Here is an 813,708-nt window from a genome sequence, read left to right on the forward strand (position 1 = left end):
TAGCGGCCGGTGCGGAAGAACTCGTCGAGCACGTCGTTCTCGTTGGTCGCGAGCACGAGGCGGCGGATCGGCAGGCCCATTCGCTTCGCCGCGTGGCCCGCGAAGATGTTTCCGAAGTTGCCCGAGGGCACCGCGAAGGAAACCTGCTCGTCGTTGGAGCGGGTGGCCGAGAAGTAGCCCTTGAAGTAGTACACCACCTGGGCCACGACGCGCGCCCAGTTGATGGAGTTCACCGCGCCCAGGCTGCGCTGGGCCTTGAAGTGCGCATCGGCGTTCACCGCCTTCACGAGGTCCTGGCAGTCGTCGAACACGCCCTCGATCGCGATGTTGAAAATGTTGGCGTCCGTGAGACCGTACATCTGGGCGCGCTGGAAGGGACTCATTCGTCCCTGCGGCGAAAGCATGAAGACCTTCACGCCGCGCTTGCCCTTGAGGGCGTGCTCGGCCGAGGACCCCGTGTCGCCGCTGGTGGCGCCCAGGATGTTCAGCTCCCGCCCCTGCTTCGCGAGCACGCTCTCGAAGAGGTTGCCCAGGAGCTGCATCGCGATGTCCTTGAACGCGAGCGTCGGTCCGTTGGAGCACGCCAGGAGGTGAAAGTTGCCCTCGAGGGTCTTGAGCGGCGTGATCTCGGGCGTCCCGAACACTTCCTTCGTGTAGGTGCGTTCGACCATCGCCTTCAGTTCGGCGCCCGGAAAGTCGTCGGCGAAGAAGCGCAGGATCTCGAAGGCGAGCTGCGGGTAGGTCAGGTCCCGCATGGCGGCGAGCTTCGCGCGCGTGATGCGCGGCCATTGCTCCGGAACCGCCAGGCCGCCGTCGGGGGCGAGGCCCTCGAGAAGGATCTCGGTGAAGGTCTGGTTCGCGGCGTGGCCTCGGGTGGATACGTACTTCATCGCGGGGTCGGGTTACTTGTCTGCCAAGGCGGGGAACATTTGATCGTCGGTGTACTCGCGGCGGTGTGACGCGACGCTCAAAGCAGCTCTTCCAACCGGATCCTCACCACGGGCGACGGAATCGTCGGCAGCACCTCGATGGCCCGGATGGCGGAGTTGATGTTGCGTTCGAGGGTCTTGTGGGTGAGGAACACCACATCGACCTGCTCCTCGCCCTCGCTCGCCTCCTTCTGGAAGATGGCATCGATGGAAATCGAGCGGTCCGCGCAGATGCGCGTCACGTCCGCCAGCACGCCGGGGCGGTCGAGCGCGCGCAGGCGCAGGTAGTAGGCGGTCTCCACGTCCTCCATCGGCAGGATCGGCACGTCGGAGAGCCGGTCGGGCTGGAACGCGAGGTGCGGCACGCGGTGCTCGGGGTCGGCGGTCGCCATGCGCGTCACGTCGACGAGATCGGCCACCACGGCGCTTGCCGTTGCCTCGGAACCCGCGCCGCGCCCGTAATAGAGCGTGGGACCGACGGCATCGCCCTTCACCAGGATCGCGTTCATCACGCCTTCGACGTTGGCGATGAGGCGGCGCGCCGGGATCAGCGTCGGGTGCACCCGCAGCTCGATCCCCTTCGCGGTGCGCCGCGAAATGCCCAGCAGCTTGATGCGATAGCCCAGCCCTTCGGCGTACTTGATGTCCGCTGCCGTGAGCTTGCCGATCCCCTCCGTGTAGGCCTTCGAGAACTGCATCGGGATGCCGAAGGCGATGGCCGAGAGGATCGTGAGCTTGTGGGCGGCATCGATGCCATCGATGTCGAAGGCGGGATCGGCCTCGGCGTAACCCAGGCGCTGCGCTTCCGCGAGCACGACGTCGAACGCAAGCCCCTTGTCGCGCATCTCCGTGAGGATGTAGTTGCACGTCCCGTTGATGATCCCCGCAACCCACTCGATGCGGTTGGCCGTGAGGCCCTCGCGGATCGCCTTGATGATGGGCACGCCGCCCGCCACGGCCGCCTCGAAGGCCACCATCACGCCCTTCGCGTGCGCCGCGGCGAAGATCTCGTTGCCGTGCTTGGCGAGCATCGCCTTGTTGGCGGTGACCACGTGCTTGCCATTGGCGATGGCGGCCATCACCAGGTCCAGCGCCCGCGTCTCGCCGCCGATCAGCTCCACGACAATCTCGATATCGGGATGGGACACGATCCTGGCCGGGTCGGCGACCAGCTCGATGCCTTCAAGGCCCACGGCCCGCGGCTTGGCCAGGTCGCGGGCCGTGGCCATCGCGACCACGATCTCCCGGCCCGCGCGGCGCGCGATCTCCTCGCGATTGCGGCGCAGTACCTCCACGGTGCCGCTCCCCACGGTCCCCAGGCCCAGCAGTCCCACACGCATCGGTTTCATGTGATCTTCTTGCTGAAGTGGAACGAGCCGACCACGAGGCCTTCGCGGAAATAGAACTTGTGCGCCTGCTGGCGCTGGCAGCCGGAATCGAGCGCGAACAGGTCGCAGCCGCGTTCCCGGCCGATGCGCTCCATGAAGGCGATCATGGCCCGGCCCGCGCCCTTCGAGCGGTTCGTCTCGTCGGTCACGAGGTCGTCGCAGTAGAGCTCCCGGCCGGAGTGGGTCTTCTCGATCACGCGAAAGACGGTGACCCCCACGACCTTGCCGCGAGTGACCGCCACCGCCATCTCGGCGCCGCTCGCGAACACCTCGCGCATGCGGCCCGCGTAGTCCGCGGACAGGTCCGGCCGCAGCTGCCGGTGCACGGGCTCGGCGGCGGCGAGAAGCTCCGGGTCCGTGATCCGGCCCTTCGCGTCGGTGACGGCGAGCACGTTCACGAGATACCGTCCTTCCTGAGCATCTCCTTGATGCCGCGCACCGCCTGACGGGTGCGGTTCTCGTTCTCGATGAGGGCGATGCGGATGTGGTCGTCACCGTAGTCGCCGAAGCCGATGCCCGGGGAAACCGCCACTTTTGCGTCCCTGAGCAGCTTCTTCGCGAACTCGATCGAACCCATGCCGGCGTACTTGTCCGGGATCTTCGCCCACACGTACATCGAGGCGCGGGGATTCTCGACCATCCACCCCGCCTCGTGCAGGCCCTTCACCATTGCGTCGCGGCGGCTCTGGTACTTGCGCCGGATCTCCTCCACGCACTCCTGCGGCCCCTCGAGCGCCGCGATGGCCGCCACCTGCAGGGGCGTGAAGGTGCCGTAGTCGTGGTAGCTCTTGATGCGTGCCAGCGCGTTCACCAGGTCCTTGTTGCCCACCATGAAGCCGATGCGCCAGCCGGCCATGTTGTAGCTCTTCGACATGGTGAAGAATTCCACGGCCACGTCACGCGCTCCGGGCACCTGCATGATCGAGGGCGCCTTCCAGCCATCGAAGGTGATGTCGGCGTAGGCGAGGTCGTGCACGACGAGGATGTTGTGCTGCTTGGCGAGCGCCACCACCTTCTCGAAGAAGTCCAGCTCCACGCACTGCGCGGTCGGGTTGGACGGGAAGCCGATGATGAGCATCTTGGGCTTCGGGAAAAGCTCTCCGATGGCCCGCTCCAGCTCGGCGAAGAAATCGACCCCGGGCGCCATGCGCACCGAACGGATGTCCGCGCCCGCGATGATGGCGCCGTAGATGTGGATGGGATAGCTGGGGTTGGGCACCAGCACCGTGTCGCCGCGGTCGAGCGTGGCGAGCATCAGGTGCGCCAGGCCCTCCTTGGAGCCGATGGTGACGATGGCCTCCGTTTCCGGGTCGAAGTCCACGTCCCAGCGGCGCTTGTACCACTGGCAGATGGCGCGGCGCAGGCGCGGGATGCCCTTGGAGACGGAGTAGCCGTGCGTGTCCTCGCGCTGCGCCACCTCCACCAGCTTGTCCACGATGTGCCGTGGCGTGGGGCCGTCCGGGGTTGCCCATCGACAGGTCGATGATGTCCTCGCCGGCCCGGCGGGCGGCCATCTTCAGCTCGTTGGTGATGTTGAAGACGTAGGGCGGCAGGCGCTTGATACGGGAAAATTCGGGCGACATGGGGACGTTTCCGGGGTGCGGTGAGGCGCGCGAGGCGGGTTGCTGCGCTGCAAAAAACACCAGTTTAGCGGCCCCCCGCCCTCCTGGGCAAACGCCGGCGGCGGGCGCCACGTTCTCCATTGCCATATGAAGTCGAGTGCCTATAATGGGTTCGCCATTCCCGCGGGGCTGCCGCCACGGGAAATGTCCCGGCCCCACCCAGGCTTCATGAAGGCCCGATCCGGGGCGCGCCAGGAACCACCGACCGTCCGATGTCCGCATAACTCGAGGAGGGGATCGTGCAGAAATCGCTCCACATCGACCCGGCAAAATGCACCGGGTGCCTGCAGTGCGAGATGGCCTGCTCTTACGAGAACTACCAGGTCTTCAATCCCGCCAAGTCGCGCATCAAGGTCTTCGACTTCCACCACACCGGCCGCAAGGTGCCCTACACCTGCACCCAATGTGACGAGGCCTGGTGCCTGCATGCCTGCCCGGTGGAGGCGATCAAGGTCGATGCGGCCACCGGCGCCAAGGTCGTGCTGGAGAGCGTCTGCGTGGGCTGCAAGGTCTGCACCATCGCCTGCCCCTTCGGCACCGTGAACTACGTGCAGGAGACGGGCAAGGTCCAGAAGTGCGACCTGTGCGACGGGAATCCGGCTTGCGCCGAAGCCTGCCCGACCGGCGCCATCACCTACGTCGACGCGGACTGGACGGGGCTCGAGAAGATGCGCCAGTGGGCGCACAAGCTCGACAACCAGCCTGCCGCCGGCAACGCCGACTAGAAAGGAGCCCACCATGTCCTGGACCCGCAAGATCCTGCGCGTTGACCTGACCAAGGGCACGTGCACACCTGAGCCCCTCAATATGGAATGGGCGCTCGGCTACCTCGGCCAGCGCGGCCTCGCCACCAAGTACTTCACCACGGAAGTCGATGCGAAGGTCGATCCGCTCTCCCCCGCCAACAAGATCCTCTACGCCACCGGCCCCCTCACGGGCACCATGGCCTCCACCGGCGGGCGTTATTCTGTCATCACCAAGGGCCCGCTCACGGGCGCCATCGCCTGCTCGAATTCCGGCGGCTACTTCGGCGCCGAGTTGAAGATGGCCGGCTGGGACATGATCATCATCGAGGGCAAGTCCGCGAAGCCCGTCCTGCTGCACATCGAGAACGACAAGGCGGAGCTCCTCGACGCCACCGACGTCTGGGGCAAGTCCACCTGGGACACCGAGGGCCTGCTCAAGAAGCGCTTCCAGGACCCGCAGGTGCGCGTCTCCAGCATCGGCGCCGCGGGCGAGACGGGGTGCCTCTACGCCGCCGTCGTGAACGACCTGCACCGCGCTGCCGGACGCTCGGGCGTGGGCACGGTGATGGGCTCGAAGAACCTCAAGGCAATCGCGGTTCGCGGCACCAGGGGCGTCGGCAACATCAAGGATCCCGCGGCGTTCATGAAGGCCACCACTGCGGCGAAGAAGGTCCTGGCGGACAACGCCGTGACGGGCCAGGGCCTGCCCAAGTTCGGCACGCAGGTGCTGATGAACGTCATCAACGAAATCGGGGCGCTGCCCACGCGCAACCATCGCGACGTGCAGTTCGACGGCGCGAAGGACATCTCCGCCGAGGCGATGCACGCGCCGCGCAAGACCGACGGGAAGGCGAACCTCGTCACCAACCAGGCCTGCTTCGGCTGCACCATCGCCTGCGGGCGCATTTCCAGGATCGACGAGACGCATTACACGGTGGTGAACAAGCCCCAGTACTGGGGTGCCTCGGGCGGGCTCGAGTACGAAGCGGCCTGGGCGCTGGGCGCCGCCAATGGCGTGAACGACCTCGAGGCCCTCACCTACGCGAATTACCTCGCGAACGAGGACGGATGGGACCCGATCACCTTCGGCGCGACGGTGGGCGCGGTGATGGAGCTCTACGAGATGGGCGTGCTCAAGAAGGAGCAGCTCGGCATCGAGGCCCCGTTCGGTTCCGCGAAAGCCCTTACTTTCTTCGCCGAGCAGGTCGGCAAGGGCCAGGGCTTCGGCAAGGAAATCGCGCAGGGCTCCAGGCGCCTCACGGCGAAGTACGGGCACCCGGAGCTTTCCATGACCGTGAAGGGGCAGGAGTTCCCCGCCTACGACTCGCGCGGCATCCAGGGCATGGGCCTCGCGTACGCCACGTCGAACCGCGGCGCCTGTCATCTTCGCGGCTATACGGTCGCGAGCGAAGTGCTGGGCATTCCCGTGAAGACCGATCCCCTCGTCACCGAGGGCAAGGCCGGGCTGGTGAAGGCGTTCCAGGACGCCACGGCGGTGTTCGATTCCTCGGGGCTGTGCCTTTTCACGTCTTTCGCCTGGACGCTGCAGGACGTCGGTCCGCAACTGCAGGCGGCCTGCGAGGGCGACTGGTCGATGGAGAACATGGCCCTCGTGGGCGAACGCATCTGGAACCTCGAGAAGGAGTTCAACCTCGCCGCCGGGCTCACGAAGAAGGACGACGACCTGCCCAAGCGCCTGAAGACCGAGGCCGCGAAGACCGGGCCGGCCAAAGGCCTGGTGAACGGACTCGACAAGATGCTGCCGGAGTACTACCAGCTTCGCGGCTGGAACGCCGAGGGCATCCCGAGCGCGCAGACGCGCAAGCGCCTGGGAACGGCCCCGCTCAAGTGAAGCACCTGATCGTCGGCAACGGCCCGGCGGGCGTGATCGCCGCCGAGACGCTGCGCAAACTCGCCCCCGCCGACACTGTCACGCTGCTCGGCGATGAGGCAGGGCCGCCCTACTCGCGCATGGCCATTCCGTATCTCCTCATGGGCGACATCGAGGAACCGGGGACGTGGCTGCGCAAGGACGCGGGCCATTTCGCTCGCCTGGGGATCGAGCTGAAGACCGGCCGCGCGCGATCCGTGGAAACGGGGCGCAGGGTGCTCACGCTCGAAACCGGCGACGTGATTGCGTGGGACCGCCTCCTCATCGCCACGGGCTCGCATCCCAACCGGCCGCCGATCCCCGGCATCGAGCTGCCGGGCGTGAGCCCGTGCTGGACCCTCGAGGATGCGCGGGCGATCATGGCGCGCGCGCAAAAAGGCAGCCGCGTGCTGCAGATGGGCGCGGGTTTCATCGGCTGCATCATCATGGAAGCGCTGGCCGCGCGCGGGGCCGATCTCACCGTGGTGGAAATGGGCGAGCGGATGGTGCCGCGCATGATGACGCCGGGCGCGAGCGCCCTGATCAGGGCGTGGTGCGAAGGCAAAGGCATCAACGTGATCACGAAGGCCCGCGTGACGTCGATCGCGCAGCGGGGCGCTGCGCTCACGGCCACGCTCGATTCCGGGCAGAAGATCGAAGCCGATCTCCTCATCTCGGCCACGGGAGTCACGCCCAACACGGAGTTCCTGGCTGGAAGCGGCGTCGATTGCGAACAGGGCGTCCTCGTTGACGAGCACATGCAATCCAGCGTGGCGGGAATCTACGCCGCCGGGGACGTGGCCCGGGCGCCCGAATTCGATACCGGCCGCAAAATCGCCTACGCGATCCAGCCCACGGCCGCGGACCAGGCGCGAATCGCCGCGCACAACATGGCGGGCCGCGACGCGGTTTCGCCCGGCGCGCTCGCGATGAACGTCCTCGACACGCTCGGGCTCGTGGCCTCCTCGTTCGGCCAGTGGCAGGGTGTGCCCGCCTCCGAGAGCGGCGCTTCGGTGGAACTGCGCGACGACGGCGCCTTCCGCTACCTGCGCCTGGAGTTCGCGGGCGATCGCCTCATCGGCGCCACGAGCCTGGGACTCACGGAGCATGTCGGCGTGATCCGCGGGCTGATCCAGGGACGCGTTGCGTTGGGCGAATGGAAGCAAAAGCTGCTCGCCGATCCGACGCGTCTCATGGAGGCCTACCTCGCCCGCGCGCAAGCCGCCTCCTGATCGCTCGATGCGCGTCACGCTCAAGCTCTACGCCACGCTCACCGACTACCTCCCCGCGGCCGCGCGCGCCGGCAACCTCGTGCAGCTCGATGTCGACGAGGGCGCGACCATCTCATCGATGCTCGCGCCGTACAACATCCCGCCCCGGCTGGTGCACCTGGTTCTCGTGAACGGCGTCTTTGTCCCGCCCGAGGAACGCGCTGCGCGCACGTTTCGTGAAGGCGAAGTGCTCGCAGTCTGGCCGCCTATCGCCGGCGGCTGAGGCCATGGGAACGGATACGGGGTCGTTCTTCGAAATGACTCTCACGCGCGCCGATTTCCTGCGGCTGTTGCCGGTTGCGGTTGGCCATGCCGGGTTCCGCGTCGAGGGCGACGACATCGTGTCCGACGGTGGTGCGCTCGCGTGGCGGATCCGGCTCGAAGATCGTCCTGCACGCAAATTCGGTCCTGTCGAACTGCCGGTTGTTGCTGTCACGCTCGATCTCACACGGACTTCGCCGGAAGCCGGGCGTGCATTCGTGGAGCGGTTCCTGCTCGGCTTCCAGCGCGCGGGCGGATGAGACGGCCCGGCCCCCCCCACGCGGGAATGCGACAATGTCACGCCATGAAGATCGAACGCGAAACCGCCGAAGGCAGGAACACGTTCACCGCCTATGGTCCGGGGTGGGTGGAGGTGGCCGGCCGGCGCCACACGGGCAGCCTCGTGGTTGCCGCGGACCGCGTGCTTGAAGGCTGGGCCGCTGGGGGAATCGACGCGTTGACCGAGGCCGAAACGGCCACGCTCGTTGACTGGAACCCCGAAATCCTGCTGCTCGGTTCCGGTATCGCCTTTCGATTTCCCGACCGGGCGGCGGTGGCGCCGCTCCATCGCGCCCGCATCGGCGTCGAGGTGATGGACACGCGTGCCGCGTGCCGCACCTACAACATCCTGCTGGGCGAAGGCCGGCGCGTGGTGGCCGCCCTGATCGTCGAGTAGCGGTGCCGGACTGCAGCGGTGCCTGGCACCGTCATTCGTCATCGTCGGGACGTGCGCACCGCCATCGCAAAGGCCATCCAGGAAACCACGCCAACGGCGACGAGCGAGAGCGCGACCGCCCGGTAGCCTCCTCCCACGGCGAGCACGCCCGCGGCCGCAAATGGTCCCGCGGCCCGGGCCAGGAGCACTGGCGTCGCCATGAGCCCTGAAAGGGCCCCATAGCCTTCGCGCCCGAAGATCTCGGCCGGGACCGTGCCGCGCACGATCGTCATCACGCCGTTGCTCGCCCCGTAGAGGATCGCGAAGGCCACCACGGCCCAGGTGCTTCCTCCGGCGAAGGCGAGGATGGCGATCGACACCGGGAAGATGGCAAGCGCGATCTCGCCCACCCGAGCGGGGCTCACGCGGCTCGCGAACGCGAATTCCGCGATGCGGCCGGCCACTTGCATGGGCCCCACCAGGGCCGCGAGGAGCGCCGCATTCGTCGGCGGGAAGCCCTGCTCCTGCAGCATGGCGAGGAGGTGCAGTCCCATGGCCGAGAAGGCCAGCATGTTGAGCGTGAAGGCGAATGCGAGCCAGCGGAAATGCCGGTTCCCGAGCAGCTTCGTGCGTCCGGCCGCATCGTCCGCCGCCCCTGCGGGCGCATCCGGGCGCTGCCCCTTCGCGGGAAGGTGGAGCGCGTGCAGCGGCACGCACACGAGGAGGTTGATCGCTGCGAGCACGAGCACGGCCTCGCGCCAGCCCAACGAGGAGGCGAGCCACTGCGTGAGCGGCCAGAAAACCGTGCTCGCGAATCCGCCCGCGAGCGTGAGCACCGTGATCGCCTTGCGCAGGTCGGCGCGGAAGACCAGGGCCAGGCTCGCGAAGGCCGGCTCGTAGAGCACCAGCCCCATGACGAAGCCCAGCACCGTCCAGACGGCGTAGAGCGCGGCAGCGCTCGTCACCTGGGAGAACGCCGCCAGGCCGATCGCCGCGCCCAGGGAGCCCGCGGTCATCGCCCAGCGTGCCCCCCGGCGATCGATGTGCCTGCCCACCGGGGCGGCGACGAGCCCCGAGACGAGCAGCGCGAGGGAATACGCCCCCACGGTCACCGGCGCCGAGGCGCCCAGCTCACGCTGGACGGACTCCATCACGACGGCGAAGGCGTAATAGACGCTGCCCCAGGAAACGATCTGGGTGACGCCCAGGGCGGCGACAAGGCGCCACCGCCCCGGCTGGATCTCGTCGGAATCAGGCAAGTCCGCGCAGTTCCCTCAGAAGGACCGAGAGCACCGCAAGGTCGAGTGGCCCGGCGCGCTTGAGCTCGTCCCTCATCGCGGCGAGCCGCGCGATGGGCTGCGCGTAGCGATCCTTCCACGCGGCGATCATCGCGGCCGGGTCCGGGGAGCCGGGCGAGAGCCTGGCCACGCACGTGGTGAGCAGCCGCTGCTGGCTCGCGAGGTCGTCGCGAAGCGCGTTCCTCGCAAGTGCCTGCCACGGCGTGTCCGTAGGCAGCGCCGTGATGCGCTCGGCGAACCAGTGCAGCTCCAGGTCGCCGGCCAGCGCGAAGTGAAGCTGCGCGATCGCCTCGAGCGGCCGTTCGGTCTCCCGGGCCACTTCCGTCGTGTCGAGCACCGAATAGAGCGCATCGAGCCCGGCCATGGAGCGCGCGAGTTCCAGCGGGACGCCCTGGCCGGACAATCGTGCGGCGGTCGCCTCGAAGGAGTCGCGATCGACCGCCGACAGGATGGCCGGAAGCCCGGCACGGAAAGCGGCCAGTCCCGGCTGGAATACCCCGAGGACCTGTGCGATCGGGAGCTGCTCGCGGCGGCGGCGAAGGAACCAGAGCGTGGCCCGCAAGACCAGCCTCCCGGCCTCGATGAGCATCTCCGACTGCACGGCGCAGGTCACGCGGTTGTCCAGCGCGTCGATGGCCGCCCACAGCGCCTCGAAGCCGAAGACGTCGCGCACGAGGATGAAGGCACGCGTCACCTCGTCCGGCGTTGCGCCCGTTTCCTCCTTCATGCGCTGCACGAATACCGACCCCGTGCGGTTGATCATCGAATTGGCGACCGCGGTCGCGATGATCTCCCGCTTGAGCGGATGGCGCGGCAGAACCGCGGCGTAGCCACTGCGGATCTGCGCCGGGAAATAATCGGTGAGCGCGCAGGCGACATAGTCGTCGTCGATGAGCGTGCCCTTCACGAGGTCGTCGTAGAGCACCATCTTCGAATAGGCCAGGAGCACCGCGCGTTCCGGCGTCGTGAGCCCCACGCGCTGCGCGCGGCGCTCGGCGATCTCGTCGTCCGAGGGAAGGAACTCGACGGCGCGGTTCAGGCGCCCCGCCTTCTCGAGGGCGCGGATGAGGGAAGCCTGCGCGTCCAGCAGCTTGTCGCCGCGCACGCCGGCGACCGAGAGCGACTGCGTCTGGAAGTAGTTGTCCGCCAGCACGAGGTGCCCGACCTCGTCGGTCATCTCGACCAGTAGCTTGTTCCGCTGCTTCTCGGTGAGCTCGCCGTCGGCGGTCACCAGTCCCAGCAGGATCTTGATATTGACCTCGTGGTCGGAGCAGTCCACGCCCCCCGAATTGTCGATGGCGTCGGTGCAGATGCGCCCGCCCTTGCCTTCCGGTCCTCCGGAGAGCGCGAACTCCACGCGGCCGAGCTGGGTGAAGCCGAGGTTGCCGCCCTCGCCCACCACCTTGCAGCGCAGCTCCGCGCCGTTCACGCGGATGGCATCGTTGGCGCGATCCCCCACGTCCGCGTGTGTCTGGTGGCCCGCCTTCACGTAGGTGCCGATGCCGCCGTTGTACAGCAGGTCCACGGGCGCCTTGAGGATGGCCTTCATGAGTTCGGCCGGCGTGAGGCTTTCCTCGGCGACGCCGAGCGCCTTGCGCACCTGCGGCGAAACGGCGATCGACTTGGCCGCGCGCGGATAGATGCCCCCGCCCTTCGAGATGAGCGCCTTGTCGTAGTCGTCCCACGACGAGCGCGGCAACGCAAACATGCGCTCGCGCTCGGCGAAGCTCTTCGCAGGATCCGGGTCCGGGTCGAGGAAGATGTGCCGGTGGTCGAAGGCCGCAAGCAGCCGGATGTGCCGCGAGAGCAGCATCCCGTTGCCGAACACGTCGCCGGACATGTCCCCCACGCCCGCCACAGTGAAGTCCTGCGACTGGGTGTCGAGCCCCATCTCGCGGAAGTGGCGCTTCACGCTTTCCCACGCGCCTTTCGCCGTGATGCCCATCTTCTTGTGGTCGTAGCCGGCGCTTCCCCCCGAGGCGAAGGCATCGGCCAGCCAATGGCCGTATTCGGCGCTCACCGCGTTGGCGTAGTCGGAGAAAGCCGCAGTCCCCTTGTCCGCCGCGACGACGAGGTAGGGGTCATCCGGGTCGTGGCGAACGACGTCCTTCGGGGGAATCACCTTCCCGCCCTTCAGGTTGTCCGTCACATCGAGCAGGCCACGCAGGAAATCCTGGTAGCAGGCCACGCCTTCCTTGAGGTACGCCTCGCGCTCGCTCGCAGGCGGCGCCGCCTTGAGCACGAAACCGCCCTTCGAACCCACCGGGACGATCACCGCGTTCTTCACCATCTGCGCCTTCATGAGGCCGAGGACCTCGGTGCGGAAGTCCTCGGGGCGGTCGGACCAGCGAAGGCCGCCGCGCGCCACCTTGCCGCCGCGCAGGTGGATCGCCTCGAATCGGGGCGAGTACACGAACACCTCGAAAAGCGGCCGCGGCTCGGGCAGGTCGGGCACCTTCGCCGACTCGAACTTGAGCGCGAGGTAGGGCTTGCGCCGCCCATTCCCGCCGCGCACCCAGTGGTTGGTGCGGATCGTGGCGCGGATCGCGTACAGGCAGCGACGAAGGATGCGGTCCTCGTCGAGATTCGCCACGTCGTTCAGGGCGGTCTTCACCTCGTCGTGCAGCGTCTGCTGCCTCGAGTCGCGGTCGGCTCCCGCCGCCGGGTCGAAGCGCGCATGGAAGAGCGCGACCAGCTTCGCGACGATGGTCGGATGCGCCGCCAGCGTCTGCGCGATGTAGGCCTGGCTGAAGGTGAAGCCGGCCTGCTTCAGGTACTTGGCGTAGGCGCGCAGCACCACCACGTCGTCGGACGCGAGCGCGGCCGTCGGCGTGAGGCGGTTGAACGCGTCGTTCTCGATCTCGCCTCGCGCCACGCGCAGCAGGGCCTCCTCCGTCACGGCCTTGATGGCCTCGACGTTCTCGAGATCCCGTGCGCTGCGCAGGCCGAAGTCGTGCAGGAAGACCGCAGGCGCATCCTTGCGCTGGACTTCCCAGCCGTCCTCGTCCAGAACCTCCAGCCCCATGTTCTCGAGGATGGGCAGGCTCGCCGACAGGGTGAGCTTCTCGCCCACGCGGTACACGCGAAGGCGCAGCGTACGGGCATCGGCCTCCACCGGCCGGTACAGGCTCACCGCGAACGGGTTGCCGGGCCCGAGCGTCTCGATCACCGCGATGTCGCGCACGGCCGTCCGGGCGGAGAGCGTGTCGCGGTAGGCCACGGGGAACGCGGCCGAGTACCCACCGTACAGCAGCAGCGCGCGTTCCTCGCCATGTGCTTCTGTGAGGGCGAGCTTCAGATCGTCTTCCCAGCGGCGCGTGGCCTGGATGATCTCCGCCTCGATGGCGTGCACGTCCACGCGCGGCTCGTCGAGCGGGCGCGTGCGCACCAGCATGTGGATGCGAGCGAGAACCGCATCGGTGAGCTGCACGGTGTACTCCGCGCTCGTCCCCGCGAGCCGGCGCCGCAGGATTTCCTCGATCTTCCTGCGCACATCGGTATTGAAGTTCTCCCGCGGCACGTAGATGAGGCAGGAAAAGAAGCGTCCGTAGAGGTCCCGGCGCAGGAAAAGGCGCGTGCGCCGGCGGTCGCCCAGGCGAAGCACGGCCAATGCGATCTCGAGCAGCGACGCCTCGTCCACCTGGAAGAGCTCGTCGCGTGGGTAGGCATGCAGAAGCGAAACCAGGTTCTTGTACCCGTGGCTCGCTGCGGGGAACCCGGCGCGCTCGAGGATCCGTGCCACCTTCCTACGCAGCAGCGGAATGTCGCCGGGATCGGCGTGATAGGCCGCGGAAGTATAGAGGCCGACGAAACGGCGCTCGCCGGTGACGCGGCCGGAGGCATCGAATTTCTTCACGCCGACGTAGTCGAGGTAGCCGGGGCGGTGCACCGTCGCGCGCGAATTGGCTTTTGTGAGCACGAGGAGCCGCGGCTCGCGCGCGAGCGCCTTGATCGCGGCCGGCAGGTCCCGGAAGCTTTGCGACACGCCCCCCAGCCGGGGCTCGCGCAGCACGCCCAGGCCCGAGCCCGCGACGATTCTCAGCTGGTCCTCGCCGCCGGAAGCGGCCAGTTCGTACTCGCGAAAACCGATGAAGGTGAAGTTCTCCTCGAGAGCCCAGGAAAGAAAAGCGCGCGTCTCCTCGACATCGGCCGCGTCCTGTTCCCTGGGGGGTCTTGCGAACTCCCCGACGATCGCCTGCATCGCCTCGCGCATCGGCCTCCAGTCCTCGACGGCGCAGCGCACATCGGCGAGCACGGCAAGCAGTCCCTCGCCGATCTCCTTGAGCCGGGCCGGGTCGCTTTCGCGGTCCACCTCCACGTGGATGAACGATTCGCGCGCGCCTTCGCGGCCGGCCGGCGCTAACGAGATGAGGTTGCGTTCGGGATCGCGCACCGTCTGCGCGAGCGGATGCACGAGCAGGTGCAGCGTGCGGCCCTGGCGATTGAGCTCCATCGTCACCGAGTCGACGAGGAAGGGCATGTCGTCGTTCACGATCTCGATCACGGTGTGCGGGCTCGCCCAGCCGTGTTCCTGCGCCTTCGGGTTGTACACTCGCAGCTTGGGCGTGCCGGAGGCGAACTGGCGCGCGAAGGCGAGGTGGGTCATCGCCGCGCCGTAGAGATCCTCGGGCGCGCGCGCCTCCAGGTCTTCGGCATCGACCTGGCCGTAGTAGAGCGAGACGAATTCGCGGGCTTCCTTTGCCTGCGCGCCGGAGAGGCGCTGGCCGGCGAGGCGAGTGACGGGTTCGAGGATGGACTGTTTGGGATCCGTGGAAGGAGAAGGCATGACGACCTCGTTATTATTCGTGGCGGGCGGTGACTCGGGATTCACCCCTCGTGGGGACGCTCCCGCAGACGTCCGGAGCCTGCATTTTCCTCCAAGATGCGCTCTATTTACGATGACCTCATGAAAACCCTCCTTTCAACGCCCCGGCGCGTCGGCATCCTCGGCGGCATGGGCCCGGCGGCCGCGATCGACCTGCAGGCGAAAATCCTCGCCGCAACACCCGCTGCGACGGACCGTGACCACCTGCCGATCGTGGTGTGGAACGTGCCGCAGGTTCCCGACCGCGTCGCCGCCGTGCAGGGCCTGGGCGCATCCCCCCTGCCGGAAATGGTCGCCGGGGCGAAGGGGCTGGAGGCGGCCGGATGCGAAGCCTTCGTCGTCGCCTGCAATACGGCGCACCACTGGGCGGACGAGCTGGCCTCCTCGGTTCGCATGCCGCTGCTGCACATTGCGGACTCCGCGATTGATGCCATGGCTCGCCGGGCGGTCGCGCCGATGCGCGTGGGACTGCTTGCCACTCGCGGCACGCTGGCTGCCGCTTTCTACGGCAAGCGTCTCGCGCACCGCGGTTTCCCGTGGTTCGCCCCGACGGACAAGGAGCAGGCGCAGTTCGTCGATGAGGCCATCGCCCGGGTCAAGGCGGGCGATGTCGCCGGCGCCCGCGCTCCCTTCGAGGCGGCCGCCCGGGCTCTCGCCGTGCGGGGGGCGGACCTCGTCCTGCTGGCTTGCACGGAACTGCCGCTGGCGGCGCAGGGCGCCGATTGCCCCGTCCCGATCCTCGACGCGAGCCAGGCGCTGGCGCAGGCCGTCGTGGACTTCTCCCTGCGCCGTTGAAGGGCGCGACGCGCGCCATCCCGGTGCACCAGGGCGGCTGTCGCACCCCTGCCTGCCCGCGCAGGGCGGGCATGCCGCCTGCATGGGGTTTGCCATCGATCGAGCCCCGGAAGTATCCTTCGCCCTTTGCCGCACGCACGCCCCGCAGCCCCGCGCACCGATCCAACCCAGGAGGAAACACCATGTTCGCCAAGTCGCTCGCCGCCGTCGCGGCCATCGCCGTCCTTGCCGCCGTCCCCGCGACAGCGCAGGAACTGACCGGCACCCTCAAGAAGATCAAGGAATCCGGCACGATCACCATCGGTCACCGCGAGACCTCGATCCCCTTCTCCTACCTCAACGAAAAGCAGCAGCCCATCGGCTACTCGATGGACATCTGCGCGGCGATCGTCGAGGAAGTGAAGAAGGAGCTCTCGCTCACGCAGCTCACCGTCAAGTACAACCCGGTGACGCCGCAGACGCGCATCCCGCTCATCTCGAATGGCACGGTCGACATCGAGTGCGGCTCGACCACCAACACGCTCACGCGCCAGAAGCAGGTCGGTTTCTCGCCGATCACCTTCATCACCGGCACGAAGCTGCTCGTGAAGAAGTCCGCGAAGATCAAGTCGTACAAGGACCTGAAGAACAAGACGGTCGTGGTGACCCAGGGCACGACCAACGAGCGCATCATCAAGGCGCTCTCCGACAAGGACAACCTCAACATCAAGTTCCTGAACGCCAAGGACCACGGGGAATCCTTCCTCACCGTCGAGTCCGGGCGCGCCGTGGCCTTCTCCATGGACGACATCCTTCTCTACGGCCTCATCGCCAAGGCAAAGACGCCAAAGGACTACGAGGTCGTTGGCGACTACCTCTCCTACGACCCGTACGGGATGATGTACCGCAAGGGCGACGAGGACTTCGGCCAGGTGATCCGCCGCGCCATCGCCAAGCTCATGCAGACCGGCGACATCAACAAGATCTACAGCAAGTGGTTCCTCGATAAGCTGCCTTCCGGCGAGATGATGGGCGTGCCGATGAGCCCGCTCCTCAAGGCCGCCATCACGCTGCAGGCGCTGCCGGAATAGCGAAGCCGGGCGAAGGGGGCGGGCGACCGCCCCCTTTTTCATTTTTCACGGGCGGTCGCGATGGACTGGAAAGTACTCCTCGAGCAGGCACCCAGCGGCGGCATGACGTACCTGGGGTGGCTGTGGTCGGGCCTCTTCTGGACGCTCGCGGTCTCGTCCTGCGCGTGGATCGTCGCCTCCGTGGTCGGATGCGTGGTCGGCGTGGCGCGCACCACGCCGCTGGCCTGGGCGCGATTCCTGGGCACGTGCTACGTCGAGCTCTTCCGCAACATCCCGCTCCTGGTGCAGATGTTCCTCTGGTACTTCGTGATGCCGGAGGTGCTTCCCGTGGCCTGGGGCGACTGGCTCAAGCAGGACATGCCCAACCTCCTCACCCTGCCCTTCGCGGCGCAGTTCAGCCTGTGGGAGTTCACGGCCGCGACGCTCTGCCTGGGCCTTTACACCGCCTCGCGCGTGGCCGAGCAGGTTCGCTCCGGCATCCAGTCGCTGCCGGGCGGACAGACTGCCGCGGGGCTCGCCATGGGGCTCACGCTCCCGCAGGTGTACCGGTTCGTGACGCTCCCGATGGCCTTCCGCATCATCATCCCGCCGATGACCTCGGAGTTCCTCACGATCTTCAAGAATTCGTCTACGGCGCTGACCATCGGCGTGCTCGAACTCACCGCGCAGAGCCGTCAGATCTCGGAATACACGTTCAAGACGTTCGAGGCGTTCACCGCTGCAACCCTCATCTACATCGTCATCACCCTCACGGTGATCTTCGCGATGCGCGCGATCGAGAAGCGCGTGGCCGTGCCCGGCTACATCGCGCAGGGGGGCGGGCACTGATGGGCGAGTTCGACTGGGGCGTCATCTGGACGTACCGCGAGTCCCTCCGGGACGGCATGTTAACCTCCCTCAAGCTCTTTGCCATCGCGCTCGCCGGCGGCATCTTCTTCGGCACGCTGCTCGCCATGGCGAGGCTGTCGAAATGGAAGGCGCTCTCGGTCCCGGCAGCCGGATTCGTGAACCTGATCCGCGCCATTCCCTTCATCATGGCGATCTTCTGGTTCTACTTCCTCACCCCCATGATCGTGGCGAAGTTCACCGGCCATCAGGGCGAGGCGGTCGGGCCCTTCACCTCGGCCATCGTCGCCTTCATCATGGTGGAAAGCGCGTACTACTCGGAGATCGTCCGCGCCGGCATCCAGTCGATCCCGCGCGGGCAGCCGTCCGCGGCCTATGCGCTCGGCATGAACTACTGGCAGTCGATGGGGCACATCGTGCTGCCCCAGGCGTTTCGCAACATGCTGCCGGTGATGCTCACGCAGGCGGTGATCCTCTTTCAGGACACCTCCCTCGTCTATGTCGTGGCCCTCAAGGATTTCCTCGGCGCGGCCTCGAAGGCCGGGCAGCTCACCGGGCGCATCGTCGAGCTCTACATCTTCGTCGCCGTCGTCTTCTTCATCATCTGCTTCGCCGCCTCCTGGGCGGTCAAGCGGCTCCAGGTGCGCCTGGCCGTCTCCCGATAGGAATCCCATGAGCGCTTCCGAATCCCCGCGGCCCATGATCGACCTGCGCAACGTGAGCAAGTGGTACGGCCCCTTCCAGGTGCTCAAGGACTGCACGACGAAGGTGGAAAAGGGCGAGGTCGTCGTGGTCTGCGGCCCGTCGGGATCGGGGAAGTCCACGCTCATCAAGGCGGTGAACGGCCTGGAGCCTTTCCAGAAGGGCGAGATCGTCGTTAACGGCATCTCGGTCGGCGACCCGAAGACCGACCTCCCGAAGCTGCGCGCCAAGATCGGCATGGTGTTCCAGAACTTCGAGCTGTTCCCCCACATGAGCATCACGGACAACCTCGCCATCGGCCAGCGGAAGGTCCTCGGGCGCACGCGGGACCAGGCCGTGGAAAAGGGCATGAAGCTGCTCGACCGCGTCGGTCTCCTGTCGCAGAAGGACAAGTTCCCCGGTCAGCTTTCCGGCGGCCAGCAGCAGCGCGTGGCCATTGCCCGGGCCCTGTCCATGGATCCCATCGCCATGCTCTTCGACGAGCCCACATCGGCGCTCGACCCGGAAATGATCAACGAGGTGCTGGATGTCATGGTGCAGCTCGCCCGGGAAGGGATGACGATGATGGTGGTCACCCACGAGATGGGCTTCGCGAAGAAGGTTGCGCACCGAGTCGTGTTCATGGACCACGGTCAGATCGTCGAGGACTGCACCAAGGACGAGTTTTTCGGCACGGCCCGGTCGGAACGGACCCAGGCCTTCCTGTCCAAGATCCTGCATCACTGAAACCCGGGGCGGACTCCGGCCCGCTTCTTGCTGCAATCAGGATCACGTTACCCTCGGAAATCGTTGACGAAATGGCACTTTCAGCCGAAACTTGCCCCTCATGAATCGAATCACCGCCATCGGCCTGGTTTCGCTCGTCGCCTACGGGGTGCTGCTCGCCACCAAGTGGGAAGGGGCGCCCGCCCCTGTCTCCAGCCATTCCGAGGCCATTTCGGCGACCCTGCAGCCGGCCGGACAGGCGTTGCGGGGCGACGTTCACGTCCAGGCAGGCTTCGCCCGGCGTTCTTCCGGGGCAGCGAAAATCGTCTCCCCTGTCGCCGTCCAGCGACTTTCCGCTGTCGCGACGCAGTTCCGCCAGACCCGCGACCTGAAGGCTTTCTCCGACGCCCTGCTCGCCCGCAAGGACAGCCTGGACCGCGAAGAGCGCTTCTACCTTGCCAAGGCTCTCGAGACGTGCGGATTCGCGACGTCCATTAATGACGACCTGGCCACCGCGAGCGACAAGCGCAGGCGCCAGTTCCTCGCGAGCATCCCGGCGTCGGATCCGGAAGCCGCCAAGCGCATCGCCGCGTATGACGCGTCCGACGACACGCAGCGTTGCCTGGGCTTCCAGGGCATGCGCATCGCGCAAAAGGATATCGACGACCTGTATCGCCAGGCGAGCGAAAGCGGAGACCCGCGCGCGCAGGCCCGCATGCTGGTCGCCGAACTCAATCGCAATCTGGCCACGCCCAAGATCACTGGCGAAGCGTCCCGCACGGTGGTAGCCGACGACGTGAGCCGCATCATCAGCCTGCTCGAGACTCGCGATGCCGAGGCGATGGTGATGGTGGCGCAATTCCTCGCCCAGCACCGCCTGATCGGCGAGTTGCGCATCGGCCCGACCGGAGAGGTTCCCGAGCCGGCATCCCTCGTCGGCGCGTTCTCGCTCGTCGCGTGCGATTTCCAGCCTACCTGCCCCGCGTTCGACCGCGAAGCGCAGCAGGCCTGTGCCTATGCGGGCTATTGCAGTGCGGGCACCTACGAAGAGCTGTTCGCCAACTTCCTCGCCTCGCCCTGGTCGTACAGCCAGGCCATGCGCTACCGCGGCGTCATCCATTCCGCGATCGAAACGCGCGACTGGGGCCTGCTCGGCCTGCAGAAGCTGAACGGCGCAAAGTCCCGAGCAGGTTCCTGAGCCCGTTCCTCCCGTGGCACCCTGGTATCGCCACGACCCCGCCGAGGGCGCCGTCGTCCTTTCCATCCATGCGCAGCCGCAGGCCCGGCGCACCGAGGTCGTCGGCCTTCATGGCGAGTCGCTCAAGGTCCGCGTGGCCGCACCGGCGCTGGACAATCGCGCCAACGAGGCGCTCATCGCATTCATCGCCGAGCGCTTCGGCGTCGCGCGCCGGGACGTGACCCTGCTGTCGGGCGAAAAATCGCGGGAGAAGCGGTTGAGCGTCCGCTCCGCCGGCGTCGATCCCGAGAAGGCACTCGCCCCGGCCGCAGCGCGCTAGGCGATCAACCGGCGAGCACCCTCATGTGGCGCACGACGCTGCGCGCGAGAGCGCGCGTGTTGTAGCCGCCTTCCAGCGTGGAGACGATCCGTCCCCGGGCGTGGCGCTCGGCCACATCGGCGATCACGCGGGTGATCCACTCGTAATCGCCGTCCTCGAGCTCCAGGTGGGCCAGGGGATCCTCCCGGTGGGCATCGAACCCGGCCGACACCATCACCAGCTGCGGCTCGAAGCGCTCGAGGGCGGGCAGCCAGTGCCGCTCCACCGCCTCACGGAAGTCGGCGCTGCCGGTCATGGCCGGCAAGGGTACGTTCACCAGATTCTCCCCTCGCGAATCGGCCCCGCAGAACGGGTAGTACGGATGCTGGAACGTGGAACAGAACATCACGCGCGGATCGCCCTTGAATGCGGCCTCGGTTCCATTGCCGTGGTGCACGTCGAAATCGAGGATCGCCACGCGCTCCAGACCGTGGTGAACCAGCGCGCGGGCGACCCCCACCGCGACATTGTTGAAGATGCAGAACCCCATCGCACGTCCCGGCGTGGCGTGGTGGCCCGGCGGCCGCACGGCACAGAAGGCGCGCAGGTGCTCGCCGCCGAGCACGAGATCCGTGGCGCGCGCGACTGCACCCGCAGCCCGCAGCGCGGCGGAGAGCGACATGCGGTTCATCGAGGTGTCCGGATCGAGGAACGCATAGTCATCCTCCGGCGCCGCGCCGCGAACCATCTCGATGTACTCCTCGCCGTGCACGCGCGCCAGCTCGGCCTGTGTCGCCTCCGGCGCCTCGATCTCGACAAGCTGCCCGCCGAAGCCCGAGATGTCCAGCGCATCCAGGACCGCTTTCAGGCGCTCGGGGGACTCCGGATGATGCGCTCCCATCTCATGCAGGATGCAGTGCGAATGGGTGACGAGTGCGACGGACACTGCGATGCCCCTGGCTGGTGGGTGGACTTCCGGTGATCGGATCGCGATCGCCTGCCCTGCGGCCGCACCGGCGGATCCCGGTGCCCATGCTATCCTGAAACGGCCCATCCTTCCGTTCCGAGTAGCCGCAAATCGGTACCCGATTCCGGCCCCGACCCGATGCTCCTAGACGCCCGCGCCCGCATTGCCCCGAACCCCGTCGAGGACGTGGTTTCCCGCGCCTCGCGCGTGATCCTCGGCAAGGAGCGCCAGATCCGCCTGGCGATGGCGTGCATCCTGGCGCGCGGCCATCTGCTGATCGAAGACGTGCCCGGGGTCGGCAAGACGACCCTCTCGCAGGCCCTGGCGCGGCTCCTGGGCCTCGACTACAAGCGCATCCAGTTCACGTCCGATCTGCTGCCCGCCGACGTGATCGGCGTCTCGATCTTCGACCGCGAGAGTTCCACGTTCCGGTTCCATCCCGGCCCCATTTTTTCCCAGATCATCCTGGCCGACGAGATCAACCGCGCGAGCCCCAAGGCACAGAGCGCGCTCCTGGAGGCGATGGAGGAGCACCAGGTCACCGCCGAGGGCGAGACGCGGCCCCTGCCGGAACCCTTCTTCGTCATCGCGACCCAGAACCCGCTGCACCAGGTGGGCACCTTTCCGCTTCCCGAATCGCAGCTCGACCGCTTCCTCATGCGCCTTCGCCTGGGATACCCCGACGCCAAGGCCGAGCGCGAGCTCCTGAAGGGCGAGGAACGCCGCGACCTCATTTCGCATCTGGAACCGGCGATGACGGCGCCGCAGTTGCGCGAGCTGCAGCTTGCGGTGACCGCGACCCAGGTCTCGGAAGCCCTCCTGGACTACGTGCAGGCGCTCGTGGCGCACACCCGCGTGTCCCCCAAGTACTCGCAGGGTCTCTCCCCGCGCGCGGGCCTCGCGGTGCTTCACGCGGCGCAGGCCTGGGCCATGATGCAGGGGCGCAGGCAGGTGCTTCCCGAGGACGTGCAGGCCGTGCTTCCCGCCGTGGTGGGGCATCGCCTGCATGGAACGGGCGAATCGCAGAAGGGCGGTTTCGACGCCGCCGCGGACCTGCTCACCGCCGTCGCCATCCCGTGACCGCCCAGGGGCGATGCTCGCCAACCTGAGGCAGCGGGTTTCCGACTGGATCTTCCGGGCGCGGGTCCCCGAGGCGCCGCCGGTCACGCTCGTCCAGCGCCGCATCTTCATCCTTCCCACCAAGCAGGGCTATCTCTTCGCCGGGGTCCTGCTCGTGCTGCTGCTCGCGTCCATCAACTACGCACTCTCGCTCGGGTTCCTCCTCACGTTCCTCCTGGCCGCGATGGGTAGCGTGGCGATGCTGCACACCTGGCGCAACCTCTCCCAGCTCAAGCTGCGGCCGGGGCGCTGCGACGCGGTCTTCGCGGGCGATACGGCTTATTTCCGGGTCGTGCTCGAGTCGCCCTCACGGGATCGCTTCGCCGTGGCGATCCGGCGCCGCGGCGAAAGTCCCGTCTTCGCGGACGTGCGCGCCTCCGAGCCCCGGATCGCAAGCCTCGCCGTGCCTGCGCGCCGGCGCGGCCGCCTTGCCTGCGGGCGCCTGGAGATCTTCACGCGCTATCCCGTGGGCCTCTTCCACGCGTGGTCGTATTTCGATTTCGGCCTTTCGGTCATCGTGTATCCCCGCCCCGACCCGATGGCCGGCCTGCCGCCGCAGCAGTCGCTCGCGGGCGACGACGAGGGAGTCCCCATCGCCGGCGACGAGGACTTCGCCCAATTGCGCGGCTACAACCCCGGCGACCCGCCGCGACAGATCGCATGGAAGGCACTCGCACGCGGCGGCGACCTTCTCACGAAGGAGTTCCATGCCACGGCCTCGGCCGAGCTCTGGCTCGACTGGATCGACGCGCGCGCTGCCGATCCGGAAGCCCGGCTCTCCGTCCTCGCGCACTGGGTGATCGAGACCGAGCGGCTCGGGCAGAGCTACGGCCTGCGCCTGCCGGGCGTGTCGATCCCGCCCGGGCGGGGCGATGTGCACCGTGCGCGCTGCCTCGTGGCGCTGGCGCTGCACGGCGAAGGATCGGCATCGTGAGCGGCGCGCTGCCCAACGCCGCCCTCGACGTGAGGAACGTCATGTGGCTCCTCGCGTCGATGGCGTTCGTCGTGGCGCCGCATGCGCTGAGGCTCCCGGAATGGGTGGGCGTCTTCTTCGCCCTGGTGATCGCCTGGCGGGGGTGGATCTCTTGGCGGGCGGCCCGCACTCCCCCACGCTGGCTCGTGCTGGTGCTTACCGCCGCCGCGGTGATGGCCACCTTCGTCGCCTACGGGCGGATCATGGGCCGCGACGCGGGAACCACGCTCCTCGTCCTGATGGCGGGAATGAAGCTGCTCGAGATGAAGACCTCGCGCGAGGTGGTGCTGGCCATCCATCTCGGGTTCGTCCTCGTGATGACGAACTTTCTCTTCTCGCAGACCATCCCGCTGGGCCTTTACATGCTCGCCTGCGTCTGGCTCTTCGTGGCCACCCTCGTGGGCTACCACCGCGGCGTCGGGCGAACGCCCACCGTGCGCGAGCGCCTGGTGCCCGCCGGCATGCTCCTGCTGCAGGCGGTTCCGCTGATGCTCGTCTTTTTCATCCTCTTCCCGCGCGTGCAGGGGCCGCTCTGGGCGCTGCCGCAGGACGCTCGAGCGGGCGTCTCGGGGCTGTCGGACTCGATGACGCCTGGCAACATCTCGAAGCTCATCCAGTCGGAGGCGACCGCGTTTCGCGTCGAGTTCGAGGGCGATATCCCGCCCTACAGCACGCTCTACTGGCGCGGGCCGGTGCTGTGGATCTTCGACGGGCGGACGTGGAAGGTCCCCGAGTTCAACATCACCGGCAGCCAGGACTACTCCCGCGCCGAGCGGCCGGTGCGCTATGCGGTGACGGTGGAGCCCCACGGAAAGCACTGGCTCTTCTCGCTGGACATCCCCGGGACGCTGCCGCCCGGCTCGGGCATCCGTCAAGACCTGCAGATCCGATCCGTGCGGCCGGTGGATACGCGCATGCGCTACGAGATGACGTCCTACCTCGACTACCGCTACGGCGAGCACCTTCCGCAGTCTTTCAGGGCGCTCGCCCTCTCCTTCGACGAACGCCGCAACCCGCGCACGGTGGCGCTCGGCCGGCAGTGGGCGCGGGAGGCGGCTTCGCCTGCGGACGTCGTGAACCGCGCGATGCAGCTCTTCAACTCGCAGTTCACTTACACGCTCGAGCCGCCGCTGCTCGAATCCGCACACCCGTACGACGAGTTCCTCTTCGAGGCCAAGCGCGGCTTCTGCGAGCACTACGCGGGCAGCTTCGCGCTGCTCATGCGCGCCGCGGGCATTCCGGCCCGCATCGTGACGGGGTACCAGGGCGGCGAGGTGAACCCCCTCAACCGGGAACTCCTGGTGCGCCAGGCCGACGCGCATGCCTGGGTCGAGGTCTGGCTCGATGGCCGGGGGTGGCTGCGCATCGATCCCACGTCGGTCGTGGCGCCCGACCGTATCGACGGCGGCATCAACGCGGCGCTGGGGCCCATCGGCGTCATTCCGTCGCTCATCGCGGCCGATCGCCTGCGTATCCTGGCCAACCTCATGTTCGCGTGGGATGCGATGAACAGCCAGTGGAACCAGTGGGTGCTCGGCTACAACGTCGAGCGCCAGCGTCAGCTCCTGGCCCAACTCGGGCTGGAAATCGCGAGTTGGCAGAACCTCGCTCTCTGGCTTATCGCCGCCGCGCTGGCGGTGGGTGGCCTCGTCGGACTCGGGCTCGTGCTGCGCGACCTGCCCGTCCGCCGGGACCCCGCCGTCGTCGCCTGGGAACGTTTCTGCGCCAAGCTCGCTGCGAAGGGCCTCGTGCGCGCCGCCTGGGAGGGCCCCTTCGACTACCTCGCGCGCATCGAGACTGCGCGACCCGACATGGCCATCGAGGCACGCCACATCACCGAGCGCTACGTCGAGGCGCGCTACGGCCCCGGCATCACCAGGCGCGAAAGCCGCGAACTGCTGGCCCGAGTGCGCCGCTTCCGGCCGGCATGAGCGGCCCGCTTTCGATCGATCAAGGGATCCGTGCCTGGCGGTCCCGCGTCGATCTCACTCGGTATTCACGTGACATGTGGTCCGGTATCGACCTCACTAGGCATTCACCGGTCCCGTGGTCCGGTGTCGATCTCACTCGGCAAGAGGAAAACAAATTGGCTGGGGGTCTTTTTTGTTTTTTTTGGCCAGGTCAAATTGCTACCGACATCGCAGTCCGAAATCTCATCGACATAGGCCATGGAGGCGACGTCAATGGCACCCTCATCTGGCCAAAAAAAAGAAAAAAACCCCCAACCAATTTGTTTTCCTCGGTGGCAATTTGGAGGTCGGACCTCAAGGAAGCGCAATGGCAACCTGGACGTCTGACCTCAAGGAAGCGCAGTGGCAACTTGGGGGTCGGACCTCCAGGAAGCTCAGCGGCAGCCTGGACGTCTGGCCTGCAGGGATCGATGGCGATCCCATCAGGCAGCCATCGGCTTACTGGGCCGGCAGCACTCTCGCGGGATCGACGGGCTTGCCCTGGCGACGCACCTCGAAGTGCAGCTTCACCTGGTCGGCGTCGGTGGAGCCCATCTCGGCGATTCTCTGCCCGCGCTTCACTTCCTCCTGCTCCTTCACGACGATGTTGTCGTTGTGGGCGTAGGCGGAGAGCCACGTGTCGTTGTGCTTGATGATGACGAGCTTGCCGTAGCCGCGCAGACCCTGCCCCGCGTACACCACGCGACCGCCGGCGGCGGCGATGACCGGGGCGCCCTTCTTCCCGGCGATGTCGATGCCCTTGCTCGCTTCGGTAAACGCGGAAAGCACCTTGCCCTTCACGGGCCAGATCCAGTCCACCGCCTCGCCCTGCGTGCCGGCGGACGGCCGTTCCGGCTCCGGCGCCGCAGCGGCTGGCGCGGGTGCGGTGGCTGCGGGAACGGGGACGGATTCGGGCACGGAATCGCCGGCGGAGAGCTGCGTGAGCGTCTTGTCGGAATAGGGCAGGCGCTGGGCCCGCGGCTCGACTTTCACCTTTTCCGTGTTGGCGAGCGGGCGCGCCTCGATGACCGGCGCGGTGCTCGAGAGCGGCGTAGCCACGCTTGCCGCAGGCGGCGCCGCGGCGCCCTTCGGCGCGGCGAGGAAGAGCACCTGCCCCACGCTGATCAGGTTCGGGTTGGCGATGCCGTTCCATGCCGCGAGTTCGCGGTAATCGAGGCCGTACTGCAGCGCGATGGCGACTAGCGTCTCGCCGCGCTTGACCACGTGCGTAGGCAAGGGCTTCGCGGCCGGCTTCGGGGGCGCGGGCCTGGGCGGCTCGGCCCTCGGCGGCGGCGCTGGCGTCCGCTCGACGACTGGCGCCGGCTGCCGGGTGGCGCAACCGGCGGCGAGCGCAAGGACGCCCAGCAGGACGACGGAGCGATTGATCAGGGTGCGAATGGGCATGGGATCCTCAGGAGATTCCCGGCAACAGGGGGACGAACCGCACCGCTTCGCGCTTCTCGTCGGTGAAGCCCGCGGGCGTGCGCTCGATCACGTGCAACCACTGGTCGTCCGTGCCCACGGGGATCACGAGGCGGCCCCCGACCGCGAGCTGTTCCTTGAGCGCCTCCGGCACGTGGCTCGCCGTGGCCGCGCAGAGAATCCCCTCATAGGGCCCGCCTTCGGGGTAGCCCCTGTGGCCATCGGCGTGCTTGAAGCGCACGTTGTAGAAGCGAAGGTCGCGCAGGTTGCGACGCGCCTTGTCCATGAGGGGTGCGATGCGCTCGAGCGAATAGACCTCCTTCACGAGCCTGGCGAGGATGGCCGTCTGGTAGCCGCACCCCGTGCCGATTTCGAGCGCCTTCGTGACGGGCCCCTTCTCGAGCAGGAGCTGCGTCATGAGCGCCACGATCGTGGGGCTCGAAATCGTCTGCCCGTGCCCGATGGGCAGCGGCGTGTCCTCGTAGGCGCGGGAAGCGATGCCGGGCTCCACGAAGAGATGGCGCGGGATCTCCAGCATGGCGGCGAGCACGCGCTCGTCCTTGATGCCGGCCTTGCGAAGCGCCTCCACCATCCGGCCGCGCGTGCGGTCGGAGGTCATGCCGATTCCCGTGGGCGTGCTCACGATGTCGTTCCCGCCTGCGAGCCCGGGGAGATCATTCGCCGAGCCAGCGGCCGATCGCGTCCATCTGGCCCGCGTGGGTGAGGTCGACCTGCAGCGGCGTGATCGAGACGGCGCCCCGCTCGAGGGCATGGAAGTCGGTGCCAGGCCCCGCTTCGCGCGCGGCGCCGGCCGGACCGACCCAGTACACGGTGTCGCCACGCGGATTCACGCTCTTCACCACCGGCTGCGCCTTGTGGCGCCTCCCGAGCCGCGTCACCTCCATGCCAGCGAGCTCGTCGAAAGGCAGGTCCGGCACGTTCACGTTGAGGAGGATGGGCTGCGCGGGTGGGGCCCGTCGGATGCGATCGACCAATTCCCGCGCCACGCGGGCCGCCGTGTCGTAGTGCTTGTAGACCTTTCCGACGAGAGACACCGCGATCGCGGGCACGCCGAGCAGATAGCCCTCGGTTGCCGCCGCGACCGTGCCGGAGTAGAGCGTGTCGTCGCCCATGTTGGAGCCGGAATTGATCCCGGAGACCACGATGTCCGGCTCGATGTCGAGCAGCCCCGTCACTGCCATGTGCACGCAGTCGGTGGGCGTGCCGTTCACGTAGAAGAAGCCGTTGCTCACGCGGTGCAGCGAGAGCGGGCGGTCGAGCGTGAGGGAATTGGAGGCGCCGCTGCGGTCGCGCTCGGGGGCGACGACGGTGATGTCGCCGAGCGGTTTCAGTGCCTCGGCGAGCGCCGCCAGACCGGGTGCGAAATAGCCGTCGTCGTTCGAGAGGAGAATGCGCATCGCGGGGGCTTTCGCCCGGGGAAATTTGCTGCGCGATTATACCCGAAGGCTCCCGGCCGCCCCGCGCGCGTAGGCTAGAATGGCGCCTGCATTCCGCCCTTCCCCCCCAATGGCCAGCCCGCCTTCCCATTTCGCCCGCGCATCGGGCGCCGGCCGCGATCCTCGGGCACGGGCCGAGGCATTTCTCGCGATCGCGTGCACCGCCTCGAGAGTGGCGATCCAGGGCTGGGAGCGCTTGTCCGGCGGAGCCATCCAGGAAAACGTGGCGATCGATGTCGTCATCGAGGGCGGCCCTCTCGCCGGCCAACACGCGTGGGTGCTGCGCACCGACGCCCCCTCCGCCGTGGCGGTGAGCCGTTCGCGCTCCGAGGAGTTCGAGATCCTGCGCGCGGCCCAAGGCGCAGGCGTGCGCGTCCCCGAACCCCTGTTCGCCTGCCATGACGGCGAAGGCCCCGATTTCTTCGTGATGCGCCGCATGCCGGGCGTGGCCGCCGGGCACCGGCTCTCCCGGGATGACGGGCTCGTGCCCGATCGCGCGGCGCTCGCCCGTGAGCTCGGCGAGAACCTCGCGCGGCTTCACCGCCTGACACCGCCGGCCGCCTCGCTTCACTTCCTTGGCGCGGCCCCTGTTGATTTCGCGCGCGCGACCGTCGCCACCTACCTGCGCGACCTGGACGTCCTGGGCGCCGTTCGCGGGGAAGCGTGGCCGGCGCTCGAATGGGGCCTGGCGTGGTGCGCACGAAACGCTCCCGATCCGCTGCCGGCCTGCCTCCTGCACCGCGATTACCGGACGGGCAACTACCTCGTGCACGAGGGTCGCCTCAGCGCGGTGCTCGACTGGGAATTCGCGGGCTGGGGCGATCCGCGCGAGGACATCGGCTGGATGTTCGCGCGCTGCTGGCGGTTCGCACGGCCCGACCGCGAGGCGGGCGGTGTCGGCTTCGCGGCCGACTTCCTCGCCGGGTACGCCGCGGCGGGCGGGCGCAGAACGGCCTGGGAAGAGACGCTCTACTGGCAGGCGATGGCGCACCTGCGCTGGGCCGTGATCGCATTGCAGCAGGTCGAGCGGCACCGGTCCGGATCGCAGCGATCCCTCGAACTCGCCCTCACCGCGCACATCGTCCCGGATCTGGAGAACGAGATCCTGGCCCTCACCGCTGGCGCGCCGTGAAAGTCGAGCCGTTGGCTGCGGACCTTCTCGAGATCGCGCGTGCGACGATCCTCGAGCAGATCGTCCCGTCGCTTCCGCAGTCGCAGCGCTATGCGGCGCTCATGGCTGCCAATGCGCTGGCCATCGCCGGCCGCGACCTCGCCGCCCCGTCATCGGCCGCGGCCGAGATCTCGCGCATCGCCACACTGCTTGGTGACTGGACTCCCCCGGTCGAGGACGCGGAGGCCCTTCGCGAAGGCACGGCCCGTCTTGCGGCGAGCATCCGCCAGGGTCGATACGATGAAGGCGAGGCGCGCTCGCGCCTGCTCGAGCACCTGCGCGAGACCACACGCGCGCGCCTCGCCGTGAGCAACCCCAAGGCGCTGGAACGCTAGCAAAGGAAGAACACGATGATCACCGATCCCCTCTTCGACATCAGCGGCAAGGTGGCGCTTGTCACCGGCGCCTCCAGCGGCCTGGGCGAGAACTTCGCGCGCGCACTCGCGGCTCGCGGCGCCGTGGTCGTGGCCGCGGCGCGTCGTGCTGATCGCCTCGACAACCTCGTGTCCGCCATCCTGTCAGAGGGCGGGACGGCGCACGCGGTATCGCTCGACGTCACCGACCCCGCCAGCGTCGAGGCGGCAGTGAGACAGGCCACGGACCTCGCCGGATCCATCGACATCCTCGTGAACAACGCCGGAATCGCCGACACGAAAGTGTCGATCGAGCTCACGCAGGCGGATTGGCGACGGGTCCTCGACACGAACCTCGACGGGGCATGGCGAATGGCGCAGGCGGTTGCGAAATCGATGATCGCCGCGAAGCGCCCGGGCAGCATCGTGAACATCGCCTCCATCCTGGGGCTGCGCCAGGCGACGCACCTGCTCGCTTACGCCGCCGCCAAGGCCGCACTCGTCCAGGTGACGAAGTCGCTGGCGCTCGAATGGGCGCGGTACGGCATCCGCGTGAACGCGATCGCCCCCGGCTACGTCGTCACCGAGATGAACCGCGACTACTTCCAGTCGGAGTCCGGACTGGCGGTGGGCAAGCGCATCCCGCAGCGGCGCATCGGCGCGCCACGCGACCTCGAGGGCGCCCTTCTCCTGCTTGCTTCCGGCGCAGGCGCCTACATGACCGGCTCGATCGTCGTGGTTGATGGCGGCCACCTCGTGAACTCCCTCTAGTCGCCGGCCCGTTCCCCGACCACGCCAGGACCCCCCATGGACTTCACGCTCCCCGCACCCATCGAGGCCTACCGTCGGCGTTACCGCGACTTCGTTCGCGGGGCGGTCCTGCCGCTCGACACCGACCCCTCATCCTTCGACGAGCACCAGAACATCCGTGCCGAGGTACTGGCGGGCGTACGCGCGAAGGCGAAAGCGGCCGGCCTGTGGGCGCCGCAGATGCCGAAGGAGCGCGGGGGCCAGGGCCTGGGCGTCACGGGCATGGCCGCGTGCTACGAGGAACTCAACTATTCGCTCTTCGGCCCCGTGAGCGTTAACTGCGCGGCGCCGGACGACGGCAACATGATCCTGCTCAACAAGGTGGGCACGCCGGCGCAGAAGGAACGCTGGCTCCAGCCCATCGTGGACGGCAAGGTCCGCTCCGCGTTCGCGATGACCGAGCCTCATCCCGGCGGGGGTTCCGATCCCGCCATGATGCTCACGACCGCGACGAGATCCGGCGACAAGTGGGTGGTGCGCGGACGCAAGTGGTTCATCACCGGCGCGGACGAGGCAAGGCACTTCATCGTGGTCGCGAAGACTTCGGAGGATGCACGCAAGGGACTCACCGCCTTTCTCTTCGACCGCGACGACCCGGGCTGGGCCGTCACTCGCCGCATTCCCATCCTGGGCCCCGAGGAACATGGCGGGCATTGCGAGCTCGAGTTCGACGGCCTCGCCATTCCCGACGAGAACCGCCTGATGAACGTGGGCGATGGATTGAAGGTCACGCAGATCCGGCTCGGCACCGCGCGCCTAACGCACTGCATGCGCTGGCTGGGACTGTCGAGGCGCTCGCTCGACATCGCCGCCGACTATGCCGGCGTGCGCATGAGCGGCGGGAAGAGGCTGGCCGACCGGGAGAGCATCCAGATGAAACTCGGGCACTGCGCGATGCAGGTGGAGATCGGCCGGCTACTCACGATGAAGGCCGCCACCCTCATCGACAAGGGCGACTTCGCGAAGAGGGAAATCTCGATGGCGAAGGTGCACGTCGCGGACACGCTGCACCTGTGTGCCGACACCGCCATCCAGCTCTGCGGGGCGCGCGGCTACTCCACCGACACGCCGCTCGAGTGGATCTATCGCTATGCGCGCCAGGCGCGACTGGTGGACGGCGCGACGGAAGTGCACCAGCAGGTGCTCGCGCGCCTGTTCCTCGAGGAACGGGGGGATTTCTGGCGGTGGGCTTGAGAGTTACCCGGGCGAAAGGCGGGGAACACGGATGAACACGGATCAAAGCGGATGAACACGGATAATCGCCAGGGCTGGGCACATCACCGATACAGGCACCACCTCCGACAAGCTCCCCGATGACTCAGGCCATTGACGAATCATCCGTGTTCATCCGCTTTGATCCGTGTTCATCCGTGTTCCCAAGGTTTAGTCCCCGCATCACTCCCCAACCGGCAGACAGCTGCAGAAGAGGTGGCGATCGCCGTAGACGTTGTCGGCGCGTCCCACCGGCGGCCAGTACTTGTTCTCGCGCAGCGACGCCAGCGGATAGGCCGCCAGCTCGCGCGGATACTGGTGCTTCCAGTCATCCGCCAGGACCGCCGCCGCCGTGTGCGGCGCATGCCTGAGCGGGTTGTCCTCGCGGTCCAGCCGCCCCTCCTCCACCGCGCGGATTTCCTCGCGGATGGCGATCATCGCCTCGCAGAAGCGGTCCAGCTCCCCCTTCGGCTCGCTCTCGGTCGGCTCGACCATTAGCGTGCCGGGAACGGGGAACGACATCGTGGGCGCATGGAACCCGTAGTCCATCAGGCGCTTGGCCACGTCATCGACCGAAATGCCCGAGGACTCCTTCAGCGGGCGCAGGTCGAGGATGCACTCGTGCGCGACGAGCCCGCCGGGGCCCGTGTAAAGGACCGGGTAATGCGGCGACAGGCGCCTGGCGATGTAATTGGCATTGAGGATGGCGACCTCGGTGGCTGCCTTGAGACCCTCGGCGCCCATCATGGCGACATACATCCACGAGATCGGCAGGATCGAGGCGCTGCCGTACGGGGCGGCCGATACCGCGCCGATCGCGTCCTTGCCGGCGTCGAGATAGCGGTGCCCGGGCAGAAACTTCGCCAGGTGCGCCGCCACGGCCACCGGCCCCACGCCGGGCCCGCCGCCGCCGTGCGGGATGCAGAAGGTCTTGTGCAGGTTCAGGTGCGACACGTCGCCGCCGAAGGCGCCGGGCGCGGCAAGTCCTACCAGCGCATTCATGTTGGCGCCGTCCACGTACACCTGCCCGCCGTGGGCATGGACGATGTCGCAGAGCTCCGTGATCCCCGCCTCGAACACGCCATGCGTGGAGGGATAGGTGACCATGATCGCCGCCAGGTTCTTCGCGTGCTGCAAGGCCTTGGCGCGCAAGTCGGCCAGGTCCACGTTGCCGCTCTCGTCGCAGGCCACCACGACCACCTGCATGCCGGCCATCTGCGCGGATGCCGGATTCGTGCCGTGGGCGGAGCTGGGGATGAGGCAGATGTCCCGGTGTCCTTCCCCACGGCTTTCGTGCCAGGCCCTGATCACGAGGAGACCCGCGTACTCGCCCTGCGAGCCGGCGTTGGGCTGCATCGACACGGCGGCATAGCCGGTGCATTCGACGAGCATCTTTTCCAGGCCCGAGACGAGTTCACGATAGCCCTCGGCCTGCTCCGCCGGCGCGAACGGGTGGACGTTGGCGAACTCGGGCCAGGTGACGGGGATCATCTCGCTCGTGGCATTCAGCTTCATCGTGCATGAGCCCAGCGGAATCATCGAACGGTCGAGCGCGATGTCCTTGTCCGCCAGACGGCGCAGGTAGCGCAGCATCTCGGTCTCGGACTGGAAACGATTGAAGACCGGATGCGTGAGAAAGGCGTTCGAGCGAGCGAGCGCGGCCGGAATGCCTTCCCCGGTTTCGTCGAGGTCGCCCGGGCCGAAGCCGGCCGGTGCTCCCGTGAACAGGGCCCAGAGGGCAGCCACGTCCTCGCGCGTCGTGGTCTCGTCGAAGGAAAAGCCGAGGGTGGCCTCGTCGACGCGGCGCAGGTTCACGCCGGCTTGCGCGCTGCGCGCCTCGATGGCCGCGGTGCGCGCACCCGATTTCACGGTCAGCGTATCGAAGTACGCTCTCGCGGGCACATCGAAGCCGAGCTTCAGGAGTCCCGCCCGGGCGATGGCCGTCAGCCGATGCACCCGCCGGGCAATCCGCTCGAGGCCGCCGGGCCCGTGGTACACCGCGTACATGCTGGCCATCACCGCGAGCAGGACCTGTGCGGTGCAGATGTTGGACGTCGCCTTTTCGCGGCGGATATGCTGCTCGCGCGTCTGGAGCGCCAGGCGGTAGGCGGGATTGCCGTGCGAATCGATCGTGACGCCCACGAGTCGTCCGGGCATGCTGCGCTTGAGCGCGTCCCGGGTGGCAAGGTAGCCCGCGTGCGGGCCGCCGTAACCCATCGGCACGCCGAAGCGCTGCGCCGAGCCCACGACCACGTCGGCGCCCCATTCACCGGGCGGAACGAGAAGCGTGAGCGCAAGCAGGTCCGCGGCGGCCACCAGGTGGCCCCTTTTCGCGTGGACCGCCTCGGCGAGCGCGCGGTAGTCGCGGATGTCCCCATCCACGCCGGGGTACTGCACGAGTGCCGCAAACGCATCCACCGTCGCAAGCTCGTCAGGAGCCGCGACACGGATCTCGATCCCGAGGGGCGCGGCCCGCGTGCGCAGCACATCGATGGTCTGCGGCAACACGTCGGAGGCGACCGCGAACACCTTCGATGCGTGATTGCCGGAACGCAGGCACAGGGTCATCGCTTCCGCGGCGGCCGTTGCCTCATCGAGCATCGAGGCGTTGGCGATCGCCATCGCGGTCAGGTCGCACACCATCGTCTGGAAATTGACCAGCGCCTCGAGCCTTCCCTGCGAGATCTCCGGCTGGTAGGGCGTGTAAGCCGTGTACCACGCCGGATTCTCGAGGATGTTGCGCAAAATGACGCCAGGGGTGTGCGTGCCGTAGTACCCCTGACCGATCCACGAGCGGAAGACGCGGTTCTTCGCGGCGACGACCTTCAGCTCGGCGAGCGCCTCGGCCTCGGACTTCCCCGCGGGAAGCGCCATCGCCGCCTTGCGGCGGATGATCGCGGGCACGATCGCATCCATGAGGGCATCGCGGGTCGCGTACCCCAGCGAAGCCAGCATGTCCGCCTGGTCGGCTTGCGCCGGGCCGATGTGCCGGCGGCCGAAGGCAGCGCCGTCCTCGAGCTGCGCGAGCGTGGCGCGGACGCCGGCAGGGATTGCGATCGTGTCGGGCATGGCGGTTCCTTACTCGGAGGCGACTTTCTCGTAGGCGGCGGCATCCAGGAGCTTGCCCAGGTCCGCGGCATTGTCGGGCTTCATGCGGAACATCCAGCAGCCGTAGGCATCCTCGTTCACCTTCTCGGGAGCTTCGGCCAGCGCATCGTTGCCGGCGACGATCTCGCCCGCGACCGGAGCGTAGATGTCGGAGGCCGCTTTGACCGACTCGACGACACCCACCGCCTCGCCGGCCGCGACCTTGCGTCCCGCCTTGGGCGCCTCGACGAACACGATGTCCCCCAGTTGCTCCTGGGCGTGGTCCGTGATGCCGATGGCGACCGTGCCGTCGGCATCGGAACGGACCCATTCGTGCGACTCGGTGTACTTGAGTTCCTTCGGGACATTCATGGCGCTTTCTCCGTGGGGTTTCAGGTGTTGTACCGGGCTCATGTACCCGGCTCGTGCGCCGGGCACGATTTCAGATGCGGGGCTTGCCGTTGCGGACGAAGGGGGGCTTAACGACCCTCGCGGCGAGTTCCTTGTCGCGCACCTGCACGCGCACGGTGGCGCCGGGAGCCGTGCCTCTGGGCAATCGGGCCAGCGCAATGGAAACGGCGAGCGTCGGCGAGAACGTGCCGCTGGTGATTTCGCCCTCCCCGGTCTCGGCCATCACCTTTTGGTGGGCGCGCAGGACACCGCCCTTGTCCACGAGCACCAGTCCGAGGAAATCGGATGCCTGCGGCCGGTTCTCGAGCGCCTTGCGGCCGAAGAACAGCCGGGGCTCCTTGAGGTCCACCGTCCACGCGAGCCCGGCATCGAGCGGAGAGGTGACGGCGTCCATGTCCTGCCCGTAGAGGTTCATGCCCGCCTCCAGGCGAAGCGTATCGCGCGCGCCGAGCCCGCAGGGACGCACGCCGGCGGCAACGAGGCCGTTCCAGATGGTGGCGGCATCCTCGGACGGGAAGATCACCTCGAAGCCGTCCTCACCCGTGTAGCCGGTGCGTGCAACCATGATGTCGTCGCCAACGCGCGCGGCATGGAATGGCAGAAGCGCCTCGGTGGCGGGCTTGGTCTCGTCGAAGGCGCGCCAGAACTTCTCGCGGGCGTTCGGGCCCTGCACGGCCACCATCGCCAGGTTCTCGCGCGGCGTGATCGCCACGCGCTGCCCGGCAAGGGCGTTGAGCGAGTGCAGCCACTGGATGTCGGCCTCGGCCGTGCCTGCGTTCACGACCAGCCGGAAGAAATCCTCGCGGAAAAAATAGGCGATGAGGTCGTCCACGACTCCGGCAGAATCGTTGAGCAGGCACGAGTACAGGGCCTTGCCAGGCACCGTGAGCTTCGCCACGTCGTTGGCCAGCGCGAAGCGCAGGAACGGGCGCGCACCGGCCCCCTCGATATCGACCACGCGCATGTGGGAGACGTCGAAGAGACCAGCATCGCGGCGCACCGCATGGTGTTCCTCGACCTGCGATCCGTAGTGCACGGGCATGTCCCATCCCCCGAAATCCACCATGCGGGCACCAGCCTCGCGGTGCAGGGCATTGAGCGGCGTGGTCTTCGGCATGGCGATTCCTCCGGAAATGGAAAAGGGCCAGGCAAGCGTTGCCTCGCTTGCCTGGCCCCTCTGTCCCTTGTACCTGAGAGATTACGGCGTCCGTTTCCGGTGCCGGTAGCCCCTTCGGTGGACTTTCCGGCGCCCCGATGCACGGGAAGGCCGGCAGTCGCTCTCCAGAGTCCGGGACTGCCTCGAGGACCCCCAGGAGGGGATGCGCGAACCCGGCTCCGGTCGGTCCTTTTTGCCTGAGAGTTTGCGGGCGCTACCCCTTCGGCGGTATCTCGACGAATCGCGATGACGCTCTCCCGACCGGATGCCGCGCAGGCTACGCGGGCACCCGCCGCCTGTCAAACGCACCGGACTTGATCGAGCGCAAACCTCCGGCTTGATCGAGCGCAAAGCCCGCAAGCCGCCACGGCCTAGCATGGCTGCTGGCTCGCCACCGGCCTTGCCCGGACAGAACAACGGCGCTCGAGGGACGCGTGTGGAACGCGCCCGGCGACCGCGCAGCCCCTCGGAGAAAATGCAATCATGGCTGAATCCGCCTCGCCCTCCCCGTCCACTCCCAGGGGGAATGCCCTCCTCCAGGATCCCGTTTACAACAAGGGGACCGCCTTCACCGAGAAGGAACGCGATGTCCTCGGTCTGCGTGGCCTCCTGCCGCCGCGCGTGCATACCCAGCCCGAGCAGGTCGGGCGCGTGCTCAAGAACATGCGCCGGCTGCCCACCGACCTCGACAAGTACATCTTCCTCACGGCGCTGCACGATCGGAACGAGACGCTCTTCTTCCGCGTGGTGATGGAGAACGCCGAGGAGATCATGCCCCTCATCTACACGCCCACCGTGGGGATGGGTTGCCAGCTCTACGGACGGATCTACCGCAGGTCCCGCGGGCTCTTCGTCACGGCCGCCGATGCCGGCCGGGTGAAGCAGGTGCTGAAGAACTGGCCGCACAAGGCCGGGATCATCGTCGTCACGGACGGGGAGCGCATTCTCGGCCTTGGCGACCAGGGCGCGCAGGGCATGGGCATCCCCGTCGGCAAGCTGTCCCTCTACACGGCGTGCGCCGGGATGCATCCAAGCCTGTGCCTGCCGGTGACCCTGGACGTGGGCACCGAGAACGAGGAAATGCTGAACGATCCCCTGTACATCGGCCTGGTGCGCCGCCGCGTGCGCGGCGCGGAATACGACGCGCTGGTCGAGGAGTTCGTCACCGCCGCGAACGAGGTGTTCCCCGGCGTACTCATCCAGTTCGAGGATTTCGCCAACGCGAACGCCTTCAGGCTGCTGCACAAGTACCAGAGCCGCATCTGCACATTCAACGACGACATCCAGGGCACCGCCTCCGTGACGCTCGCCGGACTCAAGTCGGCCGTGCGCATCACGGGCAAGAGCCTCGCCGACACGCGCGTCCTGTTCTTCGGCGCGGGCGAAGCCGCGGTCGGCATCGCCGATCTCATCACCGCCTCGCTCATGGGGCAGGGACTGCCGGAAGCCGAGGCGCGCAAGCGCTGCTGGCTCGTCGATTCGAAGGGACTCGTGATCGCCTCCCGCACCGACCTCACGGACCACAAGCGCAAGTACGCGCACGAGCACGCGCCGGTGGGGGACTTCGCCACCGCGGTGAATGCGCTCAAGCCGCAGGCCATCATCGGCGTGGCCGCCGTCGGGCGCACCTTCACGCAGCCCATCATCCAGGCGATGACGGGCTTCAACGAACGGCCGATCGTCTTCGCGCTTTCCAACCCGACCACGAAGTCGGAGTGCACCGCCGAGGAAGCCTACGCCTGGAGCAACGGCCGTGCGGTCTTCGCGTGCGGCAGCCCCTTCGCCCCGGTCAATTTCGGCGGCAAGACGTTCGTGCCGCGGCAGTGCAACAATTCGTACATCTTCCCGGGCGTGGGCCTCGGCGTGGTCGCCTGCAAGACGAGCCGCGTGACGGACGACATGTTCCTGGCGGCCGCCGATACGCTGGCAGGCATGGTTACGGAGGCGGATCTGGCGCAGGGCAGCCTCTACCCGCCGCTTGCGAACATGCGCAACGTTTCCGCCGCCATCGCGACCAGCGTGGCCGAGGTGGTGTTCAAGCGCGGGCTCGCGGGCGTGCCGAAGCCGGCCGACACCGCGGCGTTCATCCGGCAGAACATGTACGACCCGACGTATCCCACGTACGCCTAGGGCAGGTCACCGAACCGCACCACGAGATACCGGCCGCCCTGCCTGGCGTGGTTCTTCGCGCGGTTCCGGCCGAGCGATGATTGCGCCGCCAGGCCGCCGATGAAGGACAGCGTGAGGGAGCGTGCCCCGCTGGCACGCGTTCCCAAAATGAAAAGAGCCAGCAGGGCCGGCTCTTTTCATTTCAGCTTGATCGAATTGGTCGGGGCGAAAGGATTCGAACCTTCGACCCCCTGCACCCCATGCAGGTGCGCTACCAGGCTGCGCTACGCCCCGACCGAGAGCGGAATTGTATCAGAACGCAGGGGCCGGATTCCCGCAAACGCGGCAAATGAAGGCGCAGTCGCTATTCGTTGTCGAGCATCTTGAGGATGCTCTTCAATTCCTTGCGGATGTTGGCCGGCGACAGGGGCTGCGGGACCGTCATCGTGTTGTACGCGGCGTGCGATCCGGTTCGCGAAGGCATCGCCTCCTCGAGGCGGTTCCTGGCGCCGTTGATGGTGAATCCGTGCTCGTAGAGCAGTTCGCGGATTCGCCGGATCAGCAGCACCTCGTGGTGCTGGTAATAACGCCGATTGCCCCTGCGCTTGAGGGGCTTCAACTGGGTGAACTCCTGCTCCCAGTACCGGAGTACGTGGGGTTTCACCCCGCACAATTCGCTAACTTCGCCTATCGTGAAATAGCGCTTGGCGGGGATCGCCGGCAGTTCATTCGTTGCCAGGTTCTCCGTGGCCATTGAAAGACTTCTCCACCAGGGTCTTCAGCTTCTGGCTCGCGTGGAAAGTCACCACGCGCCGGGCAGTGATGGGAATCTCCTCCCCGGTCTTCGGATTGCGGCCGGGTCTTTGCGGTTTCTTGCGAAGCTGGAAGTTGCCGAAGCCGGAGAGCTTCACCATGTCGCCTCTTTCGAGGGCGATACGGATCTCCTCGAAGAAGGACTCGACCATGTCCTTGGCCTCGCGCTTGTTCAGCCCGACCTTCTCGAACATGAGGTCGGCCAGCTCGGCCTTGGTGAGGGTGACCTTGTCTTTCACGTGCGCGGCAGTGCTTGGAATTTTTCTACGAGAAGATGACGGATGGAACCCACGATTTCTTCCACCTCGGCATCTGTCAAAGTTCTGGCAGTATCCTGCATAACTATACGAAACGCAAGGCTTTTTCCCCCACTGCCCACCCCTTTCCCGCGGTATTCGTCGAACACTTCGACCTCGCGGACGCTCTGCGGAATCGAGGCCCGGATCGCCCCCAGGATCACGCCCGCGGACAGCGTTTCGGGCACCACCACCGCAAGATCGCGGCGCACGGTCGGCATGCGCGAAACCCCCGAAAAGCGCAGCGCGCGGCCTGCGAGGAGCACATCCGCGTCGATCTCGAAGAGCACCGGTGCCAGGGGCAGGTCGTACTTGAGCTGCAGCCGTGGGTGCAGTTCCCCGACCACGCCCACCTCGCGGCTCCCCACCCACACGCGGGCGCAGCGGCCGGGGTGGCAGGCCGGGTGGTGATCCGCTCGGAATTCGAGCTTCACCGGGCCTGCGATGGCCTCGAGATCCCCCTTGGCATCGAAGAAGTCCGCCGCCGGCGTCTTCTCGGCCCACTGCTCGGGAAGGCGCCCCCCGTAGGTGATCGCCGCGAGCCGCTCGGGCTGCTCGTGCGGTTCGGGGCCCTCGCCCAGGAAGCAGCGTCCGACCTCGAAGAGGCGCACGCGTTCCTCGTCGCGATTCAGGTTCGACCTCACCGCCGCCACGAGGCCGCCCAGGAGCGTGGAGCGCATCACGTTCATGGTGCTGGCGATCGGGTTGGCCAGCCGCACGGCCGTGGCATTGCCGGCGAAATCGTCCTCCCACTGCGACGAAACGAAGCTGTAGTTGATGACTTCCTGGTATCCGAGCGCGGCGCAGGTGCGCTTCAGGCCGTAACGCGTGCGCGCTCCCTCGACGGGCGAGAGCATCGGCAGGGTCGAGCGCGGCGCGGCGGCGGGAACGTGCTCATAGCCGTGGACGCGCGCGACCTCCTCGACGAAATCCTCCTCGATGGCCAGGTCGAACCGCCAGCTTGGCGGAACCACCTCGAGCACCCCATCACGCCGCGTCACGGCGCAGCCAAGCCGGCCGAAGGCGTCCGCCATGAACGCGTCGGGCACGTCGTAGCCGAGCAGCGCGCGAACGCGGGCGGGCCGGACGCGCACCGGGGTTCGGGCGGGCAGGTTGCCGTGCGCCTCGGTGATCGGCCCTGCCCGGCCGCCGCAGAGGGTCAGCGTGAGTTCGGTCGCGCGCTCGAGTGCTGCGCGCGTGCCTGCGAAGTCGATGCCCCGCTCGAACCGGTAGGCCGCGTCGCTCGTGAGCTGCAGCGCGCGTGCGCGGCCCTGGATCGCCTCGGGGGGGAAGAAGGCGGCCTCGAGGAAGACATCCGTCGTGGCGCCCGTCACCATCGAATCGAAACCGCCCATCACGCCGCCCAGCGCCACCGGGCCCGAGGCGTCCGTGATGAGAACGAGGTTCGGAATGTATTCGGCCCACTGCTCGTTGAGGAGCTTCAGCTCCTCTCCCGGCCTTGCCAGTCGCACGTCGATCCCACCACTCAGCTTCGCGTTGTCGAAGGCATGCATGGGCTGGCCGCGCTCGAGCATCACGAAGTTGGTGATGTCCACGAGCGGGTTGCGGGGCCTGAGTCCCGCGCGTTCCAGGCGCCGCGCCATCCATGCCGGCGTCTTCGCCGCGAGGTCGAGGCCGCGCACCACGCGGCCGAAGTAATGTCCGCAGGCGGCGGAGTCGGAAATGCTGATCTCGCGGGAATCGGCAATCGTCACGGCCACGGGTGCCACTGCCGGAAGCTCGGCGGCCTCGCCGACCAGCGCCGCGACGTCTCTCGCGACGCCGAACATCGAGAGGCAATCGCCGCGGTTGGGCGTGAGCTTGAGCGTGAGGACCGTGTCGTCGAGATCCAGATACTCGCGGATGTCCTTACCGACCGGCGCATCTTCCGGCAGGACGAGGAGACCCGCGTGATCGTCCGAGAGCCCGAGTTCGCGCGCCGAGCAAAGCATGCCGTTCGACTCCACGCCGCGCAGCTTCGCCTGCCTGATCTCCAACCCCGGCAGCTTCGCCCCGACCACCGCGCACGGCACCTTCTGCCCGGCGGCCACGTTCGGCGCGCCGCAGACGATCTGCAGCGTAGCTCCCGTGCCTGCATCGACCTCGGTCACGCGCAGCTTGTCCGCATTGGGGTGCGGCGAGACCGACTTCACCTGCGCGACGACGATCCTGTCGAACGCTCCCGCGACGGGCGTCACCTCCTCCACCTCGAGACCGCCCATCGTGAGGATGTGCGCAAGGCGATCCACGGGGAGCCCCGCCCCGGCGAGCTCGTGCAGCCAGCGGACGGATACCTTCATCGAAACTGCCTCAGGAACTTCAGGTCGTTGTCGAAGAACAGGCGCAGGTCGTTGACGCCGTACTTGAGCATGGCGAGGCGGTCCAGGCCCATGCCGAACGCGAAGCCCGAGTAGCGCTCCGGGTCGATGTTGCCGTTCCTCAGCACGTCGGGATGGACCACGCCCGCGCCGCCGATCTCGAGATATTTCACCTCGCCGTCCTTTCTCTCCCACTCCATGTCGATTTCCACGCCGGGCTCGACGAACGGGAAGTAGGACGGGCGGAAGCGCACGCCGATGTCGTCGCGCTCGAAGAAGGCACGGAAGAACTGCGTCACGGTGCCCTTCAGGTCGGCAAGGCTGATGCCTTCGTCAACCCACAACCCCTCGATCTGATGGAACATCGGCGAGTGCGTCGCGTCGTGATCGACGCGATATACGCGCCCGGGGCAGATGATGCGGATGGGCGGGGTGTGCGACTGCATGTGGCGGATCTGCACGGGCGAGGTGTGCGTGCGCAGCACCTTGTCGGAATCCGCGACGTAGAACGTGTCCTGCATGCTCCGGGAGGGGTGGTCCGGGAACATGCGCAGCGCCGTGAAGTTGTAGAAGTCGTTCTCGATCTCCGGGCCATCGGCCACGGAAAAGCCCATGGACGCGAAGAGCCGCTCGATGTGCTCCTGTGCGCGCGAGATCGGGTGCAACCCGCCGCCGGACTGGCGGCGCCCGGGCAGCGTCACGTCGAGCGACTCGGCCGCGAGCCTCTGGTCGAGTTCGGCGGCAAGGATCGCGTCGCGCCGTGCCTGCACCAGCGCCTCGACCTGCGTCTTCGCCTCGTTGATGGCGGCGCCCGCCTTCGGCCGCTCCTCGGTCGAGAGCTTGCCGAGCCCCTTCAGGAGCTCGGTGAGTGCGCCAGCCTTGCCGAGGAAGCGCGACTTCGCCTGCTCCAGGTCCGCCACGCTCCCTGCCGCTTCGAAGGCACCTTGCGCGTCGGAGATGATCTTTTCGATTGCTTGCATGGGCTCGAGGCCGATCGGAAAAGAAAAAGGGGCTCTCGAAGAGCCCCCTTCCCGTCTTTAGCGTCGCTTCAGGCGCCGAGGCTCGACTTTGCCTGCTCGACGATCCGGCTGAAGGCCGGCTTGTCCTGCACGGCAAGGTCGGCGAGCACCTTGCGGTCGATCTCGATGGCCGCCTTCTTCAGGCCTGCCATGAACCGGCTGTAGGTCATCCCGGCTTCGCGGACGGCCGCATTGATGCGGGCGATCCACAGGCCGCGGAATTCGCGCTTCTTGTTGCGGCGGTCGCGGTAGGCGTACTGGCCCGCCTTCATCACCGCTTCCTTGGCGATGCGGTAGACGTTCTTGCGGCGGCCGCGGAAACCCTTGGCCTGCTCGAGAACCTTCTTGTGGCGCGCGTGCGCCGTCACTCCACGTTTTACGCGAGGCATCGTCGATCTCCTTTACGCGTAGGGAAGCATCGCCTTCACGGAATCGACATTGGTCTTGTGGACCCCTGCCGTGCCGCGGAGCTGGCGCTTCGATTTCGTGGTTTTCTTGGTGAGGATGTGGCGCTTGCCCGCCTGGCCACGCTTCACTGACCCGCCTGCGCGGACCTTGAAGCGCTTGGCGGCGCCACTCTTGGTCTTCATCTTGGGCATGGGTGCCCTCCTTCTCTTCGACTTGGCGCAGCAGGTGGCGGAATGGTTCCGCGCTTCGAAAACCTGAAGTCGCCTTGTTCGTCCCTACAGGGGTCGGGTTGCTTTTCTGCCGTTTTCGCCGTCGCAAGACGGCTGGCTGAAAAGCAATCTGACCCCGATGCTTCTAGTGCTTCTTCTTCGGCCCCAGCATCATCACCATCTGGCGCCCTTCCAGCTTCGGCCACTGCTCGACGGTCCCGTGCAGCACCAGGTCCGCCTCGACCCGCTTCAGGAGGGCCATGCCCAGTTCCTGGTGAGCCATCTCCCGCCCGCGGAAGCGCAACGTGATCTTGGTCTTGTCGCCATCGGTCAGGAAGCGGATGAGGTTTCGAAGCTTGATCTGGTAGTCCCCCTCGTCCGTGCCGGGGCGGAACTTGACCTCCTTCACCTGGATCTGCTTCTGCTTGAGCTTCGCCTCGTGAGCTCTCTTGCTTTCCTGATACCGGAACTTGCCGTAATCCATCAGGCGGCAAACCGGGGGAACGGCGGTCGGGGCGATCTCGACGAGGTCCACTTCGGCCTCTTCGGCGAGGCGCATGGCTTCCGTCACGGAAACGATGCCGAGCTGATCACCTTCAATGCCAACCAGGCGAATCTCCGGGGAATTGATCTCCCCGTTGATACGAACCGACTTGTTATCGTGAGCGATGCGAAGAATCCTCAGTCAAATCAATCATATGACGAGGATACCTAATGCTGTTTGGTAACAGTCCTCGCCTCCCTTGTCGCGTTCACTTTCGCCCGGAAATCTCGCCGTGCAACTGCGAAACAAAGGCCTCGAGAGGGACCGGCGCCAGGTTTTCACCCGCCCGAGTCCTTGCTGAGACCGTCCGAGCAGCCACTTCCTTGTCGCCCAACACCAGCTGGTAAGGAAGTTTTTGAATGCTATGTTCCCGAATTTTATACGTTATTTTCTCGTTCCGCAAATCGGCCTCGGCCCGGAATCCCGCTGCCCCAAGGCCCTCGACCACCTCGTGAACGTAGGCCACCTGGCAATCGGTGACGTTCATCACGACCACCTGGACGGGCGCCAGCCAGAGGGGCATGGCCCCGCCGTGGTTCTCGATGAGGATGCCGATGAAGCGCTCCATCGACCCCACGATGGCGCGGTGCAGCATCACGGGCACGCGGCGCGAGTTGTCCTCGGCGACGTACTCCGAGCCCAGCCGGCCGGGCATGAAGAAGTCCACCTGCATGGTGCCGACCTGCCAGGAGCGCCCGAGGGAGTCCTTGAGGTGGTATTCGATCTTCGGACCGTAGAACGCGCCCTCCCCCGGCAGCTCGGTCCACTGCGCCCCGCACGCGCGCAGCGCCGCCCGGAGTGCCTCCTCGGCCTTCGTCCACTGCTCGTCGCTGCCGATCCGGGGCGACGGTCGTAGCGCAAGCTTCACCGCGATGTCGGCAAAGCCGAAGTCGCGGTAGACGTCGAAGGCGAGCTTGTGGAAGGCCACGCACTCGGGCGCGATCTGCTCCTCGGCGCAGAAGATATGGCCGTCGTCCTGCGTGAACCCGCGCACGCGCATGAGGCCGTGCAGCGCACCCGAGGGCTCGTTGCGGTGGCACGCGCCGAATTCCCCGTAGCGCAGCGGCAGGTCGCGGTAGCTGCGGATCCCCTTGTTGAAGATCTGCACGTGCCCCGGGCAGTTCATGGGCTTGATCGCGAAGTCGCGCTTCTCCGACTCCGTCGTGAACATGTGGTCCTTGTAGTTCTCCCAGTGGCCGCTTTTCTCCCAGAGCGAGCGGTCGAGGATCTGCGGGCAGCGCACCTCCTGGTAGCCGTTGTCCTGGTACACGCGGCGCATGTACTGCTCCACCTGCTGCCAGATCACCCAGCCCTTCGGGTGCCAGAAGACCATGCCCGGCGCCTCGTCCTGCAGGTGGAAGAGATCGAGCTGCGTGGCCAGGCGCCGATGGTCTCGCTTCTCGGCCTCCTCGAGCATGTGCAGGTGGGCGTCCTGCTCCTCCTTCTTCGCCCACGCCGTGCCATAGATGCGCTGCAGCATCTCGTTCTTCGAGTCGCCCCGCCAGTACGCGCCCGCGACCTTCATCAGCTTGAAGACCTTGAGCTTGCCCGTCGAGGGCACGTGAGGCCCCCGGCACAGGTCGATGAAGTCTGCCTCGCGGTAGAGGGAGATGTCCTCGTTGGCAGGGATGGCGGCGATGATCTCTGCCTTGTACTTCTCGCCGATGGACTCGAAGAACTTCACCGCGTCGTCGCGCCCGAGCACTTCACGCGTCACCGGGATGTCCCTCTTCGCCAGCTCGGTCATGCGCTTCTCGATGGCGGCCAGGTCCTCGGGCGTGAAGGGGCGCTTGCAGGCAAAGTCGTAGTAGAAGCCGTTCTCGATCACCGGGCCGATCGTCACCTGGGCCTCGGGAAAGAGCTCCTTGACCGCGTGCGCAAGGAGATGAGCCGTCGAGTGGCGGATGATGTCGAGGCCTTCCGCGTCCTTGTCCGTGACGATGGCGAGCGCGCTGTCGCGCTCGATCACGAAGGAGGTATCCACGAGCTTTCCGTCCACCTTGCCGGCGAGGGCGGCCTTTGCGAGGCCGGGGCCGATGCAGGCCGCGACTTCGGCGACCGTGACCGGCTTGTCGAAGGATCGGACCGAATTGTCGGGCAGGGTGATGGCAACCATGATCTGTACCTCGATGTTGCGGTGTCAGACACCAGAATGGAAAAAGCGCGGGCGAGCCGCGCTTTTCCGAGAGACAAAAAAGGGGCGTCCCGCTCTAGGCGTCGCGGCTCGTCAGCGTAGTTGGCGGTCTCATAACCATGTCGCGGCCCTTTCTCTCGCCTGGCATGCCCGCCCTTGCGCAGGGAGGCTCGAAGGCGACATTCTACCGATATCCGCCCACCGCCGCGAGCCGACGCCATGGAACGCATCACCATCTCCCTCGACGAATCCCTCGCCCACGAGTTCGACCATCTGATCGCCCGGCGGGGCTACGAGAACCGCTCGGAGGCCGTGCGCGATCTCCTGCGCCGCGAGCTGGAGGCCGAGCGCATCCGCGAAGGCACGGGGCAATGCGTGGCGAACCTGAGCTACGTGTACAACCATCACGAGCGCGACCTGGGCGAAAGACTCACCCGGACGCAGCACGCGCACCACGACCTGTGCGTCTCCACGATGCACGCCCACCTGGACCACGACGACTGCCTCGAAACGGTGATCCTGCGCGGGCCCGTCCGGTCCGTGCACGAATTCGCGCAGGCGATAATCGCCGAGCGGGGCGTTCGCCACGGCAGCCTCAACATGATCTCGGTCAGCGTCTCGCCGGGGGCGCGCGGCCATCACCACGACCACGAATCGCATTCCCGCGACCACGTGCACCTGAAGCCGCGCGTTTGAGCCGTTTTCGCGAATGGAAAAGCCGCCCGGAGGCGGCTTTTGAATTTGGTAGGCGCGATTGGACTCGAACCAACGACCCCCACCATGTCAAGGTGGTGCTCTAACCAACTGAGCTACGCGCCTACAGCTCGATCGCCGGGAATTATAGCCGAACTCGAACGTCCAAGGAATGTCGGCATCGTCCTTGCTTTGTCGTGGACGTGCCCCAACATCGGGGTGTCACCCGCAAGGAGAATTCATGACAGGCACGACACAGTTGCCGATTCGCCTGGGCGAAACTGATCGCGAGGCGATCACGGAACACTTTCTCGCCCTCGGCACCGACGATCGCCGCCTGCGGTTCGGCGCGGGCCTTTCCGATCACGCCATCCGCGCGCTCGACGAACGGATCGACTTCGGACGCGACGAGATCTTCGGCATCGCCGACGATGACCTTCGCCTGCTCGCCGTGGTGCACGTCGCGTTCTATCCCGCCAAGGCCGAACTGGGCCTTTCGGTGCTGGGCAACGCTCGGGGCATGGGGCTGGGCAGCGCCCTTTTCTCCCGCGCGGTGATGCACCTCACCAACCGCAGCGTGCGCCAGGTCTTCGTGCATTGCCTGAGCGAAAACGGGGCGATGATGCACCTCGCTCGCAAGAACGGCATGAAAGTCGTGCGCGAAGGCCCGGAAACCGACGCCTGCCTCGCCTTGCCGCGCGCCACGCCCGGCTCCATCATCGCCGAATGGGCAATGGACCAGAATTCCCGGTTCGCGCACGACATGCGCCGTGGCACGCAAGTGGTGCTCGATGCGCTTCGCACGATGAGTCCTCGCCCCTCCCGCTGACGCGAGGCGCAACCTAGCGCAGCCAGCCCTTTGCCATGAAGGTGTAGAGCACCACCAGGATCAGCATGAGCGTCACGAAGGCAACTTGCCCCAGGGTCACGGCCCACGGCGCTTCGACGAGGTTCATGCCGAGCAGCCCGCCGAAGATCGCGGGGATCAGCCCGAGCGTGCTCATGATCGCGACGAGCCGCATGAAGCGGTTCGTGTCGTGCGCGGCGACGTTGATGTGCAGGTCGATCAGCGAAAGCACCGACTCGAAAGCGTTGTCCACCGTTTCGTAGAGATAGTCGGCCTCATCGGCCAGCCGTCGCGCCTCTTCCCTGCCCTCTGCTTCCAGCCCCGGCAGGGTGCGGCGGCCTTCCGCCAGCATCTCGAGCAACCCGCGCAGCCGCCACAGGTCGCCCTTGGCCACCGACAGGGCGCGCTTGAGGCGGAATGTCGCCTCGAAGAATCGATCCGGGCTCTCGTCGGCGGGAAGCGACTCCAGTTCCCGCACCTCGCGCTCGAGGCGCCCGGCGAGTTCCTCGCTCCTGCCGATCACGCGCCGCACGACATCCAGGGCGCACCGCGTGCCCCACGGCAGGTCACCGAACGCCTCGGGCGGCTTCTCGAGTTCGAGCGCATGCACGGCCAGCGAGAGCAGGTGGCCCCCGGAGACGAGCAGCAGGACAGGGTCGCGCCGCAGGTTGTCCGCCTTCGACGGAACCGACAGGGTGAGTGCGGACCATCGCTTTCCCGTTTCCAGTCGCGGGTAGCTCGATTCGTTGAGCGCCGCCTCCACCAGCACGTGCGGCACGCCGGCCGCCTGCGCGGCTTCACGCAACCTCTCCGGGGAGAGGTTCGAGGCGTGGATCCATTCGTCCGTGGGCGAGGCAGCCCAGCGCAGGAGGTCCTCCCATTCGCCGCGCCGCGCCACCGGGCTGTCGCGCTGGAGCCTGTCCACCTGCGGCGGCCCGACCGGCATGGCGCGGGGAGGTGGAATCAAAGGCGGCGAAACGCCGTGACCGGCCCGCATTCCGAAAAGCAGGACGCGGAAGAGCCGAAGGATACGCAACGCGGGCGACAAGCGTGCGACATCCGTGACTGCTGGCAGGAGGGAGGCCACCGAAATCACGACGATCGACGCGTCGAGGATGTGCCAGGGATCGCGCAGGTACTTGCCCCGGTCCGCCGCGACGGCAAATTGCACCCCGAACTCCAGGGCGAAAGCCGCGACGATGGCCCATTCGAACACATCGGCCACGCTCTCGACGGCGGCAGGAAGCGTGAACAGCAGCGGTGCCAGGCCCGCGGCCAGCGCGCCCAGCGCCAGGAAGCCCATCACGGCTTCGCTCAGGAAGTCAGCGAGGCGGCGCAGCATCCATTCATCCTAGGCGCGGCGCCGAGCCACGGCAAGCACGCCGGGTTTCAGGCGCTGGAGCGCAACAGCAAGCCCTTCAGGTACTCCCCCTCGGGAAAGTGGATCGAGGCAGGATGGTCCGCGCTGGGGCCGAGCCGACGCTCGACCAGCAGGTCGGCGCGCACGTCCGCTGCCGCGCCCGCGATGATTTTCTGGAAGAGCTCCGGGCCGATGGCGCCGGAGCACGAGAACGTGAGCAGCGCCCCTCCCGGCGCGAGGAGTTTCATCGCCCACAGGTTGATGTCCTTGTAGGCGCGCGCGGCGTTCGGCACGTGCTTTTCCGTGGGCGCGAACTTCGGCGGGTCGAGCACGATGAGCCCGAAGCGGCGCCCCTGGTCGCGCAGCTTCCTCAGGAACTCGAACACGTCGGCTTCAACCCACTCGGCCCGCGAGGCGTCCAGCGCATTGGCTTCGACATTGCGGCGACCGAGAGCGAGCGCCTCCGCGGAAGTGTCAACGGACGTGACGCGCGCCGCGCCGCCCGCCAGCGCAGCCACCGAAAAGCTGCCCGTATAGCAGAAGGCGTTGAGCACGTCGCGCCCCTCGGCCAGCTCGCGCGCCAGGGCTCGGTTGTCCCTCTGGTCGAGGAAGAAGCCGGTCTTCTGCCCGCGCGCGATGTCCACGTCGTAGTTCAGCGCGTCCTCGACGATGCGTACGACGGGATCGGGCGCTCCCGCCATGGGCCCGGTGCGCGGGGCAAGCCCCTCGAGCGTTCGAACCTCGACATCCGATCGCTCGTACACCGCGCGCACGCCTGCGATGCGCTGGATGGCCTCGGGCCAGAAGGCGCGCCAGCTCTCGGCGCCCGCCGAAAGGAGCTGCACCACCGCGGTGTCACCGTAGCGATCGACCACGAGCCCCGGAAGGCCGTCGGACTCGGCATGGACGAGGCGGCAGGCGTCGTGGCGCGCATCGAGAAGCCCGGCGCGGCGGGCAACCGACGCAGCGAGGCGCGAGGCGAGGTAATCCTTGTCCACCCGGATCGCCGCATCGAACGACCACACGCGAGCGCGGATCTGGGACTCGGGCGAGTACGCCGCCCAGGCGAGCTGCTCGCCATCGGGGCCGAATACCGCGACCGTGTCGCCCGCAAGGGGCGTGCCTTCCACGCGCTCGATGGCGCCGGAGAAGATCCAGGGATGGCGATGGCGCAGGGACTTGTCCCGGCCCGGCTTGAGGACCAGGCGAGCGCAGGCTGTCATGGGAAGGTGTCCGGCGGAATGCAAGGCGCGAAGGATACCCCAACCGGAGCTTCCGCACCCCCCGCCGGCTACAGGCGGCGCGCCTGGTCCACGCCCGGAACGTCGCGAACCTGCCGCAGGACGCGCTGGATCGCATCGCCGCTATCGACCTGCAGCGTGAATCGCATGTAGGCGTGGGCGCCGCGCGAAAGCGTGTTCACCGCCGTCACGTTGATCCGTTCGCGGGAGATGGCCTCCGAGATGTCCCTGAGCAATCCCTGCCGGTCGAGCGCGACCACCTCGACGTCCGCGGAAAACGGCGCGTCCCCGGTCTTGCCCCAGTCCGTGGGAAGCAGGCGCTCGCGCTGGCTCTCGTCGAGCCCGGTGACATTCGGGCAGTCCGCGCGGTGCACCGTCACGCCCCTCGTGCGCGAGATGAAGCCGATGATGGGGTCAGGGGGCACGGGCTTGCAGCACTTGGCGATGAGGGTGGCGATGTTGGTCACGCCCAGGACCAGCACGCCGGACGAGGTGCGTGCAGCCGGCGCGGGAGTGACGGTTATCGCAGGCGGCGGCGCGACCGGCGTTTCCCCGCGCACCGCCACTTCGATCTGCCTGCCCGTGACCTCGCCTCGGCCGAGGGCAGCGAAGAAGTCCTGCGTGTGCGCAAAGCCGCAGGACGCCGAAATGCGGTCGTGCGCGAAGCTCGTCGCGCCCAGCCGGGTGAGTTCTTTCTCCAGTGCACCGCGGCCGGCGGCCGCATCGACCTCGAAGTCCTCGTGGCGGAACCACTGCCGCACCTTCGCGAGCGCGCGCGGGCTGGCGAGGTACCCTCCCGAAAGCCAGTCGCGGGATGGCCCGCCCTGCTTGGCGGAGAGGATCTCCACCCGCTGCGCGTTGGCGAGCTTCGTGTTGAGCGGCACCATCTGCCCGTCCACCTTGGCGCCGCGGCAGCGGTGCCCGAGGTCGGTATGAACGTGGTAGGCGAAGTCGATGGCGGTCGAGCCCGCCGGCAGGTCCACCACCCGGCCCTGCGGCGTAAGGACGTAGATCGTATCCTCGAAGACCCCGCGCGTAACCCGGGCTGACGTGCCCTCCCCGGCCAGTACGTCGGCCTTCCACGCGAGCACCTGCCGCAGCCACGCGATCTTCGCGTCGAACTTCTGGTCGGCGCGCCTTCCCTCCTTGTACCGCCAATGGGCCGCGACGCCGTGCTCGGAGTGCACATGCATCTCGTCCGTGCGGATCTGCACCTCGAGTGTCCTGCCTTCCGGCCCGATGACCGCGGTGTGCAGGCTCTTGTAGTCATTCGCCTTGGGGCTCGCGATGTAGTCGTCGAATTCCCCCTCGATGGGCGTCCACAGGTCGTGCACCATGCCCAGCACCGCGTAGCATTCGCGCACGCTCTTCACGATCACTCGCACGGCGCGGATGTCGTAGAGCTTCTCGAACGCGAGATCCTTGCCGCGCATCTTGCGGAAGATCGAGTAGAGATGCTTTGGGCGCCCCCGGATCGTGGCCTCGATGCCCATTTGCGCGAGCTCGTGCGTGAGAAGGTCCACCACCCGCGCGATGTAGGCCTCGCGGTCGTTGCGCTTCTCGTCGAGGAGCCCCGCGACTTTCCGGTAGAGGTCGGGCTCGGTGAAGCGGAAGGCCAGATCCTCCAGCTCCCACTTGAGTTCCGAGACGCCGAGGCGGTTGGCGAGCGGTGCGAAAAGCGACAGTGTCTCCTCCCCGGCCGCACGGCGCTCCCCTTCGTCCACCTTCGTGAGCGAGCGCAGGTGAATTACGCGCTCGGCGAGCTTGATGAGGACCACCCGCACGTCCTCGGCAATCGCCAGGAGCATCTTTCGCAATTGCTCGGGGTCGGATCCCGCTGACGCCAATGCCTCGATGTGTCCCGCACGAGCCAGGCCCTTCAGGAGGGAGGCAAGGTCGGCACCGAAGGCCGCCTGGATGCCGTCCTGGTCGAGCTCGGCCTCGGGAATGGCTCCGTTGATGAGAGCAGCTGCGACCGTGTCGGGATCCGCGCCCTGCATGAGCAGCAGGCGCGCCACCGAGACGGCGCGCGCGAACGCGGCGTCCCGCCCGGCAGCCTGGCACGATCCGCGGGCAAGGTGCAGCGCGCGCAGCGGGACATCGGCCAGCGCAGCTCCGTAGGTCGCTGCAAGGCCGGCTTCGAGCTGCGCCAGGTCGGCGCCCGATTGTTCGGCGATCACGGGGAGGCGGCGTTTTTCATGGGCGCCCCCGATTCTACCTCCGCTCCGCCAGCCGAACGTCTGGGGATAATGACTTGATGCCCCTGTCCCTCACCCACTTCTGCTGCGAGTTGTTCGCCCAGGACGGCTCCGTCAGGGAGCACTACGCGCTTTGCGCTCGCTCCAGTAGCGCCGCCGCTCCCCGGCCTGGCTGCGAAGGACGATCGGCTGCCCGGCCACCCCGGGCAGTTCCACGCGCAGGGCCCCGAGCAGATCGGTGCGCAGGATCTCGATGCCGCGATCCCGATAGCGCGCCTCGACCACGGGCGAAGGATGGCGAAACCGGTTGCGCCACCCCGCCGCGATGAGCGCCGCATCGGGCGACACGGCGGCGATGAATTCCGGCGTGGACGACGTGCGCGAACCATGGTGCGGGACGAGAAGCACATCGGCGCGCAGCCGTTCGCGCGAGCGCGACAGGAGTTCCGATTCCGCAAGCCGCTCGATGTCGGCCGTGAGCAGCATCGAGCCGGCCGCCGCGTCCACCCGGATCACGCACGAGCGATCGTTCTCCCGTCGCTGGCGATCCCGCAGCGCTTCGGCCGAAGGATGCAGCACTTCGAAGGCCACGCCGTCCCAGTCCCAGCGCGTTCCCGCTGTACAGGGCCCCGAATCGGGGGCGAGCCCATGGCGCTCGTCGACCTCGTCGAGCGGCGAGAGCATCCAGGTCGGTGCGCGCGAGCGTGCGACGGATGCCGCGCCTCCCGCGTGGTCGTCGTCGGCATGCGTGATGACGATCCCGTCGAGACGGCGCACGCCCTCGCCCCGAAGATACGGCACGACGATGCGGCTGCCGCTGTCCGAGTCCGCGCTCCACGAGGGACCGGCGTCGTAGGCGAGCGCGTGGGTGGCGGTGCGCACCACGACGGCAAGCCCCTGCCCCACGTCGAGGATGTCGATCCACGCTTCGCCAGTGCCGGGCGCGGGGGCCCGGAAGAAAGCGAGCGGCAGCAGGAGCGCAAAGCCCGCCATGCGCAACGGAATGCCCCGCGGCCCGAGAAGCAGGAGCACGCCCCCCACGGCGCAGGCCACGGCTGCCATCGGCGGGTCCGCATTCTCCGCAACTGCCCACGGAAGGCTCGCCAACCCCTCCAGCGGAATCATCGCCAGTTCCATCAGCGCATGGGCGGGCACGAGGAGCACCGGCAGCGGCAGCAGCGCCCCGGCCAGCGTGAGGGGCACGATGACGAGGCTCACCAGCGGGATGGCGAACGCATTGGCCAGCGGCGAGACGAGCGAGACCTCCCCGAAGAGGGAAGCAAGAAATGGCCAGAGCGCGAGCGTCACTGCCGCCTGCGTGGTGACCGCCTCGCGCACCTTGCCCGGCCGGCCGGCGCGCAGCGCGAAGGCGAAGAAGATCGCGCCCACCGCGCCGAAGGAGAGCCAGAACCCGGGCGACAGCACGGCCCATGGGTCGAGGAGGAGGACGGCCAGCATCGCGACGGCCAGCACGCGCGAGGGCGAACCCAGCCGGTCGGCAAGCAGGCAACCCGCGGCGACGGCGAGCATCAGGAACGTGCGCTGCGCGGGCACATCGAATCCGGCCAGCAGCGTGTAGGCCGCCGCCGCGACGACACCGGCCACGGCGCCTGCCTTGCGCGCGGGGACCACGAGCGCGAATCCCGGGATGCGCACCCACAGGAAGGCCATGATGGCGAAGGTCAGGCTCGCGAACATCGTGACGTGCAGCCCCGAGATGCTCACCAGGTGGCCCACGCCCGTGCGCCAGAACACCTCCCAGTCCCCGGTGGCGATGGCGTCCTGGTCGCCGATGGCAAGCGCCACCAGCACCCCCGCGAAACGCCTTTCGCCGAGCCCGGCGCGCATGGATTCGCGGATGTCGCCGCGCAGGCGATGCAGGCTCTGCGGCCAGCCCATCGCATGCTCCGCGAGGCGAATGGGCGAAGGTGCCGTCCGTACATACCCGGTGGCGCGGATGCCCCGCTCCAGCGCCCACGGCTCGAAATCGAATCCGTGCGGGTTGGCCAGGCCACGCGGGCGCTTGAGCCGCACCGTGAGCCGCCACCGCTCGCCGGCGCGGATATCCGGCGGCGGCAGGATTTCGCCCCCGCCCGTCCCGCGCGAGCCGTACCACATGACCGACAATCGCGAGGGAACCGCGGCCCCCGCGGTGGCGATGCGGTCGGGAGCGAAGAGGAAGCGCGTGCCCCGCTCTCCCGGCTGCGGCAGGCCGGAGACGATTCCGTCGATTTCGATGTCACGCCCCTCCCAGGCCCGCGGAAGCTCGTCGGCGAGCCGCTCCTGCGCCCGCCATGCCGCCAGGTCGTGCCCGGCGACGAATCCCGCCACCGCCACGAGCAACGCGCGCGCCAGGCCGCTTGAACACAACCGCGAGGCGAGCGCCGACGCCACGGCCAGCCCGAGGAATCGAGTGTCCGGCAGCACCGCCTCCTGCTGGAGGAAGGCAGTGCCCGCCGCGAAAAAGGCGACAAAGAGGCGCAAGGGCGGATGGGGGCAGCGGGGTGGTCAGGGAGAAAAGCGCCGCTACGCTAGAATCCTTGAACGCGCCACCCCGTCGGCGCGCCGACATGCTCCGACGCAAACTCAGGGAAAAACTCCCCACTCCCGAAAGCATCCGCGCGCACCGCTGGCTGCAATGGTGCGCGCCGGTGCTGTCACACCCTCGCCTGTGGCACCTGCACCGCCGGGCTGTGGCTCTCGGGGTGGCCATCGGGCTGGTGACCGGCCTCATCCCCGGTCCCGTGCAGATGCTGCTCGCCGCCCTCATCGCGATCCCGCTGCGGGCCAACATCCCGGCCGCGATCTTCACGACCCTCTACACGAACCCCCTCACCTTCGTGCCGCTCTACATCCTCGCCTACAACATCGGCCGCCTGGTAACGGGCGATTCCGCGCCGCTCGTGGTGCCGCCCGACATCGGATGGAGCTGGGAGGGGCTGAAGCTCCTGTTCCCGAACCTGCTCGCCTGGATCTCGTCGATGGGCGACACGCTCCTCATCGGGCTCGCCATCCAGTGCACGGTGTTCGCGATCGGCGGATACGCCCTCACGATGATCGCGTGGCGCGTGATCGTCACGCGCGCGTGGCGCACAAGACACGCGCATCGGGCGAAAGGCCCGACATGAAGCCGCGCTACTGGGACGAGGCCAAGGGGCACCTGTCGAAAAAGGACAAGGTCCTGCGCGCAATCATCCGCGCGCACCCGGACGCCAATCTGCAAACGCGCGGCGACGCCTTCCGCACGCTCGCGCGCTCCATCGTCGGGCAGCAGATCTCGGTGAAGGCGGCGCAGGCGGTGTGGGACCGCTTCGAGGCCGCGTCGGGAATGATGGTGCCGGCATCCGTCGTCGCACTGGAAGAGGAGGCGATGCGCGCTGCGGGCCTTTCGCGCATGAAGGTCGCCTACCTCAAGGACCTGGCAGGCCGTTTCCACGCAGGCGTGCTTCGGCCCCGCCGCTGGGCGCGCATGGAAGACGAGGCGGTGATCGCCGACCTCGTGCAGGTGAAGGGCATCGGCCGGTGGAGCGTCGAGATGTTCCTCATCTTCCATCTCATGCGCCCCGACGTGCTGCCGGTGGGCGACCTCGGCCTGCAGCGCGCCATGGAGCGCCACTACAACGCGGGCGCGGCGCTCACGAAGCAAGGCATGCGCGAAATCGCGAGGCCCTGGCAGCCGTGGAGCTCGGTCGCCACGTGGTACCTGTGGCGTTCGCTCGACCCCGTGCCGGTGGAGTATTAGCGTGGATACCCTTCGTCTGGTCACGCCCTGTGCTGCGCACAAGGACTCCTACCGGGCCCTCGTGGCCGAGTTCACGCAGCGCGGCGAGCCGCTGATTCCGTTCCCGCTCTCCTTCCCCCACGAGAACTTCGAGGCGTTCCTCGCGCAGCTCGCCGGGTGCGCGCGGGGCATCGGCATCCCCGAAGGCTTCGTGCCGCATTCCACCTTCTGGCTGGTGCGGGGCGCCGAGGTGGTCGGGGTGTCGAACCTGCGGCACCGGCTGACCGGGAAGCTGCTCGTCGAGGGCGGGCACATCGGTTATGGCATCCGCCCCACCGCCCGCGGGCAGGGGCTGGCGGCCGCGATCCTGCAGCTCACGCTCACCAGGGCCGCCCAGCGCGGCATCCGCCGTGTCCTGCTCACCTGCGCGAAGGAAAACGTTGCATCCTCGGCGGTGATCGCGGGCAACGGAGGGCGGCTCGAGTCGGAGGCTTTCGTCGAATCGCGCGGCGAGGTGGTGCAGCGCTGGTGGATCGACATCCAGGAGGAAGGCGCAGCCTAGGAGGCACCCACCCTAGCGCTGCTGCAGGCGACGCTTCTGCTCCTCCAGGTACTGCCGGTACTCGCGTTCGCGCGCCTCGCGTTCCGCCTGCGCGTGGCGCGCGGCGCGCGCGCGCTCCTCCTCGATTTCCTGGCGGCGCAGGTACTCCTTCTGCCGGTCCACCTCGCGCTGGGCCGCACGCACGCGCTCCTGCTCCGTGCGTTGTACCTGCGCCTCCTCGCGCAGCTTCTCGTTCTTCGCGCGGCTCTCCAGGCTTGCGCGCGCGGCCTCGCTCTGGACCGCGCGCAGCTCCTCGGTGCGCCGCCAGCGGTCGTAGTCCACCCGCTCGCGCGCCACGCGCTGCTGCTCGTTGCGGCTGCGCGCAGTCTCGCTCGCCTCGTCCTGCCGCGCCTTGTAGTCGCGGATGCGTTCCGCATCCAGGTCGGCCTTGCGCCTGGTGTTCTCCTTTTCCATCGCGAGGCGCTCCTCCTCCATCCGCAGGCGCTCCTTGTCGTTCGAGTGGTTCATCCAGATGCCACTGGCGGCAACAACGAGGATGCCCAGGCCGATGGCCGGCGCGAACCAGGCGGGGCGCGATCCGGTTCCGGCCCCTCCCTGATCCTCGAATGCGGCGAGCTTCGCGTCGTAGGGTCCGCGCTTGGCGGGAACCGAAAGGGTGACGAAGGCTTCCCTGAGGAGCCGCTCCTCCGCGCGCTTTTCCTCGGCCGATGCCGCGTAGGCGGGGTCGGCCAACGCCTTCATCTTCCCGTCGAAGGCCAGCCTGGCGATCTGCGCGCTCGCGCTTCGGCCGATGCCCAGGACGTGGTAGTAGTCGTGCATCGCGACTCCGGGTTGTCCGTGCGCCAATTCTAGCGCGCCGTGTCAGGCCTGGGCGAGCCGCCCGTCGGCCAGCCGAAGGCGGCGCTCCATGCGCGCGGCGAGCGCCGGGTCGTGCGTCACCATCACGAACGCCGTGCCGTGGCGGCCATTGAGCTCCACAATGAGGTCGAACACATGGCCGGCCGTCTCGCGGTCGAGGTTTCCCGTGGGCTCGTCGGCCAGCACGCACGCCGGTTGCGTGACGAGCGCGCGCGCCACGGCCACGCGCTGGCGCTCCCCCCCCGAAAGCTCGCCCGGCCGGTGCGCGAGGCGATGGCCCAGGCCGACCTCCTCGAGCATCGCGCGCGCGCGCTCCTTCGCCTGCGCCTCGCCAAGCCTGCGGATGGCGAGCGGCATCGCCACGTTTTCCAGCGCGGTGAATTCCGGCAGGAGGTGGTGGAACTGGTAAACGAACCCGAGGCAGCGGTTGCGCAGTTCCCCCTGGCGGCGAGGATCGAGCGTGGCCATGTCCTCGCCTCCCAGCCGCACCGTCCCCGCGCTCGGCCGGTCCAGGCCGCCCAGCAGGTGCAGCAGCGTGCTCTTGCCCGAGCCGGAGGAGCCAACGATCGCGACCGAATCGCCGGCGCGGACCTCGAAATCCACGCCCTTGAGGACCGGCACGGCGACCTCGCCCAACCCGAAGGTCTTGGCGAGCCCCGCGCACGAAAGGACCATGTCACTCATAGCGCAGCGCCTCGGCCGGATTCACGCGGGCCGCGCGCCAGCTCGGGTAGAGGGTCGCCAGGAACGCGAGGGCGAGGGCCACGCCCGCCACCATCCCCACGTCCCGCCACTCCAGCTGCGAGGGCAGTTCGCTGATGTAATAGACCTCGCGCGACAGGATCTGGAAGTTGAAGGCATGCTCGATCGCGGGCACCACGACATCGATGTTGAGCGACAGGACAACGCCCAGCAACACGCCCAGCGCCGTGCCGATGGTGCCGATGAGGGTTCCCTGCACCATGAAGACCTTCATGATCGACCCGGGCGAGGCCCCGAGGGTGCGCAGGATCGCGATGTCCGGGAGCTTGTCGGTTACCACCATCACCAGCGTAGAGACGAGGTTGAAGGCCGCCACCGCGATGATGAGCGTGAGAATGATGAACATCATCCGCTTCTCGATCTGGATGGCGCGGAAGTAGTTGGCGTTCTGCTGCGTCCAGTCCGTGACGTAGGCATCCGCGGTGATGGACTTCGAAAGCTCGCGCGCAACTCGCGGCGCCTCGTAGAGGTTCCTCAGCTTCAGGCGCACGCCGCTCGCCGCGTCCCCCAGCCGGTAGAGCACTTGCGCGTCTTCCATGCGCACCAGAGCCAGCCCGGAGTCGTATTCGTAGTGCCCGACGGAAAAGATCCCGGTCACGCGGAACTGCTTGAGGCGCGGTACGAGCCCGGCCGGGGTGACCAGCCCCTGCGGCGCGATGAGCGTTACGCGGTCGCCCTTCCGCACGCGCAGCGCGCGCGCCAGGTCGGCGCCGAGCACGATGCCGAACTCGCCGGGCAGGAGGTCGGACAGCTTGCCGGCCCTCATGTGCGCGCCGATGTCGGCCACCTGATCCTCCATTTCCGGGATGACGCCGCGCACGAACACGCCGCGCACCTGCGAGCCCGAGGAGAGGAGCCCCTGGGCCGCCACGAAGGGCGCCGCCGCGACCACCTCGGAATTCGCCTTCGCGTCGGCCGCCACCTTGCGCCAGTCCACCAGGCCGCCTTCGATGGCCAGCACCTGCAGGTGGGCGGCAACGCCGAGGATCCGCGCACGGATCTCGCGCTCGAAGCCGTTCATCACCGACATCACCGTGATCAGCGCCGCGATGCCGAGCGCGATGCCCAGCATCGAGACCAGCGAGATGAACGAGATGAAGTGATTGCGGCGCTTGGCGCGCGTGTAGCGAAGGCCGACGAAGAGCTCGAATGGCTGCAAGAACGGGAACCGGGTGGAAAATGGGAGATAAAGGCGACAGACCCCATTTATTATCCACGCTTGCCCGCCATGCCGCTCACCCTCCTCGTCCCCGACCTCCTGCCGCCCGCCGACGCCCCGGATGCGATGAAGGGCCTGCGCCTGCCGCGGATCGAGACCTGGCTCGCACGCGGTGACCGGGCGCGCGAACCGGGAACCGGCAACGCGTGGCTGCTGCGCCAATGGGGGCTCGACTCGCAGGCGTCGGTTGCCGCCCTCACCCTGGCCGCCGACGGCGGGCCGCGCGACGGCCTCTGGCTTCGCGCCGACCCCGTCCACCAGCGCATCGACCGCAACGCCCTCGTGCTCCACGATTCGAGCGTCCTTGCGCTCACGCCGGCCGAAGGGGATGCGGCAGTCGCGGCACTCAACGACTTCTTCGCGGGGGATGGACTCGAATTCTGCGCGCCCTGCCCGGATCGATGGTATGTCCGCGTGCCGCCGGGAGAATTGCCGCGCACCGTGTCGCTGGACGAGGCCGTCGGGCGCAACCCCTTCGGCATGATTCCCGAGGGCGGGGAGCGCCTGAAGTGGCCGTCGATCTTCAGCGAGGCGCAGATGCTCCTGGCCAGGCTGCCCTTCAACACGGCGCGGGAAGCCGCGGGCCGGCCCACGCTCAACGCCGTGTGGTTCTGGGGCGGTGGGGCGTTTCCGGCGGCCTTGCCGCGGCCCTTCGACGACGTGGCCTCGAGCGACGCCCTGGCGCGAAGCCTCGCCCTGGCCAGCGGTTGTCCTGCACGGCCCCTTCCCGCCGGCCTCGCGCAAATGCCCGCGCGCCATTCCGGCGAATTCCTCGCGGTGGTGGACTCGCTTCAGGCGCCGTTTCGCCGCGGCGACGCCGAGGAATGGATCGCGGCGGCACGCGTTCTCGAGGAAAGCTGGTTTCCCGACCTCGGCGAGGCCCTGGCGGCCTTCGGCCGCCTGCGCGTCGTGCTGCCTTCCGAGCGCGACACCGTGATCGTCGACCTCCCTCCAGGGGCGCGATGGCGTCTGTTCAGGCGCACGCGCCCCCTCGCGAGCCATGCCTGACATCGTCGAACGGTCCGTCGACCCGAACGCCTGCGCCCGGCTCGTCGCCGGCGGCATCGATCCCCGGCTCGCGCGACTCTTCGCCGCCCGGGGCGTGAACGAGGCAACGGAACTCTCCGCCGCCTTGCCGGGCCTCGTGCCTCCCGGCGCCCTCTCCCAGGCCCGGGAAGCCGCTGCGCTCCTGGCCGACGCGATCGAGGCGGGCACCCGCATCCTCATCGTGGCCGACTACGATGCGGACGGTGCCACCGCGTGCGCCGTCGGCCTGCGCGCGCTGCGGGCGATGGGGGCATCCATCGACTTCCTCGTTCCCGACCGCTTCCGCTTCGGCTACGGGCTCACGCCCGAGATCGTGCGCCTGGCCGCCGAACGCTCGCCCGGCCTCCTCGTCACCGTGGACAACGGCATCGCCTCCGCCGAGGGCGTGGCGGAGGCCAACCGCCTGGGAATGCGCGTCCTCGTCACCGACCACCACCTGCCGGGCGACGTTCGGCCCGATGCCGCGTGCATCGTGAACCCCAACCAGGCCGGGTGCGGCTTCCCGAGCAAGGCCCTCGCAGGCGTCGGCGTGATCTTCTACGTGATGATGGCGCTGCGCGCGGAGCTTCGGCGACGCGGCGCGTTCGCTGCGCGCGCGGAACCGAACCTCGCTGCCCTCCTCGACCTGGTGGCGCTGGGCACCGTGGCCGACGTCGTGAAGCTCGACGCCAACAACCGCATCCTCGTGGCGCAGGGGCTGGCCAGGATCCGCGCGGGGGAAGCCTGCGCCGGAGTCCGGGCCCTGATGGCCGTTGCCGGCAGGGAACCACGGCGCGCCGGGGGCTACGACCTGGGCTTTGTCGTGGGCCCTCGCCTCAATGCGGCCGGCCGCCTCGAGGACATGTCCCTGGGCATCGAGTGCCTTGCCACGGACGACGAGGGCGTGGCCATCCGTCTGGCCGGCAGGCTCGACGAGCTCAACCGCGAGCGGCGCGAGATCGAGGCGGGGATGCAGGAATCCGCCCTCGCGATGCTCTCCGGCGTCGATCCCGGGAACGGCTGGTCGCTCACGGTTCACCGGCCGGAATGGCACGCGGGCGTCGTGGGTCTCCTGGCCTCGCGGCTCAAGGATCGGTTCCACCGCCCGGTGTTCGCGTTCGCCCTCGAAGCCGGGGGAAGACTCAAGGGCTCCGGGCGCTCGATCGCCGGGCTCAACCTGCGCGATGCGCTCGACCTCGTTTCCAAGCGCGCCCCCGGCGTGATCGAGCGCTTCGGCGGACACGCGGCCGCGGCAGGGGCGACCCTGCACGAAGGGGCCCTGGAAGCCTTCGGCGCCGCGTTCGAAGCCGTGGCACGCGAACTCCTCTGCCCGGCCGATCTCGAACAACGCATCGAAACCGACGGGACGCTCGCCGCGACCGACATCACCTTCGACTTCGCCGCCGAGCTGCGCCGCCTTGTCTGGGGACAGGGGTTCCCCGAGCCGAGGTTCGCCGGACGCTTTCTCGTCGAGGCCCAGCGCATCGTGGGCCTCAAGCACACCCGCCTCACCCTCGGCCTGGGATCGCGCCACTTCACCGCCATGCGCTTCGGGGACACCGGGCCCTTCCCCGCCGCCATCGACGCGGTCTACCGCCTCGACGTCAATGAATTCAACGGCACCGAGTCGCTGCAGCTCATCGTCGAGCACTGGAGCGCGTAGCGCCTCGCCCCTTCGCCGCCCATCGCACGCGCTGGCGCCATCGTGCCCCGGTATAATCGACCGTTTACCGAATCGAAGACGCCCGCATGGAAGCCGAACAGCTCAACCAGATCGAAAATTCCCTCTCGGATCTCGCCGCACGAACCGCAGAACTCCGGAGGTATCTTTGACTTCGACGCGAAAAACACCCGCCTAGCCGAGGTCCGCAGGATCCTCGAGGATCCCGCCGTGTGGAACGACGCTCCCCGGGCCCAGGAACTGGGCAAGGAGCGCGCGAGCCTCGAGGCAACCGTCAACGTGATCGAGCAGATCGAGTCCGGGCTCAAGGACTGCGCCGGGCTCTTCGCGCTCGCCAAGACCGAGGACGACGACGAGACGCTGGAGTCCGTGCGAAGCGACACCGCGGCGATCGAGAAGCTGGTCGCGGGCCTCGAGTTCCGTCGCATGTTCTCGAACCCGATGGACCCCAACAACTGCTTCGTGGACATCAACGCGGGCCAGGGGGGCACGGAGGCCCAGGACTGGACGCAGATGCTGCTGCGCATGTACCTCAAGTACTGCGACAAGCGCGGCTACAAGGTCGAGGTCCTCGAGGAATCCGACGGCGAGGTCGCGGGGCTGAAGAGCGCCTCCCTCAAGGTGAGCGGCCCTTACGCCTATGGATACCTTCGCACCGAGACCGGCATCCACCGCCTCGTGCGCAAGTCGCCCTTCGATTCCAACGCGCGCCGCCACACGTCGTTCGCGAGCGTGTTCGTGTATCCGGAAGTGGACGACTCCATCGAGATCGACATCAATCCGGCGGACCTGCGCATCGACACCTACCGCGCCTCGGGCGCCGGCGGACAGCACGTGAACAAGACGGATTCGGCGGTGCGCATCACGCACCTGCCGACCAACACGGTGGTCTCCTCCCAGAACGACCGCTCCCAGCACCGCAACCGCGCCGAGGCGATGTCGATGCTCAAGGCGAAGCTCTACGAGCTGGAGCTGCGCAAGCGCAACGAGAAGAAGCAGGCGCTGGAGGACACCAAGACCGACATCGGCTGGGGCCACCAGATCCGCTCCTACGTGCTCGACCAGTCGCGCATCAAGGACCTTCGCACCAACCACGAGGTGGGCAACACCCAGGCCGTCCTCGACGGCGACCTCGACGATTTCATCGCCGCCTCCCTCAAGCAAGGCGTATAGACCATGGCCGACAACAGCGACAAGAAGCCCCCCACCGAACCTGCGCAGGACGAGAACCAGATCGTCGCCGAGCGGCGAGCCAAGCTCGCCCGCCTTCGCGAGAGGGGCCAGGCCTTCCCCAACGATTTCCGGCGAGAGCAGCTCGCCGCCGACCTGCAAGCCGCGCACGGAGCCGCCTCCAAGGAGGACCTCGAGGCCGCCCCGCCCCGCGCCTGCGTGGCCGGCCGGATGATGCTCAAGCGCCTCATGGGCAAGGCATCCTTCGCAACGCTGCAGGACATGAGCGGGCGGATCCAGGTCTACGTGAAGTCGGACGCCCTCGGGACGGACGCCTACGAGGACTTCAAGCACTGGGACCTGGGCGACATCGTGGGCGCCGAGGGAACGCTCTTCCGCACGAAGACCGGCGAGCTCACGATCCAGGTGTCCTCGATCCGCCTGCTCTCGAAGTCGCTGCGCCCGCTGCCCGACAAGTTCCACGGCCTCGCGGACATGGAGGCGCGCTATCGCAACCGGCACGTGGACCTCATCGTGAACCCGGAGTCGCTCGACACCTTCATCAAGCGCTCGAAGCTGGTGCAGGCGATCCGCGAGTTCTTCGTGGCGCGCGGCTACCTCGAGGTCGAGACGCCGATGATGCACCCGATCCCCGGCGGCGCGGCGGCCAAGCCGTTCATGACCCACCACAACGCGCTCGACATGGACCTGTACCTGCGGATTGCGCCGGAGCTCTACCTCAAGAAGCTCGTGGTGGGCGGGCTCGAGAAGGTCTTCGAGATCAACCGGAACTTCAGGAACGAGGGGATGAGCACGCGCCACAACCCCGAGTTCACGATGATCGAGTTCTACGAGGCCTACCGGGATTATCACTACCTGATGGATCTCACCGAGACGCTGCTTCGCGAGTGCGCGCAGAAGGTGGTCGGCTCGACGACTATCGGCTACCAGGGGGAGACGATCGACCTGGCGAAGCCCTTCGACCGCCTGACCATGGCCGAGGCCATCGCCAAGTACAACCCGAGGTTCCCGCTGGCGGAGCTGGAAAAGCCCGAGTACCTCAAGGTTGCGCTCGCCCCCTTCCAGGTCGAGGTGTTCCCGACGGACGGGCTGGGGATCCTGCAGCTCAAGCTCTTCGAGGCGACGACCGAGTCGAAGCTCGTGCAGCCCACCTTCATCGTGGCGCATCCGACGGACGTTTCCCCACTCGCCCGCGCCAACGACGCCAACCCCGCCGTCACCGACCGCTTCGAGCTCTTCATCACCGGGCGCGAGATGGCCAACGGCTTCTCCGAGCTGAACGATCCCGAGGACCAGGCCGCGCGCTTCGCCCAGCAGGCGCGGGCGAAGGAGGCCGGCGACGAGGAGGCGATGTACTTCGACGCCGACTTCATCCGCGCGCTCGAGTACGGCCTGCCGCCGACGGCCGGGGAAGGCATCGGCATCGACCGCCTGGCGATGCTCTTCACGGACAGCCCGTCGATCCGGGACGTGATCCTCTTCCCGCAGCTCAAGCCCACCGAGGCGGCCTGACCCTCGCCGACGGCGCCAAAGCCATGACCTCGCGCAAGGCGGACCAAACGCCGCTCGACATTTCCGACGACATGCGGGAGCTCGCCGCGCTGTTTCTCGAGACCCGTCGCGCGGACCTCGCCCGCCTCGAGGGCGCGCTGGCGGCCGGCGATTTCGAGACGATCCGCGCCGTCGGCCACGTCTTTCGCGGATCGTCGGCCGCGTTCGGGTTTCCCGAGGCAGGGCAGATCGGCGCGCAACTCGAGGAGGCCGCCGCCCGCGCTGACCGCGGGGCCGTCGAAGCGCTCGCCCCGCTCCTGCGCGCCTCGATCGTAATTCGCGGCAGCGAAAGCGCGTAGGCGATGACCGGCTTCACGATCTCCTTCACCGACGCATTCCTCCTCGCGATCCTCCCGATCGCCGCGGTCCTGATGGGCGTTGCCCTGGTCCTGTTGCGGCGCCGGCGCGCCGCCCAGCTCGCCGCGATCGCCGATCTCGCCCGGGAGCGCGACCGTGTGCGTAACGCCCTCGAGGGCTCCTCCCTCACCATCTGGGACTGGGATGTCGCCGCCGATTCCATCTGGCTCAATTCGAACTGGAAGGAAATGCTCGGCGAGTATCCCAAGGAGACGCGATGCTCGATGGTCGAACTCCTCTCATACGTCCACGCGGACGACCTGGAGCGCGTGCAGAGCGCCGCCGTGGACACACTCAAGGGGACGACCGCCCAGTTCGACACGGAATACCGCGTCCGGCGCGAAGAAGGCGCCTTGATCTGGATCCGCAGCCTCGGGAAGGTCACGGCCCGCGACTCCCTGGGGCGTGCCTTGCGCGCGAGCGGCACGAACTCGGACATCACGGCCAGGAAGCTCGCGGAGAAGTCCCTCGCCGAGAGCGAGGCGCGTTTCCGGGCGCTGTCTTCGCTGTCCTCCGACCTCTACTGGGAACAGGACGAGCACTTTCGCCTCCTGACCTGGTCCGCCCCGGCGTGGTCGCGCGGGAGCGACTCGGTATTGCCCCGGCCCGCGCTGGACGCCCCGGAACTCACGGAAGCCGACTGGGGGGCGCATCGCGGGGTGCTCGAGCAAAGACGCGCGTTCCGCGACCTCGAGATCCGCCAGGCGGGGCCCGGCGGCCAGGAGTCGTGGCTGTCCGTGGGCGCCGTGCCGGTAGTGGACGACAAGGGACAGTTTCGCGGCTACCGGGGCCTGGCGAGGATCATCACCGACCGCAAGCGCGCCGAACGGCGCCTGCGCGAAAGCGAGTCGCAGCTCCGGCAGCTCGTCGAATTCATGCCGGCCGCGATCATGTTCGTCAACCACGACCGGCGCGTGGTGGTTCACAACAAGGCCTGCGCCGAGCTGATCGGCCTCCCGTCGGCGCAAATCGACGGCCAGCTCCTGAGCGTACTCCTGGGGGAGGAGCGGTACGCCGTCGTCGCGCCGTTCCTCACGCAGGCGCTCGCGGGCGAGCCGGCCCATTACGCGTCGAGGCGGCCGGGCCTGGGGGGCCGTGTCCTGGACCTGGACGTGCTGCACTGGCCCCTTCGCGGCCCCGATGGCGATGTCGCGGGGGTGATCGTCCTCGGAATGGACGTCACGCGGCTGAAGGAAGCGGACCGCATGAAGGACCATTTCGTGTCGGTCGTGAGCCATGAACTGCGCACGCCACTCACGGCCATGCGCGGCTCCCTGGGACTGCTCGCCGGCGGCATCGTCGGCGAGCTGCCGGACGAGGCGAGGCCCCTGGTGGAGATCGCCCTGCAGAACTCCGACCGCCTCTGGCGGCTGGTGAACGACCTGCTCGACATCGAAAAGATGTCGGCCGGGCAGCTCGAGTTCCGCGTCGAGGCGATCGCGTGGCAGGAGGCGCTGCGGGAAGCGGTGGACGCGAGCCGCGGATTGATGCAGCAGTATGACGTTTCGTTCGAGCTGGAGCCCGTCGGGGACCTGCGCGTGCTCGGCGACAACGACCGCCTGTCGCAGGTGCTCTCCAACCTGATCCTCAATGCCGCCAAGTTTTCCGCGCCGGGCGGAATGGTTTCCGTGGGTGCGCAGCGACTTCCCGGCGGCGGCGTGCGCACCCGCGTTCGCGATCGCGGCCCCGGCATTCCGGAAAGCTTTCGCTCCCGGATCTTCCAGCCCTTCTCGCAGGCCGACTCCGGCGACAGCCGCACCAAGGGCGGCACGGGCCTGGGCCTCGCGATCAGCCGCGAAATCGTCACGCGCCTGGGGGGCGCGATCGGCTTCGACGACGCGCCCGGCGGCGGCACGATCTTCTGGTTCGACCTGCCCGAAGCGCCGGTGGCACAATGACGCCCGTGTCCCAGCCTCCGTTCAATCGCATCCTCCACGTCGACGACCAGGTCGACATCCGCGGCATCGTGAAGCTCGCCCTCGGGAAAATCGGCGGATTCTCGGTTTGCAGCTGCGCGTCCGGAGAGGAGGCCTTGGCGGCGGCGGCCGGTTTCGATCCGGAATTGCTCCTCATCGACATGAGCATGCCGGGCATGGACGGGATGGATCTCCTTGCGCGCATGCGCGAGGCCGGCATTCGCGTGCCTGCCGTCTTCTTCACCGCCCGCAGCAGTCCGAGCGACCTCGTTCGCTATCGTGACGCAGGCGCCATCGGCACCCTGTCCAAGCCCTTCGACCCGCTCAAGCTCGGCAGGCAGATCACCCAGATCTGGATGGATAGCCTCGCGCCCGGCACGGGCGAGGTCTGAGCGCCGCCACCCCGATCCCGCACGGCGCCGGGAGGCCACCGCCGATGCGACGCCAGCCAGCGCCATCCCCCGGCGGACGGGGAAAGCGTCTAAAATTAAACTCGTCCGTCACCATCTCTCATTCCCCGGAGTTCACCATGAAGATCACTCGCTGCCACTTGTCCGCCGCCATCACGATCGCCTTCTTCGTCGCCGCCATCGCCGTCGCACCGCAGGCGCAGGCGAAGTGCGACAACTGCGGCACCGTGACCGACGTGAAGACGATCAAGAAGGAAGGCGAAGGCTCGGGCGTCGGCGCTGTCGCCGGTGGCGTCCTGGGCGGCGTACTCGGCCACCAGATCGGCAGCGGCCGCGGCAACACCGCCGCCACGATCGTCGGCGCGGGCGCGGGCGCCTATGCCGGAAACCAGGTCGAAAAGAGCCAGAAGTCCACGACGACGTACCAGGTCGCGGTGAAGATGGAGGACGGGAAATCCCGCACCTTCAATTTCAGCAAGCAAACGAGCTACCGCATCGGCGACAAGGTGAGGATCGTTGACGGGAAGCTCACCCACGAGTAGCCGCGGGCCCGGGCGGCGCGACCACCGATTCGAAGAACATGTCCGGCACCCCGAAGCCCGCGCACCCTGAGGACCCCCTCGACCTGGACTTCACCTCGCTCGTCGAGGACGTCGCGGTCCAGCCGGCCGCGGCCGCGGCCCCGACGCCGGAGATCGAGGAAAACGCGCTCATCGGCGCGAATGCGCTCGGCGAGGAAGGTTTCCATGTCGTGCTGGTGCGTCCGCGGCTGGGGAGCCCCGCCAATCACGTCGTCATGATCGTGGACGACGACTCGCCCACCGCCGAGCTCGCGGCGCACGTGCTGCGCAAGGCTGGCTACCAGGCGGTGGTCGCACTCGACCCGCGCGAAGCCGCGCGCCTCATGTCGCGCGTGGGAGCGCCTGCGCTCCTGCTGCTCGACGTGGAAATGCCGGAGATGGGAGGGCTCGAGTTCCTCGCCCGCATCCGCCGGCACAAGCGCCTCTTCGACACGCCCGTCGTCCTGTTCACCGCCCACAGCAGCCAGGCGGACATCGTGCGCGGACTGCAGGCGGGGGCGGACGGCTACATCGCCAAGCCGATTTCCGCCTCGGCGCTCGCGTCCGCGGTACGCACCGTGCTCGGGCACTGACGGCGGGCCGATCGCGCCACCCTTCCCGATTCAGGCCTTCACCGCCTCGAGGTCGTGCTCGCCGGCCGCCGTGATGCGGACCTGCGCGAAATCGCCGGCTTTCAGGCCCTTCGCTCCCTTCACGCGCACGACGCCATCGATCTCAGGAGCATCGGCGGCGCTGCGCGCGAGGGCGATGCGGCCCTCGACATCATCGACGAGGACCTCGATCGTGCGGCCGACCTTCGCAGCCAACCGCTCGCGGCTCACGCACGCCTGCGCCTGCATGAACAGGGCAAGCCGCTCCCGCTTCACCTCCTCCGGCACGGCGCCGGGAAGCTCGTTCGCACGGGCGCCCTCCACGGGCGAATAGGCGAAGCAGCCCACGCGATCAAGGCGCGCCTCGCCGATGAATTCGAGCAGTTCCTCGAACTGCGCCTGCGTTTCGCCGGGGAAGCCGACGATGAAGGTGGAACGGATCGTGAGGTCCGGGCATTCGGCTCGCCAGGCCCGGACGCGCTCGAGGTTCCTTTCGCTCGCGGCAGGGCGCTTCATCAGCTTGAGGATGCGCGCGCTCGCATGCTGGAAGGGCACGTCGAGATAGGGGAGGATCCGCCCTTCGGCCATGAGCGCGATCACCTCGTCCACGTGCGGGTACGGGTACACGTAATGCAGCCGCACCCAGACTCCCAGTTCGCCCAGTGCAGCGCAGAGCTCCGTCATGCGCGTCCTGAGCGGCTTGCCGCCCCAGAAGCCGGTGCGGTACTTCACGTCCACGCCGTAGGCGCTCGTGTCCTGCGAAATGACGAGGAGCTCCTTCACGCCCGCCCTCACGAGGTTCTCGGCCTCCTTCATGACGTCGCCCACCGGGCGGCTCACCAGGTCACCGCGCATCGACGGAATGATGCAGAAGGTGCAGCGGTGGTTGCAGCCTTCGGAGATCTTGAGATACGCGTAGTGGCGCGGCGTAAGGCGGATGCCCTGCGGCGGAACGAGGTCGCTGAACGGATCGTGCGGCCTGGGCAGGTGCGCATGCACGGCGGCCATCACCTCGGGCGTGGCGTGCGGCCCGGTCACCGCAAGGACCTTCGGGTGCGCTTCGCGAACGACGTCGCCCTTCGCCCCGAGGCACCCCGTCACGATCACCTTGCCGTTGGCGGCCAGCGCCTCGCCGATCGCGTCCAGCGACTCCTCGACGGCCGCGTCGATGAACCCGCAGGTATTCACCACGACCAGGTCCGAGCCTTCGTACGACGGCGCGATTTCGTAGCCCTCGGCGCGAAGCTGGGTGAGGATGGATTCGGAATCGACCAGCGCCTTGGGGCAGCCCAGGGACACGAACCCCACGCGCGGCGCGCGAACGGGCGCTGGATTCTTGCGGGGACGCGCCACCCTGTGCCGCTACGACTTCTTCGCGCGTGTCTTGCGCGCGGAAGCGCGCGGGGCGCGCTTGGCTTTGGCAGGAGCGGCCTCGGCAGGCGCGCTCTCGCCGGGGGCCGCGCTGTACGGGAATCCCGAGAACAGCTTGAGCGCCTGGCTGCGCAGTTCTTCCTGCATGTCGATCACGGCCTTCGCCCCCTTCTCGAGGTAGCCGCCCATCACCTGCGGAATGGGCTGCCCGGCCGTCATCAGGTTCGAGAAGGTGTCGGGAGGCACCTTCGGGATGAGGACCTGCGCCTGCTCCTGGAAGCGCTTCTGCGCCTCGTGGAAGGCATGGATCGAACGCTCCAGGTAGGAACCCATGAGGCCCTGCATCGAGTGTCCGTAGTAACGGATGATGTTGGCGAGCATGTCGGTGGAGAACATCGGCACGCCGCCGGACTCCTCCTCGAGAATGATCTGCAGGAGGATCGCGCGCGTCAGGTCGTCTCCGGATTTCGCGTCCTGGACGACGAAGTGCTTGTACTGCAGCACCAGGTCCTTCACCTCCGCCAGCGTGATGTAGGTGGAAGTCTCGGTGTCGTAAAGCCGGCGGTTCGGGTACTTCTTGATGATTCGGGGCGTCGCCATGGCGGAATCCTCGGCATGTTGCGCTACATCAATCGGAGTTTGTGCAGCCCCGGTGCCGGTTTCACCGGAAGCTCACCAAGTGCTTCATTTTATTACTTTTTGCACAATTGTGGCAGTGCACGCACCAGCCTGTGCTGCAGTGCAATAATATCGCCTTGACAGGTTCCCGTCTCCTTCCTAGAATTCGATTGTTGCGGCGCACCATTCCCGGGCGCCGCGTTTGATGGAGCCGATGACCGTGGTGAACCTCGCCGACCAGATGAACGAACTGAACAGCACGGCCATGCTTTCTGCCGCGCGCCTGTCGAAACTGTCGCTGGACAGCGCCGAGCGCCTCCTGGCGCTGCAGATCGGCTTCGCCAAGACCGCCCTGGGCGACGCGACCCAGGCCGCCCGCGCGGCCGCCGGCACGAAAGACGTGCAGCAACTCCTCGCGCTGCGCACCCAGGCCGCCGAAACCGCGATGACCCAGTGGCTCGAGTACTCCCGCAACCTGTATGAAGTGGCCTCCGAAGCCCAGGCCGAGATCTCCAGGCTTGCCGAGGAGCGCCTCGCCGACCTCCAGCGCGGCATCACGGAATCCGTGGACCAGGCCGCGAAGTCCGCGCCGGCCGGCAGCGACGTGGCCGTTGCGGCGATGAAGTCCTCGCTTGCCGCCGCCACCGCCGCCTTCGATTCCTTCGCCAAGGCCGCCCGCGGCGCCGCGAGCTTCTCCGACGCCGGCGTCAAGGCCGCCACCGCGCCCAAGGCGCGCAGGTAACGCCGGCCTCGAAGCCCGCTTTCGTCTCCTCCTCCTTTATCGCAAGTTCTCCAATTTGGATAAAGGTTCAAACCCCAGGCTCAAACCTGGGGTTTTTTTTTGTTAGGCGCCTGAATCCCACGGGCCCAGTCACAAGGAAGCAGCCTCATGGACAAGAAAATCGCACTCGTTACCGGCGGCGTCGGCGGCATCGGCACGGCAATCTGCAAGCGGCTCGCGCAGCAGGGCCACTTCGTCGTGGCCAACTACGGAATACCCGGCACCGAGACCCGGTACATGGCCGGCATGGCCGCGGCCGGATTCGACGGCAGCTGCACCGCCCTCGCCTTCGGCGACGTGTCGAGCTTCGAGTCGATGCGCGACATGGTGGCCGGTATCGTGAAGGATCACGGGCCCGTGGACATCCTGGTGAACTGCGCCGGCATCACGCGCGACTCGACGTTCCGCAAGATGACGCCGGAGCAATGGCACCTGGTCATCGAGACCAACCTCACCAGCGTGTTCAACGTGACGCGTCACGTGATCGATGGCATGTGCGATCGCGGCTGGGGCCGCATCGTCAACATCTCTTCGGTGAACGGGATCCGGGGCCAGTTCGGGCAGACCAACTACTCCGCCGCCAAGGCCGGCATCCTCGGCTTCACCAAGGCTCTCGCCCAGGAAGTCATCCGCAAGGGCGTGACCGTCAACGCGGTTTCCCCGGGCTACGTGGAGACCGAGATGGTCGCCGCCATCAAGGAAGAGGTGAAGCAGCAGATCGTGGCGCAGATCCCGGCCGGGCGTCTCGGCAGCCCCGACGAAATCGCGGAAAGCGTGGCCTACCTGGCCTCCGACAAGGCCGCGTACGTCACCGGCGCCAACCTCTCGATCAACGGCGGCCTGCACATGTACGCCTGATCCCGGCGCGAATCGCGAAAGGGCGCCCCGCGGGGCGCCCTTTTCGCTGTTGGAACGCGCGCTTCGCGGTGCCCATCCCATCCTGATAGACTTCGCGCCCTCGCCCCCACAAGGGGCACCCCCGCCTGGAGGTTCGCTTGGCCATCCCGACCCGCTTCCTCGCCGCGTGCGCGGCATTCGCCTCGTGCGCCGCGCTCGCAGACGCGCCGCCCGCCTTTCCCGCGAAGAACGTCCCCGACACCTATTTCGGCACCGTGGTCGACGACCCCTACCGCGCCCTCGAGAACGTGAAGGACCAGCAGGTTGCCGCGTGGATGAAGGCGCAGGCCGACTACGCCCACGCGACGCTCACGGGCCTGAAGGGCTACGCGAAGCTGCTCGCGCGCGTGGCGGAACTCGACAACGCGACGGAGTCGCAGATCGGCGACGTTCGGCGCATGCCGGACGGGACGCTCTTCTTCACCCGCCGCGGCGCAAAGGACAATACCTTCAAGCTCTTCCTGCGGCAGGCGGACGGCCGCGAGCGCCTCGTCGCGGACCCGGACGACTGGCAGCGACAGACCGGCAAGCCGCATGCGATCAACTACTACTTTCCCTCGCCCGACGGCAGGCACGTGGCGCTCGGCGTTTCCCCTTCCGGATCGGAAGAGGCCGACCTCTACGTCCTCGAGACGGCGACGGGCAAGCACGTCGGCAAGCCGATCGACCGCGCCGAATATGCGGGTGCGTACGCGGGGATCAACTGGATGCCGGACGGCAAGTCCTTCTTCTACCTGCGCCTGCACAAGAACCCGCCGGGCGCGCCGTCCGCGGAACGCTACCTGAACATGCGCCTGTGGCTGCACACCGTTGGAACCGACGCCGGCAAGGACGTGCTCGTGCTCGGACCCGGCGCATCGCCGCGCGTCGCGGTGTCGCCGACCGAGCAGGCATTCGTGATCGTCACCCCGGGCTCCCGCCATGCCGTCGCGCTGGTCGTGGCCGACGTCGAGCGCGAAGTCACCCTCTATACGGCGCCCCTGGACACCGTCGGCAAGGCCGGCACCGCGTGGACCAGGATCTGCGGCGTCGCGGACAAGGTGACCGGCTTCGCGATCAGGGGCGACGACATCTACCTGATGACCTATGCCGCGAGCCCGCGATTCTCGGTGATGCGCACGAGCCTCGCGAAGCCGGACGTCGCCACCGCCGCGACGGTGGTCGCGCCCTCCGACCGGGTCCTCTTCGAGATCGCGGCAGCCCGCGACGGCCTGTACTTCGAGTCGCGCGATGGCGCGGTGAAGCGCCTCATGCGCCTGGCATGGAAAGACCGCGATGCGACCGAAGTGAAGTTCCCGGTCGATGGCGCGGCGAGCCTCCTGTCCGCAAACCCGGCGACCGACGGCGCGATGGTGAGCCTGCGGGCGTGGACCCGCGCGACGGAGATCTTCGCCGTCGATGCGGCGGGCCAGGCGACGAACACGGGCCTGCAGCCGCTCGGGAAGTTCGGCGCGCCCTCGAACCTCACGACCACCGAGGTCAAGGTGAAGAGCCACGACGGCGCGCTCGTGCCGCTGTCGATCATTCACAAGAAGGGCGTGGTTCTCGATGGATCGAACCCGACCCTGCTCTACGGATACGGCGCCTACGGCATCACGGAGGAGCCCGGATTCACCCCGCGGCGCCTGGCCTGGCTAGAACGGGGCGGCGTGTATGCGGTCGCGAACGTGCGCGGCAGCGGCGTCTATGGGAAGGATTGGCACAAGGCCGGCTTCAAGGCGACCAAGCCCAACACCTGGAAGGACTTCATCGCCTGCGCCGAGTACCTCATCGCGCAGAAGTACACGAGCACTGCCAAGCTCGGCATCCTGGGCGGAAGCGCCGGCGGAATTCTCATCGGGCGCGCACTCACCGAGCGGCCGGACCTCTTCGCCGCCGCGATCCCCGCGGTGGGCGTGCTCGATGCGGTGCGCACCGAGACCGAGGCCAACGGCGTCCTCAACGTCCCGGAATTCGGCACCGTGAAGAAGGAGGACGAGTTCCGCGCGATCCTCGCGATGAGCAGCTACCACCACGTGAAGAGCGGCACGCGCTACCCGGCCGTGATGATTCCGCACGGCGTGAACGACCCGCGCGTGGCGGTCTGGCAGTCCACCAAGATGGCGGCGCGGCTGATGGCGGCCAGCGCCTCGGGCAAACCCGTGCTGCTGAACCTCGACTACGAAAGCGGGCACGGCATCGGCGACACCAAGGCGCAGCGCCAGAAACAGACGGCGGACATCTACGCGTTCCTCTTCTGGCAGGCCGGAGTCCCGGAGTTCCAGCCGGCGACGAAATAGCGGCAGCCATTCCCCGGGCGACCCGCCCCGGGGAAACCAAAGAAAAAGGGCGCCCCGCGGGGCGCCCCTTTCGCTTTTCGCGCGAGGACCGCGCTAGTACATGTGCTGCCCGCCGTTGATCGAGATGTTGGCGCCGGTGATGAACGCGGCCTCGTCGGAGGCGAGGTAGGCGCACAGGCCCGCGACTTCCTCGGGGTGCCCCAGCCGGCCCACGGGGATCTGCGGCAGGATCTTGGAGTCGAGCACTTCCTTGGGGATCGCCATCACCATCTTCGTCCCGATGTAGCCCGGGGAGATGGTGTTCACGGTGACGCCCTTCCTGGCCACTTCCAGGGCGAGCGCCTTGGTGAAGCCGTGCATGCCGGCCTTGGCGGCGGAGTAGTTCGACTGGCCGAAGGCGCCCTTCTGGGCGTTCACGCTCGAGACGTTGATCACGCGTCCCCACCCGCGCCCGACCATCGCGTCCACCACGGGCTTGGACATGTTGAAGACGCTGTCGAGGTTCGTCTTCATGACCGCGTCCCAGTCCACCTTGCCCATCTTCTTGAAGGTCATGTCGCGCGTGATGCCGGCGTTGTTGATGAGGATGTCGATGGGGCCGATCTCGTTCGAGACCTGCTCGACCGCCTTGTGACAGGAATCGAAATCCGACACGTCGCAGGGGTAGGCGTGGAAGTGGTAGTCGCGCGCCGCCATGTCCTTGAGCCACTCCTTGTACTTCGTGTTGCCGGGCGAATAGGTCACCACGACCCGGATGCCCATGCGGGCGAGCTTCATGCAGATGGCCTCCCCGAGGCCACCCATGCCTCCTGTCACCAGGGCGATTCGCTGTGTCGTCATGTCGTCATCCTCCAGGCGGTTTGCTTGTCGCCTCGCGGGTCGTCCCGCGCGGCGGCTTGATCACTTCTCGATCTCGGCGCGTTCCTTCACGTAGCGTCCCGGGGCCGGCTCGGTGGGCTTGTGCTTGGCGTCGCCCAGCTTCGCGCGCGCGGCCACGAGCTTCCCCCCGAAGGGCTTGAGCCACTGGGACCAGGGCACCCACCAGCTTCCGGGCACCTCCTTCGCCTGCGCGAACCATTGGTCGGGGTCGGCGCCGAGGCGATCGTGGGTCCAGTAATTGCGCTTGTTCTTGGAAACGGGGTTGATGGCGCCCGCGATATGGCCGCTCGCGCCCAGGACGAACCTCACCGGACCTCCCAGGTAGCGGGCGCTCTCGTAGCCCCCCTTCCACGGCACGATGTGATCCTCGCGCGCGGCGAACACGAATGCCGGCATGTCCACCCGCTTCAGGTCCACGGGCTCCCCGCACATCGTGAGCGCGTCGGGCTGCACCAGCTTGTTGTCCGTGTACGTGTTGCGCAGGTAATAGGCGTACATCGGGCCGGGCAGGTTGGTCGAGTCCCCGTTCCAGTACAGCAGGTCGAACGCGGGCGGCTGCTTGCCCTTGAGGTAGTTGGCCACGACGTACGACCAGACCAGGTCGTTGGCGCGAAGGCTGGAAAAGGCGCTCGCGAGCTCCGCGCCGGGAACGATGCCGCCCTTGGCGAGCTTCTTCTCGCGCTTCTCGACGAAGTTCTTGTCGATGTAAACGCTGATCTCGCCCACGTCGCTGAATTCCAGCAACGACGTCATGAGCGTGAGGCTCGCGACCGGCTTCCTGCGCTTCTTCGCCAGCACGGCGAGCGCCGCGGCGAGGAGCGTCCCGCCGATGCAAAAGCCCAGCGCGTTCACCTTGTCGGCGCCCGTGATGGCCTTCGCCTCGTCGAGCGCGGCCATGACACCCATCTCGAGGTAATCGTCCCAGGTGAGCTTGTCGAGCGGCGGCTTCACGTTGCGCCACGACACCATGAAGACCGTGTGGCCCTGCTCGACCGCATAGCGCACGAGCGAGTTCTCCGGCTGCAGGTCCATGATGTAGAACTTGTTGATGCACGGGGGCACCATCACCAGCGGGCGCTCGTGGACCTTCGCGGTGAGCGGGCTGTACTGGACGAGCTGGATGAGGTCGTTCTCGAAGACCACCGCGCCGGCGGACACGGCGACGTTCCTGCCGACTTCGAAGGCCGCCTCGTCGGTCATGGAAATGCGGCCCTTCTCCATGTCGTCCACGAGGTTCTTCATCCCGTCCTCGATCGTCTTGCCGCCGCTTTCCAGCGCCGCCTTGATCGCCTCCGGGTTGGTCGCCAGGTAGTTCGACGGGGCGGCCGCATCGAGGTACTGGCGCATGAAGAAGCGCATGCGCCGCTTCGTCGCGGCGTCCATGTCCGCCTCATCGACCGCCTGCATCATCATCTTCGAGGTGAGCAGGTAGGAGTCGCGGAAAAAGCGGAAGAGCGGCAGCTCGTTCCATTCGGGCGAATTGAAGCGCTTGTCCGCCGCTGCAGGGGCCGCTTCCTTCGCCTCGGGCTGGAAGGCCTTCATCCAGAGGTTCATCTGCTCCTGCATGTACTTGCCCTGCAGGTCCATCAGCGTCTGCGGCTTGGCCGACACAGACTCGAGCCAGGCGCGATAGGCGTCCGAAAAGCCGGACATCACGTGCTGCGTCGGGCTGTCGGCGTGCATGGACGAGGCGAGCTTCTCGTGGGACTTGGCGATCAGGCCGGCAATGCGCTCGACGTGGGGGCGATTCGATGTGGGCATAGGGGGGAGGCGCGCCGAAACACGACGCAAACCTTTGGAATTTCAGGGATTTTCTCCCGCATTGTGGGGGCCGCCCCGAGGGGTGTCAAGAAACGCGGGCGGGGAAACCCTAATGACCGTGGCCGATGAGCAGGTGCACGCCCCAGAGCGTGAGTATGCCCAGCCCGATGAAGGCCACCTGCACGACGGTTTCGGCAAGCCGCGTCCGGCGCTGCAGCCCGGGGATCAGGTCGGCCACTGCCACGTAGATCATGCTGGCGGCGGAAATCGCGAGCACGCGGGGCACCCAGGCCTCGGCCGCCGAGAGGGCGAAGTACCCGAGCATCGCACCGGCCACGGCGGCAAGGCTGGACAGCGCGTTGAGAAGCAGCGCCTTCTTCTTCGAAAAGCCGGAATTGAGCAGGACGAGGAAATCGCCCACTTCCTGGGGAATCTCGTGCGCGACGATCGCCGCCGACGTCACGATGCCCAGCTTCACGTCGGCCAGGAAGGCGCTCGCGATGATCACCCCGTCGGTGAAGTTGTGGAAGGAGTCGCCCACGATGATCATCCACCCGGACCGGCCCCGGTCGTCCTCGTTCGCATGGGAATGGACGGCGCCCTGGTCGAGCCCGTGGCCCGCATCGTCTCCATGGTGGTGGCGCCACAGCAACAGCTTTTCGAGCACGAAGAAGCCGAGGATGCCGAACAGGATGAGGGCAGCCGTCCCGGTGTAGTCCACCGTCTGCTCGAAAAGGTGCGGCACGATGTCGAGGAACACGGCACCGAGCAGCGCGCCGACTGCGTAGCTCACGAGCATGGGCACGAGCCGCGCCTGCACCCGGAACGCAACGAGGGCAGCCAGGAGGACCGAGAGCAGGCCGCCGGCGAGGCAGGCGGCGAGGATCCAGGCGAGGACGGGCATGGGGGTGGTTCGCGCGACTGAGTTGCAAACAGTCTAGCAGTTCAGCGCTTGCCCCCGATCCAGATGAACGCGCCCAGCCGACCGCTTCTCTTCGCGCGACGGTAGGAAAAGAAGCGATCGCTCTGGCGGAACGTGCAGAATCCGCCGCCCGAGACGCCCTGCACGCCCGCTCGCGCGAGCCGCAGGCGCGCCAGGGCGTACAGATCGGCCATGAACCTGTCTTCGCGTCCGCGCACGAAGGCCGGCGCCGCCTCCGCCTGGACGGACACGAAGGCTTCGCGAACCTCGGGACCCACCTCGAATGCCGATGGGCCGATCGCCGGTCCCAGCCATGCCAGCACGCACGCGCCATCGCCGCGCACGGCGGTGACGGCATTCTCCAGCACGCCCGCGCAAAGCCCGCGCCACCCGGCATGCGCTACAGCCACGCGGGAACCGTCCCCGGCGCAAAGGAATACCGGCAGGCAGTCGGCGGTGAGGACCACCGCCACTCGCCCGGGCGTGGAAACCGCGGCGGCGTCGGCCGTGACGACGTCGTCGGGTTCGTCGAGCAAGTCCAGGTCCGCGACCGCGGCACCGTGGACCTGCGCGAGCCACCGGGGAGACTGCGGGAGATGTTCGCGGACGATGAGGCGGTTGCGCGCCACCGCGTCCGCATCGTCGCCGCAGCCCGTCCCGAGGTTCATCGAGGCGTACTCGCCCTCGCTCACGCCGCCCTCGCGCGTGGTCACGAAGGCGCGCACGCACGGCGGGGCCGGCCAGTCGGGGACGATCCATCCCGCGGGTAATTTCATTTCTCGCCTCTCAAGGCGGCCACAAGCGCCTCGAAGTCCGCCGGGGGAGGCGCGGTGAACTGGACCCTCTCCCCGGTCCCGGGATGGATGAAGGCAAGCTTCCACGCGTGCAGCGCCTGCCGGGGCAGCCGCCGCGTGCCGCGCGCACCGTAAACCGGATCGCCCTCGAGGGGATGGCCGATCGAGGCGAGGTGCACGCGGATCTGGTGGGTGCGCCCGGTCTCGAGGTCGCATTCGAGGAGCGCATGGGCGCCGAAGCGCTCCCGCACACGGTAATGGGTGACGGCCGGCTTGCCGCCGGGAACCACCGCCATGCGCGTTCGCTGGGTCGGGTGCCGCCCGATGGGCGCTTGCACGGTGCCCGCCTCCGGCACGGCGCCGCGCGCGATCGCGAGGTACGTGCGCTTGACGGTGCGCGCCTGCAACTGGCGCACGAGGTCCTGCATCGCCGCCTCGTGCTTGGCCACGACGAGCAGCCCGCTCGTTTCCTTGTCCAGCCGATGCACGATGCCGGCACGAGGCAGCCCCTTCAGCGCAGGCACGCGATGCAGCAGGGCATTCAGCATCGTTCCGGCCCAGTTGCCGCTTCCCGGGTGCACAACGAGGCCCGCCGGCTTGGCGACGACAAGCACATCGTCGTCCTCGTGCACGACGTCGAGCCCGATCTCCTCGGGCTGGAAGGACGTTTCCTCGGGGCGGGGCAACAGCGTGACTTCCAGCCGCTCTCCGCCACGAAGCTTGTGGCGGGGCCGGACTTGCTCCCCATCGACCAGAACGGCGCCCTCCTCCACGAGCCGGGCCAGCCGGGTCCTCGACTCCCTGGGCAGCAGACGGGCGAGCGCCTGGTCCAGACGCAAACCCGCCAGCTCCGGATCGACGGCCAGCCAGAGCGTGGGGGAAGGCCCCGGCGCGGAGGTATAATTCACGGGTTTTGCAACGGGATCGACCATGAAGCGAAGTGTAACGGCAGTGCTCCTCGTCGCGCTGGGCCTCGCCCTCGCGGGCTGCGGCTGGCTGGATCGCAAGGAGGACGAGAAGAAGGAATGGCAGGCCGCGGACTGGTACCGCTCGGCCAAGGAAGAGCTCGACAGCGGCAACTGGCAGGCCGCGGTGAAGCTCTACGGCCAGCTCGAGTCGAAGTTCCCGTTCGGTCGGTATGCCCAGCAGGCCCAGCTCGACACCGCCTACGCCTACTACAAGGATGGCGATTCGGCGCAGTCGATCGCCGCCATCGACCGCTTCGTGAAGTCGTACCCGAACCACGCGAACCTCGACTACGCGCTCTATCTCAAGGCGCTGGCGAACTTCAAGGAGGACCTGGGCCCGCTCATCTCCACCATCGGCCGGCAGGACATGGCCGACCGCGACCCGAAGGCCGCCCGCGAGTCGTTCGAGATGTTCAAGGAGCTGGTCAATCGCTATCCGGACAGCCGCTACGCCGAGGACTCCCGCAAGCGCCTCGAATTCCTCGTGGATGCGCTCGCGCGCCATGAACTGCACGTGGCGCGGTACTACGTGAAGCGCGGCGCCTGGCTTTCCGCCGCGAACCGCGCGCAGGACATCGTGGTCCGCTTTCCCGATTCGCCGACGCGCCGGGAGGCACTCGCCATCATGATCGAATCCTACGACCGGATGGGGCTTGCCGACCTTCGCGACGATGCGAAAAAGGTCCTCGCGAAAAACTACCCCGCGGACCCGATGACCCAGGAAGGCAGGAACACGTCGAGCTGGTTGCGCTGGCCCTGGCTGTAGGTTTCCGTTATGTCGGGCGCCCGGGCCTGCCTCGGCAACAACTCTGCGCGGTTGTGCTCTCGCAATGCTGCTTCCCCCTACATCCCGCGCTTCGGGTCGTCATCCCCGAGGTAGTTGCAATGTAACCCCGTCTCGTTGTCAAAGTACTGGCCCGGGAATCTCAGGTTGAAGGCGAAGGTGCCCAGCCCCGAGGGGTTTTCGTTGGGCAAGTTGGCCCCAAGCGGTCCCCAAAAAACATTTCAGTGCTTTGACTGTTCTCCATCTCGTTGACGCTTCAACAGAGCGAGGATCAAGTACGCCATCAGTGCAAACCCAGCCGCGTAGATCGTCGCAAAGATGAGAGCGACGTAGACAAATGGTTCGGGCTCGCGAGACAACGCGGAGGCGATAACAGTGAAGCTGACACCGGCGAGGAAGCCAGACACTGGAGCTCCAACAAACCACGGAACCCGCATTTTCTGCAACGGTATGGCAATCGCAATTGCGAGTCCCGCAAGCAGAGCCATTGGCAACCACTCGAGATACTCACTCATCAGCGGTCTCTGGCTCTGAGGTAAGCACCAGCAGCGCCTCTATCGACCGCGGTGAAGTAAGTGGCAGCGGAAAGGTCACACAACCATCGAATGGCCCCGGTCTGATTCTTGCGCTTGTCCGTCATGCATCGATAAAAGTGTCCGTCGCATTCGGCTTTGATGCTCCCCGTGTTGCATGGGTCGTCATCGCAGCGATCATGGCCCTTGCAGCACTTCTGAAACGGAAATCAGAACGGATTATCTGGAATGACGTGCTTACCCCAGAAATTGTCGGTTCCACAGTCCTTCAATCCAAAGAAATCAGATCTTCCTAGAGGGCTGCTGGAACTGTAGTGATAGGTGTTCGCGCCGGTGAGCAATCCCAACGGATCTGACTCGATATACCTCCCTGCTCCCGGGTCGTAATCCCTGAAGTAGTTGTAATGTTTCGGGACGCTAGGCTGCCTGACGCAGAGGCGCCCTAATGATGATCTCATCGTAGGGAGTCCTCACTAATCCCGCGTCGTCGCGCTCCAGCAGATGTTTCGCCTCCAGCTCAGAAACGTCAGTGTGAACATTTTTGTAATCCCTGCCCAGCGCTTGCGCTAGCCCCCGAATGGACAGCCCTGGATTCTGAGCTGCATGGCGGAGGAGCTCCATGCGCCTTGGAGAAAGAAGAGCCGTCAGCTCGGCAATAGAGCCCAAGCCGATTGTGGCCTCCACAGCAGCGCCAGCCGAAGCCTTCTTCCACGCACGGGCAAAGCGCTTCAATGCGTCTTCGGAACTCATTACCTCAACATAAAGCTTCTTCATTCGCTCCACCTCCATCCAAACTGCTCGCATTCGAGACGAAAGTCGCTCAATAGCTTTTCCACCGAGGAAAAGTCATAGGCTGTTTGATTCTCCTCGGATCCACATCATCACGAACTGCTGCCCGGCGCGGGTACCTTGATTCGTCGCGGAGAATTGCGACCGCATCAATTGATACAGTCCACTAGGGAGACGCGAGCGCAGCCAGGAGCTCAACCTGCGCGCAGCGCTTCTTCCCGCGCATGCGCTTCCTGCGCACGTACGTGCCGTCGGCCCCCATCTCCCAGGACTGCGTGTTGTCGTCGAGGTAGGGCTTGAGCCCCTCGCGCACGATGCGCCGCGCGAGCTTCGGGTCGAACACCGGAAAGGCCAGCTCGATGCGGCGAAAGAAGTTGCGGTCCATCCAGTCCGCGCTCGAAAGCCACACCTTCCCGTCCCCGCCATTGGCGAAGCGGAAGACGCGCGTGTGCTCCAGGAAACGCCCGACGATCGAGCGCACGCGGATGTTCTCCGAAAGCTTCGACACCCCCGGACGCAGCGCGCACACGCCCCGCACCACGAGATCGACCTTCACGCCCGCCTGGGAAGCCCGGTAGAGCGCCTCGATCACGACCGGCTCGAGGAGCGAGTTCATCTTGGCGGTGATCGCCGCGGGCTTGCCCGCGCGCGCGTTCTTCGTCTCGTTCTCGATCGCCTCGAGCACGCGCGGGTGCAGCGTGAACGGCGCCTGCCAGACGTGCCGCAGCTTCGAGGCCTTGCCCAGGCCGGTGAGCTGCTGGAACACCTCGTTCACGTCGGCGCAGATCTCCGCATGGCTGGTGAGAAGGTCGAAGTCCGTGTAGAGGCGCGCCGTGCGGGGATGGTAGTTGCCGGTGCCCAGGTGCACGTAGCGCATGAGCCGGCCCTCCTCGCGCCGGACCACCAGCGCCATCTTGGCGTGCGTCTTGAGCCCCACCACGCCGTACACGACCTGCGCCCCCACCTCCTCCAGCCTGGCGGCCCAGTTGATGTTGGCCTCCTCGTCGAAGCGCGCCATCAGCTCCACCACCACCGTGACTTCCTTGCCTGTGCGGGCCGCGTCGATGAGGGTCTGCATGATCACGGAGTCGGTGCCGGTCCGGTAGACGGTCTGCTTGATGGCGACCACCTGCGGGTCGCGCGCCGCCTCGCGGATGAAGTCGATCACCGGCGAGAACGACTGGTACGGCCGGTGCAGCAGGACGTCGCCTTTCTTCAGGGTCTCGAAGATATCCTTCGATTTCGCCAGGGACTTCGGCAGCCCCGGATGGAAGACCTTGAACTTGAGATCCGGGCGGTCCACCTGGTCCGGCACGCTCATGAGCCGCACCAGGTTCACCGGCCCGTTGACGCGGTACAGGTCCACGGCATCGAGTCCCAGCTGTTCCAGCAGGAACGAGGCCATTGCCGGGGTCATCGTGTCGTCCACCTCGAGCCGCACGGCGTCGCCGAGGTGGCGCTGCGGAAGCTCCCCCTGGAGCGCCTTCTTGAGGTCCTTCATCTCCTCCTCCTCGACGAACAGGTCGGAGTTTCGCGTCACGCGGAACTGGTGGCAGCCCACCACGTTCATGCCGGCGAAGAGCTCGCCCACGTGGGCGTGCAGGACGGAGGTGAGGAAGATCTGGTCGTGCTCGCCCGTCGCCACGCCCACGGGAAGGCGGATCACGCGCGGCAGCACGCGTGGCACCTGCACGATGGCCACCCGGGAATCGCGCCCGAATGCGTCCCGCCCATCGAGCTCCACCGCGAAGTTCAGGCTCTTGTTGAACACGCGCGGGAACGGATGCGAGGGATCGAGCCCGATTGGGGTGAGGACAGGCATCATCTCGCGGAAGAAGAACTCGCGGACCCAATCCTGCTGGGCCTGCGTCCACTCGCCCCGGCGCAGGAACCGGACACCCGCCACAGCCAGCGCCGGAAGGATCGTGTCGTTCAGGAGCGAATACTGCCGGTCAACGAGCGCACGGGCGCCTTCGCTCACGCGCGCGAAGATCTCGCGCGGCGTGAGCCCGTCGGGGTCGACGGAGCCGCCGCCAAGCTTCAGCTGCTCCTTCACGCGCGCCACGCGGATCTCGAAGAACTCGTCCATGTTCGACGAGACGATGCAGAGGAACTTCAGACGCTCGAGCGCTGGCGTTGCCTTGTCCTCGGCCTGCGCGAGCACGCGCCGGTTGAACTCCAGCGTCTGCAACTCGCGGTTCAGGAAGTGCTCCGGGGGAAGGAGCGCCCCCCGGCGCGGCTCGACTTTTGGCTTGCTACCCACGATTCCAGTACGGTTTCATGAACGATTCGTGAAGGCACGGCGAAGGCCCTGAGGCCCCGGGAAACTGTGCCATACTGCCCGCGAAATCAAGGGCGCGCACGCCCGCGCATGGCTCCATGGAATATACCACCCTCGCCGCGATCGACCTCGGCTCCAACAGCTTCCACCTCGCCATCGGCCGCGTCGTCGACAACCAGATATACCCCCTCGATTCGATCAAGGAAACCGTGCGTCTGGGCGGCGGGCTCGGCGCAGACAAGCGCATCGACGCCCCGACTCAGGAAAGGGCGCTGGCCGCGCTGCAGCGCTTCTCCGAGCGGCTTGCCGGCATGCCCCGCGAGTCGGTACGCGTGGTCGGGACCAACGCCTTTCGTGTCGCGAAGAACTCCGCCGAATTCCTGCGTCTGGCCGAAAAAGCGATCGGGTTTCCCATCGAGGTGATCTCCGGCCGGGAGGAAGCGCGCCTCATCTACTCGGGTGTGGCGCTGTCGCTGCCCCGCAACGATCGCAATCGCCTCGTGGTGGACATCGGCGGCGGTTCCACTGAATTCATCATCGGCGTGAAGCTCAGGCCCAAGGTGATGGAAAGCCTGTACATGGGCTGTGTGAGCTGGACGCAGCGGTTCTTCCCCGACGGGCGCATCGACAAGAAGTCGATGAAGGCCGCCGAGCTCGCCGCGCGGGTGCAGGTGCAGACGATCGTGTCGCGCTTCGAGAAGACGGGCTGGAAGGAGGCGGTGGGTTCCTCCGGCAGTGTCCGCTCGCTCTCGGAGGTGATGGTCGCTTCGGGCCATGCCGAGAGCGGACTCACCCTCGAGGGCCTCGAGTGGTTGCGCGAAAAGGCCCTTGCCGCCGGCGATGCCCGCAAGCTGGAGCTGCCGAGCCTTCGCGAGGATCGCCTGCCGGTGTTCGCGGGCGGGCTGGCCATCATGACGGCGATTTTCACCGAACTCTCCCTGAAGCGGATGACCCTCGCAGAGGGCGCGCTGCGCCAGGGCGTGCTATGGGACCTGCTGGGGCGCGTGCACCATCGCGACATCCGCGAAGTGACCGTCGAGCAGTTCGTGCGCCGCTACCACGTTGACCAGGTGCAGTCCCGGCGCGTCGTATCCCTGGCACAGGATTTCTACCGCCAGCTCGAGCCGGTCCGCGACGACAAGGACGCCACGGCCGGCGTGTTCCTCGACTGGGCGGCCCGCCTGCACGAGATCGGCATCTCCATCGCGCAGGGCGCCTATCACAAGCACACCGACTACATCCTCGTCAACGCCGACATGCCCGGCTTCTCGCGGCAGGAGCAGGGCTGGCTTTCCAACCTCGCGCTTGCCCAGCGCGGGCACCTCGTGAAGATGCGCGAGGCGTTCGAGACCGATTCCGCGCTGGCCACGACGGCCCTGTGCCTGCGGCTCGCGGTGATCTTCTACCGCAGCCGGCGCACGCTGAAACTGCCGCGCCTGAGGCTCACGCGCAAGGCCAAATCCTTCCGCCTCGAGGTGGAGGGCGGCTGGCTCGCGGAAAACACGCTCGTGGCCACTGCGCTGGAGACCGAGCGCGCCGAATGGGACTCCGTGGGACTCGCCTTCGAATCGGTCGAGCCGTCCTAGACACGCGTCAGTCGGTGGCCGGCAGCGGCGAGGCGCGCCTGCCCCGCGCGGTGAGCGAGACACCCGCGAGGATGAGGGCAATGCCCGCGACGTGAAACGCCTCGATGCGCTCGCCGAGGAAGATCCACGCGAGCAGGCTTCCGAAGGCCGGCATCAGGTGGATGAAGATCCCGGCCACGTTCGAACCCACTTCGGCCACGGCGCGGTTCCAGAAGACATAGCCGATGAACGACGGAAAGATTCCCACGTAGAGCATCGCGGCCACCGACGCCGGCGTCATGTTCACGCTTCCGCCGAGGAACAGCAGTTCCACCGCGCACAGCGGCGCCAGGAGCAGCACCCCGACGCAGCCGCAGCACGCAAGGAGCGCGAGGCCGGGCAGCTGCGCCGGCTTCATGCGCAGGAGCACCGTGTACACCGCCCAGAACACCATGCCGACGAGCAGGATGACGTCGCCGCGGTTGAGCGTGAGGTTCGCGATCACCGCGGGGTTCCCGCGCGTGAGGATCGCCAGCACACCCGCAAGGGAGACGACCACGCCCAGCGACTGCACGCGCGTGATCGTGTCGCGGTAGATGAGCCAGCCGGTCACGATGATGAGGATGGGGATCGAGCTGTTCAGGATCACACCGTTGGTGGCGGTCGTGTAATGCAACCCGACGTACGCAAAGGCATTGTGCAGGCCGGTGCCCCAGAAGCCGATCCACGCGATCGCCTTCCAGTGCCGCTTCACCAACGGCCAGTGCTCGCGGATGAGAGGAAAGGCGAAGGGCATCATCACCGTCACGGCGACCACCCAGCGAATGAACGTGAACGTGAGCGGCGAGATGGTACCGACCACCGCCTTGCCGATCACCCAGTTGAGGGACCAGAAGAGCGAGGTGAGCGTGAGCAGGAAGTAGGGCGAGCGAAGCCCGCGCGAGATTGCCTTCGCGGGGACAGGCTGCCCGCTCGATGGACTGGCGACCGCTCGACGGTTATCTGGCCGTTCGATGCGCAACCTGTCATTTCCTTTCATTGCCGCCTTGTTCCTCGACCACGTCAGGTAACGGCACGAATGGCAGCGAGCGGCGGGGAATCGACGGCGCGGCGCGTGCCGAGCAGGCCTGCGATGGCCACGCCCGCCGTGCCTGCGAGGATGCCGGCGAACGGCACGACCGCGTTGAATTCGTACGGAACCCCCAGGACCTGATCGGAGAGCACGAAAGCAAGGCCCACGGCCCCGGCCGACGCCACCACCCCCGCCAGGAGCCCGATCGCGAGAAATTCCGAGAGCTGCGTGAGCACCATCTGCCGGCGGCTCGCGCCCAGCGTGCGCATCACCGCGCCTTCGAAGACGCGCTCGTCCTGCGTGGAGGTGATGGCGGCGAACAGAACCACCAGCCCGGCGGCGATCGCGAACAGGAACACGAATTCCACCGCGCGCGAGACCTGGTCGGAAATGCGCTTGACCTGCCCCATGATCGCCGTGAGGTCGATCACGCTCACGTTCGGGAAGCGATCGACCAGGCGGTTCACCACTTCCTCCCGGCCTGCCGGCAGGTGAAAGCTCGTGATCCAGCTCGCGGGGTACGCCTCCAGCAGCCCCGGGTTCGCGATCACGAAGAAATTAGCCTTGAAGCTGTCCCACTCCACCTTGCGCAGGCTCGTGACCTTCGCGCCGAAGCGCGACCCGGCCACGTCCCAGGCGAGCGTGTCGCCGACGCGGATGGACAGCGCCTTCGCGATGCCCTCCTCCACCGAGAACTGCGGCTCGCCCGCCCCCGGCTGCCACCACGCGCCCGTGACGATCTTGTTGTCGGGTCGCAGCCGCTCGGCCCACGACAGGTTGAACTCGCGGTCCACCAGGCGCTTGGCGCGCTGGTCGCTGAAGTCCGCCGGCGAAACCGGCCGGTCGTTGATCGCCACCAGCCGCCCGCGCACCATCGGGTAGAGGTCGGGCGTGGCCAGGCCCAGGCTGGCGAAGTAGTCCTTGACCCGCGGCAACTGGTCGCTCTGGATATTGATCGCGAACCGGTTGGGCATGTCGGCCGGCATGGATTTCTGCCACTTCACGATGAGGTCCGTGCGCACCAGCGTGAGGAGGAGCATCGCCATGATGCCCACCCCCAGGGCCATCACCTGCACCAGGCTCGCGCCCGTGCGCCGGCGCAGGTTGGCGAGCCCGTAGCGCCAGGGGCCCGAGGCACCGGCGCGCACCCTCGAGAGGGCCAGGATGAGCCCGTACCCGGCCAGGGCCGCCACGCCCAGCGCAATCGCGAACCCGCCGAGGGTCAGGGCGCCGAGCTTCAGGTCGCCCGCTTGCCAGATGATGAGCCCGGAGAGGGCTCCCAGGCCAAGCGCATAGGCGAAGAGGCTGGAAGGTTCGGCCACCGACAGGTCGTTTCGAAGCACCCGCAGCGTGGACACGTTTCGAAGCCTGAGCAGCGGCGGCACCGTGAAGCCCAGGACCAGCACGAGGCCGATGACCGCACCCTGCACCGCGGGGCGCGCGCCGGGCGCCGGAAGCGCCACGCTGAAGAAGCCGGAGAGCCAGTACGCGAGCATCGCCTGCGCGCCAAACCCGGTAACCGTGCCGGCGAGGCAGCCCGCCGCAGCGAGCGCGAGGAACTGCCACGCGTTGATGGCGAAGATGTCGGCCTGGGCAGCGCCAAGGCAGCGCATCATCGCCGCGCCGTCCGTCTGGCGCAGGGAAAAGCGCCGCGCGGCGAGGGCCACGGCCACGGACGCCAGCACGACGGACAGGAGCGAGGCCAGGCCGAGGAAGCGCTGCGCGCGCTCGAGCGAGACGCGCACCTCGCTGCGCGTGTCGCGTACGCCCTCGATGCGCTCTCCCGCGGCCAGGCGCGGGCGCATCTGCGCGTCGTAGCGCGAGACGGCGGAGGCCTCGCCCGCGATCAGCAGCCGATAGGTGATGCGGCTGCCCACCTGGACGAGCCCGGTCGACGCAAGATCGGCGTCGTTCATGAGCACGCGCGGGGCGATGCCGAAAAAATCGAGCACGCTGTCGGGTTCCCGCGTGATGACCGCCGCTACCGTGAGGCTCGCCTCGCCCACGCGGATCGTCTCGCCCACCGCGGCGCCGATGCGCGAGACGAGCGGTGCGCCGACCCAGACCGTGCCCGCCGCGGGCGAACCGGTTGCCTCCCGGTCGGCCGAAGCTGGCGTGTCCGCCACGCGGATGCGGCCGCGCAGCGGAAAGGACGCGCTGACCGCCTTGATCTCCGAAAGGCTGGTGCCGGCGGGGCCGGAAACCATGCTCGGGAACGTCGCCGTGCTCGCGATGACCAGCCCGTCGCGGCGGGTGCGCTCCACGAAAGGTGGCGGCACCGGGTGATCCGCGATCACCACGAGGTCGCCGCCGAGAAGCTCGTTGGCCTGCCGGTCCAGCGCGCCCTGCACACGGTCGGCGAAGAACCCGACCGTGGTCACGCTTGCGACCGCGACGAAGAGCGCCGCGGCAAGCACCCTCGCCTCGCCCGCGTGGGCATTGCGGCGGAGCATCTTCATGGCGATGAAGAGGTTGTTCAAGCACTCACCTCGCCCGCCGTGATCGCAATCCTGCGGTCGCAGCGCGCCGCCAGCGCCTCGTCGTGGGTCACGAGCACGAGCGTCGTGCCATGGTCGAGATTCATGCGGAAGAGGAGCTCGATCACCTGCGCGCCCGTGGCCGAATCGAGATTGCCGGTGGGCTCGTCGGCGAAGAGGAGCTTGGGCTGCGTTGCGAACGCACGCGCCACCGCCACGCGCTGCTGCTCGCCCCCGGAGAGCTGCCGCGGGTAGTGGCCGAGGCGATCGGCGAGCCCCACCTGCCCCAGGACGCGCGTTGCCCTGGCGGTTGCGTCCGGCGCGCCGGCAAGTTCCAGTGGCAGCATCACGTTTTCGACGGCCGTGAGCGCCGGAAGGAGCTGGAAGGACTGGAACACGAAACCCACGAGCCGGCCTCGCAGGCGGGCGCGGCCGTCCTCGTCCAGCGCGAAAAGGTCCTCGCCATCGATCCAGACGCGCCCGGCGGAGGGAACGTCCAGGCCCGCGAGCAGTCCCAGCAGCGTGGATTTTCCCGAACCCGAGGCGCCGACAATGGCCACCGACTCGCCGGAGGCCACCTCGAAGGCGGCGTTCCTCACGATGACGAGCTCGTGATCCGCCGTGGAGACTTGTTTGGTGAGCCCCTCGACCCTCACAATGACGGGCTGGGCCGGGGCTGCGGCGCCGGCGGTGCGGCGCTCTTCTTCGCTGATCGCGTTCATGGTGCTCCGGTATTCGCCGGTTCCAACGACAATTCCGACGTGAACTTCCTCATTCGGTCACTGCGGCGCGCGGCCATCGGCCTCGCGGCGCTCCTTTTCGGCCTCGGGGCCGCGCCCGCCGGCGCCGAGCGCACGGTCATGGTGTTCGGCGACAGCCTGTCGGCCGCCTACGGCCTCGCCACGAGCCAGGGCTGGGTTGCCCTCCTTGGCGAACGCATCGTGCGCGACAAGCTCGCCTGGCGCGTGGTGAATGCCAGCGTATCCGGCGAGACGACCGCCGGCGGCCTGAGGCGACTGCCCGAGGACCTCAAGCGCCACCGGCCTTCCCTCGTCGTGATCGCGCTCGGGGCCAATGACGGCCTGCGCGGCCAACCTCTGGCCGCCGTTCGCGCCAACCTGGAGGAAATGATTCGACTTGCCCGCGCCGCCCGCGCCGAACCCGTGCTGGTGGGGCTCATGATTCCGCCCAATTATGGCATCGAATACGCGCGCGAGTTCCACGAGCTCTACGCGCAGCTTGCGAAGAAGGCGCGCGTCGCGCTGGTGCCCTTCCTGCTCGACGGCTTCGCCGACCGGCGCGAACTCTTCCAGGCCGACCAGTTCCACCCGACGGCGGCGGCCCAGCCGCGCATCCTCGACAACGTCTGGCCGGCGCTCGAGCCCCGACTCAAGCGGACCCCGAAGTCATGACGCAGCTTCCGGCCGCGCCGAACCGCCCCATGCATCGTGTCCTGCTGCCCCTGACGGCCGCGCAGCTTGCGGAGTGGGACGCCATCCTCGACGCGCGCAGCCCCGCGGAATTCGCCGAGGACCACCTGCCCGGCGCCCGGAACTGCCCGGTTCTCGACGACGCGGAGCGAGCCCTCGTCGGCACGGCCTACAAGGAGCGCGGATCGTTCGAGGCCAAGCGCCTGGGCGCCCCGCTCGTCGCGGCCAACATCGCGCGGATCATCTCGAAAGCCTTCGCCGACCGCCCCCGTCATTGGCGGCCCCTAGTCTATTGCTGGCGCGGCGGCTCGCGCTCCGGCTCGCTCACGCATGTCCTGAGACAGGTGGGATGGGACGCCGAACAACTCGAAGGCGGCTACAAGGCATTCCGGCGGCAGGTCGCGGCCGACCTCGAGGTCATTCCCGCCCGCTTCGCGTATCGCGTGGTCTGCGGCGCCACCGGCTCGGGCAAGAGCCGCCTGCTCGAGGCGCTCGCGGGGACACGCGCGCAGGTCCTGGACCTCGAGGTGCTCGCAGCCCATCGCGGTTCCGTGCTGGGCGAACTACCCGGCGCGCCACAGCCGTCGCAGAAGGCCTTCGAGACGGCGATCTGGTCCGCGCTGTCGGCGTTCGAGCCTGCGCGGCCGGTCTTCGTGGAATCGGAAAGCCGGAAAGTGGGAAACCTGCGCGTTCCCCCGGCCCTGATCGACCGGATGCGCGAAGGCGAATGCCTGCGCCTCGAGGCGGGGCCGGACGTGCGAGCCGACCTGCTGCTCGAGGACTACGCGCACCTCGTGGCCGACCCGGGCCTGCTCCGGGAAAAGCTCGCGTGCCTCACGCCCCTGCACGGGAAGGACCGGATCGACCGCTGGAACGCGCTGGCCGGAGGCGGCGACTGGCGCAGCCTCGTGGCGGACCTCCTCGAGTCCCACTACGATCCCGCCTATCACCGGTCGATGTTCCACAACTACCGCGGCGCAGCCTCGGCCCGGGTCGTCGAGGTTCCGGACGGCTCCCGCGCGGCCTTCCTCGCGCTGGCGCAAGCCATCGCCGGCGATCCGGCCACCTAGCCGGCGAAATGCGGCAGGCCCGGCGCTACTTCTCGCGCTTGAGGAAGGTCACCACCTGCATGCCGGGGGCGTTTCGCGTGCCGCAGTTCTCGCCGCCGAGGGCGAGTTCCGCCTCGTGCAGGATATTGATCACGTCCACGTAGTCCCGGTCCTTCACCATCATGAGCGCGGTGCGTCCACCCTCGTTCTTCGCCGCGGGGTCCGCACCGGCCTGCAGCAGCGCTTCCACCACCCCCGCCTCGCCGTTGCCCGCCGCGTACATGAGGGGGCGAACGCCATAGCCGATCTTCGCCTCGACATCCGCGCCGGCCTCGATGAGGAGCCGCACCACGCCGGGATGGCCGCGGTCCTCGTCCGGGTGGTAGCAGGCATGAAAGATCGGCGTGAACCCGCGCGCGTCGGCGGCATTCGCATCGGCACCGGCGGCAAGCAGCGCCGCGACCATTTCCGTTCGGCCCAGGCCCGCCGCCAGCATGAGCGCCGTCACGCCCTCGGCGTCCGCAGCCTTGGCCCCCGCGCCGGCCGCCAGCCTGCCCACGCCCTCGAGATTCCCCACGCGCACCGCGTCGAACAGCGCTTCCGACATGCCGTCTGCCCCGTTTCTGTCTGTCTGACCGGGCATTATCGGGGACGCCGCGACCAGGATCAACGACTCCGGCTGGAGCGGGCACCCCTGCGAGCGTTTCGCCCTGTAGCGGGAGTTCGGTTAAACTTCAGCGAACACAACATCCCAAGGCTTTACTTCCTCCTACCCCGGTGTCCGACCGCCCCGTCAAGATCGGCAAGTACAACGTCCTTTCCGAAATCGGCCAGGGCGCCTCTGCTCTCGTCTACGTGGCCGAGGACCCGTTCAACGACCGCAAGGTCGCGATCAAGGTGGCGAGGACCGACATGGACATGTCGGAGGAGGAGGCCAACCGCTTCGAGAAGCTCTTCCTCAACGAGGCCTCGCTCGCCGGAAAGCTGAACCACCCCAACATCGTGGCGGTGTACGACGCGGTCGTCGACGGCGACCAGCGCTACATCGTGATGGAGTACGTGCCGGGGGCTCGCTCAAGAAGTACTGCACCGAGACCAACCTCCTGCCTGTCCGCCAGGCCGTGCTGGTGATCTTCAAGATGTGCCGCGCGCTGGACTACGCGTTCCAGAACGGCGTGATCCACCGCGACATCAAGCCGGCCAACATCCTGCTGTCCGAGCGCGACGACATCAAGATCAGCGACTTCGGCACGGCCAAGATCTCGCACGCCACGCACACGCAGATCGAAGGCTTCCTGGGCTCGCCCGCCTACATGTCGCCCGAGCAGATCAACGAGGAGTCGCCGTCGGTGCAGTCCGACATCTACTCCCTGGGCGTGGTGATGTACGAACTGCTCACCGGCAAGCTCCCGTTCCGCGCCGAGAACTCGGTCGCGATGATCAACAAGATCCTGAACGAGGAGCCCAACCCCCTCGAGCAGCTGCGCCCCGATCTTCCCGAGAAGCTCGTCGAGATCGTGAAGCAGGCAATGGCGAAGGATCCGCGGGAGCGCTACCAGACCTGGTTCGAGATGGCGAGCGACCTTGCCGACACCTTCCCCCAGCTCGAGCGCTATTCCACCGAGATCAGCTCGACGGAGAAATTCAACAAGCTGCGCGCGTTGCCCTTCTTCCGCGAGTTCAGGGACGCCGAGCTCTGGGAGGTGCTTCGCGGCGCCATCTGGGAAGTGCACGCGCGCGACGAGAACCTGCTGCTGGAGGGCGAGATCGGGCAGGCCTTCTTCATCATCGTCTCCGGCCAGGTGAAGGTGGTGAAGGACGGCAAGCTCCTGAACGTCCTCAAGGAAGGCGACTGCTTCGGCGAGATGGCCTACCTGTCGGGAGACCGCGCCCGGCGCTCGGCCTCGATCACCTCCGTGTCGGAGGTGCACCTGCTCAAGATCCAGGCCGCCCACCTCGAGAGCCTGACGGAAGGCTGCCAGCTCCGGTTCACGCGCGAGTTCCTGAGGACGCTCATCGAGCGCCTGACCTGGACTTCGTCGGTGCTGGCCCAGTTCCGGCGCTAGATCCCGCCGTCCGCTGCGCGTCGCCTCAGCGCCGGACCAGCAGGCAGATCGCCTGTGCGGCGATGCCCTCCCCGCGCCCCGCGAAACCGAGCTTCTCCGTCGTGGTGGCCTTCACGTTCACGCACGCCTCGTCGATGCCGAGATCGGCGGCAATGCTGGCGACCATGGCCGCAATGTGGGGCGCCATGCGAGGCGCCTGGGCGATGATCGTCGCATCGACGTTTTCGGGCACGTACCCCTCTTCGCGCACCAGTGCCGCCACCCTCCGCAGGAGCTCGCGGCTGTCGATGCCCTTGTAGCGGTCATCGTCGTCGGGGAAATGCCGGCCGATATCGCCCAGCGCGGCCGCCCCCAGCAACGCGTCGCAGAGCGCGTGCAGCAGCACGTCGGCGTCGCTGTGGCCGAGCAGCCCCTTGTCGTGCGCGATTTCCACCCCGCCGATCACGAGCTTGCGCCCGGCGACCAGCGCGTGGACGTCGAAGCCCTGCCCGATGCGAAACGCGCTCATCCCGCCTCCCGATTCCGACGACAACGCATCACAGGGGTACGCCCCCCTTCAGCGCCAGGATCATCTGCGCAAGCGGCAGGTCCTCGGCGAAGGTCACCTTGAGGTTCGCGTTCTCCCCCTGCACGATTCGCGGCATCTGCCCGAGAAACTCGACCGCCTGCGACTCGTCGGTCGCATCCGGGTTCCTTTCGAGGCCGCGCCTCAGGAGGGCGTAGCGGAACATCTGCGGCGTCTGCGCCCGCCACAGGCCTTCCCGGGGAACGGTCTCCCCCACACGCATCGATTCCTCCACCCGCTTGAGCGTATCGGCGACCGGCATGGCGAGGAGCCCGCCCACGGGGTCGTCGCCCACTTCATCGAGGAATTGCTCGACGAGTTCGGGCGCGAGGCAGGGCCGGGCCGCGTCGTGCACGAGGATCCAGTCGTCGGGCGACAAGCGTCCCTCCAGGAGCGCCAGCGCATTGGCGACGCTGCGGCCGCGCGACTCTCCCCCTGCGAAGAGCGCCTCGATCTTGTCGGGGAACGCGCTCCAGTCGTGGGCGCCCCAGTGCCTGTCGAGGGGCGATAGGATGGCAATCACGTGCTCGATGCGCTCGACGGCCGCCAGCGCCGCGAGCGAATGGAACATCATCGGGTGCCCCGCGAGCGGCAGGTACTGCTTGGGAAGGGCGTCTCCCATGCGCGTGCCCTGCCCGGCGGCGGGCACGAGTGCGAAGATCTTCGGCATCGTCGGTTTTCCAGCGGCGATTATCGCCGATTTCCGGGTGTCGCCGGGGCGGGTTGAACCGGCGCCGCGGGCAAGTCACACTGCCGGCCATGACGGCGCGGATCCTCCTGTGCATCATCGCGTGCCTCGCGGCGGGATGCGAACCGGCCAGAAGGCCGATCATGCCGCTATCCGAGGGCGGCAAGCTCGCCGTCATCACCATCAACGGGCCGGCGACGTGGTACGAGGACGCACAAGGCGAGCCCAGCGGCTTCGAACACGACCTGGTTGTGCTCTTCGCGAAGGAACTGGGCGTGCCGGTCGCCTACGAATTCGTGGCGAGTCCCGAGAAGGCGGAAAAAGCGCTGTCGGAAAAGCGCGGGCACCTCGCGGCGGCTCTGCTGCCCAAGCACCTCGACCTGCCCGGCGGACTCGTCTGGGGTCCCTCGTACCGGTCGGCGCAGATCCAGCTCGTCTGGCGTACGGCGGAGCCGAAACCGCGCTCGCTCGCCGACCTCGCTGGCAAGCGTGTGGGAGTGATCGGCGACTCGTTCGCGGACGAGCTGTTGACCTCGCGTCCGAAGCTCACCGCGCCCCTCGAGCGGCTGTCGCCGGACACCTCGTCCGAGGAACTGCTCGGGCAACTGGCCGAGGGACGGATCGACGCCGCCCTCATCGATTCCGCCCACTTCATCATCGAGCACAAGCATTTTCCGCAGATCGATGTCGCATTCGACGTCGGCAAGCCCGTGGACTTCGCATGGCGCGTGGGAACGGTTGACCAGAAGCCGCTCCTCGACCGCATGAAGGTTTTTTTCGCCAGGATCGCGAAGGACGGGACGCTCAAGCGCCTGGCAGACCGCTACTTCGCACATGCCGAGCGCATCTCCGCGATCGACGCGGGAACGCTCTTGGAGCGCATCAATACGATCCTGCCGAAGCTGCGGCCCCATTTTCTCGAGTCCGAGCTCGTTTCCGGCTTCGACTGGCAGCTCATCGCCGCCATCGGCTACCAGGAATCGCACTGGGACTCGCTCGCCACCTCGCCCACGGGCGTGCGCGGCCTCATGATGCTCACCGAGGACACGGCCGACCGGCTCGGCGTGAAGAACCGCCTCGACCAGCGCGAGAGCATCCTGGGTGGCGCGCGCTACCTGCGCCTGCTGGCGGACTCGCTGCCGCCGCGCATCAGGGAGCCGGATCGCACCTTCCTCGCGCTCGCCGCGTACAACCTCGGCATTGGTCACCTGGAGGACGCGCGCATCCTCGCGCAGAAGAAGGGACTGTCGCCGGACAAGTGGCAGGACGTGAAGCAGGCACTTCCGGGGCTCGCCGACCCGGGGGCCTACCAGCAGCTGAAGCACGGATTCGCGCGCGGGCAAGAGGCGATGCAGTTCGTGGACAACGTGCGCAACTACCAGGATATCCTCGCGCGCGTCGCGCCACGCGACGAGCGGTTGCCGCCCCGCCAGCTGCCGGCCCCTCAGGGCTTGACGACGGGACCCGACGCGTCGAGGTGAGCGGTGTCGGCCCAGACCTCCACCTTCCAGCGTCCCGCCTCGAATAAGAGCGCGTTGTAGGAGGCGTTGGGGATCGGAATCGCCTGCGTGGCCCCAACGGGTATTCCGCAAACATGACGATAGAGCGCGGCAAGCACGCCGCCGTGGCAGACGACGGCGATCCGCCGGCCCTCGGACTCGCGGGCCAGCGACTCGAAGGCATCGCGCACGCGCTCGAAGTGCTGCCTGCGGCTCTCGCCGCCGGGAACGACGTAGTCCGGGTCCGTGTCCCTCACACGCGAGAAGACCTCGGGGTAATGCACGCCGACCTCGCCATAGGTGAGGCCTTCGGCCACGCCATAGTTGCGCTCTCGCAGGCGCGAATCGGGAAAGATCGCATGGCCCGTGCGCGCCGCGATGGACTGCGCCGTGCGCCACGCGCGGCCGAGGTCGCTCGAGATGAGCCGGTCGATCGGCTCCTTCGCGAGGCGCTGCGCGATGGCCTCGGCCTGCGATTCGCCCGCGGGGGTCAGCGGGCTATCCGTGTGGCCCTGGATGCGCGAGGCGAGGTTCCACTGCGTCTGGCCGTGGCGAACGACGACGAGCCGCGCGCTCAATCGCGCGCGATCCGCGTGACTCCGCCCATGTGCGGCACGAGCGCCGCAGGAACGGTGACGGAGCCGTCGGCTTCCTGGTAGTTCTCGAGGACCGCCACCAGCGTCCGTCCCACCGCGAGCCCGGAGCCGTTGAGCGTGTGCACCGGCTCCGCCCGCCCCTTGTCACCGCCCTTGAACCGCGCCTGCATGCGGCGCGCCTGGAAGGCCTCGAAATTGGAGCACGACGAAATTTCGCGGTAGGCCTGCTGCCCCGGGAGCCACACCTCGATGTCGTAGGTCTTCGCGCTGGAGAATCCCAGGTCCCCGGTGCAGAGCATCATCGTCCGGTACGCAAGCTCCAGGCGCTGCAGGATCGTCTCCGCGTGCCGGGTGAGTTCCTCGTGCGCCTCGGCCGACTTGTCCGGATGCACCACCTGCAGAACCTCCACCTTGTCGAACTGGTGCTGGCGGATCATGCCGCGCGTGTCCTTGCCGTAGCTGCCCGCCTCCGAGCGGAAGCAGGGGCTGTGGCAGACGAACCTGAGGGGCAGGTCCTTCGCGTCCAGCAGCGTGTCGCGCACGAAGTTCGTGACCGGGTACTCGGCCGTTGGAATGAGGTAGAGGTCGCGCCCCTCGAGCTTGAACAGGTCGTCCTTGAACTTGGCCAGGCTCGAGACGCCGTCGGCGCACTCACCCGTCACCATGTAGGGCACGTAGACTTCCGTGTAGCCGTGCTCGCGGGTGTGGATGTCGAGCATGAACTGGGCGAGTGCCCGGTGCAGTCGCGCGATGCCGCCCTTCAGCACCGAGAAGCGCGCGCCGGCGAGCTTCGCTCCCGTGTCGAAATCCAGCATGCCCAGGCCCGCGCCCACGTCGACGTGGTCTTTCACCGCGAAGCCGAATGTCCGCGGCGTCCCCCAGCGGCGCACCTCGACGTTATCGTCGCTCGATGCACCCTGCGCCACCTCCGGCCGCGGGATATTCGGAATCATGCGCAGGAAGGCGTTCAGCCGTTCCTGCAGCGTGGCGAGCGAGGTCTCGTTCGACTTGAGCTCCTCGCCGATGCCGCTCACCTCGGCCAGAACGGCAGTGGCATCCTCCCCCTTGCCCTTGAGCATGCCGACCTGCTTCGAGAGCGCATTGCGCTTCGCCTGCAGCTCCTCGGTGCGCATCTGCAGGCCCTTCCTCTGGTCCTCGAGGGCGCGGAAGCCGGCCTCGTCGAACGTGACGCCGCGGCGGGCGAGGCCTGCCACGACGGCGGGGAGGTCCTTGCGAAGCAGTTGGATGTCCAGCATGGCGATCGCGCGATGGAAGTGAAGCCGCGATTATATTCGGTCGGCAGCGCCGACGCCGGTGCGGGGCTGCGTGGCTTCCGTTGCGACAGGCAAAGAAGAAAGCGAGGGTGTGTTGTTTTTGTTTTTGCCAGGTCAAATTGCACCGGGCGTCGATACTCGGACCTCTTGCGAGTCCGTTGGCGAGATCGAAGCTGGCGGCAATTCAATCTGGCAAAAACAAAAAAAACGCACCCTCGCTTTCTTCTTTGCCTGTCGCAACCCGAGCCCCCTTGCCCTACGGCTTCCCTCCGCCGGGCTTCTCGTCGCGGCTTCGCAGCCACGCGAGCTTGTCGCGGATCTTCGCCTCCAGGCCGCGGTCGGTTGGCTGATACCAGCCGGGGGGCTCCATGCCGTCGGGCAGGTAACGCTCGCCGGCCGCGTATCCGCCCTCCTCGTCGTGGGCGTAGCGGTAGCCCTTGCCGTAGCCCAGGTCCTTCATGAGGCGCGTGGGCGCGTTGCGCAGGTGCAGGGGCACCGGGCGGCTCGCATCGCGGGAGACGAATTCGCGCGCCGCGTTGTAGGCCTTGTAGACGGCATTGGACTTCGCGGCGACGGCCAGGTAAACCACGCACTCGGCAAGCGCCAGCTCGCCCTCGGGGCTCCCGAGCCGCTCGTAAACCTCCGCGGCGCGCATCGTGACCTCCAGCGCGCGGGGATCGGCGAGCCCGATGTCCTCCGTCGCCATGCGGATCATGCGCCGCGCCAGGTAGCGGGGATCGGCGCCCCCGTCGAGCATGCGCACCATCCAGTACAGCGCCGCATCGGGGTCGGAGCCGCGCACGGACTTGTGCAGCGCCGAGATCTGGTCATAGAAATTCTCGCCGCCCTTGTCGAAGCGGCGGCCGGCCCGGGTCACCACGCCGTCCACGAACTCCACGTCGGCTCCGCGCCGCGCCGCCGCACGGGCCGCGCTCGCGACCTGCTCCACGAGGTTGAGCGCCCGGCGCCCGTCGCCGTCGGCGAATTCCGCGATGCGCTTGCGCGCCTCGCCGGTCACATCGATCTCCTCGGCCTCGAAGCCGCGCCCGATGATCCGGTCGAGATCCTCCTCGCCCAGGCTTTCGAGCACATAGACCTGCGCCCGGGACAGGAGCGCGCCGTTCACCTCGAAGGACGGGTTCTCGGTGGTCGCGCCGATGAAGGTGAAGAGGCCGTTTTCGACGTGCGGCAGGAAGGCATCCTGCTGCGACTTGTTGAAGCGATGCACTTCATCGACGAACAGGATCGTGGCTCGTCCGTGCGCATCGCGCTCCAGGCGCGCGCGCTCCACCGCCTCGCGGATCTCCTTCACGCCGGCGAGCACGGCGGAAATGGCGATGAATTCCGCCCCGAACGCCGTCGCCAGGAGGCGGGCGAGCGTGGTCTTTCCCACCCCGGGCGGCCCCCAGAGAATCATCGAATGCGGCTTGCCCGAGGCGAGCGACACCGCGAGCGGCCTGCCTTCTGCCAGCAGGTGGCGCTGGCCCACCACATCCTCGACGCGCTTCGGGCGCAGCCGTTCCGCGAGCGGCACGTTGGCCTCGCCGGTGGCGGAAAAGAGGTCGGTGGACGCGGTCATCGGAGCGACTGTTGACGCGGGCCAAATGCGGCGGCCCGCCCGACGCCTATGATAAGCCTCGTAAGGGGGACGTAACGATGCGCCTGCAGCTCGACATACGCAGTGGGTATCTCCACGTGGAGGTGCGCGGACCGTTCGACGCGGAAGAGGGTCGGATGGCCATCGGGCGGATCATCGAAACCTGCGCGGCGCACAAGCTGGCACGCGTGCTGGTCGATGCGCGCGGCCTCGAGCAGACGGTGGCCATCGCAGAGCGATTCGAACTGGCCCGGGTGCTCGCGGATGCCCGCGCGGGTCCGCTGAAGATGGCCATCCTCGTCGATCCCTCCCAGTTGGTGACCAAGACGCTCGAGGACACTGCCTGCAACCGCGGCGTGCCGGTGCGCACAACGGCGAGCGCGGAGGAGGCCTACGGCTTTCTCGGCGTGGCGCCACCGGGCTGAGCCGGGCGGGAAGCCGGCATTTCGTCCAGCACGTCCGCCCCCTTGGGGGGGGTGAAGCGGAAGGCTTCGGCGTCGACCCGGGCTCCCGGACGGAACTCGGGAAAGCGAAGCACGGTGCGCCCGCCCAGCGAATCGTGGAGTTCCATCATCGCCGGAACGGCGCCTTTCATGCCGATGCGCACCCGTTCGAAGCCCGTATCGGGCTCCTTCGGCACGGCCTCCAGCCAATCGAGCCCTTCGGCGTGGCCCGCCTCCCGCAGCGTGAAGACCGCGGTCACGTCCCCCTGCCCCGCCAGCAGCGCGGCCGGCGTGGCCGACAGGGCCCGGTCCATGGGCCTCACGGTGACCTGGTTCAGGTCCTCGTCGTGGATCCAGAGCCGGGTGCCGTCCGCCACGATGAGGCTGCGCACGGGCTTGTCGTAGGACCATCGGAATCTGCCCGGCCGCGAGAAGGCGAACGACCCCGAGGAACGGTCCACCAATTTCCCGGATCGATCCAGCACCTGCTGCTCGAAGCGCGCGGTCGCCGTTCGCGTAGACGCCGTGAAGGCAAGAAACGAATCGACCGCGCCCGCCGCCGCGGCCAGCGGCGCACAGGCGGCGAGCGCCGCGAGGACGAAACGCCCGCCCCTCACTTCTCCGTCCTAGCGGGGGCGAGGATCTCGCGGTTGCCGTTGGAGGCCATGGAGGAAACGAGACCGGCCCGTTCCATGTCCTCGATGAGGCGCGCGGCGCGGTTGTAGCCGATGCGCAGGTGGCGTTGCACCAGCGAGATCGAGGCGCGCCGGTTCTGCAGCACGATCTGGACGGCCTGGTCGTAGAGCGGGTCGGCCTCCCCGCCGGCCGCCTCGCCGCCTGAATCGGTCTCGGAAAGTTCCGGATCGTCGAGCATCCCGTCGACGTACTGCGCCTCGCCCTGCTTCTTCAGGTGCTCGACCACGCGCTGCACCTCGGCATCCGAGACGTAGGCGCCGTGCACGCGCTGGGGGTGCCCCGCGCCGGGCGGCAGGTAGAGCATGTCGCCCTGCCCCAGGAGGCTCTCCGCGCCCTGCTGGTCGAGGATCGTGCGCGAGTCCACCTTGGAGGAGACCTGGAAGGCCACGCGGGTGGGCACGTTGGCCTTGATGAGGCCGGTGATCACGTCCACGGAGGGGCGCTGCGTGGCGAGGATGAGGTGGATGCCCGAGGCGCGCGACTTCTGCGCGAGGCGGGCGATGAGCTCCTCCACTTTCTTTCCCGCGACCATCATGAGGTCCGCGAGTTCGTCGATCACCACGACGATGAACGGCATTTCCTCGAGATTCTCCGGACTTTCCGGCGTGAGGCTGAACGGATGCTTCAGCGGCTGCTTCTTCTCGATTCCCTCGCGGATCTTGTGGTTGTAGCCCGCCAGGTTCCTCACCGAGACCGTGGACATGAGCTTGTAGCGCCGGTCCATCTCGACCACGCACCAGTGCAGCGCCGCGGCGGCCTGGCGCATGTCGGTGACGACAGGGGCGAGCAGGTGCGGGATGCCCTCGTAGGCGGAGAGCTCGAGCATCTTCGGATCCACCATGATCAGCCGCACGTCGGAGGCCGGCGACTTGTAGACGAGCGACAGGATCATCGCGTTGATTGCCACCGACTTCCCGGAACCCGTGGTGCCGGCCACCAGGAGGTGAGGCATTCGCGCGAGGTCCGCCACGACCGGCTTGCCGGTGATGTCCTTGCCCATCGCCACGGTGAGGCGGGAATGCATGTCCGCATAGGCCTGCGAGCCGATGATCTCGGAGAGCCGCACGATCTCGCGCTTGGCGTTGGGGATCTCGAGACCCATGCAGGACGTGCCGGGTATCGTCTCGACGATCCGGATCGAGGTGACGGACAGGGCGCGGGCCAGGTCGCGGGCCAGGTTCACCACCTGCGCGCCCTTCACGCCGACCGCGGGCTCGACCTCGTAGCGCGTGATCACCGGGCCCGGATAGGCCGCGACGACCTTCACCTGCACGTTGAAGTCCAGGAGCTTCCTCTCGATGAGGCGCGAAGTGTATTCGAGCGTCTCGGGCGTCGGGCGCTCGACGTGGCTGTCGGCGGGGTCCAGGAGCGCGATGGGGGGAAGGGGCGAATCCGGCAGGTCGGCGAAGAGGGGGACCTGCTTTTCCTTCGCCACCCGTTCGCTCTTCCGGATCGCGACTTCGGGAGGCACGATGCGGATCGGCTCGTGCTCCTCGAAGATCTTCTTGGCCACCTCGACCTTCTCTTCGCGCACCAGCGCCGCCACCTGCCCGACCTCGCGGTCGCGCCGCGCCTCGATCCTCGCGCGCACCGAGGAGACCGTCCATTCGATCGCCGCGCCGACCTTCTCGGCGAAGCGTATCCACGAGAGGCCCGAGAAGACGCTGAACGCCGCGGCCAGGATGGCGATGAGGACCAGGGTGGCGCCCGTGAAACCGAGCGCCGCGGCAGCCGGACCGGCCAGGACATCCCCGAGGACCCCACCCGGCGTGAACGGCAGCGACACTTTCAGGGTGTGCAGGCGCATCGCTTCGAGCGCACAGCTGGCGGCAATCAGGATCGCAAATCCCGAGAGCGATACGGCGAACGAGCGCCGGTCCAGGATCTCCCACGCCTCGACCCGGGTGTAAAGCCTCAGGACCCCCCAGGCGGCCAGCGCCGCCCACCACCACGCAGAAAAGCCGAACACGTAGAGCAGCATCTCGGCAACCCAGGCGCCCAGGGCTCCCGCGCGGTTGACGACCGGGGCGCCGGAGCCGCTGAAGAACGGGCCCGGATCTCCCCGGTCGTAGGTGCCGAGGGCCAGCGCAAGATAGACCCCCGTCGCGAGCAGGAGGATCCAGCCCGCCTCGCGCAGGACGCGAGCCAGACGCGGGTTGGGAGGAGCGGATTTTTCGGGGGTGGCGGCCATCGGGCAGGAGTCCCCATCGGGATGGGGCGGGACGATCCGGAGCTCGGGATGGCCGATTATAGGGTGCTACCGGGACGGCGCGGGGTCCCCATGTGGATGGGGCGGGACGAATGCGGCGCCTAGAGCGAGGGGGGAAGCTCGCGGTTGATGATCGTGATCGACTTCGATTCCACCGCGATGAACCCGCGGTCGGAGAGGTCCTTGAGGATGCGGTTCACCATTTCGCGCGAGGCGCCCACCATGTTGGCCAGGTCCTGCTGCGAGAGCTTCTCGCCGACGACGAGCTTGCCATTGTCGTTCACGGCCAGTTCCAGGAGCGTGCTCGCCACGCGCCCGTACACGTCCATCAGGGCGAGCGTGCCGATCTTGCGGTCCGCCTCACGCACGCGCTGCGCCAGGATGCGCAGCACCATGTTCGCCATGCGCGGCGCCCGTTCCAGGCAATGCTCGAAGGCGTGATGGGACAGGATGAGGAAAGTCGAAGGCTCCAGCGTCGTCACGGACGCCGAGCGCGGCTGCTGGTCGATCATCGCCATCTCGCCGAAGAAATGCCCCGCGCCCAGGATCTTCAGGATGATCTCGCGGCCCTCCTCGTCGCCTATGAACACCTTCACGCGGCCCGACTCGACCATGTAGAGCGAATCCCCGATCTCGCCTTCCGTGAGGACGACGGCATGCTTGGGATAGCTCTTCTCCACCGCGACGGCTCGGACGATGTCCAGCTCCTGGTCGCTCATCTGGGTGAAGAACGGGACAGCCTTCAGCGCCTGGGTGCGTTCGCCGACGGCGCGTTTTGGGGGAGGTGAAGTCATGACGACTCAATATAGCCAAATGTGCTGACCTGTCAATTGCTTGATCGCAACCGCATGTGCGGTGGGATAATGGACGCTACCGGGCGCCAGTCGCGTGCCCGCCCTTCGTCCTTCGCCCTTCGCCCCCATGACTACCCGACACAGCCGACTCCTCATCCTCGGTTCCGGCCCCGCCGGATACACCGCCGCCGTCTACGCCGCCCGCGCCAACCTGAAACCCGTCCTCATCACGGGCCTCGCGCAGGGCGGGCAGCTCATGACCACGACCGACGTGGACAACTGGCCCGCGGACGCCGCCGGCGTCCAGGGCCCCGAGCTGATGGAGCGCTTCCAGAAGCATGCCGAGCGCTTCGAAACCGAAATCGTCTTCGACCACATCCACACCGCGAAACTTGCCGCGAAGCCGATCACCCTGGTGGGCGACTCCGGGACGTACACCTGCGATGCGCTCATCATCGCCACGGGGGCGTCCGCCATGTACCTGGGCCTGCCCTCCGAGCAGGCGTTCATGGGCAAGGGCGTCTCCGGGTGCGCCACCTGCGACGGATTCTTCTACAAGAACCAGGACGTGTGCGTCGTCGGCGGAGGCAATACCGCCGTCGAGGAGGCGCTCTACCTCGCCAACATCGCCCGGCACGTGACGGTGGTCCATCGCCGCGACAAGTTCCGCGCCGAGAAGATCCTGCAGGACAAGCTCTTCGCCCGGGTCAAGGAAGGCAAGGTCACGCTGGCGCTGAACGAGACGCTCGACGAGGTCCTGGGCGACAAGAGCGGCGTGACGGGCGTGCGCCTCAAGTCCACCGTCGACGGCAAGACCCGCGATCTGCCGCTCTCCGGGTGCTTCATCGCCATCGGGCACAGGCCCAACACGGAACTTTTCGAGGGCCAGCTCGAGATGAAGGGCGGATACATCGTCACGAAGACCGGGCTGGAGGGCAACGCCACGGCCACCAGCATCCCGGGCGTCTTCGCCGCGGGCGACGTGCAGGACCATGTCTACCGGCAAGCCGTCACCAGCGCCGCCACGGGCTGCATGGCCGCCCTGGACGCCGACAGGTACCTGGAGAGCCTGGCGACTTGAAGCCCGCCCGTCCGCGTCCGGCTGCCGCGGACGACGATGCCGACCTCTTCCGCCGCGAGATGCGTGACGTTTTCCCGGCGCGCCCATCGAACCGCGTCGCGCATCGCGTCACCCCGCCGCCGCCCGTCCCCGTCCAGCGCATCGAAGACGAGCGCGCCGTGCTGGAGGAACTCGGCCGCCTCGCCGGCGGCGTGGACGACATCGAGATCGAGGAGGATCACGCCTACCTGCGCCCCGGGCTGCCGCGCGAGGTGCTGCGCAAGCTGCGCCGCGTGCATTGGGTCGTGCAGGACGAACTCGACCTGCATGGCCTCACCGGCGACGAGGCGGCGCTCGAGACGTCACGCTTTCTCGCCGAAAGCGCCCGCCGGGGCCTGCGGTGCCTGCGCATCATCCACGGCAAGGGACTCGGTTCGCACAACCGCGAGCCCGTGCTCAAGGGCCGCATCCGCAAGCTCCTCGCGCGCAAGTCGGAAGTGCTCGCGTTCTCCGAGCCGCCTCCGGCCCATGGCGGCAGCGGCGCCGTGATCGTGCTCCTCGACTCGAAGACGAGGCCATGAGCCTGTCGCGGGTCGCGGCTTTCCTGATCGCGGCGCTCGCGCTCTTCGTCGGCGTGGACAACATGCAGCGCCCGCTCGCGCATCCCGACGAGGGACGCTACTCGGAAATCTCGCGGGAGATGGCCGCCAGCGGCGACTGGATCACGCCCAGGCTGAACGGAATCAAGTACTTCGAAAAGCCGCCGCTCCAGTACTGGGCGAGCGCGGCCGCCTTCTCCCTCCTCGGAGAAAGCGAGTTCACCGCACGCCTGTACACCGCCCTGTGCGGCCTGCTCTCCCTCGTCGCGGTCGGCTTCGCGGCGAGGCGGCTTGCGGGCGGCGACTCCGCCCTGCTCGCCGTGGGCGTGCTGCTCACGAGCCCCTACTTCCTCGGCATGGGCGGCGTGGTGACCCTCGACATGGGGCTCACCGCCTGGACCACGGTGGCCGTCTGCGCCTTCCTGCTGGCCGTCGCGGGCAGGGAATCCGAGCGGCAACGCTGGATGCTCCTCGCCTGGGCGGGGATGGCACTCGCCGTGCTCTCCAAGGGGCTCATCGGCATCGTGTTTCCGGCGGGGGCGATCTTCCTGCATTGCCTCGTGCACCGCGACTGGCGCCTCCTCGCGAAGCTCGAGTGGCTGCGGGGCATCGCGCTCTTCCTCGCGATCGCCGCGCCCTGGTTCATCCTGGTGTCGATCGCCAACCCGGAGTTCCCGCAGTTCTTCTTCATCCACGAGCACTTCGAGCGCTTCCTAACCAAGGCGCACCGCCGCGAGCAGCCATGGTGGTTCTTCTGGCCGATCCTCTTCATCGGCTTCCTGCCGTGGATGCTCGCGCTCGTCCCGGCGGCGTTCGAGGGGTGGCGCCGGGAGGCCGGGAGCGAAGCGTTCCCCTGGCGGCGCTTCGCGCTCCTGTGGACCGCCCTGGTCATGCTCTTCTTCAGCGCGTCCGGCTCCAAGCTTCCCGCCTACATCCTGCCCGTCTTCCCGGTCTTCGCCCTCGTCCTCGGCGACTGGATCGCGCGGACGCCAGCGCAGAAGCTGTGGAAATCGGTCGCGGTGGTTGCGCCCGTGCTCGTCATCGTCATCGCCGTCGCGTGGGGAACGCCCGAGCGCGCGAAGGATGCCTGGACACGGGAGCTCTACGCGGCCGCCCGCCCGTGGATCGTCGCAGCGCTGGCGGTGCTGGCCGCAGGGCTCGCCGTGGCGGCAGCCACGCTGCGCGCCGGCCGGAAGTGGGGTGCCGTCGCCATCATCGTGACGGCCTGCCTGCTGTTCGTCGACCTGGTCGAGGACGGCTACGAGAAGATCTCGCCGCGCCAGTCCGGCCTGCAGGTGTCCGAGATCATGAAGCGCCATCTCGGCCCGGGAGAGCGCATCTACTCGGTCGGCTACTACGACCAGACGATCCCCTTCTACCTGGGACGGACCATCACGCTCGTCGACTACTGGGATGAATTCTCGCCCGGCCTCAAGCGCGAGCCGGGGATTTCGATTCCCACCCTCGATGCATTCGAGGCGGACTGGATGCGGCCGGGGGAGGCGATGGCTATAATCCATCCCGACCGGTACGAGAAGCTCTCCACCCGAGGCCTCGCGATGATCCTCCTGCACCGCGACGAGCGACGCGTGCTCGTCCGCAAGCCGTGAACGCCGTCAGCTTCTCCCTCGTCCTCACGGGCGTCCTGCTCAACGCGGCCGCGCAGCTCCTGCTCAAGGCGGGAACCAACCGCATCGGGGAGTTCGCGTTCTCGCTCGGCAACATCATTCCCATCGGAATGAAGGTGGCCGCGAGCCCCTTCGTGATCGGCGGCCTGGGCTGCTACGCCGTGAGCGTGGTCGTGTGGATCCTGGCGCTGTCGCGGGTGCCGGTCTCGATCGCCTACCCGATGCTTTCCATCGGCTACATCGTGAACGCAGGCGCCGCCTGGTTCCTTTTCGGCGAGTCGTTGACCGCGCAGAAGCTGGTCGGCATCGGGTTCATCGTCGTGGGCGTCTGGCTGGTGGCGCGGTCGTGACCAATGCTTTCATCCCCTTCGCCCGTCCCACGATCGACGAGGCCATGATCGCCGCGGTGGGCGACACCCTGCGCAGCCGCTGGATCGCCAGCGGGCCGCGGGTGCAGGCCTTCGAGACGGCGCTGTCGGACTACGTGGGCGGCCGGCCGGTGCGCTCGTTCACTTCCGCCACCGGCGCCATGGAAGTGGCGCTCGAACTGCTGGGCATCGGTCCCGGGGACGAGGTGGTGACGCCGGCGCAGAGCTTCTTCTCCTCAGCCAACGTGATCGAGCGGGTGGGCGCGCGGACAGTGTTCGTGGACGTCGATCTGGCCACGCGCAACATCGACCTGGGTGCGGCCGCCGCCGCGGTTGGCGCGCGCACCAAGGCATTGCTGCCCGTGCACTACAACGCGCCGCTGGAACCGCGGGCGCTTGCCGCCTTCCGCGCCAGGCATGGCGTGCGCATCCTCGAGGATGCGGCTCTCGCGATCGGTTCGCGCACCGGCACGGGATCCGTTGGCACGACGGGCGACCTCGTCTCCTTCAGCTTCCATCCCAACAAGAACATGACCACCATCGAGGGCGGCGCCCTCGTGGTCAACGACGCGGCCGAGGCGGCGGCGGTGGAACGACTGCGCTTCCACGGGATCTCGCGGCTGCCCGACGGAACGCGCGACGTCGAGGTGGCGGGCGGCAAGTACAACCTGTCCGACGTCTCGGCGGGGCTGGGCCTCATGCAGCTCGCGCGACTGGACGAGTGGTGCCGCGCCCGCGAGCGCCTCGCGATGCACTACTTCGGCTGCCTGGAAGGCGACGAACTCCTCCCCCCCGATCGATTGCCGCCCCGGGCCAACCCCGGGCACAGCTGGAACATGTTCACCGTCCTCCTTCCGCTCGCGCAGATCGCGATCACGCGCGAGCAGCTCATGGACGGCCTGCAGCGGGAAGGCATCGGCACCGGCCTGTCCTACGAGGCGATCCACCTGACGACGTACTACCGCACGAAGGGGTGGCGCGAGGGGCAGTTCCCGGTGTCGGAGCGGATCGGCCGCGAGACGGTCACCCTGCCCCTCTTCCCGGAAATGACGACGAACGACGTGGAGCGGGTGTGCGAGGCGTTTCGCCGCGTGCTGCGCTCGCGCCCCGAATGAAGGCCATGCCCGACCCGACCCTCTCCGTCGTCATCCCCGTCTACAACGAGGAGGCGGTCCTCCCCGCCCTGTTCGAGCGGCTCTACCGCGCCCTCGACGCGCTGCCCTGCACCTACGAGATCGTGTTCGTGAACGACGGCAGCCGCGACAAGTCGCCGGCCTTGCTGCGCGAGCAGTTCCAGAAGCGCCCCGACGTGACGCGCGTCGTCCTCTTCAACGGCAACTATGGCCAGCACATGGCGATCATGGCCGGCTTCGAGTACTGCCGCGGCGAGCGCGTGGTCACCCTGGACGCGGACCTGCAGAATCCTCCCGAGGAAATCGCGAAGCTGCTCGCGAAGATGGACGAGGGGCACGACTACGTGGGATCCATCCGCCTCATGCGCCAGGACGCGGCGTGGCGGCGCTGGGCCTCGAAGGCGATGAACGGCCTGCGCGAGCGCCTGACTCGCATCCGGATGACCGACCAGGGCTGCATGCTGCGTGCCTACGACCGGGCGATCGTGGACGCGATCCGCTCCTCGCGCGAGGTGAGCACCTATATCCCGGCGCTCGCGTACTCCTTTGCCCGCGACCCGGCCGAGGTGGAGGTGGCGCACGAGGAGCGCGCCGCCGGCGAGTCGAAATACTCCCTCTACAAGCTCATCCGCCTCAACTTCGACCTCGTCACCGGATTTTCGGTGGTGCCGCTGCAGCTCTTCTCGCTTTTCGGCATCGGCGTCTCGATCGTGGCGCTCGCCAGTTACTTCGTGGTGATCGTGAAGCGCATCCTCTCCGGCGAGGGCGACGGCCTGTGGGTGATCTGGGATCGCGACATCCTCGCCTTCATCCTGATCGGGGTGCTCCTCTTCGGGCTGGGGCTCATCGGCGAATACGTGGGCCGCATCTACCAGCAGGTCCGGGAGCGGCCGCGATACCTGGTCCAGGCCATCCTGGAGAAGCCGGAAGCGTGAGCGCCACGGCAGTCGTCTTCGCCTACCACGACGTGGGCTGCCGTTGCCTTTCCGTGCTCCTCTCGGCGGGCGTTCGCATGGCGCTCGTGGTCACGCATCGCGACAATCCAGGCGAGAACATCTGGTTCGAAAGCGTCGAGCGCCTTGCGCGCGCGAACGGGCTCGACGTCGCGACACCCGACGACCCGAACGAGCCGGCGTTCGTCGAACGACTCGGCGCGATCGCTCCGGACTTCCTCTTCTCGTTCTACTACCGCCAGATGCTATCCCCCGCGGTGCTGGCGATCGCGCGGCGCGGCGCCTTCAACATGCACGGCTCGCTGCTGCCGAAGTACCGGGGCCGCGTCCCGGTGAACTGGGCGGTCCTCCACGGCGAGCGCGAGACGGGCGCCACGTTCCACGAAATGGTGGCAAAGCCCGATGCCGGCCGCATCGTCGGGCAGGAGGCCGTGCCCATCGGCGACAACGACACGGCTGCCGAGGTGTTCGGGCGGGTGACGCTGGCCGCCGGACGCGTCCTCGAACGCGCGCTCCCGGCGCTGCTCGACGCAACGGCGATCCTCCGCCCCCAATCCCTGCGGGAGGGCAGCTACTTCGGCGGCCGCAAGCCCGAGGACGGCCGCATCGACTGGACGAAGAGCGCCCGCGAGATCCACAACCTCGTGCGTGCCGTCGCACCGCCCTACCCGGGCGCATTCACCGGGATCGGCGGGCGTCGCGCCCGCGTGCTTCGCACGTGGTGGTCCGATCCCCCGATCCTCGCCGCCGGCGCGCCCGGAGCGATCGCCCTGGCGGACGGCCGGGCGTGGGCCTGCTGCGGCGACGGGCGCTGGCTCGAGTTGCGGGAAGTCGAGATCGGAGAAGAGGCCGTGCTGGCCGGCCCGGCACTGGCCGCCCGCTTTGCTCCCGGTGGTGACGGCATGGGACAATTCGTGTCCGGCTGAGACGCCCCGCGCTCCGCCGCCCACCGCGAAACTCGACACCATGACCCAGCGAATCTGCATCCTCGGCGTGAACGGCTTCATCGGCCATCACCTCTCCCAGAAAATCCTCGCCGACACCGACTGGGACGTTTACGGCATGGACATGGGCTCGGACCGGGTCGCGGACCTGCTGTCCCATCCGCGATTCCATTTCTTCGAAGGCGACATCACGATCAACCGCGAGTGGATCGAGTACCACATCCGCAAGTGCGACGTGATCCTGCCGCTGGTGGCCATCGCGACGCCGGCCACCTATGTGCGCGAGCCGCTCAAGGTCTTCGAGCTGGACTTCGAGGCGAACCTGCCGATCGTCCGTTCGTGCGTGAAGTACGGCAAGCGCATCCTCTTTCCCTCGACTTCCGAGGTCTACGGGATGTGCCGCGACGAGCAGTTCGACCCCTACGCCTCCGAGCTCGTCCTCGGGCCCATCGACAAGCAGCGCTGGATCTACTCCTGCTCCAAGCAGCTCATGGACCGCGTGATCTGGGCCTACGGCTCCATGGGGCAGCTCGACTTCACGCTCTTCCGCCCGTTCAACTGGATCGGCGCGGGCCTCGACTCGATCCATACCGCGAAGGAAGGGTCCTCGCGCGTGATCACGCAGTTCTTCGGGCACATCGTTCGCGGCGAACCGATCAAGCTCGTCGACGGGGGAGCGCAAAAGCGCGCCTTCACGTTCATCGACGACGGCATCGGCGCCCTCATGAAGATCATCGAGAACCCGGGCGGCGTCGCCTCGGGGCGCATCTACAACATCGGCAACCCCGCGAACAACTACTCGGTGCGGGAACTGGCGACGATGATGCTCGAGCTCGCGAAGTCCTATCCCGAGTACCGGGACAGCGCCGCGAAGGTGAGGATCGTCGAGGTGACCTCCGCCGACTACTACGGCAAGGGCTACCAGGACGTGCAGAACCGCGTGCCGAAAATCGAGGACACCATGAAGGAACTGGGCTGGGCGCCGAAGGTGGACATGGCCACGGCGCTTGCCCGCATCTTCGATTCCTACCGCGGGTCGATCGACGACGCGCGCGCGCTTTCCTCGTGAGGGCACCATGACCATGGAAAACCCCGTCGTCGGCGTCGTGATGGGCTCCCAGAGCGACTGGGACGTGATGCAGCACGCGGCCAAGGTGCTCAAGGATTTCGGCGTCCCCTTCGAAACGAAGGTGGTATCCGCGCACCGCACGCCGGATGCGATGTTCGACTACGCGGAAAGCGCGCGCGGCCGGGGACTTCACTGCATCGTGGCCGGCGCCGGAGGCGCCGCCCACCTGCCGGGCATGATCGCCTCGAAGACCACGCTCCCCGTGCTGGGGGTTCCCGTCCCGTCGAAGCACCTCGCGGGACAGGATTCCCTGTATTCCATCGTGCAGATGCCCAAGGGCATTCCCGTGGCCACCTTCGCCATCGGGGAGGCGGGCGCCGCCAATGCCGGCCTCTTCGCCGTGAGCCTGCTCGCGGCCACCGACACGGCGCTCGCGACGAAGCTTGCGGCCTATCGCGAGGAATTGCGCGAGATGGTCGCGGCCATGCAACTGCCCGACGTGCTGTGATCGCCCCCGGGGCCACCCTCGGCCTGCTGGGCGGCGGGCAACTGGGCCGCATGTTCACGGTGGCGGCGCGCACGCTCGGCTACCGCGTCACGGTCCTCGACCCCGATCCTCTTTCGCCCGCCGCGGAATTCGCCACCGGACACCTCAATGCCGCCTACACGGACCCGGCTTCGCTCGCCGAGCTGTCGCGAACCTGCGCGGCGGTGACCACGGAATTCGAGAACGCTCCCGCCGACGCGCTGCATGCGCTCGCCGAGAGAACACTCGTGCGCCCCAGCGGGAATGCCGTTTCGGTAGCCCAGGACCGCAGCCGGGAGAAGGCGTTCATCGCCACCCATGGCCTTCCGGTCGGCCCCTATGCCGATGTTCGCAGCCCCGCCGAATTCGACGCCGCGCTCGCCTGCGTGAAACTGCCCGCCATTCTCAAGACCGCGCGCTTCGGCTACGACGGCAAGGGGCAGGCAACGATCGCCTCACCGGCGGACCTCGAGCGCGTATTCGCCGAGTGGAAGTGCGTGCCCTGCGTCCTCGAGGAGCGCCTGGCGCTCGAGCGGGAGATCTCGGTCATCCTCGCGCGCGCGGCCGACGGGCAGATCGAGGTCTTCCCCGTGGCGGAAAACCGCCATGCGCGAGGGATCCTGGACGTCACCATCGCGCCCGCGCGCATCCCCGGTGCGCTGGCCGCCGAGGCCACCGCCATCGCCTCCCGCCTCGCGGATGCCCTCGACTACGTGGGCGTCCTTGCGGTCGAGATGTTCGTGGTGGGCGGCCGGCTCGTCGTGAACGAAATCGCTCCGCGCCCGCACAACAGCGGGCACTACACGATCGACGCCTGCCGCACCTCGCAATTCGAGCAGCAGGTACGTGTTCTTTGCGGCCTGCCGCTGGGCGACCCGTCCCTGCATACGCCTGCGGTGATGGTGAACCTCCTGGGCGACATCTGGGTCCCGGGCGAGCCGCGATGGGACGCGGTGCTGCGCCATGCCGGCGCGCACCTGCACCTCTATGGCAAGCGCGAGGCGCGGCCGGGCCGAAAGATGGGCCATGTCACCGTCTGCGAAGCGAGCCTCGAACGCGCGCTGGAAGTCGCGATGGCCATCCGCTGCGACCTCGGCATTGCCGAATCCGGTTGAGCGGCGCGGCGCATCCAATGGGAACCCGCCCTTTTCCCGGAGTCCCGCCATGACCATCCGCCTCGCCCTGCCTGTCACCCTGGCCGCCCTCACCCTGGGCGCTGCCCCGGCCGCCCTCGCCCTCTTCGGGTCGACCTCGATCACGGCGTCCGGCAAGGTCGTCACGGAGTCGCGCCCCGCGAAAGGCTATACAGGGATCGGCGTCTCGGTTCCCGGCACCGTCGTCCTCCGCCAGGGTCCATCGGAATCCGTGACCCTCGATGCCGACGACAACCTCATGCCCGAGATCGAGACGGCGGTCGAGCGCGGCTCCCTGAAGATCCGCTTCAAGCGCCCGCTCGACATATCCGGCAAGTCCACGATCCGCATCCTCGTCACCGGCCCGGCGTTCGACTCACTGGCGGTTTCCGGCAGCGCGGACGTCGTCTCCGAAGCGCTCAAGGCACGCTCGCTCGAGGTGGCAATCGCCGGCTCCGGGGACGTGAAGATCGCCCGCCTCGACGTCGATACCCTGCGGCTCTCCATCGCCGGAAGCGGCGACTTCCAGGCGGCCGGACGCGCCGGAGAGCTGAGCGCCACGATCGCCGGCTCCGGCGACATCGGCGCCGGCCGCCTCGAATGCAGGCGCGTCAGCGTTTCCATCGCCGGCTCCGGCGACGCCACGTTCTGGGCGCGAGAGTCGCTGGATGCCACGATCATGGGCAGCGGTGACGTCCGCTACCATGGCGATCCCGCGGTCACCAGGAAGATTGCGGGCTCCGGGTCGTTGAAGCGCCTCGGGTCCGCGCCCTGAGCCATGTTCGGCTGGTTCGGCCATCGCGACGAGGAAGCGAAGCCCATCGACGAGGGGCTCTGGGAAAGCGCCACCGCGCCCTATCTCTTCATGCGGGGGTTGCCTGCCGGGGACGACGAGCGGCTGCGCGCCCTGGCGGGACGGTTCCTCGCGAGCAAGCACTTCTCGGGCACCCACGACCTGGAGATCACGCCCTTCATGCACGTGCAGGTGGCGGCGCAGGCCTGCATCCTCGTCCTGGAGCTGGGCCTGGAGTGGTACGACGGCTGGAGCGAGGTCATCGTGTACCCGGGGCAGTTCGCGCCGGAGCGCGAAATCGTCGATGAGGCGGGTGTCGTGCACCTCGTCAATGCCCCGATGGCGGGCGAGGCGTGGCTGGGCGGGCCGGTGATCCTGTCGTACGAGGACGTCGCGATGGCGAGCGACGAGGATGCTCGCGTGGCGGGCTACAACGTCGTGATCCACGAGTTCGCGCACAAGCTCGACATGCTGAGCGGGGAACCCAACGGCTGTCCGCCATTGCACGCGGGGATGCCGCTTGCCGCCTGGCGCGAGGCTTTCAGCAAGGCCTACGCGGACTTCTGCCGGCGCGTGGACGAGGCGGATCGCCTGGCGGAAGTTGACGACGGGCGGGCGCTCGAATCGCTGCCGATCGACCCGTACGCTTCGGAAAACCCGGGGGAGTTCTTCGCGGTGGTGTCGGAAGCGTTTTTCGAGACGCCGGAATGGCTCGAGCCCTTGTATCCGTCGGTGTACGAGCAGCTACGGAAGTTCTACCGGCAGGATCCGCTGGACAGAATCAGGGACGTGCGCTGATTCCCCGGGCGCGCGAGCGATCCGCGGTCAGAGGAAGAGGACGGCCGGGAACACCGCGATCGCAAGGACGATCAGCACCCACTCGCAGTTCCACCGCTTCAGGTGCCCGGTGTAATGCAGGATGATCGCAGTGATGGCAAAAACGTAGAACGCGGCAAGAAGCATGCGGTTTCCCCCTGATTTGCGGGTGAGAATAGCAGGAAAGCCCCCCGGGGCCTAGACCGCTTCCTCTCCCGTTTCGCCGGTGCGGATGCGCACGACCTGCGGCACGTCGCAGACAAAGATCTTGCCGTCGCCGATCTTGCCGGTGCGCGCCGCCTTCACGATCGCGTCGATGGCCTTGTCCACCATCGCATCGCCCACGACGACCTCCACCTTCACCTTGGGCAGGAAATCCACCACGTACTCGGCACCGCGGTAGAGTTCCGTGTGGCCCTTCTGGCGCCCGAAACCCTTCACCTCGGTGACCGTGAGTCCCGATACCCCCAGCTCGGAGAGCGCCTCGCGTACCTCGTCCAGCTTGAACGGCTTGATGACAGCTTCGATCTTCTTCATGGCAGTCAGGCCCTCGGTCGGAAACCCGATGTTATCGGATAGCGCCAGTCCTTGCCAAAGCCGCGCGGCGTGATGCGCACGCCCGGCGGCGCCTGGCGGCGCTTGTACTCGTTCACGCGAATGAGGTGGACCACGCGGCGCACGGCCTCGACGTCGTAGCCCATGCCCGCGATGGCCTCCGGTTCCATGTCGCGCTCCATGTAGCGCTCCACGACGGCGTCGAGCAGCTCGTAGGGCGGAAGACTGTCCTGGTCGGTCTGGTCCGGCCGCAGCTCGGCCGAGGGCGCGCGGTCGATGACCCGTTGCGGAATGACCCGCCCCTGCGTGTTGCGCCAGTTGCAAAGCCGGTACACGAGCGTTTTCACGACGTCCTTGATGAGGGCGTAGCCGCCGGCCATGTCCCCATAGAGCGTCGCGTAGCCCGTGGCCATTTCGCTCTTGTTGCCGGTGCTCACCACGAGCCAGCCGAACTTGTTCGACAGGGCCATGAGCAGCGTGCCCCGGGTGCGCGCCTGGAGGTTTTCCTCCGTGGTGTCCGCCGGCCGGCCGGCGAAGGCGGGGGCCAGCTGCGTGACGAAGGCATCGACCACGGGCCGGATCGCGATCTCGGAGTACTGCAGGCCCATGAGGCGGGACATCTCGCGCGCGTCCTCGATGCTGATCGAGGCGGTGTAGTCCGAGGGCATCATCACCGCGTGAACCCGGTCCGGTCCCAGCGCGTCGGCGCAGATGGCGGCCACCAGCGCCGAGTCCACGCCACCGGAAAGCCCGATCAGGACCCCGGAAAAGCGGTTCTTCTCCACGTAGTCGCGCACGCCGGTGAGGAGCGCGCGGTAGATCGTCTCCTCCTCGGTGAGGGGCGGCGCGATGGGGCCGCAAACGCGATCGCCTTCGAAGTCCACGATGTCCACGGATTCGCGGAACGTCTCGCCCTGGTAGCCGAGCGAGCCATTGGCGTGAAACGCGAAGGAGGCGCCATCGAAGACGAGCTCGTCCTGGCCGCCCACCCAATGCACGTACAGGAGCGGCAGCCCCGTTTCCTTCACGCGCTCGCCCATCACCTGGTAGCGCTCGGCAAGCTTGTTGCGGTGATAGGGCGAGGCGTTGATCGAAAGCAGGAGTTCGGCGCCCGCCGCCTTCGCCTGGACCGCGGATTTCGGAAACCACAGGTCCTCGCAGATCGTTAGCGCGATGCGTCGCCCGGCGACTTCGAAGACGCAGGCGCGGTCGCCGGTGGCAAAGTAGCGCTTCTCGTCGAAGACGTTGTAGTTGGGCAGGTGCTGCTTGAAGTAGATCGCCTCGATGCCGCCGCCGCGCAGGACCGATGCCGCGTTGTAGCGGGTGCGCCCCTCGCGGTGGGGGTGGCCGATGACCACGGCAATCCCGGGAGCGTAGGCGGCCAACGCGAAGAGCGCCTCCTGGCACTGGTCGCAGAAATCGTTCCGGAAAAGCAGATCCTCGGGTGGATAGCCGGAAAGCGCCATCTCCGGGGTGACCACGAGTTCCGCGCCGGCGGCGCGCGCCTGGTCGATGGCGGCACGGATACGCTGCGCATTGCCGGTGAAGTCGCCCACGGTGGTGTTGATCTGGGCGACGGCGATTTTCATCGGGTGAAGTGCTTCGCGCAATGCGGGCTGGGGCGGCGGACGGGGGGACGGATAGAATCGAGCGTTCCCATTATATGTCCCCCGCCCCTTGCCCGAGACCATCCGACTCGTCGATTCGCTCGACGCCCTCCCGGCCGATGCCTGGGACCGCCTCCACGGTGGCAACCCGACGCTGTCGCATGCCTTCCTCGACAGCCTGCACCGCACGGGTTGCGCTTCTCCCGGCACGGGCTGGTCGCCGCAGTTCCTCACCCTGTGGAAGGACAACGTCCTGGCGGGCGCCGTGCCGCTCTACGCGAAATCGCACTCGTACGGTGAATACGTGTTCGACTGGGCCTGGGCCGATGCCTACCAGCGCCACGGGCTCGCGTACTACCCGAAGCTCCTGGCAGCCGTCCCTTTCACCCCCGCGACCGGCCCGCGGCTGCTGGCCGCCTCGGACGCCGTGCGCGGCGAACTTGCCTCGGCCCTGTTCGACCTCGCCCGGCGGATGGGCGTGTCGTCCCTGCACGTCCTCTTTCCGGCCGACGCGGACGCCTCGATCCTGCGAGATGCCGGCTTCCTCGAGCGTGCCGGCGTGCAATTCCATTGGCGAAACGCGGGCTACGGCAACTTCGATGACTTCCTGGCCGCCCTCTCGCACGACAAGCGCAAGAAGATCCGCCAGGAGCGGCGCAAGGTCGCGGAGGCCGGCGTCGTGATTCGACGGGCGACGGGACGGGAGGCGAGCGAGGCGGACTGGGATTTCTTCTCGACCTGCTACGAGCGAACCTACCGCGAGCATCGCTCGACGCCGTACCTCACCCGAGAGTTCTTCGGGATGATCTCGCAGCGCATGCCCGACAACGTCCTGCTCGTGATCGCCGAGCGCGACGGCAGGCCGATCGCGGCTGCGCTCGATCTCTTCTCGCCCTGCGTCCTTTACGGACGCTACTGGGGCGCCGTCGAGTTCGTGCCGGGCCTGCACTTCGAGGCGTGCTACTACCAGGCGATCGACTTCGCCATCGAGCGCGGGATCGGCCTCATCGAGGGCGGGGCGCAGGGCGAGCACAAGCATGCGCGCGGCTTCCTGCCCGAAAGGACGTGTTCCTTTCATTGGCTGGCCCACCCGGCGTTCGCCCGGGCGATCGACGACTACCTGGCCCGCGAAGGCGCGGGAATAGCGGCCTACGTCGATGAACTGGAAGAGCGGTCGCCGTTCCGAAACGTGGGGGGGACGTGTTCGTGAACACGTCCCCGATTCCTAGATCCAGGCGTCGGCGAATTCGCGCCAATGCGCGGCCTTCTGTTCGCCGAGGAATGCGCGGAACAGCGTGATCTCCCGGTCGTAGGCATCCGGCGACAGCACCCCGCGCATGCGCTGGAAGCGCTGGTACAGGAGATAGGTGTTCGCGACGTCCGTCTCGCAGTAGTCGCGAATGGCGTCGATCTTCCCCTCGCGCCACGCCTGCCAGACCTTCGACCCGTCCATGCCGAGCTTGCCTGGCAGCCCGCAAAGCTGCGCAATGTCGTCCAGCGGCGCGAAGGCGCGGTTCTGGTAGCCCGCCAGGAGGTCCATGAGATCGATATGGCGGGCATGGAAGCGCGAGATGTAGTTGTTCCACTTGAAGTCGCGGTCGTCTTCCCCCAGATCCCAGTAGCGGGGCGCCGCGACGCCGTGGAAGAGCGCGCGGTAATGAAGCACGGGCAGGTCAAAGCCGCCGCCGTTCCACGAGACGAGCTGGGGCGTGTACTTGTCGATGCCGTCGAAGAACCGCTTCACCAGCTCGGCCTCGCCGTCCTTGGCGGCGCCCAGGGACCATACGCGCACGCCATCGCGCTCCCGCAGCGCGCACGAGATCGCCACCACGCGGTGCAGGTGGCAGGGAAGGAAGTCGCTTCCCGTCGATTGGCGGCGGCGCTGGGAAGCAAGTTCCACGACGGCGTCGTCGGTGGTGTCCGCGGACAGGTCCCACAGGCGGCGAAACCCCGCCACGTCGGGAATGGTTTCGATGTCGAACACGAGGATGGGGGCCATGGAGTGATATCTTGCCGGTTGGCGTAATCCGGCATTTTCCCGCATCCCGCGCCATTTCCGGAGGAAAAATTGAGCGAGAGGAACCTGCGCATCGTCCTGGCGGCCCGCCCCGCGGGGTGGGTGGAAGCATCCCACTTCCGCCTCGAGGAGGCGCCTGTGCCCGCGCCGGGCGAAGGCGAGCTGCTCATTCGCGTGAAGTGGCTGTCGCTCGATCCCTACATGCGCGGCCGCATGAACGAGGGCAAGTCCTACGCAGCCCGGGTGGAACTGGGCGATGTCATGGTCGGCGGCACGGTTGGCGAGGTGGTCTCGTCGCGCAATCCGAAGTTCGCGGCGGGAGACCTGGTCCTGGGCATCCAGGGCTGGCAGCGGTATGCGATCTCGAACGGCCAAGGGCTCATGAAAGTGCCCGACCCCAGGCTTCCGGAGACCGTCTGGCTGGGCGCTGCGGGCATGCCGGGCGTCACCGCCTGGATCGGGCTCGGCCAGATCGGCACCCCGAGGACTGGCGAGACGGTCGTGGTTTCGTCGGCAAGCGGCGCCGTGGGCAGCGTTGCCGGCCAGCTTGCCCGGATCGCGGGCTGCCGTGTCGTGGGAATCGCGGGAGGAGCCGCGAAATGCGACTACGTGGTGCAGGAACTGGGCTTCGACGCGTGTGTGGACTACAAGGCCGGCGCCGTGGACGCCGCGCTCAAGGCCGCCGCCCCCTCTGGCGTGGACGTGTACTTCGACAACGTGGGCGGAGAGATCCTCGACGCCGTCCTGAAGCGCGTGAACCCCAACGCGCGCATCCCGCTCTGCGGTCTCATCTCGGGCTACAACGGCCAGGACATCCCGATCCGCAACGTCTTTTCGCTGCTGGTGAACCGCGTGCGGCTGCAGGGCTTCATCGTGAGCGACCGCATGGACCTGTGGCCGCAGGCGATCCGCGAGCTGGCCGGACACGTTGCCGCCGGGAACATCAAGTACCGCGAGACGATCACCGAGGGCCTCGAATCGGCACCCGGCGCGTTGATCGAGCTGCTGAAGGGGGAAAACTTCGGCAAGCGCCTCGTGCGCGTGGGATAGCGCTCAGGCGGGAAACACGCCCGTCGAAAGGTATCGGTCACCGCGATCGCAGACGATGTGGACGATGACGGCGTCCTTCGCCTCGCTGCTCACCCTGAGCGCCGCCGCCAGCCCGCCGCCCGACGAGATGCCGGCAAAGATGCCCTCCTCGGCCGCCAGCCGCCGCGTCATCTCCTCGCTCTCCGGCTGGGAAACCTCGATGATCCGGTCCACCCGGGCCTTGTCGTAGATCCGGGGCTGGTATTCCTCGGGCCATTTGCGGATGCCCGGGACGTTCGACCCCGGGGCCGGATGCACGCCAATGACCTCGATCGCGGGGTTCTTCTCCTTGAGGAACCGCGAGCAACCCATGAGCGTCCCGGTGGTGCCCATCGTCGCCACGAAGTGCGTCACCGTTCCCGCGGTGTCGCGCCAGATCTCCGGTCCCGTTCCCGTGTAGTGGGCCATGGGGTTGTCCGGGTTCGCGAACTGGTCGAGGATCACGCCCTCCCCCGCGTCGCGCATTCGCCCGGCGGTGTCACGGGCGAGTTCCATGCCCCCCTTCTCCGCCGTCAGCACGAACTTCGCCCCGAAGGCAGCCATCGTCTGGCGGCGCTCGATGGAAAGGTGCTCGGGCATCACGAGGATCATCCGGTAGCCCCGCATCGCCGCCGCCATCGCCAGCGCAATGCCGGTGTTGCCACTGGTGGCCTCGATGAGCGTGTCCCCGGGCTTGATCTCGCCGCGCCGCTCCGCGCCAAGGACCATCGACAGCGCCGGCCTGTCCTTCACCGAGCCGGCGGGATTGTTCCCCTCGAGCTTGGCCAGGATCACGTTCGAGGTCCGTCCGGGGATGCGCTGCAGACGGACGAGGGGAGTGTTGCCGACGTACTGCTCGAGCGAGGCAAACATCACGGAGTCCTTCGGAGGGGACAAGCCGGAAGTATAGCGGCGGCGCCATCGCGCGCCCGAAACGAAAAGGCCCCGCACGAAGCGGGGCCTTCCGATTGCAGGTCTTGCCGGGCGTTACTTCTTCTCGGCGGCTTTCTTTTCGTCAGCAGCCTTCTTGTCGGCGACTTTCTTGTCGTCGGCAGCCTTCTTGTCGGCGGCCTTCTTGTCGGCAGCAGCCTTCTTGTCGGCGGCTTTCTTGTCGGCGGCTTCCTTCTTGTCGGCAGCGGCTTTCTTGTCGTCAGCCTTCTTGTCGACCTTCACTTCCTTCGTGTCATCCTTCTTGGCATCCGCGGCAGGCGCCTTTTCCTTCTTCGGCGTTTCCTTCTTCGCGTCGGCTTTCTTCGGATCTTCCTTCTTCGCGTCGGCTTTCTTCGGTTCTTCCTTCTTCGCGTCGGCCTTCTTCGGCGCTTCCTTCTTCACGTCGGCTTTCTTCGGCTCTTCCTTCTTCGCGTCGGCCTTGGCGGGCGCATCGATCTTCGTGGCCCCGGAGAGCGAGACGTCCTTGCGAATCTTCTCGAACGTGGCGTCGCCCACCCCATCGACCTTCTTCACGTCATCGAGCGACTTGAACGCGCCGTTCTTCTTGCGATAGTCGATGATGGCCTGGGCCTTCACCGGGCCGATGCCGTTGAGGCTCTCGAGCTCTTCCTTCGTCGCGGTATTGATGTTCACGGCTGCGAACGCGATTCCCACGTAAGCAAACAGGGCCAAGAAGAGCCCGATGATTTTTTTCATTGCCATCCCCTGAATTCGAAACTTGAATTGACCCGCTTTCGCATGCCGCTCGTCGAGCGAACGACACGCACCGCGTTTCTCCGGTGGCCTCTTCACGAAACCGGGCCAAACAGTAGAAGCTTTTGATTATACTGGATATTTCTCGAAGCCGCTAGGGGCCGGACGGCGGCAGGACCGCAACCTCCACATCGTCGAAGCAGACCTCGCCCCCGCCTTCCAGGATGAGGGCGACTTCCACCAATTCCGTCCCGGCGGGCACGTCGATGTCGACGCCGGCCCGGCGCCAGCCCGGCGCGCGCGTCAGCAGACTCCTCCGGTCGTCGAGCACACCGCCGCCCGGCCCGTGGAGGATGATGACCACCCCCGCACTCCCATCCAATCCCTCCGCGTTCACGGCCACCGACACCCGCAGGCGCTTGCCCACAAGGCCCGCGCCGGGCACGGATTGAGTCGCCATCGCCCAGGGCTCCTTCTTGATGCGGGTGACCTTGAGATAGCGGCCCTGCGAGCCGGGATCGGATGCCAGGGAAAAGGCAAACGCCGTGGTGTCGTTGTGCATCGTGCACCACCACGAGGCCGGGCATGGGCGCCACGGATCCGGGGCCGCCTCGAAATCCGCATTTCGCAGCAGGCCGGGCGTGGCGTCCCGGGGGACGCGCGCGGCGCTTGTATCGAGCGCCTCGCCACCTGCACCTGCCGTCGCGCACCCGCCGATCGAAGCCGCAATCGCGACGCCGGCGAGAGCCAGGCACAGGCGCCTCACCGCGTAATCTCCCTTTCCAGCCGCGAGGCCACGTAACGTCCGACGCCCTCCTCGACCGAGAGGAACGAGTCGGCATAGCCAGCCGCCCGGATCGCGGATACGTCGGCTTGCGTGAAGCTCTGGTACTTGCCGATCAGCTGGGGCGGGAAGGCGATGTACTCGAGAGCCCCCGCCTCGCGAAGCTGCGCGAGAGACAGCGAAGCCTCGCCGCGCGATCGGCGAACTGCGTTTACCGTCGCGCAGGCCACGTCGTTGAAGCTCTGCGCCTTGCCCGTGCCAACGTTGAAGATGCCGGAAATCTCCGGGTGGTCGAGGAAGAACAGGTTCACCTTCACCACATCCTCGACGCTGACGAAATCGCGAATCTGCTCGCCCGGTCCGTAGCCTGCGCTTGCCTCGAAGAGCCGCACACGCCCGTCCTTCAGGTACTGGTTGAAGAAGTGGAACGCAACCGAGGCCATGCGCCCCTTGTGGGACTCACGCGGCCCGTACACGTTGAAATAGCGGAAGCCCGCCACCTGGGCGGTGCGCCCGGCAAGCCTGCGACGCACCACCTGGTCGAAGAGGAACTTCGAATAACCATAGACGTTCAGCGGCCCCTCGTGCTCGCGCGACTCCCGGAAGATTCGCCCGGCGCCATACACCGAGGCGGAGGACGCGTAGATGTACGGGATGTCGAACCGCTGGCACCAGTCGAGCAGGTCCAGGGAGTACCGGTAGTTGTTCTCCATCATGTACCGGCCATCCGCCTCCATGGTGTCGGAGCAGGCGCCCAGGTGCAGGACGGCGGAAAAGTCGGCATCGAATTCGTCGGCGCGGATGCGTTCGATGAAATCGAGCTTGTCGAAGTAGCCCGATATTTCGCAGTCGGCGAGGTTGGGCATCTTCTCGGCACGCGTGAGGTTGTCCACGGCGACGATTTCGGTCACGCCGCGCGCGTTGAGAGCCTTCACGATATTGGAGCCGATAAAGCCGGCAGCTCCGGTGACGATCAATTTCACGATTTACCTCCGCCGGTATTCATCCGGGTGTGCTGGCGAGGCTCTCGAGGAGCTCCTCGCGGTGAACGACGGCCGTGCCGAGCTTGCCGACCACGATGCCGGCGGCGTGGTTGGCCACGCGCATCGCCGCCGGAAGATCCGCTCCGGCAGCGACCATGAGCGAGAGCGCCGCGATCACGGTGTCCCCTGCGCCGCTCACGTCGAAGACCTCCTGCGCCAGGGTCGGCTCGTGCCGAGTCTCGGTCGCCGTGAACAGCGACATGCCGTCCTCGCTCCGCGTCACGATGAGCGCGCCCACGTCAAGGTCGGTGCGCAGTTTCTGCGCCCGGCGGGCGAGGTCCGCCTCGTCGGTCCAGCGCCCCGCCACCTCGCGGAACTCGCTTCGATTCGGCGTGAGCAGCGTGGCGCCCCGATAGCGGTCGTACTCCGCCCCCTTCGGATCCACCAGGACGGGCTTGCGATGCGCGCGCGCCACCTCGATCATCCGCGTCACATGGGCGAGGCCGCCCTTGCCGTAGTCCGACAGGACGATGGCGTCGGCCTCGTCCACGAGTCGCTCGAACTCGTCCAGCTTCGCGGCCAGCACCTCGTGGCCTGGCGCGCGCTCGAAGTCCACGCGTAGCAGTTGCTGCTGCTGCCCGATGACACGCAGCTTGACCGTCGTGGAGAGCCCGGCATCGCGATGCAGACTGGCGCGCACGTTTCCCTCGTGCAGGAGCCTTTCGAGCGCGAGGCCGGCTTCATCCTCGCCGATCACGGACAGGAGCGTCGCCTGCCCTCCGAGGGCATTGATGTTGCGGGCGACGTTGGCCGCGCCGCCCGGGCGTTCCTCGACCTTACTCACCAGGACGACGGGGACCGGCGCCTCGGGTGATATCCGCTCCACGTCGCCGAACCAGTAGCGATCGAGCATCACGTCGCCCACCACCAGCACGCGGCAGCCAGCGAAATCCGGAAGGCCGGCGTGTTTCATGGCCGCCCGATCGGGAAATACTCGAAACCCTGCGCGCGAACCATCGCAGGCTCGTAGAGGTTGCGCCCGTCGAAAATGACGGGAGAGGCGAGACGGCGCTTGAGCTCGTCGAAGTCGGGACTCCGGAACGCCTTCCACTCGGTGATGATCGCGAGCGCATCTGCGCCCACCGCGGCATCGAGCGCATCCGCGGCGAACCGCACTCGCGGCTCGCCCGCATAGAGGTGCCGCGCCTCGGGCATGGCCACGGGATCGAAGGCCGTCACCGTGGCCCCGCGGGCGAGGAGCCCGTCGATGACCACGCGGCTCGGCGCTTCGCGCATGTCGTCCGTGTTCGGCTTGAAGGCGAGTCCCCAGAGCGCGATGCGGCGGCCGGCGAGATCCTCGCCGAAGCGCCGGGCGATCTTCTGCACCAGCACGCCCTTCTGGCGATCGTTGGCTTCCTCGACGGCGCGTACGACCTTGAGATCGATGCCGTTCTCCTGCGCTGTGCGCAGGAGCGCGGTGACGTCCTTCGGAAAGCAGGACCCGCCGAAGCCTGCGCCGGGGTACAGGAAGTGGTATCCGATGCGCGGATCGGAGCCGATGCCCTTGCGCACATGCTCGATGTCGGCGCCGAGGCGTTCGGCCAGCAGCGCAAGCTCGTTCATGAAGGAGATCCGCGTGGCGAGCATCGCGTTGGCTGCGTACTTGGTGAGCTCCGCGGAACGGATGTCCATCACCTGCAGCCGCTCGTGGTTTCGCTGGAACGGGGCGTAGAGCTCGCGCATCGCCTCGATGGCGCCCGGATCGTCGGCGCCGATGACGATGCGGTCGGGACGCATGAAATCCTCGACGGCCGCGCCCTCCTTCAGGAACTCCGGATTCGAAACCACCGAGAACGCGAGCGCGGCGCCACGGGTCGCGAGCGTCTTCGCCACCTCGGCCCGGACCTTGTCCGCGGTGCCCACCGGGACCGTCGACTTGTCCACGATCACGCGCGGCCCGTCCATGTGCGTGGCGACGGACCGCGCCGCGGCCAGGACGTACTGCAGGTCCGCCGAGCCGTCCTCGCCCGGGGGAGTGCCTACCGCGATCATCTGGACGCGCCCGAACCGTGCGCTCTGCACCGGATCGGTCGTGAAGGAAAGTCGGCCGGCGGCGACGTTTGCCTGCACGACCTCGATCAGTCCGGGCTCGTAGATGGGAATTTCACCGCGACGCAGCATGCCGATCTTGCGCTCGTCCACGTCGAGGCAGAGCACGTGGTTGCCGACGTCAGCCAGGCATGCGCCCGTCACGAGTCCGACGTAGCCGGTGCCGACGATGCTGACCTTCATGGCGTGTCCTTCCCGCTCGCGATGGAGCGCTCGATGGCCTGGAGGGCCGCCGCCGGATCGGCCGATTGCGTGACGGGACGCCCGATGACGAGGTAATGGGCGCCTTCGCGCACCGCATCCGCCGGCGTCACCACGCGGGACTGGTCCCCCTTGGCCTCGCCGGGAAGGCGGATTCCGGGCGTGACCGTCACGAAATGATCGCCGATCGCCTGGCGAAGCATGCCCGCCTCGTGCGCCGAGCAGACGACGCCGTCCAGCCCGCTCGCAGCCGCCAGGCGTGCCAGGCGCTGGACATTTTCGGCCGCGCTTCCCGCAAAGCCGATTCCGGCGAGCTCCGCGTCAGACAGGCTCGTGAGGACCGTAACTCCGATGAGGAGCGGCGGCTTCGGGAACGAAGCAATCGCCTCGCGTGCCGCGCGCATCATGGCCGCGCCTCCGCTCGCGTGAACGTTCACCATCCAGACGCCCAGGCTTGCCGCGGCCCGGCACGCGCCCGCCACGGTGTTGGGAATGTCGTGGAACTTGAGGTCGAGAAAGACCTCGAATCCGCGCGCCTGCAGTTGCCCGACGATGGCAGGGCCGGCGGCCACGAAGAGCTCCTTGCCGACCTTGACGCGGCACGACGCCGGGTCGAGGCGCGCGGCCATCGAAAGCGCCGAGGCGCCATCCGGGTAATCGAGCGCGACGATGACCCGCCTACTGTCCAATCTGGATCCTCGAGAGGTGGCGTCCCGCCGTTTCCAGCTCCGCCGTGCGCCGCGGCGCGAACGATTCCCAGCCCCCGCAGGCGGGGCACTGCCAGAAGAACTGTCGGGCCTTGAATCCGCACTGCGAACACAGGTACACGGAGAGCGCCTGAGCATGCGAGTGCACGAGGGACTTCATCAGTTGCAGGTCCTGCCGGCGCTCCGGGGGAGCGCGAAGCAGTTCCGCGTCGATCAGGCGATCCAGCCCCACGAGCGTGGGGTTGCGACGGACCTCCTCGCGCACCAGCCGCCACGCAGCCTCGTCGCCTTCGTGTTCGGCGCTGGCCTGGTACACGACGTTCAGGAGATCCAGTCCCGGGTACCGGTTCTGCAGCCCACGCACCAGGGTGAGCCCCTCGACCGGGCGACCAAGCGCCTTGTAGCTTTCCACCAACCCGTCGGCCGCGAGGCCCAGGTACGCCGCATCCTGCGCCTCGATCGCCTTCCAGGCCGCTATCGCCTCCTCGTGGCGGCCTTCGCGCGCCAGCCATTCGCCGCGCAGCAGGTTCGCGCGGACGCACTTGCGGTTGGCCTCGAGCGCGCGGTCCAGCAGCGCGTGCGCCGCCTCCTGCCGGCCGTGGATCTGCTCCGTGATCGCGAGCTCGCAGTGGTAGTTGGCGATCTCGCGCTGGTAGTTGCGCTTGGCGCTCGCCTCGATCTTGCGGGCCGCGCCGATGGCCTTCTCCCAGTCCTTCTCCTGGATGTAGATATCCAGAAGGTGGCGATGGATCTCGGGAGACGGTTGCGATTCGGCCATTTTCACCAGGACCGATTCCGCATGGTCGAGTAGCCCAGCCTTGAAGTAGTCCTCGGCAAGCTCGAAGGAGGCCTTGCGCCGCTCCTCCTGGGGAAGATCCTCCCGGGCGACCAGGTCCTGGTGCATGCGGATGGCACGATCGACTTCGCCGCGGCGCCGGAAGAGACTGCCCAGGGCGAACTGCAGTTCCACCGTCTGCGGATTTTCCTTGGCCACCTGCAGGAACGACTCGATGGCCTTGTCGGGCTGCTCGTTCAGCAGGAAGTTGAGTCCGCGGAAGTACGAGGAAGGCATCTGCCGCGACTCCGACAGCAGGCTCTTGAGGTCCACGCGGGCCGCGATCCAGCCCATGCCGAAGAACACCGGCAGGGCGAGCAGCCACCAGAACTCAAAGTCCATGGGAATCCGCGGGAGGCTCGAGCGGCGCGGGGACCGGCATGGCCGGAGCCGGCGGCGACAACGACTTGCGAAGCCGTCCCATTTCGCGGCGCTGGCGCACCACCGTCGGAAGCCAGGCGAGCAGGCCGATCACCACGCCGGCCACGAAAGCCACCAGCACCACGAAGACGAGCGGCGCCTGCCACGAGTGCTCGGGGAGCCCGTGCAAGGTGACGACCTGGCTGTTTCTCACCGCAAACCAGACCAGCACCAACACGATCGCAATGCGGAAGATCCAGGCGAGCGCTTGCATATCCGTGGTCGTGGAGCGAGCCGTCAGAAAGTGAAAGGGTCGGGGAACGAGCGGTCGGTGGGGAAACGGTCAGGGCGAAAAAAAAGCGGCAGGGATCATTTTACCCTGCCGCTCGATGGTTTCAGGCCGGCCGGGGCCGATCATTCATGGGCATCGACCCGCTCCCTCAGCTCCTTGCCGGCCTTGAAGTGCGGCACGTACTTGCGCGGCACCTGCACCTTCTCGCCCGTCTTGGGGTTGCGTCCCACCCTCGGGGGGCGAAAATTGAGGCCGAAACTGCCGAATCCGCGGATCTCGATGCGATTGCCCGAAGCGAGGGTGTGCGCCATCGCGTCGAGCATGGTCTTCACCGCGAGTTCCGCGTCCTTGGGCGCCAGTTGACTGTGCCGCGCGCTCAGCAATTCGATGAGCTGTGACTTGGTCATGGCGTGCGAGTCTTCCCCTTGCATGTCCGCCCCGGTTCGCTATTCCTTCGACCCGCTGCCGAGCTTCGCCTTGAGCAGGGCACCGAGGTTCGTGGTGCCCGAGGCCGCGCTGCTCTCCGAAGCCATCTTCTGCAGGGCGGCGGATTCCTCGGCCGCGTCCTTGGCCTTGATGGAAAGGTTGATCGAGCGGTTCTTGCGATCGATGTTCACGATCACGGCCTCGACCTCCTCGCCCTCCTTCAGGTGGGTGCGGACGTCCTCGACGCGATCGCGCGAGATCTCGGAGGCGCGAAGGTAGCCTTCGACGTCCTTGTCGAGCTCGATCACGGCGCCCTTGGATTCGATCGACTTCACGAAGCCCTTCACGATGTTGCCCTTGTCGTGAATGGTGACGTAGTTGCCGAACGGATCGCCTTCGAGCTGCTTGATGCCGAGCGAAATGCGCTCACGCTCCACGTCGATCGAAAGGACCATCGTCTCGACCTCCTCGCCCTTCTTCATTTCCTTGACGGCTTCCTCGCCGGCGGCGTTCCAGGAAAGGTCGGAGAGGTGCACGAGGCCATCGATGTTTCCGGGCAGGCCGATGAACACGCCGAAGTCGGTGATGGACTTGATAAGGCCCTTCACCTTGTCGCCCTTCTTGTGGTTCATGGCGAACTCGTCCCACGGGTTGGGCATGCACTGCTTCATCCCGAGGGAGATGCGGCGGCGGTCCTCGTCGATTTCGAGGATCATCACCTCGACCTCGTCGCCCAGGGACACGACCTTGGCGGGGTGGACGTTCTTGTTGGTCCAATCCATTTCGGAGACGTGCACCAGGCCCTCGATGCCGCTCTCGATCTCGACGAACGCGCCGTAGTCGGTGATGTTGGTCACCTTGCCGAACAGGCGCGTGCCCTGCGGGTAGCGGCGGGAAATGCCCACCCACGGGTCTTCGCCCAGCTGCTTGAGCCCCAGCGACACGCGGTTCTTCTCCGCGTCGAACTTGAGGATCTTGGCGGTGACCTCGTCGCCCACGTTGAGCACCTCGGTCGGGTGCTTCACGCGGCGCCACGCGAGGTCGGTGATGTGCAGGAGGCCGTCGATGCCGCCCAGGTCCACGAACGCGCCGTAGTCGGTGATGTTCTTGACGATGCCCTTGACGATCGCGCCTTCCTTGAGCGTCTCGAGGAGCTGCTGGCGCTCCACACCCGCGGTCGCTTCCATGACGGCGCGGCGGGAAACGACGACGTTGTTGCGCTTGCGGTCGAGCTTGATCACCTTGAATTCGAGTTCCTTGCCCTCGAAGTGCGAGGTGTCCTTCATCGGACGCAGGTCCACGAGCGACCCGGGCAGGAAGGCGCGGATGCCATTCACCATCACGGTGAGGCCGCCCTTGACCTTGCCGGAGACGACGCCGGTGATGATCGTGCCGTTCTCGAGCGCGGTGTCGAGCTCGGACCAGGCGGCGAGCTTCTTCGCCTTCTCGCGCGAGAGCTTGGTCGCGCCGAAGCCGTCCTCGAGTGCCTCGATGCAGACGGACACGAAATCGCCGGGCTTGATCTCGATTTCGCCGCGGTCGTTCTTGAATTCCTCGGTGGAGATTGCGCTTTCGGATTTCAGTCCCGCGTTGACGATCACGACGTTCGGGTCGATGGAAATGACCTCGGCGGTGATCACTTCGCCCGAGCGCATCTCCTGGCGCGTGAGGCTTTCCTCGAAGAGGGCAGCGAAGCTCTCCGGGAAACCTTCGGGAATGGGAGCGGAAACGGGGGTGGGGGTTGCGGTGGATTGGGACAGCATGGAAGAGATACCTGTGCTTTCGATTCGCACGGCCTTGCGGCCGTGTCTGGTTTGCAAACGCCAATCGGGCGGTGACGCTCCCCGGGCCGCGGCCGGGGGCCGAACCTCAGGAAGCAACCTAACCGATTGACACCCTTGGGCTTTTCGCCCCGTCAGGGAGAAAGTGACCTATTCACGAGCGCGTTCCCTGTACCAGGCCAGCACCTGCTCGGCCGCCTCGGTGATCGTCAGGCGGGTGGTATCGAGAAAAAACGCATCGGAATAATGCCTTAGCGGTGCCACGGGCCTCGCGCTGTCGCGCGCGTCACGCTGCCGCAGTTCCTCCACAACGTCCGGAAGTTTCGCATACATTCCCTTTTCCATCAACTGCTTATGCCTTCGATCCGCCCGGATGGCGACTTCCGCGGTCAGGAATATCTTGAGGGTTGCATCCGGGAAGACCACGGAGCCCATGTCGCGCCCGTCGGCGACGAGTCCGGGCGCCTCCCGAAAACGCCTCTGGCGGTCGAGCAAGGCCTCCCGCACGGCCGGGCTGGCGGCGACTTTCGAGGTGGCGGCGCTGACGGCCTCGGTGCGAACGGCCTCGGTCACATCCTCCCCGCCGAGCCATAACTTCCCGTCGCGAAATGAAATTTCCATGTCCCGTGCGGCCGAGGCCAGGGCCGCGGCATCCTCCAGGGACAACCGGTGGCGCAAGGCCAGCAACGTGACCAGCCGGTAGAGCGCCCCACTGTCGAGATAGTGAAACCCGAGGGCGCAGGCCACCCGCTCGGCCACGGTGCCCTTCCCCGACGCCGACGGGCCGTCGATGGCGATGACCGGAACCGATTCGCCCATCGCTAGGCGACCACGCCGGCCCAGGCCTCGAAAAACCCGGGAAACGTCTTCGACACGCAGGCGGGATCGTTGATGCGGACCGGGACGGGACCGAAGGCCGCCAGCGCGAAGCACATCGCCATGCGGTGGTCGTCGTAGGTATCGATCGCCACCGGGGGACCGGCGCGCACGGGTCCCGAGTAGCCCGTGGGGGGCGTGATCGCCAGGCAGTCGGCGCCCTCCTCCACGACGGCACCGAGCTTGCGCAGCTCGGTGGCCATGGCGGCCAACCGGTCGGTCTCCTTCACGCGCCAGCTGGCGATGTTGCGAAGCCGGGAAGGCCCGCTCGCGAACAGGGCGAGAACTGCCGCCGTCATCGCAGCGTCTGGAATCGTGTTGAGGTCCGCATCCAGCGGCTTGAGCGGCAGCCGGCCCGACACCTCGATCCAGTTGTCGCCCAGCGTGACCTTCCCACCCATCGCCTCGATCACTTCCGTGAAGCGGACGTCGCCCTGGAGGCTGGTGCGCCCCACGCCCTCGACGCGAAGCGGACCCCCTCCCAGCAGGCCCGCCGCGAGGAAGTAGGACGCCGACGAGGCATCGCCTTCGACGTCGATCGTCCCGGGCGAGCGGTAGCGGGCGCCCGCCGGCAGTGCGAACGCGCCGCAGCCCTCGCGCTCGACATGAACGCCGAATCGCTGCAGGAGGGCCAGCGTCATCTCGACGTAGGGCTTCGAGATCAACTCGCCCACGACCTCGATTCGTGCCGCGTTTCCCGCCGCGCCGAGCGCCATGAGGAGCGCGGTGAGGAACTGGCTCGACACGTTTCCGCGCACCCGGACGGCCGCGTTCGCTCGGCGCTCGCAGGGCGCGATCGCCAGCGGCGGGAAACCCTCGTTCGCCAGGTATTCGATGCGGGCGCCGGCCTGGCGCAGGGCATCGACGAGGTCGCCGATGGGACGCTCATGCATGCGCGGCACGCCTTCCAGCCGGTAGTGCCCGTCGCCCAGCGCCAGCGCCGCGGTGAGCGAGCGGAAAGCGGTGCCCGCGTTGCCCAGGAAGATCGATGCCTGCTTCACCGGGAACCCGCCCGGTGCGCCCTGCACCGACCAGTCCCCCTCCCGGGAGCCGGGCACCAGCGATATGCCGAGCGTGCGCAGCGCCTCGAGCATCACGCGGGTGTCGTCGGAATCGAGGAGCCCGCGAACCTGCGTCGTGCCTTCCGCGAGTGCTGCGAGTAGAAGGGTGCGATTCGACAGGCTCTTGGAACCCGGAAGGCGCAGCGCGCCGGACGCGCGGGAGGCGTGCGCGAGGTCGAGATGGTTCACGGTCACTCGTCCGAGGTGCTGCGCTTGCCGCCCGCCCACGCGCGGCGGGCATTGCGCGCTTCGGCCATCAGCCGCTGCAGGCCCGGCCCGTCGCCCTTGGCGATCAGCTCGCGGAACACCGCAACGCGGGCCACGTAGCGGTCCACCTCCTCGAGCAGCGCCTCGCGATTGGCCAGCGCGATGTCGCGCCACATCTCGGGAGAACTGGCGGAGATGCGGGTGAAGTCGCGGAACCCGCCGGCGGCGAATCCGAGCAGTTCCGCCGCGTCGGCCCTCGATACGATCTCGGAGACCAGCGCGAAGGCGAGCACGTGCGGCAGGTGGCTCACCGAGGCGAAGATGCGATCGTGCGCAACGGCCGGCATCTCGGTCACGCGCGCCCCGCACGCCTCCCAGCAGGTGCGTACGAGCGAGGTGGCGTCCGGGGACGTCGCGGGCTCCGGCGTGAGCACGACGCGGGCGCCGCGGAAGAGATCCGGGACCGCGGCATCCACGCCGCTCGCCTCTCGCCCCGCGATCGGGTGGCCCGGGACGAATCTCGGCATCCGGTCGTGCAGTTCCCCCGCGGCCGTGCGCATGACATCGGCCTTGGTGCTGCCCGCATCGGTGACCACGGCGTCCCTGCCCAGCCCGAGTGCGACGTCGTGCAGGACGGGCCCGATGGCGCGCACCGGGACCGAAACGAAGACGAGGTCGGCGCCGGCGGCCGCTTCCGAGGCCGACTCGGCCGCCGTGTCGATGACGCCAAGCGCCGCGGCGCGCTCGAGGGCCTGCGAATCGCGATCGACGCCGACGACTTTCGCAACCGCCCCGGCGCGTCGCATCGCAAGCGCGAACGAGCCCCCGATCATGCCGACGCCGATGACCGCAATCGTCTTCAGGCGTCGCAAGGCGGCCTCACGCGGTCTTGAGCGCGCGCTCGAGCGCGGCGAGGAAGCGCTCGTTCTGCGGCGCCGTCCCTACCGTCACGCGAAGATGCTCGGGCATGCCGTAGCTCGCGATGGGGCGCACGATCACGCCTTCACGCAGGAGTGAGGCGTAGATTCGCGCGGCATCGCCCACCCGCACCGCGATGAAGTTTCCCGACGAGGCGATGAACTCGAGCCCCAGCCGCCCGAAGCCCTTCGCCAGCTGTTCCAGGCCCGTTGCATTGACGCGCCGGCTCTGCGCGATGAATGCCTCGTCGCCCAGCGCCGCGCAGGCAGCGACCATGGCGAGATGATTCACGTTGAATGGCTGCCGGACGCGGTTCATGAGCTCGGCAACTTCCGGATGCGCGAGCCCGAATCCCACGCGCAGCCCGGCCAGGCCGTACGCTTTCGACAGGGTGCGCGAGATCACCAGGTTGGGAAATTGCGCGAGCCAGGCCGCCGTGGGTGATTGCCGGTCGGGGGGCAGGTATTCGCCGTAGGCCTCGTCCATCACGACGAGCGTGGCTGGCGGGACGCGCTCCACGAATGCGCGGATCTCCTCCCACGGCAGGAACGTGCCCGTCGGATTGTTGGGGTTCGCGAGGAACACGATCTTCGTATCCGGGCGTATCGCCGCTGCCATCGCCGCGAGGTCGTGGCCATAGTCCCTGGCGGCGACCTCGATGCCGCGCGCGCCTATGGCCTGCACCACGAGGGGATAGACCATGAAGGCATGGCGGGAATACACGGCGGAATCGGCGGGGGTGAGGAAGGCGCGCGCCACGAGTTCCAGCACGTCGTTCGATCCGTTGCCGAGCACGATGTTCTCGGGGCGCACCGCGAGCTTCGCCGAGATCGCCGCCTTGAGATCGTGCCCGCTGCCATCCGGATACCAGGCCAGGTCGCCCAGCGCGCCGCGAAGCGCCTCGATCGCCTTCGGCGAGGAGCCGAGCGGGTTCTCGTTGGAGGCCAGCTTGAGGATTTCCGACTCCGCGATGCCGAGCTCGCGCGCAGTCTCGGCCACGGGCTTGCCGGGCACGTAGGGCGCGATGGCGCGCACATGCGCCGGGGCGAGGTCTTTCGGGCTCATGGCCTAGATGACCGCCATCGGGTAGGAACCGAGCACCTTCAGGTACCCGGCGATGCGGCCCACCTCCTCGAGCGCGCTGGCGACGTTGACGTCGTTCCGGTGGCCTTCGATGTCCACGAAGAAGAGGTATTCCCAGAGTGCGATTTTCGACGGGCGCGACTCGAACCGGGTCATGGAAACGCCGCGCGTGGCAAAGGGCGTGAGCATCTCGTAGACCGCGCCCGCCCGGTTGCGCGCCGCCAGCACCAGGGAGGTGCGGTCGCTCCCCGAGGGCTTCGGTTCATAGTCGCCCAGGATGAGGAATCGCGTCGTGTTGTTGGGCTCGTCCTCGATATTGGAAGCGAGAATCGAAAGCTTGTAATGGTCCGCGGCGCGGTCGCCCGCGACGGCGGCGCTGCCGGGCTCTTCGGCGGCGCGCCGCGCCGCCTCGGCGTTGCTCGCGACCACCACCCGCTCCGCGTCGGGCACGTTGTTGTTGAGCCATTCGTGGCACTGCGCGAGCGACTGGCCGTGCGAGAAGATGCGGAGAATCGAGGCGAGTTCAGCGGGCGCTTTCGCCATCAGGTGGTGGTGGATCCGCACGAGCACCTCTCCGCACACCTTGGCCGGCGTCTGCGGCATGAGATCGAGCGAGCGGCCCACCGCGCCTTCGGTGGAGTTCTCGACGGGCACCACGCCGAAGTCGGCCGCGCTCGACTCCACCGCCCGGTAGACCTCGTCGATGGAGGCCATGGGCCTTGTCACCGCGGCGTGGCCGAAATGCTTCATCGCCGCGCTCTCGCTGAACGTGCCCTGCGGCCCCAGGTAGGCCACGGTGATGGGCCGCTCGAGCGCGAGGCAGGCCGACATGATCTCGCGAAAGATCAGCGCCACCGATTCGTCGGACAGCGGTCCCCGGTTTCGCTCCTTGATCCCGCGCAGGACCTGCGCCTCGCGCTCGGGACGATAGGCCTGCCCGACCTTGAGGGTGCCGATGGCGCGCGCCAGCTGCGCGCGCTGGTTCAGGCGCTCGAGAATCTCCCCGTTGAGGCGGTCGATCTCGCCGCGCAGGCGATCGAGTTCGTCCGTCATGCGCGAGGATCCGGCAGGGGGGCGACAAGGCGCACGGATAGTACGCCGGGGATGCGCGAGAGCCCCAGGACCACGCCCGGCTCGATCTCGCTGTCGAGATCGACGAGGGTGAAGGCCATCTCCCCTTTCGACTTGTTCACCATGTTGTGGATGTTGAGGCCGCTCGCTGCCATCGTAGTCGAAATCATCCCCAGCATGTTGGGCACGTTCGCGTTCGCGATCGCCACGCGATGCGGCGATTCGCGAGGCATCTCGATCGAGGGAAAGTTGACCGCATTTCGCACCGCGCCTTCCTCCAGGTAGTCGCGCAACTGGTCGATCACCATGGCGGCGCTGGCCTCCTCCGCCTCTTCCGTCGACGCCCCCAGGTGCGGCAGGGCGACGATGCCCGCCTGCCCGGAATAGCGCGGGCTCGGAAAGTCGCACACGTAGGCCTTGAGGCGGCCTGAGGCGACCGCGGCCACGACGGCTTCCTCGTCCACGATCGCGGCGCGCGAGAAATTGAGCAGCACGGCGCCGGGGCGGAGGAGCGCAAAGCGCCTTTCGTTCGCCAGGTGGCGCGTGGACTCCGAGAGCGGGACGTGCAAGGACAGGAAATCGGAAGCCGAAAAGGCCTCGTCGATGGAACCCACGAGGCGGACCGGTGCCGGCAGGCGCGAGGCCGTCTCGGCCGTGACATGCGGGTCGAACCCCACCACGCGAAGTCCGAGCTTGAGCGCTGCGTCGGCCACCAATCCCCCGATGGCGCCCAGGCCGATGACCCCGAGGGTCTTGCCGCGAACCTCGACCCCCGCGAATTTCTTCTTGCCGTCCTCCACGCGCCGCTCGAAATCCGCTCCGGGCGCCAGGCTGCGGACGCCGTCGATCGCGGGGACCAGGTTGCGTGCCGCCAGGAAGATCGCGGCAACGACCAGTTCCTTCACCGCGTTCGCATTGGCGCCGGGCGCATTGAAGACCGGGATGCCGCGCCGGGTCATCTCCGCCACGGGAATGTTGTTCACGCCCGCGCCGGCGCGGGCGATCGCCTTCACGCTTGCGGCCACCGCAGCCGCATCCAGGACGTGCGAGCGGAGCAGGATCGCGTCGGGATCGGCGAGCGCGTGCTCGACGCGGTAGGTCCCCGCGGGAAACCGCCGCAGGCCCTTCGCGGAGATCGTGTTCCAGGTGGCGATGCGGAACGGCTCGCGTTCCTGGCCGTCGGCTCGTTCCTCGATCATGCTGGCGCTAGCCGTTCCGGCGCGCGAAGTCCTTCAGGAACTCGACGAGTGCCGCCACGCCCGCCAGAGGCATGGCGTTGTAGATCGAGGCCCGCATGCCCCCCACCGAGCGGTGGCCCTTCAATTGCGAAAGGCCGGCCGCCTGCGCTTGCGCCAGGAAGCGCGCGTCGAGCGAATCGTCTTCGAGGCGAAAGGGCACGTTCATGCGCGAGCGGTCCGGCTTCGCGACCGGATTCGAATAGAACGGGATCGCATCCAGGCAATCGTAGAGGAGCGTGGCCTTCGCGATGTTCTCGCGCTCCATGGCCGCGAGGCCGCCCTTCGCGAGGAGCCACTTGAAGGTCAGTCCCGCGAGGTAGAGGGCGAACGTGGGCGGGGTGTTGAGCATCGAGTCCGCGTCGGCCTGCAACTTGAAATCGAGAACGTTCGGCGTATCGGCCAGCGCGTGCCCGATGAGGTCCTCGCGAACGATCACGATGACGAGACCGGCCGGCCCGATGTTCTTTTGCGCGCCCGCGTAGATGAGGCCGAACCGCGAGACGTCCACCGGCCTGGACAGGATGTGCGAGGACATGTCGGCAACGAGCGGGACCCCGGCCGTGTCGGGGGTCCAGTGGTACTCCACCCCGCCGATGGTTTCATTGGTGCAGACGTGCACGTAGGCCGCGCCCGGCGAGAGCTTCCACGATGGCTGCGCGGGAACGTACGTGAATTTTCGGTCCTCGGCGGTGGCCGCGAGGTTGGCGCGGCAATATTTCCCCGCTTCCGACAGCGCCTTCTTCGACCATTCCCCCGTCACGACGAAGTCGGCTTCGCCCTTGCCGCGAAGCAGGTTCATCGGGACGGCCGCGAACTGCGCCGTCGCACCGCCCTGGAGGAACAGCACCTTGTAGTTCGCGGGAATCGCCAGGAGCGAGCGCAGGTCCGCTTCGGCTTGCGAGGCGACCGCGACGAACTCCTTGCCGCGATGGCTCATCTCCATGATGGACATGCCCATTCCGTGCCAGTCGATGAATTCCGCCCTCGCCTGCTCGAGCACCGAGGGGACCAGCATCGCGGGCCCGGATCCGAAATTCCACACGTGCATTTCGCCTTCCCTCCGATTCGGTACGGCGCCCGCTCAGGCGGGCGCGGGCTCGCCTTGGTTCCCGTTCCCGTTCCCGTTCTCTTCCTCGTCGCGATCCAGCACCGTTTGCAGGCCCGAAAGCGTCTCGCCCTCGCCCAGGTTGATGAGGGTAACGCCCTGCGTGGAGCGCCCCATCTCGCGAATTTCCTTCACCCGCGTGCGGATGAGCACGCCGCCGGACGTGATGAGCATGATTTCGTCGTCCCGGGAAACGAGGGTCGCCGCGACCACCTTCCCGTTCCTCTCCGAGGTCTGGATGGCGATCATGCCCAGCGTGCCGCGGCCGTGGCGCGTGTATTCCGCGATCGACGTGCGCTTGCCGTAGCCGTTCTCGGTGGCGGTGAGCACGCTTTGCGCCTCGTCCTCGGCCACGAGGAGCGCGATCACCTTTCCGCCCTTCGTGAGGTTCATCCCGCGAACGCCGCGCGCGCCGCGGCCCATCGGGCGCACGTCGTTCTCGTCGAAGCGAACGGCCTTGCCTTCGTCGGAGAAGAGCATCACGTCGTGCCTGCCGTCGGTGAGCGCCACGCCGATGAGGTGGTCGCCCTCGTCCAGGTCCACCGCGATGATCCCCGAGTTGCGCGGCCGCGAGAAGTCCGAGAGCGAGGTCTTCTTCACCACGCCCTGCTGCGTCGCGAAGAACACGTAGCTGTCCTCCACGAACTCGCGCACCGGGAGGATCGCGTTGATGCGCTCGTCCTGGTCCATCTTGAGGAGGTTCACGATGGGCTTGCCGCGGCTCGCGCGGCTGCCCAGGGGCACCTCGTACACCTTGATCCAGTACACCTTGCCCTTGTTCGAGAAGCACAGCACGTAGTCGTGCGTGTTCGCGATGAAGAGCTTCTCGATGAAGTCGTCCTCCTTCGTGGTGGTCGCCTGCTTGCCGCGCCCGCCGCGCTTCTGCGCGCCGTACTCGTCGAGCTTCTGGCTCTTGATGTAGCCCGTGTGGGACAGGGTCACCACGACGTCCTCGGGAGCGATGAGGTCCTCCATCGACAGGTCCTGCCCGTTCACCACGATCTCGCTGCGGCGCGCGTCGCCGAACTCGCGCTTGATTTCCTGCAGCTCGTCGGAAATGATGCGCGTGACCCGCTCGGGCCTTGCGAGGATGTCCAGGAGGTCCTCCACGGCCGCGATGACCTCGCGGTATTCGGCGAGGATCTTGTCCTGCTCGAGCCCGGTGAGGCGCTGGAGCTGCATCTCGAGGATGCGCTGCGCCTGCACGTCCGAAAGCCGGTAGCCGTTCTTCGCCAGCCCGAAATCCTTCGGCAGGTTCTCCGGGCGGAACTGCTCCGCGCTCGCCCGCGAAAGCATCTCCTCGACGAGACCGGAGCGCCAGGTGCGAGCCATGAGCTCGACCTTGGCCGCCGCCGGCGTGGCGGCCGCCTTGATGATGGCGATCACCTCGTCCACGTTGGACAGCGCCACCGCGAGGCCCTCGAGCACGTGGCCGCGCTCGCGAGCCTTGCGCAGGTCGAACACGGTGCGGCGCGTGATGACCTCGCGGCGGTGGCGAAGGAAGGCGTCCAGGAACTGCTTGAGGTTCAGGATCTTCGGCTGGCCGTCGAGCAGGGCCACCATGTTCATGCCGAACGTCTCCTGCATCTGCGTGAGCTTGTACAGGTTGTTCAGCACGATCTCGGCCACTTCGCCGCGCTTGAGCTCGATCACGAGCCGCATGCCCTTCTTGTCCGACTCGTTGCGCAGGTCCGCGATGCCCTCGATCTTCTTCTCGTGCACCAGCTCGCTGATGCGCTTGAGGAGCTGGTCGCCGCCGACCTGGTACGGGAGTTCGTCCACGACGATGGCCTGCTTGTTGGCCCTTTCCATGTCCTCGATGTGGGCGCGGGCGCGCATCACCACGCGCCCCCGGCCGGTGCGGTATCCCTCCTTCACGCCGGCGGTGCCATAGATGATGCCGGCGGTGGGGAAATCGGGCGCCGGGACGATCGCGATGAGCTCCTCGATGTCGATGTCGGGGTTGCCCAGCACCGCGATGCAGGCGTCCACCACCTCGTTCAGGTTGTGCGGCGGGATATTCGTCGCCATGCCCACCGCGATGCCCGAGGAGCCGTTCACCAGCAGGTTCGGGAAGCGGGCCGGCAGGATGAGGGGCTCCTCCTCGCTGCCGTCGTAGTTGGGGCCGTAATCGACCGTCTCCTTTTCCAGGTCCGCCAGCAGCTCGTGGGCGATCTTGGACATCCGGATCTCGGTGTAACGCATGGCGGCCGCGTTGTCCCCGTCCACCGAGCCGAAGTTGCCCTGCCCGTCGATGAGTGGGTAGCGCAGGGAAAACTCCTGGGCCATCCGGACGATCGTGTCGTAAACGGCCGTGTCGCCGTGGGGATGGTACTTGCCGATCACGTCGCCCACGATGCGGGCCGACTTCTTGTAGGCCTTGTTCCAGTCGTTGGAGAGCTCGTGCATGGCGAAAAGCACGCGCCGGTGCACCGGCTTCAGGCCGTCCCGGGCATCGGGCAGCGCCCGCCCCACGATCACGCTCATGGCGTAATCGAGGTAGGAGCGGCGCATTTCCTGCTCAATGCTGATCGGGTGGGTTTCTTTGGCGAATTGTTCCATGGGCGGGAGGACTCGAAGCGAACGGCCCGGCACCTCGGCGCCAAAACCTAACCGCTTGTTTTAATGGATAAATTTCAGGCTGACAAAACTTAAATCTTACCACAGTCGGTACGCCTGCCGCCACCCTCGGCGCCCGGCCGGGCAGTGTGGTGCAAACGCAACCTCCTGCCCTGATTGTTGCGGAAACCCCACGCTTGGTTGTGGAACGGAGGGGGCTTTGTGTATGATTGTGCGAGTCGTTTCAGGCGCGAGCCTAAAAAAGAGCCTGGCATCAAAAAATCATTCAAATCTCTTGGGAGTTCCAATATGAAGATTTCCTCCATTGGGAAGCTGCTGACCGGGTCGATCGCCGCCGCGGCTTTCGTTTCCGGCTCCGCGCTCGCCAACAACGTCCCGAACGCAACTGACTCGCAGGGCCTCCCCATTCGCGATTCGTCTGGCGCCTGCGTCCTGTCGTCCGGCGTCTCGCATCCGGATTGCATGCCCAAGAAAGACGCGCCCAAGCCTGCCGATCCGGCCAAGCCCAGCGCGCCCGCCAAGCCGTCCTCGCCGACCTCGCCCGCCGGCAAGCCGGCCCCCGCCTCGGTCAAGCAGACCATCGTGATCCAGGCTGACGCGCTGTTCGACTTCGACAAGTCGGTCGTCCGTCCGGATGGCAAGAAGAGCATCGATGAAGCACTCGCCAAGCTCGCCGGCGTGGACGTCGAAATGGTCATCGCGACCGGCCACACGGATAACGTCGGCACGGACGCCTACAACCAGAAGCTCTCCGAGCGCCGCGCCGCGGCCGTGAAGGGGTACCTGGTTTCCAAGGGCATCCCGGCCTCGAAGATCACCACCCTCGGCAAGGGCGAATCGCAGCCTGTGGCGACCAACAAGACGAAGGAAGGCCGCCAGAAGAACCGTCGCGTGGACATCGAGTTCAAGGGCGTCAAGAAGTAAGCCCTCCGCTGACCCGGCAGAAAACCCCGCCTCGGCGGGGTTTTTTGTTACTGCGACCCCATGCGAGAAGCCGATACCCTGATACATGCCGCCTGGATCGCCCCGGTCGAGCCACCGGGCGCGCTCCTGGCCGACCATACGGTCGTCATCCGGGACGGGCGGATCGAGTCCCTCGTTCCCACGGCCCGGGTGGCCGACACCTATTCGGCGAAGTCCGAGGTGCGCCTGGACCAGCACCTCCTCATCCCGGGGCTCGTGAACCTGCACGGACACGCGGCGATGGCGCTGCTGCGGGGCCTCGCGGACGACCTGCCGCTGATGAACTGGCTCAAGGACCACGTCTGGCCCGCGGAAGCGAAGCACGTAGGCGACGAGTTCGTGCACGACGGAAGCCTGCTTGCGGCCGCCGAGATGCTGCGCGGCGGCATCACCTGCTTCAACGACATGTACTTCTTCCCCGAGGCGACGGCGCGGGCGGCCCTGCGCGCCGGCATCCGCGCAAGCCTCGGCGTGATCGCGGTGGAATTCCCGAGCGCCTACGCAACGGACGCGGCCAGCTACCTGCACAAGGGGCTGGCGACGCGCGATTCCTATCGCGGCGAGGATCTCCTCTCCTTTTGCCTCGCTCCGCACGCGCCCTACACCGTGAGCGACGAGACGCTCGCGAGGATCGCCACGCTGGCCGAGGAAATCGACGCGCCCGTCCACACGCACCTGCACGAGACGACGGACGAAATCGGGCAAGGCGTGGCGCATTACGGGTGCGTCCCATCGAACGCCTGCGGCGCCTGGGGCTCGTCGGCCCGCGGCTCATCGCCGTTCACGCCGTCCACCTCGAGGAGGCCGAGATCGACCTGCTCGCCCGCGAAGGCGCATCCATCGCCCACTGCCCGTCGTCGAACCTGAAGCTCGCGAGCGGCATCGCGCCGGTGACGGCCTGCCGTGCCAGGGCATCACCGTGGGACTGGGTACGGACGGGGCGGCCAGCAACAACCGGCTGGATATCCTCGGCGAGATGCGCACGGCCGCGCTCCTGGCTAAAGTGGCCAGCGGCGATGCCAGGACCGTGGGCGCGCACGAGGCGCTGCGCATGGCCACGCTCGACGGCGCCCGTGCCCTCGGGCAGGACGCCCGGATCGGCTCGATCGTGCCCGGCAAACTGGCGGACCTCGCGGCCGTGGAACTTTCCTCGCCCGAGACGCTCCCTTTGTTTCGATCCCGTCTCCAATCTCGTCTACGCGGCCGGGCGCGAGCACGTGACCCACGTCTGGGTGGCCGGGGAAGCACGACTCGCCGATCGCCGTCTGTCGGGCCTGGACCACGACGAGATCCGCGCCAAGGCCGCCTGGTGGCAGCAACGAATACGGAGCACCGCATGAGTACCGATACGCGGGAAACGCCGCAGGCAACGTGGACGCGGCCGAACTGGCCAAGTTCGGCGCCCTCGCCCATCGCTGGTGGGACACTGAGAGCGAGATGTTCGGGCCCCTGCACCGCCTGAATCCCCTGCGTCTTGCGCATATCGATCGGCTGGTCGGCGGTCTTGTCGGCAAGCGCGTCGTCGACGTGGGGTGCGGCGGCGGCATCCTGGCCGAGTCGATGGCCGCCGCGGGCGCGCGGGTCACGGGCATCGATCTGGGGGAAAAGGCCCTCAAGGTGGCGATGCTGCACCGGCTGGAGAGCGGCGTGGAGCTGGACTACCGGCTCGTGTCAGCCGAGGACGCCGCCCTTGCGGAGGCTGGGAGCTACGACGTGGTGACCTGCATGGAGATGCTGGAGCACGTGCCCGATCCCGCGAGCACGGTACGCGCCTGCGCAACGCTCGCGAAGCCCGGCGGATGGGTCGTCTTTTCCACGATCAACCGCAATGCGAAGTCCTTCCTCTTCGCGATCGTCGGCGCCGAGTATGTGCTGCGACTGCTTCCGCGGGGCACGCACGAGTACGCGAAATTCATCACGCCCTCGGAGCTCGCGGCCCATTGCCGCGCCGCCGCGCTCGAGATGGCCGACATCACGGGAATGACCTACAACCCCCTCGCCAAGGTTTTCGCCCTCGGGACCGACGCCCGGGTGAACTACTTCCTCGCTGCACGGCGCAGCGGCGTGACCCCGGAACGGGCAGGCCCATAGCATGGCCAACGCGATCCGCGCCGTCCTGTTCGACCTCGATGGCACGCTGGCCGACACCGCACCCGACATGGTGCGAACCGTGAACGCCATGCGCGAGGCACGCCGCCTCGATCCCGTTGCGCTCGAATTGGTGCGGCCCTACGTCTCGCAAGGCGCTCGCGGAATGATCGGCGCCGCGTTCGGCGTGCGGCCCGAGGATGCGGGCTTCGCTGCGCTGCGCGAGGAGTTCCTCGCCCTCTATGAGGACAACCTGTGCGTGGACACCCGCCTTTTCCCGGAAATGGACGAGCTGCTCGAACGCCTCGAAGGCCATGGCGTGGCGTGGGGTGTGGTCACCAACAAGTTCGAGCGCCTCGCCAGGTCGGTGATCGACGGCCTCGGGCTCGCGTCGCGAGCGGCCGTCCTCGTCGGGGCGACACCTGCGAGCGCGCCAAGCCCTTTCCGGACCCGCTCATCCATGCCGCGATGGCGCTGGCGCTGCAACCACGGACGATTCTCTGTGGGCGATGACGAGCGCGACGTGCAGGCAGCCCGCGCGGCCGGCATGCCCGTCGTCGCTGCCGGATACGGCTACCTGGGAGACGGCCCCGAGCCCGCGCGCTGGGGAGCGGACGGCGTGGTGAACTCGCCCGCGCAGATCGCCCGGTGGGCCGGCCTGTAATCGCAGGGAACTGAGCGAGACCGACCATGCAACGACGCCGATTCCTCGAAACGCTGGCCGCAGCGCCCCTTGCGCTCGCCTTGCCGCGATCCGCGCGCGCCGCCTCGTCATCCAGGCTCCTGGTGCTCGTCTATCTCCACGGCGGCAACGACGGCTACAACACATGGGTCCCCTACACGGACCCGCGCTATTACCGCATGCGGCCGAATCTCGCCGTCGCTCGCGACGCAGTGCTCAAGGTGACCGACAAACAGGGCTTCCATCCGTCCTTCTCGCCGCTAATGCCGATCTGGGAGCGCAAGGAGCTTGCTCTCCTGCAGGGGATCGGCATGCCTGACATCACGCAGCAGCATTTTCGCGACAGCGAAATCGCCTTCACGGGCGCCGATGACGGCGAATTTCCGCTGGAGGGCTGGGCCTCGCGCGCTGGACCGCGTCGCAGCCCACCCCGATGCGCTGGCCGACGCGGTCGCCTTCGACCTCCTCGACATCCGCGGATCCGATCCGACCGGCCCGTTCCGCGGTGGCAAGCACCGGGTGATCCAGATCCACTATCCGACGGAACTCCTCGAGAAGCGCCGCGTGTCCGACTGCGTGATCGATGCCAATCCGCCGGCCCGGGCCCGGCTTGCCCGCGGCGGCGATACGCTCGCGGCATCGAACCTGAAGACCGTGTTCCCGACCGACCAGTTCGGAAACGCCGCCCGCGCGGCTGTCGAACTCGCTGCGGTCGATCGCGAAGTGCCGGTGATCCACATCGCGCTCAACGGCCGCGACGGCGACAAGCACCATTCCATCGATACGCACTGGGAACAGCCCAGGTGGCATGCCGATGCGCTCTCGCGCCTGGCGGCCGGGCTTGCCGCGCTGAGGAGCGGCCTCGTCGAGATCGGGCGCTGGGACGAGACCCTGGTGCTGACCTACGACGAATTCGGCCGCAGCCCCCGCGAGAACGACACGCTGGGCACCCACCACGGCTGGGGCACGACGCATTTCGCCCTCGGCGGCCGCGTGAAGGGCGGCCTGCTGGGCGAAGCGCCGCCGATGGTTGACGTGTTCCAGGTCGGCGGACCGGAACCGGTGATCGACACCCGGCGCCTCTGGACGACCGTCGTCGAGCGCTGGTGGGGCGCGGACGCGAGCGGACTCTTCACGCGTCGGCATGCCCAGCCTCGACCTGCTGCGTGCCTGAGCGGGCTTGATCCCAGGGCAGCCGCCTCCTATGCGGTGGTGAAGTGGCCCCGAAGAGGGCAAGCGCGTAGAATTTGCGCGAGCAGACCCCGATTTCCGGGGGCGACTTGGTTTCGACAGGTGCAATGAAGCAGGCAGGGCATGCCGAGGGCCAACTCCTCGTAAATCCGCTGGAATCGCAAATTTAACTGCGAACGACGAACATACGCCCTGGCCGCTTAATACCGGCCAGCTCCGCACCAGTTTTTCCATGGGTTGGGCCAGTTCACCGGCAGCGGAGTCATAAACATGGAATCGGAATTCATCGCGTCACTTGGTGAAGACCTAAACCAATAGGTGGCTCGTGGGAAGCGCCGGGAGCTGGTTCGCGGCCGACTCGCTAAAGCAGAACAACCAGCTACGCATGTAGAACTGTTTGTGGATGGGCATTTGGACGCGGGTTCGATTCCCGCCGCCTCCACCAATACCGAGGACCAACCGGCTATCCGGTTGGTCCTTTTTTTCGGCAATCGCGGGAATCTGCGCGAGCCCCGGCAGCCCTCGCGAGGATTCAACCGGCGGCGTGTTCAGCGCTTGATGACGAAGGCCTGCCCCGTCGGCAGCGGGACAGCCCTGTAACCCCGGGCATCCAGCCACGGATCCTCGGCCAGTTTCTGCGGACGATAGCTGCCGGCCCACTCATAGTCGTCAAAAACGATCACGCCGCCCGGGACCACCCGCTCGAACAGGTGCTCCAGCGTCGCCATTTCCGCCGCAGCGTTGTTCAGGTCGATATGCAGGAACGCGACCCTGTCCGGGCAATGCTCGGCGAATACGTCGGGGATATGCCCCTTCACGAGCTTGACCTGGTCGTAACCCTTGAAGCGTTGTTGAACCTGCTCGTGGAAGCCGGGGGCCTGCCCCTCGAACGCATGCCCTTCGACCGGGTTGTAGTCGTACGTGTCGTACGCCCAGAAAAGCCGGGGAAACGCCGTGCCGCCCAGGTAGTCAACGACGGTCTTCACGCCGCTGCCCTGATAGACGCCGCACTCGACGAAGTCACCTTCGCATTGCACGGCGTGATGCGCCATCGTCGCGAGGATGTACCGGCGCCACCCGATGGCGCGATCCGACTCGTTCCTGATGTTGTCTTCCCACGCCTTCCTGAAGGCGGGGTCGTCGAACATCGAATTGTTCCGGCACCAGGTGAACAGGTTGTCGCCGAAATAGATGCCACCTTCCACCAGCTTGCCGGCTTCCTTCATGAGGCTCATGAAACGGGGAACATCGGAAATCCCCCACGAGACGGGCGTCATGAAATTCATGACGACCTCGGGGTCGGGCGCGACGTACGGGGGCAGGCTCATGATGGCAGGGTTTCTTCCTGAAGGTCATTCGGCTCCGCGCCCGGCATCCTGTCGGGGCGGGTCGTGCGGATCATCCGGCGAGGTCCTGCCGGGTCGAGGCTCCGGCGGGCGCTCATCGCGCTTTCCGGCAAGGAAAGCCTCGAACGCCTCCGCCGCCATCGGCTCCGCGAACAGGTATCCCTGCGCATAGTCGCATCCCGCGGCAAGAAGCAGGTCGCGTTGCGCGGCCGTCTCAACGCCCTCCGCGATCACCTTGAGCCCCAGCTTGTGCGCCATCACGATGATGGCTTCCGACAGCGCCATGTCGCTGGACCCGGGGGCGAGGTTGGCCGTGAAGGACTGGTCGATCTTCAGGTAGTCGATGTGCAGGTTCTTGAGGTAGGAAAGGGACGAGTAGCCGACACCGAAATCGTCGAGCGCCACCTCGATGCCGGCATCGCGCAGCTCGAAGAGCTTCGCCTTCACCTCCGGGCTCGCATCGAGCAGGAGTCCCTCGGTGATCTCCACCGCGATGCACTGCCCGGGGAGTCCCGCCTCCTCGAGGTGCTCCATCCAGCCGGCGTAGATGTTTCCCTCGCGCTGGAACTCCCGGGGCGACTGGTTGATGCTCACCTGGAACTCTCGATGGCCGGCCTCCCTCCACCGCCTGACCCAGCGCGCCGCCTCCCGGAACACCCAGGCGCCGATATCGACGATCAGGCCGCTTGCCTCGGCCAGGGGGATGAACCGGGCGGGGCTGATCAGCCCGTGCTGCGGATGGCGCCATCGGATCAGGGCTTCGGCCTTTCGGATGCGGCCCGTGGCCAGTTCCACGACCGGCTGGAAATACAGGCTGAACTGGCCTGCCGCGAGGGCGCCGCGCATGTCGTTGGTCATGTGCATCCGGGCCAGCGCAGCCACCTGCAATTGCGCCGTGAAGTAGCTGAACCGGTTGCGCCCGGCGGCCTTGGCCGCGTAGAGGGCCTGGTCCGCATGCTTGAAGAGATCCTCGATCTCGGTGGCATCGCCGGGAAACAGCGTGATGCCGATGCTCGCGGAGACGAATACCTTTTCCGGACCGAGGATGAATGCCGCGGCGAGGGAATCGATGACTTTCTGCGCGATGTACTGGACGTGGCTCGCGTCCTCCAGGCTCGAAAGGGCGACCGTGAATTCGTCGCCTCCGAGACGGGCCACCATGTCGGACTCCCGCACGCACTCGCGGATGCGCCGCGCGGCCTCGATGAGGAGGGTGTCCCCCTTGTCGTGGCCGAGGGTATCGTTCACCTCCTTGAAACGGTCCAGGTCGATGAAAAGGATCGCCAGCCCGGATCCATCGCGCCGGCATTTCTTCAGGTCCTGCTCCAGCCGGTCGCGGAACATGCGGCGGTTGGGCAGGTGGGTCAATGCGTCGAAGTTGGCCTGGTGCCAAATGAGGGACTGTGCTTCCTTCTTGTCCGTGATGTCGGAGAAGAGCGCCACATAGCGGTGGATGGAGCCGTCGGCGTGGCGGATCGTGTTGATGGCGAGCGCTTCGGCAAACATCTGGCCGTTCTTGTGCCGGTTCCAGACCTCCCCCTGCCATTGGCCCGCCGTCCTGAGCGATTCCCACATCGTGCGATAGAACTCCGGGCCCTGGCGGCCCGAGCTCAGCAGCCGGGGGTTCTTCCCGATCACCTCGTCGGCGGCATACCCCGTCAGTGCCGTGAAGGCGGGGTTGATGGCGATGATGCGATTGTCGGAATCGCTCACCATCATGGCCTCGCTGCTGTGCCGGTACACGAGCGCGGCGAGCTGCAGGTCTTCCTCCCTGCGCTTGTGCGCCGTGATGTCGCGGTTCGTTCCTACCGCTCGCCGCGCTCGGCCATCCTCCCCGCGCTCGATGACTCGCCCCTGGCTCAGGACCCAGATCGTCCCGCCGTCCGGCCTGATGACCCGGTGTTCCACCTGGTACTGGGGCTGTTCGCCCCTGAGGGCGGGCACCACCGCCGCCCAGATGACAGGCTGGTCTTCCGGGGGCACCATCAAGGCCAGCGTCTCCAGGCGGGTCACTGTGGGCTCCCTGGCGCCGCCCAGGAACTCCGACCACGCCTCGGAGAGGTACACGGCGCCGCCCGCAATGTCATAGTCCCAGAGGGCGAGCCGCGAGGCCTCCAGCGCCCGCTGCAGGCGCTCCTCGCTTTCCTTCAGGGCGGTCTCGGCCCGCTTGCGCTCGATGGCCGAGGCCACCTGGTCGGAAACGAACTGGAGCAGTGCCTTGTCGCCGTCCGCATAGCGGACCGATCCCGCGTAGCTCTGGACAGCAAGGACGCCGATCGTCCGGTCCTTGGTCTTGAGCGGAACGCCGAGCCAGTCGATGGAATCGGTGCCGAAGATGGTCTCGCCCTGGCTGATCCTGGACTCCATCGTCTGCGGGGTCAGGAGCAGCGCTTCGCCCGTGCGCAGCACCTCCTCGGTGAGGCCCCCCTCGCCCAGCATGCGCGGCGCCGGCACGGAATCGTGCTCGTCGATGAAATACGGAAAGCTCACGAAACGGCTCGCTTCGTCGTACAGCGCCACGAAGAAATTCCTGGCCGGCAGCAGCTCGCCGATGATCCCGTGGATGCGCAGAAGCACCTCCTGAAGGTCGGAGGCCGAATGGGCGGCGTCCGATATCCCGTGCAGCGCCGCCTGCAGTTGCTGCGCCTTCCCGCGTTCGGTGACGTCCACCATCGCCGCCAGCGAGCGGATGACCACGCCGTCATCGTCCCTCTCCGAATAGGCGGTCACCAGCACGTCGAGGACAGCGCCGTCCTTTTTCACCAACCGGAGGGCGACGTCCTTGCAGAAGCCCGTGCGGCGAAAAGCCGGCAGGACCTCCTCCTGCGCATGCCGGCGCGACTCCTGCGTCATGAACTCCGTCATCTTCCTGCCGACGACCTCGCCGCGCTCGTAGCCCAGTTGCGAAAGCCAGTAATCGTTCACGCTGCTCAGCACATCCGACTCGTCGCTCGCGTGCAGCATCACCGGCGTGTTCTGGTAGAGATCGCTGAACTTGCGCTCGCTCTCGGCGAGCGCGGCACGATTTGCTTCCTGTTGCCGGACGAGCACCGGCACCAGTGCCGACAACCCCTCGACGTCGCCCGGATCGGGGACCGACACGTTCTCGTCGCCCGCGCGCAGCAGCGTCGCCGCCGCGTCGCGCAGGGCCTCGAGCACGCGATTGCGCGTTGCGAGGTCCGCTCTCAGGCGCTCGTTCGCCCCGATCAGTTCCTCGGAAGTCAGTTCGAGGCTACGGGTGCGCAGGTCCAGATCGCGGTCGTATTGGTCGTAGGTCGCATCGACCCGCCCCAGGAGACCCTCCAGCCCTGCCAGAAGCGCCTTCAGCTCCGGGGAGGCAGGCAGGCCCGGGGCTGCAGCGACGGCCTCGGCAAGCGCACGCTCGAGCGCCTCGACCGTGCCCACGCCGGCCAGCTTCCGGATCTGCCGCGCGAGCGCCCGGTTCACGTCAGGCCTCGCCAAGCCAGGTAATGGTCATCGTCTGGTTGTGCAGGCGGCACTCCCCGGTGAACCCGGCGCTCGCGATCTCCCCGTTCGAGTAGAACCCGGCCACCGTCGTGCCATTGCCGAGCAACGCGGCGACCGCCTCGACCTCCTCGTCCACCCGGGCGCCCATGACGAGCTTTCGCCCGACACAGCTCACCAGCAGGGCGAGCCCCTTTTCGGGCGCGCCGCCCGCGGCTTCCAGCACGGTTCGCGCGGCCGTTTCTGCGCCATCGATCAGCCGCTCGGTATTGGAATGCATGAGCTTCAGGTAGCCGGTCGGGTCGATGTCGCCGGCGAGCGTAAGTGAACCGTCCGCCTCGTCCACGCCCAGGATCGTGCGGAAGATGCCCCGCTTTTCCTGGTGCGCGGTCAGCATCTCGAAGGGAAAGAGCAGGCCGGAGGCCGGCAGGCGCGCGGCGTGCTCGCCCAGGTAGCGCTTGTACACGTCGAGGGCGCGTTCACCGTCGAGCTCGTAAAGCACATTGTCCGCACAACGCGTCACCTTGCGGGCGGGCCCGAATGCCACCCAGCCTGCAAACGATCCGTAGGCGAGCCGCAGGCCATTGCCATACAAGCCGACGGCGACGATCTGGTCGTCGGCGCAACCCGCGGGCCCCATCGTCCAGGTGCGCTTGAAGGCGCCTGCATCGGCCGCGAGCCCGCCGGAGAGCCTGGCTTCCCGAGGAAGGGCCGATTGCAGCCCGCGTACGAGCGCGCTGCCGTTGATCCGCACGCCCGTGCCGAACACCAGGACCGCGCGCAGTTCCTCTCGCGGAAGCGTGCCACCCAGTCTTACGCCGGCATCGAACGAGTCGGCCATGGATCGAAGGCGAGTCGCTCCCGCGCGAGCCGAGGCGTGGTCGAACGCAATCGCCGTCACGACGCAGGCACCGTCATGAACCTGGCAGCCTCCGATTTCCCCCGCCGTGGAGCAACCGGCAATCACTGCGCCGGGAAACTGCCGGCGCATTTCCTCGAAGACATCCGGGGTCTCGAAATAGGGCAGCGCCCCGAACGCCAGCACGAGCGCCGGATCCAGATCCACCAGAGCACGGATGCCGGTCGCCGCCTCCGCGGGATGGAACAGCACCACTTGCCGCGTATCCATCGATCTCCGTTCTCGCGTGCCGCGTCGAGTCCCATGGTGTTCAATTCCTGCATCGGCGGTCAACCCCCAAGGCGGGGTTTTCGGGCAACCGTGGCTTTTCATCGATGAATGAACGCCCATGCCACCCCCTTCAAGTTCCTCGCTCCCCGCTGGTTCGCCGTCGTCATGGGACTGGGAAGCTGGGCTGGCGCTCGCCGTCACTTCGCTGGCGGCCCTCGTCCTCGCGTTCGCCACGGTGCGCGGGCTTCGCGATGGCATGCTGCTCGCGCCCGAGCCAGTTGCCGCGATCCATCCGGTCAGCGCGTAGCAGCGGGGCCGCGTGCCCTGCATACGACTTTCGTCCCATGCACGGCCGAGGGCCCGTTGACTCGCGTCAACCGCCGGCGCGCGCGCATCGATAAGCTGATGATGATATTCACGGTGACGCGGCGCTCGTCCTTCGGGTTGATGCCGGAGCGCGGAATCAAGGTGCCGTCCGCCGGACTGGATTCATTCACCAAGCGGAGACAACACCATGCAAGCCAATCGCAGAACCCTGCTCGCCACCCTCCTCGTTTCCTCCGGGCTGCTGTTGCCCACCCTGTCCCTCGCGCAAGTCCCTGCACCGGCCCCGAGCTATCCGCCCCTGGTCGGCAAGTACGTCGCCGACACGAAGAAGCAGATCAAGACGATCAAGCTGGAAGAATTCCGCGCGGCGCTCGACAGGAAGGAACTCGGGCTCATCGTTGACGTGCGCGAGGAGGACGAGTGGAACGACGGCTACGTGCCCGGCGCGATCAACATTCCCCGTGGCCTCATCGAATTCCGGATCTGGAAGCAGGTCGGCTTCCCCAATGCGGTGGACATGAACAAGCGCCTGACACTCTACTGCGCCACGGGCGGGCGATGCGCGCTGGCGACCAAGTCCCTGCAGGACCTCGGGTTCACCAACGCCGTGTCCGTGGACATGAAGTTCGAGGATTGGGTGAAGGGCGGCAATCCTGTCGTGAAGCCCGCGAAGAAATAGTTCACCGCGAAGCGGCATTCGGGGACGTGTTCGCGAACATGTCCCCGTTCGGTGTTCATAAGCCGAGCGCGCGCATCCCCTGGTAGAAGACGAAGCTCGCCGCCCAGGCAAGCGCCAGCGGCCAGGCGACCGCGAGCGTCGTGAAGGCTAGGCTCTTCGATTCCGAGCGCAGCGTGGCCACGGTGGACAGGCACGGCGTGTAGATGAGCGTGAAAAGCATGAAGCTCGTCGCCGACACCCAGTCCATCGACCGGGCGAATTCGGCGGCCAGGGCGTTGCCTTCGAGACCGTAGATCACGGCGAAGGCGCCGATCACCACTTCCTTCGCGACGAATCCGAAGATGAGCGCCACCGCCAGCTTCTCGTCGATGCCCAGCGGCCCCAGCACGGGCTGCGTCGCCGCACCGATCCACCCCGCGATCGTGTCGGGCCCCGCGGGCGCAGCGCCGGCGGGCAGGTGGGTAAGCAGCCAGACAGCGATCACGCCGAAGAAGATGAAATTGGTGGCGCGCCTCAGGAAATGCTTCACCTCGACCCACCCGCGCAGCCACACCTGCCGCACGGTGGGCATCCGGTAGGGGGGCAGCTCGATCACGAAGGGCTCCCGGCTCGCGAAGCGGCGCCGGAACAGGAGCGCTGTCACGATGACGGCGCAGAAACTGACGATGTAGAGCCCGAACAGGACCCACGGAGCGCGCGCGGGCGAAAAGATCGCCGCCGCGAGAAACACGAACACCTGCAGCCGCGCCGAGCAGAGCGACATCGGGATGGTGAGCATCGACAGCAGCCGCATGGGGCGGTCGCGCATCACGCGCGTGCCCATGATCGCCGGCACGTTGCAGCCGAACCCCATGAGCAGCATCACGAACGCCCGGCCGTCCAGCCCAAGCCGTGCCATCATCGCGTCGGTAAGGAACGCGGCGCGCGAGAGGTAGCCGCTGTCCTCGACCGCGGCCAGGAAGAAGAAGAAGACCACGATCAGCGGCACGAATGCGGCCACCGTGCCCACGCCGGCCCAGACGCCGTCGAGAATCAGCCCTCGCGCCAGGTCCGGCAGAAAAGCAAGCAGGGGTTCCAGCGCGTTGACGCGCACGAACTCGAACACGGCCGCCACGCCTTGCTGCAACGGCGAGCCCAGCCAGAAGACGGCCTGGAACACGGCGAGCATCGCGAGGAAAAAGAGCGGCAGGCCCAGCCACGGATGCAGCACGACACGGTCGATGCGGTCCGAAGCCTGCTCCGACAATCGCTCCGGGACCACCACCGATGCGCGCAGGAGTGACTCGATCTGCTCCTCGCGCCGATGATCTTCCGCGAGTGCGGCGCGCACCGCCGCTTCGCGGGGGGGCTCGGCCACATCGAGCAGATGAGCGAGCTTCGCCATGGCCTCGGGCACGCCCGACCCGAAGCGCGCCGACAGCGCGGCGACCGGCAGGCCCAGTCCCGCCGAGAGCCGATCCACGTCGATCTCGATGCCGAAGCGCTTCGCCTCGTCGGCCATGTTGAGGAGGACAATGGTGGATATCGCCAGCGCCTTCACCTGGAGCGCGAGCGCGAGTTGCCGGTCCACCTGCGAGGAATTGAGCACGACGACGATCGCATCGACGCGCGCCGCCTCGAGGAAATGGCGCGCGACGAGCTCGTCGTCGGAGAAGCCGTGCAGGTCGTATAGGCCCGGCAGGTCCACGAGCTCGACCATGTGGCCACCCACGAGAACGCGGGCCGTGGCCAGATCGACCGTGACGCCGGGCCAGTTGCCCACTCGCGCATGCGATCCCGTCAGGCGGTTGAAGAGCGTGGACTTGCCCGTGTTGGGCATGCCAAGCAGCGCCACTCGCTTCATGGGACCGGCCGCACCGCGGGATTCATTGGGCGGATCGCGCGACCTGCGTCAAGGCGCCAGCGGCACCACGGCACGCAGCGATACGCCGCCTGCCTCGGCCGGCCGCAACGCCACGTCTGTCGTCCCGAGGCGCACGTGAAGCGGGCCCTTGAGGCTTGCGCGCCGCATCAGGACGATGGCCCGACCCGCCCTGAAGCCCAGAGCGGCCAGACGCTGGCGCAGTCCTTCAGGGCCGTCGACGGCGGCAATGACCCCCGATTGCCCGGGGGTGAGCTGCGACAGCGGCGTACGAGTGGTCATGGGCCTAGTTCTTGAGATTCATTCCTATTTGCATCATATCACTCCGCGTGACGCGTTGCACCATTTGCGAACGCGCAAGACCCGTGGCCGCAAAAAAGGCGGGCGGCCCGAAGGCCGCCCGTCCCGAGTGTCCAGCCGAGGCGCCAGTTGCGCCCTTTCCCGCTACCGGATCATCGCCATCCACGGCAGGCCGAGAACCAGGAACGCCGCGATGAAGATGACGCCGAAGACCGCGCCGAGGATCCAGTAGTCCCTGGCGGGGAGGTAACCCGATCCGTAGTACACCGGGCTCGGGCCGGTGGCGTACGGGGTGAGCATTCCCATGATGCCCAGCGTGAGGCAAAGCAGCAATGAGAACTGCGCCATGTCGAGGCCGGGGATCGTGGTGCCGACCGCGAGCATCACGGGCAGCAGCGCCGTCACATGCGCGGTGATGCTGGCGAACAGGTAGTGCGTGAAGAAGAACACCAGCACGAGAACCACCATCGCGGTGAAGGGCGTGAAGCCGACCATGCTGGAGGCCACGCCGTCGGCGAACCACTTCACGAAGCCGACCTTGCTCAGCCCGCCGGCGAGCGCAACGAGCGTCGCGAACCAGGCCAGGGTGTTCCATGCCGCCTTGTTGGCGGTGATGTCTTCCCACGTGACCACGCCGGTCACGAGCATGAGCGAGACGACCACCAGCGCCACGACCGTCGCGTCGATCACCTTGCCGCCGAAGATCCACAGCGACAACGCGACCAGCACGAGGGCCAAGAGCGTCAATTCGCGCCCGTTTACGGACCCCAGGCGCTTGAGCTCCTCGCCGGCCCAGCGCGGCACCTCCTCGCCCTCCTTCACTTCGGGCGGGTAGATCCAGTAGGTGACGAGGGGGATGAGTACAAGCAGGAGAATCCCCACCGGCGCGATCGCCATGAACCACTGCGCCCACGAGATCTCGATGTTGGCCGTCTTCTTCACGAGCTCGAGCGCCAGCAGGTTCGGGGCGAGCGCGGTGAGGAACATCGAACTCGTGACGCAGGTGGCCGCGATGGCGACCCACATGAGGTAGGAGCCGATCTTGCGCGAGGACGGATCGTTGGGCTTCGAGTCGTAGAGGGCCGGAAGGTTTCGGATCACCGGATAGATCGTGCCGCCGCTCCTCGCCGTGTTGGATGGCGTAAAGGGGGCCAGCAGCGTGTCGGCGATCGTGACGGCGTAGCCCAGCGTGAGGGTGCGCCTGCCCATCGCCTTCACGAGCATCAGCGCGATGCGGCGGCCCAGGCCGGTCTTCTCGTAGCCGAGCGCGAACATGAACGCGCCGAAGATGAGCCACACGGTGCCGTTGGAAAAGCCCGAGAGCGCCCACGAGAGCGCGGCGCTCACCGACTTGAACCCGGGCTTGGCGAGCTCGGCCGGCGAGAACAGCACGTATGGCGCGAGTACCGCCACGAGCGTCACGCCGATCAAGCCGATGGCGCCGCCGGGAAGCGGCTCGACCATCAGGCCGACGATCACGCCGGCGAAGATGGCGAAGAAATACCACGCGTGCTGCGGCAATCCGCCCGGGGCGGGAAAGACCGCCAGCAGGATCGTCACCGCAACGGGAAGCAGGGCGCGCCAGGGAAAATGATGTTCGGGCAGCTTTTCGGCCTGCACCTTTGCGGGCGCCGGGCCGGGTGCGGTGATGGACATGGCGAAAATCCTTTCGCATTCGATCGCCGGGAAGGCGACCTCTTGCGAAGAATTTTCCGCCCCGCCATCCGCTTTTTCTTGACCCTACTCAACCGCCACCGGCCAAATGTGCGATTCGTGGGGCTTAGGTCCAATGCAATGGCGCGGACTGTCACGCGGCATTACGTCCTGCCGGCGACGATGTGCGGAATGAGCCACCATCCCAGCGCAGTAATCACAAGAATGCCGGCGATGTTCAGCACGAACCCCGCCTTCACCATCTGCGGCATGCGCACGAGGCCCGTCCCGAACACGATCGCGTTGGGCGGCGTGCCCACCGGCATCATGTATGCGCTGCTCGCACTGATGGCGCAAACGACCACGAGTGCCTTCGGGTCGAGCCCGAGAGCCGGGGCCACTGCCGCAAGCACCGGCGTCATCGTCGCGACCTGCGCCGTGTTCGAGGTCACTTCGGAAAGGAACACCGTCATCGTGACGACAGCGAGCAGCAGCGCGACCGGCGGCAGAATGGCAAGGCCACGCGTCGACTGGCCGATGAATGCCGACACGCCGTTCGCCTCGACCGCTGCGGCGAGACTCAGCCCGCCGCCGAAGAGGATCAGCACGCCCCAGGGCAACTTCACCGCGGTGTTCCAGTCCATCGCGCGCATGCCCTTCTTCCGGTCGACGGGAAGCAGGAACAGGGCGAGTGCCGCGAGCATCGCGACGCCGCTGTCCGTGAGCCCCTTGAACGGCCCGATGCCGCCGACCCTCAACCCGCGTAACGGCTCGCCGAAGATCCAGAGGAAGGCGGCCCCGGCGAAAACGGCCAGTGTCACCTTCTCCCCGCGACCGAGCGGTCCCAGCTTCGCGTATTCGGCTGCGATCATTTCCCGCCCGCCCGCGACCTCGCCGAACGAAACCGGGAACAGGACCTTCGTGAGGATGAGCCAGGCGAGGGGAAGGAACATCAGCGTGAACGGCACGCCGAAGGCCATCCAGTCGACGAAGGAGATTTCCGTCCCGTAGGTCTGCGTGATGAATCTCGCGGCGATCCCGTTGGGCGGCGAGCCGATGAGGGTGGCGATGCCGCCGATGGAAGCGGAGTAGGCGACGGCCAGCAGCAGGCCGAGGGCGAAGTTGCGCTCGTCTGCGCGCTCCTGGGGGATGCCGCCGGTTTCCCTGAGGCTCTTGCCCGAGCGCGACTGGAGCACGAGGTCGATGACGCTCACCGCGATGGGCACCATCATCGCCGCGCACGCGGTGTTCGAAATCCACATGCTGAGGAATGCGGTGGCGGCCATGAAACCCGCGACCATCGCGCCGGGCCGGGGCCGGGGGGGCGCAGGGAGGGGGCGGGGGCCGGGGGGGGGGGGGGGGGCGCGGGGGGGGGGGGGCGGGAGGCGGCGCCTTCGCGATCGGGGCGATGCCGAGAAGGGGGAACAGAGCGAGGGGCAGGAGCGCGGTGACCTCGATGTCGACGGCCTCCGTCATCCACCAGACGGCCATCCACGCCACCATGGCCAGCGTGGCGCGGCCGGCCACGGTGAACTCCGTCATGATCGACGTTCCCGTCGCGTACTGCGCAGGGAGCAGCCAGAACGCCGCCAGGGCGATAAGCGGGCCCGCAAGAAGACCCGCCCTGCGCACCATGACCATGGCGCCCGCTCAGAAAATCCTGCTTGCGATCACCAGGCCGGTGGCGACCGCGACGGCGTCCAGGATCTTGAGATCCCGGTTGACCATCGCTGCGGCCTTCTTCACGTATCCAAACGACTTGAGGAAGTCCTTTTCGATTCGTGACATGGCTAGCCCCTTCAGGAATGGTGCATCGAAAATCCGAGCGCAGCGAGGGGCTAGCTGATACCGGTCGTCACCATCTTCCTGCGCAGGAATGCGATCTGCGTCTGGAGCGGCAGGTTCTTCGGGCAGACATCGTGGCAGGCCAGCAGCGACATGCAGCCGAAGACGCCGTTGTCGTCGCCGACCAGTTCGTAGAAATCCGCATCCGTGCGCTTGTCGCGTGGGTCGAGGCGGAACCGGGCGATCTTGTTGAGGCCCACGGCGCCCACGAAGTCCTCGCGCATCCGGGCCGTCCCGCAGCTCGACACGCAGCAGCCGCATTCGATGCAGCGATCCAGCTCGTAGATCTCCTCGGCCAGCGCAGGGTCCATCGCCTCCTCGATCCGCTTGAGGTCGCGCTGCGTCTCCGGCATGTGCACCCAGGTCTCCAGGGTCTCGCTCATGCCGCGCATCCACTTGCCGGTGTTCACCGAGAGGTCCCCGATCAGTTCGAAGACCGGCAGAGGCGCGAGCGAGATGTCGGCCTCCAGGTCCTTGGTGACCGTCCGGCACGCGAGGCTCGGGCGCCCGTTGATCATCATCCCGCAGCTGCCGCAGATGCCGGCGCGGCAGACGAAATCGAACTGCAGCGACGGATCGAGCTTCTCGCGGAGCTCGGTGAGCGCGATGAAGAGCGTCATGCCAGGCGCCTCCTCCAGCTCGTAGGTCTGGATGCGCGGCTCGTCGCCCGGTTGTGCCGGGTTGTAGCGCAGGATGTGGAAGCGCAGCTTCCGGTGATTGTTGGTTTCGGCCATGGCGTGGTTTCCTGTGTTGACGGCTCGTTCCTCGACCACGCTCTAGAAGCGCTCGTCGATTCGTTCGTTGCGGCCGCGCAGCCCGGGCGGCAGCAGGTGCTCGTACGGCAGGAGCGCCGCCTGCATCGCAAAGCGGTCGTCCGCGTGCCGCGCCCGTATCGCCTCGACCTCCTTCTGGCGCTCCGGCGTATCCGGGTGATCGATGTAGTCCTTCGCGCCGTAGCCGCGCCACCCCGGCGGAAGCTCCATGCGCTTCACGTCGAGCGCCTCGTAGGCGAGAGTGGGCAGCGTGTCCGACTCGCCCTTCCAGGTGGCGAGCGTGCGCTTGAGCCACTCGGCGTCGTTTCGACGCGGGTAGTCGGAACGGAAGTGCGCGCCTCGGCTCTCCGTGCGTACAGAGGCTCCGTAGGCGATCGTGACGGCAAGCTTCAGCATGCGCTGGACGCGATAGGCCGTCACCAGTTCGGGGTTGGCGCCGGGAGACGACGAGCGCAGTCCGATTCTCCGGCTGCGCACGAGCAGCTTCTGCAGCTTGTCGACGGCCTCCTCGAGATCGGCGCCGGTGCGGAAGATCCCCACCTTGGTCGTCATCAGGTCCTGCATCTCACCCTTGATGAGGGACGCGTCCTCGGTGCCGCCGCCCTTCGTGAACGCGGTCAGCTTCGCCTGCTCGCGCTCGAGGAACTCGCGCACGAGCGCTGTCGGGATGGACGGCTCGTTGGCACGGTCGTCGCAGTAGTTGGCGATCGTCTCGCCCACGATCATCCCGGCCACCACCGTCTCGGCCACCGAGTTGCCACCGAGACGATTGAAGCCGTGCATGTCCCAGCAGGACGCCTCGCCTGCCGAGAACAGCCCCTTGAGAGCCGGGCTCTGGCCGGTTGCGTCGGTGCGCACGCCGCCCATCGTGTAATGCTGCGCGGGCTTGACCGGGATCATTTCCTTCACCGGATCGACGCCCAGGAAGTAGTGGCAGATGTCCCACACTTCGCGCAGGTTCGTGTGGATGTGCTTCTCGCCCAGCAGCGTGATGTCGAGCCAGAGGTGCTCCCCGAAGCGCGATTTCACGCCCTTGCCCTTCTTGATGTGCTCTTCCATCCGCCGCGACACGACATCGCGCGAGGCGAGCTCCTTCTTCTCCGGCTCGTAGTCCGGCATGAATCGGTGACCATCCACGTCCTTGAGCAGCCCCCCATCTCCCCGGCAGCCTTCGGTCACCAGGATCCCGGCCGGGAAGATGCCCGTCGGGTGGAATTGCACCGCCTCCATGTTCCCGAGCGCCGCGACGCCCGTTTCCATGGCGATGGCATGCCCCATCCCTTCGCAGATCACCGCATTGGTCGTCGTGCGGTACACGCGGCCCGCCCCGCCGGTGCAGATGGCCGTCGCCGAAGCCACATAGGCGCTCAGCTCGCCGGTGATGAGGTCGCGGACGATCGCCCCGTAGCAGCGCCCACCGTCATGGATGAGGGCGAGGGCCTCCTTGCGCTCGTGCACGGGAATCGAGTCGGCGATCGCCTGGTCGGCCACGGCGTTGATCATCGCGTGGCCCGTGCCGTCGGCGGCGTAGCAGGTGCGCCACTTCTTCGTTCCGCCGAAGTCGCGCTGCGCCACGAGCCCCTGCGCCTCGTCGCGCTCGGTGATCGTGACCTTCTGGCCGTTGATGATCACCTCGCGGTCGCCCTTCCTCACGCGGCTCCACGGCACGCCCCACGCGGCGAGTTCCCGCACCGCCTTGGGCGCGGTGTTCACGAACATGCGCACCACGTCCTGGTCCGCGCCCCAGTCGGAGCCGCGCACCGTGTCCTCGAAATGGACATCCTCGTTGTCGCCCTGTCCCTTCACCACGTTGCCCAGGGAAGCCTGCATGCCGCCTTGCGCCGCCTTGGAGTGCGAGCGCTTGGCGGGCACCAGCGACAGGATGAGGGCGTCATGGCCGCGCCGCTTGGCGCCGATCGCGAGTCGCAAGCCCGCGAGGCCGCCGCCGATCACCAGCACATCGGTATGGATGATTTTCATTTCGCCTTCTCCATCGGATTCGGAACCACCCAGGCGGGCGTATAGCGTTCACCGACGCGGTCGCGGTGCTCGTAGCCGATCTTCATGTAGGCGGCAAGGGTCGCCAGGCCGAGAACCACGAAAAACACCGTCAGCGCCCACTTGAGGACCTTCAGCCGCTTGCGGCTTGCGTTCGCGTCCTTGCCCTCGAACCATCCCCACTTCACGCAGAGCCGGTACAAGCCGATGCCACCATGCAGCTCGACCGCGAAAAGGGCGACGAGATAGAGGGGCCACCAGCGGCCGGACCAGACACGGTCCGCCGACTCGTAGGGGCCGATGTCGCCGGGGTGCATGAGCATCTGGTACAGGTGCGCGGCGGCGATGAAAAAGAGCAGGAAGCCCGTGATCGCCTGCACCCACCAGAGTGTCGTGTCCTCGTGCGCCATCAGGCGACGGTGGCCGATGAAGGTCCGGTATTGCGTGTAGTTGGCCGGGAACTTCCTCATGGCGAGGAAGGCATGGACGATGACGAACAGGAATATGCCCCCCACGATCACCGACACCATGCCCGGGTAGGCCTTGTCGAAGAAGAAGTAGCCCTCGAAAAGCTTGGTGATCGACCACATCGCATCCTTTCCGAGCAGGATGGAGGACACGAAGAACATGTGGCCCCACATGAACAAGCCGAGCACGAGCCCCGTGAGGCTCTGCGCGAGGTCCATGCGGGCAGGCCACCGGCTCTTGCGGGGGCGGTCGGCGAGACCGACGCCGGCGATGACGTTCTGGCTGGATTCCATGCAATGCCTCCATGCCCCCGGGGCGGGGGAAATTCACCTCCGCCACTCTGAGGCCTAAAGGAGCCCCTTCGGTTGATGACCGTCAAACTCGGACGCGGCGCCCCCCCCGGACGGCTCCCTGCCATGACCGCCCGGGACAATTCGGCTAGGCTAGCGGCGCGAAAACCGACAAAACGGCAGTCCACTACCCATAAGGGAGGAACAAGACATGGGGATCGATGCACGAGTGCCGCGGGGGGCGTCCTTCGCCGGACGGCCAAACGGTCGGCGGCCTTCCCCGACATTTCCACCATGGCGGAGGTCGGGCCTGGAGGCGAGCCGAGAGAGCAATACGCGAATTTCATCCGGTCCGAAGTGGCCAAGTGGGGCAAGGTGGCCCGCGAACCGGGCATCACGGTGAACTGAAGGACGACCGCCTTGATCGACGTCATCATTCCCGCCTACCGCGGGCTTTCGGAGACGCGCCGCTGCGTGGAGAGCGTCCTCGCCGCCCCGGTGCGCGAGAAACACGAAGTCGTGGTGATCGACGACGCAAGCCCGGAGCCGGCACTTTCCGCATGGCTGCGCGATCTCGCCGGCACGGGACGCATCACGCTCCTCGCGCACGAGCGCAATGCCGGCTTCGTGGCCTCGGTGAACGAGGGCATGCGCCTGCACGCCGACCGCGATGTCCTGCTCCTCAACAGCGACACCGAAGTCGCCAACGACTGGCTGGACCGGATCGCCGCCTGCGCGGCGCGCGAGCGGCAGGCGGGAACCGTGACGCCGTTTTCCAACAACGCCTCGATCTGCAGCTATCCCCTATTCGCGCAGTCGAACCCCCTGCCCGAGGGCACCACGACGGCCAGGCTGGACGCGGCCTTCGCCCGCGCCAATGCCGGGAAGTCCGTCGAGATCCTTACGGCGGTCGGCTTCTGCATGTTCATCGCGCGACGATGCCTTGCGCAGGTCGGTCCCTTCGACGAGGACGCCTTCGGCCGCGGATACGGCGAGGAGGTCGATTTCTGCATGCGCGCGGCGCGCGCCGGTTGGCGAAACCTGCTGGCGGCCGACACGTTCGTATTCCACCAGGGAGAGGTTTCGTTCGGCGGTGGCGCCCAGGATCTGCGCAACCGGGCCCAGTCCATCATCGATACCCGCTATCCCGAGTTTCAGCCCCGCTTGCGAACCTTCCTCGCCGAGGACCCCCCGCGCGAATCACGGGAACGCGCGACGGAGGCGCTCGCGCCCCTGTCAAGGCGCATGACCGCAGCCCTGCGCCGCTGGCTCCCGGGCACGAGGCCTGCGCAGTCCGGTTGAGATTCAGTCGCGGGTGAATATCTCGAGCGGCCCGACGGTCACCCGGTCGCCGGGACGGCCGGGTTCGAGCGAGATTTCCTCGACGATCCGATCGTCCCCGCCACAGGCGAGCGCGATCGCCGCCGGCGTGGCGATGTTCATGCAGGCTTTCGACTTGAGCGTCTCGTCGAGTGCCCACGCTCCCTCGCCCCACGGACCGCGGAAGACAAGGCGCTTCAGGCTGTGCTCGCGAAACGAGGAAACGTTGGCGCCGCGCGCGTTCACGCATGCGATGTCGGAGGCCCTCAGGACGCGGGGCAGCCGGTAGGTGATCCGCGCGCCGGGCTCCCGAAGCTCCCCGAAGGCGATGCCCTCCCCGAGGGTCTCGACCACGTCGATGCCGCGCCACGGGAGAGGCGCCACGGACACGCGAGCCAGTGGCCTGCGCTTCACGAGGTCGTGCGCGAATGCGGCGGTACCCTCCTCGCCGCGCAGGTTTCGTCCGGAGAGGAACGGTTCCGTCGACTCACTGCAGGAGGTCTTCACCGCCTCGAAGCCCGCCAGCCGCGCCAGGTGCGCGAGGCTGGCGTCGTCGTGAAGCCAGCGGTGGCCCGAGAAGCGCATGCCCGCGTTCACGGCATCCGCCTCGGTTTCGACGCCGAAGGTCGAGTGCAGGAATTCCGCGGGCCGCGGGACGAATCCCCGGCAGTAGTCGAGGAGACGGGCGTACGAAGGCATGAGAACGCGGAACACCGCGCCCGGCGCGAGCACTGCGTTCATCTCGCACAGGATGTGCAACTGCTCGGCGAGGAAGAAATGCTCCAGCGTGTCCTCGGAAAACGCCCCCCACACCGGGAGCGGCCAGTGCGCGGGCCAGGGGTCGAGCAGGTCCCACGCCGAGATCCGAGAGTCGCCGGGAAGAAAATCAAGGTTCAGAAACCCGTCGAGGAAGTTCTCCCCGCTGCCCACGTGCAGCCACAGCGGATCGGGCAGCGCATCCGGGAGGCGATTGGTCCTCCAGGTGAACGCGCCTGCGAGACCGGGCTCCTCGGCCATCAGGCGCGAAAGCAGGAGCCTGCGGGGACGGGGAGCAAGGAGTCGGGAAAGGAAAGTGGTCACGGGTGCCATTGAAATGGAACGGGGAGCGGTGTGGGGCGCCATGGGCTCCGGTAGAATCCGGGGGTCCGGCCCCAAGATCCATGCCCCCACCTGCCGACGCCATTATTCCAGCCAACGACGGCGAGGGCGAGGCCCGCCGGCGGGCAGCCTCGGCTTTCGCCCGCCTCGCGCAATCCCCGAACCCCCTGCTGCTGTTCGTGACGCACGCCCGGGGCGGCGGGGTGGCCCGGCATGTGCGCGAGCTGGCATCCCTGCTTGCGCCCGCAGCCAACGTTCTCGTGCTGCGCCCGCACCTGCGTTCCTACCTGGCGCTCGGGGGCGAAGGCGAGCATCGCGAAGCGAGGCTGTGGTTCCATCGCGACGAGGAGTGGGAGTCGCTCCTCGCCTGCCTGCGAGCGCTCGGCGTGGCCCGCGTCCATGTCCACCACGTCCATGGCATGCCGCCGCGCATCCTCGAACTCGGGCGGGAAATCGGATGTCCGTGGGACGTGACGGTGCACGACTACTATCCGCTGTGCCCGCAGTACCAGCTTGTGGACGCTTCCGGTCGCTATTGCGGCGAGCCCGACGTGGCCGGATGCACGCGATGCCTCGCCGCGAGCCCGCCCCAGTGGCCGCTAGGCATCACCGACTGGCGAGCCGCCTTCGAGCGCCTTCTCGACGGCGCTGCTCGCGTGATAGCGCCTTCGCGCGATGCGGCTGCGCGCATCGTCCGCTACTTCCCGCAAGTTTCGCCTGTCGTCTGGGCGCACGCGGAACCGTTCGAGCCGGCGCTGGCCGCGCGAAAGATCCTCGTCCTGGGCGGCCTCTCGCCGGCCAAGGGGATGAACGTGCTGGTTGCCTGTGCGCGAGACGCGCTGCGCCGCGGGCTCGCCCTTCGCTTCCGGGTGATCGGCCACCTCGCGTGGCCCCTGGACGACGAGGGTCTGCCGATCGATTTCACGGGGGAATACCCCGAAGGGGCGCTATCCTCGCTCATCGAGCGGGAGAGGGCCGATGCGATCCTCTTCCCGGCGCAATGGCCGGAAACCTGGTCGTACACCCTGAGCGCCGCCATCGACTCCGGCCTTCCCATCCTCGCCACCGACCTCGGCGCCTTCCCCGAGCGCCTCGCAGACGTGCCTGGCACGAGATTGCTGGCATGGAACTCCCCGGCGGAGCAGTTCAATGACGCCCTTCTCGTGATGACGGAAGGCGCCCGGCCGCGGCCGCCCCGCGCCGCCACCGCTCCGGATGGCGAAAAGGCCTATCGGCGCCGGTATCTCGAGGGGGTGACGCCACGCCCCGGGGCTTACCAGCCGGCTGACTCGGGCACCGTCGGACGGGCCCTCGCTCCCGAGGAGGCAATTGCGCGCGCCACCCTCGTCGAACTCTTCGACGATGGGGTGCGCAGCGGCAACGGCCGCTCGACCGCCGAGCTGCAGGATCGACTGCCCGCCGCGGATCGGGATCTCGACGCGGCGACGGCGATGCACAATCGCGCCATCCGGGCCGAATCCGAATCCGCCGACGCCAGCGAGCGAGCGCAGTCGCTCGCCGGGGACCTTGCGGCCACCCGCGTCGAGGCGGCCCGACTCGCCGATCTCGAACGGGCGGCCACAGCGCGCGCGGCGGAAATGCAGTCCAGCACTTCCTGGCGTCTGACCGCGCCACTGCGCGCGCTGGCCCGCCTTCTGAGGCGCTGATTCGCCTTTCTCCCGGGCGCCCGTTCGCGTTCCCGGCCGGTGTATCATCTGCCCACTGCGGCAGCCACCCCCCGGAAAAGAAAAGCGAGAGATCGTGGCCCTGAACGCCCGCTGGATCCCGAAGTTCTCCCTGAACGACATCATCCGCGTCACGATCGGGGTCGTGGTGGTCGGCTTCTTCCTGACGCACGAGGCGGAGTGGAAGGAGTTCCGAATCCTGCACCAGCTCGAGCTCTGGGCCTACGACACCCGGCTGCGTTTCTTCCTGCCCAAGACCCGCGATACGCGCGTTGTCATCGTCGATATCGACGAGAAGAGCCTGAAGGCCGAAGGGCGCTTCCCGTGGCCGCGCAACAAGCTGGCAACCATGATCAAGCAGCTCTTCGAGCGGTACCATATCCGGGTCGTCGGCTTCGACATCGCATTTCCGGAGTCCGATACGAGTTCGGGCCTTCCGATCTTCGAGGGCCTCGCAAAGGGTGAGCTCAAGGACAATGCGGAATACCAGGCGTTCCTGAAAGGCGCGCGAGCGTCGCTCGACTACGACCAGCTCTTCGCCAACGAGATCGCCAAGGGGCCCGTGGTCCTCGGCGCGTCCCTGCGAGGCAAGGACGACATCGCTGGCGTGCTACCGGCTCCGGTGTTCGACGTGAAGGCGCTGGGCGACGTCACCTACGCCTACTTCACCGCCACCGGTTACAGCGGCAACATCGAGTTGCTCCAGAACGCCGCAACGGCCACCGGGCACATCTACCCGGCCCTGGACGTTGATGGCGTGACGCGCCGCGTCCCGATGTTCATGCGCTACAAGGACGGATTCTACGAGGCCCTGTCGCTTGCGATCGCGCGTACTTCCCTCGGGAACGCCCCGGTGAAGATCAAACTCGACAAGCCGCGAAAAGTCGGCAACCGCTACGAGGGATGGATGGGCTCCATCCAGATCGGCGAGGTGGACGTGCCTCTCGACCGCGCGATGACCGCGATGGTTCCCTACCTGGACACCGGGGGCTTTCGCTACGTCTCGGCCACCGACGTGATCCGGGGAACGCTCCCGGTCGAGGACCTCAAGGACAAGATCGTGATCGTGGGAACCTCCGCGGCGGGTCTTGTGGACCTGCGCGCAACCCCGGTGCGTGAGGACCTGCCCGGCGTCGAGGCCCACGCTGCCCTCGTGGCCGGCATCCTCGACGGCACGATCAAGAACCGCCCGCCCGAAGTGATGGGCATCGTCGTGCTGCTGGTCATGCTCGTCGGCATTCCCCTGGCCATCGTGCTGCCGCGGCTTTCGGCAGTGTGGTCCACGGTAGTGGTGGGTGCCCTGTTCGCGCTCGTGGTGGCCTCGAACCTCTACCTGTGGCAGGCAAAGAACTGGGTAGTGCCCCTCGCCTCGCCTCTGATGATGCTGGTGCTGCTTTACTTCATGAACATGGTCTACGGCTTCTTCGCCGAGGCGCGCTCCCGGCGCCTCATCACGGGGCTGTTCGGCACCTACGTGCCCAAGGAACTCGTGGCCGAGATGTCGAAGAACCCGGGCGAATACTCGATGAAGGGCGAAAGCCGCGAGATGACGGTTCTCTTCTCCGACGTGCGCGACTTCACATCGATTTCCGAAGGCCTCTCGCCGGAGGGGCTCAAGGACCTGATGAACGCCTACCTCACTGCCATGACGGAGAAGGTTCAGGAGAAGCGCGGGACGATCGACAAGTACATCGGGGACGCGATCATGGCCTTCTGGGGCGCCCCGCTCACCGACCCCGATCACGCGACGCACGCCCTCGAGACCGCAGTGGCCATGCAGAAGAGCCTGCGCGACCTCGATGCCCCCTTCGCCAAGCGCGGCTGGCCCGCCCTGCACATCGGCGTCGGTCTCAACTGCGGCATGATGAGCGTGGGCGACATGGGCTCGAAGTTCCGCCGCTCCTACACCGTGATGGGCGATTCGGTGAACCTCGCCTCGCGCCTCGAATCCCTCACGAAGGAATACGGCGTAGGCATCCTCGTCACGGAGAACATCGTGCGCATGGTGCCCGGCTTCAACTACCGCGAGATCGACAAGGTGCGTGTGAAGGGCAAGCTCGAGGGCGTGGCGATCTTCGAGCCGATCGGGCGGCAGTCGGACCTGGGCCAGGAAACTCTCCAGGAAGCCAGCCGCTTCCACAAGGCCATCGACGCCTATCGCGCACAGCGCTGGGACGAGGCGGAAAATCTTCTCAAGAACCTCGCCTACGCCGCGCCCGAGTCGAAGCTCTACAAGCTGTACCTCGATCGCGTCGCGCACTTCCGCGCCAGCCCCCCGCCCGCGAACTGGGACGGGGTGTTCACCTTCACCACCAAGTAACCCTCGCGCGCCCGCGCGCCCCGCCATGACCGACAAGTCCGCGGTCCGCTATCCCTTCGCCGAAGAGCTCCCCCCGCCGGGCCAGGCGCTTTGCGTCGCACCGGGCGTGTGGTGGATCCGCATGCCGCTGCCGTTCGCACTGGACCACATCAACCTGTGGCTTCTCGAGGACGGCGACGGCTGGACCGTCGTGGATACGGGCCTGGGCACGTCGGCCACCTGGGAACTCTGGGAGCGGCTCCTCCCCGACGCGATGGGCGGACGCCCGGTGAAGCGCATCGTGGTGACCCATTACCACCCCGATCACGTGGGCAGCGCGGCATGGCTCGAGAGTCGCACCGGCGCGCCGGTATGGATGACGACCTCCGAATTCCTCTCGGCCCATGCGGCACGCGACGACACGGCGGGCTTCGACCGCGCCACGGGCATCGCCTTCTTCGCGAGGAACGGCCTCGACATCTCCGCCATCCCCGAGAAAATGCGCACCGGGAACTTCTATCGGCGCGGCGTGCCGGAACTGCCCCGCCACTATCGCCGGCTCATGCATGGCGACACGATCGCGATAGGCGGCCACGACTGGCGCGTGATCTGCGTGTTCGGCCATGCCCCGGAGCACGCGGCGCTTCACTGCGCATCGCTGGGCTTGCTCATCTCGGGCGACCAGGTCCTGCCGCGCATCACGACGAACGTGGGCGTCTGGGGCAGCCAGCCCGAGGCCAATCCGCTGCGCCTCTATCTCGACTCCTTCGGCCGCTTCGCGGACATTCCCGGCTCCGTGCGCGTGCTGCCCTCGCACGACCGCGTGTTCGAGGGCCTGCACGCCCGCATCATCCAGCTCGGCGCGCACCACGCCGAGCGCCTCGAGAAGCTCGCCATCGCCTGCGAGAACCCCGTCACCGCCTTCGACGTCCTGCCGGTGCTGTTCCGACGCAAGCTCGACGAGCACCAGATCGGGTTCGCGATGGGCGAGGCCATCGCCCACCTGCACTACCTCCACGCCGAGGGCAAGGTGAGGCGCATCGAGGAAGGCGGCGTGCGCCGGTTCGTGCGCTGCTGACACCTCGAACCGAAGCGCCGCGGAGAGCTGTCCGGAACGGTGAGTGCATCGAGGAAATGGGGCCCGCATGGGGACCTGAACGGCGCTTGCGTCGAGACGATGCGTCCCCGTGAGTGATACGGAGCACTTTTTTGGTTGGTGTTCTTTTTTCTATTCTGGCCGAATGAAGGTGCTACCGACATCGATGCCACTTGCACCTCTGGAGCGGCTCGGGCAGCGAGGCTAGAGGCAATTCAACTCGGCCAGAAAAGAAAAAAAACACCAACCAAAAAATGCTCCTGCACCCCCGAAGTGCAGCGGCCACTACCCAGTGACCATCCCGAGAGGTCCGGCGCCTGTCCGCTTCCGTGCTAGCTGAGCGACTTCATCGCGCCTTCGAGGCCGGAGAGCGTCACCGGGAACATGCGCCCGTCGAAGATCCGGCGGATGTTCTCGGTGGAGGCAGTCCAGTGCCAGTGTTCCTCCGGGGCCGGGTTCAGCCAGGCCGCGCGCGGCCAGGCGTGCAGCAGCCTCTCCAGCCACACGCGCCCGGCCTCGTCGTTCCAGTGCTCGACGCTGCCGCCGGGCTGCTCCAGCTCGTAGGGGCTCATCGCGGCATCGCCCACGAAGATCGCCTTGTAGTCGTGACCATACTTGCGCATCACGTCCGCCGTCGCGATGCGCTCCCGGCTGCGGCGCACGTTGTCCTTCCAGACCGACTCGTAAATGCAGTTGTGGAAGTAGAAGTGCTCGAGGTTCTTGAACTCCGCGCGCGCGGCGCTGAACAGCTCCTCGACGACCTGGATGTGGTCGTCCATCGTGCCGCCCACGTCGAGAAAGAGGAGCACCTTCACCGCGTTGTGCAGTTCCGGGACGATCTTCAGGTCCAGCCAGCCCGCGTTCCTGGCGGTCGAGCGGATGGTGTCGGGCAGGTCCAGCACCTCGGGGGCACCGGTGCGCGCGAAGCGACGCAGCCGCCGCAGCGCCAGCTTCATGTTCCTCACACCCAGCTCGCGGTCGGTGTCGTAGTCGCGGAACTCGCGCTGGTCCCAGACCTTCACGGCGCGCCGGTTGCGCGATCGGTCCTGCCCGATGCGTATGCCCTCGGGATTGTAGCCATACGCGCCGAATGGCGAGGTGCCGGCCGTGCCGATCCACTTGGAGCCGCCCTGGTGGCGCCCCTTCTGCTCCTCGAGGCGCTGGCGCAGGGTCTCCATCAGCTTCTCCCAGCCCCCCAGGGCATCCACGAGACGCTTTTCCTCCTCGGAGAGGTTGCGTTCCGCGAGTCTGCGCAGCCACTCCGCGGGAATGTCCTTCACCAGTTCGTCCGGGATGGACCCCACGCCCTTGAAGTACGCGGAGAAGGCAAGGTCGAACCGGTCGAACCAGGCCTCGTCCTTCACGAGCGCGGCACGCGAGAGCACGTAGAAGTCATCGACGCTTCCGGTCACCACGCCCGCCTGCAGCGCCTCGACGAGAGTCAGGAACTCCTTCACGCTCGCGGGCACCCCGGCTTTGCGGACGGTGAAGAAGAAGTCGATGAGCAAGGGCGTTACGCCGCTTTTTCGAGCATCGCCTTCAGGCGGTCGAGCGCGCCACCCCAGAAGCTCTTCTGCTTCTCGACGGCCCTGCGGTCGGCGAGCTTGCCGTGCTCCACCGTGACCTGGCTCTTGCCGGCGCCCTTCGGGTGGAAGGCCACGCCGACGCTCGATTTCCCCGCCGTCCACGTCATGTTCATGGACTTGCCGTCCCGGCAACGAGTCACCTGGACGGGCGCGTTGCCGAGCCACAGGGCGCGCATCGCCGGGTCCGCCCACGCGCCGTAGACGCGGCCGAGGCTCGCCTGGAGGGTTCGCGAGGCGCTGGCCGCGTAGCCGCGCGCATTCTGGTTCGCTTCGCGCAGCCCGCGCGCCTGCTCGTAGCCGACGGTGACCATCTGGCTCCACCACGAAGGCACGCCGTACCTGTCCGCGAGCATCGAGGCGATGGCCTTGTGGGGCATCGCGACGGCGCCCGCCTTGTCGAGAATCGCGAGCCACTGGTCCCAGGCCTTGCCGGTCGCCCTGGCCACCGCGTCCGTGCCGATCCCTGCGAGGCGCAGGGCTTCTCCGGGGACCTTGCGCAGAGCGCTCCGGGGCAAAGGTCTCCTTGACGCAGGTCCACTCCCCGCGGCTTTCTTCACCTCGGGTATCTTCGCCACAGGCTTTTTCGCGGCGGGTTTCTTCACCGCGGGCTTGCGCACTGCCGGCTTTCTCTGCGCGACCTTCCGGACGGCCGACTTCACGGCCGGCTTGCACTTCGTGGCCATGGATCTCCTCCGTGTCGCGTGCCGGGCCTAGCGGCCGCGGCGCTGCAGGAAAAGCAGTTGCTCGAACAGGTGGACGTCCTGCTCGTTCTTGAGGAGGGCGCCGTAGAGCGGCGGGATGGCCTGCTGGTGGCCGTCGCTGCGCAGGGCTTCCGGCGGGATATCCTCGGCCAGCAGGAGCTTCAGCCAGTCGAGGAGCTCGGAGGTCGAGGGCTTCTTCCTGAGCCCCGGCATCTCGCGGATGCCGAAGAAGCTCTCCAGCGCCGCCTGCACGAGCTGCTTGCGGATGCCGGGGAAATGGACGTCCACGATGGCCTGCATCGTTTCCTTGTCGGGGAAGCGGATGTAATGGAAGAAGCAGCGGCGCAGGAACGCGTCCGGCAGCTCCTTCTCGTTGTTCGAGGTGATGAGGATCACCGGCCGATGGCGTGCCTTCACCGTCCGGCGCGTCTCGTACACGTGGAACTCCATGCGATCGAGCTCGCGCAGCAGGTCGTTGGGGAACTCGATGTCGGCCTTGTCGATCTCGTCCACCAGCACCACCGCCTGCTCCCCGCTTTCGAACGCCTCCCAGAGCACGCCCTTCACGATGTAATTGGCGATATCGCCCACCTTGGCGTCGCCGAGCTGTGAATCGCGCAGGCGCGAAACGGCGTCGTATTCGTACAGGCCCTGCTGCGCCTTCGTGGTGGACTTGATGTGCCACTGGTAGAGCGGCATGCCCAGCGCCCGAGCCACCTCCTCGGCGAGCATCGTCTTGCCCGTTCCCGGTTCCCCCTTGATGAGGAGCGGGCGCTGCAGGGTGACGGCCGCATTGACCGCGATCTTCAGGTCGTCGTCGGCGATGTAGGTGTCGGTGCCCTCGAATCTCATGCCGGGAAGTATAGCGGCCCGTTAACCCCCTTGCCTCCGCCGCCCGTTAAACTCGGTACCAAACCCGACAAAGGAAGCCGCCGTGTCCCACCCCGTTCGTCCGATCCTGGCCGCCATGCTCGCGGCACTTGCCGTACCCGCCGCCGCCGAAACGGCCGTGACCCTCTATTCCAGCGCCCAGCCCGGCACGCTCTCCCCGCAAACCTTCGGCTCCGGGGGAGAAGGCATGACGGTGCCCGGATACGCCCTGGTGCGCGAGGACCGCCGTTTCGAGCTCAAGGCCGGGCGCAACGTGCTTCGCGTGCCTGATGTGCCCTCGCTGATCGACCCCACCACCGTTTCCTTCGCCTCCCTCACCGATCCGAAGGCCACGCGCGTCATCGAGCAGAGCTTCGAATTCGACCTCACGAGCACCCAGAAGCTGCTCTCCCGCTATCTCGACCGCGAGATCACCGTCGAGCAGCAGCGGGGCCAGGGCGTCGGTACCTTCACCGGTACGCTGGTCGGAACCCAGGGCGGGCTGACCCTAAAGGCTGCCGACGGGACCGTGCGCGTGGTGAACGGATACTCGGGCGTGACGCTCCCGAGCCTGCCCGGCGGGCTCATCAGCAAGCCCACGCTCGTCTGGGACATCGATGCCGGCAAGGCCGGCACGCACGAGGCACGCATCACTTACCAGACGGGCGGCATCACCTGGTGGGCCGACTACAACCTCACGTATTCGGAGCCGGAGCCCGGCAAATGCCGGCTCGACGTCGGCGCATGGGTCACGATCGTGAACCAGTCTGGCGCGGCCTACGTGAACGCGAAGCTGAAGCTCGTCGCGGGCGACGTGCAGCGTGCGCCTGCTCGCCTCCAACCTGCGGCCGCCCCCGCGATGCTGGCCCGCACCCAGGAGTCGAAGGCGCAGGGCTTCGAGGAAAAGGCCTTCTTCGAGTACCACCTCTACACCCTGGGACGTCCGGCAACGCTCGCACAGAATTCCACCAAGCAGATCGAACTCTTTCCCACCGCCGCCGGCGTCGGCTGCGAGAAGTCGCTCGTGTATTACGGGCAGGGCTTCAACTATCCCGCCTACGGCTCGCCGATGACGGACCGCAACTTCGGCATCCGGTCCAACAGGAAGGTCGACGTCTACCTGCGCGTGAAGAACTCGCAGTCCAACGGCCTGGGCATGCCGCTGCCCGCGGGAAAGCTGCGCGTCTCGAAACGGGACGAGGCCGACGCGAGCCTGGAGTTCATCGGCGAGGATCTGATCGACCACACGGCGCGCGAAGAGACGGTGCAGGTGAAGCTGGGCTCGGCGTTCGACGTCGTGGGCGAAAGGAAGCAGCTCGACTATCGCATCGACACGACAGCCAAGTGGATCGAGGAGGAAATCGAGGTCCGCGTGCGAAACCAGAAGCCCGACGAAACGGTGGCGGTCGTCGTGAGGGAAAGCCTCTACCGATGGTCGAGCTGGTCGGTCACGAGAAAGACCCACGACTACGAGAAGCAGGATTCGCGCACGATCCATTTCCCGGTTCGCATCGCGCCCAAGGGCGAGGCGGTCGTGCGTTATACGGTCAGGTACACCTGGTAGTCCGGGCGACTGGCGGGCTGTAAAAGGAAAGGGGCAGCCGAAGCCGCCCCTTTCTTCGCTCAGGCGCGTTCAGCCCTTGCCGATCACCGCGCACGCGAGCCGCGGACCGGCATTGCCAGCGGGTTGGCTCTTGTAGTCGTCCGGATCGCGATGGACGATCAGCCCCTTGCCGATGATGTCCGTCGCCCCTGAACCGACTGTGAAGCCCGTCACCTCGAACGAGAATGAAGCGGCTCCGTAGGCGTCGGCGCGCACGTTCGGCATGTCACCGGCATGATGCACACCGCCGTCGTGGTGGCCGTGGGCCTTCGCGAGGGGGTTGAAGTGCCCGCCGGCGCTCATTCCGTCCCCGGAACTGCAGTCACCCTTCTCGTGCACGTGGAAGCCGTGCTCCGAACCCGCCTTCAGGCCCGAAAGGGTGCCCGACACCTTCACCGAGGTGGCGCGCTGCTCGAAAGTGACCGTGCCGCGAACCGAATTGCCCTTGGTCGGCTCGAGGTTAGCGACCGCCTTGGGTCCCGGCGCGCCGCCCATCGAGGCACATCCGGCCACGAGCGCGCAGGCAACCAGCAGGGAAGGATTGGCCTTCATCGTCGCTCCTCAGGACTTCTTGGCCGGCGCCTTGTCCGCGGGCTTCGCGGGCGCGGCGCCCTTTGCCGGAGCTGCAGGCGCCGGCGAAGCCGCAATCGGCGTGGGCTTCGGAACGGGCTTGCCGGCCTTCTTCATGTTGGCCTGGAAGTTCTTCACGGCCACGCCGTCGGCGGCCTCCTTCGCGGCCTTGCCCTTCGCGGCGGTCTCGGCGTCCTTCGCCTTCTTTTCCTCTGCGGCGGCCTTGCCCTTCTCGTCGAGGGGCGGTGGTGGCGGCAGCTTCGCCTGGGCGGTGAATGCGATACCGAGCAAGAGGGCTGCGGCCACTGAAGCGATTCTCGTCTTCATGATCAGTCTCCCGTGGCCGGTTGGGCGGTGCCCGCGACGAACTTCTCCGGTCGCTTGCCGGCCTTGACCTCCTCGTACCAGTACTGGTGGTGCTCGCGGGCCCAGGTCTCGTCGACCAGGCCGGTCTTCATGGCATTCAGCGCGCCATGCATCCCGATCGTGCCGAGGTAGATGTGGCCGGTGGCCAGGGCCATGCCGGCAATCGCGCAGATGCCGTGGATGAGGTTCGCGATCTGCATTGCCTCGCGCCCCTGGTTCCAGTTGGGGAAGTTGAGGATAACGCCCGTCACTGCCATCACGGAGCAAAGCCCCACGACCAGGAACCAGAAGATCCCCTTTTCGCCGGCGTTGAACCTTCCGCTGGGCACGTGCTCGCCCGAGAGCAGGCCGCCGAACTTGCCCAGCCAGGCGCCGTCGTAGGCTTTCCAGGTGTTGTCGCGGATGAAGATCACGATGAATATCACCAGGGAGAAGATGAAGAGCGGGCCCACGAAGTTGTGCAGGTTCTTCCCGAGCACGGTGATCGTGGAGAACGCCGCGTACCCCACGATCGGCAGGATGAGGAACTTGCCGAAGAGGAGAACGATGCCGGTGAGCGCCAGGACGACGAAGGAAAGCCCCATCGTCCAGTGCGCCACGCGCTCCACGCTCGAGAAGCGCTCGATGAGCCGCCCCGTGAGCGGGTCGTGGGTCTTGATGGGGCCCTTGGCCAGGTAGAAAAGGGCCAGGATCACGAACGGGATGAGCAGGAAGATGCCGCCGTAGAACGTGACCGGCCCGTTGCGCAGGGCCCGCCACTCGCGACCGCCGCCCTGGATGAGGACATTGGTTTCTCGACCGGGCACCGAAGCGTACTGGCTCTTGGTGCTGACATCGCTCCAGGACGGCGGATTGTTCCAGCCCGGCACCGCGGTGGAGCCGGGCGCCGGCGCAGGCGCCGGAGCGGCCGCCGCTGGGGCCGGTTGCTGGCCGGGGGCCGCCGGCTGCTGCGCTGTTGCCGCGGACGGAAGCCATGCGGCCAATGCAAGAACGAATGCGCCGATTCCCTTGGCATATCTGGTCATCATCATGGTGTCTCCCGGTCTATTTCTTCTCGGCGGCCGCCATCGCGCGCACGTAGTCGTTCTGCTTCTGGGTACGCGCTGCGAGCGACTGTTCCCACTTGGCCTTGTCGCCCTTGAACTCGTCGCCGGCATAGGGTTTCTGGTCCTCCTTGCCTGCGTAGGTTTTCCCGGGTTCCTGGGATATTTCCGTGCATCCGCCGAGCCAGCATGCCGCCGACAATGCGACAGCGATCGCGAGCGTTCTCATGTCTTTCCTCCCGGTTGATCGGAAACCTTGGCGCTGCCCCCGTAGGCCATCGACCAGCCCCAGATCTCCTCGCCCTTGCCGCGCGTGACGACGCGGTACTTGTAGATCTTCGTGATCACCTCGGCGTCGCCCGCGAGCAGTGCCTTGGTGGAGCACATCTCGGCGCACGCAGGCAGCTTGCCCTCGGCCAGGCGGTTGCGGCCGTACTTGCGGTATTCCTCGGCGGAGTTGTTCTCCTCCGGGCCGCCCGCGCAGAAGGTGCACTTGTCCATCTTGCCGCGCAGGCCGAAAGCGCCGGCCTGCGGGAACTGCGGCGCGCCGAAGGGGCAGGCATAGAAGCAGTAGCCGCATCCGATGCACAGGTCCTTGTCGTGCAGGACCAGCCAGTCCTCGGTCTTGTAGAAGCAGTCGACCGGGCAGACCGCCATGCAGGGCGCATCCGAGCAGTGCATGCACGCCACCGAGATGGAACGCTCGCCGGGCTTGCCGTCGTTCACCGTCACCAGCCGGCGCCGGTTCACGCCCCATGGAATCTCATGCTCGCTCTTGCACGCCGTCACGCAGCCGTTGCACTCGATGCAGCGCTCGGCGTCGCAGATGAATTTCATTCTGGCCATTTGTGTGTCTCCTCTATCCGTGGCGGTGCGCTAGGCGCGCTCGATCTGGCACAGGGTGGTCTTCGTCTCCTGCATCATCGTGACCGAGTCGTAGCCGTAGGTCGTCGCGGTGTTCACGGCCTCGCCCCGGACGATCGGCGCCGCCCCGTCCGGGTACTTGTCCAGCAGGTCCTTGCCCTGCCACCAGCCCGCGAAGTGGAATGGAATCCAGGACACGCCCTGCCCGACCCGCTCGGTCACCAGCGCGCGTACCTTGAGCCGTGCCCCGGTGGGCGTGCCGACCCAGACGAAGTCCCAGTACTTGATGCCGCGGGCCTCGGCGTCCTTCGGGTTGATCTCCACGAAGTTCTCCTGCTGCAGCTCCGCGAGCCACGGGTTGGAACGGGTCTCCTCGCCGCCGCCCTCGTACTCGACCAGGCGCCCGGAGGTAAGCACGATCGGGAATCTCTCGTGCACCTTTTCGGCGATGTTCTTCTGCTGCGCGGTCTTGTAGAGCGTAGGCAACCGCCAGAACGTCTTCTTGTCGTCGTGCGTCGGGTACTTGGCGACGAGATCCGGGCGGTTGGAGTAGATGGGTTCCCGGTGCAGCGGAATCGCATCCGGGAAGTTCCAAACGACGGCACGCGCCTTGGCGTTGCCGAACGGATGGCAACCGTGGTTCTTGAGGACCACGCGCTGGATGCCGCCGGAAAGGTCGTTCTTCCAGTTCTTGCCCTCGGCCTCCTTCTGTTCCTCGGGCGTGAGCTCGCTCCACCAGCCCAGCTTCTTCAGGAGCAGGTGGTCGAACTCGGGGTAGCCCGTCGTGATGTCCGCGCCCTTGGAGCACGAGCCGTCTTCGGCCAGGAGCGACACGCCGTCGCGCGAGATGCCGAAGTTGGCGCGGAAGTTCCCGCCGCCGTCCATCACGTGCTTGGACGTGTCGTATAGGTTGGTCGAGCCCGGGTGCTTGAGCGCGGCGTTGCCGTAGCAGGGCCACGGCAGGCCGAAGTAGTCGCCCGACAGGTCGTAGCCCGTTTCCTTGTCGACGACGGACGTCGTGCAACGAAGCGTCTTCGGGTCGAAGGCATCCATGTGGCGCATGTGGGCCTTGAGCCGCTCGGGCGACTGCCCCGTGTAGCCGATGGTCCAGGTGCCGGCGTTGATCTCGCGCAGCATGTCCTCGACGAGCGGCTCGTCCCAGCCGTCCTTGTCCTTCACCAGCTTGATGTTCTTCACGAACTCCTTCTCGAAACCGAACTTCTTCGCGAAGGCGTACATGATCGTGTGGTCGGGCTTCGACTCGAAGAGCGGCTCGATCACCTTCTCGCGCCACTGGATGGAACGGTTCGACGCCGTGACCGAGCCGCTGGTCTCGAACTGCGTCGCAGCCGGCAGCAGGTACACGCCCTCCTTGCGGTCGGGCATCACGGCGGAGGCCGAGGGGTACGGGTCGACGATGACCATCAGGTCGACCTTCTCCATGGCCGTCTTCATCTCCAGGCCGCGCGTCTGCGAGTTCGGCGCGTGCCCCCAGTAGATGACGGCGCGAAGGTTGCTGTCCTGGTCGATGAGCTCGTTCTTCTCCGTCACGCCGTCGATCCAGCGCGAGAGCGTCATGCCCGGCTTCTCCATCATCGCCTGCGAGGCGAAACGCGACTTCATCCAGTCGTAGTCGACGCCCCAGACGCGGCACCAGTGCTTCCAGGACCCCGCGACGATGCCGTAGTAGCCCGGCAACGAGTCGGGGTTGGGGCCGACGTCCGTCGCGCCCTGCACGTTGTCGTGACCGCGGTAGATGTTCGTGCCGCCGCCGGAGACGCCGACGTTGCCGAGCGCCAGCTGCACGATGCAGCTCGCGCGCACCATCGCGTTGCCGATCGAGTGCTGCGTCTGGCCCATGCACCAGATGATGGTGGACGGGCGGTTCTTCGCCATGGCCTCGGCGGCCGCGTAGACCTCGGCCTCGGGAACGCCGCAGGCCTCGGTCACCTTGTCCGGCGTCCACTTCTTCAATACTTCCTCGCGCACCTTCTCCATGCCGAAGACGCGGTCGTGGAGGTACTGCTTGTCCTCCCAGCCGTTCTTGAAGATGTGGTAGAGCATGCCGAAGAGCAGGGGCACGTCGGTGCCCGAGCGGAAGCGGATGTACTGGTCCGCCTTCGCCGCGGTGCGCGTGAAGCGCGGATCGGCCACGATCATCCGCGCGCCCAGCTCCTTGGCGTGCAGGCAGTGCAGCATCGAGACCGGATGGGCCTCGGCCGCATTGGACCCGATGAAGAACATGCACTTCGTGTTCATCAGGTCGTTGTAGGAGTTGGTCATCGCCCCGTAGCCCCAGGTGTTCGCCACGCCCGCGACCGTGGTCGAGTGGCAGATGCGCGCCTGGTGGTCCATGTTGTTCGTGCCGAACATCGACACGAACTTGCGGAACATGTAGGACTGCTCGTTGCTGTGCTTGGAGGAGCCGAGCCAGAACACCGCGTCGGGGCCGCTTTCCTTGCGGATCGCGAGCAGCTTGTCGCCGATCTCGTTGATGGCCTGTTCCCAGGTGATCTTGCGGTACTTGCCGTCGACCAGCTTCATCGGGGACTTGAGCCGGTGCGAATGCTCGGTCATGCCGTGCTCGCGCACCGATGCCCCCTTGGCGCAGTGAGCGCCGAGGTTGAGTGGCGATTCGAATACCGGTTCCTGGCGGACCCACACGCCGTCCTGCACCACCGCGTCGATGGCGCAGCCGACGGAGCAGTGGGTGCAGACCGTGCGCTTCACCTCGGCCTTGCCCTTGCCCGCGGCGGCGGCGTTGGCCTCGCCGATCATGTTGAGCGGCAGCTGGCTCGCGAACGCGGCAGCGCCGGCGGTGATGCCGGTCCCCTTGAGGAAGGCGCGGCGGTCGACGGTCTTCGCCCCGAGGGCGCCCATGGCGCGGGAAAGCGGATTGGTACGCTCGGCCCGGCCTTCGGATTTGCGGTTGAGCAGCATGGTCGGCCTCCTCAGATTTGCGTGGTCTTGTAGTACTTCAGGACGTGCTCGGAGACGTGATAGCCCCGCGGTTTGTCGGCGGCGGGAGCGGCTTGCTCCCCCGTGGCGATCTTCTGGCCCGCGACGACTGCCGCGGCGGCGCCGGCGCCACCGAGGCTCGCGTGAAGCAGGAATTTCCTGCGGCTGTTCGGCTTCATCTCGTTGTTCATGTCACGCCTCCTGTTTTCGCTTGTTGCCTGAGAATTCAATCCAGGTTGAACGACTCGTCTTCGATGCCGACGAAAGCCTCGCCGACGGCTGCGACCCTGCGATAGTAATTCGAGTCCGGGGCATCCTGAACCGCGGCGAGGAAACGGCCCGCCACCGGTTTCAAGTGCGTTTCGTAGAACCGCCTCTGCTGCGCGATGCTCGCCGGCGCACGGCCTGCGCCGCCGGCCACCAGAACGCGCATGGCGTCGAACAGGCCGGCGAAATGGTCCTCGGGTTCGCAGGCCCCCGGGCTGCGGGCCAGTCCAAGGGCCGCGAGGTCCTCGATGATGCGCACGCGCGGGTGGTCGACGGCGCTCGCCCCGTCGAAGTAATACGCCGCGTAGACCGACACCTTCGCCTTTCCCATGCCGACGAAGAGCGTCTCGTACTCCTCGGCGGCGGCCACCGGATCCATGGCGCCCGAAGCGGCGACGAGTTGCCCCCAGGCGCGTGCGAGGCGTTCATCGCCCCCCTCCATCGGCGGCGCAAGCGATAGCGTGCGCAGGAGCTTCCCGTCCGGCGCATGGTGGAAGAGCGTGGCCAGGAGCGCGTAGAAGTCGGCGCGCGCCGCCTCCTCGGCGGCCACCAGGCGTTGGACTTCGACGCGAGCGAGGACAGTTTCCATGCCTAGAGTCTCAGCACCGAGACTTCATTCGTGTTGGACATCATGTCGACGGCGCGGCAGTCGGCGCACATCTGCAGGCGCTTGAGGGCTGCGCCGCCGGCGAACATCGAGTGACCCGCCAGGCGCCCGAGCATCGCGTCGACCATCTGCCTGGTGCCGAAGGCCTTGCCGCAGGAGACGCAATGAAAGGGTTGCGCCTCGTTGAGGACACGCGCCTCGCGCACCGAGGGCGCGAGCAGCAGCCGCGGCACCAGCGAGATGGCATTCTCGGGGCAAGTGCGCTCGCACAGCCCGCACTGCACGCAATTGCGCTCGAGGAACCTGAGCATGGGCGACTCGGTTCCATCCATCAGTGCCGATTCGGGGCACGCCCCCGCGCAGGCAAGGCACAGCGTGCACTTTTCGCTGTCGACCCGGACCTCGCCGAATGGCGCGCCGGGAGCGAGCGCAATTTCCGAAACCGGAACGGGCGCGTGCTTCGCGAGGTGCTCGACGGCGAATTCCACCGCCGTACGCTTGTCGTTGGACAGGGCAAATGTCGCCGCCACCGCGGGCGTCGCTGCGGTCGCAAGCGCATCCAGCGCCTCGACCACCGCGCCGGCGTCGCCGGACTCGACGAACTCGAAATGTCGTCCGGCATAACCCAGCCCCGAGACGATCGACTGGGCGAGCGCCATCTGTTCGCGCAGCGAGCGCGAATACTCCGGCGCCTCGGATCCGGCCGAGAGCACGACCACCTGGCTCGCGCCGAGCGCAACGGCGCCCAGCAGGAGGTCGATGCCGACGCCCGCCACGTGCCACGATTCGAGCGGGATAACGCGGGCGGGCAAGCCGCCGCCGGACCCGGCGGCACGCGCCAGGAGATCGCGGCCGTCCGTGCCGTTGTGGAACAGGATGCAGGCATCCCGCCCGCCGGCCGCGCGGTAGGCCGCGAGCAGCGCCTTGAACTGGACGCCGCGGTCCGCCACGCGCGGAAACTGGAGGCTCATCGCGCCCGAAGGGCACACCGATGCGCACGCGCCACAACCCATGCAGAGATGGGGATCCACCTTGACGTGATCGCCGTCGGTCGAGATCGCCTCCGTCGAGCACACCTCGATGCACTTGTCACAGCCCTGGATACCCGATCGCGAATGCGCGCAAAGATTCTCGCGGTAGGCGAAGTAGCGCGGCTTGTCGAATTCCCCCACCGCTTCGGGCGCCTCCGCCAAGGCGAGATCCAGAGAAGCTTCGCCGGACACTCGCCAGTAACCTTGCGGCGGCTGGTGGTGCCCGAAAAGCGGCGGATCGGAGAAGTCGACCACGAGGTCGAACACCGCGCCGGCCGCGCCGGGCAAGGCACGCGTGCCGGATTCGCGCACGAAGGCGACATCCGAGAGCGTGACGGAAAAGTTGCCGAGATATCCCTTGAGGGCGGAGACCTTGCCGCCCCAGATCGGAAATGCGGTCGCGCCCAGGTCCGAATTCGCCAGGGCCGCGGCCTGCGCGGATGGGCGCGAGGTCAGCAAGAGCGTGACGGGCAGCGATGCCGCAAGCCGGACGGCGGCGGCCACCGCGCGAGCGTCGCTGCCGATCACGAGCGCGTTGCCTTTCGAGGCGTAGGAAACGCTGGGCAGTGGATCAGGGGGGGGGAGGCCGGACAGCGCTTCGAGCGCGCGAATCTTCGGGGTGCAATCGAGGGATCGCGCCGTCCACCCCCGGGATTCGAATTCTCCGGGGTTGGGGATTGTGGCGTCTTGCGGGTCGGGCACCGTATCGACCACGGCCCCTTCCGCCTCGTTTTCGAACGTCATTCCGTGTCGCTCGACCGTCGGCGGCGCGCGTCGCCGACGCTCCTCTCGGGGTTGGACTTCAGGGGAGAATCTCGCCGCAACCTGCGGCGATCTGCCTTTATTCGAATATGAAGCGAAGTATACAACAGTTGCATCGCCCGGACCGAGTGCTACGGCTCCGATTCCCGCATATTCCGTGGGGAGATAGGCGAGGCTTCCGCCTTCTCGCCGTCCGCAGGCGGCAATGCGTCGGCCTGATCCGGAGCGATCACCGGATCGGCCGGGATATCAATGCGTTGATCGGCAATCAGCGCGCCGGCTTGCGCCTCTTCCAGCGCCCGGCGCTTTTCCTCCTCCTCGCGGTCCCGGCCCGCCTTGTCGCCCAGCCAGGACACCGAGTCCATCCTGGCCAGCCACGATTCCGGCAGGGGATCGGGTTTCGAGTAGTCGTCCACGTAGACGTCCATCATGTCCATCACGTTGAAGCGCGGGTCACCGAAGAGGGTCTTGAGCGCCTGCCGTCGCACGTTCCCATCGACGTCGGGCGCCATGAACGGCGCGAAGTCCGATTCGGGAGTGAGCGACTCGACCGGAGGCAACGGTGTCTCGTCGCCCGGCACCGTCGCGCCGGAAGACACCGCGCCGCCCGCCGGGAGGGTGGCCGGGGCCTGCGTCGGCTTCGCCGGGGAATCTTCAGGCGAGGTCCTGGCCTCGGTCTTCCGGCGCGACCACCGCGACAGGAAATTATCGTCCGCCGCCATCGTCATCCCCGCTCGCGCAGGCGCCCCTCTTTACCCTTGAAGGACTTCGGCCGGATGCGCTCCTTCGGCTCGGGACGGTAATTGGCCTCGACCCACTCCCCGATCCACGCTGCGAACTCGAGGTCGATCGCGGCCTTGTCGACGCGCTCCCCGCCGTCCATCCAGCGGGCGGCCTCGTTGTAGGAGGCCGTCACCTGGAACGGATAGGGGTCGGCCCCTTCCTCGTCCGTGCGCACGGAAACGAACACGCAGGGCTCGCCGCTGCTCATGTTGAGGTAGTAGCCCTCGGCCTCGTCGCGGTGCAGGTAGACCGGGAACCCCGGAAATGCCTTCTGCAGCAGGCCTTCGCGGTCGAGCAGCACGCGCGGCTCCCCGCCCACGTCGGGCATTGCGCTGACGGCCTGCCATTGATGCGTTGCCCAGCGACTTTCGACGGGCGTGCGCTCGAGGACGACGCAGACATGCCGGACGGGACTTTGGCTCATCGGGCGACTATAGCGGAATCGGTGTAGCCCCAGTGTGCGTGGGGATTCTCCGCTCGGGCCCATGCTATCCTCGCCCGGCACGCTCCAGGACTCCCCGCGCCCGATGTCAAAGCCCGTCATTCCCGTCGCGAACCTGCGCCGCGGCCTCGCGATACCGCCCCTGCTGCGCGACCCCACTTCCGGCCCGCTCGCCGATGCGAAGGGGCGGGGCCTGCGCGACTTGCGCATCTCGGTGACGGATCGTTGCAACTTCCGGTGCACCTATTGCATGCCGCGGGACGTGTTCGACGCCGACCACGAATTCCTTCCCCACGCCGCCCTTCTCACCTTCGAGGAGATCGTGCGCACCGCGCGCGTCTTCCACGGCCACGGCATCGCCAAGATCCGCCTCACCGGCGGCGAGCCGCTGCTGCGCCGCGGCGTCGAGGACCTCGTCGCGATGCTCTCGGCCGCGTTGCCCGGCGTGGACCTCACGCTCACGACCAACGGCTCGGCCCTCAAGCAGAAGGCGCGCGCGCTTCATGCCGCGGGCCTGCGGCGGATCACGGTATCGCTCGACTCCCTGGACGACGCGACGTTTCGCGCCATGAACGACGCCGACTTCCCCGTCGCGAAGGTCCTCGAGGCGATCGACCACGCCGCGGCGGAAGGCCTCGCGCCGGTCAAGGTGAACATGGTGGTCAAGCGCGGCACCAACGATGGCCAGGTGGTCGACATGGCACGCCATTTCCGCGGCTCCGGACACATCGTGCGCTTCATCGAGTTCATGGACGTGGGCGCGACCAACGGCTGGCGCATGGACGACGTGGTGCCGAGCGCGGAGATCGTGAGGCGCATCAACGAGGCCTTCCCCTGCGAGCCGACGAACCCCAACCACTTCGGCGAGGTGGCGAAGCGCTGGCGCTACAAGGACGGCGCCGGCGAGTTCGGCATCATCTCCAGCGTGACCGAGGCCTTCTGCTCCTCGTGCAACCGCGCGCGGCTCTCCACCGACGGCTCGGTCTACACGTGCCTGTTCGCGGACCAGGGCTACGACCTCAAGTCGATCCTGCGCGGTGGTGGCTCCGACGAGGATCTTTCGCGCGCCATCGCCGCCATCTGGCAGCGCCGCGAGGACCGCTACTCGGAAATCCGCACTGCCGAGACGGCGCGCGGGCGCAAGGTCGAAATGTCCTTCATCGGCGGGTAGCGGAAGGGGGGGGGGGGGGAAGGGTTTTTTTGGGCAGGCAGCGGCGCAAAGCCCCCGATTCTTCCGCACGCGGGGCGCCCGCCCGGTGCGCTGAACCGGCCATGGCCGAGCGCCCCCGGCTTTCCAGCGCCGCCCGCCCCGCGACCTTCATGGTCGACGCGCACGACGAGACGGGCAGCCTCAAGCCCACGCCGATCGCCGGGGAGCATCCGCTCACGCTCTACGTCGACAAGCGCGAGATCCTCACGATGATGACGCTGGGCGCCGCGCCCGAGGCGCTCGCCATCGGCTTCCTGCGCAACCAGCGCCTGATCAGGTCCATCGACGAGATCGCCTCCGTGCACGTCGACTGGGACGTCAATGCGGTCGCCGTCACCACGCGCAGTGGGCTCCCCGAGCTCGAGGCGCGCACGAGCAGGCGCACGGCCACCACGGGCTGCGGCCAGGGCACCGTCTTTGGCGACCTCATGGAGGACATCGAGTCGATCCGCCTGCCGGCCGACGCGCGCCTGGAGGAGGAGACCCTCTTCGGGCTCCTCAACAACGTGCGCCTTCACGAGACGATCTACAAGGAATCGGGCGCCGTGCACGGCTGCGCGCTCGCGCAGGGCGCGCAGATCCTCACCTTCGTCGAGGATGTGGGGCGCCACAACGCCGTCGATGCGATCGCCGGCTGGATGTGGCTCGAGGGCGTGGAGGGTGGCGACAAGGTCTTCTACACCACCGGCCGCCTCACCTCGGAGATGGTGATCAAGGCCGCGCAGATGGGGATCCCGTTCCTGGTGTCGCGCTCGGGCCTGACCAAGATGGGGCACGACATCGCAGCGAAGGTCGGCATCACCCTCATCGGACGCGCGGTCAACCGCCGCTATCTACTCTTCACCGGGGGCGAGCGGCTCGTGCGGCCGGCGGCCGGCGCGCCATGACCGCCCCCGTACCCGGCAGCGCCATCGCGCGCTGCCACTGCGGCGGCGTCGAGATCGTGGCGATGTTCCCCTCGCGATTCTGCGCGCACTGCTATTGCTGGAGCTGCCGGACGACGCACGCGGCGGGCGTGGTCACCTGGATCGGCTTCAAGCGGGCGCAGGTGCGCTACTCGAAAGGCGCGGAACTGCTGCGCGACTACGATTCGTCGCGCGGCACGGTCCGCCGGTTCTGCGGCGCGTGCGGAACGCGGCTCACCTTCGAATCGTCGCACGGGACCTGGGCCGACGAAGTGCACCTGCCGCTCGCCCTCTTCGTCACCCCGGTCGACCGCGAACCGACGGTGAACTCCTTCCCGGCGGAGCGGCCCGCCTGGGCGCCCTTCCACGCCCTCCCCGATGTTTGAGGTGACCGGACTCGTGCTCGCCGGCGGCCAGGGCAGCCGCATGGGCGGCGTGGACAAGGGGCTAGCGCCGTTTCGCGGCCGGCCCCTCGTCGAGCACGTGATCGCAAGGCTCGCCCCCAGGTCGGCGAGATCCTGGTGAACGCCAACCGCAATCCCGAGGCCTATGCGGGATTCGGCCATCGCGTCATTGCCGACGAGATCCCCGGGTTCGCGGGCCCGCTGGCCGGGTTCGAGCGCGGCCTCGCCCACGCCTCGGGCAAGCTGGTCGCCACGGTGCCCTGCGATTCTCCTTTCCTGCCCGCGGATCTCGTGCGCCGCCTGCGCGAGGCGCTTGAAGCCAGCGGCGCGCAGATCGCGGTGGCGAAGACGGGCGACCAGCCCCATCCCGTCTTCTGCCTGATGCGCCGCGAAACCCACGATTCCCTGCGCGCCTTCCTCGCCTCGGGCCAGCGCAAGATCGACAAGTGGTACGCCGCGCTCGGCGCGGTGGAGGTCGCCTTCGACGACGAGCCGGAGGCTTTCGCCAACATCAACACCCGCGACGAACTCGCGGGCCTCGAGAAGCCGACATGACCAAGCTCACCATCGCGCAGGCTTCCTGCGCCGACGACTACGATCCGAACTCCATGCCGGTCGACAAGGCTCGCGCGTTCATCCACCAGTTCATGGAACCGATCACGACCGCACTGCGCGTACCGATCAGGAGCGCGCTGGGCCGAGTGCTCGCCGAGGACGTGATCTCCCCGGTGGACGTGCCCTCGCACCGCAATTCCGCGATGGACGGCTGGGCGATGCGCGGCGCGGACCTGAAGATCGATGCCCAGGCGACGCTCGAGGAAATCGGCGCCTCCTTCGCCGGCCGCCCCTTCGCGGGCCGGGTCGGGGCCGGGCAGTGCGTGCGCATCATGACCGGAGGAGTCGTTCCCGAGGGCGCCGACACGGTTGTGATGCAGGAGCGCGCGCAGGCCGCCGGCAAGACCGTCACCTTCGCCGCCGGACAGAAGGCGGGCCAGAACGTGCGCGAGGCAGGCGAGGACCTGAAGCGCGGCGCGTTCGCGCTCCTGAAGGGGCGCATCGTGCGTCCGGCGGAACTGGGACTCCTGGCCTCCCTGGGCATCGGGGAAGTAAGCGTCGTCCGACCGCTGCGCGTTGCGTTCTTCTCGACCGGGGACGAACTCAAGTCGGTCGGCTCGGTGCTGGGCGAAGGCGAGATCTACGACTCCAACCGTTACACGATCCACGGCATGCTCCAGCGCCTGGGGTGCGAGGTCCTCGACATGGGTGTCGTCCGGGATGACCCGCTGCTTCTCGAAAAGGCGTTCCGGGAAGCCTCTGCCAACGCGGACGTCGTCATCACCAGCGGCGGAGTCTCGGTCGGGGAAGCCGACTTCGTGAAGAGCCTGATGGACCGGCTCGGCGAAATCGTGTTCTGGAAGATCGCCATGAAGCCGGGCCGGCCGCTTGCGTACGGAAAGATCGGCGGCGCGCATTTCTTCGGGCTGCCGGGCAATCCCGTCTCGGTGATGGTCACCTTCTACCAGTTCGTTCGCGAAGCCCTGCTGCGGCTCATGGGCGTGGATCCCGTCCCGCCCTTCCCGACGTTTCCGGCGACCTGCTCCGCGCCGCTGCGCAAGGCGCCCGGGCGCACGGAGTTCCAGCGTGGCGTCCTGTCGCGAGGACCCGACGGCGGCTGGACCGTGAGGCCCACCGGCGATCAGGGATCGGGAATCCTCAAGTCCATGAGCGAAGCCAACTGCTTCATCATCCTCGGCGACGCGGTGGGCAACGTGGAGACGGGCGCCACGGTGGAAGTCCAGTTTCTCGAAGGCCTCGTGTAGGAAAAGGGGGCCTGCCCCCCTTTTCATTGACGAATGACCGCGAGTCAGTTAATGTGCGCCTTCACTGACCGCGAGTCATTTATGGCTATCAGGCAACGCGCCATCGCCCTGGAGGACAAGGAGGAACGCCGCCACGCGATCCTCGACGCCGCCGAGGCGCTTTTTATCAAGCACCCGGACCGCATGGCGAGCGTGGCCGAAGTCGCGGAATCCGCCGGCGTGGCCAAAGGGACGGTGTACCTGTACTTCCCGAGCAAGGAGGAGATGCTGCTGAGCCTCCACGAGCGCCATGTCGCGCATTTCTTCGCGGAGCTCATGCGCGTGCTCGAGGGCCCCGGCCCGGTCGGTTTCGACGAGGTGTGGCGCGCGACCCGCGACCACCTCGTGCGTGCGCCGGGCTACCTGGCGCTCGCGAGCCGCTGCTTCGGCCTCATGGACCGCGACATTCCCACCGAGGTCGCGGTCGCCTTCAAGGTTCGCGTCGGGCAGGCGCTCGGCGCAGCCGGCACGTCCCTCGAACGCCGCTTCGCCGCACTCCCGAAAGGCGGAGGCGTCACGTTCCTGCAGCACGCCTATGGCCTCATCGTGGGGCTATGGCAGCTCCTGCACCCCATCGAGCGCTTCGGCACCGCCATGGAACACGCCGAGCTCGCCATGTTCAAGCGCGACTATGAACGCGAGCTCGACCAGGCGCTGCGCGCGCTGTGGACCGGGACGATGGGCGGCGATCCCGTGCGCGCCGCGAAGAGGAGATCGCGATGACCCGAGCCCTGTCCCTGGCCGTGGTCCTGGCCATCCTCCTCTCCGCCTGCGGCAACGAACCGAAGGCCGAGGACCCGATCCGCCCGGTGCTCACCGTGACCGTCGTGCCCGGGGCCGCCTCGACGCGGGACGTGTATTCCGGCGAAGTGCGCGCGCGCGTGGAGACCGACCTCGCCTTCCGGACCGGCGGCAAGATCGCCTCGCGCGCCGTGGACGCCGGCGCGCGGGTGAAGCAGGGCCAGGCACTCGCGCGCCTCGATCCCCAGGACGCAAGGCTCGCCGCGCAAGCGGCGCGTGCGCAACTCGCCTCGGCCGAAGCCGACCATGCGCTGGCCAAGGCCGAATTCGACCGCGCCACGGACCTGCTGGCGAAGAAGTTCATCAGCCAGTCGGCCTGGGATGCCCGCCAGGCCGCCTACGCCGCGGCCAGCGCGCGCGTGGAGCAGGCACGCTCGCAGGCGGCGATCTCCACCAACCAGGAAGCCTATGCGACTCTCGCCGCCGACGCCGACGGCATCATCGTCTCGGTCGCCGCCGAGCCGGGGCAGGTCGTGGCCGCGGGCCAACCGGTGCTGCGCCTGGCGCGCGACGGTGAAATGGACATCGTCGTCAACGCGCCGGAGAGCCAGGTCGCGCGCTTCGTGCCCGGTCAGGACGTCGTGGTATTCCTCTGGGCCGATCCGGGCACGCCGTTCCCCGGACGCGTGCGCGAGGTCGCCGGCGGCGCCGATGCGGTGACCCGGACCTTCACTGTGCGAGTCTCCGCGCCGCGCGTCCCGCCCGGCGCGCGTGTGGGCATGAGCGCCACGATCGCGTTCAAGCAGCAGGCGGATGCAAGCCTCGTCGTCCTCCCGCTCACGGCGCTCGTCCGAAGCGGCGACTCGGCCTCGGTCTGGATCGTCGATCCGAAGACTTCCCGCGTGAAGTCGCGGGAGGTGAAGGTGGGGCAGTACCGCGAGGACGGCGCGACCATCCTCTCGGGACTCTCCGGCGGCGAAGTGGTGGTCGCCGCGGGCGTGCACAAGCTGCGCGCGGACCAGCCGGTGCGCATCGCCGGCGCGCCGCGCCCCGGCGCTGCCGCCCCGCGCTGAAGCCCCGGCAATGGTCCACCGCTTCAATCTTTCGGAATGGGCGCTCGGGCACCAGTCGCTGGTGCTCTATTTCATGATCGTGCTCGCCGTCATCGGCGCGGGCTCCTACCTGCGCCTGGGCCAGGCCGAGGACCCGGAGTTCACGTTCAAGCTGATGGTGGTGCGCACGAACTGGCCCGGTGCGTCCGCCGACGAGGTCGAACGCCAGCTCACCGACCGCATCGAGAAAAAGCTGCAGGAGACGCCGCGGCTGGACCACCTGCGCAGCTACTCGAAGCCCGGCGAATCCGTGGTCTTCGTCTTCGTGAAGGACTCCTCGCGCCCCGACGAGATCAGGGAGACCTTCTACCAGGTGCGCAAGAAGGTGGGCGACATCCGCGCCCTGCTCCCGGCGGGAATCCAGGGGCCCTTCTTCAACGACGAGTTCGGCGACACGTTCGGCAACATCTACGCGATCACCGGGGACGGCTTCACCTACACACAGCTCAAGGAGGCCGCCGACCGCGTCCGCGCCGACCTGCTGCGCGTGAAGGACGTGGCCAAGGTCGACCTGGTCGGCGAGCAGGACGAGAAGATCTTCGTCGAGATCTCCAACGCGAAGCTGACCACCTTCGGCATCGATCCCGCTGTCGTCTTCGCAGCGCTTTCGCAGCAGAACGCGGTGGCCTCCTCCGGGAGCTTCGAGACCGGCACCGACCGCATCTACATCCGCACGAGCGGCGCCCTCGATTCGGTCGAGAGCGTGCGCAACCTGCCGATCCGCGCCAACGGGCGGCTCTTCCGCGTGGGCGACTTCGCGACCGTCGCGAGGGGCTACTCCGACCCGCCGCAGCCGAAGATGCGCTTCATGGGCCGCGACGCGCTGGGCGTGGCCGTCTCGATGGTGCCGCGCGGCGACATCATCGCGCTGGGCCACGCGCTCGACGCCGAGGTGGATCGCATCAAGGCGGAACTGCCGGTGGGCCTGGAGCTCGACCGCGTGAACGACCAGCCGAACGCGGTGAAGCGCTCGGTGAGCGAGTTCACGCGCACGCTTGCGGAAGCGGTCGCGATCGTGCTCCTCGTGAGCTTCCTGTCTTTGGGCCTGCGCACGGGGTTCATCGTCGCCCTCTCCATCCCCCTCACCTTCGCGGTGACCTTCCTCTTCATGTACCAGGCGGGCATCGACCTGCACAAGGTATCGCTGGGCGCGCTCATCATCGCGCTGGGCCTGCTGGTGGACGATGCGATCATCTCCGTGGAGATGATGGTGGTGAAGATGGAACAGGGCTGGGAGCGCGTGCGCGCCGCGAGCTTCGCCTACACCTCCACCGCGATGCCGATGCTCACCGGCACGGTCGTCACGGCCGCCGGGTTCCTGCCCATCGGGCTTGCTCGCTCCTCGACCGGCGAATACACGTTCTCGATGTTCGCGGTGACCACCATCGCGCTGCTCGTTTCCTGGGTCGTGTCGGTCCTCTTCGTTCCGTACCTGGGCTACAAGCTGCTGCCCGACTTCCACCGGTCGGGCGCCCACCCGGACGAAGGCGCCGTGTGGCGCAAGCCCTTCTACCTGCGCTTCCGCCGCCTCGTGAACTGGAGTGTCGCGAACCGATGGATCGTGATCGGCGCCACGCTCGCGGTGTTCGCGCTGTCGGTCTTCGGCTTCCGCTTCGTGCAGCAGCAGTTCTTCCCGCCCGCCAACCGGCCGGAGCTGATCGTGGACATCCGCCTGGCCGAGGGCTCGTCCCTGGCGGCAACGCAGGCGCAGGTGGCGAAGCTCGAGCAGCTGCTGATGACGCAGCCCGCGTACAAGGACAACATCGACAACTTCGTGAGCTACGTCGGCAGCGGCAGCCCGCGCTTCTTTCTCCCGCTGGACCAGCAGCTCGTGAACGCGAACTTCGGCCAGTTCGTGGTGAACACGAAGAGCAACGAGGCCCGCGAGATCGTGCGCGCCCGCCTGCTCAGGCAATTCGACGAGGATTTCCCGGAGATTCGCGGCCGTATCACGCGGCTCGAGAACGGCCCGCCCGTGGGCTTTCCCGTCCAGTTCCGCGTGATCGGCGAGGACAAGGAAGCGATCCGGGCGATCGCCAACGAGGTGGCCGGCATCATGCGCGCCAATCCATGGACGCACGACGTGAACGTGGACTGGGAGGAGGCGAGCCGCGTGATCCGGCTTGCGATCGACCAGGACCGCGCGCGCGTGCTCGGAATCTCGACGCAGGAGCTCGCGCAGTACGTGGGAACGGTGGTCTCGGGGCAGGCGGTCACGTCCTGGCGGGAGAAGGACAAGCAAGTGGACGTTGTGGTGCGCGGCAACGTGGCCGAGCGGCAGATGGTGAGCCTGCTCAAGGATCTCGCGGTCCCCGTCGGGCACGGCAGGACAGTGCCGCTCGCCCAGGTTGTGCGCATCAGCTCCGGCTTCGAGCAGGGCATCTTCTGGCGGCGCGACCGGACGCCGTTGATCACGGTGCGTTCCGACATCCGGGACGGGATCCAGGCGCCCGCGGTGAGCGCGCAGGTCAACGAGAAGCTGGAAGCGATCCGCGCACGGCTGCCGATCGGCTATCGCATCGAGACCGGCGGCGCCATCGAGGACGCCGGCAAGGGCCAGCGCTCGATCGCGGTGGTGGCGCCGGTGATGGTGCTGGTCATGCTCACCACCCTCATGTTGCAGCTGCAGAGCTTCGCGCGCCTCGCCATGGTGGCGCTCACCGCGCCCCTGGGGCTCATCGGCGTGACCGCGGCCCTCCTCGTCTCCCGGATGCCCTTCGGGTTCGTCGCGATGCTGGGCACGATCGCCCTTGCCGGCATGATCATGCGCAACTCGGTGATCCTCGTGGACCAGATCGACCACGACATCCGCGAGGGCAGCGAGCCCTGGGACGCCATCGTGGACTCCACCGTGCGCCGCTTCCGGCCCATCATGCTCACCGCCGCGGCGGCGGTGCTCGCCATGATCCCGCTCACCCGCAGTGCCTTCTACGGCCCGATGGCGGTCGCGATCATGGGCGGGCTGCTGGTGGCCACGGTGCTCACGCTCGTGTTCCTGCCCGCCCTCTACGCCGCGTGGTTCCGCGTGAAGCCGGTCGCCAACGGCAACTGAGGAAGGGACGGGCTTCGCGGGAAAGGGGTCTGTCCCCATTTTAAGAAAAGGGGACAGACCCCTTTTCGGTTATCTTTGGCAGGATGGAACGACGCGACTTCGTGAAACTTTGCGCCGCCACCGCGGCGACGGCCACCCTCCCCACCGCGGCGCAGGCCGCCGCGCTCAAGGCTCGCCTCTACCCGCGTGCCCTGCTCGTGGAGGAACGCGGGCAACCCGTCCGCTCCGAATCCCTGCGCGCCGGCGTCAATTACGTCTTCGAGTATCCGTTCGCGGCGACGCCCTGCTTCCTGCTGCGCCTGTCGAAGCCCACCGCCGGCGGGATCGACCTCAGGACCGAGGCGGGCGGCCTCTATCGCTGGGAAGGCGGCGTGGGGCCGGAGAAGACCCTCGTCGCCTATTCGGCCATCTGCGCGCACAAGCTCACCTACCCCACGCGGCAGGTGAGCTTCATCGGCTACCGCGACGCCCCCAGCCCCGTCGCCGGCCCCGGCAAGGTGATCACCTGCTGCTCGGATCGCAGCGTCTATGACCCTTCGGCCGGTGCGCGCGTGGTGTCGGGACCGGCACCCCAGCCGCTCGCGACCATCCTCCTCGAGCACGATGCGAGCAAGGACGAATTCACCGCGGTGGGCACGTTCGGCGGCGAGATGTTCAACATGTTCTTCCAGAAGTTCGGCTTCCGCCTTGAGCTCGAAATGGGAGACCGCGCGAAGTCCGGCGTCGAGGGGCGCGCGGTCGTGCGCGAACTCTCGACCTACAGCGCCCAGTGGGCGCAGTGCTGAATACCGAGGAGAAGGCCATGAGCGCCTGGTTCGCCGACAATTCCCTTTCCATCGGCCGCACGCCGCTCGTGCGCCTGAACCGCGTTACCGACGGCGCACCGGCCACCGTGCTCGCCAAGATCGAGGGACGCAATCCGGCCTACTCGGTGAAGTGCCGCATCGGCGCGGCGATGGTCTGGGACGCGGAGAAGCGCGGCCTGCTGGGGCCGGGCAAGGAGATCGTCGAGCCCACGAGCGGCAACACCGGCATCGCGCTCGCGTTCGTGGCGGCCGCGCGCGGCATCCCGATCACGCTCACGATGCCCGACTCGATGAGCATCGAGCGGCGCAAGCTCCTGCTCGCCTACGGCGCGAAGCTCGTCCTCACGGAAGGCGCCAAGGGCATGGCGGGCGCCGTGGCGAAGGCCGAGGAGATCGCCGCATCCGATCCCGGCAGGTACGTGCTCCTGCAGCAGTTCAAGAATCCCGCCAACCCCGCCATCCACGAGTCCACGACGGGACCGGAGATCTGGGAGGACACCGGTGGGGCAATCGACATCCTCGTCTCGGGCGTGGGCACCGGCGGCACGATCACGGGCATCTCGCGCTACATCAAGATGACGCGCGGCAAGGCGATCACCTCCGTCGCGGTGGAGCCGGCCGCGAGCCCGCTCATGACGCAGAAGCGCGCCGGGGAGCCGCTCAAGCCAGGCCCGCACAAGATCCAGGGCATCGGCGCGAACTTCATGCCCGACGTGCTGGACCTGTCCCTCGTGGACGTCGTCGAGCAGGTGACGAACGAGGAGGCCATCGCCTACGCGCGGCGACTTGCCCGCGAGGAAGGCATTCTCTCGGGCATCTCCTGCGGGGCCGCCGCCGCCGTGGCCGTTCGCCTGGCGAAGCGCCCGGAAAACGCCGGCAAGACGATCGTGGTGATCCTGCCCGACTCCGGCGAACGCTACCTGAGCTCGATCCTCTTCGAGGGGCTGTACGACGCCGCGGGTTTGCCCGCGGACTGACGGCGCCCGGGCGTCAGGGCAAGGGCTTGCGAAACTTGAGCGCGAAGTTGTCCGCCTCCCCGATCGCCACGTACTTCGCGCGATCCGTGTCCTTGAGCGACAGCGTCGGCGGCAGCGTCCAGACGCCTTGCGGATAGTCCTTCGTATCCCGCGGATTGGCCAGGATTTCCGAGCGCGCCACGAACTCGAAGCCGGCGCGCTTCGCCAGTTCGATCGCGTAGTCCTCGCGCACGTACCCGTCCTTCGCCTTCGGATCCTGGGGCCGGTCGGTGGGGGCGCGGTGGTCCTCGATGCCGAGGATGCCGCCGGGCTTCAGGGCGCGATGGAAGGCCTGCAGCGCCTCGTCCGCGTAGCCACCCGCAATCCAGTTGTGCAGGTTGCGGAAGGTGAGAACGAAGTCCGCCGACCCGGGCGGGGCCACGTCGTAGTAGCCCTTCGCGAAGGCGGTCACCGTCAGGCGGCCGTATACCGGCTTGTCCCCGGCGAGCTTGTCGAGAAAGGCCTGGTGCGCCCGTTCGTAGCCCGCTCGCCCCTTCACGGACTCCAGCGGAAACTGGGCCACGTAGAACGTCCCCCGGTCGCGCAGGTAAGGGGCCAGGATTTCCGTCCAGTAGCCGCCTCCCGGAGAAATTTCCACCACCGTCGCGTCGGGTCGGGTGCCGAAGAACACAAGTTCCTCGTAGGGCTTGCGAACGGCATCGCGCGCGACGAAGGCGGGTGTGCGGTGTGTGCCCCCGATCGCCTGCTTCAGGGCATCGTCGGCGCTCGCACCCAATGCGGCGATGGCAAGCGCGGCGCCCAGGAGTGGACGAAAGTGTCGTGAGTTGCGTGGGACCGGAGCGAGGGCTTTCATGGTCCGCAAGGCTATCCCATTTCCACTAAAGTGAGGACGGTGATCCCCTTCCTGCGCCCCGGCGACCCCTTCCCCCCCGTATCCAGGGCCCAGCGCTCGCCCAACGGGCTGCTCTGCGCCGGCGCGGACCTCTCGCCGCAGAGGATCCTCGACGCCTATGCGAAGGGGATCTTCCCGTGGTTCTCGGAGGGCGACCCGATCCTCTGGTGGTCGCCGCACCCGCGCATGGTCCTTCTCCCCGAAGAGCTCAAGGTGTCGCGCTCGCTCAGGAAGGCGGTGGCCCGCGGGCCATTCGAAACGCGATTCGATACCGCGTTCGCACAGGTGATGGCCGAGTGCGCGGCCCCCCGCGACGGGCTGCCGGGAACCTGGATCGTCCCGGAGATGGTCGCGGCCTACACGCGCCTGCATGAGCTGGGCTACGCGCACTCGGTCGAGTCGTGGAAGGACGGCGAGCTGGCCGGCGGGCTCTACGGCATCCTGCTCGGCCGGGTCTTCTTCGGCGAGTCGATGTTCTCGCGCGAGACGGACGCATCCAAGGTGGCCCTGGTGAAGCTGGTGGATCGCGTGCGCGATCTGGGCGTGCGCGTCATCGATTGCCAGCAGGCCACGCGCCACCTGGCTTCCCTGGGCGCGCGCGAGATTCCGAGGCGCGACTTCGCGCACCTGCTGGCCGAGTCGATACAATATCCCCCGTCCGGCAGCCGTTGGCCGGCCACCGAGGAAGCATGGCGAAGCTCAACGATCTCCCGATAGCGAACCTGCAGTTCTACGCGACGGCCCCGTACCCTTGCAGCTACGTGCCGGGACGCCTCGCGCGCTCGCAGGTCGCAACTCCCAGCTACCTCATCGATACGGAGGCCTACGGCAGCCTCGTCTCCGCCGGCTTCCGCCGCTCGGGTGCTTTCACCTACCGCCCCTACTGCGACCACTGCCAGGCCTGCGTGCCGGTGCGCGTGGTCGCCTCCGAGTTCGAGCCGAACCGCTCCCAGCGTCGATCCTGGAAACGGCACTCGGGGCTGGAGGTTCGTTTCGGCGAGCTCAAGTTCAGTCCCGAGCATTACGCCCTGTATCGCCTGTACCAGGGGGAGCGCCACCGAGGCGGCGGCATGGACCACGACAGCCGCGAGCAGTACATCCATTTCCTGCTGCAATCGAACGTCACCACCAGCCTCGCGGAGTTCCGCGAGGAAGGCAAGCTGCGCATGGTGTCCATCGTGGACGAGCTGGCCGACGGCCTGTCCTCGGTCTATACCTTCTTCGACCCGCTCGTGCAAAAGGCAAGCTTCGGCACCTGGAACATCGTGTGGCAGATCGAGGAGGCCCGGCGGCGCGGCCTTCCCTACGTGTACCTCGGCTACTGGATCGCGCAGAGCCGCAAGATGGCCTACAAGAGCGAATTCCGCCCCATCGAGGGGCTCACCCGCGGGGAATGGAAGCGCCTGCGCTGATGAGCCTTTATCGCCTCGCCCGCAGTGCCCTCTTCCAGCTCGACCCCGAAACCGCGCACGTGCTCGCGCTCAAGGCGATGGGCACCCTCGGGCCTGCCGTGGCGCTCCTGGGAGCGGGGTCGGACGCAGGCGAAGAACGCACGGTGATGGGCATCCGCTTCCCGAACCCCGTCGGCCTCGCCGCCGGGATGGACAAGGATGCGCAGTATCTCGAGCCGCTGGCGGCCCTGGGCTTCGGCCACCTGGAGGTCGGCACCGTCACGCCGCGCCCGCAGCCGGGCAACCCCAGGCCGCGACTCTTCCGCCTGGTGGAGCACGAGGCGATCATCAATCGCATGGGCTTCAACAACGTGGGCGTGGAGGCGCTGCTGCGCAACGTCGAGAAATCCCCGTTCCGGGGCGTCCTGGGCATCAACATCGGCAAGAACTTCGACACGCCCATCGAGCGCGCCGCCGACGACTACCTCGCCTGCCTGGACGCCGTGTACGAGCGCGCGACCTACGTCGCGGTCAACATCTCCTCGCCCAACACGAAGAACCTGCGCGACCTCCAGTCCCGGGAAAGGCTCGACGAGCTGCTCGGGGCGATCATGGCGCGGCGCGATTCGCTCGCCGCCCGCGCAGGGAAAGTGACGCCGCTCGCCGTGAAGATCGCCCCCGACCTCGACGACGGGCAGATCGCGGCCGTCGCGGAACTTGCACTCAAGCACCGCATCGACGCGCTGGTCGCCACCAACACCACCATCGGCCGCGCGGGCGTGGAGGGTCATCGCAACGCACAGGAGGCGGGCGGGCTCTCGGGGCGCCCCGTGTTCGCGCTCTCGACCGAAGTGCTGCGCAAGCTCGCGCGCCTGCTCGGCGGGCGCATCCCCCTCATCGGCGTGGGCGGCATCCTCTCGGGAGAGGATGCGAAGGCCAAGGTCGAGGCGGGGGCCAGCCTCGTGCAGATCTACACCGGCTTCATCTACCGCGGCCCGGATCTCATCGCCGAGGCGCGGCGCGCGCTCAAGGCCTGAGCGCAGACTGCGCCGCCGGCCTCCATGCGAATCGGCGTTCCCCGCGAAACGAAGGAAGGCGAGCGCCGTGTCGGTCTCGACCCGATCGCGATCGGCGTTCTCGCGGGCGACGGCCATGAGGTGCGCGTGGCCTGCGGCGCGGGCCTGGGCATCGGAGCGCCCGACGAGGCGTACCGGGCTGCCGGCGCCACGATCGTCGATCCCGCCGACGCGTGGAAGGCCGCGCTCGTCGTGAAGGTGAAGGAGATCCAGCCGGGCGAGTGGACCTGCCTGGATCGCCACTGCACGCTCTTTTCCTTCCAGCACCTGGTGGGCGAGCCCGGGCTGGCGCGCGAAGTGGCCGCGCGAGGCGTCACCGCCATCGCCTACGAGATGGTGCGCGATGCGCAGGGCGGATTCCCGCTCCTCGCGCCCATGTCGGTGATCGCCGGGCGCCTGGCGATCCAGGTGGGCGCGCAGCTCCTCACGCTGCCGGCCGGCGGCAACGGCACGCTGCTGGCGGGCTGTCCCGGTGCGCCTCCCGCACGCGTGCTCGTGCTCGGAGGCGGCCATGCGGGAACGAATGCGGCGCAGGTCGCATCCGCGATGGGCGCGGCGGTCACGATCCTCACGCGGTCGCCTGCGACGCGGGAGGCCATCGCCACGCGCCTCGGGCCCTCGATCGAAACCGGCCTGGCCACGCCCGATGCCATCGAGCGCCACGCCCTGGCCGCGGACCTCGTGGTGGGCGCCGTCTTCATCCCGGGAACGGCCACGCCGAAGCTCCTGGCCCGCTCCCTGGTCGCGCGCATGAAACCCGGCTCCGTGATCGTGGACATTTCGATCGATGCGGGCGGCATCGCCGAGACGTCGCGGCCGACCACTCACGCGAACCCCACTTACGTCGAGCACGGCGTCGTGCACTACTGCGTGGCCAACATGCCCTCGGCGGTGGCGCGCGCCGGTGCGGCGGCCCTGTCGGCGGCGGTCCTGCCCCATGTCCGGGCGCTGGCCCGCAAGGGCATCGCGCAGGCGATCCGGGACGACAAGGGCCTGCGCGCGGGCGTCATGCTGTGGAACGGACGGTTCACGCACGAAGGCATCGCGGCCGAAGCGGGTGAGCCCTGCTCGCCGCTCACGGAGGAAGACCTCGCGTGACCGACCTGGCCACCCGCATCGACGCGCTCCTGCCGCAGACGCAATGCACGCAGTGCGGCTTCGAAGGCTGCCTTCCCTATGCGCAGGCCATCGCGAAGGGCGAGGCCGACATCGACCAATGTCCGCCGGGCGGCAATGAAGGCATCGCGAAGCTCGCGGCGATTCTCGGCCGCGCCGTGAAGCCGCTCAACCCGGCCCACGGCGAACATCGTCCGCCGCAGGTCGCCTTCATCGACGAGGCGCTTTGCATCGGCTGCGTGAAGTGCATCCAGGCCTGTCCGGTGGATGCGATCGTGGGCGCCTCCAGGCTCATGCACACGGTGATCGCCGGCTGGTGCACGGGGTGCGAGCTGTGCATCCCGCCCTGCCCGGTGGACTGCATTTCGCTCGTCCCGGTGGCGAAGTTGCCCGATCCGGATCTGTCGCGCGCCCGGCACGCGTTCCGCGCCATGCGGCTGGCCCGCGACGTCGCCGAGCACGCGGCCAAACTGGAGGCCTACGAATGACCGTGGTCGAGGAACGGGCCGGCAAGGTCATGAGCGCCAGGGCGCGCGCCGAGTTCTTTCGCCTCCTGCGCGACGCCAATCCCGATCCGAGGAGCGAACTCGAGTACGCCACCCCCTACGAACTGCTGGTGGCCGTGGTGCTCTCGGCGCAGGCGACCGACAAGGGCGTGAACCTCGCCACGAGGAAGCTCTTCCCCGTGGCGGACACGCCGCGGAAAATCGTCGCGCTGGGCGAGGAAGGCCTGGAGGCGTACATCAAGACCATCGGGCTTTTCCGCACGAAGGCGAAGAATGTGGTCGGGCTGTCGCGAATGCTGCTCGCGGAACACGGCGGCGAGGTGCCACGCACCCGCGAGGCGCTGGAAAAGCTGCCCGGCGTGGGGCGCAAGACCGCCAACGTGGTGCTGAACGTGGCCTTCGGCGAGCCCACGATGGCCGTCGATACGCACATCTTTCGCGTATCCAACCGCACGGGACTCGCGCCAGGCAAGGATCCGCTGGCGGTGGAACGCAGGCTCCTCGAGGTCGTGCCCGTGGAGTATCGCCAGCACGCGCACCACTGGCTCATCCTGCACGGCCGCTACACCTGCGTGGCGCGCTCGCCGAAGTGCGGGCAGTGCCCGGTGGTCGGGCCCTGCGGGTTCAGGGACAAGGCGAAGCTCGCCGCCCCCCCGGCGCCGAAGCGATCGCGCCTGCCGAAATGAGCCTCTTCAACCCCACGCGCGATCAGGTGCGCGAGTTCTTCTTCGACCTGTGGGCCAAATCGCGGGCGGGACAGGCGTTGACGCCGCTGGAATCGATGGCGCTCGCGATCGTGATGGAGCATCCGGAGTACCACGAAGTGCTAGCGAATGCCGGACGCTACCGGGACCGAGAGTGGAAGCCGGAGGGCGGCGAGACCAATCCGTTCCTGCACCTGTCGCTGCACCTCGCGATCGAGGAGCAGGTCGGCATCGACCAGCCGCCGGGCATCCGCGAAGCGGTGAAGGCACTCGCGGCGAAGCACGGTTCGGAGCACGAGGCCCGGCACGCGGTGCTCGACTGCCTGGCCGAGATCGTCTGGCAGTCGCAGCGCAATGGCGCTCCCTTCGACAACGCCGTCTACCTCGAACGTCTCGCCCAACTCATCTGAAAACGAACCGGCCACACCAACCGGGTTCATGGGGAGACGGGTTCGCGAACACGCCCCATGGAAAAAGCCCGGCGCGAGCCGGGCTTTCGGGGTAGGCGGCCGCGGGGAGTCGTCAGTACTTGAGCGTGACGCCCGGCTGGGTCGAGAAGTACGCCGCAAGGTCGAGCATGTCCTTTTCGGACAGGTTCGCGACCTGGCCGGCCATGATCGGGTTCTTGCGCTTGCCGGCCTTGTAGTGCTTGAGCGCGGTGGCAAGGTAGTCGGCGTGCTGGCCCGCGATCTTCGGGAATTCGGGGCTCACGCTGATGCCGGATTCCCCATGGCAGGCCTTGCACGGCTCGGCCTTGGTTCTGCCGGCATCCGGGTTGCCCGAGGCCGCGAAGGCCGGGACGGCAAGCGAAAGGACGGCGAGCGCGATGAGCGTGTGCTTGTTCATGGCGCGCCTCATTTCCCGGCGACGGTCGCGCCGCCGGCTGCCTGCGAGTAGTACGCCGCAAGATCCTCCATGTCCTTGTCGGACAGGTCCGCCGCGATGGAGCGCATCGTCGGGTGGTCGCGCTCGCCCTTCTTGTACTGCTTGAGCGCGCTGACAATGTAGGCGGCATGTTGCCCGCCGAGCCTGGGCACGTGGTAGACCTCCGGAAAGGCGGTCTTCCAGCCGGCAATGCCGTGGCATCCGATGCACTGGAAATGCCTCTGCTTGCCGGCGGCGGGGTCACCTGCCGCCTGGACGGAGGTGGCGAGCGCCGCGGCAACGGCGGCGATGATGAGGCGGTTTCGGGACATGGAGTCTCGTCAGGGTCAGGATTTCGGGGGGAGGACAACCGAGCCTTTTCCCGGGGCCCGTCGCCGATCGCCGCGGATTATAGCCCAGCGTCCGCGTTGCGTCACGGCGTCCGGCGGCCCGCGTCGAACACGGCATCGAGGGGACCCGGAGGGCCCAGATGAAAGCCCTGCCCCCAGGACACGCCGATCGACTGGAGTTTCTTCACGATATCCTCGCTCTCCACGCACTCCGCGACGCTGGCGAGTCCCATGGTGGTGGCGATCTTCTGGATCGCCTCCACCATCGCGTAGTCCAGGTAGCTCCTGGCCACGCCCTTCACGAAGAGGCCGTCGATCTTCAGCCCGTCCACGGGGAAATGCTTGAGGTAGTTGAAGGACGAGAGCCCGCTGCCGAAATCGTCGAGCCAGAAGCGCACGCCCAGGGACCGCAGCGCCTCGACGCTCGCGCGGGCGCGCTCGACATTGGCGATGGCCGCGGTCTCCGTGATCTCGAAGCAGATGGCGCCGGGCGGCACGCCGTACCGCGTGAGGTTCTCGCGCACGATGTCGGCGAAATCCGGGCTGGAGAGCGTATGGCCCGACAGGTTGATGGAAAACTCGGCGGGCTTGTCCACGCCGCGGTCGCGGGCCAGGCGCTTGTAGTCGGCGAAGGCGCGCTCGATCACCCAGCGGTCGATCGTGCGCATCAGGTCGTAGCGTTCCGCCACCGGGATGAACGACATCGGCAGGATCAATTCCCCGCCCGTTTCGCTCATTCGCAGCAGTGCTTCCGCGCGCGCCGGCGCGGCGGGATCGCGCCCTGCCGCCAGGGAGACGATGGGCTGGTAGAGGAGCGTGAAGGCACCGCCGGCGATGGCGTCGTTGATGCGCTTCAACCACCCCCGGCTCGTCTGGCGCATGTACTGCGAGGCTTGCGCCTCGTGGAAGGCGACGACGCGGTTCCTGCCCTGCTCCTTGGCCGCAAAGCAGGCGCTGTCGGCCTCGTTGAAGATGGCCGACAGGCCCGGCGTGAGACGGGTGATGGCCACGACGCCGGCGCTCACGCCCACCTGGAAGGCATGATCGCTCCAGTCGAATGGCCAGGCCTGCACGGCGTCGCGGATGCGCAGCCCCGCCTGCAGCGCGTAATCGGCGCTGCAGTTCTCGATGAGCACGGCGAACTCGTCGCCGCCGATCCGCGCGAGGAGCTCCTCGTCCCGCAGGCACCCGTTGAGCACCGGCACGATGCGCCGCAGCAGGTCGTCGCCCGCAAGGTGGCCGAAGGCGTCGTTGATGCGGTGCAGGAAGTCGATGTCGAGATAGATGAGGGCGTGCGTGCCGCCCTGGCTGCGCGCCGAGGCGAGCGCCGACTCGAGCCGCTCCTCGAGCGTCTTCCGGTTGGCGAGCCCCGTGAGCGGGTCGTGGGTGGTGAGGAAGAACACCTGCTGGCGCGAGTTGTCCAGCCGCTCCTGCAGGCGCTGTTCCTTCGCCTGGAAATCGGTGGCGAGCGCCAGCACTTCGCCCTTCAGCGCCTCGAGGGGGGGATCGAGCTCGGGAAGGTCGGCCCTGCCCGAACCGCCCGAGGCGTGACGGATGGCCCCGCGGATGACCTGGACTTCACCATCCAGGATGCGTGCGGTGCGCCGCGCCAGCACGAACACCGAGGCCACGGCCACGGCGAGAGCGAGCATCCAGGTCCACGCCTGCCCTTGCTGCGTGGTGCCCAGCGCCGCGCGCCCCAGGGCGAAGGCAGCGCAGAACACGGCGATGGGGATCGCCCCCAGCGCCACCAGCCGGGCAGCCAGCCGGCTCAGCTCATCCTTGGGCGGGGGGGGCGTCGGCATCGGGCGCCTAGCCGGCCGGCGTCGCCTGCGTCCACAGGCAGCGGCCCTTGCTTTCCTTGTCGATGCGCTCGCACATCGCCGCGTGCGCGGCCAGTTCCGCCAGGCTTGCGCGCACCACCGCGAGCCTGTCCGGTCGCGAGGCCGATTCCCCCCGGTTACCGCGGACCCGGGAATGAGGCAGATGTCGAGCGAGTCCTGCCCTCGCGTCATGGCGAGCCAGACGTCGGCCAGCAACTGCGCGTCCAGGAGCGCCCCGTGCAACGCGCGCCGCGAGTTGTCCACCTGGTAGCGCTCGCACAGCGCGTCCAGGGAGTTGCGCTTTCCCGGATGGATCTCGCGCGCCATCGAGAGCGTATCGGTCACGGTGCACACCGTCTCCAGACCGGGCCGGTCCATGAGCGCGAATTCCGCGTTCAGGAAACCGACGTCGAACGGCGCGTTGTGGATGAGGAGTTCCGCCCCCTCCACGAACTCGACGAATTCCTCGGCGATATCGGGGAAGCGCGGCTTGTCCGCGAGGAAATCCAGGGTGAGGCCATGGACCTGGGTTGCGCCAGGGTCGATCTCGCGATCCGGGTTCAGGTAACGGTGGAAATTGCGACCCGTCTGCCTGCGGTCGAAGAGCTCCACGCACGCGATTTCGATCACGCGGTGCCCCTGCGTGACCTCCAGCCCGGTCGTCTCGGTATCGAGGACTATCCGCCTCATCTGCGCCCCATGACCCCTACGATCGAATCATCCGTGTTCATCCGCCCTGATCCGTGTTCATCCGTGTCTCAAGGTTTACTGCAACCCAGGACGACCCCGCGGTTCGCCAGCGCATCCGCCCGCTCATTCCCGTCATGCCCCGCGTGCCCCTTCACCCACCGCCAGGCGATGTGGTGCTGCGCCGCCAGTTCATCCAGTTTCTTCCACAGGTCCACGTTCTTCACCGGCGCCTTCGCAGCCGTCTTCCACCCCTTCGCTTTCCACCCGTGGATCCACTCGGTGATGCCTTTCTGCACGTACTGCGAGTCGGTGTGCAGGATCACCCGGCTCGAGCGCTTCAGAGCGGAAAGCGCCTCGATCACGGCGGTGAGCTCCATCCGGTTGTTGGTGGTCAACGCTTCTCCGCCGAAGAGCTCCCGCTCCTTCCCGTCGAACATGAGCAAGGCCCCCCAGCCCCCCGGACCGGGATTGCCCTTGCATGCGCCGTCGGTATGGATCTCGACCGCTTTGGCAGCGGCTTCGCTATGGGTCACGGTCACTTGACGATGTGCAGCGGCCCGGCCCGGGAGGAGGCCGCCGTGCCCTCCCGCTTCGTGGCCATGGCCACGCGTTTCTCGCGCGCCTGCGCCTCGTGCCATGCCGGGGTGAGCAGGCGCATGCCACGCACGCGCTTGATGGCCTGCAGCATGTACACGGCGCCCCCAACCGCCCACCACCGGTCGCCGGCGGGCTCCATGAAGGCGAGGCGCTTCAGCCATTTCTCCTTCTTCACCGGCGGCGCGTAGCAGACGAGGCGGCCTGCGGAGACCTCGTATCCGAGCAGGGCGAGCCAGTCCTTCACGCGCAGGAGGGAGACGAACTTGCCGTTCCAAGGCGTTTCATGGCGCGCGGGGCCGATGGCACTGCGCAGGCCCCACAGGCTCCACGGGTTGAAGCCCAGGATGATGATTCGCCCCTCGGGCATCATCACGCGGTCGATCTCGCGCAGGACGGCATGCGGTTCCGGGGCGAACTCGAGCACGTGCGGCAGCACGGCCAGGTCGATCGACTGCGTGGCGATCGGCAGCTCGTGTCCCCGGGCCCGCACGTCCACGCCGCCGCCCACGTCGATCTTCATGCGGTGGGTCATGCGGTTCTCGCGCAGCAGGTCGAACTGCGGCAGGCCCAGCTGCAGCGCGTGGAAACCGAAGATGTCGGGCGTCACGTCGTCCAGGTAGGCGCGCTCCTTCTCGAGGAGATACGCCCCCAGGGCAGTGGCGAACCAGTCGGCGAGCGGGTTGGTCGGCATGGGTCAATTCTAATAGACTCGGGTCCATGATGCAGATCCATCCCGTTCCGGCTTTCGAGGACAACTACCTCTGGGTCATCGAGGACGGTCGGCACGCGGCCGTCGTGGACCCCGGCGACGATCACCCCGTGCAGGCTTTCCTCGAGGCCCGCGGGCTCGTGCTCACGGCGATCCTGGCGACCCACCATCACGGCGACCATGTGGGCGGGCTGGAAGCGCTGGCCACGCGCTGGAAGTGCGAGGTGTTCGGGCCGGCGGGCGAGAGGATCGACGGGCTCACGACGAGGCTGCGCCAGGGCGAGTGCATCACCGTGCCCGGGCTCGGCCTGCCGCTGGAAATCCTCGACGTGCCGGGCCACACCGCGGGGCATATCGCCTACGTGGGAGCCGGCGCAGGGCCGCAGGGCTTGCCCCCCGGCCCCTTCGTGTTCTGCGGCGATACCCTGTTCGCCTGCGGCTGCGGCCGCCTCTTCGAGGGCACGCCGGCGCAGATGCTCGATTCGCTCTCGAAGCTCGGGAAGCTGCCGCGCGAGGCGCGCGTGTACTGCGCCCACGAGTACACGATGTCCAACATCCGCTTTGCGCTCGCGGTGGAGCCTGGCAATACGGCGCTCGCCGCGCGCAGGCAGCGCGATGGCGCGCTGCGGGCGGGGAACCTGCCCACCGTGCCCTCCACCCTGGCCGACGAGCTCGACACCAATCCCTTCATGCGCTGGTCCTGTCCCGAAGTCATCGCCTCGGCCTCGGCTCACGCCGGGCGCGCGCTTGCCTCGCCCGTCGAGGTGTTCGCAGCCGTGCGCGAATGGAAGGACACCTTCCGCTGAGCCTCTTTCCAGACCGGCGCCTTCCCCGACCATGACCGACTTCATCCTTCGCCCCGCCGAGCCGCGCGACTGCGCCCAGATCGACCGCCTGATCCGCGAGCTGGCCGAATACGAAAAGCTCTCCCACCAGATGATCGGCACGCCCGAGGGCCTGCACCGGGTCCTCTTCGGTCCGCGCCCCGCCTGCGAGGCCGTGATGGCCGAGCGCGGCGGCCGCGCCGTCGGCTTCGCGCTCTTCTTCACCACGTTCTCCACGTTCCTGTGCAAGCCCGGCCTCTACCTCGAGGACCTTTTCGTGGAGCCGGAACACCGCGGAGCCGGGATCGGCAAGGCGATGCTGCGCCACCTCGCAACACTCGCCGTCGAGCGCGACTGCGGCCGCTTCGAGTGGCGGGTGCTCGACTGGAACGCGCCGTCGATCCGGTTCTACGAATCCATCGGCGGGAAGCTGCTGCCGGAGTGGCAGCTCGTGCGCATGACGGCGCCGGAATTCATGGCGCTCGCGAAAGGCTAGGCCCCCCGGCGCCTTGCATGTCCACGGGAGAGGGAAGAAAGGTCTTCCTTTCCCGCTCCGGGAGAAGGGTCGGGGATTGACGGGTGGCTTTCCGGGTAAAATGCGTGATGGCCGCCCTCGAGGCGGCCGCTTCTTTTCCCCCGGAGCCCCCATGCTCGACACCCTCGCGCGCGACTTCCGCGCCATTGCCCCCGCGGCCGACTTCTGTGCCCTGCGATTCATGGAAGAGTCCTCGGAGTTCCTCACGGTGCGCCAGGACGTGGCCGAACCCCCGCAACTTTCCAATGACCGCGGCGTGATGGTCACGGTGATCGACAAGGGCGGCCTGGGGTATGCCGCGACCAGCGACCTTACTCCCGCGGGCCTTCGCGAGGCGGCCGGCCGGGCGAAGCGGCTGGCGGAGCTCACCGCCGGACGCAGCGTCGTGGACTACAGCAAGATCGCGATGCCCAGTCCCACGGGCACCTACGCCTCGCCGTTGGCCGACGACCCCGCGCGCCTGACGCGCCCGGAGAAGTTCGCCCTGCTGGCGGACGAAGCCAGGCAGTGCCGGATCGACGACCGGATCGTGGACTGGGAGGCGAGCCTGTGGACCACGCGCACGCGCCAGGCCTACTTCACCGTCGACGGCGGCGAGGTCGAGCAGGTCTTCCATTACCTCGTGCCGAACATGTCGGCCACCGCGCATGCCGACGGCGTCACGCAGACGCGCACGCACGCCGGCCGCGGCAACGGCTACTGCCGCCAGGGCGGGCTCGAGATCCTCGATTCCTTCGGACTCGAGGGCAGCGGCCGCGCGGTGGCCGAAGGCGCGCTGGAGCTGCTCGCCGCGCCCAACTGCCCGAGCGGGAAGATGGACGTGCTCCTCATGCCCGACCAGATGATGCTCCAGATCCACGAATCCATCGGGCACCCGCTGGAGCTCGACCGCATCCTGGGAGACGAGCGCAACTTCGCCGGCACGAGCTTCGTGACGCTCGACATGTTCGGCTCCTACCGCTACGGCTCGGACCTGCTCGACGTCACCTTCGATCCCACGCGCGCCGAGGAATTCGCCGCCTACGGCTGGGACGACGACGGCCTGGCCGCGAAGCGCGAGTACCTCATCCGCAAGGGTGTCCTCGAGCGCCCGCTGGGCGGGGCCATCTCGCAGGCCCGCGCCGGCATCGCGGGCGTGGCCAACACGCGCTCCTGCGCCTGGAACCGGGCGCCCATCGACCGCATGGCGAACCTGAACGTCGAGCCGGGCGCCTCCTCGCTCGACGAGCTGGTCGCCTCGATCGACCTGGGCGTCATGATGCGCACCAACATCTCGTGGTCGATCGACGACTCGCGCAACAAATTCCAGTTCGGTTGCGAGTGGGGACGCATGATCCGCAACGGCAAGCTCGCCGAGGTGGTGAGGAACCCGAACTACCGGGGCGTTTCCGCGACCTTCTGGCGATCGCTCTCCGGCGTCGGCAACGCCTCCACCTTCGAGGTGATGGGCACGCCCTTCTGCGGCAAGGGGGAACCCAACCAGGTCATCCGCTGCGGCCACGCCTCGCCCGCATGCCGCTTCTCCGGCGTCGAAGTCTTTGGCGGAGCGGCGTGAGGATGAAATCCACCTTCCTCGAGCTCGCCGATTTCGTACAGTCGCTGGCTGCCGCCGGCGAAGTGATCGCCTCCGGCTTCAACGCCGAAACCTCCGACTTCATCCGCTTCAACAAGAGCGCGGTGCGCCAGGCCACGAGCGTGCGCCAGGCACGCTGGACGCTCACGCTCATCCGCGACGGCCGTCGCGTGGATGCCGCGGCCACGCTCTCGGGGCAGCCCGGCGCCGACCGGGACCAGTTGAAGGCCATGCTCTCCGACCTGCGCAGCGGCATCGCGCAAGCGCCCGTGGACCCTTACCTCCTCTACCCCACCACGCCCGTGAATACCGAGCGCGAATCCATCGGCGAAATTCCGGATGCCTCGGTGGTGATGGACGCCGTGCTCGACGCCGGTCGCGGGCTCGATCTCGTGGGCCTGTATGCGGGCGGTCCGATCCACGAGGGGTTCGCCAACTCGCTGGGCCAGCGCAACTGGCAGCGCGTGGACAACTTCAATTTCGAGTGGTGCCTGTACCACGACCGCGACAAGGCGGTGAAGACGTCGTATTCGGGGCCGAAGTGGGAGGCCGATGCCTTTGCCGCGCGCATGCGCTTCGCACGCGACCAGCTCGCCCTCCTCGGCACGCCGGCGCGCACGCTCGACCCCGGCCATTACCGCGCCTACCTCGCGCCGTCCGCGATGGAAGAGGTGCTCGGGATGCTGTGCTGGGGAGGGTTCGGCCTGAAGAGCCAGCGCACGAAGCACAGCCCGCTCATGCGCATGGCCGACGGCAAGGAGTGCTTCGACGCACGCGTGACGATCGCGGAGAACACGGCCGAGGGACTCGCGACCGGCTTCCAGCGCGAGGGCTTCGTGCGGCCGGGCCGGGTGGAGCTGATCCGCGCGGGACGGCCTGCGGATACGCTCGTCTCGCCGCGCTCGGCGAAGGAATACGGCGCCGCGACCAACGGCGCCAATGGCGACGAGACGCCCGAGTCGCTCGACCTCGCGGCCGGCGAACTCCCGCGAGCCGATGCGCTCAATGCCCTGGATCGAGGCATCTTCGTGGGAAACCTGTGGTACCTCAACTTCTCCGACCGCTCCGCCTGCCGCCTGACGGGCATGACGCGCTTCGCTTCCTTCTGGGTCGAGGGCGGCAAGATCCGCGCGCCTCTCAACGTGATGCGGTTCGACGACTCGGCGTTCCGGATCCTGGGGTCCGAGCTGGAGGCGCTCACGAAAGAGCGCGACCTGCTCCTGCAAGGCGGCACCTACGGATTGCGAAACACGTCGTCGATGCGCACGCCCGGCGCGCTGCTTCGCGATTTCGCCCTCGTCCTGTAGCCGGATTGACGCCAGAAGCCCTGCGGCGTAGGATGAAAAACCTTTATGAAACAATACTTAAGCTGATGGCGTGGAAGCGGAATCTGAAGTGGGTCCCGCTGGTTGCGGCCTTGGCCGTCACCGGCGCCTGGGCCATCCCGCCGGGGCCTTCGCCCCCCCCGTCCGCCCCCGTTCCAGACGCCTTCGACGACCCGGTCCTGCCGATGCCGGACGCGGATCTCTGGCAGCGCATTCGCAAGGGCTTCCTGCTCGAGCCCCTGGATTCCCCGCTCGTCCTCGAGCATGAAGCCTGGTATTCGGGCCGCCCGGAATACATCAGGCGCTTCGTCGATCGAGGCAGCCGCTACCTGCACCACATCGTGGAGGAAGTGGAGAAGCGCGGCATGCCCACCGAGATCGCGCTGCTGCCGGTGGTGGAAAGCGCGTTCAATCCCCAGGCCTATTCGCGCTCCAAGGCCTCGGGGCTGTGGCAGTTCATTCCCTCGACGGGCAGGAACTACGGCCTGGCGCAGGACTACTGGAAGGACAACCGGCGCGACATCGTGGCCGCCACGCACGCCGCGCTCAACTACCTGCAGCGCCTGTACGACATGTTCGGCAGCTGGGAGCTGGCGCTCGCGGCCTACAACTGCGGCGAGGGATGCGTCGGGCGCGCCATCGCGGCGAACCAGAAGCGCGGCCTGCCCACGGATTTCCTGAGCCTCAAGCTGCCGCCCGAGACGAGAAACTACGTGCCGAAGCTCATCGCGGTGAAGAACATCGTGCTCGCCCCCGCCCTTTACGGCATCGATCTCGAGTCGATACCGGACCAGCCTTACTTCATCACGGTCGACGCGCCCGAGAAGATCGACGTGAAGCTCGCTGCCAAGCTCGCCGGGATGCCCGAGGACGAGTTCGTCGCCCTCAACCCGTCGCACAACAAGCCGGTCGCAATCGCGCGCACGGGCACCCTGGTCCTGCCGATGGACAAGGCGGACGCGTTCCGCGAGAACCTGGAAAACTGGGACCAGCCGCTGGTCACCTGGAACACCATCCAGGGCAAGAAGGGCGAGTCGGTCGACGCGATCGCGAAGCGCTATGGACTTACGGGCGCCTCGCTCAAGCAGGTGAACAACCTGCAAGTGAACAGGAAAGGGCGGCTCACCGCCTCGCAGCCGATCCTGGTGCCCGGGCGCGGCAAGGGCAATGTCCAGGTCGCGGCCGCACCGGCCAGCACGGCGACCGCTGCGGCGAAGGCTCCAGCACCGGCAACGGCGAAGGCGTCACCACCAGTCGCGCCAGCGACGGCGGCAAAGAAGGCGTCACCACCCGTCGCGCCAGCGTCGGCGGCGCGCGCCCATGCGACGAATTTCTACACGGTGAAGGCCGGCGACACGCTCTACGGCATCGCCCGCCATTTCGGCAAGGCGGTTCCCGACCTGCTGCAGCTCAACAACCTCTCCTCGCGGGCCGTCATCCAGCCCGGGCTGCGCCTGCGCGTCTACTAGGGACAAAACAAAGGGGTCTGTCCCCTTTTACAAACAAAGGGGACAGACCCCTTTTATGCCTCGACCTACTGGCCGAGATTCGCCGCGGCGAAGTCCCAGTTGAGGAGCTTGTCGATCACCGCGTTCACGTAGTCGGCGCGGCGGTTCTGGTGGTCGAGGTAATAGGCGTGCTCCCACACGTCGATGGTGAGGAGCGGCTTCAGGCCCTGCGTCATCGGCACCTCGGCATTGCCGGTCTTCACGACCTTGAGCTTGCCCGCGCTGTCCGCAACCAGCCAGCCCCAGCCGCTGCCGAACTGGCCGACGGTGGTCGCCGCCATCTGCTTCCTGAACTCGTCGAAGCTGCCGAAGGACTCGTTGATCCTGTCGGCGACCTTGCCGGAAGGCACCCCGCCGCCATTCGGCTTCAGGCTGTTCCAGTAGAAGTCGTGGTTCCAGATCTGCGCGGCGTTGTTGAAGAGCGGCGCCTTGTCGGCCTTGCCGGCGGTGGCCGTCACGATCTCAACGAGCGACTTGCCCTCGAGATCCGTTCCCTTGACGAAGTTGTTCAGGTTGTCCACGTAGGTCTTGTGGTGCTTGCCGTGGTGAAAGCCGACCGTGTTGGCCGAGATGATCGGGGAAAGCGCGTCTGCGGCGTAGGGAAGCGCCATGAGCTGGAACATGGAAAGTCTCCGGAGGAAGTGAGTGTTCGGGTAAAGGCAAATTATAAGGCCAACGCGGGCCCGAAAGCCCCCGCGGGCCGCGGGTGATTCGGTGCCAGGCACGCGTGCCTGGCAACACTCAGGCCGTGGCGCGGGAGGCGTCCCAGCCCCTGGGGATCGAGGCGAGGAGCTTGCGGGTGTATTCCTGCTTCGGATTCCGGTAGATCTCGTCGGCGTTGGCGATCTCCACGATCTCGCCCTGGTTCATCACCATGATCTCGTCCGAGATGTACTTCACCACCGCCAGGTCGTGAGAGATGAAGATGTAGGACAGGCGGTACTCGTCCTGCAGGTCCTGCAGAAGGTTCAGCACCTGCGCCTGCACGGAGACGTCCAGCGCCGAAACGGACTCGTCGCAGATGAGCACATCGGGCTTCATCGTGAGGCAGCGCGCAATGGCGATCCGCTGCCGCTGCCCGCCCGAGAATTCGTGGGGATACTTGTAGAAGGACGCCTCCGGCAGGCCTACTCGGGAAAGCAGGTGGAAGGCCATGTCCTCCCGCTCCCGCGCGTCCTTGCCGATGCCGTGGATCTTCATCGGCTCGGTGAGGGTGTTCCCGACCGTGAAGCGCGGGTTGAGCGAGGCGTACGGGTTCTGGAAGATGATCTGGATGCGCCGGCGATAGGCCATCATCTCCCGGTCGGAGAGCGACAGGAGATCCTTCCCCTCGAAGAGCACCTCCCCGCTCGTGGCGTCGTGAAGTCGCATGAGCGTGAGGCCCACCGTTGTCTTCCCCGAGCCCGACTCGCCCACCAGGCCCAGCGTCTTTCCCTTGGCGAGGCGGAAGTTCACGTCCTTCACCGCGGGCACGGCGCGCTTGCCGAACAGCCCTTCCTTGAGGAAGAAGGTCTTGTTGAGGCCCTTCACCTCGAGGATCACCGCGTCGCTGTCCTTCACGCCGCGCGGACGCTCGTCGTAGTTGGCCGAACCGCCCTGCTTCATGAAGTCGTCGATCACGGGCAGGCGCATCGGGCGCCGGTCAAGGCGCGGCCGGCATTCGAGCAGCGCCCGCGTGTAGGGATGCTGCGGGCTCACGAAGATCCCGCGCACCGGGCCCTGCTCCCGGATCACGCCCTCCTGCATCACCACCACGTGGTCGGCGATCTCGCCCACCACGCCCAGGTCGTGCGTGATGAAGAGCACCGACATGTGGTGCTTCTCCTGCAGCTTCGCCAGGAGCTCCAGGATCTGCTTCTGGATCGTGACGTCCAGCGCCGTGGTCGGCTCGTCGGCGATGAGGAGCTTGGGCTCGCAGGCGATCGCCATGGCGATCATCACGCGCTGCTGCTGCCCGCCGGAGAGCTCGTGCGGAAAACTCTTCACGCGCAGGGCCGGATCCGGGATCCCCACTTCCGAGAGCAGTTCCACCGCGCGAGCCGCCGCTGCCCTGGAGGTCATGCCCATGTGCAGGCGCAGCACTTCCCCGATCTGCTCGCCCACGGGGAACACTGGATTGAGCGACGTCATCGGCTCCTGGAAGATGACCGAGATGTCCTTGCCGCGCAGGTCCTGCAGCCGCTGCGGCGAGGCCTTGAGGAGGTCCTCCCCCGCGTACAGGACGCGGCTCGAAGCCGCAACGGTCGCGTTGTCGGGAAGGAGCCCCAGGATCGACATCGCCGAGACGCTCTTGCCGCTGCCCGACTCGCCCACCAGCGCGATGATCCTGTGCGCAGGGATGTGGAAGGAGATTCCCTTCACCGCCTCGAACGTCGTGTGCCTGTCGATGCGGAAGGTGACGCGCAGGTCCTGGATCTCGAGGAGATGCTGTTCGTTCGCCATTCTCATGTTCCCCGGGTCACTTGAGCTTCGGATCCAGCGCGTCGCGCAGGCTGTCGGTGAGCATCGAGAAGGCGGTCACGAGGATCGCCATGCTCGCGCCCGCGGCGAAGAGCTGCCACCACTTGCCGATCACCAGCTCGTTCTGCGCCTCGGCGAGCATCGTGCCCCACGAGACCATGTCGACCGGCACGCCGAGGCCCAGGAAGGAGAGGATCACCTCCGCCTTGATGAAGCCCACCACGTGCTGCGAGAGCTGCACGAGGATCACGTGGCTCGCGTTGGGCAGGATGTGCACGAACATCCGCGAGAAATGCGAGGCGCCGATCGCCTGCGCGGCCTTCACGTATTCCCGGCCGCAGTGCTTGATGTATTCCGCGCGCACCAGCCGGTAGATTCCCGTCCAGCCGGTGAGCGCCAGGATCACGATGATCGTGTCCAGGCCACGCTTGAACACCGCCGCGAAGGCGAGGATGAGCAGGATGTAGGGAATCGAGGTGAAGATGTTGTAGAACCACTCCAGGAGGTCGTTCACCCTGCCGCCCCAGTAGCCGGCCATGGCGCCCAGCACCGTGCCGATGAGGGTGGCGAAGAGCGCCGCGGTGAGCCCCACGAAGATCGAGACTTCCGATCCCTTGACCGCCTTGGACAGCACATCGCGGCCCCACTTGTCGCCGCCGAAGGGCAGGGACTCCGCACGCTTGACCTCCGTGACGGCGATCTTGGCGGCGCGTTCCTCCCACTCCTTGTAGCGCGGGGCCAGCGGATCGATATCGGAAAGGTCGACGGGCTTTGCCCTGGGGTTCACGTCCCTGTTCGTGACCTCCTTCGCCTCCAGGTTCTCGGCGCCGGCCAGGAACGCGGGATTGGCATAGGAAACGCCCTTCTCCTTGTTCCAGTCGCGCGCGATGAGCCCGCTGAACGAGGCCAGCATCATCGCCAGATAGATCACGACCACGACGAGGGCGATGACGCCGACTCGGTCATTGAGGAGCCGGCGCCACGCGAGTGTCCAGAGCCCCGGGGACTCCTGGCGGACGGGCGGCGTGCTGCTGGGAAGGACTGCGCTCATGTCGGGCCCCTATTTGAACGACACGCGCGGATCGACGAGCTTGTACATCACGTCGACCAGCAGGTTGACGACCATGGTGAGGACGGCCAGGTAGACCGTCACCGCCTTGATCACGGGGAAGTCGCTGCGGTTCACCGCCGTCACGATCTCGCGGCCCAGGCCCGGCACCGAGAAGAACACCTCGAGCAGGAAGGAGCCGACGAAGACGCTCGGCAGGTAGATGCCGACGTTCGTGAGGATCGGGATCATGGCGTTCCTCAGCACGTGCTTCATCATCACCCGCTTCTCCGGCAGGCCCTTCGCGCGCGCGGTGCGCACGTAGTCCTGGTTGATCTCCTCGAGGAAGAAGGACCGGTACAGGCGAAGCTGGGGCGCCAGGCCCACGAAGATGGCCAGCATGATCGGCAGCGGCGCGTAGTTGGTGAGATTCCTCCAGAAGCTCTCGCTCCAGCCCTGCACCGGGAACCAGCCGAGGATGAAGCCGAAGAGCCACTGGCCGAAGATGATGTAGACGAGGAAGCTGATCGACATCGCCGTCGTGCAGATCACCATGATCGCGCGATCGGTGAGGCTGCCGCGCACGTAGGCGACCATGATCGCGAAGACGACCGCGAGCACGGTCTCGATCAGGAGCACCGGCACCATGATGGTGAGCGTGGGCCCGACGCGCGTGAGGAGGATGCGCGAGACCTCCTCGTTGGTGGACCAGCTGCGCCCGAAGTCGAAGGTGAACACCTGCTGCACGAACACCCAGAGCTGGTACCAGTAGGGCTGGTCGACGCCCAGCTGCCTGCGGATGTTGGCGATCTGCTCGGGGTTGGAGATCTTGCCCGCCAGCACCTGCGCGGGGTCGCCCCCCACCCAGTTGAACAGGAAGAAGATCAGCAGGATCACGCCGGCGAGCGTCGGGATCATCTGCCACATGCGTCGGATTACGTAGGCGGTCACGGTGCTTCTCCTTGCGGAAGAAAAGGGGTCAGATCACTTCGCACATTTTCCGGGCAAAGTAATCCGGCCCCGTTTCATTTCGCCGCCGCCTGCCGGGCGGCGACGTCGAGATCCAGGTACTTGAAGTTGGTATACAGGATCGGGTGCTTCTTGTACCCCTTCACCCACGGGTACTGGAGATGATTGAAGATGCGGTGCACGCCCAGGCGCCAGGGCGCATAGGCGAGCAGCAACCGGTTCATCTCGCGATACAGCGCATTTCTCTCCGGGCTGTCGGGCACGGCCTGCGACTTGCGGTAGAGCCGGTCGAACTCCGGGAGCCGGAACCGGGCTTCGTTGGACTGGCCCGTGTTCGGCCCGTAGAGAAGCTGCAGGAAATTCTGCGCATCCGGGTAGTCCGCGATCCACGCGGAGCCGGCCATCTGGAACTTGCCGACGCGCTTGTCGTTCAGGAGATCGGCAAACTGCACCGCTCCCGCGTTGATGCGAATGCCGATGGCGGCCATGGACTTTACCCAGAGCTCGGCCAGCTGGCGATTCGACTGGCTGAAGGCGTTGTACTTGTACTCGATGACGAGGGGCTTTCCGTCGGGCCGCTCGCGCCAGCCGTCCCCATCGCGGTCCGCATAGCCGTACATGTCGAGCAATGCCTTGGCCCGCGCCACGTCGTGGTCCTGCTGCCCGGCGCGGAACTCACTGTCGAAGCCAACCACGCCCGGGGGCACCGGGCTCTGGGCCGGGAGCGCCTGCCCCTTGCGCACGATCCCGATCTCCTGGTCGCGGTCGTGGGCGAGAACCATGGCACGGCGCAGTGCCACCCGCTGCGGGTCGTAGCCGCCAACCGCCGGATCTTCGAGGTTGAAGACGTCGTAGGTGATCTCCGGCTGCTCTTCCCGGAATACCTTCACACCCTGCCTGGCGAGGCCCGGGGCGAGCCTGCCGTTCGGGAGCACCTGGTCGATGAACTCGAACGGCGTCTCGTCGAGTATGTCGTGCTCGTGGTTCACGAAGGCGAGGAAGCGGGGCTGCTCCTCCTCGATGGGATAGATCTCGACGCGATCGAGCAGCGGCAGGCGCTTGCCGCGCAGCGCGTCGATCGCCCGCCGGTCCCATTCGTCGGCCGGATCGGCGTAGCGCGTGTCCAGCTCGTAGCCGCGGTGGTTGGGGTTCCTTTCCAGCACGATCTTCGAGCGGCGCACCCAGTCCTTGAGCACGAACGGGCCGGTGCCGACCGGATGGGCCATCGTGTCGTCGCCATAGGCCTCGATGACCTCGCGCGCGACCGGCACGACGTTGGGCATCGCCAGGACGTAGAGGAAATTGAAGTCGGGCTCCGACAGCTTGAAGCTGATCGTGTACCGGTCGCGAATTTCCAGGCCCGCGACCCGGGCATCGTAGTCCAGGTGGCCGCTCTTCTTCGCAGCCGCGGCGAGCTCGTCGAGGCCCACGATCTTGTGCTCGAACAGCCACTCGTAGGGGCTGGCGTAGCGCGGGTCGCGGAAGCGCTTGATCGAATACTCGAAGTCCCGAGCCACAAGCTCGCGCCGGGATCCCTTGAACGCCAGGTCGTCGGAAAAGAGGATGCCCGGCCGGATGCGGAAGGTGTAGCGGGTGCCGCCCTCCTCCGGCTCGGGAATCGCCTCGGCCACCAGCGGGACGAGCCGCACCGGGCGGGCGAGGTAATCGTAGGTGAGGAGTCCCTCGAACAGGTTCTCGCAGACCCCGACCGAGTAGCGGTCGAAGACGCGCTGCGGGTCGAACCCCGCCTCGGCCGTGCGAAACGACATCCGCAGCACCTTGCGCTCCACCGCTGCCCAGGCCGGGCCCGCGGCAGCAAGCGCGCAGGCAAGGCAGGCGGCGAAGACGGCCAAGAGTCGTTTCAAGCGGGGGCTCCGGATTCGGGCAAATCGCGAATTATAGAGGAGGAAGAAAAAGGGGACAGACCCCTTTTCCGGAAAGGGGGTCTGTCCCCTTTTTCATTTGAGGGACTTCGCCCGGAGGTCGAGGTCGATGTCGACGTAGCGGTACGAGTCGTGCAGGAAGTTGTGCTTGCGCCAGCCCAGCACCCACGGCTGGATCATCTGGTCGCGCTTGCGGTGCACGAAGGACTTCCACGGCGCGTAAACCGCGACCAGGCGGATCATCTCCCCGTAGATGCGCGTGCGCTCCGGGCCCGGTGGGAGCGCGGCCGCCTGGTCGTAGAGACGGTCGTATTCGGGCAGCTGGAAGCAACCGTCGTTGGAGGATCCGCAGTTGGGCCCGTAGAGGAGCTGCAGTCCGTTCTCCGCATCCGGGTAGTCGTAGTTCCAGGCGAGGTGCCAGTTCGAGAGCTTGCCCAGCTTCGACTTCTTCCTCAGGTCGGGCCACTTCTCGACCAGCACCTCGACCCGGATCCCGATCGCCTCGACGTTCTTCTTCCAGAGCTGGGTGAAGAGGCGCTCGAGCTGCGTCGGCCCCGTTGCATAGGTGAACACGAGCGGGCTGCCGTCGGGCTGCTCGCGCCAGCCGTCGCCGTCGCGGTCGAGGTAGCCGAACATGTCCAGGAGCGCCTTGGCCCGCGCCGGGTCGTAGGAAGGCCCCAGGTAGAAATCGGGATCGTGGCCGAGGACGCCCGGCGGCAGCGGGGAGCGCGCCTCGATCGCGGCGCCGTTGCGCACGAGGAAGATCTCGTCCTCCATGTTGTAGGCAAGGCTCATGGCCCGGCGCAATGCGACCCGCTCCGTCGTGTACCCGCCCCAGACCGGATCCTTCATGTTCCAGTACATGTAGCTCACGTCGATGTCGATGCCGGGGATGTGCTTCACGCCCTTCTTCGCGAGCCACGGCGCGAGCTGCTCGCCCGGAAGCGCCATGCTCTTGAACTCGTAGGGCAGGTTCACCCAGTCCAGCTCCCCGTTGAGGAAGGCGAGCCAGCGCGGCTGCGACTCCTCGATCACCGAGATCTCCACGCGGTCGAGCTGCGGAATGCGCTTGCCCTTCATTTCCCGGTAGAGGCGCTGCGAAACGGGGTCGCCGGCGGGAGGCTCGGCCTCATAGGTCTCCTCGCGGTAGCCGGGGTTCCTCTCGAGCACGATCTTCGAGGAACGCTTCCACTCCTTAAGGACAAACGGGCCGGTGCCAACGGGGTGGGCGCCGATATCGGTGCCGTAATGCTCCACGACTTCCCGTGCCTGCGCGCCGAGCGTGCCCATCGCGAGGACGTAGAGAAAGTTGTAGTCGGGCTTCGCCAGGCGGATGCGCAGCGTGTGGCGATCCAGCACCTCGAGCCCCCGGATCGGCGCGTCGTAGTCGAGGGCTCCGGCCTTCTTCGCGGCCGCGGCCGCCTCGTCGATGCCGTCGATCCGGCCCTTGACCAGCCAGGCGTTGGGCGAGGAGATCTTCGGGTCGATGAGGCGCTTGATCGCGAACTCGTAGTCCCTCGCCTCGAGCTCGCGCCGCTTTCCGCCGAACACCGGGTCGTCGGCGAAATAGATGCCCTTCCTGAGGCGCAGCAGGTAGGTGCGGCCACCTTCCGTGATCTCCGGCATCGACTCGACCGTCTGCGGCTTGAGCTTGTAGGGCCGCGCGAGCATGTCGTAGGTGAGCGGCGATTCCAGGATCTCGTCGATCACGGTGTTCGAATACGTGTCGGAGGCGAAGGCCGGGTCGAAATTCGTCTCCGCGATGACGAACGGGACGCGAAGGACCTTCAGCGGGGCAGCGGCCGCTGCCGGGGATGCCAGCGTCCCGAGGAGGCAGGCGAGCAGGAGCAATCGCATCATCGGGCTATCGGCCCGCGGCCGCGAGCAGCGCAAGGTCGATGTCCACGAACTTCCACGTGCCGCGCATGACCGGGTGCCGGTAGTAGCCCGTGACCCACGGGTGCACGAGGTCATTGTAGTACCGGTGCACGCCCAGGCGCCACGGCGCGTACACGAGGAAGAGCCGATTCATCTCGCGATAGAGCGCGTTTCGCTCGGGGCCATTGGGCAGGCGCCTGGCCTGCTCGTAGAGCCGGTCGAATTCGGGTAGGCTGAATCGCGAGTGGTTGGCCTGCCCCTCGTTGGGCCCGTAGAGCATCACGAAGAAAACGTCCGCGTCGGGGATTGCCGCGCTCCAGCCCAGGCCCCACATCTGCAGCTTGCCGGCCTTGGATTCCTTCAGCAGGTCCGGCCACTTGGCCTTCTTGAACGTCATCCGGATGCCGATGCCGTCCATGTTCTTCTTCCAGTTCTCGTCGAGCGGCTTCTGCGCTCCCTCGGGCCGGGAGGCGTACTCGATGGAAAACGGCTTGCACTCGTCGGCCGCGCTTTTGCGGGGCAGGTCGCGGTACCCGTCTCCGTCGCAGTCCTCGTAGCCGAACATGTCCAGGAGCGCCTTCGCCCTGGCCGGGTTGTACTCGGTGGCCGTCGAGCGGAAGTCGGGGTCGTAACCGATCGCCCCGGGGCCTATCGGGCTGTACGCGGGGATCGCCTGGTTCTTCCTCGGGATGCGGATCTCGGTCTCCACGTCCTGGCCCAGCACGATCGCTCGGCGCAGCGCGACCTTCTCCGGCGTGTAGCCGCCGATGACCGGATCCTTCATCGCGAAGTACGAGTAGGTGACCTCCATGCCCGGCTGGCGGTCGAGCTGGATGCCGCGCCTGGCGAGGTTGGGCGCGAGGCGGTTGTTGGGCACCACCACGTTGGAGAACTCGTCCGGCACCCGCTCGATGTAGTCGTGCTCCGCGTTGAGGAAGGCAAGCCATCGCGGCTGGTTCTCCTCCACGATGTAGACCTCGACCTTCCCCACCATCGGCAGGCGCTTGCCCTTGTTCGCGGCGTAGGCCGCCTGCGCGCGCTCGTCCCCGGGCGCCGGCTCGCCGTCGAAGCGCTGCTCGCGGAACCCCGGATTGGCCTCGAAGACCATCTTCGACGAACGCTTCCAGAAGGTGAGCCGGTACGGGCCGGTCCCCACCGGGTTCTCGCCGATCTTGTCGCCGTAGAACTCGTCCGCCTCGCGGGCCAGCGCACACGTGAGGTTGCAGTACGCGAGGTAGTAGAGGAAGTTGTAGTTCGGCTGCTTGAGGCGGATCTGGAAAGTGTAGCGATCAATCGCTCGCAGGCCTTCGACGGGCGTGTCGTAGTCCATGCGGTTCGCCTTGCGGGCGGCGGCAAGGATCTCGTCCATGCCGGCGATCTGGCCCTCGAGCAGGTACAGGTTGGGCGATTTCTTCTTCGGGTCGAAGACGCGCTTGATCGAGTAGATGTAGTCCTGCGCGACGAGCTCGCGCCGCTTGCCCTTGAACGACGGATCGTCGACGAAGTAGATCCCCTCCTTCACCCGCATCGTGTAGAGCGTGCCGTTCTCGGTGACTTCCGGCATGGCGACGAGCGTGTTGGGAACGAGCTTCATCGGCCGCGCCACGTAGTCGTACTCGAGCGGCGGGTCGAAGATGTTGGCGATGAGGTTTCCGGAATAAAGATCGGAAAGCTCAACCGGGTCGAAGCCCGTCTCCGCGATGGGAAAGGCGTAGCGGAAGACCTTGGCGGCATCGGCGGCGGCCGCGGGCGCAGCGGCGAGCAGGACGATCGCGGCGGCAGCGAGAAATCTCGCGAACATCATGAAAATCGGACCTCCGGGATGCGACGGCCGGGAAACGGACCGGGAATACGATAGAATTCGACCGCGTTCGTGGCGGAAAATTGCCGCAATTCTACTGGGAAAGGACGCCGCCAATGGGGTTCCTGCAGGGCAAGCGCATCCTCATCACCGGGATGCTCTCCAACCGGTCCATCGCATACGGCATCGCAAAGGCCGTGGTGCGCGAAGGCGCCGAAGTGGCCTTCACCTACCAGGGCGAGGGCATCCGGGAGCGCGTGGCGGAGCTGGCCAGCGAGTTCGGCGACGCCCCGGTCTACCCCTGCGACGTGGCCGAAGACGCCCAGATCGACGCGCTGTTCGCGAGCCTGGCGAAGCACTGGGACGGCGGGTTCGACGGCCTCGTGCACGCGATCGCCTATGCCCCCCGGGAAGCGCTCAAGGGCGAACTCCATGAATCCATCACCCGCGAAGCCTTCCGCATCGCCCACGACGTCTCCAGCTACAGCCTGGCCGCGCTCGCGAAGGGCGCCGCGCCGTGCATGCAAGGCCGGAGCGGGGCGATCGTCACGCTCTCCTATCTCGGGGCGGTGCGCTCGCTGCCCCGCTACAACGTGATGGGACTCGCCAAGGCGAGCCTGGAGGCCTGCGTGCGCTACCTGGCCATGGGCCTGGGGCCCCAGGGCATCCGCGTCAACGCGATCTCCGCAGGCCCCATCAAGACGCTGGCCGCCGCCGGCATCGGCGATTTCGGCAAGATCTTCCGCTTTGTGGAGAGGAACGCGCCGCTTCGCCGCAACGTGACGACGGACGAAGTGGGCAACGTCGCCGCCTTCCTGCTCTCTGACCTGTCCAGCGGCATCACCGGCGAAGTGACCTACGTGGACGCCGGCTTCAGCACCACGACCGCCGGCCTCGCCGACGAGGCCTGACAGAAAAAGGGGACAGACCCCTTTTTCTAGGGTGTGGCCTTCTTCTCGAAGGCGTCCTTCTTCACTTCCACGCCGATGCTTCCGCGCAGGCTCGCGAGGGCGCTTTCGAGCTCGCTCATGGCCACGGTCTGCCGGAGCCGGTCCGCCAGGGCCTTGCGCTTCGCGTCGTCGATGGTGTCCACCTCGATCACCTTGGTGATCCTCACCAGCGCGTAGCCGGCGGGGGTGGCCACACCCACGACGGACGGGAGCTTCTTCGCGTCCGCGCGGAACACCTTGTCCAGCACCGGAGGGAAAAGCCCGCCGGGCTTCTGGCGGCTGACCGCGAGGGGAGCGGGCCACTTGAGCCCGGCGTCCTTGCCCTCGGCCGACGCCTTGAGCTTCGCCTCTCCGTCCGCCGTGGCCAGCCGGACCGCCTCTTCGCGCTTGTATCGCTGCTCGATCGTGGCCCGCACGGAGTCGAAGGGACGCTGCTCGGCCGGCTTGTGCTCGAGGATGCGCGCGGCCACCAGCACGCTGGGGGCCACTTCGATGGCGGCGGTGTTGCGCTTGGCCTTGATCGTGTTGTCGGAGAAGATCTCCGCGATCACCTTCGGGTTGGCGAGGATGGGCGGCGCGCCGCCGATCCGGCTGAACCAGCCGGACTGCTGGATGGGAAGCTGGAACTGGTCGGCGGAGGGCTTCAGGCTCGTGGACTGCTCGTACACCATGTTGGTCAGGCCCTCGGCCACATCCGCGAACCGGCGCGCGGCCGCGCTCTTCTTGAGCTCCGCCTCTATCTCGGGCGCGGCCTCCGCCAGGCTCTTGCCCTTCTCCGGCCTCACGTCCGTCACGCGGATCACGTGCCAGCCGAAATCCGACCGCACCGGGCCCACCACCTCGTCCTTCTTCGCCGCAAACGCGGCCTCCTCGAAGGGCTTTACCATGGCACCGCGGGCGAAGAAGCCGAGGTCGCCACCCTGCGGGGCACTGCCGGGGTCCTGGGATTCCTTCTTTGCCGTCTCGGCGAAACTCGCGGGCTTCTTCTTCATCTCGGCGGCCAGCGCCGCTGCCTTGGCCTCGACCGCCTTCTTTTCCGCGTCCGTCGCGTCCGGCTTCACCGCCAGGAGAATGTGGCTCGCGCGCCGCTCCTCGCGCTGCACGAAGCGCGACTTGTTGGTCTCGTAGAACTTCTTCACGTCCTCCGGATCGGCAGGCGTCTTCGCCGCCAGGGCATCCATCGAGAGTTCCACGTATTCCACGCGCACCTGCTCCGGCACGGCGAATTCCTGGAGGTGGGCGTTGTAATACGCCTTGAGCTGCTCCTCGGTCGGTTTCACGGCCGCGACGAAGGGCTCGGGGCCGATGTTCACGACGCTCACTTCGCGGCTCTGCTCCGACAGGCGGATGAAGCCGTCGAGCGTGGACTTCGGGACGATCGCCGTCTGGACGATCGCATCCCGGTAACGGGCCAGCCGCATGTCCTCGCGCAGGCGCTCGTCGAGGCCGACGACGCTGTATCCCATCGAGCGCGCCATGGCTTCGTAACGCGGTCTGGAGAACTTGCCGTCTTCCTGGAAGGCGGGCTCGGCGGCGATGCGATCGGCCAGCTGCTTGTCGTCGATGCGAACGCCCGCGCGCTCGGACCCGATCGAGATCAGGCGCTCGTTGATCACGCGATCGAGGACGGACTTGCGCATCTCCGGGTTCTCCATGATCGAGGAGTCGAAGTTGCGCCCGAACTGCGCCTGCAGCGTCTCCTGCTGCTGGCGCAGGGCCTGGTCGAAGTCGCCCTGGCTCACGCGCAGCTTGCCCACGGACGCGACCGTGTCGCCGCCCATGGGCGAGCGGAAGTAGTAATCGACGCCGAAGAGGCCGAAGGGGATGATGAGGAAGATCGCGAAGAAGAACTTGACGATCTTGTACTGGGAGAGCGTTCGGATCTGGTCGAGCATGGCGATCAAGGCCTCTGGCCCGTAACCCGGGCATTCAAGCAAAAAGGGCGAACCCGCACGGGTTCGCCCTGGTGGACTGGCGGAGTGGACGGGACTCGAACCCGCGACCCCCGGCGTGACAGGCCGGTATTCTAACCAACTGAACTACCACTCCTTAGGGACTTCTGGCCCCGCTGCCCCGGCTGCTTGGCCCCTGGGCCGCGACCGGCGACTGCTGGTGGGTGCTGAGGGTCTCGAACCCCCGACATTCGCCGTGTAAGGACGACGCTCTACCAACTGAGCTAAGCACCCGGGAAGCCCGCTAGTTTAGCGCATCGCGAAGCGCTTTTCCAGCGCGGAACTTCGGGACCTTCGCAGCCTTGATCTTGATGGGCGCCCCGGTGCGCGGGTTGCGGCCGGCCCGGGAAGCGCGCCTGCCCACATGGAAGGTGCCGAAGCCGACCAGGCTCACGGACTGCCCCTTGCGAAGCGAGCTCCTGATCGCGGCGAGCGCCCCTTCGAGCGCGCGGCCGGCCGCCGCCTTGGAGATGTCGGCGCTCTTGGCGATCGCCTCGATGAGATCCGTCTTGTTCACGTCTTGCTCCCTTGCAATGGTTCGAATTCGTGTCAGTGCTTGACGACCAGCCCTTCGACGGGCGGAGTCGGGGCGGCCGGCGGCGGGTTGGCGGGTGCCGCCTCCGCCAGGGGCTCGGGCTTCGTCTCGAGAGCGCGTTCGAGGACCTCGTCGATCCAGCGAACCGGAATGATCTCGATCTGGCCCTTGATCTCCTCCGGAAGCTCCTCGGCCAGGTCCTTCACGTTCTCGTGCGGGATGAGCACGGTCTTCACGCCGCCGCGGTGGGCCGCCAGCAGCTTTTCCTTCAGGCCGCCGATGGGCAGCACTTCGCCCCGCAGCGTGATCTCGCCCGTCATGGCGACGTCGCAGCGCACCGGGATGCCGGTGAGCACGGAGACGAGCGCCGTGGTGATCGCGATGCCCGCGCTGGGCCCGTCCTTGGGCGTGGCGCCCTCGGGCAGGTGGATGTGCAGGTCGAGGCTCTGGTAGAAATCCTCGGCGATGCCCAGGCGCTTGGCGCGCGCGCGCACCACCGAGATCGCCGCCTTGATCGATTCCTGCATCACTTCGCCCAGCTTGCCGGTGGTGACGGTGTTCCCCTTGCCGGGGACCTTGGCCGCTTCCACCGTGAGGAGCTCGCCGCCAACTTCCGTCCATGCAAGGCCCGTGACCTGGCCCACCTGGTTTTCCTTCTCGGCGATGCCGTAGGTGTACTTGCGCACGCCCAGGTACTTGTCGAGGTTCTTCGCGTTCACCGTGACGACGCTGCCGTCCTTCTTCCTGATGAGGATGGCCTTCACCACCTTGCGGCAGATCTTGGCCAGCTCGCGGTCGAAGCCGCGCACGCCCGCCTCGCGCGTGTAGTAGCGCGCGATGTCGCGCAGGGCCGAATCGGCCACCGCGAGCTCGCCCGTCTTCAGGCCGTTCGCCTTCAGCTGCTTGGGCAGCAGGTACTCCTTGGCGATGTGGATCTTCTCGCTCTCCGTGTAGCCGGAGAGGCGGATGACTTCCATCCGGTCGAGCAGCGGCGCCGGGATGTTGAGCGTGTTGGCGGTGGCGACGAACATCACGTCGGACAGGTCGTACTCGACCTCGACGTAGTGATCGACGAAGGTGTGGTTCTGCTCGGGGTCGAGCACCTCCAGCAGCGCCGAGGACGGGTCGCCGCGGAAGTCCATGCCCATCTTGTCCACCTCGTCGAGCAGGAAGAGCGGATTGCTCACGCCGATCTTGGTCATGTTCTGCAGGATCTTGCCGGGCATCGAGCCGATGTAGGTGCGGCGGTGGCCGCGGATCTCGGCTTCATCGCGCACGCCGCCCAGCGACATGCGCGAGAACTTGCGGTTCGTCGCGCGCGCGATCGACTGCCCCAGGGAAGTCTTGCCCACGCCCGGAGGGCCCACGAGGCACAGGATCGGGGCCTTGAGCTTGTCCACGCGCTGCTGCACCGCGAGGTACTCGACGATGCGTTCCTTGACCTTTTCCAGCCCGTAGTGGTCGGCGTCGAGGATCTTCTCGGAATTCTTGAGGTCGGTGGAGACCTTGGTCTTCTTTTTCCACGGCAGGCCCACGAGGGTGTCGATGTAGTTGCGTACCACCGTTGCCTCGGCCGACATGGGCGACATGAGCTTGAGCTTCTTCAGCTCCGCCTCGGCCTTCACGCGCGCCTCCTTGGGCATGTGCGCGCCCTTCACCTTCTTCTCCAGCTCGTCGAGATCCGCGCCTTCCTCGGAGTCTCCCAGTTCCTTCTGGATCGCCTTCACCTGCTCGTTCAGGTAGTACTCGCGCTGGCTCTTCTCCATCTGGCGCTTCACGCGCCCGCGGATGCGCTTTTCCACCTGCATGATGTCGATCTCGGTCTCCAGCAGCTGCAGCAGCTGCTCGAGCCGGCGCGCCACCTCGTACATCTCGAGGATCTGCTGCTTCTGCTCGAGCTTGAGCGGCAGGTGCGCGGCGATCGTGTCCGACAGGCGCCCGGCTCCGTCGATACCGGAGAGCGAGGTCAGCACCTCGGGCGGGATCTTCTTGTTCAGCTTCACGTACTGGTCGAACTGCGTGAGCAGCGTGCGGCGCATCGCCTCGACCTCGGTGGAGTCGACCTCGTCCACGACGATCGGCTCGATCTCGGCCTCGAAGTTCGCCTTCTCGGTGAGCACGCGCACGATGCCGGCGCGCTGCACGCCCTCCACCAGCACCTTCACGGTGCCGTCGGGAAGCTTGAGCATCTGCAGGATCGTGGACACGGTGCCCACGGCGTAGAGATCCTCGGGGGCGGGCTCGTCCTTGGCGGCGGACTTCTGCGCCACGAGGACGACGTTCTTGCCCTCCTCCATGGCCGCTTCCAGCGCCTTGATGGACTTCGGGCGCCCCACGAACAGCGGGATCACCATGTGCGGGAACACCACGACGTCCCGCAGCGGCAGCAGCGGGAGGACGCGGGGTTCAGGGGTCGATTCGGTCATGGCGATATCCTGGGAGAAGTCAGGAAAGATAGGTGGGGTCGTGCGGGCCGGTCATCAAGGCCCGGCGGTGAGGAGGTGCGCAAGGTCCCCGGGAGCGCGCTACCCCTGCGCACCCGCGACCTTCGGCTGGTCGGCGTAGATGAGCAAGGGCTTGGTGTCGCCGGAGATGCAACCCTCGTCCACCACCACCTTCTGGACGTTGGAGAGCGAGGGCAGGTCGAACATGATGTCGAGCAGCGCATGCTCGATGATGGAACGCAGGCCGCGCGCACCGGTGCGCCGTTCCAGCGCGCGCTTGGCGATCGCCGTGAGGGCATTGTCCCGGTACTCGAGCTCGACGCCTTCCATGGCGAGCAGCCTCTGGTACTGCTTCACCAGCGCGTTCTTGGGCTCGGTGAGGATCTTCACGAGCGCTTCGGCGTCGAGTTCCTCCAGCACCGCCACCACGGGCAGGCGCCCGACGAATTCCGGGATCAGGCCGTACTTGATGAGGTCCTCCGGCTCCACGTCCTGGAGGAGCTGGTTCATTTCCTTGCGGTCGGAGGTCGAGCGCACCTGCGCCCCGAACCCCATGCCTGAGGTGTCCGTGCGGTACTGGATCACCTTTTCCAGCCCGCTGAAGGCGCCGCCGCAGATGAAGAGGATGTTCGTGGTATCGACCTGGACGAACTCCTGGTTCGGGTGCTTGCGCCCGCCCTGCGGAGGCACGGAGGCGATGGTGCCCTCGATCAGCTTGAGGAGCGCCTGCTGCACGCCCTCGCCGCTCACGTCGCGCGTGATGGACGGGTTGTCGCTCTTGCGCGAGATCTTGTCGATCTCGTCGATGTAGACGATGCCGCGCTGCGCCTTCTCGACGTCGTAGTCGCACTTCTGCAGGAGCTTCTGGATGATGTTTTCGACATCCTCGCCGACGTAGCCGGCCTCCGTGAGCGTGGTCGCGTCCGCGATCACGAAGGGGACGTTGAGCAGGCGCGCGAGCGTCTGCGCGAGGAGGGTCTTCCCGGAGCCCGTCGGCCCGATGAGCAGGATGTTGGACTTGGCGAGCTCCACCTCGTCCTGCTTGCTGCCGGTCTTCAGGCGCTTGTAGTGGTTGTAGACGGCGACCGACAGGATCTTCTTGGCCTGCACCTGGCCGATCACGTACTGGTCGAGGATGTCGCAGATCTCATGCGGGCTGGGCAGGTCGCTCTTGGCGGCCTTGGCGGTGGCATCCGGCGCGGCCTCCTCGCGGATGATGTCGTTGCACAGGTCGATGCACTCGTCGCAGATGAACACCGACGGGCCCGCGATGAGCTTCCTGACCTCGTGCTGGCTCTTGCCGCAGAACGAGCAGTAGAGGAGCTTCTCGCCGCCGACCTTTTCCGTCATCGCCTTCCTCGCCGGAACGTTTAGGCCGCGACCTGCGCGCGGGTCGTGAGAATCGTGTCCACCAGGCCGTACTTTACCGCTTCTTCCGCGCCCATGAAATTGTCGCGGTCGGTGTCGCGGTCGATCACCTCGATCGTCTGCCCGGTGTGCGCGGCCATCATCTCGTTCAGCCGGCGCTTGAGGTACAGCACCTCCTTCGCGTGGATCTCGATGTCGGAGGCCTGGCCGGAGAACCCGCCCGAGGGCTGGTGGATCATGACGCGCGAGTTGGGCAGGATAAAGCGCTTGCCCTTCGCGCCGGCGGCCAGGAGGAAGGCGCCCATGCTGGCCGCTATCCCCGTGCACAGGGTCGAGACCGCGGGCTTGATGAACTGCATCGTGTCGTAGATCGCCAGCCCCGCCGAGACGCTGCCGCCCGGCGAGTTGATGTAGAAGTTGATGTCCTTGTCGGGGTTCTCGCTCTCCAGGAAGAGCAGCTGCGCCACGATCAGGTTGGCCATCGAGTCGTTGATCGGGCCCACGAGAAAGATCACACGCTCCTTGAGCAGGCGCGAATAGATGTCGTAGGCGCGCTCGCCGCGCCCCGACTGCTCGATCACCATCGGAATGAGGCCCAGCCCTTCCGGCCCCTGATACTCGTCTCGCATCGCGTCTCCTCGCTTACTTCTTCTTCGTGCCCATCAGGTCGTCGAACGCCGTGGGCTGGTCTTCGACCGTCATGCGGGCGAGTGACCATTCTACGACGTTGTCCTCCATCACGACGGCCTCGACTTCGGCCATCCGCTCGGGCTGGCCGTAGAACCAGCGCACCATCTCGGCGGGCTGCTCGAAGCTGTCGGCGTGCTCCTCGATCACCTTGCGGACCTGGTCCGCGCGGGCGGCGAGCTCGTTCCGGCGGACGATGTCGGCCACCAGCAGCCCCAGCGTCACGCGGCGCGTGGCGCGCTCCGTGAAGAGCTCGACCGGCAGCTCGAGCGTCTCCGTGGTCATGCCGCGCTCCTTGAGGTCGGCCATGGCGGCTTGGCGCATGCGCGACACTTCCATGTCGAGCAGCGTGCGCGGCACCTCGAACGTGGCTGATGCGACCAGGCCGTCCATCACCTGCTCCTTCACCCGGGCCTGGACGCGCTTCTTCACTTCGCGGTCGATGTTCTGGCGGATCTCCGTGCGCATGCGGGCGACGTCGCCGTCAGTCACGCCGAGCGTCTTCGCGAACTCCGCATCCACGTCCGGAAGGTTCGGCTCGGCCACGTGGTTCACCTTCACGGTGAACTGCGCGGTCTTGCCCTTCAAATGCTCGACGTAGTCCTCGGGAAAGGCGATCGGGAACATCTTGTCCTGGCCGGCGCTCAAGCCCGCCAGCGCCGCCTCGAAGTCCGGGAGCATGCGGCCTTCGCCCAGCACCACGGTGAAGTTCTTCCCGGAGCCTCCATCGAAGGGCAGGCCGTCGATCGTGCCGTCGAAGTCGATGTTCACGAGGTCGCCGTTGACGGCGCCGCGCGACACGTTCTCGAACTTCGCACGCTGCTTGCGCAGCGTCTCGAGGGTCGCGTCCACGTCCTTGTCCGTCACGTCCGTCAGCGGGCGCGCCACCTTGCGCGAGGCCAGGTCGCCCATCGTGATCTCGGGATAGACCTCGAACACCGCCTGGAATTCGAACGCGGTCGCATCCGTCCCGCCCTCGACGGGCTCGAAGCGCGGCATCCCCGCCACGCGATAGTTCTGGATGCGCACGGCCTCGACGAACTGGCGCTGCACGGTCTCCGACAGCGCTTCCTGCCGCACCTGAAAGCCGTAATGGCGCTCCACCATCCTGATGGGCACCTTGCCGGGGCGGAAGCCCTGCATCTTCACGGTGCGCGCGAGCTTCTTGATGCGTTCGGCGATATCGGCCTCGAGCTGCGCGACCGGTACCGCCACCTTCAGTTGCCGCTCGAGCGGGCTGGGCTTCGTTTCGACTGCCTGCTGCATGTGGATAGTCCTGTGAAATTCCCCCGGAATGGCTTTTCCGCGAGGCAAGGCCGTCAGGGTATCGGCCTATCGAACTTGGTGCGAAAGAAGGGACTCGAACCCCCATGCCTTTCGGCGCCGGAACCTAAATCCGGTGCGTCTACCAATTCCGCCACTTTCGCGGTAAAGCGGGAATTATACCCGAAGAGGACCCCCTCCCCGATCGGCCGCATGACCCGGCGGCCAGCCGATATAATTCCGAAAATTCAAGCGTTTCCCACTGCCTTGCCGGTCGAGCACTACGAAAACTTCCCTGTCGCGTCCTGGCTCCTTCCGCCCGCCCTGCGGCCCCCGGTCGAGGCCATCTACGCCTTTGCGCGAAACGCCGACGATTTTGCCGACGAGGGCGAACGCCCCGACAGCGAGCGCCTGGCGCTCCTCGACGGCTACGCCCGCGGGCTCGACCGCATCGCGCGCCGCGAGCGACCGGACGACCCCGTGTTCTCCCGCCTGCACGACGCGATCGTGGCCCACGACCTGCCGCTCGCCCTCTTCCACGACCTCCTCGACGCTTTCCGCCAGGACGTGGTGAAGAAGCGCTATGCCACGTTCGACGAGCTGATGGACTACTGCCGCCGCTCGGCCGATCCCGTCGGAAGGCTCCTGCTCACGCTCTTTCGCAAGGACGACCCCGCGAACCTGCGCGATTCCGACGCCATCTGCTCGAGCCTGCAGCTCATCAACCACTGGCAGGACATCGCCGTGGACTGGGGCAAGGGGCGCGTCTACCTGCCGCAGGAGGATCTCGCGCATTTCGGCGTGACGGAAGCGGCCATCGCCCGGGGTCGGACCGACGGCGGCTGGCAGGACCTGGTGCGGTTCCAGAGCCAGCGGGCGCGGGCCATGATGCGCGCCGGCTCCCCCCTGGGCACGCGCCTGCCGGGGCGTATGGGCCTGGAGATCCGGGCCATCTGCGCGGGCGGGCTGCGCATCCTCGACCTCATCGACGCGGCGCACGGCGACGTCTTCCGGCACCGCCCGGTGTTGAAGCGCGGCGATTGGGCGCGCATCCTCTGGAAGGCCGCCTTCTGGAGGCCCGTCCCGGTGCGGACGGCCGGCCCATGACCCCCGACGAATACTGCCAGCAGAAGGCCGCGGCCAGCGGCTCGAGCTTCTACTACAGCTTCCTCTTCCTTGCCGCGGAGAAGCGCCGCGCCATCACGGCCTTCTACGCCTTCTGCCGCGAGGTGGACGACGTGGCCGACGAGGCGAGCGACGTGGGCGTCGCGCGCGTGAAGCTCGCCTGGTGGCGCACGGAAGTGGCGAACCTCATGGCCGGCTCGCCCACGCATCCGGTGACGCGCGCGCTGGCCCCCTTCGTGGCCCCCATGGGCCTCGACAGCGCGCGCCTGAACGAGATCATCGACGGCATGGAGATGGATCTCACGCGCCATCGCTACGCCGACTACGAATCGCTGCGCCTGTATTGCCATCGCGTGGCGGGCGTGGTGGGTCAGCTCTCCGCCTCCATCTTCGGCTACCGCCACGCGCGCACGCTCGAGTACGCCGAGACGCTGGGACTCGCCTTCCAGCTCACCAACATCATCCGCGACGTGGGCGAGGATGCCCGGCGCGGGCGCGTGTACCTGCCCGCCGACGAGCTCGCGCGACACGGCCTCTCGGCCGGGGACATCCTCGCCCGCAAGGGCGGGGAAGCGTTCCGGGCGATGATGGGCGAACAGGCCGCGCGCGCCGAGTCGCTCTACGAGGAGGCCTTCGCGAAGCTCGATCCCGAGGACCGCGGCAACCAGCGCGCCGGCCTCATCATGGCCGCCATCTACCGAACGCTCCTGGCCGAGATCCGCCGCGACGGCTTTCCCGTTCTCGAAGGGCGCGTGTCGCTTACGCCGATCCGCAAGCTCTGGATTGCCTGGCGGACATGGATCCGCCGTTGATCGCGCGGCGCGTCGCCGTCATCGGCGCGGGCTACGCGGGGATCGCGGCGGCGGTCGAACTCGCCCGCGGCGGCGCGACGGTCACCCTCATCGATGCCAACCGCACCGCCGGCGGACGCGCGCGCCGCATCGAATACCGCGGAGCCGTGCTGGACAACGGGCAGCACATCCTGCTGGGCGCCTACCGCGACACGCTCGCCCTCATGCGCGCGGTGGGGGTGCCCGGGAACGCGACCAGGCGCGTGCCCCTGGCGCTGCGCTATCCGGGCATCCTCGAACTCGCGGCGCCCAACCTGCCGGCGCCGTTGCACCTGGCCTTCGCGCTCGCCTTCGCGCGCGGCCTCACTTTCACGGAGCGTTCCGCCTCGTTCGCGTTTTCCTTCGCCATCCGTCGCGCGGAGGCGGCGGCGAACGAAGGCGAGACGGTGGCCGCGTTCCTCGCTCGGCTGGCGCAGCCGGCACGGCTGCGGCGGCTGCTGTGGGAACCCCTGTGCGTGGCCGCGCTCAATACACCCGCGGACCGCGCCGATGCGCGCGTGTTCGCTCGCGTGCTGCGCGATGCGCTCACGCGCACGCGGGCCGATTCCGAACTCGTCCTGCCCGCGTTCGACCTGTCTGCCCTCCTGCCCGACCCCGCCATCGCCTGGCTGGGCGAGCGCGGCGCCGAGATCATCCTGGGGCGGCGCGCCCTCGGGCTTTCACGCCATGCCGCGCAATGGCTCGTCGCCCTGCCGGAGGGCGCGCGCACCTTCGACGCCGTGGTGTGCGCGACCGCTCCCGGGGAGGCGGGCGCCCTCCTGCGGACAGTGCCGGAACTCGCGCCGCTCGCGGCGCAGATCTCGGCCATCGCGCACGAGCCCATCACCACCGTCTATCTCCAGTACGAATCGCGCGTGACCTTGCCCTGCCCGATGACGGGCGTCGATGGCGGCCATGCGCAGTGGATCTTCGATCGCGAGGCGCTGGGCGGCCCCCGGGGGCTGGTCGCCGCGGTGATCTCCGCCTCCCGCGCCGAGGCGGCGCTGGACCACGACGTGCTCGCCACCGCCGTGCATCGCGAGATCGAGCGCCTGGGCGGCACGATCGACGCGCCGCAGTGGACCAAGGTGATCACGGAGAAGCGCGCCACCTTCGCCTGCGTGCCGGGTGCATTCAGGCCGCCGGCGCAATCCGGCGCTGCCGGCCTGGTGCTGGCGGGCGACTACACCGAGGGCCCCTATCCCGCGACGCTGGAAGCGGCCGTGCAAAGCGGCACCCGGGCGGCCCGCCTCCTCCTCGGCGCCTGACAACGTGACTGACAACGCGACTGACAACGTGCCTGACACCGCGGCAGGCGACTCGATAAAATGGACCTGAAATGACCGATTCCCGAACCCTTTCCGCCGCCGCTCCGGCGGGCACCGACCTGCTTCGCGACCGCGTCGTGCTCGTCACCGGCGCCGGCCGCGGCCTGGGCCGCGCCGTGGCGCTTGCCTGCGCCGCGCAGGGCGCCACGGTCGCTCTCCTGGGCCGCCAACCCAAGGCGCTCACCGGGACCTACGATGCCATCGTCGCCGCCGGCGGCAGTGAGCCTGCGGCCATCCCGCTCGACCTCGCCACGGCGGGCGATCATGAGTTCGAGATGCTGGCCGGGATGCTGCGCCGCGACCTGGGGCAGCTCGATGCGCTGGTGCATTGCGCGGTGCATTTCACGCCGCTCGCGCCGCTTCGCGATCAGCCGCTGGAGCAATGGATGACCCACCTGCGCGTGAACCTCGCCGCGCCTTTCGCCCTCACGCGCGCCTGCCTGCCGATGCTCGCGCACTCTGCCGATGGCGCCGTCATCTTCACCGCCGAGACCCACGCCTTCCAGCCGGCCGCCTACTGGGGCGCCTTCGCCGTTTCCAAATCGGGGCTGGGGACGCTGGCCGCCATCTGGGCCGACGAATGCGAGCAGGCCGGCAAGCCCCGCTTCCATGTGGTGGTGCCCGGGCCGATCGGCTCGCCGCAGCGCGCGCAGAGCCATCCCGGCGAGAATCGCGCGGCGCTCCCGACCCCCGAGGCGGCCGCGAATGCCTACTTGCGATTGCTGGGGCCGGAGGGAAAGTCCTTCGGCAGCGCGCCCGTTACAATCGTGATCTAAAGCACAGGCAACCGGCGCGGGAATCGGCTAAACTAGGTCTTGCCCGAACTTCGTTCGGTAAGTCCCTTTTTTTAAAGAGATTAATACCAGGGGGGCGGCTCTACAGCCGTTCCAAGGTCGCACGATGCTCGATCAGGCCAACCGGACGTTCATCTGCAGCGTCGTGTTCATCGATCTTGTCGGCTACTCCAAGAAGCCGGTGAGCGAACAGATTCGCCTGAAGTCGAGCCTCACGAACAACCTGTCGGAAGCCATCAAGGACATTCCGGTCAACGACCGGATCATCCTCGACACGGGCGACGGCGCCGCGCTCTCCTTCCTGGGCGACCCCGAGGACGCGCTTTTCACCACGCTTTCGCTTCGCGAGGCCATGGTGCGCGACAACCAGACCGCCACCCAGGTCGAGGCATCCGGCGACGACGCGGTGCGCATGGGCATCAACCTCGGGCCCGTGAAGCTGGTGAAGGACATCAACGGCCACCCCAACATCATCGGCGACGGCATCAACGTCGCGCAGCGCATCATGAGCTTCGCGCGCCCCGGCCAGATCGTCGTGTCGCGCTCGTACTACGACGTGGTGTCCAACCTCGCGAGCGAGTACGCCAAGCTCTTCACCTACGAGGGATCGCGCACCGACAAGCACGTGCGCGAGCACGAGATCTACGTGGTCGGCCACAACGAAGGCGCGATGACCAAGGCTCGCGAGAGCATGCGCGACCGCACCGCCACCACGAGCACCAACGTGAAGCGCACGGCCTCCGCGGCCTCGCCACCCGGGTCGTCCACGGTCACGCTCACCATCCCCGGCTTCGTGCAGGACAAGAAGAAGCTCACGATCGTGGCGAGCGTGCTCGCCGGCGTGGTGGCGTTGCTCGGCTTCCTGGTGGCCACGAAGAAGGGCGAGCCGCCTGCCCCCGTGGCGGTCGTGGCACCCGTCACCGCGCCCGCGGCAGCGCCCGTGCCCGTGCCCGTGGCCGAAGCGCCCAAAGCCGCTCCCGCGACCGGCGTCCCGGCTGCCGGGACCGCACCCGCGCCGGGCGAGCCGGCGAAGTCCGATGCGACAAAGCCCGGCGCAGCCAAGGCCGATGCAACCAAGGCCGCAGGCCCGCAGGTGCACGCGAAGGCGGAACCGGGAAAGCCCGACGCCGCCAAGGGCGCGTCCGCCGTACCGGCCGCACCCACCGTGCCTCCGGCCACCGTCGTGTTCGCGATCCAGCCGTGGGGCGAGATCTACGTGAACGGCAGCTCGCGCGGCGTGAGCCCGCCGATGAAATCGCTCAAGCTCGCGCCCGGCAAGTACAAGATCGAGATCCGAAACACCACCTTTGCGGCCCACGTCGAGAACATCGAAGTGAAGGCGCGCGATGAAATCACCATCCGGCACCGCTTCCAGTAATGCGCCCGATTCCCGCCCTCCGCCTCGCCTGCGCGATTGCCATCGCAGCCGTGATCGCCGCGTGCGCGCCGATGCCCCCGGAAGCACCGAAGCCGGTGTCGCCCCAGATCACCGAGGACACACTTCGCGCGCGTGCCCGCGACGAGCTCGCCACCGGACTCAAGCTCTACGAGACAGGCGACTACGAGGGCGCGCAGAAGAGCCTGCAGTCCTCCCTGGACCATGGCCTGCTCGGCAAGGCCGATCAGGCGCTCGCCCGCAAGCACCTCGCCTTCATCTACTGCGTGACCTCGCGCGAGGCCCTGTGCGCCGCCGAGTTCCGCCGGGCCTTCGAGATCGACTCGAATTTCGCCCTCACGCCCGCCGAGGACGGCCACCCCATCTGGGGCCCCGTGTACCGCACGACGCGCGCGACCCTCATCGCCGAGCGCGAGGCGTCGCAGGGCAAACCCGTCGAGGCGCTGCCGAAGGCCGAGCAGATGCTGGCCGATGGGCTGATGAAGTACGAGGCTGGCGAATTCCCCGAGGCGATCAAGCTCCTGGACGCGTCGATGAAGGAAGGGCTCAGGGACAAGAAGGACCAGGTGCGCGCGCTCAAGTACGGCGCGTTCTGCCAGTGCCTGCTGAACCACTACCCGGTCTGCCGCGCGCAATTCATCAAGATCTTCGACATCGATCCGGATTTCGACCTCACCCCCGCCGAGGCGGGACATCCGTCGTGGACGAGGACCTTTGCCGGCGCGAAGGCGCAGGCGAAGAAGGCGCAGGCTGACAAGGCCGCGAAGAAAGCCCCATGACCCCGGTTCTCGGCCGCTACAAGATCGTTTCCGAGATCGGGCAGGGCGCCATGGGCACGGTGTACAAGGCCGTGGACCCGATCATCGACCGAACGGTCGCGATCAAGACGATCAACCTGAACCTCTCCAAGCAGGAGCTCGAGGAGTACGAGGCGCGCTTCCAGCAGGAGATCAAGGCGGCCGGGCGCCTGAACCACCCGAACATCGTCACCATCTACGACGTGGGCAAGACGGAGCATGTGGCCTACATGGCGATGGAGTTCCTGGAGGGGCAGGAACTCAAGGACATCATCGCCGGGGGCAAGCCCATGCCCACCGAGCAGGTGGTGGACATCATCGCGCAGGTGGCGGACGGGCTGTGGTTCGCGCACCAGCAGGACATCGTGCACCGCGACGTGAAGCCCTCCAACATCATGGTGCTCAAGGGCGGGATCGCGAAGATCACCGACTTCGGCATCGCGCGGCTGCCCAACTCGGCGGTGAAGACCATGACGGGCCTGATCCTGGGCTCGCCCCGGTACATGTCCCCCGAGCAGGTGATCGGCAAGGCGCTCGATACGCGCACCGACATCTTCTCGCTGGGCGTGGTGCTCTACGAGGCGCTCACCGGCCAGGCGCCGTTCGACGGCGACAACGTGAACGCCATCATGTACGCGACGGTGAACACCGCCCCGCCGCCGCCCTCCTCGCACAACCGCCATGTTCCGGCGATGCTCGATCTCATCGTCGCCAAGGCGATGGCCAAGGCGGTTGACGACCGCTACCAGACGGTGAAGGAATTCGCGCAGGACATGCGCGAGGTGCAGCGCCAGCTCGATGCGGCGCGTCCGTCGGTGGCGCTGAAGGCGCGCTCCGCCCCCCCGCCCTCGCGCCCGCCGAGCGAATCGGCCCAGCAGGACTCCGCGACGACCCCGCTTCCCGTGAACGGCAAGCTCGACAAGGACGCGCTTCGCGAGGACGAATCCACGAAGCCGCTGGTGATCGACAAGACATTCGACTCCTTCGATGCGACGCTGCGCCTGGCGTCGATGACCAACCAGACCGAGGAGTTCGAGGAATACATCACGGCCACCCAGAAGATGCGCGCCTACCGCGGCAAGATCGAGCCGGGCAGCCCGCTCGCCCCGATCGTCCCGCCACCGGCCCCGGTCCCGCCGCCTGCCGCCGTCCCGCCCCCGGCCGCCGCTTCCGCGCCCGAAGTGTCGAAGACACGCACCATCCCGCGCTACGTGACCCCTGCGTCTGCCTCGGCGAAGCCCGCGCCCGACTTCCCCGAGAACAGCAACTCGAGCATGCTGGCGGTCGCAGCGATCATCGCCCTCTCGATCGCCGCCATCGGCCTCCTCGTCACCCTCCTCGTCAAATAGCTTGTATCAATGGGGTCAGGTTCGCGAACCTGACCCCATTGTTACAAGCGGCCGGCGAAGTCGACGGCTTCGGAGAGGCGATCGACGGCGATGACCTCGATGCCGTCGATTCTGTGCCGCGGCTTGTTGGCGGACGGGATGATGGCGTGCGTGAAACCGAGCTTGGCCGCCTCGCGAAGACGTTCCTGCCCGCGCTGGACGGGCCGCACCTCCCCGGCGAGCCCAACTTCACCAAAGACCACATGCTTGGCCGGCAGCGCGCGGTTGCGAAGGCTTGAGACGATGGCGAGCGTCACCGCCAGGTCCGCCCCCGGCTCGACGATCCGCACGCCCCCCACCGCGTTCACGAACACGTCCTGGTCGAAGAGCGCGATGCCCGAATGCCGGTGCAGCACCGCCAGCAGCATCGCGAGCCGGTTCTGCTCCAGCCCCACCGTCAGCCGCCGCGGCTGCGCCCCGTGCGACTCGTCCACGAGCGCCTGCAGCTCCACCAGCAGAGGCCGCGTGCCTTCCTGCGTGACCATGACGCAGGAACCCGGCACGTCCGCCTTGTGGTGCGACAGGAACAGCGCGGAAGGGTTCGTCACCTCGCGCAGCCCCTTCTCCGTCATCGCGAAGACGCCCATCTCGTTCACCGCGCCGAAGCGGTTCTTGAACGCGCGGATGAGGCGAAAGCTGGTGTGCGTGTCGCCCTCGAAGTAGAGCACCGTGTCCACCATGTGCTCGAGCACGCGAGGGCCCGCCAGCGCGCCCTCCTTGGTGACATGGCCCACGAAGACGATCGCCGTGCCCGACTGCTTGGCCACGCGCGTCAACTGCGCCGCACATTCGCGAACCTGCGCCACCGATCCCGGCGCGGAGGTGAGCGCCGACGAGTACAGCGTCTGGATCGAGTCGATCACCGCCACGCCCGGCTTCAACTTCGCGATCGTCGCCTGGACCTTCTCCAGCTCGATCTCGGGCAGCAGACGGATCTTGGAAGCGTTCACCTCCAGCCGCCGCGCCCGCAGCGCCACCTGCTGGGCCGATTCCTCCCCGGTCACGTACAGCACCGTCGCCTGCTCCGAGAGCCTGGCCGCGGCCTGCAACAGCAGCGTCGATTTCCCGATGCCCGGGTCGCCGCCGATGAGCACCACGCCGCCCTCGACCATCCCGCCGCCCAGCACGCGGTCGAATTCGCCGATGAGCGTGGGCATGCGTGGAAAGTCTTTCGCGTCGATCTCGCCCAGCGACACCACTTCGCCCGAGCCGCCCAGGCTCGCGAAGCGATTGGCGCCCGCGACCTTTCCCGCCTCCACCGCGGTCTCGACCAGCGTGTTCCAGGCCTCGCAGTGCGGGCACTGTCCCTGCCACTTGGGCGCCTGGCCGCCGCATTCCGTGCAGGTGTAGACCGACCTGGCCTTCGCCATCAGGCCACCTCGAGCACCGGCACGCGCGGCGCCAGCGCGCACATGAGCTCGTAGCCGACGGTGCCGGCCGCATGCGCCACCTCGTCGATGGGCAGGCCCTCGCCCCACAGCACGACATCCGATCCCGCCCGGGCGCCTGGCACCGCCGTGAGATCGACCGTGATCATGTCCATGGACACCCGCCCGGCCGTGGGCACGCGCACGCCTTCCACCAGCACCGGCGTGCCGTTGGGCGCGTGGCGGGGATAACCATCCGCATAGCCACAAGCCACCACGCCGATTCGCATCGCATGCGGCGCGTAGAACGTGGCGCCGTAGCCCACAGGGTCGCCGGGCCCCACGTCCTGCACCGCGATGAGCTGCGAGCGCAGCGTCATGGCCGGCACGAGGCCGAAGCCCTGCGCGCTGCGATCCGTGAAAGGCGACGCCCCGTAGAGCGCGATTCCTTCCCGCACCGTGTCCGCGTGCGTGCGCGGGTGCGTGAGGATGGCCGCGGAGTTTGCCAGGCTCCTGGGCAGATCGATGCCGTGGGTGGACGTCTCGAAGCGGTTCATCGCCTCGTGCACGCCCTCGGGACCGTCGGCGGTGGCGAAGTGGGTCATGAGCGTGATCGACTTCGCCGCCCCCGTGGCCTGCAGGCGCAGCAGCACGTTCTTCGCCTCGCCCGGCGCGAACCCCAGCCGGTTCATGCCGGTGTTGATCTTGAGGTACAGGTCAATGGGCGCGGGAAGCCGGGCCTTTTCCAGGATGCGCAACTGGTCCTCGCAGTGCACCGTCGTTGCGAGGCGCGAGGCAGCGATGGCCGTGAGTTCGGCCGACTCGAAGTAGCCCTCCAGGAGGAGGATCTCGCGCGCGAATCCCGACTCGCGTAGCCGCACGGCGCCATCGAGTTCCAGCGTCGCGAAGCCGTCGACGCCGGGCAGCGCCTTCGCCACCCTCGCGATCCCGTGCCCGTAGCCGTTGGCCTTCACCACCGCCAGCACGCGCGACTTGGGCGCATGCTCGCGCGCAACCGCGTAGTTGCGGCCGAACGCGGCAAGGGAAATGTCGGCGCGGATGGGGCGGGACATGGCGGCCGTCGGTTCCCGGGCGGCGCGGGGCCTAGTAGCCCGTGGGCCCGGCGTAGTTCTCGAAGCGCGTGTGGCGGCCGAGGAAGGTGAGCTTCACGGTGCCGATGGGGCCGTTTCGCTGCTTGCCGATGATGATCTCCGCGATGCCCTTGTCGGGCGAATCCTCGTTGTAGACCTCGTCGCGGTAGATGAAGATGATCAAGTCTGCATCCTGTTCGATCGCGCCCGAATTGTGGGTGACGATGCCGTCTGCGAGCCAGCAGGTGGGGCCGGGAACGGTGAGGTCGTAGACGTCCTCCTCGCCTTCCGGAGTGATGGCGACAATGGTGTCCCAGAAGAGGTCGCTCTCCGCCCAGCGAGTCAGCTTCTCGTCGCCTAGCAGTTGGGCATATTCGCCGATCACCGCGCGCGAAGGCGCGAACTTGAAGTGCGAATTCCCGCCGTAGGACGTTCCGCGCAGCACCGCCATGGCACGTTGGCTCACGCCGTTGGCGACCATGGCCGCCTTCACTTCGGCGAAGGCTTCGATGGGAACGGTGTCGACATTGGTGTTGCCCTCGATGCGTTCGAGGTGCGAGGCCAGCGCCTCGGCCGGTGCGACGCGCGGCCCGAAAGCGCCCACGCGCTCCAGGAATGCGCGCTGCTGCTCGCTTCCCGAGACATCAACCGTGAAGACCGGCCGGTATTGGCCCTGGTGGACGGCGTGCAGCCGCGCCACGATGCCCAGTCGGAGCAGAAGGGCCATCACGTCGCGGGCAAGCCCTTCGCTCGACGTGGAGAAATAAACGCGCGGGTCTCCCTTGGCGCCAGGCTTGCGTAGCGAGATGCAACCGTCCGTGGCCCACAGATGGCGGAGAAGCAGGCCGACTCGCTCATTTGAAAAGCGGAAGACGTCGGCAGGCAAGCGCTTCTCGTGGGAACGCTGGCCATGGATACCGAGACCCTTGAGCCACTTGCCTACACCGGCCGGATGCCAGCGATTGCCGTTGCCGGCGATCACCAGCTGATGCCAGGCGCCGCGCCCTGCGTGGCGGGTGACGGCGCTTCCCAGCGCGCGAGCCGCGTTCGCCACGGCCTCGCTGTTGCCTTCGCTCGCCGTCGTATAGCGAAGCGGTTGGTGGACCAGATAGCTGCCGTCGCCCACGAGATGCCCAAGGAGCGCGACCTCGTCCTCGCTCCATTCGACGCAGGTCCCGGGCTCCGGAATGCGCCGCGCCAGAGCCAGGCGATCGCCGGTCTTCAATTCCCCCAGCTTCGTCCACCCTGCGCCGGAAAGCAGCAGATGCTCGGCCGTCGCGCGGATCGACCGGCCGCTGGCCAGTTGCACCTTGAACACCGGCTTGCGGCCCACGTGCCAGACTGCATCGGAGCGCGCGGCAATCACCTTGCCCGCCTCGTCGACGGCCCAGACTTCCGGCGTCGTTCCCACGAGGTCGCGCACCGGCATGCGGCGGCCGTCGCACAGCGTGACGAGCGTTTCGCCCGTGACGCATTCGCGAAGATCCGACATCACCGGCCGCTTGTTCGGGCGCTGCTCCAGCCCGCGGTTCAGCTGCGAGAGCGCGATGACCGGTACCTGGAGTTCCTTCGCCATCGCCTTGAGCGAGCGCGAGATCTCGCTGATCTCGGTGGCGCGGTTCTCGACGCCGGAACCCGCGGCGCTCATGAGCTGCAGGTAGTCGATCACGATGAGGCCGAGCTGCGCGCCGTACTCGCGCCACATGCGGCGAGCGCGCGAGCGAAGCTCCAGCGGATTCAACGCCGCCGTCTCGTCGATCATGATGGGCGCTTCGTTCAGCTTCCCGAGCGCGCCGCCCAGGCGATCCCAGTCGCCCGTGTCGAGGCGGCCGGTGCGGAGGCGCTGCGCATCCACGCGGCCCACGGAGCCCAGCATGCGCAGGCCCAGCTGCGAGCCGCCCATTTCCATCGAGAAAACGAGAACCGGGAGTTTCAGTTCGAGGCCGACGTGTTCGGCGATGTTGAGAGCCATCGAGGTCTTGCCCATGCTGGGCCGTCCAGCCACGATGATCAGTTCCCCCGGATGCAGCCCCGAGGTGATCTCGTCGAGATCCACGAACCCGGTCGCCAGGCCCGTGACAGACGCCGGATTCTTGTAGAGCTCGTCGATGCGCTCCATCACCGCGCCCAGGAGCGCCGACATCTTCTTCAGGCCCTGCTGCGTGCGCCCGCCCGATTCGCCGATCTCCAGGATGCGCGTCTCGGCTTCGTCGAGGAGCTGCTTCGCCTCTCGCCCCTGGGGCGAGAAGGCGCTCTCGGCGATGGCCGTGCCCACCTCGGCGAGCTTCCTCATGATGGCGCGCTCGCGGACGATTTCCGCATAGCGGCGGATGTTGGCGGCCGAGGGGGTGGCGCTGGTCAGGGCCTGGAGGTAGAGCAGCCCGCCCACGCCTTCGAGCTCGCCGTTGATCTTGAGGGATTCGGCGACGGTGAGGACATCGGCCGGCTTGTTGTCCTCGATCAGGCGGACGATCGCGCGCCAGAGGATGCGGTGGTCGGCACGGTAGAAGTCGCCCTCGCCCAGCGCGTCGCCGATGCGGTCCCACGACTGGTTCGACAGGAGCAGCCCGCCGAGCACGCTTTGCTCCGCCTCCACCGAGTGGGGAGGCAGTTTCAGCGACTCCACCTGCATGTCGCCGCTGGAGCGACCGGAGGGCGGAAAGCGGTCCTGCGTGGGTAGGGAAGCCATGGGCGATTGTGTCACTTTAATCAGCCCGCACTCAACGCACAACCCTGTGCAAAAGGTGTGGGTAACTCTGGCGTTGTAACAATGGGGTCAGGTTCGCGAACCTGACCCCATTGTTACAAAATGAACGGGCCGCCCGAAGGCGGCCCGATTCGACCAGGGGGCCGAAGCCCCCGGAGGGATTACTGCTCGCCCAGCACCTGGACGTTGAATTGCGCGACAACATCCGAGTGAAACTGCGCGCTCAGGGGGAATTCGCCCACATGCTTGAGCGCCCCCTGGGGCATGCGGATCTCGCCCTTGACCACGGGCATCCCCTGGGCGACGAGCGCCTCGGCGATATCGGAGTTGTTGACGGAACCGAACAGCCGGCCGTCCACCCCCGCCTTGCGCGTGATCTGGACCAGCTGGCCCTCGAGCTTCGCGGCGCGGTCCTGGGCGGCGGTCAGCAGGTCGGCCGCTTTCTTCTCCAGCTCGGAACGGCGTCCCTCGAACTCCTTGAGGTTCGCCTCGGTGGCGCGCTTGGCCTTGCCGTGCGGGATAAGGAAGTTGCGGGCGTACCCGTCCTTCACCTTCACCACGTCGCCCAAAGCGCCGAGGTTGACCACCTTCTCCATCAGGATGATTTGCATGGCGGCCCCCTCAGTGCAGATCGGTGTAGTGCAAGAGCGCCAGGAACCGCGCGCGCTTGATCGCCACACCGAGCTGGCGCTGGTAACGGGCCTTCGTCCCGGTGATGCGCGCCGGGATGATCTTGCCGTTCTCGTTGATGAAGTCCTTCAGGATCGCGATGTCCTTGTAGTCGACTTCCTTGATCTTCTCGGCAGTGAAGCGGCAGAACTTGCGGCGGCGGAACAGTCCACCACCACGCTGGGGGCGCTTGCCGTCCTTCTTGTCTTTTCCGCGTCCGCGGGGTCCGGGTCTGGGCATGGGATAACCTCGTCTAGATCGATCTGAATTCGTTGATGATGAGTACCGGAATGTCGCTGGAATGGCTGCGCTTGGTGAGGAAACCCTTCACGGCGACCTTCTGCCCCTTGGCGAGCGCCCCGACCTGCGGAGCCAGTTCGCCGAACACGGAAGCATCGATCGTCAGTTCAGCCGCCCTCGTGGCACCGGCTTCGTCCTGGTCGGACAGGTGCTTGAGCCGCAAGGCCACGCTTTCGATCCCGGCCGGCGTCCGCCTGAGCGGACCCACATCCAGGATTTCGGCGTCGAGAAGGAACTGGTTTCGCTTCACCCCGCAGTTGCCCTAGGCCGGTGCCTGTTCGGGCGCAGGCGCAGCGGGTGCGGCCGGTGCCTGTGCCAGTTCGGGGGCCTTGGCGGGCTCTTCCTTGCGCTCTTCCTTCTTGTCGGAGTCGGTCACGTTGCGGCTCTTCTCTTCCTTCATCATCGGAGAAGGACCGGAGACGGCTTCGCGCATCGCGACAGTCAGGTGGCGGAGCACGGCGTCGTTGAACTTGAACGCGTGCTCCAGCTCGGCGAGGGTCTCGTTGCCCACTTCGATATTCATCAGCACGTAGTGCGCCTTGAATATCTTCTGGATCGGGTAAGCCAGCTGGCGCCGGCCCCAATCCTCGATGCGGTGCACCTTGCCGTTGCCGGCGGTAATCGTGGCGCGGTAACGCTCGATCATCGCGGGCACCTGCTCGCTCTGATCGGGATGCACGATGAAAACAATCTCGTAATGGCGCATGGATTCTCCTTATGGGTTAAGCCCCCCGGCATGCGCATGCGGTGGGGCAAGGGGTCGGTAGTCGCTCCCCTCAGCCGTGTTTCCGCTTCAGGGAGCCCAAGATTATAGGCGAAAAACCCAAGAAAAACAAAGGCAACCGTTCCACTGTCACAATGGGGTCAGGTTCGCGAACCTGACCCCATTGTTACAAGGTCACTTGCCGTCGCGGCGACGCTCGTAGAGGTGCTGGTAGGGGAGCCGGGGGGGCGGCTCGGGGGGATCGTCGGGCAGGCTGCGCCACCAGAGGGCCAGGCCGGCGCCCAGGAGGCACCAGGCCGCGATCTCCCAGTCGTCGATGAAGTGCCACACGAAGACGGTCGCCAGCACCCACAGCCGGAACGCCAGCGAGACCTGCCCCTTCTTGACATTCATGGATCACTCCAAAAATTTCTCCCCACTTCCCGAGGGAGAAGGGAGAGTTCCGTTCGCTATCCCGGATGGCGACGGGAGCTCTATTTCGATACCTTGTAGTACTCGCAGTACCACTCCACGAACCGCCGAACCCCCTCCTCCACCGGCGTCGAGGGCTTGAATCCCACCGCCGCGGAAAGGAGCGAAGTATCCGCCTCCGTCGCCGTCACATCCCCCGCCTGCATCGGCAGCAGGTCGATCCGGGCCTTGCGCCCCAGCGTCTTCTCGATCGCCTGGATGTAGTTCATCAGCTCCACCCGCTGGTTGTTGCCGATGTTGAAGATCCGCCACGGCGCCTGGCTGGTGGCCGCCGATGGCGCGTTGCTGTCCCACGACGGATCCGAGGCCGCCGGATTGTCGATCACCCGCACCACGCCCTCGACGATATCGTCGATGTAGGTGAAGTCGCGCACCATCCTCCCCTCGTTGAAGACGGGGATCGGCTCCCCCGCCAGGATCCCCTTCGTGAAGAGGAAAAGCGCCATGTCGGGCCGCCCCCACGGGCCGTAGACGGTGAAGAACCTGAGCCCCGTCGCCCGCACCCCGAAGAGATGCGCGTACGAATGCGCCATGAGCTCGTTGGCCCGCTTGGTGGCCGCGTAGAGCGAAACCGGGTGATCCACCGAATCCTTCTCGCTGAACGGCAGCCGTGTATTGCCCCCGTACACCGAACTCGACGATGCGAACACGAGGTGCCCGCCATGGTGGCGCACGCCCTCGAGGATGTTGAGGAACCCCGTGACGTTCGCATCGATGTAGGCATGCGGATTCACCAGCGAGTACCGCACACCCGCCTGCGCCGCGAGGTTCACCACGCAGTCGAAACGCTCGTTCGCGAAGAGCACGGCCATGCCCTCGCGGTCGGCGATGTCCTGCAGCCGGAAACTGAACCCTGCCTGCGCCTGGAGCCGTGCCAGCCGCGCCTCCTTCAGCGAGACATCGTAGTAGTCATTGAGGTTGTCGACGCCGGTGACGTGGTCACCGCGGGCGAGGAGCCGGTTCGACAGCGTGGAGCCGATGAACCCGGCCGCGCCGGTAACGAGAATTCGCATGGCGCGATTCTACCCGTTGACCGGTTCCGCCGAGCCGGTCAACGAAACCGGTCTACGCGGCCGGCCACCCTTCTTTCCGTTCTCCCGCGCCGCCGCAGCCTTTGCCTCGGATGTGACGCGACCAGCGCTGCGCGCCAACGACATCATCCATGTGCGGGTACCGAAGCACCCCGCAACGAGGTCGGGAACGGAGAGACCCACATCGTAACAATGTAACAATGGGGTCAGGTTCGCGAACCTGACCCCATTGTTACAGCTTCCGATCACGGTCGAGTTGGGCTGCCGATCGCGATAGCCCCTTTTCGATTGCCGTGAACAAGTCCTCCGGGAAGCCCAAAGGGAGATTCGAGCCCACCTTCGCGAGGACAGCCGGCGTACGGCCGACAATGTCGTCGATCACCCACTCCATGTCCACGCCAAGGCCGCACGAGCGTGCCGTCTCGTTGAAGTGCCGGCGATGGATCTCGGCCAGGTGATAGTGGACGTTCTTGCCACGCACGGCCATCGCCAGCTTGAGCTTGCGGTAGTCCAACTGGTTCGCCCCTTCTCCCGTCACCGGCCATGCGGAGAGCACGTCGTAGAGAGGCGTCATTCGATAGCGTGCCTGCGGAAGCAAGTGCAGGCTGAAGTTCTTGGCGTGCCCGTCCGTGGCCGCGAGCATCCAGAAGAGCAACTGGGCACGCATGAGGGTCGCGAGGTCCTCGTCGCGGTCAAGCGAGCTATGCAGGATCCGCGATATGGCTGAGAGTCCGGGCCCGCCATCGGCTTCGTACTTTGCGCTCCCTGGTGTTCCGGTTGCCTGGCACAAGTCCTCCTGCGGAAGGCGCAGCCAGTACTCGCCGGACCTGGCGAGCTTTCGGTCAAAGCGCTCGACGACAAGGACCTTCTGGTTGCCGAAATGCCTGATTTCACAAGGCGCGATCGCAACACCATAAGCGTGAAGGATCCGGGCGCAAAGCCACTCGTTTTCGACGGAGGTGCGCATGTCAGCCTGCCGGTGTCCAACGAGGCCCAAGGGAAGCTTGAAGATGTGGGTGGTGGGCGTGGCTCCTTTTGGAAGGCACCAAGTCCCCCGGTGCCAGGTAAGGGCGGTCTTCTCCTGGGCGCCGGCGATCGAAATGCGCAAGTCATCATCGTCGCCCCTTGCACCGACCGGCGAGGTGACCGCGCGCTCGAGCAGGCGCTCGATTCGGGCTTCGTCGAGCGGCTCTACCTGGATATCGCGAACGGGTCCGGGCTCCTCTCCCTCCGCCAGCAGCTGCACGGCGCCCACGCAGTCTCGTCCGATCTGCGCCAACAGGTCGAATGCATTCCGGCTCGGTGTACCGAAGCGCGATTGCAGGCGCCGACGAATCTCTTCGCTGTCCGGGAGCAGGTTGTCGAAGTAGAACTCGACGATCCTCCCACGCAGCGGTTGGTTGTCCGGCGTGAAGGGCAGGGAAAGCGAAAGGGGGCGGCCCTCGCTGGCGGCAATCCAACCGGGGTCGTACTGGAATTCGGAATCCCCGCGCGCCGGAATTCGCCACCGGCCCGTGAGCTGTCCATTGATCCACGCATTGAGCACGCGCTCGCGCGAGCGGCGACCCATGCTCACCACTCCGTGTGCGCGGCCGAGGTTGGCCTGTTCTGCAGCACGAGTTCGAGCCCCAGGATGCCCGCCAGCGAGATCAGCCGCTCGAGGGTGATTCGCGAGGGGTCGGACTCCAGCTCCGACAGGCGGGCCTGGCTGATGCCCAGGCGCGAGGCTACATCACGCTGCGAGAGCTTGAGCGTCTTGCGTCGCGCGGCGATGGCCAGCGCAGCTTGGGTTGGGGTCGAAATTGGCGAGCTCATGATCTTTATCGGCGTTATCGATAAAACAACAATATCGACCTAATCGATAAATGTCAATTATCGGCAATATCGATTATTTTAATCGCAGATCTCGGCCAGGGCTCGCTCAGCCAGAAGGCAATCGGGCCGGCTCTGCACGAGGGCAAAGTTACGCAACCCGCCGATCGAGGAAGAGCGAGATCCAGCCGAAGGCGAGCAGCACCATGAAGTAGGCCGCGTTGGCGGGGATCTGCAGGTTGAAGTCGACCCAGGAATGGATCAGCAGCGAAGTCACCCCCATGATGCAGGCGAAGGACATGCCTCGCATCAGCGGATCGCGCCGGATCCACTGCGCGCGCAGCGCAACAACGAGCGTGAGCAACACCACCCCCCCCAGCAACCCCAGCCCCACCAACCCCGTCTCGGAGGCGATCTGGGCGTAGTCGTTGTGCGTGTAGTCGTAGAACCCCACCACCTTCTCGGGCTTGTACTTGAGGAAGGCGACGTAGAAGGTCCCCGGCCCGGTGCCGAACAGCGGAAAGTCCTTGATCATCGGCACCGTGTAGGCCGCCGGGTCTTCGCGCTCCTGCACGTCCTGCATCGTGGTGGCCTCGAGGCGCTTCGCGAGCTTCTCCACCCCGAACCAGCTCCCCACGATGGTGAGGTCCAGCACCACCAGGCTCACCAGCAGGATCACCGTGTTCCGCGTGGCATGGCGCGACAAGGCAATCCCGATCACGCCCGCGATCAGCAGGGCAGAGAAGAACGCCGTATTCCCCATCCGCGAATGCGTCGTCGTGAGCGCGATCACCAGGATGCACAGCGAAAGCCTCAACAGCATCTTGGGTGAAAGTATCCACTCGATCAGATGCCGGAAGAAAGCCTTCCACGTTCCCGCCACCCGGTCCGAAAGCCCCGCGATGAGGAGCCCGATGCCGATCGCGAGCGTCATCTCCAGCATCCCCGCGAAGTGGTTGCGGTTGGCATAGAACCCGCTCGCCGACTCCCCGTGCATGATGAGCGTGCCGTAGTGCTCGTCCGAAACGCCGGAAAGGTGCATGAGCACCGCGTAAATGGCATGCAGCACCGCCGCGAACACCAGCACCCGCGCCGCCGTCATCACCCGCTGCCGGTTGTTCACCACCGCGAGGAAGAGGAAGAAGATCGCCCCGTAGGCGAGCGACTTCATGAGCGCCACCCGGGAGATGTGCGGCTCGATGGACAGGGTGATCCAGTCGCGCTTGATGCCCAGGATGTCCGTCACCGCCCAGGTCCGCGCCGATGCCGGGGACAGCACCTCGACCCACTCCCGCGGCATCGGCACCGAATCCACCGCCACGACCAGCCCGTACAGCCCCAGCAGCGCGAACACGGGCCAGGCCTTGCGCAGGGGATCCTCGATGGTGATCTTGTCGGTGGCCCACAGCACCAGCCACCACGCCAGCAGCGCGAACGCCGAGACCTCCATCACCGCCCACGCCCACCCCCGGTTGCTCCCCAGCGGCACGGGCAGCCACACCAGCAACGCCAGCAGCGCCCAGTAGAGGGCCTTTTCCGGATTGAACTCCCGGCGCCGATTACCCATGGTGCCTGGCACCGGTGCCTGGCCCCGGCGCCAGGCGTCGCAGCCAATCCGGCATCGATCGCCAGCCGAAGACCGAGACGCCTTCGCGCTCGAACGTCTCGTCTCCGCCATAGATGAGGACCGGCCGGATGTTGCCCGCCGCCTCGGCAAAGCGGTGCAGCCCGCGAAACCAGTCGCCCGCGAGCGTCGCGCCCGACTTGACCTCCACTGCAAAGGTCTGCCCGCCGAACTCCACCACGAGGTCGACTTCGTTGCCGTTGCTGTCCCGGAAGAAGTGGCAGGCCGCATCGTGCAGATGGTTGAAGCGGTGCTTCATCACCTCCGAGACCACCCAGCTCTCGAACAGCGGCCCGCGCAGCGCCGAGAGCCCCAGCGTCGCGGGACCATCCACGCCTGCGAGCCACGCGGCCAGCCCGGTGTCGTAGAAGTGCAGCTTCGGCGCCTTGACCAGGCGCTTGCCCAGGTTGCGATGCCAGCTCGGCAGCGTGAAGGCGAGATAGCTCGCTTCCAGCACCGTGAGCCATCCGCGCGCCGTGACGTGGGAAACGCCGCAATCGGCCGCGAGCGCCGAAAGATTCAGCGTCTGCCCCGTCCGCATGGCGCACATCCGGACGAAGCGCTGGAAGACCCCCAGGTCGCGCACGTTGATCAGTTGCCGGACATCGCGCTCCACGTACGTCTGGACATAGTCGCGCAACCACACGGAGGCAGGCACGCCCCGGTCGTGAATGGGGGGATAGCCGCCCGTCCAGAGCATCGCCTCGAGGGACGAGGGCTTGCGCAGGCGTGAGAGCTCCTCCTGCGAGAAGGGGAGCAGGTGCAGGTATCCCACGCGCCCGGCCAGCGATTGCGATATGCCCCCGATGAGGCCCAGTTGCTGCGAACCGGTGAGGATCCAGTGCCCCGCCTTCCTGTCCTCGTCCACGCGCGCCTGGAGGTACGAAAGCAGCTCCGGGGCCCGTTGGACCTCGTCGAGCACCGCCCCACCGGGAAAGCGCGCGAGGAATCCCCGCGGATCGGCCACGGCGAACTCCCGGGTATCCGGTTCCTCCAGGTTGGCATAGGGCTTGTGCGGGAAGACGGCCCGCGCGAGCGTTGTCTTGCCCGCCTGCCGCGGCCCCGTGACCGCGACAACCGGGTAGTAGTCCTTCAGGCGCTCGAGGGTGGGCGCGGCCGTGCGGGAAAGCATCGGGCGACGATAGTCCGACGTATGCATATTGTCAATTCAACTTTCAATATGCATAACTTCGGGGGTATGGTGCCAGGCACCGCGAAAGCAAGGCCGCAGAAACAAGGAAGCCCGCCTAAGCGGGCTTCCCGAAGTGAACTGCCTGCAACCGCTCAGCGACCGGAAACCGGCGGGTTCGGACCGCCGCCACCACCACCCGTACCCCCGCCCGGCCCGGAGGGGGTCGTCGTGATCGTTCCGCTGGTCGTCTGACCTTCAGACCCCGGAGCGCCCGGAACCGGGACGGAGATCGGCACGGACGACACACCCTGCAGCAACGTATTGAGGGCCGGCTGGTTGGCCTGGACGTAATTCACGATCGCGGCGATGGTATCCGTATTCACCGTGGTACCGCTCATGAACGCGCCGTTGCCCGCCGTCACCGTGTAGGTCTGGCCGCCAACCGTGAAGGTGATGGAACCATCGTTCACCGTCACCACCACATTGCCCGCGTTGGAGGCGATGTTCACGTCCGTGCCGCGAATGCCGATGGTGTAGTTGCCCGCCCGGTACGTGACCTTGGTCGGATTGGACTTCCCGATGAGGCCCGTGATCGCCCGCATGCCGCCGGAAAGGAGGTTCAGCACGATGTTGCCGGACTTGGCCTGCGCGTTGTACTCGAACGTCTGGATCAACATGCGCGAGTTGGCGCCCAGCGCTGCGATCTGACCGTCCTCGAACTTGAGCACGGCCGAAGAACTCGGCCCCGTGGAAACCGTATCACCGGCGCGCAGGGTATCGCCTTGGCGCACCACCCGCGAAGCTGCAGTCCCCGTCGATACGGACACGGTGCCCGATACGCTGTATGCCGTCGCATTCGCAAACGCAAGAGTCGTGGCGAGAGTCGCCATCAACCCGAGGATCCAAACCAGTGCGCGTTTCATGTTGCCTCCCTTGTACAAATTTCGATCCATTTTGACCCTTGCAGGCGCTTATCGCCAGAGGCATGGGCGCAAGCTATCGCCAATCTACCGCGTCTTTCAGAAATCTGCAATATTTCCAACGGGTTACGGCGCATTCCCGCGTCGATCGCCGTCTTTACCGCCTCTCGGGTTTCCGGCGCCAGCTCGTCCCACAGGGCAAGGCCCAGTTCGGCCAGCAACCTCTGAGTTTCCGGTTCCGAGGGCCCCAAGCGTTGCGTTGTCACCAGTATTGACTCGAATGGCGCCGCTGTCATTCCGAGGCGGTAGCGAGCCTCTGCCACGTTGGCCCAGGTGTAGGGGGACGATGGCCGCAATTCCAATGACCGGCGCAGGTACTCGAGAGCCAGTTCCGAGAATTCCGCCCGCCCTGCGCGTTGAAGGTGCAATACCCCCAGCAGCTCCGCCGGCTGCGGGTCCGCCGGAGCCCAGCGCTCAGCCTTCTGAAGATCCGCCCTCACCCACATCCAGGTATCGATCCCCGGCGTGACACCGGTCGCGGTCCAGGTATTGATCTCCCGCGTGGCATCGTGGGACAGGGAATCCGCAGCGCCCCAGCGAGCCGCGAAGACGGAAAGTGCCGCGAGCGTCGCAATCGCCGGAACCGCCGCCAACACGCGCGAAGGCAGGTCCATCGTCAGTCGCCGTGCTGCCCGTAGGTCTTGCCGTAGCCCTTGTAGCCGTACTTCTTGTAGCCCTTGTAGCTGCGATAGCCGCTGTACTCGCCGTAGTAGCGCTCGGCCCGCTCGAGGTCGAGTTGATTGAGCACCACGCCAAGGATGGGCGCATCCACCCGCCGCAGCCGCTTCAACCCGTTCTGCGCCACCTGGTACGGGGTGGAATCGGCCTTCACCACGTAGATCACGGCCGAGGCGTAGCTGGAGAGCACCAGCGAGTCGGAGACCAGCTGCAACGGGGCGGAATCGAAGATCACGATGTCGAACGCCTCCCGCAGCTTCGTCACCACGTCCTCGAACCGCTTGGAAGAAAGAAGCTCCAGCGGATTCGGCGGCACCGTGCCCGCCGGCAACACGAAAATGCCGGCCTTCTCGTGGTTGAACACGCACTGGCCGATCTGCGCCTGCCCCGCCACCAGATCCGCCAGGCCCGGCGCCTTGGGATCGCGCCCGATCAGCTTGGCGATCTTGGGCCGGCGCATGTCCGCATCGATCAGCAGCACCTTCTTCACCTGACCCAGTGCGCAGGCCAGGTTGTAGGAGACGGTCGTCTTGCCTTCCTCCGGCACGGAAGATGTGACCACCACCATCTTGTGCTGTTCATCCAGCGCGGACATGAGGACGCTGGTTCGAATGGTGCGGATCGCCTCGGAAAACGCGGACTGGGAATCGTTGAAGAAGGCGAGTTCGGAAATGAAGCCCTTCTTCTTGGCCTTCCCTCCAATGCCCTTGATGAGTTGCAGCACCCCAAGCGCCGGCACGCCCAGGCGTTGCTCCACGCCCGTCGTCGAGTTGAGCGTGTTGTTGAGCCGGTCCAGCAGGAGTGCAAGCATGGCCGCCAGCACCAGCGCCACCGCCGTAGCGATACCCACGATCTGCCCCTTCTTCGGGGCGTAGGCCTCACTGGGAACGGTTGCCGGATCGACCACGCGAGCGATGGTGGACTGCAAGTCCCCCGCCGTGCTCGTCTCTTTCAAGCGCCCCACGAACATGTCGTAGAGGTTGCGGTTCTGCAGCGCCTCGCGCTCCAGGATGCCGAGCTGGAATTCCTTGCGGTTGAGCCCCTGGATGTCGCCCTTGCTCTGGCTCAAAGCGCGCTCCACCGCCGATTCGTTGACCTTTGCCACTTCATATTCGCGCCCGATGCCGGCGACCACGCTTTCCACCTGGCGACGCGTGTTCTCGCGGGCCGATTCCACTTCCGCCCGCGCCCTTAGCATGGCCGGGTGCTCGGGGCCGTAGCGCTTGGCCGCCTCACCCAGCCGGCGCTCGGCATCGCCTTCCTGTTCCTTCAGCTTCTGCACCAGTGGGTGGCGCAGCACCGCGGGAATCGTCTCGTAGCTGGACTTGGACTTGCCGGAGCTGATCTGCTGCACAAGCGTGTTGGCCGCCTCCGCTTCCGCCCGCTTGGCGCGCGCTTCGACCAGGCTTCGCGTCAACTCCTCCAACTGCTTGGAGGCCCCGGACATGGCGAGGCCCTTCGCATCCACAATGCGCTCGCGGTCCCGATATTCCTGAAGGTTGCGCTCGGACGCGTCCACCTTGCCGCGCAGTTCTCCCATGCGCGAGCGCAGCCACTCGGTGGCCTTCTGCGTCATTGCGATGCGGGAATCAAGGTCGCTCTCGATGAAGAGTTCCGCCATCGCATTCGGCACGGTGGCGGCAAGCTCGCGATCGTGGGCCGTGAAGCTGATCTGCGCAAGCTGGCTATTGCGAACCAGTTGAATCTGGACATCGTTCTTGAACTTTTCACCACGCCCTTGAGGATGGCGTCCTCGGTCAGCGGCGTGGCATCGTCCATGAAGAGCCCGAGAAACTTCGCCTTCAACCCAGGCTCCGCCTGCCTTGGATCGAAATCCGGGTGGGAAGTGAGCTTGAGCTTGACGATGGTCTTGCGCGCCAGCTCGTCGCTCTTCAGGATCTCCACCTGCGTCTGGTAATACTCGCGCTGGATCATGCCCTGGTTGTAGACCTCCTCGATGGAGACGACCTTGTTCTTGCCCTGCTCGATGAGGAGGACAGCCGTACCGCGATAGGAGGGGCGGATCGCGAACACGACCAGCGTGGCCAGGATCGCGACCAGGAGAGTCAGCCCCAGGATGCTCCAGCGCCGCTTGGCGATCGCACGCCAGTACTCGACGATGTCCAGCGTTTCCGCCTGCGGGGCAGCATCGGGCGCCGCACCGGGCTGCAGGCGTTCCTGGAGCGTGAGATCGTTCATCAGAAGAAGCTTTCCTCGACGGTAAGGATGTCACCGGGGTACACGGGCGCGTTCAGGTCCACCTTCTTGCGTGGTCTGCGGGGGTCGTCGTCGCGGATGATGTTCAGCTTTCTCGCGCCGCCCGCTCCTTGAAGCCGCCGGCAATCGAAATGGCCTTGCTCACCGTCAAGCCGCGCATGAACGGGTATCCGCCGGGCTTCTCCACGTGGCCGTTCACGAAGAAGTTGCGGTACTCATCGAGCATCACCGTCACCTGCGGGGTCGAGCAGGTAGCGGCCCTTCAGGCCCTTGGTGATCGTCTCTTCCAGCGCCCCCACCGTCATGCCCTTCACCCGGATCTCGCCCAGGATCGGAAAGGAGATGGTGCCGGCGTCCGACAGGCGAACCTTCTCGCGATTCAGGTCGTCCTCCCCCACCACGCGGACGGTGACCAGGTCACCGGCACCCAGCTTGTAGGAGGAGAGTTCGGACTGCGCGGCGTGCGCCGGCACGGCCACGCACACAAGCAACAGCACAGCGAAGAAAAAGCGGTTCATGGGCGCCATGAAAATTCGTGCGGGTGTCTGGGAATGGGCCCCTCTGCAGGGGGCCTTCGGCAAAAAACCGGGGCTTCAGCAAAAACTCGGGCTCCGGGGCATTTTACCGCCACCGAAGCCCGATTGCCGCAGGGCAACCCCACCGGGCGCCCTGCCACCGTCCGCGTTACATCGAGAACGCGGCAGAGAACAGCCAGAGGTTCTTGTCGTAGTCGTAGAAGGCGATGTTGGAATCGCGCTTGGTATAGGTGTACTCGGCCCCGAAGGTTACCCAACGGCGGAACTTGTAGTCGATCCTGGCCCCGTACACCTCGATGTCGTCGGTGCGCGGGAAGCCCTGGTAGGCGTCCTTCTGCCAGCGCGCATTCACCCCTGTCGTCAGCACGGAGCTCCAGTCATGGTTCCAATTGATGCCCGTGGCATCCGAGAGAATGAAAGTGCCTTGCCCGGTGGAATCGACCGGTGTGCGCGCGCTGTAGAGATCGACCTTGGAGTAGGTTCGCGGCATCCACGTGATCATCCCTTCCCAGCCCGTGCCCGACCAGCCCGGGTTAGTCGAATCGAAGTCCTTCTTCAATTGGCCAACCTTGAGCGTGCCGCTGGTGGCCGCCGTGGCCTCCCACGTGGCGCCCAGGTAGTAGCGGGATTCGTTGCCGCTGTAGGTGGAAGTCGAATCGAGGTAGTTGATGCTCGAGCCGCGGGCCTCGGCCAGCAGGTACGTCTTGGGCATCACGCGCCAGTAGAAGGCGCCGCCGTAGTCCGTGACATCCTTGTCGCTGGCGGCGGTAGTCTCCTTGTTGTTCAGGTAGCGCTTGTAGGTCTTGTTGCCGAACACCTCGAAGCGGCCCTCTGCCCCCGGCGCCCCGTGCGCGTACATGATGCCCGGGGTGTTCGTGTAGTACTTGTCCGGGTCGCCCTGAAGAAGAATGGTGCGGTCCGTCGAGCCGCGCGGATCGTGCCCGCGTACGTAGTCCCAGTACACGCGCGCAAAGTCACGCTGCGTGAAGGCATAGTCGTAGGACATGCGCGAGGCCCCGTCGGCATAGTTGTCCGCCGTGCTGTCGCTATATCGCCCGTAATACGCCAGCAGGCTCATGTTGAACACCGACCTCTCGTCGCGCGCGTTGAGGTTCACCCCGCCACCGGCAATCAGGTAGGGGGAGCTGATCTCGTTCCTGCTCGCCGTCGTCACGTTCGAGTCATTGCCGTAGGACACGGAAGCAAACGGCGCGGCATAGACCGGCGAGTCACCGAGCTGCACGGCAGCCGGGCCAGAAGTCGATCGTTCCGTGCTGGGGAATTGGTAGGCCGGGCGCACCGGGCCTGTCTGCGCCATGGCGACGGTGCCCACAGCCACGAGGACAACGGCGAGTGCGATCGATCTATTGTTCATCATGGAGTTATGTCTCCCTTAAAGTCCAGCCCCGGCAAACACCGGGGTTCAATTCTAAATCCTCTAACGCGCGCTTGCCGTGCCACCGCCGCCGGAACTGCTGGGGCCACCGGGAGCGCCCGTCGGGCCACTACCCGAGCCCGAACCAATGGGGCCGGACGGCGGGAGCGTGACACCCGCACCGTTGGCTGCGGTGTTGATCACGCCCTGCGTGACGCCCGCGTTGAGCGCGGCGGACTGAACCGCACCGGGATTCGCCCCCGCCGCAAGAAGCGCCGTCAGCGCTACATTGGGATTCATGCCGGCCAGCAGCATCGCGGTCGTGAGGTTGCCCGCCTCGACGCCTGCCGCGAGCCCTGCCTTGGCGATGTCCGCCCCACTCTTGCCCTGCGCAACCTGCGCCTTGACTTCCTGCTGCAATTGGCTCGCGGACATGCCGCTGGAGAATTGGGCAAGCGCGGCCGAGGAAATCAGGGCAGCGGAGAACAGTGCGATGGCGCCGAATCTTTTCACGGCTGACCTCTTGGAGCAGCGGAATCTGGTTGAACTATAACCCCTAAGTCACTGACAAATCAATATTTTCTACGAATACGGCCTATGGCAGCTTACGGGGAGAGCTAACGTCCGTCAAGTCGCGTCAACGATCCTGACGTCCTCCACGATAGTTCACGACCACCAATTAATAGGCATTTTCGGTTGTATTCACGGTTGCGGTTGCGAGACCTTGACCAACAACGGAGAGGACACCGATGACAAGAGGATGGCACTGGCGCGCGCTCTTGAGTAAAGGGCCAACCCCGATTTGCTGCCCGAGATGGTGGGGTTTGTCGCCCAGCGGCTGATTGCATCCGATTTGATTCTAGATCGATCATCGCCCCCCCTCTGCGGCAGCCACGAGTACTGACAACATTTGGTCTGCAAGGTGATCGCGACTGAATTCGCGCGCAACAAATTCCCTGCCTGACTTTCCCAGCTCTTCCCGAAGCGCAGTATCCCCGGCCAACATGACAATCGTCTCCGCCAATTCTCCGCTGGACTCGGGGGTGATAGGTATCCCCGCCTGAGCCGCTTCCAATATTTCTCGGCTTTCGCCTCGCACACCCAGAATGATCGGCCGTTTCATTCCCATAGCCTCGAACATTTTTGAGGGGACGACGTGCTCAAACAGCGGAGAGTCCCTCAGAAGGACGAGGGCTACATCGCAGAGCTTCCAGTATTCCCTGACTTCCGCCTTGCTGACGGCACCTACAAATATCACGTTGCCGAGGTGCTCGTCTTTGCAACGCTGAACCAGCGCGGCTTGTTCCGCGCCGGTACCCACAAGCACGAATACGATATTCGATCTCGATCTCAGTAAAGCTGCTGCCTCTAGCACTGCGCCCAACCCGTGGGCCATGCCAAGGGTGCCTACATAGGCGGCTACGAACTTGCCCTTCACCCCTAGTCGCGTGACCAACGCCGAAGACTTTTCGCCAGGATGGTACGAATCAAGATCCAAGCCGTTCGGCACTACCGCAATCTTGTCAGGGTTGATCCCGTTGCCAACAAGTATCTTCTTGAAAGAATGGGTGACACTCACGATCCGTCCAGCGCGGCGATACAGGAAGTATTCGAGCCTGCGCAGCCCCTGAATGGCCATGGTCTCGCGCATTGCCCCAACAGCCACGATGGAATCCGGCCAAAGGTCACGCAGTTCGAATACGAATGGTCGCCTGCGCAGCACCGAAACCACCAAGGCAGCACACGGCGTAAAGAATTGGGGCGAGGTCGCGACGATTACGTCCGGTCTAGGAAGGAACGGGCTTGCGAGAATCGCGGACACCATGAAGCTCAAATAATCCAGCGTCCGCCTCAGAAACCCTTGATTTGCAGTGATGTAAGTCCAGACGCGAACCACTTCAATGCCGTCAATAGTCTCCCGTTGCCATATTGCATTGCGATAACCCGGATGTACCGTACCGCTCGGAAAATTTGGAACTCCGGTCACCACCGTTACGCGGTGCCCATCCGCCACCCAGCGCTTCGCATGTTCATGCGTGCGCGACGCAGGGGCATTCGTTTCCGGCGGGAAATTGTCCGTGAGAAACAAAATGTGCATGGGCAGATGGTACCTACCAGTCCAGCTCAAGACATGAGCCCGAGCCTCCTGCGAGGTCCAATGCAAGACATCGCGTTGTCTCCCGTCGACCGAACTCCGGGGCGTAGGCACTTTCTTCAATGCGCGCATTCCCACGAATTGCGTGCCACCGCACTACCTGGCCCCCGGCGAGCCGCAATTCCCCTGCACCACCTGATGCGTCAACATCAATATTCACGGCGGGATGCAGGTGAAAACGCGCTTCAGCGGTGCTGAATTGCCCCTCCACCCGATCCTCAATCCGTAGATTCCGCGCCATCATGTCCCATGTGCGCCAGTGAACTGGCCGCCCTCTCAGCCTGCAATATCCATCGTGGGCACACGAGACTTCAAGCCGCTCATCATCACTCCGCACCTTTAGGCCGAACGGCCTTGCCCTTCTTGCCACCCGGAAACCAGCCCACACCTCTGACGAATTCTCGCCATCAATGGTCACAGTGCTGTGCGTCGGCGTGCCGCGCTCTGCATCGCGCTCCGGTCCAAGGCCGTAACGCGAAGTACCGCCATTGACGATGACCCGCTGCCCAAAGATGGATAGCTCGAACGAAAGCGTGTCTGCGTGCGCGTGCCCCGGCAAGTAATCGGGGCCGATGGGCGCAACGTCCATGAGCATCACTGCGTTCCGTGATTCACTTCGCACATATCCGCTCGTTCCCAGATGAGACACACGCAGCGCATTCCCGGACATGCCCTCTGTCGCTGTCAGCGCACCAAGGAGTGCTGTCGCGTACCGCTCGAGTTCTTCTGGCGAAGGTGCGATACCGATGGCAGCATCGTTGAAGAAGGCGATTTCGCCATCCGGGTGACACATTGATTGCAGCCAATTGTGCATATGCTGCGCAAGACCGGGACACGCCGCCGAAAAGGGTTGCCACTTGGCAGGAATTCCACTGGGATATGCCGTAAAGACGTTTATGAGATCCAGCACGTCCTCAAGCGCGATAGAGTGGTACATCGGACTGCGTTCGAACTGTCCGCCATCGGCAAGTATCTGCTCGGGCACCTCCCGCGAAAGTATTCCAACCCCCTTCTCCAGCCATTTCTCCGCCTCTTCGCCCTCGAAGAACAACCCAGCGAACACGAGCGCCTTTGCGTTGGCGAACAGGTGGTTCCCGAGCAGATGGTATTCGAGACGCTGCTCCAGAAACCGAGCCTGGACTGAGAGACTATCGACAGCGCGTTGCCCAAGCGACGCGCCAGACAGCGCCGACTTGATCCAATTCACAATCCGAAGTGAAGTTGGATATGGATCCCATCCATCACTGCTCCCTGGTGGATAGTTCTGAATCCATTTCGTGATCGCTTCCTCATGCCACGCGCGGCGGGATTCCGCCTCGAAAGCATTGAGGTCGTCGCAATAATGCAGGTTGTAACGCCACAATCGGGAAGCATCAACCACCGGCTGCCCGTCGAAGACACGTCGAGTCTCGCTGAGGAATAAGAAACCGGGTCTTCTCGGAATCGAGCGGGTAAATTGAGGGGATAGACATGGCTGGAAGCGGCATGGATATTGGCTTTCAGGCATTTCGGTAGGGTCTCGGAAGCGGCATCATGTTTGGATGGCAAATTCAGCGAAGCGATTGCGGCGACTTTGGGACGAGTACTCGTTCCCGGGGTTTCGTCCGCTCCCCACGGTGCGCGGCGTCTTCGGTGATCCGAAAGCGCGTGTCATCACCCTCAAGCGGCGCTCAAAAAAACGATCTGCGGATGCTGCGGTCGAGCGCACATGGGCTGGTACGACAGACGCAGGCGCATCGTTCGCGATCTGCCTTGCGGGAGCGCACGCATCGTCTTGGAGGTCGAGGTGCGTCGGGTGCTGTGCAAGGGTTGCAGGCACGTGAAGAGCGAGCGGCTCGACTTCCTGGCCGACAATCCCTTCTATACCAAGCGCTTTGCCTACTACGTGAGGCGACGCTGTCGTCAGGCCACCATCAAGGACGTTGCCGGGGAGTTCAGGCTTCACTGGGAGACGATCAAGACGTTGGAGATGCAGTACATGCGGGCGCAGCTTGCCAAGGCGGGCACACCCGGGCCGAAGGCGATCGGCATCGACGAGATCTCCATTCGCAAGGGGCACACCTACCGCATCGTGGTGAGCGATCTGAATCGCGCTCGCCCGATCTGGTTCGGCGGCGAGGACCGCTCCGAGAGGAGCATGGCGATGTTCTACGACTGGTTGGGCGCGAGGAAGGCGAAGGGCATTCGCCTGGCGGTGATGGACATGTGGAAGCCGTTTCGCAACGTGACCAACGAGCGCGCCCCGCAGGCGGCGATTCTCTTCGACAAGTTTCACATCATGCGACACCTGGGCAAAGCGCTCGACGAGGTGCGCAAGGCGGAGTACCGGCGACTGAGCGGCCGGGATCGAAGCTACATCAAGGGTCAGAAGTACACGCTGCTGTCGCGCCGGGAGAATCTGACTCTGGACGGCAGGAAGGCGCTCAAGAAGCTCCTCGCTGCCAACAACCGGCTCAACAGGGCTTACCTGCTGAAGGAATCCTTCGGTCAGCTCTGGGACTACGAAAGCGAGGGCTGGGCGCGCCGCTTCTTCGACAACTGGCGCGCGGGCCTGAAGTGGCAGCGGCTCGAGCCCTACGAGAAGTTTGCCGAGATGATCGAGCGTCATTGGGATGGCATCGCGGCTTATTGCAACCCGGAGAACAAGGTCTCGCTCGGCTTCGTCGAGGGGCTCAACAACAAAATCCGCGTCATCCAGCGCCGCGCGTACGGCCTGCGCGACGAGGAATATCTGCGGCTGAAAGTTCTCACCTGCATGCTTCCACCGCTCTAAAAGGCATCAAAATCACCCACACGTTTCCGTGAAGATCCAAGAAACTCATAGGCGCTGTCATGGACGGTCTGCGCCTGGCGGGAGCTACCCACCTTTCACTGGCCTTCCGAATGGGGGGTGCGGGGCGCAGTTGAGGCGCCGGTCGATGGAACACCGCCCATATTCGCCCGCTAATCTGGACCGGGCGCAGATAACGAATCGTGTGCCAGTACAGAAGGGCGCGCTGAAGCACTTTCAGTGAAGCGCCTCGTTGACCTCGATCGTCACTCGGCTCACCTCGAGCAATTCTTCAAAGCCGATGGGCGAACCGCCACCGGCCTCGATGGCGTGCACGAACGAAGCTGCGCATGCCTTTTGCCCTTTGTCTTGTCGCCAAAGATTCATCCTGCGAAGACCTGGCCAGCCGTGGCCAGTAAGCTTGCGGAAGTTATCGAGCTGAAGAATTCGACCTTGGGCGAATACTTCGAGACGCTCCTTGGGAAACGCCTTGTGGCCGTTGGAGAAGTAGTGGACCGTGCCGATGGAACCGTCCGCAAACGAAAGCGAAATGCTCGCCGTATCAGGAACCCGGGCATTTGAGCGCATGACGGACACCCCGTGACCTGAGATCGCGCTCCCGGCAAGAAAACGCAAAAGATCGATGAAATGGCATGCCTCGCCCAAGATGCGTCCCCCACCGACGTCCGGATCCTGTGTCCAGTGCGAATCGGGAATGGCCCCAGCATTAACCGTCATCACGAAGCACTTCGGTCCCGTGGCAGCGCCCAGAATCTCGCGAAGCCGCATGATCTGCGGTGCAAAACGGCGGTTGAATCCCACCATGAGAATCGGCGCGCGTCCGCTCTGTATCACGTTCCGATATGTGTTCTCTATGACCGAGAGTTCCCCATGTGTCATCGCAAGCGGCTTTTCCACGAACACGTGCTTGCCGGCCGCGAGTGCCTTGCAGACCCAAGTCGCGTGCGACGCATGACGGGTGGACACCACCAGTGCATTGATATCTGCGTCTGCCAGCAGAGCATCACTATCCGTGGAGCTAAACTCGATGCCATTCTTCCGAGCGGCGTAAGTACCCGACACGCCAGTGGCCGATGACACCGCTTTTAGGCGGGCCGCCGTATCCCGAAACGCTGGGATCAAGACGCTGTTGGCATAGGTGCCGGCCCCTACAAATCCCAGCGTAACCGCCGCCGGTTCCGCAGACGACGAAATCCGTAAAGTGGTGGTATCGTTCGCCGCGCCAACGAGCTTCGTCTGCGGATACTCCAGCAACACACCCAGCGAAGGCGCGTCAGACGAGATCAGATCGTAGGCGCTCGCGGCCCTCTCAATCACGAAGCGGTGCGATACCAGGGGCGCCACATCGAGACGGCCATCGGACATCATGTCCAGCACCGCCTCAAAGTTTCGCTGCTCCGTCCAGCGCACGAAGCCGACGGGATAGTCGTGACCCTTTTCCTCATACTCCGGGTCGTAGCGCCCCGGCCCGTAGGAGCACGAGACCTGGAATGACAATTCCTTCTCGAAGAAATCAGCCCGGGAGAGCTCCAGCCCTGCAACACCGACCAGCACGATGCGCCCTCGCTTGCGGCACATCTGTGCGGCCTGATGCAATGGTTCATTGCTGCGAGTGGAGGCGGCGATAAGCACCGCGTCCACTCCTCGTCCGCGAGAACATCGGCTCGCGGCGGCAATGGGATCCTCTCCCGCCGAAAGATTGACTGTCTCCGCGCCGAAGCGCCGCGCAAGTTCGAGCCTGGTTGGATCGAAGTCGAGGCCCAATACCCGACACCCTTGAGACTTGAGGAGTTGGACAGCGATTAGCCCGATCAGTCCAAGACCTGTTACCACCACGCATTCGCCGAGCGTGGGCTGCGCAAGTCGGATTCCCTGCAATGCGATCGCTCCGACAACCGTAAAAGAAGCCGACTCGTCGTCGACAGCATCTGGTACGCGCGCACAAAGGTTTACGGAGACAGCAACAAACTCCGCGTGCTTCCCATTGGAAGCGACGCGGTCGCCACGTGAGAACCCGCTAACGCCGCGACCGATATCTACCACCTCACCTACGTTGCAGTAGCCCATTGGCAATGGCTGATCGAGCTTCCTCATCACGGCATCTATCGTCGGCAAAAGCCCGTCAACCCTCACTTTATTGAGTGTCATGTCCACCTTGTCGGGTTGTTGGCGGGCCTTCTCAAGCCAGCCTGCACGACCAAACTCCACGAGCATTCGCTCCGTGCCAGCTGACACCATAGTGGCGCGAGTCCGCATCAACAGTTGCCCCACACTTACAGTGGGCCGAGGAACGTCCGTAACCTCAGTCCGCCCGGTCTTGATGCTCTGAAGAATTTGCTTCAAGGACTATTTCCTCGCTTCGCTAAACATAAGCGTCAATACAGGCACGAGATATCGCCGAAACACTCGCATGTGCAATTCTATCTCCGCCGCCACAGGCGTCCGTCCTTCCCGATCTCGACCATAACCGCCAACCGGCAGGCCCTACGGTTGCCAAAGATTCGATTCCGCACCTCGCTGAAGACAGGAAAACAATCGCTTGGTCGATGCGCTCATATTGGCACCTGCCGCCGATTTCTCGAGACTGGGGGTAAAGACGCACCCAATGACAGTGGTGTCAACAATCATTCGCGGCGGGGGGGGGGGCAGGGCGGGCCGGGGCGCCTCTCGGGCGGCCGCGGCGGAGGGCGGGGGGGGGGGGGGGGCGGGGGGGGGGCGGGCGGGGGGGGGGGGGGCGGGGGGGGGGGGGGGGGGGGGGGGGGGGGGGGCGGGGGGGGGGGGGGGGGGGGGGGGGGGGGGGGGGGGGGGGGGGGGGGGGGGGGGGGGGGGGGGGGGGGGGGGGGGGGGGGGGGGGGGGGGGGGGGGGGGGGGGGGGGGGGGGGGGGGGGGATGCCCGCCGCCCTGCGCGGCGCGACCGCCCTCACGGCTCTTCTCGGTTTTTAACCGGACAGTAGTGATTACAGCGATAACTTTACCGTTTCCATTCTGATCCTTGGGTACTAAATGCGCCCCTACGAGTTGTTGTTGCCCCGACGGACGTATGACTGCCGTTGGGAACGGTCTGAGGACTTGCATGCAAACCGCCCGCACCAACTGAGGCAGACAGGCCATCGACCTTGTACAATTATCTCCTCAATTCCACATCAAAATCGTGGATGACTAAAATCATATGATCCAAAAGATCGCACTCATCACCGGCATTACTGGCCAAGACGGCGCTTACTTGGCGGAGTTTCTACTGGACAAGGGCTATATCGTTCACGGCATAAAGCGGCGTACGTCTCTTTTCAATACCGCGAGAGTTGACCACCTGTTTCGCGATCCTCATGAGGAGGGCGTGCGCTTCTTTCTCCACCATGGAGATCTCACGGATTCCAGCAGCCTCATCCGCGTGATCGAGCAAACTCAGCCGGACGAGATCTACAATCTTGGCGCGCAGAGCCACGTTGCGGTGAGCTTCGAGCAGCCTGAGTACACGGCAAATTCCGATGCCATGGGCGCTCTGCGCATGCTTGAGGCAATTCGAATTCTCGGGCTTCACAACAAGAGCCGCTATTACCAAGCTTCCAGCTCCGAGATGTTCGGCCAAGTGATGGAGACGCCCCAGCGCGAGACCACGCCGTTCTACCCGCGCTCGCCATACGGGGCCGCGAAGGTATATGCGTACTGGATTACCGTGAACTATCGCGAGGCATACGGGCTATTCGCCTGCAACGGAATCCTGTTCAATCACGAGTCGCCCATCCGCGGCGAAACTTTTGTGACCCGCAAGATCACTCGGGGACTCGCGCGGATCAAGCTGGGAACCCAGGACTGCCTTTACCTTGGCAATCTTGACGCTCGGCGAGACTGGGGCCATGCCAAGGACTTCGTCGAAGCGCAATGGCTGATGCTTCAGCAATCACGCCCGGACGACTATGTGATCGCAACAGGCGAGCAGCGGAGCGTTCGAGACTTTCTCGAGGCCGCGTGCAAACTCTTGGGAATGGCGGTCGAATGGCGCGGACACGGCCAAGACGAGATCGGTGTGGACCCCCGTGGGCGCGTCATCGTGCGAATCGACCCTCGCCTGCTTAGACCCACCGAGGTCACTACTTTGCTCGGTGACGCCTCGAAAGCGAAGCGAGACCTGGGATGGACGCCCAAACGTACTTTCGACCAACTCGTGAAGGAAATGTGCGAACACGACCTTGATCTGGCCGAATCAGAATTAGCCCAGGCGGGGCGACGGAGTCAGTGAGAGTTCTGCTGACCGGCGCGTCCGGCTTGGTTGGTCGCAGTATTCTCGCCCGTGCCGCCACGGCGTGTCATGAATTTCTTTGCCCTTCGCATTCCGACCTCGATCTCGGACATTTCAGCGCCGTGGCCAGCTACCTCGAATCGACACGACCTGACATCGTCATTCACTGCGCCGGAAAGGTAGGGTCGATCGCCTCAAAGCTCGCCAATCCCGCGGCGTACTTGGCGGAGAACTGGGATATCGGAAAAAATGTTCTGGTGGCAGCTCGCAATTCTGGAGTAACTCGCGTGCTGAATGTCGCTTCGGCCTGCGTCTATCCCGGGGGCCGAGACAATCCAATCGGCGAAGAGTCGGTCTTGACGGGTGCCCCCGATCCGTCCGATGAAGCCTATGCCATTGCCAAGATCTCGGTGATGAAGCTTGGCGTCTATCTGCACGCCGAAACCCCGACTTTCTGCTGCAAAACGGTGATCCCGTGCAATCTTTTTGGTCCATTCGATCACTTCGAGTCGACGCGTTCCCACCTCGTCGCTGCTGCACTGCGCAAAGCACACTACGCAAAGGTATCCCGAAGTCAGGCGATCGAGGTCTGGGGGGATGGAAGGGCTCGCCGTCAGTTCATGTTCGCTGGCGATTTCGCCGATTTCGTTCTCGCCGCGATTCCGCGGTTCAAAGTGCTACCAGACACAATGAATGTCGCGGTCCCAGAGGACTTCAGCGTTGACGATTACTACCGGATTGCTTTGCGAGTGGTGGGATGGGACGCGAGCCTCGTGCACGATGAATCCCGTCCAAGTGGAATGCTTCGGCGCGTCCTAGACACCACACTGTTGAACAATTGGGGTTGGAAGCCTGCGACAACGATCGAGGATGGACTGCGCAAGACATATGAGTACTTTCTGCAAACTCATGACGACATCTAGATACCCCCTCTCCACCACAACGTGGGGACACGAAGAGATTGAGGCGGCAATTGAGGTCCTGAAATCCGGCCGGACAACCATGAGCACCCGCGTCCGGGCCTTCGAAGAGCAGTTCGCAAATTTCGTGGGAAGCAGATACGCCGTGATGGTCAATTCCGGTTCGTCGGCGAATCTCCTGATGATCGCAGCACTCTCCCATCGACGAACCCGCCCGCTGCGCCCCGGAGACGAGGTGATCGTACCTGCGGTGTCTTGGCCAACGACCTATTACCCGCTTCATCAATACGGGCTCCGACTCGTCTTCGTTGACATCAACCTCGACACACTCAATCTCGATACCACCGGAGTCCGAAATGCGATCACGCCGCGAACGCGCGCGGTTTTCGGGGTGAATCTTCTGGGAAATCCGCTGGACTTTCGTCCGCTGTTGGATGCCTTGAAGGGAAGTGACATCTACCTGCTCGAGGACAACTGCGAATCCCTCGGGGCCAAGTACGACGGGAAGCAGACCGGGACATTCGGCACCGCTGGCACCTTCAGCTTCTTCTTCAGCCACCACATGTCGACCATGGAAGGTGGAATGGTCGTTACGGATGATGAGGAACTGTATCACTTCATGTTGTCCATCCGCGCTCACGGATGGACGCGAGATCTGCCCGACAACAACCTCGTCTGCGGAAGAAAATCCGCTGATGCATTCGCAGAGTCCTTCCGCTTCGTCATTCCTGGCTACAACCTCCGCCCGATGGAAATCAATGCCGCTATCGGCCTTTGCCAGCTGAAGAAGCTTCCCGATTTTATTGCCACTCGCCGGCGTAACGCACTGCATTTCAAGCAACTCTTTGACGGCGACCCTCACCTCCGGATCCAGATGGAAACCGGAGAATCTAGCTGGTTTGGATTCTCGATGATAATCCGCGATCCTGCTCGCAACTCTCGAGCCGCGCTGATCCGCTTGCTACAGCGCGCTGGAGTCGAATGCAGACCGATCGTCGCGGGTAATTTTGCCAAGAACGAAGTGGTGAAACTATTCAATTCCACAACTTCGGGTCCATTAAGAAATGCCGAATTCCTTGACGAACACGGCTTTTTCGTTGGAAACCATCACTACGACATCCGCTCCTCGCTCGATCTACTTCATAAAGTGCTAAATGGGTGATCAGGCGCACAGCACGCTTTCCAAACTCCCGCATCACTTCCAGATAATCATTGCAACGCAATGACCACGGGGCGGCTACTTAAGAACATGAGCTGGGGAGTAGTGGCATTGGTATTGCCTGCCATCGTGCTACTCCTGTCTTACCCAGTGTTTGTCCGATACATTGACCGGGAGACGTTTGGCGTCTTCATCTTGGCGATCTCCCTCACCTCGATCGTGGGATGGGCTGATTTCGGAATTTCGGGCAGCACGACCAAATTCGTGGCGGCGGACATAGCCCACGGGCGCCCGAGAATGGCCGCCGAAACGATCGTCGCATCAATTACTTTCTTCCTCCCAACCGGTGCGCTGTTCGCGGCCGCCGGCTGGTTCGCGTCGCCTTGGATTGCGGAATTGGTCCGAGTATCCGATGCCGGACGCACGGCTGCGATCGAACTCTTTCGCCTGGGTTCTATTCAACTCTTCTTTTCGTGGCTCTGCGTCCCATTGAATGCCACACTCAAGGGATTCCAGCGATTCGAATACGGCGCGTTGGCGAATACGGTGAACGCACTGCTAGTCTACGGACTCGGCGGCATGCTCCTTGCGCTTGCACACGCGACTGCGAACGATGTGGCGCGGCTGGCTGTGGCTTCACAGGCTGCCGTCCTGCTAGTTGTAGCGCTGGCGCTGAGCCACCAAATCTCCCTTGCGCGACTTCAGATCCGCCGCTTTGTGCCCCGCCTTCGCGCTTTCCGTCGCATCCTGGGCTTCAGCGCTGCACTTGCGCTTAACGCCGTAGCGAGCGTACTTACCTCTCAATTGCACCGCTACCTTATCGCCGCGATCATCGGGGTGGAATCGGTCGTAGCGTTTCAAATTGCGATCGCACTGGCGTCAAAGGTCCAAGGTACAGTGAACGCGGCGACTGAAGCATTGTTTCCATTTGCGACTTCGGCGCGTTCCGCGAGCTTGCTCCGATCCACGTATGTCACTACGCTAATCTACTGCGCCTTGGGATCTGCTTTGGTGTTTGTGGTACTGGGTACTTTTTCGGACATACTTTTCGAATGGTGGATCGGCGGTGCGCTGGGCAGCCAATCGGCGGCATTATTCCGACCATTGGCCATAGGGTACTTCTTCGTGTGCCTCTCGCCGGTGGCACACCACCTCTGCAATGGAACGGGCCATCATTGGGCTGCGACGGCGTCATTTCTTGCGATCGGAGCCTGTACCACAGCGTTCGTTGCGATTGCGGCGCAATATTGGGGCACCGTTCACGCTAGTTCAATTGCCATCGCCTTGGCCATGGCCCTGAATGTCTCCTGGTTCCTCGCGTATGTCCAAGTGCGCGTGCTTCCCCATCTCAAGCCCGGGCAGGAAGCCGTCACGAGCCACTCAAGCGCCAATAAATCATGATATTTCGTCCAAACCTCACTCGCACTTTGAAGTCCTTCGTATCGGAGCGCCGGCATCCTGCTCTTCCGGAATCATTCGCAGGTAAACGACTCCGGACCATCTCCGTCGTCATGCCGTCATTCAACCAGGCTGCGTTCATCGAACAGTCCATCCTGAGTGTCCTAAACCAGAACTACCCAGCCCTCGAGCTGCTTATCATCGATGGCGGGTCGACTGACGGTTCCCTCGAGATTATCAGGAAGTATGCCGCCGAGATTTCGTACTGGAACTCCGAAACGGATGGCGGGCTTTCCGATGCTCTAAAGAAGGGCTGCGATCGCTCAACTGGCGAAGTCATCTGTTGGCTAAACACCGACGACCTCTTCCTGCCAGGCACCCTCAGAATCGTGAATGACGCCTTGGAATCGAATCCTGGCGCCCGATTCTGCTTTGGGCACTCACTTATGATCGACCCGGGAGCCAACGTTACCGATATTACGTTCACCCACCGGAACTGCTTTCACGAGAAGCATCGATTCGCAGAGAACTTGTTCGCGGGCGCAGTGTATTGGACGCGAGACGCCCATGACAGCGCAGGAGGCATCGACTCTTCGCTCAGCATGGCTATGGAGTACGCGCTCTTCGCTCACTTATTCGAGAATTTCGAGGGCGTCTTCATCAACCAAGTGCTTGCAGCATTCCGAAAGTATCCTGCACAGAAGTCACAGGTGCTAATGGACGTGACACGAAGCGAACGAATTGAGCGCGTCGGAACCATTGCTCCTTCCCGCATATTGCGGCTCGGTTGGGCGCTGAAACGCGCCGTTCACTGGACGATTGATGGAAATCTTCCGGCAAAGTTGCGAGCGCGATTGGGACGTTCCCTTAGGCAATCCCTATAGCGGGTCCAACGGTTCGGGGAGAAATTGACAATTGCACAATACGTCCGGAAGGGATCACTACGCTGCGATTTACGCGACTGAACTTGCCTCCCAAGCGAAATGGCTGGCATATGGCGCTGCCGAGAAAGCAAACAGCGTGGAAATCCTGGTAAATGAGCGGCTCCCGCAACCGGGGTCCGTTATGGAACTCGGCGCCGGAACGGGCGCCGTAATCGGCGAACTGAAGCGCCGCGGATTCGCTCGGAGATATATTGCGGCTGACTACTCGAAGGATGCCTGCTCCTTTATGAGCTCGCAACTGGATGGAATTGAGGTTCACAGGATCGATATCGTCAGAGACAGGATTCCCGAACGGGCCGAGGTGGTGGTCTTGAGCCACGTATTGGAACACCTTGAGCAGCCGGAGCGACTTCTGGAAGCCATCGCAAGAAACGTTGATTTCGACTGGTTCGTCGTTGAGTGCCCAATGGAAGACCTCCCAGCCTCTCGGCTGAAGAATCTGTTTCGCGACCGCCTCGACAATCTCGCGGGACACGTGCAGTTCTTCACACCCCGATCGCTAAGGGCCTTGGTCGGCAGGTATTTTGAGATCGAGGGCGATCGCTACTACGCACCTTGGGCGCCGGGAGAGGTTGTCGATTTCATCTCAGAGAGAAATCGCTATTCGGCCTTTCGACGCGCTGTCTCGTCGTTCACGATGAACTGGTGCGGATTCCGGTGAAGTCGGGCCGGCGTTCCGGCGGAAGCCGGGCCATCGTTCCGGTCGATGCCGGGCCGTGGCGTGATGCGGGTAGCGCACTGTCGCTGAGTTGATGGGAGACGTCAATGTGCCTTGGTGCGTGTTGGTGGTTTCGGGTTGGTGGTCTTCGCTTTCGCATCGAGTCGCCCTTGAGGGCGAGGCGATAGCTGTTGTGAACGGGCCGGTCGAGGATTGCGTCGGCAAGGGTGGGGTCGGCCAGGTGCGTGTGCCACTGTTCGACGGGCAGTTGGCTGGTGACGATGGTGGAGCGGCGGTCATAGCGGTCGTCGAAGATTTCCAGGAGGTCGCGCTTGGTCTGCTCGGCGAGCGGGGTGAGGCCGAAGTCGTCGAGGACCAGGAGGTCGACCTTGGCCAGGAGCTTGAGGAAGGCGGAGCGGTTTTGCAGCGCGTGATAGCGGGCGAGTTCATCGACGAGCCGCGGCAGGCGGAAGAAGCGCACCGAGAAGTCCGCACGGCAGGCCGAGTGGGCGAGCGCGCAGCCCAGGAAGCTCTTTCCGACGCCGGTGGGCCCGGTGATGAGCACGTTCAAGTGTTCGGCGATCCAGGCCAGGTCGCGCACCCGGACCATGGCGCCGGGGTCGAGGCCGCGAAGGGCGCTCGTGTCCATGTCCTCGATGACGGCGCCCTGCGGCAAGCGAGCCCAGCGCAGGCGCTGTGCCAGGCGAGCCGAACCGCGCTCGGTGATCTCGTGCTGGATCATGGGCCCGAGGCGCTCCTCGAAGGTAAGTTGCGAACGATCCGGGGTGCACAGTTGCTGCTCAAGGGCGGCGGCCATGCCGCGCAGGCGCAGTTGCTGGGTTGCTCGACGAGCGGTTGGGTCAGCATCGATGTCCTCTGGGGTGGGTGACGGGCCTACTGGAAGTACTTCTCGCCGCGCACGTTGTCGTGCTCCAGGGAGCGCGGCCTGGGCGGGCGGGGCGGGCGCGGGCGTGTTGATGAGCGTTCGAAGCGAGCGGTAGCTGAAGCTGCGGATCGCAACCGCCCGCGTGGCGGCCCCCTCGAGCGCCTCGGGGCTGAAGTCGCGCGCAAGGCGAAGGATCCCCAGGCTCGAGCGCAGGCACTCCTCGGGATGGCGCCTGCGGTGCAGTTGCTCGGTGAGCACCTCGGCGGTGGCCGGTCCGATGGCCAAGGCGCGCTGCATCAAGCGCTCGTGGGTGGGTCGATGACGGCGCTGTGCCGCTCGGGACGATGATCGGCGAGGGTCACGAACTGCCCGCGCGAGGGCGCACGCAGGTGCGTGGCGACCAGGTGCTGGCGATGGAAGATCTCAATCACACGCGCGCTCAGGCGTACCTCGACCGTGCGTCCGACCAGCTTGTAAGGCACGGAGTAGTAGGCGCGCTCGACCTCGACGTGATAGTCCAGGTGCACCTTGGCCTTCTTCCAGGTGGCGAATTCGTAAGGCCTGTGCGGAAGCGGGCGCAGCGCCGCACGCTCGATGTCGGCAAACAGGCTCGCGCGGCACCCTTCGCGCTTCTTGAAGGGGCGAGCGTTGAGATCGGCCACGAGGAGCGCGATCGCGGCATTGAGTTCGCCAAGCGAGAAGAACGTCCGGTTACGAAGACGGGCAAGGATCCAGCGCTCGACCACCAGCACGCCCGCCTCGACCTTGGCCTTGTCGCGGGGCTTTCGCACCCGCGCCGGCAGAATCGCCACCGCGTAGTGCTCGGCGAAGTCCTGGTAGGCGGGATTCAAGTCCGGCTCGTAGCGGTGCGCCTTGTGGACGGCGCTCTTCAGGTTGTCGGGCACGAGGGCACGAGGAACGCCGCCGAGGAATTCCAGAGTGCGCACCTGGGAGCCCAGCCAATCGGGCAACGCCTGCGTCCAGGTCGCTTCCGCATAGGTGTAGCTGCTCGCGCCCAGGACGGCCACGAAGATCTGGGCCGCGCGCAGCTCCCCGCTCGTGCGATCCACGACCGGCATCGTCTGCCCGGCGTAATCGAGGAAGAGCTTGTCGCCGGGAACGTGGTTCTGGCGCAGGACCAGATCCTGGTTGGCGAGCCAGCGCCGGTACTGGTCGCAGAAGACGCTGTACTGCCAGCCATCGGAGCTCGGCATGCAGAAACGCGAAGTCCGGCTGCGGGGTGCGAGACAGCGGCACCTCGCGCTGGTAGAGCCGCGCCTGAAGGCCCGCCTCGTCAAGCCCGGCCGGCAGCGGCCAGCCCACGCCCGCCGCGTGCGCGCGGCGCAGGCACTCCTGCACCGTCGAACGGGCGCTCCCGACGGCCGCGGCAATCTCGCGGTCGCTCAGACGGACTTCAAACTTGAGACGCAGAACCTCTCGGATCTTCCGCATGGGTAACCTCGGTTGCGCCACCGCCGGACTCCTTCCAGATGGGAAAGGAGCCCACGGTAGCCCCTGGTTACCCGCATCACCCCGGCCGGCATGGACCGGAACGCTGGCCGGCATGCTCCGGAATGGTGGCCCGGCATGCTCCGGAACGCTGGCCCGGCATGGACCGGAATCCGCAAACTGGGGCCCACGGCTCTTCGAGCCCGCATGGAAGAGGCTCTGGCTAGGAAATTACGCGCTAATTTGCCGGAAGAAGTCCCCAATAACCTGAATTGCGTTCTGACATGGCTAGGTTCACGCGACGCTCCGCATTGACAGGCTTGGCGGCCGTCACGGGTGGCACCCTTCTAGCTGGGACTAGTTCGTCGGCTATCCCCAGCGAAGTCTCCCGGTACGGTTGGCTCAACGTCAAGGACTTTGGCGCGGTCGGCGATGGTACTCACGACGACACAGCTGGATTGCAGGCCGCGGTTGCAGCAGCCGTCAAAGGAACCGAGGACGCCAGCGTGATCTACGTCCCGCGCGGCCGGTACCTCATCACGGAATCAAACCTTTTTGGTCACTGGAACTTGCCTTCTGGGCAGGGAGTCCTTGGATTGCGTGTTGTCGGCGACGGCCTGAGGCAATCGATATTGCAACTGAACAATCGCAGCAATTTGGACATCTGGTTCTACGACGACGGCGCGGTCTCCCCAAGCGGGCGAGGCCTGCTGTTTCCGCAGTTTGAGAATCTGCGATTCTATGGCGGCCGTCGGACCGCGGGATCGGTAAGCGGATTCCGATTGCATCCGACACCCAACCACTTCCCCTCGCAGGGATTCACGTTTCTGAACTGCAGCGCGGACGGGCTTGACACGTGGTTCGACATCCGTGGCACCGTCAATGGCTCGGAGAATAAGTGGCTCAATTGCCGATTCTCCGGCCTCAAGACAGTGCTGCGCGTCGATCAAACCCAAGCGGTAAACCAGGTGTTCTTGGCGTGCGACTTCGAGAACATTTCCGGAGACGCATTCGTGCTCGGTCCGAGCGGCGGCATGCCAAGCGCAATTACAATCATCGGCGGAAGCGTGATCCTTGCTTCGCCGGACGTGGAAGCCCCGAGCGCGAGGCCATCGGAGTGGGCTCCAGGCCGAAGCGTATCGAGTGACGACCTTTCGCTATGGGACGGATTCGTATATCGAGCAACCGGTACAGGTGTCACAGGGACTTTGCCCCCGACTCACCGAGTTGGGACCTACTCAGACGGCGGCATTCCTTGGTCCGTGATGAAGGACGATAGGTTCTACTTTGTCAGATTCGCGGGCACCTCTCCCATTTCGCGACCGCTTTTCTCGGCATCTAACTTGAAGTTCGAGTTCTACGATAGCCGGGCCAAACTGCTTAAGGTCGACCATGATGGAAATGCCGTTCAGGCAGTGTTCCGTGACTGTGACCTTACGACGATGGCTCCGCGGACATCGCTGGATCACATCACGAGGTGGGAGCCAAATTCGGTTTACGCCGAAGGGGCGCTCGTAAAGGCCGGGGCTTGTGTATACGCGACCGCCCGTGGGGGCAGGTCGGGAACATTCCGTCCCCAACACGCTTCGGGGGTGCTCGGCGATGGTGGCATCGGAGACTGGCGCTTTGTCGCGATGGCCGGAACCGACACTATTGTGGAAATCGATGAGCCGGGAAACCAGGACATTCTGTTCGAAGGGTGCCTCGTGCCTGCGAACGCAGCATTCCGCGTCGGTGCCCCGCGCCCTGGGCGCGCAGGGTCTACGTTTTCCTCATACGGGAACATCACCCTCGAACATTGCCAAATCGACAAGCGGATCGTGGACCGCTTTTCCGCAGGTAGCGGCCACAGCAAATTTCTCGTCGAGCGATGCTGGATTAATGAAGCTCGCGATTCGTCTGGCTCCGACTGGATGAACTGGGCCCTCGACTGTAATCAGGCGGGATCGATTGGAGTGTTGAATGCCAAGGGTATGAGCACAAAGTCCGTGAACATTCATCTTTCATGGCCGGGACCGGACTTACCCTCCAGCGACGGATGGCTTTGTCGGGTCGTACTCCCCCCGAATGCGCTCGTGAGGAACGTGTTCGTGAAGAAGTTGCCGGGACGCGGGAAGGGTCCATACCAGCTTCAGGTCACTAATGACGACGGCTCATTCGTTTACGGCGAAAGTCAACCCGCAGAACAATCGGCAATGCACAACATAAACATCCCGAGTCTCCTCCGCAGCGTCGGTCAAGCCATGAATGAACGTATCTTGCGACTTCGCTGCGCACCGGGTCGTGCCGGGCAGGAAAGGATCGATAGGCAGGATGGTGACTATTTTATCGTCGAGTATTTGTAGACGGACTGCCGCTTTCAAGCTCAAGGACTCGCTGGAATCCACTTGCCATCTGTTCCGCAGCGGCTCGTGGCGAATAGTTCCCAATAACGGTGTGAGCGGCACCTTTCACTCTTTCGCGCAATTCGGGCTCTCGCATAAGTAGCTCGAGGATACTTGCAAGGCGTTCGTCGTCGGATGGCTCGAACACGAAACCCGTCTTACCATCGACGATTAGATCGGGCGCGCAACCACATCGCTCCGACACTACGGCGACCACCCCCCCCGCCATTGCCTCATTGACCACAAGTCCCCAAGGTTCGGAAAGGCTCGGCAGCACCATGATCTCCGCCAGGGCAAGGAGCCGCGGTACGTCCCACCAGGGTACTCCGCCCGCGAAGAACAGCGGAACGCCTGAGTCCCGCGCATATGTGGACAGCGCCTCTCTCTGCGGCCCATGCCCAACCACCAAGACGCCCCATTCTTCCGCCAACACGGGATCCTTCTGCATGACCCTTTGAAACGCTCGAATGACGACCGCAAAGTTCTTCTCCGCGGCAATTCTCCCCAGAAGCAGGACCGTGCGCTTCCAAGGTATGCCCGCCTTGACACGTGCCCCCTCCCCCGCGCTTCGATAGCGTGAGACCTCTTCGGCCACAAACGAGTTGTCGGTGGCCTGGCACCGAACGATGATGCGATCCCGAGGCATGCCCAGCGTTGCACAGTAGTCGCCCGCGCGCGAACCGTAGACGAAAGCCATGTCGCACGATGAAACAAACACTTTCTTGACGAATTCCCAAAGGACAAATCGCTTCTTGTCCTCGCGCGTAGAGTCTACGGCGACGATGATCCGCGCCCCACACAGCTTCCCCGCGACGAGCGCTACCCAAGACGCCGGGTCGGCATAGCCGGGCACTACAATGATCATGGGCCTCATTCGCCAAATCAAGGCTACCGTCCTGACCAATATCTTCAGGACACCATGACTTTCGCGGGACCCGGGGAGCAGCACTTCGTGGGGATAATCGTGCAGGGCCCTGGTCCGATCATCTATTGCGCCGCGTTTGCCTTCAGTTTCTGAAATGTGGGCAATCCAGAGCCGGATCCCCCTATCCGCAGCAAGTGTCGATAGTTCCCGAAATACGGTCGCCTTATAATGGCTCCATAGCACGTTGTGGATTATGAGCGCCGAACTGTCTTCCGCCATTCCATTCTGAACCATCAGGGGCTTCCCAGATCGCAAACATTGCCAATGACCTACGCAATAATAGCCCGCACTTCGGTCCCACGGACAAGTAGCGACAGCCATGAGCCTGTTTGAAACTTTTCTGGTCTTCATTCTCTCGGCCCTGGTTGTACTCCCATTCCTTAGGTCGCGCAGGGCACAGAGTATCTACTGGGTCTTCTCTCCAGCATCCATGATTTCACTGTTTTTCCTTGTCTATTTCCTGGTTGGTCCGCTTTCGGCAATTGCATTCGACGACACTTTTTTTCTTGCGAGGGATATGCGACCGCTATTCGCGAATGCGTGGCTAGCGGGGGTAGTCGGGCTCATGGCAATTTGGGCGGGCTATTTCAGTCCAGCCGGAAAAATGATCGTGGGCAAAGCGAAGAAGCGAGACATCAATGCGGATCGCTATTACAAGAGCGGCGTTCTCATCACTTCCCTCGGTTATGTCTGTGTCCTCATCTGGGTGCTGTTTTCGGGAAGGGTACTCGACATATTTGGGGCCGAGCTCGGCTCGACACCGGGGACGGAGTTCGAGGAAGTCACGCGCGTGAGTTACTTCTATCACGGCATGAGCCTTGTATTCGTGGGCGTCTTTATTCAACTGTCCGTCAAGCGCATGTCGCTGCTTCTTGCCGCCGTAACTCTCATTCCCATTTCCCTGATGTTTGTATCAATTGGCTTCCGATATCGCCTACTGTTTGTCCTTGGAGGACTCACCCTCATCCTCCATCTGCGAAGCGGCAAATCGCCGCGTCTTTGGATCCTCGCAATCGTTGCGACAAGTCTGTTGGTCATGTTTGGAATTGTAGGCATGGCCAGAAGCTACTATGGCGGCCTGGATTTCGCGAATCTCTATGGCCGATCGTGGAGCGACCTTTACTTGGGAACGCTTGGCGAAACCAATACTTTCTACGTACTCGGTGCCGTTATGGATGTCGTTCCGACCGATTACGATTTCGTCGGTCTGCAGCCGTTTTACTATGCGCTCATCCTGCCAATTCCACGGTTCATGTGGGCCGCCAAGCCCTTCCCCGAATATCTCAACTTGATCACGGAGGCGATTGGAACAAGTGCTGCAATTTCTGCAGGCTCGGCGTGGCCATACATGGGCGAGCACTATGTCGCGTTCGGGTGGTCCGGCATGGTGATCATGTGCATCTTGCTAGGCATCGCGTGCCGGACAGTCTGGCTTTGGTACTGCAAGTTTCCGAGAGACCCGACGCTGATGACGATCTACTGCTTGTTCTTCCCATTTACCTACTACGTACTTTCGCGGGGGTATCTCGCGCAGGAATTCCAGGATTTCTGTTTTACCCTACTTCCAGCAATGCTTGCTCGAGCAGCCAGTATCGTGCGAACCAAGACGGGACGGCACACCGAGATCACCCTACTCTCGCCTAATGCGCGTACTCATTGAATGCATGTCCGTCAGGACAGGCGGTGGCGTCCAGGTCGCGTTGGACGTCTTGGGTCGCGTCGCCATGGACACGCATTTTCATGCGGCGGTCATCTGCTCCGAAGAGATTGCGCGACAACTTCCTAAGGATCTACGGGAGCGCTTCGCCGGATTCATCGAAACGTCGGCCGACACGCCACTCAGCTTCGCAAAGGCACGGCTGAGTGCCTATCGGATGGAGGCCAACTTTCGTCCCGATGTCGTGTACACAATCTTCGGCCCATCTTACTGGGTGCCAAGAGCGCCACAGGCTACGGGTTTTGCGTATGGCTCGCTTCTCTTCGGGCGAGTATCGAAGCCAGACTACAATCTCGGGTCCGATGGCTTCGTTGACTATTCGTCGTGGAAAGACGTGGCGCGGCGCTGGTTTCTGCAACGTGCCGATGCCTATCTTGTCGAATCCGACGAGGTGCGCCGGAGGCTCGCGCGGTATCTCGGCGTATCGCTTGACCGAATCACAGTTGTTGGCAATACGATCGGCCGTGCCTTCGAAGGGTATTCTTTTCCAGAAGCTCATAGCTCAAACCGTAGCATTCTTGTGCCCGCGCCATACTACGAACACAAGAATCTCGAAATCGTGCCATTCATTGCAAAGCTTCTCGTAGATGTCCACGGGCTGCGCGATTTTGTTTTTACGCTGACGATCCCCGAGTGCACTGCTGGCTGGAATCATATCAAGGCGTCGGCTGACTCACTGGGCGTTTCGGCTCACATAAGGACCGCGGGAGCGGTTTCGTATTCGGATATGCCAGCTCTTTATGGCGAGGCCAGCTGCGTTTTTCTTCCGACTCTCATGGAGTGTTTCACCGCGGTCTACCCCGAATCGTTTCACGCGGGCCGTCCACTGATTACCTCGAAGCGAGACTTCGCCGAGGACCTTTGTGGTGGCGCCGCTGTGTATTGCGATCCGCTTGACCCCGCGGATTGTGCGAAGCATATTGCAGCTACGTTTCATGATTCCGCCGGGGCCAAGGAGCTAGTAGCGCGCGGGAGACATAGACTGTCTGCCCACTTTGTCACTGCGCCCGAAAGATACTCGCGAATCATTGCCACCCTGCAGCGCATTGCGCGCAAGTTCTGACGACAACGCGCGACTCTCGAAAGGTATATGGCGACGAACGACGGTCTCTATGTTCAGTACGGATGCGGCTTCTCATCTTCCGCATCCTGGAGAAACTTTGACTCCAGCCCCACATTGCGTTTCGAGCGCATCGCATTAATAGGCCATCTCTACACTAAGAATCGTCAGAGGTTTCCCGCTAATGTTGAGTATGGTGACATCGTTAAGGGGCTTCCATTGGCGGCCGATTCGTGTGACGCGATCTATTGCTCTCACGTTCTCGAACACCTTTCGTTCACCGACTTCGATATCGCGCTCGATCGCTCGCGGTCCTACTTGCGCAAGGGAAAGCCATTTCGCTTGGTCGTTCCGGATCTCGAGACATTGGCGATGCGCTACGCTTCTGATTCTGCGGATGGGGCTGCTGAAGCCTTCATGCGTGAGTCTGGCCTTGGCTTGGTCGACCGGCCACAAGGCCTGATTGGCTTCCTCAAGACCTGGCTTGGCGCCAGAGAGCATCTTTGGATGTGGGACTACAAGGCTCTGGCCGCGCAATTACGACATCACGGATTCGTCGATATACGGCGCGCGCAATTTGGAGACTCTGAGGAGCCTCGCTTTGCCGACGTGGAGCATTCCGAGCGCTTCGAGGCTGCCGTGGCCGTTCAGTGCCGCAAGGAGTAGGACGAGACGCCCATGTGCGGAATAGCAGGATTTGCTGGATCGGGAACTCAGGCTCTAACCGATCGGTTCGTTGAATTGCTTTCCCACCGAGGGCCGGACGACCATGGAACATGGTTCGACGATCGTGAGAGGGTCGGGCTCTCGCACACGCGCCTTTCGATCATCGACCTGTCGCCCGCGGGTCATCAGCCGATGTGGGACGATTCCGGAAAGGTCGGGATTGTCTTCAATGGCGAGATCTACAACTTCCGTGAGCTTCGCGCTGAGCTCGCGTCGGCCGGCTACCCGTTCCGGAGCAAGTCCGACACAGAAGTAATCCTGGCCGGATACCTTTCAGAAGGCGAGGACTTCGTCCGGCGTCTGAACGGGATTTTCGCGTTCGCAATCTGGGACGGGCGGGAAAAGCAACTTTTCGTAGTCCGAGATCCTCTGGGAGTGAAACCTCTCTATTACTCCGAATCGCCTGAGGGCCTGCTCTTCGCGAGCGAGATCAAGGCACTTGTAGGCGCAGGGAGAGTCGATAGGAGCATTGATCCCGAAGCGATCTTTGCCCACCTGATGTTCCTTTGGGCGCCCGGATCGCTCACTATGTTGAAGTCGGTAAGGAAGCTCGAGGCAGGCCACGCCATGGCCGTGCGCTCCGGAAAGATCATTCGCCATTGGCGCTACTACGAGCTTCCTTTGTCGTCAGGACACGCCGCTATTTCAGCTGGGGAAGCCGCAGAGCGCGTCTCCGAGACCTTGGAACGAGCGGTCGAGCGGCAGATGATTTCAGACGTACCGGTTGGCGCCTTTCTCTCCGGCGGACTCGATTCGAGCTCCATTGTCCATTTTGCTCGACAGCGCAGTTCCGCACCGATGCCGTGCTTCTCGATCGGATTCCGCGACCGCCGTTTCGAGGATGAGGGATTCATCGACGATCTGCCATACGCCCGCAAAGCAGCCATGCACCTAGGCGTTCCCCTCCACGTAGTTGAAGTTGGGCCCGAAATCGCCTACTCGGTCGAGAGCATGGTGCGACAACTCGACGAGCCTCAGGCCGATCCGGCAGCGATCAACGTGGGGCTTATCTCAAAACTGGCGCGGGAGCATGGCATCAAGGTCCTCCTCTCCGGGACGGGGGGTGACGACCTATTCACCGGTTATCGGCGGCACGCCGCCATGCAGGCCGAGAAGTACTGGGCGTGGCTGCCGCAATCTATCCGTCGATTGCTATCTGCGTCGGTGGGCCTCATACCGGAGGCCGCGCCGCCAAGCCTTCGGCGCGTGCGACGCGGCCTCGAGTATTCCCACCTTGACGATTTCCAGCGGACCGTCAGCTACTTCTTCTGGATGAACCCAACGCGTACGGAAGCGCTTCTCGCCCCGGACCTCCGTCAGCCCTTCCGGGCCTTCCGCCTTCGCAATCCTCTGACCGAAGCCCTCGCGGGACTGCCGGACGACCTGCCGCCCCTTGACCAGAGATTCTTTCTGACTGACCACAATCTCAACTACACCGACAAGATGGGGATGGCCCACGGAGTTGAGATCCGGGTGCCATTCCTCGATCTTGAAGTCGTTCGTCTTGCCGCTAGTCTGCCCTTGGAGATGAAACAGCGGGGACATATCGGAAAGTGGATTCTGCGCAAGGCAATGGAGCATCACCTACCCAAGGACATCATCTATAGGCCAAAGACGGGATTCGGTGCGCCGGTGCATAGCTGGCTCAACGACGACCTTAGACCCCTCCTGCAGGACGTACTCACAGAGCAGGCAATTCGTCGCCGTGGGCTCTTCGATCCTGCCGCAGTTTGCGCCCTCGTAGAAGGCACCCAAGCGAGTAGTGTTCACGGCTCGTACACCTTGTTCGCGCTGCTCTGCATTGAGTTGTGGTGCCGATCGTTCATCGACCAGGCATCCCCCTCGCGGTAGGCGGCAGCCCTATTAATTCACCGAATAGCGCTCGCGCGCGAAGCGCCACGCGTCTTCGCACATCTCATCGAGCGAGCGCCGAGCAGCCCAGCCCAACACCACTCGGGCACGTTCCACGCAAGCGAACGACGATGGCGCATCCCCCTCACGGCGCGAAGCATAGCGCACGGGGATCTCCAGTCGGGATGCATTCCGGAAAGCGGTGATCATCTCAAGCACTGAGTAAGGCCTCCCGGTTCCTACGTTGATGGTGCACGCCCCTCGATCCTCCTTGCGCCGCAATGCATGGACATGCGCCTCGGCGAGATCCATCACGTGAATGAAATCGCGCAACGCCGTGCCGTCGGGTGTGGGGTAGTCGTTTCCATATATCGTCAACTCGTGTGCCCGCCCGACGGCGACGCGGAGCAACGCGGGCATGAGGTTACCCGAAGCCGCATCAAGCTCCTCGCCCAGCAGCCCTCCGGGATGCGCACCAACTGGATTGAAGTACCGAAGTAGCGTGACCTTCCAGGACTGCTCGCTATGCGCCAGGTCGCGCAGCAGGCCTTCAACGACCAACTTGGTCGAACCGTACGGATTGATGGGGGCGGTTGGTGAGTCTTCCGAGTAAGGTGGTGTCCCATCTCCGTAAACCGTGGCGGAGGAGCTAAAGACGACGTCGCGAACTCCGGACTTACTCAGAACGGAGAAAAGCGACAAGGAGCCACCCACATTGTTTTCGTAATACCCAAGTGGGTCGAGGATAGAGTCTGGGACCGACTTCAGAGCTGCAAAGTGAATTACTGAATCGGGACGCAGGCGGCCCACCACGCCCACGAGACTTGCCGAATCTCGAACATCGCACTCAGTAAACGCGAAGTGGGGTTTGCACAATTTCGCAAGAACCTCCACGACCTTTGACGAGCTGTTCGAGAAGTTGTCGATCCCGTGAACGCGAAATCCGGCGTCCGTCAGCGCCACGCAGGTGTGAGAGCCGACAAAGCCGGCAGCCCCGGTTACTAGAACAATTGGAGAGTTCCGCATGCGTCAATTCTATTACGGGGCATCGAGCAGTGGAGTCTATGACATGTCTTCGTGCTTGGACCTCAACCTCATCCCGGGATCGCATGCTCAATTGGTCGAATGAAAGCCGTTCTCCTAGCTTCCCGGACTCACGCGTTCGTCGCGGGCGTCCTTTTAGGTGCCACCGTACCGGAACAGATAGTGGGAAAGTATTCTGGAACCGTTACAACGTAGATGCAAATGACATCACTAAGCGTCGAGTCGCCCGTTTTCGAGACTAACGACACGGTCCGCGAAGACAAGAGAGGCTGGCCGGTGGGTGATCAACAGTACGGTCCTACCCTTGAGTACTTCCCGGCAACCCTGAAGGAAGTCCTTTTCCGCTTCCGGATCGAACATGGCCGTGGCCTCATCGAGGATCAGGATCGGCGGGTCCTTGAGGAGGGCTCTCGCGAGCGCAATGCGTTGCCGCTGCCCGCCGGATAGCCTGACACCCTGGTCGCCGATGGCCGTGTCGTACCCCAAGGGAAGCCCGACGATGAAGTCGTGCGCCTGCGCCGCACGCGCGGCAGCCTCGACCTGCGCGTCGTTGGAATCCAACCGCCCATAGGCAATGTTCTCGCGCACGGTGGCATTGAAGAGCAGCACATGCTGGGGAACAGTCCCGACTTGACTACGCAGGCTCGCAAGTGAAACGGTGGCGATGTCCGTGCCGTCTATCATGATCCGGCCCACCCTCGTCTCGTGCAGCCGGGTCAGCAGGTGCGCAAGCGTGCTCTTCCCGGCTCCATTCGGCCCCGTGATGGCCACCGTCTCCCCGGCGGCAACATGGAAGTGCAAGTCCTGCAGTGCCGCCGGTCGTCCTGGATAGCCGAAGGTCACGCCCTCGAATCGAATCTCTCCCCTGCCCTTGGGCAGCACAGCACCCACATTCGGGGCTGGCTCCGGTTCCTCGTCCAAGGCCTGCATCAATCTCCGCATCGCCCCCCGCGTCGATTGGGTCTGGCCGTAGAGATCTGCGAGCCCCGCCACGGGCCGCACGAGCAACTGGGAATAGAGCAGGAATTCGATCAACTCGGCGGGCGTGAGCTTGCCTCCGGCCACCTCGCCGCTTCCCAGCCAAAGAAGCAGCACGATGCCCGCCGCCGCCACGAATTGCACCGCAGGGCTCATGGCCGCCTGGATTCGCAGTTGCCTCGTTTCCAACTGACGAATGAGGTCCATCTGCTGCCCATGGCGGTGCGACTCCCGCCCTTCCCGCGTGAAGGCCTTGATGGCGGGCAGCATGCCCAGGTTCTCCTCCGCGATGGCAACGCCGGTGGCGTGTTCTTGCTGGAGTTCCTGCGCCAGGGGCCGCAACTTCCGGCCGATGACCTTCACCATGAGATAGAAGACCGGGATCAGGAATGCCGTCGCCAACGCAAGCGGCGCCTGGATCTGCATCATGAGCACCACGGCGCCCGCCCCGGTGAAAAGCAGCGGAACGATGGCAAGGGCGGTGCCGCTCAGGTAACCGCTTACCACGTAGACGTCGTGGGTCAGGAGAGCGAGGGTGTCGCCCATCCGTCGTTGCTGGAAGAAAGCAAGCGGCAGCGCCTGAAGGTGGTCGTACAAGCGGATCTTGAGGTCGGCAACGATTCTCTGGGCTGCGGCCCCAAGAACCGAAGCGCTGCCGAACCGCAGCAGGGCCTGCAGCGCAAACAGGGCCAGCATCGCCCACAGGACAAGGCCAATTCCACGATTGACGCCTGAATTGCCCGAAAGAAGGGTATCGGCAAGCCTGCCGCCAAACCAGGGGACGGTCAGCGCCGCAACGCTCTCCAGGAGCATCATCATTGCGCCCAGGGCCAGCACAACCCTGTAGGGCGCTGCAAATCCGAAGAGAGCGCGAAAGTCGATCATGATCGGCGTTGGGATGTGGGATTGGGCGAGTGCGACTGCGGCATAATGAATCCCGTTAAGGAGTTTAAGGCTTGTGGGGATGTGGTCGCGAACACGTCCTCAAATCGAGACTGTGGCCCCCCCTTCCCGAATTTACTCGCTGTACGGCCTCAGGATCAGGTCGGCGCTGGCGCTGCCTTGTCCGGAAGCGGCGCGATCCGTAGATGTGGCGGATGTCGAACTCGTGGAGGCCACCGAGCAGGACATTGCGGCCAGCGCCGACAAGCCGACTGCGCATGTCGAAAGCGATTCGTTCTGGGATAGCCGCTATTTCGACGACGGCGCCGCGCGCTTCTCGTGGAAAGACCACTTCGAATTCTTCGTGTCCGGCGACGGTTCCCGGGTGCTGTGGCGGCGCCTGATCCCTGTGCATGACGAGGTGCTCCTTACCTACCTGCTCAACCAGGTGCTGGCGCAATGCCTGGTGGTCCGGGGTATCGAACCGCTGCACGCCACCTGTGTCGTCGTGAATGGCCAGGCGATCGCCATCATGGGCGACACCGGCTACGGCAAATCCACGTTGGCAGCGGCGCTCATGCGCAGGGGCCATCCCCTGCTCACCGACGATCTCCTGGTGCTCGAGTTTGCTCATGAAGGGGTGCGGGCATTCCCCAGCCTGCCGCGGCTCAAGCTCTGCCCCGATTCCGCCGACGCCGCGTTCGATCGCCGCCGCGCGCTGCCGATGAACGTCTTCACCGACAAGATGATCCTGCCCCTCGAGGGTTCCGAGCACGTGGCGCACCCGGTGATGCTGGGGGAAGTTTTCGTGATCCCGTCGGATGCCGGTGCCGAATCCATTTCCATCGTTCGTGCAACGGGTCATGACGCGCTGCTTCCGCTCATCAGGAACTCGTTCGACGCAACATTCCTCCACGCCCGGAGGTTGGAGCAGCAGTTCGACTTCGCCTGCCGCCTCGCCGCCTGCGTCCCCATCTCGATCATTTCCTATCCCAGGCAATTGGAACGCTTGCCGGAAGTTGCGGGCGCCCTCCTCGCCAGCCTGTCGAAGGATTCGGGTTCCCGGTGAGCCGGATCGTTGCGCTCCTGCATCGCGATCATCGCCCCGTCGATCGGGAGGTTCTCGCGCGTCTTGTGGCGTCGATGAGAAATCGGGCCCGTGACGAGCCCCGGCTTAGGGTGAATGGCTCCGCCGGCCTTGCCTACCAATGCCTGCGAAGCGCCACGGGGCCTGACGAGCTGCAGCCGCGCGAATCAGGCGCCGGCTTGTCGATCTGCTTCGATGGCCGCCTGGACAATCGCGATGAGATTGTTCGCGACCTGGCTCCGGAATTGAACGCCGATGCGGAGGGATTGGCGGATTCATCGCTCGCCCTGGCCTGCTACCGCCGTTACGGCGAGGGCTTCGCGGCGCAATTGAACGGCGATTTTGCGCTCGCGCTCTTCGATACGGATGCGAGGCGCCTGGTGCTGGCACGGGACGTGATGGGCATGAGGCCGCTCTACTACGGGTCGTCTCGCGATACCTTCATCGCGGCCTCCGAGATCAAGGCGATCCTTGCGCACCCCGATGTGGAAGCGCAGCCGGACGACGATGCCCTCGCGGACGCGTTGGTCGGTGGCAACCCGAACGAACTGCGAATCACGCTTTTCCGCGATGTTCGTCGCGTGCTTCCGGGCCAGACGGTCGTTGTTACCCCGGAAGGCATGAAGGAATTCCAGCATTGGGACTTCGACCCCACACGTCAGGTTCGATTGGGCTCCTTCGCAGAGTATGCCGAAGCGCTTCGTGGCCTCTTCGAACAGGCGGTCCGACGCAGGCTCAGGGCGGAAGGCGCAGTCGCCGTCACGGTGAGCGGGGGGCTCGATTCCTCGGCCATCCTTTGCCAGGCGGACCTGCTGGGTCGGTCCGGCAGCGTAATTCCAGCCGTTCACGGAATTTCACGGCTATATCCGGAGGGTTCGGCGGCCGATGAAAGGCGCTACCTCGATGCCATCGAGGCACAGCATCGCATCGCAATCCGCAGGCTGCCCCCTTCGCCGAACCGGACGGCCACGGACAACGCGTGGCCGTGGCGAATGGAATACCCGGAGCTTCCGGGCGGCAATGACCTCGACTGCCTCGAGGCCGCTCGCGAGCTGGGCTGCTCCGTGGTGCTGGATGGCTTCATGGGCGACCAGGTCCTGTGGACCGCGGCCCCCTTCTACGAAGACCTTCGGGCTTTTCATTGGCTGGGTGTGCGAAGGAAGTTTCGCTCGCTGTGCGAAAGCATGACCGACTGCACCCCTCAGGGGTTGCGGCAAGAGATCCTGCACGGCTTTGCCCGCGATCTCGCTCCCGACGCCCTTCTGGTCCCCTACAGGGCGATCCGCAGGGCGATGGGACGTTCGCGGGCGCCGAACTGGTACTCGGAAAATCTCCGGGAAATCGGCTACCGCCGCGGGCAGATGCAGCGCCGACTCGCAGCGCCGTTCGCCAGCAAGCACACCGAACTTAGCTACACGCTGGCTCGCTCGCCCGACATTTCAATGACATTCGAGAAGTTCAACAAGGTTGCCGCCTGGTACGGAATGGAGCGCGCCTACCCGTTCGCCGATCGCGATCTCGTCGCTTTCCTCATGGCGATCCCGGGCGACGTGGTCCAGCGCGACGGTGTCTACAAGGGGCTCTTCCGGGAGGCGATGCGAGGAATCCTGCCGGAGGCGATTCGATTGCGGTATTCGAAGGCCGACTTCACGCAGGAGGAAAGCGACGCGGCATCGGCGTTGAGTGCCACGGGCCTGGACGAGCTCTTCGGCCCCGGATCGCAGGCCGTAAGCCGCGGTTACGTGGATGCTGCCTCGCTTCCGGCGGCTCTCATTCAGGTAAGGGCCCAGCTATCGGATCAGGACTTCCTGCCCTCCAAGCAGTTGAATGAGCTGGTTTCCTTCGAGCGATGGCTGCGGTCCTTTTTCGACAGCGGGCGCCCGGACAATTGGAAGTAGTATCATTGGCTTGCAAGGTCGATGGGCCCTTCAAGAATTCCGGAAATTGAGCGCCAACCTGGATCGCGAGCGAGTGGAACCGACGAACGCAGCCGTTCCCCAAGCCAAGCCAGCGAAGCGGGTCTATCGCACGCCGGTGCTGTCGCTGTTCGGGGACGTCAGGACGCTCACCTTCGGCGGCGGCGGGATGGGAAACGACGGGGTCGGGATGAAAACGAAGATGTGCTGGATCGCCGAAGCCCTTTACGGCGTCGGCACGCCTCGCGTCATTCTGGTCCGTGGATGGCTGACTCAGAGCTACCACCGGCGCGACGCGTGGGCGCGCGTCACTGTTCCCCTCTACCAGCGGTTTGGGGAGCGAGTGGCTGCGGCCATTCGACTCTCGCCATTTCTTGGGTACGTGTTTCGCCCCGTCTTTGATCAAGCCGTGCAGAAGGCTTTCCGCGCGTCGCAAGGTTCGATGCGCACTCGATCCATTGCGGAAGGTCGCGCCTTCCTTGCAGGCCAATGAAATCGACGAAGGCAGCAGTTCCCCAAGCCAAGCCACCGAAGCGGGTCTATCGCACGCCGGTGCTGTCGCTGTTTGGGGACGTCCGGCATCTCACCAGTGGCGGCGGCGGGATGAAGAACGATGGGGGCGGCATGCGCAGCAGGATGTGCTGGATCGCCGAAGCGCTTTACGGCGTCGATACTCCCCGCGTGATCCTGGTTCGTGGCTGGCTGGCTGAATGCTACGGGCGAGGTGACGCTTGGGCGCTTGTGGTGGTTCCCCTCTACGACCGGTTCGGGGAAAGGGCCGCTGCCGCGATTCGTGTCTTCCCCTTGCTGGGGCATCTCTTCCGTCCCCTCTTCGATGCCGCCGTGCTGATGGCCCATCGCGACGTCCGCGAGCAGGCTTCTGTTCGGGAGCAGCGCGTCACGAGCGCTTCCTGATTTCCGACGCCCCTGTCGGTCGCGTCGCACCTCTTCGGCGTCTCGTTCCTCAAGGTCGGCGTCCCGTGATGTCCAGCCAGGGGTAACCAGTCCATGTACAGCATCGAGGACTACGGCCGGATGATCGCCGACAGGGTTCGCATGGATGCCTACTCCAGGGCGCTGGAGAAGGCCGTGGGGACCGACTCAGCCGTGCTGGATCTGGGCGCCGGAACGGGAATCTTCAGCCTGCTGGCTTGCCGGTTCGGCGCCCGGAAGGTGTATGCCGTGGAGTCGGGCGACGCGATCGCCATCGCCCAGCAAATCGCCCGGGCCAACGGGTTCGCCGATCGGATCGAGTTCATCCAGGCGCTGTCCACGGAAGTCGACCTGCCGGAAATGGTGGACGTCGTCGTTTCCGACTTGCACGGCACGCTGCCCCTCTTCCAGTCAAATATCGTCTCGATCGCGGATGCGCGGCGACGGCTGCTGAAGGAAGGCGGAGCGCTCATCCCGTTGCGGGAGTCGATATGGGTCGCGGTCGTGAACGCGCAGGACGAATACGGGAAGCTGGTTGAACCGTGGGCGACGAACAAGTTTGGCCTGGACATGGCAGCCGCCCGCCGGGCCGTGGTGAACTCGCCGATCGGAGCCCGCATGCCTCGCGAACAGTTGCTGACCGAACCCGGGTGCTGGGCGACGCTCGACTACGCGACGATCGAGTCGCCGAGCCACTCGGCTTCGATTTCGCTTCCAGTCACTCGGGCGGGAACCGCCCACGGCCTGATCCTCTGGTTCGACTCCATCCTCGCGGAAGGCATCGGGTTCTCGAACGCCCCGGGTGAGGCCGACATGATCTATCGCTCGTCATTCCTGCCATGGGAGTCTCCGGCCGCGCTCGGAATTGGCGATGTCGTCTCGATTCGTCTGAGGGCGGACTACACGGGCACCGACTACCTGTGGAGTTGGGCGAGCAACGTTTCCTCCGCAGATTCATCGCGGCCCGAAGTTCGTTTTCAGCAGTCCACGTTCTGGGGAGCGCCGATTCCCGCGATGCGCTTGTCCCGGAGAGGCGGCGGCTATCGCCCATCACTCGGGGCGAACGGCACGGTGGACGCGTGGATTCTCTCGCAGATGAACGGCGCCTCTTCGCTGGAGGAGATCGCGCGCGGCGTGATGGAGCGCTTTCCGGAACGCTTTCGCTCGCTGGGCGAGGCGCTGACCCACGCGGGCAACTTGTCCGATACCTACGGCAGCAAAGGCGGTAGCGAAGGATCTACGCCTGAATCGTGACCAGGCCCTGGCTTCCCAGCCATGCCACCAGGGCGAGCAGATCCGACGCACACTGCTCCGGGCTCACGTCGAATTCTTCCTCGATGAGCCGCGCCACTTCGCCAAGCTGCTCCTGCTCGGCGATGAGTTGCCAGATCCGCGTCCCGACCGCATCGAGCCCGAAGTACATCCCCGAATTCAGGTTCAGCAGGACTCCCTCGCCCTGAAGCTCCTGGAAGAGCACGTCGTCGGCCACGCGAACCCGGGAGGCCAGGGTCGGGGCAGGCTTTTCGACCGTCGAGTTCACGATTGATCGCCGGGGAGCGAGAGGATCGGCACGAAGCGATTCACGTCCCCATGGCTTCCGAGGAGAATCTCCCCGCCCGCCTCGACCCAGGCATGGGCTTCGAAGCCTTGCGCGGGGCTCTTGTCGACGCCGATGCACAGTCTCGCGGAATGCCCTGCGCGTGCCATCATCCACTGGAGGGTCAAGGCCTGCGTAAGGCAACTGGCCGCGGGGATCCGCCGCGACGCGACTGTCACGGCCCAGGCCATGCGGGCGGCCGAAGTTCCTTCCCTCGGCGTGAGAGCGACTTCCTGGCTGCGGACGCGGGCGCAGACCCATCGGAACGGGAAGGCCCAAAGCATGATCCGCACGAACGCGACCGCGCCGGCTGCCCTGAGAAGCAGCCATTGGTCATTGGCGGGAAGGGCCGCAAAGCGGCGAATTTGATCGATCAATGGGATGGCCTTTTGCATCGATACGATAGCATTTCAGGGTCATCCCGAGGACGATAGCCGTGGACATGGCTCGCATCGAGACACTCGCCTTTACGACGCAAAGCGCTGATCGCCTCATCTGTTCCGTCCTGTGCGGAGAGCCCGAGGGCTGGCCTTGGGGCGGCGATTCCGTCGAATGCTCGCGATTCATCGAACGGCTGGAGTATCACGGGGTGGCGCCCCTCGTGGATCAGGCGCTGGCTGGCTCGTATGCCCTTGAGTCGTGGCCCTCGGCGATCGTGGCGCATTGCCATGGCTCGGTGCGCGCGCAGGCAATCTACGAGATGGCGAGCCGTGTTGAGTTGTCCCGCGTCCTGGACGCATTTGCGCAGTCGGGTATCAAGGCGCTGCTGCTGAAGGGCACGCCCCTTGCGTACACGCACTATAACAACGCGGCCTTGCGGCCCCGGGGCGATACCGATCTCCTCGTTCCACGCGGCGCGAAGGAGGAGGTCGAGGCGATCCTGGAGCGCCTGGGATACACCCGGTTTCCGGGTGTCACGGGGGACTACATCACCTACCAGTCCTTGTGGATCAGGACGGACGCCCTTGGGGTCGCTCATGATCTGGACCTTCATTGGCGGGTGAACAATTCCCAGGTCCTGGCGAAGCTGTTCGACTACGAGGAGCTGGAGACGCGCGCGATGGAACTGCCGGCGCTGGGCGCTCGCGCCTATGGACTGGCGCCGGTCGATGCGCTGCTGTTCGCCTGCATGCACCGAAGCGGGCATCGGAATGCGCCGTACTACATCGACAATGTCCCCTACCCGGCCACTGACCGGCTGATCTGGCTGTACGACATCCACCTGCTCGTTTCCCGGATGTCCGAGGACGAGCTCCTGGAGTTCGTGGCGTTGGCTGCAAGTAAGCGGATGAAGGCCATCTGCCGGGATGGGCTTGTGCGATCCATGGAGTGCTTTCGAACGGTGGTTTCAGACCCGGTCTTGCGGGCCCTCGTCCCTTCGGGCGCGGTGGAACCTTCTGCGAGGTACTGCAACGAAGGGCGTGTCTTGCAGATGGTCGATGATTTCTTCGCGCTCGAAACACTGCGCGCGCGCGCAAGCTGGCTTCGTGAACAGGCGTTTCCGCCCGCGGAGTACATGCGCGGCAAGTACGAAGGTGCCGCCTGGTCCTGGCTCCCCTGGCTCTACGCGCGAAGGGCAGCGCACGGCTTGTGGCGCCTCGCCGTGCCCAGCCCCCATAGCGACTGAACCTGGTTCACGTACCCGGTTCACGTACCCGATTCACGTACCCAATTCGGACGTGGGCTACGGACGGAATGAAGGCTGACGCAGAACTGTTATCTACTGCACAGACAGATTCGCTAACATGAGGTAAGCTATTGATATAGAAAGACTTTTCTTGGCATAATAGTGGCGTTTCCCGCAAAAGCGAGTGCAACCGGCACATTGACTGCGTTTTCACCCGATTCCATCCGAGAGGCCTCGTATTCCATGAAGACGATTTCCGCCGCGCTTGGAATGGCCACATGCAGCCTCCTCTCCGCGACCGGCGCGCTCGGGGATGGGATATTGAAACTGTCTCCGGCGCTGTCGACTGTTCCTGACGTTCCGGCCGTCGCCACGACCGTTGCCGCCCCCGCTGCGTCGCCGCGCCCCGTCGCGCCGACGAATGGAATTCGGGAGTACCGCATCGGCGAGGAGGACCTCATCGAGGTCAAGGTCTTCGGTGTCGAGTCCCTTTCCAGCACGGCGCGCGTAAACCCGCGCGGTCAGGTCTCCCTGCCCCTCATCGGCGAGGTGAAGATCTCCGGGCTGACCGCCCATCAGGCCGAGGCCGCAATCGCCGAGAAGCTGGGCGAGACCTATCTGCAGAACCCCAAGGTGAGTCTGTTCATCAAGGAATTCACCACCCAACGGGTCACCGTCGAGGGGGCCGTGAACAAGCCCGGCATCTACCCGCTGAAGGGGCAAAGCTCGCTGCTCACGTCGCTTGCGCTCGCGGGGGGGCCGGCGAGAATGGCGGAGTTGTCCGAAGTGATGCTGTTTCGCGATGACGGCGCCGGCAAGCGGGTACCCGTCATGTACAACATCGATCGGATCCGCTCGGGCGAGATGGAAGATCCCGCCGTGCTCAACGATGACCTCATCGTCGTCAACCGGACGGCCAGTCGCGTGGCGCTGAGGGATTCGCTCCTCGGCGACATGATCGACGTGGTCAACCCGTTCCGCTGGGCGCCCTACCCTTGACGAACCCCCAGGACCCTCGCGCCAACCCGCACCGGAACACCGCGCTCGCCATTCCGCAGCGTGACGCGCTGGTCGTCGGCCCGGCCGATGTCGCGTCGATGCAGGAACCGCTGGACGAATCGCTGCACCTGAGGGATCTTCTGCGCATCTTCCTCAAGCACAAGTGGACGATCCTCGCGATCTTCCTGGTGTCGGCACTCTTTTCCGTGGTGATGACCTACCTCGCCTCACCCGTGTACCGCGCCTCGACGACGCTCCAGATCGACCGCTTCTCGCCCCGTGTCCTGGACTTCAAGGACGTGTCCCAGGGAGAGACGGCCGAATACTGGTCGGATAGCTCCGACTTCTTCGCCACCAACCACGAATTGCTGAAAAGCCGCACCGTCGCGGAAAGGGCGGTTGAGGAACTGGGGCTCCGCAGGAATCCGTCCAGCCTGGGCCTCGCGATCGAACCGGATTCCGCACCGATGCCGCTTGCGAATTCCCCGCACCTGAATTTCCTCGAGGGCATCGTGGCATGGCTCGGCCGCGGCCCCGATCCGGTGGCGGTCGATTCCACCACGCGATCGGAGGACGAGGTCATCGGCGCGTTCCAGTCGTCTCTCACGGTCGAGCCGGTGCGAAAGTCGCGCCTCGTGCGGCTGCACTTCGACTCCACCGATCCGTTCTTCGCGGCCAAGGCCGTGAACACGCTCGCCCAGTCGTTCATCAGCATCAACCTCGAACGGCGCTTCGAGGCCTCGGCGTACGCGAAGACCTTCATCGAGGAAAAGCTGCTGCAGACCAAGGCGAAGCTCGAGGATTCCGAGCGCGAGCTGGTGAACTTCTCGCGCGACGCCGAGATCGTGAACATCGACGAGAAGAAAAGCATCGTCAGCCAGAACCTCCAGGAATACAGCACCGCGCTGGTAAAGGCCGAGCAGGAGCGCATTCACGCCGAAGTGCTCCTGAAGCAGGTCCAGGCCAACCCCGAGTCTCTCGCCCTCGCGCAGGAAAACAAGAGCCTCAACGCGCTGAAGGCCGCCAGGCTCAAGCTCGAGGCGGAGTACCAGGAGAATCTCAAGGTCTACAAGCCGGCGTTCCCGAAGATGCTCCAGATCAAGGGGCAGCTCGACGAGATCGACAGGCAGATGAAGCAGGCGCTCGATGAGATTCGCGCAACCGTTGTCGCCACCTACCGCGTGGCAAGCTCGCAGGAAAGCGCGCTCAAGAAGAAACTGGTCGAGACCAAGCAGGAATTGCTGGCGCTCCAGCAGCGCAACATCCGCTACAGCATCCTCAAGCGCGAAGTGGACACCAGCCGCACGCTCTACGACGGGCTCCTGCAGCGCTTCAAGGAGGTCGGGGTCGCCGGTGGCGTGGGGATCAACAACATCTCCGTGGTCGACAAGGCCCGGGTACCGCTGGCCCCGTTCAAGCCCAACCTGAGCCGGAACCTTCCGCTGGGCCTTGCGATCGGGCTGATCCTGGGGCTCGCCGTGGCGTGGCTGATGGAGTACTTCGACGATTCCATCCGCTTCCCTGAAGACGTCGAGCGCGAGACCGGCGCCGCCGTACTGGGGGTCGTGCCGATGCTGAAGGGGAAGAGCGCGGCCAGCCTCGCCCAGATTGCCTTGTCACCCCACAAGGACCCCACGTCGGCGCTCTCCGAATCGTACCGGTCGGTGCGCACGTCGCTCCAGTTCTCCACCTCCCACGGGGCGCCGCGGCGCCTGGTGGTCACGAGCAGCTCGAAGGGGGAAGGCAAGAGCACGACGGCGCTTTCGCTCGCCATCAACTTCGCCGAGATGGGCAAGCCCGTGCTGGTGATCGATTCCGACCTGCGCGACCCCTCCCTGCACAAGATCCTCGACGTGGCGAATTCGCGCGGGCTCTCGAACTACCTGTCGGGCAGCTTCAAGCCGCTCGAGGTGATCCGCAGCACCCAGATCCCGAACCTCTTCGTGATGACTTCGGGCCCGCTGCCGCCGAACCCGGTCGAGCTGCTTTCCAGCCCCAAGCTGCTGACGCTGCTCTCGGAATGCGAGGAGCATTTCGCGCACATCGTCGTGGACGGGCCGCCGGTGCTGGGCATCTCGGATGCGATCGTCCTGTGCAACCAGGTGGACAACTCCATCTTCGTGATCGAGTCCGGCAAGACGCGCAAGGGGTTCGCCAGGTCGGCGCTCAAGCGCCTGCAGCAATCCGGCGTGCATCCGCTGGGCGTGGTCCTCACGAAGGTGGACGCTTACGACAACCTGTACGGCCGAAGCTCGTACTACTACCAGCACAAGACCCCCGAACTCGTCGGCAGGATCCCGGCCGAGGGCTGACCCATGCACGAGGCCGGTGCCACCGTTGTCGCCGCCCAGCTCCTCGCACTCTTCGCGGATCCGGTCCTCCATCGTGCGCGGCTGACTCACGGACGGGAACCCTTTCCCGGCGCACTCCACGCGTTCCGTTTCGTCCAGAACCGCTTCCCGGAAGGGGTGCTCGGCAAGCTGTCCGTCGAGGAGCGCCGGCGATTGCGCGAGGCGGCAGTCTTCTTCATCCGGCAGGTCTGCCTCTGGGAAGACGCGACGCACTACCAGGTACTGGGTGTTTCGCCCCAAGCGCAGCGCCAGTCCATCAAGGAGCACTACCAGGCCCTGATGGCGCTGCTGCATCCGGACCGGCAGGATGCGGGCTCCGAGAAATGGCCATCGAATGCGGCGCCGCGAGTCAACCAGGCGTACGCAGTCCTGTCCGACGACTCCCTTCGCCGCGAGTACGACACCGGGCTTGGCAAGGTTGCGGGCGCCCACAGGGGGCCTGCGGGCATCGAGCCGCAACCGGTGGCTGCCTCGGTACGTGGCGCGGCCCGCGGAAAGGGTTCTGCGTCCCGCACGACGCGCACCCGAGGCATCCTGATCGGCACGGCCGCGGTGGCGAGCCTTTTCTTCCTCAATGCATGGTGGGCGAACGACCTCCCGGACGAGTCCTCGACGCTGCAACGGGCAACCCCGGTCGGGGCCTCGTCGCGATGGATGCATGACACGCTCTCGCCCAGCCAGCGCCCGCGATTCATCGGGTCCGGCGAGCGGTTGAGCCCTGCCCTGCTGGTCGCGGAAGACCCTGCAAAACAGGGGGCGCCGGCCAGTCGAACGCAGATCGATTCGTCGCTGATCCCGGACTGGTGGACACGGCTGACTTCCCCCCAGGAGGCGAGGCCGGAACCCGCGCGCGTGGCCGAGGCGCGGTCCGAACTGGTTCGCATCGCCCAGGTGAAGCCGGAGGCAACCAGCGTCGCCGAGGTGTCGATCGAACCCCGGGAGGATGCGAGTGCGGCCCAGCCGAAGGAGCCGATTCGCATCTCGTCCACCAGCAAGCCAATGAAAGTCGCGCAAGCCTCCTCGATGACGGAAGCCAACGTCGGGGATCTCGAGTTGCTCGTGACCAACCTGGTTTCCCATTACGAGTCGGGCGACCTCGATCGCCTGCTCGGGCTGTTCGATTCCGGGACGGTCGGCGTCGTCGAGGCCATGAACCTGCGCAGGGATTTCGACGAGTTCTTCCGCGCCACCCGGGAGCGCAGCCTCCTCCTGCAGTCGATTTCGTGGGATGCCGCGAACCCGGCGACGAGGGCGCGCGGGCAGGCGCTCCTTCGGGCTTCGTACATCGATCGGGCAGAGCGGATCGAGCGCGTCGTGGGGCTTGATCTGACCATCGCGTGGCGTGACGGCCGCCCCCGGATCACGCGCCTCTCCCTCTTCCCGCACGAGTAGGCGGGCGAATGGATTCCGCCGCCACGGTGACACGCGCGGGGATCATCGCCGTCTCCCTGCTGCTCGTGTGGCGGATCATCCAGGTGAATGCCGTTTCTTTCGAGGAATCCGGAAGCGCGCGATTGCCTGGATTGCCCGCGGCAACCGTGGCATCCGCTGAAGAGCGACATCTTCAGGAGAGGTCCGCGCTGCAGCGCATCCTTGGGGATAACCCCGCCGAGGTTGCCGCGCTGCTGATGCTCGCGACGGAATTCGAGGCCACGGGCGACAAGGCCCGCGCCACGGGGGCGTACCGTGCCGCGCTGGATCTTGCGCCGCTGGACCGGCGGGTGCTCACGCAGGCGGCGCTGCATTTCCTGCGCAGCGACGATTCCCGGGGCATTGAGATCCTTGCGCGACTCGTCGAGCAATATCCCGTGTCGCGCCCCCGAGCGTATCCGTTGATGGCGAGCGACCTGGCCGCAGGCCGCCACCAGGCTGCATGGGCCGGGATCGTCGCGCGCAATCCGGCGTGGCTGGGATCGTTCGTCGCCGATTCGTGCGCCCGCGGAATCGACCCGGCCGTGCTCGTGCCGCTGCTGCTCCGCAGGCCGGTGACCCAGGGTGCCATCGCGGCGGAAGCGGCGTGCGTGATCGACCGGCTTCGTGCGGACGACCGGTGGGAAGAGGCCTACCAGCTCTGGCTCAACCTGCTGCCGCGCGAAAGGCTCGCGAACGTGGGGTTCGTCTTCAACGGCAGCTTCGAGTTCGCCGCCAGCGGCATCGGCTTCGACTGGATGCTCCAGCAACGTCCGGAAAAGGAAACGGGGCACGTCGCCGAAGTGCTTCAGGCGCCGAATGCGGAGGGCAGGCGGGCCGTTCGCATCGCCTACAACGGCAAGCGGCAATCCGGAATTCCCGTGCAACAGTTTCTCGCTCTTCCGGCCGGCGACTATGAGTTGACGGGCCTCGTGCGGACGGAAGGAATCAAGTCGGTGCGTGGCATACACTGGACGCTGCGCTGTGTCGAGGCAGCGAAGCCTCTCGCGATCGTCGCGCGATCGGAACGATTCCTGGGGTCGGGCGAATGGCGGCCGTTTTCGATGGACTTGAACGTCGGCGATTCGTGCCGCGGCCAGGTTCTGCAACTGGAGCCGGCGGACGAAGGCGCGGTCGCTTTCGTCTCCGGGGTGGCCTGGTTCGACGATTTCAGGGTCCGGCGGCGGTGAGCGTTGATTTGACCCGCGTCGGGGCGGCAAATACCATGGCATTGTTCGTACGTGGCGAAGTCTCGGGAGGTGCAACGTGAAACCTGGATCGATCGTGAAATGTGTCGCGCAGGCGGTCGTCCTGGCCTTTGCCGTCAACGCCGCATCCTTTGCACAACAGGGCGGCCGTGCAGCGCCTCCCGCGCCGAAGGCCGTGGCACGCCTCGCGAACGTCGAAGGCAATGTGCTTTCGAGCAACCCCTCGGGGCTTTCCGCGGGCAGCAAGGGGCTCGTCCTGTTCGAAGGCCAGCGGGTGATCACGGCGACGAAGAGCAAGGCCGTGGTGGAATTTGACGACGGGTGCGTGATTACGCTGGAACCGAATCAGCGGTACGTGGTCGATTCCAGCCGTCCCTGCAACATGCGTTTTGCCCAGGTGCAATCGACCCTGCCCCAGCCGACCGTCGCCTCGACGCCACCGGCCGACGGTCTCGCGAATGCCGCGCTGTCGGGCAGCCTGGACGGGCAGATTGGCGCCCTGGCGGTTGGCGTGCTCGGAGTCATCGCGTACGACAGGATGCGACGGGACGAGACCGTCAGCCCGAACTGAACCTGTCTCACGTCCACCCCATGGAAAATGGCGCTTCGGAGCCGATCGGCCCCGCGCCTTTCCTCCTGCTCTGCTTCCTGCTGGTCTTCGCGCCGCTCTTCCTGGGCGGCAATCGCCCGCTGCCGTTGCTGGCGCTCGAGCTGGCCGGCGTCGCGGGCCTCGCGTCGATCGCATGGCAGCGTCGGATGCGGCCTGCGGTCGTCGCCCTCCCCGCACCTTTGCGATGGGGGTTGGGAATCCTTCTCGTGATTCCGCTGCTGCAGCTCGTCCCGCTGCCGGCGGTGATGTGGTCGCAATTGCCGGGACACGCGCCTTTCGTCCGGGCACTCGAGTTCGCGGGGGAATCGGCACTGGCCGCCATGCGGCCGATCAGCATTCACGCGCGCGCCACCGAATATTCCTGGCTCGTGGCCCTTCCGTGCCTCGCGGCCTTCCTGCTCACCCTGGCGCAGCCGCGGCGAAACGTTCGCACGCTCCTGGCAGTCTTCGTGGTGGTTGCCGTTGGCGAGGCGCTGCTGGGCATCGTGCAGTTGGGCGCGGCCGCGGGTTCGCCTCTTTATCTGGGCAATACCCATGGCGGCGGCGCCTCCACCGGAACCTACGTCAACAGGAACCACTTCGCCGCCCTGATGGCCATGGCGCTGCCGACGGCCCTGGTGCTGTGGTTCCTCGAGACGCGGCCCACGGGAAACGGGGATCTGCTTCCGCATCCCGGGCGTGCGGACAGGAGGCTCGCGACGCAGATCTTCCTGTCGATTCCGGTGCTGCTCCTGCTCGTGGCGCTGCTTTTCTCGCTTTCCCGTGGGGGCATCGGCGCCGGCTTCCTCGTGTTTTCTCTTGCGAGCGTGACGCTCGTCCGGCGGTCGATGTCGCCTTTGGCGAAGTTGGCTTTCGGGGCCATCGGCCTGGGTGCTCTCGCGCTGGCCATCTATATCGGGCTCACGCCCGTGCTCGAGCGCTTTGCGCCGGACCAGTTGTCGTTCGGCTATGAGGGGCGCGTGCAGATTGCGGCGGCGGCTGTCCGCGCGGCGCTGGACTTCCTTCCGTTCGGCAGCGGGCTCGGGACTTTCGCGGATGCGTTTCCGCGCTACCAGGTCGAGGGGCTGCCGGGCTTCGTGGACCATGCCCACAACGACTATGCGGAGCTGTTCCTCGAGCTGGGGGTCTTTGGCGTAGCCGTCATCGCGCTGCTCGGGGCCGCCTACCTCATGCGTTGGGCGGAGCTGTTGCGCGCCGGGCGGGCGGGCGGCTCACGCAGCCTGCATCGCCTGCAGCTTGCCGCGGGCCTCGGCATGCTGGCGATGATCGTGCACGGCCTCGTGGATTTCAACTTCCACATCCCGGCCAACGCGATCTACTTCTCGTTTCTCGCCGGCATCTTCCACTTCAAGTAACCCTGTAACAATGGGGTCAGGTTCGCGAACCTGACCCCATTGTTACAAGCCTTCGGCGTACTGCTGGTAGGTGGCGGTGATGCCGTCGCGCAGGGTGATGCGGTGGCGCCAACCGAGCGCCTGCAGGCGATCGACGCTGAGGAGTTTGCGCGGCGTGCCGTCGGGCTTGCTGCGGTCCCAGGCGAACTCGCCCTTGAAGCCCACGACGGACTTCACCAGGTCGGCCAGCTCCGCAATCGTCTGGTCCTCGCCTGTTCCGATGTTGAAGAGGGGGAAGCCGGGGCTGCCGACGGCAACCTTGCCGAACTGGTCATCCGGCATCTCCATGAGGAAGACGCAGGCCTCGGCCATGTCGTCGCTGTGCAGGAACTCGCGGCGCGGGCTGCGGGTGCCCCAGAGAACGACTTCCTTCGCTTCGGCCACCTTCGCCTCGTGGCATTTGCGGATGAGCGCGGGCAGCACGTGCGAGGTGTCCAGGTCGTAGTTGTCCCCCGGGCCGTAGAGGTTGGTGGGCATCACCGAGAGGTACTTCGTGCCGTACTGGCGTTTGTAGGAGGCGCACATTTCTATGCCGGCGATCTTGGCCAGGGCATAGGCGCGGTTCGTGGTCTCCAGCGGGCTCGTGAGGAGGTACTCCTCCTTGATGGGCTGCGGGCAGTCGCGCGGATACACGCAGCTCGAGCCCAGGAAGAGAAGGCGCTTCACCCCGTGGCGCCAGCTCTCGTGGATCACGTTGGTCTGCAGGGCCAGGTTCTCGTGGATGAACTCGGCGGGCTGGTCGCGGTTGGCGAGAATGCCGCCCACCTTGGCCGCGGCGAGCATCACGTGCTCGGGCTTCTCCTCGTCGAAGAACCTGCGCACGGCGGCCAGGTCGGCCAGGTCCAGCTCGGCGTGGGTGCGGGTGATGAGGTTCGTGTAGCCGCGGCGCTGGAGCGCTCGGATCAAGGCGGAACCGACCAGGCCTCGGTGGCCGGCGACGAAAATGCGGGATTGCCTATGCATGAGCGGCGGCGCAAAACCAACCGGGTTCATGGACCCGGTTCATTCTCATTTCGCGTGATGCCCGTACGTTTTGCCGTATCCCTTGTAGCCGTACTTCTTGTAGCCCTTGTAGCTGCGATAGCCGCTGTACTCGCCGTAGTAGCGCTCGGCCCGCTCGAGGTCGAGTTGATTGAGCACCACGCCAAGGATGGGCGCATCCACCCGCCGCAGCCGCTTCAACCCGTTCTGCGCCACCTGGTACGGGGTGGAATCGGCCTTCACCACGTAGATCACCGCCGAGGCGTAGTTGGAGAGCACCAGCGAGTCGGAGACCAGCTGCAACGGGGCGGAATCGAAGATCACGATGTCGAACGCCTCCCGCAGCTTCATCACCACGTCATCGAAGCGCTTCGAGGAGAGCAGCTCCAGCGGGTTGGGCGGCACCGTCCCGGCCGGCAGCACGAAGATGCCCGCCTTCTCGTGATTGAACACGCACTGGCTGATCTGCGCCTGCCCGGCCACCAGGTCCGCCAGCCCCGGCGCCTTGGGGTCGCGCCCGATCAGCCGCGCGATCTTGGGCCGGCGCATGTCCGCGTCCACCAGTAGCACCTTCTTCACCTGCCCCAGCGCACAGGCCAGGTTGTAGGAAACCGTCGTCTTGCCCTCCTCCGGCACGGAGGAAGTCACCACCACCATCTTGTGCACGTCATCGAGCGCCGACATGAGCACGCTCGTGCGGATCGTCCTCACCGCCTCCGAGAACGCCGACTGCGAGTCGTTGAAGAAGGCGAGCTCGGAAATGAACCCCTTCTTCCCCGAAATCCCCTTGATCAGCTGCAGCACCCCCAGCGCCGGCACCCCCAGGCGCTGCTCCACGCCCGTGGTGGAGTTGAGCGTGTTGTTCAGCCGGTCCAGAAGCAGCGCAAGCATGGCCGCCAGCACCAGCGCCACCGCCGAAGCGATGCCCACGATCTGCCTCTTCTTGGGCGCGTAGGCCTCATTGGGAACGGTCGCCGGATCAACCACGCGGGCGATGGTGGACTGCAGGTCCCCCGCCGTGCTCGTCTCCTTCAAGCGCCCCACGAACATGTCGTAGAGGTTGCGGTTCTGCAGCGCCTCGCGCTCCAGGATCCCGAGCTGGAATTCCTTGCGGTTGAGCCCCTGGATGTCGCCCTTGCTCTGGCTCAAAGCGCGCTCCACCGCCGATTCGTTCACCTTCGCCACTTCATACTCGCGCCCAATGCCGGCGACCACGCTTTCCACCTGACGGCGCGTGTTCTCGCGCGCGGATTCCACTTCGGCCCGTGCCTTGAGCATCGCCGGGTGCTCGGGGCCGTAGCGCTTGGCCGCCTCACCCAGCCGGCGCTCGGCATCGCCTTCCTGTTCCTTCAGCTTCTGCACCAGTGGGTGGCGCAGCACCGCCGGAATCGTCTCGTAGCTGGACTTGGACTTGCCGGAGCTGATCTGCTGCACCAGGGTGTTGGCCGCTTCTGCTTCCGCCCGCTTGGCGCGCGCTTCGACCAGGCTTCGCGTCAACTCCTCCAACTGCTTGGAGGCCCCGGACATGGCGAGGCCCTTCGCATCCACAATGCGCTCGCGGTCCCGATATTCCTGAAGGTTGCGCTCGGACGCGTCCACCTTGCCGCGCAGTTCTCCCATGCGCGAGCGCAGCCATTCCGTCGCCTTCTGCGTCATCGCGATGCGGGCATCGAGATCGCTCTCGATGAAAAGTTCCGCCATCGCATTCGGCACAGTGGCAGCAAGCTCGCGATCGTGGGCCGTGAAGCTTATCTGCGCAAGCTGGCTATTGCGAACGAGTTGAATCTGGACATCGTTCTTGAACTTTTTCACCACGCCCTTGAGGATGGCGTCCTCGGTCAGCGGCGTGGCATCGTCCATGAAGAGCCCGAGAAACTTCGCCTTCATCCCCGGCTCCGCCTGCCTTGGATCGTAATCCGGGTGGGAAGTGAGCTTGAGCTTGACGATGGTCTTGCGTGCCAGCTCGTCGCTCTTCAGGATCTCCACCTGCGTCTGGTAATACTCGCGCTGGATCAGGCCCTGGTTGTAGACCTCCTCGATGGAGACGACCTTGTTCTTGCCCTGCTCGATGAGGAGGACCGCCGTACCGCGATAGGAGGGGCGGATCGCGAACACGACCAGCGTGGCCAGGATCGCAACCAGGAGCGTGAGCCCCAGGATGCTCCAGCGCCGCTTGGCGATCGCACGCCAGTACTCGACGATGTCCAGCGTTTCCGCCTGCGGGGCAGCATCGGGCGCCGCACCAGACTGCAGGCGTTCCTGGAGCGTGAGATCGTTCATCAGAAGAAGCTTTCCTCGACGGTAAGGATGTCACCGGGGTACACGGGCGCGTTCAGGTCCACCTTGCGCGTGGTCTGCGTGGGGTCGTCGTCGCGGATGATGTTCAGCTTGTCTCGCGCCGCCCGCTCCTTGAAGCCGCCGGCAATCGAAATGGCCTTCCTCACCGTCAAGCCTGCGCTGAACGGGTACCCGCCGGGCTTCTCCACGTGGCCGTTCACGAAGAAGTTGCGGTACTCATCGATCATCACCGTCACCTGGGGGTCGAGCAGGTAGCGGCCCTTCAGGCCCTTGGTGATCAATTCCTCCAGCGCCCCCACCGTCATGCCCTTCACCCGGATCTCGCCCAGGATCGGAAAGGAGATGGTGCCGGCGTCCGACAAGCGGACCTTCTCGCGCTTGAGGTCGTCCTCCCCCACCACGCGGACGGTGACCAGGTCACCGGCACCCAGCTTGTAGGAGGAGAGTTCGGACTGCGCCTGGACGGACAGGGCCCCGGAAAGCAGGAGCAGGACAGCGAAGAAAATGCGGGGCATGGGCGCCATGAAGGGTCGTGCGGGTGTCTGGGAATGGGCCCCTCTGCAGGGGGCCTTCGGCAAAAAACCGGGCCTTCAGCAAAAACTCGGGCTCCGGAGCATTTTACCGCCACCGAAGCCCGTTTGCCGCACGGCCGCCCCGAAGAGCGCCCTGCCACCGCCCGTGTTACATGGAGAATGCAGCAGAGAACAGCCAGAGGTTCTTGTCGTAGTCGTAGAAGGCGATGTTGGAATCGCGCTTGGTATAGGTGTACTCGGCCCCGAAGGTTACCCAGCGGCGGAACTTGTAGTCGATCCTGGCCCCGTACACCTCGATGTCGTCGGTGCGCGGGAAGCCCTGGTAGGCGTCCTTCTGCCAGCGCGCATTCACCCCTGTCGTCAGCACGGAGCTCCAGTCATGGTTCCAATTGATGCCCGTGGCATCCGAGAGAATGAAAGTGCCTTGCCCGGTGGAATCGACCGGTGTGCGCGCGCTGTAGACATCGACCTTGGAATAGGTGCGCGGCATCCACGTGATCATCCCTTCCCAGCCCGTGCCCGACCAGCCCGGGTTGGTGGAATCGAAGTCCTTCTTCAATTGGCCAACCTTGAGCGTGCCGCTGGTAGCCGCCGTGGCCTCCCACGTGGCGCCCAGGTAGTAGCGGGATTCGTTGCCGCTGTAGGTGGAAGTCGAATCGAGGTAGTTGATGCTCGAGCCGCGGGCCTCGGCCAGCAGGTACGTCTTGGGCATCACGCGCCAGTAGAAGGCGCCGCCGTAGTCCGTCACATCCTTGTCGCTGGCGTAAGTGGTCTGCTTGTTGTTGAGGTAGCGCTTGTAGGTCTTGCTGCCGAACACCTCGAAGCGGCCCTCTGCCCCCGGGGCCCCGTGCGCGTACATGATGCCCGGGGTGTTCGTGTAGTACTTGTCCGGGCTGCCCTGAAGAAGAATGGTGCGGTCCGTCGAGCCGCGCGGATCGTGCCCGCGTACGTAGTCCCAGTACACGCGCGCAAAGTCACGCTGCGTGAAGGCGTAGTCGTAGGACATGCGCGAGGCCCCGTCGGCATAGTTGTCCGCAGTGGAGTCGCTGTAGCGCCCGTAGTAGGCCAGGAGACTCATGTTGAACACCGACCTCTCGTCGCGCGCGTTCAGGTTCACGCCGCCGCCCGCGATCAGGTAGGGGGAGCTGATCTCGTTCCTGCTGGCCGTCGTGAGGTTCGAATCGTGGCCGTAGGACACGGAGGCAAACGGCGCGGCATAGACCGGCGAGTCACCGAGCTGCACGGCAGCCGGGCCGGAAGTCGATCGTTCCGTGCTGGGGAATTGGTAGGCGGGGCGCACCGGGCCTGTCTGCGCCATGGCACCGCTCCCTGCGGTCAAGAGGGCCGCGGCCAGCGCAATGAATTTCTTGTTCGTCATGGAGTTATGTCTCCCTTAAAGTCCAGACCCGGCAAACACCGGGGTTCAATTCTAAATCCTCTAACGCGCGCTTGCCGTACCACCGCGGGCCGCGGCGTTGATGACGCCCTGCGCGACGCCCGCGTTGAGTGCGGCGGAGAGCCGTACGATGGCACCGAACCCTTTCGATGGCTCCCTCCGGGGCGTGGCCGGGAACCCGCAAGACAACCTGCTTAACTTGTTGATAATTAAATGAGAATATTGAAAATTCCTGGCGGGAAGTGTACGAGTCAATCGGCCCGGGGTCAATAAAGAGTTCCGGCCTGGGCCATGCGATGATCACGACGCCGTTCCGGATACGATCAGGGACCCGTCCCGTTGCTCTTCAATTCGCACGAGTTCGTGCTGGTGTTCCTTCCGCTGGCGTGGGCCATCCACCGCGCCTGCGCGCGCATTTCCCGGCCCGCCACGATCGCGTGGCTGTGCGTGGCCTCGCTCGCGTTCTACGCCTGGTGGGATGTACGCGACCTGGCCTTCCTGCTCGCGTCCATCGCGGCCAACTTCGGTGCGGGGATGGCCCTGCACCGCAGCCGCAGCCGCGCCCTCCTCGGGCTTGCCATCGGCGCGAACATCGCGCTTCTCGCCTGGTTCAAGTGGCACGCGGGAGACGCAGGCGCGCCGAACGGCCCCGTGGGGCTGGTCTCCGGCATCGCGATTCCGCTGGGCGTTTCCTTCTTCACGTTCACCCAGATCGCCTACCTGGCGGACGTCGCGACGGGAAAGACGCGCCCGTCGCGATTCGCGGAATACCTCCTCTTCGTCTCGTGGTTCCCGCACCTGGTCGCCGGCCCTCTCCTGCGGCACGACCGCGTTCTGCCACAGTTCCGCCGCAAAGGGGCCTTCGGAATCGCGCCGGAGGACGTGGCCCGCGGCCTCACGCTCTTTGCGCTGGGTCTCGCCAAGAAGGTCTTCCTCGCGGACGAGGTCGCGCTGCACGCGGCCCCCGCCTTTTCGGCCGCGGCGGCAGGCGTCCCGCTCACGCTGGTGGAAGCCTGGGTGGCCCTGCTCTGCTACTCGTTCCAGATCTACTTCGACTTTTCCGCCTATTCCGACATGGCGCTCGGCCTGTCGAAGATGTTCGGCATCGATCTGCCGCTCAATTTCGATTCGCCCTATCGCGCGGCGAGCCTCGCGGATTTCTGGCGCCGCTGGCACATGTCGCTCTCCTCGTTCCTGCGCGACTACGTCTATGTCCCGCTGGGAGGAAACCGGAACGGACCGTGGGCGACAGGGCGGAACCTCTTCGCGACATTCCTTCTCGGCGGGCTCTGGCACGGCATCGCCTGGACCTTCGTCGCGTGGGGCGTGGCCCACGGCGCGCTGCTGGCGGCGAGCCACTCGCGGCGCGCGCCGCGGCCGTCTTCGCCATCGCAATCGCCAACCCCTGCCAATGCGCCGGCGGCGGGCTGGCGTGCCGCGCCGAAGATCGCCCTGACCTTCCTCCTCGTCACGCTCGCGTGGGTTCCGTTCCGCGCCGACAGCCTTGCGACGGCGAGTTCGCTCTTTGCGAGCCTCTTCGGCGCGAACGGCACCACCCTCCCGCGTTCCTGGGCGCCGTGGGCACCCATGATTCCCTGGGCGGAACTGGGCGTCGCGTTCGAGGGCACGTTCCGGAACGCCACCTTCGACGGCCCGCGCGCGATCGCAACACTCGCCCTTCTGGCACCCATCGTGTGGCTGGCGCCCAACGCGTGCCGGATCACGGGCCTCGGGGCTCCGGCCGAACCGCGCTGGGGATGGCGCCCCACTCGGGGCTGGGCGATCGCCTCGGGCGTGCTGCTCGCGATTTCGGTGCTGCGGCTGGTCCGGCCCAGCGCTTTCCTCTACTTCCAGTTTTGACGCGCCGCCAATCCTCCCGATGGATGCCAATCGCTACCTGCGCACGATGATCGCCACCGCGGCCGTCCTCGTGGCCGCCGTCGCTGCGTTCAACGTCGCGGTGGATCCGCTGGCTGTCTTCGGGGCGCCCCGCATCGAGGGGTTCAATGCGCTGAAGCCGGAAATGCCGGGCCGGGAGCGCGAGTCCAAGCTGAACGCACCCGAGCTCGCCAATGCCCGCGCCCTCGTCCTCGGCACGTCGCGGGCCGCCATCGGCCTCGACCCGGCGGCGCTGGAGCCGGTGATCCCCGGCGCCTACAACCTCGCCTTCGCCGGTCAATCGCTGCACGAGACGCGGCTCGTCCTCGAGGCCCTGGCGCCCGGCCTCGCCGGATCGACGGTCCTGGTGGGGCTCGACTTCTTCGCCGCGAACGCGACCTTCGACCGGGATTCCGCGACGACCGCGAGGACCCTGGCCCAGCCGCGCTTGCGCCGGCTCGCGGACATCGCGCTCTCCCTCGATACGGCGGACGCCAGTCTCGCCACGATCCGTGGGCAGGACGCCGCCGAGGTCGAGGCGCTCGGGCGCGACTATTCGCCGCGCGGGCACCTGCGCCTGAGCACCGCTTACTCGGCACGGCGCGGCGGGGCGAACGCGATGTTCGAGGCGAGCGAGCGCGCGTATGCCTCCGAGTTCTATTTTCCGCCGCCGACGAGGCGATTCTCGTGGAAGGACGGCGAGCGTGACACTCGCGCGGACCTCGAGGTGATCTTCGCGGTCGCGCGAGCGCATCGAATCCGGCTTCTCGCTTTCCTCTCGCCCGCCCACGCGCACCAATGGGAGGTCGTGGAAGCGCTCGGCTTGTGGCCCGAGTTCGAGCAATTCAAGCGCCTCGTCCTCTCGGCGAGCGAGCACGCGGCAGCCGGTGCTCCGTCCTGGCCCGTGCGGGATTTCGCCGGGCACTTCCCGGAAGTCTCCGCTGCGCTGCCACGGGGCAGCGGAGAAACGCTCGCCACCCACTGGGATTCGTCGCACTACCGCGAGGCGCTTGGTAACATGGTCGCCGAATGCGTTGTCCGTGCCACGCCGGAAGCGCCGGGGTCCTTCGGCGCGCGGCTGGAGGCGGCGACGATCGACGAACATCTCGGGCGGCTTCGCGAAATGCGCGCGCAGTGGCAGTCCGCGAACCCAACCGAGCACGAGGCCGTGTCGAGAATCGCGCAGTCATCCCGGCCAGCCAGGGCCACCATCGAACCCAGCGCTGCGGCGCGCGCCGAGCCATGACCTTCTTTCCCGGCGCCGAACGCCACAGCATCACCCACCATCACCTGCTGGGCGTCCTCGGGACCGAGGCGGCGCGGCGCGGCTGGGGGCCGGATCGCGCGATCCGGGTCCTGGACATGGGCTGCGGCTCGGGCAGCATGATGTCGTTCCTGCACGAGGCCGCCGCGAGCCTCGATCCCCCGCTGCGCCTCGAAATCCACGGCTTCGACGTGGCCGACGCGCACGTGCAACGCGAGGACTTCTTCGCCGCGACGCGAGCGCTCCTCGGAGGCCGGCACCCGCAGGTGGACTGGCCGAACCGCCTGCGCCTCGTCGCCTCCGGCGACGACTGGCCCTATGAACCCGGTTCGTTCGACGTCGTGCTGTCCAACCAGGTGATGGAGCATGTGCGCGACCACGACAGGGCCCTGCGCAACATCGCCCGAGTGCTCGCCCCGGGCGGGTTCTCGGCGCACCTCTTCCCGCTCGGCTCGAGCTGGATCGAGTGGCACCTGAAGATACCCTTCGCGCACTGGATCTCCAATGGCGACGTGCTGGAGAGCTACATCCGCTCCGCCTCGTTCCTGGGGATCGGCACTTGGCGCAAGTACTGCCGGGTGGTGGGGCCGGTCCCGCTCGACGAGTTCGCGCGCATGAACCGCGACTTCCTCGCGTTCGAGACGAACTATCTTTCCGAGCGGGATGTCGCGCGCCTTTCCCGGTCCGCCGGACTTCGCTACTCGTTTCGTTACACCGACGACTTCTACGCCAACCGGGCGCGCAAGGCCCTCGGGCTGGCGATGACCTACCGCTTCGCCCCGCGCGGCGCCTTCTGGCATCGCCTGCGAATGGTCGCGCTCAAGCGCGTAAGCTCGATCTGCCTCGTGCTCGAGGGCGACAACACCTACGAGAACCGCGGGTTTCACTTTCCCGGCGAGACGCTTCCGGAGGCGGCCGCGCGCGACCCCGCAGCGCCCGCCCGATGAAGGCTTTTTCCCGCGAGGAAATGACCGGGTTCGCGGCGCTCGGCGGCGCCGGGCTCGTGTCCGCGCTCGCGATCTTCTGGCTCGCCTCGAACCGCGTATCCAGCCTCCCGCCGCATCTCACCGCCTCCGTTCTCCTGGCGATCCAGTGGCACGCGGTCGGGTTCATGCTCGCCAAGTTCGGCATCGACTACGCCGTTTTCACGATCGTGTCGCGTAACCCCGGGGTGGGGTTCCGGGTTCGAAGCGCGCTCGCCTTCCCGATCCTGCCCGCGATCGCGGGGTTCTTCGCGTTCTCGCTTGCGCTCTTCGCACCCGCCGTCGCGGGGCTCCTCGCGGTTGCCGTGTTCCTGGACACCCTCGCCACGATCCTTGCCGCGGAACTCAACGCCCGCCGGCGCTTCGTGGCGTCTGCCGTGGGGAACCTCCTCAACTACCCTCTTTTCACCGCGCTCTGGATCGCCGCTTCGGCACGCAGCACGCCCAGCCTCGAACAGGCAGTCCTGCTATTCGCGATCTCGAGCGCGGTGCGCCTTGCGTGGGTGGCGTGGCGCGCGTCCGTCGGAGAACGGGACTCGAAGCCCTTCGACCTGACGGTCAAGGGCTGGATCGGCGCCCAAGGCGCGCTCAACCACTTCGCATTCCGCTCCGACCAGATCGCGCTCGCGTTGCTGCTTTTCCTCGGCATGGACTGGGTCGCCTCGAATCCCGACCTGAGCGCCTATGTGTTCCTTTCCCGCTTCCCGGAACTCGCCACGGGCATTCTCGTGCTCGCCGGCACGGTGCTTTTTCCCGGGCGTCACCTCGCGCCCGATCCGCTCTCCGGTGACCGGCGCGTTCTCGGTTACTATGGCGCGCTCGCCGTCGCCACCCTGACGCTAGCCGCAGCGGGTGTGGCCGCCGCACTCCCCGTTTTCGTCGGGAAAGCGCCCGCCGCAGCGTGGGTGGTGCCTTTCATCCTGCAGATCCCGCTCGTGCTACTCGCGAACCTCGTGACCTATTCGATGCAGAGCCAGGGCTACCTGCCCGGCCTGCTGCGCAACCTCCTTCTCGGCAACCTCGCCGGGCTGGCTGTCATCGGGGCAGCCGCGTGGAGCCGCTCGCTCGAGGTCGTGGCCTGGGTGATCCCGGCGCAACTCCTCGTGTTCGTGGCGCTGGGGCTGCTCACGGGCTGGGGCGGGCGGATCAGGCTGTTCGAGATCGGCGATGAAAAGTAGGCGGCTTTCGACTCTGCTTTTCATCCCGAGCGCCTACGGTTTCGTGGCGTGGGGCGTAACGCTCCTGCTCTACTCCATGCGATGGATCGACTGGCACCCCAGCGGCGACGAGGCCACGCCGATCTTCGCGGTCGTCATGCTGGCCTTCGCGGCTTCGGCAACCGTCTTCTTCGTCTCCTACTCCCGGGCGGTGAGCGCGGTGGGCACCCTGGCGGCCACGATCGACACGCTGCCCCATGCGGCGCGGCCCTGGCACATTCCGGATGCCGCCTTGTGGTTCCTGCAGCTCGTCGGTCTGTTCGGGCTGGGCATGTACCTGCGCGAGATTCTCGAAATCTTCGAGGGTTTCTCCGGGCTGCTCGCCACGCTCGTCAGCGAAAGCAGCCTCGTCCGCCAGGCGGAGACGGGGCTCGTGGCGATCTACCTGTCCTATTTCGGCTGGATGGCGATTCCGCTCACGATCCTGCGCTGGCGCATCGACGGTCGCCCGCCGCGCCTGCTGCTCGTCGCGACGGCACTGCAGATCGCGGGCAACCTCCTCTACATCGACCGCACGCGGCCGGTCTGGATCATGTTCGTCGCCGTGCTCGTGATCTTCCCCTTCGTCCAGGGCCTTTCCCCGCGACGGCTGGCCTTTCGCGCGCTCACCGTCGCCGCCCTGGCGATCGCTGCCTTCTACGCCATCGGCCTCTGGGTCGGCAAAACGGGGGAAGGCTTCTCCTACTACGGACACGTCGGCGTGAACCCGGACGTGGCGAACCTCTACTACTACCTGACGAGCGGCTTTTCCTACTTCGAGGCCCTGCTCGAGACGGCGCCGGCCCACGACTTCGTCCCCCAGCGCTCGCTCTATCCGCTCTTCAAGATGGGAGCGATGCTCGGCTTCTGGGACGACCCGCCCAGCCAGGTCCTGCCCTTCGTGGAAACGCCGTTTCCCGCCAACGTCGGCACGTTCCTGGAGCCGATGTATTCCGACGGCGGGCTCGCCTTCGTCTGGGTCGGCATCGCCGTGTCGTCGTTCGGGGTGGATTACCTCGCGCTGTGGATGCTGCGCTCGACCAACCCCTACGCCCTCTTCTGCTGGGCGAACCTGTGCTTCGTCTCCTTCATCAGCTTCTTCGTGCCGAAGCTCGTCTCCACGCCGATCTGGCTCTTCCTCTTCATCGCGGCCCTGACGGGGACGTTCCGCGCCCTTCGGCCCCGCCCCGCGCCCTACGGCCTGTCCCCGGACGAGGCGGTCATGGCCAACATCGGTGGCCCCCTGCACCCGGTCCGCGGAGGTGGGGCGGGTGGAACGATTGCGGGGCCACAAGACGGAGTCCCCGAAGCCATTGCGAAGACCCCGAGTGACGACGGCGCCCGCATGAAAGTGCTGCCGGCGGCGGTCGCCGACGCATTCGATGCCTCTGCCGGCATCGAACCCGAGGCGTTCCCCGCGCGCACTGCACCGCGCTCCGGGCAATTTCCGTTCCTGTGATCCAGTTCACAGACTTCCCTTCCTACTTCGGCGCAAGGTGAGAGCCATATAAAAGGGTCCTTGGAGGCCCCATGACTCTCCGGCGCACACTGGGGGGCACTGCGGCAGCACTGCTTGCATGCCTCTTTCCATTCCTCACCCATGCCGAGACCGTCGTCGCGACGGTTGCGGTGGGCTCCAATCCGACTTCAGTCGCCGTGGATGTGCTGGCGGGCAAGGCGTATGTCGCCAACACCGGCGGCGCCTCGTTGACCGTCATCGACTCGGCCACGGGCGCAACAACGACCGTGGGCACGGGCAACTCGCCCACCGCCATCGCCCTCGACGCGGTGCGCCGGCGGGCGTGGGTCGCCAATCGGCTCGATGGCACGGTCACGGTGGTCGATACCGACAGTTTCGCCACGACGACGGTCGTGGTGGGCGCGCAGCCCGTGGCCATCGCGCTCGACACGCAGGCGAATCGCGCCTTCGTGGCCAACAGCGGCGCGGGCACGGTGTCGGTGATCGAGGGCGCCTCGCTCGCGGTCACCACGGTGGCGGTGGGCAACGACCCCGTCGCGATCGCCGTGAACCTTTCGACGGGTCGGGCGTATGTCGCACGGCAGAACGCGAATATCGTCACCGTCATCGACGGCGCAGCGATCCGCGACATCCCCACGGGAAATTCGCCGGTTGCCCTCGCCGTGGACCGCGCGGGCAATCGCGTCTTCGTCGCGAACAAGATCGGCGATTCCGTCACGATCATCGACGGCGCAACCGAAACGACAAGCGCGGTGACTGTCGGCAACGAGCCGATGGCCATTGTCTTCGACGACACCGCCAACCGCGCCTGGGTCGCCAACGCGATCGGCGACACCATCACAAGGATCGACGGGGCGACGCTCGCAACCAGCCCGGTCGCCGTGGGCAGCGAGCCTGTCGCCATCGCACTCGGCGCGGCCGGCCGCCTGTACGTCGTCGGCAAGGCCGCGGATTCGCTCAGCGTCGTGGACGGCGCCACGGCTGCCGTGCTTGAAACGCTTTCCATGGGTAACCAGCCGGTGGCGCTGGCGCTCGATCCCGCCTCGCTGCGCCTTTTCGTCGTCAATCGACTCGGCAACTCCGTGAGCGTGATCGACGCCTCGCCACTTCCGGCGGCTGCCACTCCCCTGGGCGGCACGCCGCGCGCGGTGGCCTTCGCTCCGGCTTCCGGGCGCGCCTTCGTCGCGAACCAGTCCGCCAACCGTGTGGATGCGATCGATCCGTCCGGCGCGGTGACTCCCATCGCCGTGGGCGCCTCCCCGGTCGCGGTTGCCGTGCACCCGTCCACCGGCACCGCAATCGTCGCGATCCGCGACGCGGGCGCCGTCGCCGTGATCGACGGCACGACCCTGGCCGCCGCGACGTTCGCCGTCGGCGCCACACCCGTGGCCATCGCGGTGGACGGGGCACGCAATCGCGCGTGGATCGCCGTTCGCGACGCCGGCACGGTCGCCGTCCTCGATCTCGCCACCTCTTCGGTGACCTCGGTTTCCGTCGGCTCGCAGCCGGTGGCCGTGGCCGTGGACGAAGCGGCCAACCGCGTGTTCGTGGCGCTGCAGGGCGCCTCGTCCGTGGCCGTGATCGACGGCTTCACGCGCGCGGTCACGATGGTCGCGGCGGGCTCGTCCCCCTCCGCAATCGCGGTGAACCCCGCGACGGGACGCGCCTACGTGGTCAATTCGGGCTCGGCCGCGGTCTCGGTGATCGACGGCAGTTCGCTCGCCGTCTCCGTGATCCCCGTGGGCGCCACGCCGGTAGCGATCGCGGTTAACGCGGTAACGAACCGCATCTATGTAGCCAACTCGGGCAGCAATTCGGTCACGATCATTGACGGCGTTTCGGGGGCGACGGCGACGGTGCCAGCCGGTTCGACGCCAAATGCGGTGGCGGTGGACACGGGGCTCGACCGCGTATTCGTCTCGAACGGCAGCGGTGGCACGGTCACCGTGATCGATGGCGCCACGAACGCGGCGCGCTCCATCCCCGTCGGCGCCAGCCCCATCGCCGTGGCGGTGAATTCCGCTTCGGGTCGCGCCATGGTTGCCAACTACGGCGGCGGCAGCGTGACGATCCTCGCCGCCCCGGCCGCGACGGCCGGCGCGAGCATCGCGCCCCTTCCCGGACATCGCACGCAGGCCGCCTCCCCCGTCCTGGCGCTCGCTTCTCCCGCCTCCGCTGTCGCCTACCGACTCGGCGGGCGCCGGGGCGGGTGGTCCGTCGCGACACCCGCGGGAGCCGGAAGCTTCACTGCCGCGCTGCCGGCGCTTTCGTTCGGCACCCATGTGATCTACGCCTACGCAGCAACCGCGTCGGGCTCGCCTGCGGCCGTGTCCGCCTACGCGTTCACCGTCTTCCCGGACACGCAACCCGACGCGTTTGCGTTCGCGCCGCAGGTGGGGGTGACGCCCGGCAGCATCGTGACCTCGACGCCCGTGGTCGTGAGCGGGATCAACGAGCGCTCGCCCGTCTCCGTTTCCGGCGGGGAGTATTCCATCGGATGCTCTGGCACCTTCTCGTCGGCGCAGGCCTTCATCCTGTCGGGTCAGGCCATCTGCGTGCGGCACGCCGCGGCGGCGACCGAAGGCACGGCGCAGGTCACCACGCTCACCGTGGGCGGCGTTTCGGCGAGTTTCTCTTCGACCACCTTCGTGCGCCATTCCGTCAGCGTGATCCGCGGCGGGAGCGGAAGCGGCACCGTCGCGTCCTCACCGAGCGGCATCGACTGCGGAACCAATTGCAGCGCAAGCCTGCCCGCCGGCACCGTGGTCACGCTGACCGCGACAGCCGTGTCCGGCTCCGTCTTCTCCGGGTGGAGCGGACCGGGCTGCGCCGGAACCGGCTCGTGCGTGTTCACGCTGACAGGACCGGCGACCTTCACGGCCACCTTCTCGCTTCCGCCGCCCCCGAACCCCACGATCCCCGACTTCAACGGCGACGGGCACCCCGATATCCTCTGGCGCCATGCCGCGAGCGGCGCAACCTACCTCTGGCTCATGAACGGGGCGAACCTCGTCTCGGACGCGCCCGTGGCCATGCTCGATCCCTCGTGGCACCTCGAGGCCGTGGCCGATTTCAACGGCGATGCGAAGCCCGACCTCGTATGGCGCGACACCGTCACGGGGGCGACCTGGGTCTGGTACATGAACGGGGCGACGTTCGTCTCCGACGCGCAACTCTTCGTGCTCGCCCCGATCTGGAAGATCGAGGCGGTAGCGGACTTCAATCACGACGGCAAGCCCGACTTCCTGATGCGCAACGCCGATACGGGGCTCGCCTTCCTGTGGTTCTCCAACGGCGGCGTGATGACGGGCGACCAGTACCTCTTCACCATCGACAACGTCTGGAAGGTCGAAGGTGTCGGCGACTTCACCGGCGACGGGCAACCCGACCTGCTCTTCCGCAACCGCGTCTCGGGCGTGGCCTTCATCTGGCCCACGGTCTTCGCGAGTGGGGCGGTGTCGCTATCGATGGGCGCGGATGCACCGCCCGTCACCACCACCCCGACGGGTGACGTGAGCCTCGACGCGAATTCGAGCCCTCTCTTCGGCATCGATCCGGTGTGGGAGGTGGTGCAGGTCGCCGACTGGAATGGCGACGGGCAGCCGGACCTCGTCTTCCGCAACGCGAACACTGGCCTCGTCTTCGTGTGGTACGTGGTGAACCAGGTCCTGGGGGGCAGCGCGTACGTCACGCAGATCGATCCTTCGTGGGAGATCGTGCCCCGGCGATAGGACGCGCCCGTATAATTTGCCGGTGAAGGTCCTGCTCCTCGCCAAGTACGGGGCCGCTGCCGCTTCCACGCGCCACCGGTTCTTCCAGTTCCTCCCCGCTCTGGAGCGCGAGGGAATTCACGTCTCCTGGCAAGCCCTGCTCGACGACGCCTACCTGTCGGCGATGTTCGCGGGCGAAAGCCGCCCGGTCGGGCCGGTGCTCGCCGCGGCGATCAAGCGGCGCGAATTGCTTCGTGACGCAGGCCGATTCGATCTCGTCGTGGTGCAATACGAGGCCTACCCTTACCTCCCGGGCTTTGCCGAGAACGGCCTGCGCCGCAGCGGCGTTCCGTTCGTCCTCGACCTCGACGACGCGATATTCCACCAGTACGACAGCCACCGGAACCCGCTGGTCCGCTCGCTTCTGGGCGGCAAGATCGCGCGCCTCATGTGCGGCGCGGCGGCGGTGCACGCGGGCAGCGCCTACCTTGCCGACTACGCGCGCGAGGCGGGTGCCAGGCGCGTGGAATTCATCCCGACCGTGGCCGATACGGCCCGCCTGGCGCCGGCGGATTCGCCGGCCGGCGAACGCACCGGGCTGCGCATAGGCTGGATCGGGTCGCCCTCGACTTCCTCCTACCTGGCGCTCGTCAAGCCTGCGCTGCGCGAGTTCTGCGCGCGCCATCCCGAGGCGAAAGTCGTGCTGATCGGCGCCAGGCCCGATGCGCTCGATGGCCTGCCGGTGACGCGCCTTGCCTGGTCGGAGGAGCGCGAGGCCGATGACCTGCGCTCGCTCGACATCGGCATCATGCCGCTCGCGGACGACCCGTGGTCGCGCGGCAAGTGCGGCTTCAAGCTCATCCAGTACATGGCCTGCGGGTTGCCCGTGATCGCCTCTCCCGTGGGCGCCAACCGCGACATCGTCGAGCCGGGCGTCAATGGCCTGCTCGCCACCACGACGGCCGAATGGGTGGCCGCGCTCGAGGTGCTCGCGGCGAACGATGCCGATCGCGCGCACATGGGGCGGGCGGGCCGGGAGTCCGTGCTGGCGCGCTATTCGCTCGAGGCGGTGCTGCCGAGGATCGTGGCAAGTTTTCGCGACGCTGCCGCGCGCTGAACGGAATGCCCCGGGAGAGCAGGTCGTGCGGAGACGGCAGATCCGGCGAGGTTACAATTGGCGCTTCATCGCCTAAGGAGGCTGGACCGTGCACCTGCCGAAGGCGCCCTGTCGTTCGACGCAGGAGGAAATCCGGAAGTGAACCGCATCGCCCTCGAGGTGGCCGCAGCCACCGCCTCTTTGCTCTTGATGTTCCCTTGGGATGCGTGCGCGCAAGGGTCTTCTCTTTTCCTCCTGCGCGTGCAGGGCGAAGGGACCGGGTACGGGGACATCCGGTCGAACCCCAGTGTCTTGAATTGCGCGGCGAACGCAGGGACGAGCTGCTTCCAGTATGTCAACGCCAACACGACGGTCGTCCTGACCGCGACGCCTCACGTCGATTCCGTGTTCGCCGGCTGGAGCGGAGCGTGCTCCGGGACGGGAACGTGCTCCGTGACGATGGATGCCGGAAAGACGGTCACTGCGACCTTCAATGCGAAGCCCGGCACGAATTACCTCACGGCCGGCACCCTTCCATCGACGGGCGCTTCCAGGGGCACGATCGTCTCGTCGCCCGCGGGTATCGACTGCGGCGCCGCCTGCAAGTCGGGCTTCCCAGCCGGGACAACCGTGACGCTGACCGCATTGCCATCGTCGGGATCGACGTTCACGGGCTGGAGCGGGGACTGCGCCGGAACAGGCGCATGCCAGGTGACGATGACCGGACCGAAAACGGCCTTCGCAACCTTCACGGCGCCTTCCCCTTCCACGGCGAATTACACCTCACTGTGGTGGAATCCCACGGAATCGGGCTGGGGCGTGAACCTGAATCACCAGGGAAACACGATCTTCGCGACGCTGTTCACCTACGACGCAACGGGAGCGCCGCTCTGGCTTGTCATGTCGGCAGGAAACCTGCAATCGGGGTCCACGTTCACGGGCGACCTCTACCGCACGACAGGCCCCGCGTTCAACGCGGCTCCCTTCACGCCCCTCACGGGGGCCAACCTCACGACCGTAGGCACCATGAGTCTCAGCTTCATCGGGGTCGACTCGGGGACGCTCACCTACACGGTAAACGGCGTCACGGTGACAAAGTTCATCCAGCGGCAGGTGTACGGTTCGCGCGCCGCCAACTGCACGCCCACGACCGCCAGCCGAGCCTCCCTCACGAATTACCAGGACCTCTGGTGGAACGCGGCCGAGTCCGGATGGGGCGTGAACGTGACGCACCAGGACAACACGCTCTTCGCCGCGCTCTTCACCTACGACGCGGCCGGGCACGGCCTGTGGCTCGTGATGTCGGGCGGAGTGCGCCAGGCGGACGGCTCCTATCTCGGGGACCTGTATCAGACCACCGGCCCCCCGTTCAACGCCAATCCCTTCAGGCCCATCACGTATCCGGAGAACTTCACGACCGTGGGTTCGATGCGTTTCCGGTTCAGCGACGGGATCAACGGCACGCTGACTTACACCTATAACGGCGTTTCGGTCACGAAGGCCATCACGCGGCAGGTGTTCTCCAGCACAAGTCCGGCCTGCACCTAGGGGAGCGGTTCGCGACCCTAGCGCTTGCCCTGCTTGCGGCCGGGCTGAATTGCGTTGGCCGGTTCCCCCCCTGTTTATCGTTTACGAAGGAGACAGGGCCTTCCGCCCGATTTGTGAGGTCTCCCATGAGCGCATTCCCCTTGTTGCTCCGCACCGGCCTGGTTGCCGCAGCATTGGCCAGCGTCTCGCCATTGGCCGTCGCGAATATCGTGCCCACGGCGATCGCGCTGGGGGGCCAGCATTCGTGCGCCCTCACGACGGACGGCGGGGTGAAATGCTGGGGCTATGACCTCAACGGCCAGCTCGGCGACAACGGCACTCTCAACCAGTTCACGCCGGTGGATGTCGTCGGCCTCGCGAGCGGCATGGCGGCAATCGCGGCGGGCGAAAACCACTCCTGCGCCGTCACCGACAACGGCGGGATGAAATGCTGGGGAAGGAATTTCCAGGGGCAACTGGGCAACGGCGGCTCGCTGTTTGACATCCAGTCCACCCCGGTGGATGTGGTCGGCCTCGGGAGCGGCGTCGTGGCAGCCGCTGCAGGCGGGGACCACACCTGTGCCCTCACCGCGGGCGGCGGGGTGAAGTGCTGGGGACTCAACTCCAACGGCCAGCTCGGCGTTGACTTCGGCGTCCCGGGACTCACGCCGGGGGATGTCGTCGGCCTCGCGAGCGGTGTGGCGGCGATCGCGGCGGGCGGGAGCCACACCTGCGCACTGACCACGGCGGGCGGCGTGAAGTGCTGGGGCGCAAACCTCTACGGCCAGCTCGGCGACGACACCACGACCCAGCGGCGCAACCCGGTCGACGTGGTCGGCCTCGCGAGCGGCGTCGCGGCGATCGCGGCGGGCGGGAGCCACACCTGCGCCCTGACCACGACGGGCGCGGTGAAGTGCTGGGGGAGGAACTGGGCGGGGCAGCTCGGTGACGACAGCGTCACCAACCGGCGTGTGCCGGTGGATGTCGCGGGGCTCGCGAGCGGCACGGCGGCGATTGCGGCCGGGTTCGCGCACACCTGCGCCCTCACGGCCGGCGGCGGGGTGAAATGCTGGGGGAACAACGGCTCCGGCCAGCTGGGCGACGGCGCCGGCTACGACACCCACATGACCCCCAACGATGTGGCTGGGCTGACGAGCGGCATTGCAGCGATCGCGGCAGGCGCCAATCACGCCTGCGCCCGCGCGACGGCCGGCGATCTCAGGTGCTGGGGGGACAACAACGCGGGCGGGCTCGGCGACGGTCTTGGAGGTTTTAGCGTCAAGGCGGTCCGTGTTGTCGGGATGACGAACGGGGTGAGCGTGATCGCCACCCATTTCGGCCACAGCTGCGTGGTGACCCGGGCCGGCGGGGTGAAGTGCTGGGGCTACAACGCCAATGGCCAGCTCGGCGACAACACCATTACCCTTAGGAAGGTCCCGGTCGATGTTGTCGGCCTCGCGAGCGACGCGGCGGCGATTGCGGCCGGGTTCGCGCACACCTGCGCCCTCTCGACAGGCGGCGGCATGAAGTGCTGGGGGGCAAACTTCAACGGCCAGCTCGGCGACGGCTACGGCTTCACCGATACCCACGTGCCCGGCGACTTCGTGGAAGGGCTGGACGTCGGCGTCGCGGCGATGGCCGTGGGGGCATACCACACCTGCGCGCTCACCACGGGCGGCGGCGTGAAGTGCTGGGGCGCCAACTACGATGGCCAGCTTGGCGACGGACTGTTCCCCAACCGTTTCACGCCAGGGGATGTCACCGGCCTCACGAGCGGCGTGACGGCCGTCGCGGCGGGCGGGGTCCACAATTGCGCCCTCACGACGGGTGGCGGCGTGAAATGCTGGGGCAACAACACCTACGGCCAGCTGGGCGACAACAGCACGACCAACCGGACCTTGCCGGTGGACGTCGTCGGGCTTTCGAGCGGCGTGGTCGCGATCGCGATGGGAGAAATTCATAGTTGCGCACTCACCACGGCCGGCGGGGTGAAATGCTGGGGGCTCAACAACTTCGGCACGCTCGGCGACGGCACCAGCGGCAACAACCGGCTCGTGCCAGTGGACGTGGTAGGGCTCGCGAGCGGCGTGACGGCCATTACGGGAGGCGCGGAGCATACCTGCGCCCTCGTCGCGGGCGGCGCGATGCAGTGCTGGGGCGCGAATCACGCCGGCGCGCTCGGCGATGACACCTTCGGAGAGACCCCGTACCCACCGGGAGCCGTCACGGGAATGGCGAGCGGCGTATTGGCAATGGCGGCCGGTGGATTGCATACGTGCGCTCTCGTGGCAGGAGGTGCGGTGAAATGCTGGGGCTACAACCGGGGCGGCCAGGTCGGTGACAACACCATCGAGAACAAGTACGTGCCGGTGGATGTCTTCGGGCTGAAGAGCGTGCAGTCCATCGCCTTCGCTCCACCCGCCTCGGGCAGCGTCGGGATTCCCGTCAATCTTGCGGCGTCCGCCACGAGCGGCCTGGCCACCGCGTTCGACAGCTGGACGCCGACCACGTGCACGGTATCGGGCACCACCGTGACGCCGACCGCTGCCGGTCTCTGCGGCGTGCGGGCGAGCCAGACCGGGGATGCCGGTTACTTCCCGGCGCCGCAGCAGCTTCGATTGATCGTGGTCTCGACGCAGACCAACCCGGCCTTTCCCGACTTCAATGCGGACGGCAAGCCCGACATCATCTGGTCGAACACGGCCAACGGGGCGACCTACGTCTGGCGCATGAACGGCCCGGCGCTGCTCTCGGATTCCTTCTACGCCACGATCGATCCGAGCTGGAAGATCCAGGGCGTGGCCGACTTTAATGGCGACGGACACCCGGACATCGTGTGGAGGAACACCGCCAACGGCGCCTGCTTCGTCTGGTACACCGTGAACGGGGTCTTCACCGGAACGGACGCGTTCCTCTTCTCGCTGCCGCCCGAGTGGGTGATCCAGGGCGTCGCTGACTTCAACGGCGACGGCCACCCCGATTTCCTGATGCGCAACGTGGTGAGCGGCAACGCCTTCGCGTGGTTCTTCAACGACAACGTGGCCATCGGCGACCAGTTCTTCTTCAACGTCGATCCTCGTGGAAGGTAGAAGGCGTTGCCGATCTCAACGCCGACGGCCAGCCCGACCTGCTCTTCCGCAACATGGCCTCGGGCCTGGGCTTCGCGTGGAACACGCAGTTCGCGGCCGGCACGCTCTCGCTGTCGACCTCGAGCCCGTCGATCTTCGGCATCGACCCGGTGTGGGAGGTGGTGCAACTGGCGGACTGGAACGGCGACGGCAAGCCCGACCTGCTCTTCCGCAACGCGGCAACGGGCCTCGTGTTCGTCTGGTACCTCGACGGCGTCACGCTCGGCGCATCCGACTACGTGATCCAGATCGACCCGAGCTGGGAGATCGTGCCGAGAAGGTAATGCCCTCACCCCCGACCCCTCTCCCCAGGGAGAGGGGAGGAAGTTTCGCGATCACGGGCCGGTTCGCCTGATGCAGATCAACCGGACTGCCCGTTGAAAGGCGGAGCGCGGCTGATCGGCGCGCGCCATCCGTCCGCACCGGAGGCGCGAGCGCTGACGCGAAAACCGAATGGCGAATACGGGGAGGGCGCACAATTGTCTTCAGGCAGGGGTTCGGAGCGCCGCTTCGCCCACGATCGGAAGTGACATGACCATGAAACGCGTGCTCGACTTCTCCTGCCGTTTCCTGGTCACCCTGTCGCTTTGCGGCATCGGCAATGCGCTTGCCCTCGCGCCCGTGCTGATCACCCCGCGCCTGCCCGGCGCGACGATGGGCGCGCCCTACATCGCCACGCTGATGATCAGCGCGAGCCCGGCGCTGAGCGGTGCATCCGCGACCGGGCTGCCCGCCGGGATGACGGCAACCCACGACGGCAACGGCAACCTCCAGATCGGCGGGACGCCCACGGCATCGGGGAATTTCACCGTGGCCGTCGTGGCGACGAATGCGAGCGGAACCATCACCCCGTCGGTCGACTTTCACGTGGATCGCTGGGCGGACAATGTACTGACGGTGGCGGGGAGTGCCCTGCACACTTGCGCGTTGGTCGCGGGCGGGGTGCAATGCTGGGGCTGGAACGATTTCGGCCAGCTCGGCAACAACAGCACGGCCTCGAACTTCGTTCCGGTGATCGCGATCGCCGCGGGGACCGGCGCGACGGCGGTGGCGGCGGGATATGCCCACACCTGCGCGGTGGTGAACGGCGGCGTGAAGTGCTGGGGCGCGAACTCCGTCGGCCAGCTCGGCAACAACAGCACGTTCGATAGTCTCGTTCCGGTGACCGCGATCGCGGCGGGGAGCGGCGTGACCGCGGTGGCGGTGGGCGAAAGCCACACCTGCGCAGTGATCGCGGGCGGGGTGCAGTGCTGGGGCTACAACATCGACGGCCAGCTCGGCAACAACAGCACGACCGCGAGCACCGTACCGGTAACCGCGATCGCGGCGGGGAGCGGCGTGACCGCGGTGACGGCGGGCAACAACCACACCTGCGCGGTGGTCGCGGGCGGCGTGCAGTGCTGGGGCGCCAACAACGGCGGCCAGCTCGGCAACAACAGCACGACCGCGAGCCCCGTACCGGTAACCGCGATCGCGGCGGGAAGCGGTGCGACGGCAGTGACGGCGAATGCCTTCCACACCTGCGCGGTGGTTGCCGGCGGGGTGCAGTGCTGGGGATTGAATGCAAACGGCCGTCTGGGCGACGACAGCACGACCGACAGCCCCGTTCCGGTGACCGCGATCGCGGCGGGGAGCGGCGTGACCGCGGTGGCGGCGGGCGGCCAACACACCTGCGCCGTGGTCGCGGGTGGAGTGCAGTGCTGGGGCGCCAACAACACCGGCCAGCTCGGCAACCACAGCACGACCGATAGCCTCGTTCCGGTGACCGCGATCGCGGTGGGGACCGGCGCGACGGCGGTGGCGGCGGGTTCCGGCCACACCTGCGCGGTGGTCGCGGGCGGGGTGCGGTGCTGGGGCTACAACTTCGACGGCCAACTCGGCAACCACGGCACGACGATCAGCCCCGTTCCGGTGACCACGATCGCGGCGGGGAGCAGCGTGACGGCGGTGGCGGCGGACATCTTCCACGCCTGCGCGGTGGTCGCGGGCGGGGTCCGGTGCTGGGGCGCGAACTCCGTCGGCCAGCTCGGCAACAACAGCACAACCGATAGCGTCGTTCCGGTGACCGCAATCGCGGCAGGCAGCGGCGCGACGGCGGTGGCGGCGGGTGAGGGCCACACCTGCGCGGTGGTTGCGGGCGGAGTGCAGTGCTGGGGTTCGAATGACAACGGCCGCCTGGGCAACAACAGCACGACCGCGAGCTCCGTACCGGTGACCGCAATTGCGGCGGGGAGCGGGGCGACGGCGGTAGCGGCGGGCGCCTACCACACTTGCGCCTTGGTCGCGGGCGGGGTGCAGTGCTGGGGTTTGAATGAAAACGGCCGCCTGGGCAACAACAGCACGAGCGAAAGCCCCGTTCCGGTGACCGCGATCGCGGCGGGAAGCGGCGCGACGGCAGTGGCGGCGGGTTTCGGCCACACCTGCGCAGCGGTCGCGGGCGGGGTGCAGTGCTGGGGTGCGAACTCCGTCGGCCAGCTCGGCAACAACAGCACGACCGACAGCCCCGTTCCGGTGATCGCGATCGCCGCGGGGACCGGCGCGACGGCGGTGGCGGCGGGATATGCCCACACCTGCGCGGTGGCCGCGGGCGGGCTGCAGTGCTGGGGTTCCAACGGCGGCGGCCAGCTCGGCAATGCTGGGACGACCGACAGCCTCTTTCCGGTAACCGCGATCGCGACCGGGGGCGGTGCGACGGCGGTGGCGGCGGGCCAGTACCACACCTGTGCGGTGGTCGCGGGCGGGGTGAAGTGCTGGGGCCTCAACAATACCGGCCAGCTCGGCAACCACAGCACGACCGCGAGCCCCGTACCGGTGACCGCGATCGCGGCGGGAGCCGGTGCGACGCAAGTTGAGGTGAGTTACCTGCACACCTGCGCGGTGGTCGCGGGCGGGGTGGCATGCTGGGGCTACAACTACAACGGCCAGCTTGGCGATGGCAATACGCATGCCCTGCGCACGATCTTCGCCGCAATTCCCGCGCAGTCGGTGGTCATCGTGGCCAGCAGCGCAACGCCCAGCAGCGCCGGCAGCGCCGTGACCTTCACTGCAACGGTGTCGGGAAGCGCACCGACGGGGTCGATCCACTTCAAGAGCGACGGCGGGAACCTTCCCGGCTGCGGGGCGGTTGTGCTTTCCTCCGCCTCCGCGCAGTGCACGGTGATCTTCTCCACGGTGGGCACACGCACGATCACCGCGGAATACGGCGGCGATGCGAACGGGGCCGCCAGCGTCGGCACGCTTCCGGGAGGGCAGGTGGTGATCGCCCCGACGATCGTGATAACGCCTGCGACGTTGCCGGACGGCACTGTCGGGATCGCCTATCCCACGACCAACCTGGGCGCGAGCGGGGGAACGGCGCCTTACACGTTCGACGCCACTTCGGGCAGCGGGCCGGGCGGCCTCGACCTCACCGCGGACGGCGTGGTGAGCGGCACTCCCGATTCGGCCGGCACGTTCAACTTCACCTTGACCGCCACCGATGCCTACGGCTTCACCGGCTCTCAGGCGTACGCCCTCACCGTCTCGCTGGCTCCGCAGACGATCGTCTTCGGGACCGCGCCTGTCATCACCATCGGCGGTACGGGAACCGTGAGCGCCACGGCGAGTTCGGGCCTCGCGGTCGCCTACTCGGTTGCGCCAGGTTCCGCGACCGTGTGTTCGGTGAACCCGGGCACCGGCCTCGTCTCGGGCCTCACCGTGGGCTCGTGCACCATCGCGGCCGACCAGACGGGCAACGCCACGTTCGGTCCCGCGCCACAGGCCACGCAGACCTTCCCGATATCCGCCCTCGTCAACTCCCTGAGCGTCGGCAAGACGGGCAGCGGGACCGGAACCGTGGCATCGACCTCTCCGCTCTCGCCCACGATCAGTTGCGGCGCCACCTGCTCGGCCGACTTCAACGCCGGCGTGGTGGTGGTGCTCCTGGCTACGCCGGATTCGGGCTCGGCATTCGCCGGCTGGACCGGCTGCGCGGCGCCCTCGGGCAACCAGTGCACGATGACCATGAATGCGCCGGGGTCCGTGACCGCGACCTTCAATCTCGCGGCCGCCGGCGGCCCCGCGAAGCCCGACTTCAACGCCGACGGCAAGCCCGACATCATCTGGTCGAACACGGCCAACGGCGCCACTTACGTCTGGCGCATGAACGGCACCGCCCTGCTCGCGGACTCCTTCTACGCCACCATCGATCCGTCGTGGAAGATCCAGGGCGTCGCCGACTTCAACGGCGACGGACATCCGGACATCGTCTGGCGAAACACTGCCAACGGCGCCTGCTACGTCTGGTACACCGTCGACGGGGTGTTCACCGGGACGGATGCGTTCCTCTTCAGCCTGCCGCCCGAGTGGGTGATCCAGGGTGTTGCGGACTTCAACGCGGACGGCAAGCCCGACTTCCTGATGCGCAACGTGAACTCCGGCAACGCCTTCGCCTGGTTCTTCAACGACAACCTGCCCATCGGCGACCAGTTCCTGTTCAACATCGACCCGAGCTGGAAGGTCGAGGCGGTGGGCGACATCGACCTGGACGGGCAGCCGGACCTGCTCTTCCGAAGCATGACGTCGGGCCTCTCATTCGCCTGGTACACGCAGTACGCCGGCAGCGTGCTGAGCTTGGGGGCCTCGAGCCCGATGGTCTACTCCATCGACCCGGTGTGGGAGGTGGTGCAGCTCGCGGACTGGAACGGCGACGGCAAGCCTGACCTCCTCTTCCGCAACGCGGCTACGGGGCTCGTGTTCGTCTGGTACCTGGACGGAATCACGCTCGGGGCATCCGACTACGTGATCCAGATCGATCCGAGCTGGGAGATCGTGCCGAGGCGGTAGCCGGCGACCCGGCAGGCCAGGGCGAAACGGCAGCCGAGCGGCTGCCGTGGCTGCGCCCGTCGCGAGCGCGGACGCGAATGGCGAATGGCGAACACCGGAAAGGCCCATGATGTGCTTCGGGCAGGGGCTCGGAACGCCGGCTCGCCCACGATCGGAAGGGACATGACCATGAAACGCGTGCTCGACTTCTCCTGTCGCTTCCTGGTCGCCCTGTCGCTGTGCGGCATCGGCAATGCGCTTGCCCTTGCGCCCGTGCTGATCACCCCGGGCCTGCCCGACGCGACGATGGGCGCGCCCTACAGCGCCACGCTGATGATCAGCGCGAGCCCGGCGCTGAGCGGTGCATCCGCGACCGGGCTGCCCGCCGGGATGACGGCAACCCACGACGGCAACGGCAACCTCCAGATTGGCGGGACACCCACGGCATCGGGGAATTTCACCGTGGCCATCGTGGCGACGAATGCGGGCGGAACGATCACGCCTTCGGTCGCGCTTCACGTGGACAGGTGGACGGACAACGTCGTGGCGGTGGCGGCGGGTTACGGGCACACCTGCGCGTTGGCCGCGGGCGGACTGCAATGCTGGGGCTCCAATGGCGAGGGCCAGCTCGGCAACGGGAACGCACTTCCCGCCGCAGGCCCGGTGACCGCGATCGCGGCGGGGGGCGGCGTGACGGCGGTATCGGCGGGTTACCAGCACACCTGCGCGGTCGTGGCGGGCGGCGTGAAATGCTGGGGCTCGAACGTATACGGCCAGCTCGGCGACAACAGCTTTTCGCCCCGCGCCACTCCTGTGATCGCGATCGCGGCGGGCACCGGCGTGACCGCCATCTCGGCGGGCGCCGGTCACACCTGCGCAGTGGTCACGGGCGGAGTGCAGTGCTGGGGCTGGAACGGCAACGGCCAGCTCGGCGACAACAGCACCACCGACAGCCCGTTCCCCGTGACCGCGATCGCCCCGGGGAGCGGCGTGACTGCGGTGGCCACGGGCGGCAATCACTCCTGCGCGCTGCTCGCGGGCGGGGTGCAATGTTGGGGCGAAAACACCCACGGCCAGCTCGGCAACGGCAGCACCACCGACAGCCCCGCTCCGGTGACCGCGATCGCGGCGAGCGGCGGTGCGACAGCCGTGGCGACGGGTGCCGGTCACACCTGTGCGCTCGTCTCAGGCGGGGTGAAGTGCTGGGGCTGGAATGTCGCCGGCCAGCTAGGCGACAACAGCACGACCGACAGCCCCGTTCCGGCAATTGCGATCGCCGCGGCAAGCGGCGCGACTGCCCTGGGCGCCGGCATGTTTCATAACTGCGCGGTCGTCGCTGGCGGAGTGCTGTGCTGGGGCGACAACTCTCAGGGCGCGCTCGGCGACCTCACGACGAGCCAGCGCCTCGTTCCCGCGATCTCGATCGCAACGGGGAGCGGCGCAACGGCAGTGGCGGGCGGCGGCAATCACACCTGCGCGGTCGTCGCGGGTGGAGTCAGGTGCTGGGGATATAGCGACTTCGGCCAGCTCGGCAACTTCAACGCGGCCAAGAGCCTCGTCCCGGTGACCGCGATCGCCGCGGGGAGTGGCGTATCGGCGGCGGCACCGGCGGCGGGCGAAACCCACACCTGCGTACTGCTATCGGGCGGGGTGAAATGCTGGGGCAGCAACAGCTCCGGGCAGCTTGGCAACGGCGGTACCGACCAGAGCATCGCTCCGGTGACCGCGATCGCGGCGGGAGGCGGCGCCACGGCCGTCGCGGCGGGCAACGCGCATACCTGCGCCGTAGTCGCCGGCGGAGTGCAGTGCTGGGGCATGAACCTCAGGGGCCAGCTCGGTAACAACAGCACGACCGACAGCACGATTCCGGTGAACGCGATCGCCGCGGGAAGCGGTGTCACGGCGGTGCGCGCCGGTGGCTACCATAGCTGTGCGGTCGTCTCCGGCGGGGTGCAATGCTGGGGTTGGAACAGCGACGGCCAGCTCGGCGACGGCGGCACGACCGACAGCCCCGTCCCGGTGATCGCAATCGCGGCAGGAAGCGGCGTGACGGCAGTTGCCGCGGGCCTCAACCATACATGCGCGATGGTCGCGGGCGGGGTGAAGTGCTGGGGAGGCGGCTTCCTGGGCCAACTCGGCGATGGCAGCATGAGTTTCAGCCTCGTTCCGGTGATCGCAATTGCGGCGGGAAGCGGCGCGACCGCGGTGGCGGCAGGCATTTACCACACCTGCGCACTGGTCGCGGGTGGGGTTCAATGCTGGGGCTACAACGCGTTCGGCGAGCTCGGCGACAACAGCTTGGTCCATAGCCCCGTGCCGGTGACTGCGATCGCGGCGGGGAGCAGTGCGACGGAGGTCGCGGCGGGCGGCAACCACTCCTGCGCCATTGTCGCGGGCGGGGTGAAGTGCTGGGGCATGGGCTTCTACGGCGCGCTCGGCACCGGCAGCGAAGCCGACAGCCTGCTTCCGGTGACCACGATGGCGTCGGGCAGCGGCGTGACGGCCATTGCGGCAGGCGGCAACCACACCTGCGCGGTGGTCGCGGGCGGAACAGTGTGCTGGGGTAGCAATCTCATGGGCCAGCTGGCCGATGGCAATACGTACGAGCGGCGCCATCACTTCGCGGCACTGCGGCTGTCGACGCTCACGACAGTCGTCACCAGCGCTTCGCCCAGCATTGCCGGCAGCCTCGTGACCTTCACGGCCACCGTGTCGGGCGGGGCTCCGACGGGATCGGTGCACTTCAAGAGCGACGGCGGCAACCTCCCCGGCTGCGGGGCGGTGGCGCTGTCGTCCCGCATCGCGCAATGCACCGTGATCTTCACGACGGCGGGCACCCGCACGATCACCGCGGAATTCGGCAGTGATGGCGTCAACCTATCCAGCATCGGCACGCTTGCGGGAGGGCAATCGGTGATCGCCCCGACGATCGTGATAACGCCTGCGACGTTGCCGGACGGCACTGTCGGGATCGCCTATCCCACGACCAACCTGGGCGCGAGCGGGGGAACGGCGCCTTACACGTTCGACGCCACTTCGGGCAGCGGGCCGGGCGGCCTCGACCTCACCGCGGACGGCGTGGTGAGCGGCACTCCCGATTCGGCCGGCACGTTCAACTTCACCTTGACCGCCACCGATGCCTACGGCTTCACCGGCTCGCGGGCGTACGCCCTCACCGTCTCGCTGGCTCCGCAGACGATCGTCTTCGGGACCGCGCCTGTCATCACCATCGGCGGCACGGGAACCGTGAGCGCCACGGCGAGTTCGGGCCTCGCGGTCGCCTACTCGGTTGCGCCAGGTTCCGCGACCGTGTGTTCGGTGAACCCGGCCACCGGCCTCGTCTCGGGCCTCACCGTGGGCTCGTGCACCATCGCGGCCGACCAGACGGGCAACGCCACGTTCGGTCCCGCGCCACAGGCCACGCAGACCTTCCCGATATCCGCCCTCGTCAACTCCCTGAGCGTCGGCAAGACGGGCAGCGGGACCGGAACCGTGGCATCGACCTCTCCGCTCTCGCCCACGATCAGTTGCGGCGCCACCTGCTCGGCCGACTTCAACGCCGGCGTGGTGGTGGTGCTCCTGGCTACGCCGGATCCGGGCTCGGTCTTCGCCGCCTGGACCGGCTGCGCGGCGCCCTCGGGCAACCAATGCACGATGACCATGAATGCACCGGCGTCCGTGACCGCGAGTTTCAATATCGCGGGGTCGAATCCCTCCTTCCCCGATTTCAACGCCGACGGCAAGCCCGACATCATCTGGTCGAACACGGCCAACGGGGCGACCTACGTCTGGCGCATGAACGGCACCGCCCTGCTCTCGGATTCCTTCTACGCCACGATCGATCCGAGCTGGAAGATCCAGGGCGTGGCCGACTTCAATGGCGACGGCCACCCGGACATCGTCTGGCGCAATACCGTCAACGGCAACTGCTACGTCTGGTACACGGTGAACGGGGTCTTCACCGGAACGGACGCGTTCCTCTTCTCGCTGCCGCCCGAGTGGGTGATCCAGGGCGTCGCTGACTTCAACGGCGACGGCCACCCCGATTTCCTGATGCGCAACGTGGTGAGCGGCAACGCCTTCGCGTGGTTCTTCAACAACGACGTGGCCATCGGCGACCAGTTCTTCTTCAACGTCGATCCCTCGTGGAAGGTAGAAGGCGTTGCCGATCTCAACGCCGACGGCCAGCCCGACCTGCTCTTCCGCAACATGGCCTCGGGCCTGGGCTTCGCGTGGAACACGCAGTTCGCGGCCGGCACGCTCTCGCTGTCGACCTCGAGCCCGTCGATCTTCGGCATCGACCCGGTGTGGGAGGTGGTGCAGATCGCCGACTGGAATGGCGACGGGAAACCGGATCTTCTCTTCAGGAACGCCGCGACGGGCCTCGTCTTCGTGTGGTACCTGGACGGAATCGCGCTCGCCGGCAGCGACTACGTCACGCAGATCGACCCTTCCTGGGAGATCGTGCCGAGACGGTAGGTTGCCGGGCCTGCTGCTAGACTCGTCTTCCCGTCGACTCGGATAGCGCGATGCCGTGAGCGAGGAGGGCACGAGAAGGGGCTTTCTGGCAGGGGCATTCGCGGCGCTGGGCAGCGCCCAAGCGCTTGCCAGCCCCGCGAGCGCGGTTGTCCCGCCTCGCGAGGCCACCCGGCGGAACCCGATCATCGACGTCCTCGCGTTCGGCGCGGAGGGCGACGGCAAGGTGGATGACACGGCGGCCTTTCGCGCCGCGCTTCTCGCCGCGGCAGGGCGCTCGCTCCTCGTGCCGACACCGAAGGTCGCCTATCGCATCACGGGAACGCTGCGTGTCTCCGAAGGCACGATGCTCGTGGGCGAATCGCGCTACGCCACCCGCATTCGCCTCGATGCAGACTTCCCGCTCATCTCGCTTGGCGCCTGGGCCGGGCTGGTGAGCCTGCACCTCGACGGCAATGGCCGCGCCGGCGTCGGCGTGTCGATGACCGGAACGGAGGGCCAACAATTCGTCGAGAACTGCCGCATCACCGATTTCGGCGCGCCCTGCCTGCATTTTTCCCTGGGCGCAGGGTCCGGTTTCAGCTGCGCTTCCGCGCTCGCCTACAGGCGCGACGGCAGGCCGGGCGGCGGGAGGGCCGCCATCGTGATCGAGGATGCCGTACAGCTCCACGCGGTGCCCCGGAAGTTCGTCAACCTCGAGACCGGCGGGCAATGCTCGTTCAGCTTCGGCGGCGGAAACAGCACGTACGTCGCCAACTCCTTCCTCTCGGACCTGGAGTACTCGCGCCACAGCACCGCGACCCTGATCACCAACTGCCGCATCGCGACGCCGACGCCGCTCGTGATCCGCGGCGGGCAGAACTGCGTCGTGGCATGCGACGTGTACCCCCGCGTGACGCTCGCCGAGGGCACGGGAGGCTGCGTCGTGGGGCCGAACAACTACAACAACCCGCCGGTGATCGACCAGTCCGGCAACAACCAGAATCTCATCTTCTGCCCCGACGTTCCGTATGCCCCGGAGCTGTCCAACACTTCAGGAACGGTAGCGCTTGGCAACGGCTCGATCACCGGCCGATGGAGTCGCCAGGGCAACGTCGTCTCCGCTGCCATTCGCCTCGTCACGGGAACGACCACTTTCCTCGGCTCGGGACGGCTGCGCTTTTCGCTTCCGCCGGGGATGGCGACGACAAACGCGATCCCCGCGCCCTGCGGACAGTTGCGCGTCGCCCATGGCGATGCCGTCGCTTGGGCGAACCTCTACCGCCCCGCCGGTGCGGCGTACGCCGAGGCCGAGCGAAGCGATGCAGCCCCCCTCCTCCCGGGCGGCTCCGCCGCGTGGCCGCCCGGCACGGTCTTCGACCTGTCGATTCGCCTTTCGCCCTAGTTCCGCGGTCAAGCGGCAATCGCGCGAAAGTCACGAACATTCCGCGAGATATTTGATCTAGATCAAATATCATCGAAATCGCTTCCGGGGATATTGAGCCAGGCCCACTCGAAGCGGATAAGTTTGTTCTCGTAGCCCCAAAGTCGCACGCCGGGGGAGAGAACAATAATGAGTTTGCGCACGCACTACGCCCTGCATAGCAGACGCGTATGACGCCCTTCAGTCGAGGGGCAATCCTGACTGCAGAGGACCTCCCTGTCGGAGCGCACTCCTTTGCTCCCGCTCGGCCACACCAGGAGATCGCTCGGTATCGGCTCGTCACGGGCCCGTCCTGCGATCCTCCATCACCGGCGCCCCCGGCATGCGTGGCGCGACGACTGAAGCCCCATCGGGAGACGACCAAGGAACGAGCCAAGGCGCGGCTCAACCTGGCAATCGGAATCGGGATCGCAGGCCATGGCAATGCCGGCGGTCGCGGCCGGCTCGAACAACCGCGCCTTGGGCGGCTCCGACTTCGTGATCCAGATCGACCCGAGCCGGGAGATCGTGCGGAGGCATTATGCCCCGCGCGCGTGACGCTCGCGTCACGCCTTCCGCTGTACAAGCCAATCTGGACGCGCTGGTTCGCCCGGCTGCCAAACGGCACGTCGACTCGAGCCATCGTCCCGCAAGGCCGGGAGCAACTCCGAATCGATTGGGGGAGAACAAGCAATGAAAAATCACGTGGCGCGCCGATTTCCGATGACCCTCTCGTTCCTGAAGGCTGCCGCTGTCGCGGCCACTCTTGCCGTGGCGGGCGCGATCGGATCCGCCCACGCCGTGACCCTGTCGGTCTCCCCGACGCCGGTCGGCGGCCGCGTGACCTCGTCCCCGGGATCGATCAACTGCGGCGGCAATCCGTCGCCGGGCGCGGTTTGCAGCAACAACTTCACCGCGGGCGTGTCGGTCTCGCTGACCGCGACGGCCGATGCGGGCTTCGCCTTCGTCAACTGGACGGGGTCCCTGGGCACCTCGACCGCGAACCCGCTGGTCTCGCCGATGCCGCCGTCGAACATCAGCGTCACGGCGAATTTCGCCCCCCTTTACGCCCTGTCGGTGAACTTTTCCGGCAGCACGGGAAGCGGCGGGGTCTCGACCTCGTCCGTCGGGACCCAGGGCGCGATCGCCTGCGGGACCGACCTGGCATTCGGATTCGTCTGCTCCTCGAGCTACGCTTCGGGGCGGAGCATCATCCTCACCACGACGACAAGCCCGGGCTCCGTGTTCGGGGGCTGGGGTGGCGCGTGCGCCGCGTTCGGCACGGCGGCCTCCTGCACCGTGGTGATGGATTCCGCGAAAAGCGTCACGGCGGTGTTCACGGCGAACACCCTCGCCGTCGCCAGGAGCGGCGCGGGCAGCGGCACGGTAACGTCCTCGCCCGCCGGCATCAACTGCGGATCCACGTGCTCGGCAAGCTTCAACGGAGGAACGGGCGTCACCCTGAGCGCGTCGCCTGCGGCCGGATCGGTCTTCACCGGCTGGAGCGGTGCGTGCTCGGGGTTTTCCTGCTCCCTCACGATGAACGGGCCCGCGAGCGTCACCGCGACATTCCTTCCGCTCTACGACCTGACCGCCTCGACGGCGGGCAGCGGAGAGGGATCGGTGTCGTCGTCGCCCGCCGGGATCGGCTGTTCGTCGAGCTGCACCGCGAGCTTCATGAGCGGCACCATCGTGAACCTGACCGCATCGCCCGCGGCCGGCTCCTCGTTCACCGGCTGGAGCGGGGCGTGTTCCGGCGGCGCGAATCCCTGCACGACCACGATGAGCGCGGCGAAGAGCGTGGTGGCGACCTTCACGGATCCACGCGCCCTCGTCACCCGGCGAGCGGGTCACACCGCGACCCTGCTCCACAACGGCAAGATCCTGATCGTCGGGGGCAGCCTCCTGCCGAACACGCCGCTCGCCCTGGAGACCTATCTCGCAAGCACCGAGCTCTACGATCCGGCCACGGGCATTTCCGCGCCGACGGGCAACCTCGCAACTGCAAGGGCCGGCCATACGGCGACCATGCTTTCGAACGGACGGGTGCTGGTCGCCGGGGGGGCGAACGGAACGACCGTGGCAGCGCAACTCTCGAGCGCGGAACTCTACGATCCCGCGACGGGATCGTGGTCACCAGCCGGCAACATGACCGCCGCCCGAAGCGGGCACACGGCCACGCTACTCGGACCGGGGCTAGCGCCGGCGCGCGGAAACCAGGGCTCGGGCAGCGGCCAGGTGCTGGCGGCGGGTGGCGTCGTGCGAAGCGGCGCTTCCAGCACGTACCTTGCGACGACGGAGACCTACGATCCGGCCACCAACTCATGGACCGCGGCGGGGCCGATGATCGCGGCCCGCACCGGGCACACGGCGAGCATCGTCGGGCTGGGCGGTGACGTCATCGTGGTGGGCGGCCGCAACGCCGGCGGCAAGCTGAACGGCGTCGAGCGGTTCAACCCGGGAACCCGGACCTGGTCGCCGATTGCCTCGCTTGCCACTGCGCGCAGCGAGCACACGTCCATGCTTTCCACCGCGAACCTGTTGACGGTCATCGGCGGCAATGGCACGTCGGGGCCCACGGGCACGGTTGAAGTCCTCAACCTGGCCAGCGGAGCCTGGGCCTCGGCGAATCCTCTCGTGTACGCCCGCGCGCAGCATTCGGCGGCGTTGTTGCCTTCCGGCGATATCGTGGTGATCGGCGGGGTCGGACCCGGGGGAGATTCCATCGCCCTCGCCCCCGAGAAAATCGACCCAACCGCCGGGCTCTGGGCACCGGCCGGCCCGGCCGGCGTGGCACGCTCCGGCCACACGTCGACGCTCCTGCCGTGGGGGCGTGTCGTGATCACGGGCGGCCTCGGCGCCGGCACGACGGCGCTCGCCACGGTCGAGCAGGCGAGCTACTCGAACGGGCAATGGGCCTCGCCGGCGTCGATGGCGATGGCCTGGGCGTCGCGGGGGCATGCGGCAGTGCTGACCGAATCGGGCAGCAGCGTGATGATCATCGGCGGCTACGCGCAGACAACTCCAGGCGTGTGGGCGGCCAACAGGAACTGCACCGCCTTCGACCCGGTGGCCAATACGGGAACCGGCCCGAACATGATGATCAGCCCCCGGCTGCACCACACGGCCACGCGGTTGCCCAACGGGTGGGTCCTCGTGGTGGGTGGCGAAGACAACTTCGAGCTTACCAACGAGCTCTATTCGCCGACGGAAAACAAGTGGTACAGCTCGAGTAACCTCGTCCATCGCTCGGGGCACACCGCGACGATGCTCGCCGACGGCCGGGTCCTGATCGCGGGCGGTTTCGGGTCCACGCAGGCGGCCACGAACGCGCAGATCTACGACTACGCGAGCGGCGTCACCGACTTGGGGCCCATGCCATCTCTCCGGAGGCACCACACGGCCACCCTCCTCATGGACGGCCGGATCCTGCTCGCGGGCGGCAACAACGGCGCTTCGACTGTCGCGACTGCCGAGGCCTTCTCGCAGAACATGGACTCTCTGACTCTGTCGGATGTCGGGAGCCTCGCGACGGCTCGCGAGGGACACACCGCGACGCTACTTCACAACGGGAAGGTCCTGGTGGCCGGGGGTGGTACCGCCACGGCGGAGCTGTTCGACCCGGCGACGAACTCATGGAGCGCCGCGGCTCCCATGGCCAGCATCCGCTCGAACCACACCGCGACGCTCCTGCCGGACGGGCGGGTCCTCGTCACGGGCGGTTTCAACGGCTCGTACCTGAATTCCGCGGAGATCTACGACCCCTGGCGCGACGCGTGGTCGAGCGCGGGGACGATGTCCGCGGCACGCTCCGAACACACGGCGACGCTTGTCGCCGACGGGAGCGTGCTCCTGGTCGGCGGCTGGAACGGGACGGCGCCTGAGACAGCCCCGGAGCGGTTCCAGCTCTATCCCCAGCTCCTCGCAGGGTCGCGCCCGTTGCTCACGGTTTTCCAGCTTCAGTCAGGAGGCACGGGCGATGTCGTGATGGCCGATCCGGGCCGGACCCTCGACCTGGGAGCCTTAGGCGGCGGACCGTACTACTCCGTCCTCGAGGGCGGGGGCGGAGGCGGGAACGCGTCCGCGGCGAACTTCCCCGTCGTCCAAGTGACGCACCTCGACAGTGGCATGACCCGGTGGCTTCCCCTCGTATCCGGCGACAGGTTCTCGGACTACGGGATCAACGTCTCCGCTCTCGCGGACGCGGGCCTGCCCTACGGTCCTGCACTGGTCACCGTGCACGTGGGCGGCGTGCCAAGTTCCAGCGTGCAGCTGGTGCAGATGCCCGACGTGACTCTCACGTACTCCGTCCCAGGCCTTGGTTCCGCAGGGGGCACGATCACCATAGACCGTGATGGGGAGTGCGGTCCCCACTGCGCGCTGGTCGGATACCGGTCGAACGCGACACTCATCGCCAATCCGCAGACCGGTTCGGACTTCCTCTCGTGGGGCGGAATGTGCACCGGGACGGACACGCTTTGCATGACGCCTCGCCTCGACAGGAATCGGACCGTAATAGCGGAATTCAAGCTCCAGAATCGGGGCGTGACGATCGACGTTCCGATCGGTCCCGGCGCGATCTTCGCTGGAACAATGAATTGCGGCGTCGGCAGCGGGGCAAGCACGACTCCGGCCAGCTGCTCGGCGAGCGTGGAATACGGCACGATAGTCAATTTCGCGGCGAACCCCGTTGCCGGGTTCATCTTCCACCACTGGTCGGGAGATTGCGCAGGCACGGTGGGGCCCATTTGCTCCGTCACGGTGACCAATGACGTAGTAGTCGGAGCTGTCTTCTACCCGGCCATCGGGGTTCTAATCGTCTCGAAGACAGGCACCGGCGCGGGCTCGGTCGCCAGTGCCCCGGCGGGCGTCGACTGCGGTGCCACTTGCAGCGCGAACTTCTCCGGCGGCACTGTCGTGACGCTGACAGCCACGCCTTCGGCGGGCTCGGTGTTCGCGGGCTGGAGCGGCGCGGGATGTTCCGGCACCGGCACTTGCCAGGCATTGATGGACCAGAATCAGTTCGCGACCGCCACGTTCGACCCGATACCCGGGTTCGCGCTCACCGTCGCAAAGTCGGGATCGGGGGGTGGCACGGTCAGCTCGTCGCCGGCCGGGATCGACTGCGGCGCCACCTGCACGAATGGCTTCGCGAACGGCACCTCGGTCCTTCTCATCGCGACGCCGAACGCCTCTTCCTCCTTCACATCATGGACAGGCTGCGATTCCGTCGCGAGCAACCAGTGCACGGTTGTGGTGAATGCGGCGCGCAACGTGTCCGTCACGTTCAACGCAACTCCGGTGAACTACACCCTTACCGTAGTCCCCAATGGGACAGGAGCCGGCACGGTCACGAGCAACCCGGGCGCGATCAACTGCGGGGCGACCTGCTCCGACAGCTACGCGGCAGCCACGGTGGTGACCCTCACGGCGACGCCGGTCGCGGGATCGACTTTCGCCAACTGGACCAACTGTCCGGCGCCTTCCGCAAACACCTGCTCGGTGACGATGGGCGCTTCGACATTGGTGACCGCGACCTTCAATCTCGCGACCGCAGGCAACCCCGCGAAGCCCGACTTCAACGCCGACGGCAAGCCGGACATCATCTGGTCGAACACGGCCAACGGCGCCACTTACGTCTGGCGCATGAACGGGCCGGCCCTGCTTTCGGATTCCTTCTACGCCACGATCGATCCTTCGTGGAAGATCCAGGGTGTCGCCGACTTCAACGGCGACGGACATCCCGACATCGTCTGGCGCAACACCGCCAACGGCGCCTGCTACGTCTGGTACACCGTGAACGGGGTCTTCACCGGGACGGATGCGTTCCTCTTCAGCCTGCCGCCCGAATGGGTGATCCAGGGCGTGGCCGACTTCAACGCCGACGGCAAGCCCGACTTCCTGATGCGCAACGTGAACAGCGGCAACGCCTTCGCGTGGTTCTTCAACGACAACCTGCCCATCGGCGACCAGTTCCTCTTCAACGTCGACCCGAGCTGGAAGGTGGAGGCGGTGGGCGACGTGAACCTCGACGGGCAGCCCGATCTCCTCTTCCGGAGCACGACTTCGGGGCTCTCCTTCGCCTGGTACACGCAGTACGCCGGCAGCGTGCTGAGCCTGGGCGGTTCCAGCCCGATGATCTACTCCATCGACCCGGTGTGGGAGGTAGTGCAGCTCGCCGACTGGAACGGGGACGGGAAGCCAGACCTCCTCTTCCGCAACGCCGCCACGGGCCTGGTCTTCGTCTGGTACCTGGACGGCGTGACGCTCGGGGCGAGCGACTACGTCATCCAGATCGACCCCAGCTGGGAGATCGTGCCCCGACGTTGATCGTATTGCCGTCGTCCCGGGCCCGGCCCGGCCCGGGACGACGGCTTGTCCGCATTTCCGGCCGGATTCCGTTTGGGGAGGGGAGGACCCCCCAATCGGAGACGACCATGCTTTCCCCCAGCTGTTGCCGTGCCCTGTGCGCCTTCGGATGCGTTCTCGCCCTCGCCTTGCCTGCCGGAAGCTTCGCATCCTCGCCGGCGGAAGGCCCGATCCCGCCTTCCGCGGTAGGCTCGGCATCGATCGGCGCGCGCCACGGTTGCGCGATAACGTCCACCGGCGCGCTGCGCTGCTGGGGCGACAACTCGGAGGGCCAGCTGGGCGACGGCACGACCACGACCCGCGCCGCGCCGGTGCAGCTTGCGTTCACCGCCAGCCAGGTAGTGACTGGCAATGCGCACACTTGCGCCCTCTCCGGCGGGGCCGTGTCCTGCTGGGGCCGCAACACGCAGGGTCAACTGGGTGACGGCACCACGACCAGCCGCCCGACGCCCGCCCCGGTGCCCGGGCTGGCATCGACGTTCGTGCTGGCGATCGCGGCGGGCCACAACCATACCTGCGCCGTGATCTCCTTCGGCGCGATCCGCTGCTGGGGCCTCAACAGCCGCGGCCAGCTGGGCGACGGCGCGACCACCAGCAGCAGCACGCCGGTTTCCGTTCTCGGGACGGCGCGCTCGCTCGCGGGCGGCGCGGAACATACCTGCGCGAGGACCTTCGGCGACACCGTCCGCTGCTGGGGCCGCAACTCCGAAGGACAGCTGGGAGACAATACGACGGTCGACCGGCTCACGCCCGTCGACGTGCTGGAAGGCCAGGTGATGGGCGGGGTGCTGACCGTTTCCGCGGGCGGCTATCACAACTGCGTGACGGACCAGTTCGGCGGCATCAAGTGCTGGGGCTCGAACAGCAACGGCCAGATCGGCGACGGCACCACGACCAACCGCTCGATGGCGACCTATCCCGTGGCGCTCGGCGCCGACATGGTCTCGGTGGCGGCGGGAACCTATCATTCCTGCGGCGTGCAGCGCTACGGCACGACGTACTGCTGGGGCCTGAACCAGGCCGGCCAGCTGGGCGACGGCACCGAGACGCAGCGCCTCGAGCCCGTGGAGGTGAGCGGCATCGGCCAGGGCGGCAGCACGGTGCTCGCCGGGGACGCGCACAGCTGCGTCCATACGCGCCTCGACGGCCTGATGTGCATGGGGGGCAACCTCTCGGGCCAGCTGGGCGACGGCAGCTCCACCAGCCGCTCGCGGCCGGCCAACGTCGCGGGATTGGCGGGCGTCGCGACGATCAAGGCGGGGCTGCGCCACAACTGCGTCATCACGAGGGGCGGCAACCTCGCGTGCTGGGGCGAGGGCAGCTTCGGCAAGGTCGGCGACGGCACGACGACGGCGCGCGACAGGCCGAAGATGCTCGACGGCTACAGCGCCGCCGTCCTCTCGCTCGGCAGCAATCACGCCTGCACCTCCGGCCTGTGCTGGGGCGACAACGGCGGCGGCCAGTTCGGCAACGCCACGACGACGGGCAGCAGCGTTCCGGCGTTCCAGGGGCAGTTCGCCAACATCGCCGACATGGCCGCGGGCGAGCTCAGCACCTGCTCGATTTCGACGTCCGGCACGGTGCAGTGCTTCGGCAACAACGGCTTCGGCCAGCTGGGCGACGGCACGAACGCCAACCGCCTTTCGCCCGTGACGGTGTCGGGGCTCGCCGGCGGCGTGGCGGCGCTGTCCTCGGGGTCGTATCACGCGTGCGCCGTCACCATGGCGGGCGGCGTGAAATGCTGGGGCAGCGGCACCTCCGGTGAACTGGGCAACGGCGGGCTGGCCAACAGCAACGTCCCGGTCGACGTGACCGGGCTGTCCAGCGGCGTTTCCGCCGTCGCGGTGGGTGCCACGTTCAGTTGCGCCCTCACGAACGCGGGCGGCGTCAAGTGCTGGGGCACCGGCAACGTGGTGGGAGGCTTTGGCCTCACCCAGGCCACGCCGGTCGACATCGTCGGGCTCGGCAGCGGCGTCACCGCGCTGGGCGCCGGCCGCCTTCATGCCTGCGCACGACTGCTCACGGGCGAGGTGAAGTGCTGGGGCAGCAACACCTTCGGCCAGGTCGGCAACGGGACGACGAATCCGCAGAATACCCCGGTGAGCGTGGCGGGCATCACGACCGGCGCCGGCATCCTGGCGGCGGGCGACGAGCACACCTGCGTGCTCATGCTGGCGGGAACGGTGCAGTGCTGGGGCAACAACCCGGAAGGCCGCCTCGGCGACGGCACGACGACGCAGCGGCTCACGCCCGTTCACGCCGTGACGGCGCTCGACATCGCCCGGACGGGCAATGGAACGGTGGTCTCCGTGCCCCCTCTCCTTTCCTGCGGTGCGACGTGCACCGCGAACTTCCCGTTCGGCGGGCTGGTCCGCCTGATCGGGATGCCGGCCGTCAACACGCAGTTCACCGGATGGTCCGGCGGCGCGTGCTTCGGAACCGCGCCGTGCGACCTCACCGTGTACCGTCCCACGACCGTCGGCGCGGCTTTCCAGGCCGTGGCGGTGACGCCCTCCGACTTCAACGCCGACGGAAGGCCCGACATCATCTGGTCGAACACCGCGAACGGCGCCACCTACATCTGGCGCATGAACGGCACCGCCCTGCTCTCGGACTCCTTCTACGCCACGATCGACCCCTCGTGGAAGATCCAGGGCGTTGCGGACTTCAACGGTGACGGGCATCCGGACGTCGTCTGGCGAAACACCGCCAATGGCGCCTGCTACGTCTGGTACACCGTCAACGGGCTCTTTACCGGGACGGACGCGTTCCTCTTCTCGCTCCCCCCGGAGTGGGTGATCCAGGGCGTGGCCGACTTCAACGCCGACGGCAAGCCGGACTTCCTCATGCGCAATGCCGCGAGCGGCAACGCCTTCGCGTGGTTCTTCAACGACAACCTGCCCATCGGCGACCAGTTCCTGTTCAACATCGACCCGAGCTGGAAGGTGGAGGCGGTGGGCGACATCGACCTGGACGGGCAGCCAGACCTGCTCTTCCGAAGCACGACGTCGGGCCTCTCGTTCGCCTGGTACACGCAGTACGCAGGCAGCGTGCTGAGCCTTGGCGCATCGAGCCCGATGGTCTACTCCATCGACCCGGTGTGGGAGGTGGTGCAGATCGCCGACTGGAACGGCGACGGCAAGCCCGATCTCCTCTTCCGCAACGCGGCGACGGGCCTGGTCTTCGTCTGGTACCTCGATGGCGTCACCCTCGGCGCATCCGACTACGTGATCCAGATCGACCCCAGCTGGGAGATCGTGCCGAGAAGGTAATGCCCTCACCTCCGACCCCTCTCCTCAGGGGGAGGGGAGGAAGTCTCGCGATCACGCTACAATTCGCGGCCATGATCGACGATGCCCTGCTTTCACGGCCGCTCGCGTGGAAGGACGCCCAGTTCCTCCTGCGCGAGAAGGTCGAAATGATTCCCGACGAGTCGGACCCGGCGGGCGTCGAGATGGAGGTCGTGGAGGTCGCCGAGCGAGGCACTGCGGGCTCCATGCGGCAATTCTTCGTCGTGTTCCGGGGCCCCGCGGATCCCGTCTATCCCCAGCGCACGTACCGGTTCCGCCATCGGCAACTCGGCGACTACGCCTTCCTCGTCACGCCGATCGCGCGGACGGACGCGGGGACGGACTACGAAGCTTGCTTCTCCCATGCCGCATGAGGCGCCGGTACCCTCGATTCCGGGCTTGACGTTCCGGGAGTCGGAACCCGGCGACGAGGCCTTCCTGAAGGCGCTCTACCGCGGCACGCGCGAGCCCGAGCTCGACCTCACGGGTTGGCCCGAGCCGCAGAGGCAGGCCTTCGCGGACCAGCAATTCGCGCTCCAGGACCGCTACTACCGCGAGCACTACCGCGAGGCGGCCTTCCTCGTGATCGAGCGGGCGGGCGAGCGCATCGGGCGCCTGTACCTGCACCCGTCGCAGGCCGAGCTTCGCGTGATGGATATCTCGTTGGCGCCTCCGCACCGCAGTGCGGGGCTCGGCACCGCGATCATGGGGGCCATCCAGGAAGAAGCTGCGCGCCGGGGCGCGGCGGTGACGCTGCACGTCGAGATGTTCAACCGTGCGCGCGATCTCTACGCGCGCCTGGGCTTTCGCGAGGAGGCCCTCGACGGGATCTACTACCGACTGCGCTGGGATCCGCCCGTCACGGGCGGTTGAAGACCGCCTCGACCACACGCCCCTCGGCGTCGTTCGGGCTCACGAAGAGCGTGAAGCGGCCGAGCCGCGCGTGACTCACGCGATAGCTCTCCTGGGCGATCGCGCCTTTCGCCTCGGGCTCGAACAGGAGCCTGAACGTGCCTTCGCCGTCGAGCGTCGCCCCTCCCTGCGCCAGCCCTTCGATGCGCACGAGCTTCGCCGGCATCGCCTCGAAGGGCCCGCCTTCGAACAGGAATTCGTCCCCCACGCAGGGCAGGAACGTCGATCGGGTGAGTTGCCCCGAGGATGCGGCGCGCGCGGTGGCCGTCGACACCAGGCCCGCGGCCGCTGCAGCCGGTGCGAGACCGGCGAACTGGAGGAACGCGCGACGATTCGAAGCCATGGCATCTCCCGCCCGTTGGACGACACTCGATGAGCGGGCATTGTAGAGCGGTTTTCGCGAGCCAAGGAAGCCATCCGGAACATTCATTGGACGACACCCCGGCACCGAGCTAGTATCGTTTCTTCCGCGATCGCGCGTCGGGCGATCGCTCTTCAACCTGGGGATCCGGCATGTCTCAACCCTACATAGGCGAGATCCGCCTCTTCGCGGGCAACTTCGCCCCCGTCGGCTGGTCGTTCTGCGAAGGGCAGACGCTTGCCATCGCGGAGAACGACGTCCTGTTCAACCTCATCGGAACGACCTACGGCGGGGATGGCCAGGTCACCTTCAACCTGCCGGACTTGCGCGGCCGAATCCCGCTGCACATGGGCACGGGCGCCGGGCTTTCTACCCGCACCATCGGCGAATTGTCGGGCACGGAGAGCGTGACGCTCTCCGTCGTCCAGATGCCGACCCACAACCATCAGGCACTTGCCTCGACCGGCTTGGGCCACCTGTCGGAGCCGGAAGGGGCCGTGCCGGCCGCGCACCGCGATTTCCCGGTCTACGATGCGGCGGCGACCACCACGATGGGCGCGGCCGTCCAAGTCGCCGGGGGAAGCCAGCCGCACGAGAACATGCCGCCCTACCTCTGCGTGAGCTTCATCATTTCGCTCTACGGCGTCTACCCGTCGACCAACTGACGACCATGTCGACTCCCTTCATTTCCGAGATCAAGATCTTCGCGTTCGGCTTCGCTCCCAAGGGCTGGGCGACTTGCAGCGGCCAGACCCTCGCCATCGCCCAGAACCAGGCGCTCTTTTCGCTGCTCGGGACCACCTACGGCGGCAACGGCCAGACGACATTCCAGCTTCCCAACCTGCAGGGGCGCGGCCCGGTGCACTTCGGCTTTGGCGCCGGCCTTTCGGCGAAAACGCTGGGGGAACGAAGCGGGGAGGAAGCGCACACGCTCATCATTTCCGAAATGCCCCAGCACGTGCACGCGGTGGGCGTGGTGAACCGGCCGGGAACCCAGGTGAGTCCGGCATCGAACCACCTCGCGTCCCATCGCGGCGGATACGCGGCATCCGGAAATGCGGTGTTCAGTCCCGCTGCCAACGCGAACACCGGAGGATCGCAGCCGCACAACAACATGCCGCCGTACCTGGTCCTCAATTTCTGCATCGCGATGCAGGGGATCTTCCCCTCGCAAAACTAGGGATCCCCATGTCCGACCAATTCGTCGCCGAGATCCGCATCCTCGCCTGCAACTTCCCCCCCAAGGGCTGGGCCTTCTGCAACGGACAGCTGATACCGATCTCGCAGAACACGGCGCTGTTCTCCCTGGTGGGCACCTTTTACGGCGGAGACGGGAAGACCACGTTCGCCCTGCCCGACCTCCAGGGGCGCTTCCCGATGCACCCGCACCAGGGGCCGGGGCTGACGGACAGGGTCCTCGGCGAGACCGGCGGACAGGAAGGCGTCGCGCTGCTCTCGAGCGAAATGCCCCAGCACACGCACACCCTCATGGGCGGGACGGGCACGCCCCAGCAATCGCCGTCGGGCAATGTCCCGGGCCAGTCTCCCGCGAAAAGCTACCACCCGGGACCGGCGACGGCGAGCAACTTCGACCTGCTGCAGCCGGCGGGAGGTGGCGCGCCTCACAACAACATGCCTCCGTACCTGGTCCTCAATTTCTGCATCGCGCAGCAGGGCATCTTCCCGGCGCGCTCGTGACCGATTCCCCCGTGAATCTTGGAGAGCTCCATGCGTAGGCTTCACGCCGGACTCGCCGTCGCCCTCCTCGCCTGCTCGACGGCCTGCCTCGCGGCGCCGGATACGCGCCTCGTGGCGAAGTCGCTCGCGAGCCGCGGCGACCGCTTCATCCAGGCGCCGGCCTCCCGGGCAGGCGATCGCTTCGTCAACATGGCCTCCGATATGGCGGTCGTCTACGACGCGGGAGCCATCGAAGTGCGGCCGCGCGACGCCTCGCATTCGAGCCTGGACAAGTCCCAGGCGCGGCCCGCGTTGCGCTACGAGTTCGCCGCGGCGAACCCGTCGAGTCCCCAGGGGCTCGACGATTCCGGCGTCACCTACAACTTCCTCGTGGGCGCGCGGGAGAACTGGGCCACGGGCCTGAAGAGCTACGCGCACGTCGCCTATCGCGGCCTGTGGCCCGGGATCGAGGCCACCTACTCCGGCGACTCGGGCATCATCAAGTACCACTTCGACGTGGCCGCCGGCGCCGACGCGAGGCGAATCGCCTTCATCGTGCGCGGCGCGGACGACGCCCGCATCACGGAGGACGGCGCGGTCGAATGGATTGTCGGCGGCAAGCGCTTGCGCGACGAGAGGCCGGTGGCCTTCCAGAGCACAGCCAAGGGCGACGCCATCGTGCCGGCCTCGTTCACGCTCGCCCCCGCGGGCCCCGGCGCGTGGCGGCTCGCCTTCGAATTGGGCGACTACGACCGCGAGAAGGCGCTCACGCTCGACCCGGCATGGACCGCGTTCTCGGGCCTCGTGGGCGGAAACGCCTCCGACCAGGTGTATGGCGTGGCGCGCGATGCCTCGGGCAACGCCTACGCGTGCGGCGCTACCGCCTCGACCGACCTTCCCACGCTCTCGGCTTATGACGGTGGCGCCAACGGATCGGACGATGCCTTCCTCGTCAAGTTCAACGCCGCCGGCACGCCGCAGTTCGTGACCTATTTCGGCGGCTCGGGATTCGACGCTTGCACCGGCATCGCGATCAACGCCGCGGACGGCTCGATCCACGTGGCGGGCGGCACGACCTCCACGAATTTCCCTTTCAGCGGAACGGGGGACGCCGCGTTCAGGCGCGCCAAGTCGACGGGCGACCGCGACGCCTTCGTGGCGAAGTTCGGCGCGGCCGGCAACACGCTCGCCTATGCCGGCGTGATCGGCGGCATCGACGACGACCAGGCGATGGCCATCGCTCTCGACAGCGCCGGCCGTGCCTACGTGACGGGATACACGAACGGAACGAGTTTCCCGTTCGTCACGGGCCCCGGGGCGTTCACCGGCTGCGTCATGTGCGCCTTCGTCGCCCGGATCGGCGCCACCGGCGTCGCGACGGAATACGCCGGGTCCTTCCTCGGCAACGGCACCGTCCAGGCGGGACGCGGGATCGCGGTCGCCGCGGACGGCAGCGCGTACGTGGTGGGCGAGACCAACGCGACGACCGGGCTTCCCGCGATGGCCGGCACGTTCCGCACGACCGCGGGCAACGGCGACGGCGACGGATTCGTCTCCAAGGTGAGCCCCGCCGGCACCTCGTCGTACTTCACGATCCTCGCGGGCGTGGCCACGGGCGCCCAGACGGGCGTCGATCGCGCCCTTGGCGTTGCGATCGATTTCGACGGCACGATCCTCGTGGTCGGCGAGACCGACTCCGGCAGCTTCCCCGCCAACAATGCCGGAACGCAGCAGGGCGCGTCGACCGGCTTGCAGGGAGCGCCGTCGGGGAACATGGACGGCTTCATCGTCCGCCTCGCCGGGGACGCCTCCGCCGTGAGCGCGCGCAGCTATGTCGGCGGCTCGCGCTTCGATACCGTGGAGGGCGTCGCGGTCGATGGCGCGGGCGGCGTGTACGTCGCCGGGACCACTTCCAACACCAACGGCGCGGGAGGTGGCACGAACGGCTTTCCCGCGATCGCGACCACGGGACTGAGCGTCACGAATCTCGGCCAGCAGGACGGCTTCCTCGCGCGCGTCCTCAGCAGCGCCGCGCCGACCTTCGCGGGGTTCGCGGGCGGCGCCTCGAGCGACGCGATGCACGCCATCGCCGCCACGCCGGACCGCATTCTCTCGCTCGGCGGAGCCACGGCCGCGACCAGCGGCCTCCCGAACACGACTACCGGCGCGCTCTCCGGCGGCGCGAGCGCCTCCAACGGCGTCGTGCTCCGCGTGAATCCCTTCGGCCCACCCGCCACGCTGTCCCTCGTCTCGGGCACCCCGCAGTCGGCGACCGTGAACGCGGCCTTCGGAGCGCCGCTGACGGTGAAGCTCGCCGATGTGGACGGCATCGGACTCGAGGGCGTGAGCGTGACGTTCACCGCCCCGGCCTCGGGCGCCTCCGCAAGCCTTTCGCCGGCCGCGACGGTCTCGACGGACTCCTCGGGCATCGCGCAAGTCTCCGTCACCGCGAACGCGACGGGCGGTGGCCCGTACAACGTCGTGGCCTCTTCCGCGGGCGTGGCCTCCGTCAACTTCGCCCTCACCAACAACAAGCTGGGCCAGGCGATCACGTTCCCGGCGGTGACGGCGCCGCGCTTCGTCGCACTGGGAGCGTTCGGCGTTTCCGCCTCGGCCACCTCGGGCCTGGCGGTCTCGTTCTCCTCCGCGACGGCGGGCATCTGCACCGTCGCCGGAACGACCGTCACCATGGTGGCCGCCGGCACGTGCACGATCGTGGCAAGCCAGGCAGGCGACCCCACCTACAATTCGGCGACGCCCGTCCCGCAGGACATCGCCCTCGTCGCCACGGCCCTGCCCGTCGACTTCAACCGCGACGGCAAGCCCGACATCCTGTGGCGCAACACGGCGAACGGCGCCACCTACATCTGGCACATGAACGGGACGGCCTTCGTCCCGCCCGACCAATTGCTCGCGTCGCTGGATCCCTCGTGGACGCTGCAGGGCGTCGCCGACTTCAACGGGGACGGCCACCCGGACGTTGTCTGGCGCAATTCGGCCACGGGCGACTGCTTCGTCTGGTATTTCGTGAACGGCGTCTTCACCGGGACGGATGCTTTCCTCTTCAGCCTGCCGCCCGAGTGGGTGATCCAGGGGGTCGCGGACTTCAACAAGGATGGCAAGCCCGATTTCCTGATGCGCAACGTGGTGAGCGGGAACGCCTTCGTGTGGTACTTCGACAACGCCAGCCCGATCGGCGACCAGTTCCTGGTCAGCATCGATCCCACGTGGAAAGTGGAAGCGGTGGGCGACATCGACCTCGACGGGCAGCCGGACCTGCTCTTCCGCAGCACGGTCTCGGGTCTCGCGTTCGCGTGGAACACGCAGTACAGCGGCGGCGTCCTGAGCCTGGGCGCGTCGAGCCCGATGATCTTCGCCGTCGACCCGGTGTGGGAGGTGGTGCAGCTGGCGGACTGGAACGGGGACGGGAAACCCGACCTGCTCTTCCGCAACGCGGCGACGGGTCTCGTCTTCGTCTGGTACCTCGACGGCGTCACCCTGGGCGCCTCCGACTTCGTGTTCCAGATCGATCCCAGCTGGGAAATCGTGCCGAGGCGGTAGGGCCCGAGCAAGGCCCCGGGGTCCGGGCCCTGCACGGCCTCCGCCCCGGAAAACCTCGAGGGGCGGCGCTTCAGCTGCGACAACTCGTGCCGACGGCGCGGGCCTCCGCGAACCAGGGACTTCCGGCGACCTGCAAGCCCTCCCAGATTCGGACGACCTCGCCCGCATCGCGCGCGCAATCGGCCGCGCGCCCCTCGGCACGCGCGATCGTGGCCGAGGCGAGGAGCGCCGGCGGGTAGTGCAGCGGGTAGTCTCGCGGGTCGGTGCGGGCCCGGATGTGCGCGATCACGCGGTCGATCGTGGCGCGCGCCTCGGCAGTCCTTCCCGCCGCGAGGAGCGCCCGTCCCGCGATCGTGTTCACGTTGACGAACTCCTCGGAGAACGCCTCCGGCTCCGCTGCCTCGGTGCCATAGCGGTAGCCCTCGAAGCCGAGGATCGCGAACGCGCCCGCTGGATCGCGCTGCATCACGCGCAGGCGCGCCGCCGGGGTGCGGTAGGCGTAGTTGCCCTGGAGGAACGACTTCGACTTGCCGTCGTTCAGCGCGTCGACTTTCGCGAGCGTGGCGGACGCATCCGCTGCGCGGCCCTCGGCCTGATGCACCAGCGCGAGCGTCACGAGCCGCGTCATGGCGCCGACCCGGTCGACCGCCGCGAACTGCTCCGCCTGGTCCGGCACGAGGGTGAGCGCGCGCCGCGCTTCCTTCAGGTCGCCGATCTCGAAGCGCAGCACCGCCAGGTTGTTGAGGCTCGTGAGCTGGCTGAAGTCGAGCTTCGCCCCGGGTTTCACGTCGCCCACCTGCGCGCGCAGGAGCGCCTCGGCCTCGGCCACGCGGCCGTTGTTGGCGAGGAACTGCGCGTACACCGAGCGGAAGAACTTTGCGCGCGGCAACTCCGGCCCGTAGCGCCGGTCGAACTCGGAGAGCGTCTGCGCCAGGTGCGTGATCGCCGCGGCGATGCGCCCGCGCACGGCCATCGCGATCGCGAGCGCGCCGCGGATCTGCAGGTACTGCTGGTAGTCGCTGCTGCCCGAGCCGGGGAAGACGCGGATGGCCTCGGTGGCGTAACGCTCGACCGCGTCCCAATGAGCGTGGCTGCCGTGCACCAGCGCGAGCCGCGCCAGCACGGTGAAGTGGAGCGCCCCGCCGCCGAATCGCCGCTCGGCCACGGTGAGCGCCTGCTCTAGGCGGCGCACCTCGTCGGCGTAGGGCACCATGCCGCTGCCGATCGCGACGGAGTTCACCTTGACGAAGATCTCGTCGGAGGGCTTCTCCCCGGGCGCGGCGAGCGCCAGGAGCTTCGCGTAGGCGGCGAGCGCTTCCTCCCGCTTGCCGACGATGGTCGCGTTGAGCGCGAGCCCTGCGAGGACCTGGAAGCGCAGCTCCGGAGACGCCGCGGCCTCGCCTTCCAGGATCGTGGACGCCTCGCCGAAGAGCTCGAGCGCCCGGGGGCGCTCCTCGAGGTCGGAGAGGATCTCGCCCACGGTCGCGAGGAGCTCCGCCTTCGTGAGGGGCTGGTCGACGAGCGCCGTCCTTAGCCTCGGCACCGACTCGCGCATCAGCTCGAGGACGGTCATGGCTCGCGCCTTCGCCGCGTCGGGCTGCGCCCGCGTGTTCTTGCGGAAGAGCGAATGGAGGAAGTCCTTCACTTCCTCGGCGCGATGCGCTTCGGCGAGCGCCACGCGCGACTGCTCGCGCGCCTCGCCAGCCTGCCACAGCGCCACCGCGAGCCCCACGGCGAGCGAGGCCACGACCGCCGCCGCCGCCGAAGCAGCGAGCCAGTTCCGCGCCAGGAACTTGCGCGCGCGGTAGGCCGCGCTGTCGGGGCGCGCGAGCACGGGCCGCCCGTCGAGATAGCGCGCGATATCCTCGCGCAGCGCGGCCGCGGTCGCATAGCGCTCCTCGGGTCGCTTCTTGAGACACTTGAGGACGATCGTGTCGAGGTCGCCGGCGAGCGCGCGCCGCAGACGCGCGGGCGATTCGTGCAGACGGCCCGCGAACGACGCCTCGAGCGCCGCGCTCGGGCGGACGGTCTCCGCGGAAAGGATCGCTTCCTCGAGCTCGGCCGCGGAGCCGCGCCGCAGCCGGTAGGGCCGGCCGCCCGTGAGCAACTGGAAAAGCGTGATACCGAGGGAATAGACGTCGCTCGCCACGGTGAGGGTTGCGCCGGAGACCTGCTCCGGCGAGGCGTAGTCCGGCGTGAGCGCGCGGCCGGCGACGCGCGTGAGCTGGGTAGAATCGGCGCTGCCCGCGTCGTCCATCAGCTTCGCGATGCCGAAGTCGAGGAGCTTCACCTCGCCGGTCGCGGTGACGAGGATGTTGGCAGGCTTGAGGTCGCGGTGCAGCACGAGCGCGCCGTGCGCGTAGGCGACGGCTTCGAGCACGCGCTGGAAGAGCGCGAGGCGCGCGCGGAGCCCCAGCGCGCGGGCGTCGCACCAGGCCGGGAGCGATTCCCCGTCCACGAACTCCAGCGCGAGGAAGGGAACGCCCGCGCTCGTCGTCCCGGCTTCGAGAAGTCGCGCAATGCCGGGGTGGTTCAACGCGGCGAGGATCGCTCCTTCGCGCGCGAGGCGCTCGGCGGCCCCGCGCCCTGAAGCCGCGAGCGCCGGCATCTTCAGCGCGACGGGGGGAAGCGACGCGTCGCCGGCCTTGCGCGCGAGCCACACGGTGCCCATCCCGCCGCGGCCGAGCGCGCGCTCGAGCACGAAGCCGCCGATGTCGTCGCCGGGCGCGTGGCCGCCATCGTCGTCGTCGGGCGCGGCGGCGAGCGCGCCGGCACCGGCTTCCACCTGGTCGAGCGCGCGGGCGTCGGCGCCGCGCTCGAGCAGGCGCGCGAGCTCGTCCCGCAGGTCCGCGTCTTCTGGCGGCAGGGTCTCGAGCCACGCCTCGCGCCCGGGCGCCGGGATATCCAGCGCCTCGTCGAGCTTCGCGAGCAGGCGCCGGTAGCGCTCGGGCGTGCGGTCGGCGGACACGGTCATCCCTCCGTGCGGATGGCGTCGGCGAGGATGAGGCGCGCCTTCTCCCATTCGCGGTAGAGCGTGCGCGGCGACATCTCGAGCGCCTCGGCCGCCTCCTCCGCGGTGAGCCCCGCGAAGAACCGCAGCTCGACGATGCGGGCAAGGCGCGCGTCGGCGGCCTCCAGCAGGTCGAGCGCCTCGTCGACGCGCAGCACCCCGTCCTCGAGCGTCACGTTCTCGAGGATGCGGCTGTTGAGCGTCGTACGCTCCAGGCCGCCGCCGCGGCGCTCGGCGTTCCGCGCCCGGGCGTGGTCCACGATCACCGAGCGCATCACCTTGGCTGCGTAGCAGAGGAAATGGCGCTCGTCCTCGGGCGTGAATCCCTTCGACTGCGCCACCCGAAGCCATGACTCGTGCACGAGGGCGGTGGTGTCCAGGAGGCCCGAGCGCTCGTGGCGGCGCAACTGCGCATGGGCGAGCCGGCGAAGTTCTTCGTAGGTGTCGGCGAAGCGGTCGGCGGTGGGGGGCAGCGGGTCGTCCATGGCGGGCGGCCGGGAAGTCTCTTGAGGGCGTGGGGTTGCCCGAAGTCTAGCGCCCCCGGGACCGGTCTGGCAGTCGGGAGCCGCGGAATGCGTATTTACAGGGTGAGACCCCGATTCGCCCACGGATCCACTGCGGAGCGTTGCCATGAGTACACGATCGAGCCTTGCCGAACACCTCCTTGCCGCGTGCGCGCGCCTGCCATGGGGGACGGCTTGCGCCGCGCTGGGAAAAATCCTCGTGGCGGTCATCACGGTCCAGCCCATCGCCGCCCAGGCGAACCCCGGGACGCTCGACGCCTCCTTCGGCTATGGCGGCACGGCGGCGACCCAGGTCCGCACGGGCTTCGATCACTTCAGCGCGGCGGCCGTGCGGCCCGACGGGCGTGTCGTCGCCGTGGGCAATTTCTGCACAGGCCCCTACGAGTCCCAGTTCGCGCAGTACGTCTGCACGGGATCGGCCGTCGTCATGCAGTGGACCGTCAGTGGCCAGCCGGACGCCACCTTCGGTGTTGGCGGGCGTGTCGTGATCCCCGGTCTCGCCAGGGCGTTTTCGGTCGCGCTCCAGTCCGACGGCAAGGTCGTCGTGGGCGGCATCGACACGAGCCTCTTCACCAAGCTGGCCCTCTTCCGGCTGACGACGGCAGGCCAGCCGGATGCTTCCTTCGGCTCGGCGGGCTTGGCATCGACCACCGTGGAGGGCGAGCCCAACGCGCTTGCCTTGCAGGCCGACGGCCGGATCGTCGTCGGCGGCGTCTACCGCCGGATCGACTCCGTCACGCGGTTCCTCGCGATGCGCTTCATGGCCTCGGGCGCCGTGGATACGTCCTTCGGCGGGGATGGCATCGGCGACGACACGCTGATCGGCGTGGCGACCGCGGTCGTCGTCCAGTCGGACGGCCGCATCGCGCTCGCGGGCCGATACCCGGTCAGCAACTACAAAGACAATCTCGCGGTCGCGCGCCTGACCGCGTCAGGCTCGCTCGACAGCATGTTCGCCGTATCCGGCGTGCAGTCCTTCGACTTGCTCCACTGGGAACTGCCGCCGGGCGAGTCCACGATCCCCAGGGGCATCGCGCAGCAGCCCGGCGGCAAGCTGGTCGTCACGGGATCGAGCGCGGGACGTTTCTTCGCCGCGCGCCTTTCGACGGACGGGGCGGTCGACGCCTCCTTCGGGGCGTCGGGTTATTACTTCCGCACGCCGAGCGCCGCGCAACTCGTCTCCTCACCACGCTTGGCGATGCTCCCCGACGGCAGGATCCTGCTCGCCGCCTCCACCGCGCCCTCCGGCGAGCCTGGCCGCCTCACGCTGGTCCAGGTCACCGCGAACGGGTTCGACGACGCGGCATTCGGCATTTCCGGCCAGTCGATCGTGCCGGCCGGCCCGCCGCGCAACTTCGGCGCGCCGCTCGTCGTACGCATCCACGCGGGCGGCAAGCCGCAAGTGGCCGGGATCGTGAACGGCGCTTTTCTCCCCGACGTGCTCGAGGTCGATGTCGATCTCGTGGCGACCGCGAGCTTCTCGGCGGCCGGCGTGCTGGACGCGGCCTTCGGCACCTCGGGGCAGGTCTTCGCGCTGCCCGTGGCCAACGACGCGCGCATCCATGCGCTGGCGCAGGCGGGTTCATCCTTCCTGGGTTTCGGCGCGGTGGACGACGGCGCGAGGAGCCTTCTCGCCATTGCCCGGTACGACGGCGGCGGACGGTTGATGCCGTCGAGCTTCACGACGGCCAGGGGCGGCGTGGCGGTCGGGGAAACCGGGGACGAAAGCGCCGCGCTGGCCGCAACGCCCGCGGCATTCAACAACTACGTCGGTTTCGCCGGCTGGCAGGCACAGGCGGGCACGAGCCGGTTCCTCGCGGGCGTCGTGGATGCTGCGACCAACTCCGTCGTCCTGTGGACGAACCATGCGGTCGGTGCCTCCGTCGACGTGGCCACCGCGGTCGCGTGGCAGTCGGGGCAGCTCGTCGTGGCGGGAAACACCTTCAACGGCACCCACAACGACGCGGCCGTGATCCGCGTGGGCGTTCCCGGTCTTGCGATGGACGCGACGTTCGGCACCTCGGGCAAGAGCGTGTTCTCCTTCGGCAGCGGCGACAGCAACGTGGCGGGAGCGGCCGTCCAGGCTGACGGCAAGATCGTCGTGGCGGGCTCCGTGTTCAACGGAACCGACTACGACTTCGCGCTTGCGCGGCTGAACGCGAACGGCACCCTGGACTCCTCCTTCGGCTCGGGCGGAATGGTGGTCACGCCGATCGGCGCCGGCAACGACTTCGGCCGCGCGGTGGCCATCCAGTCCGACGGTCTTATCGTCGTCGCCGGCACGGTCTATTCCTCGCTGACCGAGAGCAACGTCGCCGTGGCGCGGTACACGACAGCGGGCGCCCTCGACACCACCTTCAATGGCACCGGCTTTCGTTCGATACCGTTCGCCGCGGGAGTGGACGACGCGCGCGCGCTCGCCATCCAGCCCGACGGGCGCATCCTCGTGACGGGCTCGGGCCAGAACGGTGCGACGAAGGACGTGATCGTGGCGAGGTTAACCACCGCGGGTGCGCTTGATACCTTCTTCAACGCCACCGGCAAGGTCACCACCAGCTTCAGCGCCGGCGACGACGAGGCCAATGCCGTAATCGTGCAGGCCAACGGCGCGATCGTGGTCGGCGGCAGCCTCAAGACGGGCGATTCGCAGGCCATGCTCCTCGCGCGCTATGCGGGTGCGGACCCGCCGTTCGTGAGCGCGGTGAACCGCATCACGCCCAGCCCCGCGAGCATCACCCCGGTCCTCTTCGAGGTGCTCTTCAGCAAGCCGGTCACCGGTGTCGATGCCTCGGACTTCGCCCTCACCGTCACCGGCTCGGTCACGGGCGCGGCCATCACGGGCGTGTCGGGAAGCGGCGCCGAGTGGATCGTGACCGTATCGCGCACGGGCGGGGAAGGCACGATCCGGCTGGATGTGCTCGACAACGACACGATCGTCGATGGCGGCACCATTCCCCTCAACGGCACCGGCACCGGAACGACGTACGTGGCGGGGCAGGTGTTCTCCGTCCACGTGCCGGTGACCATCACCACCACGACGCTGCCCTCGGTCACGCATGGCGCGTCGTACACGCAACAGATCTCGGTTTCGGGAGGGTTCGCCCCGTACGCCTTCTCCCTGCTCTCGGGCACGCCGCCGCCCGGCATCGTCCTCGAGGCCGGCGGCACGGTCACCGGCGCGGCAACGCAGACCGGCACCTTCAACTTCACCGTGCAGGGGCAGGATGCCGGGGGCTCGGGAGACACACAGGCGCTCTCGATCACCGTCAACCCGATCCTTCGCACGCTGAACATCGACAAGTCGGGGCAGGGCACGGTCGTCTCCTCGCCCGCGGGCATCGACTGCGGCGCGACCTGCAGCGCCTCGTTCGAACGGGGCACCTCGATCTCCCTTGGCGCGGTCGCCGCGACAGGCTACGTGTTCACGGGATGGAGCGGCGGCGGGTGCTCGGGCACGGGGACCTGCGTGGTCTCGCTCGACGCCTCCACGACCGTCTCGGCGACCTTCACGCCGGTGAACTTCAATCTCGTGGTGAACACGAGCGGGTTCACGAGCGGCGTGAAGGTTGTGTCCGCGCCCACGGGCATCGACTGCCCGGGCGCGTGCAACGTGCCGTTTTCCAACGGAGCCGTGGTCACGCTCACCGCGAGCACGCCGAACCCGCGTTTCGCGTTCACCGGCTGGGGCGGCGCGTGCTCGGGCACCGCCACGACCTGCCAGGTGACGATGGACCAGGCGCGCTCCGTCACGGCCATTTTCGTCTACACGATCAACGTGTACGTCTACAACGCCGGCGGGGGCACGATCGTCTCGACGCCGCCCGGCATCAGTTGCGGGCCGGAGGAGAGCGAGTGCGAGGCTTTCTTCTTCCCGGGCACGTCGGTCACGCTCGTCGCGACGGCGCTCCCGGGGCGGCGCGTCGCCTCGCTCACCGGCGCGAGCTGCGGCGGCCAGCCGACCTGCCAGGTGACCTTCGCCGCGACGGACGACGACCAGAGCGGGAACGCGATGCCGCGCGAGGTCGTGTTCGAGGCCGTCGCCCGGGTGGTGCAGGATTTCAACGCCGACGGCAAGCCCGACATCATCTGGTCGAACACCGCCTCGGGCGCGACTACATCTGGCGGATGAACGGTGCGACCCTCGTCTCGGATTCCTTCTACGCGACCATCGACCCCAGCTGGAAGATCCAGGGCGTGGCCGACTTCAACGGCGACGGCCACCCCGACATCGTCTGGCGCAACACCGCCAACGGCGCCTGCTACGTCTGGTACACCGTCAACGGGGTCTTCACCGGGACCGATGCCTTCCTCTTCAGCTTGCCGCCCGAGTGGGTGATCCAGGGGGTCGCGGACTTCAACCAGGATGGCAAGCCCGACTTCCTGATGCGCAACGTGAACAGCGGCAACGCCTTCGCCTGGTTCTTCAACGACAACCTGCCCATCGGCGACCAATTCCTGTTCAACATCGACCCGAGCTGGAAGGTCGAGGCGGTGGGCGACATCGACCTGGACGGGCAGCCGGACCTGCTCTTCCGAAGCATGACGTCGGGGCTCTCCTTCGCCTGGTACACGCAGTACGCAGGCAGCGTGCTGAGCTTGGGGGCCTCGAGCCCGATGGTCTACTCCATCGACCCGGTGTGGGAGGTGGTGCAGCTCGCGGACTGGAACGGGGATGGGAAGCCCGATCTCCTCTTCCACAACTCGGCAACGGGCCTCGTGTTCGTGTGGTACCTCGACGGCGTCACGCTCGGCGCGTCCGACTACGTGATCCAGATCGACCCGAGCTGGGAGATCGTGCCGAGGCGCTGACTCGCCGGGCATTCAGGCAGGCGAGCGGGCCGGTTTGACGGACCGCTCCGAAGGGGACGACACTGGCCCCGACCCGCGGCATTCGGCGACCGCCGGGACGCCAGGGGCGCATATCGTGATGATGATGTCGAAGCGGCAGGACGAGAAGGCGGCCCGGACCTGGTCGATTCGGTTGCTCGGCGACCCCACGCTCGTCGATCCCGATGGCATTCATCACGCGCTCGAGCACCGCGCCGCCGCATTGTTCGCACTGGTGGCGATCGAACCCGGCATCCAGCGCCGCCGCGTGGCATCGCTGCTCTGGCCCGATTCCGACGATTCCCGGGCACGCCAGGCGCTCCGCCAGCAACTGCTGCGGATCAAGAAGCTCGCGGGCGAGGAACTCGTGCAAGGCGATGCAGCCATGCGACTATCCACGAACCTCGCCACCGATCTCCGGCGGGGCACCTCCGGCGGACACTTCCTTGGCGCCCACGACTACGGCGACAACGAGGAACTCGGCCGCTGGGTACGGCGCCAGCGCGACGACCGGCTCCACGCAGCCACTGACAAGCTCGCCCGGCAGCTCGCCGAGGCGGAGGCGGCCGGCGACTTCGACGCGGGCGTCAGGCTCGCCGAGCGGCTCGTCGCCGTCGCCGACGATGCCGAGGAGCACTACCGAAGCCTCATGCGAATGCACTACCTGCGCGGCGACGCCGCGAGGGCGCAGGAAGCCCACGAGAGGCTTCGCGCCATGCTCGAGCGCGAGTTCGTGGCAGTGCCCACGCCCGAGACCGATCAGCTCGCGCGCTCGATCCGCGCCGCACGCGACGATCCCGGGCCTCGATTCCCTGCGAGCGCACCGCCGCCTTCCGTGCTGCGCCCGCCGCGCCTCGTAGGCCGCGAGACGGAATGGTCCGCGCTCGAGTCATGCTGGACCGAGGCAGGCAAGGCGATCGTGTCGGGGGAAGGCGGCATGGGCAAGACGCGCCTTGTCTCGGACTTCGTGGCGAGCCGGGGAAACGTCGTCATGGTCGCCGCGCGCCCGGGCGACGCGCTGGCCCCCTATTCGCTTCTCGCACGCCTGGTACGCGCCATGGTCGCCCGCGTGCCCTCCCCGCTGCCCAAGGGCGTGCGCAGGGAGCTCGCGCGCCTGCTGCCGGAACTCGGAATGGCAGAGCCCATCCGGGACGAGGCGGGTCTCACGCGGCTCATGCGCGCGGTGGAGAGCGTGCTCGACGCCGCGCTCGCGACCGGTCTTGCGGGCATCGCGATCGACGACCTGCATCACGCGGATGCGGCGTCGATCGAGGCGCTGCAGGGACCTATCGCGGCCGATCGCCGGCTCGCGCTCATCCTGACCTGCCGGGCGGGCGAATCCAGCGCGGAAGCCAGGACGCACATCGAGTCGCTCGTCTCCTCCGGAACAGGTCGCCTCGTGGAACTCCCGCCGCTCACCGAAGGGCAAGTCGAGGACCTTCTCGAATCGCTGGATATCCCGGGATTCGATGGCGCCAGCCTTGCCGCACGCATCGCCCGTCACACGGGCGGCAATCCCATGTTCGTGCTGGAAACGGTCAAGGCGATGCTCTCGCGCGGGGCCGACACGACTGGCGAGGCATCCCTGCCAGTTGCGGGCAGCGTGACCGCGATGATCGAGCGGCGGCTGGGCAAGCTCTCCGCCGAGGCCGTGAAGATCGCCCGTTGCGCGGCGGTGGCGGGCCAGGACTTCTCCGCGGACCTCGTCGCGCGGGTTCTCGGCGCTCGCTCGCTCGACCTCGTGGATGCATGGGCCGAACTGGATTCCGCGCACGTCCTTCGCGACGGCTCCTTCGCCCACGACCTCATTTACGAAGCTGCGCTTTCCTCCGTGCCCGCGGCCATCGCGCGCCAATTGCACGGCGAGATCGCGGCGTACCTCGAGTCGGCTGGAACGGAGCCGGGCCGCATCGCCGCCCACTGGGCGCAGGCGAGACGCCCGAAGGAAGCAGGCGACGCCTTCGCGAGGGCGGCGACGCAGGCTCGCTACGGGGGACGGCGCATCGAGGAGGCCAGTCTCCTCGCCGCGGCGGCCCGGTGCTTCGAGGAGAGCAGGGATCCCTGCGCCCGCTTCGAGGCGCTGCTCCTGCGAGCCGACTCCTTGATGTGCAACGACCTGGGCGACGGGGCCTTCGCCGGCGTATGCCTGGCCGAGAGCGCGGCGCACAACGACGACCAGCGCCTGCGCGCCCTGCTCAAGAAAGCCGAGTTCCTCGGCAACCGGAGCGATGCCGCAGCAGCCGTGGAAATGGGACGCAGGGGCATCGAGATGGCGAATTCCGCCGGACGAGGCGACCTCGCGGCGCTCTTTTCGCTGGTGGTCGCCGGCGGATTGTGCGACCTGCGCCGCGTCGACGAAGCTCTTCAGCTGCTGGAGCCGCTCCAGGCGTGGGCGGAAGCGAACCTCGCGCCCCGCGCTCGCGGCGAGTTCTGCGTGCAGCTCGGGATCGCCTACGACCTGGCCAACCGGCTCTCCGAGGCGCTCCGGGCGTTCGAGTCCGCTCGCGTCATCGCCTCGGAGGAGAGCTGCAAGGATCTCCTGGCCACCTCGCTTTCCAACCTCGCCACCACGACCAGCAAGCGCGGGGAACTCGCGCGCGCCGTCGAATTCGGCAGGCAGGCGCTGCAACTGTGGCGCGAGGCGGAGTCGCTGCGGGGAACGCCGCTGCAAACGCAGGCCCTGCTCGCGCACCGCCTTCGGGACATCGGCCACTATGACGAGGCCATCGCTCTCTTCGAAGAGTCGCTCGCGGGCTTCCGAAGCGCCGGCGCCAAGCACTGGGTCTTCGCCGCGGGGCACCGGCTTGCGCTCGCCTGGTCGCAGCTCGGCCAGCACGCCCGGGCGCAGCGGTTGATGGCCGACGATCCCACCGGCCTGCCGGCCAAGGTGCAGGCGATCTGGCTCGCCCATCGTGCCGAGATCGCGCGCGTGTCCGGAGGCGACGCCCTGGTGCCGATCCGCGAAGCGCTCTCCCTGCTGGGTGACGGCGTGGACGACGGCAACAACCGGCTCATCGGCCTGATGGCCTCCGCGATCGTTCCGCCCGACGAAGGCGAATCGATCGCGACCGCGGTCGCCGCGTGGGCCGCCGCGCGGGGACGATACGGAATGGCAGGTGCTGCCCACATCCGGGCGGCCGGCTGCGCGCTCGCCCAGGGAGCGCTGGACCGCGCGCAGCCGCATGTCGAAGCCGCGCTTCACCTCTTCGTCGACTACCAGCCGGACAATTTCTACCGGGCCGAGTCGTGGTGGGTCGCCTTCCGCGTGTTCGCGGCCGCCGGGCGGCCTGCCGAGGCCGGCCGGATGGTCGCCGAAGGCCGCGACTGGATCGTGGGCATCGCCAGAAGGCATGTCCATGAGGAGTTCCGGGAGAGCTTCCTGCACCGAAACGCAATCAACCGCGCGCTCCTGATCGCGTCACCCGTTCACCTCGCCTCCGCAGGCTCTTCCCCGCCCGCCATCGGCTGACCCTCCGGGCCGGCCTTTCGCGTGGCGCTCACGTCACGCCTTCGGCTGTGCAAGCCAATCTGGACGCGCTGGATCGCCGGGCTGCCAACCGAGACGTCGACTCGAGCCATCGTCCCAGGGTGCCGGGAGCAACCCCGCATCGATCGAGGAGGAACAAGCAATGAAGATCAATGTGGCGCGCCGATTCCTCACGACCCTCACCTTGCTGAAGGCAGCCGCTGTCGCGGTCGCTCTTGCCGTGGCGGGCGCAGAACATGCCCATCGGCGACCAGTTCCTGTTCATCATCGACCCCGGCAGGAAAGTGGAAGCGGTGGGCGACATCGACCTGGGCGGGCAGCCCGATCTTCGCTTCCGCAATGCGACAACGGGACTCGTCCTCATCGGATACCTCGACGGCAGCGGCGGACCCTGATTTGCGCGATACTCCCGTTCAGGCTCTACCCGATCCCAAGAACGGAGTCCACCATGCGCACGCTCACGACCCTCCCTGTCGCGTTCGCCCTCTACCTTGCCGCCACCGGGACACAGGCCTCTGCGGATCCGGTGGACCTGTCCGGCCCGCCGGCGGTAACCGCCGTAGGCTGCGACGTCACGAAGACCTGGGATGCAGAATACGTCCGCGAGGTCCTCGGCACGACTGAGAGCGTCGTTCGCCGAATGCAGAAGCGCTTCTCACACACACCCTTCCGCATCTGCACCGGCGATCCGAAGGAGATCGCGCGCCTCGCCCAGCGCGCGCAGGAGGAGCGCCACCGCTTCGACCAGCCGGACAAGGCGATCGAGTTCAGGCGCCTTTCCCTCATCGACGATTCCGGCGAGGTGCGTCCCGACGGCCTGTCCGCGGCCCTCCAGCAGCGCGACGTGATCGTGCGCGGCAACCCGGGCGCGGGCATCGCGGGTGACGCCGGCATTTCATCGGCCTCGTGGACCTCGCTGGGCCCCACAAACGTCGGCGGGCGCATCCGGGCGATCGCGGTGCACCCCACCACCACCACGCGGATTCTCGTGGGCAGCGTCTCCGGCGGAATCTGGAAGTCCACCAACAGCGGCGCCTCGTTCGCGGTCGTGAACGACTTCCTCGCCAACGTCGCGGTGAGCTGCCTCGTGCACGACCCCGTGACCCCGAACACGATGTACGCCTGCACGGGCGAAGGCCCGTTCTATGACTCCATCCGCGGGCTGGGGATTTTCAAGTCCACAGACGGGGGCGACACCTGGAGCCTCATGGCGAGCACCAACCCGACGCTCGCGAACGACGCGGCGAATCCGGACCGCTCCGCCTTTTTCTACGTGAACCGCCTTGCGATCCATCCGACCACGCCCGCGACGATGCTTGCCGCGACCAATCGCGGTGTCTTCCGCACCACGGACGGCGGCGCCAACTGGGCGCAGGTCTACGGGACGGGCATCGTGGGCTGCGCCAACGGACGCCGCCGAGCCTACGACATCCAGTTCGACCGCGCCAACGGCAACCGCGCGGTGCTCGGCGAATCCAGCTACTCCGACTGCACGACCACGGTCGGCGGCTCGATCGCCTACTCGCTCGACGGGGGAAGCAGCTGGACGCGCGTGCCGCTGTCGGGCAACGGCCGCGTCGAGATCGCACAGGCGCCCAGCTCCGTGTCGGGTGGCGTCACGCAGACCTGGTACGCCTCGAACAACAACGCCAACGGCGAGATCTGGCGCTCCACCGATGGCGGGCAATCGTGGACTCTGCGATCCGCGCTCGCGCACCTCGCCGGGCAGGGCTTTTACGACAACACGATCGTGGTCGCGCCCAACGACGCCAACAAGATCCTCGTGGGCGGCGTGAGCATGTATCTCAGTGCCGATGGGGGCGTGAACCTGCAGCGCGTCTGCAACGTGCACGTGGACCACCATGCGCTCGTTCCTCATCCGGGCTACGCCTCGAACGGCCTGGTTTACGGGGGCAACGACGGCGGCCTGTATTCATTTTCTGGCGTGGGCGCGGCCACCACCGCGGGCACCGGGCTCAACAACACCTGCCAGGGCACGATCACCACCACCAACCTGAACAACGGCCTCGCCATCACGCAGTTCTACGGCGGGGCAGGCGGAACGGTGCCGGTTTCGCGGCTGGCGGGCGGCACGCAGGACAACGGCAGCTACGTGTACAACTACGGCACTGCCACCTGGACGCCGGTATTCGGCGGCGATGGCGCCGAGGGCGCCGTGGACCACGCCGACTCCCTTTATTCCTACGGGGCCACGCAGTACCTGGGCGTCCACCGCAGCAGCAACGGCGGCGCAAGCGCCTACAGCTCGGTGGAGATCTGCGCCGGAATCACCGATGCCGATTGCACCTTCGGGGCCAACCCCAACCCCACGACAAACTTCATCTCGCCGTTGATGCTCGATCCCTCGAACGCCAACCGGCTCTACGCGGGCGCGGCGAGCCTTTGGCGCACCGACAACGCGAAGTCCTCCCCGCCGACGTGGACTGCAGTGAAGCCCCCGGCCGGCGCATACAACTACATCAGCCACGTCGCCATCGCCCCCTCGAATTCCAGCGTGGCCTGGGTCGGGCACAACACCGGCGCGCTCTATCGCACGCAAAACGCAACCGCGGCCTCACCCGTTTGGACGGAGATTCCCTCCCCGGCGGCGCGGCAGGTGCTGCGCATCCTGATCGACAAGGACGACCCGACGCGCGTGTACGTGACCTTCGGGGGCTACACCTCGCCAAACGTCTATCTCGCCACCAACGGTCTCGACGCGACCCCCGCGTGGACATCGAAGCATGGCAACCTGCCGCAGGCGCCCGTGCGCTCGCTGGCGCGCCATCCGTCCAACGCCCTCTGGCTCTACGCCGGAACCGAAGTCGGCGTTTTCACCTCGCAGGACGGCGGCACGACCTGGAGCGCCACCAACGACGGTCCCGGTACCGTCTCCGCCGAGGAACTCTTCTTCCTGAACGCCAACACGCTCATCGCATCTACCCACGGCCGCGGCATGTTCCAGGCTACGGTCACCCCGCCTGCGTCGGCGCCCGGCGCCGTGCAGCTCGACGTCGCGACGGTGTCGGCTGCGGAGAGCGGTGGGCCGATCACCGTTTACGTCTCGCGCCTCGGGGGCTCCAATGGCGCCGCGAGCGTCAACTACGCAACGGGCACCACGGGCACCGGCGCGGGTCATGCGACGCCCGGCGCCGATTTCACGGCGACTTCGGGAACGCTCAACTGGGCCAGCGGCGATTCGACCGTGCGCAGCATCACGATTCCGATCATTGCCGACGCACTCGTCGAAGGCAATGAGACCTTCACGCTTGCGCTCTCGGGCGCAGCAGGGGCGACCCTGGGCTCGCCTGCCGTGGCGATCATCACGATCATCGACCCGGATGCCTTCCCGGTGAATTGCGCGATACCGGCCGGCTGGATCGTGCCGGTCACCGCGAACGCCGGCTGGAGCGTCGCGTCGGACCAGAAGTTCGAAGGCAGCTGCTCGCTCAAGTCCGGTGCCATCGGGAACGGCCAGAAGGCCCAGGTCCAGTTCACCGGGAACTTCACCGCCGGCAACATCACTTTCCGACGCAAGGTGTCGAGCGAGAACGGCTGGGACTTCTTCCGCGTCTACCTCGACGGCGTGGTGCGCACGCCCGATTGCTTCGAAGGTGTCGCCAATTGCCAGGGCGCAACCGTCACCGGTCCGACGGCCTCGGGCGAGACCGACTGGAGCCAGCCGTCCGCGGTTCTCTCCTTCCCGGTCACTGCCGGCAGCCACACCATTACGTTCAGCTACGAGAAGGACGCGTCCTGCTGCGTCGCCGGGTCCGACGCCGCGTGGATCGACGCCGTCTCGTTGCCACTGAAGCCATCGAACCCCGCCTTCCCGGACTTCAACGCCGACGGCAAGCCCGACATCATCTGGTCCAACACCGCTACGGGCGCAACCTACGTGTGGAGGATGAACGGGCCGGCACTCCTCTCGGATTCCTTCTACGCCACCATCGATCCGTCGTGGAAGATCCAGGGGGTTGCGGACTTCAATGGCGACGGACACCCGGACATCGTGTGGAGGAACACCGCCAACGGCGCCTGTTACGTCTGGTACACCGTGAATGGGGTGTTTACCGGCCAGGATGCCTTCCTCTTCAGCCTGCCCCCGGAGTGGGTGATCCAGGGCGTGGCGGACTTCAACGCCGACGGCAAGCCGGACTTCCTGATGAGGAACGTGAACTCGGGCAACGCCTTCGCCTGGTTCTTCAACGACAACGTGCCCATCGGCGACCAGTTCCTGTTCAACATCGACCCGAGCTGGAAAGTGGAAGCGGTGGGCGACATCGATCTCGACGGGCAGCCCGACCTCCTCTTCCGCAGCACGACCTCGGGGCTGTCCTTCGCGTGGTACACGCAGTACAGCGGCGGTGTCCTGAGCCTCGGGGGCTCCAGCCCGATGATCTACTCCATCGACCCGGTGTGGGAGGTGATGCAGCTGGCGGACTGGAACGGCGACGGCAAGCCCGACCTCCTCTTCCGAAACTCCGCTACCGGACTCGTCTTCATCTGGTACCTCGACGGCGTCGCACTCGGCGCATCCGACTACGTGATCCAGATCGATCCCTCCTGGGAGATCGTGCCAAGACGGTAGCGCCCTCACCCCCGGCCTCTCTCCCGAGGGCGAGGGGAGAAATTCGCGGAACACCCGCAAATCAGGACAACGGCGCGTCGCCAGACGCGTCGCCCGGCGCGTAGTGCAGGCCGTGCGAGTGGCAGGTCCTGCAGAAGGGGTGCGCGTACTTCATGGCCTCGAGCTCGGCGTGCGAGTGATCGAGGAACGTCGCCCCGAGCATGTTCGCTTCGTCGTACACGCTGCAGCACAGCGCCACCGTGCCGTCGAAGTTGATGGCGGTCTGGTTGAAGCGCAGCTCGCAGTCGTGCGAACCCGACTTCGACGCCTTGATGCGCGGCACGTAGGTCCTCGGGTGCTCGAGCAACTCGTCCAGGATGGGATGCGCCGTGCCCCTGCCCTCCACCACCTCGATCAGGCGCTCCAAGGGCTGGAAGAATGCCGCGATGGGGTGATGCTCGAAGCCCAGCTCCCGGCACACCGCCGCCACCTGGTCCACCTGGCCCGCATTCCCGCGATAGAGGTGGTGACCGACCCAGACTCGCGTCGTCGCCTTGTACTTCTCCAGGTCGTGGCGCAGGCGGTAAAGATTGGACTTCACGAGCGTGAGGTCGCCTTTCGCGTGGGTGCGCTCGTAAGTCTCCGGCGTGAAACCAGAAAGCGAGATCTTGAGGTTGGTGGGATTGGCCTTCGCCACTTCGCGGAATCCGCCCTCGATGTTGAGGTTGGTGGACAGGTGGCTCGGCAGCCCGGCCTCGTGCACGATGCGCAGGATTTCTCCGATACGCGGGTGCAGCAGCGGCTCGCCCCAGTTGAAGAGGAAGATCTCGGGGCGCGGGGCAGCGCATTCCGACGTCACCTTCTCGATGATGCGGCGGAAGAGGTCGACCTCCATGAAGCCCCTGGGCCGCCCGCCCAGCGGAGAATTGCCCACCGGGCAGGTGGGGCACCGCAGGTTGCAGGTGCCGACGACATCGATTGCGTACACATAGGTCGGCGACTCGCGCGGCGAATGGCGGCGCAGCACGCGCCCGAGCTGCGCATCGAAGACTTCGGGAGCGAGGTAGTCACGCGGCGCGCAGCGCTCGCGCGCCGCCACCACCTGCGGATCGCGGACGCCCGCCACCACGGCCCGTTCCAGCCACGTCGCCGCCGCTTCCCACCGGCCCTGCTGGTAGAGCGTCATGCCGATGACGGGAAGGCTCTGCACCCAGCCGCGATTGCCGCCATCCTGCGCGAACGACTCGCCCAGCAGCTCGAGCGCGGAGGCAAACTGCCCCTGGCCGAGACGCACGATACCGAGATTGTGGCGCGCATTCCCCTGGCGTGCGTCCTGCGCGAGGATCGCAGAGTAGAGCGCATCCGCCTCCGCGAGCCGCCCCTCGCCCTGGTGGCGCATCGCCGCTTCCATGCGCTGCTCGATCGTCGGGACGGACATCGTCAGGACCTCTCTCCGCTCGCGGCCCGCAGGTACTCGCACTCGAGCGCACGAGCGAGCGAGGCGGCATCGAAGAGCGCCGATCGGCGCATGCGTTCCCGAAGCGAGGCACGCAGTTCCGCCCGACGCGGCCCATCGCTCGCGAGTGCGACCGCCGCGGCGACATAGTGCTTCGGCGTGCCGGCGGCAAGGTCCTCCAGCCCGACAGCGCGCAGCACCGAGAGCCCCTGCCGCGACATCGGGCGGCGCCACGGCAGCGTCACGACGGGCACGCCCATCCAAAGCGCCTCGCAAGTCGTGAGGCCACCGCAGAATGGGAACGGATCGAGCGCAATGTCGATTCCGCCGTACTCCGCGAGCATCTCCGGATGAGGCGAACCGCCGCGAGTCTCGACGCGCGGGGAATCGATTCCCAGCGCGGCAAGGCGATTCTTCGCGATCGCCGCAACTTCCGGGTCACCGAGGCTTCGCGACTTGAGAACGAGGCGGCTTTCGGGCAGCGCATGCAGGATGAGCGCCCAGGCACGCAGCACGCCGTCACCGATTTTCGCGACGTTATTGAAGCACCCGAACGCAACCGCACCGGGCCTGGCCGATGGCGGCGCCGCGACCGGAGGCGCGTAGTCGGGCGGCGCGTAGGTGAGGTGACGGCGCCCGAGGCGCCTGATCCTCTCCGTGAACGCCGCCTCCGATCCCTCCGGAGCGAGGTCGGATCCCAGCACGACGCCGTCGACCGCGCCAACGCCCGTGCTGGCGGCGAACCCCAGCCACGAGAGCTGCACGGGCGCCGCGCGCCGCGCAAACACGCCGAGGCGGTTGCCGGCGGTGTGGCCGGCCATGTCGACGAGCACGTCGATGCCCAGCGAGAGGACCAGCCCGCGGAGTGCCTCGTCATCCATTCCCGCGACCGTATGCCAGTGCTCCACGCCCGCACGAAGCCGCTGCGTGACGGCATCGTCCATCGTGCCATCGGCGAAGCAGTGCACCTCGAATCCAGTGCGGTCATGCGCCAGGATTGCAGGCGACCCCATCCAGCCGACGGGATGCGACCAGAAATCGGCGGAGACGTAGCCGATGCGCAGCCGACGCGAACCTGGCGCGAACGGCTCACGCTGCGGCAATGGCATCCCCTGCCCCAGGCGGCTTCCCGCAGCCAAGGCTTCGCGACGCAAATCGGCCGCGCAGGACTGCGCGGAATACTGCAGTGCCATCTGCAGGTTGGAAAGTGCCGCCGGATGCGAGGGCGCGATGCGGAGCGCCTTCCGGGTCGCCGCGAGTGCCGACTCGGGACCGAGGGACTGCTGCAGCGCGAGCGCGAGGTTGATCCATGCCTCGACCATCGACGGGTCGAGCGCGATCGCGTGCCGGTGGCACACCGCCGCCTGGGCGGCCATGCCGCGCGCCTGCCATTCGAGACCAAGGTTTACGTGGCTGTGCGGCAAGCCCGGATCCAGCGTGACCGCGTGCTGCAGCACGCGCAGCGCCTCGTCATGGTCTCCGCGGGCCTGGAGCGCGACGCCCAGGTTGGACCAGGCTGCCGCGAATCCCGGAACCAGCTGCGTGGCGCGGAGATGGCAGGAGACCGCCTCGTCGATCTTCCCGGAGCGGCACAGCAGCCAGCCCAGCCGCGTGTGCGCCTCGGCATGGGAGGGCTCGAGCGCGACCACGCGACGCAAGGTCGCGATGGCCTCCACGTGGCGGCCGGCCTCCTGCAGCGCCACCGCCTCGCCGAAGACATCGGCGGCATCGCGGGGCTGGAAAACGGCATCGTCGGCGGTCACGGGACATGACGATAGCAGAGGCGGCCGCGCGGCTTTGCAATGCCCGCCAAAGATGGTCTAATTCGGCGCTAGGCGCAGCAGCCATCAGGAGATCGAATGAAGATAAGAAAGATCCCCTTCGCCGTCGCTCTTTGCCTGTCTTCGGGCGCCGCGTGGGCACAGCAGTGCCCGTTCGGCACCTTCTCGGCCACGGGTTCCGAGCCCTGCACGCAGGCGTCTCCCGGCAACTTCGTCTCCATCGTCGGCGCCACGGCCCAGCAACTGTGTACCGTCGGCACCTTCCAGCCCACTGTGGGCCAGTCGTCCTGCCTGGACGCGCCGGCGGGCAGCTTCGTGGGGAATTTCGGCGCCACCACCTACGTGGCGTGCCCGGCCGGCATGTTCCAGCCCAACACGGGGTCCAGCGCGTGCCTTACCGCTCCCGCGGGGACTTACGTGTCGTTCCCGGGCTCCTCGGACGCCACGACGTGCCCCGTCGGCACCTACCAGCCCAGTGCCGGCTCCACCTCGTGCCTTCCTGCGCCCGCCGGCCACTACGTGAACCTGACGGGATCCACCGCGGCCTTCAATTGTTCCGCGGGCACCTACCAGCCCGGTTCGGGGCAATCGTCCTGCCTGGACGCGCCGGCAGGCAGCTTCGTGGGGAATTTCGGCGCCACCACCTACGTGGCGTGCCCGGCCGGCATGTTCCAGCCCAACACGGGGTCCAGCGCGTGCTTTACCGCTCCCGCGGGGACATACGTGTCGTTCCCGGGTTCCTCGGACGCCACGACGTGCCCCGTCGGCACCTACCAGCCCAGTGCCGGCTCCACCTCGTGCCTTCCTGCGCCCGCCGGCCGCTACGTGAACCTGACCGGATCCACCGCGGCCTTCAATTGTTCCGCGGGCACCTACCAGCCCAGTTCGGGACAATCGTCCTGCCTCGCGGCGCTGCCGGGTAGCTTCGTCAGCGCGACGGGTTCGTCGTCCGCGCAACTCTGCCCGTCGGGGACGTTCCAGCCATTGCAAGGCGCCACCTCCTGCCAGCAGGCGCAGGTCGGATACTTCGTCTCGCTCACGGGTGCCACGGCGCAGACGGCCTGCGCGCCGAGCTCGACGACGCTTGTCTCCGGCGCGACCAGCTGCCTCGTCATGTCGCTCAACCCCGTCGCGAATACAGTTGCCGCCGGGGCGACGTTCAACGTGACGTTCCAGCTTTCGGGGCCGGTGGCCTCGGATACCGAGGTGACTCTCGGCGTATCTCCTGCAGGTGTGCTGACCGTGCCGGCCTCGGTGACGCTGCCGTCGGGCCAGTCGTCAGCCCCATTCCTGGTGACGGCGGGGCTCGCCACGGGAGGTGCCACCATCACAGCGGCCCTCAATGGCGCCATCACGAACACCGCCATCAGCATCACCGGCACGCCGGCGGGGCCGGTGCCGTATGACTTCAACGGCGACGGCAAGCCCGACATCATCTGGTCGAACACGGCCTCCGGCGCAACCTACATCTGGCGCATGAACGGCCCGTCGCTCATCTCGGACTCCTTCTACGCCACCATCGATCCATCGTGGAAGATCCAAGGTGTCGCCGACTTCAACGGCGACGGTCACCCCGACATCGTCTGGCGCAACACCGCCAACGGCGCCTGCTACGTCTGGTACACCGTCGACGGGGTGTTTACCGGGACGGATGCATTCCTCTTCTCGCTGCCGCCCGAGTGGGTGATCCAGGGCGTGGCGGACTTCAACGCCGACGGCAAGCCAGACTTCCTGATGAGGAACGTGAACTCGGGCAACGCCTTCGCCTGGTTCTTCAACGACAACGTGCCCATCGGCGACCAGTTCTTGTTCAACATCGACCCGAACTGGAAGGTGGAGGCGGTGGGCGACATCGATCTCGATGGCCAGCCCGACCTCCTCTTCCGCAGCACTGCCTCGGGACTTTCCTTCGCCTGGTACACGCAGTACGCCGGCAGCGTGCTGAGCCTGGGCGCATCGAGCCCGATGATCTACTCCATCGACCCGGTGTGGGAGGTGATGCAGCTGGCGGACTGGAACGGCGACGGCAAGCCCGACCTCCTCTTTCGAAACTCCGCTACCGGACTCGTCTTCGTCTGGTACCTCGACGGCGTCGCACTCGGCGCATCCGACTACGTGATCCAGATCGACCCAAGCTGGGAAATCGTGCCGAGGCGGTAGTAGCAGCGCTTGCTGAGATCCTTCTCCCGTGGGAGGGGGAGTTCCCTTGCCGTCCGACGCGGCCGTTCGGCGCATAATCGCGTTCCACATCCGCTCACCCTGCGGGGAAGGAGGGGTCATGAACCGATCCGCAAGACTCATTTTGTTTATCGGATTCCTCCTTCTCGCCGCCTCGGCCCAAGCCGCCCAGCCCATGGTCGGCGGCTGCCAGGTGTTCCCGGCCAACAACCACTGGAACACACCGATAGACAAGCTCCCGGCCCTGCTCACGCCCCCGGCGATGCTCGACAACTACCTTCGGCTCGGGTCACCGTCCACGCTCTGGCCCGACTGGGGGATCGCGGAAGTCGAATACGGCATTCCCTTCGTCACCGTCCCGGTCTCGCAGCCGAACGTCCCGATCAACTACACAGCCTACGGCGACGAGAGCGATCCCGGCCCTTTCCCGATTCCTCCCTCGGCGCCCGTGGAAGGCGGGGCCGCAGGCGCCGACGATCGCCACGTGATCGTCATCGAGACCGGTAACTGCATCCTGTTCGAACTGTTCAGAGCATTTCCCATCGGCGGCGGCGCCAGCTGGAACGCCGATTCCGGAGCCCGGTTCGACCTCAAGTCGAACGCGCTCCGCACAGATACCTGGACGTCGGCCGACGCGGCGGGATTGCCGATCTTCCCCGGGCTGGTCCGCTGGGAGGAGGTCGCCGCGGGCGAGATCAATCACGCGATCCGCGTCACCTTTCCGTCGGCTCGCGACACCTACATCTGGCCCGCCCGCCACAACGGGCCGTCGGGGAACACGAGCACGAGTCTTCCGCAGTACGGCATGCGCATCCGCCTCAAGGCGGATGTCGATATCTCGGGCTACCGGCCCGACACCCAGGTGCTCCTGCGCGCGCTCAAGAAGTACGGCTTCATCTTCGCCGACCAGGGCTCGGCCTGGTTCTTCCAGGGAATGAGCAATCCGAACTGGCCCTCGGCGATGCTTTCGCAGATCAAGTCGATCGTCGCCTCGGGAAAATTCGAGGTCGTGGACACCTCGTCCCTGATGGTCACTCCCGACTCCGGCCACGTGCGCCCCTCGGACCCCGGGCCGGATGTGAACGCCGACGGCAAGCCCGACATCATCTGGTCGAACACCGCGAGCGGGGCCACCTACATCTGGCGCATGAACAGGCCGGCGCTCCTGTCGGACTCCCTGCTCGCGACGATCGATCCGTCGTGGAAGATTCAAGGCGTTGCGGATTTCGATGGCGACGGTCACTCCGACGTGGTTTGGCGGAACACGGTCAACGGCAACTGCTACGTTTGGTACCTCGTGAACGGCGAGTTCCAGGGTGATGCATTCCTCTTCTCCCTGCCGCCCGAGTGGGTGATCCAGGGAGTCGCGGACTTCAATGCCGACGGGAAGCCCGACTTCCTGATGCGCAACGTGGTGAGCGGCAACGCATTCGCGTGGTTCTTCAACAACAACGCGACGATTGGCGACCAGTTCCTCTTCAATATCGATCCTGACTGGAAGGTGGAGGGTGTCGCGGATCTCAGCGCCGACGGGCAACCGGATCTCCTCTTCCGCAGCATGACCTCGGGACTGTCCTTCGCGTGGAACACCCAGTACTCGGTCGGCAATCTTTCACTTGCCGCATCAAGCCCGCCGATCTTCGGCATCGCCCCGGTGTGGGAAATCGCGCAGGTGGCGGATTGGAACGGCGACGGCAAGCCCGACCTGCTGTTCCGCAATGCAAGCACCGGACTCGTCTTCGTCTGGCACATGGACGGCACGACGCTTACGACAAGCGTCTACGTCACCCAGATTGACCCGACCTGGGAGATCGTGCCGAGACGCTAGCATGATGCCAATCGTCGGGAAGCGGACCGAGGGCCGCAACTGGGTCGAAGGGATCGCCCGCGATCACGTCCGCCCGGAGTTCCGCGACAGCTTCCTGCACCGCAACCCGGTGAGCCGGGCCCTGATGAACGCGGCCACCCGCTTGCCTGTGCCGCACATTCCGGCCAAGCTGCCGTTTCGCTGGGTGCTGGCGAAGGATCAGGCACCGGGGAGAGCTCGCACCGCGATCCCTCGCCTATTCGGGGACTATCCTGTGAACTGGGTCATAGCCAGGATGACCCCTTGCCCCCCTTAATCCCGGAATAGCTCCTGAAGGGTCTCTCCATGCGCGCCAGTCGCCTACCGTCTCTCCTCCTCGCCCTCGTCATCGGCCCGGCTCTCGCACAGGAGGCTTCCATCGGGCCAGCGCCCTGGCTCGATGCCGCGCGCCCGGAACTGTGGATCCCCGGCTCCCAGCCCAAGGCCGCCGCGATCATCAGTCCGATCGCGACGGCTTCCAAGGTGGCCGTCCGCGACGCCTACAACGCCTACTACGCCCCTGCGATGCCCGCGATGGGCTTCACCGGCTCGATCGCCGGATGTACGCCGGGGACGATCTCCACGGCGTTCAAGGAGTGGTCGATAACGCGGGTGAATTATTTCCGCGCCATGTCCGGACTGCCGGGCAACATCACGCTCGATACCGACGCAACCCGCGAATCGGAGCAGCAGGCGGCAGCGGTGCTCTTCGCGGCCAATGCGAACTTGAGCCATGCCCCGGCGAACCCGCCCTTCGCGACGTGCCCGGGCCTCATCACCAGTCCCTCCGGGTACAACGCCGCGTCGAAATCCAACATCGCCTGGGCCTCAGGCTCGTCCGCCTTCGACGACGTCGTCCCGCGCTACATCGACGATAATGGCGCCGGCAACGAGTTGCTCGGCCACCGGCGCTGGATCCTCTACCCGCCGCAGACCAGCATGGCGATCGGCTCCACGCCGAGTGCCAGCGGAGGCGGCAACGCGCTTCGCGTCCTGGAAACCTCGCTCTGGGGATCGCGCCCCGCCACGCCCAACGGCGTTGCGTGGCCGTCGAACGGCTTTGTCCCCATCCAGGTCCTGCCGCCTTCAAAGCGTTGGTCGTATTCCTTCAACGGAGCGAACTTCTCCGCTGCAACCGTTTCCATGGCGGCCAATGGCTCGCCCATCGGGGTAACGGTCATCTCGAACAACGCCACGGGCTACGGCGACAACACCATCGCCTTCGTGCCGACGCCAGCCATCGTGAAGGACACGGCTTACCAAGTGACGGTGAACGGCATGACGGGTGCCGGCGTGCCCGCGTCCTACACCTACACGGTTCGCCCCTTCGACCCGGCCGACCCCATCACGGGCGCTTACGACTTCAGCCGCGACGGCCGCCCCGACCTGCTGTGGAGCAACACCGCCAACGGCGCCACTTATATCTGGAACATGAACGGAACGGCGCTGGCCTCGGACCAGTTCATGACCCAGATCGATCCCTCGTGGAAGATCCAGGGCATCGCCGACTTCAACGGCGACGGGCACATGGACGTGGTGTGGCGCAACACCGCCACGGGAAGCTGCTATGTCTGGTACCTCGTGGACGGGGTGTTCCAGTCGGACGCGTTCCTGTTCAGCCTGCCGCCGGAATGGGTGATCCAGGGCGTCGCGGACTTCAACAAGGATGGCAAGCCCGATTTCCTCATGAGGAACGTGAACAGCGGCAACGCCTTCGCCTGGTTCTTCGCCAACGCCTCACCCGTCGGCGACCAGTTCCTCTTCTCGATCGATCCGGGCTGGAAGGTTGAAGGCGTTGGCGACTTCAACGCGGACGACCAGCCGGACCTGCTGTTCCGCAACATGGCATCGGGACTCTCGTTCGCTTGGAATACGCAATTCAGTGCCGGCACGCTCTCGCTCTCGACGTCCAGCCCCCCCATCTACTCCATCGACCCGGTCTGGGAAGTGGTGCAGGTAGCGGACTGGAATGCCGACGGCAAGCCGGACCTCGTCTTCAGGAACACCGCGACGGGGCTCGTCTTCGTCTGGTACCTCGATGGGATCACGCTAGGCGGGAGCGCCTACGTCACCCAGATCGATCCGAGCTGGGAACTCGTTCCGCGCCGCTGACGCGGAGCCACGCGACTCCCATCGAACGGACACGGCATGCGCGGTTTCCTTCTCCTCCTTGCGAGCCTCGCCCTTTCGCCCGGTCTTGCGCACGCCCAGAGCCCCATCCGCCCTCTCGTTACCGGGGGCGCTGCGCAGGCCGACGCCCCCGCCTCCGCGCCCCGGGAACGTGCCGTCGTCCGCTCCCGCGCGGTAACGCTGAACCCCGCCATCCTTTCCGGGGTGCAGGCGGACGCCCGGCGCCTGCCCGGCGTGGCGCAGGAGATCGGCATCGAGTTCTTTCCGGAAGCCTCGTTCGTGATCGTGGTCGTTTCGGTCGAACCCCTTGGCGACGGGAGCATCGCGTTCCACGGCCGGGTGTCGGGCCTTCCATCCAGCACGGCGACGATCGTGGTCAACGGCGACGTGGTGGTGGCAAATGTTTCCGCGCTCGGTCGCCTGTGGCAACTGCGCAGTCGCGGTCACGGCAGCCACGATGCGCGCGAGGTGGACGCCAGCCTCTTCGTGGACCACGGCCAGCCGCCAATAGAAGTGAACGCGGCGCCCAAGCTGCGCGCCAAGACCGAAGTCGCGGCCGATGACGGCTCGCTCATCGACGTGATGGTGCTTTACACCCCGGCAGCGCGCGCGGCGGCTGGCGGCGCGGCCGCGATGAACGCGGTCGTGAACCTGGGCATCACGGAGACCAACCAGGCATACGCCAGCGGCGGTTCCGTCCAGCGCGTGCGCCTCGTTTACAAGGGCGAAATCTCCTACACCGAGACCGGCATGTTCCCGGATCTATCGCGTCTTTCCGGAGACGGCGACGGCTTCATGGACCAGGCACACGCGCTGCGCAATGCCCATGGCGCGGACATCGTAAGCCTGTGGGGCGTGTTCCCGTCCGCCGACGGCTGCGGCCTCGGATACCAGATGGCAACGGAGAGCAGCGGGTTCGAATCCGTCGCGTTCAATGTCGTCGCGTGGGATTGCGCCACGGGCAACTACTCGTTCGGCCACGAGATGGGCCACAACATGGGCCTGCGGCACGACTCCTACGTTGACGCGGGCACCAACACCATCAATGGCATCTCCGGCCTCACCTACGCCAAGGGGTACGTGGACACGGCCGTACGCAAGCGCACGATCATGGCCTACAACAACCTCTGCGCCGCAACGCCGCCGAACACCAACTGCAGTCGCGAGCGAATCTTCTCCACACCCAATGCGAGTTTCCCTTCCACCGCCACGGTGGCCGGCAACGCCGGCAACGGCAACGCCACGCTTGCGCTGGACGGCACCCGCGATACCGTTGCCAATTTCCGGCAGACGGTGAACCTCGCCGGCAGCGGCGTGGTGCAGTTCCTCCTCCCGTCGGTCAAGGTCGGCGAGGCGGCAGGCTCGATCAGCATCACGGTGGCCCGCCTTGCAGGCGCCACGGGGTCCGCCAGCGTCAACTGGGCCACGGGCGACGGCACCGCGCTGAATGGCGTGCATTACACGGCCTCCAATGGGACGCTCGGCTGGGACGTCGGCGAGTTCAGCGAGCGGACGATCGTCATCCCCATCCTGCAGAACACGACGGCCGAGCCGGCGGGGACCTTCAGCGTGACGCTCTCGGGGGCGGTGGGCACCGCCCTCGGCGCGATCTCGGCGATCACCGTATCCGTCCTCGACGACGAGCCGGACGTCTGGCCCGCTGGCGCTTGCGCCATTCCCGCCGGATTCGAGAACGGAACCGGTTCCGTAGCCTCGTGGACCGCGGTCGGCACTTCCACCTACCAGGGCACCTGTGCGCTCGAGTCGGGGCCGATCGGTTCATCCGCGACAGGCGACTCGATCCTGCAGTTTTCCGGCACTTTCGCCGCGGGCAACATTACCTTCGCGCGCCGCGTATCGAGCTACCCGAGCTTCGGCGACTTCGAGTTCCTCATCGACGGCGCAGTACAGGCGTCTGTCTCGGCATCGGGCGCGGTGCCATGGAGCGTGGTGAACGTGCCCGTCACACCTGGCGCCCACACGATCCAGTGGAAGTTCCGCAAGGAGCTGGCCTTCGCTTGCGCCAATGCCACCCCCGCCCCGCCGGAGGGTTTCGCCTGCGCGGACCGCGCATGGATCGACAACCTGGTGATGCCGATACCCTACTCGCTCACGGTGAGCAAAACCGGAACAGGACTCGCGACCGTTGTCTCCAGCCCGGCCGCTATCGACTGTGGCGTCACGTGCTTGGCCAACTTCGCCGGCGGAACAATGGTAACGCTTACCGCCATCCCTTCTGGTGGCTCCGCCTTCAACGGCTGGAGCGGCGGAGGTTGCTCTGGCACGGGTACCTGCGTAGTGACGATGGCGGGCGCAACCTCGGTGACGGCGAGCTTCACGAGGACAAACCCGGCCGTTCCCGACTTCAATGCGGACGGCAAGCCCGACATCATCTGGTCGAACACGGCCAGCGGGGCGACCTACGTCTGGCGCATGAACGGCCCGGCGCTGCTCTCGGATTCCTTCTACGCCACGATCGATCCGAGCTGGAAGATCCAGGGCGTGGCCGACTTCAATGGCGACGGCCACCCGGACATCGTCTGGCGCAATACCGTCAACGGCAACTGCTACGTCTGGTACACGGTGAACGGGGTCTTCACCGGAACGGACGCGTTCCTCTTCTCGCTGCCGCCCGAGTGGGTGATCCAGGGCGTCGCTGACTTCAACGGCGACGGCCACCCCGATTTCCTGATGCGCAACGTGGTGAGCGGCAACGCCTTCGCGTGGTTCTTCAACGACAACGTGGCCATCGGCGACCAGTTCTTCTTCAACGTCGATCCCTCGTGGAAGGTAGAAGGCGTTGCCGATCTCAACGCCGACGGCCAGCCCGACCTGCTCTTCCGCAACATGGCCTCGGGCCTGGGCTTCGCGTGGAACACGCAGTTCGCGGCCGGCACGCTCTCGCTGTCGACCTCGAGCCCGTCGATCTTCGGCATCGACCCGGTGTGGGAGGTGGTGCAGATCGCCGACTGGAATGGCGACGGGAAACCGGATCTTCTCTTCAGGAACGCCGCGACGGGCCTCGTCTTCGTTTGGTACCTGAACGGGATCACGCTGGGCGGCTCGGACTTCGTCACCCAGATCGACCCGAGTTGGGAGATCGTGCCAAGACGGTAGCGCCACGTTCGTGGCGCCGCGACTGGGGCTACAATCTCGCCATGAAAATCCTTATCGTCCTCCTTCTCGTGGCGGGCGTCGCATCGGCGTGGTGGTGGCGGGATCGCAGATCGGCTCCGATGGCCGCTGTCGATCACCCCGTCCAATCGACCGCCGCAACGCCCGCGCCGTCGCCCCAGCCCAAGTCCCCCATGTCACCATTGTCCCAGGCACCCGCGCGCGCTCCCACGCCTGCCCCGCAAGCAAAGTCTGCCGAGGCCCCCGCGCTGCGGATGTTGGTGCTGGCCCGCATCGCCTTTTCCGGCGAACCTCCCGCGCTCACGGTGCAGATTGACGGAAGCACGCAAACGCTTCGAGAGGGTGACCGCTTCGGGGGCGAGTTTCGGGTCGAACGCATTGGCACCGACCGGCTCGTTATGATGCATCTGCCCAGCAAACAAACGATTGAAAAGCGATTCGACGACTTGGACACGGTTGCCGTGGGGACCGTGGCGGTCGCGCCAGTACTTGCGTCCGGCCCGTTCGCGCCGCCATCCCGGTCGACCTCGCCGTCGTCGGCGGGCGCGGTGCCGACCCCGTGGCCCCCCGCCCTGGTGGCCACACCATCCCCGCTCTATATCCCGTCCGTGGCTCCCGCCCGTGCCACGCGGCTCGACAACCCGCTTGTGGGTGCGGTCCTGCCGGGGGCCTCCGGACAGGCTCCGCCGGGAATCACCGGTCCGAAGCCCGTGCCGCTCGCGCCGGGACAACCAACCCCCGCCGGCCCGCAGCTCCAGCCCGTCCCCCCCGGGACGTCGGGACCCGCGCCGCGCTGAGCGCGGCTCCGCAGCCCATGTGCGGCATTGCCGGGCTCCTCGCCACTCGCGGCCCGGGCAAACCGCTTGAGGCGCTCGCCGGCGCGATGGCACAACGGCTCGCGCACCGCGGTCCCGATGCGCTGGGCACGTGGGCCGATCCGTCAGCGGGTATCGCTTTCGGCCACCGCCGACTTGCCATCCTCGACCTCTCGCCAGCTGGCGCGCAGCCGATGCATTCGCACTCGGGCAGGTTCACCATCGCATTCAATGGGGAGATCTACAACCACATGGCGCTTCGCGAATGCCTCGAGGCGCGCGATGGCGCCATTGACTGGCGCGGGCATTCGGACACCGAAGTGCTGATAGAGGCAATCGAGCGGCTTGGACTGGAAACCGCGCTGCGAGAAGCCATCGGCATGTTCGCCCTCGCCGCGTGGGACCGCGAGACGTGCCGGCTGCACCTCGCACGAGACCGATTTGGCGAGAAACCCCTCTACTACGGCCGTGTCGGCCATTCGTTCGCCTTCGCGTCGGAGCTGAAGGCCTTCGCGGCCCTTCCGGAATGGAACCCGGTGCTGGATCGTGACGCGCTCACCCTGTACTTGCGCTACAACTGCGTGCCGTCCCCGAGATCGATCTGGGCGGGAATCGCAAAATTGTCGCCGGGCATGTCCCTATCCCTGGGGACCGCCCACACGGCGGGCGGAGAGCTGCCTGCGCCGCGGGCCTACTGGTCGCTGTCCGAGGCGATTGCGCAGGCGCGCGCCCATCCATTCACCGGCTCGCTCGACGAGGCAACCGACGAGCTCGAAAAGGTCCTGCGCGAGGCGATCGCCGGCCAGATGCTGGCGGACGTCCCGCTGGGCGCCTTCCTGTCAGGGGGCATCGACTCGAGCACGATCGTGGCCCTCATGCAGTCGCTCACGGGCTCCCCCGTAAGAACCTTCACGCTGGGCTTCCGCGAAACGGGATACGACGAGGCCGCGCACGCACGCGCCATTGCCACACATCTCGGAACGGAGCACCACGAATCCACGCTTGGCGCGAGCGATGCACTGGCAGCGGTGCCGCGGCTCGCGGAGGTTTTCGACGAACCCTTTGCAGACTCCTCGCAACTTCCGACGCTGCTCATCGCCACCGAGGCAAGACGCCATGTGACGGTAAGCCTCTCCGGAGATGGGGGCGACGAGATTTTCGGCGGCTACAACCGCTATGCGTGGGTGCCTCGCCTTTCGCGCGGTCTCTCGCACGTGCCATCGATGTTGCGCGTCGCCGCCGCCGGAGCCATCGGGGCATTGCCGACGCACCGGGCCGCTCGACTTCTTGGCGCGATGCCCGGTGCTCCATCCATGACATCCCTCCAGGACAAGGTGCCCAAGCTGCTCGAGGCCCTGCGCGCGCGCGACGAACCGGCGCTCTATGCTTCCGTGGTCTCGCACTGGAAAACCCCCGGAAACGTCGTCAAAGGCGCGACGGAACCGATGTCGAGGCCACTGGTGCACCCGGGGGACGCGCCGGCTCTCACGGATTTTCGCGATTGGATGATGTATACGGACTCGCTCTCGTACCTGCCAGACGACATCCTCGTGAAGGTGGACCGCGCGGCAATGTCCGTAGGCCTCGAGACTCGAGTGCCGTACCTCGACCCGCGCGTCGTCTCATTCGCGTGGTCGCTTCCGGTGGACTTCCGCGCCCACGCCGCGAGCCCCAAGCGCGTTCTCCGGCGCCTGTTGCACCGCCACGTCCCGCCTGCGCTCGTCGAACGGCCGAAGGCGGGCTTCGCCGTGCCGTTGTCCTCGTGGCTGCGCGGGGAATTGCGCGAGTGGGCCGAGGCGCTGCTCGACCCCGCGCGCCTCGGTCGCGAAGGCATCTTCGAACCCGCGCCGATCCGCCGCGCATGGAACGAGCACCTTTCGGGTCGCCGCGATTGGCACTATCATTTGTGGGATATCCTCATGTTCCAGGCTTGGCACGAACGCAAGCGAACGCCTTGACCCCCATTCTCCTTCTAGAAATCAACGAAGTTCCGTGGCGGCTGCTCGACCGTTACTCAGGGCGACCCGAGTTTCCGAACCTTCGCGCTTTCCTCGGCGGCGCGTACCAATTCACGACCGTTGCCGTAGATACGGGGAGAGCTGTCGCCATGGGTGACCTGGCCCACGCTGCACCGGGGCATCAATAACGAGCACCACGGTATCAAGAACCTTGGCCAGGATCCATCCACGTTCAAGGGGGAACCCATCTGGGAGGAGATTCGCCGCCGCGGTGGCAGCATCGGCGTCTTCGGCTCGATGCAGAGTTGGCCTCCGATGGATCCCGGACCGGGCGGATTTTTCGTCCCGGACACCTTTGCGCACGATGCGCACTGCATTCCGGAGAGCCTCTCGCCCCTGCAGGCCTTCAACCTCGCGCAGGTTCGACGCAACCCGCGCGTGGTTGACCGGTCGGCGCCCAATACTGCGGAAGGACTCGGAGCCCTGAGAACGATGCGCCGCGCAGGTGTGCGCTGGTCGACCCTGGCACGACTCGCGGCCCAGGTCGCAGGCGAGAGATTCGACCCGCTGCTCGCCGCTCGGCGCCCCGTATTCCAGACCGTGCTTTTCTGGGATGTCTTTCGAAGGCAGTTCGACCCCGCGAATCCACCTGCGCTCACGACCTTTTTCACCAACCACGTCGCCGGCGTGATGCACCGATATTGGAAGGACGTTTTTCCGGAGGATTTTCCCGATGCGCTACCCGCGCCGGGAGCTCACTCGCGGGAGCCGCTGATGCAATTCGCGATCGGGGAACTCGACGCAATGCTCGCCGATGTGCTGGCCTGGTCGCGGAAGAATCCAGATCTCGTCGTGGTCTTCGCCGCGAGCATGGGCCAGGCTGCCGTTCACCGGGACTCCCACGAGGGTCTCGAACTCGTCGTCGAGGATCTAGCCGTTCTCCTGAAGGCCGCGGGGCTCGGACGCGAGGACTACAAGGCACTTCTCGCCATGGTGCCGCAGGTGGCCATCGAGGTGCGCGATGCCGCGAAGCGGGCGTGGGCACGCGATACGCTTGCCGGCGCAACTACCGCCGCCGGATTGCCGTTCATCCGCGTTCAGGAGATCGGCGCGAGCCTGTCGATCTCGGTTCACAGCCCGCCGAACGCCCGGATCGAGGCGGGGACCTTCACCATCGGCGGCCGCGCCATCGCGTGGGCCGAGGCGGGCATCCGGATGCAGGAGATCGAGCCCGGCACCGCCTACCATATCCCTGAAGGCAGCTTCGCGGTGTGGTCGCCGGCCGTCAGGGCGCCGGCCTCTCCCCTGCGCGCACGCATCAACGCTGATCGCGTGAAGAATTGGCTCCTTGCCGTGAGCGCCGAGGGTCCGTCGCGCATCACTTCCCTGGAGCCCGCGTGAACGGGCTGCGCCGCCCGTGAAAGCCCTCCTCTTCGCCAATACGGACTGGTACCTCTGGAACTTCCGCCTGCCGCTTGCTCGCGCACTGCGCGAGCAAGGCTGGGAAGTCGTGCTGGTTTCCCCGCCCGGCAACTATTCGGCACGACTTCGCGACGCGGGATTCCGATGGGAGGAATTCGCATTCTCGCGCCCTGGCGTGAACCCGCTATCGGAAGCCCTTACGCTCGCCCGCCTCGCGCGTCTGTATCGCGAACTGGCCCCCGATCTCGTGCATCACTTCACCATCAAGTGCGTGCTCTACGGCGGCCTCGCGGCCGAGCGAGCAGGCGTGCGATCGGTGGTGAGCTCGGTGACCGGGCTTGGCCACATCTTCACCGCCGAGGGCTTGAAGTTCGCGGTTCTCAGACGATTTGTGGGAATTGCCTACCGCCGCGTGCTGACGCGTTCCGAGGTGGTCTTCCAGAATCCGGACGACCGCGCGCATTTCGGGACGTGCGGCGTGCTGCGCGAGGGTGCCAGCGTACACCTCATCAGGGGTTCGGGCGTCGACTTGGAGCAATTCGCGCCTCCTGCCGATCCACCGCCCGAACCGCCTGTAACGATCGTACTCGCGGCACGACTGCTTCGCGAGAAAGGCATAGAAGAATTCGTCGCAGCCGCGCGAACGCTCGCCGGGCGCGGTGTCCCCGCGCGATTCGTGGTGGCGGGTGACTTGGATCCCGGCAATCCCTCCTCGCACACCGCTGACGAAGTCGATGCCTTGCGCCGGTCGTCGCCCGTGGAGTTCATCGGTCACCATGAAGACATGCCGGGGTTGTGGCGATCCGCCCATATCGCCTGCCTGCCGAGTTGGCGCGAGGGCACTCCACGTACCCTGCTCGAGGCGGGCGCCTGCGGACTTCCGCTGGTCGCCAGCGACGTGCCGGGGTGCCGCGAGGTGGTGAGAAACGGCGATAATGGGATTCTGGTGCCCGCGCGCGCGCCCACGCTGCTCGCGAAGGCCCTGGAAGAACTGGTGCGAAACCGGAACATGCGCATCGAGATGGGCCACCGATCAAGAGAAATCGTCTGCAACAATTTTTCGGAGGCGCACGTTTTGACTCGCACCCTCGAGGTGTATCAGGCAGCGCTCGCGAGGGGGGCGCCCCGGGCATGAGCGAATCGATCGTCGGCATCATCGGGCTGGGCTACGTGGGGCTTCCGCTCGCCGTTGCGTTCGGACGGACCAGGAAGGTGATCGGCTACGACGAAAACCTTTTGCGCGTCGCGGCATTGCGCGAGGGCCGCGACGACACGGGAGAGGTGGACCGGGAGACACTGCATTCGGCCACCGGATTGCAGCTAACGGCCGACCCCTCTCTGCTTGCCGCTGCCGTCACGTTCATCGTCGCTGTGCCAACACCCGTCGACGAGGCGCATCAGCCAGACTTCGGGCCGCTGCTCGCCGCGTGCCATGCCGTGGGGCCGCATCTCCGGGCAGGCGCCACGGTCGTTTTCGAATCCACCGTCTATCCCGGCGCGACGGAAGAAGTGTGCATTCCTGCGCTGGAATCGGCGTCGGGGCTGCGCTGGAAGCGCGACTTCTCCGTCGGCTACTCCCCCGAGCGCATCAATCCGGGCGACAAGGAACGTACGCTGGAGAAGATCGTCAAGGTCGTCGCCGGGGATACACCGGAAACTCTCGATCGCCTGTCCTCGCTCTACGCGAGTGTGGCAAAGGCCGGCGTGCACCGCGCCTCCTCGATCAAGGTGGCCGAGGCTGCCAAGGTGATAGAAAACACGCAGCGCGATATCAACATCGCCCTCATGAACGAACTGGCCATCATCTGTCACCGCGTCGGCATCGACACCCGTGATGTCCTCCGGGCAGCCGCCACGAAGTGGAATTTCCTCGACTTTCGGCCGGGTCTCGTCGGCGGCCACTGCATCGGCGTCGACCCGTATTACCTCACGCACAAGGCCGAAATGCTGGGACTGCGTCCGCAGGTGATACTCGCCGGACGGCGCATCAACGACGGCATGGCGAAATTTGTCGCGGAGCACACGGTCAAATGCCTCGTGGCTAGCGGCCGCTCGGTGAACGGCTCGCGCGTGAGCGTGCTCGGGCTCACCTTCAAGGAGAATTGCCCGGACCTGCGCAACAGCAAGGTGGCCGACCTGGTGCGTGAACTGGAGAGCTTCGGGATAGTGATCGCGGTGCATGACCCGCGGGCGAGCCCCGGAGAGGCGATGCGCGAGTACGGCATCGAGCTCATGCCCTGGCAGTCCCTTGGTGACGCCGACGCAGTGGTACTGGCAGTCCCGCACCGGGAATACCTCGATCGACCGTCGCACGAGATTGCCGGCCTGGCCGCGCCAGGCGGCTGCGTGGTCGACGTAAAGTCGGCGCTGGACCTGGACTTGCTCGAGGCGCGCGGGCTTCGTGTCTGGAGACTCTGATCGGCCGATGCATTTCCCGGTAGTCGCCACGGCGCCGTTGATCGCCACCTCACTGGAGTCCACCGTCGGCACAAAGCGGATTGGAAGGGTCTGCTTCGGGATCTGCAGGGGAGACAACACGCTGGAAATCATCCATTTGCCCCCTTGCCGCATGTCATCGAATTTGAAGAAATCATGCAGTCCCCGAGTAAACTCGCTCTGGTAGAGAAAGCAGGAAGCAGGAAGTCCATTTGACGCACCCCGCAGCGAGTATCCGCCATTCACGCGCCCGCCTGACGGGCGCTGCACGCGCATGAACGAAGCTCGTATCGTCCTTGCCACCGCCTCCATGGCGGCCTTCGCCGCGATCGCGACCTGGGTGCTGGCCCGCCTCGCCCCCACGCTCGGCCTGGTGGACCACCCCGGCGGCCGAAAAGACCACGCTGCGCCCATTCCGGTCGTGGGCGGCATCGCACTCGTCCTCACTCTGCTTTGCGCGGAACTCGTCGTCGGTGACTCGATAGTGCCGCCCTCCTTCCTCGGCGCAGCGGCCATCCTCGTGGTCGTATCGATTTGGGATGACTGGAAGGAGTTGCACCACATCCCGCGCTTCGCCGCACAGATCCTGGCGGTGCTCGCGATGGTCTATGGGGCAGGGGTGGAGCTGCGCTCGGTGGGCGACCTGCTGGGCTGGCGGCCGATCGGCCTGTCGGTGCTGTCGATACCGACGACCGTATTCGCCGTGGTGGGGGTGATCAACGCGGTCAACATGATCGACGGCATGGATGGGCTGGCGGGGTCCACTTCGCTGGTTTCGTTTGCGTGGTATGGCGTGGCGGCGACGCTTTCCGGAGATACGGGGCTGGCGGGGCTGGCGTGGATTCTGTGCGGGGGGCTGACGGGGTTCCTGTTGTTCAATGTGCGCGCGCCATGGCAGCCGCAGGCGCGGGTGTTCCTGGGCGATGCGGGCAGCACGCTGCTTGGCTTTGCGCTGGCGTGGTTCGCCGTCGACCTCTCGCAAGGGGCGGGGAGCACGATGTCGCCGATCGCGGCGCTGTGGGTGGTGCTGCTGCCGCTGGCCGACACGGTGTCGCTGATGGCGCGGCGGCGCTCGCGGGGGAAGAGCCCATTCCATCCGGACCGGGAGCATATCCACCACTTCCTGCTGGCGCACGGATTCTCGGTGAATGGGGCGCTGGGGCTACTGGTGGGGGCGTCGGCGCTGTTTGGCGCTGTGGGCGTGCTGGGGTGGCGGGCGGGCGTCCCGGAGACGGTGCTGTTCTGGGTGTTCTTCTTCTCGTTCTTCGCCTACCACTACGCGATCAAGCGGGCCTGGGCGCGACTCAATTCGGGAGCCATGGCGATCGGGTCGAGTACGGAAGCTCGGGAGAGCTAGGGTTGTAACAATGGGGTCAGGTTCGCGAACCTGACCCCATTGTTACAACGATCCCTGACATGTTGAAACGTACATCCTTTGGACGACGCATTGCCGCGGGACTGGCAGGCGTTGCGGTGATCATGGGCCTGGGCAGCTACGCCTTCGTCAATGCGGCTCGCTTCCTGGAGTCGCCCGCGCAAGCGCCGGTGCGCTCTGACGCAGCCTTCGTTCTGGGCGGCGGGTTTGGGGATCGCGAGATCCGTGCTGCCGAGCTTCATCGCGACGGGCTGACGGCGCAATTCGTGCTCATGGGGATGGAAGACTTCATCGGCGACATGAAGATCGACTACATCCACTGGCGGGTGCGCGTACTCGAGCGCGGGGGCGTGGCGCAGAGCGCGATCATTCTCGATGGCAGGAGCTCGAGCTCCGACGACGAGGCCGCCTATGGCCTGAGGCTGGCCCGGGAGCGCGGATGGAGGCGGGTGATGGTGGTGAGCGATCCTCCCCACATGCGAAGGCTTTCGATTCTCTGGGGACGGGCTTTCGCCGGCAGCGGCGTGGAAGTCGTCCTGGTCGCCACCCGGCCGCGGTGGTGGAGCCCGGATCGGTGGTGGTCCAGCCGAAAAAGCGCCAACTTCGTGGTACAGGAGAACATCAAGCTCGTCTACACGCTCTTCAATTTAGGAATGTAACAATGGGGTCAGGTTCGCGAACCTGACCCCATTGTTACAATTGCGTATGCGCTCGATCCTGTTCATCTGCACAGCCAACATCTGCCGGTCGCCCACTGCGGAAGGGGTGCTCAAGAAGCTCCTGGTGACCAGGGGCGTGGCGTCCCGCTTCCAGGTGGATTCGGCCGGCACGCACGACTATCATGTGGGCAAGCCGCCCTTCCCTCTCGCCGTCGAGCGCGCCAAGCTGCGCGGCTACGATTTGACGCACATCGTGTCGCGCAAGGTGACGGGGGATGACTTCGAGCACTTCGACCTGATCCTGGGCATGGGACGCGAGCACATCAGCAGCCTGCGCCAGATCGCCCCGACTCGCTTGAAGCAAAAGATCGAGCTCTTCCTGGATTACGGCGATAGCTACCACGGCCAGGACATCCCCGACCCCTACGGCGGTCAGGCCAGGGATTTCGACCTCGTGCTCGACATGGTGGAGGATGGCTGCAACGGGCTGGCAGGGCTAATGGTCCGGTAATTCCGTTGTAACAATGGGGTCAGGTTCGCGAACCTGACCCCATTGTTACAAGAGTGCCTACCGGCCGTAGTGGTCATCGTAGCGGCGGATGTCGTCCTCGCCCACATAGTCGCCCACCTGCACCTCGATGATATGCAACGGGTCGGCGCCTCGATTCTCGAGACGGTGCTTCGCGCCGACGGGGACGTAGGTGCTCTGGTTGCGGCCGAGCGTGGTTTCCGTGCCGTCGCAGGACACCGTGGCCTCGCCGGCCACCACCACCCAATGCTCCGACCGGTGCTCGTGGCTTTGCAGGCTCAGGCGCCCGCCGGGGCTCACCTCGATGCGCTTGATCTTGAAGCCCGGGGCTTCCTCGAGCACGGTGTAGGCGCCCCAAGGGCGTTTCACCGTCACGTGGACGATATGTTCCTGGCCGCTTCGCCTGGCGAGCGCGTCCACGATCTTGCGTACGTCCTGGGAAGCGCCGCGGCCGGCCACCAGCACGGCGTCCGGAGTCTCGATCACGCTGACGCCTTCCACGCCCACGGCCGCGACCAGGCGCTTGCCGCCGCGAATCAGCGTGTCCTTGCAGTCGAAGGCGAGCACGTTGCCCTGCGTGCTGTTGCCATCGGCGTCCTTGGCGGCGATGTCGTGAACCGCGTCCCAGCTTCCGACATCCGACCAGCCGATATTCGCGGGCACCAGGTAGAGGTTGGCCGCTTTCTCCAGGACGCCGTGATCGATGGAGATGCTCTGACACATCGGGAAATGCTCGCGGACGGCCTTCTGCCAATCGCCGGAAAGCTTCGCGGCGTCGCGGATGGCGGTCATCACTTTCGCAAGGTCAGGCAAAGCTGAATCGACCGCCTTCATGATGGCGCTGGCCTTCCACACGAACATGCCGGAGTTCCAGTACCAGCCTCCCTCCTTGAGGAAGGCGGCAGCCGTGGCGGTGTCGGGTTTTTCCTTGAAGCGCTCGACCTTGGGCAGGTTGTGGTCGGCGGCGCTGGCCTTGATGTACCCGAAGCCCGTCTCCGGCCCCGTGGGCGTGATGCCGAAGGTGACGAGCTTGCCTTCCTGCGCGGCGTCGATGGCCGATCGCAGGCACGCGTGGAAGGCCGGCACGTCGCGGATCACGTGGTCGGCGGGAAGGATGACGAGGACGGGGTCCTCGCTGCGGGCCAGGAAATGCGTGGCCGCGAGCGCGATGGCCGGGGCGGTGTTGCGGGGCGCGGGCTCGAGGAGCTTTTCGTACGGGGCCAAGGGCAGGAACGCTTCGCCCTTGGCGCTCTCCTCGCTCGTCACGATGAGGACGTGGCCGCGGGCGATGAGCGGGTCAAGGCGGGCAACGGTGGCTTCGAGCAGGCTCAACTCACCGTCCAGGCAGAGGAACTGCTTGGGCATCTGCTGGCGCGACATCGGCCACAGGCGGGTGCCGGAGCCTCCGGCGAGTATGACTGCGTGCAAGGAGCTCATTCGGCAGGCGCTTGTAACAATGGGGTCAGGTTCGCGAACCTGACCCCATTGTTACATGACCTCATTGTTACAGTCAGCCGGCGGCGGGGCTGGAACGTTATTCCGTCATGGCCCGCCTACGAAGAATGGACATTCCAGGTCTGCCGCGCCACCTCATGGTGCGCGGCAACAACCGGATGCCGTGCTTCACCAACGACATGGACCGTCGCGTCTTCCTGAAGTATCTGGGCGAATCCTTGGTCGATTACGGCTGCAGCCTGCATGCGTTCGTGCTGATGACAAACCACGTCCACCTGCTGGCCACGGGCAACCGCGAAGGGGCCATCGCGTCGATGATGCAGTCGGTCGGGCTGCGTTACGTACGCTATTTCAATTCGGCTCACGACCGCACCGGGTCGCTCTTTGAAGGGCGATACCGGGCCAGTCACGTCGAAGATGAGAGGTACTTGCTCACCTGCATGCGCTACATCGAGCTGAACCCCGTTCGGGCGGGCATCGTATTCGATCCCGCCGACTACCCATGGTCAAGTTACCGGCACAACGCGGGACTCGAAACGCGCTCGGCTATCACCTTCCACGAGGAATTCCAGCGCATGGGCCCAGGGATGCTGGAGCGGGCCGCCGCGTGGGTCGACCTTGTTCGCGAAGGATTGACTACCGTCGAACTCGAGCGCCTGCGCCGAAGCCTCAACCGAAATCGCCCACTGGGCAGCACCGAATTTGAGCATCGACTGCGCGTTGTAACAATGGGGTCAGGTTCGCGAACCTGACCCCATTGTTACAGTTCATTTCTTCGAGAAATCGCCCGCCTTGACGATGGTGACCTTCGAAGGGTCCAGGTGCTTCCTGAGCGCGGCGTTCAAGTCCGCCACCGACAGTGCCATCAGCTTGTCCTCGAAGGCCTTGCTGAAGGCGAAGGTCCGCCCGAGATGCAGGTAGTAGGTCCACCCGCCGGCCAGCGTTCCGTCCTGCGCCCTGGCCTGCACGCGCTGCTGCATGGCGCCGCTCTTCGCATTGGCCAGCTCCGCCTGGGTGAAACCCTCGGCAAGCGCACGCGCCAGTTCCTCCTTGAATGCCACCTCCACCTTCGCGACGTTCTTGGGCGCGGCGATGGCATAGGCGCTCCACGTCGCCGAGCGGTCGATGGAAGGCACGTTGAGCCCCGACCCGGCCGAGTAGGAAAGGCCCTCCTTCTGCCGCAGCCGGTTGCCCAGGCGCGAATCGAGCCCCGCCCCGCCGCCCAGGATGTAGTTGGCGATATAGAGCGCGGCATAATCGGAATCGTCGTCCCGCATGTCGATGTTCTGGCGCGCAAGGAAGATCGCGTTTTCCTTGTCGGGCGTCGGCACGGAAAGGTTGGCCGGCGCGACGTCCGTGAACCTGATCGGCAGGTGCGCGAACGGCTTCTGCGACTTCCACCCTTCGAAGAGATCCTTCAGCAACGCCGCCGCCTTCGCCTCGTCGAAGTCGCCCACGATCGCGATCTCCGCCGCGCTCGCGCCGTAGAACTCCCGGTGAAAGCGCTTCGCATCCTCCAGCTTCGCGCCCTTGATGTTGGCGAGCGATTCCTCCAGCGACGGGCTGTAGCGGAAGTCGTCCTTCGGGTAGGCGTTGAAGTGCTTCGAGATCGCCTCCGACGCACGCGCATTCGGTTCCGAGAGCTGCGCCTGGATCCCGGTGATCGTCTGGTTGCGAAGCTGCTCGAATTCGCTCTCCGGGAACGAGGGTTCCTTGAGGATGTGGGCGGCAAGGCGAAGCGCCGCCTCGAGATTCGGGCGCGTCGTCTGGAAGCTTCCGCCCGAGCCGCCAACCCGTCCGGAAACCTTCAGCCGCTCCAGTTCGTCGGATAGCTGCGTGCGCGTGTATTTCGTCGTTCCGCGTGTGAGCATCTGCCCTGCGATCTGCGCGGGCACCTTCTGGCCGACGAGGCTTTTTTCATCTCCCATGTGCAACGAGAGCGACACGTTCACGGTCTCGCCGCGCGTCTTCTTCGCAAGCAGCGCCACCTTGAGGCCGCCGAACTGCATGCGCGTGGTGCGCGCGTCGATGTTGGCCTGCGAGGGGTCGAACGCCTCCGCCACGCTCGTCTCCGCCTTGCCCTTGAAGTCCTTCATGACCTGCGCCACCGTGGGCGCGGCCGGAATCTCGGCGCGCTGCGGATTGTCCTCGGGGAGGTAGAGGCCGACGATGCGGTTGTCGCGGCGGAAGTAAGCCTTGGAGGCCTTGGCGACGGCTTCGCTCGTCACCTTGGCGAGGTCCTCGCGCGACTTGAAGAAGAGCCGCCAGTCGCCCAGCGCGATGTACTCCGAGAGCTGCACGCCGATGGATTCGTGGTTGGCGAGCGTCTTCTCGGCCTCGTTCTCCTGGCTCTTTCGCGCGCGCGCGATCTCCTCGACCGTGGCCGGGTGGTCACCGAAGCCTTCGATGATCCCGATCATCTCGTCGCGCACGGGCTCCAACGGGTCGCCCTTCTTCACCACGGCGCCGAAGATCTGCAGGCCCGGGTAGAAACCGGTGAGCGGGAAGCCGAACACCTGCGCGGCCTTGCCTGTCTCCACGAGCGCCTTGTGCAACCGGCCGGTGGGCGTATCGGTGAGGATGAAGTTCGCGAACCCGAGCCCGTCGCTGTCCGGGTGCAGGGCGGAGGGCACCTTGTAAGCCACGGCCACGATCTGGACGTCACCCTTGCGGCGGATGTCGAACTGGCGCTCGCCGTCCTGCGTGGGCTCGACCGTCCAGAATTCCGGGAGCTTGCGGGTTGGCTTGGCGATCTTGCCGAAGGCGTTGGCAATGAGTGCGAGCGCCTTCGCCTCGTCGAACTTGCCCGCCACCAGCAGGACGGCGTTGTCGGGCTGGTAGTACAGGCGGTAAAAAGCCTGGAGATTGGCCTCCTTCACGTTCTCGATGTCGCTGCGGTTGCCGATGGTGGAGCGGCCATAGCTGTGCCAGTCATAGGCCACGCTCTGCAGGCGCTTGATGAGCACGCTGAAAGGCGAGTTCTCGCCCATCTCGTACTCGTTTCGGACGACGGTCATCTCGGTATCGAGGTCGGATTTCCGGATGAAGGAATTGACCATCCGGTCGGCCTCCATGTCGATGGCCCACTTGAGGTTGTCGTCGGTCGCTTGAAAGAGCTCGAAGTAGTTGGTGCGGTCGAGCCAGGTCGTTCCATTGGAGCGCGCGCCGCGCTGGTTGAACTGCTTGTCCAGGTCGGGGTTCTTCGGCGTTCCCTTGAACATGAGGTGCTCGAGCAAGTGCGCCATGCCCGTCTCGCCATAGTTCTCGTGCCGGCTGCCGACCAGGTAGGTGATGTTCACGGTGATGGTGGGCTTGGAAAGGTCCGGAAAGAGAAGGACCTTCAGGCCGTTTTCCAGCCGGTACTCCGTGATGCCCTCGACGGAGGTGACTTTCGTGACCCCCTTGGGCAGCGGCGTCTGGGCGATGGCGGGGGCGGCGAGGAACGCGAGGCAAACGGCGATCAGGCGGAACAAACGCATCTCTCAACTCCTTCTTGTAACAATGGGGTCAGGTTCGCGAACCTGACCCCATTGTTACGTTACTTGGCGCGGCGACGGCGGGCTTCGTAGAGACAGACACCGCTGGCCACGGAAACGTTCAGGCTTTCCACCGACCCTAGCATCGGAATGGAGACGAGGTGATCGCAAGTGTCGCGCGTCAGGCGCCTGAGGCCCTCCCCTTCCGCGCCCAGGACAAAGCCCAGGGCACCCTCGAGCTTGGCCTGCCACAAGGTCTGGGGCGCGTCGTCCGCCGTGCCCACCAGCCAGATGCCGCGTTCCTTGAGATCACGCATGGTGCGGGCGAGGTTGGTGACGACGATGTAGGGGACGGTCTCGGCGGCCCCCGAGGCGACCTTGGCAGCGGCAGTGGTGAGGCCACAACTGCGGTCCTTGGGAGCGATGACGGCATGGGCGCCCGCGCCGTCGGCCACGCGCAGGCACGCGCCGAGGTTGTGAGGGTCCTGGACCCCATCGAGGAGGAGCAGGAACGGCGGCTCGTCGAGCGTCTCCAGGACGTCCTCGATGAACTGCGGCATGTGCATGTCGTCGGCCATCGCGACCACGCCCTGGTGGCGCGCCCCGCCGGCCATGCCGTCAAGGCGCTTGGCATCGACCGTCATGACGCGCACGCCCAGCTTGTCGGCGAGGACCTTGAGCTCCTTCATGCGCGCGTCGCTGCGGCCCGCGTCCACGAAGATCTCGCGCACCGAGTCCGTCTTCTGCTTCAGGCGCCCCTTGACCGCATGGAATCCCGCCAATGTCTTCATCGTCGTTGTGTAACAATGGGGTCAGGATCGCGAACCTGACCCCATTGTTACAGTCATTTTCGTTTTGGCTTGCGGCCGTCGGAGAGGCGGGTATCGATCTTGGTCTCCTTCTTCTGCTGGTCGCGCGGCTTCCTGGCGACCGCGACCGGCACCGTGTGGGGCATCTCGCCCTCGGCGGCAGCCGACTTTTCAGCCGCATCCACCAGCACGAAGTCGATCTTGGCCGATTCGATGTCCACCCGCACCACGCGCACCTTCACGCGCGCGCCGAGCTGGTAGCGGATGCCCGTGCGTTCCCCCCGCAGCAGGTGCCGCTGCTGGTCGTGCTGGTAGTAGTCGTTGCCCAGGTCCGAGATGTGCACCAGCCCGTCGATGAAGAGCTCGTCGAGCGTGACGAAGAGGCCGAAGCCCGTGACGCCGCTCACCACGCCCCCGAATTCGTCGCCCACGTGATCCTGCATGAAGAAGCACTTGAGCCAGTTCTCCACGTCGCGGGTTGCGTCATCGGCGCGGCGCTCGGTTTCGGAGCAGTGCGCGCCCAGCGCGGCCCAGTTGCCGGCGTCGTAGGTCGTGCCCTGCAGCACGGCCTTGATGGCGCGGTGCACGAGGAGATCCGGATAGCGTCGGATAGGCGAGGTGAAGTGCGTGTAGCCCTCGTACGCCAGGCCGAAGTGGCCGACGTTGTCCGGGCTGTACACCGCTTGCCTCAGCGAGCGCAGCATCACCGTCTGCAGAAGCCCCGCGAACGGCTTGTCCTTGATGCGGGTGAGGAGCTGCGCGTAATCCTTCGCATGCGGATCGTCCCCGCCGCTCAAGGTGAGGCCGAAGTCCTTGAGCATTGAGCGAAGAGCCTCCAGCTTCTCCGGCGTGGGACCCTCGTGGATGCGGTAGAGCGAGGGCTGGTTGTTCGCCAGCAGGTAGTCGGAGGCGCACACGTTCGCCGCCAGCATGCATTCCTCGATCAGACGGTGGGCATCGTTGCGCTCAACGCGCACGATGCGCTCGATCTTGCCGTTGTCGTCGAAGATCATCTGCGTCTCGACGGAATCGAAGTCGATGGCGCCTCTCTTGGCCCGCGCGCCCAGCAGCATCTTGAAGACGGCGTACAGGTTCTCGAGCGAAGGAAAGAGCGTCCTGTCGATGGGCGGTTCGGCCTGCCTGCCCTCGAGCACGGCGGCCACTCGCGTGTAGGTCAGGCGCGCGTTCGAGTGGATGACGGCCGGGTAGAACGCGTAGGTGCGCACCACGCCGCCCACGGTCACTTCCATCTCGCAGACCATCGTGAGACGGTCGACCTCGGGCTTGAGCGAGCACAGCTCGTTCGACAGGCCCTCGGGCAGCATCGGGATCACGCGGCGCGGGAAGTACACGGAATTGCCGCGGTCCTGCGACTCGCGGTCCAGCGCGTCGCCGGGGCGAACGTAGTGGCTCACGTCGGCGATGGCGACCCAGAGGCGGTAGCCCTTGCCCTTTTCCAGCGGCTTGCAGCACACCGCATCGTCGAAGTCCCTCGCCGTCTCCCCGTCGATGGTCACGAACGGCAGGTCGCGCAGGTCCTTGCGGCCCTTGAGGTCCTTGGCGAGCACCTTGGAGCCGTACTTCGCCGCCTGCTTCTCGGATTCGGCGGAGAACTCGGTCGGCAGGTCGTGCTTTCGCAGCGCGATCTCGATCTCCATCCCCGGGTCGGCGTAATTGCCGAGGATCTCGACCACGCGCGCGATGGGCTCGGCGTTGGGCGTGGGCTGCTGGATGATCTCGGCGACCACCACCTGGCCGTGCTTGGCGCCCTTGGCGCCGTCGGGAGGCACGAGGAAATCCTGCGCGATGCGCTTGTCCTCGGCCATGATGAACATGACGCCCTGCTCGACGAAGAGGCGGCCGACGATCCTGGCGTTGGCGCGCTCGAGCACATCGACGATGGAGCCTTCGCGGCGGCCGCGGCGATCCAGGCCCGTGACACGGGCGAGCACGATGTCGCCGTGCAGCGCCTTGTGCATCTGCTTGGGGCCGAGGAACAGGTCCTCGCTGGCGTCCTCGGGCTTCAGGAACCCGAAGCCGTCCGGGTGGCCCTGCACGCGGCCCTTGATGAGGCCGGCCTTGTCCGCGACGAGGATGGCGCCGCGGCGGTTGCGCATCACCTGGCCTTCGCGCTCCATCGCGGCGATTCGGCGACCAAACGACTCGTTCTCGTGGGCTTCGATGCCCAGCAGGGAGGCGATGCGGTCTTCAGCGAGGGGAACGCCCTCGCGATCCAGCACCTCGAGGATCATCTCGCGGCTGGGCAGGGGGTTTTCGTACTTGGCGGCTTCGCGGTCCCGGTGGGGGTCCGCGTGTCGCAGGGTCTTGGTTTTACTAGACAAAAAAGTGTCTTCCTTCTAAAATTGCGGGCTTGGCTGACGAAAGTCGGCCATGAGCCCGGGTGGCGGAATTGGTAGACGCACCAGTTTCAGGTACTGGCGGGTAACACCGTGGGGGTCGAGTCCCTTCCCGGGCACCAGCATCGTGGGGTCAGGCCCAAAAGCCTGACCCCATTTCTTTGTGTGGTGCCAGGCACCGTTGTAACAATGGGGTCAGGTTCGCGAACCTGACCCCATTGTTACAGCGAAGGGTTCTCACCGAATTCATTCGAAAGGGTGCTGGAGGACGATGGTCTCTTCGCGATCCGGGCCGGTGGAGATGAGGACCACGGGCGCGCCGGCCAGCGACTCCAGGCGCTTCAGGTAATTGCGCGCGTTGGCGGGAAGGCCATCGAGGGTCTTCACGCCAACGGTGCTCTCCTTCCACCCCGGAAAATCCTCGTACACCGGCTCGCAGATGGCCAAGGCCTCGGCGCCCACGGGCAGGATGTCGCGTATCTGGCCGCGCACCTTGTAGCCCACCGCGAGCCGCACGGTATCCAGGCCATCGAGCACGTCGAGCTTGGTGATGCACAGGCCCGTGAGCCCGTTCAACTGCACCGCGCGCTTGAGAGCCGCCGCGTCGAACCAGCCGCAGCGCCGAGGCCGCCCGGTGACGGAGCCGTATTCGTTCCCCTTCACGCGCAGGTGCTCGCCCACCTCGTCGTCGAGCTCGGTAGGGAAAGGCCCTCCCCCGACACGCGTCGCATAAGCCTTGGCCACGCCCAGGACGTAATGCAGTTGCGAAGGGCCAACGCCCGCGCCCGCGCAAGCCTGCCCCGCGAGGCAGTTCGACGAGGTCACGAACGGATAGGTGCCGTGGTCCACGTCCAGGAGCGCGGCCTGCGCGCCCTCGAAGAGGATGCTCTTGCCTTCGCGGATGAGCGCGTTCACCTCACCCGAGACGTCGGCCACCAGCGACTCGATCTTTTCTCCCAGCGCCAGCGTCTCGTCCAGCGTCTTCTGGAAATCGACGACGTCGGCCTTGAAGTAGTTCTTCAGGACGAAGTTGTGGTAATCGAGCACCTCGCCCAGCTTGGCGGCGAAGCGCTCGCGCGCATACAGGTCCTGCACGCGGATGGCGCGCCTGGCCACCTTGTCCTCGTAGGCCGGCCCGATGCCGCGCCCGGTGGTGCCGATCTTCGCCTCTCCCTTGGCGCGCTCCCTCGCCGCATCCAGCGCCACGTGGTACGGCAGGATCAGCGGGCACGCCTCCGAAATGCGAAGCTGTCCGCGCACGTCAATCCCTACCGCTTCCAGTTCCGCGATCTCCTTGGTGAGCGCCTCAGGCGAGACCACCACGCCGTTGCCGATGAAGCACTTCACGCCCGGGTGCATGATTCCGGAGGGTATCAGCCGCACGATCGTCTTCCTGCCGTTGATCACCAGCGTGTGCCCGGCGTTGTGTCCGCCCTGGAAGCGCACCACGGCCGCGCAATGATCCGTGAGCCAATCGACGATCTTGCCCTTGCCCTCGTCTCCCCATTGCGTGCCGATCACCACGACGTTCTTTGCCATCTCAGTTGCCTTTCAGCGGGACGACCGTCCAGCGGCCCCCCTTCGATTCCAGGGTGCGGTCGCAGCCCAGCTCGGCGCGCGCGCCGGCGTGCCCGGGAAGATCCGCGATCACCGTTTCGCCTGCCGCGCGCAGCCGCGCCACTTCCTCGTCCAGCGCACGATCCGCCACGCACGGCGCGAGGATGGCGGCCGGACGCGGCGTGGAGCCGATGAGGAAGGCGATACGGCGAAGATCCATCGTGAAACCGGTGGCCGGCCGCGCGCGCCCGAAGGACCGCCCCACCTGGTCGTAACGCCCGCCCCGGGCCAGCGCATCGGGCGAGGCGGGCGCGAAGGCCGCGAACACCACGCCGCTTTCGTAGTTGAAGCCGCCCAGCTCCGCCAGATCGACGCTGACTTCGAGGCCGGGGCCGGCCGCCTCCCGCGCCAGGCGCGCGAGTTCGTCCAGCGCCTGCGAAATGGCGGCATTCCTCGGCAGCGACTTGCGCGCCTCGTCCAGCACGGCCACGTCGCCGCTCAATCGGGTGAGCGTCGCGATGGCCTGCGCGCGCTCCCTGCCCAGCGCGGCGACACAGAGCACCGCCGGCGCATCCTTCTGCTGCACGGCGTGGAAGAGCGCCTCGGCATCCTCGGCGCCGAGGTTCGCGCCCTCGGCCAACGCGCGGTAGATGCTCGGGTGCCCGATATCCAGGTGCAGCTTCTCCAGGCCCGCGCCGGTGAGCGCGCGCGACATCAGCTTGAGCACCTCGACATCCGCCTCCAGCCCCGCGTGCCCGAAGAGCTCGGCGCCGATCTGGATCGGCTCGCGCGTCGTGGTGAGTCCCGCGGGCAACGTGTGCAGAACGCTTCCGCAATAGGCGAGGCGCGTGACGCCCTCGCGGTTGAGCAGGTGCGCGTCGATTCTCGCCACCTGCGGCGTGTGGTCGGCCCGCACGCCCAGTTGCCGCCCCGAGAGGCGGTCCACGAGCCGGAAGGTGGCGAGGTCCAGGTCGCGCCCCGTGCCGGAAAGCAGCGACTCCGTGTATTCGAGCAGCGGCGGCTGCACCAGTTCGTAGCCGTGCGTGGCGAAGAGGTCCAGCGTCGCGCGGCGCAGCCGTTCCACCGTGCGCGACTCGGCGGGCAGGATGTCCTCGATGTGCTCGGGAAGGAGCCAGCGTCTCATGCTTGTCTCCTCTCTTCCATGGGGAAGAGGCCGGGCGCGAGGGCAGGCCTCATGACACGAGCACCAGCAGGACGATCCCGACAGTCATCGAGACCAGCCCCGCAAACCGGATCTGCCCGTCCTTCATCTCGATGAGCTTCCGGAAGGTCTCGCGCCACAGCCTGGGCGCCACGAACGGGAGGATACCTTCGATCACGAGCATGAGCGCGAACGCGGCGAGCAGTACGTCCGTCACCGCCCGGGCGCCCTACTTCCCGCGGCCCGGGCTCTTCAGGTACTTGAAGAAGTCCGAGGAGGGCTCGAGCAGCATCACGTCGCCCTTGTTGCGCAGCGCCGCGCGGTAGGCCTCGAGGCTGCGGTAGAAGCTGTAGAACTCGGCGTTCCTTCCGTACGCATCCGCATAGATGCGCGCGGCCTGCGCGTCGCCTTCGCCCTTGATGCGCTGGGCGTCGCGGTAGGCTTCGGCCACGATCACCTGCTTCTGGCGGTCGGCGTCGGCCTTGATCTTCTCGCCCTCGGCGGAGCCGGTGGAGCGAAGCTCGTTGGCCACGCGCTTTCGTTCCGATTCCATGCGGCGATAGACGTCGGAGGAGATCTCGGGCACGAGGTCCACGCGCTTCAGGCGCACGTCAACCACCTCGACGCCGATGTTCTTCACGTCCTTGTCCACCTTCTCCGCGACGGTGTCCATGATCTTCTCGCGCTCGCCGGAGACCACGTCGTGCACGGTGCGCCGGGCGAATTCCGCGCGCAGCGCGTCGTTCACCGTCTGCGAGATGCGCGCCTCGGCCGCGGTGGGATCGCCCCGCACCGACACGTAATACTGGCGCACGTCGATCACGCGCCACTTCACGAACGAATCCACCAGCACGTTCTTGTTCTCGGACGTGAGGAAGCGCTCGGCATCCCGGGAGTCGTAGGTCTGGATGCGCGTGTCGTACAGGCGCACGTTCTGCAGCAGGGGCACCATGAAGTACAGGCCCGGCTCGGTCTGCATGGAAATGACTTCGCCCAGCTGGAACTTGATGGCGGCCTTGCGCTGGTCCACCGTGTACACGCTCATCGACAGGACGAGCAGCGCCACGACGACGGCGATGAGGACTGCGGCGGCGGATCGTTTCATCGCGTCCCCTTATCGTTCACGGGAGCGCAGCGCGTCGCGCGCGCGGGCATCCACGGCCGCTGCGGGTGCGGCGGCGGGTTCGGTCGGCACGGGCGCCATGCGCGGCAGGGGCACGTCGGCCCCCTGCGCGGAGACGGTGGCGCCCTGCTGCGAAGTCATCTGCATCAGCTTGTCGAGCGGCAGGTAGAGAAGATTCTGCCCGCCCTTCTGGTCCACGATGATCTTGGTGGTGTTGGAGAGGATCTGCTGCATCGACTCCAGGTACAGGCGCTCGCGCGTGACCTGCGGGGCCTTCTCGTATTCCGCGAGTATCTGCCGGAAGCGGGATGCATCGCCCTGCGAGGTGGCGATCGCCGTCGCCTTGTAGCCGGCGGCCTCCTCGGTCAGGCGCGCGGCCACGCCGCGGGCGTTGGGCACCACGTTGTTGGCGTAGGCCTGGCCCTCGTTCTTGAAGCGCTCCCGGTCCTGCTGGGCGCGCACCGCGTCGTCGAACGAGGACTGAACCTGCTCGGGCGGCTGCACGTTCTGCAGGTTGACAGTGGTGATGTTCATCCCGGTCTTGTAGCGGTCGAGGATGTGCTGCATCGTCTGCTTCACGCGCGAGGCGATCTCGCTGCGGCCCTGGTTCAGCACGAAATCCATCTTGCTCTTGCCCACGATCTCGCGGATGGAGGTCTCGGCGGCCTGCAGCACGTTGTCCTGGGGATTGCGGTTGTTGAAGAGGTAGTCCTCGGGGCTCTTCAGCGTGTACTGGATGGCGAACTGCACATCGACGATGTTCTCGTCATCGGTGAGCATCAGCGCTTCGGCCGGCTGCTTGTTCTTCGCGTTCCCGCGGTAGCCCACTTCCACCGTGCGCACCTGGGAGACGTTCACCACTTCCACCGACTCGAACGGGAACGGGATGTGCCAGCGCGGGCCGGACATCGTGGTCTCGATGTACTTGCCCAGGCGCAGCACCACGCCGCGGCTGCCTTCCTCCACGATGTAGAAGCCGCTCGCGAGCCACACGGCGATGACCAGGATCACGATGAATGCGATGGAGCCGCCGAAGAAGGCGGCGCTGGGGCCGGCGGAAGGCGGCGTCGGCCCGCTGGGGCCGGAGGAGCGGCGGCCGAAGAGCCCGGAGAGCTTCTGGTTCAGCTTCTTCAGGATCTCGTCGAGATCCGGCGGGCCATCGTCAGGGCGCTTTCCCCACTGGGGATCGTTGGGAGGCATTGGATTGTCGGGCAGAAGGTAGTGACAGGGGGCAGATGCGGGCCGCGAGGCGCGGTTTCAATGCAACGTGGGCGGTCGCCTAGGCGGCCGGGGCAAGCGCGCGCGGATCGGACACCCGGGCCACGTCCGCCAATGCGGCGCGGATGGCCTCGAGGCCGGCGCCGGAAACGGCACTCGCCTTGATATTCAATATCTTACCACAAGGATCGCGCACCACTTCCGGTTCCAGACCGGGGATCCGGTCGATCTTGTTCCAGACCACGATCTGCGGGATGTCGGCCGCGCCGATTTCGGCCAGGACCGCGTTCACGGCATCGGCCTGCTCGTCGTGGCGGGGATTGGAGGCGTCCACCACGTGTATCAGGAGGTCGGCCTGCACCGTCTCCTCGAGCGTGGAGCGGAAGGCGGCTACCAGGCCGTGCGGAAGGTCCTTCACGAAGCCCACGGTATCGGAGATGGCGGCATTGACGCCCTCACCCAGGTGCAGGCGGCGCGTCGCGGGATCGAGGGTCGCGAAAAGCTTGTCGGCCACGAAGGCGCTGGCGCGCGTGAGGCGATTGAAGAGCGTGGACTTGCCTGCGTTGGTGTAGCCCACGATCGATACGCGCAGCATGCCGGAACGGGTGCGCGCGGCACGCTGCGTGTCGCGGGTGCGGGCCACCTTCTTCAGGCGTTCCTTGAGCTTCTTCACTTTCTCGCCGATCTGGCGGCGGTCCAGCTCGATCTGTTTCTCGCCCGGGCCGCCGGTCTTGGAAAGGCCCCCGCGCTGGCGCTCGAGGTGGGTCCAGCCACGAACGAGGCGCGTGGACAGGTGCTCGAGGCGGGCGAGCTCGACCTGGAGCTTGCCTTCGTGGCTGCGGGCGCGCAGGGCGAAGATGTTGAGGATCAGATCGGTCCGGTCGTACACCGCCACGGCGGGCCCTCCCTCGGACAGGGCTTTCTCGAGGTTGCGGATCTGGACCGCGGTCAGCTCGTGATCGAAGACCACGATGCGGGCGTCGTGCAGGCGGCAGGCGACCTTGATCTCTTCGACCTTGCCGGAGCCGGCGAAGGTGGCGGCGTCGGGGCGGTCGCGGCGTCCGGCAAGGACTTCGCAAACGGTCGCGCCGGCGCTCGACACGAGGCTCGTGGCTTCCTCCGAACGATCGGGCGCCGCGCCGCGGGTGCCGATGTTCAGGCACACCAGAAGGGCGCGGTCCCTCGCGGGAACGCCGGGGTCAGGATTCCGGGGAATTTTCAGACGGGTGTTCGGACGGGACCGACACCGGGCGGGCCGGCACCACCGTGGAAATGGCGTGCTTGTAGACCATCTGCGTCACGGTGTTCTTGAGGAGCACGACATATTGGTCGAACGATTCGATCTGGCCCTGCAGCTTGATGCCGTTCACGAGGTAGATCGAGACCGGCACATGCTCCTTGCGCAGGATGTTCAGGAAAGGATCCTGAAGAAGTTGACCTTTGTTGCTCATTTTTTGCCCCTTTTAGTTACGGGTTTCTTCCCGGGCCGGCTTTGTCACTCGCAACTGCCGTTTCCGGTTTTCCACTAACCAAACGACTCTACTGGAAAGCAGGTCGTTTGGCCACCTAGCAAGGGACACCTCCCGCCCCCCCCAAGTTCCCCCGCCTTGTAACAATGGGGTCAGGTTCGCGAACCTGACCCCATTGTTACAGCTAGGCGTAGATGCGCTTGGCGCGGCGCTTGTTGCGCCGGTTGGTGGCTTCCTGGCGCGGGGTGAGGCTGGAGCGCTTCTTGCCCTCGTAGGGGTTGGCGCCCTGGCGAAGCTCGACCCGCAGCGGGGTGCCCTTGAGCTTGAAGACCTTGACGAAGGTGTTCTCGAGGTAGCGGCGGTAGGTGTCCTTGATGGCCGACACGCTGGTGCCGTGGATGATCACCACCGGGGGGTTGGAGCCGCCCTGGTGGGCGTAGCGCAACTTCGGTCGCATCTTGCCGGCGAGCGGCGGGGCCTGTTTCTCGATGGCGGCCTGCAGGGCGCGCGTGAGCTTCGGGGTGGAGAGCTTCGCCATCGCGGCGGCGAAAGCCCGGTCCACCGACTGGAAAAGAGCCTTGATTCCGGTACCCTTCAGGGCGGAGATGGGCACGAACTCCGCGAAGTCGAGGAAGGCGAGTTTCCTCTCCAGGTCGATCTGCGTGTCCTTGCGCTTGTCGGCATCGACGGCGTCCACCTTGTTGACCGCCACCGCGAGCGCGCGCCCCGCCTCGAGGATGTAGCCGGCGATGTGCGCATCCGACTCCGAGATGTCCTGCGAGACGTCCAGCACCAGGACCACGACGTTGGCCCGCTCGATGGCCTGCAGCGTCTTGACCACGGAAAACTTCTCCACCGCCTCGAAGACCTTGCCCTTGCGGCGCAGGCCGGCGGTATCGACGATGGTGTACGGGCGGCCCTGCCACGTCGCCTCGACTTCGATCGCATCGCGCGTGGTCCCCGGCTGGTCGAAGGCGATCATGCGTTCCTCGCCCAGCACGCGGTTCACCAGCGTGGACTTGCCCACGTTCGGCCGCCCCACGATGGCCACGCGAGGATGGTCGGGCTCGACCTCCTCGCCTTCTGTTTGCGCCGGGAACCGGGCCAGCGCATCCTCGATGAGCTGGCGCACGCCCTCCCCGTGCGCCGCCGAGATCGCATGCGGCGCGCCCATCCCCATCTCGTGGAATTCGGCGACCGCGAGGTCTTCCTGCATGCCCTCGGTCTTGTTGACCGCCAGCCACACGGGCGCGCCGCGCTCGCGCAGGAGCTTGGCGATGCGCTTGTCCTGCGGCGCGAGCCCCGCCCGGCCATCGACCACGAAGATGACGACGTCGGCTTCCGAGATCGCCTCCTGCGCCTGGCGCGCCATCTCGGACAGGATGCCTTCCTTGGCCACCGGCTCGAAGCCGCCGGTGTCGACCACGATGTAGGGCTTGTCGCCGATGCGTCCACGGCCGTAGTGCCGGTCGCGCGTGAGCCCGGGCATGTCGTGCACGATCGCATCGCGCGTGCGCGTGAGCCGGTTGAAGAGTGTCGATTTGCCGACGTTGGGGCGGCCGACGAGGACGACGGTGGGTTTCATGCGCGCCCCGGGCCCGGACTCTCGACGAGTGGAGCGGGTAGGGGCGCACGGGCCGACACGGTGACGTTCATTATCGGAAAGCTCTCATAAGGAGGCCAGAAGCCAGTACGCCAGCCCCCGAGGCGAGAGCCTCAGAAGCGGACGAACGAAAGCGTCCCCCCGGCCGTCTGCACGAGCAGCCCGCCTCTGTCGGGAACCAGCGCATTCACCGCACCTCCCTCGACCGCGAGGCGGCCGATGAACGCGCCATCGTCCTTCGCGAGCACGTGCAGGAAGCCCAGCGAATCGCCGACGACGACCTTGCCGTCCACCACGACCGGCGCCGTGAGCTTGCGCCGCAGCAGCTTGTCCTGCTTCCAGCGCGAAGCGCCGCCTTCGCGGTCCAGCGCCTGCACGTTGTCCTGGTCGTCGGAGAGGTAGACGCTCTTGTCGTCGAACGCCAGGCCGTTGGCGGTGGAGATCTCGCGCGTCCAGAGGGTGTTGCGGCTCTGGATGTCGAAGCAGGCGACCTTGCCCTGGAACGCCGCCGCGCAGATGCGCCCCCCATCGATGACCGGAAGGCCCGCCACGTCGGCCACGCGCTCCAGCTCCGTCGAGCCGCGCGGCAGGCTCACCGTCACTTCCCAGACCAGCTTTCCGTCATCGAGGTCGAGCGCGATGAGTTTTCCGCCCGGATAGCCCGCCACGATGCTGGTGGGGGTGACGAGCACCGCCGTTTCGGCGCGCAGGAGCAGCGCCGGCGTCGTGCGCTGGTACACCCACAGGCGCTTGCCGTCGGCGATCGAGAGCGCATAGAGGCGACCGTCGGAGGTGCGAGCGATGCCGCGGTTGCCGGCGACCACCAGGGGCGCGAGCGCTTCGCCACCCACGTTGGCGACCCACTTCTCCTTGCCGGCCGCGTCCAGGGCGATCACCTCGCCCTTGATGGTGCCCACGAAGACCAGGTCGGCCGTGGCGCCTGCGCCGGACGAGAGCTTGCGCCCGGTGTCCACGCGCGTGACCACCCTTCCCGTTTCCCGTTCGATCAGGGTGATCGTCCCGTCCGCCGCGACGGCCACGACGCGCTCGCCCTCCACTTTCGGGAAGAACTTGTACGCGCCCGACTTGCCGACGGAAGCGCTCCACGCCACGCGGGGCGTCACCGTCGCGCGGATCTCCGTGAGCGCCATCGGCTTCTTGATTTCATCCTGGAAGATGCCGAAGTAGCTGCAGCCGGCGAGCGCCAGGGCGCCGGCGGCGGCGGCCGCGCGGCCGGCGAATTTCATTGCGCGCCCCCGAGCGCGCCGAGCTTGAGTTCCGTCACGCCGCGCAGCGGGCTTCTCGGGTCGCTCTTGTCGATGGCGAGCTTGTAGGCCGCGCGCGCCTCGTCCGTGCGGCCCTGCGCGAAGAGGATGTCGCCCTTGAGGTCCGCGGCCGGCGCGGCCCACGCCTCATCCTTGTTGCCGTCCAGCACCTGCAGCGCCTCGGCGTACTTCTTCTGGTCCAGCAGGACGGCGGCCAGGCGGATGCGCGCGACCGCGCGATGCTCGTCGCGGCCGTTGGCCATCGTCCATTCCAAACGCGATCTGGCTGCCGCGAGGTCGCCGGCCTCGAAGCTCGACTGCGCGGCGGCGAGTGCGGCCTCGGAGGCGAAGAAGGTTCCCGGGTACTTGTCGATCACGGCCTGGGCGATGTCGGCGGTCTTCTTCGTGTCGCCGCGCACCTTGCCGAGTTCGGCCACCAGCGCCGCGGCGTCCGCATTCTGCACCGAGTTCCAGTACTGCCAGCCCTTCCATCCGCCGACCGCCAGCACGAAGGCGGCGACGGAGGCATACACGAACTTGGCGTTGTCCTCCCACCAGTGGTGCATCGCGGCAATTCGTTCCTGCTCTTCGAAATCGTAGGATCCAGCCATGGGTGTCGTTCCGGAATGGGATTCAGGGGGCTACCAGGGGTTCGCGCGAAGGCGCGAAAGCGCCTCTTCGGGGGTGACGAGGCCTTGCACGCCCTCGCCCCGCAGCGGCTTGAGGGTCAGCTTGCCGGCCGCGACTTCGTCGTCGCCGAGGATTATAGCGAAGCGCGCGCCGCTCGCGTCGGCCTTCTTCATCTGCGACTTGAAGCTGCCGCCCGCGCCCAGCACGCAGGAATGCCCGGCGTCGCGCAGGCGTTCGCCCAGGCGCCAGGCCTCGCGGGAGGCGGCCTCGCCCGCGTGGACCACGAACACGTCGGGCTCCTGCGCGGCGCTTCCGCCAAAGGCCTGCATCGTGAGGATGGTGCGCTCCATCCCCAGGCCGAAGCCGCAGGCCGGCGTGGGCTTGCCACCCAGCATCTCGAACAGGCCGTCATAACGCCCGCCTCCGGCGATGGTGGACTGGGCCCCGATGCGGTCGGAGATCCACTCGAACACGGTGCGGTTGTAGTAGTCCATCCCGCGCACCAGGCGCGGGTTCACGGTGAACGCGACGCCCGCCTGCGTGAGCAGGCGCCTGGTCTCCTCGAAGTGGCGCAAGGCGCCCTCGCCCAGGTGGTCGACGAGCTTCGGGGCCGACTCGATCATCGGCTGCATGGCCGGGTTCTTCGAGTCGAGGAGGCGAAGCGGATTCGTGTGCAGGCGGCGCTTCGCGTCCTCGTCGAGCAGTTCCGCATGCGCCTGGAAGTGCCCGATGAGCTTGTCGCGGTGCGCGAGACGATCGTCCGCGTCGCCGATGGAATTCAGCTGCAGCGCGATGGGGCCCACGCCCAGCGCCTTCCACAGGCGGGCGAGCATCGCGATCTGCTCGGCGTCCACGTCGGGTCCCTCGAAGCCGAGGGCTTCCACGTCGTACTGATGGAACTGCCGCTGGCGGCCCTTCTGCGGTCGCTCGTAACGGAACATCGGGCCCGCGGTCCACACGCGCATCGGCCCGTTGTAGAGGAAGTTGTGCTCGATCGCGGCGCGCACGATGCCGGCGGTGGCCTCGGGGCGCAGCGTGAGGCTCTCGTCGTTGCGATCGTCGAAGGTGTACATCTCCTTCTCGACGATGTCCGTCACCTCGCCGATGCCGCGCACGAAGAGCGCCGTGGGCTCGACGATGGGCGTGCGGATGTTGCGATACCCGTACTGGCGGAAGACCTCGCGGCAGGCGTCCTCGAGCCTCTCCCACAGGGCGGAGGCATCGGGCAGGAGGTCTTCCATGCCCCGGATGGCCTGGATTTTCTGGCTCATGGCTCGGCCGGCGCGATGGCGATGGTCTTCTTGCGCTGCCTGCCGTGCTTCGCGGCACCGGGCGCGTAGCGCGTGCGCACGTAGTCCTCGACGATCGCCTGGAATTCCTGCGCGATGGCCTCGCCCTTGAGCGTCACGGTCTTCTCCCCGTCCACGAACACCGGGGCCACGGGCCTTTCCCCCGAGCCCGGCAGCGAGATGCCGATGTCGGCGAGCTTCGATTCGCCCGGTCCATTGACGACGCAGCCCATGACGGCCACGTGCAGGTCCTCCACGCCGGGGTACTGCAATTTCCACACCGGCATCTGGGCGCGCAGGTAGGACTGGATCTTCTCGGCGAGTTCCTGGAAGAAGGTGCTCGTGGTGCGCCCGCAGCCCGGGCAGGCCGAGACCTGCGGGGTGAAGGCACGAAGCCCCATGGCCTGCAGGATCTCCTGCGCGACGATCACCTCGCGGGTGCGGTCCCCGCCGGGCTCGGGCGTGAGGGAGACGCGGATCGTGTCGCCGATGCCTTCCTGGAGCAGCACGCCCATGGCGGCGGTCGAGGCGACGATGCCCTTGGAGCCCATGCCCGCCTCGGTGAGTCCCAGGTGCAACGGGTAGTCGCAGCGCGCGGCGAGGCTGCGATAGACCATGATGAGATCCTGCACGGCGGAAACCTTGCACGAAAGGATGATGCGATCGCCCGGCAGCCCGATCGCCTCGGCCTGCGCCGCGCTCTCCAGCGCGGAGACGATGAGCGCCTCGCGCATCACCGCGTCGGCCTGCAACGGCCGCGCCAACTTCGCGTTGGCGTCCATCAGGCGCGCGAGCAGCTCCGGATCGAGCGAGCCCCAGTTGACGCCGATGCGCACCGGCTTCGAATGCTCGATGGCCTTCTCGATCAGGACCGCGAACTGGTCGTCGCGCTTCGAGCCGTGGCCGACGTTGCCGGGATTGATGCGGTACTTGTCGAGCACGACCGCGCATTCCGGCACCTGCGCGAGGAGCTTGTGGCCGTTGAAGTGGAAGTCGCCGATGAGCGGCACCTGGACGCCCATCGCCTCCAGCCGGCTGCGGATCGCGGGGACCTGCCGCGCGGCCTCGAGTGTGTTCACGGTGATGCGCACCGCTTCGCTGCCGGCGCGCGCGAGGGCGGCCACCTGGCCGGCGGTCGACTTCGCATCCTCGGTGTCGGTGTTGGTCATCGACTGCACGAGGATGGGGGCGCCGCCGCCGACGAGTCTTCCGGCGATGCTGACCTGGCGCGAGGAGCGGCGCGGCACGGGGCTCATGCGAATGTGGCCTTCGTTACTGCAGCGTGAAACGCGCGACGGCGACGCGGGTGTGCGGCGCGAGATCGAAATCGCGGCCGTTGTAGCTCAGGCGCACATCGGGCGCGTTGCCGATGATCACGTTGAACGGCGGCTTGCCCACCACCTCGGCGCTGGAACCACCCGGATGCGTGCGCGACAGCAGCATCTTGCCGCGGGCATCGGAGATCTCCACCCAGGCCGCGCCGCGAAAGGTGAAGCGAAGCGTGCCTTCACCGGGCAATGCGGCGCGCGGCGGCGCGGCGGATTGCGATTCGGGCGCGGAGGGCTGCGATTCGGGCGGGGCGGGCAGGGTCCCCGGCACTGGAACCGGCGCGGTATCCGCGGGCGATGCGGCAGCGCCGGGGGCCTGCTGCGCCTGGGCGGCAGCCTCGTTCGCGGCCGGCTCCGGGCGCGCAATCGCGGCGGGTACGCCCTGCGGCGCCTCGACGGCGGGCCCCGTCACGACCCTCGCCGGTGCCGGTCCCTGCGGGCGGACGAAGAGCCACCAGTACATCGTCGCGAAGCCCAACACGATCACGGCGGCGGCAATGCCCGCGGCCTTCACGTATGGGTTGGCGAGCCGTGCTCCCAGCGGGTCGAAGCGGATGTTCTGGGTGGGGACCACGATGCCGGGCGACCTCTCGCGCGGGGCATCCTCGACGAGCAGGCCGACAAGCGGCTCGGGGTCGAGCCCGAGCGCGCGTGCGTAGTTGCGCGTGAAGCCGCGCAGGAAAGTGCCGCGCGGCAGGCGTGCGTAGTCGGCGGCCTCCAGCGCCTCGACCTGCGAGACGCTCATGTGCAGTCGCTGCGCGATGTCGGTCCGTGCAAGGCTCTGCCGTTCGCGCTCGGCAGCGAGGATCGCCCCCGGAGAACGCTGCGCCGCGCCGGGCGCCGGGCTGTCGGATGCCTGATCCATCACGACCGCGCGGCGCCCTTCTCCAGGTCGCGCGTCTGCGGTGCATCCGGGAAGCGGCGCCGCAGCTGCTGCATCATGCTGTCGGCAGCTTCCTTCTCGTTCTGAGCGCGTGCCAGCTTCACGCCGAGCACCAGCGCCGAGAGTGTCGGTTCGCCCAGGCGCATGTAGCGCACGAGGTAGTTCTCGGACTCCTTGTAGCTGCCCTTCTCGTAGAGGATCTCGGCCAGGTTGTAGAGCGCTCCCGCGAGGTCCGGCTTGAAGACGACGGCGCGGCGCAGGTAGCCCTCGGCCTCGACGTTGCGGCCCGCGATGCGCGAGCAGACTCCCGCATTGAGGAGCACCTTCTCCGGCGTCGTGTACATCGAGTCGGTCAGCACGCGGTTGAAGTACTCCATGCCGCGGGCGTTGTCACCGCGCAGGCACAGGAACAGGCCGTAGTTGTTCAGGACGTCCGGGTCGCGCGGCGCCATGGAAAGCGCCTTCTCGAAGGCCTGGCGCGCCTGCGTGTCCTCGCGCAGCTCCATGTAGATCAGCGCCTGCACGTTGAAGGCCTGGTAGTAGTTCGAGTCCTCCTTCAGGGCGAGACGCGTCTCGTCCAGGGCCACGACGAAGTTGCCCCGCTGGTAGTACTGCGAGGCGAGCGAGGTGTGGATCTCCGCGCGGCGGCGCGCATCGACCACGGCGGGATCCGAGACCAGGCGCGTCTCGACGGTCGTCTGCGCCACGCACCCCGCGAGCAGCGCGGCGGCGAGGATCGGCAAGAGTCTCTTCACACGGCCTCCTTGTGGATCCTCACGGGGTGCTTCCTCATGACGGTGTGCTGCTTCATGCGATCAACCACCTGGCCCGCGAGCTGGCCGCAGGCGGCGTCGATGTCGTCGCCCCGGGTTCTGCGGATCGTGGCAACGTACCCGGCCTCGACGAGGATATCCCGGAAGCGTGCGACCGCCTCGGGCTTCGAGCGCCGGAATCCCGATGCCGGGAAAGCATTGAACGGGATGAGGTTCAGCTTGCAGGGCACCTCGCGCAGCAGCTTCGCCAGTGCCCTTGCGTGCGCGGGCGCGTCATTCACGCCGTCGAGCATCACGTACTCGAAGGTGATGAAGTCGCGCGGAGCGGCAGCGAGGTATTCCTTGCAGGCCTCCAGGAGATCGGCGATCCCGTAGCTGCGGTTGATCGGCATGATCCTGGAGCGCAGCTCGTCATTGGGCGCGTGCAGGCTCACCGCGAGGGCGACCGGGCAGCGCGCCGCGAGCTTGCGCAGCTGGTGCACCACGCCGGAAGTGGACAGCGTCACGCGCCGGCGCGAGAGCCCGTAGGCGTTGTCGTCCAGCATCATCGACATCGCGCAGACGACGTTCTCGAAATTGTTGAGGGGCTCGCCCATGCCCATCATGACGACGTTTGAGACGGGACGTGATTCATTGCCATCACCCCGGCCCTCTGCCTCCGGGAGAGCGGTCGGGGGTGAGGGAACCAACCGATACGCCTGCCCCTCCTTCGCCATCTCCCGCAGCCGCCTGTTGGCCACCCAGACCTGCCCGATGATCTCGGAGACGGCGAGATCGCGGTTGAAACCCGAGCGCCCGGTCGAGCAGAACGAGCAGTCGAGCGCGCAGCCCACCTGCGAGGACACGCACAGCGTGCCCCGGTCATCCTCGGGAATGAACACGGTCTCGATGCCGTTGCCGATGCCCACGTCGAAGAGCCACTTCACCGTGCCGTCCGTCGAGCGGTTCTCGGAGAGGATCGCAGGCGGGCGGACTTCGGCGAGTGCACCGAGTTTCTCGCGCAGGCCCTTGGCGAGGTCCGTCATCTCGTCGAAGTCGGCGACGCCCCGCTGGTGCACCCAACGGAACACCTGCCTGGCGCGAAACGGCTTCTCGCCCAGCGACGCGAACCAGTCGGTGAGGGCGGGGAGCGTGAAATCGAGCAGGTTGGTGCGCATGGGCAGGCGCGGGCGGCCTCGTCAGCGCGGGAAGACCTGGCTTGCGGGGAAGAAGTAGGCGATCTCGACCGCGGCGGTTTCCGGCGCGTCCGAGCCGTGCACGGCGTTGGCGTCGATCGAGTCGGCGAAGTCGGCGCGGATGGTGCCTCTTTCGGCCTTCTTCGGGTCGGTGGCGCCCATCAGGTCGCGGTTCTTCTGGATCGCTTCCTCGCCCTCGAGCACCTGGATCACCACCGGGCCGGAGATCATGAATTCCACCAGGTCCTTGAAGAACGGGCGTGCCCGGTGGACGGCATAGAAGCCTTCGGCCTCCAGGCGGGACAGATGAGCCATTCTCGATGCGATGACCTTGAGGCCGTTGGTCTCGAAACGGGAGTAGATCTTGCCGATGATGTTCTTGGCCACGGCATCGGGCTTGATGATCGAAAGGGTGCGCTGAACTGCCATGAAAATCTCCGCTAACTGAATGAAAAGTTTAGCTTTTCATTCTATCACAGCCCTCCCCTTCCGGGCTAGGCCCGACCCCATGGGACAGGGATTGGGGAGTTCTCCGGAACCGTCCCCCAAGGGGGTCAGGGATACCAGAGGGGGGAAAGGCCGGCGTTGCGGGCGCGATAGTCGGCGGCGACGCCGATGCCGGGCACCCAGACAAGGTGCTCGCCGTCGAAAAGGAGCGGCAGGCGCCGCCGCCGCCAGACGGGGATGTCGTGCTCCTGGAGCAGGTTCTTGAGCGTCCGGGTAGAACCGCCCGCATGCAAGCGGATGCGCTCGCCACCCGCGCGAGGGGCAAAACGCCAGCGGCCAGCGGCCACGCGCCCGAGGTCGATGCCCTCGCCCGCCACTTCAGCGAACCGCACCTCGCCCCGGCCCTCCCCCAGGGGAAGCACCGGCTCGCCGGCCCAGGCCACCTCCCAGGCGGTCGATTCGCGCGGCACGGCCTCGATGATGATCTTTCCATGGTGGCGCACCAGCGCGCGGTCGCCGTGCCGCAGCAGGACTTGCGCATCCACCCGCGCCGAAACGAGCTGGACCGCCATGTCGGACAACCTCGCCTCTCCCGGCATCGCAAGGCCGTGGGTCGCGAGGAAGTGGCGCAAGACGTTGGCGCGGCGCACGGGATCCAGCGCCTCGAGCCCCGCGGCCGTCAACCCCTCCCCGTCCGCGATCCGGGCCGCGTCGTCGCGAGCCAGGCTCTCGACAAGCTCCGCAGCGCCGGCCGCATGGCGCGCAAGCCGGGCGAGCGACTCGCGGTACTGCGGAAAGCGCCGCTCGAGGACGGGCATGACCTCATGGCGAAGAAAATTGCGATCGAACGCGGTGAGCTCGTTCGACTCATCTTCGACCCAGTCGAGTCCCGCCGCGCGTGCGTACGCCAGCAGCGCCTCGCGCGTCTCCTCCAGGAGCGGCCGCAGCCACACCACGCTCCCGGCGGCCCGCGCCTGCGCCATCGCCGACAGCCCCTTCACGCCGGTGCCGCGCAGCGCCTGCAGCAGGACCGTCTCGGCCTGGTCGTCGCGGTGGTGGGCGAGCGCCAGGAAGTCGGCGCCCGCCCGCGCGAACGCCGCATGCCGCGCCGCTCGCGCCGCCGCCTCGAGCCCCGAGCGGTGCGCCCGGTCCACCGTCACGCGCGCAATCGCGAGCGGGACCCCGCGGGACGCCGCGAATGCCGCGCAGTCCTGCGTCCAGGCGTCCGCGTTCCGCGACAGCCCGTGATGGACGTGCAGCGCCGAGAGCGAGAACCCGGCCTCTTCCCGCACGCGCTCGAGGATGTCCAGGAGCACGGTGGAATCGAGACCGCCGGAGTAGGCGACGCAAACCGACTGCCCGCGCCGGACGCGCGCCGCGATGCGCCGGCCCACGCGGGCCGCGAGTGCTTCGGGGGAATCCGGGCGCGGGACCATCGGGGAAGAGCGCTTCGCGCGCTACTCCGCGAGCTCCTTGAACTTGCCGTAATTCACGAGCCGGTCCTGGCGCCGCTCGAGGAGCTGGGTGATCGGCATGTCCTGGAGTTGGCGCAGGTGGTCCGCGATGGCCTTCTTGAGCGACTTGGCCGCCTCCGCGGGATCGCGCTGCGCGCCTCCCAGCGGTTCGTTCACGATCTTGTCGATGAGCCCGAGCGACTTCAGGCGCGGGGAGGTGATCCCCAGGCACTCCGCCGCCTCGGCCGCGTTGTCGGGGGACTTCCACAGGATGGCCGCGCAGCCCTCGGGCGAGATTACCGAGTACGTCGAGTACTGCAGCATGAGCGTCGCATCCCCCACCGCGATCGCGAGTGCCCCGCCGGAGCCGCCCTCGCCGATGATCGACACGACCACCGGCACGCGCAACCCGGCCATCTCGTAAAGATTGCGGCCGATGGCCTCCGACTGCCCGCGCTCCTCCGCTCCGATGCCAGGATAGGCGCCCGGCGTATCGACGAAGGTGAGCAGCGGGATCGTGAACTTTTCAGCGAGCTTCATGAGGCGCAGCGCCTTCCGGTAACCCTCCGGACGCGGCATGCCGAAATTGCGCAGGATCTTCTCGTTGGTATCGCGGCCCTTCTGGTGGCCGAGCACCATCACGCTCTGGCCGTTGAAGCGCGCCAGGCCGCCCACGATGGCCGGATCGTCGGCGAACGAGCGGTCGCCGTGCATCTCCTCGAAGTCCGTGCACATCGCAGCGATGTAGTCGAGCGTGTACGGCCGCTGCGGATGGCGCGCGACCTTCGAGATCTGCCAGGAGTTGAGCTTGCCGTAGATTTCCTTCGTGAGGTCGCGGCTCTTCTTCGACAGCCGCTCGATCTCCTGCGAGATGTCCACGGCGCTGTCGTCCTGCACGAAGCGCAGCTCCTCGATCTTTTGCTCGAGTTCGGCGATCGGCTGCTCGAAATCCAGGAAGGTGGTTTTCACGGGGTGGCTTGCGATGCGAAGTGGCGGAAATGATAACAGGGTGCGTGGCGCAGGGATGGCGGGGAAGGAAGGGATGCGAGGAATTAGGGGATGCGAGGAAGGCGGCGGTGACGTTTCCATTTTCAGGGCGCGCAGGAGGGGCCCCGGGATGGGTCCCGGCGATTCGGGCTTGCCAGAACAAGGCTGCACCCGAATCGCCACCCATCCGACAGGCGGGGACGCTGCGCTTTCCCGCCCCGTGGCCGCGCGCCATGAAAATGGAAACGTCACCGCCGCCTTCCTCGCCCTGACTCCGTGGACACGGCATCGCGAACCATGGGGCACAGTCCCCCTTGCATGCGGCGCCGAATGCAATCGATGACCGACCCGGATGGTCCGCTGCCAATCGCGAGCCACCAACCCGGGGAAGCTAAGGGGAAGTTCCATTCGAATCCTTGGCATGCGACCGTCGCGGGCGAGGCAGCGAAGCGCCCTCGTCTATAGATGGGTGGAAATTCGAGGCCTGGCGTGTGTTGCCTGGCCTCGAATTTCCGGGCACCCATCCGACGGTCACGATTGCATGCCCAGGATTCGAATGGAACTTCCCCTTAGCTTCCCCGATCCTCAGCTAGCGCAACTTGTCCACCGCGATGCACAGCGCCTCGATGCCCTCGACCACCCGCGGCGAAGGCCGCCCCAGCGCCCGCGAGGCCACGTACGCGAGCTTGCCGCGCCGCACCGCTTCGAGGCCGGAACGTTCCGCCCAATCGGCCCGGAACGCGTTCTCGCCGCGTTCCGGCCCCGTGCCCACGATGGCCTCGGGATTGCGCGCGAAGAGTTCTTCCCACGATACCTGCGGCGCCGCCTCGGCCAGATCCGCGAACACGTTCGTCGCGCCGCATGCCTCCAGCGCATCGCCCATGAAGTGCCTGCCGGCGACGGTCATGAGCGGGCGATACGAGATCTCGAGGAACACGCGCACGCGCGGCTTGCCGGCATACCGCGCACGAAGGGCGGCAAGGCGCGACTCGTACAGGCGCGTGGCCGGAGCGGCATCGCCGCCGGCGAGCGCGGCCGTCACCGAGAGCAGCCGCGGGATGTCGGTCAGCGTGCGCGATTGCACCACGAACACGCTTGCGCCCAGCGCCTCGAGCCTCGGGATGTCCGCAGCGCGAAAGCTGTCCTTCCACGCGATGACGAGGTCCGGCGAAAGCTTCGCCAGCGCCTCCATGTCGATGGCGAATGCGGTGGATACGACGGGCAGGCCCGCGGCGGCGGGCGGATGGTCGCTCCATGCGCTCACGCCCACCACGCGCGAGCCGCTGCCCACGGCGAAGGCGGCTTCGGTGAGCGAAGGGGCCAGTGTCGCGACGCGACGCGCCGGCTGGGAGAGCGCCACGCGTCGCCCCAGGTCGTCGGTGAGAACGATCTGCGCGCGCGCGCAGAACGCGGCCGCTGCCAGCGCCGCCGCGACGATCAGGCGTCCGGAAGTGATCACGCCTCGGCGTGGCGCGCGGCCACCTCGCGGCGCACCAGGTAGGCCTCGCGGGCGATGGCCATGTCCTCGAGGAACCACGGCAACTGCGCGAGCGTGATCGCCTGCGCCGCGTCGACGAGCGCTCGGTCCGGGTCCGGGTGCATGTCGGCAAGGACGAGGTTCGCCCCTGCGACCACGCCCTGGGCGGCCACGTGGAAGACGTCGGGAATGCCGTCGGGGGAAGCGTCCCGGATGCCCACCGAATGGGACGGATCGACACACACGGGCATGCGCGTGAGGCGCTTCACGACCGGCACGTGGCCGAAGTCCACGAGGTTGCGATGCGGGTCGCCGAAATTGGTCTTCATGCCGCGCAGGCAGAAGACGATGTCGCGGTTGCCCTCGCTCGCCACGTACTCGGCGGCCAGCAGCGACTCGTGCAGCGTGATGCCGAAGCCTCGCTTCAGGAGGATGGGAAAATCGCGCTGGCTGCCCACCGTCTTCAGGAGTTCGAAGTTCTGCGTGTTGCGCGTGCCGATCTGAAGCATCACGCCGGTGGGCTCGCCGGTCACGTGCAGCGCCTGGCGGATCTCGTCCACGTGCTCCTGGTGCGTGACTTCCATCGAGATCACGCGGATGCCGTACTTGCCGGCCAGCTCGAAGACGTAGGGCAGGCACTGCCGGCCGTAGCCCTGGAACGAGTACGGGCTGGTGCGCGGCTTGTAGGCGCCCATGCGCGCACAGGCCTGACCGGCTTTCTTGAGCGCGTCGAACGCCTGCTCGACGTACTCGCGCGTATCGACGGCGTTCAGGCCCGCGACGACGTGAAAGCAATCCTGGTCGAAGGTGACGCCCATGTATTCGAAGCAGATGGATTCGTCGTTGCCGGGGCGGCGGCCGAGGATCCGGAATTCGTCGGTTTTGGACATGGGGGAGTTAAACCTTTGGAACACGGATGAACACGGATAAAAGCGGATGAACACGGATCAATCGGATAGTCGTGGGATGCCGCGGAAACTGTCGGCGTAGGCGATCCGGTTGCCATCATTCAAGACCCGCTCACGAATTATCCGTGTTCATCCGCTTTTATCCGTGTTCATCCGTGTTCATCCGTGTTCCAAAGGTTTACTCCCCCTTCGCCAACCGCCGCTTGCGCACTCCGTCCGCAAGCGTATCGAGGAGCTTCACGGTGTCCTCCCACCCGATGCACGCATCGGTGATGGAGATGCCATGGACGAGCGGCTGGCCGGGGACGAGGTCCTGGCGGCCGGGCTTGAGGTTGCTCTCCACCATGGCGCCCATGATGCGGTCGTCGCCGGCGGCGAGCTGGCGGGCGATGTCGGCGCCCGCATCCATCTGCCGTTCGTACTGGCGAGAGGCGTTGGCATGGGAGCAATCGACCATGAGGCGCGGCGCCTGCCCGGCCTCGGCCAGGTCCCGCGAGGCGCCCTCGATGCTGGCCGCGTCGTAGTTGGGTGTCTTCCCGCCGCGCAGGATCACGTGGCAGTCCTCGTTGCCGATGGTCTCGAAGATGGCAGCCTGCCCCGTCTTGGTCATGCCCATGAAGGCGTGCGGCGCGGCGGCGGCGCGCAGGGCATCCACCGCCACCTTGACGCTGCCGTCGGTGCCGTTCTTGAAGCCCACCGGGCACGAAAGCCCCGAGGCAAGCTGCCGGTGCGACTGCGATTCCGTCGTGCGCGCCCCGATGGCGCCCCAGGCGATGAGGTCCGAAATGTACTGCGGCGAAAGGAGGTCGAGGAACTCCGTGCCGCACGGCAACCCCAGGCGGTTGATCCCCAGGAGGAGCTTGCGGGCTAGCCTCAGGCCCTCGTTCATCGCGAAGCTGCCGTCGAGGTGCGGGTCGTTGATGAAGCCCTTCCAGCCTACGGTGGTGCGCGGCTTCTCGAAATAGACGCGCATCACCACGAGCAGCTCCGGCGCCAGCCGCGCGGCCTCGGCGCGCAGGCGGCGCGCGTACTCGAAGGCCGCGCCCTCCTCGTGGATCGAGCACGGCCCCACCACCGCCACCAGACGGTCGTCCGCCCCGTGCAGGATCCGGTGGATCGCCTGGCGCGCCCCGCCCACGGAGGCGAGCGAAGCGGCATCGATCGGCAACTCCTCCAGCAGCAGCTGGGGCGCGATCAGCGCGCGCACCGCGCGGATTCTCAGGTCATCGGTCCGGCCGATGACCGTCACAGGGGTCGGGTCACTTATGCCGCGTGACTGTGAATCGTTGCCCGGGGTCGGGTCGGGTCACTTATGCCGCGTGACTGTGAATCGTTCTCTCGAGAGTGACCTGACCCCATTGTCTCGACGTGCCCCGACCCCCCATGCTTGTCAGCCATCCCTCACTCCTCCGGCTCTTCGACAGGCATCCGCCGCTGCCGCACCGCGGCCGCGAGCGTGTCCAGCACCTTCACTGAATCGTCCCAGCCCAGGCAGGCGTCGGTGATGGAAATGCCGTACTCGAGCGGCTTGCCGGGAACGAGGTCCTGCCTGCCCGGGTTCAGGTGGCTTTCCACCATCACGCCCACGATTCGCGACTCTCCGCGGCCGATCTGTCCGGCCACGTCGATGGACACGTCAATCTGCTTGCGGAACTGCTTGGACGAATTGGCGTGAGAGAAATCGACCATCACGTGCGGGGCGAGGCCGGCGGCAGCGAGGTCGGTGCACGCCGCCTCGACGCTCGCCGCGTCGTAGTTGGTGGCCCGCCCGCCGCGCAGGATCACGTGGCAATCCTCGTTGCCGGCGGTCTTGAACATGGCCACGTGCCCGCTCTTGGTGACGGAAATGAAGTGGTGGTGCGCGTTGGCGGCCTTGATGGCATCGACGGCGATGCGGATGTTGCCGTCCGTGCCGTTCTTGAAACCTACCGGGCAGGAAAGGCCGGAGGCGAGCTGGCGGTGCGACTGCGACTCGGTCGTGCGCGCCCCGATGGCGCCCCAGGAAATGAGGTCGGCGATGTACTGCGGCGTGATGAGGTCCAGGAACTCGGTGCCGCAGGGCACTCCCAGGCGGGTGATGTCGAGAAGCAGACTCCTGGCGAGCCGCAGGCCCTCGTTCATGTCGAAGGTGTCGTTCAGGTGCGGGTCGTTGATGAGGCCCTTCCAGCCGACCGTGGTGCGCGGCTTCTCGAAGTACACGCGCATCACGATCAGGAGGTCGGGCGCCAGGCGCTCGCGCTCGGCCTTCAGGCGCGTGGCGTACTCGCGCGCGGCATCGAGGTCGTGGATCGAGCACGGGCCCACCACCACCAGGAGGCGGTCGTCGGCGCCGCGCAGGATGTCGTGGATGCCCTTGCGGGCCTCGAAAGTGACACGCTCGGTCTCATCGGTGGCGGGCAGCTCGAGCATCACCTGCATCGGCGCGAGGAGTTCGTCGCCCTGCTCGATTCGTATGTCGTCGGTTCTGTAATGGGTCATGGGGGGTCCGGGTCTCGGGAAACAAAAAACCGCCAGTTTGCGGCTGGCGGTTCTCTGGGAATCCTGCGCTTCGTGCGGCTGCGCCTAGCTTCTCCCGACCGCCTGGGGCGTGGGAAACCAGAAGTGGAAGAAGTGCGCGGCGTAGCGGTTCATGGGCGGGAATCCTAGCAGAGGGTCATGTTGCAGCGCAAGAAAGGGGAAATGGGGCCGGGCTGACCGGCAGTCCGCGTGAATTCTTGCGACGGTGACGTAACCTGTGGCCTTGTCACCCGTCCGATCGGATTCCCCATGCGCCCGGCCCCCCTTGCACTCCTCCTCGTCGCGGCTTGCGCCATGGCCTCCTCACCCCGGGACGACGGCAAGGCGCGCGCCTTCGCGCACGACCTGAAGCCCGGCGGCATCGCCGAGGAATGCCTGCGCCTGGAGGCCGGCAATAGCCGGCGCTTCGAGTGGTTCTCCAATCTCCCCGTGGACTTCAACATCCATTTCCACCAGGGCGACACGGTGACTTACCCCGTGAAGCTCAACGGCCAGCGCAAGGGCGGCGGCCGCTTCACCGCCACGGTCGGCGAGGACTATTGCTGGATGTGGACCGCCAAGGCCGCCACCCGTGTCACCGGCAGGATCGAAGAATAGATTCGGGGAAGGCTCTCCGGAGCCGTCCCCAATTCCTGGCCCGGGATCAGGCCGGGAGGAACTTGAGCGCGACGCCGTTGTTGCAGTAGCGCTTGCCGGTGGGCTTGGGGCCGTCGTCGAAAACGTGGCCCTGGTGCCCGCCGCAGCGGATGCAGTGGTATTCGGTGCGCGGGTAGATGAGCTTGAAGTCGGTCCGGGTGCCCAGACTTCCCGGGATGAAGCTGAAGAAGCTGGGCCAGCCGGTGCCACTGTCGAACTTCATCTCGGAAGTGAAGAGCGGCAGGTCACAGCCGGCACAGGTGAAGGTGCCCTTGCGCTTCTCGCGGTCGAGCGGGCTGGTGCCGGCGCGCTCCGTGCCCTCCTCCCGCAGCACGCTGTACTGCTCCGGCGTGAGGCGCTTCTTCCATTCCTCGGGCTTGAGGGCGATTTTCTCGATCTTCACGGCGTCCCCGGCGCCTGCGAGCGCCGTGCGATGCAGGGCGAAGAGGCCGGCGAGGGTGGCGACGAACTGGCGGCGTTTCATGCGGGCTCCGGAAGTGAAGGGGCAAAGCTAGCCGGGGGACTTCAACCCGGCATCCTTGAACGCATGGACAAGCGCCGACGGCAGGAGTTTCACCAGCTCGGCCGCGGACCGCACCTGCTCCCGTCCGCACGAAGCGCAGCGCAAGCAGGGCATCGTGACGTCAACTTCGAAGCCGGGCGTGTCCTTCCATGCCAGCGTCGCGCAATGAGTCCTCCGCTCCGCGCCCTCCGCCGACAGGGGCGCCCCGCAGCCGCCGCACGCGTACTTTCGGAACAGCAGGCCCTTTTCCCTGCCCGCCGGAATCTTCGCTAGCTCGTCCTCGACCAGCGAATTGAGCAGCCAGATCGGAAACCCGTGCGCCACGAAGTAGCGGTGCGGCGCCTCGCAGGCCAGCACCGGCAGGTTGCGCAGCGTGAGGCGCATCGGCGCCTCGTCCCCCCTCGCCTCCCGCAGCCGCCGCGCAGCCAGGGGCGACTCGCACAGCGGACAGGGTGTTCCGGCCTCGGGCCAGGTGGAAGTCATGGTGAGCCAGTCATCGCGGCGAAGGGTGTGAAGCCAGGACTTTGATTCGAATTCGCGACCCATGGATTGGGGTCAGGAAATGAACTGATGCCAGGTGATCGCAGAAGGTCAGGTGCGGACCTTCGCCACCAAGGGTTGAAAGCAGAAGGTCAGGTGCGGACCTTCGCCACCTAGGGCTGAATGTGGGTTGGGTTTTTTTTGTTTTTTTGGGCCAGGTCAAATCGCATCGGGCGTCACGGCTCGAACCTGCATCGAAGTCTCCCCGGAGTCGAAGCTCCAGGCAATTTCATCTGGCCCAAAAAAACCAAAAAAGAACCCAACCCACATTCAACCCGATCGCAGCCCGGGTCAGCTCCAAAGATCACTCGCCCTGAAGCCCGGGTCAGCTCCAAAGATCACTCGCCCTGAAGCCCGGGTCAGCTCCAAAGATCACTCGCCCTGAAGCCCGGGTCAGCTCCGAAAATCACTCGCCACAAAACCTGATCGCAGCCCGAGCCAGCTCCGAAGACCACTCGCCCGAAACCCTCAACCCGTCCCGCCCACCGTGAGCCCCTCGATGCGGATCGTCGGCTGCCCCACGCCCACCGGAACGCTCTGGCCCTCCTTGCCGCAGGTGCCCACTCCCGGGTCGAGCGCCATGTCGTTGCCGATCATCGCGATGTGCGTGAGCGCGTCCGGGCCGTTGCCGATGAGGGTCGCGCCCTTCACCGGATACTGAAGCTTGCCGTTCTCGACCCACCACGCCTCGGCCGCGGAAAACACGAACTTGCCGCTGGTGATATCGACTTCGCCGCCGCCGAAGTTGACGGCGTAGAGCCCGCGTTCGACGGAGGCGAGGATTTCCGCCGGGTCCTTGTCGCTTCCCAGCATGTAGGTGTTGGTCATGCGCGGCATCGGCATGTGCGCGTAGCTCTCGCGCCGTCCGTTGCCTGTCACGGGAACCCCCATCAGCCTCGCGTTGAGCCGGTCCTGCAGGTAGCTGCGCAGGATCCCGTCCTCGATGAGCACGTTGCGCGCCGTGGGTTCTCCCTCGTCGTCGATGGAGAGCGACCCGCGACGGTCGGCGATGGTGCCGTCGTCCACGACCGTGACCCCCTTGGCGCCCACCTGCTCGCCGATCCGGCCGCTGAAAGCCGACGTGCCCTTGCGGTTGAAGTCGCCCTCGAGCCCGTGGCCGATGGCCTCGTGCAGCAGGATGCCCGGCCAGCCCGGGCCCAGCACCACGGTCATCGGGCCCGCCGGGGCCGGACGCGCCTCCAGGTTCAGGAGCGCCTGCTTCACGGCGTGCACGGCCATGGAGTCCAGGAGTTCGTCGGTGAAGTGGCCGTAGCCGAATCGCCCGCCACCGCCGCAGTAGCCCTGCTCTCGCCGGCCGTCCTGCTCAACGATCACGGTGAGGGAGAGGTTCACGAGCGGGCGCACGTCGGCGGCGCGCGCACCGTCGGCGCGCGCGACGAAGACCACCTCGTACTCGCCCGACAGGCGCCCCATCACCTGCGCCACGCGCGGGTCGGCGGCGCGGGCGCGCTTCTCCAGCCGCCCCAGCAGCAGCACCTTCTCGGCGTCGTCGAGGGCGGAGACCGGGTCGATGGGCGCGTAGAGGGGAACGGCGGCGCGAGCGCGGGGCGTGGCGGCGGTCGCATCCCCTCCCTGCGCGGCAATGGCGCGGGTGACCTTCGCCGCGGCCTCGAGGGACTCGGGGGAAATATCGTCGGCGTAGGCGAAGGCGGTCTTCTCCCCGGATACGACGCGCACGCCCACCCCCTGGTCGATGGAGAAACTGCCGCTCTTCACCTGCCCTTCCTCCAGCATCCAGCTCTCCGAACGCGAGAGCTGGAAGTAGAGGTCGGCGTCGTCGGCGCGGTGCGCTCGCACGAGGGAGAAGACGCGCTCCAGGGCCGGCTCGTCGATGCCGAACGGGGTGAGGAGCGCGGCCCTCGCGAGATCGAGGGCGGTGGGTTCGTTTTTCGTCATGGGGACAGGTTACCGGAGAGTTAGCGGCCAAGAGTTCGATGGCGAAGGGCCGGCAGGCTCCTGCGGATCTTGGCCTGATAGGTGGGGTTCACGCCGGCGACGACAACCCCCGAGCCGCGCGGCAGGCGGTCGAGCACCACGCCCCACGGGTCCACGATCATCGTGTGGCCGTGCGTCTCGCGGCCGTTCACATGGTAGCCGCCCTGGGCAGGCGCCACCACGTAGCACTGGTTCTCGATGGCGCGGGCGCGGACCAGCACGTCCCAGTGCGCCTTGCCGGTGGTCTCGGTGAAGGCTGAGGGGACGAAGATGAAATCCACCTCGCCCATGGCGCGATAGAGCTCGGGGAAGCGCAGGTCGTAGCACACGGAGATGCCGAGCTTGCCCCAGGGAGATTCCACCGTGACGACCGCGGCGCCGGGCTCGATGGTGCGCTCCTCGGTGTACTTTTCCTGCCCCATGTCGAAGCCGAAGAGGTGGATCTTGTCGTAGCGGGCCACGCGCCTGCCCTCGCCGTCATAGACGAGGCAGGCGTTGCGCACCTTGTCGGGCTTCGTCGATTCCAGGGGCACCGAGCCGCCCACGATCCACACCTTGTGGCGCTTCGCCTCGGCGGAAAGGAAATCCTGGATGGGGCCCTGACCATCCTTTTCACGCAGCTTCACCTTGTCCGTGTCCTGCATGCCCATCACGCAGAAATACTCGGGCAGGCCGATGATCCGCGCGCCCGTGGCCGCGGCCAGCTCGATGAGGCGCGAGGCCTCCTGCAGGTTCGCCTGCACGTTGGGGCCGGAGGCCATCTGCACGGCCGCCACGCGGAACATGCTCTGCGTCGTGACGAGCGTCTCGCGCAGCGCTTCCGGGGTGGTCGAGTTCTTCGTGATGATCATGAGGGCGCACCGGAGGGGCTTGCAGTGCCGGTCATTTCGGGGCTTCGGGTGCCGGCGCGGCCTGTGGCGACGGCGCCGCCCCGAGTTGCGTGACGGTCGGATTATCCCACGAGCCCGTCACCAGGTATTGGTACGACACCACGTACCCCAGGGGGTTCTTCAGCAGTTTCTGCAAGATGAGCGTGGTGAGACCCAGAACCGGCGTGCCCAGGAACGTGGCCGCGATCGCCACGCCCTCGCCCACCTCCGGCACCACCTTCACGGTCAGGTGTTGCGTCTCCATCGGCAGCGACGCCTCGCCCGCCATGGTGACCCGCGCGGAGGGCCCGTCGATCTCGAAATCCTTCGTGAGGAGGATGCCGCGCGCGACCCGCACGTCTCCCGCGATGCGGTCGAAGGCGAAGCCCTCGCTGAAGATGTCCCCGAAGTCGAGCGTGATGCGCCGGGGGATCGACTGCAGCGAAAGCAGGCCGAGGAGCTTTCCGGCCCCCGGCTCGATCCTGGCGAACTGGCCCTTCGCCGCCTCCACCTTGAAGCGCCCGGAGAGCACCCCCGGCGAGAACTCGTACGGATATCCGGGCCAAACGAGCAGGCCCTCGAGCTTCGCCTCGCCGCGGTTCACGAACTGGCCATAACCGAACTGCTCGAGGAGCGAGTGCAGGTTGCGGGACTCGAGCTTCAGGTCCAGCTGCGTGAGCGACCCGGTCGCGGTCCGCCGCCACACGCCGCTGGAGGCGAAGCGCGAATGCTCGTTGGCGATGTCGAGGCGGTCGATGCGCCATTCCGCGCCATCGGGGTGCGCCAGCATCTCCAGGCGCCCCAGCTGGCGGCCGCGGAAATCGAAGCGTTCGGCCACGATGTCCAGGGCCGGCAGGTCGTCCTGCACCGCGGCGGGCGCCGGTTCGGGGCCCGCCGACCCCGACGTCCCGGTTCCGATGAAGAAACGCGTGAGCCTTGCCTGGACGCGGCCCTTGCCCTGCGACTCGAAGCGCACTTCCCCCGCGATCGTGGGACTGGCGAGCGTGCCGCGCCAGGCGCCCGCCTCCCGCTGCAGGCGGACCGCCATCTGCGCGAGATCCCGACCCGTGTAGCGCAGTTGTCCGAACTGCAGGTCGAGCCCGCGCAACTCGAGCGCCGCACTCGCAGGCGAATCCGGGGCGGCCGGGACGGCGAGCGCCTCGCGCCAGGCGTCCAGGTCGAATCGGTTCACGCTTCCATAGACCCACAGGCCCTCGCGCACCGGCTCGTTCGTGACCGGAGCGCCGAACTTGAGCGCCGCGTTCCACTGCCCCGCGCCACCCACCTCGCTGCGACCGATGCGCGCGTGGATGCCGCCTTCCAGCGTCGCCACCGTTTCCTCACTGGCGGTCCCCAGCCGCCGGATCGACACGGCCAGCGCGCGCGGCTCGTCGGCCAGCTTGGCGAAGGGTTCGGGCAGCCCGATCGCCAGTCCCTTCAGCGTGGACTCGACCCGGAGCTCCGAGCCGTCCTCCCCCGAGACCAGCTTCGCCTTCCACTCGGCGGCCCCGGCAAAGCGCCGCGCGAACGAATCCGGAATGAACGTGCCGAGGACGGCGGCACCCATCCGCCCGTCCAGTTGCGTGAGCACGGAGCCGTCGGGTTGCGTGGCCAGGCGCAGCGAGGCCGGTTGCCCGAACATCGACCCGGTGAGCTCCGGGGCACGCACGCTCTTCTCGGTGAAGGAAAGGGAGCCGCGGACGCCGGTCAGGAGGAGGTTCCTGCCCACGCTCGCGGTTGCACCCGCAAACGCGTATTCGCCGGCCACCCGGAACCGCTCCGGGCCGCTCAATGGCCAGGCGAGATTGAGCTTCAGCCGCGCCGGCCCCTCGATCGACACCGTGCGCGTGAACGCACCCGGGCCGTCGGCCAGCGGCGTCTCGCGCAGGAACCGCACGCTGTCCACGCCGGTGGTGTCCAGGTCGCCGTCGATCATCAGGACCGGGGGATTGGCGCCGAAGTCGGCGATGGCGGCCCGCACACTGCGCGCCCGGCTCGCGTAGATGAATGCCTCCCGCGCGCGGATGTCCATGCCCGCGTTCTCGAAGCGGATGTCGCCCTTGATGCGGTCCACCGCGGGCCACGCCGGATGGTATTGAAGGCGACCGCCCTCGATCGCCGCCTCGACGAGGAATCGCCCGCCGCTCGCGTCGCGGAAGGGGAAGTGCCACAGGTCGCCCTTCAGCTCGAAGCGACCGCGGCTCACCTCGCCCGCGAGGACGGCGCCGGTGAGCCAGTCGCGCGTTCCTGCGATGGCATGGGGAAGGTAGTTGGCGACGGCCGGCGCGCTGACCCGCTCGATGCGTCCGGCGAGATCCACCAGGCCAGGCGACTTGTCGGGGGAATCGGGCAACGAATGCCAGGTGCCGGCAAGCGTCACCTCCGCATCGGCATTGGCGAGGCGAGCCTCGTCGATCCGCACCTCGAGGCCCTTGTCGCCGCGCGTCCACGACGCGCGCGCCTCCAGCGTGTCGAGCGCAATCGGTGCGCGGAAGGTGCCCGCCGCTTCGAAAGTGGCCCCTTTCGAGGCGAGCCGCAGCTTGCCGCCGCGCTCGTCGCCGTCGAGCGTGCCGGTGAGCCCCGTGACGCCGGGGTATCCATCGACCGCATTCACCGCCAGGTTCTCGAAACGCGACTTGATCCGGAAGGAATCCGCGTGCGCGAGCGTCTCGCCCGTCCACACCAGCGAGGAATCGAGGAGCCGGCCGCGCGGCGCGTAGCGGGCGGCCAGGGCCTTCGTCTCGCGAGGCATCGGCAGATAGTCGAGGAGCGCGGCGGCGATCTTCAGGTCGATGCCGTTGGCGCGAACCTCGCCGCGCGGCGGCCGGCCTGCCTCGCGAGCGATCCCAATGGAAAAATCGGCCGCGCGCACGACGAGCCCGTCGCGCGTGCGAAAGCCGAGGTCCTGCGTGCCCGCCGCATAGCCGCCCTCCTGCAGGCGATAGGTCACGCGTCCCGACAACGCATCGAGATCCAGGGGCAGCGTATCGGCGTCGAGCTGCGCCAGCACCCCGCGAATGTCCAGGTCGGCGGTCACCGCGCTGATCCTCCCCCCGGGCTCGAAATCGACCCAGGCGCGAACGCTGCCCACCGCGGTGCGAATCGTCTCGGGAACCGGGAGGTACTTGCGCAGCCAGGCGAGGTCCGTGCGTGCCGTCTCGCCGTAGACCGTCCCGGATACCTCCCACGCCTCGCCCTTGGGCGCGAACAGCAGGTCGGCCCTCAGGTCGAGCCTTTGCGCAATGCCGGCCGGCGGCGTTGCATTCAGGGCCGCATGGTGCCGGCGCCCTTCCTTGCGCACGGCAATCTCGACCTGGTGCAGCTCCACCTCGGGGGCGCCGGCCAGTTCGTCCCGCCAGGCAAGCGTCGCATCGTGAATCGCCAGGCGAGGCTGCCCGAGCAGCCAGGCGGTGAGCACCCCTTCCTCGTCGGAGGCCGCGGCGTTGAGCGGCTTGTCGGCGAGATAGATGAGGCCGTCGGTGCCGCGGCGCAGCCGAAGCCGCGGGCTGTAGAACTCAACGTCCCGGAACCGCAGTTCGCCCGCGAAGAGCGACCACCACGACAAGGTGATCTCCGCCCGCTCCAGTTCGAAGGCGGCCTTGCCCCGCCGGTCCGCAACGCGCACCCCGGTCAGGGTGAGCGTGGGCCGCAGTCCCTGCCAGCCGGCATCGACATTGACGATGCTCACCGTCATGCCGGAGGAGCGCGACACTGATTGCGCGATGTCGTCGCGGTAGTTGTCGATATGCGGAAAGACGAGGTAGCGCAGCGCGAGCACGACGACCAGGAACACGACGAGGATCACCCCGGCCAGGGCTGCCGCAACGCGCGCAAGGGAACGGGAAAAGGCCTTGATGCTGTCCTCGGAGACTGTGGATGCCGCGTTGGGCCGATCGGCAGGGCTGCGGGATCGGGTCGCGATGGCGGGCGTGGTTTCGCGGTATTGTAGCGGCTGGGGCCGCGACCCCTTTCCTTGATGACCGACAGCATTTCCCCCGATTCGTTTCCGGCCGCCTTCGAGCGGAGCCTGCGCCTCAGCCCCTACGCGAGGCGCCTGGCGGCTGCGCGCCCCCGCCTCGTGCAGGCCCTCGCGGCAAGCGGCGCGGCCCCGCTTTCGCGCGCCGACCTGGATGCTGCCGTGGCGGCAGTCCCCGAAGGCGACCCTGCCGCCCTGGGCGCGGCGCTGCGGGAGTTGCGCTCGCGCGTCATGCTCACCCTCATCCATCGCGATCTCGCCGGGCTGGCGAACCTCGACGAGGTGGTGTCCACGGTGACCGCGCTGGCCGAGGTGGCGATCGGCTCCGCCGTCAGGGCCGCGCACGCGGAACAGGCCGCCCTGCACGGCGAACCCGCCCGCGGCGAGCGCCTCCTCGTCGTGGGCATGGGCAAGCTGGGCGGCGGCGAGTTGAACGTCTCCTCCGATGTGGACCTGATCTTCCTGCACGCCGCCGAGGGCGACACCGACGGCGCCCGGCCCCTGTCGCACCACGAGTTCTTCACACGGGTGGGCAAGCGAGCCATCGGCCTTCTCGCGGACGTGACCGGCGACGGGTACGTGTTCCGCGTGGACATGCGCCTGCGTCCGTTCGGCGATTCCGGACCCCTGGTGAGCTCGTTCGCCGCACTGGAAAACTACTTCATCGGCCAGGCGCGGCCCTGGGAGCGGTACGCGTGGCTCAAGGGCCGCGTGCTCAACGGCCCGGGCGAGGAGGTCGCCGCGATCGTGGTCCCGTTCGTCTATCGCCGGTACCTGGACTATGGGCTGCTCGAATCGCTGCGCGACCTGCACGGGCGCATCCAGACGGAGGCGGGCCGTCGCGGGCGCACCGACGACATCAAGGTGGGCGCGGGCGGGATCCGCGAATGCGAATTCGCCGTGCAGCTCTTCCAGCTCGTGCGCGGCGGCCGCGACCCGGGGCTGCAGCTCGCCTCGACCCGCGCGGCGCTCGCGGCCGTGGGCAACCGCGGCCTCCTGCCCCCGGAGCGCGTGGCCGCCCTGCGCCTGGCGTACGAATTCCTGCGCCGCCTCGAGCACCGCCTGCAGTACTACGAGGACCAGCAGACCCAGGCTCTGCCCGTCGAGCCCACCCACCGGGAAGCAATCGCCGAGGCGATGGAGTTCGGCACCTGGGATTCGCTCGTCGCCGAACTCGATCGCCACCGCGCCGGGGTTCAGGAAGCCTTCAACGCGCTCTTCGAGCGGCGCACCCATGGCGGCGCGAGTGCCTTGCTCTCCCGCCTCACGGACCCGCAGGCCACCCCCGACGAGGAAGGGCTCGTCGAGGACCTGCGCGCCACCGGCCTGGCGGACCCCGCGCCCGTCGCCGCGCGCTTGGCCGCCTTCGTGCGCTCGCGGCGCTACCGCGCGCTCTCGGGCGCCAGCCGCACGCGCGTTGACCGCCTGCTGCCCGCTGCCATGGAGGCGGCGGTGCGCGAAGACACGGGGCCCGACACGGCCACCCGGCTCCTCGACCTGATCGAGGCCATCGACCGGCGCGAGTCCTACCTCGCGCTCCTGGACGAGTACCCCGTGGTGCTCGCCCGCGCCACGCGACTGGCCGCGAAAAGCCGCTGGGCGGCGCGCCTGCTCGCGCGCCATCCCATCCTGCTCGACGAGCTCACGCGTTCGACTGCGAGCTTCACGGCCACCGACTGGACGGAGGAGCGGCGGCTGCTCGTGCACGAGTGCGCCGCCCAAGGCGACGACACCGAGCAGCTGATGGATCAGCTGCGCCACTTCAAGCAGCGACACGTGCTTCGCCTCGCCATCGCCGACCTCGAGGGCGAGCTGCCCGTGATGGCGCTGTCCGACGAGCTTTCCGCGCTGGCCGACCTCCTGCTCGACGTGGTGCTCGGCTTCGCCGCGCGCGCGGTGTTCGGCGGGGACGGGATCGAGCCGCCGCCCGGTTTCGCGGTCATCGGCTACGGCAAGCTCGGCGGCAAGGAACTGGGCTACGGCTCGGACCTGGATATCGTTTTCCTGTACGACGAGTCCCGCAAGGACGATGCCGAGCGCCTTGCGCGCGTGGCACAGCGCGTCAACACCTGGCTCACCAGCCACACCTCGGCCGGCGTGCTCTACGAGACCGACCTGCGGCTGCGCCCGGACGGCGCCTCGGGCCTCATGGTGAGTTCCTTCCCCGCTTTCCGCGACTACCAGGTGAAGCGCGCGTGGACGTGGGAGCACCAGGCGCTCACGCGCGCGCGCTTCTGCGCCGGGGATGCGGCCCTGGGGCTGCGCTTCGAGGCGCTGCGTCGCGAGGTGCTGGCGGCCCCGCGCGATACGCCGAAGCTGCGCGAGGAGATCCTCGCCATGCGCGACAAGATGCGCGCCGAGGTGAAGGCCGATGCCCGCGACCTCAAGCACACCCCGGGCGGCGTGGTGGACCTGGAGTTCGCCGTGCAGGCGATGGTGCTCGGCGAGTCCGGCCGGCACCCGTCCCTGCTCGACAACAAGGGAAACAACACGCTTCTCAAGCGCGCGGGCGACCTGGGAATCGTGCCCGTCCCGGTGGCTGTGGCGGCCGCCGACGCCTACCTGGCCCTGCGCGCGCGCACGCACGCCGCCTCGCTAAACGACGAGGAGCACACGCTTCTCGCCGATGGAGAGCTCGCGGCCGAACGCGAAGCGGTGAATGAACTCTGGAAGGCCGTCTTCGCAAAAAAGGGGACAGACCCCATTTCCTGAAAAGGGGTCTGTCCCCTTTTCTGGTCTACTGCCGCTCGAGCAGGTGGTGCACCTGCATGCGCCCCTTGCCCTTGATCTCGACTTCGTGAGGGGCGTCGAACTTGAAGCGCGAATGCAGGCGCCGGTAGGTGGTGAGGTCCACCTGCACCGAACCGGTGTAGGCGTCTCCGGCCATGCGCGAGGCCACGTTCACCGTGTCACCCCACATGTCGTAGATGAACTTCTTCTTGCCGATCACGCCCGCGATCACCGGCCCCGTGCCGATGCCGATGCGCAGTTCGATGTTCTCGCCCGAGCGCTGGCGGTAGTCGTTCATGCGCTCGAGCATCTCGATCGCCATATTGGCCACCGCGTCGGCGTAATGGACCTGCGCGCCCGACTCGGCGCCCGCCGCCGCCATGTAGGCGTCGCCGATCGTCTTGATCTTCTCCACGCCGTACTTCTCGGCGATCTCGTCGAACATCGAGAAGACGTCGTTCAGGATCTTCACCGTCTCTGCCGGAGAGAGCTCCTCGGTCATCTTGGTGAAGCCCACGATGTCGGCGAACATCACGGTCACATCCGCGTGGCCCTGGGCGATGTTCGACTCGCCGGTCTTCAGCCGTTCGGCGATGGCCCGGGGCAACACGTTGAGGAGGAGCCGCTCGCTCTTTTCCTTCTCGACGCGCAATTCCTCGTGCTGCAGGTCCACCTGGGAGCGCAACTTCTGCTTCTCGTTCGCGAAGTACCACAGCAGCGCGTAGATCATGAGCGAGATGGCGGCGAAGTTGAGCACGAAGAAGACGGCCACCGTCTGCATGTCCACCTTCACCGGCGCATCCGAAAGGAGGAAGTCGAAGATCCCCGCGAGCACCGTCATGAAGAGCCAGGCGAAGAACCAGGGCAGCGACTGGCGCGTGCCCAGCACCGTCACCGCGCCCACCGGCGCGATGAGGCCCCACAGGCTCACGCCCGAGGCGGTGACGAAGTTGCCGATGGACCACTGCATCGCGAAGGGCGTGAAGAGGATCAGGCCCAGCTGGATCATCGCGAAAAGCTGCAGCTTCCTCGTGCGCAGGTAGAAGGCGATCGTGCCGGCCGACAGCGCCTGGAACGCGAGCGAGATCGACACCGAGAACTGCTGCCCCATGCTCCAGTACACGGAGAGCCACAGGACCGAGGCGAGCACCATCAGGCCCGTGGTGAGGACCAGCATGTCGCCGGAGAGCTTCTCCTCGGCGCTGAGCGAGGCGTGCGACAGGAAGGATTCGCGCCCGCCCGGGGCTTCCGATAGGTGGCCGGCGGGCCTGTAGGGGTCCGTCGAGGGGTCGAAAGGCGTGCTCACGGATCGGCGGTTTTCAGAGGGGCAGAAACCGGTGGATTATGGCATACAAGCCCGGTTTGATAGAATTCCACCGTCTCGCAATCCCAACCGCTCAGGAACTCCCATGTCGATGTCCGACCGCGACGGCTTCATCTGGCACGACGGCAAGCTCGTGCCCTGGAGGGAAGCCACGACCCACGTCCTCACCCACTCCCTGCATTACGGCCTGGCCGTCTTCGAAGGGGTGCGGGCCTACAAGACGGAAATCGGCACGGCCATCTTCCGCCTGAAGGAGCACACGGACCGGCTCTTCAACTCCGCGAAGATCTACATGATGGAGGTGCCGTACTCGAAGGAGCAGCTGATGCAGGCGCAGCGCGAGGTCGTGCGCGCCAACAAGCTGGAAAGCTGCTACCTGCGCCCGTTGGCCTTCTACGGCTCGGAGAAGATGGGCGTCTCGCCCGTCGGCAACAAGGTGCACGTGTCGATCGCCGCCTGGCCCTGGGGCGCCTACCTCGGCGAGGAAGGCCTCGCACGCGGCATCCGCGTGAAGACCTCGTCCTTCGCCCGCCACCACGTGAACGTGACGATGGCGCGCGCCAAGGTGGCGACGACCTATGCCAATTCGATCCTGGCCAACCTCGAAGCCACGCAGGACGGCTACGACGAAGGCTTGCTGCTGGATACGGACGGCTTCGTGGCCGAAGGCTGCGGGGAGAACATCTTCATCGTGAAGGAGGGCCGGCTCTACACGCCGCAGCTCACCACGGCGCTCGATGGCATCACGTGGCGCAGCGTGCAGCAGATCTGCGCCGACCTGGGCCTCACCGTCGAGAAGACGCGCCTCACCCGGGACGACGTGTACATCGCCGACGAAGCCTTCTTCACCGGCACCGCCGCGGAAGTGACGCCGATCCGCGAGCTCGACCGCCGCACCATCGGCAGCGGCTCGCGCGGCCCGGTGACCGAGAAGATCCAGTCGGCGTTCTTCGACATCGTGAACGGTCGCAACTCCAAGTACCACCACTGGCTCACCACGGTCGCCTGACGATGGACGGGGAACGCGCCGGCGGGATGCTGGTCGAGGTCACGGCCGGCGACCTGCCGCTGCATTGCCCCACGGCCTCGCAGACGCTGTGGAACACACACCCGCGCGTCTACCTGCCGATCGAGGCCACGGGCGAAGCGAAGTGCCCGTACTGCGGCACGGTGTACCGGCTGGCGCCCGGGGCGGTCAAGAAGGGCCATTGAGCGTCGCCACCCTCGTCGTTGCCCCCTCGTGGATCGGTGACGCGGTCCTCACTCACCCGCTCCTCGGCCGGCTGAAGGCCCGCGACCCCGGGTGCGCCATCGATGTGCTCGCTCCCGCCTGGGCGTCCGCCGTCTTCGGGCGCATGCCCGAGGTGCGAAGCACCATTGCCTTTCCCTTCGGACACGGGGAACTCGAGTTCGGCGGGCGGCGGCGGTTCGCGAAGACCCTTCCCCGCTACGATCGCGCCATCGTGCTGCCCAACAGCCTCAAGTCCGCGCTCGTGCCGTGGTTCGCGGGCATCCCGGTGCGTACCGGATGGCGCGGGGAGATGCGCTACGGCCTGCTGAACGACCTGCGCAGCCTGGACGAGTCGGCGCTGCCCCTTATCGTGGAGCGCTACGCGGCCCTGGCGCAGTCCCCGGGCGAGGCGCTCGAGCGCCCCCTGCCAGCGCCCCGGCTCACGGTCGATCTCGCGCGGCGCGACGAGACACTGGCGAAGTTCGGTCTCGATGCCCGCGCTCCGGTGCTCGCGCTCGCGCCCGGCGCGGAATTCGGCCCGGCCAAGCGCTGGCCGGCGCGGCACTTCGCTACCCTCGCGCGATCCCAGGCGGCGCTCGGATTCCGCATCTGGCTCTTCGGATCGGGCCAGGATGCCACGGTCACCGCCGAGATCGCCACCCTGGCCGGCGTGCCGGTGACCGATCTGGCGGGAAAGACCGGCCTCGACGAGGCGATCGACCTCCTTTCCCTCGCCGCGCGCGTGGTGACCAACGACTCCGGCCTCATGCACGTGGCCGCCGCACTCGACCGACCGCTGGCGGCCGTGTTCGGCTCCTCCAGCCCGGCCTACACTCCACCGCTTTCGACGAAGGCCCGCGTGGTCTCGCTCAAGCTCGAGTGCAGCCCCTGCTTCAAGCGCGAATGCCCCCTCGGACACACGAACTGCCTCGAGACGCTCGACCCGGCGCAAGTCCTGTCGGCATTCGAATAGATAGAATGGGCGCCTTGCGCGTTCCCGTGCCCAGGAGACCGATCATGCGAATCCTCGCCCTGCCCCTCATGCTGCTCGCTGCCTGCGCGACGACCGCGCCTGCCGACCCCGCCTGGGAGCAATCGATCACCGACTGGCGCGCGCGCGCCGAGAAAAGCCTTCGCGCCGACAACGGCTGGCTCACCCTCGCCGGCCGCTTCGTGATGAAGCCGGGCGTCAATTCCTTCGGCACCGGCGCGGCCAACGACATCGTCTTTCCGAAGGGCCTGGGCCCGGAGCGCATGGGCACGATCACGATCGCCGGCAGCAAGGTGACGATGACGCTGGCCCCCGGCCTCACGGTGCACAAGGAGGGCATGGACCTGGACGAGGTCGTGCTCGGCACCGATGTCGAGCACCGCGACTGGGTGACGATGGGGCGCCTGGCGATGCACGTGATCGAGCGCGAGGGGCGCTACGTGCTGCGCCTGGCCGACAACGAGAGCGAGGTGCGCAAGGGCTTCCGCACCCGCGTCTGGTACGCGCCCGACCCATCCTTCCGGGTGGACGCGAAGTTCGTCGCCTACCCGCCCGGACGGAAGGTCACGATCATCAACGTGCTGGACGAAGCCTCCGACGAGCCCGCGCCCGGCTACGTCGAGTTCGAACTGGGCGGACAGACCCACCGCCTCGACGCCGTCGGGAACGATGACGGACTCTTCTTCGTGCTGCGCGACGCCACCGCGGGCGACACGACCTATCGTCCCGGCCGCTTCCTGTACGTGGCGACGAAGCCCGAGCCCGGAAAGACATTCACCCTGGACCTGAACCGCGTGTACAACCCGCCGTGCGCGTTCAGCGAATTCACCACCTGCCCGCTTCCGCCGAAGCAGAATATCCTCAAGGTCCGCCTGGAGGCGGGGGAGAAGTATCCGCCGGACCGCGCCGGCTGAAATAATGGGGTCTGTCCCCTTTATTTCAGCCGACGGCAAGATCGCCGGGCATGTCGATGTCCACGAAGATGCCGGGATCGTTCACGCGGACCACCTCCAGCCACGCGCGGTGGCGTTCGATCACGCAGCGCGCACCCTCGTCGCCATCGAGCGCCGCCAGGTCGGCGTAGAGATCCTTCGAGAAACCCACCGGGTGGCCGCGCCTGCCGGTCGAATCCGCGGTGGCCGCCAGTTTCGCTCCGCGCGCCAGCGACTCGGCCAGGGCGCGATGGGTGGCGGGACGGATGAGCGGCATGTCGCCCAGGGCGATGAGCCAGCCGGCCGCGCCGGGCGAGGCCTTCACCCCGGCCGCGAGGCTCGCGCCGATCCCGCGGATCGCGTCCGGGGTCTCGAGCACTTCGCACCCGGCCTCTTCCAGCATCCGGCGCAGGCGTTCATCGCCGGGGCGCACCACGGCAAGGGCATGGCCCACCGCGTCGAGGATCGATTGCGCGGCACGCACGCCGACGGCCGCGCTCGAGCCGGCAGCGGCCGCGAGAAGCTTTCCGCCGCCGAAGCGCGAGCCCGTTCCTGCGCACAGGAGGATCGCGCGGATGGGCGTCACGAGCCGTCCTTCCCGTTGCCGTACTCGGGGGCGTTCCAGAATCGCTCCATGGCGATGTAAGTGCAGGAAGCCGACCGGCCGAGAACGCCGGCACCGGCCCGGTGCACGAGCCCGTAGATCACCGAGCCGTAGAGGAGGATCTGCACGCTGTGGGCGACGAGCAGGAAGAGGCAGGCGGTGAAAACCATGGCCGATTCCCCGCTGCGCGAAGCGCCGGCTACGCCAGGCGCCGAGAGGTCTCGGTGGTCATCCGGTCCAGCGCCAGGCCGTTGCGCGTGGCGATGAGGTCGGCCAGGATCGCCACGGCGATCTCCGGCGGCGTGCGCGAGCCGATGGCAAGGCCCACCGGGCCGCGAAGCCTCGCGATCTCGCGGGCGGAAAGGTCGAACCCCGCGAGGCGCTTCCTGCGCTCGGCGCTGGTCTGCTTCGAGCCCACCGCGCCCACGTAGAACGCTTCGGACTTGAGCGCTTCGAGCAGCGCCATGTCGTCCAGCTTCGGGTCGTGCGAAACGGTGAGGATGACGGTGTGGCCGTCGGGCCTGATCGCGAGCACCGCGTCATCGGGCATGCCCTCGACCAGGATCGCCCCGGGCACGCGCCAGGCCAGGCGGTACTCCTCGCGCGGGTCGCACACGAACACGCGGTAATCGACGGTGGTGGCCATCTCCGCGAGGTAGTGGGCGATCTCCGAGGCGCCGATGATGAGCATGCGCCAGCGCGGTCCGTGGATGCTGGTGAAGCGCGCATCGGTGCGCTCGCACTCGTCCGTGGGCTGCGCGGGCGCGAAGCTCCAGGCGCCTGTTGCGAGATCGACACGGCGCCCGATCACCTTGCCGCTTTCGATATGGGCCAGGAGCGCCTCGAGGTCCGCCACGGGAAGCTCCGCCTCGATGATGACCTCGAGCTTGCCGCCGCAGGGCAGTCCGAAGCGGCGCGCTTCGTCGCTGGAGACGCCGTAGGAAATGAAATGCGGAACGCGCCCGGTGAACTCCTCGCGCCGGGCGACGAGGTCGTCCTCGATGCAGCCGCCGGAGACCGAGCCCACGAGGATGCCGTCGTCGCGCATCGCGAGGAGCGAGCCGGGCGGTCGCGGGCTCGCGCCGAATGTCCGCGCCACCGTGACGAGCCACGCACGGCGTCCCGCCCGCTGCCACGCGAGCGCGTTTTCAAGGACGTCGAGATCGAGGCTCTGCATGGCCGGAAATATATACCACCGGCCCGGGTTTCACTTCGGTCCGGAAGCCTCGAGCGCGCGCGCGGGAACGCGGAACAGCTCCCGCAAGGCCGCGCGGTACTGCTCGGTCCCGACGGCCGAGAGGTTGTGATGGGTGCCGCCTTCGACGCGGATGAAGCGCTTGGGAGAGGTGCCCGCGGCGAACAGGCGCTCGCCCATCTCGTAGGGAACCACCGAATCGCTCGTGCCGTGCACGACGATGAGCGGGGGACGCACCTTCGGGAGCTTGGAGAGCGTGTCGAACTCCTGCGTGAGGATCAACCCCACCGGCAACAGGCGCCAGGCGGTGTGATCCACCATGTCGCGGATGGAGGTGAAGGTGGCTTCCAGAACCACGCCGGAGGCCTCGGGATGGCGCACCGCCAGCTCCGTGGCGATGGCCCCGCCCAGGGAGTGCCCGACGATGTAGCGCTCGCGCGAGGGCTCGGTCCTGCCGAGCCAGGCCCAGGCCGCTTCCGCGTCCTCGTAGGCGAGTTCCTCCGAGGGCGACACGTTCGTGCTCTTGCCGAAGCCGCGGTAGTCGATCGCGAGCACGCTGAAGCCGAGCTTTCGCCACCGTTCGATGCGCGTCACGCTGCCGGTCAGGTTCCAGCGCGCGCCGTGCAGATAGAGCAGCACCGGTGCCGACTCGTCGTCCGCCGGCGCCCAGAACGCGTTCAGCGTGTCGCCGTTGGCGCCGACGGGAATCGAGCGCTCCTCGTACTGGAGGCCGGCGTTCCGGTACCCCCCCCAGACGCCCTGGGTCGGGCGGAAGATGAGCTCGCCCTGCTTCTCGGTGAGGTAGGCGCAGCCCGCAGCCGCCGCGGCCAGGACCAGCGCCGCCACGGCGCGGGCGATGAGAGTTCGCACGGTCATGCTGCCGCCGTCTCGTGCCGCGGCCAGGATGGGGCGCTTCGACCTACTTCGGGCTGAAGATCACCGGGGTGTGAGTGCTGCGCACCCCCCGCGATTCCAGGACGACAAGCGTGCCCAGCGCCACCAGGACGACGGCGACGAGCGCCACGATCTCCGCGACCGGGTTCGTGAGGAACTTCCAGAGCTGCCTTTGCCATTCGTTATGCCGTATGCGAAGTCCCATCACTGTCCTCCCGAAGCCCCAGGGTTCGCCGGCCTCTTCGGGCACCGGTCGATCCATCAGGATTGCCGAGCGACTCCTGCGAGCCGGCCGCACGCCAGATCCGGTCAGACCGCATCCGGGCGCAACGGTTCAATGCAAAGCACACTTCGGGCCATTCGACGTCGGGCTCGAAAGGGCATTGTCTCATTCGTTGGCGGGGGCATCAGCGATGGGACGGGGGTGAGGCATGTCCTATGGAATCCTGGGCATGCAAGTGTGACCGTCGGATGGGTGCCCGGAAATTCGAAGGACCTGCTTCCCTTCCCCCTGCCTCCTCCGGTCCCGCCTACCTCTCGCGAGGGATCAAGCCCATTTGGTCTTGCCCAGCGGCAGCACGCGCGGGCGCTTGCCGGTGAGGGCGAAGATCGCATTGGCGACGGCGGGTGCGATGGGCGGGGTGCCCGGCTCGCCGACGCCGGTGGGCCTGTCGGCGGTGGAAGGGACGATGTGCACTTCGACCTTCGGCATCTCGGGCATGCGCAGGACGGGGTAGTCGTGGAAGTTGGACTGCTGCACCTTGCCGTCCTTGAAGGTGATGGCCCCGTGCAGCGCCGCGGAGAGGCCGAAGGCGATGGCGCCCTGCACCTGCGCCTCCACGGTGAGCGGGTTCACGACGAGGCCGCAGTCGAAGGCCGCGACGACGCGGTGCACCTTCACCGCGCCGTCCACGATCGAGACTTCCGCCACCTGCGCGCAGACGCTGTTGAAGGACTCGTGCACTGCGATGCCGCGCGCGCGTCCACTGGGCAAGGGCGTGCCCCAGCCGGCTTTCAGCGCGGCGAGCTCGAGTGTTGCGAGGACACGCGGGTGCTTCGCGAGGAGCTTGCGGCGGAAGGCGACCGGGTCCTGTCCGGCGGCCGCGGCCAGCTCGTCGATCATCGTCTCCATCACGAAGGCAGTATGCGAATGGCCCACGGACCGCCACCAGAGCGAGGTGATGGCCGACTTCGGCGAGTGCAGCGTGACACCCAGGTTCGCGATGTCATAGGGCGTGTCGCTCACGCCTTCGACCGAGGTCTCGTCGATGCCTTCCTTGACCATGAAGGGCTCGAAGGCCGTCCCCGCAATGATCGACTGGCCGACGATGGTGTGGTTCCAGCCGACCACGGCGCCATGCGCGTCGATGCCGGCTTCCACGCGGTGCACGTACATCGGCCGGTAGTAGCCGCCGCGAATGTCGTCCTCGCGCGTCCACACCGTCTTCACCGGCACCTTCACGCTCTTCGCGATTTCGCAGGCCTCGATCACGTAGTCCGAGGACGGGTTCGCGCGCCGCCCGAAGCCGCCGCCCGCGGGCAGGGTGTTGAGCTTCACCTTGTCCGGGGTGAGCCCGAGCACCTTGGCCGCGGCGCCCTGGTCCACGGTCTGGAACTGCGAACCGCACCAGATCTCGGCGGAGTCGCCGCGGAACTCGACGGTGCAGTTGAGGGGCTCCATCGGCGCGTGGGCGAGGAACGGCACCTCGTATTCGGCAACGACGGTCTTCGCGGCGGACTTGATCGCGGCCGGGTCGGCGGGCTTCTTCGCCATCGCTCCGGGCTGCTTCGCGAGCTCGCCATACTGCTGGCGAAGACTTTCGGAGGCGAGCACCGCGCCCGGGGCAGGGGTCCATTGGATCTCGAGCGCGTCGCGCCCCTTCTTCGCCGCCCAGAAGCTCTTCGCGACGACGGCCACGCCGTTCGAGATCTGCACGACGTGCGTGACGCCCGGCACGCCCTTCACCTTCTCCGCGCTGAACGAGGCCACCTTCGCGCCGAACACCGGCGGGTGCGCCACGAGCGCCGTGTGCAGGTTGGGCCGCTTCATGTCCATGCCGAAGACGGTGACGGCATTCACCTTGTCGGCCGAGTCGATGCGGCGCGTGGGCTTGCCGATCAGCTTGAACTGCTTCGTGGCCTTGAGCTCCACCTTTTCCGGCACCGGGAGCTTCCCGGCCGCCTCTGCGAGACTCCCGTAGGAGGCTTTCCTGCCGCCCGGCCCGAGGATGAAGCCCTTCTCGGCCCGGCACGCCTCGGGTTTCGCCTTCCACTGGGACGCGGCGGCGGCCACGAGCATCGTGCGTGCCTGCGCGCCCACGGTGCGCAGCTGCGTCCAGGAGTCGCCCACGCTCATCGAGCCGCCCGTCATCTGCATGCCGAAGCTCGTGTGCACGTATTCGGGCGCGGCGGGCGCGAGCTCGGCGCGCACCTTCGACCAGTCGCACTCCAGCTCCTCGGCCACCAGCATGGGCAGCGCCGTGGTCACGCCCTGGCCGAACTCGAGGTTCTTCACCATCACGGTCACGGAGCCGTCCTTCGCGATGCGCAGGAATGCGTTCGGGTTCACGGGCGCCTTGGGCGCGCCCTGGGCGTGCGCGAGGCGCTGGCGCTCGGGAAGCCAGAAGCCGATCACCAGCCCGCCGGCGATCGCCGTCGTGGACTTGAGGAAGGCGCGGCGCGACGTGCTCTTCGGAGCGGTTCTCATGACACGCTCCCGGGCGTCTTCTTCGTGAGCGCCGCGGCCGCCGTCTTGATGCCCTCGCGGATGCGCGGGTAGGTGCCGCAGCGGCACAGGTTGCCTTCCATGGCGGCGTCGATGTCCGCATCCGAGGGCGACTTGTTCTTCGCGAGCAGCGCCACCGCCGCCATCACCTGGCCGGGCTGGCAATAGCCGCACTGCACCACGTCCTTGTCGATCCAGGCGCCTTTCACTGCCTTCGCGACGGGGTTGGTGGCGGCGAGACCCTCGATCGTGCTGATTCGCTTGCCCGAGACGTCCGCCACCTTCACCGAACAGGAAAACTCGGGCTCCCCGTTGATGTGCACGGTGCACGCGCCGCACTGCGCGCGCCCGCAGCCGTACTTGGTGCCGGTGAGGCCGAGGCTGTCGCGAAGCACCCACAGCAGGGGGGTGTCGGGGTCGGCATTGAATTCGACCGGCTGGCCGTTGACGGAGAACTTGACCATGGATGGGCTCCTCGAAAGTCCGGAAAGACGGAGAAGGGCGACATTATGGGGGAATCCGGGAGGCCCGGATCAAGGGCGTTTGGTATCATTTCGCCGCCAACCTCCCCGCCTCTCCATGCCTCCCCGCACCCGCAAGCTCTTCCCCACGCCCGACGACGCCGAGAGCGCCTTTTACGAAGCCTTCGAACGCGCCGACCTGGCCGCCATGATGGTGGTCTGGGCCGAAGGTGACGACGTGGTGTGTGTGCACCCGGCCGGCCCGCGCCTCACCGGCTTCGAGGCCGTGCGCGAGAGCTGGATGCAGATCTTCGCGGGCAACGTGAAGCTCTCGGTGCGCGTGACCGAGTCGCGGCGCCTCGACGGCCCGTCGGTGGCGGTGCGTTCGGTGGTGGAATCGATCACCGCGCCGGGCACGGAATCCTCGCCGCAGACGGTGAACGCGACGAACGTCTATGTGCTCACCGATGCCGGCTGGCGCATCGCGATGCACCATGCGTCGCCCCCCGAGCAGCTTGCGGCCCCCGCGGAAGACGAGGCGGAACAGCCGCATACGCTGCACTGACGAAGGCCGGGGAGTCCGAGGGCTCCCTTGCCGGGTGCGATTTGCCTGGCACGAACCGGGCAAGTCTTACGGCGCGATGATCGCCGTCTTGTCGGTGTCCCTCGTGAAATTGCACCTCTACGCGGCTAAAGCACGGCTTCCAACCGGCGGCTGGGTTGCGAAGGTCCCTTGGCAATCTCCCGTCACCGGATATCTGACGCCTGCATCCCTCGTCAGCTTCAACAGAACGCCCGCACCATTGCAGAACGTGCCGGACGCCTGCCGGATGAACGGGTTCGACTGGTCGCCCGATTCGGCAGCGTTGTGGGCGATGGCGGCGTGGCGGAAAGCGCTCGCAGAGTCCTGTTCATCCTGACTCCCGCTCCGGTGATTTTCTCCGGGCTCTTACTTGCCGTACTTCTTCTGCATCTCGATGGCCAGGGCCTGGGCGTCCTCGTTGCTCATGTTCTGCAGTTCGCTCGTCGACTTGCCGGTTGCGGCGCGGGTGGGATCTGCCTTGGCGCTTCCCCGGGAGGCCCGGGTGTACTCCGCCGCCTGCTTGTTGATGGCGGCCATCTTCTTGTCGTAGATCGCCTTCACCTCGGCGTCGGACTTGCCCTTGCCTTCCGCGCCGACCGCCTCTCGCTGGTATTGCTTCATCCTGTCGTCCTGCTGGCGCTTGATTTCAGCCTTCTTCCGGGCGGCTTCCTGCTGTTCGGCCTTGCGCTGGGCCGCCTCGCGCGCTTCGAGCGCGGCGTCGTAGTCGGCAAAGGCGGGCGCGGACAGCATGCCGGCCAGGCAGGCGATGAGGGCAAGTCGTTTCATGGTCGATCCTTTGCGTTCCGGCGCCGGCACCCTGCAGGCGCTCCCTGAACGGATGAACGGGAAATGCGGCCGGATCCGGTCACGCGCGGGCCAGTTTCGCGAGCGCCTCGTCGCAATGCTTGAGGGCGTCCCTGATCTCGTCGTCCGCGCCCTTGACGAACTTGCTGTCCAGCTTCTCCGCGCGCAGCTGGTCGACGAAGGCGACCGCATCGGCCAGCAGCGACCGGGCTTCGGTGAGCATCGCGAGCTGCCTGCCCCGGTCCGGGGCCGCGCGGCCGGCGGAACCGAGCAGCGCGGCTCCAACCAGGGCCTTTGCTTCCGCACTGGCGCCACGCCAGTCGCGGGTCTTCTGGGTGTCCTCGGGAATTCGCGCGGCCACGGCGAGTGCTTCGCGGCCAAACCGGACGGTGCGGGGGTGGTCACCCATGCGGTACGCGATCAGGGCGGCGGTATTCAGCGCACCGAGGTGGCCCATCGCAGGCGCGACGTTCTTCGGGTCGCGCGCGACGAGTTCCGCGCCACGGTCGACAGCCTCGGCGATGGTCCGATCCGCTTCCAGAAGCTGGCCGGACTGGGATAGCGCCACGGAAAGCTGCGTGAGGTACGACTGCTCGGTTTCGGCCATCTTCCGGTCATTCGGGTTCGCGGCCATGACTCCCCGGATCAACACGAGGACCTTGCGGTAGTACTCGACACCCTCCATTGCAGCCGCGGGTCGACCGCTGGACGACAGCACCTTGCCGGCGCGCTCGTAGGTCAGGATGAGATTGTCGCGCACGGTGGCATCGCCCGGCGCCTCTCGTGCCAGTGACTCGAGGATCGAGATCGACCTGCGGATCACGGCCTCGACTTCCTGACTCGGGCCGCGCAGGAGCTTGCCGAGGAGCGCCTGCTCGCTGAGCGTCGAGGCCGAACGAGCGCGGTCGCCGGGGGTTGCGCCGGGCAGGGCCGCGGCCCGCTCGGCAAGCACGACAGCGGAAGCGATTTCCGCTTCCCAGCGGGAATCGTCTTTCATGAAATAGGCCTTCGCGAGGTTGTAGCTGAGGTTCCAGTGTTCCCGAACCGAGTTGATGTCGTCCGGCCGCAGGGCATCGAGCGCGACGAACAGGCGCCTGCCCTTCTCGAAATTGCCGATTGCCGCCGACAGATCGCCCGTATTGGCGCCTCCCGGCAGGCCCTGGACATCGCCGATCTTGCGATAGGCGGCTGCCAGCTCGAACATGAGCGCCGGGTCGTTGCCGGCTTCCGCCTGCAGCGCATCGAGATAGTCGAGAGAGGTCTTCACCAGCATCTCGCGCGCCTTGAGCGAGCCGGGCAGGTTCTCGATCTCCGCATTCACGTCGAAGATGAATGCGTTGGCGAGTTTCCTCACGCTGGTGAAGTGCCGTTCGGCGCGCGCCTTTTCCACCACGGCCACTCGCCGCTCGTGTTCGGCCATCACCAGGCCCACCGCCATCGTCACGATCACCGTTGCGGCCATGGCGATGGGCAGCCGGTGGCGGACGGCGAAGCGGCCCGCAAGATAGCGCCATGTGCCCGCCCGCGCCTTGACCGGCCGGCGATCGAGGTGGCGCGCGATGTCCTCGTCGAACAGCTCGACGGAGGCATAGCGCGCCGCCGGATCGCGCCGCAGTGCCTTGAGGATGATCGCGTCCAGGTCGCCCGCCACGGCCCGCGCGAGTTGCCGGCTCGAGGCAAGGCCGCGTTCGAGCGCGGATGCCATGGCGAGCGGGAGGCTCGAGGCAACCGCGATCTCCTCCTGGAGCAGCATCACGTCGGTGAGCGGCTTGCCTTCACGCAGTGCGCGATAAGGCGCTTCGCCCGTGACCAGTTCGTGGAGGATGACGCCCAGCGAGTAGATGTCGGTGGCAGTGGTGACGGCGCCTTCGGCCACCTGCTCGGGCGCGGCGTAGCGAAGGGTCATCACGCGCCCGCCCAGGCGCGTGAGGTCGCGCCGTGCGCCGGTGTCCGCGACCGTCTCATCCTCCACCAATTTTGCGATGCCGAAATCGAGCAGCTTCACCTGGCCGGAAGCGTCGATGAGGATGTTGGCAGGCTTGAGGTCGCGGTGCACGACGAGGTGACGATGCGCATGCGAGACGGCGGAAAGCACCTGCCGAAGCAGGGCCAGCCGCGCGGCGATGGGCAGCTTGAGCGCGGCCACCTGCTTGTCGAGGGCCTCGCCCGCCACGTATTCCATGGCGAGGTACGGCTGGCCCGACTCGCTCACGCCGGCGTCGTAGAGGCGCGCGATGTTGGGGTGCGCCAGCTTGGCGAGGATGTCGCGCTCGCGCTGGAAGCGCTCGGCGCGAATCTCGTTGGCCTCCAGGGAGGAGGGAAGCTTGAGCGCCACTTGCCGGGTAACACGGCCGTCCGCCTGCTCGGCGAGCCACACCTCGCCCATGCCGCCCCGGCCTATCGGGCGCACCAGCCGGAAAGGACCGACCCGGTCGCCCTCTGCGAACGCGCTGGACGGCGCCGGCAGGGGAGCAAGCTGGGGCACCGTCTCCATCTCCCGATCGCGCTCCGCCCGTTCGTGCGTCGCGAGCATCCGTGCAAGGATCGGCGCCTCTTCCGGGTGGCTCGTGCGCAGGCCCTCGAGCCAGGCGCCCCGCTCGGCCCCGGTCATGTCGAGGGCGGCTGTCAGCAGCGGGTCGATCTTCTTCCAGGTCTCGGGCGAGATCTTCATCGGGCGGGGAACGGCGCGAAAAGCGGCAGTTGCCGGATTGAACGGATCGCGCCCGGAAAAGCGGCCACCGCGCCCACTCAGTCGCCGATGAGGGAAAGCAGGAGCGCGCGAGCCTTGGTCCACTCCCGGCGGACCGTGCGCTCCGAAATGCCCATCGCCTCGGCGATCTCCAGCTCCGTCAGGCCGCCGAAGAAGCGCATCTCCACCAGGCGGGCGAGCCCCTCGTCGAGCTTCGCAAGGTCTTCGAGCGCTTGTCCCACCGTCTCGACGTCCACGGAGGGCGCAATGCCTTCGCCAGCCGCCGTGTCGAGCGTCACCACCTGGAGATCGCCGCCCCGGCGAAGCGCGCGCTGCTCCCGGACGAGGTCTATCACGATGCTGCGCAGCACCCGCGAGGCGTAGGCGAGAAACTGGAGCCGGCTGCCGAACTCGAGGCCCTGGCCGCCGGCCAGCTTGAGGTAGCTGTCGTGCACGAGCGCCGTCGTCTGCATGGTGCCCTGCAGGCCGCTGCCGCGCAGGCGCGCCCGGGCGATGCGCTTGAGTTCCGGATAATGCGACTCGAACGCCTTGTCGAGCGCGGCACTGTCCTGCAAGGTGAGGCGCCCGAGGGCGGTCGAGACTTCGCTCATCGCGGAGCCCGGGAAGTCGACGATGTCTGGAACCTAGCCGATCGTCCCGCGATTGTCCAACCACCACCCCGGGATGCTCACATCCGGCAACCCGGGACCGTGCCGGGGTTGAAGCCCGGACAGGCCGTGCGAAACAGGCTGCCCTGGCAGGCGCCGCCTGGCTGCGGCGCCGCGCCCCCTGCTCGAGCCTAGTCGGCGCGGAACACGCCGCTGAAATCGCCGTCCTCGGTACAGCCTCCCGCATAGGTGGCCAAGAATCGTCCGGTGATGCCGACCGCGTTCGCATCGATCGCCGAGAAGCTGACCGACCCGCTTGCCCCATTGGCGCACGACACGATCGACCCGTCGAAGCCGCCCACGCTGCCGCTCTGCACATACGTGCCCGATGCGGAGCAGGCGGCGCCGCCCGACGGCTGCATCGAAATCCGCATCGTCGACCCGGAGAGCGACACGGTGAACGGCATCAGCGATTCGTAGCGGGCGGCGCCGCTCGCGCACCCGGTCCGGGTGACCGCGATCCCGCCGAGATACTGGCCGGTCAGAAAGGTGTTGGTCTTCCAGGTCTGCCTCGTGAGGGACTTGTTCACGCTAGTCCCGTTGATCGTGTAGGCGAGGTTCGCCGTCGTGGTCGTGATGTGGGTGAACGTGACGGTCCCCACCTGCGAGACGACCACGGCACTCGGATTGAACGGCCCGCCCAGCCAGGGACCACTCGTCTGGTAGAGCGGCCCGTTGTAGATGCGGCCGCCGGCGCCCTCGCTCTGGACCTGCGTGGACGGCCCCACCAGCCAGAGCGGCTGCTCGTTCTGCCCGTAGACGAAGAAGGTGAGGAACAGGATGCCTCCCTGCTCCACCACGTTGACGCCCCAGCCCGACTCACTCGAATTCCACCACAGGTCGCTCGCTCCTCCCGCCCGGACGGGCGAAGCGTACATGACCATGAAGACAAGAACCGCTGCCAAGCCCTTGAGGAATGCGTTCATGGAAAACTCCTTGAGTTGTCTGAAACATTGCCGGTGACATCGTCACGAGACGCCGGGAAATCGCGCCGCGTCCATACCGTTTACGGGAAGACGCGTTACGCGAGCGTGACGGCCAGGGGAAGCCCCATTGGCCGGATTGCGGTTCAGGCAAGCTGTGGCGGTACTCCTGCGCCTCGACGAGCGCCCGGAATGTCCGCGCTGGCCAGGCACCTGCTGCGCCCTTCGAGTACGATTCCCCCGACCCACGGCTAGCAATTCCACGACCGACATCAACCCATCCCAACCTCGATGCCCCGCATCACGCCCGCCACCGTCGTCTGCCTCGCCCTGTCGGTCGCGCTGCCGGCCGCCTCCCAGTCCGACCCGCGCAAGGTCGTCCGCACCGCCTACCCCAGCGCCGAATCGAAACTCGACCCCGCCGCGGAATCCGACGAAGCCTCGATCAGCATCTCGCACGCGATCTTCGATCCGCTACTCGAGTACGACTTCCTGGCCCGTCCCGCGAAACTCGTGGGCAACACCGGATCGCTCCCGGAGATCGCCGACGGCGGCGCCACGTTCACGTTGCACGTGAAGCCCGGCATCTTCTTCGCGCCCGACCCCGCGTTCGGCGGCAAGCCGCGCGAACTCACCGCGCACGACTACGTGTACTCGATCAAGCGCCTCTTCGATCCGAAGCTCCGGAGCCAGTGGCTTTTCCTCGTCGAGGGCAAGATCGCGGGTGCCGACGCCCTCATGAAGGAGGCGAAGGCGAGCGGGCGCTTCGATTTCGACAAGCCGATCGAGGGGCTCCAGGCGCTCGATCGCTACACGCTGCGCATCCGGCTCGCGAATCCCGACTGGTCGTTCCCGTACGTGCTCGCGATGCCCGCCACCTCCGCGTTGGCTCGCGAGGTGGTGGAACATTACGGCCAGGACATCGCGCACCATCCCGTCGGCACCGGCCCCTACCGCATCGCCGAGTGGGTGAAGGGGTCGCGCGTCGTTCTCGAGGCGAACCCCGGCTATCGCGAGGAGATCTTCGACGGCGACCCCGGCCCGGACGAGGTGAGCCGCGCCATCCACGCACGACTGAAGGGCATGCGGCTGCCGCTCGTGGGGCGCATCGAGATCCACACCATAGACGAGGCGCAACCGCGCTGGCTTGCGTTCCTCAACGGCGAGCACGACTACATCCGCCCGCTGCCCGAGGAGTTCGCCAACATCGCGCTGCCCGGCGGCAGGCTCGCGCCCATCTTCGCGAAGAAAGGGCTCTACGTGACGCCCGACGAGATCGCGTACACCACGTACACGACCTTCAACACCGCGCCCGTGATCGACGGCAAGCCCAACGTGCTGGGCGGCTACACGCCGGAGAAGGTGGCGCTGCGCCGCGCGATCGCGATGGGCTTTCGCCTCGACGAGCAGGTCGCGATCCTGGACAAGGGCCAGTCCGTGCCCGCGCACACCCTGCTTCCGCCGGCCGTGTCGGGGCACGACCCGAACTTCCGCAGCACCTTGCAGGAGTACAACCCGGCGAAGGCCAAGGCGCTGCTGGACCTCTACGGCTACGTGGACCGCGACGGCGACGGCTACCGCGAGATGCCGGACGGCTCGCCCCTTTCCTTCGACCACGCCTCCTATCCCACGCTGCGCGAGCGCCAGCGCAATGAATTGTGGAAGAAGTCCATGGACGCGATCGGCATCCGCGTCACGTTCGGGAAGGTGGAGAAGCTCACGGACCTTCGCAAGCAGGCGCAGCTCGGGCGTGTGCAGTCCTTCAGCTACGGCTGGATCGCCGATTCCCCGGACGGGGAGAACTTCCTGCAACTGCTCTACAAGGGCTCGATCGGCCAGGTGAACTACGCGATGTTCGACCTTCCCGAATACAACTCGCTCTACGAACAGGTGAAGCGCATGCGCGATTCGCCGGAGCGCAACCGGCTCATCGGACGCATGGTGAAGCTGGTCATCGTCTACGCGCCGTGGCACATCGAGACCTTCAAGACGCAGAACATCCTCGTCCAGCCCTGGCTCCTGGGGTACAAGAAGCACCCCTTCGCGAACGAGCCCTGGAAATACCTCGACGTCGATCTCGCGCGCCGGCCGGGTCCGTGAGGCCCTATCATCCGTCCATGGCCGCCCTGCCCGCTGACTCTTCGCCTCCCACGAGCCGCTTCGGCACGCTGGTGACGGTGGCGCTCGTGCTGGCGCTGGCGTGGGTGCTGGCCAGGTGGACCTGGGTTTTCATGGCGCCGCCGCAGGCGACTTCCGCTGCCCCGACGGCGGGCGGCGTCGATCTGGCGGCGGTGGCGCGCCTCTTCGGAGGCGGCGTGCCTGCGGGAACAACCACCCCGGCGGGGACCTCGTCGGGACTGCGACTCAAGGGCGTGATCGCGCCCACACCCGCCACCATCGGCTCGGCGGTGTTCAACACGGGCGGCAAGGACATCGCGGTGAACCTGGGCGGCGAGGTGCAGGCGGGCGTGAAGCTCGTCGCGGTCGAGCCCGATCACGCGATCGTTTCCCGCGGCGGGGTACGCGAACGCATCGATCTCGACACGCGCATGGCCGCGGTGCCGAGGGCGGTGGCCGGGAAGTCGGCCGGGTTCCGGCTGCCGGTGTCCCGCAATGCCTCGAACGCATTCGTCTTCTCGCGCAAGGATCTCGACGACGCCCTCAAGGACCCCGGCCAGTTGAGCTACCTCGGCCGGATCGGCGTGCCCCGGGGCGGCGGCGTCCGGCTGGACGAGGCGCCACCGGGAAGCCTCGCCTCGCGCCTGGGGCTGCAGCCCGGCGACGTCATCAAGAAGGTGAACGGCCAGGCCGTCGCTTCCGCCGGCGACCTCGCGCGCCTGTACCAGCAGTTCGCCACCACTTCCCTCGTCCGGGCCGAGGTCCAGCGCGGCACCGCCTCCGTCCAGCTCACCTACACCATCAATCCGTAAAAAGGGGACAGACCCCTTTTTCGAAAAGGGGTCTGTCCCCTTTATTTGAAGTCCCTCTGTGAAAATTGCGGGAATGGGCGCAAAATGCCCGTTAAATCAATGAGGAAGCCTGATTTCGTGACGCGATTTCTAGGATTTGCGGCGCTGGCCGCGATCGTCGCTTTTTCCACGGCCCGCGCGGCCGAGGAGGAGAAGGTCACGCTCAATTTCGTGAACGCGGACATCGTCTCCGTCATCAAGGCGGTGGGCGGCCACACGGGCAGGAACTTCATCCTCGATCCGCGCGTGACGGGCACGGTGAACATCGTCTCCGACAAGCCGGTCCCGAAAGACCTCCTCTACCCGATGCTGCTCTCGGTTCTGCGCACGCAGGGCTACGCCGCGGTCGAGGGCAACGGGTTCGTGAAGATCGTCCCCGAGGCGGAGGGAAAGACCGGCGCGAGCCCCGTGGGCGAGGCCGCGGCCCATGTCCCCGGCGACCGCATCATCACGCGCGTGTTCCTCCTGCAGAACGAGTCGGCTCTGCAACTCGTGCCCGTGCTGCGCCCCCTGGTCACGGCCAACAACTTCGTCGCGGCCTACCCCAACAACAACGCGATCGTCATCACCGACTACGCGGAGAACGTGAAACGCATCGAGTCGATCATCCGCGCGATCGACCAGCCCAGCGGCGGCGACGTGCAGGTGCTGCAGCTGGAGCACGCCTCGGCCGTCGACGTCGCGCAGACGATCAGGGGCGTGATCCCGGAGACCAACGCCAACCCGTCGTCACCGGGCGCGCCGGCCAAGGCCGCCATCTCCGTGGACCCGCGCACCAACAGCCTGCTCATCCGCGGCGACAACCCGGCGCTCCTCACGCGCATCAAGGCGCTGGCCGCCAGCCTCGACACGCCCGGCGCGGGCGCGGGCAACATCCACGTGGTCTACCTGCGCAATGCGGAGGCCGCGAAAATCGCCGATACGCTGCGCGGCCTGCTTTCCGGCGCGGAGGCGACGCGCTCCTCCACCTCGGTGGCCGCGTCGACGGGCGGCGCATCCGCGAACCCTGCCACCGGAACGGCAACCACCACCTCCGTCACCGTCGCCCCGGCCTCGATCATCCAGGCCTACGGGCCGACCAACTCCATCATCATCGTGGCGCCCGAACCCGTGTACCGCAGCCTTCGCGGGGTGATCGACAAGCTCGACGCGCGCCGCGCGCAGGTATTCGTCGAGGCACTCATCGTCGAGGTCTCCACCGGCCTCGCCGCGGAATTCGGCGTGCAGTGGCAGTCGGCCCGCAACGTGGGCAATGGCCAGTCGGTCTTCGGCGGCACCAATTTCAACACGGGCGTGGCCGGGGGAGCGGGCACGAACATCATCGGCGCGGCGCTGGACCCGCGCACCCTGGGCGGGGGCTTGAACCTCGGCCTCATCAACGGGGTGCTCACCATTCCCGGCACGGACATCCAGGTGCTGAACCTGCAGGTGCTCGCGCGGGCGCTGGAGGCGGATTCGGGAGCGAACGTGCTCTCCACGCCCAACGTCCTTACGCTCGACAACGAGGAGGCGAAGATCATCGTCGGCCAGAACGTCCCGTTCATCACGGGGAGCTACACGCCCGTCGCCGGCAGCGCCACCAACCCCTTCCAGACCATCGAGCGCAAGGACATCGGCCTCACGCTGAGGGTCACGCCGCAGGTGGCGGAAGCCGGCGCGGTGAAGCTCAAGATCTTCCAGGAAGTCTCCAGCGTCACGCGCGAGGCGCAGCTCGTGAAGTCGGCCGACATCATCACCAACAAGCGCTCGCTCGAATCCACCGTGCTGGTGGACGACGGCCAGATCGTGGTCCTCGGCGGCCTCATCCAGGACGACCAGCAGGCCTCCGTCGAGAAGGTGCCGCTGCTGGGCGACATCCCGTGGTTGGGCAGCCTCTTCAAGTACGAGTCGCGCAACCGCAAGCGCACCAACCTCATGGTGTTCCTGCGCCCGGTGGTGCTGAAGGACGAGAAGGCCGCGGCCGCGATCACCTCGGACCGCTACGAGTACATCCGCAATCTGCAGCGCGGCATGACCCTGCCCCCGAACGTGCTGCTGCCCGAAGCGAAGGCCAGGGAGCTGCCGCCGATCGACTCGACGACCCCCGGCAAGCCGCTGCTGCCGCAATGACGGCTCCTCTCGAGAGAACCGTGAACCCCCAGGACCTGGATCCCGCCACCGTCCGCCTGCTGCCCTACGCGTTCGCGAAGGCGAAGGGCGTCATCGCCGCGCGCGTCGCCGGTGGCGCGCTGGAAGTGTGGATCCGCCCCGTGCCGCAGGCAGCCACGCTCGCCGAGGTGCGCCGCATCGCCGGCAGGCCGCTGCGCGAGATCCTCCTCGTGCCGGAGGAATTCGAGCATTGTCTGGAGCTCGCCTACACGCGTGAGCCCAACGCGGCGGAAAACATCGTCGAGGACATGGGCGAATCCCTAGACCTCGCAAAGCTCACCGAATCGCTGCCCGAGATCGCGGACCTCCTGGAAGCCGAGAACGACGCGCCGATCATCCGCCTCATCAACGCGCTCCTCACGCAGGCGGTGCGCGAGGGCGCCTCCGACATCCACCTCGAGATCTTCGAGGCGCGCGCGCTGGTTCGCTTCCGCGTGGACGGCGCCCTTCGCGACGTGGTCGAGCCGCGTCGCGGCCTGCACCCGGCCATGGTCTCGCGCCTGAAGGTGATGGCCAGCCTCGACATCGCGGAGAAGCGCCTGCCGCAGGACGGGCGCATCGCCCTGCGCGTCGCCGGCCGCCCGATCGACGTGCGCGTCTCCACGATTCCCACTGCCCACGGCGAGCGCGTGGTGCTTCGCCTACTCGACAAGCAGGCCGGCCGCCTCACGCTCGACGCGCTCGGCATGGGTGCCGCCACGCGCGACGCGGTGGATGCGCTCATCCAGCAGCCGCACGGCATCCTCCTCGTGACCGGCCCCACGGGGTCGGGCAAGACCACGACCCTGTACGCCGCCCTCACGCGCCTGGACCGCAAGACGCGCAACATCCTCACCGTCGAGGATCCGGTCGAGTACGAGTTGGACGGCATCGGCCAGACGCCGGTCAACCAGAAGATCGAGATGACCTTCGCGCGGGCGCTGCGCGCGATCCTGCGCCAGGACCCGGACGTGGTGATGATCGGCGAGATCCGCGACCTGGAGACTGCGCAGATCGCCGTGCAGGCCTCGCTCACCGGCCACCTCGTGCTCGCCACGCTGCACACCAACGACGCGCCGGGCGCCGTCACACGCCTGGCCGACATGGGAATCGAGCCCTACCTCCTCGCCTCCACGCTTTCCGGCGTGCTGGCCCAGCGCCTGGTGAGAAAGCTCTGCCCGGCCTGCAAGACACCGTATGAAGCCACTGCGGCCGACCGCGCGATCTTCCGCGACAACGCCCCGGAGCGCCTGTACAACGCGGTCGGGTGCGCCGCCTGCAACTTCACCGGCTACAAGGGCCGCACCGGCATCTACGAGCTGCTCACCGTCGATGACGACCTGCGCCGCATCGTCCACGACGCGACCGACGAGCGCGCGATCCGCGACCTGGCGATCACGCGCGGCATGGCGCGGCTGCGCGACGACGGGCTGCGCTGGGTGCGCGACGGGGTGACGTCGCTCGACGAAGTGTTGAGAGTCACGAGGACCTGAAGGCCCTCACCCCCGATCCCTCTTTCGGAGGGACAGGGGAGAAAAGTGTTCCCCTCGCCCGCTTGCGGGAGGGGGCCGGGGGTGAAGGTAACCAATCACATGCCAGGCTTCCGCTACCAGGCGTACTCGATCGAAGGCAGGCTGCACAAGGGCGTGCTGGAGGCCGACAGCGCGCGCCAGGCGCGCTCGACCCTGCGCGACCAGGGCCTGACTCCCTACCGGGTCGAGGTCATCGCCGCCAACGATCCCGCCGGGGGCCGGCACTTCCGCGCGATCTCCCTGTCATCGGCCGAGCTCACGCGCCTCACGCGTAGCCTCGCCTCGTTGATCGAGGCCGGACTCACGGTCGAGCAGGCCTTCAACGCGCTCATCGAGCAGGCCGAGAACGAGCGCGAGCGGCAGGTGCTCGCGGCGTTGCGCGGCGAGGTGATGGCCGGCTCCACGATCGCCAAGGCGCTGGAAGGGTTCCCGGGCGTCTTCCCGGAGCTCTACCGCACCCTCGTCGCGGCCGGCGAAGCCTCGGGCCAGCTCACGCGCGTGCTCACGAAGCTCTCCGACTACCTCGAGGAGCGCCATGCGCTTCGCGGCCGGCTTTCGCTGGCGCTGGTCTACCCCGCCATCGTGACCGGGGTCTCGCTCCTCGTGATGGGCGCGCTCATGGTCTACGTCGTGCCGCAGGTGGTGCAGGTGTATGCCCACGCGAAGGAGGCGCTGCCGATCCTCACGCGCATCCTCATCGCCGTCTCCGCGTTCCTGCAGGCGAGCTGGCCGGCGTGGATCGCGCTCGGCATCGCGGCGGCCGTGGCGCTCAGGATCGCGCTCGCGCGTCCTGCCCCTCGAGCACGCATCCACCGATTTCTCCTCAAGGTTCCCGTGGCGGGCAAGGCGCTTCGCCACCTGGACAGCGCGCGCCTGGCCGCCACGCTCGCGATCCTGGTGGGAAGCCGCGTCCCCATCCTCGCCGCGCTCGAGGCCGGCGAGGGCGTGATGACGCTCGTTCCCATGCGCGAAGCGCTGGCCGCGGCGGCGCGCGGCGTGCGCGAAGGCATGCCGCTTTCCCGCGCGCTCGGTGCGACGGGCGAATTTCCGCCGGTGATGGTCCATCTCATCGCGGGGGGCGAGGCAACGGGCCGCCTCGACGAATCCCTGGAACGCGCGGCGCGCCAGCAGCAGTCGGACATCGCCACGAGGCTCGCCGCCGCCGTCGCGGTGTTCGAGCCGGCGCTCATCGTGATCATGGGCGCGGTCGTGCTCGTCATCGTGCTCGCGATCCTGCTTCCCATCTTCAACCTGAACCAGCTCGTCGGACGCTAGAAAGGGGTCGGATCACTTTGCACCTAAAATGGGCAAAGTCATCCGACCCCTTTACTTGCGGGAACCCATGAAAAGACAGTCCGCCTTCACCCTCATCGAGATCCTGGTCGTCGTGGCGATCCTGGGAATCCTCGCCGCCATCGTGGTGCCGCGTCTCATGGATCGGCCCGACGAGGCCCGGCGCGTCGCCGCCAAGGCCGACATCGCGGCCATCGTGCAGTCGCTCAAGCTCTACCGGCTCGACAACGGGTTCTACCCGGCCACCGACCAGGGCCTCGCCGCGCTGGTGCAGAAGCCGGCCTCCAACCCCGTGCCCGCCAACTGGAAGCAGGGCGGCTATCTGGAGCGTCTTCCGAAGGACCCCTGGGGCGGCGACTACCAGTTCCTCAACCCGGGCGTGAAGGGCGAGATCGACGTCTTCAGCTTCGGGGCCGACCGGGCGCGAGGAGGCGAAGGCAGTGGCGCGGATATCGGCAACTGGGACTAGGCGAGGCGAGCCCGGCCGGGCAACCGGGACACGGGGCTTCACCCTCATCGAGATCCTCGTGGTGGTTGCCGTTGCCGGCATCGTGCTCGCGGTGGCCGCCGTGAATCTCTTTCCCGGCGACGAGGAAGTGGCGCGGCGCGAGACTTCGCTTCTCGCCCTCGACATCGAAGGCGCGCGCGACGACGCCTGGTTCGGCGGCCGTCCCACGGCGGTCTCGCTGGCCGATGGCCGGATGCAGGTGCTGCGCCTGGCCCCCGACCGCTCGTGGTCCGCGGTGCCCGGGCGCGAGCGCCGCCTTCCCGACACGATGCAGGTCGATACCCTGGCGATCGACGGCCGGGTGGTCGATGCGCGCGAGGTCCTGATCTTCCTGCCCGATGGCCTGGGCGTTCCGTTCCGCGTGGCGCTCACCGTTCGCGGGCTTCCCAAGGCCATCGAAGGCGATAGCGCAGGCGCGGTGCGGGCGATCGCGAAATGAAGCGCCACCGCGCGTTCACGCTGGTGGAGATCCTGGTCGCGATGGCGATCCTGGCCATCGCACTCGCCGCCACCACGCGCGCCGCAAGCCTCGCCACCGATGGCGCGCGCGAGACGCGGGCGCGGCTGCTGGCCACCTGGGCCGCGGGGAACCGCGTGGCGGAAATGCGCGCCCGGCAGGTCTTTCCCGCCGCGGCCGTCACCACCGCGACCGTCGAGCAGGGCGGGCTTTCCCTCGTCGTGCAGGAAACGGTGGCCGAGACGCCCAACCCCACCATCCGCCGCGTCGATCTGTCCGTCGCGGACGCGCACGACCCCGGCCGCGTGCTTTCGTCCGTCACCGCTTTCATGGTGAAACCATGAGCCGCCCGGATAAAGGGGACAGACCCCTTTATCAGAAAAGGGGTCTGTCCCCTTTATCCGGGCAATGGGCCTTCACGCTGGTCGAGCTCCTCATCGCGCTCGCGATCTTCGCAGTGCTCTCGGCCTTCGCGTACCGCGGCCTCGCGGTGCTCCTGGAGAGCCGCGAATCCCTCGACCGCGACTCGCGCAAGTGGCGCGACCTCGCGCTCTTCGTGGGCCGATTCGAGCGCGACGTGCAGGCCGCGCTCGATCGCCCCGCCATCGGCGCTTCCGGCACGACGCTGAGCCCGGTCTCCTCGCTGCTGGACCTGGGCGGCGCGAGCGCACGCGGCCTCGCCCTCACGCGCGCCGGCGCCACGCTCTACGCCAGCGAACTGGCCGCTCCGCAGCGTGTGGGTTACCGGTTCTCGGAAGGGCGTGTGGATCGCCTCGCCTGGCCCTGCGTGGACTCGGGCCCGCGCGCCGAGGCGGTGGCCACTCCCTTGCTCGACAACGTTCGCTCCCTCGCATTCCGCTTCCTCGACCGCAGCTACGAATGGCGGACGGACTGGGCGTTGCCGGCCACGCAGGGCATGCCCGTCGCCGTGGAGATGACGCTGGAGCTCGCGAGCGGGGAGACGATCGTGCGCATCGTGGACATCCCGCGATGAGGCGCGGCCTGCAGCGCGGCGTGGCCGTGGTGACCGCGATCCTCGTGGTGGCGGTGGCCGCGTCGGCCGCCACCTGGATGCTGTCGCAGCAGTCCGCGACACTCAACCAGACCGCGCTCGTCGCCTCGCGGGCGCAGGCCGACTACTACGCGCAGGCAGGGCTCGACTGGGCACGCGGGATCCTTGCCGAGGATGCGCGCTCGAGCGCCATCGACACGCTCGACGAAGGCTGGGCGCAACCGCTCGCGGGCCTGCCCGTGGAGCGCGCGGTGGTGAGCGGCTCCATCACGGACCTGCAATCGCGCTTCAACCTGAACAACGTCGTGAAGGACGGGCGGCGCAGCGACCCGGACGTGCAGGCCCTCACGCGCCTCCTTGAATCCCTGGGCCTCGACGCCGGCCTCGCGCTGGCCGTCCTGGACTGGGTGGATGCCGACTCGGATCTCGCGGGCAGCGGCGGCGCCGAGGACGCGTACTACCTCGCGCTGGCCCGCCCGCACCGCGCCGCCAACCGGCCGATGGCGCAGGTGGAGGAGCTCTACCTCATGCGCGGCTTCGACGCCCGCTCGATCGCGAAACTGCGTCCGTTCGTGACGGCGCTGCCGGTTCGCACGACCGTGAACGCCAACACCGCGCCGGCGGAGGTGCTCGGCCCCCTGCTGCCCGAACTCTCGCCGACCGAGGTGCGCGAACTGGTCTCCTCCCGCCGCGGCCACCCGTTCAGGGACAAGGCGGACCTCAAGACGCGAGCGAAGAAGGTGGCGTCCTCGACCATCGACGCCCTTCTCGACGTGAAGAGCGGCCACTTCCTCGTGCAGGTGGGCGTGGCGCAGGACGACGTGCAGGTGGCCAGCGAGGCCCTTGTCGTGCGCGCCGCGCCGGGCACCTCTCCCGCGACGGCCCTGATCTGGCGCCGCCCGCTGTACTGACCGTGGCCGGGGAACGAGCCGGCGGTAAAATGACATACTGCCGCCCGCCATGATCCTTCGCCTCCTCGTCCCCGCCGTGGACCACCCCGGCACCGACACACCCTACGCGTGGTCGCTCGCCGACGGGCGGGGCGCCTCGCTTCGCGAGGGCGTCTCGCCGCTTTCCGGCGTGCCGCGCGGCGATGTGGTGGAGGTGGTGCTCCCCGCCTCGCGCGTGCTCTTCGCGCGTCTGAAGCTCCCGAAGGTGAACGCGGCCACGATTCGTGAACTGCTTCCCTTCGCCGTGGAAGACCGGCTGCTGGCCGACCCCGCGCAGATCCACGCCGTGCCCGGAACCACCAATGCCCGCGGCGAAACGCGGGTCGCCGTGGTGGACCGCGCCTGGCTCTCCGAAGCGCTGTCCGTCCTCGCCCGCGCCGGCTTCGTGCCCTCGCGCGCCGTCTGCGAGAGCGCGCTCCTGCCCGCCGAAGCCGGTTGCTGGCACGCGGTCCTGGGGGAATCGCGCAGCTTCCTCGTCGAGGACGATGGCAACGCCGTGGCATTCGACCGCCCGGCCGGCGCCGAGCCGCCGCTCGCGGTGCGCATCGCCGCCGATGAAGCCGCCGCCCGGAGTGCGCGCCCCGAGCGCTTGCGAGTCCTCGTGGAGCCGGGCCTCGCCGCCGTGGACCCGGCCGTATGGACCGAGCGCATCGGCATGAAGGTCTCGGCCGTCGATTCCCGGCCCCCGCTGGCCGCGCCGCTGGCCGCAAACGCCATCGATCTCCTCGTGGGCGACTTCGCCCGCGGCGCGTCGGGAGCAGGTGCACTTCGCCTGCCGCGCCTGGCCTGGGGCCTGGCCGCCGCCATCGTCGCCGTGCAGTTCGGCTTCACCGCCTGGGACGCGTGGCGGATCGAGCGCGAGCGGCGGATGCTGGTGGCCGAGCAGGAATCCATCTTCCGCGCCGCCTTCCCGGACGCAAAGACGATCGTGGACCCCGCCCTGCAGATGCGGCGCAACCTCGCCGACCTGCAGCGCGCGCGCGGCCGCGCCGCCGCGAGCGATTTCCTCGCGCTCGCCACCGCCGCGGCCCGCACCGACCCGGCGCCCGCGAAGCGCCTCACCTATGCGGGCGGCCGGATGGAAATCGACCGCTCGGCGGCCCCGAAATGAACGCGCCCGCCTTCTGGACTGCGCGAAACGCGCGCGAACGCAGCGTCATCGCCTGGGCCGGCGCGGCGGTGGCGCTGCTCCTGCTCGCGGTGTTCGCCTGGCTTCCGCTGGAGCGCGCCCGGAGCAGAATCGGCGCGGACCTGCCTGCGCTGCGCGCCTCGGTGGCGCAGATGCGCGCGCAGGCCGACGAGGTGAAGGCGCTCAGGACCCTGCCCGCGCGCAGCGGGGCGACCGCGGTGGCGCTCGGCACCCTGGTTGCATCCGGCACGCTCGCGCAGGGGCTCCCCGGCGCGCGCCTGTCCGCGATCGACGCGAAGCGGGTGCGCCTCGCGGTGGACGACGCCTCGTGGACGCGCCTGGTCGAGTGGCTGTCGTCGGCCAGTGCCGCGCACGGCCTCAGCGTGGACGAGGCGACGATCGAGGCCCTGCCCTCGACCGGCCGCGTGCGCGCCACCCTCGTGCTCGCCGCCCCCTGAGCCATGCGGCCGCTGCGTGCGCTTCTTCTCGGCATCGCCGCCTATGGCGTCTTCCTCCTCGCCACGGCGCCCGCGGGCCTGATCCCCGCGCGGCTCGCTACGGCCACGGGCGGGCAGGTGACGCTGGCGAACGCGACCGGCTCGGCGTGGGACGGAACGGCACGCGCGACGATCGCCACGTACGGCGCGGCAATCGTCCTCGGCGAGGTGAGCTGGCGGTTCCTGCCCTCTCGCCTGCTGGCCGGCCGCGCCGCTTTCGCGATCGAGGCGCGGTCGGGCGCGCTGCAGGCGCAAGCGGAAGTATCCCGCAGCCCGATGGCGTGGCAGGTACGCGACCTGCGCGCGAACGGTGACGCCTCGACGGTGGCCGCGATCTTTCCTCTCGCGGCGACGTGGCAGCCGGGGGGCGCGATCGCGATCGAGGCCGAGCACCTCACCTGGGACGGGGAACGGGCAACAGGCGTTGCAAACGCGCAGTGGCGTGATGCGTCCCTGGCCCTTTCGGAAGCGCGTCCGCTCGGCAGCTGGCGCGCGCAGGCCCAGGCCGAGGGCGCCTCGACGAGAATCACGCTGTCCACCACGAAGGGGCCGCTGCTCCTGTCGGGCAGCGGGACGCTGGTGATCCCCGGACGGTTGGCCTTTTCGGGCGTTGCGCGCGCCGAACCCGGGCGCGAACGCGAACTCGAAGGCCTGCTGAACCTCCTCGGTCCTCGCCGTGCCGACGGTGCGCATGCGATCGAGGTGCGCTGAGTGGGCGCGCCCGAATACCGCGCGCCGCGCTGGCTCGCGAACGCGCACCTGCAGACCATCTACGGCTCACTGTTCGCCGCCCGGCCTGCGGTTCGCTATCGCCGCGAGCGCTGGGAGACGCCCGACGACGATTTTGTCGATGCCGACCACGTCGATGGCCCGCCGGGCAGCCCCTGGGTCGTGCTGTTCCACGGCCTCGAGGGTTCCTCGGATTCCCCGTACGCCCGCACCCTCATGCACCGCGTGGCCGAGCGCGGGTGGCGCGGCACGGTCGTGCACTTCCGCGGATGCAGCGGCGAGCCCAACCGCCTGCCGCGCGCCTACCACTCGGGCGACGCCGACGAGCTGGACTGGGTGCTGCGCCGCCTGCGCTCGCTCGCCGGGGATGCGCCCGTGTACGCGACCGGCATCTCGCTGGGCGGCAACGCGCTGCTCAAGTGGCTGGGCGAACTCGGCGACGAGGCATCGCCCATCGTCACGCGCGCCGCGGCCGTATCGGCACCTCTCGACCTCATGGCCGCGGGCGAGGCGCTCGGGCAGGGCTTCTCGATCGTCTATGCGAAGCACTTCCTGGCGACGATGAAGAGCCGCGCCGCCGCCAAGCACGCGCGCTTCCCGGGCAGCTTCGACCTTCAGGCCATGCGCGGTTCGAGGACCTTGCGGGAGTTCGACAACGTGGTGACGGCACCCCTGCACGGCTTTCGCGACACCGACGACTACTGGACGCGCGCCAGCTCCAAGCCGGTGCTGCGGCAAGTCGTGGTGCCCACGCTCGTGCTCAACGCCCGCGACGATCCCTTCCTGCCCGAGCGCGCCTTGCCCGCTCCGCAGGAGGTCTCGGCGGCGATCAAGGTAGAATTTCCGGACCGGGGCGGTCATGTCGCCTTCGTCTCCGGCGCTTTCCCCGGCCACATCGGCTGGCTGCCCGCTCGCCTGCTGCACTTCTTCGACCACCAGGAATGAGATTGCCCATGGCCTCCCCCATCGCCCCCGAGATCTTCAAGGCCTACGACATCCGCGGCATCGTGGACAAGACCCTCACCGAGGAGGCGGCGGAACTCATCGGCCGCGGACTGGGCACGATGGGCGCGAAGAAGCGCGTCAAGCGCTTCATCGTCGGGCGCGATGGACGCCTGTCGGGGCCGCGCCTCGTCGCGGCGCTCACGCGCGGCCTCAATGCGGCGGGCATGGACGTGACCGACATCGGCGTGGTCGCAACGCCGATGGTCTATTACGCGACGTACGAGCTGGGCACCGGCAGCGGCGTCATGGTGACCGGCAGCCACAACCCGCCCGAATACAACGGCCTCAAGATGATGGTCGCGGGCGACACGCTCGCCTCCGAAGCCATCCAGGACCTGCGCAAGCTCGTCGAGAGCGGCAAGTTCGCCTCCGGCAACGGTTCGGCCGACTCTAAGGACATGAAGGCCGCCTATCTCGATCGAATCACGGGCGACGTGAAGCTCGGGCGCCTCATGCGCATCGCCATCGACTGCGGCAACGGCTCGCCGGGGGCGATAGCACCGGCGCTCTACCGCAAGCTCGGCTGCGAAGTGCAGGAGCTTTTCTGCGAAGTGGACGGCAACTTCCCCAACCACCACCCGGATCCATCGCAGCCCAAGAACCTGCAGGACCTCATCCGCGCCGTGAAGGAGGGCCACGCGGAGGTGGGCCTCGCGTTCGACGGCGACGGCGACCGGCTCGGGGTGGTCACGAAGAACGGCAAGATCATCTACCCCGACCGCCAGCTCATGCTCTTCGCCGCCGACGTGCTGCAGCGCAACCCCGGCGCGCAGGTCATCTTCGATGTGAAGAGCACGCGCAATCTTTTCTCCTGGATCCGCGCCCACGGCGGCGAGCCGGTGCTGTGGAAGACCGGGCACTCGCTCATCAAGGCGAAGTTGAAGGAGACCGGGGCGCCGCTCGCCGGCGAGATGAGCGGCCACATCTTCTTCAAGGAGCGCTGGTACGGCTTCGACGACGGCCTTTATGCCGGCGCCCGCCTGCTCGAGATCCTCTCGCGCGCGCCCGACGTGACGCAGGCGCTCGAGGGACTTCCCGATTCCATCTCGACGCCGGAGCTGCAGCTCGCGCTCGACAAGGAAGGCGAGAACCACGCCCTCATCGCGTCGCTGCAGAAGTCCGCCCGCTTCGAGGGCGCCACCGAAGTCATCACCATCGACGGCCTGCGCGTCGAATATCCCGACGGATTCGGCCTCATGCGCGCCTCCAACACCACGCCCGTCGTCGTGCTGCGCTTCGAGGCCGACACGGACGCGGCCCTCACCCGCATCCAGGACGATTTTCGCCGCGTGCTCGCCGCAGCGCGGCCCGGTGCCAAGCTGCCGTTCTAGACGCCGTTCCAGGCGACTGGCCGCGGAGCACGCGCACTCGCCCTGCATCAGACGGGCGAGCGGCTCTGGGACCATTGGCACAGCGGCGGGTGGCGGGCAGCGGGCAGCGGGCAGCGAGGAGGGGTGAAAACAAAAGTTGGCTGGGTTTTTTTTTGGTTTTGGCCAGGTCAAATTGCTTCCGGCATCGCTGTCCGAAACCTCATCGGCATAGGCCATGGAGGCGACGTCAATGGCACCGTCATCTGGCCAAAACCAAAAAACAAACCCAGCCAACTTTTTTTTCACCCCGGAAGCTCCCCGGAAGCTCCCCGGAAGCTCCCCGGAAGCTCACCGGAAGCTCACCGGAAGCTCACCGGAAGCTCACCGGAAGCTCTCCGACGAGGTGCCGTCGCTCGAGCGCGAGAGGGAAGGCGGGCGCAATCACGGCTCGATCGTGGTGCGCTTCGGGGCGAATGCATCGGCTCGAGGGACGGATCTCCGGGCCGTTGCTTGACGGGCCGCAAACGTTTGTCTGCGCCCTGCCTTAGGATGAACGATCGACACGAATGCAGGGGAAGGAAGCCATGGATCCGCGCCTGAAGGAACTGGTCGGCAAGTCCGTACTCGCCAAGGAACTCTCGGACGGCGACGTTGCGGTCGTGGCCGGCCTCGTCCGCCTGCACCGGCTGGAGGACGGCCAGGTCATCACGCCCGAAGGCGAACCCGACAGCCACATGCACGTGATCGTGAACGGGGCGCTGGCGGTTTCGCGGCCCGGGCCGGACGGCACTTGGGAGAACCTGCACGTGATGACCGCGGGCGACCTCGTGGGCGAGCTCTCCTTCCTCGACGGCACGCCGCGCTACGCGGCGCTGCGGGCCGTGGGCCAGACGGAGATCTTCAGCCTCGACCGCGCCGACATCGAGAGCCTCGTGGAGAAGCACCCGTGGATCGCCTACCGCATCATGCGCGCGATCGTCCGCTTCACGCACGGCCTGCAGCGCCGCCTGAGCATGCAGTCGGCCGAGCTCATGCACTACCTGTACAAGAACCAGGCCAAGTACTGAAGGAAAAACGGGGTCGGATGACTTTGCGGATGCGGTCCTGCGACGGCGGGACACGAGCCGCAAAGCAATCCGACCCCGTTTTCTCGCGACAGGCCGGTTGATTCACGTCAATGGGCCGTCGGCCCGCTCCCCTACCCTTGCTACTGGACGGCGGAACGCCGAGCCGTTGCCCCCTGCACTGCACCCCCCAGGACGATGCACACGATCAAGCGCGGGTTGGACCTGCCCATAGCCGGAAGCCCGATCCAGTCGATCGGTGACGGGCCGGCCATGTCCCGCGTGGCCCTGCTGGGGGCCGACTACGTGGGCCTCAAGCCCACGCTTCTCGTGCAGCCCGGCGACAAGGTGCTGCGCGGGCAACCGCTCCTCGAGGACAAGAAAACTCCCGGAGTGCGCTACACCGCACCCGCAGCGGGCCACGTGTTCGCGGTCCTTCGCGGCGAGAAGCGCGCTTTCCGTTCCCTGGTGATCGAGGTTTCCCCCGAGGACGGCCCCGATGCCCAGGTGGCGTTCGCAAACTGGAATGGCGCGCCGCCCGTCCAAGGCGATGGCGCCGCGCTTCGCGCGCTCCTCGTGGAATCGGGCCTGTGGACCGCGTTTCGCGTCCGGCCCTTCAGCCGCGTACCGGCACCCGAGGCGATCCCCGAGGCGATCTTCGTGACCGCCATGGATACGCGCCCGCTCGCGCCCAGGGTCGATGTCGCGCTGGCCGGCCGGGAAGAGGACTTCGCTGCCGGCATCCTCGCGCTGCGCGAGCTCACGCCCGGGCCGGTGTACGTCTGCCGCGAACCGGGGTCGGCGCTTCGCGTGCCGCGCGCCGAGCGCATTGAAATCGAGGAATTCTCGGGCCCGCACCCCGCGGGCAACGCCGGGACGCACATCCACTTCCTGCATCCCGTCGGGCACGGCCGAAGCGTCTGGCACGTGGGCAGCCAGGACGCGGCGGCCATCGGACACCTTCTCGCCACGGGCAAGCTCGACGTTGCGCGCGTCGTATCGCTCGCAGGTCCCGGCGTCCTGCGACCGCGCCTCCTGCGAACGCGTCTGGGCGCGTCGATGGCGGAACTCACGTCCGGCGAGCTGGCTCCGGGCGAGCAGCGCATCGTCTCCGGCTCGGTGCTGGACGGGCGCGCGGCCACGGACGAAGCCGAGGCCTTTCTCGGCCGCTACCAGCAGCAGGTGAGCGTGCTGCCTGAAGGGCGCGATCGCGAGCTCTTCGGATGGATCGCGCCGGGCCGCGACAAGTTCTCCGTCGCAGGCGTGGTGCTGGGCGCCTTCGCGCGGGCGCGCAAGCGCGTCTTCACGACCACCACGAACGGCAGCCACCGCGCCATGGTGCCCATCGGCACCCACGAGGCGGTGATGCCCCTGGACATCCTGCCCACGTTCCTGCTGCGCGCGCTCCTCATGGGCGACGCCGAGCGGGCCGAGGCGCTGGGCGCCCTGGAGCTCGACGAGGAGGACCTCGCCCTGTGCACCTACGCCGACCCGGGGAAGAACGACTACGCGCCGATGCTTCGCGACGTGCTCCACCGGCTCGAGAGGGAAGCCTGACATGAGCGCCCTCGAGAAGCTCCTCGAGAAGGCGGGCCAGCCGTTCGGGCCGGGCAAGCCGCTTCGGCGCTTCCACGCGCTCTTCGAGGCGGCGGACACCTTCGCCCTGACGCCGCCCACGGTGACGACGGGCGCCACGCACGTGCGCGACGCGCTGGACCTCAAGCGCATGATGATGCTCGTGATCATTGCGATGCTGCCCTGCATCTTCATGGCGATGTACAACACGGGGCTGCAGGCGAACCTCGGCATCGACCCGGGCAAGGTCGCCTCGCTGGCGGGCTGGCGGCACGACGTGATGCGACTCGCCGGCGTGGGCTACTCGCCGGAAAGCTTCTCGGCCTGCCTCTTCCACGGTTCGCTCTATTTCCTGCCGCTCTACCTCATCACGATGGTCGTCGGCATCACCTGGGAGGTGCTCTTCGCGATCGTGCGGCGCCACGAGGTGAACGAGGGCTTCTTCGTCACCGGCATGATCTTCCCGCTCATCTGCCCCCCACGCTGCCTCTGTGGGAGGCGGCGCTGGGCATCAGCTTCGGCGTGGTGGTGGCCAAGGAAGTGTTCGGCGGGACGGGCATGAACTTCATCAACCCCGCGCTCGCGGCGCGCGCGTTCGTCTTCTTCGCCTATCCCGGCGACATTTCCGGCGACCAGGTCTGGGCAGCCGTCGCACCCGCCGCGGCGATCGACGGCTACTCCGGCGCCACCCTGCTCGGGCAGATGCGCCAGATGACCACCCCCTTCGAACAGCAGGGATTCTCCTGGTGGAACGCGTTCGTCGGCCTCGAGAAAGGCAGCCTCGGGGAGACCTCTGCGCTCGCCTGCCTCGCCGGCGCCGTCTTCCTCGTCGCCACCGGCGTGGGCTCGTGGCGAACCATGGCGGGCGCCGTGGCAGGCACGGCGGCCATGGCGGGCCTGTTCAATGCCATCGGCTCGACGACCAACCCGTGGTTCGCAGTGCCCTTCTGGTGGCACATGGTCCTGGGTGGCTGGGCGTTCGGGATAGCGTTCATGGCCACCGACCCGGTGACCTCCCCGTTCGCGGAAGGCGGCAAGCTCGCCTACGGCTTTCTCATCGGGGTCCTCGTCGTGCTGATCCGGGTGGTGAACCCGGCGTACCCGGAAGCGGTGATGCTCGTGATCCTCTTCATGAACGTCATGGCCCCGCTCATCGACTTCGGGTTCGTGAAGGCCAACATCGACCGGCGGGCGCGCAGGGCAGGCAGTCATGGCAAGGCTTGACTCCCCCCGCTACACGATCCTCTTCGCCGCGGCGGTGTGCGTGGTGTGCGCCCTCATGGTATCGGTGGCCGCCGTGTCGCTGCAGCCCCGGCAGAAGGCCAATGCGCGGCTCTACATGGAGAAGAACGTGCTCCTCGCCGCCGGCCTGCTGAAGCCCGGCCAGGAAGTGACGATCAAGGATGTCGAGAAGTTCTTCGAGAAGGACGTCCGGGCGCGCCTGGTGGAGCTCTCCACCGGGGACCTCCTGCCGGAAGGCAGAATGGACGCCCGCGCCTACGACCAGCGCGGCGCGCGCAACGAGCCCGGCCAAAGCCGCGCCGCGCCGGCGAACACCGCGGGCGTCGGGCGCCTGCCCCGGTACGGCGTGGCCTACTTCGTGATGAAGGGCGACCGGGCGGAGCAGGTGGTGATCGCCATCGAGGGCCTGGGGATGTGGGGGACGGTCTATGGGTTCCTGTCGCTCGACCGCGACACCCTCGCCGTGCGCGGCCTCACCTATTACGACCAGAAGGAAACGCCGGGCCTGGGAGGGGAGATCGGCAATCCCGCCTGGCAGGCCCTGTGGGTCGGCAGGCACGTCTATGACGAGAAGGGCGTGCCGCGCATCACGGTGGTCAAGGGGCAGGCGGGACCGCCGGACAAGGACCCGCTGCACGTAGACGGGCTGTCGGGCGCGACCATCACCAGCAAGGCCATCACGCGCCTCACGCAGTTCTGGCTTTCCGACGACGGCTACGGAAAGTTCCTCAGGCGATTCAAGGAAACGGGCTGAGCATGGACAAGCACCAGCGCGAAGCCCTCCTCGCCCCCATCCTTGCCAACAACCCCATCGGCGTGCAGGTGCTGGGCATCTGCTCGGCGCTCGCCATCACCACGCGCATGGACAAGGCGCTCGTGATGACGCTGGGCGTGCTGCTGGTCACGATGCTCGCCAACGTGGCCGTGAGCCTGGTGAGGAACCACACGCCCGGCTCGATCCGCATCATCGTGCAGTTGTCGATCATCGCCTCTCTCGTGATCGTCTTCGACCAGGTGCTGAAGGCGACGCTCTACGAGCTCTCGCTCGAGCTTTCCGTGTTCGTGGGCCTCATCATCACCAACTGCATCGTCATGGGCCGCGCCGAGGGCTACGCGATGCAGAACCCGCCGCTCGCCTCGGCCCTGGACGGCATCGGCAACGGGCTGGGCTACGGGCTGGTGCTGATGCTCACCGCGTTCATCCGGGAGTTTCTCGGCGCGGGAAAGGTGTTCGGCTTCGCGGTGCTGCCGCTCGTCAAGGACGGCGGCTGGTACGTGCCCAACGGCATGATGCTCATCGCGCCCTCCGGGCTCTTCATCATCGCCGGTCTCATCTGGCTGCTTGAAGGCCCTGAAGCCCGAGCTGCAGGACAAGGACTAGCGGGATGGAACACTACCTCAACATCGCGATCCGCTCGATCTTCCTCGAGAACATGGCCCTCGCCTTCTTCCTGGGCATGTGCTCGTTCCTGGCCTGCTCGAAGAAGGTGCAGACCGCGATGGGGCTTGGCGCCGCCGTGATCTTCGTGCAGGTGCTCACCGTGCCGCTCAACAACCTGATCCTGGTCCATCTGCTGAAGGAAGGGGCGCTGGGCTGGATCTCACCCGCGCTCGCCAAGGCCGACCTTACCTTCCTCGCCTTCATCCTCTTCATCGGCACGGTGGCCGCCGCCGTCCAGGTGGTGGAAATGATGGTCGAGAAGTTCGCGCCCGCCCTCTATTCCACGCTCGGCGTGTTCCTTCCGCTCATCGCCGTGAACTGCGTGATCCTCGCCGGCTCCCTCTTCATGCAGGAGCGCGACTACGGCTTCACAGAGAGCGTCGTGTACGGGATCGGGTCGGGGCTCGGCTGGGCGATCGCGATCGTCGCCATGGCGGCGGTGCGCGAGAAGCTCGCCTACTCGAATCCGCCGGCGGGCCTGCGCGGGATCGGCATCACCTTCGTGGTCGCGGGCCTCATGTCCGTTGCCTTCATGATGTTCTCCGGAATCCAGCTCTGACGGCGCGCCCATGACCGAAATCGTCCTCGGCGTCTTCATGTTCACGGCGGTGGTGCTGCTGCTCGTGGTCATCCTGATGGCCGCGCGCTCGAAGCTCGTGGCCACGGGCGAGGTGACGATCACCATCAACGACGACCCGGCCAAGGCGATCAAGGTGCCCGCGGGCGGCACGCTGCTGGCCAAGCTCGCCGACAACCACATCTTCATTCCCTCCGCCTGCGGCGGCAAGGGCGCCTGCGGTGTGTGCGAGGTCGTGGTGCGGGAAGGCGGCGGCGATCTCCTGCCCACGGAAGCGGGATACATCTCGCGCGGCGAGGCGAAGCGCGGTTGCCGCCTCGCCTGCCAGGTGAAAGTGAAGGGCGACATGAAGATCGAGATCGCCCCCGAGATCTTCAGCGTCCGCAAGTGGACGTGCCAAGGTCGTCTCCAACCGCAACGTGGCCACCTTCATCAAGGAACTCAAGCTGGCGCTTCCCGAAGGCGAGGAAGTGCCCTTCCGCGCCGGCGGCTACGTGCAGATCGAATGCCCGCCGCATTCGCTTTCGTTCCGCGATTTCGCGATCGAGGAGCCCTTCCGCGCCGACTGGGACAAATTCGACCTGTGGCGCTTCAAGTCGAAGGTCGCCGAGACCGTGACGCGCGCCTATTCCATGGCCAATTACCCGATGGAAAAGGGGCAGCTCCTCTTCACCATCCGCATCTGCTTCCCGCCGGGCTACAAGGAGACGATCCCGCCGGGCATCATGAGCTCGTGGATCTTCAACCTGAAGGAAGGCGACGAGGTCACGGTCTCGGGGCCCTTCGGCGAGTTCTTCGCGCGCGACACCGACGCCGAGATGTGCTTCATCGGCGGCGGCGCGGGCATGGCGCCGATGCGCTCCCACATCTTCGACCAGTTCCACCGGCTGGACACGAAGCGCAAGGCGACCTACTGGTACGGGGCGAGGAGCCTCAAGGAGGCGTTCTACCAGGACGAGTTCGACGCCATCGCGAAGGCGCACCCGAACTTCAGGTGGCATCTCGCGCTCTCCGAGCCGCTGCCCGAGGACCAGTGGACCGGCTACACCGGCTTCATCCACCAGGTCCTGTACGACGAGTACCTGAAGAACCACCCCGCGCCCGAGGACATCGAGTACTACATGTGCGGGCCCGGACCCATGACCAAGGCCGTGATCGACATGCTGCTGGATCTCGGCGTGGAGCGTGAGAACATCATGCTCGACGATTTCGGCAGCTGACGGCGAGGAGACGGCGAATGACGATAGTCACCGTAATGGACGCCCTGCGCGACAGGGGCATGGACAAGCTGCACTCGATCCCCGCCTCCGCCAGCGTGGCCGAAGCCGTGGAGATGATGGCCGGGAACGAGATCGGTGCCGTGGTGGTGAGCACCGAGGACGCACTCGTCGGCGGCATCTTCACCGAGCGCGACGTGATGATGCGGCTCGTGCGCGCCGGCCTCGACCCGAAGCGCACGCCCCTGTCGATGGTGATGACGCGCGACGTGCATTTCGTCTCGCCGGGCACCACGCTCGAGGCGGCGCTCGCCCTCATGTACGTGCACCGCCACCGGCACCTGCTCGTGATCGAGGGCCCTCACGTGCACGGGCTTGTCTCGATGCGTGACCTCGCCTACCACCTGATCCGCCACGGGGAGGGCCGCTTCGAGGCGGCCGTTCGCCTCGCCGGCGGGCCGGGCACCTGAACGATTTTTCCCTGTCGAAGGATTGCTCCTCGACCACGGAAGGACAGACACCATGGACACCCTCCTCTCCCCCCGCCGCCGCGCGATCATCAAGGCGCTCGGCGCCACCGCGTTCCTCGCCGGTTGCGGCGAGATCCCCGGCGGGCTGGCCCGGCGGCCGCTCGCGGCCTTCCAGGGCCCTGCGATGGGCACCGTGTGGAACGCGAAGCTCGCGGGCCCGCTGGCCGAGGGGCTCGCGAAGCGCGCTTCGACCGCCGTCGCCGCTGCGCTCGAAGGAGTCGTCGCGCGCATGTCCACCTATGTCGATACCTCGGAGCTTGCGCGCTTCAACGCGCTGGCATCCGGCAAGGCGCTCGCCGTCTCCCGCGAAACGCTGGAAGTCTTCTCGATTGCGCGTGACGTCAGCAAGGCCACCGGTGGCGCCTTCGACGTGACCGTGGCGCCGGCGGTCGATGCCTGGGGCTTCGGGCCTGCCAAGGCACATCGCATCCCGCCGGGGGCGGAGCTGGCCGAGATGGCCTCGCGCATCGACTGGCGCGCCATTGCCATCGACCGCGACGCGGGCACGCTCGCCAAGACGCGCGACGGCGTTCGCGCCGATCTCTCGGGCGTCGCCAAGGGTTACGGCGTCGATCTCGCGGCCCGCGCGCTGGACGCAATGGGTGCGACCGATTACATGGTGGAAGCCGGAGGCGAAGTGCGGGTGGCCGGCCGCAACGCGGAAGGCGAGCCGTGGCACATCGGCATCGAGCGTCCCGACGCTGCCGGGCAGCAGGCGTTGCTCGTGGTGCCGCTCGACGGGCTCTCCATGGCCACTTCCGGCGACTACCGCATCTACTTCGAGCAGGGCGGGCGCCGCTACTCCCACGAGATCGATCCGGCCACGCGCGAGCCCGTGCGCGGGCGACTCGCCTCCGTCACCGTGGTGGGGAAGGACTGCGCGTGGGCGGACGCCATGGCCACCGCCCTCTTCGTGATGGGCGCCGGGCGCGGACTGGCCTTCGCCACGGAACACGCGATCGCCGCGTGCTTCATCGAGCGCGGCGACAACGGCACGCTCGCTGACCGGCAGACGCCCGCCTTCGCGAGGCTGGGCGCCCGGCACGCCAAGGCCTGATCGCCATGGAAGAGACGCTCGTCGCCGTCTTCCTCGTCACGTTCGTGTTCATCGGGCTTGCGGTGGGCGGCATGGCCCTGGGCTCGCGGATGACCGGCCGTTGCCTGCGCGGGTCCTGCGGCGGACCGGAAGTCCTCGGACCGGACGGCAAGAAGATCTCCTGCGTGGGCTGCCCGAATCACCAAGGCGATTAGTCTCGAAAAAGAGGGCAGCCCCCGGAAAAGGGGTCTGTCCCCTTTTTCGGTTATTTCTTCCTGCGCGCCTTCGGTTTCGGCCTGGAGGCTTCCCGGGTGGCTTCGCTGGCGGCATCTCCGGCGGCCTCGACCGCGCGTCCCATCGCTTCGGCGGCATCGGTGCCGGCCTGCGTCATCATGTTCCACGCCCACATCGCAGGGTTGGGCGCTTCCTCCTCGGCGACGGGTTGCGGCTGGCCCTCGCTCATCGCGGCCTTGATGCGCTCGCCGCCCTTCACCATCTGTCGCTGGAACTCGAGCGACTTGATGGACAACTGCAGCATGCTGAGGTTCGCCTTCAGCCAGTGCTCGACCGTTTCGAGTTCCGCGATCTTCTTCTCGAGTTCCTTCGCGTCCAGCACCGGGAACATGAGGCTTTGCACGGGGTAGGCCCCCGGGTTCACCATTTTCTGCCAGAGGTCGAACATGTCCTGCGGCGTGACGGGCTTGGTCATGGCTGTCCCTGCTTGTCGTGACGGGCGATGAAGTCGCGGATCTTCGGGTAGATCATTTCGCGGTACTTGCGCCCGGAGAAGATGCCGTAGTGGCCGACGCCGGGGGCGAGGAAGTGCTGCCTCGCCTTCGCGGAAACGGCCTTGCACATCCCGTGCGCCGCCCGCGTCTGCCCGGGCCCGGAGATGTCGTCGATCTCCCCCTCGATGGTGAAGAGCGCGGTGCGCTTGATGGCCTGGGGCCGGACGCGCTCGCCGCGCACCTCGAGCAGGCCGCGCGGCAGCAGGTGCTTGTGGAAGACGCGCTCGACTGTCTCCAGGTAATACTCGGCCGGCAGGTCCATCACGGCGTTGTACTCGTCGTAGAAGCGCCGGTGCGATTGCGCGCTGCTGCCGTCGCCCTGGATCAGGTGGTGGTAATACTGCACGTGGGAGCCGAAGTGCCGGTCCGGGTTCATCGACACGAAGCCGGCGAACTGCAGGAACCCGGGATAGACGCGGCGCATGAAGCCCGGGTAGCGCAGCGGCACGCGCTGCACCACCTTCGACTCGAACCACGACATCGGCCGGTGCTGCGCGAAATCGTTGACCGCGGTGGGGCTCGAGCGCGTGTCCAGCGGCCCGCCCATCAGCGTGAGCGACCGGGGCAGCGCCTCGCCCGCCGCCGCCATGAGCGACACGCCGGCAAGCACCGGCACCGTCGGCTGGCAAACCGAGATCGAGTGCGCCGTCGGGCCCACGAAGCGCAGGAACTCGCGAACGTAGTCCACGTAGTCGTCGAAGTGGAACGGTCCGGCGGAAAGCGGCACTTCCTTCGCGTCGATCCAGTCGGTGATCCACACGTCGTGGTCGGGAAGGAGCGTCCTCACCGTATCGCGCAGCAGCGTGGCGAAATGCCCCGAGAGCGGCGCGAACACGATCACCCGGGGCTGCGGCGGCGCTCCCTGCTTCACGAAATGCAGCAGGCGGCAGAAGGGCTTCGCCACCTCGAACACCTCGGCGACGGCGCAGTCGCGCCCGCAGACGCGCACCGTGCCGATCCCGAACTCGGGGCGCTCGTAGCGCTGCGTGAGGCGGCCCATGAGGTCGAACGCGGCCGCGACGTTGCGGCTTCCGGGCAGGCGCGACAGCAGGCTTGCGGGGTGGCCGTAGAAATCGTTGGCCATCCGGGCCAGGACTTGCCACGGCTCCATCGCCGCGCGCTGCCAATCGTATAACTGGTAGAGCACTCCCCACCTCGCCGTCCATGCTGCATTGCGGCGTAGTGTAGCGGGTTTCGATCGGCGGCGAGATCGATGCGGCGCGGAATCGCGAGCGGGGACGGCGCTCTGGTAAAGTGCCCGCCATGCCCCCCGAAGCCAACCGCAGGAACGGCGAGTCCCTGCCACTTTTCCCGGCCGTCGACTCGCACAGCGGAGGCTACCTGCAACGGGATGGCGAGCACCGCCTGTACTGGGAGGAGAGCGGCAATCCCCAGGGCGTGCCGGTCGTCTTCCTGCACGGTGGACCCGGGGCGGGCGCGGGCCCGGTGCACCGCCAGTTCTTCGACCCGGCCCACTACCGCATCGTGATCTTCGACCAGCGCGGCGCCGGCCGCTCCACGCCGCTGGGCAGCCTCGAGGCCAACACGACGCCGGACCTGGTTGCCGACATCGAGCGGCTGCGCGAAAGCCTGGGAATCGAACAATGGATGGTCTTCGGCGGCTCGTGGGGATCGACGCTCGCGATTGCCTACGCGGAGCACCATCCGGCCAGATGCCTCGCGCTCGTGCTGCGCGGCATCTTCCTCGGCCGGCCCGCGGAGATCGACTGGTTCCTGAACGGAATCCGCAACGTCTTTCCCGAGCCCTGGCGCGAGTTCGCCGCGTTCATCCCCGAAGCGGAGCGCGGCGACCTGCTTGGTGCCTACCACCGGCGCCTCACCGACCCCGACCCCGCGATACACCTGCCGGCCGCACGGCGCTGGAGCGTGTACGAGGGTTCGTGCTCGACGCTCCTGCCCAACCCGGCGCTGGTGGCCGACTTCGCCTCCGACCGCGTGGCGCTTGGGCTCGCGCGCATCGAGGCGCACTACTTCGTCAACCGCCTCTTTCTGCCCGACGATTTCCTGCTCGCGAACATAGATCGCATCCGCCACATTCCCGCGGTGATCGTGCAGGGGCGCTACGACGTTGTGTGCCCCGCGGTCACCGCCGACGACCTGCATCGCGCCTGGCCGGAGGCGGAGTACCAGATCGTTTCCGATGCGGGACATTCCGCGTTCGAACCCGGCATACGCTCGCGGCTCGTTGCGGCGATGGAGCGGTTCAAGACGATTGGGGAGTTACGCGGCCCAAAGACTTTGGACACGGATGAACACGGATGAACACGGATAACTGCCAGACAATGTGAATTCTTCGAGTGGATGGAAGGCGTCGACGTGCGCACCCTCCATGTCGAACTCATGAATCATCAGCTTTTATCCGTGTTTATCCGTGTTCATCCGTGTCCAAAGTCTTTGGGCCGCGTAACTCCCCGCCCCCCCGTCGCCAGCCACCCCACCCCTAATTCGCGACCATCAGGTAAGCCACGTCCGCGGCGTATCCGGCCACCTTCCGGTGCAGCTTCCTGCGCTGTTCCGCCGCGAGAGTCGCATCCAGCGCGGCGATCAGCGCGAACACCTGCTCGTCGCGTACCTTCGTCATCGCGGCGTATTCCGGCTGTCGCCAGCTGTCGGTGTCGATGAGCAGGCGCGTGAGGCCCGCGATCATGGCCTCGCGCGGCGGCCGGGCGCGGACGAGGGCGACAGTCGCCGCCTGCCGCAGGCGCCGGTCGGCCATCCACGCGTCGGTGATGTCCTCCATCGCCGCCACGCGGGCGCGAACCAGGTCCTGCTGCGCCGGGGATAGCCTCCCGGTCCAGTCGTCGATCTGGTCGATGAATCGCTTCGCCCGCGCCTCGAGTCGTTCCTGCGCGGAGGAACCCATCGCGCTTTCCTTCTCCATCTTGGCGTTGTTCTCCCGGAACTTGCGGTCCAGGCGCTCGACCTGCTCGGGGTGCACCTGCAGCAGGAAATCGGCCATGTCCGGGATGGCCCGCCGCATCGCGCGCTGGTAGAGGCCGCGCATCTCGAGGTAGCAGCGGCGCGTATCCTCGACAGTCAGGCGCGTGGCCGTGCGCACGGCCACATCCTGGAGCAGGCGCTCGTACTCCGGAAGTTCGCTCACGCGGTGCCACGCGAGGAACCGGCCGAGGCGCTCCTTCACCCAGTCGCGCTGGCCGTCGTGAAGGTCGAACCAGTCGTCCACCATCCACGTCGTCGCGAACACGGCGTTGTTGTAGGCCACCCGCGTGACCGAAGAGCAGGCGGCCAGCAGCGCGACGAGCGCCGCGGCGATGACCGCGTGACGAAGCACCCGGCTCACCAGGGAATGGGCTTTCGGTCGCGGAAGAATTTTCCCGTGGGGCCGGTCGAGGGCAGCAGCGCCAGCCATACCGCGGTCTCGGCACCTTCCTCCACGCCACGCGGCGCGTCGGGCCCGCCCATGTCGGTCTTGACCCAGCCCGGGCTCATCGAGTTCACGAGGATGCCGGTTCCCTTCACCTCGGCCGCGAGCGTCGCCGTGAGCGCATTCAGCGCCGCCTTGGAGACGCGGTAGGCGGGGCTTCCGGCCCCGAACTGCGAAAGCTGCCCCAGCCCCGACGAGATGTTCACGATCCGGCCGTAGGCCACGCGCTGCATGAGCGGCACCACCTCGCGGCACATGCGGACAGCGCCGAAGAGGTTGGTCTCGAAAGTCTCCCGCCACAGGGAGGTCTTCGTGTCCACGACGCGCGCGTCGGTCGATTCCGGATAGATGCCTGCATTGTTGACGAGGATGGCGGGCGCGCCGTGGTGCTTCTCGACCCACTCGACAAAGCGCTGCACGCTCTTCGTGTCGCTCACGTCCAGCGGATGGCTCACGGCAGAATCGCCGGCCTTGAGGCTCGCGCAGGCTCGTTCCCCTTTCACGGGGTCGCGTGAGCCCATGACGACGCGAATGCCCTCCCTGACCAGCTGGCGGGCGATCTCGAGACCGATGCCCCGATTGGCTCCGGTGACGACGGCGGTCTTTGCAGTTGACATGTGTCTCCTCTGGACGACTGGATCGTGGGCAGGCTGCTATGATAAGGGCTCAAGCGCTCCTGCGAAGCACGCTCCATGCCGAAGTTCCTGCGCGCAGTCCGCCTCGACGATTCCGACGACCACCTGTTCAAGTCCCATGGCGCCGCACGCGAAGGCGAGTGGGTCGTGAGCGGGGGGTATGCCGTCTGCGACTTCGCCAACGCCCCGAAATGCGACCCTCGCTGTTATTGCGAGTCGTCCTTCCTCGCCCTGCAGGGACGCGAGCGGTGCTCGATCGCCGAGGTGGTCGAGCTGACCGACGAAGAGCTGGAAGCGCACATCGACGCGCTGGCCTGGTTCCTCGTGAAAGGCTGGGGCGCCCCGTCCTGGGAAGTCGCGCGGCGGGTGGCCGAAGAGGAAGTGCGCCACACCGCCGACGTCTGCGAGACGCTTTCGCCGGAGGTCTGGATCACCGTGAAACGCATGCCGCAGGAAGGCGGCGCGGCGCTGGACGAGCAGTACGCCGTTTACGACCGCCTTCTCATTGGAAACCACAAGTGAATGGGGTCAGGTTACCCGGCTGCGGGCGGCCGCGCGACCGGGACTCCATGGTACTGGCACACGCCTAACCCGACCCCGGCCGGTGGCCTGCCACAAGCGCATGCGCACCGCAGTCGACTCGGGCACACTCTCCCCCAAACCGCTCCCCGGAACCCAAGACCATGACCTACGCCGCCCTCACCGGCTGGGGCAAGTGCATGCCCCCCGCCGTGCTCTCCAACGCCGACCTCGCAACCTTCATGGAGACCACCGACGAGTGGATCATGAGTCGCACCGGCATCCGCGAGCGCCGCATCACGCATGTCCCCCTCACCAGCCTGGCCCACGTGGCCGCGTCGCGGGCGCTCGCCTGTGCCGGGCTCGATCCGAAGGATCTCGATCTCATCGTCCTCGGAAGCTGCTCGTATGACGAGCAGGTCCCCAACAGCGCCTCCGGCGTGCAGGCCCTGCTCGGCGCCAGCCACGCCGCCGCCATGGACGTGAACACCGCCTGCACGAGCTTCCTCTACGGCCTGTCCACGGCCAACGCGATGATCCGCACCGGCGTGGTGAGGAACGCGGTAGTGATCGGCGTGGAGGTGATCTCGCCCTTCATGGACTGGACCAACCGCAACGTCGCCGTGCTTTTCGGCGACGGCGCGGCGGCTGTGGTTCTGCAGGCGACCGACGAGAAGCGCGGCGTGCTCGCCGAGAAGCTCGGCTGCTACGCGGACGCGCGGCACATCCTTCGCGTGCGAGGCATGGGATCGGCCTACGTGAACCGCGGCGTCACGATGGGCGACACTTCGTGGGACTTCGACGGGCAGGAGATCTTCAAGCGCGCCGTGCATGGCATGACGGAGGCCACGAGCGAGGCGCTCAGGCGCGCCGGGCTCGCCATCGGCGACATCGACCTCGTCGTTCCGCACCAGGCCAACCTGCGCATCATCGAGAGCGTGGGAAAACGCATCGGCGCCCCGCCGGAACGCGTCTTCCTCACCGTCGAGCGCTACGGCAACATGTCCGCGGCCACGGTGCCGGTGGCGCTGGTCGATGCGATCGAGGAAGGCCGCGTGAAGCCCGGCGCCCACATCCTCACCCCCGCTTTCGGCGGCGGCCTCACCTGGTGCGCGCACGTGATCCGCTTCGGCGAGCGCGTCACCCCTCTCGGGACATCCGGGGCGCAATTGCCACCCTGCGAAAAGAGTGCGCTCGAGATGGTGCGCGACCTCATGGCCGCGAAGGGCGCGCCGGGGCGATCCGCGGCAGGCCTTGCCGCGCCGCTGGTCGCCTGATCGCACGCTTCCCGGGCGCCGGCCAGTGCTGAGGATCTGGGGGCGGATGTCTTCCGTCAACGTCCAGAAGGTGGTGTGGATGGCCGACGAGCTTGGCATCCGCTACGAGCGCCTCGAGGCGGGCGGCGCCTTCGGGGTGGTTTCCACGCCCGACTACAGGCGCATGAACCCCAACAGCCTCGTCCCGGTGATCGAGGACAACGGCTTCGTGCTGTGGGAATCGAACGCCATCGTGCGCTACCTCGCCGCGAAGCACGCGCCGGGCAGCCTGTGGCCCGGCGATCTGCAGCGCCGTGCCGACATCGACCGCTGGATGGATTGGCAGGCAACCACTTTCACGCCTGCGATGCGCGATGCCTTCTGGCAACTCGTGCGCACGGCGCCGGAAAAGCGCGATGCCGCCGTCGTGGAGGCTTCGCGCGCGGCCTCGGAGAAAGCTGCGGCAATCCTCGAGACGCACCTCGCGGGCCGGGCATTCGTGTCGGGGGATGCGTTCTCTCCGGCCGACCTCGTGCTCGGGTGCGCCGCGCATCGCTGGCTCAACCTGCCGCTGGCTCGCGAACCTCGCCCCGGGATGCAGCGCTGGTACGCGAGCCTCAAGTCGCGGCCGGGCGCGGCGCAGGTGCTGTCGACGCCAGTGGCCTGACGACCGTGTCGCGCCACGCGGCACCGATCGCAGCCAGGGCCAGCGCGGTCGTGACCGGCACGCCGAAGAGCATGATCGGCGCCCACAGCGTAGCCCCAATCGGGGCAAGCCACGCACCCGCGAACTGCACTCCCGCCGCCGGCAGGAGGATCGCTGCGCCAATGAGCGCAAGTCGCGCGACGTGCACGCGGTGGGTGTCCAGCCAGCGGCGCAACCGCTCGTCCCAGTGGACTGCGGCAAGGGCGAACACGGTGGCGAAGGCCGCCAGCGCAGCGAGCACCTCGACCGGCAGCCGGACGAAAGCATCGCTGCGCATACCGGCTGCCACCGCGCACACCCAGACCACGAGCGTGACGCCAACGGTATTTCGAACATCGGAGAAGTCTTCGGTTTGCATGGAAATGCCTCCGGGCAAGGGGTTCGTGGCAGCGGCGCGCGGACGGGGCGAGTGGGCGGGCCGTTTCGCGCGGGCGCGTGTCGAAGGGATCTTTTCAGGCCGAACGATCGTGCTTTTTTCTGGCGTGAGGGCGGCGGGCATGGAACCTCCGGCAGTCGGGGATCAGCGGCGGCGGGCCGCGGGGCGGGAAACGGGGGTGGACGGGCGATTCGCCTGCACCAGGCGCTCGAACGCGGCGAGCGCACGGCTCGAAGCCGCCGCGTCGCCAAGCAGGCGCAGCGCGTAGCTGTAGGCGAGCTCGATTCCCGACATCTCGAAGACGAACTGGGGCACGTCGGTGTCGGCGCGCAGCTCACCGCTTTCCACCGCCAGGTGCACTGCCTTCGCGAGTTCGCGGGCGAGAAGACGCTGGCGATCGAGCAACGCCTCGCGCATCGGGCCGGGCCGGTCGTCGTATTCGGAGAAAGCCGCCAGAATCGGGCAACTTCCGCGCAGCTTCGCGCGCTCCGGCCATACCAGCCAGTTCGCGAAGATGGCGCGCAGGCGCGTCAGGCCGCGCGGCGCCTTCATCGCCGGCAGGAACACCGCCTCGGTGAACCGTCGCGCCGTTTCGTCCAGGACGGCGATCTGCAGGTCCGTGCGCGAGCCGAAGTGGGCAAAGAGCCCGCTCTTCGACATGCCGGTGAACTCGGCGAGCGTGCCGATCGTGATCGACTCGAACCCTCCCTGGCTCGCCTGCTGGATCGCGGCCTCAAGGATCTGGGTGCGGGTCTCTTTCCCCTTGCTGGCCCTGAATACTTGCAGTGACATGGGCGCAGAATAGAACGACCGTTCGTGCCTTGTCAACCCCCCTCTGTAATAATGGGGTCAGGTTCGCGAACCTGACCCCATTGTTACCCTTGTTGCGATGTCAGACATCCGTGTCTTGCACCTTGCGGTCGACGATGCGCTGGAAGGTGACGAGCATCCCGGCAGTCGCGCCCCAGATGAAGCGTCCCTGCCACGGCATCGCCCAGTAGTGGCGAAGGCGCCCCTTGTAGAAGGCGCTCTCGTAGCGATGGTTGGCGGTGTCGAGGAGGAAGGCGAGCGGCACCTCGAAGACGTCGGCCACCTCGTGGGGATCTGGCGTCCAGAGGGCGGGCGGCTCGGTCCAGCCGACGATGGGCCGCACGCGGTACCGGGTGGACGTGTGGTAATCGGGAAGTTCCCCCAGGATCTCGATCCCTGCCGGGTCGATCCCCACCTCCTCCCGCGCTTCCCTGAGCGCCGTGTGCACGGGGTCCGTGTCGTCCGCATCGACGCGCCCGCCCGGAAAGCTGATCTGCCCGGCATGGTCCGCGAGGTGGTCCGTGCGCTGCGTGAAAACGACCGTCGGATCCGGACGGTTCACGACGAGGAGGAGCACCGCGGCCGGCGTGAGCTCGCCCGCGGAAGCCGCCACCCGCTGCTTCTCGAAGTCGTCTGCGGTGAGCAGCTCCTCCAGCGGCGGGGCGTGGGCGAGCCGGCGAAGGAGTTCGTCACGGGTCAGCGGGCAGGGCATCGGTTCGGTCGTGTCATGGGTCAAGGCCAAGTATAAGATGCGCCGATCATTCAATCGCAGGCCGGCCCCGCAACGATGATCCTCCATGACTACTGGCGGTCCTCCGCCGCGTTCCGCGTTCGCATCTCGCTGGCACTCAAGGGCATCGAGCCGGGGCGCCGCTACGTTCACCTGGGGAAGGGCGAGCAGCGCGCGCCGGCATTCCTCGCGGAGAACCCGCTGGGGCTGGTGCCGATGCTGGAGGACGGCCCGCTCACGCTCACCCAGTCGCTCGCCATCATCGAGTACCTCGAGGAGACGCACCCCAAGCCGCCGCTCCTGCCGGCCGGGCCCGCCGAGCGCGCCTGGGTCCGCGCGGTGGCGCTCTCCGTCGCCTGCGACATCCACCCTCTCGACAACCTGCGCGTGCTCAGGTACCTAGACCGCGAGCTGCACGCAGACGAGGCTGCCCGCAACCGCTGGTATGCGCACTGGGTGGCCGAGGGGCTCGCCGCGATCGAGAAGATGCTCGGCGCGCGCCCCGGGCCCGGTCCGTTCTGCCTCGGAAAGACCCCCACCCTGGCCGATATCTGCCTCGTGCCGCAGGTGTTCAACGCGTGGCGCTTCAAGGTGCCCGTCGAGCCCTATCCCCTCGTTAGCGCCGTGGTGGACGAATGCCTGAAGATCCCCGCCTTCGACCATTCGCAGCCCTCGAAGCAGCCGGATGCCGAGGAGTGACGCGGACGGCTCCCGAAACGGTCCCCGTTACCCGTCCGCCTTTCCGGGAACCTTCCGGCGGCGTCGCGGCAACGGAGGATTGCGCCGCGCCTCATGACGCTCTCCACTGACCGCCTGCTCCTTCGCCCCTGGCGCGAATCAGACCTCGAGCCCTTCGCGGCCATGAACGCGGACGCACGCGTGATGGAGCATTTCCCGTCGGTGCCGACGCGCGCGGAAAGCGACGCAATGGCCCGTCGCATCATGGCGAAGATGGATGCGCAGGGCTGGGGACTCTGGGCCGTCGAGGAGACTGGAGGCGAGCCCTTCATCGGCTTCACCGGCCTCGCGGTGCCGGCCTTCGAGGCCTTCTTCACGCCGTGCACCGAGATCGGGTGGCGGCTCGCGCACGGCGCCTGGGGAAAGGGCTACGCGACGCAGGCCGCGCGGGCGGTGCTCGCCTACGGCTTCGGCGAACTGGGGCTGACCGAGATCGTCTCTTTCACGGCCGTCGGCAACAGGCGATCGACAGCGGTGATGGAGCGCCTGGGCATGCGGCGTGAAAGGGAGTTCGACCACCCGCGGATTGCCGAAGGCAGCCCGGTGCGCAGGCAAGTCCTGTTCCGCATCGAGAAAATGGGACAAACCCCTTTCCGGGAATAGGGGTCTGTCCCTTTTTTTCAGAACCGGGAATCGGGCCCCGCCAGAAACGCGATTTCCTCTGCCGTCGATTCCCGTCCCAGCGCCGCATTCCGGTGCGGAAACCGCCCGAACCGGCGCACGATCACGCGGTGCTTCTCCGCCCACGGCGTCAATCCCTTCGTTTCCGGGAAGGCCTCCAGCGTCGCGAAGAGCGCGATGGAACGGTCCTGCATCGCGGGGTCCTCGGCGTGCTCGAACGGCAGGTAGGCGAACTGCCGCTCCACCGGCAGGCGCGCCGCATCCCAGCCCTGCGAAATCATGAGCTGCGCGCAGTCGAGCGCCATCGCGTCCTGCGAGAACGCCCGCGGATCGTCCCGGTAAAGATTGCGCGAGAACTGGTCCAGCACGACGATCAGCGCGAGGAGCGAATCCGGATCCCCGCGCCAGCCCTCGCGCTCGCCCAGCGCGGCGCTCGCCTGCAGCGCCAGGAAGCGGCGCCGGATCTCCCCGTCGAAGGCGTCATCCTTGCGGAACCACTCCGGCCGCGGCCGTCCATGGTCGGGCGACCCCGGGTCCCCGAACCAGAACGCAAGGACCTCGCGCGCCTCGCTATCCAAGTCCCGGCTCAGGGCAGTTCTCGTGCGGACAGCGGTTGACCTCGATCGAAACGTGCGCGAGCGAGGCGATGCCCGAGAGGCGCTGGCGGTAGCCGTCGGGCGTGAGCGGCTCGCGCGCGACGATCGTCACGATGCAGGCATGCTGGGCACGCCCGATGCGCCAGACGTGAAGGTCGGCAATGGCGGCATCGCCGTCGCTTTCGATGGCGAGGCGCACCTGCCGGGAGACCGGCGAATCCATCTCGCGGTCGAGGAGCACGCGCGCCGACTGCGCGAGGAGCCCCTTCGACCACCACGCGATCACCGCCGCGCCAACGATGCCCATGACGGAATCCAGCCATGCCCAGCCGGCCAACATCCCGGCGGCCAGCGCCACGATCGCGAGCACGGAGGTGAAGGCGTCGGCCAGCACGTGAATATAGGCCGCGCGCAGGTTCAGGTCGCCGTGATCGTGCTTTCGGTCATGCCGGCGATGCCCGTGATCCTGATCGTGGTCATGGTCGTGATCGTGGCCATGGTCGTAATCGTGGCCATGGTCATGGTCGTGGTCATGGTCATGATCGTGGCCATGGTCGTGGCCGGCGAGAACAAAGGCCGACACCACGTTCACCACGAGTCCCACCACGGCGACGATGAGCGCCGCTTCGAAGGCGATTTCGTGCGGGTTCACCAGTCGCATGGCGGACTCGACCGCCATCGCCAGCGCCACGATGGCCAGCACCAGCGCGCTGGAGAAGGCGCCCAGCACCTCGATCTTCCACGTCCCGAAGGCGAAGCGTTCGTCGCGCGACCAGCGGCGTGCGAGGGCATAGGCGATGCCCGCCATCGACAGCGCCACGACGTGCGTGCCCATGTGCCAGCCGTCGGCCAGCAACGCCATCGACCCCGTGATCCAGCCGCCGACGATCTCGGCCACCATCGTGACGGCGGTGATGGCCACGACGATCCATGTTCGGGATTCGCCCGCCCTGTTGCCGGGGTCGAACGCGTGCCCGTGCCGCCAGGCGGAGAGGTCGTGGAGCGCCATGGCGCCGTTGCGGGCGGTGCGATTCAGGCCGAAGCGATCGGCACCGGCGAGAAGCCGGCCTTGCTGATGGCCGCGGCGATACGCTCGGGGGAGAACGCGCTTGCCACCTTCACGCGCCTGGCGGCCACGTCGATCTCGCAGCGCCCATCGGGATCGACGGCTTTCACCGCCTCGGTGATGGTGGCGGCGCAGTGTCCGCAGGTCATGTCCTGCACGGTGAATTCGATCGCCATCATTTCGCCTTCGAGACCATGAGCCGTGTCACGAGCAGGCCGCCCTCGACCTCCTCCGCGTGAAAGCGGATCTGGGTGCCGGGCGCCAGGCCGTCGAGCATGGCCGGGTCCTTCACGCGGAAGACCATCGTCATCGGCGGCATCTTCAGGTTCTCGATCGGGCCGTGCTTGATCGTCAGCTTCTTCGCTTCCCGGTCGACCTTCTTCACTTCGCCCGCCGTTAGCGGGGCAGCCTTCGGTTTCGCCGCGGCCGCCGGCGGGGTGTCGGCGGCCACCACGGCCAACGGGACAATGCCGACCGCGAGGGTCGCGGCGAGGATCCAAGCCTGCTTCATCGATCGTTCTCCTGAAGGGTTCTCGACCCGTATTCTATGCCGGTCCGGCCCCGGCGAGATCGTCGAGGATGGGACAATCCGGGCGCTCGTCGCCATGGCAGCAATGGACCAGCTGCTCCAGCGTGCGGCGCATGCCCTTCAGCTCGGCGATGCGCGCGTCGAGGTCGGCCAGGTGCTTGCCGGCCAGGCGCTTCACGTCGGCGCTCGCGCGGCGCTTGTCCTGCCACAGGCCGAGGAGCCCGGCGATCTCCTTCATCGTGAAGCCCAGGTCGCGCGAGCGGCGGATGAAGCGCAGCATGTGCACGTCGGCCTCGCGGTAGATTCGGTAGCCGGCCTGCGTTCGCCCCGCCTTGGGCACGAGTCCGATCTCCTCGTAGTGGCGGATCATCTTCGCCGACACGCCCGAGGCCTCGGCGGCCTCGCCGATGTTGAAGAAGCCCTCGCGACGCGCGTCGGAAAGCTCGAAGTATTTCGTCTGCGCCATGGTGTCGCCTCCGGACATTCAGTCTCGCGCACGCGCCTTCCAGCGCGAGAGCAGCAACGCGTTGGACACGACGCTCACGCTGCTCAGCGCCATGGCGGCGCCGGCGATCATGGGTGACAGCAGGCCCAGGGCCGCGAGCGGCACGCCCACCAGGTTGTACACGATCGCCCAGAAGAGATTCTGCCGGATCTTCGCATGGGTGCGGCGCGAGATGTCCAGCGCGTCGGCCACCAGCGACGGGTCCGCGCGCATCAGCGTGATGCCCGCCGTGTGCATCGCGACATCGGTGCCCGTGCCCATCGCGATGCCGATGTCGGCGGCGGCGAGCGCCGGCGCGTCGTTGATGCCGTCGCCGACCATCGCGACCGCCCCGTGCGCCGCGCGCAACCTCGCGACGACCGCCGCCTTCTCCTCCGGCTGCACCTCGGCCAGAACCTCCTCGATGCCGAGAGCCCGGCCGGCGGCCTGCGCCGCGCCGCGGTTGTCCCCGGTGACGAGCACGGTCACGAGGCCGAGCGAACGCAGCTTCGCGATCGCACCCGCTGACCGGGGCTTCACCTCGTCGCCGAAAGCGAGGAGCGCCAGCGCTCGCAGGCGGGGCGCCGACTCGACGAGCCACGACACGGTGAGCCCTCGCGCCTGCAGCCGCGCGGCGTCGCCCTCCAGGCGGTCGATGCCGTCGACTCCCAGCTCGTCCACCCAGCGCCGGCTCGCGATCGCGACCGTGCGATCCCCGATGCGAGCCTCGGCTCCGCGGCCGGAGACGGTGCGCAGATCCCGCGCCGGGGGAACCGGCACGAGCTCGCGCTGCGCCGAATCCAGGACCGCCCTGGCCAGCGGATGGGTAGAGCCGCGTTGCACGGCGGCCGCAAGCGCGAGCGCCTTCCCGCGATCGATGTCGAGAGGCACCACTTCCACGAGGCAGGGCCTGCCCTCGGTGAGCGTGCCCGTCTTGTCGAAGGCCACGACGCGCGTGCGATGGGCCACTTCGAGCGCCTCGGCGTCCTTGATGAGGATGCCGTGGCGCGCGGCCACGCCCGTGCCGACCATCACCGCTGTGGGCGTGGCCAGCCCCAACGCGCACGGGCAGGCGATGACGAGCACCGCCACGGCATTGAGGACCGCGGCTTCCCAGTTGCCGGTAAAGAAGCCCCAGGCGAGAAAGGTGAGGAATGCGATCGCGACCACGGCCGGCACGAAGACCTCGCTCACGCGGTCGACGAGTCGCTGGATGGGCGCCTTGGCCGCCTGCGCCGACTCGACGGCGCGGATGATCCTCGCGAGCGTGCTCTCCGCGCCCACGGCGACGGTGCGCGCGACGAGTCGACCCTCGGCGTTCACCGAGCCGCCGGTCACGCGGCTTCCGGGCGACTTGGCCACAGGCAGGCTCTCGCCGGTGAGGAGGGACTCGTCCACGTGAGTCTCGCCTTCGGTCACTTCCGCATCCACGGGCACGCGATCGCCGGGCAACACGACGACGAGGTCGCCCACCTTCAGCCGCGCCACGGGCACCACCTGCTCCTCGCCGTTCTCGAGCAGGCGCGCCGTCTCCGGCCGCAGCGCCGCCAGCGCCCGGATCGCCTCAGTCGTCTGGCGCTTGGCGCGCTCCTCGAGCCACTTGCCCGTGCGCACCAGCGTGATCACCACCGCCGAGGCCTCGAAGTAGAGGTGCGCGCTGCCGTGGGCGAGCGCGAGATAGGCGCTCAGGCCATACGCGGCGGTGGTCCCGATCGCGACCAGCAGGTCCATGTTTCCGGCGCGCGCGGCGAGCGCCTTCCACGCGGAACGGTAGAACCGGGCGCCGAACACGAATTGCACGGGCGTGGCAAGCAGCCACTGCAGCCATGCCGGAAGCATCACGTGCACGCCGAACAGGGCGGCGACCATGGGCACGACGAGCGGCGCGGTGAGGAACGCGCAGGCCGCGAGCTCCAGCGTGTCGCGGCGGATGCCGGCTCTCGGCGCCTCACGAGGGGCCTCTTCTTCCTGCACCGATGCCTCGTACCCGGCGCCGCGAATGGCCGCGATGGCAGCCTGCGCGACCCATCCGGCCGCCCGCACGGTGGCGACTTCCGTGGCCAGATTGACGCTCGCCGTTTCCACGCCCGGCACCTTCAGCAGCGCCTTCTCGACGCGGGCCACACACGAGGCGCAGGTCATCCCTTCGACCTTCAGGTCGATGAGGTTCACGCGGACGCCTTCCGGGTCCGCAATGCCCCGTTTGCCGCGCGTGGAGGTGCCGGGCGAGGAGATGGCACCGCCTTTCCACCCGGGAGAGGGTTGGGGCGAGGGCGAGACAGGCACATCGACGGCCACGGCTAGGGTCCCGGGCTGCCAAGCACCGGCGTGTAGCCCGCCCCGGCGATGGCTGCGATGAAATCCTGCGCCGGCCTGGTGCTCGCGATGCGCACCCGCCTGGCAGCGAGGTCGATCTCGCAGCCGACGGCGGCGTCGATTTCCCTGACGGTCCTGGTGATGACCGAGGCGCAGTGGCCGCAGGTCATGTCGCTGACGGCGATTTCGATCATGGCGCGTCTCCTTGGGAGTTCACGCCGCCACTGTCCACCTTCCCACCGTGGGAAGGTCAATACCCAAGCCTCAATCCACCAGGTCGGGCGCAATCACCGCACGAAGGATCGTTTCATTGAGCCCGGCGCGCTTGTCGTACTTGCCGGAAAACCACCACACCGCGCCCTTCTTCACGCTCAGATCGCGCAGATGCCCGGTCAGGAGGCGCGCCGCCAGGCGCCCGAGGGTCGGCTGGTGGCCCACGAGGATCACGTTCCCGTCACCGGCGGGCCAGCCGGCTTCGTTCAGGAGCGCCTCCTCCGTCGCCGAGGTCCCCAATGCGGAGCGCACGTCGACATCGAGGTCGAGCGCCTCCGCCGTCTGCCTGGCGCGCACGGCGGGGCTCGAAAGAACCAGCCACTGCCCTTCCAGGCGCGGCCGCAGCCATCGCGCCATCTTCGCCGCCTGCTTGCGACCCTTGTCGGTGAGCTCGCGCTTCATGTCCATCACACCCACTTCCGCATCCGCATGGCGCCACAGGACCAGTTCCATTTTCTTCGCTCCGTTCAGGGTTTGGCGTCGACGGCATCGCGGGCCGGCGCGGCGACCGGATTCACGGCCGGAACGCCTGCCGGAACCCCGGAAGGAACGCCGGACGGAATCTCGGCCGGGACCTCCGCGACAGGCACGAATCCCTCGCTCCCGAACTGCCAGAGGAGGAAGGCATAGATGTCGGCGAGTTCCTCCTCGCGTTGCTCGCGGGTCGCGCCGCGCCCGTGACCTCCCTGCCACTCCACGCGCAGCAGCACGGGCTTTGCGCTGCTGGTGGCGGCCTGCAGGCGAGCGGCCATCTTGCCCGCTTGCCACGGGTCCACGCGCGGGTCGTTCATGCCGGTGGTGAGCAGGACCGCCGGGTAGGCGGTGCCGTCCTTCACCTGATGATAGGCGGACATCCTGCGCAGTGCATCGAACCCTTCGCGCGTCGCCACGGAACCGAATTCCGGGATGTTGGCCGGCCCGTTGGCCGTGAACTCGAAGCGAAGCATGTCGAGCACCGCCACGCGCGGAACGACGGCGGCGAAGAGGTCGGGCCGGCGAACCATTGCCCCCGCCGACGGGATGCCGCCCGCGCTCGTGCCCTGGATCGCCAGTCGCTTCGGGCTCGTGAAGCCGAACTTCACGAGAAATTCCGCGCACGCGACGAAATCGAGGATCGTGTTTTCCTTCGTCCCCTTCTGGCCGGCGCGATGCCACTCCTCGCCGTATTCGCCGCCGCCGCGGATATGCGCGAAGGCGATGATGCCGCCCCGCTCGAGCCAGGCGAGCCGCGTCGCATCGAAGTAAGGCGTCTGCGAGATGCCGTAGGCGCCGTAGCCGATGAGGAGCGTCGGGTTGTCGGCGGTAAGCATCGTCGTCTTGCGGTACAGAAGGGTCACGGGCACCTTCGTGCCGTCGTGGCTGGGTGCGTACAGGCGCACCTCGTCCATCCCCGAAAGGTCCGCGCGCGATGCCGGCTGCAGCCCGGTGTTCTTCAGGTTTCCCGTCCTGGCTTCCACCGTCACCACCGCGGGCGCCTCGAGGAATCCCTGCAGGAGCAGCACCGCGCCAGGTCGCTGCGGATGCGTCAAGAGCTGCGTGATGGCCAGGTCGAACTCGGTCTTCACGAACTCCGGCGTGCGCGAGGCGCCGAACCCCAGGTTCAGGCGTTCGAGCCGCTCCAGCCCGCCCACCGTCGTGCGCAGGTACAGCGCGTCGGCGGCGAGCGCCATGCCGAGGATGACCGTGTCGCCCTCCGGCACCACCTTCCTCGGCCGAGATACCTCGGAGCTCCCCACCTTCATCACGAGCACCTGGTTGCGCAGCGCCCCCTTGTGGGTGAGCAGGTAGAGGTCGTCCTTCCATGCCTGGATGGCAGTCACGCCGTCCTCGAAATCGACGATCTTCGTCCAGCGCGGCAGGCCCTTCGCCAGTTCCCTCACCGGCGTCACGTGCACCGAGATCTCGCGGCGCACGCCATGCCGCACGACGGCATAGGCGTGCGTCGAATCCTCGGGCACCACGAGCGAGGGGTACACGAACTCCGGCACGTCGCGCGCGCCTCCCGCGCCGGAAGCAAAGACGATCTCGTCCTGCGCCGCCGGCCGCCCCACCACATGGCGATAGAGGCGGATTCCCGCATAGCGGTGCGCGGCGTCGGCACGACCGCCTTCCGGAATGCGCGCGTAGTAGAACGCGCGGCTGTCGTGGTGCCAGGCAAGGCCGGAGTTGAATCGCGCGCGGTCGATGGCCACGCCGGTGTCGCGCGCGTCCCGCACCTCCAGAACGCGCAATGTGGCGTCCTCCGTGCCACCGGACGAGACGCCGTAGGCCACGAGCCGGCCGTCCGGCGACGGCTGATACCAGTCGATCGTGGCGCGCGCATCCCCGGACGAGAACCGCGCGGGGTCGAGAATCACGCGCTCGGGCCCGGTGAACCCGTCGCGCACGCACAGCACGGCAGTCGCGTTCCCCGGCGAAAGCTTCAGGTAGAACACCTTGCCGTTGGCGAGCGCAAGGCTGCGCACGGACACCTGCGCGGCCGAAAGCTCCCGGATGCGCCCGGCCAGGGCCGCGCGGCCGGGAATGCGGGCGAGTTCCCGGCGCGCGTATTCGTCCTGCGCACGGAAATACGCCTGCGATTCGGGCGACTTCACGTCCTCGAGCCACCGGTAGGGGTCCACGATCTCATCGCCGTGCAGCCTTTCGCGCACCTCGCGCACCGCCGCAAACGGATGCGTCGGCTCGACAGTTCCCACGGCCACCGCGGGTGGCTGCGGCGCAACGGAAGTCATCGCAGCGGGAGGCGTTGCAGCGGAAGGCGCTGTAGCGGGAGGCGTCGCGGCGGAAGGCGTTGTAGCGGAAGGCGTCGCAGCGGGAGGCGGCGCGGCGGGAACGGTGTCGGCAAGGCAGGGATGGGGCAGCGCCAGGACGAGCAGGAAGGCAGCGAAGCGATTCATCGGAGCGATTCGGGAAAGGTGGCGACGGGCCGAAGGGCCGCGAGCGTTGCGCGCACGCTCGTCCTCGCGGACGAGCGGCTCGCGCGAGCCCGCAGCGCCTTCGGGCGGTGCGGGATTCAATTCGGGGTCAGCCTCCGCGGCGCAGGATCGGCTTGGCAACAGTTCCGGTCACCGCGAACGAGCCCCTGTCCTGCGCGACGTTGGAGCGGATCTCCACCGACAGCCGGCCGGACAAGGCGCCATGGGCAGCAACGTCGATATTGCCGCCGCCCCGAAGCACTCCGCCCAGCAGGCTGAGGTTGCGGTAGGAGACACGCCCATCGCCCGCGCCGTACTCACCGGTCAGCTCGGCGAACTTGGTCACGCCCGCGCGCCCCGCCGCGTCGGAGGACTGCATGGCCGCCACGAGGTCGGAGTTGGACACCGACCCGTCGGCCAGCCGGAACTTGCCCTGGACCCGCGGCGAGGACAGCAGCGTCGCGAGTGACTCCGATTCCGCCGTCACCGCGAAATTGCCTTCGACCTTGCCGGTGACCGCGATGTCGCGCGTGAACGAGCCCATCAACTGGTCCGCACGCACGCGGGCAAGGGAGAGGTCGGAGGCGAGCTTCACGGTCGGGCCCCAGCTCACCCTGAGCGTGCCGTTCACCTTGCCCTCGAGCGCGTCGACCTCGAACTCCGAGAACGTGATGTCGTTCGCCGTGAGCACGCCCTTTGCCGACACTTCGCTCACCGGCACGGGGGCGCCCAGCGGCAGCTCCCAGTTGCGCGCGGCGAAGGTCACTTCGTATTCGGCCTCGCGCGGTCGCACCGTGGCATTCCACTTGCCTTCGCCGGACAGGCTCGCGTTCCTGAACGCGCCGTCCGCGCCGAAGGAGAGCGTCGCCTCGAAAGGCTTCAACTCCGGCTTTACGTCGAGCTTCACATTGCGCAGGCGGATGGAATCGATCTGTGCCGCGGCTTTCTTGCCTTCGACCTTGCCCCAGGAAAAGATGCGCCGGGGCGCATCGCCCGTGATCGAGACGTTCTCGAGTTCCAGCGAGTTCACCACGACCCGGCCTGCGAGCAACGCCGGGATGTCCACGTACACGTTGCCGTGCGAGGCCTTCGCATCGAGCGCCTTGCCAACCGCGAACCCTTCGATCTTCAGGTGCGGAGACGGGATGAGCGTGAACTGGAGGTTGGAAATCGATACGTCCTCGTGCAGCCAGCCACCGATGCCCTTCTCCAGCGTGTTGGCGTACCCGCGCAGGGGCACCACGTGCAGCAGGCCCACCCCGACGATCACCACGACGGCCAGTCCTACCGAGATGTTGCGCACCCAGTTGACCTTCTTGCGCGGACGGCGCCTGGCGGCGGGGGTGGCGGACTCCTCGGCATCGGGCTCGACCCGGGTGCGCAGCACGTCCGCGATCTCGCGCGCCTTGCGTTCCTGCTCGGCGCGGATCTTCGAGTCCTCGTCCAGCTCGGCCTGCTGCTTGGCCTGCATGTAAGCCTTGGCCTGCGCCTTGCCTTCCAGCTCGGCGCGGCGCGTCATGTCGCCTTCGATCTCGGCCGTCACCTTCTCGCGGGTGGTCTCCTCGACCGACTCGCGGGCCTTCGCCTCGATGCGCGCGCGCTTTTCGGCTTCCTCGCGCGCCCTGCGCTCGGCGTCGATCTTGCCGGCGAGCTCCTTCTCGCGCCGCTCGCGCTCCTCGGCCTCGACCATCGCGCGGGCCTCGGCCTCGATCTTCCCCTTGCGCTCCGCATCAAGGCGCGAAGCGGCTTCCGCACGCTCGGCATCCAGGCGCGAAGCGGCTTCCGCACGCTCGCGCGCCGCGGCCGAGGCCGTCTCGGCCTTCTCGCGGGCGGCCCTCTCGACCTCTTCCCGGGCGCGCGCCTCCAGGTGGCGAAGCCGGCGTGTCTCCTCCTCGGCTTTCTGGCGCGCGACGGATTCGGCCGCGGCCCTTGCCTCGGCCTCGGCGCGCAGCTTCGCCTCGTGGTCGCCGCGCTCTTTCGCCGCCTTCTCCGCCTGGATGCGAACTTCCATCTCGGCCTTCTGCAACGCCTCGCGTTCCTCGCGCAGGCGCTCTTCGAGCTCGGCCCTCGCGGCCAGGCGCGCCTCCGCCATGATCTCGGCCTGCATCTCGGCCCGGGCCTTCTCCCCGATCTCGTCGCGCAGGAGCGTTTCCATCTCGCCCCGGATGCGCGCCTCGATCTCCTCCTTGAGGCGCTCCTTGAGTTCCTGCTCGGAGGCGACCACTTCCTGCGCCTGGCGCCGGGCGGCCGCTTCGGCTTCGGCTCGCGCCTTGGCGAGCGCTTGCGCCTCGGCCTCGGCACGCGTGCGCGCCTCGGCCAGCGCCCGGGCCTCGCCCTCGGCCTTGGCCCGCGCCTCGGCAAGCCGCTGGGACTCCACTTCCTCCTTCGCCTTCTCCTCGGCGGCCGCGCGCGCCACCTGCTCGGCGACCTGTTTCTTCCTGGCCTCCTCCTCGCGCACCCTGGCCTCGAGCTCGCTGCGAGCGCGGGCATCGGCCTCGGCCTTCGCCTTCTCCTTCAGTTCGGCAAGCTGCCGGCTCACCAGTTCTTCCTTGGCCTTGTTCTCGGCGGCAAGCTTCGCCTGCTGCTCTGCCACGGCCTTCCTGCGCGCCTCTTCCTCGCGCATCTTCACTTCGAGCTCGGCCCTGGCGCGCTCCGAAGCCTCCTTCGCGCGCTTCGCCTGTTCCATGGCGCGCATTTCCGCTTCGGCCTTGGCCCGGGCATCGGCCTCCGCCGTCGCTCGCGCCTCGACCTGGTGCTTCGCCTTCTCGCGTGCGGCCACCTGCGCGTTCTCGCGCGCCTTTCGGTCGGCGTCGGCTTTCTCCTGCTGACGGGAGAGTTCGCTGATGTCGAGGGCGGCGGCGGCCACGACGCGCTGCGTCTGCCCGGGCAGCTTGCCGGGCGCCGTGAAGTCGAAGTCGTCCTCGCCGAAGGGGTCGGCTTCCTTGCGCGTCTCGAAGATGCGCGCGAACCCGTCGCGGATGAGCGTCGCCAGGGCCTTCTCGAGGACGGGCTTGTCGAGCTCGGCCTTCGACATGATCTGGGCCAGCGTGGACTTGCCGTCGACGAGCTTGAGAATGCGCATCAAGTCCTTCGACAGGGACGCCGAACGCTGGTTGACCTGCGTGATGCCCTTCGCGGTCTTGGTGAAGACGGTGGTGTTGTCCATCCCTTGGGTCCCGGGCGAGTTCTTCTTCGGTGGCGGAAGGCAGCCGGCGGACTTTTAACCCGGCCCTGATGAGCGAACCGCCCGCGCTTCCGTGTCGGCGATCGCGTCGGGGGCAATAATGGCATGAATTCAGGGTGTTGGAAAATCCCGCTCGACGGGGACCTGCGCGGCCAACGGCGAAGCGCGAAAGATCGATGCCGGGAGCCGTGTCCTCCGATTGGCGGACTGGAACGTTATGGGATGATGGAACCGGTAATTCGCCGGCAATGAACGGGTGTGAAATGTCCCTGATGACCCGATTTTCCGCACTCCTGGCATCTCTCGCCCTGGTTCCTCTCGTCACGTGGGCCGATCCCCCCGGGCGCGTGGCGCGGCTGTCCCTCATCGAGGGGCAGGCCTCCGTCTTTGTCGATCCTGCCCAGGGTTGGGAAGGCGCGCAGGTCAACAGCACGCTCACGAGCGAGAACTCGGTTTGGACGGATCCGCGCTCGCGTGCCGAGGTCCGTTTTGGCGCCACCGCCATCGCCCTGGGCGAGGTCACGCAATTCGACATCGTCCGGCTGGACGACGAGACCTTCCGCGCCCACGTCGCGCGCGGCTCCCTGGCGATCCATATTCGCGAGCTCGACCCGCGCGAGTCCTACTACGTCGCGACGCCCGAAGCGCGCTTCCAGCTTCGCGGCACCGGCCGCTATCGCGTGGACACGGACCCCGAGCGCGGCGAATCGCGGCTCACGGTCCTGTCGGGCAACGCGCGCCTCGAGAGCGCCGGCGGGTTCATCAGCGTCGATACCGGCCGAAGCGTGCGCGTGACAGGCGGAGAACGCCCGGGGTACGAGCTCGAGCCGGCCACTTCCTCCGCCCTGGACGACTGGGCGATCGCCCGCGACCAGCGGCTCGAGCAGCGGGAAGCGGCACGCTACGTACCCCAGCAGATGACGGGGTGGGAAGAGCTGGACGACTACGGCGTCTGGCGCAACGAGCCGGAATACGGCGCCGTCTGGTACCCGACCCGCGTGGTCGCGGACTGGGCGCCTTATCGATATGGCCGCTGGACCTGGGTCCGCCCCTGGGGCTGGTCGTGGGTGGACGATGCGCCCTGGGGTTACGCGCCCTCCCATTACGGTCGCTGGGCATACATCGGCAACCGCTGGGGCTGGTACCCGGGCCGCTACGAATCGCGGCCGATCTGGGCGCCGGCATTGGTGGGCTGGGTGGGCCGCCCGGGCTGGAGCGTCTCGATCTCCACGGGGCCCGCGAACGTCGTCGGCTGGTATCCGCTGTCTCCCTATGACCGCTACCAGCCCTGGTACTCGACCAACGTCACCTACGTGAACAACGTGAACCGCGTCGTGATTCCCCCTCGACGGGATCGCAATTACCCGCACTACGACAACCGCGATCGCGGCGCCACGGTCGTGCCTCGAGAGAACTTCGGCTCCCATCGCCCGGTCCAGAGCGTCATCACGTCCGTCAGCCGCGACGTCGTGGCAGCGCAACCGGTCGTGCCCGGCTCCTCGGTCCTGCCGCCACGCTACTCGGGGCGGCCCTCCATGTCCGACCGCACGCCGCCAACGGGAGGCACTCGCCCGCCCGCGCGCGGGGAGCCCGGCGTCAATTCGCGGCCTGCCTCGCCCGCGCTGCCGGGCACGCCGGCGACCAAGCCGGTGGCAGCGCCTTCCTATCCGTCGATGCCGTCCTCGCAGCCATCGCGCGTCGCGCGGCCCGTGCCCGCGTATCCCGCTTCGGGTGCGAAGCCCCCCGAGGCTTCGTCGGGGCGCACAAAGCCGCCCGAGTCACGCGGCAACGATGCCCGCCCGCCACGCACGTCGGATACGGCGGCCAAGCCGTCCCACCAGCCTGCACCGTCGCCATCGACAGGCAAGCCGTCCCACCAGCCCGCGCCATCGCCATCGGCAGGCAAGCCGTCGGCCCAGCCTGCGCCGTCGCCATCGGCAGGCAAGCCGTCGGCCCAGCCCGCACCGTCGCCATCGGCAGGCAAGCCGTCGGCCCAGCCCGCACCCACGCCATCGACAGGCAAGCCGTCGGCTCAGCCCGCACCGTCGCTGCCGTCGGCGAAGCCCGGGCGGCCCGTCGATAAACCCGCCGAGCAAGGCCAGGGAGGCTGAAGATTTTCCGGCCTGCGCGGGGATGCTAGTCTCCGCGCATGCCGACCAACCGTCCCTACTGGAGCCTCGCCATCGCGGGCGCGGCGATCCTCGCCGTCACCATGGGGATCCGCCAGTCGCTCGGGCTCTTCGTTTCGCCGCTCAACACGAACACGGGGCTCGGCATCGTCACGGTGAGCTTCACGCTCGCCGTGGGCCAGTTCGTGTGGGGCGCCGCGCAGCCTGTCTTCGGCGCGATCGCCGACCGCGTCGGGCCGGTGCGCGTGATGATGGCCGGGGGACTGCTGCTCGCCATCGGGCTCGCGGCAACGCCGTTCATGGCATCGAGCCTGGGCCTCGTTTTCTTCCTGGGCGTCGTGGCCGCGGCGGGTGCCGGCGCCGGCAGCTTTTCCATACTCATCGGCGCGGCCGCCAACCGCATCCCGCCCGAGAAGCGTGCCTTTGCCTCGGGGTTCATCAACGCCGGCGGCTCCTTCGGGCAGTTCGTGTTCGCGCCGCTCTCGCAGGCGCTCATCGGCGTCGCGGGCTGGGTCACGGCGCTCTGGGCGCTGGCCGTCGCGGCCCTCGCGACAATTCCGATGTCGGTCGCGTTTCGCGAGCGGCCGGGCGAGCCGCCGCACGGCGCGACGGCACCGGGACTCACACTATCGAGACAGATTGCGGAAGCATTCCGGGATCCGAGCTACTGGTGCCTGCACGCAGGTTTCTTCACCTGCGGGTTCCACATCGCGTTTCTGGTGACGCACCTGCCGGGCGAAGTGGATCTCTGCGGATTGCCCGCGTCGGTGTCCGCGGCATCGCTCGCCATCATCGGACTGGCCAACATTGCCGGCAGCCTCGGCGCGGGGTGGCTCTCCCAGACGCACCGCATGAAGTGGATTCTCTTCTGGATGTACGGCACGCGCGCCATCGCGGTGGCCATCTACCTCCTGCTGCCGAAGACGGTGGCGACCTTCTATGCCTTCGCCGCCGTGCTCGGGCTCACCTGGCTCGCGACCGTTCCGCCCACGGCGGGGCTCGTCGGCAAGCTCTTCGGCACGCGCTTTCTCGCCACGCTCTTCGGCCTCACGCTGCTGTCGCACCAGATCGGCGGGTTCTTCGGCGCGTGGCTGGGGGGGCTGGCGATCCAGCACACCGGCAGTTACGAATGGATGTGGTACGCCGACATGGCGCTCGCCGCGGCAGCCGCCGTGGTCAACATCCCGATCCGCGAGGAGGTCCCGCAGCCGGTGGCGAGGGCGGTGGCGTAGGCGAAGCAGGGGAAAGGGGTCAGGAATAAAAAATTGGCTGGGTTTGTTTTTTGGTTTTGGCCAGATGAGGGTGCCATCGACTGCGAAATCCGGACCTATTGCGATTGAGGTCCGGACAGCGATTCCCGAGGCAACTTGACCTGGCCAAAACCAAAAAACAAACCCAGCCAATTTTTTATTCCTGACCCCTTTCCCGACGCGCCGCTATCCAACCCGCATCGTCACGGCGGGGCCGCCTCGGTCGAGCCGGTTCCGCTTCAACGCAGCTTTCGGCCGGTGAACTCCTCCTCGATCGACTCGCGGTAGTAGCTCGCGGCCGAAGGCGAGCTCATCAGGCGCCGGTACACCTCCGGCGACACGTTGGCGTACTCGTAGGTGCCCGCCGTGGTCTCGACGACCAGCGTCCGGTTCTTCTCGTCGTATCCCGCGGCTCGCAGGCCCGTGGCGTTCAGCCTCTTCATCTCCATCGCCTTCCTCCCTTTCGGATCCGTCTCAACCGCCCGCCGGCGCCGGTTCCGCCGCGGGTTCCTGCTTGACTGCCTCGATCTGGATTGCGATCTTCACTTCGTCGCCCACGAAGCTGGAGTAGGCGGTCATGCCGAAGTCCGAGCGATTGACAGTCGCGACGACGTCGGCGCCGCACGTGAGGCGCACGAAGAACGGCAGCCGCGTACAGCCGAAGCGCACGATGTCCAGAACGACAGGGCGCTTGACGCCCAACAGCGTGAAATCCCCCGTGGTCCGCTTCGGGACGCCGGCCTCGAACACGATCGAGCGCGAGCGATAGGTCATCGCCGGGAAGTGCTCGGCGCTGAAGAAATCCTCCCCCTTGAGCATCGCGTCGAGCAACTTGTTACCCGTGCTCAGAGCGCTCACGTCGATGGTGACGTCGATCGAGCCGGTTCCCGCGTCGCGGTCGAGGGCGATGCTCCCCGTTGTATGCTCGAATCGCCCGCGTAGCGTGGAGATGCCGAGGTGGCTCACCTCGAACGAAGGGTAGGTATGGCCCGGGTCGACCACGAAGTCTTCAGGGGCAGACCACGCCGGCATCGCCATCGCGGCCAGCAGCACCGCCGCGGACATCGGCGCGCGGCGCTCGAACGCCCCTTCCCGATCGCGTGGCCGGGAATCGTCGCTCACTTGCCCGCCTTGTCGCCCCACAACTCGCGCAGCCGCGCGTCGCGTCCGCAGCCGTTGCGGTAGAACTTGTAGCGCACCGGGTTCTTCAGGTAGTAGTTCTGGTGGTAGTCCTCGGCGGGGTAGAAGGTTCCGGCCATCTCCACGGGCGTGACGAGGGGCGCCTTGAAGGGCTTCGACTTTTCGAGCGCGGCCTTCGAGGCTTCCGCCGCCTTCCGCTGCGCCTCGGTGTGATAGAAGATCCCGGTGCGGTACTGGGTCCCGGAATCGCAGAACTGCCGGTCGCGAACCGTGGGATCGATGTTCACCCAGAACACCTCGAGGAGCTTCTCGTAGGTGACCTTCTTCGGGTCATAGACGACCTGCATTGCCTCCGTGTGCCCGGTCGAGCCCGAGGAAACCTGTTCGTACGTGGGGTTGGCGGTGCGCCCGCCGATGTAGCCGGAAGTGGTCGAGATCACGCCGGGAATCGCGTCGTAGGGCGGCTCCATGCACCAGAAGCAGCCGCCGGCGAAGGTGGCTTTCTCGGTGGCGGCCTGTGCCAGGGCGCCGGCCGGGACAGCCAGTGCTGCAACGAGGGTGAGGATCTTCAGGACTCGCATCGACTTCTCCGCACGGGAACCGGGATGGGGTGCGTCGTTCGACCGCGCCGGGTCCCGGGAATTCCCGGCGCCCCGCAGGATCTCATGGCCGGCCCCAAAGCCACGCCGCGCCGCGCACGCCGCCCGAGTCCCCATGGACCGGCGGCACGAGGCGCGTGCGCACCTCATCGGAAAACACGCACGGACCCCAAAGGCGCGGCACGCGGTCGTAGAGCCGCGAGAGGTTCGAAAGCCCGCCGCCCAGGACGATCACGTCCGGATCGACGATGTTCATCACGATCGCCAGGGACCGGGCGAGGCGCCCCTCGTACCGGCACAACGTCGCTTCGCATCCGGCATCGCCACCGGCAGCGCGACGCGCGATCTCGGCGGTCTCGAGACGCTCGCCTGTGGCGTGCTCGTGGTCCGCGGCCAGGCCCGGCCCCGAAAGATACGATTCGACGCAGCCCCGGCGCCCGCAATAGCAGGACGGAAGGGGCCTGTCCTCGTCGCCGGCCATCGGCAACGGGTTGTGCCCCCACTCCCCGGCAATTGCATTGGCCCCGGTGAGAACCCGCCCCTCCACGACGATCCCTGCGCCCACACCCGTCCCGAGGATCACGCCGAACACGATGGACGCGCCTCGCGCCGCGCCGTCCACCGCCTCCGACAGCGCGAAGCAGTTGGCGTCATTGGCGAGCCGCACCTCGCGGCCCAGGCGCGATTCGAGGTCCGCCTTGAACGGCCGGTCATTGAGGCGGGTGGAATTGGAATTCTTCACGAGCCCGGTGGCGAGCGACAGGGCGCCCGGCATGGCAATGCCGACCGCGCAGCGCACGCCGCGTTCGCGCTCGGCATCCGCGACCAGCCCCGCGATGGCGTCCAGGATCGCGGCGTAGTCCCCCGCTGGCGTGACGACGCGCCGCCGCAGCACCTCGGCGCCGGTGTCGTCGAGGACCGCGATCTCGATCTTGCTGCCGCCCAGGTCGATGCCGATTCGTTCCATGCGTGGCGCGACTATAGCCGAATATTTCAGGTGCAATTCGCGGTGTGAGCCACGTCACACCGCTTGCGAGCGCGCGAACCGATAGTGGGGCCACAAGCAGTGAACAACCCCGCAAGCGCGCACTTTGGCGAAAGCCCGGGCCGGGGGCACACCCGGCCCGGGCACGCCTTTTAAGGACGATTCGACTCCACCGATGATCGCTTCCGTTCGCGCCCTCGTTTCCCTGTCGCTCCGCGCGAAGCTGGTGGTGTCGCTGCTCCTCTTCGAGGCCACGAGCCTCGCCTTCCTGGTGTGGCACGGGCACCAGTTCGACATCACGCGCGCCGAGGCGGAGTTCCAGTCCTCCATTTCCCAGATCCGTCCGCTGTTCAATGCCGCGTTGGCGCCGGCGCTCGCCGGGGACGACGCGCTGCAGATCGTGAGAGCGATCGATGCGGTGCGCCGCATGCGCGGCATGACCTACCTCGTCGTGCACGACGGCGAGGGCCGCATCATCGCCGCAGAAGGCTGGCCGGCTGGCAAGGCCCTGCCCGGTCTCGACGCCACGCTCGAAGCCTCCCTGCCCAAGGGAAGGTTCGACACGATGTTTCCCCTCGCTCTGGGGGAGCGGACCGTCGGCAACGTCCACGTGGGAATCACCACCGCCCCGTGGCGCGAGGCCATCGACCGGCAGTTCGCGGACGCGATCTTCAAGGCGACGAGCGCGTTCTTCATGTCGGTCCTCATCTTCCTCGTGGTGGTGAACCCGCTCGCGCGCCGGCTCGAGCGGCTGCGCAGTGCCTCCGAGCGCATCGCCGGCGGCGACTATTCCATCCGCATCCGGCAGGATGACACCGACGACGTCGGGCTCCTCGCTCGCGCCTTCAACGACATGGCCGGCCAGGTGCAGGCGCGGATGTCGGACCTGGAGGCGAGCCGGCAGCGTTTCCACGCCTTCGCGGACTACACCTACGACGTGGAACTCTGGTTCGGGCCCACCGGGCGCCTCCTGTGGATCAACAAGTCGGTCGAACGGCTCGTCGGCTACACGCCCGAGGAATGCCTGGCCGACCGCGAGTTCCCGTTCTCGCGCATCCACCCTGACGACCGCGAGGCCGCCTTCGAACGCAGCGTGGCGGCGCTCGCGGCGCAATCGACCGGTTCCGACTTCGAATTCCGCGTCCTCAAGAAGGACGGCACCGTGGAGTGGGTGAGCAATTCCTGGCAGCCCATCTACGCGCCGGACGGGAAATTCCTGGGCCTGCGCTCGAGCCTGAACTCGATCAAGGCGCTCAAGGACACGGAAATGAGCCTGCGCAGCACGCTGGCGCGGCTCGAAGAGGTGAACGACCTGCAGGTGCTCACTTCCGAGAGCCTGCGCATGGAGCGCTCGCGGCTGTTGTCGCTCCTGTCCGCGATGGACTTCGGCGTGGCGCTCGTCGATCCGTCGCGCAAGATCATCTATTCCAACCCTGCTTTCGCCGAGGTCTGGTCGATCCCGGTTCACGAAGCGGTGCTGGGGCTCGAGCTCGTCAAGGCCCTGGAACTCGCCGAGGATGTGGTGGCCGACCTGGAAGCCTTCACCTCCCGGCTGCCGGACCTCGTGGCGAGCCGCCATGTCTCCCCCGCGGAGGAATTGAAGCTCCGGTCCGGGCGCATCCTGCGGCTGCGAGTCTGCCCTGTGCAGGACCTGGCGGGCACGAGCCTGGGTGCGGTGCTCATCCACGAGGACATCACGCTGGCCCGCGAGAGCGAGACGCAGCTCGCCTTCCTGGCGGAACGCGACCCGCTCACGGGCCTGTACAACCGGCGCCGCTTCGAGCGCGAGCTGACCGAGCGCATGGACCACGCGTCGAGGGAGAAGCAGCGCCTGGCCCTGCTCTTCTTCGACCTGGACGAGTTCAAGAGCGTGAACGACCTCTTCGGCCATCGCATGGGCGACGCGGTCCTGCTGCAGGTGGCCGGCGAGATCCGCACGCACCTCAGGCGCAACGAGTTCTTCGCGCGCATCGGAGGCGACGAGTTCGCTCTGGTGGTCGGCGACATCGGCGACGAGCACCTGCACCTGCTCGCCGACCGGCTGATGAGCGTGGTGGGCGCGATGAGCTTCACCCTGGGCGAGGTGCGCCTCTCCCTCACCTCGAGCCTGGGCATCGCCGTGTACCCCAGGGACGCGGCGACGCCGCAGGACCTGATCGCGCACGCCGACGCCGCGATGTACCAGGCCAAGGATGCCGGCAAGAACACCTGGCGCGTCTATCGACCCGATCACACCGCGACGCTGCGCCAGCGCTCGCTCGTCACGTGGAACGATCGCATCCGCTTCGGGCTGCGCAACGACGGCTTCGAGATTCACCTGCAGGGCATCTTCGACACCACGACCCGGAAGCGGCGCCACCACGAGGCCCTGGTGCGGATGCGGGACGGCCCGGACGGCAAGCTCCTGCTGCCCGGCGCGTTCATCGGCTTCGCGGAGAAGTCCAACCTCATCATCGACCTGGACCACTGGGTGGTGGCGCACGTGATCGACATGCTGGCCGCCGACGCATCCCTGGCGCCCGTGGCGGTGAACATTTCCGGCCGCTCGATCGACGAGCCCGGGATGACGGACTACATCCGTTCGCAGCTCTCCGCGCGGGGCGTCGATCCGGCGCGGCTCTATGTCGAGATCACGGAGACGGCGGCCATCCGCGACATGCGCGACGCGCAGCGGTTCATCCTCGACCTGCACGACACCGGCTGCAAGGTCTGCCTGGACGATTTTGGCGCCGGCTACTCGACCTTCGCCTATATCAAGCAGCTGCCGGTGGACGTGATCAAGATCGACGGCCTGTTCGTGAAGAACCTGGCGCGCGAGCGCGACAATCAGGTGTTCGTGCGCGCCATGCTCGATATCGCCCGCGGTTTCGGCAAGGAGGTGGTCGCCGAGGCGGTGGAAGACGAGCACACGCTCGACATCCTGCGCGGCTATGGCGTGGAAATGGCGCAGGGCTACGTATTCGAGATGCCCTTCCCCGTCGCCCACCCGCGCGAAGTGGCGCAACGCGCCGAAACCTCGGCCGTGATCGTGCGGCCCAACTTCGTCGAGCGCCGCCGCGCCGCCCGCTAGAAAAAGGGGACAGACCACTACTGTCCGGTTAAAAACCGAGAAGAGTCAGTTGGTTGGGGTTGAGGGGGTTGGTCAAGAGTCGCGCATCGTCGACAAGGGCTTGTTGCAGCGGCATTTTTCGAATACGGTGACCGAGAGAATCTGTAGCAGCGTGTAGAGCGAGGCTTCGAGATGCAACTCCTTTTCCACGATGGCCACCAGCACGTAGACGGATACGGCCGTCCAGATTTGTGTCTTGACGGCGTTCTGGGGGGGGTGCCAGAAGCGCTTGTCCGCGGGGATCCACTTGAAGCCGCGGGGGGGCGCGGCGGCCGGCACCGCTCGGGGGAGTCGTTTCTCGCAGAAGCCGTTGAGGGCGATGGTTTGGTCCCAGATCACGCCGGTGCTGCGGTCGCTGGGGCGGAGTACAGGCGCCTGGCATCCATGTTCGATCGGGCGCGGGTGACGAAGAACGCCGCCGCCTGGGGGGGGAAGGGGAGGGGGGGGGGGGGGGGGGGGGGGGGCGCCGGGGGGAGAAGGCGCCGGACTCGGGCACCAGAAGATCGAGCACATTGACGTCGTGCAGCTTGCCGTCGCTGCGTGGATGAAGCTCGGGATGTTGCCGCGCAGATCGAGCAGGGTGCATCTTCACCGCGGCTTTGGTCGAGCAGAAGTGCGCCCACGGAAACACCGACAGGCACAGGTCGATGGTGGTCGTATCCAGCGCGTATACCGTGTTGGCCAGATCCCGCAGGGGTCGGGGGGCGGGCGCGCCCGGCGAATCAGCACTTGCGCGAAATCGGCCCAGATTCGCCAGTCGCGGCACGCTATCGCGAAGGCCTCCCGCCCGTCAGCTGTGCAAACGCCAAGACGCGGAACTGCTCGGCGCAATTGGGTGTGCGCACGCGTTGGTCGCCACCGTAGCGAGTCACGATGCGCCGGAAACTCGTCCAGGGCACGAAGTCCATGATCTGCGCGAACAGCGTCTTGCCACGTACATGAGCGTCCCCGGCTTGTGATACCCGAGAACATCGCCGAAACCGGCAATCACATTCAAGTCGGCACCAAGCTGAATCATCCGTAACGTCTCGTCAGATAAGACATTTTTGTCTCACCCCGTCACGTTAACCGGACAGTAGTGGGGACAGACCCCTTTTCAGATAAAGGGGTCTGTCCCCTTTCTGCGCGGGTGGTCGCGGGAGGGGATGCGGTAGAGCCAGAGGGCGAGGGTGACGCCGAAGAGCGCGAGCGCGGCCTTGAGCCACGGCGGCTTCACGAAGAAGGTGATGGAGGCGGCCAGCGTGCCCGACATGAGCGCGATGCCCCACAGCTTCGTCTTCCACGGGATGGCGCGATGCCGCTCCCATTCGGAGACGATCGGGCCGAAGGTCCTGTGGTCGAGGAGCCATCGGTGGAACCTCGGCGAGGAGCGCGCGAAGCACGCCGCGGCGAGCAACATGAAGGGCGTGGTCGGCAGCACCGGGAGAACGATCCCCGCGACTCCCAGGCCGACCGCGACGAAACCCGCGCTCATGAGGGCGATCCGCACCGCGCGCGAATCGTGGACGCGCGCAGGGCACCGGGGCGCCCCCACGCTAGAATGCGCGCCATGAACCTGCTTATCGTCGCGACCATCGCAGTCGGGCTTTTCGTCGACCAGCACGCGGGCGTCCACGGCCAGCTCGCCGTGAACGTCCTCGCGTGGGCCGTGCTGGCCCGCCTCTGGTTCGCCTCCGCTCCCGCGCAACGCCCCGCCCTCCTCGCCTGCCTCGTCTACGCCACCGCCGGCGAAGTGTTCCTCTCGCTGGGGTGGGGCCTGTACGACTACCGCCTCGGCAACATCCCGCTCTTCGTGCCGCCGGGGCATGTCCTGCTCTTCTACCTCGGTACGCAAATCGCCGCCCGCTTGCAGGACGGCGCCGAATGGTGGATCGCCGCGATGGCCCTCCCGATCGTCGCTGCGTTCGCGTGGACCGGCCGGGACACGTTCGGCCCGTTCCTCTTCGCGCTGTTCCTCGCCTGCATGTTCCTGTCGAACTCGCGCAAGCTGTACGCAACGATGCTGGTGCTGTCACTCGCGATGGAATTGTGGGGGACGTGGCTGGGCAACTGGGCCTGGCGCCGCGAGGTGCCTTGGCTCGGGCTCGTCACCGACAACCCGCCGCTCTCGGCGGGCGCCTTCTACGCGGCGCTCGACATGCTCGTGGTGAGCACCGTCGCCGCGTGGCGCCGTCAGCCGCCCGCGAGCCCCATCCTCACGCCCAGCACGGCCTCGCACCAGGCCGCGACCTGCAGCGCGCGCTCGTCCTCGCGATAACGCCCCACGACCTGCAGCCCCAGCGGCAGGCCGCGCGGGCCGCGCCCCGAAGGCATGGTGATCGCCGGAAGCCCGGCCATCGTCCACAGCGAGCAGAACGTGGCATCCCCGGTGCTGCCGAGACCCTCGGGTGCTTCGCCCGCAGCCGGGATCGTGACGATCGCGTCGCAGCCGTCGTAGAGCCCGTCCAGCCAGCGGCGATATTCCTCGCGACGCGCGAGGTTCTTCGCTTGCTGCTCCGCCGTGATGGCCTTGCCGCGATCCAGCAGGTCGGTCAGCGGACGCGACATCTGCAGGCGGTGGCGCGATTCGAGAGAAGCGAAGCCGCGCGCCGCGTCGTAGTCCATGATCGAGCCCGAGACGTTCCACGCTTCGTTGAACGCAGGAGGCAGCGGCACGTCGCGCACCAGCGCGCCCGCGTCCTTGAGGATGGCCACGGCTTCGGTGAAGTTGGCGCGCTGGGCTTCGGAGGCGATCGACCACTTGGGCGTCTTCACCATCGCCAGCCGCGGCGCATGCCCCAGCGGCGCCAGGGGCACGGAAAGCGAGCGCATGCCGGCACGGATCCCCGTGGACTCGTCGCGCGAATCCAGTCCCATGAGGCAGGCGCCGAACCACGCCGCATCCTCGATCGAGCGTGCGAAGACGCCCACATGGTCCAGGGTCCGGCTGAACGGGAAGACCCCGTCGCGCGAAATCGCCCCGAAGCTCGGCTTGTAGCCCACGATGCCGCAGAAGGCCGCGGGCCGGATGATCGAGCCCAATGTCTGCGTGCCGATGGCCACCGGCACATACCCCGCCGCCACCGCCGCCGCCGACCCGCTCGACGAGCCGCCGGGAGTATGGGCAGGATTCCACGGGTTGCGCGTCTTGCCGGGGTGGCGGAAGGCGAATTCGGTGGTGACGGTCTTGCCCATCACCAGGCCGCCCAGCGCCTCCAGGCGCCGCACGATGCCGGCGGAACGCCCCGGCACGTGGTTGGCGAAGATGCGCGAGCCCATGCGCGTGGGAATGCCGCGCGTCGCGATGATGTCCTTGACCCCCACCGGAACGCCGTAGAGGGGCAATTCCTTCAGGATGCCCCCGGAGCGCTCCTCGGCTTCGGCCATGGCTCGCGCCGGCTCGAACCACTCGAAGGCCTGGATGCGCGGCTCCAGGGCCGCCACGCGCGTGTTGAGAGCCTGGATGTAGTCCGGGACGGTGAAGCGGCCGTCCTTGAAGGCGGCATAAAGGGCGCGAAGGCCGAGGGTGTGGGGCTCCATCCCGCTATTCTGCCGGGGGAACCGGTCGCGGCCAACCCACCCTTTCAAGCCAGGGCTTGCCTGAGGGCGTCGATGCCGGCCTGGGCGATGATCTCGTCGTCGCTCGCCTTGACGCCAGAAACCCCAATTGCGCCAATGAGTTGGCCGTCGATTTCGATCGGCAGGCCCCCCTGCAGCAGCACCGGCTCGCCCGGGGCCGACAGGAACGAATAGCGACCCTGGTTGACCATTTCCTCCAGCAACCGGGTGGGGCGCTTGAAGGCCACCGCGGCCTTGGCCTTGCCGAGTGCGGTCGCGACGCTGGAAGACTGGGTACCGTCGATCCTTTGCAGGCAGAGGGCGTGACCGCCGTCGTCGACCACCGCGATCACGACCTTCCAGCCGCCCGCGAGCGCTCGCGCTTCGGCGGCGGCAGAGATGAGCCTGGCCGCTTCCAGGGTGAGTGTTGTCTTGGTGGGCAAGGTGATGGGCATCGGGGCCTCCGTCGGCAGATTCATCAGGCCGATCATACCTTCGGGGACAGGTCGGCAAGGTCCGGACGCTCGAGCGTGAGTTGCACGCCCGCATACGTCGGCGTGAACAGTGCGACGGCGCCCGAAAGCAACGGCGACGGCGTGCCCGCCTCCCGCGCCTGCGAGGCCCGGCCCGCTCGCCGTTCGTCGTAGCGGTCGAACGCCCCGAAGAGTTCGGCGCAGAGAACCAGGAGCTCGCGTCCCTCGGCAGTGGGCTCCATGCGGCGCGAGCGCGCCTCGAGCACCGGCGCGCCGATCGTCTCGGAAAGTTTCCGGATGAGGCACGATACGGTGGGCTGGGCGAGCGACAGCTCTTCCGCGGCGCGTGTGACGCTGCCGTGGCGCACACAGGCCTCGAATGCCGTCAGCTGCGGGAAGAAACCGTGTCGGAAGTAGCGCCGCAGGCGGGCTCGGGTCATGGGACTCTCCTGGCGAAAGTTCGTTAGCCGTTCCACGCCGCTTCCGGAGTCCGGAAACGACGCGGCCTTTGCCCCGGTCGGGTCAAAGGCCGCAGAAACGAAGGGCCTTTGCCGCGATCTGGCAAAGGTCTCGCTAACAAACGGGCGCCTGGCGCTCCGCCTGCCGACGATACCGGGGCCCGAAGGCCCGTATTGACGACATCGCCGTAAAAGCTACTCCCCTTTGGAGGGCGCGATCCGCCAAGGCGGATCGCGCTGTCTTTATATCGGCTCGCGACCGAACGCGCAATCCTCGCGTCATTCGAATTCGCAATGCATCGAAAGATGCAATCGCTCGATTGCGCAATTCCATCCGCCAGCGGGCGGGGCTTTGGATAATTCCCTCATTCCCGACCCAGGAGAACGCGGATGGAGATCGTCTCGATGGAGTTCCTGTCGGCTCTGGCCGCCATCGTCGTGATCGACCTGGCGCTCGCCGGCGACAACGCGATCGTGATCGCGCTCGCCGCACGCAGCCTGCCGCCGCAACTGCAGCGCAAGGCGATCCTCTGGGGGACGGTCGGGGCCATCGCGGTGCGCATCCTCATGACCCTCGTGGTCGTGTGGCTGCTCGGCATTCCCGGGCTCATGGCGGCGGGCGGCGCAATCCTCGTGTGGATCGCGTTCAGGCTGCTCAAGCCCGGCAACGGCGATTCGCACGAGGTGAAGGCCGCCGTCACGTTCGGGGGTGCGATGCAGACCATCGTCGTCGCGGATGCGGCCATGGGCCTGGACAACGTCCTCGCCGTGGCCGGCGCCGCGCACGGGTCCTTCGCCCTCGTGGTGATCGGCCTTGTCATCAGCATTCCCATCGTCGTGTGGGGCTCGACCCTCATCCTCCACTGGGTCGCGCGCTACCCGCGCATCGTCCACGTCGGGGTGGCCATCCTCGCCTGGACCGCCGCCAGGATGATCGTGAGCGAGCCCCTTTTGGCCGACTATTTCGTCACTCACGACTCGGCCCGCCTGGGCATGTACGCGCTCGTGTTCGTCGCCGTCTTCGGCGCCGGTTCCCTCGCCCGCCGCCGTCTCGAGCGGGCACCCCAGGCCGTTTGAATCCCCTACTGCAACGCGACAGGAGCCACGCCATGAAACGAATCCTGATACCCGTCGATGGATCTCCCAAGGGCCTGGCGGCCGTCAGGGCCGCCGTGGCCGAAGGCCGGGCCGGGGTCCAACGCATCGACCTGGTGAACGTGCAGCCACGCTTGCCGCGCCATGTCTCCCGGTTCGTATCCCGGCGCGACCGCGAGGACTGGCGCGAGGACAACGCTCAACGCGCCCTCGAGCCCGCCCGCCGACTCGTCGAGGCGTCGGGCATCGCCTGCCGCACCCATGCCGTCGTGGGGCCGATTGCGCAGGGGGTCGTCGACACCGCGCGGCTGGTCGGCGCGAACGAGATCGTCCTGGGCGCAACGAAGCGCGGGTTGCTCGGCAGGCTGATCTGGAATTCGGTGAGCACGCGGCTCCTGGAGACCGCGAGCGTGCCGGTGCGGGTCATCCCGGCAGCCCCGACCCCGGCGTTCGAACGCCTGGCCATCCCGCTCGGCATCGGCGTGGCGCTCCTGGTGTTCGCGGCGGACGACTGAGAACCCGCTACCGCGTTCAGAAGGTGTAGCCGAAGGCGATGCCGCTACGCTTGATGGTGAGCCGCTCGGGGGTGAGCCCGGGCAGGTCCGGCATGAACCGCCTGGCACCGGGAACCGTGATGCGGCCCGTGGAATCCAGGCAGACCTCGAATTCCGAAACGCCGCAGGACGTGCCGGGTTTGAGGTGCAGGGTTGGCGCGCGTTCCAGCCGGCTCTCGGTCGCGAGAGGATCGAAGGTCGATTTCGCGTTCCCCCCGGCGAGCGGGCTTGCGTATGGGTTCGCGGGCAGACGCAACGGGGCCTCATCCGCGGCGGCCGCGGGAAGGGCAACCAGGGCAACCAGGGCAACCAGGGCAACCAGGGCAACCAGCAAGACGGAGAGCGGGGCGCGCATGGCCATTGGGTTCCACGAACTACGTCCCTGGATACGCGCAAGAAGAATGCCCGCCACGTCTTCCGCGAGCGCAGAAAATCCTGTGCTGTAACCGGTTGTTTCAGTTGCACTTTCCGGCACCGAGGCCACGGATGTGACGTGCGACACTTCGATCGCGCCGCAGGCAGTCGCACCCGCCCGACAACTCGGCCACGTATTGCCCCAAAGTGTCATGCGCCGGTGCCCCGTTTGACGATCGTCGAACGACACCGCTGGGAACCTGTGGGAAAATCGCGCATCTCAGCCCGTATGGTCGCCATGTTGAACCGTATTCCTTCTCGTGCCATTTTCGCCGGCGTCTTTCTCGCCTGCGCGTCGCTCATCGGCTTCGGCCTCGTGCTGCAGCACACCGTGGGACTCGATCCCTGCCCCATGTGCATCCTGCAGCGCTATGCGTTCGTGATGATCGGCACCGTCGCCCTCATCGCGGCCATCCACGGCCCGATTCACCTGGGCGTACGGGTCTATTCGTTCCTGATCGCCGCCTTTGCCGTCGCGGGCGGGAGCGTCTCCGTGCGCCAGTCGCTGCTGCAGCGGTTTCCCTCGCCGCAACCGGCCAACTGCATGTCGGGCGACATGGATTTCCTTCTTGGCAATTTCCCGCTCGCGCAGGCCCTTCCCAAGATCTTCGCGGGGACGGGCGATTGCGCCAAGGTCGAATGGAGCCTTTTCGGGCTGTCGATCGCGGAATGGGCGTTCGTGTGGTTCCTGCTGTTCGTCGCGACGTCGGTCTGGCTCGCGATCTTCCGCAAGCGCCCGGCCCCCGCTCTTGCCTGATCGCCGCGCATTTCTCCGGCGCGCCGCTGCCCTCGCGGCGGCGGGGTTCCTCTCGCCCGCCCTCGTCCGCGCCCAGGCCCGCGCGAAGTTCACCGCCTATCCGTTCTCGCTCGGCGTAGCTTCGGGTTCGCCCACGCTTGCCGGCGTCGTCCTGTGGACGCGACTCGCACCCGATCCGCTCGCCGGTGGCGGCCTCGGACCCGAGGGCATCGACGTGCAATGGGAAATCGCCCACGACGAGAAGTTCTCTCGCATCGTGAAACGCGGCACGGCGACGGCCCAGGCCTCACGTGCCCACGCGGTGCACGTGGAAGTCGAAGGGCTCGAGCCTGCGCGCTGGTACCACTACCGATTCATCGCGGGGGGCGAGGCGAGCGCCGTCGGCCGCACGCGCACCGCGCCCGCCGCGGACGCCGCCGATTCGACGCTCCGGCTCGCCCTTGGCTCCTGCCAGCATTACGAACAGGGGCTCTTCGTGGCGCACCGCCATCTCGCCGCGGACTCACCCGACCTCGTCGCCTTCGTGGGGGACTACATCTACGAGCGAAGCCGCAAGGGCACGAACGTGCGGCAGCACCACTCCACCGAGCCGAAGACGCTTGCCGGCTATCGCGACCGCTACGCGCAGTACAAGTCGGACGCGGATCTCCAGGCGGCCCACGCTTGCGCGCCGTGGATCGTCACCTGGGACGACCACGAGGTGTCCAACGATTACGCCAGCGACCGCGGCCAGGACCTCGATCCGGAATTCCTCGAGCGGCGGGCGGCGGGCTACCGCGCCTACTTCGAGCACCTGCCGCTGCGTCCGAGCCTCATGCGCGCCGACGGCGAAGTGCGCATCTACGGCACGCACGCGTGGGGACCGCTCGCCAACCTCTTCGTGCTCGATGACCGCCAGTACCGCGATCACCAGGCGTGCCAGAAGGCCTCTCGCGGGGGCAGCGGCGTCGTCGGCCCGTCGTGCACCCAGCGCGTCGCGGCCGGCCGCACGATGCTGGGCGCCACGCAGGAACGCTGGCTGGACGGGCAATTCCAGGCGTCGAAGGCGCGCTGGAACCTCATCGTGCAGCAGACGCTCATGGCGCCGGCGGGGCATCCGGGCACGAAGGGCATGCAGCACTGGACCGATGGCTGGGACGGCTACCCGTGGGCGCGCGCGCAACTGCTCGATTCGCTCGCGAAGAGCGGCGCCGCGAATCCCGTGGTGCTGGGCGGCGACGTGCACGCCAATTACGTCGCGAACATCCACGCGCGGCCCGACGAGGCCGATTCGCCGGTGATGGCGGCGGAGTTCTGCGGCACTTCCATTTCCGCGCTGGGGCCCGATCCCAAGCGCGTGCTGGCGATCCGCGACGCGAACCCGCACATCAAGTACGCCGACGGATCGCGGCGCGGTTACGTGATGCTCGACATCGGGCACGACCGTATCGAGACCCGGCTTCGCGTGGTCGATTCCGTGAAACGCGAGGACGCCGGCATTTCCACGGCCGCCACCTTCACCGTCGCCGCCGGCCGCCCGGGCCTCGAATAATTTGGGGGCGTGTTCACGAACACGTCCCCAAAAAAAACGCCGCGCGGATGGCGCGGCGGATTCGCTCGGGGGTTACCCCTCGAGGGCGCTACTTGATGTCGAGGATCTTCATGGCCTTGGCCAGGGTGTCGACGGACTCCTGGTGCTTGCCGGCCTTGTGCAGCGCTTCGCCATCGGCGCGGTATTTCGCCACATCCTTCATCTGCGCTTCCGAGATCGCGGGCTTCTTGGCCAGCGCGCCGTCGATCTTCTTCATGTCGGCCGGGCAGTGAAACGCGAACGCCGAGCCGGCGAACAACGTCGCGGCAATGGCTGCAACGATACGCTTCATGGGTCGATGCTCCTCTCGTTCAGGTATGGGTAAGGCGCGCCGAGTCTAACCCAAGGCGGGCGGAAGTGCATGATGCGGGCTGCGATGCCCGAAACCCGATCCTCCCTGCCCGACGCCCCGCTCGGCCCCTACGACGCGGCCGGGTTCCGCCTCGCCACAGGCGCCTCGGCGGGCGCCGGCCTCATTCCCGCGGCCCGGTTCCTGTTCGCCTCCGAAACGATCGCGGTGCCCGTTGCCGGCCCGTTCGCCGGCTGCGAAAAGGGAACCGATGCCTTTGCCGACATTGCCGCCTGGGCCGCGCACCCCACCCCGCTCGCGCACCCGCCGCTCGTCTGGATCGCGGCCGCCGAACGAAAGGCCGGCGTTCGCATCGCCGCGGACGGGCGCTCCTGCGAGCATGCCGGGAAGATCACGCCGCTCGCCCTCGTGCCGAAGATCGCGCTCAACCGGTCGTGGGCCGACGCGTCCACCTTTGCCTATCTCTCAGAGCGCACGGTCACGATGCGCGGCGAGACGGGGCTCGCAGGCGAGTTCACCGCGCGCACGCTCTGGCCCGAGGACTGGCGGCTCGATTCGACCGCGAAGGCCGTCGCACTGACGGAATCACGAACCCCCCGCCTCTGCATCCGCGGCCTCCTGCGGAGCGCCCCGCGAGGCGGCGCCGATTCGCCCCCCGAGACGCACCCGGTGTGGGAACGCCATCCGGGTCGCCGCGACTGGGCCGGCCGCCCGGTGCTCGCGTTCGTGCTCAATGGCGCGCAGGGCGACGACGATGAGGCGTGGGGCGGTCACTTCGCCCTGGCCACCGGTCAACTGCCGGCCGACGGAAGGCTTTCCGACCTGCTCGTCGCCAACTTCTACACGCTCGACTCGGAAAGCGAGAAGGGCATCCTTCCCGCCCCGGTCCCGCTCGACAACTACCTCGCCGACCTGAACGGCGGCCAGGCGTGGTATCGGCCGTCGTACGTGATGCTCGCGATCCTCGCCGACGACCGCGCGCCCGCCCTCGTGCAGGGGGCGCTCAACCGCCTGTACCTGCAGTTCTGGCGTCATCAGCTCGAGTACCGGCACGCGACGATGAACTGCGCCTCGATCAGCGTCGATACCTTGCGTGCGTTGGGTTGGAACCTTCCGAACCGCGGGCCTTCCGACACACCGCTCGCGTGGCTATCCATCCCCGCGAAGATCTTCACGGAAGGCGCAATCGCAGCCGCGCGCAATGCCTACGAATACCTGAGCGAGGACCGCACGCGACTCATGCCCGCGGCAGCCTTCGAGGAGACGGTCTTCAGCCTGATGCAGTTCGTTCGCCACGGCGCAGACCCTGTGGAAGGAGCCCTGGCGAAAATGCTCGCGGAGGATGTCGAGGCGCTGGTCGGCGTGCGCCTTCCGCAGATCCCGTCATCGCGCCGCTGGGGCACGTGGCCCGCCGCCAACCCGCGCGAATACATGAACGCCCTGCCGCGCGACCCGGCCGAACTCCAGGTCGTGCCCGTGCCGCCGCGCCCGTTTCCCGCGGCGCTGCGCGACCCGGATCTGCTGCCCCCGCCCGCACGCCGCTCCACGTTGCCGCTCATCGTTTGGACATTGACCGGCGTGCTGCCGCTGGCGTGGATTGCCGGTGCGATTCGCCGGTTGTTCAGGTCCGCGGCGAAGTGATTCAGGCCGCCAGGCCGCGCACGCCATCCCAGAGCAGCTTCATCCCCACGAGCGTCAGCAACGTGTACGCCACGCGATAGAACACCTCCTGCGACAGGCGGCGCATGAGCCACACGCCGAGCATGATCCCCACGGGCGCCAGCGGCGCGAGCACCAGCGACGTGAGGAGGTTCTTCGCATCGAAGAGCCCGAGCCAGAAATACGGCACGATCTTCACCGCATTGATGACCGCGAAGAAGACCACCGTGGTGCCCACGAGGACCGCCTTGTCGAGTTTCTGCGGCAGGAGATAGACGCTGAGCGGCGGCCCGCCCGAATGCGCGATCGTGCTCGCGAGGCCGGAGAGCGTGGACCAGAAGAAGCCCTTCGCCTTCGAACCCGTCACGGCAGGGGCGTTCGTCCCGCCCGCGCGCACCCGGTGCACCACGAACGCGAGCGCCATCGCGCCAAGCAGCGTGCGTATCATCGCCTCGCTGAAGAAGCGGAACGTGAGTGCGCCCAGCGCGATGCCCGTCACGCCCCCGGCGAGAAGAAGCCCCAGGTTCGCGCGATGGAACGTGCCGCGGTAGGCCACGAGCCCGGTCGCATCCATCACCAGCAGGATCGGCAGCATGATCGCGGCCGCCTGCGGGGTCGGGACCGCCAGCGCGACAAGGGGAGTCGCCATGATGCCCAGCCCGCTGCCGAACCCGCCCTTGGACACGCCCATGATCAGCACCGCGGGAACGGCCACGGCGAAGAAAAACGCTTCGGTGATCACGCCTCGAGCGTGCGCAGGTCCGCGATCGGCTCGGCGAACAGCTTCCCGGATTTCTCGTGGCGAAGGATGTCGGCGGCGACGTCGGCCGGGGCACGCAACTGCCCCGTGGCTTTCATCTGCCGGAATTTCTCGACATCGACGAATTCCTCGGGACTGGCGCTGCGCACCACACCCTGCATGGGCGTATCGATGACGCCGGGGGCGAGGCTCACGACCTGCACGCCCGTCTGTGCCGTCTGCGCTTCCAGCGCCGCCACGCGCGAGACCATGTCGATCCCCGCCTTGGCCGCGCAGTACGCGCCCCAGCCGAAGATGGGGCGGCGGCCCGCTCCGGAGGAGATGTTGATCACGCGGCGCAGCTTCGCCGAAACCTCCGTGGCGAGAAGGAAGCGGCGCATGAGGAGGATGGGCGCGGTGAAGTTGACGGCGAGGCTGCGCTCGAGTTCCAGCGCATCCACGCGGTCGATCATGCCCACGGGCGAGATGGCGCCGGCGTTGTTGATGAGGACCGCCTTGTCGAAACGCTTGCCGCGCAGCCGCTCCACGACACGGTCGAACGCGACGTCGAGGGCGCGGGAGTCGGTCAGGTCCACGAAGAGCTGCGCGCCGCCGGGAATGGGCCCGTCCTGGCCGCGGCCGAGCGCGATGAGCTCGACGTCCTGCTCCGTGCCCAGCTGCGCGGCCAGCGCCTGGCCGAGCCCCTTGGTATGTCCGGTGACGATGTATAGGTTCATGGAATAAAGGGGACAAACCCCATTTCTCTAAAAGGGGTCTGTCCCCTTTTCTGATTCTGCAATTGTCACATGCCGGCGATGACGGTGGCCATCGTGGCGAGGTCGTCGTCGAATCCGCCATGCGTGGTGCTGGAGGTTTCGCCGCCGGGGGCCTTGAAAACCTTCACGGAACGCATCCGCCCGAGATCGGCCGGGAAGTACTTGTCCATGCCGAGGATCGGCACCTCGCGCCCGCCCTCGAAGGACTGCGACACCAGGTAGAGAAGCGAACGGCCGTAACCCAGGATCGGCTTGCAGGTCGGGTCCTGCTGTTCGGCGCTGTCGGTAAGGTGGAATTCCCGGAAACGCTTCACGCGCCCGCTCTCCAGCCACGGCCGCACGCGCTCGTCGAACGTTTCCACGCGGACGGCCGGCGCCATGAAGGAAACGCTCTCGAACTCCCATTCGTGGGCAGCGAACCGGTCGACAAGATACGAGTGGACTATCGAACCCGCCGAGTGCCCGACCAGGTGCAGGCGGATTGGATGCTCGTTCGCAACCTCCGATCCGGCGAGGTGCTTGAAAAGAAGCCGTGCGCCCGAAGTGGCCTCGCCCGAGATCGCCTGCGCGTTCTGCTTCATCTCGCCCCACAGCATCGAGCCCGGCGGCGCAAGAGCGGATTCCAGCCGCTTGTCCCACCAGCGCTTGATCTTGTCGTCGATGTCGAACACCCCGCCCGTCGTCCGCGGAATGCCCTTCACGACATCGGCGAGCCGCCCCTTCATCGTGGACCACAGATCCGACTCCCACATGAGGAAGATCGGGAAGCGCTTCGCCGCATAAAGCGCCGGCCACCACTTACCGCACGTGTCGGCCGCATCACCCTCTCCCACCAACCCGCCGTGCGCATAGATGCACAGGTCCAGCGGCTGGCCGGCCTTGATTCCCCAGTCCTTGCGTGCGGCATCGAGGTAGTCGGTGACGAGCGCGCGCACGTCGTCCTCGCCGGTGCGAAACTCGCCGGAGCCGGAAAGACACCCGTTGTTCTCCATGTCGATGATGTAGGGCGCGAGCTGGTGGCGCGCGAGGACCTTGTCGCCGGAAAGCGCGGCCTTCTTCTTCCCGCTCGCCGGCGTGGCGGAAGCGGCCACTCGTCGATGCTCGTCCGTGACCACGCCCACCTGCACCACCCAGCAGTCCATCGCGTGCTCGGTCCAATCCTCATAGGTGAGCGTGGCATAGCCGCCGTCTCCCCAGTCTTCGCCCCACGAGTTGTGCACGAGGAAGCCGCGCGCGTCATAGCCCACGATCGCGAATGCATGGCCGCCGTCGCCGGGCTTCGCCTTGCGGAAAGGAATCGCCCAGCCCTTGCGCGATTTCGTCTTGCCGTCCTCCAGCCAGCCGTCGTGGCAGGTGGCGCTGGCGTAGAGGATGCCGGTCTCGTTGAGCGCCACGTGCATGTCCGTGACCGAGCGCGTGTCCACCCGGTAATACGCGCCCATCGGGCGGTTCACCGCATCCAGCCAGTAGTCCTCGCCGGGAATGTTGGTCGCCTTCGGCATGTCGATCTGGCTCCACAGCCGCATCGCGCACACGCCGTGCTTGTACCAGCCCTTGAGGGCGCCGCGCAGGCTTGAACCCACGTCGTCGGCCCCGGGATATTCGTCGTAGCGCCTTGCCATCGAGTAGATCATCCAGGGCGAGACCGCCGCCTCCGTCTTGCGGCCGGACTGCTGCAGGAGGTGGTTCACGACGATGGCGAGGGAGAAACCCGTGCAGGCGTTCGAGTTGCCCTGGCTCAGGACCGGGAGCTTCGTCTTCGCGAGGAATTCAAGCGGCGGGACGATGGCGACGGAGGGGAGGTAGGCGCGGTCGCGCAGGTCGACCTTGTCGGGGGTGACGTTGCGGACGGGCTTCTTCGAGGCGGGCGAGCGGGAGGAAGCGGGCGGGGACTTGATGCGGCGCGATTTCGAGGCCATGGACTTCTCCTTCATGGACTTCGCATTGACCCTGCAATGCTACACGCACAGAATGCAAGCGCTATTATTTGTGAGGCGGGTGTTGTCAGACGTTGCTTGCGATCGCGCCTTCGGCTCCGGATCGCGACTTGATGACGCGCGTCGATTCCGTCCTATCGAGGACATCGCCCGATGACACCGTCCCACCCCTTCCCCCTCGAAGGCGGCTGCGACTGCCGCCACATCCGCTACCGGATGGAGACCCGCCCGCTCTTCGTCCACTGCTGCCATTGCCGGTGGTGCCAGCGCGAAAGCGGCGCCTCGTTCGCGCTGAACGCGATGATCGAAGCGGACCGCGTGACGAACCTCGGCGGCGAGCCCGAGATCGTGGACACACCTTCCAACAGCGGCCAGGGCCAGAAGATCGCCCGCTGCCCGCGCTGCAGGATCGCCCTGTGGAGCCACTACGCCGGCGCCGGCCCCGCGGTGAAGTTCGTCCGCGTCGGCACGCTCGATGAGCCCGATCACCTGCCGCCCGACATCCACATCTTCACGGCATCGAAGCAGCCCTGGGTGGTGATCCCGCCAGGCGCACCGTCCGTGCCGGAATACTACGACCGCGAGAAGCACTGGCCCGCGGAAAGCCTCGAGCGCCGCAAGGCGCTGCTCCCCTTGATCGAGGCCTGGCGGGCGACGACCAGGCCGCGAGCCTGACTGCCGGCGACCGGCATTCACGTAGCTCCGGGAACGGCACGAGTATCCGCCACCCAATCTTGTGATTCGTTTGACCCGGCCCCGCCGCGCCGACAGAATGCGGTTCTTGCCACGCTTGCGGAAGATTCCCATGAGGGCCGTCCTGCTCCTGCTGCTCGTTTCGACCACGGCGCTCGCCGATGACGCGGGGATCCTGCGTTGCCGCGCCATCACCGATTCCGCCGCGCGCCTCACCTGCTATGACGCGCTGGTCGTGCCCGTCCCCGGAGCCAAGGCTGCGACCGGCGCGCCCGCTGCCGCCGCGCCGCAGGCCATGCCCGCCGCCGCAACTCCCGGTTCGCCGCAGCCGGCGGCCGCACAGACTCCCGCGCAGTTCGGCCTGGAGTACAAGACTGCACCCGCCCAGCTCGACGCGGTCGAGAGTTCCATTCCCGGCCCGGTCGAAGGATGGGCTCCGGGTTCCCGGATCACCCTCGCCAACGGCCAGGTGTGGCAGGTCACCGACGACAGCCGGGCCGTGCTGTACCTGAAGGATCCGAAGGTGCGCGTCCGGCGCGGCGCGCTCGGCGCGTTCTACCTCGAGATCGACGGCACCAACCGCTCGCCGAAAGTGCAGCGAGTGAAGTAGGACGCACGCCGTGGCAGACCCGGGAAAGCTCGATCGCATCGTCGCCGACGCCCGGCGCGCGGCGGACGAGCGCGCCCTCACCTACCGGGGCCAGGCGCTGAAGATCTATCCGTGGGTGTGCGGGCGCTGCGCGCGCACGTTCACGCGCGCCAACTTGCGCGAGCTCACCGTCCACCATCGCGACCACAATCACGACAACAATCCCGCGGACGGCAGCAACTGGGAATTGCTGTGCGTCTACTGCCACGACAACGAGCACCAGCGGCAACTGGAAGCCACCGGGGGAAGCGCGAAAGAAAAGGGCGCGGCCAGCGCCACCTTCTCGCCCTTCGCGGACCTGAAGGCGTTGCTGGACAGAAAGAAGTAGGCCGCGGCCGCCAGGCCGCTTCGTCCGATTCCACGGGAAGGGAACTGGAGCGCCACGATGTTCATCGGCCATTTCGGCGCGGGCTTCGGCGCCAAGTCGATCGCCCCGCAGATCTCGCTGGGCTGGCTCTTCGCGGCCGCCCAGTTCATCGACCTCCTCTGGCCCACGCTGCTGCTGGCCGGTGTCGAGACCGTGCGCATCGCGCCGGGAGCAACGGCGGTGACCCCGCTCGTCTTCGATCATTACCCGGTATCGCACAGCCTGCTTGCCGTGGCCGGCTGGGCGGTCCTCGTCGGCGGCATCTACCTCGTGCTGAGAAAGGACCGCCGCGGCGCCCTGGTGCTCGCCGCGCTGGTGGTGAGCCACTGGCTGCTCGACGCCATCGTGCACCAGCCGGACCTGCCGCTGTACCCCGGCTCCGCGACGCTCGTGGGAATGAATGCGTGGTCCTCGATACCGCTGTCACTCGCGATCGAGGTGCCGCTCTTCCTGGCCGGTGCCTGGCTCTACGCCCGCCGCACGGCTGCGGTGGATGCGGTCGGGCGCTGGGCGTTCATGGGGCTGGTCGTCTTCCTGCTCGGCATCCAGGCCGGCAATGTCGTCGGACCGCCGCCGCCCAGTGTGCAGGCCATCGCGTGGGTCGGGCAGGCGCAGTGGCTTCTGGTGCTGTGGGGGTACTGGGTCGATAATCACCGTCGCCCCGAATCCCGCCCCTGAACGCCACGCCATGCGATCCCTGCCCCGCCTCTTCGAGAACAACAAGTCCTGGTCCGAGCGCATCCGCAAGCACGACCCCGCGTTCTTCCAGGAACTCGCGCAGCAGCAATCCCCCGAGTACCTCTGGATCGGCTGCGCGGACAGCCGGGTGCCTGCCAACGAGATCGTGGGGCTCCAGCCCGGCGAGCTCTTCGTGCACCGCAACGTCGCGAACGTGGTGGTGCACACGGACCTCAACTGCCTTTCCGTGATCCAGTTCGCGGTCGAGATCCTGAAGGTGCGGCACGTCATCGTCTGCGGCCACTACGGCTGCAGCGGCGTGCGCGCGGCGCTCGGGCGGGAGCGGCTGGGGCTGGTGGAGAACTGGCTGCGCCACGTGCAGGACGTTCGCAACAAGCACGCGGACGTGATCTCGGTGCTCACGGAAGCTGCCGCGCAATCCGACCGGCTGTGCGAGCTCAACGTGATCGAGCAGGTCGTGAACGTCTGCGAGACCTCGATCCTGCGCGACGCGTGGGAGCGCGGCCAGGATGTCTCGGTGCATGGCTGGATCTACGGGCTGCAGGACGGATTGCTGCACGACCTGGGCATGACCGTGAACGCGGCGTCCGACGTCGAGACCCGGCGCGCGGAAGCGCTGGCAGCGCTGGTCGACAGCCGCGCCGCCTGAGTCGCTGGCCGTGCGCCGATTTTTCGTGTTCACCCTGGCTGCCGCGCTCCTTGCCGGATGCGGCGACATTTCCCGCCGCTGGCGCACGGGCGACGTGGGCAAGGCGATGGCGAAGGCGCTGCGCGAGCAGGGCGTGGCCGAGATCGACCTGGGCACGCTGACGCGCTTTTCCTGGGACGAACTCTTCGTGTTCGCCGCGCCCACGCCGCCGCGCGAGGCGTGCCGCAAGCTCCACCTCACGAAGGAAGAGTGCGACAAGCGGATCACGATGACCTCGATCCGGGCCGACGAGACTCTCCTCGTGTTCCGCGAGAACGGGCAGATCGCGCATGTGGAACCGGTCCTGCGCGAGTACGGCGACTTCGCGCGCTCCCTGCAACTGATGCCCTTCAAGCGCGAGCAGGCGAACTTCCTGGTGACGGCCGGCCCGCGCCCTCCTGGCGCACAGACGCCTCTCTTCCTCATTCCCCGTTACATCGTCGAGCAGCGTCAGCATGCCCCGCGACCCGGCTCGGGACCATTCCTGTTCCGGCCCTCCTCTTCGGCGGCAGCCATGCCGGGAGGAGACCAAGGCCGGATCGAGGAACCTTCCCCGGAATCGGCAATGCCCACGATGAGGCAATCCAATGACCGAACCGAAGAACCGGCCAACGAAGGCGAGCGTCGCTGAATTCCTCGCGTCCATCCCCGGCGAGCAGACGCGTGGACCGGTAGACGCGCCACGGTGATAGTCTTGTCGCCATGACCCAGGACACTTGGAACGCCGTCGACCGGTACCTCACCGACGCGCTGGTCAAGCCGGATGCCTCCCTCGATGCAGCGCTGCACGACAGCGACGTGGCCGGGCTTCCCGCGATCAGCGTCTCGCCCCCGCACGGCAAGCTTCTGAACCTGCTGGCGCGCATCCAGGGCGCGCGCAACATCCTCGAGATCGGAACCCTGGGCGGTTACAGCGCCATCTGGCTCGCGCGTGCCCTGCCGCCGGGCGGCGGGCGGCTCATCTCGCTCGAGGTGGACCCGAAGCACGCCGAGATCGCGCGCGCCAACATCGCCCGCGCGGGGTTCGCGAACATCGTGCAGGTGCGCCTGGGCCGCGCCATCGATACGCTGCCGGAGCTGGAACGCGAGGGCGCCGGTCCCTTCGACCTGGTCTTCATCGACGCCGACAAGCAGTCGAACCCGGAGTACTTCGCCTGGGCGCTGAAGCTCTCGCGACGCGGCACGGTGATCGTCGTGGACAACATGGTGCGAAAGGGCGAGGTCGCAAACGCCGCGACCGAGGATGCGGCCGTGCAGGGAGTGCGGCGCCTGGTCGCGATGATGGCCACCGAGCCGCGCGTTTCCACCACCGCCATCCAGACGGTGGGCATCAAGGGATACGACGGTTTCGCGATCGCGCTTGTCGTGACCTGATGGCGAAGGTCTTCATCGCCGGCGCCGGGTATGTGGGAACGGTCGCTGCCGGATTGCTCGCGCAGGCGGGTCATACCGTGGACATCGGGCGGCGCACGGCCCGCGATGAACCCGGTTCGCATGCGATGGACGTCCTCCGCCCGGCCACCTATCCGGCGGCGCTTCGGGAAGCGTCGTGCGTGGTGTACTGCGTCTCGGCCGACGGCTTCACGCCGGAGTCCTACCGCGATGCCTATGTCGAGGGCCTGGCGCGGGTGACCGAAGCGGCCTCGCAGGGCGCGGCGAAACGGCTGATCTTCGTTTCCTCCACGGGCGTGTACGGGCAGGACGACGGCAGCGTCGTGGACGAGAACTCTCCCGCCGAGCCACGCGGCTTCTCGGGCCGGACGATCCTGGAGGGCGAAGCACTTCTTGCCGCCGCATCGATCGAGTCCGCCGCGATCCGCTTTTCCGGCATTTACGGGCCGGGACGCGATCGCCTCATCCGCATGGTGCGCACGCACGCGCCTGTATCCGCGAAGACGCGCTGCGCCATCACCAACCGCATCCACCGCGACGACTGCGCGCGAGCGCTGGTGCATCTCGTCGGGCAGTCGACCGTCGCGCCGCTATACCTCGGCAGCGACGAGGCGCCCACGCCCATGGGCGAAATCCTCGACTGGATCGCCGCGAGGCTTGGCGTCGATCCGCCCCCGCCTGGCGAGGTGGCGGGTGATGCCCCGCAGCGCGGAGGCAACAAGCGCATCTCCAGCGCCCGCCTGCGCGGGGAGGGGTTCCGATTCCTCTACCCCACCTATCGCGAGGGTTTCGGGGCGCTCCTGGCCGCCTCCGACTAGGGTTCACCCGGGGGTCGCGGGCCCGGCTGATTGCGCCAAGACAAGCATTTGCGTGCCTTCCGTGCGAAAATGCCCCGACCCAACCGCCGGAAGGAGAGCTCGATCTTGGCCAAACCCAACTACGCATTCGAAAAGCGCAAACGCGAACTCGACCAGAAGCGCAAGAAAGAAGAAAAACTCCAGCGCAAGATGGCGAACAAGCAGGCGAAAGACGGTGAAGGCGGCGAAGCCGCCCCGGCCCCCGAGGCCGACGCCCCGCCCGCCTGAGTCCGCGAGCCTCCCCCCGGGGGCAACCCCCGATGTATCGCGGCGAAAGATTCAACGGCATATCCCACCTTTCCGGGGCGCTCCTCGCGCTCGTGGGGGCGATCGTCCTCATCGTCATCGGATCGCTGAAGGGGGATCCCTGGAAGATCGTGAGCTTCTCGATCTACGGGGCCACGCTTTTCTCCCTCTTCCTCTTCTCCACGCTCTACCACTCCACGCGCGGCCGGGCGAAGGCGGTCCTGCGCAAGTTCGACCACGCCGCGATCTACCTCCTCATCGCCGGCACCTACACGCCCTTCACGCTGGTGACGCTGAACGGCCCGTGGGGATGGTCGCTCTTCGGCATCGTGTGGGGGCTCGCGATCCTGGGCATCGTGCAGGAGTTGTGGATCGCCAAGGGCGCGCGGATGTTGTCGCTCGCGATCTACCTGATCATGGGCTGGGTGGGGATGGTGGCGGTGGTACCCCTCATCGAGGCGCTCTCGTGGGCCGGGTTCGCGTGGCTGGCGGCGGGCGGCGTGGTGTACACCGCGGGCGTCTTCTTCTACCACTTCGACGAGCGCTTCAAGCACTTCCACGGCATCTGGCACCTCTTCGTTCTCGGCGGAAGTGCCCTGCATTACGTGGCCATCGTCCTTTACGTCGCCTGAAATAGTGAAAAAGGGGACAGACCCCTTTTTCGTAATTGTGCAGCGCAGCATAGCGGCGTATAGTCCAGCGCCACTTGCGTCGGGAACCCGACCGGCGCGGGAGCTTGCATGAGTTCCCCGGCAGCACCGTCACAGGAAGCAGCCTACATCCCGCGCGCGTCCGGCGCGGCGCTCGTGCTCGGCGCCCTCGGCGTCGTGTTTGGCGACATCGGCACGAGCCCGCTCTACGCGCTCAAGGAATGCTTCAGCCCCGAGCACGGCATCGCGCTCACGCCGGACAACGTGATGGGCCTGCTTTCCCTCATCACGTGGTCCATGGCCTGGGTCATCGCCTTCAAGTACCTCTCGGTGATGATGCGCGCGGACAACAACGGCGAGGGCGGCATCCTCGCCCTGCTCGCCCTCGCGCTGCGCGGCCTGGAAGGCGAGCCGCGCAAGCGCTGGTTCGTCATCATGCTCGGCATCTTCGGAGCGTCGATGTTCTACGGCGACAGCATGATCACGCCGGCCATCTCCGTGCTCTCGGCCGTCGAGGGCCTCGAGGTCGCCACACCGGTGTTCTCGCACTGGGTGATCCCGATCACGATCGCGATCCTCACTGGCCTCTTCGTGATCCAGCGCAAGGGCACCGCGAGCGTGGGCGCGCTCTTCGGCCCGATCACCGCCCTGTGGTTCCTCGCCATCGGTACGATCGGCGCCTGGCGCATCGCAGGGAACCCGGCGATCCTGGCGGCCGCCAACCCGGCGTGCGCGGTGCAGTTCCTGGCCGCCAACCCGGTGCTCGGCTTCTTCGTGCTGGGCGCCGTGTTCCTGGCGCTCACCGGCGGCGAGGCGCTGTACGCCGACATGGGGCATTTCGGAAAACGACCGATACGCATCGCGTGGTTCGGCCTCGTGATGCCCTCGCTACTGCTCAACTACTTCGGCCAGGGAGCCTTCGTGCTCGCCCATCCGGAGGCGGTGAAGAATCCCTTCTATTTGATGGTGCCGGCCTGGGGGACGCTGCCGATGGTCGTGCTCGCGACGGCGGCGACCGTGATTGCCTCCCAGGCCGTCATCACGGGCGCCTTCTCGATGACTCGCCAGGCGATCCTGCTCGGCTACATCCCGCGGCTGGAAATCCTGCACACCTCGTCGAAGACGATCGGACAGATCTTCATCCCGTTCGTGAACTGGACGCTGCTCGTGGCGGTGATCCTGCTCGTGCTGGGTTTCAAGACCTCTGGCGATCTCGCCAACGCCTACGGCATCGCGGTCGCCGCGACGATGGTGATCGAATGCCTCCTCGCGATGGTCGTGGCGCACCGGCTGTGGAAATGGTCCCCGCTCGCAACCTTCGGCATCATCGGTTCCATGCTCGTGGTGGACCTCTTCTTTTTCGCCTCGAACGCGGCGAAGTTCCTGCACGGCGGATGGTTCCCGCTCCTCATCGGCGCGGGCTGCTTCACGCTGCTGGTCACCTGGAAGCGCGGGCGCAGGCTCCTGGCGCGACGGCTCGCCGAGCAGGGCATCCCGCTCGAGCCCTTCCTCCGGAGCCTCGCGCTGGGCGAGCCGCATCGGGTACCCGGCACCGCGATCTTCATGACCGGGTCCTCCGCCACCGTCCCCTCGGCGCTCCTGCACAACCTCAAGCACAACAAGGTGCTGCACGAGCGCGTCGTGTTCCTGACGGTCGTGACGCACGACATGCCGACGGTGCCCGTCGAGGACCGCGTCCACTTGAAGCCGCTGGGCGACGGCTTCTGGAAGATCGAAGCCTGGTACGGGTTCAAGGAGCAACCCGACGTGGCGGATATCCTCGAGAGCTGCCGGCTGCGCTACAAGCTAGCGTTCGACCCGATGGAGACGTCGTACTTCCTGTCGCGCGAGACGATCGTCTGCGCCGGCGAGCGGCCCGGCATGGCGACCTGGCGCGACCATCTGTTCGCGTGGATGAACCGCAACGCCACGCGCGCGACGGATTTCTTCAACATCCCGATCAACCGCGTGGTGGAACTCGGCACGCACGTGGACATCTGACCGCGCCCGTCAACGGGGCGGTGCAATTCGCGTTAATCTGTCCAGAGGCGCCGCGCGTTCGTGCGGCGCGGACATCGCTTTCAGGAGACCTCGATGAGCACTCCCGCACCCGGCGGCGCTACCCCCAAGTCAGGCATCCATCCCGGCATCGTCGTCGGCGCCATCGCCGTCGTGCTCTTCGGGGCGGCAGGCGCGGCCTCCTACCTGGGCCTGCTGCCCGGGCAACCGTCGAAAACACCCACGAGCCCGGTCGGCATGGCCTCGCCCGCGCAGCAGGCGGGAACGGTGCCGGACGCCGTGGTGCCGCCGAAGCCGGCCGAACCGGCCCCCGCTCCCACACCGCCTCCTCCCCCGGCTCCCGTTCCGGCTCCGGAACCCGTGATGGCCGCTCCCGCGCAAGCGCCCGTTCCCGCCTATGCCCCCATGGCGACAGCGCCCGCTCCCCAGGCTGCGCCGGCTCCGATGCAGGCCCAGCCCCAGCCTGCCCCTGAAAAGCCGCGCGTGGCCAGGCCGGCGCCCGCCCCTGCAGCGCCCGTTGCCGGGAGTCCGGCACCCGGCACACCCAGCTATGCCACCAGCGCGCCGGCCTATGCCCCGAGCGCCCCGCCCCCGGCCATGGTCGCGCCCGAACCAGCTCCGCCTCCGCCCCCGGCGATCTGTCGCGACTGCGGCACCGTCGCCTCCATCACGCCGATCGAACAGAAGGGTGAAGGAAGCGGCGCCGGCGCGGTGATAGGCGGCGTCCTGGGCGGCGTGCTCGGCCACCAGGTGGGCGGAGGCCGCGGCAAGGATGTGGCCACCGTCGCGGGCGCGCTCGGCGGCGCCCTGGTCGGCAACGAGGTCGAGAAGAACAGGAACACGGTCACGGCCTGGGACGTGCGCGTGAGGCTGGATGACGGCTCCAGCAGGGTGGTCCGCATGAATTCCGAACCTTCGTGGCGCGCGGGCGACAAGGTCCGGATCGACAACGGCAAGCTCGTCCGCCGCTGATATTCCGTCCTACTTGGGCGGCGGAGGCGGCTCGGGACCCACGAAGTCCAGCGCGCCCGCCGACCCGTCGATGCGCAGCGTGTTGCCGGTCACCCTCACGTTCGTGGAGCTGCGCAGCACATTGAGTATCCGGTCCTCGATCGCCATCCGCGAGTCGTCGCACATGCGCTTGCTGGAGGCGATGTGCGAAAAGACGATCGCCCCCGCCCCCACGGTGTCCTGGAAGTAGCGGCCCATGATGCGGTTGCAGCCGGAGAAACCCGTCACCGCGCCGTCACCGAACTCGAGGTGAGGCGCCTCTCCAGAAACCTTGCGCTCGGTGATCAGTATCCATTTCGTCCCGGTGAACGGAAGCGGAGGCGGCTCGCGCTTCACGGGCACCAGCGGGCAGGCGGCCAGCAGCGGGACAAAGGCAAGGGCAAGCAGGCGCTTCATGACCCCCTCCCCTGGCTCGCCTGCCACTGGGCCTCGAGTTCCTTGCCGGTCTTGTAGCCGGGCACCTTGAAGACAAGGCGCCTGGCAGTCTGGATGCGCGGGTTCATGCCATTCACCTCTTCCTTCCAGTAGCGTTGGGCAAGTTCGAGATTACGCTTCTCGTCCATCAGAAAGTATTTCCTCGACGATTGACCGCCGAAGATGTAGAGCCTGCCGTCGATGATCTTCCAGGTATCCGGGTCGCCGCCCCAGGGGATCGCGTAGGCGATTCCGTTGGCACAGAAGCCGCCGAACTGCGGCGCGTATTTCAAGGGCTCCTTCACGAAGAGATCGCGGTTCTCCGCGCTCGCGAAGCGGTAGGTGACGCCGTCGTGGTCGGCCTTGATTGCAGGGCTGCCGGCCACGTGGCGCCCTTGCGTGAAGTAGGCAACGGGGTCGTGGCCCTTGAGCATCAGGCTTGCGTCCGCTCCGTCGGAGATCGTGTTCACCGTCTGACAGGCCGCGAGCAGGAGGCCGGCGGCCGCGAGTAGCGCCGCGCGCAATGCGGGGGAGAATGCCATGCGGGATTTTCCTGTCACTTGAGTAGCCAGCCGATGCCGTCGATCACCAGGTCGACAACCGCCGGTGTGGAATTCATGGGAGAAATATTCCGCGTCCACGAACTGTCGCGGGGCGCATTCTTGTGCGTGGCGACCAGCGACTCGAACGCAGCGGCAAGCTCCTGGGCGTTGGGAGCGGTGTGCTTGCGATGGGCCTCCGAGAACGCAGCGAGCGCCTTTTCGACCGCGTCGGCGTCCAGCACCGAGATCGGCGAGCGGCAGTAGGGGCAGGCGCTGTCGCGGGCGAGATCCACCACCGCGCCGCAGCTCGAGCAGCGCACCTGCGAGACAGTCGCCTTCAGCCGGTCGATTTCCGGCTGGGAAAGCGAGCGCACGAACTCCTTCTCGCGCAGGAACTGGATGAACGTGGTGAGGCGGCCGTGGCCGTTCGGGCAGCGGTAGTAGTTCAGGCGGTTGGTGCGCTGGATGTCCTGCGTGAGCGCGAGCTTCGCCTTGCAGTGCGGGCAGCCCATGAAATCGGCGAGCGCGCGCGCCGCATCGCCATGGTGCTCGTGAATCACCCGGAAGAGCTCGATCACGGATGCGGGCGCGAGCCCCGTGCTTTCGTACGGGTCGAACCAGATCGCGTGGCAGTCCCAGCAGAAGTCGAGAGTCACTTCGCCGTGGACCTGGCGTCCGAAGCGCCGGTTGTCCATCGGAGCGCGGCAACTCGGGCAGGCAAGGGTTGTCGTCATGGCGTGCCGCAAGGTTACCGGCCGCGCCGGCATGGGGCAACCCTGTGCAATACTTTCCGCCATGTGCAGCCGCTACTTCCTCGACGCCGACGGCAACGTGATCGCCTACACGTTCAACGTGCCCGTGCACGACCGCATCCGCAAGCGCTTCAACATCGCGCCCACGCAGGAAGCGCCGGTCGTGCGGATGACGGATGCCGGGGTGCGCGGGGTGGCGATGTTGCGCTGGGGTCTGGTGCCCTCCTGGGCGAGGGATCCCGCCATCGGCAACAGGATGATCAACGCGAGGAGCGAGACGGCCGCCGAAAAGCCCTCGTTTCGCAACGCGATGAAGAGCCGTCGCTGCCTCGTGCCCGCCAGCGGCTTCTACGAGTGGACGGGGGTCGCGGGCCACAAGATTGCGCACGCCATCACCCTGGCCGACCAGCCGGTGTTCGCATTCGCCGGCCTTTGGGAGTCCTGGCTCGACAAGTCGAACCCGGGATTGCCGCCCGTGGAGACCTATACGCTTCTCACGACGGGCGCCAACCGCGCGCTCTCGACCATCCACGATCGCATGCCGGTGATCCTGGCGCCGGCAGACCACCAGGCATGGCTCGAGGCGCCGGCCCGGGACGCCGCGCAGCTTCTCAGGCCCTATGCCGACGAGCCGATGCGCGAGCGCGTGGTCTCGACGCGAGTGAACAATCCGAGGAACGAGTCGCCCGATCTGCTCGGATCCGCCGACGAACCGCCGCAGCCGTCAGGAATGCCGGGTTGAATCCGCTTCGGCCCCGGCGCGCGTGCCCCGCGTCGCCTCTCGAAAAAGGCCGACCGCAATGAGGGCCACACGGGCAAAGGCCAGTGCCCGCCTTGCAAGCCCGAGGACCCTTGCCACCCGGTCCCGGCCCACCCCATCGACCGCGAGGTTGAATGCCAGGTTGCGCACGGGGCCGGCACTGGCAAGCGCCACCCCGGCCTGCGACCACGTGAGGTTCCTGCGCACCGCCTCGACCTCGCCACGCATCTTCAGCCGGTAGAGCGAACACTGGGCGAGCAGCAAGTCCTTGCGCAGCGCCAGTTCACGGGCGGAATCACTCATCGTCACCCCGCAATTGTTCCAGATCGCGCTTGAATTCGGCGAGCGTCGCGGAAAACGGGGGCGGGCTGTTGTTCATCAGGTCCTGCAGGCGAAGCGCTGCCCAGGCGCCGATGCCGACATAGGCCAGCGTGACCCCGCCGATCGCAGCCAGGCGATGCGTGTCCCAGAACAGGACGACGAAGAAGAAGGCCAGGAAGAGGAATCCGGCGGCAAGGAAGAACGCGGCCACGACGGCCAGGAGCAGCATCTGCTTGTGCAGCAGCGAATGCTCCTTCAACTCGACCGCGATGAGATCGATGCGCACGCGCACGAGCGCCAGCGCCGTGGCGCCCAGCGCGCGCAACGATTCGATCAGGCCTGCCCCCTGGGCTTCGGACATCTGCTGACCGGGTCCCGCCCGCCTAGCGGCGGTTCAGCAGCATGCCGACCGCGAGCCCGACAAGGACGCCCACGCCGGCCGTGATGCCGATCGCCTGCCACGGCTTGTCGTGAACATAATTGTCGGTCGCCTCGGCCGCGACCTTGGCCTTCTCGGCCGCCGTGTGCTCGAGCTGGACCAATTTGTCCTTCGCGGCAGCCAGGTTCTGCTCGACGCCAGCGCGCCATGCATTGGCCTTGTCGCCACCCGCACTGGCCACCGACTTCAGCAATTGCTCGGTTTCCGCAATCACCGTGTTGAAATCCTGGAGGAGTTTTTCTCTCGTCACTTCGACCGGCTGCGTCATGGTGAGCCTCGCTCTGGTGGCCATCGGAAGCGGGGATCAGGCACCGGCAGGCCACTGTCGACCGGAACCTCCCCTTGAATGACAGTGTACCTGCTGGATTCGGGCCGTGTTGACTCGAGTCAACGCTTGCGGGAATGGCCCGCACTTCCTTCCAGGAGCCTCGCGCGGCCCGGATGCTCCTCGAACCAGCGCCGCAGCACCCTGAGCACGTCCGGATCGAATTCCGGCAGCCGCCGCGTGCCCGCCAGCATGACCAGCTCGTCTTCGTCGCGTGCGGTGCCCAGGTGGCGCCAGCGGTCGATCACGTGCGCCTCCTCGATGGCGCGTGTCGCGTCGCGCTCGACGATGGCCACGGGTCCCGCGAAAGGCCAGTCGGGGATGCGTTTCACCTCCAGCGCGGTGGCGAGCCGCACGTTATGCGCCTCCGGGGATTCCTCGCCCACGCATGCGCCGCGGCACTTGTGCACTTGCCGCGCGAAGCAGGGACCGCCGCGCTTTTCCCAGCCGAGCAGGCGCCAGCACAGGCCGTGCTCGGCAGCGATCGCCTCCAGCAGGTCGCGAGCGGCGCGCGGCGAGGTAAAAGGGCCGTAGATCGGTTCGGCGCCGGAGCCGCGCTCGTCCCAGTCGATCTCGTCGAGCTTGAGGAACTCCGGCGCGTCCCGCAGCGAGGGCAGTCGCAGCACGCAGTTGGTCCGGCGCCGGCGCAGCATCGCGTTGTGCAGCGGCGCCACCTCCTTCACGAGGCGCGATTCGAGCAGCAAAGCGCCCAGCTCCCCGGCGGTCTCGATCCAGTCGAGGCGCCGGATCTCCGCCGACAGGCGGCTGTCGTTGGAACTGCGATAGTCGGAAGTGAAATGGGAACGCACGCGGTCGCGCAGGTTCACGCTCTTGCCGATGTAGAGCGGCAGGTCGTTCACCCCGAAGAACCGGTACACGCCGGGGCATTCGGGCACGCCTTCGAGCGCATCGGGCGGCAACTGCGGCGGCAGGCTCGGGATCTTGAGGAGTCGCTTAACGGCCGCCGCGATCTCGTCGGCCGATTTCTCGCACTCGACCACCTTCGCAAAGCGCCACAGCGCGCGGGCATCTCCCAGCGCCGAGTGCCGGCCGGTTCGCGCGGCCGGATCCACGCAGTCGCGAGGGTCGGTGAGCCCATGGCGGGCGATGAGCGCGTCGAGGCTGTGCCCCACCGCTTCCGGGTAAAGCCGGCGCGACAGCCGCACGGTGCAAAGCACATCCGCGGTGAAGGGCATCTCCAGGCGCGCGAACTCGTTCTTGAGGAAGCCGTAATCGAAGCGCGCGTTGTGCGCGACGAACAGGTGCCCCTCGAGCCGCTCGCGCACCTCGTCCCGGATTTCGGCGAACGTGGGCGCGCCCTTCACCATCTCGTTGGTGATGCCGGTGAGGATCTGGATGTCGGGGGGGATGGAGCGTTCCGGGTCCACGAGCGAGGACCACTCCTCGACCACCTCGCCCTCGACGACGCGCACGATGGCCACCTCCGTCACCCGGTCGCCGGTGGAAGAGGTGCCGGTGGTTTCGAGATCGACGAAGGCGACGGCGGGCGCGAGGGCGATCAAGGCGGTCCCGCTCAGGGCGCCTTCGCGCTGGGGCTGGAATCGTGCGCGTGGCTCATGAGCACCGCCAGGGGCACGAGGTCGAGAGCGCGTTCGTGGGTGGCCGCCAGCACCACGGGCGGGGCGACGCCGGCCTCCAGCGCCTCCAGCCAGCGCAGCGCGCACAGGCACCAGCGATCGCCGGGCTTGAGGCCGCGGAAACGGTGCGCGCGGTTGGGCGTCACCAGGTCGTTGCCGCGGGCGAAGCTGAAGGCGAGGAATTCCTTCGTCATCCGGGCGCAAACCAGATGGGTGCCCGCGTCATCTTCCGCGGCATGGCAGGACCCGTCGCGGTAATAGCCGGTGAGGGGATCGAAGCAGCAGGCGAGCAATTCGCCGCCGAGGACGTTCAGGGATTCGGGCATCTGGGGTGTTCGGGTGGAGTGTTCCGGGATTGGCGGTCGTACCAATGATAAAATACGCTTCCGACGAATCGTCATCATGACCGGCATTTTTCGATGCCGGCACCCCCACCATGGCCCGCACCCGCAGCAAGTCCGCGCCCCGCCTCACCCGGGACGCCGAACGCCTCATCGCCCTGGCCAACGGCCTGCACACCTCCGGCAGCCTCACCGAGGATCGATTCTGGGAGGGCCAGATCGCGTCCCTGCTCGAAAAGCTCCTCGAGCACGGCAACGACGTCCCGATGGACGGGGCGCTGGACCAGCTCTGGCAGACCAATTCCGGCCCCTACGACGTGCTGATCGAGCGGGTCGAGGGCGTTTCGGAGTCCGTGACCGTCATGCAGGGCGACCTCGCGTGGGAGACGCTCCTCATCGCGGCGCCCGTCGTCGCATGGTCCAAGTACGCCATTCCCTCCGGCCCGATTGCCCGCGAGGACGCGCAGGCGCTCAAGGTGCAGCTCCAGGCGCACGTGCTGGCGGCCGATACGCGCGTGACCCTCGTGCCCTACCTCTACTCGGTCGATCAGTTGCCGCGGCATTTCTCGGAACTGCGGCGCCTGGCGGCGCGGCTGGGGGATGCTGCCGTCACCGGCGAGATCCCGCGCATCGACTTCGCGCGCATGCCGGAGACTGCGCAGCTCCTTTCCGACGCGCGCTTCGTCCTCGCATCGGTCGCGACGCTGCGCGGCAAGCCCCTCTTCCACTGGCAGGAGGACGCGAGCGGCCACACCGGTCGCACGACGAGCCTGGAGCAATGGATCGCGCAGGCCCGCCCGACCATCGCGAAGCTGCTGCCCGGCTGCGTGTTCGAGTGCCTGCTGCCCGACGCCTACTACGTGAACTGCCGCGAGGCCGACCGCCGCGTGCGCCCGTACGCCATCCGCGCGGGCGTGTCCTACCTCGAGAACGCGATGCAGGTGGAGACTTCGCAGCTTCGCGCCGTGATCGCCGGCTTCGGCGAAGAGCGCGTGGATGAATACCGCGTCGGCTTCACGGTGGACGGCGACAGTCATGTGGCCCACGGCGTCGTCTGGCCGCTGTACGGCCGCGAGGACGAAAATTCGCGTCCCGGCCCCATCGAGGACCTGCTCGCCGAGCTGGCGCAATGCGGGGTCACGGAGGTGAAGAAGCTCACCGGCACCTTCGAACCCGAATACTGCGACGATTGCGGCGCGCCCCTCTTCGCCAGCCCGGACGCGGAAATGGTCCACGCCGAGCTACCCGAGGACGCCGACTCCCCCGCCGCCCACTTCCATTGACAGCGGGGTCGGATCGCCATGCACAATGAACGTGCAAGGTAATCCGACCCCATTCCGGCATGGACGCCCTCTCCGAAGTCCTGCGCATCTCGAACCTGGTCGGCTCCGTCCTCGCCGATGCCACGGCGGGCGGAGCGTGGTGCGTGTCGGTGCCGGCGGCCAGCTCGCGCTCGTTCGCGCACGTAGTCCTGGAGGGCGACTGCGTCCTGGAAGCGGGAGAATTCGGGACTATGGCGCTGCGCGCGGGCGACGTCGCGTTCCTGGCGCGCGGCGAAAGTCACCTCATCGGCTCCGACCTCTCCACGCAATCCACGCCCTTCGCGACCCTGCTGCGCCCGCCGATCGCGGGAGAGCTGGCGCCGGTCACGCTGGGCGGATCCGGACGGCGAACGCGCTGGGTCACGCTGGCCATTTCCGCCGACCGGCACCTGGCCGAGCCTCTCTTTGCGGCGCTGCCGCCCGTGCTCAAGGCCGGGATTCGCGGCACCGCGCCCCTCGCCTGGCTTTCCGATTCGCTGGGGTTCTCGCTTTCGGGCTCCGATGCGCCGCGCCCTGGCGGCACGGCCGCGCTCTCGCGGGTGGCGGAGCTGGTTCTCATCGAGGCCCTGCGCCGCCATGTGGAGGGCCTTGCGCCCGGCGGTTCGGGCTGGCTCGCGGGACTGAATGATCGCTACGTGGGCGTCGCCCTGGCCATCGTGCACGGCCGGCCCGGCGAGCACTGGACGGTCGAGCGCCTGGCGCGCCAGGTCGGACTTTCGCGTTCCGCCCTCGCAGAGCGCTTTTCCCTCGTGGTCGGCGAGCCCATCTTCGGGTTCCTCACGCGCGTGCGGCTGCAGCTCGCGGCGCACGAACTGGCCACGACCGCGCACTCCATCGAGAAGATCGCGACGGGCGCAGGCTACGAGACGGGACACTCCTTCTCCCGCGCGTTCAAGCGCACTTTCGGCAAGCCCCCGTCCGTGTGGCGGCGCAAGTCGCGAAGGAAGCGATAACGTGTTCCCTACCTCAGCGCCCTGCTGAGGAACGGCAGCGAGACATCCATCCGGTAATCGACATCGGAATGGTTGTCGTCGAATTCCTCGTAGGTGTGCCGGATGCCCGCCTGCTGCAACCGCTTCGACAGGATCCGCGAGCCATATTGGATGTGGTACTGGTCGCGCGAGCCGCAATCGATGTAGATGCCGCGCAGCGACTCGAGGCTCTTCCGGTACCTTGCCACGAGGTTCACCGGGTCGTTGGCCTGCCAGCGCTTCCACCGGTCCTTCAGCAGCTCACCTGTCTCCAGGTTGAAGGGGAGGTGAAAGCCGTTGGGCGCCTTCGGGTCCGGGTCGTAGCTCGCCGCCATGCAGAGGTTCATGATCGCGTGGCCCTCGGCCATCGAGAGCTTCGGTTTTTCCCACACGGCCTTGAGGAAGGCCGCGACGCGGCCGTCGTCCCGCCCGCGGTCAGCGCCCTTCTCCATTTTCCGCGCGTCGTACGGGCCTGGGGCGAGCTTCTTCGGGCGGTATTTCGCCAGCTCGTTCAGCGTATTGGGCCAGTCGTGGTGATAGACGAAGTCGAAGTAGGCGTCGCCCGAATGGTCCGCGATCGCGCCCCAGGTGGAGGCGTACTTCATCCCGTGGATGATGGCGCCGTAGCCGCCGGAGGACTTGCCGAAGCAGCCGCGATGCTCGCGCGAGGCGAGCGTGCGGAACTGGCTGTCCACGAACGGCACGATCTCCTTCGTGAGGTAGTCGGCGTAGTTGCCGATGGCGGTGCTGTTCACGTACTGGTTGCCGCCCAGCGCCGTGAAGCAGTCCGGAAACACGAGGATCGCGGGCGCCATCTTCCCTTCGTGCACCAGGCGAGCCGCGCGCTCCGGCACGTTCTCGCTGAAGTTCTTCCACGCGATGTGGGAGAGCCCCGAGCCGGTGAAGCCCACCATGTCCACGAGTACGGGAAAACGCTTGCCGCGCCCGCGCGTGGCGCCCTCGTCGTACTGGGGCGGCAGCCAAGCGGCGAGCTTCCTTGCGTGCGGGTCGCCCAGGGCATTGCCCTTCAGGACGGAGGAGACGTGCTCCAGCACCACGACGGTGCCGGGTTTCCACTTCGGGCGTTTGAGTGCCATGCGACCTCGGGATGGTTGACGATCGGAAGTGGCGATTCTCGCAGAAACGCGTCAGGCGAAAGCCCAAATGGGAAAAGGGCGCCGAAGCGCCCTTTCAGTTCCCTTCGAGCAGTTGCTTCGTCAGCCGGTGACGCGGCGCTTGTACTCGTTGGTGCGGGTGTCGATCTCGATCTTGTCGCCCGTGGCGCAGAAAGCGGGTACCGCCACCTCATGGCCATTGGCAAGCTTCGCGGGCTTGAGCACCTTGCCCGAGGTGTCGCCGCGCACGGCGGGCTCGGTGTAGGTGATCTCGCGCACGACCGTGTTCGGGATCTCCAGGGAGATGGTCTTGCCCTCGTAGAAGGTGGCCTCGCAGGGCATGCCTTCCTCGATGTAGTTGAGGGCCTCGCCCAGGCTGTCCTTCTCGATCTCGTACTGGTTGAAGTCGCCGTCCATGAACACGTACATGGGGTCGCCGAAATACGAGTACGTCACTTCCTTCTTCTCGAGCATGAGGAGCTCGAATTTCTCGTCGGCCTTGTACACCGTCTCGGTGTTGTTGCCGGTGAGGAGGTTCTTCATCTTCATCTTCATGGTGGCGGAGCTGCGCCCGCCCTTGTTGTACTCCGCGCGGAGCACGACCATCGGGTCGTTGCCCACCATGAACACATTGCCGCTACGCAGTTCCTGAGCTGTTTTCATGAGTCCGTCCGTGAATGCTTCCGCCCACCATCGCGATGGGACGTCGAAAAAGCCCGTTATTTTAGCATGTTATCGGTGAAAGCCGCCAGTTGCGTGGCAAGGTCCGGGGCGGTGGCCAGGCGCGCGGCCCACTCCTCGGCATGCGGGGCCGTGACCGCCAGGGCGGCGGCGAAGGCGGGCCAGGAGCGCGCCACCGTCTCGCCCCGGTTCCACCCCTCCCACAGGGCCGTGATGCAGTCGGCGTGCCCCCGGTCCATGCCCGCCGTGTACCGGGCCAGGAAGGCCGCGAGCTTCACCCAATGGGCCCCGTCGTCGGTCGGATAGATGTGCCAGACGAAGGGCCGGGCAGCCCACTGCGCGCGCACGAAGGAATCCTCGCCGCGGACGAAATTGAGGTCGCAGGACCAGAGCAGCTCGTCGTAGCGGTCCTGGTCGAGGAAGGGAATGACGAAGGCGTTCACGGCGCCCCGCTCCCCGCGGTGCGCCTTGCCGTGCAGCCAGGACGTGACGGCCAGCGACGCGACCCCCTCGGGCGCGGCAATCCACACCGGGCCGGCATGGCGGGCCATCGCTTCGAGCAGGGACTCGTAGGGCGCCCCCAGGTAGCCGAACAGGCTCACCTTCAGCGCCCCGTCGGGCGGGACGGCTCCCGTGAGCGCACGCCAGAACTCGGCCTGTGCCGCGCGGTCCGCCTGGAACTCGTCCCTGCGCACGAGGAGGTCGCGCTCACGAAGGAGGCCCCCGGTGCGCGCGGTGAAGCCGGGGAAGAAGAAATGCCGCGTGAGGGGGGCGAGTCGCGGGTGCGGCGAAGGCAACGCATGGCTGCCCTCGACCCATTCCTCTGCGCTCAGGTATTCGAGGTTGATCCAGCGCGGATGCGGCCGGCGCGCCGCCATCGCCAGCACGTAGGGTTCCGGCGTATCGCATCCGAAGGTCTCGACGACCACGTCGGCCACCTCCTCCACCGGAAGGAATCCGCCCTCGCGGAAACGCTCGTCCCAATGGCGGATCTCGACGGAATCGATGCGCTGCGCGGCCATCGTGGGGCTCGCGTCGGGGCGCAGGCGCGAGAGCACCGTCAGGTCATCGAGGTAGAGGCGCACGAGCCTGCCCTGCTCGCGGGCGACGCAGCGGGCCAGCCGCCACGCCACGCCCACATCGCCAAAGTTGTCGACGACGCGGCAGAAGATGTCCCAGCGCTCCGGGGGTGCCGCCAATTGACCTCCTGATCCGGGCCACGCGCCCGTCGGAACGATTATGCGGCTCGGGGCCGGGCTTTCCCCGGGTCCCGATCCCATGTAGACTAGACTGTCCAGTCTATCCAACTCGAGGGATCGGGTGAATCCATGAATGTCCCCGTCGATCCTGTCCTCCAGGACTGCCGGCAGCGCCTGATCAACGCGGCCGCGGAAGCCTTCAAGGAAGTTGGCTACCGCGCGAGCATCGACACCATCGCCGCTCGCGCGGGTGTTGCCCGGCAAACCGTCTACAACCACTTCGCCAGCAAGGACGACCTGTTCAGCGAAGTGGCCAACATCGCGGCGATCAGCATCCTGGTGTCCCTCGACGGCGACGGGCGGAACCTGCGCGAGCGGCTGATTCGGTTCGGCATGACGTTTCGACAGCGGCTCATAGGCGACGAGGGGCTGGCCCTGTTCCGCACGGTGAGCGCGGAAGCGCCGCGCTTTCCAGACCTTGCCCGCGCGTTCTTCGACAAGGGCGCCGGGCAGACGATCAGGAGACTCGCCGAGTTCCTCGCGCGCGCCATGGACGAGGGCACGCTGCGCCGCGACGATCCCGAGTTCGCCACCGAAACGCTGCTCTCCATGCTCGATTGCTGCGACCGCACGCGCCGCCTGCTGGGCGCAGCCATGCTCCCCGACGACGCCGAACGCGCGCGCGTCGAGCGAATCATCGACTGCTTTCTCCGGGCCTTCGCCCCGAACCAACAAAGGACTGTCCCATGAACCCCACCCTCCGGTTCGTCGCCCCGACCCTACTGTCGCTCGCCGTCCTGGCCGCCTGCAGCCCGGGAGGAGGCACGCCGGCGGCCGGTGGTCCCGCGGGGATGCCACCGACGGAAGTCGACGTCATCACCGTCAAGTCCGGCAACGCCCTGCTCACCCAGGACCAGCCCGGGCGGCTGCAGGCATACCGCTCGGCGCAGGTGCGCGCGAGGGTGGAAGGCATCGTGGAAAAGCGCCTGTTCACGGAAGGCAGCGACGTGAAGGAGGGCGCCACCCTCTTCCAGATCGATGCGCGCAACTATGCCGCCGCGGTCGAGGCCGCCGCTGCCGATGTCGATGCATCGAAGCTCGTCGTCGAGCGCTACAAGCCCCTGCTCGAGATCCGTGGCGTGAGCGTGCAGGAATACGATGCCGCTCGCGCGAAGCTCAAGCAGGCGCAGGCCACCCTCACGCGCGCACAGATCGATCTGGACAACACGCGCGTCCCCGCGCCGCTTTCCGGGCGAATCGGGCGCGCACTCGTCACCGAGGGCGCGCTCGTCGGGCGTGGCGAAGTGACACCACTCGCCTTGATCGAGCAGATCGACCCGGTCTACGCCAACTTCACCCAGCCCGGCGCGGACCTCCTGCGCCTGCAGCACGCCGTGAAGTCCGGGAGGTGGAAGCGCGCCGATTCGGCCAGGGTGGAACTGATCCTCGAGGACGGCAGCGTCTACGCGTTGCCGGGAAAGCTCCTCTTCTCGGACCTCGCCGTGGACTCGACCACCGGTGCGGTATCGCTGCGCGCCGAGTTTCCCAATCCCAGGCATGAAATCCTTCCCGGCATGTTCGTGCGCGTGCGCTTTCCCGAGGCGATCGCCGTCGACTCCCTGCGCGTGCCCCAGCGCGCCGTCCAGACGGGCGCGAACGGGCAGTACGTGCTGGTCGTGGGCGCCGGCAGCAAGGTCGAGATCCGGCCGGTGCGCTCGGCGGGCATGGCAGGAGGCGACTTCATCATCGCCGACGGGCTCGCGGCGGGCGACCAGGTGATCGTCAACGGCCAGCAGAAGGTTCAGCCCGGCGCGACGGTCAAGCCGGTCGCGTGGAATCCGGTGGCGGCTCCCGCTACCGCGCCGCCGCCGGCTCCGGCCGGCAACGCGAAAAAGGAAGGCTGACCGTGTTCGCCAAGTTCTTCATCGATCGCCCCATTTTCGCGTGGGTGCTCGCGATCCTGATCGTGCTGGGCGGCGTGCTCGCGCTGCGCAAGCTTCCCGTCTCCCAGTACCCGGCGGTCGCCCCGCCGGCGCTCACCGTCTCGATCAACTATCCCGGCGCCGCGGCGCAGGTGGTGGAGGAGTCGGCCGTCGCCCTGGTGGAGCAGGAAATGAACGGCATCGAGAACCTGCTCTACCTCGAGTCGGCCTCCGAAATCGGCATCGGCACCGTCACGCTCACCTTCCAGCCCGGAACGAACCTGGACTTCGCCTCCGTGGAGGCGCAGAACCGCATCAAGCGGGTGGAAGCGCGCCTGCCGGACGACGTGCGGCGCATCGGCGTCACGGTCGCGAAGACGGCGCGCAACTACGTGATGTTCGTGTCCATCATCTCGCCGGACAAGAGCCTGAACAACGTGGACCTCGGCAGCTACGTCGCCTCCAACGTCCTCGACCCGGTGCGCCGCGTGCCCGGCGTGGGCGAGGCCCTGCTCTTCGGCACCGAGTACTCGATGCGCCTGTGGCTCAAGCCCGAGAAGCTGCAGGGCTACCGGATCACTCCCGCCGACGTGTCGCGCGCGGTGCGCGCGCAGAACGCGCAGCTCGCCACGGGAGAGCTGGGCCAGCTGCCGGCCGCGCCGGACCAGCAGCTCAACGCCGTGATCGTGACGCGCAGCCGCCTTTCCACGCCCGAGGAGTTCGGCAACATCGTCGTCCGGACCAACCCTGACGGCTCCACGCTGCGCGTGAAGGACGTGGCGCGGGTCGAGCTGGGCGCGCAGGACTACAACATCACCGCGCGCCTCGACGGCCAGCCCGCGGCGAGCGTGGCGGTACGCCTTTCGCCGGGCGCCAACGCACTGGAGACCGTCCGCGCGGTCAAGGCGAAGATGAATGAGCTCGCGCGCTACTTCCCCAAGGGCGTCACCTGGGTGGTGCCCTACGACACGTCGCAGTTCGTCGACATCTCGATCCGCGAGGTGGTGACGACCCTGGTCGAGGCGGTGTTCCTGGTATTCCTCGTGATGTACCTCTTCCTGGAGAACTTCCGCGCCACGATCATCCCCACGATCGTCGTGCCGGTGTCGCTGGTGGGCGGGGCCCTCGGCCTGTACCTGTTCGGCTACTCGATCAACGTGCTCACGCTCTTCGCGATGGTGCTCGCCATCGGCATCGTCGTGGACGACGCCATCGTCGTGGTGGAGAACGTCGAGCGGCTCATGAGCACGGAAGGGCTGTCGCCGCGCGATGCGGCGCGCAAGTCGATGGACCAGGTCGCTCCTGCGGTGATCGCGATCACGCTCGTGCTTTGCGCGGTATTCCTGCCCATGGCGCTCTTCGGCGGCTCGACGGGCGCCATCTACCGCCAGTTCTCGGTGACCCTGATCTTCACGATCCTCTTCTCGGTGCTCATGTCGTTCACGCTGACGCCGGCCCTGTGCGCGACGCTGCTCAAGCACGCGCCGGGCACGGAGCTGCTGCCCACGAAGGGGTTCTTCGGCTGGTTCAACCGTTTCTTCGCGCGCACGACGAGCGGCTACACCTCCAGCGTCCGCCACATCGTGGGGCGGGCCTGGCGCTTCCTCGTGATCTACGCGGTGATCGTGGGCGCCACCGGATGGCTCTTCTCGCGGCTTCCCGGGAGCTTCCTGCCGGAGGAGGATCAGGGCTACTTCCTCAACCTCGTGCAGCTGCCGCCGGGGTCGACGACCACCCGCACGCTGGAGGTGCTCGAGCAGGTGGAGCAGTACTACCTCAAGCAGCCCGAGGTGGACCACGTGATCGGCGTGCTGGGCTTCTCGTTCTTCGGCCGCGGCCAGAACGCGGCCATCGCCTTCGTGCGCCTCAAGGACTGGAACACGCGCCCCGGCGAGGCGGGCAAGTCGGTCTCGCTCGTGCGCAAGGCGAACATGACCTTCTTCCGCATCAAGCAGGCGATCATCTTCGCGATCAACCCGCCGCCGGTTCCCGAACTCGCGGCGGTGGGCGGATTCGACTTCCGCCTGCAGGACCGCGGCGGCCAGGGCCGCGAGCGGCTGCTGGAAGTGCGCAACATCGCGCTGGGTCTCGCCGCGAAGGATCCGCGGCTGGCGGGCGTGCGACCGGAGGGGCAGGAGCCCACCTCGCAGCTGCTGCTCGACATCGATCGCGTGAAGGCCGAATCCCTGGGCGTGTCGATCGCCGACCTCAACGACTCCCTGCAATCCTCACTGGGCGTGGCCTACATCAACGACTTCGTGCGCCAGGGCCGCGTGCTGCGCGTGCAGATGCAGGCGGAAGCCGGCACGCGGCGATCCATCGATGAAATCCTGCGCCTCACCGTGCGCAACGCGAAGGGGGAGATGGTGGCGCTCTCCGAACTCGCCAAGCCGCAATGGATCTCGGGCCTGCCCAAGCTCGATCGCTACAACGGCCTGCCGTCGATGAAGATCGCGGGCGGTCCGGCGCCGGGACGCAGCACGGGTGACGCGCTGGCAGCCATGGAGGACGTGGCCTCGAAGCTGCCGCCAGGCTTCGGCTACGAGTGGTCGGCCACCTCCTACGAGGAGCGCCTTTCGGGATCGCAAGCGCCGCTGCTGTTCGGCGTCTCGCTCATCGTGGTCTTCCTGTGCCTGGCCGCGCTCTACGAGAGCTGGTCCATCCCGTTCGCGGTGATGCTGGTGGTGCCGCTCGGTGTCTTCGGCGCCGTGCTCGCGGTGACGCTGCGCGGGCTGCCCGACGACGTCTACTTCAAGGTGGGGCTCATCGCCATCATCGGCCTGTCGAGCAAGAACGCGATCCTGATCATCCAGTTCGCGCGCGAGTTGCAGGACGAGGGGATGGGGCTCGTCGAGGCCACGCTCGAGGCGTGCCGGCTGCGCTTCCGGCCCATCCTCATGACCTCGATCGCCTTCGTGGTGGCGGTCGTGCCGCTGGTGATCTCCACCGGCGCCGGCGCCGAGAGTCGCCACGCCATTGGCACGGGCGTGGCCGGCGGCATGATCTCGGCCACGGTGCTCGCGGTGTTCCTGGTGCCGGCGTTCTTCGTCGTCGTGCGCCGCTACTTCCCGGGCCACGCTCGACACGCCGCCCATGCGGAGGATCACCCCCATGCGTAGCAGCGATATCACGGGCGTCCTTCGGCGCGTCATTCCCCTGGGCCTTGCCGTGTTGGCGGGCTGCTCGTTCGTCCCTCCCCTCGAGCGCCCCACGCCCCCGGTGGCCGCGCAGTGGCCGGAGGGCGCGAACCCCGCCGGAGCGCGCGCCGTCGCCGGCCTCGCGTGGCAGCAGTTCCTGCCCGACGCGAGGCTGCAGGCGCTGGTCACGGCGGCCCTCGAGAACAACCGCGACCTGCGCATCGCCGTGGCGCGCGTGGCGGAAGCGCAGGCCCTGTACGGCATCGTGAAAGCCGACCGCCTGCCGACGATCAACGCGGCGGCGGGCGGCACCGCCGCGCGCACCCCGGCCGACCTCTCGGCCACCGGGGCGGAAGCCATCAACCGCCGCTACGACGTCGCGTTCACCATGACATCCTTCGAACTCGACTTCTGGGGCCGCGTGAGAAGCCTCGACGAGGCGGCGCTGGCGAACTACCTCGCGACCGACGAGGCGCGCGAGTCTTTCCGGCTGTCGCTCATCGCGGACGTCGCCAACGCCTACTTCACGCTCCAGGAAATGCAGGAGCGCCTCGTCCTTGCGCGCGCCGCGGTGCAAAGCCGTGCCGAGAACCGCATGCTGGTCGAGAGGCGCCGCGATGCGGGCCTTGCGAACGACCTGGACTTCCTCGCCGCCGACGGGGCCTATGAAGCCGCTCGCGCCGACGCTGCAAGCCTCGAGCGCAACCGCGCGGCGGCCGCGAACGCGCTCACGCTCCTCGTGGGCACGGTGCCTGCCAATCTTCCGCAGCCGCGAAGGCTCACGCAGCGCGACATCGTGCCGGACCTGGCGGTAGACGTGCCTTCGGAGACGCTGCTGCAACGGCCCGACGTGCGCGCGGCCGAGCAGCGGCTCGTAGCGGCCAATGCGACCATCGGCGCCGCGCGCGCGGCGTTCCTGCCGCGCGTCGGCATCAGCCTGAGTGCCGGGACGGCCAGCGGCTCGCTCTCCGGCCTGTTCGATTCCGGCAGCGGCGCGTGGAGCTTCGTGCCCAGTCTCGTGGTGCCGATCTTCGACGCGGGGCGCAACCAGTCGACCCTGGATCTCGCCCAGGTGCGCAAGGTGATTGCGGTGGCGGACTACGAACGAACGATCCAGCAGGCCTTCCGCGAAGTCGCCGACCTCCTCTCGGCGCGCGATGCGCTGGCCGAGCAGATCCGCGCGCAGGAAGCGGCGGAGCGGTCCCAGAACCAGCGTCTTCTCGTTGCCGAAGCGCGCTACAAGGCCGGGGTCAGCAACTACATCGAGGTACTCGATGCACAGCGCGACTCCTACATCGTGAGCCAGCTCACCGTGATGGCACGACGGCTGCAACTCACCACCGCGGTTCAGCTCTACAAGGCGCTGGGCGGCGGGCAGGAAGCGCAGGCGCCCGGCCGATCCTGAGCGCTTGCCGGGGCTTGACACCGCCCGGCAATCATGTCACCTTATGGTGACATATGAGCCCCGCTCCCCTGAAGTCCGACGAAATGGACGCCGCGTTTTCCGCGCTCGCGAACGAGCAGCGGCGGCGAATCCTCGACATCCTCAAGAAGGAGCCGGGCTGCAACGTGAACCGCGTTTGCGAGTTCTTCGACATCGGGCGCATCGCGGTCATGAAGCACCTCGCGGTGCTCGAGGGGGCGAATCTCGTCATTTCGGAGAAGGTGGGGCGAGAACGGCAGCTGTGGTTCAACCCCGTGCCCATCCACATGATCTACGACCGCTGGACCACGGAGTTCAGCGACTACTGGGCGGGGCGGCTTGCGCGCATGAAGTACCGGCTCGAGAACGCCCCGGTGCCGTTGGCGAGAGCGAAGGGAGGCGCACGTGGCTGATACCGGCAAGGCGATTTTCCGCATCGTGATCGCGGGCACCATGGAGGCGATCTTCCACGAGCTCACCAAGACGGACGAGCCGCAGGGCGCGGTGTTCAATTCCATGCTCACGCTCGATGCGCCCGGCCTGGTTCGCGGCCGCAAGATGCAGATGCGCACGGGAAGCGGCAGGCATGCCATGGTGATCGGTGAAGTGGTCGACCACCAGGCGCCCACGCGTTTTTCCCACACGCACCGCTTCACGCAGCATGGCGACCCCGCCTGCACCGTGGTCTACGACCTGAAGAAGGTCGACGGCGGCGTCGAGGTCACCCTCACCGTCGAGAACATCCCCATCGGCACCAAGACCGAAACCGAGATGCGCCGCGGCGGCGACTTCATCCTCAAGAACCTCAAGGCGATCGTCGAGACCGGCCGCCCGCCCCTGGGCACGCGTCTCATGTACGCGATGTTCGGCGCGCTCGAGTTCGTCCTGCCCGCCCGGACCAGGTCCGAAAACTGGCCCCTGAAATGACCGGGGACGGGTATTGGGGTCGCCCGGTTCTCCGGAACCGGTCCGCAGAGCGGTCCGCGCAAATGAGATGCCGCATGAAGCACGTACTGGCAACCCTCTTCGTCGCCTTCCTTCCCCTGGCGGCGGCCGCCCAGGACCGTACCCTCGTCAAGGTCGTCACCGTGAGGGCGCCCGTCGATGAGGTGTGGAAAGCGTGGACGACCACGGAAGGCATCAAGTCCTTCTTCGCTCCCGACGCGCGCATCGAGGCGCGGCCGGGCGGGCCCTTCGAGGTGTACATGAATCCGTACGCCAAACCCGGCCTCAAGGGCGCCGACGGCATGGTGGTGCTGGCAGTCCAGGAAAAGTCGATGCTCTCGTTCACCTGGAACGCGCCGCCGCACCTGCCCGACGTCCGCGCCCAGCACACCAGCGTGACCGTCCGCCTGAAACCCGCGGGCGATGGCGCAACCGAGGTGCGGCTCACGCACAGCGGCTGGGGCGAGGGCGGGCAGTGGGACAAGGCCTACGAATACTTCGACGTCGCGTGGGGCCGGGTGTTCGCCAACCTCGAGAAGCGGTTTGTCGAAGGTCCCGTGGACTGGTCGTCATGGCTCAAGCAGGTGAAGGACTACCAGGATACCGAGGACGCCAAGGCGGGCGCCGGGAAAAAGCCCTGATGTGTCAGGCACTTTTAGCGTATAGTGCCGTCCAGCGGTGATTCAGTCTGTTCAGCAGTAACTTCAGTACCGCCGGGAATCCGGCGCCACTACTCAGTTCCCGTCTGGTCAACCTGTGTCGCTTGCGGTACGCGGGCTCGCCCGCATTTTTCTCAATCTGTATATAGGACACACAACATGGCAATCGGAACGGTCAAGTGGTTCAACGACTCCAAGGGCTTCGGCTTCATTACCCCTGAAGGCGGCGGCGAGGATCTCTTCGCGCACTTCTCGGAAATCCAGGCCGCGGGCTTCAAGACGCTGAAGGAAAACCAGCGCGTCGAGTTCGAAGTCAAGATGGGCCCCAAGGGCAAGCAGGCCACGGCGATCAAGCCGCTGTAAGCCGCACCATCAGCAGCACGTGGAAACGGCAGCCCTCGGGCTGCCGTTTTTCTTTTCAGGATTCCGTGGCACAGCAGCGGTCAACGCCCCTTCTTCGTCGCACCCTTCACGCCAGCCATCTCCGCGCGATAGGCCTCGAGCCCCGCCCGGCCTGCCTTGCCCATCGCCTCGAGCGTGTCCTTCCAGTTCCTGCGGCGCTCCCGCAGCGCCTCGACGATCGACTCCGCGATGACGAGGTTGCGGTACCACTTTGCGTTAGCCGGCACGATCGTCCAGGGCGCATGCTTCGCCGCCGTCTTCGAGATGGCGTCCTCGTAGGCTTCCGTGTACTCGTCCCAGTGGTCGCGCTCCTTCCAGTCGTTGGGATTCAACTTCCAGGCATTGCCCGGCGACACCTCGCGCTCGAGGAGGCGCGCCTCCTGCTCCTCCTTCGTGATGTGCAGGAAGTACTTGAGGACGATGGTGCCGTGCTCCGCCAGCAGCTCCTCGAAATCGGCGATGTGGCCGTAGTGCTCCTTCCAGAGAGACTTCGGCGCGAGGCCGTGCACGCGCACGACCAGCACGTCCTCGTAGTGCGAGCGGTTGAAGATGGCGAAGTCGCCCAGCCGCGGGGCATGGCGGTGCACGCGCCACAGGAAGTCGTGCTGCCGCTCCTCGGGCGTGGGAACGCCGAACGAGGTGACGATCATGCCGCGCGGGTTGAGGCAGCCGACCACGTGCTTGATCGAGCCGTCCTTGCCGGCGCCGTCGCGCCCCTGCAGCACGACCAGAACGCTGTTCACCTTGGCCCCGTACATCGCGTCCTGGAGGGCGAAGAGCTCCTCCCTCAGCGGGGCGAATCGCTTCTCGGCTCCTTCGCGGGTGATGCCTTTCGGCGGATCGGCCGGGATGCGATCAAGGCGGATTGCCTGGCCGGGTTTGTCGAAAACAGTCTGCGACATGGTCCTCTCCTTCGGCCTCGTCATTCGAAAGTCCGCCGCTCGCCTGCGGTGCGTCCCCGTCCCTGACGAGGCGATGCATCGCCTCGTGTCCTAATCCGCGAATCCCCCGACGGCCTTGAGCGAGCCCTGCAGCACTCGGCCCGTGCGCGCACGCGCCCCGCGGTAGCCCTCCAGCTCCGTCGGCGACACGTTCACGAACGACACCTTGTCGCCACGACCCTTCCCCTTCACCTTGAGGCTGCCGGACACGGCCCGCACGCCCAGGAGCGCCTCGCCTTCGTGCAGGCGCATGAGGATCACGCCCTTGCCGCCGCCCGAGAGCTGGTTCACCTCCGCCAGCGGGAAGACGAGGAGTCGGCCTTCGCCGGAAAGCGTCGCAACTTCCGTCACCTTCCCGCGAATCGTTTCCGGTGCCAGGCACCGCTCGCCCTCGCCCACGTTCATGAACGCCTTGCCCGCTCTTTGCCGGGTGACAAGGTCCTTCAACTGGCAGAGCAATCCCGTGCCGCCGCTGGAGGAGAAGAGGAGTTGCGTCTCGGGGTCGCCCGCCAGCACGCCCACGATGCGCGCGCCGGCGAGATCCACGAGGGAAGTCGCGGGAACGCCATCGCCCTTGCCACCCGGGAGATCCAGCGCGCGAACGCTGAAAGTCCGGCCATTGGTGGCCACCAGCACGATGGGGTGAACGGTCCGCGTCTCGATCACGGCAAGCGGCCCGTCGCCTTCCTTCCACGAGAGCGTCGTGGCATCGATGCCGTGCCCCGTGCGCGTGCGCAGGAACCCGTTGCGCGAGCAGATCACCGTGATCGGCTCATCCGTCAGCGTCTCGACGGGAGCAGCTGCCGCGCGCTCGGCCATCTCGATCATCGTGCGGCGCTTGTCGCCGAAGCGCTCGCCGTCGGCCGTCACTTCCTTCACCGCCAGCTTGCGGCGCGCGCCTTCGCTCGCGAGCAGCTTCTCGAGCTCGCCCTGCTCCGCCTTGAGCTCCTTGATCTCGCGCTCGATCCTGATGCCCTCGAGCTTCGCGAGCTGGCGAAGGCGGATCTCGAGGATGTCCTCGGCCTGGCGCTCGCTCAGCTTGAACTTCGCCATCAGCGCCGGCCGCGGCTCGTCGGCGTTGCGGATCACCTTGATGACCTGGTCGATGTTGAGGAAGGCGATCATCCGCCCATCCAGGATGTGCAGCCGGTCGAGCACCTCGCCCTGCCGGTGCCGCAAGCGCCGCTCCAGCGCCTCCAGCCGGAAGGCGGCCCACTCGCGGATCCAGTGCGCGAGGCCCGCCTGCTTCGGCTTTCCTTCCCGATCGATCGCCACCAGGTTCATGGACGCGTTCGCTTCGAGCGAGGTGTGCGCGAGCAGCAGGTTCATCAGCTCCTCGGGCGCGATACGCGAGGTGCGCGGCTCGAAGAGAAGGCGCACGGGATGCTCGCGGTCCGAATCGTCGCGCGCCGTTTCCAGCACGCCGAGCACGGCGGACTTGAGCGCCAGCACCTCGGCCGACACCGTCTTCTTGCCCGCACGGGGCTTCGGGTTCGTGAGTTCCTCGATCTCCGCGAGCACCCTGGCGGCATTGGTGCCCGGCGGCATCTCGGTCACCGCGACGCGGTACTGCCCGCGCGCCAGCTTCTCCACCGTCCAGCGCGCGCGCACGCGAACGCTGCCACGCCCCGTCCCGTAGGCCCGGGCGATCTCCTCGGGCGGGGAGATGATCTGCCCGCCGCCGGGGAAGTCCGGGCCGGGAACGGACGCGAGGATCTCCGCATCCGTCGCCTTCACGCTCTTGAGCGCCGCGACGCACGCCCCGACCACTTCGCCCATGTTGTGCGGCGGGATCTCGGTGGCCATCCCCACGGCAATGCCGGATGCACCATTGAGGACCGCGATCGGCAGGCGCGCAGGCAGCAGCCGCGGCTCCTGCAGCGACCCGTCATAGGTCGGGATGAAATCGACGGTGCCGCGGTCCAGCTCCGCCAGGAGGATCTCCTCCGCGAACGCCGTGAGCCTGACTTCCGTGTAGCGCATGGCCGCCGCGCCATCGCCATCGCGCGAGCCGAAGTTGCCCTGCCCCTGGATCAGCGGATAGCGCAGCGTGAAATCCTGCGCCATGCGCACCGCCGCCTCGTACACCGCCGAGTCGCCATGCGGATGGAATTTCCCGATCACGTCGCCCACGATGCGCGCGGACTTCTTGAACGGCGAGTCGTGCCGGTTGCCCAGCTCGCGCATCGCATACAGGATGCGCCGCTGCACCGGCTTCTGGCCGTCCTCGATGGCCGGCAGCGCACGCCCCTTCACCACGCTCATCGCATAGGCAAGGTAGGCGCCCTCCGCGAAGGCGGCCAGCGGCACGCCACCGTCCGGGGGCGGAGCTGGCGGCCGCGGCGGTGAAGGCGGTGAAGGCGGCGACGGCGGATTGATCGCGAACAGGTCAGGTGTCTTCGTATCAAGCATGGTGTTTCCGGATGTTATGAACGACAGCGCTTATCGAAGCCACTGCAGGAAAAAAAAGTGGAAGGTGTTCTTTTTTCTTTTCTGGCCGAATGAGATTGCAGTCGAAGTCGAAGCGGTGGGCACTTCGACATGGGCTCGGACAACGATGCCCGAAGCACCTTGACTCGGCCAGAAAAGAAAAAAAGCACCTTCCACTTTTGTTTTCCTGCATCCTTGCGCGGGTCCGCTCCCTGCAGCCTCGCCTCCGCGTCCCGCAGCATCTCCTTCGCTCCCCGCAACATTGCCCCCGCTTCTCGCATCATCGGCTTGCCGAAGCCACTAGATGTCCGCCTCGACGAGGTTGCCGCGCTCTTCCAGCCAGCTGCGCCTGGACGCGGCCTCGCCTTTCCCCATGAGCAGCGTGAAGACCCTGTGCGTGTCGGCCAGGACCTGCGTCGATACGGTCAGCGGCAGCAACCGCCGCGTGTCCGGGCTCATGGTCGTCTCACGCAACTCCTCGGGATTCATCTCGCCCAGGCCCTTGAATCGCCCGACATGGACGGCGCTCTCGCGCACCTTCTCGTCCTCGAGCTTGAGGAGAATCGCGTCGCGCTCCGCCTCGTCCAGCGCGTACAGGCGCCGCTCGGGGCGGGACTTGCCCTGCGCATCGACCTTCACGCAGTAAAGCGGCGGCTGCGCCACGAAGATGTGCCCGTTGGCCAGCAGCCCCGGGAAGTGCCGGAAGAAGAGCGCCAGCAGCAGCGTCTGGATGTGCGAGCCGTCCACGTCCGCGTCGGCCATGATGATCACCTTGCCGTAGCGAAGGCCGGCGAGCGCCTTGGCGGCCTCCGGGATGGCGTGCGGCTCGATGCCGAGGGCGACCGCGATGTCGTGCACTTCGTTATTGGCGTAGATCTGGGTGGGATCGACCTCGAAGGTGTTGAGGATCTTGCCGCGCAGGGGAAGGATCGCCTGGAAGTGCCGGTCGCGTCCCTGGCGCGCCGAGCCGCCGGCGGAGTCGCCCTCGACGAGGAAGAGCTCGTTGCGGGCGATCTCCTCGCTCTCGCAGTCGGTGAGCTTGCCGGGAAGGACCGCAACACCGGAGCCGCGGCGCTTTTCGGTCGCCTTGCCGGCCTTCTGGCGCGCGACCGCCGCGCGGATCGCCAGCTCGGCGATCTTCTTGCCCGCTTCGACGTGCTGGTTCAACCATGCGTCCAGCGGGTCCTTGAGGCGGGAAGCCACGAGCTTCACCGCGTCGCGCGAATTGAGCTTTGCCTTCGTCTGCCCCTGGAACTGCGGGTCGAGCATGCGCGTGGAAAGCACGAAGCGCAGGTGCTTCCACACGTCTTCCGTCTGCAGCGTCACGCCACGCGTGAGCAGCTCGTGGTGCAGGCAGAATTCGCGGATGGAGTCGAAGACGCCGGACTTGAGGCCCGACTCGTGCGTGCCGCCCTCGACGGTGGGAATCAGGTTCACGTAGGACTCGCCGCCCCCGCCGCTTTCGCACCAGGCCAGCGCCCACGCAGCCCCCTCGCCTTGCGCGAATTGCGGGTCACCCTCGCCGCAGTACGACTCGCCCACGATCACGGGGCTGGCCACCCCCTCCTCGCCCGCGAGGCTTTCCTGGAGATAGGCGGCCATGCCACCCTCGTATTTCCATTCGACCGTGTCGCCCGTCGCCTCGTCGGTGAGGCGCATCGCGAGGCCGGGCAGCAGCACCGCCTTGGCGCGCAGCAGGTGCTCGAGCTCGGCGCGCTTGATCCTGTCGCTGTCGAAATACCTGGCATCGGGCCAGGCACGCACCCAGGTGCCGGTCTGCTTCGACGCAGTCGTGCCCGTCTTCCTGAGCTTGTCCACGAGGAAGCCATCCTCGAAGGCAAGCGCCCAGGCGACGCCATCGCGCTTCACGCGCACTTCGAGGCGCTTCGACAGCGCATTGGTGACGGAGACACCCACGCCGTGCAGGCCGCCGGAGAACGCGTAGGCGCTGCCGCCCGTCTTCTTGTCGAACTTGCCGCCGGCGTGCAGGCGCGTGAACACCACCTCGACCGTGGGCACCTTCTCCTCGGGGTGCGGGCCCACGGGGATGCCGCGGCCGTCGTCCTCGACGCTCACGGAGCGATCGGCGTGCAGCGTGACGGTAATCATCGTGGCCGCGCCGGCCAGCGCCTCGTCGGCGGCGTTATCGACGACTTCCTGGATGATGTGCAGCGGCGTGTCGGTCCGGGTGTACATCCCCGGGCGTTCCTTGACCGGCTCGAGGCCTTTCAGGACGCGGATGGATCGTTCGTCGTATCGGGAGGAGGTCATGCGTGGGGGGCGTTCGGTGAATCCGGCATTTTAAGCGGTCGCGCCTGCCTGTGCGAACCTGCGGTGGCGGACACGGCGTCTGACACCCGACAAGCGGTTGGCCTCGCTGCGGAAGCACAGACGGGGTAATCTCCCGCGGGCGGGTCCACTCCATTGAAGCGCTCCCTGAGCGGCCCCTCGCAACTCCGATACGAAAGGAAATGCCCATGAATACCCGCCTCGGGTGCGCGATCGCCCTCGCCTGCCTTCCTCTGGCCCTGTCCTTCCCGTCCGCCGCGCAGGAGACCGTGCGCCTGAACGGCGCCGCAAGCGCCGTTGACAACCTCGTCACGCCCAACAAGGCCGCCGTCGAGAAGGCGACCGGCTATGTCCTTGTGGTGGACAAGAGCAACGCCGGGAAGGGCCTTATCGACCTGGTCGATGGCAAGTGCGACGCAGCGCTCGCCGCCGCGGACCTCGAGACCACCGTCGCCGCCGCCAAGGCGGGCGGACGCGTGGTGGACGCCACGAAGCTGCAGATGGTCGCCATCAAGAGCGACCAGATCGTGTTCGTCGTGAACCCGGCCAATGCGGTGCGCAGCCTCACGCACGCGCAGATCCGCGACATCCACACGGGCAGGATCGCCAACTGGAAGGAAGTTGGCGGCGCCGACCTCGCGATCCTGGTCGTCACCGATACCGCTTCCAGCGCCACGCGCGGCCTCATCCGGCAGGCGGTGCTGAAAGGCGCGGACTACGTCGCCATGGCCAAGGCCGTCCCGGTGGACAGGATCAGCGACGAGGTGGCCGCGGCGCCCGGCGCGATCGGCGGGCTGGGGGCCGGCTTCGTGAAGCCCGGGGCCGTCGCGGTGGTGGTGACCGACAAGGTCGAACGGCCGCTGGGGCTCGTGACGATCGGCGCGCCGAGCGAGAAGGTGGCCCGCGTCATCGCGGCGCTGAAGGCCCAGGTCGCGCGCTGAACTTCGGTTAGGGAGAAACAGGGTCAGCGTACTTTGCACAATTCTTGCACAAAGTACGCTGACCCTGTTTCTCCCTAACGCTGGACGTCCACGATCTTGACCTTCACCTTGCGTTCCCTGCGTTCGCGGATCACGGTCAGTTCGGCCACGGTGCCGATGCCGGCGCGGTCGAGTTCAGCGGCGAAGATGCCCATCGCCTCCACGGGATGTCCGTTCACCGCGATGATCACGTCGCCCACCTCTCCGGTGCGGCGGTCGACGGCCACGAGGCCGGCGTCGGAGGCGGGAGAGCCGCGCATCACCTCCGCAACCACCACGCCGGTGATTCCCGCCCGCGCGGCGATCACGGGATCCACGGCGCGAATGCCGATCCCGGGCAGCGACGCCTTTCCGCGCGCGATGAGTTGCGGAACGATGCGGTTCACGAGGTCCACGGGAATGGCCAGGCCAACACCCGCCGAGGCGCCCGAAATCGACCGGATGGCGGAGTTCACGCCGACGAGGCGCCCGGCGCTGTCGAGCAACGGCCCACCCGAGTTGCCCGGATTGATGGCCGCATCCGTCTGGATCGCCCCGGCGATCTCGCGAAACTCCGAGGTGGGCAGGTGACGGTCCAGCGCGCTCACGATGCCGGTGGTAAGCGTGCGCGAAAGACCGAAGGGGTTTCCGATGGCGTACACCGTCTGCCCGATGCGCAGATCGCGCGATGTTCCCAGCGGGATGGGCTTCAGGTACTTCGGGGGCGTGGCGAGCTTGACCACGGCGAGGTCGTAGTCCTCCGCAAAACCGACGACTTTCGCCTCCATGGGCTTGCCGGCATCCAGGCTCACCGCGACGCTTCGCGCGCCGGCCAGGACGTGGAAATTGGTGACGATGTGGCCTTCCGTGTCCCACACGAAACCGCTGCCCGCCCCCTGCGCGACGCCGGCCGAGAAGAGCCCGTTGCGCTCGAGGCGCTCGGTGGTGATGTAGGCGACGGAGGGCGCCGTCGCCTCGAAGAGGTTCGCGAGCGCCAGCTCATGAGGCTGCAGGGGGCCACGGGGCGTCACCGCGCGGGGCTCCGGCGCCCCGCCCTTCTGCGCCCACGGCGACAAGGCGGCAGCGGCCGACATCACGGCAGCGGCGAAGAGCAGGGATTTCTTCATGGAGGACATGATCGGAGTATGGACCCCGGAAGGTCGTGACTGTTCACGCCGGCATCAAGGCCGGTCAATCGAGCGGCGTGGACTCGAAGGCCGGCAGCGCCTCAAGCTGCGCGGAAAACCTCACGAGCGACGGATATTTCCAGGCCGGCACGAGGTCCGCGTTGTAGTACTGCCCGAATCGCCAGGCCACCGCGGTGGCGATGTCGGCGGCGTTGGGACCCGCGCCCTGCAGCCACGGGTCGGCCCTGCCCACGGCATCCTCCAGCACCGTGAAGGCGGAAAGCGCCTGCCCGAGGACACGCTCGTGCCACGGCTCGTGCCGCTTGTCGGTGGGGCGCTGCTCGTGCTCGTAAACGAGGCTGACGCACTTGTCGCAGGCCGCCAGCGCGAACCCCGTGAGCCGGAGCGCCTCGCGCCTCGCATCGCCCGCGAGCGGCATGAGCCGCTTCTCCGGCGGCACCAGGCCCTCGAGGTAATCGAGGATGAGCGTCGAGTCCATGAGCGCCACCCCGTCGTCGCAGATGAGCGTGGGCGCCTTCACAACCGGGTTCAGCTCGCGGAAGCGCTCGAAGTCCCGGAACACGGAGACAGACTGATGCTCGAACGCGATGCCCATGAGTTTCAGGGAGATCGCCACGCGGCGGACATACGGAGAGTCGAGCATGCCGATGAGCTTCATGGCGGCCTTTCGTCGATGAAGACGGCATTCTGCCGCAAATTGCGCGGCGCGAAATCGCGCCCTAGCGGCGGGCGCGCAGGCGGCGCAGGCGCTTGCGGATGCCTTCGAGCATGGCGATGCTCTGCTGGAGTTCCTCCTCGACCGTGGCGATCGAGCGTTCCAGCGCAGTGCATTCCACCGTGATCCTGCGCACATCCAAGGGATCGCGCGCGTTCTCGGACCGGTGCTCGAGGTCGTTCAGTTGCAGCCGAAGGTGGTCAAGATTCATGTCGCGGGCTCCGCCCGCTTATTGTCGCCCTGTCCGAGCCTGTCCTCTTGCGCCAGCGCAACGACTGCGCTCGACGTCCCGCGACCTGCGCCGCTCCCGCTTCAATACCGAGCACTGCCCGGCGTGCGCGGGAACGGGATCACGTCGCGCACGTTGGCCAGGCCGGTCACGTACGCGACGGTGCGCTCGAACCCCAGGCCGAAGCCCGCGTGCGGCACCGTGCCGTAGCGGCGCAGGTCGCGGTACCAGCCATAGGCGGCCGGGTCGAGTCCGGTGGCGGTGATCCGCTGGTCGAGCACGTCGAGCCGCTCCTCGCGCTGGCTGCCGCCGATGATCTCGCCGATGCCCGGGGCCAGCACGTCCATGGCCGCGACCGTGCGCCCGTCCTCGTTCAGGCGCATGTAGAACGCCTTGATCTCCTTCGGGTAGTTCATGAGGACCACGGGCCTGCCGACGTGCTTCTCGGCGAGGAAGCGCTCGTGCTCGCTCTGCAGGTCCATCCCCCACTTCACGGGAAACTCGAACTTCTGCTTCGTGCCCTCGAGCACCTTGACGGCCTCGGTGTAGTCCATGCGCTCGAAATCGGCGCTGACCATCGATTCGAGCTTGGCGATGACGCCCTTCTCGATCCTCTCCTCGAAGAAGGCCATGTCGTCGGGGCGCTCCTCGAGCACTGCCCGGAAGATGGCCTTGAGGAGGGCTTCGGCGAGCGTTGCGTCGTCGGCGAGGTCTGCGAAGGCGATCTCCGGCTCGATCATCCAGAATTCCGCCAGGTGGCGGCTGGTGTTGGAGTTTTCCGCGCGGAACGTCGGGCCGAACGTGTAGACCTTGGAGAGCGCCATGCAATAGCTCTCCACGTTCAACTGCCCCGATACGGTCAGGAACGCCTCGCGGCCGAAGAAGTCCTTCGTGAAGTCGACCTTGCCCGAGGCGTCGCGCGGGGGGTTCGCGGCATCCAGGGTGGAGACGCGGAAGAGCTCGCCCGCCCCCTCTGCATCGCTCGCCGTGATGATGGGAGTGTTGACCCACACGAAACCCTGCTCGTGGAAAAAGCGGTGGATCGCCATCGCGAGCGTGTGGCGCACGCGCGTGCACGCTCCGATCACGTTGGTGCGCGGGCGCAGGTGCGCCACTTCGCGCAGGAACTCCATCGTGTGCGCCTTCGGCTGGATGGGATAGGTGTCGGGATCGTCCACGCGGCCGATCACCTTCACTTGCTCCGCCTGCATCTCGAAGGGCTGTCCCTTGGCGGGCGAAGGAACGATGGTGCCGACGGCCTCGATCGCGCAGCCCGCCGTCAGGTGCACGACCTCGGTGGCATAGTTGGCCAGCGTGTTGGTCGCCACGATCTGCACCGGATGGAAGCACGATCCGTCGGAGAGGTGGACGAACGACAGGCCCGCCTTGGAATCGCGGCGGGTACGCACCCAGCCGCGCAGCATCACGGGCTCGCCGGCGGGCGCGGTGCCGGCTAGGATGGACTTGCAGGAAAGGACGTTCATGGCAATCCCGGGACTTTTGGAAAATGGGGACAGACCCCTTTTCCCGAAAAGGGGTCTGTCCCCATTTTCAGGTGGGTGCGGTGATGATGTTCTCGCCTCGCTCGAACACCACCTGCGCCCGGCCGACGATGAGCGGGTCGAGCGCGCCGATGACTTCGGGGCTCTTGGTGGTGTAGGTGAGCTTGTGCAGCAGGTAACGCAAGGCGCTCGTTCGGGCGCGCTTCTTGCAATCGCTCTTGATCACGATCCACGGGGCGTCGGTCGTGTCCGAGTGGAAGAACATCGCCTCTTTCGCCTGCGTGTACTCGTCCCACTTGTCGAGCGATGCCTTGTCGATGGGCGAGAGCTTCCACTGCTTGAGCGGGTGCACCTCGCGCTCCTTGAAGCGGCGGCGCTGCTCGCGGCGGCTCACGGAGAACCAGAACTTGAACAGGTGGATGCCCTGGCGGACGAGCATGCGCTCGAATTCCGGCGCCTGGCGCATGAATTCCTGGTATTCGGCATCGGTGCAAAAGCCCATGACGCGCTCAACACCCGCGCGGTTGTACCAGCTCCTGTCGAAGAGGACGATCTCGCCCGCGGTGGGCAGGTGCTCCACGTAGCGCTGGAAGTACCACTGGCCGCGCTCCTCCACCGTGGGCTTCTCCAGCGCCACCACGCGCGCGCCGCGGGGGTTCAGGTGCTCCATGAAGCGCTTGATGGTTCCCCCTTTGCCGGCGGCGTCACGCCCCTCGAAGATCACGACGACGCGCTGGCCGGTGTCCTTCACCCACGCCTGAAGCTTGAGTAGCTCCACCTGCAGGCGGTACTTCTGCCGCTCGTAGCTCTTGCGGGAAAGGAGGTTCTTGTAGGGATAGCCCCCCTCTTGCCAGGTGTCCGCGAGCTCGCGGTCGGCATGCCGGCGCGCCAGGGTGTCCAAACCCTTCTGCTGCTCCAGCACGGAGCGCAGGATCCGGGCCGCGTCGCCCGGAGTCACGCCCTCGAGCAGGTCGCGGATGGCGCCGGCCGTCACCTCGTCCGCGGCCTCGCCCGCCTGTTCGATCGCGTACTCCTCGATGGCGCCGGGCTCCAGCACCGGCGCGGTATCGCCCGCTTCCGCGCGGCGCACGGCATCCTTCGGGACGATCCGCCCCGCGCTTCTCGTCGCGGGCTTCGAGATCCTCTTTGCAGCGGGCTTCGAGATCCTCTTTGCAGCGGGCTTCGAGATCCTCTTTGCAGCGGGTTTCGCGACGGGCTTCGAGACTCCCTTCGCAGCAGGTTTCGCGACGGGCTTCGAGATACCCTTTGCGAGGGGCTTCGCGACGGGCTTCGGGCCCGCGTTCGCCGGGGGCGTCGAGATCGCTTTCCGAACGAGCTTTCCGGCCGCAGGACGCCGGGGCTTGCGGCGGACGGTGACGCGGCGGGTGGACGACATCAGGACACTCCTCGAAAAATGCGGGCCGATGAATTCCGTATAGCACGCACGACCTGGCGGCCTCTGATTCCCGTCAAAGCGACGGTGCCCGTACGCCCGTGCGCTCGTCGAACCTGGCCGTCACCGGCCCGCGCCCCGAGTAGCGGTCGAGCAGGACATAGATGACGGGCGTGATGTAGAGCGTCACGGCCTGCGAAAGCAGCAGCCCGCCCACCACCGCCAGGCCGAGGGGCTGGCGCAGCTCCGCGCCGGCGCCCAGGCCGAGCGCGATCGGGATCGCGCCCATGAGCGCCGCCGAGGTCGTCATCATGATCGGCCGGAAGCGCAGCAGGCACGCCTCGCGGATCGCCTGCGCGGGCGCCATCCCCTGGTTGCGCTGCGCGTCGAGCGCGAAGTCGATCATCATGATCGCGTTCTTCTTCACGATGCCGATCAGCATCAGGATGCCGATCATGGCGATGATCGACAGATCCATGCCGAACGCCCACAACGTGATGAGCGCGCCCACCGCGGCCGATGGCAGCCCCGCCAGGATCGTGATCGGGTGGATGTAGCTCTCGTAGAGCACGCCCAGCAGCACGTAGATGGCGAGCAGCGCGGTCACGATCAGCCAGATCTGGCTCGCCTGCGACGCCTGGAAGGCGGCCGCGTCCCCGCCCCAGTTGGTGAGCACGGACGAGGGCAGCGCCGCCTCCCGCGCGAAGCGCTCGACCTTCCTCGACGCTTCGCCAAGCGATGCGCCCGGCGCAAGGTTGAAGGAAACCGTGATCGCCTGGAGCTGCCCCTGGTGGTTGATCGAAACCGGTCCCACGCTTCGCTCCACGCTCGCAATCGAGCTGAGGGGCACGAGCGCCCCGCCCTTGGCGCGCAGGTAGATCTTGGAGAACGCGCTCTCGTCACGCCTGTCCGGGTCGCCCGCCTGCAGGATCACCTGGTAGGCGTCGGTCGCGGTGTAGATCGTCGAGACCTGGCGTTCGCCGAACGCGGAGTAGAGCGCGTTGCGGATGTCCTGGATCTGCACGCCCAGGGTGTTCGCCTTGTCGCGGTCGATGGTGAGCTGCGCCTGCAGGCCGCGAAGCTGCGAGTCGCTCGTCACGTCGCGATAGACCGGGTCGGCGCGCATGAGCCCCATGAGGCGGGTGGCGCCATCCTGCAGCCCGCGATCGTCCACGCTCTTCAGGACGAACTGGTAGCGGGCCTTGCTGATGCGTCCGCCCAGCCGCAGGTTCTGCAGGGGCGTGAAATAGACGCTCACGCCGGGGATGCGGCGCACGTCACGGCGAAGCTCCTCGAGCACCTTGTCCATCTTCCCCCGCTCGCCGCGGGGCTTGAGGTTGAGGAACAGCCGCCCGGCGTTCGAATTCGAGGCGTTCACGATCACCGTTTCCACCGCGGGGTTGTCGCCGATGGTCTTGCCCACCTTCTGCAGCAGCTCCGACATCGCCGGGAAGGAGATGTCCTCCACCGCCTCGGCGGTGACGATGACCTGCCCGAGGTCCTCGGTCGGAAAGAAGCCCTTCGGGATGGCGACGAAGAGCACGATGGTCGCCGCAAGCGAACCGAATGCCACCGCCACCACCATCGACCGGTGACTCAGGCACCAGTCGAGGCTGCGCCCGTAGCGCTCCAGCGTCCAGCGGAAGATGGCCTCGAACCACGCCGTCCAGCGAAGCACCGGGTCGTCCTCGCGGAAGCGGTGCAGGAAGCGCGAGCCCAGCAGCGGGATGAGCGTGAGCGATACCCCCGCGGAGACGAGGATCGCGAGCGACACCACCACCGCGAACTCGTGGAAGAGCCCGCCGATCACGCCGGGCATGAAGAAGATCGGGATGAACACCGCCACGAGCGACAGCGAGATCGAGACGATGGTGAAGCCCATCTCCTTCGAGCCCTTGAGCGCTGCCCACATCGGTGCCTCGCCCGCCTCCACGTGGCGAACGATGTTCTCCAGCATCACGATCGCGTCGTCAACCACGAGGCCGACCGCCAGCGTGATGCCCAGCAGCGACACGTTGTCCAGCGTGTAGCCCAGCGCCTTCATGAGCGCGATGGTCCCCAGGAGCGAGATGGGAAGCGAGAGCGCCGGGATGATCGTCGCCGTCGGGTGGCGCAGGAAGAGGAAGATCACCATCACCACGAGCCCGATGGTGATGGCGAGCGTCACCTTCACGTCATGGATGGCCGCGCGGATGGGGATCGACCGGTCGTTTCGCACCTCGAGCCGCACCGAGCCGGGCATCTGCGCGATGAGCGCGGGGATGGTCGCGCGGATCCTGTCCACCGTCGTCACCGTGTTCGCGTCCGGCTGGCGCTGGATGGAAAGCGTGATGGCGCGCGCGCCGTTGGCCCAGCTCGCCGTCTTGATCGATTCCACGCTGTCCTCGACGTCGGCCACGTCCTCCAGGCGCACGGTCTGGCCGCCGGGCAGGTTCGCCACGATGAGACGCGCGAACTGCGCCGCCGTCGTCATCTGGCGGTTGGCCTGGATGGTGAGGGTCTGGCGCGGGCCATCGAGCGTGCCCACGGGCGTGTTCGCGTTGGCCGTGCGAAGCGCGGTGGCGATGTCGTCGAGCGTGAGGCCGCGAGAGGCCAGTGCGTCCGGCCGGGCGCGCACCCGGACGGCGAAGCGCTTCTGCCCGTTGATGTTCACCTGCGCCACCCCGGGCAGCGTCGAGAGCGTGGGCGAAATGAGGTTCTCGGCGAAGCTGTTCAGCTCCGAGAGCGCCATCGCCGGGGAAGTGAGCGTGACGAAGAGGATAGGTGCGTCCGCCGGGTTCACCTTGCGGTACGACGGCGGGTTGGTCATCTCGACGGGCAGCGAGCGCGCCGCCCGCAGGAGCGCGGCCTGCACGTCCACCGCCGCCTTGTCGATGTCTCGCTCCTGGTCGAACTCGAGCGTGATCTGCGTGTTGCCGAGCGTCGAGGAAGAGGTGATCACGTTCACGTCCGAGATCGTGGCGAACTGCTTCTCGAGCGCAGTCGCGACCGACGAGGCCATGTTCTCGGGGCTCGCGCCCGGCAGGTTGGCGCTCACCGAGATGGTCGGCGTGTCGAATTGCGGCAACGCCGCAATCGGGATGTCGCCATAGGCGATGAGGCCCGCCACCACGAACGAGGCCGACAGGAGCACCGTCATCACCGGTCGCCGGATGAAGGGCTCGGAGAAGTTCACGACGGCGCCTTCGAGGCGGCCTTGCCCTGGCCCTCTGCCTTGCCCTGGCTCTCTGCCTTGCCCCGGCCCTCTGCCTTGTCTTCGGCCTTGCCGGACTTCGACTCGGGCAGGGAAACGAGGCTGCCGGCGCCCAGATTCTGCGCACCTTCCAGGACCACCTTTGTGCCGGGCTCGACGCCGGTCACCGCCGCAATCCCCGAATCGAGATACTCGACCAGCACCGGCCGCAGGGTCACCCTGCTGTCATCGCCCACCACGAAGACGAACCGGTTCTCCGGCCCCGTCTGCACAGCCTGCACCGGCACGACGCGGGCCATCTCCAGCGTGCGCGGCGCCACCGACACGTTCACGTACATGCCGGGCCACAGGCGGTTCGCGCGGTTGTCGAACTCCGCCTTCACCCGGATCGTGCCGGTGGAAGTGTCCACGGCGTTGTCGACGAAGTTCACGCGCCCCGTGAGCACCTGCCCGCTCCCGTCCGGCGTGGCCGCGACCGAAACCGCGCCCGCGGCGAGCGCGCGCTGCAGGCCTGGAAGCTCCTTCTCCGGCAGCGTGAACGCGACCTGGATCGGGTCGATCTGGGTCACGGTCACGAGCACCGTCCCGTTGGGCTGCACGAGGCTGCCCGGGCGCACGCCGATGGCGCCGGTGCGCCCGGCGAAGCTCGCGCGGATCTGCGTGTTGCCGATCGCCACTTTTGCCGACTCGACCGCCGCCATATCCACCGCAAGCTGCCCCTTGAGCGAATCCACCTGGTTCTGCGCCGTGTCGAGCGCCGACTGGGAGATGAATTTCTGCTCGAAGAGCTGGCGCTGGCGCTCCAGCGTGCGCTGCGCGTTCGCGAGGTCGGCGCGGTCCTTTTCCACCTGCGCCTCGGCCTTCTTCAGGTTCGCCTCCTCGGCGCGCGAATCGAGCGAGACGAGGAGCTCGCCGCGGGCCACCGTCTGGCCCTCGCGGATGTGCACTTCGCGCACGGTGCTCGTGATCTGCGCGCGGATGTCCACCGACTGGATGGCCACGACGGTGCCGTTCGCGATCAGCCGCACCGGCACGTCGCGCCGCTCGACCGTCGCCACGGTCACGGGCACGGCGGCGGCCCCGGCCTTGGCTGCGGCCCGCGGCGAGCCGCCCTGCCGCGAAAGCCACCAGCCGCCAAGCGCCGCGAGGAGCGCTAGCGCGACGACAGCAGCGAACGCGCGGCGGCGCATCAGCAAACGGCCGCGATGATCATCGCGGTGGCAACGGTCACCTTCTTCGCGTAAGGCACGTGCAGGAATTCGTTGGGCCCGTGCGCGTTCGATTTCGGGCCCAGCACGCCGGTGACCAGCATCTGCGCGTTCGGGAACCTGATGCCCAGCATGCCCATGAAGGGGATGGTGCCGCCCTCGCCCATGTAGGCGGCGGGCCGGCCGAAGTTGGCCTGGGAGGCGGCATCGAGCGCGGCCGACAGCCAGGGCGCGAGCGACGGCGCATTCCAGCCCGTCCCCGCGGAACTGCAATCGAAGGTGACGCGTGCGTTGCAGGGCGGATCCGCTTCCAGCGCCTGCTTGAGGGTTCTGCCCGCATTCGGGGCATCGATCAGCGGCGGCAGGCGAAGCGAGAGCTTGAGGGTCGTGAACGGGCGGTGCACGTTGCCGGCGGAATTCGCGGGCGGCAGTCCGTCGGCGCCGGTGACCGAGAGCGCCGCGCGCCACGTGCGATTGAGGACCAACTCCACGGGGTCCTTCGTCACCGGCTCGGCGAAGATCGAGGCCGTGCCCTGGTCGTCGCAGCACGAGGCCCAGGGAAAGCGCTTCCACATCGACTCGCCCAGGATCGCGGCCGCGAGCTTCGCCTGCTCGAGGCGGTCGGCGGGAATGTCGCAATTGAACGCATCGGGCAACACCGCGCCCGTGCGCGAATCGTCGATGCGATCGAGTATCCGCCGCGCGATGCGGAACGAGGACGGCACCACGCCACCGGCGTCGCCGGAATGCACGCCTTCCTCCAGGATCTTCACCTCGAGCGTGCCGTTCACGAGACCCCGGAGCGAGGTGGTGACCCAGAGCTGCTCGTAGTTGCCCGCGCCCGAATCCAGGGCGATGACGAGCTGCACGTCGCCCATGCGGGGTGCGAGCAGGTCGAGGTAGGCGGGCAAATCGTAGCTGCCGCTCTCCTCGCAGGTCTCGATGAGCCCCACGCAGCGCGGGCGCGCGACCCCCTCGGCATCGAGCGCCATCACGGCGCAGAGCGCCGCGAAGACTGCATAGCCGTCGTCCGCGCCGCCGCGGCCGTAGAGCTTGCCGTCCTCGATGACGGGCTGCCACGGTCCCAGCCCTTCGCGCCAGCCCGTCATTTCCGGCTGCTTGTCGAGATGGCCGTAGAAGAGAACCGAACGGTCGGCTGGAAGGCCCCCCGTGGCCGGAATGTCGAAATAGAGCACCGGGGTGCGGCCCTCGATGCGCACGATCTCGAGCGCAAGGCCGCGGACTCCCTGCGCCTGGATCCACTTCTGCGCCAGGCGGATCGCCGTCTCGAGGTGGCCGTTTTTCGCCCAGTCGGCGTCGAAATGCGGGCTCTTGGCGGGAATGCGGATGTAGTCCACCAGTTGCGGGACGATGTCGGCATCCCACTGCCTTTCGATGCGCTCCGCGAGCGGGGCGGCGGCGACGGCAGGGATGTTGAGGCGGGCGGCCATGGGGTCTTTCCTCGATGGGTAACCTCTAATTCTACTGCGCCCTCCCCGGGCCGCGTAAAATGGAGCCTTCCCTCCCCTTTCGAGTCCCTGCCCCATGAAACTCACCGACCTGCACAAGAACGAGGGCCTCAAGATAGACGGCGAGACGCGCCGCGGCGGCATTCCCGACCGCTATGGCCGCGGCTCCGCCGTGGTTCCGGATCGCAAGGAGCAGCGCAAGCTCGACGCCGCCGCGGGCCTCGTGCCCTTTGCGTGCAAGCTGCATGGCGACCTCGTGAAGGAACTGCAGGCGCGCGCACAGGCTTCCGGCTCGGACCTGAACGAGACCGTCGCCGACGTGCTCAAGAAGGGGCTGGCCGCGAAGAAGTAGGCGCGGCCCTCGTGGCGCTCAAGGCGACCATCTTCAAGGTGGAACTCACGGTTTCCGACATGGACCGCGGGCACTTCGAGACGCACCAGCTCAGGCTTGCGCGCCACCCGTCCGAGACGGACGAACGCATGATGGTGAGGCTCCTCGCGTTTGCGCTGAATGCCGACGAGCGCCTGTCGTTCGGGCGCGGCCTGTCGAGCGAGGGCGAAGCGGATCTTTGCCTCACCGACCTCACCGGCGCCATCGACCTGTGGATCGACGTGGGGCTGCCCGAGGAGCGCGAGATCCGCAAGGCGTCCGGCCGCGCCTCCCGGGTGGCGGTCTACAGCTATGGCACCGGGTCGGAGTTGTGGTGGAAGCAGAACGCGCCAGCGATGGAGCGGCTTGCCAACGTGGCCGTGATCGACCTCCCGGTCGAGACGAGCCGTGCGATGGCGGCACGGGCATCGCGGAACATGAAGCTGCAGTGCACCATCCAGGACGGCCACGTCTGGCTCGCGGACGACGAGGTGTCGCTCACGATCGAGCCGGTGGTGCGCAAGGCCGCGTGAGGCTATTGCGTCACGCCCTCCTCGCGCTTGCGGCCGTGCTGGCCGCCGCGTGCGGCTCTTCCGTGCCGAAGCTCCCGAAGCTCGATTCCACGGCCGTGGTGCTCGCCTTCGGCGACAGCCTCACGTTCGGAACGGGGGCAACGACGCAGCAGGCGTACCCCGCGGCGCTCGCCCGCCTCATTACGCGCCAGGTCGTGGCGGCAGGCGTGCCCGGCGAGACCTCCGAGGAAGGGCTGCGCCGCCTTCCGGGAGTGCTGGAGGAAGTCAAGCCGCAACTCCTGGTGCTGTGCCACGGCGGCAACGACTTCCTGCGCAAGACGGGCGAGGAGGCCGCCGCGAACAACGTGCGCGCGATGATCCGCCTGGCGCAAGGCCAGGGCATTGCCGTGATGCTCATTGCCACGCCCAAGCCCGGCTTCGGGACCTCGAAGGTGCAGTTCTACGAGGAAATCGGCAAGGAGTTCGCCATCCCCGTGGAGGCCGATGTGCTCGCCGATGTGCTGGGCTCCCGGTCGCTCAAGAGCGACCTCGTGCATCCCAATGCCGACGGATATGCGCAGGTCGCGCAGGCTGTCGCGAAGATGCTCACGAAGGCCGGCGCGATCTAGCCGGTGCGGCCCCGGCAGCGCCGGGAATGCCATGCGCGTGTGCGCGACGACACGCCGAGGTCAGTAGAACTCGACCCTTTCGAAGCCGGCGGCCATGAGCACCTTGCCGATCACCTCGCGTGCCCGCGCTTCGGCTTCCTTGTGGATGCCGCTGGCGTGCGCGGCGGTCAGGATCGCCTCGCGCGCCATTCGCCGCGCTTCGGTTTCGAGATCCTTGTCGGGTCGAACAAAAAAGCCGGTTCTCCGGTCGTACACGAAGGTCTGCTTTTCATCCAGGTAGGCATCCGTGACCGCCGTCTTCGGAAGGTGCAGGGAGATGCCCGTGCCGCTGACGCGAACGTCTTGCGCGGTCACCTTGCCCAGATCGATTCCGGCCTTCACCACGCCCTGCCCCACCAGCAGGATCTTGTCCCTGCCGAAAGTCTTCTCGATCTCGTGGGTAACGACTTTCGACATCACGTACTTGATGGTCGCCAACTCCGACAGCGCCTGCACCTGCTTCAGTATCACCGGGGGGTCGGGTTCGCGCTTCCCGGAGGGGCCGCCGATCCAGAGTCCCGCGACGAACGTCACGGCCAATATTCCGAGACCAGCCAACACTCGCAGCGCTTTTGCGGTCATGGGGGCGCTCCAGTCATGGGGGCAACGACGCAGGCCGGGTGACTATATAGCGCCTGGCCACGCGGCGAGCGTTCGCAGCGGTACCCGGTCCGCGCTGCCTGGCACCGCAAGGTCACTCGTTTCACTAGATCCAACCGCGGCAGCCGGGCGCGCCGCAGCGGCACCGAAGCCGGCCCTCGTGGTGGCTGTCCTCGTAGTCCACCGTGAGTTCCTCGCCTTTCCGGATGTCGCGACGCGCATAGAACTCCGCCCGGTCCTTCGTGCGCCGCATGAAGGTATTGGGCTCGCAGGAATGGTTGATGAAGCGAAAGCCCGTGCGCAGGCCGCGCCCATCGATCGCCTTGCGCTCGAGTTCCACGATGGCGACTATCTTCAGCTTCGCCGCCCGCCGCCGCGCTTCGGCGATGGAAACGACCTCCCCTTCGAACTCGCCGATCTTGGCGCGTTTCGGGATGAAGCCGCCCGCGAAGAGACCGCGTCCGGTGATCGGACTCGGCCCGACGATGAGCGCGTCCTGGATCGGCGACGAGAAAACCACGCGCTTCATGGGCCGAAAGTCTAGCACCGCGATCCTCGCCCCTTTTGAGGCCGCGTGACCCACCACGCGATGATCCCGGCGGCGACCAGCATCGCCGCGGCCATGTAGAAGGGCGTGCCCGGCACGTGTACGCCCGCGCCTTTCGCGATCGACTGCGCGAAGGCCTGCGTGAAGAGCGTCGGCCCGATCAGCCCGGTGATCGCCTGCAGGCTGGCGGTCGCGCCCTGCAACCGGCCCTGCTCCGTGGGGTCCACGCGCCGGCTCATGATCGCCTGCGCCGACGGCCCCGCGAGGCCCCACAGCGCCATGACGGGGATGCCGACCAGGAAGAGCGTGCCTGTGGACGCCGCCCCGTAGATCGCCATGCCGATGGCGCCGAAGGCAAGGCCTGCCCCCAGCGCATGCCGCTCGCCGATCCGTTTCACCACCGGCCGGATGAGCCCGCCCTGCACGATCATCGAGCACACACCTACGCCGCCCAGCACCAGTCCCACCGCCATTTCGCCCCAGCCGTAGCGGTAGCCCAGGTAGAGCACGGTGACGGCCGGGAACACCACGTGCGAGAGCTGCATGAGGAAGAGCACGGCCGCGATGCCGTAGAGCTCGTGGTGCGAGCGCAGGAGCTTGAGTGAGCCCACGGGGTTGGCGCGCTTCCACGAGAACGCGGCGCGCTTTTCCTTCGGCAGCGATTCCGGCAGCACGAAGTAGCCATAGGCCGCATTGGCGATCGCGAGGACACCCGCCACCCAGAACGGCAGCCGCGGATCGACGCCGCCGAGGACGCCGCCCAGCGCCGGACCCAGGGTGAATCCCAAGCCAAAACCGGCGCCGACCATCCCGAAGGCGGCGGCGCGCTTTTCCGGCGGCGTGACGTCGGCGATGTAGGCGAAAGCGGTGGAGATGCTCGCCGCGGTGATGCCCGAAATCACGCGCCCGGCGAAGAGCCAGGCGAGGTTCGGGGCCAGCGCCATCAGGAAATAATCGAGGCCGAGCCCGAGGCAGGAGATGAGGATCACCGGCCGGCGGCCGAACCGGTCGGACACCGCGCCCAGGATCGGCATGAAGGCGAACTGCATCAGCGCCCAGGCGGTACCGAAGACGCCATAGACCTCGGCCGCGCGCGCCGTGTCGCCGCCTTCGAACGACTCCACGAGCTTCGGAAGGACGGGGATCACCACGCCCATGGCGATCACATCGACCACCACGAGGGCGAAGATGAAGGAAAGGGCGGCGGGACGGGCGGCCATGGATCAAAAGGCGTCGTAAAGCCGCGAGTCTACGTTGTCGAGGAACGAGCCGCGCTGGCGGGCAGGGCGACCCTCCGGGCCGCGCGCCGCAGCTATTCGAGGCCCCGTTGATCCGGGGCAAAAAACGCTGCCTCCCCCGGCGCGTAGATTGGAGTCGGGATACTTTCCCGAGGAGATCGCGATGAAAACCACCCCCAATCGCCATGTTCAAGGGCGGCATGAGCCGATCTTCGCCCCACGCCACGACGACCCGTATCTCGAGGTCGGCAAGCCCGCGCACGACGCGCGGTGCCAGGAATGCGGCGTGGTCTTCCACAAGGGCCGCTGGGCGTGGGGCCCGACCCCCGAGGACGCCGTGTCGATGACCTGCCCGGCCTGCCTGCGCATCCATGACCGCTTCCCGGGCGGCTACGTGACCCTCAAGGGGCCGTTCGTGCAGGCCCATCGCGACGAGTTGATGCAACTCGTGCAGGCGCGCGAGGCCTACGAGAAGGCCGGGCATCCGCTGGAGCGCGTGATGGATATCGGCGGGCGCGGCGAGTCGCTCGAGATCACCACCACGGGCAACCACCTCGCGCGCGCCATCGGCAACGCGGTGCGCGCGGCCTACGACGGCAACCTCAAGCTGCGCTACCAGTCCGACGAGAACCTGGTGCGCGCCGTCTGGACGAGGTAGCGGCGATTCCCTAGGCGGTGTGGTGTGTCTTCTCGCGCCACACCTGCCGGAACTTGCCGCTCACGGGGTGGGCGGCGATCTGCCCCGTCTCCATGCGCATCGAGATGCGCGCAAGTCCCTGGCAAGCGAGAAAGCGCACGAGCGATTCCTTCACGCGCGCGGCGGCATCGCGTGAATGCGAAGCGGGCTCCAGGCGCACGCGAAGCGCACGCGGGCCGGTCTGCACCACCTGGAAGCGATGCACCTCCGAGCCCTCCTCCACGGCCGTGCACAACGCCATGGGCATCACCGGCACCTCGTGGCCCTTCAGGTCGTGCAGGCGCAGGATCTCGTCGCGCCGGCCGTCGATGCGGATCACGGGGAAGAGGCGCCCGCAGCCGCAAGGCTTCGACACGCAGGTGACGCTGTCGCCCAGCTCATAGCGGATGAGGGGCTGCACGCGGTTGGCCAGGTTGGTGAGGAGGACAGAGGCCGAAGGCGTGTCCGGCGGCACGGGGGCGTAGTGCTCGTCCACGGGCTCGAGCACGACCCAATCGTCGTTCACGTGCAGCGAGCCCTTCTCGCACTCGAAGGCGATGTTGAGGAACTCCGAGGCGCCGTAGTCGCCGGCCACCCGGCAGGCGAAGGCACGCTCGATGTGGTCGCGCGTCATGGGAGCGAGCCACTCGCCGCCGTACCAGAGCACGGAGGGGGTGATCGCGAGGCGCCCGGCATCCTTCTCGTGGGCCAGGGCGCGCAGCACCGTCGCATAGGAGGCGACCACCGTCGGCTTGAAGCGGTCCAGCTCGGCACAGATCTCTCGAATAGGCGCCGTCACGGGAAAGACGCGCGCGTTCGCCTCGAACCATGGGTGCAGGGCGCGCAGGCGCTCCCAGCCGACCACGCCCGCGAAGTGCCCCTCGGTCGCGGCGATGAGCGCATAGCGGTGGCCGGACAAGGGATCGTTCCAGTTCCACGCGGGCGCCAGGGAACCCATGCGCACCGCCCCGAGCGCGTCATAGACGGCCAGCGCATCCCCGTCGTGGACGATCAGGCCCGGCACGCCCGTAGTGCCGGAACTGGAGAACACCGCGTAGCGGCCCAGGAACGGTTGCCCGACGCGCGCGCGATCGGAGATGAACTCCTCCACGCCCCTCAGCGTGACGGCGGGGTCGGTGACCCAGTCGTCGAAATGCGCCATCAGCTGCGCCTTGTGCACGGGCGGCAGGTCCGTCAGGCGCAGGTCGCGGTGCGCAGTCTTTCCCCAGTGCGCGGCGTAGAAGCGCGAATGGCGGGCCGTCCAGCCGATGAGGCGCGAGAGCCGGTCGGCCTGCAGCCGCGCGATGGATGCACGTCCCCCGGCTTGCGCCCAGCTCGCGTCCATCGTGAAGCTGGCCCAGCGCCACATCGAATCGAGGAACGACCAGCTCTCGGCCTTCACATCCTCCTCCGGAGAACTCCCATGTTCCCTTGTTACACCCCCGGGAATCGGCGCAACCCCGGTTGGATCAGGAAAACCTGACCTGGAAGGGATCCTCAGTTGCGGGGCCGCCGCTCGACACAGTAGGAATGCCCCAGCGAGGCGAGCTCGCTCTGGGAAAGGCTGTCGGAGCGGTTGGCCGCCTGGATCATGTAGGTCGCCACCTGCTCGCCCCAGTTGTCGGAGGGTTTCCTTACGCCCTGCTCCAGGTCCTTCACCCCGCTGCGCTTCGCGTTTTCGATCGTGTTCGCGATCTGCGCGGTGATGCTGCGGCAGGCGCGCTTGACTTCCTCCGAAGCGGCCTGGGCAGCGGCCGCGCCCGGTGCGAGCGCGGCCAGCAAGCCTGCGGCTGCGACAAACGTCTTCAGGTCGTTCATTCTGCAGAATCCTTGGCGTGGTGGTGACTGGTCGATGGATATTTTACCTTGCCCTCGACTTACCCTGCGCACTCAATGCAGGCCGGCATCGCTTACACGGCGCGCAGCCTCTTCGACCTCGGGATTGCGGGGAAAGGTTAGGATAGGGTTCCGCTGACTTCCTCCCGCTTCGCCATGGCCGACAAGACCTCCTCCAAGCCCCCGCCCCCGCAAGCCGATGCCGCCGTCCCGGTTTCGCAGCGGATCCGCGAGCGGCTGCGCAAGGGCCGCGAGCGCTTCCACGCCAACGACAACATCGCGAAGTACATCGAGCCCGGGGAGCTGCACGAGCTGCTGGACGAGGTGGAAGCGAAGATGCAGCGCGTGCTGGAAAGCCTGGTCATCGACACCGAGAGCGATCACAACACGAAGGGCACGGCGCGGCGCGTGGCGAAGATGTATCTCACCGAGGTCTTCCGCGGCCGCTACAACGCCAACCCGCCGGTGACCGAGTTCCCGAACATCGAGCGCCTGAACGAACTGATGATCGTGGGCCCGATCACGGTAAGGAGCGCCTGCTCGCACCACCTGTGCCCCATCATCGGCAAGGTGTGGATCGGCGTCATGCCCAACGAGCATTCCAATCTCATCGGGCTTTCCAAGTACGCGCGCCTGTGCGACTGGGTCATGAGCCGCCCGCAGATCCAGGAGGAGGCGGTGACGCGGCTGGCGGACCTGCTGCAGGAGCGCGTGAAGCCCGACGGCCTGGCGGTGGTGATGGAGGCCGATCACTTCTGCATGCAGTGGCGCGGGGTGAAGGACACCGATTCCAAGATGATCAACAGCGTGATGCGCGGCTCCTTCCTCAAGGATCCGAACCTGCGCCGCGAGTTCCTCTCGCTCCTCGCGAGAAAAGGCACCTAGGAGGCCTACGATGCTCGTCCGACTTCTCTACGCCAGCCGCTCGGCGAAACCCGTCGCCCCCGAGGTGATCGAATCGATCATGGAACAGTCGCGCAAGCACAATCCGGCGCTCGGCATCACCGGCGTCCTGTGCCAGAGCGGCGACGTCTTCATGCAGGTGCTCGAGGGCGGGCGCGCGGCCGTGAACCAGCTCTACAACACGATCGTGCGCGACGAGCGCCACCGCGACGTGGTGGTCCTGCACTACGAGGAGGTGACCGAGCGCAGATTTGCGGGCTGGACCATGGGGCAGGTGAACCTCGCCAAGGTGAACCCCTCGACGCTCCTCAAGTACTGCGAGAAGCCGCAGCTCGATCCCTACGCCATGTCCGGCAAGGCCTCGATGGCCCTGCTGGAGGAACTGATCGCCACCGCGCAGATCATCTGCCGTTCGGCCTGACGCCTCCGCCCGAAGCGCTTCCCACCCGCCTGGCTCCGGAGCCCCCCGCATGACGCTCCTTCGTCACCGCCGCTTCGCGCGCCGCGAGGACCTGGGGCTCACCGCCGGCCAGTTCGCCGCACTCGAGCGGCTGGACACGCCGCAAAGGATCCAGGCCTTCCTGAACCGCATCCCCGCCAACCACGAGCTCGGCGGCGAAACGCTGCTGTCGGCCCGCGAGGTGCTGAAACAGCGCAGGGCGCACTGCCTCGAAGGCGCCTTCGTCGCCGCGTGCGCGCTATGGGTGCACGGCAAGCCCCCGCTCCTGGTCCACCTGGATTGCGACTTCTCCGACTACCCGCACTGCATCGCGGTGTTCAGGCGCGGCCGGTGCTGGGGCGCGATCTCGAAGACGAACGGGGCGGTGCTGCGCTACCGCGACCCGATCTACCGCACGCTGCGCGAGCTCGCCCTCTCCTATTTCCACGAGTACTGCGACCGCAAGGGGCGGCGCACGCTGCGCAGCTACTCCGGCGCCTTCGACCTGCGGCGCGTGGATACGGCCTTGTGGGCGTCGCCCGGGAAGGCCTGCTGGGACGTTCATGAAAAGCTGGTGGGACTGCGGCACTATCCCCTGGTCACCGGCAGGCAGGCGGCGGCGCTGTCGAGGCGCGACCCGTTCGAGAGCCGCATGGCCAGAATCGTCCAGTATCCGAAACCGAAGGAGCGTGCATGAGCGCATCGGTATCGATCGTCCGCACCGCCGGCACGCTGCCCGTTGCCTCGGTCTCCAATCGCGAGATCGGCGAGCGACTGGTGGCCGGTGTCCAGCTCGACGACGAGGCCGCGGAAGACATCGTCGCCAAGGTCCGCGAGCGCTCCGAACTCATCGAGAAGAAGACGGGGTTGCGGGCACGGCATTTCTTCGAGCCGGGCGAGTCACCGGTCACGGTCGGCCTGGAATTGCTCGAGCGCCTGATGGCCGGCGACGCCTGGTCGGATCTGGACGCACTGATCGTCTCCTCGTCCAGCACGCACGGCTTTCCCGGCCTTTCGCAGCAGATCGTCGCGGCCGCACGCGCACGGCACGCGGACCTGGGCGCCCCGTTCGTCCTCGATATCGGCAGCAATGCCTGCACGAGCTTCATGTACGGCGTCGCGATCGGCGCCAGTACCCTCCAGACGATGGGGTTTCGCCGCGTCGCCTGCCTCGCGATCGAATTCGCGTCACGCTGCATTCCCTACGATCCGCTGCACTTCGGCACCAGCACGCTCTTCGGGGACGCGGCAGCGGGCCTGCTGCTCTGCAGCGGCGACCCCGGCATTGCGGCGATACGCTCGATACGCGCCAGTTCGATGATCGACGCCGACACGATCGGGATGATCAAGGGAGGCGGAATGCAGGCCGCGAACCTCGCCCTCGACGTGCCGAAACCGGTCCGCTGGTACATGGCGGGGCCGCCGGTCGCGGTGGGCGCAACGCGCATCCTGATCGACGAGATCCAGCGGTACCAGGCCCGGGGCGCGCGCATCGACTGGCTCATTCCGCATCAGGCCAACCTCACGCGAATCCTGATCCCGGCCTGCGAAAGGACCGGCATCGACCCGGCGCGGCTGTGCGCCTCGTTCTCCGACACCGGCAATACTTCCAGCGCGAGCATTCCCCTGCTGCTCGACCAGCTGATCCGCGGCGGTCGCGTGCGGCCGGGGGAGTTCGCGCTGCTGATCGGATTCGGGGCGAGCTATACGATCGGCTCCGCCCTCCTCGAATTTCGATAACATGGGGGCAAGCGCCCGGCGCCGCCGGGAGCGCCAAGCTTCGACAATCGACACCGAGGAGATCAACCCATGCTTCGTGCCGCACGCATCGCCACGCTCGCACTCTGCTCCGCCCTGGTCGGGGCCAGCCCGGCATTCGCCATCGACTACCCAGTGCGCGCCGTGAAGGTGATCGTCTCCTATCCGCCGGGGGGGACCACCGACGTGCTGGCGCGGATCATCGCGCAGTGGCTCACGGACAAGATGGGCCACACCTTCATCATCGAGAACAAGCCGGGCGGCGGAAACAACATCGGCACGGAACTCGCGCTGAAATCGCCCCCGGACGGTTACACCCTCTTCCTCGTGAACCCGGCCAACGGCATCAACCAAACGCTCTACAAGGACCTGCCGTTCAGCATCCTCACGGATCTCGCCCCTGTCGCCGGCCTCATCAGCTCCCCGAACGTCATGGAGGTCACGCCCTCCTTCCCGGCCAGGACCGTGGCCGAATTCATCGCCTACTGCAAGGCGAACCCCGGCAAGATCAACATGGCCTCTTCGGGCGCAGGCACCTCGGTGCACATGTCGGGCGAGCTCTTCATGATGATGACCGGCTGCAAGATGACCCACATCCCGTACAAGGGCGCAGGTCCCGCGCTCACCGACCTCATCTCGGGCCAGGTGAACGTGCTCTTCGACAACCTGCCCTCCTCGGCGGGCCACATCAAGGGCGGCCGGATCCGCGCAGTCGCGGTCACCACCGCGACGCGCGAGACCTCGATGCCCGACGTGCCCACCGTCGCGGAGACGGTGCCCGGCTACGAAGCGGTGGCCTGGTTCGGCCTGGGCGCACCCAAGGGAACGCCAAAGGAGATCATCGACAAGCTCAATGCCGAGGTGAACCGCGCACTCGCGGACCCGAAGATGAAGGAGCGCCTGGCCGAACTCGGCGGCCACCCCATGTCCGGCACGCCAGAGGACTTCGGCAAGCGCATCGCGTCGGAAGTGGCGAAGTGGTCCAAGGTCGTGAAAGCCTCGGGGGTCACCCCCAACTGAGGGGTGCCTTGCGCCTCCTTCCGGAACACCGTGAAGGAGGCGCTCGCGCCTAGGTCGAGAGCTTGCGTCCCAGCCTGCTTTCGACAGCTTCGATCTTGCTCTTCAGGCGCCCGCTTTTCCCTGCCCGGTAGTCGATCCGGATCGAGGTGGAGATCCGGCTGCAGTCCTGCTTCATCGCCTCGAAGCAGGCGGTGACGACCTTCATCACCTCGTCCCATTCCCCTTCGATGATCGTGCCCATGGGCGTGAGCCGGTACGGCAACCCGCTCCTGTCGATGATGTCGAGCGAGCGAGCCACGTACTCGCTCAGGCTTTCGCCCTTGTCGAAGGGGGACATCGAGAAATCGAGTAGTACCATCGCTCTTCGCCTCGCCACGTTGCCGGTCGTTCGCCATGCTACCGCCAATGCCCCGCCTCGCGGGCGGGCCGCTCGTGTGCCCCCTCGCGAACGCTGCTCGCGGCGGCCTCACGATCATCCCCTTGCGCACGGACGTGGCCGGCGCGGCCGCGTCGCCGATGACTACCGGGAACAGCAGGCCGGAGCGCAGCAGGATGCGGGCTTCACCGCGCGGACGAAGGCGCTGACGAACTTCCCGGCGACCTCCTTCGCAATGGCGTCCGCATCCATTCCTTCCGCCGCGAGAAAGGCCCGGGCGTCGTCGCCATCGTAGACGCGGGTGACCTCGAGATCGATGTCGCCAAATCCGGCGGCGGCGAGCTTGCCCCGGTAGTCCGCGTCCGAGAGCGCCCCGGCGACGCATCCGACCCACAGCTCCATGTTCCTGCGGATGGCCGGCGGCACCTCGCCGCGCACGACGACGTCGGATACAGCGAACCGGCCGCCGGGCTTGAGCACGCGGAAGGCCTCGCGCAGCACCTTGTCCTTGTCGCCGGAAAGGTTGATCACGCAGTTCGAGATGATCACGTCGACGGAGTTGTCCGGCAGCGGGATGTTCTCGATCTCGCCCTTCAGGAAATGCACGTTCGCGAGCCCGCTCGCGCGCTTGTTCTCCTCGGCCAGTGCGAGCATGTCGTCGGTCATGTCGAGGCCGAACGCCTTGCCCGTCGGGCCGACGCGCCGCGCGGACAGGAGCACGTCGATGCCGCCGCCCGAGCCCAGGTCGAGTACGGTTTCGCCGGTCTTGAGCTGCGCGAGGGCGGTGGGGTTTCCGCAACCCAGCGAGGCCTTCAAGGCGTCGCCGGGCACGGCGCCGGCCTCGTCCGCGCCATAGAGGTTGGAGGTGATCGGATCGCAGCAATTCGAATCCGCCTCACCGGTGCCGCAGCAACTGGCACGGCCAGCCCGCACCTGGCGAGCGGCCTCGCCATACCGCTTCCTGACGACTTCCTTGACTTCGTTTGCACTCGACATGTTCATTCCTTTCAAACGAGTTGTTCGTACCAGCCCTTCGTCACGCGAAGACCACGTTGCATCGTCTGTCGCTCACGAAGCCTTGCGCTTGCGCTTCGCGGACGGCACGCAGCCGACGACGCCGCTCGCGCCCTGGCAGCAGTTCTCGGTCAGGTAGTCCACCAACTGGTTCATGGTGGCGAAGTTGGCTGAGTAGTAGATGAACCGCCCCGCCTGGCGGGAGCTCACGAGCCCGGCTTGGGACAGTTCCTTGAGATGGAACGAAAGCGTGGCGTTGGCCATGCCGAGACGCTCGGCGATCCCGCCGGCCGCCATACCTTCCGGTCCCTGCTCGACGAGCAGCCGGAACATGTCCAGCCGCGATCCTAGCGAGAGCCCGGCCAGGGCGGATAGGGCTGCTTTCTTTTCCATGTTTCCAGTTTTATGGAAATAAAGTGCGATGTCAACAGGGGGCGGGCAACGGAAGGCTCTCGCCACTGCGATCGAGTACGGCCGATGGGCCTGCCCGAGGGTTGCCTCCAGCAAACCACCCGGGCGACGATCGAGACTTCCTTGAACCGGGTCTCGATTCCATTGGGCGGGATCCGGCTCATCTCGTCCGCGACTTCCTTCATGGCGGCCTGGATGGGCGCGCGCAGGGCGGAAGCGGCGGGATTCAATGCGATAATCCAGCCCATGCGCGCACTCGCCCTCCTCGCCACCGTCGCCGCTCTGGGCGCCGCCGCCCAGGGTCCCCACGACCCACTCGCCCTCGTCGCCGCCCAGAAGGAGGCCATGAAGGCCCTCGCCTTCATGGATGGCGCCTGGCGCGGGACGGCGTGGACGCTGCTGCCTTCCGGCGAGAAGCGCGTGATCACCCAGACCGAGCGCATCGGGCCGTTCCTCGACGGCTCGGTGAAGGTGATCGAGGGACGCGGCTATCGCGACGACGGCAGCACGGGATTCAACGCACTCGGCATCGTCTCCTACGATCCCGCGAGGAAAGCGTATTCGATGCGCTCGTGGGCGATGGGCCGCTATGGCGACTTCGCCTTCACGCCGCTCGCCGACGGATATGCGTGGGAGATCCCCGCAGGACCGGGGGCCACGATCCGCTACTCCGCGACCATCAAGGGCGACACCTTTCGCGAGGTGGGCGACCGCACCGTTCAGGGCAAGGATCCGCTACGCATCTTCGAGATGGACCTGAAGCGCGTCGGCGACACGGGATGGCCGGCGGCCGATCCCGTACCGGCCCGCTAGACTTCCAGCGCGATCCGCTCGGCCTTTTCCGGCGCATGACGGGCACCCCATGAAGAAGCCTGCCCACGTACACCTTTCGGACCTGCGTGGCTTCCAGCGGCTGGCCGTCGATGCCACCGTCGGCCTGGCCGACCTCGTCGAGGCCATGCATCACACGATTACCAAGGTACCCGGTCCGCTGGGCAAGGCACCCAAGGGACGCACGAGAGGCATCACGGGTTTCGTTTACCGGTCCGTTCGCGGCGTCACCCGCCTCGTCGGCCTGAGCGTCGATGGCCTGCTGGGCCTGCTCACGCCGCTCATCGCGGAGAAGCGCTCCTCGCAGGAGCGCGAGACGGTGCTCGCCGCGTTGAACGGAGTGCTCGGTGATTACCTGGCCGAATCCGGCAATCCGCTCGCCATCGCCATGGGCCTGCGCAAGAGCGGCACCCCGGTGGCCCTGAACCGCGCCGCCCTGGCTGCCGCATTCCCGAAGCCGGGCGGCAGGGTTCTCGTCCTGCTGCACGGCCTGTGCATGAACGACCTGCAGTGGAACCGGGAAGGCCACGACCACGGCGCGGCCCTGGCGCGGGACCTGGGCTACACGCCGCTGTATGTGCACTACAACACCGGCCGGCACATCAGCGCCAATGGCCGCGACTTCGCCGACCTCATGGAAACGCTCCTGCGCGAATGGCCGCACCCCGTCGCGCAACTGGCGATCCTGGGCCACAGCATGGGAGGCCTGGTGGCCCGCAGCGCCTGCCACTACGCCGCGCTCGCCGGCCATGACTGGCGCAAGCGGCTCGACCCGCTCGTAATGCTCGGCTCGCCCCACTTCGGCGCGCCGCTGGAACGCGCCGGCACGCGCGTGGATTACCTCCTGGGCATCAGCCCCTATACGGCGCCGTTCGCCCGCCTGGGCAAGGTTCGCAGTGCGGGAATCAAGGACTTGAGCCACGGCCACCTGCGCGACGAAGACTGGCAACCGAAGGCCAGGGCGGAGACGATGGCCTCTCACAGCCCGGTGCCGCTTCCCGGCGGAGTGCGCTGCTACGTGATCGCCGCCAGCAGGCAGGAACACCCGCCCTCCCCCGGAGCCAGGACCCGTGGCGACGAACTCGTGCCCGTGAACAGCGCCCTGGGACGGCACCGCGATCCGCGCCTGAGCCTTGCGATTCCGGAGACCAGCCGTTGGGTGGGGTACGGCATGGGACATTTCGACCTGCTCAGCCGCGGTGATGTGTACGAAAAGATTCGCGGCTGGCTTGCCGCCCCCTCCGGCCGCCCGGGCGACGCACCGCGGAACCCATGATCGAATCCCTCCCGGTCACCGCGGCGCGCGTCATCACGTTCAAGCAGCAGAAGGCGCTCATCAACGCCAGCGGCTTCTTCTTCGCGCTCGACGATGCGGACGACACGCTCGCGCGCCTGGATGAAATCGCGCGCTTCGAGCGAGCCTGCGAAGAGCGCCGCACCCGGGTACGGCCACGCTGCGCATTCGTGTAGGGTAAGGCCTTGAAGCGGAGGCGACCGCCCCCGTCGGCACTCGAATGCGAGGAAACGGAAATGCGCGGGACCCTGCGGCAATTGCGGCAAGCCGGAAATGACTGGCAGCGGCGCGCCCTTCACGCATTGGCGCCGACGTTCTTGGCCCTGGCATGCGCTGGCATCGCCGGATCCGCCCAGGCGCAAGACGGCAAGCTGGGCGCCTACACGGGAACGGTCACCATTTCCGGCACGGAGTTGAGCGCCGCCGGGAACCCGGGCAAGGTGGACTTTCGCGCCACCGTGAAGATCACGCTGCCGCTCACGAGCAGGAGCGACACCTCCGCGATGGCCGAGCTGAGCGACATCGACAAGCCGAGCGCGTCGGCCGAGATCACCCAATGGGATCTCGCGGGCAGGAACGCCTCGGCGGACTCCGACGGAAAGATCACGAGCTGGACTTGCGCGCTCGCGGCGCCGACCACGATCCCGATGAATGGGCAGGGCACGCTCAACGTCGACTATCGCAAGAAGACGCACTCGATGTTCATTGCGCTGGTTTCCCTCAAGCCGATCCCGCTCAGGTGCGTCAATTCGCGCTCGGGGGCTTACAGACAGACCCGGACCGTCAGCCTGTTCTTCGGCACCAGCGAGCCGGACGTCCTTCCGTGGAAGGAATTGCCCTTCGCGGACCCGGCGCGACTGAGCGCGAAATACAGGCTCGTGCCGGTGAGCCAGATGAAGGGACGGTACGCGCCGGTCGAGATGGCGTGGGACCTGCAGCTCACGCGTTGAGCGCGCTCCCGGGGCTCCCGGAGCCCGGCGGGCGACCTGCCGGGGTATATTGGCGCCCATGAAAATTCCGAAGCGACTGCAACCGCTCGTTGACGATGGCGTGATCGACTCCGTGGTGCGCCAGCTCATGAGCGGCAAGGAGGCGATGGTGTTCGTGGTGCGATGCGGCGCGCAGACGCGGGTCGCCAAGGTGTACAAGGAGGCCGACAAGCGCAGCTTCCGCCAGGCCGTCGACTACACCGAGAACCGCAAGACCAAGAACAGCCGCCAGGCGCGCGCCATGGCGAAGGGCACGCGCTTCGGGCGCGAGGCGCAGGAAAAGGCATGGCAGAGCGCGGAAGTGGATGCCCTTTACCGGCTCGCCGCGGCTGGCGTGCGCGTGCCCAGGCCCTACAACTTCCACGAAGGCGTGCTGCTGATGGAACTCGTCCACAACGACGAGGGCAACGCCGCCCCGCGCCTCAACGACGTGGAATTCACGCCGGAGATCGCCGTCGAGCTGCACGATCTCCTCATCCGCGAGGTCGTCCGCATGCTGAGCGCGGGCGTCGTGCACGGCGACCTGAGCGAATTCAACATCCTGCTGGGCTCCGAAGGCCCCGTGATCATCGACCTGCCCCAGGCGGTGGACGCGGCGGGCAACAATCACGCGCCGCGCATGCTGGTCCGCGACGTGGACAACCTGCGGCGCTTCTTCGGGCGCGTGGCGCCGGAACTGCTCGACACCGACTACGGCAAGGAGATCTGGGCGCTTTACAGCTCGGGCAAGCTGCACCCCGACGTCGCCCTGACGGGGCAGTTCGAACAGGACGACGCCGCTGCGGACGTGGAAGGTGTCATGCGCGAGATCGACGACGCGCGGCTCGAGGAGGCGGCCCGGATCCTGCGGATGCAGGAGGCCGGCTAGACGCCATGCCGCTCGGGAGCGCGATACCCGAGTGGGCATTCACCGCGGTTGCCGTCGTGACCGTCTTCACCGTCATGTTCGACCTCGGGCTCGCCATCGTGCCGGGCGAGTTCCGCTGGGTCTGGCAGCGGCCTGCGCTCATGCTGAAGGGCCTGTTTTCAGTGCTGGTCGCGGTCCCGGCCCTGGCGCTGGTCGTGACATGGGTCATGGCGCTTCCGCGGCCCGTGGAGGTCGGCATCGTGCTGATGGCCCTCTCGCCCGGCGCCCCGGTGGCGCTGCGCAAGTCCCTGGGCGCGGGCGGCCATCGATCGTTCGCCCCGGCTCTGCAGATCGCGGTGGCTGTGCTCGCCACTGTCTCGATGCCGCTGTCCATCGCGGCGCTGAACGAGTACTACGCGGCAGACGCGACGATCGCGCCGTGGCGCCTGGCAAAGCAGGTCTTCGTCGCGCAGTTGCTGCCGCTGGGGCTGGGCATGCTGGCCAGGCACCTTTCCCCGGCCAGGGCGGAATGGCTCGCACCCCGCCTCGCGCGGCTGGGGACCTGGCTGCTGATCCTCCTGACGGTGCTGGCGCTCATCGACGTCTGGGAAGTCGTGGTGAATGCCGGCGGGCGGGTCGCGCTGGCCATCGCGATCGCCACGATGCTGGCTCTGGCCGCCGGGTACCTGCTGGGTGGCCCCGACCCCGCGACGCGCACGGCCATGGCCATATCCAGCGCCGCGCGCAATCCGGGCCTGGCGCTGCTCGTCGCGACGCTGAATTCCGCTTCACCCGTCATCACGGCCACGATCCTGAGCTATCTCGTCGTCTCGGTGCTTACGGCGGTTCCCTTCGTGATGTGGCGGCGGCGGGCGGCGGCCCATTCCTTGCGTCTGTAATTTTTCGGCGCCGGAAAAGCGACCTGTCTCACAGCAGCGCGGGTGGCAGGCGCCGACACTGGGTCCATCGAAAACGATGCAGTGGACCCGGTTGGAGGCAAGTCATGAGAAACCTGATCAGCAGGGAATGGCCCGGCGCAACGCAAGTCATGGAGGCGGAGATCGAGCGCCACCACGACACCCTGCACGCCGTGGGATTCCGGCCCTCCTTCTACGACCACGCCTCCTGCACCCTGTATCCGTCGCGCCATGCGGACGGGAGCCCGGCGGACAATCACGTGCTGGACGGACTGCCGGACGAGGTGGTGGTCGTGCGGGCCTGCAACCGGGTGCTCGCCGTCAGGATGACGCTGGTCGCCGGTTTCGAGCGCGGCGGATATTTCTTCACGAAGGCGGCCGCCCTGCGCGCGGCCGTGGAGTGGAACCAAACCGCTACACTCGGGTAACGACCACTGCCGGATTCAGGGCGCGGGCGCCCCGCCCGCAGCCGCATGCAGGTGGCACGCCACCCGCCGGCCTGCCTCCACTTGCACGAGCGGCGGCAATTCCTCGCTGCACCGCGCCATCGCGTGCGGACAACGAGGATGGAACGCGCACCCGCGAGGCGGGTCCATCGCCGAAGGTATCTCGCCGATCACGCGCGGCAGCGCGAAGCGCGCCCTCGGGTCCGGCACGGGAGAGGCCGCGCGCAGCATCTGCGTGTACGGGTGCAACGGGCGGTCGAAGATCTCCGGCACCGGCGCCTCCTCGACGATGCGCCCGAGGTACATCACCGCCACGCGGTCGCACACATGGCGCACAACGCCCAGGTCGTGCGAGACGAAAAGCAGGCTCAGGCCGTGCCGGTCGCGCAGGCCCTCCAGCAACTTGAGCACCTGCGCCTGGACCGAGACGTCCAGGGCCGAGACGGGCTCGTCGGCGACGATCAGGTGCGGCTCCAGCACCAGTGCCCGCGCAATGCCGATGCGCTGCCGCTGGCCGCCGGAGAACTCGTGCGGGAAGCGCTTCGCGGAATCGATGGGAAGGCCCACCTCCGCGAGAACCGCCCCGACCCGCGCCTCGATGTCCCTGCCCCTGGCCAGCCCGTGCACGCGCAGCGGCTCGGCAAGCGTCTGCGCCACGGTCCGGCGCGGATTGAGCGAGGCGTACGGATCCTGGAACACCATCTGCATGCGCCGCCGGACGCTGCGCAGCGCCGGCCGCGCAAGCCCCATCACCTCTTCGCCCTCGAAGACGATGCGGCCCGCGTCGGGCTCGACCAGCCGCAGCAGGCACCGCGCCAGCGTCGACTTGCCGCAGCCCGATTCACCGACGAGCCCGAGGGAAGCGCGCTCCGGCACCGAGAACGACGCATCGACCACGGCGTGGACCTGCGCCGCGCGCCGGAAGAGCCCGCCGCCGACCGCGAAGCGCTTCCCGAGGCCCTGCACCGAAAGTATCGGGCTCGCGCTCACGCCGTGCCCCCGCGAACCCAGCAGCGAACCGCCCTCGCCTCACCCGTGGCGACGAGCGCCGGCCGCTCCGTGCGGCATTGCTGCGTCGCCAGCGGGCAGCGCGGCGCAAAGGTGCACCCGGCCCCGATGTCGCGAATCGACGGGACGTTGCCTTGTATCGGCTCGAGGGCACCGATGTCCCGATCCACCCGTGGCATGGAAGCGAGCAGCGCCTCGGTATAGGGGTGGCGCGGCGCCTCGAAGAGCGCCGCCACTGTCGCCGTCTCGACGATCTCGCCCGCGTACATCACGGCCACGCGGTCCGCGATGAGCGCCACCACGCCGAGGTTGTGGGTGATGAAGAGCACCCCGAGTCCGTATTCGCGCTTCAGGTCCTCGATGAGCGAGAGCACCTGGGCCTGGATCGTCACGTCCAGCGCCGTCGTCGGCTCGTCGGCCAGCAGCACCGCCGGCTGGCACGCGAGCGCCATGGCGATCATCACGCGCTGGCGCATGCCGCCGGAGAACTGGTGCGGGTAGTCGCCCATGCGCTTCGCCGCCGAGGGCACCTTCACCAGGTCGAGCGCGCGCTGCGCCTCCTTCCACGAGGCGGCTGCGCCAAGGCCGCGGTGGGTGCGGACGCTTTCGGCCACCTGGGCGCCCACCGTCATCGTCGGATTGAGCGCGGTCATCGGCTCCTGGAAGATCATCGCCACGCGATCGCCGCGCACCTTGTCCAGCGCCTTGTCGGGCAGTCCCACGAGCTCGCGGCCGTCCAGGCGGATGCTGCTGCCAGCCGAGATGCGCCCCGACGGCGCGGGCACAAGCCCCATCACCGCGAGGGCCGTCACGCTCTTGCCGCTGCCCGACTCGCCCACCACGGCGAGCGTCTCGTTGGGCGCGATGGCGAAATCCACGCCGCGCACGGCCGGATGCCACGCGCCGCGGGAGCGGAATTCCACGGTGAGGTCGCGCACCTCGAGCACGGCCGCCTCAGTCACGCTGCGCTTTCGGATCGATGGCGTCGCGCAGCCCGTCGCCCAGCAGGTTGAGGCCGAGGACGGTGATAAGGATCGCGATACCCGGCGCCACCGCGAGCCAGGGAGCGTCGAGGATATTCTCGAAGCCCTCGCGGATCATCCCGCCCCAGGTGGGGGTGGGCGGCTTCACGCCCAGGCCGATGAAGCTGAGCGAGGCTTCCGTGCGGATGGCGGTGGCGAGCCACATCGAGGCGACCACCACGATCTCGGAAAGCAGGTTGGGGATGATGTGCACCACCACCAGACGCAGATCGGAGAACCCCAGCGCCCGCCCGGCCTCGACGAAGTCGCGGCCCTTGAGCGAGATGGTGGGCGCGCGCGCGACCCGCGCGAAGGGCGCGAGCTCCGTGAGGGCGATCGCGATCACGAGGTTCTCGATGCTGGGCCCGAGCATGGCCACCACCATGAGGCCCAAAAGAAGCGTCGGGAACGACAGCAGTACGTCGAGGAGGCTCGTGACCGCCGCGTCGACCCAGCCGCCCAGGTAGCCCGCCGTGATGCCGATGGCGGAACCCACGACCATCGCGAGCGTGATCGCCAGCACGCTGATGGTGAGCGAGATGCGCGCGGCGTGCAGCAGGCGCGCAAGCACGTCGCGCCCGTAGGAGTCCGTGCCCAGGAGGTACTGCGCCGACGGCGCCATGAGGCGGTCGGCGATGTTCTGCTCCAGCGGATCGACCGGCCAGATGCTGGAAGCGAAGACCGCGGCCAGGACGACCGCGGCGATGAGCGCCAGCCCCAGCCACGAGGTCGGGTTGGCGCGGAAGCGGTGCGTCCAGCCGCGCGCAGGTTCGAGGACAACGGCCGGCGTGCTCACCGGTACCTCACGCGCGGGTCGATGATCCCGTAGGCGATGTCCGTGGCCGCATTCGCGAGCACGATGAAGCCCGCGAAGAAGACCATCAGCCCCTGCAGCAGCGTGTAGTCGCGCTGGTTGAGGGCGCCGAGGATGAGCTTGCCCAGCCCCGGCCGGTTGAAGACGATTTCGGTGAGCACGGAGTTGCCGATCATGGTGCCCAGGTAGAGGCCCACCACGGTGGCCACGGGGATCAGGGCATTGCGCACCGCGTGCCGCCAGACCACGTTGTTCGCGCCAATGCCCTTGGCGCGCGCGGTGCGCACGTAGTCCTCGCCGAGTACGTTTAGCATCGAGGAGCGCGTCACGCGCGTCACGTAGGCCGTCATGATGAGCCCCAGGTTCAGGGCCGGCAGCGCCAGGTGGCGCAGGCGGTCGATCGGGTCGTCCACCTTGGGCGCGGAGATCACCGGGAACCAGCGTAACTGAATCGCAAAGACGAGCAGCAGCAGGATGGCGGAAACGAACGCCGGGAAGGAAAGGCCGGCGAGCGAGAACAGGCGCGTGAGCATGTCGGGCAGCCGGTTGCGGTTCACGGCCGCATAGACGCCCAGCGGCACGCCGCACAGCACACCCAGGAGGATCGCCGCGGCCGTGAGTTCGATCGTGTAGGGGATCACAGCCAGCACCTCGGACCACACCGATTTGCCCGTGACGAGCGAGCGGCCGAGGTCCCCGCGCAGGATGCCGCCCAGGAACTCGAAGTACTGAACGGGGAGGGACCGGTCGAGGCCCAGCTTGGCGCGTAGCGCCGCCAGCGCCTCGAGGGACGCCTGGTCGCCCAGGATCACGAGCGCCGGATCGCCCGGCACCACGCGCGCGAGCAGGAACACCGCCGTCATCGCGAGGAGCAGCGTCGGCACCGCGAGCGCAAGCCGACGAAGCAGGTACTCGCCCATGGTCGCCTCAGGCAGCCTCGGCGACCGCGAACCGCCGCGCCGCGAAGGAAGCGATCGGCAGGTCGGTCGTGCCGCGCGTAGCCAGGTCGGCCACCGCGACACCGCAGATGGGCCCGAGCTGGAAGCCGTGACCCGAGAAGCCGAACACATGGATGAATCCGGGCGCCCCGGGCGAGAAGTCGATCACCGGCAGGCGATCGGGCATTTCCGCCTCGATGCCGCACCAGGAGCGCACGATGCGCGCCCGGCGCATGCGCGGGAAGAGCGCGGCGGCCGCCCCGGCGGACTTGGCCAGGTTCGTGACGTCGACCCAGCCCTGCTCCTGGTCGAGGTCGGCACGACCCTGCTGCCCGCCGCCGATGATCACGGTTCCCGATGGCGATTGCTTGAACGAAAGCGCGCGTCCCACCGCGCCGATCACGGGAAGAACGAAGGGCGGCATGCGCTCGGTGACGATCATCATCGAGGCGCGCGTGCGCATCGGAAACACGTCCCCGACGAGCGCCGCGAGCCGCCCCGCCCATGCGCCCGCGGCGTTCACGACCACCGGCGCGCGATAGCGCCCGCGCGTGCCGATGACCAGCCACGACCCGGCCTGCCTCTCGATGCCCACGACCGCCTCGCCTTCCTCGATCGCGGCCCCCGCCTCCCGGGCCCGCGTGCCGAATGCAAGGGTCGTGCGGAACGGATCGGCCGCGCCGTCGTCGCGAACGACCATCGCGCCGACGCAGTGGGGCGCGAGGGCGGGCACCAGCCGGCGCACCTCGGCCGCATCGATGACTTCCTCGTGATCGAAGCCCAGGCCGCGCACGGTCCGTGCCCGCTTCTCGAGCGTCTCCAGTTCCTGCGCCGACTCGGCCACCTTCACGTGGCCGCAGGCGGTGAAGCCGCAATCGTCGCCGACCAGCTCGCGGATGCGATGCCAGTAGGGCATGCCCTGCACGGAGAGCGGCACCTCGGCGAGGTCGCGCCCGAGCCGGCGCACGCCGCCGGCGTTGATGCCGGAGGCATGGCGGCCCACATGACGGCGTTCGAGCACGATGACGCGGCGCCCGCGAAGCGCCAGCTGCAGGGCCGCGGAGCAGCCATGCAGCCCGCCGCCCACCACGATCGCGTCCGCTTCGCGAATCAAGCGGCGCGCTCCTCGTCGGCGAGCGCGGCGAGTTCGCCCAGGCGCAGTGGCTTGAGCGGCGGGCGGATGCGGAAGGTGCCTACCTCCTGCGGCAGCACGCCAAGGGCGGCCGCGATGACCCCGGTGACCGTCGGGCCGCACATCCGCCCCTGGCACGGCCCCATCCCGCAGCGCGTGAACGATTTCACCTGGTTGGGTCCGAGGCAGCCCAGCGACACCGCCTCGCGGATGCGGCCGGCCGTCACGCCTTCGCACCGGCACGCAACGACGTCATCCGAGGGCGCAAGGAGCTCGGGCGCTGGCGAGTAGAGCGCGTCGAGGAAGCCGCGGATCGCATCGTGTCCTTCCAGCTCGCGGCGCACCGGCTCCGCACGCCGGTCGCGATCTTCGGGCGTAATGCGGCCCAACGCCGCCGCCGCACCCAGCGCTGCCAGGCGGCCACGGCATTCCGCCACGCGCGCGCCGCCGATCCCGCCGCAATCGCCCGCGACGATGATCGCCTCCACGTCTGTTGCGCCGAATGCGTCCGCGCGGGGCCGGAAGCACTGTTGCACCGGGTCCCAGTCGTGCGCGCAGCCGAGGGCAAGCGTCACCTGCGTGTTGGGAATCACGCCCTCGTGCAGCAGCAGCCCGCTGGCCGGCGCCTCGTTCCACTGCGACCCCACGCGCCAGCGCACACGCTCCAGGCGCGAATCGCCCGCAGCCTCCACGGCCTCGACGCCGGTCACGCGCCGGATGTCCGCCATGCGCAGCTGCGCGAGGTAACCCAGGCCCTTGGCAAGGTATCGCCAGCCGCGCAGGACGCCGCCGAGATGCGCCAGCGCCGTGCCCGGGATCGACGCACGGGCCGTGTCGAGAATGCCGGCGACGCGGCCGCCCGCCGCGACGATCTCGGCGGCGAAATGCAGGGTGAGGGGGCCACTGCCCGCGATCCACACGCCCGCGTCCGGCAGCAGCCCGATCGACTTGTGCAGGATCTGGGCCGCGCCCACCGTCATCACTCCCGGCAGCGTCCAGCCGGGAATGGGCACGGGGCGCTCGATCGCGCCCACGGCCACGAGGACGCGGTGTCCTTCGATGAGGCGGCTCGCCGTTCCGTCGGTGGCGAACACGCGCCCGTCGCGCTCGACCTGCCAGGCCTGGTGCGAGGCGAGGTACGTGGCGCCGCAATCGCGGAACGCGCGCGCGAGCGCCAGGCCGTGGCGGTACTCCTCGCCCAGCGCGGCGGCGCGGCCTTCCGCTTCCGCGCGCTCGACGGCCCGGTAGATCTGGCCACCCGGCTCGGGTTGCTCGTCGATGAGCGTCACGGTGAGACCGAGTTGGCGCGCCTGCACAGCGGCCGCCAGGCCTGCCGGGCCGCCGCCGATGACCACGAAATCGAATGGGGTGCTCACAGCTCGCGCGCTCCTTCCTGCCGGCGGATGCGCATGCCCGGGCGCACGACGACCATGCATCCCTGCTGCGACGGCTCGTCGTCGATGACAAGCAGGCATTCGAAGCAGACGCCCATCATGCAATAGGGCGCGCGCGGCTCTCCGGTGGCCGGCGAGGTGCGCGTGCTGGCGAGGCCCGCGATCAGGGCCGCAGCGGCGGCACTCGCGCCGCACGGCACGCTGACGGCGCGGCCCTCGACTTCAACGACCACCGCGTCGGCGGTGTCAGGCGGCTTTCGGAACATCGAATCGTCTCGGATGGAAAGCGTTGAGGAAGTCGCCGAGCTGTCCGTCGGCGATTGCGTTGGCGAAATCCGTGGCATGCGCAGCCGCCAGCGTGACGCCCGAATGGCAGATGGCGACGAAGGCGCCCGGGCAGCGCTCCGACTCGGCGTAGACGGGATGGTTGTCCGGCGTGAGGATGCGGATGCCGCCCCACGTGCGGTTCAGACGGGCGCTGGCCAGCTCTGGCAGGATGCGGATGGCACGGGCGGCCATGCGCCCGCCCACGGCAACGGTGGTGCGGTCGTCGAGCCCGGTCTTCTCCTTCGACGACCCGATGAGCAGGGTTCCGTCGTCCGTCTGCCGGATGCCGCTTCCCGGCAGCCGCAGGAATGGCCGGAACCTCTCGGTGACGAGGATCTGGCCCCGCTCGGCGCGGATGGGCGCCGGCAGGCCGATCTGCCCGGCCAGCGCCGGAATTCCGTGCCCGGCTGCCAGCACGACCTTGCCGGCCTCGACGATCCCCTGCGGGGTATGGACCAGGAAGCGGCTTCCGCGATGGACGATGGACCGGGCCGGCGCGTCCGCCCGGTAATGGACGCCGGCCAGCTTGAGCGCCGCGTGCAGCGCCCGCAGGAGCTGGAGCGGATTGCAGTGGCCGTCGTGCGGGCAGAACGAGGCGCCGCTGACGGACTCGCCCAGGCGCACGCCGGGCAGCACGCGCTCGAGTGCAAGCCGCTCGAGCATCTCGGTGCCATAGATGTCGGCCTGCGCGCGCAGCTGGGCCACCTTGAGTCGGCGCGCCTCGAAATCCGCCTCGCCCAGGCAGTACACGAGGCCCCCGTCTTTGCGATATTCCGTCCTCACGCCCGACATGGCCTCGAGGCGCTGCGCGAACGCCGGCCATTGGTCCGCCGAGCGGCGGGTCCAGCGCATGTAGGCGGGCAAGCCGTCGCCCTTGGACTGGACCCAGATCAGGCCGAAATTCGTGCGTGCCGCGCGCAGCGCCCGGTCGCCCTCGTCGAGCACGGCGACTCGCAGGCCGCGCTCCGCAAGCCCGAAGGCGATGGACGATCCCACGATACCGCCGCCGACCACGACCGCGTCGTAGCCGCCCGCGGCGGGCGACGCCCGATCGCCCCCCGATTTCATTTCAGCGTCGTCTTCTCGTTGATGGGCGGCGCGAGGTTCAAGGCCCCCTCGAGCGGCACGCCGTAGTCGACCGTGTCGCGACGCGCCCACACCTGCTGCAGGTCGAAGAGCGGGATGCCGCAGATCTCGGCGTTGATCTTCTCCTGGGCCGTGCGCCACAGCGCGATGCGCCTGGCGGGATCGGCTTCGCTGCGAGCCGCGTCGATCTCGGCATCGGCGACCTTGCAATGCGAAAAATTGGTCACCTGCGTGGGCGACCCGATTTCGGCGCGCGAGTGGTAGAACTCCGTGAGGTAGCTGTCCGCCACCGGGAAGCGGGCCGCGCCGTAGAACACGATGGCACTCGCGTCCTTGCGGATCTGGGCGTGGTACGTGGTGTGATCGACCACGTCCATGACGAGATTGATGCCGGCACGCTTGAGCTGTCCCTGCACCACTTCCATCACCGGCAGCTGCGCGGTGTTGCTGGACACGACGGCCTTGAGCGTGATGCCCTGCGCGTAGCCCGCCTCGGCCAGCAGCGCCTTGGCTTTCGCGACGTCGTAGGGGAACTTCGGGCCCACGTCAGCCTCGCCCAGGTAGCCCGGCGGCACGACGGAACGACCGGGCGTGATCACGTCCGCGCCCACGAACTTGATGAGTTGCGGCACGTCCACGGCGCGCGCCACCGCCTCCCGCACGCGCTTGTCGTCGAGCGGCTTGATGTGCTGGTTGATGAAGAGCGTGCGGAACTCCCCCGGCCCGAACACGTCGACCTTCACGCCCGGCTGCTGGCGCGTGCGCTCCACCCAGCGCTGCTCGCGCTTGCCCTGGATCACGTCGAGCTCGCCGGACGTGAAGGCGAGGTCACGGCTCGCGTCCGAGTTGATGAACTTGTAGACGATGCGCGCTATCTTCGGCTTGCCGCGGTAGTACTTTTCGTAGGCCCTGAGGACCAGTTCGCGCTGCGTCTGGTGCTCCACGAACTCGAAGGGTCCGAAGCCGACGGGTTTCAGCTTGAAACCGTCACCCAGCTCCTGGTCCGCCTTGCGGCTCACGATCATGCCGCCGTGGTAGTTGGATACGAGTCCCAGCAGGCTGGGCACCGGCGTCTTTAGCGTGATGCGCACGGTGTACGGATCGAGCGCCTCCACCTTCTGGAATTGCTGGAAGGTCGAGGAGAAGGAGGAACGCTTCGGGTCCGCGGCGCGCGTGAGGCTGTAGACGACGTCCTCCGCATTGGCCTCGCCATAGCCGCGGTGGAACTGCACGCCCTTCCTCAGCTTGAAGGTCCAGGTGAGCCCGTCGGCAGAATGCTGCCAGCTCTCCGCGAGGTCACCTTCGATACTTGCGGGGTTCGCGCTGCCGGGAGGGAAGCGCACGAGGCCGCCGAACATCCACCCGATGGGGCCCTTCTCGTGGGTCGCCGAGGTGCGGTGCGGATCGAGGGTGCTGATGTCGGTGGCCTGGGCGCCGACGCGCAGGACCTTCTCCTGGGCTGCAGCCGGCAGGACCAGGCCGGCAACGGCGGCGGCGGCCAGGACGAACGCCACGGAAGCGAATCGCGTGAATAGACGCATCATTGCTTATGCCCTCCTCGGGTGGTTATTCCAAAGAAGGATATGGACCTAAGTCCTACGCGTCAAAGGTCAATTATTTCTCTAACCATAACGGAAGGTTATGGTTCCGTCGCGGGCCATCATCTCTTTCGCGACGGCCCGCGCGATGTCGGCGAATGCCTCCCCGAGAGCGGAAAGACGGCGACCGCGAGGCATGGCCATGAAGACCCCGGACTCGACGCGCGGCAGGAAAGGCCGCACCAGCAGCGCGGGCGCGAAGGCCCCGACATAGAGCGGGTTGACGATGGACACGCCCAGCCCGCGCGCCACATAGGCACAGATGCTCGGGGCCATCGGCGCCTCGAGCGCAATGGTGCGGGCCACCTTCGCGTCGTCGAAGGCCTGGTCGATTCGGCGCCTGATCAGGGAATCGTGGCGGAAGGAGGCGAATCGCTCGCCTGCCAGGTCCCGGCAGCGGATCACGCGGCGCGACGCCAGCCGGTGCCCCAACGGCAGGATGCAAACGAGCGGCACGTGACACAGCAATTCGGTGCGGATCTCGGGGTGTTCCATGGGCAGCACGGAGCAGAGCAGCTCGATCTGGTGCGTGACGAGCTGCTCGACAAGTTTCGGCGTCTCACGCGCGTGGAGCATCACGGAGACTCCCGGCTGCTTCACGCGCAATTTCGCCAGCACTTCCTGGATGAATCCCACCGAGAGGGCCGGCATGGCACCGATGGCGAGGGAGCCGCGTTGCAGCGAGCGGATCTCCTCGGCAGCCACGCGTATGCGCTCGGCACCCTGGAACACCCGCTCGACCTCCTCGTACAGGAGGCGCGCCTCGGGCGTCGGGGAAAGCCGCCCCCGGTCGCGGGCGAAAAGGACCATCCCCGCGCCGCGCTCGAAAAGCTGCAGGAGCTTGCTCACCGCGGGCTGCGAGATGCTCAGGCGGGCCGCGGCCTTCGTGACCGTGCCCGTTTCGATCACCGCCTTGAAAGCCTCGATCTGGCGCAGGTTCACGAGGCCGTGCCCGGGCTCACGCCGTACGGATGACCGAGATGAATTCGGTGCCGCTCTCCGGCAACCACACTTCCCCCTTGCGGCCGAGGATCTGGCGGATGTTGGCGCCGGGACGCGGCATGGCGTAGCGCTCGAACTTCTCCGTGGCGGAGTCGAAGCTGAAGACGGCATTGTTCGTCCACTCCGCCATCCACACGATGTCGCGCCCGTCCACGTACACGGCATAGTTGTGCGGGTTGTCGCCGGGGACCTTCCAGGTGCGCCAGAGCTTCGTGGCCGGGTCGTGCATCGAGAGATTGCCACTGACCCATTCGCTCACCCAGATGCGGCCCCTGCTGTCGCTCCAGACGCGGCGCGCGCCCTGGTCCTTCGTGGGAGGCTCGACCACGATCGAGTCGCCCGTCTTCCGGTCGATGCGCGCGATGTACGAGCCGGCCAGCGAGCAGTACCAGACTTCGCCCGACGGTGTGCTGCAGATGCCGTAGGGACCACGGCCCCTGGGCGCGCTCCACACGTCGACCCTCCCGGACTTGACCGCGACCTTGCCGTACACGCCGCTCTGCCCCGTGAACCAGAGATCGCCGCCGCCATCGAAGGCGCAGGTGTTCAGGTTGGCGTAGGGAGTGCCTTCGGGTAGCGCAAACCGGCGGATCTCGCGATCGGGCCAGCCGACGCGCACGATGGCCTGCTGGCCGCCGTCGGTGATCCAGGCCGCCTTGTCGGGGCCCTGGATGACGCCGTGCGGGGAGGAATTGCCCGCGAGGTCGATGAGTTCGGTCGTGCCCTTCGCGGGATCGAAGTGGCCCAGATGGCCGCTCGACTGGGCTGTGAACCAGACGCCTCCGTCAGGGGCGGGCGCCAGGTCGTGGATGCCGGTGCGGCGGGGAGTCTTGAGGGGCCAGGACCGAAGGCGCGAGGACTGCGCGCCGGCGGGAAACGGGAAGGCGACGCCAAGGGCAGCGGCGCCGAGGACGCCCAGTGCTTCACGTCGGGAGACGGTTTTCACGGCTTGACTCCTTTACCGATGGCCAGCGCCGAGCGCTGCAGGCAATGGTAAACGAAGTGTCCGTCGGGGAGCCCTGCAGCCGTCGATCGGGCAGAGCGTCGTGCGGGTCCCGCGGTTACTGCAGGGAGAGCTTCACCTCGGGACGGGCTGCCTGGGCCTTGGCCCAGAGGTTCTCGACCAGGCTGAAGAAGTCGAAGAAGAACTGCTCGGCCGGTTCGGCTTTCACTTCCCGGATCATCCGTTCGATGCGTGCGTTGTTCATGTCGGCCTCTCGTGGTGAATCTGCGAGGCCATTTCCTCACGCGGGCCGAAATGGGGCTGTGTGCTACGGCACAAACCGCCCATCCCCCGGATTTCAGCCGTAATACGAGCCGCTCGCCCTTGCCGGAAGTCACTCCGGCCGGGCACGCTATTTCGCCGGCACGAGGAGGATCACCTTCTCCGTCGCCGCCTCCACGGCCTTGCGCGTGTAGACCAGGGGGAAATAGCGGCCTTCGCGCCACAGCGGGGCAAGGTCGCGGTAGTGCGGACTATCGGGGTCGCCCGACTGGCCGGGATGGTTCACCGCGCGCGAGTTGTCCCAATTGCCCACGTCGACAACAAGACGCACGGATGGACCGTTCATCTGCCGGAAGTCCGTCACGCGCGGCAGGGACTGGCTTGGCGTGAACTCGCTTCCGCCCTTGGCGAACGGGCCCACGTTGATGCGCACGCGCATCGCGTCGTCCACCGCCGGGGCGAAGGGATGCTCGTTCAGGTTGAAGTGGAACTTGCCCCACTGCCACAGAGACGGTTCCGGCCCCTGCAGCTTTACCATCTCCTCCCAGGCCGGCTTGAGCGTGTCGAGCAGCAGCCTGTCGCGCTTCGCCGCCGCGTTCTCGCCAAACCAGGCATCCGGCTTCTCGAGGGCAAGGAGCATCACGTTCATGTCCGTGGTGGGTATCGCGGCCGCGGCCTCGGGCTTGAGCACCGCATCGCGGAATCCCTTGCGCAGGTGGCGAAGCTGCCAGACTTCCTCGAGAGCGGCCTGGGGGGAATCCGCGGCCTGCCTTGCGTCCCACCCCTTGAGGAAGGCGAGCGCCCGACCGGTCTTCTCGTCGGTCGAAGAAAGCGGTGCGAGGAGCGCCACGAGGCGCCGCGCCGGGATCGAGAGGATGTCGTTCTGGAGCCTCTCCGAGTCCTCGATCGAGACCTTCGGGAGAGCTCCCAGCACTTCATTCACGCGCTGGTAGCGTGACGGGTTGGTCCATTCGAAGCCGAGCTTGCGCTCCTTCGCCGGATAGCCCTCGGGAATGTTGTAGGCGTTGGCCGTGGCGATGAAGCCCTGCGGCGGGTTGTACGTCACGGGAAGGTCATTGCCGCGCAAGGCGCCGGCCCACTCGTATCGGCCGTCGCCGGGCACCGGCAGCAGCCCGTCCCAGTTGGGGCGAATCAGCGCGAGGCCGGCGGGCTTCCACCCGATGTTGCCCTTCACGTCGGCGTACACCTGGTTCTCGGTCGGCGCGCCCCAGTTCACGAGCGCCTTCTCGAATGCCTTGAAGTCCCTGGCGCGCATGTACTCGAGGGAGCCGAAATAGGGGCTCATGCCCGGCTGGAGCCACGCGGAACGAACCGCGTACGCGCGATTCCGGGCGGCATCCACGTAGATCACCGGCCCGTGGGGGGTGAAGAGGAGCTCGACCTCCCTCGCCGCGCCGCCCTTCACCGCGATGGATTCCTTCAGCGCCTTGAAGGATTCCCAGCTGCCGTTGTATTTGTACTGCCTTGCGTCGGCGGGATTGAGCTCGTAGACGTACAGGTCTTCCTGGTCGATGTTGAAGATGGTGAGCCCGAAGGCGATGGTCCCGTTGTGGCCGAGCGAGATGCCGGGAAGCGATGGCTCTCCCGCGCCGATCACGTCGAGGCCGGGCGCGGACACGTGCACGAGGTAGCGCAGGCTGGGAGCGGAATAGGCGCGGTGCGGGTCATTGGCCATGATGGCGCGCCCGGTCGCGGACTTCGAGGGTGCGACCACCCAGCTGTTGCTGCCTTCGGGAGGCTCCTCCTCGAGCGCGGCGAGCCGGATCGGCTCGGGCACCACGGAAGCCACCCCGGTCTTCGCCGCGGGCTTCGTCACGCGCACGCCCTGCGTGGCAAGCTGGAACACCTTGAGGATGTCGGCGGGCAGGCACGGATCGAGCCCTTCCGGAACCTGCGCCTTCCAGTCGTTGGTGAGACCGAATCGCACCTGGTCCGCATCCACGTCCTTCGCCTTGCAGAGCGTGTTCGCCCGCGCGACCTCCGACCGGAGGTTGCGCGTGAGTCCGTGGGAGCGGATGCGGATCACGTCCTCGGCCGCCCACTTCGCGGGCAGGTAGCCCAGGAACTTCATCTCCCACGGCAGGCCCGCCGGATTGGCCTTCAGCCAGTCGATGTAGGCGTTGATGCCCTCGACGAAGCGCTGCGTGGGCGGCTGCGCATCGAGGGAGTTGTTCGAGCTGTAGATCCGCCACTCGCGATCCATGTCGGAACGGTAGAGGAAGAGGCGCGCGGCCCGGTCCTGCTCCACGAAATCGGGGCCGAAGACCTCCGAGAGCTGCCCCAGGCCGCGGCGCCGCCACAGGTCGATCTGGAAGAGCCGGTCGCGCGCCGCGTTGAAGCCCTGCGCGAAGAAGGCGTCCGCCTCGCTCTTCGCGTAGATGTGCGGCACGCCCCACCGGTCGATCCGGATCTCAGCGGGCGCCGTCAGGCCGGGGACGCGAACGGTCTGCGCGGGCACCGCGGCCTGCCGCGCGTACGAGGGGATGGCGGCCATGGCCACGGCCAGGGCCGCGCAGGCGCCGATGCGGACAAAGGGGGAAGCGTTGGCGGCACTCATGGATCTCTCCTGTCGGATGATGCGAAACGCCTACTTGCCGTAGTACTCCTGCACTGTCTCCCAGGCAACGCCTCGAAGACACGCGGCGAGCTCGGGATCCAGACCCGCAGTGCAGGTGTCGCCCACGACATGAAGAGGATCGGGCACTGGCTGCAGTCCATCATCATGACGGCGTCGAACTGCCGGCCGGGCAGGTCATTCACGATAGCACTTTCACCAGCCTGCTTCAGGCCGCGGCGAGGATCGCCGCGCTCGCCCATGCAGAAGCACCCGGCGCGTGCGCGCATGAGAATGCGCGCCGCCCCGACGGGGCGGGGCGGGACGGGACGGGACGGGACGGGGAACCCTAGTTCGTCTTCGACTTGCCGTTGGTCGAGGCGATCTGCGTTCCGTCGAGTGGCGGTTCGCGCTTCGCGGTGACGACCACCTTGTCCAGCTTGACCACCTGCGTCGGCGGCTCGCGCTTGGCGGTGACCGTTATCTTCTCGAGCTTCACCACTTGTTGTCCGCCGGACACGGAATCGAGCTGCTCATCGGAAATCTCGCCTTGAGCCTGAACGACCGACCTGTGATCATTCCTGGACATGATGCCTCCTCGTTATGGTTGCGTTGTATTCGGGCTTGAACCGCCGGGTGGAAGCACTCGATCACGCGACGGTACGGAACCAAGACTACCGATCGGCAACACGGCCGTCCGAGGCGTATGCGGCCTTCGCAATGCCGAATATTCACGCTGCATGACCGGGCAACGCCACGCCTGCCGCCCTTCCGCCAGGGACGTAACGGCAGGCGTAACATCACCAGCTTCGGATTTCGAGGAATGAGTCCATGAATGTCGACAGGACCCCGCCGTCCCGTTCACTCGGGCCGGCCACCGGCTGCGTCGCCCTGCTGGTCGCGACACGCAAGGGGGCCTTCATCTTTCGATCGGACAAGGCGCGGCGAGCCTGGCGCGTCGCAGGGCCGATGTTCTTCGGACACATCGTCCATCACATGGTGCTCGATACCCGGCCGAACGCGAGGGGCAGGCGCACGCTGCTCGCCGCCACGAGCACCGGGCACCTGGGGCCGACCATTTTTCGCTCCACGGATCTCGGCAGGAGCTGGAACGAGGCGACCCGGCCTCCGGCGTTTCCCAAGGCCGCCACGGGGCAGACGGCCCGCACCGTCGGTCACACGTTCTGGCTCACTCCCGGGTACGCTGGCGAGCCCGGCGTCTGGTACGCGGGAACCTCACCGCAGGGCCTCTTCCGAACCGAGGACGACGGCGAGAGCTGGTCACCCGTGACGGGGTTCAACGACCATCCGATGATCGAGCGCTGGACCGGTGGCGAGAAGGACGGCACGCCCGACGGCCCGAAGCTGCACTCGATCAACGTCGATCCGCGCGACCCGCGGCACCTCTACATCGCGATGTCGAGCGGCGGCGTGTTCGAGAGCAGGGACCGCGGCGGAAGCTGGCGGCCGTTGAACGCGGGCGTCCTTGCCGATTTCATGCCGGACAAGTACCCCGAGTACGGCCAGGACGCGCATTGCGTGCGCCTGCATCCCGCGGCCCCCGACGTGCTCTACCAGCAGAACCACTGCGGAATCTACCGCATCGAGCGGCCCGGTGTGGAGTGGCAACGCATCGGCGACAACATGCCGAAGAGGATCGGCGACATCGGATTTCCCCTGGTGCTGCATCCGCGCGATCCGGCGACGCTGTGGGTGTTTCCGATGGACGGCGGCACCGTGTGGCCGCGGACCAGCCCCGGGGGCAAGCCGGCAGCCTACATGTCACGCGATGCGGGCAGGCGCTGGAAGCGCCAGGATGCGGGGCTGCCGAAGAGTCAGGGCTGGTTCACGGTGAAGCGCCAGGCGATGAGCGCCGATGCCCACGAACCGGTCGGCGTCTATTTCGGCACGACCGGCGGCGAACTGTGGGCGACACGCAACGAAGGTGAAAAGTGGACGTGCGTCGCCCGCCACTTGCCCGAAATCTACGCCGTCGAGGCGGCCGAAGTGCTCCGGTGAGAGTCTTCATCCCCACCCCGCTTCGCTCCTACACGGGTGATCGCGGCGAAGTCGAGGCCACGGGCGCCACGGTTGCCGAGGCGCTCCGGGATCTCGACGCGCGCTTCCCGGGCATCCGCTTCCGCATGATCGACGAACAGGACGCGATCCGGCGCCACATCCGCATCTGGGTGAACAAGGACGAGGCCCGAACGCTCGAGGCGTCGCTCGTGGAATCGGACGAGTTGATCATCTTCCAGGCGCTGAGCGGCGGCTGAGTCACCGGGAGGAGCCGGCCGTGGCCGTCGAGGCAAAGGCGGCACCGGCCGAAAGCCATGCGGAGGCACGCCGCCCTCGTCGGCGGCGATTTCCGGGAACGGCCGACGCTAGCGCTCCCCGAGGACTTCCAGCACGAGCGACCGCGCATCCACACGTGCACCGATGCGTGCCAGCAGCAGGAAACTCCCCACCAGCTTGCGGTGCAGGAAAATCGTCTCCGGCGGCGGCGCGCGTACGAGGCCCTGCCGGAAGGCGAGGTCGTAGCCGAGATCCCGGACTCTCGCGGGCAGGCCCGAGGCCGGAAAATCATAGCGGCCGCGGTGCCGAAGGGGCTCGCAGACGAGGAAGATCACGTCCGTCACGGCCTTGAGCCGCTCGGGAGAATCCCCGGGAGCCGCGTAGCCGATACTGATGGCCCCCTGCGCCACGGCCTCGCGCTCGCCCGCTATCACCGCCCGCGTCATACGCGCGTACTTCGTCACGAACTCCCCGGGAAAGCGCATCGTGGCGCCGAAGTCGAGCAAAACGATCCGTCCGCTCTCCGGCTGCCACAGGTAGTTGGCAAAATTGGGGTCCGTCTGCATGACCCGGAACTCGAAGAGCTCGCGGAAGAGCAGGCGCTCGAGCAGCGTGCCCACCGCGTCGCGTTTCAACTGGGAGGCTGTGGCCAATGACTCGAGCGGCTCGCCCTCCATGAAATCCATGGCCATGACGCGCGGCGTGGTGAGGTCCCAGTGCACGCACGGCACCAGCAATCCCGGCTCGTCGGCGACGAGCTTCGCATAGCGCTCGAGGAAGCGGCCCTCGCTCTCGTAGTCGGCCTCCTGCGCGAGCTGGCGTTTGGCCTCGGCCGCCATGCCCGCCACGTCGATGCCCAGCGGCAGCAGGTTGAAGAGCCGCAGCAGCACCGCGACGTTGTCCACGTCGCTCGCGATCGAGCGGGCCACCCCCGGGTACTGGATCTTGAGGGCGAGGTCGCGGCCGTTCGACGCGATTGCGCGATGCACCTGCCCGATCGAAGCGGCGGCGATGGGCTCCCAGTCGAATTGCGCGAACCGCTTCTCCCAGCCCTTGCCGTACTCGCGTCCGAGCACGCGGCGCACTTGCTGCGGCGGCATGGGCACGGCTTGGGACCGCAGAACCGAGAGCGCCCGGGCAAACTCGGGCGGCAGGACGTCCTCGCCCTGCAGGGAAACGAGCTGGCCGATTTTCATGGCCGCGCCACGCAGGCGCGCGAGGCGCGCGGCCAGACGCTTTGCGTTGGGAGCGGACAGGAGCGCGGCGCCGAACTCGGCCGCCTCCCCGCGGGCGAGACGGCGAATTCCCTCGGCAGCGGCGCCCATGGCGAGTTCCCCCGCCGCCAAGCCGATCCGGGCCATGCGCTCGAGGCGGGACTGCGGGATCGGCGCGGGAGGCGGCTTTCGAGGCATGAACGCAGATTCGCCCATCGCCCGTCCGGGAACAAGCCCCTGTCCGACGAGCCGCCATCCGCCGGGACCCCGAGTTCGGCGCCGGTCGGTGGAAGGTCGGCTGGTCGCGGCACGGGACGGCGCCGCGAACTGCGCCGTGACGAGGGCCGCTATGATGGCGGCGGAACCAGTCCGCCGCCTCATGTCCCCGCCCGCCTCCCCGAACAGGACCATCGTCCTTCTCTCCCTCGCCGCCTTCGCGAGCGCGGCCTCGATGCGCGTGATGGACGCCTTGCTCGTGCGCGTATCCACCGAGTACGGCATCGGTCTCGCCTCGGCCTCGAACGCAGTCACGGTGTTTGCCATCCTGTACGGGCTGCTGCAACTCGTGATGGGGCCGCTGGGCGACCGGCACGGAAAGCTGCGCGTCATCGCGGCGGCTTGCGGCGCGGCGGCGGTCGCGAGCCTCGCCTGCGCGGCCGCGCCCACCTACGCCACCCTCCTCCTCGCGCGCGCCGCGACGGGGGCGAGCTGCGCGTGCGTCATTCCGCTCTCGATGGCCTGGGTTGGCGATACCACGCCCTACGAGACGCGCCAGGGCGTGCTGGCGCGCTTCCTCCTCGGACAGATCATCGGGCTCTCGGCCGGCGCGGCCCTCGGGGGCTTCGCCGCGGAAAGCGGCTACTGGCAGTGGCCCTTCGCGGCGCTGGCGGCGTGGTTCCTCGTCGTGGGCGCGATCCTCGGCCGCGCGGCGTGGCGGCAACCGTCGGGCGCGCACGAGGCGCCCGGCAACCTGGTCGCGAACCTCCTGGAAGTGCTGCGCACGCCGGGTGTTGCGCGGATCGTGATCACCGTCTTCCTCGAAGGAGTCGTGCTGATGGGCGGGCTCGCCTTCGTGGCCACCCACCTTCACCAGGCGCGCGGTGCCTCCATGCCCGTGGCCGGCGCCATGTTCTTCGCCGTGAGCGCGGGCGGCGTGGTCTTCGCGTACTTCGCGCGCCACATCGTCCCGGTTCTCGGCGAAGCGCGCCTGGCTGCGCTGGGCACCGTCGTCATCGCCGTCTCGGTTCTCGGCATCGCGTGGGCTCCCTCGCTTTCCGCGGCGCCGGTGACATGCTTCGGTACGGGGCTCGGCTTCTACATGCTGCACAACACGCTGCAGACCAACGCCACCCAGATGGCGTCCACGCGGCGGGGCGCGGCCGTGGCGCTCTTCGCGTCGCTCTTCTTCCTCGGGCAGTCGGTGGGCGTCGCGCTGGCAGGCCGGCTCGCGGAAGGAATCGGCACCGACTGGACGCTCACGATCTCCGCGCTGGCGATGTTGCCGGTCGGGATCGGGTTCGCTTTCTTCGGGGCCAGGCGGAAGTGACCGGCCGGAATGCCGAGGGCGGCCGCGCCTCGTTCCTATTCTTCCTCCTGCCGCCTGCGGTGCAGCAGCAGCCCCCCGACCAGGATGGTGACGGTAACGCACAGGATCCCCAGCGACATCGGCCGATCGAGGAAGATTCCGAACGACCCGCGCGAGATGGTGAGCGTCTGGCGCAGTGACTGCTCCGCCAGCGGCCCGAGGACGAGCGCGAGAACGAGCGCCGCGGGCGAGTAGCCATAGAGCTTCATGAAGAACCCGAAGAGGCCGGCGGCGAACATCAGCCACGTCTCGATCATGCTGCCGTTCACGCTGTAGGTGCCGAGGGTGCAGATGAGAATCACGGCGGGCGCGAGGATCCGGTAGGGGACCTTGATCATCTGCACGAACAGCGGGATGGCGAAGATGTTGAGCGCGAGCAGCGCCATGTTGCCGAGGTACATGCTGGCGATGAGGCCCCAGGCGAATTCGGGCTTCTGCGTCATGAGCAGCGGCCCCGGCGTGAGCCCCCACATGAGGAAGGCGGCGAGCAGCACGGCCGTCGAGGCCGAACCGGGCAGGCCGAGGGAGAGCAGAGGCACCATCGCGCCCGACGAGGCCGCGTTGTTGGCCGCCTCCGGGCCCACCAGACCCGCCATCGCGCCCTTGCCGAATTTCTCCGGCGTCCGGGAGACGGCCTTCTCGAGCGAGTACGACATGAGCGAGGCGATGGTGGCGCCTGCGCCCGGGATGACGCCGATGACGAAGCCCAGTACCGAGCCGCGGATCACGGTGAACTTGGTCTCGGCGTAATCGCGCCACTCCGGCCAGAAGCGCTTCTCCTTCTGGTACTGGACGATGCCCCCGGCCCCCGAGAGATGCAGCCCCTGGTAGAAGGCGTAGTAGAGTTCGCCGAGGCCGAACAGGCCGATGGCGATCGGGATGAAGTCGATGCCGCCGATCATCTCCGCGGACCGGAACGTGAAGCGCGTCTGGCCCGTCTCGAGGTCGACCCCGACCGTGCCGAGCGCAAAGCCGATCAACGCCGAGATCACGCCATAGCGCCAGTTGCCGTCGATCATCACGATGAGCGTCATCAGCCCCATCATGACGAGGAGAAAGAACTCCGGCGGGCCGAAGCTGCGCGTCACCAGCGCGAACAGCGGCGCCAGCACCGTGATCAGGATGACGCCGAACGTGCCGCCGATGAACGACGCGACCGCCTGCATCACCAGCGCCGGCCCGGCGCGGCCCTGCTGCGCGAGGGGATAGCCGTCGAAGGTGCTCGCGACGGTGGCGGAATCCCCCGGCGTGTTGATCAGGATCGAGGTGATCGTCCCGCCGTACATCGACCCGTAGTAGATCGCCGAGAGCATGATCACGGCGCCCGTCGGATTCATGCCGTAGGTGATGGGCAGGAGGATCGCGATCCCCGCGGCGGGGCCGAATCCCGGGATGATGCCCACGATCATGCCGAGCATGACGCCGGCGAAGAGGAAGGCGAGGTTGATCGGTGTTATGGCGACCGACAGCCCGAGCAGCAGGTTGGCGAAAATATCCATCAGAACGGGAGCGGCAGCATGCCGCGCGGCATCGAGGCCCTGAGCCACACGTCGAACACCACGTAGATGCCGAGCGGCAGGAGAACGGAGATGAGCGCGTTCTGCAGGGGGCGCCCGCGGTTGAGGATCCACAGCGCGGCAGCCATGAAGACCATCATGGACACGAGGCCCCCGAGAAGGTCGAGCAACGCGACGAGCACGCCGGAGAGCAGCGCAAGCACGGCGGCGCCGCGCCAGGCGGGCGACACGGCCTGCTCGTCGGGCAGGTGCCTCATGTCCGCGTACAGGCTGAGCGCGCACATCGCGACGAGCGACACGCCGATGATGCGCGGCAGGAATCCCGGCCCGAGCCGCCCGGTCGAGGACAGGTAGCTCAGTTCGGTGAACGCGATGTACGTGTAGAAGGCGGCCAGGAACAGGACCGCCAGGAGGAATCCCGCGCGCAGCGCACGCGCGCCCGCCGTGCCCTGCGCCGGTGCGGCGGAATCGCCGCCGGGTCCGTTCGTGGTCTGCACTTCGAATCAGCCTCTACTTGATCGCACCCGACTTCTTCAGGATATCGGCGAACGTGCCCTGCGTCCGCTGCAGGAAGGCGCGGAAGTCCTCGCCATAGAGGACATTCTCGGTGAGCAGCTGCTTGTCGATGTATTCCTTCCATTCCGGCGTCTGGACAATCTTCCTGACCGTTTCGATCCACCAGGCCTGCGCCTCCTTCGGCACGCCGGGCGGCAGGACCAGCCCGCGCGGCATCGAAATGCCCAGGTCGTAGCCCTCTTCCGCCAAAGTCGGAACGTTGCCGAGCACCTTGGGCGTCTTCTTGCCGGTGAAGGCGATCGCTCTCAGGTCACCCGACTGCAGCAGGCCGAGCACCTCGCCCGGGTTCGACATCGCCGCTTCGATCGCGCCGGACAGCAGCGCGGTGATCAGCTCGCCCTGCTTGTTGAACGCCACGTACTCGAACTTGAATCCGGCCCGTTCGGAGAGCAGCTTCGGCACGATGAACTCGACATTGACCGTGCCGATGCCGCCGATCGACGGCGATTTCGCCTTGGATTGGTCGATGAACTCGCGCAACGTCCTGATCTTCGACTTGCCGTTCACCAGGATCACCCCGTCGTCGGAGGCGAGCAGCGCGATCGGCGTGAAGCTGGCCGCGTGCCACGGCGTATTGGCCTGGAGCGGCGTGGTGATGAAACTGCCGCTGGTCGAGGTGATGTGGTACGGGTTGCCCGTCTGGCTGAAGACATAGCCCCAGCCCTTCGCCCCGCTTCCCCCGGCACGGTTCTCGGGGACGATGTTGTCGGGATAGTACTTGTACTTCTCGATGATGGAGATGAGGGTTCGAGACATGATGTCGTTGCCTCCGCCCGGCCCGAAGGCGATCGTCCAGTCGAGGCGCTTGCTCGGGTACTTGTCCTGGGCCGAAGCCGGGGCGTTCGCGATGACGGCGAATGCCAGCAGGGCCGAAAGCAAGGCGATGCCGCACTTACGCGAGCCCTTGTAAAAGCCGTTGATAGTCATGGTGGAGCTTTCTCCCTGTGGGTCTGGTCTGGCGCCCTGCGGCCGTCGGCGATCGGCGATCGGCGGAACAACCCATCCGCACTCTGTGGCTTCGGCGGATCCGGATCATCATAGGACCCGCAAGAGTTGCGGGCAAGCCATTGTCCCGTCACGCGATGCGGGAGCCCGGCGCGGATTCGATCATGAATGACCTTCGGCATTGCAATCGCGTCCCTTTGGCTCGCACAATCCCGATGATCACTTTCTTCACGCGCATTCCCAGCGGCGCGAAAGCGCCACTCTCGAAGGAAAGGAAGCAAAGCAATGGCTGAAATACCTCGCCTCAATGGCGCGATCAGGGCGCTCGAGCAGGGCAAGCCCACTTTTGTCACTTTCTCGCCGCCCGAGGTCGGCATGGCGCAGGCGATCAATGCAGCGCCGTACGATGCCGTGGTGTTCGAGATGGAGCACAACCCGTACGACATCCAGTTGCTGCGCGACTGCATGCAGTACATGCTCGACCGCAGGCAGATCGCGAACTCGGGCAGCATCGCGCCGGCAGTGACGCCGATGGTGCGCATACCCGCGAACGGCGGCGAAATGAACCAGTTCCTCGCCAAGCAGGTGCTCGATATCGGCGTCTACGGCGTCATCTGGCCGCATGTCAGCACCGTGGAAGAGGCCCGCAACGCCGTCGCCGCATGCCGCTATCCGCGTCCCCCGTCGGCGCCGCTGTATGAGCCGGCGGGCCAGCGCGGCGACGCGCCGAAGAATGCGGCGCCGTACTGGGGCCTTACTGCGCAGGAGTATTACGCCCGCGCCGATGTCTGGCCGCTGAATCCCAAGGGCGAAATCCTGGTCGGCATCCAGTGCGAGGAAGCCAAGGCGATCAAGAACCTGCCGAAGATACTCGAACAGGTGCCCGGAATTGGCTACGTCCTGATCGGGGAAGGCGACCTGTCGCAGGATCTCGGCTTTCCGCGGCAGTACGAGCACCCGACCGTGGCAGCGGCGATCGACGAGATTCTCGCCATCTGCAAGGCGCACAACGTGGTCTGCGGCCATCCTCACGCCAACGCAAAGAATGTCGACGAGCTGGTGGCCAAGGGATACCGCTGGCTGATGACCTTGCCGACCCTTTCCTTCGCGGGGCTCGAAAAAGGCCTCAAGGCTGCAGGCAGGGCGCCGGTTTCGTAGCCCTGCGTTGCGTTCCGGGAACCGGAAAGGAAAACAGCCCGGGGAACCGGGCTGTTTCATTTCCGCAACTGCGCGGGTGCCGACGAATTCGTGCCGGTAGAGGCCTATTTCGTCGGCATTTCCGGAAACGCGGTCAACCCGTCGCCCTCGCAGGACCAGTTCGCACGCGAACCGGTGAAGATGCGCGCCTGCGGCTTGATCGGCGGCTCGACGTCGAGGGAGCCGGCCGGGATCAACACCATATCGGGGCCCGCCTGGCGCGGCAGACGGCTGCCGCACGTGGCGCAGAAGCTGTTGGTGAACCGCGTGGCCTCGGGCACCTTGAACGATCGCACCTGCTCCTCGCCCGCGAGCCACTTGAGCGTGCCGGGCTGGAGGAAGAGGTTCGAGGCGTGGCCCGTTCCCGTCGCCTTGCGGCAGCGCGAGCAATGGCAATGCAGGAAGCGCACGGGCTCCCCGGTGACTTCGTACTTCACGGCGCCGCAAAGGCAGCCGCCTGTCAGGGTTGTCTGGGTCATGGAGTTCACCGGTCGCTGATCTGGTTGCGGAACGCAGGAGTCTAGCGCGACGGGGGCCGACAGGAAACCGCGTGGCGGCGACGGATCGCCATCGCCCTTGGCATGTCAGAAGCGCTCCACCCAGGGCCGCAGCTCGACCTCCCAGGTCCAGGCGCTGCGCGGCTGGCGAAGGATGTTCAGATAGTTGAGCGCGATCGCGTCCGGATCGAGCAGCGCGTCGGGCTTCGCCGGGTCGGCGCTGTGCGAGGGGCCGCGAATCCCGCCGTCGATCACGAAGTGCGCGACGTGAATGCCCTGCGGCGAGAGTTCGCGGGCCAGGCTCTGGGCAAGCCCGCGAAGAGCGAACTTGCCCATCGCAAACGGCGCCGACTGCGCGTAGCCCTTGATGCTGGCCGAAGCGCCCGTGAAGAGGATCGCGCCGCGCCCCTTCGGCAGCATCCGCGCCACGGCCTGCTGCGCGACCAGGAAAGCACCGAACGCGGTGACCTGCAATGCGCGCTGGACGTCGGCCGGAACGAGCTCGACGAACGGACCGCGACTGCGCGCGCTGGCGTTGTAGACGACCACGTCCGGCGCGCCCTGCTCGCGGTCGACCTCGGCGAACAGGCGCGCGACCTGCGCCTCGTCCTGGGCGTCGCAAGCGAAGGGACGCGCGCCCGTTTCGGCGCACAGCGGCGCGAGCTTGGCGGTGTTTCGGGCAGCGACCGAGACGGCGAGACCCTCCTTCGCGAACAGCCGGGCAAGGGATGCACTCAGCCCCTGGCCGGCGCCGACGATCAGTGCGGACCTGTAGACGGGCATTTCCATGATGGCCTCCGATCTGCGGTACAAAGCGCTGTGCGGCGGGGAAACTCGAATGGGATGCTACATTGCCGAACGCTCCCCGCACCATCGCCTGCCCCATGGCGCGGGACCCTCTGATCGACAACCACACAGGAACGCCGCATGCCCATCGAACTGCACGCCTTCGACACGCCGAACGGCCGCAAGATCAGCGTCGCGCTGGAAGAGATGGCGCTTCCCTACACGGTGAAGATCGTCGACATCCGCAAGGGCGACCAACACGCCCCCGCCTTCCTCGCGATCAGCCCAAACGGCAAGATCCCCGCCATCGTCGACCCCGACGGGCCCGAGGGCAAGCCGGTGAGCGTCTTCGAGTCGGGCGCGATCCTCATCTACCTGGGCGAGAAGTCGGGAAAGTTCTGGCCGAAGAATCTGGCCGCGCGCATCCCGGTTCTCGAGTGGCTCATGTTCCAGCACGGGGGCTTCGGGCCGATCCCGGGGCAGGTGCACCATTTTCTCACCGTCCAGAACGAAGCGGACCGCCGCTACGGGCTGGAACGCTACTCCAAGGAAACCCGGCGGCTCTACGGCGTGATGGACCGGAGACTCGCCGCGCGAGAGTTCTTCGCCGATGCGATTTCGATTGCCGACTTCGCCATCGTGGGCTGGGCGTGGCGGCACGAGCGGCACAAGGTCGACCTCGCCGATTTCCCGAACGTGAAGCGCTGGTATGAAACGATGATGGCCCGGCCCGGGGTGCAGCGCGGGTTCGCGGTGAAGTTGAGCTGAGCGGTCGCGCTCTACCAGCGCACCATCGCACCGGCCCCGCCGAACCCCCCGCCCGCGGCGATGATGATGATGCCCGCAACACTGGCGATCGCAGCCAGGGCGAATCCCGCGCCGCCGACGACCACCTCCAATGAGAACCCCAGCAGCTTGAGGTCCTCCAGGATCGCATTGAAGCTCTTGCGCTCTATTTTCGCGCCACCCGGAGCCGGCGCGACGGTGTTGCGCGCGAGGCGCCCGAAGTAGACGAGCGTCCGCACGACCTCGCGCAGGACGTAGCAGGCAATCGTCGCGAAAACGCCGCCGAAAAAAGCGCTCAACAGCCGTGGCAGGAATCCGAGCCCGGTCAAGGCCGGAATAGCCTGCTTCAGGAGCTTGGGCGAGGCCACGCGAACCTGCTGCCACATGACCGCGAACTCGCTCGGTACGAGGCCCTGCTTGTAGGCGTCCTGCACGGTTACGAGCACGGCGGCGAGCGTCGCATCGATTCCTTCCGCGTATTCGCCACGCGCGAACGCCGGCTTCAGGCGTTGCTCGAGGATGCGGTGCGCGGCAGCGTCCGTCAGCACGCCCTCGAGCCCGTAGCCGACTTCCAGGCGCGCGCTGTGCTCCTGCATGAACACGAAGAGGATCGCGCCGTTGTCCAGGCCCTTGCGGCCCAGCCGCGACCGCTCCGCGAGGTCGATCGTGAAATCCTCGATGGACCCGGTCGGCGAGCGCGGAAGGATCGCGACTGCGATCTGATTGGACGTGTCCTTCTCGAATGCGGCGAGCGTCGCGCTCCACTTCGCGGCCTGATCCGGCGAGACCAGGTTGGCCGAATCGGTGACATAGCTCGCAAGCGGCTTTGCGGTCGCGATTTCCGTCTTCGCGCCCGAACTCATCTTCTCGCCGACGCGCGTTGCGCCCAGGGAGGTGATCGCCAGCCAGAAGCAGACGAATCCCAGCCACATCCACACCACCAGCGGCATGTCGCCGGTGTCCGATTCCGCCCGCTTCGCGGCGGCGGCTTTCGGTGACGTCCCGACGCCCTCGAACGCGATGAAGGCCCATGCCAGCACGGCAAGCGACGCGAACCAAAGCCAGTAGGCGGGCAAGCCGGCGAAGACCGGGAAAACCACCGCGACGCTCGCGCTGACCACGACTGCCGCGACCAGGAAGATCCTGCAAGCGAGCGAGACCCGCCGTGAACCGAGCAGCAGTCCGCAGAACAGGAACGCGACATTGGCGAAGAAGGCCAGCGTCAGTATCGCTTCCTGCCCGAACGTGAGGGTGAACTCGGCGCCGGGCAGCGGCCGGCTCCAATGGACCACCGTGCCGACGAGCCATCGCCAGGACGATCCGCCCCCCCCTTCCAGGAGGTCCCGGCCAAGAACCTTGACGCCGGTAAAGCCCGTGGCGTCCACCGGGAAGAGACGGGACGGGGCCGGGATGAACACGCTCGCAAGCAGCAATGCCCACGATGCCAGGTACAGCGAGAACCGGGACAGCCGTGCGTTCAGATTCGCCATGGTGGATTCAACGCTCCCTGGGCCAACGCCGGCGTCGCCTCCGGCCGGGCCGAATGCACGCCTTGTCCGGGTGGACGATAGCACTCCGCGTGCGCGCCGTTACAAAAATCCCGGGACCGTGTCGATTCCGGAAAAGCCCGTTCGCCGTAACGGCGACAACGCGAGCGGTGTAGCGAAGCGGAAGCGACCCGCTAGAATGACGGCCCGACCGATCCGACCTGCCTTTCCGTGTCCGCAAACGCTGCGTTCCCTTTCGACAATTCGTACGCCCGCGACCTCCAGGGGTTCTACGTGCCCTGGAAGCCAGTGGCCGTGCCCGCACCCCGGCTCCTGTTCCTCAATCATGCGTTGGCGGAGGAGCTGGGGCTCGACGTCGCGTCGCTCGACGGTCCGCAGGGTGCGGCCGTGTTCGCGGGCAATGCGCTGCCCGAGGGCGCCGAGCCCATCGCGCAGGCCTATGCCGGCCACCAGTTCGGGGGGTTCTCGCCGAAGCTTGGTGACGGGCGCGCGGTGCTGCTCGGCGAGGTGATCGACCGCAACAGGCGCCGCCGTGACATCGCCCTCAAGGGCTCGGGGCGCACGCCGTTCGCCCGCAATGGCGACGGCAAGGCCGCCGTAGGTCCCATGCTTCGCGAGGTGCTGATCGGCGAGGCGATGCACGCACTGGGCATTCCCACCACGCGGGCGCTGGCGGTCGCGGCCACGGGCGAGCCGGTCCAGCGCGAAGGCACGCTGCCCGGCGCCGTGCTCACGCGTGTGGCAGCGAGCCACATCCGCGTGGGCACCTTCGAGTTCTTTGCTTCCCGTGGCGAGACGGAACAGGTACGCAAGCTCGCCGAATACACGATCGCGCGGCACGACCCGGAGATTGCCGGCAAGCCGCAGCCCTTCCTCGCCCTGCTCGAGGCCGTGGCCGCGCGCCAGGCCGCGCTCGTGGCCCAGTGGATGAACGTGGGCTTCATCCACGGCGTGATGAACACGGACAACATGGCGATCTCCGGCGAGACGATCGACTATGGGCCCTGCGCTTTCATGGAGGCCTACGACCCCGCGACGGTGTTCAGCTCCATCGACCAGCACGGGCGCTATGCCTACGGCAACCAGCCCGCCATCGCGCAGTGGAACCTGGCGCGATTGGCCGAATCGCTGCTGCCCCTGATCTCGGATGACATGGAGCGGGCGGCGTCGCTCGCCATGGAGGTCCTGGACGCATTCCCGGCGCGGTACCAAGGGCACTTGCTTCGCGGGCAGCGCGCGAAGCTCGGGCTGCGTCGGAGCGAGCCCGAGGACGATGTTGCCGACCAAGCCTTGGCCGAGATCTGGCTCGCGTTGCTGCAAGTCGGGCGGGTGGATTTCACGCTCGGATGGCGGCGGCTCGCTGATACAGCTGCAGGGGACGAGGCGCCCCTGCGGGCACTGTTTGCCGATGGGCGCGCGCTGGACGAGTGGCTTGCGCGGTGGCGGGAACGTTGCGCGGGCGAGGATCGCGTCGAGGGGAACGACGCTGCGTTGGCCGGGATCGCGCGGGCCGATGGCATGCGCCGCGTCAATCCGTGGGTGATTCCCCGCAACCATCGCGTGGAGGAGGCGTTGGCGGCAGCTTCCGATGGCGGTGATCTTGTTCCGTTCGAACGGCTGCTCGATGCGCTTCGGCGGCCATTCGACGACGCGGGCGAGCTGTCTCCCTATGCCGAACCGGCGCCGGCTGCCGTGACCGCCTGCTACCAGACGTTCTGCGGAACCTGACCGGGGGCGCCCAGCGCGCCTACTTGTAGAACGCCTCGACAGTGCCCTTGAGCTTGATGAGCAACGGCTGGCCGTAGCGGTCCACCTTCTTGCCGACCGCCACCTTCACCCAGCCTTCGCTCACGCAGTACTCCTCCACGTCATGGCGCTCGTTGCCGTTCAGGCGGATGCCGATGTCGTGCTCGAGCACAGCGGCCACATGGAAGGGGCTGCGCGGATTCACGGCGAGGTGGTCGGGCAGGGGCGGGTGTTGGGATTCGGAGTTCATGGGGCGCCTGGAGTTTCGGGATCCCGCCAATCTAACGCATTTCTCCAGTCGCACGCCCGGGCGCGCCGGCTTTCGCTGACGCCGATGTTCCCCGGCGCACTCCCGGGCACCATCTCCGGCATCGCAACGGAAGCGGACGTTCGATGGAAGCTACTTGCGGATCGCCTTGGCCCGCGCTTCAAGCTCCGCCGCCGCCGGCGCGCGATCGGTCTTCCGATAGACGGTGGCCAGCCTGTCCAGTATGTCTGCCACATTGACATGTTCCGATCCGAGTGCCTTTTCCAGCATGGCCAGCTCGCGCTTGTAGACCGCTTCGGCCTTGTCGAATCGACCCCGCGAAGCGTATCCATCCCCGACGCGAGTCATGCCGAGGGCCACTTCCACGCGGTCCTTTTCGGGAGTCTTGTCCAGGGCCGCGAGCCAGCGGTCATGGAGCGGCTCGGCCTTCTCGACCATTTTTTTGCTGTCGTAGAGGTCCGCAAGGGTTCTCAGGTTCGTCGCGAGATCGCGTTGATCGGCGCCGGGAGCCTTTCCCCGGATGGCCAGCGCGCGCAGCAGGAGGGGTTCTGCCTTCGCGAAATCGCCCTGCGCGTCGTACATTCCCGCGAGATCGTCGAGACTCCTGGCCACCAGGAGGTGATCGGGGCCGAATCGCCTTTCCCGGATCTCCAGGGTGCGCCGGTAGAGCGGCTCGGCCGACGCGAACTGGCCCTGCCGGCGGAATTCGTCGGCGCGATTCTCGAGGCTCGACACCAGGGATGGCTTTCCGTGCTCGTCCTGGTATTTCTCGACGTGGGAGAGGATGCCGTAAGCGGCGGGCCCCGGAACGATGAGGAAAAGCACCGCGGCGATCCACGAGCCCGTGACCGTGTCGCGCAGGAACTCCAGAGCCTCCTCGCGCGTGCCACGGATCACCCTCACGCCCCCCTTGTCGGCTTCGGGAACGATCGCGGACTCCTTCTCCGAATAGCACCCGATCACGCAAGCCTTGGCGCCCACGGGAAGGATCTGTTCGCGCATGAAGGAATCGTCCAGGCCTTCGTGCGAGGTCATACGCCAATCCATTCGGAAATCGCCACTGCGATCATTGATCAACTCGCCGATGTCCGCGACGCCGGACCAGAGCGACTGCTTCTTGAACGTCGTGGCGCCCACGTAACTGCGCGCGCGATCCATCGACAGGTCCTTCGTGGAGCTTCTCGGAAACCTCTCCAGTCCCGGGAAGGCCTTCAGGTGAACCAACTTCACGCCCGAACGGATGACCGTGGGCGCAAGGCCGTAACCGCCGAAGTCGACGACCTCCCTCGGCCGCTGGGTCTGGTTCTTCATCGGGTCGACGAGCCTCGAAGGCTCCTCGAGGTGCCCGATCTCGTAGTCGTAGGCAAGGCACGCACGTCCGCTGAGGGGCGCCGCCAGGGGCTCGGCCTGCGCTTCGACCGTTCCGACAATGGCGACTCGCTGCCCGTCGCGAAGCACCCCTTCGCGTTTCGCCAGCAGGTTGGCGTCCCTACGTTCGAGCAGACCCTTGCGAAGGCCGTTGATGCCCAGAGCCGCGAAGAAGGAGACCAGCAGGGCACCGATCCAGTCGCCCGGCTCCAGGAACATCTTGTGCGCCGCATACCACAGGGGAGCGAAACCGGCGCCCCAGAGTGCAAGAAAGACGAACAGGCTTTTCATGGCGTTACCCCTGGCGATTGAGCGGGAGACCGTGCCTATGCCCGGAAGGCCCCCAGCGTATCCGGAAGCCCTATTGCACGGGCGGAATCTTCGCCTGCTTGACCACCCGCGCCCACTTCGCGACCTCGGCACTGAGATAGGCGCCGAACTGCTCCGGTGTGCTCGCGATCGGCTCGGCGCCGGAGGCCAACAGGCGCTCCTGCACTTCCGGCAGGTGGACGATCCTCTCGATCTCGTGTTGCATCCGGTTGATGATTTCCTTCGGCGTGCCGGCGGGCGCGAGCAAGCCGATCCACGTCACCGCCTCGAATCCGGGAATGGTGTCCGCGATGGGCGCCACGTCCGGCATGATCTTCGACCGCTTGAGGGTGCCCACGCCCAGGACGCGCAGCTTCCCCGCCCGGACATGGCCCGTCGAGGTGTTGATGGTGTCGAACATGAAGGAGAGTTGACCACCAAGCACGGCCGCCAGCGCAGGGCCGCTACCCTTGTAGGGCGCATGCAGCAGCGGAGCCCCGATGGACGCGGCGAGCAACTCGCCCGCCAGGTGATTGGAGCTGCCGTTGCCCGCCGAGCCGTAGGTGAGCGCGCCCGGATTCGCCTTGGCGGTCGCGATGAATTCCGCCAGCGTGTTGATCGGGCTCGAGGCGGGCACGACCAGCAGGTAAGGCACCGTCACGATCTGCGTCACGGGAGCGAAGTCCTTGATGGGGTCGAAGTCGAGCTTCGAGTAGAGGCTGGGCGTGGTCGTGTGGCTCGCCGCCGGCGCGATGAACGTGTAGCCGTCCGGCGCCGCCTTCGCGCCCATCGAGGTGCCGATCGTCCCGCCCGCGCCGCCCTTGTTCTCGATCACCACCGGCTGCCCCAGCGCTTCGGCGAGCTTGGGCGAGATCGTCCGGATGACGACGTCCGTCACCCCTCCCGCGGCGAACGGGATGATGATCTTGATGGGCTTGCTGGGCCACGCCTGCGCGGCGGCTCCGGTGCCCAGGCAAAGGCCGGTTACGAAGACCACGAAGGCCACGACGGCTCGCGGCATTTTCGAACGGGATAGGGAATGCATGTTCACTCCTTTCGACGCGTTGGTTTCGACACGACTCGGGTCAAGCGATTGGCGCAGTTGGACCGGCACCCAGCTTCTTCAAGGTGGCAACAGCCTCGTCGTCCAGGCGAATGCCATCGACCTGCGACTTCTCCCGGCGCTCGTATCGGCGGGAACCGGGAAGGTGCAACGATCCCGCGGCGTACACGGCCTCGACGAGGCCTTCCACGCGCGAGCCGACTTCCGCGCCCGCCCGGCGCGGATCGATCACCATGAGGAACTGGCCGCACTTGGACGGCAGGTTCCCCTTGGCGGGCGACTCGTAGCCGAACGGCGCGCCGGTGAGCGCAGCCGCGAGAATCTCGACGGCGAAGGCGATCGAGGCCCCCTTGTGCGCGCCGAAGGGCAGCAAGGCCCCGCCTTCGAGCACGGCCTTCGGGTCCTCGGTGGGATCGCCTTTCGCATCCACGCCGACGCCGGCGGGGATCCGGCGCCCTTGTCCCGCCGCGAGGAGAAGGTCCCCCTGCGACATGACGCTCGTGGCCTGGTCCCACACGATCGGATGTCCGTGGGCGCGCGGACAGGCGAAGGCCGAGGCGTTGGTGCCGAACACAGGGGCGCGGCCGCCCCAGCCCAGGAGCCGGGCGCGCGAAGTGACGCAGGACATCGCGATGAATCCGTCCCGGGCGAAATCCTCGATGTCGGGCCAGAGCGCCGCGAAGTGGTGCGCGTTCCGGATGAGGAGGATGGCGCTGCCCGTGGCCGCCGCCATGGCCACCAGTTCGCTTCGGGACTGCGCGAGGGCGAGATGCGTGAAGCCGTTTCGGGCATCGACCACCATCATCGCGGGGCTGCGCGAGACCACGGCAGGCAGCACCGTGCCGTCCGCCCAGCCCGTGCGGACCGACTCCACGAATCCCGGCAACCTCAAGAGCCCGTGGCTGTGCGTGCCATCGCGCTCGCACCGGGCGATCGTGCGTGCGATGGGCGAGGCCACCGGCTCGGCAATGCCGTTGGCGACCAGCGCGCGCCCCACGAGGGCCAGCAGCTCGTCGTAGGTCACGGTGTGCACTGATGATCCGCTCATGTTCGTGGCGGCCATCTCAGAGGCTGCCCTTGCCGAGACCGGCAAGCTGCGCCATCAAGGCCGGGTCCGCATGGCGTTCGCCGGACAGCGAACGCGCGTACTCCGGCACCGGCGATCCGGTCACCCAGGCCGCGCATATCACTCCCGCGGCACACGCGGCCATGGACCCGTATCCCGAAAGCGCGCCCGCGATGAACGCCCCGTCGGTCTTCATCCTGCCGATGAGCGGCCAGTTCTCCTCGGTCATCGTGTAGTAACCGCCATAGTGGTGCGCGCCCCTCGGCAGGCGCCCGATGTAGGAGGCGAGCCGGGGATTGAGGCGGCTGGCTCCGCGAAGCACCGTGTCCGGAAACTGCGCATCCATGGGCTTTTCGCCGTGGGGGTCGGAAGCCGTCTCGTTGAAGGCCCAACCCAACTAGATCCAGGTGCCATTCACGGGCCCGTCGGGCCCGGCAGTGGATGCCGCCGTTCATGGGTTCGACCAGGTGCCGCGTCGCCGGATCGCCCGCGAGCAACTGGCGATCCTCGTCGCTCCACGCCAGCGATTGCCCGTCGAGGTCGATGGTAAACGGCATGTCGCGCGGCACGGCGCCCTCGTGATCCGGAAACGCCACCTTCTGCTGGTAGACGCACTTGACGCCGATTTCCTCGCCCAGCATGACGCCCACGTCGCGCAGGAACGGCCCCGCGGCGTTGACGACACGATCGGCCCGGATCCGCTTCGAACCCCGTTCCACGGCGACATCGAGCACGAAGGGCGCGCCTGTGGAGATCGCCTTGACCTCGCCACGGATCAGCCGCCCGCCACAGGCGCGGATCGCCTCGAGCATGTACTGGCCGAGCTGCTGCGCGCTGATCGAGCCCGCGCGCCGGATGTGGATCACGGTAGCGACATCGGATGCGAAGGCCGGGAAGGTCCTTTGGATGAGGTCGCGATCGAGGAGCACGTCGACGCCATCGGGCGCCTCGCTCCAAGGTGCCCGCAGTGGCGGCAGGTAGTTGCCCGCGCCGGTCTCGCGGATCCGGACCTTGTCCGGCGTCGCGCCATAGCCGCGGTGGAGTTCCTCGATCAGGTCGTCGGGCCGGGAGCGGCGCGTCACGAGCGCGTAGCCCCCGCGCGTCATGTTCAGGCGCCCGCCCGATTCGCGGTCGATTTCCTCCATGAGCGAGATGGAGTGATCCGTGAAGGCTGTCATCACGGGGTGGGGCCACCAGTTGCGGTAGTTCTCGCCCGACTGCGCCGACGTGAGGCTCATGGGATCGCGCGGATCGAGGAGTACCACGTTCTTCTGCCCGTGGGTCTTGACCAGGTAGTAGGCGACGGCGATGCCGACGCTTCCGGCGCCGATGACGGCAACATCGAAGTCGACGGCTTCAGCCGGCATTGCGTTTCCCGCTTCCCGGAATGGTGCGCCGTGCGCCGGCGGCAGCGGCACTCTCGGCGAGCATCCGCCGCGTGCGCTCGATGTGGGCTTCGAGCAGGCGGACGGCACGCCGGACATCGCCCTGCCTCGCGGCTTCGAGGATCTCCCGGTGCTCCTCAAGCGGCACGTCGCGCCCCGCGACCGACGAGATGTAGATGCGCAGGTACCGATCCGTGCTGCGGGTGATGTCCTCCACCATGCGAAGCAGGCGCGGCATCCCGGCCGGGCGGTAGAGCGTGAGGTGGAACTCGAGGTTCAGCTCGGTCCACTCGTCCGGGCGGGTGGCGCGTGCGTAGCGGGAGAGAATCCTGTCGGCACGGGCGATGTCCTGGCCGTGAGCCTCGGGACCGCGTGACGAAGCGCCGCGGCCTCCAGCGCCTTGCGGATCTCCACGGATTCCAGCAGGTCGTCCATCGAGAGGGAGGCCACCGCGCAGCCGCGGTTGTGCGAGCGGACAACGAGCCCCTCGGCCTCCAGGCGGTTCAGGGCTTCGCGCACGGGGATGCGGCTCACGCCGAATTCCTCCGCGATCCGCCCCTGCCGGAGCGGAAAGCCGCCGGAGAGCTCCCCCCGGAAGATGCGCTCCCGCAACTGCGCGGCGATGCTGTCGGTTGGAATCTCCATGGCGAATAATGTATACACTTTTGTATAACATCACAACGAACCGGGACCCGGCAATGGAAGCACCGCAACGCTGCGACGTCCTGATCGTGGGTGGGGGCGTGATCGGCGTCAGCGTCGCCTACTTCCTGCGGACGCTCTCCCCCGGCATCCAGGTCGCGGTGGTCGAGCGCGAGCCCGGCTACGAGCACTGCTCGACGCTTCGCGCCTCCGGGGGTTGCCGGGTGCAGTTCTCCTGCCCGGAGAACATCCAGATGTCGCTCTTCTCGATCGACTTCATCCGGCGCTTCCCGCAACTCATGGCAACGCAGGGGCGCGAGGCGCCGATCGACTGGGTGGAGGGCGGTTACCTCTTCATCGTGCCGCCGGAGCACCTGGGACTGCTCGAGGCCAATCACGCGGAGCAGATCCGCCACGGCTGCGTGGCCGACCTCCTCGATTCCGCGGGCCTCGAGGCGCGCTTTCCCTCCATGCGCGTGGACGACGTCGGCGCCGGCGTGCACACGCCCCACGATGGCTGGTGCGATCCGTACCAGATGCTGCACGGCCTTCGCAGGAAGGTGATCGACCTGGGCTGCCTCGTGCTGGCGGACGAAGTCGTCTCACTCGAAGTCTCTGGCACCCTGGTGCGCTCCGCGGGACTTCGCTCGGGAGGGAAGATCGCTGCGTCGCACGTCGTCAATGCGGCCGGCGCGTGGTCTGCCGAGGTGGCGGCGATGGCAGGCATGCCGCTACCGATCTCGCCGCTGCGGCGCGCTTCGAGCACTACTTCACCTGCGGCAATCCCATCGAGCGCCTGCCCTACGTGAAGGACCTGCAGCGCATGGCGTTCCGCTCGGAGGGCGCGGGCTTCTCGGGCGGCGTGGTGGATTCGAGGCGAACCTCGGGGCTTCAACTTCGAGGTCGATCACGGCTACTTCGAGCGGGCGGTCTGGCCGGCGGTCGCTCACCGCTTTCCGCCTTCGAGGCCGCCAAAGTGCCACCGCACCTGGGCGGGACTCTACGAACAGTGCGAGCTGGACGGCAACCCCATCATCGGGAACTGGCCGGGTGTGCTCGAGAATTTTCACGTCTGCGCGGGATTCTCGGGGCACGGGATGATGCATGCGCCGGCGGCGGGGCGGGCGATCGCGGAGCGGATCCTGCATGGGGAGGATCGGTCGATCGATCTTTCCCGGCTGGGGTATGGGAGGGTGATCGAGGGGCGGCCTTATGGTGAGCGAGGAATCCTGTGAGCGGCCTGCGCGCCGAAAGTCATCGACTACTACCCGCATTTCCGGACGCACAAGGGCTGATCCCGGTCCGGGGCGGCGTCACATCACCTGCACCTTGATGTCCGGAAAGCCCATCAGCTTCAGGATGAAGTAGTTGGCCGCGGCCTCGCCCGGATCGTCGGCGATGGTGACGATCTCGGCATGGCGCGCAAGCCCCGCCTTCGCGAGCGCGTTCCAGATGTCCTTCGCGGCCTTGGGCGTTCCATTGGCGTTCACGAGATCCGTGTAGGGGACGTGGATGAGCTTCCCCTCGGGGAGCTTCGCGGGTAGCGATTTGCCCGAGGCGAGATAGACCCTGGGATAGAGCCCCTTCCCGCCCTCGTCCCCGTCGATCACGATGCCTCGACGGAGATTGACGGGGTAGGTCCCGGGAACGGGCATGAGGCCCGGCGGCGTCTTCTTCGGATCCGCCGCTCCCGCCTCCGTGGTGAGCGGAAGGCCTGCGAATCCCCAGTCGTCCACGGATTCGGACAGGACGGACACCCGCGCCTGCCCCAGCCGCTCCAGCAGCAGGAAGGCGAGCGCGGAATCGGGGTTGAGCCCGCCGTCGGAGACAATCACCGCCTCGTGCGCGGCGTCCACGCCCGCCGCCCCCAGCGCTTCGGCGAGCTTCGCGGGCGAGCCAAGATAACGCCGGAATGTTTCCGCGGGGACGCTGATGGAGAACGGCACGTGCGACTGCCTGAACGACGCTGCCTGGCGCACGTCGACGATGCTGAGCCGCGCCACGCCAAAGCTCCTCATCATCTGGCTGCCCCAGCCGTTCACCCACCCCTTGTCGCGCGTGAGGTTCGGCGCGTCGTAGGTCCAGAAGGGCAACCCGCGGTCGTCACGCAGCCATTCGAGCTGGGAGCCCTTGTAGAGCGTCACCCTGGGGTAATCCGCCAGGAACTTCGCCGCGAAGAAGGGCACGCTCGCCGCGATGCCGCCGCCGCAGTGCGCGTGGACCTGCTGGCCAGGGCGGATGCCCAGGTAGGCCAGCATCCGCCGGATCTCCCCGGGGACTTGAAGGTCTTGTCCGCGTTGAAGTAGTCCGCCGTGGGCGACATGATGGCGTTGGGAACGTGGCCGGCGCGGTCGAAGAACTTCGCGCCACCGAAGTGCTGGGCGGGATCGAGCGCCTCGAGGAGCGCGTGGTTCGCCGGGTCGCCGGAGGCCACGAGGAATTCCGCAAGTTGCACGCGCGCTTCCGGCCGGAGGTTCGTGACGCGATAGTCCCCCGCCTTGGGCGCCGATGTCGGGTCCTTCGTGACCGCGCCTCCTTCCGCCTTCCACTTGGCGAGCCCTCCGTCGAGGACGCCGAGGTTCTCGACCGGGAAGCCGTGGTAGTAGAGGTCATGGAAGAGGTTGGTCGCGAGGTAGGTGCCGCCCTGGTCGTAGAAGATGACCTTCTTTCCCGCGCTCACGCCCCAGGACTGGAAGCGCTTTTCCATCTCCGCGGGGGAAATTTCGCGGCCGCCGAAGCTGAAGATGTCGACGTTCACCGCGCCGGGAATGTGGCCCGCCGCATGGAGCCTGGCGGGCGAGGCGTCGATCACGAGCACGTCCTCGCGGCTCAGGTTCCGGGAGAGCCATTGGGCGTTCACGAGCGGCCGGCCGCCGACCTCCACGGCCAGCGCGGGTTGGGCCAGGACGAGGACGCTGGCGAGGAACGCGGACAACGGGTGGATCAAGCCCTTCGACATGTTCTTCTCCCCAAGGTCGTGCGGAATGCCGGGATCGTGCTTTCGCGGGCGTCCCTCCGTGATGGCGGATCGCCTCAGCTTGAACGGTACCCCCCGGGCACCGGGAGAAGCCAACCCGATGCGACAAAGCGAGGGAACCTGGGGATGGATGACCGTTAAGGGGAACTGGACGGCGCTGGGGGCGTCGCCGGCAATTCAGCAGCGGCTGGCCATGGTGGGCGTTGAGGGTCGTATTCATGGGGAGCCTGGGGTTCTCGTATCCTGCGAATCCAGCGCATTTTCCGGATGTCGATTCGGAGCCCCTTCGTTCGTCGTAGGAGTAGAGTGCCGATTTTCGGGGTTACCCGGCCTGTTCGCGGAGCGCTTCCGCAAGATGGACGCCCGTGGGACCGGGGCCCGAGCATGGAGACGACCCGATGAAGATCGCCACCTTTCCAGTCGCGCTGTCCATGGTCCTGGCGGGATGCTCCAGCGTCGAATCGATCAGCGAACCGGCCGCCGGCGTCCATGACGGCCTGGTCTACTACATGCCAAGGACGGATTTCCTGGTCACGATCGTCAAGGCCAAGGAAGGGATCACTTCCGTCTCGCTGGGCACCACTGCCGCCTACCCGGATGTATCGAAGTCATACGTGATCAGGCACAGCGCCAACCTGTTCGGGAAGAACACGCTGTTGGTGGGCGTTGACGTCAACGGGCTGCTCAAGTCGTCGAAGTCAACGACCACGAGCGGCGTTACGGACGCGTTCAGCAACCTCGGATCAACACTCGGAACATTTCAGGGTCTTCGATCTGCACAGGCAGCTCCCAAGGCTGTAGATACCTGTGCCATCGGTACCCATACGTTCATATTTGCATCGCCGGAAGAGGCGAAGGCTCCACGGCCTTGTGGACTTGCAATAACCATTACCAAGCTGAAAGACACTTCATCGACTCCGCCACCAAGACCAGTCGGTGAACCCTTGTCGGGAATATTCTATCGACAGGCGGAGCCGTACCTTGTCCAGGCGGCCGGCCCGATCAACACTTCTGCCATCGTATTTTCCCCGAACAACTCCCCGACATACTTCCTGCCTGTCTCGAGGACGTTCTTTTCCAACAATGAAGCCGATTTCGGCTTTACCGATGGCATGCCGACCAAGTACAACCAGGACACGGAAGGGGAGCTGATTGCGCTGCTCAAGCTGCCCGCGACCGTATTGACCGCCTACTTCGCGGCAATGGGCGCCACCTTCGACAGCTTCAAGACCCGCGACGCGAAGGAAGCGGATGCCCTGGCAGCATCGATCAAGCTGGAGATGGCGAAGAAGAAGTACGAGGCGTGCCTTGCGGCGATTCTTGCCAAGGACGATACGGCGATAGCGAAGCTGGAATGCGGCAAGTAGCGCAATAGGAGGAAACGCGATGCTCCAGACCCTCGTTGTACTGCTGGCCCTTGTCGTCGCCGGAATCCTGGTCTATGCCTCGATGCAGCCGGACGACTTCCGCATCGAGCGCACCGGCACCATCAAGGCGCCGCCGGAGCGGATCTACCCTCACCTCGCCGACTTTCATCTTTGGTCCGCCTGGTCGCCGTGGGAGAAGAAGGACCCGGCGATGAAGCGCGACTTCAGCGGCCCGGCCTCCGGCACGGGCACGGCCTATGGGTGGGAAGGGAACAAGGACGTGGGCACGGGGCGCATGACGATCACGGATTGCACGGAATCCACGCGCGTCGTGATCCGGCTCGAGTTCCTCAAGCCGTTCAAGGCGACGAACATGGCCGAGCTCACGCTGCAGCAGCAGGGTGACGCGACGGCGGTGACCTGGGCGATGTTCGGGAAGGCCAACTTCATGTCGAAGGTGATGTGCACCTTCATGAGCATGGACAAGATGGTCGGGCCGGATTTCAAGGCGGGGCTCGCGAACCTGAAGGCGGTGGCGGAAAGGCCGGCCCCTTGAGATTGCAGTGACCGTGGAATCGCGCCGCACGATCGAGCCGGTGTGGCACCAGGTTCGCAACTCCTTGCTGGTGCAGCGCTGAATGCTGGCTAGCGGCCGATAGCTGCCTTCACGCGCGTGAAGAGGCCGTTGGCTCCCATTTCGGGGGCCGGGGCCGGTGCCGGGTCGGGCTCTCGGGCGTTTCAGCCCGCCTTTCCTGCATTTCGTCGCTTTCGGCTCGCGGCTGGGGCAACGGGTGCCTACAGTGGGCCCATCGACAACGCACCCAACCCAAGGAGCCGACCATGTTCACCGCCATCTTCACCATCGCGACCGCCGTCCTCTTCGTCGCAGTCGTCGCGGACATCGCGACCACCATCGCCAGCCCGCGGGTGTACGGCTGACCGGTCGGATTCGACAGCACAAGGAAAGCGGGCCGGGGAAGACCCCGGCCCGTTCCTTTTCTGCGACAGGCTTCGCTGCTGGACCAGCCGCTAGGCCGAAGCAACTGAGCGGCTGCGGTTTTCCTGCCCAGTCAGTCCCGCCCCTTGCGTTGCAGCCGGCGCGCGCAGCGAATCCATCGCCGCCTCGATCCCGCCCCGGACATGCGGCACTCCGGCATCGGCGAGCGCCAGTTCGATCGCGGCCAAGGCGCCCAGCAGCATGGGTTCGTTCAAGTCACCCATGTGGCCGATGCGAAAGATGCGCCCCTGCAATGCAGCCAGTCCGCGGCCCAGCGCCACTCCGTAGCGTTCCGAGGCGATCGCGCGCACGCGGTCGGCGTCGTGGCCGGCGGGCATCAGCACCGAGGTGAGTGACTCGGAAGCGGCCTCGGCGTCCAGCGACCAGATCTCGACGCCGCCGCCCTGCCCCCAATGGCGCACGCAGGCTCGCGTGGCATTCGCCAGGCGTCGATGACGGGCGAACACATTCTCCAGCCCCTCCTCCTCGATCATGTCGAGAGCGGCCTCGAGGCCGTAGAAATGCGCGATCGGCGCCGTGCCGCAGAAGCGCACCTGGCGGCCGTCTTCCACCATCGAGCGCCAGTCCCAGTAGCGGCGCGGGTTGCGTGCCGATTGGGCCGCCTCCCACGCGCGCGCATTGATTGCCGTGAACGACATCCCCGGCGGCAACATGAGGCCCTTCTGCGAGCCGCCGATCACCAGGTCCACGCCCCATTCAACCATGCGGAAGTCGAACGAGGCGAGCGACGAGATCGTGTCGACCATGAAGAGCGCCGGATGACCGAGGCGGTTCATCGCCGCGCGCATCTCGGCCACGGGGTGGCGAATGCCGGTCGCGGTCTCGTTCTGCACGAACATGACGGCCTTGATGGCGCCCTTGGCGTCGGCCGCGAGATGCCTGGCGATCGTCTCGGGATCCACCGCGCGCCGCTCTAGCGTAGCCACCATCTCGACTTCCAGCCCGTATTGGGTGGCGGTCTTCGCCCAATTCTCGGCGAAGTAGCCCGTCTGGGGCACCAGCACCTTGTCGCCGGGTGAAAAGAGGTTCGCGATGCTCGCGTCCCACGCACCGTGGCCGGTGGCTGCGTAGGTGATCGCGAAACCCTTCTGCGTTTTCAGCACCCCCTTCAGCCGATTCAAACAGCGGTCGCGAAGGGCCACGAACTCCGGTCCCATGAAGTCCACTGCCGGCCGTGCCATCGCCTGCAGCACCCGGTGCGGGATGTTGGTGGGACCGGGGTGCATGAAGAACTGCCAACCTCGTGGGGCGGTCATCGCCGTCTCCTGGGAGCAATTTCGGAATGATACCGGCGCCGATCGCCGAGCCCGCCAACTCAGTTCGACTTCCTCGTATTCAACATCCGCGCGTGGTATTTCTGGAAATTCTCCCCGTTCTTGTAAATACGATCCCGCACCCAGGTCAGCATGTCGAGTGTCATGCCTTTCGAAAGTGCGCCGGGCACCAGCCCGACCGCGGCCCGGGGGGCTGACAGACCCTTTGGCACCTCTTCGGGAAGAAACAGGACGGTTGGGGTGAACATCACTCCCCACTTCATCACCATCTTTTTCTCGCTGAGCACTTGGCCGTCGAAATCCGTGACATCTACATCGCCGAACATGTTGATCTGTACGAAAAAGAAATCCTTGTTCAGCATTTGATTGATTACCGGGTCCGTCCAGACTTCTTTATGCATCTTCGTGCAATAGACGCAGCCCTGCTGTTCGATCACGATGGCCAGACGCTTGCCTGCTGCATTGGCTTCGGCCAGATCCTCGCGCAGGTCCTTGAACGTTTGGTGCATCCATTCCGTCTTGTGCAGACCGTCGTCTCCCATTGTCGTGGCCGCCGTCAGGGGCGTTGCCAGAATGAGGAGCGCAACCAGCGTGGTCAGAAATCTCATCAGTTTCTTCCTATCCGATCCGGCCAAAGACCGGAAACATCTCCAGGAGCCATTGGCCGATGTAGTTTATGGAATTCGTCGCAATCAGAACGGCAAACAGCATCAACATCACACCCATGACTCTCTCGACATAAGCCATCTTGCCGCGATGACGTTGCAGGAGTCCGAGGAACGGTTTTGCAAAGAAGGCTGCGACGACGAAGGGGGCGGTCATCCCGAGGCCGAAGGCTGCCAGCAGAAGCGCGCCTTGAAGCAGATCACCCATGCCGCTGGCAATCATCAGGATCGAGGCCAGGACCGGTCCGACACAGGCCGTCCAGCCGAAGCCGAATGCCAGGCCCATCAGATAGGCGCCAAGCACCGTAGAAGGATCGGACTTGCTCTCCATCCGGGCTTCTCGCATCAGAAAACCAATTCGGATGACTCCGAGGAAATGCAGCCCGAAGATGAATATGACGATGGCCGCGACGTAGGATAGCGGCCGTTTCCATTGTGCAAATGCCTGCCCCAGGGCCGTCGCTCCCAGCCCCATCAGCATGAAGATCGTCGTGACCCCGATCGCGAAGAAGACCGCTGAAACGATCAACCGTCGCTGCGCACCGGGCGAGATCCCACCATCGCTGCTCAGTTCGGCAACGGATATCCCGGCCATGTAACTGAAATAGAAAGGCACCATCGGCAGAATGCATGGAGTCACGAAGGCGATGAGCCCCGCCAGCGCGGCACCCAGGAAAGAAACCTCCAGCATCGCCAAGCCTTCCTCGGTTTTGTTCAGGTATTCAGTCTACATTGAGTGTTCGGGAGGCTCTGATTCATCCAGCGCGCTGTCGACTCGAGTTGGTCGTGCAGCCCAGCTCCTTGTCGCCAGGGGAGAAGAGGTTCGCGATGTTCGCGTCCCAGGCACCGTGGCCGGTGGCTGCGTAGGTGATCGCGAAGCCCTTCTGCGTCTTGAGCACTGCCTTCAGCCGCTGCACGCAGCGGTCGCGAAGGGCCATGAACTCTGGTCCGGGGCGGTCATTGCCGTCTCCTGGGAGCTATTTCGCCATGATGCCGGCGACGATCACCCCATTCTGGCCGATACGCTGCCGACCTGAAGCGGACCTGTCGCTTAGCGACTGGCTGCCGCGTCGTTGAGCGACCGAGCGCCTAGACCTGGATCGACTGCGGCGGCTCGTTCTGGAAGAAGCACATGGGCAGGAACGCCGGCGCGATGTACTCGATGTCCTTCGCCGTCACTCCCTCCTCCTCGAAAACCTCGCGCCAGGTTTTCACGACGACGACGACGGCGTCGATCACGTTCCGGGCCTCCTCCGGGCTCAAGCCGAAGCGGACGCACTGTGAGACCAGGTTGAAGATGCTCGCCGTGCGGCCGTGGTCGCCCACGGTGAGGGCGAGATCGCGGTGCTCAAGGCTCAAGCGGCGCGCCGGGACGATGTCGTAGGCGGGCGAGAGCTGCCAGCCTTTGGGAGCGCGCAGCGCCGCGTGGTTTCGCGGGTGATCGTCGTCGTTGGTGACCGCAGCGTTGAAGACCATCCGCCGGAAGAGCTCCACGCGATCGGCGTCGGGCTTCGTCGACCACCGTCGCAGCTGGTCGGCCAGCAGCAGGTACGACCACCTCGGCCGGCTCGAAATGCTCTCATCGGCGCCGACCATGGTCATGGCGCTCACCAGCCCATGACGGAAGTAGCCCTTGGACGAGTATTCGCGATCGAAGCGCTCGATCATGAGCACGTCGTGAGGCCCGACCACCTGGATCTTGGCGCGCGCAGCGTCGATCCCTGCGCGGCGCGCAAGTTCGAGCGTTGCGCATTCCACGCGCTGCAGGCTGAACGGGTCTTCCTTCGAGGGAAATTTCCCGATCCAGAGGCGCTCGCCGTCCTCGATCGTAGCCTTGGGCCGCATGCCGCCCATGGAGGTGCCGGGCTCGATCTTCTCGAGCAGGTACTCGGGCACGGCCTTGCCTTCCTCGATGTCCTCTGCCGCCTGGATCAACTCGGCTAGCTGGTGCGGGCGATTGAACTTGCGCGCAGTAGGCTTGAGCGGCAGTTCGCTGCTGAAGCTCAGGTATCCGCCGCCGTCGGCGGGCCCATGGACCATGTAGTCGATCTCTTCCAAGTCGCCACCCGCGCGTTGGAGGCGGTGCTCAATGACCTTGCGGCCCCAGTAATCGGGCGACGCGTCGCGCACGGCGCCGGGCACGCCCTTGAAGGTCGTGAATTCGCGCAGCCGGTTGTCCAGCGGCAGTTCGAACGGGTCGAGCGCCACGGTGTTCGCGCGCTCCAGGTAGCGATCGCCGTAACGGAAGCGGCCGACGTAGGTGCCGTCGGGGAGTTTCTCGATGGCGAGCAGCGCCGCAGGCACGGTCTGAAGCGTGCCCGGGAACTGCACGTGGACGTAGCACTTTCTTTCAGAAGTCATAGCGATCCTTGCCGGTCTCCTTCTTCCGGGCACGTTTGGGCGCGCGTGAACTCTCAAGCGTCTTGCCGTGGGTATCGAGGTCCGGATTCGCGACCGAATCCAGGGTTCCGTCGAGTCCCAGCGCCCAGAGCACCGTGGCGAACGTTGCGAGCGTCACGCCGGGCTTGCCGGCTTCGAGAGCGGTCAGCGTATTCCGGCTGATGCCGGCCTTAGCGGCGAGCTCTGCTGAGGCGATCCTGCGGCGCAGGCGCGCGCGGCGCACGCGGTGACCCAACTCGCTTGTGCGCGTTTGGACGGGCTGTGGGACGGCGATGACCTTGCCCATAATATTGAGCGGTAGGAGGCGTAATGCTCAATATTGTGAGCGGGTCGCATCGTGCCGTCAAGCACCGTATGCTCAGAATATTGAACACAAAAACATGTGCCGGGTAGATCGCCACCGCGTTGCGACCGAACCCGACCTGCGCCTCGATCCATACCCGGTGCGGCTTGCAGGCCGAGGTTGTCGTCACAGCCCCCCCCCCCCCCCCCCCCCCCCCCACCCCCCCCCACCCCCCCCCCCCCCCCCCCCCCCCCCCCCCCCCCCCCCCCCCCCCCCCCCCCCCCCCCCCCCCCCCCCCCCCCCCCCCCCCCCCCCCCCCCCCCAACCCCCCCCCCCCCCCCCCCCCCCCCCCCCCCCCCCCCCCCCCCCCCCCCCCCCCCCCCCCCCCCCCCCCCCCCCCCCCCCCCCCCCCCCCCCCCCCCCCCCCCCCCCCCCCCCCCCCCCCCCCCCCCCCCCCCCCCCTCCCCCCCCCCCCCCCCCCCCCCCCCCCCCCCCCCCCCCCCCCCCCCCCCCCCCCCCCCCCCCCCCCCCCCCCCCCCCCCCCCCCCCCCCCCCCCCCCCCCCCCCCCCCCCCCCCCCCCCCCCCCCCCCCCCCCCCCCCCCCCCCACCCCCCCCCCCCCCCCCCCCCCCCCCCCCCCGGCGCGGCCGGCCAAAGCCGGTGGCCGGGGTGGGGGAGTTTGGCCCTCCGAGCCGGTGGCCACCCCACCCCGGGGGATTTTGCGATGGCCGCCGCCAGACGCCGAATGGTCTTGCGGTCCACCCCGGTATGGCGAGCGATCTCGCGCTGGCCCACACCGCCCGCAAGCAGCGTCTCTACGGCAATGCGTAAATGCGATTTCAAGACGTTCACTCCTTCTCCCCTCACGTTGGTGAGGGCCGAGGGTAACGTCCCGTCGTTGGGGGCCTTCCTCAGGCGCGATTACGCCCGATCAAGGTGGGGGAATTTGGGGTGGCCACAGGTGGGGGAATTTGGGTGGCCGCCGGGGATTAGGCACCTCGTCTAGCGTCCTGCGTTCGAAGTCTCCTCTCCAGCCGATAGAAGTGCGCAAGCGCGACAACGTACCCCAGAAAAAGCACCACTGAAAAACCTGTAATCCATGGCTCGGACAATCCGAGTACAGCGGCAGCTTTCAGGTCGATCGATATAAAAATGGCAAAAATGGAAAAATGAAAACAGGGCTCAAAGACGGAGCTACCTCTATCGCGCTCGAACGGAATCTTCGTCGTTGATGCCGGATACAAGTCGAGACCAAATGACTCAATGGATATGCGGTGAATATTGCGAAGCTGGCGATCCGTCCACATAACAATGCCTAACCCAAAGGTTGTAAAGACACAAAGGAGGCACGCCCAAAGTGCATATCCCATGAGATGTGATTCTTTCGATAGTGAATACGCCAGCGCCAAGAATCCGGCTTGCACGATTCCAAGTGTCTGTAATCTGCTCCACATCAAAGTGTTTTGATGCAGCCACAAGTCTAGATGCAACTTACAGACGGCCGCATTCTTCTCGTCGTTGTCGAGATTCATTCTGCGCCTCCCTTTCTTACGCAACGACGATGGGACATTCGACTTCGCTCACCCCGTATCGTCGGCACCGCGCCGGGCATCGCGACATTGAGGTCATTACGTTTGACATGAGGGACGGCCGGAGGCGGGCGAGGCCTGCTGGAGGACGTTCCCTCAATGGAACAGTTAGGTCGGTACTCAGCCATAGCAGACTGCGACAAAGATTGTTGCCACAAACAAACGACGTGTCCGATTTTCTGTGTGTGAGGCGATTGGGGCGCCGGCACGCATGGCGAATTCGCGCGGCGGCACCGTATTCATCTCACGCAGCTCTTGCGGTGAAGCGGTCAGCGTACAGGATCGCGAATTGATTCATCGCCGCTTTCCATTCCTTTGCAGCGCGACCCCAATCGGCGGTGATGTTCCGCAGCGCCAGCCACAGGAGCTTCAGCGCCGCTTCGTCCGATGGGAAATGCCCGCGCGTCTTGATGATCTTGCGCAGCCGCATGTGCAGGCTCTCGATCGCATTGGTGGTGTAGATCACGCGGCGAACGTCGGGCGGGAAGGCGAAGAACGGAATCACCTGCTCCCAGACCCGGCGCCAGAGCGGGGCGATGGGCGGATACTTCTCGCCCCAGGGACCCGCCGCGAAATCGTCCAGTGCCGCCCTGGCTGCCGCCTCGCTCGGGGCCTGGTAGACCGCCTTCAAGGCCGCTGCCACGGCCTTGCGGTCCTTCCAGCTCGCATAGGCGAGCGAATTGCGGATCAGGTGCACGATGCAGGTCTGGATCGTGGTGGCCGGGAAGACCGCGCCAATGGCCTCCGGGAAGCCCTTCAGCCCGTCGACCACGGCGATCAGGATGTCCTCCACGCCGCGGCTCTTGAGGTCGTTCACGACCTTCATCCAGAACTTCGCCCCCTCGGTTTGCTCGATCCAGAGCCCCAGCACGTCGCGCGTGCCGTCGGGCAGCACCCCGAGCGCCAGGTAGATCGCCTTGTTGCGAACCACCCCTTCGTCGCGGATCTTCACCCGCAGCGCATCGAAGAACACCACCGCGTAGAGCCGCTCGAGCGGCCGGCTCTGCCACTCGAGCACCTCGGCCATCACCGCCTCGGTCACCTGGCTGATGAAGTCCGGCGAGACCTCCACCGCGTACATCTCGTTCAGATAGCCCTGGATCTCGCGCACCGTCATGCCGCGCGCGTACATCGCGATGATCTTGTCGTCGAATCCAGCGAAGCGCCGCTCGCCCTTGGCGATGAGCTGCGGCTCGAACGACCCATTGCGGTCACGAGGAATAGCCAGGCCCAGCGGACCGTCGTCGGTCAGCACCGTCTTGGGCGTGCTCCCGTTGCGGTAATTGGCCTGCTCAGCCGGCGGCGTCTCACCCTTCGGGTAGCCCAGGTGATGGGTCAGCTCCGCGCCCAGCGCCCGCTCGACAATCGCCTTCTTCAGGCCCCGGAACAGCGACTCGAACTCCTGCGGGTTCATCGGCCCGGTCACCAACTGATCAAGCAACTCGGGACTGACCGCAATAGCCGGCGTCGCCGGCAACTCCTTCTTCGTCCTTTTCGGCATAACGGCTCCTTTGGCTCGCCATGTTATGCCTCACACACAAAATTCCGGACAGGCTCTAGTCTGGCATTGCGATACGTGACCACTACTCCCCAATGAACTCCTTATGGCGGTTTTCTAACCAGAGCAATGCTGCAGACACCGCGGCAAACTCTTCATCATTGATTTCCTTCGCATGAGCATCGGCTCGGTACGAGTTCACCGTCCCCATGCATTGCTGAAACCGTACCTTGTCACCTTTAAACACAGACTGGAAATCATCCCAATTTGCCAACACTATTCGCATCAAGTCCAGAAAGTACAATTCAACTTTCCATGCTTTATCGAATCCAAGCTTTTCAAACTTCTCTTTCTGTGACGCCTTCTGCAGCTCCGGAATGACCACGTCACTTGCTTTCTGGCCATGGCGCGCTTTTAACATAGTCATTGCCAGGCCTTTGAGCCAAGACTCAAAGCTATTTCTACGGGAGGAAATCTGTTCCCAGCGCACCGTGAGGGGTGTGCCCGTATTTTGAATGGATTCTGATTCGCTCAAAAGATCTGCAATCGACGCAATCTTGAAGTAGTAATGACCTCCATCCTCCACCACCAGTCCATAGCCCTTAAGATGTTCAGTCCACTGGCGGGACTGAAGGGCGAAATCCCGAAACGTAACCTCGTTTCCAGCAGCAAGTTGGCAAAGTAGTTCATATTCCTCTTTGTACTTGCTCTTAAGTACATCAATCACACTCTTCAAGTAAGTTGTGACACTCGCCAAAATCCTCGTGTGGTGCCGTTCATAAAAGAAGCGCTGAACCTTATAAGGCCTTTGACACCCTTCCTCTTGGAGCAATAGATGGATTTGGTGACATGCTTGACGAATTACAAAGGGATGCCCACCAAAATCATGTGCGAGCGCACCAGTCACCTCGACATCAAATGCTAGTCCAATGTGTTTTCCGATTCCATTCACCATTTCAGCGACTCTGTCGCCATCGAATAGCGACAAATAGTTCGGTGTGATCGACCCGAATATCGGGTTGTCCTTGCCTGTCCCTACTTGCGCCTGTTCGACAATTCTCGGATTGACACCAGCAACTACGATTGAGAGCAGCTCCGCATTTCGTTGGTAGATCGAGCGGAGAGCTTGCCAAAACAGCAAATAGTCTCCTCCATCTGCCCAGTGTGCAGACGGCGAAAGTTCGAAAGAAATGCTCTCAACTTCATCGAGAATGATAAGCACTCTTTTCTTACCCTTGGAATTGAAAAGTGCTAAGAGATCTTCCTCAAATGCCGCGGCGGCCCTTTGGGGCGAGCCGTAGACACCCTCCGACGATAATTTGCTGCTGCTTAACCCAGCCTTCTTACACAGCTCCTTCTTAATCTGATAGAGAAGCAGATTCCATCGACCAAGATGTGCGGAAGGTGAGCTGCAGTCGAGATAGGCGACGAGACCACCATTTTTTTCGACCCGCCTTTCGAGTGCCAGAAGTACGGATGTTTTTCCGACGCGTCGCAATCCAAAAAGGCACCCATTTTCTCCGTTGGAGTATTTGCCGTGAAGAAGCTGAATATCGCTCTCTCGTCCAAACAAGTCTTCATCGTGACGAAGTGGGGAGTCATACGCAAATACCGGGCGAACATACAATAGTTCTGAAAGTCGCCCCACCGTGCGTTGGACGACTTGTTCCTTTTCGCCAAGCAGCTCCTCATATGTAAATGCGACTAGGATCTGGCGCGCCGAGTGAGCTCTGTTTTGTTCAGTAACTTTCCTAAACACTTCATTGTCACGGGCCACAATTACCACATGATTTTGGTCCACACGCACTGATTTTTGACTGAGAATTGTCTGGGCAACCTCAATTGTCCGTTGATCAAATCGTTCGTACGGACATAGCACGCATGCCAAGTCACCTGTAAAGTTGAATCGCCTCTTTAACTCGTCGGTTGGCTCAAGGATAAGAGCGTAAAAATTACTGTCAGCCCGAGACTGAATCTTCGCGGAGGATACATACCAAATCTTGGCCAGACCCTGAGCCACAAGAAGTTCTGCGCTTGGAAAGCGCGCGAGATTCCCATTTGCATCGGGGTGAACGCCTGGGTAAGCCATGTTTCTCTCGAGAAATAAAAAAGGGGTGATACGTTGACCACCCCTAAACGGGAACTAAATTCAGAAGTTTATTCTAATCCCAACTTAGCGCCCCCCCCGTCTGATACTCGATCACCCGCGTCTCGAAGAAGTTCTTCTCCTTCTTGAGATCGATGAGTTCGCTCATCCACGGGAACGGGTTGGTAGCCCCCGGGAACATCTGATCCAGCCCGATCTGCTGAGCCCGCCGGTTCGCGATGAACCGCAGGTACTCCTTGAACATGGAAGCATTCAGGCCGAGAACGCCCCGAGGCATCGTGTCCTCCGCATAGGCGTACTCCAGCTCCACCGCCTTGTGGAACAGGTCCGTCAGCTCGCGACGGAACTCCTGCGTCCACAAATTGGGGTTCTCCATCTTGATCGTGTTGATGAGGTCGATGCCGAAGTTGCAGTGCATCGATTCATCCCGAAGGATGTACTGGTACTGCTCCGCCGCCCCCGTCATCTTGTTCTGCCGGCCCAGCGAGAGGATCTGCACGAAGCCCACGTAGAAGAACAGCCCCTCCATGATGCAGGCGAAGACGATGAGGCTCTTGAGCAGCGCCCGGTCGCTCTCCTCCGTGCCGGTCTTGAACTCGGGGTTGGTGAGCGTCTCGATGAACGGGATGAGGAAGTCGTCCTTGTCCCGGATGCACTTCACTTCCTTGTAGGCTGCGAAGATCTCGCCCTCGTCCAGGCCGAGCGACTCCGCGATGTACTGGTAGGCGTGCGTGTGGATCGCCTCCTCGAACGCCTGGCGCAGCAGGTACTGGCGGCACTCCGGCGCCGTGATGTGGCGGTAGGTGCCCAGCACGATGTTGTTGGCAGCGAGCGAATCGGCCGTCACGAAGAAGCCGAGATTGCGCTTCACGATCAGCCGCTCGTCGTCCGTGAGCCCGTTCGGGTTCTTCCACAGGGCGATGTCGCGGTTCATGTTCACTTCCTGCGGCATCCAGTGGTTTGCGCAGCCGGCGATGTACTTCTCCCACGCCCACTTGTACTTGAAGGGCACGAGCTGGTTCACGTCCGTCTTGGCGTTGATGACGCGCTTGTCCTCGGCCTTCACGCGCGTGAAGAGGCCGTTGACTCCCATTTCCTTGACCGGGGCCGGCGCGGCGGCCGGCTGGGGGGTGGGCCTCACCATCTGCAGGCCGAGCGTCGGCGTGAGGGCGGGCATGTCGTCTTCGAAACTGAGCATTGCGGTCCTGCTCCCCTGTTCGCTGGCGCGTGGGCGCCACTTTTTATTTGTGCCGTGAACCCCCCGAGCCGCGCCCCGGGGGGAGTAGGCCCCGGGGGCGGTGGGTGGCGATCACTTCAGCTACAACACTTCAGGCCGCAAGCCTCGGCGTGGCGGGGCTTGCAACCAATGCGGCGGGCACGTTGCTGCTTCGTGCCGCGGTGGCGCGCCAGTGCAGCGCCTGGAGGTTCTCGGGATCGCTGGAGCCGCCGATCGCCTTCGGTTCGATGTGGTCCAGCTCCCACCCGAATGGCGACTTGCGGTTGCCGAAGTCGGCGTAGCGAACCATGTTGCCCAGGCGATCCTTGCGGAATTCCCAGGCATTGGCGTGACCTCCGACCGGTGAGGTCCGCGACCAGGCGGCACGCTTCAGGTCTTCCAGAAGGGTCATGTGTTCATGTATTGCCATGGCACACCTCCTCTTGGCCGCCGGTTGAGACCCAAGCTGCAGGCCGGATGGGGCCGCTGGCAGGATCTCTACCTCAACCCATTGATCTTGCTGCGTTATCCAGCCAATCCCCTTGCTTCACCCACCGGGGAAAGGCGCCTGAACCGTGCCGAGAGATTGCCTCATTCGCCGGCCGGCCGTCAAGCAGAAAACACTATATCTGGGGCCTGCCCCGGGAAGCAGCCCGGACATCTAGTGGATTCGGTGCATTTCCTGTGGATAAGGGGGGGATAACTCCCGTCCTCCCCCCCGGACCCTCTCCCGGAGGAGAGGAATCCCGCGATGCGATTCTCGGCCGGCGTGGCGCTTATGCGTGAGGGACGCGGCATCCTTCAGGTCGCACGAACACGGAACGCCGACGATGGAACGCGTATCGCGCGCCCGCTCTTTGGCCCTCCGTTGACACGGGTCAATCAGAGCGGGGTTCGCGGGACCACGATGGATTCATGGTCTTCGAGGATCGCATCGACGCCGCAAGAAAACTCGCGCTGGCCCTGGCCAGGTACCGCGGCAAGCACCCGCTGGTGCTGGCGATTCCGCGCGGCGCCGTTCCCATGGCGCAAGTGGTGGCCGACGAACTGGGCGGCCAGCTCGATGTCGTGCTGGTGAGGAAGCTCGGCGCGCCCGGCAACCCGGAGTTTGCCGTGGGCGCGGTGGACGAAGCCGGGTGGACCTATGTCGCCGACTACGCCGCCGACGTGGGCGCTTCCTCGTCCTTCCTCGCCGACGAGACGGCCACGCAGCTCGCCACCATGCGCGCGCGGCGGGAGCTCTACACGCCGGCGCGATCCCCCATCGATCCGGAGGGGCGCATCGTGATCGTCGTGGACGACGGGCTCGCCACGGGCGCAACCATGATCGCGGCCCTGCATTCGGTGCGTGCGCGCCACCCCGCGCGCCTGGTGTGCGCAGTGCCGGTGGCTTCGCCCGGCAGCCTCGAGAACGTTCGCGCCCACGCCGATGAGGTCGTGTGCCTCGAGGCTCCCCCGGGCTTTCATGCGGTTGGCCAGTTCTATCGCACCTTCGGACAGGTGGAAGACAGCCAGGTCGTGGCCGTCCTGGCTGGAAGGAAGATCCATGAAAGCCTCCAGTGAACGATTGGGGCGCATTGCCTCCGGCTCCGTAACGCTGGAAGGCATGCTCTCGGTGCCGCCCGGCGCGCACGGCGTGGTGCTCTTTGCCCACGGCAGCGGATCCAGCCGCCTTAGCCCGCGCAACAACTTCGTCGCCGCGCAGCTTCGGCACGAGGGGCTCGCGACACTCCTCATCGACCTGCTCACGCCCGAGGAAGACCACGACCGCGAGCGCCGCTTCGACATCCCGCTCCTCGTCGAGAGGCTGCACGACGCAGTGCAGTGGCTCGCAGCCGAGCCCGCCACGCAAGGCCTGCCGGTGGGGATCTTCGGGGCCAGCACGGGGGCCGCGGCGGCGCTGCAGCTCGCGGCTGTAGTGCCATCGAAAGTGGCAGCCGTGGTTTCGCGCGGTGGCAGGCCGGATCTCGCCGGCATCGTCTCGCTGGAGCGCGTAAAGGCGCCCACGCTCCTTGTCGTGGGCGGCGCCGATACGCAAGTGCTTGCCATGAACGAGGCTGCCTATGCGCACCTGCACTGCCCCAAGGCGCTGTTCATCGTCCCCGGCGCCACGCACCTCTTCGAAGAGCCGGGCACGCTGGAAGTGGCCGCCTCCCACGCGGCCGAATGGTTCGCGCGCTACCTCGAGCCCGTGACGGCCAGGTCGTGAACGTGGGGGTCGGCAAGTTGACTGCGCTCGCCTTCGACCCTGTCCCCCAAGGGCCTGAATGTCCTCGCTGATCCTCGGCAAAGGCGACGTGCTGGTCGTCGTTGACGTCCAGAACGACTTCGTCATCGGGAGCCTCGCGGTGCCCGAAGGCGCCGCCGTGATCGCCCCGCTCAATCGCTACATCGGCGCGTTTTCGCGCAAAGGGCTGCGCGTCATCGCCACGCGCGACTGGCGCCCCGCGAATCACAAGTCCTTCATCGACCAGGGGGGTCCGTGGTCCGCGCACGGAGTCGCGATGAGCGAGGGCGCCGCCTTCGTGCCCGGACTGAAGCTCCCCGACGGATACTGGCTGGTGTCCAAATCAACGCACCCGGAACGCGAATCCCGCTCCGCGTTCGACGGAACCGACCTGGCGCGCAGGCTGAAGAGGCTGGGCGCGAAGCGCCTGTTCGTGGGCGGGCTCGCCACTGACCATGGCGTGCTGCATTCGGTGCTCGGCGCTCGGGCATTGGGCTACGAAACCTTCGTGCTCGCCGACGCCATTCGCGCGGCGGACCTGAAGCCCGGCGAGGGTGACGACGCCCAGGCCTGGATGCAGCGCGAGGGCGCCTTGTTCGTCTGGCTCGAGGATTTCGCCGACTTCGCCGCGGAGTTCGACCGGATCGACTGACTGCAGCCCGGCGCGCTCTCAGCAGGCAATGCCGAGGCGCGCGGCAAGGCTCCTCGCCACGTCCTCGGGCGCGCCTCCCGGCGCCATGGTATCGACGATCACGGCGGTATCGAGTTCATCAGGAGATAACGCCTCCAGCGTGGCGAGTTGGCGTTCGAGTACGGCGATGCCGGCTTCCGATGCGTCCGTCCCTGCGCGGGTTCGCTTCCCGATGCGCGCGCGAAGCGCCTCCTCCGGGGCCGCGCATGCAACCAGCACGAAAGGTGCGCCACGCTCGCGCGCGAACTCGCGGAACATCTCCCGCCACGCGCTCTTGAGGAAGGCTGCATCGACGATCGCCGGATAACCCGCGTCCAGGACCTCGCCCGCCAGCGCGGCGAGCCTCGCATAGGTCAGGCGGTCGGTTTCCGGCGTGTAGAGACCGCCGCCGGGCGCGGAGTTCGTCCGGGCGCCGGCCTCGAGCCCCGCCAGGCGCTTGCGCTCGACGTCGGAGCGAAGCCGAACGGCACCCAGCAATTCAACCAGTGCCTGCGACACGGTCGTCTTGCCGGAGCCGGAAAGACCGTGCATCACGATGAGCGCAGGACGGCCGCGGGCGGTGAACTCCTGTGCAAGGCCCAGGTAGTCACGGTAGGCTCGCGCCGAGCGATCGCGGTCGGCCGCATCGATGCCCGCCTGGTGCGCGCGGATGCACGACACCTTGGCCCGCACCATGGCGCGATAGGCGAGGTAGAACCGAAGCGGCCGCAGGCCACCGAAGTCGCCCGTCGCCTCGAGGTACGCGTCCATGAAGCGGTGGGCAAGCCGCGGCACCCCGTAGTGGAAGAGGTCCATCACGGGGAAAGCCACGTCGTTCATCACGTCGATCCAGCGGAAGGTCTCGTTGAACTCGATGGCGTCGAAGGCCACGGGCTCGCCCTTGAAGAGCGCCACGTTGCCCAGGTGCAGGTCGCCATGGCACTCGCGCACGAAGCCTCCGTGCTTGCGACGGGCGAGCACCGGCTCGAGGAGGTTGAACTCGCGAAGCGTCCAGGAGCACAGCGCCTGCCGCAGCTTGCGCGTGCCGTCCTGATCGTCCTGGAGCTCGAGCTGCGCGAAGTTGTCCACGGCATCGGCCAGGATCTGCGCGGGCGCGCCGAACGCCCCCTCGCCGCCGGCGCGGGCGACGCAGCCATGGAAGGCGACCACCGATCGCGCGAAGCTGTCGATCTGCCGCGGGGTCAGCGCGCCCGCCTTCGCCACGCGGTCGAGCAGCGCTTCCTGCGGGAAGCGGCGCATCTTCACGGCGTATTCGAAGGCCTGGCCCGTGCCGCCCATGACGGGCAGCGCGGGAGTCCCCGTGATCGGCACCACTCCCAGGTAGAGATCCGGTGCGGTGCGGCGGTTGAGCCGAAGTTCCTCCTCGCAATAGTAGCGGCGGGAATCGAGGGTGGAGAAATCGACGAAGCCCAGGCTCACGGGCTTCTTGATCTTGTACGCCAGGTCGCCGGCCAGCAGAACCCAGGAGATGTGCGTCTCGAGCAACTCCACCTGGCCCACGGGATGCGGGTAGCAGGCGGGCCGCTGCAACTGCTCGATGAAGCCGGCGGTCTTCTTCGGTTCGCTGCCATCGGGCACGCGCGCTCTCCTAGTGTTCCTCGATGTGCGGCACGCTGTCTTCGGCCGGTTCGGAAGTCTCGGGGTCGATCCAGTCCGAGACGCCCAGCTCGGACTCGACCTCGGCCAGCGTGTTGCCCGGTTCGAGCTCTCCCACGTCCGCAGCGCGATGGTCATCGATGGCTTCGACGAGGCTGGCGTAGGGGCCGGACTCCCGGTCGCCCGCGGCGCGCTGCACCCAGAACCCGTCGGGGCGCTCGATGACACGCACGCCCTCCAGTTCGGCGGCGGAGCCGGGGACGGCTTGCGGACGGTGAAGCTCGGGTTGCCTGCTGTTGCGGTTCACATTCCCTCCATCGGGGGCGAATTCACGGATCCGGGCCGCGCGATTTCGGCGACCATCACGTCGGTAGTCAGGATGAGTCCGGCGATCGAGGCTGCGTTCTGCAGTGCCGACCGCGTGACCTTGCACGGATCGAGCACCCCCATCCCGACCATGTCGCCGTACTGGTCGGTGAGCGCGTTGAATCCGAAGTTGTGCTCCCCGGCCAGCACACGGTCAAGCACCACGGAGGGCTCGCCGCCCGCGTTGGCCACGATCTGCCGCAACGGCTCCTCGAGCGCGCGTAGCACGATGGCCACGCCGCTTTGCTGGTCGGCATTGCCGCCATGCACTTCACCGAGCTTGGCTCTTGCCCGCAGCAGGGCCACACCGCCCCCGGGCAGCACGCCCTCCTCGACGGCTGCGCGCGTGGCATGCAGCGCGTCCTCCACGCGGGCCTTGCGCTCCTTCATTTCCATTTCGGTCGCCGCTCCGACCTTCACGACCGCGACACCGCCCGCGAGCTTGGCCGCGCGCTCCTGCAGCTTCTCCTTGTCGTAGTCGCTCCTGGCGTCCTCCACCTGCACCCTGATCTCGGCCACGCGGGCCTTCACCTTCGCCGGATCGCCGCCGCCGCCGATGATCGTGGTGACGTCCTTGTCGATCTCGATGCGGCGTGCGTGCCCGAGGTCTGCGAGGCCCGCGTTCTCGAGCTTGAGCCCCGCCTCGCCGGAGATGACATGCCCGCCGGTGAGGATCACGAGGTCCTCGAGCATCGCCTTGCGGCGGTCGCCGAAACCGGGCGCCTTCACCGCGCAGCACTTGAGCACGCCGCGCAGCGTGTTCACCACCAGGGTGGCGAGGGCCTCGCCCTCGACGTCTTCGGCCACGATGAGGAGCGGCTTTGCAGCCTTGGCCACGAGTTCCAGCACCGGAAGCATCTCGTTGATGGTGGAGACCTTGCGATCGCAGGAGAGGATGAGTGCGTCCTCGAGCACCACCCGCATCTTCTCGGCCGTGTTGATGAAGTAGGGCGAGAGATATCCGCGGTCGAACTGCATGCCCTCGACCACTTCCAGCTCGGTGGCGAGGCCGGTGCCGTCTTCCACCGTGATGACGCCTTCCTTGCCGACCTTCTCCATGGCGCTGGCGACGATCTCCCCGATCACCGGATCGTTGTTCGCGGAGATCGTGGCCACCTGGGCAATCTCGGTGCGCGTGGCGCACGGCTTCGCGAGCCGCTTGAGCTCGGCCACGACCGCCACGACGGCGAGGTCGATGCCGCGCTTGAGATCCATCGGGTTCATGCCCGCCGCGACGTGCTTCATGCCCTCGACCACGAGGCCCTGCGCGAGAAGAATGGCGGTGGTGGTGCCATCACCGGCAACGTCCGAGGTCTTGCTGGCCACCTCGCGCACCAACTGCGCGCCCATGTTCTCGAGCGCGTCCTGCAACTCGATCTCCCTGGCGACGATGACGCCCGAGTTGATAACCGCGGGCGGGCCATGGGGTCGCGCCAGCATGACCGTCCTCGCCTTGGGTCCCAGGGTGCCACGCACGGCGCCTGCCAGCTGCATCACGCCTGCGACGATCTTCTCGCGGGCTTCATCCCTGAAGACGACTTGCTTTGCAGTCACGGCCGTTACCCCCTGACCACTTCAACCTACGCCCCGAGCCCCCCCGGGAGCTTGACCCGCATCAACGGGGGGCGCTTGCACGGCTAGAAGTGGTGCTTGCCGCCGCTCACCCGCTTGGCCTGGATGCCCTCGGCAGCGGCCTCCTCGATGAACTGCACCGCCGCGCCCGACCCGAGGTCCTCGAAACGCGGATGCACGACGTTGTCGCGGCTGAAGTAGAACTCGCGGCCGTCATCGGTCTGGATGAAGCCGAAGCCCTCGTCCGCGAACACGCGCGCCACCTTGCCGTGCCGCGGCGTCTCGTGGGCCTTCACGGAGCCGCGCTTTTCGCGCCGGTCCTCCTCGAGCCGACGCCTGGCGGAGCCGACGGCATCGCGAAGGGCCACGTACACGTCCTCGTCGTGCTTCAGCGAGGCCACCACCGGCGTTCCGCCGGGCACATGGACCTCGACTTTCACGCCGAAATGCCTTCCCTGGCTCTGGTGCCGGTGCGACTCTTCGACCGTCACGCGGCAGCTGGTGATATGGGGATGGAACTTCTCGAGCTTCGCCACCTTGTCCCGGATGCGCGTTTCGAGCGCTTCGGAAGGGGTCATGTCGCGGAATGTGATCTGAAGTGCGGTTTGCATGGCTTTCTTTCCTCCCGTTACGTTGGAGTACTACGGGATACCGCCACAACTTCACCCTAGCCCCGCGCCCCGATGCGCCCTTGACTTGGGTCAAGCGGGTGATGGCCGCGAGGTCACTTCGATCGTGCCTCGGCATCGACCCACGCTTCGATATCGCCGATCAGTGCGGCAAGCGACTGGTTGAACCCCCGGACCGCACCGGGCGCGTCGTAGGAGGCGGCGGGCGCGGCACGGGTGAACGTGCGGCGGGCGAGCACGGTCCGGTTGGCGGTATCCACGAGTTCGGCGGCGACCGTGATGCGCGCCATCCCCGGCTGCTCCGAGACGTCGTGATAGATCTCGTCGAGATGCGTGTTCAGGCGAAGCCCGCTTTTCGCAGCGCCGCCCTCGAAGCGCGACGCAAGCTGCGCATGAATGCTCCGTTGCGGCCGCTCGGTCCAGCGGTTGAACTGGAAATAGGCACGCACGCCGGGCGCCCGGCTGTACACCATGTCCTGCGTATCGTAGAAGCTCGACGCCGTCGTCGGCGCCACGTCCAGGGCAACGCGCGATCGCGGCTTCGCATCCGCCGCCATTCCCGCATCGAGGACGAAATAGCGATCCGGCTCGCGCGGACCGGGCACGGAGCAGGCCACCACGCAAGCTGCCAGCAGGAACGCCAGGACGGACTTCATCGCGATTGCTCCCCGGGGCCGAGGGCGCCCTCGGGCGGCCCGTAGATCACCTGACGCGGGTCTCGCAGACGGCCTGCGGCGGCGCCGAGGGCGTCCGCCGCGGAGCGGACCGCCCGCGCCGTGTCGCGCAGGTCTTCGCCCCCGCCGGCGAGAAGCACATCGGCCCGTTGCGAAAGACGATCGACATCCGCGCTCATCTTGCTCACGGCGCCGCGAATTTCAGTCACCGAGGCGGATGCGTCGGCGCCCAGGGCCGCATACCGATGCGTGAGCGTGCTGGCATCGGCCTTGATGGCGCCCGCGAGGGTGCGCAGCTCGTCCGCGGCACCGCCCACGGATACAAACGTGGCATCGGCCTTCGTGAGCATGGCATCGGCGCGGCGGGAGACCTGGCGCAGGATGTCCAGGATCTCGGTGAAGGCGGCAATGTTCTCCGGGGTGAGGGTGGCGTTGAGTCGCCGCATGGTGTCGTCCGCGCGGTGCGCCAGCTGCGTGATCGTCTCGGACATGTCCTGCATGGGCGATCCGCCCTCCTTGATCACCGGGAACGACTCGCCCTCCTGCGCCTCGGCAAGACGCGGGCTGTCCTCCGTGGCGTTCGCGAGCCGCACGGTGGCAAGCCCCGTCACCAGATGCCGTTCCGTCGTCGCGGTCGTGCTCTCCCGTACCGGGGTCCCGGGGTCGAGGGAAATGAAGACCTCGACCGCGCCCTTCCGAGTCGACGAGAAGCGGAAGCCGGTCACCGACCCCACCCGCATCCCCTGCATCGTGACGTAGCTCCGGGGCTCGAGCCCTTCGAGCGAGTGCCTCTCGAAGTAGATCTTGTACCGGCTCGCGTTCGCCCCCTCCCCGCTGCTTCGAAGCCACATGACGCCCGCGGCCAGCAGGGCGACCAGGATGAGGGCTGCGGCTCCGACGATGGTGTACTTGGCTTCCGGTTCCATGGTCAGGGTCGGTTCGCGAAGTACTCCCGCAGCCAGGGCTCGTCGCTCTTTCGCACGGCGCTCACGGAACCGTCGGCGATCACCCGGCCGCCGGCGAGCGCGATGACGCGGTCGGCGATTGAAATGAGCATGTCCAGGTCGTGCGTCAGGAAGAACACGGTGAGCCCCATGCTGTCGGCCAACGCGCGCAGGAGCCGGTAGAACTCCCGCGCACCTACAGGATCGAGGCCCGAGGTCGGCTCGTCAAGGAATAACAGGTCGGGCTCGAGGGACAGCGCGCGGGCCAGGGCGGCGCGCTTGCGCATGCCCCCCGAAAGCTGCGCCGGGAATTTCGCTCCCGCATCCGGCGGCAGACCCACCAGGGCCAGCTTGAATCCGACCAGCGGCGCGATGAGGTCCTTCGGCAAGGCGGTGTGCTCGACGAAGGGAACCGCGACGTTCTCGGCGACGGTCAGCGAAGAGAACAGCGCGCCGTCCTGGAAGAGCACGCCAAAGTGCCCGCGCAGCTCATCCACCGCGCGCGGGTCGGATTGCCACACGTCCGTGCCGAGCAGCTCGATACGGCCGCCGGTGGGCCGGATCAGCCCGATGATTTCCCGCAGGAGCACCGACTTGCCGCTGCCGCTGCCGCCAATCAGCGCCACGACCTCGCCGCGCTGCACGGTGAACGAGACGCCATCGTGCACGACCTGCGCCCCGAACCGGGTGACGATCGACTCGACACTGAGCACGCGCTCCATTCAGATGTCCATGCGCTGGAAGGCGACGGCGAAGGCCGCGTCCAGGATGATGACCCACACGATGCATTGCACCACCGTGGAGGTGGTGTTCTGTCCCAGGCTGCGCGCGTCGCGGCTCACCTGCAGGCCCATGCCGCAGGCGATCGTGGCGACGATGGCTGCAAACACCGGCGCCTTGCCGATGCCGACCATGAAGTGCCGCATTTCCAGCGCGGCGTGCACGCGGTCCAGGAAGACCTGGGGCGCGATGTCCAGCTGCCACGTGCCCACCAGCAGGCCGCCCGCGATGCCGGCGACGTCTCCCACGAAGACCAGCAGCGGAGCGGCGACCATGAGCGCCACGAGCCGCGGGATGACCAGCACCTGGATCGGGGAGAGCCCCAGGGTGCTGATCGCGTCGATCTCCTCTTCCACCTTCATCGTGCCGATCTGGGCCGTGAACGCCGCCCCTGAGCGTCCTGCCACGAGGACCGAGCTCAGGATCGGCGACAGCTCCCGGCAGATGCCCAGCGCGATGCCATCGGCGACGAACAGGGTCGCGCCATAGCGTTGCGCCTGGACGCCCAGCACATAGGCGATCACGACGCCGATGAGGAAGTTCACCAGCGCGACGATCGGCACCGCGTCGATGCACACCGCCTCGAACTGGGACACCGTCTCCCTGCTCCTGAAGCGGCCGGGACTTCGCACGAGGCTCGCCAGCTCGAGCGTCACCACACCGATGAAGTCGACGTGCATCTTCAGCATCCGCACCACGTCGAGCACAGCCACGCCGACACGCTGCACGAGTCCCAGGCGCACGGCATTGCCTGCCGAGGGCGGAGTCGCCATCCGCTCGTGGACCAGCCCGAGCAGCCGCTCGTAGCGCGGGTCGAAACCGCGCCCGCTCACCATCGAGCGCGTGCAGCCTGCATTCGCCAGGTGCTTCAACAGGATGAATCCGGCGGCGGTGTCGAGGCTCTCGAGCCGGCTGCCGTCCAGAACGCAGTGCGTTCCTGCCTTCAGCCCCAGCTCGCGCAGCCGCCCTGCGATCGCGGCGACGTTGGCAAGGCGCCAGGCACCGGCCAGGTAGAGGACGTCGCTGTCGTCCTCCACGCGGCACTCGATCCAGTCCGTCGGGGGAGTGGCTTCGGCCATCGCAGGGAAAGCCTACCACCGAGGCGCGGACGGCGCCTGCGCCCCCCCGGGAAGCGGAACCCCGCGCAGATCGGGGTTTCGAGAAAGAAACATGCCGAACTCTGGGCGATGGCGGACGCGCCGCTCGAAGGCAAACGCTACCTGGCGGGCGACGCGCTCAGCGGGACCGCGCCGCGGCGAAGGCGCAGTCGGCGAACGCCGAAGCCGGCGATCAGAAAGACGAGCAGGATCGTCGCCCATTCCGACAGGGTGGGAACGCCGGTCAGGGCAGCAACGACCCCGGTGGTGATCCGCCCGATGCGGTTGCCGATCTGTTCCGTGAACCACAGGTTGCCATCCGGGCCGGCGGTGATGCCGACAAGCGAGGCGAAAGCGGTGATCCCGGCGCTGAATTCGGTGACCACCCCGGCCGGGGTGATGCGCCCGATGCGATCGCCGATGTGTTCCGTGAACCACAGGTTGCCATCCGGGCCGGCGGTGATGCCGCTAAGCGAGGTACCAGCGGTGATCCCGGCGCTGAATTCGGTGACCACTCCGGCCGGGGTGATGCGCCCGATGCGGTTGCCACCGACTTCCGTGAACCACAGGTTGCCATCCGGGCCGGCGGTGATCCCCCAAGGGTCGGCGCCGGCGCTGATCCCGGCGCTGAATTCGGTGACCACCCCGGCCGGAGTGATGCGCCCGATGCGGTCGGCTCCACCACCATACTCCGTGAACCACAGGTTGCCGTCCGGGCCGGCGGTGATCCCGACAGGCAGGGCGCCGGCGGAGATCCCGGCGCTGAATTCGGTGACCACGCCAGCCGGGGTGATGCGCCCGATGCTGTCCGTGTTGGCTTCCGTGAACCACAGGTTGCCATCCGGACCGGCGGTGATCCCGGTCGGACCGGCGCCGGCGCTGATCCCGGCACTGAATTCGGTGACTACCCCGGCCGGCGTGATGCGCCCGATGCTGTCAATGCCGGGTTCCGTGAACCACAGGTTGCCATCCGGGCCGGCAGTGATCCCGGTCGGACCGGCGCCGGCGCTGATCCCGGCACTGAATTCGGTGACCACCCCGGCCGGCGTGATGCGCCCGATGCTGTCAATGCTGGATTCCGTGAACCACAGGTTGCCGTCCGGGCCGGCGGTGATCAAATAAGGTTGGGCACCGGCGGTGATGCCGGCGCTGAATTCGGTCACGACCTGCGCGCTCGCGCCGCCTGACAGCAGCAGGGCCGCACACAGGCCCGCCAGCCATCGGCGGCAGCGCTGCCCTCCGGCTGAACGGCGCGTTGGCTGATCGTTGTGGAGTAGGGCCGGTGTTTTCAATGCACTCCCCTTTCTTGTTTTTCCGGCTGCTTCATGCATGCGCAATCTATCACCATCATCGGGAGCCCACGGATGGTGAACCCTCGTTGCGGCGCAGGCGCAGCCGGCAAACGCCGAAGCCTTACCGACCTTCCCGACAACGCATTACTGGCATGCCTCGCAGTCCGGGTTGTCGATGGAGCAGAACTTCCCGGCCGCCTGCGCCGCCCCGCCGCCAGCGCCATCACCCATCTCGCCCAGCCCGCCGTCCAGGCCGCCGTGCGCCGGAACCGCGTTGAGCTCGCCGCCCTTGCCCGTGGACTTCTCGGCGGAGGTCGCCGCCAGGGTGCGCAGGTAGTAGGTGGTCTTGAGGCCACGCAGCCAGGCGAGCTTGTAGGTGTCGTCGAGCTTCTTGCCGGAGGCGCCGGGCATGTAGATGTTGAGCGACTGCGCCTGGTCGATCCACTTCTGCCGACGAGCCGCGGCTTCCACGATCCACTGGGGCTCAACCTCGAACGCGGTGGCGTACAGGCCGCGCACCTCGGCCGGGATGCGGTCGATTCTGCCGATGGAGCCGTCGAAGTGCTTGAGGTCGGCGACCATCACGGTGTCCCACAGGCCCAGCTTCTTGAGGTCGCGCACCAGGTGCTCGTTCACCACCGTGAACTCCCCCGAGAGGTTGGACTTCACGTAGAGGTTCTGGTAGTTGGGCTCGATGGAGGCCGACACGCCGATGATGTTGGAGATGGTCGCCGTGGGTGCGATGGCCACGCAGTTGGAGTTCCTCATGCCGTGCACCCTGATGCGCGCGCGCAGGCTCGCCCAGTCCATGGATTCGGACATGTCCACTTCCACGTAGCCGCCGCGCTCCTCGAGCAGGAGCTTCAGCGTGTCCTGCGGCAGGATGCCCTTGTCCCAGAGCGACCCGGCGTAGGAGGAGTAGCGGCCGCGCTCCTCGGCGAGTTCCGTCGAGGCCCAGTAGGCGTAGTAGCAGACGGCCTCCATGGAGCGGTCGGCGAACTCGATGGCCGCATCCGAGGCGTAGGGCAGGCGCAGGTCCTGCAGCGCGTCCTGGAAGCCCATCAGCCCCAAGCCCACGGGGCGGTGGCGATAGTTGGAATCGCGCGCCTTCTTGACCGCGTAGTAGTTGATGTCGATCACGTTGTCGAGCATGCGCATCGCCGTCGCGATCGTCTGCTTGAGCTTGGCGTGGTCGAGCGTCTTGCCGCCCTGCCCGTCGTCCTTCAGGTGCGCGGGGAGGTTCACGCTGCCGAGGTTGCACACCGCGATTTCCTGCGCGTTGGTATTCAGGGTTATCTCTGTACAGAGATTGGATGAGTGCACCACGCCCACGTGCTGCTGCGGGCTGCGGATGTTGCACGGGTCCTTGAACGTGATCCACGGATGCCCCGTCTCGAAGAGCATCGAGAGCATCCTGCGCCAGAGGGTGAGCGCCGGGATCCTGCGGAAGTGCTTCAGCTCCCCGCGCGAGGCCTTCTCCTCGTAGCGCGTGTAGGCCTCCTCGAAGGCCTTGCCGACCTTGTCGTGCAGGTCCGGGCAGTCCGAGGGCGAGAAGAGCGTCCACTCGGCGCCCTCCATCACGCGCTTCATGAAGAGGTCCGGAACCCAGTTCGCGGTGTTCATGTCGTGCGTGCGGCGGCGGTCGTCGCCGGTGTTCTTGCGCAGCTCCAGGAATTCCTCGATGTCCAGGTGCCAGGTCTCGAGGTAGCAGCAGACGGCGCCCTTCCTCTTGCCGCCGTTGTGCGCGAGGCCGGCTTCCGTCATGTACGACTCGTCGGTTTCCACCTTGAGGTCGAAGACGAAGGGCTTGGGCGTGATGGCCTGGATGTCCGTGATGCGTGAGAAGAGCTTGCCTTCGATCTCCAGCCAGTTCCTCTTCAATATAGGCTTGCAGCCGACGAGCACCGCGATCTCCGGAACGGCGGGAATGCGCAAGTCGCAAGCCTTCGTAACACCGTTGAAAGTCGCCTTGGAACCATCGGAGCGGGTGGCGGTGTGGCCGTTCGCGCGCTCGCGATACTGGCCTGCCGTCGGCACGCCCATGCGCAGGAGCTGGTAACGCAGCCCGTCAACGAGCGGCTTCGACGTGTTGGTGAAATAGATCTCCTTGCCGCGCGAGACGCCGCCGTCCGTTTCCAGCAGGCCGCGGATCATCGCCCGCGTGTGCGGTCTGGGCAGGTGGGCGAAGCGGCGCGCGATGCGCTTGTTGCCGGCTTCGTCATAGAGATCCTCGTAGCCGAAAGGCATGGTGGGGGCGCCGGCGCCCACGATGCGGCCCGTGGTGCCGTCGCGGACCACGCCCCGGTCCGAGGCCCAGCGAACCTGGCCGTAATTCTGGCCTCGGCTCGTTTCCCGGAAATGAATGCCGCGCTCGTTGAGATAGGCGCGTGCGAATGCCAGGTGGTCGTCTTTCCGCGGGTTGCCTGAAACGCCCCACTCGAAGCCGTTCCTCGAAAGATGCCCGTCGCCCAGCAGGACGCCGTAGAAGCGCGCGTCGTCTTCCGTGAGGCCGGCCGCGTTCACGACTTCCGTCGGCACCACCTGCGCGACGAAGTCGCCGCGATTCAACTGCCCGGCCTCCACCCAATCCGCCCTCACCTTGCCCTTGGCGAGCCAGGCCAGCGTGCGGTTGTTGGCCTGCTCCATCGGCACGCCGCGGATCGCATAGAACGGGTGGCCGGCGGTGACCAGCAACGGGGCCATCGCGTGCTTCACCTTCACCGCGACCATCGCATCCGTCTGGTTGTAGGCGTAACGCCGCTCCACTTCACGGTACTGGCCGGATTTCCCGAGCACGAGGTCGCCGGGCTTCACGTCCTTGATGGATTTCAGGCCATAGGCGGTGTAAACGCCGGTATCCGGCGCGAAGCACTGGTTCACTGCGACTGCGGTATCGGAAACGACCTTAAGGAACGGCACCACGCCTTGTGACTTCCCGTTGGTCCCCTTGATGTACGAACCGAGAGCGCGCACCGGCGTCCAGTCGTTGCCCAGCCCGCCCGCGAACTTCGACAGCAGCGCGTTCTCCTTGATCGCCTCGTAGATGCCGTCCAGGTCGTCGGCGACCGTCGTCAGGTAGCACGAGGAAAGCTGCGAGCGCTGCGTGCCGGAATTGAAGAGCGTGGGCGTGGACGACATGAAGTCGAACGTCGAGAGCACGTTGTAGAAATCGATCGCGCGCTCCTCGCGGTTCACCTCGTTGATGGAAAGCCCCATCGCCACGCGCATGAAGAAGGCCTGCGGCAGCTCGATGCGCTGGTCGTGGATGTGCAGGAAGTAGCGGTCGTACAGGGTCTGCAGGCCCAGGTAGTCGCAGCGCAGGTCGCGCGAGGCATCCAGCGCCTGGCCCAGCCGCGCGAGGTCGAAGGTGCCCAGGCGCTCGTCGAGGAGCTGAGCCTTGATGCCCTGCTGGATGAAGGTGGGGAAGTACTCCGCATAGCGGGCGGCCATCTGCTCGTGGACGACTTCCTCGCACAGCACCTCGCGGCGAATCGTGTGCAGCAGCAGGCGGGCGGACGCGTAGGTGTAGGCCGGGTCCTGCTCGATCAGCATGCGCGCGGCGAGGATGGCGCACTTGTGCACTTCCTCGATCGGAACGCCGTCGTAGAGGTCGCGCAGCGTCGCGTCGAGGATCTTCTTCGGCTCCACCGCGTCGCCCAGGTTCTGGCAGGCCGAGGTGATGAGCGCCTCGAGCGTGGCGATTTCGAGCGGCACCTTGGCGCCGTTCACCATCACGTGCAGCTTCGGCTGGCGGGCTTCGGCTGCCTCCAGCATGCGGGCGGCGCGTTCGCGCGCTCGCTCCTCGCGGTAGAGCACGTAGGAGCGAGCGACCTGGTGCTCGCCGGCGCGCATGAGCGCGAGTTCCACCTGGTCCTGGATGTCCTCGATGTGGAAGGTGCCTCCCGAAGGGTGGCGGCGCACGAGGGCGCCCACGACCGCCTGCGTGACGCCATGCACTTTGTCGCGCACGCCGGCGCTCGCGGCCGCCGCGCCGCCCGAGACGGCGAGGAAGGCCTTGGTGACGGCCACGGCAATCTTGTCCGGCTCGAATCCCACGACGGCGCCGTTGCGGCGAATGATCTTGAAATCCGCGTATCTCTCCGGCGAACTGCCGCCCTCCTGGCTCAGGACCGGGTTGGGAAGGGGGGCTGCGGGATTGATATCGGAAGCCAGGCGCATGGGATTCCTCTCCTTGGTTGAAGCTGTTTTGAGGCCGGTGGGCCGCTTGAGACGCCGACGGCGATTTTTTTTCGGTGCAGCCGGAAAGCCCAGGTAAAAACCCAAGGCCATGTTTCTTTGTGAATAACCCGAAGAAATCCCCAGGTTACCCACAGCTTGTTCATCGCCTTACCCACAAGATCTAGTGGCTACGGAAGGGCGCAGCCACAAAGTCTAGTAAAGGAAGCCGATGGGCGCAAGCACCCCGAAAGACTTATTTTTTGCGCGGAAAATCAGGGAAAAGGGGTTTGTCCCCTTTTTCGTTTTCGCTACAGTCGGACGAGGGTGGGAACCCGGTCCTGCAGGATGTCCTCGAGCCGCGCCTTCACGCCCGACTTCGAATCGGCGTGGGTCAGGATGTAGAAGCGCCCCCGGGCGATGGCCGCGAAGACCGCGCGCGCGGCCTCGTTCGGCTCGATGCCCTGGCCCACCGCCTGATGGACGCCGGCGGCGAGTTTCGCGGCCACCGCGTCCAGGGCATCCCTCTGCGTCACCTCGCCCGAGGTGCGATTGCGCTCGGACAGCGAGATGCGCGTCTTCACCCAGCTCGGGCAGAGGACGGAAGCGCCGATGCGGCAGCCGCGGATCGCGAGGTCGTGATGCAGCCCCTCCATCACCGTCACGACGGCGTGCTTGCTCGCGTTGTAGGCGGCCATGCCGGGCAGCGAGAGCAGGCCTGCCATCGATGCAGTCGCCACCACGTGGCCCTCCTCGCCGTGCGCCATCATGCGCGGCACGAAGGCGCGCAGTGCGTTCGTGACGCCGTAAAGGTTCACGCCCATCACCCACTCCCAGTCGCCGGGCGTGGTGTCCCACACGGGCTTTGCGCAGGCAACGCCGGCGTTGGCGACCAACAGGTGCACGCAGCCGAAGCGGGCGAAGGCGAGATCCGCGAGATCATCGACCTGGCCCGCCTTCGCGACGTCGACCCGCAAGCCGTCGGCATCGGCACCTTTCGCGCGCAGCTCCGCGATCGCGGAGTCGAGCCTAGCCTCGTCGATGTCCGCGAGCACGAGCTTCATGCCGCGCACGGCGGCCTCCTCGGCAATGGCCTTTCCGATGCCTTCGGCTGCGCCGGTGATCACCGCAATCTTGCCCTCGAATTCCTTCATGGATCCTCCCGTGGTGCCTGGCACCGGATCAGAGCCGGTCGATCAACCGACGGCAGCGCCCGTCGAGGTAGGTGACGAGCGGCCCGAAGCCGGCGAACTGCGGGTCCTTCGTGTGGCCATCACGGAAGCGGCGCCAGATCTGCTGGACGATGACCGCCACGCGAAAGAGCCCGAAGACGGTGTAAAAGCCGAAATTCCCGACCGGGAAGCCGGTACGCGCCGCATAGTGCTCGATCACCTGCGCGCGCGTAAGCATGCCGGGCGCATTGGTGGGCTGGCGGCGCGTCATGCGGAAGTATTCGTCATCGCCGGCCTCCACCCAGTAGCCGAGCGAGTTGCCCAGGTCCATGAGCGGGTCGCCGAGGGTGGCCATTTCCCAGTCGAGTACGCCGATGACCTTGAACGGGTCCGCGGGATCGAGCACCACGTTGTCGAAGCGGAAATCGCCATGGATCACGCGGATGGCCACTTCGCGCGCCGGGCGGTTCGCGGCGAGCCACGCCATGACGGACTCGAAGTCGCTCACGTCGTCGGTTCGGGCGTCGCGCAAGCGCCTGCTCCATCCCTCCACCTGGCGCTGCACGTAGCCCTCGCCCTTGCCGAGCGAAAGCAGGGTCTCTGCATTTCCCCCAGCCCCATCACCCACCCCACTCCCGGGCGAGAGGGGAATCGTGTGCAGCTCCACCAGCTTGTCGATGACGTTGAGGCAGAGCCTGCGGCTCTCGGCTTCACCGAACCCCAGCTCCGCGGGCAGGTCCTGGCGCGGGATGATGCCAGCGATCCGCTCCATCACGTAGAACTCGCAGCCCATCACGGAAGTGTCGTCGCCGACGGCAAGCACCTCCGGCACCACCGGGTACGCGGGCTTGAGCAGCCGCATCACGCGCGCCTCGCGGGCCATGTCGTGCGCGCCCTTCGCCTTGTGGCCGAACGGGGGGCGGCGCAGCACCAGGTCCCGCCCCGGATAACGAACCAGGTACGTGAGGTTGGAGGCGCCGCGCGAAAACTGCTGGATCTCGGGCGCGCCCTCGAGGCCGGCCAGGCGCGACTTGAGGAACGCATCGACCCGGCCCGCATCGAGCTCCTCGCCTGCTCGGACGCCGCCCGCGCGATCGACGAGACCGGCGGCCTGCGTCATGGCACGGCGCCGTTGCCTTCGCGCTTCGCGCGCTGCTTGCGCAACTCCAGCTTCGCCACGAGAGCGCGATGCACCTCGTCCGGGCCGTCCGCGATGCGCAGGATGCGCGCATACCCCATGAGCGCGGTGAGCGGAAAGTCGTCGGAGACCCCCGCGCCGCCGTGCATCTGGATCGCCGCGTCGATCACGTGCTGCGCCATGGTGGGCGCGACCACCTTGATCTGCGAGATCTCGCTCATGGCGCCCTTGGCGCCGACGGCATCCATCATCCACGCGGCCTTGAGGGTGAGCAGCCGCGCCTGCTCGATGGCCATGCGCGCATTGGCCACCACGTCCGCATTGCCGCCCAGGAGCGCCAGGGGCTTGCCGAAGGCAACCCGGCTCTCCGCGCGCGCACACATGAGCTCCAGCGCGCGCTCCGCCGCGCCGATGACGCGCATGCAGTGGTGGATGCGCCCCGGTCCCAGGCGCCCCTGCGCGATCTCGAAGCCGCGGCCGAGTCCGGCGATCACGTTTTCCTTCGGTACGCGCACGTTCGTGAACGTCACCTCGCCATGCCCGAATGGCTCGTCGTACACGCCGAAGGACGGCACCATGCGCTCGATCGTGACGCCGGGCGCGTCCAGCGGAACCAGCACCATCGAGTGCCGGTGGTGCTTGCCCGCGTCCGGGTCGGAAATTCCCATGAAGATCGCCACGCGGCAATTCGGGTGGCCGAGTCCGGAACTCCACCATTTGCGGCCGTTCAGCACCACCTCGCCGCCCTCGGGCATGGCCGTCGCGCGCATGTTGGTCGCATCGCTCGAGGCCACCTCCGGCTCCGTCATGCAGAACGCGGAGCGGATCTCGCCCGCCAGCAGGGGCTTGAGCCACCGCTCCTGCTGCTCGAGCGAACCGTAGAGCGCCAGCACCTCCATGTTGCCGGTGTCCGGGGCGTTGCAGTTGAACACCTCGGGCGCGATGAGCGAGTGGCCCGTGAGCTCCGCAAGCGGCGCGTAATCGGTGTTCGACAATCCGGCGCCCACCCCGGGATGCGGAAGAAAGAGGTTCCACAGCCCCTCGCGCCGCGCGCGCTCCTTGAGCGACTCCATGATGGCCGGCTGCTTCCAGCGGCGCCAATCGGAGCCGCCGACGAGTTCATCGACGTAGCCGGGTTCGGCCGGCAGCACGTGCTCGCGCATGAACGCTTCCATGCGGGCCATGAAGTCGGCGGCCTTGGAGGAGGGTGCGAAATCCATGATCGTTGTCCCGGTGAGGTCAGGCGCCGATTGCGGCGCGATAGCGTGCCCAGTCGAAATGCGGCCCCGGGTCGGTCTTGCGCCCCGGCGCGATGTCGGAATGTCCCGCGATCCCGAGCGCGCCGTAGCGGGCGAAGAGCGCCTGCGAGAGTTCGCCCAGCGAGGCGTACTGCGCGTCCGTGAACGGCAGGTAGTCCGTGCCCTCCAGTTCGATGCCGACGGAGAAGTCGTTGCAGCGATCGCGCCCCTTCCAGCTCGATGCGCCCGCGTGCCAGGCACGCCGCTCGCACGGCACGTACTGGATCACCTCGCCCTCGCGACGGACGAGGAAGTGCGACGACACCCTGAGGCCCGCCAACCCCGCGAAGTACGGATGCGCGCCCGGATGCAGCCGGTCGAGGAAGAGATCCGTGATCCACTCCCCGCCGAACTCCCCCGGCGGCAGCGAGATGTTGTGGACTACCAGCAGTTCCACGTGCGCATCGTCCGGCCGCTGGTCGTGATTCGGCGATGGCATCCACCGGGCGCCCGAGCACATGCCCGCGATATCCACCCGGAAGCGCGGCGGGACGACGTCGACTTCAGAATCCATCTCGGATCGACTCGAGGAATGCTTCCAGTCGTGGCGCAACGAGCCGTGACCCTGGTCGACAAGGGTTCAGATGGGTTGAATTTTTTTTTATTTTTGTGGCCAGATGAAGGTGCTGCCTGCTTCGACTTCGGGGAAGCCGCGACGCCAGTTCCGCCCGCGACGCCCGAGGCAATTTAACCTGGCCACAAAAATAAAAAACGAAATTCAACCCATCTGAACCCATGGTGGCATCGGTCGGATCTGACCTCACGGCCCCAGCGTCGCGAACTGGAATCACCGACTTCCCCTGCGTGGACCCAGCATCGCGAACTGGAGTCACCGACTTCCCCTGCGTGGATCCGGCGCCGTGAACGGGTGCTCCCAACACGATCCTGGCTGGTTCGACCTCACGGCAGCACGTGGTAGAAAAACGTCGTGCCGTGCGGCGTGCCGTCGCGCTCGATGGTGTAGCCGGGGATCTGGGCGGCGCGCGTGTAGCCCATGGATTCGTAGAGCTTCTCGCCCACGTCGCCGGTGCGCGTGTCGAGGATGAGCAGGGTCCGGCCGCGATAGCCGGCTTCCACATGGGCGGCGGACAGGAGCGCGCGGCCCAGGCCGTGGCCGCGGTGGGAGGTGCGCACCATGAGCTTTCGCACTTCGGCGCGATGGCTGCCGTTCTGGCGGTTCGAGAGCACGAGTTGCACGGTTCCCACGACTTCGCCCGCATCCTCGGCGACGAGGAGCGCGAGGCTCTCCTCCACCATGCCCTGCATCACCTCGCGCCAGTAAAGCAGGGCCTCCGGCTGCCCGAGCGGCGCCCAGTAGCCGAGCGAACCGCCGGAATCCACGGCATCCATGAGCAGCCCGGCTAGCCCGGGCAGGCACTCGGCGAAGCGGTCGAGGTTGATCGTGCGGATACGCGCGGTCATCGCGGTGTCCTCAGTCGATTCCGAGCCGGTCGAGGCGGTAGCGAAGGCTGCGGAAGGTGATGCCCAGCAGCTTGGCCGCCGCGGTCTTGTTGTAGCGCGTGGCCTCCAGCGCCTTCTGGATGGCCTCGCGCTCCACCTGGTCGAGGAAATCGTGCAGTGGCAGCCCCCGTGTGCCCAGCGCGCCGTCCAGCGCGGCGCTCTTTTCCCGCGTCGTGGCCTGCGTGAGGTACAGGTCGCTTTCGCGGATCGTGGCATCGCTGCACAGGGCCATCGCGCGCTCGAGGATGTTCTCCAGTTCGCGCACGTTGCCCGGGAAATCGTAGCGCCGCAGCGCAAGCAGCGCCTCCTCCGAGACCGTTGGCGGCACAACGCCGTTCTGCCGCGCCAGGCGCCCGACGACCTGCGCCACCAGGAGCGGCACGTCCTCGGGGATCTCGCGCAGGCTGGGCATCCTCATCTCGATCACGTTGAGGCGGTAGAAGAGGTCCTGGCGGAATTCCCCCGCCTCCACCTGCTCGGAAAGCGAGCGGTGCGTGGCGGAGATGATGCGCAGGTCGATCGTCTCCTCCTCGGTGTCCCCCAGCCGGCGGAACTTCTTCTCCTGGATCACGCGCAGCAGCTTCACCTGCACCGCGAGCGGCAGGTCCCCGACTTCGTCCAGGAAGAGCGTGCCCTTCTGCGCGGCGTGCATGTATCCCGCCCGGTCGCTGTCCGCGCCGGTGAACGCGCCCTTGCGGTAGCCGAAGAACTCGCTTTCCATGAGGTTCTCGGGAATCGCGCCGCAGTTCACGGCGATGAACGGCGCGTCGGCGCGCGCCGACCCCGCGTGGATGAGGCGCGCGGCCACTTCCTTGCCCGAGCCCGATTCGCCCGTGATGTACACCGGCGCCTGCGAGCGGGCCAGCCGGGCGATCATCTCGCGCGACTTCTGCATGGGCGCCGATTCGCCGATCAGCCGCGGCACGCCGGGCACGGTCGCCTCCCCCGTTGCCGCACGCCTGGCGTGCGGATGCCTGGGAAGCTTGAGCGCGCTCATCACGAGCGGGCGCAATTGGTCGAGCTTGATGGGTTTGGCAAGGTAGTCGAAGGCGCCGGCCTTCAGCGCCGCCACCGCGTTTTCCGTGGAGCCGTAAGCGGTGATGACCGCCACCGGCGTGTTGCCATAGTGCTCGGCGATGTGGCGAAGGACGTCCAGCCCCTCGCCATCGGGAAGGCGCATGTCGGTGAGCGCCAGGTCGAAGGCGCGCCGCTCGAGCGCCGCCTTGGCCTCGGCCACGTTCGCCGCGGCTTCGACGTCCAGGCCCATGCGCGAAAGGGTGACCACCAGCAATTCGCGGATGTCGGCCTCGTCGTCGACTATCAGGACGGCCTTCTCGCTCATCAGTCGCCTTTCAGGGTGATGCGGAAATGGCAGCCGGTGCCGCCTTCGCAGTATTCGATGCGTGCGTTGTTGCCCTCGCAGAGCTCGCGCGCGATGTAGAGGCCCAGGCCCGTGCCCTGCGCCTCGGTCGTGAAGAAAGGCTCGAAGAGGTGCGGCTGCAGCTGCTGCGCCACGCCGGGCCCGTCGTCGGCCACTTCGAGCGCGAGCATGCCGGGGGCCTGCGCGGGCGCGAGCGTCACATGCACCGACCCGCGCAGCTTGAGGCCATGGCGCCAGGCGTTGCGAAGCAGGTTCCACAGGATCTGGTGCAGGTGCTGCCGATCGAAGGTCATGCGCTGCAGCGTTCGCACCTCCACCTCCACGCCGTCGGCGGACACTCTCTCGCTGGCGCAGAAGTCGGCCGCGAACTGCTCGAGAAACGCCCGCGATTCGATCGACTCGGGCTGCGCGCGGTCACGCCGGTTGAGGTAGAGGACTTCCTGCACGATGCGGTCTAGGCGGTGCACGTTGTCCCGGATGATGGCCACCAACCGGTCGTCGCCCGCCTGCGCGTGCTCGCTCTCGGCCAGCAGCTCGGCGGCATGGTTGATCGAGGAAAGGGGGTTGCGGATCTCGTGGGCGATGGATGCGGTGAGCCGCCCGAGCGCCACCAGCTTCAGTTGCTGCGCCTGCGCGCGTAGCCTGCCCACGTCCTCCACGAACACCACGGTCGGCGGGGGGTCGCCGGAGCCGATGGCGACAAAGTGCACGGCGAGTTCCGTGGCTGACCGCGGCGCGCGGAACGGGTGGTAGGGGGTCTCCGGCATGCGCCGCCAGGATTGCAGCAGGCCGGCGATCTCGGGCGAGTACTCCGCGAGCAGCGGCCGCCGCCCGGCGGGCAGCGGCCCCAGCAACTGCATCGCGCGCGGGTTGCTCTGGCGGATGGTTCCCTCGGGATCGACCACGAGCATCCCGTCCTGCATGTCGCGGATGACGAGCTCGTTGATCTGCGAAAGGTTGGCCAGGTCGATGGTTCGTTGCTGGGCGATCGTCTCGCTGGTGCGGGCGTAGCGGGCGAGGGTCCACCCCAGCCCAGCCGTCGCGAAGAGCGCCATGCTGGTGAGCCCCGACTGGATGAAGTCGCTCGCCGGCGCGTCGTAGCGCCAGACCTGCAAGGCCTGCTCCGCCAGCACGGCAAGGGCGGCCACGGCCGCGTGGAAGAACGCGAGGCGGCCGCGGGTGATGAGGCCCGCCGCCGCCAGCGAAATGAGCAGTGAGACGCCGATCCCGGACCGGATGCCGCCGCTCGTGTGCATGAGCACGCAGATCGCCAGCACGTCCACGAAGACGGCGGCGGTCACCTGGAGGGAGATGCGCGGCTCCCGGAGGAGCGCCGGTATGACCAGGAGGACCGAGGCCACCGCATAGGCCACCAGCGCCGTCACCGCGAGCCCCGGCTGCTGGATGCCGAGCTGGAACAGCGAATTCAGGAAGGCATAGGCGCCCGAAAGCCCCAGCGCCAGCACGACGCGATAGGCCGAGAAGATGACCAGCATGCGCCAGGCGGTGTCGTCTCCGGTCGCGGCCATGGGGGCGCGCTCGCCGGCACGCAGGGAATCCGCGATGGCCCCGGAGACGAACGCGGCAGGCGTCATGGCGCGTGCTTGCAGGTGGAGGGGTCCAGGCAGGTGAACTTGCCGCCCTCTTGTTTCGCCTCGCTCCTCGGCATGTTCACGCCGCAGCGCGCGCAGGCGACCATGTTCTCGGCCTCCGTCGGCTCGGTCGGGGGCGCATCCGACACCTGCGCCTTGAAGAAGCCGCGGAACAGCAGCCAGATGAAGAAGCCGATCGCCAGCAGGAGAAGGATTCGGGCCACGGTGGAGCTTCCAGTCGGATTTCCGTGCCCCAAGTTTAGCTCAGGCGAGGTGCCGCGACCCCTCGACGGGCAACTCCGCTTCAAACAGCACGCCCGGGCGGTCCGGCAGGTTGGCCGCCCGCACCGTTCCGCCGTGGAACGCGGCGACCAGGCGCACGATCGCCAGGCCCAGCCCGAGGTGCCCGCCGCGCCCCTGGGCGCCTTCGCGCCCCGAGACCATGGCATCGAAGAGGCGCGGAAGCACCGCCGTCGGGATGGGCGGGCCATCGTTGGTCACGCCGAGGCGGGCGTGCGGACCGTCGCAGGAAAGCGTGATCCGGATGGCGGTGCCGGCAGGCGCGAAATCGAGCGCGTTTTCGACCAGCTTGTCGAGCAGCTGCGCGATGGCGTCGGGAACCCCGTTCATCGTGACGGGGCCGGAGGGTGCCTTGCAGTCGAAAGCGCGCCCCGGATAGGCGGTGCGGTAGCCCTCGACACAGCCTCGCACCACCGCGGCGAGGTCGAATGGCTCGCGCTCCTGGCTTTCCAGCATCTTTTCCAGGCGCGTGCCTTCCGACAGGCGCGAGATGAGGCTCGAGAGCCTTTCCACGCCTTCTCCCGCGCGGTCGAGGTAAACGCGCGCCTCGCCTTGCGGCCACTGGCTGCGCAGGTTGTCGAGCGAGGAGCGCACCACGGCCACGGGCGTTCGCAGCTCGTGCGAAAGGCGGCCGGCCATCTGCTCGAGGTAGGTGTTGTAGTTGCGAAGGCGCTCGAGCACGGCGGCCATCGTTCGCTCGAGGTCGCCGATCTCGTCCTTCGCCCCGGTGAGGGTGATCCCGCCGCGGATTCTCCCTTGCGCATCGATGGCGGCTTCGGCCTCGGCATGCAGGCGGCGGATGCGCGTGGCCAGCCGGCTCGCGAAGAAGAGCAGGATCGCGAAGGCGGCCAGGCACACCGCGAGAGTCAACTCGATGAGGTTCTCGAGCGCAGACTGCCTGAGCAGGAGGATGGAGGCGGTCGTCTCCTCGACGACCACGGCGCCCACGATATCGTCGCCCACGAACACGGGCTGCGCGGCGGAGAGGATGGCCACCTCGCGGTCGCGGGTGCCGCGCCAGTTCGTGGAGGAAACGCCGATCAAGGCGCGGTCTATCTGCGCGCGCACCGGCTTCGACTCGTCGCCCGCGGGGATTTCCGGCGAGGACACGACCAGGGACACGACGGGCTTGAGCCACGACGCGATCGTGGTGCGGGGCGAGTCGGCGCGCGCTGGCGGCGGCTCGCGCAGCGTTCCGGAAAGCCCCCGCACGCGCGAACGCGTGTCGATCACCCAGAGGCGCGAGGCCCGGCGCCCCATGATGTCGAGGAAGCGCTCGATCTCCTCCGACGGGGCGTAGGCAGACCCCAGGCTCGCCGCCGCGATCGTATCGGCGGCCGCGAAGAGCCCGACAATGCGCCGGCGCTCCTCGTCCTCGGGGTCACCCGGCCTGGCGCCGCCCGGCGGAAAGAGCGCCGGGCGGTCGGAGAGGGCGGAGGCGACAGCACGCGCGGTCACCGCGATGTCATGCTCCTGCGCGCCGCGCAGAAACACTTCCATCCGGTTGATGAACTGCGCGGCGAGCGCCGGGATCGCGAGGAGAACGAGGGAGGCGAGGAACAACCGGAAGCGGATGCCGTGCACGAACGCGGGCCGCCTCACGTCCTTTCCGTCCAGCGGTAGCCCATGCCGTAGATGGTCTCGATCGCGTCGAACGCCGGATCCACCACGAGGAACTTCCTGCGGATGCGCTTCACGTGCGAGGTGATGGTGCCGTCGTCCACCACCATCTCGGCGTCGCGCATGAGGGTGTCGCGATCCTTCACGTGGCCGAGGTGGCGCGCGAGCGAGCGCACCATCCAGAACTCGGTCACGGTGAGATCCACGGCCTGACCGCGCCAAAGCACCGTCATTCGCGCGGCATCGAGCTCGAGGGGCCCGCGCACGAGCCGCTCTTCGTCCCTCGGGGGCTCCCTTGCCGCCTCGACGCGGCGGAAGAGGGCTGCGATGCGGGCAAGCAGGTGCGGCAGGCTCGCGTCCTTGGTGAGGTAGTCGTCGGCTCCCAGCCTCAGGCCCGAGACGATGTCGAAGTCCGAATCGCGCGCCGACAGGAAGATGATGGGCAGCGCCGACGACATCGCCCGCAACTCCCGGCACAGCGTGAATCCGCCGTCGATCTCCGCGCCCAGCCCGATGTCGATGATGGCGAGGTCCGGCAACCGGGTCGCGAGCGAGCGCATCGCCTGCGGCCGGTCTGCGAACGCCTGCACCTCATAGCCCGCGCGCTCGAGGGCGTCCGTGTAGTTCTGGCGAATGGTGGCGTCGTCCTCGACGAGTGCAATTCTGCGCGGCATGCCCCGGATTATCGCGGAAAAAAGGGGACAGACCCCTTTTCCGGAAGAGGGGTCTGTCCCTTTTTTCCAATTGTCATTTTTCTGCCTGAATTGGTCGCCACTCTTCCCGCACTCCCGAAGGAACCCGCCCCCGCGCCCGCGCGTAATGGCCCTGCCGAATGGGTCGGCGCACAAAGGGGAAGGAACATGACGAACAGGGCAGGCGGGCACCGGGGCGGCGAGGCGGCGCTGGCCGATTTCATCGAGTTGCTGGCCAAGGCGATCCTCTTCGGGATCGTCGCGAGCTGTGTCCTCGCGCTGCTGGCCCTGGGGCTTGCGACGACGGCAAGCGCGCAGGCGAAGCCCAACGACGCGAAGACAGGCACGCTCCTCTTCCGTGCCGGCACCGAGGGCGCCTTCGTCCCGGCCCCGAAGGTCGAGACGGACGTCACGATCCACGTGACGGGCATCGTCGCCCGCACCCGCGTGGCCCAGACCTTCCACAACCCAGGCACCGACTGGGTCGAGGGCGTGTACGTCTTCCCGCTGCCCGAGGACGCCGCTGTCGATCGCCTTTGGCTACGCATCGGCGAGCGCGTGATCGAGGGCCAGGTGAAGGAAAAGGAAGAGGCGCGGCGCGCGTACGCCGAGGCCAGGCGCGAGGGGAGGAAGGCGGCGCTGGTCGAGCAGCAGCGACCGAACCTGTTCACGAATGCCGTCGCCAACATCGGCCCCGGCGAGTACGTGCGCGTGCTCATCGAGTATCAGCAGACGCTCGCCTTCGAAAACGGCGAATACCGCCTGCGCTTCCCGCTGGCGATTACGCCCCGCTACGAACCCGCCGGCGCCGCGATTCCCGACGAGCCCAGGACGGTCGAGCCGCTCACGGTCGCCGCCGCGGGCGCAATCCCCAGCGACGCCGAGATCGATCCGGTCCTGCACCCCGACTACGCGCCCGCCGGCTGCGGCGGCGTGAACCCCGTGGCCATAGGCGTCGTGATCGATTCCGGCGTAGCGCTCGCCAAGGTGACCAGTTCCTACCACGACGCGTGGGTCGAAAAGGAATCGGGCACGCGCACCGTCGTGTACCTGCAGAAGGAGCAGGAGGAAGCCGATCGCGATTTCGAGCTGGTGTGGGCGCCGCAAGTCGGTTCCGCTCCCGAGGCCGCGGTGTTCACCGAGTCGAGGAACGGCGTGGACTACACCCTCCTCATGGTGATGCCCCCGCAGCCGACGGCCGCGGAAAAGGCCGCCATCGCCCCGATGCCGCGCGAGACCATCTTCATCATCGACACCTCCGGCTCCATGCAGGGGCTTTCGATGCAGCAGGCGAAGGAGGCGCTCCTCACCGGCCTCGCCACGCTCACGCCGCGCGACCGCTTCAACGTCGCGGAATTCAATTCGGTGACGCGCCCCATGTGGCCCGACGCGTTGCCCGCGACGCAGGACAACGTGAAGTACGCGCGCGCCTGGGTGTCGAAGCTTCGCGCCGACGGCGGCACGGAGATGGCCGGCGCCCTCACCTTCGCCCTGAACGGCCGCGACAACCCCGGCTACCTGCGCCAGGTGGTGTTCATGACGGATGGCGCGGTCGGCAACGAGGACCAGCTCTTCAAGCTGATCGCACAGCGCCTGGGCTCCACGCGTCTGTTCACCGTGGGCATCGGCGCCGCCCCCAACAGCCACTTCATGGCCAAGGCCGCGCAATTCGGCCGCGGCACCTTCACCTACATCGGCGACCTGCGCGAGGTGCAGGAGAAGATGACGAAGCTCTTCGCGAAGATCGAGTCGCCGGTCCTGAAGGACGTCTCCATCCGCTGGCCCGACGGTACGCCCGTGGAGACCTTTCCGGCGCGCATCCCCGACCTCTATCTGGGCGAGCCGATCGTTGTCGCCGCCGCCCATCCCGCGCTCAAGGGGACGATCGTCGTCTCCGGCATGCGCGCAAACCTACCCTGGAGCGTGGCGCTCACGCCTTTGCCGGGCAGCGAGCCGACCGGCGTGGGCGCCCTCTGGGCCAGGGCAAGGATCGCGAGCCTGATGGACGAATTGCGCATGGGCGCGGACGAGGCATTGATCCGCCCGGCCGTGGTGAAGGTCGCGCTCGAGCATCACCTGGTCTCCCGGTACACCAGCCTCATCGCGGTGGATGTCACGCCCACGGCGCCCGGCGGCGAGAAGAGGACCGCTCTCGTGAAGGCATCGATGCCGCGCGCCACGGCCGCCGGCGAGCTTCCGCAGACCGACACAGAATCCACGCTGCAGATCGTGCTGGGACTCCTTGCGCTGGCAGCCGCCGGGACGATCGCCCTCGTCGGGCGATTCGTCCCGGCAGGAGGTGTTCGCGCCGGGGTACCTGCGCAATGAGCACTTTTTTCGTGAACGGACCCTCGAGCTTCGCGGTGCGCGGGCGCTCGTACGGGCCGCAGGCCGCGGACCCGGTGACCCCCGCGGCGCGCAGCGTCCGGCGGTGGCCGCTCACGGCAGCCGTGCTCCTCCTGCTCGCGCTGGCGGGGTGGCAACTGGGCGCAGCCGCGTGGATCCATGCCAAGGCCGCCCTCGCCCAGCACCTCATCGCCTCGGCGTGGGAAGACACGAAGGCGGGCGGCTCGAAACGTCCGTGGCCATGGGCCGACACCCGGCCGGTGGCGCGTCTCACCGTCGGCTCGCGCGGAATCGACCTGTACGTCCTCGCGGGCACCAGCGGACGCTCGCTCGCGTTCGGACCGGGGCACGTCGATGGCACGGCGCTACCCGGCTCAGCCGGCAACAGTGTGATCGTCGCGCATCGCGATACGCATTTCGCCTTCCTTCGCGACCTGCACGAGGACGACGAGATCGCGATCGAGGATGTGCGCGGGCGCGTGACGCGCTATCGCGTTCGCGAGGTGGCGATCGTGGACAAGCACGACACGAGCCTGCTCGACCCGGCCGATTCCCCGCAGCTCACGCTCATCACCTGCTGGCCCTTCGATGCCGTGCAGCCCGGCTCCCCGCAACGCTATGTCGTGATCGCCGACCGCGCGGCTCGAAGCTAAAGGGAAGTCAATGGGGTCGGATTGCTTTGCATGATTCTTGTGCAAAGTAATCCGACCCCATTAACCTGTCCCCGTGATCCGAACCGCCATATCACTGGGCGTCGCTCTTTTCGCAGGCGCATGCGCTCTCGCGCCCCCGCCGGCGCCGCCCCTCGAGCTTCGACTCGTCGCCTTCAACGATTTCCACGGCCACCTCGAGTCGCCTCCGTTCGGCTGGATCGTGGCGGATGCCGGCGCGCCGGGCGGGAAGACTCGCGTTGGTGCGGGCGGCGTCGCGAACCTCGCCACCGCGATCCGCGAGTTGCGAGGCGCCAGGCCGCACTCCGCCGTCGTCGGCGCGGGCGACCTCGTGAGCGCGAGCCCCCTCGTCTCGGGCCTGTTCCTCGACGAGCCCTCGATCACGGCGCTGGGCCAGGCGGGGCTGGAAGTCTCCTCGGTCGGCAACCACGAGTTCGATCGCGGGCGTGAAGAATTCGAGCGGCTGGTGAAGGGGGGGTGCCATCCGAAGGAAGGCTGCTTCGGGGAGCCGTATGCGGGGGCGAGCTTCCGCTACCTTGCCGCCAACGTGATCGATACCTCGACCGGTCGCCCGGCGTGGCCGGCCTACGAGATCAAGCGCTACGAAGGCGTGCCCGTGGCGTTCGTGGGCGCGGTGCTCAAGTCCACGCCGACCATAGTCGATCCGCGCGGGGTGCGCGGGCTCGAATTCAGGGACGAGGCCGACGCAGTGAACGCCCTGGTGCCGGAACTGCGGCGACAAGGGGTGGAGGCCATCGTGCTCCTCATCCACGAGGGCGGCCGCTCGACGGGCGAATTCAACGACCCCGCCTGCCCCGGCTTCGAGGGCGACATCGTCGGCATCGTGAAGCGTCTCGACCCGGCCGTGGATGTCGTGGTGAGCGGCCACACGCACCAGGCGTATCGCTGTCGCATCGACGGGCGCCTGGTCACCAGCGCCGGCTCCTACGGGCGGATCGTCACCACGATCGATCTCGCGATCGACCGCGCCACGAGGGACGTGATCGGCGCCGAGGCGCAGAACGTGATCGTCGAAACCACGCGCTTCGCTGCCGACCCGGCGATCGCGGGCTACGTGGAGAAATTCGCGCAGCGCGCCGCCGAGCGCGCCGGACACGTCGTGGGAACCGTGCGGGGGGAGTTCACGCCGCTGGCCAGCAGCGCGGGCGAGAGCAACCTCGGCGGCCTCATCGCGCGGGCGCAACTGGCGGCGATGAAGAACGCCGCTGGGGCGCAAGTGGCCTTCATGAACCCGGGCGGCATCCGCGCCCCGCTCGCCTCGCGCCGGCCAGACGCAATGGTGACCTACGGCGATCTCTTCTCGGTGCAGCCCTTTGGCAACACGCTGGTGGCCGTGACGCTCACGGGAACGCAGATCCTGCGCGTGCTGGAGCAGCAGTTCCGCGCGCCCCCGGACCGCACTCGCATCCTGCAGGTGGCGGGGATCGCCTATTCATGGGACGGATCGCGCCCGCTCGGGCACCGTATCGTCCCGGGCAGCGTGAGCGTCGAAGGCGCCCGCCTGGACGAGCGCGCCGGCTACCGCGTGACGATGAACAGTTTTCTCTTCGGGGGCGGCGACGGATTCACCGTGTTCACCGAAGGGCGGGACGCCACCGGCGGGCCCGGAGACCTGGCCGCCTTCCAGGCCTACATCGCCGCCGCGCCGCGCGTTGCCGGGCCGCCCGAAGGACGCATCCGCCGCATCGACGGGGGCACCTGAAAATGGAGCCTGGCACCGCGGATTGCGAACGCCGCGTACTGCACCGCAGCAATGCCGCCGTCGCCTGCGGCGGGTAAACTCGCCGCCATGAACCTCTTCGACAGCCCCGCTGGATTCGACGATCCGATCGGCATGTGGATGGGCTGCCACCGGCGCATCGAGAAGCAGCTGAGGACCCTCGCGAAGCTGCCCGCGCACCTCGCGAGCAAAGGCACCGACGCCGAGGCGAGCAACGCCGCGCAATCGATCCTTCGTTACTTCGAGAAGTCCGGCCCGCACCACCACGAGGACGAGGACCGCGACCTCTTCCCGCTCCTCGAGAAGCGCATCACGAACGACGAAGACCTCGAGAAGTTTCGCGAGTTGCGCGCGCGGCTCGAGGACGACCACCGCCGCATGGAGGCGTGCTGGGCGAGACTTCGGAAGCCCCTGCAGGGCATCGCCGACGGCATCGCGAAACCGCTCGATGCAGGCGACATCGAGTCCTTCCGCACGATCTATGCAGCACACATCCCGGCTGAAGATGGCGCGATCCCGGATCTTGCGAAGCGCTACCTGTCGGATCGCGACCTCGACGCCATGGGCCGCTCGATGGCGGCGCGGCGCGGCGTCGCATTTCCCGCCTGATGCCGGTCACTCCGCCCTTCCTCGGGAACCGGGGTCGGTGGTGAGGGCAGCTCAGGCCGGCTGCGGCTGCGGGGTCGCGAGCAGGTAGTCGAGGAGTTCGCGCACCGGGCGGATCCGGTCCCCGAACGGCAGGCTCCCCGCACCACGGAAGAAGAGCCCGTGCTCCAGGTCGCCCTTGAGCGCCGCGGCGAGCTGCAAGTCGATGCAGAACTGGCCGGCGCGGGCGAGCCCGTCGCGCAGCCCGCAGGACTGCAGGCAGTCGAAGGCAAGCGTGCAGGCGGCGCGCGGCTTCGTGCGCCGCTCGAGTGCAGGCAGCTTCTCGAGGTATTTCACGAGCCAGGGCGTCCTCACGGCGCGCGCCGGCAGGCCCGCCACGCTCATGAACTCGACGATGTCCTCGCGCTTCGCCTGCGCGAGCACCTTCTTGAAGGTCGGGTGAGCGTCGCCTTCCTCCGTCACCGCGAAGGCCGTGCCGACCTGCACCGCGCAGGCGCCCAGGCCGAGCAGCTCGCGTACGCGCTGAGGGGTGTTGATTCCGCCTGCGACGATGAGCGGTATCTGCCGGCAGGCGATGCCCAGCTCGGCGAAGATCCTGAATGCGCCCTCCAGCACGGTCGGGAACTCGAAGCGCGCATCGCCCAGGTCCTCGATCTTCGCGGCGCCCAGGTGCCCGCCGGCGTGCCTGGGATGCTCGATCACGATGGCGTCCGGCAGGCGGTTCTTGCGCATCCACTTCTTGAGGACCACGCCGATGCCGCGCGCGTCCGAGAGGATCGGGATGAGCGCCACGTCCGGATGGTTCGCCGTGAGGTCCGGCAGGTCCAGCGGCAGGCCCGCCCCCACCACGATGGCGTGCACGCCGCTCTCGCAGGCCTGGCGCACGCAGGCTGCGTACTCGGAGACCGCGCGCATGATATTCACGGCGACGATCCCCTTGCCGTCCGCGAGCCGCAGCGCGCCCTTCACTTCCCGGTCCAGGGCCTCGAGGTTGGCGCGATTGATGAGGTCCTTGTCGCGCGACTTTCCCGTGAGCTCCATCAGGTCGGGATGGTGGCGGCGCAAGTCCACCGAGGACAGCGTCCCGACGGCGCCTTCGCGCGCGACGCTGCCCGCGAGCCGGTGGGCCGAGACGCCCACGCCCATGCCGCCCTGGACGACGGGCAGCGCCTCGCGGTCGCGGATGCGCAGCAGCGGCAGGTCGGTGGATACGCAATTCGGCATCGGGCGATCTTCCTCGGGACGTTGTCCAGCCCCTTGACCCTGGTCAACCTTTCCCGAGTCTGTCATCCGGGACGGCCGTCGGACCGCGGCTTGAGGTAAACAGGCACGAACCGCACGGCCCAGCTCGCCGCGATGGTGATCCAGGCGAGCGCGGAGAGCCCCAGCAGCACCGCTCGCGGCGTGCCGGCCAGCGGCGCAAAATCCGCGGCGGCCCGGACCACGCCCACCGCGATGATCGCGAGGAATCCGTACCAGGTCGCGCGGTCGGCCTTGAGCGCGCGACCCGAGTGCCCGAGCGACACGCGCGAGACCATGGCCATCGTCATCGCCGCGAAGTAGCCCACGCCGAGCAGGTGCAGCGGGCCGCGCCCGAAAAGGCCGGGGTGGCCGGCCAGCACGGCCAGGCTCGCGACGGCCGAAAGTGCCAGCGAGGCGGCGAGCACACCCAGTGCGATGTGCAGCATCGCCAGCAGCCGCGCGCGAAAGCTCTGCGTGATGCCCCACTTCCAGGCGAGCCAGCCGACCCACGCCGCCATGGGCGCATCGGCGACCCAGGTCCAGCCGGGCAGCGATGCGCTTTCGAGGAGGAAATGCGTCGCGCACGCGGCCCCGAGGAAGGGCAGCGAGAAGGCGGGCCGGTACATCGCATAGCCGGAGAGCACGCGGCTCGAGAAGAAGGGCACCATCCGGTGGCTCACGACGAGGAAGATCGGGAGCAGGAAGAGCCAGACTCCCGCCTGGCCGGCGACAGCGACGAAGCCGGCCTCCTCGCACGCAATGGCGCCCAGGAAGACGGCCGCGCAAATCGCACCCACGAAAAGCAGGACGACGATGGCGTTCGCCTGCGGGTCGCGGCCGCTGCCGGAGAACACGATCCGCGCGAGCGCGGCCGCGCCCGCGATCCAGCCGGCGAGCTGCAGGAAGCCGCCGGCCACCACGAGGCCGCGCGAGGTGAGGAGTCCGGAATAGAACAGGACGATCCCGGCGATCATGGGCAGGGCGCACGCAAGCCACGCCTCGCGCCGCAATCGCACGTTGATCCAGTTGGGCACCGCGGTCATCGCGAAGCCGAACACGAACCACGGGAAGAGCCCGAAGAGCATCAGGTAGGCGTGGGACCAGGCGGGCGGCACGGCCCAGGCGGGGGTGGGCCAGTAGCCGAGGCTTCGGCCGCCGACCTCCCAGGCCACGAGCAGGAGGGTGACCACGAGCTGCAGCGCGCCCGGCAGGAACAGCATGCGGTGCGGCGCCGAAGTCCATACGGACCAGGTCGACCGCGGACCGGTGGGTTCGGCCGCGGCGCGCGCGATGGGAATGACCATCCCGCCACTATCGCCGTTGCCGGCGCATGGAGCCTTGACCCGGTTCAAGAAAGCGGACGGGTGCCGGGCCTAGCGCCAGAAGACGATCGAATCGGCGGCTTCCACCGCGTCGAGCACGGCCGCATAGGGCTCGGCGCAAGCGCGGACGACGACCTCCGCCCCGAGCGCGCGCATATCGCCCGCAAGCTCCGCGAGATCGGCCGGGGCCTCGCCCGTTTCGTGCAACAGCAGGATCTTCTTCGTCATGGTCAGATGATGTACACCGTGTCTGCCTCGACCAGCGCCGCGGCGAGCTTGCCGCGCGAGGCCGTTGCGTCGGCAAGCTCCTCGCAGGGCACTTCCGCGAACTCGAGCAGTTCGCGCTGCTCGTTGACCGCGGGCGTGTCCCCGAGCCTGCCGAGCACCGCCACCTGCACGGGATCGCTCAGGAGCGTGAGCCCCGCCGCGACGCGAAGCGCCTCGGCCTGGTTGTGCTTCGCAATCACCAGGATGTTCTTCATGCAGCCCCCGGAAGCACCACCACACGGTCGCATTCGCGCACCAGCTCCGCGTTCTGGAACTGGCTGCCCAGCGTGGCGCCTTCGGGCGCGGGACCGTCGTTGAAGTGATGCCAGCTGTGCTCGCACACATCGAGCCGGATCACGCCGGCCTTCGCGAGCGCGAGAAGCCGGTCATCCGCGACGAGCTTCACGCCGGAGTCCGTGAGGAAGCAACGGCACGGCCAGCCGCGCGCGGCGGCGGCGGCGGCGAGGCCCACGAGGTGTGCCCCGGAGGATTCATGGGTCGCAACGATCCCGAGTCGCATGCAATGGCTCCAGGCGCTGTCAGTGCTTGCGGATCGTCCAGCGCATCGCCTTGCCGGCGTCCTGTGCCTGCGCGACGATGTCGTTGCCTTCCGTCTGGCACATCGCGCTGATCGACTCGCCCGAGGACGGGTTGTCGAACACGAGCTGCAGGGTCTCGCCCGACTGGAGCTTCTCCAGCGCCTTCTTCGTGTAGATCTGCGGGTGGGGGCAGACATAGCCCTGTACGTCCAGCTGGTAGGAGCCTTCGCCCAACTTCTCGAATTTCGCTGCCATTTGCTTCGTGCCTCCGTTGCCTGCTTGGGGAATGCGGAACGGTGATTCAGAACCCGAGCGGCGCTTCCTGCGCCATCTTGCGTTCGATCCACCAATTGAAGAACTTGACGCCGACGTAGCCCCCGGCCGTCATTCCGGCGGCGAACAGCCAGCCGGACGGGTCGCCATTGGTCACGGTCGCGAAGAACGCGCCGATGTTGCAGCCCAGGCCGATGCGCGAACCGATGCCCATGAGGATGCCGCCGCCGATGGCCCAGATGGCGATCTCGCGCGTGGGCATCTTCAGCTTGAACTCGTTGGCGAGAAGCGCCATCACCATCGATCCCCCGATCACCGCGAAGCTCATCCAGAGCACCGGGTTCCAGAGCGGGCTGGGGATGCCGTTTTCCATCCCGAAGAAGATGTTGTCGGTGATGTCCAGGCCGAGCCTGGAAAGCAGCCAGGCTGCCCCCTGTGCCTCTTGCGTGGTGACATAGAAGTAGCCGGGATCGAACACCGTCTCCTGCAGGCTCAGCCCATCGGTGTGGCCCATCGCCAGGAGGAGCTCGCCCGCATTCGAGATTCCGAATTTCTGCTGCAGTGCCTGCATGACCCACATCTGCAGGCCCGCGGCGACTCCCAGCACCAGGCCCGCGATGGCGGTGCGCTTCGAGGCCGTGACCATGCTCCACCACCCCGCGGCCTCCGTGGCGATCCCCGGCGCGGCTTCCTTGTGCTTGCGCAGGTAACCCTTGCGGTACCAGACGGCGTAGATCACGACAAGCAGCACGATGGCGGGCAGGATCGCATTGATGAGCGAATTGCCGATGAAAGCCTTCGCCGCCGGGCTGGAGAAGCCGAGGGCATCGCCCACGGTGATCGCCTTGAGGTCCCAGATGTAACCGGCGAGGAACTGGTCGTACCAGCCCTGGGTGGCGGTGAGTTGCGCCGGCATCGACTTCGCGGCCGCCGAGGCTGTCCAGGAAGCGGGCACGAGCAGGTCGAGCAGGCCGCCGACATCGACGAAGAGCGCCTGCGCGAAGCTGAGGGAGAGCACGACGAGCAGCGCGGACATGCTGCCTTCGCCCGTCTTGTAGAGCGAGCCGGTGGCGCAACCGCCGGTGAACACCATGCCGAAGCCGAATATGGCGCCGCCGACCACGGAGTAGAAACCGATCGGGGAAGCGTGGAAGGTACTGTGGCCGATGAGCGAGACGCCGGCCGATACGAGGCTGAAGAGGACCACCGCGATCATGATCCCCACGGCCATGCGCGGCACTCCCACCGCGAACAGGTCCCGGATGGCGGAAGCCATGCAGAAGCGGCCGTATTGCAGCGCCCCTCCGTAGATGAGGCCGAACCACAGGTAGGCGCAGAAGTAGAGGTAGCGCGTGTCGATCGCCAGCGTGCCCGCGGTGACGAGGATGAAAAATCCCGCGACCGCAGCGGCCCGCAGCGAATTCGCTCGGCTCGTCGCCACGCCGACCTGCTCCGTTGTATTGATCACGCCTTCAGCCATCGCTTCCTTCCTCCTTCGTTGTCCCGCACGTTCCACGCAGGTCGCGGTTCATTCTCCGGCCTTGCGCGCGTAGATCTTCCAGCCGCCTTCGATGTGAACCGTACCCAGATGGACGCAGCCGTGCCCGGCGAGCATGAACGGGATCGTCTCGACCGCACTCAGGTTGTCCGAGGCGATCTCGACCACCGTGCCCGTTTGCGCTGCGTCGAGCACCCGCTTCGTGACGAGATTGGTCCGCAGGCACGATTCGCCCGAGAGATCGACGCAGGCATCGGCGACCATCATGCCGTGCCCCGGAATCTGCACGACCCTCGCCGCCACCGTTCCATTCCAAGCCGCTTCACGCCGGCGAATGCCCGGGAAAAACCAGCCGATGGTGTCGATCAACCGGTACACGTGCGCCCTCGACCAAATTGCGGATCAAATATCGGCGGATACAAAGCAACATGCGTGCCGGGCAAGGAGCGCCTTGATTTGCGAGCAATCGGCGATGCCACGGGCAACTGCATGTCGCAATCCCGCCTCGCTGGTCACGGCTGACATTGGATAATGCAATTTCGGCGCCGGCGACGCGGTGATCGGCCGCTCGATTTGCAAATTGAAAGTGCGCGCCGAAGTCGAATGGATTGTGCAATGGGCCGGGCCGGGACGGATACTCCAAGTGTCTGTTTTTGCTGGCCTCCTATCGTCGGCACGCAATCTGCTTCGGGGTGGCCTGAACCGGGAGCGACCCGGGCAACCGATCGGCCTAGCGAAGGAGGGGTGAGAATGTCCCGGCAAAAATTCGGCGGCGCAGTGGGGGGAGTCCTTAACCTGAGGACGATGCTGGCGACCTCGGCGTGCTTTGTCCTGGCCGCCTGCGGCGGCGGTGGCGAGGATACGTCCTACGGCAACGTCGTCAAGATCACGGTCAACACGCCGCAGATGATCGCGCAGAGTTCGGCGGACAACTACGACCAGAACGTGAACGGCCTCATCACCGCCGCCACGCTCAAGAGCTGGATCTCCAACTGGACGGCGAACCGCCCGGCCGGGATCACCGGCAAGCTCGTCATCTTCCAGGCGACCGCCGGGCCGGCGGGTGCCGAGTACATCAAGCCGAACAACACACTCGTGTACACCTATCTCTCGCCGTCATCGGAGTGGGTCCAGACCCGCATCAACGGCGTCATCGAGACGCAGAGCATGGTGCCGGACGGACCGACGATGGACGCGCTGCTCAAGAAGTACAACGTCAACCCGCAGACGGACATGATCGTCTGCGCGCAGGGCACGGGCAGCACCGGCAACGCCATGTCCCAGGGCCGCTGCTGGTACGCGCTGCGCTACTGGGGCGTGGACAGGACCAACGTGTCCGTGCTCAACGGCGGCAACCAGTGGCTCAATGGCAACGGCATGGTCGCCGCCGACTTCGTGGCCACGGCGAGCACGGCGCCCGGTGCCGGCGGGACAAGCGTGAGGGACATCCCCGTGGACAACACGGCGCTCCAGGCCACATTCGAGGACCTCATGGCCGTCTTGCCGGCGTCCGACACCAACCAGAAGGACGACGGCGTGATGATCTGGGACGCGCGCAGCGTAGGCCAGTTCAGCGCCGGCGAGCGCCTGGAGGCCGTGAGCGACAGCGGCTTCGTGGCCTGCGGATCGACGATCTGCCCGTCGCCGGCGGGTTACGACTACATGCGCACCTTCCAGAACAGCGGCTCGCGGCAGGGGCACCCCCGGGGGACGCTGCAGCTGCAGTACACGAACCTGCTCGATGGCACGAAAGGCTACTCCTACAAGCCGAAGTCCGAGCTCGCCAATTACCTCGCCGGCGGGGCCGACGCCGCCGGCTACCGCTTCATCGATGCCACGTACGGCGCCGTGGGCCAGGGCAGCGCCTACCAGTCCGGCGACGTGATCTACGCCTACTGCGAAACCACCTTCCGCGCCATGATCACCGGCTTCGCCTCCGCCGGAATCCTCGGCCTCCCGGTGCGCTTCTACGACGGCGCCATGGTCGAGTGGAATTCGCTGTCCAACCTGCAGGATCGGACAGGCGCGATCATGATGCCGGCCGATTCGCCCTGGCGCACGGACGCGAAGTCCTTCTTCCGGCCCGCGACACCCGCCACGGCTGTTGCCACGCGCAACATCGTCAACCCGTACGCGACGCACGCCAACAAGATCATCCTCGAGGACCAGGCGTACAAGCGCGGCGAGCCCGGCGGCGGCACAGCCGGCAGTTCCGGTTCCGGCGGAGGCAACCCCTGCGGCTGAGCGCGCAACGCGCCGGCGGGATCGCGCTCGCGATCCTTGCCGGCATCGCCGGATGGGCCGCGTACCGCGCGGTTTCGGAAAGCAGGGCCAGCGAGGCGATCGACAAGTTCCTCGCACGCCACTGGGCTGCTCCCCTCGCTCCGCAAGGGGAGCCTCCCGCGACGTACACGCCCGAGGAGGCAGCACTTTCCCCCGAGGCCTGCGGTACCTGCCACTCCACGCAACTGGCTGACTGGAAATCCAGCCTGCACAGCCGCGCCATGGGGCCCGGCATCCTGTGGCAGTTGCGCACGATGGACCAGCCCAACGGCAATGATTGCCTTCGCTGCCACGCGCCGCTGGCCGAGCAGAAGGCGCTGATGGCCCTCGAGCGCGGCTGGCCCAACGCGCCCGCCACCTTGCCGCCCGCGTGGATGCCCGGCGACCTGCACCTGCGCGGGCTGGTCTGCGCGGCCTGCCACGTGCGCCGCCACGAGCGGTTCGGCCCGCTGCCCCGCGTGGACGCGCCGGTTCTTCCTGCCGGCACGCGCAGGCCACATGGCGGATATGTCGCGCAAGCCGCATTCTCCGACAGCCGCTTCTGCGCCCCGTGCCACCAATTTCCGCCGGACGGCCGCAGCATCAACGGCAAGCTCCTCGAGAACACCTACGAGGAGTGGCTCGGCAGCCGCCAGGCCAGGCAGGGGCGCCAGTGCCAGTCGTGCCACATGCCCGACCGACGCCATCTGTGGCGCGGCATCCACGACCAGGAAATGGTTCGGCGCGCGCTGCATCGCGAAGTCAGGGTCAAGCGCATCGATGCGCAGCGCATCGGGGTCACCGTCGTCCTGGCCAACCGCGATGCAGGACACTACCTCCCCACGTACGTCGTGCCCAAGATCTTCGTGAATGTCTACGTGCGCGGCCCGGGGGGGCAGGTTCTGGTCGGCCAGCACCGCATCGGCCGAACCGTCAACGTTGCGCTTGACCAGGAAGTCTCCGACACCCGCCTCGCGCCTGACGGGCGCCACGAGATGAGTTTCGACGTGCGCGTGGCGCCGGGCGAGTGGCGCGTGAAGGTCCGGATCGAGGTGGCGCCGGGCGAGCACTACGAGCGCATGTTCGCCGACATGCGCACGCGCAATCCGGGCCTCGACGAGATCACGCGCCGGATGCTCGACGAGGCGCTTGCGCGCGCCGTGAACGCCCGCTACTTCCTGGAGGAACTCGAAGCGATGGCGCCAGCCGCGCCGGGAGCCGAGACTCGCTCGGTTGCAAATTGAAAGGCCCCAAAAGATCGGGGGGGTAATGCAATGCCCCTATCGACGAGCGTCGTCTTAACTCCCTGTTTCTAAACCGGTCGTGCGACTGGCATGCAACGTGCTGATAGGTCGCCATCCCGTTCCTGCATTCGGTGACGAAATGAAGCTCGGCAACTGGCTGCTCATCGTGGCGATCATGGCCCCTGCGGCCTACGCCCAGGTCGCGCCCGCTGCCGGGGATGCGCCTGTGGCGAGCGAGGAAACCACGAAGGGCGCCGCTCCGGAAAGGAAACGGCGTCTGAAATTCAAGGGCACCGGTCCTTCGTGCGTTTGCGCCAACCCCGTCAGCGAGAGCGACATCGAGGCAGCGATGCGCGCGGGGGCACCGCCGGACGCCAAGACAGGCAGCGCCGCCGACAAGCAACGGGAATCCACACCAGGGAGGAGTGAAAAATGAAGGAAAGAAAGACGTTCGTCGACAAGCTGCGTGCGGTGGCCCGCGCCACCACCCGGACTGCCGCCGGCACTGCCGCCGTCGTCGCGCTGGCCCTCCTTTGGTCGCTCGCGGCATCCAGTCCCGAGCGGACGGACGGTGGCGGCACGGCCCGCACCGAGGGCGCGGGCTGGGGCGCGGAAGCCCTTGCGGACGTGCGCGATGCGATGCGCACCGTCTCGCCGATTGCGGAGGCGAACGCCTGCGGCATGGGCGCCTCCTCCTGCTTCAAGTGCCACAACGGAACACGGGCGAAATCCCCGAGCACGGAAAGGTGGCACTCCGACCACAAGAGCGTCGACAACTCCTGCGGTGGCTGCCACAAGGGCAATCCGAGGCTGATCAAGAAGGAATTGGCGCACGACCACCTGGTGAAGGATCCGCGATCCGACGTGGCCGGGATGTGCGCGAGCTGCCACAAATCGGGCAATGCGGCGGAACTCGCGAAGTCCTACAAGAAGTGATCCTTAGGAGGAGGGGAACGACATGAAGCTAGCCACCAACGATTCGACCGGCGGAATCCGACTCACGCGCGTGGCGGTTGCCTGCGCCTTCGCGCTGATGGGCTTCGCAGGCGCCGCCTCCGCCGGGCCGACCATCGCGTTCGGCAAGGAAGGCAACCTCACCTTCAACTACTCCTTCCAGGGATGGGCGCAGGACCGCGGCTACTCATCCGCGACCGACGACGGGCGCTCCACCGATTTCTTCCTGCGCCGCAACCGGCTGACCTTTTCGGGGCAGTACAACGACCTCGTCGGCTTCTACGCGAACCTGGATGCGCCCTCGGACAGCCGCTACAACCAGGACGACAAGAGCATCTTCTTCCGCGATGCCTACATCACCGTGGACCCCCGCGACGAGGTGCGCTTCATCTTCGGACGCACGAAGAACACCTTCACGCGCGAAAACCTCGAGGCGTGCTTCGACCCGCTCACGATGGATCGCGCGGAAACCCTGGCCTACACGCCATGGGGCGGCAGCCGCGACACCGGCGCGGTGATGTGGGGAAACCTCGCCGACGGCAAATTCCAGTACCGCATGATGGTCGCCGACGGTCGCGAAGGCAACGAGGTCGTCAAGGATTCGCCGCGCCTGACCGGACGGGTGCACGTGAGCCTGTTCGATCCGGAATACGAATATGGCTACCGCGGCACCTACCTCGGAACGCGCAAGGTGCTCACCATCGGCGCCGCATACGACTACCAGAAGAACGTCGCGTACGGCGACTACATCGGCAAGACGGACCCGAAGTCCTACAAGGCGTGGACGGCCGACATCTTCTACGAGCAACCCACATCGGCCGGCACTTTCACGGCATCCGGTGCGGTGGTGCGCAACGATACGGGCGATGTCCACTGGGGACTTTCGCCCGACCCGAACCTGCCGCAGACCACCGACATGGAAGGCTATTACGTGAAGGCCGGCTACCTGCTTCCCGGCAAGGTCGGCCCGGGACGGGTGCAGTTCTTCGGGCGCTACGAGCGCTCGGAGTACAACTTGCCGAGCGGTTATCGTGACCAGGACTGGGCCGGCGTCGGCGTGCACTACCTGATCGACGGCCAGCTCCTCAAGGTGAGCTTCGAGGCGGCCGACGTGAAGTTCGACAAGCAGAACCCCACCGACGCCTCGCAGCGCGACTACAAGCAGTACACGCTCGGCCTTCAGTTCATCTTCTGACGCCGCCGCCCGTCTGACCGGAATCAAGGGTTCCGGTCGGGCGCGTGGCATCATTCTTCCGGAAAGATGCCCATACGCGATGCGCATGGGCATTCCTGAGAGCGGGCGCCGAACAGGGCGCGAACCGGAGGAGAAATGGGTAGCGTCGACTTTGCGGCGAACCCGGCGGGGAAAACCGGCGGCCAGCGTCAGGCGGGGCCCTCCTTGCAGGCTCCGGCGTGGCTCGTCGCAGCCGGCGCGCTCCTTGCGATAGCCGCTCTCCTGGCCGCCCTCCTGGGGCTCGGACCGCAGCATGGTGCCTGGTTCACGGCACTGGTGGTCGCCGGCGTCCTGCTCGCAGCCGCGGCGGCCGCGCTGTTCGGGTACGGCAGGGGTTTCGCCGCGCTATATGGCGCCGTGCGGCGCGCCAACGACGGATCGCTCGAACCCATCGAGCTGCAGGGGCTTTCGCGCCCACTCCTGGCTCCCCTGGCAACCGAATACAACCTGCTCGCGCGCAACCTGGGCTCGCTTTTCCGCGAGATGGAGCAGGCGCAGCTTTCCATCATCGCCGAGCGCAACCGCCACGAAGCCATCCTGCACGGATTGCCGGGCGCCCTGCTCGCGGTCGATGACGAGTTCCGCATTACGCTCTCCAACCGCCAGGCAGAGGCACTGTTCGGCATCCCTGCCGCCGAACTGGTCGGCACCAACGTATTCAACCTGCTGCACTCCGATGACATGGGCCGTGAAGTGCTGCGCGAGGCCTTCCTCTACGAGCAGCAGGTGAGCAACAAGGTCCTGACGCTCGCGATCGACGGGCGGCCGCGGCACGTGTCCCTCAACCTCACCTTCTTCCAGCCCTCGACGCATTCCGCCCAGGCAAGCGCGGCGATCATCCTGCAGGACATCACGGACTGGAAGCGGCTGGAGGACATGTCGCAGCAGGCCGAAAAGCTCGTCTCGATGGGGCAGCTCGCCGCCGGCGTCGCCCACGAGCTCAACACGCCTCTGGGGACGATACTCGGTTACGCGCAGCTGCTGAACGAGGGCAAGGCGAACGAGGAAAAGCGCGCGGAGTACGCGCGCATCATCCACGAGGAAACGCGGCGCTGCGCGCGCATCATCGACAACCTGCTCGCCTACGCGCGCCGCGACGTCTGCCAGGGCGAGACCTGCGAAATCAACGGGCTCATCAGGGAGGCCGTGGAGGCTGTCGCCAATTGCCAGGGCAGGCGCTTCTGCGCGACGGTCGAGGCGGACGTCCAGGGCGAGCTGGTCGTGCGCGGCGGTCCGGGGCAGCTGGACATCGTGCTGGTGAACGTCATGGTGAATGCCGTCCAGGCCGCTGCGACGGCGGAAAAGCCGTTGGTCACGGTCAAGTCGGCGGCCGAAGGCGGCTTTGGGGTGATCTCGATCACCGACAACGGACCGGGCATCGCGCCCGACGCGCACGGCAAGCTCTTCGACCCCTTCTTCACGACCAAGAGCGAGAGCGCCGGGACGGGGCTTGGCCTCGCCATCAGCCATTCCATCGTCACGCGAATCGGCGGCGCAATCCAATGCGATCCGGCATACGAGGGCGGAGCGCGTTTCGTGATCACCCTCCCGCTGGCGGCTTGAACCCGTGACGGACTCGACGACACGGGTCGACCCGGCTCCGGCGCAGGCGACGGTGCTCATCGTCGAGGACGACCCTGCCATGCGCAGGATGATCCGGGAGGTGCTCACGCCCGCGAAGGCCGAGGTGGTCGAGGCGGAGAGTTCCCAAAACGCGCTCGACTACCTCGAGAACCACGACGTGGCGGTCGTGGTGACCGACCAGCGGATGCCCCGCATCAGCGGGCTGGAGGTGCTCAAGTTCGCCCGGGCACGCAACGCGATGACGCAGGTGATCCTGCTTACCGGTCACGCAACGGTCGAATCTGCCGTGGAGGCGCTCAAGGGCGGCGCCTACGACTACCTACGCAAGCCCTTCGAGCCCGAGGACCTGCGCCGCATCGTCGACCGGGCGCTGGAGTACTACCAGCTCAACTGCGAAAACGTGCGCCTGCGCGAAACGAACCGCGCCTACGCGAATCTCGACGGCCTGGTGGGAAAGAATGCGGCCATCGAGCAGGTGCGCCGCATGGTGCGCGCATCGGCCGGATACGACTGCTGTGTCCTCATCACGGGCGAGTCCGGGACTGGCAAGGAAGTGGTCGCGCACCAGATCCACATGACGAGCGGCCGGCGCGAAGGGCGCTTTGTCGCGCTCAACTGCGCCGCGATCCCCGAGAACGTCATCGAAAGCGAGCTGTTCGGCTACCAGCGCGGCGCATTCACGGGGGCGGACCGCGCCAAGGCGGGGCTCTTCGAGTCGGCCGACCGGGGCACCCTGTTCCTGGACGAGATCAACAACGCCTCCCCGGCATTCCAGGCAAAGCTGCTGCGCGTGCTGCAGGACGGGACCTACTACCGGATGGGGGACACCGAGCCCCGGCACGCCGATGTGCGCCTGATCGCCGCCACCAACCGGCCCCTGCCCGCCCTCGTGGAGAGCGGCGCTTTCCGGATGGACCTCTACTACCGCCTGCGCATCGTGGAAATCGTCCTTCCGCCGCTTCGCGAGCGGCGAAGCGATATCCCGGTGCTCGCAAACTATTTTCTCGGACGTCATTCGGTCCGGCTGCGCAAGCCGGTGAAGGGGATGACGACGCGGGCGCTGGGCGCCCTCATGCGCCACGACTGGCCCGGCAATGCGCGTGAGCTCGAAAACGCGATCCAGTCGATGATCATTCTCACCGAAACCGACATGCTCGACGTGGATGTCCTTCCCACGGGGCTCGCGAATGACGGGACGGGGCCGGGGCGGGCGGTGGAGCTGATCGAGCCGCAGAGCCTGGAGGAAATCGAGGCCTATTTCATCGCGAAGACGCTTCGCGAGACGCAGGGAAACCGCGCGACGGCCGCCGAGATCCTCGGCATCGACAAGTCCACCCTGTGGAGGAAGATCAAGCGTTACGGCCTCGAATGAGGCCGGCGCTTTGCGGGAAGGAATGGTCGGGGTGAGAGGATTCGAACCTCCGGCCTCTACGTCCCGAACGTAGCGCTCTACCAGGCTAAGCTACACCCCGAGGCCGAAACGGGCGCTCGCGCGCCCGTCGGATATTTCCGCGGACTAGTACTTCCTTTCCACGGAAAAGTGCGCCAATTGTAGCAGACTGTCCTTGCAAGCGGAACCCGGAAGGGCGTCGAGGCGGGCCGAGGCAAGAGTGGCTTCCCTGCGCGCGCAATCGCGCGCGTAATCGAGGGCGCCGGTTCGGTTGATGGCGGCGACGACCGCCGCGAGATCGGCCTTGCCGCCCTCCTGGATGGCGTGGCGCACCAGGGCCCGCTCTTCCGAGTTGCCCACCTGCATCGCGCGGATGAGCGGCAGCGTCGGCTTTCCCTCCGCGAGGTCGTCGCCGAGATTCTTTCCGGTTTCAGCGAGATCGCCGGAATAATCGAGGACATCGTCGATGACCTGGAACGCCGTGCCCAGGTGCATGCCGAATTCGGCCAGGGCCTGCTCGAGCGGCGCGGGCGCATTGCCGAGAATCGCGCCGACCTGGGTTGCCGCCTCGAACAGCTTGGCCGTCTTGTAGCGGATAACCCGCAGGTAGGTTTCCTCGTCGGTATCCGGGTCGTTCACGTTGAGGAGCTGCAGCACTTCCCCCTCCGCGATGATGTTGGTCGCGTTGGAAAGCACGTGCATCACCCGCAGGTTCCCAACCGCCACCATCATCTGGAACGCGCGCGAGTAGAGGAAGTCGCCCACCAGCACGGACGGCGCATTGCCGAACTCGGCGTTCGCGGTGCGGCGACCGCGCCTGAGGCTCGATTCGTCGACGACGTCGTCGTGCAGGAGCGTTGCCGTGTGGATGAACTCGATGACGGTCGCGAGTTCGTGGCGGACGGGACCGGTGGCGCCCACCGCATTGGCGGCAAGCAGGAGGAGTGCCGGGCGCAGCCGCTTCCCGCCGGCGGCGATGATGTAATCGGCGATGGTCCGGACCAGGGCCACCTCCGAATCGAGCCGGCGCCGGATGACGGCATCGACGGCGACGAGGTCGGCGCCGATGGGCGCCCGGATCGAGTCCAGGTTCACAGGGATCAATTGCTGGTTCACGGCAGGGTTCGGGGGTAACCGGGCCCGGCCGGGCCCGAAGACAAGTCTTTGACGTTGCTTGGGATTTCGCGTATTATAGCGGGTTCGCGGTGGAAAAGGCCGCGAATTATCAAACTAAAACAGGAGTGCCAATATGTACGCGGTCATCAAGACCGGCGGCAAGCAATACCGCGTTGCCCCGGGCGAAAAGATCAAGATCGAGACGCTGGAGGCGGAAGTCGGCGCAACCATCGTGCTCGACCAGGTGCTGATGGTAGCCGATGGCGAGGCCGTGAAGGTCGGTACACCGACGCTCGCGGGCGCACAGGTCTCGGCCACGGTGGTTTCCCACGGCCGGGGCCCCAAGATCCGCATCTTCAAGATGCGCCGCCGCAAGCACTACCAGAAAACGCAGGGCCACCGGCAGAACTACACGGAAATCCGTGTGGACGCCATCAACCAGTAACGGATAGCGAACATGGCACACAAGAAAGCAGGCGGCTCATCCCGCAACGGCCGCGATTCCGAAAGCAAGCGCCTGGGCCTGAAGGCCTTCGGCGGCGAACTCGTGAGCGCAGGTTCCATCCTCGTCCGCCAGCGCGGCACGAAGTTCCACGCCGGGCAGCATGTCGGCATGGGCAAGGACCACACCCTCTTCGCGATGGTTGCCGGCAAGGTGAAGTACGGCCAGCACGGCCCCAAGCAGAAGAGCACCGTGAGCATCGAGCCGGCGCAAGCCTAGAGGCTCCTTTCTCCCGGAAAGAGCCCCGTCTTCGCACGGGGCTTTTTCGTTTCAGGGACCGGATTCAATGCCCGACATCGCCCTCTTCCTCGTCGCCAGCGCGCTGCTCACCGTCGCGCCGGGCCCCGACATCGTCTACGTGCTCGCGCGCGGCGTAAGCCAGGGGCGCCAGGCGGGGCTCGCCGCGGCGCTCGGCTTCGCCTCGGGCTGCATCTTCCACACCCTGCTGGCCGCCCTGGGCGTGGCGGCCCTCATCCGGTCCTCCGACCTCGCGTTCAACGCAGTGCGCTGGGCGGGCGCCGCCTACCTCGTCTGGATCGGCATCCAGGCGCTGCGTCACCGCGGATCGTTCTCGCTCGCCGGCGGCGGAGGCCCCAAGGCGCTTCTAACGATCTACCGGCAGAGCGTGATCGGCAACGCGCTGAACCCGAAAGTGACGCTCTTCTTCCTTTCCTTCCTGCCGCAGTTCGTCGATGCACGCGCCGGCGGCGTCGAGTGGCAGATGGCGCTCCTGGGCCTCGTCTTCATGGCGCAGACCGTGGTCATCTTCGGTGCCGTGGCGCTTTTCTCCGGCTGGATCGGCGAGCGCCTGCGCGCGCACCCCGCCATTGGCGAGCGCCTCGGCCTATTCGCCGGGCTCACCTTCATCGCGCTGGGTATCCGCGTGGCGATGCCCGACCTGGCGTGGTCGACGAACGAGCCGAAATGAAAGCGATCCGCCCATGAAGTTCTTCGACGAGGCGCGCATCGAGGTGATCGCCGGCGACGGCGGCGACGGCTCGGCCCATTTCCGGCGCGAGAAGTTCGTGCCGCGCGGAGGGCCGGACGGTGGCGACGGCGGCCGGGGCGGATCCATCCTCGCGGTGGCCGACGTGAACCTCAACACCCTCATCGACTACCGCTACACGCGCATCTTCCGCGCCAGGCACGGCGAGGCGGGCCGCGGGCGGGACTGCAACGGCCACGGTGCCGAGGACGTGATCCTGCGCGTGCCCGTGGGCACCGTGATCCGCGACGCGGAATCCGGCGAGACCATCGCCGACCTCGCGAAGAACGGCGACGAGGCCATCCTCGCCCGCGGCGGCAAGGGCGGCCTGGGCAACATCAACTTCAAGTCGAGCACGAACCGCGCTCCCAGGCAGTTCACGCCGGGCGAGGCCGGGGTGCGGCGCAACCTCGAGATGGAACTGCGCATCCTTGCCGACGTGGGCCTCGCGGGCATGCCCAACGCGGGCAAGTCCACGTTCGTGCGCGCCGTCTCCGCGGCCCGGCCCAAGGTTGCGGATTACCCCTTCACGACGCTCAACCCCAGCCTCGGGGTCGTGCGCGTGGACATGAACCGCTCGTTCGTCATCGCCGACATCCCCGGCCTCATCGAGGGCGCGGCCGAGGGCGCGGGGCTCGGGCACCAGTTCCTGCGCCACCTGCAGCGCACGAAGCTCATCCTGCAGCTGGTGGACTACGCCCCGTTCGACGACACCATCGACGCGGTGGCGGAGGCGAAGGCGATCTCGCTGGAGCTGAAGAAGTACGACCCCGGCCTCTATCGGAAGCCGCGGTGGCTGGTGCTCAACAAGGCGGACCTCCTGCCCCCCGCCGAACGCGACAAGCGCGCGAAGGCGTTCGTGAAGAAGCTCGGCTGGAAGGGCCCGTGGTTCGTGGTCTCCGCCATCAAGAGCGAGGGCACGCGCGAGCTCTGCTTCGCGATCATGGAATTCCTCGAGGGCAGGCGCGATGCCTAACGAGCTGGCCGGCTGCAAGCGGGTCGTCGTGAAGATCGGCTCGAGCCTGCTTACCAACGCGGGTGCGGGGCTCGATCGCGGCGCCGTCGCCGACTGGGCAGGGCAGATCGCGGCCCTTCGCGTGCGCGGCGTGGAGGTGCTCGTCGTCTCCTCGGGCGCGATCGCGGAGGGCATGAAGCGCCTGGCCTGGACGAAGCGCCCGCGCGCGGTGAACGAGCTGCAGGCCGCGGCCGCCGTGGGCCAGATGGGGCTGGTGCAGATGTGGGAGTCGTGCTTTGCCGAAAGGGGCCTGCACACCGCGCAGGTGCTCCTCACGCACGAGGACCTGGGCGACCGGCGGCGCTACCTCAATGCGCGCACCACCCTGAAGACCCTCGTCTCGCTGGGCGTCGTCCCGGTCATCAACGAGAACGACACCGTGGTCGTGGACGAGATCCGCTTCGGCGACAACGACACCCTCGCCTCGCTCGTGACCAACCTCATCGAGGCCGATGCGCTCGTGATCCTCACCGATCAGGAGGGCCTTTTCTCGGCGGACCCGCGCAAGGACCCCGCGGCGACGCTGGTCGCGCGGGCATCGGCCGGCGATCCCGCGCTGGAGGCGATGGCCGGGGGCGCGGGCTCCGACATCGGCAGCGGCGGCATGATCACCAAGGTACTGGCCGCGAAGCGCGCAGCCCGCAGCGGCGCGCACACCGCGATCGCGTGGGGACGCGAACCCGACCTCCTCATCCGCCTTTTCTCGGGCGAGGCCATCGGCTCGCTCCTCGTCGCGGCCACGCAACCGGTGGCGGCCCGCAAGCAGTGGCTGGCCGACCACCTGAAGCCCTCGGGCCGGATCACGCTCGACGCGGGTGCCGTGAAGGCGCTCACCCTCGACGGCAAGAGCCTGCTCTCGATCGGCGCCACTGCGGTCGAAGGCCATTTCGAGCGAGGCGAGGTGGTGAGCGTGCTCTCCCCCGACGGCCTCGAGATCGCGCGCGGGCTGGTGAACTACGCCGCCGCCGAGACCGCCCGCATCCTGCGCAAGCCCACGAGCGAGATCGAGCCGCTCCTCGGCTACATTGCCGAACCCGAACTCATCCACAGGGACAATTTGATCGTCCTTTAGGTCGGCCAAATTGCGGTGGAAGCTGACTTGCGTGCCGTTCACAAGTCACGCGAGCGGAGCGAGGGGGGCGGAGCCACAACCTGGTGGTGTTGTAGACTTCCCCTGACAACAACTGCCTTGGGAGGGCACCATGAACCTCGTCGAACGCGCAAAGAGCCTCATCCTCACGCCGGCAGCGGAGTGGGACAAGATCTCCTCGGAGACGCATACCGTGCAGGGCCTGTATACCGGCTGGATCATGATCCTGGCCGCGATCCCGGCGCTCGCGACCTTCGTCGGGTTCTCGATCGTCGGGGTCGGGGCATTCGGCTTTTCGTACCGTGTGCCGGTGGTGAGCGGCATCGCGCAAGCGATCGCTTCCTACCTGCTGTCGCTCGGCACCGTTTACGTGTTCGCCCTGATCATCGACACCCTCTCGCCCAACTTCGGCGGGGAAAAGAACTTCATGCAGGCCTTCAAGGTGGCGGCGTTTGCGCCCGTGGCCTCGTGGCTCGCCGGCGCGTTTCACTTCATTCCGGCGCTCTCGATCCTGTCGATCCTCGGGCTCTACAGTCTCTACCTGCTTTACGTGGGCCTTCCGCGACTCATGAAGACGCCGGCTGAAAAGGCGATGCCCTACACCGCCGTGGTGATCGTCGTGGGCATCGTGATCTCCCTCATTGTCGGCGTCCTGAGCGGACTCATGCTGCCGGGCCGCACGGGCGGTTTCTGAAGCGGGCCCGTCAGTCGGAGACGCCGGCCACCGGGCGCGGACGCGGCGGCCGGCGCCGGCGCCCGTAGGGCGAAATGCCGACGTGCCGGCACTCGCTCACGTGCAGGTAAACGGCAAGTTGCTCGAGCGCCATGCGGTAAACCTCGCGCTTGAAGTCGATCACCGTATCGAGCGGGACCCAGTAGTCGTGCCACCGCCACGCGTCGAACTCGGGGTGGCCGCTCGCTCGCAGCGATACATCCGTGTCGCGGCCGACGAGGCGCAGCAGGAACCAGATCTGCTTCTGCCCCTTGTAGGTGCCGCGCCATTCGCGCTTCACCCAGTGGCTGGGCACGTGGTAATGCAGCCAGTCGCGCGTGCGGCCGATGATCTCGACGTGCGCGGGCTTGAGTCCCGTCTCCTCCTCGAGCTCGCGATACATCGCTTGCTCGGGAGATTCCCCCGCCTTGATGCCGCCCTGCGGGAACTGCCAAGCGTGCTCCTTGATGCGCTTGCCCCAAAAGACCTGGTTCTTGAGGTTGACGAGCACGATGGCGACGTTCGGGCGATAACCGTCCCGATCGATCATGGCAGTCACCATCCAATCCGTTGAGTTGAGGCTATTTTTCCACAGTTTGCGAGTGCCCGCCAGCGACCCGGCCATTTCCCCCGGTGTAGAATGCGGTCTCGCAAGCCGATGATTTGATTCCGAAAACAGCTCGTTCTACCTTGCCCAGCCCCGGAGAGCTCATGCGCGCCAGTCAGTTCTTCCTCGCCACCCTCAAGGAAGCCCCCCAGGAAGCCGAGCTTCCCAGCCACAAGCTCATGCTGCGGGCGGGGCTCATCCGCAAGCTCGGCAGCGGGCTGTACTCGTGGCTCCCGATGGGCATGCGCGTGCTGCACAAGGTGGAGCGCATCGTGCGAGAGGAGATGGATCGCGCCGGGGCGCTCGAGGTCATCATGCCGCCGGTCCAGCCCGCGGAGCTGTGGCAGGAAACCGGGCGGTGGGAGCTCTACGGCCCGATGATGCTGCGCATCAAGGACCGCGCCGAGCGCGAGTTCTGCTACGCGCCGACGGCCGAGGAGGTCATCACCGACATCGCGCGCAAGGAGCTGCGCAGCTATCGCCAGCTCCCGGTCAACTTCTACCAGATCCAGACCAAGTTCCGCGACGAGATCCGGCCGCGCTTCGGCGTGCTTCGCGCGCGCGAGTTCTCGATGAAGGATGCCTACTCCTTCGACGCGGACGAAGCCGCCATGCTCGCCTCGTACCGCAAGATGTTCGATGCGTACGTGCGCATCTTCACGCGGCTGGGGCTCACCTTCCGCCCCGTCGTGGCGGATACCGGCGAAATCGGCGGCAGCGCCTCGCACGAGTTCCAGGTGCTGGCCGATTCGGGCGAGGACCAGATCGCCTATTCGGACGGCTCCGACTATGCCGCCAACATCGAGCAGGCCGAGGCGCTGGCGCCCGCCATGCCGCGCGGCACTCCCGCCGAACCCGTGAAGAAGGACCCGACGCCCGGGACTTCCACCTGCGAGGGCGTGGCGAAGCTCTGGAACGAGCCGCTTCTGCGCACGGTGAAGGCGATTCTTCTCTACGCCAACCACCGCGTGCACATGCTGCTCATCCGCGGCGACCACTCGGTCAACGAGATCAAGGTGGGCAAGCTGCACGGCCTCAAGGGATGGCGCTGGGCCAGCGACGAGGAGATCCTCGCCGCCGCCGACGGACCCGCGGGCTACCTGGGGCCCGTGGGACTCGACCGCGCGAAGATCACCGTCATCGCCGACCGGACGGTTGCCGCGATGTCCGATTTCATCTGCGGCGCCAACGCGAGGGATTTCCACCTGCGCGGCGTCAACTGGGGCCGCGACTGCCCGGAGCCGGATCTCGTCGCGGACATCCGCAACGTGGTCCCGGGCGACCCCTCCCCCGACGGCAAGGGCCGGCTCGCGATCGTGCGCGGCATCGAGGTGGGACACGTGTTCGCCCTGGGCCGTCGCTATTCCGAGGCGATGGGCGCCACGTTCACCGCCGAGGACGGCACCCAGAAGGCCTTCGAGATGGGCTGCTACGGGATCGGCGTCACGCGCATCGTGGGCGCGGCCATCGAGCAGAACCACGACGAGAAGGGAATCATCTGGCCCGATCCCATGGCGCCCTATGTCGTCGCGGTGATCCCGCTCGGGTACCACAAGAGCGAGGCGGTGAAGGCTGCCGCCGAGAAGCTCTACGCCGAGCTCACGGCCGCCGGCGTGGAGGTGATCCTCGACGACCGCAACGAGCGTCCCGGCGTCCTGCTCGCCGACCAGGAACTGATCGGGATCCCGCACCGCGTCGTGATCGGCGAGCGCGGGCTCAAGGAAGGCGTGGCCGAGTACCAGCACCGGCGCGATGCCGAGGCGACGAAGGTCGCCCTGGCTTCGGTGGCCGACCACGTGCGTGGGCGCCTCGCGACCTGACCGGCGCCCCGTCGCCGCGATCGTGCTCGCGATCGCGACCCTGGCCTGCGCCCCCGCCGCTTTGGCCGGCGCGCAAAAGCAGGAGCCGTTGTCGGCCGCCATCCGGTCCACGCTCGCCAAGTCGGTGACCGACCGCGACCTCGCGCGCGGGGACGACGCCGATACCCGCGCGTGGGTGAACGCCATGCATGGCCGCGTGCACCAGCGTGTGCGCGACGACAGGGTCACGCGCGACCTCCTGGTGATGGTCCGCTACGAAGCGCTGCGCGCGGGGCTGGATCCGCGGCTGGTGCTCGCGGTGATCGACGTGGAGAGCGGCTTCCGGAAGTACGCCGTGTCCTCGGCCGGCGCGCGCGGCTACATGCAGGTGATGCCGTTCTGGGTACGCGAGATCGGCATGCCGGGGCAGAACCTGTTCCAGATGCGCACCAACCTGCGCTACGGCTGCGTGATCCTGCGCCACTATCTGCGCATGGAGGACGGCAACCTGCACAACGCGCTCGGCCGCTACAACGGCAGCCTCGGCCGTCCGGAGTACCCCGAGCGCGTGCTGCGCGCGCTGAGCGAGCGCTGGTCCACGGGCGCGTAAGCGCGGTAGGGCGAGACGGCGCGAAGCGGGGCCGGAGGGAGATCAGGAAAATAAAAATGCGGGTGCGTTTTTTTTGTTTCCGGCCGAGTTGAATTGCATCGAGCATCGTCGACCGAACCCATGTCGAGATGTCTACGGCGTCGCAGCTGAGGGCACGTTCATTCGGCCGGAAACAAAAAAAACGCACCCGCATTTTTATTTTCCTGACCTCCCTCCTCCACCATCGCTCACCGACGCGCGGCCCGCCTGGAACGGCGACGCTTGCGGCGCTAGCCCCCGGTCTTCGCGGGCGATGCGATCGCGTCCTCGAGCGACTTGCGGGTCACCGTGCCCGTGCGGTCGTACACGCGCTTGCCGGCGGGGTCGAAGATCACGGTGGTGGGCAGCCCCTTCACCTTGCCGAACTGCTTCTCGGTGTCCTCGTCTTCCAGGACCAGCGGGTACGTGTGGCCGATTTTCTTCGCGAACAGCCGCGTCTTCGCCTCGTCCTCGACGTCGAGGGCGATGCCGAGGACCACGGCACGCGCGGGCGAGTTCGCGCGCTGGAAATCGGCGATCTCGGGAATCTCCTTGATGCAGGGCGTGCACCACGTCGCCCAGAAATTCACCACCACCCACTTGCCGCGGTAATCGGCGAGCCGGTGATGCTTTCCTTCCGTGTCGGTCACGTCGAACGCATGCGCCGCAGGGGCACCGGCGGCCAGCGCGAGGAAGAGCGCCGCGGCCCGGAGGGGGGGCACGACGTGGAATCCTTTCGTTTTCAAAAACATCGCGGTCGTCTATCCTGTTTTGCCGGGGCGGCGGGGCAATGCGTTGTCAGCAGTCCGGCCGGTTAAAATCCTTCAAAATCAAAGATTAACATAATAATGGCCCTCGACCTGCGGGTCCCCACCGACCGCATTGCCCCTCCGAAGGACCTCGAACTGCGCCCGAAGCAGGCGAAGGCGTGGGTGGAATCGCTGCCACTGAGCCTGAGCGCCGAAGCGGGCCGCAAGATTCTGGCCAACCTCTGTGCGATGAACCGCACCAAGGTGGAGTTCGACGACCGCCTGCAGATCCTCGAGGCCTACCACCCCATCGCCCACGTGGTGTTCGACGAGCTCGACGCGATCTACGGAAAATCACTCCTGCCGCTTCCCGCGAAGGCGCGCGAAGCGCTTGCCCTGGCGCGCGAGTTGGCGACGGAATTCGCCTACGGCTACAAGATCCTCATCCTCGAGAAGACCGGCAAGCTCCTCGCATTCGGTGCGAAGAAGCAGATGCCGCTACTCGTCTATCGCGCCATGGAGTGCCTCGTGAGGCTGCTGCGCGCGAGCTACCGGTCCTACACGCCCATTCCTGCGGGCGCTTGGCGAGAGATCCACACGCTTTACCTGCATGCCGAGAAGGAGGGGCTTGCCGCGGAGCCCGCCGATCCCGAGAGCAAGGCCGGGATCGCGGACCTCTACTCGGAGACGCTGCTCGTCGCCCTCACCGACCCCTACCGGCTGATCCCGGGCGAACTGGATCGCATCGCTCAGGTGATACGCGGCCAGCGAGGCGCGTTCACGCTGGGCCAGGCGCGGCCCTCGACCCGGCCCGGCGGGCACTTCCTCGTGCCGTGCGACCAGGACAAGCCACCCAAGCCGCTGCTTTCCGCCAACGACGACCCGGGCGGCCCCAACTGGCGGCTCCTCGACACCAATGCGCTGGTGGAACGGCTGCGCGCGCGCCGCCAGGCCGTGGAAGCGGGCAATGTGTCGTCGACCACCAGCAAGTCGATGGGCCCCGACGTGATCTTGCTGGTGGGCAAGCTCGTGACTCTGTGGGGCGACCCGCCCAAGCGCACCTCCCGCCGCGATCCGATGGACACTAGCGTCGCGATCTGCGCCGGCATGCGCGCCATCACGCATTTCGTCGCGATCCAGTCGCAAGGGGATGCCCGGAGGGAAGCCGATGCGATCGAGCGCGGCATCACCATCCCCCTCATCCTGGTGCCCGACGACGAGGTCTCGAAGAGCATGAACGTCGGCGAGTGGGACGTGGTGAACCAGAGCGCGGGCGGGCTCAAGGTTCGCCGCATCGGCGCCTTCATCCAGGCCATCACGGTGGGCGAGGTGCTCGGCATCAAGTTCCTGGGGAAGTCGCACTGGACGGTCGGCGTGGTGCGCTGGCTCACGATGGTGGACGAAGGCGGGATGGAATTCGGCATCCAGTTCCTCGCCCCGGCGTCCCGGTGCGTCTCCGTGCAACCGACCGTCAGCGCCTCGGGCCAGAACCGCCTCGGCCTGATCCTCTCCGATGACGATGGGTTCGAAAATGCCGACACGCTCCTCACGGCCCCGGCGACGTACAGCGACCTTCGCGAGTTCGAGATCGAGGAAGAGGGCTTCATCACGCGCGTGCGCGCGACCACCCTCATCGAGCGTACCGGGCGGTTCGAGCTGTTCCACGTCTCGCCGTCCTGATCAGGGCGGCGCGCCCTTCCCTGCTTCAGCCAGCGCCCAGCCCCTGCGCGAGCGGCGCACGGCGCCCGTTTCCACCAGGTGGTGCAACAGGTCCTCGAGCCGTTCGTCGGACAGGTCGATCGATTCGCGCAGCCTGCCGAACGCAACCGGCTCGCCTCCGGCGGCGGCCAGCGCGCGCCCGATCTCGAACGCGCCCCGGCGTTCCGCCTCCGGCGAATCCTTCCGGCGCCACCGGCGGCCTCGCCAATAGGCGAGCGACGCCGTGAACTCCGCCCCGAGGAGCACGACCAGCCAGGAGAGGTAAAGCCACAGCAGGAATATCGGGACCGAGGCGAAAGCGCCGTAAACGAGTCGGTAGGTCGGGACCGCCTTTATGTAGGCCGCGAACGCCGATTTCATCGCCTCGAACACGACGGCGGCGAGTATGCCGCCGGCGAGCGCGTGCCGCGCCGGCACGTGGCGGTTCGGGATGATGCGATAGACGAGAAAGAAGGCCAGCGCGCTCACCGACACCGGCGCAACTTCGAGGAGAGCCGACTCCATCCCCAAAGGCATGGCGAGGTGCCCGATGGAAGCGGCCACCAACCAGGAGGTCGTCCAGAGGGAAAGGCCCACGAGCGCCGGGCCGAGCACGAGGAGCGCCGTGTATCCCGCCACGGAGAGCCACGCGGGCCGGTGCCGGCCAACGCGCCAGATGACGTTGAGCGACCGGTCCACGGTGTGGAGCGTCGCGATCGACATCGCGAACAGGACCGCGAGCGACAGCGTGGTGAGGCTCCCGGCGGCTTCCGCGAACTGCGCCATGTACACGGTGATGATCCTGCCCGCGATCTCGGGGACGAGATTCAGCAGCAGGAAGATCTTGATCTGCACCATCACGCCCTCGAAGAAGGGCAGCGCCGAGAGCAGCGCCACGACGACCGTGAAGAGCGGGACGAGCGCGAGCAGCGTGGTGAAGGTGAGACTGCCGGCGATCTGCGGGCAGCGGTCCTCGCGCCAGCGGCGGAAGACGAACGCGATGAACCCGGCGGGGTCGCGGAGGAAGGCGGGGAGCGGCTTCAAGCGGCGGGTATGATAGCACCCGCGAAAGGACCCCATGGCCGACATCCTCGTACTCTTCTACAGCAGCACCGGCTCCGTGCGCGCGCTCGCCGAGAGCGTGGCGCGCGGCATCGAGTCCGTGGACGGCATGCGCGCGCGCGTGCGCACCGTCCCGCGCGTCTCGCCGGTCACCGAGGTCGCCGCCCCCGCCGTCCCCGCCTCCGGCCCGCCCTACGTGGAGCCGCGCGACCTCGAGGAATGCGTGGGGCTCGCGCTGGGCTCGCCGACGCGGTTCGGCAACATGGCCGCGCCCATGAAGCATTTTCTCGATTCTCTGGGTGGCGAGTGGTCGCGGGGCACGCTCGCGGGCAAGGCCGCGGCGGTCTTCACCTCCACCTCGTCGATGCACGGCGGCCAGGAGGCCACCCTGCTCACGATGATGGTGCCGCTGCTGCATCACGGCATGGTGCTCGTGGGCATTCCCTACACCGAGCCGGACCTCAACACGACGAAAGGCGGCGGCACGCCCTATGGCGCCTCCCACGTCGCCGGCCCGCTGGGCGATCGCCCGGTGAGCGACGAGGAAAAGCGGCTCGCGTTCTCGCTGGGCAAGCGACTGGCCAACGTCGCGAGGCGGCTCGCGGCGTGAACGCGCGCGCCGCCTGGCTCGTCGCCTGCGCGGCGTGGATCGGCCTGGTCTTCCTGGGCCTTGCGTGGGAGACGTTCCTCGCGCCGCTGCGCCCCGGCGGGTCGTGGCTGGTGCTCAAGGTCCTTCCGCTGCTGTTTCCGCTGATGGGCCTGCTGCGCGGGAGGCGCTACACCTTCAAGTGGAGCTCGCTCCTGGTATGGGCGTACCTGGTGGAAGGCGCGGTGCGGGCCGCATCCGACCCCGGGCCGTCCGCACGGCTCGCCGTGCTGGAGATCGCGCTCGGGGCGGCGTTCTTCGCGGCCGCCGTGGCCTACCTGCGCGCGAAGTGAGCGCGGTCAGCCGACGAATCGCGCCCGATCCGCGACGTTGGCGAGGTACACCTCGCGCAGGAAGAGCAGCAGGCAGACCGTGAGCGCCAGGATCGCCATCACGAAGAGCGCAGCCACGGGCTTCGCGAGGTGGAAATCCACGAAAGCGCCGAGAAACGCCGTTCCGACGAGCAGGCACACCAGCAGCGCGGAGAACACGGCGGCCGTGATGGACCAGAGGACGAGCTTGATGCGGCGCGCAAGGACGCTCAACTCGCCCAGCATCGACGCGTGCATCTCTCCCTCGAACGCGCTGAGCAGTTCCTCGAGCTTGCGCCGCCTGTCCACGGCGCGGCCCAGACGCCCGGTGAGCGCATTGATGAGCGTCCCGATGGCGGTAAGGAGGAACACCGGCGCCACCGCGAGCTGGATCGCGCGCGTGATGTCGAAGACCTGGGAATCGAGGGCGGGCATGGAATGAATCTAGGCCGAGCCGGCGGGGGGCGTCAAACCCGCGCCCCGCCGCGCGACTTCCAGGCGGCCACCACGAGCGGCACGAGGCTCACCGCGATGATCCCGAGAATGATGGGGGTGAGGTTCGCGCGCACCCAGGGAAGGTTGCCGAAGAAGTACCCGGCGTAGGCCAGGGAGGCGACCCACAGCACCGCGCCCCCCACGTTGAAGGCGGTGAAGCGGGCATATCCCATCTCGGCGAGCCCGGCCACGAACGGGACGTAGGTCCGGATGATCGGCAGGAAGCGCGAAATCACGACCGCGGCGCCGCCGTAGCGCTCGTAGAAAGCATGCGTGCGGTCGAGGTGCTCGCGCTTGACCCAGCGCGACCCTGCACCGTCGAAGATCCGGCGGCCGAGCCATCGCCCGATCGCGTAGTTGGTGGTGTTCCCGAGAACCGCCGCGATCGTGAGCGCGGCGACGAGGAGATGCACGTCCATCCCTCCGAGCGCGGCCAGCGCCCCCGCCACGAAGAGGAGCGAGTCGCCCGGCAGGAAAGGAGTGACCACGAGCCCCGTCTCCGCGAAAATCACCGCGAAGAGAATCGCGTACACCCACGCGCCGTAGTCGCGCACGAGCATCCCGAGGTGGACATCGAGGCGCAGGACGATGTCCAGCAACCCCGCGATCAGCTCCACCGCCTCAGGGCACCACGGGCTCGGCGGTCTTCTTCTCCGGCTTCACGAAATCCTCGCGCGAGGCGCCGAGGTACTTCGCGAGCGGGGCGGCCACCAGCACCGAGGAGTAGATGCCGAAGCAGATGCCGATGGTGAGCGCGAGGGCGAAGTAGTGCAGGCTGGCGCCGCCGAAGAAGAGGATCGCGAGCACCATCATCTGCGTGGAGCCGTGGGTGATGATCGTGCGCGAGATCGTGCCGGTGATGGAGGCGTCCATGATCTCGTCCACCGAGGCGCGGCGCATCTTGCGGAAGTTCTCGCGCACCCGGTCGAAGATGACCACGGACTCGTTCACCGAATAGCCCAGGATCGCCAGCACGGCCGCCAGCACCGGCAGCGAGAATTCCCACTGGAACGCCGCGAACATGCCCAGGATGATCACCACGTCGTGCAGGTTCGCGATGATGGTGGCCACGGCGAAGCGCCACTCGAAGCGAAACGCCAGGTAGACCATGATGCCCAGGCAAACCACCAGGAGCGCGAGCGCGCCGTCGGTGGCGAGCTCCTTGCCCACCTGGCCGCCCACGAACTCGGTCCGGACGATCTTCGCGGAGGCGTCCACGCTCCTGAGCACCTGCATCGCCGCCAGGCTCTGCTTCTGCATCTCCTCGTTCTGGATCTTCGGGTCCGGGTTGGCCTTGAGCGGAAGACGGATCAGGACGTCCTGCGACGAGCCGAACTTGAGGACGTTGATGTCCTTGAAGCCGGCCGCGCCGAGGGCCTCGCGAATGCGGTCGGGCTGTGCGGGCTTGTCGTGCGTCACCTCCATCACCGTGCCGCCGGTGAACTCGATGGAGAAGTGCAGGCCGCGCGCGGCAAGAAAACCAACCGCCAGCAAGAACGTGATGAGCGAGATCACGTTGAACACCAGCGCGTGGCGCATGAAGGGGATCGTGCGCCGGATCTTGAAGAATTCCATTCGGAATGTCCTTGGGTCTTGGCGTCAGGCCGGCGGCGTCAGGCCGCGGCCTTCTTGTGCCAGTTGGTGTTGCCGATGGACACGTTGACGACCTTCCTGCGGCCGCCGTAGATCAGGTTCACGATGCCGCGCGAGACCATCACCGCGCTGAAGATCGAGGTGAGGATACCCAGGCAATGCACGACCGCGAACCCGCGCACGGGGCCGGAACCGAAGGCGAGCAGGGCCAGGCCCGCGATGAGTGTCGTGACGTTGGAGTCGAAAATCGTGTCGAACGCGCGCTCGTAGCCCACCTGGATGGCCATCTGCGGGCTCATGCCGGCGCGGAGCTCCTCGCGGATCCTCTCGTTGATGAGCACGTTGGCGTCGATCGCCATGCCGAGCGCCAGCGCGATGGCCGCGATGCCGGGGAGCGTGAGCGTGGCCTGGAGCATCGACAGCAGCGCCACGAGGAAAAGCAGGTTCGATGCCAGGGCCGCCACCGAGATCATGCCGAAGAGCACGTAGTACACGATCATGAAGACGGCGATGGCCATGAATCCGTAGACCACGGACCTGAAGCCCTTGGCGATGTTCTCCGCGCCCAGGGACGGCCCGACGGTGCGCTCCTCGATGATGTCCATGGGGGCGGCCAGCGCGCCGGCGCGCAGCAGCAGCGCCAGGTTGCGGGCCTCCTGCACGTCACCGATGCCGGAAATCTGGAAGCGGTTGCCGAATTCCTCCTGGATCACTGGCCACGTGAGCACGGTGGTGGAATTGCGCTCCACCAGCATCATGCCCATGCGCTTCTTGAGGTTCTCGCGCGTCGTCTGGCGCATGATGCGCCCGCCGCTGTCGTCGAGCGCCATCGAGACGACGGGCCGGCCGTCGCGCTGATCGAAGCCCGGTTGCGCGTCCTTGATCCGGTCGCCCGTGATCACCACCGTCTTCTTCACCAGCACCGTGTTGCCCTCGGCGTCGAGGAACTTGTCGGTGCCGAAGGGCGCGGGCTGGTCCTTGTAGGCGGCGAAGGCGTTCTGGCCGGGGCCTGACGCATGCTCTTCCGAGACCAGGCGCACTTCGAGCGTGGCGGTGCGGCCGAGGATCTCCTTGGCGCGGCCCGGGTCCTGCACGCCGGCCAGCTGCACCACGATGCGATCGACGCCCTGCTGCTGGATGATGGGCTCGGCCACGCCCAGTTCGTTCACGCGGTTGCGCAGCGTCTGGATGTTCTGCTGGAGGGCGAGCTCCTGCTCCTTCTTCACGACCTCGGGCTTGATCGTGGCGACGATGCCCGCTTCCTCGCCCGCGGCCTGTTCGCGCAGGGTCAGGTCCGGCATCTCCTTCTCGATGAGCTTCAGGGCCGCGGCGCGCTGGTCGTTCTCGCGGAAGCGGACCACCACGCGGTCACCCTCGCGCGCCAGGCCCGAGTAGTAGATCTTCTTGTCGCGCAGCAGGCCCCGCACGTCGCCGAGGTAGCGCTCGACCGACTTGTTGGCGGCCGCCTTCATGTCCACCTGCAACAGGAAGTGCACGCCCCCGCGCAGGTCGAGGCCCAGGTACATGGGCTTGGCGCCCAGCGCCTGCAGCCACTTGGGCGTGGCCGACTGCAGGTTCAGCGCCACGACGTATCCCGGCGGCACCTTCGCCTGGATGATGTCGCGCGCCTTGATCTGGGTGTCGGTGTCGGCGAAGCGGAAGATCGCCTGCCCTTCCTCGCCCTCGATCCCGGCCATCGCGATGCCCGCGCCCTTGAGGGCCGCCACGAGATCGGATTGCAGGGGCGCCTCCACCTTCACCGAGGCGCGCGCGCCGGAGACCTGAACCACCGGCACCTCGCCGAAAAGGTTTGGCGCGGCGTAGATGATGCTCACCACCAGCGCGACGGCGATGAGGACGTACTTCCAGGCCGGGTACTTGTTCATGCGCGATGGGCCGCTACTGGGCGTCCTTGATGGTGCCCTTGGGCAGGAGCGTGTTCACGGCCTGCTTCTGGACCTGGATCACGACCTTGTCGGCCACTTCGAGGCCGACGTAGTTGTCGGTGATCTTCGTGATCTTGCCGACGATGCCGACGGCGACCACCTCGTCGCCCTTCTGCAGCGCTTCCAGCATCGACTTGTGCTCCTTCGCCTTCTTCATCTGCGGACGGATCATGAGGAAGTAGAGGATCACGAACATCAGGATGATGGGCAGCAGGCCCATCAGCGTGTCGCCCTGCGAAGCCTGGCCGGCGGCCTGGGCGTATGCGGTTCCGATCATGTGGGTCTCCGGGCGGAATGTCTTGATGCGGCAAGGGCTTAACTTGCCGGAAAAACATGCGATTCTAGCATGCCGAGGGACGTCATTCGACCCCAGGTGGAGGCGGAAGGCGGGGGGTTCAAGGCCCCTCAGGGCGCAGCGGCCGTGGCGCCCCGGTCGCGGTGGAAACGCTCCCGGAAAGCGGCGAAGGCGCCAGCCTCGATGGCCTGCCGCATTTCGCGCATCAGGATCTGGTAGTAGAAGAGGTTGTGGATGGTATTGAGCCGCGCGCCGAGGATCTCGTTGGCGCGGTGCAGGTGGTGCAGGTAGGCGCGCGTGAAATGGCGGCAGGTGTAGCAGGCGCACTCCTCGTCGAGCGGATGCACGTCCGCCCGGTGGCGCGCGTTCTTGATCCTGAGGTCGCCGAAGCGCGTGAACAGCCAGCCGTTGCGCGCGTTTCGCGTGGGCAGGACGCAATCGAAGAGGTCCACACCGGCAGCCACGGCATCGACGAGGTTTTCCGGCGTTCCCACCCCCATCAGGTAACGCGGGCGATCGGCGGGGAGCTTCGGCGCCGTATGCGCCAGGATGCGCGCCATGTCCTGCCCGGGCTCGCCCACGGACAGGCCGCCGATGGCGTAGCCGTCGAAGCCGATCGCCTCCAGCGCCCCCCGGGATTCGTCGCGAAGGTCCTCGTGCATGCCACCCTGCACGATGCCGAAGAGGGCGTTGGCATTGCCCTCGTGCGCCCGCTTCGAGCGCGCGGCCCAGCGCAAGGAGAGCCGCATGGAATCCGCCGTCTCGTCGCGCGTGGCGGGGTAGGCGGTGCACTCGTCGAAGACCATCGCGATGTCGGAATCGAGGACGCGCTGGATGCGCATCGACTCCTCGGGCGTGAGGAAGAGCTTGTCGCCGTTCACCGGCGACTGGAAGGCGACGCCCTCCTCGCTCACCTTCCGCAGCGGGCCCAGGCTGTACACCTGGAAGCCGCCGGAATCGGTGAGGATGGGCCCGTCCCAGCCCATGAAGCGGTGCAGGCCGCCGTGCGCGGCGATCACCTCCATCCCCGGGCGCAGCCACAGGTGGAACGTGTTGCCGAGCACGATGTCGGCGCCGACCTCGACGAGTTCCGCCGGCGTCATCGCCTTCACCGTGCCGTAGGTGCCCACCGGCATGAAGGCCGGCGTGGCGACCTCGCCGTGGGCCAGCGCGAGCGTGCCGCGTCGCGCGGCGCCGTCGGTGGCGAGCAGGTCGAACTTCACGAACGCCAGTGCGGGGGAAAGGTCTTGTCGAAGTACGGCAGCGCCTCGATGCGCCCCGCCCATTGCGCGATGGGCGGCGGGAGGATCCCGGCGAGCTTCGAGACGGGCTTCTTTTCGCCGATGCGCTTCACGTACGCGACGTCCGGGTAGAGGACGAAGTCGGCCGCGCCCGGCGAGTCCCCCCCGAGGTAGGCTCCGCGCAGCTCGCGCCCGAAGTGGTCCAGCTCGGCGGCAAGCGTGCGGCGCCCCTCCTCCAGGCGGACCTCGTCCGGCGCCACGCCCTCGGGCTTCTTGTAGAGCTCATCGTAGATCGGCGTAAGCCCCTTGCGGTCCAGGTGCTCCTCGTCCTCGCGCACGAGGCGGCGGATGCGCGCGCGCTCCTGCGCCGTGCCGGGATACAGCCGCCGCGTGCCGGCGATCTCGTCGAGGTACTCGAGGATCGCGAGCGACTCCCACAGCACGAACCCGTCGTGCACGATCGTGGGCACCTGGTGGCGCGGATTGATCGCGACGAACTCGGGCTTCGTGAGGTCCTTGTCGGCGAACGACAGCACCTTGAGTTCGTAGGGGATGCCGAGGTGCTCGAGGGCCAGCCAGACGCGCCAGGAATAGGGCGAGCCGTGGCCGTGGTAGAAGGCGAGGGACATGACGGGATCTCCTGCGGCGCCAGGCACGGTGGCAGGCACCGCATCTCGCACCAGACGAAAAAGGCCGGCGGGGAAGACCCGCCGGCCCGCGAAGTTTACTGCCAACCGCCTAAAGCAGCGGCACGATGAGCAGCGCCACGATGTTGATGATCTTGATGAGCGGGTTCACCGCGGGGCCGGCCGTGTCCTTGTAGGGGTCGCCCACCGTGTCGCCCGTGACCGCGGCCTTGTGGGCATCCGAGCCCTTGCCGCCGTGATGGCCGTCCTCGATGTACTTCTTGGCGTTGTCCCAGGCGCCGCCGCCGGTGCACATGGAGATCGCGACGAAGAGTCCCGTCACGATGGTGCCCATGAGCATGCCGCCCAGGGCCTGCACGCCGGCGTCCCGGCCCATCAGGAAGCCGACGATCAGGGCCACCGCCACCGGAGAGAGCACCGGCAGCAGCGACGGGATCATCATCTCCTTGATGGCGCCCTTCGTGAGCATGTCCACCGCGCGCGAGTAGTCGGGCTTGGCCGTGCCTTCCATGATGCCCTTGATCTCGCGGAACTGGCGGCGAACCTCCTCCACCACCGAGCCCGCGCAGCGGCCCACCGCCTCCATCGCCATGGCGCCGAAGAGGTAGGGAATGAGTCCGCCGGCGAAAAGGCCGATGATGACGGCCGGGTTCGACAGGTCGAACGTCAGGTGCCGGCCCGTCTCCTCGAGCTTGTGCGTGTAGTCGGCGAACAGGACGAGTGCGGCGAGGCCCGCCGAACCGATGGCGTAGCCCTTGGTCACGGCCTTGGTCGTGTTGCCCACGGCATCGAGCGGGTCTGTCACGTTGCGCACCTCCTTGGGCAACTCGGCCATCTCCGCGATGCCGCCCGCGTTGTCCGTGATCGGCCCGTAGGCGTCCAGCGCCACGATGATGCCGGCCATCGAGAGCATCGAGGTGGCGGCGATCGCGATGCCGTAGAGGCCCGCGAGCGAGTAGGAGGCCCAGATCGCCGCGCAGACCGAGAGCACCGGCCAGGCGGTCGAGCGCATCGACACGCCGATTCCCGCGATGATGTTGGTGGCATGTCCCTTGGTGGAAGCCTCGGCCACGTGCTGCACGGGGCCCCACTCGGTGCCCGTGTAGAACTCGGTAATGAACACCAGGAGCGCGGTGAGCACGAGGCCGACGATGCAGGTGCCCCAGAGCTTGAGCACCGTGATGTTGCCGCCCGCAAGCGCGGACACGGCATCGTGCATCAGCCAGTCCGTCACGAAGTAGAAGGCGACGAGGGAAAGCAGGCCCGCCACCGCGAGGCCGCGGTAGAGCGCGTTCATGATCTTTCCGCCCTCCGAGGTCTTCACGAAGGAGCAGCCGATGATCGAGGCGACGATCGACACCGCGCCAAGCGCCAGCGGATAGACCACCACGTTGCCGACGATGGCGGCCGTCGGGATGAGCAGCGCCCCGAGCACCATCGTCGCGATGATCGTCACGGCATAGGTCTCGAAGAGGTCCGCGGCCATGCCGGCGCAATCGCCCACGTTGTCGCCCACGTTGTCGGCGATGACGGCCGGGTTGCGGGGATCGTCCTCGGGAATGCCGGCTTCCACCTTGCCCACGAGGTCCGCGCCCACGTCGGCGCCCTTGGTGAAGATGCCGCCGCCCAGTCGCGCGAAGATCGAGATGAGGGAGGAGCCGAACGCGAGCCCGATGAGCGGTTTCACGATGTCGCCCATCTTCTCGCCATGCACGGCCGAGCCCTGCAGGAAGATGAAGAAGCCGGTCACCGAGAGCAGGCCCAGGCCGACCACGAGCATGCCGGTGATCGCGCCGCCCTTGAAGGCGATGTCGAGCGCCGGGGCGATTCCGCCGCGGGCCGCCTCGGCGGTGCGCACGTTGGAGCGCACGGACACGTTCATCCCGATGAAGCCGGCCGCGCCGGAGGCAACGGCGCCGATCGCGAAGCCCAGCGCCGTCATCCAGCCCAGCCCCGGCACGAAGCCGAGCACGAGGAAGATCACCACGCCCACCATGCCGATGGTCGCGTACTGGCGGTTGAGGTAGGCCTTGGCGCCGGCCTGGATCGCCGCGGCGATCTCGCGCATCCGGTCGTTGCCATCCGGCTGCGAGAGGATCCAGCGTGCGGTCCACGCGCCGTACAGCAGCGCGATGGCGCCGCAGGCGAGCGCCAGGATGAGTGCGTTGTTCATGGTCTGCTTCTCCTTGTTGCCTGGGGTTTGCGATTCGGAACCGGTATGCCTCGCGCTAAGGCGCGAAGGTGGACTTCGTCTTCTTCCTGACGGCGACGTTCTTCAGGCGCACGTACCTGGGAAGGCCCTTCTCGAACGGGGGAAACGCCTCGCCAGCGATGAGTGGCTCGAGATAGCGGCGGCATTTCGCCGTGATGTGGAAGCCGTCCTTCGCGATGTAGTCACGCGGCATCTTCTTTTCGACGTTCGCCACGTCGGCAAGCTTCGCCACCCCGATTTTCCAGCGGTACGGGCGGCTGGAGACGCGCACGATGGTCGGCATCACGCCGGATTCGCCCTTGAGGGCCAGCTCGACGGCGGCCTTGCCCACGGCGTAGGACTGTTCCAGGTCGGTCTTCGAGGCGATGTGGCGGGCCGAGCGCTGCAGGTAGTCCGCCACGGCCCAGTGGACCTTGTAGCCCCGCTTCGCCTGCACGAGGCCCGCGATCACCGGGGCGACGCCCCCGAGCTGCGCGTGGCCGAAGGCGTCCTTGAGCCCCGTCTCGGAGAGGAATCGGCCCTCAAGGTCGCGCAGCCCTTCCGACACGCCGACGGCGCAGTAGCCGAATCGCTTCACGCAGTGATCCACTCTTGCGAGGAACGCGGCCTCGTCGAAGGCGATCTCGGGGAACAGCAGCACATGGGGGGCTTCGGCGGCCTTCGACTGGGCGAGGCCCACCGCCGCGGTGATCCAGCCGGCATGCCGGCCCATCACCTCGAGCACGAAGACCTTGGTCGAGGTCTTTGCCATGGAAGCGATGTCGAATCCCGCCTCCAGCATGCTGGTCGCCACGTACTTGGCCACCGAACCGAAGCCGGGGCAGGTGTCGGTGATCGGCAGGTCGTTGTCGATCGTCTTGGGCACGTGCACGGCGACGAGCGGGTAGCCCAGTTCGGCGGCGATGCGCGAAACCTTGAGGCAGGTGTCGGCCGAATCGTTGCCGCCGTTGTAGAAGAAATAGCCGATGTCGTGCGCCTTGAACACCTCGATCAGGCGCTCGTATTCGTGGCCGCCCTTCTCGACGCCCTTGAGCTTGTAGCGGCAGGAGCCGAAGGCGCCGCCGGGCGTGTGCATGAGCGCGCGGATGGATGCGGCGGATTCGCGGCTGGTGTCGATCAGGTTCTCGTGCAGCGCGCCCAGGATGCCGTCGCGCCCGGCGAAGACCTTGCCGATCTTCGTGCGGTGCTTGCGGGCGGTCTCGATGACGCCGGCGGCGCTCGCGTTGATCACCGCGGTCACCCCGCCCGACTGTGCGTAGAAGACGTTGCGAGGCATGGCGGGCTAGCCCAGGGCGGCGAAGACGAGGTCGCGGACGGCGTCGACCGTGCCGCCCCCCGGAATCCGGTGGCACCGCGGCGCATGCGGGTCGCCGGTGGCGGCCCAGCGCGCGTAGAACTCGACCAGGGGGACGGTCTGCTGGTGGTAGATCACCAGGCGCTTCCTGACCGTCTCCTCCTTGTCGTCGTCGCGCTGGATGAGGTCTTCGCCCGTCACATCGTCCTTGCCTGCCGTTTTCGGCGGGTTGTACTTGAGGTGATAGGTGCGTCCCGACGGCAGGTGCACGCGCCGCCCGGACATGCGGTCGATGATGGCCGAGTCCTCGACCGCGATCTCGACCACGTGATCCACATCGATGCCGGAAGCCCTCAGGGCCTCGGCCTGCGGAATCGTGCGCGGGAAGCCGTCGAAAAGAAATCCGCGCTCGCAATCGGGCGCCACGATCCGCTCCTTCACGAGCGCGACGATGATGTCGTCCGAGACGAGTTCCCCGCGGTCCATGATGGTCTTGGCCGCGAGCCCCTGCGGCGTTCCGGCCTTCACGGCGGCACGAAGCATGTCCCCGGTCGAAATCTGGGGGATCGAGAACTTCTGCGTGACGAATCCGGCCTGGGTCCCCTTGCCGGCGCCCGGGCCTCCCAACAAGATCAGGCGCATGGGCCTGCCTCCCTCAAGAGCGTTTTTACTGGAAAAGCACTCGATTATCACCGGCCCGGGGGAAGCGGGTCAAACCCGTGGAAACCCGAAGGGGGGGGTATTCAGGGCTGCGCCGGCCCGAGAATCTTCCTCACGCGCTCCAGGTCCTCGGGCGTGTCCACGCCCGCCTCGACGGGCTCGCCCCAGAAGGCCACCGCGATCCGGTGGCCGTGGCCCAGGGCGCGAAGCTGCTCCAGCGCCTCGAAGCGCTCGGCGGGCGTCGGCGACAGGCCCGAGAACCTGCGCAGGAAGCCCACCCGGTAGGCGTAGATGCCGACATGGCGAAGGGCCGGGAACCCGGGCGGCAGCTTGCCCTTCGTCGCGGCGAAGGCATCGCGTGCATACGGGATGGGCGCCCGCGAGAAGTAGGTCGCATACCCCTCGGTATCGTGGACCACCTTCACGACATTGGGGTCGAAGAACGCCTTCGCCGACGTGATCGGATGGACGGCGGTCGCGATGGAAGCCTTGGGCCGCAGCGCCAGCTCCCGGGCCACGGCGCGGATGAGGAGCGGGTCGATGAGCGGCTCGTCGCCCTGGACGTTCACCACGATCTCGCCGTCGGCGAGCCCGAGGAGTTCCACGGCCTCCGCGAGGCGATCGGTTCCGGTGGGATGCGACGTCGAGGTCGTGCACACGCGCCAGTCGAGCGCCGCCATGGCGTCGGCGATATCCGGGTGGTCCGTTGCGATGACCACGTCCTCGGCGCCGCTCTGCGCGGCGCGCTCGGCGACCCACGCCACCATGGGCTTGCCGCCGATGTCGGCGAGCATCTTGCCCGGCAGGCGGGTCGAGCGAAGCCGCGCCGGGATGATGACCTTGAAGGTGAGGGTCTTCACGGGTCGCCAGGTGCCCTCAGGCTTCCTCTTCGGGGCCGAGCTTCCTCGCCTCCTCCTCGAGCATGACGGGAATGTCGTCCCGCACCGGGAAGGCGAGCCGGTCGGCGCGACAGGTGAGCTCGTGCGGCTCCCGGCGGTGAACGAGGGGGCCCTTGCAGATGGGGCAGACGAGGATTTCGAGGAGCTTGGGGTCCATCAGGGGCGTGTCCCGGCGGCGAGGCGATCGAGGAGGAAGGCGTCGAACTCCGGCGGGAGCACCGCCTCGACGCGAAGGAACCACATCCGCGCATCCGCGAATGCCGCGCATTTTACGGCATCCTTCTCCGTCATGACGATGAGCTCCACCCCCGGCAGGCGAAGCTCGTTCTGCTGGAAGTGGTGATGGTCGGCAAACGCGTGGCGCTCCCCCGCCACGCCCAGCCGCGCCAGGTGGGAAAAGAAGCGGGCGGGATTGCCGATGCCCGCGACCGCGGCGACTCTCCGGCCGCGCGCGCCGAGCGCGAATTGCGCGGGGGAAAGGTCCTCGTTCGCGAACGAAACGAACCGCTCTCCGGCCAGCGTCATCGCGAACTGGCGCGGCGCGGGAACGAGGTCCGAATAACCGCCGTTCACCACCGCCGCATCGACGCTCCTCAACCGCGAGACCGGCTCGCGCAGCGGCCCCGAAGGCAGCGGCAGCCCGTTGCCGAAGCCGCGTTCGCCGTCCACGACCGCGATTTCCACGTCCCGGGCCAGCGCGTAATGCTGCAGGCCGTCATCGCTGACCAGCACGTCGATCTCCGGATGCGCGGCGAGCAGTGCCCGAGCGGCTGCCGGGCGGTCCGGGGACAGGTAGACGGGCGCGCCCGTGCGGCGCGCGATGAGCACGGGCTCGTCGCCGAAGTACTCGGGCGTGGCGATGCCGGGAAGGACGCGGACCACGCCTCGCGGATCGGCATCCGTTGGCGGCACTCGGCCGTAGCCGCGCGAAATCACGCCCGGGTTGCGCCCGGCCCTGCGAAGCGATTCGACGACGGCGATGACCAGCGGCGTCTTTCCCGTGCCACCCGCGGTGATGTTGCCCACGACGATGACCGGGACCGGGGATTTCCACGCGCGAAGGATCCCCGCGCCATAGAGCGCGCGCCGCAGGGCGACGAGCAGGCGAAAGACGAGCGCCAGGGGCAGGAACACGAGCGCGCCGCCGCCCAGGCGCTGCCATTCCCTTTCCAGCCAGGCTTGCATGCCCGAAACCCCCGCGCGAAGCGCCGGTCCCTACTTGCGGGACTGGGTGGTGAACGAGATGTGGTTGTAGCCCGCCAGCCGCGCCGCTTCCATCACGTTGACCACTGACTGGTGAGTGGCCGCGGCGTCGGCGCTGATGGCGACGACGGGCTCCTTCGCGCCCTTGGCGGCCTCCTGGAGACGGCCCGCCAGTCCCGAAGGGTTGTCGTAGGAGACGGTGGTGCCGTTGATGGCGTAGCGGCCGTTCGCGTCCACCGCCACCGCCAGCACCAGCGGGCGGTCGGGGGACTTGTCCGCCGTCGATTCCGGAAGGTTGATCTGCAGTTCGGCGAAGCGGCTGTAGGTGGTAGTGAGGAAAAGGAAGATCAGGACGACGATGAGGATGTCGATCAGCGGGATCAGGTTGATCTCCGGCTCTTCGCGCGCGCGGCCGCGACGGAAGTTCATGCGCGCCGTTCGCCCCGGAGGATCTCCACCAGCTTGATCGCCTGGCTTTCCATTTCGACCACCAGCACGTCCACCCGGTTGCGGAAGTGGCGGTAGAAGATCACCGCCGGAATCGCGACCCCGATGCCGAAGAGCGTGTTGTAGAGCGCGACCGAGATGCCATGGGCGAGCTGCGCGGGATTGCCCCCGGACGGGGTCTGGGAGCCGAATATCTCGATCATGCCGACGATGGTGCCGAACAGGCCCAGCAGCGTGGAGACGGTGGCGATGGTACCCAGCGTGTTGAGGAACCGCTCGAGCTCCAGGCCCACGGCGCGCCCGGCGTCCTCGACCGCATCCTTGATCACGTCCCGCGGGCTCTTCTCGTTGGCGAGCGCCGCCGCGAAGATGCGGCCGATGAGCGGGCCCTGCTGGAGCCGGTTGAGGAGGTCCTGCGTCACCCCCTTCGACTGGTATTCGCGGATCGTCGAGGAGAGCAGGTCGCGCGGCGCGATGAGCGGCGTGCGCAGCGACCAGAAGCGTTCGATGATGATCGCGAGCGCCGTGACGGAGGTGAGAATGATGAACCAGATCGGCCAGCCGGCCGCTTCGATGATCGACAGCACGCTAGGAATTCCTCGGGGAAAGTCGCCGCGCATTTTCCCCTGCCGACTCGCGTTCCACAAGTCCTGTTATTGCTCGCGTGACGCGGCCACAAGGCCGGTCATGAACCACATCGACTCGCAACGCGAATGCGGGGTCGGGATCGAGCACTGGCGCGGCTTCGCGGACGGAAACCCCCGAAAAGCGGCGTCGATTCTCGCGCGACAATCGATCCGCGAGGGTGTAGTGGCACAGTGTCGCAATTCATCCACAGAGCCTGTGGATAACCCTGTGGGCGCTTCGCGGGCGACCTCTCCAAGTCGTGTTCCCGTAAGGCTTTTTCTTCCTCCGCTCATTTTTTGAGCGCCAGCAGATAAAACTTATTAATCAGAGAGTTACGGTTTTTTTCCCCTGTCAAGGGAGACCGAACGGATGACGGCGGGTTTCGCAGGCCCCCCACTTCGCCGACGGTGGACAAGGGCCCCTACGCGGCATGCCCCGAAACCGTCTAGGATGCGCTCCCATGACCGCGATTTCCCCCTCCCAGCCCCTTACCGTCACCGAGCTCAACCGGCGTTCCCGCCAGGTTCTCGAGAACCAGTTCGGCCTCATCTGGGTGGTGGGGGAGATCTCCCGGGCCACCCTCGCCTCGTCGGGCCACTGGTACTTCGTCCTGAAGGACGACGGGGCCGCGATCGATTGTGCGATGTTCAAGGGGCGCGCCCAGTACCTGGACTTCCGCCCCGAGAACGGTCTGAAGGTGGAGGTCCGCGCGCGCGTCACCGTCTATGAGCCCCGCGGGGCCTACCAGCTTTCCGTGGAGCAGATGCGCCACGCGGGACTGGGCGCGCTCTTCGAGGCCTTCGAGAAGCTGAAGGCGCGCCTGGGCAAGGAAGGCCTTTTCGATGAAGCCCGCAAGAAACCGCTTCCCGTCCATGCGCGCGCCATCGGCATCATCACCTCTCCCGCCGCGGCGGCGCTGCGCGACATCCTCACCACGCTCGCGCGGCGCGCGCCCATGGTCCCGGTGATCCTCTACCCGAGCCTCGTGCAGGGCGAAGGCGCCGCCGCCCAGTTGGCACGTGCCATCGAGACGGCCAACGCGCGGCGCGAGTGCGACGTACTCATCGTCGCGCGTGGCGGCGGCAGCCTCGAGGATCTCTGGGCATTCAACGAGGAACCGGTCGCGCGCGCCATCGCCGCCTCTGCGATCCCCGTGGTGAGCGGCGTGGGCCACGAGACCGACTTCACTATCGCCGACTTCGTGGCCGACCTGCGCGCGGCCACGCCCACGGCCGCAGCCGTGGCCGCCAGCCCCGACCGCGAGGCGCTCCTGCTGCAGCTCGGGCGCGCCCGCTCGCGTCTGGTGCGCGCCGCCGCGCGTGCCGTTGACGACGCGGCGCAGCGCCTGGACCTCTCGGCGCGGCGCCTGCTCACCCCCACGGAGCACCTCGCCCGCGGCCACGTGCAGCTCGCCGCCCTCGCTCGCCGCCTCTCGCTCCAGGCACGGCAGGCGATCGGCCTGCGGGAAGCGTCCCTGCGCGGCCTCGCGCCGCGGCTGCGCGCGGCCGCCCCCGACGTGGAAGGCGCCTCGCAGGGGTTCGGTCGCCTTTCGCGGCGTCTCGCGGCAGCAGCCGCCCGCTCGCAGCGCGACCGCCTTTCCCGCCTGGCCGGCGCGGCCGCCTCGCTGTCGCATCTCGATCCGACGCAGGTGCTCCTGCGCGGCTACGCGATCGTGCGCGCAGCCGACGGCGATGTCGTCCGGTCCGGCGCAACGCTGGCGCGCGGCGACGCGCTCGACGTGAGCTTCGCAGAGGGCGGCGCCAGCGTCACGGTGGACCATCCGCGCTGATTCCTCGCGCCGCGGCGCGGGCGTATAGTGGGTTTGCGATACTCACCCACGAGGAGAAAGCATGGCCAGCAAGTCGAAACCGAAAAAGGCGCGGGCGGCAATTCCCGCCGTCTACAAGATCATCGAGATCGTCGGCACCAGCCCCACGTCGTTCGCCGATGCGGTCGCCAACGGCGTCAAGTCCGCCTCGAAGAGCCTGCGCGACCTGCGTGTCGCGGAAGTCGATCGGCTCGACGTGAAGATCGAGCACGGCAAGCTCATCTATCGCGCGAAGCTCAAGGTCAGCTTCAAGTACCACGGCGACGATTGAGCCTCGGGGCTCGCGTCCCGCAACCGCACCGCCTCAGCGAAGGAACCGCTCGACGCGCCCCGTCACCTCGTCCGCGAGGTCGGGGCGCAGGCAGTCCAGCCGCTCGACTTCGCGCATCGCGCGCAGCCAGGTGAGTTGCCTCTTGGCGAGCTGGCGCGTCGCCGCGATTCCCCGCTGCGCCAGCGTCGATTCCGGCGCGATGCCGTCCAGCGTTTCCCACACCTGGCGATAGCCCACGGCGCGCATCGACGGCAGGCCCGCCTCGAGCGCGTGCCGCTCGCGCAGCGACGCCACTTCCTCCACCAGCCCCGCGGCGAGCATCGCGTGGAAGCGCGCCTCGATGCGGCCGTGCAGGACGGACCGGTCCGACGGTTCCAGCGCGAGGGTGAGAGCGGCGAACGGTGCAGGCGCGCGTCCCGCCCCTGCGATGAGCGCGGCGAGCGGCCGCCCGGAAAGGTGGAAGACCTCGAGCGCCCGCTGGATGCGCTGGGCGTCGTTCGGATCGAGCCGTGCGGCCGTCTGCGGATCCACGCGCGCCAGGTCCGCGTGCAGCGCGGGCCATCCACGCCTGCGCGCGCCCTCGTCCAGCTGCGCGCGAATTCCCGCGTCCGCGGCGGGCAGTGTGGCCAGGCCGCGCATCAACGCACGCTCGTAAAGCATCGTGCCGCCCACGAACAGCGGCACGCAGCCGCGCAGCGCGATTTCGCCGGCGATGCGAAGCGCGTCCTCGCGAAAACGGCCGGCCGAGTACGCCTCGGTGGGGTCAACGATGTCGATGAGGTGGTGCGCGATGGCGGCTCTCGTCGCCGCGTCGGGCTTGGCGGTTCCGATGTCCATGCCGCGGTACACGAGCGCCGAGTCCACGCTCACGATTTCGACAGGAAGGCGCGCAGCCACCGCGAGCGAAACCGCGGTCTTGCCGCTCGCAGTGGGCCCCAGGACGAAAATGGCGGCAGCGGGTCCCGGCATCGGCTCGGGCGCTAGCGACCCCGGAGAAACAGCCGATCGAGCTCGGCCATGGAGAACTGCACCCAGGTCGGGCGGCCGTGGTTGCAGCTGCCGGCCCGCTCGGTCTCCTCCATTTCGCGAAGCAGCGCGTTCATCTCCGGCACCGTGAGGATGCGATTGGCGCGCACGGCGGCGTGGCACGCCATGGTCGAGAGCAGCTCGTTGCGGCGCTCGACGAGCGCGCGGCTGGCGCCGAACTCGCGCACCTCGGCGAGAATCGATCGCAGCATCGCCGGCGGATCGAGGTCGGCCAGCAGCGCCGGCACGGCCCGCACGACGAGGTCGCGCGGTCCGGCGACGCCCACCTCGAAGCCCAGGCTCTCCAGGGCCTCGCTGGATCGTTGCGCTTCCTCGACTTCCTCCGCCGTCGCCGGCATTGCGATCGGGACGAGCAGCGGCTGCGCGGGAAGACGCGAGGCATCCAGCGCGCCCTTGAGCTTCTCGTACACGATTCGCTCGTGGGCGGCGTGCATGTCCACGAGCACCAGCCCTGCCGAGTTCTGCGCGAGCACGAAGACGCCGTGCAGTTGCGCGAGCGCATAGCCGAGCAGGGGTGGCGCGCCCGGTTCTGCAGGCGGGCGACGCTCGGCGGACACCGTGGCGGCGAAAAACGCCTCGTAACGGGAGGCCGGCTGTGCCACCGCCAGCGACGGCTGCGTGAACGCGAACGGCGACGCGGGCGCCGGCGATGCGGTGCGCGCAGCGCCCGCCAGGGGAGCCGCGAGTGCGCGCGAGAGCGCGTGAAAGACGAACTGGTGCACGGCACGCGAGTCACGGAATCGCACTTCGGACTTGGCCGGATGCACGTTCACGTCCACGAGCCGCGGGTCGACGTCCAGGAAGAGCACATAGGCGGGGTGGCGGTCGTGATGCAGGACATCTGCGTAGGCCTCGCGGATGGCATGGGAGACGACCTTGTCGCGCACGAATCGCCCGTTCACGAAGAGGTACTGCGCGTCGCGCGTGGCGCGCGTGAAGCCGGGGGCCGCGACGAACCCCGACAACCGCACCGAGGCGCCGCTCGCCTCCACCTCGACGGCGGAAAGGGCAAAGTCCTCGCCCACGATGGCGCTCGCGCGTTCGCGGGGCGTCGCGGGCACAAGATGGGCCACGCGCCGGCCGTTGTGCGCGAACGAGAAGGCGACCCCGGGCCGGGACAGCGCCACGCGCGAGAACGCCTCCTCGCAGCGCGCGAACTCGGTCGCCTCGCTCTTCAGGAATTTGCGCCGGGCAGGCGTGTTGTAGTACAGCTCCTCCACCTCGATCGTGGTGCCGGCGGCGAGCGCGGCGGGCTCGACGGCGGAGAGCGCCCCGCCGTTGCAGGCGATGCGCCAGGCATGGCGCTCGCCCGCGCGCCGGCTGGTGAGCGCAAGGCGCGAGACGGCACCGATGGAGGCGAGCGCCTCTCCCCGGAAGCCGAGCGTGGCGGCTTTCTCGAGGTCCTCGAGCGTGGAGATCTTGCTGGTGGCGAAACGGGCGAGCGCCAGCGGCAGGTCGCCCGCCTCGATGCCCGAGCCGTCGTCCGCCACGCGAATGCGCCGCATGCCGCCTTCGGCCAGGTCCACCGAAACCGACTGCGCTCCCGCGTCCAGGCTGTTCTCGACCAGTTCCTTCAGCGCGGAGGCCGGGCGCTCGACCACCTCGCCGGCAGCGATCTGGTTCACCAGCAATTCGGGAAGCGCGCGGATGTGTCCCATCGGGGAATCGCGGTCCGGAAAGGGTCCGCGGCAAGGGGCGTTCGGCCCCGGGGTCGAGGGCGAATGTTACACTCAACGAAGGGACATGAGCGTATGCGTCACCAATGACGCCGAAGCGCCGGAGGGCATGAGCGCATTGGACTCGCCTGCGACATCCATGGAATCGACGCCACCCGGAGCAAGCTCTCCGGGACAGGTGCGCGAGGAGCAGGTGCGCCTGCTTTTCCGCTTCTCCCTCATCGGCTACCTCGCCACCCTCCTGGTGGTGTTCATCCTCGGGGCGATCCTCTGGGAGGATCTCGCACGGCCCCTGCTCTTCGCCTGGTTCGTCGCGATCTCCGCGATCACCGTGGGGCGTTACGCGCTCTACAAGGTGTTCATCAATCGCGAGCCGCCAGCCACGCAGCTGCGCCTGTGGGAAAGGCGTTTCCTCGTCGGCTCCTTCCTCACGGCGCTTTGCTGGGCGACGATCGCGACGGTCCTCCTTCCCGACTCCGCGCACCTCGCACAGCGCCTGACGGTGGTGATGCTGATCACGCTCCTGGTCACGGGCGCCGTGGGCTACTACGCGCCGCACCCCCATGCCTTCAAGATCTCCGCGTTCGTCGGGCTCATGCCCTTCGCGCTCTCGCTCGGATTCTCCGGTGACCGCATCCAGATGTTCCTCTCCGGGGCCATCCTCCTGCTCGCCGGCGTCCTCCCCTACGTGCACGAGAAGCTGAACCAGGCGCTCGTGGATTCGCTGGCGATGCGCCATGACCGGGCCATGCTCTCCGGCAAGCTCGAGGTCGAGCGCGTCCGCGTCCGCCAGGCCAACGACGCGCTGGCCGAGGAGATGGTGGAGCGCCTGAAGGCGCAGCAGGCGGAGCTCCTCTCGGCGCAGAAGCTGCGCATGCACGTCGAGCGCACGCCGCTCGCCGTGATCGAATGGAACCGCGAGCACAGCGTGACGGCGTGGAATCCCGCGGCGGAGGCGATCTTCGGCTTCCCCGAGCGCGAGGCGATCGGGCGCAGCGCCACGCAGCTCATCGTGCCCGCCGCGAACGCCGCAGCGGTCGAGGCGATGTGGATGGAGCTCGCCCAGACGCGTGACGGCACCAAGGTCGCCTTCGAGAACGTGACGCGCGCCGGCAACTCGATCCACTGCGAGTGGTACAACACGCCGCTCGTGGACCCGGGCGGCCGGGTCGTGGGCTTCGCCTCGCTCGTGCAGGACGTGACCGAGCGGCTCAACACCGAGCGCACCATCCACTACATGGCGCACCACGATGCGCTCACGGGCCTGCCCAACCGCCGGCTCATGCAGGACCGCCTGAACCAGGCGATCATGCAGGCCAGGCGCAAGCAGCGCCACGTGGCCGTGCTGTTCCTCGACCTCGACCGCTTCAAGCTGCTCAACGACACGCTGGGCCACGAGTCCGGCGACTACATCCTGAAGGACGTGGCGCGGCGGATCACCGCCTGCGTGCGCGAGATCGACACGGTCTCCCGCGAAGGCGGGGACGAGTTCGTCGTGATCGTCCCGGACCTCGAGCATCCCGAGAACGCGCAGGTCGTCGCCGACAAGATCCTGCGCGAGTTCGCGAAGCCCGTCGAGATCAGCGGGCAGAAGATCCACATCACGACCTCCATCGGGATCAGCTACTACCCGAACGACTCGACGGACGTGAACCACCTCCTGAAGCACGCCGACAGCGCCATGTACCAGGCGAAGGACGCGGGCCGGAACACGGTGCGCTTCTACACCAGCGACCTGAACTACCTGCTGTCGCGCCGCCTCGAGGTGGAGGGAAGGCTGCGCAAGGCCATCGAGCTCGAGGAGTTCTTCATGCGCTACCAGCCGCAGGTCGATCTCGTCACGGGCCGCATCATCGGCATGGAGGCCCTCATCCGCTGGAACGATCCGGTCAAGGGCGAGGTGATGCCCGGGGATTTCATCCCCGTGGCCGAGGAGCTGGGCCTCATCGTGCCGCTGGGCGAGTGGGCCTTCCGCACCGCCTGCCACCAGCTCACGGCGTGGGCGACCGAGGGCATCACGGACGTGGCCGTGTCGGTCAATCTCTCGGCGCGCCAGTTCATGTCCCGCACTCTCGTCCCCTCGCTCCTCGCGATCGTTCGCGATACCGGCGCGGACCCGCGGCGCATCGAGGTCGAGATCACGGAAACGATGGCGATGAGGAACCTGGAGCAGTCGATCGAGATCCTGGCGCAGCTGCGCGCCGTGGGCATGGGCGTCGCGGTGGACGACTTCGGCGTCGGCTACTCCTCGCTCGGGCAGTTGAAGCGCCTGCCGGCGACGGAACTCAAGATCGACCGCTCGTTCATCGCGAACGTGCCGGAGGACTCCTCGAGCGGCTCGATCACCGAGGCCATCATCGCGATGGCGAAGCGCCTGAAGCTGCGCGTGATGGCCGAAGGCGTGGAGACGCGCCAGCAGCTCGAGTTCCTGCGCGACCACCGCTGCGACGCCTTCCAGGGCTACCTGTTCTCGAAGCCGCTCACCGCGCTGGAGGCTTCCGCGATGCTGCGCGCCCAGGCCGGCGGCGCGGGCTGGCGCCACGCCGCGGCGGAGTGACTCAGGGGTTCTGCGCGATCCGGGTGCGGGCGAGCGGCGGGTTCTGGGCGAGGTAGCGCCGGACTCCCTGCAGCATCGCGTTGGCCATCTTCTCCTGGTAGGCCGAATCCTTGAGCCGCTTCTCTTCCTGCGGGTTGGAGATGAACGCCGTCTCCACCAGGATCGAGGGGATGTCCGGGGCCTTCAGCACCGCGAACCCGGCCTGCTCCACCGCGCTCTTGTGCAGCTGGTTGATGTCGCCGAGCTCGCCGAGCACCGCCCGCCCGAGCTTGAGCGAATCGTTGTTGGTCGCGGTCTGCGACAGGTCGAGCAGCGTCCTGGCGAGCACCGGGTCCTTCACGTCGAGGTTCACGCCGCCGATCAGGTCCGACTCGTTCTCGCGCTTGGCCAGCCAGCGCGCCGCGGCGGAGCTGGCCCCGCGCTCCGAGAGCGTGAAGACCGAGGAGCCGCGTGCGTGCGGCTGCACGAAGGCATCGGCGTGCACCGAGACGAAGAGGTCGGCCTGCACGCGCCGCGCCTTCTGCACGCGCTGCGCGAGCCCGATGAAGTAGTCGCCGTCGCGCGTGAGCACGGCGCGCATGCCGGGCTCCAGGTCGATGCGTTCCTTGAGGCGCCTGGCGATGGCGAGCGTCACGTCCTTCTCGAGCGTGCCGCCCCTGCCGCGCGCGCCCGGATCCTCGCCCCCGTGCCCGGCGTCTATCGCGATGGTCACCATGCGGATCACCTTCGGCGTCCGGGCCTTCTCCGCCGCCCTGGGCGGGGCGGGCCGGGGCGGGTCGAGCTTCACGACGGGAAGCTCGGGTGAAACGGGAGCCTGTGCCTCGGGCTTCGAGGTTTCGGCGGCGGGCCGTTGGGGAGGCAACTCCAGCACCGGCGACTTCGCGATCTCGCCGATCGGGTCCGGCCCGGGCCGCATGAGCGCGAGCAGCGGGTCGCGGGGCTTTTCGGGATAGAAGTCGAGCACCAGCCGGTGGCGGTACTCACCCGCGGGCGCGAGCGGGAACACGTAGGGCTTCACGTCGCTCTTCAGGTCGAACACCACGCGCACCACGTTCGGCCGGTTGCGCGCCACGCGCACCAGCTTGATGTAGGGGTCGTCCTCGCGCACCTTGGCGACGAGGCTCTTCAGTTCGTCGTTCACGTCCACGCCTTCCAGGTCGAGCACGAGGCGAAGCGGGTCCTGGACGGCGAAGAATTCGTGCCGCACCGGCTTCGCGGTCTCGAACGTGACGCGCGTGTACTCCTCGGCGGGCCAGACGCGCGACGCCAGCACGGCCTGCGCCGCCAGGGCGGCCGGCACGGCAAGCAGCAGGATCAGTCCGGCCGCAACGCGGCCAGCAAGCGTTCGCCCGCGGGCGAGAAGGCGGTGAGCGTCGCCGCACGCCCCGGTTGCGTCATTTCGAGGGCGACTTCCAGGTCGGCGGGCGGCAGTTGTCCCCGAGCCCGCTCCGGCCATTCGATCAGGCAGATGTTGCGCCCGTTGAAGGTGTCCCGAAAGCCTGCGTCTATCCATTCCGATGGGTCGTGGAACCGATAAAAATCAAAGTGATACAAGCTTAACCTAGAAACTTCATAAAGTTCAACCAACGCATAGGTGGGGCTTTTGACGCGCCCGGCATGCCCCAGGGCCCGCAGAAGCCCCCGCACGAGGGTCGTTTTCCCGGCCCCGAGCTCGCCGCGCAGTGTCACCACGAGCCCCGGCATCACCGCGGGCGCAAGTGCCGCGCCTAGGGCGAGGGTGGCGTTTTCGTCGGGAAGGGGGATCTGGGTCACGGTGTCGAGGCGGCGCTTCGGGCTACCATCGTCGCGATGGATAAGGCTCATTCTCCCGCCGCCTTGCCCGGCCTCGTCAGGCAATGGGGCCGCGAGGCCGGCTTCGACGACGTGGCAATCGCGGGTATCGACCTGGCCGAGGAGGAATTGCGACTCCTGGAATGGCTCGGACGCGGATGGCACGGTGCGATGGATTATATGGCACGCCACGGAACGCGCCGGTCGCGGCCCGCGGAACTGGTGCCCGGGACCGCGAGCGTGGTGACCGTGCGGCTCGACTACTGGCCGGACGGGGCCCGAGGGGCGGGCGAGGTGCTGGCCGACCCCTCGCTCGCGTATGTCTCCCGCTACGCCCTGGGCCGCGATTACCACAAGGTGCTGCGCTCGAGACTGCAAGCCCTCGCGGACCGCATGGTTTCCGAACTGGGCGAATTTCCCTACCGCGTCTTCACCGACAGCGCGCCCGTGATGGAGGTGGCCCTCGCCACGCGCGCGGGGCTGGGCTGGCGAGGCAAGCACACGCTGCTGCTTTCCCGCAATGCCGGCTCGACCTACTTCCTGGGCGAACTCTTCGTGGGCATCGACCTCGCCGGGGATGCGCCGGTGCAGGAGCACTGCGGCACGTGCGAACGCTGCATCGAGGCATGCCCGACCAAGGCCATCGTGGCCCCGTACCAACTCGACGCGCGCCGCTGCATCTCCTACCTCACCATCGAGAACCCGGGCCCGATCCCCGAGGAATTCCGCGCCGCCATGGGCAACCGCATCTACGGCTGCGACGACTGCCAGCTCGCGTGCCCCTGGAACAAGTACGCCCGCAAGGCCGCGGTGCCCGACTTCGCCACGCGCAACGGCCTCGATTGCGCGACCCTCGTGGACCTCTTCGCCTGGACCCGCGACGACTTCGAGAGGCGCCTCGAAGGCTCCGCCATCCGCCGCATCGGCCACACCCGGTGGCTCCGGAACATCGCCGTGGCGCTGGGCAATGCCCCAACCACGCGCGATGTCACCGAGGCCCTGCGAAGCCGCGTCGAGGACCCCGACCCCATGGTGCGGGAGCACGTCGCCTGGGCCATCGCGAGGCACGAGCGCACGCACGAGCGAAGCGAGGCGGCCGCCCCATCCATCCGGCGGTGACCGATGCCACGGGGCGTACGTTCTTCCGGGTTTTTTTATTTGTGGGTTTGTTTTTTATTTTTGCGGCCAGGTCAAATTGCGTCAGGCGTCACGGGCCGAAGCGATGTCGAGATGCCGCCGAAGCCGCTGCTGGCAGCAATTCAATCTGGCCGCAAAAATAAAAAACAAACCCACAAATAAAAAAACCCGGAAGAACGTATCCGCGACTGCGCCATTTGCCAGTCGCCTCCCGCGCTACGGCGCGACGAACGCCCTCAGGTCCTTCGCCAGCCGCTCCAGCGACGGCTTGTGCACGTACATCATGTGCCCCGCCTCGTAGTAGCCCACGGTGAAGTTCCCGCGCAGCTTCGCCTCCACCCCCAGGTGGTCGAAGGTGTAGTCGCTCGCGAAGTGCGGCGTGGCGAAGTCGTAGTAGCCGTTGGCGACCAGCACCCGCATGTGCGGGTTCATGGCGAGCGCCTTGCGCAGCGTTTCGCCCACGGTGGCGTAGCGGTTGGCGAAGTCCTTCCATCCCCAGTTGAGGTAGAGCCCCTTGAGCACCTCGTAGGGCGCGTCGGCCTCGAACTTGAGCGTCCGGCGAACGTAGTCGTTCATCGCCGCGGCGTAGGCCCCGAAGATCTCCGCGAATCCGGGATCGAACTCGAAACGCTCGCCAGCCGAGTCGCGGTCCGTGCCGGTGAAGCGGCTGTCGAGGCGGCCCACGGTGCGCCCTTCGGCGCGCAGGAGTTCCTTGCAGAAGCGGAAGATCTCGACGCGAAGGTTGGTGCGCGCTACGTACTCCGGCGTGAGGCCGGTGTAACGCGCGACCCGGGCAGCCACGCCCGAGCGCTCGGCGGCGGAAAGCCCGGCGCCCTTGAAGAGGGCCGCGGCGTACTCGCCTCCCGCGTAGGCCTCGACTTCGTCGAGCAGGGCCCGAAGCGGCTTCGCCTGCAGGTCCGCGCAGAGCTTTCCGTGATGCCATGCCGTGGCCGCGCAGGTCGGCAGGAAGAGTACCGGCGGCAGGTCGTTGTTGGCCTCGAATCGCAGCACCGTGAAGTCGAGCGCGCAGGAGATGAGCATCAGACCGTTCAGGTACATCCCGTAGCGCTCCAGCAGGTGCCCCGAGAGCCCGGCCGCGCGCGTCGTGCCGTAGGACTCGCCGATGAGGTACTTGGGGCTCGACCAGCGCGCGTAGCGCGAGCAGTAGAGGCGGATGAATTCGCCCACGCTCTCGAGGTCGCGCTTGTATTCGTGGAACTCCGCGACCTTCTCGCCGGCGACCATGCGGCTGTAGCCGGTGCCCACGGGATCGATGAACACGAGGTCGGAGCGGTCGAGGAGCGAATGCTCGTTGTCCACGAGCCGGCCCGGGGGCGGTGGCGCGCGGCCCTCGTCGTCCAGCTCGACGCGCTTCGGTCCCAGGAGTCCAAGGTGTAGCCAGACCGAGCTCGATCCCGGCCCGCCGTTGAAGGAAAAGGTCACGGGGCGCGCTTCGGGCTCCGCGCCGTCGAGCGTGTAGGCCACGAAGAAGACGCTCGCCCGCGCCTTGTCGCTCTCGGCCTTGCCATCCTTCTCGGATTCCTCCCTCAGCACGATCGTGCCGCAGGTGACGGTGTAGTCGAGGTCGCGTCCGCCGAGGCGCGCGCGATGGCGCGTGACGGAAAGCCGGTCGGCGGGCGGCGGTTCCTGCGCGGGATTCTTCTTCTCGTCGTCGTCGCCTTCCTTCATCGGGCCACCTCTCCTGTCGGATGCAACGATCATCGTAACCGAAGAGCCGGGCGCGGACGGGATCGCTCGTGGCCGGCGCGCCACCACGCTAGAATGGCCACCGCGTCCGCCGTACCGCGATGAACCCCTCTCCCGCCATTCCGCGCACCGTCTGGATCCTGGGCTTCGTGAGCCTGCTGATGGACATCTCCTCCGAGATGATCCACAGCCTGCTGCCGCTCTACCTCACCGTCGGCCTGGGCGCGAGCGCGCTGGCGGTGGGCGTGATCGAGGGCGTGGCCGAGGCGACGGCCCTCGCGGTCAAGGTGTTCTCGGGGACGCTCTCGGATGCCCTCGGCCACCGCAAGTGGGTCGCGGCAGCGGGTTACGGGCTGGGGGCGATCTCCAAGCCGCTCTTCGCGCTGGCCTCGGGTCCGTGGCTCGTCTTCGGGGCGCGCTTCATCGACCGGATCGGAAAGGGCATCCGCGGCGCGCCTCGCGATGCCCTCATCGCGGACGTGACCCCTGCGGAGTCGCGCGGCGCGGCCTTCGGCCTGCGCCAGTCCCTGGACACCGTGGGCGCCTTCGTCGGCCCCCTGCTCGCCATGGCGCTCATGCTCGCGTGGGCGAACGATTTCCGCGCCGTGTTCTGGGTGGCCGTGATCCCGGGGGCCCTGTCGTTCCTGCTGCTGGCCATTGCCGTGCGCGAGCCGAAGCGCAAGTCCGAGGCCGGGCCGCGCGTGCCGTTTTCGTGGCGCGCGGCCCGCGGGCTGGGCCGCGCGTTCTGGTGGGCGACGGCTGCCGGCACCACGCTCACGCTGGCCCGTTTCAGTGAGGCCTTTCTCGTGCTGCGCGCACAGGACCTCGGCGTTGCGCTCGCGATGATCCCGCTCGTGATGGTGGGCATGAACATCGTGTTCGCCGTCATCGCCTATCCGGCGGGGCGGCTGGCGGACCACCTGGGCACGCGCGGGCTGCTCGCGATCGGCACCGCGGTGCTCGTCGCGGCCGACGTCGCGCTCGCCCTCGCCTCCGGCGCGCTGGCGCTTGCCGCGGGAGTCGCGCTCTGGGGTGTGCACATGGGCCTCACCCAGGGGCTGCTCTCGGCCATGGTGGCGGCGGCGGCCCCGCCCGAACGCCGCGGCACGGCCTTCGGCGTCTTCAACCTCGCGTGCGGCGCAGCGATGCTAGTGGCCAGCGTGCTTGCCGGCGCCCTCTGGTACTACACGGGCCCGCAGTCAACTTTCCTCGCGGGCGCTATGCTGGCCGCCGCCGCGATCGCGGTCACGCGCTTCGCGGCACGATGACGGTAGGCGCGCCGGGCTCGTCCCGGTGCGCGGCCAGGTACATGGCCATCGCCTCGGCCGGCAGCGGCGGGCTCGCGAGGAAGCCCTGCATCTCCTCGCAGCCGCGCTCGCGCAGGAAATCGAGCTGCGCCACGGTCTCCACGCCCTCGGCGATCGAGGTGATGCCCATGTTGCGCGCCAGGTCGATGATGGCCGCCGAGATCGCCCGGTCGTTGGGGTCGTCGGCGATGTCGCGCACGAACGAGCGGTCGATCTTCAGCTTCTCGATCGGGAAGCGCTTCAGGAGGGCAAGCGAGGAATGCCCGGTGCCGAAGTCGTCGATCGCGAGCCTCACGCCCAGCAGGCGCAGCCCGTCCAGGGTACGCATGAGATCGGGCGTCTCCTTCATCAGCATGCTCTCGGTCAGGTCGAACTCGAGCCACTCGGCATCCAGGCCGGCTTCATCGAGCGCCCTCCCGACGTCCGCGACCAGGTTCTTCTGCCTGAACTGGATCGCCGCCAGGTTCACCACCACGGGCACTCGCGGCAGGCCGGAGTCTTGCCAAAGGCGGTTCTGCCGGCACGCATTGCGCAATACCCAGCCGCCAATGGGCATGATGAGCCCGCGCTGCTCCGCGACCGGGATGAAGTCGTTCGGCATCACCACCGATCCGTCGCCTTGCGGCCAGCGGATCAGGGCCTCCACGCCCACCACCCGGCCGGTGTCGACGCGAACCTGGGGCTGGTAATGGATCTCGAAGCCCTCCTCGCGGATCGCCTCCCGAAGCCTCGTCTCCAGTGAAAGCGTATTGAACGCCGTCTGCGACAATCGCTCGCTGAAGAACTGGTAGTTGCTGCGTCCGCGGTCCTTGGCGAGGTACATCGCCGCATCCGCGTTCTTGATGAGCGTGTCCGCGTTGGCGCCATCGCGCGGAAAGACGGCAATGCCGATGGAGGGGCTGACCGTGAGGTCGTGCCCCTCGAGCACGACCGGCTCGGAGACCGCCGCGAGGAGCTTGTCCGCCACCGCCGCCGGGGACTGCTCGTCCTCGAGGTCGGGAAGGACCACCAGGAACTCGTCCCCTCCCAGGCGCGAAATCACGTCCACCGAGCGAAGCGCCCCCTCGAGGCGGGACGCGACCAGCCGCAGCAGGGCATCGCCCGCGGCATGGCCCAGGGAATCGTTCACCGTCTTGAAGTTGTCCAGGTCGATGAACAGGATGCCGACCTTCGATTCGCGCCGCCGCGCCGAGGCGAGGATGAACTCGATGCGATCCATGAGGAGAGCGCGGTTGGGCAGCCCCGTGAGCGTGTCGTGGTGGGCAAGGAAGTGGATGCGCGCCTCGGCCTCCTTGCGGTCGCGGATGTCGCGGATCACCGTCATGCGATAGTGCTTGTCCTTGTAGGGCATCACCTTTCCGGTCTGCTCCACCACGATGCGGCTGCCGTCCTTGTGCAGGAGCACCGCCTCGTACACGCGCTCGTAGCCCATGCGGATGTTGTTGAGCACCGTGTCGCGCGATTCGGGCGCCACGAAGTCGAGCACGGGTTGGCCGACGAGCTCCTCGTAGCGGTACCCGAAAAGGCGGAGCACGGCATCGTTGCAGTCCGTGAACACCCCGTTCTCGTGGAACACGATTCCCTCGTGCGTGGCGTCGGAAAACTTGCGCAGCCGCTCCTCGCTGTCGCGCACCGCCTGCTCCGAATGCCGGTGGCGCGTGATGTCGGAGATCAGCACGAAGGCCGCCGCGACCGTCCCTTCCTCGGCGAACTGCGGCAGCAGATTCACCTCGATCACGCGCTCGCCGCCGTCCGCGCCCGGAATCTTCCGCTCGTAGGTGGTGGTCTCGCCTTTCACGACGCGCTGGATGTAGGGCTCTATCTGCCGGTAGCCCTCCGCGCCGATGATCTCCTCCACCGTGTGCCCGATGATCGAATCGACGTCCCAGCCCCATGTGGAGGCATAGCCTTTGTTCGCGAAGAGGCAGCGCATGTCCGGAGCGGTGAAATGCGAGATGAGCACCGGCACGTTGTCCGCCAGAAGGCGGATCTCCTGCTCCCGCGCCCGCGCCTTGAGCTCGGCGTTGCGCCGCTCGCTGATGTCGTGGCAGGTGCCAAGGTAGCCCGCCAACCGCCCTGTCCCGTCGGTGACCGGCTCCGCGGAGTGGTGCACCCATCCGTACTCGCCGTCGGCGCGGCGCAGGCGGAATTCCGTCTCCAGGCGGCGGCGCAGGCCGTAGGCCTCCGTCCACTGCCGGCCGAGCGCTTCGCGGTCATCCGGGTGGGCGGAGCCGAGCCAGCCGGCACCGCGCTCGACCTCGATTGCGCGCCCGGTGAAATCCGTCCAGGCCTGGTTCACGAAGCTGCACCCGCCCTCGCCATCCGCGCACCACACCAGGCTGGGGAAGGCATCGAAAAGCGCCGCGTGGACGGCCGGGTCATCGAGGACCTCGGCGGTACTGCGCTTGTGCGGTTCGTGGAGCGTCATGGCCAGTGGAATGGAGTCGTGTCGAGCACGCCCTGAAGCTATCACGGCGGATCGTGGCGCAATTGTGCCACCGCGCACAGGCGGTATTTCAACCGAAACCGGGCGCGACGCGTCCCGGATCCGGCCCGATCGCCGGCATCCGGCCCGACCGCCGGCATCCGGCCGCACGACCTGGCCACGGTGCCCCGCCACGGGAGTTGACGCCAGTCAAGCCGGCCAGGCGGGCCCGACGATTCAATAGTGCTATCTTTCGCCTTCTCTTTGCATTCAACCAAGGGAGATCCCCCATGAAGCACCGCACCCTGGGCGCGCTCGCCGCCTTCCTGTTCGCCTGCGTGGCGTCGACCGCAGCGACGGCGCAGCAGAAGCTGTTCGTGTACACCTCGATGAAGGAGTCCCTCATCGGCGGGCTGAAGACGGCCTTCGTGAAGAAGCACCCCGAAATCAACATGGACTACCAGTCGGCCGGCGCCGGCAAGCTCATGGCCAAGATCGCGGCCGAGCGCGAGTCCGGCAAGATCCTCGCCGACGTCCTTTGGACCAGCGAAGTCCCGGATTTCTACCAGCTCAAGGCGCAGGGCATGCTCCAGCCCTACATCCCCGCCGAGATCAAGTCCCTGGTCAATCCGCTGCCGGAATACGACGGATCCTTCACGGCCGTTCGCCTCGGGACGCTAGGCATCGCTTACAACACCCGGCTCATCAAGACGCCCCCGCAGAACTGGCAGGATCTCCAGAAGCCCGCCTTCAAGGGTGCGTTCGGCATCGCCAACCCGGCGCTCTCGGGCACGGCCTACATGAGCGTGGCCCTCCTGTCCAAGGCGTTCGGCTGGTCCTACTTCGAGGCCCTGCGCGCCAACGGCGCGAAGATGGGCAAGGGCTCCGGGCAGGTCGTGGACGACACGGCCTCCGGCGACCTGGTGGCGAGCCTCGCGGTGGACTACATCACCCTCGACAAGATCGGCAAGGGCGCCACCCTCGCGCTCGCCTACCCGCCGGAAATGCTGGTGATCCCGAGTCCGGTCGCGATCTTCAAGGGCAGCCCCAACACCGAGGCGGCGAAGAAATTCGTCGACTTCGTCCTGTCGAAGGAAGGCCAGACGATCATCGCGAACGAAGGAACGCTCCCGGTCCGCACGGACGTCCAGGTCCCGGCGAAGTTCAACCTGCCGGCAGTTGCCGACGCCATGAAGCGCGCCATCAAGATCGACTATGTCCAGCTGATGGCGGAGAAGGAAGCCGCCGTCAAGAAGTTCTCCGACATCATGCAGAAGAAGTAGCCGGCCGCAACGTGGCCGGCGTTCGCATCGAGGGCCTGGCGAAGGCCTACGGTTCCCATCGCGTCCATTCGAACCTGGATCTCGAGGTGACCGAGGGGCAGTGCTTCACGCTGCTCGGCCCCTCCGGCTGCGGCAAGACGGTGCTCATGCGGCTGCTGGCCGGGTTCGAAGCGGCCGACGCCGGACGCATCCTCATCGGCGACGCCGTCGTCGCCGACGCGGCCCGAGGCATCGACGTTCCCCCGAACGAGCGCGGCATCGGCATGGTCTTCCAGGACTATGCCGTCTGGCCGCACATGACGGTCTTCGACAACATCGCCTACCCGCTCAAAATCGCCCGCGTGTCCGAGGGCGAATTGCGCAGCCGCACCGAGGAGGCGGTGGCGCAGGTGGGACTCACCGGGCTCGCCTCGCGCCTTCCCTCCCAGCTCTCGGGCGGCCAGCAGCAGCGGGTGGCGCTCGCACGCGCCCTCGTGTCCCGGCCGAAGCTTCTGCTGCTCGACGAGCCGCTCAACAACCTGGACGCCAACCTGCGCGAGGAGATGCGCTTCGAGATCAAGGAGCTGCAGCAGCGCCTGGGCATCACGGTTCTCTATGTCACGCACGACCAGGAGATCGCTCTCGCCATCGCCGACCGCATGGCGGTGATGGACGCCTCCGGACGAGTTCGCCAGGCGGGCGCTCCCGACGAGCTCTTCGACCATCCCGGCGACAGCTACGTCTTCCGCTTCCTCGGCATCGCGAATTTCCTGCAGGTGCGCCGCGAAGGCGGTGACCTGCGGCTCGCCGACGGAACGACGCCGTGGCGCGGCCCCGCGCCCGACCGGGAGGGTGGGCGCATCGCGGTCGGGTTCCGGCCCAGCGACGTCATCCTGACCCGTGAAGGCGACGGATTGCCGGGCGTCGTCCGGCGGGCCAGCTTCCTCGGCGCCCAGATGGACTATCTCGTCGAAGTGGGCGGCACGACGATCCGCGCCGCCATCGAGAGCAGCCACGCCTTCCGGACCGGGATCGACCTGGCGGAGGGCGAGCCCTGCCGCGTCGGCTTCCACGCCGTTCAGTGGTTCGACGCCGACGCCCTCGAAGGGCAAACCGCATGAGCGCCACGACAGCTTCACGCTTCGGGACGCCGCAGATCCTCTTCGGCCTGGCGGTGGCCATCCTGGTCATCTTCGTGGCCGTGCCCGTCCTCCTGATCTTCTTCAACGCGTTCTGGGTGAACGGCGCCTTCAACGTGACCGACGTCGTGAAGGTGCTTCGCGAGAAGGACACCTACGAGGCCCTGCTCAACTCGCTCTTCCTCGCCACCGGCGTCACGATCACCGGCACCATCGTGGGCACCTTCTTCGCCTGGCTGGTCACGCGCACCGACCTGCCGTTCAAGGGCGCCATGAAGGTGCTCTTTCTCGTGCCGTTCATGCTGCCCTCGTTCATCGGGGCGCTGGCCTGGAAGATGCTGCTGTCGCCGCGGTCCGGGTACATCAACCGCTTCTTCATGGACGTCGTCGGCTTGCCGGGCCCGGTGTTCGACATCTACACCTATGCCGGAATCATCGGCGTGGAGACGATGTACCTCTTCCCGTTCGTCTTCATCCAGGTCTGCGGCGCACTGGAGCGGATGGACCCGACCCTCGAGGAATCGGCGCGCATCTCCGGCGCGGACCTCCTCACCATCACGCGCAAGATCACGATCCCGCTGGTGATGCCCTCGATCCTGTCCGGGGCGCTCCTCATCATGCTCTACTCGATGGCGCACTTCGGGACGGTCGCCGTCCTGGGCATCGAGGTCGGCATCTACAACATCCCCACGCTCATCTACGAGAAGATCCACCAGAGCGCCGGCAGCTTCAACTCCATCCGCACGGGCACCGTTCTCGCCTCGGTGCTGGTGGTCGCGGCCGCCTTCATCCTGTGGGTGCAGAACAAGGTCCTGTCCCGCGGGCGCTACCAGATCATCGCCGGCAAGAGCTTCCGTCCGGCCGAGCTGAAGCTGCGCGGCCTTCGCATCCCGATGCTCGTCTTCTGCATCGCCTACATCGGTTTCACGATCGTGCTGCCGACGGTGACAATTTTCCTGGTGGGCGGTCTCAGGACCTACGGCCTGCCCTTCACCGCGGAGAACATGACGTTCGCCAACTACTGGCACATCCTCTTCGAGTGGCAACTCACCCGCGACGCGATCCTGAACAGCCTCGGCCTCGGCCTGGCCGCCGCCCTGATCACGATGTTCGCCGGGGTCATCATCTCCTACGTGATCGTCAAGATGAAGGTGCGCGGCAAGGGGATCCTCGAGTTCCTCGGGATGCTGCCCTTCTCCGTGCCCGGCTCGGTGATCGCCCTGGGCGTGATCCTCGCCTGGGGCGGGAAGTACGGCGTCAACCTCTACAACACGATCTGGATCATCCTCATCGCCTACATCGCGCGCTACATGGCCTTCTCCCTCAAGGCGAACTCCGCGGCGCTGGAGCAGGTGCACGACTCGCTGGTGGAGGCCGCGCGCGCCTCCGGGGCCACGATGTGGCAGGCCCTCAAGGATATCGTCATCCCCCTGGTGCGGCCCGGGATGCTCGCGGCGTTCTTCCTCATCTTCCTGCCGGCGCTTCGCGAGCTCACCGTTTCGGTGCTGCTCTACGGCCCGACCAGCCGCACCATCGGCGTGGCGATCTACACGCTGAACGAGGATGGCGAGACGGTCTATTCCGCAGCGCTCGCCGGTATCGCCCTGATCCTGATCGTGACGGGCGAGGTGGTCATCAAGCGCTTCTTCAAGACGTCCAGCGGAGCGTAGGCGCGATGACCTACGTGACGCTCTCGCAGGTGACCAAGCGCTTCGGCGACGTGATTGCCGTCGATCGCCTCGATCTCGGCGTGGAAAGCGGCGAGTGCCTGGCGATGCTCGGGCCGTCGGGCTGCGGCAAGACGACGACGCTTCGCATGGTGGCCGGATTCGAGGACATCGATGAAGGCGAGATCCGCGTCGGGGACCGCCTGCTGTCCTCGAAGCGCACGAACTATTACCTGCCGCCCGAGCAGCGCAATTTCGGCATGGTCTTCCAGGCCTTCGCCGTCTGGCCCCACCTGACAGTCTACGAGAACGTCGCCTTCCCCCTGCGCATCCGCAAGCTCCCGGCCGCCGACATCGAACGGCGCACGCGCGAGGCCCTGGAGCAAACCAACCTGCTGAAGGTGGCCGCCTCCCGTCCCGACGACCTGTCCGGCGGCGGCAAGCAGCGCGTGGCGCTTGCCCGGGCGCTCGCGATCCAGCCCGACGTCATGCTGCTCGACGAGCCGCTGTCCAGCCTCGACCCGCATTTCCGCGAGGAGATGCGCTTCGAGATCCGGGACCTGCAGCGCCGGTTCGGCTTCTCGATCATCTACGTGACCCACGACCAATCGGAGGCCATGGCGCTGTCGGACCGGATCCTGGTCATGAAGAGCGGCGTGGTGCAGCAGATCGGCAAGCCGACGGAGGTTTACCGCAACCCGGCAAACCGCTTCGTCTATGCCTTCGTGGGCCTGTCGAGTTTCGTGCGCGTGAGCCTTGTCCCCGGCGGCATCGCGGCAGGCGGCATTCCGGTGCCCAAGGCGGCGGTGAGCGAGCCTCCCGGGGAACTGGTCGCAGCCGGCGAGGCGATGCTCGCGGCGCGACCGACGGAAATCGATTTCGTCTCCGAGGGCGGCCTGCGCGGAACGGTCCGGCGCCGCGCCTACCTGGGCGAGATCGTGGATTACCACGTCGATGTCGGCGGCCAGGACGTCCGGATCCAGAAGACCCGGCACCAGCCGGGGCCGAATCCGGGCGACACCTGCGGCCTCGTTCTTCCCTCGGCCCGGTGGTATTCCGCGGACGAGGCGAACTGAGCCGCTCCGCCGTGGGACAGGCCTTCGCCCGGATCGCCCTGGCCCTCGCGACTGCGGCCCCGCTCGCCGCCGCCGCCACGCTCCCTCTCGATCGCGTGAAGCTCCCGCCGGGCTTCGAGATCGCCGTCTTCGCCGAAGGCGTGAAGGATGCCCGCTCCATGGCCCTGGGCGAGAAGGGATGGCTTTTCGTCTCGACGCGCACCGCCGGAAACGTGTACGCCATCCGCCACGACGGGATGAAGGCACTCGAGACGGTCACGATCGCCACCGGCCTCGAAATGCCCAACGGAGTGGCGTTCCGGCACGGTGCGCTCTTCGTCGCGGAGGTGAGCCGCGTCTGGCGCTACGACGCGATCGAATCGAGCCTGCCAAAGGCGCCGAAGCCGGTCCTCGTCCACGACAAGTACCCCACGGACCGTCACCACGGGTGGAAGTTCATCCGCTTCGGCCCCGACGGGTGGCTCTACATCCCCGTCGGCGCGCCGTGCAACGTGTGCGACCGCGGGGACCCCTATGCGTCGATCACGCGGCTGAAGCCCGACGGCTCGGCCATGGAAATCGTGGCGCGAGGCGTGCGAAACACCGTGGGGTTCGACTGGCACCCGGTGACGAAGGAGCTGTGGTTCACCGACAACGGCCGAGACATGATGGGCGACGACGTGCCGCCCGACGAACTGAACCACGCGCCGAAGCCCGGAATGCACTTCGGCTTCCCGTACTGCCATGGTGGCGAGGTGCCCGATCCCGATTTCGCCAAGGGCCGCTCGTGCGCGCAATTCACGCCGCCCGCGCAGAAGTTCGGGGCCCACGTGGCCTCGCTCGGCATGCGGTTCTACACCGGCTCCATGTTCCCCGCCGCCTGGCGCAACCAGGCCTTCATCGCGGAGCACGGGTCATGGAACCGCTCGAAGAAGAGCGGCTACCGCGTCATGCACGCCCGGGTCGAGGGCGGCAAGGTGGTGGATTACGGCGTGTTCGCCGAGGGCTTTCTCGACGCCGCCACCGACAAGGCCTGGGGCCGGCCGGTGGACGTGCAGGAGATGCCGGACGGGGCCCTGCTCGTCTCGGACGACTTCGCCCACGCCATATACCGCATCTCCTGGCGCAAGATTCCCGTTAGTTGATCCTGGTCAACTCGCCGCGCTCCCGGGACTCTAGCCTCGGTGCGAAGGAGACTTCGCATGTACAGCCAACGGGTCAAGAGCGTGATGGAGCGCAAGAAGCGCCTGGTCGCGCCACGGGAGACCACCGTGGCCAAGGCCGCGAAGCTCATGGCGGCGAAAAACGTCGGCGCCCTCATGGTGGTCGAGGACAGGAAGCTCGTCGGCATCTTCACCGAGCGCGACGCGGTCTTCCGCGTCATTGCCCAAGGCCTCGACCCGTCGACGACGCGCATCAGTGAGGTGATGACGCCCGATCCCGTCACCGTGGACCCGGACGAGATCTTCGGGCGCGCCCTCCTCCTCATGCATGACCACGGGTTCCGCCACGTGCCGGTGGTCGAGAACGGAGAACCGATCGGCATCGTTTCCTCCCGCATCGCCCTCGACCCGGACATGGAGGAATTCGTGTCCGAGACGCAGCGCAGGTTGAGCCTGCGCTAGGGTATCCTCGCGGGCGACGGGCCCCCGCGGTCCCGCCGGGTTCCCCCCAACGCCACCGCGAGGATCCATGGCGCTCATCCAGCTTTCCGAAGAACAGGTCCGCTCCTGGACCCGGGCGCAGAAGGACGAGTGGTGGTTCTCCACCGTGTTCCGCGGCGATATGCCGCAGCTCACGATCCGCTCGGGCGTCACCGGTTTCATGCTGGGCGGCGTGCTGGCGGCCACCGGCCTGTACATCAGCGCCAAGACCGGCATCACCATCGGCGTGGGCCTGACCTCGGTGATCCTCGCCTTCGCGATGTTCCGCATCCTGCACGGCGCGGGACTCGCGGCCGACTTCACCATCCTCGAGAACAACTGCACGCAATCCATCGCCACCGCTGCCGGGTACGTGGTGGCGCCCCTCACGTCGAGCCTCGCGGCCTACATGCTCGTCACGGGAAAGATCGTCCCGTGGTGGCAGATGATGGTGTGGATGGTGGTGGTCTCCATGATCGGCGTGCTGCTCGCCTTCCCGATGAAGCGCCGGTTCATCAACGAGGAGCAGCTGCCCTTCCCGGAGGGGCGCGCCTGCGGTGTCGTCCTGGACGCGCTCTACACGGGGGCCGCGGCCGCGGGAATGTACAAGGCGAAGCTGCTGGGCTACACCGCGCTCTTCACGGGCCTCTACCAGTTCGTGATCAGCGACGGATGGATGAAGCTCCTGCAGCTGAAGATCCTGCGCATGGACCAGTGGGCCGGCCTCGGGCAGGCGTGGGTCCTCCACGAGCGGCTGGACGCGTATTACTACGCCGCGGCCTCCAAGGGGGGGATGTGGATCCCGAAGATCCTCGGCACCGATTTTCGCCAGCTCGGGCTTCGCCTCACGCTGGACGCGGCGATGCTGGGCGTGGGCGGGCTCATGGGCATCGCGGTCGCCACGAGCTGCCTGCTGGGCGCGTTCGTGAACTTCGTGATCCTGGCGCCCCTCATGATCCAGGCCGGCGACATCGTGCAGCGCATCTCGCCTGCGGGCGCCGTGGTGCCCATCTCGCGCGCCGAGATCGTGAACCAGTGGTCGCTGTGGTGGGGCGTCACGATGATGGTGGTGGGCTCGCTCGTGAGCCTCGCGGGCCGGCCGGAGCTCTTCCGGAGCGCCTTCAAGTCCCTGCGGGGCAGGAAGGAGACCGGCACGGACGTCCTCAGGGACATCGAGTTCCCGCTGTGGGTATCGGCGGCCGGCGTGCCCGTGTTCAGCGTGCTGGGCGCGTGGGTCACGCACGAGTTCTTCGGCGTGCCCTGGCTTTTGGCCTTCGTGGCGCTCCCGCTCATCTTCGTGCTGACGATCATCTGCACGAATTCCATGGCGCTCACCTCCTGGACACCCACCGGGTCCCTCGCCAAGATCACGCAGTTCACCATGGGCGCCATCGACCGCACCAACCCCGCGAGCAACCTCATCCCCGCGGGCATGACGGCGGAAATCGCCTCCAATGCCGCCAATCTCCTGTCCGACATCAAGCCGGGCTACATGCTGGGGGCCAAGCCGCGCCAGCAGGCGGTCGGGCACGTGATCGGCCTCGTCGCGGGCGCAATCGCCTGCGTGCCGCTCTACTTCCTGCTCTTCCTGCCGCCGGACGCCAACGGCTTGCGCACGACCGCGACCCTCGTCTCCGAGCAGTTCGCCATGCCCGGCGCCGTGCAGTGGAAGGGCGTGGCGGACATCATCACCAAGGGCCTCGCCAGCCTCCCGCATTCCGCCATCGTGTCGATGATCGTGGCGGCGGTGTGCGCGGTCGTCATCGAGGTGGCGCGCATCGCGACCAGGGGGCGCTTCCCGCTCACGGCGGTGTCCATCGGCCTGGGCGTGGTGCTGCCGCCGGAAGCCACCTTCGCGATGTGGGTGGGAGCGATGATCTTCTGGTGGGCAGGCAAGCGAAATCCCGCGAAAGGCACGCCGGGGCACACCTTCTGGGTCGAGGGCTGCGAGCCCATCTGCGCGGGCCTTATCTCGGGGGCGGCGCTCATGGGAATCGGCAATGCCATCGTGAACGTGCTGCTCGGATGAAAGGGCGTGACCCATGAACATCGCAATCGACCCGCAGCAATGCGCGCTCGTGCTGGTGGACTACCAGCTGCGGCTGCTGCCCGCCATCCACCGCGGCGCGCAAGTCCTCGCCCAGGCCGTGCGCCTGGCGGACTGCGCGCGCGCGCTCGGCATCCGCATCATCGGCACGGAAGAGAATCCGCACGGCCTCGGCCCCAACGCCGAATCCATCCGCGAGCGGTGCGAGGTGACGCTCGCGAAGATGAGCTTCGACGGCTGCGCCGACGGCCTGGTGGAGGTGCTGCGCTCACGAGGCCGGCATTCCCCCACGGACGTCGTGATTGCCGGCTGCGAGACACACGTGTGCCTCATGCAGACCGCGCACGGCCTGCAACGCGCCGGGTTCGGCGTCTGGGTGGCCGCGAACGCCTGCGGCACGCGCTTCCCCGTCGACCACGACCTGGCATCGGGACGCCTGCGTCAGTCCGGCGTCATCCTGGCGAGCGTCGAGATGATCGCGTTCGAGTGGCTGCGCAGCTGCGAGCACGAGCGCTTCCGGGCGGTGCTCGACATCCTCAAGAGCCCGCCGGACTGACAGGGCGGCGGCTTGCCGTTCATGTGATAGCGGCTTCGTGGCGCAGGGCCTCTGCTGTGCGCCCGAACAAGGCAGAGTGTCGTCCACCTTGAGAATCCGCTCGACCGAATCACGACAAACTGCGACCGTCAGGTGACGCCCTCGCGGAACACGGCTCGATGTACGCTGAAGCAGTCAAGACAGACCGTGTCAGGAACATGCCGGTCCTCATGCCTCTTAACGAACTTGCGAAGTACTGAGTTGCCGGGCTCAGGCCCGCTTATATTCGCGCACGACACCTTGCGGCCTCCGCAGCACATCACCGTGCGCCGATGCCCGCCAAGCCAGCTAGCGCGTTTGGGTGGCCAACAGCATGCGGCGTCTCCTCCGTTACTGCCGCCGCCCGCGCAACCGGGGCAATCCGCCGCGAGCCCGCGACGATCCGTGATTTTCAATGGGCGGCTCGAGACGTAGGTAAACGTGTTTAGGCCGGCCGTCAGGCCAAATGGATCGCTCTCGATGTAGCGACCTATGGCAGGGTCGTAATCGCGGAAGTAGTTGTAATGCGCAGTCGACATCGAGATTCCTTGCCGCTTAACACCGCCTCCTTATCTTCCGCGCTTCACTAAGATCATTGGTGATTTCAGCGACCACACGACATAAATGATAAGTGCCCCAAACATAAGAAACGCAAGGGCCGCGTATACCACGGCGGAGCCTGCGAAGAACCCCACGAGAATCAAGACAAACTCCGCTGAGGACACAAATCGCTTTGCATTGCTATTTTCGACGCGCAAGATCGCCCCACAGGTCTGACATGTGAAGTCGCTCGAGAACATCGGTCGTTGAGTTTCCTGTCCGCAACTTGCACATTTGGCCTTCATTTCGAGCACCCCTGTCGCCGCTCATCGCAGCCCTTCTTGCACTCATTCCACAAGTAGAGGCTGCACCCGAATCCAAAGCCAGGAAGACCCGGAAGGCCCGCCCCTTCTGAGATCACGAGAATGCTCGCACTGGCGAAGCCACATGCGAGCGTCACGGACCATTTGCATTTCCGCTCGCAGTCGCCTTGAGGGGTCAGCTCATACCAAATCTGATATGCAACATCACCGGGATCGCGTCCGGGCCAAGGAAGATTGCCCGAATCGTCAGCGGGAGGTTCTCGTAGTCCCTTGGGATCAAAGAGGCGGAGTGGGTTACCCCTAACATACTCATAGGTATCGATCCCGCCCTTCAGCCCAATTGGATCGCTCTGAACATACCTCCCGATTGCAGGGTCGTAATCCCTGAAGTAGTTGTAATGCGTCCCCGTCTCTTGATCGAAGTATGGAATTCCCCCGTTTCCCCGGACACATCTGATGATGCCAAACTGGCAATTGGAGGTGTTCGATGGCAACGAAGCAAAGACGGAAGTTTACGGCCGAGTTCAAGCGCGAGGGAGTGAACTCACACAGCAACCTGGACGATCGGTGTCGGCGGTTGCGCGTGAGCTTGGCGTGGAGCGTTCGGTCCTGAAGGGGTGGGTGGACAACTTCGCGGCAGGTCGATACGAGAAGGACCGGGCATTGCCGTTGAAGGCTGCGCAGCGCTGGAGAACGAGCAGCTTAGGCGAGAGTTGGCGAAAGTTCGAATGGAGCGCGACATTCTAAAAAAGCGCTGGGCTACTTCGCGAAGGAACCAACGTGAGGTATGTGTTTGTAGCCCGCTATCGGCCGGTGTGGCCGACCCGGATGATGTGCCGCTTGCTCGAGGTGTCGTCGAGCGGGTTCTACGAGTGGCTTGGACGCTCGCCGAGCGTGCGCTCGATCGCCAACGCGGGCTTGCTGGTGCTGATCCGGGAAAGCTTCGCCTTGAGTCACCAGACCTACGGCTCGCCGCGGGTCTGGAAGGACATGGTCGTCGCAGGCCAATCCTGCAGCGAGAATCGAGTGGCGCGACTGATGCGAGGGGCTGGCATGAGCGCGCAGCCCAAGCCGCGGCGCATGCCTGCCGACATTGGATTGCGTCCGGAACACAGCATCGCACCGAACGTGTTGGAGCGAGACTTCGCCGCTGCTGCTCCGAACCGGAAGTGGGCAGCCGATTTCACCTACATCTGGACGGGCGAGGGCTGGTTGTTCCTGGCCGTTGTGGTGGATCTGTTCAGCCGGCGCGTGGTCGGCTGGTCTATGCAACCCACCCTGACCGCGCAACTGGTGCTGGACGCGTTGATAATGGCGCTGTGGCGACGCGGCAAACCTTCGGAGCTTTGCACCATTCCGACCAGGGCAGCCAATACACCAGCGAGGACTTCCAGCGCCTGCTGTCGGCCGAGGGCATCACCTGCAGCATGAGCAAGCGCGGCGACTGTTGGGACAACTCCGCGGTCGAGAGCTTCTTCGCCTCGCTCAAAAAGGAACGTGTCTATCGCAGGACGTACGCCACGCGCGAAGTGCGCGCGCCGACATCTTCGACTACATCGAAGTGTTCTACAATTCCCGGCGCCGACATTCGACGCTTGGGCAGGTCAGCCCGATGGAGTTCGAACGTACTCATGCGGGCTTAGCGTAGTGTCCGGAGAAGCGGGGGAATTCCAGTTGTTGGCGTAAGTGTAGTCGACCACCTGCCCGCCGGGCGTGGTGAGGCGCAGAAGCTGGCCGGCGGCGTTCCAGGCGTAGGCCACGCCCTGCGTGAGCCCGGCCACGGTCTGGGACTTGGAGGTGACGCGCCCGCGCAGGTCATAGGCCCAACTCGTGGTCCCCGTGCGATCGGCAAGGCTGCACAGGCGCCCGATGCCGTTGGCGCACGTGTCGTAGCCGTAGGAGACGGTCTCGTCGGGGTACGAAATCAGCGTGATGCGATTGAGTTCGTCATAGGTGTAGGCGGCCTGGACGCCTCGCGCATCGAGCCGGGACTTGAGGTTCGAGGCCGCATCGTAGCTGAACCCGGTGCTGCCCGTGTCGGGGCTGGACTGCGCGAGCATCTCCCCATGCCCGTTCACGGCGTAGCTCGTCGCGAGTCCCTTGGAGTCCGTCACCTGCGTGAGCTGGTCCTGGCCGTTGTAGGCGTAGCGCGTGGGAGAGGCGGCCCCGTTGAACGGGTCGCGAACCTCCGTCAGGTGGTCGCGGGCATCATAGAGCTGCGCAGTCGTGCGGCCCAGGGGATCGAGAGTCGAGACGAGGTTGTTGTTGGCGTCGTAACCCTGCTGGGTGACCTGGGAGGCAGGGGTAGTGCCGCCGATGTCGCGGTAGAGCCTGCCCAGAGAGTCGAATTCGCGGGTGTGAGCACGGGCCAATGTGTTGCCCACGTCGTACGCCTGCTCCGCGGTGCGATTGCCGGCCCCATCCAGCGTATAGGCGATGCGGTTGCCAAGGCCATCGCGCATCGATACCAGCCGGTGCGCATCGTCGTAGCCGTACTCGATGAAGCTCGCATCCGGCAGCGTCACCTTCACGAGCTGGCCGGTGAAGTCGTGGTCGTACGTGGTGGTCTCGAAGCCCGTGGCGATGCTGCCCACCGCCCGGCTCCTGAGCCAGCCGCGCGGCCCATAGGCAAGCACGGTTTCCAGACCGTTGGCATCGACCAGGCGCGCCAGGCGCCCGGCGCCGTCGTAGTGCGTGAATTGCGTCGCGTGGCCCCGGGCGTTGGTGATCGAGGCAGGATCCCCCGCGCGGTAGTTGCCGGCCGGGTCGGCGGCGGCGTAGTAGGCGTTCGTGGTGGTATCGAGCACGTCGGTGCGCGGGCCGTCCAGGGAGGTGACCTGCCCCTGGGCGTTGTAGGCGTAACTCCAGATGCGGGCGGCTCCATCAGGCACGGCGGCGAAACCGGAGTCTCCCGTCGGGTCGGTTGTCGCCTGGAGCGATTTCGCGCACACCAGCGCGCTGCTCGCGCCTGCCGGGGCGCAGTTGCTCCCAGGCTCACCGTGATAGGCGAACGTCGTGATGCGTAGCGGCTCGGCCACCCGCTTCTTCACCCGCATCGTCGCGTGCCATTCGGTCTCGATGGTCCGGGTGGCGTTCGTTACGACCCTTGCCGTGCAAGTCCCGCTGGAACTCAGCCCTTCGGTGCGCCGGGTCTCCAGGTTGCGGGCCGCATCGAACGCGTAGCAGGTGAGGTTCCCCTTGGCATCGATATAGCTCTTGATGTTTCCGTTCGAATCATAGGCGGTGGATGCCCGCGGCTGGCCAGGCGTATCGACATGGGTTCTCCTGGCGACGCCCTGCACGAACGCGTGTCCAACTGCGCGCACCGTGCCCATCGTGTCCTGGATGCGCGAACTGGTTGCGGAGTCGTAGGTCACCCGCTCGATCTCGACGTTGCCCAGGCGGCCGGAGGTCATGGCCCGGCCAGAGGCGTCGTACTCGTAGAAGGACGAATGAGCCTCGCCGGGGAGCGACAGGCGGCCGTCGTCGCTGCCGGTCAGGTAGTGCGGTCGATTGACCCCTTGCGTGCGACCGGGCTCGTTGTAGAAGAAGGTCTTGGTCTCCCCCGCCGGATTGCCCTCGACCGGGTAGGTGACGCTCGCCAGATCCAGGTTGGCATCGACCGTGTACAGGGTGTGCCGGCCGGTCGGATCCGTCACCTGCCTCAGGAACCCGGACTTGAGATAGTCAAGACGCAGGGACCTTCCCAGGTGGTCCTCGACCCTGATGAGCAAGCCCGGAGGAACGGGCAGCGGGTCGTCCAGGTAGGCCGGTCCGTCCGCACCGCCCAGGACGCCGGAACTGTAGAAGAGCGTGGTTGCACGACCCTCGCGATCGACGAGGGAGATCAGTCTCCCGCTCGAATCGTAGTTCTCCACCTGCTCATCGCTCGTGGTGAGCTTCCAGCCGCCGGCCGTCTTCTCCAGGCGATCCTTGGCATCGAGATCGCCCGTCCACATCCCGAGTCCGCTTCCCCGGTAGCGCAGCATCTTCCCGTCATGGCGGTCGAGCATCGCCTCGCCCCAGGGCAGCTCACGGATTCCGCGCTGCCACGTGTGGGTCCAGCGGGCTCCGACCACGTTGCGATCACCCCCCGACTGGGAGTTGTAGTAGCGCACGAACTCCAGCGCGCTCGCACCCGCCCGCTCGGAATCGACTTCGCGCCGGAACTTGTTTCCTGTCGCGGTGTTGATTGGCTTATTCGTGTTCATCGGCTGCCCGGGATTGCAGTGCGGGCAGGGATCGTCGGGCCCTCTGTTCTTCGAGAGCGGTTCGGTGTCGCTTTCGTTGTGGCCGCACCAGGTCGAATGCGGCTCGCTGCCGCTCAACCACAGAGACCCATCGCTGTCCTTGAGAGTGACGGCGATTCCGACCCCCGGGACGGTCCCGATTTGCTCCTGACACCAATAACCCACGGCATTCTGGAACGTCACCGAGCATCGCTGGGAGATGTTCGTGTAGATCATCGTGCAGCTGACGCTTGAGACACCGCCGCATTCGGGGTGCGCCTGCGCGTAGCCCTGGTAGTAGGAGAGAACCGCCGCAATGGCGCTTGGCGCGCGGTAAGGGTAGGCCTCCCACAGGGGACAACTCTCCACCACCGGCTTCGCCAATGCAGTCGGTCCCATTGCGGCCAATGCAATGACCAACGCAAGGCGTGTTGCCTTGCGAACGACGTTGTCGGAAATCATGGCGGCGCGCCTCGTGCGGCCGCCCGACGGAACCGGTGGCCTTGTTATATGATAATCCTGTATTGCTAAACATTATCATATGCACTTGGGGCGAACAACTGCCTCCCGAGGATGCGTTGCCGCGTGAACTTCCCTGAGTTTCAGTATGCAAACGTGTGTATAGATCTGCGTGGTCGACAGGTCGGCGTGCTGTTCAGTTCGCTCTACAGCAACCGGGGCAGCCATTACTGGCGCACGCCAGAAACCGGCGGCAAAGGGGACAAAGCCAACCCCACCCAGTTCGGGCGGGCGATGGGATTGCGAGACGCACGTCTGCCTGATGCAGACGGCGCACGGCCTTCAACGCTCCGGGTTCGGCGTGTGGGTGGCCGCGAACGCCTGCGGAACCCGGTTCCCCGCCGATCACGACCTGGCACTGGGGCGCCAGCGCCAATCGGGCGCGGTGCTGGCGAGCGTCGACAGCCGCTACAAGTGAAATATCGCCGGTCTGGCGCCGAGGCGACTTGTCGACCTACCATGAACCCCTGGTGCAAGACCGTCTTGAAGTCTCTCATCGCGCCGATCGGCGCGGACAATCATTGCCATTTGCGTGAGTGCAATTCCCGCCCCCATGAGAAGCGCCGAGGTTCGCGAAACAGGAAAATTCGGGCCGCCGTCCCCGGCGGCGGCAATCGTGAAGGCAGGCCAGGGCGCCGGGCCCGCGGTCTCGTCCGTGCTCGACCAGGCGGGCCAGAGGGAAACAGCCGACCGGTTGCTCGCCGCGCTGCGCGGGGAGGAATTCGTCCTGTATGCACAACCGATCCTGCCGGCAACGCGCGACGCGAAGGATCCGCCGTACCAGGAAATCCTCGTGCGCTTCCTCGAGGAAGAGGAGAAGCTCCTGCCGCCCGGAAGCTTCTTCCCGGTTCTCGAGGAATTCCGGCTCATGACCCTCCTCGATCGCTGGGTGGTCAACCGGACCATCCGGTGGCTGCGCAAGCAACGCACCCCGGCTGCCGCGCCCCGCAACGCGATCAACCTGCACGTCGATACCGTGCTCGACGTCTCGTTCGGCTCGTACATCGCGAGACAGGTCGAGGCCGGCGGCGTGAGCGGGGCCACGCTTTCGTTCGAGGTTGCGTGGGAGGTCGCGCTCGCGCATCTGGACCGGGTTCGCACGCTGTTCGACGAACTGCGTCCGCTGGGCTGCACCTTTTCCCTCGCGTCGTACGCCGGTGGGGCAGCGGCGCATCTGGTGCTGACGGCGCTCGCGCCGGACTTCGTCAAGATCAGTGGTGACGTCATCGTCCGGATGGACCGCGACGCCCGGGCTGCGGCGACGGTTGAACGAATCTGCACCCACTGCGGGGAACTGGGCATCCGCACGATCGCCCAGTACATCGAGACTGCGCGATCCCTGGCGATGGCACGGAAGGTCGGTGTCGATTTCGTCCAGGGATTCCTGATCGGCCGCCCTGCCCCGCTCGTTTGACGGGGCCTGCCGCGCCGGCGCCACCCGGTTGCGTCAACCGATGTCGAAGGTGACTCCCTGGGCCAGCGGCAGCTCGCGCGAGTAGTTCACGGTGTTCGTGGCGCGCCGCATGTAGGCCTTCCAGGCGTCGCTTCCGGATTCGCGCCCGCCGCCCGTCTGCTTCTCGCCCCCGAATGCCCCGCCGATCTCCGCCCCGCTTGGGCCGATGTTCACGTTGGCGATCCCGCAGTCGCTGCCGGTCGCGCAAAGAAAGCGCTCGGCTTCCCCGAGGTCGCGGGTGAAGATGCTGGAGGCCAGGCCCTGCGGCACGTCGTTCTGGATCGCGATGGCCTCGTCCAGGTCGCGCCAGGGCACGACGTGCAGGATCGGGGCGAAGGTCTCGCGCCGCGCCACTTCGCCCTGCGCGGCCGCCTCGCAGATCGCCGGCGTCACGTACCAGGCGTCGGGGGCACCGGGCATTTCCCGCCGGGCACCGCCGAACACGACAGCCCCTTCGGCGCGCGCGCAATCGAGGGCTTGCTGCATCGCCTCGAAAGCGGAGCGATCGATGAGTGGGCCAACGAGCACGCCGGCGTCGAGCGGATTGCCCACGGGTAGGCTCGCGTAGGCGCGCTTCAGGCGACCGACGAGATCGTCCCGGATGGACTCGTGCACGATGAGCCGCCGCAAGGTCGTGCAGCGCTGGCCGGCCGTGCCGACTGCGGAAAACGCGATGCCGCGAACGGCGAGATCGAGGTCTGCGCTGGGCGAGACGATTGCGGCGTTGTTCCCGCCAAGCTCCAGGATCGAGCGCCCGAAACGGGCGGCGACTCGCGGGGCCACCGCGGCCCCCATGCGCGTGCTGCCGGTCGCGCTCACCAGGGGTACACGGGCGCTGTCAACCAGGGCCGAAGCGGTCGCGGCGTCGCCCAGCACCAGCGCGCCAATGTCCTGCGGCGCCTCCGGGAATTCGGCGAGCGTCCGCTTCCAGAGAGCGTGGCAGGCAAGCGCCGTGAGCGCTGCCTTCTCGGAAGGCTTCCACACCACCGCGTCGCCACACACGAATGCGAGCGCCGCGTTCCACCCCCAGACGGCCGCGGGGAAGTTGAAGGCCGTGATCACGCCGCACACACCGAGCGGGTGCCACGTTTCCATCATTCGGTGGCCCGGCCGCTCCGAGACGATGGTGAGTCCGTGCAGCTGTCGCGACAGGCCCACCGCGAAGTCGCAGATGTCGATGATCTCCTGCACCTCGCCGCCGCCCTCGGCGAGGATCTTCCCCGTCTCTATCGAGACCAGCTCGCCCAGCTCGTCCTTGTGACCGCGCAGGCGCTGCCCGAATGCGCGCACCACCTCGCCGCGCCGCGGCGCAGGGACGATGCGCCAGTCCAGGAAGGCGCGGTGCGCCCGCTCGATGGCGCCGGCGGCCTCGGCCGCCGTTGCGCCCCGAAGCGCCGCGAGGACTTCCCCGGTAATGGGCGTGCGCGCAACGATACCCTCCCCGGCAACCGCCGCGAGATCGACGCCGAGGGAACTCGCGAGCGAGCGGGCGCGCTCAGGCAGCGCGCCGGGTGTCGGCCAGGCCATGGTGGTCTCCGGGTTGGTTCGCGGCCTCGCCAGCGTAATGGCGCCCGAAGCGATTGGCGAGGAAATCCTCGAGCGAGGCCTCCTCCTGGCGCACGAAGCCGCGCGAGGCAAGCTTGCCTTCGCGCTGAAGGTCCACCATCGCGCAGATGCCCGCGGCCGTGGTGAGCTGGATCGCCGACAGGAGCCGCCCGTTCACGCGCTTGGCGTAGATCTTGCGCACGAAGGTCTCCTGCGTGAGCCGGCCTTCCTTGTGGCCGGTCACGGTCACGAAGACGATGACCAGGTCCTGCGTCGTCATGGGAATGGCGGCCTCGAACACGTCCTTGAGCACGCCGCGCTGCTGGCCCAGGCGCAGGTCGCGGATGAGGATCTTCACGATGTCGCGGTGGCCGGGGTAGCGCACCGTCTTGTAGTTGAGGTTCTCGACGCGCCCGCCCAGGGTCTCGCAGAGCGTTCCCAGGCCCCCGGAGGTGTTGAACGCCTCGTAGGTCACGCCGTCCAGGGAGAACTCCTCCCTTTCCTCGAGCGCGGGCACCTCGCGCACCGCACCGTCGATGATGGCCTCGCACGGATTGCAGTACTCGTTGATGAGGCCATCGGTGCTCCAGGTGAGGTTGTACTTGAGGGCATTGCTCGGAAAGATCGGCAGCGCGCCCACGCGCATGCGGACATCGCGAAGGCTATCGAACCCGAGCGTCGCGCTGTGCGCCGCAATCGAGATGAAGCCGGGCGCCAGGCCGCACTGCGGCACGAATGCGGTCTCGGCCCCTTCGGCGAGCTTCTTCACCACGCGCGTGGACTCCACGTCCTCGGTGAGGTCGAAGTAGTGCACGCCCGCCTTGCGAGCGGCACGCGCCACGAGCGGCGTAAGGAAGTACGGGCATGCAGAGATCACGGCGTCCTTACCCAGCAGGACGGGTGCCAGCTCGTGGTCGTCGCCGAGCGCGCACGCGTGCGTGCTGAAGCCCGCCTTCTCGAAGGGGACGAGCCGCTCGCGGTCCTGCTCGACGATCGTCACGTCGTAGTCGCCCGTCTGCGTGAGTAGCGACACGATGGCCTCCCCGATCTTTCCCACCCCCGCCAGCACCACCCTGGATTTCGCCATGATCGCCTCCGCTATGTCTGCGACGGCGAATCTAGCAGGTAGCACTGTCAGAGTGAAGCCATCATATTGACGTTCCAGCTACCATTTTGCTACATTATGACGACTCCATGCGACGAACTGTCACAACCGACGACCCGGACCGCAAGCTCCTCGCCCTCCTGCGCGAGGACGGGCGGATGAGCACAGCGGCGCTGGCCCGCAAGCTGGGCGTGGCGCGCACCACCGTCGTCGAGCGGATGAAGCGCCTGGAGCGCGACGGGATCGTGGCGGGCTATACGGTGCGCATGCATTCTCGCGTGCGGGGCCGGATGCTTCGCGTCCATGTCCTCCTGAGCATCGATCCCAAGAAGGGAGAAGCGGTGGTGGAGGCGCTGCGCGCCATTGCGCAGGTGCGGGGCGTCTATGCGATCAGCGGCGCCTTCGACAACCTGGTGTTCGTGGAAGGCGAGACGACGCAGGAGATCGATCGCGTGCTCGATGCGATCGGAGCGCTCCCGGGCGTGGGCAAGACGCAGAGCTCGCTCGTGCTGTCGGTCAAGTTCGACCGACACTAGCCCGCCGTATCGGTGCCGCGACCGCGCGTAGATGAAAAGGCATTCCAGCCCTGCCGGACGGCCAGTGCGAAAGGCGCTTTCCCTTTCGCTGCTGTGCGGGCTCTTCGCGGCCAGTCTGCCTTCGCCCGGCGAAGAACGCGTCGTCACGATGGGAAGGCAGCGCGCCGCCAGCCTTGCAGCCGAATGGAAGGTGGGCGAAGTGAACCATCCGCTGCTGGGGCCCATCACGTTCGCGGTCCAGGCGCAGGCCGTCACCACGCTCGCGCGAGGCGGGAAGATCCTCTCGACGGCCCACGTTTCCTGCCAGAAGGGCCAGGGGACGATCGCGATCGAATTGAGCAACGCGCCCGAATCGGACCCCGCCGACGGCTTGCGGCCGATGGAAGTGCCGCGCCTGGTCTGCAACAGTCCGAGCCCCGCGGCCGACGGCAGCCTGGTGAAGAGCGCCGTTGCCGCGAAATGGGAGATCGGCGTCCTGGGCGATACGTTGGCCCGCGGGTTGTCACCTTCCGCGTTGCGCGGGTGTGTTTCGATCGACGTGCTGCAGAATGTCGCGCTGACCCCGAGCGCTTCCCGCGAGAGCCAGCGGATCGCCATGGAACTCACGCCCTACAGCAGGGAGCTGGAAGCGGTATTCGCGGCGTGCGGGGAGACGACCGCGCCCGCGCCTTCGGAGCGCCCTCCTGTCGCCGATGCCCGGTGGAAGCCCGCTCGCACGGCTGAAAAGGGCAGGACAAACGTGCGCCAGGCGGCCAGTGCCGATTCGCACCTGGTCATCCAGCTCGCCCCCGGAACGAAAGTTGTCGTCCAGCGCGCATCGGCGCAATGGTGGAAGGTGAAACCGCGCAGCGGCCCGGGCTTCAGCGGCTACGTCCGGCAGGACCGCCTCGCATTCGACTAGCGGCCTTGCGCAGTCCGCGCGTTTCTCCGGGCGCCTCAGGTCGGCAGCGCGACCTGGTGATCGACGCTGAACTGGTAATCGCGGAATACGTGCTCGGCCGTGAGCAACTGCCAGGTGCCGTCGGCGAGGCGGCGCGACGTGTCCTTGAGCCGGTACACGTAGTGCCCGCACGTCCAGCAGTCGAAATTTCGCATCTGGGTGCAAAGGCAGGTCTTGTCCTTCACCGAGACCTTCTTCGCTTCCGGATGGGCTTCCACCTCCCGGTTGTAGGCGTTGATGTAGGCGCAATTTCCCTTGTTGTCGAGGAGGTACCCGTACGCCTCGCAGTTGGGCCGGATGCCGTCGCCGATCGCCGGGCTCGTCGTGAGCATGCGCATCGGGTATCCCGTCGGGGAAATGGTATTGACCACAACCTGGTCTTCCGTCGACTTGAAATACTCCTGCTTCACCTTGTCCGGCAGCCCGCATTCCCGGGTCACGGTGAAGCGCGTGGCCACCTGCACCGCCGCGGCGCCGGTCTCGAGGTACGACACCGCGTCGCTCCCGGTGAAGATGCCGCCTGCCGGAATGAGCGGTATGTCCAGCGCCTGTTCCTTCAGATACGCCTGGATCTCGTTCACGATGGTGCGCAGGTCGTACGTGTTCCAGTCCTCGGCGCCGAACCCCAGGTGGCCGCCGGCCAGCGGCCCCTCCACGACGATGTAGTCGGGCAGCCGCCCGATTCTCGCGTTCTTGCGCAGGAACAGCTGCAGCGCGCGCAGCGACGACACGATGATGCCGAGCTTGGCGTCGCGAAAGCGCGGGTGCTCTTCCATCATCGCGAACGAGTTGAGGTGCAATCCCGCGCTCAGCGTGATGCCGTCGATGCCGGCATCGAGGGCGGCCGTGAGGCGCACCTTCAGCGTTTCCCGCGGCGCGTTCATCGTCAGCTTTTCCATGCAGTTGACGAAGATCATCCCCTCGCCGCGCTTCGCCTCCATCGTCCGCCCGACGTGGTTGTGCGTCGCCTCGACGAGGCGGTCGAGGTTGAACAGCACGGCCGACTTGTCGCTGTTGGCGACGTTGTACTTGTAGAGCTTCTGCTTTTCCGCGACGAAGCCGGTGTTGAAGCGGCGATCGGAAACCGTCTGCACCATGGCGTCGGAGATATGGCCGATGCCGCCCAGGCGCGCGACTTCGAGCGCAAGGCCGGCGGTCGAGATGTCGACCCCCATGCCCCCGCAGACGATCGGGACCAGCTCCCGCGTTCCGAAGCGCAGGCGAAAATCGTTCACGCGTTGCATCGTTATTCCCCTGGTCACTCCGGATGGGCCGAAAGTCGGGCCGGAACAAAGCCGGCCACGCACTCGGCGGCACGAACCGCAGTATTTTGGATTACGCCGTGTTGGTCAACCGACGCATCCGGAAATCAGCACCCCGGCGCGGGCGCCGTGATGCGCCGCGGATCGTTCGAGCCGTGGAAGCGGTTGGCCCCCATGGGGTTGCCGCCGAGCGCGGTTTACCAGCGCAGCAGACGAGGGCCAGCCACCCAGCCGGCCAGCGCCGGGATCACGATGCCGAGCGGGTACCAAACGGCGAGGAACGGTGGCGCCATTTCCGGGCAGTGCAGGCAGTAGACGAGCGCGCCGGCCGAACCTGCGAGGAGCCCGGAGAACGCGCCCGCCAGCGCCAGTCGCGTGGGCGCCAGGCCTCCCATGGCCCAGAAAGTCCCGACGAAGACCGGCCCCGACAGCAGGGCGATGTTGAGTGGGCACACTGCCCAGGAATTGCCGAACAGCAGCGAGCCCCGCTCCGCTGGGGAAGCGGTTGCAAGGACGACGACGGCCAGGGCCCACATGCCCGCAACTGGTATCGCGATCACAGCCCCGGCATGGCCCAGGCCCGCGCCGGGACGCGAGAGCCTCGACACGGCAATGAGGGCGACGAGAAGCAGCGCGAGCGGCAACGCGAGCTTGACCCAGAACATCGGCAGGCGCGTGGCCGAAGCCAGGTCGGGTCGCACACCCAGGAGGGCCACCATGAGCGCGACAGCGCCCGCGATTCCCCACCCCAGTGCGAGCGCGTAGCGCCGCCGCAGGATGCCCGGCTTCACGGGCGGGGCATTTCTCGCGAGCATGTCAATCAGGTCATCGGTCTGCATCGTTCACTCCCGGACAAACGCGGCCAGCACTTTCAGCCCTCGGTGCACGCCGATCTTCACCGCGGATTCCGACAGCCCCGTGAGCTTCGCGGTCTCCGCCACGGACCGTCCCTCGATCTTCACGTGCAGGATCGGCAGCCTCTGGCGGTCGGGCAATCGCGACAGCAGTGCGCCGAGATCACGCCGCGCGTCCCGCGCCTCGACGTCGGAGGCGGCCAGCAATTCGTCCTCGTCGCCGAGCGGGACGTCCAGCGCCTCGCGACCCGAGCGCCGGCGCAGGAAGTCGATCATCTTGTAGCGCGCGATGGCGTGCGCCCACGCTGTCAACGGCTGGGATGCGTCGTAGGTGTGGCGCTGGTTGTGTACGGCCAGCAGCGTTTCCTGCACCAGATCCTCCACTTCGTCGGGCACGCGCGTGAGCCGCCCCCTCAGGAACGCGCGAAGGAACGCCCCCAGCGCCTTGAGGAATGCGTGGTATGCCTCGCCTTCTCCGGAGAGCCCGCGGATCAGGAGGTCCTTCAGATGGTCTTCCTGTGCGCTCACGCGCTCCCCGCTCCTCTTATTCGCGCGCGGCGGCTCATCGGTTACAGGTCGCGCGATTTTCCCGCCGGAACAGGGGATTCTGCCCGACCCCGTAACCAGGCGCCAATACGGCGCGAACTACCTGTCGGGCCGCACTGTCCGGAACGCTTCGAATGCCGGGCGAGCGGCGCCTCCCAACCAACCCGAAGGAGCTTACCGATGAATTCCCGAAATCTCGCCATCACCGCCATCGCGCTTGCCACCCTCACGGCAGGCGTCGCGAACTCCGCCGACATGGACAAGAAGGACATGAAGTCTGACGCGACGGAGAAGTGCTACGGCGTCTCGATGGCCGGCAAGAACGACTGCGCCGCCGGACCCGGCACCACCTGTGCCGGCACCTCGAAGAAGGACTACCAGGGAAATGCCTGGAAGCATGTCCCGAAGGGCACCTGCACGAGCATCAAGACCCCGAACACAATGGGTTCGCTCGCTCCCCTCAAGGCCTAGCATCCCTCAGCACTCCGACACCATGGCTCCCGATCTTACCGCCGGGCTGGGACTCAAGCCCCAGCACTACGAGGAGGCGCGGGCCTGCCCGGCGGATGGGCTATGGTTCGAAGTGCATCCCGAGAACTATCTCGTCGACGGCGGGCCGCGGCTGGGCTGGCTTCGCGCGATCCGCGAACGCCATCCCGTGAGCCTTCATGGGGTGGCGCTCTCGCTGGCGGCCGACGCGCCGCCCGATGCACGGCACCTGCAACGCCTTCGCGCGCTCGCCGATCATATCGAGCCCGCGCTCGTCTCCGAGCATCTCGCGTGGTCCACGTGGCGCGGGGCTTACCATCCGGACCTGCTGCCTTTCCCGCGCACGAGCGAGGCGCTGGCGCGCGTCTGCGCCAACGTCGCCGCTGCCCAGGACGCGCTCCGCAGGCGGATGGCGGTCGAGAATCCCTCCCACTACCTGCACATCGACGGGCACGAGTGGAGCGAGATCGATTTTCTCACGGAGCTCTCGCGCCGCACCGGCTGCGGGCTCCTGCTCGACGTGAACAACGTCTTCGTGAGCGCTTCCAACACGGGATTCGCGGCCGAAGCCTACGTGGATGCCTTCCCGGGTGATCCCGTGATGGAAATCCACCTCGCCGGTCATTCGCGGGACGCCCTGCTGGGTGAACGGCTGCTCGTCGATTCGCACGACGCACCCGTGAGCGAGCCCGTGTGGGCGCTTTACCGGCGCCTGGTTTCCCGTATCGGGGCGCGTCCGACCCTCATCGAGCGCGACGACCAGGTCCCTTCATTCGCGGAGCTGCTTGCCGAGCGCGGGCGTGCCCATGCCGCGCTTGAAGTGCCCGCGGCGAGGGCTGCCTGATGCCCGCCAGCGCCTCGGTCCCGCTCTGGCGCTTCCAGGATGCGTTCGCGCGCGCGCTCGTGCCCGGATCCGCCCCGGCCGACGCGATCGTGGCGGGGATCGTGGCGCAACCGGCCTTCGCCCTCTACCGCAACACGGTGATGAAAGGGTGCATCGACGCCCTGCAGGCAAGCTTCCCTGCGGTGGCACGACTGGTGGGCGAGGAATGGTTTCGCGCCGCAGCCGCCGTGTACGTGGCGGGCGAGCCGCCGATGGAGCCGTCGCTCCTCGCCTACGGAGCTACGTTTCCGGCTTTCCTGGACGGGTTCACGCCGGCCGCGGAACTCACCTACCTGTCCGGCGTGGCGCTTCTCGACCGGCACTGGACCGAAGCGCACGTCGCCACCGACGCGCCGGTGCTCGGGCGGGCAGCTCTCGCAAACCTCGATCCCGAGACGCTGGCGGGCGCGGTGCTGCATCCCCACCCCGCTGCGCGGTGGGCGTGGTTTGCGGATACGCCGGTCTACACGATCTGGCGCCGCAATCGCGAGGAGAGCGGCTCCGAATGCGGGATCGACTGGCGGGGCGAAGGCGCCGTCATCACGCGGCCGGTCGATGCCGTGCGCTGGAACGCAATCGACGCCGCGAGCTGGCGGTTTCTGGACACATGCGCGAAGGGCATGCCGGTTGCGCAGGCGATCGAAGCGGCGCTCGAAGTCGACAGGAACGCGAACCTCGTGCGACTCGTCTCGACGTTGCTCGACGCCGGTGCCTTCGGCCGGCTCGCCCTTTCCACGGACAACCCATCCTTGAGGCATCTTCCATGAACCGCGTCGCCGCCGTCGCCGCACCTTCCACCGCCGGCCCTCGTTCCTCCTGGAACCGCATCGCCGAGGCGATTTCCGGCTTCGTGAGCGACGGGCTTCTCGCCTTGTTCGCCCGCTTCGCGCTGGGTTCGATCTTCTTCCTGTCGGGGCGGACCAAGGTCGAGGGTTTCCTCACCGTGACCGAAGGCGCCTTCACGCTCTTCCGCGAGGAGTACAAGGTGCCACTCCTGCCGCCGGAAATCGCGGCCCACCTCGCCGCCTACGCGGAGCACCTGCTTCCCGTGCTGCTTGTCCTGGGCCTCTTCACGCGGCTGTCGGCGCTGGGCCTGCTGGGAATGACGACGGTGATCCAGGCCTTCGTGTATCCCGACGCGTGGCCCACTCACCTTTCCTGGGCGGCGCTCGCGCTCCTGCTCGTGGGGCGCGGGGCGGGACCGACTTCCCTCGACCATGCGCTGGGGATTCGGTAGAAGGGCGGCAACAGCCCGTCGAGCCGCCGTGGTCCCGATACTTTCGACCGGCTCCGTCCTGCCATCCGTGTTCGTTCCCGTCACGGACCGGAGCACCCCATGACACCGCGTCGCATGATGGCCGGAATCGCGAAGCCCGCGATCGCCCGCGAATAGCGCCGGAAGGCCGCTGCGCAGCGCTTGCCTCTCCCGGCCCCTGCGGGGCCCTTGTCACGGAACGGTCACACGGCCGCCGTAGAGTCCCGCATGTCAATCGACAGGACCGGGAGAAGCAAATGAAATCAGAAATTCTGGCGGCGGCCGCCCTCGTGGCGGCCACCATCGCACCCGCGGCATTCGCGACCGACATCACCGGTGCGGGCGCCACGTTTCCGTACCCCCTCTATGCGAAGTGGGCCGACGCGTACAGGAAGGCCACCGGTACGGCCATGAACTACCAGTCCATCGGCTCCGGCGGCGGTATCAAGCAGATCACCGCGAAGACCGTGGACTTCGGCGCCTCCGACATGCCGATGAAGCCCGAGGACCTGAAGAAGAACGGCCTGGTGCAGTTCCCCGCGATCATGGGCGGCGTGGTGCCCGTGTACAAGCTCGACGGGATCAAGCCCGGCGAGCTCAGGTTCACCGGCCCCCTCCTCGCCGACATCTACCTCGGCAAGGTGAAGAAGTGGAACGACCCGCAGATCGCGAAGCTCAATCCCGGCGCGAAGCTGCCCGGCAACGACATCGCCGTGGTGCACCGCTCCGACGGTTCCGGAACGACGTTCCTCTGGACCAACTACCTCTCGAAGGTGAGCCCGGAATTCAGGAGCGCCGTCGGCGAAGGCACGTCGGTCAAGTGGCCCGCGGGCGTGGGCGGCAAGGGGAACGAAGGCGTCGCCTCCTTCGTGCAGAAGATCAACGGCGCCGTCGGCTACGTCGAATACGCCTACGCGAAGCAGAACAAGCTCGCGCATGGCCAGATGCAGAACAAGGCGGGCAAGTTCATCCAGCCCGACGATGCCTCCTTCAAGGCCGCAGCCGCCGGCGCGGACTGGAAATCGGTCCCGGGGATGGGCGTCGTGCTCACCGACCAGCCGGGCGACAAGCTGGCCCGCCACCGGCGCTTCCTTCATCCTCATCCACGCGAAGCAGGAAAAGCCCGAAGCCGCCCGTGAAGTCCTCAAGTTCTTCGGCTGGGCCTTCAGCAACGGCGCGACGATGGCCGAGGAGCTGGACTACGTTCCCATGCCCGCCGCCGTCGTGAAGGAGATCCAGGCTTCCTGGAAGGGCATCACGGACGGTTCCGGGAAGGCCCTCAACTGAACCCGCTTCGACCCGGCCGGGAGGGCGCCCGTGCGCGCCGTATTGGATAATGCGGGATTCGCAGCCGCGGGGAATCCCTCCACGGAGGTGATCTCCCATCCGCCCGGGCCGCCCTTGCTTCGAAACAACGCGTTGATGGATGCGATCTTCCGGAACCTCACCCGGGTGTTCGCCTTTCTCGTCTTCAGCCTGCTCGCCGCAATCCTCGTTTCCCTCCTCGTCGGAAGCTCGCTCTCGTTGCAGAAATTCGGCCCGGGATTCCTGTGGAACTCGAACTGGGACCCGGTGCAGGAGGATTTCGGCGCGCTCGTTCCCATCGTCGGCACGCTGGTCACTTCGTTCATCGCACTCGCCATCGCCATGCCGGTGAGCTTCGGGATCGCGATCTTCCTCACCGAACTCTCACCGACGTGGCTGCGGCGGCCGCTCGGCACGGCCATCGAGATGCTCGCGGCGATTCCCAGCATCATCTACGGCATGTGGGGGCTCTTCGTATTCGCGCCCCTGTTCCAGGAATACGCGCAGCCCTTTCTCAACAGCGTGTTCGGCCCGATCCCGCTGGCAGGCGCCCTCTTCTCCGGGCCACCGCTCGGCATCGGCATGCTCACCGCCGGCATCATCCTCGCGGTGATGGTGATTCCGTTCATCACCGCGGTGATGCGGGACGTCTTCGAGCTGGTACCCCCGATGCTCAAGGAGTCGGCCTACGCACTGGGCTCGACCACCTGGGAGGTGGTCTGGGGCGTGGTGCTGCCCTACGCCCGGGTCGGCGTGATCGGTGGCTTCATGCTCGGCCTCGGACGCGCGCTCGGGGAGACGATGGCCGTGACTTTCGTCATCGGCAATGCTCACCGCCTGAACGTGTCGCTCTTCGCGCCGGCCAACTCCATCGCCTCGGCGCTCGCCAACGAGTTCACCGAGGCGGTGGGCGACCTCTACACCTCCGCGCTCATCGAGCTGGGCCTCATCCTCTTCCTCATCACGACCATCGTCCTGTCGCTGGCCAAGTTGCAGCTGCTCCGCCTCGCCAGGCGCGAGGGGACGACCTCGTGAGGGACAACCCGACCTACCGCCGCCGCAAGCGCATGAATCGAATCATGATGGGCGTCTCCACGCTCGCGCTCGGCTTCGGGCTCTTCTGGCTGCTGTGGATCATCGGGGTCCTGCTATGGGAAGGCGCGCCGGCGCTCGAGCCCTCGCTCTTCATGCAGATGACGCCACCGCCCGGCGGCGACGGGGGCCTCGCCAACGCGATCTTCGGCAGCGTCCTGATGGCGGGCTCGGGCACCTTGATCGGAACGCCCGTCGGGATCCTCGCGGGAACCTACCTCGCCGAGTACGGCCGCCGCGGATGGCTTGCCCCCACCACGCGATTCATCAACGACGTGCTGCTCTCGGCCCCTTCGATCATCGTGGGCCTGTTCGTGTACACGGTGTACGTCGCCCGCGTGGGGCATTTCTCCGGATGGGCCGGGTCCGTTGCGCTCGCCATCATCGTGATCCCCGTCGTGGTGCGCACCACCGACGACATGCTCAAGCTCGTGCCCAACAGCCTGCGCGAGGCCGCGGCGGCGCTGGGCTGCCCCGCCTGGAAGATGATCACGATGGTTTGCTACCGGGCGGCGCGCGCCGGCATCCTCACCGGGATCCTGCTCGCCATCGCGCGCGTGTCGGGGGAGACGGCGCCGCTCCTGTTCACCGCGCTCAACAACCAGTTCTGGTCGGCGGACATGAACCGGCCGATGGCCAATCTCCCTGTCGTCATCTTCCAGTTCGCCATGAGTCCCTACGAGGATTGGCATCGCCTCGCCTGGGGAGGGGCGGCCTTCATCACCCTGCTCGTGCTCGGCCTCAACATCGCCGCGCGGGCCCTGTTCTCGAGGAAATAGCGATGCCCGACACGGCCACCGCCATCGATTCGACCCCGAAGCTCAAGGTTCGGAGCCTCAACTTCCACTATGGGAAGTTCCACGCCGTGCGCGACGTGAACTTCGACGTGGCCGAGAAACGCGTCACCGCATTCATCGGCCCGTCGGGCTGCGGGAAATCCACGCTGCTGCGCACGTTCAACCGCATGTTCGAACTCTATCCGGAGCAGCGCGCCACGGGAGAAGTCCTGCTCGACGGCGAGAACATCCTCACGTCGAAACAGGATGTGTCGCTCATCCGGGCCCGAATCGGCATGGTGTTCCAGAAACCCACGCCCTTCCCGATGTCGATCTACGACAACATCGCCTTCGGCGTTCGCCTTTTCGAGGATCTGCCGCGCGCGAAGATGGACGAGCGCATCGAATGGGCGCTCACCAAGGCGTCCCTGCTGACCGAAGTGAAGGACAAGCTGGGTCAGAGCGGCAACAGCCTCTCCGGAGGCCAGCAGCAGCGTCTGTGCATCGCCCGCGCCATCGCGGTGAAGCCGGAGATCCTGCTCATGGATGAGCCCTGCTCGGCGCTGGATCCGATCTCCACGGCGAAGATCGAGGAACTCATTGCCGAGCTGAAGGTGGACTACACCGTCGTCATGGTTACGCACAACATGCAGCAGGCGGCGCGCGTTTCCGATTACACGGCGTACATGTACCTGGGCGAGCTGGTGGAATTCGGCGAGACCGACCAGGTCTTCGTGAAGCCGCGAGAGCAGGCGACCGAGGACTACATCACCGGCCGCTTCGGTTGAGCAGATTCCCGGCTATTTCGCGATGCGCGGCGCGGAAAAACGCGCGCTGAACCGGCTGCCCTGGCCGGGCATGCTGGTGATGTCGAGCGTCGCACCATGCCGGACGAGAGCGTGCTTCACGATGGCGAGCCCCAGTCCCGTACCGCCGGTTTCGCGGGAACGGCCGCGGTCCACGCGGTAGAAGCGTTCCGTGAGACGCGGGAGGTGCTCCGCAGGAATGCCGATCCCGGTATCCTCGACATCGAAGGCCGCGCCCCCGCCGCAATCGCGCCACTTGAGGCGCACGATTCCGCCGGCCGGCGTGTAGCGGATCGCGTTACTCACAAGATTGCCTAGAGCGCTTGCGATCTCCTTCTCGCTGCCGAGGAGCCGGATTTCAGCGTCGCACTCGATTTCGATCCGGTGCCTGCCGCCGGAGAGCGACTTCGCCTCCGCGCCGATGCGCTCGACCAGAGCGATCATGTCGATGGGTTCCTCCATCGGCGGCGGGGGAGAGGATTCCAGCGTCGAAAGCGTGAGGAGATCCTCCACGAGATGCTCCATCCGCCTCGACTGCTCGCTCATGAGCTCGAGGTAGCCGCGCCTTTCCCCGGCATCGCCGTTCTCCTCGCGCATCGTCTCGAGGAACCCGGAAACGACCGTGAGCGGGGTTCTCAGTTCGTGGGAGACGTTCGCGACGAACTCCCGGCGAGTCTGCTCCATGCGCTCGAAGCGCGTGACATCGCGCGAAAGCACCAGGCGCTGCGCTTCGCCGTAGGGAACGACCTGCACCGAAAGCACGCGCCCGCCGGGCGGGCGCAGCTCCACCGGCTTCGCGAAGTCGCCGGCCTCAAGGTAGCGGCCGAACGCCGGGGAGCGCACGAGATGCGTGATCGTGTGGCCCGCGTCCCTGGCCGGATCGAGGTCCAGGTGCAGGCGCGCCGTATCGTTGCACCAATCGATTCGCTCGCCGTCGAGGATCACGACCCCATCGGGAAGCGCGCGAACGGCTTCGCGCAGGCGCGAGAGCGAACGGTCGAGCTGCGCCTCGCGGCGGCAGGACTCGCGGCGCGAACGGGCCAGCTGCGCATGGAGCTTGTCCCAGGCGCCGCGGGCCCGCGGCGGGTCGGGTGTGTCGCCCTTCTCGAGCCAGTTCCTGAGGGCGTAAAGGTGTCTCAAGTGGTATCCCAACACCAGCGCGAGAAGCAGCGCCACGGCCAGCGCGGCCCACGCGGGGAAGTCCATGCTAGACCGTCGAGCGGAAGAGGTATCCCGCGCCGCGCATGGTCTCGACGTGGCTGTCGTGGCCGCTGGCCGAAAGCGCCTCGCGAAGGCGGCGGATGTGGACGTCCACGGTGCGGTCCTCGATGAATACGTGGTCGCCCCACACGTGGTCGAGGATCTGCGCGCGGTTGTACACGCGATCGGGGTGGGTCATGAAAAAGTGCAGCAGCTCGAACTCGGTAGGGCCCATCCTGAGCGTTGCATCGCCTCCCTTCACGGTGCGCGAGGCTGGGTTCAGGACGAGGCCCCCGATCGCCACCTGTTCCTGGGTGAGCTGGGGCGCGCGGCGGCGCAACACCGCCTGGATGCGCGCATCGAGCTCGCGCGGCGAGAAGGGCTTCGTCACGTAATCGTCGGCGCCGCTCGCCAGCCCCTCGACCTTGTCATCGTCGCCGGCCCGGGCGGTCAACATGATGATCGGCACTTCCCGCGTCCGCGATTCGGCGCGAAGCCTGCGGGCGATCGCAGGTCCGTTCCCGTCGGGCAGCATCCAGTCGAGCAGGATCACGTCCGGAAGCGCGGCGCCCAGCTCCCGGTACGCCTCCTCGGCGTTGACGGCGCCACGAACCTCGTAGCCGTTCTTTCGCAGGCTTGCGGCGATCAGCACCTGGATGGACGGCTCGTCCTCGACGACGAGGATGTCGGCCCCCATCAGCTCCGGGCCTCGCGCTCGAGCTCCTCGAGCGGGATGTGGCGCACGTCGCGGCCCTTCGCCACATAGATCACGTTCTCTGCGATGTTCTTGGCGTGATCGCCTATGCGCTCGAAGGCCTTCGCGATCCACAGGATGTTGAGCGAGATGGAGATGGTGCGCGGGTCTTCCATCATGAACGTGATGAGCTCGCGCAGGATCGAGCGGAATTCCGAGTCGATCGCGGCGTCCTCGGCGATCACCCGCGAGGCGGCGGCAGCATCGAGCCGCGCGAAGGCGTCCAGCGAGCGGCGCAGCATCCCGATCGCGATCTCGGACACGTGCGCGACGGCCGTGAGCGGGATGCCGGTCACGACGTGGCCCGAGTGGATCTCGCGGGCCGCACGCGCGATCTTGGCGGCCTCGTCGCCGATGCGCTCCAGGTCCGTCACGGTCTTGCTCATGGCGAGGATCAGGCGCAGGTCGGAGGCGGCCGGCTGCCGGCGGACGATGATCTGCCCCAGGTCGTTGTCGATGGCGATCTCGAGCTCGTTCGCCTTGCGGTCGTTGGCGACGACGGCGTCGAGCCGGGCGATTTCGCCGCCGAGGTGCCCGTCCACGGCGGCGCGGACCTGGGCTTCCACGAGGCCCCCCATCTGCATCATCCGCGAGCGGATGGCCCCGAGGTCCTGGTCGTACTGCTTGCTGACGTGATCGTTCATGGCGCTCCTCCCCCGGGAGGATAGCCCGCCCGTGTGACAGTTGCGTGACGCAGGCGTCGCACTGCCGGTCCAGGACGCGGTTCAGCCCTTCCGGGCCAGGGCGGCGGCCCGTATCGCATCCAGCGTCGTGTTGGGCGTGATGGCCTGCGGGTCGATTCGCACCTCGATGACGGCAGGCTTTCCCGATGCCACGCAGCGCTCGAAGGCGGGGCCGAACTGGGCGGTCTCCTCGACGATCTCGCCCACCGCACCGAACGCGCGCGCATAGGCCGCGAAATGGGGGTTCACGAGATCGGTGCCGTGCGTGCGCCCGGGGTAGTGCTTCTCCTGGTGCATGCGGATGGTGCCGTACATGCCGTTGTTCACGATGACGACGACGATAGCCGCTCCGTACTGGACGGCCGTGGCGAGTTCCTGCCCGGCCATGAGGAAGCAGCCGTCGCCGGCGAAGGCGACCACGGTGCGCTGCGGCTCCGCGATCTTCGCGGCGATGGCCGCGGGCACGCCGTAGCCCATCGCCCCCGACGTAGGTGCGAGCTGCGTGCGAAATCCCGTGTAGCGGTGGAAGCGGTGCAGCCACGTGGCGTAGTTGCCGGCGCCGTTGGTGAGGATCGCATCCTCCGGGAGGTGCCTGTCCAGCCAGTCCACGATGTCCCACATCTGGACCTTGCCGGGCATCTCGCGGCGCGCGGTCCAGGCCAGGAAATCCGCCCTGGCCTCGGCCACGCTGGCCTTCCACGCCGAGGCATCCACGGGCACCATCGCCGCCGCGGCGCGCGCGAAGCGGCCCATCGACGAGAGGACGGGCAGCTCGGCCTGGTAGACGCGGCCCAGTTCCTCGGCGCCGGCCATCACGTGCACGAGCTTCTGCCGGGGCACCGGGGAATCGATGAGGGTGTAGCCGCTCGTCGTCATCTCGCCCAGGCGCGCGCCCACCGCCAGCAGCACGTCGGCGGTGCGCACGCGCTCGCCGAGGATGGGATTGATGCCGATGCCCACGTCGCCCACGTAGTTGTCGTGGCGGTTGTCGAAGAGGTCCTGGAAGCGGAATGCGCAGGAGACGGGGAGGTGGTTGGCCTCGGCGAACTTGCGCAAGTCCGCGCAGGCGTCCTTCGACCACCCGCTGCCGCCCAGCACCAGCAGCGGCCGCTTGGCCGAGGCCAGCAGCTCGCGCAGGCGCTCGAGTTCGCTTGCGCCCGGCTCGGCATGCACCGGCGTGTACGGGCGCGCATCCGCCACGGCCGCTTCGGCGAAGAGGACGTCCTCGGGCAGCGCCAGCACCACCGGCCCGCGCCGGCCCGACATCGCCACGGTAAAGGCTCGGTTCAGGTACTCGGGAATGCGCTCGATGGAATCGATGCGCGCGGCCCACTTGGCCAGCGGCGCGAACATCGCGGTGAAGTCGACTTCCTGGAACGCCTCGCGGTCGCGGAATTCCGAGCCCACGTCCCCCACGAGCAGGATCATCGGCGTCGAATCCTGGAAGGCGGTGTGCACGCCCACCGACGCCTGCGTGGCGCCCGGGCCGCGCGTCACGATGCAGATTCCCGGGCGGCCCGTGAGCTTTCCGTGCGCCTCCGCCATGTTGGCCGCGGCCGACTCGTGCCGGCAGACCACCAGCTTCAGCCTGGCGCGATGCTCGTGGATCGCGTCGATCACCGGCAGGAAACTCTCGCCCGGGACGCAGAAGGCCGTGTCGGCGCCGTGGACGAGGAGTTGCTCGACGAGGATACGCCCGCCCTGCCGCTTGATGCTCAAAGCTGCTTCACCAGGTAGCCGCGCTTGCGCAGGATCTCCACCAGCCCGCGCGGGCCGGCGAGGTGGAGGGCGCCCACGGCCACGAACACCCGTTCGCGGCCCTGCAGGAGCCACGCCTCGATCTTGTCCGCCATGGCGGCGTGGCGCGACCAGATGAACTTCTCCTCGATGTCCTTCGCGCCCGGCACGCTTTCGTTGTACGCGCGCACCACTTCCAGCAGAAGAGCGGGGTCGCCCGCCTGCCAGGCATTCACCAGGCCCGTGATCTGGTCGCCCGTGACGCCGCTTTCGACCGCGCGCACCGTGCCTTCGAAGGCCTGCAGACCCTGCTCGTCGGTGAGGGAGTCCATGAGCGCAGCCTGCGCCGGCGCACCCTCGAGCTCGAAGATGGGCTTCTTCGCCTCGCGGGCCCGGCCGATGAGGTGGACGTCCACGCCGTACTGCGGCAGGTAGCCTTGCCGTCCCCATTCCGCGAACGCGAGCAGGGAGGCGGCAAAGAAAGGCTTGAGCTGCGCAACCTGCGGCTCTGGAATCCCGAAGCGCTCGAGCAGCTTGCGGAAGCGCTCGTACAGGGGCGCGGGGACGCGGTTCGAGAGCCTGTCGGGGGGCTTGAGGAGCATGGTGGACGCGCCCTTCGACATCGCCTCGGCGTTCGTGACGTCGGCCTCGATGGCAAGCACCTGGGAATCGGCGAACGCCTGCTGCACCGGTTCGGGGAGCGGAAAAAAGTTGTTCTTGCCCGCATGCACCGTGCCGAAGAGATAGACGCGGTTGGTGAGGGAGGACACCTCCCAGAGGTAGTGGCGCGCCGCTGGCGTGATGGGCGGCGAGGTGGCCGTCTGCGCGCCGACCGCGGGCGGCAAGGCAAGCGTGGCGGTGACAAGTAGCGTTGCGAGGCGCATCGGGATTCCGCAGGTGTCGGAGATACGCAATTCTAAGCCCTCGACGGACTGTGCGCCGCCGCCGAGGCACTGGCCGGCGAGCCGGGGTTCGCGGCCGCCCAGGCGTGCCCGCGCCCTACTTCGCGTTCGGCGCCCAGGCGCTCGCCGGGGGTTCGAAGGGCGCCATCGGGATCTCCTCGTAGCAAACCTCGAGGATCTCCAGCTCTTCCCGGCCGCCGGGGGTGACCAGCGACACCGTGTCGCACTCGCGCGCCTTGATGAGCGCGCGCGCCACGGGCGAGATCCAACTGATGTAACCCTTGCCCAGGTCCGTCTCGTCGAGGCCCACGATCCTCACCGTCGTCTCCTCGCCGCCCGCGCGGCAGTAGGTGACGGTGGCCGCGAAGAAAACCTGGTCGGTCACCTCGCGCGTGGCGGGATCCACCACCTCCGCGTTTTCAAGGCGCTTGGTGAGGTAGCGGATGCGCCGGTCGACTTCGCGCAGGCGCCGCTTGCCGTACTGGTAGTCCGCGTTCTCGGACCGGTCGCCGTTGCGCGCGGCCCAGGAAACCACGTTCGTGACCGACGGGCGTTCCACCTTCACGAGGTACGACAGCTCGTCGCGCATGCGCCGCCAGCCGTGCGGGGTCATGTAGTTCTTGGCGCCGGCCGGAATCGGATTCGCTTCCTCGATGTCGTCGAGGTCGTCGTCCGCGTCGCTTTCCCTGGTGAATGCCTTGCTCACGAGAGCCCTTTCACGAACTCCCTGATGCCCGCCAGCAGCATCTCCACTGCGATCGCCGTGAGGATGAGCCCCATCAGCCGCTCGATCGCGTGCATCGCGTGATCGCCCAGCCAGCGGTGCAGCTTCGTGCCGGCGAGGAGCACGACGGTCGTGAGGACCATCGTCACCGTGATGGCGGCCGCCCACATGCCCACCTTGGCCGGATCGCGCGAAGCCATGAGCATCACCGTCGCCAGCGCGGAGGGGCCTGCGATGAGCGGGATGGCCAGCGGGACGATGAAGGGCTCCACGCCCGCCTCGCCGCCGAACGTCCCGTCGAGCCTGGCGAACACCATGCGGATGGCGATCATGAAGAGAATCACGCCGCCCGCGATCGAGAGCGAGGTCTGCGACAGGTGCAGGAGGGCGAGAAAGGATTGACCGCCGAACATGAATGCCAGCAGCAGCCCGTAGGCGATGAGGCACTCGCGGACCACGACGTGGCGACGGCGCGGCTCCGCCACGCCGCCCAGCATCGCGTTCACCAGCGGCATGTTGCCGAAGGGGTCGGTGACCAGCGTGAGGATGATCACCGCCGACAGGAATTCGTTGTTCATCGCGATCGCGTTTCCAAGCCATGCATTTTACGCCTCGCAGGAGTGCGGCCGCCCCGCGTGCGAAAATGGCGCCGTGAACGCCCCGGCCGCGCCCGCCCCTACCCGCATCGAAACGCTCGCCTTCCTGTGCCTGCTGGCCGGCGGCTGCGCGATCGCCTTCGCCCCGATCTTCGTGCGGCTCTCGGACACCGGGCCGGTGGCGAGCGCTTTCTGGCGCACGGCCCTCGCCACGCCTCTCCTCTGGGTTTGGGCGCTGCGGACGGATCCGAAGCCCGCACCCGTCCCCATCGGCGCCCTTGCCGGCGCCGGCATCTTCTTCGCCTGCGACCTTGGCGTCTGGCACTGGTCGATCCTGTACACCTCGGTGGCCAACTCGACGCTGCTCGCCAACCTCGCCCCCATCTTCGTCACGCTCGCGGGCTGGGTGCTCTACCGGCAGCAGGTCACGCGAACCTTCCTCGTGGGCATGGTGGCGGCCATCGCGGGCATGTTCATCCTCGTGGGCCCCAACTTCGCCATCGGCGGCACGCGTCTCGCGGGCGACGCGCTGGGCGCGCTCACGGCCGTGTTCTACGCGGGTTACATGCTCTCCATCAAGGTGGCGCGCGATGCCGGCGCCTCGACTGCGCGGCTGATGGCGTGGAGCACGACGATCACCGCAATCGCCCTCCTGCCGGTTGCCGTCCTTTCCCCGCAGCCCATGCTGCCGCAGGCGGCCACGGGCTGGTGGGTGCTGCTCGGGCTCGCGCTCGTGAGCCAGATCTTCGGGCAGGGAATCATCGCCTACGCCTTCGCGCACCTGCCCGCGTCGCTGTCTTCCGTGAGCCTGCTCATCCAGCCCGTGATGGCGTCGATCTTCGCGTGGGCCCTCTTCGGCGAGGCGATCGGGACGGCCCAGTTCGTGGGCGGTGCGGTAGTGCTCGCGGGAATCTGGCTGGCGAAGCGCGGAAGCTGAGCGCTATTTCGCGCCGGTGCCGAAGGCATCCAGACCCAGCAGCTCCCGTCCGATCACCAATTGGTTGATCTGGGTGGTGCCATCCGGAATCGTCAGCATCCGCGCGTCCCGGAAGTGGCGCTCCAGCGGAAACTCCCGGGTGAGCCCGTAGGCGCCATGCACCTGGATGGCTCGGGAGGTGATCCGCACCACGGCCTCGGTGGCGTAGGCCTTGGCCATGGCCGCCTCGAGATTGCAGCGTACGCCGGCCTCGATCAGGCCGAGCGCCCGGTGGACCAGCAGCCTTGCGGCATGCAGTTCCGTCGCCATTTCCGCGACCAGCTCCTGCACCAGCTGGTGGGCGCCGATCGGCTTGTCGAACTGCATTCGCTCCTTCGCATAGCGGATCGCCGCCTCCAGCGCCGCCTGTCCGATCCCCAGCGCCAGGATGGAAATGAAGATGCGTGCGCGTTCGAATCCGCGCATCGTCTCCCGAAGCCCGGCGCCGACTCCACCGATGATGTAATCCCGGGATATCCACGTGTCGTTGAACGCGATCTGGCCGAGAGACCAGCTGGTGAGGCCCAGCTTGGAGATCTCCCGCGTCTCGATGGCATGTTCGCGGGGGTCGACGAGGAACATCGTGAACTCCTGCGGACCGGTGAGTGCGGTGAGCATGATCACGTCGGCGATGGGCGCATTGGAGATGAATGTCTTTTCTCCGTTGATCCGATAACCCTCGCCATCCGCAACGGCGCGGGTGCGCATGGCCCGCACGCCGGAGCCCCCCCCGGGCTCGGTCACCGCGGAGCAGCCGATCAGTTGCCCCGACAGCATCCCGGGAGGTAGCGCTCCCTCATGGCCTCGCTGCCGCCGCGAAAGATCTTCATCGCCGCGCCCTCGTGAACGTAGCACAGGCCCGCCAGGTCGGCGCTCACGCGGGCAAGTTCCTCGTAGAGCAGGCCGCTCGACACGTAGCCGATGCCGAGCCCCCCGCCGGTCTCGGGGACCCACCCGTTTCCGATCCCGTATTCGCCGACCGCCGCCAGAAGCTCGTGGGCGACCGGCTTTGGAAACACCACCTCCGGATGGCGGGCGACGACAGGGGCGATGTCGCGCTCCAGGAAGCGTCGAAAACTCTCGACGGCGAGTTTCTGCTCGGGTGTAGGCTCGAAATTCACGATGGGATTCCCGAAGCGCCGGCCGGCGTGGATGCCGGCAACCAGTCCGCCATGATTTGATGCGCGTGCTCGTCCAGCATCGGGGGCGCCGACCAGCCATCCGTGACCTCGAAGCCCGAGTACTTCACGGCAGGCCCGAGGGTGGGCACGCTGCCGTAGACCGGATGCTCGAGGTTCATCCGCATGCCACGGTGCAGCACCTGGGGATGATCGAACACCTGCCGCATGTCGTTCACGTGCGAACAAGGCACCTTGGCGGCTTCCATCCTGGCGACGAGATCCTGCGTGCCATGCTTTCGCACCTCGGCATCCAGGACGCCGTACACGGCATCCCGGTGTTCGACCCGCGCCGCCAGCGTGGCGAAACGGGGATCGTCCAGGAGGTCGAGCCGTCCGATGACCTCCAGGAACGGCTTGAAGACCGACTCGTATCCTGCTCCGATCACCACCATGCCGTCTTTCGTATCGAAGACCTTGTAGGGAACGATCTGGGAATGCTCGGAACCCCACCGCTCGCGAACGTGGCCCGACACCAGGTATTCGAGCCCGGCATCGACCAGGAAGGCCACCTCGCCTTCCAGCAGGCTGGTCTCCACGCGCTGCCCGAGCCCGCACAGCTGCCGACGATAGAGCGACACCGCGATCGCGCTGTAGGCATTCAGGCCGCAGACGAGATCGAAGATGGACGTCCCGACCTTGATCGGCCTGCCTCCGCGCTCGCCGGTAATGCTCATGAACCCGCCGATCGCCTGGACCGTCAGGTCGAAGGCCCCCTTGTCGGCATCCGGCCCGTCGGCACCCAGGCCCGAAAGAGAGGCGTAGACCAGCCCGGGGTTCGATTGCGCCAGTTCCTCGTACCCCAGGCCGAGCCGAGGCATCACCTCCGGGCGGAAGTTCTCCACGATCACGTCAGCTCGTCCGGCCAGGCACCGCAGACGCTCGAGATCGTCCGGCTTCTTCACGTCGAGAACGATCGAGCGCTTGTTGCGGTTGGCGGCGAGAAAGGTCATGCCCATGCCGTGGTGGAACGGCGGACCCTGGCTTCTGACCGGGTCTCCACCCGGCATCTCCACCTTCACCACGTCCGCTCCATGGTCGCCCAGGAGCATCGTGCAATACGGTCCTGCGTAGATTCGCGTGAAATCGAGGACCCGGATTCCAGCCAGGGGCTTCATAGCACCCCGACCTGGGGCATCACGAACTCGCGGTGACCCAGCTTTTCCGACAGGGTGAGTCGCCCGTCGAGCGTCTCCTGCAGGACGGCGTTGATGCGTTCGGCGCCTGATTGCACGGTGGCACCGGCGGCAACGATATCCGTAATGTCCACGTCCACGTGGCCGGGTACCCGGCGAATGCCGTCCGGCGACGCGCAGATCTTGATCACCGGGCACAGGGGCGAGCCCACGGGCGTGCCGCGCCCGGTGGTGAAAAGGACCACCTGTGCGCCCGCGGCCGCCATGCCCGCCACGGAGGCGGGGTCGAGGCTCGGGTTGTCGAGCAGCCAGAGTCCTCGCCTCGGAGGCTGTTCGCCTGGCGCGAGGATGCCCTCGATCGGTCTGCTGCCGCTCTTGCGGATGCCCCCGAGGGCCTTCTCCGTCAACGTCGTCAAGCCGCCCGCGATGTTGCCGGGCGACGGGTTCGCTTCGTCGATTCGCACGCCGCGATGGCGGGCAGCGTCGTAATGCCGGCGAAGCACCTTCATGATCTCCTCGCGCACGCCCTCGTCGCGCGCCCGGCGCAGCAAGACGTGGTCGGCCCCGAACCAGCCCGCGCTCTCCCCAAGCAGGCAGAGGCCATCGGAGTCGACCACGCGGTCCGAGATGACGCCCACGGCGGGGTTCGACGCGATGGCCGACGTCCAGTCCGACCCGCCACACTTGGTGGCGATGGCCAGAGCGGAGGCTTCGCAAGGCTCGCGACGGTCCTTCGCGAGGAGCGCCCGGGCCCGTGAGACGAAGTCGCGGGCCTTGGCGACCGCTTCCTCGCTGCCGCCGCATTCCTGGATCGACAGGGCTTCGGCCATTCGCGCCCCGCCCAGCTCGTCGCGAAGGGAACCCGCGGACGATTGCTCGCAACCCAGCCCGACGAAGCAAACGGCTCCGACATTCGGGTTGCGGGCGAGCCCGAGCAGCATGCGGCGCGTGATCACCCGGTCATCATCGAGGGCGATGCAGCCGGACGCCTGCTCGATGGCGATCACCTCGGGAAATTCGAAACCGATGCGCTGCACGACCCGGTTTGCGCAAGTCACCGTGGACAGCAGCACGATGTGGTTGCGCACGCCGACACGTCCATCATCGCGCCGGTAGCCCAGAAATGCCTTCATGACTGCGTTGCACCGGCTCTCGCCGCGAGCCAATCGGTGAACAGGCTCTCGACGTTGTGCACATGGACGTGGTCCCCCGGCTCGATATCGCATCGTGCGAGACCGATCGGCTCCCCGAATTTCATCACCGGCTGCCCGGCCGCGATGCCCGCCACCGCGACCTTGTGACCCATCGGCACCGCCTCCCGGGCCGCCAACTCGCGACCCTGAACGGCGAATCGATCACCCGTTGCGAGCGCCTCGAGGGCGGTGGAGACGTTGTCGCGGCTTTCCAGCGACAGCACCCGGCGCAGGAGGCTATTGGGCGACGACATGGGCGGATCGGATGACTTTCCCCCATTTCACGACTTCGGAGGCCACGAATTCGGTGAACTCCTTGGGCGTATTGCCGCCCGGAATGGCCCCCTGGCTCTCGATCTTCTCCCGCACGTCGGGCAGGTTCAGGATGCGGATCATTTCCCTGGAGATCTTGTCCAGCCTGTCCTTCGGCAATCCGGCGGGTGCGACGACCGCTGTCCAGGTGTAGGCATCGAAGCCGGGCAGCCCGCTCTCCGAGATCGAGGGCAGGTCGGGAAGCGTCGGAAGCCGCTCCGCGGTGCTGACGGCAATCGCCTTGAGCTTGCCGGACTTCACGTGACCCAGGGAGGACAGCACGCTGTCGAACATGATCGGCGCCTCCTGTCCTCCCATGAGGGACATGAGTGCCGGGCCGCTTCCCTTGTACGGGACGTGCGTGAGCTTCAGGCCGGCCTGCTCCATGAACATCTCCATGGCCAGGTGGGAAGGCGTGCCGTTGCCGATGGACGCATAGGTCCCCTTGCTCTCGGGTGACTTGAGCCAGGCGATGAGTTCCTTCACGTTCGATGCCGGTACCGACGGATGGGCCAGCAGCAGCATCGGAAGCTTCGCCGCGAGCGTGATCTGGTCGAAGCTCTTGATGGGATCGTAGGGCAGCGACTTGAAAAGACTCGGATTGATCGCGTGCGGGCCGCTGGCGGTCATGAGGAGGGTGTAGCCGTCCGGAGCCGATTTCGCGGCGGCCTCGACGCCGATGATCCCGCTCGCGCCGCCCTTGTTTTCGACCACCGTGGTCTGCCCCCAGCTTTCCTGCATCTTCTGGGCGACCAGCCTCGTCAGGATGTCCGTGCTGCCGCCCGGCGGATACGGGACGATCCAGCGGATCGCCCTGTCCGGGTAGTTATCGGCCAAGGCCGAACCCGCGGCGACCGAGAAGACAACGCACGTCAAAGCTCTCCAATATGCATTCACGTCAGATCCCCCTCGTATATTTACCTCGGGTGCCCTGCGCGCCTGTCGGGCGCGGACCCCTGCCCGCCAATACTGGTATGACCAGATTGGTCTGGTCAGAATGTAACCAATGGAATGCAGGCGCGTCAAGCGCCGGCGAACCGGGACGCCGTTTATTCCGGGGGACCGGTCCGGGCATTCAGCAGCGCACGACGCAGGCCGCCATTGATGTGCCGGTGCATGAGGCGCCGGGCAACCGGCGAATCGCGCGCCACGATCGCGCGCAGGATCGCATCGTGCTCGCGGCAGGATCGCCGGCAGCGCCCCGGATCGGAGAAGTAGACCTCCCGCCGGGGTCGCGACAGGCGGTAGAACGCGTGGACGATCTGGGCGTACACCGGATTGCGGGTCGCGTTCACGATGCCGATGTGGAACGCCTCGTCCAGTTCGATGATGCTCCGCCCCCGTCGCAGGTAGTCGTGGCACTGCTCCATGATGACGGCGAGGTGCGCGAGATCCGCTTCCGTGCGTCTCTGGCAGGCGAGGTCGACGGCCTGGACTTCCAGGACGTTGCGGACTTCCATGGAATTCACCACCATGCCCGCATCCATGGGAAGCCCGAGATTGCTGCGAAGGACAACGCTTTCGAAGCTCGGCGGCGCATCCCGCTGCGCGAGGTAGATGCCCGAGTACGGGCGCCGCACGATGACGCGAATGGCTTCGAGCGTGGCAAGCGACTCGCGCAGCGCCGGCCGGCTGACTTGCAGAAAATGGGCCAGTTCGCGCTCCGCGGGGAGGCGGTTGCCGGGCTCGATCCTGCGGTCCTGGATCAAGCGCAGGATGCGTGCGGTTATTCCCTCGATGGACTCCGAAGTTGCGCCTGTCGGCGACTGGGACGGCTCTGCCGGCGAGGGACCGGATTCGGCGCTGCGGGAAGTCTTCATCTGTCTGGCCACAGGGGGAAGCGGATCGGATTCAGCAGGATTGTAGCCTTGGCGGATTCCGGGTGGACCGGCGCCGGGTGGAATTCCTCCGGCAAAGATCTCACCGGAGGCGCGGTGGTGCCCGCGGGAATCCGGCTCGCGAAGCGCGAAAGCCGGCCGGAGCGCCTCAGCGCCCCGGGCGCCGCGTCCGCACCGCCGGCACGCCGAAGAACTCGCGCATCAGGTAATCCTCGAGCTGGTCGTTGTCCGCGGGTGCGGCGGAGAGTACGACCACATGCCCCGACCGGCTCGATTCCCAGCTGAAATCGCCCGTGTAGTGCCCGCGGATGAGCTCGATCATGCGCCGCACGATGGCTCGCTCGACGTCGCCGCCGCTGCCTGCGTCCACCTCGATGACCTCGCGCCACTTCTTGCGCGACTCCGTGCGCCAGCCGTTGAAGGAGAACTCGCCGGTGCGCGCGCCGACGCGCAGGATCTGGAAGATCCCGCCCGTGCCGTCGCCGCGCGAGAGCGAGGCGAGGTTGCGCGCCAGATTGTCGGCCGCCGGGTCGGAAGACGCGCCGTCCGCGCCGGAGGGCGAGCGCGCCGCCGCCGACTCCCACGCGCGGCGCCGCTCGCGGTTCGCCGCGATGAGCGCCGACATGTCGAAGGACGGCTCGCGCGCGGGCTCACGCACGGGGTCGGGCTGGGCAGCCGGCACGGCGTTCACGGGAGGCGTCGGCAGGTCGCGAGGCGGCATCGCCAGGGGAACGCGGCGCGCAAGCGCCGTCCGTACGGGCGGCACCGGCTTTCTCTCGGCGGTCTCGACGACCGGCGTCGCAGGGGCCGGGGTGCGCTCGATCCGCACCTGCATCGGCCCGGACACGCCGCCCGGTGGCGGCATCGGCAGCTTGTCGCGCAGCGGTGCGAGCATGACCAGCGCATGCAGGAGGATCGAATAGCCGACGGCGACCCGGATCGCGAGACGCGCGCGCGAGGCCGCAGGAGAATCCGGAAAGAGGGGCAGGGACGACATCGGCGATCGGGGCGTGGAACTAGCGCTGGTGGGACCGCGGCGCGAGCGGTTCGTTCGGGAGCGCGCGGTCGACGGCGAGCGCGATAGTGCGCTGTGCGCGGCTACCTGGCGGGCGCGGAACGCCGCCCCGGTTCCACGATCTGCACGAAGATCTCATCCTTGCGAATCATCCCCAGCTCGGTGCGGGCCCGTTCCTCGATGGCATCGAGCCCCTGCTTGAGGTCGCGCACTTCCGCATCGAGGGCGTCATTACGCGCCTTGAGGCCCGCGTTCACCGCCTGCTGGGCCACCATCTGCCGGTCCAGGTCCCGAACCCGCAGCCAGCCGCCCTTGCCGAACCACAGCGGGTACTGGAGTACCAGCGTGAGACCGGCGAGGACGGCGGCCAGTGCCTTCATTTCAGTTGGTAGAAGGCCCCGCGGCCGGCGTAGGTCGCGCCTTCGCCCAGCTCTTCCTCGATGCGCAGGAGCTGGTTGTACTTGGCCATGCGGTCGGAGCGGGACAGCGACCCGGTCTTGATCTGCATGGCGTTGGTGCCAACCGCGATATCGGCGATGGTGGAATCCTCCGTCTCTCCGGAGCGATGCGAGATCACGCAGGTGTAGCCGGCGCGCCTGGCCATCTCGATCGCCTCGAACGTCTCCGAAAGCGTGCCGATCTGGTTGATCTTGATGAGGATGGAGTTGGCCACCCCGCGGCGGATGCCTTCCTCCAGGATGCGCGTGTTGGTGACGAAGATGTCGTCGCCCACGATCTGCACGCCCTCGCCCAGGCGCTGGGTGAGGATCTCCCAGCCTTCCCAGTCGCCCTCGGCCATCCCGTCCTCGATGGAGACGATGGGATACTTGTCGCACCAGGAGTCCAGCAGGTCCGTGAGTTGCTGCGAGGAGTAGGAAAGGTGCTCGCTCTCGAAGCGGTACTTCCCGTCCTTGTAGAACTCGCTCGCGGCGCAGTCCAGGCCGATCAGCACGTCGCTGCCGGCGAGGTAGCCCGCCTCCTCGATGGCGCGCAGGATCCACTGGATCGCCGCCTCGTTGTTCGGCAGGTTGGGCGCGAAGCCGCCCTCGTCGCCTACCGTGGTGGCAAGGCCTTCCTTGTGCAGCATCTTCCTGAGGGTGTGGAAGACCTCGGCGCCGCAACGCAGCGCGTCGCGGAAGGTCGGCAGCCCCGCGGGGATGATCATGAACTCCTGCATGTCCAGCGAGTTGTTCGCGTGCGCCCCGCCGTTGATGACGTTCATCATCGGCACCGGCATCCGGCGCGGCCCGCTGCCCCCGAAGTAGCGGTACAGCGGCAGCCCGCATTCCTCGGCCGCCGCCTTGGCGCAGGCGACGGAGACCGCGAGAATCGCGTTCGCCCCCAGGCGCGACTTGTTCTCCGTGCCGTCGAGCTCGATGAGCACCTTGTCGAGGTGCGCCTGCTCGGACACGTCGAGGCCGATGATGGCCTCGCAGATCTCGGTGTTCACGTGCTCCACCGCCTTCTGCACGCCCTTTCCGAAGTAGCGCTGCGCGTCGCCGTCGCGAAGCTCGATGGCCTCCCGCGAGCCGGTGGAGGCTCCGGAAGGCACGGCGGCACGGCCCATCACGCCGGATTCGAGCAGCACGTCGGCTTCGACGGTGGGATTGCCGCGCGAATCGAGAATCTCGCGGGCAACGACTTCGACAATGGCGGTCATGCGGGCTCCCTCGGGATTGGGGGGCGGCAGCGCGCTGCCACCCGTTTTCTCAGGAGATATTCTAGTCCAAAGGGGGGGTGCGCGCCCCCGGACGCCCGCGGCTCAGAGCTTCTTCTCGATCACCTCGGCGAGCCTCTTCGAGGCGTCCGCGTCGCGCTCGACGGGCTTCGGCCCCCCGACGGCCACCACGACCCAGGTGCGCCCCTTCAGGAGCTGCACGTTGCCCTGCCTGGCGCTCCAGAACGCGGAAGCACCGCCGATCAGCATCGGCTTGGTCTGGAACTTGAGTCTTTCCTCTTCGAACGCCCGCTGCGCGTCCGCTTCGGTCTTCGCGAAACGGAAGGTCGCCGAAGCCGAGACGGGCTTGCCGTCCTTCGAGGCCCACCAGGTGCACGTCGGCACGACCTTCGGCTTCCTCGCCTTCGGGTTCACCGGCTCGGGCTCAGCCGCCGCGCCGAGCACCTTGCGCGCCTCCGCCTGCGTGAAGACCTCGCACGCATCGAAGCCGTCCTGCGTGTTCGCACTGGCCATCGCGCCGACGGCCACCGAAGCCGCAATCATCATCCCGATCGTTCGCATGTTGCCCTCCCCTTTCAGCAGGTTCATCGACCCGCGCCATGTGCCGCGTGAGCTTACGCGCGTGGGCCGGCTCAACCGGCGACGTCGCGCGTGCCTCCGAAGCGCCCGTTGTAGGTGCAGTACTGGTCGCGGCCCGTGAAGGTCGCGTGAAAGCCGTTCAGTTGCGCGTCGAGCGCCGACATCGCAAAGACGCCCGCGTTGGCCTGGAAGCCGTTGACCACGCAGGAAAAGCTCCCCGAGGGCACGGAGATCATGCGGCCCTTGTGCGAATACGCGCCGGTGAAGGTGCAGGTCGCCGTCTGGCCGATGGGCGTGTAGAAGGCGACCTTGAACGAGACCTGGTCGGTGGCCTGCGTGACGGTCGTCGTGCCCAGCATGTCCAGGGGGCCATTGGCGAGCGTATCGGTGCAGCCCGAGGCGAGCGCGACGAGCCCGCCGGCATACACGCCGGCCACCGAATTCACGCGAAAGCCCTGGCGCTCGATCACCTTCACGACCGGCGTGCCGTCGATCGTGTACGAAAGCGTCGCGGTGTCGGATGAGTCGAACGTGACGGTGACTGCGCCGACCTCCGTCCGGCCGACGTCGACCGGGTTGAACGTTCCGCCGAACCACGGCCCGGTGGTCCGGTAAAGAGCGCCGGTGAAGCGCGTGGCGTTGGACGGCTGCGGGATGGTCGGTTTCACCGACGAGGCCACGTACCACCGCGCCGTGTTGTCGGGGCCGTAGAGGAAGAACGTGAGGAAGAGCGTTTCGTCCTGCTGGATGACGTTCATGCCCCAGCCGCTCTCGGCCGGGTTCCACCACAGGTCGGTGAAGTCGGTGGAGTACGAGGTGGCCTGCGCCGGAAGCGCGAACGCCAGGCCGGCCAGGAGGGCAAGGGTGAAGCGGCGCAAGATTTCAATCATCGCAATCGCGTGGCAGGACGAAGAAGGCACCATTCTACCCGGCACCCCGCCCTACTCGAGACCGAACAGGCGCGCGCCGTTCTTCCAGGCGATCCGGGCCGCCACGTCGGCCGGCAGCTCCCCCAGCCACTTCCGGTAGGTCGCCATCGTTTGCGGATAGGATTGCCAGCGCTCGTTCACCCAGGTATCTGAGCCCGCGAGGAAGCGTTCGGGATGCTTCATGAAGAATGCCCTCCACGCCGGCGCGAGCTTTCCGTCCTCGACCACGTCCCCTCGGTAGGACAGCTCGCCCCAGAGCTGCGGGTACTTGCCGAAGAGCTCTTCCACACGCGCAAGCGGCGTGGAAAACCCGGTATGCGCCCAGATCACGCGCGCCCTCGGGTTGTGGGCGAAAAGCAGTTCCAGCGCCTCCTCGTCGCAGTGCGCGTGCAGCACGAGGTTCTTCGCGACCGCGAAGTTCACGATCTCCTTCACCACCGCCGAGGCCGCCTCGCGCCCGAAGAGGTGGAACTCCCCCACGCCGCGGTAATGCCCGCGCTTTTCCTCCTCGACGATCATGTTCGCGATGTCGGGGTTGGCGTGCCAGGTGCCATAGTCCGAACGGTCGCGATAGACGCGGATGAAGGGCACGACGGCAAACCCGCCGCGAGGCGCCTTGCGGTTGGCGTCGTAGAGGGCGCGCGTGCCGTCGTTGGGCCGGCTGTTCGCCAGGATCGCCTTCACGCCGTTCTTCGAGAAGAGCTCCATCACCGTGCCGACGGGATAAGCGTCGCGCGCCTCGCCGTTGTAGTGCAGGTGCGCATCGAAGATGGGGCCTTCATACACGCCAACCGCCGCGAACGGAAGCGCCAGCAACAAAGGGGCGAGCAGGCGGTGCATGGCACATCTCCGATTCAGGTTGCGAGGCGCGTCCACAGACGGAGGGGCGGACAGGCGGTGCATGGCACATCTCCGCTTCAGGTTGCGAAGCGCGTCCACTGACGCAGGGGCGGGAAAAAATGTGGTTGGTGTTTTTTTTGTTTTTTCGGCCGGATTAACTTGCCCTGGACATCACCGTCGTGAGCTCCTCGACATAGGTTCAGACAGCGCCATTCGTAGCAAATTGACCCGGCCGAAAAAACAAAAAAAACACCAACCACATTTGTTTTCCGCTCATACGACTTCGGCACTGACCTTCACTCCGGTTGTTGCGCTCGCTCGATCCCGGCGTGCACATTCACTCCGGAGTCTAGGTTTCCGGCTTCTACCGGCTCTTGCTCGTGCGCACCGTCAACACGCTCGGCGGCGCGGTGAAGGTGTCGGGGCGGGCGTTCCTCCAGAACACCTGGTACACCGGGCTCGAGGGCACGCTGGCCAGCAGCTCTCCGGGCTCCAGCCAGTGGTGCAGGGTGGATAGGGAGCGCACCTCGTTGGACGAGACGCGGCGGATGACGTGCTCCGGGCCCAGCTCGCTCGGGTGGGAGAGGCCTGCGGCGCCGAGGAGTTCCTTCAGGGCCTTGAGCGTGTTCTGGTGGAAGTTGAAGACGCGCTCGGCCTTGTCGGGCACGACGAGCGCGCGCATGCGGCGCGGGTCCTGCGTGGTGACGCCCGTCGGGCAGTGGCCCGTGTGGCAGGTCTGCGCCTGCAGGCAGCCGAGCGCGAACATGAAGCCGCGAGCCGAATTGCACCAGTCCGCGCCGATGGCCAGGGTGCGCGCGATGTCGAAGGCGGTCACGATCTTGCCGCTCGCGCCCACGCGCACCTTCTCGCGCAGGTTCACGCCGACAAGCGAGTTGTGCACCAGCATGAGCGCCTCGCGCAGCGGCGCGCCCACGTGGTCGGTGAACTCCAGGGGCGCCGCGCCCGTGCCGCCCTCGCCCCCGTCCACCACGATGAAGTCCGGCGTGATGCCCGTCTCCACCATCGCCTTCACGATGCCGAACCACTCCCAGGGGTGGCCGATGGCGAGCTTGAAGCCCGTGGGTTTGCCGCCGGAGAGCGTGCGCAGCCGGTCCACGAAATGAAGCAGCTCGATGGGAGTGGAGAAGGCCGAGTGCTTCGCGGGCGACACGCAATCCACGCCCACCGGGATGTGGCGCGCCTCCGCGATCTCGGGCGTCACCTTCGCTCCCGGCAGCACGCCGCCGTGGCCGGGCTTCGCGCCCTGCGAGAGCTTCACCTCGATCATGCGCACCGCATCCGTGGTGGCGTTGGCGATGAAGCGCTCCTCGTTGAATCGCCCGTCGTCGTTGCGGCAGCCAAAGTAGCCGCTGCCGATCTCCCACACCAGGTCGCCGCCTTTCTCGCGGTGGTGGCGCGAGATCGAGCCTTCGCCGGTGTCGTGGTAGAAGCCGCCGCGCTTCGCCCCCTCGTTGAGGGCGAGGACAGCATTCGCCGAGAGCGCGCCAAAGCTCATGGCCGAGATGTTGAAGACGCTCGCGCCATAGGGCTTGGCTACGTGTCCCTCGCCGATGCCGATGCGGAAATCGTGGCTGTCGAGTTCCAGCGGCGCCAGCGAGTGGTTGATCCACTCGTAATGGTCCTCGTAGAAATCGAGCTGCGTGCCGAAGGGCCGCTTGTCCACTGCGCCCTTGGCGCGCTGGTAGATGATGGACCGCTGCGCGCGCGAGAACGGCGTCGCGTCCGAATCCGCCTCGATGAAATACTGCCGGATCTCGGGCCGGATGAACTCGAAGAAGAAGCGGAAGTGCGCGATCACCGGGTAGTTGCGGCGGATGGCCTGCCGGGACTGCGTATAGTCGGCCAGGCCCACCAGCGCAAGCACGGCGAAGGTCGCCGCAGGCCATGCCCAAAGCAGCGAGAGCGAAGTGGCCGCAACGCACGCCACCGCGAGGAGCACGCACGCAGCCCAGGCCCAGTAGCGCTGCGCAACAATACGGTCGATCACGCTTCCCAAGTGCATCTCCTGGCCGGCGGCCTCTTGCGGCCTCGGCGGGACTCTACGGAAAGCGGCCCCCCTTGTAAATCGAATCGATGCGTCCGGGGCAGGGCGCTATTCCAGTGCGGCCAGAGCGGCGCGCAATCCCATCGCATCGCCGCCCAGCGGGCGCCCGGGCCGCGAGATGTCGTTCCACGCATAGGTGTCGAAGTGCGCCCACGGCGCCGCATCGGGCACGAAGAAATCGAGGAATAGCGCGCCGACGATGGCGCCGGCGAACCCGCCCTTGCCGGCGTTGTTGAAGTCCGCGACCTCGCTGGAGAAGAGGCGCTGGTAGTTGCGCCACAGCGGCAGGCGCCAGACCGGATCCTCGACCGCCTGGCTCGCCGCCAGGAGCCGGGCCGCGAGCTTCTCGTCGTTCGCGAACAGCGCCGGCAGTTCCGGCCCCAGCGCCACGCGTGCGGCGCCCGTGAGCGTGGCGAAATCGATCATGAGCTTCGGTTTGTCCTCGGCCGCGTAGGCCAGCGCATCGCAAAGGACGACGCGGCCTTCGGCATCGGTGTTGCCGATCTCCACGGTGTGGCCCTGCCGGGTGCGCACCACGTCGCCGGGGCGATAGGCATTGCCGCCGATGGCGTTCTCGACGGCGGGCACGAGGAGCTGCAGGCGGTACGGGAGCTTTCTCTGCATGACCAGGCGCGCGAGCGCAATGGCGTGCGCGGCGCCGCCCATGTCCTTCTTCATGAGGCGCATGCCTTCGGCGCCCTTGATGTCGAGGCCGCCGGTGTCGAAGCACACGCCCTTGCCGACGATCGCCAGGCGAGGATGCTTCGGGTTGCCCCAGTTCAGTTCCAGCAGGCGCGGTTCACGGGCCGCGGCACGCCCGACGGCGTGGATCGCCGGGAAGTTCTGCGCCAGCAGCTCGTCGCCCACCCACTCGTCGAACTCGGCGCCGAAGAGGTCCGCCTGCTCGCGGACGATGTCGGAGAGCTCGGCCGGACCCATGTCCTCGGCGGGGGTGTTCACGAGATCGCGGACGAGTTTCACGGCGTCGGCGAGTCCGAGAGCCTTCGCGACCTTCGACGAGGGATCGAGCTGCAGGTCGGCGGCCTTGCGGCGCGCCTTCCGGTAGCGCGTGAACTGGTAGCTTCCCAGCGCCCAGGCGAACGCGGCCTTGTCCGCGCCCAGGATCACCGGCCCCTTGCCGAGCGAATACCGCCCCGGCGCGAGCTTGAGCGGCAGGTGCGCCAGCGCCCAGGGATCGTCCGCGTCGCGAACGCCGGTGAGCACCAGTTCGACGTCGCCCTTCGTGCCCGGCACCGCGCAATGCGTGTGCGCACGGCCCTCGAAATCGCTCGCCTCCACCCATCGACGCTGCGCCGCGGTGAGTTTCTGCAGCAGCTTCGGCAGCCGCCTGGCATCGGTGGCAAGGATCGGCGTGGCGGCCTTGTCGAAAGCCTTCCTGTCGGTGATGACGGTCATGGGATGCCTTTCGTTCGCGAAGGGTCGATTTTACCGGGTTGTTCAAGGTGGGATGGGGATGGCCGGTGATGGGGCAAGCCTCTCCACATCCTGGGCATGCAAGCGTGACCGTCGGATGGGTGCCCAAGAAATCGGGGCCAGGCAACACACGCCAGGCCCCGATTTCTTACCCATTGAGAGGTGAGGCCGCTGACGCCGCCCCATCCCGACGGTCGCATGCCCAAGGATGTGGAGAGGCTTGCCCCATCACCGGCCCCAATGGACACGCCATGCCTGTGCGATCGCCGAAACCCGAGTCTTGGATCAAGGGCCTGCGGACTCGACGCCGGTTCCACGGAGTGAAGGGGGAGGCGCCGGGGTGATGTCTGTTCAAGTCCTTGGCACGCGACCGTCGCGGACGAGGCAGCGCAGCGGTCTCGTTTGCAGATGGGTGGAAATTCGAGGCCTGGCGTGTGTTGCCTGGCCTCGAATTTCCGGGCACCCATCCGACGGTCATGCTTGCGTGCCCAGGACTTGAACTGACATCACCCCGGCGCCTCCCCACCCCTTGAGGCACCCCATCCAATCCCTTGACGCGGCGCAATTCGCCCGCCCGAGCGCCCACTAGCATGGGAATCGGAGGAGTACAAAACAATGCCCTGCGCCTGGATAACCCACCGGGATTGCCAGCTCCACGAAATGGGGCCCGGCCATCCGGAATGCCCGGAACGCCTGGACGCCATCTCGGACCACCTGCTGGCCCAGGGTCTGATGAGCCTGCTCATTCCCTATGACGCGCCGATGGCGACGGTCGAGCAACTCGAGCGCGCCCATACCGCGCGCCACGTGGCGGAAATCATGGCCGCGTCGCCCACCGAGGGCTACGTGCATGTGGACCCGGACACCTCGATGAACCCGCACACCATCAAGGCGGCGCTGCGCGCGGCGGGGGCGGCGGTGCTCGCGACGGACCTGGTCCTGCGAGGAGAGGTGCGAAGCGCCTTCTGCGCGGTGCGTCCGCCAGGGCACCATGCCACGCGCGATGCGCCCATGGGTTTCTGCTTCTTCAACAACGTGGCGGTGGGCATCCGCCATGCGCTCGACTTCCACGGACTGGAACGCGTCGCGCTCATCGATATCGACGTGCACCATGGCAACGGCAGCGAGGACATCCTGGCCGCCGATCCGCGCGTGCTCATGGCCTCCACGTTCCAACGCGGACTCTATCCCTTCCAGGGCGACGAGCCCAAGGGCCTCAACATGGTGAACGTGGGACTGCCGCAGGGCGCCACGGGCGAACACCTGCGCGCCGCCGTGCAGGAGTACTGGATGCCCGCGCTGGAGGCCTTCAGCCCGCAGCTCGTCTGCATCTCGGCAGGATTCGACGCCCACCAGGCCGATGACATGGCCGGCCTGCGCTGGGTCGAGAGCGACTACGCCTGGGTGACGACCGAACTGGTGAAGGTGGCGCACCGACATTGCAGGGGGCGCGTCATCTCGATGCTCGAGGGAGGCTACCACCTGCACGCGCTCGCGCGCAGCGTGGCCGCGCATGTCCGGGAGTTGATCTCGGCCTGACGCCATGGACTACGACTGGATCGTCGTCGGTTCGGGATTCGGAGGCAGCGTTTCGGCATTGCGGCTCGCCGAAAAGGGCTACCGCGTGGCGGTCCTCGAGAGCGGGCGGCGATTGCGTGACGAGGACTTCGCGAAAAGCACGTGGGACCTGCGCCGCTTCCTGTGGGCGCCGGCGCTGGGCCTGCGCGGCATCCTGCGCATGACCACGTTCAAGGACATCTTCATCGCGAGCGGCGCCGGCGTGGGCGGCGGCAGCCTCGTGTATGCCAACACCCTTTATCGCGCCAAGCCCGCCTTCTTCTCCAACCCGCAATGGCCCGGAACGGCCGACTGGTCCCGGATCCTGGAGCCGCACTACGGCACCGCCGAACGCATGCTCGGCTCGCAGCCCGTGCCGTACGACAGCGACGGCCAGCGGCTGCTGAAGAAGATGGGCGCCTACTTCGGCACGCCCGAGACCTTCGTGCGCACCTCCTGCGCCGTCTTCTTCGGCGAGCCGGGCGCGACCGTGCCCGACCCCTACTTCGGCGGCAAGGGGCCGGAGCGGACCGGCTGCACGCGCTGCGGGGCCTGCATGGTCGGCTGCCGCCCGGGAGCCAAGAACACCCTGGTGAAGAACTACCTCTGGTTCGCCGAGAAGAGGGGCGTGGAGATCATTCCCGACTGCGAGGTGGCCGACATCCACCCGCTCGGCGCCGACGACGGTTCGCAGGGCTATGGCATCGAGACCGTCCGGCCCGGCACGTGGCTGCGCGGACGGCGCCGGACGTTCACGGCGAAGGGCGTGGTGATTGCCGCCGGGGCACTCGGCACCAACAAGCTGCTCGCGGGATGCAAGCTGCGCGGGTCGCTTCCGCGGATCAGCGACCGCCTCGGGCACCTCGTTCGCACGAACAGCGAATCGCTGCTCGCCGTCACGCTCCCCGACGATCGCCTGGCCCCCTGGAACGACGTGGCGATCAGCGCGAGCATCCACCCGACCCCCGACACGCACATCGAGTTCGTCACCTACGGCCGCCACGGCGATTTCATGTCGGGGCTCTCGACGCTCCTCACCGGAAAGGGCACGCGCCTCACGCGGCCCCTCATGCTGCTCGCGAACATCGTGCGCCACCCCATCCGCTTCGTGAAGGTGACCTGGCCCTTCGGGTGGTCGCGCCGGACGCTCATCATCCTGGTCATGCAGACGCTCGACAATGCCATCCGGTTCCGTGCCACGCCGAAGTGGTTCGGGGGCGGCGTGCGGCTCGCCACCGAGCAGGATGCCGGCAAGCCCAACCCCACGTACATCGACGCGGGCAACCGCGCGGCCCTGTGGCTCGCGAAGCACACGGGCGGCATCGCGCAGAGCATGGCCCTCGAGGCCGTGGCGAACATCCCCTCGACCGCCCACATTCTCGGGGGCGCCGTGATCGGGCGCGATGCGGCGTGCGGCGTCGTGGACGGGCGCAACCGCGTCTTCGGCTACGAGAACCTGCTGGTGTGCGACGGCTCGACGGTGCCGGCCAATCCCGGCGTGAATCCCAGCCTCACCATCACCGCCATTTCGGAACACGCCATGAGCCACGTGCCGGCGAAGGCCGCGGCCTGAGCGGCAGAGCGGTCAGGGCTTTGCCGGCGCTGCGGACCGAGCGCGCACCTCGGCCATCACCTGCAGCGTGGTGCGCGCGCCTCCCCTGCGGATGAAGGTCAGCGTGACCGGGACCTTCTCGCCCCGGTCAGCGGCTTCACCAGTTCCATCAGCATCACCTGGTAGCCGCCGGGCTTCAGTTCCACCGTCCTTCCGGCGGGAAGCGCCACGTCGTCGATGGAGCGCATGGCTGCAACGCCCCCATCCTTCGCCGGCTCCTGGATCTGCACTATGCCGGCGGCCGGCGAGGCGGCATTGACCAGCGAGGTGTCCTCGCCGCTCCTGAGTTTCATGAAGACGGCGGCGGCCCAGTCCTTCGGCCCCGAGGCGCTCACCCAGACGTCCGTCGCGATCACGTCGGCCCAGGCCTGCCCCGCGGCGAAGACCCATGCGGCGAACCACAGCAGATTCAAGCGTCTGTGCATGGCAACTTTCCCCCATCCGCGGCCCCGGCCGAGCGCCGCCCCGCCGGTCGAACGGTCACCTCTTCGCCGGCGTCCCATCCGGGGCGCGCACCTCGGCCTTGATCTCGAGGTTCGACTTCTTCCCGTCCTTGCCCACGACGGTGAGGGTGACCGGCACCGTGTCCCCCTTGCCGAGCGGCTTCACGAGGTCGATAAGCATCACGTGGTAGCCACCGGGCTTGAGCTCCACCGCCTTGCCGGCGGGAAGCGCAAGCGCGTCGATGGCCCGCATCGTCATCACGTTGCCCTTCATCGCCATCTCGTGGACTTCCACGATCTTCGCCGCCGGCGAGGAGGCGGAAACGAGCTTCGCGTCCTCGCTCGACTTGATCTTCATGAAGGCGCCGGTGACCTTCTGCGAGGGCACGGTGCCGCGCACCCACGCCTCGGAAACGGTCACTTCAGCCCAGGCCTGCGCCGACGTGAGCACAAACCCCGCCACGCACAACGCCTTCAGTTGCCGCTTCATCGCAACTCCTCGTGAAAGGAAATCCAGCTTCGATTATAGGCGCCCTGCCCCGCGCAAGCGGCAACCCATCATGTCTTTCGAAGATCGCCGGGCCTGATCGGCAGCGTGCGCACGCGCTTGCCTGTCGCCGCGAAAACCGCATTCAGCACCGCCGCCTGGAACGGCAGGATGCCCGGCTCGCCGTGCCCGCCCCAGAAGCCGCCCGTGGGCACGAGCACGAGCTCCACCTTCGGCATGTCGGAGATCATCGGGATCGGGAAGTCGTGGAAGTTCGATTCCTGGATACGCCCGTCCTTCACGGTGCAGGCCTCGAAGAGCGCGCCCAGGCCGTAGATCGCGTTGCTTTCCGCCTGCGCCGCACAGGTATCGGGGTTCACGACGTGACCGGAGTCGATCGCCACCACGTAGCGCAGCACCTTGAGCGAGCCGCCCGCGTCCACGGACACTTCCGCCACGCCCGCCGCGTAGCTGCCGAATCCCTCGACCACCGCCAGGCCGCGGCCGATGCCGGGTGGAAGCGGCGTGCTCCATCCCGCGGCCTTGGTGGCCGCCTCGAGCACCAGCCGGTTCTTGTCGCCCGGCTTGAGCATCGCCAGGCGGAACTCGAGCGGATCCTTGCCCGCGGCCTGCGCCAGCTCGTCGAGGAAGCACTCGCGGTACACGCCGTTCTGCTGGCCCGGCGCGCGCCAGAAGCCCACCGGCACGTGCCCGTTGCGCATGGCGTAGCCGACCTGCTGGTTCGGAATCTCGTAGGGCATGTCGTTCAGCGTTCGGACGGCGGAGAAATCGATGCCGTTCCTGATCGCCTGGGGCATCAGGACCGCGAGGATCGAGGGACACGCGATCTTCGCCTCGAAGGCCGTGATCCTGCCTTGTGCGTCGAGGCCCCCCTTCATCGTCACGAGGCTCGCGGGCCGGTAGAAGCCGTGCTGCATGTCCTCCTCGCGCGACCACATCATCTTCACGGGCGTGCCGGGAATGGCCTTCGCGATCAGTACCCCCTGGCGCACGAAATCCTGCGGCCCGCCGCGGCGGCCGAACCCTCCGCCCAGCATCATCTTGTGCACCTCGACCTTCTCCAGCGGGACGCCGGCGGTCTTCGCGGCGGTGGCCATGGAGGCCTCCCCGTTCTGCGTGGAGGTCCACACTTCCACGAACCCGTCCGCCTTGATCCACGCCGTGCAGACCATCGGTTCCATCGTCGCGTGGTTGAGGTAGGGCGAGGAGTACTCGGCCTCGATCACCCTGGCCGCCGTGGCCATGGCGGCCGCCGCGTCGCCCGCTTTCCTCGCCTCGGCCAGCTTCGGATCGGCGAGCCCTTCGCGCAGCATCGCCATGATGGTCGCGTCCGACGCATGGCCGAACGCGCCGTGGTCCCACTCCACCTTCACCTTCTGCAGGGCGCGATTCGCACGCCACCAGTTGTCGGCCACGACGGCCACGAAGTCGTCGGCGCGCACCACCCGTTTCACGCCGCGCATCTTCTCGGCCTGCGCGGAATCGACCGACATCACCTTGCCCCCGAAAACCGGGCATTGGGCGATGGAGGCGTGAAGCATCCCGGGCAGCATCACGTCGGTGGCGAACACGGGCTTGCCGAGCACCTTGTCGGGAATGTCGAGCCGGTGCACGGGCTTGCCGGCGATTCTCCAGTCCTTCGGGTCGCGCAGCTTCACGTCCCCGGGCGGCTCGAGCTTCGCGGCCTGCGTGGCCACCTGGCCGTAGCGCAGCCTGCGCTTCGAGGGCCCATGCGTGATGACGCCCTTGTCCACCGTGCACTCCGAGACCGGCACCTTCCACTGCGCGGCGGCCGCGGCGACCAGCATCTCGCGCGCGCTTGCGCCGGCCTTCCTCACGTAGTCCTGCGAGCTGCGCACGCCCTGGCTGCCGCCCGTGGACATCGATCCCCAGATGCGGTTCCTGCGCACGTGCTCGTTGGGCGAGGCGAACTCGGCGGAGACCTTCATCCAGTCGCAGTCGAGCTCCTCGGCCACGAGCTGGGCGAGCGCGGTGTACGTGCCCTGCCCCATCTCGGACCGGGCGATCCGCACCACCACGCGGTCGTCGGGATGGATCACCACCCACGCATTCACCTCGGTGGCGGTCGCCCCGCTGGCGGCACTGCCGATGGAGGGAAAGGAGAATTCGAGGACGAGGCCGCCGCCGAGCGCGGCGGAGGCCTTGAGGAAATCGCGGCGGTGTGTCGAGCGGGGAAGCAAGGGACGGGACGTCATCGCGGCTCTCCTCAGGTTTTCTTCGCCGGCACGACGACGGTTCCGACGGGCGATGCGGCGGCATGAATCGCCTTTCGCACGCGCGCGTAGGTGCCGCAACGGCACAGGTTGGTCATCGCCTCGTCGATGTCCGCATCCGAGGGCTTCGGCTTCTTCGCGAGCAGCGCCGCGGCCGACATGATCATGCCGGTATGGCAATAGCCGCACTGCGGGACCTCGTGCTCGATCCACGCCTTCTGGATCTTGTGCAGGCCCGGCTTCGCGAGGCCCTCGATGGTGACGATTCTCTTCCCCGCCGCCTGGGCCGCGGTCATGATGCAGGAGCGCACCGGCTCTCCATCGACGTGCACCGTGCACGCGCCGCACGCCGAGATGCCGCAGCCGTACTTGGCGCCGGGAAGGTTCAGGACGTCGCGCAGCACCCAGAGCAAAGGCATCTCCGGTTCCACGTCCACGGTGTGGGTGCGGCCGTTCACGATGAGCTTGAGCATGGCGTCTCCTTCAGGCGAATCGATGAATTCTACGGGTGCCCGGCGGTCATCGGGTACGACGGCACATTGGGAGAACGGCTCCCGCGGTCGATGACGATCGCCGACCAGTTTCCGGAATCGGCGGCCTGTCTCAGGATCGTGCGATACCGGTCCAGGAGCTGGGCGTCGTAGGGGGACGCCCCGTAGTAGAAAAGGTAGTCCGGCAGGCTGGAGACCCCGCAATGGCCCTGGAAGGCGCAGGCGTTCAGCACTCGCGTGTTGTTCTCCCCGCACGCATAGCCGTACTCGCAGGCGAGCAGCAGAGCGGCGTTCATGAATGCGCGGTTCTCGATCGGTTCCTGGTCGGGTCCGATGCGGACCGTGAGGTCGCGAAAGGAATTGGCGAGCACTCGCCCCGCAATCGCGATGGCCTCGGGATCGCGGGAGGAGAACGCGTCCCTGATCGAGGCGAGCTGCGCCTCGTTGAGCGTCGGCCCCGCCCGGCCGGGCGTGCTGGCGCTGCGGCGCTCCTGCCACATCTCCTGCTCGGCCTGCCACGCGCGCGCCTTGGGATCGCCCCCCGCCAACGAGTTCTTCAGCATCTGCGCGAGCTCCGCTTCCGTGATCGCGATCCCCGCAAGCCCCGCACACTGGTCGGCCGTCGCCTTGTCGAAGGCCTCCAGGCGCTGGGCGCGGCGCGGGTCGCCCTCGGGAAGGCTGGCCGCGATCTGCTGGCGGCGCTCTTGCATCTGCGCCGTGTACTGTTGCGGGCGAGGCTGCCCGCCGCCCCTGCGATCGGCCACCGTGGCGCAGGCGCGCAGGATCCGATAGAGGAAGTACTGCCCCTCGGGGGTTTCGCCCTCCGCCGTGCCCTTGAGGCGATCGTAGATCGGCTTGTAGGCGAGGGAGTTGCCGAAATCGCGCGCCAGCGGCGAAGCGGTGGCCGTCGAGACGGACGTCGGGCGAAGGAAGTTGGACGTCCGGCTCATTTCACCCGGGCCGGGAACGACCGGCGGCGGCGGTCGCACGACAGCCGCGTTGACGGCCGGGGCGGTGACGGCGGGCGCGGTCGCCGGCATCGGACGCAAGAGGTCCCATGCCAGGACGCCGACGGCGCCAAGCGCGACGATCGCCAGCAGGTGCTGGCGGTTCAAGGGCAGTCCTCCAGGATCATGCGCGCGCCTTTCTCCGCGATCATGTAGCACGGCGCATTCGTGTTGCCCGACGTGATGCGCGGCATGATCGATGCATCCACAACGCGCAGGCCCTCGATTCCGTGCACGCGCAGGCGCTCGTCCACCACGGCCAGGGGATCGCGCCCCATGCGGCAGGTGGAGACGGGGTGGAAGATGGTGGTGCCCAGCTCGCCCGCGGCCTTCACGAGGTCCGCATCCGCCTCGGCCGCAGGTCCCGGCCTCCATTCCTCGGGCGAGTACTTCGAGAGCGCCCCGGCGGCCATGATGCGCCTCGTGAAGCGCATGCCGTCGGCCGCCACCTGGCGGTCCGCGTCCGTGGACAGGTAGTTCACCTGGATCTCAGGGGCCGCACGCGGGTCCGTCGAGGTGATGCGCACCCAGCCTCGGGAGGTGGGCCTCAGGTTGCACACGGAGGGGGTGATCGCCGGGAACGGATGCAGCGGCTCGCCGAACCGGTCCAGTGACAGCGGCTGCACGTGCCATTCGATGTTGGGCGTCGGCTGCGCGGGGTCGCTCTTCGCGAAGGCGCCCAGCTGCGAGGGCGGCATGGTGAGCGGGCCCGTCTTGAAGAATAGGTACTCCAGGCCCATCGCCGCCTTCCCCCACACGCTGTTCACGCGCTCGTTCAGCGTGGAAACGTTTCGCACCTTGTACACCATGCGGATCTGCAGGTGGTCGTGCAGGTTCTCGCCCACGCCGGCCAGTTCATGCAGGACGGGAATTCCGTGCCTGGCGAGCAGCGGCGCCGGCCCGATGCCCGAGAGCTGCAGGAGCTGCGGCGTGCCGATGGCGCCCGCGGCGAGGATCACCGCCTTGCGCGCCGTGGCCACCGACTCGCCCTGCCCTTCGGCCCCATAGGCCACGCCCGCGGCGCGGCGGCGGCCATCCCTTTCCTCCATCACGAGCTTCGTCGCATGCGCCTTCGTGACGACGGTGAGGTTCGGTCGCCCCATTGCGGGGCGCAGCCACGCGTTGGTGGCGCTCCAGCGCTTTCCGCGCTTCTGGTTCATGTGGAAATACGCGTTGCCGAAGTTGTCGCCGCGGTTGAACTCGTCGATCTTCGGGATGCCGCACTCCACGGCCGCGTCGCGCCAGGCGTCCAGGATCTCCCAGCGCACGCGCGGTTCCTCCACCCGCAGCGCCCCGCCCGCGCCATGGAACTCGTTGGCGCCGGCGAAGAAATCCTCCGAGTCGCGGAAGATCGGCAGCACGTCGTCCCACGACCAGCCCTTGTTGCCGAGGCTCGCCCAGTGATCGTAGTCCTCCTTCTGGCCGCGCATGTACACCATGGCGTTGATCGTGGAACAGCCGCCGAGCACGCGGCCGCGGGAGTAACCCAGTTGCCGCCCGTTGAGCCCCGCGTCGGGCGCGGTCCTGAAGCACCAGTCGGTGCGCGGGTTGCCGATGGTGTAGAGGTATCCCACCGGGATGGGAATCCAGAACCAGTCGTCCTGGCCGCCGGCTTCCAGGAGCAGAACGCTCGATTTTCCGTCGGCGGTAAGGCGGTTGGCGAGCACGCAGCCGGCGCTTCCGGCGCCCACGATCACGAAATCGAAAGCTTTCATGCTCCCCCTTTGCACAGCGTGCCGCCGTCGAACGCGGCCTCAGTCGGCCTTCAGGCGGCGCGTCTTCTTCAGGTACCAGGTGCCGAGCCAGAGCAGCGCGAGGAGCCCGACGACGCCCGAGACGTTGAAGATGACGTCCCACGAATCGTCGAGCTCGCGTTCCTCGAGGATGTTGGAGATGGTGAGAACCGCGATCCCGAGGAGCCACGCGAACGGCGTTCCATACTCCTTCACCACCACCCGCCGCCAGCGGAAAGGCATGGCGCGAATCGTCGCCGCAAGGCCCTTCCAGCGCACGCCGAAGCGCGGCGTGCGCTCGCAGTAGCGGCGGAAGTCGTCGCCGAACTTGGCGCCCAGGAAATCCTCCTCGGCGCTCACGATGCAGTGGTAGGCGAAGATGAACAGCACGGGGGCCGCGATGAGCGCGGTCAGCGAATCGGCCGCGATGGCGAGCCCGAAGATGATGAGGAGGTTGCCCAGGTAGAGGGGATTGCGGCAATGGGCGAAGAGCCCGCCCGTGACGAGCTCGTCCGCGTACACCTTTCCCCCCCGCCCGCCCCGGACGATGTAGTCCAGCCCGATGGTCATGGCCCGCACCGTCTGGCCCGCCGCCGCGACGACCAGGCCCAGGCCCGCGGCGAGGAACGTCGAGGAGAACGTCTCCGGTCCCTCCACGAAGGCGATGACGATCGCGGAGGGGAAGAGCAGGTTGCGGTAGCGGAAGAAGAACTGGCCGAGCCTGACGATCATTTGACGGCCACGATGCCGCAGAAGTTGTACCACTTGAAGAAGACGTCCACGTAGCGAAAGCCCGTGCGCAGCAGCAGCTCGCGGTTCTCCAGCAGCTTGTAGGGGATGAGGACGTTCTCGAGCGCCTCGCGTTTCTGCGTGATCTCTATGTCGCTGTAGCCGTTGCGCCGCTTGAGGTCGTAGTAGTACTTGATGAACTGCCGGTTGAAGAGCGAATCCTCGCCCAGCACCTTTTCCACGAGGATGAGGCAGCCGTTGTCGTTCATCCCCTGCAGCAGGTCCTTCATCAGCCGCTCGCGGTTCAGGGGCCGCAGGAACTGGAGCGTGAGGATCAGCAGCACGACCGACGCGTTCTCGATCCGGCAGCCTTCGTTCAGGTCCGCGACCTCCAGGCGCAGCGGCCGCTTCATTCCGGCGGCCACGAGCTTCTCGCGGCAGCGCTCGAGCATCTCCTGCGCATTGTCGATGCCCACGAATTCGACGGTGGGGTCGATGACGGGATCGAGAACCTCGAGCGTCGTGCCCGTGGCGCAGCCCAGGTCGTAGATGCGCGAGCCCGGCGTGGCGTAGTCCGCGGCGATCTCCGTGATCATGCGCTGCGTCTCGCCGTAGAAGGGCACGGAGCGCGAGACCATGTCGTCGAACACCGTCGCCACCTGCTTGTTGAACTTGAAGTCCGTCACGTCGCCCAGCGGCTCGCTGAAGACCTTGTCGGTCGGGACTTTCGGGGGAACGTTCTTGTCCACGGGCTCTTTTCCTTTCGGTTCGCGGCGGTTCAGGTGGCGGGGCGCGCCGCGCGGCGTGCTTCGTAGGTCTTGAGGTGCGTGTAGGCCATCGCGAGCACCGCGTCGTCCAGGCCGTGCCTGCGCGCCAGGTCGAGCATGAAGCCGACGATGTGATCGGCCTCGACGGGCTTGCCCGCCTCCATGTCGCGCAGCATCGAGGCGCTCTGCGGGCCCGGCGTGGTCAGGCGCTTCACGGCGAACTCCACGGACTGGGCGCGCGGCGGGTGTCCCTGCGCGCGGGCGATCGCGACGTTCGCCTCGAGCGCGCGCATGACAATCGCGCGGCCGTCGGGGGCCGTCATGATCTCCGCCACGTTGCCCCGGAAAAGGCAGGTCGTCGCCGCGAGCGCGGACAGGAAGGTGATCTTCTCCCACAGGTCCTGCAGGATGTCCTCCGACCACGTCCAGTCGATGGCCGTTTTCGCCAGCGCGTCGGCGAACGCCTGCGCGCGGGCGGATTTCGACCGGTCGCGCTCGCCGAAGAGGATGCGGTTGAGCGGCTCCATGTGCTTCACGGTGCCGTCCGGTGCGAGGCTCACGTTGATCTGGCAGGTTCCGCCCATCACCTTCGCCGCGCCGAAGCGCGCGTCCAGCCGGTCAAGGTGCGCCAGGCCGTTCAGGAGCGGCAGCACGGCGCAATCGCCCGCCATGGCCGGCGCGATGGCATCGAGGGCCGAGTCGAGGTCGTAAGCCTTGCAGGTGAAGAGGACGAGGTCGTAGCCGGGTTTCAGCTCCTGCGCCACCACCGTCCTTGCTGCAATGCGTGCATTGCCCAGCGGGCTTTCGATCACCAGCCCGTCCCGGGCGATAGTCTCGCGGCGCTTCGGCCGGACGAGGAATGTGGCGTCAACGCCCGCCTGCGCGAGGCGGCCGCCGAAGTAGCCGCCGATGCCGCCGGCGCCGAGTATCAGGAGTTTCATGGGGTCGAGGGGGAGAGTTGAGGGACAGACCTTCAATGGCCGCTAAGGATCAGTTCCTTGGCGGCTGGATTCGGCGAAGCCACGGCGCTTCACGAGCGCATCGATTTCCCTGAGCGTCTCGAGCAGTTCACGCATGCGCGCCAGGGGCCAGGCATTGGGTCCGTCGGAGAGCGCTTTCGACGGATCGGGGTGGGTTTCCATGAACACGCCCGAAATGCCCGTGGCAACCGCCGCCCGCGCAAGCACGGGGACGAACTCGCGCTGCCCGCCCGAGGTGGTGCCCTGCCCGCCCGGCAGCTGCACGGAGTGGGTCGCGTCCATCACGACCGGGCAGCCGGTCTCGCGCAGGATGGCGAGCGAGCGCATGTCGGAGACGAGGTTGTTGTAGCCGAAGGAGGCGCCGCGCTCGCAGACCATGATGTTGTCCTGCCCGCTCGCCTCCCGCGCCTTGTCCACCACGTTCTTCATGTCGTGAGGCGCGAGGAACTGGCCTTTCTTGATGTTCACGGGCTTGCCCGCCATCGCGACGGCACGGATGAAATCCGTCTGCCGGCAGAGGAACGCGGGCGTCTGCAGGACATCGACGAATTTCGCGACCTCGGTCACTTCCTGGCTGGTATGCACGTCCGTGAGCACCGGGACCCCGATCGTCTTCCTGACCTTCGCCAGGATCTCGAGGCCCTTTTCCATCCCCGGGCCGCGGAAGGACGCACCGCTCGACCGGTTGGCCTTGTCGTAGGAGGACTTGAAGATGAACGGGATGCCCAGGGCGCCAGTCATCTCCTTCAGTTGCCCGGCGACATCCATCTGCAGCTGCTCGCTCTCCACCACGCACGGCCCGGCGATGAGAAAGAACGGCTTGTCGAGGCCAGCGTCGAATCCGCAGAGCTTCATGTGACCTGCTTCATCCGTGTTTATCCGATTTCATCCGTGTTCATCCGTGTCCCGGCCTTGCAGCCGCGTCACTCGATGAACGCAATCACGCGGCGGAGCCGCCAATGACCTTCAGCCCCGGTTCCGGCACGCGCTTCCTGCGCTGCTCGAGCGCCGCCTTCACGTAGGAAATGAAGAGCGGATGCCCGCTACGCGGCGTGGAGGTGAATTCCGGGTGGTACTGGCAACCGAAGAACCACGGGTGGTCCGGGCGCTCGGCCATCTCCACCAGGTTCTCGGCCTTCGTACGCGCGCTGATCGCGAGCCCCGCGGATTCCAGCCGCGCCACGTACTGGTCGTTCACCTCGTAGCGGTGGCGGTGGCGCTCCGATACCGCATCGGTGCCGTAGATCCGGTGCGCGAGCGTGCCCTTCTTCACGGTGCACGGCTGCGCACCCAGGCGCATGGTGCCGCCCAGATGGGACCTGGCGTCGCGGCGCTCCACCTTGCCGTCACGGTCCTGCCATTCGGTGATGAGGGCCACCACCGGGTGCGGCGTATCCGGGTCGAACTCCGTGGAATTGGCGCCCTCGAGGCCGCACAGGTCGCGCGCCGCCTCGATGACGGCGATCTGCATGCCCAGGCAGATGCCGAGGTAGGGCACCTTGTGCTCGCGCGCGTAGCGCACCGAGGCGATCTTGCCCTCGATTCCGCGCTTGCCGAAACCGCCGGGGACGAGGATCGCATCCATGTCCTTGAGCATTTCCGTGCCGCGCGCCTCGATCTGCTCGGAATCGACGTAGTGGATCTTCACCCGCGTGCGCGTGTGGATGCCGGCGTGGATGAGCGATTCCGAGAGGCTCTTGTAGGAATCCTGCAGGTCCACGTACTTGCCGACCATGGCGATATCGACCTCGTGCTCCGGATTCTCGAGCGCGTCCACGATCCCGTCCCACATCGACAGGTCGGCCGGATAGGCGGCGAGGTCGAGCTTCCTGCACACGATCTCGTCCAGCCCCTGCTTGTGCAGCATCGTCGGGATCTTGTAGATGGAGCTCACGTCGTAGCAGGAGATGACCGAGCGCACGTCCACGTTGGTGAAGAGCGCGATCTTCCTCCTTTCCTCCTCCGGGACGGGCTGCTCGGAGCGGCACATCACGATGTCGGGCTGGATGCCGATGCCGCGCAGCTCCTTCACGGAATGCTGCGTGGGCTTGGTCTTGATCTCGCCCACGCTCGCCAGGTGCGGCACGAGCGTCAGGTGCATGTAGCAGGTGTTGTTGCGGCCCTCCTCGATGCCCATCTGGCGGATCGCCTCGAGGAACGGGAGCGACTCGATGTCGCCCACGGTGCCGCCGATCTCGATGATGCCGACGTCCACGTCCTTGCAGGCCGCCTTCACGCTCAGCTTGATCTCGTCGGTGATGTGCGGGATCACCTGCACCGTGCCGCCCAGGTAGTCGCCGCGGCGCTCCTTGTTGATGACGCGCTCGTAGATCTGGCCGGTGGTGAAGTTGTTGAGCTTCTTCATCTTGGAGGAGACGAAGCGCTCGTAGTGGCCGAGGTCCAGGTCCGTTTCCGCGCCGTCTTCCGTGACGAACACCTCGCCGTGCTGGAACGGCGACATCGTGCCCGGGTCCACGTTGATGTACGGGTCGAGCTTGACGAGGGTGACCTTGATCTTGCGCGATTCCAGGATCGCGGCGAGGGAGGCGGCGGCGATGCCCTTGCCGAGGGAGGAGACCACACCGCCCGTTACAAAGACATACTTGGTCATTTCGATACCCCGGCTGGAAATTTGAATTTTACAGGGAAATGGGAGATGCCGTGAACGGCGTTGGACCGGACGACAAGTCGCCGGTCAACGCCAGCAGACTCGACGGCAATGGCAGAATCGCTCATGGCTCCCAAGATCGGCTGGACCCGGGAAGGCGTGAAGCGCTACCTGGTGCAGCGCTTCTACACGCGCTTCCACATGTCGCTGATCCTCGCGAGTTGCGGGCTTTCCGCGATGCTCACGAGCTGGGCCCTGCTGCACGCCGGCGTCCACTCGATGCTCGGGCGCTACCCGGTCGCGATGTGCGTCGCCTACCTCACGTTCCTGTGCGGCGTATGGGCCTGGCTGCGCTACGTCGGGCTCGCGGAAGACGCCCGCTCCTCGCGCTCGTCGCTGGCCGACGGCGGAAGCCTGTCCGACATCTCCTGGGGAGGCGGGAGTTCGGGGTCGAGCGCATCCGGCGGAATTGCCAGGGGAGGAGGCGGTTCCTTCGATGGCGGAGGAGCAAGCGCGGCCTGGTCGGAGGGCGTGCGCGCGCCGGCGATCACGGCGAACCTGCAGACGCAGGCGCTGGCCGCAGTGTCCCCGTCGAAGTCGGGCGGCGGCGGCAGCAGCAGCTTCGGCGACCTCGGCGACCTGGACGGCGACGGCATCGCCCTCCTCGTGCTTGCGGTCGCGCTCATTGCCGCCATCTTCGTCACCAGCGGTTGGCTCATCTGGTTCGCGCCCGACATCCTCTCGGAGGCGGCTTTCGGAGCAGTCCTCGCAGGTGGACTCGCGAGGCGATCGCGCGACCAGGATCCCGCCGGCTGGATCGCGGGCGTGGTGAAGAAGACCTGGTGGCCGTTCGCCGTCGTGCTCGCCGTCTCGATCGCCTTCGCGTGGTATGCCTCGGTGCACTTCCCCGCGGCACGCACGTTCCGCGAGGCGGTCGCGATGGCGCTCGTGCTGTAATTCAAAGGGGTCGGATTACTTTGCACTGTTTCCGTGCAAAGTAATCCGACCCCTTTGAATTGACCCCTTTGAATTCCTTTGAATTCTATTTCCCGATCGCCAGGGCCCGTGCCTCTGCCGCGCAGTCGCGAGGCGACTTGAGGTCCGCGGCTCGTGCCGCCTCGATTTCACTGCGCGCCAACACCATCTGCGCGGTGTAGACGGGGTCGGCATGCAGGCGGCTCACCGTCGCCGCGCCGATCACGCGGCCGGTGTCGACGTCGCTCTTCCAGTGAACGCCGCACACCACGCGGCTCTGCCCGAATGAAAGTCCCCGGGCAAAGATCGCGTTCGCGCGTTCCGGCGACAGTTCCGCCAGCGTGAGCGCCCAGGCCCAGCCGATCGAGGCATGCCCGGACGGGTAGGAGTCGGGTTTCATCTTCGCTTCCTCCTTCGGCGTGCAGGACGCCTCGCCGGTGACGGCGTACGGCCGCTTGCGTTTGTAGTGGCTCTTGGCCAGGTCAAGGGCCCGGCTCGCATCCATGCGCACCCGGCGCAGCAGCATGTTGAGGTGCGGCGTCGACTGCGCCGAAATCGGCATGTCCAGGGCGCACGAAAAATGCCCGGCCGCCTTGGGGAACTCCAGTACCGCGTCTGCTGTGGCCTGGCCCCAGCGCGGCGTGTCCCGCAGGGCGCGTGTGGCCCGGTAGGCTTCCTCATCGGCCGCCAGGGCCGCAGAGCCCGCCGCAGGCGGCGGGGGCAGCAGGGCCAAGCCGTCCGGCAGCTGGTCCGGTTGGAGATAGCCGGCCACGTACCCCCGGCGCACCTCCGGAAGCTCGGTCGGCGGCGGGGGCGGGATCGACGCGCAGCCCACCAGCGTGATCGAGGCAAGCAGCGTCCAGCCGGTTCTTGCGGTATCGAAGTTCATCGCCTATCTCCCTTGGTCTGTTGATAACGCCGCGCCCGCCCCTGCGGGTTGATTCCGGTCAAGGGATTCGCACGGCCGGGCCATCGATCCGCCTCACGCGGCCGGCGATCGCCTCAATCGTCCGACGCCCACCGCAACCAGGGCGACGAGCACGAACAGGACGGGAACGGTGACTTCGAGCAGCAACCCGAATCCCACCAGAAAGCCGATGACCGCATCGGGCTCGATTCTGTCCAGGCTCACCGTCCTTCGATGGCCGGCGACATCGAAAAGAATGCAGCTTCCGGACAACGACGTCGTGCTGCTGCTCCTGCCGATCGAGGGATAGGCGAGGCCACGGTACTCGAGGCCGTGCTGCGCCGCATAGCGCCCGCACAAGGGCGATGCGTAGCGATGTTCGATGGACAGCGCCAGCCCGATCGCAAGCCCCGCCGCCAGCGCCCCGACCACCAGGAAGTTGCGCATTCCCGTCCACCACGAACGCACCTTGGCTGCGACCTGCGGAGCCTGCCGGCGAGCCTCGTCGCGGGCGTGGGCCATGAGCTGCTCGCGCAACTGGTCCGGCGAGAGGCCGTCCGCCTGCCCCTGTTCGAGGCGGGCTTTCATGTCCGCGGCAAATGCCTCGCCCGCCCTTTCCAGGTCCTTCCCGTCACCAGGCGGGGCGGTCACGACCGCGACCTTCGCAGCCGGCTACTTCGGCGGCGCCGCAGCCTTGTTCCCGCAGGTGTTGATGCCGATCAACGCGTAGGGCGGGCAATAGCCCATCGCCGCGGTGGCGATCGGCCCCAACCCGAGCAGTCCCCACCAGCGGGCGTTGCCGTCGAGGAAATAGACGAGGCTCAGCAGTCCAAGGCCGACGACGATCCGGATGATGCGGTCGACGTTGCCGACGTTCCTGGTCATGTTGCATCTCCTTAGATCAATCCGATGGTTGGGTGCCACGGCCCGCCGCACCGCAGCCGCGGTCCAGGTGTCCCCGGTCCTGGCCGCCTGGTCAACTCTGCCGCTCTCCCCCAAGCCTACCCGGCCTGGCTCGGCGTCCGCCCCGCGGCGGGTCGCTAGTCGGCGTGGTCTGGGGGGCAGGGCGGGGGCGGGGGGATTTGTGCCGCTGCCGCTTTTCCGGGGCGGCTATGAACGCGCGCCGCCCACCGGTCGAAGGCGCAGGCGTTAGCTTTGGTCGTGGCGCCAGGTCATTCTGCGGGGGGGAGGGGCGCGGGGGCCGGTGGCCGCGGGGAACCGGCCGCCTTCGGGGACGGTGAACGACGCCCCTTGCCGACGCCCTTCACGGCGGATGCGGCGACCTTACTAGCGGCGGGGGCCGGGGTCGGCGGCGCGGGGCGGCGCGGGGGCGGGGGCGGGAACCTTTCGGGCGGCGGGCTGTGGAGCAGGGGTCTAGCCGGGGAGGAGGCGCGGTGCCGGCCCGGGACGTTTGGGTGTTGGGGGCGGACCGCCGGAGCGGGGTTCGGGGCGGGGGGCGGGCGGGCCCTCGGGGGGGGGGGGCGCGGGGGTCCACGGGCGCGGTGCGGGGGGGTGGGGGGGCCCGGCGTCCTGGGCGCCGTGCCCCCGCCAGTCAAGGGTCGAGCCTGCGCTGGCAGGCCCAGGACTAGCAGGTGGCTGGCGCCGGGCAGCTGGGCGGCCCCCCGCCCCCGCCGATCAGGCAACCCGGGTAGCTACCGAGAACAGTTCCTCCGGGGGCGGCACCCTTCTCTCGAACCACAGTGCCGCAGCGGCCTTGCCCATGGCGCAGCCGTCGTGGCCCACGCCCGGAACCGTGACGAGTTGCCATCGGCAGGGGACACCGAGCTGCGCGGCCGCGCGCTGCGCGAAGTCGAAGAAGAACCGGGCGCGGGCGAAGCGCGTGGGCCCCTGCGCCAGGGCTTCCGGATTGCGCGGCAGGTGCTCGTCGGCCATGTCGATGTCCTGCTCGCCCGAGAGGATGGTCATCGGATACGCAAGCCAGCGCGCAAGATCCGGCGTGCCGAATCCCAGGCCGCCCACGCCTTCGGGAAAGGGTCGATCCAGCGTCGGCAGCGTGTACCACCCCGGGTTCCCCGACACCACAGCCTCGTAGAGCGCATGATCCTGGGTCGCCAGCAGGCGGTGCGCGAACTGCCCGCCCGCGGAATGGCCATAGAGGCGCACCTGCGGACGCCGCGTGACGCCACCCGCGCGCAGCGCCTCCACCACGCGCGGCAGGATCGCGTAAAGCCAGTCCTCGCGCGGGCGCACGCCGCCGTCGGGTGCCACCACGGCCCCGTTGTTGTAGTTCTCCGGCTTCGGGTACGGCGCGTCGCCGAACGTCGTCGCCACGATGAGCAGGCGATGCTTCTCGGCCGCGTCGATCCAGAAATCGCGGTACTCGTCGCCGTTGCGCTTGACCCCGTGCTGGACGAGCACCACCGGATCGTCGGGCCCGTGCGCGGCGGGACGATAGGTGTGGATCACGAGCGGCCGGCCGGGATGCCGCGCGTCGTGGTAGTCGAGGGCATCGCGTCCGGTTCGGGGGGTGAGCGTGGTCGTGGTCATGGTCATGGCGGTCAGGGTCGGGTGAGCAAGTGGCAGGCGGCGTGGCGGCCGGGCGCGATTTCGCGCAGTTCCGGCCTCGTTTCACGGCATTCGGGCGTGGCCGAGGGGCAACGCGGATGGAAGGCGCAGCCCGAGGGCGGCGCGAGAGGCGACGGCAGTTCGCCCTTCACGGGCACGAACACGCGCTTGCGCCCATGGATGCGCGGGATCGCCTCGAGCAGCGCCCGGGTGTACGGATGCGCGGGGCTCGCGAACAGTTCCGCGACGGGCCCCGTCTCCACGAGGCGGCCGAGGTACATGATCGCCACGCGGTCGCAGATGAAGCGCACCAGCCCGAGGTTGTGGCTCACGAACAGGTAGGTGAGCGCGTGGCGTTCGCGCAGGTCCATGAACAGGTTCACCACCTGCGCCTGGATGGAGACATCGAGCGCGGCCACCGGCTCGTCGCATACCAGCACGCGCGGCTTCACGGCCAGCGCCCGCGCGATGCCGATGCGCTGCCGCTGGCCGCCGGAGAACTGGTGCGGGTAGCGGTCGCGGTAGCCGGCATCGAGCCCCACGTCGGAGAGCGCCCGGTCGATCGCCGCGTCCAGCTCGCCCGGCGGCACAAGGCGGTGCACCGCAAGCGCCTCGCCCACGATCCGGTGCACGCGCATGCGCGGGTCGAGACTCGCGTACGGGTCCTGGAAGATCATCTGCACCGCGAGAAGGTAGTCGAGGCGCTCGCGCCCCTTCAGGCCCGCGGCCGGCCGCCCCTCGAAGTAAATCTCGCCGGCGGTCGGCGGAAGGATGCCCGTCACCAGGCGCGCCAGCGTGGACTTGCCGCAGCCCGACTCGCCCACGAGCCCCAGCACCTCGCCACGGTGGATCGCAAGGTCAACGCCCTCGACGGCACGCACCACGGGCGGCGGCGGCGCACGGCCGGCGGACATCAGGATCCGCTCCGCGAGCGTCGGTCGGCGCGTGAAATGCTTGCTGGCGCCGCGCACTTCGAGGATGGGCACCGTCACCACGACTCTCCCGGCGCGAGCGGATGGTGGCAGCGGTAGCGGCGAGCCTCGTCCGCCACGAGCGGCGGATCGACCGTGCGGCACAGGTCGGATGCCCGCGGGCAGCGCGGCGCGAAGGCACAACCCGCGGGCCGCGCATTGAGGCGCGGGGCCATGCCGTCGATCTGCGAAAGGCGCATGCCGTGGCCGGTCTCGCCGGGAACGCAGTCGAGGAGCCCGCGCGTGTACGGGTGGCGCGGGTTGTCGAGCACTTCCGCCACGCTCCCCGTCTCCACGATCCGTCCGGCGTACATGACGGCGATGCGGTCCGCGAGTTCGGCCACGACCGTCAGGTCGTGCGTGATCCAGATGAGCGCCGCGCCCGTCTCGCGCGCGAGCTTCTGCATCTCGAAGAGGATCTGGCCCTGGATCGTCACGTCGAGCGCGGTCGTGGGCTCGTCGGCGATGATGAGGTCGGGCTTGTTGAGGAGCGCGGTCGCGATCGCCACGCGCTGGCGCATGCCGCCGGAGAACTCGTGGGGGTACTGCCTGAGCCGCGCCTCGGCCGAGGACATGCCCACGCGCCCGAGCGCCTCGGCCGCCAGTGCCAGCGCCGCCGCCCCGTCCGTCCCGCCATGCTCGAGCACCGCCTCGGCCATCTGCTCGCCGATGGTGAGCACGGGGTTCAGCGTCATCAAGGGATCCTGGAAGATCATCGCGATGCGGTCGCCGCGCAGTTCCCGCAGCCGCGCCTCGGGGGCCCGGCGCAAGTCCTCGCCCGCGAAGACCACCTCGCCCGCGATCACCTCGCCGGGCGGATCGACGAGGCCCACGATGGAAAAGCCCGTGACCGTCTTGCCCGAGCCCGACTCCCCCACGAGCCCCAGCACCTCGCCGCGATCCACCTCGAGATCGACGCCGTCCACGGCGGCCCACGCGCCGTCGGCGAGGTGAAAGACGGTCCGAAGGCCCCGGACCTGCAGCAGCGGCGCGCTCAATGCCGGTGGGCGTCGAAGCTGCGGCGCAGCCGCTCCCCGACGACGTTGATGGACATGATGAGCATGAGCAGGGCCAGGCCCGGGAAGAGCGAGATCCAGTATTCGCCGGAGAGCAGGAACTCGAAGCCGTTCGCGATGAGCAGTCCCAGCGAGGGCTCCGTCACCGGGACGCCGACCCCGAGGAAGGAGAGCGTCGCCTCGAGCGTGATGGCGCCCGCGATGCTGACCGTGGCCACGACCAGCACCGAGCCGATGCTGTTGGGCAGCAGGTGCGCCCGCATGATGTAGCCCGTGGGCAGGCCCTGGTTCATCGCCGCCTCGATGTATTCCTTGCGCCGTTCGACCAGCGCCGCGGCGCGCATGAGGCGCGCGTAGTTGGCCCATTGCACGACCACGATCGCGAGGATCACCTTGTCCACCCCCCGGCCGATGGAGGCAAGGAGCACGAGCGCTACCAGGATCGAGGGAAAACCGAGAATGAAATCGACCACCCGCATGAGGAAGGAGTCCACGCGGCCGCCGAACTGCGCGGCGGTGAGGCCCACGCTCACGCCCACGAGGAGCGCGCCAGCCGTGGCCGCAAGCCCCACGAAGAGGCTGGTGCGAAGCCCGTAGAGGATGGCGCTCAGCAGGTCGCGCCCCTGCGCGTCGGTGCCGAGCCAGAAGGTGAAGCCCGCCAGGCCCTTTTCCCCGGGCGCCAGGCGGTTGTCCATCACGTTGAGCGCCGTGAGGTCGTAGGGATTCTGCGGCGCGATGAACGGCCCGATGAGCGCGAACGCGACGATCACGGCCAGCACGATCGCAGCCCCCCGCGCGGTGGGTTGCCGGGCCAGGCGCCGCAGCACCTGGCGCCGGATCGGGGTGTCGTCCCCGGGCAGGACGGGCACGGGGTTCACGAGGCCTCTCCCGCCAGCCGCACGCGCGGGTCGAGCGCGGCGTACAGCAGGTCCACGAGCAGGTTCACGGAAACGAAAAGGAACGTCGCCAGCATGATGTAGGAGACGACGATCGGCCGGTCGAGCTGGTAGATGCTGTCGATGAGGAGCTTGCCCATCCCCGGCCACGCGAACACGGTCTCGGTGATGGTCGAGAAGGCGACGAGGCTGCCGAACTCGATCCCCACCACGGTCACCACCGGGATGAGGATGTTGCGCAGGATGTGCCGCAAGACGATGCGCCGCGGCCGCACGCCCTTGGCGCGCGCGTACTTCACGTAGTCCTGCGCCTTCGCCTCCGTGGTGCCCGCCGCGACCAGCCGGATCATGAGCGCCATGTTCGGGATCGCCAGGTTGAGCGCGGGAAGGATCAGGTGCCTCAACCCGTCGAGGGTGAGCAGGCTCGTCCTGAGGCCCAGGATGTCCACCGTCACGCCGCGTCCCGAAGTGGGCAGCCACCCGAGCAGCACCGCGAAGACGAGGATCAGCATCATCCCCTTCCAGAAGTTGGGCAGCGAGTAGCCCAGCACCGTCCCGCCCATGATGAAGCGCGAGAGCCGCGCCTCGGGGTTCAGCCCCGCCACGAGCCCGAGCGGGATGCCGAAGGAGACGGCGAGCGCCATCGCCAGCAGCACCAGTTCGAGGGTGGCCGGCAGGCGCGAAAGGATGAGGTCGATGGCGGGCACGCCGTGCACGAAGGAGCGGCCGAGGTCGCCATGCATCGCGTTCCAGGCGAACACGAGGTACTGCCGCCACAGCGGCAGGTCGAGGCCGAGGCGGCGCACGAGCTCGTCGCGCTCTAGCGCGCTCGCCTGCGGGGGAACCAGCAGCTCGATCGGGTTCCCGATGCCGTAGACCGCGAGGAAGACGACGACCGAGGCGGCCAGAAGGACGAAGAAGCTCTGGATCAGCCGCTGCAGCGCGTAGGTGGCCATGCGCCGCAGCGGCCCGCAGCTACTTCTTCAAGGGCTTCGCCGACATGGCGAGCGTGTACTGGTCCGCTCGGCCTGCGTAGGCGATGTCCGCGCGGTGCGCCCAGATGGTGCTCTCGAAATGCAGCGGAATGAAGGCATGAAGTTCGAGCAGGCGCGTGCCGGCCTGGCGAAGCAGCTCCGCGCGCTTCTCGTCGTCCATCGTGACGAGCGCCTTGCTGATGAGCTCGTCGAAGGCGGGGTCGGCCAGGCCGCCGTAGTTCGAGGTGCCGTGCGTCTTATTCTTGTCGAGCGTGGCGGCCCAGTAGCGCATGAAATTCGACGCCTCCGCCGATCCCCAGCCGCCCATCGCGAAGCTGAACTCCCGCTTGGCGCGGCGCGGGAAGTAGATGGCGCGGGTCATCGCATCCACCTTCGTGCGGACGCCGACCTGTGACAGGTATCCGGCCACGGCCTGCGCGATCTGGGCATCGTTGATGTAGCGGTCGTTCGTGGCCGATAGCGTGAGGTCGAATCCGTTGGCGTATCCGGCTTCGGCGAGCAGCTTCCTCGCCGCGGCCGGGTCGAACCGGATCACCGGGGGGTTCGGGAGCGTGCCGAACATGCCCGTCGGCAGGAACTGGTAGGCGGGCTGCGCGCCGCCATCCATGATGCGCTTGGCGATGGCATCGCGGTCGATCGCCATCGACAGGGCCTTGCGCACGCGCACGTCCATCAACGGGTTGCCGCCCTTGTCGTCCTTCACGAGAGGGCTGGGGCTGCGGGCCACGTCGAGCTGGAAGAAGATCACGCGCGAGGACGGCGAGATCTCGTAGCCGAAGCGCTTGTCCTCCCGCAGGCGGCCCAGATCGCGAGCGGCGGGATTCTCGATGAGGTCGTAATCGCCCGCGATGAGCCCGGCGAGGCGCGGCCCGGCGTTGGTGACCGGCACCATCTTCACGGCCTCCCAGTACGGCTTGTCGCCCCAGTAGCCGTCGTGGCGCACGAGCTCGATGGCCGAGCCGCGCACGTAGCTTTTCAGCTTGTAGGGGCCGGTGCCGATCGCGACGCTGCCCTCGTTGAACTGGCTCACGCTCGGCCAGGGACCGGTCACGCCGCAGTTCGAGGCGAGCGAGAACGTGATCTTTCCGTGGGCCGTGATCGACGAGGTGAGGATGGAGATCCCGGCGAGCAGCCGCGGCAGGAGCGGCTCGGGCTCCGCGGTCGTGACGACGAGCGTGTAGGGATCCGGCGCCTCGATGGTGCGCATGTTGCGGATCAGGTCCTTGTTGCCGCCCGCGATGTTGGTCTCGTTCTTGGCCACGCGGCAGAAGGTGAAGATCGCGTCGTCGGCCGTGAACGGCTTGCCGTTGGAGAAGTTGACGCCCTTCCTCAGCGTGAAGGTCCACTTGTTCGCGCCGTCGTTCTTCCACGCGGTGGCGAGGCTGGGAACGAGGCGCTGCGCCTCGTCCGTATCCACGAGCGCGTCGTAGATATGGGCCGCGAGCGCGTTGTTGGGCGCAAGCACGTGGTAGTGCGGATCGACCGAGGTCGGCTCGGAGGACAGCGCGATGCGAAGCGTCTGGGCCGCGGCGGGAGCGACCGCCATGGCAAGGGCGAATAAGGCGGGAAGCGCGCGGGGGAAGGTCGTCATGTCGGGGGGGGCTCCTGCAAGGGGGCGTGCGCAGCTTCCAGGCGGAGCCACGATCCCTGAATTCTAGCGCAATGCGGATAACGCCAATTCGTCAGGCCCAGGCGGGGCTGAATCGGCCGTCATCTCCGCGCATACGCCGGTAGTAAGATGTCCCGATGGTTCCCCAGACTCGATATGCGCGCAGCGGGAAGGTGAACATCGCCTACCAGGTCACTGGCGAGGGTCCGCTCGACCTGGTCTTCATACCCGGCTGGGTATCCCACGTCGAACTTGCCTGGGAGGATCCCGAGCGGGGAGCCTTCCTGCGCCGGCTTGCGTCATTCTCGCGCCTGATCATCTTCGACAAACGCGGCACGGGCCTCTCCGACCGCGTCCCGGACGACCAGCTGCCGACCCTCGAGGAAAGGATGGACGACCTGCGCGCCGTGATGGATGCGGTCGGCTCGCGACGCGCGGCGCTCTTCGGTTACTCGGAAGGCGGCAACATGTCCGTTCTGTTTGCGGCCACCTATCCGGAGCGCACGGTAGCGCTCGTCACCTTCAGCTGCTTTGCGAAACGCATCTGGAGCCCCGACTATCCGTGGGCGCCGACACCCGAGGCGCGCGCGAAGGAATACGAAACGGTCGAGCGCGAATGGGGCAACCTGATGGACCTGGCGCACTACATTCCGAGCAAGATGCATGACGTCGAGTTCGCGCGCCGGCAGGCCACCTTCATGCGCCGCTCGGCCAGCCCCAGCGCAGCGGTCGCGCTGCTCAGGATGAACACGCAGATCGACGTGCGCGCGGTGCTGCCTGCGATCAGCGCGCCGACGCTGGTCATGCATCGCACGGGAGATCTCGACGTGAACATCGAGGAGGGTCGCTGGCTGGCCACGCGCATTCCCGGGGCCCGCTTCGTGGAATTCGCCGGCGACGATCACATGCCCTGGATCGGCAATTCGGATTCCATCCTCGATGAGGTCCAGGAGTTCCTGACCGGCATGCGGCCCGAGCGCGACGTCGATCGTGTGCTTGCGACGGTGCTGTTCACCGACATCGTCGGGTCCACGGAGCACCTGGCTCGCGTGGGCGACAAGGCATGGAAGGACATGCTGGCTCGCCAGCGCGAGATCGTGCGGCGCGCGCTTTCCGCCTTTCGGGGACGTGAAGTCGATACCGCGGGCGACGGCTTCTTCGCCACCTTCGACGGTCCGGCGCGCGGCGTTCGCTGCGCATTCAGCATCCAGGAGGCGGCTCGGCCCCTGGGGCTCGCGATCCGGGCCGGCTTGCACACGGGCGAAGTCGAACTCGACGGCGAACGCGTGGGCGGCATGGCGGTCCACATCGGCGCTCGCATCGCCGCCCAGGCGGGCGCCGGGGAAGCGCTGGTCTCCAGTACCGTCAAGGACCTGGTCTCGGGATCCGGGCTGCGCTTCGAGGACCGCGGCGCGCATGCCTTGAAGGGCGTGCCGGGCGAATGGAGGTTATACGCGGCGAGCTGACAGGACGAGGACGGAGTTCATCTCGAAGCGGCGGTGACGGGGGACCTCTCGCGAGGCGTGATGCGCACCTTTTTCCGACGTCCGGGCGCGAGTTTCGGCTTCGCCAGCGCCGCGATCGCAAGCTTCCTCACCTGCCTGATGTCCGCATCGGTGAACGGCCCGTTGACCCCGGAAATCGCCGCGAGCCTCATGCCGTGCTTGATGCCCAGCCGGTAGATCTCGCGCACCTTCTCCCACTCGATGTTGCGGCCGACCGTGAAGTTCTCGAACCTGCCTTCCAGCGCGAGCACGATGGTTTCGGCCAGGCACGCGTAGGCCACGTTCTTCGGCAGCCCGATGTTCTTCATCGAGACGTTTCCCGGCAGGTGGATCTCGCCCGACTCGATCACGAGCACGTCGGGACGCCTGGCGACCTCTTCGGCGGGAAGGTCGAGGGGTCGCGCCACGTCCGTGATCACGCACCCGGGCTTCACCTTCATGATGTCGAGGATCTTCTTGCCCGCCCCCGACGTCGCGGTCACGATCATGTCCATGTCCGCAATGTCCTTGTCGGCCCGCGAGGACAGGAAAAGCTTCGCGTCGGGGGTCTCCTTCAGGATCGAGCCCTTGAGCGAGAGGAGCTTCGCGGTTTCCGGGGAGACCATGTAAACCTCCTCGGCGACCATCGCGAGGAGTCGCGCGCACACCGAGCCGATGGCCCCGGTCGCGCCCACCACCATCGCCTTGAACTGCACCTTCTGCCCCCGCGCGCCCCGGGGGACCAGGCCCAGGCGCAGCACGGCGTCGTGCGCGGCCCAGAGCGCACCGGATGCGCTGTAGCTGTTTCCGGTCGTGATGGGCAGCGGCGCGCGCCTGGCCACCGTGAGCCCCGCATCGCCAACCACTTTCGTGAACGCGCCCAGGCCCATGATCTGCGCGCCCAGGCTGCGCGCCACGCGGGCCGCATCGAGGAGCCGCCGGTAGGTGAACTCCGGGCTGTGGTTCATGATTTCCCTGGGCGTGCCGCCCACCGAAATCAGCCATCCCTCGGCTTCCACTCCCGTGGGCGACTTGATGCCGGTCACATGCGAATAGACGAAGGGCGGCGCGTAGGCCATCGCCTTTTCCAGCGTGTCCATGAAGATGGGTGGGGACACGCGCGAGAGAAGGTCGATGGACTTGATGTTCTTGAAGTACTCCTGCGACAGCGGATGGATCACGAACGCGAAGCGGTTCATCCGCTTGACGCCATTGGGATAGATGATGCGCGGCTGCATCGCGAGGCCGGTGATGATCTCCAGGTAGTCGTCCTCGAGGAGGTCCTCGGGCTCCTTGCCGCGCGCGGCGATGATCATCGCGTCCAGCAGGCTCGGGCCCAGCACGTGGCCGAAGAGCGCGGGGGCGCCGTCGATCACCAGGTTCACGCCCTTCTTCCGGAACTGCGCGATGCGCCGGTCGTTGACGGTGGAGGTGACGATCGTCTTGCCGGCCAGTTCCTCGAGGCCGAAGTCGTCCAGCTCGTGCACGGGCGCCACGATGACCGTCGCCTCCTGCATGGCCCTGCGCAGCACGAACCGGGTCCACTCCCGGACCACGGTGGACTCCATCAGGCTGGAGGGCACGCGGTCGGCCACGTAATGCGCCCCGCTCGCGTAGAGCTCCAGGGCATCGATCGAGGTGAGCATCTTGGGCACGCCCAGCTGGAGCAGCGCGTCGGCGAACTCGAGGTTCGGCGTGTACTCGGCCATGGCCTGCGCGAGCTTGTAATTGGTGACGCCCGAGAAGAACAGCACCTTGGCGTTGTTGAAATAGTCGCCCAGCTTCCCCTGGACGTGGCGCAGCGCCCATTCCTGCAGGATGTCGCCCAGGCGCCCGCCGGTGGTGACGGGCACGCGCGTCACGGCGCCGGTGAGGCGCGCGCTGTCCTTGTCCACGAGGCGCCGCGAGCCGACCGTGTAGCTTTCCTTGGCCACGCCCAGCCCGATGGCGTCGGCGTGGTTCTCCCAATGCTTCAGGAGCTTTTCGGCCCGGGCCACGCTGTGGTTCGTGCCGATGCGGCGCACGTCGAGCTGCTTGCCCAGGAACCGGGCGGTGAACGCGAAATCCTGCGCGCCCTCCCCGAGGCTGATGCCGACCACTGTCTTCATTCCGTTCCCATCCGCTCGCGGGCCCACTGCCGCCCCTGCAGTTTGACCGGCGAAGAGTGCCGCGACTTTGACCTGCGTCTAGTAACCTGCTCGGGGAAATGGTTCCGCAAGCCTGTTTGGTGCAAGCTGGCAGGCTCAAGGACGAGAGGGCGAGCGCGACGATGATCCAGATGCCGAGTGTCGTGGGAAGCGTGGTGCGATCCGTGGGACTGTCGACCGCGATGAAGGCGGCCGGCGTGGTGACGGGGCTCCTGCCGATTCCACAGCCGATGCTGCTGGTGGGTCCCGGCTCGAGCCGGCGACTGGGCCAGGCACTGTGCGGGTTCGGGCACCGGAGAATCCTGATCGTCACGGACCGGATCGTGGCGCAGCTCGGGCTCATGAAGGGCCTCACCCAGGCCCTGGAGAAGGGCGGGGCCGAGTTCGTCGTGTTCGACGCGGTTACCCCGGATGCGCCCATCCCGATGATCGAGAAGGGCATCGCGTTCTACGACAAGCGCGGCTGCGACGCGATCGTGGCCTTCGGCGGGGGCTCGCCCATGGACGCGGCGAAGGCCATCGCCTACTCGGCCGCCAACCGGAAGCACCCACGCAAGCTGGTCGGGTACTTCAAGGGCCTGCACTCGCCGGCGCCGATCTATGCCGTGCCGACGACCGCGGGAACCGGGTCGGAGGTGACCGTGGCCGCGGTGATCTCGGACCCGGACACCGAGCAGAAGCTGGTGATCGCCGACACGCGGCTCGTGCCGGCCATGGCGGCGCTCGATCCGTCGCTCATGATCGGGTTGCCGCGCGATGTGACGGCGGCCACGGGCATGGACGCGCTCACCCACGCCATCGAGGCCTTCATCGGCCAGTGGGCCACCGACTACACGGACCGGATGGCGCTCGCCGCCGTGGCGCTCATCTACGGCAACCTGCGCGTCGTGGTCCGCAACGGCAAGGACCTGGAGGCGCGCGAGCGGATGTCGCTGGCCGCCACCTACGCCGGCCTCGCCTTCACGCGGGCGAACGTGGGCTACGTCCACGCGATCGCGCACCAGCTCGGCGGCAAGTACCACACCCCGCATGGCCTGGCCAACGCGATCCTGCTGCCGCACGTGCTGCGCTTCCTGAGCCCTGCGATCACCAGGCGGCTGGCGCTGCTGGCGGTGCGCGCCGGGGTGGGAGCGGAGGGCGAGCGGGCGACGGTGCTGGCGAAGAAGTTCCTCGAGTCGATCGAGGCGCTGAACCGGGACGTGGGGATTCCGACGCAGCTCGATGCGCTTCGGGAAGCGGATATTCCCGCGTTGGCCAAGGCGGCGTGCTGGGAGGCGGATACCAGCTATCCGGTTCCGAAGTACATGTCGCAGGATGACTGCGCGGGCATTCTGCGCCAGATCCTGCCAGGGACGCCGCCGCGCAAGCGATGAGAGTCGGCGACCGCCATTACCGAAGCCTCTGGGCCGAACGGCCCGGCGGGCCCGTGCACATCATCGACCAGACGCGCCTGCCCTATGCCTTCGAGACGCGCGTGCTCGATTCGCCGGAAGCGGTGGCGGAGGCGATCGGGACGATGCGTGTGCGCGGCGCGCCCCTCATCGGGGTGGCGGCGGCCTTCGGGATCGCGCTCGCGATGACGCGGGACGCGTCCGACGAATCGCTGGCGAAACATGCCGGGCTGCTCGCGGCCACGCGGCCCACTGCAGTGAACCTCGCGTGGGCCCTCGTGCGCATGCGCGAGGCCCTTGACGGCCTTGCCGTGGGGGAGCGGCCGGCGGCCGCCTGGTTCGAGGCGCAGGCCATCGCCGACCAGGATGCGGCGCTCAGCGAAGCCATCGGCCGGCACGGGCTCGCGCTCATCGAACGGGAGCACGGTGCACGAAATCGCGCGGTGAACATCCTCACCCACTGCAACGCAGGCTGGCTCGCCACCGTGGACTGGGGCACGGCGCTTGCCCCCATCTACATGGCGCACGACCGGGGCATTCCCGTGCACGTCTGGGTCGACGAGACGCGCCCGAGATGCCAGGGGTTGCTCACGGCATGGGAGCTCGCGGGCCATGGGGTGCCGCACACGCTGGTGGCGGACAACGCGGGCGGCCACTTGATGCAGCACGGCTTGGTCGACCTGGTCCTGGTCGGCGCCGACCGCGTGACGCGCCACGGGGACGTCGCCAACAAGATCGGCACCTACCTCAAGGCGCTCGCGGCGCGCGACAACGGCGTCCCGTTCTATGCCGCCGTCCCGACGCCCACCATCGACTGGGAGATCGACGACGCGCTCGCCGGCATACCCATCGAGGAAAGAAGCGGCGAGGAGGTGCGGGCCGTGCGCGGGCTGGACGGCGCCGGACGCCCAGCCTCGATCGCCATCGTGCCGGAATCGACGGCGGTGGCCAATCCCGCGTTCGATGTGACTCCCGCCCGCCTGGTGACGGGCATCCTCACCGAGAAGGGCCTATTCGCCGCGAAGGAAACCGCGCTGCTCCAGCTGTTCCCGCGCGACCGCAAGAGCAAGGCGTTCCTCACGTGATCGACGCGGACCTGCGCCTTCGCATCGTCGCCACGGCACGGCGGATGAACGCGCTCGGCATCAACCAGGGCAGCTCCGGAAACGTGAGCGCGCGCATCGAGGGCGGGTTCCTGGTGACGCCGTCGGGACTGCCCTACGAGGACCTGAAACCCGCCGACATCGTGCACATGGCCATGGACGGGCACGCGACGGGGCATCGCGAGCCCTCCAGCGAGTGGCGCTTCCATCGCGACATCTACGCGACGCGGTCCGAGGCCGGAGCCGTGGTGCACACGCACTCCGCGCATGCCACGACGCTCGCGTGCCTGGGCCGGTCCATCCCCGCCTTCCACTACGAGGTCGCATTCGCGGGCGGCAAGGACATCCGCTGCGCGCCCTACCGCACGTTCGGAACGCAGGAGCTCTCCGACGCGGCACTCGAGGCGCTCGCGGGCCGGCGCGCGTGCCTGCTCGCGCACCATGGCGTCATCGCGTTCGGCGCCGATCTCGACGACGCGCTTCGCCTGGCGGACAAGGTCGAGGCGATGGCCCGCCTCTACTGGCAGGCGATCCAGGTCGACGAACCCGCGATCCTCGACGACGCCGAGATGGCACGCATCGTCGAACGCTTCCGGCACTACGGCCCGCGAAGCTGATAGAATCACAGTCATGAAGACGCGTCGCGCCATCCTCCTGGCAACGCAGCCCGGTATCAGTCCGGGCCGCGCGACGGCCTTCGTCTCCGCGGCCCGGTAGCCGCGCCCGAAGGCCCCGCGAACCAGGCGGGTTCCCCTTCCGGCAGCTTCCGGGCCTACCTCCCCAGAATCGATCCCGAGCCGCGCGCGCGTCGCGCCGGCCCGCTTTCCACGGCATCGGCATCCGGGCGCAGTGCCGCAGGCGCACGCCCGCACAGGAGAACACCATGATGAACATCACCCCCGTCGTCGTGACCGAACGGGATGCCGCGCGCATCCGCGAGCTGGGCAACCGGCTTCCCGATGGCGGCCGCAGCCTGCAGGGCCTGCGCGACCTCGTCGAGAAGGTCCACGAGGACGCCGAGATCGTCCCGGGCCCGAAGGTCTCGCCCGACGTGGTCACCATGAACTCGACCGTTTCCTTCGTCGACGAGCGCACGGGGCTCACCTCCCGCGTCACTCTCGTCTATCCCGCGGAGGTATCGATCGCCGAGCGGCGCATTTCCGTCCTCTCGCCGGTCGGCCATGCCCTGCTGGGACATACGGTGGGCGCCATCACCGACGTCGAGCTGCCCGATGGCAGCCCGCGGCCCATCCGCGTGCTGGAGATCCATTACCAGCCCGAGGCCTCGGGCGATTTCGACCGATGAGCGGGAGGAGACTGTCATGCACTTCCAGCTTCCCCTCGAGCGGATGGCGCGCCACCGCAACCGTGCCTCCCAGCTCGTGTTCGCCCGCGAGGCCCTGACCAGCCTCGACGAGACCGACGACTCGCGTTTCGAGCCGACGCCGCGCGGCCTCGCGATGTTCGCCGCGCATGAGGACTCCCTGGAGCGGCCCGTCGCGGTGCTGCTGCAGCGCTACGGCGAAGCGGTGGAGATCCGCCCGCCCCGCGTGCGCTGCCTGCCGGGCCATCCCCTGCAGGAGCCGGTGATGGCCCTGCGCGTGACGGTGCGGCGCGAGTATTCGCTCTCCGTCCTGCAGGAGCTGCGCCATCGCGACGTCCGGCTCGAGGAGGAGTGCATTCGCGGGCAGGCCGTCGTCTTGCGCGCCCGGGCGCCGCTGCGCGTCCTCCTGGGCCTGGGCGAGCGCCTCGCGGCGCTCTCCCGCGGCACCGCGCAGCACGCGATGCGCTTGAGCCACTACGCGCCGTAGTGCCCGGCGGGGCCGCTTCGCGCAGCGGCCCCGCCGGATCGCGATTCCCGCTCCGGTAACAGGATTCGTGAGCCGCGATGGGGGACGTGGGGAGAAGGGGCTGTGCAATAATTACCTACTCATTCCAAGCCGGCGCACTCTCGGAGGTAGTTCCCATGCAAGCCCACGCCTCGCCCGTCCCCGGGGCCGCCCTTACCCGCAACGCGAAGCTCCTGAAGTGGGTCGCGGACATCGCCGCCCTTACCCAGCCGGACGCCATCCACTGGTGCGACGGCTCGCAGGAGGAATACGACCGCCTGTGCGCGCAGCTGGTCGAGGCGGGAATCTTCCGGCGGCTGAACGACAAGCTGCGTCCCAACTCCTACCTCGCCCTCTCCGACCCTTCGGACGTGGCGCGCGTCGAGGACCGCACCTTCATCTGCTCGAAGAAGAAGGACGACGCCGGCCCCACCAACAACTGGGTGGAGCCCGCCGAGATGCGCGCCACCCTGAAGGGCCTCTTCAAGGGCTGCATGCGCGGGCGCACGATGTACGTGGTGCCCTTCAGCATGGGCCCCATCGGCTCGCACATCGCCTACATCGGCGTCGAGATCTCCGATAGCGCCTACGTCGCGGTCAACATGAAGCTCATGACGCGCATGGGCGCGGCAGTGCTCGCCACCCTGGGCGACAACGGCAGCTTCGTTCCCTGCGTGCACTCCGTCGGCGCGCCGCTCGCCGCGGGCGAAAAGGACGTCGTGTGGCCCTGCAACAAGGACCACAAGTACATCGTCCACTTCCCCGAGGACAAGGAGATCTGGTCCTACGGCTCCGGGTACGGCGGCAACGCGTTGCTGGGCAAGAAGTGCTTCGCGCTGCGCATCGCCTCCGTCATGGGCCGCGAGCAGGGCTGGCTCGCCGAGCACATGCTCATCCTGGGCGTGCAATCCCCCGAGGGCGTGAAGCACTACGTGACCGCCGCGTTTCCGTCCGCCTGCGGCAAGACCAATTTCGCCATGCTCATCCCGCCGCCCGCCTTCAAGGGCTGGAAGGTGACGACGATCGGCGACGACATCGCCTGGATCAAGCCGGGCGAGGACGGGCGGCTGCACGCCATCAACCCGGAGGCGGGCTTCTTCGGCGTGGCGCCCGGCACGGGCTACGACACCAACCCGAACTGCATGGAAGCCGTCAAGACCAACACCATCTTCACCAACGTGGCGCTCACGCCCGAGGGGGACGTGTGGTGGGAGGGCATGACGAAGGAAGCTCCCCCGAAGCTCACCGACTGGACGGGCAAGGAGTGGACGCCGGGCTGCGGCCGCCCCGCGGCGCACCCCAACTCGCGCTTCACCGTCGCCGCCACGCAGTCGCCCTCGATCGACCCGGCGTGGGACGACCCGAAGGGCGTTCCGATTTCCGCGTTCGTCTTCGGCGGCCGCCGCTCCTCGACCGTGCCGCTGGTGACGGAAGCGGCCACCTGGGACCACGGCGTTTACATGGCCGCCACCCTCGGCTCCGAAACGACCGCCGCCATCACCGGGAAGGTGGGCGTGGTGCGCCGCGACCCGTTCGCGATGCTCGCCTTCTGCGGCTACAACATGAGCGACTACTTCGCCCACTGGATCGAGATGGGGCGCAAGGTCGCCTACCCGCCCAAGATCTACCTGGTGAACTGGTTCCGCAAGAACGCCGAAGGCCGGTACGTCTGGCCCGGCTACGGCGAGAACATGCGCGTGCTCAAGTGGATCGTCGAGCGCGTCGAAGGGCTCTCCGACGCCGAGCGCACGCCCCTGGGCTACGTGCCGCGGCACAAGGACATCGACTGGAGCGGCATGGACTCGTTCGGGGCGGACAAGTACCTCTCCATCTCCGCCATCGACGAGGCGACGTGGAGGCAGGAGCTGCCCCTGCACCGCGAACTCTTCGACAAGCTGGGCTCGCGCCTGCCGGTCGAGGTGAGGCAGCGCTTCGAGTCGCTCGCGGAAAAGCTGGGCTGAGGTGGCGCAGGCCGGCACCGCAGCAAGGCTCCCGGATCTCGAGACTCCGCGACTCGTCCTCGACGCGGGCCGCATGGAGGCCAACGTGGCGCGCCTCAAGGCGCACCTCGCCCCGCTGGGGGTTCGCCTTCGCCCGCACGTGAAGACCTGCAAGTCGATCGAGGTCGCGCGCGGCCTGATGGAGACTTCCGCGGGCCCGATCGCCGTCTCCACGCTCAAGGAAGCCGAGCAGTTCCTGGAGCACGGCGTCACCGACATCCTCTACGCGGTGGGCATCGCGCCCGCAAAGCTGGACCACGTGCTGGCGCTTCGAAGCCGCGGCGCCGACCTCGCGGTCGTCGTGGACAGTGTCGAGGCCGCCCAGGCGGTGGCGGCGAGGGGCGCGGGCATTCCCGTCCTCATCGAGATCGATTGCGACGGCCATCGCGCCGGCGTGAAGCCCGGCCACCCCGTCCTCATCGACATCGCCAGGGCGCTCGCCGCCGGCGCCGAGCCGCGCGGTGTGATGACTCACGCGGGCGACTCCTACAACTGCCGCTCCACCGAGGCCATCGCCGCCATGGCCGGCAGGGAGCGCGACGCTGTCGTGAAGAGCGCCGCCGTGCTGCGCGCGGCCGGGTTCGCCTCGCCCGTCGTGAGCGTCGGCTCCACGCCGACCGCCACTTTCGCGAAGAACCTCGATGGCGTCACGGAAGTGCGCGCCGGCGTCTTCGTCTTCCACGACCTCGTGATGGCGGGGCTCGGCGTCTGCGCGGTGGACGACATCGCGCTCAGCGTGCTCGCCACCGTCGTCGGGCACCAGCGCGAGAAGGGCTGGGTCATCATCGATGGCGGCTGGATGGCGATGTCGCGCGATCGCGGCACCGCGAAGCAGCAGGTCGACCAGGGCTACGGCCTGGTGTGCGACGAGGACGGACGCGTGATCGGCGACCTGGTCGTCTCCGACGCCAACCAGGAGCACGGCATCGTGAGCCGCCGGGGCGGCGAGCCCCTCGACGCATCGCGGTATCCCGTAGGCACCCGATTGCGGATCCTTCCCAACCACGCCTGCGCCACCGGCGCGCAGCACGATGCCTACCATGTCGTGAGGAGCAGCCCCGAGGTCATCGCCCGGTGGCCGCGCTTCGGCGGCTGGTAGCGGAGACCAGCCATGATGAGAACGCTCGAAACCCTCAACGCCCCGGGGCTCGCCGGGCCCGCCGGCCACTATTCCCACGCCGTCGTGCACCGCGGCATCGCCTATCTCGCCGGGCAACTGCCCCACGCCGCCCGCGACCCGGGCCGCAAGCCCGGCACCATCGAGGAGCAGGCGCGCCAGGTGCTCGCGAACATCGACGAGGTGCTGCGGGCCTGCGGCTCGCGGCGCGACCGCGTGCTGCGCTGCACCGTCTATGTCTCCGACATCGCGCACTGGCCGGCGGTGAACAAGGTCTACGCCGAATTCTTCGGCGAGCACCGCCCCGCGCGCTCGGTGGTGCCCGTGAACGAGCTGCACCACGGCTATGCGATCGAAGTGGACGTCATCGCGGCGCTGGACGAATGAGCGCCAGCATCGAGGCGGCGGTCCGTGACCGGGCCGACCGCTTCGTCGCGACGCTGCTCGACTTTGTCCGCATCCCTTCGGTAAGCCTCACCGGCGAGGGCATCGGCGAGGCGGTCGAATTCCTCAGCACGCGAATGAAGCACTGGGGGTTCGAAGTCCAGGTGTTCCCCACCGACCACCAGCCCATCGTCTACGGCGAGATCGGCCCGAAGGACGCCGCATTTACCTGGCTCACCTACGGCCACTACGACGTGTACCCGGCAGATGCCGGGGCCGAGGGATGGCAGACCGACCCCTGGCAGCCGGTGGTCGACGGCGACCGCATCTGGGGCCGCGGCACCGGCGACAACAAGGGCCAGCACCTGGCCCTCCTCAATGCCATCGCGCTCTACCGCGAGCTGCACGGCGAATTGCCCATCCGCATCAAGGTGGTGCTCGAAGGCGACGAGGAGACCGGCAGCCAGCCGCTGCCGACATTCGTCGAGGCGCACCGCGACATGCTGCGCGCGGACCTGTGCTGCTATTCCGACGGGCCCATGTTCCCCAACGACCAGCCGGTGCTCCTGATGGGCGTGCGCGGCATCCTGGGGCTCGAGTTCGCGGCCACGGGCGCGATGCGCAACCTGCATTCCGGCAACTTCGGCGGCGTGGCCCCGAATCCCACGCTCGACCTGATCCACCTGCTGGCCGAGATGGTGGACCGTGACGGCAAGCTCCTCGTGCCCGGCGCGGGGCATGCCGATGTGAGAATCACGCCGTCCGAAGCCGCGGCGGTGGAGTCACTGCCGCTGGACCGCGAGGGCGTGATGGCGAGCATGGGCGTGGCTCCCTCGGTGCCGGACAACGAATTCCACGAGCGCCTGATGCTCCGGCCCGCCTTCAACGTCTCCGGTTTCGCGTCCGGCTACACGGGCAACGGGCACAAGACCATCATCTTCAGGCAAGCGCTCGCCAAGGCGGACATCCGGCTCGTGGGCGGGCAGGACCCGGCGCAGGTTCTCGCGAGCGTGCGCAAGTTCGCCGCGGACAGGGGTTACACGGGCATCGCGATTCGGGAACTCAAGGCGACGCCCGCCTCGCGCACCTCGCTCGACAGCCCGTTCGTGCCGGCAGTCAAGGCGGCGGTGGCGAAGGGCTTCGGGCGGGAGCCGCTGGTGGTGCCCAGCCTGGGCGGGACCACGCCCGACTACGTCTTCACGAAGCTGCTCGGCCTGCCATCCATCGTGGTGCCGCTGGCCCCGTACGACGAGAACAACCACGCGCCCAACGAATCGACCAAGGTGTCGCTGTACCTCGCCGGGATCCGGTCGGGGATGCGGCTCATCGAGCAGTTGGGACGCGATGCCGCTGGGGAATCGCCGACCCGTGCAATGCCCGCCTCCGACCCGAACCGGCAGTCCGGTCCGTCCTGAAGGAATTTTCCGGCGATATTGTGTCGGCCGTTGACCTGGCGCAGGACACCGGGCGCGTATGGGGAGAGTATTTTCAGGTAAGGGGTGCTATGTCGGTATTGTCAGCGAGTAGCATCCGGTGATGGTTGGAATGCCAACCTGCTTGCGCCGAGACCAGCCCATGGTCAGCGCCCCTTGATTCCGGGTCCGGCATGCGTGCAAGGCCCGGGGTGGTTCGGATGTGGCGCGATGCCGGATGTTGCCGGAAGTGCTGTGGGGATCTCGCCCCGCAGGGAAGGCAATAGGAGGTATCAGCCATGTCTGAAATCCGTCTGGATTCGGTGCCGGAAGGCAGCGCGAAGAGTGTTCCCCATTGGGTGAATCATGTCTTTTGGGGCAGTGTCGCCGGGCTGGCCATCGGCTTGATCACGGTATTCCTGCTGACCACATTTCATGGCGGAGCCATGGGACTGTCTCCATCCGCATGCGTGGCCCTGGGCTGCACCATGACGCTATTGCTCAGTCAGCCGGCCGGGATCGTCGGTATGATTGCAGGAGCGGCGATTGGAGCGGTGGTCGGCGGTGCCGCTCACCGCATCCGTCATCAACCGCGTGCACTTTAGGGGTTTGCGCGTTGCCGGGCGGGGATCGCGACCGTCCGGGCGCCCCCGGTTGAGACATCGGTTTCAGTCACATCGCCGCTGACGACCTGGACCGGAAATCGATCGTTTCCACGCCCCGTCACCCTGATTGCGCGGGCTGCAAGGCGGGCTGCGAGCCCAGGATCGAAAATGAACCCGGATAACCAACCGGAAGGCGAGAACACATGGAATACCGCAACCTCGGCCGCAGCGGCCTGAAAGTCTCCCCCCTGTGCCTGGGCACGATGATGTTCGGCGAGCGCACGGACTACGCCGAGTCCGCGCGCATCGTGGCCTCGGCGAAGAATGCCGGCGTCAACTTCATCGACACGGCCGACGTGTACGCGAAGTTCGAATCCGAGAAGATCGTCGGCAAGCTCATCGCGGGCGACCGCGACCACTGGGTGCTGGCCACCAAGGTCGGCAACCCCGTGGGCGACGGGCCCAACGAGCGCGGCACGGGCAGGAAGCGCCTGCTGCAGGCCATCGACCAGAGCCTGGACCGGCTGGGCACCGACTACGTGGACATCTACTACCTGCACAAGGATTTCGCCGACATGCCCCTGGAGGAAACGGTCGAGGCCATGGGCGACATCGTGGCGAGCGGCAAGGCACGGTTCTTCGGCCTCTCCAATTTCCGTGGCTGGCGGATCGCGGAAGTGGTGCGCCTGTGCGGGGAGCTGGGCGTTGCCCGTCCCGTGGTATGCCAGCCCTACTACAACGCCATGAATCGCCAGCCGGAAGCCGAGATCCTGCCCGCCTGCCACCATTACGGCATCGGCGTGGTGCCCTACAGCCCGCTGGCGCGTGGCGTGCTGGTGGGCAAGTACAGGCCGGGCGAGGCGCCGCCCCCCGACACGCGCGCGGGACGTGCCGACAAGCGGATGATGGAAACGGAATTTCGCGCCGAATCGCTCGCGATGGCGCAGACGCTCAAGGCGCACGCGGAGAAGAAGGGATTGAGCGCCACGCAGTTCGCGTTCAACTGGGTGCTGGCCAACCGCATCGTCACGAGCGTCATCGCGGGGCCGCGCACGCTGGAGCAGTGGGAAGGCTACGTGAGCGCGCTCGGCAAGACGCTGGATGCCGGGGACGAGGCGCTGGTCGATTCGCTGGTGGTCACGGGACATCCGTCCACGCCGGGGTACAACGACCCGGCGTATCCGCTGACGGGACGGATGGTCTGACGGCGCGACTCAGACCGCCGCGACCACCATGATCTCGATCTTGTAGGCAGGATTGGCGAGCTTTGCCTCGAGGGTCGCGCGCGCCGGCGTGTGACCCGGCACCACCCAGCGCTCCCACACGGAATTCATCGCCGCGAAATCGCCCATGTCGGGCAGGAAGATCTGCGCGGTGAGGATCTTCGTCTTGTCGCTGCCCGCCTCCCCCAGCAGCCGGTCGATGGAGGCGAGCACCTCCTCGGTCTGGCCGATGATGTCGCGGGTCATGTCCGCCGCCACCTGCCCGGCGAGATAGACGGTGCCGTTGTGCACGACCATCTCGGACAGGCGCTTGGCCACGTGGAATCTCTGGATCGTCATTGCTGCTCCTGTTTCGTCGTTGTCGGAAAATCGGTCATTCGTCGAAGTTGCGCGCGCGGGCCGTGAAGCCGCAGGCGTTCAGGGCAGCCACGATCTCGCGCACGTGATCGGGGTTGCGCGTCTTCAGGACGAGGTCCACCTCGGCGTTCTGCACCGCGAGGTGCGTGAAGGATCGCTGGTGGTGAACCTCCTCGATGTTCGCGTTCTGCCCGGCCAGGCACGCGGTCACCCGGGCAAGGGAGCCCGGAAGGTCGCGCACCTCCACCCGAACGCGCGCCAGGCGGCCGGCACGCACCATGCCGCGCTTGATGATCTCGGCGAGCATCAGGGGGTCGATGTTGCCGCCGCAAAGGACCAGGCCCACCCGGCGGCCGCGGAACCGCCCCGGCTCGCGCAGCATGGCCGCGAGGCTCGCGGCGCCCGCGCCCTCGACGACCGTCTTCTCGATCTCCAGCAGCATCACGATGGCCTGCTCGATGTCGCCCTCGTCCACCAGCAGCATGTCGGACACGAGGCGCGAGACGATTTCCTTCGTGAGGCGTCCGGGCTCCTTCACCGCGATGCCTTCGGCGATGGTGGAAGTGCCGAACTCGGGCGTCGTTCCGCGTAGCGCGTGGACCATGGAGGGAAAGCGCATCGTCTCCACGCCCACCACCTCGATCGAGGGCTTCACCGCCTTCGCAGCCGTGGCGATCCCGGCGATGAGACCGCCACCGCCCACGGCGATGAGCAGGCAATCGAGTTGCGGATGGTCGCGCAGCATCTCGAGCGCGATCGTGCCCTGCCCGGCGATCACCTTCTCGTCATCGTAGGGGTGCACGAGGGTCAGGCCACGCGAGCGTTCCAGCCCGAGCGCGTGCGCCTTGGCCTCGTCGAAGTCGTCGCCGTGCAGGATCACCTCGACGCCGTGCTTGCGCGTGTGCTCGACCTTCACGAACGGCGTGAAGCGCGGCATCACGATCACAGCGGGAATGCCCAGCCGCGCCGCGTGGTACGCCACGCCCTGCGCGTGGTTGCCGGCCGAGCACGCGATGACGCCCTTCCCCGCCGCGGACGAATCCAGCGACAGCAGCTTGTTGAGCGCCCCGCGCTCCTTGAACGACGCCGTGAACTGGTGGTTCTCGAACTTGAGGAAAACCTGAGCGCCCGTGATCTCCGACAGCGTGCGCGAATGCAGGCAGGGCGTGTCCACCACCTGCCCCTTGATGGCGGCGGCAGCAGCGCGGATGTCGTCGATCGAGACCGTCATGCCTCCATTGTCGACGATTTCGGAGCCTTGGTCAGACATCTCGCATGCCACGTTGCCCGCAATTTCGGACAGGGATCAAATGTGTTGGTGTTTTTTTTCGGTTTTTGGCCAGATGAAATTGAGGCCAGCATCGACTCCGGGGAATTCTCGACATCGATTCGAGCCGTGACGCCCGATGCACCTTGACCTGGCCAAAACCGAAAAAAAACACCAACACATTTGATCCCGGTGGCGCGCACGGGTCCGGACCCATGACAGGACGGCAACGACGCTGGACAGAACGATGGCGATGCACGCCACTCACGGCCGCGTGAACGCGAACTGGATGCCGGGATCGCGGCCGGACATCAGGTCGGCCAGCGCGGCGCCGGAGCCGCAGGCCATCGTCCAGCCGAGCGTCCCGTGGCCGGTGTTGAGCCACAGGTTCGGGATGCGCGTGGGGCCGATAAGCGGCACGTTCGACGGCGTGGAAGGGCGAAGGCCGGCCCAGTAGTCGGGCGCCTCCCATTGACCGGCGTCGGGGAAGAACGACGCGGTGCGCCTGACCAGGGCCTGGCAGCGCACCGGGTTCAGGTCCGTGGACCAGCCGGAAATCTCGGCGGTGCCCGCGATGCGCAGCCGATCGCCCAGGCGCGAGATCACGATGCGGGCCTCGTCGTCGGTGAGGCTCACGACCGGCGCCTTGCCGGGATCGGCCACGGCGACGGTCGCTGAATAGCCCTTGGCCGGGTACACGGGCAGGTTGATGCCGAGCGGGCGCGTAAGGAGCGGGCTGTAGGCGCCCAGCGCCACCACGAACGCGTCGCCGGAAATCGTCTCCTCGCCCGCCGGGCCGGAGACGATCACGCCGGTGGCCCCCTTGTCGGTGGCGCGCAGGCCGCGGATCACGCAGCCGGTCCGCAAACGCACGCCGCGCCCCTGGGCCAATCGCGCGAGGTTGGCGGTAAAGAGGTAGGCGTCGCCCGATTCGTCGGATGGCGTGTAGGTGGCTCCCACGATCCGCGAGGCGGCGTACGCCAGTGCGGGCTCGATGGCGATGGCCTCCTCGACCGTCTTCACGGTGCGGTCCAGCCCGTAGCGGCGCATGAAGGCGGTGGCCTCGCGCGCGGCGTCGAACTCGGCACGGTCGGTGTAGTAGTGGAGGATGCCGCGTGTCGATTGCTCGTAGGCGATGCCGGTCTCGGCGCGAAGGCGCTGCAGCATCGTGCGCCCGTGGAAGGCCATCGCGAGGATCTGCGGGATGTTCTCGCGCGTGCGCCAGGCCAGGCACTCGTGGAGGAAGCGAAGGCCCCAGGACCACTGCGCCGGGTCCATGCGCAGGCGAAAGAGAAGCGGCGCATCCTCGCGCAGGAGCCACTGGAGGATCTTCGCCGGCGCACCTGGATTGGCCCACGGTTCGGCGTGGCACACGGACACCTGGCCGCCGTTGGCAAAGGAGGTCTCGAGGCCCGGGCCTTCGCGGCGCTCGACGACTTCGACTTCATGGCCGGCCTGCGCCAGGTACCAGGCGGTCGTGGTGCCGATCACGCCGGCGCCGAGGACGATGACTTTCATTCGTGCGTGTTTCGGGAGCCCGGAAACGGACAAGGCGGAAGAAGATCGAAGTGGTCGGGTTACTTTGCGCGCTTTTTGTGCAAAGTAACCCGACTCCGTTATCTCCCCCCCGGAGGTGGCGCGGATTCTGGGGAAATGGCCTAGACTTGTCAACGAATGAAGACGCGCCTTTATTCGGATCTCACGGCCTTCGTGCGGGCGGCGTGCACGCACGCTTCCCACCTGGATCGCGAGGTGCCGCTCCTGCCCTTCTACATCCGCGAGCACCCGGTGGGCTGGCTGCGGCCGTCGTTCGCGGACCTGCTGCGCCGCTGGCCGCACGTGTTCGAGGTCACGGCCTCCTATGTGACGCTGCGCGCCTCTCCCGACACCGTGCACGGCCGCAGCGCCGCCATGGCCGAGGTGACGCAGGCCCTCGAAAGGGATGGCGTGATCCGCGGCTGGAGAGACGAGCTGGTGAGCGTCTCGCACCACTATGCGGCGCCGGAGCTGCTTCGGATCGAGCGTGCCGCCACGCGACACTTCGGCATGATGGCGTACGCCGCGCACCTGACCGGCCTCACGCGCCGCAACGGCGAGCCGCACCTGTGGATCGCGCGACGCTCGCCCGACAAGAGCGTGGACCCCGACCGCCTCGACAACCTCGTGGGCGGGCGCATCTCCTGCGGCTACACGGTGGACGAGACGATCGTGAAGGAGGCCTGGGAGGAAGCGGGCATTTCCGCCGACCTCATGAAGGCGGTCGCCTGCGCCTCGGTCGTGCGCGTGGAGTATTCCGTGCCCGAGGGCCTGCACCGCGAGATCATCTTCGCCCACGACCTGTGGCTCGCGGAGGATTTCCGCCCGCAGAACCAGGATGGCGAAGTGGCGCGCCTTTATTGCCTCTCCATCCCGGAAGCCATCGAGGCGATACTCGCGGGCGAGTTCACGCACGACGCGGGCGCGGTGACCGTGGATGCGCTGCTGCGCAATGCCGTCCTCGCTCCCGAGGATCCGCAATACCTGGACCTGGTCCGTCTTCTCGGGCCCTGAGCGGGGGGGGTTGACGCCGCCAT

Annotated in this window: 723 protein-coding genes, 7 tRNA genes, 1 other RNA gene, 18 pseudogenes and 2 riboswitches (1 of these 751 cut by a window edge); of the genes and pseudogenes, 331 read left to right on the top strand and 418 right to left on the bottom strand. The window is 67.2% G+C overall.

All coding sequences use genetic code 11. The features are described 5' to 3' along the window. The 4 genes and pseudogenes from IPP91_03545 to alaC all read right to left on the bottom strand — a co-directional run. Nucleotides 1-890 carry the 5' portion of a threonine synthase gene (locus IPP91_03545; protein MBL0141144.1) on the bottom strand. The gene continues 532 nt to the left of window position 1, outside the view, so the window shows 890 of its 1,422 coding nt (coding positions 1-890); the start codon lies at nt 888-890; its stop codon lies off the left edge, out of view. A 77-nt stretch (nt 891-967) separates the two neighbouring features. Beyond that, a complete protein-coding gene (locus tag IPP91_03550; GenBank protein MBL0141145.1) occupies nt 968-2,278 on the bottom strand; it encodes a homoserine dehydrogenase in 1,311 nt (436 codons plus the stop codon). Then, on the bottom strand, nt 2,275-2,715 hold the full coding sequence (locus tag IPP91_03555) for a GNAT family N-acetyltransferase (protein MBL0141146.1): 441 nt from the start codon (nt 2,713-2,715) through the stop codon (nt 2,275-2,277). The genes IPP91_03550 and IPP91_03555 overlap by 4 nt, the downstream gene beginning before the upstream one ends. Further along, nucleotides 2,712-3,900 (bottom strand): annotated as a pseudogene (gene alaC / locus IPP91_03560) (alanine transaminase). Before alaC ends, IPP91_03555 begins: the two are co-directional and overlap by 4 nt. A gap of 278 nt (nt 3,901-4,178) precedes the next feature. On the opposite strand from alaC, the gene IPP91_03565 reads away from it, so the two are divergent. From IPP91_03565 to IPP91_03590, 6 genes are read left to right on the top strand one after another with little or no spacing between them, the layout of a single operon-like run. After that, the gene (locus IPP91_03565; protein MBL0141147.1) at nt 4,179-4,664 is read left to right on the top strand and encodes a 4Fe-4S dicluster domain-containing protein; all 486 of its coding nucleotides are present in this window, start codon (nt 4,179-4,181) and stop codon (nt 4,662-4,664) included. A 13-nt stretch (nt 4,665-4,677) separates the two neighbouring features. Then, nucleotides 4,678-6,537, top strand: a complete 1,860-nt coding sequence (locus tag IPP91_03570; protein MBL0141148.1) for an aldehyde ferredoxin oxidoreductase family protein — start codon at nt 4,678-4,680, stop codon at nt 6,535-6,537. Further along, the gene (locus tag IPP91_03575; GenBank protein ID MBL0141149.1) at nt 6,534-7,787 is read left to right on the top strand and encodes an NAD(P)/FAD-dependent oxidoreductase; all 1,254 of its coding nucleotides are present in this window, start codon (nt 6,534-6,536) and stop codon (nt 7,785-7,787) included. Before IPP91_03570 ends, IPP91_03575 begins: the two co-directional genes overlap by 4 nt. A 7-nt stretch (nt 7,788-7,794) precedes the next feature. Further along, nucleotides 7,795-8,049, top strand: coding sequence for a MoaD/ThiS family protein (locus tag IPP91_03580; protein MBL0141150.1), 255 nt, complete (start codon nt 7,795-7,797; stop codon nt 8,047-8,049). A gap of 4 nt (nt 8,050-8,053) precedes the next feature. Then, nucleotides 8,054-8,347 (top strand): hypothetical protein, encoded by a 294-nt coding sequence (locus IPP91_03585; GenBank protein ID MBL0141151.1) that lies wholly within the window; start codon nt 8,054-8,056, stop codon nt 8,345-8,347. A gap of 44 nt (nt 8,348-8,391) precedes the next feature. Next, entirely contained in the window at nt 8,392-8,763 is a 372-nt protein-coding gene (locus IPP91_03590; GenBank protein ID MBL0141152.1) for an Mth938-like domain-containing protein, read from the top strand. Between the two features lie 38 nt (nt 8,764-8,801). Here IPP91_03590 and IPP91_03595 read toward each other — a convergent pair whose 3' ends face one another. Next, on the bottom strand, nt 8,802-10,001 hold the full coding sequence (locus IPP91_03595) for an MFS transporter (GenBank protein ID MBL0141153.1): 1,200 nt from the start codon (nt 9,999-10,001) through the stop codon (nt 8,802-8,804). Continuing rightward, nucleotides 9,994-14,826 carry an NAD-glutamate dehydrogenase gene (locus IPP91_03600; GenBank protein ID MBL0141154.1) on the bottom strand — a complete coding sequence of 1,611 codons (4,833 nt, stop codon included), beginning with the start codon at nt 14,824-14,826 and terminating at the stop codon, nt 9,994-9,996. The genes IPP91_03595 and IPP91_03600 overlap by 8 nt, the downstream gene beginning before the upstream one ends. A 120-nt stretch (nt 14,827-14,946) precedes the next feature. On the opposite strand from IPP91_03600, the gene IPP91_03605 reads away from it, so the two are divergent. The 7 genes from IPP91_03605 to IPP91_03635 all read left to right on the top strand — a co-directional run bounded on the left by IPP91_03605 (nt 14,947) and on the right by IPP91_03635 (nt 20,500). Beyond that, nucleotides 14,947-15,660, top strand: a complete 714-nt coding sequence (locus IPP91_03605) for an amino acid racemase (GenBank protein MBL0141155.1) — start codon at nt 14,947-14,949, stop codon at nt 15,658-15,660. 182 nt (nt 15,661-15,842) lie between these two features. Next, nucleotides 15,843-16,730, top strand: coding sequence for an amino acid ABC transporter substrate-binding protein (locus IPP91_03610; protein MBL0141156.1), 888 nt, complete (start codon nt 15,843-15,845; stop codon nt 16,728-16,730). A 60-nt stretch (nt 16,731-16,790) separates the two neighbouring features. Next, on the top strand, nt 16,791-17,558 hold the full coding sequence (locus tag IPP91_03615; protein ID MBL0141157.1) for an amino acid ABC transporter permease: 768 nt from the start codon (nt 16,791-16,793) through the stop codon (nt 17,556-17,558). After that, nucleotides 17,558-18,241, top strand: coding sequence for an amino acid ABC transporter permease (locus IPP91_03620; GenBank protein ID MBL0141158.1), 684 nt, complete (start codon nt 17,558-17,560; stop codon nt 18,239-18,241). Before IPP91_03615 ends, IPP91_03620 begins: the two co-directional genes overlap by 1 nt. Nucleotides 18,242-18,275: 34 nt before the next feature. Next, complete coding sequence (locus IPP91_03625; protein MBL0141159.1) at nt 18,276-19,004, top strand: amino acid ABC transporter ATP-binding protein; 729 nt, start codon at nt 18,276-18,278, stop codon at nt 19,002-19,004. Between the two features lie 100 nt (nt 19,005-19,104). Further along, nucleotides 19,105-20,181, top strand: coding sequence for a hypothetical protein (locus IPP91_03630; GenBank protein ID MBL0141160.1), 1,077 nt, complete (start codon nt 19,105-19,107; stop codon nt 20,179-20,181). Nucleotides 20,182-20,194: 13 nt separating this feature from the next. Beyond that, nucleotides 20,195-20,500 (top strand): YggU family protein, encoded by a 306-nt coding sequence (locus IPP91_03635; protein ID MBL0141161.1) that lies wholly within the window; start codon nt 20,195-20,197, stop codon nt 20,498-20,500. A 4-nt stretch (nt 20,501-20,504) separates the two neighbouring features. Here the strand turns inward: IPP91_03635 and IPP91_03640 are convergent, their stop codons facing one another. Then, nucleotides 20,505-21,533: a histone deacetylase family protein gene (locus IPP91_03640; protein ID MBL0141162.1), complete on the bottom strand. Its 1,029-nt coding sequence runs from the start codon at nt 21,531-21,533 to the stop codon at nt 20,505-20,507. Between the two features lie 51 nt (nt 21,534-21,584). Between IPP91_03640 and IPP91_03645 the strand changes: the two genes are divergently transcribed. The 3 genes from IPP91_03645 to IPP91_03655 are packed head-to-tail and all read left to right on the top strand — an operon-like array spanning nt 21,585 to nt 25,469. After that, nucleotides 21,585-22,526, top strand: a complete 942-nt coding sequence (locus tag IPP91_03645) for an AAA family ATPase (protein ID MBL0141163.1) — start codon at nt 21,585-21,587, stop codon at nt 22,524-22,526. A gap of 13 nt (nt 22,527-22,539) precedes the next feature. Then, nucleotides 22,540-23,499, top strand: a complete 960-nt coding sequence (locus IPP91_03650) for a DUF58 domain-containing protein (protein MBL0141164.1) — start codon at nt 22,540-22,542, stop codon at nt 23,497-23,499. Next, nucleotides 23,496-25,469, top strand: a complete 1,974-nt coding sequence (locus IPP91_03655) for a DUF3488 domain-containing transglutaminase family protein (protein MBL0141165.1) — start codon at nt 23,496-23,498, stop codon at nt 25,467-25,469. Before IPP91_03650 ends, IPP91_03655 begins: the two co-directional genes overlap by 4 nt. 477 nt (nt 25,470-25,946) lie before the next feature. On the opposite strand, the gene IPP91_03660 is transcribed toward IPP91_03655, so the two are convergent. The 3 genes from IPP91_03660 to surE are packed head-to-tail and all read right to left on the bottom strand — an operon-like array spanning nt 25,947 to nt 28,327. Then, entirely contained in the window at nt 25,947-26,891 is a 945-nt protein-coding gene (locus tag IPP91_03660; GenBank protein ID MBL0141166.1) for a peptidoglycan DD-metalloendopeptidase family protein, read from the bottom strand. A gap of 7 nt (nt 26,892-26,898) precedes the next feature. Then, on the bottom strand, nt 26,899-27,528 hold the full coding sequence (locus IPP91_03665; GenBank protein MBL0141167.1) for a protein-L-isoaspartate(D-aspartate) O-methyltransferase: 630 nt from the start codon (nt 27,526-27,528) through the stop codon (nt 26,899-26,901). Nucleotides 27,529-27,583: 55 nt separating this feature from the next. After that, nucleotides 27,584-28,327: a 5'/3'-nucleotidase SurE gene (surE, locus tag IPP91_03670; protein ID MBL0141168.1), complete on the bottom strand. Its 744-nt coding sequence runs from the start codon at nt 28,325-28,327 to the stop codon at nt 27,584-27,586. 109 nt (nt 28,328-28,436) lie between these two features. Between surE and IPP91_03675 the strand changes: the two genes are divergently transcribed. From IPP91_03675 to IPP91_03690, 4 genes are read left to right on the top strand one after another with little or no spacing between them, the layout of a single operon-like run. Further along, nucleotides 28,437-29,498, top strand: coding sequence for a phosphotransferase family protein (locus IPP91_03675; protein ID MBL0141169.1), 1,062 nt, complete (start codon nt 28,437-28,439; stop codon nt 29,496-29,498). After that, nucleotides 29,495-29,872: a hypothetical protein gene (locus IPP91_03680; GenBank protein MBL0141170.1), complete on the top strand. Its 378-nt coding sequence runs from the start codon at nt 29,495-29,497 to the stop codon at nt 29,870-29,872. The genes IPP91_03675 and IPP91_03680 overlap by 4 nt, the downstream gene beginning before the upstream one ends. A 15-nt stretch (nt 29,873-29,887) precedes the next feature. Further along, complete coding sequence (locus IPP91_03685; GenBank protein MBL0141171.1) at nt 29,888-30,661, top strand: glucose 1-dehydrogenase; 774 nt, start codon at nt 29,888-29,890, stop codon at nt 30,659-30,661. A gap of 36 nt (nt 30,662-30,697) precedes the next feature. After that, on the top strand, nt 30,698-31,894 hold the full coding sequence (locus tag IPP91_03690; protein MBL0141172.1) for an acyl-CoA dehydrogenase family protein: 1,197 nt from the start codon (nt 30,698-30,700) through the stop codon (nt 31,892-31,894). Between the two features lie 201 nt (nt 31,895-32,095). Here IPP91_03690 and gcvP read toward each other — a convergent pair whose 3' ends face one another. The 3 genes from gcvP to gcvT form a co-directional block, all read right to left on the bottom strand. Next, the gene (gcvP, locus tag IPP91_03695) at nt 32,096-34,981 is read right to left on the bottom strand and encodes an aminomethyl-transferring glycine dehydrogenase (protein ID MBL0141173.1); all 2,886 of its coding nucleotides are present in this window, start codon (nt 34,979-34,981) and stop codon (nt 32,096-32,098) included. A 9-nt stretch (nt 34,982-34,990) separates the two neighbouring features. Then, nucleotides 34,991-35,371 (bottom strand): glycine cleavage system protein GcvH, encoded by a 381-nt coding sequence (gcvH, locus tag IPP91_03700; GenBank protein ID MBL0141174.1) that lies wholly within the window; start codon nt 35,369-35,371, stop codon nt 34,991-34,993. A gap of 70 nt (nt 35,372-35,441) precedes the next feature. Beyond that, the gene (gene gcvT / locus IPP91_03705; protein MBL0141175.1) at nt 35,442-36,527 is read right to left on the bottom strand and encodes a glycine cleavage system aminomethyltransferase GcvT; all 1,086 of its coding nucleotides are present in this window, start codon (nt 36,525-36,527) and stop codon (nt 35,442-35,444) included. 50 nt (nt 36,528-36,577) lie between these two features. After that, nucleotides 36,578-36,705, bottom strand: a riboswitch (glycine riboswitch). 35 nt (nt 36,706-36,740) lie between these two features. After that, nucleotides 36,741-36,836: riboswitch (glycine riboswitch) on the bottom strand. 213 nt (nt 36,837-37,049) lie between these two features. Here gcvT and IPP91_03710 point away from each other — a divergent pair. Next, on the top strand, nt 37,050-38,696 hold the full coding sequence (locus tag IPP91_03710; GenBank protein MBL0141176.1) for an NAD-dependent malic enzyme: 1,647 nt from the start codon (nt 37,050-37,052) through the stop codon (nt 38,694-38,696). On the opposite strand, the gene IPP91_03715 is transcribed toward IPP91_03710, so the two are convergent. From IPP91_03715 to thrS, 10 genes are all read right to left on the bottom strand, one after another. Further along, entirely contained in the window at nt 38,693-38,842 is a 150-nt protein-coding gene (locus IPP91_03715; GenBank protein MBL0141177.1) for a hypothetical protein, read from the bottom strand. The genes IPP91_03710 and IPP91_03715 overlap by 4 nt on opposite strands. Nucleotides 38,843-38,892: 50 nt before the next feature. Beyond that, nucleotides 38,893-38,969 (bottom strand) — tRNA-Pro (locus IPP91_03720). 70 nt (nt 38,970-39,039) lie between these two features. Beyond that, nucleotides 39,040-39,429, bottom strand: coding sequence for a MerR family transcriptional regulator (locus IPP91_03725; GenBank protein ID MBL0141178.1), 390 nt, complete (start codon nt 39,427-39,429; stop codon nt 39,040-39,042). Then, nucleotides 39,401-39,748, bottom strand: a complete 348-nt coding sequence (locus IPP91_03730) for an integration host factor subunit alpha (GenBank protein MBL0141179.1) — start codon at nt 39,746-39,748, stop codon at nt 39,401-39,403. The genes IPP91_03725 and IPP91_03730 overlap by 29 nt, the downstream gene beginning before the upstream one ends. Further along, complete coding sequence (locus tag IPP91_03735; protein ID MBL0141180.1) at nt 39,724-42,084, bottom strand: phenylalanine--tRNA ligase subunit beta; 2,361 nt, start codon at nt 42,082-42,084, stop codon at nt 39,724-39,726. The genes IPP91_03730 and IPP91_03735 overlap by 25 nt, the downstream gene beginning before the upstream one ends. After that, nucleotides 42,081-43,082, bottom strand: a complete 1,002-nt coding sequence (gene pheS / locus IPP91_03740) for a phenylalanine--tRNA ligase subunit alpha (protein ID MBL0141181.1) — start codon at nt 43,080-43,082, stop codon at nt 42,081-42,083. The genes IPP91_03735 and pheS overlap by 4 nt, the downstream gene beginning before the upstream one ends. A 68-nt stretch (nt 43,083-43,150) precedes the next feature. Then, entirely contained in the window at nt 43,151-43,510 is a 360-nt protein-coding gene (rplT, locus tag IPP91_03745) for a 50S ribosomal protein L20 (protein ID MBL0141182.1), read from the bottom strand. 12 nt (nt 43,511-43,522) lie between these two features. After that, complete coding sequence (gene rpmI, locus IPP91_03750; GenBank protein MBL0141183.1) at nt 43,523-43,720, bottom strand: 50S ribosomal protein L35; 198 nt, start codon at nt 43,718-43,720, stop codon at nt 43,523-43,525. 163 nt (nt 43,721-43,883) lie between these two features. After that, nucleotides 43,884-44,423, bottom strand: a complete 540-nt coding sequence (gene infC / locus IPP91_03755; GenBank protein MBL0141184.1) for a translation initiation factor IF-3 — start codon at nt 44,421-44,423, stop codon at nt 43,884-43,886. 67 nt (nt 44,424-44,490) lie between these two features. After that, entirely contained in the window at nt 44,491-46,398 is a 1,908-nt protein-coding gene (thrS, locus tag IPP91_03760; GenBank protein ID MBL0141185.1) for a threonine--tRNA ligase, read from the bottom strand. Between the two features lie 237 nt (nt 46,399-46,635). Here thrS and nikR point away from each other — a divergent pair, with 237 nt between their 5' ends. Beyond that, nucleotides 46,636-47,112, top strand: a complete 477-nt coding sequence (gene nikR / locus IPP91_03765; protein MBL0141186.1) for a nickel-responsive transcriptional regulator NikR — start codon at nt 46,636-46,638, stop codon at nt 47,110-47,112. Nucleotides 47,113-47,158: 46 nt separating this feature from the next. On the opposite strand, the gene IPP91_03770 is transcribed toward nikR, so the two are convergent. After that, nucleotides 47,159-47,235 (bottom strand) — tRNA-Val (locus tag IPP91_03770). Nucleotides 47,236-47,350: 115 nt separating this feature from the next. On the opposite strand from IPP91_03770, the gene IPP91_03775 reads away from it, so the two are divergent. Beyond that, nucleotides 47,351-47,938: a GNAT family N-acetyltransferase gene (locus tag IPP91_03775; protein ID MBL0141187.1), complete on the top strand. Its 588-nt coding sequence runs from the start codon at nt 47,351-47,353 to the stop codon at nt 47,936-47,938. Between the two features lie 13 nt (nt 47,939-47,951). Here the strand turns inward: IPP91_03775 and IPP91_03780 are convergent, their stop codons facing one another. The 4 genes from IPP91_03780 to IPP91_03795 all read right to left on the bottom strand — a co-directional run bounded on the left by IPP91_03780 (nt 47,952) and on the right by IPP91_03795 (nt 55,239). After that, the gene (locus tag IPP91_03780; GenBank protein MBL0141188.1) at nt 47,952-49,298 is read right to left on the bottom strand and encodes an ion transporter; all 1,347 of its coding nucleotides are present in this window, start codon (nt 49,296-49,298) and stop codon (nt 47,952-47,954) included. A gap of 47 nt (nt 49,299-49,345) precedes the next feature. Next, a complete protein-coding gene (locus tag IPP91_03785) occupies nt 49,346-50,539 on the bottom strand; it encodes a class I SAM-dependent rRNA methyltransferase (GenBank protein ID MBL0141189.1) in 1,194 nt (397 codons plus the stop codon). 68 nt (nt 50,540-50,607) lie between these two features. Beyond that, complete coding sequence (locus IPP91_03790; protein MBL0141190.1) at nt 50,608-52,737, bottom strand: bifunctional (p)ppGpp synthetase/guanosine-3',5'-bis(diphosphate) 3'-pyrophosphohydrolase; 2,130 nt, start codon at nt 52,735-52,737, stop codon at nt 50,608-50,610. A gap of 132 nt (nt 52,738-52,869) precedes the next feature. Next, on the bottom strand, nt 52,870-55,239 hold the full coding sequence (locus IPP91_03795; protein MBL0141191.1) for a DNA internalization-related competence protein ComEC/Rec2: 2,370 nt from the start codon (nt 55,237-55,239) through the stop codon (nt 52,870-52,872). A gap of 86 nt (nt 55,240-55,325) precedes the next feature. Here IPP91_03795 and IPP91_03800 point away from each other — a divergent pair, with 86 nt between their 5' ends. From IPP91_03800 to IPP91_03810, 3 genes are read left to right on the top strand one after another with little or no spacing between them, the layout of a single operon-like run. Beyond that, nucleotides 55,326-55,883: a DUF2062 domain-containing protein gene (locus tag IPP91_03800; GenBank protein MBL0141192.1), complete on the top strand. Its 558-nt coding sequence runs from the start codon at nt 55,326-55,328 to the stop codon at nt 55,881-55,883. Then, complete coding sequence (locus IPP91_03805) at nt 55,880-56,497, top strand: DNA-3-methyladenine glycosylase 2 family protein (protein MBL0141193.1); 618 nt, start codon at nt 55,880-55,882, stop codon at nt 56,495-56,497. The genes IPP91_03800 and IPP91_03805 overlap by 4 nt, the downstream gene beginning before the upstream one ends. A 1-nt stretch (nt 56,498) precedes the next feature. Continuing rightward, a complete protein-coding gene (locus IPP91_03810; GenBank protein MBL0141194.1) occupies nt 56,499-57,038 on the top strand; it encodes a GNAT family N-acetyltransferase in 540 nt (179 codons plus the stop codon). A 12-nt stretch (nt 57,039-57,050) separates the two neighbouring features. On the opposite strand, the gene IPP91_03815 is transcribed toward IPP91_03810, so the two are convergent. From IPP91_03815 to IPP91_03825, 3 genes are read right to left on the bottom strand one after another with little or no spacing between them, the layout of a single operon-like run. After that, nucleotides 57,051-57,857: a hypothetical protein gene (locus IPP91_03815; protein MBL0141195.1), complete on the bottom strand. Its 807-nt coding sequence runs from the start codon at nt 57,855-57,857 to the stop codon at nt 57,051-57,053. Nucleotides 57,858-57,899: 42 nt separating this feature from the next. Continuing rightward, nucleotides 57,900-58,580, bottom strand: a complete 681-nt coding sequence (lolD, locus tag IPP91_03820) for a lipoprotein-releasing ABC transporter ATP-binding protein LolD (protein MBL0141196.1) — start codon at nt 58,578-58,580, stop codon at nt 57,900-57,902. Then, nucleotides 58,573-59,817 carry a lipoprotein-releasing ABC transporter permease subunit gene (locus IPP91_03825; protein ID MBL0141197.1) on the bottom strand — a complete coding sequence of 415 codons (1,245 nt, stop codon included), beginning with the start codon at nt 59,815-59,817 and terminating at the stop codon, nt 58,573-58,575. Before IPP91_03825 ends, lolD begins: the two co-directional genes overlap by 8 nt. Before the next feature lie 69 nt (nt 59,818-59,886). On the opposite strand from IPP91_03825, the gene IPP91_03830 reads away from it, so the two are divergent. The 9 genes from IPP91_03830 (at nt 59,887) to IPP91_03870 (ending at nt 69,162) form a co-directional block, all read left to right on the top strand. After that, the gene (locus tag IPP91_03830) at nt 59,887-60,885 is read left to right on the top strand and encodes a hypothetical protein (protein MBL0141198.1); all 999 of its coding nucleotides are present in this window, start codon (nt 59,887-59,889) and stop codon (nt 60,883-60,885) included. Then, complete coding sequence (gene recJ, locus IPP91_03835) at nt 60,878-62,566, top strand: single-stranded-DNA-specific exonuclease RecJ (protein MBL0141199.1); 1,689 nt, start codon at nt 60,878-60,880, stop codon at nt 62,564-62,566. The genes IPP91_03830 and recJ overlap by 8 nt, the downstream gene beginning before the upstream one ends. An 86-nt stretch (nt 62,567-62,652) precedes the next feature. After that, a protein-coding gene (gene prfB / locus IPP91_03840) for a peptide chain release factor 2 (GenBank protein ID MBL0141200.1) occupies nt 62,653-63,757 on the top strand; the annotation gives its coding sequence in 2 pieces (ribosomal slippage) (nt 62,653-62,733 and nt 62,735-63,757; 1,104 coding nt in all). A 3-nt stretch (nt 63,758-63,760) separates the two neighbouring features. Next, nucleotides 63,761-65,287, top strand: coding sequence for a lysine--tRNA ligase (lysS, locus tag IPP91_03845; GenBank protein MBL0141201.1), 1,527 nt, complete (start codon nt 63,761-63,763; stop codon nt 65,285-65,287). 23 nt (nt 65,288-65,310) lie between these two features. Further along, a complete protein-coding gene (locus IPP91_03850; protein ID MBL0141202.1) occupies nt 65,311-65,625 on the top strand; it encodes an Hpt domain-containing protein in 315 nt (104 codons plus the stop codon). A gap of 3 nt (nt 65,626-65,628) precedes the next feature. Further along, complete coding sequence (locus IPP91_03855) at nt 65,629-67,581, top strand: PAS domain S-box protein (GenBank protein ID MBL0141203.1); 1,953 nt, start codon at nt 65,629-65,631, stop codon at nt 67,579-67,581. Further along, entirely contained in the window at nt 67,578-67,991 is a 414-nt protein-coding gene (locus IPP91_03860) for a response regulator (protein ID MBL0141204.1), read from the top strand. Before IPP91_03855 ends, IPP91_03860 begins: the two co-directional genes overlap by 4 nt. Nucleotides 67,992-68,128: 137 nt before the next feature. Then, nucleotides 68,129-68,551: a glycine zipper 2TM domain-containing protein gene (locus IPP91_03865; GenBank protein ID MBL0141205.1), complete on the top strand. Its 423-nt coding sequence runs from the start codon at nt 68,129-68,131 to the stop codon at nt 68,549-68,551. Nucleotides 68,552-68,589: 38 nt separating this feature from the next. After that, nucleotides 68,590-69,162 (top strand): response regulator, encoded by a 573-nt coding sequence (locus IPP91_03870; GenBank protein ID MBL0141206.1) that lies wholly within the window; start codon nt 68,590-68,592, stop codon nt 69,160-69,162. A 30-nt stretch (nt 69,163-69,192) separates the two neighbouring features. Here IPP91_03870 and rimO read toward each other — a convergent pair whose 3' ends face one another. Together rimO and phaR are read right to left on the bottom strand one after the other, a co-directional pair. After that, nucleotides 69,193-70,533, bottom strand: a complete 1,341-nt coding sequence (gene rimO, locus IPP91_03875) for a 30S ribosomal protein S12 methylthiotransferase RimO (GenBank protein ID MBL0141207.1) — start codon at nt 70,531-70,533, stop codon at nt 69,193-69,195. Between the two features lie 9 nt (nt 70,534-70,542). Further along, complete coding sequence (gene phaR / locus IPP91_03880; protein MBL0141208.1) at nt 70,543-71,151, bottom strand: polyhydroxyalkanoate synthesis repressor PhaR; 609 nt, start codon at nt 71,149-71,151, stop codon at nt 70,543-70,545. Between the two features lie 223 nt (nt 71,152-71,374). Between phaR and IPP91_03885 the strand changes: the two genes are divergently transcribed. From IPP91_03885 to IPP91_03895, 3 genes are all read left to right on the top strand, one after another. After that, nucleotides 71,375-71,911 (top strand): phasin family protein, encoded by a 537-nt coding sequence (locus IPP91_03885; GenBank protein MBL0141209.1) that lies wholly within the window; start codon nt 71,375-71,377, stop codon nt 71,909-71,911. Nucleotides 71,912-72,058: 147 nt separating this feature from the next. Continuing rightward, complete coding sequence (gene phbB / locus IPP91_03890; protein ID MBL0141210.1) at nt 72,059-72,808, top strand: acetoacetyl-CoA reductase; 750 nt, start codon at nt 72,059-72,061, stop codon at nt 72,806-72,808. Between the two features lie 137 nt (nt 72,809-72,945). Then, the gene (locus IPP91_03895) at nt 72,946-75,126 is read left to right on the top strand and encodes a S9 family peptidase (protein MBL0141211.1); all 2,181 of its coding nucleotides are present in this window, start codon (nt 72,946-72,948) and stop codon (nt 75,124-75,126) included. A 93-nt stretch (nt 75,127-75,219) separates the two neighbouring features. On the opposite strand, the gene phbB (IPP91_03900) is transcribed toward IPP91_03895, so the two are convergent. From phbB (IPP91_03900) to IPP91_03920, 5 genes are all read right to left on the bottom strand, one after another. Next, a complete protein-coding gene (gene phbB / locus IPP91_03900) occupies nt 75,220-75,966 on the bottom strand; it encodes an acetoacetyl-CoA reductase (GenBank protein MBL0141212.1) in 747 nt (248 codons plus the stop codon). Nucleotides 75,967-76,026: 60 nt separating this feature from the next. Beyond that, nucleotides 76,027-77,688: a class I poly(R)-hydroxyalkanoic acid synthase gene (phaC, locus tag IPP91_03905; GenBank protein MBL0141213.1), complete on the bottom strand. Its 1,662-nt coding sequence runs from the start codon at nt 77,686-77,688 to the stop codon at nt 76,027-76,029. A gap of 187 nt (nt 77,689-77,875) precedes the next feature. Further along, a complete protein-coding gene (locus IPP91_03910) occupies nt 77,876-78,670 on the bottom strand; it encodes a ZIP family metal transporter (protein ID MBL0141214.1) in 795 nt (264 codons plus the stop codon). Between the two features lie 41 nt (nt 78,671-78,711). Then, the gene (gene pgeF / locus IPP91_03915; GenBank protein ID MBL0141215.1) at nt 78,712-79,464 is read right to left on the bottom strand and encodes a peptidoglycan editing factor PgeF; all 753 of its coding nucleotides are present in this window, start codon (nt 79,462-79,464) and stop codon (nt 78,712-78,714) included. Further along, nucleotides 79,461-80,414 carry an RluA family pseudouridine synthase gene (locus tag IPP91_03920; GenBank protein MBL0141216.1) on the bottom strand — a complete coding sequence of 318 codons (954 nt, stop codon included), beginning with the start codon at nt 80,412-80,414 and terminating at the stop codon, nt 79,461-79,463. Before IPP91_03920 ends, pgeF begins: the two co-directional genes overlap by 4 nt. Between IPP91_03920 and IPP91_03925 the strand changes: the two genes are divergently transcribed. Beyond that, nucleotides 80,413-81,216 (top strand): outer membrane protein assembly factor BamD, encoded by an 804-nt coding sequence (locus IPP91_03925; GenBank protein MBL0141217.1) that lies wholly within the window; start codon nt 80,413-80,415, stop codon nt 81,214-81,216. The genes IPP91_03920 and IPP91_03925 overlap by 2 nt on opposite strands. 239 nt (nt 81,217-81,455) lie before the next feature. Here IPP91_03925 and IPP91_03930 read toward each other — a convergent pair whose 3' ends face one another. The 4 genes from IPP91_03930 to ppk1 form a co-directional block, all read right to left on the bottom strand. Then, nucleotides 81,456-81,749, bottom strand: coding sequence for a hypothetical protein (locus IPP91_03930; GenBank protein ID MBL0141218.1), 294 nt, complete (start codon nt 81,747-81,749; stop codon nt 81,456-81,458). A 227-nt stretch (nt 81,750-81,976) separates the two neighbouring features. Beyond that, nucleotides 81,977-82,225 carry a hypothetical protein gene (locus IPP91_03935; protein MBL0141219.1) on the bottom strand — a complete coding sequence of 83 codons (249 nt, stop codon included), beginning with the start codon at nt 82,223-82,225 and terminating at the stop codon, nt 81,977-81,979. Next, the gene (locus tag IPP91_03940) at nt 82,185-82,541 is read right to left on the bottom strand and encodes a hypothetical protein (GenBank protein ID MBL0141220.1); all 357 of its coding nucleotides are present in this window, start codon (nt 82,539-82,541) and stop codon (nt 82,185-82,187) included. The genes IPP91_03935 and IPP91_03940 overlap by 41 nt, the downstream gene beginning before the upstream one ends. A gap of 181 nt (nt 82,542-82,722) precedes the next feature. Next, nucleotides 82,723-84,819, bottom strand: a complete 2,097-nt coding sequence (gene ppk1 / locus IPP91_03945) for a polyphosphate kinase 1 (protein ID MBL0141221.1) — start codon at nt 84,817-84,819, stop codon at nt 82,723-82,725. Between the two features lie 116 nt (nt 84,820-84,935). Between ppk1 and ppx the strand changes: the two genes are divergently transcribed. Then, nucleotides 84,936-86,423: an exopolyphosphatase gene (gene ppx, locus IPP91_03950; protein ID MBL0141222.1), complete on the top strand. Its 1,488-nt coding sequence runs from the start codon at nt 84,936-84,938 to the stop codon at nt 86,421-86,423. A 7-nt stretch (nt 86,424-86,430) separates the two neighbouring features. Here ppx and IPP91_03955 read toward each other — a convergent pair whose 3' ends face one another. The 3 genes from IPP91_03955 to IPP91_03965 are packed head-to-tail and all read right to left on the bottom strand — an operon-like array spanning nt 86,431 to nt 90,673. Next, a complete protein-coding gene (locus tag IPP91_03955) occupies nt 86,431-87,441 on the bottom strand; it encodes a DMT family transporter (GenBank protein MBL0141223.1) in 1,011 nt (336 codons plus the stop codon). A gap of 23 nt (nt 87,442-87,464) precedes the next feature. Beyond that, entirely contained in the window at nt 87,465-89,954 is a 2,490-nt protein-coding gene (locus IPP91_03960; GenBank protein MBL0141224.1) for an ABC transporter permease, read from the bottom strand. Then, nucleotides 89,951-90,673, bottom strand: coding sequence for an ABC transporter ATP-binding protein (locus IPP91_03965; GenBank protein MBL0141225.1), 723 nt, complete (start codon nt 90,671-90,673; stop codon nt 89,951-89,953). Before IPP91_03965 ends, IPP91_03960 begins: the two co-directional genes overlap by 4 nt. A gap of 138 nt (nt 90,674-90,811) precedes the next feature. Here IPP91_03965 and IPP91_03970 point away from each other — a divergent pair, with 138 nt between their 5' ends. Both IPP91_03970 and mnmH read left to right on the top strand, forming a co-directional pair. After that, on the top strand, nt 90,812-91,363 hold the full coding sequence (locus IPP91_03970) for an arylesterase (protein ID MBL0141226.1): 552 nt from the start codon (nt 90,812-90,814) through the stop codon (nt 91,361-91,363). A gap of 29 nt (nt 91,364-91,392) precedes the next feature. Further along, nucleotides 91,393-92,451: a tRNA 2-selenouridine(34) synthase MnmH gene (gene mnmH, locus IPP91_03975; GenBank protein MBL0141227.1), complete on the top strand. Its 1,059-nt coding sequence runs from the start codon at nt 91,393-91,395 to the stop codon at nt 92,449-92,451. 25 nt (nt 92,452-92,476) lie between these two features. On the opposite strand, the gene IPP91_03980 is transcribed toward mnmH, so the two are convergent. Then, nucleotides 92,477-93,037: an ankyrin repeat domain-containing protein gene (locus IPP91_03980; GenBank protein MBL0141228.1), complete on the bottom strand. Its 561-nt coding sequence runs from the start codon at nt 93,035-93,037 to the stop codon at nt 92,477-92,479. Between the two features lie 170 nt (nt 93,038-93,207). Here IPP91_03980 and IPP91_03985 point away from each other — a divergent pair. Then, a pseudogene (locus tag IPP91_03985) lies at nt 93,208-94,496 on the top strand (protein kinase). Between the two features lie 25 nt (nt 94,497-94,521). Here the strand turns inward: IPP91_03985 and IPP91_03990 are convergent. Next, nucleotides 94,522-95,004, bottom strand: a complete 483-nt coding sequence (locus tag IPP91_03990; protein ID MBL0141229.1) for a 2-C-methyl-D-erythritol 2,4-cyclodiphosphate synthase — start codon at nt 95,002-95,004, stop codon at nt 94,522-94,524. Between the two features lie 28 nt (nt 95,005-95,032). Continuing rightward, the gene (locus IPP91_03995) at nt 95,033-95,731 is read right to left on the bottom strand and encodes a 2-C-methyl-D-erythritol 4-phosphate cytidylyltransferase (GenBank protein ID MBL0141230.1); all 699 of its coding nucleotides are present in this window, start codon (nt 95,729-95,731) and stop codon (nt 95,033-95,035) included. An 89-nt stretch (nt 95,732-95,820) separates the two neighbouring features. Here IPP91_03995 and mltF point away from each other — a divergent pair, with 89 nt between their 5' ends. After that, a complete protein-coding gene (mltF, locus tag IPP91_04000; protein MBL0141231.1) occupies nt 95,821-97,230 on the top strand; it encodes a membrane-bound lytic murein transglycosylase MltF in 1,410 nt (469 codons plus the stop codon). Here mltF and IPP91_04005 read toward each other — a convergent pair. The 3 genes from IPP91_04005 to IPP91_04015 all read right to left on the bottom strand — a co-directional run bounded on the left by IPP91_04005 (nt 97,194) and on the right by IPP91_04015 (nt 100,697). Beyond that, nucleotides 97,194-97,826, bottom strand: a complete 633-nt coding sequence (locus IPP91_04005; GenBank protein MBL0141232.1) for a histidine phosphatase family protein — start codon at nt 97,824-97,826, stop codon at nt 97,194-97,196. The genes mltF and IPP91_04005 overlap by 37 nt on opposite strands. Beyond that, nucleotides 97,823-99,100, bottom strand: a complete 1,278-nt coding sequence (serS, locus tag IPP91_04010; GenBank protein ID MBL0141233.1) for a serine--tRNA ligase — start codon at nt 99,098-99,100, stop codon at nt 97,823-97,825. Before serS ends, IPP91_04005 begins: the two co-directional genes overlap by 4 nt. Before the next feature lie 274 nt (nt 99,101-99,374). After that, nucleotides 99,375-100,697 (bottom strand): replication-associated recombination protein A, encoded by a 1,323-nt coding sequence (locus IPP91_04015; protein MBL0141234.1) that lies wholly within the window; start codon nt 100,695-100,697, stop codon nt 99,375-99,377. 77 nt (nt 100,698-100,774) lie between these two features. Here IPP91_04015 and IPP91_04020 point away from each other — a divergent pair, with 77 nt between their 5' ends. Then, complete coding sequence (locus IPP91_04020; GenBank protein MBL0141235.1) at nt 100,775-101,140, top strand: hypothetical protein; 366 nt, start codon at nt 100,775-100,777, stop codon at nt 101,138-101,140. Here IPP91_04020 and lolA read toward each other — a convergent pair. The 3 genes from lolA to IPP91_04035 all read right to left on the bottom strand — a co-directional run bounded on the left by lolA (nt 101,107) and on the right by IPP91_04035 (nt 104,857). Continuing rightward, on the bottom strand, nt 101,107-101,775 hold the full coding sequence (gene lolA / locus IPP91_04025; protein ID MBL0141236.1) for an outer membrane lipoprotein chaperone LolA: 669 nt from the start codon (nt 101,773-101,775) through the stop codon (nt 101,107-101,109). The genes IPP91_04020 and lolA overlap by 34 nt on opposite strands. Beyond that, entirely contained in the window at nt 101,772-104,045 is a 2,274-nt protein-coding gene (locus tag IPP91_04030; GenBank protein MBL0141237.1) for a DNA translocase FtsK 4TM domain-containing protein, read from the bottom strand. The genes lolA and IPP91_04030 overlap by 4 nt, the downstream gene beginning before the upstream one ends. Nucleotides 104,046-104,164: 119 nt before the next feature. Then, nucleotides 104,165-104,857, bottom strand: a complete 693-nt coding sequence (locus IPP91_04035; protein MBL0141238.1) for a Crp/Fnr family transcriptional regulator — start codon at nt 104,855-104,857, stop codon at nt 104,165-104,167. Nucleotides 104,858-104,984: 127 nt separating this feature from the next. On the opposite strand from IPP91_04035, the gene trxB reads away from it, so the two are divergent. The 12 genes from trxB to IPP91_04095 are packed head-to-tail and all read left to right on the top strand — an operon-like array spanning nt 104,985 to nt 115,861. Beyond that, nucleotides 104,985-105,938, top strand: a complete 954-nt coding sequence (trxB, locus tag IPP91_04040; protein MBL0141239.1) for a thioredoxin-disulfide reductase — start codon at nt 104,985-104,987, stop codon at nt 105,936-105,938. Continuing rightward, a complete protein-coding gene (locus tag IPP91_04045) occupies nt 105,935-106,498 on the top strand; it encodes a Smr/MutS family protein (protein ID MBL0141240.1) in 564 nt (187 codons plus the stop codon). Before trxB ends, IPP91_04045 begins: the two co-directional genes overlap by 4 nt. Then, complete coding sequence (locus tag IPP91_04050; protein ID MBL0141241.1) at nt 106,495-108,126, top strand: glycosyltransferase family 39 protein; 1,632 nt, start codon at nt 106,495-106,497, stop codon at nt 108,124-108,126. Before IPP91_04045 ends, IPP91_04050 begins: the two co-directional genes overlap by 4 nt. Further along, complete coding sequence (locus IPP91_04055) at nt 108,123-108,494, top strand: EamA family transporter (protein ID MBL0141242.1); 372 nt, start codon at nt 108,123-108,125, stop codon at nt 108,492-108,494. The genes IPP91_04050 and IPP91_04055 overlap by 4 nt, the downstream gene beginning before the upstream one ends. Nucleotides 108,495-108,538: 44 nt before the next feature. Then, on the top strand, nt 108,539-109,627 hold the full coding sequence (locus IPP91_04060) for a DegT/DnrJ/EryC1/StrS aminotransferase family protein (GenBank protein ID MBL0141243.1): 1,089 nt from the start codon (nt 108,539-108,541) through the stop codon (nt 109,625-109,627). A gap of 5 nt (nt 109,628-109,632) precedes the next feature. Further along, nucleotides 109,633-110,580: a glycosyltransferase gene (locus IPP91_04065; protein ID MBL0141244.1), complete on the top strand. Its 948-nt coding sequence runs from the start codon at nt 109,633-109,635 to the stop codon at nt 110,578-110,580. Beyond that, nucleotides 110,577-111,524: a formyltransferase gene (locus tag IPP91_04070; protein ID MBL0141245.1), complete on the top strand. Its 948-nt coding sequence runs from the start codon at nt 110,577-110,579 to the stop codon at nt 111,522-111,524. Before IPP91_04065 ends, IPP91_04070 begins: the two co-directional genes overlap by 4 nt. A gap of 40 nt (nt 111,525-111,564) precedes the next feature. Further along, on the top strand, nt 111,565-112,611 hold the full coding sequence (locus IPP91_04075) for a bifunctional UDP-4-keto-pentose/UDP-xylose synthase (protein ID MBL0141246.1): 1,047 nt from the start codon (nt 111,565-111,567) through the stop codon (nt 112,609-112,611). 7 nt (nt 112,612-112,618) lie between these two features. Next, nucleotides 112,619-113,119 carry a 5-(carboxyamino)imidazole ribonucleotide mutase gene (gene purE / locus IPP91_04080; protein MBL0141247.1) on the top strand — a complete coding sequence of 167 codons (501 nt, stop codon included), beginning with the start codon at nt 112,619-112,621 and terminating at the stop codon, nt 113,117-113,119. Beyond that, a complete protein-coding gene (locus IPP91_04085; GenBank protein MBL0141248.1) occupies nt 113,116-114,252 on the top strand; it encodes a 5-(carboxyamino)imidazole ribonucleotide synthase in 1,137 nt (378 codons plus the stop codon). Before purE ends, IPP91_04085 begins: the two co-directional genes overlap by 4 nt. 49 nt (nt 114,253-114,301) lie before the next feature. Next, entirely contained in the window at nt 114,302-115,045 is a 744-nt protein-coding gene (locus IPP91_04090) for a DUF2807 domain-containing protein (GenBank protein MBL0141249.1), read from the top strand. A 3-nt stretch (nt 115,046-115,048) separates the two neighbouring features. Further along, entirely contained in the window at nt 115,049-115,861 is an 813-nt protein-coding gene (locus IPP91_04095) for a zinc-dependent peptidase (protein MBL0141250.1), read from the top strand. 27 nt (nt 115,862-115,888) lie between these two features. On the opposite strand, the gene IPP91_04100 is transcribed toward IPP91_04095, so the two are convergent. From IPP91_04100 to IPP91_04110, 3 genes are read right to left on the bottom strand one after another with little or no spacing between them, the layout of a single operon-like run. Beyond that, nucleotides 115,889-116,026, bottom strand: coding sequence for a hypothetical protein (locus IPP91_04100; GenBank protein MBL0141251.1), 138 nt, complete (start codon nt 116,024-116,026; stop codon nt 115,889-115,891). A 51-nt stretch (nt 116,027-116,077) separates the two neighbouring features. Next, nucleotides 116,078-116,416 carry a P-II family nitrogen regulator gene (locus tag IPP91_04105; GenBank protein MBL0141252.1) on the bottom strand — a complete coding sequence of 113 codons (339 nt, stop codon included), beginning with the start codon at nt 116,414-116,416 and terminating at the stop codon, nt 116,078-116,080. A 5-nt stretch (nt 116,417-116,421) separates the two neighbouring features. Continuing rightward, nucleotides 116,422-118,023, bottom strand: a complete 1,602-nt coding sequence (locus tag IPP91_04110) for an NAD+ synthase (protein MBL0141253.1) — start codon at nt 118,021-118,023, stop codon at nt 116,422-116,424. 88 nt (nt 118,024-118,111) lie between these two features. Between IPP91_04110 and IPP91_04115 the strand changes: the two genes are divergently transcribed. Then, nucleotides 118,112-119,251 (top strand): N-acetyltransferase, encoded by a 1,140-nt coding sequence (locus IPP91_04115; protein ID MBL0141254.1) that lies wholly within the window; start codon nt 118,112-118,114, stop codon nt 119,249-119,251. A gap of 15 nt (nt 119,252-119,266) precedes the next feature. Here the strand turns inward: IPP91_04115 and IPP91_04120 are convergent, their stop codons facing one another. Continuing rightward, complete coding sequence (locus IPP91_04120) at nt 119,267-120,040, bottom strand: 3'-5' exonuclease (protein MBL0141255.1); 774 nt, start codon at nt 120,038-120,040, stop codon at nt 119,267-119,269. Nucleotides 120,041-120,109: 69 nt separating this feature from the next. On the opposite strand from IPP91_04120, the gene IPP91_04125 reads away from it, so the two are divergent. Continuing rightward, nucleotides 120,110-121,108 (top strand): NADP-dependent oxidoreductase, encoded by a 999-nt coding sequence (locus tag IPP91_04125; GenBank protein ID MBL0141256.1) that lies wholly within the window; start codon nt 120,110-120,112, stop codon nt 121,106-121,108. Between the two features lie 3 nt (nt 121,109-121,111). Here IPP91_04125 and cysM read toward each other — a convergent pair whose 3' ends face one another. The 19 genes from cysM to gyrA all read right to left on the bottom strand — a co-directional run bounded on the left by cysM (nt 121,112) and on the right by gyrA (nt 141,369). After that, nucleotides 121,112-122,002: a cysteine synthase CysM gene (gene cysM / locus IPP91_04130; GenBank protein ID MBL0141257.1), complete on the bottom strand. Its 891-nt coding sequence runs from the start codon at nt 122,000-122,002 to the stop codon at nt 121,112-121,114. A gap of 111 nt (nt 122,003-122,113) precedes the next feature. Beyond that, nucleotides 122,114-122,773 carry a helix-hairpin-helix domain-containing protein gene (locus IPP91_04135; protein ID MBL0141258.1) on the bottom strand — a complete coding sequence of 220 codons (660 nt, stop codon included), beginning with the start codon at nt 122,771-122,773 and terminating at the stop codon, nt 122,114-122,116. Between the two features lie 151 nt (nt 122,774-122,924). Beyond that, nucleotides 122,925-123,536, bottom strand: a complete 612-nt coding sequence (locus tag IPP91_04140) for a hypothetical protein (GenBank protein ID MBL0141259.1) — start codon at nt 123,534-123,536, stop codon at nt 122,925-122,927. Further along, a complete protein-coding gene (gene rfaD, locus IPP91_04145; protein MBL0141260.1) occupies nt 123,533-124,537 on the bottom strand; it encodes an ADP-glyceromanno-heptose 6-epimerase in 1,005 nt (334 codons plus the stop codon). The genes IPP91_04140 and rfaD overlap by 4 nt, the downstream gene beginning before the upstream one ends. A 19-nt stretch (nt 124,538-124,556) precedes the next feature. Next, on the bottom strand, nt 124,557-125,510 hold the full coding sequence (gene rfaE1, locus IPP91_04150; GenBank protein ID MBL0141261.1) for a D-glycero-beta-D-manno-heptose-7-phosphate kinase: 954 nt from the start codon (nt 125,508-125,510) through the stop codon (nt 124,557-124,559). Further along, nucleotides 125,507-126,829 carry a UDP-glucose/GDP-mannose dehydrogenase family protein gene (locus tag IPP91_04155; protein ID MBL0141262.1) on the bottom strand — a complete coding sequence of 441 codons (1,323 nt, stop codon included), beginning with the start codon at nt 126,827-126,829 and terminating at the stop codon, nt 125,507-125,509. Before IPP91_04155 ends, rfaE1 begins: the two co-directional genes overlap by 4 nt. Beyond that, a complete protein-coding gene (pyrF, locus tag IPP91_04160) occupies nt 126,826-127,536 on the bottom strand; it encodes an orotidine-5'-phosphate decarboxylase (protein ID MBL0141263.1) in 711 nt (236 codons plus the stop codon). The genes IPP91_04155 and pyrF overlap by 4 nt, the downstream gene beginning before the upstream one ends. Next, nucleotides 127,526-128,731, bottom strand: a complete 1,206-nt coding sequence (gene lapB, locus IPP91_04165) for a lipopolysaccharide assembly protein LapB (protein MBL0141264.1) — start codon at nt 128,729-128,731, stop codon at nt 127,526-127,528. Before lapB ends, pyrF begins: the two co-directional genes overlap by 11 nt. Continuing rightward, complete coding sequence (locus IPP91_04170) at nt 128,721-129,023, bottom strand: DUF1049 domain-containing protein (GenBank protein MBL0141265.1); 303 nt, start codon at nt 129,021-129,023, stop codon at nt 128,721-128,723. Before IPP91_04170 ends, lapB begins: the two co-directional genes overlap by 11 nt. Before the next feature lie 140 nt (nt 129,024-129,163). Continuing rightward, a complete protein-coding gene (locus IPP91_04175; GenBank protein MBL0141266.1) occupies nt 129,164-129,448 on the bottom strand; it encodes an integration host factor subunit beta in 285 nt (94 codons plus the stop codon). A 39-nt stretch (nt 129,449-129,487) separates the two neighbouring features. Continuing rightward, nucleotides 129,488-131,230 (bottom strand): 30S ribosomal protein S1, encoded by a 1,743-nt coding sequence (gene rpsA / locus IPP91_04180; protein ID MBL0141267.1) that lies wholly within the window; start codon nt 131,228-131,230, stop codon nt 129,488-129,490. 168 nt (nt 131,231-131,398) lie between these two features. Then, a complete protein-coding gene (locus IPP91_04185; protein MBL0141268.1) occupies nt 131,399-132,067 on the bottom strand; it encodes a (d)CMP kinase in 669 nt (222 codons plus the stop codon). Nucleotides 132,068-132,069: 2 nt separating this feature from the next. Continuing rightward, entirely contained in the window at nt 132,070-133,374 is a 1,305-nt protein-coding gene (aroA, locus tag IPP91_04190) for a 3-phosphoshikimate 1-carboxyvinyltransferase (protein ID MBL0141269.1), read from the bottom strand. A gap of 2 nt (nt 133,375-133,376) precedes the next feature. Beyond that, nucleotides 133,377-134,225 carry a prephenate dehydrogenase/arogenate dehydrogenase family protein gene (locus IPP91_04195; GenBank protein ID MBL0141270.1) on the bottom strand — a complete coding sequence of 283 codons (849 nt, stop codon included), beginning with the start codon at nt 134,223-134,225 and terminating at the stop codon, nt 133,377-133,379. A 46-nt stretch (nt 134,226-134,271) separates the two neighbouring features. Beyond that, nucleotides 134,272-135,375, bottom strand: coding sequence for a histidinol-phosphate transaminase (locus IPP91_04200; protein ID MBL0141271.1), 1,104 nt, complete (start codon nt 135,373-135,375; stop codon nt 134,272-134,274). 3 nt (nt 135,376-135,378) lie between these two features. Further along, on the bottom strand, nt 135,379-136,446 hold the full coding sequence (gene pheA / locus IPP91_04205) for a prephenate dehydratase (protein MBL0141272.1): 1,068 nt from the start codon (nt 136,444-136,446) through the stop codon (nt 135,379-135,381). Next, nucleotides 136,443-137,663 carry a 3-phosphoglycerate dehydrogenase gene (locus IPP91_04210; GenBank protein ID MBL0141273.1) on the bottom strand — a complete coding sequence of 407 codons (1,221 nt, stop codon included), beginning with the start codon at nt 137,661-137,663 and terminating at the stop codon, nt 136,443-136,445. Before IPP91_04210 ends, pheA begins: the two co-directional genes overlap by 4 nt. A 7-nt stretch (nt 137,664-137,670) precedes the next feature. Beyond that, nucleotides 137,671-138,750 carry a 3-phosphoserine/phosphohydroxythreonine transaminase gene (gene serC / locus IPP91_04215; GenBank protein ID MBL0141274.1) on the bottom strand — a complete coding sequence of 360 codons (1,080 nt, stop codon included), beginning with the start codon at nt 138,748-138,750 and terminating at the stop codon, nt 137,671-137,673. Nucleotides 138,751-138,783: 33 nt separating this feature from the next. Further along, nucleotides 138,784-141,369 carry a DNA gyrase subunit A gene (gene gyrA, locus IPP91_04220; GenBank protein MBL0141275.1) on the bottom strand — a complete coding sequence of 862 codons (2,586 nt, stop codon included), beginning with the start codon at nt 141,367-141,369 and terminating at the stop codon, nt 138,784-138,786. Nucleotides 141,370-141,675: 306 nt separating this feature from the next. Here gyrA and IPP91_04225 point away from each other — a divergent pair, with 306 nt between their 5' ends. From IPP91_04225 to ssrA, 6 genes and pseudogenes are all read left to right on the top strand, one after another. Then, entirely contained in the window at nt 141,676-142,311 is a 636-nt protein-coding gene (locus IPP91_04225; protein ID MBL0141276.1) for an OmpA family protein, read from the top strand. Between the two features lie 60 nt (nt 142,312-142,371). Continuing rightward, a pseudogene (locus IPP91_04230) lies at nt 142,372-143,690 on the top strand (TRZ/ATZ family hydrolase). After that, nucleotides 143,608-144,441, top strand: a complete 834-nt coding sequence (gene ubiG / locus IPP91_04235) for a bifunctional 2-polyprenyl-6-hydroxyphenol methylase/3-demethylubiquinol 3-O-methyltransferase UbiG (protein MBL0141277.1) — start codon at nt 143,608-143,610, stop codon at nt 144,439-144,441. The pseudogene IPP91_04230 and the gene ubiG overlap by 83 nt, the downstream one beginning before the upstream one ends. A gap of 1 nt (nt 144,442) precedes the next feature. Continuing rightward, nucleotides 144,443-145,102 (top strand): annotated as a pseudogene (locus IPP91_04240) (HAD-IA family hydrolase). Between the two features lie 387 nt (nt 145,103-145,489). Further along, entirely contained in the window at nt 145,490-146,422 is a 933-nt protein-coding gene (locus IPP91_04245; protein MBL0141278.1) for a DUF1501 domain-containing protein, read from the top strand. Further along, nucleotides 146,392-146,756, top strand: a transfer-messenger RNA (tmRNA) gene (ssrA, locus tag IPP91_04250). Before IPP91_04245 ends, ssrA begins: the two co-directional genes overlap by 31 nt. Nucleotides 146,757-146,859: 103 nt before the next feature. Here the strand turns inward: ssrA and IPP91_04255 are convergent. From IPP91_04255 to IPP91_04265, 3 genes are read right to left on the bottom strand one after another with little or no spacing between them, the layout of a single operon-like run. Further along, nucleotides 146,860-147,639, bottom strand: a complete 780-nt coding sequence (locus IPP91_04255; protein MBL0141279.1) for a class I SAM-dependent methyltransferase — start codon at nt 147,637-147,639, stop codon at nt 146,860-146,862. A gap of 24 nt (nt 147,640-147,663) precedes the next feature. After that, complete coding sequence (locus tag IPP91_04260; protein MBL0141280.1) at nt 147,664-151,104, bottom strand: EAL domain-containing protein; 3,441 nt, start codon at nt 151,102-151,104, stop codon at nt 147,664-147,666. 1 nt (nt 151,105) lies between these two features. Then, nucleotides 151,106-152,251, bottom strand: a complete 1,146-nt coding sequence (locus tag IPP91_04265) for an FIST C-terminal domain-containing protein (protein MBL0141281.1) — start codon at nt 152,249-152,251, stop codon at nt 151,106-151,108. A 118-nt stretch (nt 152,252-152,369) separates the two neighbouring features. On the opposite strand from IPP91_04265, the gene IPP91_04270 reads away from it, so the two are divergent. Beyond that, nucleotides 152,370-152,558: a hypothetical protein gene (locus tag IPP91_04270; GenBank protein MBL0141282.1), complete on the top strand. Its 189-nt coding sequence runs from the start codon at nt 152,370-152,372 to the stop codon at nt 152,556-152,558. A 207-nt stretch (nt 152,559-152,765) separates the two neighbouring features. Beyond that, nucleotides 152,766-153,257 carry a sulfurtransferase gene (locus IPP91_04275; GenBank protein ID MBL0141283.1) on the top strand — a complete coding sequence of 164 codons (492 nt, stop codon included), beginning with the start codon at nt 152,766-152,768 and terminating at the stop codon, nt 153,255-153,257. A gap of 55 nt (nt 153,258-153,312) precedes the next feature. Here the strand turns inward: IPP91_04275 and feoB are convergent, their stop codons facing one another. The 8 genes from feoB to IPP91_04315 form a co-directional block, all read right to left on the bottom strand. After that, nucleotides 153,313-155,100 (bottom strand): ferrous iron transport protein B, encoded by a 1,788-nt coding sequence (feoB, locus tag IPP91_04280; protein ID MBL0141284.1) that lies wholly within the window; start codon nt 155,098-155,100, stop codon nt 153,313-153,315. Between the two features lie 48 nt (nt 155,101-155,148). Next, entirely contained in the window at nt 155,149-155,400 is a 252-nt protein-coding gene (locus IPP91_04285) for a ferrous iron transport protein A (protein ID MBL0141285.1), read from the bottom strand. 162 nt (nt 155,401-155,562) lie between these two features. After that, nucleotides 155,563-157,074 carry an anion permease gene (locus IPP91_04290; GenBank protein ID MBL0141286.1) on the bottom strand — a complete coding sequence of 504 codons (1,512 nt, stop codon included), beginning with the start codon at nt 157,072-157,074 and terminating at the stop codon, nt 155,563-155,565. 161 nt (nt 157,075-157,235) lie between these two features. Next, nucleotides 157,236-158,372: a DASS family sodium-coupled anion symporter gene (locus tag IPP91_04295; protein ID MBL0141287.1), complete on the bottom strand. Its 1,137-nt coding sequence runs from the start codon at nt 158,370-158,372 to the stop codon at nt 157,236-157,238. Between the two features lie 349 nt (nt 158,373-158,721). Next, nucleotides 158,722-158,859 carry a hypothetical protein gene (locus tag IPP91_04300; protein MBL0141288.1) on the bottom strand — a complete coding sequence of 46 codons (138 nt, stop codon included), beginning with the start codon at nt 158,857-158,859 and terminating at the stop codon, nt 158,722-158,724. Nucleotides 158,860-158,909: 50 nt separating this feature from the next. After that, nucleotides 158,910-159,650 carry a fumarate reductase iron-sulfur subunit gene (locus tag IPP91_04305; protein MBL0141289.1) on the bottom strand — a complete coding sequence of 247 codons (741 nt, stop codon included), beginning with the start codon at nt 159,648-159,650 and terminating at the stop codon, nt 158,910-158,912. Between the two features lie 42 nt (nt 159,651-159,692). Further along, nucleotides 159,693-161,669 carry a fumarate reductase flavoprotein subunit gene (locus IPP91_04310; protein ID MBL0141290.1) on the bottom strand — a complete coding sequence of 659 codons (1,977 nt, stop codon included), beginning with the start codon at nt 161,667-161,669 and terminating at the stop codon, nt 159,693-159,695. After that, on the bottom strand, nt 161,666-162,448 hold the full coding sequence (locus tag IPP91_04315; protein ID MBL0141291.1) for a fumarate reductase cytochrome b subunit: 783 nt from the start codon (nt 162,446-162,448) through the stop codon (nt 161,666-161,668). The genes IPP91_04310 and IPP91_04315 overlap by 4 nt, the downstream gene beginning before the upstream one ends. A gap of 417 nt (nt 162,449-162,865) precedes the next feature. On the opposite strand from IPP91_04315, the gene IPP91_04320 reads away from it, so the two are divergent. Beyond that, nucleotides 162,866-163,747, top strand: a complete 882-nt coding sequence (locus IPP91_04320; GenBank protein MBL0141292.1) for a glycosyltransferase — start codon at nt 162,866-162,868, stop codon at nt 163,745-163,747. A 3-nt stretch (nt 163,748-163,750) separates the two neighbouring features. Here the strand turns inward: IPP91_04320 and IPP91_04325 are convergent, their stop codons facing one another. After that, nucleotides 163,751-164,845 (bottom strand): hypothetical protein, encoded by a 1,095-nt coding sequence (locus tag IPP91_04325; GenBank protein ID MBL0141293.1) that lies wholly within the window; start codon nt 164,843-164,845, stop codon nt 163,751-163,753. Between the two features lie 80 nt (nt 164,846-164,925). Between IPP91_04325 and IPP91_04330 the strand changes: the two genes are divergently transcribed. From IPP91_04330 to IPP91_04340, 3 genes are all read left to right on the top strand, one after another. Next, the gene (locus tag IPP91_04330; protein ID MBL0141294.1) at nt 164,926-166,530 is read left to right on the top strand and encodes a glycosyltransferase; all 1,605 of its coding nucleotides are present in this window, start codon (nt 164,926-164,928) and stop codon (nt 166,528-166,530) included. 94 nt (nt 166,531-166,624) lie between these two features. Then, nucleotides 166,625-168,868 (top strand): adenylate/guanylate cyclase domain-containing protein, encoded by a 2,244-nt coding sequence (locus IPP91_04335; GenBank protein MBL0141295.1) that lies wholly within the window; start codon nt 166,625-166,627, stop codon nt 168,866-168,868. A gap of 25 nt (nt 168,869-168,893) precedes the next feature. Continuing rightward, nucleotides 168,894-169,925, top strand: a complete 1,032-nt coding sequence (locus IPP91_04340) for an MBL fold metallo-hydrolase (protein ID MBL0141296.1) — start codon at nt 168,894-168,896, stop codon at nt 169,923-169,925. Nucleotides 169,926-170,275: 350 nt separating this feature from the next. Here IPP91_04340 and IPP91_04345 read toward each other — a convergent pair whose 3' ends face one another. From IPP91_04345 to IPP91_04355, 3 genes are read right to left on the bottom strand one after another with little or no spacing between them, the layout of a single operon-like run. Next, on the bottom strand, nt 170,276-171,451 hold the full coding sequence (locus tag IPP91_04345) for a VWA domain-containing protein (GenBank protein MBL0141297.1): 1,176 nt from the start codon (nt 171,449-171,451) through the stop codon (nt 170,276-170,278). A 5-nt stretch (nt 171,452-171,456) separates the two neighbouring features. Next, nucleotides 171,457-172,212, bottom strand: a complete 756-nt coding sequence (locus IPP91_04350; protein MBL0141298.1) for a hypothetical protein — start codon at nt 172,210-172,212, stop codon at nt 171,457-171,459. A 27-nt stretch (nt 172,213-172,239) separates the two neighbouring features. Continuing rightward, nucleotides 172,240-173,082 carry a MoxR family ATPase gene (locus IPP91_04355; GenBank protein MBL0141299.1) on the bottom strand — a complete coding sequence of 281 codons (843 nt, stop codon included), beginning with the start codon at nt 173,080-173,082 and terminating at the stop codon, nt 172,240-172,242. Between the two features lie 82 nt (nt 173,083-173,164). Here IPP91_04355 and IPP91_04360 point away from each other — a divergent pair, with 82 nt between their 5' ends. Further along, nucleotides 173,165-174,664 carry a DUF4139 domain-containing protein gene (locus IPP91_04360; GenBank protein ID MBL0141300.1) on the top strand — a complete coding sequence of 500 codons (1,500 nt, stop codon included), beginning with the start codon at nt 173,165-173,167 and terminating at the stop codon, nt 174,662-174,664. A 69-nt stretch (nt 174,665-174,733) separates the two neighbouring features. On the opposite strand, the gene IPP91_04365 is transcribed toward IPP91_04360, so the two are convergent. The 11 genes from IPP91_04365 to IPP91_04415 all read right to left on the bottom strand — a co-directional run bounded on the left by IPP91_04365 (nt 174,734) and on the right by IPP91_04415 (nt 184,378). Next, nucleotides 174,734-175,255: a superoxide dismutase family protein gene (locus IPP91_04365; protein ID MBL0141301.1), complete on the bottom strand. Its 522-nt coding sequence runs from the start codon at nt 175,253-175,255 to the stop codon at nt 174,734-174,736. 9 nt (nt 175,256-175,264) lie between these two features. Then, complete coding sequence (locus IPP91_04370; GenBank protein ID MBL0141302.1) at nt 175,265-175,564, bottom strand: formate dehydrogenase; 300 nt, start codon at nt 175,562-175,564, stop codon at nt 175,265-175,267. 38 nt (nt 175,565-175,602) lie between these two features. Continuing rightward, nucleotides 175,603-176,670, bottom strand: coding sequence for a formate dehydrogenase subunit gamma (locus IPP91_04375; protein MBL0141303.1), 1,068 nt, complete (start codon nt 176,668-176,670; stop codon nt 175,603-175,605). Between the two features lie 13 nt (nt 176,671-176,683). After that, entirely contained in the window at nt 176,684-176,911 is a 228-nt protein-coding gene (locus IPP91_04380) for a hypothetical protein (GenBank protein MBL0141304.1), read from the bottom strand. Beyond that, nucleotides 176,908-177,528 carry a 4Fe-4S dicluster domain-containing protein gene (locus IPP91_04385; protein MBL0141305.1) on the bottom strand — a complete coding sequence of 207 codons (621 nt, stop codon included), beginning with the start codon at nt 177,526-177,528 and terminating at the stop codon, nt 176,908-176,910. The genes IPP91_04380 and IPP91_04385 overlap by 4 nt, the downstream gene beginning before the upstream one ends. 30 nt (nt 177,529-177,558) lie before the next feature. Continuing rightward, the gene (locus IPP91_04390) at nt 177,559-180,486 is read right to left on the bottom strand and encodes a molybdopterin-dependent oxidoreductase (protein MBL0141306.1); all 2,928 of its coding nucleotides are present in this window, start codon (nt 180,484-180,486) and stop codon (nt 177,559-177,561) included. An 11-nt stretch (nt 180,487-180,497) separates the two neighbouring features. Continuing rightward, nucleotides 180,498-180,695 (bottom strand): twin-arginine translocation signal domain-containing protein, encoded by a 198-nt coding sequence (locus IPP91_04395; protein ID MBL0141307.1) that lies wholly within the window; start codon nt 180,693-180,695, stop codon nt 180,498-180,500. A 35-nt stretch (nt 180,696-180,730) separates the two neighbouring features. Further along, the gene (locus tag IPP91_04400; protein ID MBL0141308.1) at nt 180,731-181,360 is read right to left on the bottom strand and encodes a molecular chaperone TorD family protein; all 630 of its coding nucleotides are present in this window, start codon (nt 181,358-181,360) and stop codon (nt 180,731-180,733) included. Between the two features lie 2 nt (nt 181,361-181,362). Then, complete coding sequence (locus IPP91_04405; protein MBL0141309.1) at nt 181,363-183,153, bottom strand: 4Fe-4S binding protein; 1,791 nt, start codon at nt 183,151-183,153, stop codon at nt 181,363-181,365. A 149-nt stretch (nt 183,154-183,302) separates the two neighbouring features. Then, the gene (locus IPP91_04410; protein MBL0141310.1) at nt 183,303-183,893 is read right to left on the bottom strand and encodes a DUF3306 domain-containing protein; all 591 of its coding nucleotides are present in this window, start codon (nt 183,891-183,893) and stop codon (nt 183,303-183,305) included. 2 nt (nt 183,894-183,895) lie between these two features. After that, complete coding sequence (locus IPP91_04415; GenBank protein ID MBL0141311.1) at nt 183,896-184,378, bottom strand: DUF3305 domain-containing protein; 483 nt, start codon at nt 184,376-184,378, stop codon at nt 183,896-183,898. 103 nt (nt 184,379-184,481) lie between these two features. On the opposite strand from IPP91_04415, the gene moaA reads away from it, so the two are divergent. The 10 genes and pseudogenes from moaA (at nt 184,482) to cysK (ending at nt 195,462) form a co-directional block, all read left to right on the top strand. After that, nucleotides 184,482-185,567 carry a GTP 3',8-cyclase MoaA gene (gene moaA / locus IPP91_04420; protein ID MBL0141312.1) on the top strand — a complete coding sequence of 362 codons (1,086 nt, stop codon included), beginning with the start codon at nt 184,482-184,484 and terminating at the stop codon, nt 185,565-185,567. A gap of 101 nt (nt 185,568-185,668) precedes the next feature. Further along, nucleotides 185,669-186,493 carry a formate dehydrogenase accessory sulfurtransferase FdhD gene (locus tag IPP91_04425; protein ID MBL0141313.1) on the top strand — a complete coding sequence of 275 codons (825 nt, stop codon included), beginning with the start codon at nt 185,669-185,671 and terminating at the stop codon, nt 186,491-186,493. Beyond that, complete coding sequence (locus IPP91_04430; protein ID MBL0141314.1) at nt 186,490-186,897, top strand: GFA family protein; 408 nt, start codon at nt 186,490-186,492, stop codon at nt 186,895-186,897. Before IPP91_04425 ends, IPP91_04430 begins: the two co-directional genes overlap by 4 nt. Continuing rightward, a pseudogene (gene mobA, locus IPP91_04435) lies at nt 186,890-187,470 on the top strand (molybdenum cofactor guanylyltransferase). Before IPP91_04430 ends, mobA begins: the two are co-directional and overlap by 8 nt. Further along, entirely contained in the window at nt 187,467-188,735 is a 1,269-nt protein-coding gene (locus IPP91_04440) for a molybdopterin molybdenumtransferase MoeA (GenBank protein ID MBL0141315.1), read from the top strand. The pseudogene mobA and the gene IPP91_04440 overlap by 4 nt, the downstream one beginning before the upstream one ends. An 81-nt stretch (nt 188,736-188,816) precedes the next feature. Beyond that, nucleotides 188,817-189,497: a TetR family transcriptional regulator gene (locus tag IPP91_04445; GenBank protein MBL0141316.1), complete on the top strand. Its 681-nt coding sequence runs from the start codon at nt 188,817-188,819 to the stop codon at nt 189,495-189,497. Next, nucleotides 189,494-190,588 (top strand): efflux RND transporter periplasmic adaptor subunit, encoded by a 1,095-nt coding sequence (locus IPP91_04450; protein MBL0141317.1) that lies wholly within the window; start codon nt 189,494-189,496, stop codon nt 190,586-190,588. Before IPP91_04445 ends, IPP91_04450 begins: the two co-directional genes overlap by 4 nt. Nucleotides 190,589-190,598: 10 nt before the next feature. Then, a complete protein-coding gene (locus IPP91_04455) occupies nt 190,599-193,679 on the top strand; it encodes an efflux RND transporter permease subunit (GenBank protein MBL0141318.1) in 3,081 nt (1,026 codons plus the stop codon). A gap of 83 nt (nt 193,680-193,762) precedes the next feature. Beyond that, nucleotides 193,763-194,464, top strand: a complete 702-nt coding sequence (locus IPP91_04460; GenBank protein ID MBL0141319.1) for a twin-arginine translocation signal domain-containing protein — start codon at nt 193,763-193,765, stop codon at nt 194,462-194,464. A 17-nt stretch (nt 194,465-194,481) separates the two neighbouring features. Then, entirely contained in the window at nt 194,482-195,462 is a 981-nt protein-coding gene (gene cysK / locus IPP91_04465; protein ID MBL0141320.1) for a cysteine synthase A, read from the top strand. A gap of 13 nt (nt 195,463-195,475) precedes the next feature. Here the strand turns inward: cysK and IPP91_04470 are convergent, their stop codons facing one another. Then, entirely contained in the window at nt 195,476-196,315 is an 840-nt protein-coding gene (locus IPP91_04470; protein MBL0141321.1) for a class I SAM-dependent methyltransferase, read from the bottom strand. A 39-nt stretch (nt 196,316-196,354) separates the two neighbouring features. Between IPP91_04470 and IPP91_04475 the strand changes: the two genes are divergently transcribed. The 7 genes from IPP91_04475 to IPP91_04505 are packed head-to-tail and all read left to right on the top strand — an operon-like array spanning nt 196,355 to nt 201,557. Further along, nucleotides 196,355-197,071, top strand: a complete 717-nt coding sequence (locus tag IPP91_04475) for a leucyl/phenylalanyl-tRNA--protein transferase (protein ID MBL0141322.1) — start codon at nt 196,355-196,357, stop codon at nt 197,069-197,071. Next, complete coding sequence (locus IPP91_04480; protein MBL0141323.1) at nt 197,044-197,766, top strand: arginyltransferase; 723 nt, start codon at nt 197,044-197,046, stop codon at nt 197,764-197,766. The genes IPP91_04475 and IPP91_04480 overlap by 28 nt, the downstream gene beginning before the upstream one ends. Then, the gene (locus IPP91_04485; protein MBL0141324.1) at nt 197,766-198,782 is read left to right on the top strand and encodes a quinone-dependent dihydroorotate dehydrogenase; all 1,017 of its coding nucleotides are present in this window, start codon (nt 197,766-197,768) and stop codon (nt 198,780-198,782) included. Before IPP91_04480 ends, IPP91_04485 begins: the two co-directional genes overlap by 1 nt. A gap of 24 nt (nt 198,783-198,806) precedes the next feature. Then, the gene (locus IPP91_04490; protein ID MBL0141325.1) at nt 198,807-199,919 is read left to right on the top strand and encodes an alanine dehydrogenase; all 1,113 of its coding nucleotides are present in this window, start codon (nt 198,807-198,809) and stop codon (nt 199,917-199,919) included. Continuing rightward, nucleotides 199,916-200,425 carry an RnfABCDGE type electron transport complex subunit B gene (locus tag IPP91_04495; GenBank protein MBL0141326.1) on the top strand — a complete coding sequence of 170 codons (510 nt, stop codon included), beginning with the start codon at nt 199,916-199,918 and terminating at the stop codon, nt 200,423-200,425. The genes IPP91_04490 and IPP91_04495 overlap by 4 nt, the downstream gene beginning before the upstream one ends. 29 nt (nt 200,426-200,454) lie before the next feature. Continuing rightward, nucleotides 200,455-201,129 (top strand): endonuclease III, encoded by a 675-nt coding sequence (gene nth / locus IPP91_04500; protein ID MBL0141327.1) that lies wholly within the window; start codon nt 200,455-200,457, stop codon nt 201,127-201,129. Beyond that, on the top strand, nt 201,126-201,557 hold the full coding sequence (locus IPP91_04505; protein ID MBL0141328.1) for a DUF1841 family protein: 432 nt from the start codon (nt 201,126-201,128) through the stop codon (nt 201,555-201,557). The genes nth and IPP91_04505 overlap by 4 nt, the downstream gene beginning before the upstream one ends. A gap of 112 nt (nt 201,558-201,669) precedes the next feature. Here the strand turns inward: IPP91_04505 and IPP91_04510 are convergent, their stop codons facing one another. From IPP91_04510 to IPP91_04535, 6 genes and pseudogenes are all read right to left on the bottom strand, one after another. Continuing rightward, entirely contained in the window at nt 201,670-201,993 is a 324-nt protein-coding gene (locus tag IPP91_04510) for a cytochrome c (protein ID MBL0141329.1), read from the bottom strand. A gap of 8 nt (nt 201,994-202,001) precedes the next feature. Then, nucleotides 202,002-202,343 carry a cytochrome c gene (locus IPP91_04515; protein MBL0141330.1) on the bottom strand — a complete coding sequence of 114 codons (342 nt, stop codon included), beginning with the start codon at nt 202,341-202,343 and terminating at the stop codon, nt 202,002-202,004. Between the two features lie 101 nt (nt 202,344-202,444). Then, entirely contained in the window at nt 202,445-204,166 is a 1,722-nt protein-coding gene (locus IPP91_04520; protein MBL0141331.1) for an EAL domain-containing protein, read from the bottom strand. A gap of 7 nt (nt 204,167-204,173) precedes the next feature. Then, nucleotides 204,174-204,874 (bottom strand): annotated as a pseudogene (gene dnaQ, locus IPP91_04525) (DNA polymerase III subunit epsilon). 68 nt (nt 204,875-204,942) lie between these two features. Next, the gene (rnhA, locus tag IPP91_04530; GenBank protein ID MBL0141332.1) at nt 204,943-205,512 is read right to left on the bottom strand and encodes a ribonuclease HI; all 570 of its coding nucleotides are present in this window, start codon (nt 205,510-205,512) and stop codon (nt 204,943-204,945) included. Beyond that, on the bottom strand, nt 205,410-206,162 hold the full coding sequence (locus tag IPP91_04535; GenBank protein ID MBL0141333.1) for a methyltransferase domain-containing protein: 753 nt from the start codon (nt 206,160-206,162) through the stop codon (nt 205,410-205,412). The genes rnhA and IPP91_04535 overlap by 103 nt, the downstream gene beginning before the upstream one ends. A gap of 26 nt (nt 206,163-206,188) precedes the next feature. On the opposite strand from IPP91_04535, the gene gloB reads away from it, so the two are divergent. The 5 genes from gloB (at nt 206,189) to IPP91_04560 (ending at nt 211,906) form a co-directional block, all read left to right on the top strand. Continuing rightward, nucleotides 206,189-206,986, top strand: a complete 798-nt coding sequence (gloB, locus tag IPP91_04540; protein MBL0141334.1) for a hydroxyacylglutathione hydrolase — start codon at nt 206,189-206,191, stop codon at nt 206,984-206,986. A gap of 31 nt (nt 206,987-207,017) precedes the next feature. Continuing rightward, on the top strand, nt 207,018-207,500 hold the full coding sequence (locus IPP91_04545; GenBank protein MBL0141335.1) for a GNAT family N-acetyltransferase: 483 nt from the start codon (nt 207,018-207,020) through the stop codon (nt 207,498-207,500). A 151-nt stretch (nt 207,501-207,651) separates the two neighbouring features. Next, on the top strand, nt 207,652-209,094 hold the full coding sequence (locus IPP91_04550) for a TldD/PmbA family protein (protein ID MBL0141336.1): 1,443 nt from the start codon (nt 207,652-207,654) through the stop codon (nt 209,092-209,094). Nucleotides 209,095-209,096: 2 nt separating this feature from the next. Further along, nucleotides 209,097-210,419: a TldE/PmbA family protein gene (locus IPP91_04555; GenBank protein MBL0141337.1), complete on the top strand. Its 1,323-nt coding sequence runs from the start codon at nt 209,097-209,099 to the stop codon at nt 210,417-210,419. Nucleotides 210,420-210,451: 32 nt separating this feature from the next. Further along, the gene (locus tag IPP91_04560; GenBank protein MBL0141338.1) at nt 210,452-211,906 is read left to right on the top strand and encodes a transglycosylase SLT domain-containing protein; all 1,455 of its coding nucleotides are present in this window, start codon (nt 210,452-210,454) and stop codon (nt 211,904-211,906) included. Nucleotides 211,907-211,971: 65 nt separating this feature from the next. Here IPP91_04560 and IPP91_04565 read toward each other — a convergent pair whose 3' ends face one another. The 7 genes from IPP91_04565 to IPP91_04595 all read right to left on the bottom strand — a co-directional run bounded on the left by IPP91_04565 (nt 211,972) and on the right by IPP91_04595 (nt 221,987). Further along, nucleotides 211,972-212,568, bottom strand: a complete 597-nt coding sequence (locus IPP91_04565; GenBank protein ID MBL0141339.1) for a superoxide dismutase — start codon at nt 212,566-212,568, stop codon at nt 211,972-211,974. 118 nt (nt 212,569-212,686) lie between these two features. Continuing rightward, entirely contained in the window at nt 212,687-214,387 is a 1,701-nt protein-coding gene (locus IPP91_04570; GenBank protein ID MBL0141340.1) for an ABC transporter ATP-binding protein, read from the bottom strand. A 16-nt stretch (nt 214,388-214,403) separates the two neighbouring features. Further along, on the bottom strand, nt 214,404-215,456 hold the full coding sequence (locus IPP91_04575) for an ABC transporter permease (protein MBL0141341.1): 1,053 nt from the start codon (nt 215,454-215,456) through the stop codon (nt 214,404-214,406). A 9-nt stretch (nt 215,457-215,465) separates the two neighbouring features. Further along, nucleotides 215,466-216,404, bottom strand: coding sequence for an ABC transporter permease (locus IPP91_04580; protein MBL0141342.1), 939 nt, complete (start codon nt 216,402-216,404; stop codon nt 215,466-215,468). 74 nt (nt 216,405-216,478) lie between these two features. Next, entirely contained in the window at nt 216,479-218,287 is a 1,809-nt protein-coding gene (locus tag IPP91_04585; protein MBL0141343.1) for a bicyclomycin resistance protein, read from the bottom strand. Between the two features lie 93 nt (nt 218,288-218,380). Then, nucleotides 218,381-220,165: a bicyclomycin resistance protein gene (locus IPP91_04590; GenBank protein ID MBL0141344.1), complete on the bottom strand. Its 1,785-nt coding sequence runs from the start codon at nt 220,163-220,165 to the stop codon at nt 218,381-218,383. 4 nt (nt 220,166-220,169) lie between these two features. Continuing rightward, the gene (locus IPP91_04595; protein ID MBL0141345.1) at nt 220,170-221,987 is read right to left on the bottom strand and encodes a bicyclomycin resistance protein; all 1,818 of its coding nucleotides are present in this window, start codon (nt 221,985-221,987) and stop codon (nt 220,170-220,172) included. Nucleotides 221,988-222,100: 113 nt separating this feature from the next. Here IPP91_04595 and IPP91_04600 point away from each other — a divergent pair, with 113 nt between their 5' ends. Further along, a complete protein-coding gene (locus IPP91_04600; protein MBL0141346.1) occupies nt 222,101-222,895 on the top strand; it encodes an SDR family oxidoreductase in 795 nt (264 codons plus the stop codon). A gap of 26 nt (nt 222,896-222,921) precedes the next feature. Here IPP91_04600 and IPP91_04605 read toward each other — a convergent pair whose 3' ends face one another. From IPP91_04605 to IPP91_04645, 9 genes are all read right to left on the bottom strand, one after another. Continuing rightward, on the bottom strand, nt 222,922-224,829 hold the full coding sequence (locus IPP91_04605) for a SurA N-terminal domain-containing protein (protein ID MBL0141347.1): 1,908 nt from the start codon (nt 224,827-224,829) through the stop codon (nt 222,922-222,924). Nucleotides 224,830-224,906: 77 nt separating this feature from the next. Beyond that, a tRNA-Asp gene (locus IPP91_04610) sits at nt 224,907-224,983 on the bottom strand. Between the two features lie 61 nt (nt 224,984-225,044). Continuing rightward, nucleotides 225,045-225,120: transfer RNA gene (locus IPP91_04615), tRNA-Val, on the bottom strand. A gap of 10 nt (nt 225,121-225,130) precedes the next feature. Beyond that, complete coding sequence (locus IPP91_04620; GenBank protein MBL0141348.1) at nt 225,131-225,421, bottom strand: HU family DNA-binding protein; 291 nt, start codon at nt 225,419-225,421, stop codon at nt 225,131-225,133. A gap of 14 nt (nt 225,422-225,435) precedes the next feature. Further along, complete coding sequence (lon, locus tag IPP91_04625; protein MBL0141349.1) at nt 225,436-227,847, bottom strand: endopeptidase La; 2,412 nt, start codon at nt 227,845-227,847, stop codon at nt 225,436-225,438. 99 nt (nt 227,848-227,946) lie between these two features. Beyond that, a complete protein-coding gene (clpX, locus tag IPP91_04630; GenBank protein MBL0141350.1) occupies nt 227,947-229,215 on the bottom strand; it encodes an ATP-dependent Clp protease ATP-binding subunit ClpX in 1,269 nt (422 codons plus the stop codon). 20 nt (nt 229,216-229,235) lie between these two features. After that, nucleotides 229,236-229,862, bottom strand: a complete 627-nt coding sequence (clpP, locus tag IPP91_04635; protein MBL0141351.1) for an ATP-dependent Clp endopeptidase proteolytic subunit ClpP — start codon at nt 229,860-229,862, stop codon at nt 229,236-229,238. Between the two features lie 13 nt (nt 229,863-229,875). Next, nucleotides 229,876-231,186: a trigger factor gene (locus IPP91_04640; protein ID MBL0141352.1), complete on the bottom strand. Its 1,311-nt coding sequence runs from the start codon at nt 231,184-231,186 to the stop codon at nt 229,876-229,878. A gap of 76 nt (nt 231,187-231,262) precedes the next feature. Beyond that, nucleotides 231,263-231,347: transfer RNA gene (locus IPP91_04645), tRNA-Leu, on the bottom strand. 103 nt (nt 231,348-231,450) lie between these two features. Here IPP91_04645 and hpnC point away from each other — a divergent pair. From hpnC to IPP91_04680, 7 genes are all read left to right on the top strand, one after another. Beyond that, entirely contained in the window at nt 231,451-232,290 is an 840-nt protein-coding gene (gene hpnC / locus IPP91_04650) for a squalene synthase HpnC (GenBank protein ID MBL0141353.1), read from the top strand. Further along, on the top strand, nt 232,287-233,120 hold the full coding sequence (gene hpnD, locus IPP91_04655; GenBank protein MBL0141354.1) for a presqualene diphosphate synthase HpnD: 834 nt from the start codon (nt 232,287-232,289) through the stop codon (nt 233,118-233,120). Before hpnC ends, hpnD begins: the two co-directional genes overlap by 4 nt. Next, entirely contained in the window at nt 233,105-234,406 is a 1,302-nt protein-coding gene (locus tag IPP91_04660) for an FAD-dependent oxidoreductase (GenBank protein ID MBL0141355.1), read from the top strand. Before hpnD ends, IPP91_04660 begins: the two co-directional genes overlap by 16 nt. Nucleotides 234,407-234,477: 71 nt before the next feature. Then, a complete protein-coding gene (locus tag IPP91_04665) occupies nt 234,478-235,242 on the top strand; it encodes an SDR family NAD(P)-dependent oxidoreductase (protein MBL0141356.1) in 765 nt (254 codons plus the stop codon). Nucleotides 235,243-235,366: 124 nt separating this feature from the next. Then, nucleotides 235,367-236,638, top strand: coding sequence for a hypothetical protein (locus tag IPP91_04670; protein ID MBL0141357.1), 1,272 nt, complete (start codon nt 235,367-235,369; stop codon nt 236,636-236,638). After that, complete coding sequence (locus tag IPP91_04675) at nt 236,638-237,435, top strand: TssQ family T6SS-associated lipoprotein (GenBank protein MBL0141358.1); 798 nt, start codon at nt 236,638-236,640, stop codon at nt 237,433-237,435. Before IPP91_04670 ends, IPP91_04675 begins: the two co-directional genes overlap by 1 nt. Continuing rightward, complete coding sequence (locus tag IPP91_04680) at nt 237,432-238,802, top strand: serine/threonine protein kinase (GenBank protein MBL0141359.1); 1,371 nt, start codon at nt 237,432-237,434, stop codon at nt 238,800-238,802. The genes IPP91_04675 and IPP91_04680 overlap by 4 nt, the downstream gene beginning before the upstream one ends. A 41-nt stretch (nt 238,803-238,843) precedes the next feature. Here IPP91_04680 and radA read toward each other — a convergent pair whose 3' ends face one another. The 22 genes and pseudogenes from radA to IPP91_04790 all read right to left on the bottom strand — a co-directional run bounded on the left by radA (nt 238,844) and on the right by IPP91_04790 (nt 261,217). Further along, complete coding sequence (gene radA, locus IPP91_04685; GenBank protein ID MBL0141360.1) at nt 238,844-240,211, bottom strand: DNA repair protein RadA; 1,368 nt, start codon at nt 240,209-240,211, stop codon at nt 238,844-238,846. After that, nucleotides 240,211-241,281, bottom strand: coding sequence for an alanine racemase (alr, locus tag IPP91_04690; protein MBL0141361.1), 1,071 nt, complete (start codon nt 241,279-241,281; stop codon nt 240,211-240,213). Before alr ends, radA begins: the two co-directional genes overlap by 1 nt. A gap of 31 nt (nt 241,282-241,312) precedes the next feature. Continuing rightward, nucleotides 241,313-243,931, bottom strand: a complete 2,619-nt coding sequence (locus tag IPP91_04695; protein ID MBL0141362.1) for a replicative DNA helicase — start codon at nt 243,929-243,931, stop codon at nt 241,313-241,315. Nucleotides 243,932-244,167: 236 nt separating this feature from the next. Then, entirely contained in the window at nt 244,168-244,617 is a 450-nt protein-coding gene (locus IPP91_04700) for a 50S ribosomal protein L9 (protein ID MBL0141363.1), read from the bottom strand. A gap of 10 nt (nt 244,618-244,627) precedes the next feature. After that, complete coding sequence (locus IPP91_04705; GenBank protein ID MBL0141364.1) at nt 244,628-244,915, bottom strand: 30S ribosomal protein S18; 288 nt, start codon at nt 244,913-244,915, stop codon at nt 244,628-244,630. Between the two features lie 13 nt (nt 244,916-244,928). Next, complete coding sequence (gene priB / locus IPP91_04710; protein MBL0141365.1) at nt 244,929-245,225, bottom strand: primosomal replication protein N; 297 nt, start codon at nt 245,223-245,225, stop codon at nt 244,929-244,931. A 12-nt stretch (nt 245,226-245,237) separates the two neighbouring features. Next, a complete protein-coding gene (gene rpsF / locus IPP91_04715; protein MBL0141366.1) occupies nt 245,238-245,681 on the bottom strand; it encodes a 30S ribosomal protein S6 in 444 nt (147 codons plus the stop codon). Between the two features lie 192 nt (nt 245,682-245,873). Beyond that, nucleotides 245,874-246,092: a hypothetical protein gene (locus tag IPP91_04720; GenBank protein ID MBL0141367.1), complete on the bottom strand. Its 219-nt coding sequence runs from the start codon at nt 246,090-246,092 to the stop codon at nt 245,874-245,876. 80 nt (nt 246,093-246,172) lie between these two features. Further along, entirely contained in the window at nt 246,173-247,183 is a 1,011-nt protein-coding gene (locus IPP91_04725; protein MBL0141368.1) for an NAD-dependent epimerase, read from the bottom strand. 250 nt (nt 247,184-247,433) lie between these two features. Continuing rightward, nucleotides 247,434-248,771 (bottom strand): type II toxin-antitoxin system HipA family toxin, encoded by a 1,338-nt coding sequence (locus IPP91_04730; protein MBL0141369.1) that lies wholly within the window; start codon nt 248,769-248,771, stop codon nt 247,434-247,436. A 2-nt stretch (nt 248,772-248,773) separates the two neighbouring features. Further along, on the bottom strand, nt 248,774-249,016 hold the full coding sequence (locus IPP91_04735) for a helix-turn-helix transcriptional regulator (GenBank protein MBL0141370.1): 243 nt from the start codon (nt 249,014-249,016) through the stop codon (nt 248,774-248,776). A gap of 148 nt (nt 249,017-249,164) precedes the next feature. Then, a complete protein-coding gene (locus tag IPP91_04740; protein ID MBL0141371.1) occupies nt 249,165-250,580 on the bottom strand; it encodes an O-antigen ligase family protein in 1,416 nt (471 codons plus the stop codon). Further along, on the bottom strand, nt 250,573-251,769 hold the full coding sequence (locus IPP91_04745) for an ATP-binding protein (protein MBL0141372.1): 1,197 nt from the start codon (nt 251,767-251,769) through the stop codon (nt 250,573-250,575). Before IPP91_04745 ends, IPP91_04740 begins: the two co-directional genes overlap by 8 nt. A gap of 152 nt (nt 251,770-251,921) precedes the next feature. Further along, nucleotides 251,922-252,692 carry a FecR domain-containing protein gene (locus IPP91_04750; protein ID MBL0141373.1) on the bottom strand — a complete coding sequence of 257 codons (771 nt, stop codon included), beginning with the start codon at nt 252,690-252,692 and terminating at the stop codon, nt 251,922-251,924. After that, a complete protein-coding gene (locus tag IPP91_04755) occupies nt 252,689-253,363 on the bottom strand; it encodes a hypothetical protein (GenBank protein MBL0141374.1) in 675 nt (224 codons plus the stop codon). The genes IPP91_04750 and IPP91_04755 overlap by 4 nt, the downstream gene beginning before the upstream one ends. A 2-nt stretch (nt 253,364-253,365) precedes the next feature. Beyond that, nucleotides 253,366-255,048 carry a polysaccharide biosynthesis tyrosine autokinase gene (locus tag IPP91_04760; GenBank protein ID MBL0141375.1) on the bottom strand — a complete coding sequence of 561 codons (1,683 nt, stop codon included), beginning with the start codon at nt 255,046-255,048 and terminating at the stop codon, nt 253,366-253,368. After that, a complete protein-coding gene (locus tag IPP91_04765; protein ID MBL0141376.1) occupies nt 255,000-255,626 on the bottom strand; it encodes a hypothetical protein in 627 nt (208 codons plus the stop codon). The genes IPP91_04760 and IPP91_04765 overlap by 49 nt, the downstream gene beginning before the upstream one ends. Continuing rightward, nucleotides 255,626-256,162, bottom strand: a pseudogene (locus tag IPP91_04770) (polysaccharide export protein). The gene IPP91_04765 and the pseudogene IPP91_04770 overlap by 1 nt, the downstream one beginning before the upstream one ends. Nucleotides 256,163-256,328: 166 nt before the next feature. After that, nucleotides 256,329-257,558 (bottom strand): outer membrane beta-barrel protein, encoded by a 1,230-nt coding sequence (locus tag IPP91_04775; protein MBL0141377.1) that lies wholly within the window; start codon nt 257,556-257,558, stop codon nt 256,329-256,331. 60 nt (nt 257,559-257,618) lie between these two features. After that, nucleotides 257,619-258,068, bottom strand: coding sequence for a hypothetical protein (locus tag IPP91_04780; protein ID MBL0141378.1), 450 nt, complete (start codon nt 258,066-258,068; stop codon nt 257,619-257,621). Between the two features lie 355 nt (nt 258,069-258,423). Next, nucleotides 258,424-259,653, bottom strand: a complete 1,230-nt coding sequence (locus tag IPP91_04785) for a glycosyltransferase family 4 protein (GenBank protein MBL0141379.1) — start codon at nt 259,651-259,653, stop codon at nt 258,424-258,426. A gap of 13 nt (nt 259,654-259,666) precedes the next feature. Beyond that, nucleotides 259,667-261,217, bottom strand: coding sequence for an alginate lyase family protein (locus IPP91_04790; protein MBL0141380.1), 1,551 nt, complete (start codon nt 261,215-261,217; stop codon nt 259,667-259,669). Nucleotides 261,218-261,418: 201 nt separating this feature from the next. Between IPP91_04790 and IPP91_04795 the strand changes: the two genes are divergently transcribed. Continuing rightward, entirely contained in the window at nt 261,419-262,483 is a 1,065-nt protein-coding gene (locus IPP91_04795) for an ISL3 family transposase (protein ID MBL0141381.1), read from the top strand. Nucleotides 262,484-262,717: 234 nt separating this feature from the next. On the opposite strand, the gene IPP91_04800 is transcribed toward IPP91_04795, so the two are convergent. After that, nucleotides 262,718-264,844: a bi-domain-containing oxidoreductase gene (locus tag IPP91_04800; GenBank protein ID MBL0141382.1), complete on the bottom strand. Its 2,127-nt coding sequence runs from the start codon at nt 264,842-264,844 to the stop codon at nt 262,718-262,720. A gap of 829 nt (nt 264,845-265,673) precedes the next feature. Here IPP91_04800 and gmd point away from each other — a divergent pair. From gmd to IPP91_04830, 6 genes are all read left to right on the top strand, one after another. Beyond that, nucleotides 265,674-266,741 (top strand): GDP-mannose 4,6-dehydratase, encoded by a 1,068-nt coding sequence (gene gmd, locus IPP91_04805; protein MBL0141383.1) that lies wholly within the window; start codon nt 265,674-265,676, stop codon nt 266,739-266,741. Then, nucleotides 266,738-267,664, top strand: coding sequence for an NAD-dependent epimerase/dehydratase family protein (locus tag IPP91_04810; GenBank protein MBL0141384.1), 927 nt, complete (start codon nt 266,738-266,740; stop codon nt 267,662-267,664). The genes gmd and IPP91_04810 overlap by 4 nt, the downstream gene beginning before the upstream one ends. Then, nucleotides 267,651-268,823 (top strand): DegT/DnrJ/EryC1/StrS family aminotransferase, encoded by a 1,173-nt coding sequence (locus IPP91_04815; protein MBL0141385.1) that lies wholly within the window; start codon nt 267,651-267,653, stop codon nt 268,821-268,823. The genes IPP91_04810 and IPP91_04815 overlap by 14 nt, the downstream gene beginning before the upstream one ends. An 87-nt stretch (nt 268,824-268,910) precedes the next feature. Further along, complete coding sequence (locus tag IPP91_04820) at nt 268,911-270,221, top strand: oligosaccharide flippase family protein (protein MBL0141386.1); 1,311 nt, start codon at nt 268,911-268,913, stop codon at nt 270,219-270,221. Nucleotides 270,222-270,331: 110 nt separating this feature from the next. Next, nucleotides 270,332-271,102: a glycosyltransferase gene (locus IPP91_04825; GenBank protein MBL0141387.1), complete on the top strand. Its 771-nt coding sequence runs from the start codon at nt 270,332-270,334 to the stop codon at nt 271,100-271,102. Nucleotides 271,103-271,238: 136 nt separating this feature from the next. Further along, on the top strand, nt 271,239-271,823 hold the full coding sequence (locus IPP91_04830; GenBank protein MBL0141388.1) for a class I SAM-dependent methyltransferase: 585 nt from the start codon (nt 271,239-271,241) through the stop codon (nt 271,821-271,823). Here the strand turns inward: IPP91_04830 and IPP91_04835 are convergent. Both IPP91_04835 and IPP91_04840 read right to left on the bottom strand, forming a co-directional pair. After that, the gene (locus tag IPP91_04835) at nt 271,795-272,637 is read right to left on the bottom strand and encodes an ATP-binding protein (protein MBL0141389.1); all 843 of its coding nucleotides are present in this window, start codon (nt 272,635-272,637) and stop codon (nt 271,795-271,797) included. The two genes, IPP91_04830 and IPP91_04835, sit on opposite strands and share 29 nt — an antisense overlap. Before the next feature lie 77 nt (nt 272,638-272,714). After that, nucleotides 272,715-274,158, bottom strand: a pseudogene (locus IPP91_04840) (IS21 family transposase). 317 nt (nt 274,159-274,475) lie between these two features. Between IPP91_04840 and IPP91_04845 the strand changes: the two are divergent. Beyond that, nucleotides 274,476-276,500: a hypothetical protein gene (locus IPP91_04845; GenBank protein MBL0141390.1), complete on the top strand. Its 2,025-nt coding sequence runs from the start codon at nt 274,476-274,478 to the stop codon at nt 276,498-276,500. On the opposite strand, the gene IPP91_04850 is transcribed toward IPP91_04845, so the two are convergent. Further along, nucleotides 276,481-277,698, bottom strand: coding sequence for a glycosyltransferase family 4 protein (locus IPP91_04850; GenBank protein ID MBL0141391.1), 1,218 nt, complete (start codon nt 277,696-277,698; stop codon nt 276,481-276,483). The two genes, IPP91_04845 and IPP91_04850, sit on opposite strands and share 20 nt — an antisense overlap. An 85-nt stretch (nt 277,699-277,783) precedes the next feature. Here IPP91_04850 and wzy point away from each other — a divergent pair, with 85 nt between their 5' ends. The 4 genes from wzy (at nt 277,784) to asnB (IPP91_04870) (ending at nt 282,818) form a co-directional block, all read left to right on the top strand. Then, on the top strand, nt 277,784-279,124 hold the full coding sequence (wzy, locus tag IPP91_04855) for an O-antigen polysaccharide polymerase Wzy (GenBank protein MBL0141392.1): 1,341 nt from the start codon (nt 277,784-277,786) through the stop codon (nt 279,122-279,124). Nucleotides 279,125-279,188: 64 nt separating this feature from the next. Beyond that, nucleotides 279,189-280,244, top strand: a complete 1,056-nt coding sequence (locus tag IPP91_04860) for a glycosyltransferase (protein MBL0141393.1) — start codon at nt 279,189-279,191, stop codon at nt 280,242-280,244. 27 nt (nt 280,245-280,271) lie between these two features. Next, on the top strand, nt 280,272-280,907 hold the full coding sequence (locus IPP91_04865; GenBank protein ID MBL0141394.1) for a methyltransferase type 11: 636 nt from the start codon (nt 280,272-280,274) through the stop codon (nt 280,905-280,907). A gap of 12 nt (nt 280,908-280,919) precedes the next feature. Further along, entirely contained in the window at nt 280,920-282,818 is a 1,899-nt protein-coding gene (gene asnB, locus IPP91_04870; protein ID MBL0141395.1) for an asparagine synthase (glutamine-hydrolyzing), read from the top strand. Between the two features lie 12 nt (nt 282,819-282,830). Here the strand turns inward: asnB (IPP91_04870) and galE are convergent, their stop codons facing one another. Both galE and IPP91_04880 read right to left on the bottom strand, forming a co-directional pair. After that, complete coding sequence (gene galE / locus IPP91_04875; protein MBL0141396.1) at nt 282,831-283,844, bottom strand: UDP-glucose 4-epimerase GalE; 1,014 nt, start codon at nt 283,842-283,844, stop codon at nt 282,831-282,833. A 228-nt stretch (nt 283,845-284,072) separates the two neighbouring features. Next, nucleotides 284,073-285,725 carry an ABC transporter ATP-binding protein gene (locus tag IPP91_04880; protein ID MBL0141397.1) on the bottom strand — a complete coding sequence of 551 codons (1,653 nt, stop codon included), beginning with the start codon at nt 285,723-285,725 and terminating at the stop codon, nt 284,073-284,075. Between the two features lie 205 nt (nt 285,726-285,930). Here IPP91_04880 and IPP91_04885 point away from each other — a divergent pair, with 205 nt between their 5' ends. From IPP91_04885 to IPP91_04905, 5 genes are all read left to right on the top strand, one after another. Further along, nucleotides 285,931-286,791, top strand: coding sequence for a hypothetical protein (locus IPP91_04885; protein ID MBL0141398.1), 861 nt, complete (start codon nt 285,931-285,933; stop codon nt 286,789-286,791). A 110-nt stretch (nt 286,792-286,901) separates the two neighbouring features. After that, the gene (locus IPP91_04890; protein MBL0141399.1) at nt 286,902-288,707 is read left to right on the top strand and encodes a hypothetical protein; all 1,806 of its coding nucleotides are present in this window, start codon (nt 286,902-286,904) and stop codon (nt 288,705-288,707) included. A 46-nt stretch (nt 288,708-288,753) separates the two neighbouring features. Continuing rightward, entirely contained in the window at nt 288,754-289,218 is a 465-nt protein-coding gene (locus tag IPP91_04895; GenBank protein MBL0141400.1) for a hypothetical protein, read from the top strand. Next, nucleotides 289,215-289,640: a hypothetical protein gene (locus IPP91_04900; GenBank protein MBL0141401.1), complete on the top strand. Its 426-nt coding sequence runs from the start codon at nt 289,215-289,217 to the stop codon at nt 289,638-289,640. Before IPP91_04895 ends, IPP91_04900 begins: the two co-directional genes overlap by 4 nt. A 93-nt stretch (nt 289,641-289,733) precedes the next feature. Further along, nucleotides 289,734-290,912, top strand: a complete 1,179-nt coding sequence (locus IPP91_04905; protein MBL0141402.1) for a class I SAM-dependent methyltransferase — start codon at nt 289,734-289,736, stop codon at nt 290,910-290,912. On the opposite strand, the gene IPP91_04910 is transcribed toward IPP91_04905, so the two are convergent. Beyond that, nucleotides 290,896-291,198, bottom strand: a complete 303-nt coding sequence (locus IPP91_04910; protein MBL0141403.1) for a PqqD family protein — start codon at nt 291,196-291,198, stop codon at nt 290,896-290,898. The genes IPP91_04905 and IPP91_04910 overlap by 17 nt on opposite strands. Then, nucleotides 291,195-291,632: a lasso peptide biosynthesis B2 protein gene (locus IPP91_04915; GenBank protein MBL0141404.1), complete on the bottom strand. Its 438-nt coding sequence runs from the start codon at nt 291,630-291,632 to the stop codon at nt 291,195-291,197. The genes IPP91_04910 and IPP91_04915 overlap by 4 nt, the downstream gene beginning before the upstream one ends. Nucleotides 291,633-291,691: 59 nt before the next feature. Here IPP91_04915 and IPP91_04920 point away from each other — a divergent pair, with 59 nt between their 5' ends. The 7 genes from IPP91_04920 to IPP91_04950 all read left to right on the top strand — a co-directional run bounded on the left by IPP91_04920 (nt 291,692) and on the right by IPP91_04950 (nt 300,815). Further along, nucleotides 291,692-292,882 carry a nucleotidyltransferase family protein gene (locus IPP91_04920; protein ID MBL0141405.1) on the top strand — a complete coding sequence of 397 codons (1,191 nt, stop codon included), beginning with the start codon at nt 291,692-291,694 and terminating at the stop codon, nt 292,880-292,882. 162 nt (nt 292,883-293,044) lie between these two features. Continuing rightward, nucleotides 293,045-293,881 (top strand): polysaccharide biosynthesis/export family protein, encoded by an 837-nt coding sequence (locus IPP91_04925; protein ID MBL0141406.1) that lies wholly within the window; start codon nt 293,045-293,047, stop codon nt 293,879-293,881. After that, nucleotides 293,878-296,193: a polysaccharide biosynthesis tyrosine autokinase gene (locus tag IPP91_04930; protein ID MBL0141407.1), complete on the top strand. Its 2,316-nt coding sequence runs from the start codon at nt 293,878-293,880 to the stop codon at nt 296,191-296,193. Before IPP91_04925 ends, IPP91_04930 begins: the two co-directional genes overlap by 4 nt. A 3-nt stretch (nt 296,194-296,196) precedes the next feature. Then, on the top strand, nt 296,197-297,624 hold the full coding sequence (locus tag IPP91_04935) for a J domain-containing protein (protein MBL0141408.1): 1,428 nt from the start codon (nt 296,197-296,199) through the stop codon (nt 297,622-297,624). A gap of 8 nt (nt 297,625-297,632) precedes the next feature. Next, nucleotides 297,633-298,832 carry a hypothetical protein gene (locus tag IPP91_04940; protein ID MBL0141409.1) on the top strand — a complete coding sequence of 400 codons (1,200 nt, stop codon included), beginning with the start codon at nt 297,633-297,635 and terminating at the stop codon, nt 298,830-298,832. A gap of 76 nt (nt 298,833-298,908) precedes the next feature. Next, nucleotides 298,909-299,421 carry a hypothetical protein gene (locus IPP91_04945; GenBank protein ID MBL0141410.1) on the top strand — a complete coding sequence of 171 codons (513 nt, stop codon included), beginning with the start codon at nt 298,909-298,911 and terminating at the stop codon, nt 299,419-299,421. Nucleotides 299,422-299,441: 20 nt separating this feature from the next. Then, a complete protein-coding gene (locus tag IPP91_04950; GenBank protein MBL0141411.1) occupies nt 299,442-300,815 on the top strand; it encodes an O-antigen ligase family protein in 1,374 nt (457 codons plus the stop codon). A 42-nt stretch (nt 300,816-300,857) separates the two neighbouring features. Here IPP91_04950 and IPP91_04955 read toward each other — a convergent pair whose 3' ends face one another. The 4 genes from IPP91_04955 to IPP91_04970 form a co-directional block, all read right to left on the bottom strand. Further along, nucleotides 300,858-301,817, bottom strand: a complete 960-nt coding sequence (locus IPP91_04955; protein MBL0141412.1) for a GDP-L-fucose synthase — start codon at nt 301,815-301,817, stop codon at nt 300,858-300,860. Between the two features lie 45 nt (nt 301,818-301,862). Then, nucleotides 301,863-304,115 (bottom strand): polysaccharide biosynthesis tyrosine autokinase, encoded by a 2,253-nt coding sequence (locus IPP91_04960; protein MBL0141413.1) that lies wholly within the window; start codon nt 304,113-304,115, stop codon nt 301,863-301,865. Then, entirely contained in the window at nt 304,115-304,648 is a 534-nt protein-coding gene (locus IPP91_04965; GenBank protein MBL0141414.1) for a polysaccharide export protein, read from the bottom strand. Before IPP91_04965 ends, IPP91_04960 begins: the two co-directional genes overlap by 1 nt. A gap of 166 nt (nt 304,649-304,814) precedes the next feature. After that, on the bottom strand, nt 304,815-306,044 hold the full coding sequence (locus tag IPP91_04970; GenBank protein ID MBL0141415.1) for an outer membrane beta-barrel protein: 1,230 nt from the start codon (nt 306,042-306,044) through the stop codon (nt 304,815-304,817). Between the two features lie 357 nt (nt 306,045-306,401). On the opposite strand from IPP91_04970, the gene IPP91_04975 reads away from it, so the two are divergent. From IPP91_04975 to IPP91_05055, 17 genes are all read left to right on the top strand, one after another. Further along, a complete protein-coding gene (locus tag IPP91_04975) occupies nt 306,402-307,922 on the top strand; it encodes an MBOAT family protein (GenBank protein ID MBL0141416.1) in 1,521 nt (506 codons plus the stop codon). Nucleotides 307,923-307,941: 19 nt separating this feature from the next. After that, complete coding sequence (locus tag IPP91_04980; GenBank protein MBL0141417.1) at nt 307,942-309,186, top strand: hypothetical protein; 1,245 nt, start codon at nt 307,942-307,944, stop codon at nt 309,184-309,186. Continuing rightward, on the top strand, nt 309,183-310,151 hold the full coding sequence (locus IPP91_04985; GenBank protein MBL0141418.1) for a class I SAM-dependent methyltransferase: 969 nt from the start codon (nt 309,183-309,185) through the stop codon (nt 310,149-310,151). The genes IPP91_04980 and IPP91_04985 overlap by 4 nt, the downstream gene beginning before the upstream one ends. Continuing rightward, a complete protein-coding gene (locus IPP91_04990) occupies nt 310,148-311,365 on the top strand; it encodes a hypothetical protein (GenBank protein ID MBL0141419.1) in 1,218 nt (405 codons plus the stop codon). Before IPP91_04985 ends, IPP91_04990 begins: the two co-directional genes overlap by 4 nt. After that, the gene (locus IPP91_04995; GenBank protein ID MBL0141420.1) at nt 311,355-312,842 is read left to right on the top strand and encodes an oligosaccharide repeat unit polymerase; all 1,488 of its coding nucleotides are present in this window, start codon (nt 311,355-311,357) and stop codon (nt 312,840-312,842) included. The genes IPP91_04990 and IPP91_04995 overlap by 11 nt, the downstream gene beginning before the upstream one ends. 71 nt (nt 312,843-312,913) lie before the next feature. Beyond that, nucleotides 312,914-316,594: a VCBS repeat-containing protein gene (locus IPP91_05000; GenBank protein MBL0141421.1), complete on the top strand. Its 3,681-nt coding sequence runs from the start codon at nt 312,914-312,916 to the stop codon at nt 316,592-316,594. 16 nt (nt 316,595-316,610) lie between these two features. Beyond that, nucleotides 316,611-317,690 (top strand): glycosyltransferase family 4 protein, encoded by a 1,080-nt coding sequence (locus IPP91_05005; GenBank protein ID MBL0141422.1) that lies wholly within the window; start codon nt 316,611-316,613, stop codon nt 317,688-317,690. 138 nt (nt 317,691-317,828) lie between these two features. After that, a complete protein-coding gene (locus IPP91_05010) occupies nt 317,829-319,217 on the top strand; it encodes a hypothetical protein (protein MBL0141423.1) in 1,389 nt (462 codons plus the stop codon). A 140-nt stretch (nt 319,218-319,357) separates the two neighbouring features. Further along, nucleotides 319,358-322,285 (top strand): VCBS repeat-containing protein, encoded by a 2,928-nt coding sequence (locus IPP91_05015; GenBank protein MBL0141424.1) that lies wholly within the window; start codon nt 319,358-319,360, stop codon nt 322,283-322,285. Continuing rightward, nucleotides 322,216-322,608 (top strand): VCBS repeat-containing protein, encoded by a 393-nt coding sequence (locus tag IPP91_05020; GenBank protein MBL0141425.1) that lies wholly within the window; start codon nt 322,216-322,218, stop codon nt 322,606-322,608. The genes IPP91_05015 and IPP91_05020 overlap by 70 nt, the downstream gene beginning before the upstream one ends. A 253-nt stretch (nt 322,609-322,861) precedes the next feature. Continuing rightward, nucleotides 322,862-327,148, top strand: a complete 4,287-nt coding sequence (locus tag IPP91_05025; GenBank protein MBL0141426.1) for a VCBS repeat-containing protein — start codon at nt 322,862-322,864, stop codon at nt 327,146-327,148. Between the two features lie 168 nt (nt 327,149-327,316). Beyond that, nucleotides 327,317-331,606 carry a VCBS repeat-containing protein gene (locus IPP91_05030; protein ID MBL0141427.1) on the top strand — a complete coding sequence of 1,430 codons (4,290 nt, stop codon included), beginning with the start codon at nt 327,317-327,319 and terminating at the stop codon, nt 331,604-331,606. A 55-nt stretch (nt 331,607-331,661) separates the two neighbouring features. Continuing rightward, the gene (locus IPP91_05035; protein ID MBL0141428.1) at nt 331,662-332,987 is read left to right on the top strand and encodes a hypothetical protein; all 1,326 of its coding nucleotides are present in this window, start codon (nt 331,662-331,664) and stop codon (nt 332,985-332,987) included. A gap of 711 nt (nt 332,988-333,698) precedes the next feature. Beyond that, the gene (locus IPP91_05040; protein ID MBL0141429.1) at nt 333,699-339,335 is read left to right on the top strand and encodes a VCBS repeat-containing protein; all 5,637 of its coding nucleotides are present in this window, start codon (nt 333,699-333,701) and stop codon (nt 339,333-339,335) included. 107 nt (nt 339,336-339,442) lie between these two features. Then, nucleotides 339,443-342,646: a VCBS repeat-containing protein gene (locus tag IPP91_05045; protein MBL0141430.1), complete on the top strand. Its 3,204-nt coding sequence runs from the start codon at nt 339,443-339,445 to the stop codon at nt 342,644-342,646. A gap of 71 nt (nt 342,647-342,717) precedes the next feature. Continuing rightward, the gene (locus tag IPP91_05050) at nt 342,718-343,038 is read left to right on the top strand and encodes a hypothetical protein (GenBank protein ID MBL0141431.1); all 321 of its coding nucleotides are present in this window, start codon (nt 342,718-342,720) and stop codon (nt 343,036-343,038) included. Continuing rightward, entirely contained in the window at nt 343,028-343,537 is a 510-nt protein-coding gene (locus tag IPP91_05055; protein ID MBL0141432.1) for a GNAT family N-acetyltransferase, read from the top strand. Before IPP91_05050 ends, IPP91_05055 begins: the two co-directional genes overlap by 11 nt. Here the strand turns inward: IPP91_05055 and IPP91_05060 are convergent. After that, nucleotides 343,524-343,919 (bottom strand): hypothetical protein, encoded by a 396-nt coding sequence (locus IPP91_05060; GenBank protein MBL0141433.1) that lies wholly within the window; start codon nt 343,917-343,919, stop codon nt 343,524-343,526. The genes IPP91_05055 and IPP91_05060 overlap by 14 nt on opposite strands. Nucleotides 343,920-344,089: 170 nt before the next feature. Between IPP91_05060 and IPP91_05065 the strand changes: the two genes are divergently transcribed. The 4 genes from IPP91_05065 to IPP91_05080 are packed head-to-tail and all read left to right on the top strand — an operon-like array spanning nt 344,090 to nt 349,175. Continuing rightward, on the top strand, nt 344,090-344,602 hold the full coding sequence (locus IPP91_05065) for a phage tail protein (GenBank protein MBL0141434.1): 513 nt from the start codon (nt 344,090-344,092) through the stop codon (nt 344,600-344,602). Nucleotides 344,603-344,607: 5 nt separating this feature from the next. After that, on the top strand, nt 344,608-345,117 hold the full coding sequence (locus IPP91_05070) for a phage tail protein (GenBank protein ID MBL0141435.1): 510 nt from the start codon (nt 344,608-344,610) through the stop codon (nt 345,115-345,117). Between the two features lie 8 nt (nt 345,118-345,125). Further along, a complete protein-coding gene (locus IPP91_05075; protein MBL0141436.1) occupies nt 345,126-345,635 on the top strand; it encodes a phage tail protein in 510 nt (169 codons plus the stop codon). 30 nt (nt 345,636-345,665) lie between these two features. Then, nucleotides 345,666-349,175: a VCBS repeat-containing protein gene (locus tag IPP91_05080; protein ID MBL0141437.1), complete on the top strand. Its 3,510-nt coding sequence runs from the start codon at nt 345,666-345,668 to the stop codon at nt 349,173-349,175. 70 nt (nt 349,176-349,245) lie between these two features. Here IPP91_05080 and IPP91_05085 read toward each other — a convergent pair whose 3' ends face one another. Then, nucleotides 349,246-352,143, bottom strand: a complete 2,898-nt coding sequence (locus tag IPP91_05085) for a serine/threonine protein kinase (protein ID MBL0141438.1) — start codon at nt 352,141-352,143, stop codon at nt 349,246-349,248. A gap of 2 nt (nt 352,144-352,145) precedes the next feature. Then, nucleotides 352,146-352,670, bottom strand: a complete 525-nt coding sequence (locus IPP91_05090) for a sigma-70 family RNA polymerase sigma factor (GenBank protein MBL0141439.1) — start codon at nt 352,668-352,670, stop codon at nt 352,146-352,148. A gap of 145 nt (nt 352,671-352,815) precedes the next feature. Between IPP91_05090 and IPP91_05095 the strand changes: the two genes are divergently transcribed. From IPP91_05095 to IPP91_05115, 5 genes are all read left to right on the top strand, one after another. Further along, nucleotides 352,816-356,838: a hypothetical protein gene (locus IPP91_05095; GenBank protein ID MBL0141440.1), complete on the top strand. Its 4,023-nt coding sequence runs from the start codon at nt 352,816-352,818 to the stop codon at nt 356,836-356,838. Next, a complete protein-coding gene (locus IPP91_05100) occupies nt 356,835-357,518 on the top strand; it encodes a VCBS repeat-containing protein (protein ID MBL0141441.1) in 684 nt (227 codons plus the stop codon). Before IPP91_05095 ends, IPP91_05100 begins: the two co-directional genes overlap by 4 nt. A gap of 124 nt (nt 357,519-357,642) precedes the next feature. Further along, nucleotides 357,643-361,005, top strand: coding sequence for an AAA family ATPase (locus tag IPP91_05105; GenBank protein ID MBL0141442.1), 3,363 nt, complete (start codon nt 357,643-357,645; stop codon nt 361,003-361,005). 254 nt (nt 361,006-361,259) lie between these two features. Then, nucleotides 361,260-361,418 (top strand): hypothetical protein, encoded by a 159-nt coding sequence (locus IPP91_05110; GenBank protein ID MBL0141443.1) that lies wholly within the window; start codon nt 361,260-361,262, stop codon nt 361,416-361,418. 53 nt (nt 361,419-361,471) lie between these two features. Further along, nucleotides 361,472-365,614 (top strand): VCBS repeat-containing protein, encoded by a 4,143-nt coding sequence (locus tag IPP91_05115; protein ID MBL0141444.1) that lies wholly within the window; start codon nt 361,472-361,474, stop codon nt 365,612-365,614. Nucleotides 365,615-365,675: 61 nt separating this feature from the next. Here the strand turns inward: IPP91_05115 and IPP91_05120 are convergent, their stop codons facing one another. Further along, complete coding sequence (locus tag IPP91_05120; protein MBL0141445.1) at nt 365,676-367,031, bottom strand: radical SAM protein; 1,356 nt, start codon at nt 367,029-367,031, stop codon at nt 365,676-365,678. A 2-nt stretch (nt 367,032-367,033) separates the two neighbouring features. Continuing rightward, nucleotides 367,034-368,812: a tetratricopeptide repeat protein gene (locus IPP91_05125; protein ID MBL0141446.1), complete on the bottom strand. Its 1,779-nt coding sequence runs from the start codon at nt 368,810-368,812 to the stop codon at nt 367,034-367,036. Between the two features lie 96 nt (nt 368,813-368,908). Between IPP91_05125 and IPP91_05130 the strand changes: the two genes are divergently transcribed. The 12 genes from IPP91_05130 (at nt 368,909) to IPP91_05185 (ending at nt 387,295) form a co-directional block, all read left to right on the top strand. Beyond that, entirely contained in the window at nt 368,909-370,990 is a 2,082-nt protein-coding gene (locus tag IPP91_05130; GenBank protein MBL0141447.1) for a VCBS repeat-containing protein, read from the top strand. Between the two features lie 118 nt (nt 370,991-371,108). Next, entirely contained in the window at nt 371,109-372,836 is a 1,728-nt protein-coding gene (locus IPP91_05135; protein ID MBL0141448.1) for a VCBS repeat-containing protein, read from the top strand. Between the two features lies 1 nt (nt 372,837). Beyond that, entirely contained in the window at nt 372,838-373,131 is a 294-nt protein-coding gene (locus tag IPP91_05140; GenBank protein ID MBL0141449.1) for a hypothetical protein, read from the top strand. A 29-nt stretch (nt 373,132-373,160) separates the two neighbouring features. Then, complete coding sequence (locus IPP91_05145; GenBank protein ID MBL0141450.1) at nt 373,161-374,966, top strand: VCBS repeat-containing protein; 1,806 nt, start codon at nt 373,161-373,163, stop codon at nt 374,964-374,966. A 36-nt stretch (nt 374,967-375,002) separates the two neighbouring features. Further along, entirely contained in the window at nt 375,003-378,101 is a 3,099-nt protein-coding gene (locus tag IPP91_05150; GenBank protein ID MBL0141451.1) for a VCBS repeat-containing protein, read from the top strand. Between the two features lie 832 nt (nt 378,102-378,933). Then, nucleotides 378,934-380,892, top strand: coding sequence for an asparagine synthase (glutamine-hydrolyzing) (gene asnB, locus IPP91_05155; GenBank protein ID MBL0141452.1), 1,959 nt, complete (start codon nt 378,934-378,936; stop codon nt 380,890-380,892). Nucleotides 380,893-381,045: 153 nt separating this feature from the next. Continuing rightward, on the top strand, nt 381,046-382,293 hold the full coding sequence (locus IPP91_05160) for a hypothetical protein (GenBank protein ID MBL0141453.1): 1,248 nt from the start codon (nt 381,046-381,048) through the stop codon (nt 382,291-382,293). 16 nt (nt 382,294-382,309) lie between these two features. Beyond that, nucleotides 382,310-383,449 (top strand): glycosyltransferase family 4 protein, encoded by a 1,140-nt coding sequence (locus IPP91_05165; GenBank protein MBL0141454.1) that lies wholly within the window; start codon nt 382,310-382,312, stop codon nt 383,447-383,449. Continuing rightward, the gene (locus IPP91_05170) at nt 383,446-384,732 is read left to right on the top strand and encodes a nucleotide sugar dehydrogenase (GenBank protein ID MBL0141455.1); all 1,287 of its coding nucleotides are present in this window, start codon (nt 383,446-383,448) and stop codon (nt 384,730-384,732) included. The genes IPP91_05165 and IPP91_05170 overlap by 4 nt, the downstream gene beginning before the upstream one ends. A gap of 292 nt (nt 384,733-385,024) precedes the next feature. Then, entirely contained in the window at nt 385,025-386,107 is a 1,083-nt protein-coding gene (locus tag IPP91_05175; protein MBL0141456.1) for an undecaprenyl/decaprenyl-phosphate alpha-N-acetylglucosaminyl 1-phosphate transferase, read from the top strand. Nucleotides 386,108-386,166: 59 nt separating this feature from the next. Continuing rightward, on the top strand, nt 386,167-386,784 hold the full coding sequence (locus IPP91_05180) for a YdcF family protein (GenBank protein ID MBL0141457.1): 618 nt from the start codon (nt 386,167-386,169) through the stop codon (nt 386,782-386,784). Between the two features lie 58 nt (nt 386,785-386,842). Then, the gene (locus IPP91_05185) at nt 386,843-387,295 is read left to right on the top strand and encodes a low molecular weight phosphotyrosine protein phosphatase (GenBank protein ID MBL0141458.1); all 453 of its coding nucleotides are present in this window, start codon (nt 386,843-386,845) and stop codon (nt 387,293-387,295) included. A 57-nt stretch (nt 387,296-387,352) separates the two neighbouring features. Here IPP91_05185 and IPP91_05190 read toward each other — a convergent pair whose 3' ends face one another. Next, entirely contained in the window at nt 387,353-388,750 is a 1,398-nt protein-coding gene (locus tag IPP91_05190) for a mannose-1-phosphate guanylyltransferase/mannose-6-phosphate isomerase (protein ID MBL0141459.1), read from the bottom strand. Nucleotides 388,751-388,857: 107 nt separating this feature from the next. On the opposite strand from IPP91_05190, the gene IPP91_05195 reads away from it, so the two are divergent. Beyond that, on the top strand, nt 388,858-389,520 hold the full coding sequence (locus tag IPP91_05195) for a transposase (GenBank protein ID MBL0141460.1): 663 nt from the start codon (nt 388,858-388,860) through the stop codon (nt 389,518-389,520). Between the two features lie 15 nt (nt 389,521-389,535). Here IPP91_05195 and IPP91_05200 read toward each other — a convergent pair whose 3' ends face one another. From IPP91_05200 to rnr, 3 genes are read right to left on the bottom strand one after another with little or no spacing between them, the layout of a single operon-like run. Next, nucleotides 389,536-392,247 carry an insulinase family protein gene (locus IPP91_05200; GenBank protein MBL0141461.1) on the bottom strand — a complete coding sequence of 904 codons (2,712 nt, stop codon included), beginning with the start codon at nt 392,245-392,247 and terminating at the stop codon, nt 389,536-389,538. A gap of 59 nt (nt 392,248-392,306) precedes the next feature. Then, on the bottom strand, nt 392,307-393,035 hold the full coding sequence (gene rlmB / locus IPP91_05205) for a 23S rRNA (guanosine(2251)-2'-O)-methyltransferase RlmB (GenBank protein MBL0141462.1): 729 nt from the start codon (nt 393,033-393,035) through the stop codon (nt 392,307-392,309). 53 nt (nt 393,036-393,088) lie between these two features. Beyond that, complete coding sequence (rnr, locus tag IPP91_05210) at nt 393,089-395,305, bottom strand: ribonuclease R (protein ID MBL0141463.1); 2,217 nt, start codon at nt 395,303-395,305, stop codon at nt 393,089-393,091. A 143-nt stretch (nt 395,306-395,448) separates the two neighbouring features. Here rnr and IPP91_05215 point away from each other — a divergent pair. Next, nucleotides 395,449-395,532: transfer RNA gene (locus tag IPP91_05215), tRNA-Leu, on the top strand. Between the two features lie 124 nt (nt 395,533-395,656). Here the strand turns inward: IPP91_05215 and IPP91_05220 are convergent. The 22 genes from IPP91_05220 to aroG all read right to left on the bottom strand — a co-directional run bounded on the left by IPP91_05220 (nt 395,657) and on the right by aroG (nt 418,636). Further along, nucleotides 395,657-396,949, bottom strand: a complete 1,293-nt coding sequence (locus IPP91_05220; protein ID MBL0141464.1) for an adenylosuccinate synthase — start codon at nt 396,947-396,949, stop codon at nt 395,657-395,659. A gap of 1 nt (nt 396,950) precedes the next feature. Beyond that, entirely contained in the window at nt 396,951-398,111 is a 1,161-nt protein-coding gene (locus IPP91_05225; protein MBL0141465.1) for an ATP phosphoribosyltransferase regulatory subunit, read from the bottom strand. A 49-nt stretch (nt 398,112-398,160) separates the two neighbouring features. After that, nucleotides 398,161-398,346 (bottom strand): DUF2065 domain-containing protein, encoded by a 186-nt coding sequence (locus tag IPP91_05230; GenBank protein ID MBL0141466.1) that lies wholly within the window; start codon nt 398,344-398,346, stop codon nt 398,161-398,163. A 12-nt stretch (nt 398,347-398,358) separates the two neighbouring features. Beyond that, nucleotides 398,359-399,234, bottom strand: a complete 876-nt coding sequence (gene hflC / locus IPP91_05235) for a protease modulator HflC (GenBank protein ID MBL0141467.1) — start codon at nt 399,232-399,234, stop codon at nt 398,359-398,361. Nucleotides 399,235-399,243: 9 nt separating this feature from the next. After that, a complete protein-coding gene (hflK, locus tag IPP91_05240) occupies nt 399,244-400,452 on the bottom strand; it encodes an FtsH protease activity modulator HflK (protein MBL0141468.1) in 1,209 nt (402 codons plus the stop codon). Nucleotides 400,453-400,531: 79 nt separating this feature from the next. Then, nucleotides 400,532-401,686 carry a GTPase HflX gene (hflX, locus tag IPP91_05245; protein MBL0141469.1) on the bottom strand — a complete coding sequence of 385 codons (1,155 nt, stop codon included), beginning with the start codon at nt 401,684-401,686 and terminating at the stop codon, nt 400,532-400,534. After that, entirely contained in the window at nt 401,670-401,921 is a 252-nt protein-coding gene (gene hfq / locus IPP91_05250; GenBank protein MBL0141470.1) for an RNA chaperone Hfq, read from the bottom strand. Before hfq ends, hflX begins: the two co-directional genes overlap by 17 nt. A 202-nt stretch (nt 401,922-402,123) precedes the next feature. Further along, nucleotides 402,124-403,524, bottom strand: a complete 1,401-nt coding sequence (gene der, locus IPP91_05255) for a ribosome biogenesis GTPase Der (GenBank protein MBL0141471.1) — start codon at nt 403,522-403,524, stop codon at nt 402,124-402,126. Nucleotides 403,525-403,655: 131 nt separating this feature from the next. Further along, nucleotides 403,656-404,789: an outer membrane protein assembly factor BamB gene (gene bamB, locus IPP91_05260; GenBank protein MBL0141472.1), complete on the bottom strand. Its 1,134-nt coding sequence runs from the start codon at nt 404,787-404,789 to the stop codon at nt 403,656-403,658. After that, nucleotides 404,786-405,418 carry a tetratricopeptide repeat protein gene (locus IPP91_05265; GenBank protein MBL0141473.1) on the bottom strand — a complete coding sequence of 211 codons (633 nt, stop codon included), beginning with the start codon at nt 405,416-405,418 and terminating at the stop codon, nt 404,786-404,788. Before IPP91_05265 ends, bamB begins: the two co-directional genes overlap by 4 nt. 30 nt (nt 405,419-405,448) lie before the next feature. Beyond that, nucleotides 405,449-406,708 (bottom strand): histidine--tRNA ligase, encoded by a 1,260-nt coding sequence (gene hisS / locus IPP91_05270; GenBank protein ID MBL0141474.1) that lies wholly within the window; start codon nt 406,706-406,708, stop codon nt 405,449-405,451. Continuing rightward, on the bottom strand, nt 406,705-407,982 hold the full coding sequence (gene ispG / locus IPP91_05275; GenBank protein MBL0141475.1) for a flavodoxin-dependent (E)-4-hydroxy-3-methylbut-2-enyl-diphosphate synthase: 1,278 nt from the start codon (nt 407,980-407,982) through the stop codon (nt 406,705-406,707). Before ispG ends, hisS begins: the two co-directional genes overlap by 4 nt. 16 nt (nt 407,983-407,998) lie before the next feature. After that, a complete protein-coding gene (locus IPP91_05280; GenBank protein MBL0141476.1) occupies nt 407,999-408,919 on the bottom strand; it encodes a DUF4115 domain-containing protein in 921 nt (306 codons plus the stop codon). Beyond that, the gene (pilW, locus tag IPP91_05285) at nt 408,919-409,692 is read right to left on the bottom strand and encodes a type IV pilus biogenesis/stability protein PilW (GenBank protein MBL0141477.1); all 774 of its coding nucleotides are present in this window, start codon (nt 409,690-409,692) and stop codon (nt 408,919-408,921) included. The genes IPP91_05280 and pilW overlap by 1 nt, the downstream gene beginning before the upstream one ends. Next, on the bottom strand, nt 409,689-410,867 hold the full coding sequence (locus IPP91_05290; GenBank protein MBL0141478.1) for a radical SAM protein: 1,179 nt from the start codon (nt 410,865-410,867) through the stop codon (nt 409,689-409,691). The genes pilW and IPP91_05290 overlap by 4 nt, the downstream gene beginning before the upstream one ends. Before the next feature lie 21 nt (nt 410,868-410,888). Next, nucleotides 410,889-411,314 carry a nucleoside-diphosphate kinase gene (gene ndk / locus IPP91_05295; protein MBL0141479.1) on the bottom strand — a complete coding sequence of 142 codons (426 nt, stop codon included), beginning with the start codon at nt 411,312-411,314 and terminating at the stop codon, nt 410,889-410,891. 125 nt (nt 411,315-411,439) lie between these two features. Beyond that, on the bottom strand, nt 411,440-412,768 hold the full coding sequence (tilS, locus tag IPP91_05300; protein MBL0141480.1) for a tRNA lysidine(34) synthetase TilS: 1,329 nt from the start codon (nt 412,766-412,768) through the stop codon (nt 411,440-411,442). A 21-nt stretch (nt 412,769-412,789) separates the two neighbouring features. After that, a complete protein-coding gene (locus tag IPP91_05305) occupies nt 412,790-413,755 on the bottom strand; it encodes an acetyl-CoA carboxylase carboxyltransferase subunit alpha (GenBank protein MBL0141481.1) in 966 nt (321 codons plus the stop codon). A 607-nt stretch (nt 413,756-414,362) separates the two neighbouring features. After that, a complete protein-coding gene (locus IPP91_05310; GenBank protein ID MBL0141482.1) occupies nt 414,363-415,232 on the bottom strand; it encodes a cobalamin-binding protein in 870 nt (289 codons plus the stop codon). Continuing rightward, entirely contained in the window at nt 415,229-416,140 is a 912-nt protein-coding gene (locus tag IPP91_05315) for a 3-deoxy-7-phosphoheptulonate synthase (GenBank protein MBL0141483.1), read from the bottom strand. The genes IPP91_05310 and IPP91_05315 overlap by 4 nt, the downstream gene beginning before the upstream one ends. A 196-nt stretch (nt 416,141-416,336) precedes the next feature. After that, nucleotides 416,337-417,398, bottom strand: coding sequence for a 3-deoxy-7-phosphoheptulonate synthase (locus IPP91_05320; GenBank protein MBL0141484.1), 1,062 nt, complete (start codon nt 417,396-417,398; stop codon nt 416,337-416,339). Between the two features lie 161 nt (nt 417,399-417,559). Beyond that, nucleotides 417,560-418,636 carry a 3-deoxy-7-phosphoheptulonate synthase AroG gene (aroG, locus tag IPP91_05325; protein MBL0141485.1) on the bottom strand — a complete coding sequence of 359 codons (1,077 nt, stop codon included), beginning with the start codon at nt 418,634-418,636 and terminating at the stop codon, nt 417,560-417,562. A gap of 288 nt (nt 418,637-418,924) precedes the next feature. Here aroG and IPP91_05330 point away from each other — a divergent pair, with 288 nt between their 5' ends. After that, nucleotides 418,925-419,272, top strand: coding sequence for a hypothetical protein (locus IPP91_05330; GenBank protein MBL0141486.1), 348 nt, complete (start codon nt 418,925-418,927; stop codon nt 419,270-419,272). A 46-nt stretch (nt 419,273-419,318) separates the two neighbouring features. On the opposite strand, the gene msrB is transcribed toward IPP91_05330, so the two are convergent. From msrB to IPP91_05355, 5 genes are all read right to left on the bottom strand, one after another. Then, on the bottom strand, nt 419,319-419,795 hold the full coding sequence (gene msrB, locus IPP91_05335) for a peptide-methionine (R)-S-oxide reductase MsrB (GenBank protein ID MBL0141487.1): 477 nt from the start codon (nt 419,793-419,795) through the stop codon (nt 419,319-419,321). 27 nt (nt 419,796-419,822) lie between these two features. Next, the gene (locus IPP91_05340; protein MBL0141488.1) at nt 419,823-420,317 is read right to left on the bottom strand and encodes a hypothetical protein; all 495 of its coding nucleotides are present in this window, start codon (nt 420,315-420,317) and stop codon (nt 419,823-419,825) included. A 525-nt stretch (nt 420,318-420,842) separates the two neighbouring features. Beyond that, nucleotides 420,843-422,291 (bottom strand): metalloprotease TldD, encoded by a 1,449-nt coding sequence (gene tldD, locus IPP91_05345; GenBank protein MBL0141489.1) that lies wholly within the window; start codon nt 422,289-422,291, stop codon nt 420,843-420,845. A gap of 20 nt (nt 422,292-422,311) precedes the next feature. Continuing rightward, nucleotides 422,312-423,181: a carbon-nitrogen hydrolase family protein gene (locus tag IPP91_05350; protein MBL0141490.1), complete on the bottom strand. Its 870-nt coding sequence runs from the start codon at nt 423,179-423,181 to the stop codon at nt 422,312-422,314. A gap of 31 nt (nt 423,182-423,212) precedes the next feature. Next, nucleotides 423,213-427,004 carry a TIGR02099 family protein gene (locus IPP91_05355; GenBank protein ID MBL0141491.1) on the bottom strand — a complete coding sequence of 1,264 codons (3,792 nt, stop codon included), beginning with the start codon at nt 427,002-427,004 and terminating at the stop codon, nt 423,213-423,215. A gap of 171 nt (nt 427,005-427,175) precedes the next feature. Between IPP91_05355 and glnE the strand changes: the two genes are divergently transcribed. Beyond that, complete coding sequence (glnE, locus tag IPP91_05360) at nt 427,176-429,887, top strand: bifunctional [glutamate--ammonia ligase]-adenylyl-L-tyrosine phosphorylase/[glutamate--ammonia-ligase] adenylyltransferase (GenBank protein MBL0141492.1); 2,712 nt, start codon at nt 427,176-427,178, stop codon at nt 429,885-429,887. Between the two features lie 25 nt (nt 429,888-429,912). Here the strand turns inward: glnE and IPP91_05365 are convergent, their stop codons facing one another. Beyond that, the gene (locus IPP91_05365) at nt 429,913-431,082 is read right to left on the bottom strand and encodes an adenylate/guanylate cyclase domain-containing protein (protein ID MBL0141493.1); all 1,170 of its coding nucleotides are present in this window, start codon (nt 431,080-431,082) and stop codon (nt 429,913-429,915) included. A 232-nt stretch (nt 431,083-431,314) separates the two neighbouring features. Between IPP91_05365 and IPP91_05370 the strand changes: the two genes are divergently transcribed. From IPP91_05370 to IPP91_05385, 4 genes are read left to right on the top strand one after another with little or no spacing between them, the layout of a single operon-like run. Further along, nucleotides 431,315-432,238: a branched-chain amino acid transaminase gene (locus IPP91_05370; protein ID MBL0141494.1), complete on the top strand. Its 924-nt coding sequence runs from the start codon at nt 431,315-431,317 to the stop codon at nt 432,236-432,238. Between the two features lie 26 nt (nt 432,239-432,264). After that, nucleotides 432,265-432,441 carry a zinc-finger domain-containing protein gene (locus tag IPP91_05375; GenBank protein MBL0141495.1) on the top strand — a complete coding sequence of 59 codons (177 nt, stop codon included), beginning with the start codon at nt 432,265-432,267 and terminating at the stop codon, nt 432,439-432,441. Continuing rightward, a complete protein-coding gene (waaF, locus tag IPP91_05380) occupies nt 432,438-433,433 on the top strand; it encodes a lipopolysaccharide heptosyltransferase II (protein MBL0141496.1) in 996 nt (331 codons plus the stop codon). The genes IPP91_05375 and waaF overlap by 4 nt, the downstream gene beginning before the upstream one ends. A gap of 44 nt (nt 433,434-433,477) precedes the next feature. Next, nucleotides 433,478-434,365: a DUF1684 domain-containing protein gene (locus IPP91_05385; protein MBL0141497.1), complete on the top strand. Its 888-nt coding sequence runs from the start codon at nt 433,478-433,480 to the stop codon at nt 434,363-434,365. 25 nt (nt 434,366-434,390) lie between these two features. Here IPP91_05385 and IPP91_05390 read toward each other — a convergent pair whose 3' ends face one another. From IPP91_05390 to IPP91_05420, 7 genes are all read right to left on the bottom strand, one after another. Continuing rightward, entirely contained in the window at nt 434,391-434,969 is a 579-nt protein-coding gene (locus tag IPP91_05390) for a nucleotidyltransferase family protein (protein MBL0141498.1), read from the bottom strand. Further along, a complete protein-coding gene (locus IPP91_05395) occupies nt 434,966-435,157 on the bottom strand; it encodes a hypothetical protein (protein MBL0141499.1) in 192 nt (63 codons plus the stop codon). The genes IPP91_05390 and IPP91_05395 overlap by 4 nt, the downstream gene beginning before the upstream one ends. Before the next feature lie 29 nt (nt 435,158-435,186). Further along, nucleotides 435,187-436,164 carry an XdhC family protein gene (locus IPP91_05400; GenBank protein MBL0141500.1) on the bottom strand — a complete coding sequence of 326 codons (978 nt, stop codon included), beginning with the start codon at nt 436,162-436,164 and terminating at the stop codon, nt 435,187-435,189. Between the two features lie 30 nt (nt 436,165-436,194). Continuing rightward, nucleotides 436,195-437,058, bottom strand: a complete 864-nt coding sequence (locus IPP91_05405; GenBank protein MBL0141501.1) for an alpha/beta fold hydrolase — start codon at nt 437,056-437,058, stop codon at nt 436,195-436,197. A gap of 43 nt (nt 437,059-437,101) precedes the next feature. Next, a complete protein-coding gene (locus tag IPP91_05410; protein ID MBL0141502.1) occupies nt 437,102-437,281 on the bottom strand; it encodes a hypothetical protein in 180 nt (59 codons plus the stop codon). A 342-nt stretch (nt 437,282-437,623) separates the two neighbouring features. Further along, nucleotides 437,624-439,783, bottom strand: a complete 2,160-nt coding sequence (locus IPP91_05415) for a xanthine dehydrogenase family protein molybdopterin-binding subunit (protein ID MBL0141503.1) — start codon at nt 439,781-439,783, stop codon at nt 437,624-437,626. Continuing rightward, on the bottom strand, nt 439,780-440,265 hold the full coding sequence (locus IPP91_05420) for a (2Fe-2S)-binding protein (GenBank protein ID MBL0141504.1): 486 nt from the start codon (nt 440,263-440,265) through the stop codon (nt 439,780-439,782). Before IPP91_05420 ends, IPP91_05415 begins: the two co-directional genes overlap by 4 nt. A gap of 115 nt (nt 440,266-440,380) precedes the next feature. Here IPP91_05420 and IPP91_05425 point away from each other — a divergent pair, with 115 nt between their 5' ends. Both IPP91_05425 and IPP91_05430 read left to right on the top strand, forming a co-directional pair. Continuing rightward, nucleotides 440,381-440,827 carry a nuclear transport factor 2 family protein gene (locus IPP91_05425; GenBank protein ID MBL0141505.1) on the top strand — a complete coding sequence of 149 codons (447 nt, stop codon included), beginning with the start codon at nt 440,381-440,383 and terminating at the stop codon, nt 440,825-440,827. A gap of 76 nt (nt 440,828-440,903) precedes the next feature. After that, nucleotides 440,904-441,182: a hypothetical protein gene (locus IPP91_05430; protein MBL0141506.1), complete on the top strand. Its 279-nt coding sequence runs from the start codon at nt 440,904-440,906 to the stop codon at nt 441,180-441,182. 29 nt (nt 441,183-441,211) lie between these two features. Here IPP91_05430 and IPP91_05435 read toward each other — a convergent pair whose 3' ends face one another. The 4 genes from IPP91_05435 to IPP91_05450 form a co-directional block, all read right to left on the bottom strand. Next, nucleotides 441,212-441,631, bottom strand: coding sequence for a hypothetical protein (locus IPP91_05435; GenBank protein ID MBL0141507.1), 420 nt, complete (start codon nt 441,629-441,631; stop codon nt 441,212-441,214). Nucleotides 441,632-441,710: 79 nt separating this feature from the next. Continuing rightward, nucleotides 441,711-444,320, bottom strand: coding sequence for a serine/threonine protein kinase (locus tag IPP91_05440; protein MBL0141508.1), 2,610 nt, complete (start codon nt 444,318-444,320; stop codon nt 441,711-441,713). Between the two features lie 77 nt (nt 444,321-444,397). After that, nucleotides 444,398-444,949, bottom strand: coding sequence for a sigma-70 family RNA polymerase sigma factor (locus tag IPP91_05445; protein MBL0141509.1), 552 nt, complete (start codon nt 444,947-444,949; stop codon nt 444,398-444,400). Between the two features lie 188 nt (nt 444,950-445,137). After that, on the bottom strand, nt 445,138-445,932 hold the full coding sequence (locus IPP91_05450; protein MBL0141510.1) for a hypothetical protein: 795 nt from the start codon (nt 445,930-445,932) through the stop codon (nt 445,138-445,140). Nucleotides 445,933-446,220: 288 nt separating this feature from the next. Here IPP91_05450 and IPP91_05455 point away from each other — a divergent pair, with 288 nt between their 5' ends. The 25 genes and pseudogenes from IPP91_05455 (at nt 446,221) to IPP91_05575 (ending at nt 470,344) form a co-directional block, all read left to right on the top strand. Next, complete coding sequence (locus IPP91_05455; protein ID MBL0141511.1) at nt 446,221-448,029, top strand: hypothetical protein; 1,809 nt, start codon at nt 446,221-446,223, stop codon at nt 448,027-448,029. Between the two features lie 17 nt (nt 448,030-448,046). Continuing rightward, the gene (locus tag IPP91_05460; protein MBL0141512.1) at nt 448,047-448,859 is read left to right on the top strand and encodes a hypothetical protein; all 813 of its coding nucleotides are present in this window, start codon (nt 448,047-448,049) and stop codon (nt 448,857-448,859) included. Nucleotides 448,860-448,976: 117 nt separating this feature from the next. Further along, nucleotides 448,977-451,007, top strand: coding sequence for a type II secretion system secretin GspD (gspD, locus tag IPP91_05465; protein ID MBL0141513.1), 2,031 nt, complete (start codon nt 448,977-448,979; stop codon nt 451,005-451,007). Beyond that, on the top strand, nt 451,004-452,518 hold the full coding sequence (gene gspE / locus IPP91_05470) for a type II secretion system ATPase GspE (GenBank protein MBL0141514.1): 1,515 nt from the start codon (nt 451,004-451,006) through the stop codon (nt 452,516-452,518). Before gspD ends, gspE begins: the two co-directional genes overlap by 4 nt. A 99-nt stretch (nt 452,519-452,617) precedes the next feature. After that, nucleotides 452,618-453,832, top strand: coding sequence for a type II secretion system inner membrane protein GspF (gene gspF / locus IPP91_05475; GenBank protein ID MBL0141515.1), 1,215 nt, complete (start codon nt 452,618-452,620; stop codon nt 453,830-453,832). A 67-nt stretch (nt 453,833-453,899) separates the two neighbouring features. Beyond that, nucleotides 453,900-454,319 (top strand): type II secretion system major pseudopilin GspG, encoded by a 420-nt coding sequence (gene gspG / locus IPP91_05480; protein ID MBL0141516.1) that lies wholly within the window; start codon nt 453,900-453,902, stop codon nt 454,317-454,319. Next, on the top strand, nt 454,291-454,797 hold the full coding sequence (locus IPP91_05485) for a prepilin-type N-terminal cleavage/methylation domain-containing protein (GenBank protein MBL0141517.1): 507 nt from the start codon (nt 454,291-454,293) through the stop codon (nt 454,795-454,797). Before gspG ends, IPP91_05485 begins: the two co-directional genes overlap by 29 nt. Further along, nucleotides 454,794-455,159: a type II secretion system minor pseudopilin GspI gene (gspI, locus tag IPP91_05490; GenBank protein MBL0141518.1), complete on the top strand. Its 366-nt coding sequence runs from the start codon at nt 454,794-454,796 to the stop codon at nt 455,157-455,159. The genes IPP91_05485 and gspI overlap by 4 nt, the downstream gene beginning before the upstream one ends. Next, a complete protein-coding gene (gene gspJ, locus IPP91_05495) occupies nt 455,156-455,809 on the top strand; it encodes a type II secretion system minor pseudopilin GspJ (protein ID MBL0141519.1) in 654 nt (217 codons plus the stop codon). The genes gspI and gspJ overlap by 4 nt, the downstream gene beginning before the upstream one ends. Continuing rightward, nucleotides 455,806-456,738, top strand: a complete 933-nt coding sequence (gene gspK / locus IPP91_05500; GenBank protein MBL0141520.1) for a type II secretion system minor pseudopilin GspK — start codon at nt 455,806-455,808, stop codon at nt 456,736-456,738. The genes gspJ and gspK overlap by 4 nt, the downstream gene beginning before the upstream one ends. 49 nt (nt 456,739-456,787) lie before the next feature. Beyond that, the gene (locus IPP91_05505; GenBank protein MBL0141521.1) at nt 456,788-457,888 is read left to right on the top strand and encodes a hypothetical protein; all 1,101 of its coding nucleotides are present in this window, start codon (nt 456,788-456,790) and stop codon (nt 457,886-457,888) included. Further along, entirely contained in the window at nt 457,885-458,364 is a 480-nt protein-coding gene (locus IPP91_05510; protein ID MBL0141522.1) for a type II secretion system protein M, read from the top strand. Before IPP91_05505 ends, IPP91_05510 begins: the two co-directional genes overlap by 4 nt. Nucleotides 458,365-458,367: 3 nt before the next feature. Then, a complete protein-coding gene (gene gspN / locus IPP91_05515) occupies nt 458,368-459,114 on the top strand; it encodes a type II secretion system protein N (GenBank protein MBL0141523.1) in 747 nt (248 codons plus the stop codon). After that, nucleotides 459,115-460,077, top strand: a complete 963-nt coding sequence (locus IPP91_05520; GenBank protein ID MBL0141524.1) for a hydrolase — start codon at nt 459,115-459,117, stop codon at nt 460,075-460,077. A gap of 8 nt (nt 460,078-460,085) precedes the next feature. Then, a complete protein-coding gene (locus IPP91_05525) occupies nt 460,086-461,468 on the top strand; it encodes a phosphomannomutase/phosphoglucomutase (GenBank protein ID MBL0141525.1) in 1,383 nt (460 codons plus the stop codon). Nucleotides 461,469-462,031: 563 nt separating this feature from the next. After that, nucleotides 462,032-462,514 (top strand): cyclic nucleotide-binding domain-containing protein, encoded by a 483-nt coding sequence (locus IPP91_05530; GenBank protein MBL0141526.1) that lies wholly within the window; start codon nt 462,032-462,034, stop codon nt 462,512-462,514. Between the two features lie 195 nt (nt 462,515-462,709). Then, nucleotides 462,710-464,068 carry a Na(+)-translocating NADH-quinone reductase subunit A gene (locus tag IPP91_05535; protein ID MBL0141527.1) on the top strand — a complete coding sequence of 453 codons (1,359 nt, stop codon included), beginning with the start codon at nt 462,710-462,712 and terminating at the stop codon, nt 464,066-464,068. 1 nt (nt 464,069) lies between these two features. Continuing rightward, a pseudogene (locus tag IPP91_05540) lies at nt 464,070-465,310 on the top strand (NADH:ubiquinone reductase (Na(+)-transporting) subunit B). Next, nucleotides 465,297-466,082 carry a Na(+)-translocating NADH-quinone reductase subunit C gene (locus tag IPP91_05545; protein ID MBL0141528.1) on the top strand — a complete coding sequence of 262 codons (786 nt, stop codon included), beginning with the start codon at nt 465,297-465,299 and terminating at the stop codon, nt 466,080-466,082. Before IPP91_05540 ends, IPP91_05545 begins: the two are co-directional and overlap by 14 nt. Before the next feature lie 2 nt (nt 466,083-466,084). Continuing rightward, nucleotides 466,085-466,672 (top strand): annotated as a pseudogene (locus IPP91_05550) (NADH:ubiquinone reductase (Na(+)-transporting) subunit D). A gap of 41 nt (nt 466,673-466,713) precedes the next feature. Then, nucleotides 466,714-467,328 carry an NADH:ubiquinone reductase (Na(+)-transporting) subunit E gene (gene nqrE, locus IPP91_05555; GenBank protein ID MBL0141529.1) on the top strand — a complete coding sequence of 205 codons (615 nt, stop codon included), beginning with the start codon at nt 466,714-466,716 and terminating at the stop codon, nt 467,326-467,328. A gap of 10 nt (nt 467,329-467,338) precedes the next feature. Further along, a pseudogene (locus tag IPP91_05560) lies at nt 467,339-468,566 on the top strand (NADH:ubiquinone reductase (Na(+)-transporting) subunit F). Nucleotides 468,567-468,583: 17 nt separating this feature from the next. After that, nucleotides 468,584-469,033, top strand: coding sequence for a CBS domain-containing protein (locus tag IPP91_05565; protein ID MBL0141530.1), 450 nt, complete (start codon nt 468,584-468,586; stop codon nt 469,031-469,033). A 52-nt stretch (nt 469,034-469,085) separates the two neighbouring features. Further along, nucleotides 469,086-470,150 carry an FAD:protein FMN transferase gene (locus IPP91_05570; GenBank protein MBL0141531.1) on the top strand — a complete coding sequence of 355 codons (1,065 nt, stop codon included), beginning with the start codon at nt 469,086-469,088 and terminating at the stop codon, nt 470,148-470,150. A 5-nt stretch (nt 470,151-470,155) separates the two neighbouring features. Further along, nucleotides 470,156-470,344, top strand: coding sequence for a hypothetical protein (locus IPP91_05575; protein MBL0141532.1), 189 nt, complete (start codon nt 470,156-470,158; stop codon nt 470,342-470,344). 50 nt (nt 470,345-470,394) lie between these two features. Here IPP91_05575 and IPP91_05580 read toward each other — a convergent pair whose 3' ends face one another. Together IPP91_05580 and IPP91_05585 are read right to left on the bottom strand one after the other, a co-directional pair. Next, entirely contained in the window at nt 470,395-470,838 is a 444-nt protein-coding gene (locus IPP91_05580) for a hypothetical protein (GenBank protein ID MBL0141533.1), read from the bottom strand. Further along, nucleotides 470,835-472,064 carry a polyhydroxyalkanoate depolymerase gene (locus IPP91_05585; GenBank protein MBL0141534.1) on the bottom strand — a complete coding sequence of 410 codons (1,230 nt, stop codon included), beginning with the start codon at nt 472,062-472,064 and terminating at the stop codon, nt 470,835-470,837. Before IPP91_05585 ends, IPP91_05580 begins: the two co-directional genes overlap by 4 nt. A gap of 116 nt (nt 472,065-472,180) precedes the next feature. On the opposite strand from IPP91_05585, the gene pip reads away from it, so the two are divergent. After that, nucleotides 472,181-473,200: a prolyl aminopeptidase gene (pip, locus tag IPP91_05590; protein ID MBL0141535.1), complete on the top strand. Its 1,020-nt coding sequence runs from the start codon at nt 472,181-472,183 to the stop codon at nt 473,198-473,200. 178 nt (nt 473,201-473,378) lie between these two features. Here pip and IPP91_05595 read toward each other — a convergent pair whose 3' ends face one another. Continuing rightward, on the bottom strand, nt 473,379-474,239 hold the full coding sequence (locus IPP91_05595; GenBank protein ID MBL0141536.1) for a hypothetical protein: 861 nt from the start codon (nt 474,237-474,239) through the stop codon (nt 473,379-473,381). Then, nucleotides 474,236-474,940, bottom strand: a complete 705-nt coding sequence (locus IPP91_05600) for an SDR family oxidoreductase (GenBank protein MBL0141537.1) — start codon at nt 474,938-474,940, stop codon at nt 474,236-474,238. The genes IPP91_05595 and IPP91_05600 overlap by 4 nt, the downstream gene beginning before the upstream one ends. 75 nt (nt 474,941-475,015) lie before the next feature. On the opposite strand from IPP91_05600, the gene IPP91_05605 reads away from it, so the two are divergent. From IPP91_05605 to IPP91_05615, 3 genes are all read left to right on the top strand, one after another. Continuing rightward, complete coding sequence (locus IPP91_05605; GenBank protein ID MBL0141538.1) at nt 475,016-475,480, top strand: hypothetical protein; 465 nt, start codon at nt 475,016-475,018, stop codon at nt 475,478-475,480. Nucleotides 475,481-475,641: 161 nt separating this feature from the next. Further along, complete coding sequence (locus IPP91_05610; GenBank protein ID MBL0141539.1) at nt 475,642-476,754, top strand: ketoacyl-ACP synthase III; 1,113 nt, start codon at nt 475,642-475,644, stop codon at nt 476,752-476,754. 25 nt (nt 476,755-476,779) lie between these two features. Next, nucleotides 476,780-477,400 (top strand): glutathione S-transferase, encoded by a 621-nt coding sequence (locus IPP91_05615; protein MBL0141540.1) that lies wholly within the window; start codon nt 476,780-476,782, stop codon nt 477,398-477,400. Here the strand turns inward: IPP91_05615 and IPP91_05620 are convergent. The 3 genes from IPP91_05620 to IPP91_05630 form a co-directional block, all read right to left on the bottom strand. Then, nucleotides 477,351-477,797 carry a hypothetical protein gene (locus IPP91_05620; protein MBL0141541.1) on the bottom strand — a complete coding sequence of 149 codons (447 nt, stop codon included), beginning with the start codon at nt 477,795-477,797 and terminating at the stop codon, nt 477,351-477,353. The two genes, IPP91_05615 and IPP91_05620, sit on opposite strands and share 50 nt — an antisense overlap. A 162-nt stretch (nt 477,798-477,959) precedes the next feature. Further along, nucleotides 477,960-478,607, bottom strand: a complete 648-nt coding sequence (locus IPP91_05625; protein MBL0141542.1) for a TetR/AcrR family transcriptional regulator — start codon at nt 478,605-478,607, stop codon at nt 477,960-477,962. 100 nt (nt 478,608-478,707) lie between these two features. Next, on the bottom strand, nt 478,708-479,337 hold the full coding sequence (locus tag IPP91_05630; protein ID MBL0141543.1) for a CoA pyrophosphatase: 630 nt from the start codon (nt 479,335-479,337) through the stop codon (nt 478,708-478,710). A gap of 75 nt (nt 479,338-479,412) precedes the next feature. Between IPP91_05630 and maiA the strand changes: the two genes are divergently transcribed. Both maiA and IPP91_05640 read left to right on the top strand, forming a co-directional pair. Beyond that, on the top strand, nt 479,413-480,054 hold the full coding sequence (maiA, locus tag IPP91_05635; protein MBL0141544.1) for a maleylacetoacetate isomerase: 642 nt from the start codon (nt 479,413-479,415) through the stop codon (nt 480,052-480,054). A gap of 93 nt (nt 480,055-480,147) precedes the next feature. Continuing rightward, nucleotides 480,148-480,696 carry a GNAT family N-acetyltransferase gene (locus tag IPP91_05640; GenBank protein MBL0141545.1) on the top strand — a complete coding sequence of 183 codons (549 nt, stop codon included), beginning with the start codon at nt 480,148-480,150 and terminating at the stop codon, nt 480,694-480,696. A gap of 17 nt (nt 480,697-480,713) precedes the next feature. Here the strand turns inward: IPP91_05640 and IPP91_05645 are convergent, their stop codons facing one another. The 10 genes from IPP91_05645 to IPP91_05690 all read right to left on the bottom strand — a co-directional run bounded on the left by IPP91_05645 (nt 480,714) and on the right by IPP91_05690 (nt 492,059). After that, entirely contained in the window at nt 480,714-481,304 is a 591-nt protein-coding gene (locus IPP91_05645; protein MBL0141546.1) for a DUF924 domain-containing protein, read from the bottom strand. Further along, the gene (dmeF, locus tag IPP91_05650) at nt 481,285-482,319 is read right to left on the bottom strand and encodes a CDF family Co(II)/Ni(II) efflux transporter DmeF (GenBank protein MBL0141547.1); all 1,035 of its coding nucleotides are present in this window, start codon (nt 482,317-482,319) and stop codon (nt 481,285-481,287) included. The genes IPP91_05645 and dmeF overlap by 20 nt, the downstream gene beginning before the upstream one ends. A 23-nt stretch (nt 482,320-482,342) precedes the next feature. After that, nucleotides 482,343-482,546: a heavy-metal-associated domain-containing protein gene (locus tag IPP91_05655; GenBank protein MBL0141548.1), complete on the bottom strand. Its 204-nt coding sequence runs from the start codon at nt 482,544-482,546 to the stop codon at nt 482,343-482,345. A 5-nt stretch (nt 482,547-482,551) separates the two neighbouring features. Further along, on the bottom strand, nt 482,552-482,887 hold the full coding sequence (locus IPP91_05660; protein ID MBL0141549.1) for a copper-binding protein: 336 nt from the start codon (nt 482,885-482,887) through the stop codon (nt 482,552-482,554). Nucleotides 482,888-482,921: 34 nt separating this feature from the next. Further along, nucleotides 482,922-483,371: a Cu(I)-responsive transcriptional regulator gene (gene cueR, locus IPP91_05665; GenBank protein ID MBL0141550.1), complete on the bottom strand. Its 450-nt coding sequence runs from the start codon at nt 483,369-483,371 to the stop codon at nt 482,922-482,924. Between the two features lie 18 nt (nt 483,372-483,389). Next, nucleotides 483,390-485,531 (bottom strand): copper-translocating P-type ATPase, encoded by a 2,142-nt coding sequence (locus IPP91_05670; protein MBL0141551.1) that lies wholly within the window; start codon nt 485,529-485,531, stop codon nt 483,390-483,392. A 158-nt stretch (nt 485,532-485,689) separates the two neighbouring features. After that, nucleotides 485,690-485,899, bottom strand: coding sequence for a heavy-metal-associated domain-containing protein (locus IPP91_05675; protein MBL0141552.1), 210 nt, complete (start codon nt 485,897-485,899; stop codon nt 485,690-485,692). A gap of 70 nt (nt 485,900-485,969) precedes the next feature. After that, a complete protein-coding gene (locus IPP91_05680; GenBank protein MBL0141553.1) occupies nt 485,970-486,431 on the bottom strand; it encodes a histidine phosphatase family protein in 462 nt (153 codons plus the stop codon). 14 nt (nt 486,432-486,445) lie between these two features. Continuing rightward, nucleotides 486,446-488,875 carry a S9 family peptidase gene (locus tag IPP91_05685; protein ID MBL0141554.1) on the bottom strand — a complete coding sequence of 810 codons (2,430 nt, stop codon included), beginning with the start codon at nt 488,873-488,875 and terminating at the stop codon, nt 486,446-486,448. A 127-nt stretch (nt 488,876-489,002) separates the two neighbouring features. After that, on the bottom strand, nt 489,003-492,059 hold the full coding sequence (locus tag IPP91_05690; GenBank protein MBL0141555.1) for a hypothetical protein: 3,057 nt from the start codon (nt 492,057-492,059) through the stop codon (nt 489,003-489,005). Between the two features lie 290 nt (nt 492,060-492,349). Here IPP91_05690 and IPP91_05695 point away from each other — a divergent pair, with 290 nt between their 5' ends. Beyond that, nucleotides 492,350-494,188 (top strand): FecR domain-containing protein, encoded by a 1,839-nt coding sequence (locus IPP91_05695; protein ID MBL0141556.1) that lies wholly within the window; start codon nt 492,350-492,352, stop codon nt 494,186-494,188. A 38-nt stretch (nt 494,189-494,226) separates the two neighbouring features. After that, nucleotides 494,227-495,438 carry an MFS transporter gene (locus tag IPP91_05700; GenBank protein ID MBL0141557.1) on the top strand — a complete coding sequence of 404 codons (1,212 nt, stop codon included), beginning with the start codon at nt 494,227-494,229 and terminating at the stop codon, nt 495,436-495,438. A 257-nt stretch (nt 495,439-495,695) separates the two neighbouring features. Here the strand turns inward: IPP91_05700 and IPP91_05705 are convergent, their stop codons facing one another. The 4 genes from IPP91_05705 to IPP91_05720 form a co-directional block, all read right to left on the bottom strand. Further along, a complete protein-coding gene (locus IPP91_05705) occupies nt 495,696-495,905 on the bottom strand; it encodes a KTSC domain-containing protein (GenBank protein ID MBL0141558.1) in 210 nt (69 codons plus the stop codon). Nucleotides 495,906-495,930: 25 nt separating this feature from the next. Then, a complete protein-coding gene (locus IPP91_05710) occupies nt 495,931-496,578 on the bottom strand; it encodes a polyisoprenoid-binding protein (protein MBL0141559.1) in 648 nt (215 codons plus the stop codon). Continuing rightward, nucleotides 496,575-497,177: a peptide-methionine (S)-S-oxide reductase MsrA gene (msrA, locus tag IPP91_05715; protein MBL0141560.1), complete on the bottom strand. Its 603-nt coding sequence runs from the start codon at nt 497,175-497,177 to the stop codon at nt 496,575-496,577. The genes IPP91_05710 and msrA overlap by 4 nt, the downstream gene beginning before the upstream one ends. An 82-nt stretch (nt 497,178-497,259) precedes the next feature. After that, entirely contained in the window at nt 497,260-498,162 is a 903-nt protein-coding gene (locus IPP91_05720; protein MBL0141561.1) for an ROK family protein, read from the bottom strand. A 193-nt stretch (nt 498,163-498,355) separates the two neighbouring features. On the opposite strand from IPP91_05720, the gene IPP91_05725 reads away from it, so the two are divergent. Further along, nucleotides 498,356-501,250: an EAL domain-containing protein gene (locus IPP91_05725; protein MBL0141562.1), complete on the top strand. Its 2,895-nt coding sequence runs from the start codon at nt 498,356-498,358 to the stop codon at nt 501,248-501,250. 72 nt (nt 501,251-501,322) lie between these two features. On the opposite strand, the pseudogene IPP91_05730 reads toward IPP91_05725, so the two are convergent. From IPP91_05730 to IPP91_05740, 3 genes and pseudogenes are all read right to left on the bottom strand, one after another. Beyond that, nucleotides 501,323-501,499 (bottom strand): annotated as a pseudogene (locus tag IPP91_05730) (IS4 family transposase). A 557-nt stretch (nt 501,500-502,056) separates the two neighbouring features. After that, nucleotides 502,057-502,197 (bottom strand): DUF4372 domain-containing protein, encoded by a 141-nt coding sequence (locus IPP91_05735; protein ID MBL0141563.1) that lies wholly within the window; start codon nt 502,195-502,197, stop codon nt 502,057-502,059. Nucleotides 502,198-502,385: 188 nt separating this feature from the next. Next, nucleotides 502,386-502,763, bottom strand: a complete 378-nt coding sequence (locus IPP91_05740; GenBank protein ID MBL0141564.1) for a YbaN family protein — start codon at nt 502,761-502,763, stop codon at nt 502,386-502,388. A gap of 75 nt (nt 502,764-502,838) precedes the next feature. On the opposite strand from IPP91_05740, the gene IPP91_05745 reads away from it, so the two are divergent. Further along, nucleotides 502,839-503,546 carry a hypothetical protein gene (locus IPP91_05745; GenBank protein MBL0141565.1) on the top strand — a complete coding sequence of 236 codons (708 nt, stop codon included), beginning with the start codon at nt 502,839-502,841 and terminating at the stop codon, nt 503,544-503,546. On the opposite strand, the gene IPP91_05750 is transcribed toward IPP91_05745, so the two are convergent. From IPP91_05750 to IPP91_05760, 3 genes are read right to left on the bottom strand one after another with little or no spacing between them, the layout of a single operon-like run. After that, nucleotides 503,462-504,808: an amidase gene (locus tag IPP91_05750; protein MBL0141566.1), complete on the bottom strand. Its 1,347-nt coding sequence runs from the start codon at nt 504,806-504,808 to the stop codon at nt 503,462-503,464. The genes IPP91_05745 and IPP91_05750 overlap by 85 nt on opposite strands. Before the next feature lie 44 nt (nt 504,809-504,852). Beyond that, entirely contained in the window at nt 504,853-505,269 is a 417-nt protein-coding gene (locus IPP91_05755) for a heme-binding protein (protein MBL0141567.1), read from the bottom strand. 44 nt (nt 505,270-505,313) lie between these two features. Further along, nucleotides 505,314-505,739 carry a LysR family transcriptional regulator gene (locus IPP91_05760; protein ID MBL0141568.1) on the bottom strand — a complete coding sequence of 142 codons (426 nt, stop codon included), beginning with the start codon at nt 505,737-505,739 and terminating at the stop codon, nt 505,314-505,316. 408 nt (nt 505,740-506,147) lie between these two features. Here IPP91_05760 and IPP91_05765 point away from each other — a divergent pair, with 408 nt between their 5' ends. Beyond that, nucleotides 506,148-506,834 carry a TerC family protein gene (locus IPP91_05765; protein MBL0141569.1) on the top strand — a complete coding sequence of 229 codons (687 nt, stop codon included), beginning with the start codon at nt 506,148-506,150 and terminating at the stop codon, nt 506,832-506,834. Nucleotides 506,835-506,866: 32 nt separating this feature from the next. Beyond that, nucleotides 506,867-507,367, top strand: a complete 501-nt coding sequence (locus tag IPP91_05770) for a universal stress protein (GenBank protein MBL0141570.1) — start codon at nt 506,867-506,869, stop codon at nt 507,365-507,367. A 16-nt stretch (nt 507,368-507,383) separates the two neighbouring features. Here the strand turns inward: IPP91_05770 and IPP91_05775 are convergent, their stop codons facing one another. After that, complete coding sequence (locus tag IPP91_05775; GenBank protein MBL0141571.1) at nt 507,384-508,010, bottom strand: hypothetical protein; 627 nt, start codon at nt 508,008-508,010, stop codon at nt 507,384-507,386. A 48-nt stretch (nt 508,011-508,058) separates the two neighbouring features. Here IPP91_05775 and IPP91_05780 point away from each other — a divergent pair, with 48 nt between their 5' ends. Next, nucleotides 508,059-508,577, top strand: a complete 519-nt coding sequence (locus IPP91_05780) for a disulfide bond formation protein B (GenBank protein MBL0141572.1) — start codon at nt 508,059-508,061, stop codon at nt 508,575-508,577. After that, complete coding sequence (locus IPP91_05785; GenBank protein MBL0141573.1) at nt 508,570-510,108, top strand: alkaline phosphatase D family protein; 1,539 nt, start codon at nt 508,570-508,572, stop codon at nt 510,106-510,108. Before IPP91_05780 ends, IPP91_05785 begins: the two co-directional genes overlap by 8 nt. Before the next feature lie 88 nt (nt 510,109-510,196). Here IPP91_05785 and IPP91_05790 read toward each other — a convergent pair whose 3' ends face one another. Further along, a complete protein-coding gene (locus IPP91_05790) occupies nt 510,197-510,439 on the bottom strand; it encodes a hypothetical protein (GenBank protein MBL0141574.1) in 243 nt (80 codons plus the stop codon). 84 nt (nt 510,440-510,523) lie between these two features. On the opposite strand from IPP91_05790, the gene IPP91_05795 reads away from it, so the two are divergent. Beyond that, nucleotides 510,524-512,098 carry a hypothetical protein gene (locus IPP91_05795; GenBank protein ID MBL0141575.1) on the top strand — a complete coding sequence of 525 codons (1,575 nt, stop codon included), beginning with the start codon at nt 510,524-510,526 and terminating at the stop codon, nt 512,096-512,098. Between the two features lies 1 nt (nt 512,099). Here IPP91_05795 and IPP91_05800 read toward each other — a convergent pair whose 3' ends face one another. The 3 genes from IPP91_05800 to IPP91_05810 all read right to left on the bottom strand — a co-directional run bounded on the left by IPP91_05800 (nt 512,100) and on the right by IPP91_05810 (nt 515,550). After that, nucleotides 512,100-512,807 carry a sulfite exporter TauE/SafE family protein gene (locus tag IPP91_05800; protein MBL0141576.1) on the bottom strand — a complete coding sequence of 236 codons (708 nt, stop codon included), beginning with the start codon at nt 512,805-512,807 and terminating at the stop codon, nt 512,100-512,102. A gap of 47 nt (nt 512,808-512,854) precedes the next feature. Beyond that, on the bottom strand, nt 512,855-513,592 hold the full coding sequence (locus tag IPP91_05805) for an SDR family NAD(P)-dependent oxidoreductase (protein ID MBL0141577.1): 738 nt from the start codon (nt 513,590-513,592) through the stop codon (nt 512,855-512,857). A 65-nt stretch (nt 513,593-513,657) separates the two neighbouring features. Next, complete coding sequence (locus tag IPP91_05810) at nt 513,658-515,550, bottom strand: C1 family peptidase (protein ID MBL0141578.1); 1,893 nt, start codon at nt 515,548-515,550, stop codon at nt 513,658-513,660. Between the two features lie 171 nt (nt 515,551-515,721). On the opposite strand from IPP91_05810, the gene IPP91_05815 reads away from it, so the two are divergent. The 12 genes from IPP91_05815 (at nt 515,722) to IPP91_05870 (ending at nt 524,800) form a co-directional block, all read left to right on the top strand. Next, nucleotides 515,722-516,243 carry a GFA family protein gene (locus IPP91_05815; GenBank protein MBL0141579.1) on the top strand — a complete coding sequence of 174 codons (522 nt, stop codon included), beginning with the start codon at nt 515,722-515,724 and terminating at the stop codon, nt 516,241-516,243. A gap of 130 nt (nt 516,244-516,373) precedes the next feature. Continuing rightward, nucleotides 516,374-516,871 carry a hypothetical protein gene (locus IPP91_05820; GenBank protein ID MBL0141580.1) on the top strand — a complete coding sequence of 166 codons (498 nt, stop codon included), beginning with the start codon at nt 516,374-516,376 and terminating at the stop codon, nt 516,869-516,871. A gap of 10 nt (nt 516,872-516,881) precedes the next feature. Further along, complete coding sequence (locus tag IPP91_05825) at nt 516,882-517,238, top strand: HNH nuclease family protein (protein ID MBL0141581.1); 357 nt, start codon at nt 516,882-516,884, stop codon at nt 517,236-517,238. A 57-nt stretch (nt 517,239-517,295) separates the two neighbouring features. Next, a complete protein-coding gene (locus IPP91_05830) occupies nt 517,296-517,955 on the top strand; it encodes a metal-dependent hydrolase (protein ID MBL0141582.1) in 660 nt (219 codons plus the stop codon). Between the two features lie 10 nt (nt 517,956-517,965). Then, a complete protein-coding gene (gene can / locus IPP91_05835) occupies nt 517,966-518,625 on the top strand; it encodes a carbonate dehydratase (protein MBL0141583.1) in 660 nt (219 codons plus the stop codon). Between the two features lie 10 nt (nt 518,626-518,635). Then, nucleotides 518,636-519,295 (top strand): hypothetical protein, encoded by a 660-nt coding sequence (locus tag IPP91_05840; GenBank protein MBL0141584.1) that lies wholly within the window; start codon nt 518,636-518,638, stop codon nt 519,293-519,295. Between the two features lie 71 nt (nt 519,296-519,366). Beyond that, nucleotides 519,367-520,038 carry an O-methyltransferase gene (locus IPP91_05845; protein ID MBL0141585.1) on the top strand — a complete coding sequence of 224 codons (672 nt, stop codon included), beginning with the start codon at nt 519,367-519,369 and terminating at the stop codon, nt 520,036-520,038. Continuing rightward, the gene (locus IPP91_05850) at nt 520,038-520,874 is read left to right on the top strand and encodes an NAD-dependent epimerase/dehydratase family protein (protein MBL0141586.1); all 837 of its coding nucleotides are present in this window, start codon (nt 520,038-520,040) and stop codon (nt 520,872-520,874) included. The genes IPP91_05845 and IPP91_05850 overlap by 1 nt, the downstream gene beginning before the upstream one ends. A 105-nt stretch (nt 520,875-520,979) precedes the next feature. Further along, on the top strand, nt 520,980-521,141 hold the full coding sequence (locus IPP91_05855; protein MBL0141587.1) for a hypothetical protein: 162 nt from the start codon (nt 520,980-520,982) through the stop codon (nt 521,139-521,141). Nucleotides 521,142-521,173: 32 nt separating this feature from the next. Further along, the gene (locus IPP91_05860; protein ID MBL0141588.1) at nt 521,174-521,791 is read left to right on the top strand and encodes a hemolysin III family protein; all 618 of its coding nucleotides are present in this window, start codon (nt 521,174-521,176) and stop codon (nt 521,789-521,791) included. Nucleotides 521,792-521,899: 108 nt separating this feature from the next. Beyond that, the gene (locus IPP91_05865; GenBank protein ID MBL0141589.1) at nt 521,900-523,810 is read left to right on the top strand and encodes a potassium transporter Kup; all 1,911 of its coding nucleotides are present in this window, start codon (nt 521,900-521,902) and stop codon (nt 523,808-523,810) included. A 93-nt stretch (nt 523,811-523,903) separates the two neighbouring features. Next, nucleotides 523,904-524,800 carry a glycine zipper 2TM domain-containing protein gene (locus tag IPP91_05870; protein MBL0141590.1) on the top strand — a complete coding sequence of 299 codons (897 nt, stop codon included), beginning with the start codon at nt 523,904-523,906 and terminating at the stop codon, nt 524,798-524,800. A 9-nt stretch (nt 524,801-524,809) separates the two neighbouring features. On the opposite strand, the gene IPP91_05875 is transcribed toward IPP91_05870, so the two are convergent. The 3 genes from IPP91_05875 to IPP91_05885 are packed head-to-tail and all read right to left on the bottom strand — an operon-like array spanning nt 524,810 to nt 526,529. Further along, a complete protein-coding gene (locus IPP91_05875; protein MBL0141591.1) occupies nt 524,810-525,235 on the bottom strand; it encodes an META domain-containing protein in 426 nt (141 codons plus the stop codon). Further along, nucleotides 525,232-525,795 carry a hypothetical protein gene (locus IPP91_05880; GenBank protein MBL0141592.1) on the bottom strand — a complete coding sequence of 188 codons (564 nt, stop codon included), beginning with the start codon at nt 525,793-525,795 and terminating at the stop codon, nt 525,232-525,234. The genes IPP91_05875 and IPP91_05880 overlap by 4 nt, the downstream gene beginning before the upstream one ends. Nucleotides 525,796-525,809: 14 nt before the next feature. After that, on the bottom strand, nt 525,810-526,529 hold the full coding sequence (locus IPP91_05885; GenBank protein ID MBL0141593.1) for a zf-TFIIB domain-containing protein: 720 nt from the start codon (nt 526,527-526,529) through the stop codon (nt 525,810-525,812). Between the two features lie 61 nt (nt 526,530-526,590). Between IPP91_05885 and IPP91_05890 the strand changes: the two genes are divergently transcribed. Further along, on the top strand, nt 526,591-527,289 hold the full coding sequence (locus IPP91_05890; protein MBL0141594.1) for an SOS response-associated peptidase: 699 nt from the start codon (nt 526,591-526,593) through the stop codon (nt 527,287-527,289). Here the strand turns inward: IPP91_05890 and IPP91_05895 are convergent. The 5 genes from IPP91_05895 to IPP91_05915 form a co-directional block, all read right to left on the bottom strand. After that, the gene (locus IPP91_05895) at nt 527,272-527,610 is read right to left on the bottom strand and encodes a hypothetical protein (protein ID MBL0141595.1); all 339 of its coding nucleotides are present in this window, start codon (nt 527,608-527,610) and stop codon (nt 527,272-527,274) included. The genes IPP91_05890 and IPP91_05895 overlap by 18 nt on opposite strands. Further along, nucleotides 527,603-527,989: a phage holin family protein gene (locus tag IPP91_05900; protein MBL0141596.1), complete on the bottom strand. Its 387-nt coding sequence runs from the start codon at nt 527,987-527,989 to the stop codon at nt 527,603-527,605. Before IPP91_05900 ends, IPP91_05895 begins: the two co-directional genes overlap by 8 nt. A gap of 22 nt (nt 527,990-528,011) precedes the next feature. After that, nucleotides 528,012-528,335 carry a DUF883 domain-containing protein gene (locus IPP91_05905; protein ID MBL0141597.1) on the bottom strand — a complete coding sequence of 108 codons (324 nt, stop codon included), beginning with the start codon at nt 528,333-528,335 and terminating at the stop codon, nt 528,012-528,014. 119 nt (nt 528,336-528,454) lie between these two features. Beyond that, nucleotides 528,455-529,915, bottom strand: coding sequence for an ethanolamine utilization protein (locus IPP91_05910; GenBank protein ID MBL0141598.1), 1,461 nt, complete (start codon nt 529,913-529,915; stop codon nt 528,455-528,457). An 11-nt stretch (nt 529,916-529,926) separates the two neighbouring features. Then, nucleotides 529,927-530,316 (bottom strand): DUF2237 domain-containing protein, encoded by a 390-nt coding sequence (locus IPP91_05915; protein MBL0141599.1) that lies wholly within the window; start codon nt 530,314-530,316, stop codon nt 529,927-529,929. A gap of 110 nt (nt 530,317-530,426) precedes the next feature. Between IPP91_05915 and IPP91_05920 the strand changes: the two genes are divergently transcribed. Together IPP91_05920 and IPP91_05925 are read left to right on the top strand one after the other, a co-directional pair. Further along, a complete protein-coding gene (locus IPP91_05920; GenBank protein ID MBL0141600.1) occupies nt 530,427-531,614 on the top strand; it encodes a DUF2863 family protein in 1,188 nt (395 codons plus the stop codon). Nucleotides 531,615-531,673: 59 nt separating this feature from the next. Then, a complete protein-coding gene (locus tag IPP91_05925) occupies nt 531,674-532,606 on the top strand; it encodes an AraC family transcriptional regulator (protein MBL0141601.1) in 933 nt (310 codons plus the stop codon). Between the two features lie 8 nt (nt 532,607-532,614). On the opposite strand, the gene IPP91_05930 is transcribed toward IPP91_05925, so the two are convergent. From IPP91_05930 to earP, 3 genes are all read right to left on the bottom strand, one after another. Continuing rightward, a complete protein-coding gene (locus IPP91_05930) occupies nt 532,615-533,721 on the bottom strand; it encodes an enterochelin esterase (protein MBL0141602.1) in 1,107 nt (368 codons plus the stop codon). A 120-nt stretch (nt 533,722-533,841) separates the two neighbouring features. Beyond that, nucleotides 533,842-534,402: an elongation factor P gene (gene efp, locus IPP91_05935; GenBank protein MBL0141603.1), complete on the bottom strand. Its 561-nt coding sequence runs from the start codon at nt 534,400-534,402 to the stop codon at nt 533,842-533,844. A 56-nt stretch (nt 534,403-534,458) separates the two neighbouring features. Beyond that, nucleotides 534,459-535,700 carry an elongation factor P maturation arginine rhamnosyltransferase EarP gene (earP, locus tag IPP91_05940; protein ID MBL0141604.1) on the bottom strand — a complete coding sequence of 414 codons (1,242 nt, stop codon included), beginning with the start codon at nt 535,698-535,700 and terminating at the stop codon, nt 534,459-534,461. A gap of 48 nt (nt 535,701-535,748) precedes the next feature. Here earP and IPP91_05945 point away from each other — a divergent pair, with 48 nt between their 5' ends. The 8 genes from IPP91_05945 (at nt 535,749) to IPP91_05980 (ending at nt 544,068) form a co-directional block, all read left to right on the top strand. Further along, complete coding sequence (locus tag IPP91_05945) at nt 535,749-536,369, top strand: TetR/AcrR family transcriptional regulator (GenBank protein MBL0141605.1); 621 nt, start codon at nt 535,749-535,751, stop codon at nt 536,367-536,369. Further along, the gene (locus IPP91_05950) at nt 536,366-537,523 is read left to right on the top strand and encodes an efflux RND transporter periplasmic adaptor subunit (protein MBL0141606.1); all 1,158 of its coding nucleotides are present in this window, start codon (nt 536,366-536,368) and stop codon (nt 537,521-537,523) included. Before IPP91_05945 ends, IPP91_05950 begins: the two co-directional genes overlap by 4 nt. Nucleotides 537,524-537,525: 2 nt before the next feature. After that, nucleotides 537,526-540,660: an efflux RND transporter permease subunit gene (locus IPP91_05955; GenBank protein MBL0141607.1), complete on the top strand. Its 3,135-nt coding sequence runs from the start codon at nt 537,526-537,528 to the stop codon at nt 540,658-540,660. Next, nucleotides 540,653-542,083 carry an efflux transporter outer membrane subunit gene (locus IPP91_05960; protein ID MBL0141608.1) on the top strand — a complete coding sequence of 477 codons (1,431 nt, stop codon included), beginning with the start codon at nt 540,653-540,655 and terminating at the stop codon, nt 542,081-542,083. Before IPP91_05955 ends, IPP91_05960 begins: the two co-directional genes overlap by 8 nt. 53 nt (nt 542,084-542,136) lie before the next feature. Further along, entirely contained in the window at nt 542,137-542,514 is a 378-nt protein-coding gene (locus IPP91_05965; protein ID MBL0141609.1) for a helix-turn-helix transcriptional regulator, read from the top strand. Beyond that, a complete protein-coding gene (locus IPP91_05970; GenBank protein MBL0141610.1) occupies nt 542,507-543,028 on the top strand; it encodes an SRPBCC domain-containing protein in 522 nt (173 codons plus the stop codon). Before IPP91_05965 ends, IPP91_05970 begins: the two co-directional genes overlap by 8 nt. Before the next feature lie 74 nt (nt 543,029-543,102). After that, entirely contained in the window at nt 543,103-543,687 is a 585-nt protein-coding gene (locus IPP91_05975) for an SRPBCC domain-containing protein (GenBank protein MBL0141611.1), read from the top strand. Nucleotides 543,688-543,864: 177 nt separating this feature from the next. Continuing rightward, a complete protein-coding gene (locus IPP91_05980) occupies nt 543,865-544,068 on the top strand; it encodes a cold-shock protein (protein ID MBL0141612.1) in 204 nt (67 codons plus the stop codon). Nucleotides 544,069-544,148: 80 nt separating this feature from the next. Here IPP91_05980 and IPP91_05985 read toward each other — a convergent pair whose 3' ends face one another. From IPP91_05985 to IPP91_05995, 3 genes are all read right to left on the bottom strand, one after another. Then, complete coding sequence (locus IPP91_05985) at nt 544,149-545,009, bottom strand: polyphosphate kinase 2 family protein (protein ID MBL0141613.1); 861 nt, start codon at nt 545,007-545,009, stop codon at nt 544,149-544,151. A gap of 90 nt (nt 545,010-545,099) precedes the next feature. Then, complete coding sequence (parC, locus tag IPP91_05990) at nt 545,100-547,460, bottom strand: DNA topoisomerase IV subunit A (GenBank protein ID MBL0141614.1); 2,361 nt, start codon at nt 547,458-547,460, stop codon at nt 545,100-545,102. 318 nt (nt 547,461-547,778) lie between these two features. Further along, nucleotides 547,779-549,749: a type IIA DNA topoisomerase subunit B gene (locus IPP91_05995; protein MBL0141615.1), complete on the bottom strand. Its 1,971-nt coding sequence runs from the start codon at nt 549,747-549,749 to the stop codon at nt 547,779-547,781. Nucleotides 549,750-549,955: 206 nt separating this feature from the next. Here IPP91_05995 and IPP91_06000 point away from each other — a divergent pair, with 206 nt between their 5' ends. After that, entirely contained in the window at nt 549,956-550,708 is a 753-nt protein-coding gene (locus IPP91_06000; protein ID MBL0141616.1) for a substrate-binding domain-containing protein, read from the top strand. A 74-nt stretch (nt 550,709-550,782) separates the two neighbouring features. Here the strand turns inward: IPP91_06000 and IPP91_06005 are convergent, their stop codons facing one another. From IPP91_06005 to IPP91_06040, 8 genes are all read right to left on the bottom strand, one after another. Next, a complete protein-coding gene (locus tag IPP91_06005; protein ID MBL0141617.1) occupies nt 550,783-551,862 on the bottom strand; it encodes a trypsin-like peptidase domain-containing protein in 1,080 nt (359 codons plus the stop codon). 55 nt (nt 551,863-551,917) lie between these two features. Continuing rightward, the gene (locus IPP91_06010) at nt 551,918-552,532 is read right to left on the bottom strand and encodes a glutathione S-transferase family protein (protein MBL0141618.1); all 615 of its coding nucleotides are present in this window, start codon (nt 552,530-552,532) and stop codon (nt 551,918-551,920) included. A 61-nt stretch (nt 552,533-552,593) separates the two neighbouring features. Continuing rightward, nucleotides 552,594-552,800, bottom strand: a complete 207-nt coding sequence (locus tag IPP91_06015; GenBank protein ID MBL0141619.1) for a hypothetical protein — start codon at nt 552,798-552,800, stop codon at nt 552,594-552,596. Between the two features lie 101 nt (nt 552,801-552,901). Continuing rightward, complete coding sequence (asnS, locus tag IPP91_06020) at nt 552,902-554,302, bottom strand: asparagine--tRNA ligase (protein ID MBL0141620.1); 1,401 nt, start codon at nt 554,300-554,302, stop codon at nt 552,902-552,904. Between the two features lie 67 nt (nt 554,303-554,369). Beyond that, entirely contained in the window at nt 554,370-555,485 is a 1,116-nt protein-coding gene (gene ppk2, locus IPP91_06025) for a polyphosphate kinase 2 (GenBank protein MBL0141621.1), read from the bottom strand. Between the two features lie 304 nt (nt 555,486-555,789). Continuing rightward, nucleotides 555,790-558,888 carry an efflux RND transporter permease subunit gene (locus IPP91_06030; GenBank protein MBL0141622.1) on the bottom strand — a complete coding sequence of 1,033 codons (3,099 nt, stop codon included), beginning with the start codon at nt 558,886-558,888 and terminating at the stop codon, nt 555,790-555,792. Continuing rightward, entirely contained in the window at nt 558,885-560,096 is a 1,212-nt protein-coding gene (locus tag IPP91_06035) for an efflux RND transporter periplasmic adaptor subunit (GenBank protein MBL0141623.1), read from the bottom strand. Before IPP91_06035 ends, IPP91_06030 begins: the two co-directional genes overlap by 4 nt. Further along, nucleotides 560,096-561,565, bottom strand: coding sequence for a M20 family metallopeptidase (locus IPP91_06040; protein MBL0141624.1), 1,470 nt, complete (start codon nt 561,563-561,565; stop codon nt 560,096-560,098). The genes IPP91_06035 and IPP91_06040 overlap by 1 nt, the downstream gene beginning before the upstream one ends. A gap of 94 nt (nt 561,566-561,659) precedes the next feature. Between IPP91_06040 and IPP91_06045 the strand changes: the two genes are divergently transcribed. The 3 genes from IPP91_06045 to IPP91_06055 are packed head-to-tail and all read left to right on the top strand — an operon-like array spanning nt 561,660 to nt 563,094. After that, nucleotides 561,660-561,935, top strand: a complete 276-nt coding sequence (locus tag IPP91_06045) for a hypothetical protein (GenBank protein MBL0141625.1) — start codon at nt 561,660-561,662, stop codon at nt 561,933-561,935. 11 nt (nt 561,936-561,946) lie between these two features. Further along, on the top strand, nt 561,947-562,486 hold the full coding sequence (locus tag IPP91_06050; protein ID MBL0141626.1) for a YaeQ family protein: 540 nt from the start codon (nt 561,947-561,949) through the stop codon (nt 562,484-562,486). Nucleotides 562,487-562,491: 5 nt separating this feature from the next. Next, nucleotides 562,492-563,094 (top strand): arylesterase, encoded by a 603-nt coding sequence (locus IPP91_06055; GenBank protein ID MBL0141627.1) that lies wholly within the window; start codon nt 562,492-562,494, stop codon nt 563,092-563,094. A 60-nt stretch (nt 563,095-563,154) separates the two neighbouring features. On the opposite strand, the gene IPP91_06060 is transcribed toward IPP91_06055, so the two are convergent. The 3 genes from IPP91_06060 to IPP91_06070 form a co-directional block, all read right to left on the bottom strand. Then, nucleotides 563,155-563,667 carry a DUF4230 domain-containing protein gene (locus tag IPP91_06060; GenBank protein ID MBL0141628.1) on the bottom strand — a complete coding sequence of 171 codons (513 nt, stop codon included), beginning with the start codon at nt 563,665-563,667 and terminating at the stop codon, nt 563,155-563,157. A gap of 172 nt (nt 563,668-563,839) precedes the next feature. Then, nucleotides 563,840-564,262, bottom strand: coding sequence for an SET domain-containing protein (locus IPP91_06065; GenBank protein ID MBL0141629.1), 423 nt, complete (start codon nt 564,260-564,262; stop codon nt 563,840-563,842). A gap of 11 nt (nt 564,263-564,273) precedes the next feature. Further along, nucleotides 564,274-565,500, bottom strand: coding sequence for a TCR/Tet family MFS transporter (locus tag IPP91_06070; protein ID MBL0141630.1), 1,227 nt, complete (start codon nt 565,498-565,500; stop codon nt 564,274-564,276). A 181-nt stretch (nt 565,501-565,681) separates the two neighbouring features. On the opposite strand from IPP91_06070, the gene IPP91_06075 reads away from it, so the two are divergent. Beyond that, nucleotides 565,682-566,176 carry an ATPase gene (locus IPP91_06075; GenBank protein ID MBL0141631.1) on the top strand — a complete coding sequence of 165 codons (495 nt, stop codon included), beginning with the start codon at nt 565,682-565,684 and terminating at the stop codon, nt 566,174-566,176. A gap of 10 nt (nt 566,177-566,186) precedes the next feature. Here the strand turns inward: IPP91_06075 and IPP91_06080 are convergent, their stop codons facing one another. Together IPP91_06080 and IPP91_06085 are read right to left on the bottom strand one after the other, a co-directional pair. Continuing rightward, nucleotides 566,187-567,596: a phenylacetate--CoA ligase family protein gene (locus IPP91_06080; protein MBL0141632.1), complete on the bottom strand. Its 1,410-nt coding sequence runs from the start codon at nt 567,594-567,596 to the stop codon at nt 566,187-566,189. Nucleotides 567,597-567,691: 95 nt separating this feature from the next. Beyond that, the gene (locus tag IPP91_06085; protein ID MBL0141633.1) at nt 567,692-568,012 is read right to left on the bottom strand and encodes a hypothetical protein; all 321 of its coding nucleotides are present in this window, start codon (nt 568,010-568,012) and stop codon (nt 567,692-567,694) included. Nucleotides 568,013-568,186: 174 nt separating this feature from the next. Here IPP91_06085 and IPP91_06090 point away from each other — a divergent pair, with 174 nt between their 5' ends. From IPP91_06090 to IPP91_06110, 5 genes are all read left to right on the top strand, one after another. Continuing rightward, nucleotides 568,187-568,915, top strand: coding sequence for a GTP cyclohydrolase I (locus IPP91_06090; GenBank protein MBL0141634.1), 729 nt, complete (start codon nt 568,187-568,189; stop codon nt 568,913-568,915). 10 nt (nt 568,916-568,925) lie between these two features. Next, entirely contained in the window at nt 568,926-569,354 is a 429-nt protein-coding gene (locus IPP91_06095) for a BLUF domain-containing protein (protein MBL0141635.1), read from the top strand. Nucleotides 569,355-569,403: 49 nt separating this feature from the next. Beyond that, on the top strand, nt 569,404-570,069 hold the full coding sequence (locus IPP91_06100; GenBank protein ID MBL0141636.1) for a hypothetical protein: 666 nt from the start codon (nt 569,404-569,406) through the stop codon (nt 570,067-570,069). Next, entirely contained in the window at nt 570,066-571,112 is a 1,047-nt protein-coding gene (locus IPP91_06105) for a hypothetical protein (protein ID MBL0141637.1), read from the top strand. The genes IPP91_06100 and IPP91_06105 overlap by 4 nt, the downstream gene beginning before the upstream one ends. A 69-nt stretch (nt 571,113-571,181) precedes the next feature. Continuing rightward, nucleotides 571,182-572,150: a tripartite tricarboxylate transporter substrate binding protein gene (locus IPP91_06110; protein ID MBL0141638.1), complete on the top strand. Its 969-nt coding sequence runs from the start codon at nt 571,182-571,184 to the stop codon at nt 572,148-572,150. 49 nt (nt 572,151-572,199) lie between these two features. On the opposite strand, the gene IPP91_06115 is transcribed toward IPP91_06110, so the two are convergent. From IPP91_06115 to IPP91_06125, 3 genes are all read right to left on the bottom strand, one after another. After that, the gene (locus IPP91_06115) at nt 572,200-572,508 is read right to left on the bottom strand and encodes an MTH1187 family thiamine-binding protein (GenBank protein ID MBL0141639.1); all 309 of its coding nucleotides are present in this window, start codon (nt 572,506-572,508) and stop codon (nt 572,200-572,202) included. Nucleotides 572,509-572,670: 162 nt separating this feature from the next. Continuing rightward, nucleotides 572,671-573,522: an arsenite methyltransferase gene (locus tag IPP91_06120; GenBank protein MBL0141640.1), complete on the bottom strand. Its 852-nt coding sequence runs from the start codon at nt 573,520-573,522 to the stop codon at nt 572,671-572,673. Between the two features lie 72 nt (nt 573,523-573,594). Next, entirely contained in the window at nt 573,595-573,933 is a 339-nt protein-coding gene (locus IPP91_06125; protein ID MBL0141641.1) for a winged helix-turn-helix transcriptional regulator, read from the bottom strand. 255 nt (nt 573,934-574,188) lie between these two features. Here IPP91_06125 and IPP91_06130 point away from each other — a divergent pair, with 255 nt between their 5' ends. From IPP91_06130 to IPP91_06160, 7 genes and pseudogenes are all read left to right on the top strand, one after another. Further along, nucleotides 574,189-574,764, top strand: coding sequence for a DUF1579 domain-containing protein (locus IPP91_06130; protein ID MBL0141642.1), 576 nt, complete (start codon nt 574,189-574,191; stop codon nt 574,762-574,764). A gap of 49 nt (nt 574,765-574,813) precedes the next feature. Next, entirely contained in the window at nt 574,814-576,058 is a 1,245-nt protein-coding gene (locus IPP91_06135; GenBank protein MBL0141643.1) for an alpha/beta hydrolase, read from the top strand. After that, a pseudogene (locus IPP91_06140) lies at nt 576,055-576,144 on the top strand (serine protease). The gene IPP91_06135 and the pseudogene IPP91_06140 overlap by 4 nt, the downstream one beginning before the upstream one ends. Nucleotides 576,145-576,312: 168 nt before the next feature. Next, complete coding sequence (locus tag IPP91_06145) at nt 576,313-577,026, top strand: hypothetical protein (protein MBL0141644.1); 714 nt, start codon at nt 576,313-576,315, stop codon at nt 577,024-577,026. A 58-nt stretch (nt 577,027-577,084) separates the two neighbouring features. Further along, entirely contained in the window at nt 577,085-577,933 is an 849-nt protein-coding gene (locus tag IPP91_06150) for a serine protein kinase RIO (GenBank protein MBL0141645.1), read from the top strand. A 5-nt stretch (nt 577,934-577,938) separates the two neighbouring features. Then, on the top strand, nt 577,939-578,811 hold the full coding sequence (locus IPP91_06155) for a hypothetical protein (GenBank protein MBL0141646.1): 873 nt from the start codon (nt 577,939-577,941) through the stop codon (nt 578,809-578,811). A 104-nt stretch (nt 578,812-578,915) separates the two neighbouring features. Beyond that, nucleotides 578,916-579,257, top strand: a complete 342-nt coding sequence (locus tag IPP91_06160; GenBank protein MBL0141647.1) for a dihydroorotase — start codon at nt 578,916-578,918, stop codon at nt 579,255-579,257. Between the two features lie 15 nt (nt 579,258-579,272). Here IPP91_06160 and IPP91_06165 read toward each other — a convergent pair whose 3' ends face one another. The 14 genes from IPP91_06165 to IPP91_06230 form a co-directional block, all read right to left on the bottom strand. Beyond that, nucleotides 579,273-580,265, bottom strand: coding sequence for an ATP-binding cassette domain-containing protein (locus IPP91_06165; protein ID MBL0141648.1), 993 nt, complete (start codon nt 580,263-580,265; stop codon nt 579,273-579,275). Further along, nucleotides 580,262-581,245: an ABC transporter ATP-binding protein gene (locus IPP91_06170; GenBank protein MBL0141649.1), complete on the bottom strand. Its 984-nt coding sequence runs from the start codon at nt 581,243-581,245 to the stop codon at nt 580,262-580,264. The genes IPP91_06165 and IPP91_06170 overlap by 4 nt, the downstream gene beginning before the upstream one ends. Then, on the bottom strand, nt 581,238-582,101 hold the full coding sequence (locus tag IPP91_06175; protein ID MBL0141650.1) for an ABC transporter permease: 864 nt from the start codon (nt 582,099-582,101) through the stop codon (nt 581,238-581,240). The genes IPP91_06170 and IPP91_06175 overlap by 8 nt, the downstream gene beginning before the upstream one ends. Continuing rightward, entirely contained in the window at nt 582,098-583,039 is a 942-nt protein-coding gene (locus tag IPP91_06180; protein ID MBL0141651.1) for an ABC transporter permease, read from the bottom strand. Before IPP91_06180 ends, IPP91_06175 begins: the two co-directional genes overlap by 4 nt. Before the next feature lie 7 nt (nt 583,040-583,046). Then, nucleotides 583,047-584,168 (bottom strand): FAD-binding oxidoreductase, encoded by a 1,122-nt coding sequence (locus IPP91_06185; GenBank protein ID MBL0141652.1) that lies wholly within the window; start codon nt 584,166-584,168, stop codon nt 583,047-583,049. Next, on the bottom strand, nt 584,168-585,625 hold the full coding sequence (locus IPP91_06190; protein ID MBL0141653.1) for an FAD-dependent oxidoreductase: 1,458 nt from the start codon (nt 585,623-585,625) through the stop codon (nt 584,168-584,170). The genes IPP91_06185 and IPP91_06190 overlap by 1 nt, the downstream gene beginning before the upstream one ends. Then, on the bottom strand, nt 585,562-585,849 hold the full coding sequence (locus tag IPP91_06195) for a (2Fe-2S)-binding protein (GenBank protein MBL0141654.1): 288 nt from the start codon (nt 585,847-585,849) through the stop codon (nt 585,562-585,564). Before IPP91_06195 ends, IPP91_06190 begins: the two co-directional genes overlap by 64 nt. Next, entirely contained in the window at nt 585,830-586,978 is a 1,149-nt protein-coding gene (locus tag IPP91_06200) for an FAD-dependent oxidoreductase (protein ID MBL0141655.1), read from the bottom strand. Before IPP91_06200 ends, IPP91_06195 begins: the two co-directional genes overlap by 20 nt. Next, a complete protein-coding gene (locus tag IPP91_06205; protein ID MBL0141656.1) occupies nt 586,975-588,537 on the bottom strand; it encodes a polyamine ABC transporter substrate-binding protein in 1,563 nt (520 codons plus the stop codon). Before IPP91_06205 ends, IPP91_06200 begins: the two co-directional genes overlap by 4 nt. An 81-nt stretch (nt 588,538-588,618) precedes the next feature. Next, complete coding sequence (locus IPP91_06210; GenBank protein MBL0141657.1) at nt 588,619-589,536, bottom strand: LysR family transcriptional regulator; 918 nt, start codon at nt 589,534-589,536, stop codon at nt 588,619-588,621. A gap of 16 nt (nt 589,537-589,552) precedes the next feature. Next, on the bottom strand, nt 589,553-590,542 hold the full coding sequence (locus IPP91_06215) for a lyase (protein ID MBL0141658.1): 990 nt from the start codon (nt 590,540-590,542) through the stop codon (nt 589,553-589,555). 115 nt (nt 590,543-590,657) lie between these two features. After that, nucleotides 590,658-590,804 (bottom strand): hypothetical protein, encoded by a 147-nt coding sequence (locus IPP91_06220; GenBank protein ID MBL0141659.1) that lies wholly within the window; start codon nt 590,802-590,804, stop codon nt 590,658-590,660. Nucleotides 590,805-590,951: 147 nt separating this feature from the next. Next, nucleotides 590,952-593,336: a penicillin acylase family protein gene (locus tag IPP91_06225; protein ID MBL0141660.1), complete on the bottom strand. Its 2,385-nt coding sequence runs from the start codon at nt 593,334-593,336 to the stop codon at nt 590,952-590,954. 409 nt (nt 593,337-593,745) lie between these two features. Beyond that, nucleotides 593,746-593,985, bottom strand: coding sequence for a hypothetical protein (locus IPP91_06230; protein MBL0141661.1), 240 nt, complete (start codon nt 593,983-593,985; stop codon nt 593,746-593,748). 242 nt (nt 593,986-594,227) lie between these two features. Between IPP91_06230 and IPP91_06235 the strand changes: the two genes are divergently transcribed. Both IPP91_06235 and IPP91_06240 read left to right on the top strand, forming a co-directional pair. Then, on the top strand, nt 594,228-595,415 hold the full coding sequence (locus IPP91_06235) for a glycosyl hydrolase (protein MBL0141662.1): 1,188 nt from the start codon (nt 594,228-594,230) through the stop codon (nt 595,413-595,415). After that, on the top strand, nt 595,412-595,672 hold the full coding sequence (locus tag IPP91_06240) for a MoaD/ThiS family protein (protein ID MBL0141663.1): 261 nt from the start codon (nt 595,412-595,414) through the stop codon (nt 595,670-595,672). Before IPP91_06235 ends, IPP91_06240 begins: the two co-directional genes overlap by 4 nt. Nucleotides 595,673-595,780: 108 nt before the next feature. Here IPP91_06240 and IPP91_06245 read toward each other — a convergent pair whose 3' ends face one another. Continuing rightward, entirely contained in the window at nt 595,781-597,103 is a 1,323-nt protein-coding gene (locus IPP91_06245; protein ID MBL0141664.1) for an AarF/ABC1/UbiB kinase family protein, read from the bottom strand. A gap of 181 nt (nt 597,104-597,284) precedes the next feature. Here IPP91_06245 and IPP91_06250 point away from each other — a divergent pair, with 181 nt between their 5' ends. Beyond that, nucleotides 597,285-598,451, top strand: a complete 1,167-nt coding sequence (locus tag IPP91_06250) for an MFS transporter (GenBank protein MBL0141665.1) — start codon at nt 597,285-597,287, stop codon at nt 598,449-598,451. 35 nt (nt 598,452-598,486) lie between these two features. On the opposite strand, the gene IPP91_06255 is transcribed toward IPP91_06250, so the two are convergent. From IPP91_06255 to IPP91_06265, 3 genes are read right to left on the bottom strand one after another with little or no spacing between them, the layout of a single operon-like run. Beyond that, nucleotides 598,487-599,989, bottom strand: coding sequence for a tripartite tricarboxylate transporter permease (locus tag IPP91_06255; protein MBL0141666.1), 1,503 nt, complete (start codon nt 599,987-599,989; stop codon nt 598,487-598,489). After that, the gene (locus tag IPP91_06260) at nt 599,989-600,504 is read right to left on the bottom strand and encodes a tripartite tricarboxylate transporter TctB family protein (GenBank protein ID MBL0141667.1); all 516 of its coding nucleotides are present in this window, start codon (nt 600,502-600,504) and stop codon (nt 599,989-599,991) included. The genes IPP91_06255 and IPP91_06260 overlap by 1 nt, the downstream gene beginning before the upstream one ends. A 13-nt stretch (nt 600,505-600,517) precedes the next feature. After that, nucleotides 600,518-601,510, bottom strand: a complete 993-nt coding sequence (locus tag IPP91_06265; protein ID MBL0141668.1) for a tripartite tricarboxylate transporter substrate binding protein — start codon at nt 601,508-601,510, stop codon at nt 600,518-600,520. 303 nt (nt 601,511-601,813) lie between these two features. On the opposite strand from IPP91_06265, the gene IPP91_06270 reads away from it, so the two are divergent. Continuing rightward, nucleotides 601,814-602,686, top strand: a complete 873-nt coding sequence (locus IPP91_06270) for an aldolase (GenBank protein MBL0141669.1) — start codon at nt 601,814-601,816, stop codon at nt 602,684-602,686. Between the two features lie 104 nt (nt 602,687-602,790). Here the strand turns inward: IPP91_06270 and IPP91_06275 are convergent, their stop codons facing one another. Then, the gene (locus IPP91_06275) at nt 602,791-603,204 is read right to left on the bottom strand and encodes a GFA family protein (protein ID MBL0141670.1); all 414 of its coding nucleotides are present in this window, start codon (nt 603,202-603,204) and stop codon (nt 602,791-602,793) included. Nucleotides 603,205-603,309: 105 nt separating this feature from the next. Next, a complete protein-coding gene (locus IPP91_06280) occupies nt 603,310-604,011 on the bottom strand; it encodes an SDR family NAD(P)-dependent oxidoreductase (GenBank protein MBL0141671.1) in 702 nt (233 codons plus the stop codon). Between the two features lie 138 nt (nt 604,012-604,149). Between IPP91_06280 and IPP91_06285 the strand changes: the two genes are divergently transcribed. Next, nucleotides 604,150-604,776 (top strand): glutathione S-transferase, encoded by a 627-nt coding sequence (locus IPP91_06285; protein ID MBL0141672.1) that lies wholly within the window; start codon nt 604,150-604,152, stop codon nt 604,774-604,776. A gap of 11 nt (nt 604,777-604,787) precedes the next feature. Here IPP91_06285 and IPP91_06290 read toward each other — a convergent pair whose 3' ends face one another. After that, complete coding sequence (locus IPP91_06290; GenBank protein MBL0141673.1) at nt 604,788-606,284, bottom strand: TPM domain-containing protein; 1,497 nt, start codon at nt 606,282-606,284, stop codon at nt 604,788-604,790. 228 nt (nt 606,285-606,512) lie between these two features. Between IPP91_06290 and IPP91_06295 the strand changes: the two genes are divergently transcribed. Then, nucleotides 606,513-608,030, top strand: a complete 1,518-nt coding sequence (locus tag IPP91_06295; protein MBL0141674.1) for a YdiU family protein — start codon at nt 606,513-606,515, stop codon at nt 608,028-608,030. A 19-nt stretch (nt 608,031-608,049) separates the two neighbouring features. Here the strand turns inward: IPP91_06295 and IPP91_06300 are convergent, their stop codons facing one another. The 7 genes from IPP91_06300 to IPP91_06330 form a co-directional block, all read right to left on the bottom strand. Then, nucleotides 608,050-608,298, bottom strand: coding sequence for a DUF3297 family protein (locus tag IPP91_06300; protein ID MBL0141675.1), 249 nt, complete (start codon nt 608,296-608,298; stop codon nt 608,050-608,052). 150 nt (nt 608,299-608,448) lie between these two features. Further along, a complete protein-coding gene (locus IPP91_06305) occupies nt 608,449-609,975 on the bottom strand; it encodes a tetratricopeptide repeat protein (protein ID MBL0141676.1) in 1,527 nt (508 codons plus the stop codon). 70 nt (nt 609,976-610,045) lie between these two features. After that, the gene (locus tag IPP91_06310; protein ID MBL0141677.1) at nt 610,046-611,038 is read right to left on the bottom strand and encodes a tripartite tricarboxylate transporter substrate binding protein; all 993 of its coding nucleotides are present in this window, start codon (nt 611,036-611,038) and stop codon (nt 610,046-610,048) included. Between the two features lie 40 nt (nt 611,039-611,078). Further along, nucleotides 611,079-612,104, bottom strand: coding sequence for an Ldh family oxidoreductase (locus tag IPP91_06315; GenBank protein MBL0141678.1), 1,026 nt, complete (start codon nt 612,102-612,104; stop codon nt 611,079-611,081). After that, nucleotides 612,101-613,489, bottom strand: coding sequence for an FAD-binding oxidoreductase (locus IPP91_06320; GenBank protein MBL0141679.1), 1,389 nt, complete (start codon nt 613,487-613,489; stop codon nt 612,101-612,103). Before IPP91_06320 ends, IPP91_06315 begins: the two co-directional genes overlap by 4 nt. Continuing rightward, nucleotides 613,479-613,745: an FCD domain-containing protein gene (locus tag IPP91_06325; GenBank protein MBL0141680.1), complete on the bottom strand. Its 267-nt coding sequence runs from the start codon at nt 613,743-613,745 to the stop codon at nt 613,479-613,481. The genes IPP91_06320 and IPP91_06325 overlap by 11 nt, the downstream gene beginning before the upstream one ends. Nucleotides 613,746-613,783: 38 nt before the next feature. Continuing rightward, the gene (locus IPP91_06330) at nt 613,784-614,152 is read right to left on the bottom strand and encodes a GntR family transcriptional regulator (GenBank protein MBL0141681.1); all 369 of its coding nucleotides are present in this window, start codon (nt 614,150-614,152) and stop codon (nt 613,784-613,786) included. A gap of 53 nt (nt 614,153-614,205) precedes the next feature. On the opposite strand from IPP91_06330, the pseudogene IPP91_06335 reads away from it, so the two are divergent. Next, nucleotides 614,206-615,384, top strand: a pseudogene (locus IPP91_06335) (FAD-binding oxidoreductase). Nucleotides 615,385-615,462: 78 nt separating this feature from the next. On the opposite strand, the gene IPP91_06340 reads toward IPP91_06335, so the two are convergent. Together IPP91_06340 and IPP91_06345 are read right to left on the bottom strand one after the other, a co-directional pair. After that, entirely contained in the window at nt 615,463-616,407 is a 945-nt protein-coding gene (locus tag IPP91_06340; GenBank protein MBL0141682.1) for a hypothetical protein, read from the bottom strand. After that, nucleotides 616,290-617,108 (bottom strand): hypothetical protein, encoded by an 819-nt coding sequence (locus IPP91_06345; protein MBL0141683.1) that lies wholly within the window; start codon nt 617,106-617,108, stop codon nt 616,290-616,292. The genes IPP91_06340 and IPP91_06345 overlap by 118 nt, the downstream gene beginning before the upstream one ends. A gap of 416 nt (nt 617,109-617,524) precedes the next feature. On the opposite strand from IPP91_06345, the gene IPP91_06350 reads away from it, so the two are divergent. Further along, nucleotides 617,525-618,493 carry a hypothetical protein gene (locus IPP91_06350; protein MBL0141684.1) on the top strand — a complete coding sequence of 323 codons (969 nt, stop codon included), beginning with the start codon at nt 617,525-617,527 and terminating at the stop codon, nt 618,491-618,493. Nucleotides 618,494-618,512: 19 nt separating this feature from the next. After that, complete coding sequence (locus IPP91_06355) at nt 618,513-619,049, top strand: SRPBCC family protein (protein ID MBL0141685.1); 537 nt, start codon at nt 618,513-618,515, stop codon at nt 619,047-619,049. 473 nt (nt 619,050-619,522) lie between these two features. Here IPP91_06355 and IPP91_06360 read toward each other — a convergent pair whose 3' ends face one another. The 11 genes from IPP91_06360 to IPP91_06410 form a co-directional block, all read right to left on the bottom strand. After that, nucleotides 619,523-620,767 (bottom strand): alanine--glyoxylate aminotransferase family protein, encoded by a 1,245-nt coding sequence (locus tag IPP91_06360; GenBank protein MBL0141686.1) that lies wholly within the window; start codon nt 620,765-620,767, stop codon nt 619,523-619,525. Nucleotides 620,768-620,826: 59 nt separating this feature from the next. Beyond that, nucleotides 620,827-621,393, bottom strand: coding sequence for a thioredoxin fold domain-containing protein (locus tag IPP91_06365; protein ID MBL0141687.1), 567 nt, complete (start codon nt 621,391-621,393; stop codon nt 620,827-620,829). A 10-nt stretch (nt 621,394-621,403) separates the two neighbouring features. After that, nucleotides 621,404-622,141 (bottom strand): sulfite exporter TauE/SafE family protein, encoded by a 738-nt coding sequence (locus tag IPP91_06370; GenBank protein ID MBL0141688.1) that lies wholly within the window; start codon nt 622,139-622,141, stop codon nt 621,404-621,406. 64 nt (nt 622,142-622,205) lie between these two features. Next, nucleotides 622,206-622,388, bottom strand: a complete 183-nt coding sequence (locus tag IPP91_06375; protein MBL0141689.1) for a hypothetical protein — start codon at nt 622,386-622,388, stop codon at nt 622,206-622,208. A gap of 151 nt (nt 622,389-622,539) precedes the next feature. Further along, nucleotides 622,540-623,811, bottom strand: coding sequence for a HipA domain-containing protein (locus IPP91_06380; protein ID MBL0141690.1), 1,272 nt, complete (start codon nt 623,809-623,811; stop codon nt 622,540-622,542). After that, a complete protein-coding gene (locus IPP91_06385) occupies nt 623,801-624,136 on the bottom strand; it encodes a helix-turn-helix domain-containing protein (protein ID MBL0141691.1) in 336 nt (111 codons plus the stop codon). The genes IPP91_06380 and IPP91_06385 overlap by 11 nt, the downstream gene beginning before the upstream one ends. A gap of 985 nt (nt 624,137-625,121) precedes the next feature. After that, a complete protein-coding gene (locus IPP91_06390; protein MBL0141692.1) occupies nt 625,122-625,664 on the bottom strand; it encodes a hypothetical protein in 543 nt (180 codons plus the stop codon). 301 nt (nt 625,665-625,965) lie between these two features. After that, on the bottom strand, nt 625,966-627,222 hold the full coding sequence (locus IPP91_06395) for an IS256 family transposase (protein ID MBL0141693.1): 1,257 nt from the start codon (nt 627,220-627,222) through the stop codon (nt 625,966-625,968). 82 nt (nt 627,223-627,304) lie between these two features. Further along, on the bottom strand, nt 627,305-629,308 hold the full coding sequence (locus IPP91_06400; GenBank protein ID MBL0141694.1) for an ATP-binding protein: 2,004 nt from the start codon (nt 629,306-629,308) through the stop codon (nt 627,305-627,307). A 73-nt stretch (nt 629,309-629,381) separates the two neighbouring features. Further along, nucleotides 629,382-630,524, bottom strand: coding sequence for a ribonucleotide-diphosphate reductase subunit beta (locus IPP91_06405; GenBank protein MBL0141695.1), 1,143 nt, complete (start codon nt 630,522-630,524; stop codon nt 629,382-629,384). Nucleotides 630,525-630,654: 130 nt separating this feature from the next. Next, a complete protein-coding gene (locus tag IPP91_06410; protein MBL0141696.1) occupies nt 630,655-630,972 on the bottom strand; it encodes an HNH endonuclease in 318 nt (105 codons plus the stop codon). A gap of 485 nt (nt 630,973-631,457) precedes the next feature. Here IPP91_06410 and IPP91_06415 point away from each other — a divergent pair, with 485 nt between their 5' ends. Genes IPP91_06415 through IPP91_06425 form a run of 3 tightly spaced genes read left to right on the top strand, consistent with a single transcriptional unit; the run spans nt 631,458 to nt 633,421 of the window. Further along, nucleotides 631,458-632,105, top strand: coding sequence for a phosphoribosyltransferase (locus IPP91_06415; protein MBL0141697.1), 648 nt, complete (start codon nt 631,458-631,460; stop codon nt 632,103-632,105). Further along, nucleotides 632,089-632,751, top strand: a complete 663-nt coding sequence (locus IPP91_06420) for a dienelactone hydrolase family protein (GenBank protein MBL0141698.1) — start codon at nt 632,089-632,091, stop codon at nt 632,749-632,751. Before IPP91_06415 ends, IPP91_06420 begins: the two co-directional genes overlap by 17 nt. Nucleotides 632,752-632,809: 58 nt before the next feature. Continuing rightward, a complete protein-coding gene (locus IPP91_06425; GenBank protein ID MBL0141699.1) occupies nt 632,810-633,421 on the top strand; it encodes an isochorismatase family protein in 612 nt (203 codons plus the stop codon). Nucleotides 633,422-633,439: 18 nt separating this feature from the next. Here the strand turns inward: IPP91_06425 and IPP91_06430 are convergent, their stop codons facing one another. From IPP91_06430 to pdsR, 20 genes are all read right to left on the bottom strand, one after another. Beyond that, nucleotides 633,440-634,999, bottom strand: a complete 1,560-nt coding sequence (locus IPP91_06430) for an AAA family ATPase (GenBank protein MBL0141700.1) — start codon at nt 634,997-634,999, stop codon at nt 633,440-633,442. 49 nt (nt 635,000-635,048) lie between these two features. Next, a complete protein-coding gene (locus IPP91_06435; GenBank protein MBL0141701.1) occupies nt 635,049-635,297 on the bottom strand; it encodes a hypothetical protein in 249 nt (82 codons plus the stop codon). 62 nt (nt 635,298-635,359) lie between these two features. Then, nucleotides 635,360-636,976 (bottom strand): chaperonin GroEL, encoded by a 1,617-nt coding sequence (gene groL / locus IPP91_06440; protein MBL0141702.1) that lies wholly within the window; start codon nt 636,974-636,976, stop codon nt 635,360-635,362. A gap of 83 nt (nt 636,977-637,059) precedes the next feature. After that, nucleotides 637,060-637,605 (bottom strand): ribosome-associated translation inhibitor RaiA, encoded by a 546-nt coding sequence (raiA, locus tag IPP91_06445; protein ID MBL0141703.1) that lies wholly within the window; start codon nt 637,603-637,605, stop codon nt 637,060-637,062. Nucleotides 637,606-637,718: 113 nt separating this feature from the next. Then, nucleotides 637,719-638,279 (bottom strand): membrane integrity-associated transporter subunit PqiC, encoded by a 561-nt coding sequence (locus IPP91_06450; protein ID MBL0141704.1) that lies wholly within the window; start codon nt 638,277-638,279, stop codon nt 637,719-637,721. Further along, complete coding sequence (locus IPP91_06455) at nt 638,276-639,223, bottom strand: MCE family protein (GenBank protein MBL0141705.1); 948 nt, start codon at nt 639,221-639,223, stop codon at nt 638,276-638,278. The genes IPP91_06450 and IPP91_06455 overlap by 4 nt, the downstream gene beginning before the upstream one ends. Before the next feature lie 2 nt (nt 639,224-639,225). Beyond that, nucleotides 639,226-639,963: an ATP-binding cassette domain-containing protein gene (locus IPP91_06460; protein ID MBL0141706.1), complete on the bottom strand. Its 738-nt coding sequence runs from the start codon at nt 639,961-639,963 to the stop codon at nt 639,226-639,228. After that, the gene (locus tag IPP91_06465; protein MBL0141707.1) at nt 639,964-641,100 is read right to left on the bottom strand and encodes an ABC transporter permease; all 1,137 of its coding nucleotides are present in this window, start codon (nt 641,098-641,100) and stop codon (nt 639,964-639,966) included. It lies immediately after the preceding gene. A gap of 137 nt (nt 641,101-641,237) precedes the next feature. Then, nucleotides 641,238-642,449, bottom strand: a complete 1,212-nt coding sequence (locus tag IPP91_06470) for an IPTL-CTERM sorting domain-containing protein (protein MBL0141708.1) — start codon at nt 642,447-642,449, stop codon at nt 641,238-641,240. A 105-nt stretch (nt 642,450-642,554) separates the two neighbouring features. Further along, complete coding sequence (locus tag IPP91_06475; GenBank protein MBL0141709.1) at nt 642,555-646,589, bottom strand: ribonucleoside-diphosphate reductase subunit alpha; 4,035 nt, start codon at nt 646,587-646,589, stop codon at nt 642,555-642,557. Between the two features lie 308 nt (nt 646,590-646,897). Beyond that, nucleotides 646,898-647,740: an SDR family NAD(P)-dependent oxidoreductase gene (locus IPP91_06480; GenBank protein MBL0141710.1), complete on the bottom strand. Its 843-nt coding sequence runs from the start codon at nt 647,738-647,740 to the stop codon at nt 646,898-646,900. A 28-nt stretch (nt 647,741-647,768) separates the two neighbouring features. Then, nucleotides 647,769-648,878, bottom strand: a complete 1,110-nt coding sequence (locus tag IPP91_06485) for a phosphotransferase family protein (GenBank protein ID MBL0141711.1) — start codon at nt 648,876-648,878, stop codon at nt 647,769-647,771. After that, entirely contained in the window at nt 648,875-650,116 is a 1,242-nt protein-coding gene (locus IPP91_06490; protein ID MBL0141712.1) for an acyl-CoA dehydrogenase family protein, read from the bottom strand. The genes IPP91_06485 and IPP91_06490 overlap by 4 nt, the downstream gene beginning before the upstream one ends. 19 nt (nt 650,117-650,135) lie before the next feature. After that, nucleotides 650,136-650,708: a 1,6-anhydro-N-acetylmuramyl-L-alanine amidase AmpD gene (gene ampD, locus IPP91_06495; GenBank protein ID MBL0141713.1), complete on the bottom strand. Its 573-nt coding sequence runs from the start codon at nt 650,706-650,708 to the stop codon at nt 650,136-650,138. Nucleotides 650,709-651,094: 386 nt separating this feature from the next. Further along, the gene (locus tag IPP91_06500) at nt 651,095-651,616 is read right to left on the bottom strand and encodes a GNAT family N-acetyltransferase (GenBank protein ID MBL0141714.1); all 522 of its coding nucleotides are present in this window, start codon (nt 651,614-651,616) and stop codon (nt 651,095-651,097) included. Between the two features lie 10 nt (nt 651,617-651,626). Further along, nucleotides 651,627-652,997 carry a sigma-54-dependent Fis family transcriptional regulator gene (locus tag IPP91_06505; protein ID MBL0141715.1) on the bottom strand — a complete coding sequence of 457 codons (1,371 nt, stop codon included), beginning with the start codon at nt 652,995-652,997 and terminating at the stop codon, nt 651,627-651,629. Continuing rightward, on the bottom strand, nt 652,997-654,631 hold the full coding sequence (locus tag IPP91_06510; GenBank protein MBL0141716.1) for a PAS domain-containing protein: 1,635 nt from the start codon (nt 654,629-654,631) through the stop codon (nt 652,997-652,999). The genes IPP91_06505 and IPP91_06510 overlap by 1 nt, the downstream gene beginning before the upstream one ends. Next, nucleotides 654,628-654,852, bottom strand: a complete 225-nt coding sequence (locus tag IPP91_06515; GenBank protein ID MBL0141717.1) for a hypothetical protein — start codon at nt 654,850-654,852, stop codon at nt 654,628-654,630. The genes IPP91_06510 and IPP91_06515 overlap by 4 nt, the downstream gene beginning before the upstream one ends. Nucleotides 654,853-654,892: 40 nt before the next feature. After that, nucleotides 654,893-656,530: a hypothetical protein gene (locus IPP91_06520; protein ID MBL0141718.1), complete on the bottom strand. Its 1,638-nt coding sequence runs from the start codon at nt 656,528-656,530 to the stop codon at nt 654,893-654,895. After that, nucleotides 656,527-657,222 (bottom strand): proteobacterial dedicated sortase system response regulator, encoded by a 696-nt coding sequence (gene pdsR, locus IPP91_06525; GenBank protein MBL0141719.1) that lies wholly within the window; start codon nt 657,220-657,222, stop codon nt 656,527-656,529. Before pdsR ends, IPP91_06520 begins: the two co-directional genes overlap by 4 nt. Before the next feature lie 186 nt (nt 657,223-657,408). Here pdsR and IPP91_06530 point away from each other — a divergent pair, with 186 nt between their 5' ends. From IPP91_06530 to IPP91_06545, 4 genes are all read left to right on the top strand, one after another. Continuing rightward, nucleotides 657,409-659,568, top strand: coding sequence for a marine proteobacterial sortase target protein (locus tag IPP91_06530; protein ID MBL0141720.1), 2,160 nt, complete (start codon nt 657,409-657,411; stop codon nt 659,566-659,568). Then, nucleotides 659,565-660,239, top strand: a complete 675-nt coding sequence (locus IPP91_06535) for a class GN sortase (protein MBL0141721.1) — start codon at nt 659,565-659,567, stop codon at nt 660,237-660,239. The genes IPP91_06530 and IPP91_06535 overlap by 4 nt, the downstream gene beginning before the upstream one ends. Before the next feature lie 73 nt (nt 660,240-660,312). Beyond that, nucleotides 660,313-661,980 carry a bifunctional metallophosphatase/5'-nucleotidase gene (locus IPP91_06540; GenBank protein ID MBL0141722.1) on the top strand — a complete coding sequence of 556 codons (1,668 nt, stop codon included), beginning with the start codon at nt 660,313-660,315 and terminating at the stop codon, nt 661,978-661,980. Between the two features lie 87 nt (nt 661,981-662,067). Next, nucleotides 662,068-662,607, top strand: a complete 540-nt coding sequence (locus IPP91_06545) for a hemerythrin domain-containing protein (protein MBL0141723.1) — start codon at nt 662,068-662,070, stop codon at nt 662,605-662,607. Nucleotides 662,608-662,658: 51 nt separating this feature from the next. Here the strand turns inward: IPP91_06545 and IPP91_06550 are convergent, their stop codons facing one another. From IPP91_06550 to IPP91_06585, 8 genes are all read right to left on the bottom strand, one after another. Beyond that, nucleotides 662,659-663,828, bottom strand: a complete 1,170-nt coding sequence (locus IPP91_06550) for a nitronate monooxygenase (GenBank protein MBL0141724.1) — start codon at nt 663,826-663,828, stop codon at nt 662,659-662,661. Nucleotides 663,829-663,890: 62 nt separating this feature from the next. Beyond that, a complete protein-coding gene (locus IPP91_06555) occupies nt 663,891-665,150 on the bottom strand; it encodes an NnrS family protein (protein MBL0141725.1) in 1,260 nt (419 codons plus the stop codon). 69 nt (nt 665,151-665,219) lie between these two features. Next, on the bottom strand, nt 665,220-665,396 hold the full coding sequence (locus tag IPP91_06560; GenBank protein MBL0141726.1) for a hypothetical protein: 177 nt from the start codon (nt 665,394-665,396) through the stop codon (nt 665,220-665,222). Nucleotides 665,397-665,398: 2 nt separating this feature from the next. Beyond that, the gene (locus IPP91_06565; GenBank protein MBL0141727.1) at nt 665,399-665,650 is read right to left on the bottom strand and encodes a hypothetical protein; all 252 of its coding nucleotides are present in this window, start codon (nt 665,648-665,650) and stop codon (nt 665,399-665,401) included. Continuing rightward, complete coding sequence (locus IPP91_06570) at nt 665,647-665,955, bottom strand: hypothetical protein (GenBank protein ID MBL0141728.1); 309 nt, start codon at nt 665,953-665,955, stop codon at nt 665,647-665,649. Before IPP91_06570 ends, IPP91_06565 begins: the two co-directional genes overlap by 4 nt. A gap of 19 nt (nt 665,956-665,974) precedes the next feature. Next, on the bottom strand, nt 665,975-666,229 hold the full coding sequence (locus IPP91_06575) for a sulfurtransferase TusA family protein (GenBank protein ID MBL0141729.1): 255 nt from the start codon (nt 666,227-666,229) through the stop codon (nt 665,975-665,977). Nucleotides 666,230-666,275: 46 nt separating this feature from the next. Beyond that, on the bottom strand, nt 666,276-667,727 hold the full coding sequence (locus tag IPP91_06580) for a YeeE/YedE family protein (protein MBL0141730.1): 1,452 nt from the start codon (nt 667,725-667,727) through the stop codon (nt 666,276-666,278). 48 nt (nt 667,728-667,775) lie between these two features. Then, nucleotides 667,776-668,114 (bottom strand): sulfurtransferase TusA family protein, encoded by a 339-nt coding sequence (locus tag IPP91_06585; protein ID MBL0141731.1) that lies wholly within the window; start codon nt 668,112-668,114, stop codon nt 667,776-667,778. A 435-nt stretch (nt 668,115-668,549) separates the two neighbouring features. On the opposite strand from IPP91_06585, the gene IPP91_06590 reads away from it, so the two are divergent. The 7 genes from IPP91_06590 (at nt 668,550) to IPP91_06620 (ending at nt 676,395) form a co-directional block, all read left to right on the top strand. Continuing rightward, on the top strand, nt 668,550-669,989 hold the full coding sequence (locus tag IPP91_06590; protein MBL0141732.1) for a sulfurtransferase: 1,440 nt from the start codon (nt 668,550-668,552) through the stop codon (nt 669,987-669,989). A 260-nt stretch (nt 669,990-670,249) separates the two neighbouring features. Then, nucleotides 670,250-671,251 (top strand): hypothetical protein, encoded by a 1,002-nt coding sequence (locus tag IPP91_06595; protein ID MBL0141733.1) that lies wholly within the window; start codon nt 670,250-670,252, stop codon nt 671,249-671,251. Between the two features lie 139 nt (nt 671,252-671,390). Next, the gene (locus IPP91_06600; GenBank protein ID MBL0141734.1) at nt 671,391-671,687 is read left to right on the top strand and encodes a hypothetical protein; all 297 of its coding nucleotides are present in this window, start codon (nt 671,391-671,393) and stop codon (nt 671,685-671,687) included. Next, nucleotides 671,684-672,187, top strand: coding sequence for a hypothetical protein (locus tag IPP91_06605; GenBank protein MBL0141735.1), 504 nt, complete (start codon nt 671,684-671,686; stop codon nt 672,185-672,187). The genes IPP91_06600 and IPP91_06605 overlap by 4 nt, the downstream gene beginning before the upstream one ends. 22 nt (nt 672,188-672,209) lie before the next feature. Further along, on the top strand, nt 672,210-673,400 hold the full coding sequence (locus IPP91_06610; GenBank protein MBL0141736.1) for a porin: 1,191 nt from the start codon (nt 672,210-672,212) through the stop codon (nt 673,398-673,400). A gap of 135 nt (nt 673,401-673,535) precedes the next feature. Next, nucleotides 673,536-675,002 (top strand): PAS domain-containing protein, encoded by a 1,467-nt coding sequence (locus tag IPP91_06615; protein ID MBL0141737.1) that lies wholly within the window; start codon nt 673,536-673,538, stop codon nt 675,000-675,002. Nucleotides 675,003-675,081: 79 nt separating this feature from the next. After that, nucleotides 675,082-676,395 carry a sigma-54-dependent Fis family transcriptional regulator gene (locus IPP91_06620; GenBank protein MBL0141738.1) on the top strand — a complete coding sequence of 438 codons (1,314 nt, stop codon included), beginning with the start codon at nt 675,082-675,084 and terminating at the stop codon, nt 676,393-676,395. 23 nt (nt 676,396-676,418) lie between these two features. Here the strand turns inward: IPP91_06620 and IPP91_06625 are convergent. Both IPP91_06625 and IPP91_06630 read right to left on the bottom strand, forming a co-directional pair. Further along, nucleotides 676,419-676,495: transfer RNA gene (locus IPP91_06625), tRNA-Pro, on the bottom strand. Nucleotides 676,496-676,539: 44 nt separating this feature from the next. Then, on the bottom strand, nt 676,540-677,508 hold the full coding sequence (locus IPP91_06630) for a polyprenyl synthetase family protein (protein MBL0141739.1): 969 nt from the start codon (nt 677,506-677,508) through the stop codon (nt 676,540-676,542). Nucleotides 677,509-677,662: 154 nt separating this feature from the next. Between IPP91_06630 and rplU the strand changes: the two genes are divergently transcribed. From rplU to IPP91_06660, 6 genes are all read left to right on the top strand, one after another. After that, the gene (gene rplU, locus IPP91_06635; GenBank protein ID MBL0141740.1) at nt 677,663-677,974 is read left to right on the top strand and encodes a 50S ribosomal protein L21; all 312 of its coding nucleotides are present in this window, start codon (nt 677,663-677,665) and stop codon (nt 677,972-677,974) included. Nucleotides 677,975-677,986: 12 nt separating this feature from the next. Beyond that, the gene (rpmA, locus tag IPP91_06640; GenBank protein ID MBL0141741.1) at nt 677,987-678,250 is read left to right on the top strand and encodes a 50S ribosomal protein L27; all 264 of its coding nucleotides are present in this window, start codon (nt 677,987-677,989) and stop codon (nt 678,248-678,250) included. Between the two features lie 67 nt (nt 678,251-678,317). After that, nucleotides 678,318-678,959, top strand: a complete 642-nt coding sequence (locus tag IPP91_06645; protein ID MBL0141742.1) for a LysE family translocator — start codon at nt 678,318-678,320, stop codon at nt 678,957-678,959. A gap of 13 nt (nt 678,960-678,972) precedes the next feature. Beyond that, nucleotides 678,973-679,992 carry a GTPase ObgE gene (gene obgE, locus IPP91_06650; protein MBL0141743.1) on the top strand — a complete coding sequence of 340 codons (1,020 nt, stop codon included), beginning with the start codon at nt 678,973-678,975 and terminating at the stop codon, nt 679,990-679,992. Then, a complete protein-coding gene (locus IPP91_06655) occupies nt 679,985-681,103 on the top strand; it encodes a glutamate 5-kinase (GenBank protein ID MBL0141744.1) in 1,119 nt (372 codons plus the stop codon). The genes obgE and IPP91_06655 overlap by 8 nt, the downstream gene beginning before the upstream one ends. A 130-nt stretch (nt 681,104-681,233) precedes the next feature. After that, nucleotides 681,234-681,815, top strand: coding sequence for a YIP1 family protein (locus IPP91_06660; protein ID MBL0141745.1), 582 nt, complete (start codon nt 681,234-681,236; stop codon nt 681,813-681,815). A 10-nt stretch (nt 681,816-681,825) separates the two neighbouring features. Here the strand turns inward: IPP91_06660 and IPP91_06665 are convergent, their stop codons facing one another. Then, nucleotides 681,826-682,383, bottom strand: a complete 558-nt coding sequence (locus IPP91_06665; protein MBL0141746.1) for an RNA pyrophosphohydrolase — start codon at nt 682,381-682,383, stop codon at nt 681,826-681,828. A gap of 161 nt (nt 682,384-682,544) precedes the next feature. On the opposite strand from IPP91_06665, the gene IPP91_06670 reads away from it, so the two are divergent. Together IPP91_06670 and IPP91_06675 are read left to right on the top strand one after the other, a co-directional pair. Further along, nucleotides 682,545-684,260 carry a proline--tRNA ligase gene (locus IPP91_06670; protein MBL0141747.1) on the top strand — a complete coding sequence of 572 codons (1,716 nt, stop codon included), beginning with the start codon at nt 682,545-682,547 and terminating at the stop codon, nt 684,258-684,260. Next, nucleotides 684,193-684,849 (top strand): transglycosylase SLT domain-containing protein, encoded by a 657-nt coding sequence (locus IPP91_06675; GenBank protein ID MBL0141748.1) that lies wholly within the window; start codon nt 684,193-684,195, stop codon nt 684,847-684,849. The genes IPP91_06670 and IPP91_06675 overlap by 68 nt, the downstream gene beginning before the upstream one ends. Before the next feature lie 269 nt (nt 684,850-685,118). On the opposite strand, the gene IPP91_06680 is transcribed toward IPP91_06675, so the two are convergent. Beyond that, nucleotides 685,119-685,589, bottom strand: coding sequence for a TlpA family protein disulfide reductase (locus IPP91_06680; protein MBL0141749.1), 471 nt, complete (start codon nt 685,587-685,589; stop codon nt 685,119-685,121). Between the two features lie 126 nt (nt 685,590-685,715). On the opposite strand from IPP91_06680, the gene IPP91_06685 reads away from it, so the two are divergent. Beyond that, a complete protein-coding gene (locus tag IPP91_06685) occupies nt 685,716-687,296 on the top strand; it encodes a hypothetical protein (GenBank protein MBL0141750.1) in 1,581 nt (526 codons plus the stop codon). On the opposite strand, the gene IPP91_06690 is transcribed toward IPP91_06685, so the two are convergent. Next, complete coding sequence (locus tag IPP91_06690; GenBank protein MBL0141751.1) at nt 687,297-688,358, bottom strand: YihY family inner membrane protein; 1,062 nt, start codon at nt 688,356-688,358, stop codon at nt 687,297-687,299. A 34-nt stretch (nt 688,359-688,392) separates the two neighbouring features. On the opposite strand from IPP91_06690, the gene wrbA reads away from it, so the two are divergent. Together wrbA and IPP91_06700 are read left to right on the top strand one after the other, a co-directional pair. Next, on the top strand, nt 688,393-688,986 hold the full coding sequence (gene wrbA, locus IPP91_06695; GenBank protein MBL0141752.1) for an NAD(P)H:quinone oxidoreductase: 594 nt from the start codon (nt 688,393-688,395) through the stop codon (nt 688,984-688,986). Further along, entirely contained in the window at nt 688,983-689,315 is a 333-nt protein-coding gene (locus tag IPP91_06700) for a DUF2069 domain-containing protein (GenBank protein MBL0141753.1), read from the top strand. Before wrbA ends, IPP91_06700 begins: the two co-directional genes overlap by 4 nt. Before the next feature lie 6 nt (nt 689,316-689,321). On the opposite strand, the gene IPP91_06705 is transcribed toward IPP91_06700, so the two are convergent. From IPP91_06705 to IPP91_06775, 15 genes are all read right to left on the bottom strand, one after another. Beyond that, nucleotides 689,322-689,768, bottom strand: a complete 447-nt coding sequence (locus IPP91_06705; protein ID MBL0141754.1) for a DUF2721 domain-containing protein — start codon at nt 689,766-689,768, stop codon at nt 689,322-689,324. Nucleotides 689,769-689,800: 32 nt separating this feature from the next. Continuing rightward, nucleotides 689,801-690,445 carry a DedA family protein gene (locus IPP91_06710; protein ID MBL0141755.1) on the bottom strand — a complete coding sequence of 215 codons (645 nt, stop codon included), beginning with the start codon at nt 690,443-690,445 and terminating at the stop codon, nt 689,801-689,803. A 4-nt stretch (nt 690,446-690,449) separates the two neighbouring features. Then, nucleotides 690,450-691,403 carry a protein translocase subunit SecF gene (gene secF / locus IPP91_06715; GenBank protein ID MBL0141756.1) on the bottom strand — a complete coding sequence of 318 codons (954 nt, stop codon included), beginning with the start codon at nt 691,401-691,403 and terminating at the stop codon, nt 690,450-690,452. Between the two features lie 38 nt (nt 691,404-691,441). After that, nucleotides 691,442-693,307 (bottom strand): protein translocase subunit SecD, encoded by a 1,866-nt coding sequence (gene secD / locus IPP91_06720; GenBank protein ID MBL0141757.1) that lies wholly within the window; start codon nt 693,305-693,307, stop codon nt 691,442-691,444. Nucleotides 693,308-693,320: 13 nt separating this feature from the next. Beyond that, nucleotides 693,321-693,644, bottom strand: coding sequence for a preprotein translocase subunit YajC (yajC, locus tag IPP91_06725; protein ID MBL0141758.1), 324 nt, complete (start codon nt 693,642-693,644; stop codon nt 693,321-693,323). Between the two features lie 128 nt (nt 693,645-693,772). Further along, entirely contained in the window at nt 693,773-694,885 is a 1,113-nt protein-coding gene (gene tgt, locus IPP91_06730) for a tRNA guanosine(34) transglycosylase Tgt (GenBank protein MBL0141759.1), read from the bottom strand. Beyond that, nucleotides 694,882-695,532, bottom strand: coding sequence for a glutathione S-transferase family protein (locus IPP91_06735; GenBank protein MBL0141760.1), 651 nt, complete (start codon nt 695,530-695,532; stop codon nt 694,882-694,884). The genes tgt and IPP91_06735 overlap by 4 nt, the downstream gene beginning before the upstream one ends. A gap of 109 nt (nt 695,533-695,641) precedes the next feature. Continuing rightward, on the bottom strand, nt 695,642-697,723 hold the full coding sequence (locus IPP91_06740) for a sodium-translocating pyrophosphatase (GenBank protein ID MBL0141761.1): 2,082 nt from the start codon (nt 697,721-697,723) through the stop codon (nt 695,642-695,644). Between the two features lie 55 nt (nt 697,724-697,778). After that, nucleotides 697,779-699,038 (bottom strand): 6-phosphofructokinase, encoded by a 1,260-nt coding sequence (locus IPP91_06745; protein MBL0141762.1) that lies wholly within the window; start codon nt 699,036-699,038, stop codon nt 697,779-697,781. 6 nt (nt 699,039-699,044) lie between these two features. Then, on the bottom strand, nt 699,045-699,698 hold the full coding sequence (adk, locus tag IPP91_06750) for an adenylate kinase (GenBank protein MBL0141763.1): 654 nt from the start codon (nt 699,696-699,698) through the stop codon (nt 699,045-699,047). 101 nt (nt 699,699-699,799) lie between these two features. Then, the gene (gene kdsB, locus IPP91_06755; protein ID MBL0141764.1) at nt 699,800-700,576 is read right to left on the bottom strand and encodes a 3-deoxy-manno-octulosonate cytidylyltransferase; all 777 of its coding nucleotides are present in this window, start codon (nt 700,574-700,576) and stop codon (nt 699,800-699,802) included. A gap of 16 nt (nt 700,577-700,592) precedes the next feature. Further along, the gene (locus IPP91_06760) at nt 700,593-700,772 is read right to left on the bottom strand and encodes a Trm112 family protein (GenBank protein ID MBL0141765.1); all 180 of its coding nucleotides are present in this window, start codon (nt 700,770-700,772) and stop codon (nt 700,593-700,595) included. Beyond that, nucleotides 700,772-701,800: a tetraacyldisaccharide 4'-kinase gene (locus IPP91_06765; protein MBL0141766.1), complete on the bottom strand. Its 1,029-nt coding sequence runs from the start codon at nt 701,798-701,800 to the stop codon at nt 700,772-700,774. Before IPP91_06765 ends, IPP91_06760 begins: the two co-directional genes overlap by 1 nt. 30 nt (nt 701,801-701,830) lie before the next feature. Next, complete coding sequence (locus tag IPP91_06770; protein MBL0141767.1) at nt 701,831-702,247, bottom strand: biopolymer transporter ExbD; 417 nt, start codon at nt 702,245-702,247, stop codon at nt 701,831-701,833. Next, complete coding sequence (locus tag IPP91_06775) at nt 702,244-702,852, bottom strand: MotA/TolQ/ExbB proton channel family protein (protein MBL0141768.1); 609 nt, start codon at nt 702,850-702,852, stop codon at nt 702,244-702,246. The genes IPP91_06770 and IPP91_06775 overlap by 4 nt, the downstream gene beginning before the upstream one ends. Before the next feature lie 470 nt (nt 702,853-703,322). Here IPP91_06775 and IPP91_06780 point away from each other — a divergent pair, with 470 nt between their 5' ends. Together IPP91_06780 and IPP91_06785 are read left to right on the top strand one after the other, a co-directional pair. Beyond that, nucleotides 703,323-704,681, top strand: coding sequence for an exodeoxyribonuclease VII large subunit (locus IPP91_06780; GenBank protein ID MBL0141769.1), 1,359 nt, complete (start codon nt 703,323-703,325; stop codon nt 704,679-704,681). 61 nt (nt 704,682-704,742) lie between these two features. Further along, entirely contained in the window at nt 704,743-704,991 is a 249-nt protein-coding gene (locus IPP91_06785; protein MBL0141770.1) for a dodecin domain-containing protein, read from the top strand. 33 nt (nt 704,992-705,024) lie between these two features. Here the strand turns inward: IPP91_06785 and miaA are convergent, their stop codons facing one another. Continuing rightward, nucleotides 705,025-705,960, bottom strand: coding sequence for a tRNA (adenosine(37)-N6)-dimethylallyltransferase MiaA (miaA, locus tag IPP91_06790; protein ID MBL0141771.1), 936 nt, complete (start codon nt 705,958-705,960; stop codon nt 705,025-705,027). Between the two features lie 11 nt (nt 705,961-705,971). Next, nucleotides 705,972-707,696 (bottom strand): DNA mismatch repair endonuclease MutL, encoded by a 1,725-nt coding sequence (mutL, locus tag IPP91_06795; protein ID MBL0141772.1) that lies wholly within the window; start codon nt 707,694-707,696, stop codon nt 705,972-705,974. An 85-nt stretch (nt 707,697-707,781) separates the two neighbouring features. Between mutL and IPP91_06800 the strand changes: the two genes are divergently transcribed. Further along, nucleotides 707,782-710,271: an EAL domain-containing protein gene (locus IPP91_06800; GenBank protein MBL0141773.1), complete on the top strand. Its 2,490-nt coding sequence runs from the start codon at nt 707,782-707,784 to the stop codon at nt 710,269-710,271. Between the two features lies 1 nt (nt 710,272). Here IPP91_06800 and IPP91_06805 read toward each other — a convergent pair whose 3' ends face one another. Further along, on the bottom strand, nt 710,273-711,589 hold the full coding sequence (locus tag IPP91_06805; GenBank protein MBL0141774.1) for an N-acetylmuramoyl-L-alanine amidase: 1,317 nt from the start codon (nt 711,587-711,589) through the stop codon (nt 710,273-710,275). Continuing rightward, nucleotides 711,586-712,095 carry a tRNA (adenosine(37)-N6)-threonylcarbamoyltransferase complex ATPase subunit type 1 TsaE gene (gene tsaE / locus IPP91_06810; GenBank protein MBL0141775.1) on the bottom strand — a complete coding sequence of 170 codons (510 nt, stop codon included), beginning with the start codon at nt 712,093-712,095 and terminating at the stop codon, nt 711,586-711,588. Before tsaE ends, IPP91_06805 begins: the two co-directional genes overlap by 4 nt. On the opposite strand from tsaE, the gene queG reads away from it, so the two are divergent. Next, entirely contained in the window at nt 712,081-713,181 is a 1,101-nt protein-coding gene (gene queG, locus IPP91_06815; protein MBL0141776.1) for a tRNA epoxyqueuosine(34) reductase QueG, read from the top strand. The genes tsaE and queG overlap by 15 nt on opposite strands. A 234-nt stretch (nt 713,182-713,415) precedes the next feature. Here queG and IPP91_06820 read toward each other — a convergent pair whose 3' ends face one another. Next, nucleotides 713,416-714,888 carry a peptidase S10 gene (locus IPP91_06820; protein MBL0141777.1) on the bottom strand — a complete coding sequence of 491 codons (1,473 nt, stop codon included), beginning with the start codon at nt 714,886-714,888 and terminating at the stop codon, nt 713,416-713,418. A 119-nt stretch (nt 714,889-715,007) separates the two neighbouring features. Between IPP91_06820 and IPP91_06825 the strand changes: the two genes are divergently transcribed. Next, nucleotides 715,008-716,174, top strand: coding sequence for an MFS transporter (locus IPP91_06825; protein ID MBL0141778.1), 1,167 nt, complete (start codon nt 715,008-715,010; stop codon nt 716,172-716,174). Here the strand turns inward: IPP91_06825 and IPP91_06830 are convergent. Next, nucleotides 716,152-718,641: an EAL domain-containing protein gene (locus tag IPP91_06830; GenBank protein MBL0141779.1), complete on the bottom strand. Its 2,490-nt coding sequence runs from the start codon at nt 718,639-718,641 to the stop codon at nt 716,152-716,154. The two genes, IPP91_06825 and IPP91_06830, sit on opposite strands and share 23 nt — an antisense overlap. 287 nt (nt 718,642-718,928) lie before the next feature. Between IPP91_06830 and IPP91_06835 the strand changes: the two genes are divergently transcribed. The 8 genes from IPP91_06835 (at nt 718,929) to IPP91_06870 (ending at nt 728,007) form a co-directional block, all read left to right on the top strand. Next, on the top strand, nt 718,929-719,921 hold the full coding sequence (locus IPP91_06835; GenBank protein MBL0141780.1) for an ABC transporter substrate-binding protein: 993 nt from the start codon (nt 718,929-718,931) through the stop codon (nt 719,919-719,921). Between the two features lie 11 nt (nt 719,922-719,932). Further along, nucleotides 719,933-721,021, top strand: a complete 1,089-nt coding sequence (locus IPP91_06840; protein ID MBL0141781.1) for an ABC transporter ATP-binding protein — start codon at nt 719,933-719,935, stop codon at nt 721,019-721,021. Next, nucleotides 721,018-722,709 (top strand): iron ABC transporter permease, encoded by a 1,692-nt coding sequence (locus tag IPP91_06845; GenBank protein MBL0141782.1) that lies wholly within the window; start codon nt 721,018-721,020, stop codon nt 722,707-722,709. The genes IPP91_06840 and IPP91_06845 overlap by 4 nt, the downstream gene beginning before the upstream one ends. Nucleotides 722,710-722,714: 5 nt before the next feature. Further along, nucleotides 722,715-723,782 carry an ABC transporter ATP-binding protein gene (locus IPP91_06850; protein ID MBL0141783.1) on the top strand — a complete coding sequence of 356 codons (1,068 nt, stop codon included), beginning with the start codon at nt 722,715-722,717 and terminating at the stop codon, nt 723,780-723,782. 158 nt (nt 723,783-723,940) lie between these two features. Then, nucleotides 723,941-724,906 carry a sorbosone dehydrogenase family protein gene (locus IPP91_06855; protein MBL0141784.1) on the top strand — a complete coding sequence of 322 codons (966 nt, stop codon included), beginning with the start codon at nt 723,941-723,943 and terminating at the stop codon, nt 724,904-724,906. Between the two features lie 84 nt (nt 724,907-724,990). Next, nucleotides 724,991-725,386 carry a CBS domain-containing protein gene (locus IPP91_06860; protein MBL0141785.1) on the top strand — a complete coding sequence of 132 codons (396 nt, stop codon included), beginning with the start codon at nt 724,991-724,993 and terminating at the stop codon, nt 725,384-725,386. A gap of 67 nt (nt 725,387-725,453) precedes the next feature. Then, nucleotides 725,454-727,433, top strand: coding sequence for an OPT/YSL family transporter (locus tag IPP91_06865; GenBank protein MBL0141786.1), 1,980 nt, complete (start codon nt 725,454-725,456; stop codon nt 727,431-727,433). A 13-nt stretch (nt 727,434-727,446) separates the two neighbouring features. Next, complete coding sequence (locus IPP91_06870; GenBank protein ID MBL0141787.1) at nt 727,447-728,007, top strand: isochorismatase family protein; 561 nt, start codon at nt 727,447-727,449, stop codon at nt 728,005-728,007. A gap of 128 nt (nt 728,008-728,135) precedes the next feature. On the opposite strand, the gene IPP91_06875 is transcribed toward IPP91_06870, so the two are convergent. Both IPP91_06875 and IPP91_06880 read right to left on the bottom strand, forming a co-directional pair. Further along, nucleotides 728,136-728,564, bottom strand: a complete 429-nt coding sequence (locus IPP91_06875) for a hypothetical protein (protein MBL0141788.1) — start codon at nt 728,562-728,564, stop codon at nt 728,136-728,138. Nucleotides 728,565-728,866: 302 nt separating this feature from the next. Next, nucleotides 728,867-729,382, bottom strand: a complete 516-nt coding sequence (locus IPP91_06880; protein MBL0141789.1) for an RHS repeat-associated core domain-containing protein — start codon at nt 729,380-729,382, stop codon at nt 728,867-728,869. Between IPP91_06880 and IPP91_06885 the strand changes: the two are divergent. Next, nucleotides 729,376-730,536 (top strand): annotated as a pseudogene (locus IPP91_06885) (IS3 family transposase). The gene IPP91_06880 and the pseudogene IPP91_06885 overlap by 7 nt on opposite strands. Here IPP91_06885 and IPP91_06890 read toward each other — a convergent pair. Then, nucleotides 730,493-733,579, bottom strand: coding sequence for an RHS repeat protein (locus tag IPP91_06890; GenBank protein MBL0141790.1), 3,087 nt, complete (start codon nt 733,577-733,579; stop codon nt 730,493-730,495). The pseudogene IPP91_06885 and the gene IPP91_06890 sit on opposite strands and share 44 nt — an antisense overlap. Before the next feature lie 319 nt (nt 733,580-733,898). On the opposite strand from IPP91_06890, the gene IPP91_06895 reads away from it, so the two are divergent. After that, nucleotides 733,899-734,054, top strand: a complete 156-nt coding sequence (locus IPP91_06895) for an isochorismatase family protein (protein ID MBL0141791.1) — start codon at nt 733,899-733,901, stop codon at nt 734,052-734,054. A 135-nt stretch (nt 734,055-734,189) separates the two neighbouring features. Beyond that, nucleotides 734,190-735,050, top strand: a complete 861-nt coding sequence (locus IPP91_06900) for an EAL domain-containing protein (GenBank protein MBL0141792.1) — start codon at nt 734,190-734,192, stop codon at nt 735,048-735,050. Nucleotides 735,051-735,083: 33 nt separating this feature from the next. Here IPP91_06900 and IPP91_06905 read toward each other — a convergent pair whose 3' ends face one another. Beyond that, nucleotides 735,084-736,616, bottom strand: a complete 1,533-nt coding sequence (locus tag IPP91_06905; GenBank protein MBL0141793.1) for an aldehyde dehydrogenase family protein — start codon at nt 736,614-736,616, stop codon at nt 735,084-735,086. Then, entirely contained in the window at nt 736,585-737,721 is a 1,137-nt protein-coding gene (locus IPP91_06910; protein ID MBL0141794.1) for a saccharopine dehydrogenase NADP-binding domain-containing protein, read from the bottom strand. The genes IPP91_06905 and IPP91_06910 overlap by 32 nt, the downstream gene beginning before the upstream one ends. 107 nt (nt 737,722-737,828) lie before the next feature. On the opposite strand from IPP91_06910, the gene IPP91_06915 reads away from it, so the two are divergent. Together IPP91_06915 and IPP91_06920 are read left to right on the top strand one after the other, a co-directional pair. After that, nucleotides 737,829-738,275, top strand: a complete 447-nt coding sequence (locus IPP91_06915) for an Lrp/AsnC family transcriptional regulator (protein ID MBL0141795.1) — start codon at nt 737,829-737,831, stop codon at nt 738,273-738,275. A gap of 64 nt (nt 738,276-738,339) precedes the next feature. Next, nucleotides 738,340-739,176, top strand: coding sequence for an SH3 domain-containing protein (locus tag IPP91_06920; GenBank protein MBL0141796.1), 837 nt, complete (start codon nt 738,340-738,342; stop codon nt 739,174-739,176). 35 nt (nt 739,177-739,211) lie between these two features. Here the strand turns inward: IPP91_06920 and IPP91_06925 are convergent, their stop codons facing one another. The 3 genes from IPP91_06925 to IPP91_06935 all read right to left on the bottom strand — a co-directional run bounded on the left by IPP91_06925 (nt 739,212) and on the right by IPP91_06935 (nt 741,916). Next, complete coding sequence (locus tag IPP91_06925) at nt 739,212-740,459, bottom strand: nitronate monooxygenase (protein ID MBL0141797.1); 1,248 nt, start codon at nt 740,457-740,459, stop codon at nt 739,212-739,214. Nucleotides 740,460-740,674: 215 nt separating this feature from the next. Beyond that, entirely contained in the window at nt 740,675-741,316 is a 642-nt protein-coding gene (locus IPP91_06930) for a DUF1109 domain-containing protein (GenBank protein ID MBL0141798.1), read from the bottom strand. A gap of 3 nt (nt 741,317-741,319) precedes the next feature. After that, complete coding sequence (locus tag IPP91_06935; protein MBL0141799.1) at nt 741,320-741,916, bottom strand: sigma-70 family RNA polymerase sigma factor; 597 nt, start codon at nt 741,914-741,916, stop codon at nt 741,320-741,322. A 141-nt stretch (nt 741,917-742,057) separates the two neighbouring features. Between IPP91_06935 and IPP91_06940 the strand changes: the two genes are divergently transcribed. The 8 genes and pseudogenes from IPP91_06940 (at nt 742,058) to pstB (ending at nt 748,465) form a co-directional block, all read left to right on the top strand. Continuing rightward, the gene (locus IPP91_06940; GenBank protein MBL0141800.1) at nt 742,058-742,348 is read left to right on the top strand and encodes a DUF2282 domain-containing protein; all 291 of its coding nucleotides are present in this window, start codon (nt 742,058-742,060) and stop codon (nt 742,346-742,348) included. 22 nt (nt 742,349-742,370) lie between these two features. After that, nucleotides 742,371-743,210: a DUF692 domain-containing protein gene (locus tag IPP91_06945; protein ID MBL0141801.1), complete on the top strand. Its 840-nt coding sequence runs from the start codon at nt 742,371-742,373 to the stop codon at nt 743,208-743,210. Further along, nucleotides 743,210-744,016: a putative DNA-binding domain-containing protein gene (locus IPP91_06950; GenBank protein MBL0141802.1), complete on the top strand. Its 807-nt coding sequence runs from the start codon at nt 743,210-743,212 to the stop codon at nt 744,014-744,016. Before IPP91_06945 ends, IPP91_06950 begins: the two co-directional genes overlap by 1 nt. After that, nucleotides 744,013-744,486: a DoxX family protein gene (locus IPP91_06955; GenBank protein ID MBL0141803.1), complete on the top strand. Its 474-nt coding sequence runs from the start codon at nt 744,013-744,015 to the stop codon at nt 744,484-744,486. Before IPP91_06950 ends, IPP91_06955 begins: the two co-directional genes overlap by 4 nt. A gap of 275 nt (nt 744,487-744,761) precedes the next feature. Then, nucleotides 744,762-745,791 (top strand): annotated as a pseudogene (gene pstS / locus IPP91_06960) (phosphate ABC transporter substrate-binding protein PstS). Between the two features lie 135 nt (nt 745,792-745,926). Further along, the gene (pstC, locus tag IPP91_06965; protein MBL0141804.1) at nt 745,927-746,844 is read left to right on the top strand and encodes a phosphate ABC transporter permease subunit PstC; all 918 of its coding nucleotides are present in this window, start codon (nt 745,927-745,929) and stop codon (nt 746,842-746,844) included. A gap of 32 nt (nt 746,845-746,876) precedes the next feature. Beyond that, nucleotides 746,877-747,680 (top strand): phosphate ABC transporter permease PstA, encoded by an 804-nt coding sequence (pstA, locus tag IPP91_06970; protein ID MBL0141805.1) that lies wholly within the window; start codon nt 746,877-746,879, stop codon nt 747,678-747,680. Between the two features lie 2 nt (nt 747,681-747,682). After that, the gene (pstB, locus tag IPP91_06975) at nt 747,683-748,465 is read left to right on the top strand and encodes a phosphate ABC transporter ATP-binding protein PstB (GenBank protein ID MBL0141806.1); all 783 of its coding nucleotides are present in this window, start codon (nt 747,683-747,685) and stop codon (nt 748,463-748,465) included. Between the two features lie 12 nt (nt 748,466-748,477). Here pstB and phoR read toward each other — a convergent pair whose 3' ends face one another. The 7 genes from phoR to IPP91_07010 all read right to left on the bottom strand — a co-directional run bounded on the left by phoR (nt 748,478) and on the right by IPP91_07010 (nt 755,061). Continuing rightward, nucleotides 748,478-749,689 (bottom strand): phosphate regulon sensor histidine kinase PhoR, encoded by a 1,212-nt coding sequence (phoR, locus tag IPP91_06980; protein ID MBL0141807.1) that lies wholly within the window; start codon nt 749,687-749,689, stop codon nt 748,478-748,480. Between the two features lies 1 nt (nt 749,690). Then, the gene (phoB, locus tag IPP91_06985) at nt 749,691-750,380 is read right to left on the bottom strand and encodes a phosphate regulon transcriptional regulator PhoB (protein ID MBL0141808.1); all 690 of its coding nucleotides are present in this window, start codon (nt 750,378-750,380) and stop codon (nt 749,691-749,693) included. Continuing rightward, the gene (gene phoU, locus IPP91_06990; protein ID MBL0141809.1) at nt 750,380-751,081 is read right to left on the bottom strand and encodes a phosphate signaling complex protein PhoU; all 702 of its coding nucleotides are present in this window, start codon (nt 751,079-751,081) and stop codon (nt 750,380-750,382) included. Before phoU ends, phoB begins: the two co-directional genes overlap by 1 nt. Before the next feature lie 81 nt (nt 751,082-751,162). Then, entirely contained in the window at nt 751,163-752,839 is a 1,677-nt protein-coding gene (locus tag IPP91_06995) for a thiamine pyrophosphate-binding protein (protein MBL0141810.1), read from the bottom strand. Then, nucleotides 752,836-753,741, bottom strand: coding sequence for a TraB/GumN family protein (locus IPP91_07000; GenBank protein MBL0141811.1), 906 nt, complete (start codon nt 753,739-753,741; stop codon nt 752,836-752,838). Before IPP91_07000 ends, IPP91_06995 begins: the two co-directional genes overlap by 4 nt. A 115-nt stretch (nt 753,742-753,856) precedes the next feature. Continuing rightward, nucleotides 753,857-754,465, bottom strand: a complete 609-nt coding sequence (greB, locus tag IPP91_07005; GenBank protein MBL0141812.1) for a transcription elongation factor GreB — start codon at nt 754,463-754,465, stop codon at nt 753,857-753,859. Continuing rightward, nucleotides 754,462-755,061, bottom strand: coding sequence for a MarC family protein (locus IPP91_07010; protein ID MBL0141813.1), 600 nt, complete (start codon nt 755,059-755,061; stop codon nt 754,462-754,464). The genes greB and IPP91_07010 overlap by 4 nt, the downstream gene beginning before the upstream one ends. Between IPP91_07010 and IPP91_07015 the strand changes: the two genes are divergently transcribed. Next, complete coding sequence (locus IPP91_07015) at nt 755,030-756,016, top strand: DMT family transporter (GenBank protein MBL0141814.1); 987 nt, start codon at nt 755,030-755,032, stop codon at nt 756,014-756,016. The two genes, IPP91_07010 and IPP91_07015, sit on opposite strands and share 32 nt — an antisense overlap. 3 nt (nt 756,017-756,019) lie before the next feature. On the opposite strand, the pseudogene IPP91_07020 reads toward IPP91_07015, so the two are convergent. The 14 genes and pseudogenes from IPP91_07020 to IPP91_07085 form a co-directional block, all read right to left on the bottom strand. Continuing rightward, nucleotides 756,020-757,176: pseudogene (locus IPP91_07020) on the bottom strand (acyl-CoA/acyl-ACP dehydrogenase). Next, nucleotides 757,173-758,351, bottom strand: coding sequence for a CoA transferase (locus IPP91_07025; GenBank protein MBL0141815.1), 1,179 nt, complete (start codon nt 758,349-758,351; stop codon nt 757,173-757,175). Before IPP91_07025 ends, IPP91_07020 begins: the two are co-directional and overlap by 4 nt. Further along, a complete protein-coding gene (locus tag IPP91_07030; GenBank protein ID MBL0141816.1) occupies nt 758,348-759,502 on the bottom strand; it encodes a UxaA family hydrolase in 1,155 nt (384 codons plus the stop codon). Before IPP91_07030 ends, IPP91_07025 begins: the two co-directional genes overlap by 4 nt. Then, on the bottom strand, nt 759,499-759,816 hold the full coding sequence (locus tag IPP91_07035) for a UxaA family hydrolase (protein MBL0141817.1): 318 nt from the start codon (nt 759,814-759,816) through the stop codon (nt 759,499-759,501). Before IPP91_07035 ends, IPP91_07030 begins: the two co-directional genes overlap by 4 nt. After that, on the bottom strand, nt 759,800-760,771 hold the full coding sequence (locus tag IPP91_07040; GenBank protein MBL0141818.1) for a tripartite tricarboxylate transporter substrate binding protein: 972 nt from the start codon (nt 760,769-760,771) through the stop codon (nt 759,800-759,802). The genes IPP91_07035 and IPP91_07040 overlap by 17 nt, the downstream gene beginning before the upstream one ends. A gap of 152 nt (nt 760,772-760,923) precedes the next feature. After that, a complete protein-coding gene (locus tag IPP91_07045; protein ID MBL0141819.1) occupies nt 760,924-761,583 on the bottom strand; it encodes a FadR family transcriptional regulator in 660 nt (219 codons plus the stop codon). Nucleotides 761,584-761,860: 277 nt separating this feature from the next. Next, entirely contained in the window at nt 761,861-762,709 is an 849-nt protein-coding gene (locus IPP91_07050) for a hypothetical protein (GenBank protein MBL0141820.1), read from the bottom strand. Between the two features lie 101 nt (nt 762,710-762,810). Further along, nucleotides 762,811-763,107 carry a cell division protein FtsB gene (ftsB, locus tag IPP91_07055; protein MBL0141821.1) on the bottom strand — a complete coding sequence of 99 codons (297 nt, stop codon included), beginning with the start codon at nt 763,105-763,107 and terminating at the stop codon, nt 762,811-762,813. Next, nucleotides 763,104-764,387 (bottom strand): phosphopyruvate hydratase, encoded by a 1,284-nt coding sequence (eno, locus tag IPP91_07060; protein MBL0141822.1) that lies wholly within the window; start codon nt 764,385-764,387, stop codon nt 763,104-763,106. The genes ftsB and eno overlap by 4 nt, the downstream gene beginning before the upstream one ends. A 102-nt stretch (nt 764,388-764,489) precedes the next feature. Then, the gene (locus tag IPP91_07065) at nt 764,490-764,966 is read right to left on the bottom strand and encodes a DUF3558 family protein (GenBank protein ID MBL0141823.1); all 477 of its coding nucleotides are present in this window, start codon (nt 764,964-764,966) and stop codon (nt 764,490-764,492) included. A gap of 71 nt (nt 764,967-765,037) precedes the next feature. Further along, nucleotides 765,038-765,874, bottom strand: a complete 837-nt coding sequence (locus IPP91_07070) for a hypothetical protein (GenBank protein MBL0141824.1) — start codon at nt 765,872-765,874, stop codon at nt 765,038-765,040. A gap of 51 nt (nt 765,875-765,925) precedes the next feature. Then, nucleotides 765,926-766,753: an amidohydrolase family protein gene (locus tag IPP91_07075; protein MBL0141825.1), complete on the bottom strand. Its 828-nt coding sequence runs from the start codon at nt 766,751-766,753 to the stop codon at nt 765,926-765,928. A gap of 364 nt (nt 766,754-767,117) precedes the next feature. Then, nucleotides 767,118-768,776: an FMN-binding glutamate synthase family protein gene (locus IPP91_07080; GenBank protein ID MBL0141826.1), complete on the bottom strand. Its 1,659-nt coding sequence runs from the start codon at nt 768,774-768,776 to the stop codon at nt 767,118-767,120. A gap of 90 nt (nt 768,777-768,866) precedes the next feature. Then, nucleotides 768,867-770,234 carry a leucyl aminopeptidase family protein gene (locus IPP91_07085; GenBank protein ID MBL0141827.1) on the bottom strand — a complete coding sequence of 456 codons (1,368 nt, stop codon included), beginning with the start codon at nt 770,232-770,234 and terminating at the stop codon, nt 768,867-768,869. Nucleotides 770,235-770,867: 633 nt separating this feature from the next. Between IPP91_07085 and IPP91_07090 the strand changes: the two genes are divergently transcribed. Continuing rightward, nucleotides 770,868-771,791, top strand: a complete 924-nt coding sequence (locus IPP91_07090) for a histone deacetylase family protein (GenBank protein ID MBL0141828.1) — start codon at nt 770,868-770,870, stop codon at nt 771,789-771,791. A gap of 4 nt (nt 771,792-771,795) precedes the next feature. Further along, entirely contained in the window at nt 771,796-773,382 is a 1,587-nt protein-coding gene (locus IPP91_07095; GenBank protein ID MBL0141829.1) for a GMC family oxidoreductase, read from the top strand. A 98-nt stretch (nt 773,383-773,480) separates the two neighbouring features. On the opposite strand, the gene IPP91_07100 is transcribed toward IPP91_07095, so the two are convergent. From IPP91_07100 to IPP91_07150, 11 genes are all read right to left on the bottom strand, one after another. Further along, nucleotides 773,481-773,846, bottom strand: coding sequence for a copper chaperone PCu(A)C (locus IPP91_07100; GenBank protein MBL0141830.1), 366 nt, complete (start codon nt 773,844-773,846; stop codon nt 773,481-773,483). A gap of 55 nt (nt 773,847-773,901) precedes the next feature. Further along, nucleotides 773,902-774,354, bottom strand: coding sequence for a copper chaperone PCu(A)C (locus tag IPP91_07105; protein MBL0141831.1), 453 nt, complete (start codon nt 774,352-774,354; stop codon nt 773,902-773,904). A 68-nt stretch (nt 774,355-774,422) separates the two neighbouring features. After that, a complete protein-coding gene (locus IPP91_07110) occupies nt 774,423-776,588 on the bottom strand; it encodes a xanthine dehydrogenase family protein molybdopterin-binding subunit (protein ID MBL0141832.1) in 2,166 nt (721 codons plus the stop codon). 11 nt (nt 776,589-776,599) lie between these two features. Beyond that, entirely contained in the window at nt 776,600-777,079 is a 480-nt protein-coding gene (locus IPP91_07115; GenBank protein ID MBL0141833.1) for a (2Fe-2S)-binding protein, read from the bottom strand. A 29-nt stretch (nt 777,080-777,108) separates the two neighbouring features. Further along, complete coding sequence (locus tag IPP91_07120; GenBank protein ID MBL0141834.1) at nt 777,109-778,212, bottom strand: hypothetical protein; 1,104 nt, start codon at nt 778,210-778,212, stop codon at nt 777,109-777,111. Beyond that, a complete protein-coding gene (locus tag IPP91_07125; protein ID MBL0141835.1) occupies nt 778,209-779,819 on the bottom strand; it encodes a GMC family oxidoreductase N-terminal domain-containing protein in 1,611 nt (536 codons plus the stop codon). The genes IPP91_07120 and IPP91_07125 overlap by 4 nt, the downstream gene beginning before the upstream one ends. 39 nt (nt 779,820-779,858) lie before the next feature. After that, a complete protein-coding gene (locus IPP91_07130) occupies nt 779,859-780,569 on the bottom strand; it encodes an isoprenylcysteine carboxylmethyltransferase family protein (GenBank protein MBL0141836.1) in 711 nt (236 codons plus the stop codon). Next, nucleotides 780,566-781,315 carry a carboxy-S-adenosyl-L-methionine synthase CmoA gene (cmoA, locus tag IPP91_07135; protein MBL0141837.1) on the bottom strand — a complete coding sequence of 250 codons (750 nt, stop codon included), beginning with the start codon at nt 781,313-781,315 and terminating at the stop codon, nt 780,566-780,568. Before cmoA ends, IPP91_07130 begins: the two co-directional genes overlap by 4 nt. A 29-nt stretch (nt 781,316-781,344) precedes the next feature. Next, nucleotides 781,345-782,274 carry a 2-dehydropantoate 2-reductase gene (gene panE, locus IPP91_07140; protein ID MBL0141838.1) on the bottom strand — a complete coding sequence of 310 codons (930 nt, stop codon included), beginning with the start codon at nt 782,272-782,274 and terminating at the stop codon, nt 781,345-781,347. Between the two features lie 42 nt (nt 782,275-782,316). After that, nucleotides 782,317-783,168 (bottom strand): 3-deoxy-8-phosphooctulonate synthase, encoded by an 852-nt coding sequence (gene kdsA / locus IPP91_07145; protein ID MBL0141839.1) that lies wholly within the window; start codon nt 783,166-783,168, stop codon nt 782,317-782,319. A gap of 85 nt (nt 783,169-783,253) precedes the next feature. After that, nucleotides 783,254-784,924: a CTP synthase gene (locus tag IPP91_07150; protein ID MBL0141840.1), complete on the bottom strand. Its 1,671-nt coding sequence runs from the start codon at nt 784,922-784,924 to the stop codon at nt 783,254-783,256. Nucleotides 784,925-785,032: 108 nt separating this feature from the next. Between IPP91_07150 and IPP91_07155 the strand changes: the two genes are divergently transcribed. Continuing rightward, on the top strand, nt 785,033-785,878 hold the full coding sequence (locus IPP91_07155) for a hypothetical protein (GenBank protein MBL0141841.1): 846 nt from the start codon (nt 785,033-785,035) through the stop codon (nt 785,876-785,878). A gap of 85 nt (nt 785,879-785,963) precedes the next feature. On the opposite strand, the gene IPP91_07160 is transcribed toward IPP91_07155, so the two are convergent. From IPP91_07160 to IPP91_07200, 9 genes are all read right to left on the bottom strand, one after another. After that, on the bottom strand, nt 785,964-786,785 hold the full coding sequence (locus IPP91_07160) for a phosphatase PAP2 family protein (protein ID MBL0141842.1): 822 nt from the start codon (nt 786,783-786,785) through the stop codon (nt 785,964-785,966). A 93-nt stretch (nt 786,786-786,878) separates the two neighbouring features. After that, a complete protein-coding gene (locus IPP91_07165; GenBank protein MBL0141843.1) occupies nt 786,879-787,454 on the bottom strand; it encodes a hypothetical protein in 576 nt (191 codons plus the stop codon). Nucleotides 787,455-787,475: 21 nt separating this feature from the next. Beyond that, on the bottom strand, nt 787,476-787,688 hold the full coding sequence (locus IPP91_07170; GenBank protein ID MBL0141844.1) for a DUF2892 domain-containing protein: 213 nt from the start codon (nt 787,686-787,688) through the stop codon (nt 787,476-787,478). A 750-nt stretch (nt 787,689-788,438) separates the two neighbouring features. Further along, the gene (locus IPP91_07175) at nt 788,439-789,311 is read right to left on the bottom strand and encodes an alpha/beta hydrolase (protein ID MBL0141845.1); all 873 of its coding nucleotides are present in this window, start codon (nt 789,309-789,311) and stop codon (nt 788,439-788,441) included. Nucleotides 789,312-789,322: 11 nt separating this feature from the next. Then, nucleotides 789,323-790,243: an ABC transporter ATP-binding protein gene (locus IPP91_07180; protein ID MBL0141846.1), complete on the bottom strand. Its 921-nt coding sequence runs from the start codon at nt 790,241-790,243 to the stop codon at nt 789,323-789,325. A gap of 74 nt (nt 790,244-790,317) precedes the next feature. Further along, nucleotides 790,318-791,298 carry an ABC transporter ATP-binding protein gene (locus IPP91_07185; protein MBL0141847.1) on the bottom strand — a complete coding sequence of 327 codons (981 nt, stop codon included), beginning with the start codon at nt 791,296-791,298 and terminating at the stop codon, nt 790,318-790,320. After that, the gene (locus tag IPP91_07190) at nt 791,295-792,194 is read right to left on the bottom strand and encodes an ABC transporter permease (GenBank protein ID MBL0141848.1); all 900 of its coding nucleotides are present in this window, start codon (nt 792,192-792,194) and stop codon (nt 791,295-791,297) included. The genes IPP91_07185 and IPP91_07190 overlap by 4 nt, the downstream gene beginning before the upstream one ends. Further along, a complete protein-coding gene (locus IPP91_07195; protein MBL0141849.1) occupies nt 792,191-793,168 on the bottom strand; it encodes an ABC transporter permease in 978 nt (325 codons plus the stop codon). Before IPP91_07195 ends, IPP91_07190 begins: the two co-directional genes overlap by 4 nt. A 19-nt stretch (nt 793,169-793,187) precedes the next feature. Further along, nucleotides 793,188-794,798 (bottom strand): ABC transporter substrate-binding protein, encoded by a 1,611-nt coding sequence (locus IPP91_07200; GenBank protein ID MBL0141850.1) that lies wholly within the window; start codon nt 794,796-794,798, stop codon nt 793,188-793,190. Between the two features lie 155 nt (nt 794,799-794,953). Here IPP91_07200 and IPP91_07205 point away from each other — a divergent pair, with 155 nt between their 5' ends. Further along, nucleotides 794,954-796,282 carry an adenylate/guanylate cyclase domain-containing protein gene (locus tag IPP91_07205; GenBank protein ID MBL0141851.1) on the top strand — a complete coding sequence of 443 codons (1,329 nt, stop codon included), beginning with the start codon at nt 794,954-794,956 and terminating at the stop codon, nt 796,280-796,282. A 113-nt stretch (nt 796,283-796,395) separates the two neighbouring features. Here the strand turns inward: IPP91_07205 and IPP91_07210 are convergent. Next, nucleotides 796,396-798,408, bottom strand: a pseudogene (locus IPP91_07210) (dehydrogenase). 161 nt (nt 798,409-798,569) lie between these two features. Here IPP91_07210 and IPP91_07215 point away from each other — a divergent pair. The 11 genes from IPP91_07215 (at nt 798,570) to IPP91_07265 (ending at nt 809,493) form a co-directional block, all read left to right on the top strand. Continuing rightward, the gene (locus tag IPP91_07215) at nt 798,570-799,820 is read left to right on the top strand and encodes an iron-containing alcohol dehydrogenase (GenBank protein ID MBL0141852.1); all 1,251 of its coding nucleotides are present in this window, start codon (nt 798,570-798,572) and stop codon (nt 799,818-799,820) included. Beyond that, entirely contained in the window at nt 799,817-800,923 is a 1,107-nt protein-coding gene (mtnA, locus tag IPP91_07220) for an S-methyl-5-thioribose-1-phosphate isomerase (protein MBL0141853.1), read from the top strand. Before IPP91_07215 ends, mtnA begins: the two co-directional genes overlap by 4 nt. Next, nucleotides 800,920-801,558 (top strand): class II aldolase/adducin family protein, encoded by a 639-nt coding sequence (locus IPP91_07225; protein ID MBL0141854.1) that lies wholly within the window; start codon nt 800,920-800,922, stop codon nt 801,556-801,558. The genes mtnA and IPP91_07225 overlap by 4 nt, the downstream gene beginning before the upstream one ends. Nucleotides 801,559-801,824: 266 nt before the next feature. Then, entirely contained in the window at nt 801,825-802,247 is a 423-nt protein-coding gene (locus IPP91_07230; GenBank protein ID MBL0141855.1) for a GreA/GreB family elongation factor, read from the top strand. Nucleotides 802,248-802,263: 16 nt separating this feature from the next. Further along, entirely contained in the window at nt 802,264-802,752 is a 489-nt protein-coding gene (locus IPP91_07235; GenBank protein ID MBL0141856.1) for a hypothetical protein, read from the top strand. A gap of 155 nt (nt 802,753-802,907) precedes the next feature. Further along, a complete protein-coding gene (locus IPP91_07240; GenBank protein MBL0141857.1) occupies nt 802,908-804,731 on the top strand; it encodes a phosphoenolpyruvate carboxykinase (GTP) in 1,824 nt (607 codons plus the stop codon). A 73-nt stretch (nt 804,732-804,804) separates the two neighbouring features. Beyond that, nucleotides 804,805-805,869, top strand: a complete 1,065-nt coding sequence (locus IPP91_07245; protein ID MBL0141858.1) for an alanine racemase — start codon at nt 804,805-804,807, stop codon at nt 805,867-805,869. A 15-nt stretch (nt 805,870-805,884) separates the two neighbouring features. Further along, nucleotides 805,885-806,274 carry a RidA family protein gene (locus IPP91_07250; protein MBL0141859.1) on the top strand — a complete coding sequence of 130 codons (390 nt, stop codon included), beginning with the start codon at nt 805,885-805,887 and terminating at the stop codon, nt 806,272-806,274. Next, nucleotides 806,271-807,686, top strand: a complete 1,416-nt coding sequence (locus IPP91_07255) for a M20/M25/M40 family metallo-hydrolase (protein ID MBL0141860.1) — start codon at nt 806,271-806,273, stop codon at nt 807,684-807,686. The genes IPP91_07250 and IPP91_07255 overlap by 4 nt, the downstream gene beginning before the upstream one ends. A 296-nt stretch (nt 807,687-807,982) precedes the next feature. Continuing rightward, a complete protein-coding gene (locus IPP91_07260) occupies nt 807,983-808,288 on the top strand; it encodes a hypothetical protein (protein ID MBL0141861.1) in 306 nt (101 codons plus the stop codon). A gap of 203 nt (nt 808,289-808,491) precedes the next feature. Continuing rightward, nucleotides 808,492-809,493: an aldo/keto reductase gene (locus tag IPP91_07265; GenBank protein MBL0141862.1), complete on the top strand. Its 1,002-nt coding sequence runs from the start codon at nt 808,492-808,494 to the stop codon at nt 809,491-809,493. Nucleotides 809,494-809,502: 9 nt separating this feature from the next. On the opposite strand, the gene IPP91_07270 is transcribed toward IPP91_07265, so the two are convergent. The 3 genes from IPP91_07270 to IPP91_07280 all read right to left on the bottom strand — a co-directional run bounded on the left by IPP91_07270 (nt 809,503) and on the right by IPP91_07280 (nt 812,653). Next, nucleotides 809,503-809,850 (bottom strand): RidA family protein, encoded by a 348-nt coding sequence (locus IPP91_07270; GenBank protein MBL0141863.1) that lies wholly within the window; start codon nt 809,848-809,850, stop codon nt 809,503-809,505. 34 nt (nt 809,851-809,884) lie between these two features. Further along, complete coding sequence (locus IPP91_07275; protein MBL0141864.1) at nt 809,885-811,099, bottom strand: threonine ammonia-lyase; 1,215 nt, start codon at nt 811,097-811,099, stop codon at nt 809,885-809,887. Nucleotides 811,100-811,399: 300 nt separating this feature from the next. After that, nucleotides 811,400-812,653 carry a D-amino acid dehydrogenase gene (locus IPP91_07280; GenBank protein ID MBL0141865.1) on the bottom strand — a complete coding sequence of 418 codons (1,254 nt, stop codon included), beginning with the start codon at nt 812,651-812,653 and terminating at the stop codon, nt 811,400-811,402. 156 nt (nt 812,654-812,809) lie between these two features. On the opposite strand from IPP91_07280, the gene IPP91_07285 reads away from it, so the two are divergent. Next, the gene (locus IPP91_07285) at nt 812,810-813,685 is read left to right on the top strand and encodes a DUF4743 domain-containing protein (protein ID MBL0141866.1); all 876 of its coding nucleotides are present in this window, start codon (nt 812,810-812,812) and stop codon (nt 813,683-813,685) included. Nucleotides 813,686-813,708: the final 23 nt, after the last annotated feature.

The organism is Betaproteobacteria bacterium, from assembly GCA_016720855.1.
Taxonomy (GTDB): Bacteria; Pseudomonadota; Gammaproteobacteria; order Burkholderiales; family Usitatibacteraceae; genus FEB-7.

Bases quoted from the DNA above. Each gene is read 5' to 3' on its own strand.
- IPP91_03550 (MBL0141145.1), bottom strand. From the start codon at position 2,278: ATGAAACCGATGCGTGTGGGACTGCTGGGCCTGGGGACCGTGGGGAGC.
- IPP91_03570 (MBL0141148.1), top strand. From the start codon at position 4,678: ATGTCCTGGACCCGCAAGATCCTGCGCGTTGACCTGACCAAGGGCACG.
- IPP91_03580 (MBL0141150.1), top strand. From the start codon at position 7,795: ATGCGCGTCACGCTCAAGCTCTACGCCACGCTCACCGACTACCTCCCC.
- IPP91_03585 (MBL0141151.1), top strand. From the start codon at position 8,054: ATGGGAACGGATACGGGGTCGTTCTTCGAAATGACTCTCACGCGCGCC.
- IPP91_03590 (MBL0141152.1), top strand. From the start codon at position 8,392: ATGAAGATCGAACGCGAAACCGCCGAAGGCAGGAACACGTTCACCGCC.
- IPP91_03600 (MBL0141154.1), bottom strand. From the start codon at position 14,826: ATGCCTTCTCCTTCCACGGATCCCAAACAGTCCATCCTCGAACCCGTC.
- IPP91_03605 (MBL0141155.1), top strand. From the start codon at position 14,947: ATGAAAACCCTCCTTTCAACGCCCCGGCGCGTCGGCATCCTCGGCGGC.
- IPP91_03610 (MBL0141156.1), top strand. From the start codon at position 15,843: ATGTTCGCCAAGTCGCTCGCCGCCGTCGCGGCCATCGCCGTCCTTGCC.
- IPP91_03615 (MBL0141157.1), top strand. From the start codon at position 16,791: ATGGACTGGAAAGTACTCCTCGAGCAGGCACCCAGCGGCGGCATGACG.
- IPP91_03620 (MBL0141158.1), top strand. From the start codon at position 17,558: ATGGGCGAGTTCGACTGGGGCGTCATCTGGACGTACCGCGAGTCCCTC.
- IPP91_03625 (MBL0141159.1), top strand. From the start codon at position 18,276: ATGATCGACCTGCGCAACGTGAGCAAGTGGTACGGCCCCTTCCAGGTG.
- IPP91_03630 (MBL0141160.1), top strand. From the start codon at position 19,105: ATGAATCGAATCACCGCCATCGGCCTGGTTTCGCTCGTCGCCTACGGG.
- IPP91_03640 (MBL0141162.1), bottom strand. From the start codon at position 21,533: ATGGGCCGTTTCAGGATAGCATGGGCACCGGGATCCGCCGGTGCGGCC.
- IPP91_03645 (MBL0141163.1), top strand. From the start codon at position 21,585: ATGCTCCTAGACGCCCGCGCCCGCATTGCCCCGAACCCCGTCGAGGAC.
- IPP91_03650 (MBL0141164.1), top strand. From the start codon at position 22,540: ATGCTCGCCAACCTGAGGCAGCGGGTTTCCGACTGGATCTTCCGGGCG.
- IPP91_03660 (MBL0141166.1), bottom strand. From the start codon at position 26,891: ATGCCCATTCGCACCCTGATCAATCGCTCCGTCGTCCTGCTGGGCGTC.
- IPP91_03665 (MBL0141167.1), bottom strand. From the start codon at position 27,528: ATGACCTCCGACCGCACGCGCGGCCGGATGGTGGAGGCGCTTCGCAAG.
- surE (MBL0141168.1), bottom strand. From the start codon at position 28,327: ATGCGCATTCTCCTCTCGAACGACGACGGCTATTTCGCACCCGGTCTG.
- IPP91_03675 (MBL0141169.1), top strand. From the start codon at position 28,437: ATGGCCAGCCCGCCTTCCCATTTCGCCCGCGCATCGGGCGCCGGCCGC.
- IPP91_03685 (MBL0141171.1), top strand. From the start codon at position 29,888: ATGATCACCGATCCCCTCTTCGACATCAGCGGCAAGGTGGCGCTTGTC.
- IPP91_03690 (MBL0141172.1), top strand. From the start codon at position 30,698: ATGGACTTCACGCTCCCCGCACCCATCGAGGCCTACCGTCGGCGTTAC.
- gcvP (MBL0141173.1), bottom strand. From the start codon at position 34,981: ATGCCCGACACGATCGCAATCCCTGCCGGCGTCCGCGCCACGCTCGCG.
- gcvH (MBL0141174.1), bottom strand. From the start codon at position 35,371: ATGAATGTCCCGAAGGAACTCAAGTACACCGAGTCGCACGAATGGGTC.
- gcvT (MBL0141175.1), bottom strand. From the start codon at position 36,527: ATGCCGAAGACCACGCCGCTCAATGCCCTGCACCGCGAGGCTGGTGCC.
- IPP91_03710 (MBL0141176.1), top strand. From the start codon at position 37,050: ATGGCTGAATCCGCCTCGCCCTCCCCGTCCACTCCCAGGGGGAATGCC.
- IPP91_03725 (MBL0141178.1), bottom strand. From the start codon at position 39,429: ATGGCCACGGAGAACCTGGCAACGAATGAACTGCCGGCGATCCCCGCC.
- IPP91_03735 (MBL0141180.1), bottom strand. From the start codon at position 42,084: ATGAAGGTATCCGTCCGCTGGCTGCACGAGCTCGCCGGGGCGGGGCTC.
- pheS (MBL0141181.1), bottom strand. From the start codon at position 43,082: ATGCAAGCAATCGAAAAGATCATCTCCGACGCGCAAGGTGCCTTCGAA.
- rplT (MBL0141182.1), bottom strand. From the start codon at position 43,510: ATGCCTCGCGTAAAACGTGGAGTGACGGCGCACGCGCGCCACAAGAAG.
- rpmI (MBL0141183.1), bottom strand. From the start codon at position 43,720: ATGCCCAAGATGAAGACCAAGAGTGGCGCCGCCAAGCGCTTCAAGGTC.
- thrS (MBL0141185.1), bottom strand. From the start codon at position 46,398: ATGGTTGCCATCACCCTGCCCGACAATTCGGTCCGATCCTTCGACAAG.
- nikR (MBL0141186.1), top strand. From the start codon at position 46,636: ATGGAACGCATCACCATCTCCCTCGACGAATCCCTCGCCCACGAGTTC.
- IPP91_03775 (MBL0141187.1), top strand. From the start codon at position 47,351: ATGACAGGCACGACACAGTTGCCGATTCGCCTGGGCGAAACTGATCGC.
- IPP91_03780 (MBL0141188.1), bottom strand. From the start codon at position 49,298: ATGCTGCGCCGCCTCGCTGACTTCCTGAGCGAAGCCGTGATGGGCTTC.
- IPP91_03785 (MBL0141189.1), bottom strand. From the start codon at position 50,539: ATGACAGCCTGCGCTCGCCTGGTCCTCAAGCCGGGCCGGGACAAGTCC.
- IPP91_03800 (MBL0141192.1), top strand. From the start codon at position 55,326: ATGCTCCGACGCAAACTCAGGGAAAAACTCCCCACTCCCGAAAGCATC.
- IPP91_03805 (MBL0141193.1), top strand. From the start codon at position 55,880: ATGAAGCCGCGCTACTGGGACGAGGCCAAGGGGCACCTGTCGAAAAAG.
- IPP91_03815 (MBL0141195.1), bottom strand. From the start codon at position 57,857: ATGCACGACTACTACCACGTCCTGGGCATCGGCCGAAGCGCGAGCGCG.
- lolD (MBL0141196.1), bottom strand. From the start codon at position 58,580: ATGAGTGACATGGTCCTTTCGTGCGCGGGGCTCGCCAAGACCTTCGGG.
- IPP91_03830 (MBL0141198.1), top strand. From the start codon at position 59,887: ATGCCGCTCACCCTCCTCGTCCCCGACCTCCTGCCGCCCGCCGACGCC.
- recJ (MBL0141199.1), top strand. From the start codon at position 60,878: ATGCCTGACATCGTCGAACGGTCCGTCGACCCGAACGCCTGCGCCCGG.
- lysS (MBL0141201.1), top strand. From the start codon at position 63,761: ATGGCCGACAACAGCGACAAGAAGCCCCCCACCGAACCTGCGCAGGAC.
- IPP91_03850 (MBL0141202.1), top strand. From the start codon at position 65,311: ATGACCTCGCGCAAGGCGGACCAAACGCCGCTCGACATTTCCGACGAC.
- IPP91_03855 (MBL0141203.1), top strand. From the start codon at position 65,629: ATGACCGGCTTCACGATCTCCTTCACCGACGCATTCCTCCTCGCGATC.
- IPP91_03860 (MBL0141204.1), top strand. From the start codon at position 67,578: ATGACGCCCGTGTCCCAGCCTCCGTTCAATCGCATCCTCCACGTCGAC.
- IPP91_03865 (MBL0141205.1), top strand. From the start codon at position 68,129: ATGAAGATCACTCGCTGCCACTTGTCCGCCGCCATCACGATCGCCTTC.
- IPP91_03870 (MBL0141206.1), top strand. From the start codon at position 68,590: ATGTCCGGCACCCCGAAGCCCGCGCACCCTGAGGACCCCCTCGACCTG.
- phaR (MBL0141208.1), bottom strand. From the start codon at position 71,151: ATGGCGACGCCCCGAATCATCAAGAAGTACCCGAACCGCCGGCTTTAC.
- IPP91_03885 (MBL0141209.1), top strand. From the start codon at position 71,375: ATGGAGCCGATGACCGTGGTGAACCTCGCCGACCAGATGAACGAACTG.
- phbB (MBL0141210.1), top strand. From the start codon at position 72,059: ATGGACAAGAAAATCGCACTCGTTACCGGCGGCGTCGGCGGCATCGGC.
- phbB (MBL0141212.1), bottom strand. From the start codon at position 75,966: ATGACGACACAGCGAATCGCCCTGGTGACAGGAGGCATGGGTGGCCTC.
- phaC (MBL0141213.1), bottom strand. From the start codon at position 77,688: ATGCACGCCGACAGCCCGACGCAGCACGTGATGTCCGGCTTTTCGGAC.
- IPP91_03910 (MBL0141214.1), bottom strand. From the start codon at position 78,670: ATGCCCGTCCTCGCCTGGATCCTCGCCGCCTGCCTCGCCGGCGGCCTG.
- pgeF (MBL0141215.1), bottom strand. From the start codon at position 79,464: ATGAAATTACCCGCGGGATGGATCGTCCCCGACTGGCCGGCCCCGCCG.
- IPP91_03925 (MBL0141217.1), top strand. From the start codon at position 80,413: ATGAAGCGAAGTGTAACGGCAGTGCTCCTCGTCGCGCTGGGCCTCGCC.
- IPP91_03920 (MBL0141216.1), bottom strand. From the start codon at position 80,414: ATGGTCGATCCCGTTGCAAAACCCGTGAATTATACCTCCGCGCCGGGG.
- IPP91_03930 (MBL0141218.1), bottom strand. From the start codon at position 81,749: ATGAGTGAGTATCTCGAGTGGTTGCCAATGGCTCTGCTTGCGGGACTC.
- IPP91_03935 (MBL0141219.1), bottom strand. From the start codon at position 82,225: ATGAGATCATCATTAGGGCGCCTCTGCGTCAGGCAGCCTAGCGTCCCG.
- IPP91_03940 (MBL0141220.1), bottom strand. From the start codon at position 82,541: ATGAAGAAGCTTTATGTTGAGGTAATGAGTTCCGAAGACGCATTGAAG.
- ppx (MBL0141222.1), top strand. From the start codon at position 84,936: ATGGAATATACCACCCTCGCCGCGATCGACCTCGGCTCCAACAGCTTC.
- IPP91_03955 (MBL0141223.1), bottom strand. From the start codon at position 87,441: ATGAAAGGAAATGACAGGTTGCGCATCGAACGGCCAGATAACCGTCGA.
- IPP91_03965 (MBL0141225.1), bottom strand. From the start codon at position 90,673: ATGAACGCGATCAGCGAAGAAGAGCGCCGCACCGCCGGCGCCGCAGCC.
- IPP91_03970 (MBL0141226.1), top strand. From the start codon at position 90,812: ATGGTGTTCGGCGACAGCCTGTCGGCCGCCTACGGCCTCGCCACGAGC.
- mnmH (MBL0141227.1), top strand. From the start codon at position 91,393: ATGCATCGTGTCCTGCTGCCCCTGACGGCCGCGCAGCTTGCGGAGTGG.
- IPP91_03980 (MBL0141228.1), bottom strand. From the start codon at position 93,037: ATGTCGGAAGCGCTGTTCGACGCGGTGCGCGTGGGGAATCTCGAGGGC.
- IPP91_03990 (MBL0141229.1), bottom strand. From the start codon at position 95,004: ATGAGCGCGTTTCGCATCGGGCAGGGCTTCGACGTCCACGCGCTGGTC.
- IPP91_03995 (MBL0141230.1), bottom strand. From the start codon at position 95,731: ATGCCGAAGATCTTCGCACTCGTGCCCGCCGCCGGGCAGGGCACGCGC.
- mltF (MBL0141231.1), top strand. From the start codon at position 95,821: ATGACGGCGCGGATCCTCCTGTGCATCATCGCGTGCCTCGCGGCGGGA.
- serS (MBL0141233.1), bottom strand. From the start codon at position 99,100: ATGCTGGACATCCAACTGCTTCGCAAGGACCTCCCCGCCGTCGTGGCA.
- IPP91_04015 (MBL0141234.1), bottom strand. From the start codon at position 100,697: ATGACCGCGTCCACCGACCTCTTTTCCGCCACCGGCGAGGCCAACGTG.
- IPP91_04020 (MBL0141235.1), top strand. From the start codon at position 100,775: ATGCGCCTGCAGCTCGACATACGCAGTGGGTATCTCCACGTGGAGGTG.
- IPP91_04030 (MBL0141237.1), bottom strand. From the start codon at position 104,045: ATGGCCGCCACCCCCGAAAAATCCGCTCCTCCCAACCCGCGTCTGGCT.
- IPP91_04035 (MBL0141238.1), bottom strand. From the start codon at position 104,857: ATGACTTCACCTCCCCCAAAACGCGCCGTCGGCGAACGCACCCAGGCG.
- trxB (MBL0141239.1), top strand. From the start codon at position 104,985: ATGACTACCCGACACAGCCGACTCCTCATCCTCGGTTCCGGCCCCGCC.
- IPP91_04050 (MBL0141241.1), top strand. From the start codon at position 106,495: ATGAGCCTGTCGCGGGTCGCGGCTTTCCTGATCGCGGCGCTCGCGCTC.
- IPP91_04060 (MBL0141243.1), top strand. From the start codon at position 108,539: ATGATCGCCGCGGTGGGCGACACCCTGCGCAGCCGCTGGATCGCCAGC.
- IPP91_04065 (MBL0141244.1), top strand. From the start codon at position 109,633: ATGCCCGACCCGACCCTCTCCGTCGTCATCCCCGTCTACAACGAGGAG.
- IPP91_04075 (MBL0141246.1), top strand. From the start codon at position 111,565: ATGACCCAGCGAATCTGCATCCTCGGCGTGAACGGCTTCATCGGCCAT.
- purE (MBL0141247.1), top strand. From the start codon at position 112,619: ATGACCATGGAAAACCCCGTCGTCGGCGTCGTGATGGGCTCCCAGAGC.
- IPP91_04090 (MBL0141249.1), top strand. From the start codon at position 114,302: ATGACCATCCGCCTCGCCCTGCCTGTCACCCTGGCCGCCCTCACCCTG.
- IPP91_04095 (MBL0141250.1), top strand. From the start codon at position 115,049: ATGTTCGGCTGGTTCGGCCATCGCGACGAGGAAGCGAAGCCCATCGAC.
- IPP91_04100 (MBL0141251.1), bottom strand. From the start codon at position 116,026: ATGCTTCTTGCCGCGTTCTACGTTTTTGCCATCACTGCGATCATCCTG.
- IPP91_04105 (MBL0141252.1), bottom strand. From the start codon at position 116,416: ATGAAGAAGATCGAAGCTGTCATCAAGCCGTTCAAGCTGGACGAGGTA.
- IPP91_04110 (MBL0141253.1), bottom strand. From the start codon at position 118,023: ATGAAAATCGCCGTCGCCCAGATCAACACCACCGTGGGCGACTTCACC.
- IPP91_04120 (MBL0141255.1), bottom strand. From the start codon at position 120,040: ATGGCCCCCATCCTCGTGTTCGACATCGAAACCATTCCCGACGTGGCG.
- IPP91_04135 (MBL0141258.1), bottom strand. From the start codon at position 122,773: ATGAAAAAAATCATCGGGCTCTTCTTGGCCCTGTTTGCTTACGTGGGA.
- rfaE1 (MBL0141261.1), bottom strand. From the start codon at position 125,510: ATGAAACACGCCGGCCTTCCGGATTTCGCTGGCTGCCGCGTGCTGGTG.
- IPP91_04155 (MBL0141262.1), bottom strand. From the start codon at position 126,829: ATGAAGGTCAGCATCGTCGGCACCGGCTACGTCGGACTCGTGACGGGC.
- lapB (MBL0141264.1), bottom strand. From the start codon at position 128,731: ATGGACTTTGAGTTCTGGTGGCTGCTCGCCCTGCCGGTGTTCTTCGGC.
- IPP91_04170 (MBL0141265.1), bottom strand. From the start codon at position 129,023: ATGCAAGCGCTCGCCTGGATCTTCCGCATTGCGATCGTGTTGGTGCTG.
- IPP91_04175 (MBL0141266.1), bottom strand. From the start codon at position 129,448: ATGACCAAGTCACAGCTCATCGAATTGCTGAGCGCGCGGCACAGTCAA.
- rpsA (MBL0141267.1), bottom strand. From the start codon at position 131,230: ATGCTGTCCCAATCCACCGCAACCCCCACCCCCGTTTCCGCTCCCATT.
- IPP91_04185 (MBL0141268.1), bottom strand. From the start codon at position 132,067: ATGGGCGAATCGGTTCCGGTCATCGCCATCGACGGCCCGTCGGCGTCG.
- IPP91_04195 (MBL0141270.1), bottom strand. From the start codon at position 134,225: ATGATCGGGGGCTCGTTCGCGCTTGCGATGCGACGCGCCGGGGCGGTT.
- IPP91_04200 (MBL0141271.1), bottom strand. From the start codon at position 135,375: ATGAGCCCGAAAGACCTCGCCCCGGCGCATGTGCGCGCCATCGCGCCC.
- pheA (MBL0141272.1), bottom strand. From the start codon at position 136,446: ATGACGGACGAACTCGATCGCCTGCGCGGCGAGATCGACCGCCTCAAC.
- IPP91_04210 (MBL0141273.1), bottom strand. From the start codon at position 137,663: ATGATCGAGGAACGAGCCGACGGCCAGGAACGCGAGCCGTTCCGCATC.
- serC (MBL0141274.1), bottom strand. From the start codon at position 138,750: ATGCACGTGTGGAATTTCGGATCCGGGCCCGCGATGCTGGTCCCCTCG.
- gyrA (MBL0141275.1), bottom strand. From the start codon at position 141,369: ATGGAACAATTCGCCAAAGAAACCCACCCGATCAGCATTGAGCAGGAA.
- IPP91_04225 (MBL0141276.1), top strand. From the start codon at position 141,676: ATGAAGATTTCCTCCATTGGGAAGCTGCTGACCGGGTCGATCGCCGCC.
- IPP91_04245 (MBL0141278.1), top strand. From the start codon at position 145,490: ATGACGGCGAATTTCCGCTGGAGGGCTGGGCCTCGCGCGCTGGACCGC.
- IPP91_04255 (MBL0141279.1), bottom strand. From the start codon at position 147,639: ATGAGCCTGCCCCCGTACGTCGCGCCCGACCCCGAGGTCGTCATGAAT.
- IPP91_04265 (MBL0141281.1), bottom strand. From the start codon at position 152,251: ATGGATACGCGGCAAGTGGTGCTGTTCCATCCCGCGGAGGCGGCGACC.
- IPP91_04270 (MBL0141282.1), top strand. From the start codon at position 152,370: ATGCCACCCCCTTCAAGTTCCTCGCTCCCCGCTGGTTCGCCGTCGTCA.
- IPP91_04275 (MBL0141283.1), top strand. From the start codon at position 152,766: ATGCAAGCCAATCGCAGAACCCTGCTCGCCACCCTCCTCGTTTCCTCC.
- feoB (MBL0141284.1), bottom strand. From the start codon at position 155,100: ATGAAGCGAGTGGCGCTGCTTGGCATGCCCAACACGGGCAAGTCCACG.
- IPP91_04285 (MBL0141285.1), bottom strand. From the start codon at position 155,400: ATGACCACTCGTACGCCGCTGTCGCAGCTCACCCCCGGGCAATCGGGG.
- IPP91_04290 (MBL0141286.1), bottom strand. From the start codon at position 157,074: ATGTCCATCACCGCACCCGGCCCGGCGCCCGCAAAGGTGCAGGCCGAA.
- IPP91_04295 (MBL0141287.1), bottom strand. From the start codon at position 158,372: ATGGTCGCGGGTTTCATGGCCGCCACCGCATTCCTCAGCATGTGGATT.
- IPP91_04300 (MBL0141288.1), bottom strand. From the start codon at position 158,859: ATGTCACGAATCGAAAAGGACTTCCTCAAGTCGTTTGGATACGTGAAG.
- IPP91_04305 (MBL0141289.1), bottom strand. From the start codon at position 159,650: ATGGCCGAAACCAACAATCACCGGAAGCTGCGCTTCCACATCCTGCGC.
- IPP91_04310 (MBL0141290.1), bottom strand. From the start codon at position 161,669: ATGAAAATCATCCATACCGATGTGCTGGTGATCGGCGGCGGCCTCGCG.
- IPP91_04315 (MBL0141291.1), bottom strand. From the start codon at position 162,448: ATGGAATCCAGCCAGAACGTCATCGCCGGCGTCGGTCTCGCCGACCGC.
- IPP91_04330 (MBL0141294.1), top strand. From the start codon at position 164,926: ATGCCCCCACCTGCCGACGCCATTATTCCAGCCAACGACGGCGAGGGC.
- IPP91_04340 (MBL0141296.1), top strand. From the start codon at position 168,894: ATGACCGACAAGTCCGCGGTCCGCTATCCCTTCGCCGAAGAGCTCCCC.
- IPP91_04350 (MBL0141298.1), bottom strand. From the start codon at position 172,212: ATGGCCACGAAGTGCAAGCCGGCCGTGAAGTCGGCCGTCCGGAAGGTC.
- IPP91_04355 (MBL0141299.1), bottom strand. From the start codon at position 173,082: ATGAGATTCGAGGGCACCGACACCTACATCGCCGACGACGACCTGAAG.
- IPP91_04365 (MBL0141301.1), bottom strand. From the start codon at position 175,255: ATGAAGGCCAATCCTTCCCTGCTGGTTGCCTGCGCGCTCGTGGCCGGA.
- IPP91_04375 (MBL0141303.1), bottom strand. From the start codon at position 176,670: ATGATGATGACCAGATATGCCAAGGGAATCGGCGCATTCGTTCTTGCA.
- IPP91_04380 (MBL0141304.1), bottom strand. From the start codon at position 176,911: ATGAGAACGCTCGCGATCGCTGTCGCATTGTCGGCGGCATGCTGGCTC.
- IPP91_04385 (MBL0141305.1), bottom strand. From the start codon at position 177,528: ATGGCCAGAATGAAATTCATCTGCGACGCCGAGCGCTGCATCGAGTGC.
- IPP91_04390 (MBL0141306.1), bottom strand. From the start codon at position 180,486: ATGCTGCTCAACCGCAAATCCGAAGGCCGGGCCGAGCGTACCAATCCG.
- IPP91_04395 (MBL0141307.1), bottom strand. From the start codon at position 180,695: ATGAACAACGAGATGAAGCCGAACAGCCGCAGGAAATTCCTGCTTCAC.
- IPP91_04400 (MBL0141308.1), bottom strand. From the start codon at position 181,360: ATGGAAACTGTCCTCGCTCGCGTCGAAGTCCAACGCCTGGTGGCCGCC.
- IPP91_04405 (MBL0141309.1), bottom strand. From the start codon at position 183,153: ATGACGTTCGAAAACGAGGCGGAAGGGGCCGTGGTCGATACGGTGCCC.
- IPP91_04410 (MBL0141310.1), bottom strand. From the start codon at position 183,893: ATGGCGGCGGACGATAATTTCCTGTCGCGGTGGTCGCGCCGGAAGACC.
- IPP91_04415 (MBL0141311.1), bottom strand. From the start codon at position 184,378: ATGAGCCAAAGTCCCGTCCGGCATGTCTGCGTCGTCCTCGAGCGCACG.
- moaA (MBL0141312.1), top strand. From the start codon at position 184,482: ATGTCAAAGCCCGTCATTCCCGTCGCGAACCTGCGCCGCGGCCTCGCG.
- IPP91_04425 (MBL0141313.1), top strand. From the start codon at position 185,669: ATGGCCGAGCGCCCCCGGCTTTCCAGCGCCGCCCGCCCCGCGACCTTC.
- IPP91_04430 (MBL0141314.1), top strand. From the start codon at position 186,490: ATGACCGCCCCCGTACCCGGCAGCGCCATCGCGCGCTGCCACTGCGGC.
- IPP91_04440 (MBL0141315.1), top strand. From the start codon at position 187,467: ATGACCAAGCTCACCATCGCGCAGGCTTCCTGCGCCGACGACTACGAT.
- IPP91_04445 (MBL0141316.1), top strand. From the start codon at position 188,817: ATGGCTATCAGGCAACGCGCCATCGCCCTGGAGGACAAGGAGGAACGC.
- IPP91_04450 (MBL0141317.1), top strand. From the start codon at position 189,494: ATGACCCGAGCCCTGTCCCTGGCCGTGGTCCTGGCCATCCTCCTCTCC.
- IPP91_04455 (MBL0141318.1), top strand. From the start codon at position 190,599: ATGGTCCACCGCTTCAATCTTTCGGAATGGGCGCTCGGGCACCAGTCG.
- IPP91_04460 (MBL0141319.1), top strand. From the start codon at position 193,763: ATGGAACGACGCGACTTCGTGAAACTTTGCGCCGCCACCGCGGCGACG.
- cysK (MBL0141320.1), top strand. From the start codon at position 194,482: ATGAGCGCCTGGTTCGCCGACAATTCCCTTTCCATCGGCCGCACGCCG.
- IPP91_04470 (MBL0141321.1), bottom strand. From the start codon at position 196,315: ATGAAAGCCCTCGCTCCGGTCCCACGCAACTCACGACACTTTCGTCCA.
- IPP91_04480 (MBL0141323.1), top strand. From the start codon at position 197,044: ATGGCGAAGCTCAACGATCTCCCGATAGCGAACCTGCAGTTCTACGCG.
- IPP91_04485 (MBL0141324.1), top strand. From the start codon at position 197,766: ATGAGCCTTTATCGCCTCGCCCGCAGTGCCCTCTTCCAGCTCGACCCC.
- IPP91_04490 (MBL0141325.1), top strand. From the start codon at position 198,807: ATGCGAATCGGCGTTCCCCGCGAAACGAAGGAAGGCGAGCGCCGTGTC.
- nth (MBL0141327.1), top strand. From the start codon at position 200,455: ATGAGCGCCAGGGCGCGCGCCGAGTTCTTTCGCCTCCTGCGCGACGCC.
- IPP91_04505 (MBL0141328.1), top strand. From the start codon at position 201,126: ATGAGCCTCTTCAACCCCACGCGCGATCAGGTGCGCGAGTTCTTCTTC.
- IPP91_04510 (MBL0141329.1), bottom strand. From the start codon at position 201,993: ATGAACAAGCACACGCTCATCGCGCTCGCCGTCCTTTCGCTTGCCGTC.
- IPP91_04515 (MBL0141330.1), bottom strand. From the start codon at position 202,343: ATGTCCCGAAACCGCCTCATCATCGCCGCCGTTGCCGCGGCGCTCGCC.
- IPP91_04520 (MBL0141331.1), bottom strand. From the start codon at position 204,166: ATGCCGACGCCCCCCCCGCCCAAGGATGAGCTGAGCCGGCTGGCTGCC.
- rnhA (MBL0141332.1), bottom strand. From the start codon at position 205,512: ATGGCACGAGGCGCAGGCGCGCGAGAAACGCGTGGCCATGGCCACGAA.
- IPP91_04535 (MBL0141333.1), bottom strand. From the start codon at position 206,162: ATGCCGACCAACCCGCTCGCCGACTGGTTCGCCACTGCCCTGGGGGCG.
- gloB (MBL0141334.1), top strand. From the start codon at position 206,189: ATGATGCAGATCCATCCCGTTCCGGCTTTCGAGGACAACTACCTCTGG.
- IPP91_04545 (MBL0141335.1), top strand. From the start codon at position 207,018: ATGACCGACTTCATCCTTCGCCCCGCCGAGCCGCGCGACTGCGCCCAG.
- IPP91_04550 (MBL0141336.1), top strand. From the start codon at position 207,652: ATGCTCGACACCCTCGCGCGCGACTTCCGCGCCATTGCCCCCGCGGCC.
- IPP91_04555 (MBL0141337.1), top strand. From the start codon at position 209,097: ATGAAATCCACCTTCCTCGAGCTCGCCGATTTCGTACAGTCGCTGGCT.
- IPP91_04560 (MBL0141338.1), top strand. From the start codon at position 210,452: ATGAAAAACCTTTATGAAACAATACTTAAGCTGATGGCGTGGAAGCGG.
- IPP91_04565 (MBL0141339.1), bottom strand. From the start codon at position 212,568: ATGTTCCAGCTCATGGCGCTTCCCTACGCCGCAGACGCGCTTTCCCCG.
- IPP91_04570 (MBL0141340.1), bottom strand. From the start codon at position 214,387: ATGGCGAACGAACAGCATCTCCTCGAGATCCAGGACCTGCGCGTCACC.
- IPP91_04575 (MBL0141341.1), bottom strand. From the start codon at position 215,456: ATGAGCGCAGTCCTTCCCAGCAGCACGCCGCCCGTCCGCCAGGAGTCC.
- IPP91_04590 (MBL0141344.1), bottom strand. From the start codon at position 220,165: ATGATGCGATTGCTCCTGCTCGCCTGCCTCCTCGGGACGCTGGCATCC.
- IPP91_04595 (MBL0141345.1), bottom strand. From the start codon at position 221,987: ATGATGTTCGCGAGATTTCTCGCTGCCGCCGCGATCGTCCTGCTCGCC.
- IPP91_04600 (MBL0141346.1), top strand. From the start codon at position 222,101: ATGGGGTTCCTGCAGGGCAAGCGCATCCTCATCACCGGGATGCTCTCC.
- IPP91_04605 (MBL0141347.1), bottom strand. From the start codon at position 224,829: ATGCTCGACCAGATCCGAACGCTCTCCCAGTACAAGATCGTCAAGTTC.
- lon (MBL0141349.1), bottom strand. From the start codon at position 227,847: ATGACCGAATCGACCCCTGAACCCCGCGTCCTCCCGCTGCTGCCGCTG.
- clpX (MBL0141350.1), bottom strand. From the start codon at position 229,215: ATGACGGAAAAGGTCGGCGGCGAGAAGCTCCTCTACTGCTCGTTCTGC.
- clpP (MBL0141351.1), bottom strand. From the start codon at position 229,862: ATGCGAGACGAGTATCAGGGGCCGGAAGGGCTGGGCCTCATTCCGATG.
- IPP91_04640 (MBL0141352.1), bottom strand. From the start codon at position 231,186: ATGCAGCAGGCAGTCGAAACGAAGCCCAGCCCGCTCGAGCGGCAACTG.
- hpnD (MBL0141354.1), top strand. From the start codon at position 232,287: ATGACCCCCGACGAATACTGCCAGCAGAAGGCCGCGGCCAGCGGCTCG.
- IPP91_04660 (MBL0141355.1), top strand. From the start codon at position 233,105: ATGGATCCGCCGTTGATCGCGCGGCGCGTCGCCGTCATCGGCGCGGGC.
- IPP91_04665 (MBL0141356.1), top strand. From the start codon at position 234,478: ATGACCGATTCCCGAACCCTTTCCGCCGCCGCTCCGGCGGGCACCGAC.
- IPP91_04670 (MBL0141357.1), top strand. From the start codon at position 235,367: ATGCTCGATCAGGCCAACCGGACGTTCATCTGCAGCGTCGTGTTCATC.
- IPP91_04675 (MBL0141358.1), top strand. From the start codon at position 236,638: ATGCGCCCGATTCCCGCCCTCCGCCTCGCCTGCGCGATTGCCATCGCA.
- IPP91_04680 (MBL0141359.1), top strand. From the start codon at position 237,432: ATGACCCCGGTTCTCGGCCGCTACAAGATCGTTTCCGAGATCGGGCAG.
- radA (MBL0141360.1), bottom strand. From the start codon at position 240,211: ATGGCGAAGGCCAGGTCGGTCTACACCTGCACGGAATGCGGCGGCCAG.
- alr (MBL0141361.1), bottom strand. From the start codon at position 241,281: ATGTCCCGCCCCATCCGCGCCGACATTTCCCTTGCCGCGTTCGGCCGC.
- IPP91_04695 (MBL0141362.1), bottom strand. From the start codon at position 243,931: ATGCAGGTGGAGTCGCTGAAACTGCCTCCCCACTCGGTGGAGGCGGAG.
- IPP91_04700 (MBL0141363.1), bottom strand. From the start codon at position 244,617: ATGCAAATCATCCTGATGGAGAAGGTGGTCAACCTCGGCGCTTTGGGC.
- IPP91_04705 (MBL0141364.1), bottom strand. From the start codon at position 244,915: ATGCCCAGACCCGGACCCCGCGGACGCGGAAAAGACAAGAAGGACGGC.
- rpsF (MBL0141366.1), bottom strand. From the start codon at position 245,681: ATGCGCCATTACGAGATTGTTTTCATCGTGCATCCCGATCAGAGCGAG.
- IPP91_04720 (MBL0141367.1), bottom strand. From the start codon at position 246,092: ATGAATGTCAAGAAGGGGCAGGTCTCGCTGGCGTTCCGGCTGTGGGTG.
- IPP91_04725 (MBL0141368.1), bottom strand. From the start codon at position 247,183: ATGCGAATTCTCGTTACCGGCGCGGCCGGGTTCATCGGCTCCACGCTG.
- IPP91_04730 (MBL0141369.1), bottom strand. From the start codon at position 248,771: ATGGGTCGCCGCTCGCGCGAGCGCGTGCTCAATGCGTGGATCAATGGA.
- IPP91_04735 (MBL0141370.1), bottom strand. From the start codon at position 249,016: ATGAGCTCGCCAATTTCGACCCCAACCCAAGCTGCGCTGGCCATCGCC.
- IPP91_04740 (MBL0141371.1), bottom strand. From the start codon at position 250,580: ATGGGTAATCGGCGCCGGGAGTTCAATCCGGAAAAGGCCCTCTACTGG.
- IPP91_04745 (MBL0141372.1), bottom strand. From the start codon at position 251,769: ATGCTTTCCCGCACGGCCGCGCCCACCCTCGAGCGCCTGAAGGACTAC.
- IPP91_04750 (MBL0141373.1), bottom strand. From the start codon at position 252,692: ATGAAACGCGCACTGGTTTGGATCCTCGGGTTGATGGCGACTCTCGCC.
- IPP91_04755 (MBL0141374.1), bottom strand. From the start codon at position 253,363: ATGGACCTGCCTTCGCGCGTGTTGGCGGCGGTTCCGGCGATTGCGACG.
- IPP91_04760 (MBL0141375.1), bottom strand. From the start codon at position 255,048: ATGGCGGAACTCTTCATCGAGAGCGACCTTGATTCCCGCATCGCAATG.
- IPP91_04765 (MBL0141376.1), bottom strand. From the start codon at position 255,626: ATGAACGATCTCACGCTCCAGGAACGCCTGCAGCCCGGTGCGGCGCCC.
- IPP91_04775 (MBL0141377.1), bottom strand. From the start codon at position 257,558: ATGATGAACAATAGATCGATCGCACTCGCCGTTGTCCTCGTGGCTGTG.
- IPP91_04785 (MBL0141379.1), bottom strand. From the start codon at position 259,653: ATGCACATTTTGTTTCTCACGGACAATTTCCCGCCGGAAACGAATGCC.
- IPP91_04790 (MBL0141380.1), bottom strand. From the start codon at position 261,217: ATGCCTGAAAGCCAATATCCATGCCGCTTCCAGCCATGTCTATCCCCT.
- IPP91_04795 (MBL0141381.1), top strand. From the start codon at position 261,419: ATGGGCTGGTACGACAGACGCAGGCGCATCGTTCGCGATCTGCCTTGC.
- IPP91_04815 (MBL0141385.1), top strand. From the start codon at position 267,651: ATGACGACATCTAGATACCCCCTCTCCACCACAACGTGGGGACACGAA.
- IPP91_04820 (MBL0141386.1), top strand. From the start codon at position 268,911: ATGAGCTGGGGAGTAGTGGCATTGGTATTGCCTGCCATCGTGCTACTC.
- IPP91_04825 (MBL0141387.1), top strand. From the start codon at position 270,332: ATGCCGTCATTCAACCAGGCTGCGTTCATCGAACAGTCCATCCTGAGT.
- IPP91_04835 (MBL0141389.1), bottom strand. From the start codon at position 272,637: ATGGCCGCCGCCCTTGAGCAGCAACTGTGCACCCCGGATCGTTCGCAA.
- IPP91_04850 (MBL0141391.1), bottom strand. From the start codon at position 277,698: ATGGTTCAGAATGGAATGGCGGAAGACAGTTCGGCGCTCATAATCCAC.
- wzy (MBL0141392.1), top strand. From the start codon at position 277,784: ATGAGCCTGTTTGAAACTTTTCTGGTCTTCATTCTCTCGGCCCTGGTT.
- IPP91_04860 (MBL0141393.1), top strand. From the start codon at position 279,189: ATGGACACGCATTTTCATGCGGCGGTCATCTGCTCCGAAGAGATTGCG.
- IPP91_04865 (MBL0141394.1), top strand. From the start codon at position 280,272: ATGGCGACGAACGACGGTCTCTATGTTCAGTACGGATGCGGCTTCTCA.
- asnB (MBL0141395.1), top strand. From the start codon at position 280,920: ATGTGCGGAATAGCAGGATTTGCTGGATCGGGAACTCAGGCTCTAACC.
- galE (MBL0141396.1), bottom strand. From the start codon at position 283,844: ATGCGGAACTCTCCAATTGTTCTAGTAACCGGGGCTGCCGGCTTTGTC.
- IPP91_04880 (MBL0141397.1), bottom strand. From the start codon at position 285,725: ATGATCGACTTTCGCGCTCTCTTCGGATTTGCAGCGCCCTACAGGGTT.
- IPP91_04900 (MBL0141401.1), top strand. From the start codon at position 289,215: ATGAAATCGACGAAGGCAGCAGTTCCCCAAGCCAAGCCACCGAAGCGG.
- IPP91_04905 (MBL0141402.1), top strand. From the start codon at position 289,734: ATGTACAGCATCGAGGACTACGGCCGGATGATCGCCGACAGGGTTCGC.
- IPP91_04935 (MBL0141408.1), top strand. From the start codon at position 296,197: ATGCACGAGGCCGGTGCCACCGTTGTCGCCGCCCAGCTCCTCGCACTC.
- IPP91_04940 (MBL0141409.1), top strand. From the start codon at position 297,633: ATGGATTCCGCCGCCACGGTGACACGCGCGGGGATCATCGCCGTCTCC.
- IPP91_04950 (MBL0141411.1), top strand. From the start codon at position 299,442: ATGGAAAATGGCGCTTCGGAGCCGATCGGCCCCGCGCCTTTCCTCCTG.
- IPP91_04955 (MBL0141412.1), bottom strand. From the start codon at position 301,817: ATGCATAGGCAATCCCGCATTTTCGTCGCCGGCCACCGAGGCCTGGTC.
- IPP91_04960 (MBL0141413.1), bottom strand. From the start codon at position 304,115: ATGAACGATCTCACGCTCCAGGAACGCCTGCAGTCTGGTGCGGCGCCC.
- IPP91_04965 (MBL0141414.1), bottom strand. From the start codon at position 304,648: ATGCCCCGCATTTTCTTCGCTGTCCTGCTCCTGCTTTCCGGGGCCCTG.
- IPP91_04970 (MBL0141415.1), bottom strand. From the start codon at position 306,044: ATGACGAACAAGAAATTCATTGCGCTGGCCGCGGCCCTCTTGACCGCA.
- IPP91_04980 (MBL0141417.1), top strand. From the start codon at position 307,942: ATGGATGCCAATCGCTACCTGCGCACGATGATCGCCACCGCGGCCGTC.
- IPP91_04985 (MBL0141418.1), top strand. From the start codon at position 309,183: ATGACCTTCTTTCCCGGCGCCGAACGCCACAGCATCACCCACCATCAC.
- IPP91_04990 (MBL0141419.1), top strand. From the start codon at position 310,148: ATGAAGGCTTTTTCCCGCGAGGAAATGACCGGGTTCGCGGCGCTCGGC.
- IPP91_04995 (MBL0141420.1), top strand. From the start codon at position 311,355: ATGAAAAGTAGGCGGCTTTCGACTCTGCTTTTCATCCCGAGCGCCTAC.
- IPP91_05000 (MBL0141421.1), top strand. From the start codon at position 312,914: ATGACTCTCCGGCGCACACTGGGGGGCACTGCGGCAGCACTGCTTGCA.
- IPP91_05025 (MBL0141426.1), top strand. From the start codon at position 322,862: ATGAAACGCGTGCTCGACTTCTCCTGCCGTTTCCTGGTCACCCTGTCG.
- IPP91_05030 (MBL0141427.1), top strand. From the start codon at position 327,317: ATGAAACGCGTGCTCGACTTCTCCTGTCGCTTCCTGGTCGCCCTGTCG.
- IPP91_05040 (MBL0141429.1), top strand. From the start codon at position 333,699: ATGAAAAATCACGTGGCGCGCCGATTTCCGATGACCCTCTCGTTCCTG.
- IPP91_05045 (MBL0141430.1), top strand. From the start codon at position 339,443: ATGCTTTCCCCCAGCTGTTGCCGTGCCCTGTGCGCCTTCGGATGCGTT.
- IPP91_05050 (MBL0141431.1), top strand. From the start codon at position 342,718: ATGATCGACGATGCCCTGCTTTCACGGCCGCTCGCGTGGAAGGACGCC.
- IPP91_05055 (MBL0141432.1), top strand. From the start codon at position 343,028: ATGCCGCATGAGGCGCCGGTACCCTCGATTCCGGGCTTGACGTTCCGG.
- IPP91_05060 (MBL0141433.1), bottom strand. From the start codon at position 343,919: ATGGCTTCGAATCGTCGCGCGTTCCTCCAGTTCGCCGGTCTCGCACCG.
- IPP91_05065 (MBL0141434.1), top strand. From the start codon at position 344,090: ATGTCTCAACCCTACATAGGCGAGATCCGCCTCTTCGCGGGCAACTTC.
- IPP91_05070 (MBL0141435.1), top strand. From the start codon at position 344,608: ATGTCGACTCCCTTCATTTCCGAGATCAAGATCTTCGCGTTCGGCTTC.
- IPP91_05075 (MBL0141436.1), top strand. From the start codon at position 345,126: ATGTCCGACCAATTCGTCGCCGAGATCCGCATCCTCGCCTGCAACTTC.
- IPP91_05080 (MBL0141437.1), top strand. From the start codon at position 345,666: ATGCGTAGGCTTCACGCCGGACTCGCCGTCGCCCTCCTCGCCTGCTCG.
- IPP91_05090 (MBL0141439.1), bottom strand. From the start codon at position 352,670: ATGGACGACCCGCTGCCCCCCACCGCCGACCGCTTCGCCGACACCTAC.
- IPP91_05095 (MBL0141440.1), top strand. From the start codon at position 352,816: ATGAGTACACGATCGAGCCTTGCCGAACACCTCCTTGCCGCGTGCGCG.
- IPP91_05100 (MBL0141441.1), top strand. From the start codon at position 356,835: ATGAACGGTGCGACCCTCGTCTCGGATTCCTTCTACGCGACCATCGAC.
- IPP91_05105 (MBL0141442.1), top strand. From the start codon at position 357,643: ATGTCGAAGCGGCAGGACGAGAAGGCGGCCCGGACCTGGTCGATTCGG.
- IPP91_05110 (MBL0141443.1), top strand. From the start codon at position 361,260: ATGCCCATCGGCGACCAGTTCCTGTTCATCATCGACCCCGGCAGGAAA.
- IPP91_05115 (MBL0141444.1), top strand. From the start codon at position 361,472: ATGCGCACGCTCACGACCCTCCCTGTCGCGTTCGCCCTCTACCTTGCC.
- IPP91_05120 (MBL0141445.1), bottom strand. From the start codon at position 367,031: ATGTCCGTCCCGACGATCGAGCAGCGCATGGAAGCGGCGATGCGCCAC.
- IPP91_05130 (MBL0141447.1), top strand. From the start codon at position 368,909: ATGAAGATAAGAAAGATCCCCTTCGCCGTCGCTCTTTGCCTGTCTTCG.
- IPP91_05135 (MBL0141448.1), top strand. From the start codon at position 371,109: ATGAACCGATCCGCAAGACTCATTTTGTTTATCGGATTCCTCCTTCTC.
- IPP91_05140 (MBL0141449.1), top strand. From the start codon at position 372,838: ATGATGCCAATCGTCGGGAAGCGGACCGAGGGCCGCAACTGGGTCGAA.
- IPP91_05145 (MBL0141450.1), top strand. From the start codon at position 373,161: ATGCGCGCCAGTCGCCTACCGTCTCTCCTCCTCGCCCTCGTCATCGGC.
- IPP91_05150 (MBL0141451.1), top strand. From the start codon at position 375,003: ATGCGCGGTTTCCTTCTCCTCCTTGCGAGCCTCGCCCTTTCGCCCGGT.
- asnB (MBL0141452.1), top strand. From the start codon at position 378,934: ATGTGCGGCATTGCCGGGCTCCTCGCCACTCGCGGCCCGGGCAAACCG.
- IPP91_05170 (MBL0141455.1), top strand. From the start codon at position 383,446: ATGAGCGAATCGATCGTCGGCATCATCGGGCTGGGCTACGTGGGGCTT.
- IPP91_05175 (MBL0141456.1), top strand. From the start codon at position 385,025: ATGAACGAAGCTCGTATCGTCCTTGCCACCGCCTCCATGGCGGCCTTC.
- IPP91_05180 (MBL0141457.1), top strand. From the start codon at position 386,167: ATGTTGAAACGTACATCCTTTGGACGACGCATTGCCGCGGGACTGGCA.
- IPP91_05190 (MBL0141459.1), bottom strand. From the start codon at position 388,750: ATGAGCTCCTTGCACGCAGTCATACTCGCCGGAGGCTCCGGCACCCGC.
- IPP91_05195 (MBL0141460.1), top strand. From the start codon at position 388,858: ATGGCCCGCCTACGAAGAATGGACATTCCAGGTCTGCCGCGCCACCTC.
- IPP91_05200 (MBL0141461.1), bottom strand. From the start codon at position 392,247: ATGCGTTTGTTCCGCCTGATCGCCGTTTGCCTCGCGTTCCTCGCCGCC.
- rlmB (MBL0141462.1), bottom strand. From the start codon at position 393,035: ATGAAGACATTGGCGGGATTCCATGCGGTCAAGGGGCGCCTGAAGCAG.
- rnr (MBL0141463.1), bottom strand. From the start codon at position 395,305: ATGATCCTCGAGGTGCTGGATCGCGAGGGCGTTCCCCTCGCTGAAGAC.
- IPP91_05220 (MBL0141464.1), bottom strand. From the start codon at position 396,949: ATGGCAAAGAACGTCGTGGTGATCGGCACGCAATGGGGAGACGAGGGC.
- IPP91_05225 (MBL0141465.1), bottom strand. From the start codon at position 398,111: ATGAGACGCTGGCTCCTTCCCGAGCACATCGAGGACATCCTGCCCGCC.
- hflC (MBL0141467.1), bottom strand. From the start codon at position 399,234: ATGAAACGATCCGCCGCCGCAGTCCTCATCGCCGTCGTCGTGGCGCTG.
- hflK (MBL0141468.1), bottom strand. From the start codon at position 400,452: ATGCCTCCCAACGATCCCCAGTGGGGAAAGCGCCCTGACGATGGCCCG.
- hfq (MBL0141470.1), bottom strand. From the start codon at position 401,921: ATGAGCAACAAAGGTCAACTTCTTCAGGATCCTTTCCTGAACATCCTG.
- der (MBL0141471.1), bottom strand. From the start codon at position 403,524: ATGAAACCCACCGTCGTCCTCGTCGGCCGCCCCAACGTCGGCAAATCG.
- bamB (MBL0141472.1), bottom strand. From the start codon at position 404,789: ATGAAATTCGCCGGCCGCGCGGCCGCCGCCGCCGGCGCCCTGGCGCTC.
- IPP91_05265 (MBL0141473.1), bottom strand. From the start codon at position 405,418: ATGGCTGGATCCTACGATTTCGAAGAGCAGGAACGAATTGCCGCGATG.
- hisS (MBL0141474.1), bottom strand. From the start codon at position 406,708: ATGAGCCAGAAAATCCAGGCCATCCGGGGCATGGAAGACCTCCTGCCC.
- ispG (MBL0141475.1), bottom strand. From the start codon at position 407,982: ATGAGCCCCGTGCCGCGCCGCTCCTCGCGCCAGGTCAGCATCGCCGGA.
- IPP91_05280 (MBL0141476.1), bottom strand. From the start codon at position 408,919: ATGGATCAGGCATCCGACAGCCCGGCGCCCGGCGCGGCGCAGCGTTCT.
- IPP91_05290 (MBL0141478.1), bottom strand. From the start codon at position 410,867: ATGCGCACCAACCTGCTCGATTTCACGCTCCCCGCCCTCACCGACTGG.
- ndk (MBL0141479.1), bottom strand. From the start codon at position 411,314: ATGGCAGTTCAGCGCACCCTTTCGATCATCAAGCCCGATGCCGTGGCC.
- tilS (MBL0141480.1), bottom strand. From the start codon at position 412,768: ATGGTCCCGCGCCCGGATTCCCCCGAAGCACTCGCGGCCCGCGTGGGC.
- IPP91_05315 (MBL0141483.1), bottom strand. From the start codon at position 416,140: ATGTCCAAAACCGACGAATTCCGGATCCTCGGCCGCCGCCCCGGCAAC.
- aroG (MBL0141485.1), bottom strand. From the start codon at position 418,636: ATGACCCATTACAGAACCGACGACATACGAATCGAGCAGGGCGACGAA.
- IPP91_05330 (MBL0141486.1), top strand. From the start codon at position 418,925: ATGCGCCCGGCCCCCCTTGCACTCCTCCTCGTCGCGGCTTGCGCCATG.
- msrB (MBL0141487.1), bottom strand. From the start codon at position 419,795: ATGAAACGCCGCCAGTTCGTCGCCACCCTCGCCGGCCTCTTCGCCCTG.
- IPP91_05340 (MBL0141488.1), bottom strand. From the start codon at position 420,317: ATGACTTCCACCTGGCCCGAGGCCGGAACACCCTGTCCGCTGTGCGAG.
- tldD (MBL0141489.1), bottom strand. From the start codon at position 422,291: ATGACGAAAAACGAACCCACCGCCCTCGATCTCGCGAGGGCCGCGCTC.
- IPP91_05350 (MBL0141490.1), bottom strand. From the start codon at position 423,181: ATGATCATCACGAAGAACTCGACCACCCCGGAAGCGCTGCGCGAGACG.
- glnE (MBL0141492.1), top strand. From the start codon at position 427,176: ATGACCGACAGCATTTCCCCCGATTCGTTTCCGGCCGCCTTCGAGCGG.
- IPP91_05365 (MBL0141493.1), bottom strand. From the start codon at position 431,082: ATGCTGGTCCTCACCACGGGCCTGATGGTGCTCGCCTCGGTCCTGTGG.
- IPP91_05370 (MBL0141494.1), top strand. From the start codon at position 431,315: ATGTCGATGTCCGACCGCGACGGCTTCATCTGGCACGACGGCAAGCTC.
- IPP91_05375 (MBL0141495.1), top strand. From the start codon at position 432,265: ATGCTGGTCGAGGTCACGGCCGGCGACCTGCCGCTGCATTGCCCCACG.
- IPP91_05385 (MBL0141497.1), top strand. From the start codon at position 433,478: ATGCGAATCCTCGCCCTGCCCCTCATGCTGCTCGCTGCCTGCGCGACG.
- IPP91_05395 (MBL0141499.1), bottom strand. From the start codon at position 435,157: ATGGTTTTCACCGCCTGCCTCTTCCTGCTCGTCGCCCACAGCGTGCAG.
- IPP91_05400 (MBL0141500.1), bottom strand. From the start codon at position 436,164: ATGCAGAGCCTCGATCTCGACGTCCTTGAAAACGCGCTCGCGTGGCAG.
- IPP91_05405 (MBL0141501.1), bottom strand. From the start codon at position 437,058: ATGACCGTGCGAACTCTCATCGCCCGCGCCGTGGCGGCGCTGGTCCTG.
- IPP91_05410 (MBL0141502.1), bottom strand. From the start codon at position 437,281: ATGGGACTTCGCATACGGCATAACGAATGGCAAAGGCAGCTCTGGAAG.
- IPP91_05415 (MBL0141503.1), bottom strand. From the start codon at position 439,783: ATGAGAACCGCTCCGAAGAGCACGTCGCGCCGCGCCTTCCTCAAGTCC.
- IPP91_05420 (MBL0141504.1), bottom strand. From the start codon at position 440,265: ATGGTCAAGTTCTCCGTCAACGGCCAGCCGGTCGAATTCAATGCCGAC.
- IPP91_05425 (MBL0141505.1), top strand. From the start codon at position 440,381: ATGCCTCCCCGCACCCGCAAGCTCTTCCCCACGCCCGACGACGCCGAG.
- IPP91_05430 (MBL0141506.1), top strand. From the start codon at position 440,904: ATGATCGCCGTCTTGTCGGTGTCCCTCGTGAAATTGCACCTCTACGCG.
- IPP91_05435 (MBL0141507.1), bottom strand. From the start codon at position 441,631: ATGAAACGACTTGCCCTCATCGCCTGCCTGGCCGGCATGCTGTCCGCG.
- IPP91_05440 (MBL0141508.1), bottom strand. From the start codon at position 444,320: ATGAAGATCTCGCCCGAGACCTGGAAGAAGATCGACCCGCTGCTGACA.
- IPP91_05445 (MBL0141509.1), bottom strand. From the start codon at position 444,949: ATGAGCGAAGTCTCGACCGCCCTCGGGCGCCTCACCTTGCAGGACAGT.
- IPP91_05450 (MBL0141510.1), bottom strand. From the start codon at position 445,932: ATGAACGCATTCCTCAAGGGCTTGGCAGCGGTTCTTGTCTTCATGGTC.
- IPP91_05455 (MBL0141511.1), top strand. From the start codon at position 446,221: ATGCCCCGCATCACGCCCGCCACCGTCGTCTGCCTCGCCCTGTCGGTC.
- IPP91_05460 (MBL0141512.1), top strand. From the start codon at position 448,047: ATGGCCGCCCTGCCCGCTGACTCTTCGCCTCCCACGAGCCGCTTCGGC.
- gspE (MBL0141514.1), top strand. From the start codon at position 451,004: ATGACGGCTCCTCTCGAGAGAACCGTGAACCCCCAGGACCTGGATCCC.
- gspF (MBL0141515.1), top strand. From the start codon at position 452,618: ATGCCAGGCTTCCGCTACCAGGCGTACTCGATCGAAGGCAGGCTGCAC.
- gspG (MBL0141516.1), top strand. From the start codon at position 453,900: ATGAAAAGACAGTCCGCCTTCACCCTCATCGAGATCCTGGTCGTCGTG.
- gspI (MBL0141518.1), top strand. From the start codon at position 454,794: ATGAAGCGCCACCGCGCGTTCACGCTGGTGGAGATCCTGGTCGCGATG.
- gspJ (MBL0141519.1), top strand. From the start codon at position 455,156: ATGAGCCGCCCGGATAAAGGGGACAGACCCCTTTATCAGAAAAGGGGT.
- gspK (MBL0141520.1), top strand. From the start codon at position 455,806: ATGAGGCGCGGCCTGCAGCGCGGCGTGGCCGTGGTGACCGCGATCCTC.
- IPP91_05505 (MBL0141521.1), top strand. From the start codon at position 456,788: ATGATCCTTCGCCTCCTCGTCCCCGCCGTGGACCACCCCGGCACCGAC.
- IPP91_05510 (MBL0141522.1), top strand. From the start codon at position 457,885: ATGAACGCGCCCGCCTTCTGGACTGCGCGAAACGCGCGCGAACGCAGC.
- gspN (MBL0141523.1), top strand. From the start codon at position 458,368: ATGCGGCCGCTGCGTGCGCTTCTTCTCGGCATCGCCGCCTATGGCGTC.
- IPP91_05525 (MBL0141525.1), top strand. From the start codon at position 460,086: ATGGCCTCCCCCATCGCCCCCGAGATCTTCAAGGCCTACGACATCCGC.
- IPP91_05530 (MBL0141526.1), top strand. From the start codon at position 462,032: ATGGATCCGCGCCTGAAGGAACTGGTCGGCAAGTCCGTACTCGCCAAG.
- IPP91_05535 (MBL0141527.1), top strand. From the start codon at position 462,710: ATGCACACGATCAAGCGCGGGTTGGACCTGCCCATAGCCGGAAGCCCG.
- IPP91_05545 (MBL0141528.1), top strand. From the start codon at position 465,297: ATGGCAAGGCTTGACTCCCCCCGCTACACGATCCTCTTCGCCGCGGCG.
- nqrE (MBL0141529.1), top strand. From the start codon at position 466,714: ATGGAACACTACCTCAACATCGCGATCCGCTCGATCTTCCTCGAGAAC.
- IPP91_05565 (MBL0141530.1), top strand. From the start codon at position 468,584: ATGACGATAGTCACCGTAATGGACGCCCTGCGCGACAGGGGCATGGAC.
- IPP91_05570 (MBL0141531.1), top strand. From the start codon at position 469,086: ATGGACACCCTCCTCTCCCCCCGCCGCCGCGCGATCATCAAGGCGCTC.
- IPP91_05575 (MBL0141532.1), top strand. From the start codon at position 470,156: ATGGAAGAGACGCTCGTCGCCGTCTTCCTCGTCACGTTCGTGTTCATC.
- IPP91_05580 (MBL0141533.1), bottom strand. From the start codon at position 470,838: ATGACCAAGCCCGTCACGCCGCAGGACATGTTCGACCTCTGGCAGAAA.
- pip (MBL0141535.1), top strand. From the start codon at position 472,181: ATGCCCCCCGAAGCCAACCGCAGGAACGGCGAGTCCCTGCCACTTTTC.
- IPP91_05600 (MBL0141537.1), bottom strand. From the start codon at position 474,940: ATGTCAACTGCAAAGACCGCCGTCGTCACCGGAGCCAATCGGGGCATC.
- IPP91_05605 (MBL0141538.1), top strand. From the start codon at position 475,016: ATGCCGAAGTTCCTGCGCGCAGTCCGCCTCGACGATTCCGACGACCAC.
- IPP91_05610 (MBL0141539.1), top strand. From the start codon at position 475,642: ATGACCTACGCCGCCCTCACCGGCTGGGGCAAGTGCATGCCCCCCGCC.
- IPP91_05620 (MBL0141541.1), bottom strand. From the start codon at position 477,797: ATGCAAACCGAAGACTTCTCCGATGTTCGAAATACCGTTGGCGTCACG.
- IPP91_05625 (MBL0141542.1), bottom strand. From the start codon at position 478,607: ATGTCACTGCAAGTATTCAGGGCCAGCAAGGGGAAAGAGACCCGCACC.
- IPP91_05630 (MBL0141543.1), bottom strand. From the start codon at position 479,337: ATGCCCTGCCCGCTGACCCGTGACGAACTCCTTCGCCGGCTCGCCCAC.
- maiA (MBL0141544.1), top strand. From the start codon at position 479,413: ATGATCCTCCATGACTACTGGCGGTCCTCCGCCGCGTTCCGCGTTCGC.
- IPP91_05640 (MBL0141545.1), top strand. From the start codon at position 480,148: ATGACGCTCTCCACTGACCGCCTGCTCCTTCGCCCCTGGCGCGAATCA.
- dmeF (MBL0141547.1), bottom strand. From the start codon at position 482,319: ATGGCGCTCCACGACCTCTCCGCCTGGCGGCACGGGCACGCGTTCGAC.
- IPP91_05660 (MBL0141549.1), bottom strand. From the start codon at position 482,887: ATGAAGCAGGCTTGGATCCTCGCCGCGACCCTCGCGGTCGGCATTGTC.
- cueR (MBL0141550.1), bottom strand. From the start codon at position 483,371: ATGGCGCAGACGAAATACTTCGAGCTTTCCGACGCGCGTCGCGAGGGC.
- IPP91_05670 (MBL0141551.1), bottom strand. From the start codon at position 485,531: ATGACCTGCGCCTCGTGTGTGGCCCGCGTCGAGAAGGCGCTGCTGAAG.
- IPP91_05675 (MBL0141552.1), bottom strand. From the start codon at position 485,899: ATGATCGAAATCGCCGTCAGCGACATGACCTGCGGCCACTGCGCCTCG.
- IPP91_05680 (MBL0141553.1), bottom strand. From the start codon at position 486,431: ATGGAACTGGTCCTGTGGCGCCATGCGGATGCGGAAGTGGGTGTGATG.
- IPP91_05685 (MBL0141554.1), bottom strand. From the start codon at position 488,875: ATGAATCGCTTCGCTGCCTTCCTGCTCGTCCTGGCGCTGCCCCATCCC.
- IPP91_05690 (MBL0141555.1), bottom strand. From the start codon at position 492,059: ATGGACAACACCACCGTCTTCACCAAGACCGCGAAGGGCATCACGCAG.
- IPP91_05695 (MBL0141556.1), top strand. From the start codon at position 492,350: ATGACCCGATTTTCCGCACTCCTGGCATCTCTCGCCCTGGTTCCTCTC.
- IPP91_05700 (MBL0141557.1), top strand. From the start codon at position 494,227: ATGCCGACCAACCGTCCCTACTGGAGCCTCGCCATCGCGGGCGCGGCG.
- IPP91_05705 (MBL0141558.1), bottom strand. From the start codon at position 495,905: ATGGAGATGAAGAGGCTGAACGCCACGGGCCTGCGAGCCGCGGGATAC.
- msrA (MBL0141560.1), bottom strand. From the start codon at position 497,177: ATGCGAGTCCTGAAGATCCTCACCCTCGTTGCAGCACTGGCTGTCCCG.
- IPP91_05720 (MBL0141561.1), bottom strand. From the start codon at position 498,162: ATGGAACGAATCGGCATCGACCTGGGCGGCAGCAAGATCGAGATCGCG.
- IPP91_05725 (MBL0141562.1), top strand. From the start codon at position 498,356: ATGATCGCTTCCGTTCGCGCCCTCGTTTCCCTGTCGCTCCGCGCGAAG.
- IPP91_05735 (MBL0141563.1), bottom strand. From the start codon at position 502,197: ATGGACTTCGTGCCCTGGACGAGTTTCCGGCGCATCGTGACTCGCTAC.
- IPP91_05740 (MBL0141564.1), bottom strand. From the start codon at position 502,763: ATGAGCGCGGGTTTCGTCGCGGTCGGCCTGGGAGTCGCGGGGATCGTT.
- IPP91_05745 (MBL0141565.1), top strand. From the start codon at position 502,839: ATGAACCTGCTTATCGTCGCGACCATCGCAGTCGGGCTTTTCGTCGAC.
- IPP91_05750 (MBL0141566.1), bottom strand. From the start codon at position 504,808: ATGGAGCCCCACACCCTCGGCCTTCGCGCCCTTTATGCCGCCTTCAAG.
- IPP91_05760 (MBL0141568.1), bottom strand. From the start codon at position 505,739: ATGACCCGAGCCCGCCTGCGGCGCTACTTCCGACACGGTTTCTTCCCG.
- IPP91_05765 (MBL0141569.1), top strand. From the start codon at position 506,148: ATGGAGATCGTCTCGATGGAGTTCCTGTCGGCTCTGGCCGCCATCGTC.
- IPP91_05770 (MBL0141570.1), top strand. From the start codon at position 506,867: ATGAAACGAATCCTGATACCCGTCGATGGATCTCCCAAGGGCCTGGCG.
- IPP91_05780 (MBL0141572.1), top strand. From the start codon at position 508,059: ATGTTGAACCGTATTCCTTCTCGTGCCATTTTCGCCGGCGTCTTTCTC.
- IPP91_05790 (MBL0141574.1), bottom strand. From the start codon at position 510,439: ATGAAGCGTATCGTTGCAGCCATTGCCGCGACGTTGTTCGCCGGCTCG.
- IPP91_05795 (MBL0141575.1), top strand. From the start codon at position 510,524: ATGCCCGAAACCCGATCCTCCCTGCCCGACGCCCCGCTCGGCCCCTAC.
- IPP91_05800 (MBL0141576.1), bottom strand. From the start codon at position 512,807: ATGGGCGTGTCCAAGGGCGGGTTCGGCAGCGGGCTGGGCATCATGGCG.
- IPP91_05805 (MBL0141577.1), bottom strand. From the start codon at position 513,592: ATGAACCTATACATCGTCACCGGACATACCAAGGGGCTCGGCCAGGCG.
- IPP91_05810 (MBL0141578.1), bottom strand. From the start codon at position 515,550: ATGGCCTCGAAATCGCGCCGCATCAAGTCCCCGCCCGCTTCCTCCCGC.
- IPP91_05815 (MBL0141579.1), top strand. From the start codon at position 515,722: ATGACACCGTCCCACCCCTTCCCCCTCGAAGGCGGCTGCGACTGCCGC.
- IPP91_05820 (MBL0141580.1), top strand. From the start codon at position 516,374: ATGAGGGCCGTCCTGCTCCTGCTGCTCGTTTCGACCACGGCGCTCGCC.
- IPP91_05830 (MBL0141582.1), top strand. From the start codon at position 517,296: ATGTTCATCGGCCATTTCGGCGCGGGCTTCGGCGCCAAGTCGATCGCC.
- can (MBL0141583.1), top strand. From the start codon at position 517,966: ATGCGATCCCTGCCCCGCCTCTTCGAGAACAACAAGTCCTGGTCCGAG.
- IPP91_05845 (MBL0141585.1), top strand. From the start codon at position 519,367: ATGACCCAGGACACTTGGAACGCCGTCGACCGGTACCTCACCGACGCG.
- IPP91_05850 (MBL0141586.1), top strand. From the start codon at position 520,038: ATGGCGAAGGTCTTCATCGCCGGCGCCGGGTATGTGGGAACGGTCGCT.
- IPP91_05860 (MBL0141588.1), top strand. From the start codon at position 521,174: ATGTATCGCGGCGAAAGATTCAACGGCATATCCCACCTTTCCGGGGCG.
- IPP91_05865 (MBL0141589.1), top strand. From the start codon at position 521,900: ATGAGTTCCCCGGCAGCACCGTCACAGGAAGCAGCCTACATCCCGCGC.
- IPP91_05870 (MBL0141590.1), top strand. From the start codon at position 523,904: ATGAGCACTCCCGCACCCGGCGGCGCTACCCCCAAGTCAGGCATCCAT.
- IPP91_05875 (MBL0141591.1), bottom strand. From the start codon at position 525,235: ATGAAGCGCCTGCTTGCCCTTGCCTTTGTCCCGCTGCTGGCCGCCTGC.
- IPP91_05880 (MBL0141592.1), bottom strand. From the start codon at position 525,795: ATGGCATTCTCCCCCGCATTGCGCGCGGCGCTACTCGCGGCCGCCGGC.
- IPP91_05885 (MBL0141593.1), bottom strand. From the start codon at position 526,529: ATGACGACAACCCTTGCCTGCCCGAGTTGCCGCGCTCCGATGGACAAC.
- IPP91_05890 (MBL0141594.1), top strand. From the start codon at position 526,591: ATGTGCAGCCGCTACTTCCTCGACGCCGACGGCAACGTGATCGCCTAC.
- IPP91_05895 (MBL0141595.1), bottom strand. From the start codon at position 527,610: ATGAGTGATTCCGCCCGTGAACTGGCGCTGCGCAAGGACTTGCTGCTC.
- IPP91_05900 (MBL0141596.1), bottom strand. From the start codon at position 527,989: ATGTCCGAAGCCCAGGGGGCAGGCCTGATCGAATCGTTGCGCGCGCTG.
- IPP91_05905 (MBL0141597.1), bottom strand. From the start codon at position 528,335: ATGACGCAGCCGGTCGAAGTGACGAGAGAAAAACTCCTCCAGGATTTC.
- IPP91_05915 (MBL0141599.1), bottom strand. From the start codon at position 530,316: ATGCCCGAATCCCTGAACGTCCTCGGCGGCGAATTGCTCGCCTGCTGC.
- IPP91_05920 (MBL0141600.1), top strand. From the start codon at position 530,427: ATGGCCCGCACCCGCAGCAAGTCCGCGCCCCGCCTCACCCGGGACGCC.
- IPP91_05925 (MBL0141601.1), top strand. From the start codon at position 531,674: ATGGACGCCCTCTCCGAAGTCCTGCGCATCTCGAACCTGGTCGGCTCC.
- IPP91_05930 (MBL0141602.1), bottom strand. From the start codon at position 533,721: ATGGCACTCAAACGCCCGAAGTGGAAACCCGGCACCGTCGTGGTGCTG.
- efp (MBL0141603.1), bottom strand. From the start codon at position 534,402: ATGAAAACAGCTCAGGAACTGCGTAGCGGCAATGTGTTCATGGTGGGC.
- earP (MBL0141604.1), bottom strand. From the start codon at position 535,700: ATGGGATCGGGACCCGGGGAAAGCCCGGCCCCGAGCCGCATAATCGTT.
- IPP91_05945 (MBL0141605.1), top strand. From the start codon at position 535,749: ATGAATGTCCCCGTCGATCCTGTCCTCCAGGACTGCCGGCAGCGCCTG.
- IPP91_05950 (MBL0141606.1), top strand. From the start codon at position 536,366: ATGAACCCCACCCTCCGGTTCGTCGCCCCGACCCTACTGTCGCTCGCC.
- IPP91_05960 (MBL0141608.1), top strand. From the start codon at position 540,653: ATGCGTAGCAGCGATATCACGGGCGTCCTTCGGCGCGTCATTCCCCTG.
- IPP91_05965 (MBL0141609.1), top strand. From the start codon at position 542,137: ATGAGCCCCGCTCCCCTGAAGTCCGACGAAATGGACGCCGCGTTTTCC.
- IPP91_05975 (MBL0141611.1), top strand. From the start codon at position 543,103: ATGAAGCACGTACTGGCAACCCTCTTCGTCGCCTTCCTTCCCCTGGCG.
- IPP91_05980 (MBL0141612.1), top strand. From the start codon at position 543,865: ATGGCAATCGGAACGGTCAAGTGGTTCAACGACTCCAAGGGCTTCGGC.
- IPP91_05985 (MBL0141613.1), bottom strand. From the start codon at position 545,009: ATGTCGCAGACTGTTTTCGACAAACCCGGCCAGGCAATCCGCCTTGAT.
- parC (MBL0141614.1), bottom strand. From the start codon at position 547,460: ATGCTTGATACGAAGACACCTGACCTGTTCGCGATCAATCCGCCGTCG.
- IPP91_05995 (MBL0141615.1), bottom strand. From the start codon at position 549,749: ATGACCTCCTCCCGATACGACGAACGATCCATCCGCGTCCTGAAAGGC.
- IPP91_06000 (MBL0141616.1), top strand. From the start codon at position 549,956: ATGAATACCCGCCTCGGGTGCGCGATCGCCCTCGCCTGCCTTCCTCTG.
- IPP91_06005 (MBL0141617.1), bottom strand. From the start codon at position 551,862: ATGTCCTCCATGAAGAAATCCCTGCTCTTCGCCGCTGCCGTGATGTCG.
- IPP91_06010 (MBL0141618.1), bottom strand. From the start codon at position 552,532: ATGAAGCTCATCGGCATGCTCGACTCTCCGTATGTCCGCCGCGTGGCG.
- IPP91_06015 (MBL0141619.1), bottom strand. From the start codon at position 552,800: ATGAATCTTGACCACCTTCGGCTGCAACTGAACGACCTCGAGCACCGG.
- asnS (MBL0141620.1), bottom strand. From the start codon at position 554,302: ATGAACGTCCTTTCCTGCAAGTCCATCCTAGCCGGCACCGCGCCCGCC.
- IPP91_06035 (MBL0141623.1), bottom strand. From the start codon at position 560,096: ATGCGCCGCCGCGCGTTCGCTGCTGTCGTCGCGCTAGCGCTCCTCGCG.
- IPP91_06040 (MBL0141624.1), bottom strand. From the start codon at position 561,565: ATGGCCGCCCGCCTCAACATCCCTGCCGTCGCCGCCGCCCCGCTCGCG.
- IPP91_06045 (MBL0141625.1), top strand. From the start codon at position 561,660: ATGAAACTCACCGACCTGCACAAGAACGAGGGCCTCAAGATAGACGGC.
- IPP91_06065 (MBL0141629.1), bottom strand. From the start codon at position 564,262: ATGAAGCGCGTGGTTTTCTCGTCGCCGATCCAGGACGCGCTCATCGTC.
- IPP91_06070 (MBL0141630.1), bottom strand. From the start codon at position 565,500: ATGGCCGCCCGTCCCGCCGCCCTTTCCTTCATCTTCGCCCTCGTGGTG.
- IPP91_06075 (MBL0141631.1), top strand. From the start codon at position 565,682: ATGAAAACCACCCCCAATCGCCATGTTCAAGGGCGGCATGAGCCGATC.
- IPP91_06085 (MBL0141633.1), bottom strand. From the start codon at position 568,012: ATGAACGACCTGAAGACGTTTGTCGCAGCCGCAGGCTTGCTGGCCGCG.
- IPP91_06090 (MBL0141634.1), top strand. From the start codon at position 568,187: ATGGCCGACAAGACCTCCTCCAAGCCCCCGCCCCCGCAAGCCGATGCC.
- IPP91_06095 (MBL0141635.1), top strand. From the start codon at position 568,926: ATGCTCGTCCGACTTCTCTACGCCAGCCGCTCGGCGAAACCCGTCGCC.
- IPP91_06100 (MBL0141636.1), top strand. From the start codon at position 569,404: ATGACGCTCCTTCGTCACCGCCGCTTCGCGCGCCGCGAGGACCTGGGG.
- IPP91_06105 (MBL0141637.1), top strand. From the start codon at position 570,066: ATGAGCGCATCGGTATCGATCGTCCGCACCGCCGGCACGCTGCCCGTT.
- IPP91_06110 (MBL0141638.1), top strand. From the start codon at position 571,182: ATGCTTCGTGCCGCACGCATCGCCACGCTCGCACTCTGCTCCGCCCTG.
- IPP91_06115 (MBL0141639.1), bottom strand. From the start codon at position 572,508: ATGGTACTACTCGATTTCTCGATGTCCCCCTTCGACAAGGGCGAAAGC.
- IPP91_06120 (MBL0141640.1), bottom strand. From the start codon at position 573,522: ATGTCGAGTGCAAACGAAGTCAAGGAAGTCGTCAGGAAGCGGTATGGC.
- IPP91_06125 (MBL0141641.1), bottom strand. From the start codon at position 573,933: ATGGAAAAGAAAGCAGCCCTATCCGCCCTGGCCGGGCTCTCGCTAGGA.
- IPP91_06135 (MBL0141643.1), top strand. From the start codon at position 574,814: ATGAAGAAGCCTGCCCACGTACACCTTTCGGACCTGCGTGGCTTCCAG.
- IPP91_06145 (MBL0141644.1), top strand. From the start codon at position 576,313: ATGCGCGGGACCCTGCGGCAATTGCGGCAAGCCGGAAATGACTGGCAG.
- IPP91_06150 (MBL0141645.1), top strand. From the start codon at position 577,085: ATGAAAATTCCGAAGCGACTGCAACCGCTCGTTGACGATGGCGTGATC.
- IPP91_06155 (MBL0141646.1), top strand. From the start codon at position 577,939: ATGCCGCTCGGGAGCGCGATACCCGAGTGGGCATTCACCGCGGTTGCC.
- IPP91_06160 (MBL0141647.1), top strand. From the start codon at position 578,916: ATGAGAAACCTGATCAGCAGGGAATGGCCCGGCGCAACGCAAGTCATG.
- IPP91_06180 (MBL0141651.1), bottom strand. From the start codon at position 583,039: ATGGGCGAGTACCTGCTTCGTCGGCTTGCGCTCGCGGTGCCGACGCTG.
- IPP91_06190 (MBL0141653.1), bottom strand. From the start codon at position 585,625: ATGCATGGTCGTCGTGCGCCCGGGCATGCGCATCCGCCGGCAGGAAGG.
- IPP91_06195 (MBL0141654.1), bottom strand. From the start codon at position 585,849: ATGTTCCGAAAGCCGCCTGACACCGCCGACGCGGTGGTCGTTGAAGTC.
- IPP91_06200 (MBL0141655.1), bottom strand. From the start codon at position 586,978: ATGAAATCGGGGGGCGATCGGGCGTCGCCCGCCGCGGGCGGCTACGAC.
- IPP91_06205 (MBL0141656.1), bottom strand. From the start codon at position 588,537: ATGCGTCTATTCACGCGATTCGCTTCCGTGGCGTTCGTCCTGGCCGCC.
- IPP91_06220 (MBL0141659.1), bottom strand. From the start codon at position 590,804: ATGAACAACGCACGCATCGAACGGATGATCCGGGAAGTGAAAGCCGAA.
- IPP91_06225 (MBL0141660.1), bottom strand. From the start codon at position 593,336: ATGGCCGCCATCCCCTCGTACGCGCGGCAGGCCGCGGTGCCCGCGCAG.
- IPP91_06230 (MBL0141661.1), bottom strand. From the start codon at position 593,985: ATGTCCAGGAATGATCACAGGTCGGTCGTTCAGGCTCAAGGCGAGATT.
- IPP91_06235 (MBL0141662.1), top strand. From the start codon at position 594,228: ATGAATGTCGACAGGACCCCGCCGTCCCGTTCACTCGGGCCGGCCACC.
- IPP91_06245 (MBL0141664.1), bottom strand. From the start codon at position 597,103: ATGCCTCGAAAGCCGCCTCCCGCGCCGATCCCGCAGTCCCGCCTCGAG.
- IPP91_06250 (MBL0141665.1), top strand. From the start codon at position 597,285: ATGTCCCCGCCCGCCTCCCCGAACAGGACCATCGTCCTTCTCTCCCTC.
- IPP91_06255 (MBL0141666.1), bottom strand. From the start codon at position 599,989: ATGGATATTTTCGCCAACCTGCTGCTCGGGCTGTCGGTCGCCATAACA.
- IPP91_06265 (MBL0141668.1), bottom strand. From the start codon at position 601,510: ATGACTATCAACGGCTTTTACAAGGGCTCGCGTAAGTGCGGCATCGCC.
- IPP91_06270 (MBL0141669.1), top strand. From the start codon at position 601,814: ATGGCTGAAATACCTCGCCTCAATGGCGCGATCAGGGCGCTCGAGCAG.
- IPP91_06275 (MBL0141670.1), bottom strand. From the start codon at position 603,204: ATGACCCAGACAACCCTGACAGGCGGCTGCCTTTGCGGCGCCGTGAAG.
- IPP91_06280 (MBL0141671.1), bottom strand. From the start codon at position 604,011: ATGGAAATGCCCGTCTACAGGTCCGCACTGATCGTCGGCGCCGGCCAG.
- IPP91_06285 (MBL0141672.1), top strand. From the start codon at position 604,150: ATGCCCATCGAACTGCACGCCTTCGACACGCCGAACGGCCGCAAGATC.
- IPP91_06290 (MBL0141673.1), bottom strand. From the start codon at position 606,284: ATGGCGAATCTGAACGCACGGCTGTCCCGGTTCTCGCTGTACCTGGCA.
- IPP91_06300 (MBL0141675.1), bottom strand. From the start codon at position 608,298: ATGAACTCCGAATCCCAACACCCGCCCCTGCCCGACCACCTCGCCGTG.
- IPP91_06305 (MBL0141676.1), bottom strand. From the start codon at position 609,975: ATGAAAAGCCTGTTCGTCTTTCTTGCACTCTGGGGCGCCGGTTTCGCT.
- IPP91_06310 (MBL0141677.1), bottom strand. From the start codon at position 611,038: ATGCATTCCCTATCCCGTTCGAAAATGCCGCGAGCCGTCGTGGCCTTC.
- IPP91_06315 (MBL0141678.1), bottom strand. From the start codon at position 612,104: ATGAGCGGATCATCAGTGCACACCGTGACCTACGACGAGCTGCTGGCC.
- IPP91_06320 (MBL0141679.1), bottom strand. From the start codon at position 613,489: ATGCCGGCTGAAGCCGTCGACTTCGATGTTGCCGTCATCGGCGCCGGA.
- IPP91_06325 (MBL0141680.1), bottom strand. From the start codon at position 613,745: ATGCCGCGCCTGCTTCGCATGGTGGAGGACATCACCCGCAGCACGGAT.
- IPP91_06330 (MBL0141681.1), bottom strand. From the start codon at position 614,152: ATGGAGATTCCAACCGACAGCATCGCCGCGCAGTTGCGGGAGCGCATC.
- IPP91_06340 (MBL0141682.1), bottom strand. From the start codon at position 616,407: ATGCTGGCCTACCTGGGCATCCGCCCTGGCCAGCAGGTCCACGCGCAC.
- IPP91_06345 (MBL0141683.1), bottom strand. From the start codon at position 617,108: ATGTCGAAGGGCTTGATCCACCCGTTGTCCGCGTTCCTCGCCAGCGTC.
- IPP91_06350 (MBL0141684.1), top strand. From the start codon at position 617,525: ATGAAGATCGCCACCTTTCCAGTCGCGCTGTCCATGGTCCTGGCGGGA.
- IPP91_06355 (MBL0141685.1), top strand. From the start codon at position 618,513: ATGCTCCAGACCCTCGTTGTACTGCTGGCCCTTGTCGTCGCCGGAATC.
- IPP91_06360 (MBL0141686.1), bottom strand. From the start codon at position 620,767: ATGACCGCCCCACGAGGTTGGCAGTTCTTCATGCACCCCGGTCCCACC.
- IPP91_06365 (MBL0141687.1), bottom strand. From the start codon at position 621,393: ATGAGATTTCTGACCACGCTGGTTGCGCTCCTCATTCTGGCAACGCCC.
- IPP91_06370 (MBL0141688.1), bottom strand. From the start codon at position 622,141: ATGCTGGAGGTTTCTTTCCTGGGTGCCGCGCTGGCGGGGCTCATCGCC.
- IPP91_06375 (MBL0141689.1), bottom strand. From the start codon at position 622,388: ATGGCCCTTCGCGACCGCTGCGTGCAGCGGCTGAAGGCAGTGCTCAAG.
- IPP91_06380 (MBL0141690.1), bottom strand. From the start codon at position 623,811: ATGACTTCTGAAAGAAAGTGCTACGTCCACGTGCAGTTCCCGGGCACG.
- IPP91_06385 (MBL0141691.1), bottom strand. From the start codon at position 624,136: ATGGGCAAGGTCATCGCCGTCCCACAGCCCGTCCAAACGCGCACAAGC.
- IPP91_06390 (MBL0141692.1), bottom strand. From the start codon at position 625,664: ATGAATCTCGACAACGACGAGAAGAATGCGGCCGTCTGTAAGTTGCAT.
- IPP91_06395 (MBL0141693.1), bottom strand. From the start codon at position 627,222: ATGCCGAAAAGGACGAAGAAGGAGTTGCCGGCGACGCCGGCTATTGCG.
- IPP91_06400 (MBL0141694.1), bottom strand. From the start codon at position 629,308: ATGGCTTACCCAGGCGTTCACCCCGATGCAAATGGGAATCTCGCGCGC.
- IPP91_06405 (MBL0141695.1), bottom strand. From the start codon at position 630,524: ATGCTCAGTTTCGAAGACGACATGCCCGCCCTCACGCCGACGCTCGGC.
- IPP91_06410 (MBL0141696.1), bottom strand. From the start codon at position 630,972: ATGGCAATACATGAACACATGACCCTTCTGGAAGACCTGAAGCGTGCC.
- IPP91_06415 (MBL0141697.1), top strand. From the start codon at position 631,458: ATGGTCTTCGAGGATCGCATCGACGCCGCAAGAAAACTCGCGCTGGCC.
- IPP91_06420 (MBL0141698.1), top strand. From the start codon at position 632,089: ATGAAAGCCTCCAGTGAACGATTGGGGCGCATTGCCTCCGGCTCCGTA.
- IPP91_06425 (MBL0141699.1), top strand. From the start codon at position 632,810: ATGTCCTCGCTGATCCTCGGCAAAGGCGACGTGCTGGTCGTCGTTGAC.
- raiA (MBL0141703.1), bottom strand. From the start codon at position 637,605: ATGCAAACCGCACTTCAGATCACATTCCGCGACATGACCCCTTCCGAA.
- IPP91_06450 (MBL0141704.1), bottom strand. From the start codon at position 638,279: ATGAAGTCCGTCCTGGCGTTCCTGCTGGCAGCTTGCGTGGTGGCCTGC.
- IPP91_06455 (MBL0141705.1), bottom strand. From the start codon at position 639,223: ATGGAACCGGAAGCCAAGTACACCATCGTCGGAGCCGCAGCCCTCATC.
- IPP91_06460 (MBL0141706.1), bottom strand. From the start codon at position 639,963: ATGGAGCGCGTGCTCAGTGTCGAGTCGATCGTCACCCGGTTCGGGGCG.
- IPP91_06465 (MBL0141707.1), bottom strand. From the start codon at position 641,100: ATGGCCGAAGCCACTCCCCCGACGGACTGGATCGAGTGCCGCGTGGAG.
- IPP91_06470 (MBL0141708.1), bottom strand. From the start codon at position 642,449: ATGCATGAAGCAGCCGGAAAAACAAGAAAGGGGAGTGCATTGAAAACA.
- IPP91_06475 (MBL0141709.1), bottom strand. From the start codon at position 646,589: ATGCGCCTGGCTTCCGATATCAATCCCGCAGCCCCCCTTCCCAACCCG.
- IPP91_06480 (MBL0141710.1), bottom strand. From the start codon at position 647,740: ATGAAGGAATTCGAGGGCAAGATTGCGGTGATCACCGGCGCAGCCGAA.
- IPP91_06485 (MBL0141711.1), bottom strand. From the start codon at position 648,878: ATGACGCAGGCCGCCGGTCTCGTCGATCGCGCGGGCGGCGTCCGAGCA.
- IPP91_06490 (MBL0141712.1), bottom strand. From the start codon at position 650,116: ATGGATTTCGCACCCTCCTCCAAGGCCGCCGACTTCATGGCCCGCATG.
- ampD (MBL0141713.1), bottom strand. From the start codon at position 650,708: ATGGATTCTGAAGTCGACGTCGTCCCGCCGCGCTTCCGGGTGGATATC.
- IPP91_06500 (MBL0141714.1), bottom strand. From the start codon at position 651,616: ATGACCGCGCGTATCCGCACGATCAACCTCGACCGCTTCGCCGAGTGC.
- IPP91_06505 (MBL0141715.1), bottom strand. From the start codon at position 652,997: ATGAGCGAGAAGGCCGTCCTGATAGTCGACGACGAGGCCGACATCCGC.
- IPP91_06510 (MBL0141716.1), bottom strand. From the start codon at position 654,631: ATGACGCCTGCCGCGTTCGTCTCCGGGGCCATCGCGGATTCCCTGCGT.
- pdsR (MBL0141719.1), bottom strand. From the start codon at position 657,222: ATGCCGCGCAGAATTGCACTCGTCGAGGACGACGCCACCATTCGCCAG.
- IPP91_06530 (MBL0141720.1), top strand. From the start codon at position 657,409: ATGACGAACAGGGCAGGCGGGCACCGGGGCGGCGAGGCGGCGCTGGCC.
- IPP91_06535 (MBL0141721.1), top strand. From the start codon at position 659,565: ATGAGCACTTTTTTCGTGAACGGACCCTCGAGCTTCGCGGTGCGCGGG.
- IPP91_06545 (MBL0141723.1), top strand. From the start codon at position 662,068: ATGAACCTCTTCGACAGCCCCGCTGGATTCGACGATCCGATCGGCATG.
- IPP91_06550 (MBL0141724.1), bottom strand. From the start codon at position 663,828: ATGCCGAATTGCGTATCCACCGACCTGCCGCTGCTGCGCATCCGCGAC.
- IPP91_06555 (MBL0141725.1), bottom strand. From the start codon at position 665,150: ATGGTCATTCCCATCGCGCGCGCCGCGGCCGAACCCACCGGTCCGCGG.
- IPP91_06560 (MBL0141726.1), bottom strand. From the start codon at position 665,396: ATGACGAAGAAGATCCTGCTGTTGCACGAAACGGGCGAGGCCCCGGCC.
- IPP91_06565 (MBL0141727.1), bottom strand. From the start codon at position 665,650: ATGAAGAACATCCTGGTGATTGCGAAGCACAACCAGGCCGAGGCGCTT.
- IPP91_06570 (MBL0141728.1), bottom strand. From the start codon at position 665,955: ATGCGACTCGGGATCGTTGCGACCCATGAATCCTCCGGGGCACACCTC.
- IPP91_06575 (MBL0141729.1), bottom strand. From the start codon at position 666,229: ATGGCAGCGAAATTCGAGAAGTTGGGCGAAGGCTCCTACCAGCTGGAC.
- IPP91_06580 (MBL0141730.1), bottom strand. From the start codon at position 667,727: ATGGCTGAAGGCGTGATCAATACAACGGAGCAGGTCGGCGTGGCGACG.
- IPP91_06590 (MBL0141732.1), top strand. From the start codon at position 668,550: ATGCTGGCGACCTCGGCGTGCTTTGTCCTGGCCGCCTGCGGCGGCGGT.
- IPP91_06595 (MBL0141733.1), top strand. From the start codon at position 670,250: ATGGGGCCCGGCATCCTGTGGCAGTTGCGCACGATGGACCAGCCCAAC.
- IPP91_06600 (MBL0141734.1), top strand. From the start codon at position 671,391: ATGAAGCTCGGCAACTGGCTGCTCATCGTGGCGATCATGGCCCCTGCG.
- IPP91_06605 (MBL0141735.1), top strand. From the start codon at position 671,684: ATGAAGGAAAGAAAGACGTTCGTCGACAAGCTGCGTGCGGTGGCCCGC.
- IPP91_06610 (MBL0141736.1), top strand. From the start codon at position 672,210: ATGAAGCTAGCCACCAACGATTCGACCGGCGGAATCCGACTCACGCGC.
- IPP91_06615 (MBL0141737.1), top strand. From the start codon at position 673,536: ATGGGTAGCGTCGACTTTGCGGCGAACCCGGCGGGGAAAACCGGCGGC.
- IPP91_06620 (MBL0141738.1), top strand. From the start codon at position 675,082: ATGCGCAGGATGATCCGGGAGGTGCTCACGCCCGCGAAGGCCGAGGTG.
- rplU (MBL0141740.1), top strand. From the start codon at position 677,663: ATGTACGCGGTCATCAAGACCGGCGGCAAGCAATACCGCGTTGCCCCG.
- rpmA (MBL0141741.1), top strand. From the start codon at position 677,987: ATGGCACACAAGAAAGCAGGCGGCTCATCCCGCAACGGCCGCGATTCC.
- IPP91_06645 (MBL0141742.1), top strand. From the start codon at position 678,318: ATGCCCGACATCGCCCTCTTCCTCGTCGCCAGCGCGCTGCTCACCGTC.
- obgE (MBL0141743.1), top strand. From the start codon at position 678,973: ATGAAGTTCTTCGACGAGGCGCGCATCGAGGTGATCGCCGGCGACGGC.
- IPP91_06655 (MBL0141744.1), top strand. From the start codon at position 679,985: ATGCCTAACGAGCTGGCCGGCTGCAAGCGGGTCGTCGTGAAGATCGGC.
- IPP91_06660 (MBL0141745.1), top strand. From the start codon at position 681,234: ATGAACCTCGTCGAACGCGCAAAGAGCCTCATCCTCACGCCGGCAGCG.
- IPP91_06665 (MBL0141746.1), bottom strand. From the start codon at position 682,383: ATGATCGATCGGGACGGTTATCGCCCGAACGTCGCCATCGTGCTCGTC.
- IPP91_06670 (MBL0141747.1), top strand. From the start codon at position 682,545: ATGCGCGCCAGTCAGTTCTTCCTCGCCACCCTCAAGGAAGCCCCCCAG.
- IPP91_06675 (MBL0141748.1), top strand. From the start codon at position 684,193: ATGCCGAGGCGACGAAGGTCGCCCTGGCTTCGGTGGCCGACCACGTGC.
- IPP91_06685 (MBL0141750.1), top strand. From the start codon at position 685,716: ATGGCCCTCGACCTGCGGGTCCCCACCGACCGCATTGCCCCTCCGAAG.
- wrbA (MBL0141752.1), top strand. From the start codon at position 688,393: ATGGCCGACATCCTCGTACTCTTCTACAGCAGCACCGGCTCCGTGCGC.
- IPP91_06705 (MBL0141754.1), bottom strand. From the start codon at position 689,768: ATGCCCGCCCTCGATTCCCAGGTCTTCGACATCACGCGCGCGATCCAG.
- secF (MBL0141756.1), bottom strand. From the start codon at position 691,403: ATGGAATTCTTCAAGATCCGGCGCACGATCCCCTTCATGCGCCACGCG.
- secD (MBL0141757.1), bottom strand. From the start codon at position 693,307: ATGAACAAGTACCCGGCCTGGAAGTACGTCCTCATCGCCGTCGCGCTG.
- yajC (MBL0141758.1), bottom strand. From the start codon at position 693,644: ATGATCGGAACCGCATACGCCCAGGCCGCCGGCCAGGCTTCGCAGGGC.
- IPP91_06735 (MBL0141760.1), bottom strand. From the start codon at position 695,532: ATGTCCCTCGCCTTCTACCACGGCCACGGCTCGCCCTATTCCTGGCGC.
- IPP91_06740 (MBL0141761.1), bottom strand. From the start codon at position 697,723: ATGAACAACGCACTCATCCTGGCGCTCGCCTGCGGCGCCATCGCGCTG.
- IPP91_06745 (MBL0141762.1), bottom strand. From the start codon at position 699,038: ATGCCTCGCAACGTCTTCTACGCACAGTCGGGCGGGGTGACCGCGGTG.
- adk (MBL0141763.1), bottom strand. From the start codon at position 699,698: ATGCGCCTGATCTTGTTGGGAGGCCCGGGCGCCGGCAAGGGGACCCAG.
- IPP91_06760 (MBL0141765.1), bottom strand. From the start codon at position 700,772: ATGGACCCCAAGCTCCTCGAAATCCTCGTCTGCCCCATCTGCAAGGGC.
- IPP91_06765 (MBL0141766.1), bottom strand. From the start codon at position 701,800: ATGCAAGCCTGGCTGGAAAGGGAATGGCAGCGCCTGGGCGGCGGCGCG.
- IPP91_06770 (MBL0141767.1), bottom strand. From the start codon at position 702,247: ATGAACTTCCGTCGCGGCCGCGCGCGCGAAGAGCCGGAGATCAACCTG.
- IPP91_06780 (MBL0141769.1), top strand. From the start codon at position 703,323: ATGCCCCGAAACCGTCTAGGATGCGCTCCCATGACCGCGATTTCCCCC.
- IPP91_06785 (MBL0141770.1), top strand. From the start codon at position 704,743: ATGGCCAGCAAGTCGAAACCGAAAAAGGCGCGGGCGGCAATTCCCGCC.
- miaA (MBL0141771.1), bottom strand. From the start codon at position 705,960: ATGCCGGGACCCGCTGCCGCCATTTTCGTCCTGGGGCCCACTGCGAGC.
- mutL (MBL0141772.1), bottom strand. From the start codon at position 707,696: ATGGGACACATCCGCGCGCTTCCCGAATTGCTGGTGAACCAGATCGCT.
- IPP91_06800 (MBL0141773.1), top strand. From the start codon at position 707,782: ATGAGCGTATGCGTCACCAATGACGCCGAAGCGCCGGAGGGCATGAGC.
- queG (MBL0141776.1), top strand. From the start codon at position 712,081: ATGGATAAGGCTCATTCTCCCGCCGCCTTGCCCGGCCTCGTCAGGCAA.
- tsaE (MBL0141775.1), bottom strand. From the start codon at position 712,095: ATGAGCCTTATCCATCGCGACGATGGTAGCCCGAAGCGCCGCCTCGAC.
- IPP91_06820 (MBL0141777.1), bottom strand. From the start codon at position 714,888: ATGAAGGAAGGCGACGACGACGAGAAGAAGAATCCCGCGCAGGAACCG.
- IPP91_06825 (MBL0141778.1), top strand. From the start codon at position 715,008: ATGAACCCCTCTCCCGCCATTCCGCGCACCGTCTGGATCCTGGGCTTC.
- IPP91_06830 (MBL0141779.1), bottom strand. From the start codon at position 718,641: ATGACGCTCCACGAACCGCACAAGCGCAGTACCGCCGAGGTCCTCGAT.
- IPP91_06835 (MBL0141780.1), top strand. From the start codon at position 718,929: ATGAAGCACCGCACCCTGGGCGCGCTCGCCGCCTTCCTGTTCGCCTGC.
- IPP91_06845 (MBL0141782.1), top strand. From the start codon at position 721,018: ATGAGCGCCACGACAGCTTCACGCTTCGGGACGCCGCAGATCCTCTTC.
- IPP91_06850 (MBL0141783.1), top strand. From the start codon at position 722,715: ATGACCTACGTGACGCTCTCGCAGGTGACCAAGCGCTTCGGCGACGTG.
- IPP91_06855 (MBL0141784.1), top strand. From the start codon at position 723,941: ATGGCCCTGGGCGAGAAGGGATGGCTTTTCGTCTCGACGCGCACCGCC.
- IPP91_06860 (MBL0141785.1), top strand. From the start codon at position 724,991: ATGGAGCGCAAGAAGCGCCTGGTCGCGCCACGGGAGACCACCGTGGCC.
- IPP91_06865 (MBL0141786.1), top strand. From the start codon at position 725,454: ATGGCGCTCATCCAGCTTTCCGAAGAACAGGTCCGCTCCTGGACCCGG.
- IPP91_06870 (MBL0141787.1), top strand. From the start codon at position 727,447: ATGAACATCGCAATCGACCCGCAGCAATGCGCGCTCGTGCTGGTGGAC.
- IPP91_06875 (MBL0141788.1), bottom strand. From the start codon at position 728,564: ATGTCGACTGCGCATTACAACTACTTCCGCGATTACGACCCTGCCATA.
- IPP91_06890 (MBL0141790.1), bottom strand. From the start codon at position 733,579: ATGATTTCCGACAACGTCGTTCGCAAGGCAACACGCCTTGCGTTGGTC.
- IPP91_06895 (MBL0141791.1), top strand. From the start codon at position 733,899: ATGCAGACGGCGCACGGCCTTCAACGCTCCGGGTTCGGCGTGTGGGTG.
- IPP91_06900 (MBL0141792.1), top strand. From the start codon at position 734,190: ATGAGAAGCGCCGAGGTTCGCGAAACAGGAAAATTCGGGCCGCCGTCC.
- IPP91_06905 (MBL0141793.1), bottom strand. From the start codon at position 736,616: ATGGCCTGGCCGACACCCGGCGCGCTGCCTGAGCGCGCCCGCTCGCTC.
- IPP91_06910 (MBL0141794.1), bottom strand. From the start codon at position 737,721: ATGGCGAAATCCAGGGTGGTGCTGGCGGGGGTGGGAAAGATCGGGGAG.
- IPP91_06915 (MBL0141795.1), top strand. From the start codon at position 737,829: ATGCGACGAACTGTCACAACCGACGACCCGGACCGCAAGCTCCTCGCC.
- IPP91_06925 (MBL0141797.1), bottom strand. From the start codon at position 740,459: ATGCAACGCGTGAACGATTTTCGCCTGCGCTTCGGAACGCGGGAGCTG.
- IPP91_06930 (MBL0141798.1), bottom strand. From the start codon at position 741,316: ATGCAGACCGATGACCTGATTGACATGCTCGCGAGAAATGCCCCGCCC.
- IPP91_06940 (MBL0141800.1), top strand. From the start codon at position 742,058: ATGAATTCCCGAAATCTCGCCATCACCGCCATCGCGCTTGCCACCCTC.
- IPP91_06945 (MBL0141801.1), top strand. From the start codon at position 742,371: ATGGCTCCCGATCTTACCGCCGGGCTGGGACTCAAGCCCCAGCACTAC.
- IPP91_06950 (MBL0141802.1), top strand. From the start codon at position 743,210: ATGCCCGCCAGCGCCTCGGTCCCGCTCTGGCGCTTCCAGGATGCGTTC.
- IPP91_06955 (MBL0141803.1), top strand. From the start codon at position 744,013: ATGAACCGCGTCGCCGCCGTCGCCGCACCTTCCACCGCCGGCCCTCGT.
- pstC (MBL0141804.1), top strand. From the start codon at position 745,927: ATGGATGCGATCTTCCGGAACCTCACCCGGGTGTTCGCCTTTCTCGTC.
- pstA (MBL0141805.1), top strand. From the start codon at position 746,877: ATGAATCGAATCATGATGGGCGTCTCCACGCTCGCGCTCGGCTTCGGG.
- pstB (MBL0141806.1), top strand. From the start codon at position 747,683: ATGCCCGACACGGCCACCGCCATCGATTCGACCCCGAAGCTCAAGGTT.
- phoR (MBL0141807.1), bottom strand. From the start codon at position 749,689: ATGGACTTCCCCGCGTGGGCCGCGCTGGCCGTGGCGCTGCTTCTCGCG.
- phoB (MBL0141808.1), bottom strand. From the start codon at position 750,380: ATGGGGGCCGACATCCTCGTCGTCGAGGACGAGCCGTCCATCCAGGTG.
- phoU (MBL0141809.1), bottom strand. From the start codon at position 751,081: ATGAACGATCACGTCAGCAAGCAGTACGACCAGGACCTCGGGGCCATC.
- IPP91_07000 (MBL0141811.1), bottom strand. From the start codon at position 753,741: ATGCGCCTCGCAACGCTACTTGTCACCGCCACGCTTGCCTTGCCGCCC.
- IPP91_07015 (MBL0141814.1), top strand. From the start codon at position 755,030: ATGATCACCGCCGACAGGAATTCGTTGTTCATCGCGATCGCGTTTCCA.
- IPP91_07010 (MBL0141813.1), bottom strand. From the start codon at position 755,061: ATGAACAACGAATTCCTGTCGGCGGTGATCATCCTCACGCTGGTCACC.
- IPP91_07025 (MBL0141815.1), bottom strand. From the start codon at position 758,351: ATGAAGCCCCTGGCTGGAATCCGGGTCCTCGATTTCACGCGAATCTAC.
- IPP91_07030 (MBL0141816.1), bottom strand. From the start codon at position 759,502: ATGAAGGCATTTCTGGGCTACCGGCGCGATGATGGACGTGTCGGCGTG.
- IPP91_07035 (MBL0141817.1), bottom strand. From the start codon at position 759,816: ATGTCGTCGCCCAATAGCCTCCTGCGCCGGGTGCTGTCGCTGGAAAGC.
- IPP91_07050 (MBL0141820.1), bottom strand. From the start codon at position 762,709: ATGTCGTCCCTGCCCCTCTTTCCGGATTCTCCTGCGGCCTCGCGCGCG.
- ftsB (MBL0141821.1), bottom strand. From the start codon at position 763,107: ATGAAGGCACTGGCCGCCGTCCTCGCCGGTCTCACGCTGGTACTCCAG.
- eno (MBL0141822.1), bottom strand. From the start codon at position 764,387: ATGACCGCCATTGTCGAAGTCGTTGCCCGCGAGATTCTCGATTCGCGC.
- IPP91_07065 (MBL0141823.1), bottom strand. From the start codon at position 764,966: ATGCGAACGATCGGGATGATGATTGCGGCTTCGGTGGCCGTCGGCGCG.
- IPP91_07070 (MBL0141824.1), bottom strand. From the start codon at position 765,874: ATGATTGAAATCTTGCGCCGCTTCACCCTTGCCCTCCTGGCCGGCCTG.
- IPP91_07075 (MBL0141825.1), bottom strand. From the start codon at position 766,753: ATGCACCGCCTGCTCGCCCCTTTGTTGCTGGCGCTTCCGTTCGCGGCG.
- IPP91_07080 (MBL0141826.1), bottom strand. From the start codon at position 768,776: ATGCACTTGGGAAGCGTGATCGACCGTATTGTTGCGCAGCGCTACTGG.
- IPP91_07085 (MBL0141827.1), bottom strand. From the start codon at position 770,234: ATGACCGTCATCACCGACAGGAAGGCTTTCGACAAGGCCGCCACGCCG.
- IPP91_07090 (MBL0141828.1), top strand. From the start codon at position 770,868: ATGCCCTGCGCCTGGATAACCCACCGGGATTGCCAGCTCCACGAAATG.
- IPP91_07095 (MBL0141829.1), top strand. From the start codon at position 771,796: ATGGACTACGACTGGATCGTCGTCGGTTCGGGATTCGGAGGCAGCGTT.
- IPP91_07100 (MBL0141830.1), bottom strand. From the start codon at position 773,846: ATGCACAGACGCTTGAATCTGCTGTGGTTCGCCGCATGGGTCTTCGCC.
- IPP91_07105 (MBL0141831.1), bottom strand. From the start codon at position 774,354: ATGAAGCGGCAACTGAAGGCGTTGTGCGTGGCGGGGTTTGTGCTCACG.
- IPP91_07110 (MBL0141832.1), bottom strand. From the start codon at position 776,588: ATGACGTCCCGTCCCTTGCTTCCCCGCTCGACACACCGCCGCGATTTC.
- IPP91_07115 (MBL0141833.1), bottom strand. From the start codon at position 777,079: ATGCTCAAGCTCATCGTGAACGGCCGCACCCACACCGTGGACGTGGAA.
- IPP91_07125 (MBL0141835.1), bottom strand. From the start codon at position 779,819: ATGAAAGCTTTCGATTTCGTGATCGTGGGCGCCGGAAGCGCCGGCTGC.
- IPP91_07130 (MBL0141836.1), bottom strand. From the start codon at position 780,569: ATGATCGTCAGGCTCGGCCAGTTCTTCTTCCGCTACCGCAACCTGCTC.
- panE (MBL0141838.1), bottom strand. From the start codon at position 782,274: ATGAAACTCCTGATACTCGGCGCCGGCGGCATCGGCGGCTACTTCGGC.
- kdsA (MBL0141839.1), bottom strand. From the start codon at position 783,168: ATGAAGCTCTGCGGATTCGACGCTGGCCTCGACAAGCCGTTCTTTCTC.
- IPP91_07150 (MBL0141840.1), bottom strand. From the start codon at position 784,924: ATGACCAAGTATGTCTTTGTAACGGGCGGTGTGGTCTCCTCCCTCGGC.
- IPP91_07155 (MBL0141841.1), top strand. From the start codon at position 785,033: ATGGCAGAATCGCTCATGGCTCCCAAGATCGGCTGGACCCGGGAAGGC.
- IPP91_07160 (MBL0141842.1), bottom strand. From the start codon at position 786,785: ATGAACTTCGATACCGCAAGAACCGGCTGGACGCTGCTTGCCTCGATC.
- IPP91_07170 (MBL0141844.1), bottom strand. From the start codon at position 787,688: ATGACCAGGAACGTCGGCAACGTCGACCGCATCATCCGGATCGTCGTC.
- IPP91_07175 (MBL0141845.1), bottom strand. From the start codon at position 789,311: ATGACCACGACCACGCTCACCCCCCGAACCGGACGCGATGCCCTCGAC.
- IPP91_07180 (MBL0141846.1), bottom strand. From the start codon at position 790,243: ATGTCCGCCGGCCGTGCGCCGCCGCCGCCCGTGGTGCGTGCCGTCGAG.
- IPP91_07195 (MBL0141849.1), bottom strand. From the start codon at position 793,168: ATGGCCACCTACGCGCTGCAGCGGCTGATCCAGAGCTTCTTCGTCCTT.
- IPP91_07200 (MBL0141850.1), bottom strand. From the start codon at position 794,798: ATGACGACCTTCCCCCGCGCGCTTCCCGCCTTATTCGCCCTTGCCATG.
- IPP91_07205 (MBL0141851.1), top strand. From the start codon at position 794,954: ATGGTTCCCCAGACTCGATATGCGCGCAGCGGGAAGGTGAACATCGCC.
- IPP91_07215 (MBL0141852.1), top strand. From the start codon at position 798,570: ATGATCCAGATGCCGAGTGTCGTGGGAAGCGTGGTGCGATCCGTGGGA.
- mtnA (MBL0141853.1), top strand. From the start codon at position 799,817: ATGAGAGTCGGCGACCGCCATTACCGAAGCCTCTGGGCCGAACGGCCC.
- IPP91_07230 (MBL0141855.1), top strand. From the start codon at position 801,825: ATGATGAACATCACCCCCGTCGTCGTGACCGAACGGGATGCCGCGCGC.
- IPP91_07235 (MBL0141856.1), top strand. From the start codon at position 802,264: ATGCACTTCCAGCTTCCCCTCGAGCGGATGGCGCGCCACCGCAACCGT.
- IPP91_07240 (MBL0141857.1), top strand. From the start codon at position 802,908: ATGCAAGCCCACGCCTCGCCCGTCCCCGGGGCCGCCCTTACCCGCAAC.
- IPP91_07245 (MBL0141858.1), top strand. From the start codon at position 804,805: ATGGAGGCCAACGTGGCGCGCCTCAAGGCGCACCTCGCCCCGCTGGGG.
- IPP91_07250 (MBL0141859.1), top strand. From the start codon at position 805,885: ATGAGAACGCTCGAAACCCTCAACGCCCCGGGGCTCGCCGGGCCCGCC.
- IPP91_07255 (MBL0141860.1), top strand. From the start codon at position 806,271: ATGAGCGCCAGCATCGAGGCGGCGGTCCGTGACCGGGCCGACCGCTTC.
- IPP91_07260 (MBL0141861.1), top strand. From the start codon at position 807,983: ATGTCTGAAATCCGTCTGGATTCGGTGCCGGAAGGCAGCGCGAAGAGT.
- IPP91_07265 (MBL0141862.1), top strand. From the start codon at position 808,492: ATGGAATACCGCAACCTCGGCCGCAGCGGCCTGAAAGTCTCCCCCCTG.
- IPP91_07270 (MBL0141863.1), bottom strand. From the start codon at position 809,850: ATGACGATCCAGAGATTCCACGTGGCCAAGCGCCTGTCCGAGATGGTC.
- IPP91_07275 (MBL0141864.1), bottom strand. From the start codon at position 811,099: ATGACGGTCTCGATCGACGACATCCGCGCTGCTGCCGCCGCCATCAAG.
- IPP91_07280 (MBL0141865.1), bottom strand. From the start codon at position 812,653: ATGAAAGTCATCGTCCTCGGCGCCGGCGTGATCGGCACCACGACCGCC.
- IPP91_07285 (MBL0141866.1), top strand. From the start codon at position 812,810: ATGAAGACGCGCCTTTATTCGGATCTCACGGCCTTCGTGCGGGCGGCG.